Origin of the sequence: Gryllotalpicola protaetiae, from assembly GCF_003627055.1 — a bacterium.
GTDB classification, from domain to species: Bacteria; Actinomycetota; Actinomycetes; order Actinomycetales; family Microbacteriaceae; genus Gryllotalpicola; species Gryllotalpicola protaetiae.
In genome coordinates this window covers 505,954-1,411,071 of sequence record NZ_CP032624.1, presented here as the reverse complement: position 1 = coordinate 1,411,071, position 905,118 = coordinate 505,954, and the positions used below count along the sequence as shown (strand labels likewise).

857 protein-coding genes, 10 tRNA genes, 5 pseudogenes and 3 riboswitches (2 of these 875 cut by a window edge) are annotated in these 905,118 nt (G+C 69.5%); of the genes and pseudogenes, 505 read left to right on the top strand and 367 right to left on the bottom strand.

Features of this window, described 5'->3' with window-relative positions; genetic code table 11:
- The 3 genes from D7I44_RS06900 to D7I44_RS06890 all read right to left on the bottom strand — a co-directional run.
- Positions 1 to 683, bottom strand: the 5' portion of a protein-coding gene (locus tag D7I44_RS06900) for an alpha/beta fold hydrolase (protein ID WP_120788815.1). 148 nt of this gene lie to the left of the window's left edge; 683 of the gene's 831 nt are visible here — the first part of the coding sequence; the start codon lies at positions 681 to 683; its stop codon lies off the left edge, out of view.
- Positions 684 to 786: 103 nt separating this feature from the next.
- Positions 787 to 1,809, bottom strand: a complete 1,023-nt coding sequence (gene cofD / locus D7I44_RS06895) for a 2-phospho-L-lactate transferase (RefSeq protein WP_120788814.1) — start codon at positions 1,807 to 1,809, stop codon at positions 787 to 789.
- Positions 1,810 to 1,942: 133 nt separating this feature from the next.
- Complete coding sequence (locus D7I44_RS06890; protein WP_245980095.1) at positions 1,943 to 3,190, bottom strand: aminotransferase class I/II-fold pyridoxal phosphate-dependent enzyme; 1,248 nt, start codon at positions 3,188 to 3,190, stop codon at positions 1,943 to 1,945.
- Positions 3,191 to 3,361: 171 nt separating this feature from the next.
- Between D7I44_RS06890 and D7I44_RS06885 the strand changes: the two genes are divergently transcribed.
- The 9 genes from D7I44_RS06885 to D7I44_RS06845 all read left to right on the top strand — a co-directional run bounded on the left by D7I44_RS06885 (position 3,362) and on the right by D7I44_RS06845 (position 13,339).
- Positions 3,362 to 4,210, top strand: coding sequence for a nitrilase-related carbon-nitrogen hydrolase (locus D7I44_RS06885; RefSeq protein WP_120788812.1), 849 nt, complete (start codon positions 3,362 to 3,364; stop codon positions 4,208 to 4,210).
- Between the two features lie 8 nt (positions 4,211 to 4,218).
- Positions 4,219 to 5,649, top strand: a complete 1,431-nt coding sequence (gene hydA / locus D7I44_RS06880) for a dihydropyrimidinase (protein ID WP_120788811.1) — start codon at positions 4,219 to 4,221, stop codon at positions 5,647 to 5,649.
- Positions 5,650 to 5,669: 20 nt separating this feature from the next.
- A complete protein-coding gene (locus tag D7I44_RS06875; RefSeq protein ID WP_120788810.1) occupies positions 5,670 to 6,689 on the top strand; it encodes a TIGR03842 family LLM class F420-dependent oxidoreductase in 1,020 nt (339 codons plus the stop codon).
- Positions 6,690 to 6,694: 5 nt separating this feature from the next.
- Positions 6,695 to 7,567, top strand: coding sequence for an ABC transporter permease (locus D7I44_RS06870; RefSeq protein WP_120788809.1), 873 nt, complete (start codon positions 6,695 to 6,697; stop codon positions 7,565 to 7,567).
- Positions 7,564 to 8,367 (top strand): ABC transporter ATP-binding protein, encoded by an 804-nt coding sequence (locus D7I44_RS06865; protein ID WP_120788808.1) that lies wholly within the window; start codon positions 7,564 to 7,566, stop codon positions 8,365 to 8,367. The genes D7I44_RS06870 and D7I44_RS06865 overlap by 4 nt, the downstream gene beginning before the upstream one ends.
- On the top strand, positions 8,364 to 9,137 hold the full coding sequence (locus D7I44_RS06860) for an ABC transporter permease (protein ID WP_120788807.1): 774 nt from the start codon (positions 8,364 to 8,366) through the stop codon (positions 9,135 to 9,137). Before D7I44_RS06865 ends, D7I44_RS06860 begins: the two co-directional genes overlap by 4 nt.
- Before the next feature lie 69 nt (positions 9,138 to 9,206).
- Entirely contained in the window at positions 9,207 to 10,358 is a 1,152-nt protein-coding gene (locus D7I44_RS06855; protein ID WP_120788806.1) for an ABC transporter substrate-binding protein, read from the top strand.
- A gap of 11 nt (positions 10,359 to 10,369) precedes the next feature.
- Positions 10,370 to 11,701, top strand: a complete 1,332-nt coding sequence (locus D7I44_RS06850; protein WP_120788805.1) for an aspartate aminotransferase family protein — start codon at positions 10,370 to 10,372, stop codon at positions 11,699 to 11,701.
- 30 nt (positions 11,702 to 11,731) lie between these two features.
- The gene (locus tag D7I44_RS06845) at positions 11,732 to 13,339 is read left to right on the top strand and encodes an L-lactate permease (protein WP_120790835.1); all 1,608 of its coding nucleotides are present in this window, start codon (positions 11,732 to 11,734) and stop codon (positions 13,337 to 13,339) included.
- Positions 13,340 to 13,455: 116 nt separating this feature from the next.
- On the opposite strand, the gene D7I44_RS06840 is transcribed toward D7I44_RS06845, so the two are convergent.
- Positions 13,456 to 14,046 (bottom strand): NUDIX hydrolase, encoded by a 591-nt coding sequence (locus D7I44_RS06840; RefSeq protein ID WP_120788804.1) that lies wholly within the window; start codon positions 14,044 to 14,046, stop codon positions 13,456 to 13,458.
- Positions 14,047 to 14,160: 114 nt separating this feature from the next.
- On the opposite strand from D7I44_RS06840, the gene D7I44_RS06835 reads away from it, so the two are divergent.
- Positions 14,161 to 15,123, top strand: coding sequence for an IS481 family transposase (locus tag D7I44_RS06835; protein WP_120788803.1), 963 nt, complete (start codon positions 14,161 to 14,163; stop codon positions 15,121 to 15,123).
- Between the two features lie 10 nt (positions 15,124 to 15,133).
- Here the strand turns inward: D7I44_RS06835 and D7I44_RS06830 are convergent, their stop codons facing one another.
- Complete coding sequence (locus D7I44_RS06830; protein ID WP_120788802.1) at positions 15,134 to 15,577, bottom strand: GNAT family N-acetyltransferase; 444 nt, start codon at positions 15,575 to 15,577, stop codon at positions 15,134 to 15,136.
- A gap of 67 nt (positions 15,578 to 15,644) precedes the next feature.
- Between D7I44_RS06830 and pyrE the strand changes: the two genes are divergently transcribed.
- Positions 15,645 to 16,193: an orotate phosphoribosyltransferase gene (pyrE, locus tag D7I44_RS06825; RefSeq protein WP_120788801.1), complete on the top strand. Its 549-nt coding sequence runs from the start codon at positions 15,645 to 15,647 to the stop codon at positions 16,191 to 16,193.
- Positions 16,190 to 18,028 carry a hypothetical protein gene (locus D7I44_RS06820; RefSeq protein ID WP_120788800.1) on the top strand — a complete coding sequence of 613 codons (1,839 nt, stop codon included), beginning with the start codon at positions 16,190 to 16,192 and terminating at the stop codon, positions 18,026 to 18,028. The genes pyrE and D7I44_RS06820 overlap by 4 nt, the downstream gene beginning before the upstream one ends.
- Positions 18,029 to 18,033: 5 nt before the next feature.
- On the opposite strand, the gene D7I44_RS06815 is transcribed toward D7I44_RS06820, so the two are convergent.
- The 6 genes from D7I44_RS06815 to D7I44_RS06790 all read right to left on the bottom strand — a co-directional run bounded on the left by D7I44_RS06815 (position 18,034) and on the right by D7I44_RS06790 (position 24,028).
- On the bottom strand, positions 18,034 to 18,654 hold the full coding sequence (locus tag D7I44_RS06815; RefSeq protein ID WP_120788799.1) for a response regulator: 621 nt from the start codon (positions 18,652 to 18,654) through the stop codon (positions 18,034 to 18,036).
- Positions 18,651 to 19,835: a sensor histidine kinase gene (locus D7I44_RS06810; RefSeq protein WP_120788798.1), complete on the bottom strand. Its 1,185-nt coding sequence runs from the start codon at positions 19,833 to 19,835 to the stop codon at positions 18,651 to 18,653. The genes D7I44_RS06815 and D7I44_RS06810 overlap by 4 nt, the downstream gene beginning before the upstream one ends.
- 45 nt (positions 19,836 to 19,880) lie before the next feature.
- On the bottom strand, positions 19,881 to 20,681 hold the full coding sequence (locus D7I44_RS06805; RefSeq protein WP_120788797.1) for an ABC transporter permease: 801 nt from the start codon (positions 20,679 to 20,681) through the stop codon (positions 19,881 to 19,883).
- The gene (locus tag D7I44_RS06800; RefSeq protein WP_120790834.1) at positions 20,678 to 21,589 is read right to left on the bottom strand and encodes an ABC transporter ATP-binding protein; all 912 of its coding nucleotides are present in this window, start codon (positions 21,587 to 21,589) and stop codon (positions 20,678 to 20,680) included. The genes D7I44_RS06805 and D7I44_RS06800 overlap by 4 nt, the downstream gene beginning before the upstream one ends.
- Positions 21,590 to 21,677: 88 nt before the next feature.
- Positions 21,678 to 22,460 (bottom strand): HAD-IIA family hydrolase, encoded by a 783-nt coding sequence (locus tag D7I44_RS06795; protein ID WP_120788796.1) that lies wholly within the window; start codon positions 22,458 to 22,460, stop codon positions 21,678 to 21,680.
- Between the two features lie 35 nt (positions 22,461 to 22,495).
- A complete protein-coding gene (locus tag D7I44_RS06790; RefSeq protein WP_120788795.1) occupies positions 22,496 to 24,028 on the bottom strand; it encodes an FAD-binding oxidoreductase in 1,533 nt (510 codons plus the stop codon).
- A 5-nt stretch (positions 24,029 to 24,033) separates the two neighbouring features.
- Here D7I44_RS06790 and D7I44_RS06785 point away from each other — a divergent pair, with 5 nt between their 5' ends.
- The 3 genes from D7I44_RS06785 to D7I44_RS06775 are packed head-to-tail and all read left to right on the top strand — an operon-like array spanning position 24,034 to position 26,167.
- Complete coding sequence (locus D7I44_RS06785; RefSeq protein WP_120788794.1) at positions 24,034 to 24,714, top strand: TrmH family RNA methyltransferase; 681 nt, start codon at positions 24,034 to 24,036, stop codon at positions 24,712 to 24,714.
- 10 nt (positions 24,715 to 24,724) lie between these two features.
- Positions 24,725 to 25,552: a metallophosphoesterase gene (locus tag D7I44_RS06780; RefSeq protein ID WP_120788793.1), complete on the top strand. Its 828-nt coding sequence runs from the start codon at positions 24,725 to 24,727 to the stop codon at positions 25,550 to 25,552.
- A 60-nt stretch (positions 25,553 to 25,612) separates the two neighbouring features.
- On the top strand, positions 25,613 to 26,167 hold the full coding sequence (locus tag D7I44_RS06775; RefSeq protein ID WP_162940101.1) for a hypothetical protein: 555 nt from the start codon (positions 25,613 to 25,615) through the stop codon (positions 26,165 to 26,167).
- 105 nt (positions 26,168 to 26,272) lie between these two features.
- On the opposite strand, the gene D7I44_RS06770 is transcribed toward D7I44_RS06775, so the two are convergent.
- Positions 26,273 to 26,944 (bottom strand): TetR/AcrR family transcriptional regulator, encoded by a 672-nt coding sequence (locus D7I44_RS06770; RefSeq protein WP_120788791.1) that lies wholly within the window; start codon positions 26,942 to 26,944, stop codon positions 26,273 to 26,275.
- A 117-nt stretch (positions 26,945 to 27,061) separates the two neighbouring features.
- Between D7I44_RS06770 and D7I44_RS18650 the strand changes: the two genes are divergently transcribed.
- The gene (locus tag D7I44_RS18650) at positions 27,062 to 27,187 is read left to right on the top strand and encodes a hypothetical protein (RefSeq protein ID WP_281271703.1); all 126 of its coding nucleotides are present in this window, start codon (positions 27,062 to 27,064) and stop codon (positions 27,185 to 27,187) included.
- Between the two features lie 14 nt (positions 27,188 to 27,201).
- On the opposite strand, the gene D7I44_RS06765 is transcribed toward D7I44_RS18650, so the two are convergent.
- The 17 genes from D7I44_RS06765 to D7I44_RS06685 form a co-directional block, all read right to left on the bottom strand.
- Complete coding sequence (locus D7I44_RS06765; protein WP_120788790.1) at positions 27,202 to 28,854, bottom strand: amidohydrolase; 1,653 nt, start codon at positions 28,852 to 28,854, stop codon at positions 27,202 to 27,204.
- A 49-nt stretch (positions 28,855 to 28,903) separates the two neighbouring features.
- On the bottom strand, positions 28,904 to 29,233 hold the full coding sequence (locus D7I44_RS06760) for a chorismate mutase (protein WP_120788789.1): 330 nt from the start codon (positions 29,231 to 29,233) through the stop codon (positions 28,904 to 28,906).
- 242 nt (positions 29,234 to 29,475) lie between these two features.
- Positions 29,476 to 30,534: a lactonase family protein gene (locus tag D7I44_RS06755; RefSeq protein ID WP_120788788.1), complete on the bottom strand. Its 1,059-nt coding sequence runs from the start codon at positions 30,532 to 30,534 to the stop codon at positions 29,476 to 29,478.
- Positions 30,534 to 31,823 carry an adenylosuccinate synthase gene (locus D7I44_RS06750; RefSeq protein WP_120788787.1) on the bottom strand — a complete coding sequence of 430 codons (1,290 nt, stop codon included), beginning with the start codon at positions 31,821 to 31,823 and terminating at the stop codon, positions 30,534 to 30,536. The genes D7I44_RS06755 and D7I44_RS06750 overlap by 1 nt, the downstream gene beginning before the upstream one ends.
- Before the next feature lie 97 nt (positions 31,824 to 31,920).
- Positions 31,921 to 32,322: a PIN domain-containing protein gene (locus D7I44_RS06745; protein ID WP_120788786.1), complete on the bottom strand. Its 402-nt coding sequence runs from the start codon at positions 32,320 to 32,322 to the stop codon at positions 31,921 to 31,923.
- Positions 32,319 to 32,612 carry a type II toxin-antitoxin system Phd/YefM family antitoxin gene (locus D7I44_RS06740; protein ID WP_120788785.1) on the bottom strand — a complete coding sequence of 98 codons (294 nt, stop codon included), beginning with the start codon at positions 32,610 to 32,612 and terminating at the stop codon, positions 32,319 to 32,321. Before D7I44_RS06740 ends, D7I44_RS06745 begins: the two co-directional genes overlap by 4 nt.
- Before the next feature lie 43 nt (positions 32,613 to 32,655).
- Positions 32,656 to 34,368 carry an allophanate hydrolase gene (gene atzF / locus D7I44_RS06735; RefSeq protein WP_120788784.1) on the bottom strand — a complete coding sequence of 571 codons (1,713 nt, stop codon included), beginning with the start codon at positions 34,366 to 34,368 and terminating at the stop codon, positions 32,656 to 32,658.
- The gene (locus tag D7I44_RS06730; protein WP_120788783.1) at positions 34,365 to 35,090 is read right to left on the bottom strand and encodes a GntR family transcriptional regulator; all 726 of its coding nucleotides are present in this window, start codon (positions 35,088 to 35,090) and stop codon (positions 34,365 to 34,367) included. Before D7I44_RS06730 ends, atzF begins: the two co-directional genes overlap by 4 nt.
- A gap of 45 nt (positions 35,091 to 35,135) precedes the next feature.
- On the bottom strand, positions 35,136 to 35,780 hold the full coding sequence (locus D7I44_RS06725; protein WP_120788782.1) for an alpha/beta fold hydrolase: 645 nt from the start codon (positions 35,778 to 35,780) through the stop codon (positions 35,136 to 35,138).
- On the bottom strand, positions 35,777 to 36,493 hold the full coding sequence (gene biuH, locus D7I44_RS06720) for a biuret amidohydrolase (RefSeq protein ID WP_220093842.1): 717 nt from the start codon (positions 36,491 to 36,493) through the stop codon (positions 35,777 to 35,779). The genes D7I44_RS06725 and biuH overlap by 4 nt, the downstream gene beginning before the upstream one ends.
- Positions 36,494 to 36,518: 25 nt before the next feature.
- Positions 36,519 to 37,112, bottom strand: a complete 594-nt coding sequence (locus D7I44_RS06715; protein ID WP_120788781.1) for a cysteine hydrolase family protein — start codon at positions 37,110 to 37,112, stop codon at positions 36,519 to 36,521.
- Between the two features lie 28 nt (positions 37,113 to 37,140).
- On the bottom strand, positions 37,141 to 38,280 hold the full coding sequence (locus D7I44_RS06710) for a BMP family ABC transporter substrate-binding protein (protein ID WP_120788780.1): 1,140 nt from the start codon (positions 38,278 to 38,280) through the stop codon (positions 37,141 to 37,143).
- Positions 38,281 to 38,344: 64 nt separating this feature from the next.
- Complete coding sequence (locus D7I44_RS06705; protein WP_120788779.1) at positions 38,345 to 39,256, bottom strand: ABC transporter permease; 912 nt, start codon at positions 39,254 to 39,256, stop codon at positions 38,345 to 38,347.
- Positions 39,253 to 40,335, bottom strand: coding sequence for an ABC transporter permease (locus D7I44_RS06700; RefSeq protein WP_120788778.1), 1,083 nt, complete (start codon positions 40,333 to 40,335; stop codon positions 39,253 to 39,255). Before D7I44_RS06700 ends, D7I44_RS06705 begins: the two co-directional genes overlap by 4 nt.
- Positions 40,332 to 41,855, bottom strand: a complete 1,524-nt coding sequence (locus D7I44_RS06695; RefSeq protein WP_120788777.1) for an ABC transporter ATP-binding protein — start codon at positions 41,853 to 41,855, stop codon at positions 40,332 to 40,334. The genes D7I44_RS06700 and D7I44_RS06695 overlap by 4 nt, the downstream gene beginning before the upstream one ends.
- A 234-nt stretch (positions 41,856 to 42,089) precedes the next feature.
- Positions 42,090 to 44,510 (bottom strand): phosphoribosylformylglycinamidine synthase subunit PurL, encoded by a 2,421-nt coding sequence (purL, locus tag D7I44_RS06690; protein WP_425459323.1) that lies wholly within the window; start codon positions 44,508 to 44,510, stop codon positions 42,090 to 42,092.
- Positions 44,511 to 44,546: 36 nt separating this feature from the next.
- Positions 44,547 to 46,325, bottom strand: a complete 1,779-nt coding sequence (locus D7I44_RS06685) for an ATP-binding protein (RefSeq protein WP_120788776.1) — start codon at positions 46,323 to 46,325, stop codon at positions 44,547 to 44,549.
- 281 nt (positions 46,326 to 46,606) lie between these two features.
- Between D7I44_RS06685 and D7I44_RS06680 the strand changes: the two genes are divergently transcribed.
- Entirely contained in the window at positions 46,607 to 47,485 is an 879-nt protein-coding gene (locus D7I44_RS06680; protein WP_120788775.1) for a hypothetical protein, read from the top strand.
- Between the two features lie 162 nt (positions 47,486 to 47,647).
- On the opposite strand, the gene D7I44_RS06675 is transcribed toward D7I44_RS06680, so the two are convergent.
- Genes D7I44_RS06675 through D7I44_RS06650 form a run of 6 tightly spaced genes read right to left on the bottom strand, consistent with a single transcriptional unit; the run spans position 47,648 to position 51,583 of the window.
- Positions 47,648 to 48,994, bottom strand: a complete 1,347-nt coding sequence (locus tag D7I44_RS06675) for an NtaA/DmoA family FMN-dependent monooxygenase (RefSeq protein ID WP_120788774.1) — start codon at positions 48,992 to 48,994, stop codon at positions 47,648 to 47,650.
- A 17-nt stretch (positions 48,995 to 49,011) separates the two neighbouring features.
- The gene (locus D7I44_RS06670; RefSeq protein ID WP_120788773.1) at positions 49,012 to 49,428 is read right to left on the bottom strand and encodes a type II toxin-antitoxin system VapC family toxin; all 417 of its coding nucleotides are present in this window, start codon (positions 49,426 to 49,428) and stop codon (positions 49,012 to 49,014) included.
- Positions 49,418 to 49,645: an AbrB/MazE/SpoVT family DNA-binding domain-containing protein gene (locus D7I44_RS06665; RefSeq protein WP_120788772.1), complete on the bottom strand. Its 228-nt coding sequence runs from the start codon at positions 49,643 to 49,645 to the stop codon at positions 49,418 to 49,420. The genes D7I44_RS06670 and D7I44_RS06665 overlap by 11 nt, the downstream gene beginning before the upstream one ends.
- Positions 49,646 to 49,702: 57 nt before the next feature.
- Complete coding sequence (locus D7I44_RS06660; protein ID WP_120788771.1) at positions 49,703 to 50,590, bottom strand: dihydrodipicolinate synthase family protein; 888 nt, start codon at positions 50,588 to 50,590, stop codon at positions 49,703 to 49,705.
- A gap of 21 nt (positions 50,591 to 50,611) precedes the next feature.
- Entirely contained in the window at positions 50,612 to 51,310 is a 699-nt protein-coding gene (gene purQ, locus D7I44_RS06655; RefSeq protein ID WP_120788770.1) for a phosphoribosylformylglycinamidine synthase subunit PurQ, read from the bottom strand.
- Between the two features lie 3 nt (positions 51,311 to 51,313).
- Positions 51,314 to 51,583 (bottom strand): phosphoribosylformylglycinamidine synthase subunit PurS, encoded by a 270-nt coding sequence (locus D7I44_RS06650; RefSeq protein WP_120788769.1) that lies wholly within the window; start codon positions 51,581 to 51,583, stop codon positions 51,314 to 51,316.
- Between the two features lie 128 nt (positions 51,584 to 51,711).
- Here D7I44_RS06650 and D7I44_RS06645 point away from each other — a divergent pair, with 128 nt between their 5' ends.
- Positions 51,712 to 52,308: a PadR family transcriptional regulator gene (locus tag D7I44_RS06645; protein ID WP_120788768.1), complete on the top strand. Its 597-nt coding sequence runs from the start codon at positions 51,712 to 51,714 to the stop codon at positions 52,306 to 52,308.
- Positions 52,305 to 53,849: an MFS transporter gene (locus D7I44_RS06640; protein WP_120788767.1), complete on the top strand. Its 1,545-nt coding sequence runs from the start codon at positions 52,305 to 52,307 to the stop codon at positions 53,847 to 53,849. Before D7I44_RS06645 ends, D7I44_RS06640 begins: the two co-directional genes overlap by 4 nt.
- A gap of 111 nt (positions 53,850 to 53,960) precedes the next feature.
- On the opposite strand, the gene D7I44_RS06635 is transcribed toward D7I44_RS06640, so the two are convergent.
- Positions 53,961 to 54,875 carry a phosphoribosylaminoimidazolesuccinocarboxamide synthase gene (locus D7I44_RS06635; RefSeq protein ID WP_120788766.1) on the bottom strand — a complete coding sequence of 305 codons (915 nt, stop codon included), beginning with the start codon at positions 54,873 to 54,875 and terminating at the stop codon, positions 53,961 to 53,963.
- 45 nt (positions 54,876 to 54,920) lie between these two features.
- On the opposite strand from D7I44_RS06635, the gene D7I44_RS06630 reads away from it, so the two are divergent.
- Complete coding sequence (locus D7I44_RS06630) at positions 54,921 to 56,195, top strand: FAD-binding protein (RefSeq protein ID WP_120790831.1); 1,275 nt, start codon at positions 54,921 to 54,923, stop codon at positions 56,193 to 56,195.
- Positions 56,196 to 56,282: 87 nt separating this feature from the next.
- Here D7I44_RS06630 and purD read toward each other — a convergent pair whose 3' ends face one another.
- A complete protein-coding gene (gene purD / locus D7I44_RS06625; protein WP_120788765.1) occupies positions 56,283 to 57,569 on the bottom strand; it encodes a phosphoribosylamine--glycine ligase in 1,287 nt (428 codons plus the stop codon).
- A gap of 39 nt (positions 57,570 to 57,608) precedes the next feature.
- Here purD and D7I44_RS06620 point away from each other — a divergent pair, with 39 nt between their 5' ends.
- Positions 57,609 to 58,013 carry a sterol carrier family protein gene (locus D7I44_RS06620; protein WP_120788764.1) on the top strand — a complete coding sequence of 135 codons (405 nt, stop codon included), beginning with the start codon at positions 57,609 to 57,611 and terminating at the stop codon, positions 58,011 to 58,013.
- Positions 58,014 to 58,017: 4 nt separating this feature from the next.
- A complete protein-coding gene (locus D7I44_RS06615; protein ID WP_120788763.1) occupies positions 58,018 to 58,392 on the top strand; it encodes an MFS transporter in 375 nt (124 codons plus the stop codon).
- Positions 58,393 to 58,565: 173 nt separating this feature from the next.
- On the opposite strand, the gene purF is transcribed toward D7I44_RS06615, so the two are convergent.
- Positions 58,566 to 60,029: an amidophosphoribosyltransferase gene (gene purF / locus D7I44_RS06610; RefSeq protein ID WP_120788762.1), complete on the bottom strand. Its 1,464-nt coding sequence runs from the start codon at positions 60,027 to 60,029 to the stop codon at positions 58,566 to 58,568.
- A 112-nt stretch (positions 60,030 to 60,141) separates the two neighbouring features.
- Between purF and D7I44_RS06605 the strand changes: the two genes are divergently transcribed.
- The 3 genes from D7I44_RS06605 (at position 60,142) to D7I44_RS06595 (ending at position 63,342) form a co-directional block, all read left to right on the top strand.
- Positions 60,142 to 61,344, top strand: a complete 1,203-nt coding sequence (locus D7I44_RS06605; RefSeq protein ID WP_220093841.1) for an MFS transporter — start codon at positions 60,142 to 60,144, stop codon at positions 61,342 to 61,344.
- Positions 61,345 to 61,460: 116 nt separating this feature from the next.
- Positions 61,461 to 62,567: a phosphoribosylformylglycinamidine cyclo-ligase gene (purM, locus tag D7I44_RS06600; RefSeq protein WP_120788760.1), complete on the top strand. Its 1,107-nt coding sequence runs from the start codon at positions 61,461 to 61,463 to the stop codon at positions 62,565 to 62,567.
- Positions 62,560 to 63,342: a methyltransferase domain-containing protein gene (locus D7I44_RS06595; protein WP_181445606.1), complete on the top strand. Its 783-nt coding sequence runs from the start codon at positions 62,560 to 62,562 to the stop codon at positions 63,340 to 63,342. Before purM ends, D7I44_RS06595 begins: the two co-directional genes overlap by 8 nt.
- On the opposite strand, the gene D7I44_RS06590 is transcribed toward D7I44_RS06595, so the two are convergent.
- Complete coding sequence (locus tag D7I44_RS06590) at positions 63,288 to 63,875, bottom strand: dihydrofolate reductase family protein (protein WP_120790830.1); 588 nt, start codon at positions 63,873 to 63,875, stop codon at positions 63,288 to 63,290. The genes D7I44_RS06595 and D7I44_RS06590 overlap by 55 nt on opposite strands.
- Before the next feature lie 93 nt (positions 63,876 to 63,968).
- Between D7I44_RS06590 and D7I44_RS06585 the strand changes: the two genes are divergently transcribed.
- Genes D7I44_RS06585 through D7I44_RS06570 form a run of 4 tightly spaced genes read left to right on the top strand, consistent with a single transcriptional unit; the run spans position 63,969 to position 67,351 of the window.
- A complete protein-coding gene (locus D7I44_RS06585) occupies positions 63,969 to 64,874 on the top strand; it encodes an ABC transporter ATP-binding protein (protein ID WP_220093840.1) in 906 nt (301 codons plus the stop codon).
- Positions 64,871 to 65,611 carry an ABC transporter permease gene (locus tag D7I44_RS06580; protein WP_120788757.1) on the top strand — a complete coding sequence of 247 codons (741 nt, stop codon included), beginning with the start codon at positions 64,871 to 64,873 and terminating at the stop codon, positions 65,609 to 65,611. Before D7I44_RS06585 ends, D7I44_RS06580 begins: the two co-directional genes overlap by 4 nt.
- On the top strand, positions 65,604 to 66,734 hold the full coding sequence (locus D7I44_RS06575; RefSeq protein ID WP_120788756.1) for a sensor histidine kinase: 1,131 nt from the start codon (positions 65,604 to 65,606) through the stop codon (positions 66,732 to 66,734). Before D7I44_RS06580 ends, D7I44_RS06575 begins: the two co-directional genes overlap by 8 nt.
- Positions 66,734 to 67,351 (top strand): response regulator transcription factor, encoded by a 618-nt coding sequence (locus tag D7I44_RS06570; RefSeq protein ID WP_120788755.1) that lies wholly within the window; start codon positions 66,734 to 66,736, stop codon positions 67,349 to 67,351. The genes D7I44_RS06575 and D7I44_RS06570 overlap by 1 nt, the downstream gene beginning before the upstream one ends.
- Before the next feature lie 180 nt (positions 67,352 to 67,531).
- Here D7I44_RS06570 and D7I44_RS06565 read toward each other — a convergent pair whose 3' ends face one another.
- Positions 67,532 to 67,750 (bottom strand): DUF3073 domain-containing protein, encoded by a 219-nt coding sequence (locus tag D7I44_RS06565; protein WP_120788754.1) that lies wholly within the window; start codon positions 67,748 to 67,750, stop codon positions 67,532 to 67,534.
- Positions 67,751 to 67,891: 141 nt separating this feature from the next.
- Between D7I44_RS06565 and D7I44_RS06560 the strand changes: the two genes are divergently transcribed.
- Positions 67,892 to 68,992: an NAD(P)-binding domain-containing protein gene (locus tag D7I44_RS06560; RefSeq protein WP_245980088.1), complete on the top strand. Its 1,101-nt coding sequence runs from the start codon at positions 67,892 to 67,894 to the stop codon at positions 68,990 to 68,992.
- Here the strand turns inward: D7I44_RS06560 and D7I44_RS06555 are convergent.
- Genes D7I44_RS06555 through D7I44_RS06540 form a run of 4 tightly spaced genes read right to left on the bottom strand, consistent with a single transcriptional unit; the run spans position 68,989 to position 74,103 of the window.
- The gene (locus D7I44_RS06555; RefSeq protein ID WP_342768604.1) at positions 68,989 to 70,890 is read right to left on the bottom strand and encodes a glycogen debranching N-terminal domain-containing protein; all 1,902 of its coding nucleotides are present in this window, start codon (positions 70,888 to 70,890) and stop codon (positions 68,989 to 68,991) included. The genes D7I44_RS06560 and D7I44_RS06555 overlap by 4 nt on opposite strands.
- Positions 70,887 to 71,735 carry a carbohydrate ABC transporter permease gene (locus tag D7I44_RS06550; RefSeq protein WP_120788752.1) on the bottom strand — a complete coding sequence of 283 codons (849 nt, stop codon included), beginning with the start codon at positions 71,733 to 71,735 and terminating at the stop codon, positions 70,887 to 70,889. Before D7I44_RS06550 ends, D7I44_RS06555 begins: the two co-directional genes overlap by 4 nt.
- Positions 71,732 to 72,835: a carbohydrate ABC transporter permease gene (locus D7I44_RS06545; RefSeq protein WP_245980085.1), complete on the bottom strand. Its 1,104-nt coding sequence runs from the start codon at positions 72,833 to 72,835 to the stop codon at positions 71,732 to 71,734. The genes D7I44_RS06550 and D7I44_RS06545 overlap by 4 nt, the downstream gene beginning before the upstream one ends.
- Entirely contained in the window at positions 72,832 to 74,103 is a 1,272-nt protein-coding gene (locus D7I44_RS06540; RefSeq protein WP_181445605.1) for an extracellular solute-binding protein, read from the bottom strand. The genes D7I44_RS06545 and D7I44_RS06540 overlap by 4 nt, the downstream gene beginning before the upstream one ends.
- A 221-nt stretch (positions 74,104 to 74,324) precedes the next feature.
- On the opposite strand from D7I44_RS06540, the gene D7I44_RS06535 reads away from it, so the two are divergent.
- The 4 genes from D7I44_RS06535 to D7I44_RS06520 all read left to right on the top strand — a co-directional run bounded on the left by D7I44_RS06535 (position 74,325) and on the right by D7I44_RS06520 (position 76,719).
- On the top strand, positions 74,325 to 75,308 hold the full coding sequence (locus D7I44_RS06535) for a LacI family DNA-binding transcriptional regulator (RefSeq protein ID WP_245980080.1): 984 nt from the start codon (positions 74,325 to 74,327) through the stop codon (positions 75,306 to 75,308).
- A 134-nt stretch (positions 75,309 to 75,442) separates the two neighbouring features.
- A complete protein-coding gene (locus tag D7I44_RS06530; protein WP_245980077.1) occupies positions 75,443 to 75,922 on the top strand; it encodes an SRPBCC domain-containing protein in 480 nt (159 codons plus the stop codon).
- The gene (locus D7I44_RS06525) at positions 75,919 to 76,263 is read left to right on the top strand and encodes an ArsR/SmtB family transcription factor (protein ID WP_120788750.1); all 345 of its coding nucleotides are present in this window, start codon (positions 75,919 to 75,921) and stop codon (positions 76,261 to 76,263) included. The genes D7I44_RS06530 and D7I44_RS06525 overlap by 4 nt, the downstream gene beginning before the upstream one ends.
- Positions 76,264 to 76,275: 12 nt before the next feature.
- Positions 76,276 to 76,719, top strand: coding sequence for an SRPBCC family protein (locus tag D7I44_RS06520; protein ID WP_120788749.1), 444 nt, complete (start codon positions 76,276 to 76,278; stop codon positions 76,717 to 76,719).
- Here the strand turns inward: D7I44_RS06520 and D7I44_RS06515 are convergent.
- From D7I44_RS06515 to D7I44_RS06505, 3 genes are all read right to left on the bottom strand, one after another.
- Complete coding sequence (locus D7I44_RS06515; protein ID WP_245980074.1) at positions 76,716 to 78,929, bottom strand: APC family permease; 2,214 nt, start codon at positions 78,927 to 78,929, stop codon at positions 76,716 to 76,718. The genes D7I44_RS06520 and D7I44_RS06515 overlap by 4 nt on opposite strands.
- A 76-nt stretch (positions 78,930 to 79,005) precedes the next feature.
- Positions 79,006 to 79,635, bottom strand: a complete 630-nt coding sequence (locus tag D7I44_RS06510) for a PadR family transcriptional regulator (protein ID WP_120788748.1) — start codon at positions 79,633 to 79,635, stop codon at positions 79,006 to 79,008.
- Positions 79,632 to 80,477, bottom strand: coding sequence for a DUF4097 family beta strand repeat-containing protein (locus D7I44_RS06505; RefSeq protein WP_120788747.1), 846 nt, complete (start codon positions 80,475 to 80,477; stop codon positions 79,632 to 79,634). Before D7I44_RS06505 ends, D7I44_RS06510 begins: the two co-directional genes overlap by 4 nt.
- 141 nt (positions 80,478 to 80,618) lie before the next feature.
- On the opposite strand from D7I44_RS06505, the gene D7I44_RS06500 reads away from it, so the two are divergent.
- A complete protein-coding gene (locus D7I44_RS06500) occupies positions 80,619 to 83,765 on the top strand; it encodes an efflux RND transporter permease subunit (protein ID WP_120788746.1) in 3,147 nt (1,048 codons plus the stop codon).
- A gap of 81 nt (positions 83,766 to 83,846) precedes the next feature.
- Here the strand turns inward: D7I44_RS06500 and D7I44_RS06495 are convergent, their stop codons facing one another.
- Together D7I44_RS06495 and D7I44_RS06490 are read right to left on the bottom strand one after the other, a co-directional pair.
- A complete protein-coding gene (locus D7I44_RS06495; protein WP_181445604.1) occupies positions 83,847 to 84,947 on the bottom strand; it encodes an endo-1,4-beta-xylanase in 1,101 nt (366 codons plus the stop codon).
- A gap of 43 nt (positions 84,948 to 84,990) precedes the next feature.
- Positions 84,991 to 85,866: an alpha/beta hydrolase gene (locus D7I44_RS06490; RefSeq protein WP_162940100.1), complete on the bottom strand. Its 876-nt coding sequence runs from the start codon at positions 85,864 to 85,866 to the stop codon at positions 84,991 to 84,993.
- A 400-nt stretch (positions 85,867 to 86,266) separates the two neighbouring features.
- On the opposite strand from D7I44_RS06490, the gene D7I44_RS06485 reads away from it, so the two are divergent.
- Positions 86,267 to 88,354, top strand: coding sequence for a DEAD/DEAH box helicase (locus tag D7I44_RS06485; RefSeq protein WP_120788744.1), 2,088 nt, complete (start codon positions 86,267 to 86,269; stop codon positions 88,352 to 88,354).
- An 81-nt stretch (positions 88,355 to 88,435) separates the two neighbouring features.
- On the opposite strand, the gene D7I44_RS06480 is transcribed toward D7I44_RS06485, so the two are convergent.
- Both D7I44_RS06480 and D7I44_RS06475 read right to left on the bottom strand, forming a co-directional pair.
- Complete coding sequence (locus D7I44_RS06480; protein ID WP_220093839.1) at positions 88,436 to 91,141, bottom strand: discoidin domain-containing protein; 2,706 nt, start codon at positions 91,139 to 91,141, stop codon at positions 88,436 to 88,438.
- Positions 91,142 to 91,167: 26 nt separating this feature from the next.
- Positions 91,168 to 91,815 carry a TetR/AcrR family transcriptional regulator gene (locus tag D7I44_RS06475; RefSeq protein WP_120788742.1) on the bottom strand — a complete coding sequence of 216 codons (648 nt, stop codon included), beginning with the start codon at positions 91,813 to 91,815 and terminating at the stop codon, positions 91,168 to 91,170.
- 208 nt (positions 91,816 to 92,023) lie between these two features.
- Between D7I44_RS06475 and D7I44_RS06470 the strand changes: the two genes are divergently transcribed.
- The 6 genes from D7I44_RS06470 (at position 92,024) to D7I44_RS06445 (ending at position 100,603) form a co-directional block, all read left to right on the top strand.
- A complete protein-coding gene (locus D7I44_RS06470) occupies positions 92,024 to 93,682 on the top strand; it encodes an ABC transporter substrate-binding protein (protein WP_181445603.1) in 1,659 nt (552 codons plus the stop codon).
- Between the two features lie 169 nt (positions 93,683 to 93,851).
- Positions 93,852 to 94,874: an ABC transporter ATP-binding protein gene (locus tag D7I44_RS06465; RefSeq protein ID WP_245980068.1), complete on the top strand. Its 1,023-nt coding sequence runs from the start codon at positions 93,852 to 93,854 to the stop codon at positions 94,872 to 94,874.
- The gene (locus D7I44_RS06460) at positions 94,871 to 95,851 is read left to right on the top strand and encodes an ABC transporter permease (protein ID WP_120788739.1); all 981 of its coding nucleotides are present in this window, start codon (positions 94,871 to 94,873) and stop codon (positions 95,849 to 95,851) included. The genes D7I44_RS06465 and D7I44_RS06460 overlap by 4 nt, the downstream gene beginning before the upstream one ends.
- Entirely contained in the window at positions 95,851 to 96,867 is a 1,017-nt protein-coding gene (locus D7I44_RS06455) for an ABC transporter permease (protein WP_120788738.1), read from the top strand. The genes D7I44_RS06460 and D7I44_RS06455 overlap by 1 nt, the downstream gene beginning before the upstream one ends.
- A complete protein-coding gene (locus tag D7I44_RS06450; protein ID WP_120788737.1) occupies positions 96,864 to 97,928 on the top strand; it encodes an ABC transporter ATP-binding protein in 1,065 nt (354 codons plus the stop codon). Before D7I44_RS06455 ends, D7I44_RS06450 begins: the two co-directional genes overlap by 4 nt.
- Positions 97,929 to 98,017: 89 nt before the next feature.
- Positions 98,018 to 100,603, top strand: a complete 2,586-nt coding sequence (locus D7I44_RS06445) for a beta-glucosidase family protein (protein ID WP_120788736.1) — start codon at positions 98,018 to 98,020, stop codon at positions 100,601 to 100,603.
- Positions 100,604 to 100,635: 32 nt separating this feature from the next.
- Here D7I44_RS06445 and D7I44_RS06440 read toward each other — a convergent pair whose 3' ends face one another.
- The 5 genes from D7I44_RS06440 to D7I44_RS06420 form a co-directional block, all read right to left on the bottom strand.
- Entirely contained in the window at positions 100,636 to 101,103 is a 468-nt protein-coding gene (locus tag D7I44_RS06440; RefSeq protein WP_120788735.1) for a MarR family winged helix-turn-helix transcriptional regulator, read from the bottom strand.
- A gap of 14 nt (positions 101,104 to 101,117) precedes the next feature.
- Positions 101,118 to 102,881: an MFS transporter gene (locus D7I44_RS06435; protein ID WP_245980066.1), complete on the bottom strand. Its 1,764-nt coding sequence runs from the start codon at positions 102,879 to 102,881 to the stop codon at positions 101,118 to 101,120.
- 68 nt (positions 102,882 to 102,949) lie between these two features.
- The gene (locus tag D7I44_RS06430) at positions 102,950 to 103,597 is read right to left on the bottom strand and encodes a copper resistance CopC family protein (RefSeq protein WP_120788734.1); all 648 of its coding nucleotides are present in this window, start codon (positions 103,595 to 103,597) and stop codon (positions 102,950 to 102,952) included.
- On the bottom strand, positions 103,594 to 104,310 hold the full coding sequence (locus D7I44_RS06425) for a YcnI family copper-binding membrane protein (RefSeq protein ID WP_120788733.1): 717 nt from the start codon (positions 104,308 to 104,310) through the stop codon (positions 103,594 to 103,596). The genes D7I44_RS06430 and D7I44_RS06425 overlap by 4 nt, the downstream gene beginning before the upstream one ends.
- Before the next feature lie 32 nt (positions 104,311 to 104,342).
- Positions 104,343 to 104,933, bottom strand: coding sequence for a hypothetical protein (locus D7I44_RS06420; RefSeq protein WP_120788732.1), 591 nt, complete (start codon positions 104,931 to 104,933; stop codon positions 104,343 to 104,345).
- 58 nt (positions 104,934 to 104,991) lie between these two features.
- On the opposite strand from D7I44_RS06420, the gene recQ reads away from it, so the two are divergent.
- On the top strand, positions 104,992 to 106,875 hold the full coding sequence (recQ, locus tag D7I44_RS06415) for a DNA helicase RecQ (RefSeq protein WP_120788731.1): 1,884 nt from the start codon (positions 104,992 to 104,994) through the stop codon (positions 106,873 to 106,875).
- On the opposite strand, the gene D7I44_RS06410 is transcribed toward recQ, so the two are convergent.
- Positions 106,872 to 107,777, bottom strand: coding sequence for an SDR family oxidoreductase (locus D7I44_RS06410; RefSeq protein ID WP_120788730.1), 906 nt, complete (start codon positions 107,775 to 107,777; stop codon positions 106,872 to 106,874). The two genes, recQ and D7I44_RS06410, sit on opposite strands and share 4 nt — an antisense overlap.
- A gap of 90 nt (positions 107,778 to 107,867) precedes the next feature.
- Here D7I44_RS06410 and D7I44_RS06405 point away from each other — a divergent pair, with 90 nt between their 5' ends.
- Positions 107,868 to 108,428, top strand: a complete 561-nt coding sequence (locus tag D7I44_RS06405) for a TetR/AcrR family transcriptional regulator (RefSeq protein ID WP_120788729.1) — start codon at positions 107,868 to 107,870, stop codon at positions 108,426 to 108,428.
- A 13-nt stretch (positions 108,429 to 108,441) separates the two neighbouring features.
- On the opposite strand, the gene D7I44_RS06400 is transcribed toward D7I44_RS06405, so the two are convergent.
- Entirely contained in the window at positions 108,442 to 109,017 is a 576-nt protein-coding gene (locus D7I44_RS06400) for a YdcF family protein (RefSeq protein ID WP_120788728.1), read from the bottom strand.
- 215 nt (positions 109,018 to 109,232) lie between these two features.
- Here D7I44_RS06400 and D7I44_RS06395 point away from each other — a divergent pair, with 215 nt between their 5' ends.
- From D7I44_RS06395 to D7I44_RS06335, 13 genes are all read left to right on the top strand, one after another.
- A complete protein-coding gene (locus D7I44_RS06395) occupies positions 109,233 to 111,341 on the top strand; it encodes an acyl-CoA dehydrogenase family protein (protein ID WP_120788727.1) in 2,109 nt (702 codons plus the stop codon).
- 69 nt (positions 111,342 to 111,410) lie between these two features.
- Positions 111,411 to 115,928, top strand: a complete 4,518-nt coding sequence (locus D7I44_RS06390) for a DUF4082 domain-containing protein (RefSeq protein WP_245980064.1) — start codon at positions 111,411 to 111,413, stop codon at positions 115,926 to 115,928.
- A gap of 192 nt (positions 115,929 to 116,120) precedes the next feature.
- Positions 116,121 to 117,179, top strand: coding sequence for a Gfo/Idh/MocA family protein (locus D7I44_RS06385; RefSeq protein WP_120788726.1), 1,059 nt, complete (start codon positions 116,121 to 116,123; stop codon positions 117,177 to 117,179).
- Between the two features lie 37 nt (positions 117,180 to 117,216).
- Complete coding sequence (locus D7I44_RS06380; RefSeq protein WP_120788725.1) at positions 117,217 to 118,230, top strand: NAD-dependent epimerase/dehydratase family protein; 1,014 nt, start codon at positions 117,217 to 117,219, stop codon at positions 118,228 to 118,230.
- The gene (locus D7I44_RS06375; RefSeq protein ID WP_120788724.1) at positions 118,227 to 119,402 is read left to right on the top strand and encodes a DegT/DnrJ/EryC1/StrS family aminotransferase; all 1,176 of its coding nucleotides are present in this window, start codon (positions 118,227 to 118,229) and stop codon (positions 119,400 to 119,402) included. Before D7I44_RS06380 ends, D7I44_RS06375 begins: the two co-directional genes overlap by 4 nt.
- Positions 119,399 to 120,067: an LbetaH domain-containing protein gene (locus D7I44_RS06370; protein WP_120788723.1), complete on the top strand. Its 669-nt coding sequence runs from the start codon at positions 119,399 to 119,401 to the stop codon at positions 120,065 to 120,067. Before D7I44_RS06375 ends, D7I44_RS06370 begins: the two co-directional genes overlap by 4 nt.
- A complete protein-coding gene (locus D7I44_RS06365) occupies positions 120,064 to 121,224 on the top strand; it encodes a DegT/DnrJ/EryC1/StrS family aminotransferase (RefSeq protein ID WP_120788722.1) in 1,161 nt (386 codons plus the stop codon). The genes D7I44_RS06370 and D7I44_RS06365 overlap by 4 nt, the downstream gene beginning before the upstream one ends.
- Positions 121,225 to 121,249: 25 nt before the next feature.
- Positions 121,250 to 122,683 (top strand): lipopolysaccharide biosynthesis protein, encoded by a 1,434-nt coding sequence (locus D7I44_RS06360; protein WP_120788721.1) that lies wholly within the window; start codon positions 121,250 to 121,252, stop codon positions 122,681 to 122,683.
- A gap of 5 nt (positions 122,684 to 122,688) precedes the next feature.
- A complete protein-coding gene (locus tag D7I44_RS06355) occupies positions 122,689 to 123,942 on the top strand; it encodes a glycosyltransferase (protein WP_162940099.1) in 1,254 nt (417 codons plus the stop codon).
- Complete coding sequence (locus tag D7I44_RS06350) at positions 123,939 to 125,081, top strand: glycosyltransferase (protein WP_120788719.1); 1,143 nt, start codon at positions 123,939 to 123,941, stop codon at positions 125,079 to 125,081. The genes D7I44_RS06355 and D7I44_RS06350 overlap by 4 nt, the downstream gene beginning before the upstream one ends.
- A complete protein-coding gene (locus tag D7I44_RS06345) occupies positions 125,078 to 125,779 on the top strand; it encodes a hypothetical protein (RefSeq protein WP_120788718.1) in 702 nt (233 codons plus the stop codon). Before D7I44_RS06350 ends, D7I44_RS06345 begins: the two co-directional genes overlap by 4 nt.
- Before the next feature lie 128 nt (positions 125,780 to 125,907).
- Positions 125,908 to 126,447 (top strand): hypothetical protein, encoded by a 540-nt coding sequence (locus D7I44_RS06340; protein ID WP_162940098.1) that lies wholly within the window; start codon positions 125,908 to 125,910, stop codon positions 126,445 to 126,447.
- Positions 126,444 to 127,829 carry an O-antigen ligase family protein gene (locus D7I44_RS06335; protein ID WP_120788716.1) on the top strand — a complete coding sequence of 462 codons (1,386 nt, stop codon included), beginning with the start codon at positions 126,444 to 126,446 and terminating at the stop codon, positions 127,827 to 127,829. The genes D7I44_RS06340 and D7I44_RS06335 overlap by 4 nt, the downstream gene beginning before the upstream one ends.
- Here the strand turns inward: D7I44_RS06335 and D7I44_RS06330 are convergent.
- From D7I44_RS06330 to D7I44_RS06290, 9 genes are all read right to left on the bottom strand, one after another.
- On the bottom strand, positions 127,821 to 128,735 hold the full coding sequence (locus tag D7I44_RS06330) for a DUF6492 family protein (protein WP_120788715.1): 915 nt from the start codon (positions 128,733 to 128,735) through the stop codon (positions 127,821 to 127,823). The genes D7I44_RS06335 and D7I44_RS06330 overlap by 9 nt on opposite strands.
- A complete protein-coding gene (locus D7I44_RS06325; protein ID WP_162940097.1) occupies positions 128,732 to 129,718 on the bottom strand; it encodes a glycosyltransferase family 2 protein in 987 nt (328 codons plus the stop codon). Before D7I44_RS06325 ends, D7I44_RS06330 begins: the two co-directional genes overlap by 4 nt.
- On the bottom strand, positions 129,715 to 130,524 hold the full coding sequence (locus tag D7I44_RS06320; RefSeq protein WP_162940096.1) for a WecB/TagA/CpsF family glycosyltransferase: 810 nt from the start codon (positions 130,522 to 130,524) through the stop codon (positions 129,715 to 129,717). Before D7I44_RS06320 ends, D7I44_RS06325 begins: the two co-directional genes overlap by 4 nt.
- Complete coding sequence (locus tag D7I44_RS06315; RefSeq protein WP_120788712.1) at positions 130,521 to 131,534, bottom strand: TolB-like translocation protein; 1,014 nt, start codon at positions 131,532 to 131,534, stop codon at positions 130,521 to 130,523. Before D7I44_RS06315 ends, D7I44_RS06320 begins: the two co-directional genes overlap by 4 nt.
- Positions 131,535 to 131,548: 14 nt before the next feature.
- The gene (locus D7I44_RS06310; RefSeq protein ID WP_245980062.1) at positions 131,549 to 132,829 is read right to left on the bottom strand and encodes an MFS transporter; all 1,281 of its coding nucleotides are present in this window, start codon (positions 132,827 to 132,829) and stop codon (positions 131,549 to 131,551) included.
- Between the two features lie 37 nt (positions 132,830 to 132,866).
- Complete coding sequence (locus D7I44_RS06305; RefSeq protein WP_120788711.1) at positions 132,867 to 133,508, bottom strand: hypothetical protein; 642 nt, start codon at positions 133,506 to 133,508, stop codon at positions 132,867 to 132,869.
- Complete coding sequence (locus D7I44_RS06300) at positions 133,505 to 134,137, bottom strand: acyltransferase (protein WP_120788710.1); 633 nt, start codon at positions 134,135 to 134,137, stop codon at positions 133,505 to 133,507. Before D7I44_RS06300 ends, D7I44_RS06305 begins: the two co-directional genes overlap by 4 nt.
- Positions 134,137 to 135,483, bottom strand: coding sequence for a sugar transferase (locus D7I44_RS06295; protein WP_162940095.1), 1,347 nt, complete (start codon positions 135,481 to 135,483; stop codon positions 134,137 to 134,139). Before D7I44_RS06295 ends, D7I44_RS06300 begins: the two co-directional genes overlap by 1 nt.
- Before the next feature lie 411 nt (positions 135,484 to 135,894).
- Positions 135,895 to 136,761, bottom strand: a complete 867-nt coding sequence (locus D7I44_RS06290) for a glycosyltransferase family 2 protein (RefSeq protein WP_120788708.1) — start codon at positions 136,759 to 136,761, stop codon at positions 135,895 to 135,897.
- A 125-nt stretch (positions 136,762 to 136,886) separates the two neighbouring features.
- On the opposite strand from D7I44_RS06290, the gene D7I44_RS06285 reads away from it, so the two are divergent.
- Positions 136,887 to 137,477, top strand: coding sequence for an acyltransferase (locus tag D7I44_RS06285; protein ID WP_120788707.1), 591 nt, complete (start codon positions 136,887 to 136,889; stop codon positions 137,475 to 137,477).
- 117 nt (positions 137,478 to 137,594) lie between these two features.
- Complete coding sequence (locus D7I44_RS06280; RefSeq protein ID WP_245980061.1) at positions 137,595 to 139,196, top strand: GMC family oxidoreductase; 1,602 nt, start codon at positions 137,595 to 137,597, stop codon at positions 139,194 to 139,196.
- 9 nt (positions 139,197 to 139,205) lie between these two features.
- Here the strand turns inward: D7I44_RS06280 and lpdA are convergent, their stop codons facing one another.
- From lpdA to D7I44_RS06265, 3 genes are all read right to left on the bottom strand, one after another.
- Positions 139,206 to 140,609 (bottom strand): dihydrolipoyl dehydrogenase, encoded by a 1,404-nt coding sequence (lpdA, locus tag D7I44_RS06275; RefSeq protein WP_120788705.1) that lies wholly within the window; start codon positions 140,607 to 140,609, stop codon positions 139,206 to 139,208.
- 132 nt (positions 140,610 to 140,741) lie between these two features.
- Positions 140,742 to 141,833 carry an acyltransferase family protein gene (locus D7I44_RS06270; RefSeq protein WP_162940094.1) on the bottom strand — a complete coding sequence of 364 codons (1,092 nt, stop codon included), beginning with the start codon at positions 141,831 to 141,833 and terminating at the stop codon, positions 140,742 to 140,744.
- Positions 141,834 to 142,071: 238 nt separating this feature from the next.
- Entirely contained in the window at positions 142,072 to 143,523 is a 1,452-nt protein-coding gene (locus tag D7I44_RS06265) for an MFS transporter (protein ID WP_120788703.1), read from the bottom strand.
- 100 nt (positions 143,524 to 143,623) lie between these two features.
- Here D7I44_RS06265 and D7I44_RS06260 point away from each other — a divergent pair, with 100 nt between their 5' ends.
- Positions 143,624 to 144,175 carry a TetR/AcrR family transcriptional regulator gene (locus D7I44_RS06260; RefSeq protein ID WP_162940093.1) on the top strand — a complete coding sequence of 184 codons (552 nt, stop codon included), beginning with the start codon at positions 143,624 to 143,626 and terminating at the stop codon, positions 144,173 to 144,175.
- A gap of 39 nt (positions 144,176 to 144,214) precedes the next feature.
- On the opposite strand, the gene D7I44_RS06255 is transcribed toward D7I44_RS06260, so the two are convergent.
- Complete coding sequence (locus D7I44_RS06255) at positions 144,215 to 144,607, bottom strand: hypothetical protein (protein ID WP_162940092.1); 393 nt, start codon at positions 144,605 to 144,607, stop codon at positions 144,215 to 144,217.
- Positions 144,608 to 144,667: 60 nt separating this feature from the next.
- Between D7I44_RS06255 and D7I44_RS06250 the strand changes: the two genes are divergently transcribed.
- The 5 genes from D7I44_RS06250 (at position 144,668) to D7I44_RS06230 (ending at position 147,255) form a co-directional block, all read left to right on the top strand.
- Entirely contained in the window at positions 144,668 to 145,210 is a 543-nt protein-coding gene (locus D7I44_RS06250; RefSeq protein ID WP_120788700.1) for a GNAT family N-acetyltransferase, read from the top strand.
- The gene (locus D7I44_RS06245) at positions 145,207 to 145,779 is read left to right on the top strand and encodes a nitroreductase family protein (protein ID WP_245980059.1); all 573 of its coding nucleotides are present in this window, start codon (positions 145,207 to 145,209) and stop codon (positions 145,777 to 145,779) included. Before D7I44_RS06250 ends, D7I44_RS06245 begins: the two co-directional genes overlap by 4 nt.
- Positions 145,780 to 145,782: 3 nt before the next feature.
- Entirely contained in the window at positions 145,783 to 146,154 is a 372-nt protein-coding gene (trxA, locus tag D7I44_RS06240) for a thioredoxin (protein ID WP_120788699.1), read from the top strand.
- Positions 146,151 to 146,825, top strand: coding sequence for an HAD family hydrolase (locus D7I44_RS06235; protein ID WP_120788698.1), 675 nt, complete (start codon positions 146,151 to 146,153; stop codon positions 146,823 to 146,825). Before trxA ends, D7I44_RS06235 begins: the two co-directional genes overlap by 4 nt.
- 73 nt (positions 146,826 to 146,898) lie before the next feature.
- Positions 146,899 to 147,255, top strand: coding sequence for a nuclear transport factor 2 family protein (locus D7I44_RS06230; protein ID WP_120788697.1), 357 nt, complete (start codon positions 146,899 to 146,901; stop codon positions 147,253 to 147,255).
- Between the two features lie 9 nt (positions 147,256 to 147,264).
- On the opposite strand, the gene D7I44_RS06225 is transcribed toward D7I44_RS06230, so the two are convergent.
- Together D7I44_RS06225 and D7I44_RS06220 are read right to left on the bottom strand one after the other, a co-directional pair.
- On the bottom strand, positions 147,265 to 147,615 hold the full coding sequence (locus D7I44_RS06225; protein WP_162940091.1) for a response regulator transcription factor: 351 nt from the start codon (positions 147,613 to 147,615) through the stop codon (positions 147,265 to 147,267).
- A 130-nt stretch (positions 147,616 to 147,745) separates the two neighbouring features.
- A complete protein-coding gene (locus D7I44_RS06220) occupies positions 147,746 to 148,378 on the bottom strand; it encodes a ScbR family autoregulator-binding transcription factor (RefSeq protein ID WP_162940090.1) in 633 nt (210 codons plus the stop codon).
- Positions 148,379 to 148,443: 65 nt separating this feature from the next.
- On the opposite strand from D7I44_RS06220, the gene D7I44_RS06215 reads away from it, so the two are divergent.
- From D7I44_RS06215 to D7I44_RS06205, 3 genes are all read left to right on the top strand, one after another.
- The gene (locus D7I44_RS06215; protein ID WP_120788694.1) at positions 148,444 to 149,247 is read left to right on the top strand and encodes a response regulator transcription factor; all 804 of its coding nucleotides are present in this window, start codon (positions 148,444 to 148,446) and stop codon (positions 149,245 to 149,247) included.
- A 357-nt stretch (positions 149,248 to 149,604) separates the two neighbouring features.
- The gene (locus tag D7I44_RS06210; RefSeq protein WP_120788693.1) at positions 149,605 to 151,449 is read left to right on the top strand and encodes a sensor histidine kinase; all 1,845 of its coding nucleotides are present in this window, start codon (positions 149,605 to 149,607) and stop codon (positions 151,447 to 151,449) included.
- Between the two features lie 76 nt (positions 151,450 to 151,525).
- The gene (locus D7I44_RS06205; RefSeq protein ID WP_162940089.1) at positions 151,526 to 152,443 is read left to right on the top strand and encodes an AfsA-related hotdog domain-containing protein; all 918 of its coding nucleotides are present in this window, start codon (positions 151,526 to 151,528) and stop codon (positions 152,441 to 152,443) included.
- A gap of 147 nt (positions 152,444 to 152,590) precedes the next feature.
- On the opposite strand, the gene D7I44_RS06200 is transcribed toward D7I44_RS06205, so the two are convergent.
- From D7I44_RS06200 to D7I44_RS06185, 4 genes are all read right to left on the bottom strand, one after another.
- Positions 152,591 to 153,415 (bottom strand): alpha/beta fold hydrolase, encoded by an 825-nt coding sequence (locus tag D7I44_RS06200; protein WP_120788691.1) that lies wholly within the window; start codon positions 153,413 to 153,415, stop codon positions 152,591 to 152,593.
- Between the two features lie 139 nt (positions 153,416 to 153,554).
- Positions 153,555 to 154,673 (bottom strand): tricarballylate utilization 4Fe-4S protein TcuB, encoded by a 1,119-nt coding sequence (gene tcuB, locus D7I44_RS06195; RefSeq protein WP_245980215.1) that lies wholly within the window; start codon positions 154,671 to 154,673, stop codon positions 153,555 to 153,557.
- Positions 154,674 to 154,680: 7 nt separating this feature from the next.
- Positions 154,681 to 156,090, bottom strand: a complete 1,410-nt coding sequence (gene tcuA / locus D7I44_RS06190) for an FAD-dependent tricarballylate dehydrogenase TcuA (RefSeq protein ID WP_181445602.1) — start codon at positions 156,088 to 156,090, stop codon at positions 154,681 to 154,683.
- Positions 156,087 to 157,028: an MBL fold metallo-hydrolase gene (locus D7I44_RS06185; protein ID WP_120788689.1), complete on the bottom strand. Its 942-nt coding sequence runs from the start codon at positions 157,026 to 157,028 to the stop codon at positions 156,087 to 156,089. The genes tcuA and D7I44_RS06185 overlap by 4 nt, the downstream gene beginning before the upstream one ends.
- A 113-nt stretch (positions 157,029 to 157,141) precedes the next feature.
- Here D7I44_RS06185 and D7I44_RS06180 point away from each other — a divergent pair, with 113 nt between their 5' ends.
- The 8 genes from D7I44_RS06180 to D7I44_RS06145 all read left to right on the top strand — a co-directional run bounded on the left by D7I44_RS06180 (position 157,142) and on the right by D7I44_RS06145 (position 165,352).
- On the top strand, positions 157,142 to 158,254 hold the full coding sequence (locus tag D7I44_RS06180; RefSeq protein ID WP_162940088.1) for an ABC transporter substrate-binding protein: 1,113 nt from the start codon (positions 157,142 to 157,144) through the stop codon (positions 158,252 to 158,254).
- Positions 158,255 to 158,299: 45 nt separating this feature from the next.
- Positions 158,300 to 159,196 carry an SDR family oxidoreductase gene (locus tag D7I44_RS06175; protein ID WP_120788687.1) on the top strand — a complete coding sequence of 299 codons (897 nt, stop codon included), beginning with the start codon at positions 158,300 to 158,302 and terminating at the stop codon, positions 159,194 to 159,196.
- Positions 159,193 to 160,065, top strand: a complete 873-nt coding sequence (locus D7I44_RS06170; RefSeq protein ID WP_120788686.1) for a MaoC/PaaZ C-terminal domain-containing protein — start codon at positions 159,193 to 159,195, stop codon at positions 160,063 to 160,065. The genes D7I44_RS06175 and D7I44_RS06170 overlap by 4 nt, the downstream gene beginning before the upstream one ends.
- Complete coding sequence (locus D7I44_RS06165; protein ID WP_162940087.1) at positions 160,062 to 160,523, top strand: SRPBCC domain-containing protein; 462 nt, start codon at positions 160,062 to 160,064, stop codon at positions 160,521 to 160,523. Before D7I44_RS06170 ends, D7I44_RS06165 begins: the two co-directional genes overlap by 4 nt.
- Positions 160,520 to 162,163, top strand: coding sequence for a thiamine pyrophosphate-binding protein (locus D7I44_RS06160; protein ID WP_120788684.1), 1,644 nt, complete (start codon positions 160,520 to 160,522; stop codon positions 162,161 to 162,163). Before D7I44_RS06165 ends, D7I44_RS06160 begins: the two co-directional genes overlap by 4 nt.
- A 22-nt stretch (positions 162,164 to 162,185) precedes the next feature.
- The gene (locus D7I44_RS06155; protein ID WP_120788683.1) at positions 162,186 to 163,871 is read left to right on the top strand and encodes a thiamine pyrophosphate-binding protein; all 1,686 of its coding nucleotides are present in this window, start codon (positions 162,186 to 162,188) and stop codon (positions 163,869 to 163,871) included.
- A gap of 2 nt (positions 163,872 to 163,873) precedes the next feature.
- On the top strand, positions 163,874 to 164,638 hold the full coding sequence (locus tag D7I44_RS06150; RefSeq protein WP_120788682.1) for an enoyl-CoA hydratase/isomerase family protein: 765 nt from the start codon (positions 163,874 to 163,876) through the stop codon (positions 164,636 to 164,638).
- Positions 164,639 to 164,716: 78 nt separating this feature from the next.
- Positions 164,717 to 165,352 (top strand): GntR family transcriptional regulator, encoded by a 636-nt coding sequence (locus D7I44_RS06145; protein ID WP_162940086.1) that lies wholly within the window; start codon positions 164,717 to 164,719, stop codon positions 165,350 to 165,352.
- Between the two features lie 16 nt (positions 165,353 to 165,368).
- Here D7I44_RS06145 and D7I44_RS06140 read toward each other — a convergent pair whose 3' ends face one another.
- The 5 genes from D7I44_RS06140 to D7I44_RS06120 form a co-directional block, all read right to left on the bottom strand.
- Complete coding sequence (locus tag D7I44_RS06140; RefSeq protein WP_162940085.1) at positions 165,369 to 166,841, bottom strand: carboxylesterase/lipase family protein; 1,473 nt, start codon at positions 166,839 to 166,841, stop codon at positions 165,369 to 165,371.
- Positions 166,838 to 167,764: an NAD(P)-dependent oxidoreductase gene (locus D7I44_RS06135; RefSeq protein WP_120788679.1), complete on the bottom strand. Its 927-nt coding sequence runs from the start codon at positions 167,762 to 167,764 to the stop codon at positions 166,838 to 166,840. The genes D7I44_RS06140 and D7I44_RS06135 overlap by 4 nt, the downstream gene beginning before the upstream one ends.
- Positions 167,761 to 169,038, bottom strand: coding sequence for a CaiB/BaiF CoA transferase family protein (locus D7I44_RS06130; protein WP_120788678.1), 1,278 nt, complete (start codon positions 169,036 to 169,038; stop codon positions 167,761 to 167,763). Before D7I44_RS06130 ends, D7I44_RS06135 begins: the two co-directional genes overlap by 4 nt.
- Positions 169,025 to 169,774 carry an enoyl-CoA hydratase/isomerase family protein gene (locus D7I44_RS06125; protein WP_120788677.1) on the bottom strand — a complete coding sequence of 250 codons (750 nt, stop codon included), beginning with the start codon at positions 169,772 to 169,774 and terminating at the stop codon, positions 169,025 to 169,027. The genes D7I44_RS06130 and D7I44_RS06125 overlap by 14 nt, the downstream gene beginning before the upstream one ends.
- A gap of 108 nt (positions 169,775 to 169,882) precedes the next feature.
- A complete protein-coding gene (locus tag D7I44_RS06120) occupies positions 169,883 to 172,048 on the bottom strand; it encodes an acetate--CoA ligase family protein (protein ID WP_120788676.1) in 2,166 nt (721 codons plus the stop codon).
- Between the two features lie 9 nt (positions 172,049 to 172,057).
- On the opposite strand from D7I44_RS06120, the gene D7I44_RS06115 reads away from it, so the two are divergent.
- Both D7I44_RS06115 and D7I44_RS06110 read left to right on the top strand, forming a co-directional pair.
- Positions 172,058 to 173,290 (top strand): thiolase domain-containing protein, encoded by a 1,233-nt coding sequence (locus D7I44_RS06115; RefSeq protein WP_245980057.1) that lies wholly within the window; start codon positions 172,058 to 172,060, stop codon positions 173,288 to 173,290.
- The gene (locus D7I44_RS06110; protein ID WP_120788674.1) at positions 173,287 to 173,694 is read left to right on the top strand and encodes a Zn-ribbon domain-containing OB-fold protein; all 408 of its coding nucleotides are present in this window, start codon (positions 173,287 to 173,289) and stop codon (positions 173,692 to 173,694) included. Before D7I44_RS06115 ends, D7I44_RS06110 begins: the two co-directional genes overlap by 4 nt.
- A 31-nt stretch (positions 173,695 to 173,725) precedes the next feature.
- On the opposite strand, the gene D7I44_RS06105 is transcribed toward D7I44_RS06110, so the two are convergent.
- The 4 genes from D7I44_RS06105 to D7I44_RS18405 all read right to left on the bottom strand — a co-directional run bounded on the left by D7I44_RS06105 (position 173,726) and on the right by D7I44_RS18405 (position 179,540).
- Positions 173,726 to 175,546: an ABC transporter permease gene (locus D7I44_RS06105; RefSeq protein WP_120788673.1), complete on the bottom strand. Its 1,821-nt coding sequence runs from the start codon at positions 175,544 to 175,546 to the stop codon at positions 173,726 to 173,728.
- The gene (locus tag D7I44_RS06100; protein ID WP_120788672.1) at positions 175,546 to 176,733 is read right to left on the bottom strand and encodes an ABC transporter ATP-binding protein; all 1,188 of its coding nucleotides are present in this window, start codon (positions 176,731 to 176,733) and stop codon (positions 175,546 to 175,548) included. The genes D7I44_RS06105 and D7I44_RS06100 overlap by 1 nt, the downstream gene beginning before the upstream one ends.
- A complete protein-coding gene (locus tag D7I44_RS06095; protein WP_162940084.1) occupies positions 176,730 to 177,842 on the bottom strand; it encodes an ABC transporter substrate-binding protein in 1,113 nt (370 codons plus the stop codon). The genes D7I44_RS06100 and D7I44_RS06095 overlap by 4 nt, the downstream gene beginning before the upstream one ends.
- Positions 177,843 to 178,610: 768 nt before the next feature.
- Positions 178,611 to 179,540: a hypothetical protein gene (locus D7I44_RS18405; protein WP_181445601.1), complete on the bottom strand. Its 930-nt coding sequence runs from the start codon at positions 179,538 to 179,540 to the stop codon at positions 178,611 to 178,613.
- A gap of 348 nt (positions 179,541 to 179,888) precedes the next feature.
- On the opposite strand from D7I44_RS18405, the gene D7I44_RS06085 reads away from it, so the two are divergent.
- On the top strand, positions 179,889 to 180,995 hold the full coding sequence (locus D7I44_RS06085) for an ABC transporter ATP-binding protein (RefSeq protein WP_120788670.1): 1,107 nt from the start codon (positions 179,889 to 179,891) through the stop codon (positions 180,993 to 180,995).
- A gap of 118 nt (positions 180,996 to 181,113) precedes the next feature.
- Here D7I44_RS06085 and D7I44_RS06080 read toward each other — a convergent pair whose 3' ends face one another.
- Genes D7I44_RS06080 through D7I44_RS06070 form a run of 3 tightly spaced genes read right to left on the bottom strand, consistent with a single transcriptional unit; the run spans position 181,114 to position 182,668 of the window.
- A complete protein-coding gene (locus D7I44_RS06080; protein WP_120788669.1) occupies positions 181,114 to 181,443 on the bottom strand; it encodes a hypothetical protein in 330 nt (109 codons plus the stop codon).
- Positions 181,440 to 182,075: an Asp23/Gls24 family envelope stress response protein gene (locus D7I44_RS06075; RefSeq protein ID WP_120788668.1), complete on the bottom strand. Its 636-nt coding sequence runs from the start codon at positions 182,073 to 182,075 to the stop codon at positions 181,440 to 181,442. Before D7I44_RS06075 ends, D7I44_RS06080 begins: the two co-directional genes overlap by 4 nt.
- A complete protein-coding gene (locus D7I44_RS06070) occupies positions 182,072 to 182,668 on the bottom strand; it encodes an RNA polymerase sigma factor (RefSeq protein ID WP_245980054.1) in 597 nt (198 codons plus the stop codon). Before D7I44_RS06070 ends, D7I44_RS06075 begins: the two co-directional genes overlap by 4 nt.
- 227 nt (positions 182,669 to 182,895) lie before the next feature.
- Between D7I44_RS06070 and D7I44_RS06065 the strand changes: the two genes are divergently transcribed.
- The 9 genes from D7I44_RS06065 to D7I44_RS06025 all read left to right on the top strand — a co-directional run bounded on the left by D7I44_RS06065 (position 182,896) and on the right by D7I44_RS06025 (position 187,249).
- Positions 182,896 to 183,333 carry an Asp23/Gls24 family envelope stress response protein gene (locus D7I44_RS06065; RefSeq protein ID WP_120788667.1) on the top strand — a complete coding sequence of 146 codons (438 nt, stop codon included), beginning with the start codon at positions 182,896 to 182,898 and terminating at the stop codon, positions 183,331 to 183,333.
- Positions 183,330 to 183,524 (top strand): hypothetical protein, encoded by a 195-nt coding sequence (locus D7I44_RS06060; RefSeq protein ID WP_342768602.1) that lies wholly within the window; start codon positions 183,330 to 183,332, stop codon positions 183,522 to 183,524. Before D7I44_RS06065 ends, D7I44_RS06060 begins: the two co-directional genes overlap by 4 nt.
- On the top strand, positions 183,521 to 183,913 hold the full coding sequence (locus D7I44_RS06055) for a hypothetical protein (RefSeq protein WP_120788666.1): 393 nt from the start codon (positions 183,521 to 183,523) through the stop codon (positions 183,911 to 183,913). Before D7I44_RS06060 ends, D7I44_RS06055 begins: the two co-directional genes overlap by 4 nt.
- The gene (locus tag D7I44_RS06050) at positions 183,910 to 184,494 is read left to right on the top strand and encodes a DUF6286 domain-containing protein (protein ID WP_162940083.1); all 585 of its coding nucleotides are present in this window, start codon (positions 183,910 to 183,912) and stop codon (positions 184,492 to 184,494) included. The genes D7I44_RS06055 and D7I44_RS06050 overlap by 4 nt, the downstream gene beginning before the upstream one ends.
- Positions 184,491 to 185,105: a hypothetical protein gene (locus D7I44_RS06045; protein ID WP_120788664.1), complete on the top strand. Its 615-nt coding sequence runs from the start codon at positions 184,491 to 184,493 to the stop codon at positions 185,103 to 185,105. Before D7I44_RS06050 ends, D7I44_RS06045 begins: the two co-directional genes overlap by 4 nt.
- A 32-nt stretch (positions 185,106 to 185,137) precedes the next feature.
- On the top strand, positions 185,138 to 185,356 hold the full coding sequence (locus D7I44_RS06040; protein ID WP_120788663.1) for a hypothetical protein: 219 nt from the start codon (positions 185,138 to 185,140) through the stop codon (positions 185,354 to 185,356).
- Positions 185,353 to 185,703: a hypothetical protein gene (locus tag D7I44_RS06035; protein WP_120788662.1), complete on the top strand. Its 351-nt coding sequence runs from the start codon at positions 185,353 to 185,355 to the stop codon at positions 185,701 to 185,703. Before D7I44_RS06040 ends, D7I44_RS06035 begins: the two co-directional genes overlap by 4 nt.
- Before the next feature lie 38 nt (positions 185,704 to 185,741).
- On the top strand, positions 185,742 to 185,906 hold the full coding sequence (locus tag D7I44_RS06030; protein ID WP_162940082.1) for a hypothetical protein: 165 nt from the start codon (positions 185,742 to 185,744) through the stop codon (positions 185,904 to 185,906).
- 188 nt (positions 185,907 to 186,094) lie between these two features.
- Complete coding sequence (locus tag D7I44_RS06025; protein WP_120788660.1) at positions 186,095 to 187,249, top strand: fatty acid desaturase family protein; 1,155 nt, start codon at positions 186,095 to 186,097, stop codon at positions 187,247 to 187,249.
- 304 nt (positions 187,250 to 187,553) lie between these two features.
- On the opposite strand, the gene D7I44_RS06020 is transcribed toward D7I44_RS06025, so the two are convergent.
- The 3 genes from D7I44_RS06020 to D7I44_RS06010 form a co-directional block, all read right to left on the bottom strand.
- Positions 187,554 to 187,629, bottom strand: a tRNA-Phe gene (locus D7I44_RS06020).
- 45 nt (positions 187,630 to 187,674) lie between these two features.
- Positions 187,675 to 187,748 (bottom strand) — tRNA-Asp (locus D7I44_RS06015).
- Between the two features lie 27 nt (positions 187,749 to 187,775).
- Positions 187,776 to 187,848: transfer RNA gene (locus D7I44_RS06010), tRNA-Glu, on the bottom strand.
- Between the two features lie 169 nt (positions 187,849 to 188,017).
- Here D7I44_RS06010 and D7I44_RS18645 point away from each other — a divergent pair.
- Together D7I44_RS18645 and D7I44_RS06000 are read left to right on the top strand one after the other, a co-directional pair.
- Positions 188,018 to 189,316: a peptidoglycan DD-metalloendopeptidase family protein gene (locus tag D7I44_RS18645; protein WP_281271700.1), complete on the top strand. Its 1,299-nt coding sequence runs from the start codon at positions 188,018 to 188,020 to the stop codon at positions 189,314 to 189,316.
- Entirely contained in the window at positions 189,313 to 190,629 is a 1,317-nt protein-coding gene (locus D7I44_RS06000) for a C40 family peptidase (protein ID WP_245980051.1), read from the top strand. The genes D7I44_RS18645 and D7I44_RS06000 overlap by 4 nt, the downstream gene beginning before the upstream one ends.
- Positions 190,630 to 190,723: 94 nt before the next feature.
- On the opposite strand, the gene ppa is transcribed toward D7I44_RS06000, so the two are convergent.
- The gene (gene ppa, locus D7I44_RS05995) at positions 190,724 to 191,224 is read right to left on the bottom strand and encodes an inorganic diphosphatase (RefSeq protein WP_120788659.1); all 501 of its coding nucleotides are present in this window, start codon (positions 191,222 to 191,224) and stop codon (positions 190,724 to 190,726) included.
- A gap of 17 nt (positions 191,225 to 191,241) precedes the next feature.
- On the opposite strand from ppa, the gene tilS reads away from it, so the two are divergent.
- The 8 genes from tilS (at position 191,242) to D7I44_RS05955 (ending at position 197,760) form a co-directional block, all read left to right on the top strand.
- Entirely contained in the window at positions 191,242 to 192,246 is a 1,005-nt protein-coding gene (gene tilS / locus D7I44_RS05990; protein WP_120788658.1) for a tRNA lysidine(34) synthetase TilS, read from the top strand.
- 9 nt (positions 192,247 to 192,255) lie between these two features.
- Positions 192,256 to 192,807, top strand: a complete 552-nt coding sequence (hpt, locus tag D7I44_RS05985) for a hypoxanthine phosphoribosyltransferase (RefSeq protein WP_120788657.1) — start codon at positions 192,256 to 192,258, stop codon at positions 192,805 to 192,807.
- A gap of 75 nt (positions 192,808 to 192,882) precedes the next feature.
- Positions 192,883 to 194,883, top strand: coding sequence for an ATP-dependent zinc metalloprotease FtsH (gene ftsH / locus D7I44_RS05980; protein WP_120788656.1), 2,001 nt, complete (start codon positions 192,883 to 192,885; stop codon positions 194,881 to 194,883).
- A gap of 10 nt (positions 194,884 to 194,893) precedes the next feature.
- A complete protein-coding gene (gene folE, locus D7I44_RS05975) occupies positions 194,894 to 195,469 on the top strand; it encodes a GTP cyclohydrolase I FolE (protein WP_120788655.1) in 576 nt (191 codons plus the stop codon).
- Positions 195,466 to 196,266 carry a dihydropteroate synthase gene (gene folP / locus D7I44_RS05970; RefSeq protein ID WP_120788654.1) on the top strand — a complete coding sequence of 267 codons (801 nt, stop codon included), beginning with the start codon at positions 195,466 to 195,468 and terminating at the stop codon, positions 196,264 to 196,266. The genes folE and folP (D7I44_RS05970) overlap by 4 nt, the downstream gene beginning before the upstream one ends.
- Positions 196,263 to 196,721, top strand: coding sequence for a dihydroneopterin aldolase (folB, locus tag D7I44_RS05965; RefSeq protein WP_120788653.1), 459 nt, complete (start codon positions 196,263 to 196,265; stop codon positions 196,719 to 196,721). The genes folP (D7I44_RS05970) and folB overlap by 4 nt, the downstream gene beginning before the upstream one ends.
- Complete coding sequence (gene folK / locus D7I44_RS05960) at positions 196,718 to 197,263, top strand: 2-amino-4-hydroxy-6-hydroxymethyldihydropteridine diphosphokinase (protein WP_120788652.1); 546 nt, start codon at positions 196,718 to 196,720, stop codon at positions 197,261 to 197,263. The genes folB and folK overlap by 4 nt, the downstream gene beginning before the upstream one ends.
- The gene (locus D7I44_RS05955; protein ID WP_120788651.1) at positions 197,260 to 197,760 is read left to right on the top strand and encodes a DUF3180 domain-containing protein; all 501 of its coding nucleotides are present in this window, start codon (positions 197,260 to 197,262) and stop codon (positions 197,758 to 197,760) included. The genes folK and D7I44_RS05955 overlap by 4 nt, the downstream gene beginning before the upstream one ends.
- A 95-nt stretch (positions 197,761 to 197,855) precedes the next feature.
- Here the strand turns inward: D7I44_RS05955 and D7I44_RS05950 are convergent, their stop codons facing one another.
- Positions 197,856 to 198,479 carry a biotin transporter BioY gene (locus D7I44_RS05950; protein WP_120788650.1) on the bottom strand — a complete coding sequence of 208 codons (624 nt, stop codon included), beginning with the start codon at positions 198,477 to 198,479 and terminating at the stop codon, positions 197,856 to 197,858.
- Positions 198,480 to 198,628: 149 nt separating this feature from the next.
- On the opposite strand from D7I44_RS05950, the gene D7I44_RS05945 reads away from it, so the two are divergent.
- From D7I44_RS05945 to lysS, 6 genes are read left to right on the top strand one after another with little or no spacing between them, the layout of a single operon-like run.
- Positions 198,629 to 199,504: a L,D-transpeptidase gene (locus D7I44_RS05945; protein ID WP_162940081.1), complete on the top strand. Its 876-nt coding sequence runs from the start codon at positions 198,629 to 198,631 to the stop codon at positions 199,502 to 199,504.
- A 31-nt stretch (positions 199,505 to 199,535) separates the two neighbouring features.
- Positions 199,536 to 200,021, top strand: coding sequence for a PH domain-containing protein (locus D7I44_RS05940; protein ID WP_120788648.1), 486 nt, complete (start codon positions 199,536 to 199,538; stop codon positions 200,019 to 200,021).
- On the top strand, positions 200,018 to 201,514 hold the full coding sequence (locus D7I44_RS05935) for a PH domain-containing protein (protein ID WP_120788647.1): 1,497 nt from the start codon (positions 200,018 to 200,020) through the stop codon (positions 201,512 to 201,514). Before D7I44_RS05940 ends, D7I44_RS05935 begins: the two co-directional genes overlap by 4 nt.
- A gap of 10 nt (positions 201,515 to 201,524) precedes the next feature.
- Positions 201,525 to 202,286 (top strand): Rossmann-like and DUF2520 domain-containing protein, encoded by a 762-nt coding sequence (locus tag D7I44_RS05930; RefSeq protein ID WP_120788646.1) that lies wholly within the window; start codon positions 201,525 to 201,527, stop codon positions 202,284 to 202,286.
- Complete coding sequence (gene panC, locus D7I44_RS05925; protein ID WP_120788645.1) at positions 202,283 to 203,146, top strand: pantoate--beta-alanine ligase; 864 nt, start codon at positions 202,283 to 202,285, stop codon at positions 203,144 to 203,146. The genes D7I44_RS05930 and panC overlap by 4 nt, the downstream gene beginning before the upstream one ends.
- Positions 203,147 to 203,156: 10 nt before the next feature.
- Positions 203,157 to 204,680 (top strand): lysine--tRNA ligase, encoded by a 1,524-nt coding sequence (gene lysS / locus D7I44_RS05920; protein WP_120788644.1) that lies wholly within the window; start codon positions 203,157 to 203,159, stop codon positions 204,678 to 204,680.
- 4 nt (positions 204,681 to 204,684) lie between these two features.
- Here the strand turns inward: lysS and D7I44_RS05915 are convergent, their stop codons facing one another.
- On the bottom strand, positions 204,685 to 205,620 hold the full coding sequence (locus D7I44_RS05915; RefSeq protein WP_120788643.1) for a cytochrome c oxidase assembly protein: 936 nt from the start codon (positions 205,618 to 205,620) through the stop codon (positions 204,685 to 204,687).
- On the opposite strand from D7I44_RS05915, the gene D7I44_RS05910 reads away from it, so the two are divergent.
- Complete coding sequence (locus D7I44_RS05910; RefSeq protein WP_120788642.1) at positions 205,619 to 206,437, top strand: SDR family oxidoreductase; 819 nt, start codon at positions 205,619 to 205,621, stop codon at positions 206,435 to 206,437. The two genes, D7I44_RS05915 and D7I44_RS05910, sit on opposite strands and share 2 nt — an antisense overlap.
- 2 nt (positions 206,438 to 206,439) lie before the next feature.
- On the opposite strand, the gene D7I44_RS05905 is transcribed toward D7I44_RS05910, so the two are convergent.
- Positions 206,440 to 207,648, bottom strand: coding sequence for an ROK family transcriptional regulator (locus D7I44_RS05905; RefSeq protein WP_120788641.1), 1,209 nt, complete (start codon positions 207,646 to 207,648; stop codon positions 206,440 to 206,442).
- Between the two features lie 179 nt (positions 207,649 to 207,827).
- Between D7I44_RS05905 and D7I44_RS05900 the strand changes: the two genes are divergently transcribed.
- From D7I44_RS05900 to D7I44_RS05865, 8 genes are all read left to right on the top strand, one after another.
- The gene (locus D7I44_RS05900) at positions 207,828 to 209,528 is read left to right on the top strand and encodes an ABC transporter substrate-binding protein (protein WP_120788640.1); all 1,701 of its coding nucleotides are present in this window, start codon (positions 207,828 to 207,830) and stop codon (positions 209,526 to 209,528) included.
- A 100-nt stretch (positions 209,529 to 209,628) separates the two neighbouring features.
- On the top strand, positions 209,629 to 210,624 hold the full coding sequence (locus tag D7I44_RS05895) for an ABC transporter permease (RefSeq protein ID WP_120788639.1): 996 nt from the start codon (positions 209,629 to 209,631) through the stop codon (positions 210,622 to 210,624).
- Positions 210,625 to 210,642: 18 nt separating this feature from the next.
- The gene (locus tag D7I44_RS05890; protein ID WP_120788638.1) at positions 210,643 to 211,620 is read left to right on the top strand and encodes an ABC transporter permease; all 978 of its coding nucleotides are present in this window, start codon (positions 210,643 to 210,645) and stop codon (positions 211,618 to 211,620) included.
- On the top strand, positions 211,617 to 212,495 hold the full coding sequence (locus D7I44_RS05885) for an ABC transporter ATP-binding protein (RefSeq protein ID WP_120788637.1): 879 nt from the start codon (positions 211,617 to 211,619) through the stop codon (positions 212,493 to 212,495). Before D7I44_RS05890 ends, D7I44_RS05885 begins: the two co-directional genes overlap by 4 nt.
- Entirely contained in the window at positions 212,492 to 213,304 is an 813-nt protein-coding gene (locus D7I44_RS05880) for an ABC transporter ATP-binding protein (RefSeq protein WP_120788636.1), read from the top strand. Before D7I44_RS05885 ends, D7I44_RS05880 begins: the two co-directional genes overlap by 4 nt.
- Positions 213,301 to 215,841 (top strand): glycoside hydrolase family 2 protein, encoded by a 2,541-nt coding sequence (locus D7I44_RS05875; protein WP_120788635.1) that lies wholly within the window; start codon positions 213,301 to 213,303, stop codon positions 215,839 to 215,841. Before D7I44_RS05880 ends, D7I44_RS05875 begins: the two co-directional genes overlap by 4 nt.
- 18 nt (positions 215,842 to 215,859) lie before the next feature.
- Entirely contained in the window at positions 215,860 to 216,729 is an 870-nt protein-coding gene (locus D7I44_RS05870) for a LacI family DNA-binding transcriptional regulator (protein WP_120788634.1), read from the top strand.
- Positions 216,730 to 216,762: 33 nt separating this feature from the next.
- Complete coding sequence (locus D7I44_RS05865; protein ID WP_120788633.1) at positions 216,763 to 217,869, top strand: aldo/keto reductase; 1,107 nt, start codon at positions 216,763 to 216,765, stop codon at positions 217,867 to 217,869.
- A 13-nt stretch (positions 217,870 to 217,882) separates the two neighbouring features.
- Here the strand turns inward: D7I44_RS05865 and D7I44_RS05860 are convergent, their stop codons facing one another.
- Complete coding sequence (locus D7I44_RS05860; RefSeq protein ID WP_120788632.1) at positions 217,883 to 218,512, bottom strand: TetR/AcrR family transcriptional regulator; 630 nt, start codon at positions 218,510 to 218,512, stop codon at positions 217,883 to 217,885.
- A gap of 134 nt (positions 218,513 to 218,646) precedes the next feature.
- On the opposite strand from D7I44_RS05860, the gene D7I44_RS05855 reads away from it, so the two are divergent.
- From D7I44_RS05855 to D7I44_RS05845, 3 genes are read left to right on the top strand one after another with little or no spacing between them, the layout of a single operon-like run.
- Positions 218,647 to 219,075, top strand: a complete 429-nt coding sequence (locus D7I44_RS05855) for a hypothetical protein (protein ID WP_120788631.1) — start codon at positions 218,647 to 218,649, stop codon at positions 219,073 to 219,075.
- 11 nt (positions 219,076 to 219,086) lie between these two features.
- A complete protein-coding gene (locus tag D7I44_RS05850) occupies positions 219,087 to 219,530 on the top strand; it encodes a VOC family protein (protein WP_120788630.1) in 444 nt (147 codons plus the stop codon).
- On the top strand, positions 219,527 to 219,799 hold the full coding sequence (locus tag D7I44_RS05845) for a hypothetical protein (protein WP_162940080.1): 273 nt from the start codon (positions 219,527 to 219,529) through the stop codon (positions 219,797 to 219,799). The genes D7I44_RS05850 and D7I44_RS05845 overlap by 4 nt, the downstream gene beginning before the upstream one ends.
- Before the next feature lie 9 nt (positions 219,800 to 219,808).
- Here D7I44_RS05845 and D7I44_RS05840 read toward each other — a convergent pair whose 3' ends face one another.
- From D7I44_RS05840 to D7I44_RS05825, 4 genes are read right to left on the bottom strand one after another with little or no spacing between them, the layout of a single operon-like run.
- Positions 219,809 to 222,532, bottom strand: coding sequence for an AAA family ATPase (locus D7I44_RS05840; RefSeq protein ID WP_120788628.1), 2,724 nt, complete (start codon positions 222,530 to 222,532; stop codon positions 219,809 to 219,811).
- Entirely contained in the window at positions 222,529 to 223,692 is a 1,164-nt protein-coding gene (locus D7I44_RS05835; protein WP_120788627.1) for an exonuclease SbcCD subunit D, read from the bottom strand. Before D7I44_RS05835 ends, D7I44_RS05840 begins: the two co-directional genes overlap by 4 nt.
- A 36-nt stretch (positions 223,693 to 223,728) precedes the next feature.
- Positions 223,729 to 224,853 (bottom strand): HNH endonuclease signature motif containing protein, encoded by a 1,125-nt coding sequence (locus D7I44_RS05830; protein ID WP_120788626.1) that lies wholly within the window; start codon positions 224,851 to 224,853, stop codon positions 223,729 to 223,731.
- Positions 224,854 to 224,874: 21 nt separating this feature from the next.
- A complete protein-coding gene (locus tag D7I44_RS05825) occupies positions 224,875 to 225,279 on the bottom strand; it encodes a hypothetical protein (RefSeq protein ID WP_120788625.1) in 405 nt (134 codons plus the stop codon).
- A 136-nt stretch (positions 225,280 to 225,415) separates the two neighbouring features.
- Between D7I44_RS05825 and D7I44_RS05820 the strand changes: the two genes are divergently transcribed.
- Both D7I44_RS05820 and cls read left to right on the top strand, forming a co-directional pair.
- Positions 225,416 to 225,586: a hypothetical protein gene (locus tag D7I44_RS05820; RefSeq protein ID WP_162940079.1), complete on the top strand. Its 171-nt coding sequence runs from the start codon at positions 225,416 to 225,418 to the stop codon at positions 225,584 to 225,586.
- A gap of 14 nt (positions 225,587 to 225,600) precedes the next feature.
- Positions 225,601 to 227,073 carry a cardiolipin synthase gene (cls, locus tag D7I44_RS05815; protein ID WP_120788623.1) on the top strand — a complete coding sequence of 491 codons (1,473 nt, stop codon included), beginning with the start codon at positions 225,601 to 225,603 and terminating at the stop codon, positions 227,071 to 227,073.
- A gap of 45 nt (positions 227,074 to 227,118) precedes the next feature.
- Here the strand turns inward: cls and D7I44_RS05810 are convergent, their stop codons facing one another.
- The 6 genes from D7I44_RS05810 to D7I44_RS05785 all read right to left on the bottom strand — a co-directional run bounded on the left by D7I44_RS05810 (position 227,119) and on the right by D7I44_RS05785 (position 233,660).
- Entirely contained in the window at positions 227,119 to 227,949 is an 831-nt protein-coding gene (locus tag D7I44_RS05810) for an NYN domain-containing protein (protein WP_120788622.1), read from the bottom strand.
- Positions 227,950 to 227,953: 4 nt separating this feature from the next.
- Positions 227,954 to 228,826 carry a glucose-1-phosphate thymidylyltransferase RfbA gene (gene rfbA, locus D7I44_RS05805; RefSeq protein WP_120788621.1) on the bottom strand — a complete coding sequence of 291 codons (873 nt, stop codon included), beginning with the start codon at positions 228,824 to 228,826 and terminating at the stop codon, positions 227,954 to 227,956.
- Positions 228,827 to 228,845: 19 nt separating this feature from the next.
- The gene (locus D7I44_RS05800) at positions 228,846 to 230,159 is read right to left on the bottom strand and encodes a UDP-glucose dehydrogenase family protein (protein WP_120788620.1); all 1,314 of its coding nucleotides are present in this window, start codon (positions 230,157 to 230,159) and stop codon (positions 228,846 to 228,848) included.
- A 13-nt stretch (positions 230,160 to 230,172) separates the two neighbouring features.
- Entirely contained in the window at positions 230,173 to 231,570 is a 1,398-nt protein-coding gene (locus tag D7I44_RS05795) for a sugar nucleotide-binding protein (RefSeq protein WP_120788619.1), read from the bottom strand.
- Positions 231,571 to 231,582: 12 nt separating this feature from the next.
- Entirely contained in the window at positions 231,583 to 232,581 is a 999-nt protein-coding gene (gene rfbB / locus D7I44_RS05790; RefSeq protein WP_120788618.1) for a dTDP-glucose 4,6-dehydratase, read from the bottom strand.
- Positions 232,582 to 232,646: 65 nt separating this feature from the next.
- Positions 232,647 to 233,660, bottom strand: coding sequence for a pirin family protein (locus tag D7I44_RS05785; protein WP_162940078.1), 1,014 nt, complete (start codon positions 233,658 to 233,660; stop codon positions 232,647 to 232,649).
- A 51-nt stretch (positions 233,661 to 233,711) separates the two neighbouring features.
- Here D7I44_RS05785 and D7I44_RS18400 point away from each other — a divergent pair, with 51 nt between their 5' ends.
- From D7I44_RS18400 to D7I44_RS05765, 4 genes are all read left to right on the top strand, one after another.
- Positions 233,712 to 234,149 carry a hypothetical protein gene (locus D7I44_RS18400; RefSeq protein WP_181445600.1) on the top strand — a complete coding sequence of 146 codons (438 nt, stop codon included), beginning with the start codon at positions 233,712 to 233,714 and terminating at the stop codon, positions 234,147 to 234,149.
- 167 nt (positions 234,150 to 234,316) lie between these two features.
- Positions 234,317 to 236,848: an ATP-dependent Clp protease ATP-binding subunit gene (locus tag D7I44_RS05775; RefSeq protein ID WP_120788616.1), complete on the top strand. Its 2,532-nt coding sequence runs from the start codon at positions 234,317 to 234,319 to the stop codon at positions 236,846 to 236,848.
- A 113-nt stretch (positions 236,849 to 236,961) separates the two neighbouring features.
- A complete protein-coding gene (locus tag D7I44_RS05770) occupies positions 236,962 to 238,419 on the top strand; it encodes an MFS transporter (RefSeq protein ID WP_120788615.1) in 1,458 nt (485 codons plus the stop codon).
- A 22-nt stretch (positions 238,420 to 238,441) separates the two neighbouring features.
- Positions 238,442 to 238,945 (top strand): amino-acid N-acetyltransferase, encoded by a 504-nt coding sequence (locus tag D7I44_RS05765; protein ID WP_120788614.1) that lies wholly within the window; start codon positions 238,442 to 238,444, stop codon positions 238,943 to 238,945.
- Between the two features lie 122 nt (positions 238,946 to 239,067).
- On the opposite strand, the gene D7I44_RS05760 is transcribed toward D7I44_RS05765, so the two are convergent.
- A complete protein-coding gene (locus tag D7I44_RS05760; protein ID WP_120788613.1) occupies positions 239,068 to 240,951 on the bottom strand; it encodes a chorismate-binding protein in 1,884 nt (627 codons plus the stop codon).
- A gap of 178 nt (positions 240,952 to 241,129) precedes the next feature.
- Here D7I44_RS05760 and D7I44_RS05755 point away from each other — a divergent pair, with 178 nt between their 5' ends.
- The 12 genes from D7I44_RS05755 (at position 241,130) to D7I44_RS05700 (ending at position 254,291) form a co-directional block, all read left to right on the top strand.
- Positions 241,130 to 241,810 (top strand): hypothetical protein, encoded by a 681-nt coding sequence (locus D7I44_RS05755; RefSeq protein WP_120788612.1) that lies wholly within the window; start codon positions 241,130 to 241,132, stop codon positions 241,808 to 241,810.
- Positions 241,811 to 241,882: 72 nt separating this feature from the next.
- Positions 241,883 to 242,167: a hypothetical protein gene (locus D7I44_RS05750; protein WP_220093838.1), complete on the top strand. Its 285-nt coding sequence runs from the start codon at positions 241,883 to 241,885 to the stop codon at positions 242,165 to 242,167.
- A gap of 13 nt (positions 242,168 to 242,180) precedes the next feature.
- Positions 242,181 to 243,623: a hypothetical protein gene (locus D7I44_RS05745; protein WP_120788611.1), complete on the top strand. Its 1,443-nt coding sequence runs from the start codon at positions 242,181 to 242,183 to the stop codon at positions 243,621 to 243,623.
- Positions 243,620 to 244,345 (top strand): hypothetical protein, encoded by a 726-nt coding sequence (locus tag D7I44_RS05740; protein WP_120788610.1) that lies wholly within the window; start codon positions 243,620 to 243,622, stop codon positions 244,343 to 244,345. The genes D7I44_RS05745 and D7I44_RS05740 overlap by 4 nt, the downstream gene beginning before the upstream one ends.
- Complete coding sequence (locus D7I44_RS05735) at positions 244,338 to 245,417, top strand: hypothetical protein (protein ID WP_120788609.1); 1,080 nt, start codon at positions 244,338 to 244,340, stop codon at positions 245,415 to 245,417. The genes D7I44_RS05740 and D7I44_RS05735 overlap by 8 nt, the downstream gene beginning before the upstream one ends.
- Before the next feature lies 1 nt (position 245,418).
- Positions 245,419 to 249,939, top strand: a complete 4,521-nt coding sequence (locus tag D7I44_RS05730; RefSeq protein ID WP_120788608.1) for a type VII secretion EssC family protein — start codon at positions 245,419 to 245,421, stop codon at positions 249,937 to 249,939.
- A 104-nt stretch (positions 249,940 to 250,043) separates the two neighbouring features.
- Positions 250,044 to 250,370: a hypothetical protein gene (locus tag D7I44_RS05725; RefSeq protein WP_120788607.1), complete on the top strand. Its 327-nt coding sequence runs from the start codon at positions 250,044 to 250,046 to the stop codon at positions 250,368 to 250,370.
- An 8-nt stretch (positions 250,371 to 250,378) separates the two neighbouring features.
- Positions 250,379 to 251,812 carry a WXG100 family type VII secretion target gene (locus tag D7I44_RS05720; protein WP_120788606.1) on the top strand — a complete coding sequence of 478 codons (1,434 nt, stop codon included), beginning with the start codon at positions 250,379 to 250,381 and terminating at the stop codon, positions 251,810 to 251,812.
- A 13-nt stretch (positions 251,813 to 251,825) separates the two neighbouring features.
- On the top strand, positions 251,826 to 252,437 hold the full coding sequence (locus D7I44_RS05715; RefSeq protein WP_120788605.1) for a hypothetical protein: 612 nt from the start codon (positions 251,826 to 251,828) through the stop codon (positions 252,435 to 252,437).
- Positions 252,434 to 253,066, top strand: coding sequence for a hypothetical protein (locus D7I44_RS05710; RefSeq protein WP_162940077.1), 633 nt, complete (start codon positions 252,434 to 252,436; stop codon positions 253,064 to 253,066). Before D7I44_RS05715 ends, D7I44_RS05710 begins: the two co-directional genes overlap by 4 nt.
- The gene (locus D7I44_RS05705; RefSeq protein ID WP_120788603.1) at positions 253,050 to 253,823 is read left to right on the top strand and encodes a hypothetical protein; all 774 of its coding nucleotides are present in this window, start codon (positions 253,050 to 253,052) and stop codon (positions 253,821 to 253,823) included. The genes D7I44_RS05710 and D7I44_RS05705 overlap by 17 nt, the downstream gene beginning before the upstream one ends.
- Before the next feature lie 171 nt (positions 253,824 to 253,994).
- Positions 253,995 to 254,291, top strand: coding sequence for a WXG100 family type VII secretion target (locus D7I44_RS05700; RefSeq protein ID WP_120788602.1), 297 nt, complete (start codon positions 253,995 to 253,997; stop codon positions 254,289 to 254,291).
- Between the two features lie 59 nt (positions 254,292 to 254,350).
- Here D7I44_RS05700 and D7I44_RS18395 read toward each other — a convergent pair whose 3' ends face one another.
- The 12 genes from D7I44_RS18395 to D7I44_RS18080 all read right to left on the bottom strand — a co-directional run bounded on the left by D7I44_RS18395 (position 254,351) and on the right by D7I44_RS18080 (position 272,078).
- Complete coding sequence (locus tag D7I44_RS18395) at positions 254,351 to 254,992, bottom strand: FHA domain-containing protein (RefSeq protein ID WP_120788601.1); 642 nt, start codon at positions 254,990 to 254,992, stop codon at positions 254,351 to 254,353.
- A 9-nt stretch (positions 254,993 to 255,001) separates the two neighbouring features.
- Positions 255,002 to 257,275 (bottom strand): transglutaminase domain-containing protein, encoded by a 2,274-nt coding sequence (locus D7I44_RS05690; protein WP_120788600.1) that lies wholly within the window; start codon positions 257,273 to 257,275, stop codon positions 255,002 to 255,004.
- Positions 257,272 to 258,543, bottom strand: coding sequence for a DUF58 domain-containing protein (locus D7I44_RS05685; RefSeq protein WP_120788599.1), 1,272 nt, complete (start codon positions 258,541 to 258,543; stop codon positions 257,272 to 257,274). The genes D7I44_RS05690 and D7I44_RS05685 overlap by 4 nt, the downstream gene beginning before the upstream one ends.
- A gap of 3 nt (positions 258,544 to 258,546) precedes the next feature.
- Positions 258,547 to 259,515, bottom strand: coding sequence for an AAA family ATPase (locus D7I44_RS05680; protein ID WP_120788598.1), 969 nt, complete (start codon positions 259,513 to 259,515; stop codon positions 258,547 to 258,549).
- 19 nt (positions 259,516 to 259,534) lie between these two features.
- Positions 259,535 to 264,889, bottom strand: coding sequence for an Ig-like domain-containing protein (locus D7I44_RS05675; protein WP_120788597.1), 5,355 nt, complete (start codon positions 264,887 to 264,889; stop codon positions 259,535 to 259,537).
- Positions 264,882 to 265,595, bottom strand: coding sequence for an FHA domain-containing protein (locus D7I44_RS05670; protein ID WP_162940075.1), 714 nt, complete (start codon positions 265,593 to 265,595; stop codon positions 264,882 to 264,884). The genes D7I44_RS05675 and D7I44_RS05670 overlap by 8 nt, the downstream gene beginning before the upstream one ends.
- Positions 265,583 to 267,229 carry a serine/threonine-protein kinase gene (locus tag D7I44_RS05665; RefSeq protein ID WP_120788596.1) on the bottom strand — a complete coding sequence of 549 codons (1,647 nt, stop codon included), beginning with the start codon at positions 267,227 to 267,229 and terminating at the stop codon, positions 265,583 to 265,585. The genes D7I44_RS05670 and D7I44_RS05665 overlap by 13 nt, the downstream gene beginning before the upstream one ends.
- Positions 267,229 to 268,503 carry an FHA domain-containing protein gene (locus D7I44_RS05660; protein WP_120788595.1) on the bottom strand — a complete coding sequence of 425 codons (1,275 nt, stop codon included), beginning with the start codon at positions 268,501 to 268,503 and terminating at the stop codon, positions 267,229 to 267,231. Before D7I44_RS05660 ends, D7I44_RS05665 begins: the two co-directional genes overlap by 1 nt.
- A gap of 5 nt (positions 268,504 to 268,508) precedes the next feature.
- Complete coding sequence (locus D7I44_RS05655; RefSeq protein WP_120788594.1) at positions 268,509 to 269,330, bottom strand: PP2C family protein-serine/threonine phosphatase; 822 nt, start codon at positions 269,328 to 269,330, stop codon at positions 268,509 to 268,511.
- Positions 269,331 to 269,413: 83 nt separating this feature from the next.
- Positions 269,414 to 270,748 (bottom strand): DNA repair protein RadA, encoded by a 1,335-nt coding sequence (gene radA, locus D7I44_RS05650; protein ID WP_120788593.1) that lies wholly within the window; start codon positions 270,746 to 270,748, stop codon positions 269,414 to 269,416.
- 98 nt (positions 270,749 to 270,846) lie between these two features.
- The gene (locus tag D7I44_RS05645; protein ID WP_120788592.1) at positions 270,847 to 271,944 is read right to left on the bottom strand and encodes a lysylphosphatidylglycerol synthase domain-containing protein; all 1,098 of its coding nucleotides are present in this window, start codon (positions 271,942 to 271,944) and stop codon (positions 270,847 to 270,849) included.
- Entirely contained in the window at positions 271,941 to 272,078 is a 138-nt protein-coding gene (locus D7I44_RS18080) for a hypothetical protein (protein ID WP_162940074.1), read from the bottom strand. Before D7I44_RS18080 ends, D7I44_RS05645 begins: the two co-directional genes overlap by 4 nt.
- A 458-nt stretch (positions 272,079 to 272,536) precedes the next feature.
- Here D7I44_RS18080 and D7I44_RS05640 point away from each other — a divergent pair.
- The 3 genes from D7I44_RS05640 to D7I44_RS05635 all read left to right on the top strand — a co-directional run bounded on the left by D7I44_RS05640 (position 272,537) and on the right by D7I44_RS05635 (position 278,897).
- Positions 272,537 to 272,626, top strand: a tRNA-Ser gene (locus tag D7I44_RS05640).
- A 123-nt stretch (positions 272,627 to 272,749) separates the two neighbouring features.
- Complete coding sequence (locus tag D7I44_RS18075) at positions 272,750 to 273,187, top strand: hypothetical protein (protein WP_162939967.1); 438 nt, start codon at positions 272,750 to 272,752, stop codon at positions 273,185 to 273,187.
- 262 nt (positions 273,188 to 273,449) lie between these two features.
- Positions 273,450 to 278,897: a fibronectin type III domain-containing protein gene (locus tag D7I44_RS05635; protein WP_342768601.1), complete on the top strand. Its 5,448-nt coding sequence runs from the start codon at positions 273,450 to 273,452 to the stop codon at positions 278,895 to 278,897.
- Between the two features lie 229 nt (positions 278,898 to 279,126).
- Here the strand turns inward: D7I44_RS05635 and D7I44_RS05630 are convergent, their stop codons facing one another.
- Positions 279,127 to 279,756, bottom strand: coding sequence for a LysE family translocator (locus tag D7I44_RS05630; protein ID WP_120788590.1), 630 nt, complete (start codon positions 279,754 to 279,756; stop codon positions 279,127 to 279,129).
- Positions 279,757 to 279,838: 82 nt separating this feature from the next.
- On the opposite strand from D7I44_RS05630, the gene D7I44_RS05625 reads away from it, so the two are divergent.
- Positions 279,839 to 280,291 carry an Lrp/AsnC family transcriptional regulator gene (locus tag D7I44_RS05625; protein WP_120788589.1) on the top strand — a complete coding sequence of 151 codons (453 nt, stop codon included), beginning with the start codon at positions 279,839 to 279,841 and terminating at the stop codon, positions 280,289 to 280,291.
- Here D7I44_RS05625 and D7I44_RS05620 read toward each other — a convergent pair.
- The 3 genes from D7I44_RS05620 to D7I44_RS18640 form a co-directional block, all read right to left on the bottom strand.
- Positions 280,251 to 280,793: a hypothetical protein gene (locus D7I44_RS05620; RefSeq protein WP_120788588.1), complete on the bottom strand. Its 543-nt coding sequence runs from the start codon at positions 280,791 to 280,793 to the stop codon at positions 280,251 to 280,253. The genes D7I44_RS05625 and D7I44_RS05620 overlap by 41 nt on opposite strands.
- Positions 280,790 to 281,140: a PadR family transcriptional regulator gene (locus D7I44_RS05615; RefSeq protein WP_120788587.1), complete on the bottom strand. Its 351-nt coding sequence runs from the start codon at positions 281,138 to 281,140 to the stop codon at positions 280,790 to 280,792. The genes D7I44_RS05620 and D7I44_RS05615 overlap by 4 nt, the downstream gene beginning before the upstream one ends.
- A gap of 90 nt (positions 281,141 to 281,230) precedes the next feature.
- A complete protein-coding gene (locus tag D7I44_RS18640; protein ID WP_281271699.1) occupies positions 281,231 to 281,356 on the bottom strand; it encodes a hypothetical protein in 126 nt (41 codons plus the stop codon).
- A gap of 113 nt (positions 281,357 to 281,469) precedes the next feature.
- On the opposite strand from D7I44_RS18640, the gene D7I44_RS05610 reads away from it, so the two are divergent.
- On the top strand, positions 281,470 to 282,828 hold the full coding sequence (locus D7I44_RS05610; RefSeq protein WP_162940072.1) for an HNH endonuclease: 1,359 nt from the start codon (positions 281,470 to 281,472) through the stop codon (positions 282,826 to 282,828).
- A gap of 78 nt (positions 282,829 to 282,906) precedes the next feature.
- Here the strand turns inward: D7I44_RS05610 and D7I44_RS05605 are convergent, their stop codons facing one another.
- Positions 282,907 to 286,224, bottom strand: coding sequence for a S8 family peptidase (locus D7I44_RS05605; RefSeq protein ID WP_162940071.1), 3,318 nt, complete (start codon positions 286,222 to 286,224; stop codon positions 282,907 to 282,909).
- Between the two features lie 186 nt (positions 286,225 to 286,410).
- Positions 286,411 to 286,752: a carboxymuconolactone decarboxylase family protein gene (locus tag D7I44_RS05600; protein ID WP_120788584.1), complete on the bottom strand. Its 342-nt coding sequence runs from the start codon at positions 286,750 to 286,752 to the stop codon at positions 286,411 to 286,413.
- A gap of 103 nt (positions 286,753 to 286,855) precedes the next feature.
- On the opposite strand from D7I44_RS05600, the gene D7I44_RS05595 reads away from it, so the two are divergent.
- Both D7I44_RS05595 and D7I44_RS05590 read left to right on the top strand, forming a co-directional pair.
- Positions 286,856 to 288,352: a CoA-acylating methylmalonate-semialdehyde dehydrogenase gene (locus tag D7I44_RS05595; RefSeq protein WP_120788583.1), complete on the top strand. Its 1,497-nt coding sequence runs from the start codon at positions 286,856 to 286,858 to the stop codon at positions 288,350 to 288,352.
- Positions 288,353 to 288,406: 54 nt separating this feature from the next.
- Positions 288,407 to 289,465: an AI-2E family transporter gene (locus D7I44_RS05590; RefSeq protein WP_120788582.1), complete on the top strand. Its 1,059-nt coding sequence runs from the start codon at positions 288,407 to 288,409 to the stop codon at positions 289,463 to 289,465.
- A gap of 1 nt (position 289,466) precedes the next feature.
- Here D7I44_RS05590 and D7I44_RS05585 read toward each other — a convergent pair whose 3' ends face one another.
- Genes D7I44_RS05585 through D7I44_RS05575 form a run of 3 tightly spaced genes read right to left on the bottom strand, consistent with a single transcriptional unit; the run spans position 289,467 to position 290,886 of the window.
- Positions 289,467 to 289,739 (bottom strand): SHOCT domain-containing protein, encoded by a 273-nt coding sequence (locus D7I44_RS05585; RefSeq protein WP_120788581.1) that lies wholly within the window; start codon positions 289,737 to 289,739, stop codon positions 289,467 to 289,469.
- On the bottom strand, positions 289,739 to 290,200 hold the full coding sequence (locus tag D7I44_RS05580) for a DUF6325 family protein (RefSeq protein WP_120788580.1): 462 nt from the start codon (positions 290,198 to 290,200) through the stop codon (positions 289,739 to 289,741). The genes D7I44_RS05585 and D7I44_RS05580 overlap by 1 nt, the downstream gene beginning before the upstream one ends.
- Positions 290,201 to 290,232: 32 nt before the next feature.
- Entirely contained in the window at positions 290,233 to 290,886 is a 654-nt protein-coding gene (locus D7I44_RS05575; RefSeq protein WP_162940069.1) for a hypothetical protein, read from the bottom strand.
- Between the two features lie 336 nt (positions 290,887 to 291,222).
- Between D7I44_RS05575 and D7I44_RS05570 the strand changes: the two genes are divergently transcribed.
- The 5 genes from D7I44_RS05570 to dhaM are packed head-to-tail and all read left to right on the top strand — an operon-like array spanning position 291,223 to position 298,622.
- Positions 291,223 to 293,001: a glycerol-3-phosphate dehydrogenase/oxidase gene (locus D7I44_RS05570; protein ID WP_120788578.1), complete on the top strand. Its 1,779-nt coding sequence runs from the start codon at positions 291,223 to 291,225 to the stop codon at positions 292,999 to 293,001.
- The gene (gene glpK, locus D7I44_RS05565) at positions 292,998 to 294,497 is read left to right on the top strand and encodes a glycerol kinase GlpK (protein ID WP_120788577.1); all 1,500 of its coding nucleotides are present in this window, start codon (positions 292,998 to 293,000) and stop codon (positions 294,495 to 294,497) included. Before D7I44_RS05570 ends, glpK begins: the two co-directional genes overlap by 4 nt.
- A 19-nt stretch (positions 294,498 to 294,516) precedes the next feature.
- Positions 294,517 to 295,515: a dihydroxyacetone kinase subunit DhaK gene (gene dhaK, locus D7I44_RS05560; RefSeq protein ID WP_120788576.1), complete on the top strand. Its 999-nt coding sequence runs from the start codon at positions 294,517 to 294,519 to the stop codon at positions 295,513 to 295,515.
- Positions 295,515 to 296,165 (top strand): dihydroxyacetone kinase subunit DhaL, encoded by a 651-nt coding sequence (gene dhaL / locus D7I44_RS05555; RefSeq protein ID WP_120788575.1) that lies wholly within the window; start codon positions 295,515 to 295,517, stop codon positions 296,163 to 296,165. The genes dhaK and dhaL overlap by 1 nt, the downstream gene beginning before the upstream one ends.
- Positions 296,166 to 296,171: 6 nt before the next feature.
- Positions 296,172 to 298,622, top strand: a complete 2,451-nt coding sequence (dhaM, locus tag D7I44_RS05550; RefSeq protein ID WP_120788574.1) for a dihydroxyacetone kinase phosphoryl donor subunit DhaM — start codon at positions 296,172 to 296,174, stop codon at positions 298,620 to 298,622.
- On the opposite strand, the gene D7I44_RS05545 is transcribed toward dhaM, so the two are convergent.
- Positions 298,605 to 299,501 carry an aminoglycoside phosphotransferase family protein gene (locus D7I44_RS05545; RefSeq protein ID WP_245980044.1) on the bottom strand — a complete coding sequence of 299 codons (897 nt, stop codon included), beginning with the start codon at positions 299,499 to 299,501 and terminating at the stop codon, positions 298,605 to 298,607. The genes dhaM and D7I44_RS05545 overlap by 18 nt on opposite strands.
- A gap of 69 nt (positions 299,502 to 299,570) precedes the next feature.
- On the opposite strand from D7I44_RS05545, the gene D7I44_RS05540 reads away from it, so the two are divergent.
- Positions 299,571 to 300,944, top strand: a complete 1,374-nt coding sequence (locus D7I44_RS05540) for a S1C family serine protease (RefSeq protein ID WP_120788572.1) — start codon at positions 299,571 to 299,573, stop codon at positions 300,942 to 300,944.
- Between the two features lie 10 nt (positions 300,945 to 300,954).
- On the opposite strand, the gene D7I44_RS05535 is transcribed toward D7I44_RS05540, so the two are convergent.
- Together D7I44_RS05535 and D7I44_RS18725 are read right to left on the bottom strand one after the other, a co-directional pair.
- Positions 300,955 to 301,734 (bottom strand): MerR family transcriptional regulator, encoded by a 780-nt coding sequence (locus D7I44_RS05535; RefSeq protein ID WP_120788571.1) that lies wholly within the window; start codon positions 301,732 to 301,734, stop codon positions 300,955 to 300,957.
- Positions 301,735 to 301,790: 56 nt separating this feature from the next.
- Positions 301,791 to 301,919, bottom strand: coding sequence for a hypothetical protein (locus tag D7I44_RS18725; RefSeq protein ID WP_220093837.1), 129 nt, complete (start codon positions 301,917 to 301,919; stop codon positions 301,791 to 301,793).
- 86 nt (positions 301,920 to 302,005) lie between these two features.
- On the opposite strand from D7I44_RS18725, the gene D7I44_RS05530 reads away from it, so the two are divergent.
- Positions 302,006 to 303,016, top strand: coding sequence for an NAD(P)-dependent alcohol dehydrogenase (locus tag D7I44_RS05530; RefSeq protein WP_245980042.1), 1,011 nt, complete (start codon positions 302,006 to 302,008; stop codon positions 303,014 to 303,016).
- A gap of 26 nt (positions 303,017 to 303,042) precedes the next feature.
- Here the strand turns inward: D7I44_RS05530 and D7I44_RS05525 are convergent, their stop codons facing one another.
- Positions 303,043 to 304,380: an HNH endonuclease signature motif containing protein gene (locus tag D7I44_RS05525; RefSeq protein WP_120788569.1), complete on the bottom strand. Its 1,338-nt coding sequence runs from the start codon at positions 304,378 to 304,380 to the stop codon at positions 303,043 to 303,045.
- A 116-nt stretch (positions 304,381 to 304,496) separates the two neighbouring features.
- A complete protein-coding gene (locus D7I44_RS05520) occupies positions 304,497 to 309,086 on the bottom strand; it encodes an ATP-dependent helicase (protein ID WP_120790812.1) in 4,590 nt (1,529 codons plus the stop codon).
- A gap of 68 nt (positions 309,087 to 309,154) precedes the next feature.
- Between D7I44_RS05520 and D7I44_RS05515 the strand changes: the two genes are divergently transcribed.
- A complete protein-coding gene (locus D7I44_RS05515; protein WP_120788568.1) occupies positions 309,155 to 309,736 on the top strand; it encodes an NUDIX hydrolase family protein in 582 nt (193 codons plus the stop codon).
- 75 nt (positions 309,737 to 309,811) lie between these two features.
- Here D7I44_RS05515 and D7I44_RS05510 read toward each other — a convergent pair whose 3' ends face one another.
- The 4 genes from D7I44_RS05510 to D7I44_RS05495 all read right to left on the bottom strand — a co-directional run bounded on the left by D7I44_RS05510 (position 309,812) and on the right by D7I44_RS05495 (position 313,436).
- Positions 309,812 to 310,315 carry a GNAT family N-acetyltransferase gene (locus D7I44_RS05510; RefSeq protein ID WP_120788567.1) on the bottom strand — a complete coding sequence of 168 codons (504 nt, stop codon included), beginning with the start codon at positions 310,313 to 310,315 and terminating at the stop codon, positions 309,812 to 309,814.
- Between the two features lie 206 nt (positions 310,316 to 310,521).
- Entirely contained in the window at positions 310,522 to 312,195 is a 1,674-nt protein-coding gene (locus D7I44_RS05505; RefSeq protein WP_120790811.1) for a DEAD/DEAH box helicase, read from the bottom strand.
- Between the two features lie 201 nt (positions 312,196 to 312,396).
- Positions 312,397 to 312,813, bottom strand: coding sequence for a DUF3052 family protein (locus D7I44_RS05500; RefSeq protein WP_220093836.1), 417 nt, complete (start codon positions 312,811 to 312,813; stop codon positions 312,397 to 312,399).
- Positions 312,810 to 313,436 carry a DUF1684 domain-containing protein gene (locus tag D7I44_RS05495; RefSeq protein ID WP_120788565.1) on the bottom strand — a complete coding sequence of 209 codons (627 nt, stop codon included), beginning with the start codon at positions 313,434 to 313,436 and terminating at the stop codon, positions 312,810 to 312,812. Before D7I44_RS05495 ends, D7I44_RS05500 begins: the two co-directional genes overlap by 4 nt.
- 41 nt (positions 313,437 to 313,477) lie before the next feature.
- On the opposite strand from D7I44_RS05495, the gene D7I44_RS05490 reads away from it, so the two are divergent.
- Positions 313,478 to 314,047, top strand: coding sequence for a 2-phosphosulfolactate phosphatase (locus D7I44_RS05490; RefSeq protein WP_120788564.1), 570 nt, complete (start codon positions 313,478 to 313,480; stop codon positions 314,045 to 314,047).
- Positions 314,048 to 314,075: 28 nt separating this feature from the next.
- Positions 314,076 to 314,381, top strand: a complete 306-nt coding sequence (locus D7I44_RS05485; protein WP_120788563.1) for a DUF427 domain-containing protein — start codon at positions 314,076 to 314,078, stop codon at positions 314,379 to 314,381.
- 32 nt (positions 314,382 to 314,413) lie between these two features.
- Here the strand turns inward: D7I44_RS05485 and D7I44_RS05480 are convergent, their stop codons facing one another.
- The gene (locus D7I44_RS05480) at positions 314,414 to 315,265 is read right to left on the bottom strand and encodes a LysR family transcriptional regulator (protein ID WP_120788562.1); all 852 of its coding nucleotides are present in this window, start codon (positions 315,263 to 315,265) and stop codon (positions 314,414 to 314,416) included.
- Positions 315,266 to 315,398: 133 nt separating this feature from the next.
- On the opposite strand from D7I44_RS05480, the gene D7I44_RS05475 reads away from it, so the two are divergent.
- Positions 315,399 to 316,385, top strand: coding sequence for a DMT family transporter (locus D7I44_RS05475; RefSeq protein ID WP_120788561.1), 987 nt, complete (start codon positions 315,399 to 315,401; stop codon positions 316,383 to 316,385).
- Here D7I44_RS05475 and D7I44_RS05470 read toward each other — a convergent pair.
- From D7I44_RS05470 to D7I44_RS05450, 5 genes are all read right to left on the bottom strand, one after another.
- Positions 316,324 to 316,812 carry a SprT-like domain-containing protein gene (locus D7I44_RS05470; protein ID WP_120788560.1) on the bottom strand — a complete coding sequence of 163 codons (489 nt, stop codon included), beginning with the start codon at positions 316,810 to 316,812 and terminating at the stop codon, positions 316,324 to 316,326. The two genes, D7I44_RS05475 and D7I44_RS05470, sit on opposite strands and share 62 nt — an antisense overlap.
- A 9-nt stretch (positions 316,813 to 316,821) precedes the next feature.
- The gene (locus D7I44_RS05465) at positions 316,822 to 317,355 is read right to left on the bottom strand and encodes a hypothetical protein (protein WP_120788559.1); all 534 of its coding nucleotides are present in this window, start codon (positions 317,353 to 317,355) and stop codon (positions 316,822 to 316,824) included.
- Between the two features lie 52 nt (positions 317,356 to 317,407).
- Positions 317,408 to 318,595: a PQQ-dependent sugar dehydrogenase gene (locus D7I44_RS05460; RefSeq protein ID WP_245980040.1), complete on the bottom strand. Its 1,188-nt coding sequence runs from the start codon at positions 318,593 to 318,595 to the stop codon at positions 317,408 to 317,410.
- 121 nt (positions 318,596 to 318,716) lie between these two features.
- Positions 318,717 to 319,580 (bottom strand): spermidine synthase, encoded by an 864-nt coding sequence (locus D7I44_RS05455; protein WP_120788558.1) that lies wholly within the window; start codon positions 319,578 to 319,580, stop codon positions 318,717 to 318,719.
- Positions 319,581 to 319,660: 80 nt separating this feature from the next.
- Entirely contained in the window at positions 319,661 to 320,305 is a 645-nt protein-coding gene (locus D7I44_RS05450; protein WP_120788557.1) for a GntR family transcriptional regulator, read from the bottom strand.
- A 131-nt stretch (positions 320,306 to 320,436) separates the two neighbouring features.
- Here D7I44_RS05450 and D7I44_RS05445 point away from each other — a divergent pair, with 131 nt between their 5' ends.
- The 71 genes from D7I44_RS05445 (at position 320,437) to truA (ending at position 390,851) form a co-directional block, all read left to right on the top strand.
- Positions 320,437 to 321,003, top strand: a complete 567-nt coding sequence (locus D7I44_RS05445) for a hypothetical protein (RefSeq protein ID WP_120788556.1) — start codon at positions 320,437 to 320,439, stop codon at positions 321,001 to 321,003.
- Complete coding sequence (locus tag D7I44_RS05440; RefSeq protein ID WP_120788555.1) at positions 321,000 to 322,199, top strand: sensor histidine kinase; 1,200 nt, start codon at positions 321,000 to 321,002, stop codon at positions 322,197 to 322,199. The genes D7I44_RS05445 and D7I44_RS05440 overlap by 4 nt, the downstream gene beginning before the upstream one ends.
- Positions 322,200 to 322,203: 4 nt before the next feature.
- A complete protein-coding gene (locus tag D7I44_RS05435; protein ID WP_120788554.1) occupies positions 322,204 to 322,941 on the top strand; it encodes a response regulator transcription factor in 738 nt (245 codons plus the stop codon).
- A gap of 97 nt (positions 322,942 to 323,038) precedes the next feature.
- The gene (locus D7I44_RS05430) at positions 323,039 to 324,457 is read left to right on the top strand and encodes a serine hydrolase domain-containing protein (RefSeq protein WP_120788553.1); all 1,419 of its coding nucleotides are present in this window, start codon (positions 323,039 to 323,041) and stop codon (positions 324,455 to 324,457) included.
- A 222-nt stretch (positions 324,458 to 324,679) separates the two neighbouring features.
- Positions 324,680 to 328,171 carry a DNA-directed RNA polymerase subunit beta gene (gene rpoB / locus D7I44_RS05425; RefSeq protein WP_120788552.1) on the top strand — a complete coding sequence of 1,164 codons (3,492 nt, stop codon included), beginning with the start codon at positions 324,680 to 324,682 and terminating at the stop codon, positions 328,169 to 328,171.
- A gap of 41 nt (positions 328,172 to 328,212) precedes the next feature.
- Positions 328,213 to 332,094, top strand: a complete 3,882-nt coding sequence (locus D7I44_RS05420; protein ID WP_120788551.1) for a DNA-directed RNA polymerase subunit beta' — start codon at positions 328,213 to 328,215, stop codon at positions 332,092 to 332,094.
- Between the two features lie 103 nt (positions 332,095 to 332,197).
- Positions 332,198 to 333,391 carry a serine hydrolase domain-containing protein gene (locus D7I44_RS05415; RefSeq protein WP_120788550.1) on the top strand — a complete coding sequence of 398 codons (1,194 nt, stop codon included), beginning with the start codon at positions 332,198 to 332,200 and terminating at the stop codon, positions 333,389 to 333,391.
- Between the two features lie 108 nt (positions 333,392 to 333,499).
- The gene (locus D7I44_RS05410) at positions 333,500 to 334,657 is read left to right on the top strand and encodes a serine/threonine-protein kinase (protein ID WP_120788549.1); all 1,158 of its coding nucleotides are present in this window, start codon (positions 333,500 to 333,502) and stop codon (positions 334,655 to 334,657) included.
- Positions 334,658 to 340,750 carry an Ig-like domain-containing protein gene (locus D7I44_RS05405; RefSeq protein WP_162940067.1) on the top strand — a complete coding sequence of 2,031 codons (6,093 nt, stop codon included), beginning with the start codon at positions 334,658 to 334,660 and terminating at the stop codon, positions 340,748 to 340,750. It begins immediately after the preceding gene.
- A 32-nt stretch (positions 340,751 to 340,782) separates the two neighbouring features.
- Positions 340,783 to 341,748, top strand: a complete 966-nt coding sequence (locus D7I44_RS05400) for an AAA family ATPase (protein WP_120788547.1) — start codon at positions 340,783 to 340,785, stop codon at positions 341,746 to 341,748.
- On the top strand, positions 341,745 to 343,097 hold the full coding sequence (locus D7I44_RS05395) for a DUF58 domain-containing protein (protein ID WP_120788546.1): 1,353 nt from the start codon (positions 341,745 to 341,747) through the stop codon (positions 343,095 to 343,097). Before D7I44_RS05400 ends, D7I44_RS05395 begins: the two co-directional genes overlap by 4 nt.
- Positions 343,097 to 345,592 carry a transglutaminase-like domain-containing protein gene (locus D7I44_RS05390; protein ID WP_120788545.1) on the top strand — a complete coding sequence of 832 codons (2,496 nt, stop codon included), beginning with the start codon at positions 343,097 to 343,099 and terminating at the stop codon, positions 345,590 to 345,592. Before D7I44_RS05395 ends, D7I44_RS05390 begins: the two co-directional genes overlap by 1 nt.
- Entirely contained in the window at positions 345,589 to 346,707 is a 1,119-nt protein-coding gene (locus D7I44_RS05385; protein ID WP_120788544.1) for a DUF5684 domain-containing protein, read from the top strand. Before D7I44_RS05390 ends, D7I44_RS05385 begins: the two co-directional genes overlap by 4 nt.
- Entirely contained in the window at positions 346,700 to 347,542 is an 843-nt protein-coding gene (locus tag D7I44_RS05380; RefSeq protein WP_120788543.1) for a PP2C family protein-serine/threonine phosphatase, read from the top strand. The genes D7I44_RS05385 and D7I44_RS05380 overlap by 8 nt, the downstream gene beginning before the upstream one ends.
- Positions 347,535 to 347,969, top strand: coding sequence for a hypothetical protein (locus D7I44_RS05375; protein ID WP_120788542.1), 435 nt, complete (start codon positions 347,535 to 347,537; stop codon positions 347,967 to 347,969). Before D7I44_RS05380 ends, D7I44_RS05375 begins: the two co-directional genes overlap by 8 nt.
- A 519-nt stretch (positions 347,970 to 348,488) precedes the next feature.
- A complete protein-coding gene (locus D7I44_RS18065; RefSeq protein WP_162940066.1) occupies positions 348,489 to 349,091 on the top strand; it encodes an endonuclease domain-containing protein in 603 nt (200 codons plus the stop codon).
- Between the two features lie 243 nt (positions 349,092 to 349,334).
- Positions 349,335 to 351,011, top strand: coding sequence for a GspE/PulE family protein (locus tag D7I44_RS05365; protein ID WP_120788540.1), 1,677 nt, complete (start codon positions 349,335 to 349,337; stop codon positions 351,009 to 351,011).
- An 18-nt stretch (positions 351,012 to 351,029) separates the two neighbouring features.
- Positions 351,030 to 352,697, top strand: coding sequence for a type IV pilus twitching motility protein PilT (locus D7I44_RS05360; RefSeq protein WP_281271698.1), 1,668 nt, complete (start codon positions 351,030 to 351,032; stop codon positions 352,695 to 352,697).
- Positions 352,697 to 353,935, top strand: a complete 1,239-nt coding sequence (locus D7I44_RS05355; protein WP_162940065.1) for a type II secretion system F family protein — start codon at positions 352,697 to 352,699, stop codon at positions 353,933 to 353,935. Before D7I44_RS05360 ends, D7I44_RS05355 begins: the two co-directional genes overlap by 1 nt.
- Before the next feature lie 176 nt (positions 353,936 to 354,111).
- The gene (locus D7I44_RS18635; protein ID WP_281271697.1) at positions 354,112 to 354,618 is read left to right on the top strand and encodes a type II secretion system protein; all 507 of its coding nucleotides are present in this window, start codon (positions 354,112 to 354,114) and stop codon (positions 354,616 to 354,618) included.
- A gap of 83 nt (positions 354,619 to 354,701) precedes the next feature.
- Positions 354,702 to 355,136, top strand: a complete 435-nt coding sequence (locus tag D7I44_RS05345; protein WP_120788539.1) for a type II secretion system protein — start codon at positions 354,702 to 354,704, stop codon at positions 355,134 to 355,136.
- An 18-nt stretch (positions 355,137 to 355,154) separates the two neighbouring features.
- Positions 355,155 to 355,733 (top strand): PulJ/GspJ family protein, encoded by a 579-nt coding sequence (locus D7I44_RS05340; RefSeq protein ID WP_162940064.1) that lies wholly within the window; start codon positions 355,155 to 355,157, stop codon positions 355,731 to 355,733.
- 5 nt (positions 355,734 to 355,738) lie between these two features.
- Positions 355,739 to 357,502 carry a polymer-forming cytoskeletal protein gene (locus tag D7I44_RS05335; protein ID WP_120788537.1) on the top strand — a complete coding sequence of 588 codons (1,764 nt, stop codon included), beginning with the start codon at positions 355,739 to 355,741 and terminating at the stop codon, positions 357,500 to 357,502.
- 5 nt (positions 357,503 to 357,507) lie between these two features.
- A complete protein-coding gene (locus D7I44_RS05330; protein WP_120790807.1) occupies positions 357,508 to 358,329 on the top strand; it encodes a prepilin peptidase in 822 nt (273 codons plus the stop codon).
- A gap of 18 nt (positions 358,330 to 358,347) precedes the next feature.
- Complete coding sequence (gene pilM / locus D7I44_RS05325; protein WP_120788536.1) at positions 358,348 to 359,397, top strand: type IV pilus assembly protein PilM; 1,050 nt, start codon at positions 358,348 to 358,350, stop codon at positions 359,395 to 359,397.
- On the top strand, positions 359,394 to 360,257 hold the full coding sequence (locus D7I44_RS05320; RefSeq protein ID WP_120788535.1) for a PilN domain-containing protein: 864 nt from the start codon (positions 359,394 to 359,396) through the stop codon (positions 360,255 to 360,257). The genes pilM and D7I44_RS05320 overlap by 4 nt, the downstream gene beginning before the upstream one ends.
- Before the next feature lie 8 nt (positions 360,258 to 360,265).
- Positions 360,266 to 361,021: a hypothetical protein gene (locus D7I44_RS05315; protein ID WP_120788534.1), complete on the top strand. Its 756-nt coding sequence runs from the start codon at positions 360,266 to 360,268 to the stop codon at positions 361,019 to 361,021.
- Positions 361,022 to 361,126: 105 nt separating this feature from the next.
- Complete coding sequence (locus D7I44_RS05310; RefSeq protein WP_120788533.1) at positions 361,127 to 361,588, top strand: MaoC/PaaZ C-terminal domain-containing protein; 462 nt, start codon at positions 361,127 to 361,129, stop codon at positions 361,586 to 361,588.
- Positions 361,589 to 361,596: 8 nt separating this feature from the next.
- Entirely contained in the window at positions 361,597 to 362,334 is a 738-nt protein-coding gene (locus D7I44_RS05305; RefSeq protein WP_120788532.1) for a hypothetical protein, read from the top strand.
- A 57-nt stretch (positions 362,335 to 362,391) separates the two neighbouring features.
- Positions 362,392 to 363,039 (top strand): hypothetical protein, encoded by a 648-nt coding sequence (locus D7I44_RS18060; protein WP_162940063.1) that lies wholly within the window; start codon positions 362,392 to 362,394, stop codon positions 363,037 to 363,039.
- 113 nt (positions 363,040 to 363,152) lie between these two features.
- A complete protein-coding gene (locus D7I44_RS05295; protein WP_120788530.1) occupies positions 363,153 to 364,151 on the top strand; it encodes a hypothetical protein in 999 nt (332 codons plus the stop codon).
- A gap of 1 nt (position 364,152) precedes the next feature.
- Positions 364,153 to 364,644, top strand: coding sequence for a DUF6121 family protein (locus D7I44_RS05290; RefSeq protein ID WP_120788529.1), 492 nt, complete (start codon positions 364,153 to 364,155; stop codon positions 364,642 to 364,644).
- Positions 364,645 to 365,682, top strand: a complete 1,038-nt coding sequence (locus tag D7I44_RS05285; RefSeq protein WP_120788528.1) for a hypothetical protein — start codon at positions 364,645 to 364,647, stop codon at positions 365,680 to 365,682.
- Between the two features lie 192 nt (positions 365,683 to 365,874).
- On the top strand, positions 365,875 to 366,249 hold the full coding sequence (rpsL, locus tag D7I44_RS05280; protein ID WP_120788527.1) for a 30S ribosomal protein S12: 375 nt from the start codon (positions 365,875 to 365,877) through the stop codon (positions 366,247 to 366,249).
- Entirely contained in the window at positions 366,249 to 366,719 is a 471-nt protein-coding gene (rpsG, locus tag D7I44_RS05275; RefSeq protein WP_120788526.1) for a 30S ribosomal protein S7, read from the top strand. Before rpsL ends, rpsG begins: the two co-directional genes overlap by 1 nt.
- Before the next feature lie 87 nt (positions 366,720 to 366,806).
- Entirely contained in the window at positions 366,807 to 368,951 is a 2,145-nt protein-coding gene (gene fusA, locus D7I44_RS05270; RefSeq protein ID WP_120788525.1) for an elongation factor G, read from the top strand.
- 163 nt (positions 368,952 to 369,114) lie between these two features.
- Positions 369,115 to 370,308, top strand: coding sequence for an elongation factor Tu (gene tuf, locus D7I44_RS05265; RefSeq protein WP_120788524.1), 1,194 nt, complete (start codon positions 369,115 to 369,117; stop codon positions 370,306 to 370,308).
- Between the two features lie 157 nt (positions 370,309 to 370,465).
- Positions 370,466 to 370,870: a hypothetical protein gene (locus tag D7I44_RS05260; RefSeq protein WP_120788523.1), complete on the top strand. Its 405-nt coding sequence runs from the start codon at positions 370,466 to 370,468 to the stop codon at positions 370,868 to 370,870.
- A 323-nt stretch (positions 370,871 to 371,193) separates the two neighbouring features.
- Positions 371,194 to 372,180, top strand: coding sequence for a hypothetical protein (locus D7I44_RS05255; RefSeq protein WP_162940062.1), 987 nt, complete (start codon positions 371,194 to 371,196; stop codon positions 372,178 to 372,180).
- A 470-nt stretch (positions 372,181 to 372,650) separates the two neighbouring features.
- Positions 372,651 to 372,959: a 30S ribosomal protein S10 gene (rpsJ, locus tag D7I44_RS05250; protein ID WP_027479364.1), complete on the top strand. Its 309-nt coding sequence runs from the start codon at positions 372,651 to 372,653 to the stop codon at positions 372,957 to 372,959.
- Between the two features lie 15 nt (positions 372,960 to 372,974).
- Positions 372,975 to 373,631 carry a 50S ribosomal protein L3 gene (gene rplC / locus D7I44_RS05245; protein WP_120788521.1) on the top strand — a complete coding sequence of 219 codons (657 nt, stop codon included), beginning with the start codon at positions 372,975 to 372,977 and terminating at the stop codon, positions 373,629 to 373,631.
- A 4-nt stretch (positions 373,632 to 373,635) separates the two neighbouring features.
- Positions 373,636 to 374,280, top strand: coding sequence for a 50S ribosomal protein L4 (gene rplD, locus D7I44_RS05240; protein WP_120788520.1), 645 nt, complete (start codon positions 373,636 to 373,638; stop codon positions 374,278 to 374,280).
- Positions 374,280 to 374,576: a 50S ribosomal protein L23 gene (gene rplW, locus D7I44_RS05235; RefSeq protein ID WP_120788519.1), complete on the top strand. Its 297-nt coding sequence runs from the start codon at positions 374,280 to 374,282 to the stop codon at positions 374,574 to 374,576. Before rplD ends, rplW begins: the two co-directional genes overlap by 1 nt.
- Positions 374,577 to 374,592: 16 nt before the next feature.
- A complete protein-coding gene (gene rplB / locus D7I44_RS05230) occupies positions 374,593 to 375,432 on the top strand; it encodes a 50S ribosomal protein L2 (RefSeq protein ID WP_120788518.1) in 840 nt (279 codons plus the stop codon).
- Between the two features lie 12 nt (positions 375,433 to 375,444).
- On the top strand, positions 375,445 to 375,726 hold the full coding sequence (gene rpsS / locus D7I44_RS05225) for a 30S ribosomal protein S19 (RefSeq protein ID WP_120788517.1): 282 nt from the start codon (positions 375,445 to 375,447) through the stop codon (positions 375,724 to 375,726).
- Between the two features lie 25 nt (positions 375,727 to 375,751).
- Complete coding sequence (gene rplV, locus D7I44_RS05220; RefSeq protein WP_120788516.1) at positions 375,752 to 376,117, top strand: 50S ribosomal protein L22; 366 nt, start codon at positions 375,752 to 375,754, stop codon at positions 376,115 to 376,117.
- A complete protein-coding gene (gene rpsC / locus D7I44_RS05215; RefSeq protein WP_120788515.1) occupies positions 376,117 to 376,872 on the top strand; it encodes a 30S ribosomal protein S3 in 756 nt (251 codons plus the stop codon). Before rplV ends, rpsC begins: the two co-directional genes overlap by 1 nt.
- Positions 376,872 to 377,291 carry a 50S ribosomal protein L16 gene (rplP, locus tag D7I44_RS05210; protein WP_120788514.1) on the top strand — a complete coding sequence of 140 codons (420 nt, stop codon included), beginning with the start codon at positions 376,872 to 376,874 and terminating at the stop codon, positions 377,289 to 377,291. The genes rpsC and rplP overlap by 1 nt, the downstream gene beginning before the upstream one ends.
- Positions 377,291 to 377,626, top strand: a complete 336-nt coding sequence (rpmC, locus tag D7I44_RS18630; protein ID WP_120788513.1) for a 50S ribosomal protein L29 — start codon at positions 377,291 to 377,293, stop codon at positions 377,624 to 377,626. Before rplP ends, rpmC begins: the two co-directional genes overlap by 1 nt.
- Before the next feature lie 2 nt (positions 377,627 to 377,628).
- Complete coding sequence (rpsQ, locus tag D7I44_RS05200; protein WP_120788512.1) at positions 377,629 to 377,928, top strand: 30S ribosomal protein S17; 300 nt, start codon at positions 377,629 to 377,631, stop codon at positions 377,926 to 377,928.
- Positions 377,928 to 378,296, top strand: coding sequence for a 50S ribosomal protein L14 (rplN, locus tag D7I44_RS05195; RefSeq protein ID WP_120788511.1), 369 nt, complete (start codon positions 377,928 to 377,930; stop codon positions 378,294 to 378,296). The genes rpsQ and rplN overlap by 1 nt, the downstream gene beginning before the upstream one ends.
- Positions 378,297 to 378,301: 5 nt before the next feature.
- A complete protein-coding gene (rplX, locus tag D7I44_RS05190; protein ID WP_120788510.1) occupies positions 378,302 to 378,661 on the top strand; it encodes a 50S ribosomal protein L24 in 360 nt (119 codons plus the stop codon).
- Positions 378,661 to 379,251 (top strand): 50S ribosomal protein L5, encoded by a 591-nt coding sequence (gene rplE, locus D7I44_RS05185; protein ID WP_120788509.1) that lies wholly within the window; start codon positions 378,661 to 378,663, stop codon positions 379,249 to 379,251. The genes rplX and rplE overlap by 1 nt, the downstream gene beginning before the upstream one ends.
- A 175-nt stretch (positions 379,252 to 379,426) precedes the next feature.
- Positions 379,427 to 379,825, top strand: coding sequence for a 30S ribosomal protein S8 (rpsH, locus tag D7I44_RS05180; RefSeq protein ID WP_120788508.1), 399 nt, complete (start codon positions 379,427 to 379,429; stop codon positions 379,823 to 379,825).
- A 6-nt stretch (positions 379,826 to 379,831) separates the two neighbouring features.
- Positions 379,832 to 380,368 (top strand): 50S ribosomal protein L6, encoded by a 537-nt coding sequence (gene rplF, locus D7I44_RS05175; RefSeq protein WP_120788507.1) that lies wholly within the window; start codon positions 379,832 to 379,834, stop codon positions 380,366 to 380,368.
- A gap of 2 nt (positions 380,369 to 380,370) precedes the next feature.
- Entirely contained in the window at positions 380,371 to 380,730 is a 360-nt protein-coding gene (gene rplR, locus D7I44_RS05170) for a 50S ribosomal protein L18 (protein ID WP_120788506.1), read from the top strand.
- 47 nt (positions 380,731 to 380,777) lie between these two features.
- Positions 380,778 to 381,485: a 30S ribosomal protein S5 gene (rpsE, locus tag D7I44_RS05165; RefSeq protein WP_181445616.1), complete on the top strand. Its 708-nt coding sequence runs from the start codon at positions 380,778 to 380,780 to the stop codon at positions 381,483 to 381,485.
- Positions 381,485 to 381,667, top strand: a complete 183-nt coding sequence (gene rpmD / locus D7I44_RS05160; RefSeq protein ID WP_120788505.1) for a 50S ribosomal protein L30 — start codon at positions 381,485 to 381,487, stop codon at positions 381,665 to 381,667. The genes rpsE and rpmD overlap by 1 nt, the downstream gene beginning before the upstream one ends.
- A complete protein-coding gene (gene rplO / locus D7I44_RS05155) occupies positions 381,667 to 382,227 on the top strand; it encodes a 50S ribosomal protein L15 (protein ID WP_120788504.1) in 561 nt (186 codons plus the stop codon). Before rpmD ends, rplO begins: the two co-directional genes overlap by 1 nt.
- 106 nt (positions 382,228 to 382,333) lie before the next feature.
- The gene (secY, locus tag D7I44_RS05150) at positions 382,334 to 383,656 is read left to right on the top strand and encodes a preprotein translocase subunit SecY (protein WP_120788503.1); all 1,323 of its coding nucleotides are present in this window, start codon (positions 382,334 to 382,336) and stop codon (positions 383,654 to 383,656) included.
- Positions 383,653 to 384,294, top strand: a complete 642-nt coding sequence (locus D7I44_RS05145) for an adenylate kinase (RefSeq protein WP_245980038.1) — start codon at positions 383,653 to 383,655, stop codon at positions 384,292 to 384,294. The genes secY and D7I44_RS05145 overlap by 4 nt, the downstream gene beginning before the upstream one ends.
- An 11-nt stretch (positions 384,295 to 384,305) precedes the next feature.
- Positions 384,306 to 385,142, top strand: coding sequence for a type I methionyl aminopeptidase (gene map / locus D7I44_RS05140; RefSeq protein WP_120788502.1), 837 nt, complete (start codon positions 384,306 to 384,308; stop codon positions 385,140 to 385,142).
- Between the two features lie 99 nt (positions 385,143 to 385,241).
- The gene (locus D7I44_RS05135; protein WP_162940061.1) at positions 385,242 to 386,141 is read left to right on the top strand and encodes an aminodeoxychorismate lyase; all 900 of its coding nucleotides are present in this window, start codon (positions 385,242 to 385,244) and stop codon (positions 386,139 to 386,141) included.
- 174 nt (positions 386,142 to 386,315) lie between these two features.
- Positions 386,316 to 386,537, top strand: coding sequence for a translation initiation factor IF-1 (gene infA / locus D7I44_RS05130; protein WP_021759551.1), 222 nt, complete (start codon positions 386,316 to 386,318; stop codon positions 386,535 to 386,537).
- A gap of 69 nt (positions 386,538 to 386,606) precedes the next feature.
- Positions 386,607 to 386,723, top strand: coding sequence for a 50S ribosomal protein L36 (rpmJ, locus tag D7I44_RS05125; protein ID WP_120788500.1), 117 nt, complete (start codon positions 386,607 to 386,609; stop codon positions 386,721 to 386,723).
- A gap of 146 nt (positions 386,724 to 386,869) precedes the next feature.
- Entirely contained in the window at positions 386,870 to 387,250 is a 381-nt protein-coding gene (rpsM, locus tag D7I44_RS05120; RefSeq protein ID WP_120788499.1) for a 30S ribosomal protein S13, read from the top strand.
- Positions 387,251 to 387,286: 36 nt separating this feature from the next.
- Positions 387,287 to 387,685, top strand: coding sequence for a 30S ribosomal protein S11 (gene rpsK / locus D7I44_RS05115; RefSeq protein ID WP_120788498.1), 399 nt, complete (start codon positions 387,287 to 387,289; stop codon positions 387,683 to 387,685).
- A gap of 126 nt (positions 387,686 to 387,811) precedes the next feature.
- Positions 387,812 to 388,798, top strand: a complete 987-nt coding sequence (locus tag D7I44_RS05110) for a DNA-directed RNA polymerase subunit alpha (RefSeq protein ID WP_120788497.1) — start codon at positions 387,812 to 387,814, stop codon at positions 388,796 to 388,798.
- A gap of 97 nt (positions 388,799 to 388,895) precedes the next feature.
- Entirely contained in the window at positions 388,896 to 389,468 is a 573-nt protein-coding gene (gene rplQ, locus D7I44_RS05105) for a 50S ribosomal protein L17 (protein ID WP_120788496.1), read from the top strand.
- A gap of 85 nt (positions 389,469 to 389,553) precedes the next feature.
- Entirely contained in the window at positions 389,554 to 389,958 is a 405-nt protein-coding gene (locus D7I44_RS05100; RefSeq protein ID WP_162940060.1) for a YchJ family protein, read from the top strand.
- A gap of 17 nt (positions 389,959 to 389,975) precedes the next feature.
- On the top strand, positions 389,976 to 390,851 hold the full coding sequence (gene truA, locus D7I44_RS05095) for a tRNA pseudouridine(38-40) synthase TruA (RefSeq protein WP_120790804.1): 876 nt from the start codon (positions 389,976 to 389,978) through the stop codon (positions 390,849 to 390,851).
- Here the strand turns inward: truA and D7I44_RS05090 are convergent.
- Genes D7I44_RS05090 through D7I44_RS05080 form a run of 3 tightly spaced genes read right to left on the bottom strand, consistent with a single transcriptional unit; the run spans position 390,826 to position 393,754 of the window.
- Positions 390,826 to 392,124 (bottom strand): DUF6716 putative glycosyltransferase, encoded by a 1,299-nt coding sequence (locus D7I44_RS05090; protein ID WP_120788494.1) that lies wholly within the window; start codon positions 392,122 to 392,124, stop codon positions 390,826 to 390,828. The genes truA and D7I44_RS05090 overlap by 26 nt on opposite strands.
- A gap of 5 nt (positions 392,125 to 392,129) precedes the next feature.
- Complete coding sequence (locus D7I44_RS05085; protein ID WP_120788493.1) at positions 392,130 to 393,002, bottom strand: N-acetylneuraminate synthase family protein; 873 nt, start codon at positions 393,000 to 393,002, stop codon at positions 392,130 to 392,132.
- Positions 392,999 to 393,754 (bottom strand): acylneuraminate cytidylyltransferase family protein, encoded by a 756-nt coding sequence (locus D7I44_RS05080; RefSeq protein ID WP_245980036.1) that lies wholly within the window; start codon positions 393,752 to 393,754, stop codon positions 392,999 to 393,001. The genes D7I44_RS05085 and D7I44_RS05080 overlap by 4 nt, the downstream gene beginning before the upstream one ends.
- Positions 393,755 to 394,042: 288 nt before the next feature.
- Here D7I44_RS05080 and rplM point away from each other — a divergent pair, with 288 nt between their 5' ends.
- The 3 genes from rplM to glmM are packed head-to-tail and all read left to right on the top strand — an operon-like array spanning position 394,043 to position 396,402.
- Positions 394,043 to 394,489, top strand: coding sequence for a 50S ribosomal protein L13 (gene rplM / locus D7I44_RS05075; protein WP_120788492.1), 447 nt, complete (start codon positions 394,043 to 394,045; stop codon positions 394,487 to 394,489).
- A gap of 35 nt (positions 394,490 to 394,524) precedes the next feature.
- Positions 394,525 to 395,010, top strand: coding sequence for a 30S ribosomal protein S9 (gene rpsI, locus D7I44_RS05070; protein WP_120788491.1), 486 nt, complete (start codon positions 394,525 to 394,527; stop codon positions 395,008 to 395,010).
- A gap of 27 nt (positions 395,011 to 395,037) precedes the next feature.
- A complete protein-coding gene (glmM, locus tag D7I44_RS05065; protein WP_120788490.1) occupies positions 395,038 to 396,402 on the top strand; it encodes a phosphoglucosamine mutase in 1,365 nt (454 codons plus the stop codon).
- Between the two features lie 125 nt (positions 396,403 to 396,527).
- On the opposite strand, the gene D7I44_RS05060 is transcribed toward glmM, so the two are convergent.
- Entirely contained in the window at positions 396,528 to 397,565 is a 1,038-nt protein-coding gene (locus tag D7I44_RS05060) for a GNAT family N-acetyltransferase (RefSeq protein ID WP_162940059.1), read from the bottom strand.
- Between the two features lie 15 nt (positions 397,566 to 397,580).
- Entirely contained in the window at positions 397,581 to 398,531 is a 951-nt protein-coding gene (gene coaA / locus D7I44_RS05055; protein ID WP_120788488.1) for a type I pantothenate kinase, read from the bottom strand.
- 143 nt (positions 398,532 to 398,674) lie between these two features.
- Here coaA and glmS point away from each other — a divergent pair, with 143 nt between their 5' ends.
- The 5 genes from glmS to D7I44_RS05030 are packed head-to-tail and all read left to right on the top strand — an operon-like array spanning position 398,675 to position 403,577.
- Positions 398,675 to 400,525 (top strand): glutamine--fructose-6-phosphate transaminase (isomerizing), encoded by a 1,851-nt coding sequence (gene glmS, locus D7I44_RS05050; RefSeq protein ID WP_120788487.1) that lies wholly within the window; start codon positions 398,675 to 398,677, stop codon positions 400,523 to 400,525.
- Between the two features lie 13 nt (positions 400,526 to 400,538).
- Positions 400,539 to 400,928: a holo-ACP synthase gene (locus tag D7I44_RS05045; protein ID WP_120788486.1), complete on the top strand. Its 390-nt coding sequence runs from the start codon at positions 400,539 to 400,541 to the stop codon at positions 400,926 to 400,928.
- Entirely contained in the window at positions 400,921 to 402,042 is a 1,122-nt protein-coding gene (gene alr / locus D7I44_RS05040; protein WP_120790802.1) for an alanine racemase, read from the top strand. The genes D7I44_RS05045 and alr overlap by 8 nt, the downstream gene beginning before the upstream one ends.
- On the top strand, positions 402,035 to 402,523 hold the full coding sequence (tsaE, locus tag D7I44_RS05035) for a tRNA (adenosine(37)-N6)-threonylcarbamoyltransferase complex ATPase subunit type 1 TsaE (RefSeq protein ID WP_120788485.1): 489 nt from the start codon (positions 402,035 to 402,037) through the stop codon (positions 402,521 to 402,523). The genes alr and tsaE overlap by 8 nt, the downstream gene beginning before the upstream one ends.
- On the top strand, positions 402,516 to 403,577 hold the full coding sequence (locus D7I44_RS05030) for a DUF2891 family protein (protein WP_162940058.1): 1,062 nt from the start codon (positions 402,516 to 402,518) through the stop codon (positions 403,575 to 403,577). The genes tsaE and D7I44_RS05030 overlap by 8 nt, the downstream gene beginning before the upstream one ends.
- Positions 403,578 to 403,596: 19 nt before the next feature.
- On the opposite strand, the gene D7I44_RS05025 is transcribed toward D7I44_RS05030, so the two are convergent.
- From D7I44_RS05025 to D7I44_RS05010, 4 genes are all read right to left on the bottom strand, one after another.
- Entirely contained in the window at positions 403,597 to 404,604 is a 1,008-nt protein-coding gene (locus D7I44_RS05025; RefSeq protein WP_120788483.1) for an STAS-like domain-containing protein, read from the bottom strand.
- Between the two features lie 142 nt (positions 404,605 to 404,746).
- Complete coding sequence (locus D7I44_RS05020; protein WP_120788482.1) at positions 404,747 to 405,631, bottom strand: 5-oxoprolinase subunit C family protein; 885 nt, start codon at positions 405,629 to 405,631, stop codon at positions 404,747 to 404,749.
- Positions 405,628 to 406,266: a 5-oxoprolinase subunit B family protein gene (locus tag D7I44_RS05015; RefSeq protein WP_120788481.1), complete on the bottom strand. Its 639-nt coding sequence runs from the start codon at positions 406,264 to 406,266 to the stop codon at positions 405,628 to 405,630. Before D7I44_RS05015 ends, D7I44_RS05020 begins: the two co-directional genes overlap by 4 nt.
- Positions 406,263 to 407,021, bottom strand: coding sequence for a LamB/YcsF family protein (locus D7I44_RS05010; protein WP_120788480.1), 759 nt, complete (start codon positions 407,019 to 407,021; stop codon positions 406,263 to 406,265). The genes D7I44_RS05015 and D7I44_RS05010 overlap by 4 nt, the downstream gene beginning before the upstream one ends.
- A 109-nt stretch (positions 407,022 to 407,130) precedes the next feature.
- Here D7I44_RS05010 and tsaB point away from each other — a divergent pair, with 109 nt between their 5' ends.
- From tsaB to D7I44_RS18625, 4 genes are all read left to right on the top strand, one after another.
- Complete coding sequence (tsaB, locus tag D7I44_RS05005; protein WP_120788479.1) at positions 407,131 to 407,751, top strand: tRNA (adenosine(37)-N6)-threonylcarbamoyltransferase complex dimerization subunit type 1 TsaB; 621 nt, start codon at positions 407,131 to 407,133, stop codon at positions 407,749 to 407,751.
- A complete protein-coding gene (gene rimI / locus D7I44_RS05000; protein ID WP_120788478.1) occupies positions 407,748 to 408,212 on the top strand; it encodes a ribosomal protein S18-alanine N-acetyltransferase in 465 nt (154 codons plus the stop codon). Before tsaB ends, rimI begins: the two co-directional genes overlap by 4 nt.
- Positions 408,209 to 409,276 carry a tRNA (adenosine(37)-N6)-threonylcarbamoyltransferase complex transferase subunit TsaD gene (gene tsaD / locus D7I44_RS04995; protein WP_120788477.1) on the top strand — a complete coding sequence of 356 codons (1,068 nt, stop codon included), beginning with the start codon at positions 408,209 to 408,211 and terminating at the stop codon, positions 409,274 to 409,276. Before rimI ends, tsaD begins: the two co-directional genes overlap by 4 nt.
- Before the next feature lie 65 nt (positions 409,277 to 409,341).
- On the top strand, positions 409,342 to 410,322 hold the full coding sequence (locus tag D7I44_RS18625) for a DUF4190 domain-containing protein (protein WP_120788476.1): 981 nt from the start codon (positions 409,342 to 409,344) through the stop codon (positions 410,320 to 410,322).
- Here D7I44_RS18625 and D7I44_RS04985 read toward each other — a convergent pair.
- Positions 410,315 to 411,514: a THUMP-like domain-containing protein gene (locus tag D7I44_RS04985; protein WP_120788475.1), complete on the bottom strand. Its 1,200-nt coding sequence runs from the start codon at positions 411,512 to 411,514 to the stop codon at positions 410,315 to 410,317. The two genes, D7I44_RS18625 and D7I44_RS04985, sit on opposite strands and share 8 nt — an antisense overlap.
- Positions 411,515 to 411,653: 139 nt before the next feature.
- Between D7I44_RS04985 and groES the strand changes: the two genes are divergently transcribed.
- From groES to D7I44_RS04970, 3 genes are all read left to right on the top strand, one after another.
- A complete protein-coding gene (groES, locus tag D7I44_RS04980; protein WP_120788474.1) occupies positions 411,654 to 411,950 on the top strand; it encodes a co-chaperone GroES in 297 nt (98 codons plus the stop codon).
- Between the two features lie 114 nt (positions 411,951 to 412,064).
- The gene (gene rarD, locus D7I44_RS04975; protein ID WP_120788473.1) at positions 412,065 to 413,003 is read left to right on the top strand and encodes an EamA family transporter RarD; all 939 of its coding nucleotides are present in this window, start codon (positions 412,065 to 412,067) and stop codon (positions 413,001 to 413,003) included.
- 103 nt (positions 413,004 to 413,106) lie between these two features.
- On the top strand, positions 413,107 to 414,369 hold the full coding sequence (locus D7I44_RS04970) for an ABC transporter substrate-binding protein (RefSeq protein ID WP_120788472.1): 1,263 nt from the start codon (positions 413,107 to 413,109) through the stop codon (positions 414,367 to 414,369).
- A gap of 96 nt (positions 414,370 to 414,465) precedes the next feature.
- Here the strand turns inward: D7I44_RS04970 and D7I44_RS04965 are convergent, their stop codons facing one another.
- Genes D7I44_RS04965 through D7I44_RS04950 form a run of 4 tightly spaced genes read right to left on the bottom strand, consistent with a single transcriptional unit; the run spans position 414,466 to position 418,561 of the window.
- A complete protein-coding gene (locus tag D7I44_RS04965) occupies positions 414,466 to 415,230 on the bottom strand; it encodes an ABC transporter ATP-binding protein (RefSeq protein WP_120788471.1) in 765 nt (254 codons plus the stop codon).
- A complete protein-coding gene (locus tag D7I44_RS04960) occupies positions 415,227 to 416,192 on the bottom strand; it encodes an ABC transporter ATP-binding protein (protein WP_425459322.1) in 966 nt (321 codons plus the stop codon). The genes D7I44_RS04965 and D7I44_RS04960 overlap by 4 nt, the downstream gene beginning before the upstream one ends.
- Positions 416,185 to 417,159 carry a branched-chain amino acid ABC transporter permease gene (locus D7I44_RS04955; RefSeq protein ID WP_120790801.1) on the bottom strand — a complete coding sequence of 325 codons (975 nt, stop codon included), beginning with the start codon at positions 417,157 to 417,159 and terminating at the stop codon, positions 416,185 to 416,187. The genes D7I44_RS04960 and D7I44_RS04955 overlap by 8 nt, the downstream gene beginning before the upstream one ends.
- Positions 417,160 to 417,172: 13 nt before the next feature.
- Complete coding sequence (locus D7I44_RS04950; protein ID WP_120788470.1) at positions 417,173 to 418,561, bottom strand: branched-chain amino acid ABC transporter permease; 1,389 nt, start codon at positions 418,559 to 418,561, stop codon at positions 417,173 to 417,175.
- A 224-nt stretch (positions 418,562 to 418,785) separates the two neighbouring features.
- On the opposite strand from D7I44_RS04950, the gene guaB reads away from it, so the two are divergent.
- From guaB to D7I44_RS04935, 3 genes are all read left to right on the top strand, one after another.
- Positions 418,786 to 420,288 carry an IMP dehydrogenase gene (guaB, locus tag D7I44_RS04945; protein WP_120788469.1) on the top strand — a complete coding sequence of 501 codons (1,503 nt, stop codon included), beginning with the start codon at positions 418,786 to 418,788 and terminating at the stop codon, positions 420,286 to 420,288.
- Positions 420,289 to 420,367: 79 nt separating this feature from the next.
- Positions 420,368 to 421,360: an LLM class F420-dependent oxidoreductase gene (locus D7I44_RS04940; protein WP_120788468.1), complete on the top strand. Its 993-nt coding sequence runs from the start codon at positions 420,368 to 420,370 to the stop codon at positions 421,358 to 421,360.
- Positions 421,361 to 421,369: 9 nt separating this feature from the next.
- A complete protein-coding gene (locus tag D7I44_RS04935) occupies positions 421,370 to 422,452 on the top strand; it encodes a DUF4232 domain-containing protein (RefSeq protein WP_120788467.1) in 1,083 nt (360 codons plus the stop codon).
- Between the two features lie 103 nt (positions 422,453 to 422,555).
- Here D7I44_RS04935 and D7I44_RS04930 read toward each other — a convergent pair whose 3' ends face one another.
- Positions 422,556 to 423,716 carry a MalY/PatB family protein gene (locus D7I44_RS04930; protein WP_120788466.1) on the bottom strand — a complete coding sequence of 387 codons (1,161 nt, stop codon included), beginning with the start codon at positions 423,714 to 423,716 and terminating at the stop codon, positions 422,556 to 422,558.
- A 127-nt stretch (positions 423,717 to 423,843) separates the two neighbouring features.
- Between D7I44_RS04930 and D7I44_RS04925 the strand changes: the two genes are divergently transcribed.
- From D7I44_RS04925 to guaA, 6 genes are read left to right on the top strand one after another with little or no spacing between them, the layout of a single operon-like run.
- Complete coding sequence (locus D7I44_RS04925) at positions 423,844 to 424,965, top strand: GuaB3 family IMP dehydrogenase-related protein (protein ID WP_120788465.1); 1,122 nt, start codon at positions 423,844 to 423,846, stop codon at positions 424,963 to 424,965.
- 54 nt (positions 424,966 to 425,019) lie between these two features.
- Positions 425,020 to 425,553: a cation:proton antiporter regulatory subunit gene (locus tag D7I44_RS04920; protein WP_120788464.1), complete on the top strand. Its 534-nt coding sequence runs from the start codon at positions 425,020 to 425,022 to the stop codon at positions 425,551 to 425,553.
- Positions 425,554 to 425,555: 2 nt separating this feature from the next.
- Positions 425,556 to 426,902: a cation:proton antiporter gene (locus tag D7I44_RS04915; RefSeq protein WP_245980034.1), complete on the top strand. Its 1,347-nt coding sequence runs from the start codon at positions 425,556 to 425,558 to the stop codon at positions 426,900 to 426,902.
- A 40-nt stretch (positions 426,903 to 426,942) separates the two neighbouring features.
- On the top strand, positions 426,943 to 427,755 hold the full coding sequence (locus tag D7I44_RS04910; protein ID WP_120788463.1) for an SURF1 family cytochrome oxidase biogenesis protein: 813 nt from the start codon (positions 426,943 to 426,945) through the stop codon (positions 427,753 to 427,755).
- A gap of 4 nt (positions 427,756 to 427,759) precedes the next feature.
- Complete coding sequence (locus D7I44_RS04905; RefSeq protein WP_120788462.1) at positions 427,760 to 428,281, top strand: DUF3817 domain-containing protein; 522 nt, start codon at positions 427,760 to 427,762, stop codon at positions 428,279 to 428,281.
- Positions 428,277 to 429,854, top strand: coding sequence for a glutamine-hydrolyzing GMP synthase (guaA, locus tag D7I44_RS04900; RefSeq protein WP_120788461.1), 1,578 nt, complete (start codon positions 428,277 to 428,279; stop codon positions 429,852 to 429,854). The genes D7I44_RS04905 and guaA overlap by 5 nt, the downstream gene beginning before the upstream one ends.
- Positions 429,855 to 430,180: 326 nt before the next feature.
- On the opposite strand, the gene D7I44_RS04895 is transcribed toward guaA, so the two are convergent.
- On the bottom strand, positions 430,181 to 430,897 hold the full coding sequence (locus tag D7I44_RS04895; RefSeq protein ID WP_120788460.1) for an SDR family NAD(P)-dependent oxidoreductase: 717 nt from the start codon (positions 430,895 to 430,897) through the stop codon (positions 430,181 to 430,183).
- A gap of 101 nt (positions 430,898 to 430,998) precedes the next feature.
- Here D7I44_RS04895 and D7I44_RS04890 point away from each other — a divergent pair, with 101 nt between their 5' ends.
- The 5 genes from D7I44_RS04890 (at position 430,999) to D7I44_RS04870 (ending at position 434,633) form a co-directional block, all read left to right on the top strand.
- Positions 430,999 to 431,838 carry a helix-turn-helix transcriptional regulator gene (locus D7I44_RS04890; RefSeq protein ID WP_120788459.1) on the top strand — a complete coding sequence of 280 codons (840 nt, stop codon included), beginning with the start codon at positions 430,999 to 431,001 and terminating at the stop codon, positions 431,836 to 431,838.
- A gap of 164 nt (positions 431,839 to 432,002) precedes the next feature.
- Positions 432,003 to 432,455 (top strand): YciI family protein, encoded by a 453-nt coding sequence (locus D7I44_RS04885; protein WP_120788458.1) that lies wholly within the window; start codon positions 432,003 to 432,005, stop codon positions 432,453 to 432,455.
- Positions 432,456 to 432,457: 2 nt separating this feature from the next.
- Positions 432,458 to 432,892 (top strand): YciI family protein, encoded by a 435-nt coding sequence (locus tag D7I44_RS04880; RefSeq protein ID WP_120788457.1) that lies wholly within the window; start codon positions 432,458 to 432,460, stop codon positions 432,890 to 432,892.
- Entirely contained in the window at positions 432,885 to 434,144 is a 1,260-nt protein-coding gene (locus D7I44_RS04875) for an RNA polymerase sigma factor (protein ID WP_120788456.1), read from the top strand. The genes D7I44_RS04880 and D7I44_RS04875 overlap by 8 nt, the downstream gene beginning before the upstream one ends.
- Positions 434,145 to 434,297: 153 nt before the next feature.
- Positions 434,298 to 434,633, top strand: a complete 336-nt coding sequence (locus tag D7I44_RS04870; RefSeq protein ID WP_120788455.1) for a tetratricopeptide repeat protein — start codon at positions 434,298 to 434,300, stop codon at positions 434,631 to 434,633.
- Positions 434,634 to 434,747: 114 nt separating this feature from the next.
- Here D7I44_RS04870 and D7I44_RS04865 read toward each other — a convergent pair whose 3' ends face one another.
- Positions 434,748 to 435,563 (bottom strand): Bax inhibitor-1/YccA family protein, encoded by an 816-nt coding sequence (locus D7I44_RS04865; protein ID WP_120788454.1) that lies wholly within the window; start codon positions 435,561 to 435,563, stop codon positions 434,748 to 434,750.
- An 83-nt stretch (positions 435,564 to 435,646) separates the two neighbouring features.
- Between D7I44_RS04865 and D7I44_RS04860 the strand changes: the two genes are divergently transcribed.
- The 4 genes from D7I44_RS04860 to D7I44_RS04845 all read left to right on the top strand — a co-directional run bounded on the left by D7I44_RS04860 (position 435,647) and on the right by D7I44_RS04845 (position 440,937).
- Positions 435,647 to 437,080: a glycosyltransferase family 39 protein gene (locus D7I44_RS04860; RefSeq protein ID WP_120788453.1), complete on the top strand. Its 1,434-nt coding sequence runs from the start codon at positions 435,647 to 435,649 to the stop codon at positions 437,078 to 437,080.
- A gap of 52 nt (positions 437,081 to 437,132) precedes the next feature.
- Positions 437,133 to 438,164: a glycerophosphodiester phosphodiesterase family protein gene (locus D7I44_RS04855; protein WP_120790798.1), complete on the top strand. Its 1,032-nt coding sequence runs from the start codon at positions 437,133 to 437,135 to the stop codon at positions 438,162 to 438,164.
- A gap of 75 nt (positions 438,165 to 438,239) precedes the next feature.
- The gene (locus D7I44_RS04850; RefSeq protein ID WP_120788452.1) at positions 438,240 to 438,422 is read left to right on the top strand and encodes an antitoxin; all 183 of its coding nucleotides are present in this window, start codon (positions 438,240 to 438,242) and stop codon (positions 438,420 to 438,422) included.
- Between the two features lie 85 nt (positions 438,423 to 438,507).
- Positions 438,508 to 440,937, top strand: coding sequence for an ATP-dependent helicase (locus D7I44_RS04845; protein WP_120788451.1), 2,430 nt, complete (start codon positions 438,508 to 438,510; stop codon positions 440,935 to 440,937).
- Positions 440,938 to 440,947: 10 nt separating this feature from the next.
- Here the strand turns inward: D7I44_RS04845 and D7I44_RS04840 are convergent, their stop codons facing one another.
- Together D7I44_RS04840 and D7I44_RS04835 are read right to left on the bottom strand one after the other, a co-directional pair.
- Complete coding sequence (locus D7I44_RS04840) at positions 440,948 to 441,268, bottom strand: DUF6176 family protein (RefSeq protein WP_120788450.1); 321 nt, start codon at positions 441,266 to 441,268, stop codon at positions 440,948 to 440,950.
- Between the two features lie 124 nt (positions 441,269 to 441,392).
- Entirely contained in the window at positions 441,393 to 441,878 is a 486-nt protein-coding gene (locus D7I44_RS04835; RefSeq protein WP_120788449.1) for an ATP-dependent zinc protease family protein, read from the bottom strand.
- A gap of 41 nt (positions 441,879 to 441,919) precedes the next feature.
- On the opposite strand from D7I44_RS04835, the gene D7I44_RS04830 reads away from it, so the two are divergent.
- The 10 genes from D7I44_RS04830 to D7I44_RS04785 all read left to right on the top strand — a co-directional run bounded on the left by D7I44_RS04830 (position 441,920) and on the right by D7I44_RS04785 (position 454,942).
- The gene (locus D7I44_RS04830) at positions 441,920 to 443,113 is read left to right on the top strand and encodes a RimK family alpha-L-glutamate ligase (protein WP_120788448.1); all 1,194 of its coding nucleotides are present in this window, start codon (positions 441,920 to 441,922) and stop codon (positions 443,111 to 443,113) included.
- A gap of 94 nt (positions 443,114 to 443,207) precedes the next feature.
- Positions 443,208 to 444,371 (top strand): ADP-forming succinate--CoA ligase subunit beta, encoded by a 1,164-nt coding sequence (gene sucC, locus D7I44_RS04825; protein ID WP_120788447.1) that lies wholly within the window; start codon positions 443,208 to 443,210, stop codon positions 444,369 to 444,371.
- A gap of 43 nt (positions 444,372 to 444,414) precedes the next feature.
- Positions 444,415 to 445,323: a succinate--CoA ligase subunit alpha gene (gene sucD / locus D7I44_RS04820; protein WP_120788446.1), complete on the top strand. Its 909-nt coding sequence runs from the start codon at positions 444,415 to 444,417 to the stop codon at positions 445,321 to 445,323.
- Between the two features lie 145 nt (positions 445,324 to 445,468).
- Entirely contained in the window at positions 445,469 to 445,939 is a 471-nt protein-coding gene (locus D7I44_RS04815; protein ID WP_120788445.1) for a VOC family protein, read from the top strand.
- Between the two features lie 62 nt (positions 445,940 to 446,001).
- On the top strand, positions 446,002 to 447,288 hold the full coding sequence (locus D7I44_RS04810) for a cell division protein PerM (RefSeq protein ID WP_120788444.1): 1,287 nt from the start codon (positions 446,002 to 446,004) through the stop codon (positions 447,286 to 447,288).
- 106 nt (positions 447,289 to 447,394) lie between these two features.
- The gene (gene purN, locus D7I44_RS04805; RefSeq protein ID WP_120788443.1) at positions 447,395 to 447,991 is read left to right on the top strand and encodes a phosphoribosylglycinamide formyltransferase; all 597 of its coding nucleotides are present in this window, start codon (positions 447,395 to 447,397) and stop codon (positions 447,989 to 447,991) included.
- On the top strand, positions 447,988 to 449,646 hold the full coding sequence (gene purH / locus D7I44_RS04800; protein WP_120788442.1) for a bifunctional phosphoribosylaminoimidazolecarboxamide formyltransferase/IMP cyclohydrolase: 1,659 nt from the start codon (positions 447,988 to 447,990) through the stop codon (positions 449,644 to 449,646). The genes purN and purH overlap by 4 nt, the downstream gene beginning before the upstream one ends.
- Before the next feature lie 10 nt (positions 449,647 to 449,656).
- On the top strand, positions 449,657 to 450,841 hold the full coding sequence (locus D7I44_RS04795) for a dimethylarginine dimethylaminohydrolase family protein (protein WP_120788441.1): 1,185 nt from the start codon (positions 449,657 to 449,659) through the stop codon (positions 450,839 to 450,841).
- A gap of 406 nt (positions 450,842 to 451,247) precedes the next feature.
- A complete protein-coding gene (locus D7I44_RS04790; RefSeq protein ID WP_120788440.1) occupies positions 451,248 to 453,131 on the top strand; it encodes an ABC transporter ATP-binding protein in 1,884 nt (627 codons plus the stop codon).
- On the top strand, positions 453,128 to 454,942 hold the full coding sequence (locus tag D7I44_RS04785; RefSeq protein WP_120788439.1) for an ABC transporter ATP-binding protein: 1,815 nt from the start codon (positions 453,128 to 453,130) through the stop codon (positions 454,940 to 454,942). The genes D7I44_RS04790 and D7I44_RS04785 overlap by 4 nt, the downstream gene beginning before the upstream one ends.
- Before the next feature lie 59 nt (positions 454,943 to 455,001).
- On the opposite strand, the gene D7I44_RS04780 is transcribed toward D7I44_RS04785, so the two are convergent.
- Both D7I44_RS04780 and D7I44_RS04775 read right to left on the bottom strand, forming a co-directional pair.
- Positions 455,002 to 455,364 carry an MGMT family protein gene (locus tag D7I44_RS04780; RefSeq protein WP_245980032.1) on the bottom strand — a complete coding sequence of 121 codons (363 nt, stop codon included), beginning with the start codon at positions 455,362 to 455,364 and terminating at the stop codon, positions 455,002 to 455,004.
- On the bottom strand, positions 455,361 to 455,813 hold the full coding sequence (locus D7I44_RS04775; protein ID WP_120788437.1) for a GNAT family N-acetyltransferase: 453 nt from the start codon (positions 455,811 to 455,813) through the stop codon (positions 455,361 to 455,363). The genes D7I44_RS04780 and D7I44_RS04775 overlap by 4 nt, the downstream gene beginning before the upstream one ends.
- A 144-nt stretch (positions 455,814 to 455,957) precedes the next feature.
- On the opposite strand from D7I44_RS04775, the gene D7I44_RS04770 reads away from it, so the two are divergent.
- Entirely contained in the window at positions 455,958 to 458,168 is a 2,211-nt protein-coding gene (locus D7I44_RS04770; RefSeq protein ID WP_120788436.1) for an NADP-dependent isocitrate dehydrogenase, read from the top strand.
- 62 nt (positions 458,169 to 458,230) lie between these two features.
- On the opposite strand, the gene D7I44_RS04765 is transcribed toward D7I44_RS04770, so the two are convergent.
- The 4 genes from D7I44_RS04765 to D7I44_RS04750 form a co-directional block, all read right to left on the bottom strand.
- Complete coding sequence (locus D7I44_RS04765; protein WP_120788435.1) at positions 458,231 to 459,076, bottom strand: carbohydrate ABC transporter permease; 846 nt, start codon at positions 459,074 to 459,076, stop codon at positions 458,231 to 458,233.
- Positions 459,076 to 459,951, bottom strand: coding sequence for a carbohydrate ABC transporter permease (locus tag D7I44_RS04760; RefSeq protein ID WP_220093835.1), 876 nt, complete (start codon positions 459,949 to 459,951; stop codon positions 459,076 to 459,078). Before D7I44_RS04760 ends, D7I44_RS04765 begins: the two co-directional genes overlap by 1 nt.
- A gap of 98 nt (positions 459,952 to 460,049) precedes the next feature.
- On the bottom strand, positions 460,050 to 461,372 hold the full coding sequence (locus D7I44_RS04755; protein WP_120788434.1) for an extracellular solute-binding protein: 1,323 nt from the start codon (positions 461,370 to 461,372) through the stop codon (positions 460,050 to 460,052).
- Positions 461,373 to 461,431: 59 nt separating this feature from the next.
- On the bottom strand, positions 461,432 to 462,589 hold the full coding sequence (locus D7I44_RS04750; protein WP_120788433.1) for an ROK family transcriptional regulator: 1,158 nt from the start codon (positions 462,587 to 462,589) through the stop codon (positions 461,432 to 461,434).
- Positions 462,590 to 462,773: 184 nt separating this feature from the next.
- Here D7I44_RS04750 and D7I44_RS04745 point away from each other — a divergent pair, with 184 nt between their 5' ends.
- Genes D7I44_RS04745 through nagB form a run of 4 tightly spaced genes read left to right on the top strand, consistent with a single transcriptional unit; the run spans position 462,774 to position 467,605 of the window.
- Complete coding sequence (locus tag D7I44_RS04745; protein ID WP_120788432.1) at positions 462,774 to 464,273, top strand: glycoside hydrolase family 3 protein; 1,500 nt, start codon at positions 462,774 to 462,776, stop codon at positions 464,271 to 464,273.
- Positions 464,270 to 465,187 carry an ROK family protein gene (locus D7I44_RS04740; RefSeq protein ID WP_120788431.1) on the top strand — a complete coding sequence of 306 codons (918 nt, stop codon included), beginning with the start codon at positions 464,270 to 464,272 and terminating at the stop codon, positions 465,185 to 465,187. The genes D7I44_RS04745 and D7I44_RS04740 overlap by 4 nt, the downstream gene beginning before the upstream one ends.
- Entirely contained in the window at positions 465,184 to 466,812 is a 1,629-nt protein-coding gene (locus D7I44_RS04735; RefSeq protein ID WP_120788430.1) for a beta-N-acetylhexosaminidase, read from the top strand. The genes D7I44_RS04740 and D7I44_RS04735 overlap by 4 nt, the downstream gene beginning before the upstream one ends.
- A gap of 10 nt (positions 466,813 to 466,822) precedes the next feature.
- On the top strand, positions 466,823 to 467,605 hold the full coding sequence (nagB, locus tag D7I44_RS04730) for a glucosamine-6-phosphate deaminase (RefSeq protein WP_120788429.1): 783 nt from the start codon (positions 466,823 to 466,825) through the stop codon (positions 467,603 to 467,605).
- A 145-nt stretch (positions 467,606 to 467,750) separates the two neighbouring features.
- Here nagB and D7I44_RS04725 read toward each other — a convergent pair whose 3' ends face one another.
- Complete coding sequence (locus D7I44_RS04725; protein ID WP_120788428.1) at positions 467,751 to 468,464, bottom strand: alpha/beta fold hydrolase; 714 nt, start codon at positions 468,462 to 468,464, stop codon at positions 467,751 to 467,753.
- Positions 468,465 to 468,517: 53 nt separating this feature from the next.
- On the opposite strand from D7I44_RS04725, the gene D7I44_RS04720 reads away from it, so the two are divergent.
- Entirely contained in the window at positions 468,518 to 468,934 is a 417-nt protein-coding gene (locus D7I44_RS04720) for a MarR family winged helix-turn-helix transcriptional regulator (protein ID WP_120788427.1), read from the top strand.
- 15 nt (positions 468,935 to 468,949) lie between these two features.
- Here the strand turns inward: D7I44_RS04720 and nagA are convergent, their stop codons facing one another.
- Both nagA and D7I44_RS04710 read right to left on the bottom strand, forming a co-directional pair.
- Positions 468,950 to 470,113: an N-acetylglucosamine-6-phosphate deacetylase gene (nagA, locus tag D7I44_RS04715; RefSeq protein ID WP_120788426.1), complete on the bottom strand. Its 1,164-nt coding sequence runs from the start codon at positions 470,111 to 470,113 to the stop codon at positions 468,950 to 468,952.
- Between the two features lie 18 nt (positions 470,114 to 470,131).
- Complete coding sequence (locus D7I44_RS04710) at positions 470,132 to 470,497, bottom strand: YrdB family protein (protein WP_120788425.1); 366 nt, start codon at positions 470,495 to 470,497, stop codon at positions 470,132 to 470,134.
- Between the two features lie 76 nt (positions 470,498 to 470,573).
- On the opposite strand from D7I44_RS04710, the gene D7I44_RS04705 reads away from it, so the two are divergent.
- Both D7I44_RS04705 and D7I44_RS04700 read left to right on the top strand, forming a co-directional pair.
- A complete protein-coding gene (locus tag D7I44_RS04705; RefSeq protein WP_120788424.1) occupies positions 470,574 to 470,801 on the top strand; it encodes an antitoxin in 228 nt (75 codons plus the stop codon).
- On the top strand, positions 470,798 to 471,190 hold the full coding sequence (locus tag D7I44_RS04700; protein ID WP_120788423.1) for a type II toxin-antitoxin system VapC family toxin: 393 nt from the start codon (positions 470,798 to 470,800) through the stop codon (positions 471,188 to 471,190). Before D7I44_RS04705 ends, D7I44_RS04700 begins: the two co-directional genes overlap by 4 nt.
- Positions 471,191 to 471,223: 33 nt before the next feature.
- Here D7I44_RS04700 and purU read toward each other — a convergent pair whose 3' ends face one another.
- Positions 471,224 to 472,078 (bottom strand): formyltetrahydrofolate deformylase, encoded by an 855-nt coding sequence (gene purU / locus D7I44_RS04695; protein WP_120788422.1) that lies wholly within the window; start codon positions 472,076 to 472,078, stop codon positions 471,224 to 471,226.
- 40 nt (positions 472,079 to 472,118) lie between these two features.
- On the opposite strand from purU, the gene D7I44_RS04690 reads away from it, so the two are divergent.
- The 5 genes from D7I44_RS04690 to D7I44_RS04670 all read left to right on the top strand — a co-directional run bounded on the left by D7I44_RS04690 (position 472,119) and on the right by D7I44_RS04670 (position 476,334).
- Entirely contained in the window at positions 472,119 to 473,093 is a 975-nt protein-coding gene (locus tag D7I44_RS04690; protein ID WP_120788421.1) for an aldo/keto reductase, read from the top strand.
- A 9-nt stretch (positions 473,094 to 473,102) separates the two neighbouring features.
- Positions 473,103 to 473,189, top strand: a riboswitch (ZMP/ZTP riboswitch).
- A 41-nt stretch (positions 473,190 to 473,230) separates the two neighbouring features.
- Positions 473,231 to 474,502 (top strand): serine hydroxymethyltransferase, encoded by a 1,272-nt coding sequence (glyA, locus tag D7I44_RS04685; RefSeq protein ID WP_120788420.1) that lies wholly within the window; start codon positions 473,231 to 473,233, stop codon positions 474,500 to 474,502.
- A 1-nt stretch (position 474,503) separates the two neighbouring features.
- Positions 474,504 to 475,382 carry a bifunctional methylenetetrahydrofolate dehydrogenase/methenyltetrahydrofolate cyclohydrolase gene (locus D7I44_RS04680; RefSeq protein WP_120790796.1) on the top strand — a complete coding sequence of 293 codons (879 nt, stop codon included), beginning with the start codon at positions 474,504 to 474,506 and terminating at the stop codon, positions 475,380 to 475,382.
- Positions 475,379 to 475,858, top strand: a complete 480-nt coding sequence (locus D7I44_RS04675; protein ID WP_120788419.1) for a YbaK/EbsC family protein — start codon at positions 475,379 to 475,381, stop codon at positions 475,856 to 475,858. The genes D7I44_RS04680 and D7I44_RS04675 overlap by 4 nt, the downstream gene beginning before the upstream one ends.
- Before the next feature lie 41 nt (positions 475,859 to 475,899).
- Positions 475,900 to 476,334, top strand: coding sequence for a hypothetical protein (locus tag D7I44_RS04670; RefSeq protein WP_120788418.1), 435 nt, complete (start codon positions 475,900 to 475,902; stop codon positions 476,332 to 476,334).
- 52 nt (positions 476,335 to 476,386) lie between these two features.
- Here the strand turns inward: D7I44_RS04670 and D7I44_RS04665 are convergent, their stop codons facing one another.
- Genes D7I44_RS04665 through D7I44_RS18055 form a run of 3 tightly spaced genes read right to left on the bottom strand, consistent with a single transcriptional unit; the run spans position 476,387 to position 480,025 of the window.
- Positions 476,387 to 476,902: a gamma carbonic anhydrase family protein gene (locus D7I44_RS04665; protein WP_120788417.1), complete on the bottom strand. Its 516-nt coding sequence runs from the start codon at positions 476,900 to 476,902 to the stop codon at positions 476,387 to 476,389.
- 51 nt (positions 476,903 to 476,953) lie between these two features.
- Positions 476,954 to 478,477, bottom strand: a complete 1,524-nt coding sequence (locus D7I44_RS04660; protein ID WP_120788416.1) for a carboxylesterase/lipase family protein — start codon at positions 478,475 to 478,477, stop codon at positions 476,954 to 476,956.
- 60 nt (positions 478,478 to 478,537) lie between these two features.
- Positions 478,538 to 480,025, bottom strand: coding sequence for an aminotransferase-like domain-containing protein (locus tag D7I44_RS18055; RefSeq protein WP_162940057.1), 1,488 nt, complete (start codon positions 480,023 to 480,025; stop codon positions 478,538 to 478,540).
- 150 nt (positions 480,026 to 480,175) lie between these two features.
- Here D7I44_RS18055 and D7I44_RS04645 point away from each other — a divergent pair, with 150 nt between their 5' ends.
- The 10 genes from D7I44_RS04645 (at position 480,176) to D7I44_RS04600 (ending at position 489,731) form a co-directional block, all read left to right on the top strand.
- A complete protein-coding gene (locus tag D7I44_RS04645) occupies positions 480,176 to 481,192 on the top strand; it encodes a Gfo/Idh/MocA family protein (RefSeq protein WP_162940056.1) in 1,017 nt (338 codons plus the stop codon).
- 77 nt (positions 481,193 to 481,269) lie between these two features.
- Positions 481,270 to 482,652, top strand: coding sequence for an ABC transporter substrate-binding protein (locus tag D7I44_RS04640; RefSeq protein ID WP_162940055.1), 1,383 nt, complete (start codon positions 481,270 to 481,272; stop codon positions 482,650 to 482,652).
- A 7-nt stretch (positions 482,653 to 482,659) separates the two neighbouring features.
- Positions 482,660 to 483,577: a carbohydrate ABC transporter permease gene (locus D7I44_RS04635; protein ID WP_245980029.1), complete on the top strand. Its 918-nt coding sequence runs from the start codon at positions 482,660 to 482,662 to the stop codon at positions 483,575 to 483,577.
- Positions 483,574 to 484,464, top strand: coding sequence for a carbohydrate ABC transporter permease (locus D7I44_RS04630; protein ID WP_120788412.1), 891 nt, complete (start codon positions 483,574 to 483,576; stop codon positions 484,462 to 484,464). The genes D7I44_RS04635 and D7I44_RS04630 overlap by 4 nt, the downstream gene beginning before the upstream one ends.
- 77 nt (positions 484,465 to 484,541) lie before the next feature.
- Entirely contained in the window at positions 484,542 to 485,411 is an 870-nt protein-coding gene (locus D7I44_RS04625) for a sugar phosphate isomerase/epimerase family protein (RefSeq protein ID WP_162940054.1), read from the top strand.
- 16 nt (positions 485,412 to 485,427) lie between these two features.
- Entirely contained in the window at positions 485,428 to 485,829 is a 402-nt protein-coding gene (locus D7I44_RS04620) for a cupin domain-containing protein (RefSeq protein WP_220093834.1), read from the top strand.
- Positions 485,830 to 485,878: 49 nt separating this feature from the next.
- Entirely contained in the window at positions 485,879 to 486,883 is a 1,005-nt protein-coding gene (locus D7I44_RS04615) for a Gfo/Idh/MocA family protein (RefSeq protein WP_120788409.1), read from the top strand.
- Between the two features lie 9 nt (positions 486,884 to 486,892).
- Entirely contained in the window at positions 486,893 to 488,128 is a 1,236-nt protein-coding gene (locus tag D7I44_RS04610; RefSeq protein WP_120788408.1) for a Tm-1-like ATP-binding domain-containing protein, read from the top strand.
- The gene (locus D7I44_RS04605; protein ID WP_120788407.1) at positions 488,125 to 488,970 is read left to right on the top strand and encodes a phosphoenolpyruvate hydrolase family protein; all 846 of its coding nucleotides are present in this window, start codon (positions 488,125 to 488,127) and stop codon (positions 488,968 to 488,970) included. Before D7I44_RS04610 ends, D7I44_RS04605 begins: the two co-directional genes overlap by 4 nt.
- A complete protein-coding gene (locus D7I44_RS04600) occupies positions 488,967 to 489,731 on the top strand; it encodes a sugar phosphate isomerase/epimerase family protein (protein ID WP_162940053.1) in 765 nt (254 codons plus the stop codon). The genes D7I44_RS04605 and D7I44_RS04600 overlap by 4 nt, the downstream gene beginning before the upstream one ends.
- 13 nt (positions 489,732 to 489,744) lie before the next feature.
- On the opposite strand, the gene galK is transcribed toward D7I44_RS04600, so the two are convergent.
- The 3 genes and pseudogenes from galK to D7I44_RS04585 all read right to left on the bottom strand — a co-directional run bounded on the left by galK (position 489,745) and on the right by D7I44_RS04585 (position 493,097).
- Positions 489,745 to 490,929 carry a galactokinase gene (gene galK, locus D7I44_RS04595; protein WP_120788405.1) on the bottom strand — a complete coding sequence of 395 codons (1,185 nt, stop codon included), beginning with the start codon at positions 490,927 to 490,929 and terminating at the stop codon, positions 489,745 to 489,747.
- A pseudogene (galT, locus tag D7I44_RS04590) lies at positions 490,926 to 492,076 on the bottom strand (galactose-1-phosphate uridylyltransferase). The gene galK and the pseudogene galT overlap by 4 nt, the downstream one beginning before the upstream one ends.
- Positions 492,069 to 493,097: a LacI family DNA-binding transcriptional regulator gene (locus D7I44_RS04585; protein WP_220093833.1), complete on the bottom strand. Its 1,029-nt coding sequence runs from the start codon at positions 493,095 to 493,097 to the stop codon at positions 492,069 to 492,071. The pseudogene galT and the gene D7I44_RS04585 overlap by 8 nt, the downstream one beginning before the upstream one ends.
- A gap of 133 nt (positions 493,098 to 493,230) precedes the next feature.
- Here D7I44_RS04585 and D7I44_RS04580 point away from each other — a divergent pair, with 133 nt between their 5' ends.
- From D7I44_RS04580 to D7I44_RS04555, 6 genes are all read left to right on the top strand, one after another.
- Positions 493,231 to 495,207, top strand: coding sequence for a beta-galactosidase (locus D7I44_RS04580; RefSeq protein ID WP_245980024.1), 1,977 nt, complete (start codon positions 493,231 to 493,233; stop codon positions 495,205 to 495,207).
- Between the two features lie 3 nt (positions 495,208 to 495,210).
- Positions 495,211 to 497,379 carry an alpha-galactosidase gene (locus tag D7I44_RS04575; RefSeq protein ID WP_120788401.1) on the top strand — a complete coding sequence of 723 codons (2,169 nt, stop codon included), beginning with the start codon at positions 495,211 to 495,213 and terminating at the stop codon, positions 497,377 to 497,379.
- 42 nt (positions 497,380 to 497,421) lie between these two features.
- Positions 497,422 to 498,384 carry a UDP-glucose 4-epimerase GalE gene (gene galE, locus D7I44_RS04570; protein WP_120788400.1) on the top strand — a complete coding sequence of 321 codons (963 nt, stop codon included), beginning with the start codon at positions 497,422 to 497,424 and terminating at the stop codon, positions 498,382 to 498,384.
- Positions 498,385 to 498,474: 90 nt separating this feature from the next.
- Positions 498,475 to 499,440 carry an aldose 1-epimerase family protein gene (locus D7I44_RS04565; protein WP_120788399.1) on the top strand — a complete coding sequence of 322 codons (966 nt, stop codon included), beginning with the start codon at positions 498,475 to 498,477 and terminating at the stop codon, positions 499,438 to 499,440.
- Between the two features lie 56 nt (positions 499,441 to 499,496).
- The gene (locus tag D7I44_RS04560) at positions 499,497 to 499,829 is read left to right on the top strand and encodes an ArsR/SmtB family transcription factor (protein WP_120788398.1); all 333 of its coding nucleotides are present in this window, start codon (positions 499,497 to 499,499) and stop codon (positions 499,827 to 499,829) included.
- Positions 499,830 to 499,831: 2 nt separating this feature from the next.
- Entirely contained in the window at positions 499,832 to 500,296 is a 465-nt protein-coding gene (locus D7I44_RS04555; protein WP_120788397.1) for an SRPBCC domain-containing protein, read from the top strand.
- Here D7I44_RS04555 and D7I44_RS04550 read toward each other — a convergent pair.
- Positions 500,293 to 500,922 carry a DNA-directed RNA polymerase subunit beta gene (locus tag D7I44_RS04550; protein WP_120788396.1) on the bottom strand — a complete coding sequence of 210 codons (630 nt, stop codon included), beginning with the start codon at positions 500,920 to 500,922 and terminating at the stop codon, positions 500,293 to 500,295. The two genes, D7I44_RS04555 and D7I44_RS04550, sit on opposite strands and share 4 nt — an antisense overlap.
- A gap of 64 nt (positions 500,923 to 500,986) precedes the next feature.
- On the opposite strand from D7I44_RS04550, the gene D7I44_RS18050 reads away from it, so the two are divergent.
- A complete protein-coding gene (locus D7I44_RS18050; RefSeq protein WP_162940052.1) occupies positions 500,987 to 501,151 on the top strand; it encodes a hypothetical protein in 165 nt (54 codons plus the stop codon).
- Positions 501,152 to 501,230: 79 nt separating this feature from the next.
- Positions 501,231 to 501,304, top strand: a tRNA-Lys gene (locus tag D7I44_RS04545).
- A gap of 262 nt (positions 501,305 to 501,566) precedes the next feature.
- On the opposite strand, the gene D7I44_RS18045 is transcribed toward D7I44_RS04545, so the two are convergent.
- The 3 genes from D7I44_RS18045 to D7I44_RS04535 all read right to left on the bottom strand — a co-directional run bounded on the left by D7I44_RS18045 (position 501,567) and on the right by D7I44_RS04535 (position 502,556).
- Positions 501,567 to 501,740, bottom strand: a complete 174-nt coding sequence (locus tag D7I44_RS18045) for a hypothetical protein (protein WP_162940051.1) — start codon at positions 501,738 to 501,740, stop codon at positions 501,567 to 501,569.
- Between the two features lie 90 nt (positions 501,741 to 501,830).
- A complete protein-coding gene (locus D7I44_RS04540; protein ID WP_120788395.1) occupies positions 501,831 to 502,181 on the bottom strand; it encodes a DUF2200 domain-containing protein in 351 nt (116 codons plus the stop codon).
- A gap of 12 nt (positions 502,182 to 502,193) precedes the next feature.
- Entirely contained in the window at positions 502,194 to 502,556 is a 363-nt protein-coding gene (locus D7I44_RS04535) for a MerR family transcriptional regulator (RefSeq protein WP_120790794.1), read from the bottom strand.
- A 90-nt stretch (positions 502,557 to 502,646) separates the two neighbouring features.
- Between D7I44_RS04535 and D7I44_RS04530 the strand changes: the two genes are divergently transcribed.
- Positions 502,647 to 503,552, top strand: coding sequence for an NAD-dependent epimerase/dehydratase family protein (locus D7I44_RS04530; RefSeq protein ID WP_162940050.1), 906 nt, complete (start codon positions 502,647 to 502,649; stop codon positions 503,550 to 503,552).
- Between the two features lie 166 nt (positions 503,553 to 503,718).
- Here D7I44_RS04530 and pstB read toward each other — a convergent pair whose 3' ends face one another.
- The 11 genes from pstB to D7I44_RS04475 form a co-directional block, all read right to left on the bottom strand.
- On the bottom strand, positions 503,719 to 504,498 hold the full coding sequence (pstB, locus tag D7I44_RS04525) for a phosphate ABC transporter ATP-binding protein PstB (RefSeq protein ID WP_120788393.1): 780 nt from the start codon (positions 504,496 to 504,498) through the stop codon (positions 503,719 to 503,721).
- Between the two features lie 27 nt (positions 504,499 to 504,525).
- Entirely contained in the window at positions 504,526 to 505,635 is a 1,110-nt protein-coding gene (gene pstA, locus D7I44_RS04520) for a phosphate ABC transporter permease PstA (protein WP_120788392.1), read from the bottom strand.
- Positions 505,632 to 506,750 (bottom strand): phosphate ABC transporter permease subunit PstC, encoded by a 1,119-nt coding sequence (pstC, locus tag D7I44_RS04515; RefSeq protein ID WP_245980020.1) that lies wholly within the window; start codon positions 506,748 to 506,750, stop codon positions 505,632 to 505,634. The genes pstA and pstC overlap by 4 nt, the downstream gene beginning before the upstream one ends.
- 109 nt (positions 506,751 to 506,859) lie before the next feature.
- Positions 506,860 to 507,996 (bottom strand): phosphate ABC transporter substrate-binding protein PstS, encoded by a 1,137-nt coding sequence (locus D7I44_RS04510; RefSeq protein ID WP_120788390.1) that lies wholly within the window; start codon positions 507,994 to 507,996, stop codon positions 506,860 to 506,862.
- A 171-nt stretch (positions 507,997 to 508,167) separates the two neighbouring features.
- The gene (locus D7I44_RS04505) at positions 508,168 to 509,103 is read right to left on the bottom strand and encodes an NUDIX hydrolase (protein WP_120788389.1); all 936 of its coding nucleotides are present in this window, start codon (positions 509,101 to 509,103) and stop codon (positions 508,168 to 508,170) included.
- Positions 509,100 to 511,274 (bottom strand): RNA degradosome polyphosphate kinase, encoded by a 2,175-nt coding sequence (locus tag D7I44_RS04500; protein WP_120788388.1) that lies wholly within the window; start codon positions 511,272 to 511,274, stop codon positions 509,100 to 509,102. Before D7I44_RS04500 ends, D7I44_RS04505 begins: the two co-directional genes overlap by 4 nt.
- A gap of 114 nt (positions 511,275 to 511,388) precedes the next feature.
- Positions 511,389 to 512,123, bottom strand: coding sequence for an amino acid ABC transporter ATP-binding protein (locus tag D7I44_RS04495; protein ID WP_120788387.1), 735 nt, complete (start codon positions 512,121 to 512,123; stop codon positions 511,389 to 511,391).
- Positions 512,120 to 512,962: an amino acid ABC transporter permease gene (locus D7I44_RS04490; protein WP_120788386.1), complete on the bottom strand. Its 843-nt coding sequence runs from the start codon at positions 512,960 to 512,962 to the stop codon at positions 512,120 to 512,122. The genes D7I44_RS04495 and D7I44_RS04490 overlap by 4 nt, the downstream gene beginning before the upstream one ends.
- Positions 512,959 to 513,795, bottom strand: coding sequence for an ABC transporter substrate-binding protein (locus D7I44_RS04485; protein ID WP_120788385.1), 837 nt, complete (start codon positions 513,793 to 513,795; stop codon positions 512,959 to 512,961). The genes D7I44_RS04490 and D7I44_RS04485 overlap by 4 nt, the downstream gene beginning before the upstream one ends.
- 53 nt (positions 513,796 to 513,848) lie before the next feature.
- Entirely contained in the window at positions 513,849 to 514,754 is a 906-nt protein-coding gene (gene mshD / locus D7I44_RS04480) for a mycothiol synthase (protein WP_120788384.1), read from the bottom strand.
- A complete protein-coding gene (locus tag D7I44_RS04475; RefSeq protein WP_120788383.1) occupies positions 514,751 to 515,416 on the bottom strand; it encodes a response regulator transcription factor in 666 nt (221 codons plus the stop codon). Before D7I44_RS04475 ends, mshD begins: the two co-directional genes overlap by 4 nt.
- Positions 515,417 to 515,515: 99 nt before the next feature.
- On the opposite strand from D7I44_RS04475, the gene D7I44_RS04470 reads away from it, so the two are divergent.
- From D7I44_RS04470 to D7I44_RS04455, 4 genes are all read left to right on the top strand, one after another.
- Positions 515,516 to 515,794 carry a hypothetical protein gene (locus D7I44_RS04470; protein ID WP_120788382.1) on the top strand — a complete coding sequence of 93 codons (279 nt, stop codon included), beginning with the start codon at positions 515,516 to 515,518 and terminating at the stop codon, positions 515,792 to 515,794.
- A 138-nt stretch (positions 515,795 to 515,932) separates the two neighbouring features.
- Positions 515,933 to 516,541: a nitrobindin family protein gene (locus D7I44_RS04465; protein ID WP_120788381.1), complete on the top strand. Its 609-nt coding sequence runs from the start codon at positions 515,933 to 515,935 to the stop codon at positions 516,539 to 516,541.
- Positions 516,542 to 516,545: 4 nt separating this feature from the next.
- Positions 516,546 to 517,778 (top strand): CAF17-like 4Fe-4S cluster assembly/insertion protein YgfZ, encoded by a 1,233-nt coding sequence (ygfZ, locus tag D7I44_RS04460; RefSeq protein WP_120788380.1) that lies wholly within the window; start codon positions 516,546 to 516,548, stop codon positions 517,776 to 517,778.
- A 7-nt stretch (positions 517,779 to 517,785) separates the two neighbouring features.
- Positions 517,786 to 518,859, top strand: a complete 1,074-nt coding sequence (locus D7I44_RS04455) for an FUSC family protein (protein ID WP_120788379.1) — start codon at positions 517,786 to 517,788, stop codon at positions 518,857 to 518,859.
- Positions 518,860 to 518,973: 114 nt separating this feature from the next.
- Here the strand turns inward: D7I44_RS04455 and D7I44_RS04450 are convergent, their stop codons facing one another.
- Positions 518,974 to 519,825 carry a class I SAM-dependent methyltransferase gene (locus D7I44_RS04450; protein WP_120788378.1) on the bottom strand — a complete coding sequence of 284 codons (852 nt, stop codon included), beginning with the start codon at positions 519,823 to 519,825 and terminating at the stop codon, positions 518,974 to 518,976.
- 43 nt (positions 519,826 to 519,868) lie between these two features.
- On the opposite strand from D7I44_RS04450, the gene D7I44_RS04445 reads away from it, so the two are divergent.
- Complete coding sequence (locus tag D7I44_RS04445) at positions 519,869 to 520,621, top strand: phosphoglyceromutase (RefSeq protein WP_120788377.1); 753 nt, start codon at positions 519,869 to 519,871, stop codon at positions 520,619 to 520,621.
- Positions 520,622 to 520,675: 54 nt separating this feature from the next.
- Here the strand turns inward: D7I44_RS04445 and phoU are convergent, their stop codons facing one another.
- On the bottom strand, positions 520,676 to 521,329 hold the full coding sequence (gene phoU / locus D7I44_RS04440) for a phosphate signaling complex protein PhoU (protein WP_120788376.1): 654 nt from the start codon (positions 521,327 to 521,329) through the stop codon (positions 520,676 to 520,678).
- A 201-nt stretch (positions 521,330 to 521,530) separates the two neighbouring features.
- On the opposite strand from phoU, the gene D7I44_RS04435 reads away from it, so the two are divergent.
- Both D7I44_RS04435 and D7I44_RS04430 read left to right on the top strand, forming a co-directional pair.
- The gene (locus D7I44_RS04435) at positions 521,531 to 522,721 is read left to right on the top strand and encodes a sensor histidine kinase (RefSeq protein ID WP_120788375.1); all 1,191 of its coding nucleotides are present in this window, start codon (positions 521,531 to 521,533) and stop codon (positions 522,719 to 522,721) included.
- On the top strand, positions 522,718 to 523,401 hold the full coding sequence (locus tag D7I44_RS04430; RefSeq protein WP_120788374.1) for a response regulator transcription factor: 684 nt from the start codon (positions 522,718 to 522,720) through the stop codon (positions 523,399 to 523,401). The genes D7I44_RS04435 and D7I44_RS04430 overlap by 4 nt, the downstream gene beginning before the upstream one ends.
- Positions 523,402 to 523,464: 63 nt before the next feature.
- Here the strand turns inward: D7I44_RS04430 and D7I44_RS04425 are convergent, their stop codons facing one another.
- A complete protein-coding gene (locus D7I44_RS04425; protein ID WP_120788373.1) occupies positions 523,465 to 523,986 on the bottom strand; it encodes a hypothetical protein in 522 nt (173 codons plus the stop codon).
- Positions 523,987 to 524,186: 200 nt separating this feature from the next.
- Here D7I44_RS04425 and D7I44_RS04420 point away from each other — a divergent pair, with 200 nt between their 5' ends.
- From D7I44_RS04420 to rlmB, 4 genes are all read left to right on the top strand, one after another.
- Entirely contained in the window at positions 524,187 to 524,669 is a 483-nt protein-coding gene (locus D7I44_RS04420) for a CarD family transcriptional regulator (RefSeq protein WP_120788372.1), read from the top strand.
- A gap of 62 nt (positions 524,670 to 524,731) precedes the next feature.
- Entirely contained in the window at positions 524,732 to 525,889 is a 1,158-nt protein-coding gene (gene ispD / locus D7I44_RS04415) for a 2-C-methyl-D-erythritol 4-phosphate cytidylyltransferase (RefSeq protein ID WP_120788371.1), read from the top strand.
- A gap of 31 nt (positions 525,890 to 525,920) precedes the next feature.
- Positions 525,921 to 527,339: a cysteine--tRNA ligase gene (cysS, locus tag D7I44_RS04410; RefSeq protein WP_120788370.1), complete on the top strand. Its 1,419-nt coding sequence runs from the start codon at positions 525,921 to 525,923 to the stop codon at positions 527,337 to 527,339.
- Between the two features lie 6 nt (positions 527,340 to 527,345).
- Complete coding sequence (rlmB, locus tag D7I44_RS04405; RefSeq protein WP_120788369.1) at positions 527,346 to 528,344, top strand: 23S rRNA (guanosine(2251)-2'-O)-methyltransferase RlmB; 999 nt, start codon at positions 527,346 to 527,348, stop codon at positions 528,342 to 528,344.
- A gap of 4 nt (positions 528,345 to 528,348) precedes the next feature.
- On the opposite strand, the gene D7I44_RS04400 is transcribed toward rlmB, so the two are convergent.
- Positions 528,349 to 529,620, bottom strand: a complete 1,272-nt coding sequence (locus D7I44_RS04400; RefSeq protein ID WP_120788368.1) for a DUF4032 domain-containing protein — start codon at positions 529,618 to 529,620, stop codon at positions 528,349 to 528,351.
- Positions 529,621 to 529,712: 92 nt separating this feature from the next.
- Positions 529,713 to 530,804: an ABC transporter ATP-binding protein gene (locus tag D7I44_RS04395; RefSeq protein ID WP_120788367.1), complete on the bottom strand. Its 1,092-nt coding sequence runs from the start codon at positions 530,802 to 530,804 to the stop codon at positions 529,713 to 529,715.
- A 181-nt stretch (positions 530,805 to 530,985) separates the two neighbouring features.
- Here D7I44_RS04395 and D7I44_RS04390 point away from each other — a divergent pair, with 181 nt between their 5' ends.
- The 3 genes from D7I44_RS04390 (at position 530,986) to D7I44_RS04380 (ending at position 533,111) form a co-directional block, all read left to right on the top strand.
- The gene (locus D7I44_RS04390) at positions 530,986 to 531,957 is read left to right on the top strand and encodes a DsbA family protein (protein ID WP_120788366.1); all 972 of its coding nucleotides are present in this window, start codon (positions 530,986 to 530,988) and stop codon (positions 531,955 to 531,957) included.
- A gap of 51 nt (positions 531,958 to 532,008) precedes the next feature.
- Positions 532,009 to 533,001, top strand: coding sequence for a beta-ketoacyl-ACP synthase 3 (locus tag D7I44_RS04385; protein WP_245980007.1), 993 nt, complete (start codon positions 532,009 to 532,011; stop codon positions 532,999 to 533,001).
- A 37-nt stretch (positions 533,002 to 533,038) separates the two neighbouring features.
- A tRNA-Thr gene (locus D7I44_RS04380) sits at positions 533,039 to 533,111 on the top strand.
- Between the two features lie 282 nt (positions 533,112 to 533,393).
- On the opposite strand, the gene D7I44_RS04375 is transcribed toward D7I44_RS04380, so the two are convergent.
- The gene (locus tag D7I44_RS04375; RefSeq protein ID WP_162940049.1) at positions 533,394 to 534,020 is read right to left on the bottom strand and encodes a TetR/AcrR family transcriptional regulator; all 627 of its coding nucleotides are present in this window, start codon (positions 534,018 to 534,020) and stop codon (positions 533,394 to 533,396) included.
- A gap of 120 nt (positions 534,021 to 534,140) precedes the next feature.
- On the opposite strand from D7I44_RS04375, the gene D7I44_RS18040 reads away from it, so the two are divergent.
- The 5 genes from D7I44_RS18040 (at position 534,141) to D7I44_RS04355 (ending at position 538,515) form a co-directional block, all read left to right on the top strand.
- Positions 534,141 to 534,359, top strand: a complete 219-nt coding sequence (locus D7I44_RS18040) for a hypothetical protein (RefSeq protein ID WP_162940048.1) — start codon at positions 534,141 to 534,143, stop codon at positions 534,357 to 534,359.
- 177 nt (positions 534,360 to 534,536) lie between these two features.
- Positions 534,537 to 535,757, top strand: coding sequence for an alpha/beta hydrolase (locus D7I44_RS04370; RefSeq protein ID WP_120788363.1), 1,221 nt, complete (start codon positions 534,537 to 534,539; stop codon positions 535,755 to 535,757).
- A gap of 48 nt (positions 535,758 to 535,805) precedes the next feature.
- Positions 535,806 to 536,243: a MarR family winged helix-turn-helix transcriptional regulator gene (locus tag D7I44_RS04365; RefSeq protein WP_120788362.1), complete on the top strand. Its 438-nt coding sequence runs from the start codon at positions 535,806 to 535,808 to the stop codon at positions 536,241 to 536,243.
- Entirely contained in the window at positions 536,240 to 537,958 is a 1,719-nt protein-coding gene (locus D7I44_RS04360) for an MFS transporter (protein WP_245980004.1), read from the top strand. Before D7I44_RS04365 ends, D7I44_RS04360 begins: the two co-directional genes overlap by 4 nt.
- Positions 537,955 to 538,515 carry an isochorismatase family protein gene (locus tag D7I44_RS04355; protein WP_120788361.1) on the top strand — a complete coding sequence of 187 codons (561 nt, stop codon included), beginning with the start codon at positions 537,955 to 537,957 and terminating at the stop codon, positions 538,513 to 538,515. The genes D7I44_RS04360 and D7I44_RS04355 overlap by 4 nt, the downstream gene beginning before the upstream one ends.
- A gap of 91 nt (positions 538,516 to 538,606) precedes the next feature.
- Here the strand turns inward: D7I44_RS04355 and D7I44_RS04350 are convergent, their stop codons facing one another.
- The 6 genes from D7I44_RS04350 to D7I44_RS04325 form a co-directional block, all read right to left on the bottom strand.
- The gene (locus D7I44_RS04350) at positions 538,607 to 538,909 is read right to left on the bottom strand and encodes a hypothetical protein (protein ID WP_120788360.1); all 303 of its coding nucleotides are present in this window, start codon (positions 538,907 to 538,909) and stop codon (positions 538,607 to 538,609) included.
- A 101-nt stretch (positions 538,910 to 539,010) separates the two neighbouring features.
- Positions 539,011 to 540,006, bottom strand: a complete 996-nt coding sequence (locus D7I44_RS04345; protein WP_120788359.1) for a zinc-binding metallopeptidase family protein — start codon at positions 540,004 to 540,006, stop codon at positions 539,011 to 539,013.
- A 9-nt stretch (positions 540,007 to 540,015) separates the two neighbouring features.
- Complete coding sequence (locus D7I44_RS04340) at positions 540,016 to 540,894, bottom strand: transglutaminase family protein (RefSeq protein ID WP_120788358.1); 879 nt, start codon at positions 540,892 to 540,894, stop codon at positions 540,016 to 540,018.
- A gap of 2 nt (positions 540,895 to 540,896) precedes the next feature.
- On the bottom strand, positions 540,897 to 543,413 hold the full coding sequence (locus D7I44_RS04335; protein ID WP_120788357.1) for a circularly permuted type 2 ATP-grasp protein: 2,517 nt from the start codon (positions 543,411 to 543,413) through the stop codon (positions 540,897 to 540,899).
- Complete coding sequence (locus D7I44_RS04330; RefSeq protein ID WP_120788356.1) at positions 543,410 to 546,688, bottom strand: transglutaminase family protein; 3,279 nt, start codon at positions 546,686 to 546,688, stop codon at positions 543,410 to 543,412. The genes D7I44_RS04335 and D7I44_RS04330 overlap by 4 nt, the downstream gene beginning before the upstream one ends.
- A 40-nt stretch (positions 546,689 to 546,728) precedes the next feature.
- Entirely contained in the window at positions 546,729 to 547,331 is a 603-nt protein-coding gene (locus tag D7I44_RS04325) for a helix-turn-helix domain-containing protein (RefSeq protein ID WP_120788355.1), read from the bottom strand.
- A 191-nt stretch (positions 547,332 to 547,522) separates the two neighbouring features.
- Between D7I44_RS04325 and D7I44_RS04320 the strand changes: the two genes are divergently transcribed.
- From D7I44_RS04320 to D7I44_RS04300, 5 genes are all read left to right on the top strand, one after another.
- Positions 547,523 to 549,097: an NCS1 family nucleobase:cation symporter-1 gene (locus tag D7I44_RS04320; protein WP_120788354.1), complete on the top strand. Its 1,575-nt coding sequence runs from the start codon at positions 547,523 to 547,525 to the stop codon at positions 549,095 to 549,097.
- 25 nt (positions 549,098 to 549,122) lie between these two features.
- Positions 549,123 to 549,881: an aspartate/glutamate racemase family protein gene (locus tag D7I44_RS04315; RefSeq protein WP_181445599.1), complete on the top strand. Its 759-nt coding sequence runs from the start codon at positions 549,123 to 549,125 to the stop codon at positions 549,879 to 549,881.
- Between the two features lie 95 nt (positions 549,882 to 549,976).
- The gene (locus tag D7I44_RS04310) at positions 549,977 to 551,179 is read left to right on the top strand and encodes an amidase family protein (RefSeq protein ID WP_120788352.1); all 1,203 of its coding nucleotides are present in this window, start codon (positions 549,977 to 549,979) and stop codon (positions 551,177 to 551,179) included.
- Between the two features lie 74 nt (positions 551,180 to 551,253).
- Positions 551,254 to 552,438 (top strand): pyridoxal-phosphate-dependent aminotransferase family protein, encoded by a 1,185-nt coding sequence (locus tag D7I44_RS04305; protein WP_120788351.1) that lies wholly within the window; start codon positions 551,254 to 551,256, stop codon positions 552,436 to 552,438.
- Entirely contained in the window at positions 552,435 to 553,667 is a 1,233-nt protein-coding gene (locus tag D7I44_RS04300; RefSeq protein ID WP_120788350.1) for an allantoate amidohydrolase, read from the top strand. The genes D7I44_RS04305 and D7I44_RS04300 overlap by 4 nt, the downstream gene beginning before the upstream one ends.
- Before the next feature lie 16 nt (positions 553,668 to 553,683).
- Here the strand turns inward: D7I44_RS04300 and D7I44_RS04295 are convergent, their stop codons facing one another.
- Positions 553,684 to 554,262 (bottom strand): nucleotidyltransferase family protein, encoded by a 579-nt coding sequence (locus D7I44_RS04295; protein WP_120788349.1) that lies wholly within the window; start codon positions 554,260 to 554,262, stop codon positions 553,684 to 553,686.
- 36 nt (positions 554,263 to 554,298) lie between these two features.
- Between D7I44_RS04295 and uraH the strand changes: the two genes are divergently transcribed.
- Positions 554,299 to 555,126, top strand: a complete 828-nt coding sequence (gene uraH / locus D7I44_RS18675; RefSeq protein ID WP_342768598.1) for a hydroxyisourate hydrolase — start codon at positions 554,299 to 554,301, stop codon at positions 555,124 to 555,126.
- Between the two features lie 7 nt (positions 555,127 to 555,133).
- Here uraH and D7I44_RS04280 read toward each other — a convergent pair whose 3' ends face one another.
- The 12 genes from D7I44_RS04280 to msrB all read right to left on the bottom strand — a co-directional run bounded on the left by D7I44_RS04280 (position 555,134) and on the right by msrB (position 566,317).
- On the bottom strand, positions 555,134 to 555,637 hold the full coding sequence (locus D7I44_RS04280; protein WP_120788348.1) for a nucleoside deaminase: 504 nt from the start codon (positions 555,635 to 555,637) through the stop codon (positions 555,134 to 555,136).
- Complete coding sequence (gene pucL / locus D7I44_RS04275; protein ID WP_120788347.1) at positions 555,634 to 556,500, bottom strand: factor-independent urate hydroxylase; 867 nt, start codon at positions 556,498 to 556,500, stop codon at positions 555,634 to 555,636. The genes D7I44_RS04280 and pucL overlap by 4 nt, the downstream gene beginning before the upstream one ends.
- Entirely contained in the window at positions 556,500 to 557,831 is a 1,332-nt protein-coding gene (gene allB / locus D7I44_RS04270; RefSeq protein WP_120788346.1) for an allantoinase AllB, read from the bottom strand. The genes pucL and allB overlap by 1 nt, the downstream gene beginning before the upstream one ends.
- A gap of 74 nt (positions 557,832 to 557,905) precedes the next feature.
- Positions 557,906 to 560,674, bottom strand: coding sequence for a molybdopterin-dependent oxidoreductase (locus D7I44_RS04265; RefSeq protein ID WP_120788345.1), 2,769 nt, complete (start codon positions 560,672 to 560,674; stop codon positions 557,906 to 557,908).
- Positions 560,671 to 561,477 carry an FAD binding domain-containing protein gene (locus D7I44_RS04260; protein WP_120788344.1) on the bottom strand — a complete coding sequence of 269 codons (807 nt, stop codon included), beginning with the start codon at positions 561,475 to 561,477 and terminating at the stop codon, positions 560,671 to 560,673. Before D7I44_RS04260 ends, D7I44_RS04265 begins: the two co-directional genes overlap by 4 nt.
- A gap of 56 nt (positions 561,478 to 561,533) precedes the next feature.
- The gene (locus D7I44_RS04255; RefSeq protein ID WP_120788343.1) at positions 561,534 to 562,031 is read right to left on the bottom strand and encodes a MogA/MoaB family molybdenum cofactor biosynthesis protein; all 498 of its coding nucleotides are present in this window, start codon (positions 562,029 to 562,031) and stop codon (positions 561,534 to 561,536) included.
- Positions 562,001 to 562,498, bottom strand: coding sequence for a cyclic pyranopterin monophosphate synthase MoaC (gene moaC / locus D7I44_RS04250; protein WP_120788342.1), 498 nt, complete (start codon positions 562,496 to 562,498; stop codon positions 562,001 to 562,003). The genes D7I44_RS04255 and moaC overlap by 31 nt, the downstream gene beginning before the upstream one ends.
- On the bottom strand, positions 562,491 to 563,675 hold the full coding sequence (locus tag D7I44_RS04245) for a molybdopterin molybdotransferase MoeA (protein ID WP_120788341.1): 1,185 nt from the start codon (positions 563,673 to 563,675) through the stop codon (positions 562,491 to 562,493). Before D7I44_RS04245 ends, moaC begins: the two co-directional genes overlap by 8 nt.
- Positions 563,672 to 564,538, bottom strand: a complete 867-nt coding sequence (locus D7I44_RS04240) for an ABC transporter permease (RefSeq protein ID WP_120788340.1) — start codon at positions 564,536 to 564,538, stop codon at positions 563,672 to 563,674. The genes D7I44_RS04245 and D7I44_RS04240 overlap by 4 nt, the downstream gene beginning before the upstream one ends.
- Positions 564,539 to 564,548: 10 nt before the next feature.
- Positions 564,549 to 565,355 carry a molybdate ABC transporter substrate-binding protein gene (gene modA / locus D7I44_RS04235; protein ID WP_120788339.1) on the bottom strand — a complete coding sequence of 269 codons (807 nt, stop codon included), beginning with the start codon at positions 565,353 to 565,355 and terminating at the stop codon, positions 564,549 to 564,551.
- On the bottom strand, positions 565,352 to 565,753 hold the full coding sequence (locus D7I44_RS04230; protein WP_120788338.1) for a TOBE domain-containing protein: 402 nt from the start codon (positions 565,751 to 565,753) through the stop codon (positions 565,352 to 565,354). The genes modA and D7I44_RS04230 overlap by 4 nt, the downstream gene beginning before the upstream one ends.
- Before the next feature lie 144 nt (positions 565,754 to 565,897).
- On the bottom strand, positions 565,898 to 566,317 hold the full coding sequence (gene msrB, locus D7I44_RS04225; RefSeq protein ID WP_120788337.1) for a peptide-methionine (R)-S-oxide reductase MsrB: 420 nt from the start codon (positions 566,315 to 566,317) through the stop codon (positions 565,898 to 565,900).
- 60 nt (positions 566,318 to 566,377) lie between these two features.
- On the opposite strand from msrB, the gene D7I44_RS04220 reads away from it, so the two are divergent.
- The 5 genes from D7I44_RS04220 (at position 566,378) to groL (ending at position 569,934) form a co-directional block, all read left to right on the top strand.
- Positions 566,378 to 566,878 carry a GNAT family N-acetyltransferase gene (locus tag D7I44_RS04220; RefSeq protein WP_245980002.1) on the top strand — a complete coding sequence of 167 codons (501 nt, stop codon included), beginning with the start codon at positions 566,378 to 566,380 and terminating at the stop codon, positions 566,876 to 566,878.
- Between the two features lie 4 nt (positions 566,879 to 566,882).
- Entirely contained in the window at positions 566,883 to 567,140 is a 258-nt protein-coding gene (locus tag D7I44_RS04215; protein ID WP_120788335.1) for a DUF3263 domain-containing protein, read from the top strand.
- 64 nt (positions 567,141 to 567,204) lie between these two features.
- A complete protein-coding gene (locus tag D7I44_RS04210) occupies positions 567,205 to 567,753 on the top strand; it encodes a LytR C-terminal domain-containing protein (RefSeq protein ID WP_120788334.1) in 549 nt (182 codons plus the stop codon).
- A gap of 166 nt (positions 567,754 to 567,919) precedes the next feature.
- Positions 567,920 to 568,123, top strand: a complete 204-nt coding sequence (locus tag D7I44_RS04205; protein ID WP_120788333.1) for a cold-shock protein — start codon at positions 567,920 to 567,922, stop codon at positions 568,121 to 568,123.
- A 191-nt stretch (positions 568,124 to 568,314) separates the two neighbouring features.
- The gene (gene groL / locus D7I44_RS04200; RefSeq protein WP_120788332.1) at positions 568,315 to 569,934 is read left to right on the top strand and encodes a chaperonin GroEL; all 1,620 of its coding nucleotides are present in this window, start codon (positions 568,315 to 568,317) and stop codon (positions 569,932 to 569,934) included.
- A 293-nt stretch (positions 569,935 to 570,227) separates the two neighbouring features.
- Here the strand turns inward: groL and D7I44_RS04195 are convergent, their stop codons facing one another.
- The 3 genes from D7I44_RS04195 to D7I44_RS04185 form a co-directional block, all read right to left on the bottom strand.
- The gene (locus D7I44_RS04195; RefSeq protein ID WP_120788331.1) at positions 570,228 to 570,524 is read right to left on the bottom strand and encodes a WXG100 family type VII secretion target; all 297 of its coding nucleotides are present in this window, start codon (positions 570,522 to 570,524) and stop codon (positions 570,228 to 570,230) included.
- Between the two features lie 127 nt (positions 570,525 to 570,651).
- A complete protein-coding gene (locus D7I44_RS04190; protein WP_120788330.1) occupies positions 570,652 to 572,424 on the bottom strand; it encodes a sensor histidine kinase in 1,773 nt (590 codons plus the stop codon).
- 58 nt (positions 572,425 to 572,482) lie between these two features.
- Entirely contained in the window at positions 572,483 to 573,175 is a 693-nt protein-coding gene (locus D7I44_RS04185; protein WP_120788329.1) for a response regulator transcription factor, read from the bottom strand.
- 85 nt (positions 573,176 to 573,260) lie between these two features.
- Between D7I44_RS04185 and D7I44_RS04180 the strand changes: the two genes are divergently transcribed.
- The 5 genes from D7I44_RS04180 (at position 573,261) to D7I44_RS04160 (ending at position 578,513) form a co-directional block, all read left to right on the top strand.
- On the top strand, positions 573,261 to 574,505 hold the full coding sequence (locus D7I44_RS04180) for an NAD(P)/FAD-dependent oxidoreductase (protein ID WP_120788328.1): 1,245 nt from the start codon (positions 573,261 to 573,263) through the stop codon (positions 574,503 to 574,505).
- Positions 574,502 to 575,434: a dihydropteroate synthase gene (gene folP / locus D7I44_RS04175; protein WP_120788327.1), complete on the top strand. Its 933-nt coding sequence runs from the start codon at positions 574,502 to 574,504 to the stop codon at positions 575,432 to 575,434. Before D7I44_RS04180 ends, folP (D7I44_RS04175) begins: the two co-directional genes overlap by 4 nt.
- Complete coding sequence (locus D7I44_RS04170; RefSeq protein ID WP_120788326.1) at positions 575,431 to 576,189, top strand: pyrimidine reductase family protein; 759 nt, start codon at positions 575,431 to 575,433, stop codon at positions 576,187 to 576,189. Before folP (D7I44_RS04175) ends, D7I44_RS04170 begins: the two co-directional genes overlap by 4 nt.
- A gap of 186 nt (positions 576,190 to 576,375) precedes the next feature.
- Positions 576,376 to 577,155, top strand: a complete 780-nt coding sequence (locus tag D7I44_RS04165) for a nucleoside phosphorylase (RefSeq protein ID WP_120788325.1) — start codon at positions 576,376 to 576,378, stop codon at positions 577,153 to 577,155.
- A complete protein-coding gene (locus D7I44_RS04160; protein WP_120788324.1) occupies positions 577,152 to 578,513 on the top strand; it encodes an 8-oxoguanine deaminase in 1,362 nt (453 codons plus the stop codon). Before D7I44_RS04165 ends, D7I44_RS04160 begins: the two co-directional genes overlap by 4 nt.
- Before the next feature lie 5 nt (positions 578,514 to 578,518).
- On the opposite strand, the gene D7I44_RS04155 is transcribed toward D7I44_RS04160, so the two are convergent.
- The 3 genes from D7I44_RS04155 to D7I44_RS04145 are packed head-to-tail and all read right to left on the bottom strand — an operon-like array spanning position 578,519 to position 582,288.
- Positions 578,519 to 580,168, bottom strand: coding sequence for a DNA repair helicase XPB (locus D7I44_RS04155; RefSeq protein ID WP_120788323.1), 1,650 nt, complete (start codon positions 580,166 to 580,168; stop codon positions 578,519 to 578,521).
- Between the two features lie 18 nt (positions 580,169 to 580,186).
- Positions 580,187 to 581,995, bottom strand: a complete 1,809-nt coding sequence (locus D7I44_RS04150; RefSeq protein ID WP_120788322.1) for a helicase-associated domain-containing protein — start codon at positions 581,993 to 581,995, stop codon at positions 580,187 to 580,189.
- A 26-nt stretch (positions 581,996 to 582,021) separates the two neighbouring features.
- Positions 582,022 to 582,288 carry a hypothetical protein gene (locus D7I44_RS04145; RefSeq protein WP_120788321.1) on the bottom strand — a complete coding sequence of 89 codons (267 nt, stop codon included), beginning with the start codon at positions 582,286 to 582,288 and terminating at the stop codon, positions 582,022 to 582,024.
- 75 nt (positions 582,289 to 582,363) lie between these two features.
- Here D7I44_RS04145 and D7I44_RS04140 point away from each other — a divergent pair, with 75 nt between their 5' ends.
- On the top strand, positions 582,364 to 582,744 hold the full coding sequence (locus tag D7I44_RS04140) for a cold-shock protein (RefSeq protein WP_120788320.1): 381 nt from the start codon (positions 582,364 to 582,366) through the stop codon (positions 582,742 to 582,744).
- 2 nt (positions 582,745 to 582,746) lie between these two features.
- Complete coding sequence (locus tag D7I44_RS04135; RefSeq protein WP_245979999.1) at positions 582,747 to 583,388, top strand: DUF3027 domain-containing protein; 642 nt, start codon at positions 582,747 to 582,749, stop codon at positions 583,386 to 583,388.
- Between the two features lie 83 nt (positions 583,389 to 583,471).
- Here D7I44_RS04135 and serC read toward each other — a convergent pair whose 3' ends face one another.
- Positions 583,472 to 584,584 (bottom strand): phosphoserine transaminase, encoded by a 1,113-nt coding sequence (serC, locus tag D7I44_RS04130; RefSeq protein WP_120788319.1) that lies wholly within the window; start codon positions 584,582 to 584,584, stop codon positions 583,472 to 583,474.
- Positions 584,585 to 584,679: 95 nt separating this feature from the next.
- On the opposite strand from serC, the pseudogene D7I44_RS04125 reads away from it, so the two are divergent.
- The 5 genes and pseudogenes from D7I44_RS04125 to D7I44_RS04105 all read left to right on the top strand — a co-directional run bounded on the left by D7I44_RS04125 (position 584,680) and on the right by D7I44_RS04105 (position 588,831).
- A pseudogene (locus D7I44_RS04125) lies at positions 584,680 to 585,368 on the top strand (iron-dependent transcriptional repressor DtxR).
- A 208-nt stretch (positions 585,369 to 585,576) separates the two neighbouring features.
- Complete coding sequence (locus tag D7I44_RS04120; protein ID WP_220093831.1) at positions 585,577 to 586,461, top strand: C40 family peptidase; 885 nt, start codon at positions 585,577 to 585,579, stop codon at positions 586,459 to 586,461.
- Positions 586,462 to 586,849: 388 nt separating this feature from the next.
- Positions 586,850 to 587,350: an HNH endonuclease gene (locus D7I44_RS04115; RefSeq protein ID WP_120788318.1), complete on the top strand. Its 501-nt coding sequence runs from the start codon at positions 586,850 to 586,852 to the stop codon at positions 587,348 to 587,350.
- A gap of 39 nt (positions 587,351 to 587,389) precedes the next feature.
- Positions 587,390 to 588,550, top strand: coding sequence for an inorganic phosphate transporter (locus tag D7I44_RS04110; protein ID WP_120788317.1), 1,161 nt, complete (start codon positions 587,390 to 587,392; stop codon positions 588,548 to 588,550).
- Positions 588,547 to 588,831: a hypothetical protein gene (locus D7I44_RS04105; RefSeq protein ID WP_120788316.1), complete on the top strand. Its 285-nt coding sequence runs from the start codon at positions 588,547 to 588,549 to the stop codon at positions 588,829 to 588,831. The genes D7I44_RS04110 and D7I44_RS04105 overlap by 4 nt, the downstream gene beginning before the upstream one ends.
- A gap of 3 nt (positions 588,832 to 588,834) precedes the next feature.
- On the opposite strand, the gene D7I44_RS04100 is transcribed toward D7I44_RS04105, so the two are convergent.
- The 11 genes from D7I44_RS04100 to D7I44_RS04055 form a co-directional block, all read right to left on the bottom strand.
- Positions 588,835 to 589,245: a VOC family protein gene (locus D7I44_RS04100; protein WP_120788315.1), complete on the bottom strand. Its 411-nt coding sequence runs from the start codon at positions 589,243 to 589,245 to the stop codon at positions 588,835 to 588,837.
- Between the two features lie 31 nt (positions 589,246 to 589,276).
- Positions 589,277 to 589,801 (bottom strand): pyridoxamine 5'-phosphate oxidase family protein, encoded by a 525-nt coding sequence (locus D7I44_RS04095; RefSeq protein ID WP_120788314.1) that lies wholly within the window; start codon positions 589,799 to 589,801, stop codon positions 589,277 to 589,279.
- A gap of 50 nt (positions 589,802 to 589,851) precedes the next feature.
- Complete coding sequence (locus D7I44_RS04090; RefSeq protein ID WP_120788313.1) at positions 589,852 to 591,030, bottom strand: hypothetical protein; 1,179 nt, start codon at positions 591,028 to 591,030, stop codon at positions 589,852 to 589,854.
- The gene (locus D7I44_RS04085) at positions 591,027 to 591,374 is read right to left on the bottom strand and encodes a PadR family transcriptional regulator (RefSeq protein ID WP_120788312.1); all 348 of its coding nucleotides are present in this window, start codon (positions 591,372 to 591,374) and stop codon (positions 591,027 to 591,029) included. Before D7I44_RS04085 ends, D7I44_RS04090 begins: the two co-directional genes overlap by 4 nt.
- Positions 591,375 to 591,567: 193 nt before the next feature.
- Entirely contained in the window at positions 591,568 to 591,924 is a 357-nt protein-coding gene (locus D7I44_RS04080) for a hypothetical protein (RefSeq protein WP_120788311.1), read from the bottom strand.
- A gap of 27 nt (positions 591,925 to 591,951) precedes the next feature.
- Complete coding sequence (locus D7I44_RS18035) at positions 591,952 to 592,122, bottom strand: hypothetical protein (protein WP_162940047.1); 171 nt, start codon at positions 592,120 to 592,122, stop codon at positions 591,952 to 591,954.
- A 2-nt stretch (positions 592,123 to 592,124) separates the two neighbouring features.
- The gene (locus D7I44_RS04075; RefSeq protein ID WP_120788310.1) at positions 592,125 to 592,586 is read right to left on the bottom strand and encodes a hypothetical protein; all 462 of its coding nucleotides are present in this window, start codon (positions 592,584 to 592,586) and stop codon (positions 592,125 to 592,127) included.
- Positions 592,587 to 592,595: 9 nt separating this feature from the next.
- Entirely contained in the window at positions 592,596 to 594,017 is a 1,422-nt protein-coding gene (locus tag D7I44_RS04070) for a hypothetical protein (RefSeq protein WP_120788309.1), read from the bottom strand.
- Positions 594,014 to 594,319, bottom strand: coding sequence for a hypothetical protein (locus tag D7I44_RS04065; protein ID WP_120788308.1), 306 nt, complete (start codon positions 594,317 to 594,319; stop codon positions 594,014 to 594,016). The genes D7I44_RS04070 and D7I44_RS04065 overlap by 4 nt, the downstream gene beginning before the upstream one ends.
- On the bottom strand, positions 594,222 to 594,635 hold the full coding sequence (locus tag D7I44_RS18720; RefSeq protein ID WP_425459330.1) for a hypothetical protein: 414 nt from the start codon (positions 594,633 to 594,635) through the stop codon (positions 594,222 to 594,224). The genes D7I44_RS04065 and D7I44_RS18720 overlap by 98 nt, the downstream gene beginning before the upstream one ends.
- Before the next feature lie 41 nt (positions 594,636 to 594,676).
- Positions 594,677 to 594,970: a hypothetical protein gene (locus D7I44_RS04055; RefSeq protein ID WP_120788306.1), complete on the bottom strand. Its 294-nt coding sequence runs from the start codon at positions 594,968 to 594,970 to the stop codon at positions 594,677 to 594,679.
- A gap of 292 nt (positions 594,971 to 595,262) precedes the next feature.
- On the opposite strand from D7I44_RS04055, the gene D7I44_RS04050 reads away from it, so the two are divergent.
- Positions 595,263 to 595,337: transfer RNA gene (locus D7I44_RS04050), tRNA-Arg, on the top strand.
- Positions 595,338 to 595,546: 209 nt separating this feature from the next.
- Here D7I44_RS04050 and D7I44_RS04045 read toward each other — a convergent pair.
- Entirely contained in the window at positions 595,547 to 595,984 is a 438-nt protein-coding gene (locus tag D7I44_RS04045) for a hypothetical protein (protein ID WP_162940046.1), read from the bottom strand.
- Positions 595,985 to 596,129: 145 nt separating this feature from the next.
- On the opposite strand from D7I44_RS04045, the gene D7I44_RS04040 reads away from it, so the two are divergent.
- From D7I44_RS04040 to D7I44_RS04030, 3 genes are all read left to right on the top strand, one after another.
- Positions 596,130 to 596,489 carry a histone-like nucleoid-structuring protein Lsr2 gene (locus D7I44_RS04040; RefSeq protein WP_120788304.1) on the top strand — a complete coding sequence of 120 codons (360 nt, stop codon included), beginning with the start codon at positions 596,130 to 596,132 and terminating at the stop codon, positions 596,487 to 596,489.
- A gap of 179 nt (positions 596,490 to 596,668) precedes the next feature.
- Positions 596,669 to 598,066: a sensor histidine kinase gene (locus tag D7I44_RS04035; protein ID WP_162940045.1), complete on the top strand. Its 1,398-nt coding sequence runs from the start codon at positions 596,669 to 596,671 to the stop codon at positions 598,064 to 598,066.
- On the top strand, positions 598,059 to 598,736 hold the full coding sequence (locus D7I44_RS04030) for a response regulator (protein WP_245979998.1): 678 nt from the start codon (positions 598,059 to 598,061) through the stop codon (positions 598,734 to 598,736). Before D7I44_RS04035 ends, D7I44_RS04030 begins: the two co-directional genes overlap by 8 nt.
- Positions 598,737 to 598,824: 88 nt before the next feature.
- On the opposite strand, the gene D7I44_RS18460 is transcribed toward D7I44_RS04030, so the two are convergent.
- Positions 598,825 to 599,673 carry a helix-turn-helix transcriptional regulator gene (locus D7I44_RS18460; protein ID WP_220093830.1) on the bottom strand — a complete coding sequence of 283 codons (849 nt, stop codon included), beginning with the start codon at positions 599,671 to 599,673 and terminating at the stop codon, positions 598,825 to 598,827.
- A gap of 182 nt (positions 599,674 to 599,855) precedes the next feature.
- Here D7I44_RS18460 and D7I44_RS04015 point away from each other — a divergent pair, with 182 nt between their 5' ends.
- Both D7I44_RS04015 and D7I44_RS04010 read left to right on the top strand, forming a co-directional pair.
- The gene (locus tag D7I44_RS04015) at positions 599,856 to 601,004 is read left to right on the top strand and encodes an esterase-like activity of phytase family protein (RefSeq protein ID WP_120788300.1); all 1,149 of its coding nucleotides are present in this window, start codon (positions 599,856 to 599,858) and stop codon (positions 601,002 to 601,004) included.
- Between the two features lie 71 nt (positions 601,005 to 601,075).
- Positions 601,076 to 602,668, top strand: coding sequence for a S53 family peptidase (locus D7I44_RS04010; RefSeq protein WP_120788299.1), 1,593 nt, complete (start codon positions 601,076 to 601,078; stop codon positions 602,666 to 602,668).
- A 77-nt stretch (positions 602,669 to 602,745) separates the two neighbouring features.
- On the opposite strand, the gene D7I44_RS04005 is transcribed toward D7I44_RS04010, so the two are convergent.
- Positions 602,746 to 603,477 carry a pyridoxamine 5'-phosphate oxidase family protein gene (locus D7I44_RS04005; protein WP_120788298.1) on the bottom strand — a complete coding sequence of 244 codons (732 nt, stop codon included), beginning with the start codon at positions 603,475 to 603,477 and terminating at the stop codon, positions 602,746 to 602,748.
- A 107-nt stretch (positions 603,478 to 603,584) separates the two neighbouring features.
- Between D7I44_RS04005 and pdxR the strand changes: the two genes are divergently transcribed.
- The 3 genes from pdxR (at position 603,585) to D7I44_RS18030 (ending at position 609,129) form a co-directional block, all read left to right on the top strand.
- Complete coding sequence (gene pdxR / locus D7I44_RS04000; protein WP_162940044.1) at positions 603,585 to 604,940, top strand: MocR-like pyridoxine biosynthesis transcription factor PdxR; 1,356 nt, start codon at positions 603,585 to 603,587, stop codon at positions 604,938 to 604,940.
- Between the two features lie 68 nt (positions 604,941 to 605,008).
- Entirely contained in the window at positions 605,009 to 608,767 is a 3,759-nt protein-coding gene (locus tag D7I44_RS03995) for a DEAD/DEAH box helicase (RefSeq protein ID WP_425459321.1), read from the top strand.
- Positions 608,768 to 608,952: 185 nt separating this feature from the next.
- Positions 608,953 to 609,129: a hypothetical protein gene (locus D7I44_RS18030; RefSeq protein WP_162940043.1), complete on the top strand. Its 177-nt coding sequence runs from the start codon at positions 608,953 to 608,955 to the stop codon at positions 609,127 to 609,129.
- Between the two features lie 25 nt (positions 609,130 to 609,154).
- Here the strand turns inward: D7I44_RS18030 and mscL are convergent, their stop codons facing one another.
- Genes mscL through D7I44_RS03980 form a run of 3 tightly spaced genes read right to left on the bottom strand, consistent with a single transcriptional unit; the run spans position 609,155 to position 610,528 of the window.
- Positions 609,155 to 609,598, bottom strand: coding sequence for a large conductance mechanosensitive channel protein MscL (gene mscL, locus D7I44_RS03990; RefSeq protein WP_120788296.1), 444 nt, complete (start codon positions 609,596 to 609,598; stop codon positions 609,155 to 609,157).
- A gap of 58 nt (positions 609,599 to 609,656) precedes the next feature.
- The gene (locus tag D7I44_RS03985; protein ID WP_120788295.1) at positions 609,657 to 609,875 is read right to left on the bottom strand and encodes an FmdB family zinc ribbon protein; all 219 of its coding nucleotides are present in this window, start codon (positions 609,873 to 609,875) and stop codon (positions 609,657 to 609,659) included.
- 35 nt (positions 609,876 to 609,910) lie between these two features.
- Positions 609,911 to 610,528, bottom strand: coding sequence for a 5-formyltetrahydrofolate cyclo-ligase (locus D7I44_RS03980; protein ID WP_120788294.1), 618 nt, complete (start codon positions 610,526 to 610,528; stop codon positions 609,911 to 609,913).
- Between the two features lie 56 nt (positions 610,529 to 610,584).
- On the opposite strand from D7I44_RS03980, the gene galU reads away from it, so the two are divergent.
- The 3 genes from galU to D7I44_RS03965 all read left to right on the top strand — a co-directional run bounded on the left by galU (position 610,585) and on the right by D7I44_RS03965 (position 613,544).
- Positions 610,585 to 611,550: a UTP--glucose-1-phosphate uridylyltransferase GalU gene (gene galU, locus D7I44_RS03975; protein WP_120788293.1), complete on the top strand. Its 966-nt coding sequence runs from the start codon at positions 610,585 to 610,587 to the stop codon at positions 611,548 to 611,550.
- Between the two features lie 24 nt (positions 611,551 to 611,574).
- Entirely contained in the window at positions 611,575 to 612,231 is a 657-nt protein-coding gene (locus D7I44_RS03970; RefSeq protein WP_120788292.1) for a GNAT family N-acetyltransferase, read from the top strand.
- 152 nt (positions 612,232 to 612,383) lie between these two features.
- Complete coding sequence (locus D7I44_RS03965) at positions 612,384 to 613,544, top strand: hypothetical protein (RefSeq protein ID WP_120788291.1); 1,161 nt, start codon at positions 612,384 to 612,386, stop codon at positions 613,542 to 613,544.
- A gap of 59 nt (positions 613,545 to 613,603) precedes the next feature.
- Here the strand turns inward: D7I44_RS03965 and D7I44_RS03960 are convergent, their stop codons facing one another.
- The gene (locus tag D7I44_RS03960) at positions 613,604 to 614,203 is read right to left on the bottom strand and encodes a DoxX family protein (protein ID WP_120788290.1); all 600 of its coding nucleotides are present in this window, start codon (positions 614,201 to 614,203) and stop codon (positions 613,604 to 613,606) included.
- A 134-nt stretch (positions 614,204 to 614,337) separates the two neighbouring features.
- Here D7I44_RS03960 and D7I44_RS03955 point away from each other — a divergent pair.
- Positions 614,338 to 614,413: transfer RNA gene (locus D7I44_RS03955), tRNA-Ala, on the top strand.
- Positions 614,414 to 614,723: 310 nt separating this feature from the next.
- Here the strand turns inward: D7I44_RS03955 and D7I44_RS18455 are convergent.
- A complete protein-coding gene (locus tag D7I44_RS18455) occupies positions 614,724 to 617,024 on the bottom strand; it encodes an FAD-dependent monooxygenase (protein WP_220093829.1) in 2,301 nt (766 codons plus the stop codon).
- A gap of 74 nt (positions 617,025 to 617,098) precedes the next feature.
- Here D7I44_RS18455 and D7I44_RS03940 point away from each other — a divergent pair, with 74 nt between their 5' ends.
- A complete protein-coding gene (locus D7I44_RS03940; RefSeq protein ID WP_120788289.1) occupies positions 617,099 to 617,779 on the top strand; it encodes a TetR/AcrR family transcriptional regulator in 681 nt (226 codons plus the stop codon).
- 185 nt (positions 617,780 to 617,964) lie between these two features.
- Here D7I44_RS03940 and D7I44_RS03935 read toward each other — a convergent pair whose 3' ends face one another.
- On the bottom strand, positions 617,965 to 618,522 hold the full coding sequence (locus D7I44_RS03935; RefSeq protein WP_120788288.1) for a TetR/AcrR family transcriptional regulator: 558 nt from the start codon (positions 618,520 to 618,522) through the stop codon (positions 617,965 to 617,967).
- A 198-nt stretch (positions 618,523 to 618,720) separates the two neighbouring features.
- Between D7I44_RS03935 and D7I44_RS03930 the strand changes: the two genes are divergently transcribed.
- Complete coding sequence (locus D7I44_RS03930; RefSeq protein WP_245979994.1) at positions 618,721 to 620,067, top strand: DHA2 family efflux MFS transporter permease subunit; 1,347 nt, start codon at positions 618,721 to 618,723, stop codon at positions 620,065 to 620,067.
- Positions 620,068 to 620,195: 128 nt separating this feature from the next.
- Here D7I44_RS03930 and D7I44_RS03925 read toward each other — a convergent pair whose 3' ends face one another.
- Entirely contained in the window at positions 620,196 to 620,786 is a 591-nt protein-coding gene (locus D7I44_RS03925; RefSeq protein WP_120788286.1) for a carboxymuconolactone decarboxylase family protein, read from the bottom strand.
- A 48-nt stretch (positions 620,787 to 620,834) separates the two neighbouring features.
- Between D7I44_RS03925 and D7I44_RS03920 the strand changes: the two genes are divergently transcribed.
- From D7I44_RS03920 to D7I44_RS03910, 3 genes are read left to right on the top strand one after another with little or no spacing between them, the layout of a single operon-like run.
- Positions 620,835 to 622,022: an MFS transporter gene (locus D7I44_RS03920; protein WP_120788285.1), complete on the top strand. Its 1,188-nt coding sequence runs from the start codon at positions 620,835 to 620,837 to the stop codon at positions 622,020 to 622,022.
- A 29-nt stretch (positions 622,023 to 622,051) separates the two neighbouring features.
- Complete coding sequence (locus D7I44_RS03915) at positions 622,052 to 622,243, top strand: hypothetical protein (RefSeq protein ID WP_120788284.1); 192 nt, start codon at positions 622,052 to 622,054, stop codon at positions 622,241 to 622,243.
- A 37-nt stretch (positions 622,244 to 622,280) separates the two neighbouring features.
- Positions 622,281 to 622,694, top strand: coding sequence for a hypothetical protein (locus tag D7I44_RS03910; RefSeq protein WP_120788283.1), 414 nt, complete (start codon positions 622,281 to 622,283; stop codon positions 622,692 to 622,694).
- 25 nt (positions 622,695 to 622,719) lie between these two features.
- Here D7I44_RS03910 and D7I44_RS03905 read toward each other — a convergent pair whose 3' ends face one another.
- The gene (locus D7I44_RS03905; protein ID WP_181445598.1) at positions 622,720 to 623,655 is read right to left on the bottom strand and encodes an LLM class F420-dependent oxidoreductase; all 936 of its coding nucleotides are present in this window, start codon (positions 623,653 to 623,655) and stop codon (positions 622,720 to 622,722) included.
- An 83-nt stretch (positions 623,656 to 623,738) separates the two neighbouring features.
- Here D7I44_RS03905 and D7I44_RS03900 point away from each other — a divergent pair, with 83 nt between their 5' ends.
- The gene (locus D7I44_RS03900; RefSeq protein ID WP_120788281.1) at positions 623,739 to 624,662 is read left to right on the top strand and encodes a cation diffusion facilitator family transporter; all 924 of its coding nucleotides are present in this window, start codon (positions 623,739 to 623,741) and stop codon (positions 624,660 to 624,662) included.
- 33 nt (positions 624,663 to 624,695) lie between these two features.
- Here D7I44_RS03900 and D7I44_RS03895 read toward each other — a convergent pair whose 3' ends face one another.
- From D7I44_RS03895 to D7I44_RS18025, 5 genes are read right to left on the bottom strand one after another with little or no spacing between them, the layout of a single operon-like run.
- The gene (locus D7I44_RS03895; RefSeq protein ID WP_220093828.1) at positions 624,696 to 625,562 is read right to left on the bottom strand and encodes a fructosamine kinase family protein; all 867 of its coding nucleotides are present in this window, start codon (positions 625,560 to 625,562) and stop codon (positions 624,696 to 624,698) included.
- Positions 625,559 to 626,149, bottom strand: a complete 591-nt coding sequence (locus tag D7I44_RS03890; protein ID WP_120788280.1) for a CG0192-related protein — start codon at positions 626,147 to 626,149, stop codon at positions 625,559 to 625,561. The genes D7I44_RS03895 and D7I44_RS03890 overlap by 4 nt, the downstream gene beginning before the upstream one ends.
- A gap of 55 nt (positions 626,150 to 626,204) precedes the next feature.
- Positions 626,205 to 626,846, bottom strand: coding sequence for a response regulator (locus tag D7I44_RS03885; protein ID WP_120788279.1), 642 nt, complete (start codon positions 626,844 to 626,846; stop codon positions 626,205 to 626,207).
- Positions 626,843 to 627,952: a sensor histidine kinase gene (locus tag D7I44_RS03880; protein ID WP_120788278.1), complete on the bottom strand. Its 1,110-nt coding sequence runs from the start codon at positions 627,950 to 627,952 to the stop codon at positions 626,843 to 626,845. The genes D7I44_RS03885 and D7I44_RS03880 overlap by 4 nt, the downstream gene beginning before the upstream one ends.
- Before the next feature lie 9 nt (positions 627,953 to 627,961).
- Positions 627,962 to 628,393 (bottom strand): hypothetical protein, encoded by a 432-nt coding sequence (locus D7I44_RS18025; RefSeq protein WP_162940042.1) that lies wholly within the window; start codon positions 628,391 to 628,393, stop codon positions 627,962 to 627,964.
- A gap of 177 nt (positions 628,394 to 628,570) precedes the next feature.
- Between D7I44_RS18025 and D7I44_RS18020 the strand changes: the two genes are divergently transcribed.
- Both D7I44_RS18020 and D7I44_RS03870 read left to right on the top strand, forming a co-directional pair.
- Positions 628,571 to 629,110, top strand: coding sequence for an RNA polymerase sigma factor (locus tag D7I44_RS18020; protein WP_162940041.1), 540 nt, complete (start codon positions 628,571 to 628,573; stop codon positions 629,108 to 629,110).
- Positions 629,088 to 629,861, top strand: a complete 774-nt coding sequence (locus D7I44_RS03870) for a hypothetical protein (protein WP_120788277.1) — start codon at positions 629,088 to 629,090, stop codon at positions 629,859 to 629,861. The genes D7I44_RS18020 and D7I44_RS03870 overlap by 23 nt, the downstream gene beginning before the upstream one ends.
- Before the next feature lie 325 nt (positions 629,862 to 630,186).
- Here the strand turns inward: D7I44_RS03870 and D7I44_RS03865 are convergent, their stop codons facing one another.
- The 3 genes from D7I44_RS03865 to D7I44_RS03855 all read right to left on the bottom strand — a co-directional run bounded on the left by D7I44_RS03865 (position 630,187) and on the right by D7I44_RS03855 (position 632,523).
- Positions 630,187 to 630,396: a cold-shock protein gene (locus tag D7I44_RS03865; protein WP_120788276.1), complete on the bottom strand. Its 210-nt coding sequence runs from the start codon at positions 630,394 to 630,396 to the stop codon at positions 630,187 to 630,189.
- Between the two features lie 394 nt (positions 630,397 to 630,790).
- Positions 630,791 to 631,909 carry a fatty acid desaturase family protein gene (locus D7I44_RS03860; RefSeq protein WP_120788275.1) on the bottom strand — a complete coding sequence of 373 codons (1,119 nt, stop codon included), beginning with the start codon at positions 631,907 to 631,909 and terminating at the stop codon, positions 630,791 to 630,793.
- A 122-nt stretch (positions 631,910 to 632,031) separates the two neighbouring features.
- A complete protein-coding gene (locus D7I44_RS03855; protein WP_120788274.1) occupies positions 632,032 to 632,523 on the bottom strand; it encodes a universal stress protein in 492 nt (163 codons plus the stop codon).
- A gap of 84 nt (positions 632,524 to 632,607) precedes the next feature.
- Between D7I44_RS03855 and D7I44_RS03850 the strand changes: the two genes are divergently transcribed.
- The 5 genes from D7I44_RS03850 (at position 632,608) to yczR (ending at position 640,328) form a co-directional block, all read left to right on the top strand.
- Positions 632,608 to 635,328: a cation-translocating P-type ATPase gene (locus D7I44_RS03850; protein ID WP_120788273.1), complete on the top strand. Its 2,721-nt coding sequence runs from the start codon at positions 632,608 to 632,610 to the stop codon at positions 635,326 to 635,328.
- An 8-nt stretch (positions 635,329 to 635,336) separates the two neighbouring features.
- Positions 635,337 to 636,509, top strand: coding sequence for a S1C family serine protease (locus tag D7I44_RS03845; RefSeq protein WP_162940040.1), 1,173 nt, complete (start codon positions 635,337 to 635,339; stop codon positions 636,507 to 636,509).
- On the top strand, positions 636,506 to 637,297 hold the full coding sequence (locus D7I44_RS03840) for an MBL fold metallo-hydrolase (protein WP_120788271.1): 792 nt from the start codon (positions 636,506 to 636,508) through the stop codon (positions 637,295 to 637,297). Before D7I44_RS03845 ends, D7I44_RS03840 begins: the two co-directional genes overlap by 4 nt.
- A gap of 40 nt (positions 637,298 to 637,337) precedes the next feature.
- A complete protein-coding gene (locus tag D7I44_RS03835) occupies positions 637,338 to 638,420 on the top strand; it encodes a YihY/virulence factor BrkB family protein (protein ID WP_120788270.1) in 1,083 nt (360 codons plus the stop codon).
- A 468-nt stretch (positions 638,421 to 638,888) separates the two neighbouring features.
- Complete coding sequence (gene yczR, locus D7I44_RS03830; RefSeq protein ID WP_162940039.1) at positions 638,889 to 640,328, top strand: MocR-like transcription factor YczR; 1,440 nt, start codon at positions 638,889 to 638,891, stop codon at positions 640,326 to 640,328.
- Between the two features lie 141 nt (positions 640,329 to 640,469).
- On the opposite strand, the gene D7I44_RS03825 is transcribed toward yczR, so the two are convergent.
- A complete protein-coding gene (locus D7I44_RS03825) occupies positions 640,470 to 642,767 on the bottom strand; it encodes a transglycosylase domain-containing protein (RefSeq protein WP_162940038.1) in 2,298 nt (765 codons plus the stop codon).
- Positions 642,768 to 642,843: 76 nt separating this feature from the next.
- Between D7I44_RS03825 and D7I44_RS03820 the strand changes: the two genes are divergently transcribed.
- The 5 genes from D7I44_RS03820 to D7I44_RS03800 are packed head-to-tail and all read left to right on the top strand — an operon-like array spanning position 642,844 to position 646,770.
- Positions 642,844 to 643,794 carry a quinone oxidoreductase family protein gene (locus D7I44_RS03820; protein ID WP_120788267.1) on the top strand — a complete coding sequence of 317 codons (951 nt, stop codon included), beginning with the start codon at positions 642,844 to 642,846 and terminating at the stop codon, positions 643,792 to 643,794.
- A 2-nt stretch (positions 643,795 to 643,796) separates the two neighbouring features.
- Positions 643,797 to 644,951, top strand: a complete 1,155-nt coding sequence (locus D7I44_RS03815; protein WP_120788266.1) for a type III polyketide synthase — start codon at positions 643,797 to 643,799, stop codon at positions 644,949 to 644,951.
- Positions 644,948 to 645,637, top strand: a complete 690-nt coding sequence (locus D7I44_RS03810) for a methyltransferase domain-containing protein (RefSeq protein WP_245979991.1) — start codon at positions 644,948 to 644,950, stop codon at positions 645,635 to 645,637. Before D7I44_RS03815 ends, D7I44_RS03810 begins: the two co-directional genes overlap by 4 nt.
- The gene (locus D7I44_RS03805) at positions 645,634 to 645,957 is read left to right on the top strand and encodes a hypothetical protein (protein WP_120788265.1); all 324 of its coding nucleotides are present in this window, start codon (positions 645,634 to 645,636) and stop codon (positions 645,955 to 645,957) included. Before D7I44_RS03810 ends, D7I44_RS03805 begins: the two co-directional genes overlap by 4 nt.
- Before the next feature lie 9 nt (positions 645,958 to 645,966).
- Positions 645,967 to 646,770, top strand: a complete 804-nt coding sequence (locus tag D7I44_RS03800; RefSeq protein ID WP_120788264.1) for a nitroreductase family protein — start codon at positions 645,967 to 645,969, stop codon at positions 646,768 to 646,770.
- A 76-nt stretch (positions 646,771 to 646,846) separates the two neighbouring features.
- Here D7I44_RS03800 and D7I44_RS03795 read toward each other — a convergent pair whose 3' ends face one another.
- The 11 genes from D7I44_RS03795 to D7I44_RS03745 form a co-directional block, all read right to left on the bottom strand.
- Positions 646,847 to 648,781, bottom strand: coding sequence for an efflux RND transporter periplasmic adaptor subunit (locus tag D7I44_RS03795; RefSeq protein ID WP_120788263.1), 1,935 nt, complete (start codon positions 648,779 to 648,781; stop codon positions 646,847 to 646,849).
- On the bottom strand, positions 648,774 to 649,715 hold the full coding sequence (locus D7I44_RS03790) for a DUF5666 domain-containing protein (protein ID WP_120788262.1): 942 nt from the start codon (positions 649,713 to 649,715) through the stop codon (positions 648,774 to 648,776). The genes D7I44_RS03795 and D7I44_RS03790 overlap by 8 nt, the downstream gene beginning before the upstream one ends.
- A gap of 27 nt (positions 649,716 to 649,742) precedes the next feature.
- Positions 649,743 to 650,975: an ABC transporter permease gene (locus tag D7I44_RS03785; RefSeq protein WP_120788261.1), complete on the bottom strand. Its 1,233-nt coding sequence runs from the start codon at positions 650,973 to 650,975 to the stop codon at positions 649,743 to 649,745.
- Entirely contained in the window at positions 650,972 to 651,703 is a 732-nt protein-coding gene (locus D7I44_RS03780) for an ABC transporter ATP-binding protein (RefSeq protein ID WP_120788260.1), read from the bottom strand. The genes D7I44_RS03785 and D7I44_RS03780 overlap by 4 nt, the downstream gene beginning before the upstream one ends.
- Positions 651,700 to 653,103, bottom strand: coding sequence for an efflux RND transporter periplasmic adaptor subunit (locus D7I44_RS03775; RefSeq protein WP_162940037.1), 1,404 nt, complete (start codon positions 653,101 to 653,103; stop codon positions 651,700 to 651,702). Before D7I44_RS03775 ends, D7I44_RS03780 begins: the two co-directional genes overlap by 4 nt.
- Before the next feature lie 340 nt (positions 653,104 to 653,443).
- Positions 653,444 to 653,983 (bottom strand): hypothetical protein, encoded by a 540-nt coding sequence (locus D7I44_RS03770; RefSeq protein WP_120788258.1) that lies wholly within the window; start codon positions 653,981 to 653,983, stop codon positions 653,444 to 653,446.
- A 53-nt stretch (positions 653,984 to 654,036) separates the two neighbouring features.
- Positions 654,037 to 655,491: an HNH endonuclease signature motif containing protein gene (locus tag D7I44_RS03765; protein WP_162940036.1), complete on the bottom strand. Its 1,455-nt coding sequence runs from the start codon at positions 655,489 to 655,491 to the stop codon at positions 654,037 to 654,039.
- Between the two features lie 94 nt (positions 655,492 to 655,585).
- Positions 655,586 to 656,515 (bottom strand): RNA polymerase sigma factor SigJ, encoded by a 930-nt coding sequence (gene sigJ / locus D7I44_RS03760; RefSeq protein ID WP_120788256.1) that lies wholly within the window; start codon positions 656,513 to 656,515, stop codon positions 655,586 to 655,588.
- Complete coding sequence (locus D7I44_RS03755) at positions 656,512 to 657,690, bottom strand: NAD(P)/FAD-dependent oxidoreductase (RefSeq protein WP_120788255.1); 1,179 nt, start codon at positions 657,688 to 657,690, stop codon at positions 656,512 to 656,514. Before D7I44_RS03755 ends, sigJ begins: the two co-directional genes overlap by 4 nt.
- A gap of 173 nt (positions 657,691 to 657,863) precedes the next feature.
- Entirely contained in the window at positions 657,864 to 658,214 is a 351-nt protein-coding gene (locus D7I44_RS03750) for a hypothetical protein (RefSeq protein ID WP_162940035.1), read from the bottom strand.
- Positions 658,215 to 658,267: 53 nt separating this feature from the next.
- The gene (locus D7I44_RS03745) at positions 658,268 to 659,239 is read right to left on the bottom strand and encodes a zinc-binding dehydrogenase (protein ID WP_120788253.1); all 972 of its coding nucleotides are present in this window, start codon (positions 659,237 to 659,239) and stop codon (positions 658,268 to 658,270) included.
- 133 nt (positions 659,240 to 659,372) lie between these two features.
- Here D7I44_RS03745 and D7I44_RS03740 point away from each other — a divergent pair, with 133 nt between their 5' ends.
- On the top strand, positions 659,373 to 659,831 hold the full coding sequence (locus D7I44_RS03740; RefSeq protein ID WP_120788252.1) for a VOC family protein: 459 nt from the start codon (positions 659,373 to 659,375) through the stop codon (positions 659,829 to 659,831).
- On the opposite strand, the gene D7I44_RS03735 is transcribed toward D7I44_RS03740, so the two are convergent.
- Both D7I44_RS03735 and D7I44_RS03730 read right to left on the bottom strand, forming a co-directional pair.
- Positions 659,832 to 660,542, bottom strand: coding sequence for a putative protein N(5)-glutamine methyltransferase (locus D7I44_RS03735; RefSeq protein WP_245979989.1), 711 nt, complete (start codon positions 660,540 to 660,542; stop codon positions 659,832 to 659,834). It abuts the gene before it with no gap.
- Positions 660,543 to 660,582: 40 nt separating this feature from the next.
- Positions 660,583 to 660,870, bottom strand: a complete 288-nt coding sequence (locus D7I44_RS03730; protein WP_120788250.1) for a GNAT family N-acetyltransferase — start codon at positions 660,868 to 660,870, stop codon at positions 660,583 to 660,585.
- A gap of 50 nt (positions 660,871 to 660,920) precedes the next feature.
- Here D7I44_RS03730 and D7I44_RS03725 point away from each other — a divergent pair, with 50 nt between their 5' ends.
- A complete protein-coding gene (locus tag D7I44_RS03725; RefSeq protein WP_120788249.1) occupies positions 660,921 to 661,190 on the top strand; it encodes a hypothetical protein in 270 nt (89 codons plus the stop codon).
- Positions 661,191 to 661,266: 76 nt separating this feature from the next.
- On the opposite strand, the gene D7I44_RS03720 is transcribed toward D7I44_RS03725, so the two are convergent.
- Complete coding sequence (locus D7I44_RS03720) at positions 661,267 to 663,921, bottom strand: MGH1-like glycoside hydrolase domain-containing protein (RefSeq protein WP_120788248.1); 2,655 nt, start codon at positions 663,919 to 663,921, stop codon at positions 661,267 to 661,269.
- A 34-nt stretch (positions 663,922 to 663,955) separates the two neighbouring features.
- Here D7I44_RS03720 and D7I44_RS03715 point away from each other — a divergent pair, with 34 nt between their 5' ends.
- A complete protein-coding gene (locus tag D7I44_RS03715; RefSeq protein WP_162940034.1) occupies positions 663,956 to 664,453 on the top strand; it encodes a GyrI-like domain-containing protein in 498 nt (165 codons plus the stop codon).
- A gap of 92 nt (positions 664,454 to 664,545) precedes the next feature.
- On the opposite strand, the gene D7I44_RS03710 is transcribed toward D7I44_RS03715, so the two are convergent.
- Positions 664,546 to 664,986 (bottom strand): MarR family winged helix-turn-helix transcriptional regulator, encoded by a 441-nt coding sequence (locus D7I44_RS03710; protein ID WP_220093827.1) that lies wholly within the window; start codon positions 664,984 to 664,986, stop codon positions 664,546 to 664,548.
- Between the two features lie 89 nt (positions 664,987 to 665,075).
- Between D7I44_RS03710 and D7I44_RS03705 the strand changes: the two genes are divergently transcribed.
- The 3 genes from D7I44_RS03705 to D7I44_RS03695 are packed head-to-tail and all read left to right on the top strand — an operon-like array spanning position 665,076 to position 667,784.
- Positions 665,076 to 666,509 carry an FUSC family protein gene (locus D7I44_RS03705; protein WP_120788246.1) on the top strand — a complete coding sequence of 478 codons (1,434 nt, stop codon included), beginning with the start codon at positions 665,076 to 665,078 and terminating at the stop codon, positions 666,507 to 666,509.
- Positions 666,502 to 667,413 (top strand): ribokinase, encoded by a 912-nt coding sequence (locus D7I44_RS03700; protein WP_120788245.1) that lies wholly within the window; start codon positions 666,502 to 666,504, stop codon positions 667,411 to 667,413. The genes D7I44_RS03705 and D7I44_RS03700 overlap by 8 nt, the downstream gene beginning before the upstream one ends.
- On the top strand, positions 667,413 to 667,784 hold the full coding sequence (locus D7I44_RS03695; RefSeq protein ID WP_120788244.1) for an RNA-binding S4 domain-containing protein: 372 nt from the start codon (positions 667,413 to 667,415) through the stop codon (positions 667,782 to 667,784). The genes D7I44_RS03700 and D7I44_RS03695 overlap by 1 nt, the downstream gene beginning before the upstream one ends.
- 109 nt (positions 667,785 to 667,893) lie before the next feature.
- On the opposite strand, the gene D7I44_RS03690 is transcribed toward D7I44_RS03695, so the two are convergent.
- Positions 667,894 to 669,066, bottom strand: a complete 1,173-nt coding sequence (locus D7I44_RS03690; RefSeq protein WP_120788243.1) for an acyl-CoA dehydrogenase family protein — start codon at positions 669,064 to 669,066, stop codon at positions 667,894 to 667,896.
- Between the two features lie 58 nt (positions 669,067 to 669,124).
- On the opposite strand from D7I44_RS03690, the gene D7I44_RS03685 reads away from it, so the two are divergent.
- Positions 669,125 to 670,141: an aldo/keto reductase gene (locus D7I44_RS03685; protein WP_120790782.1), complete on the top strand. Its 1,017-nt coding sequence runs from the start codon at positions 669,125 to 669,127 to the stop codon at positions 670,139 to 670,141.
- A 51-nt stretch (positions 670,142 to 670,192) separates the two neighbouring features.
- On the opposite strand, the gene D7I44_RS03680 is transcribed toward D7I44_RS03685, so the two are convergent.
- Positions 670,193 to 670,414, bottom strand: coding sequence for a hypothetical protein (locus tag D7I44_RS03680; RefSeq protein WP_120788242.1), 222 nt, complete (start codon positions 670,412 to 670,414; stop codon positions 670,193 to 670,195).
- Positions 670,415 to 670,461: 47 nt separating this feature from the next.
- Here D7I44_RS03680 and D7I44_RS03675 point away from each other — a divergent pair, with 47 nt between their 5' ends.
- Positions 670,462 to 670,935 carry a MarR family winged helix-turn-helix transcriptional regulator gene (locus tag D7I44_RS03675; protein WP_120788241.1) on the top strand — a complete coding sequence of 158 codons (474 nt, stop codon included), beginning with the start codon at positions 670,462 to 670,464 and terminating at the stop codon, positions 670,933 to 670,935.
- Between the two features lie 195 nt (positions 670,936 to 671,130).
- Here D7I44_RS03675 and D7I44_RS03670 read toward each other — a convergent pair whose 3' ends face one another.
- The gene (locus D7I44_RS03670; protein WP_120788240.1) at positions 671,131 to 672,360 is read right to left on the bottom strand and encodes an MFS transporter; all 1,230 of its coding nucleotides are present in this window, start codon (positions 672,358 to 672,360) and stop codon (positions 671,131 to 671,133) included.
- Between the two features lie 230 nt (positions 672,361 to 672,590).
- Here D7I44_RS03670 and D7I44_RS03665 point away from each other — a divergent pair, with 230 nt between their 5' ends.
- From D7I44_RS03665 to D7I44_RS03650, 4 genes are all read left to right on the top strand, one after another.
- Entirely contained in the window at positions 672,591 to 675,074 is a 2,484-nt protein-coding gene (locus tag D7I44_RS03665; protein WP_181445597.1) for a ribonucleoside-diphosphate reductase subunit alpha, read from the top strand.
- Positions 675,075 to 675,079: 5 nt separating this feature from the next.
- On the top strand, positions 675,080 to 676,063 hold the full coding sequence (locus D7I44_RS03660; RefSeq protein ID WP_120788238.1) for a ribonucleotide-diphosphate reductase subunit beta: 984 nt from the start codon (positions 675,080 to 675,082) through the stop codon (positions 676,061 to 676,063).
- 84 nt (positions 676,064 to 676,147) lie between these two features.
- Positions 676,148 to 677,011: a sulfurtransferase gene (locus tag D7I44_RS03655; protein ID WP_120788237.1), complete on the top strand. Its 864-nt coding sequence runs from the start codon at positions 676,148 to 676,150 to the stop codon at positions 677,009 to 677,011.
- A gap of 158 nt (positions 677,012 to 677,169) precedes the next feature.
- On the top strand, positions 677,170 to 677,769 hold the full coding sequence (locus D7I44_RS03650; RefSeq protein WP_120788236.1) for a hypothetical protein: 600 nt from the start codon (positions 677,170 to 677,172) through the stop codon (positions 677,767 to 677,769).
- 21 nt (positions 677,770 to 677,790) lie between these two features.
- On the opposite strand, the gene D7I44_RS03645 is transcribed toward D7I44_RS03650, so the two are convergent.
- Both D7I44_RS03645 and hrpA read right to left on the bottom strand, forming a co-directional pair.
- Positions 677,791 to 680,460 carry a phosphoenolpyruvate carboxylase gene (locus D7I44_RS03645; RefSeq protein WP_120788235.1) on the bottom strand — a complete coding sequence of 890 codons (2,670 nt, stop codon included), beginning with the start codon at positions 680,458 to 680,460 and terminating at the stop codon, positions 677,791 to 677,793.
- Positions 680,461 to 680,543: 83 nt separating this feature from the next.
- Positions 680,544 to 684,398 (bottom strand): ATP-dependent RNA helicase HrpA, encoded by a 3,855-nt coding sequence (gene hrpA, locus D7I44_RS03640; RefSeq protein WP_120788234.1) that lies wholly within the window; start codon positions 684,396 to 684,398, stop codon positions 680,544 to 680,546.
- A gap of 150 nt (positions 684,399 to 684,548) precedes the next feature.
- Here hrpA and D7I44_RS03635 point away from each other — a divergent pair, with 150 nt between their 5' ends.
- The gene (locus D7I44_RS03635; protein WP_120788233.1) at positions 684,549 to 685,496 is read left to right on the top strand and encodes a Ppx/GppA phosphatase family protein; all 948 of its coding nucleotides are present in this window, start codon (positions 684,549 to 684,551) and stop codon (positions 685,494 to 685,496) included.
- On the opposite strand, the gene D7I44_RS03630 is transcribed toward D7I44_RS03635, so the two are convergent.
- Complete coding sequence (locus tag D7I44_RS03630) at positions 685,493 to 686,353, bottom strand: alpha/beta hydrolase family protein (protein ID WP_162940033.1); 861 nt, start codon at positions 686,351 to 686,353, stop codon at positions 685,493 to 685,495. The two genes, D7I44_RS03635 and D7I44_RS03630, sit on opposite strands and share 4 nt — an antisense overlap.
- A 94-nt stretch (positions 686,354 to 686,447) precedes the next feature.
- On the opposite strand from D7I44_RS03630, the gene D7I44_RS03625 reads away from it, so the two are divergent.
- Positions 686,448 to 687,728, top strand: coding sequence for an O-acetylhomoserine aminocarboxypropyltransferase/cysteine synthase family protein (locus tag D7I44_RS03625; protein ID WP_120788232.1), 1,281 nt, complete (start codon positions 686,448 to 686,450; stop codon positions 687,726 to 687,728).
- Between the two features lie 155 nt (positions 687,729 to 687,883).
- On the opposite strand, the gene D7I44_RS03620 is transcribed toward D7I44_RS03625, so the two are convergent.
- The 4 genes from D7I44_RS03620 to D7I44_RS03605 are packed head-to-tail and all read right to left on the bottom strand — an operon-like array spanning position 687,884 to position 691,677.
- Positions 687,884 to 689,068, bottom strand: a complete 1,185-nt coding sequence (locus tag D7I44_RS03620) for a MalY/PatB family protein (protein ID WP_120788231.1) — start codon at positions 689,066 to 689,068, stop codon at positions 687,884 to 687,886.
- Positions 689,069 to 689,118: 50 nt separating this feature from the next.
- Positions 689,119 to 689,967, bottom strand: a complete 849-nt coding sequence (locus D7I44_RS03615) for a PPK2 family polyphosphate kinase (RefSeq protein WP_120788230.1) — start codon at positions 689,965 to 689,967, stop codon at positions 689,119 to 689,121.
- A gap of 39 nt (positions 689,968 to 690,006) precedes the next feature.
- A complete protein-coding gene (locus D7I44_RS03610; RefSeq protein ID WP_120788229.1) occupies positions 690,007 to 690,339 on the bottom strand; it encodes a hypothetical protein in 333 nt (110 codons plus the stop codon).
- 60 nt (positions 690,340 to 690,399) lie between these two features.
- Positions 690,400 to 691,677 (bottom strand): citrate/2-methylcitrate synthase, encoded by a 1,278-nt coding sequence (locus tag D7I44_RS03605; RefSeq protein ID WP_120790780.1) that lies wholly within the window; start codon positions 691,675 to 691,677, stop codon positions 690,400 to 690,402.
- A gap of 58 nt (positions 691,678 to 691,735) precedes the next feature.
- Between D7I44_RS03605 and D7I44_RS03600 the strand changes: the two genes are divergently transcribed.
- The 3 genes from D7I44_RS03600 (at position 691,736) to D7I44_RS03590 (ending at position 694,716) form a co-directional block, all read left to right on the top strand.
- Entirely contained in the window at positions 691,736 to 692,866 is a 1,131-nt protein-coding gene (locus tag D7I44_RS03600; RefSeq protein ID WP_120788228.1) for a citrate/2-methylcitrate synthase, read from the top strand.
- Between the two features lie 102 nt (positions 692,867 to 692,968).
- Entirely contained in the window at positions 692,969 to 693,409 is a 441-nt protein-coding gene (locus D7I44_RS03595; RefSeq protein ID WP_120788227.1) for a hypothetical protein, read from the top strand.
- Entirely contained in the window at positions 693,406 to 694,716 is a 1,311-nt protein-coding gene (locus D7I44_RS03590) for a M18 family aminopeptidase (protein WP_120788226.1), read from the top strand. The genes D7I44_RS03595 and D7I44_RS03590 overlap by 4 nt, the downstream gene beginning before the upstream one ends.
- Positions 694,717 to 694,811: 95 nt before the next feature.
- On the opposite strand, the gene D7I44_RS03585 is transcribed toward D7I44_RS03590, so the two are convergent.
- Positions 694,812 to 695,300, bottom strand: coding sequence for a GNAT family N-acetyltransferase (locus D7I44_RS03585; protein WP_220093826.1), 489 nt, complete (start codon positions 695,298 to 695,300; stop codon positions 694,812 to 694,814).
- Positions 695,301 to 695,311: 11 nt separating this feature from the next.
- The gene (locus D7I44_RS03580) at positions 695,312 to 695,692 is read right to left on the bottom strand and encodes a DUF5997 family protein (RefSeq protein ID WP_120790778.1); all 381 of its coding nucleotides are present in this window, start codon (positions 695,690 to 695,692) and stop codon (positions 695,312 to 695,314) included.
- Between the two features lie 80 nt (positions 695,693 to 695,772).
- Between D7I44_RS03580 and D7I44_RS03575 the strand changes: the two genes are divergently transcribed.
- A complete protein-coding gene (locus D7I44_RS03575; RefSeq protein ID WP_120788225.1) occupies positions 695,773 to 696,492 on the top strand; it encodes a LysR substrate-binding domain-containing protein in 720 nt (239 codons plus the stop codon).
- Here the strand turns inward: D7I44_RS03575 and D7I44_RS03570 are convergent.
- Positions 696,383 to 697,330 carry a sulfurtransferase gene (locus D7I44_RS03570; RefSeq protein WP_162940032.1) on the bottom strand — a complete coding sequence of 316 codons (948 nt, stop codon included), beginning with the start codon at positions 697,328 to 697,330 and terminating at the stop codon, positions 696,383 to 696,385. The two genes, D7I44_RS03575 and D7I44_RS03570, sit on opposite strands and share 110 nt — an antisense overlap.
- A 95-nt stretch (positions 697,331 to 697,425) precedes the next feature.
- On the opposite strand from D7I44_RS03570, the gene D7I44_RS03565 reads away from it, so the two are divergent.
- Genes D7I44_RS03565 through D7I44_RS03550 form a run of 4 tightly spaced genes read left to right on the top strand, consistent with a single transcriptional unit; the run spans position 697,426 to position 700,054 of the window.
- A complete protein-coding gene (locus D7I44_RS03565; RefSeq protein ID WP_120788223.1) occupies positions 697,426 to 697,671 on the top strand; it encodes a helix-turn-helix domain-containing protein in 246 nt (81 codons plus the stop codon).
- Entirely contained in the window at positions 697,655 to 698,176 is a 522-nt protein-coding gene (locus D7I44_RS03560; RefSeq protein WP_120788222.1) for a Clp protease N-terminal domain-containing protein, read from the top strand. The genes D7I44_RS03565 and D7I44_RS03560 overlap by 17 nt, the downstream gene beginning before the upstream one ends.
- A gap of 55 nt (positions 698,177 to 698,231) precedes the next feature.
- Positions 698,232 to 699,233 (top strand): ATP-binding cassette domain-containing protein, encoded by a 1,002-nt coding sequence (locus D7I44_RS03555; protein ID WP_120788221.1) that lies wholly within the window; start codon positions 698,232 to 698,234, stop codon positions 699,231 to 699,233.
- The gene (locus D7I44_RS03550) at positions 699,230 to 700,054 is read left to right on the top strand and encodes an ABC transporter permease (RefSeq protein WP_120788220.1); all 825 of its coding nucleotides are present in this window, start codon (positions 699,230 to 699,232) and stop codon (positions 700,052 to 700,054) included. Before D7I44_RS03555 ends, D7I44_RS03550 begins: the two co-directional genes overlap by 4 nt.
- Positions 700,055 to 700,198: 144 nt before the next feature.
- Here the strand turns inward: D7I44_RS03550 and D7I44_RS03545 are convergent, their stop codons facing one another.
- From D7I44_RS03545 to D7I44_RS03525, 6 genes and pseudogenes are all read right to left on the bottom strand, one after another.
- Positions 700,199 to 703,585: an AfsR/SARP family transcriptional regulator gene (locus D7I44_RS03545; RefSeq protein ID WP_120788219.1), complete on the bottom strand. Its 3,387-nt coding sequence runs from the start codon at positions 703,583 to 703,585 to the stop codon at positions 700,199 to 700,201.
- 42 nt (positions 703,586 to 703,627) lie between these two features.
- Entirely contained in the window at positions 703,628 to 704,563 is a 936-nt protein-coding gene (locus tag D7I44_RS03540) for a nucleoside hydrolase (RefSeq protein WP_120788218.1), read from the bottom strand.
- 68 nt (positions 704,564 to 704,631) lie between these two features.
- A pseudogene (locus D7I44_RS18785) lies at positions 704,632 to 704,808 on the bottom strand (SRPBCC family protein); the annotation flags it as partial.
- 52 nt (positions 704,809 to 704,860) lie between these two features.
- Positions 704,861 to 705,334 carry a MarR family winged helix-turn-helix transcriptional regulator gene (locus D7I44_RS03535; protein WP_120788217.1) on the bottom strand — a complete coding sequence of 158 codons (474 nt, stop codon included), beginning with the start codon at positions 705,332 to 705,334 and terminating at the stop codon, positions 704,861 to 704,863.
- Positions 705,335 to 705,338: 4 nt separating this feature from the next.
- Positions 705,339 to 706,205, bottom strand: a complete 867-nt coding sequence (locus tag D7I44_RS03530) for an N-acyl homoserine lactonase family protein (protein ID WP_120788216.1) — start codon at positions 706,203 to 706,205, stop codon at positions 705,339 to 705,341.
- 61 nt (positions 706,206 to 706,266) lie between these two features.
- Positions 706,267 to 707,880: a dolichyl-phosphate-mannose--protein mannosyltransferase gene (locus D7I44_RS03525; protein ID WP_245979984.1), complete on the bottom strand. Its 1,614-nt coding sequence runs from the start codon at positions 707,878 to 707,880 to the stop codon at positions 706,267 to 706,269.
- Positions 707,881 to 707,939: 59 nt separating this feature from the next.
- Between D7I44_RS03525 and rsmI the strand changes: the two genes are divergently transcribed.
- Complete coding sequence (rsmI, locus tag D7I44_RS03520; protein ID WP_120788214.1) at positions 707,940 to 708,755, top strand: 16S rRNA (cytidine(1402)-2'-O)-methyltransferase; 816 nt, start codon at positions 707,940 to 707,942, stop codon at positions 708,753 to 708,755.
- Positions 708,756 to 708,765: 10 nt separating this feature from the next.
- On the opposite strand, the gene D7I44_RS03515 is transcribed toward rsmI, so the two are convergent.
- Positions 708,766 to 709,188 (bottom strand): DUF4190 domain-containing protein, encoded by a 423-nt coding sequence (locus D7I44_RS03515; RefSeq protein WP_120788213.1) that lies wholly within the window; start codon positions 709,186 to 709,188, stop codon positions 708,766 to 708,768.
- 85 nt (positions 709,189 to 709,273) lie between these two features.
- On the opposite strand from D7I44_RS03515, the gene metG reads away from it, so the two are divergent.
- From metG to D7I44_RS03495, 4 genes are read left to right on the top strand one after another with little or no spacing between them, the layout of a single operon-like run.
- Entirely contained in the window at positions 709,274 to 710,848 is a 1,575-nt protein-coding gene (metG, locus tag D7I44_RS03510; RefSeq protein WP_120788212.1) for a methionine--tRNA ligase, read from the top strand.
- Between the two features lie 3 nt (positions 710,849 to 710,851).
- Entirely contained in the window at positions 710,852 to 711,742 is an 891-nt protein-coding gene (locus tag D7I44_RS03505; protein WP_120788211.1) for a TatD family hydrolase, read from the top strand.
- Entirely contained in the window at positions 711,739 to 712,584 is an 846-nt protein-coding gene (gene rsmA, locus D7I44_RS03500) for a 16S rRNA (adenine(1518)-N(6)/adenine(1519)-N(6))-dimethyltransferase RsmA (protein ID WP_120788210.1), read from the top strand. The genes D7I44_RS03505 and rsmA overlap by 4 nt, the downstream gene beginning before the upstream one ends.
- Entirely contained in the window at positions 712,581 to 713,519 is a 939-nt protein-coding gene (locus D7I44_RS03495) for a 4-(cytidine 5'-diphospho)-2-C-methyl-D-erythritol kinase (RefSeq protein ID WP_120788209.1), read from the top strand. The genes rsmA and D7I44_RS03495 overlap by 4 nt, the downstream gene beginning before the upstream one ends.
- Positions 713,520 to 713,693: 174 nt before the next feature.
- Here the strand turns inward: D7I44_RS03495 and D7I44_RS03490 are convergent, their stop codons facing one another.
- Entirely contained in the window at positions 713,694 to 716,630 is a 2,937-nt protein-coding gene (locus D7I44_RS03490; protein WP_120788208.1) for a helix-turn-helix domain-containing protein, read from the bottom strand.
- Positions 716,631 to 716,779: 149 nt separating this feature from the next.
- Between D7I44_RS03490 and D7I44_RS03485 the strand changes: the two genes are divergently transcribed.
- Complete coding sequence (locus D7I44_RS03485) at positions 716,780 to 718,606, top strand: ABC-F family ATP-binding cassette domain-containing protein (RefSeq protein ID WP_120788207.1); 1,827 nt, start codon at positions 716,780 to 716,782, stop codon at positions 718,604 to 718,606.
- A 72-nt stretch (positions 718,607 to 718,678) separates the two neighbouring features.
- On the opposite strand, the gene D7I44_RS03480 is transcribed toward D7I44_RS03485, so the two are convergent.
- Entirely contained in the window at positions 718,679 to 719,455 is a 777-nt protein-coding gene (locus tag D7I44_RS03480) for a GNAT family N-acetyltransferase (protein ID WP_120788206.1), read from the bottom strand.
- Positions 719,456 to 719,464: 9 nt separating this feature from the next.
- Positions 719,465 to 720,283, bottom strand: coding sequence for a class I SAM-dependent methyltransferase (locus D7I44_RS03475; RefSeq protein WP_162940031.1), 819 nt, complete (start codon positions 720,281 to 720,283; stop codon positions 719,465 to 719,467).
- Between the two features lie 246 nt (positions 720,284 to 720,529).
- Between D7I44_RS03475 and D7I44_RS03470 the strand changes: the two genes are divergently transcribed.
- Positions 720,530 to 721,597, top strand: coding sequence for a 3-deoxy-7-phosphoheptulonate synthase (locus D7I44_RS03470; RefSeq protein ID WP_120788204.1), 1,068 nt, complete (start codon positions 720,530 to 720,532; stop codon positions 721,595 to 721,597).
- Positions 721,598 to 721,603: 6 nt separating this feature from the next.
- Here D7I44_RS03470 and D7I44_RS03465 read toward each other — a convergent pair whose 3' ends face one another.
- Positions 721,604 to 722,110 carry a MarR family winged helix-turn-helix transcriptional regulator gene (locus tag D7I44_RS03465; protein WP_120788203.1) on the bottom strand — a complete coding sequence of 169 codons (507 nt, stop codon included), beginning with the start codon at positions 722,108 to 722,110 and terminating at the stop codon, positions 721,604 to 721,606.
- Between the two features lie 45 nt (positions 722,111 to 722,155).
- On the opposite strand from D7I44_RS03465, the gene D7I44_RS03460 reads away from it, so the two are divergent.
- A tRNA-Gln gene (locus D7I44_RS03460) sits at positions 722,156 to 722,227 on the top strand.
- A 446-nt stretch (positions 722,228 to 722,673) separates the two neighbouring features.
- Here D7I44_RS03460 and D7I44_RS03455 read toward each other — a convergent pair.
- A complete protein-coding gene (locus tag D7I44_RS03455) occupies positions 722,674 to 723,501 on the bottom strand; it encodes an aldo/keto reductase (protein ID WP_120788202.1) in 828 nt (275 codons plus the stop codon).
- A 49-nt stretch (positions 723,502 to 723,550) separates the two neighbouring features.
- Positions 723,551 to 724,726 carry an MFS transporter gene (locus tag D7I44_RS03450; RefSeq protein ID WP_120788201.1) on the bottom strand — a complete coding sequence of 392 codons (1,176 nt, stop codon included), beginning with the start codon at positions 724,724 to 724,726 and terminating at the stop codon, positions 723,551 to 723,553.
- A 148-nt stretch (positions 724,727 to 724,874) separates the two neighbouring features.
- On the opposite strand from D7I44_RS03450, the gene D7I44_RS03445 reads away from it, so the two are divergent.
- From D7I44_RS03445 to D7I44_RS18715, 3 genes are all read left to right on the top strand, one after another.
- The gene (locus tag D7I44_RS03445) at positions 724,875 to 725,318 is read left to right on the top strand and encodes a MarR family winged helix-turn-helix transcriptional regulator (protein WP_120788200.1); all 444 of its coding nucleotides are present in this window, start codon (positions 724,875 to 724,877) and stop codon (positions 725,316 to 725,318) included.
- The gene (locus tag D7I44_RS03440; protein ID WP_120788199.1) at positions 725,302 to 727,245 is read left to right on the top strand and encodes a glycoside hydrolase family 2 protein; all 1,944 of its coding nucleotides are present in this window, start codon (positions 725,302 to 725,304) and stop codon (positions 727,243 to 727,245) included. Before D7I44_RS03445 ends, D7I44_RS03440 begins: the two co-directional genes overlap by 17 nt.
- An 84-nt stretch (positions 727,246 to 727,329) precedes the next feature.
- Entirely contained in the window at positions 727,330 to 727,620 is a 291-nt protein-coding gene (locus D7I44_RS18715; RefSeq protein ID WP_120788198.1) for a helix-turn-helix domain-containing protein, read from the top strand.
- Between the two features lie 104 nt (positions 727,621 to 727,724).
- Here the strand turns inward: D7I44_RS18715 and D7I44_RS03430 are convergent, their stop codons facing one another.
- Genes D7I44_RS03430 through D7I44_RS03420 form a run of 4 tightly spaced genes read right to left on the bottom strand, consistent with a single transcriptional unit; the run spans position 727,725 to position 730,605 of the window.
- Positions 727,725 to 728,450 carry a hemerythrin domain-containing protein gene (locus tag D7I44_RS03430; RefSeq protein ID WP_245979976.1) on the bottom strand — a complete coding sequence of 242 codons (726 nt, stop codon included), beginning with the start codon at positions 728,448 to 728,450 and terminating at the stop codon, positions 727,725 to 727,727.
- 56 nt (positions 728,451 to 728,506) lie between these two features.
- On the bottom strand, positions 728,507 to 728,680 hold the full coding sequence (locus D7I44_RS18015; RefSeq protein ID WP_162940030.1) for a type II toxin-antitoxin system YoeB family toxin: 174 nt from the start codon (positions 728,678 to 728,680) through the stop codon (positions 728,507 to 728,509).
- Positions 728,681 to 728,716: 36 nt separating this feature from the next.
- Positions 728,717 to 729,523: a family 1 encapsulin nanocompartment shell protein gene (locus D7I44_RS03425; RefSeq protein WP_120788197.1), complete on the bottom strand. Its 807-nt coding sequence runs from the start codon at positions 729,521 to 729,523 to the stop codon at positions 728,717 to 728,719.
- Positions 729,520 to 730,605 (bottom strand): Dyp-type peroxidase, encoded by a 1,086-nt coding sequence (locus tag D7I44_RS03420; protein WP_120788196.1) that lies wholly within the window; start codon positions 730,603 to 730,605, stop codon positions 729,520 to 729,522. Before D7I44_RS03420 ends, D7I44_RS03425 begins: the two co-directional genes overlap by 4 nt.
- Positions 730,606 to 730,677: 72 nt before the next feature.
- On the opposite strand from D7I44_RS03420, the gene D7I44_RS03415 reads away from it, so the two are divergent.
- Both D7I44_RS03415 and D7I44_RS03410 read left to right on the top strand, forming a co-directional pair.
- Complete coding sequence (locus D7I44_RS03415; RefSeq protein ID WP_220093825.1) at positions 730,678 to 732,552, top strand: Na+/H+ antiporter NhaA; 1,875 nt, start codon at positions 730,678 to 730,680, stop codon at positions 732,550 to 732,552.
- A gap of 88 nt (positions 732,553 to 732,640) precedes the next feature.
- Complete coding sequence (locus D7I44_RS03410) at positions 732,641 to 734,131, top strand: MFS transporter (protein ID WP_120788195.1); 1,491 nt, start codon at positions 732,641 to 732,643, stop codon at positions 734,129 to 734,131.
- Here the strand turns inward: D7I44_RS03410 and D7I44_RS03405 are convergent.
- Positions 734,112 to 734,531, bottom strand: coding sequence for a nitroreductase/quinone reductase family protein (locus D7I44_RS03405; protein WP_120790775.1), 420 nt, complete (start codon positions 734,529 to 734,531; stop codon positions 734,112 to 734,114). The two genes, D7I44_RS03410 and D7I44_RS03405, sit on opposite strands and share 20 nt — an antisense overlap.
- Positions 734,532 to 734,587: 56 nt before the next feature.
- Positions 734,588 to 735,313: a helix-turn-helix transcriptional regulator gene (locus D7I44_RS03400; RefSeq protein WP_162940029.1), complete on the bottom strand. Its 726-nt coding sequence runs from the start codon at positions 735,311 to 735,313 to the stop codon at positions 734,588 to 734,590.
- 207 nt (positions 735,314 to 735,520) lie between these two features.
- On the opposite strand from D7I44_RS03400, the gene D7I44_RS03395 reads away from it, so the two are divergent.
- From D7I44_RS03395 to D7I44_RS03360, 8 genes are all read left to right on the top strand, one after another.
- Positions 735,521 to 736,300, top strand: a complete 780-nt coding sequence (locus D7I44_RS03395; RefSeq protein ID WP_120788193.1) for an SDR family NAD(P)-dependent oxidoreductase — start codon at positions 735,521 to 735,523, stop codon at positions 736,298 to 736,300.
- Positions 736,301 to 736,341: 41 nt separating this feature from the next.
- Positions 736,342 to 736,812: an S-ribosylhomocysteine lyase gene (locus tag D7I44_RS03390; protein ID WP_120788192.1), complete on the top strand. Its 471-nt coding sequence runs from the start codon at positions 736,342 to 736,344 to the stop codon at positions 736,810 to 736,812.
- On the top strand, positions 736,791 to 737,516 hold the full coding sequence (gene mtnN, locus D7I44_RS03385) for a 5'-methylthioadenosine/S-adenosylhomocysteine nucleosidase (RefSeq protein WP_245979974.1): 726 nt from the start codon (positions 736,791 to 736,793) through the stop codon (positions 737,514 to 737,516). Before D7I44_RS03390 ends, mtnN begins: the two co-directional genes overlap by 22 nt.
- Positions 737,513 to 738,973, top strand: a complete 1,461-nt coding sequence (gene glmU, locus D7I44_RS03380) for a bifunctional UDP-N-acetylglucosamine diphosphorylase/glucosamine-1-phosphate N-acetyltransferase GlmU (protein ID WP_120788190.1) — start codon at positions 737,513 to 737,515, stop codon at positions 738,971 to 738,973. Before mtnN ends, glmU begins: the two co-directional genes overlap by 4 nt.
- On the top strand, positions 738,970 to 739,965 hold the full coding sequence (locus tag D7I44_RS03375; protein WP_245979972.1) for a ribose-phosphate diphosphokinase: 996 nt from the start codon (positions 738,970 to 738,972) through the stop codon (positions 739,963 to 739,965). Before glmU ends, D7I44_RS03375 begins: the two co-directional genes overlap by 4 nt.
- Entirely contained in the window at positions 739,955 to 741,163 is a 1,209-nt protein-coding gene (locus D7I44_RS03370; RefSeq protein WP_425459320.1) for a methyltransferase domain-containing protein, read from the top strand. The genes D7I44_RS03375 and D7I44_RS03370 overlap by 11 nt, the downstream gene beginning before the upstream one ends.
- Positions 741,164 to 741,353: 190 nt before the next feature.
- The gene (locus tag D7I44_RS03365; RefSeq protein WP_120788189.1) at positions 741,354 to 742,151 is read left to right on the top strand and encodes an enoyl-CoA hydratase/isomerase family protein; all 798 of its coding nucleotides are present in this window, start codon (positions 741,354 to 741,356) and stop codon (positions 742,149 to 742,151) included.
- A gap of 38 nt (positions 742,152 to 742,189) precedes the next feature.
- Entirely contained in the window at positions 742,190 to 743,446 is a 1,257-nt protein-coding gene (locus D7I44_RS03360) for a chloride channel protein (protein ID WP_120788188.1), read from the top strand.
- A gap of 91 nt (positions 743,447 to 743,537) precedes the next feature.
- Here the strand turns inward: D7I44_RS03360 and gndA are convergent, their stop codons facing one another.
- On the bottom strand, positions 743,538 to 745,001 hold the full coding sequence (gene gndA / locus D7I44_RS03355; protein WP_120788187.1) for an NADP-dependent phosphogluconate dehydrogenase: 1,464 nt from the start codon (positions 744,999 to 745,001) through the stop codon (positions 743,538 to 743,540).
- Positions 745,002 to 745,027: 26 nt separating this feature from the next.
- Here gndA and D7I44_RS03350 point away from each other — a divergent pair, with 26 nt between their 5' ends.
- The 5 genes from D7I44_RS03350 to D7I44_RS18385 all read left to right on the top strand — a co-directional run bounded on the left by D7I44_RS03350 (position 745,028) and on the right by D7I44_RS18385 (position 749,624).
- Positions 745,028 to 745,585: a gluconokinase gene (locus D7I44_RS03350; RefSeq protein WP_220093824.1), complete on the top strand. Its 558-nt coding sequence runs from the start codon at positions 745,028 to 745,030 to the stop codon at positions 745,583 to 745,585.
- Positions 745,586 to 745,689: 104 nt separating this feature from the next.
- Positions 745,690 to 746,736 carry a helix-turn-helix domain-containing protein gene (locus D7I44_RS03345; RefSeq protein ID WP_120788186.1) on the top strand — a complete coding sequence of 349 codons (1,047 nt, stop codon included), beginning with the start codon at positions 745,690 to 745,692 and terminating at the stop codon, positions 746,734 to 746,736.
- 109 nt (positions 746,737 to 746,845) lie between these two features.
- A complete protein-coding gene (locus tag D7I44_RS03340) occupies positions 746,846 to 747,448 on the top strand; it encodes a TetR/AcrR family transcriptional regulator (RefSeq protein ID WP_120788185.1) in 603 nt (200 codons plus the stop codon).
- 195 nt (positions 747,449 to 747,643) lie between these two features.
- Entirely contained in the window at positions 747,644 to 748,249 is a 606-nt protein-coding gene (locus D7I44_RS03335) for a DUF6230 family protein (RefSeq protein ID WP_120788184.1), read from the top strand.
- A 13-nt stretch (positions 748,250 to 748,262) separates the two neighbouring features.
- Positions 748,263 to 749,624, top strand: a complete 1,362-nt coding sequence (locus tag D7I44_RS18385) for a DUF6114 domain-containing protein (protein WP_181445596.1) — start codon at positions 748,263 to 748,265, stop codon at positions 749,622 to 749,624.
- Position 749,625: 1 nt separating this feature from the next.
- Here the strand turns inward: D7I44_RS18385 and uxaC are convergent, their stop codons facing one another.
- Both uxaC and D7I44_RS03320 read right to left on the bottom strand, forming a co-directional pair.
- Positions 749,626 to 751,032, bottom strand: coding sequence for a glucuronate isomerase (gene uxaC / locus D7I44_RS03325; protein WP_120788183.1), 1,407 nt, complete (start codon positions 751,030 to 751,032; stop codon positions 749,626 to 749,628).
- A 73-nt stretch (positions 751,033 to 751,105) separates the two neighbouring features.
- Positions 751,106 to 752,110, bottom strand: a complete 1,005-nt coding sequence (locus D7I44_RS03320) for a LacI family DNA-binding transcriptional regulator (protein WP_120788182.1) — start codon at positions 752,108 to 752,110, stop codon at positions 751,106 to 751,108.
- A 52-nt stretch (positions 752,111 to 752,162) separates the two neighbouring features.
- On the opposite strand from D7I44_RS03320, the gene D7I44_RS03315 reads away from it, so the two are divergent.
- The 5 genes from D7I44_RS03315 to manD are packed head-to-tail and all read left to right on the top strand — an operon-like array spanning position 752,163 to position 757,566.
- Positions 752,163 to 753,029, top strand: coding sequence for a sugar phosphate isomerase/epimerase family protein (locus D7I44_RS03315; RefSeq protein WP_120790771.1), 867 nt, complete (start codon positions 752,163 to 752,165; stop codon positions 753,027 to 753,029).
- Positions 753,026 to 754,222, top strand: coding sequence for a Gfo/Idh/MocA family protein (locus tag D7I44_RS03310; RefSeq protein ID WP_120788181.1), 1,197 nt, complete (start codon positions 753,026 to 753,028; stop codon positions 754,220 to 754,222). Before D7I44_RS03315 ends, D7I44_RS03310 begins: the two co-directional genes overlap by 4 nt.
- On the top strand, positions 754,219 to 755,235 hold the full coding sequence (locus D7I44_RS03305) for a sugar phosphate isomerase/epimerase family protein (RefSeq protein WP_181445595.1): 1,017 nt from the start codon (positions 754,219 to 754,221) through the stop codon (positions 755,233 to 755,235). The genes D7I44_RS03310 and D7I44_RS03305 overlap by 4 nt, the downstream gene beginning before the upstream one ends.
- A gap of 2 nt (positions 755,236 to 755,237) precedes the next feature.
- A complete protein-coding gene (locus D7I44_RS03300; RefSeq protein WP_120788180.1) occupies positions 755,238 to 756,326 on the top strand; it encodes a mannitol dehydrogenase family protein in 1,089 nt (362 codons plus the stop codon).
- Complete coding sequence (gene manD, locus D7I44_RS03295) at positions 756,316 to 757,566, top strand: D-mannonate dehydratase ManD (RefSeq protein ID WP_120788179.1); 1,251 nt, start codon at positions 756,316 to 756,318, stop codon at positions 757,564 to 757,566. Before D7I44_RS03300 ends, manD begins: the two co-directional genes overlap by 11 nt.
- A 10-nt stretch (positions 757,567 to 757,576) precedes the next feature.
- Here the strand turns inward: manD and D7I44_RS03290 are convergent, their stop codons facing one another.
- The 4 genes from D7I44_RS03290 to D7I44_RS03275 all read right to left on the bottom strand — a co-directional run bounded on the left by D7I44_RS03290 (position 757,577) and on the right by D7I44_RS03275 (position 760,526).
- Complete coding sequence (locus tag D7I44_RS03290) at positions 757,577 to 757,837, bottom strand: SHOCT domain-containing protein (RefSeq protein WP_120788178.1); 261 nt, start codon at positions 757,835 to 757,837, stop codon at positions 757,577 to 757,579.
- Between the two features lie 87 nt (positions 757,838 to 757,924).
- A complete protein-coding gene (locus D7I44_RS03285; protein WP_120788177.1) occupies positions 757,925 to 758,680 on the bottom strand; it encodes a sulfite exporter TauE/SafE family protein in 756 nt (251 codons plus the stop codon).
- A gap of 14 nt (positions 758,681 to 758,694) precedes the next feature.
- Positions 758,695 to 759,342, bottom strand: a complete 648-nt coding sequence (locus D7I44_RS03280; protein WP_120788176.1) for a response regulator — start codon at positions 759,340 to 759,342, stop codon at positions 758,695 to 758,697.
- Entirely contained in the window at positions 759,339 to 760,526 is a 1,188-nt protein-coding gene (locus D7I44_RS03275; RefSeq protein WP_162940028.1) for a sensor histidine kinase, read from the bottom strand. Before D7I44_RS03275 ends, D7I44_RS03280 begins: the two co-directional genes overlap by 4 nt.
- Positions 760,527 to 760,746: 220 nt before the next feature.
- Between D7I44_RS03275 and D7I44_RS03270 the strand changes: the two genes are divergently transcribed.
- Complete coding sequence (locus D7I44_RS03270; protein ID WP_120788174.1) at positions 760,747 to 761,358, top strand: 50S ribosomal protein L25/general stress protein Ctc; 612 nt, start codon at positions 760,747 to 760,749, stop codon at positions 761,356 to 761,358.
- A gap of 112 nt (positions 761,359 to 761,470) precedes the next feature.
- Positions 761,471 to 762,064: an aminoacyl-tRNA hydrolase gene (gene pth / locus D7I44_RS03265; protein WP_120788173.1), complete on the top strand. Its 594-nt coding sequence runs from the start codon at positions 761,471 to 761,473 to the stop codon at positions 762,062 to 762,064.
- A 10-nt stretch (positions 762,065 to 762,074) separates the two neighbouring features.
- Here the strand turns inward: pth and D7I44_RS03260 are convergent, their stop codons facing one another.
- The gene (locus tag D7I44_RS03260) at positions 762,075 to 762,365 is read right to left on the bottom strand and encodes a Dabb family protein (protein ID WP_120788172.1); all 291 of its coding nucleotides are present in this window, start codon (positions 762,363 to 762,365) and stop codon (positions 762,075 to 762,077) included.
- Between the two features lie 34 nt (positions 762,366 to 762,399).
- Between D7I44_RS03260 and D7I44_RS03255 the strand changes: the two genes are divergently transcribed.
- Together D7I44_RS03255 and mfd are read left to right on the top strand one after the other, a co-directional pair.
- Entirely contained in the window at positions 762,400 to 763,113 is a 714-nt protein-coding gene (locus D7I44_RS03255; RefSeq protein WP_120788171.1) for an alpha/beta fold hydrolase, read from the top strand.
- 145 nt (positions 763,114 to 763,258) lie between these two features.
- A complete protein-coding gene (mfd, locus tag D7I44_RS03250; RefSeq protein ID WP_120788170.1) occupies positions 763,259 to 766,825 on the top strand; it encodes a transcription-repair coupling factor in 3,567 nt (1,188 codons plus the stop codon).
- Between the two features lie 8 nt (positions 766,826 to 766,833).
- Here mfd and D7I44_RS03245 read toward each other — a convergent pair whose 3' ends face one another.
- On the bottom strand, positions 766,834 to 767,400 hold the full coding sequence (locus D7I44_RS03245; RefSeq protein WP_120788169.1) for a TetR/AcrR family transcriptional regulator: 567 nt from the start codon (positions 767,398 to 767,400) through the stop codon (positions 766,834 to 766,836).
- Positions 767,401 to 767,462: 62 nt separating this feature from the next.
- Between D7I44_RS03245 and D7I44_RS03240 the strand changes: the two genes are divergently transcribed.
- A complete protein-coding gene (locus D7I44_RS03240; RefSeq protein WP_120788168.1) occupies positions 767,463 to 768,179 on the top strand; it encodes an MBL fold metallo-hydrolase in 717 nt (238 codons plus the stop codon).
- Between the two features lie 92 nt (positions 768,180 to 768,271).
- On the opposite strand, the gene D7I44_RS03235 is transcribed toward D7I44_RS03240, so the two are convergent.
- From D7I44_RS03235 to D7I44_RS03220, 4 genes are all read right to left on the bottom strand, one after another.
- Positions 768,272 to 768,862: a VIT1/CCC1 transporter family protein gene (locus D7I44_RS03235; RefSeq protein ID WP_120788167.1), complete on the bottom strand. Its 591-nt coding sequence runs from the start codon at positions 768,860 to 768,862 to the stop codon at positions 768,272 to 768,274.
- A gap of 93 nt (positions 768,863 to 768,955) precedes the next feature.
- Positions 768,956 to 769,690: an FAD:protein FMN transferase gene (locus D7I44_RS03230; protein ID WP_220093823.1), complete on the bottom strand. Its 735-nt coding sequence runs from the start codon at positions 769,688 to 769,690 to the stop codon at positions 768,956 to 768,958.
- Positions 769,687 to 770,115, bottom strand: coding sequence for an FMN-binding protein (locus D7I44_RS03225; protein ID WP_120788166.1), 429 nt, complete (start codon positions 770,113 to 770,115; stop codon positions 769,687 to 769,689). Before D7I44_RS03225 ends, D7I44_RS03230 begins: the two co-directional genes overlap by 4 nt.
- Positions 770,112 to 771,404, bottom strand: coding sequence for a ferredoxin reductase family protein (locus D7I44_RS03220; RefSeq protein WP_120788165.1), 1,293 nt, complete (start codon positions 771,402 to 771,404; stop codon positions 770,112 to 770,114). Before D7I44_RS03220 ends, D7I44_RS03225 begins: the two co-directional genes overlap by 4 nt.
- Before the next feature lie 99 nt (positions 771,405 to 771,503).
- On the opposite strand from D7I44_RS03220, the gene D7I44_RS03215 reads away from it, so the two are divergent.
- A complete protein-coding gene (locus D7I44_RS03215; RefSeq protein WP_120788164.1) occupies positions 771,504 to 772,133 on the top strand; it encodes a nucleoside triphosphate pyrophosphohydrolase in 630 nt (209 codons plus the stop codon).
- Between the two features lie 121 nt (positions 772,134 to 772,254).
- Here the strand turns inward: D7I44_RS03215 and D7I44_RS03210 are convergent, their stop codons facing one another.
- Positions 772,255 to 773,703 carry an MDR family MFS transporter gene (locus D7I44_RS03210; RefSeq protein ID WP_120788163.1) on the bottom strand — a complete coding sequence of 483 codons (1,449 nt, stop codon included), beginning with the start codon at positions 773,701 to 773,703 and terminating at the stop codon, positions 772,255 to 772,257.
- A 57-nt stretch (positions 773,704 to 773,760) separates the two neighbouring features.
- On the opposite strand from D7I44_RS03210, the gene hisS reads away from it, so the two are divergent.
- The 7 genes from hisS (at position 773,761) to D7I44_RS03175 (ending at position 780,161) form a co-directional block, all read left to right on the top strand.
- Positions 773,761 to 775,038 carry a histidine--tRNA ligase gene (gene hisS, locus D7I44_RS03205; RefSeq protein WP_120788162.1) on the top strand — a complete coding sequence of 426 codons (1,278 nt, stop codon included), beginning with the start codon at positions 773,761 to 773,763 and terminating at the stop codon, positions 775,036 to 775,038.
- A gap of 143 nt (positions 775,039 to 775,181) precedes the next feature.
- The gene (eno, locus tag D7I44_RS03200; protein ID WP_120788161.1) at positions 775,182 to 776,462 is read left to right on the top strand and encodes a phosphopyruvate hydratase; all 1,281 of its coding nucleotides are present in this window, start codon (positions 775,182 to 775,184) and stop codon (positions 776,460 to 776,462) included.
- A 77-nt stretch (positions 776,463 to 776,539) separates the two neighbouring features.
- Complete coding sequence (locus D7I44_RS03195) at positions 776,540 to 776,980, top strand: FtsB family cell division protein (RefSeq protein ID WP_120788160.1); 441 nt, start codon at positions 776,540 to 776,542, stop codon at positions 776,978 to 776,980.
- A gap of 12 nt (positions 776,981 to 776,992) precedes the next feature.
- Complete coding sequence (locus tag D7I44_RS03190) at positions 776,993 to 777,508, top strand: DUF501 domain-containing protein (protein WP_120788159.1); 516 nt, start codon at positions 776,993 to 776,995, stop codon at positions 777,506 to 777,508.
- Positions 777,509 to 777,561: 53 nt separating this feature from the next.
- On the top strand, positions 777,562 to 779,082 hold the full coding sequence (locus D7I44_RS03185; RefSeq protein WP_120788158.1) for an NAD(P)/FAD-dependent oxidoreductase: 1,521 nt from the start codon (positions 777,562 to 777,564) through the stop codon (positions 779,080 to 779,082).
- A 73-nt stretch (positions 779,083 to 779,155) separates the two neighbouring features.
- Positions 779,156 to 779,229, top strand: a tRNA-Leu gene (locus D7I44_RS03180).
- 209 nt (positions 779,230 to 779,438) lie between these two features.
- Entirely contained in the window at positions 779,439 to 780,161 is a 723-nt protein-coding gene (locus D7I44_RS03175; RefSeq protein WP_120788157.1) for an SDR family oxidoreductase, read from the top strand.
- Here D7I44_RS03175 and D7I44_RS18710 read toward each other — a convergent pair.
- Positions 780,110 to 780,268 carry a hypothetical protein gene (locus tag D7I44_RS18710; RefSeq protein WP_162940027.1) on the bottom strand — a complete coding sequence of 53 codons (159 nt, stop codon included), beginning with the start codon at positions 780,266 to 780,268 and terminating at the stop codon, positions 780,110 to 780,112. The genes D7I44_RS03175 and D7I44_RS18710 overlap by 52 nt on opposite strands.
- Positions 780,269 to 780,358: 90 nt before the next feature.
- Between D7I44_RS18710 and D7I44_RS03165 the strand changes: the two genes are divergently transcribed.
- The 10 genes from D7I44_RS03165 (at position 780,359) to D7I44_RS03120 (ending at position 790,398) form a co-directional block, all read left to right on the top strand.
- Positions 780,359 to 781,264, top strand: coding sequence for a LysR family transcriptional regulator (locus D7I44_RS03165; protein WP_162940026.1), 906 nt, complete (start codon positions 780,359 to 780,361; stop codon positions 781,262 to 781,264).
- A 123-nt stretch (positions 781,265 to 781,387) separates the two neighbouring features.
- Positions 781,388 to 782,044, top strand: a complete 657-nt coding sequence (locus D7I44_RS03160; protein ID WP_120788154.1) for an alpha/beta hydrolase — start codon at positions 781,388 to 781,390, stop codon at positions 782,042 to 782,044.
- 102 nt (positions 782,045 to 782,146) lie between these two features.
- Entirely contained in the window at positions 782,147 to 782,764 is a 618-nt protein-coding gene (locus D7I44_RS03155; RefSeq protein WP_162940025.1) for a TetR/AcrR family transcriptional regulator, read from the top strand.
- Positions 782,761 to 784,017, top strand: coding sequence for an MFS transporter (locus D7I44_RS03150; protein ID WP_120788152.1), 1,257 nt, complete (start codon positions 782,761 to 782,763; stop codon positions 784,015 to 784,017). Before D7I44_RS03155 ends, D7I44_RS03150 begins: the two co-directional genes overlap by 4 nt.
- Entirely contained in the window at positions 784,014 to 785,264 is a 1,251-nt protein-coding gene (locus D7I44_RS03145; protein WP_120788151.1) for an amino acid deaminase/aldolase, read from the top strand. Before D7I44_RS03150 ends, D7I44_RS03145 begins: the two co-directional genes overlap by 4 nt.
- Positions 785,265 to 785,275: 11 nt before the next feature.
- A complete protein-coding gene (locus tag D7I44_RS03140; protein ID WP_120788150.1) occupies positions 785,276 to 786,640 on the top strand; it encodes a D-arabinono-1,4-lactone oxidase in 1,365 nt (454 codons plus the stop codon).
- Positions 786,641 to 786,711: 71 nt separating this feature from the next.
- Positions 786,712 to 787,041: a YciI family protein gene (locus D7I44_RS03135; RefSeq protein WP_120788149.1), complete on the top strand. Its 330-nt coding sequence runs from the start codon at positions 786,712 to 786,714 to the stop codon at positions 787,039 to 787,041.
- Between the two features lie 59 nt (positions 787,042 to 787,100).
- Entirely contained in the window at positions 787,101 to 788,354 is a 1,254-nt protein-coding gene (locus D7I44_RS03130) for a GAF domain-containing protein (RefSeq protein ID WP_120788148.1), read from the top strand.
- A gap of 74 nt (positions 788,355 to 788,428) precedes the next feature.
- Complete coding sequence (exaC, locus tag D7I44_RS03125) at positions 788,429 to 790,012, top strand: acetaldehyde dehydrogenase ExaC (protein ID WP_120788147.1); 1,584 nt, start codon at positions 788,429 to 788,431, stop codon at positions 790,010 to 790,012.
- On the top strand, positions 790,012 to 790,398 hold the full coding sequence (locus D7I44_RS03120; RefSeq protein WP_120788146.1) for a DUF779 domain-containing protein: 387 nt from the start codon (positions 790,012 to 790,014) through the stop codon (positions 790,396 to 790,398). Before exaC ends, D7I44_RS03120 begins: the two co-directional genes overlap by 1 nt.
- Before the next feature lie 9 nt (positions 790,399 to 790,407).
- On the opposite strand, the gene D7I44_RS03115 is transcribed toward D7I44_RS03120, so the two are convergent.
- Complete coding sequence (locus D7I44_RS03115) at positions 790,408 to 792,930, bottom strand: DEAD/DEAH box helicase (protein ID WP_120788145.1); 2,523 nt, start codon at positions 792,928 to 792,930, stop codon at positions 790,408 to 790,410.
- A gap of 126 nt (positions 792,931 to 793,056) precedes the next feature.
- Here D7I44_RS03115 and D7I44_RS03110 point away from each other — a divergent pair, with 126 nt between their 5' ends.
- The 3 genes and pseudogenes from D7I44_RS03110 to D7I44_RS03095 all read left to right on the top strand — a co-directional run bounded on the left by D7I44_RS03110 (position 793,057) and on the right by D7I44_RS03095 (position 795,465).
- Positions 793,057 to 793,575: a MarR family winged helix-turn-helix transcriptional regulator gene (locus tag D7I44_RS03110; RefSeq protein ID WP_120788144.1), complete on the top strand. Its 519-nt coding sequence runs from the start codon at positions 793,057 to 793,059 to the stop codon at positions 793,573 to 793,575.
- Between the two features lie 23 nt (positions 793,576 to 793,598).
- Positions 793,599 to 794,504 (top strand): annotated as a pseudogene (locus tag D7I44_RS18535) (serine/threonine-protein kinase).
- A 31-nt stretch (positions 794,505 to 794,535) separates the two neighbouring features.
- Positions 794,536 to 795,465 (top strand): DUF817 domain-containing protein, encoded by a 930-nt coding sequence (locus D7I44_RS03095; protein WP_120788141.1) that lies wholly within the window; start codon positions 794,536 to 794,538, stop codon positions 795,463 to 795,465.
- Here D7I44_RS03095 and D7I44_RS03090 read toward each other — a convergent pair.
- The gene (locus tag D7I44_RS03090) at positions 795,440 to 796,174 is read right to left on the bottom strand and encodes an ABC transporter permease (RefSeq protein ID WP_120788140.1); all 735 of its coding nucleotides are present in this window, start codon (positions 796,172 to 796,174) and stop codon (positions 795,440 to 795,442) included. The two genes, D7I44_RS03095 and D7I44_RS03090, sit on opposite strands and share 26 nt — an antisense overlap.
- Entirely contained in the window at positions 796,171 to 796,911 is a 741-nt protein-coding gene (locus D7I44_RS03085; RefSeq protein ID WP_245979970.1) for an ABC transporter ATP-binding protein, read from the bottom strand. The genes D7I44_RS03090 and D7I44_RS03085 overlap by 4 nt, the downstream gene beginning before the upstream one ends.
- 125 nt (positions 796,912 to 797,036) lie before the next feature.
- Between D7I44_RS03085 and D7I44_RS03080 the strand changes: the two genes are divergently transcribed.
- Together D7I44_RS03080 and D7I44_RS03075 are read left to right on the top strand one after the other, a co-directional pair.
- Positions 797,037 to 797,606 carry a LemA family protein gene (locus tag D7I44_RS03080; RefSeq protein ID WP_120788138.1) on the top strand — a complete coding sequence of 190 codons (570 nt, stop codon included), beginning with the start codon at positions 797,037 to 797,039 and terminating at the stop codon, positions 797,604 to 797,606.
- Positions 797,607 to 797,634: 28 nt separating this feature from the next.
- Positions 797,635 to 798,558 carry a M48 family metalloprotease gene (locus tag D7I44_RS03075; protein ID WP_120788137.1) on the top strand — a complete coding sequence of 308 codons (924 nt, stop codon included), beginning with the start codon at positions 797,635 to 797,637 and terminating at the stop codon, positions 798,556 to 798,558.
- Between the two features lie 12 nt (positions 798,559 to 798,570).
- On the opposite strand, the gene D7I44_RS03070 is transcribed toward D7I44_RS03075, so the two are convergent.
- Together D7I44_RS03070 and D7I44_RS03065 are read right to left on the bottom strand one after the other, a co-directional pair.
- A complete protein-coding gene (locus tag D7I44_RS03070) occupies positions 798,571 to 799,494 on the bottom strand; it encodes an aminoglycoside phosphotransferase family protein (RefSeq protein WP_220093822.1) in 924 nt (307 codons plus the stop codon).
- 20 nt (positions 799,495 to 799,514) lie between these two features.
- Positions 799,515 to 800,762: a winged helix-turn-helix domain-containing protein gene (locus D7I44_RS03065; protein WP_120788136.1), complete on the bottom strand. Its 1,248-nt coding sequence runs from the start codon at positions 800,760 to 800,762 to the stop codon at positions 799,515 to 799,517.
- A gap of 61 nt (positions 800,763 to 800,823) precedes the next feature.
- Between D7I44_RS03065 and D7I44_RS03060 the strand changes: the two genes are divergently transcribed.
- Both D7I44_RS03060 and ilvA read left to right on the top strand, forming a co-directional pair.
- Positions 800,824 to 802,011 carry an AI-2E family transporter gene (locus D7I44_RS03060; RefSeq protein WP_120788135.1) on the top strand — a complete coding sequence of 396 codons (1,188 nt, stop codon included), beginning with the start codon at positions 800,824 to 800,826 and terminating at the stop codon, positions 802,009 to 802,011.
- Positions 802,008 to 803,270, top strand: a complete 1,263-nt coding sequence (gene ilvA / locus D7I44_RS03055) for a threonine ammonia-lyase (protein WP_120788134.1) — start codon at positions 802,008 to 802,010, stop codon at positions 803,268 to 803,270. The genes D7I44_RS03060 and ilvA overlap by 4 nt, the downstream gene beginning before the upstream one ends.
- A gap of 46 nt (positions 803,271 to 803,316) precedes the next feature.
- On the opposite strand, the gene greA is transcribed toward ilvA, so the two are convergent.
- Positions 803,317 to 803,808, bottom strand: a complete 492-nt coding sequence (gene greA / locus D7I44_RS03050) for a transcription elongation factor GreA (RefSeq protein WP_120788133.1) — start codon at positions 803,806 to 803,808, stop codon at positions 803,317 to 803,319.
- A gap of 95 nt (positions 803,809 to 803,903) precedes the next feature.
- Positions 803,904 to 804,311, bottom strand: coding sequence for a DUF4307 domain-containing protein (locus D7I44_RS03045; protein ID WP_120788132.1), 408 nt, complete (start codon positions 804,309 to 804,311; stop codon positions 803,904 to 803,906).
- Between the two features lie 87 nt (positions 804,312 to 804,398).
- Here D7I44_RS03045 and mca point away from each other — a divergent pair, with 87 nt between their 5' ends.
- Together mca and D7I44_RS03035 are read left to right on the top strand one after the other, a co-directional pair.
- On the top strand, positions 804,399 to 805,268 hold the full coding sequence (mca, locus tag D7I44_RS03040; RefSeq protein ID WP_245979967.1) for a mycothiol conjugate amidase Mca: 870 nt from the start codon (positions 804,399 to 804,401) through the stop codon (positions 805,266 to 805,268).
- On the top strand, positions 805,265 to 805,516 hold the full coding sequence (locus tag D7I44_RS03035; RefSeq protein ID WP_120788130.1) for a hypothetical protein: 252 nt from the start codon (positions 805,265 to 805,267) through the stop codon (positions 805,514 to 805,516). Before mca ends, D7I44_RS03035 begins: the two co-directional genes overlap by 4 nt.
- A gap of 132 nt (positions 805,517 to 805,648) precedes the next feature.
- Here D7I44_RS03035 and trhA read toward each other — a convergent pair whose 3' ends face one another.
- A complete protein-coding gene (gene trhA, locus D7I44_RS03030) occupies positions 805,649 to 806,356 on the bottom strand; it encodes a PAQR family membrane homeostasis protein TrhA (protein WP_120788129.1) in 708 nt (235 codons plus the stop codon).
- Between the two features lie 49 nt (positions 806,357 to 806,405).
- Here trhA and D7I44_RS03025 point away from each other — a divergent pair, with 49 nt between their 5' ends.
- On the top strand, positions 806,406 to 807,200 hold the full coding sequence (locus D7I44_RS03025) for an isoprenyl transferase (RefSeq protein WP_120788128.1): 795 nt from the start codon (positions 806,406 to 806,408) through the stop codon (positions 807,198 to 807,200).
- 12 nt (positions 807,201 to 807,212) lie between these two features.
- On the opposite strand, the gene D7I44_RS03020 is transcribed toward D7I44_RS03025, so the two are convergent.
- Positions 807,213 to 807,977, bottom strand: a complete 765-nt coding sequence (locus D7I44_RS03020) for an SDR family NAD(P)-dependent oxidoreductase (RefSeq protein ID WP_120788127.1) — start codon at positions 807,975 to 807,977, stop codon at positions 807,213 to 807,215.
- Positions 807,978 to 808,076: 99 nt separating this feature from the next.
- Here D7I44_RS03020 and D7I44_RS03015 point away from each other — a divergent pair, with 99 nt between their 5' ends.
- Both D7I44_RS03015 and phoH2 read left to right on the top strand, forming a co-directional pair.
- Positions 808,077 to 809,192, top strand: coding sequence for an aminotransferase class V-fold PLP-dependent enzyme (locus D7I44_RS03015; protein ID WP_120788126.1), 1,116 nt, complete (start codon positions 808,077 to 808,079; stop codon positions 809,190 to 809,192).
- Between the two features lie 239 nt (positions 809,193 to 809,431).
- A complete protein-coding gene (phoH2, locus tag D7I44_RS03010) occupies positions 809,432 to 810,742 on the top strand; it encodes an RNA 5'-3' helicase PhoH2 (RefSeq protein WP_120790768.1) in 1,311 nt (436 codons plus the stop codon).
- A gap of 67 nt (positions 810,743 to 810,809) precedes the next feature.
- Here the strand turns inward: phoH2 and D7I44_RS03005 are convergent, their stop codons facing one another.
- The 5 genes and pseudogenes from D7I44_RS03005 to xseA form a co-directional block, all read right to left on the bottom strand.
- A complete protein-coding gene (locus D7I44_RS03005) occupies positions 810,810 to 812,165 on the bottom strand; it encodes a class II fumarate hydratase (protein ID WP_245980193.1) in 1,356 nt (451 codons plus the stop codon).
- Positions 812,166 to 812,256: 91 nt separating this feature from the next.
- Complete coding sequence (locus tag D7I44_RS03000) at positions 812,257 to 812,898, bottom strand: carbonic anhydrase (RefSeq protein WP_120788124.1); 642 nt, start codon at positions 812,896 to 812,898, stop codon at positions 812,257 to 812,259.
- Positions 812,895 to 813,551: a DUF4245 domain-containing protein gene (locus tag D7I44_RS02995; RefSeq protein WP_120788123.1), complete on the bottom strand. Its 657-nt coding sequence runs from the start codon at positions 813,549 to 813,551 to the stop codon at positions 812,895 to 812,897. Before D7I44_RS02995 ends, D7I44_RS03000 begins: the two co-directional genes overlap by 4 nt.
- A complete protein-coding gene (locus D7I44_RS02990; protein WP_425459329.1) occupies positions 813,552 to 813,767 on the bottom strand; it encodes an exodeoxyribonuclease VII small subunit in 216 nt (71 codons plus the stop codon).
- A pseudogene (gene xseA / locus D7I44_RS02985) lies at positions 813,762 to 815,043 on the bottom strand (exodeoxyribonuclease VII large subunit); the annotation flags it as partial. The pseudogene xseA and the gene D7I44_RS02990, both read right to left, overlap by 6 nt.
- A gap of 77 nt (positions 815,044 to 815,120) precedes the next feature.
- Between xseA and D7I44_RS02980 the strand changes: the two are divergent.
- Both D7I44_RS02980 and D7I44_RS02975 read left to right on the top strand, forming a co-directional pair.
- The gene (locus D7I44_RS02980; protein WP_120790767.1) at positions 815,121 to 816,152 is read left to right on the top strand and encodes a 4-hydroxy-3-methylbut-2-enyl diphosphate reductase; all 1,032 of its coding nucleotides are present in this window, start codon (positions 815,121 to 815,123) and stop codon (positions 816,150 to 816,152) included.
- A complete protein-coding gene (locus tag D7I44_RS02975) occupies positions 816,149 to 816,811 on the top strand; it encodes a DUF6264 family protein (protein WP_120788121.1) in 663 nt (220 codons plus the stop codon). Before D7I44_RS02980 ends, D7I44_RS02975 begins: the two co-directional genes overlap by 4 nt.
- Before the next feature lie 179 nt (positions 816,812 to 816,990).
- Here the strand turns inward: D7I44_RS02975 and fbaA are convergent, their stop codons facing one another.
- From fbaA to D7I44_RS02960, 3 genes are read right to left on the bottom strand one after another with little or no spacing between them, the layout of a single operon-like run.
- On the bottom strand, positions 816,991 to 818,019 hold the full coding sequence (fbaA, locus tag D7I44_RS02970) for a class II fructose-bisphosphate aldolase (RefSeq protein ID WP_120788120.1): 1,029 nt from the start codon (positions 818,017 to 818,019) through the stop codon (positions 816,991 to 816,993).
- A 35-nt stretch (positions 818,020 to 818,054) separates the two neighbouring features.
- A complete protein-coding gene (locus tag D7I44_RS02965; RefSeq protein WP_120788119.1) occupies positions 818,055 to 819,263 on the bottom strand; it encodes a DNA recombination protein RmuC in 1,209 nt (402 codons plus the stop codon).
- Positions 819,264 to 819,310: 47 nt separating this feature from the next.
- Entirely contained in the window at positions 819,311 to 819,895 is a 585-nt protein-coding gene (locus D7I44_RS02960) for an exonuclease domain-containing protein (RefSeq protein ID WP_120788118.1), read from the bottom strand.
- A gap of 30 nt (positions 819,896 to 819,925) precedes the next feature.
- Here D7I44_RS02960 and D7I44_RS02955 point away from each other — a divergent pair, with 30 nt between their 5' ends.
- Positions 819,926 to 820,687: a class I SAM-dependent methyltransferase gene (locus tag D7I44_RS02955; protein ID WP_220093821.1), complete on the top strand. Its 762-nt coding sequence runs from the start codon at positions 819,926 to 819,928 to the stop codon at positions 820,685 to 820,687.
- Here D7I44_RS02955 and D7I44_RS02950 read toward each other — a convergent pair.
- Positions 820,583 to 821,653, bottom strand: coding sequence for a DMT family transporter (locus D7I44_RS02950; protein WP_162940022.1), 1,071 nt, complete (start codon positions 821,651 to 821,653; stop codon positions 820,583 to 820,585). The genes D7I44_RS02955 and D7I44_RS02950 overlap by 105 nt on opposite strands.
- A gap of 108 nt (positions 821,654 to 821,761) precedes the next feature.
- Positions 821,762 to 822,595 carry an SDR family oxidoreductase gene (locus D7I44_RS02945; protein ID WP_120790766.1) on the bottom strand — a complete coding sequence of 278 codons (834 nt, stop codon included), beginning with the start codon at positions 822,593 to 822,595 and terminating at the stop codon, positions 821,762 to 821,764.
- An 88-nt stretch (positions 822,596 to 822,683) separates the two neighbouring features.
- Between D7I44_RS02945 and D7I44_RS02940 the strand changes: the two genes are divergently transcribed.
- The 3 genes from D7I44_RS02940 (at position 822,684) to D7I44_RS02930 (ending at position 825,039) form a co-directional block, all read left to right on the top strand.
- On the top strand, positions 822,684 to 823,262 hold the full coding sequence (locus D7I44_RS02940) for a TetR/AcrR family transcriptional regulator (protein ID WP_120788115.1): 579 nt from the start codon (positions 822,684 to 822,686) through the stop codon (positions 823,260 to 823,262).
- 57 nt (positions 823,263 to 823,319) lie between these two features.
- Positions 823,320 to 824,396 (top strand): redox-regulated ATPase YchF, encoded by a 1,077-nt coding sequence (gene ychF / locus D7I44_RS02935; protein ID WP_120788114.1) that lies wholly within the window; start codon positions 823,320 to 823,322, stop codon positions 824,394 to 824,396.
- 70 nt (positions 824,397 to 824,466) lie between these two features.
- Entirely contained in the window at positions 824,467 to 825,039 is a 573-nt protein-coding gene (locus D7I44_RS02930; protein WP_120788113.1) for a YceI family protein, read from the top strand.
- A gap of 69 nt (positions 825,040 to 825,108) precedes the next feature.
- Here D7I44_RS02930 and D7I44_RS02925 read toward each other — a convergent pair whose 3' ends face one another.
- Positions 825,109 to 825,450: a YciI family protein gene (locus tag D7I44_RS02925; protein ID WP_120790765.1), complete on the bottom strand. Its 342-nt coding sequence runs from the start codon at positions 825,448 to 825,450 to the stop codon at positions 825,109 to 825,111.
- Between the two features lie 53 nt (positions 825,451 to 825,503).
- Here D7I44_RS02925 and D7I44_RS02920 point away from each other — a divergent pair, with 53 nt between their 5' ends.
- On the top strand, positions 825,504 to 826,121 hold the full coding sequence (locus D7I44_RS02920) for a DJ-1/PfpI family protein (RefSeq protein WP_120788112.1): 618 nt from the start codon (positions 825,504 to 825,506) through the stop codon (positions 826,119 to 826,121).
- A gap of 80 nt (positions 826,122 to 826,201) precedes the next feature.
- Here D7I44_RS02920 and D7I44_RS02915 read toward each other — a convergent pair whose 3' ends face one another.
- Positions 826,202 to 827,119, bottom strand: a complete 918-nt coding sequence (locus tag D7I44_RS02915) for a cyclase family protein (protein WP_120790764.1) — start codon at positions 827,117 to 827,119, stop codon at positions 826,202 to 826,204.
- 67 nt (positions 827,120 to 827,186) lie between these two features.
- Between D7I44_RS02915 and D7I44_RS02910 the strand changes: the two genes are divergently transcribed.
- From D7I44_RS02910 to D7I44_RS02900, 3 genes are read left to right on the top strand one after another with little or no spacing between them, the layout of a single operon-like run.
- The gene (locus D7I44_RS02910) at positions 827,187 to 827,606 is read left to right on the top strand and encodes a globin domain-containing protein (RefSeq protein WP_120790763.1); all 420 of its coding nucleotides are present in this window, start codon (positions 827,187 to 827,189) and stop codon (positions 827,604 to 827,606) included.
- Between the two features lie 19 nt (positions 827,607 to 827,625).
- Positions 827,626 to 827,913, top strand: coding sequence for a DUF1905 domain-containing protein (locus D7I44_RS02905; protein ID WP_120788111.1), 288 nt, complete (start codon positions 827,626 to 827,628; stop codon positions 827,911 to 827,913).
- Positions 827,914 to 827,961: 48 nt separating this feature from the next.
- Complete coding sequence (locus D7I44_RS02900) at positions 827,962 to 828,627, top strand: CHAD domain-containing protein (RefSeq protein ID WP_120788110.1); 666 nt, start codon at positions 827,962 to 827,964, stop codon at positions 828,625 to 828,627.
- On the opposite strand, the gene D7I44_RS02895 is transcribed toward D7I44_RS02900, so the two are convergent.
- The gene (locus D7I44_RS02895) at positions 828,628 to 829,119 is read right to left on the bottom strand and encodes a flavodoxin domain-containing protein (protein ID WP_162940021.1); all 492 of its coding nucleotides are present in this window, start codon (positions 829,117 to 829,119) and stop codon (positions 828,628 to 828,630) included.
- Positions 829,120 to 829,182: 63 nt separating this feature from the next.
- Between D7I44_RS02895 and D7I44_RS02890 the strand changes: the two genes are divergently transcribed.
- Positions 829,183 to 830,016 carry a DUF929 family protein gene (locus tag D7I44_RS02890; RefSeq protein ID WP_162940020.1) on the top strand — a complete coding sequence of 278 codons (834 nt, stop codon included), beginning with the start codon at positions 829,183 to 829,185 and terminating at the stop codon, positions 830,014 to 830,016.
- Positions 830,017 to 830,056: 40 nt separating this feature from the next.
- The gene (locus tag D7I44_RS02885) at positions 830,057 to 830,800 is read left to right on the top strand and encodes a class I SAM-dependent methyltransferase (protein WP_220093819.1); all 744 of its coding nucleotides are present in this window, start codon (positions 830,057 to 830,059) and stop codon (positions 830,798 to 830,800) included.
- On the opposite strand, the gene D7I44_RS02880 is transcribed toward D7I44_RS02885, so the two are convergent.
- The 6 genes from D7I44_RS02880 to D7I44_RS02855 form a co-directional block, all read right to left on the bottom strand.
- Positions 830,797 to 831,297 (bottom strand): GyrI-like domain-containing protein, encoded by a 501-nt coding sequence (locus D7I44_RS02880; protein WP_120788107.1) that lies wholly within the window; start codon positions 831,295 to 831,297, stop codon positions 830,797 to 830,799. The two genes, D7I44_RS02885 and D7I44_RS02880, sit on opposite strands and share 4 nt — an antisense overlap.
- Before the next feature lie 119 nt (positions 831,298 to 831,416).
- Entirely contained in the window at positions 831,417 to 832,532 is a 1,116-nt protein-coding gene (locus D7I44_RS02875) for a substrate-binding domain-containing protein (protein WP_120788106.1), read from the bottom strand.
- A gap of 67 nt (positions 832,533 to 832,599) precedes the next feature.
- Positions 832,600 to 833,907: a multiple monosaccharide ABC transporter permease gene (gene mmsB, locus D7I44_RS02870; RefSeq protein WP_120788105.1), complete on the bottom strand. Its 1,308-nt coding sequence runs from the start codon at positions 833,905 to 833,907 to the stop codon at positions 832,600 to 832,602.
- Positions 833,908 to 835,425 (bottom strand): multiple monosaccharide ABC transporter ATP-binding protein, encoded by a 1,518-nt coding sequence (mmsA, locus tag D7I44_RS02865; RefSeq protein WP_281271685.1) that lies wholly within the window; start codon positions 835,423 to 835,425, stop codon positions 833,908 to 833,910.
- 127 nt (positions 835,426 to 835,552) lie between these two features.
- Complete coding sequence (locus D7I44_RS02860; RefSeq protein ID WP_120788103.1) at positions 835,553 to 836,566, bottom strand: LacI family DNA-binding transcriptional regulator; 1,014 nt, start codon at positions 836,564 to 836,566, stop codon at positions 835,553 to 835,555.
- A 45-nt stretch (positions 836,567 to 836,611) separates the two neighbouring features.
- On the bottom strand, positions 836,612 to 837,532 hold the full coding sequence (locus D7I44_RS02855) for an SDR family oxidoreductase (protein WP_120788102.1): 921 nt from the start codon (positions 837,530 to 837,532) through the stop codon (positions 836,612 to 836,614).
- Positions 837,533 to 837,616: 84 nt separating this feature from the next.
- On the opposite strand from D7I44_RS02855, the gene D7I44_RS02850 reads away from it, so the two are divergent.
- A complete protein-coding gene (locus D7I44_RS02850; RefSeq protein WP_120788101.1) occupies positions 837,617 to 838,339 on the top strand; it encodes a TetR/AcrR family transcriptional regulator in 723 nt (240 codons plus the stop codon).
- Entirely contained in the window at positions 838,297 to 838,893 is a 597-nt protein-coding gene (locus D7I44_RS02845) for a DinB family protein (protein ID WP_120788100.1), read from the top strand. The genes D7I44_RS02850 and D7I44_RS02845 overlap by 43 nt, the downstream gene beginning before the upstream one ends.
- A gap of 5 nt (positions 838,894 to 838,898) precedes the next feature.
- On the opposite strand, the gene D7I44_RS02840 is transcribed toward D7I44_RS02845, so the two are convergent.
- Positions 838,899 to 840,350 carry a DHA2 family efflux MFS transporter permease subunit gene (locus tag D7I44_RS02840; RefSeq protein ID WP_120788099.1) on the bottom strand — a complete coding sequence of 484 codons (1,452 nt, stop codon included), beginning with the start codon at positions 840,348 to 840,350 and terminating at the stop codon, positions 838,899 to 838,901.
- A 73-nt stretch (positions 840,351 to 840,423) separates the two neighbouring features.
- Positions 840,424 to 840,526, top strand: a riboswitch (glycine riboswitch).
- Position 840,527: 1 nt separating this feature from the next.
- Positions 840,528 to 840,614, top strand: a riboswitch (glycine riboswitch).
- A 25-nt stretch (positions 840,615 to 840,639) separates the two neighbouring features.
- Between D7I44_RS02840 and gcvT the strand changes: the two genes are divergently transcribed.
- Genes gcvT through gcvP form a run of 3 tightly spaced genes read left to right on the top strand, consistent with a single transcriptional unit; the run spans position 840,640 to position 845,077 of the window.
- Positions 840,640 to 841,785, top strand: coding sequence for a glycine cleavage system aminomethyltransferase GcvT (gene gcvT, locus D7I44_RS02835; RefSeq protein ID WP_120788098.1), 1,146 nt, complete (start codon positions 840,640 to 840,642; stop codon positions 841,783 to 841,785).
- A 2-nt stretch (positions 841,786 to 841,787) separates the two neighbouring features.
- Positions 841,788 to 842,159 carry a glycine cleavage system protein GcvH gene (gene gcvH / locus D7I44_RS18450; RefSeq protein ID WP_220093818.1) on the top strand — a complete coding sequence of 124 codons (372 nt, stop codon included), beginning with the start codon at positions 841,788 to 841,790 and terminating at the stop codon, positions 842,157 to 842,159.
- A 56-nt stretch (positions 842,160 to 842,215) separates the two neighbouring features.
- Positions 842,216 to 845,077, top strand: a complete 2,862-nt coding sequence (gcvP, locus tag D7I44_RS02830) for an aminomethyl-transferring glycine dehydrogenase (RefSeq protein WP_245980191.1) — start codon at positions 842,216 to 842,218, stop codon at positions 845,075 to 845,077.
- A gap of 93 nt (positions 845,078 to 845,170) precedes the next feature.
- Here gcvP and D7I44_RS02825 read toward each other — a convergent pair whose 3' ends face one another.
- Positions 845,171 to 845,884: a CPBP family intramembrane glutamic endopeptidase gene (locus D7I44_RS02825; protein ID WP_120790761.1), complete on the bottom strand. Its 714-nt coding sequence runs from the start codon at positions 845,882 to 845,884 to the stop codon at positions 845,171 to 845,173.
- Between the two features lie 207 nt (positions 845,885 to 846,091).
- On the opposite strand from D7I44_RS02825, the gene D7I44_RS02820 reads away from it, so the two are divergent.
- The 3 genes from D7I44_RS02820 to D7I44_RS02810 all read left to right on the top strand — a co-directional run bounded on the left by D7I44_RS02820 (position 846,092) and on the right by D7I44_RS02810 (position 850,729).
- The gene (locus tag D7I44_RS02820) at positions 846,092 to 847,915 is read left to right on the top strand and encodes an ABC transporter family substrate-binding protein (protein ID WP_120788096.1); all 1,824 of its coding nucleotides are present in this window, start codon (positions 846,092 to 846,094) and stop codon (positions 847,913 to 847,915) included.
- A gap of 193 nt (positions 847,916 to 848,108) precedes the next feature.
- Entirely contained in the window at positions 848,109 to 849,656 is a 1,548-nt protein-coding gene (locus D7I44_RS02815; RefSeq protein WP_120788095.1) for an ABC transporter permease, read from the top strand.
- A complete protein-coding gene (locus D7I44_RS02810) occupies positions 849,653 to 850,729 on the top strand; it encodes an ABC transporter permease (RefSeq protein WP_120788094.1) in 1,077 nt (358 codons plus the stop codon). Before D7I44_RS02815 ends, D7I44_RS02810 begins: the two co-directional genes overlap by 4 nt.
- 15 nt (positions 850,730 to 850,744) lie before the next feature.
- Here the strand turns inward: D7I44_RS02810 and D7I44_RS02805 are convergent, their stop codons facing one another.
- Entirely contained in the window at positions 850,745 to 851,368 is a 624-nt protein-coding gene (locus tag D7I44_RS02805) for a PH domain-containing protein (RefSeq protein WP_162940019.1), read from the bottom strand.
- A 58-nt stretch (positions 851,369 to 851,426) separates the two neighbouring features.
- On the opposite strand from D7I44_RS02805, the gene D7I44_RS02800 reads away from it, so the two are divergent.
- The gene (locus tag D7I44_RS02800) at positions 851,427 to 853,100 is read left to right on the top strand and encodes a dipeptide ABC transporter ATP-binding protein (RefSeq protein ID WP_120788092.1); all 1,674 of its coding nucleotides are present in this window, start codon (positions 851,427 to 851,429) and stop codon (positions 853,098 to 853,100) included.
- Positions 853,101 to 853,205: 105 nt separating this feature from the next.
- Positions 853,206 to 855,125 carry a translational GTPase TypA gene (gene typA / locus D7I44_RS02795; RefSeq protein ID WP_120788091.1) on the top strand — a complete coding sequence of 640 codons (1,920 nt, stop codon included), beginning with the start codon at positions 853,206 to 853,208 and terminating at the stop codon, positions 855,123 to 855,125.
- A 49-nt stretch (positions 855,126 to 855,174) separates the two neighbouring features.
- Here the strand turns inward: typA and D7I44_RS02790 are convergent, their stop codons facing one another.
- The 5 genes from D7I44_RS02790 to efeU all read right to left on the bottom strand — a co-directional run bounded on the left by D7I44_RS02790 (position 855,175) and on the right by efeU (position 860,628).
- The gene (locus D7I44_RS02790; protein ID WP_120788090.1) at positions 855,175 to 855,639 is read right to left on the bottom strand and encodes a DUF4190 domain-containing protein; all 465 of its coding nucleotides are present in this window, start codon (positions 855,637 to 855,639) and stop codon (positions 855,175 to 855,177) included.
- A gap of 141 nt (positions 855,640 to 855,780) precedes the next feature.
- The gene (locus D7I44_RS02785; RefSeq protein ID WP_120788089.1) at positions 855,781 to 856,440 is read right to left on the bottom strand and encodes a hypothetical protein; all 660 of its coding nucleotides are present in this window, start codon (positions 856,438 to 856,440) and stop codon (positions 855,781 to 855,783) included.
- Between the two features lie 63 nt (positions 856,441 to 856,503).
- The gene (locus D7I44_RS02780; RefSeq protein WP_120788088.1) at positions 856,504 to 857,790 is read right to left on the bottom strand and encodes a Dyp-type peroxidase; all 1,287 of its coding nucleotides are present in this window, start codon (positions 857,788 to 857,790) and stop codon (positions 856,504 to 856,506) included.
- The gene (gene efeO / locus D7I44_RS02775) at positions 857,787 to 859,037 is read right to left on the bottom strand and encodes an iron uptake system protein EfeO (RefSeq protein WP_120788087.1); all 1,251 of its coding nucleotides are present in this window, start codon (positions 859,035 to 859,037) and stop codon (positions 857,787 to 857,789) included. Before efeO ends, D7I44_RS02780 begins: the two co-directional genes overlap by 4 nt.
- Complete coding sequence (efeU, locus tag D7I44_RS02770; RefSeq protein WP_120788086.1) at positions 859,024 to 860,628, bottom strand: iron uptake transporter permease EfeU; 1,605 nt, start codon at positions 860,626 to 860,628, stop codon at positions 859,024 to 859,026. The genes efeO and efeU overlap by 14 nt, the downstream gene beginning before the upstream one ends.
- Positions 860,629 to 860,742: 114 nt before the next feature.
- On the opposite strand from efeU, the gene D7I44_RS02765 reads away from it, so the two are divergent.
- The 5 genes from D7I44_RS02765 (at position 860,743) to adhP (ending at position 865,085) form a co-directional block, all read left to right on the top strand.
- Positions 860,743 to 861,126 carry a hypothetical protein gene (locus tag D7I44_RS02765; protein ID WP_162940018.1) on the top strand — a complete coding sequence of 128 codons (384 nt, stop codon included), beginning with the start codon at positions 860,743 to 860,745 and terminating at the stop codon, positions 861,124 to 861,126.
- 4 nt (positions 861,127 to 861,130) lie between these two features.
- Positions 861,131 to 861,451, top strand: a complete 321-nt coding sequence (fdxA, locus tag D7I44_RS02760; protein WP_120788084.1) for a ferredoxin — start codon at positions 861,131 to 861,133, stop codon at positions 861,449 to 861,451.
- Between the two features lie 19 nt (positions 861,452 to 861,470).
- Entirely contained in the window at positions 861,471 to 862,601 is a 1,131-nt protein-coding gene (dapC, locus tag D7I44_RS02755) for a succinyldiaminopimelate transaminase (RefSeq protein ID WP_120788083.1), read from the top strand.
- A 47-nt stretch (positions 862,602 to 862,648) separates the two neighbouring features.
- A complete protein-coding gene (locus D7I44_RS02750; RefSeq protein ID WP_120788082.1) occupies positions 862,649 to 863,935 on the top strand; it encodes a citrate synthase in 1,287 nt (428 codons plus the stop codon).
- 82 nt (positions 863,936 to 864,017) lie between these two features.
- Complete coding sequence (adhP, locus tag D7I44_RS02745) at positions 864,018 to 865,085, top strand: alcohol dehydrogenase AdhP (RefSeq protein WP_120788081.1); 1,068 nt, start codon at positions 864,018 to 864,020, stop codon at positions 865,083 to 865,085.
- 82 nt (positions 865,086 to 865,167) lie between these two features.
- On the opposite strand, the gene D7I44_RS02740 is transcribed toward adhP, so the two are convergent.
- Positions 865,168 to 866,022 carry a type IV toxin-antitoxin system AbiEi family antitoxin domain-containing protein gene (locus D7I44_RS02740; RefSeq protein WP_162940017.1) on the bottom strand — a complete coding sequence of 285 codons (855 nt, stop codon included), beginning with the start codon at positions 866,020 to 866,022 and terminating at the stop codon, positions 865,168 to 865,170.
- Between the two features lie 226 nt (positions 866,023 to 866,248).
- On the bottom strand, positions 866,249 to 867,196 hold the full coding sequence (gene dapD / locus D7I44_RS02735) for a 2,3,4,5-tetrahydropyridine-2,6-dicarboxylate N-succinyltransferase (protein WP_120788079.1): 948 nt from the start codon (positions 867,194 to 867,196) through the stop codon (positions 866,249 to 866,251).
- A gap of 18 nt (positions 867,197 to 867,214) precedes the next feature.
- On the opposite strand from dapD, the gene dapE reads away from it, so the two are divergent.
- The 3 genes from dapE to D7I44_RS02720 all read left to right on the top strand — a co-directional run bounded on the left by dapE (position 867,215) and on the right by D7I44_RS02720 (position 869,722).
- Positions 867,215 to 868,285 carry a succinyl-diaminopimelate desuccinylase gene (dapE, locus tag D7I44_RS02730; RefSeq protein WP_120788078.1) on the top strand — a complete coding sequence of 357 codons (1,071 nt, stop codon included), beginning with the start codon at positions 867,215 to 867,217 and terminating at the stop codon, positions 868,283 to 868,285.
- Positions 868,273 to 869,472, top strand: a complete 1,200-nt coding sequence (locus tag D7I44_RS02725) for a glycosyltransferase family 39 protein (protein ID WP_120788077.1) — start codon at positions 868,273 to 868,275, stop codon at positions 869,470 to 869,472. Before dapE ends, D7I44_RS02725 begins: the two co-directional genes overlap by 13 nt.
- Positions 869,473 to 869,548: 76 nt before the next feature.
- Positions 869,549 to 869,722 carry a DUF3117 domain-containing protein gene (locus tag D7I44_RS02720; RefSeq protein ID WP_120788076.1) on the top strand — a complete coding sequence of 58 codons (174 nt, stop codon included), beginning with the start codon at positions 869,549 to 869,551 and terminating at the stop codon, positions 869,720 to 869,722.
- Positions 869,723 to 869,782: 60 nt separating this feature from the next.
- Here D7I44_RS02720 and D7I44_RS02715 read toward each other — a convergent pair whose 3' ends face one another.
- A complete protein-coding gene (locus D7I44_RS02715) occupies positions 869,783 to 870,415 on the bottom strand; it encodes an O-methyltransferase (RefSeq protein WP_120788075.1) in 633 nt (210 codons plus the stop codon).
- Positions 870,416 to 870,501: 86 nt separating this feature from the next.
- On the opposite strand from D7I44_RS02715, the gene D7I44_RS02710 reads away from it, so the two are divergent.
- Entirely contained in the window at positions 870,502 to 870,879 is a 378-nt protein-coding gene (locus D7I44_RS02710; RefSeq protein ID WP_120790760.1) for a twin-arginine translocase TatA/TatE family subunit, read from the top strand.
- Here the strand turns inward: D7I44_RS02710 and D7I44_RS02705 are convergent.
- From D7I44_RS02705 to D7I44_RS02695, 3 genes are read right to left on the bottom strand one after another with little or no spacing between them, the layout of a single operon-like run.
- Entirely contained in the window at positions 870,876 to 871,964 is a 1,089-nt protein-coding gene (locus D7I44_RS02705) for an Mrp/NBP35 family ATP-binding protein (RefSeq protein ID WP_120788074.1), read from the bottom strand. The two genes, D7I44_RS02710 and D7I44_RS02705, sit on opposite strands and share 4 nt — an antisense overlap.
- Positions 871,957 to 872,469, bottom strand: coding sequence for a DUF1003 domain-containing protein (locus D7I44_RS02700; RefSeq protein ID WP_120788073.1), 513 nt, complete (start codon positions 872,467 to 872,469; stop codon positions 871,957 to 871,959). Before D7I44_RS02700 ends, D7I44_RS02705 begins: the two co-directional genes overlap by 8 nt.
- Before the next feature lie 3 nt (positions 872,470 to 872,472).
- Positions 872,473 to 873,777 (bottom strand): magnesium transporter MgtE N-terminal domain-containing protein, encoded by a 1,305-nt coding sequence (locus tag D7I44_RS02695; RefSeq protein ID WP_120788072.1) that lies wholly within the window; start codon positions 873,775 to 873,777, stop codon positions 872,473 to 872,475.
- Positions 873,778 to 873,831: 54 nt separating this feature from the next.
- Between D7I44_RS02695 and D7I44_RS02690 the strand changes: the two genes are divergently transcribed.
- Positions 873,832 to 874,344: a YflT domain-containing protein gene (locus D7I44_RS02690; protein ID WP_120788071.1), complete on the top strand. Its 513-nt coding sequence runs from the start codon at positions 873,832 to 873,834 to the stop codon at positions 874,342 to 874,344.
- Positions 874,345 to 874,379: 35 nt separating this feature from the next.
- Positions 874,380 to 874,697 carry a TIGR02611 family protein gene (locus D7I44_RS02685; RefSeq protein WP_245979963.1) on the top strand — a complete coding sequence of 106 codons (318 nt, stop codon included), beginning with the start codon at positions 874,380 to 874,382 and terminating at the stop codon, positions 874,695 to 874,697.
- On the opposite strand, the gene D7I44_RS02680 is transcribed toward D7I44_RS02685, so the two are convergent.
- Positions 874,694 to 876,181: an aminopeptidase P family protein gene (locus D7I44_RS02680; RefSeq protein ID WP_245979956.1), complete on the bottom strand. Its 1,488-nt coding sequence runs from the start codon at positions 876,179 to 876,181 to the stop codon at positions 874,694 to 874,696. The two genes, D7I44_RS02685 and D7I44_RS02680, sit on opposite strands and share 4 nt — an antisense overlap.
- Before the next feature lie 30 nt (positions 876,182 to 876,211).
- On the opposite strand from D7I44_RS02680, the gene D7I44_RS02675 reads away from it, so the two are divergent.
- The 5 genes from D7I44_RS02675 (at position 876,212) to D7I44_RS02655 (ending at position 885,323) form a co-directional block, all read left to right on the top strand.
- The gene (locus D7I44_RS02675) at positions 876,212 to 877,069 is read left to right on the top strand and encodes a PHP domain-containing protein (protein ID WP_120790758.1); all 858 of its coding nucleotides are present in this window, start codon (positions 876,212 to 876,214) and stop codon (positions 877,067 to 877,069) included.
- Positions 877,070 to 877,211: 142 nt separating this feature from the next.
- Positions 877,212 to 881,621: an endo-1,4-beta-xylanase gene (locus D7I44_RS02670; RefSeq protein WP_120788069.1), complete on the top strand. Its 4,410-nt coding sequence runs from the start codon at positions 877,212 to 877,214 to the stop codon at positions 881,619 to 881,621.
- Between the two features lie 126 nt (positions 881,622 to 881,747).
- Positions 881,748 to 884,006: a formate C-acetyltransferase gene (pflB, locus tag D7I44_RS02665; RefSeq protein ID WP_120788068.1), complete on the top strand. Its 2,259-nt coding sequence runs from the start codon at positions 881,748 to 881,750 to the stop codon at positions 884,004 to 884,006.
- A 14-nt stretch (positions 884,007 to 884,020) separates the two neighbouring features.
- Positions 884,021 to 884,851 carry a pyruvate formate-lyase-activating protein gene (pflA, locus tag D7I44_RS02660; RefSeq protein ID WP_425459319.1) on the top strand — a complete coding sequence of 277 codons (831 nt, stop codon included), beginning with the start codon at positions 884,021 to 884,023 and terminating at the stop codon, positions 884,849 to 884,851.
- Positions 884,852 to 884,924: 73 nt separating this feature from the next.
- Entirely contained in the window at positions 884,925 to 885,323 is a 399-nt protein-coding gene (locus tag D7I44_RS02655; RefSeq protein ID WP_162940016.1) for a hypothetical protein, read from the top strand.
- On the opposite strand, the gene D7I44_RS02650 is transcribed toward D7I44_RS02655, so the two are convergent.
- Positions 885,320 to 886,759: a DEAD/DEAH box helicase gene (locus tag D7I44_RS02650; RefSeq protein WP_120788065.1), complete on the bottom strand. Its 1,440-nt coding sequence runs from the start codon at positions 886,757 to 886,759 to the stop codon at positions 885,320 to 885,322. The genes D7I44_RS02655 and D7I44_RS02650 overlap by 4 nt on opposite strands.
- A gap of 91 nt (positions 886,760 to 886,850) precedes the next feature.
- Between D7I44_RS02650 and D7I44_RS02645 the strand changes: the two genes are divergently transcribed.
- Entirely contained in the window at positions 886,851 to 887,573 is a 723-nt protein-coding gene (locus tag D7I44_RS02645) for a ferritin-like fold-containing protein (protein ID WP_162940015.1), read from the top strand.
- Between the two features lie 2 nt (positions 887,574 to 887,575).
- On the opposite strand, the gene D7I44_RS02640 is transcribed toward D7I44_RS02645, so the two are convergent.
- Positions 887,576 to 887,881, bottom strand: coding sequence for a hypothetical protein (locus D7I44_RS02640; protein WP_120788063.1), 306 nt, complete (start codon positions 887,879 to 887,881; stop codon positions 887,576 to 887,578).
- A gap of 13 nt (positions 887,882 to 887,894) precedes the next feature.
- Complete coding sequence (locus D7I44_RS02635) at positions 887,895 to 888,119, bottom strand: DUF3107 domain-containing protein (protein ID WP_120788062.1); 225 nt, start codon at positions 888,117 to 888,119, stop codon at positions 887,895 to 887,897.
- Positions 888,120 to 888,267: 148 nt separating this feature from the next.
- On the opposite strand from D7I44_RS02635, the gene D7I44_RS02630 reads away from it, so the two are divergent.
- A complete protein-coding gene (locus tag D7I44_RS02630) occupies positions 888,268 to 891,312 on the top strand; it encodes an ATP-dependent helicase (RefSeq protein ID WP_162940014.1) in 3,045 nt (1,014 codons plus the stop codon).
- Positions 891,309 to 894,578 (top strand): ATP-dependent helicase, encoded by a 3,270-nt coding sequence (locus D7I44_RS02625; protein WP_245979949.1) that lies wholly within the window; start codon positions 891,309 to 891,311, stop codon positions 894,576 to 894,578. The genes D7I44_RS02630 and D7I44_RS02625 overlap by 4 nt, the downstream gene beginning before the upstream one ends.
- On the opposite strand, the gene D7I44_RS02620 is transcribed toward D7I44_RS02625, so the two are convergent.
- Entirely contained in the window at positions 894,506 to 895,561 is a 1,056-nt protein-coding gene (locus D7I44_RS02620; RefSeq protein WP_120788060.1) for a phosphotransferase, read from the bottom strand. The genes D7I44_RS02625 and D7I44_RS02620 overlap by 73 nt on opposite strands.
- A 38-nt stretch (positions 895,562 to 895,599) precedes the next feature.
- Between D7I44_RS02620 and nudC the strand changes: the two genes are divergently transcribed.
- Positions 895,600 to 896,547 carry an NAD(+) diphosphatase gene (nudC, locus tag D7I44_RS02615; protein ID WP_120788059.1) on the top strand — a complete coding sequence of 316 codons (948 nt, stop codon included), beginning with the start codon at positions 895,600 to 895,602 and terminating at the stop codon, positions 896,545 to 896,547.
- On the top strand, positions 896,544 to 898,238 hold the full coding sequence (locus D7I44_RS02610; RefSeq protein WP_120788058.1) for an ATP-dependent helicase: 1,695 nt from the start codon (positions 896,544 to 896,546) through the stop codon (positions 898,236 to 898,238). Before nudC ends, D7I44_RS02610 begins: the two co-directional genes overlap by 4 nt.
- 1,013 nt (positions 898,239 to 899,251) lie before the next feature.
- Here the strand turns inward: D7I44_RS02610 and D7I44_RS02605 are convergent.
- A complete protein-coding gene (locus tag D7I44_RS02605) occupies positions 899,252 to 900,598 on the bottom strand; it encodes a zinc-dependent metalloprotease (protein ID WP_120788057.1) in 1,347 nt (448 codons plus the stop codon).
- Between the two features lie 82 nt (positions 900,599 to 900,680).
- On the opposite strand from D7I44_RS02605, the gene D7I44_RS02600 reads away from it, so the two are divergent.
- The 3 genes in view from D7I44_RS02600 to D7I44_RS02590 are tightly spaced (at most 21 nt apart) and all read left to right on the top strand, a layout consistent with a single transcriptional unit that may run on beyond the window.
- Complete coding sequence (locus D7I44_RS02600; protein WP_120788056.1) at positions 900,681 to 901,799, top strand: YlbL family protein; 1,119 nt, start codon at positions 900,681 to 900,683, stop codon at positions 901,797 to 901,799.
- 9 nt (positions 901,800 to 901,808) lie between these two features.
- Positions 901,809 to 904,781 (top strand): UPF0182 family membrane protein, encoded by a 2,973-nt coding sequence (locus D7I44_RS02595; protein ID WP_120788055.1) that lies wholly within the window; start codon positions 901,809 to 901,811, stop codon positions 904,779 to 904,781.
- 21 nt (positions 904,782 to 904,802) lie between these two features.
- Positions 904,803 to 905,118 carry the 5' portion of a Mur ligase family protein gene (locus D7I44_RS02590; protein WP_120788054.1) on the top strand. 1,280 nt of this gene lie beyond the right edge of the window, so the window shows 316 of its 1,596 coding nt (coding positions 1–316); the start codon lies at positions 904,803 to 904,805; its stop codon lies beyond the right edge, outside the window.

The following is a 905,118-nucleotide window of genomic DNA, read 5'->3' as shown; positions in this document are numbered from 1 at the left end:
GAACCGCGCGGGTAGTGATCGAGGCGGCGCCAGGCGTCGGTGTAGCCCACGACGTCGTCTTGCCGGCCGGCGATGAAGAGCGCCGGTTTCGAGAACGGGACGGATGCCTGATCTTCCGGCTCGACCTCGAACGCGTAGTTCTCGGCGATGCGCTCGAGGCCCGCCTGGTCGACCAGCTCGATGCCCGGTTGCACGGTCTCGATGAAGTTCTCGAGCCCCGCCGCAGACTGCCAGACGGCGAAGCCGCGGTAACCGTCGGCGACGGCGCCGGGAACGCCCTCGAAGATGGCGGCGTCTTCGTGAAGGACCGTGCGCGGCGGTGCCGTGCGCTCGCCGTGCTTCGCCACGAACACCCCCGCGAGCGTTGCGAAGCCCATCACTTGCTCACCGAAGTCGTGCGCGAGGCGCCGCGCAAGCATGCCGCCGTACGAGTTTCCGAGCAGCGCGAACGGCTCGTCGCCGATCGCGCCGCGCACCGTGTCAGCGAGTTCGATCACGAGATCTTCCGCGCTCGCGATGTCGCCGATCGGCGACCGCCCCATGCCGGGCAGGTCGACATAGATGCGTCGCCACCCACCCCGCGCCGCGATGGCATCGTCGAGCGGCAGCAGAATCCGATGGTCGACCCCGAATCCGTGGATCAGAACCAGCGGCGCCCCTGAGCCGCGCGTCTCGATATGCACGCGTCGAGGCTACGCACGACCGCCGACATCCGGGGGTGCGGAATGCACGTTCGTTCGCGATCGAACGTGCTTTTCGCACCCGCCGACGGCGGCACGGTGCCGCTCAGGCCAACGAGGCGGCCAGGTCGAGCGCCGCGCCCGCGAGGGCGGCGGAGGTTGCGGCATCCTTCATCCACAGCGGTACGGCATGCGAGCGGATGCCCAGAGCCGACACCGCCTCCACCGAAGACGCGTCCTCTTCGCCGACCAGCCAGCCATCGAGCAGGCCGCCGTCGGCGCGCGCGCCATAGTGGCGTGCGACGGCGAGAGCAGAGGTCTCGACGCCGATGGCGGTCAGGCAGGCATCCGCATAGCCGCGCACCGCCGCGCCGCCGATGATCGGCGAGACGCCCACCACCGGAGCGGATGAGGCGCCGAGCGCCTCGCGGATGCCCGGGATCGCGAGCACGGTCCCGACCGAGACGACCGGGTTCGAGGGTGCGATGAGCACGACGTCGGCAGAGGCTAGAGCGTCGCGTACCGGCCGCGTCGCGGACGCCCCAGTCAGCCCGAGCTGCACGAACCGCCGCGCGGGAACGGCGGCGCGGTGCTTGACCCACCATTCCTCGAAGTGCACGAGCTCGGGCCCCGCGCCGAGGTCGATCTCGACATGCGTTTCGACCGACTCGTCGCTCATCGGCAGCAGCCGCACGGGCAGCCCCGCGCCGTCGTTCCAGCGCGCGGCGAGGCGTGCGACGACCTCGGTCAGGGTCAGCCCCTCGCGCAGCAGCGCGGTGCGGGCGATGTGGGTGCCGAGGTCGAGGTCGCCGAGCGTGAACCACGGCCATCCGACGCCGTAGGCCGACAGCTCGGCCGAGACGCGGTACGACTCGTCGCGCAGGCCCCAGCCGCGCTCGTCGTCGTTGACACCGGCGAGGGTGTACATCATCGAGTCGAGGTCGGGGGTGACGCGCAGGCCCGCGATCCAGGAGTCGTCGCCCGTGTTGACGATCGCGGTGACCGACGGGCGGTTCTGCCCGTCGGTTCCGGCCGGCGACGGGTAGCGCCGCTCGAGTTCCCCGACGAGACCGCGCGTGAACCGCGCGCCCCCGACGCCCCCGACGAAGACGACGATGTTCTGTGGCATCCCTCGAGCCTATGCGCCGCCCGGTCGTCGATAAATCGCTCGCCGCCGCCGCTAAAGCGGACTTATCGACGAGCGAGCGGGCCGGCTCGCGCCGGGTCGTCAGAAAGTCGGCGCGCGACGCCGGAATCGGCGACTAATCGACGACCGGGGCGACGAGCGGCGCGAGCAGCGCGGCGACCGCCGCCGCGCGCTCGACGGGCAGGGCGCCAACGGTGAGGCGGATGCCTGGCCGACCCGGCTCATCGGCCACGAACGGCGCCCCGGCGGCGACGCGCACCCCCGCGGCGCCGAGCACGGCCACGGCCTCGCGCTCGTCGCGCACCGGCAGCCACAGGTTGATCCCGTCACCCGATGGCACCGACACGCCCCGCCGCCCGAGCGCCGCCACCAGCGCGGCCTGCCGCTCGGCGTACACCCCGCCCGCCCGCGCCACCGAGGCCACCGCGAGCGGGTCGCGCAGCAGCTCGAGCAGCACTCGCTGAAGCATCCGCGAGGTCCACCCCGGGCCGAGCAGCCGTCGCGCCACGATGCGGTCGACGAGCGGCCGCGGGCCGCCGAGCGCCGCGATGCGCAGGTCGGGGCCGTGCGACTTCGAGAAGCTGCGCAGGTGCACGACCTGGCCGGGCAGCCAGGTGCCGAGCGAGACATCCGGCGCGCCTGAGATGAGCCCAGAGTGGTCGTCCTCGATCACGACGATCGAAGCCCCGCGCCGCTGCCCCGCGATGATGCGGGCGAGCTCCTCGGCGCGCTGCGACGAGAGTGACGCCCCAGTCGGGTTCTGCGCCCTCGGCTGCAGCACCACCGCCGACACCCCGCGCGCGAGCGCCCGGAACAGCGACCGCGGGGTGACCCCCGAGCCGTCGAGCTCGAGCGGTACCCGCTCGACGCCGTGCGCCTCGAGCATCTCGAACAGCGGCGGGAAGCCGGGCACCTCGACGGCGACGCGGTCGCCGAACCGCACAGTCTGGTCGAGCGTGCGCGAGAGGCCGTCGAGCGCGCCGTCGATCACGGTGAGCGCTTCGACCGGGTACGGCCAGGCGTCGCGCAGCAGCCGGTGCAGCTCGGGGATGACCGGAAGCTCCTGATACGCCCCCGTGCCCGCCTGCCAGATGATGCGGCCGACCACGGGCTGCAGCTCGGGCAGCAGCGCGACATCGGGAGTTCCGCGCGACAGGTCGAGCTCGCCCACGGGCGCGCGACCGGCGAGCTCGGCCATGCTCCGGGGCAGCCATGAGGCATCTGTCGCCCCCGGCTCGCGGACGAAACTGCCGGACCTGCCGCGCGCGACGATCAGGCCCGCGGCGAGCAGTGTCTGCCAGGCGTGCGAAACCGTTGCGGGCGACACGCCGAGGGATGCCGCGAGCTCGCGCACCGTCGGCAAGCGGTCGCCCGGGGCGAGCTCACCAGAGGTGATCTGCCTCGCAATGCTTGCGGCAATGCCCCGAGGGGAGGTGTCATCAGGTCTCGGCAACATTTACCGCCGCGTCACGCGAGGAAATTGTCGGGAAATGTTCACGCCGAACGATAACAGAACGACAGTTGGAGGTTTTCGATGACGGTCATCCGAGCCGCGATCACCCAGACGACCTGGACGGGCGACAAAGAGTCCATGCTCGACAAGCACGAGCAGTTCGCCCGCGACGCCGCGGCGCAGGGCGCTCAGGTGATCTGCTTCCAGGAGCTCTTCTACGGCCCCTATTTCGGCATCACCGAAGACAAGAAGTACTACGACTTCGCCGAGCCGGCCGACGGTCCGATCGTGCAGCGCTTCGCGGCGCTCGCCAAAGAGCTGAGTCTCGTGATGGTGCTGCCGATCTACGAGGCCGAGATGCCGGGGCTGTACTACAACACGGCCGTGGTGGTGGATGCCGACGGCAGCGTTCTCGGCAGCTACCGGAAGCACCACATCCCGAACCTCGACAAGTTCTGGGAGAAGTTCTACTTCCGCCCGGGGAACCTCGGCTACCCGGTGTTCCAGACCGCCGTCGGGCCGATCGGCGTCTACATCTGCTACGACCGGCACTTCCCTGAGGGCTGGCGCGAGCTCGGGCTGAACGGCGCGCAGATCGTCTTCAACCCGAACGCCACGAAGCCGGGCCTCTCCAACCGCCTGTGGGAGATCGAGCAGCCCGCCGCCGCCGCCGCGAACGGCTACTTCGTCGCCGCCCCGAACCGGGTCGGCCGCGAGGACAACGAGTACGGCGACCTCGCCGTCGACTTCTACGGCTCGAGCCAGTTCGTCGACCCGCGCGGCAACATCATCGGCGGCTACGCGTCGGGCACCGACGAGGAGCTCGTCATCCGCGACCTCGACCTCGACCTGATCAGGCAGGTGCGCGACGACTGGCAGTTCTACCGGGACCGCCGGCCCGAGTCCTACACGAGCATCCCGAAGCCGTAGGAGGAGCGATGACCACACTCATCACGAACGGCACCGTCGTCAACGCGACGGGCACCGTGGCCGCCGACGTGCTCATCGACGGCGAGACGATCGCCGCGGTTCTGGCGCCCGGCTCCCAGCTGCTCGGCCCTGACCTCAAAGCATCCGTCGACACCGTCATCGATGCGCAGGGGAAGTATGTGATCCCCGGCGGCGTCGACGCGCACACCCACATGGAGATGCCGTTCGGCGGCACCTTCGCGTCCGACACCTTCGAGACCGGCACGCGCGCAGCCGCGCACGGCGGAACGACCACGATCGTCGACTTCGTCGTGCAGTACGCGGGCGAGAACCCGCTCGACCAGTACGCGCTGTGGCACGAGAAGGCGGCGGGCAACTGCGCGATCGACTACGGATTCCACCAGATCCTCTCGGACGTCCAGGACAGCTCGCTCACCGCGATGGACGAGCTGATCAAGGAGGGCGTGACGAGCTTCAAGCTCTTCATGGCCTACAAGGGCGTGTTCCTGTCGGATGACGGCCAGATCGTCAAGGCCATGCAGAAGGCCGCAGACACCGGCTCGATGATCATGATGCACGCCGAGAACGGCGCCGTCATCGACGTGCTGCAGCAGCAGGCGCTCGCCCGCGGCGAGACCGCGCCGTACTACCACGGCACGACCCGCCCCTGGCAGACCGAGGCCGAGGCGACGCACCGCGCCATCTCCTACGCCGGCATGACCGGCGCGCCGCTCTACGTCGTGCACGTCAGCGCGAAGCAGGCCGTCGAAGAGATCGCGGCGGCCCGCGACCGCGGCCAGAACGTGTTCGCCGAGACCTGCCCGCAGTACCTCTACCTGAGCCTCGAAGAGCAGCTCGGCGCGCAGAGCGACGAGTGGGGCAGCTTCGAGGGCGCCAAGTGGGTGTGCTCGACGCCTCTGCGCAGCCGCGCGGAAGGCCATCAGAACCACATGTGGCAGGGCCTGCGGACGAACGACCTGCAGGTCATCTCGACCGACCACTGTCCGTTCTGCATGAAAGACCAGAAGGAGCTGGGCCTCGGCAACTTCGCCAAGATCCCGAACGGCATCGGCTCGGTCGAGCACCGCCTCGACCTGATCTACCAGGGCGTTGTGCTCGGCGAGATCTCACTGCCCCGCTGGGTCGAGCTGACCTCGACCACCCCGGCCCGCATGTTCGGCTTCTACGGCAAGAAGGGCGTCATCCAGCCCGGGGCGGATGCCGACGTCGTCATCTACGACCCGAACGCCCACACCACGATCAGCGCGAAGACGCACCACATGAACATGGACTACTCCGCGTGGGAGGGCTTCGAGATCGACGGCGGCGTCGACACGGTCCTGTCCCGCGGCAGGGTCATCGTCGACAAGGGGGGCTACCGGGGCGCCAAGGGCGACGGCTCGTTCATCAAGCGCGGCCTGAGCCAGTACCTGGTCTAGCGGGAACGGCAGGCCAGACCATGGACTTCGGCGTCGTCCTCCAGACCGACCCGCCCGCGAGCAGGGTGATCCACCTCGCCGAGCTCGCCGAACAGTACGGCTTCAGCCACGCGTGGACGTTCGACTCCCACCTGCTGTGGGAGGAGCCATACGTCATCCACTCGCAGATCCTCGCCCGCACCCACCGCATCAAAGTGGGCCCGTTCGTCACGAACCCCGCCACGCGGGACTGGACGGTGACGGCTTCCGTCTTCGCCACCCTCAACGAGCTGTACGGCAACCGCACCGTGTGCGGCATCGGCCGCGGCGACTCGGCGGTGCGGGTCACCAACGGCAAGCCGGTGACGATGGCCGAGCTGCGCGAGGCGATCCACGTGATCCGCGAGCTCGGCAACTCGCGCTCGGTCGAGTACAAGGGCTCGACGCTCCGCTTCCCGTGGTCGAAGGGCAGCGAGCTGCCGGTATGGGTCGCGGCGTACGGCCCGCAGGCTCTCAAGCTCACGGGCGAGGTGGGCGACGGCTTCATCCTGCAGCTGGCAGATCTCGACGTGGCCGAGTGGATGATCAAAGCAGTGAAGGATGCCGCACGCAAAGCGGGCCGCGATCCGGAATCCCTCGCCATCTGCGTCTCAGCCCCGATGTACATCGGCGACGAGCTCACCCACCAGCGCGAGCAGACCCGCTGGTTCGGCGGCATGGTCGGCAACCACATCGCCGACATCGTGAAGCGCTACGGCGAGGACGGCGGCGCCGTTCCGCAGGTGCTCGTCGACTACGTGAAGGCGCGGGAGGGCTACGACTACAACCAGCACGGCCGCGCCGGCAACACGCACACGGCGTTCGTGCCCGACGAGATTGTCGACCGGCTGTGTGTGCTCGGTCCGGCATCCGCTCACATCGAGAAGCTCACGGCCCTCAAAGAGCTAGGCGTCACCCAGTTCGCCGGCTACCTGCAGCACGACAACAAGGAGGAGACGCTGCGGGTCTACGGCGAGACGGTGATCCCCGCGGTCTCCGAGCACGTGATCGCGAAGGCGTGACGCCCATGCCCGTCGTCGCCCGCCGCGTCCTGTATGCCTTCGGCGGCATACTTCTGCTCGCCGCCCTGTGGGAGCTCTACAAGGCGGTCGGGCCGGCCGACGGCGTGCACTGGGGGCAGACGGTCGTGCTGCCGCGCACGAGCGATCTCGCGATGCCGCACCTGTGGTCGATGTTCCAGCGCTACGGCCAGCCGGTCGACTCGTCGGCGGGCTCGCCGACCGTCCTCTCCGCGGTGCTGCGCGCGAGCCTCATCAGCCTCGGAATCGCGGCATGCGGCTGGGCGGCCGGCGTGATCCTGGGTGCGCTGCTCGCGCTGCTGATGGTGTCGTGGCGGCTCGCCGAGCGGGCGATCCTCCCGTTCGTCATCCTGAGCCAGACCGTGCCGCTCATCGCGCTCGCGCCGCTCGTGGTCACGTGGGGATCGCAGATCCACGCGGGCGACTTCGTGTGGAAGCAGTGGATGTCGGTGGCCGCGATCGCCGGCTACCTCGCCTTCTTCCCGATCTCGGTGGGGCTCCTGCGCGGGCTGCGCTCGGCGCCCGCGACGCAGCTCGAGTTGTTCCGCAGCTTCGCGGCCGGGTGGTGGCGCACGCTCTGGCATCTGAGGCTGCCCGCCGCCGTCACCTACCTGCTGCCCGCACTGCGCGTCGCGGCGGCGGCGGCCGTCGTCGGCGCGATCGTCGCCGAGGTGTCGACCGGAATGCAGGGTGGCATCGGCCGCACGATCCTCGCCTACGGCATCGCGTCGGGCGGCGACCCGGCCAAGCCGTGGGACGCGATCATCGGCGCGGTCGCCGTCGGGCTCGTCGTCGCCGGCCTGGTGTCGCTCATCGGCCTGGGCCTCGGCAGGTTCCGCAGAACGGAGGAGTCGGCATGACCGCCGTCGTAGAGGTCGAGAACGTCACCCGCGTGTTCGCGGCGGCCCGCAGCTCGGTGACCGCGCTCGACGACGTGAGCCTTTCGGTCGCGCCCGGCGAGTTCGTGTCGCTGATCGGGCCGAGCGGATGCGGCAAGAGCACGCTGCTGCGCCTCATCGCCGACCTCGACGAGCCCACCTCTGGCACGGTCAGCGTGTTCGGCAAGACCGCCAGGCGGGCGCGTCTCGACCAGGACTACGGCATCGCCTTCCAGCAGGCCGGGCTGCTGCCGTGGCGCACGGTCGCCGCGAACATCGGGCTGCCGCTCGAGCTGCACAAGGTGCCGGCATCCGCCCGCAAGTCGCGCGTCGCCGAGCTGCTCGCCCTCGTCGGCCTCGAGGAGTTCGCCGGCCACTACCCCGACCAGCTCTCCGGCGGCATGCAGCAGCGCGTCGCGATCGCGCGCGCCCTCGCCGAGAAGCCGCGGCTGCTGCTGATGGACGAACCGTTCGGCGCCCTCGACGAGATGACCCGCGAGCGCATGCAGACCGAACTCGTGCGGCTCTGCGCCGAGACCGGCGCGGCCGTCGTGTTCGTGACCCACTCGATCCCCGAGGCGGTGTTCCTCTCTGACCGCGTCGTCGTGATGACGCCGCGGCCTGGGCGGGTGACGAGGGTCATCGAGGTGAGGCTGGGTCCGGCATCCGACCGCGGTGAACGACTGCGGGAGAGCGCAGATTTCTACGCCACCGTCACCGCCGTGCGCGAGGCGCTGCATGGCGACGGCGCGAGCCTGCCCGTGGGGGTCGAGACGCGATGAACCGGTCGTGGCTCGGCACCGCGTGGCGCACCGTGCTGCCGCCCGTCGTGTTCGGCGTGCTGCTGATCGCCGCCTGGCAGGCGTTCGTCGTCGGCGCGCAGATCAAGCCGTTCCTGCTGCCGGCGCCGAGCGCGATCTGGCAGATGATCACCCACAACCCGGCGCTCATCTGGCACGCCTCGCTGGTCACCGGCGGCAACGCGCTCGTCGGGCTCGTCGCCGGCACGGTCGTCGCGCTCGTGCTGGCGGCGATCGCCGCGGCCGTGCGCGTCTTCGACCACCTGAGCGCGCCGATCGTCGCCGCCATCGCGGTGCTGCCGATCGTCGCCGTTGCGCCCGTGCTGTACACGATGTTCGGCGCCGGCTCGCAGCTGCCGCGCCAGATCGTGGCGGGCATCGCGGCCTTCGCACCGGTCTTCCTCAACACGCTGCGCGGGCTGCGCCAGGTGAAGCCCGTGCACCGCGAGCTGATGACGGCGTACGCCGCGAGCCCCTGGCAGGCGACCAGAGCGGTCACCCTGCCGGGCGCGCTGCCGTACTTGTTCTCCGGCATCAACGTCGCCGCCTCGCTCGCCGTCATCTCGGCGCTCGTCGCCGAATACTTCGGCGGCCCGCAGACCGGCCTCGGCTCGCTCATCACCTCGGCCGCCGCGAACAGCGGCTACGCCGCCGCGTGGGCGTACGTGTTCGGCGCGATCGTCGTCGGACTCGTCTTCTACCTCGTCACCCTCGGCCTCGAGAAGGCGGTGACGAGAGGGCGCGGCACCTGAGCGCCCGTCACACACCTCACCTCGCACCACCCCCCGCACCACGGAACCGCACCCCGATTGGAGCAACTCATGAAACACAGCACGCGCCGAGCCATCGCGCTCGCCGGCGCCGCCGCGGCGGCCGCCGCCCTTCTCGTCGGCTGCTCGAGCACCCCCGCCTCGACCGGCAAGGCTACGACGAAGGCCGGGCTCACCCCCGTCAAGATCCAGCTGCAGTGGGCCGTGCAGGCCCAGTTCGCCGGCTACGTCGAGGCGGTCAAGCAGGGCTACTACAAGGACGAGGGGCTGGATGTCACGCTCGTCCCGGCCGGCGGCGACATCGTGCCGCAGACCCAGCTCGCCAACGGCGCCGTCGACTACGCGATCGCGTGGGCGCCCAAGGCGCTCGCCTCGCGCGAGCAGGGCGCCGCGATCACCGACGTCGCCCAGATCTTCCAGCGCTCCGGCACCCTGCAGATCTCCTTCAAGTCGAACGACATCACCTCGGTCAAGGACCTGAAGGGCAAGACGGTCGGCAGCTGGGGCGGCGGCAACGAGTTCGAGCCGTACGCCGCCATGACGAAGTCGGGCCTCGACCCCGCGAAGGACGTCACCATCGTGCAGCAGGGCTTCGACATGAACGCCTTCCTCGACGGCGACATCAAGGCCGCCCAGGCGATGACGTACAACGAGCTGGCGCAGGTGCTCGAGTCGACGAACCCGAAGACCGGCAAGCTGTACACGCTCGACGACCTCAACATCCTCGACTGGTCCGACCTCGGCTTCGGCATGTACCAGGACGGCCTGTGGGCCGACAGCAACAAGCTGAAGAACGACAAGGCCTATCAGAAGCAGACCACCAAGGTCATCGAGGCGACGCTCAAGGGCTGGGTCTACGCCCGCGACCACATCGACCAGACCGCGGCCGACGTCGTCGCCGCGGGCAGTCAGCTCGGCCTCAGCCACCAGACCTGGCAGACCAACGAGGTCGACAAGCTGATCTGGCCGTCGCCCGACGGCGTGGGCAAGATCGACACGAAGACCTGGGATCAGACCGTCGACATCGCGCTGCACACCAAGAACGGCAGCGGCGCGACCGTCATCACAGCCAAGCCCGATTCGGATGCCTACACGAACACCTACGTCGACGAAGCGCTCGCCGACCTCAAGAAGCAGGGAGTCGACGTCACGGGCGAGGACTTCAAGCCCGAGACCGTGACGCTCCAGCCCGGCGGGAAGTAGAAGATAGCCCCATGACCGAACTCGACCCAGCCGACCAGCAGCTCGCCCGCGACCTCGATCGCGCGCACGTGTTCCACTCCTGGTCGGCGCAGGGGGCGTTGAATCCGCTCGTCTTCGCGGGCGGTGAGGGCGCCCGGCTCTGGGACTTCGAGGGAACGCAGTACCTCGACATGTCCAGCCAGCTCGTCAACGTCAACATCGGCTACCAGCACCCCAAGGTCGTCGCGGCGATCAAGGCGCAGGCCGACGTGCTGACCACGATCGACCCGAAGCACGCGAACCTCGCCAGGGGCCGTGCAGCGCAGCTGATCGTCGAGAAGGCGAACCTCACGGGCGCCGAGTTCGAGAAGGTCTTCTTCACCAACGGCGGGGCGGACGCGAACGAGAACGCGATCCGCCTCGCCCGGCTCTACACCGGGCGCGACACCGTGCTCTCCACCTACCGCAGCTATCACGGCAACACGGGTGCGGCGATCGTCGCGACCGGCGACTGGCGGCGGATGCCCAACCAGTACGCTCGCGGCCACGTGCACTTCTTCGGCCCGTACCTCTACCGCAGCGAGTTCTGGGCCGAGACCGAGGAGCAGGAATCCGAGCGCGCCCTGCACCACCTCGAGCGCGTCATCCAGGCAGAAGGCCCCGACACGATCGCCGCGCTGCTCATCGAGACGGTGCCGGGCACGGCGGGCATCTTGGTGCCACCGCCCGGCTATCTCGAGGGCGTGCGCGAGCTCGCGACCCGCTACGGCATCGTGCTCATCGCCGACGAGGTGATGGCGGGCTTCGGGCGCACGGGCGAGTGGTTCGCGCACCAGGGCTTCGGTGTCACCCCCGACCTGATCACCTTCGCGAAGGGCGTCAACTCGGGCTATGTGCCGATGGGCGGCGTCATCATCCCGCCGGCGATCGCGCACGCGTTCGACGAGCGGGTCTTCCCCGGCGGGCTCACGTACTCGGGGCATCCGCTCGCCGCCGCGTCCGTCGTGGCCACCATTGAGGCCATGACCGACGAGGGCATCGTCGAGAACGCGAAGCGCATCGGCGACGTCGCGATCGGCCCCGCGCTCGACGCGCTCAAGGCGAAGCACCCCGAGCTGATCGGCGAGGTGCGCGGGCTCGGCTGCTTCTGGGCGATGGAGCTGGTGGCGGATGCCGCGAGCCGCGCTCCCCTGCCGGACGCCGTCATGGCAGGCATCCGCTCGGCCCTCGTCGGCCGCGGTGTGCTGCCGTTCGTGCAGAACAACCGGATTCATGTCGTTCCTCCGCTTGTCGTCACGGAAGGTGAGATTTCGGAGGCATTCGGTCACTACGATGCGGTTCTGAGTGAGATTCGTCTTTCCTAGTTGTCGATGACCGATTCGGGGGTTCCGCCCGTGTTCGTCCAACCACTCGATCCGCTCGGCTCCGGCTGGGCGTCGGCCCTGGTGGCAGCCATCCCGATCCTGATCTTCATGCTGTGCCTCGTGGTGCTGCGCCTCTCGGGCATCATCGCGGCGCTGATCGCGCTCGTCGCCGAGGTCGTGGTGGCGCTCACGGAGTTCGGGATGCCGGCCGGCAGCGTCGCCGGCGCCGGGCTGCTCGGCTTCCTCAACGCGATCTGGCCGATCGCGTACATCATCGTGATGGCCGTGTGGCTGTACCGGCTGTCGGTGGCGAGCGGGCGGTTCGAGGTGATCCGCTCGTCGATCGGCGGGGTGTCGCTCGACCAGCGCATCCAGGTGCTGCTGATCGCGTTCGGCTTCGGCGGATTCCTCGAGGGGGCCGCCGGCTTCGGCGTGCCGATCGCGATCTGCGCGGCGCTGCTCGTGCAGCTCGGCTTCAAGCCGGTCAAGGCGGCCATGCTGTGCCTCGTCGCGAATGTCGGGGCGGGGGCGTACGGCGCTGTCGGGATCCCGGTGATCGTCGGCGCGCAGGTCGGTGGCGTCGACCTGACGACGCTGTCGCACAACCTCGTGATGCTGCTGCAGCCGCTCACCTTCCTGGTGCCGTTCCTGCTCGTCGTCATCGTCGACGGCTGGCGCGGGCTGCGCGAGACGTGGCCGGCCGCGCTCGTCGTGAGCATCGTGTTCAGCGGGCTGCAGGCGGGCGCGCTGTGGTTCCTCGGGCCGGAGCTCGCGGACATCGGCAGCGGCCTCGGCGCGATGATCGCGGTGTTCCTGCTCGGGCGGGTATGGCAGCCGCGGCGCATCTTCCGCGAAGACGGTGGCGTCGCCCCCGTGTCCGCTCGCCACACGCTAGGCCAGATCGCGGTGGCGTGGAGTCCGTTCTACATCCTGACCGGCTTCATCCTGGTGTGGAGCCTGCCCTGGTTCAAGAACCTCTTCGTGCCGGGCGGTGCGTTCGCCGGCGCCGTCGTCAACGTGTCGATCCCGGGGGTCACCAACGACATCACGACGGCCTCTGGGGCGGTGGTCACAGCCCAATGGGCGTTCACGCCCGTGAATGCGACGGGCACGGCGATCCTGCTGGCGGTGATCGTCTCGTTCTTCACGATGCCGAAGCTCGGGGCATCCGTCCTGTTTCGCGAATTCGTCGCGACCGTGCGCTCTCTGTGGGTGGCGCTCGCCCTGATCGCCGCGATTCTCGTGCTCGCGAACATCGCGAACTACTCTGGCGGGTCGGCGACGATCGGGTCTGCGCTCGCCGCGGTGGGCAAGTGGTTCCCGCTGCTCGCGCCCGTGATCGGCTGGTTCGGGGTGTTCATCACCGGCTCGGTCGTGAACAACAACACGCTGTTCGCGCAACTGCAGGTGACGACGGCCAAGAACATCGGGGTCGAGCCCGCGCTGCTGATCGCGGCGAACACCGCGGGCGGCACGGCGGCCAAGGTGGTGTCGCCGCAGTCGATCGCGATCGCGGCGGGCGCGGTGGGTCTGGTCGGTCGCGAGGGCGAGATCCTGCGCGCCTCGATCGGCTACAGCCTCGGGATGCTCGCGGTCATCTGCCTCTGGGGCTTCGCCCTCGCGCAGTGGCTCGCGTGACCGCGCCCGCGCAGCCTGCGCCAGCGTCGCTCAACGAGAGGTGTCAAACGGACGCTCGATCGCCAACGAACGTACGTTGCGCACCTCTCGACGTGACCGCGTCGTGAAGCGAACGGTCACCGCTCGGTCCGCTCGTCCGGGGGCGCATAGACGGCCTCGTCTGATTGCGCGAGGTGTGCGCGGACCACCGCACGAAGCGCGTGCTCGATCCGCTGTGCCAACCCGGCCGCGGCGTCGGCCGGCAGGGCGTCGACGTCGAACCAGCGCACGTCCTCGCTCTCGTCACTGACGATGACGGCGGCGTCGAGGTCCGCGAGCGCGACGAAGCCGACATCCCAGTGGGCTGTGCAGGCGAAACCGCCGCCGAGCTCGTGCCGGTCGAGATCGACGATGGCGTCGCTGACCAGCGCCAGATCGGAGATGCCGGATTCCTCGCGCGCTTCGCGCACCGCCGCGGAGGCGAGGGTGGTGTCATGCGCCTCGAGATGGCCGCCGAACTGCACCCAGAACCGTCCTTTGCCGTGGAAGCACAGCAGGGTGCGGCGCAGGTCGGGGCTGAAGACGAAACACGACGCGGTGATGTGCTCGGGGCCGCCGTCACGCCGAACCGCTCGTTCGCCGGCGGATGAGATGAACTTCAGGTAGGCGTCGCGTATCGATCCCGCTGGCAGGGCGGACACGTGGGCGAGAACGTCGTCGTGAAGCATCCGCGCTAGCTGTACCCGGTCATGACGTTGGTGTCAGTTCGGGACTTGTGATCGAGGAGGACCCCCGGGCTTAGTGGAGGTATCTGACATCTTCACGAGCACCGGAGGTCCTCGATGGCCCACGCTAATGCCCGGCTGACGTTTCATGGCCGGCTTCTGATCGTTGAACGTGCCCGCGCGGGCTGGAAGCAGGCGCATATCGCTTCGGCGATGGGTGTCTCCCGCAAGACCGTGGGTTACTGGATCGCCCGCTTCAACGCCGAGGGCGAAGCCGGGCTGCGCGACCGGTCCTCACGGCCGTACCGCTCGCCGAGGCGAACAAGCGCGGCGGTCGAAGCCGAGCTCGTCCGGCTGCGCGAGGCCGAGCGGCTTGGCCGGGACGAGCTGGCGGCACGAGTGGGTGTCTCACCGCGCACGGCAAGCCGCATCCTGATCCGGCGCCAGATGCCCCGCCTGGCGCTCCTGGATGCGATCACCGGACAGCTGATCCGCTCTTCGAAGCAGACCGCGATCCGCTACCAGCGCGATGAGCCCGGCGAGCTGGTGCACATGGACGTCAAGAAGCTCGGACGTATCCCCGACGGCGGCGGCTGGCGGGCCCACGGGCGCAGCGAGAAGGTGCGGGGCCGCGGTATCGGCTACGACTACGTGCACTCCCTGGTCGATGACCGCACCCGCTTGGCGTACTCCGAGATCCACCCCGACGAGAAAGCTGCGACCGTCGCACAGTTCCTCGAGCGGGCTCTGGACTACCTCGCCGCCTGCGGGATCACGAAGGTGCAGCGGCTGATGACCGACAACGCTCTCGCCTACCGCCGTTCAGCCGCCGTACGCGAGCTATGCGCCCGGCGCGGCATCACGCAGAAGTTCATCAAGCCGCACTGCCCCTGGCAAAACGGCAAAGTCGAACGACTGAACCGCACCCTGCAAACCGAATGGGCCTACCGGCGCCCTTACGACTCCAACGAGGCCCGCGCCGCCGCACTTGCGCCCTGGCTGAAGCACTACAACACTGAACGACGCCACTCAGCCCTCGGGGGCCAACCCCCGATCAGCCTGCTGACACCAACCTGCTGACCGGGTACAGCTAGAGCCCGATCTCGTAGTGGGTGAAGCCCGACTGCGTCGCCACCCGGTCATAGAGGGCGCGGGCGGTCGCGTTCGTCTCCGCAGTCAGCCAGTAGACCTTCGCCGAGCCGTGCTCGGCCGCCCACGCGCGCACGTGCTCGATGAGCGCGGCGCCGGCGCCGCTACGGCGCGCGTCGGGCGAGACGAACAGGTCCTCGAGATAGCAGTAGTCCCCCACGGTCCATGTCGACGGGTGCGTCAGCCAGTGCACCAGACCGATCGCGCGCCCGTCCTCACCACGGGCGAGTGCGCCATGGATGCTCGAGCCGGCCGTGCTCACCCTTGCGAAGGTCGCCAGGGTGGTCGTGTCGTCGAGCTCCTCCTCATAGAACGTGAGGTACCCGTCCCACAGCTCGAGCCACTCGGCGCGGTCTTCGGGGCGGATGGGAGTGATGGCCACCATGCGCCCAGCGTAGGGCCGAGCTACCCGACACCTGTCTTACAGCCACCGCCCCAGTAGACTCGGGCGCGTGACTGACACCCGCCAGCAGCTGATCGACTTCATCAAGGCCGACGCCGTCTTCCACGGGGACTTCACGCTGACCAGCGGCAAGAAGGCCACCTACTACGTCGATCTGCGCAAGGTCAGCCTCGACCACCGCGTCGCCCCGCTGATCGGGCGGGTCATGCTCGACCTCATCAAGGACGTGCCCGACGTCGTCGCCGTCGGCGGCATGACGATGGGCGCCGACCCGATCGCGGCCAGCATCCTGCACCAGGGCGCAGCCGCGGGTTTCGCGTACGACGCGTTCGTCGTCCGCAAGGAGCCCAAGGACCACGGCCGCGGCCGCCAGGTCGAGGGCCCCGACCTCGAGGGCAAGCGCGTCATCGTGCTCGAAGACACCTCGACCACCGGCGGCTCGCCGCTCGCGGCGATCGAGGCGCTCAGGAAGGTCGGCGCCGAGATCGCCGGCGTCGCCGTCGTCGTCGACCGCGCGACCGGCGCGAAAGAGGCCATCGAGGCGGCCGGCTACCCCTACTTCGCCGCGATCGGGCTGGAAGACCTGGGGCTCGCGTGACCGACGAGACGAAGCCGCCGGCCGGCGAGCCGGAGCCCGGCAGCCCCGAATGGCTGCTCGCGCAACTGAGCGGCGGACGCATCGACTCGCGCCGCGAGCGCCGAGAAGCTGAGGCCGCACTCGAGGCCGCAGGCCTGCCGATTCCGGATGCCACGGGCGAAGCCCCCGCCGTTCCGCCGACGCCTGCCCCCGCCGAAGAGCGGCCGCGTGCGCGCTTCTCGTGGGAGACCGGGACTCTCGAGGCGGTCGGCGCAGATCAGGTGACGGATGCCGGGACCGAGCCCGCCCCCGACGCCGAGACACCGCCTGCAGCTGCGCCGGAGCAGCGGGCGCTTGCTGCTGACGCACCGCCCGCCCCGCCGGTCGAACCGGCTGCGCGGCAGCCGGATGGCGACCTGCCGCAGAGCAGCGCACCCGGCGCCGCCATCCCGTTCATGTGGAATCTCACGCCGACGAACGAGCCGGACCCTGCGGTGAACCCGCGGGCCGAGGTCCCAGAGCCAGCGTTCAACGAGCCCGACTTCCCGTTCCCCTCTGCGGCGCCCCTGGTCGTTCCGCGGCCCGCTCGCCCGCTCATCACCGAGACGCCGCTCGCCGAGCCGCAAGCTCCCCTCGTCGCGGCAGAGCCGCAGGCTCCCGCCCTTGTGGAGCCGGCCGCTCCGGCTTTCCCGTTCTCGTTCGGCGACGAGCCGGCGCTGCCGGTTCCGCCGCCCGCGCCCGGCGTTCCTGTCGCAGACGAGCCTGCGCCGGCCGACGACCAGACGGCCCCGGCCCCGCCCGCGGCACTCGGACCCGCACCGTTGCCGCCGGGAACCACCGCCCACGAGTTCGACCCGTTCGCGCAGGACATCTTCGGCTCACGTCCGTCCGCGGCGACCCCGGTGCCGTCCGTCGACGAGTTCACGATTCCCGACGAGGGGTCGCCTGCGCAGGCATCCGCCCCCGCACCCGAAGCGGAAGCCGCCGAGTCGGTGGCACCCGCGGCCGACGGCAAGACCCAGGTCACCTCCGACTGGAGCGACATCGCCGACATGCTCGGCGCCCACCCCGAGACGGTGGATACGGCGATCGTGAGCCCGATGCCGCCCGTGAACGAGATCCTGCCGTCGTTCGACGCGGTGCTGCCGCGCGGTCTCGGGCAGGCGCCCGACCAGGGCAGGGGCGCCGCGACGCCACCGCCGGCGCGCCCCGCGAACGCCCCGATCGAGCACAGTCGCGAGCGCAGCCCGCTGAACCGCTGGCTGCTGATCGCGGCGGCGATCCTGGTCGCGATCCTGATCGGCATCGCACTGTTCACGCTCGGGCGGTCGATCGCGGCGGGCCGTGACCAGGCGCCCGCGGCCGCAACGCACACCTCGACTCCGAGCCCGAAGGCCACCACTCCGACGCCGACGCCCACACCGACGCAGACCGCGGACCAGACGGTCGCCGGCAATGGCCCGCTCGCGCCGGGGCAGAGCTACCAGTGGGATCAGCTGAACGGCGGCGAGTGCATCGACCCGTTCGGCTCGCCATGGGCGCAGACCTTCGCCGTCGTCGACTGCAACGCGCAGCATGCGGCGCAGCTCGTCTACACGGCGCCGTTCGCGAGCGACCCCTCCGCGCCGTTCCCCGGTGAGCAGGCGATCTCGAGCCAGGTCAACCTGCTGTGCAGCAAGCCCGGAGTGATCGACCTGCACGCGGCGGCCGCCTACAACGACGTGCAGGTGGTCGCGGCGTACCCCGTGAACGCCGAGCAGTGGAACTCGGGCCAGCGCAACTACTTCTGCTTCGTCACCCGCTCGTCCGGGCAGCAGTTCTCGAGCTCGATCGCCGGCCCCGGGCCGACGCAGTAGCGGGGCTACAGCAGCCCCAGCTCTTGCGCGCGGGTGACCGCGCGCGTGCGGTCGTCGACGGCGAGCTTCTCGAAGACGTGCACGAGGTGGGTCTTCACGGTCGCCTCGCCGATGAACAGTCGGGCCGCGATCTGCGGGTTGCTGAGGCCGGATGCCACAAGCCGCAGCACCTCCAGCTCGCGCCCCGACAGCCGCGGCACGGCGGCCGTGCTGCGCACCCGGCTCACGAGCGCGGCCGCGATCGACGGCGCGAGCGCCGTCTTCCCGGCGTGCACCGCGCGCACCGCGGCGAGGATCTCCTCCGCGGGCGCGGCCTTGAGCAGGTATCCGCTCGCTCCAGCCTCGATCGCCGCGATGATGTCGTCGTCGGTGTCGTAGGTCGTGAGCACGAGAACGCGCGGCGGGTGCGCGGCGGTCAGCAGCTGTTCGGTGGCTAGGGCGCCGCCCAGCACCGGCATGCGCAGATCCATCAGCACGACATCGGGGGCGGATGCCTCGGCCAGCCGCACCGCCTCTGCGCCGTCGGCCGCCTCGGCCACCACCTCGATGTCTGGCGCTGCCGCGAGCGTCGCGACGACGCCGCTGCGGACGATGGGGTGGTCGTCCGCGACGACGACCCTAATCATGACGCGGCCAGCGGAATGACCACCGCGAGCTCTGCGCCGCCGCCGGGCCGCGTCGCGAGGGTGAGCCGGCCGCCCAGCATCCCGACGCGCTCGCGCATGCCGGCGATGCCGAACCCGCTCTCTTCGGCGACCGCGCCGCGCCCCACCCCGACGCCGTCGTCGCGCACCGTCAGCGCGAGCTCGCCGCCGGATGCGTCGGCGGCCACCTCGATCACGACCCGGCGTGCATTGGCGTGCTTGCGCACGTTGGCGAGCCCCTCCTGCGCGCAGCGCAGCAGCACGACCTCGCGCTCGCGTGCGATCGGCTGCTCGCACACGCGGGTCTCGACGGCGACTCCGGTCTCGCGCTCGAAGCGCTGACCGAGCCGGCGCATCGCCTCGGCGAGCGAGTCGGCCGACACGGGCGTGATGGTCGCCACGAGCGCGCGGGCCTCGCCGAGCGCCTCGCGCGCGGTGGATTCGATGAGGGCGACGGATTCCCGGGCGTCTGCACCATCGCCTGCGCGCAGCTGCGCGCCTGTGCGCTCGGCCAGCATCACGAGCCCCGTGAGGCTCTGGGTGACCGTGTCGTGCAGCTCGCGCGCGAACCGGGCGCGCTCGCTCGTCTCGCCGGCCTGCCGGTGCATGGCGGCGAGCTCGTCCTGCGCGGCGGTGAGCTGGTCGAGCAGCCGCACGCGTTCGTGCGCGTAGTCGAAGACGCGGCTGATCCAGAGCCCGAGCACGAGCGAGAACGCGAGCGACATCGCGGCGATGGCGCCCGAGGTGAGCAGCAGCCCGTCCTGACCCTGCTGCACCGGCGCGAGCATGAAGCCGCCGAAAACGGCGACGGCGATCGCGCAACTCGCGACGATCGACCCGCGGGTCGAGAGGATGCACCAGGCGAGCGGGTACGCGACGCACTGCATCGTCGCGAGGCTCGGCACGAAGACGCACATCGCGCCGACCGTCACCGCGATGAAGGCGGCGTAGCCGAACAGCAGCGGCGCCGGCATCGTGCGGGTGAGCGCCCGCCTGCCGACGGCCGCGTAGCCGACGGCGAAGACGGCGAGCAGCGCCCACGGGGCCCACGCCGGCTGCCCGGTCGCCGCGACGATGCCCGGGTTCGTGAACCAGATCAGGGCGGCGCAGACGAGCAGGCCCGCCGCGATCGCGGCGTCCCACCCCGGCGGCCTCGTCAGCACGAGATCACTCTTCCACTGCGGGCGGGCTGCCGCACCGGCATCCGCTCACGCGTCCTTGCGGATCCACCGGAAGGTGAGCCGCGTGAGAACCAGCCCGACGATCAGCCACCCACCGACGACCAGCGCGACCTGGTCCAGGTTCCAGGCATGCCCGACCTCGAGCGCCTTGAACGAGTCGGGCAGGAACACCGAGCGCATGCCCTGCGCGAGCCACTTGAGCGGGAAGAAGGAGGCGAGCGTCTGCATCCAGCTCGGCAGCTGCGAGAACGGCAGGTAGACGCCCGAGATGAACTGCAGGAACAGCAGCACCGGGATCACGACGGCCGTCGCGCTGCGCCCGCTGCGCGGCACGGCCGACAGGGCGAGGCCGAGCAGGCCGCAGGCGAGGATGCCGAGCACGAAGATCCAGAGCAGGTCGAGGTAGCGCGCCGGGTCGGTCGGCAGCTCGACTCCGAAGGCGAAGTGCGAGACCGCGATCAGCAGCACGAGCTGCACGGCGCCCGTGAGGAGCGACGAGGTGAGCTTCCCCACGAAGTACGACAGCGGCGGCAGCGGCGTGCCGCCGAGGGTCTTGAGCGTGCCGTCGCTCTTCTCCTGCGCGACGGCGATCGCGAGGTTCTGCACGCCGGAGAGCAGCAGGCCCGCCGCAGCCATGGCCGGCAGGTAGTAGGTCGACAGGCTGATCCGGTCGGCGCCCGTTCCGATCGTCTGGCTGCTGAACGCCGCCGAGAAGATGCCGAGCATGATGATCGGGAAGAGGAAGGTGAAGAACAGGGCGTCGAACTCGCGGAAATACGCGATGATCTCGTATTTCGTGCGCACCATTCCGAGGCTGAGCGTGTTCATGCCGCGACTCCTTCGCGCTCGTCGGCCAGTTCGGTCGGGGTCTTCTTGATGAGCTGCAGATAGACGTCTTCGAGGCTGGGACGGATCACCTCGAGCTCGGCGGGCTCTGCGCCCAGGCGGGCGACGAGCTCGGCGACCAGTGCGGCGGGCTGATGCGTTCTCTGTTCGCGGATGCCTGCGCCGGGCTCACGCCAGCGAACGAGTGGCACCCGGGCATCCGGTCCCCCGATCTCGCCGACGCGCCCGAGGTCGACCAGCCTGCCCGCGGCGATGATGCCGACCCGGTTCGCGAGCTGCGCGGCCTCGTCGAGGTAGTGCGTCGTGAGCAGGATCGACGTGCCCTCGGCCTGGAGCCCTCTGATGAGCCCCCAGAACTCGCGCCGCGCCTCGGGATCGAAGCCGGTCGTCGGCTCGTCGAGGAAGAGCAGCTCCGGCCGCCCGATGATGCCGAGCGCGACGTCGACGCGGCGGCGCTGGCCGCCGGAGAGCTTGTTGACGCGCGCATCCGCCTTCTCGCTGAGGCCAACGGCCGCGATCACCTCGTCGACCTCGCGCGGGTTCGGGTAGAAGCTCGCGAACTGGGTCAGCGACTGCCGCACGGTGAGCACGTTGTCATGCGTGTTCGACTGCAGCACGATTCCGATGCGCGCCTTCCAGTCGAGCAGCCCGCGCCCGTGCAGCTTCTGCGGGTCGACACCGAGCACGGTCACGTCGCCGCCGGAGCGGTCGTGGTAGCCCTCGAGGATCTCGACGGTCGACGACTTGCCTGCGCCGTTGGGGCCGAGCAACGCGAAGACCTCGCCGCGCTCGATGGTGAAGTCGATGCCGTCAACGGCTCGCACGGCGCCGGCGCCGAGGCCGTAGCTCTTCTGCAGCCCGCGCACTTCGATGACGTGTTCAGATGACATGCCATCAGAGTGGCGCGCGTCGCGCGGCGCCGGAAGCGACCAGCGGATGGAATCCGCCATCCACCGGTCGATTGACACCTACCGGCGCCTACGAGCCGGAGCGCACCATCTGCGAGACCCCGCTCAGCACCTCGTCGGGGCGGAACGGGTACCGCTTGATCTCGTCGTCGGCGGTGATGCCCGACATGACGAGCACGGTGAACAGGCCAGCCTCGATGCCGGCGACGATGTCGGTGTCCATGCGGTCGCCGATCATGCCCGTCGTCTCCGAATGGGCGCCGATCTTGTTCATCGCCGAGCGGAACATCATGGGGTTCGGCTTGCCGACGATGTACGGCTCGCGCCCGGTCGCCTTGGTGATCAGGGCGGCGATCGCGCCCGTCGCGGGCAGCGGGCCCTCGGCGCTCGGGCCCGTGGCATCCGGGTTCGTCGCGATGAACCGCGCGCCGCTGTCGATCAGCCTGATCGCCTTCGTGATGGCCTCGAAGCTGTAGTTCCGGGTCTCGCCGACGACCACGAAGTCGGGGTCGGTCTCGGTCATGATGAAGCCGACCTCGTGCAGCGCGGTCGTGATGCCGGCCTCGCCGATCACGAAGGCGCTGCCGCCGGGGATCTGGCTGGCGCAGAAGTCGGCTGTGGCGAGCGCCGAGGTCCAGATGCGCTCCTCGGGCACGTCGATGCCCGAGATGCGCAGGCGGGCGGCGAGGTCGCGCGGGGTGAAGATCGAGTTGTTGGTCAGCACCAGGAACTCGGTGCCGTCGTCGTGCCACTGCTTGAGCAGCTCTGAGGCCCCCGGCAGGGCTTTGTTCTCGTGGACGAGCACGCCGTCCATATCGGTGAGCCAGGAGACGACGTCGCCGCGATCGCGCATGAGGAAAGCGTATCGATCGTCGCGCCCTCCGGCCGTCACACCCAGTGGGGCTGGGTGAGCAGACCTGCCGGGTCTGCGCTTCGCGCGATGCGGCGCAACCGCGCGGTGTTGTCGCCGAAGTACGCGGCCGGGTCGGCGATGCCCGCGTCGCAGTAGTTCGCATAGGCCGCGTCACCCCACGCGGGCCGCATCGCCGCGCGGAATCCGCGCACGTACGCGTCGAACGGCGCCGGGTCGGCGCCGTCGGCGAAGGTCGCCGTGTACTGCGCCGTCCAGAGCGCCGACCGCCACGGGAACGCGGTGTCGGCGGCGCCGATGTCGCCGACGGCTCCGCCGAGCGCGTCGAGCGAGACGCCGCCCTCGGTGAGCCCCGCGGTCGTCGACGCGTGCGCGACGTGCGCGAGCAGAGTCTCGATCTCGGCCGCGACCAGCGCTCGTGACCCGATCGACGACGTCGCCGCTTCAGAGACGCGCGCGCCGGTGCCGGCGTTCGCGCGCATGGCGTCGCCGTAGCTGTGCTCGGAGGCGACGTGGGTGAGCGGCGTCGCCCCGGTGGCAGCGATGAAGGCGTCGACGGAGGCGTCCGCTCCGGTCTGCGCGCCCGTCCACGTTCCGACGACGATGACGGCCGGGCCGCCCGCATGCCGCGAACCCGCGAGCAGTTTCAGCGACGACCAGAGCTTCCGGTCGGCCGTCGGAGCCCAGCGCTGCCACGCGGCCACGACCCCGGCTGCCGCTGACCAGGGGAACGTCAGCTCGAACAGCAGCACGGTGGGTGCAGCCTGCGTGCGGAACGTGAGCGCCGTCACGACCCCGGCGGTCCCGCCGCCACCGCCGCGGCACGCCCAGAAGAGATCGGGCTCGGCTTGCGCGGACACCTCGTGGACCGCGCCGTCGGGCGTGACGATCGTCGTTCCGGTCAGCTGGTCGCACGTCAGCCCGAAGGAGCGCACCAGCACCCCGACGCCGCCGCCGAGGGTCAGACCGCCGACGCCGACGGTGGCGCACGAGCCCGCGCCGATCGCACGACCGGCCGCGGCGAGCCGGTTGTAGACATCGAGCAGCTGAGCCCCCGGCCCGATCGTCACTGAGGTGCCGTCCGGCGAGAGCTCGATGCCGTTCAGCCCCGCGGTGCTGATCACCAACGAGCGCGGCACGTCGGTGCCCGGGCATCCGCCTGCCGACCAGCCGGGGTAGGAGTGGCCGCCCGCGCGCAGCGCGACCGGTGTTTTCGTGTTGCGGGCGAATGCGAGGCCGGCGACCACGTCGTCGACGTTCGCCGCGCGCAGGATGCCGAGCGGATCCGCGGCGTCGTAGCGGGGATTGCGCAGCACGCGCGCCGTGTCCCAGTCCGCCGAACCCGCGTGCAGCACGCCGTCGGTCACGGCTGCTGCGAGTTCGGTCCATGAGCTCGGCCCGTGCGGCGTCGGGGGTGCGGATGCCGTGGGCGACCGGGTCGGCGCCGGCGAGCCGCCGCCGGTGCACGCCGTGAGGAGCCCGGCCAGGCAGAGGCCGACGCCGCCCTCGATGAGCGATCGGCGCGTCAGCTCGCGGCGGGTTCGTTCCACGGCTCATGTCTACTCGTGCGGATCGCGCGCGCACCGCCACCTACGCTGAAGTCGTGCCAGAACCCGACGAGACCCCGCACCCCGGCCCCGGCGTCGGGCCCTGGCAGGGCGAGTGGCCGCGCGGCGAGGAATACGACCCCGAGCTGCTCGCGAACGGCGACACCCGCAACGTCGTCGACCGCTTCCGGTACTGGACGATGGAGGCCATCGTCGCTGAGCTCGACCGGCGCCGGCATCCGTTTCATGTCGCCATCGAGAACTGGCAGCACGACCTCAACATCGGGTCGATCGTGCGCACCGCCAACGCGTTCCTCGCCGACACGGTGCACATCGTCGGCCGGCGGCGCTGGAACAAGCGCGGTGCGATGGTCACCGACCGCTACCAGCACGTGCTGCACCACGACACGATCGACGAGCTGGTCGCGTGGGCGCGCGAGCGCGGGCTGCCGATCATCGCGGTCGACAACGTGCCCGGCTCTGTGCTGATCGAGACCTTCGATCTCCCGCGCGCGTGCGTGCTGCTGTTCGGGCAGGAGGGGCCGGGGCTGACGGATGCTGCGATCGAGGCTTCCGACGCCGTGGTCGAGATCGCACAGTTCGGCTCGACGCGCTCGATCAACGCGGGTGCCGCCGCCGCGATCGCGATGCATCGGTGGATCTCGCAGCATGTCGTAGGCCGTCGGTAATCTGCGGAACATGACCCTGCGCATCCTGCATCTCTCCGACACTCACCTGCTCGGCGACCCCGACGCGCGCCACAACGGCGTCGACACCACGCTCGCACTCGACCGCGTGCTCGAGCGGGCCGCGCAGGTCGAGGGCATCGGGCTCGTCGTGGCGAGCGGCGATCTGTCGGAGGACGGCGCGGTCGCGGCCTATGAGAGACTGCGCGGCCGACTCGAGCCCTTCGCCGCGGCGCGCGGCGCGCAGGTGGCCTACGCGATGGGCAACCACGATCTGCGCGCCGGGTTCGAGCAGGTGCTCGGCGAGCGCGACGGGGCGCTGACGGTCGGCGGCTTCCGGGTGCTGCGGCTCGACACCTCGGTGCCCGGCGCGGGTTACGGCAGGCTGTTCCCCGAGCAGCTGGAGTGGCTGCGGACTCAGTTGGCGACGGATGCCGCGCTCGGAACGATCATCGTCATGCACCACGCTCCGGTGCCGGCCTGGAGCGCTCTGCTGCGCGCGCTCGAGCTGCAGGGGGCGTCCGATGTGCTGGCCGTGCTCACCGGCGGCGACGTGCGTCTTGTGCTGAGCGGGCATTATCACCATTCCGTGGCGACCTGGGCGGGCGGAATCCCGGTCATCGTCGCCCCGGGCGTCACCAACACGACCGACGCGCTGGCGCCGGGCGGGCACGAGCGCGCGGCGGCGGGCAGCGGGTTCGCGGTCATCGACCTGCCTGAGCTCGGCGCGCCGGCTACGACCTTCGTCAACGTGCCGGCGACCGGTGACGGCGGCTGGCTCTTCGACCTCGACCCGGCGACGGTCGAGCGCATCGCGACGGAATACGGCCCGCGAAGCTGAGCATCCCCCGTTCGAGGCACTTTTGAGTTTGTTGGTGCTGTTTGCAATACTGAGCCGTTCATGGCCCGACACCGACTCTCCCCCCGTCGCGTGCCCTTCCTGGCACGCGCTCGCCGCCCGGCGCTACTGGGCGGCGTACTCGGCGGCGGCACAGCCCTCGTCATCGGCGTCGTGACGTGCGCGGTGCTCTCGACGACGAGCGTCGGGGTGCACTTCACCTTCGTCGACAGGGCGGAGGCGGCCGTGATCGGCGTGACGCACGACCAGCCGGCCGTGACGCGCGATCTGGCGACCGCCGGTTCGCCGAGGCCCACGCCGACGTCCACACCCACTCCTTCGGCCGCGGCGAAGACCGCCGCGAGGGCGGCATCGTCGGCGTCGGCGGCCGCTCAGGCCGCAGAGCCGGACGCCTCGCCGTCGGCGACGCCCGCTGCTGCCTCGTCTGCCGCGCCGATCGCGCCGGTGCCATCGCCGAGCTCGAGCCCTTCGCCGGCGCCGAGCCCGTCGTCGGCGCCCAGCTCGAGCCCGACGTCGATCCCGAGCCAGCAGCCGACTTCGCAGCCTTCGAACCCGCCGAGTGACGACGGCTGCGTCCTCGTGGTCTTCTGCTTCTAGTGCCGCTGCCCCGAACCACGCCAAACCGCCCCAGCCGAGCCGAGGGGCGGGTTCGGGTCCCCGGCGCGCCGGTCGAGCGGCCCAAACGCACCCCTCGGGGTTGGCTCAGGCGCGCAGCCAGCTCGGCTCGAACGGCGTGCTGCGCAGCTCGGCGCCGTAGGCGAGCACTGGCGTCCGCTCGATGAGCTCGTCGACCTCGCGCCAGCCGAGACCGGCGATGCCGAGCACGCACGAGATCACGAGCACGTGCCCGCGCTTCGGAGTGAGGAAGGTGCGGCCCGCCTCCGAGAGCACGGAGAGGGCGGTCGACTCGATGAGCCGGGCGAGCGACCCGGCCTCGATGTCGTCGCGGACAGCGCCGCTCGCGATGCCGCGCTCGATCGTCGCGCGCAGCCGCAGCCGCACGGGCTCGAGCATGCGCGCCACCTGGTCGCGATGGCGCCCGTGACCCGACAGGCGGGTGAGCAGCCGCACGTCGTCGCTCTCGGCCCACAGGCGTGAGGCGTGCAGGGCCAGCTCGACGCGCGGGTCGGGGTGGGCGATGGGGCCGAGCTCGGCGGTGAGTCGCGCGGCGGCCCGGATCAGCACGGCGTCGATCAGCTCGTCGCGGCCGGCGAAGTGGCCGTACACGGTGCGCCTGGTGAGCCCCGCGTGGTGCGCGATCGGGTCGAGAGGGGTGTTGCGGTCTTGCATGAGGAGCGCAGCCGCCGCGTCGAGGATGGCCTCGCGATTCGCCTCCGCGTCTTTGCGGCGGGCGCGTGCCTTCGGTTGAGCCATGGAGCGACATTAGTTCATTGCTTCACCCTCGTGTGAAGCATCCGAGGCGCGTCAGCGAGTCGTGGGTGGTTCCTGTGTCGCCGCACCGGCGAGGTTGCGCAGGAATACCATTGCGGGATGACGGACGAACCCGAAGAGCGCGAAGACGAAGACACTGAGGACGAGCAACCGGAAGAACCCGTCGCACCCCACACGTCCGCAGCGCCGCCGACCGAGGCGATCATCATCAAGAGCTCCGACTAGCCCGGCAGCCAGCGTCACGCGGCAGCGAACACCTGCCTCCCGCCGATCCAGGTTCCGAGCACTCGCGCAGAATCGATCTCCTCAGGCGGCAGCGCGAAGGGGTCGCGGTCGAGAAGCGCGAGATCCGCGAGGAATCCGCTCTCGATCCGCCCCGTCTCGTGCTCGCGCCGGTTCACCCAGGCCGACCCGGCCGTATACGCAGTCAGAGCCGACGCGAGCGACAGCCGCTGGGCGGCCCCGCCGAGCGGGCCGGCCCCCGCGGGCGCATCATCCGACACCCTCGTCACTGCGACCCGCACCGCCGCCAGCGGATCCGGGCTCGTCACCGGCCAGTCGCTCCCCGCTGCGAACCGCGCGCCCGCCCGTTCGAGGTCGCCGAACGGATAGGTCCGCGCGATCAGCTCCGGCGCGATGAACGGCACGGTGAGCTCGTCGAATTGGGGCTCATGGCTCGCCCACAGCGACTGGATGTTCGCCGCAGCCCCCAGCCGCGCGAATCGCGGCACGTCGTCCGCGCGCACCATCTGCAGATGCGCCAGCTGGTGCCTGGTGTCACGGATGCCGTTGACGGCGCGCGCCGCCTCGATGGCGTCCAGCGCCTCGGTCACCGCACGGTCGCCGAGCGCATGGAAGTGCAGGTCGAAGCCGGCAGCTTCGAGATCGACGGCGAGCGCCTTGAGCACCTCGGGGTCGAAGAAGCCAATGCCGGATTCCCCGGTCGCGTGCCCGTGCCCGTCGAGATACGGCTGGGAGAGCGCGGCGGTACGGTTCTCGGCGACGCCGTCCATCATGATCTTCACCGCGCCGAACGCGAGCTGCGACGGATCGGCCCGGCACTGCTCGCGCACGGCCACCAGCGCGCCGACCGACGAGCGCGTGGCATCGCGTGGAAGCCACAGCGCCCCCGTCACGCGCGCCGTCAGCTCGCCCCGCGCAGCGGCGCGCAGGTACGCCGCGCCGAACCTGGCGCCCGCATCGATGTATCCGCCGATCATCGCGTCCTGCCAGCCGGTGACGCCGAAGGAGTGCATCCGCGCCTGCGCGGCGAGCAGCCCGCGATACGCCAGGTCGGCTGAGACCTCGGGAAGCACGCCGTCGAGCAGCGCGGCGGCGCCCTCGTGCAGCATCCCGCTCGGTGCGCCGTCGGCACGCCGCTCGATGCGCCCATCGGCCGGGTCAGGCGTCGACGCGGTGATCCCCGCCAGGCGCAGCGCCGCCGACGAGACCCACAGGCCGTGATGGTCGCGGTTGCTGAGCGCGACCGGCCGGTCGCCCACGATGGCGTCGAGTGCCGCGGCCGTCGGGTTGCCGCCGGGAAACCACGCCATCGCCCAGCCGCCGCCGAGAATCCACTCCTCGGCGGGGTGCGCACGGGCATACTCGCCGATCAGAGCGAGCGCCTGCGCGGCATCCGTCGCCTCGCCGAGCTCGCACTGAAGCAGCTCGACGCCTGCTTGCACGGGGTGTACGTGCGCGTCGATGAAGCCGGGCATCAGCAGCCGGCCGCGCGCGTCGACCACCTCGGTCGTCGGGCCGCCCAGCGCGGCCGCGGAAGGTCCGACAGCCACGATGCGGCCGTCGCGCACCGCGACATCCGATTCGATCGATCCGGTGAGTCCCGCGGTGAACAGCCGCCCGCCGCGGAAGATCAGGTCTGCATCAGCCATTCCCCGACGGTATCGGGCGCGTATTACGACCGGATTGAGGGAAACGGGATCAGGCCCCGCGCTCCTGCCCCTCGGCGCCCGCCTGGATGTGGTGCCTGATCACCTCGGTCACCACGAAGTTGAACCACTTCTCGGCGAACTCGGGGTCGAGGTTGCTCTCGATCGCGAGCTCGCGCAGCCGGGCGAGCTGCCGGTGCTCGCGCTCAGGGTCGGACGCGGGCAGGCCGAACTCCGCCTTGAGCCCCCCGACCTCCTGAGTGAACTTGAACCGCTCGGCCAGGAGGTGGATCAGGGCCGCGTCGATGTTGTCGATGCTCTGACGGATTCGCAGCAGCTTCTGCCACGCAGCCTCGGCGCTGTCCGGTTCGGTGGGGCACATGCTGAAAACCCTAGAGGAATCCCGGCGAGGACGAGGGCGGTGCCCACGGCTCTCTCGCCTGCCATGGGCACCGCGGCCCGAGACGAAATCAAGAAGCGCAGCACCGTCGCGAGCCAAGAGCGCGCCTCAGCGCGCTGGCCCAGGATACGAGTGCGACATCGCCTGCGACATACGCGATTCGACGTATGAGAGCGGATGCCTGACCGCGCACTCGCCCCGCACGGCAGCCGGCGAGCGGGCTCCTAGACCGGCGCAGTCACCACGGCCGTCGGCGACCCCGCCGGCACGCGTTGCACGATCTCGCCGGGCACCCCGTCGGCGCCGAGGGCGAACACCGTCACCTCGTCGCTGCGCTGGTTCGCGACGTACAGCCGGTCGCCGAGCACGAGGTGGTGGCGCGGCCAGTCGCCGCCCGACGGCACCTCGGCGAGCGGCTGCGGCAGCGCGCCCTGCGCGACCGAGAGCACCGCGACCACGTTCGACAGCCGAACGGTCGCGTACAGCAGCGACTCGTCGGCCGAGAGCGTGAGGTGGGCGGCGTACTCGCCGGGCACGCGCGGTGTCGTGCGCAGCGGCGACGAGCCCGAGATCGCGTAGCGGCCGTCGCCGCCCGGCACGAGCACGAACACCTCGACGGCGTACTCGCAGATGACGTAGAGGCGCCCGTCGGACGCGGCGGCGACGTGCCGAGGCCCGACTCCGTAGGGGAAGACGACCTGGTCGTCGAGCTCGAAGGACGCCGTCGCGGGCGCGTACCGCCAGATGCGCGCGAGGTCGAAGCCGAGGTCGATCGTGAGCGCGCGCCCGTCCGGCAGGAACTCGGTGAAGTGCGCGCGGCTCACGCGCGGCGCGTAGTCGGGGCGCGGCGCCACCATCTCGCTCTCGGGGACGCCGGCGTACGGGTCGAGTGCCGCTGCGGCATCCGTTCGCCCCGTGATCGCGCCGGTCGCGCCGTCGAGCGCGTAGACGAGAACCTGGCCGGAGCCCCAGCAGACCACCGACGCGAAGCGGCCCTCAGGGTCGATCGCGATGTGGCACACCGCGTTGCCGGCCGCCACCGGCTCGCCGAGCGGCTCGAGGGCGCCGCCCGCGCCGATCGAGAACGCGCGGAAGGTCTCGTTCTTCTCGCCGACCGCATAGAGCACGGGCAGTGACGGATGCTGCGCCACGAAGCTCGGGCTCGGGGTCGCCGCCGCGAGGGTGACGCCGGTCAGGCATCCGCCCTCAGTGAGATCGGCGTGCAGGATGCCTTCGCCCGTGCCGTCCATGTCGGGCGTGTAGCCGCCGAGCCAGACGCCCATCACTCGGCGATGAGGTCGTGGCGGACGATGATCGCATCGCGCGCCGGGCCCACGCCGATCGCCGAGATGCGGCAGCCGGAGAGCCGCTCGATGGCGAGCACGTAGTCCTGCGCGTTCTGCGGAAGCTCGTCGAAGCTGCGGGCGGCGGAGATGTCCTCTGCCCAGCCGGGGAACTCCGCGTAGATCGGCTTCGCGTGGTGGAAGTCCGACTGCGAGACGGGCACCTCGTCGACGCGCACGCCGTCGACGTCGTAGGCGACGCAGACCGGGATCGTCTCGAGCCCGGTGAGCACGTCGAGCTTCGTCAGCACGAGGTCGGTGAGGCCGTTGATGCGGCTCGCGTAGCGGGCGATGGGCGCGTCGTACCAGCCGGGCCGGCGGCGGCGACCGGTCGTGGTGCCGAACTCGTGGCCGTGCTCGACGAGGAAGTCGCCCCACTCGTCGAACAGCTCGGTCGGGAACGGGCCGGCGCCGACGCGCGTGATGTACGCCTTCGCGATGCCGATGATGCGGTTCAGCTGTGTCGGGCCGACGCCCGAGCCGGTCGCCGCGCCGCCGGCCGTCGCCGACGAACTCGTGACGAACGGATAGGTGCCGTGATCGACGTCGAGCATCGTCGCCTGACCGCCCTCGAACAGCACGTTCTTCCCAGCCGCGATCGCCTGGTTGAGTTCGAGCTCGGTGTCGGCGACCATAGGCGCGAGGCGTTCGGTGTACGAGAGCAGCTCGTCGACGACCTCGTCGACGCCGATCGCGCGGCGGTTGTAGACCTTCACGAGCAGCTGGTTCTTCTGGAAGAGCGCACCCTCGACCTTCTGCCGAAGGATCGACGCATCGAACAGGTCCTGCACGCGGATTCCGACGCGGTTGATCTTGTCGGCGTAGGCCGGGCCGATGCCGCGGCCGGTCGTGCCGATCTGGCGCTTGCCGAGGAAGCGCTCCGTCACCTTGTCGAGCGTGCGGTGGTACGACGCGATGATGTGGGCGTTCGCCGAGATCTTGAGCTTCGAGGTGTCGAGACCGCGCGCGTTCAGCGCGTCGAGCTCGTCGAACAGCACCTCGAGGTCGACGACGACGCCGTTGCCGATCACGGGCACGACACCCTCGGTGAGGATGCCGGAGGGCAGCAGGTGCAGCGCGTACTTCTCGTTGCCGATCACGACGGTGTGACCGGCGTTGTTGCCGCCGTTGAACTTGACGACGTAGTCGATGCGGCTGCCGAGCAGGTCGGTCGCCTTGCCCTTGCCCTCATCGCCCCACTGGGCGCCGACGATCACGATTCCGGGCACGTGGTCCTCCTCATGCTGGGGTGGACCGCAGCTTGTGGTCCACCCCATCCTATCGAAGCGTCTAGTTCCGCCTGTCAGCGCGGCCGTGGGCGGTTCGTCACTCGGGGGCGACGATCTTCACGAGGTGGGAGACGAGTTCGAAGTCCTTCGGGTTGAGGGTCGCGAGCGAGGCTCCGAGCGCGTACGCCTGCCCCGCGAGCATGATGTCCTTGCTTCGGGCGTGCGCGGGGCGCGTCGGCCGCACAGCCGCGGCGACGGCAGCGTATCCGTCTGCCGCGCGCCGGTCGAAGGACAACCAGTTCGGGGCGAGCGACTCGATCCAGGTGAGGTTCTCCTGCCGGCCGGCGCGTGTATCGCGGTCGGTTGCCGCGGCAATGCCGAAAGCGAGCTCCGCGTAGCTCAGGATGCTGAAGACCGCGGTCTCGTCAGGCGGTGTATCGCCCCAGCGATTGAGGGTCTGCCGTGCAGAGATCAGGATCGACGTGTCGAGCAGGATCATCTGTCAGCCCACGGGTCGAACAAGGGATCGTTGTCGCGGGCGGCATAGATCTCTTCGGCCCAGCCGGTGTTGTCATCGGGTATCTCGGCCAGCTTGGTGAGGAACTCGGCCAGCTTCAGGGGCCGCGCCGGCGTCGGCGTCGGCGGGTAGTTGGGCACGGCACGTAACGCCGGCACAATGCGCGCGGCAAGCCGCCCATTGACGGTGACCTCGATCTCTTCGCCGGCCTCGACACGGCGCAGGACCTCGCTCGCGTTCTGCCGCAGTTCGCGCACTCCCACACTGGCCATGCAGGCAGAGTAGCACTTATGTAGCACATGGTCTACCGTGAGATCACGGCACCAGCTCCCGGCTCGCGGCGAGATAGGCGCGCCAGCCGCCGTGCTCGCTGACGTCGGGTCCCAGAGCCTCGCTCGCGCCGAAGCCGGTCGCGCGTGTGCCATCGGCGAGCTCGACGGGCCCGAGCATCATCGGCCAGGCCAGCGACGCGGTCAGGCGGCCGAGCGCGGCCGGCGACAGCAGCCACTCCTCGCCCGCGAGAGCGACCCCGAGCTCGCTGTCGCCCGCGAGGCGCACCGCGGGCCGTGCGGGGTCGCCGGGCAGCACGTGCATCCGATACCGCGGCGCGGTGCGCACCTCGCGTACGAAACGCGCGCCGAGCGCGGTCAGCTGGCCGTTGAGCGGCAGCCCGCGCAGGTGCGCGCCGAACACGACGAGCGGGATGCCGGCGGGAAGAGCCGGCCCGTCGCCGGCACCAGGCGAGCCCAGGAGGTGGCTGGCGATGTCGACGGCGGGCTGGTCATGGAAGGCGGGAGCGATCACGGTGACCCCGAAGGGGCCGCCGTCCGCCTCGCCCGCGGGAACACTGACGGCGCAGAGGTCGAGCAGGTTCACGAAGTTCGTGTAGGTGCCGAGTCGGCTGTTCACGCCGATCGGGTCTGCGGCGACCTCGGCGAAGTCGGGGTGGTCCGTCGTCGTCGGCACAAGCAGTGCGTCGACGCCGTCGAACAGCCGGGCCGCGACCCGGCGGTAGGCGAGCACACGGTCCTGGTCGCGGATGACGTCGGCGCCGGCGACCTCGCGTGCGCTCCGCACGATCGACAGCACGCTCGGATCGGCGGCCTCAGGGTGCTCCTCGAGGAACGCGCCGAACGCCTCGTAGCGCTCGGCGACGAGCGCGCCCTCGTACAGCAGCCTGGCCGCGTCCAGCAGAGGCGAGATGTCGACGGCGGTGATGGTCGCCCCGGCCTGACCGAGGCGGCGCACCGCCGCGGTGAACGCGGCTCGGGCATCCGCACTCACGGGCGCGAGCCCCGCATCGTCGGGAACGGCGATCACAGGCGCGGCAGGCGCCGCGAGCGGCACGTCGAGGGGCCAGACGCGCCCGCGATGGTCCGCGGAGTCCGGTCCGATGATCGTGCGCAGGGGCAGCTGCGCAGCGGCGAGCGTCGGTGCGAACACCGAGACGCAGTCGTACGAGCGGCAGGCGGCGACGACGCCGAGGGTGGGAATGAGGCCGACCGTGGGCTTCACGCCGACGATGCCGTTGAACATGGCGGGTACGCGGCCAGAGCCCGCCGTGTCCGTGCCGAGCGCGAAATCGGCGATGCCGAGCGCGACGACGACGGCTGAGCCCGACGACGAGCCGCCCGAGATGCGCTCGGGCAGCAGCGCTCCACGTACGGCGCCGAATGGGCTGCGCGTGCCGACGAGGCCCGTGGCGAACTGGTCGAGGTTGGTCTTGCCGAGCACCAGGGCCCCCGCGGCGACGAGCCGCGCGACCGCCGGCGACGATTGCGTCGGGGTGTAGGCGAACGGCGCGCATGCGGCGGTGGTCGGCAGGCCAGCCACGTCGATGTTGTCTTTCACCGCGAACACGGTGCCGGCGAGCGGAAGCCGCTCGCCCGCATCGACGCGCGCGTCGATCGCCGCGGCCTCGCGCTCGACGTCGGCCTTCGGGCGCAGGTGGATCCATGCTTCTGAACGGTCGGTCTCGGCGATGCGGCCGTACGCCCCCACGACGCGCGCGACCGCGGCGCCGCTCACGGCCTGCTCCGGATTCCCGGGCGGCGGGTGAACGGCAGGGCTGCGGCCGCGCGCTCCATGACCACCTGCCGCGACTCCTCGACGTGCTCGCGCAGGGCGGCGAGCGCCGCGCTCAGGTCGTCGTCGCGCACGAATTCGGCGATCGCGATGTGCTCGGCGATCGTCGCGTCGATGCGGTCCTCGGTCAGGTAGTCGTACATGCGGATCGGCCGGATGCGCCGGTTCACGTTGCGCAGCGCGTCGACGAGGGCCTCGTTGCCCGACGACCGCAGCAGGGTCTGGTGGAACGCTTCATCGGTGTTGACGAATCCTGCGTCAGGTGCGGGCAGCGCGGTGCGCAGCCCGTACCACTTGGCCAGTTCCGCATCGAGCACGGTGCGGTCGTGCCGCAGAGTGCGGTCGTCGATCGCCCGCTGGATTCCGCGCAGCTCGAGTGTGATGCGCAGCTCGTAGAGCTCGGCGAGCGTGTCGAAGCTCGGGATGAGCAGGTACAGGCCACCGTCGCGGCGCTCGATCAGTCCGTCGGTCTGCAGCCGCGACAGCGCCTCGCGCACCGGCGTGCGCGAGACCTCGAACCGGTCGGCGAGCGCCTCTTCGGTGAGGCGCTCGGTCGGGGCGACCGAGCCGTCCATGAGCAGCGCGCGCAACTGCTGATAGACGAGTGCGCTCCGCGACGCTGCGGATCGGCGGTCGGTCTCGACGGTGGAGTTGTTGGTCGCCATGGGTGGCGGGCCTTTCTGCTATCGGTCGGTCGGTCTCTGGTGACACTACGAGCGCAGGGCGGGTGTCGGGCTTCTGCTGTGTTCGGAGCGGACGAGGGATGCCAGCGCGGCGCCCGCCTCCAGGTGCACGGCGTGACTCGCGCCGGGCACAAGAGTGGTGCGCGCGCCGGTGAGGCGGCTGAGCGCCTGCACCGACATGTGGCGCGACTCGGGCGAGCGCTCGCCCGAGGTGAGCAGCACGTGCGTCAGAGGGGTGGACGGAGCGTACGGCTCGAAGCGCCGGAACATGGCGAAGTCGCGGGCGACGGCGCTCGCGGACGGCGACAGCTTCCGGCTCCATGCCGGGCCATAGAGCGCCGAGCCGAAGCCGTCGACCCCGTTCTCGCGCCAGGCGGCCGCGACGTGGTCGAGGAGTGCCGGCGCATAGGACCCCGCGGCGGGCTCGTGCAGCACGGCGCCGCGCAAGGGCACCCCGCGCAGAGCCAGCTCGAGCCCGAGCGTCGCCCCGCCGCTCACACCGACGACGAGCGCCCCCGCGCACAGCGGCTCGAGCGCTCCGAGCTCGTGCCCCCAGTCGCCCGAGTAGTCTCGCTGCGGCACGATCACCCGGTCGAGATCGCCGAGTGCGGCGACGAGCGGATTCCACACGTCGGCGCGCGTCGCGGCGCCGTGGATCAGGACGATGGTCATGCGCCGAGCGCCGCCAGTAGTGCTGCGGACGGTGCGATGGCTCCGAAGACGCCGCCCTGCATGGTCACCATCTTGAGCGCGGCCCGGTAGTTGCCGAAATCCGTCGCCCCTGTGCAGTCCGTGAGCAGCAGGCACTCGTAGCCGCGGTCGTTCGCGTCGCGCATCGTCGTGTGCACGCACACGTCGGTCGTGATGCCGGTGAGGATGATGTGCGTGATGCCGTGGTTGCGCAGCAGCAGGTCGAGGTCGGTCGCGTAGAACGCGCCCTTGCCGGGCTTGTCGATCACGTACTCGCCGGCGATGGGCGCCACCTCCGGAACGATCTCCCAGCCGGGCTCGCCGCGCGTCAGAATCCGCCCGCACGGGCCGAGCGATCCGATCTCCGCGCCGATGCGCGCCGAGCGCCATTTCTTGTTCGCCGGCAGGTCGGACAGATCGGGGCGGTGCCCCTCGCGGGTGTGGATCACCATGAGCCCGGCGTCGCGCGCGGCGGCGAGCACGGCCGCGGTCGGCTCGAGCCCGGCACGGGTGAGCGAGAGGTCGTACCCCATCGCGTCGACGTACCCGCCCGGACCGCAGAAGTCGACCTGCCAGTCGATGTTGATGAGGGCGGTGTGCGCGGCGTCGAAGCCGCCGTCGTACGGCCAGGTGTACGGCTGGGCGTCGACCTGGCCGAAGCTCAGGCCGACAGCGGTGGTGTCGAGATCGGTCACGGATTCCTCCCGGTGGTGGGTGCGGTCAGTCGCGCGCCGCGTCGAGCGCGGCCACGACGGCGTCGGTGAGTCCGGTGGCGCCGAAGATGCCGCCGGACATATGGATCGAGGACAGTGAGTTCGCGGTCAGTTCGGGCTCGAGGGCGCTGCACGCGTCCTCGACGAGCAGGCACTCGTAGCCCATGTCGTTCGCCGTGCGCATGGTCGAGTGCACGCCGGTCTCGAGCCAGGCGCCGGCGAGCACGAGGTGGGTCACGCCGCGGCGGCGCAGCACGGCGTCGAGGCCCGAGCCGAAGAATCCGCTCCAGCCTTGCGCGACGATGTCGGCATCCGGTGCGGGCGTCGGGTGGCGCGGCGAGCGCGTCGCGACCGAGTAGCGCACGATGCCGAGGCGGTCGGCGGCGTCCTCGAGACACCCGAGGTGTTCGCGGGCGGCGGCGAGCGCCTCGGGCGCGGGGTCGTCGGGGCGGAGGGGAGCACGCAGCACGAGCAGCGCCAGGGCGTCCAGGTCGACCGCGCCGTCCCACGGCCAGGGATACGGCCGTGTTCCTGCGACGGTACCGGCGTTCCCGACGGTCCCGACGGTCCCGATGCGACCCGCGGCGAGCGGTGCGCTCATCTGCGTGCTCCCTTCCTGCGGGCGGGTGTCAGCTCTTCGGCAGCGTTCCGACGACGCCCTTCACGAGGCAGCTGAAGCTGTTCGTGTCGGCGTACGTCGCGGTCTTGCCGGCGGGGACCAGCACGGTGCCGTCCTGACAGTAGATCGGGCCCTCGAAGATCGAGCTGCCCGGCTTCGACAGGGCGTCCTTCTCGGCGAGGATCTTGGACTGCACGTCGGCGGGCACCGACGAGCCGAACGAGGCGAGCTGCAGAGGGTTGTTGCCGTCGGCGAAGGTGCCGGTCCAGTTCGCGTTGTACTTGCTGCCGGTGAAAGTGCCGCCTTCGACGGACTTGATGATCGCCTCGTAGACCGGCGCCCACTTCCACGCCGAGCCCGTGAGCCAGCCGTCGGGGTCGAGGCTCTTCGCGTCGTAGTGGTAGCCGACGATCTTCTTTCCGGCCGACTTCACGGCCTGGATGACGGTCGACTGGCAGTCCTGGTGCTGGCTGAACACGTCGACGCCCTGGTTCAGCAGGGCGGTGACCGCCTGCTTCTGCTTGAGCGGGTCGCACCAGTTCGAGGTGTTCACGACGTAGGTCTGCGCGTTCGGGTTCACCTTCTGCGCGCCGAGTTCGAAGGCGTCGATGTTCGCGATCGACTGCGCGATCGGGAACGCGTAGATGAAGCCGAGCTTGTCCGACTTCGTCACGGCGCCCGCCGCCATGCCGCCGAGGCCGACCGGGTCGTAGGCCTCGCCCCAGTAGGTTCCGAAGTTCTTCGGGAAGGTTCCGTCGAGGAATCCGCCCTGGTGCAGCACCGTGATGTCGGGGTGCGCCTTGGCGAACTCCAGCGCGTACTTGTAATAGCCGTAGCTGGTCGCGAAGATGATCTTCGCGCCTTGGTTCGCCATCGCCTGCATCGTCTGAGTCACTGAGTCGTTCTCGGGGATGTTGTCTGCGGTGATCACTTTGACGCTGGTGCCAAGGTCCTTTTCAACCGCCTTGGCACCATCTTCGACAGCCTCGTTGTATCCGGCGTCGTCGGTGGATCCGACCATGATGAAGCCGACCGTCGTCGCCTTCTTGCTCGCTCCGGTCGACGCGGCTGAACTGCCGCTGCAGGCCGCGAGCAGGACGACCGCGGCGGCCGCGACGATCGCGGCGGCGGCTCGTGCTGATGTGCGCATAGCTTCTCTTTCTGTGCTGTGGGGTGGTGCAGAACAGGGTGGGGGTTGGGCGCAGGCCCGGCGGTCAGACCGTTTCGCTCAGCGCATCGCGCTGCGATTCCGGCGCATTGCTGCGGCCGAAGCGGCTGACCAGGACGAGGACGATGATGGTGACGGCGTAGGGCAGCGAGTCGAGCAGGTATTGGTTGACCCCGATGCCATTGGCTTGAATGACGGATGCCAGGGCCAGCGCGACTCCGAAGAGATACGACCCCGCCACGACGCCGAGGGGCGTCCACCGTGCGAAGATGACGACCGCGACCGCGACGAAGCCGTAACCGTTGGTCATGCCGTTCGCCCAGTTGCCGACGATGCCGAGGGCGAGCTGGGCGCCGCCGAGCCCCGCGAGCGCGCCGCCGACGGTCGTGGCGGAGAAGCGCAGAGCCGTCGGGTTGTGGCCGCCCGCGAAGACGACGGCCGGCCGCTCGCCCGTGGCGCGCAGCGCGAGCCCCGTACGGGTGTAGGTGAGGAACAGCCATATCGCCGGCGCGAGCAGATAGGCGGCGTAGACGAGGGCGTTCTGATCGAACAGGGCCGGCCCGATGCCGGGGATGGATGCCAGCACCGGAATCCGCAGTGCCGGCAGCGGGTCGACGATCTTCCCGTTGAGCGGCGAGCCGAGCACGGACGTCACCCCGAGCGCGAGGAACCAGATGACGAGGCCGCTCGCGAGCTGGTTGGCGCCGCGCAGCACGACCGCGAGGGCGTGCACCGCGGCGCAGGCCGCGCCGGCGACCGCCGCCGCCAGTACGCCGAGCACGGGGTTGCCGGTCGCGAGGGTGACGGCGATGCCGGCCAGCGCGCCCGAGAGCATCGAGCCCTCTGTACCGAGGTTGGTGACGCCGGTGCGCTCCGAGATGAGCTCGCCGAGGGAGGGATACAGCAGCGCGACGCTGCCGGGGATGGCGGTGGCGAGGGTTTCGCCGACGATGTTCACAGTCGCTCTCCCTGGGTGCGGCCGACGAGCAGCATGGTCAGGACGATGGAGCCGAGCAGGACGTTGACGATGTTGCCGTCCAGTCCGGCGACGAGCTGCAGGCCGTTGCCGCTCAGGGCGATCGCGGCGAACAGCAGGGCGGCGAGCGTCGCGCGGATCGCGTCGTTGCGGCCGAGGAATGCGGCCAGGAATCCCACATACCCGAATGTCGTGGTGATGCCGGGCCGCAGCTGACCCTCGACGCCGATCAGGTTGAGTGCGCCGCCGAGCCCCGCGAGCAGCCCGCCGACGAGCATCGCCGACAGCAGCAGGCTCCAGCTCGGCAGCGCGCTGCGGCGTGCGGCCTCCGGGTTGCCGCCGATGACCCGCAGCGCGAAGCCCCAGCCGGTGCGGCGCAGCAGCAGCCACACGCCGACGGCGGCGAGCGCGAGCACGATGACGCTCGCGTTGAGGCCGGTGGAGGTGAGGTCGCCGAGCCGGACATCGCCGGGAAGCGGGCGGCTCTGCGGCTGGCCGGAGCCCGCCGGGTCCTTCCACGGCTCGTAGATCAGGAACAGCATCACGTCGCTCGCGACGAAGTTGAGCAGCAGGCTCGTGACGGATTCCGCGGCGCGGAACCAGATCCGGAAGACGGCGGAGATGCCGGCCCAGACCGCGCCCGCAACGCCGCCGGCCGCGACGGTCGCGATGAGCGCGAGCGGACCGGGCACGTGGGTGCCGACGGCGAGCCCGACGCCGGTCGCCGCGACGGCGCCCATGATGAGCTGGCCCTCTGCGCCGACGTTGACGAGGCCGGCGCGCGCGGGCACCACGGCCGCGAGGGCGGCGAAGCCGATCGGCACGGCGCGCAGCAGCGTCTGGGTGAGCGCCGTCGGGTTCAGCACGGTCGACTGCAGCATCGCCGGCAGCAGCGTGCCGGGGTCGGCGCCCTGCCAGGCGGCGAAGGCGGCGAACACGACGACGCAGGCGAGGTAGGCGCCGACGACGATCGCGAGTCGACGCCATGAGAGCCAGGCGGGCATGCGCAGTCGCGGCTGGGCGGCGACGGGGGTGACCACCTGGGGAAGCTGCTCGCTCATGCCGCCACCCCGCCCGCCATCAGCTCGCCGAGGCGCTGCCGGTCGGCCGTGGCAGCAGGCACGACGCCGGTGAGCTCGCCGCCCGAGAGCACCGCGATGCGGTCGCTCAGGGTGAGCAGCTCATCGAGATCCTCGGAGACCAGCACGACGGCGACGCCCGCGTCGCACAGCTCCTTGATGAGGGTGCGCGTGCGCTCCGTGGTGAGGATGTCGAGGCCGCGCGTCGGATACGACGCGACGAGCACGCGGCACGTCGAGGTGAGCGCGAGCGTCAGCAGCACGCGCTGGATGTTGCCGCCCGAGAGGCGGTCCATCCGCCGGTTGCCGGCGACCGCGCGCAACTGGGCCGTGCCGTTGCGGGTGCGCAGCTGCGTGTCGGCGCGTCGCGTGTCGAAGCGGAACCGCCCTTCCGCGAACCAGAGCGCGGCGTGCTCAGCCACCGACATCCCCGGGATCACGAAATCCTGCACGGGGTCGGACGCGACCGCCACGATTCCGGCCTGGCGTGCCTGGCGCACGGCGGGCAGCGCGAGCTCTGCGCCGTCGAGCGCCACGGTTCCCGCGACGGGTTGGCGCAGGCCGAGGATCGTCTCGCTCAGTTCGTCCTGCCCGCTGCCGGCGACGCCGGCGACCCCGAGGATCTGGCCGGGGAACACCTCGAGCGAGACCCCGTCGAGGCCGAGCGCGCCGTCGGGGCGGCGGATGCTCACGTTCTCGAGGCGGACGATGGCGGGGTCGGGGGACGCTGCATCCGAAGCATCCGTCGATCGCCGCTCAAGCGCGGCCACCGGCTCGCCGACCATCGCGGTGATGAGCTGTTCGTCGGTGAGCTGCGCGGGCTCCGCGTCGCTGAGCACCGTGCGACCGCCGCGCAGCACGGTGACGCGGTCGGCGATCTGGCGCACCTCGCGCAGCTTGTGCGTGATGATCACGATCGCGGCGCCGTCGGCCCGGAGGCGGTCGACGACCTCGAACAGTCCGCCGACCTCTTGCGGGGTGAGCACGCTGGTCGGCTCGTCGAGGATCAGCAGCCGTAGGCCGCCGAGCAGCACCTTGACGAGCTCGACGCGCTGCCACTCGCCGATGGACAGGTGCTCGACGAGCGCGTCGGGGTGCACGGCCAGGCCGTAGCGCTGCGAGAGCTCGGCGATGCGCGCTTTGAGCGTTTTCGGCCGCATGACCCACGGGGTGTCGGTCAGGTGCAGCGCGATGTTCTGCCAGACGGGCAGAGCGGGGATGAGGCGCATGTCCTGGAAGACCATGCCGATGCCGCGTTGACGGGCGGCCGCCGGCGACGGGAGTTCGACGGCCGCGCCGTCGATGACGATCTCGCCGGAATCGGGCTGGTGCACGCCGTAGAGCGACTTGACGAGCGTGCTCTTGCCCGCGCCGTTCTCGCCGAGCAGGGCGTGGACTTCGCCCGGGCGCACCGAGAACGAGATCCCGTCGTTGGCTCGTACCGGGCCGAAGATCTTGACGAGCTCGCGCACCTCCAGCAGCGGAGGGGAGGGGACGTGCATGGTGTGGCTCCGATCGTGGGGGTCGATCCGAACTCTGCACACAGGTCTGTATACAGTCGTGGATACGGTATGGAGCCCGTGTTTCCGCGGCCCGCGCGGTTCGTTACGGCCGCATTAAGAAACTGACGCCCGCTCGTCTTCTCGAGCGGGCGTCAGGTGCGCGGGTGAAACGTCGCTTCCGCGGGTCATGCTTCACCCGCGGAAGCGCGCTTTCACCCGCGCACGCGAAGCGCGCTACTCCGCCAGGTGGCGCGGGGTGCGGTGGGTGCGCTCCTCAGGGGCGACGTAGTAGGCGCTCGCCGAGCCGGCACCGACGACCGGGCCGAAGTGCTCGGGCAGGGTCGCCCGATGCGCTGAGGCGAGCTCTTCGAGCCCGACCGTGAACAGCCCCTGCACCTCGAGGGCAGGAACCTCGCCGTCGACGGCATCCGTCACGCCGATGCGGGCGACGGGGAATCCGCGGCCCTCGCACAGCCCGCGGAACTGCACGTCGTCCTCGCGGGGCACCGAGACGATCACGCGGGCGGTCGACTCGGAGAACAGCGCGGTGGTGGCATCCACCCCGTCCCGCTCGATGATCTCGTCGAGCACAACGCGAGCACCGATGCCGAAACGCAGCACCGACTCGGCCAGCGCCTGCGCGAGGCCGCCGTCGGCGAGGTCGTGCGCCGAGGTGACGAAGCCCTCGACCGCCGCCGCGTGCAGCAGCTCGGCGAGCTGGCGCTCACGCCCCAGGTCGACGGCCGGCGGGCGGCCGCCGAGGTGGCCGAACACCGTGCCGGCCCAGGCCGAGCCGTCCAGCTCAAGAGACGTCGTGCCGAGCAGGTAGATGTTCTCGCCCGGGTCCTGCCAGCCGGAGGGGATGCGGCGGGCGACGTCGTCGATCACGCCGAGCACGCCGACGACCGGCGTTGGGAAGATCGGGGTCGTTCCGGTCTGGTTGTAGAACGAGACGTTGCCGCCCGTGACGGGGATCTCGAGCTCGAGGCATCCGTCGCTCAAGCCTTCGACGGCCTGCGAGAACTGCCACATGACCTCGGGGTTCTCCGGCGAGCCGAAGTTCAGGCAGTCGGTGACCGCCATCGGCACGGCTCCGGAAACGGCGACGTTGCGGTACGCCTCGGCGAGCGCGAGCTTGGCACCCTGGAACGGGTCGAGCTGGCAGTAGCGGCCGTTCGCGTCGGTCGCGATCGCGAAGCCGAGGCCGGATTCCTCGTCGACGCGGATCATGCCCGCGTCCTCTGGGAAGGCAAGCGCCGTGTTGCCGCCGACGTAGTAGTCGTACTGGTCGGTGACCCAGCTCTTGTCGGCGAGGTTCGGGCTTCCCGCGAGCGCGAGGAACTGCTCGCGCAGCTGGCCCTTGCCCTCGTCGGTCGACGCGTCGGCCCGGGGCAGCAGAGCCGCGGAATCCGCCTGCAGCGCATCGAGCCATTCGGGGCGCGCGACGGGCCGGTCGTAAACCGGGCCGTCGATCGCGACCGTGCGCGGGTCGACGTTCACGATCTCCTCGCCGCGCCACTGGATGACGAGACGACCGGTGTCGGTGACCTCGCCGAGCACCGAGTACTCGACGTCCCACTTCGCGAGCACCGCGTCGAAGGCCTCGAGCTTGTCGGGGTGTACGACGGCCATCATGCGCTCCTGGGACTCGCTCATCAGGATCTCTTCGGCCGTGAGCGTGGGGTCGCGCAGCAGCACGGAGTCGAGCTCGACGAACATGCCGCCGTCGCCGTTGGACGCCAGCTCGGAGGTGGCGCACGAGATGCCGGCGGCGCCGAGGTCCTGGATGCCGTCGACGAGGTCGCCCTTGAACAGCTCGAGGCAGCACTCGATGAGCACCTTCTCGGCGAACGGGTCGCCGACCTGCACGGCGGGGCGCTTGGTCGGGCCGGTGGACGAGAAGGTGTCTGAGGCCAGGATCGAGGCGCCCCCGATGCCGTCGCCGCCCGTGCGCGCGCCGAAGAGGACGACCTTGTTGCCGACGCCCTCGGCGTTGGCGAGGTGCAGGTCCTCGTGGCGCAGCACGCCGACGGCGAGCGCGTTGACGAGCGGGTTGCCCTGGTACACCGGGTCGAAGTAGGTCTCGCCGCCGATGTTCGGCAGGCCGAGGCAGTTGCCGTAGTGCGAGATGCCGGCGACCACGCCGTGCACGACGCGGGTCGTGTCGGGGTCGCCGATCTTGCCGAAGCGCAGCTGGTCCATCACGGCGACGGGCCGCGCGCCCATCGAGATGATGTCGCGCACGATGCCGCCGACGCCGGTCGCGGCACCCTGGAACGGCTCGATGTATGACGGATGATTGTGCGACTCGACCTTGAAGGTGACCGCCCAGCCTTCGCCGATGTCGACGACGCCGGCGTTCTGGCCCATGCCGACCATGAGGTTCTCGCGCATCTTGTCGTTGACCTTCTGACCGAAGATGCGCAGGTACTTCTTGCTCGACTTGTAGGAGCAGTGCTCAGACCACATCACCGAGTACATCGCGAGCTCGGCGCTGGTGGGCCTGCGGCCGAGGATCGCCTTGATCTGCTCGTACTCGTCGAGCTTGAGGCCCAGCACGTCGTACGGCTGCTGCTTCTCGGGGGTGGCGGCTGCGTTGGCGGTCGTGTCGAGACCGGAGGAAGGAACAGAAATGGTCTCGGTGGCGTCAGTCACGTGGCAATTCTACCGGCGAGCGCCGGTGCGCCCGCCCTACCCCAGCCGGTACGTGCGGTTCTTCGACTGGGGTGGTGCGGTGGCGATGACAGCTCTCTGATCGACCAGAACACGCAGCCGCTGCCGCACTCCGTTCACCGTCGATCCGGCGCGGTCGGCGATGTCCTGAACCCCGAGTTCGCCGGCATCCCGGATCGCCGCGATGATGCGCTCGTCGAGTGCACCGCGAGCGGCCGGCTCACGGGGCGGCGAGCTGAACACCCCGGGGGCGACCTCCCGCACCTCCTCGTGCTGCAGCCGCGCGCCGCGCCGGTAAGCCTCGCCAGGCCGCGGCGGGTAGCGCAGCCAGCCCTCCTCAACGAGTGAACGCAGCAGGTCCTGCGCGTCGTGCGAGTCGATGCCCAGCAACGCGCGCAGCAGCTGATCCTCGACGTCGAGCTCGCGATGGACGAGCGCGAGCACGCGCTGCAGGTCGGGCTCGAGTCCGTCGGCGCCCACCTCGGCCAGCCATTGGTCCACGTCGGGCGACAGCAGCCCGTGCCGCTCGAGCACCACCGTCATGCCGGTCAGCGTGGCATCGAATCGCGGTGCGGCCAGACCAGCGCGCCCGAGGGCACCGGTCATGCGAGGGATGCCACTGCCGGCGTTCTCCGAGACGGTGTAATCGGTGCCCGGCAGCGGGATGTCCGTGAGCAGTGTCGCCAGTCGGGCGTTCCGGGACCGCGAGCTGCCGTCGAACAGTTCGGCGACCCGGCGACCACCCCAGATGCCGCCGGGGTTGTGGATCTCGAGCCGGTCCGGATAGAGCTCGAGCCGAACCTGATCGCCGAGCGCCATCGCACTGTAGTCACGGTGAGTGACCGCGTTCACGATGGCTTCACGCAAGGCATCCACCGGAATCTCGGGCTCATCGGCCGCGCCCGCCCCGCCGCCCCGGCTGACCCGCCGATGCTGCAGGTTCGCGAGGACTGCTCGAACGGCGTCGTCGACCATGATCGGGATCGGCCCCTCGAGCACCTTTCGGTCCAGCATGCGCACGTCGCCAACGCTCGAGTCCTTGGTGAGCCCCGCATAGACGTTGAGCGTGATCATCGCCTGGGGGAAGAAGTGCTGCGGGTACGCGCCGAACGCAAGCAGTCCTGCGAGCGTCGGCGTGACGTGGTCCCCCGAGACCACCCGCAGTCGTTCGAGCACATCGAGATCCGTCGTGAGACCGGCGACTGCCCGCGGACGGACGCGCCGCAGTCGCGCGATGAACTGAGCCACAAGCTCGCCGTCCAGATCATCGCTCGTGGCTCCGTCAACGGGATCGACGTCGATGTTGGGCTGCGCAGCATCCGCCCGCAGGAGGAAGACGCCGTACCGCCCCATCACGCGATCGCCGTCTGCCACCCGCTGATAGCTGCCGTTCTCGATGCCCTGGGTCGTGACGTAGCACGGGCGCTGATCGGCGGGCAGTTCCTCGACGTCCACGACGACGACAGGTGCGCCGTCGACATCTGCGATGTCGATGACACCACTCGGGCTCGGCGTCAGTGGCCCCGGGATGTCCCGGGCCGAGCGCGGGCGGAAAGCCTCGGCAACGGCGTCTCGCACCTTGGTCGCATCGAATCCCGCGGCGGGCTCGAAGCCGTTCGTTTCGTCGAGTCCGAGGATCACGAGCCCACCGTCGCGATTACTGAACGAGCTGATGGTCGGCCACAGACTGCGGGGAACGCCGAAGGCGGCTGCCTTGACCTCGACCTGGGTGAGGTCGGTGCCCGCACGGCGCAACCGAGCCACGACCTCATCGAGTGGGCCCTGGCTCGTCTCCATCGGTACTCCCTTGTCGGTCAGTGAAGGCAACTGACGGCGATCAGTGAACCTCAGTGACCACCGTCACTCAACATCACTGATCGGATGACTGCACTTCAGTGACGCGAATCACTGATGATCACTGACGGTCATCACTGACGATGACTGACACGCAGTGCAGTCGCAGTGCAGTCGCACTGCAGTGCTCACTGCAGTGCACTGTAGTGAGCACTGCAGTGACGATGGCGCAGTGACGCTCACCCTGTGGAAAAGCGCCCACCCGCGTCTTGCGAGAATGGACCGTGCCCGATCTCGGACTTCTCCTCGACGTCGACGGACCGATCGCCTCGCCCGTCACCCGATCCATCGCCATCCCCTCCATCGCCGACGACCTCGTGACCCTCGTCGGCGCGGGCGTTCCTGTCGCCTTCATCACGGGCCGCAGCTCCGAGTTCATCGAGCAGCAGGTCGTGCAGAAGCTGCTCGCGCACGGCCTCGCCGACGCACTGCAGCGGCCGGGCGCCCGCATGTTCGGCGTCTTCGAGAAGGGCGGCGCCTGGGCCGCGATCACCCCGGGCGGCATGGCGCCGGTTACGGTCGACGAGTCGGTCGCGCCGTCCGATTCGCTGATCTCTGACATCCGGATGCTGGTGCGCGACCGCTTCGCCGACACCATGTTCTTCGACGAGACCAAGCGGGCGATGATCTCGGTCGAGCAGAACCATGAGGTGGAGGCATCCGTCTATCTCAAGGCGCAGAGCCACTTCGACCGTGCCGCTTTCGATGTGCTCGTCGACCACGGCATCGGCGTCTATCACCGCGAGCGGGTCGCACCTGACGTGAACGGGAGCGTGACCTTCCGGCTCGACTCGACGATCATCTCGACCGACATCGAGTCGGTGCTGCTCGACAAGGACCGTGGCGCGCAGCGCGCCCTCGAGTACTTCGCCGCGGCCGGCGAGCTGCCGCACCGCTGGCGCTCGGTCGGCGACTCGCGCAGCGACTACAAGATGGCCGACTTCCTGCACGGGTCGGGGTACGAGACCGCGCATGTGGATGTGCGGCCGTCGGACGGCGTGCTCGAGAAGCCCTACCCCGTGATCACCGAGGGCGCCGCCGTGCACGACGAGGCCGGCGCGATCTTCCTGCGCTACTGGGTCGAGAAGCTCGGCCTCGCCTGAACGGCCCTCGCGCGCGGCACCCGGTCGTCACCAAGTTCGCCTCTCGCGCAAACTTCGGTGACTTACTGACGACCGGCCGGGTCGGGCGCGCGCGAGTCGTCGAAAAGTCAGTTCGAACAAGTCCTTTCTGTGACAAAGTGACGACCCGCTGCGGCACCAGACTCACTCGGCCCGCGCTCGCCGCGGACCGGCGCCGGTGAGGCGCTCGCGCAGCGTGCCGCCGCGCGAGGATTCCGGTAGCAGCCCGCGCGAGCGCAGACGCGGCATGACCTCTGTCATGAAGTCGCGGTAGCTGGCCAGGCCGCCGAAGCTGTGCTCGATCAGGAATCCGTCGACGTCGGTGATCTCGGCGATCCGCTCGATCTCGGCCGCCGCTTCGTCGAACGAGCCGGTGACCTTCGTACCGCCGATGCCCGCAGCCAGCTCGTCGAGCACCTGTCCCACCGACTTCCCCGCCCCCTGGAAGGAGGCCAGCGTCGTCTGCCCGACCTCGGTCGTGAGCCCGTCGATCGGCGTCTCGGGATCGAGGCCGGTCAGGTCGAGCCCTGACCAGCCGAGGAACAGCGCGGCCACCGCGTCGCGACTCGGCGCCGCGGTGAGCGACGCGCGCAACTCGGCGGCCTCGTCCGATGCCGGAGCCGACACGACCGAGATCGACGACACCACCTTGATGCCGTCGCGCCCGCGGCCGCGCGCCTCGGACCGGTCGCGGATGCCGCGCACGACCGCCGCCGCACGCTCGAGGTCGCGCTCCTGGATGAACACCACCTCGGCCACCCGCGATGCGAAGTCCAGCCCGCGCGGCGAGGTGCCCGCCTGGAAGAGCGTCGGCGTGCGCTGGGGCGACGGCGTCACGGGGAACAGCCCGTCGAGCCGGAAGAACTCGCCGTCGTGCGTGATTCGCCGCACTTTCGCCGGGTCGGTGAAGGTGCGCGACGCCTTGTCGACGACGAGCGCGTCGTCGGCCCAGCCCTCCTCCCACAGTCGCAGGGCGAGGTCGACGAACTCGTCGGCGCGGTCGTACCGCCGGTCGTGCGGGGTCACGTCACCGAGGCCGAGCAGCTTCACGAGCGCCTGCTGGTTGTCGCTCGTGACGATGTTCCAGCCGATGCGCCCCGACGTCAGGTGGTCGAGGGTCGCGAAACGGCGCGCGAGCAGATACGGCTGCTCCGACGTGGTCGAGGCGGTCACGACGAAGCCGAGACGATCGACGGATGCCGCGAGCGCCGGCACCAGCGACAGCGGGTCGTGCACGGGGAACTGCACCGCTTCGCGGACGACGGCATCAGGAATCCGAATCTGTCCGTCGGCACCCGTGGTCATCGGGTAGCCGAGCGCGTCGGCGAAGAACAGGAAGTCGAAGCCGCCCGCCTCGATCTCGCGGGCGAACCGCTGCCACCACTCCAGCGAGGCGAAATCGCCGGGGTCGCTCGCCGGGTGCGGCCAGGCGTTCGAGATGAAGCTGGGCGTGAACTCTTCGAAGGCGCCGAGTACGAGCTTTTTGGTCACGGTGCCATCGTCTCAGTTCAGCGATCAGGGGCGATGATCCTCACCCGTGGGAAATAGGTGCGGTAGCGAGCCGCGTCGCGCGTGAGCAGCGCGTGCCCGTTCACAGCGGCGTGAGCGCCGATGAAAAAGTCCGGTAGCGGTGACGAGCGCGCACCTCCGCCCTCGCGATAGCGAGCGAACGCCTTGCCGGCAAGGAACCCGGCAGAGTACGGCAGGGGTTCGCGAATGAAGATGTCAGACGGCAGCTGGGCCTCGACGCCTTCGATGGAGTCGAAGCGAACGGACACCTCGGCATAGATGATCGGATTGATTACCAGCGGCCCTCGCTCGATCGCCGATTCCAGAGCTCGCCGCGACCAGAATCCCCACTGGGGGTCTGCGCCGAGCACGTCGACCAGGACGTTCGTGTCGACGAGGGTCGACTCACTCGCCACGCAGAAGTTCCATCAGCTCGTCGGTGGTCGGTCCGGGGCCTGCGGCGCCCCACATTCGGGCGATCACTCGCTCGGCCGGGCTGCGGTCGGCGTCGCGATGAACGATTCTGAGCGTCGCGCCGTCCTCGACCACGTCGACTTCATCGCCTTCGCGGAAGCCGTACTTCTGCCGTAGCGCGGCCGGGATCGTCACCTGGCCCTTGCTGTTCAATCGCATGTCGCCTCCTTGTATTACGTATCAAGCGTAATACGTGTCGCAGCGCGTGGCGAGGCCTCAGAGGCTGTGCCGTGCGGACTCGAAAGGGGCGGACGACTCGAGGGCGGCCAGCTGCTCGCGGGTGGGCGGGTTGATCGAGATGCGCGGGATGCCTGCCTCGAGCCCCCGCCGCGTCAGCCCCGCCTTCAGCAGACCAATGTCGGCGGCGCCCGTCGCCGCGACGGCCGCATCGATGCGGGGCTGGAGCTCGGAGTCGTCCTGCCCCGACCTGGCCGCCCTTGCTGCCCGCACGAACAGCTCGGGGAACACGTTCGAGACGCCCGAGACCACCCCCGCATACCCGGCCTCCGCGAGTCGCACGAGGTCGACGTCGTTGCCCGAGTAGAGCTCGAAGCCGTCGGGCACGGCCGCGCGATAGGCCTCATTCTCGGCGAAGCTCAGCCCCGACACCTTCGCGCCGACGAGCCCGGGCACCTCGGCCACGCGGGCCAGTGCCTCGGGCGCGACGGTCGTCACCGCGCGGGAGGGGAAGACATAGAGATAGACGGATGCTCCGGCCGAAACATCCGTCACCCGCTTCACGTACTCGACCAGGGCCTCATCACCTGCCGGGAAGTAGTAGGGCGTGATCGCCGCAAGCCGCGTGGCACCCGCGCGCTGCGCCGCCTGCGCGAGCCGCATCGTCTGTCGAGCAGCCGCGCCGCCGACGTGCGCGATGACGTCGTCGGCGCCGAACTCCTCGAGCGCCGCCTCGATGACCCGCAACCGCTCGTCGTCATCGAGCGCGGTGAACTCGCCCGTCGTGCCGGGGGTGAACAGGCCGTCGACGCCGCATTCATGCAGCCAGCCGAACAGGGTGCGCGTGGCACCGAGGTCGAGTTCGCCGTCATCGCCGAAGACGGTGACGGGCGCTGCGATCAGTTGAAAGCGTGACGGCCCAGTCATGTCGCCAGGCTATGCCCCCTGCTAGACCGCCTGAAGTGCGCGCAGCGCGCTCGTGAAGAACTTGAGTCCGTCGACGCCCGAGCGCATGCGCACGCGCGTGTTCGGGCCGAAGCCCGGCTCGACCGCGTGCTCGGGGTGCGGCATGAGCCCGACCACGTTGCCGCGCTCGTTGGTGATGCCGGCGATGTCGTTCAGCGACCCGTTCGGGTTGACGCCCTGGTAGCGGAACACGACGCGGCCGTCGCCCTCGAGGCGGGCCAGCGTCTCGGCATCCGCGATGTAGCCGCCCTCGCCGTTCTTGAGCGGGATCGTGATCGTCTCGCCCTGTGTGAACTCGCTCGTCCACGCGGTGGTGGTGTTCTCGACCGTAAGCTGCTGGTCGCGGCGGATGAAGTTGCCGTGGTCGTTGCGGATCAGGCCGCCGGGCAGCAGGTGCGCCTCGACGAGCATCTGGAAGCCGTTGCAGATGCCGAGCACCGGGGTGCCGGCGTTCGCGGCGGCGACGACCTCGGCCATCAGGGGCGACTGCGCGGCGATGGCGCCGCAGCGCAGGTAGTCGCCGTACGAGAAGCCGCCGGGCAGCACGATCGCGTCGACGCCCTGCAGGTCGTGGTCGCCGTGCCACAGCGCGACGGGCTCGGCCCCCGCGAGGCGGATCGCGCGCTGCGCGTCGCGCTCGTCGAGCGAGCCGGGGAAGGTGACGACGCCGATCCTGGCCATGGCTCAGACCCCCGCTGGCGTCTCGCGCCCGACCACGTGCACGCCGACGACGTCTTCGATGACGGAGTTGGACAGGATGTCTGCGGCGATCTCACGGACCTGGTCGAGCAGCTCCTGCGTGAGCTCGCGGCCGTCGACGGTCAGCTCGAAGCGCTTGCCCTGACGGACCTGGAACTCGCCGCGGCCGGTACGGGCGAGGGCGCCGGCGATCGCCTTGCCCTGGGGGTCGAGCAGCTCTGCCTTCGGCATGACTTCGACGACGATCGTGGGCACGTGGTTCTCCGTCCGGTGCGCGTGAGCGGTTGCATCCGGATTCTACCGGCCCTCGCTGAGTTCACTCGGCGTTAGTTGACACGAAATATTCCGCGAGGAATAATCGGTGCGTGATAACTCCGTTGGCGATGGCTGCACTGGCCCTGCTCAACGAGCGACCCATGCACCCGTACGAGATGTACCAGACGCTGATCCAGCGCTCTGAGGACCGCATCGTGAAGGTGCGGCCGGGGTCGCTCTATCACACGGTCAACAAGCTCGAAGAGCTCGGGCTGGTGCGCGTTACCGGCACCGACCGCGAGGGCAACCGGCCGGAGCGCACCACCTACGAGATCACCGAGAAAGGCAACCTCGCCCTCGCCGAGCGCATCGCCGCGGTCATCGAGGAGCCCGAGTACGAGTTCCCGATCTTCCCCGTCGCCATCTCGCAGGCGCACAACCTGCCGCGCGAGACGGTGATCAACCTTCTCAAGCGCCGTCTTCAGCAGCTCGGAGCACGGCGCGACTACATCGCCGAGTCGCTGAAGCACCTCGGCCGCATGGAGCTGCCGCGCAAGTACTGGCTCGACGTCGACTACCTGCGCGCGCAGTACGACTCCGAGCGCGCCTGGCTCGAGTCCGTCGTGAACGACATCGAGTCCGGCTCACTGGACTGGGAAGAGGAGAAGCACGCCTCGCGCCCCAGCCCGCACACGACTTCAGAACAGAAAGACGTAAAGCAATGACAACGACTCACCCCGCCAAGGAGATCCGACCGTGGCCGGCCCTCTGGGCCCTGGTCATCGGATTCTTCATGATCCTGATCGACACGACGATCGTGTCGGTCGCGAACCCTTCCATTCAGGAGGGGCTGAACACCACCACCAACAACGTCATCTGGGTCACCAGCGCCTATCTGCTGACGTACGCCGTCCCACTGCTCGTCACCGGCCGCCTCGGTGACCGCTTCGGGCCGAAGAACATCTACCTCATCGGCCTCGTGGTCTTCACGCTCGCGTCGCTGTGGTGCGGCCTCTCCGACCACCTGCCCGGCACCGGCATCACCAACCTGATCATCGCCCGCGCGGTGCAGGGCCTCGGCGCCGGCCTGATGACGCCGCAGACGATGGCCGTCATCACCCGCACTTTCGCGCCCGAGAAGCGCGGCACGGCGATGGCGCTCTGGGGCGCGACCGCCGGCTTCGCGACGCTCGTCGGCCCGATCCTGGGCGGCGTGCTCGTCGACGGCCTCGGCTGGGAGTGGATCTTCTTCGTCAACGTGCCGATCGGCGTCGTCGCCTTCGTGCTCGCCGCGATCCTCGTGCCGAAGCTCGAGACGCACAGCCACACCTTCGACTGGCTCGGCGTGTTCCTCTCGGCCGTCGGCCTCTTCTTCCTGGTGTTCGGCCTGCAGGAATCCAACACCTACAACTGGAACGGCTGGGTTTGGGCGTCCGTCGTCGGCGGCATCGTCTTCATCGCCCTCTTCGTCGTGTGGCAGGCGGTCAACAAGAAGGAGCCGCTGCTGCCGCTCAGCCTCTTCAAGGACCGCAACTTCTCGCTCGCGAACGGCGCCATCTCGGCCGTCGGCTTCTCGATCACCGCGATGTTCATTCCGCTGGTCTACTTCTTCCAGGCCGTGCGGGGATTCACGCCGACCGAGTCGGCGCTCATGACGGTTCCGACGGCGGTCCTCTCGATCGTGCTCGCGCCGATCGCCGGCCGCCTCACCGACCGCGTGCACCCGCGCCTGCTCGTCGTTCCCGGGGTCCTGCTCGTGGCAGCGGCGCTCTGGCTCTACTCGTCGATGATCTCGCCGACGATCGCCTGGCCGCTCCTGCTCATCCCCTCGGCGGTCATGGGTCTCGGCTCGGCGTTCATGTGGGGCCCGATCGCGACGACCGCGAACCGCAACCTGCCGCAGCGCGCGGCGGGCGCCGGTTCCGGCGTGTTCAACACGACCCGCCAGGTCGGCTCGGTGATCGGCTCGTCGGCACTCGCAGCGCTGATGACGAGCCGTATCTCCGCCGAGATCCAGAAGGCGCTGCCCCCGGGCAGCAAGACCACGGGCGGCAGCCTCATCTCGTCGAACTCGACGCAGCTGCCCGAGTTCCTGCGCGACGCGTTCACCAACGCCATGAGCGAGACGCTGATCCTGCCGGCATCCGTGATCATCATCGCCGCGGTATGCGCAGCCTTCTTCGTGAAGCCGACCCACCTGCGCGGCGCCGCCCCGGCCGACGCCCCTGCGGAGGCGCAGCCCGCGCCCCAGGTGGTCGCCGAGTAGCGCTCTTCGTTGGAGATCTTGCGTGCGCGGGTGAAACGACGCTTCCGCGGTCGTCGTTTCACCCGCGGACACGCGCTTTCACCCGCGCATGCGGATGACGCTTGACGCGCGCTAAGCCGCGAGCCGCTCGATGAGCTCGGCATAGCGCGCCGCGGTCTGCGCCACGATCACGGGGGGCAGCTCGGGCGGCGTGCCCTGCCTGTCCCAGTTGGCGGCGAGCCAGTCGCGCACGATCTGCTTGTCGAAGCTCGCCATGCGCTCGTCGGGGGTGGCACCGGCGTTCCAGGTCGCGAGATCCCAGTAGCGGGAGGAATCAGGGGTGAGCACCTCGTCGGCGAGGGTGATGACACCGTCGGTGTCGCTTCCGAACTCGAACTTCGTGTCGGCGACGATGAGGCCCTGCGTCTCGGCCTTCGCCGCGGCGTCCGTGTAGATCTTGAGCGACAGCTCGCGCAGCGCGACCGCCGCGGGCTCGCCCACGAGCTCGACCATGCGGTCGAACGTGATGTTCTCGTCGTGCTCGCCCTGCGGCGCCTTCCATGCGGGCGTGAAGATCGGCGCGGGCAGCCGGTCGCCGTTGCGCAGGCCGGCGGGCAGCGGGATGCCGGTGACCGACTGCGACTCCTGGTACTCGGCCCAGCCGCTGCCGGTGATGAAGCCGCGCACGACGCACTCGATCGGGAACATCTCGAGCGGCTTCACGAGCATCGCGCGCCCGGCGACCTCGCTGGGGATGCGCGCCCCGCCGCCCGGCACGAGGTGGTTCGGCACGTCGGCGAGCTGCGAGAACCACCAGTTCGAGAGCGTGGTGAGCAGCTCGCCCTTGCCCGGAATGCCGGGCGCGAGCACGAAGTCGAACGCGCTCACCCGGTCGCTCGCGACGACGAGCAGCTCTGGCGCGTCGGCGTCGGTTGTGCCCTCAGGGACGTAGAGGTCCCGCACTTTCCCCGAGTACGCGTGGGTCCAGCCGGGCAGCACCTGAGCAGTCACAGACCCAATCTTAACAAGGGGCCTGGTGCCAGGCATCCGTTCGACCGCTAATATGTAGGGAACGGCAACAAAGGAGTGCTCGTGGCACACGACGAAGTCAACTGGTCAGCCAACTACGCGTATCGCGCGCCCAAGATCGCGAGGCCGCGCACGGCCGGTGAGGTGCAAGAGCTGGTCACGGCGGCGACGGATGCTTCGCCCGTTCGCGCCCTCGGCACGCGGCACACCTTCAACGACGTCGCGGACCCGGGCGACAGCGGCACCCTCGTGAACCTCGCCGAACTGCCCGCGAAGATCGAGATCGACGCCGAGCGTCGGGTCGTGACCGTCGCGGGCGGGCTGCGCTACGGCGACCTCGCGCTCGCGCTCGCCGCAGAGGGCTGGGCGCTGCACAACCTCGCGTCGCTGCCGCACATCTCGGTCGCGGGTGCGGTCGCGACCGCGACCCACGGCTCGGGCTCGCGCAACGGCAACCTGTCGAGCGTCGTCGCCGCCCTCACCTTCGTCGACGGCTCGGGGTCGCTGGTCACGCTGCGTCGCGGTGACGCCGACTTCGACGGCGCCGTCGTCGCGTTCGGGTCGCTCGGCATCGTCACCGAGCTCGAGCTCGACATCGTGCCGACGTTCGAGATCGCGCAGACGATCTACCTCGGCGTGCCATACGAGCGCGTCTCCGAAGCGCTCGACCTCGCCTACAGCGTGAGCGTGTTCACCGACTGGTCGCCGTCGTCGATCAACCAGCTCTGGGTGAAGGCCGCCGTCGCCGCGCCCTCGGTCGAGGCATCCGTTCGCGAACTGGGTGCAACGCCCGCCCTGCACAAAGTGCACATGATCGCCGCGGCAGATGCCGCCGCGACCACCGAGCAGTTCGGCGTCGCGGGCTCATGGCACGAGCGGCTCGCGCACTTCAAGCTGGACTTCCAGCCGAGCGCCGGCGAGGAGATCCAGACGGAGTACCTGCTGCCTCGGCGCCACGCGCAGGCCGCGGTCGCCGCCGTGCGGGAGCTCACCGCGAACGTCACCCCGCTGCTGCTGATCAGCGAGCTCCGCGCGATCGCAGCGGACGGCCTGTGGCTGTCGACCGCGTACTCGAGCGGCGACGACGAGTGGGCGGATGGCGCCATCGCCTTCCACTTCACGTGGAAGCGCGAGCAGGCCGCGGTCGAGACGGCGAGCGCCCTGCTCGAGGCGACGCTGGCCCGCTTCGGTGCGCGCCCGCACTGGGGCAAGGTCTACACGGATGCCGCGCGCATCCCGGCCCTGTACCCGCGCTTCGCGGACTTCGCCGCGTTGGTGCAGAAGTACGACCCGCGCGGAGTCTTCCGCAACGCGTACACGCGCCGCCTGGGTCTCTAGCCTTCGCCACTGCGCCGAGGGTGCAGTTCGGGCCGCCTCGATCGACGCCGGGCGACCGCAACTCACCCCTCGAGTGAGTTGCGGCGATCAGCCCGCGACGCGCGCGGCGATGTCGGTGCGGTGCTGCGAGCCCTCCAGGCCGATCTTGCCGACGGCTTCGTAGACGCGCTCGCGCGCCTCGGCGAAGTCGGAGCCGAGCGCGACGACCGACAGCACGCGACCGCCGGTGGCCACGAGGCCGACGGAGGTCCAGGTGCCGGCGTCCACGGCATCCGTCAGCGATGCGATGTCGGTCGCGGCGTGCAGCACCGTGACCTCGGGCACCGCCTCAGCCGCCTCGATGCCGGTGATCTGGCGGCCGGTGAGCGACTTCTCCGGGTAGCCCTCGCTCGCGATCACGACCGTGATCGCGACGTCGAGCGCGAACTCGGGCCGCGGCAGGGCGGCCAGGCCGCCGGTCGCCGAGGCGAACAGCAGCTGCGACAGCGGCGTCACGAGGCGCGCGAGCACGACCTGGGTCTCGGGGTCGCCGAAGCGCGCGTTGAACTCGATGACGCGCACGCCCTTCGAGGTGATGACGAGGCCGCAGTACAGCAGGCCGATGAACGGGGTGCCCTCGGACTCGAGGCGACGCACGGTCGGCAGGGCGACCGTGTCGATGACCTCGTCGACGAAGCCCTCGGCGAGCCACGGCAGCGGCGAGTAGGCGCCCATGCCGCCGGTGTTCGGGCCGCCGTCGCCGTCGAGCAGTCGCTTGAAGTCCTGCGCGGGGGTGAGCGGCAGCACGTCGTGGCCGTCGCTGAAGAGGAAGAGCGAGACCTCGGGCCCGTCGAGGAACTCCTCGATGAGCACCGGCCCGTGCTCGAGCCAGTAGTCGGCATGGTCGACGGCGGCTGCGCGATCGGAGGTGACCAGCACGCCCTTGCCCGCGGCGAGACCGTCGGCCTTGATGACGTAGGGGGCGCCGAATTCGTCGATGGTCTTCTCGACCTCGGCGATGGTGCCGGCCAGCTCGGCGCGGCCGGTCGGGACGCCTGCGGCCTCCATGATGCGCTTGGCGAAGGTCTTCGAGCCCTCGAGCTGCGCCGCGGCCTTCGACGGCCCGAACACGGCGATGCCACGCTCGCGCAGCGGGTCGGCAACGCCGGCGATCAGCGGGGCCTCAGGGCCGATGACGACCAGCTCGACCCGGTTGTCGACGGCGTACTCGGTGACCGCGATCGGGTCACTCGGGTCGAGCTCGACGGTGCGCACCTGGCGCGCGATGCCGGCGTTCCCCGGGGCGGCGACGATGTCGTGCTGCTCGCTCTCCGACAGCAGACTGGTGATGATCGCGTGCTCGCGCGCGCCGGAACCGAGGACGAGAATCTTCACCTGTCAAGCGTACCGACGGCCCGGTGGGAGACTTCTGTCGTGGCGAAGCGGGGAATCGACGATGCGACCGGGCTCGCAGCAGTCAAGGCAGTGCTGAACGAGACGACCGCCCCCGAGGGCGCTGCGCCCGCCGGCGCGCGCGACACCCTGGCGACCGCGGTGCGCTACCTGCTGCAGCTGCTCGAAGAGAAGGCGCCCGGCCACACGGTCGAGGTGCGCGTGCCCCCGTTCGGCGCGGTGCAGGTGGTCGAGGGCCCGCGGCACACGCGCGGCACGCCACCGAATGTGATCGAGACGGATGCCGCGACCTGGGTCGCCCTCGCGGCCGGTCGTCTCAGCTGGGCCGATGCCGTCGACGCCGCGCGCGTGTCGGCGTCGGGCACGCGCGCGACGCTCGACGACCTCGTCCCCGTGCTGCCGCACAGCTTCGACTTGGGAGAATGATCGGGTGACCGACGAGCGCCCCGACACCCCCGAGCCCGAGTTCGAGCCCGAGGCGCAGGTCGAGCCGACCTTCGAGGTCGAAGAGACCGCGGAACCGACGCTCGTCGAGGTGCGCCGCACGCCGAACTACTGGAACTTCATGATCCTGTTCGCGGTGCTCGCCGGCATCGCGATCACGATCATCACCTTCTCGCTCCCCTACGACGCCGAGACCGCGACGTACAGTCGCGGCACCGTCTACGGCTTCGCGCTGCTCATCTCGGTCGCCTTCGGCCTGGCGCTCGGCGCGGTGATCGCGCTCATCGCCGAGCGCGTCTCGCGCCGCAGCATCCGTCTCGTCGAAGCCCAGAAGATCACGGGCAAGCCGAAAGACCGCTAGCCGGACTGCACGTCGCGCGGGCGCGTGCCGTCGCGACTCCATTTCGATGAGCGCACCACTCTTGAGCGCCACGCCACCATTGGTGCCGTCAGGGCACCAATGGTGGCATCGGGGCAAGAAATGGTGCCCTCATCGAAATGCGGCGAAAGGGACGTGCCTCTCGCCGCGTCCGATCAGCTGAGCTGGGTCTTCTCGACCCAGGCGAGGTACTCGTCGGTGACGGTGCCGGTGATGTACTCGCCGGTGAAGCAGCTCATCTCGAGGTCCGAGATCGTGCTCTGTCCCTCGAGAATGGCCGACTTCATGTCGTCGACCGTCTGGTAGATCAGGTTGTCGGCGCCGAGCAGCGTCGCGATCTCGGAGATCGAGCGGCCGGAGGCGACGAGCTCCTTCCGTGACGGCATGTTGATGCCGTACACGTGCGGGTAGCGCACGGGCGGGGCGGCCGAGGCGAACGTCACCTTGTTGGCGCCCGCGTGGCGGGCCATGTCGACGATCTCCTTCGAGGTCGTGCCGCGCACGATCGAGTCGTCGATGATGAGGACGTTCTTGCCGCGGAATTCCGTCGACATCGCGTTCAGTTTCTGCCGCACGGAGCGCTTGCGCTGCGCCTGCCCCGGCATGATGAAGGTGCGGCCGACGTAGCGGTTCTTGTAGAACCCCTCGCGGTACTCGACGCCGAGCTTCTGCGCCACGTTCATGGCGGCGGGCCGCGACGAGTCGGGGATCGGCATGACGACGTCGACGTCGCCGGCGGGCGCGTACCGTGCGACCGTGTCGGCGAGGCGGTCGCCGAGGCGCAGGCGCGCCTCGTACACCGAGATGCCGTTCATGATCGAGTCGGGGCGGGCGAGGTAGACGTACTCGAACGAGCACGGCACGAGCCGCGGCGAGCGCGCGCACTGCTGCGAGTAGAGCTCGCCCTCGAGGGTGATGTAGACGGCCTCACCGGGGGCGACGTCGCGCACGACCTCGTACTCACCGGCTTCGAGCACGAGCGACTCGCTGGCGACGATCCACTCGTCGCGGTCGCCGCCGGCCGCCGTGCGGCGGCCGAGGATCAGCGGGCGGATGCCCCACGGGTCGCGGAACGCCAAGAGCCCGTGCCCCGCGATCATCGCGATGGTCGCATACGAGCCCTCGACGCGCTCGTGCACCTGCGACACCGCGGCGAACACCTGATCCGGCGTCAGCTCGCGGCCCGAGATCTGCCCCTCGAGCTCGGTGGCGAGCACGTTCACGAGCATCTCGGTGTCGCTCGTCGAGTTCATGTGACGGCGGTCGATGCGGAACAGGTCTTCGGTCAGCTCGCGGGTGTTCGTGAGGTTGCCGTTGTGCACGAGGATGATGCCGTAGGGCGCGTTCACGTAGAACGGCTGCGACTCGCGCTCGTTCTCGGCGTCGCCCTTGGTGACGTAGCGCACGTGCCCGACGCCCATGTTCCCGAGCAGCGAGCGCATGTCGCGGGTGCGGAACGCCTCGCGCACTTGGCCGCGGGCCTTGTGCATGTGGAACATGCTGCCGTTCGCGGTGGCGATGCCCGTGGAATCCTGGCCGCGGTGCTGGAGGAGCAGCAGGCTGTCGTAGATCTGCTGGTTGGCCGGTTCAGTTGAGACGATTCCGACGATGCCGCACATGCCTAAGCGGTCTCCATTTGTCGTGGGTGCTGGTCCCGGGATCCGGGCGTGTCCAGTTTCCCACATGGGTGATCACGGATCGCTGAGCGGAGGTCGCCTACCGTTGAAGGCAATGTCCCCGGCATCCGCTCTCACCCGCTCCCTCACGATCGTCATGGCGATCACCTGCGGCCTGCTGGTCGCGAACCTGTACTTCGCGCAGGCGGCGATCGGGCCGATCAGTGCCGAGCTCGGCATCGGGGCGGGCGCCGAGGGGCTCGTGGTCACGCTGATCCAGTTCGGCTACGCGGCCGGGCTGCTGTTCATCGCGACGCTCGGCGACCTCGTCGAGAACCGCCGCGTCGTGCTCGTCACCACGGCGATCGCGGTCGTCGGGCTCGTCGGCGTCGCGCTGGCGCCGAACGTGGCGACGTTCCTCGCGGCATCCTTCGTCGTCGGTGTGGTGTCTGTGGGCGCGCAGGTGGTGCTGCCGCTCGCGACCCATCTCGCCCCCGTCGAGCAGCGCGGGCGGGTCATCGGCGACGTGATGGGCGGACTGCTCGCGGGCATCATGCTGTCGCGGCCGTACGCGAACTTCGTCACCGGGCTGCTCGGCTGGCGGTGGGTGTTCGCGATCGCGGCGGTGCTGATCGCGGCGCTGTGGGTGGTGCTCTGGTTCACGCTGCCGACGCGCAAGCCCGAGTCAGGCATCGGCTATGGCCGGCTGCTGTCTTCGACGTTCGGATTCCTGGGCCGGTCGCGCGTTCTGCAGCGACGCGCCCTCTACCAGGCGCTCGCGTTCGGCGCGTTCAACTTCTTCTGGACGTGCGCGCCGCTCATGCTGCACGGTACCTTCGAGTTCAACCAGTTCCAGATCGCGCTGTTCGCGCTCGCCGGGGCGGGCGGCGCGCTGGCCGCGCCCATCAGCGGGCGGCTCGGCGACCGTGGTCACGCGCGCGCCGTCACCGGGGTGGTGTTCGCACTGATGGCGGCGATGTTCCTCGTCACCGACTGGGCGGTGGCCGTGCAGGCGCTGGTGCCGCTCGTGGGTGCCGCTGTGCTGATCGATGCGGCGACGCAGGCGAACCAGGTCGCCGGGCAGCGGATCATCTTCGGCATCGATCCCGAAGCCCGGGGCCGCATCAACAGCGCCTACATCTTCGTGAACTTCCTCGGCGGGGCGACCGGGTCGCTGCTCGCGCCGTTCGTCTATCACGTGGCCGGGTGGCAGGGCGTGGCGCTCGTCGGCGCGGGGGTCGCATTGTTCGTGCTGCTGGTCTTCGCGACCGAGCGCCTCGACCGGCGGCACCGCGAACAGCTCGCCGCGTCGGCGTGACCGCGGCGCAGCAGGGCGCGATCGAGGTCAGGCATCCGTCACATCAGGTAGTGTCCGGCAGCCTGCCAAGCGTTACGCAGGCCGAATCGCCAGCGGGCGCTCGGTACCCTTGAGTCGTGAGCGATTCGAGCAGCACGTACCGCCAGGCCGGGGTCGACACCGCGGCGGGTGACCTCGCCGTCGAGCTGATGAAGTCCGCCGTCGGCAAGACCCACGGCCCCGAGGTGCTCGGCGGCGTCGGCGGCTTCGCCGGTCTGTTCGACGTGTCGTTCCTCAAGCCGTTCACGCGCCCGCTGCTCGCGACCTCGACCGACGGCGTCGGCACGAAGGTCGCGATCGCGCAGGCGATCGACAAGCACGACACCATCGGGCAGGATCTCGTCGGCATGGTCGTCGACGACATCGTCGTCGTCGGCGCGCGGCCGCTGTTCATGACCGACTACATCGCCTGCGGCAAGGTCGTGCCGACGCGCATCGCCGACATCGTCGCCGGCATCGCCCGCGCCTGCTCCGAGACGCGCACCGCCCTCGTCGGCGGCGAGACGGCCGAGCACCCGGGCCTGCTCGGGCCAGAGGACTACGACGTGGCGGGGGCGGCCGTCGGGGCCGTCGAGGCCGATGCCGTGCTCGGCGGCGATCGGGTGCAGAACGGCGACGTCGTGCTCGCTCTCGGATCGTCGGGGCTGCACTCGAACGGCTACTCGCTGGTGCGGCACATCCTGAGCCAGGCCGGCATCTCCTACACCGACCAGAGCGCCGAGCTCGGCACCACCTGGGGCGAGGCCCTGCTCGAGCCGACCCGCCTGTACACCGCGCCGTTGCTGCGCCTGCTCGCAGACCCGCAGCTCTCGGCATCCGTTCACTCGCTTTCGCACGTGACCGGCGGCGGCATCGCGGCCAACCTCGCGCGCGTGCTGCCGCGCGGCTCGTGGGCCGAGCTCGACCGCGCTTCGTGGTCGCCGTCGCCCGTGTTCCGGGTGCTTTCCGAGATCGCGGGCAACTCGCTCGAGTCGGCAGAGGGCACGTGGAATCTGGGCATCGGATTCTTCGCCGTCGTCGCGCCGAGTGCCGTCGACGCCATCGTGTCGAAGCTCGCGCTCGACGGCATCCCGGCGTGGGTCGCCGGCACGGTGTCGACGCAGGAGCGTGACTTCGCCGGCTTCGAGCAAGGCGCCAAGGGCGTCGACGGCGGCGCGGTGCGCCTCGTCGGCACGTATGCCTGAGTTCGAGGCGCTCGTCGCCGAAGGGGCGGCCGAGCCCACCGAGGGGTGGGACTTCTCGTGGTTCGAGGGGCGGGCGACGGAAGAGCGGCCGCCGTGGGGGTACGCGAGGCTCGCGGCCGACCGGCTCGGCCGCGCGCACGCGAGCCTCGATGTGCAGACCGGCGGGGCCGAGGTCTATGCAGAGGCGCTGGGGAACGCGGCATCCGCACCGCAGACGGTCGCCGCGACCGAGGAGTGGCCGCCCAATCTCGCCATCGCCCGCGCGCGGCTCGCGCCGTTCGGCGGGCAGGTCTCGAACGCGGCGGGCACCGACCCGCTGCCCTTCGGCGACGCGGCGTTCGACCTGGTGCTCGCGCGGCACCCGTACGGTGTGCCGTGGGACGAGATCGCCCGCGTCCTCGAGCCGGGCGGCACCTTTCTGGCCCAGCTGATCGGCTGGGGAACGAACCGGAAGCTGTACGAGTTCTTCCTCGGCCCACAGGACGACGCCCACGAGGACCACGGGCACGAGGCCGTCATCAGGCAGCGCACCGCCGAGGCAGGGCTCGAGATCACCCGGCTCGAAGAGGCGGTCACCAAGGTCGAGTTCTTCGACGTCGGCGCAGTCGTCTACTTCCTGCGCAAGGTGCTGTGGACCGTGCCGGGCTTCACGGTCGAGAAGTACCGCCCCGAACTCGCGCGTATGCACACGCTGATCGAGGCCAACGGCTCGTTCACGAGTTACTCGCGCAGGTTCCTCGTCGAGGCCACCCGCGACACGCTCGCGACGCGGTAGCGCAGGAAGAGCGCGCCGCTGCCGAAGCGATGGTGCTCGAGCAGCTCGAGCTCGAGCCCGACACCCGCGGGCAGCCACGGCTTGCCGCCGCCGACGACCACCGGCTGCGCGTAGAACTGCAGCTCGTCGACGAGGCCGGCGGCGAGCGCGAGGCCGGCGAGCTCGGGGCCGCCGATCGTCACATCCGTCTCCGCCTCATCGATCAGCGCGCGCACGGCGCCTGCGTCGAAGTCGCGCACGATCGAGGTGCGCGGCCCGGCAACCTCGGTGAGCGTGCGCGAGAAGACGATCTTGGCGGCCGCCCGCCACTGCGCCGCCCAGACGTGGTCGAGCGGCTCAGAATCGGCGGGCTCGTCTTCCCAGTACCGCATCACGCCGTACATGCGCCGGCCGTAGAGATAGGTGCCGATCGGCGCGTTCGCCTCGGTGACGTGCGCCATCAGCTCCTCGTCGGGCGCCGCCCACTGGAAGTCGCCCGATGCGTCTTCGATGAACCCGTCGAGCGATCCGATCGCGGAATAGATCAGTGCCATGCGCACATGGTCGCGCGGCACGTGACGGATGTCACGGTGATTTCCTGACGTGAGCGATGGCGACGAATGCCTGCCCCGGGCACTCTGGGAAACGTGAACGAACGCGTCATCGAACTCAGCGGCCTCAGGAAGACCTTCGGCCGCATCACTGCGGTCGACTGCGTCGACCTGACCATCCGCCGCGGCGAGGTCGTCGCGCTGCTCGGCCCGAACGGCGCAGGCAAGTCGACCACCATCGACCTGGCGCTGGGCCTCTCGACCCCGACCGCCGGCACCGCGCAGCTCTTCGGCGGCACCCCGCGCGACGCGATCGTCGCCGGCTGGGTCGGCGCGATGCTGCAGGGCGGCGCCCTCCTGCCGACGGCCACCGTCCGGGAATCCGTCGCCCTGATCGCCGCCGTGCACCGCACGCCGCTGTCCGTCGACGAGGCGCTGCGCCGCGCGCGCTGCACCGAGATCGCCGACCAGAAGGTCGCGAAGCTGTCGGGCGGGCAGACGCAGCGCGCCCGCTTCGCCGTCGCGATCGTCTCGAACCCCGAGCTGCTGCTGCTCGACGAGCCGACCGCCGCGATGGACGTCGAGGCGCGCCGCACCTTCTGGGAGTCGATGCGCGGGCTCACCGACGAGGGCCGCACGGTGGTCTTCGCAACGCACTACCTCGACGAGGCGGACACCTTCGCCGACCGCATCGTCATGCTGCGCGCCGGTCGCGTCGTCGCCGACGGCACGCCCGCGCAGGTGAAGGCGGTCGTCTCCGGCCGCACGATCAGGGCGACGCTGCCGAGCGTGAGCGAGGCGGATGCCGCAAGCATCCGCTCTCTGCCCGGTGTCACGGCACTCGAACTGCGTGGCGATCGCCTCGCACTCGCCGCAGCCGACTCCGACCGCACCCTGCGCGCGCTGCTCGGGCGCTACCCGGAGCTGCGCGACATCGAGGTCGCCGCGCGCAGCATGGACGACGCGTTCCTCGCGCTGACGGAAGCAGAGGCGCTCCGATGAAGACCCGCTACCTCGCCATGGAGAGCTGGCGCCAGCTGAAGAACGTGCGCTCGCTCATCTTCTCGCTCGCGATCCCCGTCGTGATGCTGCTCATCTTCGCCAACGCGTACGGCACGGCGGGCATCGACCCCGTCACGCGCCTGCCGTGGGCGATGGTCACGACGGTGCAGATGGGCGCGTACGGCGGCATGATGGCCGCTCTCGGCCAGGCCTTCGTGATCGTCACGGAGCGCTCGATCGGGTGGAACCGGCAGCTGCGCATCACCCCGCTGTCCGGCACCGGCTACCTCGTCTCGAAGGTCGTCGCCGCGATGGCGGCTGCGCTGCTCAGCATCGTGCTGATCTTCGTGATCTCCGCCGCGACCTTCCACCCCGCGGTGTCTCTAGGCGGGTGGGTCCTGTCGGCGCTGGGGCTGTGGGCGGGCATCCTGCCCTTCACCCTCATCGCGATCATGATCGGCCAGTTCGCGAGGCCGCAGTTCGCGCAGCCGCTGTTCATGGCGGTGTTCTTCGGGCTCGCGATTCTCGGCGGACTGTGGGTGCCGCTGCAGATCATGCCGAGCTGGGTGACGGATGCCGCGAAGGCCGTTCCCTCGTACTGGCTGAACCGCCTCGGCGACATGGGCGCGAGCGCTCAGGGACAGCTGATGCAGCCCGCGATGGTGCTGCTCGCCTGGACCGTTGTGCTGGTCGTCTTCATCTCGTGGAGGTACCGCAGGGACGCCGCGCGTGCGTGAGTCCGCGCGCGTCCGCCTGGGCAGCCGGGGTGCCGTGCGCTGGTACCCCGGCGCCGGCTTCGGCGCGCTCTACGTGATCATCCCGGTGTGGGCGGCGTGGGGCTCGAGCGGTTCGCTCGGGCCGAAGGTCGCGGTGACGGTCATCCTGCTGCTCATCGCCGCCGGGCTGCTGTTCGTGCCGGTGCTGAGCTGGGGGTCACCGCGGAGCGGCAGGCACCTGTGGCTGCTGGGGTACGCGGCGCTGATCTGCACGCTGTTCCCGTTCCTCGGCGTCTACACCGCGTGGATGGGCATCTACGTGAGCTGTGCCGCCGCCGTCGCGTTCGTCAACGGGCTCGACGTCGCGTTCTGGATCTTCGGCATCGCAGCCGCGCAACTCGTCGTGCTCTTCATCGGCGGCGATCTCTCGCAGGACTGGTACGCGATCCTGCTCGGCATCTCGGTCTCGGCGATGCTGCTCGGCATCTCGCAGCTGCGCATGGCGAACGAGCGGCTGCAGGCAGCCCAGGGCGAGATCGCGCGGCTCGCCGTCGCCGAGGAGCGCGCCCGGTTCACCCGTGACCTGCATGATGTGCTGGGTCACACGCTCACGGTGGTGACCGTGAAGTCCGAGCTGGCGGGTCGCCTGGCCGACCGTGACGTCGAGCGCACGAAGGCCGAACTCGCCGACATCGAACGGCTCACCCGCGGAGCGCTCTCCGACCTGCGCGCCTCGATCGCGGGCTACCGCGAGATGGATCTCAACACTGAGCTCGCGGCCGCGCGCGCAGCGCTCGCCGCGGCCGAGGTCGAGGCGGCTGTTCCGGTGTCGGGCGACGTGGCAGCCGCGCCCTTGCGCGAGCTGTTCGCGTGGGCGGTGCGCGAGTCGGTCACCAACGTGGTGCGGCACGCGCATGCCTCGCACTGCACGATCGAGCTGCGCGCCGACGCGGTCATCATCGTCGACGACGGGGTCGGTGGGGGTGCCGGGCCGGCGGGGGTGGGAACGGATGCCTCCAGCGGCATGCATTCGGGCAGCGGCCTCGCCGGGCTCGCCCAGCGGGCGGCCGCGGCCGGCGCCGTGCTCTCCGTGACGGCGGCGGAGCCGCACGGTACCGTCGTGAGCGTGAAGGCGGGGGAGTGATGACCGAGCCGATCCGACTGCTGCTCGCCGACGACCAGGCGCTCGTGCGCGGCGCTCTCGCCGCGCTGCTGGAGCTCGAGCCCGACCTCGACGTCGTGGCGCAACTCGGTCGCGGCGACGAGGTGCTCGCCGCCGCCCGCGCCTCGCAGGCGCAGGTCGCGCTGCTCGACGTCGAGATGCCCGGCCTCGACGGGCTCGCGGTGGCTGCTCAGCTGCGGGCCGAGCTGCCCGGCTGTCGCTCGCTCATCGTCACGACTTTCGGCCGGCCCGGCTACCTGCGGCGCGCGATGGAGGCCGGCGCGTCAGGGTTCGTGGTCAAGGACACGCCTGCCGAGCGGCTGGCCGACGCGGTGCGCCGGGTCGCGCAGGGGCTGCGCGTGGTCGACCCCGCGCTCGCCGCCGAGTCCCTCGCCTCGGGCGCGTCGCCGCTCACTCAGCGTGAGACCGAGGTGCTGCGCGTCGCCGCCCGCGGCGGCTCGGTCGATGAGATCGCCGGCGAGTTGCACCTGTCGCCGGGCACGGTGCGCAACCACCTGTCCGCCGCGATCGGCAAGACGGGCGCGCGGAACAGGGCGGATGCCGCGGCGACCGCCGCTGCGCAGGGCTGGTTGCTGTAACCATCTGTCTGCTCCGCCCGCCCATGTGCGCGGGTGAAATCACTCCTGCGCGGGAGAAACGTCGCTCGCGGACACGGTGTTTCACCCGCGCACACGTCGGCGGCGCGTCGCACCCTGACACGCAAATCGCCCCGCCTCCTTGTGAGAGGCGGGGCGACGCAGGTCTACGCGAGAAGCCGCTCAGGCGCCCTTCGGCTGCCGAGCCTGATACTCGTCTTCTTCTTCTTCTTCGGCCTCAGAGCCTTCGGGCTCGTAGTCGGCCCAGGCCGCGTACTGGTCCTCTTCGGACGTGTGGCTACCAAGCTCGCGCTCCAGTGCGGCGTAGTTCACGTCCGGGCTGTAGGACTTCAGCTCGCGGGCGATCTTGGTGTGCTTTGCCTTCTGACGGCCACGCCCCATGCGAGACCCCCTTACGATGACGGGCCGGGTTGAGGGTGTTGCCACCCGGCGCAAACAGAGATGAAATCTAGCGGGTAGTTTAGCATGAGGCGCCCTGCCCGCCCTTGCCCTGCACGCCCTCTTCATTTTCCTGGATGCCCCGTGCGACACTTGCCGACCCACACGCAGGTGGTTGTCGTCGGGGCCGGTCAGGCGGGTCTCTCGGTGGCCTATTTCCTGAAGCGCTTCCAGCTGGAACCGGGCGTCGACTTCGTCGTCGTCGACCGCGGGCCGACCACGGGCGGCGCCTGGCAGCACCGCTGGGAGGCGCTCACGCTGGGCAGCGCGCACCGCGTCGCCGACCTGCCCGGCATGGACGAACTGGGCGTCTCCTTCGCGACCGCCGACCACCACCGGCCGGCGAAAGACGTCGTCGAGGAGTACTACCGGGCGTATGAGGAGCATTACGGGCTGAACGTGTTCCGGCCCGTCGAGGTGATGAGCGTGTTCAACCGCGGCGCCGATCTCGTCGTCAACGCGCGTGTGCCCGACGAGTTCGACCCCGACTACCGGGAAGAGGTCGTCACCCGGCTCGTCGTGAATGCGAGCGGCACCTGGCGCACGCCGTTCGTGCCGTACGTGCCGGGAATCCGCGACTTCGCCGGCGAGCAGTTCGCGACCAACACCTACACCTCGGCAGAGCACTTCCGCGGCAAGTCCGTCGTCGTCGTCGGCGGCGGCACGAGTGCGATCGGATTCCTGCTCGAGCTGGAGGGCGTCGCAGACCGGCTCGCCTGGGCCACCAGACGGCCGGTCGAGTTCAACGACGACGAGAAGCTCAGCATGGAGGGCGGCGTGCGCGCCGTCGCCGAGCAGGACGCGGCGGCGCGCGCCGGGAAGCCGCTGCCGAGCATCGTGCACGGCACCGGCGTCGCGAAGACGCGTCGCATCGCCGCCGGCATCGAGCGCGGCGTGCTGGTCGCCCGGCCGATGTTCACGCGCGTCGAGCGCGACGGCGTGCGCTGGCCGGACGGCTCGTTCACCCGCGCCGACGCGATCATCTGGGCGACCGGATTCCGGCCGGAGCTGCGCCACCTCGCGCCGCTGCGGCTGCACAACATCGGCGGCGGAGTGACCGTCGCGAACGGCGCGGTGGAGTCAGACCCCCGTATATTCCTCGCCGGCTATGGACCCCAGGCCTCCACGATCGGCGCGAGCCGCGCCGGTCGTGCCGTCGCCCGTCAGGTGATCGCCTCGCTCTAGCGAATCGCGAAGGCGATCGCTATCGCCGCGGCGGCCGACCAGGCCTGAGGGCGGCACGCCGCGGGGTAGGGCACCGGGCTCTCGGTGCCGCGCCTCTCGTCGCCGGAGTGCAGCTCAGGCATCCGGAACCCCAGGCGGATCGCGGCGCTGATCAGCCCGTCGGCGAGCTCGCGCGCCTCGCGCCTGAACCCCTCTCGTGCGAGCCCCAGCACGGCGATCGCCGTGTCGTGCGCCCACACCGAGCCGCCGTGGTAGCTGAGCGGCCAGTAGCCGGCATCCGCCGTCGACATCGTCCGCAGCCCGAAGCCGGAGTGCAGCTCCGGCGACAGCAGCCGCCGCGCGATCAGCGCGGCCTGCTTCGGCGAGACGATGCCCGTACCGAGCAGGTGCCCCATGTTGCTCGCCACCGAGTCGACGCGGTCGCCGTGGGCGTCGAGCGCGATCGCCGGGTAGTCCCCGTCGGGCGACGGCACCCAGAACGCCTCGTTGAAGCGGGTTCGCAACGCCGTCGCCCACGACCGCCACTCCTCGCCCCCCTGCTCGCCGAAGCTCTCGAGCAGCTCGGCGCCGGCGATCGCCGCCGCGTAGGCGTAGCCCTGCACCTCGCACAGCGCGATCGGCCCCTCTGCCAACCGCCCGTCGTGCCACTGGATCGAGTCGTCCGAGTCCTTCCAGCCCTGGTTGGAGAGCCCCCGCCCCGACTCGTCGATGTAGCGCAGGAATCCGTCGTCACCGGTGGCGTAGTCGCGCATCCACTCGAGGGCCGCGCGCAGGTTCGGCAGCAGCGCCGTGATCTCGGCGCCGGAGACGCCCGCCCGCCACGTGTCGCGCAGCAGCACGATCCACAGCGGGGTCGCGTCGATCGTGCCGTAGTACAGCGGCGGCAGCATGATCTTCTGCTGTGGCAGCTCGAGCGCCGTCGGTCGCAGCTCGTGCATGATCTTGCCCGGCTGCTCGGCCGTGTGCGGGTTCACTGCGGTCCCCTGGAGCTGCGCGAGCGAGCGCAGCGTCGAGAGGGCGAGCTGCGGGTCGAGCGGCAGCATGAACTGTGCGGCCCAGAGGGCGTCGCGCCCGAACAGGGTCAGGAACCACGGTGCGCCGGCCGCGAGGAACGGCTCGTCCTGGTCGTGCAGCGTGACCCGCAGCGCGGCGAGGTCGGTGAGTGCGCGGTCGACCCAGCGGCGCACCCGAAGGTCGAACGCCGGCACCGCCTCTGGGTCCCATCCGGGGTCGTCCGGCGCGGCCTGCACGACCGCGCGTTCGTCGTCGAGCTCGGCCGTCCACCCGATCGTGGGCGCGCTCCCCGCGGGCACGTCGAGCTGCCAGCGCAGCTCGAGCCCGGCATCCGTCTCTCTCACGCTCGCGCCGGGTGCGGTGACGCGCAGACTGACGCCATCGTCGCTCCACGTCGCGACCGTGCCGCTCTCGTCGCTCGTCACCGAGTCGGCGACGGCGTCGTCGCGCCTCAGACCGTCCTTCACCAGGTGGATCGGCGTGAAATCCGCGTGCAGCCGCAGGACCGCGGTGAGGCGCTGCGGGGCGGCCAGCCCCGAGGTGAAGGTGATCGACTCGCTCATCAGCCCGCCCTCGACGCTGCGGGCGCGTTCGACGCGGAAGCGCGGATCGGCCCGCTCGCCCGGAAGCCCGCGCAGCAGAAGCGTGAAGGTGGTGTGCCGTGCGTCGTCCTCGAGGACGCGCAGGTTCTCGAGCACGTGGCCCTCGATCTCGAACGAAAGCCGGTCGATGACGCGTGTGTTCGAGTGGTACAGGCCGTGCACCGGCAGCGCCCCCATGTCCCCGAGCGCGTCCGACCACGCCTGGGTGGGCGCGCGCATGACCGAGAACGCGGTATGCAGCAGCGGCTGCGGGCGTTGGGCGGATGCCTGGGGGTCCGTCACTCTTTCACCGCTCCCTCGCTCTGGTTCATGATGCGCTTCTGGAAGATGAAGAACATGACGGCGACCGGGATCGTCATGATCATCGCGGCCGCGAGCTTGAGCGGGTACTGCGTGCCCGAGCCGAGCGAGCCGCTCGCGAGCGTGGCGACGCCCTTCGTGAGCGTGGTCAGCGCGGGATTCTGCGCGGCGACGACGAAGTGCGAGAACTCGTTCCACGACCCCTGGAACGACAGGATGACGATCGTCACGAGCGCCGGCTGCGCCATCGGCAGCACAACCGACCAGAACAGCCGGAAGGTTCCGGCGCCGTCGATGCGGGCCGCCTCTTCCACCGCGACCGGGATCGACTCGAAGAACCCCTTCATGATGAACACGCCCGCCGCGTCGGTCATGAGCGGCACGATCAGGCCCACGTACGAGTCATAGATGCTCAGCTGGTTGAGCACAAGGAACTTCGGGATGAGCAGCACTACGTTGGGCACTGCCATGACCGCGACGAGCCCCGCGAAGATGATGTTGCGCCCGCGGAAGTGCAGCCGCGCGAGCGCGTAGCCCGCGAGCGAGTCGAACAGAACGCGCCCGATCGTGACGAACACCGTGACGATCGCCGAGTTGAGGAACCACAGCGGGAAATCCGAGTTCGTGAACAGCTTGTTGATCGCCGCGAGGCTGAACGGGTTCGGGACCAGCGACAGCGGGTTGGCCGCGGCATCGGGGTCCGTCTTGAACGTCGTCGCGATCTGGATCAGGAACGGGAAGATGTACACCAGGGCGAGCACGACCAGCACCGCGTACAGCGTCGATTGCGCCGCCATGCGGCCGGTCGTCCAGCGGCGCGGCCTCATCGCTCGACCTCTCCGACGGGCAGGCCGGCGACCTTCGCCGGCACGGGGTTGAGCCGTCGGCGCTTCGACACGGCGCGCTCGCGCAGCACCCAGCGCTGGATCAGGGTGAACACGACGATGATCACGAACAGGATGAAGGCGATCGCGGCACCCTGCCCCCAGTCCTGGTTGATGAAGGATGCCTGGTAGGAAAGGAACGCGGGTGTCAGCGTCGTGCCGTCCGGCCCGCCGTCGGTCGCGACATAGACCTGGTCGAACACCTGCCAGCAGCCGATCAGCCCCAGCGTGACCACCGTGAACAGCGTCGGGCGCAGCTGCGGCAGGGTGATGCGCGTGAACCGCTCCCACGCGTTCGCGCCGTCGACCATCGCGGCCTCCTGCAGGTCGCCGGAGAGGTTCTGCAGTGCGGCGAGGAACAGCAGCATGAAGGTGCCGGAGGTCGTGAACACCGCCAGCAGGATCAGCGCGCTCATCGCCCATGACGGGCCGGCCAGCCAGTCCCACCAGCTGACCCCGAGGAATCCGTGGTTCACCAGTGCGCCCGGTCCGTTCGTGGCGCCGAACGCGCCGAGGATTGCGTGCAGCACACCCTGCGGCTCGTTGAACCAGTTGGGGCCGTGGATGCCGACCCATGACAGCACCTTGTTGACGGCGCCGGTCGTGTTGAACAGGAACAGCCACAACACGGTGATGGCGACGGAGCTCGTGACCGAGGGGAAGTAGAACGCGGTGCGGAAGAAGCCCCTGCCCTTGAGCCGCTGACTGTTGACGAGGGATGCCAGCACGAGCGCGATCGTCGTCTGGATCGGCACCACGAGGATCACGTACCAGAGGTTGTTGCGCAGCGACTGCCCGAAGTTCTGCTCGGCGAGGCCGCCGCCGCGCGTGATCGTCTCGTAGTTCTTCAGGCCGACGAAGTGCACGCCGGCGGCGAACGGGCTGCCCCGGCCGCCCCAGTCGGAGAAGCTGACCCAGAGGGCCATCAGGATCGGGATGACGAGGAACAGTGCGAGCAGCGCGAGCACCGGTGCGGTGAACAGCCAGCCGGAGGCGGCCTCGCCCTGGCGGATGGTGCCGCGCCGCCGTGCGACGTCGGTCACTTGAGCAGCGCCTGCAGATTGCTCTGGGCCGAGTCGAGGATCGTCTTCGGATCGGTCGTCTTGAGCTGGGCGATCTTCCCGTCGAGGTCGGTGATCACGTTGGCCACGCCCTTGAGCGTCGGCGTGCCCTGTGCGTAGTCGGACGCGTCGAGGAACGGCGCGTACTGCGGGAACTCCTGCTTCCACTCCGAGGCGGCCGACTGGATCGACGGCATCACGCCGAACGCCTTGGCGAACGCCAGCTGGTCGTCCTTCGAGGTGAGCTTCTCGACGAGCGCGAGGGCCGCCTTCTGGTTCGGGCTGTCGGCCGCGATGCCCCAGCAGTTCGTGAACTGCAGGGTGCCCATGCCCTTCGGGCCGGCGGGCAGCGGCACGACCTTGTAGTGCACGCTCGGGTAGTCGGAGGACATCGCGCCCGAGATCCAGTTCCCCTCGATCGTCATCGCGCCGAGGTTCTTGCCGAACGCCTCGCCGCCCCAGCCCGCCCCGACGTCCGCCGCGAACTTCATCGAGCCGTCCTTGAGCAGACCCTGCGCATAGGTCAGCGCGTCGACGTTCGCCTGGCTGTTCGCCGTCACCTTCGTGCTGTCGGCGTTCGTCAGATTGCCGCCGGCCTCGACCATAAACGCGCCGAGGCGCTCGTACTGGCCAGAGACCACGAGGCCCGTGGTGCTGCCGCTCGTGAGCTTCTTCGCGTCGGCGCTCAGCTGGTCCCAGGTCTTCGGATAGTCGGCATCCGTCAGCCCTGCCGCCTGCCAGTCATCGGTGTTGACGATCAGCTGCAGCGTCGAGAAGTCCTTGGGTGCGCAGTAGAGCTTGCCGTCGTAGGTGAAGTTCTTGACGAGCGACGGGTAGAAGTCGCTCGTGAGCGAACTCGGAAGCTTGCTGCCGTAGGCGAGCAGCGAGCCGTTGGCCGCGTAGCCCGGCAGCGAACCCGTCGAGAGGTAGAACACGTCGGCCGGCTTCTTCGCTGCGAAGCCCTGGGCGAGCTGCTGGTCGAGGTTGCTCGCGGGGATGACGGTCGCCTTGGTGCCCGAGCTCGACGACCAGTCGGCGACGGCCGACGTGACCGCCGCGGTCTCGGCGTCGCCGCTCGAGCCGATGAGCACGGTCAGCGGGTCTTTCGACGAGGTGAGGCCGCCGCTTCCCGACGAGTTGCCGCCGCCGTTGCTGTTGCCGCCGAAACCTGAGCCGCAGCCGGCCAAGGCGAACGCCGCCGCTGCGGCGACCGAGCCCATGAGCACGGTGCGGGTGAGTCTTCTGATCATCGAGCCACTCCCTCTGACATCCCCATCGATGCGCCCTTTGAACGATCTAAACCCGCGTCATTGCACAATTTGATCGATCAAATAAGGTAGGACAACGATTACGCGCACGGATGCCGCTGTCAACCCCTTTCGGGGGACAGTGACCCGCTTGTGATCACGTAAGGGAGGCGCGGATGCCGAGGCGATTGCCGACTGTCAGCGACGTCGCTCACGCGGCCGGCGTGTCCCGCCAGACCGTCTCGAACGTGCTGAACTCGCCGGGGATCGTGCGTGAGGCCACGCGGGCACGGGTCGCCGAGGCGATCGCCGAGCTCGGCTACCGCCCGCATGCGTCGGCGCGCCGGCTGCGCACCCGCCGCGCCTCGACGATCGCCGTGCGCCTCGACCCGTTCGCCGGCGGCATCTCCGGCGCCGTGCTCGACCGCTTCCTGCACGCCCTCACCGAGCGCGCCGAGGCCCGCGGGCTCACCGTGATGCTCTACACGGCGACCGACGCGGACGACGAGATCCGCCAGTTCCAGCGCCTCGTCGACGGCGCCGTCGTCGACGCGTTCGTGCTTGCGTCGACGTACTACGGCGACCCGCGCACCGAATGGCTGATCGAGCGCGGCCAGCCCTTCGTGACCTTTGGCCGGCCATGGGGCATCGCCGACCTCGCCGACCCGCTGCACTTCTGGGTCGACGTCGACGGGCGTGCGGGTGTCGCGGAGGCGGTGCGACGGCTTGAGGCCGACGGATGCCGCAGGGTCGGCTTCCTCGGCTGGCCGGCCGGCTCCGGCTCGGGCGACGAGCGCCGAGCTGGCTGGGCCGAGGCCGTCACCGCGGCGGGTGTCGACGCGGCCTCCCGGGCGGCGCTCACCGTCGAATCCGAGGAATCCGTCGGCGCGGCGCGCGCTGCGACGAGGCGGCTGCTGGAGCAGGCATCCGATCTCGACGCCGTGATCGCGGCCAGCGACACACTTGCGCTCGGCGCGCTCATCGAGACCCGCGGGAGCCTGCGCGTCGTGGGCTTCGACAACACTCCGATCGCCGCGGCGATCGGCTTCTCGAGCATCGACCAGCGCGTCGACGAGGTCGCGTCTGCCGCGCTCGAGCTTCTCGACCTCGTCGGTCGCAGCGAGGCGGACGACCCGCGCAGCCACCGCCTCATCGTTCCCGACGTGATCATGCGCGAGCCGGGCCTCGCGCTCGGCCTCGTCGGGTAGGCCCGCAGCTCGGAACGCCCGCCCTCGACCGGTCTCGATGAATCGGCGCAGGCTGCGATTGGCGCAACAATTGGTTGCGTTAATCGCGAAGGCGGCCTACTCTGACCTGCAACCGATAGTTGCAGGAGGATCATGTGGACATCTTCGACAGCGCCGAACTCGGCGAGATCAGGCGCGAGCTCTACATCGATGCCTCGCCCGAGATCGTGTTCGACGTCATCAGCATGCCGGAGCATGTGGCGCAGTGGTGGCCGGACGAGGCCGACTACGAGCCGCGTCCGGGCAGCACCGGATCGATCACCTTCGGCGACCGCGGCAACGGCGTGAAGGTGCAGGGCTTCACGGTCGTCGACCTCGATCGGCCGCGGAGCTTCTCGTTCCGCTGGACCCAGCCGGTCGGCGCGCAGGGCGCCCCGGGCAACTCGATGCTCGTCACCTTCGAGCTCGTGCCGACGGGCGAGGGCACCACGGTGAAGTTCGTCGAGACCGGCTTCCGTGAGCTCGGCTGGGACGCCGCGGCGACGGAGTCGCTTTTCAAGGACCACGTGTCCGGCTGGAACCTCTTCCTGCCGAAGCTCGCCCCGTACACCGCGTCCTTGCGGAGCGCCTCATGACCACCGCGGCGGCCATCGACGACGAGCTCTGGTCCGCCCTCGGCGACCCGACCCGCCGCCGCATCCTCGACCTGCTCCTCGAGGGCGCCGGCACGTCGACCTCGCTCAGCGAACGCCTGCCCGTCACCAGGCAGGCCGTCGCGAAGCACCTCGGAGTGCTCGACCAGGCCGGGCTCGTGCACGGCACGGTGAGCGGACGCGAGCGGCATTACGAGATCGACGCGGCCCAGTTCGCGCGCGCGGTCGCGCAGCTCGCCGCCGTGGGCGCGGCGTGGGATGCCCGACTTGCCCGCATCAAGCGGATCGCCGAGGCGATCCAGCGTCAGACGAAGAAGAGCTAGGGGAGGGCGGCCATGGTCGACATCCTGCACCGCATCGCGGTCGAGCGGATTGAGCCGGAGTCGGTGTACGACGCGCTCACCACCATCGACGGCCTCGCCGGCTGGTGGACGGAGGACACGACGGGCGACGCCGGTCTCGGCGGCACGATCGTGTTCCGCTTCCCGCCGGGCGGCTTCGACCTGAAGGTCATCGAGGCCGTGCCGAATGAGCGTGTGACATGGCTGGTCACAGGCGGCCCCGCCGAGTGGATCGACACGACCATCGAGTGGCGGCTTCGCGTCGACGGCGACTGGACGGTGTTGCTCTTCGCCCATCGCGGATGGGCCGAGCCCGTCGAGTTCATGCACCACTGCAGCACGAAGTGGGCGAGCTACCTCATGAGTCTCAAGAGGCTCGTTGAGACGGGGAAAGGGACCCCGTCGCCGCACGACGTGCGCGTCGCCGAGTTCGACTAGCGCTTCGGCTGTGCGGTGATGGCAGGCTCTCGCACCTCGCCGTCGCCCGGCTGCGTCGCCACCGGCGCTGTCGCCTCGCTGCCTCGCACCTCGGCGTTCGCCGCGGCGATCGCCTCGGCGGCGGCAGCGGCGCGAGCAGCCGGGGTCGACGCTCCGGGGCTGCGCGCCGGCATGCGGCGCGGCGGCTCGCCGCGGCGGTCCTGGCCGGGCAGCGGGCGCGACCGGCGCCCGTAGATGAGCTCGGAGGAGTCGAGCAGCCACGGCACGAGCGCGATCACGACACCGTGCACGAGCATCAGCTCGCGGCTGATGCGCCGGGCACGGTGGTTGTGCAGGATCTGCTCCCACCAGTGACCCACGATGTACTGCGGCAGGTAGACCGTCACGACCTCAGACCCGCAGAACTCGCGGCGCTTCTTGATGTACTTCGCGAGGGGGGTCGCGTAGTCGCGGTACGGCGAGTCGATCAGCGTCAGCGGGACATGGATGTTCATGTCCTTCCACTGCTGTTTGAGCCGATCGGTCGACTCGGCGTCGACGACGATGTGCACGGCCTCGATCGAGTCGTGCTTCGCCGCGATCGCGTAGTCGAGCGCCTTGAGCGCCGGCTTCTGCATCTTCCCGACGAGCACGATCGCGTGGTCGCCGGTTGAGCCGTAGGTCGTGCCGGCGTCGACCTCGACCTCCTTCTCGACGTCGCGGTAGTAGCGGTTCACGCCGAGCATCAGCAGCCACAGCACCGGCATGATGATGAACACGATCCAGGCGCCGTGCGTGAACTTCGTGATGGTGACGACGATGAGAACGGATGCCGTGAGGATCGCGCCGAACATGTTGATGCTCAGGCTGCGGATGATCGAGCCGCGGTTCATCAGCTCGCCGTCCTGCGTGCGGAATCCGGCCCCCTCCTTGCCGTCTCGAAGCAGTCGCAGCCAGTGCCGCACCATGCCCGACTGACCGAGGGTGAACGAGACGAAGACGCCGATGATGTACAGCTGGATCAGGTTCGACAGGTTCGCCTGGTAGATCACCAGCAGCACGATCGCCGCGAGCGCGAGGCCGACGACGCCGTTCGAGAAGACGAGCCGGTCGCCGCGGGTGCTGAGCGCCTTCGGCGCGTACGAGTCCTTCGCGAGCACGTAGGTCAGCAGCGGGAACCCATTGAACGCGGTGTTCGCCGCCAGCAGCAGGACGATCGCCGTCGCCGCCTGCACCACGAAGAACAGCACGGAGTTGTTGCCGAAGGTCGCCGCCGCGATCTGCGCGATGAGGCTGCGCTGCGGCTCGGTCGTGCAGTGCGCGAAGCCGACGAGGTCGCACGGGTTCTGCGCGTAGTGCACATGCGCGATGAGGCCGGTGATCACGAGGCCGACGAACAGCGTGACGGCGATGCCGCCGAGCATCAGCAGGGTGGTGCGCGCGTTGCGGATCTTCGGCACGCGGAACGCCTGCACGCCGTTCGCGATCGCCTCGACGCCGGTCAGTGCCGAGCAGCCGCTCGCGAACGCGCGCAGCAGCAGCAGGATCAGCCCGGCCTGCGTGAGCTGCTCGACATGGGCGACCGAGTAGCCGGCGGATTCCGCGACCGGGGCGTGCCCCGCGGCGGTGCGGACCAGGGCCGTGATCACCATGACGGCGATGCTGGCGGCGAAGACGTACGTCGGAATCGCGAAGGCCTTGCTCGCCTCGCGCACGCCGCGCAGGTTCGCGACCGCGATGAGGGCGACGAAGACGATGGAGAGCTCGACCCGGAACTCGTGGAGCATCGGCGCGGCGGAGATGATGTTGTCGACGCCGGAGGCGACCGACACGGCGACCGTCAGCACGTAGTCCGTGAGCAGGGCGGCGGCCACGATGAGGCCGGCCTTCTCGCCGAGGTTCTTGTGCGCGACCTCGAAGTCGCCGCCGCCCGACGGGTAGGCCCTGATCAGCTGGCGGTACGAGGCGACGACGGTGACGAGGACGACGACGACCGCGAGGGCGATCCACGGGGAGAACGCCAGGAACGACACCCCGCCCGCGAGCAGGATCAGCATGAGCTCCTGCGGGCCGTACGCCACGGAGGACAGCGCGTCGGAGGCGAAGATGGGTAGCGCAAGACGCTTCGGCAGCAGCTGGCCCTCGAGCTTCTCGCTCGCCAATGGCTCACCGATCAACCAGCGTTTGGCAGAGAAGGCCTCGGTGGTTGAGGTCTTAGCCTCGTTTGTCACGAGCGGCAACTCTAATACCCGCCAAACACCTGTCAAAACCGCGCGCCGCGATCTCGGGACACCTCTAAGCAGGTGTTCAGCGGTGTATCACCTGCAGAACATCCGCCCGCAGGCGCGCGAGCTCGGCGCGCAGGCGGCCGACCGCGGCATCCGTCAGCTCGCCCTTGGCCGCCACCGCCCGCAGCTCGCTGCGCAGCTGCTGGCGGAACTCGTTGAGGGCGAGCTCTGCCTCGCGCAGCGCGAAGCGCGAATGCACCTGTGCGTCGACGTTGAGGTTCTGTGGACCGGCCTGGAAATCGCCTGGCTTCGCGTGCTCCTTCGACTCGCGCGCGGCGCTCGCCAGGTCGGCGCGCAGGGACTTCAGGGCGTCGTTGACGCCCTGGCGCACCTCGTCGGCCAGGCGGCGCACGGAGTCGGTGACCTCGGCTTCGATGTCGCGGAGCTCGGCCTCTCGTGCTGTGAGCTCTTCCCTGCCCGCATCCGTGATCTCATAGACCGTCTTGCGGCCCTGCGTGGTCTTGGTGACCAGGCCCTCTTCTTCCAGCTTCGAGAGCCGCGGATAGATGGTGCCCGCGCTCGGGCTGTAGGTGCCGCCGAAGCGGGCCTCGAGCGCCTGGATGAGCTCGTAGCCGTGCTTCGGCGCCTCTTCGAGCAGGCTGAGCAGGTAGAGGCGGAGGCTGCCGTGGCTGAAGACCGGGGGCGTCATGCGGTGGCCTTGGGCGCGTCGTCCGGTGCGCCGGTGGACGCTGCGCGCCGGACGACGGAGAGGTTGCCGCTCACGGAGTTGGCGTTCACGTCGATCCAGAGCTTGTCGAGCGGGCCGTCCTGGTAGTCGAAGTTGCGGGCGCCCGCGCCGCGGTAGATGGAGTTGTCGACCTGCAGCACGCCGGACACCGTGTTGACGCGGAAGCGGGCAGGCGCGTCGCCGTCGAGGCGCAGCGTGAGGTCGCCGCTCACCGTGTTGTGGCGGATCGTGTCGGGAATCCCGCGCACATCGAGGAAGACGTTGCCGCTCACGCCGTCGACCGTGACCCGGCTGAGCGTGCCGCTCGCGGTGACGTCGCCGCTGACCGTGTTCGCCTTGACGGCGCCGAGGTGGTTCTGAACCGCCAGCTCGCCGGAGACGGCATTGAGCTCGACGTTGCCGACGAGAGTGTCGGCGGTGAGGTCGCCGTTCACCGTGCTGAGGCGGGCGTCGCTGATGAGGCCCGAGACCAGGGCGTGGCCGCTGACCGTGCCGAGCTTGAGGGCGACGTTGCGCGGCACCAGGACGCTCACGTCGGCGCGCGCGCGGCCCTGCCAACTGCGGAAGACGTCGATGAAGTTGTCCCAGCGCAGCTGGGGGTGGTCGATCTCGAGGCGGCCGTTCTCGGTGGTGATCTTGATGTCCTTGCCGGTGACGGCGGAGACCTCGACGCGGGTGGTCGGCTCGTCGTGGCCGATGACGTCGACCTGACCGCCGATCAGGCTGATCTTGACGGACGTGATGCCGTCGATGTCGACGGTCTTCGACTGGCCCGGGTTGACGAGCCACTTCTCTTCGGGCATTTCGCACTCCAAACGCGATATATCTCGAACGCTGCAGGATCAGAATAACACGATATATCGCGTTTGCAATGCCGGTTCCACCCCTGCGAGGCGGTCCCGCGCACCCAGGTGCGCGTTATCTCTCGCTGACAGGATGCACGCATGCATCGTCTCGCCGTCCTGAGCATGAAGAACCGCGCGCTCATCGCCCTCATCACGATCTGCGCCGCGGTCTTCGGAGGCTTTGCGCTGACGAATCTCAAGCAGGAACTGATCCCCTCTGTGCAGTTCCCGCAGCTCGCGATCCTGACGACGTACCCCGGCGCGAGCCCGGCGGTGGTCTCGAACGACGTCAGCACGCCGATCGAGACGGCGATCCAGGGTGTGCCGGGCCTCGATCAGACGTCGGCGGTCAGCTCGACCAACCAGTCGCTGATCACGGCGCAGTTCAATTACGGCACCAACCTCGACACGGCCGAGCAGAAGCTCAACCAGGCGATCAACCAGATCTCGTCGGCGTTGCCCGCCAACGTCACGCCCCAGGTGATCAGCGCGAGCCTCGACGATCTGCCCGTCATCCAGATCGCGGCGACCGGCACGGAAGACACGGCCAAGCTCGGCGACGACATCACGCGCCTCGTGCTGCCCGAGATCAAGAAGGTCGACGGGGTCGACGACGCCCAGCTCATCGGCCTCGCCGGCCAGCGGGTGACGATCACACCTGACAGCGCGAAGCTTGCCGCCGCCGGGCTGAGCACACAGGCGATCACGAGCGCGCTGCAGCAGAACGGCGTGCTCGTCGGCGCCGGCCAGCTCACGCAGGGCGCGCAGACGCTGACCGTGCAGGCCGGCTCGCAGCTCGGGTCGGTCGACGACATCACGGGACTGCCGCTGATTTCAGGGCAGGGGGCGGATGCCTCGGGCCGACCCGGTCTGCCGCTGGCGGCGCCCGCGGCTGTTCAGCCGAAGACCATCGGCGACGTGGCATCCGTCGCCCTTGATACCGACCCGACCACCACGCTCTCGCGCGTGAACGGCGAACCCGCGCTCACGATCGCCGTCACCAAGCTGCCAGCGGCCAACACCGTCGCGGTCTCAGACGGGGTCAAGAAGCTCATTCCCGACCTCAAGGACAAGCTCGGCGGCGACGTCAAGCTCACCACCGTGTTCGATCAGGCGCCGTTCATCACGCAGTCGATCTCGTCGCTGGCAGAAGAGGGCCTGCTCGGCCTCGGATTCGCGGTGATCGTGATCCTGGTCTTCCTGCTCTCGGTGCGGTCGACGATCGTGACCGCGATCTCGATTCCGACGAGCGTGCTCATCACCTTCATCGTGATGTGGGCGAGCGACTACACGCTGAACATCATCACGCTCGGCGGCCTGACGATCGCGATCGGGCGCGTGGTCGACGACTCGATCGTCGTCATCGAGAACATCAAGCGACATCTCGTGCCGGGCGCCGACCGGGCCGCGACTGTGGTGAAGGCCGTGCGCGAGGTGGCCGGCGCGATCACGGCGTCGACCATCACGACCGTCGCGGTGTTCGCTCCGATCGCCTTCGTCGGCGATGTCACGGGTGAGCTGTTCCGTCCGTTCGCGCTGACGGTCACGATCGCGCTGCTCGCGTCGCTGCTGGTCGCGCTCACGATCGTGCCTGTGCTCGCCTACTGGTTCGTGCGGCCCCCCAAGCTCAAGCCCGGAAGTCGCGCCGCGATCGACGAGCAGATCGAGGCGGGAAGAACCGACGAGCTCGAGCACCCGACCCGGCTGCAGCGGGGCTACCTGCCGATCATCCGGTGGACGCTGCGCCACTCCGGCGTCACCGTGCTCATCGCGGTCGGGGTGCTCGTCGGCACCGTCGCGCTCGGCCCGCTGCTCACCACGAACTTCCTCGGCGACAGCGGCCAGAACACGCTCACCGTCAACCAGACCCTGCCGCCCGGCGCGAGCCTCGACGCCAAGAACGACGCATCGAAGCCCGTCGAGAAGCTGCTGCGCGACACGAAGGGAGTCGAGATCGTGCAGACCTCGGTGGGGGGCAGCGGCAGCGCGATCGCCGACGCGTTCGGCGGCGGCGGAAGCGGCACGACCTTCTCGGTCACCACGGACGCGAGCGCAGACCAGGTCGCCCTGCAGAACACGATCAAGGACGAACTGAAGACCCTGCATGACGTCGGCACCGTGCAGCTCGCGTCGAGTCAGGGCCTCGGTGGCTCCAGCGACATCGAGATCGACGTGACGGCGCCGAACGACGAGAGTCTGCAGCAGGCATCCGACGCGCTCGTCAAGAAGCTGGACGGCTATCACTCCCTCACCCAGGTGAGCAGCGGGCTGTCGGCCGACCTGCCGTACATCGCCGTCGACGTCGACCGTGCGAAGGCCGCGCAGGCGGGCCTCACCGAGGTCGCGCTCAGCCAGCTCGTCTCGCAGTCGATGCAGCCGACGCAGATCGGCACGATCGCCATCGACCAGACGACGCTCAAGATCTACCTCGACAACCCCGATGCGCCGACGACGGTCGATCAGCTGAAGGCGCTGCAGGTGCCGACGGCGACGGGCCCCGTGGCGCTCAGCGACCTCGCCGACGTGCATCAGTCGACCGGCCCGACCAAGGTCACGACCGTCAAGGGCCAGCGCAGCGCGACGATCACGGCGACGCCCGCCAGCCAGGACCTCACCCAGGCGAACCGCGACGTCAACACCGCGCTCGCCGCGGTGCACCTGCCGACCGGTGCGACCGCGACCCTCGGCGGTGTGCAGCAGAGCCAGTCGCAGGCGTTCTCGCAGCTGGGGCTCGCGCTGCTCGCGGCGATCCTGATCGTCTACATCGTCATGGTCGCGACGTTCAAGTCGCTGCGGCAGCCGCTGCTGCTGCTCGTCTCTGTGCCGTTCGCCGCGACCGGCGCGATCCTGCTGCAGCTCGTCTCGGGCGTCCCGCTCGGCGTCGCCTCGCTCATCGGCGTGCTGATGCTGATCGGCATCGTGGTGACGAACGCGATCGTGCTCGTCGACCTCGTGAACCAATATCGAGAACGGGGGATGCCTGTGCCGGAGGCCGTCGCGCACGGAGCCTCTCGGCGTCTGCGCCCCATCCTGATGACCGCGCTCGCCACGATCTGCGCGCTCACGCCCATGGCGCTCGGCATCACGGGGCATGGCTCGTTCATCTCGCAGCCGCTCGCGATCGTGGTGATCGGCGGGCTCGTTTCGTCGACGGTGCTGACGCTGGTCGTGCTGCCGACGCTGTACAACCTCGTCGAGGGCGCGCGCGAGCGTCGGCTCGCGCGTCGCGCGGCGGTGACCAACTAGTTCCGTCCGCGCGATACGGTCGCGTCCGCGCGCTGTGTACGTGCGGACCGCGCGGCGTTGGCCGTATCGCGCGGATGGCGCTTACTTGCTGCGCGGGGGCGCGGTCTTGACGCCCTTCGCCAGCGCCTGCTGCAGCGCGACGTACTGCGGCTTCGGCTTCAGCTCATCGTCGTAGAGCGTCGCGCCGCCCTCTCCGGGGAAGTACTGCGGGATCCAGGAATCCTTGTCGTCCAAGTCCCACAGCGTGTAGGAGATGCACTGCTTCACCGCGAGGCACGCGCTCATCGAGTCGGCGAACATCGAGCTCTGAATCGTCTTGTCGATCTTGCTGACGGGGGTGCGCGCCTTCACGTCGGCCTCGGTGATCGCGACGTCGATGCCGAGCTTCGCGTACTGCGTCATGACGGTCTGCAGATCCTGCTCGGGGTCGTCGGCGTCGAGGTGCGTCTCGAAGCCGACGCCGTCGATCGGCACGCCCTGCGCGACGAGCTGCTTCACGAAGTCGTACTCGGCCTGCGACTTGAGCCCGTCGGTCTCGATGCCGTAGTCGTTGAGGAACAGCTTCGCGTCAGGGTCGGCGGCGTGCGCCCAGCGGAACGCGTCGGCGATGTAGTCGGGCCCGAGCTTCTCGATCCAGATGTTGTCGCGCAGGTTCCCGCTGTCGTCGAACGCCTCGTTCACGACATCCCACTGCCAGATCTTGCCGGTGAAGTGCGTGACCTCGTCGGTGATGTGCTTCTGCAGGATCGCGCTCAACTGGTCGGCGGTGAGGCTCGGCGCCTCGTCGGTGAGCCATTGCGGCAGCTGCGAGTACCAGACCAGATTGTGGCCGCGCACGAGCTGTCCGTGCGCCTGCGCGAAGTCGACGAGCTTGTCTGCGGCCGACCAGTCGTACTGGCCCTGCTTCGGCTCGACGACCTCCCATTTCATGGCGTTCTCGGGCGTCACGGTCGAGAACTGCTGGGCAGTGAGCTTCGCGTACGCGCTGTCCGACAGCCTGTCGGTGTCGACGGCGACGCCGACGCGCAGACCAGACTTCTCGGCGATGGTGCGCAGTGGGGCGGCGGATGCCTGCGGCGCCGTCGCCGCGGGCTGCGAAGTGCACCCCGCGAGCCCGGCGAGTGCCGCCACGGCGAGCAGGGCGACGGTGGCGCGGGCGAGGGTCTGGGCGCGGCGGTTCACGGCGGCACTCCTTCGTGCTGTCGGACGGTGGGGTCGGCCTACCCTATTCGCCGAGCTGGCGGTGCAGGAAACCGGCGATGGCCGCCTGCATGCGCGGAGTGAGCACGCCGAAGGAGTGCAGCTTGCCCTGGGTCACCTCGACGGTGACCGGCACGCCCGCTTTCTTCAGCGCGGCAGCGAACGCGTCGCCCTGCTCGCGGGGCACGAAGTCGACGGATGCCTGTCCGATGAACGTCGGCGGGGTGGCCGCGCTCACCGCGAGCAGCGGAGACGCCATCGGCGCCGACGGGCAGCGTGCGAGCGACGGGCAGTTCAGGTATCCGGTCTCATCCGCCGTCAGCCGCGGGTCCTGCCGGGCCGTCAGTTGACCAGCGGTCAGGTCCATGGGGCCCGAGAGGTCGACGAGCGCCTTCAGGCCGCTGTCGTGCGTCGCGAGCGTTGCCGCGAGGTTGCCGCCGGCAGAGCCGCCGAAGACCCCCAGGCGGGTCGGGTCGATCTCGTAGTGGCGCACGGTGGCGGGCGCGCGCAGGAAGCGCAGCGCGGCGAGCGCGTCGTCGGGCTGCGCGGGGTAGCGCGCCGTCGGCCAGAGGCGGTAGTCGATGTTGAAGGTGACGAAGCCGGACTTGGCGAGCCACTCGCACGTGTCCTGCACTGTCGACTTGTCGCCGGAATGCCAGCCGCCGCCGTGAATCAGCAGAACCGCGGGGCGCGGCTTCCCGGTCGCGGTCGGAGCGCAGACATCCAGCTGCTGCGCACGGTCGGCGGTGCCGGCGTAGGGCACGTCGGCTGTGACGACGACCCCGGCCGGCGCGGCGCTGTGCGCCACCGCCGCGGGGGCGGCATGCGCGCCGGCTGCGGTCGGCGCTGCATCCGTCGCAGAGCATGCCGCGAGCGCGGCGGTCAGCGCGAGTGCTGACATGGCGGCGAGGGCGCGCCCCCGATTGCGGAGACGGTGCCACGCCGGTGAGAAGTGCGTGGCCACTGGTGGCGTCTCCCGTTGCTGTGTAACCCGCAGATCATAAGCACGGGTGGGCGGGTAGTTGGGACACCCGTTTGGGGCCTACGGCCGCGTGCGCGGGTGAAACGGCAGTTCCGCGGGCGATCTTCCGCCCGCGGACGCGACGTTTCACCCGCGCACGCCGCGCGGCGGGCTCTCAGGCCGGTGCCGTAGCCTGGTCAGGTCGGCTTTCTGATGTGCCCAGTGTGGGCAACCCAAAGTATGTATGTCAGAGGCGCCGGTAGGAGCGATTCGTGCTCCCGGACCTCGTCGCAGAGCGGGCTCTGACTCATGCACAACTTCAGAAAGCAGTGGCTTCTCCATGCCCAAGAACGAGAAGCGCGGTGGCAGCCGCGCGCCCAAGAACTTCGAGCCGAATTCCTCCTATTCGCGTGCCAAGAAGCCGAAGCCCGGCTCGCGCAGCCCCGGCCACCGCGGGTACAAGCCCGAGTCCGAGTCGGATGCCCCGCAGAAGAAGACCCGCTGGTCGTCCGAGACGCGCGTTGCGCGCGGCCACTCGGCCGACCGTCGCGAGTCCGACCGCCCGCAGCGCTTCGAACGGCTCGATCGTTTCGACCGCGAGCGCGAGCACAATCGGGGTGAGCGCCGCTTCGACCGCGCGAACCCCGAGCGTCGCGACCGCGACGAGCGTGCGCCGCGCAGCTTCGACGACCGCCCCGCGCGTGGCTTCGATCGGGACGACCGCGGCTCGCGTCGTTTCGGCCGCGATGACCGCGCACCGCGCCGTTCTGACGACCGGCCCGCGCGCAGCTTCGATCGGGACGACCGGCCCGCGCGCAGCTTCGATCGGGACGACCGCGCTCCGCGCCGTTTCGATCGGGATGACCGCCCTGCGCGCAGCTTCGACCGCAGCGATCGCCCGGCTCGTGATTTCGATCGCACCGATCGTCCCGCGCGCCGTTTCGACGGCGACCAGCGCCCCGCCCGCCGCTTCGAGAACAACGAGCGCTTCGACCGCGGTGAGCGCCGCTTCGAACGCTCCAACCGCTTCGAGCGCGACCGCACCGACCGCCCGCGTCATTTCGACCGTGACGACCGCAGCCCGCGCCGCTTCGAGCAGAGCGACCGTCCGCGTCGCGACAGCCGCACCTCCGACTTCTATGGCGACGCCCAGAAGAAGGCTTCGTTCACCCCGCAGGACGACGTCGTGCTCGAGCGTCTGACCGCCCAGGCGACCCAGGCCGGCGACGTCGAGGGCACGACCTTCGCAGATCTCGGCCTCGGCCAGGGCATCGTGCGCGCACTGGGCGACATGGGCGCCGAGAGCCCGTTCCCGATCCAGGCGGCGACGATCCCCGACGTGCTCGCCGGCCGCGACGTGCTCGGCCGCGGGCGCACCGGCTCCGGCAAGACCATCGCCTTCGGCGCGCCCGTGGTCGAGGGGCTGCTGCGTTCAGGCTCGGCGGAGATCCAGTCGGGCAAGCGCAGCAAGCGCCAGTTCGGTCGCGCGCCTCGCGCGTTGATCCTCGCGCCGACGCGCGAGCTCGCTCTGCAGATCGACCGCACGGTGCAGCCGATCGCCCGCTCCGTCGGCCTCTTCACGACCCAGATCTACGGCGGCGTTCCGCAGCGCTCGCAGGTCGTCGCGCTCGAGCGCGGCGTCGACATCGTCATCGGCACCCCCGGTCGCATCCTCGATCTTCTCGAGCAGGGCCGCCTCGACCTCTCCGAGGTGCGTGTGACGGTGCTCGACGAGGCGGACCACATGTGCGACCTCGGCTTCCTCGAGCCGGTGCAGACGATCCTGCGCCACACGGCCGACGGCGGCCAGAAGCTGCTCTTCTCTGCGACCCTCGACACCGGTGTGGCGGCGCTCGTCAACGAGTTCCTGATCGACCCGGCCGTTCACGAGGTCGCCGGCGAGGACCAGGCCTCGGGCACCATCGAGCACCGTGTGCTCGTCATCGACCACCGCGAGAAGCTCGAGGTCATCCGCGAGCTCGTCGACCGCGGCGGGAAGACGCTGGTCTTCACGCGCACGCGCAGCTACGCGGAGGACGTCGCGAACGGCCTCGAGGACGAAGGCATCGCGGCCGTCGCTCTGCACGGCGACCTCAACCAGGCCAAGCGCACGCGCAACCTCGAGAAGCTCACGAAGGGCCGTGTGAATGTTCTGGTCGCGACGGACGTCGCCGCCCGCGGCATCCACGTCGATGACATCGATCTCGTGATCCAGGCGGACGCGCCCGACGAGTACAAGACCTACCTGCACCGCTCGGGCCGCACTGGCCGCGCCGGGAAGACGGGCACGGTCGTGATGCTCACGTCGCGCGGCCGCACGCGCCGCATCGAGGGCCTGCTCGAGCGCGCCGAGATCACCGCGGAGTGGTCGGAGGTGCGTCCCGGCGATGTGCTGCTCGCCGACCTCGCGAACGGCACCGCCGAGTAGCAATCGAGGCGAGCGCGGGTGAAACGCCGTGTCCGCGGGAGGAGTTTCTCCCGCGGAACGGTCGTTTCACCCGCGCAGGCGTTACTTCGCCGAGATCGAGCCCGGCGCCGACGCGTTCCCGGCCTGGTCGAGGGCGAGGTAGTCGAGCACGTCGGCACCGCTGATACGGACCGGGTGCGTGTACGGCTGCCAGCCTGACTGCGGGCCGAGCGGCCCGTCGTCGATGCGGTACAGGACCGTCACCGGTGCGGCGAAGTCATCCGTCGCCGTCAGCGTGACGAACCCGTTCCTGGCCAGCGTCGCGGTGACCACTGGCGGCGTCTTGTCCGCCCCGGGGTAGGCCGCGAGGTAGGCGGTCTCGACCGCGTTCGCGTCCTCCCCGGCAGCAGCCAGACGCACCCCGGCGCCGGCGCCGTCGATCACGTGCGTGATCGAGCCGTTGCCGTTGAGGAAGCGCGTCACCATGTCGACGAACTGCACCCCCGACCGCGTCGGCGCCTGGATCGCGGAATCCTCGACGATGTCCAGCCCCTGGTTGAAATAGGAGTAGACGCCGAGGCCGTACGCGGTGTGCGTGCGCACCGAGTCGGCGACCCGGTACGACGCATAGCCGTTGCGGGATGCCCCACCTGAGCGGTCCGTCCAGGCGGCCTGGTTCGGCACGTCGTAGGGCAGCTCGCTCTGATAGAAGACCGTCGTGCCGCCTTCGCCGTTCCACACCACCTGGTTCTTCTGGTAGTGCTCGACGAACAGCCCGAGCGCGGTCACGTCGTCGCCGTTGACCTCGAGGCCGGTGTTCGCGGTGTTCTGCGTCCACCCGACCCCGGCGCCGTGGTCGGCGCGCCACGACCAGATGTCATCGAGGATGACGTGGTCGCTGTTCACGACGATCGCCGTGTCCGTCTTGCCCGGCTCGGCCCCGCCGACGCGCACGAACACGTCGATGAGCGTTGTCGGGTCGCTGGCGGATGCCGGGCTGTGCCCGTTCCCGTGGCTGTCGCCGATCTCGATGAGCGACGGCGAGAGCTTCGCCCCGGCGTCGACGGTGATGCCGGAGATCACGACGCCGTTGACGTCCGAGGTCTGCAGCGCTGCCTTGCCGTTCGTCGGAACGAGGGTCGGCAGGCCGAGGCCGAGCACGACGGTGTCGGGCCGGGTCACCTGGATCGCCTGCGCGTACCGGTACTCGCCCGGTGTGAGCAGCAGGTTCTTGCCGGAGGCCAGCGCCTGGTTGATCTTCTGCACCGAGTCGCTTGGGCGTGCGATGAAGAACGAGCTGATGGGCAGGGAGCGGCCGGCTGAGGCATCCGTCGACCAGTTCACACCGCTCGTGTTCGTACCGGCCTTGGGCACGAACACCTTGTACTGGTTGCCGGTGACATAGAGGAACGGAGCGTCCCGCGTATCGGGCGTCGTCGGCAGCGTCGTGTACGGCGGAGTCGGGAACGACTGGGCCGGGGCGCCCTGCACACCGCTGAAGGTCATGTTCCAGACGCTGCCGTTCCACGAGCCGATCGACGAATCGCGGGTGTACCACTGCTGCTGCGAGCCCGAGATCACCTGGCCGGAAACCTTCGAGTTGGCGAGGTAGCCGCCGCTCGAGTAGCCGCCGTAGGCCGGGAACAGCGAGAGGTTGCCGGCGACGTCGACGCGGCGCAGCGGCGCGGCCTGCGAGACCGCCCAGGTCAGCTGGCCCGCGGGTGCGTTGCCCTCGGGGAAGTTGCCGCCAACGGCGCCGGGGAAGTCGCTCGCGTTGTAGTTCGCGCTCGCGATGTCGGCATCGGTCGCCTTCTGGATCGGGTTGATCTTCACGTTCGACAGCGAACGCCAGAAGTTGGTCAGCGCGCTCTCACCGCCGGCCCACGGCATCGCCTGGTGGCTCGCCTGGCCGTCGGAGTGGATCGCACCGTTCAGCGTGACGTCGTCGGGCGACGCGCCGAGGCCGGCCACCTGCTCGTAGTAGCCAACGGCGCCGTTGACAAGGTCGGCGTACGAGCCGGTGTCACCGTCGATGTACTGCTGGAAGGTGGCGTTCGAGCCGTCGGTTCCGTCGGCGCAGCCGTAGGTGCCCGGCAGGAAGAGCACGGCGTGACGGTTCGTTGAGAACTCGCCCTCGCCACCCGCGGCCGCGAGCGCCTGGTTGATCTTGGAGACCGGCCAGCTCGGGTCGATGATCGTCACGTTCGACCCGAAGCCCGGGTTGGTCGGCACCTTGCCGCCCGTCGTGCCACCCGCGCACGCCTTCGGCTGCAACGCCTGGTCGTTGCCGTCGGGCCCGGTCGTGTACACGTTGAGGTCGAACAGCGAGTATCCGTAGGGCAGCAGCCGCGACGTGCCGGTGACCCGCAGGAATCGGCCGCTCACCGGCTGGTCGAACGTGACGGTGTGCACACCGGCCGTGGCGTTCGTGCCGCTGTAGACCTGGGTGAAGTCCTGGCTGTTTTGCGAGGTCGAGATGGTGAAGTCCTTCGCCCCCGCCGCCTCCCAGTTGAGCGTCACCGAGCAGATGCCCTGGCTCGAGCCGAGGTCCACCTGGATCCATTCAGGGTCGTGCCCCTGCGCGCTCTCCCATCGGGTTCCCGAGTTGCCGTCGACAGCGTTCGCCGCGACGTTGCTGCCGTTCACACTCGATGCGGTGGCGACCTTGCCCGCGGCGACATCGGTCGTGCCGCAGGTGGTCGGGTCTGCTTGTGCGGCGGATGCCGCGAGGCCGACTCCTGACGCAACGAGCAATGCCGCTGCGAGTAGAGCCGTCCCCTTGATGCGCGTGCGAGCGCGAGGTTTCACGCTGTTCTCCTTTGAACTGCGATTGGTCAGAGGGGCTGCGCAGCCCCTCTCAGCCAGGCGATGAGCCCGACGATCGTGGCCTCGACGGCCTCCGGCATGTCGACGGTCTCGTCGTGCAGCCATTGCACCTGGAGCCCGTCCATGACGGCGATGGTGGCGGAGGCGGCGGCGAGCAGCCGCTCCTCCGTGGTGCCTTCTGGCGCGACGGTTGCGTAGGCGTCCGCGATCATTCGGCGCAGGCCGTCGAATCGGCTGCGAAAGAACGCGGCGGCTGGGTGCGAATCGGTGACCGACTCGGCCGAGAGCACCGCGTACGCCTGCACAAGGCCTGCCCGCGTCAGGTTCAGCCGCACCGTTCCGAGCATGTGGCGAAGCAACTCGTCGCCGGTCGGCGCCTGATGGCGCTCCAGGTGGGCGACGTCTTCGTCGTCGCGGTACTCGAGCACGGCGATCAGCAGATTGTCCTTCGACCCGAAATGGTGAAGGACGCCGGCATGGGTCATGCCGGCGAGCTCCGCGATCTCGATCAGCGAGCCCTTGTTGTAGCCCTTGGCACCGAAGACCGTGGTCGCGGCCGAGAGGATACGACGCCGGGTCTCGGCCGTCCTGGCCTGTGGCTTCTGCACCCGATCCGCGGCAGCTGCGACGCGCGGTTCGGGCGAGAAGGAACTCATAGTGGGGATCCTCCCACTTCTGCGGCGCTCGTTACGGAAACGTGATGGAAAAGACTTACTGACACGTTAGTAAGTATCGCTAGAGTCGGAACGCGGGTCAACGCCGATCGCTGCGAAGGTGTCGGACGGCCCGCGGCCCCACCACTGATTCGGGCGCACGCCGCCCACGTTTCCGCTCTGCAAGGAGGCATTGACTGTGAAACGCCCCATGAGGTTGGCCGCACTCGCCCTCGGCGTGATCGCTGCCGCATCACTCGCCCTGACGGGCTGCTCGTCGAGCGGCTCGACCGGCTCAGCGTCTGGCGGAGGCTCGCACGCCCTCACCATCGGCATGCCGAACGGCCCCCAGACCAACAATTCGAATCCGTTCCTGAACACCTCTGCCGCTCGCTCGCTCGGCTACGCCTTCGCGATCTACGAGCCGCTCGCCCAGGTCAACGACACCCGCCCGGCGAACAAGCCGGTGCCGTGGCTCGCCAAGTCCTGGGAGTGGAACACCGACTACACCCAGCTCAAGCTCACGGCTCGCGACGGCGTGAAATGGTCGGATGGCAAGCCGTTCACCGCTGCGGACATCGCCTACTCGCTGCAGTTGCGCAAGGACAACCCGGCGCTCAACTCAGAGGGCCTGCCCTACGGTGACATCACGACCGACGGCGACACGGTCACGGTCAACTTCACCACGGGCCAATTTGTGAACCAGATCAAGGCGCTGCAGCTGTTCATCGTTCCCGAGCACATTTGGAAGAACATCAGCGACCCCACGAAGGACCTCAACCAGAAGCCAGTAGGCACCGGCCCCTACGTGCTCAAGAGCTGGACGAACCAGGCTGTCACCCTGGACGCGAACAAAGACTACTGGGGCGGGAAGCTCGCCGTTCCCGAGCTTCGGTACACCTCGTACTCCGGCAACGACACCTTGACCACGGCGCTGGCGACCGGTGCGGCGCAATGGGGCTGGACCTTCATTGCCGACTACCAGAACGTCTACGAAGCCAAGGACAAGGCGAACAACCACGCGTTCTTCCCTGCCGGCCTCGGCATCGACGCGCTGTATCTCAACACGCAGACGGCACCGTTCAACGACGTGGCGGTGCGCAAGGCCCTGAGCCTGGCCGTCGACCGCGAGAAGGAGAGCAAGGTCGCTGAATCCGGTATCTTCCCGGAGCTGACCAACGTCACCGGCATACCCACGCCGGCAGGGGAGTCGTTCATCGACTCTGAGTACAAGGGTCAGAACTACAAGGTCGACGTGGCCGGCGCCAAGAAGGTGCTGACGGATGCAGGGTACAGCTACGACGGCGACCAGCTGATCGGCAAAGACGGAAAGCCGGTCACGTTCACGCTGCAAGACCCGGCCGGCTGGAACGACTATGACAGCGGGCTTCAGCTGATCGCGGACTCGGCCAAGCAGATCGGCATCACCGCCAAGGTTGAGACACCGACCGCGGACGCATGGACCGCCGCGGTCAACACCGGTGACTTCCAGGCGACCCTGCATTGGACCAACGCCGGAGTCACCCCGTGGGAGATGTACTCGAACATCTTCGACCCCGCGTACTACGTGGCTCCCGGCAAGGACGCGGTGTGGAATTACGGCCGCTACCAGAATCCTGACGCCGCGGCGGCCTTCAAGGAGTACACGGACGCGACGGACGACGCAGGGCGCCAGGCAGCGCTCGCCAAGATCGAGAAGATCTTCGTCGACGACGTGCCCGCGATTGCGATGGATGCGCGCCCTGCAGGCGCCGAATACTCGTCGAAGTACTACACGGGGTGGCCGTCTGACGACAACGCATACGCCAACCCGCAGCCGACGGTGGCCAATGTGGCGTACATCCTGACCAAGCTCAAGCCGGCCAACTGACGCCACGCGTGCGCGGGGTCGGCACTACCGCCCCCGCGCACGCCCTCGACCAGAAAAGAGCGAATCCGTGACGACGACGCACGAGCCGCCCGCCCCCGCGGCGGATAACTCCACGAGAGAAGCCGGAGGGGCCGTACTCGCTGCAGCTGGCCTGACCAAGCATTTCGCCGTGCGCGGGCTGGGTGCCCGCGGCGCGGTCGTGCACGCTGTCGACGACCTGGATCTGGAGTTGCACGCGGGCGAGGTGGTCGCCCTGGTTGGTGAGTCGGGCTCCGGCAAGTCCACGGTGGCACGCCTGCTCGCGCGCCTGTACCCGCAGACCCGCGGGGAGGTGCTGCTTCGCGGCCGGCGGGTCACAGCCCAACGGGGCAGGGCCTTCCGCGGCTACGCCCGCCGGGTGCAGATGATTTTCCAGGACCCGTTCGCATCGCTCAATCCGGTGCACACCGTCCGCTACGTGCTGACCAGGGCTTTGCGAATCCACCGGCACGCTCTGCGCGGAACCGAGCTCGAGCAGGAGCTTGCCGAGCTGCTCGACCAAGTGCAACTGAACCCTGAGCGGTACCTCGACAAGTACCCGCATGAGCTCTCCGGTGGCCAGCGGCAGCGTGTCGTCATCGCGCGGTCTCTCGCCGCAAACCCCGAAGTGCTGCTCGCAGATGAGCCGATCTCCATGCTCGACGTCTCGATCCGCGTCGGCATCCTCAATCTGCTGCGCGACCTGCGCGACCGCTTCGGCATCGCGCTCCTCTACATCACGCATGACATCGCATCCGCGCGCTACTTCGCCGACCGCATCAACGTGATGTACGCCGGTCGCGTCGTCGAGAGCGGCGACAGCGAGTCCGTCACACAGGACCCGGCGCACCCCTACACGCAGTTGCTCATCAACTCTGCCCCTGACCCAGACCGCTTCATCGACCGTGGCCCGACAGGAGCGCATGGTGAGCCGCCCAGCATGGTGCGGCCGCCGGAAGGCTGTCGCTTCCGCCCACGGTGCCCGTTTGCCACGAGCCTGTGTGAGACGCTGCCGCCGCTCGCCCAGGTCGCGCCGGGGCGACGGGTCGCCTGCTGGGGCTACGCAGACGCGTCCGCTGAGACGCGGGCGCTCGTTCCTGCCGGCGCCGAGATTCCGCAGCTCGGCGATGCGCGTGCGATGCTGACCGTCCCGGCCGAGGGGGCGGCCGAATGAAGTTCTTCATCCGTCGACTGGTCTTCTATGTCGTCACCGCGTGGGCCGCGGTGACGATCAACTTCTTCATCCCGCGCATCATCCCGGGAGACCCCGTTCAGTCGCTCATCAACAAATTCCATGGCCAGCTGTCGACGAGCGCGATCCATTCGCTCTATGTGCTGTTCGGCCTCGACAAACACACCAGCCTCTGGCAGCAATACCTGCAGTACTGGGGGCAGCTCTTCCATGGCAACCTCGGACTGTCCTTTGCCTTCTTCCCGACTCCGGTCTCAGAGGTGATCGGTCAGGCGCTGCCGTGGACGATCGGACTGGTCGGCGTCGCCACTTTGATCTCGGTCGTGCTGGGGACCCTCGCCGGCACCTTCATCGGCTGGCGGCGTGGCAGTTGGCTCGACGGGATCCTGCCCGTCACGACCTTCTTCTCATCGGTGCCCTACTTCTGGCTGGGGCTCATCGTGATCGCGATCTTTGCGGTCACCTGGCAGGTCTTCCCCGCCGGCGGCGGGTATGACGGCGGTCTCGTGCCCTCGTTGAGCTTCGAGTTCATCGGCTCGGTGCTGTACCACGCCGTGCTGCCGGGCATCACGGTGGTGCTCTCATCGATCGCCGGGTGGATCCTCGGAATGCGGAACATGATGGTCACGGTCACCAGCGAGGACTATGTGACGGTCGCGCAGGCGAAGGGCCTGCCCGAGCGCGTTGTGATGTTCGGGTACGCGGCGCGGAACGCGATCCTGCCTCAGGTTTCGGGCTTCGCGCTCTCGCTCGGGTTCGTCGTCTCGGGAACGCTCGTGATGGAGCTCGTCTTCTCGTACCCCGGCATCGGCTACTCGCTCTTCCAGGCGATCGGCGCAAAGGACTACCCACTGATGCAGGGCGTCTTCCTGGTCATCACCATCTCGGTGCTGATTGCGAACGTCATCGCCGACGCCGTCTACGTCTTCCTCGACCCGCGTACTCGTCAGGAGGCCTGATGTCAACCGCACCCGCTCTCGTGCCGGAGGCCACGCTGGCCGCGGAGGAGGCAACGCCGCCCGTCCGCCAGGCCGCACGCTTCCCGTCGCTGCGGAACGGCAAAGCCGTCACCGGGCTCATCATCCTCGCTGTGTTCGTGGTGCTCGCCGTGGTCGGCCCGTGGATCGCTCCTCATGATCCGAACAAGATCACCACCGAACTCCTCGCTCACCCGAGCGCAGCGCACCCGCTGGGCACCGACCACCTCGGCCGCGACATCCTGTCGCAGTTGCTCGTGGGCACCCGCGGGGTGATGATCGTCGGCCTGCTCGCAGGAGTGTTGGCAACCGCGCTCGCGGTGCTGGTCGGCGTGAGCGCCGGATTCCTCGGCGGCATCGCCGACGAGATCCTCTCCGCACTCGCCAACATCTTCCTCGTCATCCCGGCTCTGCCGCTGATCATCATCGTGACGGGCCAGGTGCCTGATGCCGGGAACATCCTGATCGCCGTCGTGCTCGCGTTCACCGGCTGGGCGTGGGGCGCACGAGTGCTGCGATCGCAGACGCTGTCTCTGCGTGGCCGCGACTTCATCGAGGCCGCGCGGGCGAATGGTGAGTCCACGTGGCGCATCGTCTGGTTCGAGACTCTGCCGAACCTCACCGCGATCATCGCGTCGAGTTTCATCTCGACGGTGACGTTCGCCGTGCTGACTCAAACCACGCTCGCCTTCATCGGCGTGACGTCGTCGTCCGATTGGAGTTGGGGAACCGTGCTGTACTGGGCGCAATCGAACCAGGCGCTGGCTCGCGGTGCGTGGTGGTGGTTCGTGCCGGCAGGTTTGCTTATCGCATTGCTCGGCATGGCCCTCACGCTCATCAACTTCGGCATCGACGAGTTCGTGAACCCGCGTCTGCGCGCGGCGGGTCTCAGTGCGCGAGCGCTGCGCCGTCGAGGCATCCGCCCCCGCATCGGGTTCACCGCTGTCGACCGGGCCGCCTACGCGGCGCCGACTTCGACCGAGGAGGTCTCCGCATGACCCAATCCAGCACGGCGACCGATGCGCCGGTCCTCGAGATCCGGGGGCTGAAGGCCGACTACGGCTATGGCGAAAACCGGGTGCACGCGCTCCGTGGGGTGGATCTCACCCTGCACGAGGGCGAGGTGCTCGGGCTGGCGGGTGAGTCCGGCTGTGGCAAGTCGACCCTGGTCTACGCAGCCACGCGCTTGCTGCCGCCCCCTGGGCTCATCTCGGGCGGCCGAGTGATGTACCACCCGCGCGACGGCGAGCCCGTCGACCTTCTGCAACTCGGCGACCGAGAGCTGCGTGCCAATCGCTGGGAGGACACGGCGCTCGTATTCCAGGGCGCGATGAACTCCTTGAACCCCGTCTACCGTATCGGCCGCCAGATCACCGACGCCATCAGCGCGCATCGGCCCGACTGGGGACGCGCCCGCCGAGAGGAGCGGGCCCGCGAGCTTATGACCCTTGTGGGCATCGATCCCGCTCGCCTGCGCGACTTCCCGCATCAGCTCTCCGGCGGCATGCGGCAGCGCGTCATGATCGCGATGGCGCTCGCGCTCGAACCGCGTGTTCTCATCATGGACGAGCCCACTACCGCCCTTGACGTTGTGATGCAGCGCCAGATCGTCGAGGAGATCGTCGAGCTGCGCAAGAAACTGGGCTTCGCAGTCGTCTTCATCACGCACGATGTGTCGCTGCTGATCGAGATCGCGGATCGCATCGCGATCATGTACGCCGGTGAGATCGTCGAAGAAGGCACAGCGGAGTCGCTCTACCGCGCCCCGCGGCACCCGTACACGCAGGGACTGCTGCGGTCATTCCCGCCGCTGCACGGTCCGCGACGCGCGATGACCGGGATCGCGGGGTCGCCGCCCGACCTGCAGGCGCTACCGGCCGGCTGTCGCTACGCGCCGCGATGCCCCTTTGTGATGGACCGCTGCCGCACTGATGTCCCGGCGCTCACCCCGACGGACGTGCCGGACGACGGCCCCGAACGCCGCGTGGCGTGCTGGCTGCATTCCGACCCTGACGTGCGCGTTCCGGTCGAACTGGGGATGTCTGCCCTCCGATTCTGATCGCCATCGGGCCGTCCTCTACGAACTCGACCGGTTAATGTGTAACCGGCCCATCGGCGCTCGGCGCCCCTCAACAACTTGGAGTATCCGTGCCGTCGCTCGAAGAGAAGGTCCGCCTGCTGACCGGTGAGACCTCATTCACCACCTATGCGGTCGAAAGCCTCGGCGTCGAGCCGATGGCGCTCAGTGACGGCCCCATCGGCATCCGTGGCGTCGCCGACCCGCCGCCGGTCGCCGCGCAGCTGCCCAACCCGACCGCGGTCGCGGCGACGTGGGATCTCGAGCTCACCGCGCGCCTCGGCACGTTGATCGGGCACGAGGCGAAGCGCCTCGGCATCGACGTGGTGCTCGCGCCGATCGTGAACATCCAGCGGACGCCGGTCGGCGGCCGTCACTTCGAGACCTACAGCGAAGACCCCGCGTTGACCGTCGACACGATGGTCGCGTTCGTGAAGGCAGTGCAGGCCGAGGGCGTCGGCGTGTGCGTCAAGCACTTCGTCGGCAACGAGTCGGAGACCGAGCGCACCGAATACCTGGCGCGGATTCCCGAACAGGCTCTGCGCGAGGTGTACCTCGCCCCGTTTGAGGCCGCGGTCAAAAAGGCGGGCGCGTGGTCGATCATGGCCGCCTACAACCGCGTCGAGGCAGGCGGCGAGATCGCGCAGGCCACCGATCACGGATACCTGATCAACGACGTGCTCAAGGGCGAGTGGGGCTTCGACGGCGTCGTCGTCTCAGACTGGCTCGCGACGAAGACCACGATCGAGTCGGCCCTCGGCGGGCTCGACCTCGTGATGCCTGGCCCCGGCGGCCCGTGGGAGCAGAAGCTGCTCGCCGCCGTCGCTACGGGCGACGTGCCGGAGTCAGTCATCGACGACAAGGTCGTGCGCCTGCTGAGACTGGCGAAGCGCGTCGGCAAGCTCCACGATCCCGCCGCAGAAGAGCCCCGCTCGCTGAAGAGCGCAGAAGGCGCGTCTCGAGCCGAGCCGCGTGAGGGCGATGGTCTCGAGACGTCCCAGGCGTCGAACGCTCGACCAGCGGAGGCGGCGGCGCTGCTGCGGGAAGCCGTCGCGCGAGCATCCGTCGTGCTGCGCAATGAGAGCGAGCTGCTGCCGCTCGACCCGGCAGAGGTCTCGAGAATCGCGCTGATCGGACCGAACGCCGTCGAGCCGTTCGTGCAGGGCGGCGGCAGCGCGTTCGTCAACGCGCCGTACCTCGTCACTCCCGAGGCAGGCCTGCGCGAGGCGTTCCCCGACGCCGAGGTGACGGTCCACCGCGGCGTGGCATCGCGCCGCTTCGCGCACGTGATCGACCCGGAGCTCGTGACGACGGCCGATGGCACGCCGGGCTATACCCTCGAGCTCCTCGACGCCGACGGCGGCGCGGTCGGCGAGCCCCAGGTGATCGCCGCGAGCGAGGGCTGGAACCGCGGCATCGTCGCGGGCGCGCAGGCGGCGCGCGTGACCGCTCGCGTGACGCTCGGCGAGCCGGGTGCGCATCGGGTCGAGGTGGGTCTGGTCGGCATCCACACGGCGTGGTTCGACGGCGAGCTCGTCAGCGAATCCGGCGATTTCGCCGACTCCAACGTGATCCTGAACTCGTCGGCCAACCACCCCGCCGGCCCGAGCGCCGTGTTCGAGGTGGCAGAGGGCGAGACCCGGGTCGTCGAGATCTCGGTCGAATGCCAGGTGGTGGATGCCGGTGCGTACAGCCGCTTCGTGCGGTTCGAACTGCGGCACGACTCCGAGGTGGCGCCAGCGAATTCGGTGGCCACGACGGCGAATTCGCGGGTTCGCCCAGCGGGGACGGGCGAACAGACAAGCACCGACGATGTCGACCTCGAGGCGGCCATCGCCGCGGCATCCGCCGCCGACGTCGCGGTCGTGATCATCGGCACCAATGAAGAGGTCGAGTCAGAGGGCTGGGACCGGCAGAGCCTCGCGCTGCCCGGCCGGCAGGACGAGCTCGTGCGCCGCGTCGCCGCCGCGAACCCCCGCACGGTCGTGGTCGTGAACGCGGGCGCTCCCGTGATCCTGCCGTGGCTCGACGAGGTGCCCGCGACGCTGTGGTGGTGGCTGCCCGGGCAGGAGGCCGGCAACGGCCTCGCCGACGCGCTCACCGGTGCGACCGAGCCGAGCGGGCGCCTGCCCTGGACGCTGCCCGCAGCCGAGGCGGACGTCCCGGTCCCGCACGCTCTGCCGGTCGACGGGGTCGTCGAGTACACAGAGGGCGTGCACGTCGGCTATCGCGGCTGGGAGCGGCTCGGCCGGGTGCCCGCGCGTCCCTTCGGGTTCGGCCTCGGCTATTCGGTGTGGAAGCTCGGCGTTCCGATCGCCGCAGAGGAGTGGGGCGCGGACGACGCCCTGCCCGTCACCGTCGCGCTGACCAACGACGGCGAGCGTGATGCGCGTGGCGTCGTGCAGTTCTATCTGTCGGGTCCGAGGGATGGCGACGGCGATGGCGGCTGGGACCGACCAGCCCGGTGGCTGGTGGGCCACGCCGCGCAGGAGGTGCTCGCGGGCCGGGTCGTGGCCGTCACGCTGCGCATCCCGCGCCGTGCCTTCCAGGTGTGGAGCGTCGCCGCTCAGCAGTGGATCACGCCGTCGGGCGTCTACACGATCCGCGCGGCGTCCGACGCCCGCGACCCGGGCCAGACGGTGACGATCACGCTGTAAGGGCGCGGCAAGCGGCTCCTCACGGGGCCGGGTCAGACCGCGCTCTGCGACACCGTCTCGAGCCCGTCGATCGCCGCCTTGACCGCAGCGAGCTGCTCGGGCGGCAGCCCGTCGAGCAGTGCGGCGACGCGCTCTGCGCGCTCGAAGCGGGCGCGCCGGATCGCGTCGATTCCCGCGTCGGTCGCGACGACGAAGAACGAGCGGCCGTCGGTCGGATCGGGCTTCCGGGTGACCAGCCCGCGCGCCTCGAGGTCGGCGACCAGCCGGGTCATGGTCGGGGCGGCGACCGCCTCGAGGCGGGCGAGATCGCCCGGGCGGATCTCGCCGACCCGCACGACGCTGCCGAGCGCCGACACCAGCCCATGGCTGATGCCGTCGCGCGTGGGCCGAATGCGGCGGTTGATCCGACCGATCGCGACGGCGAGCCGGGTGGCGAAGTCGTTCTCGGTCGGCTCGGGCAACGCGGTGCTCGGGCTTGCGGTCTGATCCGTCCGGGCCATCTCCACGCTTTCGATCAGGAGGCCTTCACGGGTTCGGCCTCGTGCATTTCGATGGATTCTTCCACGACCTGCAGCTCGTGAACGTAATGCTTGCCGCGAATCAGCGATGCGACAGCAGCGATGACAGACATCGCGGCCGCGGCGATGAACACGACGACGAGGCCGTCGTGGAACGCGCCCGAGATGAGGTGCGGGAAGAACTCGTTGCCGATGAGCGTCTTGTGCGCGGCCTCCGGCAGGGTCTTCAGGATGTCGAGCCCGCCCGAGCCCAGCAGGGTGTCCATCGGGTTGTAGCCGAGGAAGGCGGCGAACACGCTCGACACCGGGGGAAGGTGCGAGATGTTCGTCGCGACCTGCGTCGACACGCCCTGGGCGGTGAGGCCCGAGAACAGCGCCTTCGGCAGCGACGAGGACAGGCCGGCGATGAGCAGCGAGAAGAAGATGCCCATCGAGAGGCTCGTGCCCGAGTTCTGCACCGTGCCGGCCATGCCCGATGCCGAGCCGCGCATGTTGGCGGGCACCGAGTTCATGATCGCCGCGCGGTTCGGCGCCGCGAACATGCCGGAGCCGATGCCGTTGAAGAAGGTGATGAGCGCGAACTGCCAGTAGGTGAAGTCGATCGGCAGCACGATCAGCAGCACGAAGGTCGCGGCGACGACCAGCAGGCCGGTGGTCGCGAACAGGCGGGGGCCGACCCGGTCGGAGATCGTGCCGGAGAGGGGGCCCGAGATCAGGAATCCGATCGTGATCGGAAGCATCGCGAACCCGGCCATCAGCGGCGTCTTGTCATAGGCGACGCCGTGCAGCGGCAGCCAGATGCCCTGCAGCCAGATGATCAGCATGAACTGCATGCCGCCGCGGCCGATCGACGAAAGCAGGCCGGCGAGCATCGCCATCGCGAACGAACGGATCCGGAAGAGGCGCATCTCGAACATCGGCGACTTCTGCGCGAGCTCGACGAACACGAAGACCACCAGCACGACCGCGCCGCCGATGAGGCCGGTGAGCACCCAGGGGTTGCCCCAGCCCTCTGTCGAGGTGCCGTAGGGCTGGATGCCGTAGGTGATCGCCGTGAGCAGCGAGGCGAGGCCGATGGCGAACAGGGCGTTGCCCCACCAGTCCATCTTCCCGGCCGACGTCGCGCCGACCTCGTGCAGCGAGACGTACGACCAGATCGTGCCGATGATGCCGACGGGCACCGAGACGAGGAACACCCACTCGACGTCGAGGGTTCCGACGTGCCAGCTCAGGTTCGCGAGCAGACCGCCGATCAGCAGGCCGATGAACGAGCCGGCGATCGCCGCGACCTGGTTGATGCCGAGGGCCATGCCGCGGCGGTTCGCCGGGAAGGCATCCGTGATGATCGCCGTCGAGTTGCTGAACAGCATGGCGCCGCCGATGCCCTGCACGAACCGCCAGATGATCAGCCACATCGCGCCGTGTCCGCCCGCGAGCGGGTTGAACGCCAGCGCGATCGACCCGATCGTGAACACCACGAACCCGAGGTTGTAGATGCGCACGCGCCCGAACATGTCGCCGAGGCGCCCGAAGGTGACCACCAGCACGGCGGTGACGAGCAGGTAGCCCATCAGGATCCACAGCAGATAGCTGACGTTCGCCGGGTCGAGCGGGTTGATGTGGATGCCGGTGAAGATCGCGGGCAGCGAGATGATCACGATCGACGAGTTGATGGTGGCCATCAGGATGCCGAGCGTGGTGTTGCTGAGCGCGACCCACTTGTAGCGCGGGTGGTCCTTGCTGAACAGAGTGTTGGACACGACGGGAGAGCCCCCAGAAGCAGTTAGTTGTAGTGTGCTAACTAACTATAGCTCAGCTGTGCGCGTCTTTATTCCCCCCTCTGCCCGCTCCTCCGCCTGCTCAGCACGATGACGAGCACCACGGCGATGACGGCGAGCACCACGACGCCGCCCGCGACCGAGATGATCAGCACGACCGATTTCGAGACGGATGCCTGCGCGGGGGCATCCGTCGCCTGGGCCGCCGGGGCCGTGACCGTCGCGCCGCACTTCGCGATCGGCCCCTCACGGCCGTCGCCGGCCTTCGGCCCGCTGTACGTGAACTGGATCGAGTCGCTCACCGGGTGCCCGTCGGCCGAGACGATCTGCCAGGTGACGCGGTAGGTGCCGGGGGCGCCGAGTGCCACGGGAACCGTGACGTTGCGGGCCTCGACGCTCGCGCAGTCGGTCTCGAAGTTGCGGCCTGCGGCATCTGTCACCTGCACGAGCGCGCCGTGCCCGCCGTCGTCGAGCACGATGTCGTCGAAGGTGAGCGTGATCTGCGGGGTCGCGGCCGTGACGGTCGAGTTAGCGGCGGGGCTGCTGCTCACGAGGTAGTCGTGCGCGCTGGCCGCGCCCGCGGGCAGCAGCGCGAGCGCCGCCGCCCCGAGCACTGCTGCTGCCGCGCCGAGAAGCGCCGAAACGCGCTTCAGCCGGGGCGATTCCCGCGTTTCGGCACTTCTCGATGCGCGCGTCATGAGGCGCGCTTCCGCGTCAGCGCGACGACCGCCACGATGAGGCCCGCCGCGCCGACCACCAGGCCGGCGAAGCCGACCACGAGGGCGGCTGTGTCGAGACCCTGGTGGTCGGATGCCGCGGCCGAGGCGTCCGGCGCGGAGGTCGTGCTCACGATCGACGAGTCGCCGGCGGGCGGCGCATCGTTGATGTAGAGCGTCGGCGCGGGGTGCTCCGGCTCGTCGCCGCTCGCGGGCGTCGGCTGGTCCCACTTCACGACCGAGCCGTCCGAATACGTCTGCGTCGCGGGCAGCAGCACCTTGCCTGTGTCGGGCACCTTGCCGAGCGACAGCGTGAAGATGCCGAACTGACCGGGTGCGATGCCGCTGCCGGTCGCGGTGAACGTGACCGAGGTGGGCGCGGTCGTGACCGAGGTCCCGCCGATCGTCACGGGCTTAGGAAGCGTGCCGGTGGTGACCTGCGCGGTCCAGCCGGGCACGGCCTGGTAGCTCACCGAGGTGAAGGGGGTGTCGGTCGGCAGGTTGATCGTGAGGCCGACCGTGCTGGCCGTGGCCGACTCGGTCGGCACACGGAAGCTGACGTAGGAGTACCCGCCGGCCGCGGCGGTCGTGGGGTCGATGCGCACGTGGGCGCTGGCCGCAAGGGGTGCGGCGATGGCGAGTGCGGCGCCGGCCACGATGGCCGCGACGGCGCGCAGGGTGAAGCGTCTGTTCATCTGTATGCGTTCTTTCGGTTCGGATTCGCTGGTCAGAGGGCGAATCGAACCGGGGGGCCGCGATGCGACCAGGCGCCTGAGAGGAACTGCGGCGCCAACACAGCGGGAAGCGCGCGGCGCGCGGCGACCAGCCGCCGCGGCGACACGAGCACCGAGCTCAGGCTGATGGCGCGCACGACGAAGCGGACGGCGAGCTCAAGCATCCGCCGCAGCAGGTTCTCGCCATGTCGGATCGCGACGATCGTGACCAGCGCAGCCGCGACGTGCCCCGCCCACATCGACGACGTGGCCGCCGCGCCAGCGCCACCCGCGACGTCGAGGCGCATGCCGGGCATGCCGGCCATCGCCGTGTCGCCGTCGAAGCGCACATCGCTCGGCTGCCCGAGCCCGAACAGGAAGTGGAGGGCGAATTGACTGAGTGCGACCGAGAGCGCGAGGCGCCAGAGCGCCGGGCGGCGGCCGGCGAGCAGAACGCAGGCCGGGGCGGCGAGCACGAAGCTGGCGCCGAGCGCGAGCGGGCTCGGCGCGGCGCCGCCGCCCGCGACGTGGAAGAACGCCGCGACGAAGACCGCGAGCGCGGCAGCGCCTGCGCCACGAAGGGCGCGCTGCTGCCGACGGTCCATATCCACAAGACTAGGGGCGCGCCGCTGAGTGTCGGAGGACTTCATTACTCTGGGGCGCATGCCCCAGACTGATGCGCGAGCGCAGGCCCCTCTCGACGTACTGCACCGCGTGTTCGGCTACGGCGAGTTCCGTGGCGACCAGGCGGCGATCATCGATCAGCTCGTGGCCGGCGGCGACGCGGTCGTGCTGATGCCGACGGGCGGCGGCAAGAGCCTGACGTACCAGATTCCCTCGCTGATCCGGCCCGGCACGGGCGTGGTGATCTCGCCGCTGATCGCGCTCATGCAGGATCAGGTCGATGCTTTGCGTGCCGTCGGCGTGCGCGCGGAGTTCCTGAACTCGACCCAGTCGTTCGACGAGCGGCGGCAGGTCGAGCGCGATTTCCTGGCCGGGGCGCTCGACCTGCTATACGTCGCGCCCGAGGGCCTCACGACCCCCCGCGTGCAGGAGCTCTTGAAGCAGGGCGAGATCGCGCTGTTCGCGATCGACGAGGCCCACTGCGTGAGCCAGTGGGGGCACGACTTCCGGCCCGACTACCTGTGGCTGTCGAACCTCGCCAAGCTGTGGCCCGCCGTGCCGCGCATCGCGCTCACCGCCACCGCGACCGAGGCGACCCATCGCGAGCTCACCGAGCGACTCGGCCTGCAGAACGCGAGGCACTTCGTCGCGAGCTTCGATCGGCCGAACATCCAGTACCGCATCGCCCCGAAAGACGAGGTGCGGCAGCAGTTGGTGGCGTTCATCCGCGAGCAGCAGGCGGCGTCGGTGGATGCCGCGGGCGTCCCCGTGCCCGCGGCCGGCATCGTCTACGCGCTGAGCCGCGCCACCGTCGAGAAGACGGCCGAGTTCCTGCGCTCGAAGGGCATCGACGCCATGCCGTACCACGCGGGCCTCGACGCCTCCGTGCGCGCGCAGACGCAGTCGCGCTTCCTGCGCGAAGACGGGGTGGTGATCGTCGCGACGATCGCCTTCGGCATGGGCATCGACAAGCCCGATGTGCGCTTCGTCGCCCACGTCGATCTGCCGAAGTCCGTCGAGGGGTACTACCAAGAGACGGGGCGTGCGGGGCGCGACGGGCAGGCATCCGTCGCCTGGCTCGCCTATGGCCTCGCCGACGTCGTGCAGCAGCGGCAGCTGATCGACAAGTCGCCCGGCGATCGTGCATTCAAGCAGCGCATGGGCCAGCATCTCGACGCGATGCTCGCACTGTGCGAGACGGTCTCATGCCGCCGGGTGAACCTGCTGTCGTATTTCGGGCAATCCTCGGAACCGTGCGGCAACTGCGACACGTGCCTCGCGCCGCCCGAGACCTTCGACGGCACCGTGCCCGCGCAGAAGCTTCTGTCGACCGTCGTGCGGCTCAAGCGCGAGCGGAACCAGCAGTTCGGCGCGGGGCACCTGATCGACATCCTGATGGGGAAGGTCACGCCACGGGTCGAGCAGAACGGCCACCAGCGGCTCGCGACCTGGGGCATCGGGAACGAGCTCAACCAGGCGCAGTGGCGGGGCGTGGTGCGCCAGCTGCTGGCGACCGGTCTGCTCGCGGTGAGCGACGACGGCTACGGCACTCTGGTGATCACGGATGCCTCGACCGCCGTCCTGCGCGGCGAGCGCGCTGTCGAGCTGCGCCGCGATGTGCACGAGTCGGCCGGCCGCGCCGCGGCGCGCGCACCACGCATGCGGGTCGGCGACGCCGAGCTGCCCGAGGCGGCCCGCCCGCTGTTCGAGGCGCTGCGCGAGTGGCGCGCCGCCACCGCGCGCGAGCAGTCGGTGCCCGCCTACATCGTGTTCGGCGACGCGACGCTGCGCGCGGTGGCGGCCGCCCGTCCCGGCCGACTCGAAGAGCTCGAGGGCATCACAGGCATCGGGGCGAAGAAGCTCGAGCAGTACGGCGATGCGCTGCTCGAGGTGGTGGCCGCCACCGCGCAAGACGCGGCTTAGCGGCTGAAGTAGAACCCTTCGGCGAGGTCCTCGAGCAGGCCGTTCTCGCGGGGAACCCAGCCCGTGACCTCGCGCGTCCACGAGCTCGACGCGGGGTTGTTCACCGCCATGAAGGTTCCGAAGAACCCGAGGGCGGCGGCTTCCTCACGGGTGAGCCGCTTCGTCGGAACGCCGGCACCGCGGCCGATCGCCTCCGCGATGTCACGGTAGGCGATGCCCTCCTCGGCGACGGCGTGCAGCGGGGTCCCGCCCGGGGCCTTCTCGAGGCCGAGCGCGATCAGTCGCGCGGCGTCGACGTTGTGCACGGCCGGCCAGAGGTTCGCGCCGTCGCCGACGTAGCCCGAGAAGCCGACCTCGCGCGCGAGCCCGATCAGCGCCGGGATGAACCCGTGCAGGTCGGTCGGGCCGTGCACGGTGGGCGAGAATCGCACCGGCGTCGCACGGATGCCGCGGGCGGGCAGCTCGAGCAGCCAGTTCTCCATCGGCACGCGCGGGTTGTGCGAGAGCGCGGGGTCGGCGCGTTGCTCCTCCGTGACGGCCGGGCCACCGGGCTCGACGGCGATGAAGGCCGTGCCAGAGGCCGCGAGCAGCGGCTTCCCGCTGCCCTCTAGGGCGTCAGCGATCGCCGCGAGCACCGTGCGCTCGTCGTCGGCGTTCTTGGCGAAGTTCTCGAAGTCGTGGCTGAACGCGAGGTGGACCACCGCGTCGGCGCCGGCCGCCGCCTCAGCCACGCGGGCGGGCTCGGCGAGTGTCGCGCGCAGCGGCGTCGCGCCGAGTGCCGAGACGCGCTCGGCGCCGGCATCCGAGCGCGCCATGCCGACCACGTCGTGGCCTGCCGTGATCAGCTCTGCGGTCGCGAGCTGCCCGATGTGGCCGCTCGCTCCGGTGACGAAAACCTTCATGACTTCCTCCAGATCAGGCTGCGCCGATGTCACAGTCTGACATGACGGTATCACGCCATGTCAGTGGCTGTCATCGCCTAGAATCGAGGCATGGGTCGTTGGGAGCCGGGCGCGCGCCAGCGCCTCGCAGATGCGGCGCTCGGACTGTTCCTCGAGCGCGGCTACGAGGCGACGACGGTGGCTGATATCGCGGCCCGTGCGGGGCTCACCGAGCGCACCTTCTTCCGGCAGTACAGCGACAAGCGCGAGGTGCTGTTCGGCGACCCGATCGAGTACAACGCGGTGTTCACGGATGCCGTGGCCGCCGCCCCCGCCGACGCGAGCCCCCTCGACGCGATCACCGCGGCGCTGCGCGCGGCGGGCAAGTGGTTCGAGGGCAGGCATCCGTACGCCCGCCGCCGCGCGGCGGTCATCGACGCGAACCCGGCTCTGCAGGAGCGCGAGCAGGTGAAGCGCCTGCATCTCACCGAAGCGGTCGCCGCCGCACTGGCTGGTCGCGGCGTCTCGGCCGCGACGGCCGCGCTCGCCGCGGAACTCGCGACGGTGTCGTTCCACCAGGCGTTCGCGCGCTGGGTCGCTCTCGGCGAGGAATCCGACCTCGGCGAACTCGCCGTCGCTGTGCTCGCCGAGTTGCGCGCACTCGCCGCTTGACGCGAAAGAGCCGCTACGGCGTGGGGCCCGCGCAGCCGACGATCACGGCCTTGACGAAGCCGGCCGTCTGATAGGCGTACTGATACACCCAGCCGTACGCGTTGCGCGGCTCGTCGGCGCCGAGCATGATCGGGTCGACGCCGCTGCAGCGGTCGAAGATGAACCGCGCTCGGCTGACGTGGAACCCGCCCGTGATCACGATCACGCGCGACCAGCCGTTCACACGCGCCTCGTCGAGGGTGAAGCGCGCCTCGCCGCGGGTCGTCGTGGGCTCCGGGCTGAAGCAGCTGGTGTCGGCGTTGAAGCAGGGGTCATACATGCGCATGTTCTTCGGCGCTGAGACGTACAGATGCGAGGCGTAGCCCTCGCGCATCAGCCGGGTGCCGAGGGCCATGCGCTGCGTCGTCGCCGGGCCCAGCACGACGATGGCGTCGGCCTTCTCGGGCCTGTCGGTGCGCGGGAAGACGTAGACGGGAAGCCCAGCAAGAGCGACGATCACGATCGCGCTGACCGCGGCGGCGACCCAGCGCATGAGCGCGCGCTGCCGCGGCCGGGTGGCCGGAGCGGGCGTTTCGACTTCTTCCAGCACAAGTCAATGAAACCTCACCTCTGTGAACGCGCGAAGTCGCGCGTGCAATGTGATGGTTTCGACAATCACGCGCGCTGCGCGGGTCGAGGTTGCTTGTAGACCCCGTACGCATTCGATGCGATCTGACCGCGGCCGGACATACGGTTCAAACAAGATCCCCGGTCCAAGCAATGCCGTGCGGCCGGCAGTCGATGATTTCGGAAGCAGGTACGTCAATGGTCGACACAGCCCCCCGAACCAGCGAGCGCACCGCGCCCGCGAGCGCGCCGGCCCCGGCATCCGCCCCCTCGGAAATCGAGGCCAAGCTCGACGTCGCGCTGGTCGAGCGGATGCTGCGTGGCAGCTACCCCGAGGTGCGCCTCGAGGCGCGCGAGGTCGCGAAGGACCCGCAGTTCCACAAGGTCGACGGGCTCAGCCTCGATGAGCAGCGTGAGCGTGCGTTCGCGCAGATGAAGGTGCAGGCCGCGAACGGATTCCAGCTGCGCGCCTTCCCTGAGCGGCTGGGCGGCTTCGAGGATGCCGGCGGCAACCTCGCCGCCTTCGAAGAGCTCGTCACCGCCGACCCGAGCCTGCAGATCAAGGGCGGCGTGCAGTGGGGGCTGTTCGGCGCCGCGATCCTGCACCTCGGCACCGCAGAGCACCACGACCGGCTGCTGCCCGACGCCATCAGTCTCAAGGTGCCCGGGGCGTTCGCGATGACCGAGACGGGGCACGGTTCGGACGTCGCGAGCATCGGCACCACCGCCACCTACGACCCCGCCACCGAGGAGTTCGTGATCAACACGCCCTTCCGTGCGGCGTGGAAGGACTACCTCGGCAATGCGGCCAAGCACGCCACGGCTGCGACCGTGTTCGCGCAGCTGATCACGAACGGTGTGAACCACGGCGTGCACTGCTTCTATGTGCCGATTCGCGATGCGGCGACGGGCGCGTTCCTGCCCGGCGTCGGGGGTGAGGACGACGGCCATAAGGGCGGCCTCAACGGTGTCGACAACGGCCGGCTGCACTTCGACAACGTGCGGATTCCGCGCACCAACCTGCTGAACCGTTATGGCGACGTCGCCGCGGACGGCACCTACTCGAGCTCGATCGACAGCCCCGGCCGCCGCTTCTTCACCATGCTCGGCACGCTGGTGCAGGGCCGCGTGTCGCTCGACGGGTCGACGACGATCGCGAGCGCGCTCGGCCTGTTCATCGCGCTGACCTACGCGAGCCAGCGCCGCCAGTTCGCGAGCGCCGTTCCCGGCCAGGAGCACGTGCTGCTCGACTACCAGCGCCACCAGCGCCGGCTGCTGCCGCGCCTCGCGCAGACCTACGCGCAGTACTTCAGCCACGACGTGCTGCTCACCGCCTTCGATGACGTGTTCTCGGGCCGGGCGGACACCGACGAGAACCGGCAGAACCTCGAGACCCTGGCCGCGGCGCTCAAGCCGCTGTCGACCTGGCATGCGCTCGACACCCTGCAGGAGGCGCGCGAGGCGTGCGGTGGCAGCGGATTCCTCGCGGAGAACCGCCTCGTCGGCCTGCGCGCCGACCTCGACATCTACGTCACCTTCGAGGGCGACAACAACGTTCTGCTGCAGCTCGTCGGCAAGCGCCTGCTGACCGACTACGCCGCGCAGTTCAAGGGCGCAACGGGCGTCGACCTCGCGAAGTTCGCCGCAGGACAGGTCGCCGGGCGGGCGTACAACGAGGGCGGCATCCGCCGTGTCGGTCAGAACCTGCGCGACCTTGCGGGCGTGGGCGCCGGCATCGAGGCGCTGAAGGATCACGACACGCAGCGCGCCCTGCTGCAGGATCGCGTGGACACGATGATCGCCGCGATCGGAGCCGAGCTGAACAAGGTGCGCCGTGCCCCGGCCGCTGAGCAGGCCGCCGCGTTCAACGCGAACCAGGACGACCTGATCGCTGCGGCGCGCGCCTGGGGCGAGTTGCAGCAGTGGCAGGCGTTCACCGATGCGCTCGACGGGGTGACGGATGCCGGCACCCGGACTGTTCTGGGCTGGGTGCACTCGCTCTTCACGTTCTCGCTGTTCGAGAAGCACCTCGCCTGGTATCTGACGCACGGGCGCATCTCGGCGCGTCGCGGTCAGGCGGTGTCCGCGTACATCAACCGGCTGCTCGAGCGGCTGCGGCCGCACACGCTCGACTTGATCGGAGCGTTCGGTTTCGAGCCGGAGCACGTGCGTGCGCCGATTGCGTCGGGGGCCGAGGGAATTCGGCAGGACGAGGCGATGGCGTATGCCGCGAACCTGCGTGCGTCGGGCGAGGCGCCGGTGGACGAGAAGAAGCTGAAGAAGAGCGCGAAGGCGCCTCGTTCATAGCTAATTGAGAGATCCTCACCCCCTAAGTGGGGCGCGAGATCTGCATGAGAAAATGTCAACATTTGTCTCATGCTGCGAGGATCTGTGCTCGGGCGGCGCACCATGCTGGGTGCTCCGCGTTCCCGAATAACGGTTGTTTTCATTGCGATCATCTCGATGCTCGCGGCGTTCCTGGTGCTCGGAGATGCGAAGGCGTCACTGGCCGCGGACCCGTGCGGTACGAACTCGAACCCGATCGTCTGCGAGAACAGCAAGCCCGGGACACCGCGCGACGTCTGGGACATCGGAACGACGGCCGGGGACGACGACATCCAAGGGTTCGCCACGTCGATCAGCGTGCCCGTCGGCGGAACCGTCGGGTTCAAGATCGACGCTCCGGGCGCGCGAAGCTATTCGATCACCATCTACCGCACGGGTTGGTACGGCGGTGATGGCGCGCGTCAGATTGCGACCGTGACCCCATCTGCGACCTTGCCTCAGAGTCAGCCGACATGCATCACGGACTCCGACACCGAAGAGACCGATTGTGGAAATTGGGCCCAATCAGCAAGCTGGACAGTGCCGTCGACCGCGATCTCAGGTGTGTACGTTGCGGACATCGAGCGATCGGACACCTCGGGAGAGAGCCAGATCACTTTCGTCGTGACCAACCCGAGCAGCACCTCGAACATCCTGGTCAAGACGTCCGACGCGACGTGGGAGGCATACAACACATACGGTGGCGCCGACTTCTACCAAGGCAACCAGAACGGCCGCGCCTACGCCGTCAGCTACAACCGGCCGTTCAACACGCGGGGGGACAACGCCGGCCGCGACTTCTACTTCAGCGCCGAGTATCCCCTAGTCGAATTCCTCGAGCAGAACGGCTATGACGTCAGCTACACGACGGACATCGACACGGCGCTGAACGGTGCGGCCGCTATTGAGAAGCACAAAGTGTTCATCTCATCCGGGCACGACGAGTACTGGTTCAACCAGGAACGCGCGAACGTCGAGGCCGCCAGGGACGCCGGCGTCAACATGGAATTCCTGTCTGGCAACGAGGTCTACTGGGACACTCGACCGACGTCGTCGATCGCTGGACCGACTACGCAGAACCGGACGATCACGTCCTATAAGGAAACCTGGTCGAACGCAAAGATCGACCCGAGTTCGCAGTGGACGGGTACGTGGCGTGATCCGCGGTTCGCGTCGGAAGCGAACGGCGGCAGCTATCCGGAAGAGGCCCTCACCGGCACGATGTACATGTCAAACGACACCGATCTGCCAGTCACCGTGACGAACGCGCAGGGCAAATACAAACTCTGGGCGAATAGTGGGCTCTCCTCGATGACAGGCGCGTCGACGGCCCTGGCCCAGCACACCATCGGCTATGAGTCCGATGAGGACGTGGACAACGGCTTCCGCCAGTCCGGTCTCCTCTACCTGTCCACCACGGTGGGCGCAACTGATCAATACCTGCAGGATTACGGCAGCATCGTCCAGCCGGGCACCACGACCCACCACATGACCCTGTACAAGGCGGCCAGCGGCGCGCTGGTCATGAGTGCAGGGAGCATCGGCTGGAACTGGGGGCTCAACGCGGAGCATGACGGCGACAGCGCGCAATCCGCTGCAGACCCGCGGATGCAGCAGTTCGAGGTCAACATGTTGGCCCTCATGGGCGTGCAGCCGCAATCGCTCATGAGTGGACTGTCGACGGGTGCCGGGCCCACTGACACCACTCCGCCCGTGGCGACCGTGACCTCGCCTGCCCCAGGCTCGTCAATCGCGAACGGCAGCTCGGTCACCGTGAGCGGCACGGCCTCAGATGTCGGCGGGACCGTTGCGGCGGTGGAGATCTCCGTCGACGGCGGCGAGACGTGGCATATGGCGACGGGCACCACTGCGTGGAGCTACACCTACGTACAACACGGAATCGGGACCGAGCAGGTTCTCGTTCGCGCCGTCGATGACAGCGCGAACTACGCTCCGACGCCGGTATCGGCGAGCTACAACGTGACCGGGCCGTACACCGCGCTCGGCAATGTGGTGCCCAAGACTGCCGATTCCGGGGACGGCAGCGCCGTCGAACTCGGCCTTGCGTTCACTGCGGCTCAGTCCGGAGTCATTCAAGGTGTCCGTTTCTACAAGAGCGCCGCAAACACAGGCGCGCACGTCGGCCACCTGTGGAACGCCAACGGCGTGCTCCTTGGGTCGGTGGCGTTCAGCGGTGAATCCGGCTCCGGCTGGCAGACCGCCACGTTCGCGACGCCCATCTCGGTGACGGGCGGTCAAAGCTATGTCGTGTCCTATTCGACGACGACGGGGCACTATTCCGCCGACACCACGCAATGGGACTATCGAGGCAATGACGCCGGCCCGCTGACGATCGCCGGCGGATTCGGCGCCCCGGCGGCCGGCGTGTACGGAAACGTGAACGAGTTCCCGTCATCCTCATACCAGGACGCCGACTACTACGTGGACGCGGTATTCAGCCCAGTTGACAGCTCGCCGCTTACCGCATCAAGCCAGTGGCCATTGCCCGCGTCTTCCAGCGTTCCGACGAACAGCGTGATCTCGGCCGTCCTGTCCCGCGCCGCGACGCCGAGTTCCGTCAGCGTGAGCGTGAAGGACCAGAACGGTGTCGCGGTCGCCGGAACAACGAACTACACCGCGGCCACCAACACCGTGAGCTTCACGCCGACCACCGCCCTCAACGGATTCGTCACCTACAGCGTGACGATCACGGCGACGGCGACGACAGGCGCAACGCTCTCGGGAGGCGGAACCTGGACGTTCACAACCGTCAAGCCGGACCCGACGCCAGGCGTGTGCCCGTGCGGCCTCTTCAGCGACGGCACTGTCCCGTCTGAGCTCCAGGACGCCGACAGCAGCGCGGTCACGCTGGGAGTTCGCTTCACTCCGAGTTCGAGCGGCACTGTCACCGGCGTCAGCTTCTACAAGGGCGTCAACAACGTAGGTCCGCACGTGGGCTCGCTGTGGTCGAGCTCAGGCCAGTTGCTCGCCAGTGGAACCTTCAGCAACGAATCGACGAGCGGCTGGCAGACGCTCACCTTCGCGTCGCCGGTCTCCGTGACCTCTGGGGCCACTTATGTCGCGGCCTACCGGACCACGGTCGGGGCGTACTCGGTGACTTCCGCCGCCTTCCCGGTATCTGTCGGTCCCCTGTCTGCTGATTCCGGGATGTACAGCTACGACGACGCGTTCCCCGGAAGCACCTCATCTGCGAGCTATCTGGTCGATGTGGTGTTCCAGACGGCGAGCCCGTCCTTGAGCGTCGTGTCGGAGGCTCCGTCATCCGGTGCCGTGGGCGTGTCTCAGACGTCGACGATTTCGCTCACGGCATCCGCCCCTCTCGCAAGCGGATACGCATTCTCCGTCAAGAACGGCAGCACGACGATTGCAGGCGCGACCGCGAAGTCCGCAGACGGCACCACTGTCACGTTCACGCCAACGGCGTCCCTTCCGGCTGGTGCGACGATCTCAGTAACTGTGAGTGGTCTATCCGGAACCAACGGGGGCTCGCTGCCCAACCAGAGCTGGACTTTCACGACAGCCGGAGGCTCGGCGCCGACCACGTACACACTGTTCGGGAATGCGACGCCGAGCGTCCCTGCGGCGACTGACGACCCCTCGCCTGTTGAGGTCGGCACCGCGTTCACTGCGTCGGTGAGCGGCGCGGCGACCGGGATCCGCTTCTACAAAGGCGCGACCAACACGGGGACGCATGTCGGGCACCTCTGGTCGCCGACCGGCGCGTTGCTCGCGACCGTCACATTCGCGGGCGAGAGCGCGAGCGGCTGGCAGACCGCATCGTTCTCCACGCCTGTTGAACTCACCGTCGGATCGACATATGTGGTGTCGTACCTGGCGCCCAACGGCAACTACGCATATACGACCAGCTACTTCTCCTCGCCCGTCACGAGTGGCCCGCTGAGCGCGCCGGCGTCCGGCAATGGTCTGTACTTGTACACCTCGACCGGCGGTGAGCCGATGTATTCCTGGCAGGGGTCGAACTACTACGTCGACGTCGTCTTCCAACCCGACTCATCGGGCGGAACGAGCAGCCCTACGCCGACCCCGACGCCGACTCCCACCCCGACGCCGACCGCGCCGCCGACTGGCGCCGAGACGATCTTCGCGACCAACGCTGCTCCGGCATCGACCAACTGGACGGACCAAGCGCCGGTTCAGGTCGGGGTACGGGTCACATCCACGGTCGCCGGGCAGATCGCCGGGGTTCGGTACTACCGCGCGACCGGCGACACCGCGGCGGACACGGTCTACCTATGGAGTGCTAGCGGAACGAAGCTCGCCTCAGCGTCGGTGCCGGCATCGGTGGGTTCGGGGTGGCAGTACATCGCCTTCTCGTCACCTGTCTCGATCACGGCGGGAACCGAGTATCGGGCGACGTACTACTCGCCGAGCGAGCATTACGCCGTTGACGTCAATGGATTGAGTTCGAGTGTGACCGGAACTCATCTGACGGCACTCGGAAGTGCATACGTGTATGGCACAACAGCGCCGAGCTCGACCTCTACGCACAACTTCTGGGTCGACGTCGAATTCGTTCCGAGCAGCTAGCAGGCCGCTGATCCGGTCGGGGATCAGCCAGGGGCGCCGGTGCAACGAGTGCGTGCACGGGCGCCCCATTCTCGCTAAAGAAGTGAAAAAAGCTCACCCCCGTTGTGGGACGTGTGGCCTGTGTGAGAAATCGTCACTATTGGCTTGGGCTAAGGGAGAAGGCCCTACCGATCCCAAGGAGAACTCACGCTCATGGCTACACGACTGCGTATTGCCGTCATCGGCGCCGGCTACTGGGGCCCGAACCTGGCCCGCAACTTCCGCTCATCGGCGGATTGGGACCTCGCCGCGATCGTCGACCTCGATCGCGTCCGCGCCCAGAAGGTCGCCGATGCGGTTGGCGGCGTTCCCGTGCTGACCGACGTCGAGGACGCGCTCGCGGACTCCACGATCGACGCCGTCGCCATTGCAACGCCGGCGCGCACCCACCACCCGCTCGCGATGCGGGCGCTCGCAGCTGGCAAGCACGTCGTCGTCGAGAAGCCGATCGCCGACTCCAGCGATAAAGCCCGCGAGATGGTCGACGAGGCGCAGCGCCGCGGACTGGTCCTCATGACCGACCACACCTACTGCTACACGCCGGCAGTGCAGAAGATCCGCGAGCTCGTTTCGGACGGGTCCCTCGGCGACATCCTCTTCATCGACTCCACCCGCATCAACCTCGGCCTCGTGCAGCCCGACGTCGACGTGTTCTGGGACCTCGCACCGCACGATCTGTCGATCATCGACTTCGTGCTGCCAGGCGGCCTCGCGCCGCGGCAGGTGGCTGCGTATGGGGCGGACCCGATCGGCGCTGGCAAGTCGTGCGTCGGGTACCTGATGATGCCCCTGCAGAACGGCGGGATGGCCCACGTCCACGTCAACTGGATGAGCCCCACCAAGATCCGCCAGATGGTGGTCGGCGGCACGCGCCGCACGCTGGTGTGGGACGACCTCAACCCGCAGCAGCGCATCAGCGTGTACGACCGCGGCGTCGACCTGCTGCGGCAGACGGGGTTCGAGACCGATCGCGCGACCGCAACGGTGTCGTACCGACTCGGCGACACCTGGTCGCCCGCGCTGTCCGAGCGCGAGGCGCTCTCGGCGATGACCGAAGAATTCGCCGGGGCGATCCGGGAGGAGCGCTCGGCGCGCACCGACGGCTACTCCGGGTTGCGAGTGCTCGACGTGCTCGAAGCAGCCAGCCGCAGCCTCGCAGCCTCCGAGAGCTTCACCCCGCTGCGCGGCGCGCTCGCGGAAACGGCCGTGTAGCGGCTTCCCGAATCCAACCCCGAACAGGAGAACCCGAATGACCGACCTCATCGGCGCCGACGTCTTGGTCACAGGCGGCGCAGGCACGATCGGCTCGACCATCGTCGACCAGCTTCTCGAGGCAGGCATCGCTCACATCGATGTGCTCGACAACTTCACCCGCGGCCGTCGGGCGAACCTGGCGCCCGCCCTGGCGTCGGGGCGCGTGTCGCTCATCGAGGGCGACATTCGCGACCGCGACCTCGTGCACGAGGTGACGCGCGGGAAGGACCTTGTCTTCCACGAGGCCGCGATCCGCATCACGCAGTGCGCTGAGGACCCGCGGCTCGCGCTCGAGGTGCTCGTCGATGGAACCTTCAATGTCTACGAAGCAGCCGCAGATCACCACGTGGACAAGCTGATCACGGCCTCGAGCGCCTCGGTCTACGGGCTGGCGGAATCATTCCCGACGCCTGAGACGCAGCATCCGTATGACAACGACACGATCTACGGAGCCGCGAAGACCTTCAATGAAGGGTTGCTGAAGTCGTTCCGGGCGATGCGCGGCATCGACTACGTCACGCTGCGCTATTTCAACGTGTACGGCCCGCGCATGGATGTGCACGGCGTCTACACCGAGGTGCTTGTCCGCTGGATGGAGCGCATCGTCGCCGGCAAGCCTCCGCTGATCTTCGGAGACGGGTTGCAGACGATGGATTTCGTCAGCGTCCCCGACATCGCACGCGCGAACATCCTCACGGCGAAAAGCGACATCGTCGAGGGCGTCTACAACATCGCCCGGGGCGAGGAGACGAGCCTGCTCGAGCTGGCGCAGGCGCTGCTGCGGGTCATGGACTCCGACCTTGGCATCGAATTCGGGCCCGCTCGCGCCGTGAACGGCGTCACCCGCCGCCTCGCCGACACCAGCGCCGCGCAGCGCGACCTCGGGTTCACAGCCGAGATCGACCTGGAGCGTGGACTGCGCGAGCTCGTCGATTGGTGGCGGCTTGAGAAGGACAACCTCGAGGTGGACTCGCTCGTCGCCGCGCAATCCGTGGCGGTGACGGCATGAGCGCCGAGCCGCGCATCAACGTCATGAAGCCCTGGCTCGGCCAGGAGGAGATCGACGCGGTCGCGGCCGCGATCTCCTCGGGCTGGGTCGCGCAGGGCCCTCGGGTCGCCGCGTTCGAGGCCGCGTTCGCCGAGGCGATGGAAGCGGAGCACGCGGTCGCGACGTCGAATTGCACGACGGCGCTCCACCTCGCGCTCGTGGTCGCCGGCGTCGGGCCCGGGGCCGACGTCATCGTGCCGTCGTTCTCGTTCATCGCGACCGCGAACGCTCCGACGTATGTCGGCGCGAACCCGGTCTTCGCCGACGTCGATGCGACGACGGGCAACGTCACCGCCGAGACCGTCCGGCTCGCACTCACGCCCAAGACGCGTGCCGTCATCGTCGTCGATCAGGGTGGCATCCCCGTCGACCTCGACCCGATTCGCGGGCTGTGCGACCCGCTTGGCATCGTCGTGATCGAGGATGCCGCGTGCGGGGCCGGCTCGACCTACCGGGGCAGGCCCGTCGGTGCCGGCGCCGACATCGCCGCCTGGTCCTTCCACCCTCGCAAACTGCTCACGACCGGCGAGGGAGGCATGCTCACGACCGCACACGCCGACTGGGCTGAACGGGCCCGGCGTTTGCGCGAGCACGCGATGAGCGTCTCGGCGGCGGACCGCCAGGCGAGCCTGCTCGCACCGGCAGAGGAGTACCTGGAGATCGGATTCAACTTCCGCATGACCGACGTGCAGGCGGCGATCGGGTTGGTGCAGCTCGGCCGTCTGCCGCAGATCGTTGCACGGCGGCGCGAGCTGGTGGCTCGCTATGTCAAGATGCTCGACGGCGTGCCCGGGCTGCGACCCGTGCGCGACCCCGCCTGGGGTACCAGCAACTTCCAGTCGTTCTGGCTGGAGGTGCAAGGCGACTTCCCGCTCGACCGCGACGGTGCCATGCTCGCGCTCGCCGAAGCAGGCATCTCTGCTCGTCGGGGCATCATGGCCGCACACCGGCAGCCGGCGTATACGAACCGGCCCGGTGCGTGGCTCCCGATCACCGAGAGGCTGACGGATGCGACTTTGATCCTGCCCGTCTATCACGAAATGACCGATCGCGAGCAGGACCGCGTCGTCGATGCGCTGCTGCGCGCAGCGGAGACGACAGCGGCGAGGCAGACGGCAGAGGTGATCGCATGAGCTCCCACCTCGCCTTCAACGAGGAGGTGCTGCTGGTCGCGGCCAGCGGCCTCGCCCGCGAGATCATCGCGGCAGCGCCGCGCGGCATCCGCTTCATCGGCGTTCTGGACGATGACGACAGCAAGGTCGGCTCGACCCTCGGCGGTGTACCCGTGCTCGGTGGCCTCGAGAAGATCGACCGCCGAGGCGACGCGAAAGTCGCGGTGTGCGCCGGAAAGGGCGCATCGCGGCGTGGTCTGGTCAACCGGCTCGGCGAATTCGGGCTGACGGATGCCGACTACGCGACACTCATCGCGCCGAGCGTGCGCGTGCCGGCTGACTGCTCGATCGGCATCGGAAGCGTCCTGCTTCCGGGCGTTGTGCTGACGTCCAACGTTTTCGTCGGGCGCCACGTCGTCGCGATGCCGAACGTGACGCTCACGCACGACGATGAGGTCGACGACTTCGCGACGCTGTGTGCGGGCGTCTCGCTCGGCGGCGGCGTCTCGATCGGTGAGGCCGCGTACCTCGGGATGAACTCGAGCGTGCGGGAGAACACGCGCGTCGGCGCCGGCGCGACGCTCGGCATGGGGGCTGCACTGCTTGCCGACCTGCCGGAGCGGGAGACCTGGGTGGGTGTGCCTGCGCGCCCACTCTCCGAACGAATCAAGGAGATCCTCTCATGAGCACCCCCACCGCCGCCGGCGTGCCGTTCCTCGACCTTCGCGCGCAGAGCGCCGAGATCCGCGATGAGGTGCTCGCAGGATGGACGGCGGTTCTCGACTCGGCCGGTTTCATCGGCGGACCTCAGGTCGAGGCATTCGAGCGCGAGTACGCCGAATACATCGGCGTCGAACACTGCATTGGAGTCGGCAACGGCACCGACGCCATCGAGCTTGCACTGAGAGCGCTCGGAGTGGGGTCCGGCGACGAAGTCATCATTCCAGCCAACACCTTCGTGGCGACTGCCGAGGCCGTCTGGCGCACGGGAGCGCGGCCGGTGCTGGTCGACGTCGATGCGGCTCATCTGCTCATCGATCCGGCCAAGGTCGAGGCCGCGATCACGGAGAAGACTGCCGCGATCATCCCGGTGCATCTCTACGGACAGGTCGCACCGGTCGAGGCGATCGAGGTGATTCCGGCCGTCGTGTCGCGAGCGATCCCGATCGTCGAAGACGCCGCGCAGTCTCAGGGCGCGCACTCCCTGCGCGGCCGAGCAGGAGCGATGGGTCGAATCGCGGCGACGAGCTTCTACCCGGGGAAGAACCTGGGCGCTGCCGGCGACGCAGGCGCAGTGCTTACGAATGACAGCGAACTGGCGTCGATCGTTCGTAACCTCGCCGCGCACGGCTCAAGCAAGAAGTATGTGCACGATCGTCCCGGATTCAACTCCCGCCTGGATGCCATGCAGGCGGTCGTCTTGAGGGCGAAGCTCAAGCGGCTCGAAGACTGGAACATCGCCCGTCGGGCGATCGCGGCCAACTATGGCAGGTTGCTCGCGCCGCTGGCGGACTCGCGCGTGCTCACGTTGCCGAGTTCACGCGCGGGCAGCACAGACGTCTGGCATCTCTATGTCGTGCAGGCTGACGATCGCGATCGGGTTCTTGCGGACTTGAACGCAGCGGGCATCGGTGCCGCGATCCACTATCCGACCCCGGTGCACCTCACGGGCGCGTTCGCGCACCTCGGCTACGGCGCCGGGAGTTTTCCCGTCGTGGAAGCTGCAGCTGACAGCATCCTTTCGCTCCCGATGTTCCCGCACCTGTCGGAGGTGTCGCTGGGACGGGTCGTGGACGCGCTTGCGGTCGTGCTCGAGCGCGCGACAGAGGCTGGTGTGGCGTGACGCACTTCACAGACGACGAACTGAGATGAAGACGCACTCGTCCGCCACGGCGCTCGCGTGGAGCTTCGGGAACACGGCCTTCAGCAAGCTGGCCACGCTTGGTATCGGTGTGCTGCTTGCACGCCTGCTCGGCCCGCACTCGTTCGGCACGTTCGCGGTCGCCCTCGTCGCCTTGACGATCGTGCTCAGCTTCAACGAGCTGGGTGTCAGCCTCGCGATCGTGCGCTGGCCGGGGGACCCCGCTCGTATCGCGCCGACCGTGAGCACGATTTCGACAGCGGTCAGTGTGGCCATCTACGTTGCCGGGTATTGCGCAGCGCCGGCGTTCGCGCAGGCGATGGGCGCCCCCGCCGCTGTGTGGCCGCTGCGGGTCCTGCTGTTCTCTGTCGTGATCGATGCCATCACCTCATCACCGGCTGCCTTGCTCGAACGGGGGTTCAGGCAGGACAAGCGCGCGCTCGCCGATCAGCTCAACGTGTGGGTCGGGGCGGGTGTGTCCGTGATTCTCGCGTTCGCGCACTGGGGAGCGATGAGCCTCGCGGTCGGCAGGATCTCCGGCTCTCTGGTTGCGGCAGTTGTCCTCGTCGCGATCTCGCCCGTGCGGCTGCGATTCGGTTTCGACCCGTCGATTGCACGTCAACTGCTGCGATTCGGGCTCCCGCTGGCAGGCGCGAGCATTGTCGTGATCGCAGCGGGCAACGTGGACCAGCTCGTCGTCGGGCGCATGCTGGGTCCTACGTCTCTCGGTTTCTTCGTGCTCGCCTTCAACATCGCGAGTTGGCCGGTGAGCATCTTCTCGCAGCCGATGCGCAGCGTGGCTCCGGCGACGTTCGCGCGATTGCGAGACGACCCGACTCAGCGCCTTGGGGCCTTCCGCTCGATCATCCGTGTGCTCACGGTTGCGGCTCTTCCCGTGTGCGGATTCCTCGCGGGGGCCGCTGATCCGATAGTCCGCTTCGTCTATGGAATCGCGTGGCTACCGGCGGCCGACGTGTTGCGCTTTCTCGCCGGCGCCGCCGCGCTTCGAATCATCTTCGAGCTCGCCTACGACTATCTCGTCGTCCAGGGGCGAACCGGTCGTCTTCTCACTCTGCAGCTTGTGTGGCTGCTCGCGCTTCTACCGGCGCTCATCGTCGGCGCACATTTCTGGGGCCTCGTCGGTGTAGCCGCCGCAGAGGTTGCCGTCGCCCTCATCGTCGTGCTGCCCGCCTACCTTGGTCTGCTGCGAGGCGGCGGAATTCCGGTCCGGACGGTGCTGTCGTCTGTCGTGCTACCGGTCGGTGGCGGCGTAGGCGTGGCTCTTGTCGCCTTGAGCATGTCGTCGCTGCGCCTGCCGCCACTGCTCGCGTGCATTGGCGCTGGTGTGATTGCGCTCGCGGTGGCCGCCGCCCTGGCTTGGCGAGAGCGCTCCAGCGTGCAGACGATTCGATCCGTGAGATCGACGGCGGTAGTGGCATGAGAATCATGGTGTACCCGCACGATCTCGGGATGGGTGGCAGCCAGCTCAACGCCATCGAGCTCGCTGCCCGGCTCCAAACGGATGGGCACGACGTCGTCCTGTTCGGTCACCGTGGACCGCTCGTCGAGTACGCAGAATCGCTTGGTCTCGAGTTCATCTCGTCGCCAAGGCCCCACCGTCGCCCGGATGTTGGCGTCGTGGCGGCATTGCGCCGAGAGATCCGCGCTCGTCGGATCGACGTGATTCACGGCTGGGAGTGGCCACCGATCATCGAAGGCGTGCTGGCTGCGCGCGGTACCCCAGCCGTACCGTTCGGAAGCGTCATGTCGATGGCGGTCGCACCGTTCATCCCAAGAGATCTGCCGCTGACGGTCGGAACTCGACAGATTGAAGCAGCCGAGCGGGAATTCGGGCGATCTAGCGTAAGCGTTCTCGAGCCACCGGTCGACACCGAGGCCAATGCGCCCGGGGTGACCGAGGCTGCCGGATTCCGCACGGGTATCGGGGCGCGCAATGATGAGCTTCTCGTGGTGTCGGTCAGCAGGCTGGCCCGCGCGCTGAAGCTCGAGGGGCTCCTGGCGGCAGTCGAACTGTTCGGCGAGCTCGGAGCGAGTCAGGCTGCACGCCTCGTCATCGTCGGCGATGGCGAGGCTCGCGATCAACTCGAACGGGCGGCAGCTGCGGCGAACTCTCGCAGCGGCCGCGAGGTTGTGACGATGACCGGCGAGATGGCGGACCCGCGCGCCGCGTATTCAGCCGCAGAAGTCGTGCTGGGAATGGGCGGATCTGCATTGCGTGCGGTGGCGTTCGGGAAACCGCTGGTCGTCCAGGGAGAGCACGGCTATTGGCGACGGCTTGACGAGAACTCGATCGAAGACTTCCGCTGGAGCGGTTGGTACGGCATCGGCGAATCCGGCGCATCTGGCCCCGAGGCTCTCAGGGCAGAGCTCCTTCCATTGCTCATCGACGAGCGCGAGCGTGATCGAGCGGCTCGCTTCAGCCTCGCCAATGCCCACGCGTTCTCGCTCGATCGCGCAGCGCAAGAGCTCATCGAGAGATACTCGCTTGCCGCCGGAACGCGGCGACCGCGGAGCTCGCGCCAAGCGGTTGAGGCGATCAGGTGCGCGTCAGTGTTCGCTCGCTATCAGTTCCGCGATGAACTGCGGAAGATCGCCCATCGCCCAGCCGGCGAGGACTTCAATGCGCCAGCAAAGATGCGCGCGATGGCACGACCGGAGTCGGTTGTGAGCGTGTCATGAACTTCGGAACGGATGGCGTCGTCCTGTGGTACGCGGGGGTCGGATGGGATGAGACCGAAGGCACCGATCGTCGAATCGTAACGGCGCTGGCAGAGGAGCGTGACGTGCTCTGGGTCGACCCGCCGAACAAGTCCGGTTGGGGCGCACTACGGAAATCCTGGCGGGGAAGCGTCACGGACAACGAGCCTGTTGCGCGGATCCGAGTGCCGGCTCCGCCTGCGGTGACCAGGCGACCGATGCGGGCCGTGACCAATGCGATGCGTTCTGCGCACGTCGGTCTCGCGGTGCGGCGGACCGTGCAGGCCGTCGTAGTGGCCAACCCGATCACCCCCATGCCGGCGACGAGCCGGATACCTCGGGTGCTCTTCGTGACCGACGATTGGGTCGAAGGCGCCGGACTCATGGGGCTCGATCGAAACTGGGTGCGGCGCACGCTGCGCCGCAACCTCGAGGCCGCCGACGTAGTCCTCGCAGTGACGCCGCGACTGCTGGAGAACGTCCGCCGACTCCTGCCGGCGACCGGGTCCGGCGGCGACAAGCTGTGGGCGGTGGTGCCCAATGGTGTGAAGCCGAATCCCGTGCGTCCCCACAATGACGCCTCCGTAGCCGGATTGGTCGGACAGATCAACGAGCGGCTCGACCTCGCCTATCTGCATGCGGTCGTCGATCGCGGAATCCGGCTCAAGATCATCGGCCCGCGTACGGCCACCGATTCGGCATTCATTGCTGACTTCGAGCGATTGACGGCCCGCGACGGCGTTGAGTGGATCGGCGCCGTGCCAGCCGAAGAAGTGCCACGCCATCTCGCCCAATTGGCGGTGGGCTTGACGCCCTACTCGGCTGACGAGTTCAACCAGTCGAGCTTTCCGCTCAAGACACTCGAGTACCTGGCCGCTGGGATTCCTGCGGTGTCGACCGATCTCGAAGCCTCGCGCTGGCTCGCGTCAGCTCACGTTTCCATTTGTGCGGAGCCCGGACAGTTCGCCACCGCAGTGAATCGGGCGCTGGTCGCCTCATTCGATTCGGGTTTGGTCGGCCAACGAAAGCATGAGGCTGCGTCTCACAGCTGGACCGTTCGGGCGCACGCGGTCATGGCAGCCGTAGCCGATTCAGGAGTGGGCGGGCGGCGGCTCGAATGAGCGCGTACAGCACACTTCGAGTCCTGCTGCGTCGGTGGTACGTCACCGTCTTCATTGCGGTGATAGCGGCCGCCATGTTCGTCTCGGCTGAGCGCATGGGGGGTGTTTACACCACCACGCCTGTCGTCGCGTTCTCAGCCCCTGGTGGAAAGTCCTTTCTTCCGAACAGTGGAATCGACAATGACAACGTCATCGGTTTTGCGCTCACTGTCGCGCAGGAACTCAACCAAGGCAGGCCGGTGGAACGCTACGCCTCCGACGACGCACCGCTTTACGGGGCCGGAGTGCGGCAAGGCGTTCGCATCGGCGTGCCCAGCGTCGGTGGTCAGTGGTCGGCAAGCTATTCGGCAGCCGAGATCACGATTCAGATCGTCGGGCGCGACCGCGGATGGGTAGAGGCGCAGCAGAAGTCGTTGCTTCAGCAGGTCTCGGCCGTCTCCTCACAGGCGCAGGCAGAGACCAGTGCGGCGCCGACCGAACACATCACTTCCCGCGTGGTCCCTTTGTCCACTCAGATCGAATGGATCTCGAGCGGCCATACCGCTACTGCCATGGCTGCGCTCGCGCTAGCGGCAGCCGCTGCCGTCAGCGCGCTCGGGGGCGCAGTGCTGCTGGATCGCGCGCTGCTCGCCCGCAAGAATCGGCGCCGGAACGCCGAATTCCGTCCGGCAAAGAAAAGAAAGGTCGCGACGAAATGAACGTCAGTGACTCGATTCGTATGCTCCTACGGCGTTGGTACATCACGCTACCCGGGCTGATTCTGGCAGGCGCCCTTGCATTTGGCGCGTTCACCAGGACCCCGCCCGCGTACGAACGCTCAGCAAGCGTGCTTCTGCTCCCCGGCGCTTTGAGTCTGCCGGAGGGCGGAAACCCGTATCTCTACATTTCCGGCCTGTCACAGGCCGCCGACGTACTCGTCCGATCCGCGGGGTCGGAAGAGGTGGTTGGGCCGATTCGCGAGAAGCACCCGGACGCGAAAGTGACGATCGCCCGCGACGCGAGTACCGTCACCCCGGTCGTCGTGATCGACGTTGAATCGCCCTCAGACGCCGCGACCGCAACAATTCTGAAGCAACTGGTCACTGACACCGGTAAGTCACTCGCCCAGCTCCAGGAGCGTGAGGGGATCACCGACAAGAATCGCATCACACTCGAACCGCTTACCGTCGATGACAAGAGCACCATCAAGCTCAAGCAGCCGATGTTGTTCGCGGCGGGAGCAGGGGTTGGCGGATTGGTTGTGACGCTCATCGCTGCAGCTGTCGGTGACAGTCTTCTCGCCGCACGAAAGGTCAGAAAGCGGGTTCGCGTCGAGGCTGGCGCGCGCGTAAGTGCAGGGAGCGCCGCGTCGGAAGCGCACGCATGACCGACTCATTCGCCGCGGCGACAGAGCGAAGTGCCAAGGCCTCTCCGTCTACCTCGGCAGTCAGCAAAGGCGAGGGACGCGCCGGGGCCGTCGGGATGCTGACCGTGTATCTCGTGCTCTTGTGCCTGATTCCTTCGAATCTGCGAATCTCTGCGCTGGGCTCACTGGGCAGACCGTCATTCCTATGGGGATTGGTGCTGCTCTTCTGGTGGATTATCTACCAGCTTGAGAGCCACTCGGCGAACGAGCCGCGGACCAGACAGCCGGTCCGGGTTGTATTCGCCCTGTTGATCGTGTCATCGTTGACCAGTTTTGCGCTCGCGATGCTGCGCGGTCAGCCTGCTGACCAGGTCAGCCCTGCCTTCACCGGCACACTCGAAATCGTGTCATGGGGCGGCGTTCTTCTGGTCGCGCTTGACGGCATTCGCGACATGTCCAGCCTCCGGACCTTGGCGCGCCGGCTCGTCGGCTTCGCTATCTTCGAAGCTGCACTAGGAGCGGTTCAGTTTCTCACCAAGCAAGGCTGGGTCGATCGGCTGAGTATTCCAGGAATGGCTTCGAACGGGTCGACTGGAGCTCAGGTCAGGGGCGACCTCTTGCGAGCAGCCGGCACAGCGACGAATCCGCTGGAATATGCGGCCTTGCTATGCATGTGCCTTCCGATTGCCATTGCGCTCGCCGTCGCGCCGGGTACCGGCCGTGAACGGCACGGGACGCTTGCGGTGTTGCTCGCATGGGCACCCGCGGTCTTCCTGACGTTGAGCCTGCTAGTTGCCACGTCTAGGTCGGCACTGCTTGGGATGGCGACGGCTGTGGTGCTGATGCTTCCTGTGTTGTCGGCGCGGCTCCGGATTCTGCTGGCTGGCGCCGTCGTCATTGCGGCCGGGGTCGTGATGGTCGCTGTGCCCAGCATGCTCGCAACGATGCAGGGGCTGTTCACGGGTGTTTCGGACGACCCGAGCGCCCTCTCGCGAACCAACGGGCTGGCGGCCGCGCCCGGTTTCATCGCGGCCTCTCCCGTACTCGGAACGGGCTACGGCACGTTCTCGTCCCGGTACTACATCTTCGATGACGAGTGGTTGCTGCTGACGGTTGAGCTGGGCATCGTCGGAGTCGTCTGCTTCGGGCTTCTTCTCGTGACTGGGATCTGGTCGGCTCAGCGTGCTCGGCAGGTCGGATCGACAGAGGCGCGCGCGTTGGCCCAGGCCTTCACTGCGGCCATTGCGACAGGGGCGGTCACGTTCGCCGGCTTTGACGGTCTGTCATTCCCGATGTCCGGGGCAGTGCTCTTTCTCTTGGTCGGTTTGTGCGGTGCACTGACGACCGCAACACGAATGGCTGCCGCGACGGTGTCCCGGACATTCGTAGAAGCCTCAGGCTAGCGCCAGCGCAGTTCGCACGTATCGAATGACGTCTGCCGACGTATCCGAGTTCGACTGCACGTGAATGGCCACGTCGTCGGGGCGGATCGAATCGACGAATGCGCGCGCCTCGAGTTGCGTCATCGGGCGCGGTTCCCAGTGGCTGTGACAAAGCGGGTCATCGCTGGTGAACGCGGTTTGCGCAGAGGTGCCGAACTCATCGAGGAACTCGCCGTAGAGCTGGTACTCGGAGAAGTCGCGGCGGCCTCCGACGGCCTCTACCCAGCGCCTCCCCGTGACGTTTTCGATTTCAGCCAAGCACGCGCGGACGATCGCAGGGTTCCAGGTGACTAATCCTGCGATGAAGTCAGGGCGCGGGCCCGGCAATGGTTGGGTTCCGATCAGCTCGCGCGCGACGCGATGCCATCCCATATGGCGCGACGTCTCGTCGGTCACGGCGTCTGGCTTCCGGTAGAACCTGACCGTCCCGTCGGTGCGCGAAAAAGTGGACGCGTCGATCGGGCGAATCAGCTCGGCGTCTGAATCGAGGAAGACGATGACGCCGTCTTCGACCGCCGATGCGGCTGCGAGTTTGGCGAGTTGCTGGATGACCCATCCGCGCAGCGGTGGCCAGGGCCGGCGCAGATTGATCGCCGCGATTCGCGCGCCGCGGGGCAGGCGGGGCACTCGCGCGGCGGCGTGTGCGATCCAGCCTGTCTGCACGACCGACCGCGGCAGTAGCTCGCGATAGTCCACGACCTGGAGGCGGGAATCATCGATCGATGCGAACAGATCGCGGTCGGCTGACGGGACGATGGCGATGTGCTGCACATCTGCGTTCGTGAACCGCTGCACCGAGCGATGCAGCCGCACGAAGCTGTCGAAGTCCGGTGCGTAGCTCGGTGTCATCACCGTCAGGCGCGTCATGAGCCGCTGCCCCCCGCCGGCCGCCCTGTGCCGTTTGGAAGCGAACTCCAACTCTGCTCCGACAGGAGAGCGCGCAGGGCACGGGCATTCCATGGCCTCTTGGCGCGCATCAGCTCCCACACGATCGCAGCGCCGCGGAACGTCGCCGCGTACGCCCGGCCGCGATAGCGGCGCACGTAGCGCACACGGTTGACCGCGAGCAGTGCGTACTGGTCGGGCGAGCCGCCCGAGCCGCCCTGGGTGTGTCGGACCACGGCGTTCGGCTCGTACCAGACGGACATTCCGGACTGCCGCAGTCGGCGCTGGAAGTCTGTCTCCTCCGAATACAGGAAGTAGCGTTCGTCCCACTCGCCGACCGCGTCGGATGCCTGCCGAGAGATCAGCATCGCTGCGCCCGCAGCCCAGTCGACCACATGCGCGAACTGATAGTCCTCCGAGTCGTAGACGATTTCGCTCAGCCAACCCGGTCGGTTCGACCAGCGCGAGCCGAAGACGCCGTCGCCGAGCGTTCCAAGTACGGTGGGCTCGCGGAAGAGAGAAACAGCGAGTCGCCCGTCTGCTCCCAGCAGCTTGGGCGCGACGACACCGGCAGCGGTCTCGCGGGCTCGGGCGACGAGTGCACCTATACATCCGGCGTCGATGAGCGCGTCCGGGTTGACCACGAACGTGAATTCGGCGCTCGGCAACGCACGCATGCCGATGTTGATGCCCGCCGCGTATCCCAGGTTCCCGCCCGCGTGCACAACCTTGACGTCGCGGTATGCCTCGCGGACGCGTCCTGCTGTGTCGTCCGCCGAGCTGTTGTCGACGACCACGACGCGCATCGTCAGTGTCCGCGCCTCGTGGCGCAGCGAATCCATGAGCGGCCCGATGCTGTCGCGATTGTTGTAAGTCACGATCACGACGTTCACGAGGGCTTCGGCATCAGCTGAGACGAAGCCGCCCAAGCCTTCGGCGGCCGCTTCATCAGCGACGAGCGTCATGATTCCGCGACCTCGGTCGAGATGACGGCAGGACTCCGCCGCACGGCGCGGTACGCCGACGGCCCCTCGACGATGTAGCGGCGGAACAGCCGCTTCGGTTCCTTCGAGAGCCGCCATGCCCACTCGAACCCGTTGTCCGCCGCCCAGCGCGGCGCGCGATCGACCCGCCCCGCGAGGAAGTCGACGACCGCGCCGAACGCGAGCAGGACGTGCGCGCCGGTGCGGACGCCGTAGTGGTCGATCCAGAGCTCCTGACGCGGCTTGCCGAGGCAGACAACGAGCACATCGACGCCGACGTCTCGGATCTCGCCGGCGAGCTCGCACGAGTAGCCTGCGTCGGCGAGTTCCTCGCGCGACGGCGTCCAGCACCCGGCGAGCTCGAGCGCCGGGTACTCGGTGAGCAGCCGGCGGCTGAGCTCGGTCGCTGTCGAGGGCAGCCCGCCGAGGAATCCGACGCTGCTGCCGTCCCGTTCTGCGCGCGCGAGCAGCGCACCGATGAGGTCGGAGCCCGCGAGCCGCGGCCACTGGTGCGCGGTGAGCCGGCGTGCCTGCTCGACGAGCGGCGCGCCGTCGGCGAGGTTGAGCCACTCGATGTCGCCGACGGGGCCTGAGCGCAGCCCGAAGTCGCCGTAGAGAGACGAGCGCTCGCCGAAGTGGTGGATGTGATCGAGGTTGATCGACACCACCCCGAGCGGCGGCTGGCTGGACGCGAGCGCCCGGCCTGCGATGAGGTCGACCGCTTGGTCGAACTCGAGCAGGTCGACGGGTGCGCCGCCGAGTTTGATGCGTGAGGTATCGAGTGTCATTGCGCGATCACCGCCGGGCTCCATGCGTGGGGAATGAGGAGGGAAGGGGAGCCAGAGCCATCGGCGGCTGTCTCCCATACGTCGTAGTCGCCGGGCGTTCCGGCATGCGGCACCCCGTAGAGCAGCGTCGAGTCGTCGAGCCACTCGACCTGGTCGTCGATGTCGCGCTTGTCGGGCATGAGCGTGACCTTGCCGGTCGCGATGTCCATCACCGCGACGCTCCAGTAGGCCGTGCTCGTCTTCGAGATGTTCACCTTGAACGCGACCCGAGTGCCGTCGGGTGACACCGACGGGCACTCGGCCGTCTCGTGCACCTCGGTGAGCGTGCGCGCAGACAGTGAGCCGCGCACGAGGTAGGTGTGACCGGCGGTCGCCGCCGTCGCATAGAACGCGTTGTCGTCGCCCGGCACGAAGGTGACGCCCCAGATGTTCCGATCGGCCGCGGTGTTCACGGCGCCGTCGATGTAGAGCGTGAACTGCTCGATGTTGCCGTAGTCGTGGCCGTCGGCGATCGAGTAGATATCAGTCGCGGTCGAGAATCCGACCGTCGCGTAGGCGGAGCCCGTCACGAACGAGGTGAAGGCCACGAGCTTGTCGTCGTGGGAGATCCGCGTGCGGCTCGGCAGGCCGGGCAGGCCCCACTTCTTGACGACGCCGCCGGACTTGTCGAACAGCGTGGCGGTGTAGGTGGTCACGACGCCCGCGTCCGTCTGCAGGCAGGACTCGTATTTCTCGGTCTCGTAGACGCGATCGCAGACGAGTGGGGTGACGGTGCGTGTGCCTTTGGGGCTTGCAAGCGGCACGGATGCCACGTGACCGTAGTCCTGGCCAGGGGCCGTGTCGCGGAAGACGATGCGCTCGCCAGCCGCCTCGGCTGACGCATCCGTCGCATGCCTGGCAGCCACGTCGCTCGGCGCGTTCTGCTGCTTCTGATATGCGGCGAACGCGACCATGCCGTACGACACGGCGCCGCCCAGAATCAGGGCGCAGGCGGTGATGACGGCGATCATTCTCTGCCGGGGGCTCACTCGTCGAACTCCGGTGAGAGCTCGACCTCGCGGTGCAGCACACCGAGCATCGGGCGCAGCAGGTAGACCGAGGCGATGACGGCAAGCACCGCGAGACCGGCGACGAGAGCCATCGCATTCTGCCGTCCCATCGCGAACCACAGCACGCCGAAGCCGGTCGAGGCGATCAGGCGCGCAATGGCCGTCACGGTCTGGGTCGCCGCGATGCCGCTCGCTGTGCTCTCAGGCGGCGTGAGCTGCGCGGTCAGCGCCGAGAGGACGCCGTCGGTGGCTGCGTAGAACGCGCCGAGCAGGGCGAGGCAGATGAGGGTGATCGCGATCCCGCCGACGGGAATCGTCGTGATCAGGTATACGGCGAACAACGCGCAGTGGCCGATGATGAACACGCGGCCGCGGCCGATGCGGTCGGCCCAGCGACCGAGCGGAATCGCGAGGGCGAGGAACACGACGTTCGTGCCGACGTAGAGCAGCGGGAACCACTCGGCCGCGAACGACGAGCGTGCTTGCAGCACCAGGTAGATGAATCCGTCGCCGACCGTGATCAGCCCGAGAGCGCCGGTTGCGACGAGCAGCCGGGGCATGCCGGGAAGCTTGAGGTCTTTGGCGCTCCAGAACCGTCGAGCGGGACGGCGGCCGGCCTCGCGCGCGGGGTGGCCGTTGCGCACGATCACCCCGAGGATCAGCACGCCGACGATGGCGAATGCGAGCGACAGCACGAAGATCGCGCGGTACCCGCCGGGCAGCACCCACAGGATCACGAAGGCGAGCAACGGCCCGACGGCCGCGCCGATCGTGTCGAGCATGCGGTGCACGCCGAAGGAGCGGCCGAGATTGTCCGGCTGGCTGGACGCGGTGATCAGCGCGTCACGCGGCGCGGTGCGGATGCCTTTGCCGATGCGATCGATCGCGACGACCGAGGTCACCGCGGCGAAACCGGTTGCGAACAGCAGCCAGATGCGGGCGAGCGCGGAAACACCGTAGCCGAGGAACGCCACCCATTTCGGCTGGTCGCTGCGGTCGGCCGCCCAGCCGCCGCCGATGCGCACCACGGCGCTGACTCCCTGATAGAGGCCGTCGATGAAGCCATAGGCGATCGTCGACATGCCCATCGCCGCGGTGATGTACAGGGGAAGGACAGCAGCCACCGATTCGCTCGAGATGTCGGTGAACATACTGACGACGCCCATCGCAATGACGGTGGACGAGACGCGGGTCGCGACGCGACCCTTCGTCGTCGGGTCGGTCTTGGCCCCTCGGTCGGAAAGGGTGATGTACACGGTGAGCTCCTGGGTCGGGATTCAGGTGGGTGGTTCTCTAGGCGCCCGTGCGAAGTACGCCGTGAATGAGGTAGCTGCTGCCCTTGTCGTGCGGGCTGACAGTCAGGGTGAGGGCGCTCGGGCCCTTGCTGAACGCAATCGCCGTCGCGCCGCCGACGGCTGGAACCGGTTGTCCGGTCATGCCGAGCGAGGTGAACACGCCTTGGTAGAAGGCGACCGTGTCGGCGGGCTTGCTCGTGGTGGTCGCGTCGATGAGCACCTGCGTCGTGCCGTCCGTCGTCTTGACCGACTTGGAGGCGACCTTGGAGTTCGGTGCGATCGTGACATCGTCCGCGGCGATCTTGGTGGGCACCGGGGTCGGGTGCAGCCGATAGGGCGTCGGCGTTGCCGTTGGGATCTGCTCGGAGCCGCCGTGGCCGACGCCCGCGATCAGCGAGTTGTCCTGCTTCTTCGACGACTTCGACTTCGATGGTGCGGAGGGCTGCGGGGATGAGAGGCCGGGCGCGTGCAGACTGCTTCCGCTGCCGGCATCCGTCGTGCGCGGTGTCGGCGCGCCGCCGAGCACGGTCTGCGCGACGCTGTGCCCCGACTTCGTCGGAAGGAACGAGACGACCACGCCGGCGGCGACGATGACGGATGCCGCGGCGATCGCGGCGATCACGATGCGACGTAGCTTCATGACTCCTCCACGCGGCTCAGAGCGCCGTCGGCCTCGCGGTAGATCTCGGCCGTCTCGGGGCAGCGCCAGCTGCCGTCGGGCTGCTGCGCGAGCTTGACACCGGCGCGGCCGACCCAGCCGATCTGTTTGGCAGGCACGCCGGCGACGAGCGCGAAGTCGGGCACGTCGCGGGTCACGACGGAACCAGCGGCGACCATCGCCCAGCGGCCGATGGTGACCGGCGCGACGCAGACGGCGCGAGCACCGACGGCCGCTCCGCGGCGCACGATGACGCCGACCATGTTCCAGTCGTCTTCCGTCTTGAGTCCGCCGTCGACGGTGATCGCGCGCGGGTGCAGATCATTGGTCAGAACAGCCCCTGGGCCGATGAAGACCCCGTCTTCGAGCAGGGCCGGCTCGTATACGAGCGAGTAGTTCTGCAGCTTGCAGTTCTGTCCGACGATGACACTCGGCCCGACATATGCCCCCCGCCCGAGCACGCAATGTGCCCCGACGTGGGCGTGCTCGCGCACCTGCGCGAGGTGCCACACCTGGGTGCCGTCGCCGATCGAGGCCCGTGGGTCGACGTCGGCGGTCGGCTCGATACGCGGTGCCGACGGGTCTGCGGCGGGTTCGGCTGAGATCGACATCAGTAGGCTCCGACCGGGCTGAGCAGCACACGTACGGTGCGCCACAGGATCATCAGGTCGCCGGCGAGTGACCAGTTCTCGACGTAGTAGAGGTCGAGCCGAACGCTCTCGTCCCAGCTGAGGTCGCTGCGTCCGCTGATCTGCCACAGGCCCGTGAGGCCCGGCTTGATGTACAGCCGGCGGTGCACGGGGTTGGCATACTCGGCAACCTCGGCAGGGAGCGGCGGGCGCGGCCCGACCAGGCTCATCTCGCCGATGAGGATGTTCCAGAACTGCGGGAACTCGTCGATCGAGTACTTGCGCAGCAACCGGCCGACTCGCGTCACGCGAGGGTCCACCTTCAGCTTGAACAGCATTCCGTTGCCGTCGTCCGACGCGGTGCGCAGCGATGCGAGTCTGGCCTCGGCATCCGTCACCATCGATCGGAACTTGACCATTCGGAACTGTGTGCCGTCCTTGCCGACGCGCGTCTGCCGGAAGAAGACCGGACCGTGGTCGTCGAGCTGGATCAGGGCGGCGACGACGACGAAGACGGGTGAGAGCATGACCAGTGCGAGGGATGCGCCGATGATGTCCACGAACCGCTTCAACACGTGCTTGCCGCCGTCGAACCGCGGGATCTCGACGTGGATCAGGGGCAGGCCTTGCACCGGAGTGAAGTGCACGCGCGGCCCCGCGACATCCACCAGGCGGGAGGCCAGCACCAAGTCGGCGCCGCATCCTTCCAGGCTCCAGCTCAGGTTGCGTACGAACTCGCCGCCGTCGTGCGGTTGGCTCGCAACGATGACCTCATCGACCTCCGCTGCCGTCGCGGCCTCTGCGACGTTCGCATAGCCGGCGAGCACCGGGATGCGCTGCTCGCCCTCCCGGAGGTAGGGGTCGCCCAACTCTGCGACCGCTGCTCCGATCACGTTGTAGGCCGGGCTTCCGGATGCTTGGATCTGACGCATCACATAGCGCACATCGTCACGTGAGCCGACGACGAGGGCGCGGCGCAGGTAGCGGCGTTCTTTGCCTGTGGCGGCGAGCCAATTGCGCCAGCCCCACCGGGTAAGCGCGAGCCCGATGACACCGATGGGGAAAGCGACTGCGTATTCGCGGCCGAGGTGGGCTCCGATTAGGAGGTCGGCGATGCCGACCGCGCCGAACAGGATCACGCTGCCGGTCAGCAGGTTCTTGTATTCGGTGGCGCCGACGCCGAGCTGCCGGCGGTCACGGCAGCCGATCACGCCCAGCAGCAGATACCAGCACGCGCCGACGGCTAGACAGATCGCGGCCTGCATGATGACCGCACCGCGCCCGTCGGCGCCGTTGCCGGCGAGGCGCAGTACGAAGGTTGTCCCCATCGCGAGGGCGATGACCGCGGCATCGGTGACGCGCAGTCGGGAGAGGTAGCGCCGGGACAGACGCGCCTCGGGGGAGCGTCTGGTCTCAGCGCGGGGGGAGGGGGGGGTTGAGACCGTCCTCGCGACGGGAAGTAGAGGGTGTGCGTCGGTAGTCATCGTCTCGTCTCGGGGGTGAGAATTGCTCGACTACTGAGACGCTAACCTGCACTGAGGGATCCTCACGTCCCCCAATCTGAGGGGTGAGCAATATTCAGTTATGAAAACGCAAGGATCTGAAGGTCATCGCACGCGCACCTCCCCATGGCGACGACGCGGCGCTATCACAAGCGCGCCCCTGACCCCTTCCGGGCCGTTGCGAAGCGGGGTCGCCCGACCGGGCCATAGCCCGCCGATCAGTCGCCCTGATCCGAGTCAGTTCTGGACTGCAGACACCCGTCGGGTCTCATCGCGGTTCCAGCTCTGCGCCGCGCCGCGTGCGCGCACCACGGCGGCGCGGCGGCGCGGCTCGAGGGAGGCATACGTATAGACGAGCGCCGCAGGCCAGAGCCATGGGCGGCGAAGCAGCCGGCCGATCAGTGCCCACACGCCCGGCGCTACCGTCATGCGCTCCAGTTCCGGATAGTGCGCTGCGGCCTCACGGTTTCCGGCGACAATCCGCGTCTGGCGGTGAAGGAAGGTGCGAAGGTCGCGCGGGGCGCGCATCGTGAAGGTGGCCCCATTGAACTCGAGACGCTCGTGCTCCGCGAACTGGCGTTGCGCGAACAGGTCGTCGGCGATGACATCGGGAAAACTGCCCCACCGTGCACGGCCGATGCCTGAGACAATGTAGATGCCGGAACCGACCATGCCGTGCAGGCGGTAGTCCGTGAGTTCCCAAACCCTGTAGTACATCCGCACAGGGGCGCTTGAGCCCGCAGTGTCGACAAGCATGCGCGGTGCTGAGACGAGCATCGGGCCATCGCCCAGTGCATCAGCCGAGGCCAACAGTGCGTCTGCGGTGATGTCGATGTCCGCGTCGAGATAGGCGCGCGTCGACCAGGTCGATGCTTCGTCGCCGGCATTGAGCGCAGCGATCTTGGAAGCGGCATCCACTTCGATCACTCGAACCCGCGGTGACACAGATGCGGCGATCTCGCCGGTGCGGTCGGTGCACCCGTTGGTCGCCACGATCAACTCAAGTCGCCCTTCGATGTCGGTGTCGACAAGTCGGCGAAGGGTGCCGCCGATCACGTGCGCCTCGTTGTGCGCCGGAATGATCACGCTGACGCCGTCAACCATGGTCTGGCCTCTCGGATGGTTTGCAGTCTGCTGGGTCGCCAGCCTAGGGCGCTGGCACGTCGGGCGTGCGCCCCGTTTAGTGGGGGCGGCACCTTCAGCATAGATGAGATATCGTCACGTCCGTGATGACGGCAATTCGATCAGAGGCAGCGGCACAGCCGGCGCGAGTCGGGCATGGCGGCGAGACGACTTTGAGCAAGACCGGCGGTGCAGCGCGTTCGGTGCTCGACATCCGCACCTGGCTGCATGCGCTCCGACTGCTCCACTTCGCGTCGTACTCGCACGTTCGGGAAGTGGGCAAGCTCGACCGGGGTGATGGCGTGCGAATCGCTCCGAACGCCTCGTTCCACAACGGTGAACGGATTCGCCTGGGTGAGGGCACGCGCATCGGGGAATTCGACATCGTGTGGGCCGGGAATTCCACAGGGCGCGTGACGCTCGGCGCATACTGCCTGCTCGCGCCACACGTCACCATCACCGCATCGAACTACGGGACTGTCCAGGGCACTTATCCGATCGACCAACCCAAGATCGAGCGCGACATCGTCATTGGCGATGGAGTCTGGCTGGGCGCAAACGTCGTCGTGCTCGCCGGGGTCACGATCGGCGACGGCGCGGTCGTCGCCGCCGGCGCCGTTGTCACCAAAGACTTGCCGCCTCAGTGCATCGCTGCCGGGGTTCCCGCCCGCGTCATCGGCATGCGGCCGACGCGATGACGCGACCCATTCAACTGAACTGCTGCTCGACCGGGCTGAGGGGACATCATGGCTGTTGTAGCTTCAAGTGAGGCGCTGGCTGCGGAATACGACTGTGTGGTTGTCGGGGCTGGGCCCGTGGGCCTCGCCTTCGCGATGGAGATGGCGCAATTGGATCGCACAGTGCTTCTCGTGGACGCCGGTGACCTCGAGTCCGGGAAGCGCAACGTGGTCGCACCGTCAACCCAGCGGACGGAAATCGTGGATGCGGCGCGCCACGCGCCGCTGGAGTTGACAACCCGTCAAGGCATCGGTGGCACGTCGTGGCTCTGGGGCGGAAGGTGCGTCGCATTCGAGCCGATCGACTTCGAGGTGCGCGATTTCGTCCCAGAAGGAGAGTGGCCTATCACCATCGATGATGTCGCCCCGTGGTACGCGGCGGCCGCGAGCCACCTCGATTGCGGCTCAGCGGTGTTCCGGTCGGACAAGCCCGATTGGGAGGGGCTTAACGACTTCACGATGTCGAACCTCGAGCGCTGGGCTCGCCGACCGAAGTTGGGTCCGCGACTCGGGGCTCGCGTCGTTGCGCACCCTTCGGTGAGCACGCTGATGAGCACCCGGCTCGAGCGGATCGACTTCGCTGCCGATGGCTCGGTTGCGGCGCTCGTCGTCAACCGCGAGGGCGCCCCCGCCCGCCTGAGGGCGAAGTCGTACGTGCTTGCCATGGGCGGGCTCGAAATCGCCCGATTTCTTCTCGGCGTGCAGCACGAGAGGCCCGGATCCTTCGGCGGAGTCGACGGCCCGCTCGGTCGGTACTATATGGGGCACGCGACTGGCAGCATCGCTGAGATCGTGCTTGACGACCCCACTCGGGCGGCCGACCTCGACTTCGTGCGCGACGAGTTCGACACATACATCCGACGACGATTCACTCTGTCCGAAGAGGCGCAGCGGCGTCATCGCGTTCTAAACACGAGCTTTTACCTCGACAACCCTCCGTTCTACGAGTACCAGCATCGGAACGCCACGCTTTCTCTCGTCTTTCTTGGTTTGGTGATTCCGCCGGTGGGTCGAGCGATCCTCGCAGAGGGGATTCGGCTCCGTCACATTGGCCCCCGTCCGTACCGTATCGGTGCGCACATCCGCAACATCCTACGTCGCCCATTGCGTGCCGTGACGGACGTGAGCGACGTCATTCTTCGCCGCTACGTCTCGCCAGTGCGCAAGCCGGGATTCATCCTTCGCAACGACGGGGGACGATACGCCCTGCACTATCACGCGGAGCAGCTGCCCAATGCGGAGAGCAGGCTTCGGCTATCGCAGGCCGACGGCGTTTCGAAGCTCGAGGTGGACTACCGCTACCTCGAAAAGGACATCGACTCTCTGCTGCGTTGTCATGAGTTGTTGGATCAGGAGCTTCGCTCCGCGGGCATCGGCAGGCTCGAATACCTCGCACCCGACGCGGCGAGCGTGCGGGCCATGGCCTGGGAGCAGTCCACTGACGGCTTCCATAGCATCGGTACGACTCGGATGAGCAACAATCCGACCGATGGGGTGGTCGACCGTGATTGCCGCGTTCACGGGACGTCCAATCTCTACCTCGCGACCAGCGGGGTCTTCCCGACCTCGGCAGAGGCGAACCCAACGTTCCTCGCGGCGACACTCGCAGTGAGGCTCGCCCACTTGCTGGCAGCGCAACCTGAACAGATCACGGTCGAAGCTGCCCCTGTCAGGGCCTGAGGTGCGCGCCTAGAAGTTGATCATGTGCCCTGTGAGCCCGTGGAACGCCTCCTGCAGTGCCTCCGACAGCGTCGGGTGCGTGTGCACATTGCGCGCGAGCTCGTAAGCCCCGAGGTCCCACTTCTGCGCGAGCGTCAGCTCGGGCAGAAGCTCGGAGACATCCGGTCCGATCATGTGCGCGCCGAGCAGCTCGAGGTGCTCCTTGTCGGCGATGACCTTGACAAAGCCGGTCGGGTCGGCGAGGCCGTGCGCCTTGCCGTTGGCGGTGAACGGGAACTGGGCGACGACGACGTCGTGGCCCTCGGCGCGCGCCTGCTCTTCGGTGAGGCCGAACGAGGCGACCTGCGGCTGGCAGAAGGTCGCGCGCGGCATCATGCGGTAATCGCCAAGCGTCATGGTCTCGGCACCGCCGATGGTCTCGGCCGCGACGACACCCTGCGCCTCCGCCACGTGGGCGAGCTGGAGCTTGGCGGTGACGTCGCCGATGGCGTAGATGTGCGGCACATTGGTGCGCATGTGGTCGTCGATCGCGATCGCCCCGCGGTCGGTCAGGGCGACGCCGGTCGACTCGAGGCCGTAGCCGGTGACGTTCGGCGCGAAGCCGATCGACATGAGCACCTTGTCTGCGGTGATCGAACCGGCTGCGCCGTCCTTGTTGCCGACGTAGCTGACCGTGACGGCCGAGCCGTTGTCGACGACGGTCTCGACCTTGGTGTCGACCAGGATGTTCACACCGAGCTTCTTGTACTGCTTCTGGATCTCCTTCGAGACATCCGTGTCCTCATTCGGCAGCGCACGCGGCAGGAACTCGATGATCGTGACGTCGACGCCGTAGTTCTTGAGGACATACGCGAACTCCATGCCGATCGCGCCCGCGCCGACGATGACGATCGACTTCGGCAACTCGCGAGTGAGGATCTGTGATTCGAAGGTGACGACGTTGTCCGAAAGCTGCACGCCGGGCAGGAGGCGCACGGTCGAGCCGGTCGAGATGATGGCGTTGTTGAACGAGACGATCTCGGTCGAGCCATCGGCCTTCGCGACCTCGATGGTGTTCGCGTCGAGGAAGTGGCCGCGGCCGTTGAACTCGGTGATGCCGTTCTTCTTCATCAGGAAGTGCACGCCCTTGACGCGCCCATCCGCGACGGAGCGGCTGCGGTCGAACGCGACTCCGTAGTCGAAGCTCACCTCGCCCGAGATGCCGAAGGTCTTCGCGTCGTTGTGGAAGATGTGGGCGAGCTCCGCGTTGCGCAGCAGCGCCTTGGACGGGATGCAGCCCACGTTGAGGCAGATGCCGCCCCAGTACTTCTCTTCGATGATGGCGGTCTTGAGACCGAGCTGAGCGGCGCGGATGGCCGCGACATAGCCGCCAGGCCCTGCACCGAGAACAACGACGTCAAAGTGTGCACTCACAGGCTCAAACCTATTCCTGTGTGGCGGATGCCGCTCAATCCCGCGAACAGTTCGGTGGTAGCGAGCCGGTGGCTTCCATGTCGGAAGCGCCCGAGCGAATCGCAGGGTTACGCGGCGCAGGTGCCCAGAGAGCTACTCCGTCGGAACGTGGCGCAGCCCGGTCCGGCCGAGAACCGCGGCCATGCGTTGCCGCACCGCATTGGGAGTCCCGCTCGATTTGAGCCTGAGGAACGGCTGCTCGATGAATCGGTACGACAGCGGCACGATGGCCGCGACGATCCCCATCGCCAGCAACTTCGCACTCCAATGCTCAAGTCCAATGCTCGCGTCGATGACGAAGAACACAGGGAAGTGCCACAAGTAAAGTCCGTACGACATCTTTCCCACCGTGGTGAGCGGGCCCAGAGAGAGCGCCCGCTGGGTGACCTTGGCATCCCGGTTGAGACACACGAGTATGAGGAGCGCCGTGACGCCCGCCACTAGAGGCCACTCGACGAGCATTTCGAACCATTCGCTGTGCGGCTGCACATTGGCGATCGCAATGAGACCGGCGACGGATGCCAGGCCCAGGATGTCAGGCAGATGCCATGCCGCCCCCGGGAGCCGGACACCCTTGAATTCCGAAACCACCAGCGCAAGGGAACACCCGACGAGCAACTCCATGCCGCGCGCAGGCGTGAAATTCCACGCAAAGGTCGTCGAAGTGCCCCCGAACCAGCACGCAAGAAGCGCGAGGTATGCGAGGACGGTGAGCACGCCGACACCAATCGCGGCCTTGCGGCCATTTCCGCGGGACACCGTGACGATCCCGATCAGCGCAAGGGGCCAAACAAGATAGAACTGCTCCTCGATCGACAGAGACCAGGTGTGGGTCAGCAGTCCGAGCCCTTCCCCGGAACCCGCGGCCCAGTTCGAGACGTAGAGGAAGGAGAACAACGCGCCGCGCAATGTGCTGCCTCCGAGGTGCCAGGCGACGGCGATGGCGACGGCGACGGCCATGACAGCGAAGTACACGGGCAGCAGCCTGAGCGCTCGGCCCCAATAGAACTTGGCAAAGTCGATGCGCCCCTGACGAGCGCCGCGCATGAGGATGCTTGTGATCAGGAAGCCGCTCAAGACGAAGAAGATGTCGACGCCCGAGTCGCCCCGTGAGAAGCCCACGTGAAGATGGAACAGCACCACGAATATTGCGGCAATGGCGCGAATGCCGTCCAGTGCGGGCACGCGAAATGGAGAGCCGGCTACCGTTGTTCCTCCAGGACTTGCGCCTGCTTTGGTCTCCACTCCGTCGCGCTCCGGCAACGCCGCCTCCTCAAGTCTTCGGGCCCGCTCAACCGGTTGTCACCGACGAGTGTCCCTATAATATGAGGAAAGATCAACTCCCTATTACGCGGGACCGGCGGCGCGTCACCGCGGCGAGCCGTCGCAGCCCAACCAGCGAGGTGGTTGGGCTGCGACGGCTCTAGGCACTCACCGCGGCCGCGCGCCCGCGGCCCGACGTGAACAGCGCCAGCACGGATGCGAGCAGTGCCGCGCCGGCGCAGATCGCGAACAGCACCCGGTAGCCGCCCAGCGACGGGAACTCGTAGCTGCCGAGAGTGATGGTGAAGGTCGCGAGGATCGTGCCGCCGATGGCGGTCGCGAGCGACGACCCCAGGGTGCGCACCACGGTGTTGACGGAATTCGCAGAGGCCAGCTCATTGTGCGGCGTGAACGCGCTGATCAGCGCGGGCATCGCGGCGTAGCCGATGCCGGTTCCGATCCCCACCACGGTCGAGCCGAGGACCACGTGCCACAGTTCGGCGTGCACGAAGATGCGCAGCACCCAGCCGATTGCAACGATGAACGCGCCGATCGACAGCGTGCGGCCCGCGCCGATCGAGTTGATCAGACGCGCCGCGATCGGCGCGAAGATCAGCATGCACAGGCCGGAGGGCAGCATCGTGAGGCCCGCGGTGAGCGTCGAGGCGGCGAATCCGTAACCGGTCTCCTTCGGCATCTCGACGTAGGTCGCCGTGCCGATCATCGAGGCGAAGAGCGCGAAGCCGATGAACATCGACGCGATGTTGGTGAGCAGCACGGGCCGTCGAGCCAGTGACGACAGGTCGACCAGCGGCGCCTTGTGCCGCGCCTCCCAGAGGCCGAACGCGGCGAAGAGCACGGCGGCGGCGGCGAAGAGCCAGATCACTCGAGCGGAGCCCCAACCCCAGTCCGAGCCCTCTGACAGCGGCAGCAGCAGGGCGACGAGCGCCCCGGCGAGAAGCAGCGCGCCCGCCACGTCGACACGGCCGCCCTGGCGGTCGTGCGATTCGGGCACCCAGATGAGAATGCCGAGCACAGCGACCGCGGCGCCGACGGCCGTGATCCAGAACAGCATGTGGAAGTCCCAGTGCTGGACGATGAGCCCGGCGAAGGGCAGGCCGAGTGCGCCACCGACGCCGAGCATGGCCGAGATGGTGGCGATGGCGCTCGCACGGCGCCTCTTGGGCAGCAGCGTCGCGAGCAGGCTGATGCCGAGCGGGATCGCCGCCCCGGCCACGCCCTGGATCGCGCGGCCGACGATGAGGATCGTGATGTTGTCGGAGAGAGCGGTGACGAGCGAGCCGACCACCATCGCTCCGAGGGCGACGAGCAGCATGAGGCGCTTTCCCCACATGTCCGCCAAGCGGCCCAGGAAGGGGATGGCGACCGCGCCCGCCAGGAGCGTCGAGGTCAGCAGCCAGTTGACCGTCGCGGTGTCCGAGTGCAGCGTCTCGGGGAGATCTGCGAGCACCGGCACCAGCAGGGTCTGCGCGAGTGACACGACAAGTGCGCCGAGGCCCACGATGATCAGCCAGAGCGTCGCCTTGCCGCCGCTGATGTGCTCGGCCTCCACCTCCAGCTGCTCTTCGGCCTCTGCTTCTGCGACCTGCATCCCCGTCTCCTTCGCTGTGTGTACGTGAATGTCAACACTGTTGACGATTGATCTAGTCAACACCGTTGACGGATGCTTGTCAACAGTGTTGACTGAAGGCATGGCTGCAGCAGCGACGGAGACGCCCACGAAGCAGGCGATCGCGCACGCGGCGCGTGAGCTGTTCGAGGCGAAGGGCTATGCCGCGGTCTCGATTCGCGAGATCGCGGCGGCGGCAGGGGTCGACCCTGCGCTCGTCATCCGGCACTACCACTCGAAGGACGAGCTCTTCGTACGGGTGATCGGCTTCGACGAGCACTTCGCCCCGCACCTCGACGGCCCGCTCGAGACCGTCGGCGAGAGGCTCGCCGCCTATTTGCTGGACCCGGCCCATACTCACCTGCGTCAGACGTTCCGCGCCTTGGTGCGCGCCAGCGACCACGAAATCGTCCGCGTCGAGCTCGACGGTTCGATGAGCCGCCTGCTGGTAAAGAAATTGAGCGAGCGGATGCAGGGCGAAGACGCCCTCGTGCGGGCATGGCTCGTCTCCGCTCAGCTCGTCGGGCTCATCCATTCCTGGGACGCCGTCGGCGGCGACTCGGCGACGCCCGAGAACCGTGCGAGGGTCGCCCGCCTCTACGGCGCCGCCATCCAGCAGCTGATCACGCCGTAGGGCGGCGGCCCTCAGGTGGTGGGCGCACCGCCTCTCAGGTCATGCGGCGGCAGGGCTCGCGGCAGGCATCCGGATGCCGCTCGCGGCCTCCCAAGCGCCGGCGGCCATGTTGTAGTCGACCAGGAACTCGAGCGCGCTGCGCGAGGCGGAGTCGGCGAGCACGAGCAACGCCTGGCGCGTGCGGCCGTCGGCGATGTCCGCGGCGTCCCGTGCATGCCCGGCGATGTCGAAGTCGGGCTCGCGCAGCCGCTCGGGCAGGAACGTGTGGGCGTCGACGGCGCGGCCCAGGCGGGCGAGCGCGTCACGGTCGGTGGAGTCCAGGGCGCGCCGCGCCTGCGCCGCCTCGGCGCTTGCCGGCAGCTCGGCCATGGCGGCGAGAGTCAGTGCGGTGGCCAGGACCCCTGCCAGTACGAAACCTCGCGTGTACAACATGTATTTATGTTATTCGGAACGAGTCGTCGCCGGCTGGGAGTCTGCCCATAGGCTGGATGGGTGCCCGTGCAGATCACCCGAGCAGGCCGTGCCGACGCCGAGCGCGTCGCGCAGCTCGCCGCGCTCACCTTTCCACTGGCGTGCCCGCCTGATTCCCCGGCATCCGATGTCGCCGCCTTCATCGCGGCCAATCTGACGTCCGCCAGATTCACCGAATACATCGCGGATGCCGAGCGCGTGGTGCTTCTCGCCGATGACGGCTCCGGCCTCTCCGGCTACGCGATGCTCGTCTTCGGCGAGCCTTACGACCCGCAGGTGGCGGCCCAGCTCGCACGTCGGCCGACCGCAGAGCTCAGCAAGATCTATGTGGCGCCCGAGCACCACGGCGCGGGCGTCGCCGCGGCGCTGATGGCCGCGGCCGTCGCGCAGGCGGCCGAGCGCGGCGCAGCATCCGTCTGGCTGGGCACCAATCAGGAGAACCTGCGCGCCCAGCGCTTCTACGAGAAGAGCGGCTTCGCGCGCGTCGGGGTGAAGCGCTTCCACCTCGGCGATCGCTGGGAGGATGACTTCGTGTTCGAACGCGCCCTGGGGGCAGAGCAGTGACCGTCTATGACGCGGTGCTCGCGCGCCGCTCGTACTCGAAGGTCACCGCAGAGACCCCGAGCACCGAAGAGATCGAGCGCCTGCTCGAGGCCGCGGCGACCGCCGCCGATCACGCCGGGCTCGCGCCCTGGCGGGTGATCGAGCTGCGCGGTGCGGCGCGCGAACGGCTGGGCGATGCGCTCGCCGCGGCTGCGACGGCGGCAGGGGCGGATGCCGACGCCGCCGCCTCTCAGAGACGCAAGCCCCTGCGCGCCGAGCTGCTGCTGGCCGTCGTCGTGAGCTATCGCGAAAGCCGGAAGGCCGAGCGCTGGGAGCAGGACGCCGCTGCTGCGGGCGTCGCCCACCTGCTCACACTTCTGCTCGACGACGCCGGCTGGGGCGCGATGTGGCGCACCGGGCCGTTCACGCGCACGGCGCCGGTCGCGCAGCTGCACGGCCTCACCGTCGACGAGGCGCTGCTCGGCTGGATCTACGTCGGCGGGCGCCCGGACGGCGCGCGCCGCGAGCGGCACGCGACGGTCGACCTGGCGCAGCGCCACACGCAATTGCGCATCGCGGGGGAGGATTGACCCATGGCCACCGTTGAACTGACCAAGGACACCTTCGAGAACACCGTGCTCGGCGACGGCATCGTGCTGGTCGACGTCTGGGCCGACTGGTGCGGCCCGTGCAAGATGTTCGCGCCGATCTTCGACGCGAGCTCCGAAGAGAACTCAGACATCGTCTTCGGCAAACTCGACAGTGACGCAGAGCCGGAGCTGTCCGGGGCGCTCGGCATCCAGGCGATCCCGACGCTGATGGTCTTCCGCGACGGCATCGGCCTCTTCCAGCAGGCCGGCGCGCTGCCCAAGCCCGCCCTCGACGACCTCATCGCGCAGGCCCGCGCCCTCGACATGGACGAGGTGCGCGCGCAGGTCGCGGCACAGGGCCAGGGCGAGCAGTGAACCCTGCCGGCGTCGCGTTCTTCGACGTCGACGAGACCCTGCTCTCGGTGCGCACGCTTGAGTCGTTCCTGCTCTACTACCTGAAGCGCGTGCCGTCGATGATCTCCCCCGAGCGGCTCCGCGAGCTCGCCGGGCAGGTCGTGACGCTCGACCGCAGCGAGTTCAACCGCCTGTACTACGGAATCTGGGCCGGCCAGCCGGTCGACCAGGTCCACGCGGCCGGGCGCGAGTGGTTCGCCGAGCTCAGCGAGCAGCCCGGCTTCTATCGCTCCAACGTGCTTGAGCTCCTGCGCGGGCATCAGCGAGACGGCACGCACGTCGTGCTGGTCTCCGGCTCTTTCGCGCCGCCGCTGCAGCCGCTCGCCGATGAGCTCGGCGTGGACGGGCTCTACTGCACAGAGCTCGAGGTCGGCGCCGACGGCCGGTACACCGGGGTGATCAGCGCAGCGATGATCGGCGACGACAAGAGCGCGGCCGTCGGCGAGTACCTCGCCGACTTCGCAGAGGCGACCCCGAGCTGGGGCTACGGCGACCACTCGAGCGACCTGCCGCTCCTCGAGCGAGTCGCGGCGCCGGTCGTGGTCGGCTCCGATCCGGTGATGCTCGACCTGGCCGCGCAGCGCGGCTGGCCGGTGCTGCCGATCGACCAGCCGCTCGCACCGCGCGCGTAATCCGGCGCTGATCAGCATCGGCGCACGCTAGCGTGGTGGCATCGCACAATCTCTCTACCCGAAGGAGAGCCCTATGCCATCGATCTCCGCAGCCTTGCGTGACCTGCTCGGCGCAACGGATCTGACGGTCGAAGACGCGCTCACCCGGCACGTCGCCGACGACTACCGCCAATCCACGGACGGAACGTGGATCGACCGCGCCGCGTTCGCCGCTCAGCTCACCCAGCTGCGCGGGTTCGTCGAGCACATCGACATCGAGGTGAAGGGCGAGCTCACGCAGGGCGCGTCCTACGCCGAGCGGCACGTCATCACCGTCACGGGCCGAGATGGCTCCACGGGCAGCCAAGAGGTCTATCTCTTCGGCGAGATCGCGGCAGACGGCCGATTCGCGTGGCTCGAAGAGCTCACGCGAGCACTGCCGACGGCGTAGGCGCCCGCCTCAGGCGCGCTCGCGCAGGCGCTCGTCGATGAGGGCACCGAGCTCGCGCGGCCGGAACGGTTTCTGGACGTACACGTCGGCGCCGGCCCGCAGGCTCTCGACCTCGTCGGCGTCAGCCGCCCGCGCGCTCAGCACGATGACGACCGCATCGCTGATCTCGCGGATGCGGCGTGTGGTCTCGAACCCGTCGATGCCCGGCATCCGAATATCGACCGTGACGATCTCGGGGTCTGAGCCGTGCACCGCCTCGATGCCGTCGTGCCCGTTCGCCGCCTCGATCACGCTCAGACCGGCGCGCTCCAGGACCGCACTGATCAGCGCCCGAATGCCGTCGTCGTCCTCGATGACCACGGCGCTCCGGAGTGCATGCCGTCTCATCGGCCCCTTTCGTCGCCCCCACCCTTGTGCGTCTCACCCTAGACGCGCGTCTGGCGTGATGCAAAAGCGGGGCGCTCCCCCAAACCGTGGGGCCGGGCGGCACTCAGTACTCGGCGGACGCGGCCCCCAGGCGGCTGACGAGCGCCGGGCCGTCAGCGACGCCGATGCCGGGCAGCAGCAGCAGCCAGTAGCGCTCGACGCGCTCGAAGATGTCCTGGGCGTGGCTCATGCTGTGGGCGACGAGCTGCACGCCCGTGAACGCCTCGACCAGCACCTCCGCAGCCGCGTCGAGGTCGACATCGGCGTCGATCTGCCCTGCCTCCTGGCCCTCGGCCAGCAGTGAGCGCGTCATCGCGGTCCACCACACGTACGGCGGCGGCAGCTTGACCTCCCGCAGCCCCGCGTCGTGCTGCAGGCGGATGCTGGCGCGCACCAGCAGATCGTCGCGGTAGCGGATCGCGACCACGAACGAGACGACGATCATCGTCTCGAGGCCGACATAGCCATCGGCGCGGATGCCCGCGAGAACGCCGTCCCACTGCCGGAAGTGGTACTCGGCGACCTCCTGGGCGAGCGACGCCTTCGATGAGAAGTGGTAGCTCATCGCCCCCTTGGTGCGCCCCAGGCGCGCGGCGATGCTGGAGAGCGACGCGGCGGCGTAGCCGACCTCGTCGAATTCCGCCGCGGCGGCTCTGATTATCTCGTCACGTCGTGCAGTGGCGCGCTGCTGAGTCATCGTGACCACAGCCTAGGCGACATGGTGCCCACCGCCCGGTTGCGCCATTGCTACGCTTCGATCTCATGGGAGCGGGCCCGGGGGAATGCGCTGTCGTCATCGAGGACGATGACGGCATCCGTTCGTTGATCGCGACGGTGCTCGAGCAGATCGGGCTCGAGGTCATCTCCGCGGCCAGCGGCGTCGAGGGAGTCGCGCGCGTCGCCGAGAGACGGCCGGTGCTGGTCACGGTCGACGTGAACATGCCGGGCATCGACGGATTCGAGACCGCGAAGCGGATCCGTGCGATCAGCTCGGCCTACATCATCATGCTCACCGCGCGCGATGAGGAGATCGATGCCCTGCAGGGCCTCGGAGCGGGCGCCGACGACTACGTGCTGAAGCCCTTCCGTCCGCGCGAGCTGCGTGCACGCGCCGAGGCGATGCTGCGGCGTCCGCGCGTTCTCGACAGCGCGCAGGCGGGTGAGGCGGATGCCGGAGGCGGTGCCCCTGCGACGGCAAGCGGCGCGCTCGAGCTCGCGCAGCCGGCGCCCGGGCGGCCCTTGCTCGCGCACAACGGCGTCGTCCTGAACCCTGACACGCACATCGTCCGGCGCGACGGCCGCGAGCTCGATCTCACCTTCAGCGAGTTCCAGCTGTTGCAGGCCCTGCTTCAGACGGGCCGCACGGTGCGCAGCAAGGACGATCTCGCGCGGCTGCTTCGCGGTGAGGACTACGTCGCGAATCCCTATGTCGGCGAGGCTGACCGCAGGGGCGTCGAAGTGCACATCGGCAACCTGCGGAAGAAGCTCGCGGACAGCGCTTCGAACCCGAATCTGATCGAGACGGTGCGCGGTGTCGGGTACCGATTGGCGGCGCCGCGCGACTGACGCACCCGGCCCGGAAGGCATCGCACCCCCAGTTTTCGGGGTACCCGCTTCCCAATCTGCCGCTGTCTCAGGTGGAACGGGGCATCTGCGCCCGTTACCCTTGGAGAATCGCACAGCACGGACCTGCGGCTTGGCCCGCGAGGCGTCCTGTGCGCCGAGAGTCCGCATTCGGGTTGAGGGCTGCTCGGAAAAAAAGGGGGAGGGGCGCCTTCAATCGGGTTTGAGGGCGCCCCACAGGGTTGAGGGCGTGGTGTCGCCGCGAGGGCAACTGCGATACAGTCTGCCGTTCAGCCCAGCGGAATCGACGCTAGGAAGCCTCAAGAATTGCTCAGGTCGTCCGAAGGAGGAAGGCGCGGGATGTCGAGGCCATCGTTCCCCCTCGTGATCCTCGCGGCGAACGTCGCGTGCGCGCGGGCCGCCGAGGCGGCGCTCGACGCCACTGCGTTCGACCGCGACGGCGTCGCCGTCGAGATCGGCGGCACGGCGCCCGAGCACGTCGCCGTCATCTTCGTGGCGGAATCCGTCGCCGAGCTGCCCCTGGAAGAACTCGTCGCCTCTGTGGACCGCGACTATGTACTGCGGGCGGATGCCGCGCACGAGCTTCCCCTGCGGGTCGAGCTGCTGCGGCAGCGCAGCGCGCGCAGGCAGGCGAGGCATCACTCGGCGGAGAGGCTGCGCTCGGAGACCATGGCACTGACGTGGCGCGTCCACGGCTCGGACAGCGTCGCCGCGCTCGCCGACACGGTCGTCGCCGGTGTCGGGGAGGTCTTCGGCGCCGCAGGCGTCGCTCTCACGATTCCCGCGTGGCGCGACGGCGACGTCGAGCTGGGGCCCGGCGTTCATGTGAGCACGCGGCATGGTGCGCGGTTCGCCGGCGAGGACGAGACGGTGACCGCCCTGCCCGTCGACTGCGACAACGACATCGCCGGCGAACTGCTCATCGCCGACCCCATCGGGCACGCACGGCGCACGGCGTACGAGCGGGCACTGCTCGGCTATCTGGGCATCCAGATCGGCCGCGCGACGTCGGAGCTCTGGCTGCGCGATCGCGAGCGCGACACACAACGGCGGCTGCACGAGACCTCCGCAGAGCTGCAGAGGCTGCTCGATGAGATGGACGAGCTCGGCGTCGTGATCCGATCGATCGCCGACGCGGTCAACGTCGGCGTGCTCTTCTACGACACCGACAACCGCCCGAAGCTGCACAACCGCAGGGTCGACGATCTTCTCGCGCTCACGGGCTTCGATCCGCAGACGGGCCGCAGCAGGCACGTGTACGCCTCCGACCGGCGCACGCGGGTGAAACAGGACAAGAACATCATCTCCGAGACGCTCGAGGGCGATCAGCGCGGCCTCATCTACTGGATCGGCGACCCCGAGGGCGAGCAGCGCGCGATCGTCACCGAGGCGCACGGCATCACCCGGCCGGGCGGCGAGAGCCTCGGCTCTGCCGTGGTCACCTACGACGTCACCGACCTCGCGAACGCCATCGAGATCCGCGAGGAGTACCTCGCGACCGTCTCGCACGAGCTGCGCACCCCGCTCACCTCGATCGTCGGCTACCTCGACCTCATCGAGGACGGCTACGACGTCGACGCGCTCGGTTTCGGCAAGGAGTTCCGCACGATCCAGCGCAGCGCGGAGCAGATGCTCACGCTGATCCGCGACCTGCTCAGCACGAGCTCGCACGAGCTCGCGCTGCGCATCGAGCCGACGGATGTCTCCGCCCTGCTCACCCAGTCCGTCTCCGCGTTCCGCCCGGTGCTCGTCGAATCGCACCAGCAGCTGCGCCTGGAGGCGCCGGCCGGCGCTGTGCTCGCGCACGTCGACGGCGGCCGGCTCAAGCAAGTCGTCGACAATCTGATCTCGAACGCGGTCAAGTACACCCCTGAGGGCGGCGACATCACCGTGAGGCTCGACCGCGACGCGGCATCCGTCATCATCGCCGTCGCCGACAACGGCCGCGGAGTGAGCAAGACGGACCAGGTGCGCCTCTTCGACCGGTTCTTCCGCACGCGTGAGGCGCGTGAGGCGGCGATCCAAGGCGTCGGCATCGGACTCACGATCGTCAAGGCGATCGTCGACGCGCACGGCGGCACGATCTCGGTGACGAGCGAGCCCGGGCGCGGCTCCACGTTCACGGTTCGGCTGCCACTGCGGCCTGACTCCACGCCGCTTCCGACTTTGCCGATGCAACCCTGATTGGGGTGGACCCCATCGTGAGCTGCAGGGTGACCGGGCGCCGGCCCCTGATTACTGTTTGATAGTGGCGGGTGACGTGGTTCTGATCGATCGCAGCGCCGCGCACCGCTCGACGCGGTCCGAGTCGCTCGTGTGGGCGATCGAGGCGGTCTCCGAGACGAGTTGGCGTGCCGACGTCGAGATCCCGCGCAGCCACTGGCTCTGCCACCCGACACCCGACCGGGTCCCCGTGACCCTGCTCGCCGAGGCGTTCCGCCAGGCGGGCATGGCGATCTGTGTTGCCGGGCTGGGCATGGGGCAGTCCGTGCACTTCGTCGTCTCGAGCATGACGGTGCGCGTTGTGCCCGAGTCGCTGCGCTTCCCCCGGTTCGGCGCCCTCGAGGGGACGCTCGACGTGCGCTTCGCCGGCGTGAAGCACCGCAAGGGCATCCCGCACGTGCTCGAAGTGGAATACGAGCTGCCCGGCATCGCATCGGGCCGGGTGGATGCTCGGGTGCTGGTCGACCGCGACTACCGGGCCATCCGCCGCAACGCCGCGGCCCTCGACGACGAGGTGCGGGCGTTCGGCGGCGAGCTCATCGAGCCGATCGCGCGCGAGGCCGATCATGTGACGGCGCGACTCGGCGTCGATGAATCCGACCCGTTCTTCTTCGATCACCCTGTCGACCACCTGCCGGGCATGCTGCTGCTGCACTCGGCCGCCGTGGTGCACGAGCGCGAGCACGGGGCGCCGCCGCGCTTCCTGACCGTCGCGTTCCCGGCGTTCGGCGAGCTGCGCGCCGAGACGGTCGTGGAGGCCGCGATCAGCACGCACGGCGTCGACACCGAGTTCACCCAGGACGGCCGACTGATCGCCACAGCGACGACGGATGCGAGAACGGGCGCGTGGCCGGAAACCAAAGAACCGGGCCCGACCGCCTCGAAGATCTCGATTGCGGACGGACCCGGTGCCGACCCAGGACGTTCCGACCAACATCCCGTGCCGGGGCCGTGATTCCACTCGGGTTGGACACGCCCCTCTTCAGGGTTGAGGGCTGATCGCGTTGCAGGCGCGACCACTACCCATACTGCCGAGCGTCCAACCGCCGAAAGCGCGGGAAAACCTCAAGATCTCCGCAGTACCGACCCGGCGGGAATCCGCTCAGCTGGTGAAGAACGCGAGCAGGTCGGCATTGATCACGGCGGCCTGCGTCGTGGGCATGCCGTGCGGGAAGCCCTCGTAGGTCTTCAGCGTGCCGTTCTGAAGCAGCTTCGCGGTCAGTGGCGCGGAATCGGCGTACGGGACGATCTGGTCGTCGTCGCCGTGCATGACGAGGACCGGGATGGTGATCTTCGTGAGGTCCTCGGTGAAGTCGGTCTGCGAGAACGCGACGATGCCGTCGTAGTGGGCCTTCGCGCTGCCGGTCATGCCCTGGCGCCACCAGTTGAGGACGACGGGCTCGATCGTCTCGACGCCCTCGCGGTTGAAGCCGTAGAACGGTCCGGCCGCGACCTCGTAGTAGAACGCGGAGCGGCGCTCGGCCGTCTGCTTCTGGAAATCGTCGAAGACCGCCTTGGGCAGGCCGCCGGGGTTCGCGTCGGTCTGGACCATGAGGGGCGGCACGGCGCTGATCAGCACGGCCTTGGCAGCGCGGCTCTCGCCGTGGCGGGCGAGGTAGTGCGCGACTTCGCCGCCGCCGGTGGAGTGGCCGACGTGGATCGCGTCGTGCAGGTCGAGGTGCTCGACGACGGCTGCGAGGTCGTCGGCGTAGTGGTCCATGTCGTGCCCGTCAGGGACCTGCGCCGAGCGGCCGTGCCCGCGGCGGTCGTGGGCGACGACGCGGTAGCCGTGCTCGACGAAGAACATGAGCTGGGCGTCCCAGTCGTCGGCCGACAGGGGCCAGCCATGGCTGAAGACGATGGGCTGACCCGAGCCCCAGTCCTTGTAGAAGATCTCGGTCCCGTCGCCGGTGGTGATCGTGGGCATGCACGTGCTCCTCTCGATCTGCGTGCCGCCTTGTGGCGGACGAGAGCGCATTGATTTCCTCTGTACTCGCTTGCGGGCACTGGCGCCACTGGCAACCGATGACGGTTTGCGGTCGCTCGCGCGCCCGGAAGGGCGCCTGCTACCTCGCGCGCTGGGCGGGTTCCGTCTGCTGCGCCTGACCCTCGAGCACGTTCTTGTAGATCGCGAGCGTTCGGAAGATGAAGTGCACGAACTTCGTGTACGGCGCGACGGAGAAGGCGACGATCACCGCAGCCAGATGGACGACGAGGATCTCACCGAACAGGGGCGTCGTGCGCGTGAACAGCACGAGGAGCCCCGTGCCGTTGAGGACGATCAGCGACCAGAGGAACGAGACGTCCGCCCGCCTCATCACCGACGTCCCCTGATCGGGATCGCTGAGGCGCTTGAGACGCAGCAGCCCGATGCATCCGACGATCTGCGCCACTCCTCCGACAAGACCGCTGATCACCGGGACCGACGCATAGGGATACGGCGGGAGCAGGGCGAGAAAGTACTGTTCGAACGCCGCGGCGGTCGTCGAGAGGAAGGTCAGGAAGAACCCGACCATAACGAACTGGTGGAGCACGCGCCGGCTCATCGTCGGGCGGTCACCCGGATAGGTGCAGCCCTCGTCGGCCCCTGTCTGGTGCCTCAGGGTGAGTGCTTCCCGAAGCGCTCGGATCCAGCTCCGCCCGTGCATCAGCGCGCCGAGCGGTCCGTGTGTGAAGCGCCAGTATCGCGCCGCCGCGACGGCCAGCACGATGAGGGCATAGACGGCCGGTGCTGACACGAGGACGAGAAGCAGGTCGTGACGGATGACGGCGTATGCCGAGCCGTCTGTCGCCTCGAACGCCGTCCCGTTGGTGCTCAGCCAGCTCAAGACGGCGAGAAGCGCGGCCACAACGGCCGTCGCGACGATCGCGACGACCGTGCCGGACGCGTCACGCACGCGCGCGGCCGGCCAGATGAAACGGTGATAGGTGCTGGTGCGCTCTTCGGCGAAGATCTTGGGGGGGTTGACCCCGAACTCGTGCGGCGGCGTGTACATGCATGCGAGGTAGCAGTCACGGCAGTCGTGGCAGAGATTCGCCAGATGTGTGACGTCCGCCGGAGTGAGATCGACGCGGCGCTCGAGTGCCGGCCAGACGGGGCAATAGCCGGCGCAGTATCTGCACGAGTTGCAGATGTTCAACTGCCGCGCCGCCTCGTCGAATGATGATGGCCCGAGCTGTGGCATCCCCAGATTAATCGCGGCCATTTCTCGCCGCCTTCCTGCCGGCGATCCGGCCCCAGACTGTTCCGATGGTCATTCCGAAGCCGGCCATGTAGCCGGTGGACAGGATGTTGCCCGACATGATCTCTCCCGCGGCGAAGACGTTGTCGAACGGGGCGCCGTCAGCTCGCTGGACTCGCGCGCTCGCGTCGACCTTCACGCCGAGATAGGTGAAGGTGATGCCGGGTCGAAGCGGGATCCCGTAGAAGGGCGCGGTGTCGATGGGGAGCGCCCAGTTCGATTTCGGGGGGGTCGCTGCGGCCGAGACGCCGTCGAGTCCGGCCGGGTCGACGCGCTCACGCGCGTCCGGGGACACGCAGCGGTTGAAGGCGGTGATCGTGGCCTCGGCTGCGGTGCCGTCGATGCCGAGCTGGTCGGCGACGCCGGCGATCGTCGGCGCCGAGAACGATCCGTACATCGGCGGCAGGAATCGACCCTGCACCTGCGAGTCCCAGAACGCGTAGGCGATTTGGTCGGGCTGCATCGCGATGTTCCTGCCCCAGATCGCATAGCGCTTCGGCCAGATGTCCTCACCCTCATCGTAGAAGCGCTCGGCGCGATTGTTCAGAACCACGCCGAACGGGATCGAGTCGACTCTGGTGGCGATCCCTCCGTCGAAGCGGGGGCTGCGCGCGTCCACTGCCACCGAGTGGAATCCGCGCTCGTCGCCCGCGGTGGCCGCCCCCGACGCGAGGAGCGCAGCCAGGACCGTGCCGTCGTTCGTACGAGGACCGCGGATCAGGTAGTTGAGTGCGGCATCCCCCCAGTACCGCCGCAGCCAATCGATGTTCGCCTCGAATCCGCCGCTTGCCATCACGAAGCTGCGCGCTTTGATGACCTGCTCACCGTCGGCCCGGTCGACGCGCAGGGCGACGCAGCGCGTTCCCTGGAACTCGAGCTCTGTGACCCTGGCCTCGTAGAGGACGTGAATGCCGCGGGCCTCCGCCGTGCGGTAGTACGAGTTGAGCAGTGCCTTGCCGCCGCCGAGGAAGAACGTATTGGTCCGGCCGAGGTGCAGTGTGCCGGCCAGTGGGCGCTGGAAGCGGGCGCCGTGCGCGACCATCCAGTCGGGGACGCTTCGCGACGCTTCGACCGTGAGCATGGCGAGCTCAGGGTTGCTCGGCCCGGTGCCGACGCTGCAGAGATCCTTCCAGAGCTCCTCCTGGGCGTACGCGCCGGTGTTCCAGTCGGACCCGTCGCCGTGGACGCAACGGATGTTGCGCGTGTGCCGGCTGTTGCCGCCGCGGAAGAGCCGATCCGAGCGCTCGAGGACCAGCACCTGCGCCCCTTCGTCGCGAGCCGACATCGCGCTGACGAGGGCCGCGTTCCCGCCCCCGATGACCACGACGTCCCAGACCCGGTCCTGCATGGAGCCGCTCATCGGGCCTCCGCGTCGACGCAGTCGTTCCGTCGGAGCGACTCGAGATGCATCGCAGTCTGCGCGAGAGCCGACCTGAGATGGAAGCCGTGCAGGTTCTCCCACCCTGCGCTCCACGTCAGCGTCGCGGCGATCGCCCACACCGACTCGAGACCGGCATCCAGGGCAGCCGTGACCTCGCCGCCGCGCTGCAATTGATGTCGCGCGAGATCACCGGCACGAGCCGCGACATTGGGGAACGGCGCTTCGTGGCCGGGCAGGCCACATCGGGCCGGCAGCTGTGCCACGGCGTCGAGTGAGCTCAGATAGTCGCTGACGGCGCCCGGTGAGTACACCCCGCCGAGGCCAAGGCCCGAGTACGTGAAGGGAAGGATGTGGTCGCCTGTGAACACGAGGCGGCTGTCGGGATCCCACATGCACAGATGTCCAGGCGTGTGGCCCGGTGTCGTGATCACACGCAGTCGGCGGCCGGTGAGCGCGATCGTCTCCCCATCGGCGAGCAGCCGGTCGGGTTCCCGTGAGAACGGAACTGCAGGGGCCGGCAGCTCGATGAGCTCTGCGCGAGCGCGAGCGGGGATTCCCCAGTCTTCGTAGCGTCGAAGCCACGTGGTCTCGGCCTCGCCTGACACGAGGGATTGCATGGCGCCCCACTCGACCGCGCCGAACGCGAACTCGCATCCCGCTGCGGCACGGAGGTCGTCGACGAGCGCCACATGGTCACGATGAAGGTGCGTGCCGATGACCAGACGGATGTCCCTCAGGGCGTATCCGAGCCGTTCGCAGGCCTTTTCGAGCCGCGTCAGATTGCCGTCGCTCCGCTCGCCGGGGTCGATGACGGTGATGCCGCCGTCGCGGCCCACGAGCAGGTAGGCGACCGTGAACGGCATCGTCCCTGAGAAGGGCTGCTCAAGACTCCAGACGCCATCGTCGATCTGCTCCACGGGCGCAGACTATCCGAAGATTGACATGTGGTGTGCAGCAGAAGACAATTGAATACAGTTGCATACCATCGCTTGTGAGGTATGCGGACCCGGGTTGCAACAAGGAGGTTGTGATGGGTATGAGTGTGGGGCGCCGGTGGCGGCGCTGGGTGGTCGCGGGGATGCTGCCTGTGGCCGCGGTGGTGTTGGCGGCGTGCTCGCAGGCGGCCTCGACGCCGGCGGCGAGCTCGGCGGCGCCGAGCGTGTCGGCCACGCCGGACTCCGCGGCGGAGCAGGCGCTGATCGCGCAGGCCAAGCAGGGCGGGAAGGTGCAGCTGTACACCTCGGTGGACCCGACGACGGCCGCGACGCTCGCGAACCAGTTCCAGCAGCTCTACGGCATCCCGGTGCAGGTCACCCGCCTGGTCTCCGGCCCGCTGGTGGCCCGCTACACGGCCGAGGCGCAGGCCGGCAAACCGGTCGCGGACGTGGTGATCGCCGCGAACGAGCCGTTCTTCGCCGACGGGCTCAGCAAGGGCTGGCTGCTGCCGATGACGAGCGCGCAGGTGCCGAACATCGCCCAGCTGCCCAAGACGTTCCAGTACGACGGCTCGGTGGGAGTCGGCACCTCCCGGCTCAGCGGCCTGGCGGTGAACACCCAGCTGGTGACCTCCGGCGCCCCGACGACCTGGCAGCAGCTCACCGACGCGAAGTGGAAGGGCAAGATGGTCACCGACGACCCGCGCACCATCCCCGTCGTCCTGGCCCAGTGGCAGGCGCTGGACAAGAAGCTCGGCGACTCCTACCTGCAGAAGATCGCCCAGCAGGACGTGGAATGGGCCCCCTCCCTGGTCACCGGCGTCCAGGAGGTCGCCGCCGGGGAGAAGACCCTCGCGTTCGGCATCAACCAGGGCCACGTCTCGCCCCTGATCAGCACCGCCCCCAACGCGCCGGTCACCCAGCCGATCACCTACCTCAAACCCGTCGACGTCGGCTTCGCGTGGAACGCCGGAGTCTCCGCCCACTCCGGCAACCCCGCCGGCGGACGCCTGTTCATCAACTGGCTCCTGACCGACCAAGGCCAACAACTCTTCAACGGCGCCACCCTCTCCCCCTCCGTCCTACCCGCCGTCACCATCCCCGGCGCACCCCCCATCACCAAAGACTTCGTCGACCTCACCACCAACGAGAACATCCCCACCACCGAAGAAACCCGCATCCTCAACCTCCTCGGACTCAACAAATGATCGGGGCGCTGAACCTCGGCGGTCGACACGACGGCGAGGCGGCCGATGGGCTTGTGTGACGGGCGTGTCGCGGTCGTGACCGGTGCCGGGCGTGGAATCGGGCGGGAGCACGCTCTCGCGCTCGCTCGAGCGGGAGCGCGAGTGGTGGTCAATGACATCGGTGCAGCGGTCGACGGCTCGGGCGGTTCGGGCGGCCCGGCGGCCCAAGTGGTCGCCGAAATCGAGGCCGCGGGCGGTCGAGCTGTCGCCAACACGGACGATATCTCGGACTTCGAGGCGGCCGGCCGGGTCATCCAGAGCGCACTCGATGCTTTCGAGCGCCTCGACGTCGTCGTGAACAACGCCGGGATCCTGCGTGACCGGATGCTGGTCAACATGACCCCGGAGGAGTGGGATGCGGTCATCCGCGTTCACCTTCGCGGCACCTTCGCGATGGCTCAGCAGGCGGCGGCGCACTGGCGAAGCCAGAGCAAGGCCGGCCACGAGGTAGATGCCCGGATCATCAACACGACCTCAAATTCCGGGCTGTTCGGGAATCCGGGCCAGGCGAACTATGGCGCCGCGAAAGCCGGCATCGCGGGCTTCACAGTGATCGCGGCGCTCGAGCTCGAGCGCTATGGGGTCACCGTGAACGCCATTTCGCCCGGGGCCGACACGCGCATGACCGTCGGTGTCCTGCCTGAGGGCGCGCCCGGCGCCGACGGGTTCGATCCGCGTGACCCGGCGAACATCTCCCCGCTCGTCGTCTGGCTGGCGAGCCCCCGCTCACGGGCGGTGACCGGGCAGGTCTTCCTTGTGCGCGGCTCATCGGTCGCGATCGCCGAGCGGTGGCGCAAGGGCGCCGAAGTCGTCACGGACGGCAGGTGGGACCCCGCTGCGCTGGGCGAACTGGTCCCCGATCTGATCGCCTCCACCACATCGGTGACGAGTGCGCTGTCATGAGCTCAGACCTCACGACGCTGGTCGGACGCAGCAGCGAGGAACGCGAGTTCGTATGGGACGACAGGTTGGTGCGCCTCTACTCCCTCGCCGTGGGAGCAGCATCCGACGACCCGACCGGCCCTGAACTCGTCTTCGCGGCTCCTGGCGATGCATCCTCGAACGCGATGCTGCCAAGCTTCGCCGTTCTTCCCGGCGCGGACGCGAGGCGCTCGCTCGACCTTCACGAGCTGGGCGAGAGCACGCCGGTGCATGCCGGGCAGTCGATCCGGATCCTTCAGCCCCTGCGCCGTGAGGGCAGGCTCGTCTCCACGGCGCGCATCTCCGCAGTGTGGGACAAAGGCTCCGGCGCCCTGGTGGAGATCGAGTCCGTCTCGCGGGACGCGGTCACCGACAAAGTCGTCGTCGTCAACAACTCGGCGACTTTTGCTCCCGGTGCTGGCGGTTTCGGAGGCGAACGCGGGCCGAGCGTTCCCGCGGCCCATGTCGAGGTCGATGCCGACGCGGTCGTGTCCCTCGACACCCGGCCCGAGCAAGCGCTCCTCTACGCGCTGCTCGGCGATGAGAATCCGCTGCACTGGAATCCTGAGGTAGCCGCCGCAGCCGGTTTCGAGCGGCCGATTCTCCACGGCCTGTGCACTTTCGCGATCGCCCTTCGTGCAGTCGTCTCCGCGCTCGATATCACTGACCCGTCGTTGCTGCGCGACACCTCAGCGAGGTTCAGCGCACCGGTCATCCCGGGGGAGCGGCTCTCGGTCTCGGTATGGCGAACGCCCTACGGAGCACGTTTCCGTGCGACGAAGGCCGATGGCACTGTCGTGCTCGACCGTGGTGTCGCGTCCCTCGGGACCAGCACGGGAGCGAAGCCGTGATCCGCATCGCCGAGCGCGTCGCGGTCGACGCCTCGGTCGACGAGGTGTGGAAGGTGCTCTCCGATCTGCCGACGGTGGTTTCGTGCATTCCCGGCGCCGAACTGCTGGGTGACGGACCGGACGGGTTCGAGGTCGCGATCACCGTCCGCTTCGGCCCGATGCGGATCGGCTTTTCGGGATCCGGGACCGTGGACTTCGACGAGCGCGAGCGCAGCGGCCGGGTTGAAGGAAAGGGGCGCGATCGCCGCGGAGCCACCAAGACGACGGCGTCGGGCGTCTTCGCCGTCGTCCCAGCGGGCGAAGCGGCATCGGAGATAACGGCCGACGGCGAGGTGCGGCTCTCAGGGCCTCTGGTCGGGGTCGTCGAGCGTGGCGCGCAGTTCGTCGTCGCCGGCATGGCGCGCGACTTCGCCAAGGCTGTCGCCGCCAGGTGCGGTCAGGAGAGGGAAGTGTCGTGAAGGTCTACGAGGCACTGGCCGCTGGATTCGCGCGGGAAGGCGTCGGCGTTGTCTACGGCCTGATGGGCGACGCCAACATGAAGTGGTTGAACGCGATCTCAGCGAGCGGCATTCAGGTGGTGAACGTACGCCACGAAGGCGCGGGTCTCGCCATGGCGGACGGCGAGGCGCGCGCATCCGGCCGGGTCGGCGTGTGCACGACGACGAGCGGACCCGGAACCTCGCAGCTGGCCACGACCATGCTCGTCGCGAGTCGGGCTCGAACCCCGCTCGTCGCCTTCTGCGGCGATGTGGAGCGCGGCGCGACCGACGAGCCTCAGTACCTCGACCAGAAGCGCTTCGCCGAGGCCACGGAAGCCGGGTTCGTCCGCCTCGAGCGCGGCGAGGATGCCTTGCGAGTTGTCTCCGACGCGTTCCTGCTCGCCACGAGCGAGTCCCGCCCCGTCATCCTCTCGGCGCCGTTGGACGTTCAGAACCTGGAGGTCGACCTCGACTCGGACGACTACGTGCCCGCTCGCGAGCGCCGCGATCCGTGGCCGCTCGCCCCACACGCCGCTGCCATCGCCGCCGCTGCGGCGCTGATCGAAGAGTCCGAACGTATCATCATCGTCGCGGGGCGCGGCGCGGCCGACGCCGAGCCGGAGATCGCACGGCTCGCCGACAAGACGGGGGCCCTGCTCGCCACGTCGCTGCTGGCGAAGGGATTCGCAGCGGACGACCCGTTCAACATCGGGATCGTCGGGCTGTACGCGACGCGCACGGCCATCCAGCTCTGCCAGGAGGCCGATCTTGTGATCGGCATCGGCGCGAGTCTCAACACCTATACGACGGAGCAGGGCTACTTGTTTCCGGACGCCGCGTTCATCCTCGCCGACACGAAGAGCGACCCAGTCCTGTGGGACGGCCGTGCTCCTGACGCGGTGCTCCGGGCCGACGCCGCACTTGCCGCCGAAGCGCTGCTGGCCGCCGTTTCCGAGCGCTCGGGCCGGCAAGGATTCCGCACGGACGAGACCAGGGCGCTCATCGCCGACGCCGACGACGACCGCTCGCCCGTCGAGCTCGACGAGGGCACGGTGGATCCGCGTGAGGTGTGCCGGTCCGTTGATCGACTGGTGCCCGGTGACTTCGGCCTCGTCCTCGGCAGCGGGCATCAGACCAGGTTCCCCACGATGATCCTGCGCCGGCCGCGCCCGTTTGTGATCGCCCAGCACCATTTCGGCTGCATCGGCCAGGCGCTCACCACCGGCATCGGCGCAAGCTTCGCTAGGGGCAAGGCGCCGGTGTTCACGCTTGAAGGCGATGCCGGCTTCATGATGCATCTCGCCGAGTTCGACACGGCCGTGCGTTATGGGGTTCCGATCCTCGTGATCGTCATGAACGACGAGGCGATCGGCGCGGAGTACCAGAAGTCGAAGGCAACGGGACTCGATGAGTCGCTCACGCTGATCCCCGCGCCGGATCTGGGGCTCGTCGCTCGTGCGCTCGGCGGCGACGGGAAGCTGGCCCGCTCGATCGCCGAGGTCGAAGCGGGGCTTGCCGACTTCATCTCGGCCCCCCGGCCGTATGTGCTCGACGTGCGCATCTCGCGCACCGTGTTGAGCATCCCGTATCGCCGGCTCTGGAACGGCGAAGACGTGTGAATCAGGAACAAGGAGGCAAGGAATGGCGATAACCGGCGGCGAAGCGGTCGTGCGAGCGCTGAAGGCGCTCGGGGTGACGCAGGTGTTCGGAGTCGTCGGCACGGCGATGCTCGAGGTCTATGACGCGTTGCACGACGAGAGCGGCATCCGCTATGTCGGCGTACGGCACGAGCAGAACGCCGTGCACATGGCCGACGGCTATGCCCGCATCTCCGGGCGGCCCGGTGTCGTCTTCGCGGGGCAGCCGGGTCCGGGCGTGACGAACCTGATCAGCGGGCTCGCCGAGGCGCGGCTCGCGTTCTCACCGGTCGTGGTGATCGCCGGCGACACCTCGACGGCGCAGGTCGATCGCGACACCTTCCAGGAGGTCGACCAGAAGTCGATCCTCGCCCCGGTCACGAAGCGCACGGTGACCGTCACGTCGGCCGCACGCATCGGCGAGTACATCCGAGAGGCATTCCTCGTCGCGACCGCAGGACGCATGGGTCCGGTCGTCGTCAATATCCCGAGTGATCTGCTGTCGGCCTCTGTCGAGTCCGTCGAGTTGCCCGAGCTGCCGGCGCAGGCCGCATCGGCGCCCGACCCTGCTGCGGTCGAGTCGGCCGCGAGACTGCTCTCGGAAGCCCGTCGCCCGTTGATCCTCGCCGGAGCGGGCGTCACGTGGAGCCGAGGGAACGACGCGCTGCGCGCGTTCGCGGAGCGGCTCGGCGCTCCGGTCGCCGCATCGCCGGGCCACGGCGACGCGCTGCCGAACGATTTCCCTCTGTATGTCGGACAGGTGGGCCCGCGGGGCAATCCGGTCGCCACCGAGCTGCTGGAGCAGGCCGACGTGGTTCTCGCGCTGGGCACACGGCTCGCGTACAACACCACGCTCTTCAAGCGCAGCAGCCTGGCGCCGGACGTGCGCATCATCCAGACCGATGTCGAGGCGACGGCGCTCGCCCGCTACTTCCCGACCGCTCTGGCAGTCCCAGCCGACACGCGCGCGTTCCTTGAAGCGCTGTGCTCGGCCGACATCGAGGGTCAGCGCGATGCGCAGTGGATCCAGTCCGCGCGCACGCGCAGGGCTGAGCTGGTGGCGCAGCGCGTGCAATCGGCCGAGGAACACAGCGGCGCGCTCACCCCGGCAGTCGTCTATGCGGCGCTGAACGCGGTGCTCCCACGCGACACCATCGTCACGATCGACACCGGGACCATCTCACTGCACGCGGTTGACGGCATGCAGGTCTACCTGCCGCCGGCGCTGCTCACACCGCTTGACTTCGGAATCGTGGGCTTCTCGTACGCGGCCGGGCTCGGTGCCAAGCTCGCTGCGCCGTCCCGGCCCGTGTTGACCGTCATCGGCGACGGCGGCTTCAGCATGGCGCTCATCGAGCTTGCGACGGCCGCTGACGCCGGCATCCACACCATCACCGTGGTGGTTGACAACGGCAGCTGGGGCGCCGAGAAGGCCTATCAGCGCGACTTCTTCGAGGGACGCTACACGGGCTCGGAACTCGCGAACCCCGACTTCGCCATGATCGCCGCGGCGTACGGCGCACACGGCGTCACGGCGACGACCGTGGCGGAACTGCAGGATGCCGTTCGAGGCGCTCTTGACGCAGCGACCTCGACGGTGATCGCAGTTCCCGTCGACCCCGACAGCATCACGAGCTTCCGCAAGGACTCGTTCCCGCACCGCGTCGCCACTTCGTCGATCGGATCGTGACCATGGAACCAGAAGTGATCGTCTCCGAGACGAATGCCGCCGGCATCCGTCGACTGACGCTGAACCGGCCGGACAAGCGCAACGCGCTGACCCGCGAGATGTTCGACACTCTCATCCACGCCTTCACGAGATCACCCGATCCCGCCGAGCGAGTGACGGTGCTCGACGCCCGAGGCACCGTCTTCTGCGCCGGAGTAGACCTCGGCCAGCGCACCGAGGGAGGCGACCCTGAGGGCGCGAGCCCGCTCGAGCAGCTCTGTGCGGCGATCGCCGCGTACCCGCTGCCGGTTGTCGCGGTGTTGCAGGGTCATGCGATCGGCGGCGGCGGAATGATCGCGCTGCACTGCGATTTCGTGGTCGCGAGCGCCGACGCGCGCATCGGGAACTCAGCGGTTCAGCTGGGGCTCGTTCCGGCGTGGCCCGTGGCGCGTGCGGTGCTGGAGCGCGCGAGGTTCGCGAAGGCCGCGGAGCTGTTGCTGCTTGGAGACCTGATCGATGCGACAACCCTCGCAGCACGGAATCTCATCGCGGCTGCCGTCGATGCGTCGCAGCTGCAGACGACGGCTGACGCGCTGACGGCGCGGCTCGCGGCCAACGCCCCGCTGTCTCTGCGGGCGATCAAGGCGACTTTGAACGCGGACGATCGACTGCACTCGGACCACGCAGAAGTGCTTGCCGCGATCCGCGCGGCCCAGTTGAGCGACGACGCGCGTGAGGGGGTTCTCGCGCGCAAGGAGCGTCGCAGTCCGGTCTACAGAGGTATGTGACCGCGTTCGGTATGCTTCGGTATCCGGCCACATACCTATGGGGGTCCTATGCCGAGCAAGGCACAACCGAGCCAGACCATGACGAGTCCATCCGGGAGCACATACACGCTCATCCGCGACGCGGTTCTTGACGGTACCTACGAGCCGGGAGCGCCCTTGGTCGAGCTTGTTCTCGCCAAGCAATACGGGGTCAGCCGCACGCCTATCCGCGAAGCGCTGACACGCCTCGAGCAGGACGGCCTCGTGGTCAGGGGGGCGCGAGGACTTGTCGTGCGCGAGCGCAGCCCCGAAGAGATCCTGGACATCTATGAGGCTCGGCTCGTCCTCGAGGCGGCCGTGGTCGAGGCTGCGGCCAAGCGCCACACCCAGCTCGATCGCGTGCGCATCGAGAACGCCGTGCGCGGGTGCGAGGCAGCGACCGGCCATCCCGAGAAGATGGTCGCCGCGAACGACGCCTTCCATCGCGCGATCTGGCTCTCGAGCCACAATGAGGCCTTCATCGGACTCCTCGAACAGTTGCGTCTGCACCTCGTCCGCTACCCCGGGACGACGATCTCGTACCCGGGCCGGTGGGAGGAGTCGTTGGAAGAGCACCGCCAGATCACCAAGGCGATCGTCGATCGCGATTCCGACGCGGCCTCGCGGCTCGCCAGAGAGCACTTCGAGCACGCGCGTGACGTTCGCGTCAAGCTGTGGGAGAACGAGCTCAGCTGAGCGAATTCCGGGCGCATCAGGTCAGCAGTTGGATCCGCGGGATCTCGGCGGTCCACTGGTCCCACGGCGGAAGGCCGGCGCCGTTGGGGTCGCCCGTGCGGACGAAGTTCGACCAGTACCCACTCATCACCCGCGACAGCACTTCGCGCGCGGGTCCGGCGCCGACCAGCCACTCGTGGCCGGGCAGGTCGAACATGAACGGCAATTCAGCGCCGTGCGGCGCCATCGGCTCACCGGCGAAGGCGGTCTCTGCGGGCATCACGATGTCGTGCGCGAACTCGTAGTCCCAGATGGCCGCGGGGCTCTGGGCGTCTTTCAGTTCCAGCATCCGCTCTGTGCGCTCGCGCAGGCCGCGCGTGGAGATGTCGACGAGCAGCCGCGCCGAAGTGGCTCCGGGGCGCTGCGCGCGCGCGTGATCGATCAGCGTCCGGGCGTGGACCGCACCGGTGACCCCGGGGAGGCCGAGCACCCTTCGGTGCAGCTCGGCCTCGCCGATCCCGGCGAAGCTCGGGTCCGAATCCCACTTGAAGGTCGCGGCGTCGTCCTTCGCGACTCCGGTGAGCAGCGGGATGCCGGAGGCCGACGGTGCCGCGGCGTCGTCGAACGGGTGCACTGGCATGCCGGGCTCACCAACCGCAGGCCGGAAGCGGAGGCCGCCAGCGACGCGGCACAGTTCCGCGGCAGGCATCCGTCTCAGAGCACCGATGTCGCCTGTGGGGAGACCCGCCTTCCCCCAGAGCGCATCGGCCTGAATCTGCGCCTCTTCCAAAGTCATCGAGCGCAGCGTCACGACGCCGCTCATGATGATCGCTCGCTGGAACAGCCCACGAGCGGCCGGGAGGGCAAGCAGGCAGGCGACCTTGGATGCACCGCCCGAATGGCCGGCGATCGTGACATTGTGCGGGTCGCCGCCGAACGCGGCGATGTTGTCTCTGACCCACTCGAGGGCGAGGCGAAGATCCAGCAGGCCGGCGATCGCGGAGTCGTCCTCGCCGTCGACGTGGAGGTACCCGAGCACGCCCAAGCGATGGTTGACGGTGACGACGACCAGGCCGTGGTCGCGGGCGAGCCGGTCTCCTGTGGTGAGCGGGCTCGACCCGGAGCCCCACGAGAATCCGCCGCCATGCAGCCACACCAGCACCGGGCGGTTCGAGGTCCCGCCTGCCGATGTCCACACGTTGAGTCGCAGGCAGTCCTCGTGGAAAGGTATGGAGGCGTCGTAGCCGGCGTAGACGCTCCACAGCCGCGAGTTCGGGAAGTATTCACGGTCGGCGTCGGTCAGCGTCGGGTAGCTCGAGGGCCCATAGGTCGTGGCCGACCGAATGCCGCCCCACGGGGGAGCAGGCTCGGGCGGGCGGAAGCGCAGCTCGCCGACCGGCGGACTGCCGTAGGGGATGCCGAGGAACTGTGCGACACCGTCACGCACGGTCCCTTCCACGGTCCCAACTGATGTCTGCACGACCGGCGTCGCCTGGACCTCGGCGCTCACGCGGGCTCCCCGGGCTTGGCCGCTCCCGTGCGCAAGGTCGTTCCCGTCCATCCCTCCCATAGTGATGCGATCGCCGCATAGTCGTCACGACCCAGGCCGTGCGAGACGGCGATCTCGTACACGGTGTGGGCTGCCTGGACGCCGAACAGAGGAACGCCGTTCTTCTGGGCGAGCGCAAGCGCCAGGGTCGAATCCTTCCGCGCCGCCTCCATCGGCATCCCGCCTGCATAGTCGCCTGCGGCCACCCGCTCCATCAGCCGATGGGTGAGCGGTCGGAGAAGACCGGCGTCGGGTCGACCGAGCAGGGCACCGAAGGACTCGAGCGGAACCCCTGACGCGGCCAGCATGGTCGCCGACTCCACGAGAACCACCATGACGGCGTGCGACACCGCATTGTTGCCGATCTTCGCCGCCATGCCACCACCTGGGGCTCCGAAGCGAAGCTGATCGGCAGTCAGGGCATCGAGTACCGGTCCGGCTGCTCTCACGTCGTCATCGTCGCCACCGATCAGCAGGGTGGACGCGCCCTGCGCCATCTGCGCGACGCCGGAGAGGATCGCGGCGTCGACGAGCGGGATGCCCCGCGCCGCGCAGCGCGTGTGTGCGGCGACGACGTCTGAGGGCGAGACGGTGCTGGTCTCGATGATCACAGCGCCGGGAGCGAGCTCAGGCAGGAGCTCGTCGATCACCGCGGCGGAAATCGATGGCGATGGCAGCGAGAGGACGAAGAAGTCGGCTGCGGGGACGAGCCCGACCAGGCTCGACACCTCGGCTGCACCGGTCTTCTCAGACACGGTCCCGCGCCGGTCGCGGTCGAGGTCGAACACCGACAGCGAACATTTCGCGGCCAGGGTCTCCGCGATGGCCGCGCCCATGTTCCCGCAGCCGACCAGGCCGACCCGCAGCGCGGCGGCCGCCGTCATACCGTGCTCTCCTGACGGCTGGGCGACCACGACGCGATGACACCGGCCCGCTCGAGCCGGTCGATCTCGGCGTCGTCGAGCCCCGCGATCGACTCGAGGAGCTCCCTGGTGTGCTCGCCCGCCGCTGGTACCCGGCCTGGTGTGGCGAAGCCGCCCGGCTCGATCCTGATCGGGCTGCCGGGCGTCCGCACGACGGCACCCGTGTACGAGGGCACATCCCAGATGAGCTCGCGTGCGACGGCCTGCGGGGAATCGATGATGTCGAACGGGGTGGACACCGGCCCTGCAGGAACTCCGCCGGCGAGCAGCTCGTCGACGGCCTGCTGCCGGGTGCGCGAGCTCAGCCAGTCGGCGAGGGCAGTACCGAGGCGCCCGTCCATCGAGGCCGCGCGCTTGGTTCCGGTGTCGAGGTCGGATGCCTCGGCCAGTTCCGGCCGCCCGATGGCCTCGCAGAACCTGTGCCAGACCTTGTCGCCGAGCACAGCGATGCAGATGTATCCGTCCGCAGCCTCGAAGATGCCGAAGGGCGCCGTATACGTCAGGCGCCCGGCCGGGCGCACCTCGCGGCCAGTCGTCGCGGACATCGTGATCGCGTTCTCGTTGAGCGACACGAGGGCATCGAACATGGCCACGTCGATGTGCGCGCCCTCGCCGGTGCGCTCGCGGCGGAACAGCGCCATGCTGACGCCGGCGACCGCCATTGCCGCAGGGTAGAGGTCGCCGATCGGCGCGGACAGGCGCACCGGCGGCTCATCGAGGCGATTCGTGCGTCCGACCACGCCCGCAGACACCTCGGCGAGAATCGCGAACGCCGGGTCGGAGCGGTGAGGTCCCGCCGTCTGGCCGAAACCGGAGATCGAGCAATAGATGAGCCCCGGCGCGATCTCGCTGACGACGTCGTAGCCGAGGCCGAGCGCGTCGAGCACGCCGGGGCGGAAGTTCTCGACGATGACGTCGAACTGGGGAATCATCCGCAGCAGCAGGTCGCGGCCTTCCGTGGAACGGAAATCGACGCACAGGCTGCGCTTGCTGCGATTGAAGCGGTGGAAGTAGCCGGATGCCTCTCCATCGGGAGTCTCGATCTTGGGGTCGAGGAACCGCGTCGCCTCGCCGCCGATCGGCTCGACCTTCACGACGTCGGCGCCGGCGTCAGCCATGAGCATCGTCGTGTACGGTCCGGAAACGAAGCGCGTGAAATCCAGCACGCGGATCCCGCTGAGGGCGGGCGCCGCGGCGAAGTCGCCGCGGCGCCCGTTCAGGTCATTTGCCGGCATACACGGGCATCCGTCGTTCGAGCCGCGCCTTCACGCCTTCGCGGCCGTCCTCGCTGTCACGCGCCGTGTGAATCAGCTCGACCACGTTGTCGTGGTCGAGCTCTGCATAGTCCTTCGCAGCCAGCGTCGCCTTGATGGCTCGAAGGGAGAGCGGTGCGTTCTGGGCCAGGCGACCGATGATGCGCTCGGCTTCGGCCGAGAGGTCTTCGGCAGGCACCGCAGACGCGATCATGTTGGCGGCGGCCAGCCGCGACGCCTCCACAGGATCGCCCAGCAGCACGAGCTGGCGGGCGAATGCCGGGCCGGCCAGCTCGGCGAGCCGACGCGTCAGCGGCCACGGCGGCGCGAGGCCGATCTGGACGAGCGAGACCCATAGCCGCGCTTTCTCTGCGGCGACCACGAAGTCGCAGGCGAGTGCGAGGAACGCTCCGCCCGCGATCGCGTCGCCCTGCATGATCGCGACCACGGGAAGCGGGTAGGAGGAGATCGCCTCGCACAGGTCGTCGAGCGGCGGGGCGCCTTGGGCGAGCCGTTCGTTCAAGTCGATGCCTGAGCAGAAGACGTGCCCGACGGTCTGGATGACCGTCACACGTTCGCCGGCGGGCGGCGGCTGACGGAACAGCCCCTCAAGCTCCGCGAACATTGCGCGTGAGAGCGCATTGCGCTTGTCGGGGCGGTTGATCGTGATGCGTCGGACGGCCCCGTCCTGCTCGACGTCGACTTTGACTTCGTCCATCCCGGTTCCTCATTCTCCGGTCCTCCGGGGCTCGTCATCGAGTCTCCCGGGGCTGTCTGATCCAGCCTTGAATATGACTGTACACGACTGTATACAAACCGCAAGAGGTCAACCTGTTGCGGCCGGATCGCCGAGCACCACCCAGTCGACTGCGGTCGCGATGAGCCGCCCCGTTCCGTCTGGCGAGACGATCAGCGGATTGAAATCGGCTTCGGCGACGATGTCGCGACAGTCGGCGGCCAGCCGTGAGATCGCGGCGAGCGTCTCGGCTGCAGAGCTTGCGATCGCCGCGGCTGAAGTCGAGCTGTCGAGCGGATGCCTCACGGCGCGCAACTCGGCCGCGACGCGTTCGGCGTGCGAGGGCGACGCGGGCGGCAGGAGAGCCATCCCGTCGTCGATGAGCTCCGTGAGCACGCCGCCGCTCGCGATCAGCATGACGGTGCCGAAGGCAGGGTCCCGTGTGATGCCTGCAAGCAGCTCGCACCCGGCGCCCACCTGCTGCTGGACCACGAGGCCGCCGCGTCCCAGCCGTCCGCTGCTCAGGCCGCGCAGCGCGTCGATCGCGGAGCGCAGTTCGTCGCCATTGCTGATCCCCGTTCGCACCAGCCCGGCAGCGCTGCGATGGAGCAGCTCTGTCGATCGGGCTTTGAGGACGACCGGGTAGCCGAGCAGCTCCGCGGCGCGAAGCGCCTCGGCGGCGTTGTCGACCGTGCGCTCATGAGGAGTGGTGACGCCGTATGCCGCCAGCAGCTCTCGGCTGGCCTCGTCCGTGAGAAGCAGCGACCCATCCGCACGCGGGACCCACCGGGACCTGTCCGCGAGTGCCTGGGCGGCGGCGAGCTCGCGACGACGGTCGATCGCGTGCGAATGCGCCTCGGCGTCATCGCGCTCACCGAGCGCCGCGAGGGCGCCTGCCGTGACCAGGACGGCCGCCGCATCCACCGCTCGGGTCGGGTCGGGGAAGGCGGGCACGTGCGCTGCGGCCAGCTGCGACTCGAGGCCTGCCGACGCGCCTACCCATGACACGACGATCGGTGTGTCGCTCGCAGCCTGTGCTTCCGTGAGGATCTTCACCCGTTCTGCCTCGTCGCGTCGTCGGTTGGCGAGCAGCGCGACGATGACGCCGGTGTCGGGATGACTGGCTGCGGTGCGCACCGCGTGCTCGAACGCCCTGCTGTCCGATGTTGCGGTCACGTCTACCGGGTTGGCCGTCGAGGCGAGTGGGGGCAGGCCCCTGGCGAGCCGTTCGCGCCAGGGCGCGTCCCAACTCGCGAGTGCAAGCCCCGCATCCGCGCTCGCATCAGCGGCGAGCACCCCCGAACCGCCTGAAACCGTGACGATCGTGGCACCCGCGCGGGCGCCATGCGGGTGTGCCGCGAGTGCGCGGCCGGCGTCGAGCAGGCTCTGCAGGCTGCGCACCCTGATCACCCCGAGCTCGTCGGCGATGGACTCGAATACCCGGTGCTGCCCCGCCGCCGTGCCCGTGTGCGAAGCGGCCGCGCGCGCCCCGTGTGTCGACCGGCCCGTGTCGAGCATGACGATCGGTTTGGACAGCTGCTGTGCACGCCGCGCCGCCCTGACGAAGGCGTCGCCCGCAGTGAGCCCCTCGCTGCACACGAGCAGGCGCTCGACATCGTCCTGCTCGACCAGCGACTCGAGCATCTCGGCGAGTGTGACGTCGAACTCGTTCCCGGTGCTGACCCACCACGAGCAGCCGAGCCCGGCGGCATTGGCTGCGCCGAGCACACCGGAGCCGAAGCCGCCGCTGCGGGTGACGAGCGCGGCGTTCCCCGGCGCCGGCTCGAAGTCGTCGAGGACGCTGCCGAAGGTCGCCATGACCCCGGTCTCCGGGTGCACGAAGCCCAGGCAGTTGGGGCCCACGACACGCATTCCGCCCACGCCGATGCCGGGGATGCCGCGCAGCGCCGCCTCGTTGGCCGCACCGCGCTCGCCGAGCTCCCCGAAGCCGCCCGCAAACACGACGGTCGCCGTGACGCCGGCGGTGCGGCACATCTCGAGCTGGTCGGCGACATGATCGGCGGGTACGGCGAGGATGGCGAGTTCCACGCCGTCCGAGGCGGTCAGAGCGGGGACCGTGGGGATGCCGGCAACGACGCCGGCGGACCGCGAGACCGGAATGATGCGGCCGGAGAAGCCGAATCTGCGCAGGTAGGCGACCGTCTTGCCCGAGAGCTTCGTCTCATCCCGCGACGCCCCGACCACGGCTACGGTCCGCGGTGTCGCGAGGGCGCCCATTTCCCCTGTCGACAGCATCCTGCCTCCTTGTCGAACCGATCCAGCTTGACTGTATACTCACGTATACGCATGGATTCCGGAAGGGGACAGATGTCGATCAGGGGCAAAGCGCACATCGTCGGCGCATTCGAGCACCCGCTCCGCGAGATCCCAGGCGCGTCGATCGCACAGATCCATGCCGAGGTCGTCGTGGGTGCGTTGCGCGACGCGGGTCTGGAGTTGGCAGACGTCGACGGATACTTCTGCGCGATGGACGCGCCGGGCTTCGGAGCCGTGACCTTGTGCGAGTACATCGGGCTGCACCCATCGTTCCTCGACACCTCGGAGATGGGCGGCGCGTCCTATGTCTCTCACGTGGGGCACGCCGCCGCAGCGATCGCCGCCGGGAAGTGCTCGGTCGCGGTCATCTCGCTCGCGGGAAAGCCGCGAACGGGCGGTGCCCCTCCGGGAGGAAGCATGCGCGGTCCCGCGGCCCCAGAGGCGCCCTTCGAGCTTCCGTTCGGGCCGACCACGGTGTCGATGTACGCCATGGCGGCGCGGCGCCACATGTACGAGTACGGAACGACGTCGCGGCAGCTGGCCGAGATCAAGGTCGCGGCGGCACACCACGCTCAGTACAACCCGAACGCGTTCCTCCGGAAGCCGGTGACCGTCGACGAGGTGCTCGACTCGCGCATGGTCGCGGACCCGCTGCACTTGCTGGACTGCTGCGTCATCACCGATGGTGGCGGCGCGCTCGTTGTCGTCAGCTCTGAGATCGCGCGGGACCTGCCGCGACGCAGCGTGAAGGTTCTTGGCCACGGGGAAGCCGCGAAGCACACAGACAACGGACGCATCGATCTGAGCTACACGGGTGCACGGTTCTCCGGGCCACGCGCATTCGAGGAAGCGGGGCTCTCGCCTGCTGACATCGATTACGCCTCGATCTACGACTCGTTCACGATCACCGCACTGGAAGCCATCGAGGATCTCGGCTTCTGCGAAAAGGGCGACGGCGGTCGCTTCGTGGAAGACGGTGCGCTGCAGGCGCCATACGGCCGGCTGCCGTTCAACACCGATGGCGGCGGGCTCTGCAACAACCATCCGGCGAATCGCGGCGGGATGACGAAAGTGATCGAAGCGGTGCGCCAACTGCGCGGGGAAGCTGCGCCGGAGGTGCAGGTCCCCGACTGCGAGCTCGCGCTTGCGCATGGCACGGGGGGCTCGATCGGGAGTCGAATGGGCAGCGCGACCGTCATTCTGGGAGGTGAGGACGCATGAGCGGGCAGCTCCCGGCTCCGACGCCCGATATCTCGCCGGAAGCGGCGCCGTTCTGGGAGGGGACGGCTCGCGGCGAACTGCGCCTGCAGCGTTGCGGGCAATGCGGCACGGTCGTGTGGTACCCCCGCGGCCTCTGTCCGAGCTGTTCGAGCAGTGGGCTCGAGTGGTTCACGGCGACGGGGAGTGGGCGGATCTACAGCTTCAGCGTGAACCGTCGAGGCGACGGAGCCTTCCGCGAGGCGTCACCGTTCGTGCTGGCATACGTCGAGCTCGATGAGGGCCCGCGGGTGCTCACCAACATCGTCGGCGTCGACCCCGATGCGGTCGAGATCGACCTCCCCGTCCGGGCGGTCTTCGCCGACACCGGCGCCGGCACCGCGCTGCTGCGGTTCCGGCCGGCCTGAGCCCCCTGGCCCGAGGCCGCGAGCCCCGCCCTCAGCGGGTGACCGTGGCCGCTTCCTGTTTCGGGGCCACGCGCCCCGGCGCTTCGCCCACCCTGTCGCGGCGCCGAAGCAGGCGGATCGGCCAGCGCTGCGCGAAGGGCAGCCGTGAGCCGAAGATCAGCATGAACAGGCTGACGAACACAAGGTTCACCAGTGTGACGACGAGCGCCATGCTCGCCACCTGCGGGAAGGATCCGAAGTTGAACAGGTCGACCATCACATAGCCGACGACCGGCCTCGTGGTGCTCGCGAGGATCAGCGAGATGTTGTTCTCGCCCGCCACCAGCACGAACATCAGCAGGAATCCGGCAACGAGCGCCGGCCGAGTGAGCGGCGTCACGATGCTGCGGAAGGTGCGGGCGTCAGACGACCCGGCCATCGTCGCGGCCTCGATGACGTCGCTCCCGATCTCTTGGTGTGCGCCGGTCGTCAACACGGACGAGAACGGCAGGAACACCAGCAGATAGCCGATCAGGATGATCCAGGTCGTGCCCTCCAGATGGAAGGGGGCGCCGCCGAAGGTCACGAGGATCGCGACCGCGATAAGGATCTGCGCGATGACGACGGGGCTCTTGACCAGTGCGTCAACGACCCGCCCGGCCCGCGGGAACAGCCGTTGGCTGTAGCTGAGCACATGCGCCACCGCGATCATGATCAAGCCACCGCCGACGCCCAGCAGCAGCGACCACAGGATCGCCTGCGACGCCACCGGGTTCGAGAAGACGAGCTTCACGTTCGGGATCGGATTCCACGTCAGGGGCAGCACAAGCGACCAGAAGCTCACGCCCGAGACGTAGAGCAGTCCGAGCAGCGGGAACGCGACGGTGACCGCGACGTAGACGACGAAGATCAGTCGGCCGAGGAACTTGCCGCCGCGCCCGAGAGCAAGGCGCGCTTCGCCCGACGCCTTTCCGCCGATGACCGCAATGCGGCCGTTGGCCGCGCTGTTCCGCTGCAGCAGCCAGAGCCCGATGATCGGGACCAGGAGCAGCAGACCGACCAGGAAAGCGTCGGCGTACGCCGGCGGTGTTGTCGTGGTGACGAGATTCACCAGCGTCACCGACAGGACCGGGATGTTCGCATGGGTGCTGACCGTCACCGGCACGGCGACCATGATGAGTCCGACGATCGCGCAGAGGAAGTAGGCCGTGACCATCGCCGGTCGCAGAGCCGGAAGGGTGATGCGGAAGAGGATCTTCACGGGGCCGGCGCCCGCCATCCGAGCCGCTTCCTCGAGGCCGCGGTCGAGCGTGCGCATCGAGCTCGAGAGCACCAGGTACGCGAAGCCGCTGAGGAACACCGTGTAGAGGAAGATCATCCCGTACCAGGAGTAGATGTTGATCGGGCCTGTGATGAGCTTCACGCCGACACTCCCGAGCAGCTGCCTCAGGAGAACGTTGATGAGGCCGGACGACGGCGCCGTCAGGAAGACCCAGCCGAGCGGGAATGAGATCGCCGGCATAAGGAAAGGCACCAGGGGGAGCACTCGACCGACGATTCCGATCGAGGCGTCCGTGCGCTCGTTGAGCCACGCCAGGATTCCGGCGATCACCGTCGCGAGCGCGCACGAGACGCCGACGATCACGAGGGTGTCGATGATCGTCTTGACCATCACGGGGTTGCCGAACACCTGCGTGGCGTAGAAGTGGCCGATCCCCAGTCCGTACTTCTGCCAGGTCCACACGGCCAGACGCACGATCGTGACTGCCAGAGTGCCGACGACGATGGCCGCGACCACGAGGCTCACCACCTGGAATCCGCTGACCCGTCGAAGGTGGGCGGTGAGCGCGCTCGAACTGCGCGGTGCAGCCATCACGCCTCCCTCATCACGGTCAGGTGTCTGGGATCGATGAACACGGTGACGGGCGCGCCGTCCTCGAGACCGGCGGGCAGGTTCCCATCGCGGTCGGGGTGCACCCAGACCCGCATCCTGATCGCGCCAACCTGGACGACCGCCTCGGTGTGCGAGCCGAGGAACCGGATCGCCTCGAGGGTCCCCGCCCAGGTGTTGAGATCGGATTCCTGTGCCGGCCTTCCCGCGCTGACGGTGAAGTGCTCCGGGCGACCGAAGGCGACGGCTTTCTCGCCATCGCCCAACCCGGTCTCGCGCTGTGTCGTGTGCAGCCGGATACCGCCGAAAGTGCCTGCGCCGGCAATCGTCCCGTCGGGTGTGGCCTCCACCGTGAACGGGAGTTCGTTGCTCTGGCCGAGGAAGCGCGCCACATGGATGTCCGCGGGGCGGTGGTACATCTCGGACGGGCGGCCGAGTTGGGCGATGCGCCCAAGCGACATCACGGCGATCCTGTCGGCGAGCTCCATCGCCTCGCCCTGGTCGTGGGTGACGTAGATGGCTGTGAAGTCCAGCGCACGCTGCATGCGGATCAGCTCCAGTCGCAGTCGCTCGCGAACCTGTGCGTCGACGTTGGAGAGCGGCTCGTCGAACAGCACGATCCGACGCCCCACGACGAGGGCTCGCGCAAGGGCGAGGCGCTGCTGCTGGCCGCCGCTCATCTGGCCCGGGTAGCGGTCGCTGAGGTGACCGATGCCGACTTTCTCGAGGATGTCACGGACGCGAGCCGGGATCTCCGAGCGCTTCACCCCCGCGCATTTCAACGGGAACGCGACGTTCCGCGCGGCCGTCATGTGCGGCCAGAGCGCGTACGACTGGAAGATCATGCTGACCGGCCGGCGTTTCGCATCCGTGCTTAGATGGCGGCTCGCGTCGTAGACGTCCTCGCCCGCGATCTGAATCGAGCCGCTCTCCGGCTCTTCGAGGCCTGCGATCGACCGCAGCAGGGTCGTCTTCCCGCACCCGCTGGGACCGAGCAGGACGAGGAACTCGCCTTGGCGCACATCCAGGTCGATGTCTTTCAGCGCCCAGTCGTCGCCGCTGTGCGGGGTTCGCGCTTTGGTGTAGGACTTCGCGAGCCCTCGGATCCGGATGACGGCGTCGGTCTGGTCGGCGGTCGGGCGATCGAGCAGTGCGGTGGGCGTTGTCATTTGTTGAGTCCGAGGAGGTTGAGGATGCGGGTTTCTTCGGTGGTGGGGATGTTCTCGTTGGTGGTGAGGTCGACGAAGTCTTTGGTGATGGGGGGTGCGCCGGGGATGGTGACGGCGGGTAGGACGGAGGGGGAGAGGGTGGCGCCGTTGAAGAGTTGTTGGCCTTGGTCGGTCAGGAGCCAGTTGATGAACAGGCGTCCGCCGGCGGGGTTGCCGGAGTGGGCGGAGACTCCGGCGTTCCACGCGAAGCCGACGTCGACGGGTTTGAGGTAGGTGATCGGCTGGGTGACCGGCGCGTTGGGGGCGGTGCTGATCAGGGGCGAGACGTGGCCCTGGTTGATGCCGAACGCGAGGGTCTTCTCCCCGGCGGCGACCTCCTGGACGCCGGTGACCAGGGAGGGGGCCCATTCCACGTCCTGCTGGGCGATCTTCTGCAGGTAGGAGTCGCCGAGCTTCTTGTCCAGCGCCTGCCACTGGGCCAGGACGACGGGGATGGTGCGCGGGTCGTCGGTGACCATCTTGCCCTTCCACTTCGCGTCGGTGAGCTGCTGCCAGGTCGTCGGGGCGCCGGAGGTCACCAGCTGGGTGTTCACCGCCAGGCCGCTGAGCCGGGAGGTGCCGACTCCCACCGAGCCGTCGTACTGGAACGTCTTGGGCAGCTGGGCGATGTTCGGCACCTGCGCGCTCGTCATCGGCAGCAGCCAGCCCTTGCTGAGCCCGTCGGCGAAGAACGGCTCGTTCGCGGCGATCACCACGTCCGCGACCGGTTTGCCGGCCTGCGCCTCGGCCGTGTAGCGGGCCACCAGCGGGCCGGAGACCAGGCGGGTGACCTGCACCGGGATGCCGTAGAGCTGCTGGAACTGGTTCGCGAGCGTCGCGGCCGTCGTCGGGTCCACCGAGGTGTACAGCTGCACCTTCCCGCCCTGCTTGGCCTGCGCGATCAGCGCCTGCTCCGCCGCGGAGTCCGGCGTGGCCGACACGCTCGGCGCCGCCGAGCTCGCCGCCGGCGTCGAGGCCGCCTGCGAGCACGCCGCCAACACCGCCGCGGCCACAGGCAGCATCCCCGCGACCACCCAGCGCCGCCACCGGCGCCCCACACTCATACCCATCACAACCTCCTTGTTGCAACCCGGGTCCGCATACGACTGTATACAATGGGCGCGCAGTGTCAAGGAATGGCCGACGTCGGCTCATTTTCGAGGCAGATTGATAGCTGGGGAATCGCAATGTTGCGCGTAGCCGCTTGTTCGGCCGCGGTTCTCGGCGCGACGAGCGGGATTCGAGCCCGTAGCCGCCGGTCTGGCCGCGATTAAGGCTTGGTCGATGAACGCGAGACAGCAACATCGACCGACAGCAACCACCGTGTCGGGCGGGAGGTGGCATAGCAGCGTCATCCCGCCGGGGTGGAGCTCGCCCAGCCAGCGGGCGCGACGCTTCCTGATAATCCGAGCGCAGTAGCGGTGTGCGCCTATCTGATCGCGGCGCTGAGTGAGATCGTCATCCCACTGCCGAGTGCGTTGCTCATCTGCGCATTGTGCGGCAGTCTAGGCACGGGTCGTGCGCTTGTCCCCGCGTCAAGCTGCGTACCGCAGCCGATGTGTTCAGCTATGTCGCATCCTTCGCTGGTGCGGGGCAGGCGACTCCATCTGGACGCCGGCGGCTATGGCTGCCGCGACGCAGTCGGACATTCACAGCGCACGTTCTGTCCGTCGTCGACGCCTTCGACCCGGAGCTCGGCCGCGATGCCGTGTGGCCGAGTACGTCGAGATCGGTAGGCGAGGCTCTTCGACCGGCCGGTGTGGTCGCCCGGCCATCGGCGCGCGCAGCTCTGTGCCGACCGCTCGGCGGTCGCGAGGTGGATCTGTGTCGTCGGTGGCTCAGCCTGACGGCTGAGTGCGGGCCTGGCGGCCGGCAGCGGCGCTACCGCCCTCGTCTTCCCACTCGCCGAGTTCCGACGGCTGCGATGGTGCGTCCTTCTCCTGGTCTCTTGCCGAGGGTGCGGACTCGGCAGGCGCGGAGAAGCTGATCGCTGCGGCCGCGGACTGGACGTATTCCGCGCGTTGCTGCTCCTGCTGGGCGAGTCGCGTCGCTTCCGCTGCCGTTTCGGCGTCATGCGCCGTGGCGGTGTGGGTGATCTCGGCGAGGAGGGCTACCGTGACCGCGGCGAGCCCTTCGGCGAGTTCGGCGAGGTTCGTGTCGTGGATCTCGAGTCTGCGGTCTCGCGTCTTCAGGGTCACGGCCGTGTAGCCTGCTTCGTCGATCCGGGCTCGGGCAGCGGGGCCGTCGATCAGAGCCAGCTCGGTCCGGGTGGGCGGACGGGTGAACTCAGCGGTGACGGTGTAGCGGCGGGAAGCGAACTCCGTGCCGAGCGCGGAAGGCAGGAGTGCCGGGACCAGGCGAGCCAACCCCAGTTCGTCGCTCGGCTGCGCAGTGCCGGTCGGGTTCAGCGAGATGGCATCGACGAGCTCGCGTACCGAGGCCGCGCGTTGTGCGTTGCGCTGGTCCTGGTCAATGACTTCGTCATCGGCCATGTGCGTGCGTGCTTCGTCGTTGGCGCTGATGCGTGCGAGCATCCCGGCTACGACCCTCGCCAAGCCGTTCCCGAGTTCCTCAAGGCTGGTGTTGCCGATCTCGAGCCGTCGGTCGCTGACCTTGAGGGTGACCTGCGGGTAGTGGGCGTTTTCCAGTGCTGCGCGCGTTTCGGGGCCGTTGATCGCGTCGATCTCGCCTGCGGTCGGGCGGCGTGTGAAGACGACGGAGACGGTGTAGTGCTCCGGGCCGCCGGCTGTGTGCACGGTTCCGGGCAAGAGGTCGGTAAGGATGCTGCGCAGCCCTAAGGCTTCAGGGTCGCCTGGCCGGGACGTTGTCACAGGCCGCGTTGTCTGACTCATGACCGGAAGCTACGCGCTCGGGATGTGTGCCCTCACAGCCTGGGCTCGCGACGTTGGTGTGCATACGCCGGGATTCGTTCGCCCGATGACGGATCGGGTTTACTGTGAGCTCAGGCGGTCGGTTCCATGCCGACGTCGGAGGTCCGAACTGCATCAGTTCCCGCCTTTCCCGGAGGAACTGATGAGCGCAGTCGCGACCGTGGTCTCCCACGCGCGGAGGCGTCGTTGCATTCCATCGGGGTTTCATCGAACGAGAGACTTCCCATGGCAACAGTGACCTTTGACGACGCCACCCGCGTCTACCCCGGCTCGACCACGCCAGCGGTCGACTCCCTGAGCATCGACGTCGCCGATGGCGAGTTCCTGGTCCTTGTGGGCCCTTCCGGATGCGGCAAGTCGACGTCGCTCCGCATGTTGGCGGGTCTCGAAGAGGTCAACAGCGGCAACATCTTCATCGGGGAGCGCAACGTCACCGACGTCCCGCCGAAGGACCGTGACATCGCCATGGTGTTCCAGAACTACGCGCTGTACCCGCACATGACCGTCGCGGAGAACATGGGCTTCGCGCTGCGCATCGCCGGCGTCGCGAAGGAGGAGCGCAACCAGCGTGTCCGCGAGGCCGCGAAGATGCTGGACCTCGAGCCCTACCTGGACCGCAAGCCGAAGGCCCTCTCGGGTGGTCAGCGTCAGCGCGTCGCGATGGGCCGCGCCATCGTCCGCAGCCCCCAGGTGTTCCTCATGGACGAGCCGCTGTCGAACCTCGACGCCAAGCTGCGCGTTCAGACCCGCACCCAGATCGCCTCGCTGACCCGCCGTCTCGGCGTGACCACGGTCTACGTCACCCACGACCAGACCGAGGCGCTGACCATGGGCGACCGCATCGCCGTCCTGAAGGACGGCGTGCTGCAGCAGGTCGGCACCCCGCGCGAGCTGTACGCAGACCCGAAGAACGTCTTCGTCGCCGGCTTCATCGGCTCGCCCGCCATGAACCTGTTCGCCGCCGATGTCACCGAGGGCGGCGTCAAATTCGGCACCGCTGTCATCCCTGTGTCACGGCAGGTGCTGGCCGGCGCTGGATCGCGGGTCACGATCGGTGTGCGTCCCGAAAATGTCATCGTTTCGACGACGCAGAGCATCGGCCTGCCGGTCATCGTCGACCTCGTCGAGGAGCTCGGCGCCGACGGCTACCTCTACGGCCACGCCGCAGACGACGTCGCAGAGGTGAACACGCTGACCGACATCGTCGTCCGCGTCGACGGCCGGGTGCACCCCAATGCCGGCGACACGGTCTACTTCATGCCTCAAGCCGCCCACGTGCACGTCTTCGACCCGGAGACCGGCGCGCGACTCAGTGACGCTATCGCCGCCTAGCGCATCAGCCCGAGGCTCAGCGAAGGCGCAGTCGGACGCGGCAGCCGAGCCTCGGCCACACGTTCGGATCTTGGCTGTGGGTGACCCCGGCGTCGTTCCCGGACTTGCGCAACAGCGATCAGGAGATGCTGGCGATCTTGACGGAGATGGTGGCGGGGAGCTTGACGCTTGCGGCCGCTAGTTCGGATGCGATCTGATCGTGAAGATTCCGGCAGACGGCCGTGGCGGGACGCTCTCCGGTGACCCCAACGGAGACGGTGACCGTGGTGCCCACGTTGGTTTCCGTGACGATGACAGTCGGCGGTTGGGTTTCCTGGCCCTTCAGGGTGTCCGCAACGCGGCCGCCGATCTTGCGCAGAGTCGACTGCGTGGGGTAGATGATGTGGACGTCCGGGTCGCCGAGGATCACGGCAGTCAACCGGGCCTGGAGCGTTGTGGTGGCGGTCATGGCTGAGTGTCCCCTGCTGCCTGGTCGGCGCGGGAGAAGCGGACGTCCTGGACGGTGATGTGGATGGCGTCGATGTTCAGTTCGGTGTGCTTGGCCAGCTGGAGGTGGATTGCCTCCCGCGCGCGGTCGGAGGCCTCCGGGATGCTGCGGCCCCACGCGACGCTGATATCGACGGTTATGGTGATGGGAGCCCCGGGGGTGGTGACATCGCCGTCGATTTGGCAGCGTCCCACGATGACTTCCGAAACGCTGTCTCCGGCGGCGCGCACCATTCCACGCACAGCGCCTTCGGTCATCGTGAGATGCGCGGTGGGCGCCGGGTGGGCGATGGGGATGTCGCGTCCGGCTCGAGCCTCCAGTGCGATGCGGTCCATGATGTTGCGCACCCAGCTGTCAGGGGGTGCGGGTTCTGCGGCGGCTTGGACTTCGAGGACGTGCGTTGTCAGCTCGCGCAGCCGTCCGAGCGCGGTCAATGCGATCTGACAGCCGGGCGAGGATTCGATGGAGAAGTTGGTGGGGGTGCGCTCGGCGTCGAGATAGGCGCTGAGCTCCTCGATGGTGTGACCGTCGAGATTCGCCGGATTCAACGCATCGGTGACGCCGGGGTCGTAGGGGGACTGCGGATCTGTCATCGCCAGGCCTGCATTTCTCGTGCCATGTTCACTCGAGCCCGGGAGATCAACCCGCGGACCGTGCTCTCGGGGATCTCCAAGTCGGCAGCGATCTCTCGGTAACTGTACTCGGCCACTTCCTTCAAGAGCCAACAACGTCGCTGCCCGGCGGGCAGGGAGGCGAGGGCCGCTCCCACAGCGTCGGCAAGGGACCGGGCTTGCGCCACCTGAGCTGGCGACGCCGCCGCCTCGGCGGGTGGGTCGTAGTCGATGATGTCCTCGTGCTCGTGGCGGGCGCGAAGCCGGTCGATGCTGCGTCGGCTCACGATTCGCATCAGCCAGCCTTTGACGGCTCCCGGGTCCTCCAGCAATTCCAGCTGCTGCCATGCGGTGACGAACGCTTCCTGCACCACGTCGTCGACTTCATCGTTGGTGCCGAGGATACTTCGGGCGTAGACGCGCATCAGGGTGCTGTACCGGCGCACCAGGACCTCGAACGCGCGTGGGTCGCCGTCGGCGGCACGGCCGGCGACCACACGGTCGTGCGCTTCCGCGAGCGAGTCCTTGGGTCTCAGGCCGTCGAGGTGGGACTGGGCGTGGCTCTCGTCCTTCACCGTTACACCTTCCGCCCGCCAGCATCGACGGAACAAGGATGCCGCCCTGTTCACGCGACGGCATGGGATCTCCAGCGATTACCCAGTTGCTCACAGTGCGGCGCCGCCGAGCCCTCGCCGAAGTTCTTTCAGCCTATTCCGTGACGAATGCACTCCGGGTCACGTCTCACTAGTAGGAGCCTCGATCGGGTCTCCCCAACAACAGCGAAGGAAAGAGAGACCGCCTCATGGCGAATGCAACCGTCACCCCCGTCACCGCTACCATCTCAACGACCGAATCCGGCACGACCGTCATCAACGACGGCGTCATCGCCAAGGTTGCGGGCATCGCCGCCCGCGAAGTTCCCGGCGTGCATGCGCTCGGCGGTGGAGCTGCTCGCGCATTCGGTGCGATCCGCGACGCGATCAATACCACCGATCTCGGACAGGGCATCAGTGTGGAGGTGGGCGAGAAGCAGGTTGCGGTCGACGTGACCTTGGTCGCCGACTATCCCGTGGCCCTCCAGGATGTCGCTGAACGAGTCCGCGCCGCTGTGACGACCGCGATTCAGACCCTGGTGGGGATGGACGTGACCGAGGTGAACATCACCGTCAACGATGTGCACATCCCCTCCGACGACGACACGGCTGACACCGGCAGTGGCATTGGGGCGCGGATCCAGTGATCAGCGCCACCAAGGTCGGGATCTTCGTCGGTGCGATCCTCGCCGTCGTCTGGTTCGCACTCGGGTTCTGGGCGTTCTTCTTCGCGGCCATCGCGATGATCCTGGGCGCGCTCGTCGGCCGGATCATCGACGGGAAGCTCGACATGCGCTCACTCGTTGACACCTTCCGCGGCAAGCGCACCTCATCATGAGCCTCGCTGCCGCCGCACCGGTCGTGGACCCGGGTACGAGCACCGGTCGCGGGCGCACCACGATCGTGCCGCGTGCCTTGGACCGGGTGGTCGCCGCCGTGACCGCAGACACCTTCGGTGTCGCAGCGCGGACGGTGCACGTGGATCTTTCCGACCGCGATGGGCTCCTCGCGATGCGGGTTCGCACACCCATTCGGATCGTGTCCCTCGAACGGGTGAAGCAGGTGTCGGCCGTCGTTGAGACGAGCGGCGGAACCGTGCTCCAGCAGGCAGCCAACGGGCAGAAGACCATCAATGCGCGAGTCACCGCCCTCACCGGCGCTGAGATCGCGCACATCACGGTCGAATTGACCGGCATCGAGGTCCATCGGGAGAAGAGGGTCACATGAGCGCGCCAGCTCCCTACCCGTATCGGCGGATCCTCCGTCGCGAAACGCATTCATCACGCGCGGTCCTGGCCATTGCCGTCGCTATCGGGGTGATCTTGCTGTGCCTGTACGTCGGCACCGAGATCATCCTGATGTTGCTGAATCGTCGAGCGCTCCTGGCGGCACCGCAGGACCAGCTCACTGCGCTCAGCAGGCTGGGGTCGACCCCGATCACGGCTCCGGTCACGATCGGTGTTCTCCTGGCGCTCGTCGGCCTCCTGCTGCTCATCGGCGCACTTACTCAGGGCCGTCGCGCCCGCCATCAGCTACCCTCCGGCCGCGCGGCGGTCCTTGTGGACAACGAGGTCATCGCGTCCGCCCTCGCGCGCCACGCCGCGCACGCGGGGAACGTGCACCCGGACAACACCGTCGTCAGCGTGTCGGCACGCCACGCGATCGTGCGCCTGACCCCCACGAGCGGAACGCCCGTCCAACGCGGCGCCGTCGAACGCGCCGTGCAGGAACAGCTGACCGGACTGGAACTGTACCCGCCGATACGCGCCTCGGTCGTCATCAACGCGAAGGGGAGGGTCGGGAGATGAACAACACCAACCGCGCCCTGAACCGGGCCGTGGTCATCGTGATCGGATTGCTGACGCTCCTGGTCGGTGCTGCGCTCATCGCAATCGCGACTGCCCCAGGGGTCCGCGACGGCTACCGCACCGCTGCGCCGCGGATTCACGGAGGCATCACGGGCTGGTTCAGGACCACCCCGCTGTTCGGAACCGGAACCAGCTGGGGATGGATTCTTGTCGTCGCTGCCCTCGTGCTGATCGTCGTGCTTCTCCTGGCTTTCATCTTTCGCCAAGGCCACGGCCACTACGACGTCCTCCTGCGCGAGGACACCACCTCCAGCGGATCCACCGTCATCGGCGCCGGCGTCGCAGAACAAGCGATCCAGCATGACCTCGACGACCGAGCCGAGATCCTCGCCTCCCACATCTCGACCTACGACGTCCGCGGGACGACCGTGCTCAAGATCTCAGTCACCTGCCGCCGAGGCGAGTCGCCGCGGCAACTCGCCCAGCAGGTCGAGCACACACTGGCTGCGCTGGACACCCTCCTCGGACGGCAGATCCCGGCCCTGATCCAGATCAGCGGCGGCTTTCGCTCCAGCCTTGTCCGCCGAACCCGCGTCTCGCGCACCCGATAACCGTCATCCCACCCACCGAAAGAAGAGACAACATGCACAAGTTCGTCACCTGGCTCGGTCTCGGCGTCCTCGCCCTGGCCGCCTACTCTTACGGCGCGAAAGCCGGCCGGGGCCGCTACCTGGAGATCAAAGCCGCCGTCGACGCGGTCCGGCACGACCCGCAGGTCAGGAAAGCCCGCAACCGCGCCCTCAAACGCGCACACAAGGCCGTCGCATCGGCCACCAAGCATGCCAAGCAGATCGGACGATGACCGCCATGAGCGACAACTACACGCCGCCGAACCCCATCAATAGCGCCGCCGAACATGCGCGCGAGGCGGTGAACACGGTCGGCAGCGCCGCCTCTGATCTCGTCGGCAAAGCATCCGAGGCAGCCTCCGGCGCACTTGACTCCGCACGCGACACAGCCAACAACGCGGTCGACACCGCACAGCAAGGCGTGTCGACAGGCCTGGGCTACGCCGTCAAGACGGTCGCCGAGATCGGCGACAAAGCGGCCCGCAACGTGAAGAGCCACCCAGCCCGGACCGCGCTGATCGCAGCGGGCGTCGTCATCGCAGCGTTCGTTGTCGGCGTGATCACGTCCAGACGCGCCTAACGCCGCACCCGAATCGCCACGTGAAAGGCACGACCCTCATGAACCTCCTTCTCCTCCTCATCGCGATCATCGCGATCGTCCTTCTCATCACCGGCGGCTTCGTCGCGACCATTCACTGGCTGCTCTGGGTCGGAATCGTCCTTCTGGTCATCGCCCTGGTCGTCTGGATCGTCCGCCTCGCCACAGGCCGTCGCAAGGCCTGACCACATCCGCACCGACTCAGAGGCGATGCCCGATCAAGGTTCGCCGATCCGGAGCCGCAGAATACGCGCGGGGCGCGCGACTTCTGCGCAGTTCCCGCCATAGCAATCCCACTTCACACCCGTGCGGTCGAGTCCCATACCGCGCAGGTCTCAGAGAAGTGACCGAACGACGCAGGAGACAGAACAGCATGGCCGACGCTGCCATCACAACTGGCAACAACCAGTCACCGCCGCCGACCCGGCCCGGTCCCATCCGAACCACAGGACGGCCCTCCGACAGGGCCGGCCAACCTCGGCAGAGCACCGATTTCGCCGAGCTATCCGAGAAGATTCGCGCAGCAGGCTTGTTGCGCCGCCGCCGCGGCTATTACTGGACAAAGTTCTGGCTGATCACCGCGGCGCTTGCCGCCCTTGTGATGCTATTCGTCCGGGTCGGCGACAGCTGGTGGCAGATGGTGATCGCTGGCGCCTTCGCATTCGTGTTCACCCAGGCGGCCTTCCTCGGCCATGACGCCGCCCACCGCCAGGTCTTTCAGTCTGGGCATTGGAACAACTGGGCCAGCCTGGTCATCGGCAACCTCTTCGTCGGCATGAGCGTCGGCTGGTGGAACAACAAGCACAATCGTCACCACGCCAACCCGAACCGGGTGGGCTACGACCCCGACATCGACATCCCCGTCGTCCGACCCAACTCGTTCACCCGGCTGCGCGGACGCAGCCGCGCGGTCGCCTGGACGCTCGATCATCAGAGCGTCGGATTCTTCCCATTCCTGTTCTTCCAGGGCATCCTTCTACACATCTGGAGCTTCCAGCGGCTGTGCGCGCGCACGAGCGTTCCGCACCGCAGCATCGAGATCGGCCTCATCCTCATCCGCCTCGGCGGCTTCGCCGGACTGGCCTTTCTCGTGCTCACCCCCGGCCGCGCCGCCGCGTTCCTCGGCATCCAACTCGCCGTCTTCGGCTTCCACCTCGGCGCCGTGTTCGCCATCAACCACATGGGCATGCCGATCGTGCCGAAGGACCTCAAGCTGGACTTCTTCCGCCGACAGGTCGTCACCGGCCGCAACATCCGCGGCGGCCAGTTGACTTCCTTCACCATGGGCGGGCTCAACTACCAGATCGAGCATCACCTCTTTCCCTCCATGGCGCGCCCACAGTTGCGCCATGCCGCGCCCCTCGTCGAGGCGTTCTGCATGCAGCGCGACGTGCCCTACACGCAAACCGGTGTGCGTGCTGCCTTTCGCAGCGTCGCGGAATACATCGACAAGATCGGACTGGGACACCAGGATCCGTTCGAGTGCCCCATGATCGCGCAACGGCAGGTCGGAAGCCCGGTCGTGTGACCCGGCCGTGTCGTTCGCATCTCTCTACGCGCGGCCAACTCCATAAGGCGGCCGACTCCTACGATCTGGTCGCCCCACAGCACGGCGTGGACGGTGGAGCAGATTGTCACCCTGCGCGCACTCGTGCCCGAGAGTGTGCCGGGGTCATGCTGGACCAGGCTCTCGGCTGCGGGGTCGGTAAGGTCTCGGGGCCAAGTGCAAGGACGCGTCCGGCCGCAGAACTGTCCCAAGAATGGCCTGGACCCAACAGGCCTAGCCGAGAAACGAAGCGGTGGATCGGACGAACCTGATCCGTGTCTTTGAGTGGTGGCTCCGACGGGCGTCGATCCCGTGACCTCACGATTTTCAGTCGTGCGCTCTACCAACTGAGCTACAGAGCCATTCGGAAGAAAAGCCCCACCTCTCGATGGGGCCTTTCATCTCCGCGACCCTGACGGGACTTGAACCCGCGACCTCCGCCGTGACAGGGCGGCACGCTAACCAACTGCGCTACAGGGCCATGTGTATTTGTGTTTGGTCGTCATTGTGACCCCAACGGGATTCGAACCCGTGCTACCGCCGTGAAAGGGCGGCGTCCTAGGCCACTAAACGATGGGGCCGTCGCGCGGTTTCCCGCATGACTACCGAGGACCAAGCATACGTGAGCGCGTGCGGCTGGCCAAATCGGCACGGCCGGTTCGCGACACTCGGGCGTGTTACCCGAGACGGATGCCCGCACCGAGGTTACGTTCGAGACGACATGCTCACCCCCGACCACCAAGGAGACGCATGGCGATGCAGCTGACGCCGCCCCGCGGCGCCTCGAGTCTGCGCCTGAATCGGCGCGCACGGGGGCGGGCTGCATGGGCGGCAGGGGTGCTTGCGGCATCCGTCGCCCTGATCGTCAGCGGCGCGATCGCCGCGCCGCCGCCCGCCTGGGCCGACCAGTACCCGACCTGGGCGGATGTGCAGGCGGCGAAGGCCAATCAGGCGTCCGCACAGGCGAAGGTCGACGAGGTCACGGCGCTTCTGAAGACGCTGCAGACGCAGTCGCAGCAGGCTCAGGCCGCGGCCCAGGCCGCCGGGCAGAAGCTCGCCGACGCGCAGGACGCGCTGTTCGCCGCCGACCAGAAGTACCAGGGGCTCAAGAATGAGTCCGACCAGCTGACCACCGAGGCAGACACGGCCAGCACGCGCGCAGGCCGGGTCGCCGCCCAGCTGTACCGCTCGGGCGGCCACAACATGACGGTCTCGCTGCTGTTCTCGAGCACGAAGGGCAGCGGAAGCGACCCGGGCGCCCTGCTCGACGACCTCGGCACCATGACCAAGCTCACCGAGTCCACCTCGAACCTGTGGGCCGAGGCGCAGCAGAAGAAGAACACGGCGAAGGCGGCGTCCGACCAGGCGAAGTCGGCGCTCGACGAGCGCACGCGACTGCAGCAGCAGGCGCAGGCGGCGCTGACGGCCGCGCAGCAGGCATCGGCCGCCGCGCAGCAGGCCGTGGACGCCGAGCAGGCGCACAGCGACGAGCTGAACACGATGCTCGCCGCTCTCAAGGACACGACGACGCAGACCGTCGCCGACTACCAGGCGGGTGTCGAGGCGCGCGCCGCCGCCGCGCGCGCGGCAGCTGCAGCTGCCGCCGCTGCCGCCGCCGCGCAGGCCGGCAAGGTCGGTGCGCAGGGGTGGGCGGTGCCGGTCAAGGGTGCGATCACCTCGCCGTTCGGTGCACGGCCAGCGCCGTGCGCCGGCTGCACGACGTACCACGAGGGCGACGACATCGGCGCCGCGTGCGGCACGCCGATCCACGCGGCGCACGCCGGAACGGTCACGTATGCCGGCTGGAACGGCGGGTACGGCAACTTCATCCTGCTCGACAACGGCGGCGGCATCGGTACGGCATACGGTCACAACATCAACGGGGGCATCGTCGTGTCGGCCGGTCAGCACGTCAGCGCGGGGCAGGTGATCGGGCACGTGGGCTCCACAGGCAACTCGACTGGATGCCACCTGCACTTCGAGGTGCGTCAGAACGGCGTGCAGATCAACCCGGCCCCCTGGATGTCACAGCACGGAGCAGCGATTTGACCGAACACGACGGGGCGAGCTTCCGCCGCCCAGCCATCACCATCAGCGCCGCCGCGATGGGCGTGCTGACGGCCTCGATCGGCATCATCGCCCACCCGGCCCCTGCCAACGCGGTCGACTACCCGACCTGGGGTGACGTGCAGCAGGCGAAGGCGAATGTCCAGACCCAGCAGGCGATGGTCGACAAGATCAACGCGCTGGTCGGGCAGCTGCAGGAGCAGGCGACGGCGGCGGGCATCAAATCCGAACAGGCGGTCGAGGCCTACCACCAGGCGCAGCAGCAGCTCGACGACGCGACGCAGAAGGCCGCAGATCTCAAGACGCAGGCGGATGCCGCGCAGAAGACGGCGGAGACGTCGACCGTGCGCGCCGGGCTGCTCGCCTCGCACCTCATGCGCACCGCCGGCACCGACGGCTCGATCGGACTGCTGCTGCAGGGGGGCGACTCTGGTGCGGCGGACAAGCTGCTGTACCAGCTCGGCACGATGAGCCAGCTCACCGAGCAGTCCAAGCGCGTCTACGACCAGGCGATCGCCGACCGCAATACCGCGCAGTCCCTCTCGGAGCAGGCGAAGGCCGCACAGGACGCCAGGCAGAAGGCGGCGGATGCCGCGCAGCAGGCGCTTCAGGCGGCGAACGACGCCGCGGATGCCGCCCAAGCGGCGGTCGCGACCCAGCAGCAGAAGCAGACCGATCTGACCGCGCAGCTGGCGTCGCTTCAGAACACCTCGACCCAGGTGGCGGCGCAGTACGTCGCGGGTCAGCAGGCGATCGCGGCGGCGAAGGCGGCAGCGGCCGCGCAAGCCGCGGCTGCTGCCGCCGCCGAGAAGCTGCGCGAACAACAACAGCAGCAACAGCAGCAGGGGAAGCCACCGAGTGGCGGCGGTTCGAACGGGGCGCCCCCGCCGGTGACGACGGCGCCGCCCTCAGCATCCGCCGTTCAGACCGCCATCAACTACGCGCGGGCGCAGATCGGCAAGCCGTACATCATCAACGGCTCGGGACCCAACGGGTACGACTGCTCAGGCCTCACCATGCAGGCGTATGCCGCGGCGGGCATCTACATCGGCGGCCACGGCTCGACCTGGCAGTACCAGTACGCTGCCGCGCACGGGCAGCTCGTCGCGCGCAGCAACGCGCAGCCCGGGGACCTGATCTTCTGGGGCACGGCGCCGAACGACGTGTATCACGTGGGCATCTACATCGGCGGCGGTCAGATGATCGCGGCGCCCCAGGTCGGCGAGAACGTCAAGCAGCAGGCCGTGTGGGGCGCACCGCTCGCGGTGGTGGCGCGCCCCTCGATCGGGCACTGACCTGACCGTCGCGTGAGCGGGTGAAAACGCGTGTGCGCGGGAGAAGATTCTCCCGCGCACACGTCGTTTCACCCGCGCACACGCGCGAGAGTGCTTAGTGGCCTTCGCCCTCGGCCTTGAGGCGTTCGACGGCCTCTTCGATGAGGCGCTCGGCGTCGGCGGCTGAGCCCCATTCGTCGACCTTGACCCACTTGCCGGGCTCGAGGTCCTTGTAGTGCTCGAAGAAGTGCTGGATCTCCTTGCGGGTGTACTCGGGGATGTCGTCGACGTCCTGGATCCACGACCACCGCGGGTCCTTGTACTGCACGGCGATGACCTTGTCGTCGCCGCCGGCCTCATCGCTCATGTGCAGCACGCCGACGGGGCGCACCTTCACGCCGACGCCGGGGAACAGCGGGTAGTCGAGCAGCACGAGCACGTCGAGCGGGTCGCCGTCTTCGCCGAGCGTGTTCTCGAAGAAGCCGTAGTCGGTGGGGTAGGTGAAGTTCGTGTAGAGCACGCGGTCGAGGTAGACGCGACCGGTCTCATGGTCGACCTCGTACTTGTTGCGGCTGCCGCGGGGGATCTCGATCACGGCGTCGTAGCTGTTGGTCATGCGGCTAACTTTAGTCAGTGACCTCTGAGCCGGACGAGCGGCGACCCCGGCTCACGCCCGCCATCGCGGACGTGCGGCGGGCGGTGCGTGCGAGCATCGACGGGCTGACGGATGCCTTGGTGCTCGTCGCCGTGAGCGGTGGGGCCGACTCGCTCGCGCTGGCGGCCGCCACGGCGTTCGAAGCGCCACGCGCCGGCTTGCGTGCCGGTGCGGTGGTCGTCGATCACGGCCTGCAGGATGCCTCGGCCGAGGTCGCCGCCCGCGCCGCAGACCAGGCGCGCGAGCTCGGCCTCGATCCGGTGCAGGTCGTGCGCGTGGCTGTCGACGAAGAAAGCGCCGCAGGGCCGGAGGCTGCGGCGCGCACGGCGCGCTATGCGGCGCTGGCGGCAGCGGCATCCGACCTGAGCGCATCGGCCGTGCTGCTCGCGCACACCCTCGACGACCAAGCCGAGACCGTCCTGCTGGGGCTCGCGCGTGGGTCGGGCGCGGCCAGCCTGCAGGGCATGGCTGCCGAGTCGGGCATCTACCGGCGCCCGCTGCTCGGCATCCGCCGGGCGGTCACCCGCGCGTTCTGCGCCGACTCGCGCCTCGAGCCGTGGAACGACCCGCAGAATCTCGACCCCTCTTATGCGCGTGTGCGCGTGCGAGAGCGGGTGCTGCCTGTGCTCGAGCGCGAGCTCGGGCCCGGCGTCTCCGAGGCACTCGCCCGCACCGCCGAGCAGCTGCGCGAAGACAACGACGCCTTCCTGCAGATGATCGACGAGACGATCGAGGACATCGTCGAGCACGTCGAGGCCGGCATCGGCGTCGCGGTGAGCGCGCTCGAGGCGAATCCGGCCGCGCTGCGTGGGCGCATCGTGCGGTTCGTGGCCCAGTCGGAGTTCGGAGTGGCGCTCGAGCGCGTGCACGTCCAGGCGGTGCTGCGGCTGGTGACCGATTGGCACGGGCAGCAGCCGCTCGACCTGCCGGGGTTCTCGGCCGCGCGCGAAGGCGGACTGCTGGTGTTCCGGGCGTCGGAATAGGATTTTCGAATGCTGCCCGAAGACGTTGAGTCCGAGATCGACAAGGTGCTGCTGACCGAAGAGCAGATCACCGCCAAGCTGCGCGAGATCGCCCGGCAGATCGAGGCGGACTACGAGGGCCGGGATCTGCTGCTCGTCGCCGTGCTGAAAGGCGCCGTGATGGTCATGGCCGACCTCGCCCGCGAGTTGCAGCGACATGTCGAGATCGACTTCATGGCCGTGTCGTCGTATGGGAAGAGCACGCACTCGAGCGGGGTCGTGCGCATCGTCAAGGACCTCGACGTCGACCTGTCCGGCCGCAATGTGCTCATCGTCGAGGACATCATCGACTCTGGGCTGACGCTCGACTGGCTGCGGCGGAACCTGCAGTCGCGGAATCCTGCGTCGCTCGAGGTGTGCGCGCTGCTGCGCAAGCCGGATGCCTTGAAGGTCGACATCGATGCGAAGTACGTCGGCTTCGACATCCCCAACGACTTCGTCGTCGGCTACGGCCTCGACTACGCGGAGCGCTACCGGAATGTGCGCGGGGTCGCTGTGCTCGCCCCCCACGTCTACTCGTAAGACTGCGTCTTCATAGAACGCCTTCGGCGAACAGGGAGACATCGCTCAGATCTCAGGGCGTAACCTCTTAGCACCATGAATCTCAAGAAGCTCTTCCGTGGGCCGATTCCGTATATCGTCCTCGCGGGCATCATCGTGTGGATCGGCATGAGTGTCTTCACCATGTCCGGTTTCAAGGAGATCACCACGCAGAAGGGCCTTGAGCTGCTCGCCGACGGCAAGGTCCAGTCGGCGCAGATCATCGACGGCAACCAGCGGGTCGACCTCGTGCTCAACTCGCCCGACGGCGACAACGGCGACCACGTGCAGTTCTATTACGTGAACCAGCGCGGCGCCGACGTCGTGAAGGCGGTCGACAACGCCGACCTGTCGAAGGGCTTCGACGACAAGGTCCCGCAGCCCAGCATCTGGGGCTCGCTGCTCGGCTTCCTGCTTCCGGTGCTCGCCATCGGCGCGCTGTTCTGGTTCATGCTCGCGGGCATGCAGGGCGGTGGCAACAAGGTCATGCAGTTCGGTAAGTCGCGGGCGAAGTTGGTCTCGAAGGAGAGCCCGAAGGTCACCTTCGACGACGTCGCGGGTGCTGACGAGGCGATCGAGGAGCTGCAGGAGATCAAGGACTTCCTGAAGGAGCCGGCCAAGTTCCAGGCGGTCGGCGCTCGGATCCCGAAGGGCGTGCTGCTGTACGGCCCTCCGGGAACCGGCAAGACGTTGCTCGCTCGCGCTGTCGCGGGTGAGGCGGGTGTGCCGTTCTACTCGATCTCGGGCTCGGACTTCGTCGAGATGTTCGTGGGCGTCGGCGCGAGCCGCGTGCGCGACCTGTTCGACCAGGCCAAGCAGAACGCCCCGTCGATCATCTTCGTCGACGAGATCGATGCGGTCGGCCGGCACCGCGGCGCAGGCCTCGGCGGCGGTCACGACGAGCGCGAGCAGACCCTGAACCAGCTGCTGGTGGAGATGGACGGCTTCGACGTCAAGACGAACGTCATCCTGATCGCGGCGACCAACCGCCCCGACATCCTCGACCCCGCCCTGCTGCGCCCGGGCCGCTTCGACCGCCAGATCGGCGTGGACGCGCCCGACCTGCTCGGCCGCAAGCGCATCCTCGAGGTGCACGGGCGCGGCAAGCCGCTTGCGAAGTCCGTCGACCTCGAGGTCGTCGCGCGCAAGACGCCCGGGTTCACCGGTGCCGACCTCGCGAACGTGCTGAACGAGGCCGCGCTGCTGACCGCGCGCTCGAACGCGCAGCTGATCGACAACCGGGCCCTCGACGAGGCCATCGACCGCGTCGTCGCAGGACCCCAGCGCCGCACCCGCGTGATGAAGGACAAGGAGAAGCTCATCACGGCGTACCACGAGGGCGGCCACGCCCTCGCTGCGGCGGCGATGCGGCACACGGACCCGGTGACGAAGATCACGATCCTGCCGCGCGGCCGGGCTCTCGGCTACACGATGGTGCTGCCGCTGGAGGACAAGTACTCGGTCACCCGCGAGGAGCTGCTCGACCAGCTCGCTTATGCGATGGGCGGCCGTGTGGCAGAGGAGATCGTGTTCCACGACCCGACCTCGGGGGCTGCGAACGACATCGAGAAGGCCACCGGCATCGCCCGCCAGATGGTCACCGACTACGGCATGAGCGCGAACATCGGCTCGGTGAAGCTCGGCCAGTCCTCCGGTGAGATGTTCCTCGGGCGTGACATGGGCCATCAGAGGGACTACTCCGAGAACATCGCGCAGACGGTGGACTCCGAGGTGCGCGCGCTGATCGAGAAGGCGCACGACGAGGCCTACCAGGTCATCAACGAGAACCGCGAGATCCTCGACCGTCTGGCCGCCGAGCTGCTCGAGAAGGAGACGCTCGACCACAACCAGATCGCCGAGATCTTCGCCGACGTGCAGAAGCTGCCCGAGCGTCCGCAGTGGGTGTCCAGCCCGAACCGGCCGCTGCCGAACATCCCCCCGATCGAAGTGCCCGCTGCCAAGGCTCCGATCGACCCGGGTGTGACCGACGGCGGAATCGACAGCGGCTCCTCACGGCGCCGCAGCCCCGGGATCAACCCGCGCCCCGCGACCGCCTGAGGCCGCGGGCGTGACCGGCATCGACCGCGCACGCGTCGAGGCGGCCGTCGCAGAGCTGTTGGCTGCGATCGGCGAGGACCCGGCGCGCCCTGGGCTGCGGGAGACGCCGAGCAAGGTGGCGGATGCCTACGCCGAGTTCTTCTCCGGGCTCGGTGAGGACCCGATCGCGCCGTTGCGCGAGACGATCCCGGTCGGCGACGTCGAGCCGGAGCTCGTCATCGTGCGCGACCTCGAGTTCCGCTCGGTGTGCGAACACCACTTGCTGCCGTTCCTCGGGCGGGCGCACCTCGCCTACCTGCCGGCCGAGAAGGTGGTCGGCCTCGGCAGGCTGCCTCAGCTCGTCGACACGCTGGCGGCGCGTCCGCAGCTGCAGGAGCGGCTCACCGAGCAGATCGCCGACGCCCTCGTCCAGGCGCTCGAGCCCCGCGGAGTCGTCGTCGTGCTCGATGCGCAGCACCAGTGCGTCACGACCCGCGGCGCGCGGCAGGTGCACTCGACGACCGTGACCGTCGCCAGCCGCGGCGAGCTCGACGACCCGGTGCGCCGGGCAGAAGTGATCACGCTGATCGGGAGCGCCGCTCAGTGACTCTGATCATGGGCGTGCTCAATGTCACACCCGACTCGTTCAGTGACGGCGGCAGGTGGGCGTCGCTCGACGCCGCCGTCGCGCACGCCGCCGAGCTCGACGCTCAGGGGGCCGACCTCATCGACGTGGGCGGCGAGTCGACCCGGCCCGGGGCGCCGCGGGTGCCTGTCGACGAGGAGCTCGGGCGGGTGCTGCCGGTGATCCGGGAGCTGACCGCGCGAGGCATCCGCACGTCTATCGACACCATGAATGCCGCGACGGCGCGCGCCGTGATCGAGGCGGGCGCGAGCTGGATCAACGACGTGTCGGGCGGCCAGGCCGACCCGGCCATGTTCGACACTGCGGCCGAGCTCGAGTGCGGCTTCATGCTCAGCCACTGGCGCGGGCACAGCGCGAACATGAACGCGTTGGCGGTCTATGCGGATGCCGCGGCGGACGTGCGCGACGAGCTGAAGACCCAGCTCGACCGGGCCCTCGACGCGGGGGTGCACGGCTCGCGGCTCGTCGTCGACCCGGGGCTCGGCTTCGCGAAGAATCACGAGCACAACTGGCGGATTCTCGCCCGCCTCGACGTGCTCGAGGAGCTCGGGTTCCCCGTGCTGATCGGCGCGAGCCGCAAGCGGTTCGTCGGGGCGCTGCTGCCCGACGACGCGCCCATCGAGAACCGTGACCTGCCGACCGCCCTGATCAGCGCTCTCGCCGCTCGCGCGGGGGTCTGGGGTGTGCGGGTCCACGACGTCGCCTCCACGCGCCTCGCGCTCGACGTGGTCGATCAGTGGAAGGCTTTCGAGCGATGACTGATTCGATCACGCTCACCGGGCTCGCCGTGCGCGCGAACCACGGAGTCTTCGACTTCGAACGGGAGAACGGGCAGACCTTCGTCATCGACGTGACGGTGTGGCTCGATCTCGCGCCGGCCGCTGCGGGGGACGCGCTGCTCGCGACGGTGCATTACGGCGAGCTCGCCGAGGCGGTGCATCACGCTGTGGCATCCGACCCCGTCGACCTGATCGAGACCGTGGCCGAGCGGGTCGCGCGCGTCGCGCTCTCGTTCGCCGGCGTCGAGCGGGTGCGGGCCACGGTGCACAAGCCGGATGCGCCGATCGCCGTCCCCTTCGGCGACGTCGCCGTGACGGTCGAGCGCGATCGGGCCTGGGCGGGTCTCGCGGAAAGCGACGGCCCGGTGGGCCGTCGCCGCGAACCCGCCCCGGACGAGCTGCGCTCGACCGGCCGTGAAGGGGCTGCGTCATGATCCGGATTCCTGATCGAGACCGCCTCGACGCACCCAGCCGGTTGCGGCGCGCGGTGCTCGCGCTCGGCAGCAACCTGGGGGATCGCGGCGAGCTGCTGCGCGACGCGGTCGCCGCACTGCGCGCGACCCCGGCGATCGAGGTGCGCGCGGTGTCGCCCGTCGTGGAATCCGTCGCCGTCAAGCCGGGCGGCGCCGACCCGAGCGCTCCGCGCTATCTGAACGCGGTGGTGCTCGTCGACACGCTGCTCGACCCCGAGCAGCTGCTCGCCGAGGCGCACCGCATCGAGGCGGAGCACGGCCGCGTGCGCGCCGAGCGGTGGGGCGACCGCACCCTCGACATCGACATCGTCGACTTCGCCGGGGTGTCATCGAACGACCCGGCGCTCACGCTGCCGCACCCGCGCGCAGCGGAGCGCCCCTTCGTGCTCGCGCCGTGGCTGTTCGTCGACCCCGACGCGGCGCTCCCGGGCGCCGGCCGGGTCGACGCGCTGCTGGCCGCACTCGGCGATGACACGGTGACCGTCGAGGGGGTGGCGCTGTGAAGCGCACGCACCCCACGACGCTCGTCATCGTCGGCCTGATCGGCACGGTGGCGGGATTGCTGACGGATGCGGCACTTGCGGCATCCGGTCGCGCCTTGATCGTCCCACCCGTCACGCTCAGCGTCACCCTCGCGGTGATCGCGATCATCGTCGTCGTGCTCGCCGTGCCGATCCGGCGGGCGATCAGAGGGAAGCAGACCCTGCGCATCGACCCGTTCCGGGCCGCGCGCACCGCGGTGCTCGCGAAGGCCTGCTCGGTGCTGGGGGCGCTGCTGACCGGGCTGCCGCTCGGGCTGCTGCTGTTCATGCTGACGCGGACCGTGCTCGCCGACACCTCGAGCATCGTGCTCACGGTGTCGGCGGTCGTCGGCGGGGCGCTGCTGCTCGTCGGCGGGCTGCTGGCCGAATGGTTCTGCACGCTGCCGCCCGATGACCCTGACGCCGAGCGCGACGCGGAGCGCGGCCCCGAGCCCGGCGCCAGCCGCTCGCACGCCTGAGCCCGAACTCACCCTTCGAGGCGGTTCGGGCGGAAGACGCCACGAGGGGTGCGCCTGAGCGCACCCCTCGGGTGGAGAGCTGTGGAGCCTGGCGGCTAATTGCGGAGCGACGCCAGAGCCTTCCAGGCCAGCGGCAGCGCTGCGGCCGCGATCGCCCACTTCACGATGCCGCCGACGATGAACGGGGTGAAGCCGGCGTCCATGACGGCGCCGAAGTCGTGGGGCAGGCCGAAGTGCGCGAGCGCGGCGGCGAGCCAGGGCAGGCCGAACACGAACGGCACGGCCGAGGCGAGGCCGAAGCCGGCGATCGAGAGCAGCGGGCGGCGGTCCCAGCGGCGCTCCGACAGCCAGCCGACGAGGGCGGCGGCCGGGATGAATCCGATCACGAAGCCGAAGCTCGGCAGCACGCTCGCGTCGAGGCCGTGCGACCAGCCGGTGAAGATCGGGGCGCCCAGCACTCCGGCGACGAGGTAGAGCGCCATCGAGGCGGTGCCGCGCCACGTGCCGAGGGTCGCGCCGACGAGCACGACGGCCAGGGTCTGACCCGTGATGGGCACCGGCCACAGCGGGATCTGCACCTGCGCGAGCAGCGCGGTGAAGGCGGTTCCGGCCAGCACGAGCAGCGTGTTGGTGAGAGCACCGCGACGCACCAGGGCGTCGGCCAGCACGCCTTGACGGGATTGCGCGGGACGGGTGGGCGAAGCGGAAGCGATCGTCATGCGCTCAACCCTAGGACGATGCCGAAGACGGATGCTTGGCGCTGAGCTACATCGATCGGCGCGATCCCTTGGCGCAATGCGATGAAAGCCGGCGTACCGAAGGGCGTTGCGGCTCGGTGGTCGCAGGCAGACCATGGAATGTGATCAGGGTGCGGCAGCGGTTGTTGGCGGCAGGGGCGGTCGCCGCAGCGCTGGGCGTGACGCTCGCCGCCGCCGGGCTGATGACCCGGCACACGCCGGCGCCGCAGGCGACCCATGCGATGACGGCGGAGCCGACGCCGAGCCGGACGCCGGCCACCGCACATAGCGGCCCGCCGGCCAATCCGTCGGCATACGACCTCTCCGGACTTCCCGCGGTCGACGTGTTCTCCGTCAACCCGCTCATCCCCGTCGATCCGGACCCCGACGGGGCCATGACCGACCTCGACGCACGCCCTCTCAGCGCTGCGATCCCGGTGTTCGCCGACCCCGCGGGGGCACCCGTCGCACAGCTCGCCCAGTCGCCGCGCGAAGGGTCGGGACTGGTCCCCGTGATCGCCGCCTACAGCGACTGGGTGAAGGTCCTGCTCTCCGGGCGACAGGGCGTGCCGCCGGACGGGAACTCGCACCAGACCTACGGTTGGCTGCGCCGCGCCGATGTCGGCCTGTCGACCAACGACACGTCTGTCGTCGTGAGCCTGTCGCAGCGCACCATCGACATCGTGAGCCCGACGGGAACCGCGCGGATCGCGACGGACTTCGCCTGGGGCACCGCGGCGACGCCGACGCCGATCGGCCGCACCTTCGTCATGGAGGTCGCGGTCAACCCTGCGCTGAGCTACACCCGCGGGCATCCCATCGTGTATCTGGCGACGCAGTCGCCCACGCTCGAGGGCTTCGACGGCCAGAATGTCGCCGTCACCGCGATGCACTACTACGACGCGCATTCCGGCGCGATCTCCAACGGATGCATCCGCGTCGACGCTCAAGCCATCGAGGCGCTCGACCAGGTGCCGGCGGGCTCGGTCGTCTACGTCCGTGCCTGACGGTGGGGCTCGCGCCGCATACGATGACCTCGTGGCACAGCGGCTCGACATCGACGTGGACTGGCAGCGCGTCTCGCCCAAGTACGTCTGGATCGTGATCGTCGGCTCTCTCGTGGCGGCGTTGGTCTCGGCGGCGATCGTCGCGTTCGTCTGGTACCTCGGCGACTGGGACTGGTGGGGCTGGATCCTCGTCGCGGCGTGGGCGGTCGGTTACGCGCTGCAGCTGTTCTTCGCCCCTCGGCGCGCCCGGGCGATCGGCTACCAGATGCGCGAGGACGATCTGCTGATCCGCCGTGGCATCGCCTGGCTGCGGATCGTCGCGGTGCCGTATGGCCGGATGCAGCTCATCGACGTCACGCGCGGGCCGATCAGCCGCGCGCTCGGCCTCTCCAACCTGCGGTTCGTCACCGCGAGCGCGTCGAGCAACATCGAAGTGCCCGGCCTGCCGGCCGAGGCCGCCGATGAGCTGCGCGACCGGCTGATCGCGCTGGCAGAGACGCGGCGCGCCGGCCTATGAATCCGCTCGCCGACGGCCAGTGGCATCGCATGCACCCGGCCACTCCGTTGCTGCGCGGCGGCGCGGTGCTGGTCGCGATCGCCGCGATCGTGTTCGCGAACCTGCGCGAGCGGCTCGTCGACTGGGTCGCGCGCATTCCCGACCGGAATCGTGAGGGCGACCCCGTCGATGCGATCGTGGAGCACGGCTGGGTGCTGTGGGCGCTGCTCGGCATCCTGCTTCTGATCGTGCTGATCATCGTCTGGTACCGGGTGACCTGGCAGATGACGCAGTTCCGGGTCACGGCGGATGCCGTGGAGCTCAAGTCCGGTGTGCTGAACCGGCAGAACCGGCAGGCGAGGCTCGACCGGATTCAAGGGGTGAACCTGCACCGCACGCTGTTCGCCCGCGTGTTCGGGGCGGCGCGGCTCGAGATCGTGGTCGCCGGGCACGACGCGAATCTGCATCTGCAGTACCTCGGATCGGCTGCAGCGGAGGAGTTGCGGCGCGAGATTCTCGGGCTCGCCGGGAGCAAACGGGCTGCGGAGGCGGCTGGTTTCGAGACAGGCGCTGCGCCTCTTCCTCAACCAGTGGGGGACATTGTCCGCTCGCGCGCCGAAGAGTTCGTTATGCCGGCCGACCTGCACCCCGACTTCGCGCCGGCGTCGATCGTCAAGGTGCACCCGGGACGGCTGATCGGCTCGCTCATCCTGAGCCCGTTCACGATCGTGCTGATCGCGGTCGTCGTGTGGCTCGTCGTCGAGGTGGTGCGCGGGAACTACTTCCTGCTGGTCGCCGTGATCCCGTCGCTGTTCGGCATGTTTACGGGTTACTCGCGCCGCTTCAGCCGGCTCGCCCGCTACACGATCTCGGGCAGCTCCGACGGCGTGCGCGTCGGATACGGGCTGCTGTCCACCAGCAGCGAGACGATCCCGACCGGTCGCATCCACGCGGTCGAGGTGGTGCAGCCGCTGCTCTGGCGGCCGTTCGGCTGGTGGGCGATCCGCATCGCACGCGCCGGGCGCGCGCGGCAGCGCGGTCAGGCCGAGAACGCGTCGACGGTGCTTCCGGTCGGCTCGCTCGACGACGTCGGGCGCGTGCTGCCACTGCTGCTGCCGGCATCCGACCGCACCGCCCTGCTCGCCCTCGTCGACGCGACGGCGAGATACTCGCGCACCGCCCGCGTGTTCTCGCAGCCGCCGCGCCGCGCCGCGTGGCTGCACCCGTTCTCGTGGCGGCGCATCGGCTACGCCTATGTCGGCGACACGCTCGCGCTGCGCGCGGGCATCGTGTACCGCACGCTCGATTTCGTGCCGCTCGCGCGGGTGCAGAGCGTCGGGGTGCACCAGGGGCCGATCAGGCGGATGCTGGGGCTGGTCGGCCTCGCGGTGCACATCGTCGACGTTCGGATCCGCCCGCGCCTCTCGGTGATCGGGACCGTGGCCGGGGTCGAGCTGTACGACCAGCTCGCGCGCAGTGCCGTAATGTTGGCGAGTCGCGACGCGAGGAGTTAGGGGCGAGTCCGTGCAGGCATCCGGCAGCCAGAGCCGCTCAGGCAGACTCGGCGTCGGCATCGTCGGCGCAGGCCGCGTCGGGCCGGTGCTGGGCGCCGCGCTCGCCGGGGCGGGTCACGCGATCGTCGGGCTGAACGCGGTGAGCGCCGCGAGCCGCGAGCGCGCGCAGGACATGCTGCCGGGCGTTCCGCTGCTCGAGACGCCCGAGCTGCTCGAGCGCAGCGAGCTCGTGCTGCTCGCCGTGCCCGACGCGCAGCTGCCGGGGCTCGTCGAGGGCCTTGCCGCCGTGGGCGCGTGGCAGCCGGGGCAGCTCGTCGTGCACACGGCGCCGGGCTTCGGCACCGAGGTGCTGCGGCCGGCGCTCGCGTCAGGGGCGATCCCTCTCGCCATTCATCCGGCGATGGCGTTCACGGGCACTCGGCTCGACCTCGCGCGCATGGTCGAGACGTACTTCGCCGTCACCGCGCCCGCGCCCGTGCAGCCGATCGGCCAGGCGCTCGTCGTCGAGATGGGCGGCGAGCCGGTGCTGGTCGACGAAGCCGACCGCCCGGCCTACGGCGAGGCGATCGCGACGGCCGCCGGTTTCAGCAGGCAGATCGTCGAGCAGGCCACGGGGATGCTGGCCGAGATCGGCTTCGAGCAGCCCGGCTCGTATCTCTCGTCGCTCGTGCGCTCGACCGTCGACGAGGCGCTGCGGAAGGCCGGCATGACGCCGCGGCTCGACCTCTCCGAACTGGCCGCAGACGACCTCGACCTGGGCGGGGGCGCATGAGCGCCGCCCCGACCGTGCTCGAGACGATCGCGGCGACCCGCGACTTCGTGCGCGCGGCGCACGCGGCCGGGCAGCGGGTCGCGCTCGTGCCGACCATGGGCGCGCTGCACGACGGGCACCTGGCGCTCGTCGCCCGCGGTCGCGAGCTCGCCGACGTCGTCATCGTCTCGATCTTCGTGAACCCGCTGCAGTTCGGGCCGAACGAGGACTTCGAGCGCTACCCGCGCACGCTCGGCGCCGACCTCGCGGTGCTCGCCGGCCGCGCCGATGCCGTGTTCGCGCCGGTCGTCGCCGAGATGTACCCCGGCGGTGCTTCTCAGACGACCGTGCACGCGGGCCCGGTCGCCGAGCGCTACGAGGGCGCCTCGCGCCCCGGCCACTTCGACGGCATGCTGACGGTCGTCAGCAAGCTGCTGAACATCGTGCAGCCCGACGTGGCGCTGTTCGGGCAGAAGGACGCCCAGCAGGCGTTCCTCGTCACGCAGCTGGTCGCCGACCTGAACCTGCCCGTCGTGATCGAGGCGGTGCCGACCGTGCGCGAGAGCGACGGGCTCGCGCTGTCGAGCCGCAACCGCTACCTGTCGAGCGACGAGCGGATGCTCGCGCTGACCCTCTCCGCCGCGCTGGAGGCTGCACGGCAGGCATCCGTCATGCCTGCCGACGACCGTGTCGCCGCCGCGCGCTCTGCCGGCCTCGCACGATTCGACCAGCAGCCGGACGTTAGGCTTGATTACCTGGTCATCGTCGATCCGGCGACGTTCTTGCCGCTGGAGGACGACGCGACGGGCGACGCGCTCATTCTGGTCGCCGCTCGCGTGGGCGCGACCCGCCTGATCGACAACGCACCTCTCCACTTCTGACAGGACAGCCATGGCCGACAACGACCAGCCGATCGACGAGACCCCCGAGCCCACCGCCGAGGAGATCAACGAGCAGAAGGCCGTGCGCCTGGCCAAGCGCGAGCGGCTGCAAGCCGAGGCGGCTGGGCTCGGCGGCGGCGCCTACCCGGTGACCCTGCCCGTGACGACGACGATCCCCGAGGTGCGTGCGACGTGGGGCTCGCTCGCAGCCGACGAGACGAGCGGCGAGATCGTCGGCCTCGCCGGCCGCGTCGTCAACCAGCGCAACACCGGCAAGCTGTGCTTCGCCGTGCTGCAGGCGGGCGACGGATCGCGCCTGCAGGCGATGGTGTCGCTCGCGTCCGTCGGGGAAGAGAGCCTGCAGCGCTGGAAGGAGCTCGTCGACCTCGGCGACCACGTGTTCGTGCACGGCGAGGTGATCTCCTCGCGACGCGGCGAGCTGTCGATCATGGTCGACGACTGGCAGGTCGCGGCGAAGGCGATCCTGCCGCTGCCGAACATGTACAAGGAGCTCTCCGAGGAGACGCGGATGCGCTCGCGCTACCTCGACCTCATCCAGCGCGAGCAGGCACGCCGCACGGTCGTGAACCGCGCGAAGGCGACGGCTTCCGTGCGTGCGACGTTCTCGAAGAACGGATTCCTCGAGGTCAGCACCCCGAAGCTGCAGACGATGCACGGCGGAGCGTCCGCCCGGCCCTTCGTCACCCACTCGAACGCGTTCGACACCGACCTCTACCTGTCGATCGCGCCCGAACTGTATCTGAAGCGCGCCGTCGTCGGTGGTATCGACCGCGTCTACGAGATCGCGCGCAACTTCCGCAACGAGGGCGCCGACTCCACCCATTCGCCCGAGTTCGAGATGATCGAGGCCTATCAGGCGTACGGCGACTACAACACGATCGCGGATCTGACGCAGCAGCTGATCCAGGATGCCGCGCTCGCGACGAACGGCTCGCACGTCGTCACCTGGGCCGACGGCACCGAGTTCGACCTCGGCGGGCAGTGGGACCGCATCTCGATGTACGAGTCGCTCAATGAGGCCGCGGGCACGTCGTTCACGCCGTCGACGCCGCTTGAGGAGCTCGCGGCGCTCGCCGCGCGCGAGGGGATCTCGATCACGCATCCGATTCACGGGAAGTACATCGAAGAGCTCTGGGAGCACTTCGTGAAGGGCGGCCTCACGCGCCCGACGTTCGTGAAGGACTTCCCGCTCGACACCTCGCCGCTCACGCGCGAGCACCGCTCGATCCCCGGTGTCGTCGAGAAGTGGGATCTGTATGTGCGCGGCTTCGAGCTCGCCACCGGGTACTCCGAGCTCGTCGACCCCGTGATCCAGCGCGAGCGCTTCGTCGCACAGGCGGCGCTCGCCGCGGCCGGAGACGACGAGGCGATGCGCGTCGATGAGGACTTCCTGCGGGCCTTGGAGTTCGGCATGCCGCCGTCGGGCGGCATGGGCATGGGCGTCGACCGCCTGCTGATGGCGCTGACCGGCCTCGGCATCCGCGAGACGATCCTGTTCCCGCTGGTGAAGTAGTGCGCTACCCGCGCTGGCCCAGGTGCGCGCGCACCGCCGCTTCGTACTCCTCGTCGGAGAGCTCGTCGACCTGCTTCGCGTCGCGCCGGTCGACCCGCGACCAGCGCGTGAACAGCGCGATGATCACGGGCAGGTCGGCGATCTCGGCGAGGAACCAGAGGAAGTCGCCCGAGAGGTGCTGGTCGTGGAGCGGGTTCGGGAACCAGTGCGGCAGCGCGGCGCCCGCCACCGTGTGCGTCGCGGCCGCGACCCCGTCGAGCACAGAGCCGTTGAGGCGCAGCAGGATGCCGGGAATCGAGTCCAGCAGCAGCTCGACGATCGCCAGCAGGAACTCGTAGATGATGAAGGTGCTCGAGCGGTTCTCGGTGTCCTCGGTGATCGGCAGCGTGATCAAGAGCCCGATGAACGGCACGAGCAGGGTGATCGCAGCAGCCCAGCCCGGCTCGAGCCGCAGTGGCGCGGCGAGCGGGGTGAGGAAGAACAGGAAGCCGACGAGCGGCACAAGCGGCGCGAAGATCGCGTTGCCCATGAGCCGGATCGGCCACGAGCGCATCACCGCTTCGAGAACGCCGCGTGCGTGCTCGCCGAAGGTGCGCCGCATCAGCGTGATCGGCGTGCCGAGCGCGACCATCATCGGGGTGAGGAAGATCAGCAGCGCGATGCGCGTGGTGAACGCCCAGCGCAGGTCGTGCGACCAGGTGCCGAGGAATCCGAACTGGATCCACGCGTACGACCCGAGTCCCAGCAGGTAGAAGCACCACGCCCGCCACGCCGGCCAGCGCTCGCCGCGGCGCGCGAGGGCGACGAGACCCCAGGTGTACAGGACCGCCCCGATCGCGATGGCGAGCGCGGCGACGGGGTCGAACGAGAAGGTCGTCAGGAAGACGGGAATCGGTGGCGTGGTGGTGCCCCTTTCGAGCAAGTACCAGCATGGACCCATGAACTATCCCCTTGCTGGGCGCACCGCCCTCGTCACCGGCGTCTCACGCCCCAAGGGCATCGGCTACGCCGTCGCGTCACGGCTCGCCGAGCTCGGCGCGAACGTCGTCGTGCACCACTTCGCCCCGCACGACGCCGAGCAGCCGTGGGGCGGCGCCGATGTCGAGGCGGTGCGGTCAGGCATCCGCTCGGCTCTGACTGGCGGTGCGCAGACGGCTGATTTCCACGCAGATCTGGCGGATGCCGGCGCGGCCGTCACTCTCATCGATGACGCCGCCGCCGTCACCGGGCGACTCGACATCCTCGTGTGCAACCAGGCGCGGTCGGGCGGCGACGGGACGATCCTCGAGGCGACGGACGAGACGCTCGACGCGCACTGGACCGTGAACGCGCGGGCGACGGTGCTCATGACGAAGCGGTTCACCGAGCTGTTCCAGTGGGACCGCACGGAAGAAGGCACCGGCCGCGCGATCTGGCTGACGAGCGGGCAGTTGTTCGGGCCGATGCGCAGCGAGATGTCGTACGCGCTGTCGAAGGCTGCGCTCGCCGGGGCGACGCCGTCGGCGGCCGCCGAACTGCTCGCGCACGGAGTGCTGCTCAACACGGTGAACCCGGGGCCGACGAACACCGGCTACCTCGACCCCGAGACGACGGATCGGCCCGAGATCCTCGACGAGCTGCGGGCGGCGATGCCGCTCGGGCGGTTCGGTGCGCCCGACGACGTGGCGCGGCTGATCGCGTGGCTCGTGGGGTCGGACGGGCGCTGGGTCGTCGGCGAGGTGATCTCGAGCGACGGGGGGTTCCGGCTGGGGCTGTAGCGCTAGTCCGAGGGGCCGGCGAGGCCCATGGTGCGTGGGGCGAGCTCGGACTGGAGCACGAGCGTCGCGGCGCCGACGGCCGCAGCGTCCTGCAGCTGCGGCGACAGCCGCACCCTGATGCCGTGCCGTGAGCGCGCGAAGAAGTCCGCGTTGACCTGGGCGTCGATGACACGCAGGTAGATCGCGCCCGCGATCGCGAAGGCGGGGCCGGCGAGCGTGATCGAGTCGAGGTCGAACAGGTTGGCGAGCGAGGTCACGGCGGTCGCAAGATGGCGGGCGGATGCCTCGAGCAGCCCGGTCGCGAACGCATCGCCGCGCGCCGAGGCCTTCGCGATCGCCGTGAACTGCGTGAAGTCGTCGCCGGTGAGCCCGAGCCGGGTGACCTCGTCGGGGTTTTCGTGCGCGGTGCGCACGACGGCGGTCGGGTCGGCGACGTCCTCGGCGACGAGGGCGCGGCCTGAGGCATCCGTCGCGATGACGATGTGCCCGATCTCCGCCGAGTTCGAGCTGGCGCCGCGGAAGACCGTGCCGTCGATCAGCACGCCGGCGCCGACGCCGAGGCCCATGTACACGGTGGCGTGAGCGCGGGCGCCCTCCGTAGCCCCTCCCCAGAAGTCGCCGAGCGCCGCTGCCGTCGCGTCGTTGTCGAACACGACGGGCAGACCGGTCGCCTCGGCGATCAGGTCGCGCAGCGGAACGTCCTTCCAGGCCTCCATGTGCGCCGGGCCGAACACCATGCCGCGCGCGATGTCGACGGGGCCGGGCGCCACGACGCCGATGCCGACGACGAGCTGCTCGTCGATGCCGAGGCCGAGCAGGATCACACGGATCTGCTCGACCAGGCCCGCGACCATCGCCGTGGGCTCGCTCGCACCGACCCCCGGGGCCCGCAGGCGGCCCACGACCGCGCCGCGCAGGTTCACGACGACATAGGTGATGGATTCCCCGCCCAGCTGCAGCCCGACGGCGTAGCGCGCCGACGTGTCGACCTCGAGCAGCACCACCGGGCGGCCGCCGTTCGGGCGCCCCAAACCGGTCTCGTGAATGAGCCCCTCGTCGAGCAGCTGACGCACGACGTTCGACATGGTGGCGGCCGTCAGGCCTGTCTCGGCGGCGAGGTCGGTGCGGCTGATCGGTCCCAGCGTGCGGATCAGATCGAGGACGAGCCCTTTGCTCGTCCCGGTGGACAGGGAGACGCGGCTGCGGGCCATGCCGCCTCCTCTCGTCCTGTGTGTTACCTCATTGTGACGCGCCCCATGATCCTACTAACTTGACGTGCTTTATAAAGTCATCTAAAAAAGTGGGGAACGCACCGCAGAGTCGAGGTCAGCGCTGACCCGGCGCGAGTGCAGGAAGCACCAACTGCCTCCATTCCACTGAAGGGTCAACGATGACAATCACCAGGAAGCGGCTGCTCATCGGCGCCGCTGCGCTCGCGGCATCCGCCGCTCTCGCGCTCTCGGGCTGCTCCGGCTCGAGCGGCAGCACCAAATCCGCATCCGGCTCGAACAGCACGGTCACGCTGTTCAACGGCTCGGTCGGGAACTTCACCGAGAACTTCAACCCGTGGCTGACCACCGGGGCCGAGCTCCAGCCCACCCAGGGCGTCATCTACGAGACGCTCTTCTACTACAACATGGCCCGCTCGCAGGACCCGGTTCCGCTGCTCGGCACCAAGTACGCCTGGAACAGCGACGGCACGCAGCTCACCATCACGGTGCGCACGGGCGCCAAGTGGAGCGACGGATCCGCACTCACCGCCGGCGACGTCGCATGGACGCTGAACCACTACGAGTCGACGGCCTCGCTCAACACGCTCGGTCAGACGTGGACCACCAAACAGGACGGCGACGACGTCGTGCTGACCTTCCCGAGCACCTCGTTCACGCTCGAGCCGCAGATCCTCGGCAACATCGCGATCGTCCCGGAGAAGATCTGGTCGAAGATCCCCGATGTCCTGAAGACCACCAACACGAAGCCCGTCGGCTCCGGCGCGTACGAGCTCGACACGTTCACCCCGCAGAGCTACACGCTGAAGAAGAACCCGAACTACTGGGGCACCGGCGACGACGCGCCCAAGATCGAGACGGTGCGCTTCATCTCGCTGGCGAATGCGGACGCCGCGACCAGCGCTCTCGAATCCGGCCAGGTCGACTGGATGGGCTCCTACCTGCCCACGCTGAAGGACATCGTCAAGAAGCACCCCAACGTGGCCTACGTGAACACGGCCGACTCGACCACGTCGATCGTGACCTGCTCGAACGCGGACCTCGGCTGCACCGGCCCGCAGACCGACGTCGCAGTGCGCCAGGCGATCTACGACGCGATGGACCGCACCCAGCTGAACGCGCAGGCGCTCAACGGCTTCGGCGAGCCCGGCTCGCCGACGCTGCTCGTGCCCGCGGTCAACAAGAAGTGGGTCGCCGACCAGGCGAACGAGATGCTGCCGGAGGGCGCTGACGCGGCGAAGGCCAAGAGCACGCTCGAGGCGGACGGTTGGACGCTGAACTCGAAGGGCTTCTACGAGAAGGGCGGCACCGAGCTCGACCTGACGATCAACGTCGTCTCGGGCTGGACCGACTACGACACGGTCTGCACGCTGCTCAAGGGCCAGCTGCAGAAGGCCGGCATCAACCTCACCGTCAACCAGGTCGCGCAGAACGCGTGGTCGAACTCGGAGACGACCGGCAAGTTCCAGCTCTCGCTCAACTCGGTGAACCCCGGGGCGTCCGCGTCGCCGTACTACATCTACAACAACTACCTCAACACCGCCGCGACGGCGAAGGTCGGCTCGCCGTCCTCGACGAACACCTCGCGCTTCTCCGACCCGGCGGTCGACGCTGCGCTCAAGACGCTCGCCTCGACCAACCCGAGCGACGACGCGGCGCTGCTGAAGGAGTACGGCACGATCCAGGACACGGTGGTGAAGCAGCTGCCGATCATCCCGATCTACGTCAACCAGGCGCTCACCGAGTTCAACACCTCGCACGCCACCGGCTGGCCGAGCGCGGACAACCTGTACGCGTTCCCCGAGCCGTGGAAGGCATGGGACGCCGGCATCGTCCTGAAGGCGATCCGCCCCGCCAAGTGACGCACCACTCCTGACGAACCGCGGGCCGAGGGGCCTCACGCTCCTCGGCCCCGGCTCGCCGGCATCCGTCACCCCACCACAGCGATCGGAAAGCGCAACGATGCGGTTCTACCTGCAGAAGATCGGGTTCTATGTCGTCGCCCTCTGGGCGGCGCTGACCCTGAACTTCCTCATTCCCCGCCTGATGCCGGGCAACCCCGTCGACATCCTCATCGCGAAGATGGGCGCGGCCGGGCAGCCCGTCACACCCGGCACGCGCAAGGCGCTGTCGATCGCCCTCGGCCAGGGTGGCGGCGGCAACTGGCTGCAGCAGTACGGCGAGTACCTCGTGAACCTCGCCCACGGCAACCTCGGGGTCTCGGTCGTCAACTTCCCCGAGAACGTCACGACGGTGATCGCCCAGGCGCTGCCATGGACCATCGCCCTGATCGGCCTCTCGACGATCATCTCGTTCCTGCTCGGAATCGGGCTCGGCATGTTCGCCGGCTGGCGGCGCGGCTCGTGGCTCGACAACCTCATTCCCGTCACGACGATGTTCCAGGCGGTGCCGTACTTCTGGCTCGCGCTCATCCTCGTGCTGGTGCTCACCCGGGTCTTCCCGATCTTCCCGTACGCGGGCGGCTACAACGTCAACTCGGGCCTCGTGCCCGGCTTCAGCCTCCAGTTCATCGGCAGCGCGATCTACTACGGGTTCCTGCCTGCGCTCACGATCGTGCTGTCGTCGATCGGCGGCTGGATGCTCGGGATGCGCAACATGATGGTCGCCACCCTGTCGGAGGACTACATCGTCACCGCCGAGGCGAAGGGCCTCAAGCCCAGCCGCGTGCGACTCACCTATGCCGCCCGCAACGCCGTGCTGCCCTCGCTATCCGGCTTCGCGATCTCACTCGGCTTCGTCGTCGCCGGCTCGATCGTCACCGAGCAGGTGTTCAGCTACCCCGGCGTCGGCCAGCTGCTCTGGACGGCCGTGTCGAACGACGACTACGCGCTCATGCAGGGCATCTTCCTCGTCATCTCGCTGTCGGTGCTCGCCGCGAACCTCATCGTGGACCTGCTGTACGGCCTCATCGACCCCCGCACCCGGGCGCGGGCCTAGCGGCAAGGAACGGAAACCATGACCTCCACCGTCTCTACGGGCGACGCCGTTCCCGCCGTCGCGCCGACCGCTCAGCGGCGCAGCTTCGCGGCCCTCATGCCGAGCTGGTCGCCCAAGCTCGTCGTCGGGCTGAGCCTCGCCGGCGTCATTGTGCTCTGGGCGATCATCGGCCCGCTGCTCGTGGGCGACCCGAACGCCATCAGCACGCTCGCGTTCGCGCCGCCAGGAACGCACGGACATCTGCTCGGGACCACGCAGACCGGCCAGGACGTCTGGTCGCAGATCGCCTGGGGCACGCGCGGGTCGTTGATCATCGGCTTCTCCGTCGGGGTGCTCGCGACTGTCCTCTCCGGCATCTTCGGCATCGTCGCCGCCTACCTCGGCGGGGCGCTCGACGACTCCGTCGCGCTGTTCACGAACGTCGTCCTCGTCATCCCCGGACTGCCGCTCACGATCGTGATCGGCAACTACGTGCCGCCGGCTCAGCGTGGGATCTTCCTGATCGCCGTCGTGCTCGCGCTGACCAGCTGGGCGGGCTCTGCCCGCGTGCTGCGCGCGGTCACGCTCAGTATCCGCAGTCGCGACTACGTGTCTGCATCACGGGTGTCGGGCGAGAAGGCATGGCGGATTCTCGTGGTCGAGATCCTTCCCAATCTGATCCCCGTCATGGCGAGCCAGTTCGTGTTCGCGATCATCTTCGCGATCCTCGGTGAGGCGGGGCTCTCGTTCCTCGGCCTCGGCGCGAACAACACCTTCACGCTCGGCACGATCCTGTTCCAGGCGTACAACGACCTGGCGCTCACTCAGGGCGCCTGGTGGTGGTTCGTGCCGCCCGGTCTGTTGATCGCACTGTTCGGGTGCGCGCTGTCGCTGATCAACTTCTCGATCGACGAGATCATCAACCCGAAGCTGCGGAACTCCACGCGCGCGCAGCGCAAGAAGTGGGGCCTCACCCCCGCGCAGATCGCGCAGCTGGAAGCGGAGAACCTCAAGTGAACGACCCCGTCATCACGATCCAGGACTTCAGCGTCGACTACCTCGGCGCGGTCACGACCCACGCCGTCAAGAACGTCAGCCTGACGCTCGGCCGCGGCGAGATCCTCGGCCTCGCGGGCGAGTCGGGCTGCGGGAAATCCACCCTCGCCTACGGCATCACGCGCCTGCTCAAGCCGCCCGCACTGATCACGAGCGGAAACGCGACCTTCCACTCGCGCGAGGGCTGGTCTGCCGACCTGTCGACACTGACCGGCGAAGAGCTGCGGCAGTTCCGCTGGGACAAGATCTCGATGGTGTTCCAGGGGGCGATGAACTCGCTCAACCCCGTCATCTCGATCCAGGCGCAGCTCGAGGATGTGTTCACGACCCACCGACCAGAGCTCTCGCGCGCCGAGCGAGTGCAGAAGTGCGGCGACCTCCTCGAGCGCGTCGGCGTCGACCGCTCGCGGCTCAAATCGTTCCCGCACGAGCTCTCCGGCGGCATGCGGCAGCGCGTCATGATCGCCATGGCGATGGCGCTCGACCCGCAGGTGATGATCATGGACGAGCCGACGACCGCACTCGACGTGGTCGTGCAGCGCGAGATCCTCGACGAGATCACCCGGCTGCGCGCCGAGCTCGGCTTCGCGGTCATCTTCATCACGCACGACCTGCCGCTGCTGCTCGAGATCAGCGACCGCATCGCGGTCATGAAGGCGGGCGAGATCGTCGAGCTGAACGACGCGTATGAGCTGTACACCAACCCGCAGAACGACTACACGAAGCGGCTGCTCGCCTCGTTCCCGTCGCTGACGGGGGAGCGCGGCGACTTCATCCGCACCGGGGTCGCCGACGACAGGCTGACCGAGACCGACCAGGAGGTGGTGGCCTCATGAGCACCCTCGAGTTCCGGGGCGTGACCAAGGAGTACCGCGTCCGCGGTGAGCGTGGCCGCTCTGGGAAGCTGCTCGCCGTGAACGACGTGAGCTTCACGATCGAGTCGGGGAAGACCGTCGCGCTCGTGGGCCAGTCCGGCTCAGGCAAGTCGACGATCGCGAAGCTGCTGCTGCAGCTCGAGGCGCCGACCCGCGGCCAGATCCTCTTGGACGGGCATCCGATCAAGAGGCACGGCGCCGGCCTGCGCGCCTACCGCAACCACGTGCAGATGGTCTTCCAGGACCCGTTCGCCTCGCTCAACCCGTACCACTCGGTCGCGCACCACCTCGCGCGGCCGCTGAAGATCCACAAGCGGGCGACGGGCCGCGCCGAGGTCGACGCGGCGGTGCGCCGGCTGCTCGAACGGGTGCGGCTCACCCCGGCTGACGAGGTCGCGGCCAAGCATCCGCACGAATTGTCAGGCGGTCAGCGCCAGCGTGTCGCGATCGCGCGCGCTCTCGCCCCTGAGCCGACCATGCTGATCGCCGACGAGCCCGTGTCGATGCTCGACGTGTCGATCCGGCTCGGCGTGCTGAACCTGTTGGCGCAGCTGCAGCGCGAGGACAATCTCGGGGTGCTCTACATCACGCACGACCTGGCGACGGCCCGGCACTTCAGCGACGAGATCCTGGTGATGTACAAGGGCGAGATCGTCGAGCGGGGACCCGCCGACGAGGTCATCCTGAACCCGCAGCACGAGTACACCAAGAAGCTCGCGGCCGCCGCGCCGAACCCTGAGCTGAGACTGAAGCAGATTGCCGGAGCATGACTTTCACGCCTTTCACCTTCACGCCGATCACGGATGCCTGGACCGTCGAGCCTCTCGGCGGGCCGTTGCCCGCGGGCTTCCCTGCCGGGACCGTGCCCGCGGTCGTGCCCGGCGTGATCCACACCGACCTGCTGCGCGCGGGGCTCATCGCCGACCCGTTCGACGGCGACAACGAGGCCGCGCAGCAGTGGATCGGCGACACGTCATGGCGGTACGCGACGACGTTCTCGTGGCATGACGACGGGTCGACGCGGCACGATCTGGTGGCCTACGGGCTCGACACGGTCGCGCGGGTCGTGCTGAACGGCGAGGTCGTCGCGCACACCGAGAACCAGCACCGCTCGTACCGGTGGCCCGTCGCCGCCCTGCTGCGCGAGGGCGCGAACGAGCTCATCGTCGAGTTCTCGGCTCCGGTGCCCGAGGTCGAGGCGCGGGCCGCGCGCTACGGCGCGCTGCCGCAGGTGAACCACCACGACTTCAACCAGCTGCGCAAGACCGCGTCGCATTTCGGGTGGGACTGGGGCATCGACGTCGCGGGTGTCGGCATCTGGCAGCCGATCGGCATCGACTCGTGGTCTGGGGTGCGCATCGACGCAGTGCGCCCGCTCGTCGCGGTCGAGCCGGACGGCACCGGTGTGCTGACCGCGCACCTCGCGCTGGAGCACGACGGCACCGATGCGGGCGTCGATCTGGCTGCCACCGTGAAGGTCGCGGGGTTCGGCCAGGGCGCGACGGCGGTGTCCGACGCGCCGGCGGATGCCGCATCCGTCGTTGTCACCGCGCGCATCGCCGACGTGCACAGGTGGTGGCCGATCGGCCACGGCGACGCGGCGCTCTACGACGTGACCGTGTCGGTCGGCGAAGCCCAGTGGGTCGGCCGCGTCGGCTTCCGCAACGTGCACGTGAACACCGCGCCTGATGCGGCCGGCCGGCCGTTCGAGCTGTTCGTCAACGACGAGCTCGTGCTCGTGCGCGGCGTGAACTGGATTCCGGACCACGCGTTCCTCACCGAGATCCCGGCTGCGCGCTACCGGCGGCGGCTCGACGACGCGGTGGAGGCGAACGTCAACCTGCTGCGCGTCTGGGGTGGCGGCATCTACGAGTCGGACGCGTTCTACGAGCGCGCCGACGAGCTCGGTCTGCTCGTCTGGCAGGACTTCCTGTTCGCCTGCGCGGCGTACGCAGAGGAAGAGCATCTGTCGGTCGAGGTCGAGGCGGAGGCGCGCGAGCAGATCACCCGCCTGTCCACGCATCCGTCTCTCGTGATCTGGAACGGAAACAACGAGAACATCTGGGGCTACGTCGACTGGGGCTGGCCCGCCCGCCTCGGCGATCGCACCTGGGGCAACGGCTACTACCGCGAGCTGTTCCCGCGGCTCATCGCCGAACTCGACCCGACGCGGTTCTACTCGCCGGCGTCGCCGTTCAGCTTCGGCGAGTACCTGCACCCGAACGACGAGCACAACGGAACCATGCACATCTGGGACGTCTGGAACCGGCGCGACTACGCGGCGTACCGCGACTACACGCCCCGCTTCGTCTCCGAGTTCGGCTTCCAGGGACCGCCGGCCTGGTCGACCCTGACCCGGGTCGTGCACGACGAGCCCCTCGCCCCGTTCGGGGCCGAGATGCTCGTGCACCAGAAGGCGCACCTCGGCAATGAGAAGCTCGAGCGCGGCGCCCAGGGACATATTCCGATTCCGGCATCCATCGACGATTGGCACTGGGCCACCCAGCTGAACCAGGCGCAGGCGATCGCCTTCGGCGTCGCGCACTTCCGCTCGCTCACACCGCACAACACGGGCACCGTGCTGTGGCAGCTGAACGACAACTGGCCGGTCGTGTCGTGGGCGGCCGTCGACTTCGACGAGCACCGCAAGCCGCTCTGGTACGCGCTGCGCGACGTCTACGCTCCGAGGTTCGCGACGATCCAGCCGCGCGCGTCCGAGCGGGCGAGGGCGAATGCCTTCGAAGGCAGCTCGCCCGAGCAGGACGTGCTCGCGCTTGTGCTCGTGAACGACACGGGCTCCGACTGGTCGGGCGAGGTCGCCCTGACTCGGCTGTCGTTCTCCGGCGAGGAGTTTGCGAGCGAGAACGTCCTGGTGACGGTTCGGGCTCGCGGCACGTCGACGATCGAGCTCCCTGCGGAGGTGGCCGCTGCGGGCGACAGCCGGAGGGAGCTCGTCGTCGCGCGTGTTCTGGATCAGGCATCCGGCTTCGCCTCTGCGCTCTGGAACCCTGCCGACGTGATCGATCAGTCGCTCGCACCGCAAGCGGATGCCCTCGATGCGCGCGCCGAGCGCACCGAGGGCGGCTATGCGGTGACGGTCACCGCCCGCTCGTATGTACGCGACGTGTTCCTGCAGGTCGACCGTGTCGACCCGGCCGCCCGCGTCGACCGCGGGCTCGTCACCCTGCTCGCGGGGGAGTCGGCGCGCTTCGAGATTGCATCGTCCGCAGCCGTCGACCCTTCCGCGTTCATCGCGCCGCTGGTCCTGCGCACCGCGAACGGGTTGCTTGCCCCTGCGGCGAACTAGCCGCACGATCGGAGTGTGATGACCAGTTCTGCCGCGAGTGCGGTCGGCATCGTGCTGCGCCGCTCGCCTCGGCAGCTCGCCGCGGAGCCGTTCTACGGCGAGCTGATCGGCGGCCTCGAGGAGGTGCTCGCCCCGCAGGGGCGCCAGGTGCTCATGCAGGTCGTCGACGGCATGCCGCGTGAGCTCGACAGCTACCGGCGCTGGGCCGCGAACGGCGCGGTCGGCGCCGTCGTGCTCGTCGACCTCGTGCCCGCAGACCCGCGGCCCGAGCTGATCGTGTCCCTCGGCCTGCCCGGAATCATCCTCGGCGAGCCCGAGACGGGAACGGGGCTCGCCACCGTGCGCAACAGCGGCTACGAGCCGATGGTCGACGCCGTCAGCCGGCTCGCAGCGCTCGGCCACACCCGCATCGCCCGCGTCACCGGGCCGTCGGCGTTCATGCATACGCAGGAGCGCACGCGCGGCTACCTCGACGCCGCGGCGGGGCTCGGCATCGCGGGGCAGCTCGAGGTAGGCGACTACTCCGGAGAGAGCGGGGCGGATGCCACGCGACACCTGCTCGCCGCACCTGAACCCCCGACCGCGATCATCTACGACAACGATGTGATGGCGATCGCCGGGCTCGAGGCCGCGCACGGGCTGGGCGTGGCTGTGCCCGACGAGCTCTCGATCCTCGCCTGGGACGACTCGCAGTTCTGCCGGCTGACGACGCCGCCCGTGTCGGCGATGAGCCACGACGTGCACACGCGGGGAGCGCTCGCGGCGCGGCTGCTGCTCGACGTGCTGGGCGGCGAGCCGCCGCGCGATGTCGTCGCCGAGGCGCCGGTGTTCGTGGCGCGCGGGTCGACGGGCGCGCCTGCGCGGATTCTGGACTTGCCGGTCCAATAACGCGCGCCTACCGTCGTGCCGGAAAGGGGCACGATGTCACTCGATCACTATTACCTCCTTGGCCGCTCCGGGCTGCGCGTCAGCCGGCTGGCGCTGGGAACCATGAACTTCGGCATGGCCGGCTTCCACGCCGCGTACGGCAAGACTCTCGACGAGGCGCGGCCGATCTTCGACGCGTACGTGTCGGCCGGCGGAAATCTGATCGACACCGCCGACTTCTACACGGCGGGCGAGAGCGAGCGGATCATCGGCCAGCTGGTCGCCGAGTCGCCCGGGCTGCGCGATCGACTTGTGATCACGAGCAAGTTCACCAACTCCGTCGACCCCGGCGACCCGAACGCGGGCGGCAACGGGCGCAAGCACGTGATCCGCGCGGTCGAGGCGTCGCTGAGGCGCCTCGGCACCGACTACCTCGACCTCTACTTGCTGCACACCTGGGACCGCATCACGCCGGTCGACGAGGTGCTGCGCACCTTCGACGATCTCGTGACTGCGGGGAAGATCCGCTACGCGGGGCTGTCGGACGTACCTGCGTGGTATGCGGCGCGGGCGCAGACGCTGGCCGACGCGAACGGATTCTCGCCGCTGGTCTCGCTGCAGCTGCCATACTCGCTCGTCGAGCGCACTGTCGAGGCCGAGCATGTGCCGGTCGGGCTCGAACTGGGGCTCGGCATCACGGCGTGGGGGCCGCTCGGCTCCGGATTCCTGACCGGCAAGTACCGTGCGGGCGCAGACGGCGGCGTCGAAGGGTCTGGCCGGCTGACGGGGTCGGCGGCGGGTGCGGCCGGGCAGGCGCGATCGGCCGCGGACTGGAACACCCTGGCAGCGCTCGAGACGGTCGCGCGCGAGCTTGACGTCAGCATGGCGCAGCTCGCCCTCAACTGGGTCGCGACGCAGCCGGGAGTCGCGGCGGCGATCGTAGGGGCGAGCAGCGCTGCGCAGCTGGCCTCATCGCTCGATGCCCTCTCGTTCTCGATCCCCGCGCAGCTGCGCGCGCGGCTCGATGAGGCGAGCGCGCCGGTGCTCGGGAAGCCGTACGGCATGTTCACTGCCGAGTACCAGGGGCGGCTGGTGAGCGCCGGCGCGAAGGTCGGCGACAAGCCGAGCGGCTACCGCGAGCCCGTGCGCAACTGGGTCTGACGCCGTCGCACGATCAGTTCGAGACGCCGCTGTGCGGCTCCTCAGCGATCGGCGCGGCCGCCGCGGCGCGCAGCTGGTCGAGCGATGCGTCCACTGCGGCCTCGAGATGGTCGGTCAGGCCCGTGGCCTGCAGGATCACGATGCCGCCCTGGAGCGCCGCGAGCATCGCCGACGAGGCCCGCTGCGCGTCGAGCTGCGGTCCGATGAATCCGCTCGCCTGCATCTTCTCAATGCCTGTGCGCAGCCGTTCCTGCCAACTGGCGAGCAGCAGACGCGAGACTTCGGCGGCCCCTGGCGTGATGTTCGTCTGCCTGCTGAGCGAGGTCATCGCGCACCGCGGGCCCTGCTCGCGATAGCGGGCGATCACGGCGTCTCGCCACGCGTTCCACGATTCCCAGCTGTCGAGCTCGTCGAGGTGCGGCTGCTGTTCGCGCAAGATGCGCCCGGCTTCGAAGCGCGCCACCTCGAGGAAGAGCTCGTCCTTCCCGCCGGGGAAGTAGTGGAAGATCTGGCTCTTGCTCGTACGCGTGCTCGCGCGCACCTCGTCGAGCGTGACCTCGAGCCCCGCCTCGCCGCGCAGGTGCGCGGCGGCGCCCTCGATGATGCGCTGGCGGGTCCCACGGCCCTTCGGAGTGAGCGGCATGGCTCAAGCGTAGTTGGACCGGATCATCCAGAAAATACTTGCATAACCCTATTGACGGGTTACGGATTCTTCCGTCAGAGTCATAACCGTTCAAATCGGTTACTGCCGGTCACTGACAGAAAGGAATCCGTCTCATGTCCACCGTCTCGTTCCATTTGGACTCGCGCCTCACGGCACCCGAACTCATGAGGGTGCTCACCGACTTCGGCCCCGCGCGCGCCGACGCCTGGCCGACCATCGACGCCGCGCATTTCCAGGTGCACACACGCGGCGCCGACTGGGCCGAGGTCACCGAGGGCACGGCGAGCGCCTGGGAGCGCTCACGGTACGAGTGGGACGAGGCCGCCGGTCGCGTCGAGATCACCACCCACGAGTCGAAGGTGTTCGGTGTAGGGGGCGGCTGGGTGTTCCAGCTCACTCCGCAGGCCGAGGGCACGCGGGTCGACGTGCGGCTCGACCGGCCAGGCGAGAAGCTCGCCCAGAAGCTCGCGGCGCGGCTGCTGCCGTTCGTGGCTCCGGCCTCGCTCGCCAAGTCGTTCCGTGCACCGCTGCAGGCGAAGTAAGGGGCGCTGTCATGGAACTCAAATTCGAGATCACCGTCATCCCGGTGTCCGATGTCGACCGCTCGAAGGCGTTCTACGCCTCGCTCGGCTTCCGTCTTGACGCAGATTTCACGACGGCTCGCGGCCTTCGGGTCGTGCAGTTCACCCCGCCCGGCTCGGCCGCCTCGGTCACGTTCGGCGAGCACCTCACCGAGCAGGAGCCGGGCAGTGCCCGCGGTCTGCATCTGGTCACGCCGGATCTTGCCACGGCCCGAGCCGAGCTCGTTTCGCGCGGCGTCGACGTGACACCGATCTGGCACGACCGGGACGGCATCTTCCACTGGGCGGGCACCGCGAACCGCGTGGACGGCCCGCACCCGACCGCGACCAGCTATGGCTCATATGTCTCGTTCGACGACCCCGACGGCAACGAGTGGGTCGTCCAGCAGGTCGTCGAGAAGCTTCCGGGGCGGTGAGCGGGATGGCGAAGAAGGATGCCGCGTTCGACGCTCCCCGCACCGAGCGGCTGATCCTCGAGCTGCTGACCGCTGCCGCGGCCGCTCACGGAGTCCACGAGAAGGAAGACCTGGGCGGGGTCTACGACGAGCAGTGGCCGCAGTGGTACGCGGCGCACATCGCCGCCTCCCTGGCTGAGCGAGGCCTCGTCGTCTCGCCGCGGAGGCCGACGATCGCCGAGAGCTTCGACCTGTCGGGCGACGTCGCAGGCTGGGACGACTGGCTCTGACCTCGCGGATCACGATTGCGTGATCACGCTCCACCCGCCGTCGGCCACGTCGACCTGCAGCTTCGCCGGGATCTGCTCCTTCATCGCCTCGACGTGGCTGATCAGGCCGATGGTGCGGCCGCCCGCGCGCAGCGAGTCGAGCGTGCCCATGGCGATCTCGAGCGTCTCGGAATCGAGCGAGCCGAACCCCTCATCAATGAACAGCGTGTCGAGAGTGATGCCGCCCGCGCGTGCGGTGACGGCCTCGGCGAGCCCCAGCGCGAGGGCGAGGCTCGCCAGGAAGGTCTCGCCGCCGGACAGCGACTGCGTCGGCCGGGGCACGCCGGTGTGCTGGTCGAGAATGGCGAGCCCAAGGCCGGATTGCGCGCCACGGGCGGCCCGCTCGTCGGAGTGCTCGAGCAGGTATCGGCCGCCGGACATCTGCGTGAGCCGCGCGTTCGCCGCGAGCACGATCTCTTCGAGTTCGGCCGCGAGCACGAAGCTCTCAAGGCGCATCGCCATCGTGTTCGGCGACTGCCCGTGGACGGTGTTGGCAAGCCGCTGCACGACCTCGAAGCGCGCGGCGAGCTGGGCGGACCTCTCGTACGTCGAGCGGGCGCTGACGAGCAGTGACTCGGCGGTCGTGAGGTGCGCAGCGAGAGTCGAGCGCGCCGAGAGCGCGGCATCACGTGCGCGGGATGCCTGCCCCAACGCCGTCTCCGCCGCTTCGAGTTCGACCGGCTCGGCGGGTGCGCTGCGCACCGCTTCCTCGGCGAGCGTCGCGTCGACGGTTGCGACCTCGGTCGCGTGCCGCTGGCGTTGTTGCGAGACGTCGCGCACCACGCGCGCGCTCGCGGTGACCGAAGCGATGCGGGCCGCGACGGTCGGATGCCCGGCCAATGCGGCCTCGACGGCCTTCTGCGCCTCGGCCCGTTCGGCTTGCGCGGTCGCGCGCTGCGTGTTGGCCGTGTCGCACGCCGCGCGCAGCCTGTCGAGCTCGGCGTCGTGGTTCGCGAGCAGTTTGCTCACGGCGTCACGTCGACTCCGAAGCTCGCTCGCGCGCTGTGATGCCGACTTCGCCGCCTCGAGCCGCACCGTCGCGTCCGACTTCACCGCTTCGGCAGAGGCGACGGAGTGGCCGGCGGCCGCGCCCTGCAGCTCGGCCAGCTTGGCCTTCGCGTCCGTCGCCTCGGCAGAGCGCCGCGCCGCCTCAGTCTCGGCAGTGGCAAGCGCGGACTCGGCGTCGGCGAGATCGCTCTCGGTGACGATCCGGCCGTTCCAGACCGCCTTCGCCGGGTGATGCGTCGAGCCGCAGACCGGACACGGCTCCCCCTCGCTCAGTGCCCGGGCGAGTTCGGCCGCGTGCCCGTCGAGTCGCTGAGCGCGCAGGGCGTCGAGCGCGGCGGACGCCGCGGTGCGCGCCTGCCCGCTTTCGAGCTCTCGCCGCTGGGCGACCTCGAGCGTGCGCTCGGCCTCCTCGGCGGACGCGAGCGACTTCAGCACGGCGGCAATGGAGTCCGCACGTTGCTGGGCGGCTGCCTGGTCGGATGCGGCGGCGGACGCAGCGTCGATCGCGGGGGTGAGCTCGGCGAGCTCCCGCTTCCCGTCGACAGCGCGCTGCTTCGCCGTCTCGAGCGCGGCATCGGCCTCTTCGCACTTCGCATCGGCGGCGGCGATGGCGCGATCCAGCGCAGGCATCCTCTTCTCGGCGTCGGCTGCGGCGGCAAGCGAGCCGCCGAGCTCGGCGAGACCGGCGCCTGCCGCCTCGAGCGACGACTGCTCGCCAAGGTGTGTTCCCGCATCGGCGAGAGCGCGGTCGGCGAGCGCGTCGAGCTCGACGGCGGCTTCCCGCAGCGCGTCGCGCCGTGCTTCCGCTGCCGCGCGCCGCTGCTGAAGCCTGCGCAGCTCGGCGAGACGAGTGTGTTCGGCCTGGGCCGCGCGCCAAGCGGCATCCGCTTGCTCGACGAACGATTCGGCAGTCGTGAGCCGCTCACGTTCGCCATCCCGTCGAACGCCCATCCATTCCACGACCTCACCCGGCTCCGCCGGCACCTCAGCTTCGGGAGTGCCCGGTTCCGCGGGAAACACCCCGGCGAACTGACGGGCTAGCTGAGAGATCTCAGTTCGCGCCCCGGCGACCCCCGACTCGAGCGCCTTGCGGCGCTCCTGCAGCGCCTCGTCGTAGTCGTCGAAGCGGCGTGTTCCGAACAGGGTGCGCAGCAGAGCCTGCCGCTCTTCGCTCTTGGCGAGCAGGAATTCCTGGAACCGGTTCTGCGCGAGCAGGATCACCTGGAGGAACTGCTCCTGCGACAGCTGCACGATCTCGGCGACCTTTGCGCCCACGGTGCGCAGCTGCGCTTCGAGCCCGACCCAGCTGTCGCCCTCGCGAACCATGAGCTCGGCTTCGGCCTTCTGGGTGGTGAATCCATCGCCGCGCGACTTCGGGCGGTCGTACTCGGGTGAACGACGTAGCCGGTAACTGTCGGGCCCGACCGTGAACTCGAGCTCGACGAAGCTCGGGTCTTCGGGCGCGCAGTGGTCGCTGCGCAGCTTGGTCGCGGCCCCGGTCTGGCCTTCGTAGCGTGGGACGCTGCCGTAAAGCGCGAAGCAGATCGCGTCGAGGATGGTCGACTTGCCCGCGCCCGTCTTCCCACCGATCAGGAAGATGCCGTCGTCGGCGAACGCGTCGAAGTCGACGGTCTGCTCGCCCCGATACGGACCGAAGCCGGCCATCGTGACCCGGTTGATCCTCATCGGGCTGCCGCCGCTCGTGTTCGCTCGTCGACCAGCTCGGCGATCAGCGCGGCCTCGTCTTCGCTCGGCCCCTCGCCGTTCCGCACGAAACTCAGGAACGAGCAGATCAGCTCACCATCAGGCACGCCTCGGCCGACCCGTTCGCGATAGCCGGAGGCGCCGTCGTCGGCCACGTCGGCAGGGCGGTGCACCAGGTTGGCGCAGTGCGGGAACCGCCGTTGAAGCTTCCGCATCGCGTCGATAGGCCGGGTCGGATCGGTCAGAACCGCACTGACCCAGTCCTTCTCATGAACCGCAAGCGTGGCGTCCGTCAGCAACTCATCGAGTGTTCCGGTCAGCACCGCGAGCGCGCGCGGCACAGGCAGCGGGACCCAGTCGACAGACGCAGGCTCGGACGCCCCCAGCTCGACCAGCCACGCCCCGCGCGGCTTCCCTGCCTCGCTGAACGAGTAGTGCAGCGGCGCCCCCGAGTACCGCGCGTTGTCCGCCAGCCTCGCCCGCCCATGGATGTGCCCGAGCGCTGCATAGTCGACCCCCTCGAACACGGACAGCGGCACCACGTCGAGCCCACCGGCGCTGAGATCGCGCTCCGCGTCGCTCGCCTGGTCGCCACCGCCGGCAACGAAACAGTGCGCAAGCACGACAGAGCGGTGATCGGATGCCTGGGCCGCCGCCCCGACGTTCCGCATCGCGAACCGCACGGCGTCGGCCTGAGTCCGCAGTGTCTCGTCGGGCCACAGATGCCTGATGAGCGCTGGCTCAAGATACGGGATCCCATAGAAGTCCACCGCAACGCCATCGCGCCCCGTGATCGTGACCGGTGTCGTGTGGTCCTGGGCTCGGGTGACGATGTGCACGCCGCCGAACGCCGCGAACTCGGATTGGAACCCGAGTCGAGCGGGCGAATCATGATTCCCGCTCGTGATGACGAGTTCGGCGCCAGCGGCTCGGATGCCGCGCAACGCTCTTCCGAGAACAGCGAATGCGTCTGCCGAGGGCGTCGCCGAGTCGAACACATCGCCGGCCACAGCGACCACGTCGACCTCGCGTTCGCGCACGATGTCCACCAGGGCGTCGAGCACGGTGCCGAGGGCCTCCAGCGTGGAATGCCCGTGGAAGGTGCGCCCGACGTGCCAGTCGGAGGTATGCAGAATCCGCATGCCACTCACGCTAGCCAGCACGTCCGACAGGAGTGGTCATGCGATCGCTCCGTTGGTGCGTAGTTGTGTGATGAGTCCGTGTGTGGGGATGAGTCGGATGGGTCGTCTGCCGGGCCAGTGGAGCCGGTACTGGTTTCCGCGTCGTTGGATGTGGCCGCCTTGGTTGTGGAGGTTGAGGTGGTGGTATTTGCAGAGCAGGATGCCGTCGCGGGTTTCGGTCTTGTGGTTCGTGGGGTTCTCGGACCAGGGGTTGTTGTGGTGGGCTTCGCAGGCGGCGGGTGGCGTGGTGCAGCCGGGTATGAGGCAGCCGCCGTCGCGGATGGCCATGGCGCGTCTTTGCCTGGGTGAGAAGGTTCTTTCGGCTTTGGTGGCGTCGAGGGCTTGCCCGGTGTCGTCGAGGAGGATGCCGGCGGCTGCTCCGTCGCAGAGTGCGGTGATGAGTTGGGCGCCGGTGATCGGTTCGGGCTTCCCGTCGAGCCAGGCGATGCCGTCGGGCGGGTTGCCGTCCGGTGGGGTGCTGCCGGGTGCCGGCGATCTGGTGCTGTCCCGTCCGGGCGGCCTACCAGGCGGGGCGCCGGGTGGTGGGGTGCCGTTGCGCCGGGCGGCGTCGGCGGTGATCGCCTTCGTGAGCTCTCCGGTGGTGACGGCGATGTTCACGGTGGGGGTGTATTTCCCGAACAGGTTCGAGGTGGTGACCCCGGCCAGCAGGAATCCGGTGAGGGTGTCGCACATCAGCTGCTCGTTGCTGCGGGCGTCCTGCTGAAGCTCTTCGGCTTTGCGTCGTTCGTCGTCGGTCATGAAACGGGGGACGCCGAGCCTCGGAGACAGGTGCCGGAAGATCGGCGTCCAGATCTGCGCATCGGTCAGAGGGTCCACGAGGAGGTCGAACTTGACCATGCCGTCGCCGCGCACGGTGCGTCGCAGATACCGCTGTTCGTAAAGCCGGGCCGCGTTGCGGGCGGCCCAGTCCCGGTCAAGGCTCGCGCGCACCGCCTTGGCGGCCTTCTCGACGGCCTCGGCAGGCAGCTCTCCGTCCCAGCAATCGCCGATCAATCGCAGCACGGCGGCACGGAACGCGGGCGTGGAGGCGACGTCGTGCGGGGCGCCGAGGCCGCGCAGCAGCCGGTCGCCGTGCTCGGCGGCGAGCCAGCCGTTGCGCACCGCGACCGCGACGGGCGCAGACTAGGACCCGCCCAGCGCGGCGAGGGCCTCGATTGAGCGCGGCCCGGGCCCGGCACCCGCCTCAGGCTCCGGCGCGATCTCAGCAGCGGTCTCGAGCATCACGCCCACCCGCACGGCCTTCTTCGCGTCGCCGAGGGAGGACCCGGTGAGCTTCTGCACGAGCTCGGCCCCGGACTTCACCCCGGCCTTCCGCGCCAACGACTCAGACCCCAACTCGCGCCGCGACCGCGTCTCGACCTCCGCCGCGGCGACGGCGGCGCAGCCCTGAAGCGCGGACCCTGCCTGCCCGAGGGCGCGAACGAGTTCGGTCAGCTCCGCGTCGCCGAGCCGGCCGATGTCGGAGGCATGCGGAAGCATTCCGGCCAACAGGCCCGGAAGCTCACATAAGCACTCGTCGATCGACATGCCGCCAAGCTAACACGAGGGAGTTAAAAATAAAAGCATTACATTCAAATCTGTGTACTAATCGGAGTGAAACCCGAACTGTGGAGGAATCCACACAGCCGTCCCACACCAAGCCGTCGATAAAGTGACATCCGACATGAATGCGTGGCAAGGGATCGTCTGGGCGCTGGCCCCCACAGTGCTCGTCGGGCTGATCTTCTGGTGGGTGATGGCGGCGATCGTGCGCGCCGACCGCACCGAGCGCAAGGTGTACGCCAAGATTGAGGCTGAGGAACGCGCCAAGAGGGGTCTGCCCTCGAAGAACTAGCGGTCGGAGGCCTGATGAACGCGGGATTCTGGACCTCTGCGATCATCATCTTCGGGCTGATCGTCGACTTCGTGTTCCGCGTGATCGCGATCATCGTCGTTCCCCGCAACCGCCGCCCCACGAGCGCGACGGCATGGCTGCTGGCGATCAACTTCATCCCGTACATCGGTCTGCTGGTGTTCCTGTTGATCGGCTCGTACAAGCTGCCGAAGAGCCGCCAGGCGAAGCAGGCCCAGATCAACCAGTTCATCCTCGATCAGACCGAGGGCATGGAACGCGTTCGCCGTGACCACCCGTGGCCGAGTTGGCTCGAGCAGGTCGTGCAGCTGAACCGCAGCCTCGGCTCTATGCCGCTCGTCGGCGGCAACTCGGCGATGATCGTCACCGACTATCAGGGCAGCTTCGACGCGATGATCGCCGCGATCGACAAGGCCGAGCGCTACGTGCACGTCGAGTTCTACATCTTCACGCTCGACCCGACGACGGCCCCGTTCTTCGACGCACTCGAACGCGCGAAGAAGCGCGGCGTCACGGTGCGGGTCCTGCTCGACCACATCGCGAGCCTGCGCACCCGCGGCTACCGCGCGACCATCAAGCGCCTGACCGAGATGGGCGCCGAGTGGCAGCTCATGCTGCCGATCCAGATCTTCAAGGGCCGCTACCAGCGACCCGACCTGCGCAACCACCGCAAGCTCGTCGTCGTCGACGGCCAGGTCGGGTTCATGGGTTCGCAGAACGTCATCGACGCGGGCTACGACAAGAAGAGCAACCAGCGCCGCGGCTTGCAGTGGAAAGAGCTCGTCGTGCGCCTCGACGGCCCGATCGTCTCGGGCCTCAACGCGATCTTCATCACCGACTGGTATGTCGAGACAGACCAGCTGCTGGCCCGCGAAGCGCGGCTGGTCGAGCCCACGTTCCTCGCGCCGCCCCGCGAGGAGATCGACTGCCAGCTCGTGCCGAGCGGCCCCGGCTTCCCGGGTGAGAACAATCTGCGGCTCTTCCTCGCGCTTCTCTATTACGCGCAGGAGCGCATCATCATCACGAGCCCCTACTTCGTGCCCGATGAGTCGATGCTCAACGCGATCCTCACGGCGATCGAGCGCGGCGTGCACGTCGAGCTCTTCGTCTCCGAGATCGCAGACCAGTGGCTTGTGGGCCACGCGCAGCGCTCGTACTACGAGCAGCTCCTCGAGGCCGGTGTCGTGATCTGGATGTACAAGGCCCCGACGATCCTGCACGCCAAGCACTTCACGATCGACGACGAGGTCGCAGTGGTCGGCTCGAGCAACATGGACATCCGCTCGTTCCAGCTCAACAGCGAGATCTCGCTCATGGTGCGCGGCCGCCATTTCGTCACCGAGCTGCGCGAGGTCGAGCAGAGCTACCGCGACAACAGTCGCCAGCTCACGCGTGAGGAGTGGGCGAAGCAGCCCATGCGCTCGACGATCGCCGACAATCTCGCGCGGCTCACGAGCGCGCTGCAGTGAGATGTTTCGGGCGACGGATGCCTGCCCCCGGCATCCATCGCACCGTTATGGCCGCTCGTCTTTCACGCGCACGAGCGAGCCGCCGTTCGGCGAATCGACTCGCGTCACGGTGAACAACCCGATCGCGTTGATCAGGCCGACGAGCTTGGCGAAACCCCAGTTGCGCGGGTCGAACTCCGGCGCCTGCTGGCGGATGAGCTGGCCGACGGCCGCGAGGTCGGCCCAGCCGTCGTCATCGGACGCATCACGGATGCCTGCCCGCAGCAGCTGGATGAGCCGGGTGTCGCCCCGCAGCTCGTTCTGAGTCGGCTGCTTCCGCGCGGGCACACTCGCAACGGCCTTCGCCGACTGCTTCGCCTTCGGCTTCGTCGCCCCGGCAATGGCCTCGGCCGCGACCTCGGTGGCCGCGGCGGTGGCCGCCGCTTCCGCCTCATCCACGTCGAGTTCGATCACGTCGAAGTACGTGAATCGATTGCAGGCGTTGACGAACGCCTGGGGCGTCTTGCGCTCCCCGAAGCCGTAGACCGTCGCCCCCGACTCGCGCAGCCGCGAGGCGAGGCCGGTGAAATCGCTGTCGGAGGACACCAGGCAGAACCCGTCGAACCGCCTCGTGTACAGCAGGTCCATCGCGTCGATGATGAGCGCACTGTCTGTGGCGTTCTTGCCCGTCGTGTACGCGAACTGCTGGACCGGCCGGATGGCGTACTCGTTGACCGCGCCTTTCCAGCTCTTCAGCTGGTCGCTGGTCCAGTCCCCGTACATGCGTCTGACCGAGGCGTCCCCGTACTTGCTGACCTCGGCCAGGAGCGCCGCGAGGCGTCGCGGCGCGACGTTGTCTGCGTCGATCAGAACGGCGAGGTGCGGCGTCTCGGGCATCGGGCTACCTGCGATTCGTGTCCACGAGCCGCTGCACGTACTGCCCGTAACCGCTCTTGATCAGCGGCTTCGCGAGCGTCTCGAGCTCGTCGAGGGTGATCCACCCGGCGCGCCAGGCGATCTCCTCGATGCATCCGATCTTGAAACCCTGACGGTCTTCGATGACCTTGACGTACTCGGACGCCTGCATCATCGACTCGAACGTGCCGGTGTCGAGCCAGGCGGTTCCGCGGCGCAGCACCTGCACCTGCAGCCGGCCCGCCTCGAGGTAGCGCTCGTTGATCGTCGAGATCTCGAGCTCGCCGCGGGGGCTCGGCTCGATCGTCTTCGCGATCTCGACGACGGAGTTGTCGTAGAAGTACAGCCCGGGAACGGCGTAGTTCGACTTGGGCTCGGTCGGCTTCTCCTCGATCGACACCGCCTTGAACGACTCGTCGAACTCGACGACGCCGTAGCGCTCGGGGTCGCTCACCTCGTAGGCGAAGATGAGGCCGCCGTCGATCTCGGTGTGGCCGCGCAGCGACGATCCGAGGCCGGCGCCGTGGAAGATATTGTCGCCGAGAACGAGCGCCACTGGCTCGTCCCCGATGAACTCCTCGCCGATGATGAACGCCTGTGCGAGCCCGTCGGGCGACGGCTGCACGGCGTACTCGAGGCGGACGCCGAGCTGGGAGCCGTCACCGAGCAGAGCGCGGAACTGCGCGTTGTACTCCGGCGTCGTGATGATCAGGATCTCGTTGATGCCCGCCATCATGAGGGTCGACAGGGGGTAGTAGATCATCGGCTTGTCGTAGATCGGCATCAGCTGCTTCGAGATGCCCTTGGTGATCGGCCACAGGCGCGAGCCCGAGCCGCCGGCGAGGATGATTCCGCGCATGACGTGTTGCTCCTAGGTGTTACGGGCGGCCGAGCGCGCGGTAGCGCCAGCCGGCGGCGCGCCACTGCTCCGGGTCGAGGCAGTTGCGGCCGTCGAGGATGTTCTTGTTGCCGACGATCGCGCCGAACGCTGCGGGGTCGAGGTTGCGGAACTGCTTCCATTCGGTCAGCAGCACGACCGCGTCGGCGGCGGACGCCGCTTCCTCGGCCGAGTCGGCGAAGTCGAGCTCGGGGTGCAGGCGCTTCGCGTTGGGCACGGCCTGCGGGTCGTAGGCGATCACGCGGGCGCCCTGGGCGCGAAGCTGCGAGGCGACGTCGAGAGAGGGCGAGTCGCGCACATCGTCGGATTCCGGCTTGAACGCGAGGCCGAGCACGGCGACCTTCTTGCCGAGCAGCGACCCGTCGAGCAGCTCGCGGGTGAGGTCGACGGCGCGGGAGCGGCGGCGCATGTTGATCGCGTCGACCTCGCGCAGGAAGGTGAGGGCCTGGTCGGCGCCGAGCTCGCCGGCCCGGGCTTGGAAGGCGCGGATGTCCTTCGGCAGGCATCCGCCGCCGAAGCCGAGGCCCGCGTTCAGGAAGCGGCGGCCGATGCGCGCGTCATAGCCGATCGCGTCGGCGATCGCGGTCACGTCGGCGCCGGTGACGTCGGCGACCTCGGCGATCGCGTTGATGAAGGAGATCTTCGTCGCGAGGAACGCGTTCGCCGAGACCTTGACGAGCTCGGCCGTCTCGTAGCCGGCGACGACCAGAGGCGTCTCGTTGGCGAGCGCGACGGCGTAGATCTCATCGAGCACGGACTTCGCGCGGTCGCCGGCGCCGCCCTCGGGCAGGCCGTAGACGAGCCGGTCGGGGCGCAGGGTGTCCTCCACCGCGAAGCCCTCGCGCAAGAACTCGGGGTTCCACGCGAGCGTCGCGTCGGGTTGCGCGGCTGCGACGATGCCGGCCAGGCGGCGGGCGGTGCCGACGGGCACGGTCGACTTCCCGATCACCACGGCACCGGGCTGCAGGTGCGGGGCCAGCGAGGTGACGGCCGCGTCGACGTAGGTGAGGTCTGCGGCGTTCTCGCCCTTCTTCTGCGGGGTGCCGACCGCGACGAAGTGCGCGTCGTAGCCGGCAGCCTCGGAGATGTCCGTCGTGAACCTCAGCCGCCCCGTCGCACTCGCCGAGGCGAGCAACTCCGGCAGGCCGGGTTCGTAGAACGGCGCGCGCCCCGCAGACAGCGCCTCGATCTTCGCCTGATCGACGTCGATGCCGAGCACCTCATGACCGAGCTCGGCCATGCACGCGGCATGAACCGCGCCGAGATAACCGCAGCCGATGACCGTGATACGCAAAATCGGGGTCTCCTTATTCGTTCGCGAGGTACTCGTCGAGTGCGACCAGATGGTCGCGCGGGCTGAAGCCGGCCGCCTCGATCTTGCCGAGCGGCAGGACGCTGTTGAGCGGGCGCGGCGAGACCTGCTTGCCCGCGAAATACTCAGCCGTGGTGACACCCGTGACGGATGCCGCGTCGTGCCCTGTCGCCGCGAACACACGCCTCGCGATCTCGGCCCAGCTGGCCGGCTCACCTGCGCCCGTCAGGTTGTAGGTGCCGTAAGCGGCTTCCGAATCGATGAGGTGGCGGATGCCTGCCGCGATCTCGCTCGTGAAGCTGAGACGCCCGATCTGGTCGTCGACGACGCTCGGGGCGATGCCGCGCTCGGCGAGGCTCGCCATGGTCCGCACGAAGTTGTTGCCGTCGCCGATCACCCAGCTGGTGCGCACGATGTAGTGCCGCGGCACGGTGGCGACGATCGCGTCGCCCGCCGCCTTCGTCTGGCCGTAGACGCCGAGCGGGCTGAACGCCTCGTCTTCGGGGTGCGAGGCGGCGGTGCCGTCGAAGACGTAGTCGCTCGAGACGTGCACGAGCGTGATGCCGCTCGCTGCGGCGACGCGGGCGATGGCGGCCACCCCTGTGACGTTCGCCGACCAGGCGGCGGCGCGCCCGGCATCCGTCTCAGCCTCGTCGACCTTGGTGTAGGCCGCCGCGTTGATGATCACGCCGTAGTCGCGCCAAGGTCGCGCTGTCTCGAAATCCGAGGCCGTGATGTCGAGCTCGCCGCGGTCGGCGAACTCGGCGTCGGGGTATTGTGCCCGCAAGGCCCGGCCCAGCTGGCCGTTCGCACCGAGGACCAGGGTCTTCCTCGCCGGCATCGGCCGCACTTCGGCGAGGCGAGGGTGCGCGCGGTCCTTGTCGGAGAGCACGGCGTCGTCGAGCGGGATCGGCCAGTCGATCGCGGCGGTCTCGTCGGCGAGGTTGAGGAAGGTGTACTTCGCTCCGGCGTCGGGCGACCAGTGGTCGTTGACGAGGTAGGAGTACACCGTGTTCGGCTCGAGGGTCTGGTACGCGTTGCCGACGCCACGCGGCACGAACACCGCGGTCTCGGGGCCGATCTCGACGGTGAACACTGTGCCGAACGAAGACCCCTCACGCAGGTCGACCCACGCGCCGAACACACGGCCGTGCACGACCGAGACGAACTTGTCCCACGGCTCGGCGTGGATGCCGCGGGTGGTTCCGACCTCGTCGTTGAAGGAGACGTTGTTCTGCACCGGCCCGAAGTCGGGCAGGCCGATGGGCAGCATCTTCTCGCGCTGCCAGTTCTCTTTGAACCAGCCGCGGTTGTCGCCGCGCAGATCGAGGTCGACGACGAAGAGACCGGGGATCGGGCTCTCGTGCAGGGCGGGGCGGGTCGAGTCGCTCATCGGAAAAGGAGCCTACTGGCCCTGGGCGACGTACTTCGCCTCGGTCGCCGCCTTCTGCGGCTGCCACCACGCCTCGTTCGCGCGGTACCAGTCGATCGTGGCGGCAAGGCCGGCCTCGAAGTCCTGATACCGCGGCTGCCAGCCGAGCTCGGTGCGCAGCTTGGTCGAGTCGATGGCGTAACGCAGGTCGTGGCCCGCGCGGTCGACGACGTGGTCGTAGGCATCCGCCGGGTTGCCCGTCAGCGTCAGGATCAGCTCGACGACCGACTTGTTGTCCTTCTCGCCGTCGGCGCCGATGAGATAGGTCTCGCCGATGACGCCCTTCTCGACGATGGTCAGCACGGCGCTCGAGTGGTCGTTCGCGTGGATCCAGTCGCGGACGTTGAGGCCCGCGCCGTACAGCTTGGGGCGCTCGCCGGTGAGCACGTTCGTGATCTGCCGCGGGATGAACTTCTCGACGTGCTGGTACGGCCCGTAGTTGTTGGAGCAGTTCGAGATCGTCGCCCGCACGCCGAAGCTGCGCACCCAGGCGCGCACGAGCAGGTCGCTGCCGGCCTTGGTGCTCGAGTAGGGGCTGCTGGGGTTGTAGGGAGTGTGCTCGGTGAAGCGCTGCGGGTCGTCGAGCTCGAGGTCGCCGTAGACCTCGTCGGTCGAGATGTGGTGGTAGCGCACCCCGTGCTTCCGCACGGCCTCGAGCAGAGTGAAGGTGCCGATGATGTTCGTGTCGAGGAACGGGCGCGGGTCGTGCAGCGAGTTGTCGTTGTGGCTCTCGGCCGCATAGTGCACGACGACGTCGGATGCCGCGACCAGCGGCTCGACGACGGAGGCGTCGGCGATGTCGCCCTTGACGAAGGTGAAGCGGTCCTCGGGCAGGCCCTCGAGGCTCGCGAGGTTGCCCGCGTAGGTCAGCTTGTCCAGAACGGTGACGTGGTCGTCGGTGTTCTCGATCAGGTAGTGGACGAAGTTCGAGCCGATGAAGCCGGCGCCACCGGTGACGAGGACTTTGCGCATGGGGTCCAGGCTACCGGGCGCCCCCTGCGAGTTCTGCGCCCTCGCGAGCACAGCTCGCGCGCCGATCACTGCTCGCGGGGCTTGAGGCGGACCGTGGGGAGGACCGGGGCGGGCAGAGGACCTTCGCCGTGCGATTCAGGGACGAAGCCGAAGCGGCCGGATGCCTCGCGCGACCCCTCGATCGCCTGCGCCTGCCAGTCGGCACGCGCCTGCACGATGTCGTCGTGCGTGCGGCCGACGAAGTTCCACCACATGACGATCGGCTCGTTGAGCGGAGCGCCGCCGAGCAGCAGCACCCGCGACTCCGCCGTCGCATACACGCGCATTCGCTCGCGGCCCGGCTCGAGGTAGCCCAACTGGCGCTCGCTCAGCGCGGCCCCGTCGACCTCGATAGCGCCCTGGTCGACGAGAATGCCGTGCTCGAACGACGCATCGAGCGCCAGGTCGAGCGACGCCCCAGCAGGCAGCTCGAGCTGAGCGCCGAGCAGCGGCGAGTGCACGTCGGTCACGGCGGCATGCTCGGGGAAGTCGACGAGCGAGCCGACGAACACGTGCGCGCGAACGGATTCCCCGGCATCCGTCGCCAATGAGAAGGGAACGGGCTCGGTGTGCTCGAACGACGGCGCGACGTCGCGCGAGGCGTCCGGCAGCATCAGCCACAGCTGCACTCCGTGGAGCACGGTCGTGGTCGGCGTCGAGTACTCGGTGTGCGAGATGCCGTGCCCGGCCGTCATGAGGTTCAGCTCTCCGGGGCGCACCAGCGCGTCGGAGCCCACCGAATCGCGATGCCGCACCTCGCCGCGGAACAGCCACGACACCGTCTGCAGCCCAATATGAGGGTGCGGTGGCACGGTCATGCCGCCGGTCAGTGAGACGTCGTCGGGTCCATAGTGGTCGACGAAGCACCACGCCCCGATCGTCGACCGCGCGCGCTGCGGCAGCGTGCGGTGCACCGTCATCGCGCGCGGCCCGCCGAGAGGTACCTCGCGCGGTTCGAGCACGACCATCGGGGCGGCGGATTCGCCCGCGGCGCGGCACTCGTCGACGGTCTCGCGCGGGTCGAGCTCGAGGTTGCTCACGCGGGCGAGCCTACGGGTTTCGGCCAGCATCTGAATCGTAGGATCGGGGGCATGTCAGCCCGCGCCCGCCGCCGTTTCGCGACCCCGGTCGCGCTCGCCGCGGCCGCGCTGCTCTTGGCGGGGTGCGCCAGCCAGGCATCCGTCTCACCCGATCCGGTCGCGCACTACAAGGGCGAGCCGAAAGGCGTGACCGCGCCCGCGTCGAGCGCGGGCGGCGCGCCGTGGGCCGTGTGGATGAAGAAGGACGGCAGCGAGTTCGCCGTCACGCTGTACGGCTCGAGCGACTGCCCGCCGTACGCCACGGGTTACAAGATCACGGCGCCCGATCAGATCACGATGAAGGTGAAGAAGGCGACGGATGCCTGCCCGGACGGCTACACGCCGTTCACCACCGTGTTCCAGACCCCCTCGGGGCTCGACCGCCAGGTGACCATCCAGTTCACGGCCCAGAGCACGCACTTCTATCTGGCGCCTGCGAAGAAGCGCTGACCGCTCAGCGGCGGCGACCCGGTGGGTCGTCGCGCGGTCAGCGCCGAGCGAGCTGTGCTCGCGAGGACGCAATCACGCCTGGGGCGAACAGGGGCATGCATCCCCTGACCCCCTGGTTACTCTCGATGTAACGCGGCTGCCAGCCCAGTCGTGACGAGAGGTGACTAATGTTCGAGAGGTTCACGGACCGGGCCCGCCGGGTCGTCGTCTTGGCTCAAGAAGAGGCCAAGATGCTCAACCACAACTACATCGGGACCGAGCACATCCTGCTCGGCCTGATCCACGAGGGCGAGGGCGTCGCCGCCAAGGCCCTCGAGTCCCTTGGTATCTCCCTTGACGCGGTGCGCGAGCAGGTGCAGGACATCATCGGCCAGGGTCAGCAGCAGCCGACCGGCCACATCCCCTTCACCCCGCGTGCGAAGAAGGTGCTCGAGCTGTCTCTGCGTGAGGCGCTGCAGCTCGGCCACAACTACATCGGCACCGAGCACATCCTGCTCGGCCTCATCCGCGAGGGCGAGGGCGTCGCAGCCCAGGTGCTCGTGAAGCTGGGGGCCGACCTCAACCGGGTGCGCCAGCAGGTCATCCAGCTGCTCTCCGGCTACCAGGGCAAGGAGCAGGTGCAGGTCGGCGCGAACGAGCAGCAGCAGGCGCAGGCCGGCAGCCAGATCCTCGACCAGTTCGGCCGCAACCTGACGCAGGCCGCCCGCGAGGGCAAGCTCGACCCGGTCATCGGGCGCGAGAAGGAGATCGAGCGCGTGATGCAGATCCTGTCGCGCCGCTCGAAGAACAACCCCGTGCTGATCGGCGAGCCCGGCGTCGGCAAGACCGCCGTCGTCGAGGGCCTCGCCCAGGCGATCGTGCGGGGCGACGTTCCCGAGACGCTGAAGGACAAGCAGCTCTACACGCTCGACCTCGGCTCGCTCATCGCCGGGTCCCGCTACCGCGGCGACTTCGAAGAGCGCTTGAAGAAGGTCACGAAGGAGATCCGCACCCGCGGCGACATCATCACCTTCATCGACGAGATCCACACGCTCGTCGGTGCGGGCGCTGCGGAGGGCGCGATCGATGCGGCAAGCATCCTCAAGCCTCTGCTTGCTCGTGGTGAGCTGCAGACCATCGGCGCGACCACGCTCGACGAGTACCGCAAGCACTTCGAGAAGGATGCGGCGCTCGAGCGCCGCTTCCAGCCGATCCAGGTCGCCGAGCCGTCGCTGCCCCACGCGATCAACATCCTGAAGGGGCTGCGCGACCGTTACGAGGCGCACCACAAGGTGTCCATCACCGACGGCGCCATCGTGGCGGCGGCGAACCTGTCCGACCGCTACATCAGTGACCGCTTCCTGCCGGACAAGGCCATCGACCTGATCGACGAGGCCGGCGCCCGCCTGCGTCTGTCGATCCTGTCGGCGCCGCCGGAGCTGCGCGAGTTCGACGAGAAGATCGCCGGCGTGCGCGAGAAGAAGGAGGCCGCCATCGAGGAGCAGGACTTCGAGAAGGCCGCGGCTCTCCGCGATGAGGAGAAGAACCTGCTCGGCGAGCGGCTGCGCCTTGAGAAGCAGTGGAAGTCGGGCGACGTCAAGACGACCGCCGAGGTCGACGAGGGTCTGATCGCCGAGGTGCTCGCCCAGGCGACGGGCATCCCGGTGTTCAAGCTCACCGAGGAGGAGTCGTCGCGACTCGTCTTCATGGAGAAGGCGCTGCACGAGCGCGTCATCGGCCAGGAGGAGGCCATCTCGGCCCTCGCCAAGACGATCCGCCGCACCCGTGCAGGCCTCAAGGACCCCCACCGCCCCTCGGGCTCGTTCATCTTCGCCGGCCCCACGGGCGTCGGCAAGACCGAGCTCGCCAAGGCGCTCGCCGAGTTCCTGTTCGACGACGAGTCGGCGATGATCTCGCTCGACATGTCGGAGTACGGCGAGAAGCACACCGTCTCGCGGCTGTTCGGCGCCCCTCCCGGGTTCGTCGGCTTCGAAGAGGGCGGCCAGCTCACCGAGAAGGTGCGCCGCAAGCCGTTCTCCGTGGTGCTCTTCGACGAGATCGAGAAGGCCCACCCCGACATCTTCAACTCGCTGCTGCAGATTCTTGAGGAAGGCCGCCTGACCGACGGTCAGGGCCGTGTGGTCGACTTCAAGAACACGGTCATCATCATGACGACCAACCTCGGCACCGCGGCGATCTCTGGGGGCCCGGTCGGCTTCCAGGCAGAAGGTGACGCGGGCACGGCGTCGGGTTACGACCGCATGCGCGGCAAGGTGATGGAGGAGCTGAAGAAGAACTTCAAGCCCGAGTTCCTGAACCGTGTCGACGACATCATCGTGTTCCCGCAGCTCACCAAGCCCGAGCTGCGCCAGATCGTCGACCTGTTCGTGAAGCGCCTCGGCACCCGCATGCTGGACCGCGACCTGACGGTCGAGATCACGGATGCCGCGAAGGACCGCCTCATCGAGATCGGCTTCGACCCGTCGCTCGGCGCCCGGCCGCTGCGCCGCGCCGTGCAGCGCGAGGTCGAGGACCGGCTCTCCGAGAAGATCCTTGCGGGTGAGCTCAACGCGGGCGACCACGTGGTGGTCGACTACGCGAGCGGCGAGTTCGTGTTCGGCATCGCTCCGCGCGGCGGCGAGAAGGTCGGCAGCATCGCCTCCGGCGGCTCGCATGTCGCAGGCGCCGCGACGCCCGACCTCGCCATCACCTCGGACTAGCGACTGACCCACGAAGGGCCCCTTCCGTTCTTGCGGGAGGGGCCCTTCGCCGTGTAAGCGGGCGTGAGCCGGGCGACAGTCGCGTGAAAGTCGGGGCTGGTCCCATTGTTGTCATGACCACTTCGACCATCGCGCCCACCACAGCCCGGACCTACGGCTCGCTGCGCGCCGCCTGGATCCCGCTGGCGGCGCTCTGCCTCGCATTCTTCGTCGAGATGGTCGACAACACGCTGCTGAGCATCGCGCTGCCGACCATCGGGCGGGACCTCGGCGGCTCGACCACCGCCCTGCAGTGGGTGACGGGCGCCTATTCGCTCACCTTCGGCGGCCTGCTGCTGACCGCCGGGTCGATCGCCGACCGCTTCGGCCGCCGGCGGGTGCTGCTCACCGGGCTCGCCGTCTTCGGCCTGATCAGCCTGCTGGTGATCTGGGTGCATTCCTCAGGCGAGCTCATCGCCCTGCGCGCCGCGCTCGGCATCGCCGCGGCGGCGATGGCGCCCATCACCAACTCGCTGGTGTTCCGCCTGTTCGAGGGCGAGGCCGAGCGGATGCGCGCCATGACCGTCATGATCGTGGTGGGAATGGCGGGCTTCGTCCTCGGCCCGCTGCTCGGCGGCACTGCGCTCGCCCACGTCGGCTGGCAGTGGCTGCTCGTGGTGAACGCGCCGATCGCGCTCATCGCCGTGATCGGCGTGCGCATGGGCGTCGCGGCAGACCGCCGAGAGGATCTGACCACCGACAAGCTCGACCTGCCCGGTGCGATCCTCAGCATCGTCACGATCGGACTCGCCTGCTTCATCGGCACCAGCGGGGTGCAGTACGGCTGGCTCTCGGCGGCCACGATCGCTTCGGTCGTCGGCGCTCTCGCAGCGCTCGCCGCGTTCGTCTGGCATGAGCTGCGCACCCCGTCGCCCATGCTCGACCTGAGGCTGTTCCGCAACGGCACGATCCGTGGCGCGTTCATCGCCGAGATCGGCGCGGCGGTCGCGATGGCGGCGGTCATGTTCGCGCTCGTCCTGCACTTCCAGTACGCCTACGGCTGGAGCCCTGTGCGCGCCGGCCTCGCCAACCTGCCGATGATCGCCACGATGATCGCGGCGGCGCCGCTCACCGAGTGGCTCGTCAAGCGGTTCGGGCACCGTGTCACGTGTCTCATCTCCGCGGCACTGCTCGCAGGCTCGCTCGGCGGCCTCGCCTGGGGCGTCTCGCACGGCTACCTGGTCGTCGCGTTCTTCATGGTCACTCTCACGCTCGGCCTGCGCAGCATCATGACCATCTGCGGCGTCGCACTCGTCGCCGCGATGCCCGAGAACCGCACCTCGATCGGCACCGCGCTGAGCGACACCGGTCAGGAGCTCGGCACCAGCGTCGGCACGGCCGTCGTCGGCACGCTGATCGCAGCCCTGGTCGCCAAGGTTCTGCCGGCCGGCATCTGGACCCACTCGCTCGTGGCCTCCTTCTTCCACGGCGAAAGCGTCACCTTCGCCGTGCTCGCCGTGGTCGTCGGCGTGATCACCGGGTGGGGCGCGCTCTACCTGACCGGCTCGCGCGAAACGGAAGAAGCGCACTGACGTGCGCCGCTACGGTTGAGGGGTGACCGGAATCACCGTGCGCCGCGCGCGCACCACCGACGTGCGCGGCATCCGCGACCTGATCGAGCCCCTGGTCGGCGAGCGCATCCTGCTCGGCAAAGAGCTCGTGACCTTGTTCGAGGCCGTACAGGAGTTCCGCGTCGCCGAAGACGACGAGGGCGACCTCGTCGGGGTCGGCGCCCTGCACGTCATGTGGGAGGACCTGGGCGAGGTGCGCACGCTGGCTGCGGCATCCGGCTGGCGCCATCGCGGTGTCGGCCACGCGCTGCTCGAGCGGCTCGAGACGGACGCCCGCGACCTCGGCCTCTCTCGCCTGTTCTGCCTGACCTTCGAGACCGGATTCTTCGGCCGCCACGGCTTCACCGACATGGGGTCGGAGACCATCGACCCGGCCGTCTACGCCGAACTGCTGCGCAGCAACGACGACGGCGTCGCCGAGTTCCTCGACCTCGCCCGGGTGAAGCAGAACACGCTCGGCAACACCCGCATGATCAAGCAGCTATGAACGGGTTGCGGCGCAGTGAACGTGGCGTCGATGCGAGCCGACTCATCCGCGCGTTGCTGACACCGAGGCGCGAAAGAGCTTGCGGCAGCGCGCGGTGGAATGCGTAACGCGCGGATGGCCGATCACACGCGGGCCGGCGCCGGCACCAGCGCATGCTCGACCAGGCGGAGCAGCGTCGCGTAGCCGTCTGAAGACAGCACCGACTCGAGGTGACCCTGGATCGAGGCGACACCAGGGCCGCGCAGAGCCGTCACGACGCCGTCAGGGTCGACGGATGCCTCGAGCTCGACTTCCGGGCGGATCGTTTCGCGACGTTCGCTTCGACTCAACGACCGGGGAGCACGCGCGCCGAAGGTGTTGTAGAAGCCGATCGCCGCAGGCTCGCCGAAGACGTCGACCTCGAGGCGCACGCCCTGGCGCGGCGCCGGCAACGGCGCGAGCTCATAGCCGGCGAGCTCGGCGAGCACCTGGTGGCTCAGGCACACCGCGAGCAGCGGCGCGCCGGCGCGCAGCCGCTCGAGCATCAGGGCGCGCAGCCGGGCGATGCGACGATCGGACAGATCGCGCGGGTCGCCCGGCCCGGGACCGAAGACGACGAGGTCGTGGTCGCCGACCGAGTCGACCTCGGCCCACGGCGCGATCCGTACCTCGAGCCCGAGGTGCCGCAGCTGGTGGGCGAGCATCGTCGTGAACTGATCCTCGTTGTCGACCACGAGGGCGGTTCTGCCGGCAAGGGCCGCGGCTGAGGCATCCGTCGCCTGCGGCCTGACCCAGAACGACGCGAGCCGCTCGTTGCGTGCGGCCAGCGCGTCCGCGACGCCCGGCTGCGCGTTCAGATCGAGAGCGGCGGCGGATGCCTGCCGCGGCAGCAGCCCGAGAGCAGCCAGCACCCCCGAGGCCTTCGCGTGCGTCTCGGCGACCTCGCCCTCCGGCGTCGAGTGCCGCACGAGCGTGGCGCCGGCCGGCACGGTGAGCCGGCCGCCGTCTTCGAGGTACGCGGTGCGGATCAGGATCGGGGCGTCGAGAGAATAGCCGGACGGGCTGGTCTCGAAGAACGCCAGCACCCCCGCGTAGTACCCGCGCGGTTTCGGCTCGTGCCGCGCGATCACGGCGCACGCGTTCTGCATGGGCGAGCCGGTGACGGTGGGCGCGAACATCGTGAGCCGCAGCGCCTCGCGCAGGTCGAGCGAGGTGCGGCCCTCGAGCAGGTACTCGGTGTGGCTGAGGCGCGACATCTGCTTGAGGTAGGGGCCGAGGATGCGACCGCCCTCCGGGCACACCGCGCTCATCATCTTCATCTCCTCGTCGACGACCATGAAGAGCTCCTCGCTCTCCTTCACGTCGGCGAGGAAGCCGAGCGCGCCGGCGTGCGTGGGCCCGTCGGCGGGGTGGCGGTAGGTGCCGCTGATCGGATTCATCATCGCCACGTCGCCCTGCACCGAGAGGTGCCGCTCGGGGGTGGCGCCGACCATCCGAAGGTCATCGAGGCCGACCGCGAAGGTCCAGTAGGCACCGGACTCGTCGGTGAGCAGCGCGCGGAACCAGGACAGCAGGGCGGGCACGGTCGGGGCATCCGTATGCCCGACGAAGCTGCGTTTGATCACGAAGTTCGAGCCCTCGCCGCGCCCGATCTCGTCGGCGATGACCCGGCGCACGATCTCTGCGTACTCCTCATCGGGAACGTCGAAGCCCTGCGCGTCGACGTGCGCCGGGGCATCCGGCAGCAGCTCAAGCACCGCGTCGAGCGGCATTCGCTCGCTCTCGGTCACGACGAGGCAGCGCAGCGGCGCCCCGTCGTCGTGCGCCGCGAAGCCGCGCTCGCGCACCTGGCGGAACGGCACGGCCGACAGCACGGGGCGGCCGTCGAGCGGGATGTCGGCGAGCGCGTCGACGTCGACGACCTCGCCGGTCAGCACCTCGACGTCGGGGCTGCCTTCGCGCCGCAGCAGGGCGAACGGCAGCGCCCCGTCGGAGGCGGCGATGCGGGTGAGAAGCGGGTGGTCCATGGCAGTCCTCGTGGTTCTGCCGCCTGGCGGAGAGACCGCCCGCTTACGCGAAACGACCGCCCCGGGAGGCGGTCGTCGTATGGGTACGCGTCGGCTCGCCTAAGAGGCGGGCCACCAGTTCTGGGTGAGACGCGTGTGCATGCCTGGGACAGTAGCACGGCCGCGATAGCCTGCGCACATGTCGACGCAACACCATCCCGTCGGCCGCAGATCAGCCGCCGTCTACCGGCGGCGTCGCTTCGTGGTGCTGCTCGTTCTGCTCGCGATCGTCGCGGGCGTCCTCTTCCTCGTCTTCCGCCCGGGCTCGGGCGGCGCGGCGACGGCCGGCGGCAGGCCGACCACCCCGGCTGCGGCCTCTCAGACCCCGCAGCCGACAGGCTCGGGCACCTCCCTTCCCGGCCCTTCGTCGAGCGCGAGGCCGGCGGCGACCCCGAAGGCGACGCCGGCGGCGGCCGGCCAGCCGTGTGCGCACGGGAACATCGACGTCGAGGCGATCACGGACGCCTCGAGCTACAAGTCCGGCGCCCAGCCGCTGCTCTCGCTGTCGCTCACCAACACGGGCTCCGTCATGTGCACGATCGACGCCGGCACGGCGACCATGGTCTTCACGGTGACGAGCGGCAAGGAGCCCTACTGGACGTCGACCGACTGCCAGAGCAATCCGGTGCACACCGACATCAAGCTCGAGCCGAAGCAGACGCTGACGTCGACGCCGATCGCGTGGGACCGCACCCGCTCGTCGACGTCGACGTGCGGTGGTCCCCGGCCCGCAGCGCCCGCAGGCGGCGCCTCGTACCACCTGTCGGTGTCGGTCGCCGGCATCGCCTCCGCGACGAGCAAGCAGTTCCTGCTCTATTAGGGGACTCCTCCCCATGGGTGCCGCCGCCCCGCCCCGATATTCTCGGTGCACGGGGAAACATGAGGGGGACGGATGCCTGACCTGCGCGTCGATGTCGCGATGTTCGCTGAGCTGGGGAGCGAGCTCAGCCGCGTCGCGACGGAATTCGCCGATGCGAACACGAACAGCGACACGATCGCCGACGCCGTCGGGCACAGCGGTCTCGCCGACACGGTGCGCGACTTCGCGCACAAGTGGGATGACAAGCGCAAGGCCATGACCGGCGACATCCAGACGTTGGCGAAGTTCGCGACCGAGATCGGCGAGGGCTTCGGCCAGACCGATCACGGGCTCGCCGACGCGGTGAGCGGCCAGTGAGTGCGGTGGCCCGGTGAGGCCCGCGGCCGCGCAGTGGCAGGCTGTCGGCTACGGCTCCGATCCCGTTCCCGGCGACCCCGACGTCGTCGCCCAGGGCGGCAGCGACTATCTCGCGGTCGCCGACGCGATCGTCGGGGCCAAGAGGCGGCTCGAGGCCATCGACCTCGACGGCCAGATCTCGCGGGCGGTCGACGAGCTCCTCGAGAAGACCGGCGACGTCGCGAGCGACATCGGCAAGGCCGAGGCGCGCTACCGCGCGGCGGGCCAGGCGCTCACGGCGTACGCACCCGCGCTGCGCACCGCTCAGGACGACTCGGCGACGGCGCTCTACCGCGCGAGCTCGGCGCTCCAGGCATCCGACTCTGCGAACTCGAACCGGCAGTACTACCTGACTCTCGCGCAGTCCGAGACGGATCCCGCCTCGCAGCTGCAGTACACGAATCTCGCGAAGCAGTCGGGTGACGACGCCGACGACGCGACGGCGAGCGTGGCGGCCTGGCGCTCGCAGATCGACGCGGCCGCGGCCACGCGCGACGCCGCCGCAGAGCGGGCGATCTCGCACATCCAGGAGATCACGAGCCACGACGGGCTCAAGGACTCGTGGTGGGACAACTGGGGCAAAGACCTGCTCGAGAAGATCACCGACATCGCCGGGATCGTCGCGAGCATCGCGGGCGTGCTCGCGCTCTGCGTCGCGTGGATCCCGGTCGTCGGCCAGGTGCTCGCCGCGGCGCTGCTTGTGGTCACCGCGGTCGCCGCGGTCATCAACGCCATCGGCAACACGGTGCTCGCGATCACAGGCGACCGCACCTGGGGGCAGGCGATCGTGAGCATCATCGGCGCGGCGCTGTGCTGCCTCGGCATCGGCGGTGCACTGCGTGTGCTCGCCCAGGCCGGGAAGGAGGGCGTGGTCGTCGCGAACTCCTCGGCGGTGCTGCGGAGCACGAACGTGCTCGAGAAGGTGATGACCCCGTCGCGGGCGGAGAAGATCGCGACGCAGATCAACCGCATCGCGAGCAGGCAGACCCTCGCGGACGGCGAGACGATGGACACCGTGACCGCGCAGCACATCATGGAGCTCGACCCCACGGTGCTCGACGAGTCGATGCGCGCGTGGGCGACCCCGGTCGACGAGCTCGAGAACGGCCAGCTGCTCTCGCGCGTCTACGGCGGCGGCCCGAACGGCTCGACGGAGTTCGGCAAGTCGTATTCTTCGCGGATGCCCGACGAGTACCACGACCCAGCCGAGACGCTGGGCCTGCCCAAGGAGAGCGTCCCCGACACCCTGGTGCGGGTGAGGGTGGTCGACGCCTCCCGTGCCGACATCACCCGGCACGCGCTGCCCTACGAAGGCCGTATCGGCGGCGCGCCCGAGTACAAGTTCCCCGGCGGTGAGATCACTCCAGACGTCAAGGGGCTCGAGAAGCTCGACACAGTGAAGCTGAGTCTGCCGTGAGCGGGCGCGTCGATGAGCTGACGTTCGACTACCCCTTGGTCGTGTGGGCCGTCCTGCCCGGGAATCCGCTGTTCATCGAGCTGGCCGCGCACGATGACGTCGGCGGCCGCATCGGCGGCTTCCGCACCTGGGCGCGGGCAGACGGCCACTACTTCCGCGTCGAGAGCCAGTACAGCAGCGTGATCGACGGGCGTTGGCAGGGCGACGCCTGGCTGTACGAGGTGGAGGGCGGACTGCCGGCAGACACGCGGCCCGATGCCGGTCAGCGGCAGCCGCGAGGCGAGGTCGAGATCTCGGTCGACCGCGACGACGCGCGTGCGCGCTTCACGCACCTCGTCGAATGGGACAGGCAGCAGCGCGAGCACGCTGCAGAGGACGAGCAGACAGCTATCGACAGCGGCCTCTGGGTCCGCGACCCCGGCGGCGAGATCGCGCCCGTCGTGCTGATGGAGGCCTCCGGCTCCGTGGTTCCGAGCCTGTACCCGCGCGCGGAGTGGCCGGCCGGCTGGCCTGTGCGCGGTGCCGTGTTCCTGCGCCCGTTCGACAGGAAGCATCCGCGCCCGAGCACCGACGGCGCCGCGATGCGGCTCGAGCTCTTCGACCGCGGCGACAGCCCGCAGCAGACGGCCGCCTTCGTGCGCAAGGGCAAGCTGCGCCCCTTCGAGACCGTGCTGATCGGCGGCCGGGACGCCGTGCAGAAGGAGAATGTGACGGATGCCTGACGACGAGCCGATCTATGTCGAATCCGCTCCTGACGTCGGCTCGGAACGGCTGACCGCCGCGCTGGCCGCCGTCGACGTGCCGGCCATCGGGCAGGCGCTGCGGCACGACTACGTGATCGTCCCGCTCATCACCACGGCCGACGGCGAGACGCAGAACCGGGTCTACCGCACGAAGGAGCCGGAGGGCGGGAAAGCCTTCGACTTCGGCATCTTCTCCTCCACCGAGGCGCTCTCCGCCTTCCTCGGCCCCGACCAGTCGCGCCTCTTCGAGATCGTGAAGGGCAGCGAGCTGCGCGACTTCTTGCGCACCCAGCAGGGCGCCATCAAGCTCGTCCTCTTCGACCCGGCCGGCCCGCACCCGGTGAGCGCGACCGTCGAGGACGTGATCTGGTCGCTCGAGCCGCGCCTGCTCGACGACGACGTCGCGTGGGCGACCGCCGAGCCCGGAAGCGGCGCGTCCGCTGTGGCAGCGGGAGACCGCGCGATCGCCATCGATACCGCGCTGAGCCGCGACTGGGCGGTCGTCGACGTCACCGACGCCGACACGCGCAGGCAGCAGGTGCGGGAGCTGCTCGACACGCAGCTGGGCGGATTCCTGAACCGGAAGCTCCGCGCCGACTTCGAGGCGTGGTTCGCCCGGGCCTCGGAGCTCGCGCTCGGTGCGGGCGGCCGCTTCCTCGCCTTCCTGATCCGCCGCAGCGACAAGGCGGCGGCCGCGGTGAACCTGGCGCTCTACTGGCACGAGCTCGGCCCGGCGATCGGCGACGCGAGCCACCTCGAGCGGCTGACCGAGCGGCTGCGCGCGGAGCTCGCCGAGGGCGACGAGCTCGTCGGCGCAGAGACGCCGGCCGGACCGTTCGTGAGGAACACGCGCGTGCGCGGCGCGGCGGCTGAGCTCGAAGCATCCGATCGGCCCCTTCTCATCGTGGACTACTGGCTCGGGTTCCCCGACGGTCGCGGCCTCGCGCAGTACAGCTTCTCCAGCCCGCACGTCGATCAGCGCGATGCGCTGCTCGTGCTGTTCGACAACATCGTCGTGCGTTCGCGCTGGGTGATGGATCAAGGGGAATGACGTGCGGCTGAAGCTGACGCTGGCCAGGCAGTCGGGACAGTCCGACGACATCGTCGTGACGACGGATGCCGTGGCGACCGTCGCCGACGTGGCGGCGGCGATCCGCCGATTGGACCCCAAGGGGCAGGAGTGGGCCGTCGGGGGTGAGGGCCGCGTTCTCACGCTCGGTGTCGCCATGCCGGGGCAGCAGCAGCCCGACGTGCTCTCGCCCGACATTCCGATCGGCGAGGCGCAGATCGGCGACGGCGCGACGGTGCTGCTCGCCGATGCGACGAGCTACGGCGCCGCGCGGGCGGCTGCCGCGCAGACCGTCGCTCGGCTGCGCATCCTGACCGGGCCCGCGGTCGGCACCGTCTACCAGATCCCGGCAGGGTCGACGACGATCATCGGCCGCGACGCGAGCTGTGACATTGTGATCGCCGACCCGTTCGTGTCGGGGCGGCACGCGCGCATCCACGCCTCCGGCGGCATCGAGCTGGTCGACTTGGGCTCGGCCAACGGCCTCGTCGTCGACGGCGGCATCGTCGATCGCCTGCCGATCCGGCAGGCGGTGCGGGTGCTGATCGGCGACACCGAGGTCGAGATCGTCCCCGTGGCACAGCAGGAACGGCCTCAGGCATCCCTCATCGGCGCGCCCGGCGCGGCCGGCGCGAAGGCCGGCCCGGTGCTGTTCAACCGCTCGCCGAAGGTCGAGACCCGTTATGTCGGCGCGGAGTTCGAGGTGCCCGAGGTCCCGCAGGAATCCGAGCCCCAGCCGATCCCTTTGATCGCGCTCGCGACGCCGGTTCTGATGGCGGGCGTCATGTACATGATCACGCAGCAGGTCGCCTCCGTGGCGTTCGCGGCGATGTCGCCGCTGATGGTCGTCGGCAACTGGTTCATGGGCAAGCGCCAGCGCACGTCGAAGCTGAAGCGCTCGGTCGAGCGCTTCGACGCGGGGCTCGACGGGCTCACCGCGACGCTCGGCCGCGAACGCGAGAAGGAGGCGGCGCAGCGCGCTCGCGAGACCCCGTCGACCGAAGAGGTCTATGACGCCGCGGTCACACGGAAGCCGCTCCTGTGGACGCGCCGCCCCGAGCACTGGTCGTTCCTCAACGTGCGCCTCGGCGTCGGAGCGGTCACGTCGCGCAACACGATCGACGTGGCATCCCGCCCCAATCTGCTCGTCGAATTCCAGGATCGACTCGACGCGGTCATCGAGACGCACCGCACGCTGCCCGGGGTGCCGATCACCGAGAACCTGTACGACGCAGGTGCGATCGGCATCGCCGGCGACCTCGCGCAGACCGCCGGCGTGCTGAACGCACTGCTCGTGCAGCTCACCGGCCTGCACTCGCCCGCCGAGCTGACCGTGGCGGCCATCGTCAGCTCGCGCTGGTCGCGCGAGGTCGAGTGGCTGAAGTGGATGCCGCACTCATCGAGCGTGCACAGCCCGCTGGAGGTGGGCCAGCTCGCCGACAGCGAGTCGAGCGCGGGTACGCTGCTGTCGAACCTCGAGGGGCTCATCGCGCAGCGACTCGCCGAACGGCGCACGGCAGAGCGCCGCGGCGCGGCGATGCAGAAGCAGGCCGCCAACGAGCGCGGCGCGAACGTGGCAGACGGCGACGCGGCGTCGGGCACGCGGTCGCCGATCCCCGCGGTCGTGGTCGTGGTTTCCGACGACGCGCCCGTCGACCGCGGACGGCTGATCCAGCTCGCCGAGTCCGCGGCCGACGCCGGCGTCTTCCCGATCTGGGTCTCGCCCGACATCGCCTCGTTGCCCGCCGTGTGCCGCAGCTATCTCGCGATCGACAGCGCGGGCACTGCCGAGGTCGGCTTCGTACGCCTCGGCGAGCACATCGCCGACGTCGTCATCGAGCCGGTGGATGGCGCCCGCGCCCAGGCCTATGCCCACCTCATGGCGCCTGTCGTCGACGCGGGCGCGCCCGTCGCCGACGCGAGCGACCTGCCGCGCAGCATCTCGCTCGTCACGCTGCTCGGCCACGATCTCGCCGAATCCGCTGCCGCGGTCGTCGATCGCTGGAAGCAGAACGACTCGATCCACGACCGCTCGGGCGGCGCGCTCACGCCACGTCGCGCGGGGAAGCTGCGTGCGATCGTCGGCTCGGGCGGGCACGACCCGATGCACCTCGACCTGCGCACGCAGGGCCCGCACGCGCTCGTCGGCGGCACGACGGGCGCCGGCAAGTCCGAGTTCCTGCAGGCGTGGGTGCTCGGCATGGCCGCCGAGTACTCGCCCGATCGGGTGACCTTCCTCTTCGTCGACTACAAGGGCGGCTCGGCGTTCGCCGACTGCGTGCAGCTGCCGCACTGCGTCGGCCTCGTCACCGACCTCTCGCCGCACCTCGTGCGCCGCGCGCTGACCTCGCTGCGCGCCGAGCTGCACCACCGCGAGCACCTGTTCAACCGCAAGAAGGCCAAGGACCTGCTTGAGCTCGAGAAACGCGGCGACGCCGACAGCCCGCCCGCGCTCGTGCTCGTCATCGACGAGTTCGCGGCGCTCGCCGGCGAGGTGCCCGAGTTCGTCGACGGCGTCGTCGACATCGCCCAGCGCGGTCGCTCGCTCGGCATCCACCTGATCATGGCCACCCAGCGCCCTGCCGGTGTCATCAAGGACAACCTGCGTGCCAACACGAACCTGCGCGTCGCGCTGCGCATGGCGGACGAGTCCGACTCGCAGGACGTGATCGGGGTCAAGGACTCCGCGCATGTCGATCCCGCGATCCCGGGGCGCGGCTACGCGAAGACCGGGCCGGGGCGCCTCGCCGGGTTCCAGTCGGCGTATGCAGGCGGCTGGACGACGCGGGAGCCCGAGCGCGCAGACATCCAGGTCGCCGAGCTGCGGTTCGGGGGCGAGAACCGGTGGGAGGACTCGTCCGCCCCGGCATCCGTCGTAGATCATCAGCGCGATCTCGGGCCGAACGACCAGCAGCGCCTCGTCCAGACGATGATCGGGGCGCACCGTCTCGCGGCCATTCCCGACCCGCGGCGCCCGTGGCTCGACGAGCTCGCGCCCGTCTACGACCTGTCGAAGCTGCGGCAGCGCACCGACGCGGAGCTGCTGCTCGGCGTCGCCGATGTGCCGGAGCAGCAGGAGCAGACGACGCAGTACTTCCGGCCGGATGCCGACGGGCACCTCGCCGTCTTCGGCACGAGCGGATCGGGGAAGACGACCGTGCTGCGCACGGTCGCGAGCGCGGCGGCGATCACGCCGCGCGGCGGCCCTGTGCACGTGTACGGGCTGGATTACGGCGCAGGATCATTGCGGATCCTCGACCGCCTGCCCCACGTCGGCGCGATCGTCGCCGGCGAGGACACCGAGCGCGTCGTCCGCCTCTTCCGCACCCTGCAGGGCGAGCTCGTGCGGCGCGCCGCGGCCTGGGCCGAGGTGAACGCGTCGAGCATCGCCGAGTACCGGCAGCTCGCGGGGCGGCCGGGGGAGCCGCGCATCCTGTTGCTGATCGACAACTTCACGAACTTCAAGGACGACTTCGAGGTCGCCGCGGGCCGCGCCCAATGGTACGACGTCTTCCGCGACGTGCTCGCGGACGGGCGTCGCCTCGGCATCCACGTGGCGCTCACGGCCGACCGCGCGGGAGCGGTCCCGACGTCGATCGCGGCGTCGATCCAGCGCCGGGTCGTGCTGCGTCTCGCCGACGACGGCTACGGCGCGCTCGGGGTGCCGAGCGACATCCTCGGGCCAGCATCCGTTCCGGGGCGTGCGATCGTCGACGGGCACGAGACCCAGATCGCCATCCTCGGCGGAACCACCTCGGTGTCCGAGCAGGGCGAGGCGCTCGGCCGCCTTGCCGAGGCGATGGGCCGCGCGGGCGTCGCGCCCGCGCCGAAGATCGGGTCGCTGCCGAAGGAGTACACGCAGAGCTCGCTGCCGGCGTCCGTCGGCGGTCAGCCCGTGCTCGGCCTCAGCGACCTCGACCTCGGGCCGTATTCGTTCGAACCGAGCGGCACCGTGCTGCTCGCCGGCCCCCCTGCGAGCGGCCGGACGACCGCGCTGCAGACGATCGCGACCGCTCTGCTGCGCACAGAGCGCGGCGCGCGTGCCTACTACTTCGGCAACGCGCGCTCGGCGCTCGCGCGCCTCGAGCTGTGGGCGGATGCCGGCACGGACCCTGACGCGGTGGCGACGCTGGCGCGCGATCTGCTCGCAGCGGTGACCGACCCTGACACGGAGGGGCGAATCGGCATCTTCGTCGAGACCGTCGGCGACTTCCTGCAGACCCCAGCCGACGGCCCGCTCGTCGAGCTGATCAAGGCGGTGCGGCGCAGCGACCACCTGCTGGTCGCCGAAGGCGAGACGAGCGCGTGGGGCTCGTCGTGGCCGCTGTTCGGCGAGGTCAAGAACGGCCGCCGCGGCATCCTGCTGCAGCCGGAAGCGGTCGAGGGCGACATCCTGCTCAAGACGGCGCTGCCGCGCATGGCGCGCAGCGAATTCCCGCCAGGGCGTGGTGTGTATATCGCGCGCGGCCAGCACGTGCGCGTGCAGCTGCCGCTGCCCGGGTGACCGGGGAGGCACCGATGGGGAGTGCTCCCCGTCGCTGTCGTCCGGTGCGCCCAGTAGGTTGAAGACAGGTCCCGGGGGAGGGGCCGGGTGACATGGGGGACGCAATGGGACACGATCTTCAGCTCGATCTGCAGAGACTCAGAGCGCTCTATGACGAACTGAGCGCGGTGGCCAGAGAGTTCGAGGGCGCCGACAAGCTGAGCGATTCGCTTGCGGATGCGACGGGCCACGACGACCTCGGCGGCAAGGTCCGCGACTTCGCGCACTCGTGGAACGACAAGCGGGAGAAGATGAACGGCAACGTCACGGCGCTTCGCGACCAGGTGAAAGCGATCTCTGACGGTTTCACGCAGGTCGACGCCGGCCTTGCCAGGGCATTGCAGACGAGTGCGGATGCCGGCCCCGCAGCCGCGCCCCGGGTGAAGAGCTAGCCGGCGAGATGGCCGACACAGAGTTCCAGCCGCTGACCGGCGACCCCGGCTATCTCCGGCAGCAGGCAGCCCATTACGAGCAGGTTGCACGAGACATCGCCCAGGCCGTGCAGACCCTGACCGCGATCACGAACGAGCGGATGCGCAGCACGGCCATCGACGCGCTCAAGGACAAGTCGGAGGATGTCGCCGACGACATCTCGAAGGCATACGACCGTTACGACAAGACCGCGCAGGCGCTCTCCGTCTATGCTGGCGCGCTGGATCAGGCGCAGCAGGACGCGAACGCGGCGATCGCCGACATCGCGCAGCAGCAGGGCGACGCGGATCAGGCCGACCGCGCGGCAGCGACGGCGCATCAGGCGGCCGATTCTGCTGCAGACGCAGACAAGGCGGCTGCCGCCACGGCGGCGGACAGGGCAGACGACGCCGCCAGCGCCGCGAGTCACGCCCTCGACGCAGCCAAGGCCAGATGGCATGACGCCGTGGACCGCAAGAATGCGGCAGCGCGCACCGCGGCCGGTGCGATCGACGACGTCGTCAACGGACCGTCGAACCACGGTCTCAAGGACAGCTGGTGGGACAACTGGGGCTCCGATCTGTACACGGCGTTCAAAGCGGTGTGCAAGTGGGCCGGCATCCTGGCCATCTTTCTGGCCTGGGTCCCGTTCCTGGGGCAAGCGCTGCTCGTGCTCGCAGCCATCGGTGCGCTGCTCGATCTGATCGACTCCATCGTCAATGTGATCCAGGGCGACGGCAGCTGGTGGGACGTGCTGCTCGCGGCGGGCGGGGTGGTGCTCAGCTTCGTCGGCGCCGCCGCCTTCGCGCGCATCGCGAAGGGCCTGAAGTCGGTCGCGATCATCAAGAACGTGTCGCGGGTCGGCAAGCTCGAGCGGACCGCCGACAAGGTGTCCGAGATGCGCAGCATGCGCAGCATCCTCAACGTTCGCGAGGGCGAGACGATCGCAGGGAAGCTGCGCCCCTCGTCGACCTCGCGAGTGAAGATGTTCAGCAAGGCATGGACCAGGAGCATGTTCAAGGACTCCCTGGCGAAGTTCCAGCCGAAGCTCTCCATGGCCGACATCGCCAAGCTCAGGCCGACGTCGGTCGGTGACGCAGTGAAGCAGGCGTGGATCAAGGGCGTCATCCCGAACCCGCGAGTGATCGCCGGTCTCAGCGATGACTACGTGCAGATCGCTCGGCTCGTCGCCAAGAATCCTGAGCTGCTGCATTCCCCGCAGTTCGTCAAGCCCGCGCTCGCGCTTTCGCTCTACGAGGGGAACGAGATGTTCGGCGTCGACGCCTTCGGGAAGCCGAACGCGGTGCCTTCGCTGATCAGTGACCCGCTGGGTAAAGTCACAGGCACCACGTTCGGACCGACCCGAGACCTGGTGACGACCGTACCGAAGCTCGTGCACGACGACTGGAAGTGGTCGGGCTGATCGAAGGAGAGACATGGCACTGTTCGGCAAAGCGAGACCGCGGCCGATCGCAGACTTCGACATGGGACTGGACCCGGGCTGGCAGGGTGTCGATGCCGGTTCGCAGGACTGGCCGGCGAGCGTGGCGGGCGCTCTCGGCCTGACCGCCGCACAGCGCGAGCCGCTCGAGTACCAGCTCGGTGTCATCCAGTCGCGCGTCGCCGAACTGGACGAGCTCGGCTCCCAGTCGTTGGTCTGGATCCCCGAGACCGCGCCTGACCACGTCAGGTGCACTCTCACCATGGCCATCCGGCCGCGCCACGACGCGGGCCCGGAGAGCTACGCGGCCGTGCTCGCCGCCGAAGAGGCCGATGGCACCATCGAACAGTCCTATGACGTCGTCCGCAGCTGGACGGCCGAGGTCGACGCGGGTCCGATGGCCTGCGCCTACTACCTCATCACCTACGCGCCGGGGGGCGAGGAAGTGCCGCACAGCGAGGCCCGCGCCGTCTACCGCGTGTTCCCGCCGCAGTCGTCGGAGGACTTCGAGATCGTGTTCTCGACTCAGGACCTGGCGGACTTCGCCGACTTCGTCGAGGTCACCACGAACTACCTGACCACGTTGACCGTCGTCCTGGGCAAGTGACCGGCATGCAGGTGAGGCGGATGCTGTCGGACGACAGAGTCTTCAGCGTCGTCCTCCCTGGCTCATGGAACTGGATCCCGATCGCCGATCGAGAAGACCGTGCGCGGCGGATCCAGGCACTGGTGAGGAAGCAGGTCGGCAGGAACGACCGGCTCGCGAGCCGCCGGCGCCAGCTGCGCGACGAGCTCACGAAGTCCGCGAAGGACGCGGAGGCCGCAGGCGCGATCGCGTTCGCAGTCGCCACGGAACTCCTGCCCGGCATCCCGTTCAGCGGCGCGATGATGTCCCGCCTCGACGTATGGCCGGTCGACTGCGCCGGCATCGACGACCCGGCGCAGCGGCTGGATGCGGCGTTCCACGGAAGCACGCCGATCGAGACTGTTTCGGGGCCGGCTGCCCGCACGGCGGTTCCCGGCGTGCAACGGTACACCGAGCACGAGACGCCATCGCTCGACATCGACTACTGGGCGCCCGCGCCGAGCGGGAACGCCGTGCTCGCCACGCACGTGTCGTTGCCGATGGCGCCGGAGCCAGAGCTGTTCATCGAGCTGTTCGACTCTGTGATGGGCTCCCTGGAGTGGGTGCGGCTCATCGAGACCGAGGCCGAGACCGATGTCGAGCAGCGATAACGTCGCGGCCGGCCGCGACGCCTCGTCGCGACCGCGCGTATCGCCGCTGGCTGTTGCGCTCCGCCCCTTCGGCTACGCGCTGGTCACGGTCGCATGGTTCGTCATCCTGCTGATCGCTGCAGCGCTCGCGCTGTGCTGGTTCGTGGTTCCGGAGGGGCCGCTCAGCGCATGGCCCCGGCTGACGACCGACCTGGCAGGCGACCCGAAGGAGGCCTTCGCGGCGATCGTCGTGTTCGCGCTCGTGCTGCCGCTCACGTGGGGGCTCGCCCTGACCATCGTCGGCATGGCCCTCGGCCCGTTCCTGCTCGCGGCGCTGGCCCTCTCGCGCTCCATGCGGCCGTCGTTCCGCCACGAGAAGCTGACAGGGACCAATCTGCGCTACGACACCGCAGGTGGCCCCGGCGCAGCCGTCACCGGCGTGGCGATTTCGCTGCTGCCGAGACGGCACACCCCATACAGCCTCTGGGCGACGCGGGTGAACGCCCGGGCGTGGATCATCAACTTCCAGAGCTATCTCGGGCTGGTGTGTCTCAGCTACGTCGAATTCCTGCTCGTGTTCCTGTTCCGCTGGCCGCTGCACAACCCCGTCGGAATCGGCGTCGTCGTGATCTTCGCCGCCGCTTTCGGAGTGCTCGCGGTCGGCCGGCTGAGGGCCGGCTGGCGCCGGCTTCAGGTGTTCGGGGAGGACGGCGAGCTGCCCACCTTCGTCAAGCTCGACGCGGCAGGCAGGGTTCAGGCACCCGACAAGGATGATTAGGGCGCCGATCGGCATCCGCCCCGGCCGGCATGGGGAGTGCTCCCCGTTCCCACCTTCTGGTGCGTTGGCTAACTTAGATGTCAACAAGCCGGTCGGCCAGGGGGCCGTCGCTCACGGACAACACCGTTCGGTGGCGCGGGCTTGCCGACAACCAACAGGGGAGTACCACTCATGGCTAACTTGAACGTCACCTACGGCGACATGACCTCGGCCGCCCAGCGTCTCACCGCTGGCAAGGACGACATCACCGCGAAGCTGCACGAGCTCCAGGCCCTCGTCAACAACCTCGTCAGCGGCGGCTTCGTGACCGACACCGCGTCGGGCGCCTTCCACAGCTCGTACGAGCAGTTCACCAAGGGCACCACGCAGGCGGTCAACGGCCTCGACGGTATGTCGCAGTTCCTGACCAAGGCGGCCGACGCACTGCAGAACGTCGACCAGCAGCTCGCCCAGGGCATCGGCGGCTGATCGCAGTCACGAAAGCGGGACCGGTTCATACCGGTCCCGCTTTCGTTTGAGCGGATGCCTCAGCTACGCGTGACCGTCACGGTGAAGGAGCCGAGCTGCAGCTGCGAGCCCGACCCGACCGGCGAGGTGCGCCCTGGCTCGAGCACGGTCACTGCGCCGCCCGGTGCGATCACCGCGAGACCGTTCGTCGAGTGCAGGTCGGTGACCATCAGGTAGTCGAGCTCGGGCACGAGCAGCGCGTGGGTCTTCGACAGCGACTTGGCGGGGTCGGCGAGCGGCAGCAGCGTGGCGCCCGGGGCGGCGGCGGTGACGGTCGGATTCCGGCCCACGAAGGTCGCCCCGGCTAGAGGCAGGGCCGACCCATCGGTGAGCACGAGCGACCAGGTCGGGCCGGGCACCGAGTCGGGGCGCGTCACCTGCGGCGTCTGCTCCGTCACCGCCGCCGGCTCGATCGGAGGCGCCGGCGGCGGCGCGGGCACCCGGGCGGGCGGAGCAGGCGGTGCCGCAGGGGCGGGTATCGGCCCGGACGGCCGGAAGCTCGGGATTGTCGGCCCTGTCGTGTGCCCGGGGCCCGGGCTGGGGGTGAAGAACGGCATGCCGCCAGGCGCGGCCGGCACCTGCTCGCGCTGCGGAGCGCCGTCGGGCTCGCGCGGTGGCGGCAGCAGCCCAGGAGGCGGCGTGATGTATCCGTCGTCAGACATCGCGGCCCCCTAGCTTCGGCTGTAACGGTAGTCGGAGAGCCTGCGGCGCACCCAGCCGAGACCGCCGCGGGCGTGCGTCAGAACGCCGTCGACGTCCTTCCAGAGCGCGTCGGCCGTCTCGTCGGCGAGCTGGCCGGCCGAGAACACGGCATGGTCGACGCGGCGCGCGAGCGGTCCGAGGACGCCGGGCTGGACGGCGACGCCCGATGCGTCGCCCGACGTCTCGTAGTGGCGCACGAGTTGCGTGCGGGTGGCGACGTGGCCGGGGCGGTCGAGGCCCAGCTCGCGGAATCCGCTCGCCAGCTCTGCCCATGCACCGGCCGCTCGCCGGTCGACCGGGCCGCCCGCGCGCTTTCTGCGCCGCCGCTTGCGCAGCAGCCACACGACGAGCAGAGGCAGGAAGACGATCGCGAGCAGCAGGAGCAGGCTGCCGCCCGCCCAATACGCCCACGCGGGGATCTGAAGGCCGTCCTGGGTCTTCTTCTTGTCCTGGTCCTTGGTCTGCACCGGGGTGAGCAGCTGGTCGTCCTTCGGGTGATCGCGCGGAGGCTGGCGCACCTGGGGCTGGGGGATGATCTTCGGCTTGACGGTCTGGTCCTTCGGGGCGTCCGTCTTCGTCGGCGTCGGGAAGAACGGAACCCAGCCGACGCCCTCGAATGCCACTTCGTCCCAGGCGGTGACATCGTTACCCGTGACTGGCACCAGGCCGGCCTTCTTCGGAACCTTGGCGCCGAGCACGACCCGCACGGGATAGCCGAGCGAGTGCGCCATGAGCGCGAACGCGGTGACGTACTGCTCCTGGTCGCCGACCATCGGCGACTGGGTGAGCAGCTGCTCGACGCGGTCGGCGCCCTCACCCGCTCGGGAGGGCACCGGGTCGCTCGCGCGGCCGTGGCTCAGGTAGCCCTGGTTGACGAGGGACTTCTGCAGGTTGTCCAGGGTCTGCAGTGCGGTCGTCGCGCCGCCCGCGTACTGCTTGGCGGTGCTCGCGACGACGTCGGGGACGCTCGCCATGGTCGGCGCGTCGACGCGCGCCGCGGGGATGGCGGCGAGCGCTTTGTCGTTCGGCACCTCGAGCGCTGTGACGTCGAGGTCGTAGCTGAGGCCCGACTTCACCCCTGAGGTCAGCGCGACCGTGCCGGTCTCGGTGTTGACGCGCAGATTCTGCGAGAGCTTGGACGCGTCGGGCCCTTCGAGCGACAGCCCCGTCGGGTAGCTGGCGTCGGGCAGCCAGACGCCGGAATAGCCTTTGATCGTGATGTTCGCCTTCGTGGTCGCGCCCGGGGTGAACAGCTTCGGCTGCGGCAGATCGGTGCCGAGCAGCCGGAAGGCGCCGGAGCCGTCAGCGGTGCCCGCGTCGCGCGACACGTTCCAGACCACGCCGTCCCAGCTGTCCATCGTGGCGATGCGCACGTACGAGCCGGGCGTGAGCCCGTCTTCCGTGAACAGCGTCGTCTTGGTCTGGTCGTTGACATAGTGCCGGAACGCAGCGAGCGGGCTCGGGTAGTCGAGCGGGTCGAACGGCGGCACGATCTCGTCGCGGGCGACCACGCGCTTCGCCGTCGCCGGCTGCACGACCGCGCCGACGAGGCTTCCCGCGATGAGCGCTCCGAGCACGACGGTGCCGACGCCGATGAGCCTGCGGCGCGCGGCGGCGCTGCGTGACGCGACGTTCGCCGCGGCATCCGACCCGGCGCGCGAGCAGACCCAGACCAGTGCGATCGCCGTGAACAGCACGCCCCGCGCGCCCGCGAGGAACGTGAGGTGCGTGCCGAGCACAATGGTGGCGATCAGCAGAGCGAGTGGCACCGCCGTCGCGACGACGCGCCGCAGCGCCGAGCCCGAACCCTGCCGCACCGGCCAGTAGGCGACGATCGCGCCCGTGATCACGGCGCACGCCCAGGTCGCGAAATATGCCAGAACGGGAATGTACGGAGGCGCCTCGAGCGGAACCGTGAGGGTGACGGCGTCGGACCAGCCGAAGACCGCACCGCGTACGAGGCCGTCAAGCGTCTCGAGGTTCGGCAGCACACCGAAGGTTGCGGCCGTCGGCATCGCCAGCGCACTGCCGAAAAGGACGTATGCGGCGATCGCGATCACAACGCCCGTGATCAGCGTCTGATTCAGCCGGCGGGCCAGCACGATCGACCCGAGTCCGACGACGAGGCCGCCGAACACGGGAAGCGCGAACACCGCTCCGCCGTACATCGGCTGGAAGCCGAGGGCGGCGAGCGCGACGAGGGCGGCGACCACGCCGAGCTCGATGAGCAACCGGCGGCTCATTGGCGGGTCCCCAGACGCGACAGCATGAGCGGCAGCTCACGCAGAGCGGCGATCGACGCGACGGTCACGGGGCCGGAGCGGCGCATGACGGCTTCGCCGCCGAGGTCGGCTCGCACCGCAGTGAACACGGTGTCGTGATTGAACAGCGTCGCGACGGCCCGCAACTCGGCAGCGGGCGTCTGCGAGCCGACCACGAGCAGCACGACGCTCGGCTGCGCGCGGCGCGCCGCGAGGGCGCGGACCACCTCGCGCAGCGGCTTCGCGCCGCGCCTGACCGGGTCGACGCGGCACGAGTCGTCGAGCAGCGAGACCGGCGAGCCCGTGTGCAGCACCCCGCCGTCCCACCCTGCGGTGATCTGGCTCTCTTCGCCGATGACATGCAGGCCGACGGATGCCAGTACGGACACCGCCAGCTCGAACTCGTCGCCGCTCGCATAGTGCGCGGCGTCGGCGCCCAGCACGAGCAGCATCTGCGAGCGTCGGGTCTCCTGGTACTGCCGCACCATCAGCTGACCGGTGCGCGCTGAGGTGCGCCAGTGCACATTGCGCATCGAGTCGCCCTGCTCGTACGGCCGCAGCGCGTGGAATGCGAGGTCGCTGTTGGTGATGGTCTTGGTCGGCTGCCCCTCGAGGTCGCGCACGAGGCCCTGAGCGGATGCCTTCAGCCGCGTGGTGACGGGGTGCACGAACAGCTCGATGCGGTCGGTCCAGTTCTGGGTGCGGCGCAGCAGCCCCAGCTGGTCGCCGCGCACCGAGGTGGCCGGCCCGGCAAGGATCAGGGCGCGCCGCTGCGTCGGCACGGCGAACAGGTCCTCGTGCTCCTGCCCGGGGGCGAGCCGCGGCACCTGGAACTCGGCGTTGGCGACGCCGACCGGCAGCTCGATGCGGCTGCCGAACACGGGCCGGGTTCCCGAATTCGTGACACCGATGCGCCCGAGCGCCCGCCCGCCGACGACGACCCGGCGAGGGTTGAGCTCGACGGTCACCGCGTAGGTGGTGCGGCCGATCGCATACACCGAGGCGATCGCCAGGGCGGCGGCCAGCGTCGCGCCGATGAACACGAGCTCGGACCAGTGGAGGAGGAAGCCGGCGATCAGGCATCCGATCGCACCGCCGATCACAATGCGCCCGGGCATCGGCACCGCGCCCGCTGCCGTACGGCTGGCGCGCGCGACCGGCGCCGCCGCGCGCGTGACGGGCTCGATGTAGCGCATCGAGCGCGTCGAGAGCGACGCAAGACGCGAGGTGAAGGTGTCGGCGACGCTCATCGCTCAGGCGACTCGCGTGGTCGGGGGCGCGACGGCCGCGAGCGCCCGCTCGACGACGTTCGCCCCGGTCACACCGGTGAACTCGGCCTCGGGGTCGAGGATGATGCGGTGGGCGAGCACGGGCACCGCGAGCTCCTGGATGTCGTCGGGCGTGACGTAGCTGCGCCGGTCGGTGAGTGCCCAGACCTTCGCGGCGCGGGCGAGCGCGAGGGCGCCGCGGATCGAGACGCCGAGCGACGCATCCGAGTCCTGACGGGTGCGCTCGACGATGTCGCTCAGGTAGGTCATGACCGCGGCGTCCGCGTGCACCTCTGCCGCGAGCTGGGTCATCGAGGCGATGACGGATGCCTGGATGATCGGCTTCACCGCGTCGGAGCGGGTGCGGTTCTGCGAGTCGAGCAGCAGGTTCACCGTGGTCTGCCGGTCGGGGTAGCCGAGGCTCGTCTTGATGAGGAAGCGGTCGAGCTGCGCCTCGGGCAACGAGTAGGTGCCGGCCTGCTCGACGGGATTCTGCGTCGCGATCACCATAAACGGCGTGCCGACGGGGTGCGGGGTGCCGTCGACGGTCACGACGCCCTCCTCCATCACCTCGAGCAGCGCCGACTGCGTCTTCGGGCTCGCGCGGTTGATCTCGTCGGCGAGCACGACCGAGGCGAACACAGGGCCGGGATGGAACTGGAACGACCCGCTCGACTGGTCGTAGATGGTGACGCCCGTCACGTCGGAGGGCAGCAGGTCCGGCGTGAACTGGATGCGCGACTGCGAGCCCTCGATGCTGTTCGCGAGCGACTTGGCGAGCACCGTCTTGCCGGTGCCCGGCACGTCCTCGAGCAGCACGTGGCCACCGGTCAGCATGCTCGTCACGACGAGCTTGATGACCTCGTGCTTGCCGAGGATCGCCTGATCGAGGTTGGCGATCAGCTGCGCGACGGCGTCGGCGAACCAGTCGGCCTGCTCCTGGCTTACGGGCATGGTGAGGTCCTCATTCTGATCAGGGATGGAAGTTGGCGTGGTTGCTCTCAACGCCGCCGACGACGGCCCACGAGTTGTCGAAGCCGCAGCGGCCCTTGTTGGCGCCGTCGTTGCTGTTCAGGGACGCGCTGCCGCTCGCGCCGACGGAGATCGAGTCGGTCCAGACGTCGGGGCCGCTGCCGTCGCAGTAGTACTGCACTGTGTAGGTGCCCGGGTCGAAGTTCGCGACCGCGACGTGGTAGTAATAGCAGCCGCCGATGTTGCAGCCGGAGTCCCAGACCACGCCCGCCGACTTGTTGGGCGACACGGTGACGCTCGGGTCGGGCTTCTTGACGGTGACCGAGTTGGACTGTCTCGCCCCTGACTTCACGCCGCCTTCATTCACCGCGACGACCGTGAACGAGTACGTCCCCACGCCCTTGTTGGCGACGGAGTAGGACGTGGCCTTGACGCCGGTGGCGATCGACTTGCCGTTGAGGGCGAGGTTGTAGGTCACCGACTTGCCGCCGATGCCTGCTCCCGTCACCGCCGCCCACTTCAGTGAGAGCGTCGCCGGCGCGGTACCGCTCGCGGTGATGTTGGCGGAGGAGGGGGCGGAAGGCGTGCCGTAGGGCGTGACCTTCGTGCTCGCGGTCGACGGCGCCGACGGACCGTCTGCGTTGTACGCCTTCACGGTGAAGCTGTACGCGGTGCCGTTGGTCAGGCCCGTGAAGCTGTATGTGCCGGGTGCGGTCTCGGTAAGTGTCCTGGTGGCCGGGCTCGAGACGATCTCGTACTTCGTCACCGCGAAGCCGTTGTTGCTCGCCGGAGCCTTGAAGGTCACCTTCGTTTGGCCGTCTGAGGTTGTGGATGCGCTGACCGACGGCGCCGACGGCGCGTCCGGGACGTCGTGGATCGTCACCTGCAGCTGGCCGATCACCTGCTGGGTGCGAGCAGGGTCCTTCGTGGCGTCGACCACCTCGTAGGTGATGTTGACCTTTCCCGGAGGGGCGGCGCTCGCCGCATTGACGGTGATCGAGTTCGACGTCGAGCTGATCGACACCCCCTTCGGGCCGCTCACCAGCGCAGCCTTCGTGATCGTCAGCGGCGTGTCGGGGAACGGGTTGATCCAGTCTTTGGTGCCGACGATGTCCGAGTAGGTCATGGCCGCCTTGCCGCGCTGCATGCTGAGCGTCTGCGGTGCGTCCTTCTGCTGCGCGAGCGGCCGGGTCGAGCTCGTCACGGTGACGTCGACCTCGCCGGGGATCGAGAAGTTCGCCGACTTTATCGTGAACCGGAAGACAGCGGTCGTCCCCGGCTTCTGCGTCACCGGCGCCTGCACCGACAGCGTCGAGCCGCTGAGCGACGCGGTCACGCCGTTCACGCTGAGCGACTGGAGGTCGGTGTACTGGAGGCTCGCGAGGATCTGCGGGTTGGGGTGATAGCTCGCCGCGCGCAGGTCGACCTTCTTCGCGGCCTCGCCCGGCTCGATCTGTTCCTTCGGCGTGGTGAACGTCGGCGGCACGTCGGACTGGTCCTTCGACCCCACGGTGATGGGCAGCACGAGCGTCGTGATCCGGTCGGTCGTGGCGCCGTCTTCCTTCCCGTCGTCGACATTGAAGGTGACGGATGCCGGGCCGCGATAGTCCTTCGCCGGCTTGAAGGTGAACGACGAGCCGGAGCCCGAGACGCTGCCGTGGTCGCTCGTCGGCGTGCCGGACAGGGTGGCCGGGCGGCCGGACGGCACGTCGAGGATCGCGCCGAACGAGAACGACTTCGACCCGTTCATCTCGACGACCTGCTCGCCGAGCCCCGGCTTGATGCGCGGGGCGTCGGTCACCTTGCGCGACACCGCGTTCTGGTTCTCGTTCGGAGGCGGCGTGGTCTTGATGCCGCGCGGCGGGATCACGATGAACGCCTCACCGGTCAGCTTCGTCGCCGGGTCGGTGACCTGATACGGGATGATCGTGCGCTGTGGCTGCGTCTTCACCGTCACCGCGCCGTCGTCGCCGACGGCGGCGAGCTTCGCGTTCTCGCCGGTGGCCTGCACCGTGAGGTCGGCGACCGCGCCAGACGGGTTCGTGGCGCCGTCGAGCGCGTCGACCGTGACCGAGGCCTTCTGCTGCGCCTGCGCGGCGGGGATGTAGTGGTCGACGGCGGTCGGGTAGCGCGGCTTCGCGGTCTTCGAGACGGTGACCTGCACATAGGCAGCAGCGCGGCCGCCGTGGCCGTTGTTGACGTTGTAGTGCAGCGTGTAGACGCCCTCGTCGTTCGGCGCGGTGAACAGCACGGCCGAGCCGTCGACCTTCACGTCGGTGAGCGCCGGGTCGACCTGATCGAGCTTCTTCTCGAGCGTGAGGGGGTAGCCGTTCGGGTCGCTGTCATTGGCCAGCACCTGCACCGAACCGGTCTTCCCCGGCCGCACCTCGACCTTGTCGTTGACGGCGGTCGGCGGCTGCAGCGTGGTCGGCCGAGGGATCACGGCGATGCGGATCTCACCGGTGGCCGTCTTCCCGTAGGCATCCTCGACCTGGTAGTGGAACTGATCGGTACCGGCGCCCGAGTCCGCTGCGCGGTAGGTGAAGCCGGTCGCGTTCGTGCCGGAGACCGCGCCGAGCCTCGGCTTGTCTGTGATGCCGTCGAAGAACACCGAGTCGCCGTCGGGGTCGGTGCCGGCGAGCGGCACGGTGATCGGCACGGTGCTGCCGGCGAACACCCGGCCGGTCACGGTGAGCGGGTCGGGAGCCTGGTCGGTTCCGGTCGGGATCACGTTGAAGATGACATCGGCGGATGCCGTCTGCTGATGCTCGTCGGAGATCGAGTAGGTGACGCTGTACTGCCCGGGCTTCGTCGGCGCCTGGTAGCGCACGGTCGTGCCGCTCACGAACGCCGTGCCGCCCGCGTTCTCGGTCGACTTCAGCGTCGGGTCGAGGGCGAACGGCTGGTCGTCGGGCGAGTAGTCGTTGTCGAGCACGTCGACCGTGGCGATGTCGCCCGCGCGCACATTGACCGCGTCGGCGACAGCGACCGGCGGCTGGTAGTTGACGAGCGGCGCGACCGGCACCACGGTGATCGTGCCCTTGGCCGACTTCACGCCGTCGCTGACGGTGTACTCGAGCTGCACCTGCTTCTCGAGGACCCCGGGCGAGGTGATCTTGACGAGGGTGTTGTCGAGCAGCTGGATGTTGATCGCCCCGGCATCCGCCCCGCCCGTCACCTGCTGCACCGCGAGCACCCGGCCAGACGGCGAGACGTCGTTGTCGAGCGGCGTGACCGAGGTCGTCTGGCCGGGGTGCACGTAGGCGATGTCGTTGACAGCGAGCGGCACCGCGTCCTTGTCCTGCGGCTGCACGACGTCGACGCGGATCAGCCCGTCGACCGCCTTCCGGTCGCCCGCGCCGAGCTTGTAGGTGAGGTAATAGGTGCCGACCGTGGTGCCCGTGACCGACAGGGTGCCCTGCTCCTGGTTGACGCGCAGCGTGAGCGAGGGGTCGGTCGAGGTCGCGTCGTCGAGCACGAGCTGGTCGCCGGACGGCGAGGTGTCGTTCTTCAGCGGGTCGATCGTGGTGGCCTGGCCGACCGTCGCCTGCGCGAAGTCGGGCACCGCGATCTGCGCGAGCGTGCCCTTCTCCTTCACGTTCACCTCGAGCGTGCCCTGCGCCTTCAGCACCCCGTCGGAGACGGTGAAGTCGACGGTCTTGGTGCCGACCTGGTTCGAGGTGTTCGTGAAGGTGATGTCGCCGTCGGGCGTGAACGACACATCGTCCTGGCTGGTGGGCGCCGCGCTCTGCAGGAAGATCGAGTCGCCGTCGGGGTCGCGCCAGTCCTGCAGCACGTTGTAGCTGATCGACTGCCCGGCCTCGACGTCGATCGAGCTCGAGCGCTGCGCGGCGGGCGCCGCGTTCTCTGCGGGCGGATGCACGCGCACCTGCACGTTCGCGGTGGCGTCGCCGCCGGGGCGGCCGTCGGTGACCGTGTACTTGAACGCCGCGCTCGAGGCGTCGGGCGCCGGGGTGAACTGCAGCGCGCGGCCGCCGTCGATGACGTCGAGCTTGCCCGCCGAGGCGGGCACGGCATCGGTCGACTTCACGGTGAGCACGTCACCGTCGGGGTCCTGGTCGTTGTCGAGCACGGGCAGGATCGTGGTGCGCCCGGGCCGCACGCCGAGGTCGTCGTCCTGCGGTTCTGGCCGGTGGTTCTCGGGCGTGCGGTTCGCGAGCGTCTGCTGGAAGGACTGCACGACCGGCACTTCCTGGCCGGTGTCCGACTGCTTCTTCTGCGTGTTGTTGGGCTCGAGCATCTCCCAGTTGCGCACGAGCTTCATGTTCTCGGACACGATCCACGCGTCGCCGTTCTGCACGTTGTTGAGCGCGATGACGTTCCGGTTCACACGGAAGCGCAGGTCGTCGCCCGAGACGACTTCGCCGATGCTCTGCGCGATCGGCTTCTTGCCCTCGCACGCGTAGAGGTAGCGCCCGCTGGCGGCCCACGCTCCGTAGTCGCAGCCCTTCAGCTGCACCGGCGCTGACACCCCGGCGACCGGCACTGACCCGGTCGCGCTGCCGCCCGCATCGATCGAGGCGGCGTCACCGCCGTCGAGCGGCACGCGATACAGGCGATCGGATGCCGCGACCAGCACATTCGACGACGAGGCGCTCGCCTGTTGCAGCCTGAGGCCTGCGCCCGGCAGCTTCAGCTCCTTGTCGGGGGTGCGCAGCCGTTTGCCTCCGTCGTCGAGGATGACGGGCGTCGTACCGACCGCGGTGATCTGCGGGCTGCCCGCGACCGCGAGCTCGGTCGTCTGGGTCCTCGCGCCGGGGTGCTCGACGGTCACGAGCTTGTCCTGGGCCGATGACGCGGCGAAGGTCTCGCCCTTCGCGTCGACGACGGCGACGGCGCCCTTGCCGAGCTTCGCGGCAGGCTTCGTCTTCGCGGCGCTGAAGGTGAGCTGGTTGCTCGCGTCGATCGACCACAGCCGCCCGTCGGGGGCGAGGATCGCGAGGGTGTTCCCGCCGTAGCCGACCCACGAGTCGTCGGGAATCGTGATCTGGTCGGTGAGGCTCACGTAGGCGGGGTCGATCTTCTGCACGGAGCCCTTCGAGGCATCCGTCAGGAAGTAGGCAGAGCCGTTCTGCAGAACGTCGAGGTCTTCGGAGGAGCCGTTCACCGCGGCATCCAGCTCATCGATCTGGTGGTTGAGCCGGCCGCCGAGCAGCTTGGCGCCGTTCGTCACCCACACGTCGGCCGCGTTCAGGTTCACGTCGCTCACGGGGAAGCCCTTGTGCAGCACGGCGACGGTGGTCGGGACGCCCGCGACCACGGCGACGGCGGCGACGGATGCCAGGGTGCGGTGCCGCTTCAGCCGCGTGAACACGCCGCGCGCTGCGTCAGTCATTGTCGGAATCCTGAGGGGCGTCGAGGCTCGGCAGGTCTTCGGGGCCGACCAGGTGGGTGGCGACCGCGTACTCGACGAGTCGCGCGCGCCGACCCGTCGCGAGCTTCCCCGGCCCGCCGCGCAGCCCGGCCACACCGAGCTTGTCGAGCTTGTCGCAGACGTTGTCGAGCTTGCGGTTGAACTTGGTCAGGTTCCAGCCGAGCCGGGCGGCGGCTTCCGCTGAGCTCGGCACCGAGCCGCGGCCGGCGATGCGTTCGGTCAGCACTCCCTCTGCAAGCGCGACGATCAGCAGCTTCTGACTGCTCGTGAGCGTGACCGGCAGCACGGTCGTCGAGCCGAGCTCGCGGCTCATCACCGACGAGGTCTCGTAGAGGTTGCCGTCGCTGTGAACCATGAGGTCATAGGTCGTGGAGCCCGCGCTGAACATCACATGCAGCTTCTGGAATACGATCGGCAGTCGCGCGCCGGGTGCCAGCCATGCCTGCACGGCACCCGAGGAGTCGGCGACGGTCGCGGTCAGCAGGTTGCCGACGTTGGCGATCCACCACATGCCGTGCTCGGAATACAGGCTCAGGAAGTGGCGGTGCAGGTAGGGGTTCTCGTCGATCGAGAGGTCGGCCTCGCGCCCGATCATGAACGGCGTGCTCTCGTCGACCTCGTACCACTCGCCGATGTACTCGACCCGCAGCCGGTTCACTTCGTGCACTCCGTCAGCGGGTTCGGCGAGGTGCGGCCCGACCGCAGAATGCGCACCTGGATGCACGCCTGCGAGGCGGGGTCAGCACCCGTGACCACCGCCTTCGGCTGATCGACCGTCTCCGACGTGGGGTTCGTCGCCTGCAGCATCCACACGTACTGGTCGCCCTTCGCGGGGTCGGGGTTCGACCAGGTGAAGGTGACCGTGCCTCCGTCGCGCGTGACGTCACCTGCCTTGGGCTCGGGCACGACCTGCACCAGCGGGCCGCCCGAGTCGCTCGTCTGCGTCGCTGTCGAGTGGTGCTTCGGCTTCGGGCTCGCGACCACGCCGATGATCACGGCCGCCGCGATCACCACAGCAGCGGCTGCCGCGATTCCGATGATCAGCCCGCGGCGCCTGGGGTTCGGATGCTGGGCCGCGCCAGCCTCGTCGGCGCCCGACGCCTCCGCGGGTATGCCGGGGGAGCTCTGCGCCCCGACGGTGCGCGGCCGCACGACCGTGTGCGCCTCGGCCGCCGGAGCCGCTGCCTGCGCGGCCGTGGCCGCAGGGGCCGGCGTGACGAGCGGGGTGATCCCGCGCACCCGCGTCGCCTGCTCTTCGACCGTGGTCGCCGCGGGCGGCGGGGCGATCGGCCGCGGCGGCTCCTTCAGGCCGGATTGCGCCTCGACCGTCGCGATCGGTCGGAAGCGCGTCTCATCGCCGCCCTCGCTCTGCGGTCGGGCGAGCGCCTCGGCGCCGAGGCTCGGCAGGTCGATGCCCGTCGGGGAATACCCGAGCTCGAGCTCGATGCGCTGCAGCGCGCGCACGAAGTCGACCGCGGTCGCGTAGCGGTCGGCGCGCCGCGGTGACATCGCAGTGTTGAGCACTGCGACGAGCGAGCGGGGCACGTCGTCACGGCCGATGGGGGTGATCGCGCCGCGCTCGATGCGCCCGATGAGGTCGAGCGTGCCGTTGCTCTTGCCCGGCAGCTCGAAGGGCGTGCGCCCGGCGAGCACGGTGTGGATCGTCGCCGCGAGCGAGAACACATCGCTGCGCACATCGGGATCGGGGTCGTCCTGGAACATCTCCGACGGCGACCACGGCACAGACAGCCCGATCGACGCGGTGCTCTCGCCGCCGCCGCCGAGCGAGGTGGTGTGAGACGGCACGTCGCCCTCGAGGTTCGACGCGATGCCGAAGTCGGTGAGCGCCGGCCAGCCGAAGCCGTTGGTCAGCACATTGGCGGGCTTGATGTCGCGGTGCAGGATGCCCTGCGCATGGGCCGCGGCGACGGCACTCCCGACGCGGATCCCGGTGCGCAGCGCGTCGGCGACATCGAGCGGCCGCGCCTTGTAGCGCTCGGCAAGGCTCGCACCCGGGCAGTACTCCATGACGAAATACGGGCGGGACCCTTCGGCGAGGTCGGCGTGGTAGATCGTGACGATGTACGGGTGCGTCGAGAGCTGCGCCATCACGTTCGCCTCTGCGACGAAGCGCTTGCGCGCCTCGCCGTCGAGCCCGTCGGCGAGCAGCACCTTCACGGCGACGTCGCGCCGGGGCAGCTGCTGCTTGTAGAGGAAGACGTCGGCGAAGCCGCCCGAGCCGAGCAGTCTCTCGTATTCGAACCCCGGCAGCTGCGGCGGGGTGGAGATCGCTCGGCGCATCAGCGATCCGCCGCCCGGCCGGACTCGACGACGGTGATGCGGATGCCGCCGCCGAGGTCGACGATCGTGCCGGCGAGTGCGCTCGTCGGCTCGCCTTCGCGCAGCTTTTGCGGCGGGCGGCCGGGAAGCGACATCAGCGTTCCGTTGCGCGAGTGCAGGTCGGTGATGACGACGGTGCCGCCCTCAACGGTGAACCGCACGTGGTTGCGCGAGATGTCCGCGTCGGCCGCGCCGACCGTGACGAGCCGCGGAATGCCGCTGCCGCTCACCTTGTTCGCGCTCGGGCTGCGGCCCACCACGACCGGCCGGTCGAGCAGTTCGCTGCGCCCGTCGGGAAGCTCGATGCGGAACTGGGGGTCGGCAGAATCTCCGACCCTCGCAGGCATAGCCTGCTCGGCGTCCGCCGCGCGGCGACCCGCTGGATCGTCGCGCCCAGCGGCGGACGCCGACGCCTTCTTCCGGAGTTCGGCGATGTCGCCCGACATCAGGGTGAGGCCGTCGTGGTCGCCCGCGTCCACGACGACCGGTTCCGCTTCTGCTTCGTCGTCGCCGTGCGGTCGCACCGCAGCCGACTCGACGCTCTTCAACTGAGTGATGCCGAACAGGTGGTCGTAGCCGGTCGTCCCCTCGGGGATCGGAGTCGAGTCCTCCGGCGCCTGCGCAGCAGCGACCGCGGGAAGCGGCGTGATGACGGTCTCTTCGTCGATCGAAGCGGGAAGAAGGGTCTCTTCAGCGGCGGCCGGCGCTTGGAGCAACGGCCCAGTGGGCCGTTGCGCGCCGGCCGCCGAGCGAGCTGCGCTCGCGAGGGGCAGCTCGGCCGAAGCAGTCGCCGAGGCATCCGCCGCCTGATACCGAACCCGGTCCCCCCAGATCACGCCGTCCGCGAGCGGAAGCGCCGCGCCGTCACCCGCGTCGGACGCCGACACGGTGAACCCGTCCACCCCGGAGATCAGCTGCTCGGTCCACGTCGTGATTCCTGCGCCCGACGCAGTGCACGGGCCGCTCGGCCCGGTGAACTCGAGCTCGACGGCACCGCGCACGACATAGTGCGCGCTCTGGCCTCGGTACTCGAGCAGAGCGAACGCGGGCATCGAGCTGAACCCGCCTGCGGTGAGCACATCCAGTGCGGCAGGAATCGCGTCGTCGGCGTGCAGAGCAGCGAGCAGCTCGTCGGGGTCGAGAGGGCGCGCGGAGGCAGCCTCGACCAGCAGCAGAGTGCCGGGAATCGCGACTGTGAGCCACCCCCCAGGTGCGGTCGCGTGGACCCTCAACACGCGCTTTACCCCCTTGGCCTGGTCTCTTCGAGCACTCCGAGCCCCCGCTCGTGCGTCTGGTCGGCATCGCCGCCCGCGTCGCTCGCGTGCGATTCAATCACTATCGCAGTGATGTTGTCATATCCACCTGCGAGGTCCGCGGCCTCGACCAGCTGCTGCGCGATGGTGCCCTCGGCCTCAGCGCCGAACACGACGTCGCCGGCCAGAATCCCGCTGATCATCTCCGTCGTGAGCAGCTTCGTGAGGCCGTCGGTGCAGATCAGGAAGGTGCGCACCTGGTCGTACGGCAGCACCCAGACATCGGCTTCGATCTCGTCGTCGGCGCCGAGCGCGCGGGTGATGACGTTGCGCTCGGGGTGCCGGGCGGCCTGCTCTTCCGTGATGACGCCGCGGTCGACGAGCTCCTGAACGGCGGAGTGGTCGACGGTGAGCTGCGTGAGCTCGCGCCCGTCCCAGCTGTAGACGCGTGAGTCGCCGACGTTCACCACCATCCAGTGGGGGCCGGTCTCCGTGAGCACGCGGGCGACGCCCGCGAGGGTCGTGCCCGCGACCGCGAGTCCGATCTCGCCGTGGGTCGAGAGCGCGCGCACCGCCAGATTGGCGTCGACGACAGCCTCAAGCACATCGTCGGGGGAGGGCTCAGATCCGGCCGGAACCCGGTCGGCCAAGGCGGCGACGGCCGCCTGGCTGGCGCGGTCGCCGAACGCGTGGCCACCCATGCCGTCGGCGACGAAGAAGAGCGGATCGCTCGCGAGGAACGAGTCCTCGTTGATCGAGCGCACTCGACCGACCGCGCTGTGCGCGCTGACGTCGATCTCGTGCGGCATCCGTTCCCCCTCCGGCGGTCCTAGGAATCGTAACGTGATCGGGGGGCGCGTCGGCGTGGGGAGCGCTCCCCATGGTCTCCCCGTTACGCCGCCGGCGCCTTCACCCCCTTGGGGATCGCGACGCTCACGTGCAGGGCGTCTGCATCGATGAGGGTCGTGAAGCCGAGCCGCCCGGCCTCGCTGGTGCGCTGCTTGCCGGCGGGGGCGGGGCGGATGTCGCCCGCGAGGCTGATCTCGCCGAACGCCGCCGTCTCGTTCGCGACCGTTCCGCCCGTCGTCGCGCTCGCGATCGCGAGGGCGATGGCGAGGTCGGCCGCGGGCTCGGTGACCCGCACCCCGCCGACCGTCGAGACATAGACGTCGCTTTTGCGCAGCGCCTCGAGGCCGCCGCGGCGGTCGAGCACGGCGATCAGCATCGCGACGCGCGCCGGGTCGACGCCGCTCGTGATGCGCCGCGGGTTCGATGCTTCGGTCGGGACGACGAGTGCCTGCACCTCGACGGGCAGCGGCCGCCTGCCCTCCATCGCGATGGTGACGCACGTGCCCGAGACGGGGATGACGGAGCGCGAGAGGAACAGGCCGCTCGGGTCGGGCACCTCGGCGATGCCGTCTGCGGTCATCTCGAAGCAGCCGACCTCGTCGGTCGGGCCGAACCGGTTCTTGAGCGCGCGCACGAAGCGCAGCGGCGTCTGGCGATCGCCCTCGAACTGGCACACCACGTCGACCAGGTGCTCGAGCAGGCGCGGCCCCGCGACGTTCCCGTCTTTCGTCACGTGCCCGACGAGCAGCACCGGCACGTTCCGCTCTTTCGCGACCCTGATCAGCGTGACCGCGACCTCGCGTACCCGCGCGGGGCCACCGGCGAGCCCGCCGACGTTCTCGCTCGAGACCGTCTGCACCGAGTCGACGATGACGAGCCCCGGCTTCACCGCGTCGATCTGCCCGACGATCGCCCCGAGCTCGGTCTCGGCAGCCAGATAGAGGTTGTCATGCAGCGCACCCGTGCGCTCGGCACGCAGCCGCACCTGGCTCGCGCTCTCTTCCGCGCTGACATAGAGGACCCGGTCGTAGGCCGCCGCCGCCTTCGACGCGACCTCGAGCAGCAGCGTCGACTTGCCGACCCCCGGCTCGCCGGAGAGCAGGATCGCCGCGCCCGGAACGATGCCGCCGCCCAGCACACGATCGAACTCGACGATGCCGCTGGGCCAATGGCTCGCAGCATCCGTCTCGATCTCATTGATCGGCCGCGCGCGCCGGTCGCCGCCGATCGCGACCGGATTCAGGGCGCGCAGGATGCCGGTGGGCGCTGCCGCCTCGATCACGGTGTTCCACTCGCCGCACTCGGCGCAGCGCCCTGCCCACTTCGAGGTGGACCAGCCGCACTCGGTGCAGGCGAAGTTCGTAGCTGTCTTCGGCATGCCCTCACGCTATGCGGGACCGCCGACATCGGCTCGTCGGTCAGCGGGCGTGGCGACCGCCGCCCATCTCCTCGCAGCGACCGACGCCTCGATGCTGCTCAGCTCTGCGGCCGGCCGGATGATGCGGCGGCCTCGGCAGGTGTCTCCTGGCGGCGGCGGCGCACGCCGCCGCGCCAGACCAGCACGGCGATCGCGCCGAGCAGGAACGACCCTGCGATCGTGTATGCCCGCCAGATCAGCAGCCCGGCGGTCGCCGTCTCCACGATGCCATCGCCGCTGGCCGCCGACAGCGCGAGCAAGATCGCGACATCGACGACGCCGGCGCCCTGCACCGGGAAAAGGGTCAACGGGTAGGCGAAGAAGAACGCGGCCGCGATGGTGACCAGGGATGCCTCGGACGGGTCGACGCCGACGAACCGCAGCGCCAGGGTCAGCAGCGTGAGATCCGCGAGGATCATGGCAGCGACGCCGAGCAGGCCGCGCGGCAGCCGGCGGCGCAGATTGCCAGCGATGCCGCGCTGGAAGGCCGCGAAAGCCTCGCCCCAGCTCTCAGGATCGACGCCGCGCCGCACTCGCCGCGCGACCCGCCCGCCCCACCGGCCGATGCGCACGGCCGAGGACTCGGCCCTGGCGACGAGCACCACCATCGTCACCAGGGCGGCCGACACGGCGAGGCTGAGCAGGTCGATCGCCCGGACGCCCAGCTTCTCGCCCACGATCGCGATGAGCGCGAAGCCGCCGAGTGGCGCGGCGAAGCGGACGATGAACAGCGACAGCGCATTCAGCACCGACCCCGCGACCGCGGTCGGCGTCGGGACGCCCCATGAGGTGAAGATCGCAATCCGCAGCGCGATGTCGCTCGGCGCGGGGGCGAAGGCAGCCGCGGTCATCGCGCTGAGGTCGTTCACGGTGGCGCGCCACAGCGAGATATCGGGGATGTACACCCGCAACGGCGTCGCGCTGAGAACCTGGCGGATCAGCAGAACACCCAGCAACCCGAGCAGCTGCCACCAGGTGAGGCGCTCCAGGGCTCCGCCGATCGTCGCGAAGTCGAGATTGCGAACCAGCCGGATCGCGGCGATGACGACGAGGGCGGCGAGCACGAGCAGGGCAAGGCGGATCGCCCAGCGCGTCCCGACGGACCGTGTGGCGGGTTGTCCGGTAGGCGGAGGCGTGCCGGGGCTCGTGTGTGTCATACCTTTGCATCCTGCCGCGGGGTCACCACCTGCGTGATGATCAGCAGGATCGAGGCGGTGACGGGGCTCGTGACGCGCGCGCCGAGCGTCAGCGTGAACCCGAGTGCGAACGGGGCGGTCGAGCGTGGGCGCATCTCGGCTCCTTCGGTCGAGACCTGGTCTGTCAACCCCCACAGCCTGTCTGTGATGGCCGGTGTTGTCGAGCGACTTCACCCGCGGATTCACCCGCGGCTCACCCTGGTACTGAAGATGCGCGTCCGGTCAGGGCGTCGAACATGCGTTACCGCGGGCGCAGCCGCGCCCGGGCGCCGCGATAACGGTGCTCATCGGCGCGGTCGTGCTGTTCGCGTCGGGCGCGCTGCCGTCGCCGATCGTGGCCGCTGTCGCTGCGATGTCACTGTTCTACGGGCGAAGCCACGACTCAGGGTGACGGCGGATGCCGCAGGCGGGGGCGCGTCGGCGGGCGATCCGGCAGCCGCGGTCATGTTGAATGACAGCGCTCTGTGGCATCCGCCTCAATACGCTGTTTCGCTGATTCCGTGCGCTTGATCTCGATTCGCTTCGCGCGCTGGGCTCACGTAAGATCGACCTCGGTACCGTGTCCGAGCGGCCGAAGGAGCATGTCTCGAAAACATGTGACGGTGCAAGCCGTCCGTGGGTTCAAATCCCACCGGTACCGCCATCGTGAAGCCCCCGCGATCCCAGTGTTTTCAAGGGATCCGGGGGTTTCCGCTTTCCTCAGAACCTCTTGCCGGGCGCTCCGCGAGTTCCCGTGCGCTGCGATTCTCATTGCTGTCGACAAGGCATGGGCGACCGCGACAATGGCACCCGCGACGGGAACCTTCGCCGCGGCCTGATCTGCCTCATCGGCTCGGATAATCCGCCACGCCAGGAGCTCGATGAGCGTCTGGCGGCCGCACACGGCCTCAACACGATCAAGACAACGCGTTCGTTCTTCGACCACGTCGAGGTGTGGCCGGATGTACTGCTTCTGGAGTTGCGCATGCGTCGCCATCGAGTACGACACCACCGGTCGCTGCAGCCTCGGACGCGCACCTGCTTTAGCGTGTCGAAGGATTCGCGGACATTGCGCAGTGAGAGTGCCGGCAAACAGGAGCGAGATGTCCTGCGCCGGCACGATGCTCCAGCTCGCGTCTCGACCAATCCACTTTGCGAGGTCCCTGCACCACCCGCAGATGCTCCGCCGTTCTGTTCGCATCGATGCGAGCGTGATCCATCGTGATCGAATCGTTTCGACGCGGGAACAATCGCTAGACGATCTGCTCAGAGATCGATGAGGCCTCGCCCGAAGAGGCGCCACTCCGCGCACTCGTCCCGACAACGACCGTCGGGATTCAGGTGCGGCCGGCGGCCCAAATCAGTCCGCCGACTCGATCGCGGTGAACGGCCCGGCGTTGCCCGGTCGCCGCGAAATCCAGGAACGGAGATTGCTCGTGTCACAGGAGACAGTGCTGCGCTCGAAGGTCGGTCGAAAGGCCCCGAAGATGCGAATCAGAGTGGCGATGCGCGCAAGCGCCGCCGCAGTTGTCGCACTCGTCGGAGTGCCTCTGGCGTCCCGTGCTGATGCGACAGATCCGGTGACCGTGAACGTCAACGGGGCGGATATCGCGTCGGCCGCGAGGAATGTGAATGGGCTCACCTTCAAGGGCTTCGGAATACTGTCCGGAAACTCTACGAGCGCACTGCTCCTTGACTACAAATCCCAGCATCCCGATCAGTACTGGCAACTCATCGAGACCTTGTTCGGCGGGACGCACCCGATCATGAACACCGTCAAGATCGAAATGGGTGACGATCGCAACTCGTCGACAGGACCCGAAGCGTCGACTATGCGCACACGAGACGAATACCCCAACGTGGAGCGTGAACCCGGTTTCCAGCTCGCAGCGGACGCGCAGAAGGTCGCGACCGGCAAGATCCAGATCAGCATTCTCCGCTGGAGCCGGCCGGCCTGGGTGACAGACGATCAGGACCAGTACATCTGGTTCAAGAACACCGTGCTCGCCGCGTACCGCCAGTACGGGATCATGGTCGACTCGATCAACCCGGACACCAACGAGACCGGATCGCCGAACGCGCAGCTCTACAAGGACTTCTCTGGCTGGCTACGCACCGACACCAAGGGGTATGAGGGCGCGACGGCGACCGACCCGAACAATGGATTCGCCTCGGCCGAGGAAGAGCAGCTCTTCCACAGCATCAAGACCATCGCCGCCGACACAGTCGGCACCCCGCCGGTCGCTTTCGACAATCAGCTGACATCGAGCACTGACTCGTCACTACGAGATGCTGTGGATGTCGTCGGATTCCACTACAGCAGCGCCGACGACAGCAACGGCAATCTCAAGAAACTGGCGCAGACCTACGACAAGGAGATCTGGAACTCCGAAGGCCAGTCGACCTTCTCCAGCTCGGCCGACAGGCCCAACAACAACACCAGCGATGAGGAAGGGGGAACCGGAACCCAGTTCGGCGGCGTGAACAGCGCGCTCGAAATGGCCAACTGGATCACGACCGGCTTCGCGGCCTCGAACCGCACCCTCAGCATCTTCCAGCCGGCAATCGGATCCTTCTACGACGGCTTCCAGTACTCGTCGAAGGAACTCGTGAGCGCGCGCGACCCGTGGTCCGGGTGGATTTACTACGACGGCGGCTTGGCGGTCCTGGAGCAGTTCACCCAGTTCGCAACGCTCGGTTGGGAGAACTCCGACAACACCGCTGGGATCTGGCGTGCGATCCCGCAGGCATCAGGCAGCCAGCTGGGCACGGGCAACCCGCCGAGCGGCGCCAGGCAGGGCGGTGCGTCGTATACGACTCTCGCCGCTCCGGACGCATCCGACTTCTCGACCGTGATGGTCAACGACAGCAAGTTCACGAAGACCTACCGCATCACCACCAATGGGCTCAATCTCGGCGATGACAAGACGATGGAGCTCTGGGAAACGCGCGCGGCCGATGACGGCGAGGCGTATGACGCGAACTATGTTCGACCCGTCGACGAGATCTCGCCCGCGGCCGACGGCTCATACACCGTCACAGTGAAGCCCTGGTCGACGCTGACCGCCACCACGCTGGACCACGCGGTCAAGGGGCCTGACGGAGCGCTCACGGCGAGGGCCGGCTATGGCGACACGTTGCCGACCTCGAAGGAATACACCGACGCGGACGGCGCGCGCGATGTGCTCGACACCGATTCGACCGGCAACCGCAACGGCGTGACCGATGACGACTTCCTCTACGCGGACGATTTCGACTACAGCGAGGAAGGTGACGTCAAGACCTACGACCCCGCAACCGGAACCCTCGTGGACAGCGGCGAATCGTTCCTGAACAGCCGCGGCAGCGAGCCGAAACCGGCTGGCACCCCGAGCGTTCAGAACGAGGACAATGGCGCGATCCCCAGATACACGGACGACACGAACGGCGCATTCGAATCCGTTGCGACTTCGGACGCGGCGCACGGTCGCGTGCTCCGCCAACAGGTCGGACCCGGCATGATCGGCGGCGCGTGGAACAGCGGAGACCCCGAGACGACGATCGGCGATTCCCGATGGGCGAACTACACGGTCTCCACTGACGTCCAGTTCGAAGCCACTGGAACGGGCGAGTACGCCACCGTCGGTGCGCGCGAGCAAGGCGGCACAGCCAACGGTGAGAGCGTGTCGGTCGCTGAGCTGAAGGTCGATCCAACGGGCGCCTGGACGTTCCAGCGATACGGCACCCCCATCGCCAGTGGGACCGCCTCAAGCATCCCTGCCACCGCTTTCAAGACGGGAGCAGGGGTCTGGAACAACATCGCGGTGAAGGTGGCTGGGCCCGTCTACGCGGCCTATCTCAATGGAGTTCAGATCGCCGCCTATACGGATGCTTCACCGCAAGCCACCGGCCGAATCCAGCTCGGATCCAGCTTCAACTTCGTCGACTTCGACAACCTCAAGGTGACCACGGTTCCCGGCTACACGCCGTATGAGACGACCCTCATCGATGGCATGCACCAGACGAGTTGGGAGAACAACTCCGTTCCGGTTCTTCAATTCGACAGCGGGTGGAACAACACCAACGGCCAGGGAATGTACGAGTACCAGCGCACTTCGGCCACGAGCACGCGCAAGGGCGCATCGATGACGTACACGTTCACCGGCACCGGGCTCGATATCATCGGCACGAACTCGGGCAAGCCGACGCTCGATGTCTCCGTGGACGGGGCTGACATCGAACGGTCTGCTCCCACCCTCAGCGCCGGAAGCGAGCGCACCGCGTTCACGCTGCGCGGTCTCAAGAACGGCCCCCACACCGTGGTGCTGACAACGGCCACCGCCGATCCGTTCAACGTCGACGCCGTCGGCGTGATCACGGCGAATGCCGACTCGACAAAGGTGGACACGAGCGGCCTCGCGGCAGCCGTCAATCATGCGGATGCGCTCGACCAGACGGATTACAGCACGGACTCCTGGGCTCAGCTCGCACTGGCTCTCACGGATGCTCGTGCTGCTGTGGCTGACCCCTCCGGATTCGGCTTGGATGCGGAAGGGGCGGCTGCGATCGCGACCCGACTCGCTTCCGCGGTCGACGCCCTCGTGCCGAAGGATGTCAGTGCGGATGTGACCGATGTCGGCACTGTGGCGATCACGGCACCCGATCGGAAGCTGCCGACGTCGCTCACGATAGATGGCACAAGCATGGCTGTCACATGGAGTGCGAGCGGGCTCGCGACGGCGAAGACTGCCGCCGAGCTGACCACGTTCGTGGCAACGGGGCAGACATCCGACCGGTTGCCGTCCGGTGTCTATCAACGCTTCACCGCCACTGTTCTCGTTACGCCCGGTGATCTGACCTACTTCATCGACTCGGGATCGTCAGGTGCCACCGCTGGGTCAGAGTATTCGGCAGTTGCGGCCGCCTTCCCCGAGTTGCGCAACGCCACCAGCGACCAGAAGTGGGACGGGAAGACCTCGGGCACGACGTGGGGCTACTCGTCGCCGTCGACGACCATTGCGGCCGGTTCCCCGCAGGACTGGGGTTCGTCCTATCTCGGAGCCGACTACAACAAGCCGATCACTTACCACCTCACTCTGCCCGCCGGCAGCTACAACGTCGTCGGCGTCCAAGCGCCGCGAGCGGGGCTCACCACGAACATCTACTCAAAGGTGACAGTCGGAAACGCATCGACCACGAAGTCCGCGGTGTCGACGGGTTCGGCCACGCCGGTCGCTCAGCAGATCACCCTCGATGCGGCATCCGTCGTGAATCTGGAATTCGGGACGACAGGAACAAGTGGGTACAACGCACGGCTCGCACTGGTCTATGTGCAGGTCGTGCCCCGCAACGTCGGCGTCCAGGGCGCATTGGGCGTCAAGGATGACCTGCCTGACACGGTGAAGGTCAACGGAACCGACGAGCCTGTGATCTGGGACGCGGATTCCGCGGCGCAGGCGCGGACGGAGCTCGCGGAGCTCACTGTGACAGGGCGGCTCAGCGACACCAACGCTCCCGTGGTGGCGAGCTACGAGGTGATTCCGCAGGGACTGGCCTACTTCATCGACTCAGGCACCGGCGGGGTCGACTCGCCAGAGTACGCCGCGGTGAAGGCAGCGGTCCCCACCTTGCGCAACGACAAGGTCGATCAGGCCTCGACTGCCGAAGACCAGTGGGGCTATGTCGCAGACGGGATGGAGACCAAGGCGGGAACGGATATCAACGACAAGTACTCGACCGGCCTCTACCAGGACACCACGAAACTCGAATATCACCTGCCGCTGGATGCCGGCACGTATACGTTGACCGGCGGATTCACCGAGTGGTGGGGGCTGAACCGCACGATGAACCAAACGGTGTCGGTGGGAGGCACGGAACTTGCGAAGGGCAACATCCCGCTGTCCGGTTCGAGCACCCCTCTCACGGCGGGACTCACCTTCACGCTCGCGGCTCCTGCCACGGTTGACTACGTCGTGACCAACGAGGGCGCGGGCAGCCAGCTGCCGGTCATCTCGTGGCTCGCCGTCGCGGATGTGACGCTTCCCGGCGCGCCGGGAAACGTCACGGCCACCGCCACCGGAGACACCTCGATCAAAGTGACGTGGGATGCCCCGAGCCCGACCGGTCTGGGGTTCTCCGGGTACCGCGTCTACGACGGAGACGGGACGACGCCCGTTTGCGAGACGGCGAGCACGCAGTGCTCCATCACGGGATTGAACCTCGGATCGACGCATACCTATCGCGTATCGGGAGTCAACCAGGTCGGCGAAGGAGCGCTCTCCGTAGCAACCGCACCGATCGTGCTACCCGAAGTTCCCTCGAATGACGGTGCTCTCGCCAGTCCCGCCCAGGGCATCCTGTCGTCAAACAACGGCTGGGACACCGGTCTCCAGGACGGCGATTTCCAGATCACCATGAACATGTGGTGGGGGGTGAACGGGTCGCTCTTCAAGCTCTATCAGAACGGAGGCCTGGTGAAGTCGGTGCGCCTGAGCATGGCGACGCCGAGCGCACAGAAGGCCGTCGTCGACATTTCGGGGCTCAAGAACGGCACGTACACCTTCACGGGCGCGCTGGTGAACTCGAAGGGCACGACGGCGACCACGCCGCTCACGGTCACGGTGACGGACGCCAACCCTGGCGTGCCGGTTCTGTCGTCCGACAACTGGGACAACGACGGCACGTACGAGATCAGCGCGAACCTGTGGTGGGGCACGAATGCCACCTCATACACGTTCCTGGAGAACGGCGTCGAGGTCTCGTCAGGGAAGCTCACCGCAGCGACGCCCGGTGCGCAGACGGCCGTTCTGGCGGTGACCAATAAGGCAGTCGGCACGTACATCTACACGGTCGAGTTCACCAATGCGGCCGGCACGACAGTGAGTTCGCCGCTGACCGTGAACGTGCTGACGGGCTCGGGGCCCGCGGCCGTCGGGCACGGACTGAAAATGTCCTAGCGAGGAAAGACGTTCGGCTGACCACAGCCGCCGCGCCAACCAAAATGTTGTATCGAATCTGCCCGCATTTTGCCCAGGACCGAGCGGAATCGAGGATGACCGTAAGTCACCGTTGTCACTGGAAATCAGCGATCTTTCGGTGCGGCTGGCGATGTTCCGGGTATCCAACAGGGTTGAAACGGGATCACATCCCGCCGATACCGCCAAGACCTCCGGCCAGGCTTTCTGGTCACCCGATCTGCACGATCCGCTCCACAGCCATTGCGACCCCGACGACGACCATCGCGACCCCGCTGACGCGCGAGATGATCGTGACGACGACGGGCCTCAACCCCAGCACGGCGTGCGCGAGGGCGCCGAGGCCGCTGTAGAACGCCGCGCAGGTCGCCGCGAAGACGAGGCCGAGCGCCGCGAGTTGCGCCGCGATGGGCCACCCGGCGGCGGTGTCGGTGAACTGCGGCAGAATCGCGACGAACACCAGCAGCCCCTTCGGGTTCAGGCCGCTGACGCCGACGCCGCGCGCCACGCGGGTGAGCGGCGGCGGTGAGACGGATGCCTGCCCCGAAGCCCCGTGCACGCCCGCCGGCCGGCGCAGCACGCTCACGCCGAGATAAACCAGATACGCCGCGCCGGCGATCGTGATCGCCGTCAGCAGGGCGGGCGTGTGAGCGACGAGGGCGCCGACGCCGGCCGCGACGGCAGCCGTGAGCCCGATATAGCCGAGCACGATCCCGGCGACGGCCGGGAACGGGCTGCGATCGCGCAGGCCGGCGGCGAGCACATAGGCCCAGTCCGGGCCCGGCACGGCGATGAGCAGCGCCACCACACCCCAGAACGCGAGCAGCAGCGAGATATTCATGAGAAGAAAGCTACGGATGCCGCGTCAGAAGCCGTTTCCTATTTCTTCCCCGTCAGTGCAGTCCAGTGGAAGAATCAACTCTGTGGACGCGACGGACCGCAAGATTCTTTCCGAGCTTCAGCTCGACGGCCGTCTGAGCCTCACCGAGCTCGCCGACCGCATCAATCTGAGCCTCTCGCCGACGCATCGGCGGCTGCGCGAGTTGGAGTCGTCCGGCGCGATCCGCGGCTACCGCGCTGTGGTCGCCCCGGAGGCGCTCGGCCTGACCTTCGAGACCCTCGTCTTCGTGACGCTCAAGCAGGAGGACAAGCCGACGATCACAGCCTTCGAGAATGCCGTCGCCGAGGTGCCCCACATCCTGCTCGCGCAACGGCTGTTCGGCGACCCGGACTACCTGCTGCGCGTGATGACGCAGAGCCTCGAAGCGTACGCCCAGCTGCAGGACGAGGTCCTGTCGTCCCTTCCCGGCGTCGGGCGGATGAACTCCACGCTGGTCATGAAGTCGATCGTCGACGACCGGCCGCTTCCTGCGTAGTCAGCCCGCCCCGCCGCACCCAACCCCACGCGCAGAACCCCAGCGCGACGACCGAGAAAGCGAGCAGCACCCATTCGATCGGCGCAGCCCCGCTCGCGAGCACGCGGCTCGGCGGCGGCGCGAACGTCCCGCCCGCCGGCGACCCGGCGAGCCGCCCGGTCGTCAGCAGAGCGATCTTCGGCTCGCCCGTCGCGAGCAGCAGCACGGCGCCGACGAACACGATCGCGGCGACCGCCGTGAATGCGACGAGCACTGCGCGTCCGCGGCGGATGCCCGCCGCCGGTAACACGGGCGCGGGCACCACCCCGCGCGACGACGCCCACGACGCGGCGAAGCCGCGCGGGTCGGAGGCGCCGGCCCCCAGGAATCCGCTGATCGACTGGCCGTCTGCCTCTGCTGCCGCCAGATCCGCTGCCAGCTCGTCGGCCATCTCGTCGGCAACCGGCTCCGGAACGCCGAGCCGCTTCCATTCCGCGCGGCACTGCTCGATGAATTCGTTCATGACGCCACCTCGATCCTCACTTCCGAGAGCACGGCGTCGACCTCGTCGCGGGCCGTGCGCCATTCCGAGACTCCGAGCGCGAGGGCGAGCAGCCCCGCTCGGGACGGACGGTAGTACTTCCGTGGCGGCCCGCCGTCGCTCGCCGCGCGGTAGGTCTCGACGAGCCCGTCTCGCTCGAGCCGCCCCAGCAGCGGGTAGATCGAACCTTCGCCTACCGACCCAAGGCCGCGCTCGCGCAGCCGCTTGGTCATCTCGTAGCCGTATGCGGGGCCCTCGTTCAGCACCGCCAGCAGGCACAGGTCGAGCACCCCTCTGAGCAGCTGGCTGCGTCGACTCTCGGTTGCCATGCACCGCAAGATAGCCGCATGACCCTTGCACCGCAAGAGTCACCCGCAAAGGCGGTCGCGTTCTACGCAGAATCGCGTGTTGCTGCGCGCTCAGCAGGACGCCGTCATGGCCGACCTGATCGCAGTCGACCTCGTGATCAATCGCTGACCGGCGGCCTCTCTGGCCTGCTCGTCGAGCGTGCCCAGCGGATGCGGGGCGGCGGTGAGAGCGGGCATCCGCCCGCCTGATCAGGCCCCTGTTCGCAGAGCGCGCGGCTGCGGCGAACGGGTTCTCCACAGGTTCGAATGTTTGATCGTGGATGTCGGTGGCGGTCTGTACCGTTATCTCTGTGAAGTTCGGTGATGTGTTCGATGCAGGGCCGGGGTCCGGCCCGGTGCTTGAGCTGTCCACCGATGAGCTGGCTGGGGTGTCGCGGGGACATGTGCTCGACCGGGTGCGGCGCATCGATGCGGAAGTCGCCGGGTTGCAGGCCGAGCGGGTGCAGTTGCTGGGCCGGTTGGGTGATGAGGCGATGCTGCAGGCGGAGCTCGATGTCGCGGTGGATTCCTCGCGGTCGTTGGATGTGCGGCGGAACATTCAGTGGCGTTCGGCGGCGTTGGAGCTCGCGGCTGCGGCGAAGGTGTCGCCGGATTCTGCGGGCCGGCAGCTGTCGGAGGCGTGGACGTTGACGCAGTCCTGCCAGCCGACCCTCGCCGCGCTGTCTCAGGGGGAGATCGCGCTGGGTCATGCGCGGGTGATCGCCCGCGAGGTGGCGGGACTGGACGGGTTGGCTGCCGGCGCGGCGCAGGATGCGTTGCTGCCGTATGCCAGGCGCTTGTCGGTGGGCCTGTTCGAGAGGAAGGCTCGAGAGGTCGTGGACGTGTCCGACCCGGTGCGGGTGCATGACCGGCATGCGCGCGCGTGGGCGAGCCGGCATGTGAGCGTGGACGGGGCGCGGGACGGCATGGCGACGTTGACGGCGTACGTGGATGCGGGGGATGCGGCGCTGATCGTCACAGGTCTCTCGAACGCGGCCCGCGAGGCGCGGCAGGCGGGGGATTCCCGCACGCGGCGGCAGGTGGAGGCGGACTTCTTGGTCGAGCTCGCTCTTGAGGGCGAGGTCGTCATCCGGGGCGAGGCTGAGAGGCTGGTCGACAAGGCGCCGGTGGTGGTCGAGCTGATGGTCCCGGCCGCGACCGCGGCGGGTGATGATGAGGCGCCGGGGAAGATCCCCGGCATCGGCATGATCGACCCGGTGAAAGCGCGCGAGCTCATCGCGCGGGCGCCGAGCCTGAAGCGGATCCTCACCGACCCGATCACCTCGGCGATCATCGACTTCGACCGGTCGACGTACCGGGTGCCGGCAGAGTTGAAGCGGATCATCCGGCTGAGGGACGAGCACTGCCGGGCGCCGAACTGCCCGAGGCCTCAGGTCGACGTGGATCACACGATCGACTATGCGAAGGGCGGGAAGACCGCGAGAGGCAATCTCGCGGGGCTGTGCGAGAACCACCACTACGTGAAGCACGAGGCCGGATGGGCGCTCGCGCAGTATGTCGAGGGGATCCTCGATTGGGTGAGCCCGTCCGGGCGGCACTACACGACCGTGCCCGACGTGATCATGCCCTGCCCGCCACCGACACCCTGGTGGGACGACGACGGCGACTATGCCGACACCACACCCTTCGACAAAGCCAGGCCTGAGTAGCGGAAGCGGAAACGCGGTGGGTCCCAGGCTCTCGCCCGGGACCCACCGGTCGCTCAGCTCTCAGCTCTCAGCTCTGACTCACCCGCGCGGGTGACCACCGCCGAACCAGGGGTGGCCCCACTTCCACCGGTGCTGCGACAGCGAGCCGTGACCGTGCTTCTTGCCGGGCGGGGTCGGCTTGTGCTTGCCGCTCAGGCTCACGACCTCTGCACGCTGACCCGGCGCCCCCTGCAGGTGCAGCACGAGCGCCTTGGTTGTGGCGGTCGCATCCGATCCGAGCTGGAACGGAACCGTCGTCCCGGCGTTGTCGTAGTACAGCACGGAGCCCACCGCGATCGCCGGGTCGGCCACGTCGTACGTGATCGCGGGCGACGCGTCGACGACGCCCGGCACGTCGTACGCATAGGTCGAGACCTGATACGTGATCGGGAACGACGTCGTGCCCGGCGTCAGCCCGATCGCGGCAGGCACCACCGGCAGCAGCAGCGTGTCCGAATCGAAGGTGTTGGTGTCGACGTCGCCGAACTCCGTGTTGATCGGCTCGATGTCGACCTGAGCACCGGTGTGAAGGTCGATCAGCACGGCGACGGGAACATCGCTCGCCGTCAGGTTCGTGGCGAACACCTCGAAGTCGGGAGTGCCGTCACCGGTGGTGTCGATGTCGACGACCGGCTGAGTGACCTCGCCGATCGTCGAGCCCTGACCCCACGAGCTGACCCCGAAGTACAGCCAGCCGCCCGCCGAGCCCGCGCCGACATAGCGCAGATCGGCCACCGCGTCGGACGGGACGCCGATGCACCCGCTGGTCTGGGTCGCGGCGCACGTCGTCTCCTTCGGGCTGGTGGCGCCGAGGGTGAGAACGGATGCCAGCGAGGCGAACCTGCTCGCCCCGGAGCCCTGGTCGACACCCCTGCCGGCGATGGCGAGCGACGAGCTCGCCGCATCCCCGTGACCGGTCGTCACGACCTTCGTCGCGGTGGCCGACGTCGGCTTCGCCGCGGCGTACACCGGCACGCGCAGCGTGGTCTGACCCGGCTGTGCGATGAGGACCCGCCCTGAGGCATCCGAGATGAACGAGCGCGGCACGCCGACGCCGGACAGCGGATTCTCGGTCGGGTCGATCGTCTTCCGCAACGCGCTCGGCGTGACGGTCACGATGACGGTCGCGGTCGCCGAGCGGCCCGGGCCTACCGTGAGCCGTGAGGGCGAGACCCTGTAGGCGACACCCGGCTCAGCCGTGATCGCCTGGTACGAAAGCGAGACGGTCTTGACCGCCTTGCCCGTGTTCTGCACGACCAGAGTGCGCTTCTGCGTGATCGGGCCGCCGGCGATCGACGCCGTGATGACGCCGAACGAGGCGGATACCGCACCGGGCACGTCCTTGTCGTAGACCAGCAGGTCGTTCGACACCGCGGACTGCGCGTCGACCCGGCCGGCGCCCACCCGGTTCGGTCCGTAGATCGGCCCGGTCTGGCCGTCGCCCGCGTACACGTCGTGACCAGCGGTGTTCATCAGGTCGGCCTTGAGCTGCTCCGTCGTCCACGTCGGGTGGGCGAGCTTGACGAGCGCCGCGATGCCCGCGACGTTCGGTGTAGCCATCGAGGTGCCCGAGTCGACGAGGACGCCGCTTCCCGAGCCCATGCCGGCCGAGGCGATGGTGTCGCCGGGGGCGGCGATGTCGGGCTTCACGACGCCGATCGAGCCGTCGGTTCCGCGGGAGCTGAACGAGCTCAGCGTGTCGGTGATCGCGGGATCGACGGACTTGACGGATGTCTGCAGCGCCGGGTCGAAGGTCACGTTCAGCGTGCCGGCGTCGACGGCCGGCTGCAGCCGGTCCGTCTGCGCCTTCGGCAGCTGGATGATCGGGATCGTCGGGTCGCCGGTGATGCCGGCGGCGAAGACGTCGAGCGACGAGGTGAAGATCGCCCCGACCGCTCCGGCCGCTGCGGCGTTCGCGCCGCGCGCGGCGGACCCGCACGCCCGGGTCGAGTCGTTGTCGTCCCAGTACTGCCACACGATCTTGCCGGCGATGGCCGCGGCATCCGCGGCGCCGTATGCGGCGCAGCCGTCGGCGTCGTCCGCCGGACTCGCGACCACCGGGGCGGTCACCGGCGACGATCCGATCCAGGGGTACGCCCCCGAGAACTGGCCGTCGGCGATGCCCGCGACATCGGCGGGCGCGTTCACCGTGATGCCGTCGCGCAGCTGGTACGCGTCGACCGTCGAGGCGACGGCGACCGACCGCACCGCGTTGCCGGGGGACCCGCCGACATTCGTCAGGTCGCCGGCATTGCCCATGGCGATCACGGGCAGCACGCCGTGCGCCGCGAGCGTGTCGACCACGGTGTCCTCGGGGTCGTCTGTCGGCACGTAGTCCGAGCCGAGCGAGAGGTTCACGATGTCGAGGTGGTCGGAGAAGTCGCCGTCGCCGTTCGGGTCGAGCGCCCAGTCGAGCGCCGGGATGACCACGTTCGTCGACCCCGTGCAGCCGAACACCTTGAGCGAGTAGATCGAGGCGAGCGGTGCCATGCCGGGGCCGACCTTCATCGCATACAGGTCGTCGCTCGTCAGCGCGCCGTAGTCGCCCGTGAACGTCGAGCCGTCGGCGTTCACGCCGTAGCCGCCGATGATGCCCGCCACGTGGGTGCCGTGGCTGTTGCAGTCGAGCGGGTTCGTGTCGGGGTGGGGGACCGGCTGATAGCTCGGGTCCTGAGGGTCGGCGTCGTAGTCGTCGCCCACGAAGTCGTAGCCGCCGACGACCTTGGCGGTCGGGGTCCACGGCCCGGAATCCGCAGCCTTCGCCGCGCCGTAGGCCGCGACCGTGCCCGCGCCGCCGAAGTCGGCGTGCGTGTAGTCGGTGCCCGTGTCGATGATGCCGACCTTGACGCTCTTGCCGAGGTTGCCCGCCTGCCACTCGCCCACGGCCTTCGTCAACTGGGCGGTGCTGGCGTTCTCGAGCGTCTGCGGGGTGAGCGGGGTGATCTTGACGACGTCGCTGCGCGCGGCGACCGCGTCGAGCGCCGCGGCGTCGCCGGTCAGAGCGAAGCCGGGCACCGCGTTGCTCACGGTGTACAGCTGAGTCGCCTTCGCGTCCTTCGCCTTCGCGGCTGCGAAGGCAACGTTCGCCGACTTGCTGACGTCGCTGCGCCGCGTCTTCGCGGCCGATGCGCTGCCGGCGTCGACGGCCCCCGTGCCTGCGAGCTGCACGAACACCGTGCTGGTCGCCGCGGCGGGGGTCTGCTGCAGCTCAGGCGCGAGCTTGAGCTTCGCGGCGGCGCTGCCCGGGTCGATGGAGGGGGCGGCGCCGGTGGCGCCGGTGCTCGTGGGGGCTGCGTCGGTGGCCGCGAGGCCGGGCGCTGACATGCCGAGAGACACGGCGACAGCGGTGGCGGCCACCGCTGTCGTGAGTGTCTTCCATCGGCGTGCGGACCGAGGGTTCATTCACGTCTCCTGTTTCACGAGAGGACTACGCGACACCCTTTGTAGGGGCGCGGCGCAGAGTGATTGAGACGCTAGTGGATTCCCTCGTGCCGGTGTGTAACGACCATGTGTCGGCTGTGCGGGCCGGCACCCGCGCCACCGTCAGTGCTGGTGTGCGCCCTCGGTGAGCTTGAATGCGAGCCGCCCGTGCGCGTACGACGCACCTGCGCGCAGCGCGGCGGCGACCCACGCCGCCTCGGCCAGCTCGGCCTGCGTCGCGCCGGCCTTGACGGCATTGTTCGAGTGTCCGTCGATGCAGTACGTGCACTGCGTCGTGAGGGCGACTCCGAGCGCGATCAGCTCGCGGTACTTCAGCGGGATCTCGCGCCCCTCTGCGGCGAACACCGCATTGTCGAAGTCGGCGAACGCCTTCAGGATGTCGGGGGTCTGCTCTTTGTAGACCTTGGTGTACTTGCGGTCGTCGCTGTCCAGATAGCCGGTCACGTGAGCTCCTCGCCGGTCGGTAGATAAACGGATGCCTTTCGATAGTGACGCACGCAACACGGTTGTCATTCCCCGGTCGTAACCTTGCGTCAGGAGGACGAAGATGACCGAACTGCCCGTCGTGCCCCACTGGATCCAGGGGGCGGAGTACGTGTCGCACAGCGGCCGCACGGCACCTGTGTACGACCCGGCGTTGGGGGTGGAGACGAAGCGGGTGGCGTTGGCCGATCCGGCTGAGGTGGATGCTGCGGTGGCGGCGGCGAGGGCGGCATTCCCGGGGTGGGCGGAGACGTCGTTGGCGCGCCGGCAGGCGGTGGTGTTCAAGTTCCGTGAGCTGCTGGATGCGCGGAAGGGCGAGCTGGCTGCGATCATCACGAGCGAGCACGGCAAGGTGCTCGGTGATGCCTTGGGGGAGATCACGCGCGGGCAGGAGGTGGTGGAGTTCGCCACGGGGCTCGCCCATCACCTCAAGGGCGAGTTCTCGGAAGCAGTTTCCACCGGCATCGACGTGTACTCGATCCGGCAGCCGTTGGGTGTGGTCGGCATCATCTCGCCGTTCAACTTCCCGGCGATGGTGCCGGCGTGGTTCTTCCCGATCGCGATCGCGGCGGGCAACACGGTGGTCTTGAAGCCGTCCGAGAAGGACCCGTCGGCGGGTCTGTGGCTCGCGAAGCTCTGGAAGGAGGCGGGCCTCCCCGACGGGGTGTTCAACGTGCTGAACGGTGACAAGGTCGCGGTCGACGGGCTGCTGGAGCACCCGGATGTGCGGTCGATCTCGTTCGTGGGCTCCACGCCGATCGCCCGGTACGTGTACGAGAACGGCACGAAGGCGGGCAAGCGGGTGCAGGCGCTCGGCGGGGCGAAGAACCACATGCTGGTGCTGCCGGATGCCGATCTGGATCTCACGGCCGACAGCGCCGTCAACGCGGGCTTCGGGTCGGCGGGCGAGCGGTGCATGGCGATCTCGGTCGTCGTCGCGGTCGAGCCGGTGGCCGACGCGCTGGTGGCGAAGATCGCCGAGCGCATCCGGACGCTGAAGGTGGGCGATGGGCGGCGCGGGTGCGACATGGGGCCGTTGGTGACCCGCGAGCACCGCGACAAGGTCGCCTCGTACATCGACGTGGCCGAAGCCGACGGGGCGACGGTCGTCGTCGATGGCCGCGGGGTGAACGTCGATGGCGATGCGAACGGGTTCTGGCTCGGCCCGACCCTGATCGACAACGTGCCGACGACTTCGCGGGTGTACACGGAGGAGATCTTCGGGCCTGTCCTGTCGGTCGTGCGCGTGCCGAGCTACGAGGCGGGCGTCGAGCTGATCAACTCGGGCGCGTTCGGGAACGGTACGGCGATCTTCACGAACGACGGCGGTGCGGCCCGGCGGTTCCAGCGCGAGGTGCAGGTCGGCATGATCGGCATCAATGTGCCGATCCCGGTGCCGGTTGCGACGTTCTCGTTCGGCGGATGGAAGGACTCCCTGTTCGGGGATACGAAGGCCCACGGCGCGGAGGGCGTCAAGTTCTTCACGCAGCTCAAGGCTGTGACCAGCCGCTGGCTCGACCCGAGCCACGGCGGCATCAACCTCGGCTTCCCCCAGAACTAGCAGAGGCGCGAGGGCCTGAGGCTGGTAGACCAGGATCCGACAGAAGGAGCCGCCATGCGACCACGCTCGCTCAATCCCTTCGCGTTCGGGTTCACGCTCACGCTGGGCGGTCTCGCGGCGCTGGTCCTCGGCCTCGCGATCTCCAACCTGTCTGCGGTCCTCGTCTACATCACGATCGCGCTGTTCGCGGCGCTCGGCCTCGACCCCGTCGTCCGCCGGCTCGAGCGCCGGGGCATCGGGCGCGGCTGGGGGATCGTCATCGTCTACGCCGCCTTCGCGGTCATCCTCGTCGGCATGGGGTGGCTGGTCGTGCCGGCGACCATCACCCAGATCACGAACTTCATCAACGGGTTCCCCGCGACGATCAACGAGTTCCGCGACTCGCAGCTCTACGGCTGGCTCAGCGACACCTTCGGCGACGAGGTCAGCGGTGTCGTCGACCAGTTGAGGTCGTTCATCTCGGATCCGGCCCGGCTCGCGGCGATCGGCGGCGGCATCGTCCACATCGGGGTGACGATCGGCACCGGGATCTCGGGTCTCATCATCGTGCTCGTGCTCAGCCTGTACTTCCTCGCGACGCTTCCGACCATGAAGACCACGTTCGTGCGGCTGACGCCGGCATACACCCGCGAGACCGTGACCTCGCTCGTCGAGCAGATCGCCCAGTCGATCGGCAGCTACCTGGGCGGCATGGTCGTGCTGGCCTTCTTCAACTCCGTCGTCGCGTTCCTGCTCTACCTGTTCTTGGGGCTGCCGTTCCCGATCCTCATGGCGGTCATCGCCTTCGGCATCACGCTGATCCCGCTGATCGGCTCTGTGCTGTTCTGGGTTCTCGGCACCGGCATCGCGTTGCTCAACAGCCCGGTCGGGGCCCTCGTGTTCGCGATCGTCTATCTCGTCTACATGCAGGTCGAGGCGTACGTGCTGACGCCGCGCGTCATGAACAGGGCCGTCGAGGTGCCCGGGGCGCTCGTTGTCATCGGCGCGCTGGTCGGGGGCACGCTGCTCGGGCTGCTCGGCGCCCTGGTCGCGATCCCCGTGACGGCGTCGATCCTGCTGATCATCAAGCAGGTGCTCATTCCGCGACAGGACGCCAAGGTCCAGCGCGAGTGAGTCACGCGCCGAGGATGCGCCGCTTCTGTGCTTCGAACTCGGCGTCGGTGAGCACGCCCGCCGCGCGCAGGTTGCCCAGCCGCTCCAGCTGATCGAGCAGGGAGGCGGAGTCGCCGCCGGTCGGCGCAGGCGCCGGTGCCGCAGGGGCCGGCGCGGCCACCGGCTGCGCGGCCGCCGCGTCCTGAGCGGCCCACCGCTGCTGCTGGCGGCGGTGCACGTTTCCGATCACATGAGCGGCGACGCCCGCGCGGGCGGCTGTGCGCAAGAGACCCATCAGTCCTCCTCAGTCGACGTCACGGGGGCGGGCGCGATCGCATCGACCGCGTCGGCGAGTTCAAGCGGATCGATCCCGCCCTCGAGCAGCGGCACACCGCCGACCGTGCCCCAGGCCTGCGCCGTCGCGTCCAGGCTGTGCTCGAGATAGACCAGTGCGAGCGCGAACCCGTCGGGGTCGATGCCGGCTGCGATCGTGGCGAGGTCCTCCTCGTCGAGAATGCCCGACTCGGCGCCGTCGAAGACCGAGAGGTCGATGTCGCCGCCGAGGCCGAGCTCACCGAGGCGCTGCCGGATGCCGGAGCCATCGGGCCCGCGGCGGATGACCTCGAGATCCAGTACCTCGATCTGGCCGCGATCGACGGCTTCGAGCAGCCGCGCGAGTCCGGCGTCCACCGCCGCCCCCGGTGGGAACGCGAAGACCAGGTAGTCGATGGGCCCGCTGAACGACGACTCCGTCATGGCGTTCATCCTAGGCGCGGCTGCGGGCCGCGTCATCCGCTGCTCGCGCACCCGGCGCCGGCCGGCACGACGACCACGTCGACTCTGATCGCGACCGCACCGTCGGCGACAGGCGCGAACTCGAACTGAACCGAGTCGTCGGGCTTCTGCGGCGACCGCTCGCTGATCGATGAGATCGCCCCGGGCCCGTCCATCGTGCCGCCCAGGGCCATGCCGGTGATCGGATGCGCGGTGAGCCACGCCTTCGCCGCGGCGGCGTTCGAGGCATCCGTCGACCACCACTTGGTCGCCCGCGCGAGCCAATCGCACGCGACGATGGTCGCGGGCTGGGTCGGGGCTCCGGCTGGCGCGACGTCGAGCGACTCGACGCCAGGCGGCAGGGTCGCCGCGGTGATCCACTCCTTAGCCTGCTCGAGGGCGGCCGGGTCCGCGGGCGGCGTCGCGCCGGGCGCGGCGAACATGCCGGGCACGATCGCGGGCGCACCGGTCGGGTCCACGTGCACGATCCCCGGCGAGCTGCTCGGCGCGCTGATCTTCGGCTCGGTCGAGACGCTCGGCCGCGGGTTCGGCGACGCGGCTCGATTCGTCGTCCCCGCGTCGGGCGTGGTGCCCGCACATGCGGTGACGGATGCCGCCAGTGCGGCGGCCGCCGCGATCAGCACCACCCCACGTGTTGCCTGCTGCATGTTCCCCTCCGAGGCGATGCTCGCAGAAAGAAGGGCCTGGGGGAAGGTGACCCGAACACCTTCCACCAGGCCCTTGCACGCCTGTATCGGGAAACGCGTCGCCGCTTGCCTCCCCACATGGAGTCGGCGAGCCATCCGACACGGCACCTACAGAGTACGGGACCGACTGCCCCCTGAAAAGGGGGATTGCGACGAATATCGCACAAACATGCATCCGTATCGTTCTGCTCCGTTCCGCGTCGATATGCGAACCGTTCCTGCACAGATGCGCAACAAGCGGGCGGTTCGGCGCCGCGAGCGCCCCGCACGCCGCAAAGTAGTCAGTGAGGAGATCTTGTGAGCGACACCACCCGAATCGACATCGAGTCACTGACCGCCCGCCCGCACGCCCAGGTGCTGATCATCGGTGGCGGCATCAACGGCATCGGCACGTTCCGCGACCTTGCGCTGCAGGGTGTCGACGTGATGCTGATCGAGCGGGACGACTGGGCGAGCGGCGCCTCTGCGGCGAGCTCGCACATGATCCACGGCGGCATCCGCTACCTCGAGAACGGCGAGTTCCGGCTCGTGAAGGAGTCGGTCACCGAGCGCAACGGGCTGCTGCGCATCGCACCGCACTACGTGAAGCCGTTGCCGACGACGATCCCGATCTTCTCGACGTTCTCGGGCATCGCGAGTGCTCCGCTGCGGTTCCTGCGCCACGGCGCCGGAAAGCCGAAGGAGCGCGGGGCGGCGCTGATCAAGATCGGGCTCGCGATCTACGACGCGTTCTCTTCGGGGCGTGACGGGCTGTTCGCGAGCAGGGGCGGCGTCGTACCACCGCACCGCTTCCACGGGCATGTGGAGTCGCTGCGCGAGCTGCCGAAGCTGAACCCGGCGGTGAAGTACACGGCGACGTACTACGACGGGTCGCTCGTGAATCCCGAGCGGCTGGCCCTCGATGTGCTGCTCGACGGCATCGCGGCCGGCGCCGGTGCGACGGCGCCGGCCCTGGGCGGCGGCCGCATCGACACGGCGAGGGCGGCGAACTACCTGGCCGCCGTCGACGCGCACGACGACCGTGTCACAGTGCGCGACCAGCTGACCGGCGAGGAGTTCGAGCTCACCGCCGACGTGGTCGTGAACGCCACGGGTCCTTGGACCGATCTGACCAACGGCCTGCTCGGCACCGAGACGCGGCTCATGGGCGGCACGAAGGGCTCGCACGTCGTCGTCGACAACCCCGAGCTGTACGAGGCGTGTGCCGGCCGTGAGCTGTTCTTCGAGCATCGCGACGGCCGCATCGTGCTGGTCTACCCGCTGCACGGCAAGGTGATCATCGGCACCACCGATCTCGAGCAGGACATGGCACAGCCGATCGAGGTGACGGATGCCGAGATCGACTACTTCTTCGAGCTGGTGCGCGACGTGTTCCCGACGATCCACGTCGGCCGCGAGCAGATCGTGTTCCGGTTCGTGGGGGTGCGCCCGCTGCCGCGCCACGACGACACGCAGCCGGGCTTCGTCTCACGCGACTACCGCATCGTCGAGTCGCCGCTGCCCGGCCTGCCGAAGACGCCGGTCCTGTCGCTGGTGGGCGGGAAGTGGACCACGTTCCGCGCGCTGGGCGAGCACCTCGCGAACGAGGCGCTGGCGAAGCTCGGGCGTGAGCGGCTCGTGAGCACGGCGGGCATGGCGATCGGCGGCGGGCGCGATTTCCCGACGACGGATGCCGGGGCCGAGGTGTGGGCGGCGGCCTACGCCGACACGGTGGGGGTCGAGCGGGCGGCCCGGCTGCTCGACCGCTACGGCACGAAGGCGGCCGAGGTGATCCAGGCTCTCGGCGAGGGCGACCGGCCACTGGCATCCGCACCCGAATACAGCCGCGACGAGATCGCGCACGTCGCGCGCACAGAGCAGGTCGTGCATCTCATCGACGTGCTCACCCGCCGCACCAACATCGCGTTCCGCGGCGCGCTCACCACGCAGTCCGCGCGCGAGCTGGCCGAGGTGGTCGGCGACGCGCTCGGGTGGGACGACGCGCGCCGCGCTTCCGAGCTGGCGGATGCCGCTGACAGACTGGCGGAGAAGCACGGCGTCGTGCTCGAACTCTCTGAAGAGGCCAACCACGCATGAGCTACGTGATCGCGATCGACCAGGGCACCACCAGCACGCGGGCGATCATCTTCGATCACGGCGGCTCGGTCGTCTCGGTGGGCCAGCTCGAGCACCGGCAGATCCTCCCGAAGCCGGGCTGGGTCGAGCACGACCCGCTCGAGATCTGGCGCAACACCCGCGAGGTGATCGGCCAGGCGCTCGCCCGCGCTGACATCACGCGCCACGACATCGTCGCTGTCGGCATCACGAACCAGCGCGAGACGGCCGTGGTGTGGGACAGGAAGACCGGGAAACCGGTCTACAACGCGATCGTCTGGCAGGACACGCGCACCCAGCCGATCGTCGACGAGCTTGCGCGCGACGGCGGCGCACGCCGCTTCACGGATGCGGTCGGGCTGCCGCTCGCCACCTATTTCTCGGGCACGAAGATCCGCTGGATCCTCGACAACGTCGACGGCGCGCGCGAGCGGGCGGATGCCGGCGAGCTGCTGTTCGGCACGACCGACACCTGGCTCCTGTGGAACCTGACCGGCGGCCGGCGCGGCGGCGTGCACGCGACCGACGTCACCAACGCCTCGCGCACCCTGTTCATGGACCTCGAGACGCTCGACTGGCGCGATGACATCCTCGAGGCGTTCGGCGTGCCGCGGTCGATGCTGCCCGAGATCCGCTCGTCCTCAGAGGTGTACGGCACGGTCGAGTCGAACAACCTGCTGCGCGAGGTGCCGGTGGCGGGCATCCTCGGCGACCAGCAGGCGGCGACGTTCGGTCAGGCGGCGTTCGACGACGGCGAGTCGAAGAACACCTACGGCACCGGAAACTTCCTGATCTTCAACACGGGTGAGCGCATCGTGAGAAGCGAGCACGGATTGCTCACCACCGTCGGCTACAAGCTCGGCGACGCGGCGCCGCACTACGCGCTCGAGGGGTCGATCGCCGTCACCGGCTCTCTCGTGCAGTGGCTGCGCGACAACCTCGGCATCATCGGCTCGGCTTCCGAGATCGAATCGCTCGCGGCCTCGGTCGAAGACAACGGCGGCGCGTACTTCGTGCCTGCTTTCTCCGGCTTGTTCGCACCGTATTGGCGATCGGATGCCCGGGGAGCCGTCGTGGGCCTCACGAGGTTCGTCACCAAGGCGCATCTCGCGCGCGCCGCGCTCGAGGCGACCGCGTTCCAGACCCGCGAGGTGCTCGACGCGGTGTGCGCCGACGCGGGGGCGTCGCTCGCCGAGCTCAAGGCCGACGGCGGCATGACGGCGAACGAGCTGCTGATGCAGTTCCAGGCCGACATCCTGGGGGTGCCCGTCGTGCGGCCGGTCGTGGCCGAGACGACGGCGCTCGGTGCGGCCTACGCGGCGGGTCTGGCCGTCGGGTTCTGGTCGGGGCTCGACGAGCTGCGCGCGAACTGGCAAGAGGGCCGCCGCTGGGAACCGCGGCTCGCCGCCGATTCGCGCGAGGCGCTGCTCGCCCGGTGGAAGAAGGCGGTCACCCGCACCTTCGACTGGGTGGACTGACCCGGATAATCTGGCGTTGATGAAGAAGCTCATCAACCGACCCGAATCCGTCCTCGCCGATTCGCTGCGCGGCCTCGCCGCCGCCCACCCCGAGCTGCGCGTCGACCTCGAGCGCCGCGTCGTCTACCGCGCCGAGCCGAAGGCGGCCGGCAAGGTCGGCCTGGTCTCCGGCGGCGGGACGGGTCACGAGCCGCTGCACGGCGGCTATGTCGGGCCGGGGATGCTGGATGCGGCCGTCGCCGGCGAGGTGTTCACGTCGCCCACTCCCGACCAGATCGCTGCCGCCCTCGGCGCCGTCGGCACAGGGGCCGGAGTGCTGCAGATCGTCAAGAACTACACCGGTGACGTCATGAACTTCGAGATGGCGGCCGAGCTCGCCGCCGCCGAGTCGGGAGTCGAGGTCGAGACGGTGATCGTCGCCGACGACGTCGCCGTCGAGGACTCCACCTTCACCGCCGGGCGCCGCGGCGTGGGGACGACCGTGCTGCTCGAGAAGATCGTCGGCGCCGCGGCCGAGGAGGGCCAAGACCTGGCATCCGTCGCCGGGCTCGCCCGCCGCGTCGTGAACAACGGGCGCTCGATGGGCCTCGCCCTGACGAGCTCGACCGTGCCCGCCGCGGGGAAGCCGACCTTCCAGCTGGAGGAGGGCGAGATCGAGGTCGGCATCGGGATCCACGGAGAGCCCGGGCGCGAGAGACGGCCGATCGCGCCGGCATCCGAGCTCGCAAGACTGCTGGTCGACCCGGTGCTCGCAGACCTCGATTTCACCGCCGGGCCTGTGATCGCGCTGCTCAACGGCATGGGTGCGACGCCGCTCATCGAGCTGCACCTCATGTACGGCGAGGTCGCTGCGCTGCTCGATGCCGCCGGGGTGCAGGTCGCCAGGCGCCTCGTCGGGAACTACATCACCTCGCTCGACATGGCCGGGTGCTCGCTTACGCTGCTGCGCGTCGACGACGAGCTGCTGCGCCTGTGGGACGCGCCGGTCGTGACGCCCGGGCTGCGGTGGGGCGCCTGATGGGCGCCGCCACGCTGAACTCGCTCGTCGCCTGGCTGCACGGGTTCGCGGCCCTCGTCGCGGCGAATCGCGACCACCTGACCGAGCTCGACTCGGCGATCGGCGACGCCGACCACGGCTCGAACCTCGACCGCGGCATGACGGCCGTCGTGGCCGCGCTCGACGCCCAGCCGGCCACCGACACCGCCGACCTCTTCAAACGCACGGGCATGGCGCTCATCTCGAACGTCGGCGGCGCGAGCGGGCCGCTGTTCGGAACGTTCTTCCTTCGCCTGGGTGGCGCGCTCGGCGCGTCGTCGTCCGTGTCGAGCCTCGAGCTCGCCTCCGCGCTGCGCGCCGGGGTGAGCGGCGTGACGGTGCGGGGCAAGGCGGAGCTCGGCGACAAGACGATGCTCGACGTGCTCGTGCCCGCGCTGGACGCATGGGACGCGGCACCGGACCCCGGCGACGTCGCCGGGGCGGCGCGAGCCGCCGCTGAGGCTGCTGCTGCGGCCCGCGACGCGACGGCTCCGCTGGTCGCACACAAGGGCCGCGCGAGCTATCTGGGCGAGCGCTCTGCCGGGCACCTCGATCCGGGCGCGGCGTCGACGGCGCTGCTCTTCCGAGCGCTGGCCGAGGCGCTTGAGGCGCCGGGCGCAGCAGAGCAGTAGGCGCCCATGATCGGAATCGTCGTCGTCTCGCACAGCGCGGCGCTCGCCGCGGCGGCGCTCGAGCTCGCGCAGCAGATGGTGCCTCGCGACGACGTTCGCGTCGCCGTCGCCGCCGGCACGCCCGACGGCGGTCTGGGCACGGATGCCGCACGTGTCGCCGCCGCCATCGACGAGGTCGCGTCGCCCGACGGGGTGCTGGTCTTCGTCGACCTCGGCTCGGCCGTGATGAGCGCCGAGCTCGGGCTCGAGCTCCGGGAATCCGTGGCACCGGTGCGCGTCACGAGCGCCCCGCTGGTCGAGGGCCTGGTCGCCGCGCTGGTCACAGCGGCGGCGGGCGCGCCGCTCGAGACGGTCGCGCGCGAGGCGCGCGGGTCCCTCGCCGCGAAAGAGGAGCACCTCGGCGACACGCCGGTGGGTCGTCGTAGGCCAAACGCCGAACAGGCTGTGCCCGCGAGGATCGATGCGCGTCTCGAAACGACCCCGGCGACAGCGCGCACCCTCACGCTCGTCAACCCGGCCGGCCTGCACGCCCGCCCCGCGGCGACCCTGGCGGCCGAGCTGGCGTCGTTCGACGCGACGGTGCGCCTCACGAACCGCCGCACGGGTGCGACCGTCCCCGACGCGTCGAGCATGAGCGCTCTTCTCACGCTCGGCGCGCGCCAGGGCGACGAGCTCGAGGCGAGCGCAGCCGGGGCGGATGCCGCGACCGCCCTCGCCCGCCTCGAGTCCCTCGTCGCCGACGGCTTCGGCGAGGCCCCGATGGTTGAGGAGCGCGGTGGAACCGCGCGTCTCGAAACCGTCCGAAAGGACATCGACTACGGCCTCGCCATCAGCCCGGGTGCCGCGGTGGGCCCGGTCGTCCGCATGCCGGAGCCGATCCTCGAACCTCCGGCGGACGCCACCTTGCCCGAGTCCGAGCGCGCCTCGGCCGCGGCATCCCTCGCCCCGGCCTTCACCGAGGTGCGTGCCGGTCTCACCCGCCGCGCCGAACGCCTCACGGACGAGCGCTTCCGCGACGCGCGCGCGGTGCTCACGGCGACGGCCGCGCTCGCCGACGATCCGGCGCTCGCAACCGAGGCGGCAGAGCTCGTGACCAGGCTCGGCGCACCGCCCGCGCGCGCGGTGTGGCTCGTGCTCGGCGCTCTGGCCGAGCTGCTCGCGACCCAGGGCGGGCCCATGGCGGAGCGTGCCGCCGACGTGCGCGACCTGCGTGCGCGGGTCATCGCGCGCCTGCAGGGCGAGCTGGAGCCCGGGCTGCCTGACCGCACCGAACCGTTCGTGCTCGTCGTCGACGAGCTCGCTCCCGCCGATGCGGCGCTGCTCGGCACGACTCCGTGCGTGGCCCTCGTCACGAGGTCGGGCGCACCGACCTCGCACACGGCGATCCTCGCCCGCTCGATCGGCTTGCCCGCGGTCGTGTGGCCCTCTGCACGTGAGCTGCGCGACGGCGACATCGTGCTCGTCGACGGGGTTCGCGGCGAGGTGGTGGTCGATCCGTCGCAGGAGCGGGTGGCGCAGGCATCCGCTCGGCCTGACCTCGTGCCGTTCGACGGCGTGGGCCGCACAGCCGACGGGCGGCGCGTCGAGCTGCTCGCCAACGTCTCGGGCGGTGACGATGCGGCGGCCGCGTCGCGCGCGGAGGGCGTCGGGCTCTTCCGCACCGAGTTCGCCTTCCTCGACCGCCATGACGCGCCGAGCGCCGCAGACCAGACCGTGGCCTATCGCGAGGTGTTCGCCGCCTTCCGCGGCCGGCGGGTCGTCGTGCGCACGCTCGACGCCGGGTCGGACAAGCCGCTCGCCTTCCTCGCCGGCCCGCGCGAGCAGAACCCCGCGCTCGGCGTGCGCGGCTACCGCACGGCGCATGCGCACCCCGATGTGCTCGACGCGCAGCTGGCGGCGATCGCGGCGGCGGCCCGCGCCGAACGGGCGGATGCCTGGGTGATGGCCCCGATGATCGCGACCGCCGCCGAGGCGCGGCAGTTCGTCGCCCGCTGTCGCCCGCACGGCTTCGCGAGCGTCGGCGTCATGATCGAGACCCCCGCGGCGGCGCTGTGCGCGGCTGAGATCCTCGCCGAGGTCGACTTCGTGAGCCTCGGCACCAACGACCTCGCACAGTACGCGACGGCGGCCGACCGGCAGCTCGCACCCCTCGCGGATCTGACGGATGCCTGGCAGCCCGCCGTCCTGCGGTTGATCCGCCTCGTGGGAGAGGCGGGTGCCGCGGCCGGCAAGCCGGTGTCGCTCTGCGGAGAGGCCGGGGGCGACCCTGCGCTCGCGCCGGTGCTGGTCGGGCTCGGGGTGACGTCGCTCTCGATGGCGCCGCAGGCCCTCGACGAGGTTGCGGCGTCGCTCGGCGCCGTCGCGTTCGAGCAGTGCGTCGCGGCCGCCGCTGCGGCTGCCGCGGCCCCGGGTCCGCGCGAGGCGCGCGCCGCCGCGGCGTCAGTCCTGGCGAAGTAGCTGCTCGATCGCTTCGCGGCCCATCCGTGCCATCGGGCCGGAGCCGTCGGAGGCGGCGAACGCCGACGTGCCGATCGAGACGGCCCAGGCTCGCGCGCGCACCCATAGTGCGGCATCCGTCGCCCGAAGCTCCGAGTAGCGCTCGATGAACGCGGCCCGCCCCGCCGGCGTGAAGTGCAGCCAGGCCGCGGCGAGGTCGGTCGCGGGGTCGCCGGCTGTCACATCGCCGAAGTCGACCACGGTCGCGAGCCGCCCCGACGGCGCGACGACCACGTTGCCGGGGTGCGGGTCGCCGTGCAGCCAGAGCGCGGGGCCCTTGTGCGGCGCGGTGGCGGCCCCGGCATCCCACGCCGCCCGCAGCCCTGCGAGCTCGTCGGCCGCAAGCCGCCCGGCCAGCCCGTCGAGCCGCGCGTGGATCGCCGCGGCGCGCGTGACGAGCGGCACGCCGCGCACGGGGTTGTGCGGGGCATCAGCCGACGCGGGCACATGCAGCGCCGCGAGGAACCCGGCGAGCTGCCGCGCGTACGCGTCCCGGGCGTGGGGGCTGACGTGCGCGCCGCCGATGCCGTCGACCCAGGGGATGACACTCCAGGCGAAGGGGTAGCCGGCCGTCGGCCGCCCCTCGGCGATCGGCACCGGCAGAGGCAGCGCGACCAGCCGCTGCAGCTCGGGCAGCCAGCGCTGCTCGTGCTCGATCAGGTGGGCGGCGACCTCGCGTCGAGGCATCCGTATCGCCAGCTCGTCGCCCAACCGGAAGAGCGCGTTGTCCCAGCCCTGCGCCACCGGTGTGACCGGCCCGGCGAGCGCCGGGAACTGGGCGCGCACGAGCCGAGCGGCGAGGTCCTCGTCGACGGTCAGGTCGGCGTGCGGGATGTCCACGGTTGCTCCATAGGAAACTCTTGTGCCTGCCATGGCCCGGATTCGGGAAGCGGGCTTCTCATTGGTGACATGAGCGAGATCAACGGTAGTGGCGACGCGTCGAACCCGACGCAGGAGCAGGGGATGCCGGCGAGCCAGAGCACCCCGACGGGCGAGCGCGCCCCTCAGCGCGAGTACTTCACGAAGCGGCAGACGCTGCTCGTCGCGGCGAGCACGGTCGTGGCCGCGGCGCTCGGCGTCGGCTGCGTCTTCGGCGTGCAGAGCGCCTTCGGCGCACGCGGCACATCGAGCGCCCAGCAGCAGTACACGGGCCAGCCCGCGGTCGGGCAGCATGGCGGCGGGCTCGGCGGCTACGGAGCAGGGGGCTACGGCTATGGCTCGGGCGGGTACGGCGATGGCGCCGGCGCCGGCCAGCCGGGCAGTGGCTCGGGCGCCGGCTCGACGGGCGGCAATCCGTTCGGCGGCAACGCCTACGGCCAGACCTCGGGTGGCACGACATCGGCGACCGCTGCCGAGTCGAAGGGCATCGTCCTCATCGACACGCAGCTCGGCTATCAGAGCGCAGAGGCGGCAGGCACCGGCCTGGTGCTCACCTCGGGCGGAGAGATCCTGACCAACAACCACGTCATCGAGGGCTCCACGTCGATCAAGGTCCAGGTGGTCGCGACCGGCAAGAGCTACACGGCCACCGTCGTCGGCGACGACCCCACCGACGATGTCGCCGTGCTGCAGCTGCAGGGCGCGAGCGGCCTCGCGACGGCCGTCACCGACGGCTCGCACAAGGTCACCGAGGGCGAGTCCATCACCGGTGTCGGCAACGCCGAGGGCGGCGGCTCGCTCGTCGCGGCGCCCGGCGAGGTGACCGGCCTCGACCAGAGCATCACGACCGAAGCGGAGGACTCCGCGGCATCCGAGAGCCTGCACGGGCTCATCGAGACCAACGCGGCCATCGAGCCGGGCGACTCGGGCGGCCCGCTGTTCGACTCTTCCGACAAGGTGGTCGGCATCGACACCGCCGCGTCGAGCGGCGGCGCGCCTGACGGCTACGCGATCCCGATCGCGACCGCGCTCGACATCGCGAAGGAGATCACGTCGGGGCACGCGGGCGGCAGCATCGAGCTCGGCTACCCGGCATTCCTCGGCATCGAATTGGGCGAGACGGATGCTTCAGGCTTCGGTGGTTTCGCCCAGCAGGGCTCGGGCGCGGCAGCGCAGGGCGCTCAGGTGGCCGGCGTCGTCTCGGGCGGCCCCGCCGAAGAGGCGGGCCTTGCCGAGGGCGACGTGATCACCGCGATCGGCGGCACCTCGGTCGCCTCGGCCGATGACCTGCAGGCGGCGCTGAAGTCGTACGCCCCGGGCGACCACGTGTCGATCTCGTGGATCGACGGCTCCGGCCAGTCCCACACCGCGTCCGTCACCCTCACGCAGGGCCCCGCGGCCTGACGGGGGCCGACTACAGCACAGTCGCGACGTAGTGCTCGAGGGCGGCCTTCACGAAGGCCGCCCCTTCGGCGCCCCCGTAGTTCGCGGCGAAGCGCTCGTCGGCGACGTACAGCTCGGCGAGCCCGAGCACGTAGCCGCGCAGCGCCGTCGGGTCGCCGGAGGCTGCCGGGGTGCCCGGCACGCCGCGCAGCCAGTCGACGTGCTCGGCGGCGAGCCGCTGCGCCGCAGGGGAGTCGGGCGAGGCATCCGTCTCGCTCAGCTCCGTCCAGGCGCGTGACCGGGCCTTCTGCTCGGCCTGCAGCCGTGTCTTCTCGTCGGGGCTCTTCGCCTCCCACCAGCTCGCACCGCTGGCGTACGCGTCCTTCCCCCAGCGCTGCTCGACCTCGTCGCGGTAGCGCGTGTGGTCGAAGCCGTCGAACATCTCGGTCATCTCCAGGTCCTTTCCGTCTTTGATCGCGGCGAGGGTGCGGCGCACCGACGCGAGCCGCCGCCCGAGCTGCTCCTGCTCGGCGAGCAACGCCCGCACATGCCGATCGAGCGCCTCGGCGACGTCGAGCTGCTCGTCGATCACGCGCCCGATTTCGGGCAGCCCGAGCCCCAGCCGGCGCAGCAGCAGGATGCGCTGCAGCCGCACGAGCGCGTGCTGGTCGTAGTAGCGGTAACCGTTCTCACCGACGCGCGACGGCGGAAGCAGGCCGAGGTCGCCGTAGTGGCGCAGCGTCCTGCTCGTTGTCCCGGTCAGCGCGACCACCTCGGTGATCGGCCATTCCCGCGCCCGCTCGTCTCGCATGTCGACGACGCTAGAGGTTGACGTCGCGTCAATGTCAAGCGGGGCGGGTGCTGCGCTCAGGGTGCGAGAAGACGGGTGACGCTCTCGCGAAGCAGCTCGCGACGGCGCTCGTGGTCGGTGGCGGGCTCGTCGGTCGTGGCTGCGTAGATTCCGCTCGCGGGCGACCAGGTCGACGCGAGCGACACGACGAGAGCGAGCAGCTCGAGAGGGTCGCCTGCTCGCAATCACCACCGCCTGGCAGAGCACCGACAACTCGACTGAGCTGAGGCGAGTGACGATCGAGCGCCGCGAGCTGCGCGATGACGACCTCGCCGTGCGGGTCGACTACTGCGGGGTCTGCCACAGCGACCTGCACGCGATCCACGGTCTGGTCGGGAAGGCCACAAAGGGTCTCGTGCCCGGTCACGAGTTCACCGGAACCGTGACTGACATCGGGCCGGCGGTGACCGGCTTCGCGCCGGGCGACCGGGTCGCGGTCGGTACGGTTGTCGACTCGTGCGGCAAGTGCGCCATGTGTCGGGTCGGGCAGGAGAACTACTGCCTCGAGGGCCCTGTCACGACTTACGGCGGCAAAGACCGCGTCGACGGTACGACGACCCAGGGCGGCTACAGCCGCGAGTACATCGTGCGGTCCTCGTTCGCCTACCCCCTGCCGGAGGGCCTCGACCCAGCGGCGGCAGCACCACTGCTCTGCGCCGGCATCACCGTGTGGGAACCGCTGCGCGCCGCGGGCGTCGGCCAGGGCAGCACGGTCGCCGTCGCCGGCCTCGGTGGCGTCGGGCATCTGGGCGTGAAGTTCGCCGTCGCCCTGGGTGCCGAGGTCACGGTGCTGAGCCGCACACCCGACAAGGCTGCAGACGCGCGCGCACTCGGGGCGACGGAGCTCGTCGACACGACCGACGAGGCGCAGCTCGCCGCGGCCGCGGGGCGGTTCGATTTCATCCTCGACACGATCTCGGCCCCGCACGATCTCGCGCCGTTGCTCGACTTGCTCGCCCTCGACGGCACGCTCAGCGTGGTCGGCGCGCCGCTGCCGACGCAGGTGCCGCTGATGCTGCTGACACGCGGCCGACGCAAGCTGACCTCATCGGGCACGGGCGGTCGCCGCGGCACTGCCGAGATGCTCGCCTTCGCGGCCGAGCGCGGCATCGTCGCCGACATCGAACGGGTGCCGTCGACGCAGGTCTCCGAGGCGCTCGACCGCCTCGAACGGAACGAGGTGCGCTACCGCTTCGTGCTCGACCTGGCCGATCTCGAGGAAGCGCCTGGGTCGGCCGACTAGCTAGAGCCCGCGACTCGTCGGGCCCGCTACTGCAGTGGCGGTGGTGCGCCGGGTGGTGCCGTGGTTTGGAGGTGCGCGGCGGTTCCATTGCCCACCGGTTTCCAGTCGATGGTTCTTCCGCCGTAGGCGTATCTGACTTCTGGTGTGCCGTTTGTCATGCGGATCTGCCAGGGGCCGGTGTCGATGTCGTGGTGGTGGAACCAGCACAGGTTGACGCCGTTGCCAATATCGGTGGCACCGCCGTCGCGGTAGCTGATGACGTGGTGGACTTCGCACCACTGGGCGGGCACCGAGCAGTCGGGGATCAAACAGGTGCCGCCGTCTCTGAGGGAGATCGCGCGCCGCTGCCGACGGGTGAACCCGCGCGTACTTCTGCCGAGGTTCAGGACGGCGCCCTGGTCGTCGAAGATCACGGCCTGGGTCCCGCCCGTGCACGCGGCCTGCACGGCCTCGCTCGCGGGGACGGGACCGGGGGTGCCGGCGTAGAACGCGAGCCCGGCACCGGACTCCAGTTCGCTCAGGGTGGTGGAGAGCCACACGGTGGGGTGGTCGCCGGCCATGTCGGGCATGTCGACCGAGCGGGCCGCGAGCGCGAACACGTCGCGGAGGTGGTCGGCGTCGGCCTGCCCGGCCGTGCGCGCATCACCCGGTGCGTCCTCCGCGACGGGCTGGAAGGTGACGGTCTTCTTCCCCTTCGGGTTCCGCAGCCCGTCGAGCACGGACTTGATCACGGAGGCGTGCCCGGTCGGCAGCCGCCCGGACACCCGTGCGGACCCGTCGATGACGGGGCTCATCCAGAAGAACCGCTCGGCCATAGCCTTCTTCGCCTGCTCCTGAACGACCTCGACCGTCAGGCCCGCAGCCGTCTCGGCCGCCTTCGCCCTCACCTCGTCGGCTCCAGTGCTCACCGCGAGCTCCACGAGCTCGGTCTGCGCGGCTTCGAGGTCACCCGCGTCGGCGGTGGATGCGGCTTTCTTCAGCTCCCCGCTGATCGCCGCGGCAGCCTCCCGGCCGATCCGCCCATCCAGCACCGCCGCCTCCACAGCCGGAAGCCCGGCAAGGTCGGCAGCCTCCGTGACGAGTCTCTGCGCCTCCCTCCCGGAGGACCCCGTCAGCCCCGACAAGGCGGCCGCCGCGGTCTTGAACCCCAACCGGCGCGCCAAAGAACCCGGATCATCGGCCGCAGAACGCCGGGCCATCTCAGCCGCCACAGCCAGCTTCACCGCACCGACCTGCCGCTGCGCGGCCTCCGCGTCCTCCACCAGCCGGATCAGCTGCCCGTCCGTCAGCACAGCAGGGTCCACCGGCAGCGCGCGGCCGAGACGCGTGAGCGTCTCACACGCTGCAGCACCGACCTTCGACATGCTCCGAGTCTACCAACCCGTCACCCACATTGGAAGCCAAACAATAGAACAGTTATTCACACCCCGGCGCGACACCACGAGTTTCACACAGCCACCGACACCGCGACCCGGACGAATCAGTACCTGAGCCGCAGCCCCCGCGGCGTCTCGCTGAACCCGGCTGCGGCAAGCGCCTCGCCGAGCGGGGTGCCGAGCACGAACCCGCCGTTGGCCGACTCGATCGCGAGCCGATCGGTGCCCCCGCGGCGCACGAGCTGCGCGACCGACGCAGCGGCCGCGCCGAGCACCGGCGCGTCCGAGCTGAACGCGAGCACCGTCTTCCCGCCCCGCTCGATGTACAGGACCAAGGCCCCATCGACGAGCGCGACGAGCGCGCCGGCCTTCCGCCCCGCACGATGGCCCGAGGAGCCATCGGCGGCCGCCGGCGGATCGGGCCAGGGCAACGCCGCGCCATACGGGTTCGCCGGGTCGGTCGCCGCCAGTGTCACCGCGGAAAGCAACGGATCGGCCGTGGCATCCGCCACGAACCCGCGCAGCCGGTCGACCGTCGGCGAGCTCGCGAACTGCGCTGCGCCGAGCGTCTCGATGAAGTACCCGCGTCGCACCTGACCGGCCTGCTCGAATTCGGCGAGCACGCGATATGCGAGCGCGAAGCCACCGGGCAGCCCCTCGCTCTGGACAGCGCCACGGGTCACCACGCCGTAGCGGTCGAGCAGGTTCTCGGCCGCAGCATGCGCGCGCAGCGTCGGGTCGGCGGTGCCGAGCGGCAACAATGACCAGCGCCCGGCGACGGTCGGCGGCCCCGTGCGGGTCGGCACATTCGGGCGAGCGATCGTCGACGACGCGAGCTGCATGCGCCCGCCCCGGAACATGCGCGTGCGCGGCGCCCGGGCCGGCCGCTTGTGCGCGGCGCGGCTACCGGTGAGCGCCCGCACCGGTGCGAGGGTGTCGTTGGTCACGAGGCCGGCCCACACGAGATCCCACAGGGCGGTCTCGAGCACGGTGTCGTCTTGCGAGCCGACCGCGTCGGACAGCTGCCGGAAGAAGAACCCGCCGCCCGCTCCGAGCGTCGTCAGGATCTCGCGCTGCAACTCGTCCGTCTCGAAATCCATCGGGGCTGCGAGCGTCAGCGGCGCGTTCTCCGCCAGGTGGAAGCTGAGCCACCCGTCGCGCCCCGGAATCGTGCCGGCGCCGGCCCAGATGACCTCGCCGCTCGCTGTCAGCTCGTCGAGCATAACGGGCGCGAAATCGGGCACGCGAGACGGCAGGATCAGCGACTCCCATGCGGATGCCGGCGCGCGCACCCCAGCCAGCTGCTCGATGACGGATGCCACCCCGTCGACGCCCTTCATCGAGAGCGTCCCGACGTGCTGCCACTCGGGAAGGAACCGCGCGTAGGCAGCCGGCTCGACCGGCTCGACCTCGTGCCGCAGCGCCGCGAGCGACAGTCGCCGCAGACGGCGCAGCACGTCGGCGTCGCACCACTCGGTACCGGTCGCGTGCGGCCGGAACTCGCCCTCGACGACGCGGCGCTCGTGCGACAGCCTGCGCAGCGTGTCGGTGACGACCGCGGTTCCGAGGCCGAAGCGCTCGGCCGCCTCGTCGGCGGCGAACGGCCCGTGCGTGCGCGCGTAGCGCCCGACGAGGTCGCCGAGCGGGTCGGCGACCGGCTCGATGAACGCCGTCGGCACCCCGATCGGCAGGGGCACCCCGATCGCGTCGCGCAACCGCGGGGCATCCTCGATGGCGGCTATGCGTTCGACCCCGGCGAGGGATACGCGCAGCGCGCGCTTCGCGACGACGAGATCCTCGATCGCAGTGGTCAGCTCCGCGGCATCCCCGGCGAATCGCTCGCCCAACTCGGGAACCGACAGCGGCCCGAGCACGCGCAGCAGATCGGCGACGCCTTCGAGCCCGCGCGCATGTCGCTCCTCCGGAAGGCGCTGCAGCTCGCCCTCGACGCGCGCGATCACGGTGGGGTCGAGCAGCTCGCGCAGCTCCGAGCGCCCGAGCAGCTGCCCGAGCAGCTCGGTGTCGACCGTCAGTGCGGCGGCCCGGCGCTCGGCGAGCGGCGAGTCGCCCTCGTACATGAACGCCGCGATGTACCCGAACAGCAGGTTCGACGCATACGGTGACGGCTTCTCGCTCATGGTCTCGACGAGCCGGATCTTCCGCTGCTCGATCTTCTTCACGAGCTCGCGCAGCGCGGGCAGGTCGTACACGTCCCGCAGGCACTCGCGCATCGTCTCGAGGATGATCGGGAACTGCGGGTACTTGTGCGCCACCTCGAGCAGCTGCGCAGAGCGCATGCGCTGCTGCCAGAGCGGATTCCTGCGACCGGGGTCGTACCGCGGGAAGAGCAGCGCCCGCTGGGCGGCCTCGCGGAAGCGCGCCGCGAACAGCGCCGACCCGCCGACCTCCTCCGTCACGACGGAATCCAGCTCGTCGGGCGCGAACACGAACAGCTCGGCCCCCGGCGGCTCGGCGTCTGAGTCCGGCAGCCGCACGATGATCCCGTCATCGGCGGCGAGCACCGCGCCCTCGAGCCCGAGGCTCTCGCGCACGCGCCGCCCGACGGCGAGCGCCCACGGCGCGTGCACCATCTGCCCGTAGGGGGAGTGCAGCACGATGCGCCAGTCGCCCAGCTCATCGCGGAACCGTTCGACGACGAGGGTGCGGTCGGTCGGCAGATGCCCGGTCGCGGTCTTCTGGTCGTCGAGGTAGGTCAGGAGGTTCCGGGCGGCGCGCTCGTCGAGCCCGTCGGCGAGCAGCCGCTGCGAGGCATCCGCCGCATCGCTCGAACCCAACTCGCGCACGAAGCCGCCGAGCGCCTCGCCCAGTTCGGCCGGCCGGCCGATGCCGTCGCCGTGCCAGAACGGCACGCGCCCCGGCTCGCCGTAGGCCGGGGTCACCATCACGCGGTCGTGCGTGATCTCCGCGATCTTCCAGCTCGTGGTGCCGAGGGCGAAGACGTCGCCGACGCGCGACTCGTAGACCATCTCTTCGTCGAGCTCGCCGACCCGGCGCGGCGCCTTGTCGTCGGCCCCTGCGACCATAAACACCCCGAACAGCCCGCGGTCGGGGATCGTGCCGCCGCTCGTCACCGCCAGTCGGCTCGCGCCGGGGCGCGAAGACAGCACGCCGCGTTCGCGATCCCACACGAGCCGCGGGCGCAGCTCGCCGAACTCCTCACTGGGATAGCGGCCCGACAGCAGGTCGAGCACGGCCTCGTATGCCCCGCGCGGAAGCGTGGCGAACGGCGCCGACCGCCGCACGGTGTCGAACCACCCGTCGACGTCGACCGGGGCGACCGACACGGCCGCGACCGTCTGCTGCGCGAGGATGTCGAGAGGATTCTGCGGCACGCCGATCTTCTCGATGAGCCCCGCCCGCATGCGCTCGGTCGCGAGCGCCGACTGCACGAGGTCGGCGCGGTGATTGGGGAACAGGATGCCCTTCGACACCTCGCCCACCTGGTGCCCGGCACGGCCGATGCGCTGCAGCCCGCTCGCGATCGACGGCGGCGCGGCCACCTGCACGACGAGGTCGACCTCGCCCATGTCGATGCCGAGCTCGAGCGAGCTCGTCGCGACGACGCAGCGCAGCCTGCCCGTCTTGAGGTCGTCTTCGATGGTGGCCCGCTGCTCCTTCGACACCGAGCCGTGGTGGGCGCGCGCGAGCACCGGCGCGTCGGGCGAGACACCGCCGGTCGTGCCCGATTGCCCGACCAGCTGAGCCGGGAACGAGGTCATGGCCTCGGCTTCGAATCCGAGCCTCTCGGCGTACAGCTCGTTGAGCCGCGCCGTCAGCCGCTCGGTCGTGCGCCGGCCGTTCGCGAACACGATGGTCGAGCGGTGCGCGAGCACCTCATCGAGCACGGCTTCATCGACGTGGGTCCAGATGGTGCCGCCCACCTTGTCCCCGCCCGGAGCATTCTGCAGCTCGCGCATGTCTTCGACCGGCACGATCACCCGCAGATCGAACCGCTTCTGCGACCCCGGCGCCACGATCGTGGTCGGGGCTTGCCCCGACAGGAACCGTGCCACCTCCTCGGGCGGCCGCACCGTCGCCGACAGGCCCACCCTCTGCGCAGGCTTCGCCAGCAGTTCGTCGAGCCGCTCGAGCGACAGCGCGAGATGGGCCCCGCGCTTCGTCGCCGCGACCGCGTGCACCTCGTCGACGATCACCGTCTCGACCTCGCGCAGCGTCTCGCGCGCGCCCGACGTCAGCATGAGATACAGCGATTCGGGTGTTGTGATCAAGATCTCGGGCGGATGCCGCAGCAACCGCTGCCTCTCACTCGACGGTGTGTCGCCCGACCGCACCCCGACGGTCACCTCGGGCGGGTCTTCCCCCAGACGTCTCGAGGTCTGCGCGATGCCGACGAGGGGGCTGCGCAGGTTCCGCTCGACGTCGACGCCGAGCGCCTTCAGGGGCGAGATGTAGAGGACTCGTGTGCCTGACCTCGGGCGTCGAGACGCCGGCTTCGCCGGTATCTCAGCCGCCGGAGGTTCCGTCATCAGCCGGTCGATCGCCCACAAGAAGGCCGCGAGCGTCTTGCCGGACCCGGTCGGCGCGATCACGAGGGTGTTGCGACCCGAGGAGATGGCCTCCCACGCGCCGAGCTGGGCGGCTGTGGGCGCGCTGAAGGCGCCCGCGAACCACTGCCGGGTCGCGGCCGAGAAGCGCTCGAGCGTGTCGGTCATCGTCATTCATTCGACCACGGACGGCCGACATCCGCCCGGGTCGCCGGTGACTCCCTTATTGTTCGGGTATGGCAGTGCGCACCCCGGACCCGTACCCCGACGGCCGCCCTGAAGACGATGAGCCGCCGAGCTACGGCCCGGCGTGGCTCAGCGACATCGAGCTGGAGCAGATCCGGCACCGCATCCCGATCCTCTACGTCGAGGCCGTCCCAGTGCACGTCGACGGCATCGGCCGCGTGATCGACCTGGGTCTGCTGCTGCGCGGTACACCGCTCGGCGAGATCACGCGCACGATCGTGTCGGGCCGCGTGATGTACGGCGAGACGCTGCGCGAGGCGCTGTTCCGCCACCTCGAGAAGGACCTCGGCCCCATGGCGTTCCCGCAGCTGCCCGCCTCGCCCGTGCCGTTCATGGTCGCGGAGTACTTCCCCGCCCCCAGCGAGACGCCGTTCGTCGATGAGCGCCAGCACGCGGTCTCGCTCGCCTATGTCGTGCCGGTCACGGGCACGACGGAACCCCGGCAGGATGCGCTCGAACTCACCTGGCTGACGCCGACTGAGGCGGCGTCAGACGCGGTGTGCTCGGAACTCGAAGGCGGCCGGGGCGCTCTCGTCCGCGCAGCCTTGGCCTCGGTGGGCGCCCTGCCCTAGCGGCTGCCCCTGCGACACCTCGTGGATCTCGTCGGCCACGAGTCGGTTGACGCGAAAGCTAGACCCGAGGATGCCTCACCGCAATGCGCGGCTGCGCGCGGCCCGCACCATCCGGATCTCGCGGGGCGCTTCGCCCTGCGCTGCGCCATCCGCCGCGAATCCGTTGCGCGCGTAGAAGGCCTGCGCGCGGGGGTTCGGGTCGGCGACCCAGAGGACGGATGCGCGCTCAGTGAGCACCTCGTCGAGGAGTTGCTGCCCCGCGCCGCTGCCGTGGTGGGCTGTGAGCAGGTACAGCACGTAGAGCTGCCAGTCGTGCGGCGAGTCGGTGTCTTGGGCGGGCCCGGCGAGCGCGATCCCGACGATCTCGCCATCGATCTCGGCCACGGCCGCGCGGGTGCCGCGATCGGCGTCATCGAGAGTCCGGTTCCACATCCGCTCGCGGCGTTCGACGAAGTCAGAGGCGTCGAGGACCTCGTCGGGAGCTTGCCCTCGGTACGTCTCCTGCCACGCCTGCACGTGCACGCGGGCCATGCCGGCCGCGTCCGCCGGCGTTGCAGGCCGCACCACGATCGCGCTCATGCGCCGACGCTAGCCGAAAAGAAGACCCGGTCGATTCCAGATCGACCAAACCCGGGCGAATTGCCGCGTTTTGTGCAAACCAGGATTTGTGCCGCCCGTCTTCTGCATTTCGCGCGCTGCCCACAACGGCGAGAAGTGCCGCGATGCTGTCTCAGCTGTGGGCTGAGCGCATCACGGCACTTCTCGGTGGCGCATGCCGGCGCGGGTTACGGGCGCGAAGCCCGGCGCGGGGTGCGCGGCGACGCGGACGGCGTCGAGGTCGAGTACGTCGGGCGCGGGGCGCCATCACTGCGGCGGGCGGATGCCTGGCCCGACGCGCCGCGCGACGACGCCTGGCCCCGGCCGGCGCTCGAAGCTTGGCCGCCACGTTGTCCGCGCGACTGACCCGGCGCCCCCTGACCGGCGCCGCGCTGGCCGCGAGGCTGGTCCGACGAACCCTGACCGGCGCCGCCCTGGCCGCGACGACGGCCCTGACCAGCGCCCCGCGGCTGCCCGCCCTGCGACGACGCACCCGGCTGCTGGCCGCCCTGGGCCTGTCCGCCTCGGCGCGATCCGCCCTGGCGCTCGCCCTGCTGGCCGCTGCCGTTCGACGCACCGCCGGCACCGCCGCCGCGACGTGCACGCTTGCGCTGCGCGTTCGCGCCGGTCGAGGTGCCGCCCTGCGAGGCACCGCGCGCGGGCAGCTCGGGCTTCACGTACGGAACCAGGTCGACAGGAGAGCCCACGAGCGAGACGACCTGCGGCGAGGCATCCGTCACCTGCTCGAACTCGACGCGAATGGCGGCCTTGCGCAGCAGATCGCGCAGATCGCGATGCTGCTCGGGCAGGGCGATGGTGACCACGTCACCGGCCGAGCCGGCACGCGCGGTGCGGCCGGAGCGGTGCAGATACGCCTTGTGCTCGACGGGCGGGTCGACGTGCACGACGAGCTCGACGTCGTCGATGTGCACGCCGCGCGCAGCGACGTCGGTGGCGACGAGCACGCGCACTGCGCCCTCGTGGAAGGCCGCGAGGTTCCGGTCGCGCGCGTTCTGCGACAGGTTTCCGTGCAGATCGACGGCAGGAATGCCGCCCTCCGTCAGCCTCTTCGCGAGCTTCTTCGCCTGGTGCTTGGTGCGCATGAAGAGGATGCGGCGTCCCGCGCCGCGGGCGAGCGCGTGCACGAGCGCGTCCTTGCCCGCCCCCGACTCGACCGAGAACACATGGTGGGTCATGGCCGACACATGCGAGGTGGCCTCGTCGACCGAGTGCAGGATCTCGTCGCGCAGGTAGCGCTTCACGAGCCTGTCGACGCCGTTGTCGAGCGTGGCGGAGAACAACATGCGCTGGCCCACCTTGGGCGTCTTGTCGAGGATGCGCGTGACGACCGGAAGGAATCCGAGGTCAGCCATGTGATCGGCCTCGTCGAGCACCGTGATCTGAATGGCGTCGAGCGACAGCACGCCCTGCTTCATCAGGTCGTCGAGGCGGCCGGGCGTGGCGACGATGATGTCGACGCCGGCGCGCAGTGCGTCCTCCTGGCGCTTCTGGCTGACGCCGCCGAAGATCACGGTCGTCGTGAGGCCCATGGCCTGCGCGAGCGGGGCGAGGGTGTTGTCGATCTGGGTGGCGAGCTCTCGGGTCGGCGCGAGCACAAGACCGCGGGCCTTGCGACCGCGGGCAGGACGGGAGGCACCGGATGCCTCGCCGAGCCGTGCCGCGAGCGGCACCGCGAACGCGATGGTCTTCCCGGAGCCGGTCTTGCCGCGGCCGAGCACGTCGCGGCCCTTCAGCGAGTCGGGCAGGGTCGCGACCTGGATGGGGAACGCCTCGGTGCGGTCCATCGCGGCGAGGGCCGCGACGACGGGGGCGGGAACGCCGAGTTCGGCGAAAGAAGTCATGAAGTTGTATGCCTTTCCGGGCATGAAGCCGCGCACGCCTGCATCAGGCAGGCAACGATGCGCGGGATATATCGGTCGCACGCGGGCGGATGCCAGCGCGGTGCGCCGTCTGAGACGAGGGGTCGTATCACGACGCGGGCGCGAGCGCAGGACGGCTCGCGACCTGACCAGTCTACCTGCTGGCCGCTGAGCGCCGTTCCCTCACCGGTTCCGACGCCGCCACACGAGCTTGAGGCTCGACCAGTCGCTGTCGAGAGCGGCGACCTTCACGTCGACGAGACCGACCTCGAGCGCGACCGCGCGCACCGTCTCGTCGGTCACGTCGCTCGCGTGCCCGGCGGCTTTGCGGGGCCAGGCGATCCAGAGCGCGCCCGCGGGCTTGATGCGCTCGCGTTGGGTCTCGATCAGATCGACGACGGATGCCTGCTCACGCGCGAAGGCGACGACCACGTCGGCTCCGCCGTCCGCGACGAGCTCGATCGCGGGGAAGTCGTCGTCGGGCGTGAGCGCCCACCCTCCGGGCGCGCCGACCAGCGCGACCCGCGCAGCGTCCCTCAGCCCGAGCTTCTTCCACTGCGGGCTTCCGGAGTAGCCCGTCGCCGGCGAGGCTCCCCTCACGGCATCCGCTCGCCCACCGGCACCTCGACCGGAAGCGTGTTGCTCGGCAGCGCGAGCGGGCACGCCCATTCGGGGTCGTAGGCGCACGACGGGTTGTACGCGAAGTTGAAGTCGAGGATGACCGTGTCGTCCGCTTCCCCCAGCCATGCCCCCTTGATCGTGTCGATCAGGTACCGCCCGCCGCCGTACGTCCCGCCGGGCTTCCCGGCGAGCGCGTCCTTCACGGGAACGAACAGCCCGCCGCCGTACGACGCGAGCTTCCACATGTCGAGCGACCCGATGCCGGGCAGCTCCGCCTTCCCGAGCAGCCGGAACGGGACGATGCCGTCGGTGCCGGTCTCGACGTTCCACTCGCGGGGCTCGCCGGCCGGCTCGATCGAGACCTCGAACCGCCAGTCGGGGTCGTATGCCGAGACGGGCACGCCCGAGAACGCCGCCCGTTCCTCGGGCAAGATCGCCGACGCCGGGTGCGTCGCGAGCAGCTGGTTCCGCGCGAGGACCCAGTACGCGTGCGCGGCCCCGGGGTCGTCGACCTCGGCGACGGCCCGCACGTTGTCGTACAGCTCGAAGGTCCGCCGGCGCCAGTCGAGCGTGTCGAGGGCCGTGCGCGAGGCATCCGTCATGCTCTCAGTCTGTCCCCGAACGCCGACATAGGGTGGAATCCATGCCTCACCCCCAGCCGTCCGAGCGCACTCAGACGAGCTACGAGGTCAGATTCGACTGGGGAATCGAGGGGTTGCGCAGCACGGCGCCCGGCGCGGGCGTCATCGTGATCGTCGATGTCCTCTCGCCCGACCATGGGCGATGGGTTGCGGACGCCTCGCCCTTCGGCGTCCCCGTCGTCGCCGCCGATCTGCGCAACTACTCCGCGGCGGCACGGTGGGTGCTCGCACACCAGCAGCAGCTCGGCCGGCGCGCGAACGTCGCCGTGATCGCGGCGGGCGAGCGCCGCGGCGACGGCACTCTGCGCCCTGCCGTCGAGGACCAGCTCGCGGCCGGCGCGCTGGTCGGTGCGCTCGCCGGGCTCGGCATCGACGCGTGCTCGCCCGAGGCGGCCGTCGTCGCCGCATCCTTCGACGCCATGCGCCGCGCAGTCGGGCATCTGCTCACGGCATGCGTCAGCGCCCGCGAGCTCGCGGCGGTCGATCGGCTCGACGACGTCGCGATCGCGGCGCAGCTCGACGTGTCCGACGTCGTGCCGGTCATGCGCGACGGCGTCTTCCGCGCGGAATAGCGGGCGCCTCGCGCCGGTTCGCGAAAGCATGAAGGCAGTACTCGGAGAGACCGTGATCGCGCAGGCCCCTGAAGAGGACCTCATCCGCATCGAAGGGAACTGGTACTTCCCGCCGGCATCCGTCGACCAGCAGTATCTCTCGACCAGTCCGACCCCCTACACCTGCCCGTGGAAGGGGGAGTGCCAGTACTTCACCGTCACCGTCGACGGGCAGCAGTACCCCGACCGCGCGTGGAGCTACCCGACCCCCTACCCGACGGCGTTCGACCGGGTGGGCAAGGACTTCTCGAACTACGTCGCGTTCTGGAAGGACGTCAAAGTCACGGAAGAGTGACGCGCCGGGCGGGGACCGGTGCGACGATCGGCTCAGACCGCGTCCACGAGGGCCTGGGCGAGCGGATGCCAGGGCCGAGACGCAGGCCCTGACAGCACGAGCCGCCGCGGGCGCGGCGTGGCGAGCGGCTTCATCACGAGGTCGTCAGGCAGCATGCCACGGCCGAGCGAGGGCACGATCGCGACCCCCATGCCCTGTTCGACCATGCGGAACAGGGTGCTCATCTCGCGCACCCGGTGCGAGAACGCGTAGGGCAGGCCCTCGTCGTCGTGCATCCGTTTGACGTGTCCCTCGCAGCCGCCGGTCGAGACGATCAGGCCGTCCTCCGCGAGCTCGGCGAGCGGGATGCCGTCGAGTCCCGCGAGCGGGTGGTCGCAGCGCACGACGGCCGCGAACTCGTCGGTCGCGACGAGCTTGCTGCCCGACGGCGCAGGCGACGGCTCGACCAGGATGGCGGCCTCGACGACCCCCGCCTCGAGCCATTCGGGCATCTCGTCGTCGTCGCCCTCGTAGATCTGGACGTCGACGTTCGGCAGCTTCGCCGCCCACAGCGGCATGAGCTCCGGCAGCAGCCCTTGGCACACCGTCGCGACGGCGCCGAGGCGCACGGTGCCGGCGATCGTGCCGTCCTGCTTGACCGCGCTCTCAAGGGCCGCGACGGATGCCAGCGCCGCACGCGCGTGCTCGAGCACCCGGTGACCGAGCACCGTCAGCGTCACGCCGCCGTCGCGCTGCAGCACCCGGCCGCCGACCTCCTTCTCGAGGCCGGAGACGGCGTGCGACACGGCCGACTGGCTGATGCCGAGCTGAGCCGCGGCGTCCGTGAACGAAGCGCGGTCGACGACGGTGGCCAGAGCGCGGAGCTGCGGCAGGGTGACGCCCATCTGATCTCCTCATCTGTCAATGAGTCAAATGCATTGGCCTCATGTTGGTGCTCGAGGAAATGATATGGCTCATGACCATCACCAGGTCCGATTCGCGCCAGTCGCACGCCGCCCCCGGCGGAAGGCTGGGGTCATGAACTCGGGAACGTCGCGCGGCACAGCCCGTACCGAAAAGACACTGTGGGCCTTCCTCGCCCTTTCTCTGGTGTGGGGCGCGAGCTTCCTGTTCATGAAAGTCGGGCTCGACGGTCTCGCGCCTGCGCAGATCGTCATGGGCCGCATCTGGTTCGGTGCGCTGACGCTCGCCGCGGTCATGACCGTGACGCGACGCCACTGGCCGCGCGATCCGAAGCTGTGGGGCCACATGGTCGTGGTGGCGATCACCTTCGGCGTCGCGCCGTACTCGCTCTTTGCCTGGGCCGAGCAGTCGGTGCCGAGTGGCCTCGCCAGCATCTACAACGCCACCACGCCGATCATGACGCTGCTGCTCACGCCGCTGGTGCTGCGCTCGGAGCGATTGAGCAGGGCGCAGTCGGGCGGAGTGCTCATCGGAATCGTCGGTGTCGTGGTGCTGAGCGCGCCGTGGCAGCTGATCGGGTCCGCCGATCTCGCCGGCAGCGTTCCCGGGCAGCTCGCCTGCCTGGGCGCGACGTTCTGCTACGGCTTCTCGGGCCTGTACCTGCGCCGCTTCGTGTTCGGCAGGGGAGTCGACTCGCTCACCCTCTCGGCGATGGAGATCTGCCTGGCCGCACCGATCGCGCTGCTGCTGCTGCCCTTCGGCGGTCTGCAGCCTGTGCAGGTCAGTGCTCCGGTCGTCCTGTCCATCGCGGCGCTCGGAGTGCTCGGCACGGGCTTCGCGTACATCTGGTACTACCGCGTGCTCGGCGAATGGGGCGCCGCGCGTGCCTCGACCGTCACGTACCTCGCGCCCGTCGTCGGTGTCGTGCTCGGTGCGGTGCTGCTCGGCGAGACCGTCAGCTGGTACGAGCCGGTCGGCGGCCTGATCGTGATCGCGGGCATCGTGGCCAGCCAGCGCGGCTGGCGGATGCTTCGCCGGGCTACTTCGCCTGCGCAGCCGCTTTCCGCACCGCAGCCGAGATCTCACGCCTCGTCCAGCTGATCAGGAACGCGCGCGAGAACGAACGCGAGCACTTCGCGCAGGACAGCGCGCGCGTCGGTTTGCGGTGCCGGTAGTGCACGTGGCCGTTCGGGCACGTGCCGACCCATGGTGCGAGCTCGGTCGGCGTCGGCCCGTCGTGGGTCCGGCCGCCGACGTAGCCGATCGATGTCGCGGTGCGCCGCCAGACGGGCCCGTGGCCTGCGGCCGGACCCGCCAGCGCATGCGCGACCTCGTGCAGCAGGGTCTGGTGCACGTCGTCGTCTGGCCAACTCGCCGCAAGGTACCTGGACACAGAGATCCGTTTGTGCGTGTAGTCGCACAGCCCCGCCCGCTTCTTCGCGTGATCGAACGCGAAGGTCCACGAGGGGTCGAGATGCAGGGCGATGAGTGCGTTCGCCCAGACGCTCACACGAGCCAGTTCAGCCATGCGGAGAGGCTAGAACAAAGGTACGACATTGGACTCGAGCCTACGCTTCACCGTCTCCAGCGCGAACTCGGCCGACTCGATCTGATCCGCGGGCGCGGCGTTCTCGGTGCGCAGGCGCAGCGCCTCTGAGAAGTCGGCGGCGGCGAGATCGTCGGCGCCCTCGTCGAAGAGCACACGACCACGGTGCTGCAGACCGAACGCCTCCAGCTCGTGCCACTCGTGCGTGCGCGCCTCTTCGATGCAGGCGGACAGCTCGGTGACGGCCTCCTCGAAGCGACCCTGGTACTGCAGGATCTGAGCGCGGATCATGCGCGGCCGCTGCAGCGAGCGCCGATCGCCGGTGAAGCGGGCGAGACGGTACGCCTCGTTCGCGACGTCCATCGCGTCATCGAGCGAGCCGCCGACCTTGAGCAGCCAGGCCCTCTCGCAGAGTGCGTCGCGGCTGCGCAGCTCGCCGAGCTCGGCGAGCCGGCGGCCGACCTCGACCAGGTCCACGCGCTCACGAAGTGTCTCAGGGTCGTAGCCGAGGATGATGCTGCTCACGCGGGCAGGCTAACCATGCGTGTGCCGCGACCGGGTGATGCCACGCCCTCTTTCAGCCGGTCCGCGTGATCGTGAGCTCGAGCAGGCGGTCGTCGCCGGTACGCGGGGTGCCGCGCCCGTCGGTGTTGTTCGTCAGCACCCAGAGCGTGTCCGGCGCGACCTGCACGACCTCGCGCAGTCGCCCGAACCGCCCGGCGAAGAGCGAGTGCGTCGTCACCGCGTGGTCGGCCGAGGCATCCGCCACCCACAGCCGCTGACCGCCGAGACCGGCGACGAACACGGTCGCGCCGACCACGGCGAGGTCGCTGGGGCTCGCCTCGTCGGTCGACCACTGCGCCACCGGGTCGACGAAGCCCTGGCGGTGCCCGATGCCCTCGACGACCGGCCAGCCGTAGTTCGCCCCGGGGGTGATGACGTTCAGCTCGTCCCAGGTGTCCTGCCCGAACTCGGCCGCCCACATGGTGCCGTCGCTCGCCCAGCCGATGCCCTGCGGATTGCGGTGACCGAGGCTCCAGACGGGCGAGCCGGGGAACGGGTTGCCGCCCGGCACGCCGCCGTCGGGCGTGACGCGCAGGATCTTCCCGCCCAGATATCCGAGCTGCTGCGCGCCGTCGCGATCGCCTGCGTCGCCGACCGTGACGTAGAGCATGCCGTCCGGGCCGAACGCGATCCGGCCGCCGTTGTGGAAGGTGCCGTGCGGCAGGCCGTCGAGCACGACCTCTGGTTTGCCGAGCGCGCGGGCTCCGGCGGCGCCGGTGAGAGGGATCCGCACCACCCGGTTGTCGCGCGCGGTCGTGAGGTACGCATAGAGCTGATCAGGATGCCCCGGCCGCACCGCCAGCCCGAGCAGGCCGCCCTCGCCCTGGTGCACGACACCGGGCACTGTGCCGGCCGTGCGCGTCGCGCCGTCGACCGTGCGCTCGAGCACGCGCCCGCTGTCGCGCTCGCTGATCAGCGCGTCGCCGCCGGGAAGCAGCGCGATCGACCACGGCGCCCGCAGGCCGGTCGCGAGGGTGGCCGGGTCGCCGACGACGGTCCAGTGCTGCGTCGGCGCGGGCGCCGATGGGCTGCCGGATGCCTGGGCTGTCGGTGCTAGCGTCGGCGCCGGCAGGGCCGCCGTCGGCTCGGGCCGCGGCTCGCCGGGCTGTGTGCACCCGGCCAGTGCGAGGGCAAGGGCGGCCGCGCCGACCGCCGCCGCGGCCGCGCCGCGACGGGCTCGCGCACGCCAGAGCCCGGCCACAGTGCCCCATCATCGTCGCGCGACGTGCGCGACGAAACCGTTTCTGCGGGAGGGCGCCGATGTTCCTCGCCGCGAAGCACAATGGTCGACCGGCCGCGAAGCGAAGCGAAACGCGTCGCCCTCAGCGCCCCGGCTTCACCTGGAAGATCGAGCGTGCAGGCGGGGGCGATGGTGTGGCCGTGGCGTCCGTCACGATCAGGCCTCCGCGTGCGAACTCCTCGAACTCGCCGTCGAGCACCGCAACGGCCGGGTGCGGGCCGGCCGCCATCAGGCGCGGCAGCCACTGCGACGGCAGCGGCGCGGCCGACCCGACGAGCACGAAGTTCCCGAAGCGCCGCCCCTTCACGACCTGCGCCTCGGCCAGCACCGCCGCGTGCGGCAGCACCTGCGCGAGCGTCGCGGCCTGCGACCGGGCGAAACGCAGCGGCGGCCCGTCGGCGACGTTCACGAGCATGATCCCGCCGGGCGACAGCAGGCGCGCGGCCTCGGTGTAGAACTCCTGGCTCGTCACGTGCGCCGGCGTGCGTGCGCCGCTGAAGACGTCGACCACCACCAGGTCGGCGGTTCCGAGCAACCCGCCAGGCAGCTTCGCGAGCACCTCCCGCGCGTCGCCGTAGCGCACCCGCACGTCGGCCCCGCGCTGCAGCGGCAGCACCGAGCGCACCAGCTCGACGAGGTTCTGCTCGAGTTCGATCACCTGCTGGCGACTGCCCGGCCGCGTCGCCGCGACATAGCGGGGCAACGTCATCGCGCCCGCCCCCAGGTGCACGGCGGTGATCGGGGCGCCTGGCTCACCGATCAGATCGATGATGTTCCCCATGCGCTGGATGTACTCGAAGAACAGATTCGACGGGTCCTCAAGGTTCACGTGCGACTGCGGCGTGCCGTCGACCACGAGCTCGTACGCCCCCGGGATGAAGCGGTCGCGCTCGATCACCGCGCGATACCCGGAGTGCTTCAGGATCACAGACGGGTCGTCGCTCATGCATCCAATCTATTGATATTGATATTGATAGTGATCTTGAGATCGATGCAGAACGGATGCCTGGGCCGAAGCGCCGAGGATCAACGGATCAGCACCTCGTGGATCTTCTGCAGGTGCGTCGCCAGCAGGGCATCGAAGCGGTCGCCGTCGCGCGCCTCGATCGCGTCGACCAGCGCGGCGTGCTCGCCGACGACGTCGCCCGCGATGAGGTCGGTCGGGATCGACGAACGCGCCATGCGCACCTGCCGGTCGTACAGCGTCGAGTAGAACTGCGCGATCAGGGCGTTGTCACCCGCGCGGATGATCGCCGCGTGGAACTCCGCATCGGCCAGCGCGTAGCCTCCGAGGTTGCGGTCGGCGATGCGGTCCTTCTGCAGCTGCAGGTTGTCGCGCAGCTCGGCGACGAGGCGCTCGGTGCGCTCAGCGCTCGTCGTCGCCTGGCGGACGGCATGCGTCTCGAGCACGTTGCGCGCGTCGATGACGTCGCGCGCCTCGCTGCGGGCGATCGGGGTGATCATGGCGCCCCGCTTCGGGTACAGCTTCATGAAGCCCTCGGCCTGCAGGCGCAGGAACGCCTCGCGCACGGGCGTGCGGCTGATGTTCAGCCGGTCGGCGACCTCGCCCTCGCTGATGAGATCGCCCCCGGCGAGCTCGCTGGTCAGGATGCGGGCCTTGACGTCCTCATAGGCGCGGTCACCCGCGGCAACGGTGTTCTTCTCCGGCATACACACAATGATAGATACAACTCCCGTATCCGTGTAGACCCACGCGGCAGGTCGGTACAGCCGCGAACTCCACCCGCCGCTCCACCCAGGGGTGGTGGGCACTGAGCGGCCCGCTCGCGACCATTGTCATCATGACCTTGAACGTGCAATACCTCCTCGACGCGGTGCTCGGCCTCGCCGCCATCGCCTGGATCTGCTACCGCCAGATGACCTGGCGCGTCGTCGACCCCGCCCGCATGTGGCGCGGGCCGCTCATCTTCGCCATCGTCGGCGTCGGCATCATCGTGACCGGCTCGAAGACGATCACCTTCACCACGCTCGACATCGCGCTGCTCGCGGTCGAGCTCGCCATCGCCCTCGGCGCCGGCGCGGCGATGGGCGCCATCGCCCACTTCCGCCTGCTGAGCAGGGAACGCGCGGCGGCGTACGAGGCGAACCGCCGTCCGTCCCGCACCGGCGGCGCCCTCGCCCCTGTCGAGTACGAGAGCCGCACCAGCTGGGTGGGCGTCGCGCTCTGGTTCGTGATGATCGCCGTGCGCGTCGGCCTCGAGTTCTACGGCCAGCACATGGGAGCTGCCGCGGGTGCCTCGACGGGCATCATCCTGCTCGTCCTCGCCGCCAACCGCGTCGCCCGCACGGCCGTGCTCGCGTGGCGTCTCGAGCAACACCGCCAGCAGGTCGCGACCCTGGCACGATGACCCTTATGGACGCATCCGACCGCCGCCTTCTGCCGCTGGTGCTCAACGCCATCGGCATGGCGGTGGTCGTGTATGCGTTCGTCGCGACCGGCGCGACGCGCCATGGCGGCTGGCTCGTGATCGCGACGATCCTGGCGCTGCTCACCTGGGCCGTGGTCGAGCTGCTGCAGTGGCGCTTCGTCGGCACCCTGCGCCGACGCAGCGCGCTGCGCGTCGTGCGCCGCGTCGCGACGGTCCTCGGTGTCGTGGTCGCCTCGTTCGCGCAGGCGCCGAGCGAGGGCCTGCACACGGCGCCGCTCGCGATCCTCGTGATCCTCGCAGTCTCGGACGAGAGCGAGCCGATCTGGTTCGGCGCGAGCGTCTCCGCCCTGTCCTTCATCCTCACTCCGATCGGGGCCGTGCTCGCGCACGCGGGCCCCGGAACACTGCTCGGCTACCTGGCCGGCAACGCGGTCTGGCTGCTGATCGGCGTCTCGCGCCGGCAGGCGCGCACCGCCACGCGGCGCAACCAGGAACTCGCCGAGCAGCAGCGCGAGCTCGCCCAGCAGGAGGCGACCGCGAGCGCCCTCGCCGCCCGGCAGGCGGCGGCCCGCGACATCCACGACGTGCTGGCGCACAGCCTCGGCGGGCTCGTGATCCAGCTCGACGCCGCAGAGGCCCTGCTCGAGTCGGGGCGCACGGAGGCCGCGCACGCGAAGGTCACCCAGGCCAGACGGCTGGCGACCGACGGGCTCACCGAGGCGCGGCGCGCGGTCTCCGCGCTGCGCGCGCCAGGCGATTCGGATGCCGCCGAGCAGACCCCCGCCGATCTGGCCGGCGCCGCGGAGCGGCTGCTGCGCGCGCACCGCGAGCTCGGGGGAGAGGTCGATGCGCACGTCGACCTGGGCGCTGCACCGCCGCTCACGGCATCCGTCGCCACGGCTTTCGAGCGGGCGCTGCAGGAATCCCTGAGCAATGCGCGCCGGCATGCGCCGGGCGAGCCGGTCGCGGTCGAGCTGAGCGCGGCGGGCGGATGCCTGGAGCTCACCGTCTCGAACCCGATGCTCCCCGGCCGAGCCCGCAGCGCGGCCGGCGGCGGCCATGGGCTCACGGGCATGACCGAGCGCTTCGCCGCGCTCGCGGGCGGCCGGGCGACGGCGGCCGAGCGCGACGGGCGATTCGTGGTGTCGGCGTCGGCGTCGGTTGCGCAAGGCTGAGGCCGTGGCATCCCCTCAGATCCGCGTCCTGGTCGCCGACGACCAGGCGATCGTGCGCGACGGTCTCGTGACCGTGCTCGAGCTGCTGCCCGACATCGAGGTGGTCGGCGAGGCCGGGGACGGCGTCGAGGCGGTGCGGCTCGCCGGCGAGCTCGCGCCCGACGTCGTGCTGATGGATTTGAGGATGCCGCAGCTCGACGGCGCCGCGGCCACCGAGCGTGTGCTCGCGCAGGACCCGAAGGTCGCCGTGCTCGTGCTGACCACCTTCGCCGACGACGCCTCGATCGCCTCCGCCCTCAAGGCCGGGGCGCGCGGCTACCTCACGAAGGACGCCGGGCGCGCGGAGCTCGCCGCCGCGGTGCGTGCCGTCGCGAGCGGACAGACGACGCTCGCGCCCGAGGTCGGGGCGAGGCTGATCGGCTCGTTCACCAGTGGCGGGACGCCTCCGGTCCCTGAGCGCTCGGCGCCCGACGGCGACGGCCCGGTGGGCCGTCGCGCGCCGGACGCGGAGCGAGCCGCACTCGCGAGGGCCGAGCACCTGCTCACCCGCTTCCCCGCCCTCACCCCGCGCGAAGCGGAGGTGCTCGCCGAGATCGCCCGTGGCCGCAGCAACCCGGAGATCGCGCAGCAGTTCTTCGTCTCCGTCGCGACGGTGAAGACGCACGTCAACTCGCTGTTCGCGAAGCTCGGCGTGCAGACGCGCGCCCAGGCGATCGCGCTCGCCGTCGGCAGCGCTGACTGACGCCGGGCCGCCACTGGACCGCGGGTGCGAAAAGTACGCCCATGAGCCGGCGAGCGGACATTTCGCACCCCTCGCCGTGCACCAGCATGCTTGAGGCATGAATCTCGACGAGACGCTGCTGAGCGAGACGATCGACGCGCTGTTCGCACCGCGCATCGCGAACGGGGTCACGCCGGGGTCGGTGGTCGCCGTCTTCGACGAGCGCGGCGAGCTCGCGCTCACCCGCGGGTTCGGCCTCGACCGACTCACCGAGGACGGCGCCACGCCCGACGCCGACACGGCGTTCCGCATCGCGAGCTGCACGAAGAGCTTCACGGCGTCGGCCGCCTTGCTGCTGCGCGACCGCGGGGCGCTCGTGCTCGACCAGGCGATCACCGACTTCGTCCCCGAGTTCTGCTGGGCCGACGGCAGCGCCGAGGTGCCGACGCTGCGCCAGCTGCTGTCGATGTCGGGCGGCCTCTCGACCGACGACCCGTGGGCCGACCGGCAAGAGGGACTCAGCGACGAGGAGTTCCACGCTGTGCTCGCCGCCGGCACGCCGCGCGACAGCGTCCCAGGCACGGTCTTCCGCTACTCGAACCTCGGGTACGCGCTGGTCGGGCAGGCGATCGCGCTCGCCGCGGGTGTGCCGTTCATCGACTTCGTCACGGCCGAGCTGCTCGAGCCGCTCGGCTTGACGGCGACCGGATTCCGCGCCGACGGGCGCCCCGGCCGCACCGCGGTCGGCCATCGGCGAGACGTCGCCGGCACCTGGCATCCGCTGCCCTATTCGACCCATGGCGCGTTCTCGCCGATCGGCGGCATCGTGACCACCGCGCGCGATCTCGCCTGCTGGGGCGCGTGGCATGCGAGCGCTCTGACCGACGCGCCGCAGCCCGGCCCGCTCGGCGCGGCGAGCCGCCGGGAGCTGCAGCAGGTGCACCGCACGATCGCGACCACGCGCCCCGGCGTCGAGGAGTTCGGCTACGGCTTCGGTCTTATGGTCGAGAAGGGCGCGAGGCTCGGGCACACGGTGTCGCACTCCGGCGGCTACCCGGGCTTCAGTGCGCACCTGCGCTGGAACGCGCCCGGCCGGTTCGGCGTGGTCGCGTTCGAGAACGGCACCTACGCCGGCGTGAGCGAGCCGACCACGGCGCTCGTCGACGCCCTCATCGAGCACGGGCAGCGGGCGGCGCCACCGACGCCGTGGCCGGAGACGATCGCGCTCGCCCTCGCCGCAGACCGGCTGATCACGGCGTGGGCGACGGATGCTGCGGCCGACGCGCTGGAAGAGGAAGTGCTCTCGCCCAACGTCGTGCAGGACCAGCCGATCGCGGAGCGCCGCGAGGTGGTCGCGGCGCTCGGGGTGACGCCGACGGACGAGGAGCCGGCGCTCGAGGCATCCGCCTCGCCTGCGTCCGTCTCATGGGTGCGCGCGGCCGCGGGCGGGCGGGTGCGCGTGCGCCTCTCGCTCGCCCCTGTCACGCCGGCGCGCATTCAGACCCTGGCGATCAGCCACGAGAAACCGGCGGAATAACGGGAGAAACCTGGGGTTATACCCCTTGTCGCAATCAGAGTCAAGATTTGGGTGGACAGCGCGACGCGCCGCCCCATATACTTGACCTTTGCGCTCCCTCTCACTCTTGCCTTCATATTGCGGTCGGCAGTGCGTGACCACGTCACGTAACACGCGGGAGTCCTCGTCCAGACCGTCAGTAACTGAGGCCCCATTCGCGATGGGCCTTCGGAGGTTATTTCCTTGGCTGCTGCTCGCAACGCATCGACCACCAACCCTAAGAACGGACGAGACCACACTCGTCTTTCGTTCGCAAAGATCACAGACACCCTGACCGTTCCCGACCTGCTCGCCCTCCAGACGGAGAGCTTCGACTGGCTGGTCGGAAACGACGCATGGAAGGCGCGCGTGGCCGAAGGCCTCGCGCAGGGTCGTCAGGATCTGCCCAGTCACACCGGCCTCGAGGAGATCTTCGAAGAGATCTCGCCCATCGAGGACCTCGGCGAGACCATGCAGCTCTCGTTCACGAACCCGTTCCTGGAGGAGCGGAAGTACTCGATCGACGAGTGCAAGGAGAAGGGCAAGACCTACTCCGCGCCTCTGTACGTCGAGGCCGAGTTCATGAACCACCAGACCGGTGAGATCAAGACCCAGACGGTCTTCATGGGCGACTTCCCGCTCATGACCGACAAGGGCACCTTCATCATCAACGGCACCGAGCGCGTCGTCGTCTCGCAGCTGGTCCGCTCGCCCGGTGTGTACTTCGAGCGCACGCCCGAGAAGACGTCCGACAAGGACATCTACAGCGCCCGCGTGATCCCGAGCCGCGGTGCGTGGCTCGAGTTCGAGATCGACAAGCGCGACCAGGTCGGCGTTCGCATCGACCGCAAGCGCAAGCAGTCCGTCACGGTGTTCCTCAAGGCGCTGGGCATGACCAGCGAAGAGATCCTCACCGAGTTCGCCGGCTTCGAGTCGATCGCCGCGACCCTCGAGAAGGACGCCATCCTCACGAAGGAAGAGGCGCTCAAGGACATCTATCGGAAGCTCCGTCCGGGCGAGCAGGTCGCCGCCGAGGCCGCCCGCGCGCTGCTCGACAACTTCTACTTCAACCCCAAGCGCTACGACCTCGCCAAGGTCGGCCGTTACAAGATCAACCGCAAGCTGGGCCTCGACAAGCCGCTCACCGACTCGGTGCTGACCGTCGAAGACGTCGTGCGCACGATCAAGTACCTCGTGTCGCTGCACTCGGGCGAGACCGAACTGGCCGGCGTCCGCGACGGCAAGCCGGTCACCATCCGCCTCGACGTCGACGACATCGACCACTTCGGCAACCGTCGCATCCGCGCCGTCGGCGAGCTGATCCAGAACCAGGTCCGCACGGGTCTCTCCCGCATGGAGCGTGTCGTGCGTGAGCGCATGACCACGCAGGACATCGAGGCGATCACCCCGCAGACCCTGATCAACGTGCGCCCCGTCGTGGCCGCGATCAAGGAGTTCTTCGGCACCTCGCAGCTCTCGCAGTTCATGGACCAGAACAACCCGCTCGCCGGCCTGACGCACAAGCGCCGCCTGTCGGCGCTCGGCCCCGGCGGTCTGTCGCGTGAGCGCGCAGGCGTCGAGGTCCGTGACGTCCACCCGTCGCACTACGGCCGCATGTGCCCGATCGAGACCCCTGAAGGCCCGAACATCGGCCTCATCGGCTCGCTGGCGTCGTTCGCCCGCATCAACTCGTTCGGCTTCATCGAGACGCCGTACCGCAAGGTCGTCGCCGGCAAGGTCACCGACCAGATCGACTACCTGACGGCTGCGGAGGAGGACGAGTTCATCATCGCCCAGGCCAACGCGCCGCTGAAGGCCGACGGTCACTTCTCCGACGAGCGCGTGCTCGCCCGTGAGAAGGGCGGCGAGGTCGACCTCGTCCCGGTCGACCAGGTCGGCTACATGGACGTGTCGCCGCGCCAGATGGTGTCGGTCGCGACCTCGCTCATCCCGTTCCTCGAGCACGACGCCGCGAACCGCGCCCTCATGGGTGCGAACATGCAGCGCCAGGCCGTTCCGCTGCTGCGCTCCGAGAGCCCGGTCGTCGGTACCGGTATGGAGGGCTTCGCCGCGATCGACGCGGGCGACGTCGTCACCGCCGAGAAGGCCGGTGTGGTCCTCGAGGTGTCGGCCGAGGTCGTCACCGTGCAGCTCGACGAGGGCGGCACGCAGGACTACTACCTGCGCAAGTTCGACCGCTCGAACCAGGGCACGAGCTACAACCACCGCGTGATCGTCAACGCCGGCGACCGGGTCGAGGTCGGCGAGGTCATCGCCGACGGCCCCGCCACCGAGAACGGCGAGCTCGCGCTCGGCAAGAACCTGCTCGTCGCGTTCATGCCGTGGGAGGGCTACAACTACGAGGACGCGATCATCCTCAGCCAGAACCTCGTGAAGGACGACACCCTCTCCTCGATCCACATCGAGGAGTACGAGGTGGACGCCCGCGACACGAAGCTCGGCAAAGAGGAGATCACCCGCGACCTGCCGAACGTCAGCCAGGAGCTGCTGGCCGACCTCGACGAGCGCGGCATCATCCGCATCGGTGCAGAGGTCCGCCCCGGCGACATCCTCGTCGGGAAGGTCACGCCCAAGGGCGAGACCGAGCTCTCGGCCGAGGAGCGCCTGCTGCGCGCCATCTTCAACGAGAAGAGCCGCGAGGTGCGCGACACCTCGCTGAAGGTTCCCCACGGTGAAGAGGGCACCATCATCGGCGTCAAGGTGTTCGACTCGCAGGACGGCGACGACGAGCTCGGCTCGGGCGTCAACCAGCGCGTGGTCGTCTACATCGCCCAGAAGCGCAAGATCACCGCGGGCGACAAGCTCGCCGGCCGCCACGGCAACAAGGGCGTCATCTCGACGATCCTGCCGGTGGAAGACATGCCGTTCCTCGCAGACGGCACGCCGGTCGACGTGGTGCTCAACCCGCTCGGCATCCCCGGTCGCATGAACTTCGGCCAGGTGCTCGAAACCCACCTCGGGTGGGTCGCGAAGACCGGCTGGAAGATCGACGGCAACCCCGAGTGGGCGAAGGGCCTTCCCGCCGAGGCGCGTGAGGTCGCTCCGAACACCAAGCTCGCGACGCCCGTCTTCGACGGCGCCTCGGAGGAGGAGATTCAGGGTCTGCTCGACTCGACTCTCGTCACTCGCGACGGCGACCGCCTGATCGGGTCCTCCGGCAAGACGGTCCTGTTCGACGGCCGCTCCGGCGAGCCGTTCCCTGACCCGGTGTCGGTCGGCTACATGTACATCCTGAAGCTGCACCACCTGGTGGACGACAAGATCCACGCCCGCTCGACCGGCCCATACTCGATGATCACGCAGCAGCCGCTGGGTGGTAAGGCGCAGTTCGGCGGTCAGCGCTTCGGCGAGATGGAGGTGTGGGCGCTCGAGGCATACGGTGCGGCATACGCCCTGCAGGAGCTGCTCACGATCAAGTCCGACGACATCCTCGGCCGCGTCAAGGTGTACGAGGCGATCGTCAAGGGCGAGAACATCCAGGAGCCCGGCATCCCCGAGTCCTTCAAGGTCCTCATCAAGGAGATGCAGTCGCTCTGCCTGAACGTCGAGGTGCTCTCGGCCGACGGCACGGCGGTCAGCCTGCGCGACACCGACGACGAGGCCTTCCGTGCAGCGGAAGAGCTCGGCATCAACATCTCCGCCCGCTTCGAGTCCTCTTCGATCGAAGAGATCTGAAGCCAGGCCGATAACAGAGAACTTTTCCAGTAGGAGATAAATTGCTCGACGCAACTACTTTTGACGAGCTTCGCATCGGCCTCGCTACCGCTGACGACATCCGCAAGTGGTCGTACGGTGAGGTCAAGAAGCCCGAGACCATCAACTACCGCACCCTCAAGCCCGAGAAGGACGGTCTGTTCGGTGAGCAGATCTTCGGCCCTTCGCGTGACTGGGAGTGCGCCTGCGGCAAGTACAAGCGCGTCCGCTTCAAGGGCATCGTCTGCGAGCGCTGCGGTGTCGAGGTCACGAAGTCGTCCGTGCGCCGTGAGCGCATGGGCCACATCGAGCTCGCCGCCCCGGTGACGCACATCTGGTACTTCAAGGGCGTGCCAAGCCGCCTCGGCTACCTGCTCGACATGGCGCCGAAGGACCTCGAGAAGGTCATCTACTTCGCGGCATACATGGTCATCTTCGTCGACGAGGACGGTCGTCACTCCGACCTGCCCGGACTCGAGAACGAGCTCCGTCTCGAGCTGAAGACGCTCGGCGACCAGCGCGACGCCGCAGTGGCCGACCGCCTCGGCCGCCTCGAGACCGACCTCGCGGCCCTTGAGGCCGAGGGGGCGAAGGCCGACCAGAAGAAGAAGGTCAAGGACGGCGCCGAGAAGGAGATGGCGCAGCTGCGCAAGTCCTTCGACGACGACATCGCCCGTCTCGAGCGCGTGTGGGAGTCGTTCCGCACGCTGAAGGTCGGCGACCTCAAGCCCGAGGACGCCGACTTCAACGAGCTGACCGACCGCTACGGCCTGTACTTCGAGGCCCACATGGGTGCAGAGGCGATCAAGCGCCGCCTGCAGGACTTCGACCTCGAGGCCGAGGCCGAGACGCTGCGCGAGCAGATCGTCACGGGCAAGGGCCAGAAGAAGATCCGCGCGATCAAGCGCCTGCGCGTCGTCAGCTCCTTCCTCGCCACCGGCAACTCGCCGGCCGCGATGGTGCTCGACGTCGTGCCGGTGATTCCGCCGGAGCTTCGCCCGATGGTCCAGCTCGACGGTGGCCGCTTCGCGACCTCCGACCTCAACGACCTGTACCGCCGTGTGATCAACCGCAACAACCGCCTGCGCCGCCTGCTCGACCTCGGTGCGCCCGAGATCATCGTGAACAACGAGAAGCGGATGCTTCAGGAGGCCGTCGACGCACTGTTCGACAACGGCCGCCGTGGCCGCCCCGTGACGGGCACCGGCAACCGCGCCCTCAAGTCCCTCAGCGACATGCTGAAGGGCAAGCAGGGTCGCTTCCGCCAGAACCTGCTCGGCAAGCGCGTCGACTACTCGGGCCGTTCGGTCATCATCGTCGGCCCGACGCTGAAGCTGCACCAGTGCGGTCTGCCCAAGCAGATGGCGCTCGAGCTGTTCAAGCCGTTCGTGATCAAGCGCCTGATCGACCTGGGCCACGCCCAGAACATCAAGGCGGCCAAGCGCATGGTCGAGCGTTCGCGCCCGCAGGTGTGGGACGTCCTCGAGGAGATCATCCGCGAGCGCCCCGTGCTGCTGAACCGTGCGCCCACCCTGCACCGCCTCGGCATCCAGGCCTTCGAGCCGCTGCTCGTCGAGGGCAAGGCGATCCAGCTGCACCCGCTCGTCTGCGCCGCGTTCAACGCGGACTTCGACGGCGACCAGATGGCCGTCCACCTGCCGCTGTCGGTCGAGGCCCAGGCCGAGGCCCGCATCCTGATGCTCGCCTCGAACAACATCCTCAAGCCGTCCGACGGCCGCCCGGTCACCCTGCCCGCGCAGGACATGATCATCGGTCTGCACCACCTGACCACCGTCAAGGAGGGTGCGCTCGGTGAGGGCCGCGCGTTCTCGTCCGTCGCCGAGGCGATCCTCGCGAAGGACCAGGGCACGCTCGACCTCAACGCCAAGGTGAAGATCCGCCTCGCGGACCTCTACCTCGACGAGGACAGCGCCCCCGAGGGCTTCGTGCAGGGCTCCCGCTCGATCGTCGAGACCACGCTGGGTCGCGCCCTGTTCAACGAGGCGCTTCCCGTGGACTACCCGTTCGTCGAGGCCGTCGCCGACAAGGGCCGTATCTCGCAGCTGGTCAACGACCTCGCGGAGCGGTACCCCAAGGTGGAGGTCGCGGCGACGCTGGACCGCATCAAGGACGCCGGCTTCTACTGGGCGACCCGCTCGGGCGTCACGGTGGCCATGTCCGATGTGACCACTCCTCCCCAGAAGAAGGAGATCATCGCCAAGTACGAGAAGCAGGCGGCGAAGGTCCAGGGCGAGTACGACCGCGGTCTCACGACCGACAACGAGCGCCGTCTCGAGCTCGTCAACATCTGGACCAAGGCGACCGAAGAGGTCGCGGCGGCCATGCGCGACAACTTCGAGAAGGACAACACCATCTACCGCATGGTGTCGTCCGGCGCCCGTGGTAACTGGCTGCAGATCCGTAACATCGCGGGTCTTCTCGGTCTGGTGACGAACCCGAAGGGTGAGACCATCGCGCGTCCGATCCTCTCGAGCTACCGCGAGGGTCTGACCGTTGCCGAGTACTTCATCAACACGCACGGCGCCCGTAAGGGTCTGTCCGACACCGCTCTGCGCACCGCCGACTCGGGTTACCTGACCCGTCGCCTGGTGGACGTCTCGCAGGACGTCATCATCCGCGAGGACGACTGCGGCACGAACAAGGGCCTCGACCTGGCGATCGCCGCCGTGAACGTCGAGGGCGTCCTCGTCCGCGACCCGAACGTCGAGAACTCGGTGTTCGGCCGCACGCTGGCTGTGGACGCGATCGGTGCCGACGGCACCGTCGTCGCCGAGGCGGGCTCCGACGTGGGCGACGTGCTGATCGACAAGCTCGTCGAGGCCGGTGTCGAGCGCATCAAGGTGCGCTCGGTGCTGACCTGTGAGTCGGCGGTCGGCGTCTGCGCGAAGTGCTATGGCCGTTCGCTGGCCACCGGCAAGCTCGTCGACATCGGCGAGGCCGTCGGCATCATCGCGGCGCAGTCCATCGGTGAGCCCGGAACCCAGCTGACGATGCGTACCTTCCACCAGGGCGGTACCACCGGTGCTGACGACATCACCCAGGGTCTGCCGCGTGTCCAGGAGCTCTTCGAGGCGCGCACCCCCAAGGGTTCGTCGCCCATCGCGGAGGCCGCGGGCACGATCAAGATCGAGGAGACGGAGAAGAGCCGTCGCGTGATCCTCACGCCGGACAACGGCGACGAGGAGCACGTCTACCCGGTACTGCGCCGGTCGACCCTCCGCGTCGAGGACGGCCAGCACGTCGAGCTCGGCGAGCAGATCATCGTCGGCGCCACCGACCCGAAGGAGGTGCTGCGTGTCATGGGCGTCCGTGCCGTGCAGGAGCACCTGGTCGGCGGCGTGCAGGGCGTCTACCGCTCGCAGGGTGTGCCGATCCACGACAAGCACATCGAGGTCATCGTGCGCCAGATGCTGCGCAAGGTCACCGTCGTCGAGCACGGCGACACCGACCTGCTGCCCGGTGAGCTCGTCGACCGCTCGCGTTTCGTCGAGGTCAACCGCGCCGCCGTGGCCGAGGGCAAGAAGCCCGCGGCCGCCCGCCAGGAGGTCATGGGTATCACCAAGGCCTCGCTCGCGACCGAGTCGTGGCTGTCGGCCGCCTCCTTCCAGGAGACGACGCGCGTGCTCACGCAGGCCGCCATGGAGGGCAAGAGCGACCCGCTGATCGGTCTCAAGGAGAACGTGATCATCGGAAAGCTGATCCCGGCCGGTACGGGTCTGACCCGCTACCGCAACGTGACGGTCGATGCCACGGAGGAGGCGAAGGCGGAGCGCTACCCGAACCGCATCTTCTCCGACGACTCGGTGTTCGACGAGAACTCGCTGTCCTTCGTGGACTTCGACTCGTTCTCGAGCGACGACTACACCCCGGGCACCTACAACTAGGCACCCGGCACGTAGCACCACGGAAGGCCCCCGCTTCGGCGGGGGCCTTCTCGCATCCCCTCGGCGAGAGTGACAGGTCGGTGCTGACGCTTAGGCTGGCCGCGTGAGCGACATCGAGGCCGGCGTCCGCGCCCTGCTCGACGAGCGGCTCGCCCTCGGCGGCTTCTCCGGCGCAGCGGTCGCAGTCGCCGTCGACGGGCTGACCGTACTCGAGCTCGAGGTCGGCACGAAGGCATCCGTCGACGCAAACGGCGAGCGAATCAGCGCGGATGCCGGCGAACCGGTCACTCGCGACACGAGGTTCGACCTGGCATCCGTCACCAAGCTGGCGAGCGCGCACACCCTCCTGAGCCTCGTGGCCGACGGGGCGCTCGATCTCGACGAGCCAGTCGCCGCGAAGCTTCCCGCCTACGGCACCGGGGCCAAGAAGCAGGTCACCCTGCGCCACCTGCTCACCCACACGAGCGGCCTGCCCGCCAGCTGGCACGGGTGGGAGCAGCCGCTGCTGCAGCATCTCGACGCGAGGCCGGCCGGCGCGCCGCCGCTCGAGCAGACCCCCTTCGCGGATCGCGAAGCGCTTCTCGCCGATCTGCTCGCGACCGAGCCGGTGTCGGCGCCCGGCGAGCATTTCCGCTACTCGGACGCCGGCTACAACACCGCGATGGCCCTGGCTGAGACGGTGACCGGCGAGCCGTGGGAGCGACTCGTGGCCGAGCGCGCCCTGCGGCCTCTCGGGCTGGGCGACGAGATCGCGTTCGGCGCCCCGGCCGCGGCGTCCGTCGCCACCGAGTTCGACACCCGCTTCGGCCGCGGCCTGCTGCGCGGCTCCGTGCACGATGAGACCGCGTGGGTGCTCGGCGGCCGCGGCGCCAGCGCCGGGCTGTTCGGCACGGCTGCCGGGCTGCTCGCGCTCGCGGAGGCGCTGCGTGCAGGCGGCGGCGAGATCCTCAGCGAGTGGATGTGGGACGGTCAGCTCGGCCGCATGCTGGGGGCGGGCCGCGAGCGCGACACCCCGTCCGGCTACGACCACAGTCTCGGCCCGCGCATCGGCCAGCTCAACATGATGGGCCGCAGCGGATGGAATGTGCGCGGGCACACCGGCTTCACCGGCACATCGCTCCAGACCGACCGCGACACGGGCATCAGCATCGCCCTGCTGACGAACCGCGTGCACCCGAGCCGCCACGGCGCCGGCATCTCCGGCCTGCGCGGCATGCTGGCCGACGCCGTCTACGTGGCGGTCGGCCGTGCCGACGCAGAGGCGATGAAGCATCCGCTGCCGCCAGAGCTCTGGTGAGTCCAAGCGCGCGCAGACACCTGTGACCTCTTCGGGGGCGGCCGGAGCATCCCCACATCGCCCCTCGGTTATCGTTGAGGCACGCGTCAGAGAGGAGGGGGATTCCGGATGGCTCATCGGCCGCCGTCGCAGCCCCCTGTGCTCTCGGGTTACGACTACAGGTTCCCGCTCGGCACCGGCGGATTCGCCGACGTGTTCCTCTACGAGCAGGATATGCCGCGGCGCTCGGTCGCGGTGAAGGTGCTGCTTTCGAACCTCGTCGACTCCGACGTGCTGCGCATGTTCAACGCCGAGGCCGACGTGATGGCGAAGCTCAGCCCGCACCCGTCGATCCTCACGGTGCACGCGGCCAGCATCTCGGCAGACGGCCGCCCCTACCTGGTGATGGAGTACTGCCCGTCGCCGCTCATCCGCCGCGATGAGAACGGCATCAGCGAGCGCGTCGCCGTCGACCGCGCGCTGCACGTCGCGATCAAGATGGCGAGCGCGCTCGAGACCGCGCACCGGGCGGGGGTGCTGCACCGCGACATCAAGCCGTCCAACATCCTGCTGACCGCGTTCGGCGCCCCGGTGCTCGGCGACTTCGGCATCGCGACGAGCCTCGCTTCGAGCCACCACGAAGACGTGTTCGCGATGAGCGTCCCCTGGAGCGCCCCCGAGGTTCTGAACGAGACCACGACGGGCACCGTGCAGAGCGAGGTCTGGTCTCTCGCCGCGACGGTATACACGCTGCTCGCGGGTCACGCGCCGTTCGAGAAGCCGGACAGGAGTGAGAACTCGCGGGCGAAGCAGCGCATGCGCATCATTCGCGAGCGCCCGCGCACGCTGCCGGCCGACATCCCCGATCAGGTGCAGCGCATCCTGATGCGGGCGATGTCGAAATCGCCCGAGGCGAGGCAGCAGAGCATGCTCGCCCTCGCCCGCGAACTGCAGCAGGCGCAGACCGACCTCGGGCTGCCGATCACACCGCTCGAGCTCGCCGTCGACGAATGGGCGCCGCAGTCGCGGCCTGAGGACTTCGGCAACACGCGTGTTCGCGGCGCTGTCGTCTCGATCGTCCCGGTCGAGAGCAGCCGCACCCGTGCGAAGCAGGCGCACGTCGGTCGCATCGACACGGGGGGCAACACCATCGTGGCGAGCCGCGGCGAGACGGACTCAGAGCGGTCGCGGCCGAGCCCCGCCACCGTGGCAGGCATCGTGGGCGGCGCGACCGCGGTCGTCATGGCGGCGACCGCGGTGTGGCTGGTGTACGCGGGGGTCTTCTAGATGGCAGCCCCTGGGGGGCGGCGCGCGCGGTGGGGAGTCGTGCTGCGCAGCACGTGGTTCAAGGTCAGCGCGGCGGTGGCGGCGACGGGCGCGCTCGTCGCGGGCGGGTTCGTCGCGAGCGGGTACGACGTCGTGCAGACCAAGGTCGACGACAGTGCGGTGTGGGCGCTGCAGACCGGGCAGGGCGAGCGCTATGCCCGCGTCGACACGGCCCTCGGCCAGCTCGACACCGTGAAGAACGTCACGAGTCCGAGCGACCTGGTGCAGGCGAACGGGCGGGTGCTGCTCTACTCTCAGAACGACACGAAGGTGGCCCAGGTCGACCCGGCACAGCCGGCCACCTACACGGGCGCCTCCGCGGGCTTCGCCGACACACCTCCCGGCACCGTGACCGTCGTCCACACCGGCGGCTACGTCGGCTACCTCACCAACACGGGCGCGGTCTACGGTTCGCGTGTCGAAGACGGCACCAAGAAGTCGCAGCCGATCGCGGCGCCGGGCAGCGACGGCAAGCGCATCTACAGCGCGGACACGCTCGCCATCGGCACCGACGGTGTGCTGTACGCCTACTCGCATACGGCGCACACGGTGCTGCGATACGACATCCAGACAGGCAGAACCCTGGGCGCGGATGCTGTGCCTGGAGGCCCCGACCGCCCGGGCGCCACGCTCACCGCGGTCGGGGGCCGGTGGGTGCTGCTCGGCGCGGGCAGCGGCAGCCTCTGGGTGCGCGGGCGGGCGTCGAAGCTGACGACCGGTCTCGACGGCAAGGCCGTGCTGCAGCAGCCGTCGGTCGCGAAGGGCGTCGTGCTGCTCGCGAGCCAGAGCGGGCTGCTCGCGTTCGACATCAAGGACGGCGGTCTCACGAAGCCCGTCACCGGTCAGGCGGGCACGCCCGCCGCCCCGGTCTGGCAGGGGTCGAAGGTGTACGCCGCATGGGTGCAGCAGGGCAACGGCCCTGGCGTGCTGTGGAGCGGGCGATCCCAGCTGTCGGGCCAGGTGACCGGCCGCGTGACCGATCTCGACTACGGCGCGAGCGGGGGCGAGCCGAACGCCCTGCAGCAGACCGCGACGCCGGTGTTCCGCGGCAGCGGAAGCGCCGAGATCCTGAATGACACGACGAGCGGCTGGGTGTGGTCGGTGCCGTCCGGCAAGATCGTCGAGGGGTCGCAGGACTGGGACCTGAACGAGAACACGCAGACCCAGCCGGCCGACGCGAACAGTCCGTCGAACCGCGAGACGAACCCGCTGCCGCCGACCGCGGTCGACGACGCATTCGGGGTGCGGGCCGGCGCGCTCGTCTCGCTGCCGGTGATGCTGAACGACTACGACGCGAACGGCGACGTGCTGTCGATCGTTCCCGGGTCGCTGACCGGGCTGGATCCTGGGTTCGGCACGGCCGCCATCTCGAGCGATGCGCAGACCGTCACCGTCCAGGTGATTCCGAACGCACACGGCACGGCGACCTTCCAATACACGCTCACCGATGGCACGGCGAGCGGCGGCGGCCTGAAGTCGGCACCCGCGACGGTCACGCTGACGGTCAGCCCGCCGTCGGCGAACTCGCCGCCGCTGTGGTGCAACGGCTACTCGCCGTGCCTCTACCAGTGGCCGGACGGAGTCAGCGTCGCTCCGGGTGGCTCGGTCGAGGTGCCCGTGCTGCGCGGCTGGGTCGACCCCGACGGCGATGCGATGTTCGCCGAGTCCGCGGCCAGCGGTCCCGACTACACCGTCAGCGTCTCCCCAGACGGCACCGTCGTCTTCCAGGCGGGCCAGAGCGAGCAGCCGGGCACGGTGACGGTCCCCGTCACGATCTCCGACATCCATGGGGCCACCGCCGAGAAGGACTTGCGCATCGACGTCACCGCGACGCCGACGCTGCAGGTCGAGAACTTCGGGCTGATGACCGCGAAGGACGTGCCGCTCACGGTCAACCCGGCCTCGCACATCCGCGGCGCGAAGGGCACGCCGACGATCGCCAGCGCCACGCTCGCGACCTCGAATTCGGCGAGTGCGGATTCCGGGGCATCGGTCGCGCCGGCCGACGCCACCGTCTCCGTCGACAGTTCGGGTTCCACCTTCGACTTCCAGGCATCCGACCCCGGCAGCTACCCGGTGACGATGACGATCACCGATTCCGCGACCAAGGCCAGCGTCACAGCGACTGTGCGCATCACCGTGGTCGACGACGATCAGCCGCTGCTGTCGACCACACCGGTGACGGTGTTCGTGAGGCCACAGACCGACACGTCGGTCGACGTGTTCTCCGCCGTGCAGAACCCGACGGGGCACGTGCTGCTGCTCAGCAGCCCGAAGCCCCAGCCGGCGCCGGGCGCCTCACTCGACGTCGACGTCGTCGGGCAGTCGCAGCTGCGCGTGCGCGGCACGACGGGCACCGGAGCGGAGGGGCTGCTCGGCACCGTCGACTACACCGTCGGCGACGGCACGAACGCGCCCGACATGACGATCCAGGGCGTCGCGACGGTCTACCTGCTGCCCGACCAGCCGCCGAGCCGCCCGGTCGCGATCAACGACTCGGTGACCGTGCGGGCGGGAGCGCAGGTCGACATCCCGGTGCTCGCGAACGACGTGGGGTCCAACGGCGACATCGTCGAGCTGGACCCGTCCAGCATCCAGGACCCGTCGCACCAGGGCCTCGCGTTCGCCGCTGGCGGCGTGCTGCGCTATCTCGCGCCCTCGACCTCGCCGGGGAGCGCCCCGATCACCCTGCGCTACTCCGCGTACTCCGCGGGGAACCCGTCCCTCACCTCTCAGGCGACCGTGAGCGTCACCGTGCTGGCCCAGGGCGGCGACCGGCCGCCGCAGCCGCAGACACTGACGGGGCGGGTCGCGGCCGGGGCATCCGTTCGCATCCCGTTCGATCCCTTCGGCGTCGACCCCGACGGCGACATGGTGGCACTCGACCGGATCGTCAGCCAGCCGGCCAGCGGCACGGCGCAGATCTCGGCGGACGGCACGGCGATCGTGTTCACGTCGCTGGCAGACAGCCAGGGCCAGCAGAGCTTCACCTATCGCGTGCGCGACTCCGCGGGAGAGACCGGCCAGGCGACGGTGATGGTCGGCGTGCTGAACGCGCAGACCGACCCGGCGCCGGTGACCTTCAGCGACTACGTGCAGGTGCAGGCGGGCGAGGGCAACCAGGTCATCGTGCAGCCGACGTCCAATGACGTCGACCCGACGGGCGGCGCGCTCACGCTGGTCGACGTGACACCGGACGCCCAGAAGGGCAGCGCGCTCTACGACGTGCTCGCGCAGAACATCAAGTCGCAGGATGCCACGCAGGTCGTCATCACTTCGACAGCGGTGCCGCGCACGCTGACCTACACGTATTCGGTGAAGAACGCGCAGGGCGATGTGAGCGCCGGGCTCATCGTGGTCGACGTGGTGATCGGGCACGTGCCCGACTATCCGATCGCGGTCGACACGGTCGTCGACGCGCAGAACCGCGGCAGGCTCGCGCAGGGCATCGACGTCGTTCACGGCAAGGTCTCGTGGGGCTCCGGCGACATCGGCGGGCTGAAGCTCTCGCTGTACCAGAAGGTCGACGGGGTGTCGGTGTCCGGCGACACGATCAAGGTGTCGCATGTGCCGGCATCCGGCCTGCTCATCCCGTTCGCGCTGACCGGTGCCGATTTCACGGGGCAGGCGGCGACGACATACGGATTCCTGCGGGTGCCGGCGCTTGCCGACGTGATCCTCGCCCTCAAGACGAATGTGAAGCCGCTCAAGGTGGCGGAAGGCGGAACGGCGAGCGTCGACCTCGGCGACATCGTGAGCACGCCGCCGGGCACGGCGCTCACCACGCAGGACGGCGACGTCCAGACGACGAAGGCGCGCAAGGACGCGAGCTGCTCGATCGACAGCAGCAACACGCTGACGTACGACGCGGGCGACGGCGCCCCGTGGACGGATGCGTGCCTCGCACCCGTTCGCCTCATCGGGCAGTCCGAGTACACGATGATCGCGGTGCCGATCCAGGTCATCCCCAAGCAGCCGCTGCCGCAGCTGCGCCCTGCGTCGCTGACGGCGAGCCCTGGCCAGGCGGCGGTCTCCTTCGATCTCACGCAGATGACCACATGGCTCGGCCACAGCGACCTGTCCGGCTTGAGATTCCAGGTCGCCTACCACGGCCAGCTGTTCAGCGTGACGCAGAACGGGCAGTCGATCTCAGTGCACGCGAACGACACGGCGCAGCCCGGCCTCGAGGAAGTCGTCCAAGTGACGATCGCGGGGTACAGCGGCGTCGGCACGACGGCGGACATCACCCTCAAGGTCGGCCCCGCGCCGAACACGCTTCCCGCGGGGGGATCGACCTCGCTGAGCTGCTCGGAGGCGCAGGGCACGAGCTGCTCGGCGAGCGTCGTCGGGCTGTCGGACGAGGTCAACGCCTACTCGTCCACCCCGCTCAAGGTGGTCTCGGTGGCCGGCGCCGTCGACGGCTGCACGGGCGTCACCTTCAGCGTCGCGAGCGACCGCAGCGTCACCGCGCACTGGTCGCCCGATGCGCCGGGCGGCACGTGCACCGTGCCGTTCGTCGTGCAGGACGCGCAGGGCAGGCGGAGCGGCTCTGGGGCAGGGGACGGGAAGCTCTCGTTCGAGCTGAAGGGGTACCCTGCCGCTCCGGCATCCGTCGCCCAGGTCGCCTACGCGGCTGACAGCGTCACCCTCGCCGTCTCGCCGGGGAACGCGTCGAGCTCGTACCCCGCCCTGACGGGCTTCAAGGTCTACGTCGACGGGAGCGCGTCGGTGAGCTGCGACGCGAGCGGCGCCTGCCCGCCGGTCAAGGGTCTCCGCAACGGCGACAAGCACACCTTCCTGGTCAAGGCCGTGAACGCCGTCGGCGAATCGCTGACCGGCGTGCAGACCATCGGCTGGGCGTTCTCGCAGCCGGTCGTGCAGGGCGTGACGGCGACCCCGGTCTACGACTCGAACATCACGAGCCCGACCACGGGCGCGTTCGACGTCACGATCCCGAACAGCGACAGCACCGCCTCGTCGTACAAGGTCGAGTGGTCGGGCAACGCGCAGACCGTCAACGCCGGCAGCGGCGCCAATGTCACGCTGCGCCTGTCGGCTGCGGCCGGCTCACCGACGAACGTCACCGTGACTCCCGTCAGCGAGTTCACCCAGCCGCCGGGGGACAAGGTCGGCGCGGTGCCGGACTCGACCCCCGTGACCCCGGCCGGCTCGCCGCTGCTGAACTCGGTCGGCGGGCTCTCGACGACCGACAGCTCGATCACCGTGTCGCCGGCCGCCTCCGGAAACCCGAACGGCAGCGCCAAGTCCGGCGCCTACCTCTACTTCGCCGTGCAGCCCGGCGGCAACCCGCAGTGCTCGAACGCGGGCGGCAGTGCAAGCATCGACTACTCGCAGCCTGGCAGCGACAGTGACGTCTCGTCGACGCCCACCCTCGACGGGCTGAACCAGTTCGAGCGCTACGAGGTGTTCGTCTGCTACACGAACCAATACGGCGTCATCCAGCAGGATCTCGGCTCGGCGGTCGTGTGGGACCAGTCGCACGCGCCGGTGCCGAGCGGCTGCTCCTACAACATCACGAGCCGGGGCGGCGGCCTGCCCGACTACGAGTTCGCGGGCGACCCGTCATGCACCAGCGGGCAGCGCAGCGGCGGCTACCGGCTCGTCGTCACCGGCGACCAGACGACCTTCGGGTCCGCGCCGGACCTCAGCGCCAAGTACTGCGATGTCACGCACACGTTCTGCGGGGCATCCGTGAGCGTCGCGCGGGCTCCCGGCTCTGCGCCGTTCCAGCTGCAGGTGACGAGCGTGACGGCAAGCTGCACGTCTTCGACGGATGCGCCGGGAACGATCGCCGTGGTTCCCAGCGGCGCAGGGGTGGCGCAGGCCGGCCCGACCGTGACAGTGAGCTCCTACACGGCGACCGCGGCCGATGGCACAACGACCGACGTTTCCGACGGTTCCCCTCCGCCCGCGGGAACGGTGACGATCAGTAACGTGCTCTACACCATCACGTGGGGCGTGAGCGGCTTCGCAAGCTACACGCCCGACAACCCGATCCAGACCTCACCGCTTACCTGCGACACCGCGAACTAGCGACACCGACCACCACGAAGGACTTTCAGCACATGGCGATCAGCTCTGAGCAGGCGACCTGGTTCCAATCCACGTTCCAGGCGCTGGCGGACAACGTCGAGCAGGTGGTGCTCGGGAAGCGCCACGTCGTCGAGCTCGCGTTCGCGGCCATGGTCAGTGAGGGTCATCTGCTGCTCGAGGACCTGCCGGGCACCGGCAAGACCAGCCTCGCGCGTGCGATGTCGCAGACGGTGCACGGCTCGTCGACGCGCATCCAGTTCACTCCGGACCTGCTGCCGGGCGACGTGACGGGCATCACGGTCTACGACCAGAAGAACGGCGAGTTCGAGTTCCACGCCGGTCCGATCTTCGCGAACGTGGTGCTCGCCGACGAGATCAACCGCGCGAGTCCGAAGACCCAGTCGGCGCTGCTCGAGGCGATGGAGGAGGGCAAGGTCACGGTCGACGGCGTCACCCGGTCGACCGGGGCGCCGTTCCTTGTGATCGCGACTCAGAACCCCATCGAGCAGGCCGGCACCTACCCGCTGCCCGAGGCGCAGCTCGACCGCTTCATGATCAAGACGAGCCTCGGCTACCCGGATCTCGCGGCCACGGTGCGCATCCTCGAGGCGACCAGCGAGGCGCCGCACGAGCTCAACCCGGTGATCACCCCGCAGGCGCTCGTCGGCATGTCGACGATCGCGCGCGCGGTGCATGCCGACGCGGTGATCTTCGACTACATCGGCCGCATCGTCGAGGCGACTCGCACGGCGGCGCAGACCCGCGTCGGCGTGAGCGTGCGCGGCGCCCGCGCGCTGACGAAGGCCGCCAAGACCTGGGCGGCGTCGCAGGGCCGCGGCTACGTGAACGTCGACGACGTCAAGTCGCTCGCGGTGCCTGCGCTGTCGCACCGCCTCGTTCTCGATCCGGAGGCGGAGTTCGACGGCGTCACGGCCGAGGCCGTCGTCGGTCAGATCCTGCTCGACGTCGTCCCGCCGGTGAGGAGCACCGTGGCGTGACCTTCGACTCGACGGGCAACAGCGGCGCCACCGGCACCGGCACCGGCACCGGCACCACCACGCACTTCGTCGCAGAGAGCTGGAGCGCGCGGACGCGCTTCGCCGTCTGGGCGGTGCAGTCGGGGCGCGAGATCCAGACCGTCGCGAACACGGTCTGGTCCCACGTCTCAGACACGGTGACGCCCGTCGGCTGGCTCGCGATCACCGGCGCGCTCGTGCTGCTGCCGCTCGGCCTGGCGCTCGGCTGGATGGAGTTCATCGTCGCCGGCCTCATCGCCGTGACGGTGCTCGTCATCGCGATCCCGTTCCTCGCCGGCTCGCTCGCCTACCGGGTCGGCTTCACCCTTCCCGTCGAGCGCGTCGTCGCCGGTTCTGAGGTCGTCGGGACCCTGACGGTCTCCAACACGTCACGGCGCATCGAGCTGCCCAGCCGCATCGACGTGCCGATCGGCAGCGGGCTGACGGATGTCTGGGTGCCGCTGCTCCGCCCAGGGCACACCCACGGCGAGAACCTCATCGTTCCGGCATACCGTCGCGGCATCATCGACATCGGGCCCGTGACCACCGTGCGCACGGACCCCCTCGGCACGCTCAAGCGCGAAGCGGCCTGGGCCGAGGTGCACCGGCTCTTCGTGCACCCGAAGACGGTCGCCGTGCCGTCGACCAGCTCGGGCTTCGTCCGCGACCTCGAGGGCACGCCGAGCCGCGACGTGGTCGCGGAGGACATCTCGTTCCACCAGATCCGCGAGTACCAGCCGGGCGACGGTCGCCGGCACGTGCACTGGAAGTCGACCGCCAAGACGGGCCGGCTGATGGTGCGGCAGTTCGAGGAGACCAGGCGTGCGCGCCTCGCGATCGTACTCGGCATGCGCGACGACGAGTTCGCGACCGATGACGAATACGAGCTCGCGGTGAGCATCGCGGGCTCGCTCGGCATCCGCGCGGTCCGTGACGGCCGCCAGATCGCCGTGGTCGCGAGCGACCAGATCCTCGACGTGGCGAAGCGCTCGGTGCGCGCCATCCGCTCGCTCTCGGTCATGACGCCGACCGCGCTGCTCGACGACCTCTCGACCGTCGAGCGCTCGAGCGCGGCAATGGAGTTCGAGGAGGTCTGCGGGCTCGCGACGCGGGCGATGACCGACCTGTCGATCGTGTTCATCGCTTGCGGCTCGGCGACGAGCCGTGAGCGGCTCGCGCAGCTGCCGCTGCGCTTCGATCCCGGGGTGCAGGTCGTCGCGGTCGTGGCGGATCCCGCGTCGCGCCCGAGCTACCGCAGGCTCGGCGACGTCGGCGTGCTCACGATCCCGGTGCTCGACGACTTCCGTATGCTGCTGCGGAGGGCAGCCTGATGGCCGCGCGCCGCCGCGGCAGGGCGGCCGGCCCCGATGCCGCCATGTTCGTCGACCTGGGGTTCGTGCTCGCGCTCGTCGCGGTGGGCGCGTTCGCCGCGTGGCCGATCTACCAGACCTGGTACCTCGTCGTCACGGTCGCGGGCGCGGTGGCGATCGCGGCGGGCGCGGTGCTCGTCGGGCGCCTGCGCGGCTGGTCGTGGGCACTGGTCTCCGTCTGCGCCGCCGCGGCGTATGTCGCGTTCGGCGTGCCGCTCGCGATCCCGAGCGCGTTCGCGTCGCGCGCCGACTTCGTCGGCGGCTACCGCGACCTCGTCGTCGCGACCGTCGGCGACTGGAAGAAGCTCATCACCGTCGACACTCCCGTCGGCCACTTCCAGACCCTGCTCGTGCCCCTGCTCGTCACGATGCTCGTGTGCACCACTGCGGCGTTCTCGATCGTCTTCAGCCGTTCGCGCAGCTATGGGGCGCTGGTGCCGATCATGCTCGTTCCGACGGCGTTCGCCATCGTGTTCGGCACCACGGGCCCCGGCACGTCGCTCACGATCGGCTCGTTCCGGGTCGCGGCGCTCACTCACACGATCGTCGGCGTGCTGGCGCTCGGCGCCGCGGGCGGCTTCCTCGTCTGGCGCGGGCAGCACGCGCGCACGGTCGCCCTTCGCGAGGCGGCGGCAGCCTCCGGCATCCGTCGCCCCGGTGGCACCGCGGTCGGGTCCGCGCGCCGCATCGCGGGCGCGGTCGCGGTCGCACTCGTCGGCCTCGCCGTCGCCGTGCCGTTGTCGTCCACCGCGCTCGAGCCGAGCCAGCGGCAGGTGCTGCGCAGCGCCGTCGACGCGACCGCGCAGCTCGGCCGGTACACGAGCCCGCTGACGACGTATCGCGCCGCGTTCTCGTCGCAGCCCGACACCTACAACGCGCCGGTGATCCGCTATTCGGGCGACGCGCAGCAGCTCGGCAGGCTGCGGGTGGCGACCATGAGCTTCTACAACGGGCAGCAGTACACCGTGCTGCCGAACGACTCCGATCGCAGCAGCGCGTTCGCTCACAAGCCGCAGCTGACCAGTTCGTCCCGCGCGCAGGGGCTGGCGAGCCTCGACCTCACGATCGGCTCGGGCTTCGACGCGGCGCTGGGCTCCGGCGTGTGGCTGCCGACCGTCGACGGCCTCACGGCGATCAGCTTCGGCGGCAGCGATGTCAACGCGCTCACCGACGGCTTCTACTACAACGACAAGCTGCAGGCGGGGGCAGAGCTGCACAAGCTGCAGGCAGGCGACTCCTACACGCTGCTCGCCAAACCGCAGTCCGCCGCCGGACAGCTCGGCGCGCTCTCACCGCCGCAGGGCGCTGTGCCGGCGACGGCCGACATCCCCGACAGCCTCACGCAGTGGGTGCAGTCGCAGAATCTCGGAACGGGCGGGCAGGCGCTCACCGGGTTGATCCAGCGGCTGCGCGACCGCGGCTATCTGAGCCACTCGCTCGTCAAGCCGACGGGCACCGACACCTGGCTCACGGACGAGGGTGCAGGTGCCGAGTTCCACCAGAGCCTCGCGGGCGAGTCGATGGATCGCATCGGCGCCCTGTTCGACGACCTGCTGCGGCAGCAGCAGGAGGTCGGACTCGATGCCGCGCCGGCCGACCTCGTCGCGGGCGTCGGCGACGACGAGCAGTTCGCCGTGGCATCCGCCCTCATCGCCGAATCCCTCGGCTTCCCCGCGCGCGTCGTGCTCGGCTTCACTCTGCCGGGCGGCGATGCGGATGCTGCGGCGATCCCCGCCTGCTCCGACGGCGTCTGCCGAGGCAAGAACCTGACGGCCTGGGTCGAGGTTCAGGCCGCCGACCTCACGTGGGTGCCGCTGACGACGACGCCCCAGAGCAAGCTGCCGCTGTCTGAGCACCAGATCACGACAAGCGTGCCGAAGCTGCCGACGCAGGTGCAGCAGCACGTCGCCACCGTGCAGCCGCCGCCCGAGGCGAACCCGACGGGCGGCAACCGCCAGAACAACGAGCATGCGCCGCAGGCCGCGGCCGGGCCGGCCGCGTGGCTGCCCGCGCTGCGCATCGGCGGAACGATCGTGCTGATCCTGCTCATCATCGCCGCGCCGCTCGTCTCGCTCGCGATCGTGAAGCTCGCCCGTCGCCGCGTCCGCCGGCAGTCGCCGTCGTCGGCCGGCCGCATCGCCTCCGGGTGGGACGAGCTCGTCGACACCGCCGTCGACCTCGGCCTGCCCGCGCCCGGGGTGCGCTCACGCGTCGAGGCCGCCGCGCTCTACTCGGCCGCGTCCCGCGCGAGCGACTCCACGACCCTGCGTACACTGGCTCACGGCGCCGACGAGGCCGTCTTCGGCGCCTTCGACCCGACGCCCGACGAAGCGGATGAGTTCTGGGCGCAGCTCGACGAGCAGCGCACCAGGCTCGCGGCGGCATTCCCGAGGTGGAAGCGGCTGCTGGCGCTGATCTCGCTGCGGTCGTTCCGTAACCGTGGAGGAGACCGATGAGCCCGACCGACGAGCAGGCTCTGTCGTTCGCGTTGACCGGCGGTGCGACAGCGACGCTGATCGTGCCGCTCGTGATCTCGCTGGCGATCTGGCTCGTCGTGGTGCCGCTCGGCCTGCAGGGCATCTTCGAGGCGCTGGGCGTCGAGCGCTCGCGCGCCTGGATCCCGTTCGTCAACATCGCGACGGCCTACCGGCTCGGAGGCGTGAGCGAGTACTGGCTGATCGCCCTCGTGATCCCGGTCGTCAGCTGGCTCGGCGCGATCATGCTGTTCATCGCGAGCCACCGCATCAACCGGCGGCTCGGCCGCAGCGGCTGGTACACGGTGCTCGCGGTCGTCGCCTGGTGGGTGTGGGCCCTCGCTCTCGGCCTGCAGCGCCGCGTCGACCGCACGGCTGCGGTCGAACCCGTGGTCTGGTCGGCGCAGCGACCGCCGCAGGCGCCCCTCGCGATCCCAGCCGCCGACGACTCGACGCCCCCGATCGACGAGACCCCGGTGAGCGCTGCCGGATTCATCGCGCCCCTGCCCGGCTCGATGAACACGAGTGCGGATTCCGCCCCGGAGCCCTCCCGTGCCCCCCAGCCGATCATCGACGAGCAGGCCGTGGGCCCGCGTCTCGAAACGATCGCAGCACCTGTCGAAGAACCGCCGGCTGAAGCATCCGCCCCGCCTGCCCCTTATGTCATCGACGACGATGCGACGATCATCCGCCCTGTGCAGGCCAATGCGGCGAGCGCCTCAGGCGACCACTCCGACGCGACCGTGATCTCGCCGCGCCGCCGCGCGCGATGGTGGGTGCAGACGTCGATGGGCGCGCGCGTCGAGCTCACGGGGGCATCGGCGATCCTGGGCCGCCGACCGGCCGCGCATCCGCTTTACCCGGGCGCGCAGCTCGTCGCGGTGACCGACGACGCCCTCTCGGTCTCTGCGACTCACGCGGTGCTCGAGTTCGTCGGCGGCGAATGGCAGGTCACCGACCTCGATTCGACCAACGGCGTCTGGCTGATCGACCCGCGCACCAGTGAGGAGACCGAGCTGGGCGCTCGCAACCGTGCTCGTGTGACTCCGCAGTTCATGCTCGGCGAGCTCGGCGTCAAGGTGGTGCAGGGTGGCTGATCACGGTGTCACGGTCGTCGTCGCCGACGCGGAACCGCAGCTGCGCACGGCAGCGAGCACGGATGCCGGCCGCCACCGCCGCGGCAACGAAGACGCGCACCTCGCCGAGTTCCCGGTGTACATCGTCGCCGACGGCATGGGCGGCCACGACGCCGGCGCCGTCGCGAGCGCCGCGGTGGTCCGCGCCTTCACGGGTCTCGTCGGCCGCGACGACGTGCGCCCGGACGAGGTCGCCGACGCGATCCGCCGCGCGCACCAGACGGTCGCGGCGCTCAGCGACCGCACCCGCCGGGGCGCAGGCAGCACGCTCACCGGGGTGGTGCAGGTCAGGCACGACGGCCTGCCGTACTGGCTGGTGCTGAACGTGGGCGACTCACGCGTCTACCGGGTCTCCGGTGCGCGCTTCGAGCGCATGACGATCGACCATTCGTACATGCAGGAGCAGCTCGACGCCGGCAATCTCGCCCAGGAGGACGTCGACACCTTCGAGCACAAGAACGTGATCACCCGTGCGGTGGGCGCGCCCGACAGCCCGGCCGACTACTGGGTGCACCCGGTCGAGGCGGGCGAGCGGATCCTGATCTGCTCGGACGGCCTGCACGGCGAGCTCAGTGAGGCCGAGCTCTACGACGTGCTCGCGCACCACGCCGACCCGGGCGAGGCCGTCGACGCTCTTCTGCGACGTGCGCTCGACCACGGCGGCCACGACAACATCACGGCCGTTCTGGTCGACGTCGCCCCCGACGCGGACCCGCTCGACCCGCTCGTTGAGGAGCAGGCCGAAGGCCCGCGTCTCGAAACGAGCACCACCCCAGACGAGGCAACGGATGCCTGAGCCCGACGACACCGTCCGCACCGAGAGTCACGGCACGATCGAGGACACGGCCCCTGTCGTCGCCCGCCGCGTCGCCCAGACCGAGTCGGTCGATGCGAAGTTCACGGTGGGCCGCGCGCTGCCCCCTCAGGGGCCGCCGGTCACCGACATCAACCTGCTCGAATTCAGGCCGCCCGAGGTGCCGGCGGGGGGTGTGGTGCGCTACAAGGTGCGCGCGAATCTCGTGGTCACGCAGGTGCCCGACTTCGATGCGGAATGGAAGATCCGGCAGCGCACCCCGCGAGCCCTGTCGCCGACCGACATCGTCGCCCACCAGAACGACGATCGCCGCGTGTGGCGCCGCCGCGCGGTGATCATCGTCGGGGCCGTCTCGCTGGTCGTGCTCGCGGCCGGCCTCGCAGGCATCTGGGCATTGCAGCAGTTCTGAATCCCGTGTCGCGCAGCCGCCTGGCCAGCGCATAGTTCCGATCGGGCGCACTTGGGCCGATGCGGCATACGGATGCTTCGCACTGTCGTGCCCGATCGACCCGACTACGCCCGATCGAGCAGCCGCAATCGCGGGGTCGAACCGAGGCTCGGCGTCGTTCTACGGCGATCTCTCCGTCCCCAAGGGCCACGGCTCGCGCGCCCTCCACAATTCGGACCCTTCCCGGTACCTTCAGCCGGTAGGCAGCGCCACCCTGCTCTCATGGATCTTCATCGCGTCCTCGCCCGTAACGACGGCTTCGCGACCCGGTCGACTCTCCGAGCAGCCGGATATTCCCGGCGTGGCATCCAGGAAGAACTCAGCTCGGGTCGCCTCATCGCGCACGGGCGCAACATCGTCTCGAAGCCCGCCGTACCTCCCGCCTTCGCTCGCGCCGTCTCAATGAACTCGCGGGCTGCGTGCGTCACTGCAGCTCGGGCGATGGGTCTATGGACTCTCGAGACGGACACCCTGCATGTCGTGCCACGAGTCAACAACTCGCACGTGCGGCCCGACTCGCTCGAGGTCAAAGTGCACTGGTCGCCGTCTCCCATCGAACCTGACTCGGCGCGGGTCGCCGTGGAATCCGGCCGAAATGCTCTGGCTCACGTCGCGAACTGCCAGCCCCTCGAGATCGCGGTGGCGACCTTCGACTCGGCAGTCCGAAAAGGGTTCGTCACCATTGAAGAACTTCATCGCCTTGCATCAGTGCGACGCGGGCGCTTCGCCGAAGTCGTGGCGCTGGTCAGCGACAAGGCTGACTCCGGGCTCGAGACGATCACCCGGGTCAGGCTCGGGTGGGCGGGCACCACGTGTCGCGAGCAGGTCGTCATCGACGGCCATCGCGTCGACCTGCTCATCGGTGATCGCCTGATCATCCAGCTCGACGGTAAGCAGCATCTGGAGGATCCTGAGCAACTCGAACGTGATCGCAAGCAGGATAGGCGCTTGCGTCTGATGGGGTACACGGTTCTCCGCTTCGGCTACGACGATGTCGTCTTCGCGTGGGCGGCCATGTGGGCGGAGATCGCATCGCATCTGGCCCAGCGCGCGCATCAGGTGCTACCGGTCGGGCGCAGCTGAACGGATCGGGCATACGGATGCTTGAGCCGAGTGCGCCCCATCGACCCAAGCGCGCCCGATCGGGCCAGGCGCGGAAACCGCCCCACATCAGGGCTATACACATGTTCTGCCCCCACCACGGGGATATGGCCGCGTAATTGAGGGTCTGTATAACCTGCACAGGTCCGGGCCGACCCCCGGACACACCGACCGCCCCACCTGGGTACCCGACCCAGGCGTGCATCCCGTGAGGAGGTACGTCCCATGGCGTCCCTCACGGAGATCCTCATCCTCCACGGCGCCCTACCCATTGAGCACCTCGACCTCATCTCGGCGACCCCGGCCGTTGAGGCCGAGGCGATCGGCCATCTGGTTCAAGACGGCGTCCTCTCGGCCGTCCAGGTGGCCAAGGCCAAGGCCGCGCGGGCCGGCGTGCAGTTCGTCGACCTCACCGACTTCCCGGTCGACCGCACCGCCGTCGCGCTGGTAAACCCCGCGATCTTGAGGCGCAGCCGCCTCCTGCCGGTCGCGTTCGCCGATGGCGACCTGGTGGTCGCGACCGACGCTCCCGACAATCTGCCGGCCGTTGACGACGTGCGCACGGCATCCGGTCGCCCGATCTCGTTGGTGGTCGCGGAGTCCGCCGATCTCGACGCCGCATTCAACCGCTATCTGCGCGCTGACGACGAGCTGTCGGACCTGACCGCCACCTTCGAAGAGGAGCAGTCGCGTGAGGAGGCGGCGCTCGCCGCATTCGACACCGACAACGCCGAGGACGACGCACCCATCGTCCGCTTCGTCAACCTGCTCGTGAGCCAGGCGATCCAAGACCGTGCGAGCGACATCCACATCGAGCCGGCGGAGCACGAAGTACGGGTGCGGTACCGCATCGACGGCGTGCTGCACGAGATGCAGAGTGCGCCGAAGGCGATCCAGAACGGCGTGATCAGCCGCCTCAAGATCATGAGCGACATCGACATCGCCGAGCGCCGCAAGCCGCAGGACGGCCGGATGTCGGTGAGCCACGGCGGCCGCAAGATCGACCTGCGCGTGGCGACCCTGCCGACGGTGTGGGGCGAGAAGATCGTCATGCGAATCCTGGACAACACCAGCACGACGATGTCCCTCGAGAGCCTCAACCTGCTGCCGCGGAACTTCGAGGTGTATCGGAACTCGTACACGAAGCCCTACGGCATGATCCTCGTCACAGGCCCGACGGGCTCCGGCAAGTCGACGACGCTGTACACGACGCTGAACACCGTCTCGAAGCCTGAGATCAACGTGATCACGGTCGAGGACCCGGTCGAATATCGGATGCCTGGCATCAACCAGGTGCAGGTGAATCCCAAGGCGGGGCTCACCTTCGCGAGCGCGCTGCGCAGCATCCTGCGCTCTGACCCCGATGTGGTGCTGCTCGGTGAGATCCGCGACCACGAGACCGCGCAGATCGCGATCGAGGCGGCGCTCACCGGCCACTTGGTGCTGAGCACGCTGCACACCAACGACGCGCCCAGCGCGATCACCCGCCTCACCGAGATGGACATCGAGCCGTTCCTCGTGGGCTCTGCCCTCGACTGCGTCGTCGCTCAGCGCCTCGCCCGGCGCCTGTGCGAGCGCTGCAAGGCTGAGATCGAGCCCGATCGCGCTTTTCTCGAGCGGGTCGGCTTCCCGATGAGGGCGCTCGACAACCTCGGCGGGGTGCTGTTCGGCCCGGTCGGCTGCCAGGCCTGTTCCCAAACGGGGTATCGCGGCCGGATGGCGCTGCACGAGATCATGCCGGTGAGCGAGCAGGTCGAGCGCCTCACCGTCGAGCGCCGCTCGAGCGCAGAGATCGGCCGCGTGGCCAGGGAGCAAGGAATGCTCACGCTGCGCGAAGACGGCTGGGCCAAGTGCCTTGAGGGGTGGACCTCTGTCGAAGAGGTTCTTCGCGTCGTGGCCTAGCGGGGAAAAAGGAGCACCATGGACAAGCCCGTTTACGAGATTCCTGACATGTCAGAGGGCGGTGACGTCTTCGGCTGGCGGCCGACGCCTGCGGCGGCTCCAGCGCAGGCGACGGATGCCCCGCCGTCGCGTCGCTCTCTTCGTGAGCGGCACCAGCCGGCGGCGTTCGACCAGGCGCCGATCGCCGAGGAGCAGCATGTAGCGCCGCGTCTCGACGCGATCCCCTCTGCACCGCCGCCGGACAACTACGACGACCAGGCCCTCGCCGACATGCTGGCGACCCTCCGTCAGCGCGAGACGTTCCTCACACCCCCAGCGCCTGTGCCGGCGCCCGCCCCGATCGTTGAACAGGCTCCGATCGTTGAACAGCCTCCGATCGTTGAGCGGCCCCCGATCGTTGAGGAGCGCGAAGCGCGTCTCGAAACGATCGTCCAGTCGACCGTGGCCCCCGCCCCGACCCCCGCACCCGTGGCGCCCAACCCCTCCCCCACGGTCAAGATCCCCGTCACCGACACCTCGAGCCCCCAGCGCGACAACGCAGATCCGCAGCTGATCGCCGCACTGCAGGAAGTGGTCGCGAGCCGGGCGTCCGACCTTCACGTCACGGCCAATGCGACGCCGATGCTGCGCGTCGACGGCGGCCTGCGCTCGGCCCCCGGCACGGTCGTGTGGGATCGCGACCGCGTCAAGCACGCGCTCTACACCCTGCTGACCGATGCCCAGAAGGAGCAGTTCGAGAAAGAGCTCGAACTCGACTTCGCCTACACGGTGAGCGCCAACGCGCGCTTCCGCGTGAACTTCTACCAGCAGCGCGACTCGATCGGCGCGGCGTTCCGTCTCATCCCGACCGAGATCAAGGGCCTCAAGGCGCTCGGCGTTCCCGAGCACATCGGCCGGTTCGCGGGGCTGCCCCGCGGCCTGGTACTGGTCACGGGCCCGACCGGCTCCGGCAAGTCGACGACTCTCGCGGCGCTGATCGACCTGGTGAACGAGACGCGCACCGACCACATCGTCACGGTCGAGGACCCGATCGAGTTCCTGCACAACCACAAGAAGTCGATCATCAACCAGCGCGAGGTCGGTCACGACACCCACAGCTTCGCGAACGCGCTGAAGCACGTGCTGCGTCAGGACCCCGACGTGATTCTGGTCGGCGAGCTCCGCGACCTCGAGACGATCTCGGTCGCGCTCACTGCGGCCGAGACCGGCCACCTCGTCTTCGCGACGCTGCACACGCAGGATGCCGCGCAGACCATCGACCGCGTCATCGACGTCTTCCCGCCGCACCAGCAGGACCAGGTGCGCGTGCAGCTCGCGGCGACCCTGCAGGGCGTGGTCTGTCAGACGCTGATCAAGAAGGCCAGCGGCGAGGGCCGCGTTGTCGCGACCGAGGTGCTCGTGACGACACCGGCTGTCGGCAACCTGATCCGCGAGGGCAAGACCTATCAGATCGCCTCGTCGATGCAGGCCGGGCGCGACCTCGGCATGCACACCATGGATCAGAACCTGGCCGAATTGGTCAATGCAGGCAAGATCACCCGCGAGGCCGCCCTCGAGAAGTCCCATGATCCGGCCGCGTTCGACCGCCTGATCCACCGTGCGGAGACGGCGACGGATGCCACGGGCCGTGCCCTTCAGGCGGCCGGCCCCGACTTCGGCGACAGCTTCAGCCGGTTGGTGCAGTGATGACGACGGTCGCCCCCACGACGTTCTCGTACAAGGGCCGTGGGCCCGACGGCAAGATCACGAAGGGCCGCCTTGAGGCGCCCAACGAGGCGGCGGCAACCTCGCGCCTCGTCGGAATGGGGCTCACGCCCATCTCCGTCGCCGCGGCAGGCACCGGCCTCAATCGCGACATCGAGTTCGGATTCCTCAAGAAGAGCGTCGGTCTCAAGGACCTCGCCGTGATGAGCAGGCAGATGTCGACCATGACCGGAGCCGGCCTGTCGCTGCTGCGCACCCTGGTGATCCTGGCCGACCAGAGCGAGAACGAGAAGTTGAAGGAGACGCTTCACTCGGTCTCGAAAGACGTCGAGACGGGCTCTGCTCTCTCGGAGAGCATGAGCAAGCACGACGACGTCTTCCCGCCCTTGATGATCAACATGATCCGGGCGGGCGAGACCGGCGGATTCCTTGACGGTGCGCTCGACTCGATCGCGACGACCTTCGAAAAAGAGGCGGCGCTGCGCTCGACCATCAAGTCGGCGATGGCCTACCCCATGATGGTTCTTGCGATGTCGCTCGTCGCCGTCGTGGTGATGCTGACTTTTATCGTGCCGATCTTTGCGAAGATGTTCGCGAGTTTGGGCTCGAAACTGCCGCTACCCACGCAGATCCTGGTCGACATCTCCCATCAGATGGTGTGGATCGCTCCGACCCTCGTCGTCCTCGTGATCGCCGGCAGCGTCTGGTGGCGGCGGAACAAGAACGAACCAGCCGTGCGCGCCAAGATCGATCCGGTCAAGCTCAAACTGCCCGTGTTCGGTCTGCTGATGAAGAAGATCGCCATCGCGCGCTTCTCTCGCAACATGGCGAGCATGCTGGCGGCCGGCGTACCGATTCTCAACGCACTGCGCATCGTGGGAGAGACCTCGGGTAACTGGGTCATCGAGACAGCGCTGGAGCGCATCGCGAAGTCGGTGCGGCAGGGTAAGTCGTTCTCCGGGCCGATGGCCGATGAAGAGGTCTTCCCTCCGATGGTCACTCAGATGGTTGCGGTGGGTGAGGACTCCGGCTCGATGGAGGTCATGCTGCGCAAGATCGCCGAGTTCTACGACGCCGAGGTGCAGGCCACCACAGAGGCGCTGACAAGCCTCATCGAGCCGCTCTTGATTGCGTTCCTCGGTGTGGTCGTGGGTGGCATGATCGTGTGCCTTTACCTCCCGATCTTCCAGATCACCTCGGCCGTCCAGAACGCCAGCTGACCCAGCCCCACAGAGGGGTAGAAATCACCCCTGATCGGGGGATTAGGGCGAATCTTTTACCCCCGGAAGCGGGATTACCGGCCCTCGACACGCCGCCTAACCTCAACTTCAGACGGAGCTTGAAAGTCTTGTCCGTCTGCATCCATCCCGACCGACAAACAAAGGAATACCCGACCATGTATTTCCGCCTCATGGGCAAGCTCAATGCCCGCCGCAAGGGCCTCCTGGCCGAGGACGAGAAGGGCTTCACCCTGATCGAGCTCCTCGTCGTCGTGATCATCATCGGCATCCTCGCCGCGATCGCGATCCCCGTGTACCTCAATGTCCAGAACAACGCCAAGGACAGCGCCGTGCAGACTGATGTCACCAATCTTAAGACGGCGGTGGTGAGCTTGGAGACTAGCGGCGGGCAGCTTCCGTCGAGTATGACGGCTTCGACCACGGCCGCTACCGGTCTGCCGACCACGTTTGTGGATGGCACCACCGCGATTTCCACCGCTGACTGGACCGGTGCTGGTGCCACGTTCAGCAAATACACAACGGGCCTTGCTTTCAAAGCGACCGGGTCGACGTTCTGCGTGTCTGGCAAGAGCGCAAACAACAGCTATTGGGCGACCGACACTGACGGCGTGACCAAGGTCGACGCGACGCACTCGCTGCCGACGACCTGCGTGACGCCGTAGGCAGCGTTCGACTAGATCTGTTGCGGGGCAGGGCCCTTGTTAGTGCCCTGCCCCGCATTCGATCTCGGCGCGAAAGGGGGCCCATGAAAAACCCGGCCGAAAACCATGAAACTGGCCTCGGTCTCATCGAGGTCATCGTCGCGATCTTTCTCCTCGCGATCCTGGCCGTGGTGATGCTGCCGGCCGTCATGGGCATGATCAACGTCTCAGCCAAGAACTCGCTGCTCGCGACCGCCAATCAAGGTGTAAACCAGATGCTGGAGCGCGCACGAAACGCAGGCAGTACGTGCGCCGCACTCATACCCCCGGCCCCCCTCCCTCCGTTGCTTCCGCAGTCCGCGGTCATCACCACGGCCGCGGGCGCGAAGATCGAGATTGATACCGCCGTCGTGTGCAACCCGTCCAGCGCGAGCACGACGGCGCCAGGCGTTGCGACGATCTCATCGATCGCCTACCGGCCGACGGACCCGTCCGACGTACTGGCCTCAGGCCAGACGTCCGTTGTGGTGACAGGTTAGGCCATGGGTTCACCTCGGTTGCAGCCGCAGGACGAGCAGGGGTTCACGCTCATCGAACTCATCGTTACGATGGCGGTCGGCGCCCTGGTCCTCAGTCTGGCGGCGTCGTTCATAGTCGCCAGTCTTCGGGCGCAGTCGACCGTCTCGACCCAGACGGACTCGACGACCAGCGCGCAGCTGGCACTCCGGTCGCTGCAGCAAGGGCTTGAAAACGCCCCCGTGTTCACCGTCACCAACGGTTCGCAACCAGGAGACATCATCGTGATCGCCCCATCATTGAGCCCGAGGTCGAGCGCCGCGTGGACATGCCATGCGTGGCGCTACTCGGCCTCCGCCAGCACGATCAGCGTTGCCACCTGGAACGACGGCAACACCTTTGCAGCGGAGACGCTCCATTGGACTTCTCTTGCGACCCGAGTTTCACCCAAGGGCGCGACGCCGGTGTTCCTCGCTGGGCCGCACAATATGACCGACCCGACTCCCAACACCGTCCTCGAGGTCACGTTCGTAGGCACGGGCTACGACGGGCACTCGGTCTCGATCGTGTCGCAGATCGCATCCAGTCCCTCAAGCTCAGGGGCAGGTATCGCGTGTTGAAACTCATGGCTGCCTTGCGGCAGAAGGATCAGAGCGACCGCGGCTACGCGCTCGTCTCCGTCATCGGCGTCATCCTTGTCTGTGGGATTGTGCTCGCCCTGATGGGAACGATGGTGGCATCGGCACTGGGCGCCAGCACGTCGACCCGGGCCGGTGTGCAGTCCCGTGGCGCGGCAGACCAAGGAGTCGCCGTCGTCACGGCCGATATCGACAAAGGGGCCGCCGCGGGCTTTCCTGCGAGTCCGACCTCCGTGTGGCGCTGTCCCGCTCTTGCGGGCAACTACGACAATTCGGTGGCCCCGGTCAGCCCGACGCCGTTGGTGCCCGTGCCCGGGCCGACGCCGAGCACAATGGCGGCGCCGAATTCGGTCTACAAGGTAACGGTGCAGCATGCTGGTTCGGATGGCGTCTGGCATCCGGGCTGCCCGACCGCTCTCGGCCAACAGGTCAAGCTGGAGGCGACGGGCTGGGCTCAGCAGAACGGGATCCAGGGACGCAGCGATCAGGACAGTGCTCACCTGGAAGTGGTGCTGGGTCCATCACACGGTCTTATTGCTGACGGACCCGCGATCTTCGGCTATTCGACCGGAGGACTCGCCGGCGGCGGCTCACTGGTCGAGGTCGGTTCAGCGTCGCCTGATGTCGTTATCCAAACCGGGAACGTCAACTGCTCGGGCGCGTTCTACAGCAATGCCGATCTAGTAGTCGAAGGCGGAGATCTCGCGATCAGCGGGTCCTGCAATGTCACAGGCAATGTCTGGGCAAGCGGTGCGGTGAGCCTGAGCGGTGGGGTGAAGGTGTCTGGCAGTGTCGTCGGCAGCTCGATCACCGTTGACGGCAGCAGTCATATCGACGGCAGTGCTTGGACCCCCGGAGCGGTATCGATTACGGGTGGCGGCTCCTACATCGGCGGAAGCCTGACTGCCGGTTCGCTGACACTCTCTGGCAGCGGCCAGTTGCACGGCGGAGCGTGGATCTTCGGTGCGCTGCAGTGCTCGAACTGGGACTACTGCGTTGGCGGAAACGTCACCGCGAAGACCTACACCGACCCTCGGTACACGGGAACCACCTCGTCGAGCACCCACGGCACCATCACCGTCACAGCCCCAGGTGTGCCGTCCTCTCCGGGCGCGTACGGGTCGGCTCCGAGCGCCCCCGTGGTGCCGACCTGGATCGACTACAGCAGTGACACCTCGGTCTGGTCAGGTTTCGCACAATTGGATGTCAGCGGCGCCGCGTGCACCTCGGCCAGTTCGCTGTCGACCGCGATCGCAAACAAGCTCGCCTCGACCGCCGGGGCGACCGGCGTGGTCGCTGACATGCTGGGTTGCTCCAGTGGCTTGACGATCGGGGGGTCCGATGCGGTCGCTTTGAACACCGATGTCGTCTTCTACGCCCACCAGTACAACCTCGCCGGGTCGGGCAAGTTCACGTCGACACGTGGGTCGCGTGTCTGGCTCATCACGCCTGACGACGTGCCCGACCATCAGCCCACGCCGCCGGCGGGCTGCTCCTTCAACATCGGTGGAGCGTTCACGTTCCAGAGTGGCATCAGCGCCTTCATCTACACGCCGTGCGCCGCTTCGATCGGGTCCGGAATCCATATCTCCGGTCAGGTCTTCTCCGGCAACGTGTCGGTGTCAGGCTCTGCCTCCGTGAGCTACACCGCGATCGGCCTCGCCGGGTACGACCTCACGACCGGCGGGCCGGACACCGCCTCGTACACGGGGCCGCTCGTGACAGTCTCGCGCAGGAACACTGCGGGGTGACCCTCATGCCCGCCATCGCCCTCGGAATCTTCGGCAGCCTGATCGGCTCCTTCCTCAACGTCGTCGTCTACCGCGTGCCGGCCGGCCTCAGCATCGTGAGCCCGCCCAGCGCGTGCCCGCGCTGTGGAGAACCGATCAAGGGGTACGACAACATCCCGCTACTGTCTTGGCTCATGCTGCGCGCCAAGTGCCGCCACTGCGGCGAGTCCATCAGCGCCCGCTACCCGCTGGTCGAGCTCGGCACGGGGCTCGCGTTCGCCGCTGTCGCGGTCTGGTTCGCGCTCACGCAATGGCAGGCGACGGATGCCGCGCACCTGACCGCCTCGATCCTGAGCCTCGTCGCGTTCCTCTACCTCGCGGCCATCTCCATCGCGCTCGCGCTCATCGACCTCGACACCCACAAGCTGCCGAACGCGATCGTGCTGCCGAGCTACCTCGTGGGCGGGGTGCTGCTCGGTGCGGCATCCGTCGTCACCCGTGACTGGGCGCAGCTCGTCACCATGCTCGCGGGTGGCGCGGCGCTGTTCGCGCTGTACTTCGTCATCGCGTTCATCTCCCCGCGCGGCATGGGGTTCGGCGATGTGAAGCTCGCCGGAGTCCTCGGCCTCTTCCTCGGCCATCTCGGCGTCGCGCAGCTCGTCGTCGGAGCCTTCGCCGCCTTCCTGCTCGGCGGCCTCTTCGCGATCGTGCTGCTCGTCGCGCGCCGAGCCGGCCGCAAGTCCGGCATCCCCTTCGGCCCGTGGATGCTCGCGGGTGCCTGGCTCGGCGCCATCGCCGGCGCACCGCTGGCCGGTGCCTATCTGTCCCTTATCGGTCTGACAACCTAGCCCGAACGGAGTCAACTGATGCCCACAACGATCGTCGGAATCGACATCGGCAGCGAGACCATCCGCGCCGTCGAGATCACCGAGCCCGGCAAAGGCCGCGCCGTGCTGCACCGCTTCCATGAGCTCGACCTGCCCGTCGGCGCCGTGGTGCGCGGTGAGGTCGAGCAGCCGCACACCGTCGCCACTGCCCTCAAACAGCTGTGGGCGCGTGGGGGCTTCAAGAGCAAGAAGGTTGTGATCGGGGTCGGGAACCAGCGGGTGCTCGCCCGCGACCTGTCGGTGCCGAAAGCGTCGATCAAGCAGATCCGCGCGACACTGCCCTTCCACGTGCAGGACCTGCTTCCGGTCCCCGTGTCAGACGCGCTCCTGGACTTCTACCCGGTCAGCGAAACAGTGGGCGAGAGCGGTCCGATGGTCACCGGGCTGCTGGTCGCGGCCGTGAAGGAAGCCGTCCTCGGCAATGTCAAGGCGGTGCAGACGGCCGGGCTCGAGCCGCAGAACGTCGATCTCATCCCCTTCGCGCTCGTTCGTTCGCTGATCGACCGAGCAAGCGGCAGCGGCACGGTCGCCGTTGTCGACCTCGGTGCCAGCGCGACCACGGTCGTCGTCGCAGCGCGCGGGGTGCCGCAGTTCATCCGCATCATCCCCTCCGGCAGCGACGACCTCACTCGCGCCCTCGCGCAGCGCCTCGAGGTCGCGGGCGACGAAGCCGAGCGGGTCAAGAAGAGGCTGGGGCTCGCGACATCCGTCGTCGACATGGACGAGCACAAAGCGGTCCAGGTCATCTACGAGGTCACCAATGAGATGCTCGCCAGCCTGCGCAACACGGTGAACTACTTCACCAACGTCCACCCCGAGGCGCCGGTGCAGAGCATCGTCGTGACGGGCGGGGGCGCCGCACTGCCCGGGTTCCTCAATGCGTTGGCGGATGTCACGCGCCTGCCCGTCGCACTGGGTGACCCTCTCGCCAACCTGACCGTCGGCAAGGGGCTCGATCAGGGCCAGCTCGCGGCCGCGCGGTCGAGCATCTCAGTCGCCGTCGGACTCGCACTCGGGAGCGCAGCATGAGCACGTCAGAACTCCCATCGCCGCTCACCGAGCTGCTCACGCCGCTTGTCGAGACCGGCATCGAAGAGCCGGCCAAGCGTGGCGCGCGCAAACGCCGCGCCGCGAGCCAGACGGATGCCGCGGGTGGAAGCGCCACGGCCCCTAAAGGGGCAAAAGCGCCGAAGCAGCCGCGTGCCGACGAGCTCGTCGTCGGCGGTACTCCGGTCGCGCGCCTCCTCCCCCCCGAGGTTCTCGAGAAAGGAAAGGCGCGCACCACTCGCAACCTGATGATGCTCGTGATCTTGGGGGTCCTCGTGATCGCCGGCGTGGCGACGGCGGGGGCTTATTTGCTCGCCCAACGCGGGCAGGCGGATCTCTCCGAGCTCCAGTCGCAGAACGCGTCCGTGCTTGCGCAGGAGTCGAAGTACGCGCCAGTGCGCACGGTGCAGAGTCAGGTGAAACTGGCGCAGGCCGCGCAGCACGTCGGCGCCGCCAGCGAAATCGACTGGAGCGCGTACTTTGCGAAGATCCAGGCGGTGCTGCCGGCGAACGTCTCGATCACCGCGCTCTCCGGCGAGACGGCGAGCCCGACGACCGCCGTCGGCCAAGACAGCGCCCCGCTGTCGCCCAGCCGTTCGGCGACGGTGACGATGACGATCACCGCCCCCGACGAGCTGACCATCGCCGACACCCTCGACGCGCTGCAGCAGCTGCCCGGGTACGCCGCAGCCTTCCCCGGCAGCCTGACCCAGAGCGCCGGCGACTCCGCGTCCACGACTCCCGCCTCGGGAGCCGCCGCACCCGCGGCCTGGACGACCACGATCACCCTCTCGCTGAGCGACGGCGCCTTCGCCGACCGCTTCACCCCGATCGCGCACTAGGAGACGACATGAACGCGAACAGACTCTGGTTGATCGGCGGTGTCGTCGTCGCCGCGCTGGTCGCCGTGCTGGCGTGGGTGGTCGGCATCCACCCACAGCTGCAGCAGGCGAGCGCGGCTGACGAGCAGAAGATCTCGGCGCAGTCGCAGCTGCAGCAGACGGAGCTACAGCTCGGCCAGCTCAAGAAGGACTACGCGTCGATCGATGCGCTCAAGGCCCAGCTCGCGACGCTGCAACAGTCGGTTCCGGGCACCCAGAAGGTGACGGACTTCTTCCGCCAGGTCGCCCAGCAGTCGGGCGCCGCGAACGTGTCGGTCACCTCGATCACCGTCGGTGAGCCGACCGCGTACGCGCCGACCGCCGCCGGCGGCTCCGCCCCCGCATCCACGCCGGCCCCCACCGCCTCGGCTTCGGCCCCCGCATCCGGCGGCACCGCGACCCCGGCGCCGAGCGCGACCCCGACCCCCAACGCGACCTCCGTCGCCGTCGCGCCGCCGGTCAGCACCGACCCGCTGATCAACAATGCGAACTTCGTGATGCTGCCGGTCTCGTTGTCGGCCACCGGCGACACCGCTGCTGTGTCGGCGTTCACGAGCGCCGTGCAGAACCAGGGCCCGCGCCTGTTCCTCGTCAACAAGATCACGCTGGCGCAGAACGCCTCTGCGCCTGACACGGGCACGAAGTCGAGCACGCCCACGGCGGCCTCGCCGGCAGAGACGGCGACCCTTTCCGGCTTCATCTACGTGCTCGTCGGCAACAGCTAAACGCGTGCGCTACCGCTATCCGCTGTGCGCTGCTCGGATCCGGGCAGCGCACAGCGGATGCCAGTGGCGCAAGCATCCGCTCACGTCGATCGGTACCGTAGCTGCATGCCCCTCTACCTCCCCGACTTCCACGCTGGCCAGACCTTCACCACGCCCGGCCACACGGTCACTGAGTCCGAGGTGTACCAGTTCGCCAACCTGACGAACGACAACAACGAGGTGCACACCAACGCGGAGTTCGCCAAGAACACCCGTTACGGCCAGCGCATCGTGCACGGCATGTTCGGCGCGTCGCTCTGCCTCGGCCTGATCGCCCGCACCGGGGTCTTCGAGGGCAGCGCCGTCGCCCTCCTCGGCATCGACCAGTGGAAGTTCACGGCACCGGTCTTCATCGGCGACACCGTGACCTGCACCGTCGAGATCCTGTCGGTGCGCCCGACGAGCTCGGGGGAGTACGGCGTGCTCGAGCGTCAGCTCACGCTGCGCAAGCAGACGGGCGAGGTCGTGCAGCAGGGCCGCATGGACCTCCTGGTGCTCTCCGAACCCCTTGCCGCGTCGACCGAATAGCTCAGTCAGTGATTGAACTCTGGGCGCTTTCCGTCGGCCAAGAGAAGTCATGGAACGGGCTGCTCGATGTATCCGAGAGGCTTCCCGGTGGCTGGACTCTCGTCGGGGGCCAGATGGTGCAGTTGCACTGCTTTGAGCGCGGGCAGTTCCCGTCTCGCCCGACCGACGACGCGGATGCCGTGCTGGATGTCCGGGCCGAGCCGCAGATGCTGTGGAAGTTCACCGCCGCGCTGAGAGACGTCGGGTTCGAGGCGGAGCCCCCGAACGCGAATGGGTATCAGCACCGTTGGGTCCGGGAGGGCGCCGTGGTTGATGTGCTCATCCCGCGACATCTCGGGGAGCGAGCAACTCGCCGTAGAGGTGTGAGCGGCGCCACGACGCTGCCTACTCCAGGGGCTCAGGCCGCCTTGGATCGGTCAAGCCAGGTTGCCGTGTCAGTCAATGGGCGAGTGGGTACGGTGAATCGTCCCGACCTCACCGGCGCTATCGCCGCGAAGTCGGCGGCATGGGGTGTAGTGCTCGATCAGAACCGAGGTCGCCATCTCATCGACGTGCTGACCCTGGCCCTGCTCCTTGACGCTCGTGACAACTCTGCATCGCCGTTATCCAGCCGAGAGCTCCAGCGAGTCGCCGCGGTTGTCGGTGAGCTGTCGGCTGCGGGCAGGGCGGCCGCTCTGTTTGACGAAGGAGAACGCGCTCTTCAGATGCTGGTGGGCTTCGTCAGACGCCAGCGCCGAACGCAGTAGCCGGGAATACCCCGTCAAGTGGTAACACTTCTATGTTGATTAGCGCATAGTAGTGTTATGCAAAGCGTGAATGGGTTCGCCGAAGCGAAGGGCATCAGCCCCTCCCGGGTGCGCGCGTTGATCGATGCTGGCGAGGTAGAGGCCCGCCGCGTCGGGCGGAGTTGGGTAATCGATGATTCGGCGCTTCGATGGGAACCGTCGCGTTCGAGGCCGTTGTCACCATCGAATGCCTGGGTGCTTATTGGCGCGATCGGCGACAAGGGGCAACTGCCGTCGGGTCTGCGCGGTGTAGAACGAGCGCGTCTGCACGAGCGACTTGCCCGCCTTCGATCGTCCGCAGAGCCCGCCGCGCTCTTACGGTCATGGTTGGCCCGCCGCGCCAGAGCGGTCGACTATCAAGCTAGCCCGGCTGCTTTGGAATACCTGCGTGACGACAAGCGCATCGCGCTCTCTGGGATCAGCGCGCCGGAGTCGTTCATGTCGGCTCAGGCAGAACTCGAGGGCTATGTGATGCGAAGCGACATCGAGCCACTCGCCGAAGATCACTATCTCTCCGTGGGATCGCGAAACAATGTCCGCCTACACATCGTCGCCGACCGGCTTCCGGAAATCGGTGTGGGGCTCATCGCCGCAGACCTTGCAGACTGGCGTCGTCCGCGCGAAGACGGTCAGGCGGCGAGGCTTGTACGCCAGGCCATCGGCTGACCAGGGGCCCATGGAATTGCCAGGCCAGACGCGAAGAGGATGCCTGACGCGCTTCTCGCCTGAGTGCCAGTCAATCCCTAGCAGTGCCGGTACGCGTTGCTACTGTGACCCCCATGAGCGACACGACGCCGACGCCGCGTTCCGACGAAGAGCCCACGCCCCTCGCCGATGAGACGGCCCGCGAGCTCGAAACAGGCGAGCAGCCCCTGACCACCAGCTCCGACCCGGCCGACCACACCGACACCGGCGTGGCCCCGACCCTCCCGCCGGACTATCAGCCCGTCGCCGCCTCCGACCACGTCGCCCCAGAGCCCGCGCCGCTGACGGAATCCGAGCCGATCGACGAGCCTGTGCTGGCCGTCGAGCCCGAGGAGGGACCGGAGGGCACCCTCGAACCGAATGAGCCGTCCGAGCCGACCGCCCCGCCCGTCGCCGCCCCCGTCGAGCCGACCGCGCCCGAGACCGCCGCACCGATCGCCACCCCCGTGCCGGTGCCGGCTTATGGGCAAGAGCCTGCGCCGGAGCCGACCCCCACCCCTTACGCCGGCCCCACCTACATCCAGACCCCGACCGAGCCGAAGAAGCGCAGCAACCGCGGCCTCGGCATCCTCATCGCGGTTCTCGCGGCCGTCGTCTTCGGCGCGGCCGACCTGGCGGCCACCTACGGCATCCTGGTCGTCCGCTACGGCGGCGACCGCGCCGCCAACTACCTTGAGAGCTACGCCAAGGGCTGGGATTTCTGGGTGCCCCTCGCCGTCTTCACCGCCGCCTTCATCGCGCTGGTCGCGATCGTCAACCGCGGTCGCTGGTGGGGCTACGTGCTCGGCAGCATCTTCGTCGCGATCCTCGTCTTCGGGGGCTACTACGGCGCGGCCCTGCTCACCAACCGCGCGTGGAACCTCACGCCCGGCGAGTTCCGTGACTTCACGCACGACTACTTCCAGTCGAACATCCCGTATCTCTGGGTCGCCACCGTCGTCAGCGTCATCGCCCTCGAGGCCGTGATCTGGTTCGGCGCGTGGATCGCCTTCCACGGCCAGTCCGCCAAGCGCAAGAACGCCGAGGCGCGCGCCGCCTACGAGGCCGATCTGGAACAGTCATCCACCGTCTGAGTTGCCCGGCTTCCGCAAGTACGCCGCAACCGTCGCGATCTTCGCGACCGGTCTCTACCTCGCCCTGCTGATCGCCGTCTTCGGCGTCATCTCGCTGCTCGCCGATATCGAGGTGATCGCAGACCCGCGCGCAGGCGAGCTGGCAGGGCCGATCGCGACGGCCGCGGCGACGGCGGTGATGATCGGATGCCTGCTGCCGATCGCCCTTCGCATCCCCGAGTCGCGCCAGCGCGTCGCCCCGCTCACCGCCCTCGGCATCGGCGTCGCCGCCTACCTGGCGTGGTCCCTATTCGCGGCGTTCGCCTACCTCTTTGGTCGCGGCGACCCCGTCGGCGCGCTGATCTTCTTCGGCGGCCTCGTCACGGGCCCGTTCGCGATCTCCGCCGGCATCATCGCCTTCGTCATCGCCCTGCTGTTCATGCTGGTCCTCGCCTCCCGCGTCGGAGACCGCGGCCGTCCCCGCTGGCCGTGGGAGAAATGGGACGATGACTAGGTGCCCTCCTCCGCGCCCGTTCTGACCCGGCCTCAGCTGGTCACTGTCATCGTCGCGGTCCTGGCGGTGGCCGCCGCAATCGTCGCCGCCGCGACGATCGTGCCGCCCGCCGTGCGCGCCGCGAACCCCGAGTTGCCCGTGCGCGCCTACCTGCAGGCCGTCGTGAAGGGCGACGTCACCCAGGCCGTGAAGATCGGCCGCATCACGCCAGGCGGTGACGACAAGCTGCTGACGGATGCCGCCTACGACCAGGCATCCGATCGCATCACCTCCTTCACCGTGCTCGCGACGACCGCAACCGGCACGACCGGCACCGTGCGCGCTCGCGTCACGCAGGGCGGCGACAGCTACATCGCCGGCTTCGACATCACCCGCGCGAGCACGAACCCCTTCGCGCCGTGGCGCCTCGCGAAGCAGCAGCTGCCTGAGATCACCGTGAAGCTGCCCGCGCCGACCGGCCTCAAGATCACGGTCGGCGGCGTCGAGTTCCCGGCGTCGAGCACCTCGGTCACGCAGCGCGTGTTCCCCGGTACCTACGAGGCGAGCTCGCATACCGGCAGCGTCATCCTGGCCCGCAGCGCGTCGGCGACCGCCACCTTCGCCGCGGCACACTCGGCCCCGGCCGTGATGTCGCTCGAGCTTGTGCCAGAGGGTCAGGTGCAGGCGGATGCCGAGGTGAACGCCTGGCTCACCGCCTGCCTCGCCTCGACCGACCTCCACCCGGAGGGCTGCCCGTTCCAGGCCGTGCCCGAGGCATCCGTCACCTATTCGAACGGGAACTGGACGATGCAGGCGCAGCCCGTGTTCGACACGGGGGACTGGAGCGACCTGCTCGGCGGCTGGCCCGTCACGACGAGCAGACCGGGCTACGTCACCTTCAGTGCGCGCGCCCGTCAGAACGGCCTGGCAGGCACCGCGACGACCGGCTCGAACCCGTTCAGCGTGGCCGGCACGATCGTGCCGGACGCCAGCGGCGCGCTGCACTTCACGCCTTCAGCGAACTACTCGTCGCCGAGCGCAGCAGGTTCGCTCACCTGATACCATTGATCGGGTGTGCGCTTTGGCGCGCACGCTCGGCGTGTCCGGGCGAAGAGACGGAACTGGTTCACCCAGGGTCTCCCACGGCATACCCATCACGCAATTCCGATTTCGCTCGAAGTCGGCGACGGGTCCCGATGGAAAAACAACCATCAATTCGCTGTCACCGTGCAGCAATAACAAGGAGCATTTGTGCCAACTATTCAGCAGTTGGTCCGCAAGGGTCGCAGCCCCAAGGTCGTCAAGACCAAGGCGCCGGCGCTTAAGGCCAACCCTCAGCAGCGCGGCGTGTGCACGCGTGTGTACACCACCACCCCGAAGAAGCCGAACTCGGCTCTCCGCAAGGTCGCCCGCGTGAAGCTCTCCAACGGCACCGAGGTCACCGCCTACATCCCCGGTGAGGGCCACAACCTGCAGGAGCACTCGATGGTGCTCGTCCGCGGCGGTCGTGTGAAGGACCTTCCGGGTGTCCGCTACAAGATCATCCGCGGCGCCCTGGACACCCAGGCCGTCAAGAACCGCAAGCAGGCTCGCAGCCGCTACGGCGCGAAGATGGAGAAGAAGTAATGCCTCGCAAGGGTCCCGCTCCTAAGCGCCCGGTCGTCGCCGACCCGGTCTACGGTTCGCCCGTCGTCTCGCAGTTGGTCAACAAGATCCTGCTCGACGGCAAGAAGGGCCTCGCCGAGAACATCGTCTACGGTGCTCTCTCCAACGTCGAGGCCAAGACCGGCAACGACCCGGTCGCCACGCTCAAGAAGGCGCTCGACAACGTCCGCCCGACCATCGAGGTCAAGTCCCGCCGCGTCGGCGGCTCGACCTACCAGGTCCCGGTCGAGGTCAAGCCCCATCGCGCGAACACCCTGGCGCTGCGCTGGCTCACCGGCTACGCCAAGGCCCGCCGCGAGAAGACCATGACCGACCGTCTCACCAACGAGATCCTCGACGCTTCGAACGGCCTCGGCGCCGCGGTGAAGCGCCGCGAGGACACGCACAAGATGGCCGAGAGCAACAAGGCCTTCGCGCACTACCGCTGGTAACAGCCCAGGTGGGCGATCGGATGCCACGAGCACCGGTCGCCCGCCTGAACCACAACTTCCCCTTCACCATCCATCCGGAGGAACCCCGTGGCACAAGACGTGCTCGCTGACCTGCACAAGGTCCGCAACATCGGCATCATGGCGCACATCGATGCCGGTAAGACCACCACGACCGAGCGCATCCTGTTCTACACGGGCGTGAACCACAAGATCGGCGAGACCCACGACGGCGCCTCGACGACGGACTGGATGGAGCAGGAGAAGGAGCGCGGCATCACGATCACGTCTGCCGCCGTCACGTGCTTCTGGTCGCCGACGTACGCCGCGAACGCCCCGGCGAACCGCCACCAGATCAACATCATCGACACCCCCGGCCACGTCGACTTCACGGTCGAGGTCGAGCGCTCGCTGCGTGTCCTCGACGGCGCCGTCGCGGTCTTCGACGGCAAGGAGGGCGTGGAGCCCCAGTCCGAGACCGTGTGGCGCCAGGCCGACAAGTACAACGTCCCCCGCATCTGCTTCGTCAACAAGATGGACAAGCTGGGCGCCGACTTCTACTTCACCGTCGACACGATCGTCAGCCGCCTCGGCGCCAAGCCGCTCGTCATCCAGCTGCCCATCGGCGCTGAGAACGACTTCGTGGGCGTCATCGACCTCGTCACCATGAAGGCCCTCGTGTGGCCGGGTGACGCCAAGGGCGACGTGACCATGGGCGCCAAGTACGAGGTGCAGGAGATTCCTGCCGACCTCGCCGACAAGGCAGCCGACTACCGTCAGAAGCTGCTCGAGACCGTCGCCGAGACCGACGACGCGCTGCTCGAGAAGTACTTCGGCGGCGAAGAGCTCACCGAGGCCGAGATCAAGGGCGCGATCCGCAAGCTCACCATCGCCTCCGAGATCTACCCCGTGCTGTGCGGCTCGGCGTTCAAGAACCGCGGTGTGCAGCCGATGCTCGACGCGGTCATCGACTACCTGCCGTCGCCGCTCGACGTGCCGTCGATCGACGGCCACGACGTGCGCGACTTCGACAAGATCATCGCCCGCCACGCCGACGCGGCCGAGCCCTTCGCGGCCCTCGCGTTCAAGGTCGTCGCGCACCCGTTCTTCGGCCGTCTGACCTACATCCGCGCCTACTCGGGCCACCTCGAGTCCGGAGCCCAGGTCATCAACTCGACCAAGGACAAGAAGGAGCGCATCGGGAAGATCTTCCAGATGCACGCCAACAAGGAGAACCCGGTCGACTCGGTCACCGCCGGCAACATCTACGCGGTCATCGGCCTGAAGGACACCACGACCGGTGACACCCTCGCCGACCCGCAGAACCCGGTCGTCCTCGAGTCGATGACGTTCCCCGACCCGGTGATCGAGGTCGCGATCGAGCCGAAGACCAAGGCCGACCAGGAGAAGCTGGGCACCGCGATCCAGAAGCTCGCCGAAGAGGACCCGACGTTCCGCACCGAGCTCAACCCCGAGACCGGCCAGACCGTCATCAAGGGCATGGGCGAGCTGCACCTCGACATCCTCGTGGACCGCATGCGCCGCGAGTTCAAGGTCGAGGCGAACGTCGGCAAGCCGCAGGTCGCGTACCGCGAGACCATCAAGAAGACGGTCGAGCGCCACGACTACACGCACAAGAAGCAGACCGGTGGTTCCGGCCAGTTCGCGAAGATCCAGTTCAAGCTGGAGCCGCTCGAGGTCACCGCTGAGACGACCTATGAGTTCGTGAACGGCGTGACCGGCGGCCGTATCCCGCGCGAGTACATCCCCTCGGTCGACGCCGGCTTCCAGGAGGCCATGCAGGGCGGCATCCTCGCGGGCTTCCCGCTGGTGGGCGTCAAGGCGACCCTCACCGACGGTGGCTACCACGAGGTCGACTCGTCTGAGATGGCGTTCAAGATCGCCGGCTCGATGGGCTTCAAGGAGGCTGCGCGCAAGGCCAACCCGGTCCTGCTCGAGCCGCTGATGGCCGTCGAGGTCCGTACTCCTGAGGAGTACATGGGTGATGTCATCGGCGACCTGAACGCTCGTCGCGGTCAGATCCAGTCGATGGACGACGCCGCCGGCGTCAAGGTCATCCGCGCGATCGTGCCGCTGTCCGAGATGTTCGGCTACATCGGCGACCTGCGGTCGAAGACCGCCGGCCGCGCCGTGTACTCGATGACGTTCGAGACGTACGGCGAGGTTCCTCGGAACGTCTCCGACGAGATCGTCCAGAAGGCCAAGGGCGAGTAAGCCCCCGGCGCGGCATCCGCTCAATTCATCACGAGCGGATGCCGTGAACCGGGCCGCTGTAATGCCCGGTAGTTATCCCGTAACATAGAAAAGATCCCCGTAGAATGTCCGGCCGGCGCACGCCGCCCGCAGCTTCTACACGAGCGTCCTGAGGAGGACCACAGTGGCTAAGGCCAAGTTCGAGCGGACCAAGCCGCACGTCAACATCGGTACGATCGGTCACGTCGACCACGGCAAGACCACTCTGACCGCGGCGATCTCGAAGGTCCTGGCGGAGAAGTATCCGTCGGCCGTCAACGTGAAGCGTGACTTCGCTTCGATCGACTCGGCGCCGGAAGAGCGCCAGCGCGGCATCACGATCAACATCTCGCACGTCGAGTACGAGACCCCGAAGCGTCACTACGCTCACGTCGACGCGCCGGGCCACGCTGACTACATCAAGAACATGATCACCGGTGCTGCCCAGATGGACGGCGCGATCCTGGTCGTGGCCGCCACCGACGGCCCGATGGCTCAGACCCGTGAGCACGTTCTGCTCGCCAAGCAGGTCGGCGTGCCCTACCTGCTCGTCGCGCTGAACAAGGCCGACATGGTCGACGACGAGGAGATCCTGGAGCTCGTCGAGCTCGAGGTTCGCGAGCTGCTGTCCTCGCAGGGCTTCCCGGGCGACGACGCCCCCGTCGTGCGCGTCTCGGGCCTCAAGGCCCTCGAGGGCGACGAGGCGTGGACGCAGTCCATCCTCGACCTCATGGACGCCGTCGACGAGTCCATCCCGGACCCGGTGCGTGACCGTGACAAGCCGTTCCTCATGCCCATCGAGGACGTCTTCACGATCACCGGCCGTGGCACCGTCGTGACGGGCCGCGCCGAGCGTGGCACGCTCGCCCTCAACTCCGAGGTCGAGATCGTCGGCATCCGCCCGACGCAGAAGACCACGGTCACTGGTATCGAGATGTTCCACAAGCAGCTCGACGAGGCCTGGGCCGGCGAGAACTGTGGTCTGCTCCTCCGCGGCACCAAGCGCGAGGACGTCGAGCGCGGTCAGGTCGTCGTGAAGCCGGGTTCGGTCACGCCGCACACCGAGTTCGAGGGCACCGCGTACATCCTGTCCAAGGACGAGGGTGGCCGCCACAACCCGTTCTACGCGAACTACCGTCCGCAGTTCTACTTCCGCACCACCGACGTGACCGGCGTCATCACCCTCCCCGAGGGCACCGAGATGGTCATGCCGGGTGACACCACCGACCTCCACGTTGAGCTGATCCAGCCCATCGCGATGGAGGAGGGCCTCGGCTTCGCCATCCGCGAGGGTGGCCGCACCGTCGGCGCCGGTACCGTCACCAAGATCATCAAGTAACTTCCGGTTACTGCGATCTCCTGAAGAGGGGTCGGGCCTTCGGGCCCGGCCCCTTTCCTTTTGTCAACAGCACGCATGTAACATAGATGCAAGATGTGTTAGCATGGAGACATTACAGGGGCCGGCCCATCTAGAACCGGCCGGGAAAGTGGAGACCATGACCGAGACACAGACCATGACGAGGCGTTCCGGGCGCGGCATCCGTCGCGCGATCGCCGCACTCGCGGCCGTCGGCCTGGCGTTCACCGCGATGATCGCGGCGGCGCCCGCGTTCGCCGCACCCGCCGCAGCCGCGCCGGTGGCGGTCGTCGCCGAGCTGGACGCGGGGTATCAGCAGGCGATGCCGATCGCTGAGGAGATCATGCCGATCAACGAGGAGATCGTTCCGATCTCCGAGGACGTCGCGATCACGCCGATCGCGGAGGTCTACGAGACCCTGACCCGTCCGCTCGGGCTGACCGTCTTCGTGGTCTCCGCGCTGGCCTTGGGCGCGGGCGGCATCGCGATCGCGCGCGTGACGGCGCAGCGCAAGCACGCCGCCCCGGAGCGATCCGAGAGCTAAGCCGCATCAGGACAGGGGCCGAGCCGGTCGGGGCTCGGCCCCTTTCGCGTCCCCGCCCTTGCACCTCGCCTCGCCCAGCCCCGCCGCCCTTCCGCGTGCGCGGGTGTTATGACGCTTCCGCGGGTGCTGGACCTCCCGCGGAAGTGAGGCTTCTCCCGCGCATGCGCGCCGCTGCCGCGGCGCAGCGCAGCGTTTCGGGTGCTGTGCCGGGGGCCGTCTGCTGCGCCAGACTGGGACAGCACAGCGATCGCATCGCGGGGGCCGTCCACATTTCGCGCCCTCGCAGCGGCTGGCGATGGGTGCAGTCGGCCATCGTCGTGCCCATGAACGCAGATCGCCTCCTCATTCCGGCAATCGATCCCGTGCTGACCTCAGAGCTGAATCACGTCATTCCCGGGGCGGGTCGGCTACCCGCTGCGGCGCAGGGCAACGGGCTCATCCGCCTTCGTCGAGGACTTCGATTCCCTGACGGCGAATGGGCTGCGCTGACCCCGACTGAGAGATATCGGGCGTTCGTTGCCGGCGTCACTCAGACCTTCAAAAAACGACCGGTGTTATCCCACTACTCCGCTGCGGCGCTCTGGGGGCTTCCCATCATCGGACCGTGGCCGAGGGAAGTCCACATCCTGGTTCCGCATGCGAGCGGCGGCCGCTCTGACCCCGGCATCCGCCGTCACGCGATCGGCGTGCCCGAGGCTGACGTCGTCGACATCGATGGATTCCTCGTGACGTCGATCGCCCGCACCGTCCTTGACCTCGCGACCACGGCGCCCATGCTGACCGCCATCGCGGCAGCGGATGCGGCCCTCTGGGTCCCTCGAGGTCGCGGCGCGCTTCCGCTCGTCGCGAAGTCCGAGATCTGGCAGTTGTGGTCGACCCGCGAGTTCAGGGGTAAGCGCCGAGCGCAGGAACTCATCCAGTTCGCGGACACCGGCGCGGAGTCGCCGTTGGAGTCGGCGAGCCGCGTGAACATCGCGCTGGCAGGGTTCCCGCAGCCGGTGCTGCAGCACCGTATCGAGGTTGACGGGCGCGAATACTGGGGCGACTTCTACTGGCCGGGGGCGGATGCCTGGGGCGAGGTCGACGGGCTCGTCAAGTACGTCGATCCGAACGACTCGGACGGGGTCGCCGCAGCCGAGGCCGTCTATCGTGAGAAACTCCGCGAAGATGCCGTTCGCCGCCGAGTCACCCGTTTCGCTCGATGGGACCGCGGGATTGCGATGTCGCGCACGCGGCTCCGCCGGCGTCTGATCGAGCTTGGCCTCGAGCCCCGGAACCACGAGCCTCGCCATCTCCGCTGGCCCCTGTGAGGCATCCGCTCAGCCCTGTGGTCGCGGCCACGCACAAAACCTGCGTGTGCGCGGGAGAACCGGAGAGTACGCGGCAGAACTCACTCCCGCGTACACGTTGTTTCACCCGCGCATGCGAAGGGGCCGAAGCGCGACACGCCCGGGTTGCAGCATCCGTCTTCATCTGGCAAACTTGTAGGGTTCAACATTTCGGCAGACGGGCTCAGCTCTCACCGAATCACTGCCAGGCAGTGCATAACCACTGATTCGCTCAGTTCAGGTTAGGCCGCGGGCAGCAGGACACCTCGCCAAAATCCGACAACGGAAACCCCGGACACCTCTGTGCCCGGGCCGCTCCATGTCGGCGCCAAGCGTTGAAAACCGAACAGTGGTGCTACACCACGAGCTTCGAGCGGCAGTCCGCTCGGAGCACGTCGCGTCCAATGCGAGCCGGAAGCTCGTAAGACGCCTTACACGAGAGCGAGTCAGTGATGGCGGGACAGAAGATCCGCATTCGACTGAAGTCGTATGACCACGAGGTCATCGACACCTCGGCACGCAAGATCGTCGACACGGTGACCCGCGCGGGTGCGACCGTCGTCGGCCCGGTGCCGCTTCCGACCGAGAAGAACGTGGTCGTCGTGATCCGTTCGCCCCACAAGTACAAGGACAGCCGCGAGCACTTCGAGAAGCGCACGCACAAGCGGCTGATCGACATCATCGACCCGACGCCGAAGGCCGTCGACTCGCTCATGCGTCTCGACCTGCCCGCCGACGTCAACATCGAGATCAAGCTGTAAGGGGGCCCGGCACACATGTCTGCAAAGACCAAGAACGTCAAGGGCCTGCTGGGCACCAAGCTTGGGATGACCCAGGTGTGGGACGAGAACAACAAGCTCATCCCCGTCACCGTCGTCGAGATCACTCCGAACGTGGTCACCCAGGTCCGTACCCCCGAGGTCGACGGCTATGACGCCGTTCAGATCGCCTACGGCCAGATCGACCCGCGCAAGGTCAACCAGCCGGCCACCGGCCACTTCGAGAAGGCCGGCGTGACCCCGCGCCGCCACCTCACCGAGGTGCGCACCGCTGACGCTTCCGAGTACTCGCTCGGCCAGGAGCTCACCGTCGGTGAGACCTTCGAGGCCGGCCAGCTCGTCGACGTCGTCGGCACCAGCAAGGGCAAGGGCTTCGCCGGCGTCATGAAGCGCCACAACTTCAAGGGCGTCTCCGCCTCGCACGGTTCGCACCGCAACCACCGCAAGCCCGGTTCGATCGGCGCATCGTCGACCCCGAGCCGCGTGTTCAAGGGCATGCGCATGGCCGGCCGCATGGGCGGCGAGCGCGTCACCGTGCTGAACCTGACGGTGCACTCCGTGGATGCCGAGAAGGGCCTGCTGCTCGTCAAGGGCGCCGTCCCCGGTGCTCGCGGTCGCATCGTCTTCGTCCGCAACGCAGTGAAGGGAGCCTAAGACCATGGCTACTCTCGACGTCCTCGACGTGAAGGGTAAGAAGGCCGGCTCTGTCGAGCTGCCTTCCGAGGTCTTCGACGTCCAGACCAACGTTCCGCTGATCCACCAGGTCGTCGTCGCGCAGCTTGCCGCTGCCCGTCAGGGTACGCACAAGACGAAGAACCGCGGCGAGGTCTCCGGTGCCGGTCGCAAGCCGTTCAAGCAGAAGGGCACCGGTCGCAGCCGTCAGGGCTCTGTCCGCGCTCCCGAGCACACCGGCGGTGGCGTCGTGCACGGCCCCGTGCCGCGCAAGTACGACCAGCGCACCCCCAAGAAGATGATCGCAGCCGCTCTGCTCGGCTCCATCTCCGACCGCGCTCGCGCCGGCCGCCTGCACGTCGTCCAGGCCATCGCGGTCGACACCCCGTCGACCAAGACCGCCAAGACGCTGCTCGCCGGCCTCGGCGTCGGCAAGAACGTTCTCGTGGTGCTCGACTCCGCTGACGAGGCCGGCTGGCTCTCCGTCCGCAACCTGCCGAGCGTGCACGTGCTCGCCGCCGACCAGCTGAACGCGTACGACGTGCTTCGCAGCGACGACGTCGTGTTCACGCAGGCCGCGTACGACGCGTTCGTCGCAGCCAAGACCAAGAAGCAGGAGGTGACCAAGTAATGGCCGCCAACAAGGACCCGCGCGACGTCATCATCGCCCCGGTCGTCAGCGAGAAGAGCTACGGGCTGATCGACGAGGGCAAGTACACCTTCGTCGTCGACACCCGCTCGAACAAGGCCGAGATCAAGCTCGCCATCGAGTCGATCTTCAAGGTCGAGGTCGCGTCGGTGAACACCCTGAACCGTCAGGGCAAGACCCGCCGCACCCGCTTCGGCACCGGCAAGCGCAAGGACACCAAGCGCGCCATCGTCACGCTCAAGTCCGGTTCCATCGACATCTTCACGGCTGTCGGCTAGGAGCAGAGGAAGAACTATGGCTATCCGTAATTACAAGCCCACGACCCCCGGCCGTCGCGGTTCGTCCGTTGCCGACTTCGCTGAGATCACCCGGTCGACGCCTGAGAAGTCGCTGCTCCGCCCTCTGGCGAAGACCGGCGGTCGCAACAACCAGGGCCGTATCACCACCCGCCACATCGGCGGTGGCCACAAGCGCCAGTACCGCGTCATCGACTTCCGTCGCAACGACAAGGACGGCGTCAACGCCAAGGTCGCCCACATCGAGTACGACCCCAACCGCACCGCGCGCATCGCGCTGCTGCACTTCGTCGACGGCACCAAGCGCTACATCCTGGCGCCGAACGGCATGAAGCAGGGCGACGTCATCGAGTCAGGCGCCGGCGCCGACATCAAGCCGGGCAACAACCTGCCGCTGCGCAACATCCCGACCGGTACCGTCGTGCACGCGATCGAGCTGAAGCCGGGCGGCGGCGCCAAGCTGGCACGCTCCGCCGGCGCCTCGGTCCGTCTCGTCGCGAAGGACGGCCCGTACGCCCAGCTGCGCCTCCCCTCTGGCGAGGTCCGCAACGTCGACGCGCGCTGCCGCGCCACCATCGGCGAGGTCGGCAACGCCGAGCAGTCGAACATCAACTGGGGCAAGGCCGGCCGTCTGCGCTGGAAGGGCGTCCGCCCGACCGTCCGTGGCGTCGCGATGAACCCGATCGACCACCCGCACGGCGGTGGCGAGGGCAAGACCTCCGGTGGCCGTCACCCGGTCAGCCCGTGGGGTCAGCCCGAGGGCCGCACCCGTCACGCGAACAAGGAAAGCGACGGCCTCATCGTTCGTCGCCGCCCCACCGGCAAGAAGCGGAAGTAGGAGAACTAGAAGATGCCCCGCAGTCTCAAGAAGGGCCCCTTCGTCGACGAGCACCTGCTTCAGAAGGTGGTTCGTCAGAACGAAGCCAGCTCGAAGAACGTGATCAAGACGTGGTCGCGCCGTTCGATGATCGTCCCGGCCATGCTCGGCCACACCATCGCGGTGCACGACGGTCGCAAGCACATCCCGGTGTTCGTCACCGAGACCATGGTCGGTCACAAGCTCGGCGAGTTCGCTCCGACCCGTACCTTCCGTGGACACGAGAAGGACGACAAGAAGGGTCGTCGCCGCTAACCCGGCGACGTTAGGAGGAGAAGAAATGGTGGAGTCGATCGCACGCGTGCGACACATCCGCATCACGCCTCAGAAGGCTCGTCGCGTCGTCAACCTGATCCGCGGCAAGCAGGCGCAGGAGGCCCTGGCCATCCTGAAGTTCGCGCCCCAGAGCGCGAGCGAGCCGATCTACAAGCTGGTCGCGTCGGCCATCGCGAACGCTCGCGTCAAGGCGGATGCCTCGAACCAGTACTTGGACGAGCAGGACCTCTACATCTCGCGCGCATTCGTCGACGAGGGCACCACCCTCAAGCGTTTCCAGCCGCGTGCGCAGGGTCGTGCCTTCCGCATCAACAAGCGCACCAGCCACATCACCGTGGTCCTGGCCACTCCGGACGAAGGGACGAAGTAATGGGTCAGAAAGTCAACCCCTACGGCTTCCGTCTGGGCATCACCACGGACCACGTGTCGCGTTGGTTCTCGGACTCGACGAAGCCCGGTCAGCGTTACGCCGACTACGTCGGCGAGGACATCAAGATCCGCAAGCTGCTGACGACCACCCTCGACCGTGCGGGCGTCGCCCGCATCGAGATCGAGCGCACCCGTGACCGCGTGCGTGTGGACATCCACACCGCTCGCCCGGGTATCGTCATCGGCCGCCGTGGTGCCGAGGCCGAGCGCATCCGCGCCGACCTCGAGAAGCTCACCGGCAAGCAGATCCAGCTGAACATCCTCGAGGTCAAGAACCCCGAGGCCGACGCCCAGCTGGTCGCCCAGGGCATCGCCGAGCAGCTCTCCGCCCGTGTGGCCTTCCGCCGCGCGATGCGCAAGGGCCTGCAGGGCGCGCAGCGCGCCGGCGCCAAGGGCGTCCGCATCCAGGTCTCCGGCCGCCTCGGCGGCGCCGAGATGAGCCGCTCGGAGTTCTACCGCGAGGGCCGCGTGCCGCTGCACACCCTGCGCGCGAACATCGACTACGGCTTCTACGAGGCGAAGACCACCTTCGGCCGCATCGGCGTGAAGGTCTGGATCTACAAGGGCGACATCACCAACAAGGAACTCGCTCGCGAGCAGGCATCCCGCCCCAGCCGCGACCGTAACGACCGCAACGACCGTCCGCGTCGCGCCCCGCGCAACCAGGAGCCGGTCGCGGAAGGAGCCACGGCATAATGCTGATCCCCCGTAAGGTTGCACACCGCAAGCAGCACCACCCCGGCCGTTCCGGCCAGGCGACCGGCGGCACGAAGGTCAGCTTCGGCGAGTTCGGCATCCAGGCCCTGACCCCCGCCTATGTGACCAACCGTCAGATCGAGTCCGCTCGTATCGCCATGACGCGTCACATCAAGCGTGGTGGCAAGGTGTGGATCAACATCTACCCTGACCGTCCGCTGACCAAGAAGCCCGCCGAGACCCGCATGGGTTCCGGCAAGGGCTCGCCCGAGTGGTGGGTCGCGAACGTCAAGCCGGGTCGCGTCCTCTTCGAGGTCGCCGGCGTCAACGAGGAACTTGCTCGTGAGGCCCTGACCCGTGCCATCCACAAGCTGCCCCTCAAGGCACGAATCATCAAGCGCGAGGAGGGCGACGCGTAATGGCGATCGGTTCCAAGGAGCTCGCACCCGCTGAGCTCGACACGTTCGACGAGGCTCGTCTCACCGACGAGCTCAAGAAGGCCAAGGAAGAGCTGTTCAACCTGCGCTTCCAGTCGGCCACCGGCCAGCTCGAGAGCCACGGCCGCCTGCGCGCCGTGAAGCGCGACATCGCTCGCATCTACACGGTCATCCGTGAGCGCGAGCTCGGCATCCGCGCCGTCCCGGCTCCGGTCGAGGCGCCGGCGAAGAAGGCTGCCGCCAAGAAGAGCACCAAGAAGGCTGCTGAGACCGAGGCTGAGGCCGAGGCTCCCGCCGCCGAGACCGAGGAGGCATAAGCATGGCTACCAAGAAGGCTGAGGCCGAGGTCGCCGAGCAGGCCGCCGAGGCGCGCAACTACCGCAAGACCGCTCGCGGCTACGTCGTCAGCGACAAGATGGACAAGACCATCGTCGTCGAGGTCGAGGACCGCAAGAAGCACCCGCTCTACGGCAAGGTCCTGCGCACCACCAAGAAGATCAAGGCGCACGACGAGCAGAACACTGCGGGCATCGGCGACCTCGTCATCATCAACGAGACCCGCCCGCTGAGCGCCTCCAAGCGCTGGCGTCTGGTCGAGATCCTCGAGAAGGCGAAGTAATGATCCAGACCGAATCGCGCCTCAAGGTCGCCGACAACACCGGCGCCAAGGAGCTGCTGACCATCCGCGTGCTCGGCGGCTCCAACCGCCGCTACGCCGGCCTGGGCGACGTCATCGTCGCCACCGTCAAGGACGCCATCCCCGGCGGCAACGTCAAGAAGGGCGACGTCGTCAAGGCGGTCATCGTCCGCACCGTCAAGGAGACCCGTCGTGCAGACGGCTCCTACATCAAGTTCGACGAGAACGCCGCTGTTGTTCTGAACAACAATGGCGAGCCGCGCGGCACCCGTATCTTCGGGCCGGTCGGCCGTGAGCTTCGCGACAAGAAGTTCATGAAGATCGTCTCGCTCGCCCCGGAGGTGATTTAGTCCACATGGCCAAGATCAAGAAGGGCGACCTCGTCCAGGTCATCGCCGGCGCCACCCAGGCGCGCGGCGGCGACCGTGGCAAGCAGGGCAAGGTCCTGCGTGTCATCACGGAGGAGAACCGCGTCGTCGTCGAGGGCATCAACTTCGTCACGAAGCACGTGAAGGTCGGCCAGACCCAGCGCGGCTCCAAGACGGGCGGTCTCGAGACCGTCGAGGCCCCGATCCACATCTCCAATGTCGCGCTCGTCGACCCTGACACCAAGAAGCCGACCCGCGTCGGCCACCGTGTCGAGTCGGTCAGCAAGGACGGCGTCACCAAGAACGTCCGCGTGCGCTACGCCAAGAAGTCAGGTAAGGACCTCTAATGACGGACACCACTGCTGCGGTGGCTGGCAAGATCCAGCCCCGCCTCAAGCAGAAGTACAAGAGCGAGATCGCGCCGGCTCTCAAGGAGCAGTTCGGCTTCACCAACCCGCACCAGATCCCCGGCCTCGTGAAGGTCGTTGTGAACACCGGTGTCGGCGAGGCAGCCCGCGACGGCAAGATCATCGACGGTGCGGTCACCGACCTCACCCTCATCACCGGTCAGAAGCCGCAGGTCACCAAGTCCCGCAAGTCCATCGCGCAGTTCAAGCTGCGCGAGGGCCAGGCCATCGGCGCGCACGTCACCCTCCGCGGCGACCGCGCGTGGGAGTTCCTGGACCGTCTGCTGTCGCTCGCGCTGCCGCGCATCCGCGACTTCCGCGGCCTGTCGGACCGTCAGTTCGACGGCCACGGCAACTACACCTTCGGTGTGCAGGAGCAGTCGATCTTCCACGAGATCAACCAGGACAAGATCGACCGCGTCCGCGGCTTCGACATCACGGTCGTCACCACGGCGAAGACGGACGACGAGGGCCGCGCCCTGCTGCGCGCGCTCGGCTTCCCGTTCAAGTCGGACGACCAGGCTGCGTAAGCCCCTCCTGAGCCTCGCGCTCAGGAACGCCCGCTAAGATGGCGGGGTTTGTGCCCAGCACAGGCCCCGCCATCAGGCGGACACTGTGGGCGAGGCATCCGCCCCGCCCCACCACCACAGGTCGTCGTTCGTGTAACGGCCGGCGAAACCTGGTGAACAAAGGAATCACCTAGTCATGACCATGACTGATCCCGTCGCAGACATGCTCACGCGTCTGCGCAACGCGAACTCTGCGTACCACGACACCGTGACCATGCCCCACTCGAAGCTGAAGGCGCACATCGCCGACATCCTCAAGGCCGAGGGCTACATCTCCGGCTGGTCCGTCGCCGACGCTCGCGTGGGGAAGACCCTCACGCTCGAGCTCAAGTTCGGCCCGAACCGCGAGCGCTCCATCGCCGGCATCAAGCGCGTCTCGAAGCCCGGCCTGCGCGTCTACGCGAAGTCGACCGAGATCCCCACCGTCCTCGGTGGCCTCGGTGTCGCCATCCTGTCCACCTCCTCCGGTCTGCTCACCGACCGTCAGGCTGAGAAGAAGGGCGTCGGCGGGGAAGTCCTCGCCTACGTGTGGTAATCGAAGATGTCGCGTATTGGAAGACTGCCCATCGACATCCCCGCCGGGGTCGATGTGAAGATCGACGGCGCAGCCGTCACCGTCAAGGGCCCCAAGGGTGAGCTGTCGCTCACCGTGGCGAGCCCCATCGAGGTCAAGATCGAGGAGAACCAGGTTCTCGTCACCCGCCCGGACGACGAGCGCAACTCGCGTTCGCTGCACGGCCTGACCCGCACGCTCATCAACAACAACATCGTCGGCGTGACCCAGGGCTACACGAAGCAGCTCGAGATCGTCGGCACCGGCTACCGCGTCGCACAGAAGGGCGCGGCCATCGAGTTCGCGCTCGGCTTCTCGCACCCCGTGACCGTCGAGGCGCCCGCGGGCATCACCTTCGCGGTCGAGGGCAACAACAAGGTGACTGTCACCGGCATCGACAAGCAGCTCGTCGGTGAGACCGCCGCGATCGTCCGCAAGATCAAGAAGCCCGAGCCCTACAAGGGCAAGGGCATCCGCTACGCCGGCGAGATCGTGCGTCGCAAGGCCGGAAAGGCTGGTAAGTAACCATGGCTAACAACAGCAAGTCTGCTGCGCGCGGCCGCCGCCACCTCCGCCTCCGCAAGAAGGTCGTCGGCACGGCACTGCGCCCCCGTCTCGTCGTCACCCGCTCGGCCCGCCACGTCTTCGTGCAGGTCGTGGATGACGCAGTCGGCCACACCCTCGCCTCCGCGTCGACCCTCGAGGCCGACCTGCGCGCGTTCGAGGGCGACAAGACCGCCAAGGCCCGCCGCGTCGGTGAGCTGGTCGCCGAGCGCGCGAAGGCCGCCGGCATCGAGGCCGTCGTCTTCGACCGCGGTGGCAACAAGTACGCGGGCCGCGTCGCGGCTATCGCTGAAGGTGCACGTGAAGGTGGGTTGGACCTGTGAGCGACGAGGCTGCGAACACGAACGACATCAAGAAGGAGCCGCAGGACGTGACCGACACGGCAGCGACTATTGCAGACAAGCCGGTCGAGACTGCCGCGGGCAGCGACACGACCGCCCGTGACACGCGCGACAGCCGTGGCGGTCGTGGCGACCGCGGTGGCCGTGGCGACCGCGGCGGCCGTGGTGGCGACCGCGGATCGCGAGGCGATGACCGCAGCCAGTTCCTGGAGCGCGTTGTGACCATCAACCGCGTCTCCAAGGTTGTGAAGGGTGGCCGTCGCTTCAGCTTCACCGCCCTGGTCGTCGTCGGCGACGGCAACGGCCTGGTCGGCGTCGGCTACGGCAAGGCCCGTGAGGTGCCGCTGGCGATCTCGAAGGGCGTCGAGGAGGCGAAGAAGAACTTCTTCCGCGTCCCGCGCGTCGGCTCGACCGTCCCGCACCCCGTTCAGGGTGAGGCCGCGGCCGGCGTGGTGCTGCTGCGCCCCGCCGCCCCGGGTACCGGTGTCATCGCCGGCGGCCCCGCCCGTGCCGTGCTCGAGTGCGCCGGCATCCACGACGTCCTGAGCAAGTCGCTCGGCTCGTCGAACACCATCAACATCGTGCACGCCACCGTCGCGGCTCTGAAGAGCCTCGAGGAGCCGCGCGCCGTTGCCGCCCGCCGTGGTCTCGACTACGACGAGGTCGCTCCGGCCCGCATCCTGCGTGCCGAGGCCAAGGCGGCCGAGGCTGCCGCTGCAGCGAAGGCAGGTGCCTAATGGCGCGGCTCAAGGTCACCCAGATCAAGGGCAAGGTTAGTGAGAAGCAGAACCAGCGCGACACGCTGCGCAGCCTCGGGCTCAAGCGCATCGGCGACGTCGTCGTCCGTGAGGACAATGCGCAGAACCGCGGTTACGTGCGCACCGTCGCTCACCTGGTGAAGGTTGAGGAGATCGACTAATGGCTGACGAGAAGAAGGCTGAAGAGGCCGTCACGCAGTCCAAGAGCACTGCGAAGCCGGCCGCCAAGAAGGCTCCGGCCACCAAGGCGGCCGCGGCGAAGACCGAGGCTCCTGCAGAGCGCGTGAGCGTTCTCAAGGTGCACCACCTGCGCCCCGCCGCAGGTGCCAAGAAGGACCGCACCCGCGTGGGTCGCGGTGAGGGTTCGAAGGGTAAGACCGCGGGCCGCGGCACCAAGGGCACGAAGGCGCGCTACCAGGTGCGCCCGGGCTTCGAGGGTGGCCAGCTCAACTCGGTCATGCGTGCGCCGAAGCTGCGCGGCTTCAAGAACCCGTTCCGTGTCGAGTACCAGGTCGTGAACCTGGACAAGCTGGCCGAGCTCTACCCGTCGGGTGGCGACGTGACCGTCGCCGACCTGGTGGCCAAGGGCGCCGTTCGCAAGAACGAGAAGGTCAAGGTGCTCGGCACCGGCGACATCGCGGTGAAGCTGAACGTGTCCGTCGACAAGGTCTCCGGCTCGGCCGAGCAGAAGATCGTCGCGGCCGGCGGCTCCATCAAGTAGGCGCCGAGAAGCACCGTCAATAGCGGCATCTGCAACTGACGTAGAGTAGAGGGTCGGTGGTGAAAGCCACCGGCCCTCTCTCATTATCTGAAAGCAGGACGAACCCTTGTTCAGCGCCATCGTGCGGGTGTTCCGCACGCCCGACCTTCGCAAGAAGCTCCTGTTCACTCTTGCGATCATCGCGATCTTCCGCCTCGGGTCGTTCATCCCTTCGCCGTTCGTCGATTTCGCCAATGTCCAGGCCTGTCTGAACGCGAACCAGGGCACCACCGGCCTCTACGAGCTCGTCAACCTGTTCTCGGGCGGCGCGCTGCTGAAGCTCTCGATCTTCGCGCTCGGCATCATGCCGTACATCACGTCGTCGATCATCGTGCAGCTCTTGCGCGTCGTGATCCCGCACTTCGAGACGCTGTACAAAGAGGGCCAGGCCGGTCAGGCCCGGCTGACGCAGTACACGCGCTACCTCACCATCGCGCTGGGTGTGCTGCAGTCGACCACCCTCATCACGGTCGCCCGCAGCGGCGCGCTGTTCGGCACCACGAGCGCCACCGAGTGCTCGAACATCATCACCAACACCAACTGGTACGCGATCCTGCTCATGGTCATCACCATGACCGCGGGCACCGGCCTCATCATGTGGCTCGGCGAGCTCGTCACCGAGCGCGGCATCGGCAACGGCATGTCTCTGCTGATCTTCACCTCGATCGCCGCGCAGTTCCCGACCTCGTTCTGGGCGATCGAGCAGAGCAACGGCATCGGCACGTTCCTGCTGGTCCTGCTGGTGAGCGTCATCGTCGTCGGCGCGGTCGTCTTCGTCGAGCAGTCGCAGCGGCGCATCCCCGTCCAGTACGCGAAACGCATGATCGGCCGCCGCACCTATGGCGGCAACAACACCTACATCCCCATCAAGGTCAACATGGCCGGTGTCGTGCCGGTCATCTTCGCCTCGTCGCTGCTGTACCTGCCGGCGCTCGTCGCCCAGTTCAGCCAGCCGGCCGCTGGCCAGGCGCCCGCCGCCTGGGTCACCTGGGTCACCAACTACCTGACGCGCGGCGACCACCCCCTGTACATGCTGCTGTATGCGCTGCTCATCGTCGGCTTCACCTACTTCTACGTCGCGATCACCTTCAACCCCGAAGAGGTCGCCGACAACATGAAGAAGTACGGGGGCTTCATCCCAGGCATCCGTGCCGGCCGCCCGACGGCCGAGTACCTCGACTACGTGCTGACCCGCATCACCCTGCCCGGTTCCATCTACCTGGCCGTGGTCGCACTCATCCCGCTTGTCGCCTTCGCGCTGCTGGGCGCCAGCAACAACTTCACGTTCGGCGGGACGTCGATCCTCATCATCGTGGGCGTCGGCCTCGAGACGGTGAAGCAGATCGACTCGCAACTGCAGCAGCGTCATTACGAAGGGTTGCTCCGTTGACGGAAGCCATCGCAGAGAACACGCAGGGGGGCGCCCGCCTGCTCATCGTCGGTCCCCCCGGGGCAGGCAAAGGCACACAGGCCGTATTCATCGCCCAGTCCCTCGGCATCCCCGCCGTGTCCACCGGTGACATCTTCCGCGACAACATCAAGAACGAGACGCCCCTCGGCCTGCAGGTCAAGGCGATCACGTCGACGGGCGCATACGTGCCGGACGAGCTGACCAACGAGATCATCGCCGACCGGCTCAGCCAGGCGGATGCCGCGAACGGGTTCCTGCTCGACGGCTACCCCCGCACGACGGGCCAGGTGGCGTTCCTCGACGAGTGGCTCGCCGGTCACGGCGCGCGGATCGACGCGGTCGTGCAGCTCACCGCCGACACCGACCACGTGGTCGAGCGGCTGCTCAAGCGCGCGGCCGAGCAGGGCCGAGCCGACGACACCGAAGACGTCATCCGTCACCGCCTCGACGTCTATGAGGAGCAGACCGCCCCGCTCGTCGACGTCTTCGGCCAGCGCGGGGTGCTGGTCACCGTCGACGGCCTCGGCACGATCGACGAGGTCGCGGAGCGCATCCACGAAGGGCTCGAGGCGCGCGGCATCCGCCGCCCGGGTTCCGACAGCGCCAACGCGGCCTGACCGCGCCAGCAATGCGCTCGCTCCGCAAGTCCATCTACAAGTCGCCCGCGCAGTTGCGGCTCATGATCGAGCCCGGTCTCGCGACGGCGGCCAGCCTCGACGCGGTCGAGGCGATCGTCGCGCCCGGGGTCACGACCATCGAGCTCGACGCGGCCGCCGAGGGGGCCATCGAGGCGCGCGGTCTGAAGGCCAACTTCAAGCTCGAGCACGGTTACTTCCACACGATCTGCGCGTCGGTCAACGACGAGGTCGTGCACGGGGTGCCCGGCCCGCTCACGGTCGCAGCCGGTGACATCGTGTCCATCGACTCCGGTGCGATCTCGCCGCAGGGCTGGAACGGGGACGCTGCCCGCACCTTCGTGGTCGACGACCCGAGCAGCCCCGACAAGGTCGCCGCGCGGCGCGAGCTGAACCGCGTCACCGAGCAGTCGCTGTGGCGCGGCATCGCCCAGCTCTACTCGGCGAAGCACCTCAACGAGGTCGGAGCGGCGATCGAGGAGTACATCGAGTCGCAGGGCGACTACGGCATCCTCACCGACTACATCGGCCACGGTATCGGCCGTTCGATGCACGAGGACCCGCCCGTGTTCAACTACGCCGTGCGCCAGCGCGGGCCCGAGGTGCGCCCCGGCCTCGTCGTCGCGATCGAGCCGATGCTGACGCTCGGCAGCGCCGACACCTACGTGCGCGACGACGGCTGGACTGTCGTCACCGAAGACGGCTCGGCCGCCGCCCACTGGGAGCACAGCGTGGCCGTGCACAAGGACGGCATCTGGGTGCTCACCGCCGCAGACGGCGGCGCGGCAGGGCTCGCACAGTACGGCATCACCCCGACGCCGATCGCGTAGCCCGCGCTCGCCCGAGGGCTTCGCACGATCGGAAGGGACCTCTGGTGCCGAAACCCCTCACGAGCCTGCGAATCCCTCGCGCGCTCTAGGGTGGAGATCGTGCCAGCATCCGACCCCATCGTCTTCCTCGTCGACGTCGCCCCTGCGGGCGCGACGGAGCCGGCCGCCGGGTGGGAGTCCACCGTGCGCCGCGTGCGTGCCGACGAGCCGATCGTGCTCGGCACCGACCTCTCCGCGACGCGCGGCGACGGCGTGTTCGAGACGCTCGGCGTGCTCGAGGGGTGCCCGCAGGCCGTCGACGCGCACTTCTGGCGCCTCGCGAACTCGGCCGAGCTGCTCGAGCTGCCCGCGCCGAACCTGGAGCAGTGGCGGGTCGCGATGAGGGTCGCGGGCGACGCGCTGCCGACGGACAGGCAGGGCGGCATCAAGCTGGTGCTGTCGCGCGGTGTCGAGGGCGCTGGCCGCTCGACGGGCTGGCTGATCGCCACGGTCGCCGACGACGACTTCGCGAACCGCACGGAGGGCTGGAAGGTCGTCACGCTCGACCGCGGCTACCGGCACGACCTCTCGGAGCACGCGCCGTGGCTGCTGCCGGGGGCGAAGACGCTGTCGTACGCCGTGAACATGGCCACGCTGCGCGAGGCCGCACGCCGCGGAGCTGACAACGCGATCTACCTCTCGTCCGACGGCTTCGTGATGGAGGCGCCGCAGTCGAGCGTGCTGCTGCGCCGCGGCGACACCCTCATCACGCCGAAGACCGACATCGGCATCCTGCCGGGGACGACGCAGCTCAGTGTGTTCGCGATCGCCGCGCAGTGGGGGCTCGCGACGGAGGATCGGCTGGTCGAGGCATCCGAACTGCTCGATTCTGACGGTCTCTGGCTGCTATCGAGCGTGAAGCTCGCCACCCCGATCACCCAGGTGGACGGGAAGTCGATCACCGTCGATCGCGAGCTGAGCGACAAGCTCAACGCCGCTCTGCTGGCGCGCCGCGAATAGGCAACACGCCGGAAGGCATGTGAGCTTACGCCCGAACTCGCGTTAAGGGAACACTTCGGGTACGATTGATCTTTGGTGTCTTGCGCCCGTTTCAGGGTGCGCGTCGTGCAACGTACAAGGCATCACATCCCCCGCACGAACAGCGAATTCTTCACTTCTTAGCGACAGTAGGTTATGGCCAAAAAAGACGGCGTCATCGAGATCGAAGGATCTGTGGTCGAGGCTCTTCCCAACGCGATGTTCCGCGTTGAGCTGACGAACGGTCACAAGGTTCTTGCCCACATCAGCGGCAAGATGCGTCAGCACTACATCCGCATCCTCCCTGAGGACCGCGTGATCGTCGAGCTGAGCCCTTACGACCTGACCCGCGGCCGTATCGTCTACCGCTACAAGTAGGAAGTCGCTGCACAAGTAACGGCCCTGCCTTCCAGGCAGGCGCACGATGACAGCGAAGGAAACAACTCAATGAAGGTCAAGCCCTCAGTCAAGCGCATCTGCGAGCACTGCAAGATCATCCGCCGCAACGGTCGGGTCATGGTCATCTGCTCGTCGAACCCGCGCCACAAGCAGCGCCAGGGTTAGTCGCAAGCTTCGGAGCCGTAAGCATCCGTTCATAACTTCACACAGAACAGGCAGCGCCAGAACCGCTTCGGCGGGGACACCTCGGGTTGGAGGCCCGGGCACCGGCGCTGCTCCACACCTCCACTCATCTACAGGAGAAAGCCAACATGGCACGTCTTGCAGGCGTTGACATCCCGCGCGAGAAGCGCGTGGAGATCGCACTGACGTACATCTACGGTGTCGGTCGCACCCGGTCGCTTCAGACCCTCGCCGCCACCGGTATCTCGGGGGACATTCGGGTCAAGGACCTGACCGACGACCAGCTCGTCGCCCTCCGCGACTACATCGAGGGATCCTTCAAGGTCGAGGGTGACCTCCGCCGCGAGGTTCAGGCCGACATCCGTCGCAAGGTCGAGATCGGCTCCTACGAGGGTCTGCGCCACCGCCGTGGCCTCCCGGTGCGCGGGCAGCGCACCAAGACGAACGCTCGCACCCGTAAGGGCCCGAAGCGCACCGTCGCCGGCAAGAAGAAGGCCGGCCGCAAGTAATCGCGGGCCCACGGATTCCAGGAGAGATAGACACAAATGGCTGCACCTAAGACGGCTGCGCGCAAGCCGCGCCGCAAGGAGAAGAAGAACATCGCTGTGGGCCAGGCCCACATCAAGAGCACGTTCAACAACACGATCGTGTCGATCACCGACACGACCGGTGCTGTGATCAGCTGGGCCTCCGCCGGCGGCGTGGGCTTCAAGGGCTCGCGCAAGTCGACCCCGTACGCCGCGCAGACGGCCGCGGAGTCGGCAGCCCGCCAGGCGCAGGAGCACGGCATGAAGAAGGTCGACGTCTTCGTGAAGGGCCCCGGCTCGGGCCGCGAGACCGCGATCCGCTCGCTTCAGGCCGCAGGCCTCGAGGTGGGCAGCATCACCGACGTGACGCCGCAGGCTCACAACGGCGCCCGCCCGCCGAAGCGTCGTCGCGTCTAACCAGGACACTGTCGCGGTGCGGATGCCTCGGCTGAGGCATCCGCACCCCGAACTGCTTTTTCAATAACTCAAAAATCCACTCTCGCAAGGGTCATATAGCGGACCCTTAGCCGAAAGGAATCAACAGTGCTCATTGCACAGCGTCCTACTCTGACCGAAGAGTCGATCTCGGAGTTCCGCTCGCGGTTCGTCATCGAGCCGCTGGAGCCGGGCTTCGGCTACACCCTCGGCAACTCGCTCCGCCGCACGCTGCTCTCGTCCATCCCGGGCGCCGCGGTCACGAGCATCCGCATCGACGGCGTGCTGCACGAGTTCAGCACGGTGCCCGGCGTGAAAGAGGATGTCACCGAGGTCATCCTGAACATCAAGGGCCTGGTCGTCTCGAGCGAGCACGACGAGCCCATCACCGCCTACCTGCGCAAGCAGGGCGCCGGCGAGGTCACGGCCGCTGACATCTCCGCCCCGGCGGGTGTCGAGATCCACAACCCCGAGCTCGTCATCGCGACGCTCAACGACAAGGCCAAGCTCGAGATCGAGCTGACGATCGAGCGCGGCCGCGGCTACGTCTCTGCGCAGCAGAACCGCAGCGAGTTCAGCGAGGCCGGTCAGATCCCGGTCGACTCGATCTACTCGCCGGTGCTCAAGGTCACCTACCGCGTCGAGGCCACCCGTGCCGGCGAGCGCACCGACTTCGACCGCCTCGTCGTCGATGTCGAGACGAAGCCGGCGATCAGCCCCCGCGACGCGATCGCCTCGGCCGGCCGCACCCTGGTCGAGCTGTTCGGCCTCGCCCGCGAGCTGAACAACCAGGCAGAGGGCATCGAGATCGGCCCCGCGCCGGTCGACGCGGTCCTCAGCTCCGAGCTGTCCATGCCGATCGAGGACCTCGACCTGTCGGTCCGCTCGTACAACTGCCTCAAGCGCGAGGGCATCAACACCGTCAGCGAGCTGGTCTCCCTTTCTGAGACGCAGCTCATGAACATCCGCAACTTCGGCCAGAAGTCGGTGGATGAGGTCAAGGAGAAGCTGACGGAGATGGGCCTGTCCCTCAAGGACTCGGTTCCCGGGTTCGACGGGGCCCACTTCTACAGCGGCTTCGAGGACGAGAACTAAGTTCTCGCCCGTCGACCACCAACCTTTCCTGCGGCCTAGCCAAGCTGCGAAGCCCGCGCCGCCGAAGCGGCGGCGCTAAGTAAGACGGAGAACCACAATGCCCAAGCCCACGAAGGGCCCCCGCCTCGGAGGCGGCCCCGCCCACGAGCGCCTGCTCCTCGCGAACCTGGCGGCCAGCCTGTTCACGCACAAGTCGATCCAGACGACCGAGACCAAGGCCAAGCGCCTTCGTCCGGTCGCCGAGCGCCTGATCACCTTCGCGAAGCGCGGCGACCTGCACTCCCGCCGCCGCGTCCTTGCCGTCATCAAGGACAAGTCGGTCGTGCACGAGCTGTTCACGCAGATCGCCCCGCTCGTCGCCGACCGCGAGGGCGGCTACACCCGCATCGTCAAGACCGGCTTCCGTAAGGGTGACAACGCGCCCCTCGCGGTGATCGAGCTCGTACTCGAGCCCGTCACGCCGAAGGCGAAGAAGGCCAAGCCGGCCGCCGCCCCCGTCGTGGAGGAGTCCGTCGAGGAGCCCGCCGCCGAGGAGACCGAGGTCGCCGAGACCGCGGCCGCCGAGGACGCCGAGGTTGCTGAGGCTCCCGTCGAGGAGACCGCTGAGGTCACCGATGAGGCCGAGGCCGTCGCCGAGGAGACTCCGGCAGCCGAGGAGAAGGCCGAGTAGCACCGGCTCCGACGTCACGTCGTTCAGAACGCCCCGCGCTCGCACGAGCCGCGGGGCGTTCTCTATCGCACCGCGACGAAGCAGAATGGGTGATGTGACGGATGCCGGAACCCGCTGTCCGTGCGGAAGCGGGCTGAGCTACGGGGAATGCTGCGGCCCCATCCACGTCGGCGCCCGGCGAGCGGCTACCGCCGAGCAGCTGATGCGCAGCCGCTACTGCGCCTTCGCACTCGGGGACACGGCGTACGTGCTGTCCTCGTGGCATCCGTCGACCAGGCCCACGTCTCTCGACACGGAGCCGGACGTCGTGTGGCGCCGCCTCGACGTGCTGCGGAGCGCGGGCGGCGGCCCGTTCGACACGACGGGCACCGTCGAGTTCCGCGCGAGATGGCGGCAGGGCGACGATCGCGGCGTGCTGCACGAGCGCAGTCGCTTCGAGCGCGCGGCCGGCGCGTGGCTCTATGTCGACGGCGAGCTGCTGCCCGACTGATCGATACCATGGGCGGGATGTCCGAGCCAGCACCCACCACCCGGATCCGGCTCCACGTCGCCTACGACGGCACCGACTTCAGCGGATGGGCGCGGCAGCCGGGGCTGCGCACCGTGCAGGGCGTGCTCGAAGAGGCCCTGGACAAGCTGTTGCGCCGCACCCCTCCGACCCCCGCGCTCGTGGTGGCGGGGCGCACGGATGCCGGCGTGCACGCGGCCGACCAGGTGGTGCACCTCGACCTCGACCACGAGCAGGTGAACGCGTTGCGGCACGTGCGACTTCCGGACGGACACCCGGCGGATGCCGGCGCAGCACTCGCTTACCGCTTGAACGGCATCCTCGGCGCGAGCGCCGACGTCGTGGTCACGCGCGGCGGTATCGCGCCGGAGGGGTTCGACGCCCGTTTCTCTGCGGTGTGGCGACGCTACGAGTACCGCGTGGGCGACCGACCAGAGACCCGTGACCCCGCGCAGCGGCATCGGACCGTGTGGTGGCCGGCCGCCCTCGACGCCGATGCGATGCAGTCGGCCGCGCAGGGCCTCATCGGTCTGCACGACTTCGCCGCGTACTGCAAGCCGCGTGAGGGCGCCACGACGATCCGCACGCTGCAGCGATTCGACTGGCGGCGCGACGGGGCCGGCGTGCTGGTGGCCGCACTGCAGGCCGACGCGTTCTGCCACAGCATGGTCAGGGCGCTCGTGGGCGGCTGCGTCGCTGTGGGGGAGGGGCGGCTCGAAGCATCCGATCTCGCCCTGATCCTCGACGTGGGCGCACGCACCAGCGCCTTCAAGGTGATGCCGGCGAAGGGGCTCACACTCATCGAGGTCGGCTACCCGGCCGACGGAGAGCTCGCGGCTCGCGCCGCGGCTACCCGCGCGCGACGGGAGCTGTGACGTCCTCGTCGTTCTCGGCGCGCGCGTCGATGACCGGCGCCGCGGCCGCCCGGGAGCGCATCGATGCGAGCGCCCGGCGGGCGGACAGCACGGGGTAGCCGACCGTTGCAGCGAGGTAGCCGAGCGGCGTGTGGTCGTAAGACCCGAAGGCGCGCTTGCGGTCCCACGCGCGGCGCAGCGCGCCGCCGCGGCTGCGACGCTTCGCGGGGCGAGCGGGCAGGATGCCTGCGTCGCGCAGCTCGGCAGCCGCCGCGAGCTGCGTCTGCCAGTCGTTGTCCGACGCGGCATGGAAGTAGTTGTCATGCCGCCAGCGCGGGTCGACCTGGCGGAAGCGCGCGGCGACCAGATCGCGCGACGGCCCGAGCAGCCCGCTGCCGACGAACACCTCGTTGATGAGGTCGCCGCTCACGCCGAAGTCGGTGAGCACGAGGCTCGGCACATCGGCGGCGATGGCCTCGATCGCCGCGGTCGAGCTCACCGTGACGAAGCCGACCGCGCGCGCGAGGTGCGCGAGCATCGACCCGCCCTCGACGACGAGGTTGCTCGGCGCGTCCGGCGGCACGAGCTCTGCATACGGGTGCCGCTCCCGGTGCGTCTGGCGCTCGCCGGCCTGGGCGCGCACCTTGATGACGACACGCAGATCCGGGTGGGTGCGCGCCGCCTGAACGAGCCAGCCGACCACCGCGCGCCGTTCGGCGATCGCGTGCGGAACGCCGGGTTGCGCCGCGAACACGATGCTGTCGCGCTCCCCGGTCCACTCCGGCACCGCCTCACGCTGCTCGAGGAACGGCAGCGTCGCGAGCACGAAGTTGTGCGCAATGCCGCGGCGCGTCGAGAGCTCCTGGTATTCGCGGATCTCCCGGTGGCTGTGCAGCACGAACAGGTCGGCCTGCGCCCGCCGGAACAGCCCCTTGTACTTCGCGGGCGTCGAGATGCCCGGAAGTCCCGTCATGATCACCGGGCGCGGCTTCACCCGCTGGGTGATCTCGGTGATGACGGCCTCCGCGACCGCACCGCTCGTCGAGACGAAGACGGCGTCGTGCCCCTCGAGGCTCAGGCGGTCGACGATCTGCTGCAGAGAGGCGCGCGGCGCGGCATCCGGCCGGAACCCGGTGCCGGCGAGCGCGAACGCGAGTTGCGCGTCACTCGCGGCCAGTCTGGAGGCGACCGTCACGAGCTCGACGGCCCACTCCGGACCGAGCTGGGCGAGCAGCGAGGCGCCCCACTTCGCGTACGAGTCGGAGTCGATGACGCCGAGGATGCGGCGGGGCAATGCGGTCAGGCCCCGACGCGGCGCAGCTTGGCCTTGGGGGCCTCTTCACCCGGGAACACGCGCTTCACCCCGTCGCCCATGGCCTGCTCGATGATACGGATGTCGCGCACGAGGTTCTGCAGGCCGTGCGGCTCGAGCGACGCGGCGTGGTCGGAGCCCCACATGGTGCGGTCGAGCGTGATGTGGCGCTCGACGGCGACGGCGCCCAGCGCGACGGCCGCGATCGAGATCTGCAGGCCGGGCTCGTGCCCCGAGTAGCCCACCGGGATGCCCGCGTAGCGCTCGTCGAGCGAGCCGATCATGCGCAGGTTCGCCTCTTCGGCGGGCAGCGGGTAGGTCGAGGTGGCGTGCAGCAGCACGAGCTTGTCGCGGTCGAAGCGCGCGACGGCCGCGTCGATCTCCTCCAGCGTCGACATGCCGGTGGACAGGATGACGGGCTTGCCGGTCGCCGCCATCGCGTCGAGCAGTTCGAGATCGGTGACGGATGCCGACGCGACCTTGTACGCGCAGACGTTCAGGTCCTCGAGGAAATCGACCGACGGCACGTCCCACGGGGACGCGAACCAGTCGAGGCCCCGCAGGGTGGCGTGGTCGCCGATCTCGATGTACTGCTCGCGAGAGAACTCGACCCGGTAGCGGTACTCGAGGTACGTCATGTCGCCCCACGGCGTCGAGCGCGGCGTGTTCTTCATGTGCTCGGGCGTGGAGATCTCGGGCGTGCGCTTCTGGAACTTGACGGCCTGGGCCCCGGCATCCGCCGCCACGTCGATGAGCTGCTTGGCGATCTCGACGTCGCCGTTGTGATTGAGCCCGATCTCTCCGATGACGTAGACGGGCTGATTCTCGCCGATGGCGTGTTCGCCGATGTGAACGGTCATGATTGGCCTTTCGTGGTGACGGCGGCTGCCACGGTCTCGTGGCCGGCCTCCTGATGGGCCAGCGCGTCTGCGAGAGCGAGCTGGTCGGGGGTGTCGATCTCGAGCGAGTGGCGCTCGTCCGTGACGGCGATGCCGATGCGGCCGAAGAACCGGAATCCCGCCTCGCGGAACCCGGCGACACGCATCACGTAGAAGGCGCCGGTCTCGACGTACTGCGGCTCGCGGTCCTGCCGGCGCGGCCGGAAGGACGCGTCATGGTTGATGGCCTGTGCCCCGGCATCCGTCATGCGCCACAGGAAGGCGTGCGACTCGGCTGCCGACAGCACCACGTCGCTCTCGTCGGTGAGGATGCGGGTGATCGCGAAGTCGAGGTCCTCCGGTGCGATGAACGGGCTGGTCGCCTGGATGAACACGAGCACGTCGGCGCGGATGCCGCGCTCGTCGAGCTCGTCGAGCGCGTGCAGCAGCGCAGACTCGCTCGTCGCGGTGTCGCTCGCGAGCCGCGCGGGGCGGTCGATGACCTCGGCGCCCGCGTGGTGGGCGGCCGCAGCGATCGCCTCGCCATCGGTCGAGACGGCGACGACGTCGATCAGCTTCGCCGCGCGGGCGGAGGCGACGGCGCGCGCGATGAGCGGGACGCCGCCCACCGTCTGCACGTTCTTGTCGGGCACCCCGCGAGAGCCCGCGCGCGCGGGAATCACGGCGACCACGGTCTGGCCGGCTCGCTCTGAGGGCTCGCTAGGGCGGTGCATCCCGTCACGGTAGATCGGGGCAACTCGCCCTTGGTGAACGACGGTGGTGCTGCGCAGTAGCCGGAAGGTGAACAATCGGGTGCGCGAATGCTGTGCGGATACCGCGCGCGGGCGCCGCTCGGTTTGCCGGTCAGAGCCCCGTCCGGTAAGCTTTCCCTTTGGTGCCGTGTGCCTGCGCACGCACCCGAAGTTGAGCCCTCCACCTGTGGCGTTCGGTTCCATCGGAACCCAATGCCCGAAGGAGCGGGATTCACGACCATCCAACTCCGACAGAAAGCAGTTACTACTGTGACGCGCACCTACACCCCCAAGGCCGGCGAGATCCAGCGCGACTGGGTCGTCATCGACGCCACCGACGTTGTGCTCGGCCGCCTGGCCAGCCACGCCGCCGCCATCCTCCGCGGCAAGAACAAGCCGACGTTCGCCCCCCACATGGACACGGGCGACTTCGTCATCATCATCAACGCCGACAAGGTCGCTCTGACCGGCCAGAAGGCCCTGCAGAAGAAGGCGTACCGCCACTCCGGCTACCCGGGCGGCCTCAAGGCCGTCGGCTACGCCGAGCTCCTCGAGAAGAACCCCGTGCGCGCCGTCGAGAAGGCGATCCGCGGCATGCTGCCGAAGAACTCCCTCGGCCGCCAGCAGCTGGGCAAGCTCAAGGTCTACACGGGTGACGTCCACCCGCACGCGGCCCAGCAGCCCAAGCCGTACAACTTCACGCAGGTCGCTCAGTAAGCGCCGGATCTCAAAGACTTTAAGGACTGAATCAAGTGGCAAAGATCGCTGACCAGATCGACGAGGCTCCCGAGAGCTTCACGACCGAGACCCCGGCCGCGGAGGCCCCCGTCGCCGCGCGTCCCGTGCTGAACGTTCCGGGTGCCGCGGTGGGCCGCCGCAAGGAGGCCATCGCCCGCGTCCGCCTCATCCCCGGTGCAGGCACCATCACGGTCAACGGCCGTGAGTTCGCGGACTACTTCCCCAACAAGCTGCACCAGCAGCTGATCACCGACCCGTTCAAGGTGCTCGAGCTCGTCGGCTCGTACGACGTCATCGCGCGCATCACCGGCGGCGGCCCCTCGGGCCAGGCGGGCGCCCTGCGCCTCGCCATCGCCCGCGCGCTGAACGAGATCGACCGCGAGAACAACCGCGCCGCCCTGAAGAAGGCCGGCTTCCTCACGCGCGACGCGCGCGTGACCGAGCGCAAGAAGGCCGGTCTCAAGAAGGCCCGCAAGGCCTCGCAGTTCTCGAAGCGCTAAGCGCTCGAGACGCGTAGGCGCCCTGCAATGCCCCGCCTGTTCGGAACGGACGGCGTTCGCGGTCTCGCGAACGGTGACGTGCTCACGGCCGAGTTGGCCCTGAACGTCGCGCAGGCGGCAGCGATCGTGCTGGGCACCGGCCGTGAGGCCGATGCCCGGCGCGCCGCAGGCAAACGCCCCACCGCGGTGGTCGCTCGCGACCCCCGCGTCTCCGGTGAGTTCCTCATCGCGGCCGTCGCGGCCGGGTTGGCCTCATCCGGTGTCGACGTGCTCGACGCCGGCGTGATCCCGACCCCCGCGGCGGCCTTTCTCATCGCCGACATCGGCGCCGACTTCGGTGTGATGATCTCGGCGTCGCACAACCCTGCCCCGGACAACGGCATCAAGATCTTCGCGCGCGGCGGGACCAAACTGCCCGACATCGTCGAGGACCGCATCGAGGCGGCGATCTCGCAGCCCAAGTGGACACCCACCGGTGGCGATGTCGGACGCATCCGTCGTTTCGCCGACGCCGAAGACCGCTATGTCGTGCACCTCATGGAGTCGCTGCCGCACCGCCTCGACGGCATCCACGTCGTCCTCGACGCGGCGAACGGCGCTGCGGCCGGCCCCTCGCCGGAGGCGTTCGCGCTCGCCGGGGCCAAGGTCACCGTGATCGGCGCCGACCCCGACGGGCTCAACATCAACGACGGCGTCGGCTCGACGCACATCGACAACCTCAAGCGCGCCGTGCGCGAGGCGGGCGCCGACGTCGGCATCGCGCACGACGGCGACGCCGACCGCTGCCTCGCCGTCGACGCCGACGGCAACGAGGTCTCCGGCGACCAGATCATGGCGATCCTCGCCCTGTCGCTGAAGGCCCGCGGCAAGCTCGTGAAGGACACGCTCGTCGCGACGGTGATGAGCAACCTCGGGCTGCACCGCTGCATGGCCGCCAACGGCATCGAGGTCGTGACGACGGCGGTGGGTGACCGCTACGTGCTCGAGAAGATCAACGAAGAGGGCTATTCGATCGGCGGCGAGCAGTCCGGTCACGTCATCCTCTCCGAGTTCGCGACCACCGGCGACGGTGCGCTCACGGGTCTCACGCTGGTCGCAGAGATGGCGCGCACCGGCAAGAGCCTCGCCGAGCTGGCGTCCGTCATGACCGTGTTCCCGCAGGAGCTCGTGAACGTGCGCGGTGTCGACCGCGAGGGCCTCGCGGGCAACGCCGTGATCGCGGCCGCTGTTGCCGAGGTCGAAGCAGAGCTCGGCGAGACCGGGCGCGTGGTGCTCCGGCCCAGTGGGACCGAGCCCATGATCCGCGTGATGGTCGAGGCAGCCGACGACGAGGCCGCGCTCGCCTACGCGCACCGGCTCGCCGATGTCGTGAAGGCCGAGCTGGCTCGGTAACCCGACTGGTCAGCGACTGAGGCTGTGCCTGTTGCTGCTCGGTAACTGTGGCTGTGCCTGTTGCTGCTCAGTAACTGAGGCTGTGCCTGTTGCTGCTCAGTAACTGAGGCTGCGTCTATCGCTGCTCAGTAACTGAGCACGAGCGCGACCTGGCGGCCGCCTGTGGCCTGGAAGCCGAGTGACTCGTAGAGCCCGACCGCGCCGGTCGGGTTCTCGACGTCGACGTCGAGGACGACCTTCTCGAGGCCGGCCTGCTGCGACGCCGTGAGCACGTTCGCCAGCAGCGCGGCGGCGACGCCGTGCCCGCGCCACTCGCGCCGCGTGCCGACGAGGTTGACATACGAGCTCGAGTAGCCCTGCCGTTCGAAGTCGTGCGCGAACACGCTCGTCAGGGCGTAGCCGGCCACCGTCGTCGCATCGTCAGCCGGCAGCGCGAGGAAGCTCAGATCGGCGCGGTAGAACTCGTCCGTCACCATCTCGTTCCACATCTCCTCAGATGCGGGCTGCGAGCCCCAGTGGTCGCGGAAGGCGGAGCGATGGGCGTCCAGGGCGGCCAGAGACAGCGCAGAGTCCCACGGGACGAGTCGCACCGCGGCATCAGTCTCGCGCTTCGCAATCGGGGTGGCGAGGTCTCGTGCCAGGGTCGCGGAATAGCGCGCCGGGCGGAAGCCGAGCAGCTCGGCGAGCTTCACGCCCGTGACGTTGTCCGTCGACTGCCAGATCAGGATCCAGCCGGGCAGGCCGAGGTCGGATGCTGCGAGCTGCTGCTGCGCCCGGCCGCGCTGCCACTGCAGCAGCTGGCGGCCGATGCCGCGGCCACGCACGTCGGGGTGGATCGCTCCCTCGAGCACGACGCGCACGAACGTCTCGGGGTTCGGGCCCATGACGTTGAGGCCGTAGGCGACGATCGCGCCGGAATCCGTCACCGCCGCCATCGAATCGCTGGCGAGATCGATGCTCTCGCGCCTGAGCCGGTCGCGCAGCTCGGCCTCCGGCACGGTCCATTCGGGGTGGTCGATGGCGTCGGCGACGCTGTGCAGGCCGGCGAGCGCCGTCGCGTCGTCGGGCACCAGCGGGCGCCAGACGGCGATGTCGGGGTGGATCGGCGCCGCCAGCCGGTGCGGCGCCTCGACGCGCTCGCGTAGGGGACTCAATTCAGTCACGAGTCCAGCTTGGCATCAGAGCTTCCGCAGCAGCACGGATGACACCTTGTGCTCCGCGCTCTTGCGCAGCACCAGCTTCGCCCGGCTGCGCGTCGGCCGCACGTTCTCGATCAGGTTCGGCTCGTTGATCGACTTCCAGATCTCGTGGGCGATCGCGACCGCCTGGTCCTTCGTGAGGCCCGCGTATCTGTGGAAGTATGACTGCGGGTTCGCGAACGCGCCCTCCTGCAGCTTGAGGAATCGTTCGATGTACCAGTTCTCGATCGATCGCGTCGACGCGTCGACGTAGACCGAGAAGTCGAACAGGTCGCTCACGACGATGCCGTTGGAGTCGCCCGCCTGCAGCACGTTGAGGCCCTCGACGATGAGGATGTCGGGCTGGCGCACGATGATCTGGGCATCCGGCACGATGTCATAGCTGAGGTGCGAGTAGAAGGGCGCGCGCACCTCGGGCACGCCGGATTTCACGTCGGTGACGAAGCGCAGCAGGGCCCGGCGGTCGTAGGACTCTGGGAAGCCCTTGCGCCCCATCAGGCCGCGCCGCTCGAGCTCGGCGTTGGGGTACAGGAATCCGTCGGTCGTGATCAGCTCGACCCGCGGCGTGTTCTCCCACCTGCTCAGCAGCTCGCGCAGCAGGCGCGACACCGTCGACTTGCCGACGGCCACCGAGCCGGCGACGCCGATGATGAACGGCGTGCGCGCAGCGCGCTCGCCGAGGAAGTCGCTGGTCGCGCGGTGCAGATGCTGGGTGCCGGCCGCATAGAGGTTGAGCAGGCGCGAGAGCGGCAGGTACACCTCGGCGACCTCCCGCATGTCGAGCACGTCGCCGAGGCCACGCAGCTGCACGATCTCGGTCTCGGAGAGCGGCTGCGGGGTGCTGCGGGCGAGCTCCGACCAATCGGCCCTGTCGAGTTCCACGAACGGCGTCAGCGCACCGGTGGCGGTCGCGGCGCCGCGGTCAGTCATGCGCTCGAGCTTAGGCGGCGGCACGCATGCGCGGGTGAAACGACGCTGGCGCGGGGAAAGCTGCCCCCGCGGACACGTCGTTTCACCCGCGCACGCGGGGGTGCGAGGGAGGCGGCCAGGCACGTCCTCATAGACTGTCCGGCATGTGTGGAATCGTCGGATACGTCGGCACGCGCGACTCGGTCGGCGTTCTTCTCGGCGGCCTCAAGCGGCTCGAGTACCGCGGGTACGATTCCGCGGGCGTCGCCGTGATCGGCGGCGACGGCGAGCTGCGCACCGCCAAGAAGGCCGGCAAGCTCAGCGCTCTGCAGGAGGAGCTGGCGCAGCATCCGCTCGCATCCGGAACCACGGGAATCGGCCACACCCGCTGGGCGACCCATGGCGGCCCGACCGACGAGAACGCGCACCCGCACCTCGGCGACGACGGGAAGCTCGCGCTCATCCACAACGGCATCATCGAGAACTTCGCCGAGCTCAAAGCAGAGCTCCTGGCCCAGGGCGTCGAGTTCGATTCCGAGACCGACACCGAGGTGGTCGCCAAGCTGCTCGGCGTCGAGTACGCGCGCAGCCGCGATCTGCGAGCCTCCTTCCGCGCGGTGCTCGCGCGTCTGCACGGCGCCTTCACGCTGCTCGCCGTGCATGAGGACGAGCCGGGCGTTGTGGTCGCGGCGCGGCGCAACTCCCCGCTCGTGATCGGCCTCGGCGACGGCGAGAACTTCCTCGGCAGCGACGTCGCCGCCTTCATCGAGTACACCCGTCGTGCGGTCGCGATCGGTCAGGACGAGATGGTCGCCATCACGCCCGATTCCGTCGCCGTCACCGATTTCGCGGGCACCCCCGTGCCGTTCGAGCCGTTCGAGGTGCAGTGGGACGCCTCGGCCGCCGAGAAGGGCGGCTGGTCGAGCTTCATGCTGAAGGAGATCACCGAGGAGCCGGAGGCGGTGGCGAACACCCTGCGCGAGCGCATCCACGAGGGCGACGTGTTCGTGCCGGAGCTCGCCGCCCTCGGCGACGAGGTGCTGCGCGACGCCGACCGCATCATCGTGGTGGCCGCGGGCACCGCGTCGTACGCGGGCCTGGTCGGAACCTACGCGATCGAGGCGTGGGCGCGCGTGCCCGTCGATGTGCAGCTGGCGCACGAGTTCCGCTACCGTGACCCGATCGTCGGCCCCAACACGCTCGTCGTCTCGATCAGCCAGTCGGGCGAGACGATGGACACCCTGATGGCGGTCAAGTACGCACGCGAGCTCGGCGCGCGCACGATCTCGATCTGCAACACGCAGGGTGCGACGATTCCGCGCGAGTCGGATGCCGCGCTGTACACCCACGCAGGGCCCGAGGTCGCTGTCGCGTCGACCAAGGCGTTCGTCGCGCAGATCACCGCGCTGTACCTTCTCGGCCTTCACCTCGCGCGCGTCAAGGGCACGCTGAGCGAGGTGGAGCGCCGCGCGATGCTCGACGAGCTCGTGGCCGTGCCCGAGAAGATCCGCTTCGCGATCGGCGAGCACGAGCGCGTCGCCGAGCTCGCCCATTGGATGGGCGGCACGTCGGCCGTGCTGTTCCTCGGACGCCACGTCGGCTACCCGATCGCGCTCGAGGGTGCGCTCAAGCTCAAGGAGCTGGCCTACATCCACGCGGAGGGCTTCGCGGCCGGCGAACTGAAGCACGGCCCGATCGCCCTGATCGAGCCGGGCCTGCCGGTGTTCGTGCTCGTGCCGAGCCCGCGCCACTCGGAAGAGATGCACCGCAAGGTGATCTCGAACATCCAGGAGATCCGGGCGCGCGGCGCGCGGGTCATCGCGATCGCCGAGCAGGCGGATGCCGCGGTGCTGCCGTTCGCCGACGAGGTGATCGCGCTTCCGCTGGCCGGCAAGTTCTTCGAGCCGCTCATCGCGGTCGTGCCGCTGCAGCTGTTCGCCCTGGAGCTCGCGACCGCGAAGGGCCTCGACGTCGACCAGCCGCGCAACCTCGCGAAGTCGGTCACGGTCGAGTAGCAGTGATGCGGCGATGATCACGGGGATCGGGGTGGACGTCGTGGGGCTCGACCGGTTCGCGGCGAAGCTCGAGGCGACTCCGCGGCTGCGCGAGCGTCTGTTCGCCGAGAGCGAACGCGCCTTGCCGGTGCACTCGCTCGCGGCGCGGTTCGCCGCGAAAGAGGCGCTGATCAAGGCTCTCGGCCGCTCAGACGGCATCGTCTGGACCGACATCGAGGTGGTCCCCGACGAGCACGGCGACCCGGGGTTCCGGCTGCACGGCGGCGTCGCCGAGGTGGTCGCCTCGCACGGCGTCAGCCGGCTGCACCTGTCGCTCACTCATGACGGCGGCGTGGCCGCGGCGTTCGTCGTGGCCGAGGGCGACGGCCCGGCCGGTGCCGGGGGAGGGCCTGCGGATGCCTGACGTCGGCGGCTTCCGCGAGGCGGTCGTCGACCTCGCGGCGATCACCACGAACGTGCGTGCGCTGCGCGAGCTGCTCGGCACCGAGCACTTCATCGCCGTCGTGAAAGCGAACGGCTACGGCCACGGCGCGGTCCAGGTCGCGGGCGCCGCGCTCGCGGGCGGTGCCGACTGGCTCGGTGTGGCCACGGTCGACGAGGCGCTCGAGCTGCGCGAGGCCGGCATCGACGCCCCGGTCGTCGCCTGGTTGCACGACCCCGATGAGAGCTTCGACGCGGCCGTCGCGGCCGGGGTGTCGATCGGCGTCTCGACGATCCAGCAGCTGCGAGCGGTCGCCGCGGCCGCCTGGCGGGTGGCACGGCAGGCATCCGTTCAGTTCAAGCTCGACACCGGGCTGTCGCGCAACGGGCTGCCGCGCGCGGACTGGGACGAGGCATTCGCACTCGCAGACGAGCTCGAGCGCGCCGGCGCGCTGCACACCGCGGGCATCTTCACGCACCTGTCGAACGCGACCCTGCAGGACGACGTGGACTGCCTGGACCTGTTCGACGACGGCCTCGCCGGTGCACGCGCGGCGGGGCTCACGCCGGAGCTCGTGCACGCCGCGGCGTCCGCCGCAGCACTTCGTCAGCCGGACGCGCGCTACAACTGCGTGCGCGTCGGGCTCGCGCTCTACGGGCTCGCGCCGTCGCAGCGCGCAGCGGACGCGCGCGCCCTCGGGCTGCGGCCGGCCATGACGGTGCGGGGGCGCGTCGCGCACGTGAAGCGTGTGCCGGTCGGCACCCCAGTGTCGTACGACTACACCTATCGCACCGAGCGCGACACGACGCTCGCGCTCGTTCCGCTCGGCTATGGCGACGGGATTCCGCGCGCGGCCTCGAACCGCGGCACGGTGTGGATCGGCGGTGCGGTGCACCGCATCGCGGGCCGCGTCGCCATGGACCAGTTCGTCGTCGACGTGGGCGACACCGACGTCGCCATCGGCGACCAGGTGGTGCTGTTCGGCGACGGGGCAGAGGGCTACCCGACCGCCGAGGACTGGGCAGAGGCATCCGGCACCATCAACTGGGAGATCGTGACCCGCGTCGCCGGGCGCACGACGCGGCGCTATGTCTAGCCGCGTCGTCGCGGGCACCGACGAGATGGAGGCGCTCGGCCGCGAGCTCGGGGCGCAGCTGCGCGCGGGGGACCTCGTCGTGCTGACCGGCCCGCTCGGGGCGGGCAAGACGACGCTGACACGCGGCATCGGCGAGGCGCTGGGTGTGCGCGGGCCGATCACCTCGCCCACCTTTGTGCTGGCACGCACGCACCCGGCGCTCGGCGGCGGGCCCGACCTGGTGCACGTGGACGCATACCGCTTGGGGAATGCGCTGGAGCTCGACGACCTCGACATCGATTACGACACGTCGGTCGTCGTCGCCGAGTGGGGGCACGGCCTCATCGAGTCGGAGTCGTCATCGGGGTCGTGGCTCGAGGTCGTGATCGCGCGACCGGAGGGGGCGGGCGACGACTTCGACCCGTCGGATGCCCCCGAGGAGCCCCGCACCGTCACGATCACCGGCTTCGGGCCGCGCTGGAAGGACGCTTTCGATGAGTGAAGCCGCGGCGCTGCGCACCGCCTTCGCCGACCGCTTCGCGGCCGTCGCCCTCGACAACTTCGCGCAGGCGTACCCGTACGCGGCGCACCACACCACCGCCGGTCCCGACGATCGGGCGCTGCCCGTCGAGCTGCACCCCGCCTTCGCCTCGTCGTACGACTGGCACTCGAGTGTGCACATGCACTGGCTCGCGACCCGGCTGCTCGAGACCGGGGTGACATTCCCGCTCGCCGACCGGCTCGGGACGGCGCTCGCCGCGAACCTCCGCGCAGAGAACCTGGCCGTCGAGGCCGAGTACCTGCGCCGGCATCCGCTCTATGAACGGCCGTACGGCTGGGGGTGGGCCCTCGCGCTCGCCGCGTCCGTCGCGAACTCGCGCGTGCCGGTGATCGCGACGCTGGCGCCGGGGTTCGAGCCGCTTGCCGCCGTGCTGTTCGACCACATGCTCGCCTGGGTCGCGACGGCGCCGGAGCCCGTGCGGCACGGGGTGCACGGCAATTCGGCGTTCGCCTTGCGGCACGCCCTGCTCGCGGCCCGCGCCCTTGGGCGCGCCGACGTCGAGGATGCGGTGACGGATGCCGCGCAGCGGTGGTTCCTGCGGGACGCCGGTTGGCCGTTCGCGTGGGAGCGCAGCGGGCAGGACTTTCTCTCTCCCGGCTTCGTCGAGGCCGAGCTGATGGCCGCCGTGCTCGGCGCCGACCGGTTCACCGAGTGGGGGACGGCGTTCTTCGCGGAGCTGACGGAGACATCGACAGTGCTCGCGCCCGCGTCGGTGCTCGACGCGCACGACGGGCAGCAGGTGCACCTCTTCGGGCTCGGGCTGTCGACATCGGCGGCGGCGTCGCGGGTGGCGGTCACGTTGCGGTCGAACGGCACCGGCGGTGAGCTCGGGCTCGGCAACAAGGGGCGGGTGGCCCAGCTGATCGAGCTGCTCGAGGATGCTGCGCCTCGACTCCTGCCCGCGGGACTCGAGGCGGCCGTGTCGGATGAGTTCATGTCGTCGCACTGGCTCGCGACCTTCGCCTGGGACGCGCTCGAGGCGCTGCCCGGCTGAGCGGCGGAAGCCCGCCCAGCTACGTGACGGGTGGTCTCGCCACGCGCCGGGCCATGAACTCCACCGCTTCATTCATGTTCATGGGGGTCACCCTGACCTCGGGATGCTGCGACGGCCACACGCGCAGCACTTCATCGATGAAGCCCTGCCCGACGTCCTCGACGCCGGCGAAGTCGAGGTCGATCTCTCTGAAGACATCCATTCCGTCGAGGAGGCGGCGTGCTTCGGAGCGTGAGACGAAACTCACCCCGGCACCGAAGAGCTTGACGGTCGGAGTGCTTCTCGCGAACGCCCCGTCTTCGTCCGTGTACTGGTCGAACACCTGGCGCAGGGTTCGTGTGGGGGTCGCTGAGACGGTGGCGGTGACGGCCGTGCCTACGGCGGTCGAAGTGTCCACGCCGAGTGCGAAGTCGCCTCGTGTGTTGTCGAACGTGAGACGCAGGCCGTTCGCTGCAATGCGGAGTGTGTCCACGGCCTTTGAAGTGAAGAAGATCCCCTCCCCGCTGTGTCGCTCGCTCATGGTGGTCCTCTTGCCCTTGGTGAGCTCGGCGGCCGCGTCGAGTTCCGTGGCCAGGCCGAGGCCGTCGCGCACGTGGGCGAAGATCCCCTCGCCGTCGTCGGCGATGGTGAAATCGATCGCGTCGGAAGAGCGCCATACCTGGATGTCCGCCGACGTTCCGCCGCTGTGATCGATCGCATTGTTCAGCATCTCTGTGAAGGCGTAGGCCGCGATGCGCCCGCCCTCGGTCTTCGGATCGATGCCGAGCTCGGATGCCACGGCCGCCCAGACCACGTCCTCGCGCAGGCCGTCGAGCTTTTCTGCGCGACGCCAGTCGGGGCTCGCTGCGGGTGGGGTCTCTGCCGTGGCTGATCGCCCGAGTGCTGCTCGCACGGCATCCGGATCGAACAGCCGGTGGCCGCCTTCGGTCCGGTGCGACGGAATCGCACCCGCGTCGGCGAGGCGCCGGAGCGTCTTGATCGGAAGGCCCAGCCCGGCACTGAGCTCGCCGATGCGAATCGCGGCCAACCGAATCTCCCTTCGCGGGAAGATTCAGAAGCGTCCCGCGGGGAGATTATTACTCGTGAATCGGCCATAATCTACCCAACTGGGTAGAATTTCGTGGTATTCGGCGGTTGAATCTTCCCGACTCGGGGAGTTTTGCACCGCTTCAGCGCACGCGAAATCGCACCCACTGACCCGGCGTGAGCTGGGCGGCGCGGTCGATCGACGCGGCGGTCAGCACCGCGATCACGGGGTAGCCGCCGGTGATCGGGTGATCGGCCAGGAAGACGATCGGATGCCCGCCCGCGGGCACCTGCAGCGAGCCGAGCGCCAGCGGCTCGCTCGGAAGCTCGTCTGTGATCGCGCGCTCGAGCGGCGCGGCGCCCTCGAGGCGCACGCCGATGCGGTCGGAAACGGGACTCACGCTGAAGGTCGCTGTGCGCAGCGCGCGGACGGCGTCGGGCGTGAACCAGTCGTCGCGCGGGCCGAGGAGCGCATCGAGCACCACGCCGGCCGGCGGCTCGCCGACGCCCCAGGGCGGGGCGACGGCGTCGACGACCGGATCGCCGGCGGTCGCGGCGCCGACCGGGAGCACGTCGCCGACCGCGAGGGGTGCGGGGCCGATCGCCGCGAGGGTGTCGTACGAGCGGCTGCCGAGCACCTGGGGCACGTCGACGCCGCCGCGCGCGGCGACGTAGGTGCGCAGCCCGGCCGTCGGGGCGCCAAGGTGCAGCTCATCGCCGTCGGCGAGCTCGATGAGCTCGTACATGGCGGCGTGGTGCATGCGGCCGGACGCCGTGGTCACCGTGATCGGGCAGTAGGCGCCGGCCGCGGCGACCTCCACGGCTCCTCGCGCACGCACCGCCAGGCCGCCGAAGAGCACCTCGACCAGCGCGGCGTCCGGCGCGTTCGCGACGAGGCGGGTGGCGAGGGCCGCCGACGACCGGTCGGCGAAGCCCGAGGCGCCGACGCCCTGATCGAGGAATCCGAATCGTCCGCGGTCCTGCACCGTTGCGAGCAGGCCCACCGCCGTCACCTCGAGCGCGCTCACCGGCCGACCTCAGCCGCGTTCACCCGCGTGAAGCGCACCGCCGCGCCGACGGGGACGGCAGCGGGCGGGGTGCGCGCGAGGTCCCACATCGGCAGCTCGGTGCGTCCGATCAGCCGCCAGCCGCCGGGCGACTCGCGCGGGTACACGCCGCTGAACTCGCCGGCGAGGCCGACCGCGCCCGCCGGAACGCGCGTTCGCGGCGCCGCGAGTCGGGGCACGTCGAGCGACGCCCCGTCGCTCACGAGGTAGGCGAAGCCCGGTGCGAAGCCGCCGAAGGCGCACACCCAGGTGCGGCCGGTGTGCGCGGCGATCAGCTCATCGGGCGTGATGCCCAGCAGCGCGGCGGTGTCGTCGAGATCCTCGCCGTCGTACACGACCGGGATCTCGATCGGCGGGGCCTCGCGCACGCCGAGCCCCGCGCCGGGTTCGAGCGCCGCGACAGCCGCCTCGACCGCTGCGCGGTTCGTGACCTTCTGATCGAAATGCAGCATCAGGGTGCGCGCTCCGCTCGCGGCATCCGTCACTCCTGGAATCGGCGAGCCCTCAAGGGCCGCACGTGCGGCGACCGCGTCGGCGAGCGTCGGGAACTCGACGAGCACGTCGCGCTCGCCCGCGCGCAGGAAGCGCTGGGTCACACGAAGGCCCGGAGCTCGACGCCCGCTGTCGCGAGCCGGTGTCGCACCCGCGCAGCGATCGAGGCCGCACCCGGGGTGTCACCGTGCACGCACACCGAGCGCGCGTCGATCTCGATGTCGGTGCCGTCGATCGCGGTCACCAGGCCCTCGGTCGCGATGCGCACGACGCGCGCCGCGATCTCGTCGACGTCGTGCAGCACGCTGCCCGGCTGCGAGCGCGGCACCAGCGTGCCGTCTGGCTGGAACGCGCGGTCGGCGTACGTCTCGCTGACGGGCACGAGCCGATGATCGGATGCCGCGCGCAACAGCTGCGAGCCCGGCAGCGCCAGCACGGCGAGCCCCTGGTCGACGGCGGCGACCGCGGCGGCGACCGCGTCGGCCTGGGCGGCGTCGCGCACGGCGACGTTGTAGAGGGCCCCGTGCGGCTTGACGTAGCCGACGCGGGCTCCTGCGGCGTGCGCAGCGGCCTGCAGCGCGCCGAGCTGGTAGACGACATCGGCGAACAGCTCATCGGGCGTCGTCGGCACGGGCCGCCGGCCGAAGCCGCGCAGATCGGGGTAGGCGACGTGCGCACCGATGGCGACCTCGCGCTCGGCGGCGAGGCGGCACGTCGCGAGCATGATCTGCGGGTCGCCGGCGTGGAAGCCGCAGGCGACGTTCGCGCTCGTGACGACATCGAGCAGGGCGACGTCATCGCCCATGACCCACGCGCCGAACCCTTCGCCGAGGTCGCAGTTGAGGTCGATCACCGCCATGGACTCACCGTAGCGAGCCGGGTGGGCGCGCAGGCGGAAACCGGCGACTGCATGTTCACCCGGCGCCGACCGCCGGAGGCGACGGCGCGCGCCCCGATAATCTGGAGGCATGCTTCTCGCGATCGACACCTCGGCCGGAACCTCGGTCGCGGTGGTCGACTACGACAGGGGCGTCCTGGCTGAGGCATCCGACCCGGGCACCCGCGGCCACGCAGAGCGCATCGGCCGCCTGATCGCCGACGCGCTGGCGGAATCGGGCGTCGCGCCCGCCGAACTGAGCGCCGTCGCCGCGGGAATGGGCCCCGGCCCGTTCACGGGCCTGCGCGTCGGCATCGTCGCCGCGCGCGCCTTCGCGCTCGCCGCCGGGAAGCCCGTCGTGAACCTCGTGAGCCACGACGCGATCGCATTCGGCGCCTACCGCGACGGTGAGCGCGGCCCGCTGCTCGTCGTGACCGATGCGCGCCGCCGCGAGGTCTACTGGTCGTACTACGACGGCGCTGACGAGGCCGGGCTGCCGCTGCGCGCCGACGGTCCGGCGCTCGCAGGACTCGACGAGCTGCCGCTCGTGCGTGCGGCGCGGCTCGACGCCGACCATGTGTCGGCGGCGGCGCTCGGCCTGCTCGCCGAGCACACCTGGAAGAACGGGCGCCCGTTCGCGAGCGACCAGGCCCTTTACCTGCGCTCGCCCGACGTGACCCCGTCGGCCGGCCCGAAGCGGGTGACGGGGTGACGGATTCCTTCAGCATCCGCCGCGCCGCCATCGCCGACCTCGACGCGCTCGTCGCGCTCGAGTCCGTGATCTTCGCGAGTGACGCGTGGCCCGAGCAGCTGTGGCGCTCGGAGCTCGAGAGCCCGCACACCTTCTATCTGTTGGCGACACGGCCGGACGCCCCGGCCGAGGTCGTCGGCTACGCGGGCCTGCTCTCGCTGCCCGGCGGCCTCGACGGCGACGTGCAGACGATCGGGCTCGCCGACGAGGCGCGCGGCTACGGGCTCGGCCGTGAGCTGATGCGCCTGCTGCACCTCGAGGCCGAACGGCGCGGAGTGCGCGAGATGTTTCTCGACGTGCGCGTCGACAACCCTGTCGCGCAGTCGCTCTATCGGTCGTTCGGCTATGAGGAGATCGGCATTCGCAAGGGGTACTACCAGCCGGACAACGTGGACGCCCTGGTGATGAGAGCCGCCCTATGAACCGCACAGAGCCCCTCGTGCTCGGCATCGAGACGAGCTGCGACGAGACCGGCATCGGCATCGTGCGCGGCACGCGACTGCTCAGCAACACGATCGCGAGCAGCATGGAGGAGCACGCCCGCTACGGCGGCGTCGTGCCCGAGGTGGCGGCACGCGCGCATCTCGAGGCGATGACGCCCGCGATCGAGGCGGCGTTGGCCGAGGCATCCGTGCGCCCGGACGACCTCGACGCGATCGCCGTGACGAGCGGTCCTGGTCTCGCCGGCGCGCTGATGGTCGGCGTGGGGGCGGCGAAGGCGTTCGCCGTCGCGGCGGGCAAACCGCTCTACGCGGTGAACCATCTCGTCGGCCACGTCGGCGCCGACGTGCTCGACGCGGCGGGAGGCCCCGGCCACCCCGTCGAGGTGCCGACGATCGCGCTGCTCGTGAGCGGCGGCCACACGAGCCTGCTGCACGTGCGCGATCTGGTCAGCGACGTCGAGCTGCTCGGCGAGACCATCGACGACGCGGCGGGCGAGGCGTTCGACAAGGTGGCGCGCATCCTCGGCCTGCCGTACCCCGGCGGCCCGCAGATCGACCGCGCGGCGGCGGGCGGCGACCCGAACGCGATCCGGTTCCCGCGCGGGCTGTCGCTGCCGAAGGACCTCGTGAAGCACCGCTACGACTTCTCCTTCTCCGGACTCAAGACCGCGGTGGCACGGTGGGTGGAGCAGCGAACGGATGCCGGAGAGCCGGTTCCCACGTCCGACGTCGCCGCCGGCTTCCGCGAGGCCGTCGTCGATGTGCTCGTCACGAAGGCGATCGCCGCCTGCCGCGACCGCGACGTTCCCCGCCTGCTGCTCGGCGGCGGCGTGGTGGCGAACGCGCGGCTGCGCGACGTCGCCGCCGAGCGCTGCGCGGCCGCGGGGATCGAGTTGCGCATCCCCGCGCTGTCGCTCTGCACCGACAACGGCGCCATGATCGCGGCGCTCGCGGCGCAGCTGATCATGGCGGGTCACGAGCCGTCGACGCTCGACTTCGGCGCCGACTCGACGCTGCCGGTCACAGACATCCAGGTGCGTTGACAGTGCCTTAAGCCACTGGGACCATGGGCGTACAGCGGGCATTCAGCCTGCGCTGAAGGAGCGTCATGTCCGATCCGCAGTTCCCTCCTCGCGAGCCTGACGAGCCGACGGTTCCGGCTGAACCGGACGAGCCCACGGTCCCGGCCGAGCCGACCGAGCCGACGATCCCGGCGGAGCCCGACGAGCCCACGGTCCCAGCCGAGCCGAGCACGCCGCTCGTGCCGTCGGAGCCGCCGGCCACGCCCGAGGCCCCGGAGCCGTTCACGACGCCCGAGCCGTTCGAGCCGGAGGCGCCTTCGATCGTTCCGCCGGAGCCGCCGGTCGCTCCGGTGGCGCCGCCCGTCCCCGAGCCGCCGGCCACGCCGTCCTTCGAGCCGCCTGCCCCGCCAGCGCCGCCCGCCCCGCCAAGCTACGAGGTGCCTGCTCCGCCCGCGCCCGTCTATGAGCCGCCTGCCCCGATCTTCGAGCAGCCGGCTCCGCCGGCCTCCTACGCGCCGCCGCCACCCCCTGCGCCGCCCGCGCCCGAAACCCCGGCCGGGCCGGTCCCCGGCTCCTACACGCCAGGCGAGCAGGGCTCGGTTCCGCCCGTGGCGCCGCCCGTCCCGGCATCCGATCTCGGCGCGCCGCCCGCACCGCAGTACGCGGCCCCGCAGTACGAATCACCCCAGTACGCGGCCGCGCCGGTGCCCCCGCCGGGTGCCGGGTATGCCCCGCCTGCGCCGCCCTACGGCGCCCCCGGCGCTCCGGGGTACAACCCGTACGCCCCGACTGGGACCGGCCCGCGCTGGAACGTGCTCTCGATCATCGCGATCATCGCCACCGGCGTCGGCGTCATCGGCGTGCTGGCGTTCATCGGCCAGATCGTCGGCATCATCCTCGGGTTCATCGGCCTGAACCAGATCAACCGCACCGGCGAGAGGGGCCGCGGCCTCGCGCTCACCGCGATCTGGGTCGGCATCGGCACGCTGGTGCTGTTCATCATCGGCATCATCATCCTGATCGCCGTCGTCGCAGCCGTCGGCACGAAGCAGGGCAGCTTCAGCTAAGGCGTTCTGCGAGCAGTGCGGTGTGGCGGCCCGCCACCCTGGTCAGGATCAGGGTGGCGGCCGCCTTGCCCTTCAGCGCGAGCCGCGTGCGCAGCTTCGCCGGGTCGACGTCGACCCCGCGCTTCTTGATCTCGAGCGTGCCGATGCCGCGTCTGCGCAGCTCGGCCTTGAGGTCCTTCTCGTGGTACGCCAGCCGCTCGACGATGCGGAAGCCCTGCGCGAACGGGGACCGTCGCGACTCGTCTGCGGTGACGTAGGCGATGCCCTCGCTGAGCATGCGCCCGTCAAGCGAGCGGGCGAGGTCGCCGATCAGGCGGGCGCGGATGACGGCGCCGTCCGGCTCGTAGAGGAACTCGCCGAGCTCGCCGACCGGCTCGTCTGCGCTGTCTTCGGGCGCAGTGAGCTCGTGCGCGCCCGAGGCGTCGAGAACGAGCGCTGCGCGCGTGACGCCGGGGCGGGCGAGCGCCCCGAACCAGAGCACGAGCTCGACGACCTGGCCGCCGTAGGACACCCACTGCGCCTCTGCGGATCCTGGGATCAGGTCGCGGTCGAACCCGGGGCCGAGCTTCACGCCCACCGGCATCCGGCTGGCGGCGTTGAACACCCAGTCGAGCGACGGTGACCAGTCGTCGGAATCCGCGAGGCGGCGCGTGTCGCTGTGGCCCGCGGTGCGGCGCGCCGGGTCGAGCCAGAGCCCGTCGGCGTGCGAGATGTCGAACGATTCCGCGTCGCCCTGCTCGACGGTCGCATCGGGGAACGGGGCAAGGTTGTAGGAGGCGATCGCCGCGGTCACCTCGTCGCGGTCGACCGCGGTGACGGCGAGACCGAGCGCGGCGAGCGCCATGGCATCGCCGCCGATTCCGCAGCCCAGATCGGCGACCAGACGGATGCCTGCATCGCGGTATCTGGCCGCATGCCGTGCGGCCACCGAGAGGCGCGTCGCCTGCTCGAGCCCGGCCTCGGTGAACAGCATGCGGTCGGAGAACTCGCCGAACTTGCCGCCCGCACCGCCGGCCTTCGCGCGCAGCCTCGCCTGCGTCAGCACCGCGGCGACGAGCGCGGGGGAGTGCCCGTCGCCGCGCAGCGATGCGACGAGCTTCACCACGTCGCGCTGCGACTCGTACGGCGGCAGGGAGTCGAGCAGGGTCAGGCCCTGCGGACTCAGCAGTTCGACGAGCTCGTCGCGAAGCATCCGCTCACCTGCAACCTGAATTCACATTTGGCACTCGCCTTGCAGGAGTGCCAGAGGGGGTCCTAGACTCGGCTTAGCACACTCGGTATGAGAGTGCTAACCATGTCTTGAAGTACACCGTACAAGAAAGAGGTCTACCGTGTCGGTCTCCATCAAGCCGCTCGAGGATCGCATCGTGATCAAGCAGGTCGAGGCAGAGACGACCACTGCGTCGGGTCTCGTGATCCCCGACTCCGCGAAGGAGAAGCCGCAGGAGGGCGAGGTTCTCGCCGTCGGCCCCGGTCGCATCGACGACAACGGCAACCGCGTTCCGCTCGACGTCGCGGTCGGCGACCGCGTCATCTACTCGCGCTACGGCGGCACCGAGGTCAAGTACAACAACGAGGAGTACCTCGTGCTGTCGGCCCGCGATGTCCTCGCGGTCGTCGTGCGCTGAGCAACACCCAGCAACACCTGAGGAGCCCGGGCGGAGTCGCCCGGGCTCCACTTTTGTGAAGGCGGCATCCTGCCGGGGGCCTCGCGCATCCCGTCGGCCCCGTAGCGTTGACGAGTGGCCGCCCGAGAACACAACCCCGTGAGAAGCGGTCTGCTGCTCGGTGCAGGCGCCTATCTGATCTGGGGCCTGCTGCCCCTCTACTTCCTGCTGCTCGCCCCCGCCGGCCCGTTCGAGATCGTCGCATGGCGCATCATCTGGTCGCTCGGCTTCTGCGCGATCGCGCTGACGCTCACCAGCGGCTGGCGCCGCCTGGGCGAGCTTGCTCGGCGCCCCCGCATCCTCTTCACCCTCGCCGGCGCGGGCGTGCTGATCTTCATTAACTGGCAGACCTACGTCTACGCGACGACGAGCGGCCAGGTCGTCGAAGCCGCGCTCGGCTACTTCATCAACCCGATCGTGCTGGTGTTCCTCGGCGTGCTCGTGCTGCGCGAGCGGCTGCGACCGCTGCAGTGGGCAGCCGTCGGCGTCAGCATCGTCGCGGTCGTCGTGCTCACCGTCGCCTATGGCGCGTTCCCGTGGATCGCGCTGACGCTCGCGTTCTCGTTCGGTCTGTACGGCTTCGTCAAGAAGCGCGTCGGCGGCGAGGTCGACGCCCTGTCCGGCCTCACCATCGAGTCGGCGTGGCTCGTGCCGGTCGCGGTGGCCGAGCTGGTCTTCGTCGGGTCGACGAGCGGCGTCGTGTTCGGCACCGCCGGCGCGGGCAACACGGTGCTGCTCGTTCTGGCGGGAGTGGTCACCGCCGTGCCGCTGCTTCTGTTCGCGTCATCCGCCCGCCGTCTGCCGCTCGTCTACATCGGCCTGCTGCAGTATCTGACGCCGATCATCCAGTTCGTCATCGGGGTCGCCTTCGAGCACGAGCGGATGGAACCGGCGCGCTGGGTCGGGTTCATCGTGATCTGGGCGGCGCTCGGCCTGCTGACGATCGACCTGCTGCGCGCCTCGCGCACGGCTCGTGCGGCGCGCGCGTCCCAGGGCGTCGTTACACGACCGTAACGCGCTGGAACCACCGTGGCGCGTTTCTGCGCATAGCGTGACGAGGCAATGGGGGCGTCTTTCGCGCCTCTTATGTCACGCACACATTCCCCGAAGGAGCAGCATGCGCAGCTCGCACCCCCGACGTCTTGCCGTCGGAGCCATCGCCACCGCTGGGGCGGTCGCCATCGTCCTCAGCGGTTGCTCTTCCAGCCCCTCGACCTCGTCGTCCGGCTCGAAGGACCTGACGCTGAACATCGGCACGATCCTGCCCCAGACCGGCAGCCTCGCCACCCTGGGCCCGCCCGCGATCGAGGCGACGAACCTCGCCGTCGCCGACATCAACAAGGCCGACAAGGGCATCACGCTCAAGATCACGCAGAAGGACTCCGGCGACACCACGACCAACATCGCGACGCAGTCCGTCACGTCCCTGCTCGCGCAGAACGTCGACGCGATCATCGGCGCCGAGTCGTCGTCGGTCACGCTGACGGTCATCAAGCAGATCTCCGGCGCGAAGGTGCTCGAGTTCTCGCCGGCGAACACGTCGCCCGACCTGTCCGACGACTCGCTGGACAACGGCTACTTCTGGCGCGACGCCCCCTCCGACGTGCTGCAGGGCAAGGTGCTCGGTGAGAAGGTCGCGAAGGACGGTCACACCAACGTCAGCATCCTGTACCAGAACGACTCCTACGGTCAGGGCCTCAACGACAATGTCAAGAAGTCCATCGAGGCTCAGGGCGCCACGGTCGCGACCGACGTCGCCTTCGACCCGGCCGCGACCGACTTCTCGGCGGAGGTCAACAAGGTGCTCGCGCCGAAGCCCGACGCGCTCGTCCTGATCAGCTTCGACCAGATCAAGAAGATCGTGCCGCTGCTGCAGACCGCCGGGTTCGACTTCAAGAACCTGTACGGCACCGACGGCAACTACGGCGTGATCGACCCGACCACGACCGACGTTCCGAGCATCGAGGGCGCGCAGTTCACGAACCCGGGCGTTCAGACGTCTGACGACCTGAAGGCCAAGCTCCAGGCGCAGGCCAAGAAGGACGGCGCCTCGGAGCTCAAGGCCTGGTCCTACGCCCCGGAGTCGTACGACGCGGTCACCGTGCTCGCTCTCGCGGCCCTCAAGGGCGGCGCGACCGACGGCACGACGCTGAAGAACAACCTGAGCGCGGTCACCCACGGGTCGACCGACTGCAAGACCTTCGCGGCGTGCGCCGACGCCCTGAAGGACGGCAAGTCGATCCACTACCAGGGTCTGTCCGGCCCCATCGCGTTCCAGAAGAACGGTGACCCCGGCCAGGCGTACATCTCGATCTACAAGTACAACGCGGACAACTCGAACACCTTCGAGAGCTCGCAGTTCGGCGACCTGACCAAGTAAGGCCGCCATGCAGAAGGGCCCCGGCTTCGGCCGGGGCCCTTCTCAGATGCGAAGAGCGGATGCCTCAGGCATCCGCTCTTCGTCGTGCAATGGCTGCTAGCCGCCCACGACCGGGGTCGAACTCGTCGCGGTGTGGTCGGTCGCGAGGGTGCCGAGGTACAGCTCGATGACCTTCGGGTCGTTCAGCAGCTCGCGGCCGGGGCCCGTGTAGGCGTCCTTGCCCTGGTCGAGCACGTAGCCGCGGTGGCAGATCTGCAGCGCGCGGCGGGCGTTCTGCTCGACGAGCAGCACGGAGACGCCTGCGCGGTTGATCTGGGCGACGTTGATGAACGTCTCGTCCTGGCGCACCGGAGACAGGCCGGCTGAGGGCTCGTCGAGCAGCAGCACCTGCGGGTCCATCATGAGCGCGCGGCTCATGGCGACCATCTGCCGCTCACCGCCGGAGAGCGAGCCCGCGCGCTGGGCGAGCCGCTTGCCGAGCTCGGGGAAGAGCGCGGTGACGAAGCCGAGGCGCTCCTTGAAGGACCTGGGGCGCTGGAAGGCGCCCATCTCGAGGTTCTCCTGAATGGTGAGCGACGGGAACACGTTCGCGTTCTGCGGCACGAAGCCGACCCCGCGCGACACGAGCTTCTCGGCCTTGAGGCCCGTGATGTCCTGGCCGTTCAGCACCACAGAGCCCTCACGGATCGACACCTGGCCGAACACCGCCTTGAGCAGCGTCGACTTGCCGGCGCCGTTCGGGCCGATGATGCCGACCATCTCACCCTTCTTCACCGTCACGGAGCACCCGTTCAGGATGTTGACGCCGGGGATGTACCCGGCGACGAGGTCTGTGGTCTCGAGAGCGATCTCGTCGGTCACTTCCCGGCCTCCTGGTCTTCCTGCTCTTCCAGTTCCTCTTCGATCTGCCCGATCAGCTCGTCGGAGACCCCGACGTCCTCGGCGATCGCGAGCTGGCCGGTCAGGGTGCCGAGGTCGGTGTCGTGGTGCGCGCCCAGATAGGCGTCGATGACGGCCTGGTCGCTCATCACCGCGCGCGGGTAGCCCTCGGCGACGACCTTGCCCTCTGCCATCACGATCACCCAGTCGGCGATCGTCTGCACCATGTGCATGTCGTGCTCGACGAACAGCACGGTCATGCCGCTGTCCTTGAGGCCGAGGATGTGTCCGAGCAGCGACTGCGTGAGCGCCGGGTTGACGCCGGCCATCGGCTCGTCGAGCATCACGAGGGTCGGGTCGCTCATCAGGGCGCGCGCCATCTCGAGGAGCTTGCGCTGACCGCCCGAGAGGGATGCCGCATAGTCGGGCGCCTTCGCGTCGAGCTTGAAGCGGGCGAGCAGCTCCATCGCCTTGCCGGTGATCTCGGCCTCGCGCTTGCTCCACAGGAACGGCATGAGCGAGGGCAGGAAGCGCTCGCCGAGCTGCTTCGTCGCCCCGAGCCGCATGTTCTCGAGCACCGAGAGCAGTCCGAGCGACTTCGTCAGCTGGAAGGTGCGCACCATTCCTCGGCGCGCCACCTTGTAGGACGGCACCCCGGCGAGGTCGGAGCCGTCGAACGTCCACGTGCCTGCGTTGGGGCGATCGAAGCCCGTGAGCAGGTTGAAGAACGTCGTCTTGCCTGCGCCGTTCGGCCCGATGAGGGCCGTGATCTTCCCGCGCGGGATCTCGACGTGCTCGACGTCGACGGCGACGTTGCCGCCGAACTGCCGCATCACGCCGTCGGCGACGAGGATCGGGTCGGCCTTGCGGACGCCCGGCCCGATGGGGGCTGCGGGGTCGGCGACGATGGGTGAGGCATCCGCTGCCGCAATTGGATCAGACACTGAAGTGCGCCTCCTTCTTCTTGCCGAAGATGCCCTGTGGTCTGAAGATCACGAGCAGCATCAGCGCGACGCCGACGACGATGAAGCGCACCGGGCCCTGCTGCACCTGGGAGAGCGGCAGGATGTGGCTGGTCGCGAGGATGCCGATGATCCCGTCGGACAGGTTGAGAACGACCCAGAAGATGATCGAGCCGATGATCGGACCGAGCACGGTCGTCGCGCCGCCGAGCAGCATGATCGTCCAGAGGAAGAACGTCGTCTGGGTCGCGTAGTTGTTCGGCTGCAGCGAGGTCGGGATGATGTTGATGATCGCGCCGAGGGTGCCGAGGATGCCGCCGATGATCAGCGCCTGCAGCTTGAACGAGTACACGTTCTTGCCGAGCGAGCGCACGGCGTCCTCGTCTTCGCGGATGCCCTTGACGATGCGGCCCCACGGGCTGCGCATGAGCTGCCAGACGAACAGCGCCGCCAGTGCGACGAGCACCCAGCCGACGGTCATCACCCAGATGTCGTCCGCCGTGTACGGCACGAGGCCGATGCGGTAGACGCGGTCGGGGAACGGGTTCAGCCGGTTGAACGCGGCCTCTGCGCCGTTGATGCCGTCGGAGCCGCCGGTGAACGCCGTGAAGTTCGGCGTCTGCACGGTGTATCTGATGATCTCGGCCGCGGCGATCGTCACGATCGACAGGTAGTCGGCGCGCAGGCGCAGCGTCGGGATGCCGAGCAGGAACGCGAAGGCCGTCGCGCCGACGAGCGCCGCGAGGACCGACGCCCACAGCGGGAACCCGAAGCGGGTGGCGGTGATCGCGAAGAAGTACGCCCCGACCGACATGAAGCCCGCCTGGCCGAAGTTGAGCAGGCCGGTGAACCCGAAGTGCACCGAGAGGCCGAGCGCCGCGAGCGCGAACGCGATCGTCTGCGGCGAGATGATCTGGTTCAGCGTGAGGGGGAGGAAGGTCCAGTCCAGCATTTCGTCGTCCTTACCCGATCCGGTCCTTCTTGCCGAGGATGCCCTGGGGCCTCACCAGCAGGATGACGATCATGGCGATCAGCGCCGCGACGAACTTGAGGTTCGCCGGCAGCCAGATCGCCGAGACATTGATGAAGAGCCCGATGATGAGCGAGCCGACGAGGGCCCCGTAGGCGGTGCCCAGCCCGCCGAGCGTGACCGCGGCGAAGATCGCGAGCAGGATCTGCGCCCCCGAGTCCCACTGGACCGTCTGGTAGTAGGCGAGCAGGGCGCCGGCGAGGCCGGCGAGCGCGCCGCCGGCCGTCCATACGATGCGGATCACCGACTCGACATCGATGCCCGAAGCCGCGGCGAGAGATCTGTTGTCGGAGACCGCGCGGGTGGCCTTGCCGATGCGCGTGTTGGTCAGCAGCCACGCGACGCCGACGAGGACGACGATGGCGATGACCGCCGCGGCGAGATTCGCGCTCGTCAGGCGCACCGGGCCCAGCGTGAGTGCGGCCGAGCTGTCCTGCGGGAGGAGCAGCGTGCCCGGGCCGAAGATGATCTGGTACAGGTAGCGCACCGCGAGCGACAGGCCGATCGAGACGATCATGAGCGGGATCAGTGCGACGCGCTTGCGTCGCAGCGGTCGCCACAGCCCGAGGTCCTGCGCGAAGCCGAAGGCGCCGCCGAGCACGGTGGCGATGATGATGCCGAGCCACCCCGGCAGGTGTGCGAGGCTCGTGAAGGTGTAGGCCATCAGACCGCCGAACGTCACCAGCTCGCCGTGGGCGAAGTTGTTGAGGCCGGTCGTGCCGTAGATCAGAGAGACGCCGATCGAGGCGAGCGCGAGCAGCAGGCCGAAGATCAGGCCGGTCGCGAGCGCGGGCCAGATGCGGCGGCCGAAATCGACGGATGCCGAACTGCTGCTCGCCTTCGGATGGGTCGCCGTCGCGCCGGGGCTCGGCGATGCCGTCTGCTGCGTCTGCGCGGCCGTCGCCGAGATGAAGATGTAGTTGGCGAGCACCTGCTTGTTGCCGGTGTCGACCTCGACGCTGCGGCTGGGCTTGAGCGCGCTCGGCAGTGCGAGGCCGGCGGGCACCTTGCTGACGTCGAGCGTCACCTCGAAGGTGCCGGGGCCGGGCAGCCCGACCTCGACGCGGCCGTCGTCGCCGGTGGCGAGGGTCACATCGAAGCCGTCGCCGGTGACCTGCACGGGAATGCCGGGCAGCGGCTTCGCGGGCGGCGTGCTGTTGTCGCGCGCGATCACGAGGATCGACTCTTTGGCCGTCGCCGGGTCGATCGGAGTGCTGGCGGCGACCGCGGGGGTTACCGCCAGGCCGACGGAGAGCAGGACTCCGACCGCGGCGGCGATCGTCGTCGCGGCGCGGACGAGGCGCCTTCGGGTCGTGGGCACTCGGCCTCCTGGTGGTGCGATCTCAGGTGCGTAATGAGGAAGCTATGGGTCTGATGTGTCAGCCGTGTTTCCGGCATGTGCCCGGTTTCGGGCATCGTCGCCCAGTGGGACCTCATTGTTCCCGGAATCTTCTCGCAGGGCCATCGGTTACCCTTTAATGAATCCCCGACGGCGTGTTGTGCGCGGGGATTTTTTGCCTCACGCGCGCGAGAAGTAAGGGTGTCATGGACCAGGCAGATCCGTTCGGTTTCGTCGGTTTGACTTACGACGACGTCATGCTCCTGCCGGGGGCGACCGACGTCATCCCGTCCGAGGCGGACACCGCCTCGCGACTCACCAAGAGGATCTCGGTCAACGCGCCGCTGCTGTCGGCCGCGATGGACACCGTCACCGAGGGCCGTATGGCGATCGCCATGGCCCGCGCGGGCGGCATCGGGATCATCCACCGCAACATGTCCATCCAGGACCAGGCCGAGTTCGTCGACAAGGTGAAGCGCTCGGAGTCGGGCATGATCACCAACCCCGTCACGACCACGCCGGACGCCACCGTCGCCGAGGTCGACCGGCTGTGCCGCGACTTCCGCGTCTCCGGGCTTCCCGTCGTCGACGAGGCGGGCACGCTCGTCGGCATCATCACCAACCGCGACATGCGCTTCGTCTCGCCGTTCGAGGCGGAGGCCACGCGTGTCGCCGACGTCATGACGCGGATGCCGCTCGTGACGGCCCCCGTCGGCATCGACCCCGACCACGCGCTCGCGCTGCTCGCCCAGCACAAGATCGAGAAGCTGCCGCTCGTCGACGAGTCCGGCCGCCTCAAGGGCCTCATCACCGTCAAGGACTTCGACAAGTCCGAGAAGTACCCGCTCGCCACGAAGGACGAGGCCGGTCGGCTGCGCGTGGGCGCGGCCATCGGGGTCTTCGGCGACGCGTGGGACCGCGCCGTCGCTCTGATGGAGGCGGGTGTCGACGTCATCGTCACCGACACCGCCAACGGCGAGAGCCGGGTCGAGCTCGACCTCATCGCGCGCATGAAGGCGGACCCCGCGTTCGCGCACGTCGACGTGATCGGCGGCAACGTCGCGACCCGCTCGGGCGCGCAGGCCCTCATCGAGGCCGGGGCCGACGCGGTGAAGGTCGGCGTCGGGCCGGGATCGATCTGCACCACGCGCGTGGTCGCGGGCGTGGGCGTTCCGCAGGTGACCGCCGTCTATGAGGCATCCCTCGCGGCCCGCGCCGCAGGTGTGCCGCTGATCGCCGACGGCGGCCTGCAGTACTCGGGCGACATCGGCAAGGCGCTGGTCGCCGGTGCAGACACCGTGATGATCGGCTCGCTGCTCGCCGGCACCGACGAGTCGCCCGGCGACATGATCTTCGTCAACGGCAAGCAGTTCAAGACATACCGCGGCATGGGCTCGCTCGGCGCGCTGCAGACGCGAGGCAAGAAGACCTCGTACTCGCGCGACCGCTATTTCCAGGCCGACGTGCCGAGTGACGACGAGCTCATCGCCGAGGGCATCGAGGGCAAGGTCGCGTACCGCGGCGCCGTGAACTCGGTCGTGCACCAGCTGCTCGGCGGCCTGCGCCAGACGATGTTCTACGTCGGCGCCCGCACGGTCCCCGAGCTCAAGGCCAAGGGCAAGTTCGTGCGCATCACGGCGGCCGGCCTGAAAGAGAGCCACCCGCACGACATCCAGATGGTCGTCGAGGCGCCGAACTACCGCAAGTAGGCCGTTCGCCCGGGACGGAAACATTTCCGTTCCGGGCGTTCTCGTTCACATGGGCTAATCGAATCGATACGATCGCACCATGCGATTCGGACTCTTCGTTCCCCAAGGCTGGCGTCACGACCTGGTCGGCATCGACCCCGCAGAGCACTGGGCGGTGATGAACGGCCTCGCTCAGCACGCGGACGCGAACGAGCAGTGGGAGTCGATCTGGGTCTACGACCACTTCCACACGGTGCCGATCCCCTCTGACCAGGCGACCCACGAGGCGTGGTCGCTGATCTCGGGCTTCGCCGCTGCGACCAAGCGCGTGCGCCTCGGTCAGATGTGCACCTGCATGAGCTACCGCAACCCCGGCTATCTCGCGAAGGTCGCGACGACGGCCGACATCATCTCGGGCGGGCGCGTCGAGATGGGCATCGGCGGTGGCTGGTACGAGCACGAGTGGCGCGCGTACGGCTACGGCTTCCCGCCCATCGGCGAGCGGCTCGGCCGCCTGCGTGAGGGCGTCGAGATCATGAAGCAGGCCTGGACGACCGGCACGGCGACGCTCGACGGCAAGTACTACCAGGTCGACGGCGCGCTGTTCTACCCGCAGCCGCTGCAGAAGCCGGGCATCCCGTTCTGGATCTCGGGCGGCGGCGAGCAGGTCACGCTGAAGATCGCCGCGCAGTACGCGCAGTACACGAACTTCGCCGGCGACCCAGAGGGCTTCGCCCGGAAGAGCGCGATCCTGAAGGACCACTGCGAGAAGCTCGGCACCGACTTCGACGCCATCGTGCGCTCGGCGAACTACAACGTGATCATCGGCGACTCCCAGGCCGACATCGACGCGCAGCTCGACGCTCTCGACGCGCGCGTGCGCCCGTATCTCGGCGAGAAGACGGATGCCTTCGTCGGCGAGTACCGCAGCGAGAACGCCCTCGCCGTCGGAACGCCCGAGCAGATCGTCGAGAAGCTGCAGAAGCAGGCGGAGGCCGGTCTCGGCTACGCGATCTTCTACTTCCCGAACGCCGCGTACTCGACCGACGCCATCGAGCGCTTCGAGAAGGACGTCCTGCCCCAGCTCAGCTAGCGTCGAAGCATGACGGACACGACTCGCGGCCGCGGTACCGGGCTTTTCGCCGGTGCCGCGGCCGCAGTTCTGTGGTGGGGCGTCAACGCGCTCTCGGTGCACCTGACGTACAACGACACCGTGCCGGCGGCATTCGCGCAGCTCGTGCTGCCCGCGGCGGTTCCGAGCTTCACCTGGGTCACGCCGCAGCCGTGGCCCGTGCTCGCGCCGGCGCTCTCGGCTGTCGCGGTGGGCGCGCTCACCGCGTGGTTCACGCGGCTGGCCGGGCGCGCCGCGACCGCCGGGCGGGGGCTCGTCGTCTTCGCTTCCTGGTTCGGCGTCGTCGCGGCGGCCGTCATCGTCGGCGTCGCGATCGGGCTGGGCGTGACGATCGCAGACTGGCCCCCGGGGCGGCTCTACAACGCTCTTGACGCGTTCCCCGGCCCGGTGCAGCAGGCGGCCGTGTGGGGCGCGGTCTGGGGCTGGATTCCCGCCCTGCTCGCGCGTGTCGGGCGACGCCCCTCGGCACGGCTTCTGCCCGCCGTCGTGCTGGGTGTCATCTTCACCGGTCTCGCCGTGGCCGGTCAGGCGAGCGCGCAGCTGCCGTCGCCGACCGGGCAGGCTTCGCCCGCACCGACGCCGACTGCGCCGGCGACCCCGATTCCCACGGCGGCGCCCGGTGCGCCCGCCGCAGACCCCGACTGGTGCTCGGCGACGCAGGTCGAGCTCAGCCTGAGCCCTGAGGACGGCGCCGCCGGCCACCGGGCCATGACCCTCACCGCGACGAACCGCACCGGCGTCGACTGCATGCTGAACGGCTACCCCGACCTCGCCTTCGGCGACGCGGCCAGTTCGCTGCTCGTCGTACACGCGGTGCGGGGCGGCAGCTTCGCCGCCGACGATCCGGGACCCACTGAGGTGCGCCTCGGTGCGGGGCAGTCGGCGAAGTCGATCCTCGGCTGGGACGCCCAGCCCAGCGACCCGGCGCACCAGGTGCACTGGGTCGCGGCCGCACTCTATCCGGGCGCGACGCGCACCCTGCTGCCCGCCCAGGTCGACCTCATCGCGGGTGCCGACCTCGGCTACACGGCGTGGCAGGCGGCCGCCGGATAGCGCGGGAATCCGCTGCGTGCGCGGGTGAGACGACGGTTCCGCGGGCGGTGTTTCTCCCGCGCACCCGCGTTTTCTCCCGCGCACGCAAAAGGCGAGCGGATGCTTAGGCCGACGCGGCTGCCGACAACCGGTCGACGGCCTCTGCGATGAGCTCGGGGGCGCACGCGATGTTCATGCGAGCGAAGCCCCGGCCCTGGGTTCCGAAGTACGGGCCGTTCGACAGCACGACGCCGGCCTGGCGGCGCAACATGCGCGCGGGGTCCTCGCCCCAGCCGTAGGCGTTCAGGTCGAGCCACGCGAGATAGCTCGCGTGCGGCTCGCGGTAGCCGGCGAGCGGCAGCTGCTCGGCCAGCAGTTCCGTGAGCAGCCGCCGGTTCGCCTCGATCGCCGCGATCGTGCCGTCGAGCCAGTCGCGGCCCTCCGTGAAGCCGACCCGCGTCGCGATGACGCCGAACAGGCCGGTGCGATAGACGACCTCCTCCGGCAGGGAGCGGATCAGCCCGCGCATCCGATCGCCCGCAGCCACGAACAGCCCGCATTTCAGCCCGGCCAGATTGAACGCCTTGCTCGCGGAGTGCGCGGCGATGCCGTGCTCGCGCGCGGCATCCGACACATCCAGATACGGCGTGAACGCGGCATCCGTGTGCACCAGAGGCCCGTGGATCTCGTCGCTCACAACGAACCCGTCGTGCTTCTCGACGATCGCCGAGAGGGCCTCGAGCTGCTCGCGCGAGTGCACGAGGCCCAGCGGGTTGTGCGGGTTGCAGAGCAGGATGCCGCGCGCGCCGGCCGCGAACGCCGCATCGATGCCGGCGAGGTCGAGCGACCACGACTCGCCGTCGTCGACGAGCGGCACCTCGACGACGGTGCCGCCCGCCTCGGGCACGAACTGGAAGAACGGCGGGTACACGGGCGGGGTGATGATGACGCCGTCGCCCGGCCGGATGAGCCGGCGCAGCGACTCGACGACGACGACGCTCACGTCGGTCGTGGTCTGCATCAGCTCGGGCGAGGGATTCCAGTCCCACCGGTCCCTCGCGAAGTCGGCGAGCGCGCGGGCCGCCGCGCGCCCGCCGGAGCGCGGGTCGACGTAGCCGGTGTCGCCGAGGTCGATCGCCTCGTGCAGCGCCGCCTTGATGACGGGTGCGAGCGGGAAGTCCATCTCGGCGACGAACATCGGCAGCTTGTCCTCGCCGAACGCCTGCCACTTCGAGCTGGTGCGCCGCCGCAGCCGGTCGAGGGATTCCGCGCGGATGGGCTCCATGTGGCCAAGCCTACGAGGGCGGTGACACGCTCTGCGAGGGAGCGGCTCGGCCGCCGCCGGGCGTGATGATCGCCGGGGCCGACTGCGGTCGCGCCGGGCGGGGACCGGCGCGCAATAGGCTGTTCGCGTGAGCGAGATCGAGATCGGCGTCAGCAAGCGCGGGCGTCGGGTGTACGCCTTCGACGATGTTGCGGTGGTGCCGAGCCGCCGCACCCGCGACCCCGAGAACGTGAGCGTCTCGTGGCAGATCGACGCGTTCACCTTCGAGACGCCGATCATCGCCGCTCCTATGGACTCCGTCGTCTCGCCCGCGACGGCGATCGAGATCGGCAAGCTCGGCGGCCTCGGCGTGCTCGACCTCGAGGGCCTCTGGACGCGGTACGAGGACCCGGAGCCGCTGCTGGCGGAGATCCGCTCGCTTCCCGTCGAGAGCGCGACGCAGCGCATGCAGCAGATCTATGCGGAGCCCGTGAAGGCCGAGCTGATCCGCGACCGGCTGGCCGAGATCCGCGCGGCGGGTGTCACTGTCGCCGGCGCGCTGAGCCCGCAGCGCACCCAGCAGTTCTACGAGACGGTGCTCGCCGCGGGCGTCGACCTGTTCGTCATCCGCGGCACGACCGTGAGCGCCGAGCACGTCGCCAAGCAGCGCGAACCGCTCAACCTCAAGAAGTTCATCTACGAGCTCGACGTGCCGGTGATCGTCGGCGGCGCCGCGACCTACACGGCGGCGCTGCACCTGATGCGCACCGGTGCGGCCGGCGTGCTCGTCGGCTTCGGTGGGGGAGCGGCCTCGACGACGCGCCTCGTGACCGGCATCCACGCCCCGATGGCGACCGCGGTCGCTGACGTCGCGGGCGCGCGTCGCGACTATCTCGACGAGTCGGGCGGCCGCTATGTGCACGTGATCGCCGACGGCGGTCTCGGCACCTCCGGCGACCTCGTGAAGGCGATCGCCTGCGGGGCGGACGCCGTGATGCTGGGCTCTGCCCTCGCGCGGGCATCCGAGTCGCCCGGCGGTGGCTGGCACTGGGGCGCAGAGTCACACCACCCCGAGCTGCCCCGCGGTCACCGCGTGCAGGTCGGCACGGTCGGCTCGCTGCAGGAGGTGCTGTACGGCCCAGCGAACGTGGCCGACGGCACCGCGAACCTCATCGGCGCGCTGCGCCGCTCGATGGCGACCACCGGGTACTCCGACCTCAAGGAGTTCCAGCGCGTCGAGGTCGTCGTCGCGCCGTACCTCGCGGACTAGGCAGGTACGCCCGCTCCTAGACTGGTTCCGACGGCAAGCTGAGGAGCGCGAGACATGGTCGACGTACGACGGGTGAAGCTGCCCGGGGTGGGCGTGCTGCACAGCTTCGTCGCGGAAGACGGCGGGAAGGTCGGCGTGATCGCGCACCGCAGCGGCGCCAACGACCTCATCACCTTCAGCGACGCCGAGAGTCCCGACGAGGTCACCAAGATCAGCATCCGTCTCAACGAGGACGAGGCGCACACGCTCGCCGAGCTGCTCGGCGGCACGCAGATCACCGAGAGCCTCGCGGCGCTCGACCAGATCCCCGGCCTCTCGATCGACTGGTTCTCGGTCGACTACGACGACCACATCGCGGGCCAGCCGCTCGGCGCGCCGGCCGACCACGGCCTGATCGGACTGACGGTCGTCGCCGTCGTGCGCGGCGAGGCCGCGAACCCCGGCCCCGGCCCCGACTTCAAGGTCTTCCCCGGCGACACGCTCGTCGTCGCCGGCAGCCCTGAGAAGGTCGCGAAGGCCTTCGACTTCTTCCGCACCGGCACCGTGGCCGCCCGCCAGGCGCTCGCCGACGCCCCGCCCGGGACCTGACCGTGCGCGCCGCGGCCCTGCTCGCCGCACAGGCGAGCGATCACGGCGATCTCGCCGAGAATCTCATCGTCCTCGGCATCCTGTTCATCATCGCGTATGTGCTGGGGCGGCTGGCGCGCCGCATCGGGTTGCCCGCGATTCCCGTGTACATGGTCGTCGGCCTGCTCGCGAGCCCGCACACGCAGATCTTCCCGCTCGATTTCGAGGCGGCGAACATCCAGCTGATCGCCGTCTTCGGTCTGCTGCTGCTGTTGTTCAGCCTCGGCGTCGAGTTCGATCAAGAGGACTTCTTCGGCAATTTCCACCGGCTGCTGATCTCGGGCGGCTCGTACGTCGCGATCAACCTCGGCGCGGGCATCGCCTTCGGGTTCTGGGTGGGCTGGGGCACGCGCGAGGCGCTCATCATCGCGGGCATGACGGCGACGTCGTCGAGCGCGATCGTCACCAAGCTGCTCATCGAGCTGCGCCGCCTCACGAACGACGAGACGCCGATGATCCTCGGCGTCACCGTCATCGAGGACATCTTCATCGCGATCTACCTCGCGATCATCTCGGCCGCGCTCAGCCATGCGACCGGATTCTGGCCGATCACGCTCAGGCTCGTCCTGGACTTCGTCTTCATCGTGCTGATGTTCGCGATCGCCCGCTGGGGCGGCCGCTTCGTCTCGCGCCTCTTGCAGACCAAGGACGACGAGCTGTTCACGGTGCTGTTCTTCGGCCTCGCGATCGTCTTCGGCGGCATCGGCGAGTACATCGGGGTGACGGATGCCATCGGAGCCTTCCTCATCGGTGTTGTGCTCGGCGCCACCCGCTACCACGGCCGAATAGAGCGGGTCACGGTGCCGCTGCGCGACATCTTCGCCGCGTTCTTCTTCCTGAACTTCGGGCTCGACCTCGACGTCGCCAAGTTCCCCGAGGTGACCGGCGTGGTGATCGTCGCCGTCGTGATGACCCTGCTGCTCAACTTCGGCGCGAGCCAGCTCATCGCCCGGCTCAACCGTTTCGGCTTCACGGCAGGCGTCAACACCTTCGTGATCCTGCAGAACCGTGGCGAGTTCGTGCTGATTCTCGCGACGCTCGCGGTCGGCGCAGGCCTCGACTCGCGGCTCACGCCGTTCGCCGGCATGTACGTGCTGATCATGGCGGTCATCGGGCCGCTGATGGCGGCGAACTCCGACCGGTTCAACGCGTGGCTGCGTCGCCGGCAGCTGAAGCGCGCCCTGAAGAAGTCGCAACCGGCCAGTTCACAGGTGACGGGTGAAATAACTGAAGTCGGGAAACCGCATCTCGACCCCGCCATCGACGCAGCGATGGATTCCGACCCACGAAAGCAGCCAGAAGATCTCTGATCGAGCCCCCCACCCCGGCGACCTGACGCTGTTCCAGGTCATGCGCCGTCCGCGCTGGATCGGCGTGCTGCTCATCGCCCTCGCCATCGCGGGCGGCTTCGCGTACCTCGGCAAGTGGCAGCTCACGCGCGCCGTCGAGGCGCGGCAGGTCGGGCCGCAGATCACCGAGACGACGCACCCGCTGCACGACGTGCTGACCCCGGGCAAGGCGATCGCGAACGACCGCGTCGGCCAGCTCGTCACAGTCGACGCGACGACGGTGCCCGCCGACTACGTGCTCATCCAGGACCGCGACAACAACAGCGGGCCGCGCGGCTGGTGGGTGGTCGCGCACGCGGCGGTGAGCGATGGGCCGGATGCCGGGGCGCAGCTCGCCGTCGCCCGGGGGTTCACCGCGAGCAGGGCCGTCGCCATCGCGATGCAGCAGCGGCTTGAGGCGTCCGCGCCTGAAGACCTCAGCCTCACCGGGCGCATCCAGCCGACTGACCCGCCGGAGCAGCCAGAGGACAGCCTCGACGGCACCCCGCCGATGATGAGGGATCTGGCTGTCGCGATCCTCATCAACCACTGGACCCAGCTCGGCGACAGCCCCGAGTTCTTCGAGGCGTACCTCGTGGCGACGAACCACGTTCCCGACGGGCTGAAGCCGATCTATGCGCCCGCGCCGATCCAGCAGCGGTCGATCGACTGGCTGAACGCGTTCTACGCCGCGGAGTGGGCGGTCTTCGCCGGCTTCGCCGTCTACCTCTGGTACCGGCTGACGAAGGATGCCTGGGAGCGAGAGGTGGAAGACATGGAAGCCGCTTCTGAGCAGGCATCCGATCACAGCGATGAGACGCAGAAAGTAGACTGATCACATGCCGCAGCCCGTTGCCCCGTCCACCGACGAGGGAACGTATCTGTCCCGTCTGTGGGAGCAGCTGCGCAGCGTCAAGGGTGCCCGCCCGCGCCCGGCAGACCTGCCCAAGGTGCCTGCGGCGCTGAAGCTGTACCAGGTGACCGCGTGGATCACGGGCATCATGCTGCTGCTGCTGTGCGCAGAGATGATCGTGAAGTACGGCTTCGGGCACTGGGTGTACGCCTTCCAGCCGGGCCAGCCGATCATCTCCTTCCCGCTCGTGAACCCGGCGACCGACCCCTACCTCAAGGGCGTCAACATCTCGATCGCGGTGCTGATCGTGCACGGCTGGCTGTACGTGCTGTACCTGTTCGCCGACTTCCGGCTGTGGTCGCTGATGCGCATGCCGTTCACGAAGTTCGTGCAGATCGCGCTCGGCGGGGTCATCCCGTTCATGTCCTTCATCGTCGAGGGCATCATCACCAAGCAGGTCAGGACTTATCTGGCGGAGCACGCACCTACCGCAGGAGGCAACGATTAGCAGCACCCATGAGGACCGGCCGGTTCTGGTCGTCGACTTCGGCGCGCAGTACGCGCAGCTGATCGCGCGGCGCGTGCGCGAGGCATCCGTCTACTCCGAGATCGTGCCGCACACGATCAGCGCGGCAGAGGTGGCGGCGAAGAACCCGGCAGGGATCATCCTGTCGGGCGGCCCGTCGTCGGTCTACGAGGAGGGGGCGCCGTCGTTCGACGCGGGCGTGTTCGACCTCGGCATCCCGACGCTCGGCATCTGCTACGGCTTCCAGGTGATGGCGCAGGCCCTCGGCGGCGAGGTCGCGCAGACCGGCCGCCGCGAGTACGGGGCGACGGATGTCTCGGTCTCCGAATCGGGCACGCTGCTCGACGGCACCCCTGCCGAGCAGATCGCATGGATGAGCCACGGCGACTCGGTCTCGCGTGCGCCGGAGGGCTTCGACGTGCTCGCCTCGACGCTGTCGACGCCGGTCGCCGCGTTCGCGAGCGATGAGAAGAAGTTCTACGGCGTGCAGTGGCACCCCGAGGTGAAGCACTCCCAGTACGGCCAGAGCGTGCTCGAGAACTTCCTGCACCGGGCAGCAGGCATCGCTGCGGACTGGAACAGCGAGAACGTCATCGAGACGCAGGTCGCGCGCATTCGCGAGCAGGTCGGATCGGCTCGCGTGATCTCCGCGCTGTCGGGCGGGGTCGACTCTGCCGTTTCGACTGCCTTGGTGCACCGTGCCGTCGGCGACCAGCTCACCGCCGTGTTCGTCGACCACGGTCTGCTGCGCAAGGGCGAGCGCGAGCAGGTCGAGCGCGACTACGTCGAGTCGACCGGTGTGCGGCTGATCACGGTGGATGCCGCCGGCACTTTCCTGCGCCACCTCGAGGGCGTCACCGACCCCGAGCAGAAGCGCAAGATCATCGGGCGCGAGTTCATCCGCGCGTTCGAGAAGGTGCAGCGCGATCTGGTCGCCGAGGCCGCGGCCTCGGGCGGCGAGCCGGTGAAGTTCCTCGTGCAGGGCACCCTGTACCCCGACGTCGTGGAGTCGGGCGGCGGCACCGGAACCGCGAACATCAAGAGCCACCACAACGTGGGCGGCCTGCCCGAGGATCTCGACTTCGAGCTCGTCGAGCCGCTGCGCACGCTGTTCAAGGACGAGGTGCGCGCGGTCGGCCGCGAGCTCGGGGTGCCCGAGGCGATCGTGTCGCGGCAGCCGTTCCCGGGGCCGGGGCTCGGCATCCGCATCGTCGGCGAGGTGACGCGCGAGCGGCTCGAGATCCTGCGCGAGGCCGACGCCATCGCGCGCGCGGAGCTGACCGCTGCGGGTCTCGACGGCGAGATCTGGCAGTGCCCCGTGGTGCTGCTCGCCGACGTGCGCTCGGTGGGCGTTCAGGGCGATGGTCGTACTTACGGGCATCCGATCGTGCTGCGCCCCGTGTCGTCCGAAGATGCGATGACCGCCGACTGGACCCGTGTGCCCTTCGAGGTGCTCGCCCGCATCTCGAACCGCATCACCAATGAGGTGCGCGAGGTCAACCGCGTGGTGCTCGATGTGACGTCGAAGCCGCCGGGCACGATCGAGTGGGAATGAGCGCGCAAGGGGAGGCCATTTCTGGCCTCCCGCGCTCATTCCCGCGGCCCGTCCCGGGCCGCGGCGCCGGAACCCGGCCATAGGCCGTCGCGCCGGGACCCGGCCATAGGGCCGCCGGAACCCGGCCATTAGCTTCCCGGCATTTCGATGAGGGAACAGATTCGGCCCCGCCGCGTCGCTCGGCTGCGCGAACCAGAACTGTTCCCTCATCGAAATGCGCCGAAGGTGATGCGTCGACCGCGTGCGCGGGGGAAACCGCGTGTCCGCGGGAGAGACGCCACCCGCGGAAGCGACGTTTCACCCGCGCACGTGAATCGGGGCCGGGCTTACCAGCCGAGCTCGCCGTCGTCCTCCTGGAAGGTGCCGGTCGGGCCGTCGGGGCCGATGGTCGCGAGCTTCACGACGATCTTCGCGCTCTCCGACGCAGGACGCCCGGGGTGGTCGCCCGGCTCGCCGCCGCCCAGCTCGGTCGCAGTGATGCCCGGCTCGATCGCGTTGAACTTGACCTCGGGAACAGCCTTCGCATACTGCACGGTGAGCATCGAGACCGCGGCCTTGCTCGGGCCGTAGACCAGCGTGGGGAAGTGCGAGGCCGGTCGCGAGTCCTCGTGCACGGCCCAGAACGAGCCGAGCGCGCTCCCGACGTTCACCACGACCGGGTTCGCCGACTCGCGCAGCAGCGGCAGCGCCGCCTGGGTGACCCGGATGATGCCGACGACGTTGGTGTCGAACACGGCCAGAGCGCTGGGCCCGTCGGTCTTCTCGCCGACGCCGGTCTCGGTGAACTCGTACGAGGCGATGCCGGCGTTGTTGACGAGCACGTCGAGGCCGCCGCCCGCCTCGATCTGCGCGAGCGCCGCGGCGACCGACGCGTCGTCGGTCACGTCGAGCTGCACGAAGCGGGCCCCGAGCTCCTCGGCGGCCGCACGGCCGCGGCCCTCGTCGCGCGAGCCGAGGTAGACGGTGTGCCCGAGCTCCACGAGCCGCCGGGCGGTTTCCTTGCCGAGGCCCTTGTTGGCTCCGGTGATGAGTGTCGTTGTCATGAGACGAGCCTCGGTCAGGCATCCGCAATCAAACAGTCGTCCGCTTTTCGTAGGAATGGCAGGGCCAGGCAAGCGGATGCCTGCGAGCGCACACTTGACGAGTGGAGAGTCGCGAGTTCGGTCAATCCGTGCGGCGGTGGCGCGATCGCGTCGCGCCCGCTGCCGTGGGTCTGCCGCAGGGCGGGCGGCGGCGCGCGGCGGGGCTGCGCCGCGAAGAGCTCGCCGGCCTCGCCGGCATCTCGGTCGACTACCTGACGCGGCTCGAGCAGGGCCGCGCGACCTCGCCGTCCGCACAGGTGCTCGAGGCGCTCGCCCGCGCGCTGCGCCTCTCCGACCCCGAGCGCGAGCTGCTGTTCCGCCTCGGCGGGCAGGCGGCACCGGGGCGCGGGCTCGTCTCATCGCGCGTGCCCCCGAGCGTGCAGCGCCTGCTCGACCGGCTCACCGGCAACCCTGTCGTCGTCTACGACGCGATGTGGAACCTGGTCATCGCGAACGCCGGATACGAGGCATTGACGGGCGCGTCGGCCTGGCAGGGCATCGAGCGCAACGGCGTCTGGCGGAACGTCGTCGGCCCCGGGCCGGCGGCCGTGCACACCCCGGAGCAGCTGGCCGAGCAGCAGGAGGGCATCGTCGCCGACCTGCGGCTGACCGCCGCGAAGTACCCCGAGGACCCGCGCGTGCGCAGGCTCGTCGCCGAGCTGCGCAGGCAGAGCCCGCTGTTCACCCGGCTCTGGGACTCCTCAGAGCTGCGGGCGCACGACGACCGCTCGCGGCATAAGTACTTCGACCACCCCGGCGCCGGGCGCATCGGCCTCGACTGCGACACCCTCGTCGTCGCGGGCGACGACCTGCGCATCATGGTCTACTCGGCCGAGCCGGGAAGCGAGGACGCGGAGCGGCTCGAGCTCGCGATCGTGCTGGGCACGCAGTCGCTCGCCTGACGCGTGCGCGGGTGAAACCGCGTGTTCGCGGGAGAAACTTCGGGCGCGAAAGCGACATTTCACCCGCGCATACGACGCGCGTGTCGATCTCGGCCTTTCCCGTTCGACGCGTCAGTGAGAGGGTCGTGGCAAGAGCGACTCGCACACCAACGAAAGGCTCACTGATGGGCATTTACATGCTGATCATGCGCACCGTCGACGAGGCGGCTGCGCAGCAGGCCATGGCCGATGCAGGCCTGGACTTCGACAAGATGATCGAGACGATGGGCCGCTTCAACGAGGAGCTGTTCGACGCGGGCGTCCTCGTGGCCATGGAAGGCCTCGAAGAGGCGGCGCTCGGCGCGGTCGTCGACTACTCGTCGACGCCGCCTGTCGTCACCGACGGCCCCTACGGCGAGACGAAGGAGCTGTTCAACGGCTACTGGCAGATCGACGTCCCCACCAAGGAGGCGGCGATCGAATGGGCGCTCAAGGTGCCGGCGGGCCCCGGCGTCAAGACCGAGATCCGCCGGGTGCCGACGATCGACGAGTTCCCCAGCGACAACCCCTGGATTCAGCGCGAGATCGAGATGCGCACAGAGATGCTGCGCAGCCAGCTCCAGAAGGCGGAAGGCTAGAGATGTCCAAGTTCATGCTGATCATGCGCGGCACGGATGCCGCGAAGGACGCGTTCGAGCAGACCGACTTCACCGAGGTCATCGCCGCGATGGGCGCCTACAACGAGTCGATGCTCAAGGCCGGCGTGATGGTCGGCGGCGACGGGCTCGCGCTCGAACCGGGTCTCGTCGTCGACTTCGACCAGACCCCGCCGGTCGTCACCGACGGCCCTTACGGCGAGACGAAGGAGCTGTTCAACGGCTTCTGGGTGCTCGAGGTGCCGACGATCGAAGAGGCCGCGGAGTGGGCCAAGCGCGCGCCGCTGCCCCCCGGCAACAAGCTCGAGGTGCGGCGCATCACCGGGCCCGAGGACTTCCCTGCCGACAACGAGTGGATCCAGAAGGAGAAGGAGTGGCAGGAGCACGGCTACTCCGAGTCCTCCGCCACGGATGCCTGATCGACAGGCATCCGCCCGTCGTGCCGTCGAGGCGATCTGGCGGATCGAGTCGGCCCGCATCGTCGCGACGCTCACTCGCTACACGCGGGACTTCGCCCTCGCAGAGGACCTCGCGCAGGAGGCGCTCGCCGAGGCGCTCGAGGGTTGGCCGGCACATGGCGTGCCGGCCAACCCGGGCGCCTGGCTCGTCGCGGTGGGCAAGCGGCGCGCCATCGACGGGTGGCGGCGGGCGACGCTGCAGGACGAGCGGTACGCGCAACTCGCGCGCGAGTTCGATGAGCGGGCGGATGCCTCGGCCGACGCCCCCTGGGACCCCGACCTGATCGACGACGACGTGCTGAGGCTCGTCTTCATCGCCTGCCATCCGGTGCTGTCGCGGGAGGCATCCGTCGCCCTCACCCTGCGCACCGTCGGCGGCCTCTCGACCGAGGAGATCGCACGGGCGTTCCTCGTGCCGGTCGCGACCGTGCAGCAGCGCATCGTGCGGGCGAAGAAGACCCTCGCGGCGGCGGCCGTGCCGTTCGAGGTGCCGCCGCGCGATGAGTACCCTGGCCGGCTGTCCGCCGTGCTGTCGGTGATCTACCTGATCTTCAACGAGGGCTACGCCGCCGCCTCGGGGCTGGAGTGGATGCGCACCGACCTCGCCCGCGAGGCGCTGCGGCTCGCGCGCGTGCTCGCCGAGCTCGTCCCGCGCGAGCCGGAGGCGCACGGCCTCGCGGCGCTGATGGAGTTCCTCGTGGCGCGCTTCCCCGCGAGGGTCGACGCCGGCGGGAATCCGATTCTGCTCGCCGATCAGGACCGCGCCCGCTGGGACCGGGCGCTCATCGCCCGCGGCCGCGCGTCGCTCGCCCGCGCCGACGCGATCGGGCGGGGCCGCGGCGCCTACGGCCTGCAGGCGGCGATCGCCGAGTGCCACGACGTGGCGCCGTCGGTCGACGAGACCGACTGGGGGCGCATCGTGGTGCTCTACGAGGCGCTCGGGCGGCTCGCGCCGTCGCCCGTGGTCGAATTGAACCGGGCCGTCGCGGTGTCGATGGCGGAGGGGCCTGCGACCGCGTTGCGCCTCGTCGACGAGCTGGTCGCGAGCGGGGCGCTGGCGGGGTACGCGCTACTTCCGAGTGTGCGCGGCGAGCTGCTCGCGCGGCTCGGGCGGTCCGGGGAGGCGCGGGCCGAGTTCGCGCGCGCGATCGCGCAGACCGCCAACGAGCGTGAGCGCGCGGTGCTCGAAGGGAAGCTGCGCGCGCTGCCCTGACCGCCAGGTCGTCACAAAGTCGGCTTCGGCGCGGCGTTGGGCTGACTTTTCGACGACTCGAGGGGGAGCGGCTCGCGCGGTCGTCACCAAGTCACGTTTCGGCCCGGGTGAGCATGACTTGGTGACGACCGGGCGGGTTGAGAGGCTGGGCGCATGAGCGAGCACGACGAGTGGCAGGCGAAGATCGACGCGTTCTGGGCAGAGTTCGATGACAGTGATGCCGACGGATGCCTGCGCAGGATGCGCGCTCTTGTCGCCAAGCGGCCAGCTGGCGACCCCGAGGCGCTCGCCGAATGGGGCGGCGTGCACGACTCGCTCGGTCTTGAGGCAGAGGCCGTCGGCCCCTATCGGGCGGCGCTCGCCGCGGGGCTGGCGCCTGAGCGCGCGCATCAGGTGACGATCCAGCTCGCGAGCACCCTGCGGAACCTCGGCCGCACCGACGAGGCGCTCGAACTGCTCGACGCGCTCGACGCCCCTGAGCTCGCCTGAGTCGAATGCGCGCTCCAGCGGGAAACGCGGCAGAGCGCGTGTGGGGCGCACGTTTTTGAGGAAAACGTGCGCCCCACACGGCGTTCACCGCGAGTCTTCCGCGGTGCTCGAAGGCTAGTTGCGCGAGAGGATCGCGAAGAGGCGCAGGAACTCGACGTAGAGCCAGATGAGGGTGACCATCAGACCGAAGGCGCCCTGCCAGCCGTAGACACGCGGCGCGCGGTTCTCTACGCCGTTCTTGATGAACTCGAAGTCGAGCACGAGCGAGTAGGCGCCCATCAGCACGGCGAGGATGCCGACGATCAGCCCCAAGGGGATGCCCATGAAAGTCATGGAGTTGAGCCCGAAGGCCAGGTCGGAGGAGACCCCGCCGAACACCATCAGCCCGACGTTGACCAGGCTGTAGACGAGGTAACCGACCATCGCACCGAGGAACACCTTGGTGAGGCGGTTCGAGGCGCGCACCTTGCCGCTCGCGAACAGCGCCAGCATGACGCCGAAGACGCCGAGCGTCGCGATGACGGCCTGCACGACGACACCGCCGAAGACCGTCTCGAAGATGCGCGAGATGCCGCCGAGGAAGAGGCCCTGCGCGGCGGCGTAGGTGATGATCAGCGCCGGCGACGGCTTCCGCTTGAACGCGTTGACCAGGCCGAGCACGAGCCCGACGATCGCGCCGATGATGGTCAGCTGCGGGACGAACCAGGCGACGACACCCGTCGCGAGCAGCGCGGCGAACAGCACGACGGTCTTGACGACCGTGTCTTCGTAGCTCATGCGGCCGGTCTCGGCTGCGCCGGCGCTGCGCGCCTGGAAGAGGGCTTCGAGGTCGGGGGTCGCGCCGACGGTGTTCGGGTCGACCGGCTGGGGCGCGCCGCCGGCGCGGAAAGCGGGGACTCGGTTCAGGGCCGGATTATTGGACGCTGCCATGGATACGACGTTAGCCGCATGGACCGGCGGCGTGGCTGTAAAGCAACCTTGAGATCGCGCCAGGCGAACGCGATGCTGAAGGCGTGCCTGCCGCCGCCCGCGCATGGATTCTGGGCGCCCTTGCCGCCGTGCTCTCGTTCGCCTTCTCGTGGGTGCCTTCGTACTGGTCGGACGAGGTGGCCTCCGTCCGCGCGTCCCGCCTCGCCCCGGCCGAGCTGCTGCCGTTCACGATGCGCCATGTCGACGCGGGACACACCGTCTACTACGTCGCGCTGCACTACTGGTCAGGCCTCTTCGGCTTCGGCGAGCCGGCGATGCGCGGCTTCTCGGCGATCGGCGTGGGCGTCGCGGTGGCGTTCGCCGCCCTCATCGGACAGCGGCTAGGCAGGCCGAGGCTGGGTCTGTTCGCCGCCGCACTGCTCGCGGTCATGCCGCGCATGACCTGGGCCGGCACTGAGGCGAGATCGTATGCCTGGACGGCTGCGCTCGCCGCCGCGGCGTGGCTGCTGCTGCTCATCGCGCTCGATCGCGGCGGCTGGTGGTGGGTGGCGCTGGGGGCGGTCGCCGCGATCGGGGTCGCCACCTTCCTGCTCGTCTCGACGCTGCTGCTCGCCCAGCTGCTCTACGCGCTCGTGGTGCCAGGCCGACGCCGCGCCTGGCTCCCGCTGCTCGCCGCCTGGCTGGCCGCGCTCGCCGCAGCGGCCCCCGTGCTGTACCTGGGCTGGCGCGAGCGCGCGCAGATCGCGTGGATCGGCCCCAAGAACGCATTCACGCCCTGGACGGTGCTCGCCGAGCCGAGCGGCGAGACGTCGTGGGCGTACAGCTTCGCGGTGTGGGTCCTGCTCGCAGCGGGCGCCTTCCGCTGGCGTCACGCCCTGCGGCGCGTCTGTCCGGAATGGCTGCTGCTGGCCGGCTGCTGGGTCGTCGTGCCCTTCACCCTCACGATCGCGGTCAGTCTGGTCGGCGATCCCGTCTTCACGAGCCGATATCTCACCTTCGCGATGCCGGGACTCGCCATGGCGGTCGCCGCGGCGCTCGCCGCGCTCGGGGCTCGCCGTCTGGTCGCCGGCGCCACGATCACCCTCTTGGCCGTCTCGGTTCCGGCGTACATCGGGCAGCGTCAGCCATTCGCGAAGCCGCGCGAGAGCGATCTGCGCCTTGTGGCCGAGACCGTTCGAGACCACGCGCGCCCGGGTGACGCGATCCTGTTTGCACCGGGCCTCGCTCGCGAATCGCTCTACGCCTACCCGCAGGACTACGACGGCCTCGTCGATGTCGCGCTACAGGCACGCTTCCCCGTCTCCGGCAGATTCCAGGACACGACGGTGCCGCTTTCCGAGCGGAGCCTGCAACTCGCGGGAATCCGCTCGCTCGTGCTGGTGATGCCTGGCCACCGCGGCTGCGAGCGGCAGAAAGACGCTGCCAGCCTGCTCGGGCACGGCTTCGCCGAGTCGGGCCGCTTCCCGACCCATAACGAGACCGTCTGCCGCTTCACGCGCACCGACAACGCGTCATGACCCGCCTGTGAACGTCACACGTCCGGAACACGGCGTGGCTACCATCGTCGGCATGCGCGCCCACGGCTCCCCCCTCGTCATCGGCCATCGGGGCGCGTGCGGCTACCGACCGGAGCACACTAGACAGGCCTACGAGCTCGCGTTCCAGCTCGGCGCCGACTTCGTCGAGCCCGACATCGTGGCGACGAAAGACGGTGTGCTGGTGCTGCGGCATGAGAACGAGATCTCCGGCACGACGGATGTCGCGAGCCGGTCAGAATTCGCGAACAAGCGCACCACGAAAGAGGTGGACGGCGTTCCCGTGACGGGCTGGTTCACCGAGGACTTCACGTGGGCCGAGCTCTCGACCCTGCGTTGCCGCGAACGGCTCGGGGCGTTCAGGCAGGCGAGCGCGAGCTTCGACGGGCAGTACCCGATCATGCGGCTGACGCATCTCTTCGACCTGGTCGACCACCTCGCCGAGACGACCGATCGCGAGCTCGGCGTCGTCGCCGAGATCAAGCACGCGACGTACTTCGAGTCGATCGGGCTGCCGCTCGATGAGCTGTTCGCCGACGAGCTTCAGCAGCTCGGCTGGCAGGACGAGCCGAACCGGCTCGTCATCGAGTCGTTCGAGAAGGGGGTGCTGCGCAAGGTGCGCGAGCGCGGCATCCGCGGCACTCGCATCTATCTGATCGAGCACGAAGGTGCGGCCTTCGACCTGGTCGCTCGCGACGGGGAGGACGCGGTGAGCTACGCCGACGAGATCGGCGAGGTCGGCATGTACGGCCTCGCGACGCGGCAGGGACTCGATGCGATCGACGGCATCAGCGTCGACAAGAGCCTGCTGCTCGACGCCTCGGCCGAGAGCGGCACGACCGATCTCGTCGACCGCGCGCATGCGGTGGGGCTCGCCGTGTTCACCTGGACCCTGCGGCCCGAGAACAAGTTCCTCACCACGCCGTTCCGCACTGAGGGCGAGAAGGGTTCGTTCGGGCACTGGCAGAACGAGTTCCGCACCATCATGTCCTCCGGTGTCGACGGCGTGTTCGCCGACCACCCCGACCTGGCCCTCGTCGTCCGCGACGCCGTCGCCTCGCAGTAGACGGATGGTTCTTCCCGACGCCCCCTGTTGTGAGTAATCTGTGGCGCACCACTTCCAGAGCAGAAAGGGGCGCCAATGGGATTGCTTGATGACGCAGTCGACAAAGCCAAGGGCTTCCTCGGAACCGACCAGGGCGAGCAGGTGAGCGACAACGTCCTCGACGGTGCCGCTGACAAAGCGAGCGACCTCACGGGCGGCAAGTTCGAAGACCAGATCAAGCAGGGTCAGCAGGCAGCTGACAACGCGATCGGCAACTAGCAGTCGACAGAAGTAGGCCGGCGCCCCTTTCCATCGGGAAGGGGCGCCCGTCTGTGTCGGTGCGGCAATTTAGACTTGAGCGGCAATGACAGACGCTGGATTTTCAAGGGGCACTGGCCTGCCCATCGTGGTCGACGGCGATGCAGGCCCCTGCGGGGGCGACGACGAGAGCCTGCTCGCGGGCCTCAACCCGCAGCAGCGCGAGGCGGTCACCTACCGCGGCCCGGCGCTGCTCATCGTCGCGGGCGCGGGGTCTGGCAAGACCCGCGTGCTCACCCACCGCATCGCTGGGCTGATCGGCAGTCGCGAGGCGTGGCCGAGCCAGATCCTCGCGATCACCTTCACGAACAAGGCCGCGAGCGAGATGCGCGAGCGCGTCGAGGGGCTCTTGGGGCAGGCGTCCGAGGGCATGTGGATCTCGACGTTCCACTCGGCCTGCGTGCGCATCCTGCGCCGCGAGGCCAAGCAGTTCGGCTTCACCGAGAACTTCACGATCTACGACTCCGGCGACTCGCGCGCACTGCTCAAGCGCATCATCAAGGAGAGCGAGGCCGACACCTTCGGCTTCACGCCAGCGAGCGCCTCGGCGAAGATCTCGAAGCTCAAGAACGAGCTCGAGGACTACGAGTCCTACGCGCGCAGTGCCAACCGCGACGACCCGGCCGAGCAGGTCTTCCTGCAGATCTTCCGCGAGTACTCGCGGGCGCTGCGGGCCGCGAACGCCTTCGACTTCGACGACCTCATCGCGCAGACGGTGTATCTGTTCCGCGCGTTCCCGCGCGTCGCCGCGAACTACCAGCGCCGCTTCCGGCACATCCTGGTCGACGAGTACCAGGACACGAATCACGCGCAGTACTCACTCATCCGCGAGCTGACGAAGCCGGTTCCGCCGCACCTCGTGGCCGAGCTGAAGATCGACGGGCTGTACGTCGACGGTCTGACGGATGCCGCAGGCGAGATCCCCGGCGCATCGCTCACCGTCGTCGGCGACTCCGACCAGTCGATCTACGCGTTCCGCGGCGCCGACATCCGCAACATCACCGAGTTCGAGAACGACTACCCGGGCGCGCGGGTCGTGCTGCTCGAGCAGAACTACCGCTCGACGCAGAACATCCTGTCTGCGGCCAACTCGGTCATCTCGAACAACTTCGACCGCAAGGCGAAGAACCTGTGGACCGATTCGGGCGACGGCGAGAAGATCGTCGGCTACACCGGCTATTCGGGGCACGACGAGGCGCAGTTCGTCGCCGACGAGATCGACGCGCTGCGTCGCGCCGGTGTGCCCTACAACAGCATGGCGGTCTTCTATCGCACCAACTCGCAGACGCGTGCACTTGAGGAGATCTTCATCCGCTCCGCCGTGCCATATCGCATCATGGGCGGCACGAAGTTCTACGAGCGGGCCGAGATCAAAGACGCCATGGCCTACCTGATCACGGTGGCGAACCCGGCAGACGAGCTCGCGGTGCGCCGCATCCTCAACACGCCGAAGCGCGGCATCGGGCCGGCGACCGAGACGCAGCTGCGGGCGTTCGCCGACGACAACAACATCACGTTCCGAGACGCGCTGCGCTCGGCATCCGATCTCGGCCTCGGTCCCAAGGTGACCGCCGCCATCACGCGGCTGTCCGAGCTGATCGACGAGTCGGCCGCGATGACCGACCCGGAGAACCCTGCCGGCGTGAAGCCGGTCTCCGACATCCTCACGCACCTGCTCGCGGGCTCCGGCCTGCTCGACGCTCTGCGCAACTCACGCGACCCACAGGACGAGGCGCGCGCCGAGAACGTCGAAGAGCTCGTCGCCGTGACGAAGGAGTTCGCGCGGAACAACCCGGGCGGAACGCTCACCGACTTCCTCACCGAGGTGTCGCTGGTCGCGGCCGCCGACGAGCTCGACGACTCGACCGGCACGGTGTCGCTCATGACGCTGCACACGGCGAAGGGCCTCGAGTTCGACGCCGTGTTCCTGACCGGCGTCGAAGAGGACCTGATCCCGCACCGTATGTCGGCGAACGAGCCGGGCGGTCTGGCGGAGGAGCGACGGCTGTTCTACGTCGGCATCACCCGCGCCCGCAAGCGCCTGTACCTGTCGCTCGCGATGACGCGCGCGCAGTTCGGCGACGTGAACGTGGCGATGCCGAGCCGGTATCTGCAGGAGATCCCGGGGGAGCTGATCGACTGGCGGCGCTCGCCGGGGGCCGCGAACGGGCGCGACGGCACCATGTCGCGGGCGCTCAACGCGAAGCGGCCCGGGTTCGGGTCTGACCGGGCCATCGCGACCGCGGCCGGGCTGTCGAAGCCGAAGACCGAGTGGGCCAACAAGGTCACGGCTCAGGTGCGCGACAACAGTGGGCTCGAGCTGCTGCCGGGCGACCGGGTGAAGCACGTCGACTTCGGTGAGGGCCGCGTGCAGGAGGTCACCGGCGAGGGCGCCAAGCGCATCGCGCACGTGCAGTTCGACAGCGCCGGCTTCAAGAAGCTGCTGATCAAGATCGCCCCGATCGAGAAGCTGTAGCACAGTCAAGTCACGGCGCGATGTCGAGCACACGGGTGACGTCGGAGCGCCCGGTGAGTGCGGCGGCCATCACTTCATGGTGCTTCTTGTCGATGTCGGCATCGGATGCTGCGCCCACGGCGCGCACGCGCTCGAAGTCGTCAGCCTCCATCGCATAGATCAGGTAGCTGCCGTCCCCGGTGCGGAGGACCGCCGCGGTCTCATGGCGCACCCCTTCGGCGACGAGCGTCTCGATGGCTTCGTCGCGGCGTGGCCCGTCGACCTCGGCGAGCCAGTCGATCACCGTCTGGACCTGGTCGTCGTGGAGTCGGCGAATGGTGAGGTTGATCACCGGGCCAGGCTAGGGGACGTGGGCCGATCGGGCGCAGATGAGTCGATCGGGCATAGGGATGCTTGAGGCGAGAGTGCCCGAGCGACGCACGTGCGCCCGATCCGCACGCGTAGCGCGCGAGGCGCTATTCCACGACCTGATTGTTCGCTCGGCGGACCCGGTGCGGGGGCTTGCCGCCGAGGTAGGACGCGGCAGGGTCGACGAGGAAGCCGTTCGACAGGGCCTCGCGGCCGACGAGCATGCGGAAGCCCATGGCGTCGCGGCGGGTGAGCGTCACCTCGATGGGGATTGTGCGGTCAAGCATCCGCAATTCGATCAGCACCACCGCGCGGGTCTGGATGTGCCCGGTCGAACTGCGCACGCGCCTGCGGTCGTGCACTGGCAGCTCGACCTTCACGCCGTCGCGTGCGCTGTACTGATAGGGGTGCACCTCGAACCGCACCCAGCGCGCGCCGTCGCGCGTGAACTCGCGCAGGCCGAACGCGTGCAGCGACGACGTCTGCGCGCCGGTGTCGATCTTCGCCTTGATCCACGGGACCTCGAGGCCCGGCAATCCGACCCATTCGCGCCACCCGACCAGGCTGGGTGGTGTTGGATGTCGGGGGGCCATGTCGCCAGTCAAACAGGAACTAGAGCCAAACAGGAACCACAGTGAAGATCGCGATCTTGTCGCGCGCGCCGCGCAGCTACAGCACCCAGCGGCTGAGGGCCGCAGCCGCCGACCGCGGCCACGAGCCGAAGGTGCTGAACACGCTGCGGTTCGCGATCGACCTGTCCGCTGAGCAGCCCGACCTGCTCTACCGGGGCCGCCAGTTGTCGGACTACGACGCCGTGATCCCGCGTATCGGCAACTCGATCACCTACTACGGCACGGCGGTCGTGCGGCAGTTCGAGCAGATGGACGTCTACACGCCGAACACCGCCAACGGCATCAGCAACTCGCGCGACAAGCTGCGCGCGAATCAGATCCTGTCTCGGCATGGCATCGCGATGCCGCCCACCGCGTTCGTGCGGAACCGCGCCGATGTGGTGCCCGCCATCGAGCGGGTCGGCGGGGCGCCGGTCGTGCTCAAGCTGATCGAGGGCACGCAGGGGATCGGCGTGATCCTCGCGCCCGAGCTCAAGGTGGCGGAGGCGATCATCGAGACGCTGCAGTCGGCCAGGCAGAACGTGCTGATCCAGCGGTTCATCCGCGAGTCGCGCGGCCGCGACATCCGCGCCCTCGTCGTCGGCGACCGCGTGGTCGCCGCGATGCGGCGCAGCGCGAGCGGCACAGAGTTCCGGTCGAACGTGCACCGCGGCGGCAGCGTCGAGAAGGTCGAGCTCGACGACGAGTACACCCGCATGGCGGTGCGCGCCGCGCAGATCATGGGGCTGCGGGTCGCCGGCGTCGACATGCTCGAGAGCGACGACGGGCCGCTCGTGATGGAGGTCAACTCGTCGCCCGGCCTCGAGGGCATCGAGACGGCGACCAAGCTCGACGTCGCCGGTGCCATCATCGACTACATCGCGAACCAGGTCGCGTTCCCGCAGATCGACGTGCGCGAGCGGCTGTCTGTCTCGACCGGCTACGGCGTCGCCGAGCTCGTCGTGCACGGCGACGCCGACCTCGTCGGCAAGTCGATCGGCGAGTCGGGCCTGCGTGAACGTGACATCACGGTGCTCACGCTGCACCGCGGCGCCGGGGTCATTCCGAACCCGTCGTTCTCTCAGCGGCTGGAGGCAGAGGACCGGCTCTTGTGCTGGGGACGCGTCGAGGAGATGCGGTCGATGATCCCCGAGCGGCCGAAGCGGCGCCCGCGGGTGAAGAAGCTGCCGAAGAACCCGATTCCGACGGAGGAGTGACCGGGCGCAGGCATCCGCCCCGTCTCAATCAGGCAATCTCACCGCGGTAGAGTGGCCTGCGGAATTGTCTCGATGTCGAGAGAGATGGAACACAGTGGATCTGTACGAGTACCAGGCCCGAGACCTGTTCGAGAAGTACGACGTGCCCGTTCTGAAGGGCATCATCGCCGACACTCCCGACGAGGTGCGCGCCGCGTCGGAGACGCTGGGCGGCGTCACTGTCGTCAAGGCGCAGGTGAAGGTCGGCGGCCGCGGCAAGGCGGGCGGCGTGAAGGTCGCGAAGACCCCCGACGACGCCTTCGCCGCAGCGCAGTCGATCCTCGGCCTCGACATCAAGGGCCACGTCGTGAAGCGCGTCATGGTCGCAGAAGGCGCCGACATCACGCAGGAGTTCTACTTCTCGGTGCTGCTCGACCGGGCGAACCGCTCGTACCTGTCGCTCGCCTCGTACGAGGGCGGCATGGAGATCGAGCAGCTCGCCGAGGAGCGGCCAGAGGCGCTCGCACGCGTCGAGGTCGACCCGGCTGAGGGCCTGCCGCTCGAGAAGGCGCGCGAGATCGCGGTCGCCGCGAAGTTCCCCGCCGAGCTGATCGAGAAGGTCGCCCCGGTCTTCGTCAAGCTCTTCGACGTGTACAAGGGCGAGGACGCCACGCTGGTCGAGGTGAACCCGCTCGTGCTCACCGGTTCGGGCGACATCATCGCGCTCGACGGCAAGGTGTCGCTCGACGACAACGCGGCCTTCCGCCACCCCGATCACGAGGCTCTGGTGGATGCCGCCTCAGAGGACCCGCTCGAGGCGAAGGCCAAGGCCAATGACCTCAACTACGTCAAGCTCGACGGCGAGGTCGGCATCATCGGCAACGGCGCGGGGCTCGTGATGTCGACGCTCGACGTCGTCGCCTACGCCGGCGAGGCGCACGGTGGCGTGAAGCCCGCGAACTTCCTCGACATCGGCGGCGGCGCCTCGGCCGAGGTCATGGCCGCCGGCCTCGACGTGATCCTCGGCGACCCGCAGGTCAAGAGCGTGTTCGTCAACGTCTTCGGCGGCATCACCTCGTGCGTCGCCGTCGCGAACGGCATCGTCGCCGCCCTCGGCATCCTCGGCGACGCGGCGACCAAGCCGCTCGTCGTGCGCCTCGACGGCAACCAGGTGGAAGAGGGCCGCGCGATCCTCACCGCGGCCGCGCACCCGCTTGTGACGCTTGCGACCACGATGGACGACGGCGCCGACAAGGCCGCCGAGCTGGCCGCCGCCTGAACCCCGCCGACCCCGCCTGATCGAAATCAAGGACTGAGTAAACATGTCGATCTTCCTCAACAAGGACTCCAAGGTCATCGTCCAGGGCATCACCGGCGGCGAGGGCACCAAGCACACCGCCCTCATGCTGAAGGCCGGCACCCAGGTCGTCGGCGGCGTGAACGCCCGCAAGGCCGGCACCACGGTGTCGCACACCGCCGCAGACGGCTCGACCGTCGAACTGCCCGTGTTCGCCACGGTCGCCGAGGCCATCGAGAAGACGGGCGCCGACGTGTCGATCGCGTTCGTGCCGCCGGCCTTCGCGAAGGGCGCGATCGTCGAGGCCATCGACGCCGAGATCCCGCTGCTGGTCGTCATCACCGAGGGCATCCCCGTCGGCGACTCGGCCGAGGCGTGGGCGCACGCCAAGGCGAAGGGCGGCAAGACCCGCATCATCGGCCCGAACTGCCCCGGCATCATCACGCCGGGCGAGTCGCTCGTCGGCATCACGCCGGCGAACATCACGGGCAAGGGCCCCATCGGGCTCGTCTCGAAGTCGGGCACCCTGACCTACCAGATGATGTTCGAGCTGCGCGACCTCGGCTTCTCGACCGCCATCGGCATCGGCGGCGACCCCGTCATCGGCACGACGCACATCGACGCTCTCGCCGCGTTCGAGGCGGACCCCGAGACGAAGGCGATCGTAATGATCGGCGAGATCGGCGGCGACGCTGAGGAGCGCGCGGCCGCCTTCATCAAGGAGAACGTGACGAAGCCGGTCGTCGGCTACGTCGCCGGCTTCACCGCGCCGGAGGGCAAGACGATGGGCCACGCGGGCGCCATCGTCTCGGGGTCCGCAGGCACCGCGCAGGCCAAGAAGGAAGCCCTCGAAGCTGCCGGCGTGAAGGTCGGCAAGACCCCGAGCGAGACCGCGCAGCTGCTGCGAGACGTCTACGCCGCGCTGAGCGACTAGGCGCGTCGCGCACAACGCGGCAAAGCTCACGCAGGGCTCACGTTTTTTCGAAGAACGTGAGCCCTACGGCGTTTTGACCGCGACGGCGACCGGATGCCGCGACTGCTTGTTCCGGCATCCGCTCGCCTGGCGTAGCGTGCCGGCCATGGCAAAGGTCACCCCATTCATCTGGTTCCCAGAGGGCGCAAAGGAAGCGGCCGAGTACTACGTCAGCCTGTTCGACGACGGGCGAATCCTCTGGGTGCAGAACTTCCCGACATCGGGCGCGATGGACCCGGTTGTCTACACCCTCGCCTTCGAGCTCGGCGGCACCGAGTACTACGCGATCAACGGCGGCCCTGCGTTCAAGCCGACCATGGCCTATTCGATGTTCATCGAGGTCGACACGCAGGCCGAGATCGACCGGCTGTGGGACGCGCTGCTGAAAGACGGCGGCGAGCCCAGCCAGTGCGGCTGGCTGACCGACCGATGGGGCCTCAGCTGGCAGGTCGTGCCCACGCAGCTCTGGGAGTTCTACGCGAGCGACGACCCCGAGGCCGTCAATCGCACGGTCGCCGCGATGCTCACCATGGGCAAGCTCGACCTTCCCGCACTTCAAGCGGCGTTCGACGGCTGACGGTCTGCGCAGGCCCGGCGAGGCATCCGTGCCCCCGCGGCCCGCGCCGTTACCGTGGCCCCATGACCCGAGCAGTCGTCGCGTTCCTGGCCGCCTTCGAGGCGGTGATCACGGCGGCGATCGGACTCGGGGTCGCGCTCGCACCGCTCACCCTGGTGTGGGCGGTGCAGTACCACATGGCCACGAGCTGGGCGGTTTTCTGGCGCGCTGCGGCGGATGCCTGGCTGCTCGGCCTCGGCGTCGACGCCCACGTCGATCTGGACCGTCTGACGGCGCTCGGCCTCGGCCTGCCAGGCGCGGTGCCGCCGTTCACGGTCACCATCGCGGGCCTCGGCGTCGCACTCTTCACCGTGGTGATGGGCGCCCGCATCGGCCGCCGCGCGGCCGAGACGCCATTCGTGCTGAGCGGCGCGATCTCGGCGATCGCAACCTTTGCGCTTGCGGCGTGGGCGGTCGCGCTCACCGCCCAGGCGGATGTCTTCGGCCCGGTCGTCTCGCAGGCAGCCCCCGTGGCCGGCGCGACCTTCGCCGCCGGGATCGTGCTCGGCGTCGGCATCGACTGGGCCGGCAACCGCGACCATGTTCCGGCGGCCCTCGCCCACGCATTCGGTGCTGAGGTGCGCGCCGTCGTCGGAGCGTCGCTGCGTGCAGCGACCGGGGCGGTGGCGCTGCTGGTCGCGGCATCCGCCCTGTTCGTCGCCCTGCTGCTCTTCGCTCATTTCGGCAGGGCCGTGTCGCTCTATGAGGCGCTCCAGACCGGCTACCTCGGCGGCGCGACGCTCACCATCGCGCAGCTCGCCTTCCTTCCGAACGCCGTGTTCTGGGCGATGTCGTGGCTGATCGGGCCCGGTTTCGCACTCGGCGGTGGGGCGGCGGTCGCCCCCGGCTCCGGCCTCGCGGCACGCCTGCCCGGCGTGCCGCTGCTCGCGATCGTCCCGTCGCACTCGCCGTCCGCGGCGTTCGTCGCCGTCGTGATTCCGGTGCTGTGCGGGGCGGCGAGCGGATTCCTCACCCACCGCCTCCTGAAGCGGTCGACGCCCCCGTTCGACACCCCGCTCGACCTCGTGCTGGTCGCCGTCGGCACCGCGGTGTTCGGGGGAGCGCTGCTCGCGCTGCTCGCGTGGTGGTCGGGCGGGACCCTCGCGCCAGGGGTGCTGGCGCACCTCGGCCCGAGCGCCTGGCAGACCGGGGTGTTCGGCGCCCTCGAACTCGGGGTCGGAATGGCGTTCGGCCTCGCGGCCGGCCACCTGCGCGGCCAGGCGATGGACTGGACCCCGCTGGCTCGCGACCGCTCGGTCGTCGAGAAAAGGCCCACACCAGAGCCGGACTTCGCGGCAACGCGCGACTGACCGCCGCTCGCCCGCAGGCGAAGGTGCCAAACGCACGTTCGTGGGCCGTTGAGCGTGCTTTTCGCACCCGCGGAACCCGCCCACCCCGGCCCGGTAGGCTGAGGGCGTGCTCTCGGTCGTTGTGCTCATCTCCGGGGGCGGGTCCAATCTGCGTGCGCTGCTCGAGGCAGCCGCAGACGCCGAGTACCCGGCCCGCGTCGTCGCTGTCGGAACCGACCGCCCGGAGGCAGAGGGCCTTACCCACGCCGAGGACTTCGGCGTCCCCACCTTCGAGGTCGCGCTGTCGAGCTTCGAGACCCGCGACGCGTGGGGCGACGCCCTGCTCGAGCAGATCCGGCAGTGGAATCCCGACCTCGTCGTGCTCTCCGGTTTCATGCGCCTGCTGCCCGCGCATGTCGTCGATGCGCTCGCGCCGCACCTGATCAACACGCACCCGGCCTACCTGCCCGAGTTCCCGGGGGCGCACGGCGTGCGCGACGCGCTCGCCGCGGGCGCCACGCAGACCGGTGCGAGCCTCATCGTGGTCGACAACGGCGTCGACAGCGGCCCGATCATCGCCCGCGAGCGCATCGCCATCGTGCCGGGCGACACCGAGACCTCGCTGCACGAGCGCATCAAGCCCGTCGAGCGCCGCCTGCTGATCCAGGCGGTCCTCGACATCGCGAACGGAAACCTCGATCTGAAGGAGCTCTCGAAAGCATGAGCGCCCACGCCGCCGACCCCAGCCTGTACCGCGAGCGCGACATCGTCCCCGTGCGCCGCGCCCTGATCTCGCTCTCCGACAAGACCGACCTCGACCTGCTGGCGCGCGCCCTGGCGGACGCGGGGGTCGAGATCGTGTCGACGGGGTCGACGGCGGCAAGCATCCGCTCGCTCGGCATCGAGGTGACCGACGTCGCCGCCATCACGGGCTTCCCCGAGTCCCTCGGCGGGCGCGTCAAGACCCTGCATCCTGCCGTGCACGCCGGCCTGCTCGCCGACCTTCGCCTCGAAGACCACGAGCAGCAGCTCGCCGAGCTCGGCATCACGCCGTTCGAGCTCGTCGTCGTGAACCTGTACCCCTTCAAAGAGACCGTCGCGAGCGGTGCACAGGGCAACGATGTCGTCGAGCAGATCGACATCGGCGGGCCCGCGATGGTGCGCGCGAGCGCCAAGAACTACGCCAACGTCGCGATCGTCGTCTCGCCGGCGTCGTACCCCGAGGTGATCGCGGCGGTGCAGGCAGGCGGAACGAGCCTCGCGCTGCGCGGCGACCTCGCGACCAAGGCGTTCCAGCACACGGCCGACTACGACAGGGCGGTGAGCGCCTGGTTCGCGCAGAACGTCGAGACCGGTGCGCGGGCGGATGCTTCGACGCACGCCTCTGCGTCCGGCACCGACTTCGCGGCATCCGTCACCGTCACCGGTGAGTTGCAGCACACGCTGCGCTACGGCGAGAACGCGCACCAGGCCGCCGCCATCTACACGGATTCCGCGCGCGGCCCGCTGCAGTCGGGCTCGGGTATCGCGCAGGCCGAGCAGCTCGGCGGCAAGGAGATGTCGTACAACAACTACACCGACGCCGACGCCGCCCTGCGCGCCGCCTACGACTTCGACGAGCCGGCTGTCGCGATCATCAAGCACGCGAACCCGTGCGGCATCGCGTCCGACGCCGACATCGCCGAGGCACACCGCAAGGCGCACGCCTGCGACCCGGTGAGCGCCTACGGCGGCGTCATCGCGGCGAACCGCACGGTCACGCTCGCGCTGGCCGAGACGGTGAAGGGCATCTTCACCGAGGTGATCATCGCGCCCGACTACGAGCCGGCAGCGCTCGAGCTGCTGCAGAGCAAGAAGAATCTGCGCATCCTGCGGCTGCCCGCCGACTACCGGCGTGCGGAATACGAGTTCAAGCAGATCTCGGGCGGTGTGCTGGTGCAGCAGGCGGATGCCTTCCCTGCCGGCTCCATCTCGAGCACCTGGCAGCTCGTGGCGGGCGACGCCGCCGACGCCGCGACGCTGGCCGACCTCGAGTTCGCGTGGCGCGCGTGCCGCGCCGTGAAGTCGAACGCGATCCTGCTGGCTTCGGGCGGGGCATCCGTGGGGGTCGGCATGGGCCAGGTGAACCGCGTGGACTCCTGCCACCTCGCCGTCGAGCGAGCCAACTCGCTCGCCGAGGGCGAGGAGCGCGCCCGCGGCTCCGTCGCGGCCTCCGACGCGTTCTTCCCGTTCGCCGACGGCCCCGAGATCCTGATCTCGGCCGGTGTCACCGCGATCGTGCAGCCGGGCGGATCGATCCGCGACGAAGAGGTCATCGCGGTGGCGAAGGCCGCCGGCGTCACGATGTACTTCACCGGCGAGCGCCACTTCTTCCACTGAGAGACAGCACATGATCACCCCCTGGAGCCGCCGGCTCACCGCCTCGTTCTTCGCCGCCCTCGCGACCGCCCTGGTGGCCTACGCGGTGACGGTGCTCGCGTTCTTCCTCGTCGACTCGGCGAGCTCGTTGAGCCTGCAGACCCTGCTGCCGCTGACGGAGAACTTCGCGCTGCCCGCGCTCGTCCTGCTCATCGTCGCCTTCATCGCGGGGCTCATCGACGCGTTCGCGAGCTGGTGGGGTGCGCTGATCACCGGACTCGTGGGCGGCCTGCTCGGCGCGGCGACCGGCGGCCTCTCGGTGGCCCGCGGCGACGTGGTGCAGATCCTCGACCAGGTGGTCGCGTTCTACTTCCTGTTCATCGTCGCCGCGACGGTCACGAGCGCCCTGCTGGGCCGCCGCGTCTGGCGTACCTGGGTCGCGCGGCCCGCGACCCGCGGCCGCGTCGCCTTCGTGCGCATCCCGTCGGCGAAGCTCGCCGAGGGCATTGTGACCAACCAGCCGCGCGTGCTGGTCGACGCAGAGGCGGCCGACAAGCAGTGGGATGACTACGTGTCGGCGCTGACCGGCGCCGGCTGGCAGATCGTCGAGATCGCGGCAGCCGACGACCAGCCCGACGCGGTGTTCGTCGAGGACGCGGCCGTGGTGCTCTCACCGTCGATCGCGGTGCTCACCCGGCCGGGCGCCGAGGGGCGCCGCGTCGAGGTCGCCGCGGTCGGCGACCGCCTGCGTGAGAACGGCTTCACGCTCTACGAGCTCGAGGCGCCGGGCACGCTCGACGGCGGCGACGTGCTCGTGGTGGGAGAGACGGTGTACGTCGGGCGCAGCGGGCGAACGGATGCCGACGGCATCCGCCAGCTGCGCGAGGTCGTCGCCATGGCCGGGCTCGACCTGACCGTCGTCGCCGTGCCGGTGCCGTCGGCTCTGCACCTCAAGACCATCGCCACTGCGCTGCCCGACGGCACCGTGCTCGTGTCGGGCGAGCTCGAGCCCGGGGTGTTCGAGCGCGCGCTGCGTGTCCCGGCGGGCGAGAGCGCCAACGTCGTGCCGCTCGACGAGCGCACCGTGCTCGTGCCCGCTTCCGCCCCCGGAACAGCGGGGCTCGTGGCGGACCTCGGCTACACCGTGGTGAAGATCGACCTCTCGGAATTCGAGAAGCTCGAGGGCTCGGCGACGTGTCTCTCGATCCGCAGCTGACCTCTTTGTCATGAGTTCTGTCGCGTTTGCTCGTGGCTGACTTGTACGCGTTTTCCTGACGGGGTTAGGCTGTGAGTTCGCTTCGCGTGTGCAGATCTGCTCTCGCAGGCATGTTACGGAACTCGCATCGCGCACATCCAGGAGGCCGGAATGTCTAACACCACGCTTGAGACGAAGTTCGTCGTCGCTGGTGTCGCCGGCGCCCTCGGAGTGTACGGCCACCGTGTGGTCGAGGGTCCCGCCGCCGGCATCCGTCGGCCGCACTAGCGAGCCGCGCCGCATTCGACTCGCGGCACCCGTCGCTTCACTGCGCCACGCGCGCGCCTTTCGCCCATCGACCATCGATCTCGGTGTCGGTGGTGTGCGGAATCATCGCTGACAACTCCCACGAAGAATTGCCTGGTTCATGTCTGCCCAAACGTCAGAGACCACTGACCGTCCTCTCGACACCACCCGCGAGAGCGGCGAAGGTCTGACCACCTTCGCCTCGATCTCGCGGCTGTACCCCTATCTGCGCCCAGCGCTGTCGCGCATCCTGCTCGGCATGATCGCGGCGCTGCTGGCCTCCGTCGTCTCGCTGGCGATCCCGCTCGTGCTGCAGCGACTCGTCGACGGCACGCTGCTGCACCCGGGCGGCGACCGCTATGAGGTGGTGGGCGCCGCTGCCGCGATCCTCGGCCTCGGCATCGCAGAGGCGGTGCTGATCTCGCTGCGCCGCTGGTTCGTGCTCACCCCGGGAACCAAGGTCGAGGCGACCCTGCGCAACGGGCTCTACGCCAAGCTGCAGAACCTGCCCGTCGTGTTCCACGACCGCTGGCCGAGCGGCCAGCTGCTGTCGCGTGCCGTCAGCGACCTCAACCTGATCCGTCGCTGGCTGTCGTTCGGGCTCGTGCTGTTCGTCGTCAACATCGTGACGATCGTGGTCGGGTTCGGGGTGCTGTTCTACTACCACTGGCTGCTCGCGCTGGTCATGGTCGTGCTGTCGATCCCGCTGTGGGTCGCCGGCTTCTTCTTCGAACGCAAGTACCACGTCGTGGCGCGCCGCTCGCAGGACCAGCAGGGCGACCTGGCGACCGCCGTCGAGGAGTCGGTGCACGGCATCCGCGTGCTCAAGGCGTTCGGCCGCGGCAGCCACGCGCTCAAGGGCTTCCGTGCGCAGGCCGAAGAGCTGCGCGGCACCGAGCTCGAGAAGGCACGCGCCGTCGCCGGCCTGTGGCTGTGGCTCCTGATGGTGCCCGACGTCGCGTTCGCGGTCTGCCTCGGCCTCGGCGTGTGGCTGGTCTCGCAGGACCAGCTGACCGTCGGCCAGCTGCTCGCCTTCTTCGCGACCGCCACCGTCCTGCGGTTCCCCATCGAATCGATCGGATTCCTGCTGTCGATGACCTTCGACACGCGCACCGCGGTCGACCGGTTCTTCGACGTCATGTCGACGCCGAACGCGATCGACGACCCCGAGACGCCGGTGCACGTCGAGCGCCCGCGTGGCGAGCTCGTGTTCGACGACGTGCACTTCCGCTACGAGGACTCGCCCGAGCGGTTCCCCGACCTGGTCGACGGCATCGACCTGACGCTGCGGCCGGGTGAGACCATGGCGCTCGTGGGCCTCACGGGGTCGGGGAAGTCGACTCTCACCTCGCTCGTGCCCCGGCTGTACGACGTGACCGGCGGCGCGATCCGGCTCGACGGCGTCGACATCCGCGACCTGACGCTCGAAGAGCTGAGAGCACGCGTTGCGATGGCGTTCGAAGACGCGACCCTGTTCTCGGCGTCGGTGCGCGACAACGTGCTGCTCGGGCGCCCGGAGCTGTCCGGCGACGACCCCGCGACGAAGAAGGCGGCAGAGGCGCAGCTCGCCGAGGCGCTCGAGGTGGCGCAGGCGGCGTTCGCGTACGACCTGCCGGAGGGCGTCGACACGAAGGTCGGTGAAGAGGGCCTCTCGCTCTCCGGCGGCCAGCGGCAACGGCTCGCGCTCGCGCGCGCCGTCGCGGCGAAGCCGAGTGTGCTCGTGCTCGACGACCCGCTGTCGGCGCTCGACGTCGACACCGAGGCCCGGGTCACCGAGCGGCTGCACGCCGTGCTCGAGGGGACCACCGCGCTCATCGTGGCGCACCGCCCCTCGACCGTGACACTCGCAGACCGCGTCGCACTTCTGCAGGACGGGCGGGTGGCCGACGTCGGCACCCACAGCGAACTGCTCGCCCGCAACGAGCACTACCGGTTCGTCATCTCCTCCTTGGAAGAGGAATCGGGGAATCGCTCAGGCCTGGAGTCAGAGGAGGTGGACGCGTGAGCGCCACAGCAGTCGTCGGCGTCGCCGGCGAAGACCGCAGCGATCTCTCGAAGGAGGAGTCGCGACGCATCCGGCAGCGCTCGCTGCGCCTGCTCGGCTCGCTGATCACGCCGATGAAGCGGCGGGTCATCGTGACCCTCGTCGTCGTCGTGATCTCGACGATCCTGCAGGTGGCCGGCCCCGCGCTGATCGGCATCGGCGTCGACCAGGGCCTGGCCGCGCTGCGCTCCGGCGAGTGGATGCCGCTCGGCGTCACCGCACTCACCTACCTCGTGACGGGTGTCGGCGGCGCGCTGTCGATCAGCTGGTACACGGTGTCGTCGGCGCAGATCAGCCAGGCGATCCTGATCGAGCTGCGCACGCGCACCTTCCTGCACACGCAGCGGCTGAGTCTCGAGTTCCACGAGTCGTACACGTCCGGCCGCATCATCTCGCGGCAGACGAGCGACCTCGACTCGATCCGGGAGCTGCTCGACTCGGGCATCAACCAGCTGGTGCAAGGCGCGCTGTACTCCGGATTCATCGCGATCGCGATCTTCACGGTCGACTGGGTCTCAGGGGTCGTGCTGCTGTGTTCGCTCGTGCCGCTGTACTTCCTCATCCGGTGGTTCCAGAAGCGCTCGCAGAAGCTGTTCCGGATCCAGCGCGTGGCGTCGGCGAAGCTCATCGTGCACTTCGTCGAGACGATGACGGGCATCCGCGCCGTCAAGGCGTTCCGGAAGGAGAAGCGCAACGAGCGCGAGTTCGGCGGGCTGGTCGAGGACTACCGCAAGGTGAACGCCGACACGATCCAGCTGTTCGGCATCTTCGACCCGGGGCTCGTGATGATCGGCAACATCACGGTCGCGGTCGCGCTGCTGATCGGCGGATTCCGCGTGGCATCCGGCTCGCTCGCGATCGGGTCCCTGCTCGCCGTGCTGTTGTACGCGCGTCGCTTCTTCGACCCGATGGAGGAGATGGCGATGTTCTACAACTCCTACCAGTCGGCGGCGGCGGCGCTCGAGAAGATCTCGGGCGTGCTCGAAGAGCAGCCGAGCGTGCCGGAGCCGACGAGCCCGATCCGCCTCGACGGGGCGCACGGGCACGTGCGCTTCGACGAGGTGTCGTTCCACTACAAGCCCGGCCGAGACATCCTGCCGAAGTTCGACCTCGATATTCCGGCCGGGCAGACGATCGCTCTCGTCGGTTCGACCGGCGCCGGCAAGTCGACGCTCGCGAAGCTCGTGTCGCGCTTCTACGACCCGTCGTTCGGCGAGATCACCCTCGACGGGGTCGACCTGCGCGAGCTGTCGTCTGAAGACCTGCGGCGTGCGATCGTCATGGTCACGCAGGAGGCGTACCTGTTCTCCGGCTCGGTCGCCGACAACATCGCGCTCGGCAAGCCGGACGCGACGATCGGTGAGATCGAGCGTGCGGCGCGGGCCGTCGGCGCGCACGAGTTCATCGCGGCGCTTCCCGACGGCTACGACACCGACGTGAACAAGCGCGGCGGCCGCGTTTCGGCCGGGCAGCGGCAGCTGATCTCGTTCGCGCGGGCGTTCCTCGCGAACCCGGCCGTGCTGATCCTCGATGAGGCGACGTCGTCGCTCGACATCCCGAGCGAGCGGCTCGTACAGGAGGCGCTGCAGACCCTGCTCGCCGACCGCACCGCCGTCATCATCGCGCACCGCCTGTCGACGGTCGCGATCGCCGACCGCGTGCTCGTGATGGAGCACGGCCGCATCGTCGAAGACGGCGCCCCCGCCGAGCTCATCGGCGGAACGGGCCGCTTCGCCCAGTTGCACGCGGCCTGGCGCGACTCGCTGGTGTAGCGGCGCCCCCGGTCACTGAGGAGCGCGGCGAAGCCGTGCGTCTCGAAACGATCGGGACGCTAACGGCGCCAGGTCGCGTCGCGCATCGCGATGCGATAGCCCGAGGGGGAGTGGCGCAGGGGTGTGCCCTCCGCGCGATAGCTCGCGAGTGCCTCGTCCTCATGGCCGTCGGCGGGGCGGCCGTCGGAGTGCACGACCCGCCACCACGGCACCTCAGACCCGTAGTGCGCCATGACCTTCCCGACCTGGCGGGACGCGCGCGAGCCCAGCTCGGCAGCGATGCCGCCGTAGCTCATGACGAGGCCCGGCGGGATCTGCGCCACGATGTCGAGCACGGCTTCGGCGAAGGCATCCGCCTCGAATTGACCCGCGGCCTCGTACTCGCGCAGGCCGCGCCGATCATTGTCGGCGGCCCTGCTCACAGGGCGAGCTTGCCGATGGTGTCGCCGTAGTTGGTCTCGCCGACCGGCTCGAAGCCCGTGCGCAGGAAGAATGCCTCAGGCCCGTCCTCGCCGGGTTCCCAGATGACATAGAGAGCGTCGAGGCCGCGCTTGCGCGCCTCGTCGGCGAGCGCCTCGACGGCGAAGCGGCCGACGCCCTTGCCCTGATCGTCGGCGTCGACGTTGATGCGCCAGAGGATCGAGCGGAACTCCTCGCTCGGAGCCTGCGGGTCGAAGTCGGCCTGGATGAACGCGACCACGTCGTCCCCATCGACGATGACCCGCTGCCACGAGGTGGCCGGGTTGATGATCACGGCCGCGGCAGAGTACGAGACCGGGGTCACGTACTGCTCCTGGCCGGGCTTCAGGGAGAGCGCGTTGGCTGCGGCGATGTTGCTCGCGGACAGATCTTCCAGACGCAGGTCAGCCATGCAACTCACCATAACGGGAGGCATCCCCGGTGGATAGCATGCCTTTCACAGGCATCCGTCAAGTCCCCCATAAATATCTCGACGTCGAGATACCTGTATCGTGTTCTGAAGACCCCGCACGTTCGACCCCCGGGAGCCGCACGCATGTCCAAGATCATTTACACCCGCACTGATGAGGCGCCGCTGCTGGCGACCTACTCGCTGCTGCCGATCATCTCGGCGTACGCCGCGAAGGCGGGTGTGGAGTTCGAGTCGAGCGACATCTCGCTGGCCGGCCGCATCATCGCGCAGTTCCCCGAGCGGCTCACCGCAGAGCAGCGTGTGCCGGATGCGCTGAGCGAGCTCGGCGCGCTGACCAGCGATCCGGGCGCGAACATCATCAAGCTGCCGAACGTGTCGGCGTCGGTGCCGCAGCTGAAGGCGGCGGTCGCCGAGCTGCAGGCGCTGGGCTACGACATCCCCGACTACCCTGAGGCGCCCTCGACCGACGAGGAGCGCGACTTCGCCGCCCGCTTCGACAAGGTCAAGGGCTCGGCCGTGAACCCCGTGCTCCGTCAGGGCAACTCCGACCGCCGCGCGCCGGGAGCGGTGAAGGCGTATGCGAAGGCGCACCCGCACTCGATGGGCGCGTGGAGCGCGGATTCCAAGACCGACGTCGTGACCATGGGTCATGACGACTTCTTCTCGAACGAGAAGTCGGTGACGATCGCGGCTGACGACAGCATCCGCATCGAGCACGTCGCGGCAGACGGCGCCGTGACCGTGCTCAAGGGCGACTTCCCGGTTCTGGCCGGCGAGATCGTCGACGGTACCTTCCTCTCGGTGGCGAAGCTCGAGGCGTTCCTCGCCGACCAGATCGCGGCGGCGCAGGCATCCGGCGTGCTGTTCTCGGTGCACCTCAAGGCGACCATGATGAAGGTCTCCGACCCGATCATCTTCGGCCACGTCGTGAAGACGTTCTTCAAGCCGGTGTTCGAGAAGTACGGCGCCGACCTCGCGGCCGCCGGCCTCTCGGCGAATGACGGCCTCGGCGCTGTGCTCGCGGGGCTCGACAAGTTGCCGAACGGCGCCGAGATCCGCGCAGCGTTCGACGCGGGGCTGGCCGCGGGCCCGAAGCTCGCGATGGTGAACTCGGACAAGGGGATCACCAATCTGCACGTGCCGTCCGACGTCATCGTCGACGCGTCGATGCCCGCGATGATCCGCATCGGCGGCCACATGTGGGGCCCGGACGGCGCCGAGGCGGACACGCTCGCCGTCATCCCCGACTCGTCGTACGCCGGGGTCTACAAGACCGTCGTCGATGACTGCAAGGTGAACGGCAAGCTCGACCCGGCGACCATGGGCACCGTGCCGAACGTGGGCCTCATGGCGCAGGCCGCCGAGGAGTACGGCTCGCACAACAAGACCTTCGAGGTGCCGGCAGACGGCATCGTGCGCGTCGTGAACTCGGCGGGCGAGACGCTCATCGAGCACCAGGTCGAGGCCGGTGACATCTGGCGCGCCTGCCAGACGAAGGACGCCCCGATCACGAACTGGATCGAGCTGGCCGTGCAGCGTGCCCGCCTCTCGAACACCCCGGCGATCTTCTGGCTCGACGAGAGTCGCGCCCACGACGCCGAGCTGATCAAGAAGATCGACGCGTACCTGCCGAGCCTCGACACCGACGGGCTCGACCTCGCTGTTCTGGCCCCTGCCGCTGCGACTCAGAAGTCACTCGACCGCATCCGCAAGGGCGAGGACACCATCTCCGTCACGGGCAACGTGCTGCGCGACTACCTGACCGACCTGTTCCCGATCCTCGAGGTCGGCACCTCCGCGAAGATGCTCTCGATCGTTCCGCTCATGGCTGGCGGCGGCCTCTTCGAGACCGGCGCGGGCGGCTCGGCGCCGAAGCACGTGCAGCAGCTCGTCGAAGAGGACTACCTGCGCTGGGACTCGCTCGGCGAGTTCTTCGCCCTGGCGGCCTCGTTCGAGCACCTCGCGCAGACGACGGGCAACGCCAGGGCCCAGATCCTCGCGGACACGCTCGACCGAGCGACCGGAACATTCCTCAACGAGGACCGCTCGCCCGGCCGCAAGCTCGGCACAATCGACAACCGCGGCTCGCACTTCTACCTCGCCCTGTACTGGGCGCAGGAGCTCGCGCGTCAGTCGGAGGACGCCGACCTTGCCGCCGTCTTCGGGCCGCTCGCCGCGAAGCTGGCGGCCGATGAGCAGGAGATCGTGGCAGAGCTGCTTGCGGTGCAGGGCTCGCACGTCGACCTGGGCGGCTACTACCGCCCGGACGACGCGAAGGCCGAGGCCGTTATGCGCCCGAGCGCGACGCTGAACGCGGCGATCGACGGATTCTAGGCATCACGTGAGAGGGCCCCGAGCGGAAGCATCCGCTCGGGGCCCTCTCGTTGTGGAATCCGTCAGCCCTTGACAGCGCCCGCTGAGATGCCGGACACCAGATTGCGCTGGATGATCAGGAAGAACACCACGACGGGCAGCGAGAAGACGACGGATGCGGCCATCTGAGCCCCGTAGTCGGTGCTGCCGTTCGGGGTCGCGAACGAGGTGAGCCACAGCGGCAGGGTGTACATCGAGGAATCCGACATGAAGACGTACGCCGTCAGATAGTCGTTCCACGCCGAGATGAACGCGAAGATGCTCGACGCGATGATGCCGGGAGTGACGAGCGGGAACAGCACCGAGAACAGGATGCGCCATGAGCCGGCGCCGTCGATCGCCGCGGCCTCTTCGAGCTCGACCGGGATGGCGAGGAAGAACCCGCGCACGACCCAGACCGAGAACGGCAGCACGGATGCGACGTAGGCGAGGATCAGGCCGATATACGTCCCCGTCAGGTTGAGGCGGTTGAACACCAGGAACTGCGGGATGAGTAGGGCGGTCGCCGGCAGCATCTGCACCGCGAGGATCACGACGAGGATCAGCTTGCGGCCGCGGAAGCGGAATCGGGTGAGCGCGGCCGAGGCGAACATGCCGAGCACGATCGCGATGAGCACGGCCCCGAGCACCACGATGAGGCTGTTCTGCAGGTTCCGCAGGAAGGTCGACTGTGCGAGCGCCGCGACGAAGTTCGCTGCGTCGAGGTGGCTCGGCCAGAACTTCGGCGTCTCGCTCATGACCTCGTCGCGGGGCTTGAACGCGGTGTTCAGCATCCAGTAGACGGGGAAGATCCACACGAGCGCGAACACGATCGCGACGATGTTGGAGCCCCAGTTGACGCGACGCCGGCGGCGAACGGTGGTGGCCATCAGAACTCCTCGCCGCTCTTCAGCAGATTGCGGATGTAGATGCTCGTGATGCCGAGCAGCAGGATCGTTGTGATCACCGCGATGGCGGCGCCCGAACCGACGTCGGAGTTCACGAAGGCAGTGAGATACGACCACACCCCGAGCGTCGCGATCGGCTTCAGCACCTGCACGCCGGCCACCAGGATGATCTGGTTGATGACGTTGAAGTCCCAGATGATCGAGAGGATCGTCATCAGGCCGAGCGTCGGCCTGAGGAACGGCAGCGTGATGTTGAAGTAGACGCGCCATTCGCTGGCGCCGTCGATGCGGGCGGCCTCGATCAGCGACTGGTCGATCTGGGTCTGAGCTGCGAAGAGCGTGAGGGCGATGAACGGCACTGCCTGCCAGACGACGAGCAGCCAGATGATGACGAGCGCGCCCCAGAAGCTGTTGGTGAAGTCCTTCTGCGTGACGTTCCCGAAGACGTGGAGCTGAGTGATCAGCCAGGGGATCACGCCGTAGCCGGGCTGGAACAGCCACACCCAGACCTTCGACGTCGCGACGTTGGGCATCGCCCACGCGACGATGAGCACGATGGTGACGAGATAGCGCACGATGACGCCGGTCCGCAGCATCAGCTGCGAGACGCCCATACCGATGACGACGCTGCCCGCGACCATGGCCGCGGTGAACAGCACGGTGCGCACGAGCGCTTCCCAGAACGCTGCAGAGGAGAGGACCGCCGTGTACTGCTGGAACCCGACGAAGTTGTAGACGCCCGTGAACAGCGTGCGCTTGTCGTAGTCGGTGAACGATGTGAAGACCAGGAACCCGATGGGCACCAGGGTGAGCGCCACGATGACGAGACCGGCCGGCGTCAGCAGGATCGCCGGCACGTGCAGGTTCGCCGGAGCCTTTCGCCTCAGACCCGGGGCGGCGGGGCGAAGCCGCCGGGGAGTTGCCTCCCCGGCGGCGTTCACTACGGCGCGATCGCTCACTTGTTGAGGTCGGACTCGATCGAGGCGTCGGCGGCCTTGGCCGCGTCTTCGACGGACTTGGAACCCGAGGCGATGGACGAGAACAGCGTCTCCATCGTCTTGTCGCTCTCCACCGTCGACCAGTTCACGGCCGACGGGGTCGCGGTCGAGTTCTTGGCGGCGGTGAACGAGCCGATCTGCAGCGGCGTCAGGCTGGAGGACGCCGCGTCGACGGCCTCGGTGCTGATCGGGATGATGCCCGCGGCGGCGACCATCTTCTGGATGCTGGGCGATGCGGCGATCTTCGCCCAGGTCAGGGCGAGACCCTGGTTCTTCGACTTCGCGGGGATCGCCCAGTCGGAGCCGCCGAGGTCGACGGGCTGGGTGTCGCCCGACTTGCCCGGGAAGGCGAAGGTGCCGAGGTCGTCGGCGGTCAGCTGCTTGTTGTCGGTCGTGATCGACCCGGTCTCCCAGCCGTTGCCCTCGATCGTCGCGGCGTGGCCGTCGGCGAAGTACTGGTCCTGGTCGGGCTTGTCGGTGTTGAGCGTCTGCGACGCCTGGGTCGAGTAGGTGTTCTGGAACGTCTTGAAGTCGTTCAGACCCTGGATCGCAGCCGAGCTCGACAGCTCGCCCTTCCACGACCCCTCCTTGCCGGAGACGATCTTGCCGCCGGCGTCCCAGACCCACTGCAGGCCGTCGTACCAGTACTGGCCGGGCAGGTAGAAGGCGGCGAAGTTCGGGTCTGAGGCGTGCGCGGCCTTGATCTTGTCGAGGTCGGCGGTGAACTCCGCGTAGGTCTTCGGCTCGGTCGTGATGCCCGCGGCCGCCCACAGCTGCTTGTTGTAGATGACGGTGCGCGCGCCGGCGAGCTCGGGCACGCCGTACAGCTTGCCGTCGACGGTCGCCGGGTCGACGAGGCCGCCGAGCCAGGTCTGGCCCTGCGCGAGCTGGTCCTTGAGGGCGGTGATGTCGAGCAGGCCGCCGGTGGCGGCGTAGCCGGTGATCTGCGTGTTGCCCACATCGATCAGATCGGGCACGTTGTTGCTCGAGAGCGCGGTGGTGACCTTGGTGACGATGCCGTCCCACTGCTGGGTCTGCACCTTGACCTTTGCGCCGGTCTCCTTCGTGAACTCGTCGTTGATCGCCGTCAAGACGTTGGCGGGCAGGTCGCCGTTCATCGACCAGACGGTGAGGGTCTTGCCCTTGCCGTCGGTCGAGAAGGCGGCGCCGGATGACGTGCTCGAGTCCTTCGAACCCGAGCCGCCCGACGAACAGGCGGTCAGGGCGAGGGCGGCGGCGATGCCGACGGCACCGATCACCATGATGCGCGACTTACGCATGTTCTTGCTCCTTGGGGTTGGTGTGATTGCAGGTGTGGTGGTGAAGCCGTGATGAAGCGTCATGAGACGCCGAGCTCTGCCGACAGGACGAGCACGGCGGCGCCCATCAGCACGAGGTCCTCGTCGCCGGAGGCGGTGCGCAGTTCGAGGCCGTTGCTGACCGCCGACATGGTGCGGGCGCGGATCGTCTGCCGCGTGGTGTCGATGAAGGCGCCGCCGATCAGCTCGGCCGGCCCCGACAGGACGACGAGATTGAGATTGAGGATGCTGATGACGGGGCTCAGGGCGAGGCCGAGTGCCCGCCCGGCATCCGTCAGCACCTGCTCGCCCCTGCCATCGCCCGCAGCGGCCATGCGCCGCTTCAGGTGAGGCGTCGCGATGATCACCTCGAGGCAGCCGCGGCGGCCGCACACGCATTCCTCGCCCTCTTCGTCGACGACCACGTGGCCGATCTCGCCGGCGGCGAACTGCTCGCCGGCGACGAGCGTGCCGCCGATCACGAGGCCGGCGCCGACGCCGTGCTCGACGCGCACGACGAGCAGGCTGTCGCCGGCGTTCTCGTCGAAGGTGCGGATGCCGAGGGCGGCCGCATTGGCGTCGTTGCCGACGTGCACGGGGTAGTCGAATGCGCGGCGGATGCGCGCGCCGAGGTCGAGGTCGTACCAGCCGAGGTTCGGCGCCTGCACGACGACGCCGTCGCCGTCGATGATGCCAGGCGTGCCGACGCCGATGCCGAGCAGCCGCGAGGACGCCGCGCCGACGAGGCCCGCGACGAGGATCAGCACCTTCTCGACGGCGGTCTCGCCGGTGGCGCCGGCGAGCGGCTGCTCGAGGCGGTGCAGCACCTCGCCGCGCAGATTCGTGACGACACCGACGAAGCTGTCGTCGGGGGAGAGGTCGATGGCGGCGATGTGGAACGCGTCGGCGTCGATCTCGACGAGAGTGGCCGGCTTGCCAGGGCGGGTGCCCTGTCGCTGTCCCAGCTCGTGCACGATCCCCTCGCCCTGGAGCTCGGCGACGAGGTCGCCGACGGTCACGCGGGTGAGGCCGGATTCCCGGGCGAGATCCGCTCGGCTCAGGGCTCCTCCGTGGAAGAGATGCTGCAGCACAAGCGCGCGGTTGTGGCGCCGGTTGTGCTCCGGCAGCGACTTCTCGGCGAGCTGGCGAGGGCGCAGAGCGGGGCGCGCATCGCGGCGGTGGTCGACCTGCTGCGTCATCCGTTTCTCCTCCCGTCGGCAACGTCGCACTGCGGTTTTGTTAGTACACCTGCCTTACAAACGAAAGTCAAGCGCGTCTTCATCACAACCAAATCTCGCCCATGTTTCAGTCATGTTGCTCTTTCCTGAGGTCGTTTCCGGCTCGTGTTGCGGGTCGGCAGATTCGTAAGCTTTACTAACAAACATGGCCTCGCCCTCCCGTTCAGAGATCCTCGGCACCCTGCTGCCGGGCTTCGTCGGCACCGAGCTGCCCGAGTGGCTCGGCACCCTGCTGCGAGAGGGGCTCGGCGGCGTCTGCCTGTTCGGCGGCAACATCGGAACCGGCGAGCAGACCGCCGCGCTCACCGCGGCGATCCTGGCCGAGAACCCCGACGCGGTCATCGCGATCGACGAGGAGGGCGGCGACGTCACCCGCCTCTACTACGACCGCGGCGCCCCCTATCCGGGCAATGCGCTGCTCGGCCGCATCGGCGACCTCGCGCTCACCGAGCGCACGGCGCGCGCCGTCGGGTGGCAGCTGCGCGAGGTCGGGGTGAACGTCACCTTCGCGCCGGACGCGGACATCAACTCGAACCCCGACAACCCCGTGATCGGCGTGCGCTCGTTCGGCACGGACCCCGACGTCGTCGCCGACCACGCGGCCGCGTGGGTCGGCGCGGTGCAGGCCACGGGAGTCGGGGCGGCGGCGAAGCACTTCCCCGGCCACGGCGACACCGCGCAGGACTCGCACCTCGCCCTGCCGATCGTCGACCGCTCGCTCGAGGAACTGCGCGAGCGTGAGCTCGTGCCGTTCCGTGCGGCGATCGAGGCGGGCACGGAGCTGATCATGACCTCGCACATCCTGCTGCCTCAGCTCGACGCGGTCCCCGCGACCATGAGCGCGCCCGTGCTGCAGGGGCTGCTGCGCGGCGAGCTCGGCTTCACCGGCGTGATCGTCTCGGACGCGCTCGACATGAAGGGCGCCTCGGGTGAGCTCGGCATCCCGGGCGCGGCGGCGCGTGCGCTCGCCGCAGGCGTCGACCTGCTCTGCATCGGCACCGACAACACCGCCGCCCAGCTGGAGGAGATCGCGGCGGCGATCGCAGCTGCGGTCGCGTCGGGTGCGCTCGATGGCGAGCGGGTGGCGGATGCCGCACGCCGCACCCGCCTGCTCGCCGGGCGCCTTCGCGCACGGGCCGCCACGGCGCCCCTGCCCGCGTCCCCGGTGCCCGAGCCGCAGTACGACCTCGATGAGATCACGCGCGGCTTCGACGTGTCGCCGTACGCCCGTGAGTGGATCGCTGCCGCAGACGGGCAGTATGAACTCGTGCGCATCGAGAGCGTGGCGAACATCGCCGTCGGCGAGGCCCCATGGGGGGTGGAATCCGATCTCGTTGTGATGCCTCCGATGGCTGAGGAGCCGCGCAGCGGCGTCTCGAAGCCTCCGGCCGCACGGGATCGTTTCGAGACGCGCGCTGACGCGGGCGCTTCAACGATCGGGCTGGTGATCATCGGCAAAGACCTGCACCGTCGCGCATACGCCCGCGACTACATCGATCGTGCGCGGGCCGAGCGTGGGGCATCCGTTCTCGTCGTGGACATGGGCTGGGCGGGCGATGACCGTGCGTATGCCGACGTCGCCACCTTCGGGGCGTCCCGACTGGCTGGCCAGGCGCTCGTCCATCTGCTCGGGGGAGTCGCATGAGGCTCGGGCTCGACATCGGCGGCACGAAGATCGACGCCGTCGCGCTCGGCGGCGACGACGCCGTGCTCTCGCGGGTGCGCGTCGCGACCGGCTTCGGCTCTGACGCCGTGGTGCGCAACGCACACGAGGCGGCGATTCAGGCGGCCGAGGCAGCGGGCGCGTCGGCTGCGGCACTGACGTCCGTCGGCATCGGCATCCCCGGCGTCGTCGACGCGCGGGCCGGCGTCGTACGGCACGCAGTGAATCTCGGCCTCGAGGAACTCGCTCTCGGCCGCGTCCTTTCCGAGCGCCTCGGTGCGTCCGTGCGCGTCGAGAACGACGTGAACGCGGCGTCACTCGGCGCCTACCACCTGCTCGGTCTCACCGCTTCGATGGCCTATCTCAACCTCGGCACCGGTGTCGCCGCGGGCTTCGTCAGCGACGGCGACGTGTGGCGCGGCGCGCGCGGCACGGCGGGCGAGATCGGGCACATTCCGATCGATCCGCACGGCATCAGATGCGCGTGCGGGCAGATCGGCTGCCTCGAGACGGTCGCGGGCGGCGGCTGGGTGGCGCGCAAGTGGGGCGGGGACGCCGCGTTTCCGGTGCTCGAGGTCTTCGACCGGGCGGATGCCGGCGACGAGCGCGCCCTCGCTCTGCGCTCCGAGCTGATCGGCGGCGCGGCGGCCGGCGTGCGCATCCTCATCCTCACCGCGGACGTCGAGACGGTCGTGATCGGCGGTGGCATCGCGAACCTCGGGGAGCGCCTGCTCGACCGGGTGCGGGCGAACCTCGACGAGCTCGCGCTCGGCTCGCAGTTCCTCAGCTCGCTCGAGCTCTCGTCGCGGGTGCGGCTCGTGCCACCCGGCAGCCCCGTGGCCGCCGTCGGCGCGGCGCTCGCCGGCGACATCGAGAACGCGCCGGTCGACGCATGACGACGGCGCTCCTTCCGCTGCCCGCGCAGGTGCACGAGCTCGTCGAGCCCGGCTTCCGGCTCGACGCGACCACCTCGATCGCGGCGCCCGACGTGCTGCGCGACGAAGCGGACTGGCTGCGCTCGGCGCTGCGCGCGGCGACAGGGCTGCCGTTGCACGAAGCCGGCGACGCGGCCGCGGCCGCCATCGTCTTCGCGCTCGATGAGGGGATCGGGGCCGAGGCCTACCGGCTGACGACGTCGGTTGCGGGCATCCGCATCGTCGCCGGTGATGCAGCCGGCGCCTTCTACGCCGCGCAAGCCGTTCTGCAGCTGCTGCCACCCGCCGTCTACCGGCGCGCCCGTGTGACGGGCGTCGACTGGGTGCTGCCCGCCGTCTCGCTCGCGGACGCCCCGCGGTTCGGCTGGCGCGGCGCGATGCTCGACGTCGCGCGGCACTTCATGCCGAAGCACGACGTGCTGCGCTTCATCGACCTGCTCGCGGCGCACCGGTTGAACGTGCTGCACCTGCACCTCACCGAGGACCAGGGGTGGCGCATCGAGATCCTGCGCTACCCGCGACTGACCGAGGTCGGCGCGTGGCGCGCGCAGTCGCAGGTCGGGGCCGGCCCCGACGCGGTGTTCGACGGTCGGCCGCACGGCGGCTTCTACACGCAGGACGATCTGCGCGAGATCGTCGCCTACGCCGCCTCGCGCCACATCGACGTCGTGCCCGAGATCGACGTGCCCGGCCACTCGCAGGCCGCGATCGCCGCCTACCCGGAGCTCGGCGTCACCGGCGAGCAACTCGAGGTGTACACCCGCTGGGGCATCAATCCGAACGTCCTCAACATGGAGGAGGCGACGGTGCGGTTCTACCAGGGCGTCCTCGACGAGGTCATGGCGATCTTTCCGAGCCGCTTCATCGGCGTCGGCGGCGACGAGTGCCCGAAGGACCTCTGGGAGTCCGATTCGCGCACGCGCGAGCTGATGGCCGAGCGGGGGCTCACGACGGGGGAGGAGCTGCAGACATGGTTCATCCGCCGCCTCGACGAGCACCTGACCGCCAGCGGCCGCAGACTGTTCGGCTGGGACGAGGTGCTCGAGGGCGAACTCGACCAGAGCGCCGTCGTCGCGTCGTGGCGAGGCAGCCGCGGCGCGGTCACCGCGGCGCGCCGCGGCCACGACGTCGTGCTCTGCCCCGATGACAGCGTGTACCTCGACTACCGTCAGTCGGATTCGCCCGACGAGCCGATCCCCGTGTCGATCGTGCTCACCGTCGACGACGTCTACGCATTCGAGCCGGTGCCGGCCGAGCTCACAGCAGAGCAGGCGGCGCACGTGCTCGGCGGCCAGGCGAACATCTGGACCGAGCACATGGATTCCCCGCGCACCGTCGACTTCTTCGCGTTCCCGCGGCTCGCCGCGCTGGCCGAGGTGCTCTGGTCGAGCGCGCCGAAAGACCTCGCCGGGTTCCGCGCGCGGCTCACGCACCACCTGCTGCGCCTCGACGCGCTCGGCGTGGAGTACCGGGCCGACAGCGGGCCCAAGCCATGGCAGCGCCGGCCCGGCATCGCCGGACGGCCCAGCACGCGCGAGCAGCGCGCGCAGTACATGGATTCCGTCACCGCCAACATCGCCGACTGAGGAGGCGCCTGTGGAGATCGTGATTCTGCCGTCTGCGGCCGAGGTGGGCCGGGTGGCGGCATCCGTCGTCGCCGAGGTCGTGGTGCGCAAGCCCGAGGCCGTCCTGGGCTTGGCGACCGGTTCATCGCCGCTCGCGATCTACGAAGAGCTCGCGAGGCGGGCGGATGCCGGCGAGCTCGACTTCTCACGCGTGCGCGGCTTCGCGCTGGACGAGTACGTGGGCCTCGACTACGGGCACCCCGAGAGCTATCACGCGGTCATCGACCGCACGGTGACCCGGCCGCTCGGGCTCGCCCCGGCGCTCGTCGCCGTGCCCGACGGGTTCGCCGCGGACCTCGCGGCGGCGTGCGCCGCGTATGAGGCGGCCATCGACGCGGCGGGAGGCATCGACGTGCAGATCCTCGGCATCGGCGGCAATGGGCACATCGGGTTCAACGAACCGACCTCGTCACTGGCCTCGCGCACCCGCATCAAGACGCTGACGCCGAAGACGCGAGAAGACAACGCGCGCTTCTTCGATTCGCCAGAGGCGGTGCCGACGCACTGCGTCACGCAGGGGCTCGGCACGATCCTGCGCGCCCGCCGCCTCGTGCTCGTCGCGCAGGGCGAGAACAAGGCGGAGGCGATCGCCGCCGCGGTCGAGGGGCCGCTGTCGGCATCCTGCCCCGCCTCGGTGCTGCAGCTGCACGAGCACGCCACCGTGATCATCGATGAGGCCGCCGCGTCGCGACTGCGCAATGCCGACTACTATCGCTACACCTGGGCCAACAAGCCCGCCTGGCAGCGATACTAAACGCGTGCCGGTGCCCGGTCGTCGAAAAGTCATCCTCGGCGCGCGCTTCGGCGGACTTTCTGACGACCGGCTGGGTTCGTCGGACCCCGGTCGTCACCAAGCCATTCGCGGCCGTCCCATTCTGTGACTAATCGACGACTGGTGGTCAGGCGGCGAGGAACGCGTCGATCTCGGCGTAGAGGGCCGCCGGGTTCTCGAGCTGGGGAAGATGGCCCGCCTCGGGGATGAGAGCAAAGCGAGCGCCCGGGATCGCAGCGGCGAAGGCGCGACCGTAGTCGGGCGTGACCACGCCGTCGGATTCGCCCCACGCCACCAGCGCGGGCACGGCGATCGCGCCCAGCCGCTCGTTCAGGGTCGCGTCGCGCAGCTCGCCCGTGACCGCGGCGAGCGCGGCCTGGTTGCCGCGCACGATCGCGAGGGACTCGGGCGTCGGCGGTGGTACGACGAGCTTCGACGGGTCGTGGAAGCTGAACTGCGCGATCTGCTGCGGGGCGAGCCCCGAGATGTCGCGTGCGGGGTGCTCGGGCACCTCGACGCCGACCGCGTCGACCAGCACGATGGCGCGCACGAGCCCTGCGGTGTCGGCGAGTGCCATCTCCGCGGCGATCCAGCCGCCGAGGGAATTGCCGATCACGACGACGCCGGTCTCGCCGGCATCCGCCAGCTCGTCGAGGAAGTGGGCGGCAAGCGCGCGCGGGCTGTCGAGTCGCTCGGGTCGCGGTGTCCCGTTCCAGCCCGGGAGCGTCGGTGCGAGCACACGGCCGAGCCCGGCGAAGCGCGCCGCGATCGGTGCGACAGTGGCGGGGCCGCCGCCGCCGTGGAGAACGAGGAACGTGGTGTCTGCTGGGGTCTCGGTCATGGCTGCGACGCTATATCAACATATTTATATACGCAAGCTGATATCGTACGGTCATGCGAGTCACCCCCCAGACCACCGGCCGCGTGCTGAAGCGCGCGCAGTACCGCAACCACCGCGCGGCCGACCGCGCGCTCGCAGCGATCGGCACCACCCTCGTGCAGTGGGACGCGCTGCGGGCGATCGACGAGGCGCCGTCGTCATCGGCGCATGCGCTCGCGGTGGCGACGTTCCAGAGCGATCAGTCGTTCGGCACGCTGGCCGCGCGCCTGGTCGCGCAGGACCTGATCGAGCGCGCGCCCGGCCGCGGGCGGCGCGTCGAGCACCGGCTGACGGATGCCGGCAAGCGGATGCTCGCTGCGGGTCAGGCCGTCACGGCCGAGGTCACCGCGCGCTCGTTCGCCGAGCTGTCCGCCGCCGAGCTCGGGACGCTGCACGCCCTGCTCGAGCGCGTCGGGGTCCCCGTCGACTGACGCAGCGGCACAGCCTCAGGCGAGTTTCGTGCCGGCGCCCCACACGCCGCACACCGACCACTCATGATCGAGCAGCACGGCGTCGGCGGCGAACCCCGGGGCGAGCAGGCCGAGGCGGTGCTCGAGACCGAGCGCGCGCGCCGGCACCGCGGTGAGCGCGGCGACGGCGTCGACCGGCGACAGCCCGGCGAGCTCGATCGCGTTGCGCAGCGCGACGTCGAGCGTGAGCGTGGACCCCGCGATCGAGCCGAGGGACCCGTCGGATTCCTGCAGCCGAGCCACCCCGCCCACGACGGCCACGTCGAGTGAGCCGATCTTGTAGGCGCCGTCGGGCGAGCCGGTGGCTGCCATCGCATCGGTGATCAGGGCGATGCGCCCGGGCGCCGCGCCGAACGCGAGCTTCGCGACCGGCGGTGCGACGTGCACTCCGTCGAGGATCAGCTCGACGGTCACGCGTGGGTCTTCGAGCGCGGCGACGACGGGCCCCGGCGCGCGGTGCCCGATTCCCGGCATCGCGTTGAAGGCGTGGGTCAACAGGCGGGCGCCGCGGTCGAAAGCGTCCGCCGCCTGCTCGAACGTGGCCTCGGTGTGCCCGACTGCCACCTGCACGCCGGCCTCGACGAACACGTCGATCGCCTCCAGTGCGTTCTCGCGCTCGATCGCGAGCGTGATCTGCCGCAGCGTGCCGCGCGCGGCGGCGATGAGGCGTTCGACCGCGGCCGGTGACGGGTCGATCAGGAACTCGGGGTTGTGTGCGCCCTTCCGCTCGGCCGCGAGGAACGGCCCCTCAAGGTGCGAGCCGAGCACGAGCTCGTCCTCCGCGACGAGGTCGGCGACGGCGGTCAGCGACTCGCTCAGCTCGTCGACGGGGTTCGCGACCAGGCTGATCACCGAGCGCGTCGTGCCGTGCGCGCGGTGCACGGCGAGGGCCTTCGAGATGGCGTACGCCCCGTCGTCGAAGGCGAAGCCGCCGGCGCCGTGCCCGTGCAGGTCGACGAATCCGGGCACCAGGTGCCGGCCGTGGGCGTCGACGACGGACGACGTAGCCGATGCCCGTGTGCGCCAGCCCTCGCCGGACCCGGTCGCGGTGATCGTGCCGGCGTACGCGGCGAACCAGAACCCGTCGATCTCGCCTGCTGCGTCGATCTTGCGGGCGGAGTGGACGACGAGCTCTGTCATGCTCGCCAGGCTAGCGAGTTAGAACTCGCGGCGGTTCACGATCAGCCCTGTGGTGAGGGCGACGAGGGTGAAGACGCCGAAGATGATCCACTGGTGCATGTCGGCCCAGGCATACGCCGCGGTTCCCATCACCAGGATCTCGACGAGAGCCTTGACGAACGGGTCGACCGCGAGCACCGCCTTCGGCGCGCGGAACAGGCCCCACAGCACGATCGCGAGCACCGGCGCCCCGATGCCGACGATGATGTTCAGCCAGAACGGGAACGTCGAGAAGCCCCAGATGCCGAGCGTCACGATCGCGAACACCTCACAGAGGAAGCGGAGGGCGTCGACGACGCCGATCTGAGGCTGCTGCGGCTGTTCGGCGGCGGGGCGTGCGGTCACTGCTCAAGGGTATCGGCGGCCTGGTCACGGAATGGTGAGAGTCACGCGGATGCTTGCAGAGTGCTAGCCTTGGGGGATGGGGACGCTCTATATCCGTGGTGTCGACAGTGCCGCGATCGACGTGCTCAAGGCGCGCGCTGCCGCTGCGGGAATGTCGCTCTCCGCCTATGTCGGCGGCGAGCTCGCCAAACTCGCCGCGCGCCCGACCAATGCTGAGCTCGCCGAGCGGCTGTGGTCGCAGAGTCGCCCCGACGGGCTGACAACCGATGAGATCGTGGAGGCGGTGCGGGCCAGTCGGCGATGATTGTCATCGACGCGTCGGCCGCGATCGAAATGCTGCTGGGGCGAGACCCTGCGGTCGAGCTCCGCGACGCCGTCGCCGGTGAGGTCGCCGCGCCACATCTGCTGGACGTCGAGGTGGCCTCGGTGCTGCGTGGTCTTGACCTCGGCTCGAGATTCCCGACGGGAACCCTGAATGAGGCAAAGCTCAGCTATGGCTCGTTCGTCATCCGGCGCTATGAGTTCGTCCTCCTTGCCGATCGCGTATGGGCGCTCAGGCACAGCTTCACCAGCTACGACGCCTGCTATCTTGCGCTCGCCGAGGCTCTCGACGCAGAGCTGTTCACGTGCGATCGGAAGCTCGCGGCCGGCAACCACGGGGCGCGTGTCCGCGTCCTTCCGCGAACAGCCTGACTCCGGCCGGGGACGCGCGCCTGCAGCATCCGCCTATCGGAAGATGATGGTCCGTGCCCCGTCGAGCAGCACGCGCTGCTCGCTGAACCACTTGACGGCCTGGCGCAGGGTGCGCGACTCCTCGTCCTGCCCGGTCGCCATCAGCTGCGCGGGCGTCGCCGTGTGGTCGACGCGTACGACGTTCTGCTCGATGATCGGGCCCTCATCGAGGTCCGATGTGACGAAGTGCGCGGTCGCGCCGATCAGCTTCACGCCACGCGCGTGCGCCTGCCGATAGGGGTTCGCGCCCTTGAACCCCGGCAGGAACGAGTGGTGGATGTTGATCGCGCGCCCCTCGAGCGCTGCGCACAGCTCGGGCGACAGGATCTGCATGTACCGCGCGAGCACCACCAGCTCGATGCCGTGCTTCTCGACCTCGGCGAGAACGCGCGCCTCGAAAGCGGCCTTCGATGCGGCATCCGTCACCGCCATCGACTCGAACGGCACACCGTGGAACTCGACGAGCTCGCGCAGGTCGGGGTGGTTCGCGAGCACGAGCGGCACGTCGAGCGCGAGATGGCCCGAGCGGGTGCGGTACAGCAGGTCGCCCACCGCATGGCTCGCCGTCGACGCGAGGATCAGCGTCTTCGTCGGTCGGCCCACGACGTCGAGGTGCCAGTCGAGCTCGAAGCGCGCGATGGCGGGCGCGAGCGCGGCTTCGAATTCCGAACGGGCGACGGATGCCTCGACCTGAAGCCGCATGAAGAAGCGCCCGGTGTCGGCCGAGGCGAACTGCTGGCTCTCGGTGATGTTGCCGTGCGCGGCGACGATCGCGCCGCTGACGGCGTGCACGATGCCCGGCCGGTCGACGCAGACGAAGGTGAGCACCCAGTGGGTGGGCGAGGTCATGGCCTCAAGAGTATCGGCGCGCTGTGCCAGGCTGGCTGATATGGACTACGTGAAGCTCGGCAGCACCGGACTGGAAGTCAGCGCGATCACCCTCGGGTGCATGAGCTTCGGGGAGCCCGCGGCGGGCGGCCACCAGTGGGCGATCGGCGAAGAGGCGTCCCGCCCGCTCATCAAGCAGGCGCTCGAGGCCGGCATCACCTTCCTCGACACCGCGAACACCTACTCGGGCGGCACGAGCGAAGAGATCGTCGGCCGCGCGCTCAAGGACTTCGCGAAGCGCGACGAGATCGTGCTGGCGACCAAGGTGTTCATGCGCATGCGCCCGGGCCCCAACGGCGGCGGCCTGTCGCGCGGGGCCATCCTCACCGAGATCGACAACTCCCTGCGCCGCCTCGGCACCGACTATGTCGACCTCTACCAGATCCACCGCTGGGACCCGACGGTGCCGATCGAAGAGACCATGGAGGCCCTGCACGACGTGGTGAAGGCGGGCAAGGCGCGCTACATCGGGGCATCCTCGATGTGGGCGTGGCAGTTCGCGCAGGCGCAGTACACGGCAGAGCTGAACGGGTGGACCCGCTTCGTCTCGATGCAGGACCACTACAACCTGCTCTATCGGGAAGAGGAGCGCGAGATGCTGCCGTTCTGCGCCGACCAGGGCGTCGGCGTCATCCCGTGGTCGCCGCTCGCGCGCGGCAAGCTCACCCGCGACTGGGAAGAGTCAACCAAGCGCAACGAGACCGACCGCCTGCTGAACGAGAACAACGTGTACGTCGACGGCGATCAGCAGATCGTCGAGCGGGTGGCATCCGTCGCCTCTGATCTCGGCGTGCCGCGCGCGCAGGTCGCGCTCGCCTGGCTGCACCACAAGCCCGTCGTCACCGCCCCGATCTTCGGCGCCACGAAGGCGCAGCACATCACCGACGCGGTCGCGTCGCTCGACATCGAGCTGAGCGACGAGCAGATCGGATTCCTGGAGGAGCCGTACCGCCCCCATGCTGTGGCCGGGTTCTGATTGATAGCATTGCCTCGTCGCGACTGGCGTTGAGGTGGGCCACCACCGGGGAGCGACGCTGACCTACGGATTCGGCCGTACGCCTGGGCCGATACGGATCCCCCGTGCGCCCTCCGTTGTGTCAGAAAGGCTTCGCCATGGTCGATAACTTCAATGCGCCTCTCTCCGAGGTCGATCCTGAGATCGCCGAGGTGCTGCGCCTCGAGCTCGGGCGTCAGCGCGACTACCTCGAGATGATCGCCAGCGAGAACTTCGTTCCGCGCGCCGTGCTCGAGTCGGCCGGCTCCGTTCTCACCAACAAGTACGCAGAGGGCTACCCGGGGCGCCGCTACTACGGCGGCTGCGAGTTCGTCGACATCGCCGAACAGCTCGCCATCGCTCGCGCGAAGGAGCTCTTCGGCGCCGAGTACGCCAACGTGCAGCCCCACTCGGGGGCCTCGGCCAACGCCGCGGTGCTCTCGGCGATCGCCACCCCCGGTGACACGATCCTGGGCCTCGAGCTCGCCCACGGCGGCCACCTCACCCACGGCATGAAGCTCAACTTCTCGGGCAAGCTCTACAACGCCGTCAGCTACGGCGTCGACCCCGAGACCTTCCTCGTCGACATGGACGTCGTGCGCGACAAGGCGCGCGAGCACCGCCCCGCCGTCATCATCGCCGGCTGGTCGGCCTACCCGCGTCAGCTCGACTTCGCCGCATTCCGCGAGATCGCCGACGAGGTGGGTGCGAAGCTCTGGGTCGACATGGCGCACTTCGCCGGCCTGGTCGCCGCCGGCCTGCACCCGAGCCCTGTGCCGTACGCCGACGTCGTCTCGTCGACCGTGCACAAGACGATCGGCGGACCCCGCTCGGGCTTCATCCTGAGTCGCGACACCGCCCTCGCGAAGGCGCTCAACTCGAACGTGTTCCCCGGCCAGCAGGGCGGCCCGCTCATGCACGTCATCGCTGCGAAGGCGACGGCGTTCAAGCTCGCCGCGACCGACGAGTTCAGAGAGCGCCAGGTGCGCACCATCTCGGGCGCCAAGCTGCTCGCCGAGGCGCTGACCTCCGAGGAATCCCGCGCCGCTGGCGTCAACGTCCTCACGGGCGGTACCGACGTGCACCTGGTGCTCGCCGATCTGCGCGCGAGCGAGCTCTCCGGTCAGGAGGCCGAGGATCGCCTCCACGAGGTCGGCATCACCGTCAACAAGAACTCGGTGCCGTTCGACCCGCGCCCGCCGATGGTCACCTCCGGCATCCGCATCGGCACGCCTGCGCTCGCGACGCGCGGCTTCGGCGACGCCGAGTTCGCCGAGGTGGCCGACATCATCGCGAAGGCGCTGCGCCCCGATTACGACCCGTTCGCGCTGCGCGCTCGCGTGCAGAAGCTGACGGATGCCTTCCCGCTGTACCCCGGTCTGGAGTACTGAGCTGAGCGCGATTCGTCTTGACGGCGTCGCGACTGCGGCGGCCATCAAAGGCGAATTGGCGTCGCGGGTCGAGGCGCTTCGGGCACGCGGCATCCGCCCGGGTCTTGCCACCCTGCTCGTCGGCGGCGACCCTGCATCGGTGTCGTACGTCACGGGGAAGCACCGGGACTCGGCCGAGATCGGCGTGGAGTCGATCAAGGTCGAGCTGCCTGGGACCGCGTCGATGGCGGATGTCGAACGGGCGATCGCTGAGCTCAACAGCGCCCCCGAGGTCACGGGCTACCTCGTGCAGCTGCCACTGCCGGCGGGCCTCGACGAGCATCGAGTGCTGGAACTGATCGACCCTGCGAAGGACGCCGACGGGCTGCACCCGCGCAATCTCGGTGAACTGGTGCTGGGCGTCGACGGGCCGATCGCGACGCCGCTGCCGTGCACACCGAACGGGGTTCTCGAGCTGCTGCGGCGCTACGAGGTGCCGATCGCGGGCCGGCACGTGGTCGTGATCGGGCGCGGCCTGACCGTCGGGCGTCCGCTCGGGCTGCTGCTCACCAGGAAGGGCGTCGACGCGACCGTGACACTGACCCATTCGCGCACGCCCGATCTCGCGGCCGAGGCACGCCGCGCGGACATCGTCGTGGCGGCCGTCGGCGTGCCGGGGCTCGTGACGGCCGACTGGGTGAAGCCGGGCGCCGCGGTCGTCGATGTCGGCATCTCGCGTGTCGGCGTGACCGAGTCCGGGCGCGCCAGGCTCGCGGGCGACGTCGCGCCCGAGGTGTGGGACGTCGCCGGCTGGGTGTCGCCCGTGCCCGGCGGTGTGGGCCTCATGACGCGCGCGATGCTGCTCGAGAACCTGGTCGCGGCGGCGGAAAGGCAGGCATGAACACCGAGCATCCCGCCGTCGAGAGAGTGCGGGCCGCGCTCGCCGCTCGCGGGCTCACGCCCGAGATCACCTGGTTCGAGGTCGGCACGCCGACCGCGACCGCTGCCGCCGAGGCACTCGGCACGACGGTCGGCGCGATCGCCAACTCGCTGGTGTTCACGCTCGATGGCGAGCCGATCCTCGTCATGACGAGCGGTGCGCATCGCGTCGACACCGCATGGTTGGGCGAGCGGCTCGGCGGCACGATCGAGCGCGCGTCGAAGGACGTGGTGAAGGATGCGACGGGCCAGACCATCGGCGGGGTGGCGCCGGTCGGGCATCCGTCGCCGATTCGCACCTTCGTCGATCGCTCGCTCGCGCAATACGACGTGCTCTGGGCGGCCGCGGGCCACGCGCACACGGTCTTCCCGCTGAGCTACGCCGAGCTGGTCGCCATCACCGGCGGCACCGTCGTCGACGTCACCCCTGGGGTCTGAAGACTCATGCGCTGCGCGCCGCGCGCTTCTAGCATGCGAGCATGAGTGATCTGCGGCTCGAGAACCTCGCCGCCCGGGTGCTGATCGTCGTCGGCGTCTTCAACGCGGCGTCGGCGTTCGGTGGGGGAGCGCCCCTGATCGTCCGATCCGATGGCACCGCGATGGGCATGCCGTTGTCGCTGCTCGACGGCACGCCGTTCTCGTCGTTCCTGTGGCCGGGCATCGTGCTGTTCGTGGTCGTGGGCGGCATGCAGACGCTCGCCGTGATCGCGCAGCTGAGGCGCTCCCGCTGGGCGGCGCCGACGGCCGCGGTCGCCGGGTTCGGGCTCGCGATCTGGATCTTCGTCGAGGTGCTGCTGCTCGGCGGGTTCACGGTGCTGTACGTGCTCTACTTCGGCACCGCGCTGCTGCAGCTGGCCGCGCTGTTCGTCACGCTCGGGCTGCTTTCGCACATCCGCGCACGGCCGCGGGTGTGAAAGGTACGCTCGTCGGTTAACGAGCGTGCGGATCGCACCCGCCGCGGCTCGCCTAGAGGGCGGCGTAGAGCTTCGCGCGCTCGGCGTAGTGCGCGGCATTCAGGCGGATGCCTGACACCTCGGCATCCGTCAGCTCTCGGCGCACCTTCGCGGGCACCCCGGCGACCAGCGACCGGGGCGGCACCACGGCGCCTTCGGTGACCAGCGCGCCGGCCGCGACCAGCGAGCCGGCTCCGATCACCGCGCCGTTCATGATCGTCGCGTGCATGCCGACGAGCACATCGTCTTCGATGGTGCAGCCGTGCAGAACCGCGCTGTGGCCGACCGAGACGCCTGCGCCGATCGTGAGCGGCTTGCCCGCGTCGACGTGGCAGGCGACCAGATCCTGCAGGTTCGAGTCTGCGCCGAGGGTGATCGGCTCGTTGTCGGCGCGCAGCACCGCGTTGAACCACACACTCGAGCCCTCGCCCAGGGTGACGGCGCCGATGAGCGCGACACCGGGGGCGACGTAGGCCGCCGCGCTCTCGTCAGGGGAGCCGATGGGTAGCGTGAGGCGTGTCTCGCTCATGCTTACTTCCTACCAGCCGCATCGGTGCTCGTGCGCAGGTACCGCGGGCGGTCACGCCAGGCGCGGCACGTTCTGAGCACGGAAGAACAGCCGTAGCGCACCGCGCGGGTCGGATTCCAGATGGCTAGGGGCATCGAAGACCATCGTCAGCCTTTGCGGCCAGTACGGGCGCCAGCTCTCGCCTCGCGCGGTCTGTAGTTCCTCCCCGCGAGCGAACGCCGCCCAGAGCGCCGACATCTCGTCGGCGAGGCTCTGAGGCGGCTGGCCGCCCAATGTGCTCTGCAGTCGCGCGTGGTCGAGTTGGTCGAAAACGAAGGGGATTTCCAGTGAATGCGTCGAGCCGGCGCTGCCCCGCCACGTGAACAGATACGAGAACGTCCGGCCGGCGCTGCCGCGACGTGCATCGAGTAGCCGATTGGAGGGCTGGCGCTGATGCCGGTCCGTCAGGTACGCCGACATGGCTTGCGCGCCGGTCGGTAGAATACCGGTCTCGGCTTCCACGGCCTTCACGTAGTCGTCCGGTTGGGCTTCCGAGCCGAGGTCGTCGGCCACAAGCTGCGCGAGCGTCTCAGGAAGCTCCGCGAGGCGCTCTTCGGACCAGTCCAGTGGAACGACCTGCGTCTGCTCGTCGAGATTCGTCCCGACGAGCACATCGGTCGCCGAGTGGGAGCCGCGCTTGACGCATCGGAAGGGCAGATCTTCGAGCCATACGCCGTCGATGGTGGGCTGAATCGTGGCTTGGAATCCGACGCGGCCGAGGTGGCGCTGGGCGACCAGCTCTTGCTGCGCGCGGAGCAGCTCATCCACGGGCATCGAGAGCAGCGCATCGGCGCGTGCGTCGTGAAGACCGAGCAGCGCCAGCAACTCGGCGGTGCGCGCTCGTGCCTCGCTGAGTGGCTGCGCGCGCTCCGCGGTTCCGCTTTGGATGATCGCGCGACGGAAGAGTCCCTCCGTCGAGCGCATCGCGAGAAGGGTCGATACGGCTGCGCCGCCTGCGGACTGCCCGAACACAGTGATGTTGCCCGTGTCGATTCCGAGGGCATCGGCGTGGGTGCGCACCCAGCGGATTCCGGCGATGATGTCGAGCAGCGCGAGGTTTGCCGAATCCTGGAATTCCGGACCGAGAAGGTGATCGAGGGCCAAGAACCCCAAGACGCCGAGCCGGTAGTTCAGGGACACGACAGCGATGCCGTGACGCGCGGCCAGAGTCGCCCCGCTTGTCCCTGGTTGCGCGTTCGAACCGAACTGGAACCCGCCACCATGGATCCAGATCATGGCCGGCATACCCTCTGCTCCCGACGTCGGACGCCAGACGTTGAGGTTCAGGCATTCCGCCTCGTCGGTCCAGGGCGCCTTTCCGGCGAGCGGTGGCTGCGGGCATGCCGGGCCGTAGTTCGACGCCTCGACGACATCGGAGCTACGAGGCGGCTGGCATGGCGGCTTGAAGCGCTCGGCGACGGCATAGCGGACGCCGAGGAATTCATCGACGGCCCCGTACGGCGTGAGCGCGCGGCGCCCTCGGACGGAACCGGGGCGAAGCTCGAGCAGCGGCTCCGGGCCAGGCGGCGTCGTCATCCGGATAGCGTCGCGGCTCCGGCGCCCATCGAGCAAGGGCCAATGTTGTGGAATTGGCCTCTATGTGCGAATTGGCGCGAACGGGATGGGTTCCGGCTGCAGGGTCGAATACGCCTCCCAGGCGCGGGCAAGACGTCCGACACCGGCGTTCATCGTGGCGAAGTCGACACCGTAAGGCAGCCGTGTGCAGTCGCGGCCGCTGCTGGGCGAAAAAACCGATCCGGGCAGGATCGCGACTCCGTAGCGCAGCGCAACTTGCGAGAAATAGGTCGCGTCCGCGGTCGGCAGGGTGACCCAGAGCGAGGCTCCGCCTCGGGGCGGTGTCCACGACCACTGACTGAGATTCTCGCCCAGCAGCGTCGTCAGTTGCTCGAGGCCGCGCAGCAACTGCTTCCTGCGATCGCGGGCGACCTCGTCCCGATGTTCGAGGAGGCGGATGGAGATCTGCTGGCTGATCAGCGAGGTGCCGAGGTCGGTGAGTCCCTTGATCTGCCCGAAGCGGGCGATTGTGCGGCGTGATGCGCGAATCCACCCGATGCGGAGCCCGGCCCAGAACAGCTTGCTCATCGACCCGATCGTGATTACTTCGGCTGATGTGTCGATGGCTGCGAGAGGCGGATGCTCCAGACCGTCAAACTCGGTGCCCGAGAGCGCGGTGTCCTCGACGACGATGGCCCCGTAGCGTTCGGCGATGCGCAGGATCTGTCGCCCGCGCTCGATCGAGGGCGTCGCACCTGTGGGGTTCTGCACGCACGATTGCACGTACACGAGGCGTACGTCCGAGGTCTGCGCAATCCTGGAAAATCCGGCTGGATCAGCACCTCTCTCGTCAGAGGCGACCGCAGTGACGTGGCAGTCCGCGTGCGCGAAGGCTTCGAGGGCACCCCGATAGGTGGGATCCTCGACTACGACGTGATCCTGCGGACGCAGGCAGCCCCTGACTATGAGCTCGAGCGCCTGCTGGGCGCCGCTCGTGATGAGAATCTGGTCGGACTCTGTCGGTGCGCCCGCGGCGGTATAGAGCTCGGCGATGCGTTTGCGAAGCTCTGGAAGGCCGCCGGGGTGGTAGCTCTGGTGCCGTGACGTGAGGGCGCGGTAGTCATCCTCCGTGACGGACGCCGCGACCTCCGCAATGAGCGGCAGCTGGGGAAGCACAGCGGAGACGAAATCGATGGTCGACGCGGACTCGGTCAGGAAGACGTCGGCGGCATGGTCACCGACGAGGTTTCGCGCCGAGACCACTTCCCGGGTCCGCCGGCCGTCGGAGGACAGCACGACTCGCGTGCCGCTTCCCTGCTGGCGTTCGAGCCGGCCGTCCTCGACGAGGGTGCGATACGCGCTGACGACGGTCGTTCTGCTGACGGAGAGCACATCGCTGAGGGCGCGCTCGGGCGGAAGTGTCGCACCTCCGGGTAGTTCGCCCAGATCGATCAGTTTGCGAAGGGCGAGGCTAAGACGCCGATGCAGCGGACCGTCGGCGTCGGTCCATTGAAGCAACATGAGCGCCAATTTCTCTGCCGAGTACTTGTTTGCGATGTCAGAGTCCAATCTGCAGCGAAATGGCTATGGAACCACACGCCAAATCGCTGCCAATGTAGCCATACCCAATTCCGCTACGCAAGGCCACTTATCGCGTTGCGTCCCGTGCACAACGTTGTCCCGGACTGCGGCGCACGGCTAGACCAGGAGGACCCAAAGGTGGATTCGTCCCGCATTCGGCTCGGACTTGTAGGCGCCGGCTCGCACGCTCGTCGCAACATCCTGCCGGCGATCACTTTTCTGCCTGCGCAGATCGTGGCGATCGCCGACACGGACGCGGCCCGAGCTGGCGCGGTCGCGAGCGAGTACGGCGCGAGAGCCTTCTCCGATGCCATGACGATGTACGAATCGGGCGAGATCGACGCGGTGCTCCTGTGCGTGTCGCCCAACGCTCATCCCGACCTCGCGATCCAGGCCTTCGGCGCGGGGCTGGACGTCTGGTCCGAGAAACCGGCGGCCACGGCATCCGCCGACGTCGAGCGGATGATCGCCGCCCGTGGCGACCGCGTCGGCATGGTCGGCTACAAGAAGGCGTTCATGCCGGCGGTGTCGAAGGCGATCGAGTTGCTCGGCCGCGACGACGAGGGCCCGCTGCGGAGCGCGCTCGGCCTCTATCCCGTGCAGTTGCCTTATTTCGCCGAGCCCCCGTTCCCTGTGACCGGGTGGCTGACGAGCGGATGCCACCCGGTGTCGCTCCTGCGAGCCGTTGGCGGCCCCGTCGTCTCAGTGACCTCGCACCGCGATAACGGCGGCGGTGGCGTCTGCATCATGCGCCACGCGAGCGGCGCTCTGACCAACCTGCACCTCTCGCTCGGCGCGCCGAAGTTTCAGCCGTGTGAGCGCTACCTCTTCGTCACCGACCGACACAGCATCGAGATCGACAACGGCCGCAGGCTGACCTTCCAGCGGGGCTTCGACGTCGCCTACGACGAGGACTTCACCTTCGCGCCCCCCGGCCTCGACGGCGGGGCAATCGTCTGGGAGGCGCAGGACACCATGGCGACGATGCAGGGGAAGTCCGAGGTCACGCAGGGCATCTACAACGAACTGCTCGCCTTCTGCACTGCGGTGAGGACGCGCGAGAACCCTGCGGTCGGAAGCCTCGAGTTCGCCCTCGACGTGACCCGTATCTACGAAGCGGCGCTGCTGTCCGACGGCACGCCCATCAGTCTCTGATCCGCGTGGCGGCCGTGACGGCCGCCACGCATTCGCACCCCCAACAACCTGAATGGCACAAGACCAACGGAGGCAAAGTGTCCACATTCACCACCAGCCGCAGAGAGCTGCTCAAGCTCGGCGGCATCGCAGCACTCGGCACCATCACGGCGACCACGCTCGCGGCGTGCGCGTCGGGCAGCACCGCCAGCGCCACGGGCGCGCCTATCCAGTTCTGGCGTGCGTTCGACAACACCACCCAGGGCAATTGGTACACGAAGAACTTCATCGACGTCTACAACAAGAACAACAAGCCGGGCGTCGACCTCATCGTCAAGCAGCAGCCAACGATCGACCAGAATCTGCAGGTCGCTCTGACGGCCGGGCACGCGCCCGACATCGTGCACTCCGGCGGCGCGCCGTACGTCCTCGCCTACTCGAAGTCCGGCTACCTGGCGAATCTCGACGACTACGCCAAGCAGTACAAGTGGGACACGGTCTTCCAGAAATGGGCCATCAACTCGTCGCTCGATTCAAAGGGCCACCTCTACGGCCTTCCGACGGCATACAACTCGGTCGTTATGTTCTACAACCCGGACACCTTCAAGAAGCACGGCTGGAAGTATCCGACGAACAAGGACGAGTTCGAGTCGATCATGAGCGATGCCAAGAGCAAGGGGATGCTTCCGCTTGCAGCAGGCAACGCCGAGAAGCCGGTCGCGACGGGCTGGTACTTCTCCGGGCTGCTGAATGCCATCGTCGGCCCGCAGGCGCTGTACGAGGCACTCACGGGCAAGCGCCAGTGGACCGACCAGGTGTTCGTCGACGCCGTCGCGCAGATCCAGGACTACTCGGACAAGGGGTGGTTCGGCGGCGGCCCGCAGACCTACTCGACCCTGAAGTTCGGCGATATGTACACGAAGCTCGCCAACGGCGAGGCCGCGATGCTCATCATGCTGTCGTGGGCATTCGAGACCCTTCCGCCGTACTTCGGTTCGGCGGCCGGCAACAACGCGACGTATGAGTGGAAGGCGATCCCGCCCCTCGGCCCCGACACCCCCGACGACCTGTACATCCTCGCCATCGGCGAGAGCCTGTCGATCAACAAGAAGTCGGCAGACCCCGACAAGGCAGCCGCCTTCCTCAACTGGAGCATGGACCCGAAGCGCCAGATGGTCGGGCTCGCCAACGTCGACCTGCCCGTCGCACCCGTCGTCGTGAACATCGCCGACGCGCCGAAGAACATCGACAAGCACGTCGCGCAGTTCTACTCGGCGCTCAGCGAGACGAAGACCGTCGGCTACGGCAGCTGGTGCTCGTTCCCGCCGAAGTGCCACGACTACGTGAACACGGAGATGCAGAAGGTGCTCTTCAGCCAGATGACGCCGACGGACTTCTGGTCGGGGTTCCAGACGCTGTTCAAGCTGGAGTTCGCACAGGGCCAGGTTCCGCCCGTCGCCGAGCCGACCGCCGAGCGCTAGGAGACGCATGACGACGAGCAAAGCCGAACTCGTGCGCGCCGCACGCCCGAGCGCCAGGCCGCAGGCCCGAGCGAGCCGCATGGGAAGACGAAGAGCGATCTGGGCCACCGCGTTCATCGTTCCGCTGCTGGTGGTGAACGTCTGCGTGATCGCGGGCCCTGGCCTCATGAGCGTGTACTACTCGATGACCGACTGGCAGGGCTTCGGTCCGGCGAACTTCATCGGCTTCGCCAACTACGTGCGCATGTTCGGCGATGCGGACTTCCTCACGGCGCTCCTGCACAACCTCATCTGGACGGCCATCTTCCTGGTCGTCCCGATGGGGATGGCGCTCCTCGGCGCCTACCTGCTCTCGCGGCTCCGCCGCTTCGCGACGCTGTTCCGGGCGCTTTACTTCATCCCGTACATCGTCGCGAGCGTCGTGAGCTCGACCATCTGGAGCAGCCTGCTCGCGGGAAGCGGCATCGGCTCGGTCATCGGGATCAACTTCCTGGGGAATCCGTCGACCGCCCTGCCTGCCGTCGCCGTCGCGAACGTGTGGACCCGCTGGGGATTCCTCGCGGTGATCTTCTTCGCGGCGATGCAGTCCGTCAACCCGTCGCTCTACGAGGCGTCGAGCCTCGACGGCGCGAGCACGATGCAGCAGTTCTTCCACGTCACGCTGCCGTCGATCAGACCGACGCTGATGTTCATGGGGCTGATGAGCGTGATCTGGTCGTTCCTTGTCTTCGACTGGATCTACATCATGACCCAGGGCGGACCGGCGGGATCGACGGAGGTCTTGAGCACACTGCTCTACCGCGAGGCGTTCACGAGCCAGGAGGCGGGCTACGCATCCGCCATCGGCGTCGTGCTCGCGCTCATCTCGGGCGTGATCGTCGGCGGCTACCAATTCCTGCGAGCGCGAAAGGGCTGGGACATATGAGCGCATTGACGGCGAGCGGCAGGGGCGTCGTGACGACCGACGCCCAGCGCACTCGGAAGCGCAAGGCGCCCGGAGCGATCAATCCGATCTACTACGTGATCCTCATCGCGCTCGTCGCGTTCTCGATGGGGCCGATCGTGCTGTCCCTGTTCGCGGCGCTCAAGACGCAAAGCCAACTGGCGGCCGACCCGCTCGGCCTTCCGACGAGCCCGCAGTGGGGCAACTTCCTCGTCGCGTGGACTCAGGCGAACATGGCTGCCGGATTCCTGAACAGCATCATCATCGTCGGCGGCACCGTCATCGGCGTGAGTGTCATCGCCGGCCTCGCCGCCTACGCGATGGCGCGTCTCGACCTGCCGTTCAGCGGCGGCTTCATGGGCTACCTGCTGGTCAGCAGTGCCCTGCCGATCCAGCTCTTCCTGGTGCCGCTGTTCTTCCTGTGGACGAAGCTCGGGCTCTACGACACGCAGATCGGGCTGATCATCATCTACTGTGCGACGCTGAGCCCGTTCGCCACCCTGCTGCTGCGATCGTTCATGATCTCGATCCCTCGCGACTTCGACGACGCCGCGCGCATCGACGGTGCGGGCGAGCTGCGGGTGCTGTTCCGCATCGTGCTGCCGATCGCGTGGCCGGGATTCCTCACCATCGCGCTCATCACCGCGCTGGACGCCTACAACGAGTTCCTTCTGGCGCAGACCTTCATCCAGTCGCCGGACAAGATGCCGGTGTCGATCGCCCTGTACTCGTTCCGCGAAGGGTTCAGCCAGAACTACGTGCTGATCAGCGCCGCGGGCTGGCTGATGCTGCTGCCGATGTTCGTGCTGTTCCTGATCCTGCAACGACGTTTCGTCGACGGCATCTCCGCGAGCGGGCTGACCGGATGAGCGCAGCCACCGACCATGGCGCCGGCCCAGCAGGCCGTCCGCCCGCCCATTCACTCACAACAATCACGAGGAGCACGATGAGCCGCATCTCCATCACGAATTCGGTATTCGGAAGCGACGCGATCGCGTCTCTCGAACTGCAGCAGGCGGTCGGAGTGACCGATCTCGACCTGAAGGACGGGCTGTTCGGCCGCACCGTGGTCGACCTCGGCCCCGACGAGGCGCGTCGCATCGCAGAGCGGTCGGAGCAGCTGGGGCTCAACCCCTACAGCATGTCGACGACGTTCTTCGACGACGAGATCGCGAAGGGGGAACAGCATTTCCGCGAGCAGTTCCTTGACCGCGTCGGGGCTGCGATCGAGGTCGCCTCAATCGTGAAGCCCGACGTGATCCGCCTGATGGCGGCCCAGGCCGCGGGACGGCAGAGCGGCGCTCCGTTGATCGACTATCTCGACGACGGCTTCGACTGGGTCATCCCCGCGTATCGCGAGGCGATCGGGCGTTTCGGCGACGCCGGCTTCGGCGTCGTCATCGAGAACGAGGTGGGCGCTTCGATCTGCAGCTCGCCCGCCGACGTGCTCGCCCTCTTCGACGCGATCGCCGACGCGGGGCCCGTGTCGTTCACGTGGGACATCCAGAACATGTGGGAGACCGGGCACTTCCCGTCGCTCGAGGTGTTCGAGCAGCTGCGCCCCGTGATCGGCTACGTCCACGTCAAGGGCGGCGCGATGGTCGACGGCGTGCTGCACAAGGCCTCTCTGCGCGATGCCGACTGGCCGGTGCTCGACATCGTCCGGGCGGTTCACGTCAGCGGGGTGAGCCCGGTGATCTGCGTGAATCCGTGCCACGGCCGGACGCCGACCGGATACAACGGCATCGCTGTGGCTCTCGATGACATCAGGTTCGTGGCCGAAGCGACGGAGTCCGCCGTCGCAGTGGCCGCCTAGGCGAAGGAGAAGAAGCGTGACGATTGCGAAGAGCCAAGAGGGAGAGGGCGCCGTGTCCGGCAAGAGTGCGGTGGTGGTCCCGGCAGCCGAAGGCAAAGTCGAGGTCCAGCCGTGGGGAAAGCTCGTGTGGTTCGTCTCCGGCCCGCAGGAGAGCTCGGAGACGATGACCGTCGGGCGGTGCTACATCTCGCCGAACCAGCAGAACGGGCGCCACTACCACCCGAACTGCGACGAGGTGCTGCACGTCCTTCAGGGCGAGATCGAACACAGCGCCGGCGACGAGCGAGTGATCATGCGCGCCGGCGACACGATCAGCATCCCGGCGAAGGTGATCCACAACGCACGCAATCTTGGCGCAGAAGAGGCCGTGATGGTCATCTCCTTCTCGTCGCCGTACCGCGAGGCCATCGGGGAATGACCCGATTCGACCCCACCAACGAACTACAGATGAGGAAACAGCGACAGCCATGAAGATCGGATTCATCGGAGCGGGCAACATCGCACGGGCACACGGCGCCGCGCTCAAGCAGGTGGAGGGTGTGACCCTCGCGGGCACCTTCGACCCGAGCCGGCCGACCCTTGAGAGGTTCGCAGCCGACTTCGAGTGCGCGGCGTTCGAGTCGACGGAGGCGCTGTTCGACGCGGTCGACGCGGTCTACGTCCTGACGCCGCCCAAGGCGCACCACAACCCCGTCATCGACGCCATCGAGCACGGCAAGCCCGTGCTCTGCGAGAAGCCGATCACCACCGATCTCATCGAGGCGCGGAACATGGTCGAGACGGCGGAGAAGGCCGGCGTGCTCTTCGCCATGGGCTTCAACAACCGGGCGCGGCCGCAACTGCGCTGGCTGCGCGACGGTGTGGCAGACGGACGGATCGGCAGTGCGCTGTCGTGCTGGATCCGGCGCCTCGGATACAGCCGGCTCGACCCGGGCAGCAACTGGCGCACCAGCGCAGGCGCGCTCGCCGGCATGACGATTCAGTCCATCTCGCACGACATCGACATGCTGCGGTTCGTGGTCGGCGAGATCACGACGGTGAGCGCGCAGATCGCGTCGTCGATGCCGGAGGTTGAGGGCTACGACGACAACCTGAGCGCGACGGTGGCGTTCGAGTCGGGCGTGGTCGGGAACATTCACGCCAGCTGGTCCTCGCACCTCGGCAGCGGCAGCCGCGGAGTGGTGGGAACCGAGGGCACGATGTCGATCGAAGGCCCCGGGCTCTGGCCGATGACGCGCACCCGATTCGCCCGCCTCGGCGACACGACCGAGCATGTCGAGGAGTACCCGCGTGCGACGGCTGAATACATGGGCTACGTGGGCGTCGGCGAAGCGTTCCTCAAGGCGGTCGTCGACGGCTCCGCACCGCTCTCCACGGGCCGCGACGGGCTGCGCGCCCTCGAGGTGTCGCACGCGCTGCTGCGGTCGGCCGCCACGGGGCAGTTCGTCGACTCGCGCACGATCGAGCCCTGAGGAACGATCATGCCGACGGTGGTGCTGGCCGGGACCCTCGACACGAAGGGCCCCGAGTACGAGTTCGTCCGCACTCGGCTTCGCGAAGCGGGAGTCGACGTGGTGCTGGTCGACACAGGGGTGCTGGGCAGCCCGAGCATCGAGCCTGACATCCCTCGCGACCGCGTCGCGGCGGCAGCGCAGGAAGACCTCGAAGCGCTCACCGAACGGCATGATCGCGGCGCCGCGATCTCGGTGATGAGCCGCGGCCTCACGGCTGTGGTGGCCGGACTGCGCAGGGAGGGGCGCTGCGACGGCGCGCTGGCGCTCGGCGGCACGGGTGGCACCTCGCTGGCATCCGCGGCGTTCCGCCAGCTCCCGCTCGGCGTGCCGAAGATCATCGTGTCGACGGCCGCGTCGGGCAACACCTCCGCCTATGTGGGAGAGACGGATCTGGTGCTGATGCCGAGCGTCGTGGACATCGCCGGGGTGAATCGCATCTCCGCGCCGATCCTCGCGAACGCTGCGGCCGCTCTGACGGGCATGGTGCTGGCCGCACCCCCGCACCTCGAGGACGCCAGGCCGCTGGTCGCCGCGAGCATGTTCGGCGTGACGACGCCGTGCATCACGACGGCCAGGGACGAGCTCGAGCGCCGTGGGTACGAGGTCATCGTGTTCCACATGACGGGGACCGGAGGCCGAGCCCTGGAATCCCTGGTCTCGCATGGCGTCTTCGCCGGGGTGCTCGACGTCACGACGACGGAGCTCGCCGACGAGCTCGTCGGCGGCGTGTTCGACGCGGGGCCGGAACGGGGCACCGCCGCCGGACGGCTCGGCGTGCCGCAGGTTGTCTCGGTCGGGGCGCTCGACATGGTCAACTTCGGACCGAAGGGCACCGTGCCCGAGAAGTTCCGCGAGCGGAACCTGTATGTCCACAACCCGACCACGACGTTGATGCGAACGACACCCGAGGAATGCGCAGAGCTCGGCCGCCGCCTGGCGAGCCGGGTCGCCAGTGCGAAAGGCCCGACCGCGGTCTATCTTCCCCTTCGCGGCGTCTCGGCGATCGACGTCGAGGGCGAGCCCTTCTTCGATGCCGATGCCGATGCGAGGCTGTTCGACGCGGTGCGTGCAGGGTTGCGGGGGAGCGGTGTCGAGCTGGTGGAGCTCGACACCGATGTGAACGATCCAGAATTCGCGCACGCGCTCGTCGAGCGCTTGTGCGACGAGATGGCCGCCGTTGGCGCCGAGGAGTATGCGAAATGACAGAAGTGAACTACGAGCGACGACTCGCGCTCGTCGAGAAGCTGCGCGACAAGATCGGGCGCGGCGAGCCCGTGATCGGCGGGGGTGCCGGGACCGGCCTATCGGCGAAGCTCGAGGAGACCGCAGGGATCGATCTGATCGTGATCTACAATTCGGGGCGCTATCGAATGGCTGGCCGCGGCTCTCTCGCGGGGCTGCTTGCCTATGGCAACGCGAACGAGCTCGTCGTCGACATGGCGCGCGAGGTCCTGCCGGTCGTCAAGCACACCCCCGTGCTCGCGGGGGTGAACGGGACCGACCCGTTCTTCCTGCGGACGAGCTTCCTCAAGAACCTGCTCGAGCTCGGCTTCGCGGGCGTGCAGAACTTCCCGACCGTCGGCCTGATCGACGGGTCGTTCCGCGCCGACCTCGAGGCGACCGGCATGGGCTTCGCCCTCGAGGTCGAGCTCATCCGCGAGGCGCACGAGCTCGGCCTCTTCACGAGCCCCTACGTGTTCTCCGAGCAGGACGCGGTCGACATGGCGAACGCCGGCGCCGACGTGATCGTCTGCCACCTCGGGCTCACGACGGGCGGCAGCATCGGGGCCGAAGGTGGCCGTACGCTCGACGAATCGATCGCGCTGATCGACAGTTGGGCGGCCGCGGCGCGCTCGGTCCGTGAGGACATCATCGTGCTGTGCCATGGTGGGCCCATCGCCGAGCCGGCAGATGTCGAGTACGTCTTCGCCCGCAGCACACAGGCCGACGGGTTCTACGGAGCCTCGTCGATGGAACGCCTGCCCGTCGAACGTGCCATCGTCGGGCAGGTCCAGTCGTTCCTCTCTCTCCGCCTCGGCTCGTGACCCAAAGCGCGCCACCGGTCGTGCAGATCGAGATCTCGCGGCCGACGAACGGCGAGCGGGAGGCGGCGGAGTACTACAGGCTCGCCCGGCAGGTCGGCTACACCGGCCTGCAGCTGAAGAGCATGCAGTACTCCGATTGGGTCGAGGAGCCGGAGCGACTGTGCCGGGCCGTCTCGGACGGCCCGGCGGTCACGGGGGTGGTGCTTCAGTGCGGCCTCGACGATGCTGGGCAGGAGCGCGTGCGGGCGGTGACCCGCTTCTGCAGAGCGGTCGGAGCGCGCCGCATCGTCTTCTGTCACGACTTCCCCCGTGCACAGACCAGCGACGACGACCGCCGCCGCTTCGCCCGCATCCTCTCGCACCTCGGTGAGGAGGCCGCCGAGTTCGGCATCCGTATCTCCCTTCATCACCACGTCGGCCAGCCGGTGATGAGGCGAAGGGATTTCGACGGATTCTTCGAGGCCGTCACGGAAGGATGCGTCGGCTTGACCCTCGACACGGCCCATCTGGCGCTGGCCGGCATCGACGATTTCGGCGAGATCGCCCTGACATTCGCCCAGCTGATTGACAACGTGCATCTCAAAGACGTCGCCGGCGACCGTTTTCGTCTCCTGGGCGAGGGGACGCTCAAGTTCGAACCGCTGGTCGAGGCGCTGCAGGACTGGTCGCCGGTGTGGTGCGTCGACGAAGAGAGCGGCGCGCCTCTGACCTCCGGAGCGACACAGTCGTTCGCGGCGGTCTCGCGCTTGCTGCACCTTTGACGGCGGCGGTCCGCTACCGATCGCGCCGAGCGCCCTGCGACGGCCACACGAGGAACATCTCCGGCCCCGCGTAGCCGTGCTCGGCGAACGCGCCGTCGATGGCGACCTGAACCTGGGTGATGGCGGAGACCGGCGTGAGCGCGATGACCGAGCCGCCGAAGCCGCCCCCGGTCATGCGCGCGCCGATCGCCCCGTAGTTCAGCGAGATCTCGACGGCGAGATCGAGCTCGGGGGTCGAGATCTCGAAGTCGTCGCGCATCGAGCGGTGCGAGGCGAACATGAGGTCGCCGACGGCGTCGTAGTCCTGCGCCCTCAGTGCGGCGACCGTGTCGAGCACCCGCTGATCCTCGGTGACGATGTGGCGGGCGCGACGGTACACGACCCCGTCGAGCGTGTCGCGCGCGGCCAGCAGTTGCGGCCAGGCCACATCGCGCAGGGCGCGCACACCGAGTTCGCGCGCCGCCGTCTCGCACGCCGCGCGTCGCTCGGCGTAGCCGCCGGACACGTGCTCGTGCCTCACCTTCGTGTCGATCACGAGAATGGCGAGATCGGATGCCTGCAGGGCGAGGTCGACCGGCTCCGACGACCCGTCACGGCAGTCGAGGAAGAGGGCAGCGCCCTCCTGTGAGAGGAGCGCCGCCGACTGGTCGAGGATTCCGGTCGGGGCGCCGACGAAGTCGTTCTCGGCCCGGTGGCACACGTCGACGAGCCGCGTGTCGTCGAAGCCGAGCCGCCACACCTCGTTCAGCGCGACCGCGAGGGCGCCCTCGATCGCCGCCGACGACGACAGGCCCGCGCCGATGGGCACATCGGACTCGAAATACACGTCGAAGCCTGGCAGCCCCGCGAGATCCGCTCCGAGCTGTCCCAGCGCCCAGACCACCCCCAGAGGGTAGGCCGCCCAGCGACCGTCCTCGGCGATGCCCTCGAGCGACGCGGGGCCGGCCGCGGCATCCGCCAGTCGCACCTCGACGGCCTGGTCGCCGGAAGCGCTCGAGACCCGCACCACGTCGTCGTCGCGGAGGGCGAGGGCGGCGAAGGTGCGCCGGTCGATCGCGAACGGCAGCACGAAGCCCTCGTTGTAGTCGGTGTGCTCGCCGATCAGGTTGACGCGCCCCGGCGCCGACCATATGCCGGAAGGCGCATATGAGAAGCGCTTCTCGAATCCTGCTGCGGTCTCATCGACGAGCGAGCTCATGCGGGGTTCTCCTCATCTGCCTTCGCGATCGCTGCGCGCAGCCGCTCGGCCTGGGTCTCTGGGGGATGTCGCCGATCCATGCGCCCATGGCGGCTTCACTTCCAGCGAGGAACTTGAGCTTGTCATTCCCGCGCCGGGGCGAGGTCAGCTGCAGATTGAGGCGGATGCTGTCGCGGTGCGTGCCGACCGGCGCCTGGTGCCACGCGGCGATGTACGGGGTCGGGCTGTCGTAGAGCGCGTCGACACCGCGCAGCAGCCGCAGGTACAGCACGGCGAGCTCGTCGCGCTGCTCCGCACTCGTCTCGGCGAAATCGGCGGCGTGCTCGTTCGGCAGCAGGTGCACCTCGATCGGCCAGCGGGCGGCGAACGGCACGAACGCCGTCCAGTGCTCGCCGGCCAGCACGACCCGCGGTCCGGCGAGCTCACTGGCGAGGATGTCCGCGAACAGCGACGGGCCGTACGAGTCGACGGAGGCGATGAGCCGCTGCGTCCGGGGCGTGAGGTACGGGTAGGCGTAGATCTGCCCGTGCGGGTGCTGCAGGGTGACCCCGATCGCGGCCCCGCGGTTCTCGAACGGGAACACCTGTCGCACCCCGGGCAGTGCCGAGAGCGCCGTGGTGCGGTCGGCCCACGCCTCGATCACGGTGCGCGCGCGCGAGCGGTGGATCGACCCGAACGCCCCCTCGTGCTCCGGACTGAAGCAGACGACCTCACAGCGGCCGAACGACACGGCTGAGCGCTCGAGCCCGATGCCGTCGAGGTGCGCGGCGGCGAGTGCGGGGTCGCCGGGCGCGGGCAGTGCCGGCCCGAACGACGGCGACCTGTTCTCGAACACGGCGACGTCGTAGTCGGCAGGGATCTCCGACGGGTTGTCGGCCGTCTGCGGCGCCAGGGGGTCGAGCGCGGCAGGCGGCATGACCACGCGGTTCTGCCGCGCGGCGGCGATGGAGATCCAGTCGCCGGTGAGCGGGTCCTGCCGCATGGACGCGGTGGGCGGCCGGTCGTCGAGCACGCGCAGGTCAGGTGCCCGGTCGGGCGGCAGCGTCGTGTCGGCGTCGTCGAAGTAGATCAGCTCGCGGCCGTCGGCGAGCCGGTGTGCGCGCTTCGCGATTCCGCTGCTGAGAGCGAGAGGGGCAGGGTCAGCCATTCCAGGCATCCGTCGACTTTCTGACGATGAGTTGGTTCTGCGTGAGCCGCACGCCCGGTGCGACCGGCCCATCCTCGATCTGCGCGAGCAGCAGGGTGACGGCGCTCGCGCCGACCCCTTCGAGATCCTGGTGCACCGTCGTCAGCGGCGGCCAGAAGTATGCGGATTCCTGCGTGTCGTCGAAGCCGACGACGCTCGCTTCGGCCGGCACGGCGCGGCCGGCCTCATGGAAGGCGCGCAGCACGCCGAGCGCCATCTGGTCGTTGGCGCAGAACACGGCGGTGACGTCGGGTTCCTGCAGGAGACGTTTCCCGGCCGCGTAGCCGGACTCGGGGCTCCAGTCGCCGCGCACCAGGGCGGGTGCGGTACGGCCGGCGGCGGCGAGAGTGTCCCGCCAGGCGCGTTCGCGCTCGGCTGCGCTCGCGTAGCCTTCCGCTCCGGCGACGTGCCAGACGGTCGGGTGGCCGAGATCGAGCAGGTGCTGCACGGCGAGCTGTGCGCCCTGGCGCTGGTCGGCGTCGACGGCGACCCGGTCGTCGAACGAGTCACCCTCGACGATCACGGTGGGGATCCCGCTCGGGAAGCCGATGTCCTGCTCGGGGGAACGGTGCGTGTCGAGGCGCAGCACGATGCCGTCGACGGCCTCGTGGTCGAGGCGGCTGAGCGCCCTGGTGACCTCGCCGGTCGACGGGTCGCTCACCGCGATCAGCTCGATCGAGTAGCCCCGGCGGGCGGCCTCGAAGTTGATCGCCTCGAGCATGCGGCTCGCCCCGAACGAGTTCAGGTTGTGCATCAGCACGCCGATGCGCATGAACCGGCCGCTCTTGAGCGCGCGGGCGGCGCTGTTGGGGCGATACCCGAGCTCGGCCATCGCGGCGAGCACGCGTTCGCGCGTCTCGGGCTTCACGGCCTCAGACCCGTTGGAGACCCGGCTCACGGTCTGCTGCGAGACGCCGGCCCTGCGCGCGACGTCGAGCATGGAGGCCGGGCGTGCCGGGCGTCCCCCCAGGGTGTTCGTCACTGCGCTCCTCGCCGTTCGCCGCTCGGCCCGCCGTATGTTCTTGAAGCAGCCGCCGCGTCGATGCTAGCCTGCCTGAACCGGGATGTTTACGCAAACAGTTTGCGCAAACATTCCCCTGCGAAGGAGCAGCGCGGTGTCCTCGATCTTCCCGTCCATCCGCTTCGGCGGCGACTACAACCCCGATCAGTGGGACCCCTCCGTGTGGGACGACGACGTGCGCCTCATGCGCGGCGCATCCGTCACGACGGCGACGGTGGGGGTGTTCTCGTGGGCGCGGCTCGAGCCGCGACCCGGCGAGTTCGACTTCGGCTGGCTCGACACCGTGCTCGAGAAGCTCGACGCGGGCGGCATCCGCGTCATTCTCGCCACCGCGACCGCTTCACCACCTGCCTGGCTCGCCACGCTGCACCCCGAGAGCCTGCCCGTCGACGAGCGCGGCAGCCGGTTCGGCTTCGGCTCGCGGCAGCAGTACAGCCCGAGCTCCGCGGTCTACCGCGAGCACGCGCTTCGCCTGGTTCGCGAGCTGGCGGCGCGCTACGGCGCACACCCGGCGCTCGAGGCGTGGCACACCAACAATGAGTACGGATGCCACGTCGCGGCCTCCTACGACGACGAGTCCGTCGCCGCGTTCCGCGCCTGGCTCGCGCGCCGCTACGGCACGGTCGACGAGCTCAATCGGGCATGGGGAACGGGGTTCTGGTCGCAGCGCTACGGCTCGTTCGACGAGGTCGACGCGCCGCGGCACGCCCCGACCTTCCGCAACCCGACGCAGCTGCTCGACTGGAAACGGTTCTCGTCGTGGGCGCTGCTCGAACTGCACCGCGCCGAGCGCTCGGTTCTCGCCGAGCTCAGCCCCGGCGTGCCCGTCACGACGAACTTCATGGGCTTCTTCGCGGACCTCGACTACTGGGACTGGTCCGCTGAGATGGACTTCATCAGCGACGACGAGTACCCGGACCCCAGCGATCCGCTGTCGCACGTGCTGTCGGCGGCGACCCGCGACCTGATGCGCTCGCTCGGCGGCGGCAGGCCGTGGCTGCTCATGGAGCAGTCGCCGAGCGCGGTCAACTGGCGCGACCGCAACGCGCCCAAGGCACCCGGGCAGCACCGCGCGACGAGCTTCCAGTCGGTCGCGCGCGGCGCCGACGGCATCCTGCACTTCCAGTGGCGGCAGTCCGCCTCTGGCGCCGAGAAGTTCCACGCCGCGATGGTGCCGCACGGCGGCGAGAACACGCGGGTGCACCGCGAGGTGCAGGCGCTCGGTCGCGAGCTCGCCGAGCTCAGCGCGGGCGACGCTGGGGTGCTGGGCGCGCCGGTGCCCGCATCCGTCGCCATCGTCTGGGATTGGGAGTCGTGGTGGGCCCTCGGACAGGAGGCGACGCCGACCCGCATCGACTACCTCGCGAGCGTTCTCGAGTGGTACGGCGCCCTGCTGCGCCGCGGTGTGACGATCAACTTCGTGCGGCCGGGCGCCGACACCGCTGCCTATCGCCTGGTCGTCGCGCCGTTGCAGCAGGTGGGATCCGGCGACGAGCTCGCTGCGCTCGCCGCGGTCGTCGAGCGGGGCGACACGCTCGTCGTGGGGTTCCAGACCGGCATCCTCGACCGCGATCTGCACGTGCATCTCGGCGGCTATCTCGGCGGGGCGGGCAGCGCGCTGCAGCGCGCACTCGGCGTCTCGGTCGAGGAGTTCGCGCCCCTGCAGCTCGGCGTGCCCACGGTCGTGGCCGGCGAGCTGGAGGGCACGGCCGGTGTGTGGCAAGAGCATGTACGGGTGACGGATGCCGCGGTGCTGGCGTCGTTCGCCGACGGCCACGCCTCGGGCGGCGCCGCCATCACCCGCCGCGCGACCGAGGCGGCCGGCGCGGCCTGGTACGTCGCGACCCAGCCGTCTGCCGCGCTCTTCGACGCGCTGTTCGACCGCGTGCTGGCGGATGCCGGCGTCGAGCCTGCCTTCGCCGGCCCGGAGTACGGCGTCGAGACGGCGGCGCGCGGCGGCGCCCGCTTCGTCATCAACCACACGGGCGAGCCGCGCGAGGTGGTCGTCGCGGGCACCGGCGTCTCGCTCGAGCCCTTCGGGGTGGCGGTGCTGACCGGCTCGGAGGGCTGAGCTGTGGTCCGCTACGAGCCCCTTGCGCACCTGCCACGCGGCGGCACCTCGCTCGTGATCGCCGGCGACACCGATCGCGGAGTGCCGATCGTCGCCTATTGGGGCGAGGACCTCGGCTCGCCGTCGGAGTTGCGCGACGAGGTCGGCTCGCTGGTGCACGCCCTCGTGCCGCAGCCGGTGTCGGGCGGTCTCGACGTGCCGGTGCTGCTCTCGGCTCTGCCGCTCGAGTCGCAGGGCTGGCTCGGCACGCCGGGGCTCGTCGGCTCACGTGGCGGCCGGGACTTCTCCCCGCGTTTCCGCGTGACCGATCGCCGCACCGAGATCGACGACGAGCGCGGCGCGACCGAGGTCTTCGAACTCGCCGACGACGAGGCCATGCTCGACCTCGAGCTGCGCCTCGTCGTCGACGTGGCAGGCCTCTTCCGCCAGTCGGCGCGGCTCACGAACCGCGGGAGCGCCCCATACGAACTGCAGTCGCTCGCGCTCACCTTCCCCGTTCCGGCGACGGCCACCGAGGTGCTCGACACGACCGGCCGCCACCTGCGCGAACGCTTCCCGCAGAGGCACACGCTCACCACGGGCCGCTACCTGCGCGAGAGTCGCCGCGGCCGCCCCGGCGCCGATGCGACGCTGCTGCTCGCGGTCGGCGAGGCGGGGTTCGGCTTCGAGCGCGGCCTCGTGCACGCGGTCCACCTCGCCTGGAGCGGCGATCACCGCCTCTCCGTCGAGCGCACGCCGACCGGCGAGACGTTCCTGCAGGCCGAGGAGCTGCTGCGGCCGGGAGAGGTCGTGCTCGTGCCGGGGGAGAGCTACGAGACGCCGGTCGCGATCGGAGCGTGGGGCGACGGACTGAACGCCCTGTCGGCGCGCTTCCACGAGTCGGTGCGCGCCCGGCCGCTGCATCCGTCTCGCCCGCGCCCCGTCACGCTCAACACCTGGGAGGCCGTCTACTTCGACCTCGGCCACGCGCGCCTCCTCGAGCTCGCGCGTGCCGGCGCGCGGCTCGGCATCGAGCGCTTCGTCCTCGACGACGGCTGGTTCCGCGGCCGACGTGACGACCACGCCGGCCTCGGCGACTGGTTCGTCGACGAGGGCGTGTTCCCCGACGGGCTCGGCCCGCTGATCGACGAGGTCACCGCGCTGGGCCTCGAATTCGGCCTCTGGGTCGAGCCCGAGATGGTGAACCCGGATTCCGAGCTGGCGCGGGCGCACCCCGAGTGGATCCTGCAGCCCGGCCACGGCCGCCTCCCGCTTCCCGGCCGTCGCCAGCAGGTGCTCGACCTCACCCAGCCGGGCGCGTTCGACCACCTGCTCGAGCGCCTCGACGCCGTGCTCACCGAGAACCCGAAGATCGCCTACCTCAAGTGGGACCACAACCGCGACCTGCTCGAGGCGGGCAGCACGGCGACCGGCCGCCCCGTCGCGCACGCGCAGACCCTCGCGGTGTACCGCCTGATGGACGAGCTGCGCGCGCGGCATCCCGCACTCGAGATCGAGAGCTGCGCGTCCGGGGGCGCGCGCGTCGATCTCGGCATCCTCGCGCGCACCGACCGCGTGTGGACAAGCGACTGCATCGACCCGATCGAGCGTCTCACGATACAGAAGTACACGGGCCTCCTGCTGCCGCCCGAGCTGATGGGCATGCACATCTCGGGCCCGCGTTCGCACTCGACGGGCCGCACCGCGAGCCTCGCGCTGCGCGCAGGCGTCGCGCTCTTCGGCCACCTCGGCGTCGAGTGGGACGTGACGGGGCTGACCGAGGCCGAAGAGCGCGAGCTCGCCGGCTGGATCGCCCTGCACAAAGAACGTCGTGACTGGCTGCACACCGGTCGCGTCGTGCACGCCGAGCTCGCCGACCCCGGCGCCGACCTGCGCGGCGTCGTCGCGGCCGACGGCTCGCGTGCGCTCTTCGCGCTCACGCAGGTCACGTCGGCGAGCGCCTACCCTTCCGCGCCGATCACGTTCCCGGGCCTCGACGACGATCGCGTCTACGCGGTCGAGCTGCTGCCGCTGCCCGGCGCATCCGGCGGCCCGCGCGTGGGTGCGCGCGGTGAGCTCGCGTGGGTGCGCCGCGGCGCCGCGATGAGCGGGCGGATGCTTCGCGCGAGCGGCCTGCGCCCGCCCGTCCTGCACCCCGAGGAGCTCGTGCTGTTCGAGCTGACCGCCCGCTAGCCTGAACTCGACCGTCGACCCCCGACCCCACCCGGAGGAACTATGTCCTGGCTCGTCACCGGCGGCGCCGGCTACATCGGCTCGCACGTCGTCCGCGCGCTGCTCTCTGCCGACCTCGACGTCGTCGTCATCGACGACCTGTCGAGCGGGCACCGCGAGTTCGTCCCTGCCGACGTGCCGTTCGTCGACGCGTCGATCCTCGACGCGAAGGCGCTCGACGCGCTCTTCGACCGGCACGAGATCGACGGGGTCGTGCACCTCGCGGGCTACAAGTACGCGGGCGAGTCCGTGAAGCGCCCGCTTCACACCTACGACCAGAACGTCACCGGCACGGTCGCGCTGCTGGCCGCGATGGAGCGCGCCGGCGTCACCCGCATCGTCTTCTCGTCGTCCGCCGGCGTCTACGGCACGCCGACCGTCGAGCTCGTCACCGAGGCGACGGCGACCACACCGGAGTCGCCGTATGGCGAGACGAAGCTCATCGGCGAGTGGCTGCTCGCCGACCAGGGCCGCGCGACGGGGCTCGTGCACACCTCGCTGCGCTACTTCAACGTCGTCGGCTCCGGCAGCGTCGAACTGCGCGACACGAGCCCGCACAACCTGTTCCCGCTCGTCTTCCGGGCGCTCGAGGCCGGGCGTGTTCCGAAGATCTTCGGCGACGACTACCCCACGCCCGACGGCACTTGCGTGCGCGACTACGTGCACGTCGCCGACGTCGCGGCGGCGCATGTGGCTGCGGCCCGGCGGATGCTCGCGGGCGAAGCCGTCGAGCCGGTCTACAACCTCGGCAGCGGCGAGGGGTCGTCGGTGAAGGAGATCATGGATGCGATGGTGCGCGGCACCGGCATCCGCTTCGACCCTGAGATCGCGCCGCGCCGCCCGGGGGACCCGGCGCGCACCGTCGCAGACGGCGCTCTGGCCGCCCGCGACCTCGGCTGGGCGATGACGCACACCCTCGACGAGATGGTGTCATCTGCGTGGGAGGCGGTCCGCTGGGCGCGATGACCCGGTGGGTCAGCGCGGCACCGCCTCCCCGATCGGGCTGTGCCCGACCGGCTTGCCAAGACCCCGCCTCTCGGTCATAGGCTGACGATCGTGCGCGCACCCACCGGGGAACAGTACGAGATCATTCGGACAACGCCTGACGGCACGGTTCGGGCGGTGATCACCGAGCTCGCGGCAGGCATCCGCGAGCTCCAGATCGACGGCGTCGACCTCGTCGAGCCGTTCCCGGTGACGTCGTCGCCGCAGTCGGCGTCCGGCATCGTGCTCGCACCGTGGCCGAATCGCATCCGCGACGGCAAGTGGACCTGGCGCGCCGTGGACGGCGCGGAGCAGACGCTGCAGCTCGCGCTCACCGAGCCCGCGCTCGGCAACGCGAGTCACGGCCTGCTGCGCTTCACCGCCTACGAGCTGGCCGACAAGAGCTCGGACTTCGTCGAGCTGGCGGCCACCATCTACCCGCAGAACGGCTACCCGTTCCTCGTCGACACGCGCGTGCGCTACGAGCTGTCCGACGATGGCCTGACCGTGACGCACACCTTCGCGAACGGCGGCGAGACCGAGGCGCCGGTCGCGGTCGGCGCTCACCCGTACTTCCGCATCGGCGAGCTCGAGACGGCCGACCTTCAGCTCACGGTCAACGCGACCGCCAGGTTTGAGGTCGACGACAAGCTCATCCCGGTCGGGCAGCAGCCGGTCGACGGCACGGAGTTCGACCTGCGCACTCCGCGGCGCGTGGGCGACCTCGACCTCAACGACGGCTACGCTGACGCGGGCCCCGGCGACCTCGCCACCCTCGCGGCGGCCGACGGCTCGACGGTCACTCTGTGGGGCGACGACGCGTTCACCTTCGTGCAGGTCTACACGCATCGCTCGTTCGCGACGCTGCCCACGGGATCGGTCGCCCTCGCGCTCGAGCCGATGACAGCGCCGACGGATGCTTTCAACTCCGGTCTCGGCATCAAGCGCCTCGCGCCGCACGAGACCTGGAGCGTCACCTGGGGCATCCGCTACACCGCCCCCACCGCCTCCACTCTGCCGGCCGCGCCCGCTCCGTAGCTCGCGTCTCGAAACGGTCTCTTGACTTCTTCGCGCGCGCGCCGATACTTAAGCATATGCTTAACCATTCGGATACGCTCGACCGGGCCTTCCAGGCCCTTGCCGACCCCAGCCGGCGCGCGATGGTCGAGCGGCTGGCACGTGGTCCGGCATCCGTCAGCGAACTCGCGGCGCCACTCGCGATGACCATGGCGGCCGTCCTGCAGCATCTGCGGGTGCTCGAGGCGAGCGGCCTCGTGACCACCGCGAAAGCCGGTCGCGTGCGCACCTGCGCCGTCGACCCCGAGGCGTTCGGTGCCGTGCAGTCGTGGATCGACGCTCGCCGCCGCGAATGGGAGCGCCGCCTCGACCGCCTCACCCGGCACCTCATCGACACTGAAACGGAGTAACCATGCCCACCACCTTCGGCTCGTTCGCCATCGAGCGCACCGTCCCAGCCTCGCCGGCGCGCGTTTTCGCCTGCTTCGCCGACGACACTGAGAAACGCGCATGGTTCACCGGCCCCGACGGCTTCGTCGAGAAGGCGCCGCGCACCTTCGACTTCCGTGTCGGCGGCGACGAGTTCAACTCGGTCGGCACGCCCGACGGCCCCGCGCACGTCTTCCGAGCGCACTACTACGACATCGTCGAGAACGAGCGCATCGTCTACGCCTATGAGATGTACGACGGCGAGACGCGCTCGTCGGTCTCGGTCGCCACCATCGAGATCGCGCCGGTCGGTGACGAGACGAAGCTGACGATCACCGAGTCCGGCGTCTTCTTCGGCGACCCTGCGGAGGCCGACGGACGCAGGCACGGCACGATCCTGCTCGTGAACGTCATCGTCGCGTATCTCGCGGGGGAACTGGTCCGCTAGTCGAGCGACTCTGCCCGCCACAGCCGTGCGCACGCGCCGAGCTCGTCGCCCGTCTGCACGAAGCGCGAGGCGCGCGTGGTGAGCTCGGTGGCCCGCTCAGGGTCGACGGCGTCCACGGAATCCGCGAGCGCGGCGGCTCCCGCAGCCTCGACACGGCAGAACGCGGCCGCGCGGTCGAGCGCGTCCGCGAAGTCGCCCTGGAACGCCCCGCGCAGGATCTGGTCTGCGAGCTCGACGATCTCGACCGGCCCTGTCGGCTCCTGGGCCCCGGCGACGATCGGGTCGATCGTCGGGGTCACGTCGGCGCCGCGCTGGTACAGATAGCTCGTCTCTTCGGGGCTCTGCCTGATCAGCACCCGCACGAGGTAAATGCGCCACAGCGCGCCGGGCAGCGAGCGGGCGGATGCCTGCGACCACAGCTCGGCGATGGCGTCGATGCCGTGCTGATCGGTGTAGCCGACCAGCCGGTCGACCACGTCCGGGTCCGGGTCGGCGTGCACGCGCGAGATCAGGGCGTGCGCGGTCTCGTGCGCGACGCGCAGAGCCACGGCCGGGTCCTGCCCGCCGTGGAAGGCCTCGAACACGCGGCCGGGGAGCTTAACGGGCTTATGGAAGTCGTCTGCCAACAGGATTCCTCAGGTCTCTGTCAAGGGGGTTTTGTCGCAATGCCCGTCCGGGCACCGTCAAAGCATGAACATTCTGCTGATCATCGTCGCTGTGATTGCGGTCATTCTGCTGCTCACGGGCGGATTCGTGCAGGCTGCGAGCTGGCTGCTCTGGGTCGGGATCGTGCTTGCGCTGTTCGCCATCATCGTCTGGATCGTGCGCGCCATCAGTGGCCGCAACCGAGTCTGACACGCCCTGATTCCCGCCCGGCGCCCTCTCCGGCGCCGGGCGGTTCTCTGTGTGCTCGGCACGTTACGCTGGTTGTAGCGCCCCTGTAGCTCAGTTGGCAGAGCATCTGACTTTTAATCAGTAAGGTCGTCGGTTCGAGCCCGACCGGGGGCACTCTCTGATCGGTCCCAGTGTCAGTGGTCCCGTCAAGGATCGCCGTATGAAGCATTGCGGGGGATGCGGTCGTGATTTGCCGCTGAGCGAGTACAACAAATCGAAGGGCTGCAAGGACGGCCTGCAGCGGATCTGCCGAAACTGCAACAAGCAGCAAGCGCGTGAGTACTACGCGAAAAATCGGGAGCATCACGTTCGCGTCATCGTCGCAAGGCGTCGGCTGATCCGAAAAGCCGCGCAGGAGTATCTCGCGCAGTACCTGCTAGCCCATCCGTGCGTGGATTGCGGCGAACGCGATGTCCGGGTGCTCGATTTCGATCATCGCGAGGGGAGCGGAAAGACCGCGATGGTCACGCGATTGGCTGCAAACGGGTTCGGCCAAGCCCGGATCGATGCCGAGATCGCGAAGTGCGATATTCGGTGTCGGAATTGCCACGCTCGAATCACCTATGAGCGAGCGGGTAATAGTTGGCGTCAGCGAGTGTTCGAAAACGGTCGAAGTACATCCCTCTCCAATCCGCGCTGCTCAAGCTCGCAGAATCGACGCCATCTTCTTCCCACGAGCCACCTCGTCGACGAGCTTGTCGAGGTAGCGGATCTTCTGCATGAGCGGGTCCTCGATGTCTTCGACCCTGACGCCGCAGATGACCCCGGTGATGAGCGAGGCGTTCGGGTTGAAGTCGGGCGCGCCTGCGAAGAACGTCTGCAGGTCGGCGCCGTCTGAGATGACCTGCTGCACACCGTCCGCGTCGTATCCGGTGAGCCACTCGATGACCCGGTCGAGTTCCTCACGCGTGTGCCCTTTCCGCTCCACCTTGGTCACGTAGAGAGGGTAGAGAGTCGCGAAGCTCAACGAGAAGATGCGTTGCCCGGCCATGGTGTCCTCCGTCTATGCGGCGCGTTCAGCCTCAGCCTGCGCGAGGAACCGGCTCAACGCGTCCCGAGTCTCGGTAAGACGCCGGGCCTTGGCATCCATCTCGTCCCTGATCTCGGTGACCCGCTGCATCAGCACGCCGCAGTCCTGCTCGACGGGCCCCGCGTCACCGGTGCACGGCAGCACGCGCTCGATCAGCTCGGTCGGGAAGCCCAGGTCGAGCAGCGTCTTGATCGTCTCGACGGTGCGCAGCGCGTCATCGTCGAACTCGCGGTAGCCGTTGCTCAGCCGCTGCGACCGCAGCAGCCCGACCTGCTCGTAGTACCTGATCGAACGCGCGCTCGCCCCCGACCTCTCGCTCAGCTCACCGATCTTCACGGGCATCCGCCTTCGCGCTTGACCTTGACATTGATGTCAGAGTTTACCGTCGTTCCGACGCCGCGCGGCGGCGCGAGGAAAGGGACGGAAATGAAGGTCTTCATCACCGGCGGCACCGGCTACGTCGGCTCTGTGCTCGTCGAGCACCTGGTCACGGCGGGGCACGAGGTCAGCGCGCTCGCCCGGTCAGAGGCGAGCGGTGCGCGGCTTGCGGCGGCGGGCGCGGCGGCGGTCCGAGGCGAACTGGCGGATGCCGCGCTGCTCCGCGCCGCAGCAGAAACCGCAGACGCGGTGATCCACGCGGCGGTCGACTACACGATGAGCGACACGGCGAACGCCGCGGAACTTGCGGCCGTCACAGCGCTCACCGAAGGCGCAGGGGCGGCGGATGCCGGCAAGCCCGTCGTCTACACGAGCACCGGCCTCGTGTACGGCTTCGCGCCGGAGCGCGATACGACAGAGGACGCCAAGCTGCCCGAGGCGAGCGCGCAGCCGGTCAAGGCGCAGGCCGAGCGCATCGTGCTGGGGTCAGCCGGCACCACGCCGATCGTCGTGCGCGCGGGCCTCGTCTACGGCAGGGGCGGCTCCGGTCTCCTCACGGGGCTCATCGGCAGTGCCGCGCAGACGGGCGCCGCCACGTACATCGAAGACGGCGAGAACACCTGGAGCCCGATTCACGTCGACGACCTCGCTGCGCTCTACCTGGCTGCGCTCGCGAATCCTGTCTCCGGTGTCTACAACGCGGTGGGGGAGCATCCGTTCAGCTTCCGAGAGCTCGCCGAGGCGATCGCGGAGCTGACCGGTGCGAAGCCGCTGTCGATCCCGTTCGAGACCGCGGAGCAGCAGCTCGGTGCGTTCGCGCACGTGCTGCGGAGCACGAGCACGCTTCGCGCCGACAAGGCACGAGCCGCCTTCGGCTGGGCCCCCTCCGGTGCCCCGCTGATCGACGAGGTGCGAGCGGGCGGCTACCGCGTGCCGGCATCCGTCGCCTCATAAGCAGGGCAAAAGAATAACCGGGCCGCAGAACGCCTCTCGGCGGAAGGCCGCTCGAAGCGGCGAAAAATGGAGCCCGGGGTTACTGCGGCCCGGCACATCGAGTGTAACGGAGAACGCCCCAGGGATCTTCCCCGGGGCGTTCGCGGTACGCGTAGCGGTCGGATGCCTACCCGAAGCGACCTGAGACGTAGTCCTCCGTCGCCTTCACCTTGGGCGTCGAGAAGATCGTCTGGGTGTCGTCGTACTCGATGAGGTGGCCCGGCTTGCCGGTGCCCGCGATGTTGAAGAACGCCGTCTTGTCGCTCACGCGGGTCGCCTGCTGCATGTTGTGGGTCACGATGACGATCGTGTACTCCTTCTTCAGCTCCTCGATGAGGTCCTCGATGGCGAGCGTCGAGATCGGGTCGAGGGCCGAGCACGGCTCGTCCATCAGCAGCACGTCGGGCTTCACCGCGATCGCGCGCGCGATGCACAGACGCTGCTGCTGGCCGCCGGAGAGGCCGGAGCCGGGCAGGTTCAGGCGGTCCTTGACCTCTTCCCAGAGGTTCGCACCGCGCAACGACGACTCGACGAGGTCGTCGGCGTCGTTCCTCGAGATGCGGGTGTTGTTGAGGCGCACGCCGGCGAGCACGTTCTCGCGGATCGACATGGTCGGGAACGGGTTCGGTCGCTGGAACACCATGCCGACCTGGCGGCGCACCAGCACCGGGTCGACGCCGGGGCCGTAGAGGTCGTTGCCGTCGATCAGCACCTCGCCCTTGACGTGCGCGCCCGGAATGACCTCGTGCATGCGGTTGAGCGTGCGCAGGAACGTCGACTTGCCACAGCCGGAGGGGCCGATGAAGGCGGTGACGGAACGCGGCTCGATGTTGATCGACACGCCCTCGACCGCCAGGAACTTGTCGTAGTAGACGTTGAGGTCGTTGACCTCGATGCTCTTGGACACAGGAATCCGTTTCGTTTCTTTCGGTGGCTAACGCAGGCCCTTGGGGGCGAAGATGCGGGCGACGATGCGGGCGATGAGATTGAGGATGACGACGAGGATGACGAGCAGCAGCGCCGCGCCCCATGCGGAGTCGTATGAGGCCGGGATGTCGGTGCTCGGGAACTTGTAGCCGGTGTACGCCATGACCGGCAGAGTCGACATCGCGTCGCGGAACGGGTTCGCATTGAAATTGCTCGTGAACGATGCCGCGATGAAGATCGGCGCGGTCTCGCCGATGACGCGGGCGATGGCGAGCATAACGCCGGTGATGAGGCCGGAGATCGCGGTCGGCAGCACGATGCGCGTGATCGTCACGAACTTCGTGGTGCCGAGCGCGTAGGACGCCTCGCGCAGCTCGATCGAGACGAGCTTCAGCATCTCCTCGCTCGAGCGCACGACGATCGGGATCATCAGCACGCACAGTGCGATCGCGGCGGAGAAGCCGCTGAACGCCTTGGGGCCGACGATGAGCGTGAACAGCGAGAACGCGAACAGGCCGGCGACGATCGAGGGGATGCCAGTCATCACGTCGACCAGGAAGGTGACCGCGCGGTTCATCCATGCGGTGGGGCGCCCGTACTCGACCAGATAGATGGCGGTGAGCAGGCCGATCGGCACGCTGATCACGGTCGCGATGCCGGTGATGATGAGCGTTCCGACGACCGACTGCCATGCCCCGATCGTGGTCGTGACCTTGAGGGAGACCGGGTCGAAGTGAGTGCCGCCGGTCTGGAAGACGAAGCTCGGGTCGAACGCGTCCTTCGCGCCGCGGGCGATCACGTCGATGAGCGTCGACACCAGAGGCGCGAGCGCCAGCAGGAACATGATCACGACGACGCCGCGCACGATGCGGTCGACCGCCTTGCGGCGGCTCTCGGTGAACGATGAGATGACGCCGACGGCCAGCAGGTAGATGATCGCGGCGACGACCACCCAGCCGACGACGTTGAAGCCGACGAGCGCGAACAGGACGGCGCTGACGACGAGCGCGCCGAGCAGGGACCAGAGCTCGAAGTAGCGCGGCAGCTGGCCACTCGTCAGCGCGTTGTCGACCTGGCGCTTCGGAGCCGGTGCGTTGGGAATGGCGGTGGCGCTCATGAACGCGGTCCTTCGGGTTGGCTCGGCTTCAGGCCTTCAGGGTGAGCAGACGACGCGTGGGGGTGAAGGGCCGCCAGCGGGCTCTCGGCGTCATCGAGGGCGAGCATGGTCGACGGATTCGTCGGGGGCAGCCGCTTGACCTTCTTGCCGCCACCCGACTTGCCGGTGCGGCCGATGATGAAGCGCGCAGCGAAGTTCACGACCAGGGAGATCACGAACAGCGCAAGACCCGTACCGATCAGCGCCTCGCGCTGAAGCTGGTTCGACTCGGGGAAGTTCAGGGCGATGTTCGCCGCGATGGTCTGCGAGTTCCGGTTGTCGGTGAACCAGTTGAGGAAGAAGCCGATCGTCGGAGACATGATGAGCGCGATGGCCATCGTCTCGCCGAGGGCGCGGCCGAGTCCGAGCAGGATCGCGCTGAGCATGCCGCTGCGCGCATACGGGAAGACGGCGAGCCGCACGGTCTCCCACTTCGTCGCGCCGAGGGCGAGTGCGGCCTCTTCGTGGAGGCGCGGGGTCTGCAGGAAGATCTCGCGGGTGATTGAGGTGATGATCGGAAGGATCATGACCGCGAGCACCACGCCGCCGGCGAATGCCGTCGAGCCCGTCGTGCTGAGGTCGCCGCCGAACAGAGGGAACCAGCCGACGTGGTGGTTCAGCCATGCCTGGAACGGCAGCAGGAACTTGCGGATCGTGAAGATGCCCCAGAGGCCGAAGATGATCGACGGCACGGCGGCGAGCAGGTCGACCAGGTAGGCGAGCACGCCGGCGACGCTGCGCGGCGCGTAGTGCGAGATGAAGAGGGCGATGCCGATCGCGACCGGGGCGCCCATGAGCAGGCCGAGCAGCGAGACCCAGAGCGTGCCCCAGATCAGCGGAGCCGTGTAGCTCCAGAAGCTCGAGTGATGTGCTGTCGTGCCCTCGGCGAGGTCGCCCGTCGTCCAGCTGGCGGTGATCGCCGGCGCGGACTTGATGATGAGGAACAGCGCGACGCCGGCCAGGATCACGATGATCAGGGTGGCCGAGCCGGTGCTCAGGAACTTGAAGATGCGGTCGCTGGGCCTGGCCTTGGCGACGATCCGACGCGAGGGAGCTGCGGCGGTTGACTCAGTCACGGGATGCGTCTCGTTCCTCGTCGATGTGGGGGATCGTGGGTGTCGCTTCATTGTGCGACGGCCGGGCTACCAGTTGATAGCCCGACCGTCGCATGTGGGTGGTGCTGTCTTACTTGACCAGTGCGATCGTCTTGGCGATCTCGGTCTGGATGCTCTCAGGCAGAGCCGCGGCGCCCGCGTTCTTCTCGCCGACCTCCTGGCCGACCTTGCTGCCGATGAAGCCGATGTAGGCCGCGGTCAGCTTGCCCTGCGTCGAGTCCTTGAAGCTCTTGCAGAGGACATCGTAGGAGAGCAGCGGGATCGGGTACTCGTCGGCACCCGTGATCGCGGTGTAGTCGAGCTTCTTCGTCAGGTCGCCGGTGCCCTGTGCGGCATCCTTGGCGGCGGAGTCGAAGGCCTTGGTCGCTGCGGCGGCCGAGTAGGCGACGAAGGTGCTGCCCGAGGTGCCGGCCTGGATGCTCGCCTTGGTCGCGGAGCCGATCGAGCTCTGGTCCGCGTAGCCGATCGTGCCGCTACCGGCCTCGACCGTGTTCACGACACCCGAGCCGCCCTGCTGCCCGGAGCCGACGCTGTTCGGCCATGCGTTGTTGGCCGGCGTCGTCCAGTCGCTGGGGGCGATCTGGTTCAGGTAGTTGGTGAAGTTGTTCGTGGTGCCCGAGCCGTCGGAGCGGTGCACGACCGAGATCGGCAGGTTCGGCAGCGTGGTGCCCGAGTTGAGCGCCGCGATGGCCTGGTCGTTCCAGTTGGTGATCTTGCCGTTGAAGATCTGGGCGATGACCGATCCGCTCAGGTTGACCTTCGGGTCGTTCGGAAGCTTGTAGATGACCGCGACGCCGGAGAGGTACACGGGGATGTTCAGACCGCCGTCGGCGCCGCAGGTGGTCTGCGCCTGGGTGAACTGGTCGGAGCTCAGCGCCGAGTCGGTGCCCGCGAAGTCGTACGAGCCGCCGAGCCAGTTGGTGACGCCGCCGCCGGAGCCCTGCGAGCCGTCGTAGTTGATCTTGACGCCGGCCGCCTGAGCGGTGAACGCGGCCGTCCATGCCTTCTGCGCGTTGGCCTGAGCCGACGAGCCACCAGCGGTGATGGTGCCCGAGAGCGACGGGTCGATGGTCGGGCCGGCCGCGGCCGGGGACTTCGTCGAGGTGTCGCTGGGGCTGCTGCCGTTGTCGTTGCTGCCGCAGGCTGAGAGCGCGAGAGCGGTAGCAAGGGCGAGAGCGCCCGCAGCCGCCACGTTCTTGAGCTTCACTGTGTTCCCTTCGGAATGGATTTCAGCCGCCGCGCGCGAGAAACGAGAAGTTCGGGTACGCGCGGGGCATGGGTCGGTGCTGACCCGCAGGCGACGCTAAGGGCGGCGTTTGACCAACCTCTTCCGCGAGGGTGAACGGGGGGTGAACGAGCGTGAAACGCCGCCCGCGCGCTACAGCGGGCTGTGGGTCTCCACCGCGAGGATTCCGGCCGTCGGGTGCAGCACGGAGAGATGCACGATCGTGAACGCGGCGGGCTCGAGCACCGCGGCCTCGCGCAGCTGCCAGGTCATGGGCGTTCCCGTGGCGAGGGCGAACTCCCGCAGGATGTCGGGCAGAACGGGTCTGTGGCTGCACAGCACGGCCGTCCGCCCCGACACGATGCGCTTCGCCACGACCTCGGGCACGGTCGACAGGCCGTCGTCCCAGGCGTCCTGGCTCACTCCCGGCTCGTAGCGCGGTTTGCGGTCGAGTGCTCGCGCGAGCGGCGCGACGGTCGAGGCGCAGCGCACGGCCGGAGAGGTGAGGATGCGGCGCGGGCTCCAGGCGCGAACGGTCGGCACGATGCGCTGCGCCTGCAGCACCCCGCGCGCCGCAAGCGGCCGCTTCTCGTCGACGCCGCCCCATTCACTGCGCCCCAGCGCCTTCGCGTGCCGCAGCACGATGACCCCGAAGCTCGAGCCGCCCGCGCGCTCGTGCAGTGTCGCGAACTCCTCGAGCAGGCGGATGTCGTGCTCGTAGCTGAGCGCGACCTTGGCTTTCGAGAGGGGCATCCAGTGCGCGGCATCCACCTCGGAATTCGGGCGGAACCGAGATGCCCTCACCGCGGCATCCGTCACCTCAGCCGTCCAGTAGTGCACGACCTTCTCGCGGCCGCTCGCGATCGTGTAGCGCGTCTGCGACAGCGGAACCCCGAGCGTGACCGTCAGCCCGGTCTCCTCGCGCACCTCGCGTACGGCGGTCTGCGGCAACGTCTCGCCCGGGTCGACCTTGCCCTTGGGCAGAGTCAGGTCGTCGTAGCGGGGACGGTGGATGACGAGCACACGGACGTCGCCGTCCACGATCCGCCAGCACACCGCTCCGGCGGCAAGTACGACTCCGTCCGTCACAGGCGCACTGCCGCACGCGGACGGTGCGAGATCTGGTACATGAGGCGGTTCTGCAGGTCGACGAGCGGCGCACCGGACTCGTCGACCGCGTGCCTCGCCCACGACCCGTCGGACTCGAGCTCCCATGACGACGTCTCGTTGCTCATCGCCAGATCGAAGTTGTCAGAGAGCTCCTGGATGTGCTCGGGCTTCGTCAGCCGCACCAGCGCCTCGATGCGGCGGTCGAGGTTGCGGTGCATCATGTCGGCGCTGCCGATGTAGACGAGCGGGTCGCCGTTGTTCACGAAGCTGAAGATGCGCGAGTGCTCGAGGTAGCGGCCGAGGATCGAGCGCACGCGGATGTTCTCGCTGTACCCCTCCTGCCCGGCCTTGAGGCCGCAGATGCCGCGCACCCAGATGTCGACGGGCACGCCCGCCCTGCTGGCCTGATACAGGGCGTCGATGATGGCCTCGTCGACCATCGAGTTGACCTTGATGCGGATGCCTGCCGGCTTCCCCGCCTGCGCGTTCTTGGTCTCCTGCGCGATCGCCTTGAGCAGCCCCTTGCGCAGATGCAGCGGCGCGACGAGCAGCCGCTTGAACTTCTTCTCGATGGCGTAGCCCGACAGCTCGTTGAAGAGCCTGGTGAGGTCCTTGCCGACCTGGTCGTCGGAGGTGAACAGGCCGAGGTCCTCGTAGATGCGGCTCGTCTTCGGGTTGTAGTTGCCCGTGCCGACATGGCTGTAGTGCTTGAGCCGGCCGCCCTCCTGGCGGATGACGAGCGCGAGCTTGCAGTGCGTCTTGAGGCCGACCAGGCCGTAGACGACGTGCACGCCGGACTTCTCGAGCTTGCGCGCCCACTCGATGTTGTTCTGCTCGTCGAAGCGCGCCTTGATCTCGACGAGGGCCAGCACCTGCTTGCCGGCCTCGGCCGCGTCGATGAGGGCCTCGACGATCGGGCTGTCGCCGCTCGTGCGGTACAGGGTCTGCTTGATGGCGAGCACGTTGGGGTCGCGCGCCGCCTGCTCGAGGAATGCCTGCACGCTGGTCGCGAACGACTCGTACGGGTGGTGCACCATCACGTCCTGACGGCGCAGGGCGGCGAAGATGTCGGGCTTGGCGTTCGGCTCGCTCGGCTGCAGCTGCGCGGCCGTCACGGGAACGTGCGGCGGGTACTTGAGCTCGGGCCGGTCGATGCGCCCGAGGTCGAAGAGCGCGCGCAGATCGAGCGGCCCGGGCAGCCGGTAGATCTCCTGATCGGTGACGTCGAGCTCGCGCACCAGCAGGTCGAGCGTCACGGGGTCCATGTCCTCCGTGACCTCGAGGCGGATGGGCGGCCCGAAGCGGCGACGAAGCAGCTCCTTCTCAAGAGCCTGGATCAGGTTCTCGGTCTCGTCTTCGTCGATCTCGACGTCTTCATTGCGCGTGACACGGAAGACGTGGTGTTCGACGACCTCCATCCCGGCGAACAGCTCGTCGAGCTGGTTCGCGATGAGATCCTCGAGCAGGATGTAGCGGATCTTGTCCGAGCCGCCGCCGTCGATGCGCACGAAGCGCGGGAGCACTGTCGGCACCTTGAGACGTGCGAACTGCTCCTTCTTCGTCTTCGCGTTCCGCACGCGAACGGCGAGGTTCAGCGACAGGCCCGAGATGTACGGGAACGGGTGCGCCGGGTCGACGGCGAGCGGCATCAGCACCGGGAAGATCTGGTTCGCGTAGAGCTCGCGCAGTGGTGCGCGCTCTTCCTCGGAGAGCTCGTCCCACGAGGCGAGCGTGATGCCCTTGGCGCGCAGCGCGGCACCGATCTCCTGGAAGGCCTTCGCATGCCGCAGCTGCAGCTCATGCGCCTTCGCCGAGACGTCCGCGAGCACGTCGACCGGGGCCTTCCCCGTGTTGGTCGGCACCGCGAGGCCGGTCATGATGCGGCGCTTGAGGCCGGCGACGCGCACCATGAAGAACTCATCGAGGTTGCTCGCGAAGATCGCGAGGAAGTTGGTGCGTTCGAGCAACGGCAGCTTCGGGTCCTCGGCGAGCTCGAGCACGCGCTGGTTGAACGCCAACCAGCTCAACTCGCGGTCGATGTAGCGGTCGCGCGGAAGCGAGGGGTCGGAGTCCGGGTTCCACGGCTCGAAGTCGTCATCGAGGTTGTCCGTCCCGAGCGTGTCGTCGACCAGGGTGTTCTCGCCATCCATGCGCCCTATCTTTACACCAGCGGATAACGCCAGGTGAACGGATGCCTCGCCCTCCCGCGTGCGCGGGAGAAAGCGCGCTTCCGCGGGCGGAACTTCACCCGCGGAAGCGATGCTTCACCCGCGCACGCGGGAGAGGAACGCGCGTGTGCGCTCCTGCTCCGGATGGTCGAAGAACGCCTCGGGGGCGGCCTGCTCGACGATCGCGCCCGCGTCGAGGAACACCACCCGATCGGCGACGTCGCGGGCGAACGCCATCTCATGCGTCGCCATCAGAATCGTGGCGCCCTGCTCCTTGAGGGAGCGCACGAGGTCGAGCACCTCGCCGACGAGCTCAGGGTCGAGCGCGCTCGTGATCTCGTCGAGCAGCAGCAGCGCCGGGTCGGTCACGAGCGCGCGCACGATGGCGACGCGCTGCTGCTGGCCACCGGAGAGCCGGTCGGGGTATTCGCCGGCTTTGGCGCCCAGCCCGATGCGGTCGAGCAACGCGAGGCCCTTCGCCACGGCATCCGCCTTCGACATGCCGTGCACGTGCCGCGCCGCCAGCGTGACGTTGTCGATGACGCGCAGGTGAGGGAACAGGTTGTAGTGCTGGAACACGACGCCGATGCGGGCGCGCACGCGGTCGGCGACGACCCGCGGATCGCTGATGTCCTCGCCGGCGAGAACGATGCGGCCGTCGTCGATGCGCTCGAGCAGGTTGACGCAGCGCAGCAGGGTCGACTTCCCCGAGCCGCTGGCGCCGACGAGGGCGACGACCTCGTGCGCGGCGAGCTCGAGGTCGATGCCGGCGAGCACCTCGTGGTCGCCGAAGGACTTGCGGATGCCGGTGAGCCCGAGCAGCGCGCTCATACGACGCTGCCCATCTGTTCACGGCGTGCGATGCGTGCCGAGTACCAGTCGGTGAGCCGGATCATCGGCACCGCAAGCACCACGAAGCACAGCCCCGCGACGAGGTATGGCGTGAAGTTGTACGACAGCGCCACCTGGATCTGGGCCGCGCGCACCGCGTCGACTGCGCCGAGCACCGAGATCAGCCCGACGTCCTTCTGCAGCGACACGAAGTCGTTCATCAGCGCGGGCGTCACCTTCCGCAGCGCCTGAGGCAGCACCACGAGGCGCAGGGTCTGCCAGTAGCCGAGGCCGAGCGAGCGGGCGGCGAGCCGCTGCGACGGGTGCACCGCGTCGATGCCGGCGCGGAACACCTCGCTGACATACGCGGTGTAGGTGATCACGAGCGCGACCGTGCCCCAGAACCCGGCGGGCATGCGCGGGAAGAAGCCCAGCGCGGGGATGCCGAAGCCGACGAGGTAGAGCACGATCAGCAGCGGCAGCCCGCGGAACAGGTCGGTGTAGATCGCGACCGCGGCACGGATCGGGAAGAACACGGCGCCGCGCAGCGAGCGCAGCGCAGCGAGCAGGATGCTGAGCACGAGCACGCACACCGCGCTCGCGAACAGGACCCTGAGGTTCAGCCAGAGTCCCTCGACGATCGTCGGAAGGGACTTCCACGCCTGCGCAGGGTCGAAGAACGACTGCTGCACCGCATGCCAGCCCGGCGTCGAGACGATGCCGACCCACACGAGAGCCGCGAACACCAGCGTCGAGCCGACACTGATCCAGATCGAGCGGCGCGACTGCCTGGCTCGGAACGCGCGGCGCTCGAGCTCCAGTGCAGACGGTGCGCTCACGTGAGCAGCGGGGCGTTGCCCTGGCTGTTCAGCCACTTCTGCTCGAGCTGGGCGAGGGTGCCGTCCTTCTGAAGGGCGTCGACCGCGTCGCTCACCTTCGTGGTCAGCTTGCTGCCCTTCGGCAGCACGATGCCGAACTGGTCGCCCGTGTCGCCCTTCACGGCGGGCAGCTGGCCGACGATCTTGCCGTTGTCGAGCTCGGCGCCCGTGATGTAGAAGCCGGTGGGCAGGTCGACCACGATGGCGTCGACCTGGCCGGCCTTGAGCGCGGCGACGGCGTCGTCATTGCTGTTGAACACCTGCACCTGCTGGCTCGGGGCGATGTCGGCGACCGCGTCGGTGTAGCTCGTCGTTCCGGTCATGGCGCCGATCAGGTCGCCTTTGAGGTCGGCGAGACTCGTCGCGCCGGCCGCCTTGCTCTTGGCCGTCGTGATGACGACCTGGCTGGTGGTGTAATACGGCGTCGAGAAGTCGACGGCCTTCTTGCGCTCGGCGGTGATCGAGAACTGCTGCAGGTTGAGGTCGAAGTCCTTCGGGCCGGGCGCGATCGACTTGTCGAAGTCGTCGCGCACCCAGGTCACGTCGGACTTCGAGAAGCCCAGCTTGTCGGCGACCGCGTAGGCGACTGCGGCCTCGAAGCCCTTGCCGGACGCCGGCTTGTTGTCGTCGACCCACGGCGCATACGCCGGCTGCGAGGTCGCGATGGTCAGCTTGCCCTTCGTGACGTAGCCGTCGGCGCCGCTCGACGAGTTCGAGCCGGCCGAGCAGGCGGTGAGGGCGAGCGCCGCGGCGGCGGTGAGGGCGAGTGCGGCGATTCGGGTACGTGCGGGCATGTGATCAAGGATGCCGCGAGGTGCCCGGCACCCACGAATCCGAGGTCATCTCATTACGCGCGCGCGTACTGCACGTGCACGCGATGGTCGCGGAAGCCGAGCGAGCGGTAGAGGTGCACGGCGTTGTGGTTGTCCGCCTCGACATACAGCTCGGCCTCGGCGCAGCCGCGCTCGCGCAGGCGGGTGAGCCCGGCGGTCATGAGCGTCCGGCCGAGACCTCGGCCAGACGCTTCGGGCGCGACGCCGATCACGTAGATCTCGCCGGTGGCCATTGTTCGCGCGTCCTCGCCGCGCGAGCCCGCTGTAGGCGCCGTACCCGCCGCCGCGCTCCGCCGGCTCGGCTCATCGGGCTCGATCTTCAGCCAGCAGTAGCCGATCATCGTGCCGTCGTCGTCGCGGGCGAGCAGGAAGTCGTCGGCGCGGAACCAGGGCTCGGCCTCACGTTGCTTGAGGTCGGCCTGCGTGAGGCCACCCTGCTCGGCATGCCACGCGAAGACCCGGGCGTTGAGGGCGACCCATGCAGCGTCGTCGTCGCCGGGGCGGAAAGTGGTGATGTTCGTCCTCGCGGGCGTCGCCCGATCGAAGCCATCGACCGGCGACCGAAGCTGCAGCAGAGTCCGCGCCCGCGCGAACCCGAGCCGCACAGCCAGCGCCCGCGCTGCGGGGTGATCCCCGTGCGACCACGCCGTCAGCGGCCCGTCGCCGGCGCGCTTCAGCAGTTCCGCGGCCGCCGCGCCGCCGAGCCCCCGTGCGCGCAACTCCTGATGGACGAAGAGGTCGAGCGACCCTCCGCCCAGAACCGCGCTACCTGCGGCCACCTCGTCAGGAGTTGTGCGCAGTGCGAAGAGCCGCCGCCGCCCCGCCGCGACGTCGAACGACGTCTGCTCGTCGAACGGCTCGAGAAGTGCGGCGCCGGCCGAGGCATCCGTCTCGACCAGTTCGATCGCCGCTCGGGTCACTGCCCGTCTTCGAAGACGTTGAAGCGGTAGCCGACGTTGCGGACGGTGCCGATGAGCGACTCGCTCTCACCGAGCTTCGCCCGCAGGCGCCGCACATGCACGTCGACCGTGCGGGTGCCGCCGAAGTAGTCGTAGCCCCACACCTCTGACAGCAACTGCTCGCGCGTGAACACGCGGCTCGGGTGGGTGGCGAGGAAGCGCAGCAGCTCGAACTCCTTGAAGGTCAGGTCGAGCGGGCGGCCGTGCACCTTGGCCGAGTATGAGGCCTCGTCGATCGTGACGCCGGAGGTCTGGATCTTGCTCGAGGCGGAGTCGACCGAGTGCCGGTCCAGAGCGAGCCGGATGCGGGCGTCGACCTCCGCAGGGCCCGCATCGGCGAGGACGACGTCGGCGACGCCCCAGTCGGCGTTCACCGCCGGCAGGCCGCCCTCGGTGACGATGAGCAGGACGGGCGACGGTGAACCGGTCGTCGAGAGGATCTTGCAGAGAGCCTTCGCGCCGACCAGGTCGCGCCGGGCGTCGATGAAGATGAGGTCGCAGCTCGGCGCGTTCACGAGAGACGCCGCCTCGGCGGGAAGCACACGAGCGCGGTGATTCAGCAGGCCCAGGGCCGGCAGCACATCCTGATCCTGGGCGGATGTCAGGATCAGCAGCTGCGCCATACGACCTCCATGACCTTTCCGTTGATTCCGCATCCTATCCGAAGCCGGAGGTGCGAAAATCGCGCTCGATCGCGGGGCTGCGGCGGCAGAATGGGTTGCATGACGACCGATCCGCTTCCCAGGGGGGCAGCCAAGGGCACGGTTTCCGCAGTCTGGGCGTTCGCGCTGGTGGCCGCGGTGCTGATCGGCGTCTTCTCGCACGCCGACTATGACGGGGCCTGGCTGAGCCTCTCGCTCGCAGCATCCGTCGTCATCGCCCTGTGCATTCAGCTCGCCACGCAAGAGAAGCGCGGCTTCGTCGGCCGACTCGCGTCATCGGTCGCCGGCGCGCTCGTGATCCTGGCTGTCGCAACCGGCGTGATCTACCTCATCCATTAGGCTCGGAGACATGCTTGTCACGCTGGAACTCGTGTTCATCGCACTGCTGGGCTTGGCCGGGCTGGCGATCGCGGGCACCGCGGTGCTCGTGGTCTACAACCTCTTCCGCGGCCAGCACTAGCGCTTCGGTCGCCGTCTATGATCGAGCTTCCCGTCGGCCTGCCGGCCGAGCTCGTCCCGCTCTCCTGGCTCATCGGCGTGTGGGAGGGCACAGGAGTGCTCGACTACAAGATCGGCGAGGACGCCGACGCCGAGCACGTGCAGCGCGAGTTCGGCCAGCGCATCAGCTTCAGCCACGATGGCCTGCCGTACCTCAACTACAGCTCCTACACGTGGGTGCTCGATGACGAGCACACGCCGCTGGTAGCCGAATCCGGCTACTGGCGCCTCTCCCGCCCGCTCACCGAGGGTGACCCCGGCCCCGGCATGCTGCCCGGCATCGGCGGTCGGCCGTTCACCGACGCCGAGTCGGTCGAGACCCTGCGCAACGCGGACGGCGGCTTCGACATCGAGGTGGCGCTGGTGCACCCGGGCGGCGTCTCCGAGGTCTACCTCGGCCAGGTGAAGGGCCCGCGCATCGACCTCGCGACCGATGCCGTGATGCGCACGGCCGGCGCGAAGGAGTACGCGGCGGCCACCCGCCTCTACGGGCTCGTCGAGGCGCACCTGCTCTGGGCATGGGACATCGCGGCGCTCGGCCAGCAGCTGCGCACGCACGCGTCGGCACGACTCGCGAAGGTGGACTGAACGGATGCCTGAGCTCGCACCCTCCGTGTTCGCCACGCTTCCCGGGGCGATCGTCGTTCCCGATGGCCCCGACGCGGGCGCCGTGTGGCACTTCGGCAATCCGATCGGCGAGCAGCGCGCCCTCGAAGACGGCCGGGCGCTCGTGGAGCTGGCGCGCGGCGTCATCACCGTCGCCGGCCCCGACCGCCTCAGCTGGCTGAACTCGATCACCAGCCAGAACCTGCTCGGCCTGCGCGAGGGCGACTCGAGCGAGACGCTCGTGCTCGATCCGTCCGGCCGGATCGAGCACGCCGTGCGCGTCGTCGAGGACGGCGCGCGGCTCTGGCTCATCGTCGACCGTGCGGAGGCGACCGGGCTGCTGGATTTCCTGCAGAAGATGCGGTTCATGCTGCGGGTCGAGATCGCAGACGTGACGGATGCCTATGCCGTCGTCGGCTCGACGGCACCGCTCTTCGCGCTCCAGGCGCTGCGCACTGCACCGGTGGTTGAGGAGGCCGCGTCAGCGGCCGTCTCGAAACCATCGTCTGCGGGCTTCGAGACGCCTGTGCCCGGCTCCTCAGCCGGCGGCGGTTTCCGCACTGTCGTCTGGCACGACCCCTGGTCCCATGTTGCGCTCGGCGGCCATCAGTACGCGGGCGACGACCACGACTACTCCGCCTGGAGCTGGTTCGAGACGATCGTGACGCGCGAGTTCGCCGCGGGGCTCGCCCAGCGTGCGGCATCCGAGCTGGTCGCCGTCGCCGGTGCGGCCGCGGCCGAGGCGCTGCGCATCGCCGCCCGCCGGCCGCGGTTCGCGACCGAGGTCGATGAGCGGTCGATCCCGCACGAGCTCGACTGGCTGCGCTCCGCGGTGCACCTGAACAAGGGCTGCTACCGCGGGCAGGAGACGATCGCAAAGGTGCACAACCTCGGTCACCCCCCGAGGCGCCTCGTGCTGCTGCACCTCGACGGCTCCGACGCCGTGCTGCCCGGCAGCGGCGCAGAGGTGATGCAGGGTGACGCGGTCGTCGGGCAGGTCACCTCGAGCGCGCTGCATCACGAGCTGGGGCCGATCGCGCTCGCCGTGGTGAAACGCAGCGTCGACCCGGCCGCCGCGCTGGTCGTGCGCGCCGACGGCGGCGACATCGCCGCCGCGCAGGAGGTCATCGTGCCGCCGTCCGCGGGGGCGGAAGCCGACGTGCCCCGCTTGCCGCGGCTCGGGGCGGTCACCCGCCGCCCGCGCGACGCCGCGGAGTGACCCGCGCGTGAGATCGGGAGCCGCGACCTGGGCGTCGGACGGGTGGCGCCGGCTCGTCGAGTCGATCCCCGCGATCATTCAGATCGTCGTCGCGGCTATGGCGGCGTACGCGTTCGCCGATTTCGTGCTCGGGCACCGTACCCCGCTGCTGACCATCACGGTCGCCGCTGCTTCCCTCGGCTTCAAGCGGGACGCCCGACCGCTGCGGGTGGTGCGCACCGCGATCGGCATGACGATCGGCATCGTGCTCTCCGAGATCGCGGTGAACCTGCTCGGTGTGGGGTTCTGGCAGGTCGCGGTGATCACGCTGGTCTCGCTCGCGGTCGCCCGCTTCTTCTCGGCCGAGCCCGGGTTCGCGGCGACCGTGCTCGTGCAGGCGGCGATCGTCGTGCTCCTGCCATCGCCGGCAGGCGGTCCGTTCGTGCGCACCCTGGACGGCGTGATCGGCGGTGTGGCCGCGCTGCTCGCGACGGTCTTGGTGCCGCGCGACCCGCGGCGCGAGGCCGCCCGCGCCGCGACGACCTCGATCGAGTCGTTCGAAGAGGTGCTCGGCATGCTCGTCGTCGCGCTGCGTGGAGGCGACATCGCGAGTTCGGCGCAGGCGCTCGACCTGGCGCGCACCTCGCAGGCGCCGACGGACGCATGGGCGGACAGCCTCGGCTCGGCACTCTCAGTCGCGCGCATCTCACCGTTCCTCAGGCGCTATCTGCCCGAGCTGCAGGCGCAGCAGGCGCTGCAGCGCTCGATGGATCTCGCCTGGCGCAACCTGCGCGTTGTGGCCCGCCGCGCGGACTACCTGCTGCGCGACGGGCGCTCGCGCCCCGCGATCGCCGACGCCGCCGCTCAGCTGCAGACCGGGACGGCGCTGCTGCGTGAGAGCTTCGTCGACATCTCGACCCTGCCTGCCGCCCGCGCGGCGTTCGTCGCGATCGTGCGCAGACTCGACCCCGACGAGGTGATGCCGCACGGCACCGCCCGCGACCAGGGCCTCGTGCTCGCCCTGCATCCGCTGCTCGTCGACCTGCTCTGCGCGACCGGCATGCCCCTCGACGAAGCACAAGCGCTCCTGCCTGCGCTCTAGCCGGTCGTCACAAAGTCGCTCGATGGCCGCGCTGTGCAGGATTTGGTGACGACCCGGCTCTCGTGACCGCTGCCGGTCGTCACAAAGTCCTCGATCGGCCGCCGTGAGGGGGACTTATCGACGACCCGGGGCGGGGAGCGGCGCAACGACTCCCCACGGCACGGTGACCTCCCCGAGGCGCCAGCGGGTGCGACCGCCGAGAACCGGCCAGCCCGCGTCGCGCAGCGCGGCGATCGCGCCGATCCAGCGCTGACGCTCGCCATAGGGGGCGAGAACGGATGCCGTGCGCCAGGCCGCGTCGAGAGCAGACAGCCACTCGTGCACACGTTCGCCAGGGACATTGCGGTGGATCAGCGCCTTCGGCAGCCGTTCTGCGACGATCGACGGCAGGTCGAGACCCGCAAGGCGCAGCGAGATCGTGAACCGCTCCGGGCCGGCCGGCGACAGGTCGACCCATGAGCACACCCGCCCGAGCTCGTCGCAGGTGCCCTCGACGAGAAGGCCACCCGGCGCGAGCCGGCTGCGCATGCGCGCCCAGGCGTCCGCCACCTCTGCCTCGTCGTACTGCCGCAGCACATTGAAGGCGCGGATGACGGTCGCGGTCTCGCCACCGGGCAGCGGCACCTCGAAGCCGCCGCGCGCGAACGACACGTTCGTCGCAGGGTCGAAGCCGGTGCGGCCTGCGCGCACCTCGGCGAGCTGGCCTGTGGCGAACGCGACGCGGCCCTGCTCGATCTCGAGACCGACGAGGCGGGCATCCCGCCGCACCCTCGCGAGCCTCGCCCAGAGCTCGAAGCTGGTGACGCCGCTCGCCCCGAAGCCGAGGTCCACGACGAGAGGCGACGCCGCCTTCGCGAACTCGGGCCTGTGCGCGATCCAGCGGTCGACACGGCGCAGCCGATTCGTGTTCGTGGTGCCCCGAGTGACCGACCCTACGGGCTTTGCGGCGGTCGTGTTACGAGGCACGAGACAAGTATCTCGGGGCAGGCCGCGCGGATAGGCTGGGAGCATGAGCGACGCCCCGTACACCCTGATCCTCCTGCGCCACGGCCAGAGCGAATGGAACGCCACCAACCAGTTCACCGGCTGGGTCGACGTGCATCTGACCGAGCAGGGAACGGCAGAGGCGACGCACGCCGGCGAACTGCTCAAGCAGGCAGGGCTCGCCCCCGACATCCTCTATACCTCGCTGCTGACGCGCGCAATCCAGACCGCGAACCTCGCGCTCGACGCGGCCGACCTGCTGTGGATTCCCGTGAAGCGCAGCTGGCGGCTCAACGAGCGCCACTACGGGGCGCTGCAGGGCAAGGACAAGGCGCAGACGCTCGAGGCCTTCGGCGAAGAGCAGTTCATGATCTGGCGCCGCAGCTTCGATGTGCCGCCGCCGCCGCTCGCCGACGACGACCAGTACTCGCAGGTCGGCGACCGGCGCTACGTCGGCATCGACGGCGAGATCCCGCGCACCGAGGCGCTCTCGAACGTCATCGACCGCTTCCTGCCGTACTGGTTCAGCGACATCACCGTCTCGCTCGCCGAGGGGAAGACCGTGCTCGTCACCGCGCACGGCAACTCGCTGCGCGCGCTCGTGAAGCACTTGGATGGCATCAGCGACGACGACATCGCCGCGCTCAACATCCCCACCGGCATCCCGCTGGTCTACAAGCTCGGCGCTGATTTCATGCCGCTCGGCCCGGGCGAGTACCTCGACCCGGAGGCCGCAGCAGCCGGTGCGGCCGCGGTCGCCGCACAGGGCAAGAAGTAGCAGATCCCATGAAGAAGGGCCCCCTCCCGAGGGGGGCCCTTCTTCATGGGATCCCTAGGCCTCTTCCGGCACCCACTCGCCAGTGGCGAGGTACTGCACCTTCTTGGCGATCGAGGCGGCGTGGTCGCCGAAGCGCTCGAGGAAGCGGGACGCGAGCGTGACGTCGACGGTCTGCTCGGCCTCGCCCTGCCACTCGGCGCCGAGCACGGTGGCGAACACGCTCGCGTGGAGTGTGTCGACCGCGTCGTCGCCGTTGATCAGCTGGTCGGCGAGCTCGACGTCCTGGGTGCGCAGCAGCTGCGCGAGCAGCTCGGCGATACGGATGTCGTGTGCCGTCATCTGCGTGAACGTGTCGCGCAGCGCCTCGGGGGCGACGTGGTCGGGGTAGCGGCGGCGCGCGAGTTGCGCGATGTGGCGGGCCAGGTCGCCCATGCGCTCGAGCGAGGCGCTCATGCGCAGCGCGCTGACCACGATGCGCAGGTCCCGAGCGACGGGGTTCTGACGGTAGAGGATCTCGATCGCGAGCTCGTCGAGCTCGACGGCCAGCTCGTCGATGTTGGGGTCGGCGGCGATCACCTTGTCGGCGAGAGCCACGTCGGCCGCGTTGAACGCGGTCGTCGCGTCGCGGATCGAGTCGAGAACGAGTTCGGCGATCTCGACGAGGCGGTCCTGCACCTCGGCGAGTTCTTGCTGAAAGACTGCGCGCATCGGGGTCCGTGCTTCCTGGTGATGTCTGTGAGCACACAACGGTGGCCGCCGCCTGGGCGGCCGCAACGTGGCCATCCTCACGTGGACTGGTGAACGAGCGGTTCCTGAATCCTGAACAGTTTCTAAAGTACCGGCCGCCCAGCCGGGCTGCGAGCGGTCAGGCGCGATTCCGTCTGACGTGGCCTATATACGCTTAGCACCATGCACTACTCCCACTGGTTGGTGCTGGTGGCGCTGCTTGCGGGAATCGTCATCGGCGGCGGGTTCGTCGTCATCCTTTTCCTCTCCATCAATCGCAGCCGACAGGCCGTCCAAGTGAGCAGTAACACCGTCCCAGACGGCGTCGACCAGATCCTCGATGCGATGGATTCCGCCGGCATCGTCACGGATTCCTCGTTGAACGTCGTCAAGGCGACCGCGAAGGCGTTCGCGCTCGCCCTCGTGTCGAACGCCCGGCTCACCAACCCCGAGCTGATCGACATCGCGCAGCGCGTGCGCCGCACGGGGGCGATGGTCGACGAGGAGTTCGACCTGCAGCGCGGTCGCTTCAAGGACGCGAGCCTGCGAGTGCATGTGCGGGCGTCGCTGCTCGGCAGCCGCTTCGTGCTGCTGCTCGTCGAGGACCGCACGGAGGGCTACCGGCTTGACGCGGTGCGGCGCGACTTCGTCGCGAACATCAGCCACGAGCTGAAGACGCCGATCGGTGCGATCGGCCTGCTCTCTGAGGCGCTGCACACCGCGGCCGACGACCCGGAGCAGGTGCGCATGTTCGCCGACCGGCTCAACGCGGAGTCGTTGCGCATCGCGCGCCTCACTCAGGACATCATCGAGCTCTCGCGCCTGCAGGCCGTCGACGCCGTCGCGAACGCCGAGCGCGTCGAGATAGACCACGTCGTCGCGGCCGCCGTCGACCAGAACCGCGTCGGTGCCGACGCCCACGCGATCGAGCTCGTGCTCGGCTCGCCGACGGGCGCGAGCGTCTACGGCGACGAGAAGCTGCTCGTCACCGCCGTCGACAACCTGATCTCGAACGCCATCCGCTACTCGCCGGACGGCTCGCGCGTCGGCATCGGCTCTCGAGCCGCCGACGGGGTCGTCGAGATCGCGGTGACAGACCAGGGCGAGGGGATTCCCGAGGCCGACCAGGCCCGCATCTTCGAGCGCTTCTTCCGGGTCGACCAGGCCCGCAGCCGTGCGACCGGCGGCACCGGCCTCGGCCTTTCCATCGTCAAGCATGCTGTGCAGAATCACGGGGGAGACGTGCGTGTGTGGTCGCAGCCCGGAATGGGCTCGACCTTCACGATCCGCCTTCCCGAGGCCGACCGGCCGGCGGCTGCCTTGCGGACTGCCGGCCAGGCAGCCGTCTCACCTCAAGGAGAACAGAACCAGTGACCCGCTTGCTGCTCGTCGAGGACGAGCCGTCGCTCTCGGCCCCGCTCGCCTTCCTCCTGCGCCGCGAGGGCTATGAGGTCGACATCGCCGAGACCGGCCCCGATGCGCTGAGCGCGTTCGACCGCGACGGCGCCGACCTCATCCTGCTCGACCTGATGCTCCCCGGCATGCCGGGCACCGAGGTGTGCCGCGAGATCCGCACGCGCTCGGGCGTACCGATCATCATGCTCACCGCCAAGGACTCCGAGGTCGACATCGTCGTGGGTCTCGAGCTCGGCGCGGACGACTACGTCACCAAGCCGTACTCCAGCCGTGAGCTGCTCGCGCGCATCCGGGCCGTGCTGCGCCGTCGCGTGGAGCCGGAGCTCGTCGACGACGGCGTGCTCGAGGTCGGCGACGTGCGCATGGACGTCGACCGCCACACGGTCGCGGTCAAGGGCCTCGATACCCCGATGCCGCTGAAGGAGTTCGAGCTGCTCGAGCTGCTGCTGCGCAACGCCGGCCGCGTGCTCACCCGGGGACAGCTCATCGACCGGGTGTGGGGCAGCGACTACTTCGGCGACACGAAGACGCTCGATGTGCACATCAAGCGCATCCGCAGCCGCATCGAGCCCAATCCGTCTGAGCCGCACATGCTGGTCACCGTGCGCGGCCTCGGCTATCGCTTCGAGAGCGAATAACAGGCCAGGAACAGGCGAAGGGCGGATGCCGAAGCATCCGCCCTTCGCCGTAAGTCTGTGCGCTCAGCCGGCCGTCGCGGTGGGCGTCGGAGTCGAAGTCGGCGTCTGGGTCGCGGTAGGGATCGGGGTCGGCGTGAGCGTCGAGTTGATCTTGAAGTCGCCCGTCAGCACCGGCAGGTTCATGGTCACGCCGGTCTTGTCGCCGTAGGTGAAGAACACGGGGAACAGCGACCCCGGCGGGACCTTGAAGTCGTTCCACTGCAGCGTCTGCTCGGGGCCGATGATCGTCGGGTCGCCCTCTGCGACCCGCAGGCTCTTCGTGTCGCTCGGCGAGGCGTTGGGCTGGATCGTCATCGTCTCCCCCGATTCGCCCTTGTTGACGAAGGTGGCGATCAGGGTCATCTGCTCGCCCTGGGCGACGAGGTACGCGTTGCGGATGTGCACGTCGCCGACGGTCGCCTCGACGCCGAACGAGGTGCTCTGCGTGATGCGCTGGGTTCCCTGCGGTGTGATGAAGCCGCAGCCGGCGGTGGCGACGGCGATGCCGACGGCTAGGACGACGGATGCTGCGACACGCACCTTCACCAAGAACCTCCGTGTGTGGAACGCATCGGGCGGGCCGATCTCCGGCCTGGTGCGCCCTCGGATGCTGTTCGAGTTTAGCGTAGCCCGAAGGCGGAGTCGGGCCGAAAAGCCAGCCGTCGAGCGGGCTCGGGGGGTGCCCCCGTCCAGCTTCGGCGTGTCGCGCTGTGATAATCTGGAAGGCGCTGAAGGGACTACTATCTATGCTTTTCGAGGTTGGCGAGACCGTCGTTTACCCCCATCACGGTGCAGCAACTATCACTGAGGTCAAGAAACGGATCATCAAGGGCGAAGAGAAGATCTACCTCAAGCTGAATGTCACCCAGGGCGATCTCACCATCGAGGTTCCCGCTGAGAACGTCGACCTGGTCGGCGTTCGCGACGTGATCGGCAAGGAAGGCCTCGACAAGGTGTTCGAGGTGCTGCGTGCCCCCTTCACCGAAGAGCCCACCAACTGGAGCCGCCGCTACAAGGCGAACCTCGAGAAGCTCGCCTCCGGCGATGTCATCAAGGTCTCCGAGGTCGTTCGCGATCTGTGGCGCCGTGACCAGGACCGCGGCCTGTCCGCCGGTGAGAAGCGCATGCTCGCGAAGGCGCGCCAGATCCTGATCTCCGAGCTCGCGCTCGCTGAGAAGACCGACGAAGAGCAGGCGTCGAGCGTGCTCGACGAGGTCCTGGCCTCGTAACAGCCCGCACTTTGCGAAGCGCCCCGCGTCCGCCGGACCGGGGCGCTTCGCTTTGTGCCGACGTGAGCGGGCAGACTTGGCGTGTGAAGGTCGCCGTCATCGTCGTCGCCGCCGGCAGCGGAACCCGCCTCGGCGCGGGCGTGCCGAAGGCGTTCGTGCAGCTTGCCGGGCGCAGCATCCTCGAGCACTCGCTGCATTCCGTCGCCGGCATGTCCTCGCAGCCGCACGTCGTCGTGGTCGCTCCCGAGGAGCTGCTCGACGACGCACGCGCCGTGCTCGAGCGTGTGATCGGCGCGGGCGACGCGGTCGCGGGGGGAGTGACGCGGCAGGCATCCGTCGCCGCCGGTCTCGCTCTCGTCGGCGACGCCGACATCGTCCTCGTGCACGACGCCGCCCGGGCGCTCACGCCGGCCGCGCTGTTCGATCGTGTGGTCGATACGGTCGCGGCGACCGGCAGCGGGGCGATCCCTGGGCTGCCCGTGAGCGACACCATCAAGCGCACCGCCGAGGGCGGGGCGATCATCGCGACCGTCGACCGCGCGGAGCTGTCAGCCGTGCAGACGCCGCAGGGTTTCCCCGCCGCGCCGCTGCGCGCGGCGTACGAGGCGGCGGCCCGCGACGTGACCGACGACGCGCAACTGATGGCGGATGCCGGGCACCCGGTCGCCGTCGTCGAGGGCGACCCGCTCGCGTTCAAGATCACGACCGCGTGGGACCTGCGCCGGGCGGAGGAGCTGCTGCGGCCGGCATCCGTCACCCGCATCGGAGTCGGCACGGACACGCATGCCTTCGCAGACACGGATGCCCCGCTGTGGGTCGCGTGCCTGGAATGGCCGGGTGAGCGCGGTCTCGCCGGCCACAGCGACGGCGACCCGGTCGCGCACGCGATCGTCGACGCCCTGCTCTCAGCGGCCGGCATCGGCGACATCGGCACGGTGTTCGGCACGAGCGATCCGCGCTTCGCCGGCGCGCACGGCGAGGTGTTCCTCACCGAGGCTCGACGCCTCATCGAGCACGCCGGCTGGCGCATCGAGAACGTGTCGGTGCAGCTGATCGGCAACCGGCCGCGGTTCGCGCCGCGGAAGGCCGAGGCCGAAGCGGCGGTGTCGAGCCTGCTCGGCGCACCCGTGTCGATCACGGCCACGACGACGGACGGTCTCGGCTTCACGGGCCGCGGCGAGGGTGTCGCCGCGATCGCGACGGGGCTGCTTGCTCGGTAATGCCAAGCCGGGCATCCGTAAACTCATTGCTGTGACCATTCGCCTCTACGACACGCGCGCTCAGGCGCTGCGCGATTTCGTGCCCCTCGCCGAGGGAAAGGCCGGTCTCTACGTCTGCGGGCCGACGGTGCAGTCGTCGCCGCACATCGGGCACATGCGCAGCGCGCTCGTCTACGACATCCTGCGCCGGTGGCTCAGCTACCGCGGCTTCGCGGTGACGCTCGTGCGCAACGTCACCGACATCGACGACAAGGTGCTCGCCAACGCGTCGGAGCACGAGGAGTGGTGGGCGCTCGCCTACCGGGTCGAGTTGGAGTTCACGGCGGCATACCGCGCGATCGGCATCCTGCCGCCGACGTACGAGCCGCGTGCGACGGCGAACGTGCCGCAGATGCACGCGCTCATCCAGCGGCTGATCGACTCGGGCCACGCGTACGCCGCGGCCGACGGCTCGGGCGATGTGTACTTCGACGTGCGCAGCTGGGGCGAGTACGGGGCGCTCAGCCACCAGTCGGTCGACGACATGCAGGACGCGGCCGACGCCGACCCGCGCGGCAAGCGCGACCCCCGCGACTTCGCGCTCTGGAAGGGGCGCAAGGACGGGGAGCCGGATTCTGCCGCGTGGGAGAGCCCGTGGGGCCCCGGCCGCCCGGGGTGGCACATCGAGTGCTCGGCGATGTCGTCGCGCTACCTCGGGCCGGCCTTCGACATCCACGGCGGCGGGCTCGACCTGCGCTTCCCGCACCATGAGAACGAATTGGCGCAGTCGACTGCCGCGGGCGACGCCTTCGCGGGCTACTGGGTGCACAACGGGCTCGTGCACATCAACGGGCAGAAGATGTCGAAGTCGCTCGGCAACTCGCTGTACGCGGCAGAGCTGCTGGCGTCCGCCCACCCTCTCGTCGTCCGCTATGCGCTGGGACAGGCGCACTACCGCTCGACCATCGACTACACAGACCGCTCGCTGGCCGAGGCGGCAGCGGCCGTGGAACGGATCGAGGGATTCCTCGCCCGCAGCGCCCGGCGACTGGAGGGCACCCGGTTCGTCTCTGCAGAGGTGCCGGTGATCCCCGACGATTTCGCCGAGGCGATGGACGACGACCTGTCGGTTCCCCAGGCGCTCGCCGTGCTGCACGACACGGTGCGCGAGGGGAACACGGCGCTCGATTCGGAAGACCTGCAGACGGCGGCATCCGCCCGCGGCAAGGTCGTCGCGATGACGCGGGTGCTCGGCATCGACCCGCTCGCGCCCGAGTGGAGCGCGAGTCGGGACCCGGCGGCGCGCGCGGCGCTCGATGCGCTCGTGACGCGCCTGCTCGACGATCGGCAGGCGGCGCGGGCCGCAAAGGATTTCGCGGTCGCCGACCGCGTTCGTGACGAGCTCGCGGCCGCGGGCATCACGATCGAAGACACGCAGACCGGTGCGCACTGGTCGATCGATGGGGAGTAATTAGTCATGGCTAGAGCACCGCGCGCGGGATCCGTCCGCAAGGTGAAGAAGGGGTCGACGGGCAAAGGCTCGGGCGGCCAGGGGCGCCAGGCGCTCGAAGGCAAGGGCCCGACGCCGAAGGCCGAAGACCGCGAGTACCATCCCGCGTACCGCAAGAAGGTGCTCGCCGAGCGTGCCGCGCAGAAGCGGCAGGGCGGGTCAGGCGCGCGCTCGAACACGGGCGGCGGTGCGTCGCAGCGCCGGGCGAAGAGCGACGACACCGAGCTCGTCACGGGGCGCAACTCGGTGGTCGAAGCGCTGCGCGCAGGCATCCCGGCCACCACGCTCTATATCGCGGCCCGCGCCGAGATGGACGACCGCGTGAAGGAGTCGCTGTCGACCGCGACCCACCGCGGCATCCCGGTGCTCGAGGTGATGCGCCCCGAGCTCGACCGCATGGCCGGTCGTGACGTCGTGCACCAGGGCCTCGCGCTCAAGGTTCCGCCGTATGAGTACGCGCACCCGGCCGAGCTGCTCGACCTCACGATCCGCAAAGGGCTGACGCCGCTGTTCGTCGCGCTCGACGGCGTCACCGACCCGCGCAACCTCGGCGCCGTCATCCGCTCGACCGCTGCGTTCGGCGGCCACGGCGTGATCGTGCCGCAGCGCCGTTCGGCCGGTGTCAACTCGGCTGCGTGGAAGACCTCGGCCGGCGCGCTCGCGCGCACGCCCGTCGCAATGGCGCCGAACCTGACGAGCACGCTCAAGGAGTTCAAGAAGGCCGGCGTCTTCGTCATCGGCCTCGCGGCCGGCGGTGACACCGAGCTCTACGACCTCGACCTGGCCGACCAGCCCGTTGTGGTCGTCGCCGGCTCTGAAGGCAAGGGGCTCTCGCGCATCGTGACCGAGACGTGCGACGCGATCGTGTCGATTCCGATCAGCGGCATCGAGTCGCTGAACGCCTCGGTCGCGGCATCCGTCGCCCTCTACGAGATCTCGAAGGTGCGCGCGCAGAAGAAGGCGTGACCGCTTACTGATCGAAGGAGATGATCCCGGTCGGCAGGCCGAGGGTCAGGCCCTCGGTCGTCGGGGCGATGACCGTCGCCTCGTCGCGGCGGTGCCTCAGGACGTTGTCGAGGTAGCTCGAGAGCGCCTCGGCGAGCGGCACGTCGCGCTGCTGCTCCTGTGAGATGTACCAGCGGTGGTCGAGCAGCTGGTGGAACACCTCCGCCGGCTCGAGCTTGCCGCGCAGCTCGGCGGGGATCGCCGCGACGACGGGCTCGAACACGCGGATGAGCCATTCGTGCGCGATCGCCTCCTCGTCGGCGCCGGGCCTGCCCATGCTCGCCGCGTAGGCATCGAGGTCGTTCAGCAGTCGACGGGCCTGGTTCTCGCCTGCGTCGAGGCCGGTGAGCCGCAGCAGGCGGCGCTGGTGGTGCCCCGCATCGACGACCTTCGGCTGGATGAGCACTTTCGTGCCGCCCTCGTCGGTCTTGATCGTGAGCTCGCCGATGTCGAAGCCGAGGTCGTTGAGGCGCTCGACCCGCTGGTTGATGCGCCACCGCTCCGAGACATCGAAGGTCTCAGCCCCCGTGAGCTGGTTCCAGAGCTCGCGATACGTCGAGATGATGCCGTTCGCGATGTCGACCGGGTCCAGCTCGGGGGCGGCGCGACCGCCGGCCTCGATGTCCATCAGCTCACCCGCGATGTTGACCCGGGCGATCTCGAGGTCGTTCTCACGCTGCCCGTTGGAGAGGCCCTGTTCGTGCAGCTGGCCCGTCTCGGCATCCACCAGATAGGCGGCGAAGGCGCCCGCGTCACGCCGGAACAGCGTGTTCGAGAGCGACACGTCGCCCCAATAGAAGCCCGTGATGTGCAGGCGCACGAGAAGCACGGCGAGTGCGTCGACGAGGCGCTTCGCGGTGTCGGGGCGCAGCGTCTGCGAGAACAGCGCGCGGTAGGGCAGCGAGAACTTGAGATGCCTCGTGACGAGCACTGGCGGCAACTCGTGCCCGTGCTCGTCGAGCCGACCCGTGATGGTCGCCACGGGTTCGACCGACGGGATGTCGAGTCGCTGCAGCGTGCGCAGCAGCTCGTACTCGCGACGGGCCATCTCGCCCGTCGTCTCCTTCACGGCGACGACGCTGCCCCCGAGGTTCGCGAAGCGCACGAGGTGGCGGCTGATGCCCTTCGGCAGCTGCGCGATGTACTCGGACGGCCACTCGTCGAGCCGCGTGTTCCACGGCAGATCGAGCAGTGCCGGCTCGGCCGTCGCGGCCGTGATGTCGATGGAGGAGACCACGAGATTCCCTGAGTCGGACTGAATGGGGCGGGGGATGCCGAAGGCCGCGGCCCCTTGTCGGGAACCGCGGCCTCACAGGAATCCGTATCGAACTAGTCGACGACGGCGCCGCCGAGGCGCTCGCCCGACTCGACGTCGAAGATGTGGACGTGGCCGACGTGCGGCGTGATGAACACGACGTCGCCGGAGTTCGGGTGCTGGCGACCGTCGACGCGGGCGACGATGTCGACGCGCTTGCCGTCGACCTCGGTGTGGCCGTACAGGTAGCCGTCGGCGCCGAGCTCCTCGACGATGTCGACCTCGACCCGCAGGCCGGTGGACTCGCTGCGGTTCACCACGACGTCTTCGGGGCGGACGCCGATGGTGACCTTCGTCGCCGAGGCGAGCGTGGCGCGGTCGACCGGCACGACGGCCGTGCCGAACTTGACGCCGCCCTCGGTGACGTCGGTCGTGAACAGGTTCATGGCGGGCGAGCCGATGAAGCCGGCGACGAAGACGTTCTTCGGGTCTGCGTACAGCTCGCGCGGGGTGCCGACCTGCTGCAGCACGCCGTCCTTCAGGACGGCGATGCGGTCGCCCATGGTCAGCGCCTCGGTCTGGTCGTGGGTGACGTAGACCGTGGTCACGCCGAGACGGCGGGTCAGCGAGGCGATCTGGGTGCGGGTCTGAACGCGCAGCTTGGCGTCGAGGTTCGACAGCGGCTCGTCCATGAGGAACACCTGGGGGCTGCGGACGATGGCGCGGCCCATCGCGACGCGCTGACGCTGACCACCCGAGAGGGCCTTCGGCTTGCGGTCCAGGTAGGGCTCGAGGTCCAGCATCTTCGCGGCCTCGCGGACACGCTGGTTGCGCTCCTCCTTCGCGACGCCGGCGATGCGCAGCGCGAAGCCCATGTTCTCCGCGACGGTCATGTGCGGGTACAGCGCGTAGTTCTGGAACACCATGGCGATGTCACGGTCCTTCGGCGGGACGTCGGTGACGTTGCGCTCCCCGATGAAGATGTTGCCGCTGTTGACCTCTTCGAGACCGGCCAGCATGCGGAGTGCGGTGGACTTGCCCGAACCGGACGGGCCGACGAGGACGAGGAACTCGCCATCGGCGACGTCGATGCTCAGGGAGTCGACAGCCGCGATGTTGGAACCCGGGTAGATCCGGGAGGCGTTGTCGAACGTGACAGTTGACATGACGTTATGTCTCCTTCACCGGCAGGTACGTGCCGGACGATCCGTAGTGAATGGATGTTATGTGTGCCGACAGCGCCTGACGACGCTGACAGCGCTCTCATGCTACGCCATGCATGGCTCGGCTAGCATCGACCAGGCATCCGATGCGGGCAACCCGGCTCGCGTCCGTTGAAAGAGGCTTATGACAGACGGCTCGTCAGGCGCACGCCGCCCCACAGACGCGCGCGGCGTCGCACGCCAGAAGGCACGCGAGCTACGCGCGACGCAGCGAAAGAAGGACCGCCGAAACCGGGCCCTGCTGCGCACGGGAATCGTCGTCGCGGTCGTCGCCATCGTCGCCATCGTCACCGTCGTGCTGGTCACCTCGAACCGGCCGTCCCACAAGGGTCCGGCCAACATGGCGAGCGACGGCGTCTTCATCGGCGCGGGGCTCAAGGCAGAGCGATCGCCTGCGCGCGACGTCGACGCGAAGCCGACGCCGCACCCGCTCGACACGACGGGGCAGGTGGTCAACATCGTCGCGTACGTCGACTATCTGAGCGACTACTCCGGCCAGTTCGACCGCACCAACAGCACGCAGATCGAGAAGCTGGTCAAGTCCGGGGCCGCGACCCTCGAGATCCACCCGCTCCCCTTCCTGTCGAACCGCTCCGCGCAGGGCACGCAGTACTCGCTGCGCGCGTCGAACGCGGCGGCGTGCGTCGCGAACCGCTCGCCCGACCAGTTCTTCGAGTTCAACCGTCAGCTCTTCGCGCACGAGCCCGCGCAGACGACGGCAGGGCTGACGGATGCCCGGCTGGTCGTGCTCGCGCGCGACTCCGGCGTGCACAGCCTCTCCGCCATCAAGCGGTGCATCAACCAGCGCACCTTCGAGGACTGGACGCAGGCGGCGCTCAGCCGCGCGTCCACCGGACCACTGCCGAACTCCGAGGTGAAGAAGGTCACCGCCGACGACCTGCCGCTCGTGCTGGTCGACGGTCAGCGCTATAGCGGCTCGGTGACCGAGGCGTCCGACTTCCGGGCCTTCATCCAGCAGGCGCAGGGCGAGCGCTTCTCGACGCCGCAGCCGACCTCGACGCCGGGCGCGACGGACACGCCGTCGCCGTCGCCATCTGCGATCATCGTCACCGCACCGCCCACCTCGGCCGGCTGAGTCCGGCGACGTGCGGGAACATTCCCGCCGTGGCATCCGTCACCTAAGAAAATGGCATACATGCTGAAGGCTCAACGCGCCGTTGCAGGCTCGCGCATCATCGGACTCGGTCACTACCAGCCGGAACGGGTGCTGACCAATGCCGAACTGGCCACCATGGTCGATACGAGCGACGAGTGGATCCGCACCCGCACCGGCATCGTCGAGCGGCACATCGCGCGTGACGACGAGACGGTCGCCGACATGGCGACGGCCGCCGCACGTGCCGCGATCGCCGACGCAGGGCTCGAGCCGGACGGCGTGCAGCTGATCGTCGTCGCGTCGACGTCGGTGATGGACCATAGCCCGAACGTCGCGGGCCGCGTGGCCGCGGCGCTCGAGATGACATCGCCGATCATCATCGACATCAACACGGCCTGCTCAGGCTTCGAGCACGGCATCGCTGTGGCGGATGCGGCGATCCGGGCGGGCCAGGTGGAGCGCGCCGTCGTCATCGGCTCGGAGAAGCTCTCGGCGATCACCGACTGGACCGACCGCACCACCTGCGTGCTCACCGCGGACGGCGCAGGAGCGTTCGTGCTCGAGGCGGCAGCGACGGAGGGCGAGATCGGCGTCGGCCCGACCGTCTGGGGCTCGGAGCCGACCATGTCGCGCGCGGTCATCGTCGAGGACGAGACCGGCAACAAGTTCACGCAGGACGGGCGCATGATCCTGCGCTGGGCGATGTCGAAGGCCTCGGGCATCACCCGCGATGCGGTCGAGGCGGCCGGGCTCGCGATGGACGACATCCAGGTGTTCGTGCCTCACCAGGCCAACCTGCGCATCATCGAGCCGCTCGCGGAGCAGCTCGGCCTCACCGACCGCATCGTCGTCACCGACGTTCAGGTCTCTGGGAACACCTCGGCTGCCTCGATTCCGCTCGGGCTGTCGAAGTGGTGGCACGAAGGCCGCATTCCGTCGAACGCGCCGACGCTGCTGTTCGGCTTCGGCGGCGGCTTCGCCTATGCGAGCCAGGTCGTGCTCACCCCGAACCGGGAGCCGTGAGGGTTCCCGTAAACTGAACTGCGGCCCTTGGGCCGATGCCGACTTAGCTCATCGGGTAGAGCGCCGAACTTGTAATTCGGAGGCGGCGGGATCGTGGCCCGCAGTCGGCTCCGGATGTCCGGTACGCGAATGGGCAGTCGTTCTAGCTTCGCTGAGCAGCGCCTACTCGTCGACGTGCGACGTTGTCAACGGGATGGCGCGAAGGACTCCTGGGCCATAGCTTTGTGTTCGTTGAGGCGGCCCAAGGGGACCGGTAGACGTCGAAGTGCGCCAGGGGTTGGCGCCGCAGCGAAGCTGCTCGCAGGGCGCTCCGGGTTGGGGGCACCGCCTCGAGCGTCCCGCACCTTCGGGCCCTCGGAAAGCCGGGATGGGTGCGGGGCGCTCCACGCACTCTACGAGTGCGCCTCGCGGGGGTGCGGCACGGCGACCGGTTCGGGCAGGCCCAGCCACCATTCCGGGCCGGAGAGCAGCACGACCTGCGCGTAATGGCGCACGTCGGTCAGGTCGTCGCCGTTGATCCAGGAGAAGAACGCCGCCGTCGCGCCCGATGACGCATAGGCGAGCGACATCTGCCTGACGACGTCGGTCATCGGCTGCAAGGCGTCCGGAACGATCTCAGGGTGGTTGTCGAGGTGGGTCTCGATGACCTGGCGTGCGGCCGCCTCGATGATGGCGGTGAGACGGGCGCCGCTCTTGCTGCCTGGGGCCTGGCGATAGATCGCGGTGTGGTTGCGCATGTGGTCCATCACGGCGGCGGCCGGTGCGAGGAAGACGCTGTCCTCGTCATCGCCGATCACGGGCATCGCGAGGTACGCGGAGACCGAGTCGGTCAGCTCCTCCTGCAGGGCGGCGCAGAGCAGCTCCACGGGGTCCGCCGAGTGCCGGTAGAAGGTGTCTCGGCTCACGCCGGCCTCGGCCGCCACGTCGGTGACGGTCAGATGGTCGATGCCCTTCTCGACGCACAGCCGATAGACCGCGTCGATCAAGGCGCTCCGGGAGCGGCGAGAGCGAGCGTCCATGATGCGCCACCCTACTCCCAGAAAATCTGAATTTCGCGACACTTGTCCTATAGACAACGCGACAAGTGTCCGATAAAGTTCCTGACAGTTGTCGTGTATCGATGCGAAGGGTGGAAGGTCATGGCCGGTACGATCATCGTTCCGAGCCCCACTGCGTGGGACCAGCTTCTTCAGCGCCTCGGGCTTGCTCATGGCCCGCGGCGACGTTCTCCGCTTGCGCTGCAGCCGTACGTGAGCACGGCGCACGCCGAGATCTTCATGAGCGAGCGCACCGGCGATTGGATCCGCGTCGGCTGCGACTGCCAGTTGAGTTACGACCACTGGCACACGAACCACTGAGGAACGTGACAAGGGGTTGGGCGCCCTCAGTGCAGACCCGCCCCGCTCCGCCGGCGATTCGGGAACGCCGGCGTTGAGCGGGGCGGGTCGATCTCTTTATGCGCCGGGAAGCGCATCGCGACTCGCTACGCCGAACCGCGTATTTGCCCGCCGGGCGGCGGCTCCTACCGTCGCGGCATGGCACCCATCGACATCCCCATGCCCGCCGGCGACGAGTTGCCCAAGCCTGAGGTCTACCTGCTCACCTTCGGGCCGAAAGGCCATGCGGTCCAGCGCCACAGCATCAGGTCGGAGCGCATGGTGGACGGCGAGGGGGAGCGGACGGCGAGCTCCGATGCGCCGCAGGCGATCCTGCAGCGGCTGGCGGAGGGGCGTGCTGCCGGGCATCCGTACACCGATGTGTTCGTCATCAGCCACGGGTGGCTGACCTCGACCGACAATGCGATCGCCGACTATGCGCGCTGGGTCGAGCTCGCCATCGGGCAGCGGCCGCTGCACCGGCTGGCTCCGGACTACCACGGCATGGTGATCTGCGTGCACTGGCCGAGCGACCCGCGCGACACGGGCTACCGAGTGACGCGGGCCGTGCACTACGCCGGGTGGTGGCTCGAGAAGAAGCTGCCGTTCCTGTCGTTCTATCGGATGAAGGACAGGGCGTTCCGCATCGGCAAGAACGGGCTCGCGCCGATCCTGAAGGAGATGACCGCGAACTACCCCGAGGCGCGGATCCACGTGATGGGGCACAGCTTCGGGGCGATCGTCACCTCGAATGCCATCGCGCAAGAGGGAGTCATGGCCGACTCGCTGTTCCTGATCGAGGGGGCGATGTCGACGTGGTCCTTCGCCGACCCGATCGAGTCGGGGCGGGCGAAGTCGAAGGCGACGGAGGCGGTCGAGAACGCGATCGACCACGTCACGGGCGTCGTCGTGGGCTCGAGTTCGGCGCACGACCGCGCGCTGTCGGTCTGGTACCCGTTCGCCGAGTCGACACGGTCGCTGTTCTGGTGGTCGCCGAACCGCGAGCCGCTGTGGGGCGGCTACGGGCGGCACCGCTTCGGCGCGCTCGGCTTCCGCGGCGTGAGCGGCAAGCTCAACGGCTTCGACGCGCAACGGCGCGAGGTGCCGCACGGCACGCTGGAGATCGACTACGCCCTCGAGCGCGGCGCGGTCTACAGCATCGACGGCAGCGCCGTCGTCGTGCCGCCGAGTGGAAAGGGCACGTGGTGGACCGCGAAGCTCATGGGCGCGCACAGCCAGATACTCACTCCGGAGATCTCGAACCTGTACTGGCAGTCCGCCGGGTTCCCGCTAGCGCTCGCCGCTGAGGGCGTTCGCCCGGTGGGCGATCGTGCGGCGGGAGCCGAGCGGGCTGTGCTCGCGAGGGTCGAGCCTCTCTGAGCCGTCGTCAATTTGTAAGCCTGGATTTATAAACCTAGGCTTATGAATATGAGTGAGGCGGATCGCACCGAGGAGCTCGCGGTCGAGCTGATGGCGAGCATCACCGTCTTCGTCGCCGCCGCTCGCAAGGCGAATCCCGCAGGCGGGTTGAGCGCTGCGGAGATCAGCGCGCTGCTGCGCATCAAGCGCGCGGGCGAGACCACCTCGGCAGCCGTCGCCCGGCTCGAGGGCATCTCGCCCCAGGCGATGGGCGCGACGATCGCCGCGCTCGAGGCGCGCAGCCTGGTCGAGCGCGAGAAGGACGCCGACGATGGCCGGCGCATTCTGCTGCGCGCGACGGATGCCGGCCGCGAGCTGCTCGACGCGCGACGGGACTCGCGCACGCACGCCCTCGCGCACGTGCTCGCCGAGCGCTTCGACGACGACGAGCTCGCGACCCTCGGGGCGGCCGCGCCGCTGCTCGAACGGCTGGCGGAAGGGCTGTGAGCGCCAGCTCTGACCGGTACCGCTGGGTCGCCCTCACCAACACCACCATGGCGGTGTTCATGTCGAGCCTCGACGGCTCGATCGTGCTCATCTCGCTGCCCGCGATCTTCCGAGGCATTCACCTCGACCCGCTCGCGCCGTCGAACATCGCGTTCCTGCTCTGGATGATCATGGGCTACCGCCTCGTGCAGTCGGTGCTCGTCGTCGCGGTCGGCAAGTTCGGCGACATGTACGGGCGTGTGCGTATCTACAACGCCGGGTTCCTCGTGTTCACGATCGCGAGCGTGCTGCTGTCGTTCGACCCGTTCCGCGGCGGGACGGCCGCATTGTGGCTGATCGGGTGGCGACTGCTGCAGGCGTTCGGCGGCTCGATGCTGACCGCGAATTCGCAGGCGATCCTGACGGATGCCTTCCCGAAAGAGCGCAGGGGCTTCGCCCTCGGAATCAACCAGGTGGCCGGGCTCGCGGGCATGTTCATCGGCCTGACGGCGGGCGGCCTGCTCGCCGCGTGGGACTGGCGCAGCGTCTTCTGGGTCAACGTGCCCGTCGGCATCGTCGGCACCCTGTGGGCGTACTTCATGCTGCGCGACAACGGCGAGAGGCATCCGTCTCGCATGGACTGGTGGGGCAACGGGACCTTCGCCGTCGGCCTGTCGGCCGTGCTCGTCGCGATCACTTTCGGGCTGCAGCCGTACGGCGGCCACGCCATGGGCTGGACCAACCCGTGGGTGCTCGCCGGCCTCATCGGCGGGGTGCTGCTGCTCGCGGCGTTCGTGGGGATCGAGCTGCGCGTCACCGACCCGATGTTCGAGCTGCGGCTGTTCAAGATCCGCGCGTTCGCGTTCGGGAACATCACCCGCTTCGGCGGGTCGCTCGCGCAGGGCGGCCTGCAGTTCATGCTCGTCATCTGGCTGCAGGGCATCTGGCTGCCGCTGCACGGGTACTCGTATGCGTCGACGCCGCTGTGGGCGGGCATCCTGATGCTGCCGTTGACCTGCGGATTCCTGGTCTCCGGGCCGCTCTCGGGCGCGCTTTCGGACCGCTTCGGCGCCCGCCTGTTCGCGACGGGCGGGATGGTGCTGTTCGGACTGTCGTTCGTCGGGCTGATCTTCCTGCCTGTCGACTTCCCGTACTGGCTGTTCGCCGCCCTGCTCGCGCTCAACGGCATCGGCATGGGCATGTACTCGGCGCCGAACTCGGCGGCGATCATGAGCGCGGTACCGGCGCGGTACCGCGGCGTGGCGAGCGGCATGCGCGCGACCTTCCAGAACTCCGGCACCTCGCTGTCGATCGGCGTGTTCTTCTCGCTGATGATCTCGGGGCTCGCCGCGACCCTGCCGCACACGATGACCGCCGGACTCGCCGCCCACGGCGTGCCGCAGGCGATCGCGGAGAAGATCGGCGGCTTGCCGCCCGTGTCGTCGCTGTTCGCGGCGATGCTCGGCACGAACCCTGTGCAGTACCTGCTCGAGAGCTACCACGTGCTCGCCGGGCTGCCCGCGCACGCGCAGGCCGTGCTCACCGGGCACACCTTCTTCCCGAACCTCATCTCCGGGCCGTTCCACGACGGGCTCGTCGTCGTGTTCGCGGTCTCGGCCGGCATCTCGCTCGTGTCGGCCGCCGCCTCCGCGTTCCGCGGCACGGGCGTCGCGGTCGACAGCGAGAAGACGGTTCTTCCCGCAGCATCCACCACCCCTGAAAAGGAGAACGCATGACCATCGAACTCGAACAGACCCCGGCGCTCGTCGTGATCGATCTGCAGACCGGCGTCGTGGGCCTGCAGGGCGCACACCCCATGGAGGACGTCGTTGCGAACTCGGCGAGACTCGCCGAGGCGTTCCGCGCCAAGGGGCTGCCCGTCGCGCTGGTGAACGTCGATGGCACCGCTCCCGGCCGCACGGAGCGCAACAAGGCGGGTGGGTCGCGCACACTGCCGGCCGAGGCGACCGCGCTCGTGCCCGAGCTGAACCAGCAGCCGGGCGACATCACGGTCACGAAGAAGACCCTCGGCGCGTTCCTTTCGACAGACCTCGACGCGAAGCTCAAGGCGGTCGGGGCGACCCAGATCGTGCTGACCGGCGTCTCGACCACCTCCGGGGTCGAGTCGACGGCGCGCTCGGCGTACGAGCTCGGTTACCACGTGGCGTTCGTCACAGATGCGATGACCGACACCTCGGCCGAGGCGCACAAGGCGTCGATCGAGCACCAGTTCCCGAAGCTCGGCGAGCTCGCCACCACCGACGAGGTGCTCGCGCTGCTCGCCGCGCGCTGAGCCTCGCCGACTGCGCCCGAGGGGTGCGAAAAGTACGCCCGGACCGGGGTCGGGCGTGCGTTTCGCACCCCTCGACGCGATCGCGGCGTGACTAGGACGGGTTCGGGTCGAGGACGCGCAGGCGGTACTCGGGGAACGTCGCCTGCTCGAACGGGCCGCGCCCGTCGCCCGTGTAGCTGGGGTGCTCGAAGGCAACCGTCCAGTAGCGGGGCAGCTGCAGGCCGGGGTAGGGCGCGATCTCCTTGTTGCCGGGGGCGATGACCACCCCGACGGGGTCGTCGTCCCAGGCATCCGCCTGGTTCGCGTCGCTCACGACCGCGACGAGCATGCCGATGCCGACCGCAGGGCCGGTCGACGCCGGCGTCCTCGGGAAGAAGCGGTCGATCCAGTTCACCGTCTCAGGCTACGACGGGCAGGCATCCGGCACGCCCGAAACGCGGGCTTCTCACGGCCGGCGATCCCAAGGTCCGCACCCGGCGACGAGGCGGATGCCTGTCACGGCGCGCTCCTCGGCGGCCGCAGCGACGCCACGAACTCGAGCTTGTCGAGCACGGGGGCGGCGATGACGAACGGGTACAGGTCGTCCTTGCCCATCGAGCGGTTGATCATGTTGAGTGCGGTCGACAGCGGCACCCAGACATCCGTCACGAGCTGCCGGAACGGCATCTGCCAGTCGATCGGGTCCACGGAGATCAGGCCGTAGGCCGCGGCGGTCTCGACGGTGTCGCAGATGTGCAGGTAGTGCGCCCAGGTCTCGGCGAAATCCTCGAACGGGTGCATCGTGGCGTAGGCCGAGATGAACGAGTCGCCCCAGCCCTCCGGCGCCCCCGACGCGTAGTGCCGGTCGATCGACGCCTGGTAGTCGGCGGTCTCGTCGCCGAACAGGCGGCGGTACTCGCCGCGGCGGGCATCGTCGACGAGCAGCCAGTCGAAGTAGTGGCCGACCTCGTGCCGGAAATGGCCGAGCATCGTGCGATAGGCCTCGTCGAGCGAGTCGCGCACGTGCTCGCGGTGCGCGGCGTCGCCCTCGGCGAGGTCGATCGTGACGACTCCCGAGTCGTGGCCCGTCACGACCGCCGTGTCGCTGCTCGACAGCAGATCGAACGACAGCCCACGCGCGGGGTCCTCATCGCGGCTGATCAGCGGGAAGCCGAGCCGGTCGAGCTCGACGATGAGCTGGCGCTTGGCGCGCTCGGCGATCGGGAGCTCGGCGACCCCCTCGACGTCGGCGTCGTTGGGGCGCGTGCGGGTGAGCCCGCAGCTGAAGCACAGCCCGCCCGGCGTCGCAGTCAGCCACGTGCAGCCCGAGAGGTTGAGGTTGGCGCACACGTGCCACAGGAATCCGGCCGCATCCGCATACGTGCCGGTCTCGTCGAGCGGCACGATGTCGTGCTCGGCGCGCGAGTAGGCGAGCGCGGTGCCGCACGAGACGCACACCGAGTTCTCGAAGTACAGGGGGCTGCCGCACACCCGGCAGGAGAAGGACCTCATGCCTGCCCGTTACCCGCGCGGCGCCACATCGACCGCGACACGCAGGGTCGACTTCGTGGCCTCGGTGAAGATGACGCCCTTGAGCGGTGCGACGTCGCCGTAGTCGCGGCCCCACGCGACCGTGACGTAGCGCTCGCCGGCGCGCTGGTCGTTCGTCGGGTCGACGGCGAGCCAATCGCCGGAGCCGGGGACCCAGACGGCGAGCCAGGCGTGCGAGGCATCCGCCCCGACCACGCGCGGCTTGCCGGGCGGCGGGTCCGTCGCGAGATAGCCGCTCACGTAGCGGGCTGCGAGCCCATGGCTGCGCAGGCAGGCGAGGGCGAGGTGCGCGAAGTCCTGGCAGACGCCCGCCCGCTTCTTCAGCGTGTCCGCGACGGTGCTCGTCACGGTCGTCGCGGTCGGGTCGTAGTCGAAGTCGGCATGGATGCGCGACATGAGCTCCGCCACCGCATCGCCGAGCGGGCGGCCACGGGCGAGCGAGCGCGCCGCGTAGTCGCGCGCGGCGCCGACGTGCTTCGCCCCCGGCGACTCGAGGGCGAACTCGGTCGCGGCCCACGCGCCCGGAGCGCCGGGCTCGGCGAGCGGCCGCGCGAGCTCCCACGGCTCCTCGAGCGCCGCCTGGTCGTACCACGGGGTCATCGTCGTGATGTCGCTGACCGCCTCGACGATGAGCTTCTCGTGCCCGTCGGTGACGTGGAAATAGCTGAGCGTGTTGCCGAAGTAGTCGAGCTGCACGCTGACATCGTCGGGCAGCGGGTCGACCATCACCGTCGCGGAGTGCACCTCCTGCCAGGGCAGCTGCCGGGGCACGAGATGCGCGATGCCGAGGCTGTCGCTGACCTCGTCGTCGTAGGAGTACTCGGTGCGGTGCGAGACGCGGTATCTCATGCTCACCCCATCACCTCGACGAAGGTGCGCGCGGCGAGCGGCAGGCGCGGCGGGCCGCCCGTCAGGTGGAGTGCGGTGATCGCGTCGGAGATCTGCGTGAGCTGAACGGATGCCTCTGCCAGGAATCCGTCGAGCGCATGCCTGCCGTCGCCCTGCGCCGCGACGAGCTCACCGACGCTCTGGGCCTCGACCGCAGCGCGCAGCTCGTCGACGAGCCGCTCGGGCCGGGTCGAGCCCGTCGACAGCGGCAGACCCTGGAGGTGGAAGCGGAGCCTCGCGAGCGCGAACAGCAGAGAACGCGGGTTGTCGGGCTCGGCGAGCAGCAGCTCGAGCACGCCCTGCGTGCGGGCGCGACCGCGATACCGGCGGCGGTAGGTGACCGAGCTCTCGGCCGCCGTGAGCACCGCCTCGAGCACGGACCGGTCGAGCTCATGGGCCGTCGCGGGCGCGAGAGCGGAGCCGAGCAGCGAGCACAGCTGCAGTGCGCGCTCGAGATAGCGGCCGGCCTCGATCGCGTGCCAGGCGCTGTCGCGCATCATGCTCGCGGTGACGCCCTGGAACGCGAGGATGCCGGTGAGCAGTTGCTCGGCGGTCTCGGCGATCTGGCGACTGCGGCGGCCGCCGCGCAAGGCGCGCAGCGCGCGCTCCGACGAGCCGAACAGGCGCCACGTGTCGCCGGAGAGCTGGTCGCGCACACCCTCGAGCGCGCCGCGCATGCGGCCGAGCGAATGCGTCGCGCTTCCCGGTCGCTCGGCGTCGAGCAGGACAGACCGCAGCTCGTCCTCCGGTCCGTCCCACCAGTGGCCGGTGAGGCGCTGCAGCGCGCTCATCAGCTCGGCCGCGCCGACGCCCGCGACGGCGGGCTCGAGCGGGCTCGGCGGGGTGAGGCGCACGTGCGCCTCGAGCACGATGCGCAGCAGGTCCTCGGTGCGCTCGGCGTAGCGACCGGCCCAGAACATGTCATCGAGTGCGCGCGGCGCTGGTACGGGCACGGATGCCACGACCGGAAGCGGCGCGACGGCGGCGAGCCCCTGGTCGGAGTCCTCCGCGTCGGCCTTGAGCACCCACACGTCTTTGCTGATCAGGTTCGCAGCCGCCCGGCCAGAGACGGTCGCGATACCGCCGAACAGAGGCCGGTACGCCGAGTGGTAGTCGACGGTGAAGGTGCGCAGCACGAGCGGCTGCGGGGTGGCCTCGTCGCCGGCGGCGCCAGACCAGACCGGGCCCTGCGACAGCGGCAGCCGCTCGATCACGACGTGCCCGCACGGGTCGGCGCGCAGCAGGGCGGCCCTGCGACCCGGGGTGCGGGCGGTCGTGCGCGAGCCGTCGAGCCGGCGCAGGCCGAGGGTCTCGTCGCCGTCGTCGAGGCGCGTGAGCACGCTCTCGAGCGCGTCGGGGTCACCGCCCCACCACGCCGATGCCGACGGCAGCCGCAGCTGCTCGCCGAGCAGCGCCTCGCACACGGCCGGCATAAACGCGTGCAGGGCCGGGTTCTCGAGGACCCCGGCGCCGAGCCCGTTGATGAGCCGCACGCTTCCGCGCCGCACCGCCTCGACGAGCCCGGCGACGCCGAGTTGCGAGTCGCCGCGCAGCTCGAGCGGGTCGCACCAGTCGGGGTCCACGCGCCGCAGGATCACGTCGACGCGCTCGCTCGGCGACGCACGCGGCCAACCGGCCGGCTTGACCCACACCGCGCCGTCGCGCACGACGAGGTCGTCGCCCTGCACGAGCGGGAACCCGAGGAGATTGGCGAGGGATGCCTGGTCGTACGCCGTCTCCGAGTGGGTGCCAGGCGACAGCACGACGACGAGCGGCTCGTCGGAGCCCGACGGCGCGGCGTTGAGCAACGTTTCGCGCAGCGCCGTGTAGTACGGCTCGAGCCGGTGCAGCTCGGCCTCGCGGTACAGCTCGGGCAGCACCCGCGAGATGACGCGGCGGTTCTCGACCGCGTAGCCGAGGCCGGACGGGGCCTGCACGCGGTCGCCGATGACCCGCCACTCGCCCTTCGCGTCGCGGCCGAGGTCCGTTCCGGCGATGAGCAGTGGCCGCTTGTCGGCGGCCTCCGGCCGGCCCGAGGCCGCGGCACGCGTGTAGCCGCCGTGGCCGAACACGGCCGCGGCGGGGACGAGGCCCTCTGCCAGCATCCGCCGCTCGCCGTAGAGATCGACCAGCAGGGCGTTCAGCAGCTCCGCGCGCTGCGCGAGACCCACCTCGAGCCTCGCCCAGGCAGGCGCGTCGATGACGAGCGGCACCGGGTCGAGCTGCCATGCCCGCGGGCTCTCGCCCGCGCCGGCGTACTGCACGCCGTCATCGGCGATGAAGCGCGCGATCTCGTCCTCGACGCGGCCGAGCGCCTCCGGCGTCAGCTCGACAGCGGCATCGGCGAGGCGCTTCCAGGGTGCCCGCAGCGATCCGTCGGGGTCGATGACCTCGTCGAAGCGCGCCACAGACTGCCCGCCAGGTGCGAAGGGCAGGGTCGGCTGCGTGAGCGCCGCGGCGTAGTCGCGCAGGACGCTCACTCGGCGACGGCCCGCCGCAGGTCGAGGGTGTGCGGGTAGTCCGCGGTCGCGGCGCGCAGACCGGCCTCGCGCAGCTGCGCGACGTCGATGCGGCCGGCCGTGTGGCCGCGCGGCTCGAAGCGGCTCGCGCGGCGCGCCTCTGCCTCGTTCGCGTTGATCGGCGGGCGCTCGTAGTTGCGGCCGCCGGGGTGGACCACGTGGTACGTCGCGCCGCCGAGGGCGGCCGAGGCGTCCGCATCGATCACATCGAAGGTGAGCGGCGCGTGCACCGCGATCGACGGATGCAGCGCGGACCACGGCTGCCACGCACGGTAACGCACCCCCGCATAGTACTCACCGGGTCGCCCCGAGGCCGTGAGCGGCAGGGCCGCGCCGCCGACCGCGACGAGGTGGCGCGCGGGGTCGAGGCCGCGCACCCGCACCTGCATGCGCTCGATCGACGAGTCGACGTAGCGTGCGGTGCCGCCGCTCGTCGCCTCTTCGCCCAGCACGTTCCACGGCTCGATGGCCTGGCGCAGCTCGAGCTCGATGTCCTCCCCGGCGCCGCTGATGCGCGTCACCCCGACGCGCGGGAAGCGGAACTCGACGAACGGGTCGAGCCAGCCGGTGTCGAACGGGATGCCGGCCGCGCGCAGATCGGCGACCACCTCGGCGATGTCGTTCGCGGCGCCCTGCGGCAGCAGGAAGTCTTCGTGCAGCCGCGTGCCCCAGCGCACGAGCGGCTCTTCGTACGGCTTCTCCCAGAACATCGCGACCAGGCTGCGCACGAGCAGCGCCTGCACGAGCGCGAGCTCGGGGTGCGGCGGCATCTCGAAGCCGCGCAGCTCGAGCAGGCCGAGCCGACCGCGGCTCGAATCGGGGCTGTACAGCTTGTCGATGCAGAACTCGGCGCGGTGCGTGTTGCCGGTGAGGTCCGTGAGCAGGTGGCGCAGCGCGCGGTCGACGAGCCACGGCCGGGTCTCATCCCCGAGCCGCTCGGCGTGCGCCTGCATCCTGCGCACCTCGGCGATCGCGATCTCCATCTCGTAGACCGCCTCGGGCCGCCCCTCGTCGAAGCGCGGCGCCTGGCTGGTCGGGCCGATGAAGCGGCCGGAGAAGAGATAGGACAGCGACGGATGCCGCTGCCAGTAGCTCACGAGGCTGACCAGCAGGTCGGGCCGGCGCAGCAGCGGCGAGTCGATCGGCTGGGGTCCGCCGATGGTGATGTGGTTGCCGCCGCCGGTGCCCGTGTGCAGCCCGTCGAGGTCGAACTTCTCGGTCGACAGGCGCGCCTGGCGCGCCTGCTCGTACAGCTCGAAGGTGAGTGCGCGCTGTTCGGCCCAGCTCGAGGTCGGTTGCACGTTCACCTCGATGACGCCCGGGTCCGGGGTCACGACGAGCTGGGTGAGCCGCGCGTCCGGCGGCGGGCCGTAGCCTTCGAGCACGACCGGGACTCTCAGCTCGGATGCCGCGAGCTCGACGACCTTCAGCAGCGAGGCGTACGCCTCGAGCGTCGTCGTGGGCGGCAGGAAGACGTGGACGTGCCCGTCGCGCGCCTCGAAGGAGACGGCGGTGGTGGCTGCGCCCGCCGGGTCAGCGAGGCGCACGCGGGGGATGCTCGCCTCGAGCGGCTCGCCCGCCTCGAGGTATGACGGCTCGCCGGGGTAGTCGGGGTCCTGCCAGGCGATCGCGTCGAGCGGCAGGCGCAGGCCCGCAGGGCTCGTGCCGGGGGAGAGCACAAGGCGGCCGCGGCGGAAGCGCCAGCGCGGACTCGTCCACTCGTCGTTGTCGGTGGTCAGCGGCAGCACCCACGCCGTGGGTGTGTCGGTGAGCAGGTCGAGCGCGGCGATCTCGGCAGGCGTCCGCGGGTCGTCGGACTTGGGCTTCGGGCCGGACGGCAGGCGGCGCTCGGCGGCGAGCACCGCGAGCGGGTCCTCGAAGGCGCCGAGCAGCTGGGTCGTCGGCAGGCCGAGGAGCTCGGTGACGCGGGTGCCGAGGGCGGCGGCTTCGGCCGAAGCATCCGCATCGATCGACTCACCCCACGGGTCGGCAAGCAGCGCCGGGTCGCCCCACAGCGGCTCGCCGTCGGTGCGCCACTGCAGCGCGATGTTCCAGCGCGGCAGCGGCTCGCCCGGGTACCACTTGCCCTGGCCGCGGTGCACGACGCCGCCCTGGGCGTAGACGCCGCGCAGCCGCTCGGCGAGGTCGTTCGCGAGTGCGCGCTTGTGCGGGCCGTCTGCGTCGGTGTTCCACTCGGCGCTGGTCGCGTCGTCGAGCGCGACGAAGGTCGGCTCGCCGCCCATGGTGAGGCGCACGTCGCCGCGGGCGAGGCGCTCGTCGACGGCTTCGCCGAGCGCGTCGATGCGCTGCCACTGCTCGGCGGAGTAGGGCTTGGTGGTGCGCGGGTCCTCATGGATGCGCCGCACCTCGTTGTGGAACGAGAACGTCACCTCGACCGGGTCGGTCGCGCCCTCGATCGGTGCCGCGCTCGACGGATGCGGGGTGGCGCTGAGCGGGATGTGCCCCTCGCCCGCGAACAGCGCGCTGGTCGGGTCGAGGCCGACCCAGCCCGCACCGGGGATGAACACCTCGGCCCAGGCGTGCAGGTCGGTGAAGTCTTTCGCCGGGCCGCTCGGGCCGTCGAGGGACTCCTGGTCGGCAGCGAGCTGCACGAGGTAGCCCGAGACGAATCGGGCGGCGAGGCCGTACTTGCGCAGCAGGGACACCAGCAGCCACGCGCTGTCGCGGCACGAGCCGATGCCGCGCGCGAGCGTCTCGTCGGGCGTCTGCACGCCCGGCTCCATACGGATGTCGTAGGCCACGTCGTTGTACACCGCGGTGTTGAGCGCGGCGAGGAACTGCACGGTCGGCACGCCGCCCTCGGTGAGCGGGGGGAGCGCGGCCTTCCAGGCATCCGTCGCCTCGCTCTGCTCGACCGGCCGCAGGTAGGGCGCGAGATCCGCGCGCAACGCGGGCGCGTACTCGAAGGGGAATCGCTCGGCGTACTCCTCGATGAAGAAGTCGAGCGGGTTGATGACCATCAGGTCGGCGACGATGCCGACGGTGATCTCGAGGTGGCTGACCTTCTCGGGGAAGACGAGACGCGCGAGCCAGTTGCCGAACGGGTCCTGCTGCCAGTTGATGAAGTGGTTCGCGGGGCTCACATCGAGCGAGTACGCCTCGATCGGTGTGCGGCTGTGCGGCGCGGGCCGCAGGCGCACCACATGAGGGGCCACGTTCACGGGCTTCGCGAACTCGTAACTCGTGTAGTGCTCGAGCGCGACCTTGATCGACATGTGCACAGTCTTGTCGCCGTGTGTTGCGGGGCGATTACGGCTAGCGCGCCTCGGGGTGCACGATCAGCCAGACCGCGACCGCGGTCTCGTCATGAGGGTTGGCGATCAGGTGCGGGGTGCGGCTCGGGTAGGTGATCGAGTCGCCCGGCTCCAGCTCGACGGATTCGTCTTCGAAGCGGATCGTCAGCGTGCCCTGCGTCACGTTCCCGACCTCGTAGCCCTCGTGCGTGTGCAGCACCGCCTTCTCATCGCCGGAACTTCCCGGCGGGTAGGTCGACTCGAAGAAGTCGACGCCCTGCATGTGCGAGGGGGAGAGGCGGCGGTAGACGACCCCCGTGCCGAGCTCGAGCGGATCGGGCCGAGCGGTCGACCGGGTCACGACGACCCGGTCGTGGGGAGCATGGGCGACGGATGCCACTGGCCGGTCCTCGAACGCTTCCGAGAGCGGCACGTCGAGCGCTGTGATGATCGCGAGCAACCGGTTCACGGAGGGCTGCAACGCGCCGCGCTCGATCTGGGACAGTGCGCTCGCGGAGATCTCGAGCTCGGCGGCGAGCGATCTGAGCGAACGCCCCGACTGCTCGCGCAACTCGCGCAGGCGCGCCCCAAGGCGCTCAGGGCTGGCGAGATCGGGGGTGTCCACGCGCTCACCATATCCGCGCTCGTCCCGCGAAATCCGCAGGAAAAGTGTGAAGCCATCGCTTTACACACCTTTTACACGAGCGAAACGGGCCGTCGGCGATGCGGCCGTAGCTTTCTGGCATCCGCTCATGTGAAGTCATCGCTTCACATTCGCTCCCCGCCCCGCTCCACTCTTTCCGGAAGGCTCACGCCATGTCAGAGTCAGTAGCTTCACCGCCCACCAAGCCGCACGACCTGCTCGAAGCGGCCGGCCTCCCAGAGGGCGCCGGCATCGTCGCAGCCGAGTACGACCCACGGCTCGCCAACGAAGACCTCGCACCGCTGAAGAAGCAGAACTGGTCCTGGTACAACATCTTCGCGTTCTGGATGTCGGACGTGCACTCGGTCGGCGGCTACGTGACCGCCGGCAGCTTCTTCGCACTCGGCCTCGCCGCGTGGCAGGTGCTGCTCGCCCTCGTCGTCGGCATCGTCATCGTGTTCTTCCTCGCGAACCTCATCGCCAAGCCGAGCCAGAAGGCGGGCGTGCCCTACCCGGTCATCAGCCGCTCGGTGTTCGGCGTGCTGGGCGCGAACGTGCCGGCGATCATCCGCGGGCTGATCGCGGTGGCCTGGTACGGCATCCAGACCTACCTCGCCTCTGCCGCTCTCATCATCGTCGCGCTCAAGCTATGGCCGAGCCTCGCTCCGCTCGCGGACGTGCACCAGCACGGCTTCGCCGGCCTCTCGACCCTCGGCTGGATCACCTACGGCATCCTCTGGGTCGCCCAGGCCGCCGTGTTCTGGACCGGAATGAACACGATCCGCCGCTTCATCGACTTCGCCGGCCCGGCCGTCTACGTCGTGATGCTCGCCCTCGCGATCTACCTGCTGTCGCGCGCCGGCGGTTTCGGCCACATCAATTGGAACCTGAACCCGTCGCTGCACCTGTCGGCCGGTAAGCAATGGGCGGTGTTCATCAGCGCCATCGCGCTCACCGTGTCGTATTTCTCGGGGCCGCTGCTCAACTTCGGCGACTTCTCGCGGTACGGCAAGACGTTCACGTCAGTGCGCTGGGGCAATTTCTGGGGCCTGCCGGTGAACTTCCTGTTCTTCTCGATCCTCACGGTCATCACCACCGCGGCCACCGTGCCGGTGTTCGGGAAGATGATCACCGACCCGGTCGAGACCGTCGGCAGCATCGACTCGACGTTTGCGATCATCCTCGCGGCGCTCACCTTCACGGTCGCCACGATCGGTATCAACATCGTCGCGAACTTCGTCTCGCCCGCGTTCGACTTCTCGAATGTCTCGCCGAAGCGCATCAGCTGGCGCATGGGCGGCATGATCGCCGCAGTCGGCTCGGTGCTCATCACGCCGTGGAACCTGTACAACAGCCCGTCGACGATCAACTACACGCTGAACACCCTGGGCGCGGTCATCGGCCCCCTGTTCGGCGTGCTGCTCGCCGACTTCTACCTGGTGCACAAGCAGAAGGTGTTCACGGACGACCTGTTCACGCTGAACCCCTGGGGCAAGTACTTCTACAAGAAGGGCTTCAACCCGAACGCCATCATCGCGACGGCGATCGGTGCCGCGATCGGGCTGCCGATCGTGCTCGTGCCCGCCCTCGGCTCGGCGGTCGGCGACTACTCGTGGTTCATCGGCTGCGCCGTCGGCCTCGTCGCCTACTGGGTGGCCGAGAAGCTCAACCCGATCGTCGCGCCGACGCTCGCCGAGGCTCCGCAGTCGGCTGAGATCCCGGTCGTCGCCGGGCTGGTGGCCGAGTAGTCCCCCTTTTCCCTACGCAGATCGGATGCCTGCCGCCGTGCACCTGCGCGCGATCAACCCCAACACCACCTCGTCGATGACCGCCGCCATCGGGCGGGCCGCGCTCGCCGCGGCCTCCGCTGGGACGACGGTGACCGCGGTCAATCCCGAGATGGGCCCCGCCTCGATCGAGAGCCACTACGACGAGGCGCTCGCCGTGCCCGGTCTTCTCGCGGAGATCGCGCGTGGCGAGGCCGACGCCGTCGACGCCTACGTGCTGGCATGCTTCGGCGACCCTGGCCTCGACGCCGCCCGCGAGGTGGCGTCGGGGCCGGTGGTCGGCATCGCCGAGGCGGCGATGCACCTCGCCACCCTGCTCGGGCGGCACTTCAGCATCGTCACGACTCTTCCGCGCACGATCGGTCGCGCGGAGGAGCTGGCGGAGCGCTACGGATTCTGGGGCGCATGCTCCGGCATCCACGCGGTCGACATCCCGGTGCTCGATCTCGAGCTGCCCGGCTCGGACGCGCGCCGCCAGACGGCGGACGAATGCCGGCGAGCTCTGCGCACGGACGGCAGCGACGTGATCGTGCTCGGCTGCGCCGGCATGGCGGATTTCTGCGCGGAGGTGTCTGCAGAGCTTGGTGTCCCGGTGATCGACGGGGTGGCAGCCGCGACACGCCTCGCCGAGTCGCTTGTCGCGCTCGGGCTCTCGACGAGCCGCCGCGGCGAGTACGCCCGACCGCCGCTCAAGGAGTATCGCGGCGCGCTGGCCGAGTTCTCGCTGTCGCCTGCGGCGTGGTGAGTCGCCGCGCGCCGACTACGGAGTCGACGTCGTCACGGGGGCGACTTGCGTGCGATGACTCCGTACTCGACGGCGGTTCGCGAGATGATCAGAGCGTGGACACCCCCCGCACGCCCATCGACACCACCGTCTGGCGCCTCACCGGAGCGCCGCTGCTCGCGGGCACGGGCGTCGGCCCGCTCGCCGGCATGACCGTCGCGGTCAAGGACCTCTTCGAGCTGCAGGGCGCCGCGGTCGGCGCGGGTGTGCCCGACTACCTGGCGGGCCAGAGCCCGGCCGCCGTCACCGCCCCCGCCGTCACCGCCCTGCTCGACGCGGGCGCCGATGTCGTCGGCATCGCCCAGACCGACCAGTTCGCGTACTCGATCGCGGGCCGCAATGCGGCGTACGGCACCCCGCCCAACGCCGCCGTCCCCGGCGCGCTGCCCGGCGGCTCGTCGAGCGGTCCGGCCGCCGCCGTCGCGCTCGGCGAGGCGACCGTCGGGCTCGGCACCGACACCGGCGGCTCGATCCGCGTGCCGGCCTCGTACCAGGGGCTGTGGGGCCTGCGCACGACGCACGGCGCAGTGCCGGTCGACGGCGTGCTGCCGCTCGCCCCCTCCTACGACACGGTCGGCTGGCTCACCCGCGACGCCGACACGCTCGCGACCGTCGCACGAGTGGGGCTCGCGAACGCTCCGCAGCACGCCGGGGACATCCGCTTCGCTCTTGTCGACACGCAGTCGGCCGGGCTGCCTCACGAGCTCGACAAGCAGTTCCGGCACACGGTCGATGCGATGATCGCGGCCGGCTTCGACGTCGACGAGGCGGTCGACCCCGGCGACCTCGCCGACCTCTCCGAGCTCTACCGGGTGACCCAGGCGCACGAAGCGTGGCGCAGCCACGGCGAGTGGGTCAGCGCTCACCCGGGCGCGCTCGGCGCCGACATCCAGGCGCGCTTCGACGCGGCCGCGCTGATCACGGCCGCCGAGGCGGCCACAGCCCGCGAGGCGATCGCCGCCTTCCGCATCAGCTTCGACGAGCAGGCAGAGGGCCGCGTGCTGCTGCTGCCGGCCGCAGCGTCGGCCGCGCCGCCCGCCGACGCGCCGCCCGCCGACCTCGAAGCGGTGCGCGCCGCGACCATGCGCCTCACCTGCATCGGGGGGCTCACCGGCCGCCCCGCGCTCTCAGCCCCGCTCATGCAGCTCGCCGGCGGCCCGGTCGGGCTGTCGCTGATCGGGGCGAGGAACACCGATGTCGCGCTCGTCGAGCTTGCGGCATCCGTCGCCGACTCACTCAACGGAAAGGCAGCCGCGTGACCGCGCAGACCCCCCAAGCGCAAAGTGCGCGCCTGCGTTCCACGCAGGCTGTCCACCCGCCCCACCGCCTCCTGATGGGCCCGGGACCGATCACCGCCGACCCACGGGTGCTGCGCGCGATGTCAGCCGCGCTCGTAGGTCAGTACGACCCGGCGATGACGGCCTACATGGCCGAGACGCAGGAGCTCTACCGGGGCGTCTTCCGCACGGCGAACGCCGCGACGCTGCTCGTCGACGGCACCTCGCGCGCCGGCATCGAGGCCGCTCTCGTCTCGCTCATCGAGCCGGGCGACCGGGTGCTCGTGCCGATCTTCGGCCGCTTCGGCTTCCTGCTGCAGGAGATCGCGGCGCGCTGCGGCGCCGACGTGCACACGATCGAGCGCGAGTGGGGCACGGTCTTCCCGCCTGAGGAGGTCATCGCCGCCCTCGACGCCGTGCAGCCCAAGCTGCTCGCGCTCGTGCACGGCGACACGTCGACGACGGTCGCGCAGCCGCTCGCCGAGATCGGCGCGGCCTGCCAAGAGCGTGGCGTGCTGTTCTACACGGACGTCACGGCATCGCTCGGCGGCAACGAGTTCGAGACGGATGCCTGGGGCGTCGACGCCGCGACGGCCGGCCTGCAGAAGTGCCTCGCCGGCCCGTCCGGCTCCTCGCCGATCACGCTCAGCGACCGCGCCGTCGCGGTGATCGCCGCGCGCAAGAGCATCGAGGCCGGCATCCGCGATGCGGACTCGCAGGTGGTCGCGCACCCCATCCGCTCGAACTACTTCGATCTCGGCCAGATCCTCGACTACTGGGGCGAGAAGCGCCTCAACCACCACACCGAGGCGACCTCGATGCTGTACGCCGCCCGCGAGTGCGCCCGCCTGCTCGTCGAGGAGACCATGAGCGTCGCCGTCGAGCGGCACGCGCTGCACGGCGGGGCGATGGCAGCGGGGCTGGCGGGGCTCGGCCTCGAGCTGTTCGGCGATCAGGACCACCGCATGAACAACGTGATCGGCGTGTTCATTCCGGCTGGGGTCGAGGGCGAGGCGGTGCGCGGCGCGCTGCTCGCCGACTACGCGATCGAGATCGGCACCTCGTTCGGCCCCCTGCACGGGCGCATCTGGCGCATCGGCGTGATGGGCTACAACGCCCGCCGTGACACGGTGCTCACCACCCTCGCCGCGCTCGAGCAGGTGCTGCGGCGCGCGGGCGCCGCGGTGCCCGCGGGCGGCGGGGTCGACGGCGCGCTCGCGTATTACGGGAGCGCCGAATGAGCGCGGCCGAGCGCATTATGGCGCGGGCCGACGAGCTCGGGGCCATCAGCGAGACCGACGGATTCCTCACCAGAACGCACCTGAGCGACGCCCACCGCACCGCGGCGAAGCTCGTCGCCGGCTGGATGCGCGAGGCCGGTCTCGCGGTGTCGACGGATGCCGCCGGCAACGTCTGCGGGCGCATCGAGGGCGCCGCACCCGATCTGCCGGCCGTCGTGCTCGGCTCGCACATCGACACCGTGCCCGACGCGGGGAAGTACGACGGGCCGCTGGGCGTGCTGCTCGCGATCGAGGCGGTCGCCCGGCTCCGCGCGGAAGCGGGCGCCCTGCCCTTCGCGCTCGAGGTGGTCGCGTTCAGCGACGAGGAGGGCACCCGCTTCGGCAGCGCCCTCTCGGGCTCGCGCGCGTTCGCCGGCGCGTGGGACGACGCGTGGTGGGACTACGCCGACGCTGACGGGAAGACGCTGCGCCAGGCATCCCTCGACTACGGCCTCGACCCTGCGCGCATCGGCGACGCGGCGCGCATGCCGCGCGAGATCGTCGCCTACCTCGAGGCGCACATCGAGCAGGGGCCGTACCTCGAGCAGGCCGGCCTGCCGCTCGCGATCGTCTCGTCGATCGCCGCGGCGCGCCGCTTCACGATCGAGATCACGGGGCACGCGGGTCACGCGGGGGGCACGCCCTACGAGCTGCGTCGCGACGCGCTCGTCGGCGCCTCTGAGCTCGTCGTCGAGATCGAGCGGATCGGCCAGGACCTCGAGGTGATCGCGACGGTCGGCAGGCTGCAGGCCTATCCGGGCGGCGTCAACGTGATCCCGGGCCGCGTCGAGCTGAGTCTCGATCTGCGGGCCGAGTTCGACATCGACCGCGATGACGCGTGGGCGCGCATCCAGGAGACGGCCGACGAGATCGCCGCGCTGCGCGACCTCGAGTGGTCGGCGACCGAGATCTACCGCGCCGACGCGGTCGCGTGCGACGACGAGCTGATGGCCGCCGTCGAGGCGAGCATCGCGGCCGCCGGGGTCGACGACCCGCTCACCCTGTGGTCGCGGGCGGGCCACGACGCGATGGCGGTCGCCGACGTCGCGGACATCGGCATGCTCTTCGTGCGGAACGGGAACCAGGGCGTGAGCCACAGCCCCGACGAGATCGTCACGGTCGACGATGTGGCGGTCGCGCTCGACGCCTTCGAGGCGACGGTGCGCGAGCTGGCGAAGCGGCGCGGCTGAGCAGGCATCCGCCCCGTCAGCGCACGTCGATGTCGCGGCCCGACCACAGGTCGCCCGCCTCGATCTCGCGCACGCCGTGCTCGCGCAGGTACTCGCGGCCGCCCGTGTCGCCGTGGAGCGTGCCGCTGAAGTCGGCCCAGTGCTGGCGCCCGACGATGACGGGGTGACCGGGGCGCCCCGCGAACACGGCCTGCCTGAGACTCGTGATCTTCACCCCGCTGAGCAGGCGCTTCACGACAGCGACGGGCAGGTCGGGCAGGTCGACGAGCGTGATCGCCGCCGATGACACAGAAGGCGGGGCGGATGCTTCGAGGTGCCGCATGGCTGCGCGCAGAGACGTGCCCATGCCGTCGGTCCAATGCGACTCGACGACGGTGTGCACACGCGGGTCGCGCGGCACCAGCTCGCGCGCCTCGGCGGCGGAGGCGCCCAGCACGACGGTCACCTGCGAGCAGCCGCCGTCGAGCAGCTTCTCTGTTGCAAGCTGCACCCATGGGGTACCGTCTGCGGCGCGCGCCAGCGCCTTCGGAACGCCGTAGCGCGTGCCCGCGCCTGCGGCGAGCACGACTCCGGCGGAGGGGAAGGTGATGGCCATAGATAAGGTTATAGCGGCATCCAGAGGAGGTCGCTCATGGCCGGAAACCCGATCACCGCCGACGAGCTGCGGCCCGTGCTTCCCGACGCGCTCGGCGTCGCGCGCTGGGTCGACGAGATGGTCGCGGGCGCGCCATACGGCGACGTCGACCTGCTCGTCGAGCACGCGCGCGCGGTCGCGACGCCGCTCAGCGCGGCAGAGCTCGATGAGGCGCTCGCCGGCCACCCGCGCATCGGCGAGCAGGGCGATCGGATGTCTCAGGCCGAGCAGGCCGCTCCCGACGCCGACGACGCGGAGCTCGCGGTGCGCATCGCCGAGGGCAACTGGGAGTACGAGCAGAAGTTCGGTCGCGTGTTCCTGATCAGGGCCGCAGGGCGCACGCGCGCCGAGATCCTGATCGAGCTGCGCCGCCGGCTCGCGCTCGATGCCGAGACCGAGCTCGCGACGGCCGTCGAGCAGCTGCGCCAGATCATGGAACTGCGGCTGCGCACCTTCTTCAGCGCGGTGGCGCTGCCGACGGCATCCGACCGCTCGCACATCACCACGCACGTGCTCGACACAGCCCGCGGCCGCCCGGCGCCGCGGGTGCCGGTGCGGCTCGACGCGTTCTCGGAAGGGCAGTGGCACGAGCTCGGCCGCGGCATCACCGACGAGGACGGGCGCATCGCCCAGCTCGGGCCCGCTCAGGTGCCGGCCGGACGCTACCGCGTCGTGTTCGACACGGCGGCGTACTTCGCCACGCAGGACCTGATCTCGTTCTTCCCCGAGGTCGCGGTCGACTTCGAGGTGTGGTCGGTCGAGGAGCACTTCCACATCCCGCTGCTGCTGAGCCCGTTCGGCTACTCGACCTATCGCGGCAGCTAGGCGTCCGCTAGTACGCGACCTTCCCGTCGTTGCGGTTCCACAGCTCGAACGGCTCGGCGGCGTCTGCGGTGCGCAGCTCCTGCACCACGGGCAGCGTCCAGCCGTCGCGCGGCTGCGCGAGCAGCTCGTAGAACTCGTGGTCGTCGAAGCCGGCGGCCGCGGCATCCATCTTGTTGGCGGCGAACACGATGCGGTCGACGCGACCCCACAGTGCGGCCGAGATGCACAGCGGGCACGGCTCGCACGAGGTGTACAGCGTCGTGCCCGCGAGCAGGAAGGTGCCGAGCGCGCGGCCCGCCGCGCGGATGGCCTCGACCTCGGCATGCGCGGTCGGGTCGTTGTCGCGCGTGACCCGGTTCTGACCGGTCGAGAGCTGCTGGCCGTCCTTCACGATGATCGCGCCGAACGGGCCGCCGCCGTCACGCACGTTCTGCTCGGCCAGACGCACGGCGGCGCTCAGCCAGCGCAGGTCGTCTGCGTGGTGCAGCGCGGCTGCGGAATCCGTGCTCATGCCCGGCTCACCGTCGCCTCGATCAATCCGTACGGCCGGTCGTCGGCGTGGAACACCTCGTTGTCGTTCGGAATCGGCTGCGCGACCGTGAAGCGGGTGAAGTCATAGAGGAAGTGGTGCTTGTTGGGCGCCGTGAGCTTCACCTCGGCGATCTCGGGCACCGCGTCGAGTGCCGCCTGCCCCATCTGCCACAGCGTCTGCTGCAGGGCGAGCGAGTGCCAGGTGGCGAAGGTCGAGACGAGCGCGGTGCGGATCGTGACGAACGCCGCATCCCAGTCGGCCGGAACGGCGCTGAAGCGCCAGGTCACGTCGAGGGACGTCGCCAGAATGCGGTCGTCGGTCTCGCCGAGCGTCGTGTACTCGTCCTTGTGGAAGCCGTGGAACTCGCTGCCGGTGGACTTGAGGATCACCAGGTCGACGACCCCGCCGGTCACCTCGACGGTCTGCTCGGCGCCCGTGCCGGTTGCGACGACGCGCACCGTGCGCCGCTCGGGCCCGCGCTTGACCCACGTGTGGTCGTGCTCCGCGCCGTCGATCACCACCCGGTCCCACGCGTCGACGAGCACGTCGATGTCGGCAGCGGTCGCGTACGGGTCGGAGTCGACGAAGTGTCGGCCGAGCGCGATCGCGTAGTCCTCGACCGCGCCCTCGCCGTGCGTCTTCGCGAAGGCGAATGCCGTGTTCTTCTGCGTGTCGGTGGGCAGCACCTTCGACTGGTCGCCGCTCAGATAGGCATCCGCGAAGTCGCCGCGCAGCGCCGTCGTGACCGTGAGGTCCCTGATCTCGTGCCGCGGGGTGTCGCGGTAGATGCGCACGAGGTGGATCTCGCCCTTGCCGTACTGGTTCGCGCTGAGGGTGTACATCAGTCGTCCTTCCTGGCGATCAGTTCGCCCGCGGGGTGGTCGTCGCCGATCGGTTCGCCGCGCAGCCAGGTGGTGCGCACCTCGCCGCGCAGGGCGCGGCCCTGGTAGGCGGTGATCGGATTCTTGTGCTTGAGCGCCGCCGCGTCGACGGTGAACTCCGCCTCGGGCGCGAACACGACGAGATCGGCGCGGATGCCCGGCGCGATGCCGCCCCGGTCGGCGAGGCCGGCGAACGCGGCCGTGTTGGCCGACATCCAGCGCACGACGTCGGCGAGGGGAACGCCGCGGTCGCGCGCGGCGGTCCACACGGCGGGCAGCCCGAGTTGCAGCCCTGCGATGCCTCCCCAGGCCTGACCGAAGTCATGGCCGCGGGTCTTGAGCTCGATCGTCGAGGGCGAATGGTCGCTCACGACGAGATCCAGCGTCCCATCGGCCAATGCCGCCCACAGTGCGTCCTGGTTGGCGCGCTCGCGGATGGGCGGCGCGCACTTGAAGCTCGTGTCGCCGTCGTCGATCTCGTCGGCGGCCAGCGTCAGGTAGTGCGGGCAGGTCTCTGCGGTGATGCGCACGCCGTCGGACTTCGCCGCGCGCAGCAGCGGCAGCACCTCGGCGCTCGAGACATGCACGATGTGGGCGCGCAGCCCGGTGCGCCGGGCGACGTCGATGACCCGGGCGACGGCTGCGGTCTCTGCCACGTCGGGGCGTGACGAGAGGTAGTCGGCGTAGTCCCCGCCGCCGGCGTGGTCGTGCAGGTGGCCGGCGTCTTCGGCGTGCACGAGCAGCAGGCCGTCGAACGCGGCGAGCTCGCGGGCTGCCTGCTCGAGCTGCTCCTGATCGAGGTGCCGGAACTCGTCGACGCCGGTCTCAGCGAGGAAGCACTTGAAGCCGAATGCGCCCGCGTCGTGCAGGGCCCGGAGCTCGCCCGTGCCGAGATTGTCGGGTACCGCACCGCCCCAGAAGCCGACGTCGACGCGCACCTGATCGCGCGCGGCAGCCTGCTTGGCGCGCAGCGCGGCGACGGTCGTCGTCGGCGGGATCGAGTTCAGCGGCATGTCGATGACCGTGGTCACGCCGCCTGCGGCCGCGGCGGCCGTGGCGCTCGCGAAGCCCTCCCACTCGGTGCGACCGGGCTCGTCCGCGTGCACGTGTGTGTCGACGAGGCCGGGCAGCAGCACCTCGTCGTCAGCAAGGACCAGGTCGGCGCGGGCGTCGAGTGCGGCATCCGCCTCGAAAATGCCCGCGATCAGCCCATTCGAGATCGCGACGGATGCTTCGCGCTCCCCATCGGGCGTCACGATGCGGCCCCTGATCACGGTGTCGAACTCGGCCATACGGCTCATCTAATCGCGTGCGCGTTGCGGGCCGGTTACGACGGGGTTCCGGCGCAGGGTGTTAGGGGCGGCCCCTACGAATCCTCGCCGCGCGCGAGCGCCCACACAGCATCCCGAGTCAGCTGCGTCGAGTGCGGCCGTACCCCGAGCGCATCCCGTATGGCATTCGCGAGCGCGGGGGCGACCGGGTTGTATGGGGCCTCGCTCATCGACTTCGCCCCGCGCGGCCCGAGCAGGTCGTAGGTGTCGGCGAAGAACACCTCGGTCAGCGGAAGGTCCGCGTACTGCGGAATGTGGTACTGCCGCAGCACCGGCGTCTCGACGACGCCGCCCCGCACGATCAGGTGCTCGTACAGCGTCGAGCCGATCGCCTGCGCGACCCCGCCCTCGAGCTGCCCGCGCAGCTGCTCGGGGTTGATCACGGTGCCGGCGTCTGCGGCGTGGACGGATTGCAGGATCCGCACCTCGCCGGTCGCCCGCGACACAGCCACGCGGAAGCCCTGCACATTGAACGCGACCGAGCGCGGGGTGCCATCGTTGCTCGCCTTCTGGGTGACCTGCCCGGTGCGCGGCGCGAGTGCGGCGACGAGCGCGTCGAACCCGATCCGCCCGCCGCCTGGCCCGATGACCCCGTCGCGATCGAGTGAGCATGATGCGGCGGGCACTCCGAGCAGCTCGGCCCCGGCCGTGACGAGCCGCTCGCGCAGACCGAGCGCCGCCGAGTGCACGGCCCGACCGGCCACCACCGTTCCCGCCGACCCGAAGGCGCCGGTGTCGTAGCCGGTCACGTCGGTGTCCGACTGCCGAATGGCGACCCGTGCGGCATCCGTGTTCAACGCCGTTGCGGCGAACTGCACGTGCGCAGTCGTCGTGCCGTTGCCGAACTCGCTCGTGCCGACGGACACGAGATAGCGGCCAGAGGCCTCAACAGAGACGGCTGCCTCGGCGAAGTGCCCCCGCGGCGGCAGCGTCGCGATCATCGCGAGAGCGAGCCCCGTGCCCTCCGCCCACTCGGGCCCGGCCGGCCGCGACACGGGCGCGAGCGGCAGCCCGCGCGGCTCCCACGACGCCGCAGCGCTCAGCTCCAGCTGCTCCTCGACCCAGTCGAGGCACTGGTCGAGGCCGTAGCTGCCGATCTCGAGATCGCCCTGCACCCCGCCGCCGAACCCGTCGTCGGCGGTGATCATGTTGCGTCGCCGCAGCTCGGCTGGCGCCACGCCGAGCCGCAGCGCGAGCTCGTCGATCGCCGACTCGATCGCGAACATCACTTGCCCGAGCCCATAGCCGCGGAACGCCCCTGACGGCACGTTGTTGGTGTAGACGCCCTCGACGTGCACGCGTTTCGCGCCCCAGCGGTACAGCTCGGTCGACTCGGTGACGGCGTGATGCAGCACCCCGCGGGTGTGGTTGCCGTATGCGCCGGCGTCCGCGAGCACATCGAGATCGAGGGCGGTGAAGCGCCCGTCGGCGTCGGCGGCGATCGAGACGGTGAGCCGCATCGGGTGCCGGGTCGGGGTGACCGTGAGCGTGTCGGCGCGCGTCAGCTCGTACTCGACGGGCGCGCCCGTCTTCAGCATCGCGAGCAGCACGAGGTCTTCGACGAGGAGCTCCTGCTTGCCGCCGAAGCCGCCGCCGACCCGGCCGGTGAGCACGCGCAGCTGCTCGGTCTCGAGCCCGAAGATGTGCGCGAGCTCCGCGCGCACGAGGAATGGCACCTGCGTGCTGGTGCGGATCACATATCGCCCGTCGGCGTCGACCCAGCCGCGCGCGCCCGGCGTCTCGAGCGCGATGTGGGTGACGCGGTGCGTCTCGAAGGTGCCGGTGTACCGCTGCGCGGCGGATGCCAGCGCCGCATCCACCTCGTCGGCGCGCTCACCGTCGTCGAAGCTGATCACGAGGTTCCGCGAGGCGTCGTCGACGCGATCGCCGGCCGTGCGCCCCGGGTGCAGCGCGGGCGCGCCTGGCCGCCGCGCTTCGTCGGGGTCGTACACCGCGGGGATCAGCTCGTACCCGACCTCGATCAGCGTGCACGCCTGCTCGGCGATGCGCCGCGACTCAGCCACGACCGCGGCGACGCGCTGCCCGCGGAAGCGCATGACGGTGTCGATGACGACCGTGTCGTCCGGATCGTCCCCGCGGTGCTCGTGCCGCGCCGTCGAGAACCGCACGGTCGGCGAGTCTGCGGCCGTCAGCACGGCGCGCACACCGGGAAGTGCGAGCGCGCGCGACGCATCGAGGTGCACGACCCGTGCGTGCGCGTGCGGGCTGCCGAGCACGGCGACATGCAGCAGGCCTGCGGGCGGCTCGACATCGAGCGTGTAGGCCTCCTCCCCAGCGACCACGCGCCGCGCAGCGGGCGGCGCGATCGGCTGGCCATAGGCCGCGTCGCCGTTGCTGATGCCCGCGGGGGCGGTGTTCCGCGCGCCGACGACCGCGTCGCCGATCGCACGGTACCCCGTGCACCGGCAGAGGTTGCCCTTGAGGGCCTGGGGCAGATCGGCGAGCTCGTCGTCGCCGAGGGTCGACGCGGCGACCACGAACCCGGCCGTGCAGTACCCGCACTGGAAGCCCCCCGCTGCGACGAACCGCTCCTGCACCGGGGCGAGCTCCTCGGAAGTCCCGAGACCGTGCGCCGTCGTCACCTCGTGCCCGTCTGCGCGATGCGCCGGGATGATGCACGAGTTCACCGCCTGCCCGTCGAGCAGCACGGTGCACGCCCCGCAGTCGCCCGCGTCGCAGCCGCGCTTGACGTCGTAGTGCCCGAGCCCGCGCAGCACCGTGCGCAGCACCTGGCCGGGCTGCGGCTCGTATTCCTCAGGCGACCCGTTGACGGTGAATCTCACGCGGCCCCCTCCAGCTCGTCGCGCACCTCGCCCGCGAGCCGCACCGCCATCGCCCGGCGCCATGCCGCCGAGCCGTGCGGGTCGGCGTACCAGTCGCCGAGGGCGTCGACGGCACCCGCCAGCTCGCCCGGCTCAGGCATCCGCTCGAATCTCAGCACACCGGGTCGCGCGCGTGCGCCTGCCACGACGACGGCGAGGTCGGATGCCTCTCGCCGGCCGGCCACGAACACGCCCGCGCGCCCCAGGGGAGCCAGCGCGATCCTGCGCCACGCCACGCGAGCCTCGAGGGCGGCGGCGGGAATGTCGACGGCGCGCACGAGCTCGCCCGGCTCGAGCGCGTTGAGCCCGGCCCCTGTCACGAAGTCCGCCGCGGCGATGCGGCGCTTCCCGCCCGGCCCCCACACCTTGATCGAGGCGTCGAGCACCGCGGCGAGGGCGGGGATCGGGCTCGCGGGCGCGGAGAAGCACAGGTTGCCGCCGACGGTCGCCGTGCGCCACACCTTGGCGCCCGCGAGCAGCGAGCGCACCGCCTGCGCGAAGACCGGGCTGGCGGTGCCGCCTAGCTCGGGCCTGATCGCGTTCAGCTGTTCGAGTGTGCAGGTCGCGGCGACGCGCAGACCGCCGTCGCGCCGGCGCTCGAGCGGCACCCAGCCCATCGTCATGAGGTCCACGACGCCGGTGACGCCGGGCTGCGGCTCGCTGTACAGCCAGGTGCCGCCGCCGAGGAACACCTCGCCGGGGGCGAGCGCCAGCTCGTCGCGGCTGCGCGGCGTGCGCACCGAGGCGAGTTGGGTCAGGTCCATTGGAGTACTCAATCACGGCGCCGTTTCCGGGGCGTGACGGCGGGCGCGAGCGCGCCTCAGCGCTGGTGGTCGCCGCCCGCGATCTGGTCGAGTGCGTGCAGGTAGAGCCCGTCGAGCACCTCGAGCCCGTCGCGTACTCCGCCGGCCGAGCCCGGCAGGTTCACGATCAGCGTCCGCCCTGCCACGCCGACGACCCCGCGGCTGAGCAGCGCGTGCGGGGTGCGCGTGGCGCCGACGCGACGGATCTCCTCCGCGAAGCCGGGCAGCTCGAGGTCGAGCACGGCGCGGGTGTGCTCGGGGGTGCGATCGGTCGGGCTGACGCCGGTGCCGCCCGAGGTGACGACGATGAGCAGCCGCGCCGAGACGGCGCCGCGCAGCGCGGCCTCGACCCCTGGCCCGTCGGGCACGACGCGCCGCGACGTGTCGAAGCCGCGCTCGGTGAGCCACGCATAGATCATCGGGCCGGTGGTGTCGTCGTAGACACCCGCCGCGGCCCTGGTCGAGACGGTGAGCGCGAGCGCGGTCATACGGTTCGAGCCTGTGCTGATCGCCATGGGCCCGACTTGCCCCCGTCCTTCTCGAGCACGCGCACATCGGTGATGACGGCGGCCTTGTCGACCGCCTTGATCATGTCGTACACGGTGAGCGCCGCGACCGACACCGCGGTCAGCGCCTCCATCTCGACGCCGGTGACCCCGACCGTCTTGACCGTCGCGCGGATCTCGACGCGGTCGCCTGCTGCGACCAGTTCGACATCGGCGCCCGTCAGCGGCAGGGGGTGGCAGAGCGGCACCAGCTCGGGTGTCCTCTTGGCCGCCATGATCCCGGCGATGCGGGCGACGGCGAGCGCCTCGCCCTTCGGCAGCTTCCCCTGTGCGATGAGCTCGACCACGTCAGGGCGGGTGAGAACGGATGCCGCGGCCACGGCCCTGCGCGCGGTGACCTGCTTGGCGCTCACGTCGACCATGTGCACGGCGCCGTCTGCGCGGACATGCGACAGCGCGTCCGGTGCGTCACTCATCGATCCTCCAGACCTCGACCACCTCGCCGGCCTCTGCTCGGGTGAGACCGACCGGTAGGTGTACCAGTGCGTCGGAACGAGCGTACGCCGCAAGCAGGTGCGAGCTCACGCCCCCGACGAGTTCGACGGTTCCCGCGTCCGTCAGGCGTCCGCGGCGCACCTGGTGCTTGGCCGCAGGCGAGTCGACGGATGCGGAGAGCGGAAGCCGCAGGACCGGCCGGTCGCCGCGCAGCAGGGGCCGCAGGAACAGCTCGAACGACACGAGCGAGCTCACGGGATTCCCCGGGAAGCACAGCACGGGGGTCGGGGCGCCCGCGACCGTGATGGCGCCGAGGCCCTGGGGACCGCCGGGCTGCAAGGCGACGGAGCCGAAGCGCACGCCGAGCGGCTCGAGCGCGTCGCGCACCACCTCGTGCGCGCCGGCGCTGACGCCGCCGCTCGTGACGACGAGGTCGACCGGGCCGGCCGCCTCGAGCGCGAGCCGCAGGTGGCCCGGCTCGTCGCTGTACACGCCCGTCGCGAGTGCGATTCCACCGGCGAGCGTGATCGCAGCCGACAGCGACACCGCGTTCGCGTCGTAGATCGCTCCTGGGGCGAGCGGCTCGCCGGGCTCCGCGAGCTCCGCGCCGGTCGAGACGATCAGCACCCGCGGCCGTGCCCGCACGGGCACCGTGGTGAGTCCGGAGGCGGCGAGGGCGCCGAGCTGCGCGGGCCCGAGCACTGTTCCCGCCTCGAGCAGCACGGCTCCGGCGGCCAGGTCGCTGCCGCGGGCGCGCACGAAGCTGCCGGGCTCGACCGGAGCGGGCAGCTCGACGGTGTCGTCGACGGCGGCGAACTCGCCGGGGGCTCCGACGGCCTCGACGGGCACGATCGCGTCAGCGCCGAGGGGCACGGGGGCACCCGTCATGATCGCGACCGCGCCGCCCGGGAACGCCGTGATCGGGTCGCCCGCGGCGACGTGGCCGCTGACGCGAAGCGGGCCGGCCGCGGCATCCGCTCGCACGGCGTAGCCGTCCATCTGCGAGTTGTCGAACGGCGGAAGGTCGATCGGCGTGCGCACGTCGTCCGCGAGCACGCGGCCGAGCGCGGCGCCGAGCGGCGGATATTCGGTGGCAGGACGCCAGTGCGAGCTCACCAGTGCGCGAACGGCGGCCTGGTGCTCGGCGACAGTGCTCATGGGACCACGGTATTGCGCTCTCTGCTCCGTTCGCCGCGAGGGTCGTCATTGAACACGTCGAGGAGCTCGGCGAGCGCGGCGTGGCGCCACGGCTGACCGGCCACGAGGACGACGACGAGCGCGATCACGACGAGCAGCAGCGACAGCGCGACGGCCGCGTCGGGGTTGAGGTTGTTCTGCAGGTAGATCTCGAGCGGCAGCGTGCGCGTGACGCCCTGCAGCGATCCGGCGACGGTGATCGTCGCGCCGAACTCGCCGAGCGACCGCGCGAACGACAGCACCGCGCCCGACACGAACGCGGGCCCGAGGCTCGGCAGGGTGATCTTGAAGAGCACCTGCGTGCGGCTCGCGCCGTACGCGAAGGCGATCTCGTCGTGCGTCTCGGTGACGGTGCGCAGTGCGCCCTCGAGGCTGATCACGATGAACGGCAGCGAGACGAACGCCTGGGCGAGCACCACCGCCGCGGTCGAGAACGGCACCTGCAGGCCGAGCCGCAACAGCGTCGGCCCGAGCAGTCCGCGGCTTCCGACCGTGTAGAGCAGGGCGAGGCCGCTCACGACCGGTGGCATCACGAGCGGTACGAGCACGAGGGCGCGGGCGATCGACTGGCCGGGGAACCGCCCGCGTGCGAGCACGACGGCCATCGGTACGCCCAGCACGACGCACACCACGGTGGACGACAGTGCGGTGAGGATGCTGAGCCGCAGCGCCGCCAGCGACGACGTCGAGGTGATCAACTGCCCGAAATCGGGCCAGTCGACATGCGTGACGATGGCGATGAGCGGCAGCAGCACGAACACCGCGCCGAGCCCCGCCGGCACCCAGAGCCAGGCGGGGTAGCCGCGTCGGCCACGCCCGTTCACAACTGCGAACCTACTTGGGCGGCGCCCCGAAGCCGGCGTCCTTCAGCAGCTTCTGGCCGGCCGAGCCGGTGACGTAGGCGATGAACTTCTTCGCGAGCGCGGCGTTCTTCGATGACGCGGTCGCCGCGATCGGGTACGTGTTGATCGCCTGCTGCGCCTCGGGGAAGTCCACCCCGGTCACCTTCGAGCCCGCGCCCTTGACGTCGGTGACGTAGACGACGCCCGCATCGGCATCCCCGCTCTCGACCTTCGCGAGCACGTCGCCGACGTTCTGCTCCTGGCTGATCGGCTTGAGCGTCGTGCCCGTCGCCTTCTCCACCGCCTCTGTGGCGTTGCCGCACGGGACGCCGTCGGCGCACACGTCGACCTTGAGGCCCGGTTTCGCGAGGTCGGCCCAGCCCGTGATGTTCTTCGGGTTCCCCGGTGCGACCGCGATCTCGAGCACGTTGGTCGCGAAGTCGACGGGGGTGCCGGAGATGAGGTTCTGGCTGACCGCGTTCTGCATGTTCTTCTCGTCGGCCGAGGCGAGGATGTCGGCGGGCGCCCCTTGGGAAAGCTGGGTCACGAGGGTCGAGGTGCCGTTGTAGCTGTATTGCACCGTGACGCCTGGGTTCGCGTCTTCGAACGCCTTTCCCAGCGTGTTGAACGTCGCGGTCAGGCTGGTCGCCGCGAACACGGTCAGCGTCTGAGGCGTCGGGGGAGCCGACGTCTTGGCCGGTGCGCTCGACGGGCTCGCGCCGGAACCTGACCCTGCACACCCGGCCAACAGCAGTGCCGCCCCGATCGCAGCCGCCGCGAGCGCGACTCTTCCCTTCATCGTTCCTCCATGGTCTCGACGCTGACATTGGTCGCTTTGACGACGGCGGTCGCGAGCTTGCCGACCTCGAGCCCGAGCTCGCGGGCCCCCTCGGCGCTGATCAGCGACACGATGCGGTGCGGACCGGCCTGGATGTCGATCTGCGCCATGACACCGTCGAGCTGCACGCGGGTGACGATTCCCACGAAGTGGTTGCGTGCCGAGCTGAGCACCGGTGACGGGTCTGGTGCCGCCTTCGCGCGCTCGACGGCGAACGTCGCGAGGCTGACGCCGTCGACCGTCTGCGGCCCGTCGCCGTCGGTGCTCGCGGTGAGTTCGCCGCGCTCGATGAGCCGGCGCACCGTGTCGTCGCTGACACCGAGAAGCGCGGCCGCCTCAGAAATCCGCAGTTGCGTCATAAATGACGACCATAGTGCCGCAGGTGCGGAAAAGGGATCCCTCGATAAGCGATCCCTTATCGCTGTGTGCGCGGGTGAAAACGCGCGTGCGCGGGAGAAACCGGACCCGCGAACGCGTCGTTTCTCCCGCGCACGCGGTGAGTGTCAGCCCTCGGGCGTGAACGCCAGCGAGATCGAGTTCATGCAGTAGCGGTCGCCCGTCGGGGTGCCGAAGCCGTCGGGGAAGACGTGCCCGAGGTGCGAGCCGCAGTTCGCGCAGCGCACCTCGGTGCGCAGCATGCCGAGCGAGCGGTCCTCGATGAGTTCGACGGCCTCGGGGCGCACGCTCTCGTAGAACGACGGCCAGCCGCAGCCCGAGTCGAACTTCGTGCCGCTCTTGAACAGCTCGGAGCCACAGGCCGCACAGGTGTAGATGCCTGCGCGGTCCTCGTCGAGCAGCTCGCCGGTCCACGGGCGCTCGGTCGCGGCCTGGCGCAGCACGGCGTACTGGTCGCGGCTCAGCTCCTCACGCCACTCGGAGTCGCTCTTCGTGACCTTGTAGTTGGTGGACGAGACCTCTCCCATGCCCATTCCTCTCTGCTCTCGCGGCTCTTGTGGAGCCTTCACCTAAGTAAACTCGCCCGGGTGTCCGAAAGTTCCGTGATCTGCAAAGCATTCGACGAGCTCACGACCCGGGAGCTCTACGAGATCGCGAAGCTGCGCACCGACGTCTTCTTCGTCGAGCAGAGGGTCGATGAGACCGAGCTGGACTACCGCGACCTCGAGCCGCTGACCCGGCACTACTGGATCGCGGACGACGATGGCTCGGTCCATGCCTACCTGCGCACACTGTGGGACGAGGATCCCCAGCACCGCGTGGCTCACGTGGTCATCGGGCGTGTGGTGACCAGGGCGGATGCCAGGGGCAGGGGTCTCGCCAGCAGGCTGCTCACCGCAGCGATCGCCGACAACCCGGGCCATGATCTTCTGCTGCACGCGCAGGAATACGCGCAGTCTCTCTACGCCAAGGCCGGCTTCGAGCCGTACGGCGAGGTGTACCTCGAGGCGGGCATCCGCCATATCGGCATGTATCGCGTCGCGACCGGCGTTGCCGCAGAGCCCGTAGCCCTCTCATCGTTAGCCTGAGCCCATGCCTCCCGCCCCGCTCAACGACCTCGAGGTCGCCGTGCTGGACTTCGAGCGGGAGTGGTTGCAGGGGCCGGCGGCGAAGGAGCAGGCGATCCGCTCCCAGTTCGGCCTTTCGGGCGCCCGCTACTATCAGATCCTCGGTCGGCTGATCGAGACCCCTGCAGCGCTCGCCTACGACCCCCTTCTTGTGAGGCGGCTGCTGCGACAGCGAGACGAGCGGCGCGAGCTGCGCGCCACTCGCACCCGGCCGATCGACTGACCCCGACCGAGGAAGGACCTCCCCCGAGCGCATGGCCCAGAATTTCCCGAAGGATCGCTTTGATGTGGTCCCGGCCGATCTCGAGCGCGTCGGCGCTCACCGGGCGCCCCAGCATCGCGGGCGCGGGCTGCTCTGGCTCGTGTGGTGTCTCGTCGCGATCCTCGTGATCGTCGGCGCAGGGTGGATCTATCTGCGCGTGCTCGACAACAACCTGTTCGGCGAGCACCCGACTCCGCAGGCGACCGTGACCGAGACGGCCGGTCCGACGGGCACGCCCAGCCCGACGGCGACTCCGACGCCGACGGCGACCCCGACCCCCACTGCGACGATCGTGCCGACCGCCCAGCTGAGCGTGCTCAACGGCACCGGCCGGGCCGGGCTGGCGGCCAAGGCCGCGACGAAGCTGAAGAGCGCCGGCTGGAGCGCGGTGACGACCGGCAACGCGCCGCAGACCGCGCCGACGACGACCGTGTACTACTCGGACCCGGCGCAGCGCGGTGTGGCGCTCGGCGTCGCGCAGTCGCTCGGGGTGACGACGGTCACGCAGTCGGCGCAGTTCGCGAACGACGGCGCCGTGGTGACCGCGGTGCTCGGAGCCGATTACGCGGGCTGATCCTGCGCGAGTGTTACGCCGATATGACGATGTCCGATCGGCGCCGTAACCATTTGACCGATTCGGCCCCAGCCGCGGATTCCGGCGTTTCCGTCTCGCTACGATCGGGCGCACAGTGACGCGACGTATCGGTGTGCGCGTTACGGGAACAAGCAATGGAGAAACGATGGCGAACGGAACCGTGAAGTGGTTCAACGCTGAAAAGGGCTACGGCTTCATCACGGTCGACGGCGGAGGCCAGGACGTGTTCGTCCACTACTCCGCCATCGACATGAGCGGGTACAAGAGCCTCGAAGAGGGCCAGCAGGTCGTGTTCGAGGTCGGTAGCGGCTCCAAGGGCCCGCAGGCGGAGTCGGTGCGGCTGGCCTAGGCGCACACCAACTCGCAGTTCGAAAGCCGCCCGGCAGCTCGCCGGGCGGCTTTCGCCATTTCAGATATGACGGATGCCTGCCCGGTTTCTTGCACTCGCGTAGGGAGAGTGCCAGAATCAATTTGGCACTCGTGCGTTTTGAGTGCTAACGACATCTTTCGCTGCTACGTCCGGGAGGGACGAGAAACAACATGGCAAAGATCATTGCTTTCGACGAGGAGGCGCGTCGCGGCCTCGAGCGCGGTCTCAACCAGCTCGCCGACGCCGTCAAGGTGACCCTCGGCCCGCGCGGCCGCAACGTCGTCCTCGAGAAGAAGTGGGGCGCCCCCACGATCACGAACGACGGTGTCTCCATCGCCAAGGAGATCGAGCTTGACGACCCCTACGAGAAGATCGGCGCCGAGCTCGTCAAGGAGGTCGCCAAGAAGACCGACGACGTCGCCGGTGACGGCACGACCACCGCGACCGTTCTCGCCCAGGCGCTCGTCCGCGAGGGCCTGCGCAACGTGGCGGCCGGCGCCGACCCGATCAGCCTGAAGAAGGGCATCGAGAAGGCCGTCGAGGCGGTCACCGCCGAGCTCATCGCCGGCGCGAAGGAGGTCGAGACGAAGGAGCAGATCGCTGCGACCGCCTCCATCTCCGCCGCAGACCCCGAGATCGGCGAGCTCATCGCCGAGGCGATCGACAAGGTCGGCAAGGAAGGCGTCGTCACCGTCGAGGAGTCGAACACCTTCGGAACCGAGCTCGAGCTGACCGAGGGCATGCGCTTCGACAAGGGCTTCCTGTCGCAGTACTTCGTCACCGACCCCGACCGCCAGGAGGCGGTGTTCGAGGAGCCCTATATCCTCATCGCCAACCAGAAGATCTCCAACATCAAGGACCTTCTGCCCATCGTCGACAAGGTGATCCAGTCCGGCAAGCAACTGCTGATCATCGCAGAAGACGTCGACGGCGAGGCTCTGGCGACGCTGATCGTCAACAAGATCCGCGGCATCTTCAAGTCGGTCGCCGTCAAGGCCCCCGGCTTCGGCGACCGCCGCAAGGCTCAGCTGCAAGACATCGCGATCCTGACCGGCGGCCAGGTCATCTCCGAGGAGATCGGCCTCAAGCTCGAGAACGTCACGCTCGACCTGCTCGGCCAGGCACGCAAGGTCGTCATCACCAAGGACGAGACCACCATCGTCGAGGGTGCCGGCGACGCCGACCAGATCGCCGGCCGCGTGCAGCAGATCCGCAACGAGATCGAGAGCACCGACAGCGACTACGACCGCGAGAAGCTGCAGGAGCGCCTCGCCAAGCTCGCCGGCGGCGTGGCCGTCATCAAGGCGGGCGCGGCCACCGAGGTCGAGCTCAAGGAGCGCAAGCACCGCATCGAGGACGCAGTCCGCAACGCCAAGGCCGCTGTGGAAGAGGGTGTCGTCGCCGGCGGTGGCGTCGCCCTGATCCAGGCCGGCAAGATCGCGTTCGAGAAGCTGCAGCTCACGGGTGACGAGGCCACCGGCGCGAACATCGTCAAGGTCGCCATCCAGGCGCCGCTCAAGCAGATCGCCACCAACGCGGGCCTCGAGCCGGGCGTCGTCGCGGCCAAGGTCGCCGAGCTGCCAGTCGGCCACGGCCTCAACGCCGCCACCGGCGAGTACGGCGACCTGCTCGCGCAGGGCATCATCGACCCGGCGAAGGTCACCCGCTCGGCGCTGCAGAACGCCGCGTCGATCGCCGGCCTGTTCCTCACCACCGAGGCCGTCGTCGCCGACAAGCCCGAGAAGGTCGCGGCTCCGGCCGGCGACCCGACCGGCGGCATGGACTTCTAAGTCCAGGCTTCCGTCTCACGTAGACAGCGAAGAGGGGCGCTCCCGTAGGGGGCGCCCCTTTCGTGTGTCCGCCGCGCCCAGCGGAAGGGGTTCGGCCGACTTGGCGGCGAGTTGCCGCCTGTGTGTGGCGTGTTGCACGGAATCTCTTCCCTTGGACAGCTGATTTTCCGGCCCTCACGCGTTACAGCGCTGATGGCGAACGCCCGACGGCAAGACGCACGATTCGTCACACCGAACCGACCTTCGAGTGTGACGAATCGTGCGTCTTGTGACGAATCGTGCGCCCGCCCGCCCTACAGCCCGGCTGCGAACATCTGGTAGTTGCGCAGCTCGCTCTCCTGATACTGCTGGGCGGCCGATGTCAGCACCTGCTGCAGCTGACCCATCTGGGTCTCGATGGTGCGCTGAGTTGCGGTCCAGCCCGCGAGCACCTGCTGGAACGCGCTGGCGGCCTGGCCGGACCACGACCCCTGCAGCGCGGTGAGTGTCGCGGTCAGGTGGGCGGCATCGCCGCGCAGCTGCTCGAGCGTGGCCTGCGCCGAGCGGGTGGCGTCGAGAACCGCGGTGCTGTCGACTTGGAACGTGGTCATGGCTTCCTCCGATGGGATCGATGAAACGGATGCCTGGACGCTAGCCCGGCGGAGGAATCCGTCATCGCCGGAAAGCCGCGGAATCTGGACAGCTGCGCCATTCCGCCGCCTGTGAGCGGGAGGACGTCTACAACGCGGCGTCGGAGAGGGGAAGCAGCACGCGGAAGGTGGCGCCGCCACCGGGCGTCTCGACGACGGCGACCGAGCCCTTGTGCGCGTGGATGATCGAGGTCACGATCGCGAGCCCGAGGCCGCTGCCGCCGGTCTCGCGCGTACGCGAGGTGTCGGCGCGCCAGAACCGCTCGAAGATCTTCTCGCGGATTTGCGGCGGGATGCCCTCGCCGTGGTCGACCACCTCGACGCACGCGCGTCGCGTGGCAAGGTCGGCTGTCACCCGCACCTCGATCGGCGAGCCGTCGGGTGTGTAGCGCACCGCGTTGCCGATGAGGTTGCCGAGCACCTGTCGCAGCTTGTTCTCTTCGCCGAGCACGAGCGCGGGAACGGTGTGGGGCTCGGGGATGTCCTCGAGCTCGAGCGGCATCGTCTCGGCCATCGAGATGTCGTCGGTGCGTCGAACCGGCCCGCGCCTGCGCAGCCGGGCGAGCGCGCTGGCCGTGAACCCGATCGGCCCGGTGGGCGAGTCCGCACCGGCGCGCTGTGCGGGCGAGGTGCGGCGGATGCCGCCGCGCTGCGCGACCCGCGTGAGCCCGGTCGCGGCCGGCGGCACGCGCGCGCCGACCACCGGGATCACCTGCGTGGGTGTCGGGTCGTCGCTCGCGGACGGCCCGGGCGCGGGGGGAGCGGCGGGCGGCAGATCGACCACGACGCCGAAGTGCCGGGTCGGGTGGGCCGCCCTGGCATCCATTGCCGCGTCATAGGCCAAAGGCAGCAGGTCGACCTGCGCGAGCTGCAACGGGCGCGTCTCATCGAGGCGGGCGAGCTCGAGCAGGTCCTCGACGAGGCCGCCCATGCGCAGCGCCTCTTTCTCGATGCGGCCCATCGCACCCGCGACGGCCGCCTCGTCCTGCAGGGCGCCCATGCGGTACAGCTCGGCGTAGCCGCGCACCGACACGAGCGGCGTGCGCAGCTCGTGGCTCGCGTCGCCGACGAAGCGTCGCATCTGCTCGATCGTGCGAGCGCGGTCTTTGAAGGCGCGATCGATGCGCGAGAGCATCGTGTTGAGCGAGCGGTTGAGGCGCCCGACCTCGGTATTGGGCTCGGCGCCGCCGAGGCGCTGGCTGAAATCGCCGTCGGCGATCGCGGCCGCGGTGCGCTCGACCTGGCGCAGCGGCGCGAACGTCGTGGTGACCAGCATGCGCGTCAGGACGGCCCCGACGACGACCACGATGACGCCGAAGCCCAGGAAGATCGTCAGATACGCGGCCATCAGCACGTCGATCGAGTTCGTCGAGGTGGCGACGATCGCCGAGCCGGCCTGGTTGTCCGACGCGTAGCTGATCGACACGCACCGAGCGCGGTACTGCACGGTGCCGTCGTTGCTCGCCAGATAGAAGTTGTCGCCTGCTCGGCAGGCCGCCTTGAGATCGGCGGGCAGCGTCGTGCCGACCGACGGGCGCAGGTCGCTCGACTTGGTGCGCCAGTTGTAGCCGAGCAGCTTCCCGCTCGAGTCGTAGATCGCGAGAAAATAGGCGCTCGACTCGCCGTCGGGGCTGACCTGGTCGTTGCCGGTCGACTCGCTGTCGAGCATCGCGTTGATGCTCGACGACGTCGATGAGGCCTCGAGCTGCTGGTCGAGCTGCGAGATCAGCACCGGCTTGAAGAGCAGGGTGGTGCCGATTCCGGTCAGCAGCAGGCCGAAGGTGAGCACCAGCACGGTCACGCCGGTGATCTTCGTGCGCAGCGAGATGGAGTTCCACGCTGCGAGCAGTGACCGGTGCATAGGTCTCGAAAGCTACTCCGGGTTGCTGAGCGGATGCCTCAGGCATCCGCCCGCGGCTCTAGGCCTTGCCTGCCTTCAGCATGTAGCCGAAGCCGCGCTTGGTCTGGATGAGCGGCTCGCTCGAGTGCGCGTCGACCTTGCGGCGCAGGTACGAGATGTAGCTCTCGACGATGCCCGCGTCGCCGTTGAAGTCGTACTCCCACACGTGGTCGAGGATCTGCGCCTTCGACAGCACGCGGTTCGGGTTCAGCATCAGGTAGCGCAGCAGCTTGAACTCGGTGGGGGAGAGCTCGATGGGGGCGTCGCCGACGAAGACCTCGTGCGTGTCCTGGTCCATCGTGAGCTCGCCGGCACGGATGATCGCATCGTCGTCCGCCTGCATGGTGCGGCGCAGGATCGCCTTGATGCGCGCGACGATCTCGTCGAGGCTGAACGGCTTGGTGACGTAGTCGTCGCCGCCGACGGTGAGGCCCGTGATCTTGTCCTCCGTATCGTCCTTCGCGGTGAGGAACAGGATCGGTGCGGTGTAACCGGCGCCCCGCAGGCGCTTGGTGACGCCGAAGCCGTTCATGTCGGGCAGCATCACGTCGAGGATGATGAGGTCTGGCTCTTCCTCGAGCACGGCCGAGATGGCCTGGGCGCCGTTTGCCACGGCACGGACGGCGAAACCCGCGAAGCGAAGGCTGGTGGTCAGAAGATCGCGGATGTTCGGCTCGTCGTCGACGATCAGAATTCGAGGACCTGCGTTCATACCTACCATTCTCTGATGGTTTCCTGAATTCCGCCAGGGAGGATTTTGAACGCGAAGTATGTCCGCCGCGGAATAGGCTCGGGGCATGACGACACGGCGCTTCGTGATCATCGGCGGCGGCCTGGCAGCGGCGACGGCGGCCGAGACGCTGCGCGACGAAGGCTTCGACGGCGACATCATGGTGATCGGGGCCGAGCGCCACGTGCCGTACCTTCGGCCGCCGCTCTCGAAGGAGTACCTGAACAACCCGGCGAAGGAGCCGGCCGAGACCTACGTGCACCCGTGGGACTGGTACCACGAGCACGATGTGCACGTGCTCACGGGTACCCTCGCGGTCGAGCTCGACCTGGTCGACAACCGCGTGATCCTCGATGAGACGTCGTCGGTCGGCTTCGAGAAGGCGCTCATCGCGACCGGCGCGAAGCCGCGAACGCTGCAGCTCCCGGGCGCAGACGCGGCCGGTGTCTACTACCTGCGCACCCTCGACGACAGCGAGGAACTGCGTGAGGCCTTGCGCCAAGGCGGCCGCAAGGTCGTCGTGCTCGGCACGGGCTGGGTCGGCATGGAGACGGCGGCTGCCGCCCGGAACTACGGCAACGACGTGACGGTGATCGGGCGGGGCGCCGTGCCCCTCTCGGGCGGCGTCGGCCCGGAGCTCGGCGCGATCTACGGGCAGCTGCATCGCGATCACGGCGTCCAGTTCAAGCTGCAGCGCGGAGTGCGCGCGCTCGTCGTCGCCGAGACCGGCGGTGGCCCCGCCGTCACGGGCGTCGCGACCGACAACGACGGCGAGGTGATCCCGGCAGACATCGTCATCGTCGGGTACGGCGCGGCGCCGAACACCGAGATCGCCGAGGACGCCGGTCTCGACGTGAAGGACGGCGTGCTGGCATCCGCCGCCCTCGTCACGTCGAATCCGCTGGTCTACGCAGCCGGGGATGTCGCGAACGCCGTCCACCCGGTCCTAGGCCGGCGCCTGCGCAGCGAGCACTGGGCGAACGCGATCGGCGGCGGCCGCACGGCTGCGAAGTCGATGCTCGGGCAGGACGTCGTCTACGACGATGTGCCCTACTTCTACAGCGACCAGTACGACGTCGGCATGGAGTACGCCGGCTACGTTCCGCTCGCGGCGGACACGCAGCCCGTGTTCCGCGGCGACGTCGCGGCGCGTGAGTTCATCGCCTTCTGGGTCTCGGGCGGGCGGCTCGTCGCGGGGATGAACGTGAACGTGTGGGACGTCTCCGACGACATCCAGGAGCTCATCCGCAGCGGCCGCGCGGTCGATCTGGCGAAGCTGACAGACCCGAACGTTCCCATCCTCGAGGCATGACGGCAGCGTCCTCGCTCTACGCGCCGCCGCTCATCGATCCGGTGCGCCGCATCGGCGCGCGCACCTTCGACTTCTCCCGCGAGGTCGCCGTCATGGCGGTCGTGAACCGTACGCCCGACTCGTTCTACGACAAGGGCCGCACCTTCGGCCTCGACGCCGCGGTCGCCGCCTGCGTGCAGGCGGCGCAGGCAGGCGCCGACTGGGTCGACATCGGCGGCGTGCCGTTCGCGCCCGGCCCGGCGCTCTCCACCGAGGACGAGGCCGCCAGGGTCGTCCCCGTCATCGAGGCGGTGCGGGCCGTGAGCGACGTCGTGATCTCGGTCGACACCTTCGACGCGCGGGTCGCGCGGGCGGCACTCGCGGCCGGCGCCGACGTGATCAACGACACCACCGGACTGCACGACCCCGAGCTGGTGCGGGTGATGGCGGATACGGATGCCGCACTCGTCGTCACCCACTCGCTGGCGGCGCCCCGTGGCGCCGGCCCGAGAACGCAGTTCGCGAAGCCGGTCTACGGCGACGTGGTGGCCGAGGTGCGGGACTTCCTCGCCGAACGGGTCGCCTACGCGGTGGCTTCGGGCGTGGCGTCCGACCGCCTCATCATCGACCCGGGGCACGATCTGAACAAGAACACGCTCCATTCGCTGGAGCTCACCAGGCGCCTCGCCGAGATCGCCGAGCTCGGCCACCCGGTGCTCGCGGCGGTGTCGAACAAGGACTTCGTCGGCGAGACGCTCGACGCGCCGCGCGGCGAGCGTGTCAGCGGGTCGCTCGCGGCGGCGGTGGTCGCGATCATGCGGGGTGCGCGCATCGTGCGCATGCACAACGTCCGCGAGTCGGTCGCCGCGGTGCGCATGACCGAGGCCATTCTGGGGTGGCGTGCGCCGACAGGCGCGCTGGTGCACAACATGGGTGAGGAGAACGCGTGAGCTCTGTGCGCATCGACCGGGTGGTGCCGACCTCCGTCCTCGACGCCGACGATCAGCAGCTGCTGGACTGGTACGACGCGGGCGCCGTGCACGCCGACGGCCGTCCGTGGGTGCGGGTCAACTTCGTCGCGTCGATCGACGGCGCCGTGACGCGCGACGGCACGAGCGGCCCGCTCGGCGACGCGGCCGACCACCGCGTGTTCGATCTGCTGCGGCGTCTGGCCGACGTCGTGCTCGTCGGCGCGGGCACGGTGCGCAAGGAGGGCTACGGCGCGCTGCGCCTGAGCGATGCGGATGCCGCATGGCGCGTGTCGCACGGGCGGGCCGCCCAACCGGTGTTCGCGATCGTGTCGGCCGAGCTCAGCCTCGGGCCTGCGGCGTCGATCTTCGCCGAGGCGCCGGTGCGGCCGATCGTGCTGACGACCGCCGACGCGCCGGACGACCGGTTCCAGGCGCTCAGCGAGGTCGCGGACGTCGTGGTCGCCGGGGTCGACCTGGTCGAACCGTCCTTCCTGCTCGAGGAGTTCCAACGTCGTGGTCTGCTGCGGGTGCACTGCGAGGGCGGCCCGACGCTCACGGGGCTGATGCTCGCCGACGGCGCGATCGACGAGATCTGCCTGACGGTGACCCCGACCCTCGAGGGCGGCGACGCGGGCCGGGTCACCGGTGCGGTGCCGTCGGACCCGCAGGGCATGCGCCTCGCGCAGGCCCTGAACTCGGGCTCGACCCTCCTCCTCCGCTACGTCCGCGACTGACCGGCCGCCTCACCGCCTCCGTGCGCGGGTGAAACGCCGCTTCCGCGGTCGCAGTCTCTCCCGCGCACGGGCGGTAACACCCGCGTAACCGCACGCGCCTAGGCTCGCCCACAGCGTGTCCTATCACCATGGCCGGCGCCGGCCGGCTCCAGGGCGGGGACCAGAGCCTCGAACAAGGAGCACGTGATGGCTGAACCTACCCTCGACGTCGTCGACAAGTCCGCGGTGGGCGCCGATGCCCGCCAATTCCACATCGGTGTCGCCCCCGGCGAAGTGTCCACCGTCGCGTTGCTTCCCGGCGACCCGTTCCGCATCCCGCTGATCGCCTCGTTCCTCGACGACGTGGTCGAGGTCGCGCACAACCGCGAGCACCGCACGATCGTCGGCACGTACAAAGGTCGCCGCATCACGGCGACGTCGACCGGCATGGGGTGCCCGTCGACGGCGATCGCGGTCGAGGAGCTCGCCAGGGTGGGCGTCACCTCGTTCATCCGCGTCGGCAGCTCTGCGGCGCTGCAGCCGGGCATCGCGCCGGGCGAACTGCTCGTGAGCGAGGGCACCCTGCGCAACGACGGCACCACGGCGGCCTACGCCCACCCCGGCTACCCTGCCGTGCCGGACACCGAGCTGACCGTCGCGCTCAGTCGGCACAGCGAGCGGATCGCCGCAGCCGCGGGCTCGTCATCGCACCGGGGCATCAATGCGAGCGACGACGCGTTCTACGCCGAGACCCCGGAGTGGATCGCCCAGCTCAACCGGCTCGGCGTGCTCAACGTCGAGATGGAGAGCTCGGCGCTGTTCGTCGTCGCGCGCCTGCGCGGCCTGCGTGCCGGCATGGTGTGCTCGTGCTCGAGCAACCTCGTCTCGGGCATGAGCCTGTACGGCGACACCCACGGGCTGCTGCACGCCGGCTGGCTGCGCAGCATCGAAGCCGCGCTCGAGACCGCGGTGGAGCTCGAGCTGTGACAACGCGCACCCTGATCGAAGGCGGCCACATCGCGACCGTCGATACGAACGGCGGCGAATACGCCAGCGGCCACCTCGTGATCGACGACGGCCGGATCACAGCGGTCGGCCCCGGGCCGGCGCCGCATGAGCTCGCCGAAGGTGCCGAGCGCATCGACGCGCGCGGATGCCTCGTCACCCCAGGCCTCGTCAACACGCACCACCATCTGTACCAGTGGCTCACCCGCGGTCTCGCGCAGGACGCGATCCTGTTCGACTGGCTGGTGGCGCTCTATCCCCTGTGGTCGTGCATCAACGCCGACGTGGTGGGGCGCGGCGCTGCGGCCGGAATCGCCACGCTCGCAGTGTCGGGGTGCACCACGGTCGCCGACCACCACTACGTGTTCCCGGCGGGCAGCGGCGATCACGTGGGCGCCCTCGCTCAGGCATCCGCTCGCATCGGCGTGCGCCTGCACGCCACGCGCGGCTCGATGGACCTCGGCGCGAGCGACGGCGGTCTGCCGCCGGATTTCGCGGTCGAGAAGACGGATGCCGCGCTCGCGGCCTCTGCGGAGGCGGTGGCCCGCTACCACGATCCCTCGCCCGCCGCGATGGTGCGGGTCGCCATCGCGCCGTGCTCGCCGTTCAGCGTGACCACCGAGCTGCTGCGCGAGAGCGCCGTGCTGGCGCGCTCATTGGGCGTGCGGCTGCACACCCACGGCTCGGAGACAGTGGAAGAGGCGGCGTTCTGCGCGGAGCGCTTCGGCATGGGTCCGACCGACTACTTGGAATCCGTCGGCTGGTTGGGCGACGACGTCTGGACGGCGCATGGCGTGCACCTCGACGCACACGACATCGCGCGCTATGCGGCTTCCGGCACAGGAGTCGCGCACTGCCCCTCGTCGAACGCGCGGCTCGCCGCCGGCATCGCGCCGGTGCGGGAGCTGCTGCGCGCCGGGGTGCCCGTTGGGCTCGGCGTCGACGGCGCCGCGTCGAACGAGTCCGGCCGGCTCGCACCCGAGATCCGGCAGGCGGTGCTCATGGCCCGGCTGCGCGACGGCGCGGATGCCCTCGGGTCACGCGCGGCCCTGCGCGTCGCGACGATAGGCGGAGCTGCCCTGCTCGGCCGTTCGGCCGAGCTCGGCTCGCTCGAGAGGGGGAAGCTCGCCGACGTGGCGGTCTGGCGCATCGACGGCGTCGCCCACGCGGGCCTGTACGATCCCGTCGCGGCGCTCGGCCTCGCCGACACTCCACCGCTCGAGCGTCTGCTTGTGGGTGGCCGCACCATTGTCGCGGGCGGCGAGCTGGTGACGGCGGATGCCGCAGCCCTCGCACGTGACGCCGCCGCGGCCACCCGCGAGCTCGCGACGCGCGCCTGACATCGCTACGCGGCGATCGCGTCGAGGGAGTGCGAATCGAGGATCGTGTAGGAGTAGCCCTGCTCGGCGAGGAACCGCTGCCGGTTCTGCGCGAAATCCTGGTCGACGGTGTCGCGCGCGACGAGCGTGTAGAAGTTCGCCGACAGGCCGGACTCCTTCGGCCGCAGCAGGCGGCCGAGGCGCTGCGCCTCCTCCTGCCGCGACCCGAACGAGCCGGACACCTGAATGGCGACGGTCGCCTCCGGCAGGTCGACCGAGAAGTTCGCGACCTTGGAGACGACGAGCACCTTGAGCTCGCCGGTGCGGAACGCCTGGAACAGCCGCTCGCGCTCGTCGACCGGGGTCGCCCCCGTCAGCTGCGGGGCTCCCAAGGCATCCGACAGGGTCTCGATCTGGTCCAGGTACTGGCCGATGACCAGAATCCGCTCGCCCTCGTGCCGCTTGACCAGCGAGCGCACCACGTCGAGCTTCGCCGGCGCTGTTGCAGCGAGGCGATACCGCTCGTCGTCGGCCGAGGCGGCGTACTCGAGCCGGTCGGAGGGCGGCAGGTCGACCCGCACCTCGTAGCACGCGGCGGGAGAGATGAAGCCCTGGGCCTCGATCTCCTTCCAGGGGGCGTCGAAGCGCTTCGGGCCGATCAGCGAGAACACGTCGCCCTCGCGGCCGTCCTCCCGCACGAGCGTCGCCGTCAGGCCGAGGCGCCGGCGGGCCTGCAGCTCGGCGGTCAGCTTGAACACCGGCGCGGGCAGCAGGTGCACCTCGTCGTAGACCACAAGACCCCAGTCGAGCGCGTCGAGCAGCGCGAGGTGCGCGTACTGGCCCTTCCGCTTCGCCGTGAGGATCTGATAGGTCGCGATCGTGACGGGCTTCACCTCTTTGGTCTGACCCGAGTATTCGCCGATCTCCTCTTCCGTGAGCGAGGTGCGGCGCAGCAGCTCGTCCCGCCACTGGCGGGCTGAGACCGTGTTCGTGACGAGAATCAGCGTGGTGGTCTTGGCTGTCGCCATGGCGCCTGCGCCGACCAGCGTCTTGCCTGCGCCACAGGGCAGCACGACGACGCCCGAGCCGCCTTCGAAGAAGTTCTCGACGGCCTTGTTCTGATAGTCGCGCAGATGCCAGCCGTTTTCCGCGAGGTCGATCGGGTGCGGCGTTCCCGGCGTGTAGCCGGCGAGGTCTTCGGCCGGCCAGCCGAGCTTCACGAGTTCTTGCTTGAGGGCGCCGCGCGCCCACGCCTCGACGGAATAGGTCTCGTCGTCGACGCGCCGCGGCAGCAGCGGCGCGATGCGCTTGGCAGAGGCGACCTCGGTGAGCACCGCGCGGTCGTTGCTCTTCAGCACGAGCGCACCGTCGGCGTCGCGCTCGATCACGAGCTTGCCGTAGCGCTCGACGGTCTCGCGCATGTCGACCGCCACCGACTGTGGCACCGGGAACTTCGAATAGCGGTCGAGCGTCGCGAGCATGTCCTCGGCGCGATGGCCGGCTGCGCGCGCGTTCCACAGGCCGAGCCGGGTGATGCGGTAGGTGTGCACGTGCTCCGGCGCCCGCTCGAGCTCGGCGAAGACGGCCAGGTCGTGGCGCGCGTCTTCGGCCAGTGGGTGCGCCACTTCGAGCAGCACGGTGCGGTCGCTCTGGACGATGAGGGGTCCGTCAGCCATAGGGAACGAGCCTACCGCCTACGGTGCACGAACTCCCTTGATGCTCTTGAGCGGCAGGGTGCGCTCGATGTCGGCCTTGCGGTCGCGCCCGCGCAGCCGCCCGCCGCCGACACCCGTCGGTTCGAGCATGAAGTCGAGCTCGGAGCCGTCGGGCATGCCGACGGTCACGATCAGCGGCACCCGCGCTTTGACAGCGGTCTCGAGTTGGCGGGACAGCCACGCCTCCGGCGACTGGGCGGCCTCGGTCGCGGCCGCCTCGCGCAGGTGGGCGACAAGTGTGGCCGCCCTGTCGACGACCGGAATCGCGTCGGTCGCCGGTGCGTGTCGCTTCTTGACGCCGACGATGCGCCCATTGCCGTCTTCAGCGGCGACCGGGTAGCGCGCGTCGGCGAGCGCCCAGTACACGACGTCGCGCGGGAAGCGCGTGACCAGCTCTGTTTCGGCGATGCGGGCGAAGCCGAGCGACGCGAACGCCTGGTCGACTGCGATCGCCCCGATGAGATCGGCGTCGACCGAGCGCACCGACGCGCGCATGCGCGCGTCTGACGCGTTCTCGCGCACGCGGATCAGCCCGTAGCGCTTCACGGCTTCATCGATCAGGTAATCGAGGGGCTGGGGGATGCCGGTGAGCGACACGCTCGTCAGGAAGGAGCGGATCGACTCGGCCGTCTCGCCCGCGCCGATGGCCCGCTCGAGGCTCGCGGCGGTGACGCGATAGCTCGACGCCAGCGCGCGGCTCTCGACGTCGGCCACGCGGCGCAGGTGCGCGTCGAGGCTCGGCACCAGAGGGCCCGGGCTCACGATCGTCAGATCGTGCTGCAGGTAGACCTTGTCGACCTCGGCCGGCAGCAGCCGCGACATCGCGGTCGCGGCGGCCGCGGGTCCGGCGTCCAGCAGGGCGGCGCCCGCAGCGCTCGGCAGCTCGCCCGCGGTGATGCCGAGCAGCTCCGCGGATGCCTCGAAGCGCTCCACCGCGCGTAGCAGCGGCTCGCCGGAGGCTGGGTAGAACCACGCCAAGGTCTCGTGCAGGGCGCGACCCCACGGCTGGTGGGTGCGGCCGCCGAGCAGGTGCCTGATCGAGGGCGGCACGGCCTCGAGCCAGGTCGCCGCAAGAGCTTGCCAGCGTTCGGCCGTCGTGCCGGTGAGCCACTCCTCGGCGGCATCCGTCGTCAGCCAGAGCGAGCCGTCACGCGCCACCAGGCCAGCGAGCTCTGAGAGCCACACCGCGACGGGCACGGCATCGGCGTCGACCGCCATCGCGGCGGCGAGGCGACGCCCATCGGGCAGGCTCAGACCGCCCTTCTGCAGCTCACGGGCCGGCTCGCGCTCGAGCTCGCCGAACATCTCCGCGAACGCGGTGACCGACTGGAACGCGCGTTCGGAGGCGAGCTGGTCTGTGGTCGGCCGGGCGTCGGTGTCCACCGCGGCGAGCGCGGTGGGCGGTGTCTCGGTCAGCAGCTGCTGCGCGCTCGGCAGCCCCTCGTGCGGCCACGCAGCGAGGCGCTCGCGCACGGCCTCGTACGGCACCCAGCCGCTCTCGGTCTCTTCGATGAGCGCCCGGCCGGCCAGCGTCGCGAGGTGGGCTGCGGTCGAAGCATCCGCCTCATCGACCCGCTGCCCGTTCGTGAGAGACGCCAAGGTCGCCAGCGTGGGCCGGTCGAGACCCGTGAGCGCGTGCTGCACGGCCGGGTGCTCGAGCAGCGCCTCTGCGAGGTCGAAGAAGTCGTCGATCTTCGGCCGCAGCGGCAGCCGCTGGGCGATGATGCGCCGCAGCGCCTCGTCGTCGAGGGCCGCCAGACGGGAGGCGAGTGTGAGAGTGCTCGTCATCGTTCTCCCCGCCCCGTCGCCGCGGCCTACTTGGACTGCCGCGGATTGTGGCGCCGGTGCTCGATCGCACCGACGACGAACAAGGCAATTATGCCGAGCGCTCCCAACGGAAGCGCGACCAGCGGGAAGAACTGGACGAAATACTGCAGCTGCGTGGTGGGTATCTTCATGCCTGCACCACCGACGATCAGCAGGATCACGATCGCGATCACCGAGAGTCCGATCAGGATCAGGCTGAAGAACGCGAGAGAGCGCTGCAGTCGACTGGCAGGGGGACGGGACTCGTCGGGCACGAAATCAAGGATAATTGAATCCGGCCTCGGGGCGGCCAATCCCGACCGAGGCTGGAACAGACGAAAGAGGTATCGATGCCCACCGGACGGGTCAAGTTCTACGACGAGGAGAAGGGCTTCGGCTTCATCGCAGGCGATGACGGCCAAGAAGTCTTCCTGCACGCCACGGCACTGCCCGCTGGCACGCAGGTCAAGGCGGGCGCCCGCCTCGAATACGGCATCGCCGACGGCAAGCGCGGTGCGCAGGCCCTGTCGGTGCGGGTCATCGAGGCCCCGGTCAGCCTGACGCGCACGCGTCGGCCCAAGGCCGACGACATGGCGGCAGTGGTCGAGAGCCTGATCCAGGTGCTCGACGGCATCGGCAACGACCTGCGTCACGGCCGCTACCCGTCGAAGGCGCACGGCACCAAGGTTGCGCAGGCGCTGCGCAAGGTCGCCGACGACCTCGAGGCGTGAGCGTGAGCGACGAGCTGAACACCGGGATCGATGCGGATGCCTCGGCTGAAGCATCCCTCGCCCCCGAGCCCATCGCCGACGAGGTTCTGCTCGGTGCCGTCGATGCGGCTCGTGCGGCGCTGATCGAGATCACGCCGGCGGCCACTGTGGGCGCGCCCGTCGGACACCTGGTCGAAGGCGAGCGGGTGCTGTCGCTGCTGTTCGAGAACACGATGACCGGCTACCCGGGCTGGTTCTGGACCGTGTCGCTGTCGCGCGAGCCGGACTCGAGCGAGGTGAACGTGCTCGAGGCCGAGCTGATGCCCGGTGACGACGCCTTGCTCGCGCCCGACTGGGTGCCGTGGGCCGACCGCCTCGCCGAGTACCAGGCGCAGAAGAAGGCGGAGCGCGAGGCCGCGGCTGTCGCGGGCGAGCCGGAGCCCGACGACGACTTCCTCAGCGACTCCGATTCCGACGATGAGTCGGACGAGGAGCTCGATGACGACGAGTCGGATGAGCTCGGCGATGACGACGACGATGTGGACGTCGATGACCTCGACGTCTCAGACCTCAACGATTTCGACGACGAGGTCGACGACTTCGATGAGTCATCCGACCTCCAGGGTGCGGAAGAGGCCGCTCTCGCCTCCGACGAGGAGGAGTGACCGAGCGCCAGCGGCGCACTTTACGCGGAGGGGCACACCGGATTCGGAATCCGATGTGCCCCTCCGCGTTTTGTGTGCCCGTTCTAGCCGAGGTGCTCGACCACGTACTCGATCGAGCGGATGAGCTGAGCGACGTCGGCCGGGTCGATCGACGTGAACGTCGCGACGCGCAACTGGTTGCGGCCGAGCTTGCGGTACGGCTCGGTGTCGACGATGCCGTTCTCGCGCAACGCCTTCGCGACGGCCGCCGCGTCCAGCCCATCGAAGTCGATCGTCGCGACGACCTGCGAGCGGTCGGCCGGGTCGGCGACGAACGGCGTCGTGTACGACGTGGCCTCCGCCCAGCTGTAGAGCTGGTCGCTCGACTGCTTGGTGCGGGCGGACGCCCAGGCGAGTCCGCCGTTGTCGTTGATCCAGTTGAGCTGCTCGTCGAGCAGGATGAGCGTCGCCACCGCGGGCGTGTTCAGCGTCTGGTTGAGGCGCGAGTTGTCGACGGCCTGCTTGAGGCTCAGGAACTCGGGGATGTAGCGGTCGGATGCCGCGATGCGCTCGATCCGCTCGATGGCTGCCGGCGACATGGCCGCGAGCCAGAGGCCGCCGTCGGAGGCGAGGTTCTTCTGCGGCGCGAAGTAGTAGACATCCGTCTGCGCCACATCGAAGTCGATGCCCGCCGCGGCGCTCGTCGCGTCGATGACCGTCAGCGCGCCGTCGTCGCCGACGACCCGTTCGATCTTCGTCGCGACGCCGGTCGAGGTCTCGTTGTGCGGCCAGGCGTAGACGTCGACGCCGTCGGTCACGACTGCCTTCGCGCTCTGCCCGGCCGGCGCGTCGATGACGCTCGGCTTCTCGAGCCAGGGGGCCCCGGCGGCCTTCGCGAACTTCGAGCCGAACTCGCCGAAAGTGAGGTTCTGGGCGCGCTTCTCGATCAGACCGAACGCGGCGGCGTCCCAGAAGGCGGTCGAGCCGCCGTTGCCGAGGATGATCTCGTAGCCATCCGGGAGGCGGAAGAGCTCGCCGAGCCCGTCGCGCACGCGGCCGACCAGCGACTTCACCGGGGCTTGGCGGTGGGAGGTTCCGAGCAGCTCGGCGCCGCGCGTCACGAGCGCGTTCACCGCCTCCTGCCGGATCTTCGAGGGGCCGCAGCCGAAACGGCCATCAGCGGGGAGCAGTTCGTCAGGCAGGGTGATGCTCGGCATGCGACCAGCTTATTGGCCGGGGCTGTGCGCACCTTCCAACTAGGCTGTAATGGCGGATTGTCAAGAGCAATCCGACCGTGAAATGAGGAGCGGGGATGACTGATCTCGTCGACACGACGGAGATGTACCTGCGCACGATCTTGGACCTCGAGGAAGAGGCGATCGTGCCGCTGCGGGCGCGCATCTCGGAGCGGCTCGGGCATTCCGGCCCGACGGTCTCGCAGACCGTGGCGCGCATGGAGCGCGACGGGCTCGTCATCGTGTCAGGCGACCGGCACCTCGAGCTGACCGACAAGGGCCGTCGTCGTGCGGTCGACGTGATGCGCAAGCACCGTCTCGCCGAGCGACTGCTCTCCGACGTGATCGGCCTGGACTGGGAGTTCATCCACGAAGAGGCGTGCCGCTGGGAGCACGTGATGAGCGAGCAGGTCGAGGAGAAGATCCGCCGCATGCTGGGCGACCCGACCGAGTCGCCGTACGGCACCCCGATCCCCCGATGGACGACGAGGGGCGCACGCTCTCGACGGTGTTCCTCAAGAACGTCGTCAGCACCGTCGAGGCCATCGCCTCGGGCGAGCCCGTGACGGCCACGATCCGCCGCCTGGGCGAGCCGGTTCAGTTCGACCCCGAGCTGCTCGCGCAGCTGCGGCAGGCCGGCGTGGTGCCTGGGAACACGGTGACGGTGTCGCCGGCCGGCGCATATGTTCTCGCCGAGGTCGATGGCTACGTCGACGGGCTCGAACTGCCGCATGAGGTCGCGAGCCACATCTTTATCGCCGCCTGACGTTCCACCGATTTGTTTTTCGGTGTGACATTTCCGTTACCTTCCCCTATTCTCGATCGAGTCGAAAGGCTGAGACTCAGCCGCTAGACCCGAGGCGAGACGCTCTTGATTCCGTCGCTCGCCTCGTGAAGCCGAAGCCCACCCCACAGGGCCCAAGACCAACAGGACGGACGCGCGCGTGCGCGTGTGAGCGCCGGAGGTGCACACCTTGGCAGAACTCAACGGGAAGACGAATGGCGCGCTGACGCGCCGCGAGGCACGAGAGGCCTTCGAGGCACGTTCGAGCGCCGGCGCAGCGAAGCGCCGTCTCCCGGTCACGGAGCATGCGGTGCAGGCATCCGCCACCCCTCCTGCCAAGCGGAAGTCGCCGCTCAAGCGCTTCGCCAACGTCTTCGTCCTCGTGGCAGCCGTCGGCATCGTCGGCACCATCGCCATCCCGGCCTATGCGTTCAACCCGAGCACGCAGGCGCACACGGTCAGCAGCTCAGCCGTCATCGACACGATGAAGAAGGCGAACGCGCAGTCGGCGGATGTCGCGACGGATGCTGCGGCGCCGGCCGCCGCGCACGAGGACTTCCAGGCCACCAGCGTCGACGACATCGCCAACGCCAAGCAGGCCCAGGCTCGCGCCGCGGCCGCCAAGGCGGCCGTCGCGAAGGCCGCGAGCTACAGCGCGGCGTACACCGGCCCGACCGCAGCCGACTATCTCGCGACCGTTCCCGCGGGCACCAGCTACAGCCTCGCGGCGGTGCTCGCCAAGGCCGAGACCTATGCGGGCTCGCCGTACCAGTACGGCGGCGCGACACCCGCCGGTTTCGACTGCTCGGGCTTCGTCATGTTCGTCTACGCCCAGTTCGGCGTCTCGCTGCCGCACTCGTCGAGCCAGCAGGGGCACATCGGCCAGACCATCTCGCTCGCGAACGCGCAGCCGGGCGACGTCATCGCCTTGAACGACGGCTCGCACGTCGGCTTCTACGCCGGCACCGACGCGAGCGGCAGCGTGATGATCTACGACGCGCCGAAGCCCGGCGGCGTCGTGGGGCTGCGCCCGATCTGGACGTCTGCGTACCACATCCAGCACTTCGGCGGCTAGGCGGGCGGATGCCTCGCTGAGGTGTCCGAAGCTTAAATCTGTGTTACGACACGGCGTGCGAATGCCCTGCTCACGTGCGTGATCTGCGCGTTCCGGGTTAGTCTGACCGCGTCGGTGCGCCGCATCCGGCGGCGCTCCACCGGTAGGAGACGTCCGTGAACTCGACTGCATTTGTGAACGCGCGAGCCTCGCGCGTGCGCTGCAGCGCGGTCATGCGGCGGTCGCACCACCGGCACCATCTGCACCACGTGCACCACTTCTGCCCTGAGGCAGGAATGTTCGGCGTCGCCCATCGGGCGGCGCCTTCTTTGTTTGTGCGGGGCCGCCTCGCGCACGCAGAGTCCGTCGTCGTGACCAGCCAGGTCGCGCCAACGCGCCGAGGAGTCCCATGCGCACTCTCGTCCTGAATGCCGGCTACGAGCCGCTCGCCGTCGTCTCGTTCAAGCGCGCCCTCGCCCTCGTGATGAATCACAAGGCGACGATCGTGCAGATCGACACGGGCCACCCCGTTTTCGGCATCACGGCGGAATGGGACCGCCCGAGCGTCATCCTGCTGACGCGCTACGTGCGCCTGCCGCACGGCCGCCAGGTGCCGGTGTCGCGACGCGGGGTGCTGCGACGCGACGCGCACCGCTGCGCATACTGCGCCAAGGCTGCGGCGACGATCGATCACGTGGTGCCGAGGTCGAAGGGCGGGCAGGATTCCTGGGAGAACCTCGTCGCCTGCTGCCTGCGGTGCAACAACGTGAAGGGCGACCACTCGCTCGCGGACATGGGCTGGGAGCTGCGTTTCACGCCGCGGATGCCGCATGAGCCCGCCTGGATGGTGCGTGGCTCCGAGCACCTGCTGCCCGAGTGGGAGGACTACCTGCAGCCGCAGGCCGCATAGTTCACCCCGAGTTCATTGCGGGTGCTTAGCTTGCCCCGCATGGACGCCCTCGCGATCGTCATCCTCGTCGTGGTCCTGGGTCTCGTGTTCGACTTCACGAACGGGTTCCACGACACGGCCAACGCCATGGCCACTTCTGTCGCGACGGGGGCTCTCAAGCCCCGTGTCGCCGTGCTCATCTCCGCCGTGCTGAACCTCATCGGCGCCTTTCTGTCTACCGAGGTCGCCGCGACGGTGTCCGGTGGGATCGTCAAGGAGGGCCAAGGCGGGATCGAGATCACGCCCGTGATGATCTTCGCCGGCCTGGTGGGAGCGATCATGTGGAATCTCGCCACCTGGTACGTCGGCCTGCCGTCGAGCTCGACTCACGCGCTGTTCGGGGGCCTGATCGGCGCCGCCATCGTCGGCAGCGGGTTCAACGCGGTCGACTGGGCCAACGTGATCTCGAAGATCGCGCTGCCCGCCCTGTTCGCGCCTATCGTCGCCGGCCTCGTGGCCATGGTCGCGACGTACTCGGCCTACATGATCACGAGACGGGCGACGACCCGCGGGTCCGATCGAGGATTCCGTTACGGGCAGACGGTGTCGGCCTCCCTCGTGTCGCTTGCCCACGGAACCAATGACGCGCAGAAGACGATGGGCGTCATCACCCTCACGTTCGTCGCCGCCGGCTACCAGCACAGCGGCACCTCGCCGCAGTTCTGGGTCATCCTGGCATGTGCTCTCGCCATCGCCGCGGGAACGTATTCGGGCGGCTGGCGCATCATGCGCACGGTTGGGAAGCGGATCACCGAGGTGACGCCGCCTCAGGGCTTCGCGGCCGAGGCGAGCTCGGCCGCGACCATCCTCGTGTCGAGCCACCTCGGCTTTCCGCTTTCGACGACCCAGGTGACCACGGGTTCGATCGTCGGGTCGGGCCTCGGCAAGCGACTCGCCTCGGTGCGCTGGGGCACCTTCGGGCGAATGGTCGCGGCCTGGCTGATCACGGTCCCGGCGGCGGCGCTCGTCGCCGCGCTCGCGAGCTTCATCGTCGGCACCGGTGCCATCGGCACCGTGGTCGTGGTGGTCGCGGCCGTTGCCGGCATGGCGGCGTTCTGGTTCCTGTCTCGCCGCCATCCGGTCACGAAGGAAACCGTCAACGACGACGAGGACGTCCTGGCGCGCAAGCCGGCGACGGTCTCGGTGGGAGGTGCGAAGTGATCGCCTGGGGTTCGCTCGGGATCGAGTTCGTCGTCAGCCTGGTGTTCGCGGCAGGCCTCGTGAGCATCTTCGCCCTCGGATTGCGGCTGCTCGCGGTCGGCGCCCCCGACGAGGCGCGCCTTGGGCCGGATGGCTCCGTCGAACGTGTCGCAGACGGTGAGGTCGCGATCTCGCATCAGCGGCCGACGTGGGCATCCTTCGGCGCCTATCTCTGCTTCGCGATCGCCGTCGCCGTCGTGCTCTACGGGATTTACCTGATCATTCCGCAGTTCCACCAGTGACGCTCAGGCGTGGCCTGACCATTCCGATGCGTCGGCACCCGATGCATTGATGGCGGATGCCTGCAGCACGATGCCGTTGCCATCGGGGTCTGCCAGCGTGGCGAACCGTCCCCACGGGGCGTCCTGGAGCTCGCTCACCGCGATGCCTTTGCCGATCAGCGCCGCGCGGTCGCCCTCGAGGTCGTCCGTCTCGAGAACGGTGCCTTGCAGCGAGCCGGGCGGCATCGACGGGAACCAGGTGACGAGGGTCAGCGCTGTCTGGGCGGCGGGCGGGGCCACCATCACCCAGCGCATCTCGGGGGTGAACTGCCGGTCGGCGAGCAGCGTGAAGCCGAGGACGTTGGTGTAGAAATCCTTCGCCTCGTCCTGGTCGGAGACCGGAATCGAGACGACCTGAACCTGACGGATAGCCATGGCCTCATCTAGGCAAACCGTGGCCGATGCGTCAAGGGCGGCGGGGTGCCCGGTAGTAGGCGAAAGCCTTGTCGGCGATGATTCTGAAGGCGGGCGAGTCGTCGTCGACGAGGTCATCGAGGAAGCGCGCCCACTCCGGGCCCTCGATCGGAACGTAGTGATCGAGCATGGCCTGCCGCAGGGGCGCCGCGCGCTCGCCGGCGAACGGCACGATCTCGACCTCGCCGTGCACTGTGAGCTGGGTCTGCGCATCGGGCAGCCAGGTGGCGCTCACGGCCGGATTGCGGCGCAGGTGACGCGTGCGCAGCGCTTGTGTGCCGGAGCCGAACCAGAGCTCGCCGTGCAGCAGATAGCCGTCGACCGCGCCGGCGTAGGGCCGGCCGTCGCGCGAGACGGTGGCGACCGTGAGCAGCTGCATGCCCGGCATCCGCTCGACCAAGTCGTGCGCGCTCAGGCGCGCGCCGTCGAAGATCTCGCGAAGGTGCGGGCCGGCGCCCGCCATGCTGCGGTCGAGCAACGCCTGCAGCGCGGCCACTTCGTCGTCCGTCTCGAACATGGCGACAGCCAACCACGAGCTGCCGACATCGGCTCAGATCGAGCTGCGGTTCACCGGCCGATCGGAGTGGGGTCGATGTCGACGGATGCCGTGGAACGACTCCGTCGCCGATAGTGGGCGGCCACTGCGACCGCGGCGGCGTAGACGATCGCCAGCACGAGCGCATCGATGCTCAGGATGAGGTAGTCCAGACGCCGTTCCCCGGCGTAGGGCACCGCGTGCTGGGTGGTCAGTTCGGTCACGAAGAGCCACGCGAGGAAGACACCCCACGGGATCGTCGAGAGGGCAATCGTCGCCGACATGGCGAGCCGGGCCGCGAGTGCGAGCGCCTGCGCGCCGACCAACGCGATCGCGATGGCTGCGAGTGCCGCGGGCACGACGCCGAATTCCTCAAAGGCGCCGCTTGCCCCGGTGCCGGACACCTTGACCGTGGGCCCGATGATCACCGGCCGCGTCCAGAAGGTCAGCTCGAAGAGGCGAAATGCCGACGTCGGCGCGCCGTTGCGGTAGTTGTCCACGAAGCTGCCGACGGCCGGGAAGGTGAGGAACCCGACGGCGAAGACGCACGCCCAGAGCAGGGTGCCGACGGCCACTCGCCACGGCGAGCGTGGCCGCCCACCCGCGAGCGCCATCAGGGCGACGACCGCGACGAACAGGCCCGGTAGCCCGAAATCCCATGGCCAGCCGTAGAAGTGGAAGTACGGCTCCGCAATGACCGCGGCCGCGAGCCCAGTGACGGCGGTCGTAGCGAGAAGCCAGCGATACGCGCGCTCCGCCCCGATCATGCTGAGCAGCCACGCGGCGACGGCCAGCGCGCAGACAATGATGAACGGGCTCTCGAACGGACCGAAGGCGCGCTGCGTGGCGGGCCCCGGCGCGAACGTGAGCTCGAGGCTCGCGCCCCCGATGAAGCGCCCCGACAGGTGCGGCCCCGGGTTGCCCGGCGCCCATTCCATGACGATGCCCGCCATCAGCCCGAACGCACCGAGCAGCGTCGCCATGACGGTGGCGGTCTGATCGCGCACCCGACCCGGAGCGACGGTGTCGAGCCGTGCGCCGATGCCGCCGACGACAAGCCCCATCTTCTCGGAGCGGGTCAGGCGGTCGCGGCCCTCGCCCTCTGCCTGGTCGAGGTAGGCGCTGAGCATCGCGGCACTCTTGTCGACGCGCCACTGCGCCGGGTACCACCGCGACCAGCGGCCGAACTCGGTGCGCAGCTGAACCGTCATGCCGCACCCCCGGCGACGGCGGCGCCACGCGCCGCGAGGCGATCACGGGCAGCGCTGACCTGGGCCTCGAGTCGGTCGGCCTCCACGCGGAGGGCTTCGGCTCCGGCATCCGTCAAAGCGAAATAGCGGCGCAGCCGCCCCTCGACCGTCTCGTCACCCGCGCGCTCGGCCAGGCCCTCTGCCTCGAGCCGGTCGAGCGCGGAGTAAAGCGAGCTGACCTTCAGCGTGACGCGGCCGCCGGTCAACTCCTCGGCCTCCTTGATGATCGCGTAGCCGTGTCGCCTGCCGCCCGCGAGCACGGTCAGGATCGAGAGCGCAGGATCGCGCAGTTCAGAGGTCGCCATGCGCTGAACATATTCCGCTCTGCGTAGTATGGCAAGAGGCGAGCCGATGCCGGTCAGTTGATGGAGGCGAGCGCTGTCCAGAGGAAGAACCGTGAGACCGTGCGCGTGACGTCGGTCGTCGCGGCACAGTCCGCTGCCCGGTCGCCCGCGAAGAGCGTCATGGGGCCAGCGTATGGCGGCGTGAAGACTCGGTCTATGACGTTCTCGACCGCAACGTCTCTGACGCCGGCCACGGCATCTCGCGCACGACGACGGGCGCGCTCATATCGCCATAGTCCTCAGTCTTGAACCTGATTTGCTCCGGCGTCACCTCGACCAGCCTCACCGGCTCGACGCTCCCGTCGTCGCGCACGAGTTCCCACTTGCCGGCCAGATACCCGAGTCCCAGCTCGTCCAGCGTGGTCTCTGCCCGATCGAGGCTCACGACGGCCGTCACATCCCGCCCGAGCAGATCGACGGCCACCCAGCCGCCGCCCTCCTCGCGCAGCCAGCCGACTCGCTCGCGATCCGAAGCGCGGCGGTGTTCGAGCCAGGTGGCGGGAGCGGTCATGCCGAGAGCGTACCGGCCGAGTTCAGCTCAGCTGGCGACGCGCTGGCGCACCGCAGTCGTCTGCTCGGGCGTGAGGAACCAGCGAGCGTAGCGCTCGTGATCGGGGTACTGGTCGCGAAGGAAGCTGCGAACCGCTCGGCCGGTGACGCCGAGTTCGCGGGCGAGATCCTCCGGGGTCAGTTCGTCGAGCTCGGACATGATCAGGTGAGGTCGAGCTCGCGGAGTACGACGCCATCTGGAACGGCGTGGGACTGGAAGTACTTGTAGTAGATCGGGGCGGCCTGGTCAGCGGTGAAGACTTCTGATCGCGGAACGCTCAGGGTGTTCTCGGCGTAGTGAATCTCGACCGTCCCCGCGTCAGCTGCGCCTCCAGGGCGGCCGATCGCGTACTGGTGAAACTCACCGTCGTCCTCGAGGCGGCGCACCTCGATCGTCATCGCTTCAGCGTTGCCCGCGCTCTGCATGTACTCCTGGTCGTACTTGGAGAGCTTGAAACCGGGTGCGTCGGGCCACCCGGCGTCGTCGGGGACGAAGTACAGGAGGTAGGCGAAGCGCTTCTCGCCGTCGAGGAGCCCGAGCTCGCGGCGAAGCTGCTCGTCGTAGGGACGGAAACTGTTGGACAGCTTGCTGCTGGACCGGCCAGCGAACTCGGCGACGTACAACGCTTCCTCCTACTTGACGTACTCGACGTGGACAGACGTGATCTTGATGGTTTCGCCTTTGAGCCTCGCGGTGGCGGGGCTCTCGTAGCTCACCTTTGAGTCGAAGTCCCGCTGCTGTCCGTTGTAGGGGGACTTGCCGCTCTTGACCTCGATTCCTTCCCACGTGCCATCCGGCTTCTTGACGAGCCCATCGTATTTGCGACCTACGTCACCGCCGGCCTGCTTTGCGACGACTTGCGTATTGATGGGTTTCTCACCGTACTTGTCCTCGTACTGGTCCAGGCCGTCCTGCTCCTTCTGAGCAGCGTCGTCGCGGGCCGCGTCGTTGTCCTTGCTGGTGTATCTGCCGCCCTTGTCGCGGCCCGGGTGGTTCGGATTCGGTTGCCGGCTTTCTTCGACCTGATCCGTCGGCAGCGGCTCCTCGGCATCATCCGTCCCGGCGTGCCCCGCGAGGTCGCTCGCGCCGCCGCCGACCAGCGCGGCGCCTGCCCCCATCGTGGCGATGCCCGCAGCGTTCAGCTCACCGCCGCCGGCGACCGCTCCGATCCCGGTGGCGTCCAGCGGCAGACCAGCCGCTCCGACGACCGCACCGCCAGCAGTCAAGAGGGCGCCGCCGATCAGCGCTGCGTCATCGTCGCCGTGGTGCAGCATCGCGTTGCCGAACGACAGGGTCGCGTTCGCCGCGGCCGAAAGCCCGTCCTCGACGTAGGGCAGCGCATCCTTGGTCGCCTCCACGGTCACGCCGACTGTCGAGGCGTAGATGAGCCCGCCGAAGAGTCCGGCGTCTTCCTTCGCCTTGTCCCACCACGAACCGCCCGTGAACTTCGAGATCTCGGCTGCGGTACCAACCTCGCCGAGCCCGGCGGTGCGTGGCGCGCCGATCCCGTTGATCTGCGCGGCGAACGAATCGAGCGTGCTTTCCCGGTCGGCTTCGTACCGGTTCTCCCGCACGCGAAGCTCCGCTTCGTCGGCTACAAGCGCCGGGACGTTCTGCCACGACTGCAAGGCGGTGCCGACGGCTCCGAGGATGTTGCCGGACGCGAGCTGCTGCGCGAAGTGGGTCTCGGCTTTGCCGGGCGCGGATCGGTGGAACGATTCGATGTCGGCGACGAGCTGGTCATGTCGGCGCTTCAAGTCTGAGATCTCGTCGGCTGCGGCGCTCGCGATTCGATAGAACGACTCCGCCGCGTCGCGGAGCTGCGCCGCGTGGGTCACGGCTGGAGTCATCAGCGGCTCGAGGACCGGGGTGAGATGGTCGGCAGCCAGGTGCTGGGGGAGTGAGGACCAGGTTGAGGCGGCGCGGCTCGCGTCGTCACTGAGCAGGGAGTAGTGCTGGTATAGCTGGCGAGCGGCGTCGCGCAGTCCCTCCCCATCGTCGAGGATCGGGGTGACCGAGTCGGCGGTCAGTGCGCCGAAGAGGCTGACGCTCATCGCTGGGTGAGGCTACGGGCGGAGTCGCCGATCTGCGAATCGGTCTCGGAGATCGCCGCGGCTGCCGAGTTCAGCCCCCCGCCGAGCGCGTCAATGTGCTCGCTGACCTTCGTAGCCTGGGCTGTGAACCGTGACACGAAGTTTCCGAGCGCGGATGCCAGTTGAGGACTACGAGCGGCGACCTCTACGTCGGTAAGCGCGGATTCAGCGGCTCGGGCGTTGTCGGAGGCGGAGGACGCATGGGAAGTCAACGCCGCAACCGTCGCCGCGACGCCGTCGCCATTCATGCGAATGCCGGCCATACGCCCCTCCCGATGACCCGGTGTAAACCCCCGCGTGAAGCCTATGCGGGGGTCTGGGTTTGACGCCAGCGCGTGTGTCACGGACTTTGCTGTCACGCGGATAGGGGCTGGGATGAGCTGGGGGACCACTGCCGTCCTCGAGCTCGAATGTGATCGTCACCAGGCCACCTGGGTCGAGCGCTGCGCCGGGCGGGGGTTCTTGAGATCGGATGAAGTAGATGTCGGGCCATGTCTGTGCACCGAGGCCGGGCCCGTCGAGCGTCTCCGAGACCAGCACGATGCGCAGCTTCGCTGTGACCTCGCGCGCAGTGCGCACGTCGAGGCCGACCAGGTTGGGAACGGTGTGCGGTGCTGTCACTAGACCTCCCGATGAGGTTCAAGTCGGACGGTGATCCGGCCGCTATCGAGATCGGGCTTGTCACCAGGCGCCGGTGCCGGCGCTGGTAGCTCGGTCTGCGCCTCCCAGACGAGTCGTGCCTGGTGGCTCTCCGGATGGAAAACCTCGTCGAAGACCCCGATCGTCCCGCTCTGGGCGTTCTTCCGCTGGCGCCGCTTCTCGGCGTGCACGAGGTAGGGCATCGCGAGGAACCAGATGACGAAGAGCGCGCAGAAGGCCGCAACGGCGATCGTCCTGATCTCGTTCGCGTTCATGCGGACAGGCTAAGACGCAGAGCAGACCGTAGCGATGCTTCACGCCGGAGACCACCGTCCGTCCCATCGCTCGGCGTTGACGCCGGCATCAACTACTTCGCCGAGCTTCGATGAGGGGCAGTGGGAGACCATCAGCTCGCGCGTCGAGTGAGGCGGCTGCCGGGGGTCTGCTGGATCAGTGGGGGAACAATGGCGCTGTCGGGTGGGTGCGGTGCGCGCGACCATTTGGTGCTGCGGCTACCCTTGTGGTGGGTCGGTTATCGGCCTCCGCGGCTTCCTCGATGACGCCGTTGCCTCCGTAGCTCAATGGAAGAGCGTGCGCGTCCTAAGCGTTAGGTTGCAGGTTCGAGTCCTGTCGGGGGCACCATCACCTCAGGTGGACGCGACTTCGGTTCCTCTGTCGGCTCGCATCCGTGGTCGTCGTCTGAGGCGCTCGACAGCTTCGCCTCCACACGGAAACCCCGGGACGGGCCGGTCAAGGTGGGGCGGAGGCGCGGCATTCAGGCGAGCAGATATTGGGCGCCCGCCAGCCGCACAGAAAGGGTTGGGGGCAAGTCCCTCCAGGGGCACTCTGTGTCACGGCATCCAGAGCGTGACCTCGGCGCGCTCCGGCCCGCCGCATTCCGCAGTGCCGCCGACGCGCTTCCATGCGAGCATCACGCGCTGGTCGATGAGCGGCGCACCCGACGCGTCGAAGGCGCCGAGATGGCCGGTTCGCGGCGTCGTCATGTCGATCGAGATGGTCCAGACATCGCCGTCGTGGCTCGTCAGACTCCGGGCTCCCGGCGCAGGCGCAAGCGTCGGCGGCGGCGCAGGCACCGGGCACGTGGCACCTGCGCAGAACGTCACGGCGTCGACCCCGGCGGTGTCGCCCGTGACGTGCACGCGCACCTGGTTCGTCCAGCCGATCGCGGAGCACGCCTGCGGAGGCCCGCCGCTGCAGGCGGTGAGCGCGGCAGCAAGCACCGTAACGCCGGTGAGGGCGGCGAGCCGCGGCATCCGCATGTCATTCATAGTGTCGCGATAGAACACCCGCGCAGATACCGATTCGATTGCGTTATCGGCGCGTGATTACCCGTTGCGCACGTAATCAGCGACTAACCTGATATCCGACCGGTATCGCAGATACCGGGTTACACGACTAATTGAGGATGCCGCAATGAAGAAGGTCATCGAACAGCTCGTCGACGATATCTCGGGCGACGTGATCGCCGACGGCGCGGGCGAGACCGTCTCGTTCGCCATCGACGGCAAGTCGTACGAGATCGACCTGAGCGAAAAGAACGCGGCGAAGCTGCGCGAGGCGCTGCAGCCGTACATCGCGGTCGGCCGACGCTCGTCCGCGCTCAGCGCGCCGGCACGCCAGGCGGCGGCACGCGTCACCAAGTCGGCCGCCTCGCACTGGAGCGCCGGCTACGCCGCCGTGCGCGAATGGGCGCAGGCCAACGGCGTCGACGTCTCGCCGCGCGGCCGCGTCGCGGACTCGGTCATGAAGGCCTACGAGGACGCGCACAAGTAGGCGGTGCCCGCACAGAAGCGGAGATTTTCGGCGACACGCCATCGGGGCCGTGATGAGCAGCTCGAATCGCCGAGTTTTTCCGCTTCTGTGCAGGCGGCGCGCCCGCGCCGTCATCCTTCCGGATGAACTTCACCCCGCGCGCATGACCCGGGCGGATGCCGCGGCCTAGCGTTGCCGGCATGAACGAGTTCCTCGCGCGGACGACCTTCCTACCGCGACCGAAGACCATCGCGTGGCTGCGCGCCTACGTCCCGGTGGCGGGGGCGATCCTGTTCTTCGTCCTGTGGACGGTGGCTGAGGCAGGCCGCAGTCCGCACCTGTTCAAAGAGGGCATGTTCCTGCTCTGGGCCGTGGCGCTCGGGCTCGCGGGAATCCGGCCACGGCTCGCGCTCGCCGGAACGATCGCCATCCCTGTGCTGATCGTCGCGGCGGGCTTGATCGACACGCCGTTCTACGACCTGCCTGGCGTGTACACGCTCTATGTCCTCCCATCGATCGATTACCTGTTCAGCCTGTCGACGAGTTGGCCGGCATGGTTCGCGGCGCCGATCATCGTCGGGTACGTCGCCTCGATGAGCCCGTCGTGGCGCCGACGTATCAACGCGCTGGTGGTGGGACTCATCAGCGCCATCGTCTACGGCATCGTGCTCGGCGTCGCCGGCTGGCTGTCGTGGGTCGGCGACCATCACGGGTACAGCGCCCTCGTCAACGAGGCTTCCGGCCTGGCGTTCTCACTGCTGGCCGCCGTTCTCTTCGCGTGGGTGATCGGCATCGGTCTCTCTGCGCTGTGGCGCGTCGAGATCGTCAGCGAGCGGCTGGAGACGACCACGGCCCAGCTCGGCGAAGCCGACCTCGAGCTGCGACTCGCGCACGACCGCGGGCGCATCTCGCGGGACATCCACGACTCCCTCGCCCACTCGCTCGCGATCATCGTCGCGCAGGCGGAGGGCGCGGCGGCGATCCACGAGCTGAAGCCCGCGGCGGCGCCCGAGAGCCTTGGCAACATCGCGACCGTGGCGCGGCATGCGCTCACCGAGGTGCGGCTTCTGGTCGAGCGCATCAACGACGACGAGGACGTGAGCGAGCATACGAGCCGCATCGAGCACATCCCGGCATTGATCGCCGAGCTGCGCCAGGCCGGCGTAGACGCCACGCTGCGCACGCTCGGCACGATCGACCGCCTCGCGCTGTCGAAGCAGGTCGCCGTGTTCCGCATCGCCCAGGAGAGCCTGACGAACGCTCTCAAGCACGGCGGGCGGGGCAGCTCGGCGACCGTCACCCTCGACGCACAGGGTGCAGGCCTCGCCGTGCTGATCGTCTCGAAATCGGGTGGCGGCACGCCGCTCGTGAACGGCGGTGGCCGCGGCATCGGCATCGCAGGCATGAAGGAGCGGGCCCGGCTCGTGGGCGGCTGGCTGACCGCCGTTCCGAGCGACGACGAGACGTTCGTCGTCACCGCGTTCATCCCCCCGGACGCGACGGCCGCGGGCGAAGAGCCGGCAGTTGAGGCATCCGATGACGTCATTGACGCCGATTCGGAGACCGCGGCGCTCGCGATCGAGGGCGCACGTGACTGACCAGCCGACCCGCGTCGTGATCGTCGACGACCAGCCGCTGTTCGCAGCGGGCCTCGCGATGCTCATCGACGCCCAGCCCGACATGCGATGCGTCGGCACCGCGCACGACGGCAATGCGGCGGTCACGCTGACGAGGCAGGTGCGACCCGAGATCGTGCTGATGGACCTGAGGATGCCCGGCCTCAACGGCCTCGAGGCGACCCAGCTCATCGTGGCGGAGCCTGGGCCCGAGGTCGGGCCGCCGAAGGTCGTCGTGCTGACCACCATCAAGCGCGACGAGGCCGTGTACCTCGCGCTGCGCGCGGGCGCCACCGCGCTGCTCACGAAGGACGCGCTGCCGGCCGAGGTGCTCGGCACGATCCGCGACGCCGTGGCGGGGGAGCGGCTGGCCGGGGCATCCGACACCGTCGACGTCGTGCGCGAGTTCGCGGGCCGCGCGCAGACCCGCACGCCCGACGACACGCTCGCGGCTCTGAGCGCTCGCGAGCGCGAGGTGTTCCTGCTCGTCGCGCGCGGCCTCAGCAACGTCGAGATCGCCGAGGCGACCGTGCTGTCCGAGGCGACCGTGAAGAGCCACGTGCGCCAGGTGCTCGGCAAGCTCGGCCTGAAGAGCCGGGTGCAGGTGGTCGCGTTCGCCTACGAGAACGAGCTCATGGGGATGGTGAGATGACCGAGATGCCGGATGCCTGGGGCACAGGCCCTGCGTCCATCGCGCTGCCGCCGACGGTGTCGGTCGATCTGACGCTGCTCGTCGAGGCTCAGCTCTCGCGCGCCTCCGCCGACGGGGGCACGATCGGCAGCTTGGGCAGCAGCCCGGCTGCGCGCGCCCTGTCGACGGCGACCAGCCGGTCGCTGCAGTGGAGCTTGCGGTAGCTGTTCTCGAGGTGCTTGCGCACCGTGCGGTCGCTGATGCGCAGATAGCGGCCGATCGCGGCGGCGGTGAGGCCGTGGGCGAGCAGGCCGAGGATCTGCAGCTCGCGGCCGGTCAGGTCGTAGTCGTCGTGCGGCTCGGGCATCGCGGTGACGGAGGCCAGGATGCCGGCATCCCTCGACGCCTCGTCGTCGCCGCCCAGCACGCCTGAACTGCTGATCAGCACGAGCAGCGGCTGGAGGCGGGCGGCGAGAGCGACGTCGTCGTCGCTGAAGTCGTCGGCCTCCGGGCGCGAGAAGATCCAGGTGCCGCCGGAGAGCAGGCCGGTCTGGTGCGCGAGGATCGTGAGCTCGCTCTCGGCGCCGAGCGGGTGCAGCACGGTCTTGTAGGTGACCGTCTCGTGATACTCGCGCGGGGTCGTCACGTCGCTCATGCGGCGAGGAGGCCGGTCCTGCCTGCGGGTCATCACGTCGGCCCAATAGCTGCGCATCATGGGGTTGTCGCCGATCAGATCGACCATGCCGGGGGCGACCAGTGCGGGCAGCGAGCCGAACGGCTCGCCGTAAGCGGTCGCGGTGCGATTGGCGAAGTCGACCCGGCTCCAGGCGACGCCGTCGCTGGGGATCAGCCGGCCGAGGACCTCGATCAGCACGTCGAGGTAGTCCTCGCGCGTGGTCGAACCCGCCCCCGCCCAGGTGATCGCGGCGAGCAGCTCTGCGCTGTCGGTTGCGGTCAACTCGTGCCCTTTCGGCCGGCCGGCATTCCGTAGCAAGTGATGTTTCCTCAGCGTCTCATTCGGCGCGCATGCGGCGCAACGGGGCGAAATACCGTTACGGGCTACCGAAGGTTCATGTCGTGTGACCAAAGTGGGGGACACGCACGGCTTACCCCCGAAGCCGCCCGACCGAAAGAAGGATCATGCGAAAGAACCTCGTGGTCGCGGGCGCCGCACTTGCGGCATCCGTCGCCCTGCTCGTCGCACAGCCTGCGATCGCCTCCCCAGCGCACGGCGGCCCCCACCCGCACCCCGGCCCGACCAGCGACCCCAACGCATGCTCGGCGAGCGTCGACGCACTCAGCTTCAGCGATGCGCTCGACAAGCTGCAGGACTACGGCGCCACCGTCGGCGGCCTGTCCTCGATCGCGTGGGACCAGCGCCAGCAGGCGTGGGTCTCGGCCGTCGACAACAACGGCGCGGGCGTGCCCGAGTACATCTGGTCGTACCGCAACCTGAACGACCCCAAGGTGACCCACGCGCCGCTCGTGCTGAAGAAGCCGGACGGCACGCCGTACGACGGCGGCCCCGCGGCCACCGACCCGAACGCGGCCGACAACGAGGGCCTCGCCGTGCTGAACAACGGCTCGTACCTCGTGAGCTCGGAGACCGAGCCGTCGATCCGCATCTACGGCCGTGACGGCGTGCAGCGCGCATCGCTGCCGGTGCCCGCGCGCTTCGCGGTGATCGGCACGACGGCCGCCGGCGAGGCGACGTCGAATGCGACGCTCGAGGGACTCACGATCACGCCGGACGGGAACACGATCATCGCCGCGATGGAGGGCGCGCTCTCGGGCGACGTCTCCGCGGCCGGCGACGCGACCTCGCACCGGCTGCTCGTCTACACGCAGGTCCGCGGGTCGTGGCGGCTGTCGAAGCAGATCGAGTACAAGACGGATGCCGGCATGAGGATTCCCGAGGTGGCCGCCTATTCGAACGATGCGGTCATCGTCGAGGAGGCGTCGTTCTCGACCACGGCCGGGAACGCCGTCAACCTGTTCGCGGTCACAGGCCTGTCGCGTGCGGCCGATGTGTCGCACGTCGCGAACCTGGGCAACGCCTCGCCGCGGCTGGCGGTGCAGAAGACGCGGCTCGCCGACCTGGTGAACTGCCCGACGCTCGGTGCACCCGCGCTCGAGACGCAGGCGAACCCTCTGCTCGACAACTTCGAGGGCATGGCCGTCACCGGGCGCCTTCCGGGCGGGAAGTACGGCGTCACCCTGATCAGCGACGACAACAACAGCGCGCAGCAGCACACGCGGCTGCTCAACCTCGCCGTGAAGCTGCCGTAGTTCCTCCCGTTTTCCACAGTGTGCCCCGCTAGGGGGTGTGCGTGTCGGCGGTCGCTGATAGGCAGGGTCCCATGACGAACTCTTCCGACCAGAGCCCGAACGCAGCCCCCGCGGGGCACACGCCTGTTCCCGGCAGCGACCGCGCGCCGGCCGCGCAGGTGAATGCGGTCAACCCGCCGGCCGGCGCGGGCCGGCACATCGAGGTGACCCTCGTGCTGCGACGCCGCAACGAGCTGCCGGAGTCGGTGCTGCGCGGCGAGCCGCTGTCGCCCGAGGAGTTCACCGAGAAGTACGGCGCGGACCCGGCCGATGTGGCGAAGGTCGAGCAGGCGCTCACCGCCCACGGGGTCGAGGTGCTGTCGGCCGACCTCGGCAGTCGCCGAGTGCGCGCCGCGGGAACGGTCGAGCAGCTGCAGAGCGCCTTCGACACGACGCTGCAGTGGGCCGAGAGCCAGGCGCCAGACGGCGGCACGGTCGCCCACTGGCACCGCACGGGCTCGCTGTCGGTCCCCGGTGACCTCGACGGCGTCGTGAACGCCGTGCTCGGCCTCGACACCCGGCCGCAGGCGCGCGCCAACTTCCGCGCCGTGCTGCCGAACGCGGTGTCGTCGAGCTACACGCCGGTGCAACTCGGCGCCGCGTACGGATTCCCGGAGGGAACAGACGGCACGGGGTGCACGGTGGCGATCATCGAACTCGGGGGCGGGTTCGAGGCATCCGACCTCGACACCTATTTCGCGGGGCTCGGCGTCGCATCGCCGGCGGTGACGGCGGTGAGCGTCGACGGCGCGCAGAACGAGCCGGGCGGCGACCCGAACGGCGCCGACGGCGAGGTCGCGCTCGACATCGAGGTGATCGGCGGGCTCGCGCCTGCGGCCGACATCCTGGTCTACTTCGCGCCCAATACGGACGCCGGCTTCGTCGACGCCGTCGCCCAGGCCGCGCACGCGACGCCCACCCCCGACGCGATCAGCATCAGCTGGGGTCAGAGCGAAGACCAGTGGACCGCGCAGGCGCGCCAGTCGATGGACGACGCGTTCTCCGACGCCGTCGCCCTCGGCATCACCGTCACCGTCGCCGCGGGCGACGACGGGTCGACCGATCGGCAGAGCGATGGGAAGCCGCACGTCGACTTCCCCGCATCGAGCCCCCACGCCCTCGCGTGTGGCGGCACCCGGCTCGAGCTGGATTCCTCGGGCAAGGTCACGTCCGAGACGGTCTGGAACGACGGCGGCGGGTCCGGCGCGACGGGCGGCGGCGTCAGCACCGCCTTTCCGCTGCCCGACTGGCAGCAGCCGGTCGACGTGCCCGGCGCCTCCGGCGGGAAGTCGGGCCGAGGTGTGCCCGATGTGGCGGCCGTCGCCGACCCCGAGACCGGCTACAGGGTGCGCGTCGACGGGAAAGACGCGGTGATCGGCGGCACCAGTGCGGTCGCGCCGCTGTGGGCTGCGCTCGTGGCGCGGCTCGTGCAGGCCTCGGGGCAGCCGATGGGGCTCGCGCAGAAGCTGCTCTACGCAGACGCGTCGGCAGGGAAGTCGCCGGCCGGCTTCCGCGACGTCACCTCGGGCTCGAACGGGTCGTACTCGGCCTCGGCCGGCTGGGACCCGTGCACCGGCCTCGGTGTGCCCGACGGCGAGGCGCTGCTGAAGCTGGTGAAGGGGTAGCCCGGGCGCGCCCGCTCGTGCGAGTGCGCCCGGTACTCCAGGCACACTCGCGACGAGTGGGCGCGGCTGTCGCGCCGCTATGCCGACGCGGGTGCGAGCTTCGCGATGAGAGCAGCGTCGCGGCCGGCGGCGCGCGCCTCGAGGGCCGCAGCAAGGGCGGTCACGTCGGCGGGCACGGGCACGCCGGCATCCGTCACCGCGCTTGTGATCGGGCTGCCTGCGCGCACCGCCAGCGGCAGGATGCCGGCCCAGACGCCGTGGTCCTCGCCGTCGTCGGTCGCCTCGCCGACGCCCTGGTGGCGCACCTTGACGCTGACCCGGTCGAGCGGCACCCGCAGCACCTGGGTCGCGGCGAGTTCTTTCGGCGTGATCTCGCGCACCCCGGCGCGGCGGCCCGGCATGAGATGGTCGCCGACGAGCCAGAGCGCCTCGAGACGCCGTTCGATCGGCACGACGCTCGCCCGGCCGTAGATCATCGCACTGCGGTAGTTCGCCGAGCTGTCGTTGAGCGAGCGGGCGTACACGAGACCGTCGAGGTGGGTGATCGTGGCGGAGACGGGCACGCCCGCCTCACCCGCGTCGAGGAAGAGGCCGCCGCCGGTCGAGCCGTGCAGCAGCAGCTGGCGACCGCGGCCGTCGCCGAGGTCGCCGACGCCGTAGAGGAAGGGCAGCACGATCGGCACCCCGTCACGCACCACGCCGACGTGGGCGATCTGCCCCTCCGCGAGGATCTCGTCGAGCACAGCGGGATCGTCGGTCTGGCGTTCGCGCTTGCGGTGGATGGTCAGGTTGGGGGAGGCGTCGTTCATGAGGTCACGGTAGGAGTCGGTGTGGTCTAGTGTTGAGTCCAATTCTGAACCTGACGAACGGACCAGTTTTGGAAGCAGGCTCAGCCGTCCGCACGAAGAGCGCTGGCGTGGCGGATTCTGTCCGCGCGATGATCCATGACGGGCGGCTGCGTGCCGGCGACGCCCTGCCCTCCACCCGCGCGCTCGCCGCGGAGCTCGGCATCGCACGTGGCACGGTCGTCGCCGCGTTCGAGCAGCTCGACGGCGAGGGCTACATCCACACCCGGCACGGTGCGGCCGCTCGGGTCGCGGCGACCCTCGCGGGGGTTCCTGCCCCGCATCCGGCCGCCGAGCTGCCTGCGCACCACCGCGCGGAAGCGAAGGCCGAGGGGCTCATCGATCTGCTGCCCGGGGTTCCCGCGTCCAACGCGATCGCCCGCCGCGACTGGCGGGCGGCCTGGCGGCACGCAGCCGCGGCGCCGATCGACGACGCGTACCCCGACCCGCTCGGCCTGGCCGCGCTGCGTGCCGAGGTGGCCAAGCAGTTGGGGTTCAGCCGCGGATTCGCGCCGGAGCTCGAGCGCGTCATCGTCACCGCCGGCACGCGCGAGGCGCTCTCCCTTGTCGTCGACGCACTCCCACCCGGCGCCCGTGTGGCCGTCGAGAACCCGGGCCACCGCGGCAGCCGGCAGCTGCTGTCCAATGCCGGGGCGCACGCCGTCCCCATCGGTCTCGACGAGCACGGACTTGTCCTCGACGAGCTGCGCGCCGCCCACGCGCGCGACGCGCTCGCCGCGGTGCTCGTGACCCCGAGCCACCAGTACCCCATGGGTACGGTGATGCCGATCGCTCGCCGTCACGAGCTGCTCGAATGGGCCTCGGGCGCCGGGGTGCTCGTGATCGAGGACGACTATGACAGCGAGTTCCGGCACCACGGCGCCCCGCTTCCGGCGCTGGCGGCCATCGATCCGTCCGGCGCGGTCGTGCTCCTGGGGACGTTCTCGAAGACGCTGAGCCCGGCGCTGCGCTGCGGCTACCTCGTGGTGCCCGAGCGCGCGCCGATCGCAGACGCGCTCCGCCAGGTGCGGACCGCGCACAGCAGCAGCGTCGCGACCCCCGTGCAGCACGCCGTCGCGTGGCTGATGTCGAGCGGCGCGCTGCGCAGGCACCTTGCCCGTCTGCGCCGCGACTACACGCACAAGAGGGCGATGGTGGCGGACGCCCTGGTCGGCCTCCCCGGCGTCACGATCGGCGGGCTCGCCGGCGGGCTCCACGCGCTCGTGCAGTGGGAAGGGGAGCGCGACGAGGCGTCGGTCGTGGCAGGCATCCGTCGTCGCGGTGTTGCGGTCGCTCCGCTCGCGCGGTACGTCGCTGACGGCAGCGGCCTGGAGACGCGCGGGCTCGTGCTCGGCTACGGGCCGGTCTCGGCGACGTCGCTTGGTCAGGCTCTGCCGATGATCGCTGCAGAATTGCGCCGCTCGTAGCGAAGAATGGCGCGAAACTCGGCCCCAGTTCCGCGGAAACGTGGGCCGCGCACCCTAGGGTGGGCCGCGTGTGGGGCATCGAGAGGAAGAGCGCGCCGGGTGGCGCGATGACCGATCCGGGGCCCGACCACGCCATGAACCCGCCCTCGCAGCAGGGTGCGACGCCGCACCAGCTCACGACGGGCGACCCCAACGTGCAGGTCGGCAACGTCGCAGAGCACGCGTGGACCAAATGGCGAGAAGAGCTCTCCGCGATCGGCGGCCCCTCGCCGCTGCTGCACTTCCCTGACGAACCGCGCACCCGCATCGACCTGGGCTCGGCTCACCCGGGCGGCATGCCGACCTTCATCACGGGCGAGCGCACCCTGCTGTCGAGCCTGATCCGCGACGACATCGCGCTGCGCAACGCCAGGCTCGCAGCCGGCGCGATCACCGAGAAGGGCATCGAGCTGCGCAGCGTGCGCGGCATCGAGGGCGTTCACCTCGCGATCGGCCTCGCCACCTGGCGCAACGGCCTCGACGAGTACCTCGCGCCGGTGCTGCTGCGGCCGCTCGCGATCCGCCGCTATGGCCGCGATTTCGAGCTGAAGCTGCGCGGCAAGCCGTTCCTCAACCCCGAGCTGGCACGTGCGCTGGGCGAGCAGTTCGGCATCCGCCTGAATTCTGATGAGCTCGTCGGCCTCGCGGCCTCGAACGGCGCGTTCAAACCGCAGCCGGTCATCGACAGGCTGCGGGCGCTCACCGCACAGCTCGCCTGGTTCCAGGTGCAGCCGCGCCTCGTCGTCTCGAGCTTCGCCGACGTCGCGGGCGCGATGACGGCCGATGCCGCCAGGCTCGGCCACCCTGTGCTCGACGCGCTCGCGGGCAACCAGGCCGCGCACCACCAGGTCGAAGGCGCCTATAGCCCCGCGCAAGTCGTCAGCCAGGACGCCCGGCCGCCGGCCGTCGACGCGCTGCTGCTCGACGCCGACGAGGAGCAGGACGCGGTCGTCGCCCAGATCGCTGCGGGCAACTCGCTGATCGTGAAGACGCTGCCCGGCACCGGCGGCACGCAGACCATCGTCAACGCGCTCGGCGCGCTGATCGCGCAGAACAAGCGCGTGCTCGTCGCGAGCCCGCGCCGCTCGAGCTTCGACGGCATCGCCGCGCGCCTCGCGAACGTCGGGCTCGGCGGCGTCGCCGTGCGGCCCGAGACGCTGCGCCGCGATCTGATCGCCTCGATCGGCCGCAACGAGAAGGCCGAGCAGCCGAAGGTCGCCGACGTCGACGACGCGCTCGTCCGGCTGCGCAAGGTGCTGCTCGACTACCGCGGCGGTCTCACGAGCAAGCATCCCGCGCTCGGCGTCAGCGTGCTCGATGCGCTCGAAGAGGTCGCGAACCTCGCACTGCTGCCCACACCGCCCTCGACCACCGCACGCCTCGACTACGACTCGCTGGTCGCGACCGCAGGCAGCCGCAAGGAGGCTGCGCAGACGCTGATCAAGGCGGCGCGGCTGGGCGAGTTCAAGTACGGGCCGGGGGATTCCCCGTGGTACGGCGCCCAGTTCCACACGCCCGCCGACGGCGAGGCCGCCCACGAACTCGCCAAGAAGCTGAACTCGATCGAGTTGCCGCGCCTCATCGACCGCGCCAAGAAGCTCGTCGCGACGACCAAGCTGCGCCCGTTCGAGAACATCGCAGAGCTCGGCGTCTACCTGCGCCTGCTCGCCGACCTGCGCGAGACCCTCGACCGCTTCCTGCCCGCCGTGTTCGACCGGCCGCTGACCGAGCTCATCACGGCGGTCTCCGGCCGCCGCGACTCCGGCATGAGCAACGGCGACCGTCGCCGGCTGCGCAAGCTCGCGCTCGAGTACGTGCGCCCGGGCGTGCACGTCGGCGACCTGCACGAGAGCCTGCTCAAGATCCAGCAGCAGCGCACGCTCTGGAACCGCTTCGCCGAGGCGGGCGCGCCGCCCGCTGTTCCCGTCGGCATCGCCGACGTGCAGGTGGCGTATCAGCGCGTGGCATCCGACCTGGCCAGCCTCGACGGGCCGCTCGCCCGTGCCGGCACGCCGGCATCGCTGACCGCGCTTCCGCTCGCCCAGCTGAGCTATCAGGTCGCCGGGCTCGCCGCAGAGAGCGAGGTGCTCGCGAACCTGCAGGAGCGCACCCAGCTCGTCGCCCAGCTGCGCGAGGTGAACCTCGACCCGCTGCTCGCCGACCTCTCAAGCCGCCACGTCGACGAGGCGCAGATCGCCGCAGAGCTCGAGCTCGCCTGGTGGCAGTCAGTGCTCGAGCACCTGCTCGGCAACGACAAGTCGTTGCTGGGCGGCAACACGAGCGTGCTCGACCGCCTCGAGGCGGACTTCCGTCTCGTCGATGAGGCGCATGCAGGGGCGCAGGGCCCGGCTCTCGCGTGGCAGCTCGCCGAGGCCTGGCGCATCGGCGTCGTGGACAACCCCGACGAGGCGAGCGCGCTCAAGCAGCTGCTGCGCACCGACAGGGCGACGCCGGCCGGGCTCATCGCGAACGCCCCGCGGCTCGCGCGCTCGCTCGCGCCCGTGTGGCTGGTCTCGCCGTACGAGGTCGGCAAGCTTCCCGATTCCCTCGAGTTCGACGCGGTCTTCCTGGTGGATGCCGGGGCGTGCACGCTGCCCGAGAACATCGGAGCCATTCGTCGCGCCCGTCAGCTGGTCGCGTTCGGCGACCCGGTGACACAGACGCCCGCGCCGTTCGAGACGGCTGTGCGGGCGGACGCCGCGGCCAGCCCCGTCGTCGCGCACGATGTCGACGCGCTCCACGCGAGCTCGACGCTCGCTCAGCTGTCCGAGCTGCTGCCGGTGTTCACGCTGACCCGCTCCTACCGCGCCGGCGGCGACGACCTCGCCGAGCTCGTGAACCGCCGCTTCTACGGCGGCAAGATCGAGGCGCTGCCGTGGGCTGGCACGTACCTCGGCCACGGCTCGCTCAACCTGCACGTCGTGAAGGAGGGCTTCGGCCTTCCCGACCCCGAGACCGGCGCCGTCGAGTCCGTCGATGCCGAGGTCGCGAAGGTCGTCGAGCTCGTCCTCGATCACGCGGTGAACCGGCCGCGCGAGTCGCTCATGGTGATCACGGCGTCCAGTCGGCACGCGGTGCGGGTGCATCAGGCGGTCATCCGCGCGTCGCAGAGCCGTCAGGAGCTCGCCGATTTCGTGCTCGCCGACCGCGCGGAGCCGTTCACGGTCGTCACCCTCGAGCAGGCGACGGCCCAGAGCCGCGACCGGGTGATCTTCTCGGTCGGCTACGGGCGCACCCCGCACGGCCGTCTGCTGTCGAACTTCGGGCCGCTCGCGGCACCCGGCGGCGAGCGGCTGCTCGCGGTGGGGCTCACGCGCGCCCGCCGTTCGATGGACATCGTCTCCTGCTTCCGCCCCGACGACGTCGACGACACCCGCCTGCCACACGGTGTGGTCGCGCTGTCGCATGTGCTCGGCGAGGCCGCCGACATGGATGCCTCACTGCCCGACGCCCCCGAGACCACAGAGCCGCTGCTCGTCGACCTGCGAACACGCCTCGAGCGCCGCGGGCTGTCGGTGCGCCTCGGCTACCGCGGTGCACTGCCGCTCGTCGCGTCGTATGCGGGGAAGGCCGTCGTCGTCGAGACCGACCAGATCGTCGGGCACGGGTCGCTGCGCGAGTCGCTGCGCCTGCGCCCCGAGCTGCTGCGCCGCCTCGGCTGGCACTACCTGCGCGTGCACAGCTTCGAGCTGTTCGCCGACCCCGAGGCGATCGCGGCGCGCGTCGCGCGCCTCATCGGTGCCGCACCCCCGCAGGACGCCGAGACCGCGCCCCTCGATCTGCCCTAGCGGTCGGCGGGTTAGACCCGCTGGGCTGTCCGATCGATCGTTGGGCGGTTCGCCGCAAGCGACCTCGAAGGTCCTTCGCGCGCACTTCGATGAGGACACCGTTTTTCGCGCCGATGCCACCATTGGTGCCCGGCCGCCACCATTGGTGTCCTCATCGAAATGGATCGGAAGGGACAATTGGAGGGATGAGCGAAGACGACGAGCGGAAGACTCGGCGGCACCGCCGCGTGACGACTCAGCCCGCCCCGGGTTCCGACCCTGCGCCGGCGCTTCCGCCACGCGCCGAGCACCCCGAAGAGAGCTCAGAGCGCAGCGACTCGAACGACGAGCGCCTCAAACGCGACGTGCCCCCGCACTGGTAGCGCAGGGGCACGGCGAAGGAAACCGCTAGAGCTGCGGCGGCTGGTTCTGCGCGCCGGTGGGAGCCTGCGCCTTGAGCAGGTCGCGGATCTCGGCGAGCAGCTCGATGTCGGTCGGTGCGGGCGGCTCGTCGGGGGCGCCGGCCTGCTTGCGGGCATCCAACCGCGCCTTGACATGGTTCATCGGCATGACCATGACGAAGTACACGACGGCGGCGACAGCGAGGAAGCTGATGATCGCGCCGATGACGGTGCCGAACATCAGGTTCGACGTGCCGCCTGACACCGTGGGAATCCCGACGACGAGCGCGTGATCGAGGCTCTTCGCGTTGAAGATCGCGCTGATGAGCGGGTTGATGATGCCGGTGACGATGGCGGTCACGACAGCCGTGAACGCGGCGCCGATCACAACGGCGACGGCAAGGTCGATGACATTGCCGCGCATGATGAAGTCTCTGAAGCCCTTGAGCACTATGCCCCCTTCGCGAACAGCCTGCGCCCGACGACCTTCTTGGTCGTTCACCTGCATATTAGGACTCGCTCGAGCTCGAGCCACTCGATGACGCGCTGCCGCTGCGCGAGTCGGTGCGGTAGAAGCCCGTGCCGTTGAAGGTCACGCCGGTGAGCCCGAACACCTTCCGCAGGGCGCCGCCGCAGCTGGGGCACGCGGTGAGCGTGCTGTCGCTGATCGACTGCACGATGTCGAAGGCGTGGCCGCATTCGGTGCACTTGTAGGAGTAAGTGGGCATGGTTCCTCGCGTTCTCGCATGCCGCGCTGCTTCCACTAGGCCTCGGGCAGACCCCAGGCCTTCGACCGCTTCGACAGCGGCACGATACGGCTCGGGGTCACGACCCCGTCCACTGGCTCGTCGTGCCGTTCGCGGGGTACCTCGTCAACCAGTTCGTCGTCGAACAGCACAGCAAATACCGGGGGCCATTTTCCCATGCTCCCGAGCATCTTGTCGAAATAGCCCTTGCCCCAGCCGAGGCGCATGCCAGAGCGGTCGACGGATGACGCCGGCACGAGGATCAGATCGACCTCGTCGATCGCCATCGGCCCGAGCAGCTCGCCTGCAGCCTCCGGCCAGCCGAGGTGGCTCACGATCTCGGTCTCGCCGTCGCCCGTCGTCCAGTCGAGCAGGCCGTCGATGCGGGAGATGGGGAGCAGGGTGCGGATGCCGGCCTCGCGCGCCCAGTTCAGAAAGGGTCGCGTGTTCGGCTCGGTCGGGGCGGAGAGGTAGGCCGACAGAGAGGTCGCCCTGAGGTCGCCGACGAGGGCCTTCAGCTGAGCGGTGAGCTGCTCCGTCTCGCGCTCCATCGTGACGAACGGCTTGTTGCGCCGTCTCTCCCGCAGCTCGGCACGCAGAGCGCGCTTGTGATTCGCGATCTCGTCTGCGGGCATGCCGACATCATAAGGACTGCTCTGTTACGGCCATTCGTCATCTGTAGTCTGACTTCATGGCGAAGTCCTCCATCACGAAAGCCGTAATCCCCGCTGCCGGTCTGGGAACGCGATTCCTGCCCGCGACCAAGGCGATGCCGAAGGAGATGCTTCCGGTGGTGGACACCCCGGCGATCCAGTACGTGGTGCAGGAGGCGGTGGATGCCGGGCTGCACGACGTGCTCCTCGTGACCGGCCGCAACAAGAACGCCCTCGAGAACCACTTCGACCGTGCCGCAGAGCTCGAGGCGTCCCTCGAGAAGAAGGGCGACGTCGACAAGCTGCGCAAGGTGAACTTCTCGACCGAGCTCGCGGACATCCACTACGTGCGCCAGGGTGACCCCAAGGGTCTCGGTCACGCGGTGCTGCGCGCCCGCCCCCACGTCGGCAACGAGTCGTTCGCAGTGCTCCTCGGCGACGACATCATCGACCAGCGCGACCCGCTGCTCGCGAAGATGCTCACCGTTGCGGAGAAGCAGCACACCAGCGTCGTGGCGCTTCTCGAGGTGGACCCGAGCCAGATCCACCTCTATGGTGCCGCGGCCGTCGAGACGACCGACGACCCGCAGGTCGTCAAGATCACCGGAATGGTCGAGAAGCCCAAGGCAGAGGACGCTCCGAGCAACTACGCCATCATCGGCCGGTACGTGCTGCGCCCGGAGATCTTCAACATCCTCGAGCACACGGCCCCCGGCAAGGGCGGCGAGATCCAGCTCACCGACGCGCTGCAGACCATGGCCGAGGGCCCCGACTGGATGGGCGGCGTGTACGGCGTGGTATTCCGCGGCCGTCGTTACGACACCGGCGACCGGCTCGACTACCTCAAGTCGATCGTGCGCATCGCCGCAGACCGCGAGGACCTCGGCCCCGACTTCCGCCACTGGCTGATCGAGTACGCGTCGGCGCTGCCCGAGCAGATCCCCGCGAACGAGGTCTTGCCCGACCCGAGCACGGGCACGATTCCTGTGATCCACAACGCCTGACCTCGCACCTATAACCTGATCGGCATGGCTCTGTTTCTGCCGACGCTGACGGACGGCCCGATCACGGTCCGGCCCGTCCGCGTCAGGGACGCGCGGTCGCTCGAGCGCGAGCTGCTCGACAACCGCGGGTGGCTGCGGCAGTGGGAGGCCACGAACCCGCACGGCCCCGGGGGGTTCGACACGCGCGCAAGCATCCGCGCCCTGCTGTCGAACGCGCGCGCAGGTCATGGCCTGCCGTTCCTCATGGACTACGAGGGGCAGCTTGCCGGGCAGCTGAACGTCTCGTCGATCACGTACGGCTCGCTGTCGAGCGCGACGATCGGCTACTGGGTGTCCGAGCGCTTCGCCGGCAAGAACATCACGCCGATCTCGGTCGCGCTCGTGACCGACTACTGCTTCTTCCAGCTCGGGCTGCACCGCATCGAGATCTGCATCAGGCCCGAGAACCGCCCGTCGCTGCGCGTGGTCGAGAAGCTCGGATTCCGGTACGAGGGGCTTCGGCGCCGGTACATCCACATCAACGGCGACTGGCGCGACCACTTCTGCTTCGCACTCGTCGTCGAAGAGGTCCGGCAGGGCGTGCTGCGGCGCTGGAAGGACGGCAGCGTGCCGGCGCTCGCGGCGGTGCGTCCGGAGGCCGATGTCCGCGCTGCGGCCCAGCAGCTGCCGGTGATCAAGTAGTGATCCTGCCTTCACAGCCGGTTGCCGACGATTCGGCGGCATGACGGCGAATCGGCGGTCGACTCGCGCCGGGCGAGGACCGGCGCGACAATAAGTAATGACACGCTTGTAATTAGCCAGGTGGGGCGGGGGATTCCTCATACCATCGGCCCATGGCGGACGGGAACCTGCTCGGGGGTGGCGTCGTCGTGGCGCTCGCTGCGGCGCTCTGGCTCGCCTACCTGATCCCGACGTGGCTGCGACGCCGCGAATACATGGCGACCGAGCGCAATGCCGTGCGGTTGCAACAGACGCTGCGCATTCTTGCCGAGGCAGCCGAGGTCCCTGAGGAGATTCACGTGGAGGCCAACGCCCGCGACATCGCGGAAACCCAGAAGGCCCTCCGCAAGGTGCAGCAGCGCGCTGTCATCGAGGCGAAGGAGCGCGCGGCCATCGCGGCGCGCGCCGAGGCGCAGCTGCTGGCGGAGAAGCAGGCGGCGGCCGACGCGGAAGCGCGTGCGGAGGCGCAGGCCTCCGCCCAGGCGCGCGCGTGGGCGGCCGCGGAGGCGCGCGCCCGCGTCGCCGCGACGCGCGAGCGCACCGAGGCGGCGGAGCGGAAGGCTCGGGCGGCCGGGGCTGTGCTGCCGGCGAACGTGGCGCGCGGCATCCGCCGCGGCCGTATCCTCTCGACCTGCGTGCTGGTGCTCGGAATCGTCGGCCTCGTCACAGGTGCGCTGACAGGCTGGGCGATCGCACCGCTCGCGATCGGCGCGGCATTGCTCGTGGGCGCGCTCGCCGCGTTGGGCAGGCTTGCGAAGCGGGTGGCGGATGCCCGCCGTGCGACGCGTTCCGTCGCGCGCGGGGGCGTCGCGGGTGCCGCACTGTACGACCACGCCGACTACGAGGTCGCGGAGGCTGAGTACGAGGAGATCGAGGTGGCGGCCGCCGTGCCGTGGACCCCGCAGCCGCTGCCGCGCCCGCTGCACCTCTCGCGCGGCACCGTGGCCGCGGCCACGATGGCGTCGATCTCTGCGGCGGCCGAGCTGCGCCGCGCGGCCGGGAAGGCAGAGCTCGAGGAGCGCGCAGCGGCACTCGCCGCGCAGCGCGGTCCGCAGATCGCGACTCTTGTTTCACAGCCGGCTGCCTCTGCGGAGGACGGCCGTGCCGGCGTGCTCGGCGGCCACCTCGGCACGGATGCCGCGCCTGTTCCGGTGGCTCAGCCTGCGGCATCCGCCGCGCCCGACCCCCGCTATGCACGCATGGGAATCGTCGGCGACTCCGACTCGCCGTCGCTGAACCTCGACGAAGCGCTGCGCCGCCGCCGCGCCGTCTGACACACAACAGCGCTGAGGCCCGGACCCTTACGGGTTCCGGGCCTCAGCGCTGTTGAGGTTCAGGCGAGCCAGCGCTGCGCGCGCACCACGGGCAGCCGCTTCCACTGACGGCCGAGCCCCCAGGTGTCACCGGCCGAGACGGCTGCGACGACGATCAGGGCCAGCGCGTAGATGATGTGGTAGTCGACGAGCGGGTTGGTCGAGGCGGCGTTCGCCCCGAACGGCCACTCCGCGAGGTACATCAGCAGCATGACGACGCTGCCGGCCACGGCGCTCACGCGCAGCCCGATGCCCGCCATCACCGCGATGCCGATGCCGAGCATCGCCGCCATGAACAGCCAGTCGGTCGCGGGGCTCGCGATCGCGGCGAAGGTGCCCTTGAGCGGGCCGACGACCGCGTCGCTGTTGAGGAAGCCCTGGCTGGGCGCTCCGCCGTTGATCCAGGCGCGGGCGGCCGGCGTCGAGAATCCGAGGCCGAAGGTCTTGTCGAGGAAGGCCCACAGGAAGATGAAGCCGGTTGCAAGGCGCAGCACCGCGAGGGCGCGGCGTCCGGCCGCGCTGGTGACGATCTGTGCCTCGTCGCGCACGGCGGCGCGAGTGCGGGCAGGGGTGGCTGTGGCGGGGGCGTGCAGCGTGTGCGCGGCGGTTGCGGTGGTCATCAGGGTCGCCTTTCCATCGGCGGAACTAGTATCTATATCGCACTGAACGCTACTCTCGCGGCGGTTCCGCAACAGGGCCGTAAGTCCCGCGGTCAAGTCGGCCGTTTTCGCCGTGATATCGTTGACGAGCACTTGGGCCCTTGGCGCAGTTGGTAGCGCGTCTCGTTCGCAATGAGAAGGTCAGGGGTTCGAATCCCCTAGGGTCCACCAAAAATGTCCCGATCAGAAGTTATTTCTGGTCGGGGCTTCTGCTTTCCGCGGGCTTTCGTCGCCCCTGAACCGCCCTGTCGCCCATTCCCAGCTGCATGCGAGGCTGACAGCGCCCTCGCCGGGAGCGCTCGTTGGTTCTTGATCGTGTAGTGCGCAGCAGGCGCGCGCCCAGGAGCGATCCGCCGATGCCACCGGCGGCGATCAGCATGCCGCCGACACCGAAAAGGCCGGACAGGGCACCGCCGAGCACCCCTACGAGCAGGAGGGCGAGAGCGCGAGAAGCAGTCATGCGCAGACCTGCGCCGGCCGCTCAGACGTGCAGCCGGTCAAGGGCCTCGATCATCGTCTGGGCCAGGCGCTTGGACCCGTTGATGTTCGGATGCGTGTCATCGGGTGCCGCATACTCGGGCTGTAGGCGGATCGGATCACTGGCGGAACGGATTGCGGCGTCGAAGTCAGCGCACTCGTGACCGGAGGTGCGGATCCACTCGTTCAGTCCCTGGCGGAGAGCCTCGCGGTTCGCGTCGACGCGCAGCTCCGGGGCGAGTGGCGTGATGGTCGCGAGGATCACCGTCATCCCTGCCTCCTCGGCGCGGTCGATGAGCTCCTGGTAGCCGGCGATCAGCTGCTCGAGCGTCGGCATCTCGTCGATGGAGGTCACACGCCCGGGCAGACCCCAGTCGTTGCTGTTGTAGGCGATGACGAGGTGCGTGGCCCCGTAAGTGCCGAGCACGTCGTCGTCGAACCGAGTGAGGCCGGCCAAGCCCCAGGAGGGGGTCTGCGGCGGAGCGTCGAGGCGGACGCGGTTTCCGGAGATGCCGCGGTTGACGATGGCGATGCGGGCGTCGGCTGGGAGGAGGTCTGCGGCATACTGCGGCCAGCCCATCGCGGTGCTGGAGCCGCCGAAGGCGACGAGAACGGCGCGCGGCTCGGCACCGGCGACCTCGATGGTGCGCAGAAACGGGCCGCCGGCCGGCAGAGACCAGCCGGTGCCGTCGAGCTCCACCTCCGGCTCATCCGTCGTGTTGGGGGCCGGGAACTCGCGGGAGTCGTCGATCGCCTCCGGTGCTGACCCCTCCAGCGGGAACGGGACGGCTCCCGTGTGCTCTCCGGGAAGGGAGCGGTCGTAGCGGAACCCGGCTGCGGTCGCATAGGGGGTGGGCTCGGGAAGGTACACGTCGACGATCACGTCGTCGCCGTGCCGCACGGGCAGCTCCACCGGATCGGTCCACATCGCCATACCGGCCGGGATCTCCACTGACGACCGGCCGCTGAAGGTGGCCGGGACGATGCGATCGCCGACGCCGATCGCCGCACGGCCGATGCGCACGGGGCCGTCAGCGAATCGGTTGCTGAGCTGCGCCCGCGCGTGGCTGCCGCCGAAGCTGGCCGGGAGCGTCATGCGCACGGTGACGTCGTCGAAGTCGGGCTCGTCGCCCTCGCCGCGGTAATCGGAGACGGCCTGGCCCCAGGTCGGCACCCAGTCCATGCCATGGCCGCCGAGGAACTCGATGAACTGATACGGCGCACGAGCTCCCAGGCACAGGTCCTGGATCATGCGCGCGCCGACGGCCTCGGCCTGGCTGCGGGCGAACATCGCCTTCTCGAAGCCTTCCAGCGCCGTCTCGATGTTCTCCGGGTTCGCCGCCAGCGCGAGCGCGAGCTCGGCACCGTCGAGCATGGCGAGGTTCGCTCCTTCACCCGACGGGGGCATCAGATGCGCGGCGTCCCCGATGAGCGTCACGCCCGGCACGCGCTCCCAGCTGTGGTCGTGTGGCAGGGCGTGGATCAGGCGCGCAACCGGCGGCGTCTGACCGTCGGTGATGAGCGCGCGCAGCTCAGGCGCCCACCCCTCGAACTCGGCCGCAATCCGGGCCGAGGACGTGGTGGCGTCGGAGAAGTCGATCTGCGCAAACCACTCCTCGGGCCGGGCGAGCTCGACGTAGGTGTGGATCACGCCTCCGGCCTCGCGGTGCGCGGTGATCCCCTTTCCGGGCACAAGCGAGTACATGACGCCGGCCCCGACAGCGGCCGCCGTCGCCGCGTGACGCTCCTCGACGTCGTAGAGATACGTCTCGACGAAGGCCATCCCGGCGTACGCCGGCGATGCGGCGGACAGCAGCGGCCGCACCTTCGACCAGGCGCCATCCGCGCCCACGAGAAGTTCGGCGGTCACCGTCGAGCCGTCGCTGAAGCGCAGCTCGTGGCGTCCACCGGCCAGGCTGGTCACCGTGGTGAGTTTGTGCCCCCACCGCACCGTCCCATCCGGCAGGGAGTCCAGGAGCAGACGTCGCAGATCCCCGCGCAGCGCCTCCGGGCGTCCGCCCGTGCCCTCGTCGATCTCCTCGAACAGGAGCGTGCCATCCCCGTCCAGGATCCGGGTCGCCTCGGCGCCCTCGTGGATGATCGCTCGGAACTCCTCGGTGAGACCCGCGGCCGCCAGAGCTGCCTGCCCGGTGCTCTCGTGGATGTCGAGCTGGCCGCCTTGCGTGCGAGCCTCCTCAGAAGCATCCCCCTCATAGACCGTCGCCGGAATCCCATGCAGATGCAGGACCCGCGCGAGGGTCAGACCCCCCAGGCCCGCCCCGATGATCGTCACTGGTGTCGTCACGTCACTCCCTTCCGATTGGTACGGTGTGCCAGAACATTGTGGTACGACGTACCAGAATGTGTCAAGATGGAGGCATGACCGCCACAGCCCGTCCCGCTGGGGCTCGAGCAGCCGGGCTCACCCGCGACCAGATCATCGATGCTGCGATCGAGCTGCTCGACGACTCCGGCGACGCCGGCCTCACCTTCCGCGCTCTCGCGCTCAAGCTGCACACCGGCCATGGGGCGATCCAGTGGCACGTCACGAACAAGTCCGAGCTCCTCGTGGCCGCCACCGTCGCTACTCTCACCCGCGCTCTGACCGAGCCGGTGCCGGACGCGTCACCTCGCGAGATCATCCGTGCCATCGGCCTTGGCGTCTTCACCGCGATCGAGGCTCATCCCTGGCTCGGCAGCCAGCTGTTCGCGACCCCGTGGCAGTCGGCCATGGTCCAGCTGTGGGAGCAGATCGGACGTCCGGTCGAGGCGCTCGGCGTCCCCTCCGACGCGCTCTTCACCGCCGTCTCGACGCTCGTGAACTACATCGTCGGCGTCGGAAGTCAGAACGCAGTGAACACGCATATCCTCGCCGCTGGCGCCGACCGAGAGACGTTTCTCAACACCGTCGCGGACCGCTGGGAGAGCTTCGATCTTCGCGAAGGCTCACTCATCAGCCGGCTGGCCGCCCAGCTGCGCGTCCACGGCGACCGTGAGGAATTCCTCGCCGGGATCGACATCATCCTCGCGGGACTCGAAGCGACCTACCGACCAGCGTGAACTGTCGACCTCGGCGACGCGTGACTGCGCCGCGTCTTCCCGACGGCGTGCGCCCTATCGACAATCATTCACGGCACCGACTTGCCGGGAAACGCGACAACCGCAGCTCCGGACTTGCGTAGTCAGGCTCGACGGGCGACGGTGTCGTCCTCGGAGAGGCTCGATTCTGGATGCTCAGCACTCCGTCACGTACCGCGCTGCCGCAGCCCGGCGAGTGCCGCGTCGAGGAGCGGCTGTCGGTATTCGGCCGTGCCGGGGATCTTCGCGATGGCGACGACGAGATCGAGGATCTGGTCGAGACCGACGTTCTCGGCGATCCGGTGCGCCTCCTGGGCAGCGGAGAGCAGCGGCTGTCCGGCGGCGAGCATTCGGCTGCGAGTGTCGAAAACGGGGTTGGTTCTGTCCGTGTGCTCCACCAAGGCGATGACGACCGGTCGTTTCGTGGAGACGTACTGGAAGAACCGGCGCAGCCAGGCCGTGAGTCGCTCCTCCGGGCTGTCGCCCTCGACCGCGGCGGCGGCGGCGCAGACCTCGTCGACCTCGTCGACCAAAAGCGCTTCCAGGAGTTCGCGGCGGCTCGCGAAATTGCGGTAGAGCGTCGCCATGCCGACCTCTGATCTCCGGGCCACTTCCGCCATCGAGGTCTCCGTCCCGGTCTCGGCGAACGCGGCGCGCGCCGCATCGAGGATCCGCTGGCGGTTGCGGGCGGCGTCGGCCCGTTTGGAGGTCGGGCGGTCGGTCATTCGGGCATCCTTGCTTAAGTGGATAGGGTATCCGTATAGTGATGTGAACACCCTATCCGTTTCTATCGGAGACTCTACCGAACCTGCTAGAGGAACGCCATGAGCACATCACGCATCCCGGCGCCGGCCACAACTTCCGGCGAGTCACGTCCTGTTCGCCGTTGGCTGGTGCTGGCGATCTGCTGTCTCAGCGTGGGCGTGACCGGTATCAATCTCACGATCGTCAATGTCGCACTGCCGTCGATCGGCCGGGACCTGCATGCCTCGGTCAGCAGCCTGCAGTGGGTGGTCTCCACCTACTCCCTGGTCATGGCCTGCCTGCTCCTGTTGTCCGGGTCGATGGCAGACCGCTTCGGCCGCAGGAGGATGTTCCAACTCGGCCTGGTGCTGTTCGCCCTCGGTTCCGCGTTGTGCGGGCTCGCGCCCAACGTCGGATGGCTGATCTTCTTCGTCGGAGTGCAAGCGGTGGGCGGATCGATGCTCAACCCGGTCGCGATGTCGATCATCGTGAGCGTCTTCACCGACCGCGCCGAACGGGCGCGAGCGATCGGAGTATGGGGGTCGGTGATCGGGATCACCATCGCGGTCGGTCCCGTGCTGGGCGGCGTGCTGGTCAGCGGCCTCGGCTGGCGGTCGGTGTTCTGGATCAGCGTCGTGATCGGAATCGTCGCCGTCATCCTCTCCCTGCGGTTCGTCCCGGAGTCCAGGGCCGCCCGAGCCCGCGCCTTCGACCCGTTCGGCCAGACGCTGATCATCGTCCTGTTCGCGTCGATCATCGCTGCGACGATCGAGGGCCCGCGCCGCGGCTGGGCTGACCCCTGGATCATCGGGCTGTTCGTGCTCGCCGCCCTGGCCTTCGTCGGGATGCTTCTCATCGAGCCCCGTCGATCAGAGCCGCTGATCGACCTGCGGTTCTTCCGCAGCCTTCCGTTCTCTGGCGCGAACGTGATCTCCATGGTGATGACCGCCGGTCTCGGCGGATTCCTGTTCCTCACCACCCTCTACCTGCAGGACGTCCGCCATGTGACCCCCCTGCGAGCTGGGCTGATGATCATCCCGATGGCCGTGGGCCAGGCCGTTGCCGCCAATCTCTCCGGCCGGCTCGTCGCCTCGCGCGGCGACCGCCTTCCGCTGACCTTGGGCGGCGCTCTCCTCGCTATCGGCGCTTTCCTGCTCGTCCCCCTGACTGCGCACACCGAGATCGCCTACCTGCTGGCGGCCTACGCCGTCTTCGGCCTCGGCGTCGGCATGATCAGCCCGCCGGTCAGCCACACCGCCGTCTCGGGGATGCCCCTCGACCAGGTCGGCGTCGCCGGGGCTCTCGCGGCCAGCGCCCGTCAGTTCGGCAGCGCCATCGGCGTCGCCGTCACCGGATCGCTTGTGGCCGGCACCGGGACCGGCTTCATCGACTCGAGTCACACCGCATGGATCGTTCTCGGAAGCTGCGGACTCCTCGTGCTGGTGTTGGCTCTCGCCTCCACTAGCGGCCGGGCCAAAGCCGCCGCAGCCCGCAACGGCGAACGCCTCGCCATGCGGCTCGGTTGAGCGGCGCCGTCCCCATGGCTTCGCTCGGCTCTGCCGACGGGTCCTGGCCTCAGGCACCCCTCTGACATCCCTGACCGCGAAACCACGAGAGCAGCGGGCCCCGTGCGCACTGACGCCGTCAGTCACCGTCAGTCGTCGGCAGGCGCGCGACCGACGACCATCGCCGTGCGTACCTCGGGGGCGAAGGTCGCGGCGGTCTGTGCGTCGAGTCGCGCGCCGAGCGCGTCGAGGACCCGGGCGAAGAATGAGCGAGCGGCGGCGGCGAAGACGATGTCCGCGATGTCGGCATCGCTCAGGCCGACGGCGCGCACGGCATCCACATCTGCTTGCTCGACGGATGCCGCGTCGCGCGCGACCTTCGCAGAGAACGTGTAGACCGCCTGATCGACGGCGTCGAGCCCGGCGCCACTGGGGTCGCCGGCGATCGCGAGCATCGCCTGCTCGTCGCCGCAGACGTCGCGCAGGAAGCCCGAATGGGCCGCGGTGCAGTAGGTGGACCGCAACTCCCGAGCGGCCGCGATGGTCGCGATCTCGAAGCGGCGCCGGTCCATGCCGTCGCGGACGGCGTGGTTCATGGCGTTCCAGGCCGCGGCGACGTCGGGCCGCGTCGAGAACGCCGGCGCGTAGTTCGGCAGGAAGCCCCACGCGGCGCGCTGCTTGGTGTAGTACTCGGCGAGATCGCCGGTGGCGCTGTCTTCGGGAACGGTCGCGATGAACACGAGCGCATCGTACGGCCGTGCGGATGCCGTCGAATAGGGTCGAATCAGATGAGTTCTGCACAGCGCGCCGCCTGGCTGCGCCCCGCCGTCGCGATTTTCATCGTCGGCTGGGGCGCCAACATGTTCGTGCCGATGCTCGACGTCTATCGGGGTGCGCTCAGCGATGTCCAGGTCGACGGGCTGTTCGGCGCCTACGCACTCGGGCTGATTCCGGCGCTGCTCGTCGTCGCCCCGATCTCCGACCGGTGGGGGCGGCGGGCGGTGCTGCGCCCCGTTGTGCTGCTCTCGGCGGTCGGGTCGCTGCTGCTCATGCTCGCCGGCGACTCGTTCACGGGGCTGCTCATCGGGCGCATCGTCGTCGGCGTCGCGGCCGGCGCCGCCTTCGGGCCGGGCACGGCGTGGGTCAAAGAGCTCTCAGAGCGTGACGGCCGAGGCGCAGCAGGTGCTCGCCGTGCCGCGATCGCGCTCACGGCGGGATTCGCGGTCGGGCCGCTGATCTCCGGCATCCTCGCGCAGTGGCTGCCGTTGCCGGAGCGCACACCGTATGCCGTACAGATCGTGCTCGCGCTCGTGGTCGCCGCGTACGTGTGGATCACGCCCGAGACCGTGGACTCGGCCAGGCGACCGAGCGGGCCGGGCGGTGAACGCGGCCGGCTCGGCGCCGCCCTCTCGGGCCGCGTCTTCCTCGCCGCGATCCTGCCGACGGCGCCCTGGGTGTTCGGCGCCGCCTCGGCGTCGCTCGCCGCGCTGCCCGCCCAGGTCAAGCTCGACGGCTTCGACGAAGTCGCGAGCGGAGTCGTCGCGATCGTGACGCTCGGCACCGGCATCCTGATCCAGCCGTGGGCGCGCAGCCTCGCACAGCGTTCGCGACCCGCACCGTTCCGTGTCGGAATGGGCGCGGCCGTGCTCGGCCTGCTGCTCGGCGCGGCCACCGCGGCCACTCACTCGGCCCTTCTGCTGGCGCCGACGGCGGTCGCGCTCGGCGCGGCCTACGGCCTGCTGCTCGTGAGCGGCCTCGGGGTCGTCGAAGAGCTTGCACCGCCTGGCGCGCTGGCGGCGCTGACCGGCATCTTCTACAGCGTCACCTACGTCGGCTTCGCGTTCCCGCTGCTCGACAGCCTGTTCGCGCCCGTCGTCACCGGGCCCGGCGCGTTCCTCATCGCCGCCGCGATCGCTGGGGCTGCGTTCTTCGGGCTCGCGGTCGCGTGGAAGCCGCGGAGAGCGGCGCGCGAATAGGAAAGCAGGTTTGGGGAACCGGAGCAGACATGCGAAAGTTCTTCACCCTGCTGATACTCGGCGTCATCGCCTTCATCGCGTACACCTACGGCGCAAAGGCTGGGCGCGGCCGCTACCGCGAGATCCAGGCCGGCCTGGACGCGCTCTGGAACGATCCGCGCGTGAAGAAGGCGCGCAAGCAGGCGGTCAAGCGCGCCGAGAAAGCCGCAAGGTCGCTGTAACCAGGCGCACCCGATCTCGAGACGAGGAGTGATCGATATGGCTGAACTGAACGACGACGCCGCGCAGAACCGGCTGAACTCCGCCGGCGACGGCACCCACGCAGCGGTCGACAAGGCTGCCGATGCCGCGACGGACAAGATCGACGCGGCGTCGAGTGCGGCCTCGGATGCGGTCGAGACCGCGGCTGGCGCCGTGCACGACACCGTCGAAGATGTGCGCCGCAACGCGTCTCACGCGGCGAGCACCGCGACCCGCACGGTCAACGGCGCCGTCGACGAGGCGCGTCGCAACGCCGCGCAGGGGGCGAACCAGATCGCGGGATCGGCGGCCGGTGCGCGCGACACCGCCATCGGCACCGTGCAGGACCGGCCGGTGGAATCCGTCGCGCTGGTCGCGGCCGTGGCTGCGGCGATCGGATTCCTGATCGGAGTGGTCGTCGGCCGACGTTGACGCCGCCGGCCGACGACCGCCGGCGTCAGCGCACGAGCGGCGCGAGGGCCTCGCCGAGAGCCGAGACCACACCCGGCACGTGCCCGTTCGTGGGCGCGTTCACGATGATGCCGTCGACGCCCGCGCCGATGATGTCGTTCCCGATGCGCTCGGCGAGCACCTCGGCGGTGCCGACGAAGGCGCGGCTGCGCCGGTCCTCCGGAATGCGGGCCAGCACGGCATCCGCCTCTGCCTGGCTCTCGACGAGCGCCACGCTCGCGAGGTAGCTGGTCGGCAGCGTGGCGGGGTCGCGGTCGATCTCCTCCGCACGCTGCTTCAGCACCTGCAGTTTGCGGGGCAGATCGTCGATCGGCGCGATGATGTTCATGTGGTCGGCGAAGCGGGCCGCGAGGCGGAAGGTCTTCCGCTCGCCCTGGCCGCCCAGCATGATCGGGATGCTGTCGCGGAAGCGCGGCACGTTCATCGCCCCATGCACGCGGTACCACTTGCCGGTGAACTCGGGCCGCTCGTCGCGCAGCATCGGGTGGATGATCTGCAGCGCCTCGTCGAGCTTCTCGAACCGCTCGGTGAAGGTGTCGAAGTCGAAGCCGAGCTGCTCGTGCTCGAGCTCGAACCAGCCGGCCCCGATGCCGAGGATGGCGCGGCCGTGGCTGATCACGTCGAGGGTGCTCACCGTCTTGGCGAGCGCCGCGGGGTTGCGGTAGGTGTTGCCCGTCACGAGCGCGGACAATTGGATGGTGCTGGTGGACGCCGCGAGCGCCGCCAGCGTCGAGTAGGCCTCCATCATCGGCTGGTCGGGAGTGCCGATGCCGGGAAGCTGGTAGAAGTGGTCCATCACGAGGACCGTGTCGAAGCCGCTGGCCTCTGCCTCGAGCGCCTGGGCCTTGACGGTGTCGAAGAGCGTCTCGACGCCGCCGGGGTAGGTGAAGTTGGGAATCTGGTAACCGAGTGAGATCGTCACGACCTCGACGCTACGCCTCTCCGGCAGAAGCGGATAGTTCTCCGCTCCCATCGCCCGCTGCGCCGACCCGCGATGATAGTCGTGTGAGCCACGACCACGATCACGCAGGCCAGGGCGGCGGTGCCAGCCGCCGCCGGCTGGCGATCGCGTTCGCGATCACCTGCGTCATCCTGATCGCGCAGATCGTGGGCGCGGCGATCACCGGATCGCTCGCGTTGATCGTCGACGCCGGGCATGTGCTGACGGATGCCGGGGGATTGGCCATGGCTCTGCTCGCCGCCTCGCTCGCGACGAGGCCCGCGACGAGTCGCCGCACCTGGGGCTACGCGCGCGCCGAGGTGCTCGCCGCGACGGCGCAGGCCGCCGTGCTGCTCGGGGTCGGGCTGTTCGTGCTCGTCGAGGGCGTGCACCGACTGATCGACCCGCCGCCGATCGCAGCGGGCGGCCTGCTGATCTTCGGCGTCATCGGACTCGCCGGCAATGCGATCGCGATCGCGGTGCTGCTGGGTGCCCGACGGGCGAACTTCAACCTGCGCGCCGCGTTCCTCGAGGTGGTGAACGACGCGCTCGGCTCGCTCGGGGTGATCGTGGCGGCCATTGTCATTGCGACGACCGGGTGGCTGCGCGCCGACGCGGCGGCGGCGATCCTGATCGGCATCCTGATCCTGCCGCGCGCCTTCCGGCTGCTGCGGCAGACGGTCGACGTGCTGCTCGAGTCGGCGCCGGCCGGGCTCGACCTCGACGAGGTGCGCGCGCACCTGCTCGGCGTCGAGCACGTGCGGCAGGTGCACGACCTGCACGCGAGCCAGATCGCCACCGGGCTGCCGGTGCTGAGCGCGCACGTCACGGTCGACGCGCAGTGCTTCCGCGACGGGCACACGCCGCAGATCCTCGACCAGCTGCAGGAGTGCGTCGCCCAGCACTTCCCGGTGAGCGTCGAGCACTCGACGTTCCAGCTCGAGCCGGCCGCCCACCAGCGGCATGAGCACACGCCGCACGGCGGCTGAGGCGGCGGGGCCGCCAGGGTGCCGGGCGCCCGGCTACGCGTAGTCGCGGATGACGGCTCTGATCTTCGGCACGCGCTCGGGGTCCGGCCCGAACGTCGCGACCATCGATAGCCACTCGCGCAGATGCAGGATGCGCGCGTGCTCGCGCCAGTCGGGGTGGAGAGGGCGCAACTCCTGATAGGCGGCGAAGAAGCTGTCGGGAACGTCGCCCTCGAAGAGCATCATCGCGACATCGACCTCCGGCCACACGTAGCTCACGGCAGGATCAATGAACACCGGCTCCCCGGCGTTTCCCGCGATCAGGTTGTTGCGCCACAGATCGCCGTGGGTGAGCGACGCACCGGTGTCGGGCACGAGCTCCCGCAGCTTCGCGCAGACGCGCTCGAGGCCCGCCCGGTCGTCCGCATCGAGGGCGGCCTCGGCCCCCGGCTTGTCGAGGAAGCTCAGAATGCGGTTCTCGGCGAAGAAGCGGTGGCCGTCGGCATCCCACGTGTTGCGCTGCCGGAATCGCCCGAGCCAGCCGTCCCGCTGCCACCCGAAGCGCTCGCTGCGCACGGCGTGCAGGCGGGCGACGGCACGCCCGGCATCCGCCCAGAACCGGGCGTCGCCGGGCGGCAGCTCGCCGGTGCCGACCGCTTCGAGCACCAGTGCGCGCGGCGAGAAGGTGACCACCCGCGGGGTCGCGAGGCCGCCCTGCGCGCTCAGCGCCGCGAGGCCCTCCGCCTCGATCTCGCTGAGATCGGGTTGCGTCTCGCGTGCGACCTTGACCACGACCTCGCGGCCATCGTCGAGCTCGCACCACCACACCGGGTTGGCCGAGCCGCCGGCCACAGGGCGGGCGCTGCGCACGACCAGACCGTCGGGCAGCAGCGCCGGGTCGAACGCCTCGACCTCGGTCACGCGGCGCGCACGACCGCGAGCAGGACCGGCTCGCTCTGGCCGGGCCAGGTTCCGGTCAGATGCGGGGCGGATGCCGCATCCGCGCCGCCGTCGAGCACGCGCACCACCTCGATCGCGAGGTCCGCGAGCTCGCGCACCGGCGCGCCCGCCTCGCCGCTGCCGTGCACGTGCGCCGTCGACGGGATCGGAACGGGGCCGTCGGGGCCGTCGCGGTGCTGCTCGACCTCGGCGCCGCCCTGCAGCGCCGCGCGCGCGAGCTCACTCAGATAGACGGGGTCGCCGAGTCCGTCGTAGACCCATCGCGTGCCGAGCACCGAGTGCTCGAGGGTTCCGATCAGCCACTCGTCGGCGCCCGCGAGCGGCGCGCCGCGGTAGGTCAGCGGCACCTGCAGCGGCGCCGCGCCGGGAACACGCACGATCAGCGTCTCGACACCGACCTCGCCCTCGGGGTCGTCGAAGCGGAACGCGCCGATGCGTCGGGGCTCGACAGCCTCGGCACCGGCGGGGAACCACGGCTGCCGTGGCAGCCACCCCGTCAGCAGCTCGGTCTTCGTCGGCGTGAGCGTCGCGTCGTGGATGATCGCCATGCCTCGACGCTAGTGCGTCGGGCCCGAGCCCACCGTGCGGGCTCGGGGCACGCCGTCAGTCGTCGAGGAGGCCGCGGCGGAAGCCCTCGGCAACGGCCGCGGCGCGGTCGCCGACGCCCAGCTTCGTGTAGACGCTCAGCAGGTGCGTCTTCACCGTCGCCTCGCTCACGTGCAGCCGCTCGCCGGCCGCGCGGTTCGTCGCGCCGCCGGCCACGAGGGCGAGCACCTCGAGCTCGCGTGGGGTGAGGGCGGATGCCTCAGGCGTTCGCACCCGGTTCACGAGCCGCGACGCGACGGACGGCGCGAGCACCGCCTCGCCCGCGGCCGCCGCGCGGATCGCACGCAGCAGCTCGTCGCGCGGCGCATCCTTCAGCAGATAGCCCGTCGCGCCCGCCTCGATGGCGGGCAGCACGTCGGCGTCGGCGTCGTAGGTCGTCAGCACGACGAGGCGCGCGCGCAGGCCGAGCCGATCGAACTCGCGGATGGCGGTCACGCCGTCCATGCCGGGCATGCGCAGGTCCATGAGAACGACATCGGGGTCGAGCACGCGGGCGAGCCGTAGGGATTCCGCACCGTCCGACGCCTCGCCGACGACCTCGACCCCCGGATCGCTCGCGACCATGCCGACGATGCCGTCGCGCACGACGGGGTGGTCGTCGACGACGAGCAGGCGCAGGGGCGCGGCAGCGTCGGTCACGCGGGCACCTCGGCACGCACCGCCGTGCCGCGGCCCGGGTGCGACTCGACCGCGAGCGTCCCCGCCACCGACTCGATGCGCTCGCGCATGGCGACGAGGCCGTAGCCGCCCACTGTCGGCCCCCGTGCGGCCGACTGGTCGAAGCCGCAGCCGTCGTCACGCACCTCGAGCCGTGCCCGCGTGCCCGTCGTGCGCAGCTCGAGGACGACCCGGTGCGCGGCGGCGTGCTGCTCGACGTTCGCGAGCGCCTCCTGCGCGGTGCGCAGCAAGGCGACTTCGGTCTCGGTGCGCAGCTCGCGGCCGCCGCCGGGCGCGACGACGTCGACGGGAATGCCGGTGCGCGCCGACCAGCCGCGGGCGACGTTCCCGAGGGCCTCGGGCAACCTCACGGCGTCGAGTGCGGCGGGCCGGAGCGCCTGCACCGAGCGGCGCGCCTCGGCGAGGCCGTCGCGCGCCAGCGCGAGCGCGGCATCCGCATGCCTCGCCCGTGCCGCGCCGTCGGCTGCCTGCTCCGCCGCCTGCAGCTGCGTCACGATGCCCGCGAAGCTCTGGGCGAGCGTGTCGTGGATCTCGCGCGCGAGCCGCGAGCGCTCCGCCTCGGTCGCCGCGCGCTGCGCCTGCTGCTGCGCGAGACTGAGCCCCCACGACAGCCCGCACATGACGGCGATGTTGAGCGCGATCACCGTCGCGGTGGCGAAGACACCGACCGGGTCGTGGCCGAAATCCGAGCTCTGAGCCCAGCCCGCGACGACCGCCGTCGCGGCGACGGGCAGCAACTCCCAGGGCCAGGCGATCATCGAGTACGCGAACGAGAAGGTCGCGACGGTGAGGAAGCCGAACCAGCCGTCGCGCAGCACGAGCAGCAGGTTGAGCACGATCATTCCGCCGACGAGCACCGCGACTGTCACACGGTTGCCGCGCCACGGCAGCGGCAGGTCGCGCAGGGCGAGCACCCAGAGCGCCGCCGCGCCGCACAGCACGAGAGACGGGCCGAGGTGCGCCCACTGCCCCCACTGCACCGCCAGCGAGAAGATCACCAGCACGCCGAGCACGACGTACGGCGTCGCCGTGAGGACGACACGCCAGCGCGGGTGCGGGACGGGCACGGCTCGACCCTACGCTCCGCGCGGGAAGAGCGCGCGGGTGCGCGGCAGCAGTGCGATGACCGCCGCGGGCAGCACGAGGGCGCCGCAGACGGCCTGCTCGATGCGCACCCACCCGGGAAGGAAGCCGGGGATCGAGACGATCACGACGACGGCGACCACGATGACCGGCGCGATGATCGCGAGCCGCAGCCAGGCGGAGCGCGAGCCGCGTGCGGCGCCGCGTGCGCACACGAGCAGCACGATCGCGCTGGCGAGCACGAACGAGCAGCGGATCCACACGGCGATGTCGATCGGCGCGATGAACACCGTCACGACGACGAGGAACGCCATCATCGCCACGCTCACGGCGAGGAACGCGGTGAGCAGGATCAGCACGGGGTGCAGGGCCGAGCGGCGGGCGGCCGCGAGCGCGCCGCCCGCAGTGACGGAGGTCTGGGTCATGCTCTCAGCCTGAGTCCGCGCACCCGGGCCGGGCATCGACCGATCGGCTCGAGAGACCCACCGATCGGTGGAGCGGCGGGAGTTGCGGCATCCGCATGTCACATTGATTCTTGGCGTGATGCAACGGATGCCTGCCGCCGTCCGTTCTTGTTTGCAGACGTAGGGGAAAGGGGACGTGTGGGCGCCGGCTTCGAGTGGCCTGACGAGGAGTACACCTCGTTGCTCGCCGAGCACGGCGAGCGGCTCACGCGGCTCGCCTATCTGCTGACCGGCAACCGCGCCGACGCCGAGGACGCCGTGCAGGACGCCGTGATCTCGGTCGCCAGGAACTGGCGCGCGATGTCGAAGCAGTCGCCGGTCGGCTATCTGCGCACCGCGGTCACGCGGCGCGCGATCGACATCGTACGGAAGCGCAGGCACCTGCCGCTCGACGAGCTGCTCGATCTCGGGCGACCGGACGCAGGCTTCCTGCGACTCGAGGACGATCTCGAGTTCACCCGGCTGCTGCAGGAGCTGCCCGAGAAGCAGCGGGCCGTGCTCGTGCTGCGCTACCACCAGCAGCTCGACGACCGCGAGATCGCGCACGTGCTCGGGTGCACGCAGGCGACGGTGCGCTCGCAGGCGTCGCGCGGCCTCGCGAAGCTGCGGGAACGCACAGACCCCGACGTGCGTCCGATTCGAGGAGGTGAGCTGAATGGGTCCGGAAGAACGGCTTGAGGCGCTGAGAGACGACGCGCGGTGGCGCCCGATCGCGCTGTACCCGGAGCACGGGCGGATGCCTGCGCCGGTGCGCGCCCAGCCGTGGCGCGTGGTCGTCGGAACCGCGATCGTGCTCGCCGTCGTGGCGGCCGTGTTCGGCGGGGTGTCGGTGTTCCGCAGCCTCGGCAATCAGACCGTGCCGATGCCGATCGCGGGTGCGCCCACGGTGACGCGCTCGCCGGTTCGGCTTCCCGTGGCCCAGCTGCTCGGCGAGGCGAAGCTGCCGCCCGGGGCGAGCCCGGGGGCGAACTCCGGGGCGAACAATGCCTTGCCGCTGCCGTTCGCGAACGACGGCAGCGTGTGCGGCGCCGTCTCGGAAGACGCGTCCTTTTGGACGGTGGCAGGCCTCAGCGCGGCCAGCGCGATGTCATGGCTCGGGCAGCATCCGCAGAGCGCGCTCGGCTCGAACGCGATCATCACGCAGATGAACGCCGACGACGTCGTCGAACGCGGCTATCAGCTCGGGGCGACCGACCCGCCGACCGGTCAGGGGCTGCTCGTCAGCGTGGTGAGCATTCCGGACTTCGGTGTGGCGATCCGCGTGGACGCGCTCGATCTGCCGCAGGGCTCTGAGTGCGTGTCAGACCGCCTGAGCGGCCTCGCAGCGGAGTCGAGCCCGGCCGCGACGGACGCCGCGAGCGAGGCAGAGCAGGCCGCGCTGCAGGCTGCACGAGAGGCCGCCGAACATGCGTACAACGCCGGGCACTGAGGCTCTGACTCAGCGGCCTTCACCGCTGTCCTCGCTGTGCTCGTCCTCTTCGTAGAAGAGATCGCAGCTCGGGCAGTACAGCGCGTGATCCCGCTCGATGAGGGTGCTTCCGCAGATAGGACAGACGTCTGGGGTACGGGCGTCCGGTCGAGTCATGGCGGCGACCCCCTGTTCTCTTGTCCGGTATCGCCAATCGAAGTCGACCGTACGCGGCGGGAAAGGGCCAAAAACATCCCTTGACCTGCACGCGGGGAAGTCCTATGGGGTCGCGCATACGAGTGATCGGCGGGGGGATTCCCCGCCGATCACTCGCCCTGCTGCGTGCTCAGCCCTGGACGGGGCGGATGTTCGCAGCCTGCGGGCCCTTCTGGCCGCGCTCGGTGTCGAATTCGACCTTCTGCCCCTCTTCGAGGTTGCGGAAGCCGCCGCCTGAGATGGCGGAGAAGTGGGCGAAGACGTCGGCCGAGCCGTCGTCGGGGGAGATGAAGCCGTAGCCCTTCTCCGAGTTGAACCATTTGACGGTGCCGGTGGCCATATCGTCGACTTTCTTTCGTGTTCCCGGACGGCTGTTGCGGTCCGGCGTTCCGCGGCGGCGGCGCCGTCGCGGACGTAGTGGGACGTGCTGTGCGGTGCTGATGCGAGCGCCGACGGCATCGTTGTTCAGAGCCTCGCATGCGAGATCGAGGCTGGGGAAGACCCCGCGCGGAGTTGAATGCGCATCGTGCAGCAGAAATCCGCTCGCGGACCGCGCGACGAAGCCCGCGAATTCGCCCAGGACGGTGGCGACGTGAACGTCGTGGGCGGCCTGGCGCCAGAGTGGTCGAACCGCGTCGGGGGTGTTCGGTGAAGCAAAGAGGTAAATCAGAAATCGTTTCGTGAGCCGCGAGCCGACCGACGATGGTCTGGTTCCGCGGGAAGTTCTGGGGGCGCTATGCGCCTCGGTACTGTGCGATGACGGGGCAGGCGAACGGATCCCGTGCCTGCAGCCCGACCCTGTTGAGATAGGCGATGACGATGGCGTAAGACTGCACCAGCGTCGTCTCAGTGTACGGGACTCCGGTGGCTGCGCAGTGCTCGCGCACGATGAGCCTCGCTCGGGCGAGTCGCGGACGGGCCATGCTCGGGAACAGATGGTGCTCGACCTGGTAGTTGAGGCCGCCGAACAGGGCGGTCGCCCACCACCCGCCGGAGACGTTGCGCGAGGTGAGCACCTGCTTCGAGAAGAAGTCGAGTTTGACGGATGCCGGGATGAGCGGCATTCCCTTGTGGTTCGGCGCGAACGAGGCGCCCATGTAGATGCCGAAGACGGCGAGCTGCACGCCGATGAACGCGCCGGCGATGCCGGGGGGCAGGAACCAGAACAGGAGGCCGAGGTACACCCCGAAACGCACGGCGATCAGAGCGATCTCCGTAGCGCGGTGCTTGACGGGCTCCGGGTTGCCGAGCAGCTTGAACGACGTCCAGTGCAGATTGAGGCCCTCGAGGGTGAGCAGCGGGAAGAACAGGTAGCCCTGACGCCGCGTGATCCACGCGAGCAGGCCCCTTTGACGCGCAGCGTCCTCCTCGGTGAACGAGATCGTGTCGAACGCGATGTCGGGGTCCTTGCCGAGCTGGTTCGGGTTGGCGTGGTGCCGGTTGTGCTTGTTCAGCCACCACGCGTAGCTCATGCCGATGACGAAGGTGCCGAGGAACCGGCCGAGCCGGTCGTTGGCAGGCCCCGAGGTGAGGATCTGCTTGTGGGCGGCCTCGTGCGCGAGGAACGCGAACTGCGTGAGGATCAGCCCGAGCACGCCGGCGAGGATGAGCTGGAACCAGCTTCGGCCCATGAGGACCATGCCGGTGACGTCGGCCGCGGTCGCCGCGACCAGCCCGAGCGCGAGCAGCAGGTAGAACAGGCGGGCGCGCCGCAGCAGCCCCTCAGCCTTCACCGCGCGAGAGACGGCCGTGTACGAGGCGGCCGGGTCGGACTTCTCGCCTCTGGGCGATGTGGTGCGGATCGCACCCATGCGCCCTTCGAGGAGCGAGGCGGCGGTGATTGGTGCGGCCATTCGGCCCCCGTCTGATCGGCGGCCGGCTGGCCGTGTACACAAAAGGCAAACCGCCGATCGCTGCGCCCAACACTACTTGGGGGACTGCCGGCTGAAACCGGCAGTCCCCTGGCAATTCGCGATCAGAGGTTCAGCGCGAGCTCTTCACGCAACGCGGAGTCGGCCGCGAGGCCGACCGCCGACGGCCGCCACACGAGCACGGGGCAGGCTGCGCGCTGCGCGACGCGCGTGCTCACCGACCCGAGGAACAGCGCGCGCGCCATTCCGGCGCCTGTGCTGCCGGTCAGCACCATGTACGCCCGCTGGCTGGCCTCGATCAGGATCTCGGCCGCGTCGCCGTAGACCGCCTCGGTGGTGACCTCGACGCCCGCGGGCACCTCGACCTTGCGCAGCGAGGTGGCGAGGATCTCGAGCGCGTCGGACTCGGGGTTCCAGTTGATCGGCGGCCCCGCCACGAAGCCCTGCCCGACCGGCCAGGCCCATGCGCAGATGACGCGCACCTTGCCGTCGAGAGCGTCCGCGAGTCGGAGTGCCTCGCGCAACGCGCCGAGGGCCTCTGGGGAGCCGTCGATCCCGACGACGATCTCGGGGTTCACGGCGGAGTACTCGTTCATCTCATCCTCACTGTCAACGTGCCACGCGTCTTGTATCTAAGACGAGTCTAGCGCATGGCGACCGTGCGAACCATACTGATTTCCATGGACCTCGATCGAACGATCCAGACCCGCGAACCGTGGGCGACCACGTCCGACGCAGTGCTCGCCGAATTGGGGGGTTCAGAGGCGGGGCTGACTGCGGCTGAGGCATCCGGTCGCCTCGCCCTGCACGGTCGCAATGTGCTCACCCCGCCGAAGCCCGCGCCGTGGTGGAAGCGCGTTCTGCTGCAGTTCAAAGACGTGCTGATCTACGTGCTTCTCGCCTCGGCGCTGCTGAAGGCGATCATCGGCGACTGGGTCGACTTCGCCGTGATCCTCGCCGTCGCGATCATCAACGCGGTCATCGGGCTCGTGCAGGAAGGGCGGGCGGAGCAGGCGCTCAACGCGATCCGCGGCATGCTGTCGACGCAGGCGCATGTGATGCGCGCCGGCGTCTGGATCGAGGCGGATGCCGCGGAGCTCGTGCCCGGCGACGTGGTGCGCGTGCGCGCCGGCGACCGGGTGCCGGCCGACCTCAGGCTGCTCGACGCAGCGAATCTGCAGGTCGACGAGTCGGCGCTCACGGGCGAGGCGGAGCCGGCGACCAAGTTCGTCGAGGCCGTCGCACCCGGCGCTGAGCTCGGCGACCGCACCTCGATGATGTTCTCCGGCACGCTGGTCGCTGCCGGCACCGGCCGCGGGGTCGTCGTGGCGACGGGCGAGAACACCGAGATCGGTCACATCCAGACCCTCGTCAGCGAGGTCGAGACGGTCGAGACGCCGCTCGCGATCGCGCTCGCGCGCTTCGGCCGGCTGATCGCGTGGACCATCGTCGCGATGACCGTCGTGATGACGGCGATCGGATTCTTCTGGCACGGCTTCGGCCTGCAGGAGGTCGTGTCTGCGGCCATCGGCTTCGCGGTCGCCGCGATTCCGGAGGGGCTGCCCGCGCTGGTCACCATCACGCTCGCACTCGGCGTGCAGCAGATGGCCCGCCGCAACGCCATCACCCGGCGCCTGCCCGCCGTCGAGGCGCTCGGCTCGGTGACCGTGATCTGCTCGGACAAGACCGGCACGCTCACCAAGAACGAGATGACCGCGCGCTCGGTGCGCACCGCGGCGCGCGAATACGACGTCGTGGGCACGGGCTACGAGCCGGTCGGGGCGATCATGCGCGCGGGGGCGCCGGCCGCGGCATCCGCCAACCCCGACCTGCTCGCGCTCGCCGAGGCGGTCGCGGTGTGCAATGACGCACGGGTCGTCGGCGCAGAGGGCGACTGGCGCATCATCGGAGCGCCCACGGAGGGGGCGCTCGCGGTGCTCGGGCTCAAGGCAGAGGTCGACGCGGGGGCATGGCGGCGCGAGGCCGAGGTGCCGTTCGACTCGGAGACCAAGTACATGGCGGTGCTGGCGCGCGGCGGCGCAGGGGAGGCATACGTCTTCCTCAAGGGTGCGCCAGACCGCGTGCTGCCGCGTGCGAGCACGCAGACGCAGCCCGACGGCTCGTCCGCGCCGATCGACCTCGAGCACTGGCAGCGGCAGATCAGCGAGCTCGGGCAGCGCGGCCTGCGCGTGCTCGCGGCTGCGCGGCGGCGGGCGGCGCCTGCGCAGAGCGCGCTCTCGCACGACGATCTCACGGGCGGCTTCGAGTTCATCGGCGTGGTCGGCATCGTCGACCCGCCGCGCCCCGAGGCGATCAACGCGATCGCGACCAGCCACCGGGCGGGCGTCGCCGTGAAGATGATCACGGGCGACCACCCCGACACGGCGCTGTCGATCGCGCGCGAGATGGGCATCACGTCTGGCGCGGACGCAGGACAGCGCGTCCTCACCGGCGCCGAGCTCGAGGCGATGAGCGACGACGAGCTGCGGGCCATGGCCGCCGACGTCGACGTGTACGCGCGCACGAGCCCAGAGCACAAGATCCGCATCGTGTCGGCGCTGCAGCACGAGGGCGAGGTCGTTGCGATGACCGGCGACGGCGTCAACGACGCGCCGGCGCTGACGCAGGCCGACGTCGGCGTCGCGATGGGCCTCAAGGGCACCGAGGCGACCAAGGAGGCCGCCGACCTCGTGCTCACCGACGACAACTTCGCGACCATCGAGCGGGCCGTCGAGGAGGGGCGGCGGATCTACTCGAACATCCGCAAGTCGATCCTGTTCCTGCTGCCGACGAACGGCGCGCAGGCCCTCGTGATCCTGATCGCGGTGCTCGTCGGGGCGACGCAGCTGCCGCTCGAGCCGGTGCAGGTGCTCTGGATCAACATGGCGACCTCGGTGACCCTGTCGCTCTCGCTCGCCGGGGCGGGCGCCGAGCCCGGGCTCATGGACCAGCCGCCGCGCGGCAAGAACGCGCCGCTGCTCGACGCCCGCATGGGCGTGCGCATCGGCGTCGTGTCGCTGCTCATCGGCGCCGCGACGCTGTTCACGTTCTATTTCGAGATCGGCTATGGCGAGACGCTCGCCCAGTCGCAGACGACCGCGGTCACGACGCTCGCGCTGTGCCAGCTCGCGTATCTGTTCAGCTGCCGCTTCCTCGACCAGTCGAGCCTCACGCTGGCGGTGTTCCGCGGCAACAGGGTCATCTACATCTCGGCCGGCGCGCTCATCGTGCTGCAGCTCGCGTTCGTATATCTGCCGTTCATGCACGACTGGTTCGGCTCGGGCCCCATCGACTGGCATCAGTGGGGGCTGTCGGCGCTGCTCGCGATCGTCATCTTCCTGCTCGCCGAGGTGAACAAGCGGCTGACGCGCAGCATCGGCGACCAGGGGGTGCAGCGATGAGCGAGCGGATGCCTGGGGCAGACCGGCCCGAGCCGCAGCCGGCGGGTTCGCCGCAGCCGTCGGCGCCGACGCCGGCCGAGCCGGAGGGCGGCGCGCCGCAGCCGCCGGCGAAGCATCCGCTCGGTCGCCGCCTGCGCTGGACACTGATCGGAACCGTCGTCGCCGCGCTGGTGCTCGGCGCGGCGGGCGGCGCGGGCACCGCGCTCGCCCTGCACGGCACGGGCGCGGTGAGCGCGAACGCGTCGACGGCGTCGGGGTGCGACACGGTGCATATCGCCCGTACCGTCCTGCCCACCGTGGTGACGGTGTCGACCGTCAGCGCGAGCGGAGCGAGCGGCGTCGGCAGCGGCGAGGTGATCAGGGCGAACGGCTACATCGTCACGAACAACCACGTCATCTCGTCCGCAGCCGACGGGGGCGAGATCTCCGTGACGTTCTCGAACGGAGCCACGCTGCCGGCCGAGCTCACGGGTCGCGACCCCCGCACCGACCTTGCGGTGCTCAAGGTCGACGCGAACCGCAGCCTGCCGGTGCTCACGTTCGCGAACTCCGATCGCGTCGTCGTCGGGCAGCCGGTGGTCGCCCTCGGCGCTCCTCTCGGACTGTCCAGCACGGTGACGTCGGGCATCGTCAGCGCCCTCGACCGCAACGTGCCCGTTCCGAGCGACGGTGGCACGACGACGGTCCTGCAGGGCGCGCTGCAGACCGACGCCTCGATCAACCCCGGCAACTCGGGCGGTGCGCTCGTCGACTGCCGCGGTCGGCTCATCGGCGTCAACACGGCGATCGCAACCGTGCCGAACGAGGCGGGCCAGGGCGGTGGCGGCAGCGTCGGCATCGGCTTCGCGGTGCCTGCGAACCTGACCGCGCTCATCGCGACGCGGATCATCAGGGGCGAGCCGCTCGGCCACGCCTACGTGGGCATGCAGGTGGCCCCGGTCACGACGCAGAGCGGTCAGCCCGTCGGCCTGTTCGTGCAGGCGGTCTCCTCGGACGGCCCCGCCGAGGCGGCCGGGCTGCAGGTCGGCGACATCATCACGCACGTGCAGGGCCACCGTGCCACGGACCTTTCGTCGATCTCGGCGCTCGTGTCGACGGCGCAACCAGGTGACCGGGTCTCGGTCACGTATGTGCGCGACGGTTCGTCGCACGACACGACGATCACGTTGGGGACGCAATGACCGGTGACCTCGAGCCCGTGCGCATCACGCTGGTCGGCGGGCCGACCGTGCTCATCGAGTACGGCGGCCTGCGGCTGCTGACCGACCCGACCTTCGACCCGCCGGGTGAGCACCCGATCGGGCCCGGCCGGTCGCTGACCAAGCTGACGGGGCCGGCGGTCGCGGCATCCGCCCTGGGGGTCATCGATGCCGTCCTGCTCTCGCACGATCAGCATCCCGACAATCTCGACGATGCGGGCCGCGCGCTGCTCGCGCGGGTGCCGCAGGTGATCACGACGGATGCCGCGGCCGGTCGCCTCGACGTCGCGGACACGGTCGTGCTCGACCCGTGGCACCACGTCGAGCTCGCCCGGCCGGGTGGCGGGGTCGTCACGGTGCATGGCACGCCTGCGGTGCACGGGCCGACGGGGTTCGACGCGTCGTCGGGGCCGGTGATCGGCTTCGTGCTGGCGGCCGAGGGGCTGCCGACGATCTACGTCAGCGGCGACAACGCGTCGCTGCGGGTCGTCGACGAGGTGGCCGACAACCTGGGGCCGATCGACGGCGCCGTGCTGTTCTGCGGGCGCGCCCGCACCGCACGCCTCGACGCGTACCTGACGCTCGGCGGGCGGAAGGCGGCGCGGGCGGCCGCGCTGCTCGACCCGGTCTGGGTCGTGCCCGTGCACGCGGAGGGCTGGGCGCACTTCACGGAGGGCGTCGCCGAGGTGGTCGAGGCGTTCGACGACGCGGACCTCGGCCACCTGCTGCGCGTGCTCGACCCGGGTGAGACGGTCGAGCTCGAGGCGTAGACCGCGCATCCGCCCCGCCGAACCCGGGTACCTGCCGGGCATGGCCGCCCGACCGTCCGCGTGGCGCTACGCGCTGCGCCGCACCATCCATGTGCTGCTCGTCGAGCGCGTCGTCGACATCGCCGGCACGCTCGCGTTCTTCAGCGTGCTGTCGATCTTCCCGGCGCTGCTCGCCGTGTTCGGCATCTTCGGGCTCGCGGGCGAGGGCCGGCGCACCGCCGACGCCGTGGTGGCGTTCGCCGATGGGATCGCGCCGAACGATCTGGTCGCGCCCTTCCGCCAGGCCATCGAGCACCTCGCGGGGCTCGGCGGCGCCGGTGCCGGCCTCGGCACCGCGGTGGGTGTGCTCGTCGCCCTCTGGACGGCCTCGCGCTATGTCGCTGCGTTCGGTGGCGCGCTGAACCGCGTCTACGGGGTGCAGGAAGGACGCAGCTATCCGAAGTACCGGCTCTCGCAGCTGGCCATCACGATCGCGATCGTGTGCCTCGCCGCCCTCGTGCTGTTCGTGCTGCTCTTCTCCGGGCCGGTGTTCGGCCCGCGTGGCATCGCGAACATCGGCGATCTCGCGTTCGCGGTGTGGTCCGTCGCGCGCTGGGCGATCGCGGCAGCGGCGATGCTCGTGATCGTGGTGCTGCTCTACTGGGGCACGCCGAACATCCGCCAGCCTCGGCTGCGCTGGCTGACCGCAGGCGGCAGCACGGCGCTCGTGCTGATGGCCGCGGCATCCGCCGTTCTCGTGTTCTACGTGTCGCACTTCCCGACGTTCCATCGCGAATACGGAGCGCTCGCCGGGCTGGCCGTCTTCCTCGTGTGGCTGTGGCTGATGAATCTGATGCTGATCTTCGGCGCCGGGCTCGACGTCGAGCTCGAGCGCGTGCGGGAGCTGCGTCTAGGCGAGGACGCCATGCGGCAGATCCGCCTGCCCCTGCGCGACGACCGCCGGATCGCGCGCCTGCGCCGCCGGGACAATGCCCTGGCGGCGCAGGCGGTGCGGTTCCTACCGACGAGGTACGACGCTGCGGACGCCGGGCAGCACCCCGTCGAGAGCGCGCGCGACGTGCACGTTGGTCGTCACGACACGAGTGCGGCCGCCGACCTGGTCGACGATCGCCGTCACCCGTAGCGCGCGCACGTCCCCCGTCGGCGCAGCGAGCAGGAAGCGCTTCACGCCGCGCCCCTCGACCGCACCGAGCAGCTCGAGGCCCTCGATCCGGTCGCGGTGCGCGAGTGCGGTGCGGCGGGTCACGGAGTCGAGGAAGAAGAGCGATGCGAGGGATGCCGGCCGCACCCGTGCCGTCACCATGACCGGGCTGTCGTTCTGGTTGTCGATCTCGACCTCGGCGTAGAGGGTGCTGCCGCCCTCGGCGGCCAGGCGCATGGGGCGGACGCGGACGAGGGCATCGCCGAAGACGTCGCCATCGCGCATGCCGATGCGGAACAGGGCGGCGATGGTGCCGAGGGAGAGGGCGGTACAGACAAGAAAGCCAATAATGGTGCTCATGGGATGCCTTGCGATAAGTGGACTGAGTTAGTCGATCCAATATCGAGATTGACTGGCAATCAAGCATCCAATTGCGATAAATTGGCACACATGACACGAGGTCGCATCGGAGCACGGGCACTGCGGGATCTGCTGGGGGACTGGCGTAGCGACGCGCCCGCATACGAGTCGCTGTCGGACCGGGTTCGGCTGCTGCTGCTCGACGGGCGCATCTCGACGGGGATCCGCCTGCCAGCGGAGCGCGAGCTCGCCGAGTCGCTCGAGCTGAGCCGCACGACCGTCGCCGCCGCCTATCGTCGGCTGCGCGAGGCCGGGTTCGCCGCGAGCGTGCAGGGGTCGGGCACGACGACGCAGCTGCCGCACGGCCGCCCCGGCCTGCCGGCGGTGACCGGCACTCTGATCGGATTCACGCACGCGTCGCTGCCCGCGACGAAGCTGCTGTCGACCGTGCTCGACGACGAGCTGCTCGACGACTACCGCGGTCACTTCGGAACGCTCGGCTACGACGGCATCGGCCAGCCCGAGCTGCGGGCGGCCATCGCCGACTGGTACGGGCGGCGCGGCCTGCCGACCGACCCCGACCAGATCGTCGTGACGACCGGCTCGCAGAGCGCGATCTTCCTCGCCGCGAAGGCGCTCGTGAACCGCGGCGACCGGGTATGGGCCGAGAGCCCGTCGTACCCGAACGCGTACGACGCGCTGCGCGACGCGGGCGCGCGGCTCATCACGACACCGGTGACCGTCGAGGACGGGTGGGATCTGACCTCGCTCGAGGCCGTCTTCCAGCGGTCTGCGCCGACCGTCGCCTACACGATGCCCGACTTCCAGAACCCGACCGGGCGCTCGATGTCGGTGCACGACCGCGAGCGCTTCCTCGAGGCGGCCGCCGCAGCCGGCACGATCGTGATCGCCGACGAGGCGACGAGCGAGATGGACATCGACCGGCGCGCCGTGCTGCCGCCGATCGGCACGCTGGCCGACGCGCACGGTGCCGAGGTGGTGCTCATCGGCTCGGCGAGCAAGCAGATCTGGGGCGGCCTGCGCATCGGGTGGCTGCGGGCGACGCCTCAGCTCGCGCGGCGCATCGCGACCCACCGCGGTTCGAGCGACCTCGCTGTTCCCGTCTTCGAGCAGCTCGTGGTGTCGCGCCTGCTGCCGCGCTCGGCCGAGATCGCCGAGGAGCGCCGTGAGCAGTTGCGCGCAGGGCGCGAGACGGCGCGCACGGCAATCGCCGAGCTGCTGCCGGACTGGACCTTCCCGCCCCGCCTGGAAGGCGGACTCGCCGCCTGGGTGAACCTCGGCGCGCCGGTCAGCTCGCAGCTCGCGCTCGCCGCGCACGCACGCGGGCTGCTCGTGGCGGCGGGCCCGCGCTTCGGAATGGACGGCGCGTTCGAGCGCAATCTGCGGATTCCGATCGCGGCAGACCCCGAGAACCTGCAGCGCGGCCTCGAGGTGATCGCCGAGCTCTGGCCTTCTGTGAACCGGCTGGCCCGCCCCGAGTTCGAGAGCTACGCGGGCACGGTCGCCTGACCTCGGTCGTCACAAAGTCGCGCATTCATGTGGCATCGGCCGACTTCGTGGCGACCCGACGCGGTGCGCGACGACAGGTCGTCGGAAAGTCGCGCTGCGAGGGCGATTTCGGCGAATAAGTGACGACCGGGCCGTGGCGGGTCAGTGACCGTCGCCATGGCCGCCGCCCGGGCCGCCGGGGCCGGGGGCCGGGCCGGGATCAGAACCGGGACCCGGCTGGGCGGGTGCGGGTGCTGGTTCGGGTGCGGCAGGCGGTGCGCCGGGCGGCGAGGCGGACGGGCTGGGCTTCGGCTTGGGCTTGGGTGCGCCGACGAGCGCAGGGTCGGGGGCGGGCAGCGGGTTCCCGCCGAATGCCGCGTCGAGCACGGGCAGCAGTTCGTGGCCGATCGAGAACTTCACCGTGTAGCCGGTCGTGCCTTTGAGCAGGCCGTAGTGCTCCAACCCGACGTGGCCGCTCGCATTGCCTACCCAGATCGCCGTCGTGTAGTTCGTCGACGAGGTGACCAGCCAGTTCTGCTCGTCGCCGTCGGTGGTCCCGGTCTTGGCGAACAGGGGCACACCGTCGTTCGGGGCCGCGCTCGCCGCGGTCCCGCCCGGCTTGAGCACCGACTGCAGCGCGTACTCGACGGTGTTGGCGACGTTCGAGGGGATGCTCGTGCTCGGCGTGCACTGCGAGCCGGTGAACGGCACGTTCTTGCCGGTGTCGTCCACGATCTTCGTCACGGCGACGGGGGTGCAGACGGTGCCGCCGTTCGAGAAGCCGGCGTATGCCTCGGCCATGTCCAGAGGGGAGAGCTCGTTGGTGCCGAGGATCTCCGACGGGCCCTCTTTGAACTCCCAGTCGGGATCGGCCATGTGGATGCCCATCGAGAACGCGTCGTTCGCGATCGCGCACAGGTCGAGCTGCATGCCCATGTGGGCGAAGGCGGTGTTGATGGACTCGGCCGTCGCCTGCTGCACGGTCATCGCGGCGGGCACCTGCTCGTTGTCGTTGTTCTGCACCGACCAGACCTGCCGGCCGCTGCCGATGTTCCAGCAGCTGTTGTGGAAGGCCGAGAAGGAGAAGCTTCGCCCCGTGGTCGAGACCGACTGGCTGAGCGTGTGTCCGGACTTGAGCCATTCGGCGAGGGTGAACGCCTTGAAGGTCGAACCGGTCTGGAATCCGGTCGATCCGCCATAGCCTTCGTCTGCGTTGTAGTTCACGCTCGTCGCTCCGGGCTGGGCGCTGTTGCTGAAGTCGGTGTTCTGCACCATCGTGATGATCTGTCCCGTGCCGGGCTGGATCGTCACGTCAGCCCCTCCGAGATCCACCCCCGGGGAAGACTTCGGGACGTAGTCGCTCAGCGCCTTCTGCGCGGAGGTCTGCAGGTCGAGCCGCAGGGGGGTGTGGATCTGCAGCCCGGCCGTGTTGAGCAGCGCCGCGCGATCGGCCTGGGTCTTGCCGAGCGCCGGGTCGGCGAGCAGCTCGTCGCGCACGTACGAGCAGTAGTAGGCGGCGTCGAACTGCGTCGCGGCCGCGCAGCCGGATGCCTGCGGGGTGATCGCCGGCGTGATCGGCGTCTTCAGCGCGTCGTCGTACTGCGCCTGTGAGATCGAGTCATGCGTTCGCATCTTGCCGAGCACGTAGTTGCGCCGCTCGAGTGTCAGCGCATAGCCGTTCTTCGCCCCGTTGGCCGCGTTGCCCGGCTGGTCGATGCGCAGGTTCGACGGGTTGTTGAGGATCGCGACGAGGGTGGCCGCCTGCGCGACGGACAGGTGCGCGGCATCCGTGTTGAAGTAGTACTTGGCTCCGGCCTGCACGCCGTACACCGTGCCGCCCAGCCCGACGATGTTGAGGTAGCCCGTGAGCACCTGCGCCTTCGAGTACTGCCGGTCGACGGCCGACGCATATCGCATCTCCTGCAGCTTGCGCTCCGGCGTGATCTCGATCGCCTTGTGGTAGCAGCTGTCGATCGCCTTCTTCGTCGCGAGCTGCTCGCACTCCTGCACGAGCACGTTCTTCACGTACTGCTGCGTGATCGTCGACCCGCCCTGGATGTTGGCGCCGTGCCCGAACGTCGTCGCGAGCGTCGCGCGGATCGTGCCGATGATGTCGACGCCGCCCTCGTCGTAGAAGCGCGGGTCCTCGGTGTCGATCGCCGCGTCCTTGATGGTCTGCGAGATCTGATCGGGGTCGACGTCTACGCGGTCCTGCGAGTAGAAGGTCGCGATGGGCTGCTCGTGGCCCTGCCCGTCGGTCTGCGCGTACAGCGTGCTGATCTGCTGCGGGGTGTCGATCTTGAGGTAGTCCGGCATCGCGAAATAGGTGCCGAGCGTGCCTTGCACGCCGTCCGAGCCGATCACCGCGAACGGCGCGAGCGTGGCCGCAGCAAGCACCCCCGCCACCGCTGCAGCGATGACGAAGCCGATCAGCGCACCGAATCGACCGAGTATCCCCATTGCTTCGACCCTATGCATGTCCCGCGTGCGAGAGGTACCCCTTTCAGCGCCTTCATCACCGCGACAGGATGAAGACATGTCGTTCCCCGCTCTCGCCGAAGCCGTTCTGATCACCCGCGCCGGCGGGCCCGAGGTCCTCGAGGTGCGCGAGGTGCCGGTCGTGGCGCCGGGGCCGGGCGAGGTGCTCGTGCGCGTGCGCGCGGCCGGGGTGAACCCGGTCGACACGAAGATCCGCAAAGGCACGCGTGGCGAGATCACCGAGCCGAAGAGATTGGGGTCGGATGCCGCGGGCGAGGTCGTCGCGGTCGGCGACGGTGCGTCGTTCGAGGTCGGCGACGAGGTCATCGGCTGGGGCCAGCCCGGCACCTACGCCGAGTACGTCACCGGTCCCGCCGCGAAGTGGACGCCGAAGCCGCCCGCAGTGAGCTTCGCCCAGGGGGCGGCGCTCGGCGTGCCGGCATCCACCGCCTATCAATGCCTGAAATCGGCGGGCCTCGCACCTGGCGAGACGCTGCTCGTGCACGCGGGCGCGGGCGCGGTCGGGCAGGCGGCGATCCAGTACGCGAGGCTCTGGGGTGCGAACGTCGTCGCGACCGCGAGCGAGACGAACCACGACAGGCTGCGTGCGCTCGGCGCGGTGCCCGTGACGTACGGCGACGGGCTGCTCGATCGGGTGCGTGCGGTCGCGCCGCAGGGCATCGACCAGGTGCTCGAGGCCGCCGGGACGCTCGACGCGATCGGCGCGTCGCTCGCCCTCGTCGCCGACCGCGCCCGCATCGTCGAGATCGTCGTGCCGGGCTGGGCCGCAGAATACGGCGTCACCGTGTTCAGCGGCGGGCTGCCCGGGTCGATGACGCCGGAGGCCAACGCGCTGCGCGACGAGGCGATCCCGTACACGGCCGGGCTCTTCGCCGACGGCCGCTTCGCAGTCGAGCTCGCCGAGAGCTTCGCGCTCGCCGATGCGCCCCGCGCCCACGAGCTGATCGAGACCGGCCACCCCGGCGGCAAGATCGTGCTGATCCCCTGACCATGGCAGATGCCCGCATCGTCGCGATCGGCACCGCTGTGCCGCCGTATGTGGTGCCGCAGCGCGCCGCCCGCGAGATCCTGCTCGCGCAGCCCGGGATCGGCAGGGTCGCGCAGCGGCTGATCAGCGCCGCGGTCGACGGGTCGGCGATCGACGAGCGGCACACGGTGATCGCGGAGTTCGCGGGACTCATGGGCGGCGCGGCCGGCATGAGCGGCACGGGGGACGCGAGCCGTGCGGATGCCGCGGCCGGCGCGCCTCCCGTCTTCTTCGACGCCGCGACGTCGCGCCTGCTGCGGCCGACGACGGGTCAGCGCAACGACGAGTACGTGCGCCAGAGCACGCCGCTCGCGCTCGCCGCGGCGCGTTCCGCACTGGCATCCGCCCCCGTCACGGCCGCCGAGGTGACGCATGTGATCACCGTGTCGTGCACCGGATTCTTCGCGCCGGGGCCCGACGTGGCGCTGGTGCGCGGGCTGGGGCTCAGGTCGGATGCGCGCCGCCTGAACATCGGGTTCATGGGCTGCCACGGCGCGTTCCCCGCACTGCGTGCCGCCGTCGACGCCTGCCGCGCCGACCCGGCGGCCGTCGTGCTCGTCGTCTGCGTCGAGCTGTGCACCCTGCACCTGCGCTCATCGGAGGACCCGGACCAGATCATCTCCGGCTCGGTGTTCGCCGACGGGGCGGCAGCGGCCATCGTGGCCTCGCACCCGCGCGCCGGGCTCCGCATCGACGCGCTGCACTCTGCGCTGGCCGGGCCCGCGAGCGAGGCGGAGCTCACCTGGACGGTCGGCGACCAGGGCTTCGACCTCGCCCTCAGCACCTACATGCCGAAGCTGCTCGAGCACGAGATCGGGGCTGCGCTCGCGCCGCTCGACCCGGGCGAGAGCTGGTCGCTGATCGAGCACTGGGCGATCCACCCCGGCGGCCGCGCGATCCTCGACCGCTCGCAGCAGGCGCTCGGGCTGTCCGACGAGCAGCTCGCACCGTCCCGCGCCGTGCTGCGCGAGTTCGGGAACATGTCGTCGCCGACGGTGCTGTTCATCCTCGAGCGGGTGCTGCGTACGGCGCGCGCCGGCGAGCGCGTTGTGGCGACCGCGTTCGGGCCCGGCGTCACGGTCGAGTCGGGGCTGTTCACCGTCGAGGGCGGCTCGTGACCTTCGGTGTCCGGGCGCCCGAGCTCGCCGAGATCATGGACGGCCCGTGCGACGAGGCCCGACTGTTCGCGACCTATCGCCACTTCGCGCTCGCCAACCGGGTCGTCAGCGGTTGGCGGCGACTCTATGTGCGGCGGGTGCGGCCTCTGCTGGCGGATGCCTCAGGCGGCACGCGCCTGCTCGATGTCGGGTTCGGCGGCGGCGACATCCCACGCGCCCTGGCGGCGTGGGCGGATGCCGACGGGCTGCGCCTCGACGTCACCGCGATCGACCCCGACGAGCGTGCGCTTCGCTTCGCGCGCGGCGTCGACCGCGGTGGCCGGGTGCGGTACCTCGCCGCGACCTCGCACGAGCTGCTGGGTGCGGGCGAGCGCTTCGACATGGTGGTCTCGAACCACGTGCTGCACCACCTCGCCGACGCGGAACGCGACGCGCTTCTCGCGGACAGCTCGGGCTTCGGGGCGCGGCTTGTGATCCACGACGACATCGAGCGCAGCCGGCTCGCCTACGCGGCCTGGGCCGTCGGGGCGCTGCCGTTCGCGCTCGACTCGTTCGCGCTCGTCGACGGGCTGCGGTCGATCCGGCGCAGCTACACGGAACGCGAGCTCGCGGCGCTGGCGCCCGGCTGGCGGGTGGAGCGGCTGTTCCCGTGGCGGCTCTTGCTGGTGCACGAGGATTGGCGGTGATCGTCGGGGCGGCGCTGGCCGTGGCATCCGTCAGCTATGCCTCGAGCATCACGCTCGGCCTGCTGGTCGCACGCCGCCGGGTGGACTCGAGCGCGTTCCACTGGCTGCATCATGTGCTCTACATCGCGACCTTCGTGCTCGCCGCTGCCGCGATCGCCGCCGGGCTCTGGCGCGTGCCGCCCGTGGGGTGGATCCTGCTTCCTGTGGTCGTCCCGTTCGCGCTGATCCCGTTCGTCGGGACGCGCGGGCCGCAGCATCCGATCACCGGTCTCGTGCCCGCACCGTTCTACATCGCCGCGGCCGTCGCGCTGCTCGCTTAGGAGGAAGACGTGGAGTTCCTTGACGTGGTGCGGCGCCGCAAGACGACGAACGGGCCGTTCCTGCCGGACCCGGTGTCGGAGGAGCATCAGCGGCTCTTGATCGAGGCGGCCGGCCGCGCGCCGAGCCAGCTGAACAGCCAGCCGTGGCGCTTCGTGCTCGTCGAGGACCGTGCGACGATCGAGCAGATCGCCGAGATCAGCGGCACGAGCATGACGACGGCGATGTCGAACGGCACCTTCTTCGAGCGGTACAAGCCGTATTTCCGGTTCTCGCAGGCGGAGATGAATGAGAAGCGCAGCGGGATGCTGTTCGACAAGCTGCCCGCGCCGCTGCGCCCGTTCACCTCGCAGGCGTTCACGCCGCGCGGCCAGAAGCTGATGAACCTGCTGCGTGTGCCGCAGACGCTGGGGGACGAGAACCGGAAGCTCGTCGCCGGCTCGCCGCTGCTCATCGGCGTGATGCTCGACCGCAGCGAGAACCGGCCGGGCGAGCTGTCGTCGTTCTACTCCGTGTTCAGCATGGGCGCCGCGATGGAGAACATCTGGCTGACGACGGTCGAGCTCGGCATGGGCATCCAGTTCATCTCCTTCCCGATGGAGGCGCCGGGGCAGTGGGAGCGCATCGTGTCGCTGTTGCACGTGCCGGATTCGTTGGAGCTCATGGCCGTGTACCGGCTCGGCTACGTGCCGGAGCACGCCCGGCGCCCGGCCATCGACTGGACGTCGCACGAGCGCAAGCTGCCGTCGCAGTTCGTGTTCCGCGAGACGTGCGAGACGCCGCAGCAGGGGTGGGACGCGCCGGCTGGTCCCTGAACGCCGTGCGCGGGTGAAACGCCGCGTGCGCGGGTGAAACGCCGCCCGCGGAAGCGACGTTTCACCCGCGCACGCGTCACCCGCCGATCTTCGGCTCGACGCGCTGGCCGCCGCCGAAGCCGCCGCCCCCGAGGCCGCCGGTGCCTCCACCGAAGGTGCGTGCGCCGCCGAGCCCGCCGGTCGCCCCACCGCCGAAACGCCCCGTGCCCGTCTGCGTGCTGTCGCTCGAGACCGTCGACGACAGATCGGCGAGGATCACCTGGTCGCCGGCGGACAGCCCGCTCGTGATCTGGGTGCGGTCCGAGCCGATCGCGCCGACCTTCACCTGGCGCGCGACCGCCTTGCCGCCCGCGAGCACATCGACCGAGTACGTGTTGCCCGCGCCGAGATGCACGGCAGAGCTCGGCACGGTGAGCACAGCGCTCGCCTTGGCGACGTCGACGGTGAGGCGGGCGGATGCCCCGTTCAGCAGCCCGCTGCCCGAGCCCGCGAGCGCAAGCGTCACGTCGTAGGACGGCGTCGACGAATCCGTCGCCGTGTTCAGGAACCCGATCGCCGTGACCTTTCCGGTCAGCGCACCCGAGACGCCCGACACGTTGACGGTCGCGCTCTGGCCGACCTTGAGCGGGCCGAGCGCGGTGGCGGTGACGGCGGTGTCGACGATCCAGCCGCTGTCGCCGATGACGCTGATGACCTGGCTGGTCGACTTCGCGGTGACGGATGACCCGGCCGACACCCCCACGGCCGCGACCGTTCCTGCGATCGGGCTGGTCAGTGTGGCGAGGCTCACGTTCTGCTGCGCGACCGCGAGATTGGCCTGAGCAGAGGCGAGGGATGCCTGGTCCGCGACGATCTGCTCGGCGGATGCCGGTGTCGTGGTCTTCCCCGAGGTGCCGGTCGCGCCGCTCGACCCGGAGCCGCTGCGGCTCGCGCCGTTGCTCTTCGAGTCGGAGGAGCCCGACATGCCGCTCGTGCCTTCGCCACTTCCGCTGGGCGCCTTGCCCGAACCCGAACTTGGACCGTTACCCGAACCCGAACCCGAACCCGAGCCGGAGCTCGGCTGCGAACCCTGCGCGGGCTGCGTCGGCGTCGACGTCGCGACCGCGTTCGCGTCGTTCTGCAGTTTGGTCACGGCATCGTCGAGCGTCGTCTTGGCGTCGTCGATCTTCGTGCTGAGGTCGGAGAGCGCCGTGAGGTCGGTCGTCAGCTGCGTGAGCGCCGAGGAAGTCGACGGGCTCGCGCCGCCCGTCGCAGCTGCCGCGAGCGCTGCCGCGACCTGGCTCTTGCAGGTGGTGAGGTCAGTGCTCGCCTGAGAGACGTCCTGATCGTTGGCGAACGCCGCGCACTCGGTTGAGGCGCCGAGCCCGGTCAACGCCGTCTGCAGCGCGGTCAGCTGCCCCTGCGCGTCCGCGGTCAGCGCCTCGACTCCGCTGCTGCCGGTGAACAGGTCGATCAGGGCGCTCTGAGCGCTCTGGACGGCCGCGATGTCGGCGCTGAGGTCGGTCGAGCCGCTCGGCGCCGCCGCCGCGACGAAGGTCCCGAGTGCGAGGCCGTCGCTGTCGGCATCCGTCGTACTGGCCGCGCTCGCCGTCGTCGAGCTCGACGTCGTGCTGCCCGTCTGCGAGGCGAGGTCGTCGTTGAGCTTCTGCTGCGCCGTCGTGACCGACTGCTGCGACTGGGTCACCGTGTCGTTGAGCATCGAGGTGTCGAGCGTTGCGAGCGTCTGCCCGGCGGTGACCTTGTCGCCGACCTTCACGTCGACGGCCGACACCGTGCCGGAGACCTGGAAGGCGCGGTCGGCCCGCGTGGCCGAAGCGACGGTGCCGGCGAGGGATGCGGTCTGCGTCACATCCCCCTTCTCGGCAGACGCGACGCGGAAGCTCGGGCCATGCGGGCGCAGGGCGGCCCATGCGCCGCCGCCGCCGGCGAGGCAGAGGGCCACGCCGATCGCGACGCTCGCCGTGATCACGCGCCGCCGGCGCGTGCTGCGCATGCGCCGGGCGTCAGCCATTGGTGGTGCCGCTCTGCGAACCGGTGCCGCTGGTGCCGCCGTTGCCGCCGCGCTGGCCGCCGCCGAAGCCGCCGCGCCCGCCGAAGCCGCCGAACCCGGTGGTGCAGCTGCCGTTCACCGGCGCCGAGACGGTCAGCGCCGTCGCGGCCACGGTGCCAGAGTCGTCCGCCTTGCCGCGAGCCACCACGCACTGGCCGACGACGAGATCGGATGCCGCACCCGACTGCGTCTCGCTGTACTTCGTCGACGAGTCCACCGTCACGGACTTCGAGGCGGTCTTCTGCGTCTGGAAGTCGAGCGCGTTCACGGTGATCGTCGAACCGCTCACCGCGGTCACCTGGCCGGTCGTCGGCGCGACGAAGTCACCGCCGCGGAAGCCACCCGACGGGGCGCCCGAGGGACGGCCGCTCGGCCTGTTGCTCGGCCTGTTGCTCGGGCGGTCGGTGGGGCGCGCACCGCCCTGCCCGCCAGAGAACCCGGTGGTGCAGCTGCCGTTGGTCGGCTGCGAGATCGAGACACTGGTCACCGCGGCATCCGCCGAGCTCGAGCCTGAACTCGAACCAGAGGACCCGGACCCGCTCGTGCCGCCTGCCGGCATCGTGGTCGCAGTGACGCAGGACCCGACCGTCACGGCCGAGAGGTCGACGCTCACGGTCTTCGTGATCGCCGTCGACGACGAGTACGACACCGCGGTCTGCGACGACGAGTCCTGCACCTGCAGCGTCGTGCCGTCGATCGCAGCGATCTGGCCGACGGTCCCGCCGCCCGCGCCGCCGAATCCGCCGCGCTGGCCGCCGCCCTGCGCCTGCGACTGGCCGCTGCTCGGCGACTTCGCCGATGCGCCCGTCGAGGCGTGCGAGCCGCACCCGGTCAGCACGAGCGCCGCGCCGATCGCGAGCGCTGCGGTGGAGGTGATGATGGAGAGCTTCTTCATGTTCCGATTCCTCAAGATTCCTGAGCGCTACTCGGTGCGCAGTGCGTCGATGGGGGCGAGCCGCGCCGCCCGGGTGGCGGGGTACACGCCGAAGACGAGCCCGATGCCGATGGCGACGACGAGCGAGACGCCGATGGCCACGCCCGAGACCTCGACGGACGAGCCGATCAGTCCCGGCAGCACAAGCGCCGCCACGATGCCGAGGGCGGCGCCCACGATCCCGCCGGTGAGCCCGAGCGTGCCCGCCTCGACCAGGAACTGGTTCCTGATCGCCCCGGGCGGGGCGCCGAGCGCCTTGCGCAGGCCGATCTCGCGGGTCCGCTCGGTGACCGACACCAGCATGATGTTCATCACGCCGATGCCGCCGACGAGCAGCGACAGCGCGGCGATGCCCGTGAGCAGGATCGTCAGCGTGCGCGCCACCGAGGTGGCGGTCGACACGAGCGAGTCCTGGCTCGAGATCGTGAAGTCGGCGTCGCTCGACGCGCTGATGCCGTGCCGGTTCAGCAGCACCGACTTCGCCTCTTGATAGGCGGCGGGCAGCGCATCCGCCGATCTCGCCTGCAGGTAGACCGTCGAGACCGAATTCGCCTGCGATCCGCCCACGAGGTTCGCCGCCATCGTCGACAGCGGCACGATCGCCGTGTCGTCGAGGTTGCTGGTCGAGTTCGAGCCGGAAGAGGCGAGCACGCCGACCACCTGGAAGCTCTGCGAGTCGATCGTCACGGTCTGGCCGACCACCTCGGTGAAGCCGAACAGCTCCTGTGCGGTCTCAGAGCCGAGCACGACGACGGATGCCTGATCCGACTCGTCCTTCGCGGTGATGAACGACCCCGTCTGAACCGTGCGCGCGCGCACGCCGAGGTAGGCGGGCGTCGCGCCGACGACGGTCGTCGTCCAGTTCGTCGACCCGGCGGTGAGCTCCTGTGACGACGACTTCTCGGCGTCGACGCCCTTGATGTCCGGTGCGTTCACCTTCGAGGCCAGCGCGTCCGCGTCGGCTTCCGTCAGCGTCGAGCCGGTGCCGAAGCCACCGCGCACCCCCGTCGACGAGGTCGATGAGCCGGGCGAGACGATCAGCAGGTTCGAGCCGAGCGACGAGATCTGGCTCGACACGTCCTTCTGGGTACCGAGGCCGAGACCGACGGTCAGAATCACCGCGGCGATGCCGATGAGGATGCCGAGCACCGTGAGCGCCGACCGCATCTTGTGACTGGCGATCGCGAACCAGGAGGTCCGCATCGTCTCGACCCAGTTCATGCGCTCGCCTCTTCGGCGGTGATCAGCCCGTCGCGCACGTGCACCGTGCGTCGAGCACGCGCGGCGACGTCGTGCTCATGGGTGATCAGCACGATCGTGCGCCCGCTCGCGTGCAGCTCGTCGAACAGCCCGAGCACCTCCTCCGTCGAATGCGAGTCGAGGTTTCCCGTCGGCTCGTCGGCGAGGATCATCGTCGGCTCGGTCACGAGCGCGCGCGCCACCGCGACGCGCTGCTGCTGGCCGCCCGAGAGCTGGCCCGGCTTGTTGTCGATGCGGTCGCCGAGGCCCACACGCTCGAGCGCGGCGACGGCGCGCGCCCGCCGCTCGTCGCGGTGCACGCCGGCGTACATCATCGGCAGTTCGACGTTCCGCCACGCCGAAAGGCTCGCGAGCAGGTGGAACTGCTGGAACACGAAGCCGATGCGCCGATTGCGCACGGAGGCGAGCTCGGCCTCATCGAGGTCCTCGACGTTCTCGCCGGCCAGCAGGTACGAGCCGCTCGTCAGCGTGTCGAGGCAGCCGAGGATGTTCATGATCGTCGACTTGCCGCTGCCCGACGGGCCGACGACCGCGACGTACTCGCCCTCGGCGATCGACAGGTCGATGCCACGCAGCGCCTCGAACTCGATCGAGCCGGTCTTGTAGGTCTTCCGCGCCTCCGCCAGCTTGATGACGGGCTCACTGCTTCCCGGCGCGCGGAATGAGGGCAGGACGGATGCCTGGCTCATCGGTTCCCCGCCCCGGTGTCGCTGCCGCTGCCACCGCCGCGCTGGAAGCTGCCGGTCGTTCCGGTGCCCGTGCCGCCGCCGGTGCCGCCGAAGCCACGGCCGCCGAAGCCCGTGCCGCCGGTGCCCCCGAACCCGGAACCGCCGGTACCGCCGAAGCCGCCGGGGAACCCGGTGCCGCCGCCGAAGCCGGTGCCGCCCGTGCCGCCGCGCGTGCCGCCGGTTCCCGTGGTGCCGGTGCCGCCGGTCGTGCGGCGCGCAATCTTCAGCACGATCTTGTCGCCGGCCTTGAGCCCGTCCGTGATCTGCACGTACTGGCCCTGCTGGATGCCGGTCGTGACCGTCTGCTGCACGTTCTTGCCGTCCACGACCTTCGTCACGGTCGATTTCCCGTTCGACTGCGTCACGGCGAGGGACGGCACGGCTATGGCATCCGTCACCTTCTTGTAGATCACGTTCGCCGTGACGGAGACGCCGTCATAGAGGCTCTGCGGCGTTCCGGTCACCTGCACGTCGACGGGGTAGGTCGCAGCACCCGAGCTGGTCGAGGGCAGCAGCCCGATCGAGCTGACCGTGCCGAAGAACGACGGGTTCTCCGTGGTCGAGAGCGTGACCTGGTCGCCGGTCTTGAGGTTCTTCACCTGGGCTGCGGCGACGCTGATCTCGGTCGTCCACGAGTCGGTTCCGGTGATCTCGAACGCACCGCTCGAGCTCGATGAGCTGCTGCTCGAGCCGCTCGTGCTCCCGGTGCCGGTGCTCGATGACCCGCTGCGGGACGAGCCGGAGCCTGAGCTCCCCGAGCCCGACGCGCTGCTTCCGGAGCCGGAGCTCGACGCGGATGACCCGGTCACCGAGTCGCCGACGGCGACGTTCACGGCGGTGACGAGCCCGGCGACGGGCGCGGTGAGGGTGGTGCCGTTCACTTCGTTCTGTGCTGAGGTGACGGATGCCTGCGCGACGCTCACCGCCGCCTGGTCTGCGCTGATCTGGGCGGTGTCCGCGGCCGAGCCGGTGCTCGAGGCCTGGTCGGAGGCGAGTTTCGCCTGGTCGCTCGCGAGCGTCGCCTGCGCCGAGGCGAGGTCGGCGTCGGCTTGCGTCGTCGTGACGGTGCCGAGAGTGTCGCCCGCCTTCACGGTCTGGCCCGCCTGCACGCTGACGGCCGTCACCGTGCCGGAGGCGGCGAAGCTCACCTGCTGGTCGACCGTGGGCGAGAGCGTGCCGGTTCCGGACACCGACTGCTGCAGCGTCTGCGTCGAGACGGTGAGGGTCGTCGAGGTGGCGGGCGCCGCGTCGGCGTCGGTCTTGTGTGCGAATCCGAACCACCAGACGGCGGCGCCCGCGACGACGACAACGACGACGGCCGTAATGATCCACGTTCGTGGACGTGTGAGGAGGGCCATCATGTCGCTCACTGTGCTGGGTCGATCTGAGATGGGGAGATCGCCCACCTATGGGCCGGATAAGAACCGGATGCATGCCCGTCAGCACGTAGGCTTCAGCCATGCTCATCGTCCGCGTCGCCGAGATGATCGCCATCTCTGCGCTGGTCGCCGCCGCGTGGGCGGTCATCCGCGCCGCGCGCGAGTCGTTGCGGAATCGCCGCGCGGATCGCCGCCGCTGACCCCTGACGCGCCGCGAGGCTTGCGCCCTCCGCTGGCTGCGCCGCCGGCTCGGCTGCCCGGTCCGCTGGGTTGTGCCGCCGACTCGGGCGACCCGATCCGCTGGGTTGTGCCGCTGACTCGGCTACGCAGCCCGCTCCGGCTGCGCCGCCACGATCTCGTTCAGCGCTGCGATGAACTGCTCGCGGTAGCGCCCGCGCGGGAACGGCACCGGCTTGTCGTGCAGCACTCGCAGCCCGGCTTTCTGCAGGCCGGGCCCGAGCGCGGCGAGGCCCGAGTTGAACGCGATCACGACCCCCTCCGGCTGCAGAGCCGTCGCCCGCTCGATCGCCGACCTCGCGAACCGCGCGGTCAGATGCGGCCGTTCCCCCCGGCTGTACGCACCGACCGGGAACGGGATCGTCTCGATCACGTAGACGCCCTCGTCGCGCAGCCGTGCGAGGTACGGCGTCTTGTCGGCGCCCGCGGGCGGGAACTCGCCGTCGAAGTACACGTCGACGACGGCGCGGAACAGCGGGTCCCAGCTGACGACGTTCGACGAGTAGAAGAACTCGTGCTTCGAACCTGCCGCGAGCTCGGGCGCGGCCTCGTCGATGATCAGCAGCCGAACCTGCTCGGGCCGCCACTGCTCGCGCAACCGCTCGTACCAGGGTGCGTCAGCCATGCGCCTTCACCTCACATCGAACGACAGCCATCTGCTCTCACCACGCCCTTCACTCATGCGCCCTGTCGGGTCGCAACGTCTAGCTGAGCCATCACGCCGGACTTCGAACTCAACGGCACCGGCGGCCGCCCCGGCCAGTGCAGGAAGTAGACAGACCCCTGCCGCGAAATCCGCGCACCGTGATTGTGGACGGTCAGATGATGGAATTTGCAGAGCAGGATTCCGTCTTTCGTCTCCGTCTTCCGGTTCAGCGGGCTCTCGCCCCACGGATTGTCATGGTGCGCCTCGCACTCGCCCGGCGGCCTGGTGCAGCCCGGCCAGCGGCACCCGCCGTCGCGTACCGCCATCGCCCGGCGCTGCTTCGCGGTGAACAGCCGCTGGTCCCTTCCGACGTCTATCGCCGCACCGCTCTCGTCGAACAGCGCCGGTGTGAAGGTTCCGGTGCAGATCGACCGCAGCGCGGCCCTCGCCGACACCGGCTGACCGCCGCCGACCCAGGCTACGCCGGCCGCGTCGCCGGGTGTCGCGTCCTTCGCCTTCCGCAGCTCATCGGTCGTGACGACGATCGAGACGTGCGGCTCGGCCTTCCCGAATGCGCCCGCCGCCGCCTCTGCAGCGACCCCTGCGGCGAAGATGCCGGTGAACTCGTCGACGAGCAGCTGCTCGTTGGTGCGCGGGTCCTGATCGAGTTCCGCCGCTCGCGCGATCTCTTCCTCGGTGCGGAACCTGGGGCCGCCGAGCCGCGGCGAGAGCCGCCTGCTCAGCGGACCCCACAGCGCCGCATCGGTCTCGGGGTCGAGCTCGAGGTCCCACTTCCAGTTCCCGCTGCGCAGCTGCCGCCGCTTGAGCGATCGCGCCTCGAATCGGGCGCTCGCATCGGCGTCGGCGGCCTTCGCGTCGAGGCTCGCACGCACGCGCCCGGCGGCGCGCCCCAGATCTTCCGCGGTCCATTCGGACGCCCATGCCGCGTCGATGAGAGCGAGCGCGGCGTGCCGCCAGTCGTCGGCGAGCCCCGCCGATCGTGGCGAGCCCAGCCCCGAGCGCAGCGCCTCGCTCTGGTCGACCGACAGCCACTCGTTGCGCACGGCGACGGCGATCGGCGCCTCCCACCCGCCGGGGAGCGCCTCGAGCGCGGCGAGATCGCGCGGCCCCGGCTCGGAGCCGGTGACGGGAACCACCGACTCGGCCGTCTCAAGCAACCCGCCGGTGTGCACCAGTTTCCTCGCCTCGGCGATCGACGACCCCGTCAGCTTCTGCACGAACTCCGGCCCGTTCCGCAGGCCGTTCGACTGGGCGAGCCCGGCCGCGCCCAGTTCGCGCGCCGAGCGCCGGTCGATGTCGGTGGCTGCGAGTGAACTGGTCGCAGCCACTTTCCGTGCGAGCGCGCCGAGCTCGGCCATCAACGCAATCACGTCGGGGTCGCGCAGCTGTGCGATCTGCTCGGCGCAGGGCAGCGCGGAGGCGACCACCCTGGTCGCCCCTCGCACCGCCTCAAGCACCGAACTCATGCAAGCAAGATTACCGACCGCCACTGACATTGAGAAGCGAAACATCGAAGGTGTGTACAACTCACAAGGGATCGGCCCTGTGAGCGGGAAGACCTCACAGACGCGACACCACTGAGTAGTCCGCCAACCCGCCGTACACCCCGGCGAGGTGCCCCAGCTTCTCCGGGTTCACCACCCCGTCGATCTCGGCGATCCGCCCCGCGCGCATCGCGAACCCCAGCACGCCCATGAGCCCGCCGCCGCGCGGCAGGTCCGCGATCACCACGACGCCGGGTGCCCCGCCGATCGACGCCGCCTCAAGATGCGCCGGGAAAACCGCCCGCCGCGAGAACGACGCGAACACCTTCGCAACCGCCTGCAGCCCCCGCACCGGCCGTGAGATCGCGAACCCGGGCGGCACCTTCCCGCCACCGTCGCCCGTGAACACCACGTCCGCAGCCAGCAGCTCGACGAACGGCGCGACCTCGCCCTGCTCGCACGCTGCGATGAACCGGTCGACGAGCCTGCTCTGTTCATCGCTGGAGACCTCGTAGCGCGGCATCCGCTCAGATATTCGCGCGCGTGCACGCGACACGAGCTGACGAACGGATGCCTCGCTCGGCCGCTCCAGCGCCCGCGCCGTCTCCCCGTAGGAGAAGTCGAACACGTCGTGCAGCAGGAACGCCGCCCGCTCGGTCGGCGACAGCGTCTCGAGCAGCACGAGGAACGCAAGAGAGAGGTCGTCGGCGAGCTCCGCATGGCCCGAGGCATCCGTCGCCCGTTCAGCCCCGCCATCCACGAGCGGCTCCGGCAGCCATTCCCCGAAATACTGCTCGCGCTGCCGCCGCGCCGAGCGCAGCTGGTCGATCGACAGCCGCGTCGCGACGGTCGTCACCCACGCCTCGGCGTTTGCGGGCGCATCACCCGAGGCGAGCAGGCGTGCAAGCGACTCCTGCGCGATGTCCTCCGCATCGGCGACGGAGCCGAGCATGCGATACCCGACGCCGAACGCGACCCGGCGCAGCTGCTCGGAAGCATCCATCATGCAGCGATCATCTCGCCATGCGCCGCATCGTGCGCGGCCGGCCCGCTGCCCGGAACCGTGAAGCCGGGGTGCCGCAGCAGCCAGCGGCCGAGCCCCAGAATCAGCTCTTTCGAGCGGGCCGCCGCGCGCCCGGTCAGCGCGAGCGACCGCGGCGACTGGTCGCCGTGGAACAGCTGCAGAATGCCGTCCCGCCGCCCGAGGCTGATGCACTCCGCCTGGTAGGAGAACCGCAGAGGCGTGGGCTCGCGCCCGGCGAGCGCGGCCTCGACCGATGCGGCGAGCGGCCCGGTGAGATACGGCGCGATACGCGCGCCCATCGCGAGCGACGGACCCCACGGCCCGGCGATCGCGCCCGCATCGCCCGCGACCCACACCTCCGGGTGCGACACGGAGCGGAACGCCGCATCGGTCAGCGCGCGCCCGCGTGCGTCGACAGCGAGGCCGGATGCTTCCAGCAGGGGGTTCGCGCGGAATCCGCCCGCCCACACCGTGAGCGCAGACGGAACGGACGCGCCCGTCGCCAAAGTGACCGCATCTGCACCCACCCGCGCGACCCGCCCGCGCAGCTGCCGAACCCCGAGCCGGACGAAGGCGCGCGCGAGATGCCGCCGCGCCCGGCTGCTGAGCCACGTCCCGGGCTCGGCGGGGCTCGCGATCGTGACCGCGAGGCGCGGGTGCGTCTCGGCGATCTCGGTCGAGAGCTCGATGCCCGTGAGCCCGCCGCCGACGACGACAACGGCTGAGGCGTCCGGCAGCGCACTCAACTCGCGCGCCAGCCGGCTCACGGCGGCAGGGTCGGTGACGCCGTGCGCGAGCTCGGCGACACCCGGCACGCGTGAACCCGTCAGGTCGACGGAGCTGCCGAGCGTGAGAACGAGCGAGTCGTACGCCACCGACTCGCCGCCTGCGAGCAGCACCGCGCGCCGCAAAAGATCGAGGCCGGTGGCGAACGCGATCCGCAGCTCGACCCCGTCGCCGACGAGCGAGCCCATCGGCAATGCGTCGACGGCCTGGCCGGTCGCCAGCTGATGCCAGCGCGGCCGCTCGTCGAAGGTCTCGTGCGCGGTGATGAGGGTGACGGATGCCTGCCCCGGCCCCACCCGCCGTGCGATCTTCCTGGCGGCCGCGACCCCCACGTACCCGCCGCCGACGACAACGATGCGATATGTGTTCATGCCAGTCCGACGGGCGAGACGGTCGCCGTGTGACAGACCCCGGGCATCAAAGAACCCCGCCGGTCCGACCACCGGCGGGGTGCTCGCTATAGCGTCCCACTTCGGGGGCCGTGCGAACGTCAGGCGACCGCGTTCTTAGCGAACTGTAAGGGAACCCGAGGGAAGCGAGCGGGTCAGACGATGGTCCACTCGGAATCGCCCCCGTCGGCGAGCGCCGCCGACGGCGCGGAGTGCGCGAGCCGCACCGCGATCAACTCTTCGTCGAGCGCGAACCGGCGCGCCCGCTCGTCGGCGCGGGCGGCCTCGCCTGCGCAGCGCTCGGCTTCGGCGTCGAGCCGCCGGGCATCCGTCTCGCGCATTTTCGCGATCTGAGCAGAGCGGGCGGATGCCGCGGCCGCACGCATCCGCCCCGCTTCGTCTCGCTTCTCCTGCTCGATCGCGCGGAAGTCCACCGCCTTGCGCTCTTCCGCGAGACGGTTCTTCCGCTTCAGCATGAGTTCGACTTCGGTGACGGGGGCAGGCATCACCGCGACGGTACCCACGCGTGCGGGGCGTGGCCCGCAATCAGCCCGGCCAGTTACGAAACCCGCACCACGAGCTTCCCGCGCACGTCCCCGTCGATGAGGCGCTGGAATCCGCTCGCGATGTCGTCGAGCGGCACGACCGAGTCGACGTGCGGTCGCACGCCGCTCGCCTCGAGCAGCCGCAGCAGTGCCTCGAACTCGGCGCGTGTGGACCCGGTCGACCCGATCACCGACAGCTGCTGGTAGAAGATGCGGTTCAGCTCGGCCGGCGGCATGTTGCCGGTCGTCGCGCCGCAGGTGACGATCACGCCGCCGGGCTGCAAGGAGCGCAGCGAGTGCGCCCAGGTCGCCTCGCCGACCGTGTCGACGACGATGTCGACCCGCTCGGGCAGGCGCACGCCGTTCTCGAACGTCTCGTGTGCGCCGGCCTCAAGGGCGAAGGCGCGCTTCGCCTCGGTGCGCGCGGTCGCGAACACCCGCGCCCCCGCCGCCCGCGCGAGCGAGATCGCCGCGCTGCCGACCCCGCCCGATGCGCCCTGCACCAGCACCCGGTCGCCCGCCTTCAGTCGCGCTCGCGTGAACAGCATGCGGTAGGCGGTGCCCCAGACGATGCCGAGCGTCGCCGCATCGTCGAAGCTCAGCCAGGTGGGCTTCGGCACGACGCAGGCGTCGGGTACGAGCACGAAGTCGGCGAGCGACCCGTTCACGGTTTCAGACAGCAGCGCGCGACCAGGATCGAGCGTGACGTCGCCGCCGCCCCGGTTCGGGTCGCCGAGCACGGGGTGGATCACGACTTCGTCGCCGGCATCCGTCACCCCGGCTCCATCGCACCCCAGGACCATCGGGATGCGCTCGGCCGGGTGCCCGACGCCGCGCAGGGTCCAGACGTCGTGCGGGTTGAGCGACGCGCTGCGCACACGCAGGCGCGTCCACCCCGGTTTCTCTTCAGGATCAGGGATTTCTCGCAGTGACAGCCCCGACAGCGGGTCTTCCATGCTCTGAGCGACGGCGACAGCAGCGCGCACGGTGTACCTCCCGTTCCGCGTGCCACGATACCGACCGCGAACTGCCTCTTGCCGCCGCACGCTCCCGGCGGGATGATGCCCGCGACAGCAGGTCATTCGGCCGCAGGTTCGCTCATTTCAGGAGGCCTTCACGATGTCCGTCAGCTTCACTCCCTATCTCTCGTTCCGCGGCCAGGCCCGCGAGGCGATGAACTTCTACCAGTCGGTCTTCGGCGGCGAGCTCACCGTCACCACCTTCGCCGACGGCGGCATGACCGACGGTGTCGACCCCAACCAGATCATGCACTCGCAGCTCGACGGCGCCGTCTCGCTCATGGGCTCCGACACCCCCGACTCGATGCCCTACACCGACGGCAGCCGCATCACTCTCGCGTTCTCGGGCGACTCGGCCGGCCTCGACTCCTGCCGCGATTACTACGCGAAGCTCGGCGACGGCGGCTCCAACGTGCTGCCGCTCGACCTCGCGCCGTGGGGCGACTACTACGGCCAGCTCACCGACAAGTACGGCATCACCTGGATGTTCGATTTCAGCGCTCCCGAGGTTCCAGACGACGCCAGCTCGCTGCGCGCCCACAGCCAGGACTCGCTCTAGCTAGTCGCGCGCCGCACGCACGGCCGTCGCGTCGAGCTCGTCGTCGGTGACGACCTCGACGCGCCACCCCTGAGTCTCGAAGATCTTGAGGTCGACGGATGCCTGGCGTCGACTCGTCTCGACGAGCACCACGCCGCCGCCGGCGAGCCATGCACCGGCCTCGGCCGCGATGCGCCGATGCAGCGCGAGCCCGTCATCTCCACCGTCGAGGGCGAGCGGATGCTCGAACTCGCGCGCCTCGCGCGGCATGTTCACCAGCTCGGCGGTCGGAACATAAGGCGCGTTCGCGGCGATCACGTCGAACCGCGCGCCGGGCGGCAGCCCGCCGAACAGGTCGCCCGCGACCACCGTGCCGCCCCGCGGCTCGAGATTGCGACGAGCGACCGCGACGGCGGCCGGGTCGAGATCAGAGGCGATGACGGAGCCTTCCGGCATCCGCATCTTCACCGCGGTCGCGACGGGCGCGACCCCGCAGCACACCTCGAGCAGAGCGGTCGGCGTGGCGGCCGTCGCGAGCTCGAGCAGCAGCTCGGTGCGACGCCGCGGCACGAAGACCCCAGGTGCGACCGCGAGCCGCAAGCCCGCGAACTCGGCCCAGCCGAGCACGTACTCGAGCGGCTCGCCCGAGACGCGGCGGGCGACGAGGGACTCGAGCTCGCCGGCATCCGTCGTCGCTGAAATCAGCAGTGCTGCCTCGTCCTCCGCGAACACGCAGCCGGCTGCGCGCAGGCGCGCGACCAGCGCGTCGGGCTCAGTCAGCGAGCAGCCCCGCCCGCTCGGGGTGCTCGTCGAACCACTTGGCGACGTACCAGCACATCGGCACGACCTTGGCCCCCGGCGAGTTCTGCTCGACGTCGTCGATCGCGAACTCGACGACCTGCCCCGCGTAGCCGTGGCCGCGCTGCATGGGGTCGGTGAAGGTGTGGGTGAACGAGACGCGGTCGCCGTTCACGGTGTAGTCGGCCGCGCTCACGAGCTTGCCGTCGACCTCGAGGCGGTAGCGGTGCGCGTCGGTGTCGTGGATCAGCTCGCTGCTCATGGCTCGAGCCTAAGCCTGGGTGTCGCCGGTCGCGCCGGTAGCCTGGGCGCGTGCACAGTCCTGTCCGTCGCCGCGTCGTCTTCGTGGTGATCGCCGTCGCCGTGGTGTTCCTCGGTATCGAGGCGATCGAGGCCGTCGTCGCGAATCAGACCCTGCCGTCGGCTGTGCGGTTCGCGGCGCTGCATTCGATCGGCGCCATCGTCTTCGGCGCGCTCTCGATCGCGGCGGTGATCGCCGCGGTCGTGCTCGAGCCGCGCTGGCTCGTGATCCTGATCGGCGCGTGCATCGCCGCCGCGGCCGTCGCCCTGTGGTTCGTGTGACGTGACTGCGCCGAGGGTGTGGTTCAGGTCGTCGGGGCCGCGAAAGCAGCGCCCGAACTCACCCCTGGGGTGAGGGTCAGCGGGACTCCTTCAAGATCAGTCGCGCGACCAGGGCCGTCCAGCCCGTCTGGTGCGAGGCACCCAGCCCCTGGCCCGTGTCGCCGTGGAAGTACTCGTAGAAGAACAGCTGGTCGCGCCACCTCGGGTCCTGCGAGAGCAGGGGGTAGCGGGCATCCGATGCCCTCGGGCCGCCGCCCGCGCCGGGCGTGAACAGCGAGATGAGCCGGTCGGCGAGGTCGTCGGCGATCTCGCCCAGGCCGCGCTGGACCCCGGACCCCGCCGGATACTCGACCGTGTGCGCCTCGCCGAGGTTGCCTTCGTAGTCGCGCAGCGACCCGATGATCAGCGCGTTCAGCGGGAACCAGACCGGCCCGCGCCAGTTCGAGTTGCCGCCGAACAGGTGGCTCGTCGACTCGCCCGGCTCGTAGTCGACCTGCTGCTCGGTGCCGCCGACCGAGATGTGGAACGGGTGCTCGCGATGCCAGGCGGAGATCGAGCGGATGCCGTGCGGCGACAGCATCCCCTGCTCGTCGAACACCTTCGCCAAGACCCGCGTGAGCCGCTCGGGGCTCACCAGCGCGAGCAGCGTGGTGCCGCCGCCGCGCGGGTGCAGGTGCAGATTGTCCGCCGCTTCCGGCTGACGCCGGATGAAGGCGCGAACGGATGCCTGGAACTCGGGCAGCCCGTCGGCGAGCCCGTCGAGCGTGAGCGACGCGGTCACCGGCACCAGCCCGACCAGCGAGCGCACCCTGAGCGACTGCTTCGTGCCGTCGGGCAGGGTGAGCACGTCGTAGTAGAAGGCGTCGTCGTCGCTCCACAGCCCCTCGTCGTTCGCCGCGTCCGCGATGCGCGTGAAGTGCTCGAAGAACTTCACGGCCACGTCCTCGTAGGCGGGGTCGTGGTGGGCGAGCGTGAGCGCCATCTCGAGCAGGTCAAGGGCGTACACCGCCATCCAGGCGGTCGAGTCGGCCTGCTCGATGCGGCCGGCGTCGGGCGGCAGCGTCGAGCGGTTCACGGGCGCGATGTTGTCGAGCCCCATGAAGCCGCCCTCGAAGAGGTCGTTCTGGCCGGCATCCTTCGTGTTCGTCCACCACGTGAAGTTGATGAGCAGCTTGTGGAAGACGCGCGCGAGGAAGGTGTAGTCGGTGCCGCCGTCGAGCCGGAACACGACGAGCGCGGCGTGCGCCTGCGTTGGCGGGTTCACGTCGCCGAAATCCCACTCGTAGGCGGGCAGCTGGCCGCTCGCATGCGTGTACCACTCGCGCAGCAGCAGGACCAGCTGACTCTTCGCGAAGCCGGGGTCGATGTGCGCGTACGTCATGCAGTGGAACGCGAGGTCCCAGGCGGCGAACCACGGGTACTCCCACGCGTCCGGCATCAGGATCACGTCTTTCGCGGCGAGGTGCTGCCAGCCGCCGTTGCGGATGTTCCCGCGGCCGGGCGGGGGAGCAGCGTAGGCCGGGTCGCCCGCGAGCCAGCGGCGCACGTCGTAGTGGAAGAACTGCTTCGACCAGGTCAGCCCCGCGAGCGACTGCCGCAGCACGCGCTTCCGGTCGGCGTCGAGATCCGTCGGCGCCACGGCGTCGTGGAACGCGTCGGCTTCGGCTTCGCGCGCGGCCATGACCTCATCGAAGTCGGCGAAGGGGTGCCTTTCCCGATCGAGCACAGCTCGATCGGCGTCCGGCGCGCGACGACCCACTGGGTCGTCGCCGCTGTGCGCCAGACGCAGCCTGAGCACGCGGCTTTCCCCAGGTGCGACCGTGAGCGTGTAGCGAACGGATGCCTTGGTGCCCGTCTTCTGCGGGTTGACGCTCCACGCGCCGTTCACGACGAAGTCGTTGATGGCGTCCTTCGGGTACGCGGAGCGGTTCGTCGCGCCTTCCCCGAAGAGCTTCACCGCGTTGGTCTCGTTGTCGCAGAACAGCGCGGCTGAAGCATCCGCCGTCTCGTATGCGAGCGTGAGCGGGCCGGCGATCAGCGCACCGTCGCCCTGCGTGATGGCGGGCTTCTCGCCCTCCGGCACATCCCAGCTCCAGGTGTTGCGGAACCAGAGCGTGGGAAGCACGTCGATCTTCGCCGTTTCCGGGCCGGCGTTCTCGACGGTCAGGCGCAGCAGCAGGTCGTGCGGGCCGGCCTTCGCGTAGTCGGCCGTGACGACCCAGTAGCGACCGTCGTCGAAGACGCCGGTGTCGGCGAGCTCGTACTCGGGGTCGAGCACGCCGCGGCGGGCGTTCTCGGCGCGCAGCTCGTCGTAGGGAAAACGCGCCTGCGGGTAGTGGTAGCGCCAGCGCTGCCACGAGTGCGTCGGGGTGCCGTCGAGGTACCACCAGTAGTCCTTGGCGTCCTCGCCGTGGTTGCCCTCCGGCCCGGCGAGCCCGAACATGCGCTCTTTGAGGTGGTCGTCCTGCCCGTTCCACAGCGCGAGGGCCAGCACCCAGGTCTGGTCGAGGTCGCAGAAGCCGGCCATGCCGTCCTCGTTCCAGCGGTAGGTGCGGCTGCGCGCGTGGTCGTAGGGGAAGAACCGCCACGCGTCGCCGTCGGCGCTGTAGTCCTCGCGCACCGTGCCCCAGGCGCGCTCGGCGACATACGGGCCCCAATCGCGCCAACCCGCTTGCCGCGCGTCCGCCGCTTCGACACGCTGGTGTTCTGTTGAGCGTTCGTCACCCGGCATACGTCGGATGATAGGCGCAGGAGAGGGGCGGCAGATGGACATCGAAGAGGGGCGCCTCGGGCCGCTGCATCTGTACGCGATCTCCTCGGGGCCTGCGCCGATCCCACGCGACGAGGTGCCGCCCGTCGTCTACCGGCTGTTCGAGCAGCTGCGCGAACGGCTCGCCGACATCGACATCGAGATCTCCGGCCGGGCGATCGCCTGGTACGAGCGGGTCATCGGCGAGTTCGGGGAGCATAGCCAGCGGGTGTGGGTCGGCTACGTCGCCGACGACGACGAGGTCGGCGGCGAGATGTCGCCCATCGTGCTCGACGGGGCGGAGCACGTCGCGATCGGGATGCACCACGGGCCGATGGCGACGATCCGCCAGTCGTGGAACGAGCTGTTCGACTGGGTGCACGAGCACGGCGGCCACTCGGCCGGCTACATGCGCGAGGTGCACCTCAAGGCGTGGCCGTACCCAGAGGACGAGTGGGTAACGAAGCTCGAGCTGCCCTTCGACGAAGACGACGACGACCCGATCGGCGAGTAGAGCCCGCACAAAAGCGGAAAAGGCCCTCCCGATGATCGCCAAGAGCCACGCCGGGACTCCATCGGCGCCCGGATTTCCGCTTTTGTGCGGCGCTACTCGTCGGCGAGTCGCGCCATGAGCTCCGCGGCGAGCGCGAGCAGGCCGATCTCGGCGTCCGTGAGGCCACCCAGGGCACCCGCCAGCCAGGCGTCGCGCTGAGCGACGTCGGCCGTTACCGTGCGAACCCCGAGCTGCGTGATCTCGAGGAGGGACTGGCGCGCGTCGCCCGGGTCGGGGCGCCGGATGAGATGGCCGGACGCCTCGAGCTCGCCGAACACCCGCGTGAGCCCCTGCGGGCTGACCCGCTCGGCGGCCGCGATGCGGCCGGGAGTGCTCGGCCCCTCGCGCAGAAGGCGCCCGAGCACCAGCAGCTTGTTGCCGGAGAGCGCCGCCTCGTCGCCGCGCTCGGTGCGCAGCCGGTGGCCGAGGTGCACGGCGCCGTAACGCACTCGGCCGGCGATCTCTCGCAGCGCGGAAGGGGAGTACCCGGTCACGGTTCGTACGCTAGCACGTCATTAATGAGGGGTTGAGCGCCGCACTCGCGGGAGGCGATACTAAGCAGGTGCTTAATAGTCTGTGGCGGATGTCACTCGCGCGGCTGCGCGCCGGGGCCGGGTTCGCCGTGGCATCCGTCATCGCCGCCCTGCTGTCGTTCTGGACGATCGCGTACTTCGCGAGGAATCAGACGCTCGTCATTCAGCTGTGCATCTCGGGCGTGATCATCGCGCTGTCGATAGTCCGGTCGGACGAGCGGTCGGCCGGCCCGGGCGGCGGTGGGCGGATGCCGCAGTGGGTGACCTGGGTCGCGCGCTTCGCGCTCATCCCGCTCGTCGCGCTGCTCGGCTCGGCGCTCGGGCACGTGGTGCGTTCGGATGCCGCGCTGGGCTTCGCTCTCATCGGGGTGCCTCTGGTCGCCGCGATCTGGGTGCGCCGCTTCGGGCCGGTGTGGACGCGGCTTGGCTCGCTGTGGTCGTTCCCCTTCATCGCTTCGCTCGTCACGCCGGCCGCTGCGCTCGCCGCGGGCGCAGGGGTCTGGTGGGGTGCGCTGGCTGCGCTGATCGCGGTCGGGTGGGGTTCCATCTTGGGATGGTTGGTCACGTCCGCCGGTCGACTCAGCCGCGACGCGGCTGAATGGAGACCGGATGCCCCCGCCCCCGCGAACGGCCTCCATTCGCCTGCTGCGCAGGCGAGTCGACCGGCGGAGAACGGGACGCGGAAGCTCGCAGCATCCGACCGCATGGCCCTCCACCTCGCCATCTCGCTCGCCGCGGCGATCCTGCTCGGCTGGTGGCTGCTGCCTGACCATCTGGGCTGGTTCGTGCTCACCGCGTACATCGTGAACAGCGGCAACCGCGGCCGAGGCGACGTGGTCTACAAGGGCGTTCAGCGTCTCATCGGCGCGGGCGTCGGCACGGTCGCCGCGACGCTGCTCGGCACGCTCTACGCCCCTGGGGATTCGACCGCGATCGTCGCCCTGTTCGTCATCCTCGGCGTCGGCGCCGTGCTGCGCACCGTGAGCTACGCGTGGTGGGCCGCCTCGATGACCGGCGGCCTGTCGCTGCTCTACGACTTCCTCGGCCAGGGCGGCACCGATGTGCTCGGGCAGCGGCTGCTCGCGATCCTGCTCGGCGGTCTGATCGCGATCGCCGCGAGTTCGTTCATCGCCCCCGTGCGGTCGATCGACGTCGCGCGGCGCCGCACCGCCGATCTGCTCGGGCTCGGCCGCGAGGTTCTGACCGGCGAACGCTCGGCGCCCAGTTACCCGGCACTCGCGCCCGAGGTGCGCGAGGCATCCGCCCGCATCGCCCAGCTCGCGCCCCCGTTCCACGCGCTGCGCATCGTCACGTTCGGTCGCATCGCGCGGGCACGCCGCACGGCCGATCTCATCGACCGGGCGGCAGCCCTCGGCGCGGGTCTCGAGCGGTTCATCGCGGCCCCGTCGCGCGAGCTCGGCGCCGACCTCGGCGGCGAACTGCGCGGCCTGCGCGAGGTTTTGGTTTCATTGAGGCGTGACTGAGCACATCGTCGTGGTCGGCGCCCTGAACGCCGACCTGGCCATCCGCGTCGACCGTCTGCCCGCGCCCGGCGAGACCGTCTCGGGCCGAGATGTCGAGGTGCTGCCCGGCGGAAAGGCCGCGAATCAAGCGGTCGCGGCGGCCCGATTGGGCGGCCGGGTCCGGCTCGTCGGCGCGGTAGGCGATGACGACAGCGGGCGGATGCTGCGCGAGCACGCCGCAGCAGCAGGCGTCGACACCTCCTTCGTCGCGATGCTGCCCGAGGTGCCGACCGGCCAGGCGATCATCCCCGTCGACGACGCAGGCGAGAACTCGATCATCCTCGTGCCGGGGGCGAACGGGGCGATCGGGCCCGAGAATATTCCGGTCGAGGCATATGCGGATGCCGCGATCGTCTGTCTCTCGCTCGAGGTGCCGCTTCCCGTGGTGCTCCGTGCGGCAGCGCGGGCGGTGGCCGCCGGCGCCGCCGTGGTGCTCAACCCGTCGCCGTTCCGGCCGCTGCCGGGCGAGCTGCTTGACGCGGTCTCCGTGCTCATCGTCAATGAGCTCGAGGCCGAGCAGCTGCTCGGGCCCACGGTTGCGCCGGCCTGGCCTGGGGCTGCGAAGGCGCTTCGCGCCGCCCTGCAGCCGCACGGCATCGACCGCATCGTCGTCACGCGCGGTGCCGCTGGAGCAGTCGTCGTCGATGGCAAGGCCGTCACCGAGGTGCACGCGACCTCGGTCGACGCCGTAGACACGACCGGCGCGGGGGATGCCTTCACCGGCGCCCTCGCCGTGCGGCTCGCCGAGGGCGATCCGCTCGCGGCCGCTGCTGCCGAGGCATCCGTCGTCGCCGCCTTCAGCACCACGCGCCGCGGCGCGCAGCCGTCGTATCCGACCGCATCCGAGCTCGCGGAGTGGCGCTGATGGTCGCCGAGCTCAGCAGCGTGCGCGTCGACGTGTGGGCGTGGTCGGTGCGGTTGTACAAGACACGGTCGGCGGCGACCGAGGCGGCGAAGGCCGGGCACATCCGCGTGAACGGCGACCGTGCGAAACCCGCGCAGCCCGTGAAGATCGGCGACGAGGTGCGCGCCGTCACCGACCGCGAGCACATCGTGTTCGTCAAGCAGCTGCTGACCAAGCGGGTCGGTGCGGCGGTCGCGGCCCTGGCCGTCGACGACCGCACCCCGGCGCTGCCGCCAAAGGAGGAGCGCGCAGCTCCCGTCGTGCGCGAGCGCGGTGCCGGGCGCCCGACGAAGCGGGAGCGCCGCGCGCTGGAGCGGCTGCGCGGGCACTGATCGCTTCGAGGCGCCCGGCTGCGCCCTCGCGAGCACAGCTCGCTCGGCGTCCGCCGCGCGATCGCCCACAGGGCGATCGCGGTCCAACGGCGAACGCTCAGCGACCGGGCTACTGGATCGGCCCCAGCAGCGCGTTCGCGACCGTGGTGTGCGCCGATTCGTCGTCGGAGGGGTGGAAGATGCCCGCGAGCACGTCGCGATAGAGCCGCCCCAGTTCTGACGAGTTGAAGTACGAGGAGCCGCCAGAGACGCGGATCGCCTTGTCGACGACCTCGCGTGCGGTCTCCGTCGCCCGGACCTTCACGCCGACGAGCTTCGGGAACCACTGGCCGCCGTGGTTGACGAGGTTGTCGACGTCGCTCGCGACGGCCTGGATCTGCGGTGCCAGCGCATCTTGCTGGATCGCCGCCGAGGCGATTCTGAAGCGGATGTCGGGGTCTTGCGCGTACGGCTGACCGGTCTTGAGGGAGCTGCGCGTTTTCACCGTCAGGGTCGCGAGCTCGAGCGCGCGCGCCCCGATGCCGGTGTAGACCGAGGCGAGCAGCAGCTCGAAGTTCGCGAAGATGCCGAACACCAGCGGGTCCGGGTTCGGGCCGGGCGCGAGGCGGCGCACGACGCGGTCGGCCGGCGCGAGCGCGCCCTTCAGCACAGTGGAGCGCGACTGGGATGCCCGCATTCCCACGGTGTCCCAGTCGTCTTTGATCTCGACCGTGCCATCGGAGACCGCGTCGCGCGGGATGAAGCCGTAGACGACCCGCGGTGCGTCTTCGCCGGTGGTGTCCAGTCCCGTCACGCCGAGCCGGGTCCACGCGGGCGAGAGGGACGTGAAGATCTTCGTTCCGGTGAAGCGGTAGCCGCCGCCGGGTTCGGGCGCGGCATCCGTCGTCGAACCGAACAGCACCAGGTCGTTGCCCGCCTCACTGATGCCGAAGCCAAAGATCTCGCCGGCGCCCGCCTCGCGCAGCACGAAGTCGAGCGAGTCGTCGCCGCGGTCGCGCAGCACCTTGGCGACGCCGGTCCAGACGAGGTGCATGTTCACCGCGAGCGCCGTCGCCGGTGCGGCGCCCGCCAGCCGCTGCTGCTCGCGCGCCACCTCGGCGAGCGTCATTCCGAGGCCGCCGTAGCCGGCCGGGACGAACGCCTTCAGATAGCCGGCCGCGACGAGCTCGTCGAGGTCCTCGTCGAAGAATCCGTTCTCACGGTCGTAGCGTGCCGCCCGCGAGCGGATGCGCTCGAGCAGCTCGTCGGAAAGCACGGACACCCCAGGGATCGATTCGGCCATGGGCGCGAGCCTATTCCCGGCATCCGACATCGGACATGGCCCACTTAGAGTGGAGGTCATGCAGCAACGGACGCTCGGAAGGACGGGGCGCAGTGTCTCCGTCATCGGTCTCGGCACCTGGCAGCTGGGGGCCGACTGGGGCGCGGTGAGCGAGGCCGATGCGCTGGCCGTGCTCGAGGCGTCGGCCGAGGCGGGCGTCACCTTCTTCGACACCGCCGACGTGTACGGCGACGGCCGCAGCGAGTCGATCGTCGGCCGGTTCAAGGCGGCGCATCCGGATGCCGGCATCACCGTCGCCACCAAGATGGGGCGCCGTCTCGACCAGGTGCCCGAGAACTACACCCTCGCGAACTTCCGGCAATGGCTCGACCGCTCGCGCGCGAATCTGCGCGCCGACACCATCGACCTCGTGCAGCTGCACTGCCCGCCGACCCCCGTGTACTCGAACGACGAGGTGTTCGACGCCCTCGACCAGCTGGTCTCCGAGGGAGTCATCGCGAACTACGGCGTCAGCGTCGAGACGTCGGCCGAGGCGCTGACCGCGATCGCGCGGCCGAACGTCGCGACGGTGCAGATCATCCTGAACGCGTTCCGGCTCAAGCCGCTCGACGAGGTGCTGCCGGCCGCGAAGGCCGCCGGTGTCGGCATCATCGCGCGCGTGCCACTCGCGTCGGGCCTGCTCACGGGGCGATACACGAAGGACACGACCTTCCCCGAGAACGACCATCGCACCTACAACCGGCAGGGGGCCGCTTTCGACGTCGGCGAGACGTTCTCGGGCGTGGACTTCGAGTCGGGCGTCGCCGCGGCGCAGGAGTTCTCCGACGCGGTCGCCCAGCTGCGCGAGGAGTGGAAGATCGAGAACCATGCCCTGCTCACGCCGGCCAAGGCGGCGCTCGCCTGGGTGACTCAGCAGGCGGGGGTGTCGACCGTGATCCCCGGTGCGAGGAACGCCGACCAGGCGCTGGGCAACGCGGCAGCGGCATCCGTGCCGGAACTGGGTCCTGAGTTCAACGCGCGTGTGCGCGACATCTACGACCGCCGCTTCCGCGCTGTGCTCCACGATCGCTGGTGACCGCGTTCCCGATCATTGAGGAGCACGGCGCAGCCGGGCGTCTCGAAATGATCAGACGGTGGGGCACACGAGCCGAGTGGGCTCGCGTTGGTCGTCGTGGCGCAGCACGGTGTGCTCGTTCATCGGCCGGCCGCAGATCGGGCATGCGGCATCCGCTCGCCTGATCTCGGGCGCCTCCGGGTGCCCCGCGCCGATCTGCGCAGGCCCCGTGAAGGTGCGCACCACGCGATTCGCCTTCTGATAGAAGCCCCAGAACCCCTTGCGGTCAGCCACGGTGTGCCTGCTTTCATTAGTGCACTAACTGTTTGTACACTGATCATATGACGGATGCCGCAGTTCGCGCCACCTCTTCCGAAGACCTCCTCGCGCTCGAGAACCAGGTGTGCTTCGCGCTGGCGGTCGCCTCGCGCAGCGTGATCGGGATGTACCGCCCGCTGCTCGAACCGCTCGGCGTCACTCACCCGCAGTACCTCGTGATGCTCGCCCTGTGGGAGCGCGGTCCGCACTCGGTGCGGGCCCTCGGCGAGGCGCTGCGGCTGGAGCCCGCCACGCTCTCGCCCCTGCTCAAGCGGCTCGAGGCCCTGGGTTACGTGCGCCGCGATCGCGACCCGGGCGACGAGCGTGCGCTGCGCGTCGAGCTCACGGCCTCGGGGCTCGCGCTGCGCGAGAAGGCCCTCGAGGTGCCCCCGGCCGTGATGCGCCTGCTCGACATGGACGTCGACCAGCTCGCCGCGCTGCGCGACGCCCTGCACGAGGTCATCGCCGCGGTCGAGGCCGCGCCCGCCCGGGCCTGACGCGCGCGTGCGCCCGAGCAGGCCGGACGTTGCCCCGCCCGCCCCGTCCCGGCGTAGGAGCCGTGCGCAAAGCGCACGTTTGGTCCTACGAAATCGCTCTGAGCGCAGGAACAATCGTGCGTCTTGCGCACGGTTCCTACTGCCGCGGGGACGGACGGCAGCAAAACAACGCGGGGCCCGGGCGGATGCCGCGACTCAGCTCGGCTGCAGGGGGATCGGCTCGGTGTCGGGGATGGGGGAGGAGTCCCGGCCGCGCAGGTCGGGCAGGCTGCGCGCAGCCGCCGCCGCGACGATGACGCCCACGAGCGCGAACAGGCCGGACACGAAGAACGCCCCCTGAGCGCCGTGCTGATCGATGACGGCGCCCGCGATGGCCGAGCCGATGCCGGCGCCGATGAGCTGGCCCGTGCTGATCCAGCCGAAGGCCTCAGCCGTGTCGCTGAACTTCACCGACGACGACGTCATCGCGAACATCGCGGCCAGCGCGGGGGCGATGCCCGCGCCGGAGACGAGGAGCGCGGGGATCATCCACCAGATGTTCAGCCAGATGCTCGCGAGCGCGACGCCCGCGAACATCAGGAGCATGCGCCGCGCGAGCGACCACGGCGACAGCGGCAGATGGCCGAACGAGAACCCGCCGACGAGCGACCCGAGCGACCAGATCGCGAGCACGATGCCCGACTCGAAGCCGTGCGCGGAAGGCGCCGCACCGGTGCCCTGGAAAGCCGCCACGACGCCCGCCTCGACCGCCGAGCACGAGCCGATCAGCAGCAGTCCGACGATGGTCGAGATCAGCACGGTGGGCCGAGTGAGCACCACGCCGAAACGGCGCTTGGAGCGCGGAATCCGCACGCGCCCCAGCTCTGGGGAGGCGATGAACCACGCGCCGCCCGCCACGATCACTCCGGCGCACAGCACGAGGCCGAGCACGGTCGAGACCTGCGTGGCGATGAAGGTGATGACGACAGGACCGGCGATCCAGATGATCTCCTGCGCGGACGCGTCGAGCGAGAACAGCGGCGTGAGCAGATTGCTCGTGACGAGCTTGGGGTAGATGGTGCGCACGGCCGGCTGGATCGGCGGCGTCGCGAGGCTGCCGACGAACGCGACGAGGACCGTGAGCGGCACCGGCATGGTGACGAGCGCGATGATCAGGATTCCTGCGGCATACACCGCCGTCGTGACCGCCAGCACCGGGCGCATGCCGAGCACGCCCATGAGGCGGCTCGTGAGCGGCCCCGCGACCGCCTGCCCTGCGGCGCTTCCGGCCAGCACCAGGCCCGCCGCGCCGTAGGTGTGGTGCACCTGCTCGATGTGCAGCAGCACGCCGAGAGAGAGCATTCCGGAGGGGAAGCGGGCGGTGAGCTGCGCGGCGATGATCCGGGCGACACCCGGCGTCTTCAGGACACTCGAATACGCGCTCACGATCTCGTCAGTCTAGCTATGGGAGGGTCTGCGGAAAGAGTCGCTGCGTCAGTGTCAGTGGTCGCCTTTAGCCTGTTCTGACCTGTGGAGAACGCGGCGAAGTTATGCACAGTTGTGGACGACACGCCCACTACATGTGGGGGCCTTGGTCTTCGAACGGCCCGCTATATAGTGATCAAGCTGTTGCGGGGAAGTGCAGCGAATCGACCGGGGAACGAAGGAGAAAAGCCGTGGCAATCACCGTTGTCAAGCGTGATGGAACGCGCGAGCCGTACGACGCGAACAAGATCAACCTCGCCATCGAGAAGGCGGCAGAGGGGCTCGACGAGAACATCACCTGGGTGACGCAGATCGCGAGCGAGCTCGAGCTCACGCTGTTCGACGGCATCACGACGCAGCAGCTTGACGAGGCCGTCATCCAGGTCGCTCTGCAGAACGTGAAGGACGACCCGGCGTTCGACACGGTCGCGGCCCGCCTGCTGCTCAAGACCATCTACAAGCGCGTGCTCGGTGACTACGCGACGGATGCAGAGCTGAAGCAGAAGCACATCGACGGATTCCGCGGCTATGTCGAGCGCGGGGTGGAGGAGCAGCTGCTCGACCCCCGGTTCCCCCAGCTCTTCGACCTGGACCGCCTCGCCGCGGCGCTCGAGCCGAGCAACGACCAGCTGCTGCGCTACATCGGCCTGGTCACGCTGAACAACCGCTACGGCATCAAGGCGCGCAACGGCGAGCCACTCGAGGTCCCCCAGTACTTCTGGATGCGCATCGCGATGGGCCTCTCGCTCAACGAGACCGACCCGACCGGCATCGCGCTCGAGTTCTACGAGACGATGTCGCGCCTCGACTACCTGGCAGCGGGCTCGACGCTCGTGAACGCCGGCACCAAGTTCCCGCAGCTCTCCAACTGCTTCGTGATGGAGATGCACGACGACATCGAGCACATCGCGAAGTCCGTGCGCGACGTCATGTGGATCACGAAGGGCACCGGCGGCATCGGCCTCTCGGTCACCAAGCTGCGCTCGCAGGGCTCGCCGATCCGGTCGAACAACACCGTCTCGACCGGCCCGATCCCGTTCATGCACACGATCGACTCGGTGCTGCGCGCGGTCAGCCGCGGCGGCAAGAAGTTCGGGGCGTTGGCCTTCTACATGGAGAACTGGCACCTCGACTTCCCCGACTTCCTCGACCTGCGCCAGAACTCCGGCGACCCGTACCGCCGCACCCGCACCGCGAACACCGCCGTGTGGATCTCCGACGAGTTCATGAAGCGCGTGCAGAACGACGAGCCGTGGTACCTGTTCGACCCGCTCGAGGTCGGCGACCTCAACGAGCTGTACGGCAAGGCGTTCTCCGAGCGCTACGCGTTCTACGCCGCTGAGGCAGAGGCCGGCCGTCTGCGCATGTTCAAGAAGCTGCCTGCACGTCAGCAGTTCAAGGACATCCTCATGAGCCTGCAGACCACGGCGCACCCGTGGCTGACCTGGAAGGACACGATCAACAACCGTGCCCTCAACAACAACACGGGCACGATCCACCTCTCCAACCTCTGCACCGAGATCTGCCTTCCGCAGGACATCGACAACATCGCGGTCTGCAACCTCGCCTCGATCAACCTGCCGCGGCACCTGCAGGCCGACGGCACCTTCGACTGGGCGTCCATCGAGCGCTCCGTGCGTCTCGCCGTGCGCCAGCTCGACAACCTGATCGACATCACCATGTCGTCCGTGCCCGAGGCGGACAACGCGAACCTCAACAACCGCGCCATCGGCCTCGGCATGATGGGCTACACGGACGTCGTCGAGAAGCTCGGCCTGGCGTACGACTCGGAGCAGGCATACGACCTGATCGACGAGGTCGCCGAGCGCATCTCGTACTACGCCATCGAGGAGTCGGTCGACCTCGCCGCCGAGCGCGGGGCGTACCCGAACTTCGCGGGCTCGCGGTGGAGCCAGGGCCTTGTGCCCTTCGACACGCTCGAGCTGACGGAGAAGGATCGTGGTGTGCCGATCGAAGTCAGCCGCCGCACCACCCTCGACTGGGACTCGCTGCGCCAGCGCGTCAAGGGCGGCGTGCGCAACGCGACCCTGATGGCCGTCGCGCCGACCGCGTCGATCGGCCTGGTTGCCGGCACCACGCCCGGCTTCGACCCGCAGTTCTCGCAGATCTTCAGCCGCGCCACCTCGAACGGCAAGTTCCTCGAGGTCAACCGCAACCTCGTCGCCGCCCTGCAGGAGCGCGGCCTGTGGGAGCAGGTGCGCGAGCAGGTGCTGCGCAGCCAGGGCGACATCCAGGGCATCGCCGCGATCCCCGACGAGATCAAGCGCGTCTACAAGACGAGCTTCCAGCTCGAACCGGTCGCGTTCCTCGAGGTCGCGGCCCGCGCCCAGAAGTGGATCGACCAGGCGATCAGCCGCAACATGTACCTTGAGACCCGCGACCTGACCGACATGGTCGACATCTACTCGGAGGCGTGGAAGCGCGGCGTGAAGACGACGTACTACCTGCACATGAAGCCGCGCCACCAGGCGGAGCAGTCGACCGTGCGCGTCAACAAGAGCGAGGAGATCGGTGGGGCGCGCAAGGGCTTCGGGGCGTCGTCAGCTCCGGCATCCGCATCCGCTCCTGCTGCGGAGCCCGCGACCGCCGGCGCGCCCGCGCGCCGAGGCTTCGGCTTCGGCGGTCTCACCTCAAACGATTCGGAAGGCAAGTAAACCCGATGGGAATCCTCGGCACGGGCGTCAAGGACGGCCTGCTCCTCAAGCCGATCACCTACAAGTGGGCGATGGACCTCTACGACCAGGCGGTGGCCAACACCTGGTTCCCCAATGAGATCCAGCTCGGCGAAGACCTCGCGGACTTCAAGAAGATGACCGACGAGGAGCGCCACGCGGTCACCTTCCTGATCTCGTACTTCAACCCGAACGAGCTGCTCGTCAACAAGGCGCTGGCCTTCGGCGTGTACCCGTACGTGAACGCGCCTGAGGCGCACCTCTATCTCGCGAAGCAGATGTGGGAAGAGGCCAACCACTGCATGTCCTTCGAGTACGTCCTCGAGACGTTCCCGATCGACCGCGACGAGGCGTACAACGCGCACGTCGACATCCCGTCGATGGCGCGCAAGGAGGAGTTCGAGGTCAACTTCATCCGCCGCATGACGGAGGAGACGCTCGACATCACGACGACCGAGGGCAAGCAGGACTTCATCCGCAACCTCGTCGCCTACAACATCATCCTCGAGGGCATCTGGTTCTACTCGGGCTTCATGGTGGCGCTCTCGTTCCGCCAGCGGAACCTGCTGCGCAACTTCGGCTCGCTCGTCGACTGGATCGTGCGCGACGAGTCGCTGCACCTCAAGTTCGGCATGAACCTGATCCTCACGGTGCTCGACGAGAACCCCGATCTGCAGACGCCCGAGTTCGCGAACGAGATCAAGCAGATGATCCTCGACGCGGTCGAGATGGAAGAGCAGTACAACCGCGACCTGCTTCCCGGCGGCATCCTCGGCCTGAACGCGAACTACATCAACCAGTACGTGCGCTACCTCGCCGACCGTCGACTCGAAGAGCTCGGCTTCGAGCCCGAGTACAAGGTGTCGAACCCCGCCAAGTGGATGGCGACGGCGAATGACACGCTCGAGCTGGTCAACTTCTTCGAGTCGACCAACACCTCGTACGAGTCGAACGCGAAGGCGTCGAGCTAGCCGCCGCGGCGAATCGCGCGTCGGGCGCACGTTTTCTTGCGAAACGTGCGCCCGACGCCGTTTCCGCCGCGTTAGCGTCGATGGGTGACTGAGCAGATCCTCACCAGCCCCGACGAGCTCGAAGCAGCGCTGCGCGACAGGCGCTACCCGGACGGCGGCCCGGTGCGGGCGCTCGACGTGCGCTGGCGCCTCGATCGCAGCGACGGTCGCGAGCAGTTCGAGGCCGGGCACATTCCGGGCGCGGTGTTCGTCGACCTCGATCGTGAGCTGGCTCTGCCGCCCGGGCAGCGCCGCCCGGAAGACGGTCGCCACCCGCTGCCGACCGTCGACGAACTGCAGCAGTCGGCACGCGCCTGGGGCATCGACGCGGGGGACACCGTCGTGGTCTACGACGACGTGAAGAACCTGTCGAGCGCGCGGGCGTGGTGGCTGCTGCGCTATGCGGGCGTCGCCGACGTCCGCCTGCTCGACGGCAGCCTGCGGGCATGGAAGGACGCCGGCAACCCGCTCGAGAGCGGGCAGGGCGACGCGCCGATCCCCGGCACCGTCACGCTCGAGTACGGCGCCCTGCCGGTGCTGGCGCTCGACGAGGTGGGCGGGTTCGCGGCATCCGGCGTGCTGCTCGACGCCCGTGCCGCCGAGCGGTTCACCGGCGAGGTCGAGCCCGTCGACCCGCGCGCCGGCCATATCCCCGGGGCGGTGAGCGCCCCGACGACGGCGAACGTCGACGCGAACGGCCGGTTCCTCACGCCAGGCGAGCTGCGCGCCCGGTTCGAACAGCTGGGGGTGACGGATGCTTCAGCCGTCGGCGCCTATTGCGGCAGCGGCGTCACGGCCGCACACGAGGCCGTGGCTCTCACACTGGCCGGCTTCGAACCCGTGGTCTACCCCGGCTCGTTCAGCCAGTGGGCGAACCACCCTGAGCTTCCGGTGCGAACCGGGGCCTGAACACGCCGGACCCCCTTGCCGTCAGCGGATCGCGGCGCGATGATCTAGGGACCATCGACACGAGCGAGGTCGCAATGAGTTCACGCATTTCGACACCGGATTACCTTCCGCGGCTGGGAGCGGGGCGGCACCGCACGCCGCGGCGCGGGGCCTGTTTCATGGAGTTCGCCTCCTATCTCGCAGGCGAGCGCTGGAGCGACCACCCCGCCTGCACCGACCCGGTACTCGCGGCGCTCGCACGCGCCGTCAACGACCTGGTCAGCGACACCCGCCGACAGGAGCTGCTCACCGACGTGCCGCGCGTCATCGGCCTCACGCCCGATGCGGCGGGAACCCTGAGGGTCGCGGCGAGCGCCGCCGCGTCGGCGCTGCCCGTCTCGAGCATGCACCGGCAGCACGCACTGGCGGTCGGCCTGCGCGCCGCCCTCGGCGCGCTCGACGAGTGGGGCGAAGACGCCGCAGGGCTGCGAGCGCGTGCCGACGCCGCTTTCGCGGCCGCCCCGGGCGCCGTCGAATGGCTGGCGCGGCATTCGGAGTTCAACACGAGCATCCCCGCCGGGCGGCAGGAACGCGCGGGTCTCGAGATCGTGCGCGTCGCCGCGTGCGGCATCGCAGAGGCGTGCGTGTGGGACGCCGACGACCGCCTGATCGCCATGCTGCGCACCGCGATCGACGAGATCGAGTACGCGCGCCCGGTTCAGGTGCAAGGGCGGATTCCGGTTCAGGAAGCCTCTCGCGAGGCATCCGTCACCGCATAGAGCGCGGGAGGGCGCGGCGGGTCAGCCGGTGTTCTGCAGGCCTGCAGCCACTCCGTTGACCGCGAGCAGCATGAGGCGGTGCGGCCGGTCCTCGGCGTCGGCCGAGCCGGTCGCGCGGATCTCCCGCAGGGCCCGCAGCTGCAGCAGCGACAGTGCGTCGACGTAGGGCGAGCGCAGCTGAACGGCCCGCTGCAGCACGGCGCGGCCTTCGAGCAGCTCGGAGTGCTGCGAGGTCAGCAGCACCTGCTCGCGCGTGAGCGCCATCTCGTCGAGCACCAGTTGGGCGAGGTCGGGGCGGCCGTCGAGCGCGAGGTACCGCCGGGCGAGGCGCTCGTCGGTCTTCGCGAGCGACATCTCGACGTTGTCGATCATGGTGCCGAACAGCGGCCACTCGGTGTACGCGCGGTGCAGCAGCTCAGGGTCGCCGATCGACGCGAGCGCCGTGCCGAGGCCGAACCAACCCGTCAGGTTGACGCGCGCCTGCGACCAGGCGAACACCCACGGGATCGCGCGCAGGTCTTCGAGGGACTCGAGCGACAGGCCGCGGCGGGCGGGGCGCGAGCCGAGGGCGAGCAGGCCGACCTCTTCCTGAGGGGTGACGCGGCCGAACCACTGCGCGAAGCCGTCGGCCTTCACGAGCTCGAAGAAGCGCGCGCGGCTCGTCTCGTCGAGGCGGTCGGCGAGCGGGGCGAAGGCGACGGATGCTTGCTCGTTGCGCTCCTGGTTCGAGGGCGCCTCGGCGAGCAGTGTCGCCGACGCCATCTGCTCGAGGTGGCGGGCGGCGATCGTCTGGTCGCCGTACTGCGCGAAGATGACCTCCCCCTGCTCGGTGAGCTTGAAGCGGCCCTCGACCGAGTGCGGCGGCTGTGCGAGCACGGCCTCGTTCGCGGGGCCGCCGCCGCGGCCGAGCGCGCCGCCACGGCCATGGAACAGAGTGAGCTCGATGTCGTTGGATCGGGCCCACTGGGCGATGCGGCTCTGCGCGCTGTACAGCGCGAGGGTGGCAGACACCGGGCCGACGTCCTTCGAGGAGTCCGAGTAGCCGAGCATGACCTCGAGGCGACGGCCGGTCGCGGCGAGACGCGCCTTCACCGGCTCGAGCTCGATGAGCCCCGAGAGGATGTCGACCGAGTTGTTCAGGTCGGCGAAGGTCTCGAACAGCGGGATGACATCGAGCACGGGCGCAGCCTCGGCCGAGCCGAGGGCGCGCTTCGCGAGCTCGTACACGTTCGCCAGGTCTTCAGAGGACTGCGTGAACGACACGATGTAGCGCCGGGCGGCGTCGAGGCCGAAGCGCTTCTGCAGGGCGGAGATCGTGTGGAAGACCTCGAGCACCTCGTCGGCGAGCTCGGAGCGGGCAGCGCCCGAGCGCAGCTCTTCGAGCACCTGACGATGCACCTTCGAGTGCTGGCGCACCTCGAGGTCGGCGAGGTGGAAGCCGAAGGTCTCGACCTGCCAGATGAGGTGCTGCAGCTCGCCGGAGGCAGCACGCTCCGCACCGCCCTCGCGCAGCGACGATTGGATCAGGCGAAGCTCGGCGAGCAGCTCCTCGGGGCCGTCGTAGGCGAGGTCGGCGTCGCGGCTGCGCGTCGCGATGATGCGGCGCGTCACGAACAGCAGCGCCCGACGGTGGGGTTCGGTGTGCGAGCGCTGCTCGAGCTCGTCGGCGGCGAAGCCGGCGAGGGCGCGCTGGCGCGTCCACAGGTCGAGCAGGGCGGCCGACGGGGGCGCGTCCTCGGCGGAGATGGTCAGCGTGCGGCCGATGCGCGTCGCGGCGTGCTCATAGCCGAGCAGCACGTGCTCGCTCGCGATCGCAGCGGCCTGGCGCGTGACCTTGGCCGTCACAAAGGGGTTGCCGTCGCGGTCGGCGCCGATCCAGGAGCCGTAGCGCACGAAGGCAGGCGCCTGAGCCGGGGCGCGCCCGGCGTCCGCCCCGAGCAGCCAGTCGTCGAGCGCGCGGTAGACGCGCGGCACGACCTGGAACAGCGAGGTGTCGAACACGTTCATCGCAGTGCGCACCTCGTCGACAGGCGTCGGCTTCTGCGCGCGCAGCGGGCTCGTGCGCCACAGCGTGTCGATCTCCTCGAGCAGGCGGCGTTCGTTCTCGAGGCCGGCGGCATAGCCGAGGCGCGGGTCGTCGCGCTCGGTGAGCAGTTCGGCGATGCGGCGGATCGCGCCGGAGATCGCGGGGCGACGGGCCTCGGTCGGGTGCGCGGTGAGCACGGGGTGGAAGCGCAGGGCGGCGATGCGCCGCGCGGTCTCCTCCGCACCGACCTCGTTCTCGAGCTGCGTGATCGCGCCCGCGAAGGTGTCTGAGCGTGTCTCGGCGCGGCCGGGCAGGTCGCGGTCGCGCAGGCGGCGGATGCGGTGCTGCTCCTCGGCGAGGTTCACGAGGTGAAAATACGCGGTGAACGCGCGAGCCACCTGCTCCGCGCGCTCGGGCGTGAAGCCCTCGACAACCGCTTCGGCCTCTTCGAACGGCTGCTGGTCGTCGTTCTCGTACGCGCTGATCGTCAGCGCGCGCAGGCGCTCGACGTCGTCGAGCAGCCCCGGCTCGCTCGCGTTCAACACCCGGCCGAGCAGGCCGCCCAGAGTGCGGACGTCGGCGCGCAGCGACTCGTCGACCTCGGCGCGAACCGAGTCGCGACGGCGAGGGGGCGACGATGCGGTGGTTTGCTGGAGGTCGCTCACGCAAGCCAGGTTAGGTGACGCGTATTAGGGTGCGCCAATTCGCACGTTTCGTGCACGTTACGGTATGCAATGCGCGCCCGGAGTCACTCGGCCAGGATCTTCGCGATCCGTTGCACCGACACGCTCTCGGCGGTGCCGAGCGGCTGCGCGAACAGGCTGATGCGCAACTCCTCGAGCATCCAGCGGGCATGGCGGATGCCGGGGCGAGCACCCGCGGCGAGGGGCAGTGCGCCCCCGGCATCCGTATAGAGCGCAGTCGCCTTCTGCACCTCGGTGAGCCACACACGGTCGCGGCCGGGGTTGTCCGGCAGCTTCTCGACCCGCCACACGATGCCGTTGAGGTACCGAGGCAGGTGGCGCAGCTGGGTGCGGCCGGTCGCCGAGATGAAGCCGGGGTAGACGAGGTTCGCGAGCTGCTGCTTGGCGTCGGCGAGGGGCGCGAGCAGCGTCATGCTGCTCGACGACGACAGCGCCTTCTCGGCTGTGCGCGCTGCGGCCAGCGTGGCGGCGACCTGCTTGACCGTGTCGAACATCGCGTCGACGACGATCGCGGAGACGCGGTCGCGCACCCGCTCGTAGTCGGTGCGGGTGAAGACCAGGCCGCCGGACGCCTCGGCCTCGAGCACCTCGTCGACGACCGCTGCGAGGCAGTCCGCGAACAGTGCGGGGGTCGACGCGTAGGGGGCGGTCGCGAGCGCGAGCTTCTCGGCGGCGGTCAGGTGCTCCTGCACATACGACGCGGGCGACGCGATCTCTTTGAGCAGCAGCCTGCGGACGCCGCGCGGGTGCAGGCGCGCCTGCTCGGCCGGAGTCGCGAGGATGCGCAGTGCGACCGTGCCGCGCTCATCGACCAGCGCCGGGTAGCCGCGCACCGTGTTCTGCAGCCCGCCGACGGTCGTGTCCACCTGGCGGGGCAGCTCACGCATGTCCCACTCGGGCACGTCAGCGCGCTCGAGCGCATCGGGGATGCGCGCCGCGGCGACCGCTGCGACCGAGTCGCGCGCCTTGCTCGCGAAGCGCTGCTGCAGCTCGGCGAGGTCCTTCGAGCGGCCGAGCCGCTTGCCGCGCTGGTCGATCACCGCGAAGGTCGGGCGCAGATGTGGCGGGATGCGCTCGAGCTCGAAGTCGCCCGCGTCGACCGGGGCGTAGGTGAGCTTCTTGATGGCGGATGCCACAACGGTCGCGAACGCGCGGCCATCGAATTCGTCAGGCAGCTCGGCGACGATCTTCGTGGCCCAGTCGGCGGCCGGCACGACCGAGCGGCGCAGCGCCTTCGGCAGCGAGCGGATCATCGCCGTCACGAGCTCCGTCCGCAGGCCGGGCACCTGCCAGTCGAAGCCCGCAGGCTTCAGCCGCGCGAGCAGGGGAAGAGGAACCGTCACGGTGACGCCGTCATCCTCCGCGCCCGGCTCGAAGCGGTAGCTCAAGGCGAAGCGCTGGTCCTCCTGCCGCCAGATGCTCGGGAACGCCGTCTGGTCGACGAGCTCCTCGGGGGAGTCGTCGCCGAGAAGCATCCGCTCGGTCATCGTCAGGAAATCGGCGTCGGTCGCGCGCCGCTCCCGCCACCACGCCTCGAAGCTGCGCGTGTCGACGACGTCGCGGGGCACGCGCTCGTCGTAGAACGCGAAGACCGCCTCGTCACCGCCCGTGATGTCGCGCCGCCGCGTCTTCTCCTCGAGCTGTGCGATGCGCCTCACGAGAGCGCGGTTGCGGCGGTCGAACTCGAAGAGGGGGCCCTTGCGCTCGCCGGGCCACTCGCCGTCGACGAGCCCATGGCGCAGGAAGAGAGTGCGGGCGTACGCCTGGTCGATCCGGGCGAACTGCACGCGGCGGCGCTCGACGATCGGAACGCCATAGAGCGTGACGCGCTCATACGCGACGGCTGCGCCCTGGTTCTTCTCCCAATGGGGCTCGGAAAAGGTGCGCTTGAGCAGCGCGTCGCCTGCGATCGGTTCTGCCCACGCAGGGTCGATCGCGGCGTTGACGCGCGCGAACAGGCGGCTCGTCTCGACGAGCTCGGCGCTCATCAGGGCGGCCGGCTGCTTCTTCGCGAGCGCGGAGCCGGGGAACACGACGAAGCGGGTGCCGCGTGCGCCCGCATAGTCCTTCTTCTGCAGGTCGCGCAGACCCAGGTGCGAGAGCAGGCCGGCCAGAAGGGACTTGTGGATGCCGTCGGGGTTGACGGCCGGGTCGCCGACTGTGAGGCGCAATTCTTTCGACATGCGCCTGAGCTGGCGGTAGACGTCCTGCCACTCGCGCACGCGCAGGTAGTTGAGGAACTCGGCCTTGCAGAGTCGGCGGAACGCGCTCGACGAGAGCTCGCGCTGCTTCTCTTCGAGGTGGTTCCAGAGGTTCAGCAGGGTGAGGAAGTCGCTCGTCGGGTCGACGAACCGGGCGTGCAGCTGGTCGGCGGCGCCGCGGCGCTCGACGGGCCGCTCGCGCGGGTCCTGGATGGTGAGGCCGGCGACGACCGCCATCACCTCGCGGGTCGTGCCGTGCCGGCGGCTCTCGAGCACCATGCGCGCGAAGCGCGGGTCGATCGGCAGACGTGCGAGCTCGCGGCCGATGCGGGTGAGCGACGGGCCCGATGGCTGAGGAGCGGCGGAGCCACGTCTCGAAGCCTCGCGCTTCGTCGAAATCGCGCCCAGCTCGCTCAGCAGCTCGAGGCCGTCCTTCACCCCGCGCGCGTCGGGCGGGGTGAGGAACGGGAAGTCCTCGATGGCGCCGAGCCCCAGCGAGATCATCTGCAGGATGACCGCCGCGAGGTTCGTGCGCAGGATCTCCGGCTCGGTGAACGCCGCCCGCTTCGCGAAGTCGTCCTCCGAGTACAGGCGGATCGCGATGCCGTCGCTCGTGCGCCCCGCACGGCCGGAGCGCTGCGTCGCCGACGCCTGGCTGATCGCCTCGATCGGAAGCCGCTGCACCTTCGCGCGCGTCGAGTAGCGCGAGATGCGCGCGGTGCCGGTGTCGATCACGTACTTGATTCCCGGCACGGTCAGGCTGGTCTCGGCCACGTTGGTGGCGAGCACGATGCGACGGCGGATGCCTGCACGCGAGCTCGGCTCGAAGACGCGGTGCTGCTCGGCCGCGCTCAGGCGGCCGTAGAGGGGCAGGACCTCTGTGGCATCCGCCCTGCCCTGCCTCGTCAGGTGACCGCGGATGGCATCGGCCGCGTCCTTGATCTCGTTCTCGCCCGAGAAGAAGACGAGGACATCGCCTGAGCTCTCGCGGCCGAGCTCGTCGAGCGCGTCGATGATGCCCTGGTTCAGGTCCCGGTCGACCGCCGGCGAGGAATCCACATCATCGTCCTCGACGTCGTCCGCGACGAGCGGCCGGTACCGCACCTCGACCGGGTAGGTGCGCCCCGACACCTCGATGATCGGGGCAGGATTGCCCGCGGCGTCTGCGAAGTGCTTCGCGAACGACTCGGGGTCGATCGTCGCCGAGGTGATGATGACCTTGAGATCGGGGCGGCGGGGCAAGAGGCGCGCGAGGTAGCCGATCAGGAAGTCGATGTTGAGGCTGCGCTCGTGGGCCTCGTCGATGATGATCGTGTCGTAGGCCGTGAGGTCGCGGTCGCGGTGCATCTCGTTGAGCAGGATGCCGTCGGTCATCAGCTTGATGCGCGTGCCCGCATTCACCTGGTCGGTGAAGCGCACCTTGTAGCCGACCGTCTGGCCGACGGTCTCGCCGAGCTCGTCGGCGATGCGCTCGGCGATCGTGCGGGCGGCGAGGCGCCGCGGCTGGGTGTGGCCGATGCGCTCGCGGCCGATGCTGAGCGCGATCTTCGGCAGCTGCGTCGTCTTCCCGGAGCCGGTCTCACCGGCGACGATGACGACCTGATGGTCGCGAATGGCCGCCGCGATCTCGTCGCGCTTCGCGCTGACCGGAAGCTCGGCGGGGAAGCGGATCTCGAGTGCGGGAGCGGAGTCGGACATGCCTTGTCGATTCTCCCATGGGCCCTGCGCGTCGGTGGCGCGCATTCGGGTCGATCGGGCGCAGCATTCGTCGAACGCACTGCGCCCGATCGGCCCACTTGCGCCCGATCGGTGCATGGCCCGCCTCGCGGCCACCCGTAAACTCGTCGCGTGCGCCTCGGAGTTCTCGACATCGGCTCGAACACGGTGCACCTCGTGGTCGTCGACGCCCATCGCGGTGCCCGCCCGACGCCGTTCGTCGATCACAAGTCCGTGCTGCGGCTCATGCGGTACCTCGACGAGGACGGCGCGATCAACAGCGCCGGGAGGCGCGCGCTCGTCGGGGCGATCGACAAGGCCGTGCGCATCTCCCGCGAGGAGGGTGCAGAGCAGCTGATCGCGATGGCGACCTCCGCGATCCGCGAGGCGCCGAACGGGGAAGCGGTCCTCCGCGCGATCGAGAAGCAGACCGGCATCCGCCTGCAGATCCTCGACGGTCCTGAGGAAGCGCGCCTCACCTTCCTCGCCAGCCGCCGCTGGTTCGGCTGGTCGGCGGGAACGCTGCTGATGCTCGACATCGGTGGCGGATCGCTCGAGATCGCCGCGGGTGCCGACGAGATCCCCGACCTTGCGGTCTCACTGCCCCTCGGCGCCGGCCGCACCACCATCGGCTACTTCCACGAGGACCCGCCCCGAGCCGTCGACGTCGCGGCGCTGCGCAAGCACGCCGACGCCGTGATCGCGAAGAAGGCGTCGCGGTTCGCCGCGATCGCACCCGACCATGTGGTCGGCTCGTCGAAGACGATCCGCTCGCTGGCGCGGCTCGCGGGAAACGTCATCGGCGGCCCCGGCGAGCACTTCATGCTTCGGCGCGCGGGCCTCGACGACTGGATCCCGCGGATCGCCCGCATGCCGGCCGCCGCCCGCCAGGAGCTGCCCGGCATCACCGCAGACCGCTCGTTCCAGATCGTCGCGGGCGCCGTCGTGCTGTCCTCGGCGATGCACGTTCTCGGCGTCGACGAGCTCGAGGTCTCGCCGTGGGCGCTGCGCGAGGGGATCCTGCTGCAGTACCTCGATGAGAAGTACCCCGGTCACGAGGTCTCGGTGCTCGTCTCCTAGCCCACTCGGCGCTCGCGCGCCCAGGACTGCATCGCGTCGAGCACCGCATCCGCGTTCTGGCGCGGCCAGCGCACGTGGTCCCAGGCGCGGCCGGCGTTGGCCTCCGTGCCCAGATGCAGCCGCTCGGGCCGCACCGGGCCGACGCGGTCGGCCAGCATGTCCACCGCCCGCGGCGAGACGAGGGCGTCCCCGGCGAACGAGAGCTGCAGCACGGGGACCTCGACGTGGTGCAGTGCCTCTTCATAGTCGACGGAGGTGTTCGCGAACACGAAGCGGTTGAAGCGCGCCTCGCGGTGCCAGTCGCCGATCATCGTCTTCGGCTGCCGGTCGCCGAAGCCGAGCTTGTCGCCGGGGAAGTAGCCCCAGAACTGCGTGACGGTCTTCGCCCAGGGGGTGACGAAGCGGCGCTGCTGGCGGGCGACGAAGCCGTCGCGGGAGGTGTAGTGCGCGGCGCCGCTCGCCGCGGTCATGATGCGGTCGGGGCGCAGGATGCCTGCGCCCGTCGCCGTCAGCGCCAGCAGGCCGCCGAGGCTGTGACCCACGACGGTGAGGTGCTCGACCTCGCCGAGCGGGGACTGCGCGAAGGCCGCCGGGATGTCCTGCTCGATGATCGTCGCGTAGCCCCAGTCATGCTTGCGCATGTCGGTGGTCGAGGTGCGCGGGCGGCCGCGCATCTCGAGGCCGAAGATGCGGATGCCGCGCGCGGCCGCCTTCTCGAACAGAGGCCTGTAGTAGCCGATCGGCACGCCCAGGGCCGGCAGGAAGAGCACGGCGGCCCCGGCATCCGCATTCGCCTCGTACTCGTCGACCACCGTTCTGGTGCCGTCGGGGGCGGTGATCGGATGCTCCGTTGCCATGCCCGCCACGCTATCGACCTGTGCGCTCGCTCTCGTTTCGCCTTGTGAAGTGACCACAACAAGCGGGCGGAAGCCAGCCAATACAGTTGTCCGCATGCCCCTCGACTTCGAAACGCGCCAGATCCACGCGGGTGCGGTCATCGACGCCCACGCGCAGGCACGGGTCACCCCGATCTACCAGACCGCCGGCTACGTCTTCGACGACTTCGACGACGGCGAGGCCCGCTTCGCCGGCCGAGGCGGCCGCGCGTACTCACGCAACGAGAACCCCACGAACTACATCGCTGGGCAGCGCATCGCCGACCTCGAGGGCGGCGTCGACGGAATCGTCGTCGCGAGCGGCCAGGCCGCGATCCTCGTCGCCGTGTCTGCGCTCGCGGGCACGGGCGACCACCTGCTGATCACGAAGTCGCTCTACGAAGGCACCAACGAGATGTTCCGCGGCGTGCTGAAGCGCCAGGGCATCGAGGCCGAGTACGTGCCCGACGAGGCGAGCGACGAGGAGTGGGCCGCCCGCTTCCGCCCGAACACCAAGGCGCTCTACACCGAGAGCCTCACGAACCCGCTCGGTCAGGTCACCGACCTCGCGCGGCTCGCGCGCATCGCGCACGCCCACGGCGTGCCGCTCGTCGTCGACAACACCGTGCCGACGCCCTACCTCGAACGGCCGATCGAGTTCGGCGCCGACGTGGTCATCCACTCGACGTCGAAGTGGCTCTCGGGCCATGGCTCGGTCATCGGCGGCGCCGTGATCGACGGCGGTCGCTTCGACTGGGTCGCCTCTGGGCGGTTCCCGCAGCTCACCGAGGCGCCGCGGCCCGGCGTCGGGTCGTTCGTCGAGCGCTTCGGCACCGGAGCGCTGGGCGCCTACCTGCGCACGGTCGTCGTTCTCGAGTACGGTCCGACCGTGCCGCCGACGAGCACCTTCCTGCTGCTGCACGGCATCGAGACGCTCTCGTTGCGCATGGACCGGCACGTCGCCAATGCCCAGGCAGTCGCGGAGTTCCTCGAAGGGCGGCCGGAACTGGCATCCGTTCTCTACCCCGGTCTCGCCTCGAGCCCGTACAAGTCGCTCGCCGACACGTATCTGCCGCGCGGCGCCGGGTCGGTCGTGTCGGTCGACCTCGGCTCGCGCGAGGCCGCGCGGCGCTTCATCGACGCGCTCGAGCTGATCACCCCGATGACGCACATCGGCGACGTTCGCACGCTCGCGATCCACCTGGGCACGACGATTCACCTGAAGCTCGACGAGCAGCAGCAGGCGGATGCCGGGATCACCCCCGGCCTCGTCCGGCTGTCGATCGGCATCGAGAGCGCCCGCGACATCATCGCCGATCTCGAGCGCGGGCTGGCCGCGGCCGGCCCTCTCGACTGACACGCAACGCCCGACGTCCGGTCGTCAAAAAGTCGTCTTTCGAGCGACGAGCGGCTGACTTTTCGACGACCGGTCGACGAGTCAGGTGGCTGGTCGTCGATAAGTCACGCGTCACATCGCGTTTCGACGACTTTGTGACGACCGGGGTGCGGCGCTCAGCGCGTCGGAACCGCAGCTGACGTGTCGGCGACGAGTGCGAGCGTGCGGGCGATGCGCGAGACCGCCTCGACGACGGTCGACGGGTCGCAGGCGAGGTTCGCGCGCACGAAGCCGCGGCCGATCGCCCCGAACGACGGTCCGGAGTTGAAGGCGACCCGGCCCACCTCGCGGAGCACCGCAGCGGGGTCGTCGCCGAGCCCGGTCTCGCGGAAGTCCAGCCAGACGAGGTAGCCGGCGTCGGGCGCCACGAGCCTCACCGACGGCGCGCGGGCGGCGAGCTCGGCCTCGAGCAGCCCCACGTTCGCGACGATCTGGCTCACAGCGGCGTCCCGCCAGTACGGGTTCGCGAACGCCGCGATGTTGGCGTGCAGGCCGAGGATGCTGGTGCGGGCCGCGAGCTCCTCCGGCAGGCCCTGCAGCTGCGCCGCCGTGCGCTCGTCGCCGGCGACGACGACCGCGCACTTCACTCCGGCGAGGTTCCACCCCTTGCTCGCGCTCGTCACGGTGACGCTGCGGGCACCGACCTCTGCGGCGACCACGGCGAACGGCACGAACTCGGTGCCGGGGTGCGCGAGCGGTGCGTGCACCTCATCGCTCACGATGAGCACGTCGTGAGCGGCGGCCAGGCGGGCGAGCGCGGCAAGCGCGTCGCGCGAGTGCACGCGACCGGTCGGGTTGTGCGGGTGGCACAGGATCATCGCGTCGACGCCGGCGCGGAATGCGGCCTCGAGCCCGGCGAGATCGAGCGACCAGTCGGATGCCTCGACGAGCGGCACCTCGATGACCTCCGAGTTCGTCTCGCCCACCATCTCGAAGAACGGGTTGTAGACGGGCGGCGTGATGACGACGCGACCGCCGACCGCGGGCGCCTCGAGGCGCAGCGCCTCGACGATCCCGACGGTGACGTCGGTGGCGAGATGCACCCATTCCGGCCGCACGCGCCAGCCCCACGAGGCAAGCGCGAAGTCGGCGAAGGCGGGGGCGAGCGGGCCGGGGTTGTCGAGGTAGCCGGTGTCGCCCTTCGCCAAAGCATCCGCCAGCACCGCCGCGATCTCGGGCGCGATGCCCCAGTCCATCTCGGCGACGAAGAGCGGCAGCACGTCCTCGGGGAACCGGCGCCATTTGATGCTCGACCGTGTACGGCGCAGTTCAGGCAGCGGCAGTGCGGGCTCGAACGTCATGGATTCAGGATGCCGCGCGGCCGGTCCCGTGGCGAAATCCCGATGAAGCCCTATGACTTCTTGAGTCGCTTCCTCTCGGTGGCGAGGTCGAAGCTCGGCAGCGGCCACTTCAGGTCGAAGCCCTCGAGCACGCCGTCGAGCAGGCGCTGCACCGCGATGCGCGCGAACCACTTCCTGTCGGCCGGAACGACGTACCAGGGGGCCGCCTCGGTCGAGGTGCGCGTGATCGCGATCTGGTACGACTCCTGGTACTCGTTCCAGAAGCCGCGCTCGGTGACGTCGCTGGGGTTGTACTTCCAGAACTTGTCGGGCCGGTCGAGGCGCTCCTGCAGGCGCAGCTTCTGCTCCTCCGGCGAGATGTGCAGCATCACCTTGAGCACGGTGATGCCGCGATCGACGAGGCCCGCCTCGAACTCGTTGATCGCTCCATAGCGGCGCTCGATCTCCGCGGCGGGCGCCATCTGGTGCACGCGCTGGATCAGCACGTCCTCGTAGTGCGAGCGGTTGAACACGCCGATCATGCCGGGCGCCGGCACCTGGCGCGCGACGCGCCAGAGGAAGTCGTGGCGGCGCTCCCACGGGGTGGGCGCCTTGAAGGACTTGAGCGCGATGCCCTCCGGGTGGGTCGTGCCGACGACGTGCCGCACGGTCCCGTCCTTCCCCGAGGTGTCCATGCCCTGCAGGATCAGCAGGACGCGCCGCTCGTCGCCTTCGACCCCGCGCGCGTAAAGCCGCTGCTGCAACGCGGTGAGCTGGGCGGCGCCCGCCGCGAGCACGTCTGCGCCGGTCTGCTTGTCGCCCTTGAAGCCGGGCGTCGACGACGGGTCGACGTCGGCGAGCTTGAAGCCCGAGCCTGCCTTGAGCGAGACCGACGGGTCCACCTTCCATGCCTTGTGCATGGGGCGACTCTATTGCGGCGATGGGGCGTGTGTCGCGCGCTACGCCGCGTCGTGCAGTCGGCCGAGCAATCCCCACACCGCGCGGGTCAGCCCGGGGTGGTCGAGTGCGATGCCGCGCAGCACTCCGTATTCGAAGCGCTCAGCCGCCTCGTGAGGCGCAGTCGGGTGATAGGCACGGGCCCGCTCGGCTTCGAGGCCGGCGTCTTCGATGCGCTCGAGGCGCAGCGTCAGCACGACCTGCTCGTCGACGCTCGGCAGGTCGGGCAGGAACTCCCACGGGTCGTCGCCCAGGCGGCACTTGAGCTCGATGATGGCCGAGAGCTCGTCGCGCGCCTCACGGCGCCGCATCTCGAGATCTTCGCTGCCGGTCATGCGCGCCACCCTACGCCAGCGCGGTGACGACTCGGTTGCGCACCGATGGAGCGTCGGGTGCTATGGCCGGATGCCGCGGTCCAGACCCCGAGGCCGAGGCCCGATGTAGTGGCCGCGCGGTCGCAGACGCATCGGCCGTTGCTCGTACTCGTCGAGGGCGTGCGCGACCCAGCCGACCAGGCGGCCCACGGCGAAGATCGCGGCGCCCGCGTCGGGGCGCATCCCGGTTGCGAGTGCGAGCGCGGCGAGCGCGAGGTCGATGTTGGGGAACAGGCGGCCGGCGCGGCGCTCGACCTCGGCGGCGACGGCGTCGAGCGCCGCGAGGGTCGGCGCACTGCCGTCGATCGCGGCGATCAGGGGCAGAAGCGTGAGCGCCCTGGCATCCGCACCGTCGTACATGCCCTGCCCGAAACCCGGCACGCCGCCGCTGTCGCGGATCGCCGCACCGAGCGCGCTCCCCGGCGTTGCGCCTGCGACGACGGCGGCGAGCATCGCGGCGGCGGCGCGGCTCGCGTTGCCGTGCAGCGGCGAGTCGAACGCGCCGAGCGCCGCCGTCACGACCGCGTAGCCCGACGCGCGCGCCGAGGCCGCGACCCGTGCGGCGAGGGTCGAGACGGCGAGGTCATGGTCGATCAGCAGCATCAGGGCGGCACCGAGTGCGCGGATGCCTGCCGCCGTCGGCGCCCGCTCGGTGAGCGCCGGCCACAGCAGCTCGGCCGTCGAGGCGGGGTGCGGTGCGGCGACGGGCGAGAGGGCGCGGGGGATGCCCGCGAGCAGCAGCGCCCCCGTGCGTCGCAGTCCGTCCGCGCTCGCGTTATAGCGCAGCGGGTCGACGGCGGCGAGGCCCGTCACCGTCGTCTGGATGCGATCGAGCAGCGACGAGTCACGGGGCAGCGCCGCGACGAGGGAGCGTGCCGTGGCGACCGCGGCGGAGTCGAGCAGTGCGGCGCCCGACTCTGCGGCGTCGCCCGGCGCGTGCCACAGCCACGCGGCCACTTCGCCGAGTGGGCGGTCGATGAGCTCCGCGACGGGCCGCCCGCGGTAGAAGAGCTCGTCGTCGGCGATCTGGGCGATGTCGGTGTCGAGGACCATAAGCGGCGAGCCGGCCGCGCCGCCGGTCGTCGGTGTGCGCGTCTCGGTCGGGCCGGCCGCGGAGTCGCGGCGGCGCGCCCGGGCGAATCCTTCGACCTCGAGCGGATCGAAGGTCGAGCCGGCCACCGTGCGCTCGCGGCCGAGCAGACCGCGCGACACATAGGCGTAGAGCGTCGCCTGCTTGATCCCGAGCCGGGCCGCCGCCTGCGCGGCGGTGAGGCGGGGGAGCTCGGGGGTCGTTGGCATCGACATGTTGATCCGATCAAGATTGACTGACTGGTGATCACGTTCGCACACTGATCGCATGGACGACAAGCTCATCGAGGTTCCCCGCGGTCTCGCCGGCGTGGCCGTCGCCGAGACCGCGATCAGCGACGTGCACGGGGCGGAGGGCTACTACCAGTACGGCCCGTTCTCCGCGGTCGAGCTCGCCCGCACGGCGAGCTTCGAAGAGGCCTGGCACCTGCTCGCGACCGGGCGCCTGCCGTCAGCCGACGAGCTCGCGGCGTTCGGTGCGCGGGTGCGCGAGGCGCAGCGGTCGCCGGAGCTCTGGCGGGTGATCGGCTCCCTCGTGCACGGCGCTGGGGAGGCATCCGTCGGCCCTCTCGCCGGCCTCAAAGCGGCATGGCCGCTGCTTTCGGCCGCGCGCGGGCTGCGACCGGTCTACGACCTCGACGAGGCTGGGCGGTTGGCCGACGCGGTGCTGCTCGCGGCATCCGCCCCCATCGTGCTCGCCGCGCTGCATCGCGGCGCCGCCGAGCCGCTGCCCGTGCTCGACGATCGCGGGCTGGTCGCGAACTACCTGTTCCAGGCCACAGGCGAGGTGCCGGATGCCGCTCGCGAGCGCGCCCTGAGCGCCTATCTGATCGCGGCGATGGATCACGGCTTCAACGCATCGACCTTCACCGCGCGCGTGATCGCGTCGACCGGCGCCGACGTCGCGTCATGCCTTGCGGGCGCGCTCGGCGCGCTGTCGGGGCCGCTGCACGGCGGCGCGCCCGCGCGGGCGCTCGACAGCCTCGACGAGGTCGGCGCGGCCGAGCGCATCGAGCCCTGGGTGCGCGAGCGGCTCGCCGGCGGGCATCGGATCATGGGCTTCGGGCACGCGGTGTACCGCACGGTCGACCCGCGCTCGGTGCTGCTGAAAGAGGTGGCGCTCGGCTTCGGGGGAGCGCGCGTCGAGTTCGCGGTGCTCTTCGAGGAGACCGTCGAGCGGCTGCTCGCCGAGCTCAAGCCGGGCCGTGAGCTGCACGCGAACGTCGAGTTCTACGCCGCCGTCGTCATGGAGCTGTGCGGGCTGCCGCGCGACATGCTCACCCCGACCTTCGCGGTCGCGCGCACCGTCGGGTGGACGGCGCATGTGATCGAGCAGGCGCGCGACTCGAAGATCATCCGGCCGTCTGCGCGCTATGTGGGGCCGGAGCTGGTCGCCTGAGCGGTGTGTCTTCTTCAGCACAGGCGCGGGTTGCGTGCGCCTGTCCACATTTCGAGCGGTTGAGCGGATGCCGGGCCGGCGGTCGCCTGCACGATGGGGCGCATGGATGAGATCGACCGCTACTCCCCGCTCCTCACCGACCTCGAGCTGACCGACCGCGTCGCGATGCTGATCGGCCGGGCCTGCCGCAGGCAGCTCTGGCTGATGTTCCTCGACGAGCGCTCCGTCATGCTTCCGACGCTGATGCCGAACGACGAGGTGCCGAACCCGCTCGACGACGACGGTGCACGGCTCATCGCCGCGATGCTGCGGCAGGCCGTCGCGGGCACCCCGATCGAGTCGGTGATCTTCGTGTGGGAGCGGTTCGGCGGCCCGATCGCCAGCGAGGCCGACAAGCAGTCGGCGGCGCGGCTCGCGTGGGCGTGCGCCGACGAGGGTGTGCCCGTTCGGGCGCAGCTGATCAGCCACGACTTCGGGACGCGGTGGTTCGGTGCCGAGGAGTACACGGCGCTGCTCGACGCCGCCGGTAGCGTGGAGGGGTGACGGATGCCGCCGGGACCACAGTTGTCGACTCGTTCATCGCCGACCTCGCCGCCTTCATCGAGGCCGCGCCGAGCTCGTACCACGCAGCGGCAGAGGTCGCCCGCCGGGTCGAGAACGCGGGCTTCGCCCGGCTGGCCGAGACGGAGGAGTGGCCGGCCGCCCCCGGGCGGTACGTCGTCGTGCGCGACGGCGCCGTCATCGCCTGGCTCGTGCCCGAGGGGGCAGGGGCGACGACGCCGTTCCACATCCTCGGCGCGCACACCGACTCGCCCGCGTTCAAGCTGAAGCCGAAGCCGACCGTCGAATCATCGGGCTGGCTGCAGGCCGGCGTCGAGGTCTACGGCGGGCCCCTGCTGAACTCGTGGCTCGACCGCGAGCTCGAGCTCGCGGGACGCATCGTGACGCGCGACGGGCGGGAGCATCTGGTGCGCACAGGTCCCCTGCTGCGCATCCCCCAGCTGGCGATCCACCTCGACCGTGGTGTGAACGCCGACGGGCTGACGCTCGACAAGCAGCGGCACACACAACCTGTGTTCGGGCTCGCCTCCGACGCGCCGCTCGGCGGTGCCGACGTGGTCGGGCTGCTCGCCGAGGCGGCGGGGGTGCGGGCGGCGGATGTGCTCGGCTACGACATCCTCACCGCCGACACGCAGGCGCCGGCGCGGTTCGGGCTGGGCCGGTCGCTGTTCGCGAGCAGGCGCCTCGACAACCTCAGCTCGGTGCACGCCGGCGTGACGGCGCTGATCGCGGCGGCCGACGGGGCGGCGGCGGGCGCTCAGATCCCGCTGCTCGCGGCGTTCGATCACGAGGAGCTCGGCTCCGAATCGCGGTCGGGGGCCTCCGGGCCGTTCCTGTCGGACATCCTCACGCGTATCTCCGAGGGGCTGGGCGCGACCGTGAGCGAGCGGCTGCGAGCGTATGCCGCGAGCTGGGTCGTCTCGGCCGACGCGGGCCATTCGGTGCACCCGAACTATGCCGACCGCCACGACCCGGTGAACCGGCCGCTCTCAGGCGGCGGGCCGCTGCTCAAGATCAACGCGAACCAGCGCTACGCGACAGATGCTGCGGGCGCAGCGCTCTGGGCGCAGCTCTGCGACACCGCGGGAGTCGAGTATCAGGAGTTCGTGTCGAACAACGGGGTGCCGTGCGGTTCGACCATCGGGCCGCTGACCGCGACCAGGCTCGGAATCGCGACACTCGACGTCGGCATCCCGCTGCTGTCGATGCACTCGGCGCGTGAGCTGTGCCACGTGAACGATCCCGTCGCGCTCGCGGGTGCAGCAGCGGCCTTCTTCGCGCTGGGCTGAGGCTTCGCGCTGGGCTGAGGCTCCGCGCGAACCGTCGCAGGTCGGCGCGGCATCCGCGCCGGGGAGGCAGCGGAAAGTGGCGACGACGTCGAGGTTCAGCGCTCGGTGACGGCGACATCGGCCCACAGCAGGCGACCGCTGCTGCGGAATCCGTGTCGCACATACAGCTCGACCGACCTCGGAGACGCGTGCACCGTCACGTGCTCGGCGCCCCGCTCGCGCGCGGTGGCCAGCACCGCCTGCACCAGCGCGCCGCCGACGCCGTTCCCGCGGTGCTCCGGCAGGACATAGCAGGATTGCAGGTCGCCTGACCACCGGTCGAGGCTGTTCGTCGTCGCGACGCGGGGGGTCAGCGCGAGCCACGCCATGCCGACGATCTCGGCGCCACCGGTGTCATCGGCGACAGCGACGTGCGGCAGGTGCGTCTCACTGTGCGCCCGCGCCCAGGCAGCCGCATCGGCGCTGAACTCGGCCTCGGACATCGCCGGGGTGTTGCCGACCTCCACGGCCCACAGCCAGCGGAGGCGTACCGTGCGCTCGATCTCGTCGTCGCGAGCGCGTCGGATGACGACGTCGGCGGCCACGGGGCTGTGCGTCAGTCGGCGTCGCGCTCGGCGGCGCGGGCGGCCTTCACCGCGTTCGCCTCGTTGACTCGGGAGTTCTCGGCGCGCACCGTGGCCTGCGTCGCACGCTCGCGCACGAGCCACTCGGGCGGGCTCTGCAGCAGGGCGGTGATCTCGGCGGTGGTGAGCGCGTCGGTCACGCCGGCGCGGGCGAGGCCCGACGCCGAGACGCCGAGCTTGCGCGCGACCACATCGCGTGGGTGCGGGCCGTTGAGGCGCAGCTGGACCAGCCACTCGGGCGGGGTCGACTGCAGCTCCTGGAACTCGGAGCGGGTGAGCGCGCCCTGCTGGAACGACTCGGGCGCAGCGGGCAGGTAGATGCCGAGCTTCTTCGCGGCGGTGGCCGGCTTCATCGCATCGGGGCCGGCGGGACGTGGCGCGTTGTCGCTCATGCATTCAGGCTACCGGCCAGGGTCTCGCATAGCCTGGGGCTGTGCCCCACAGCCTGCGCATCGCCTACGCCCGCGGCGTCACGCCCGGCAAGTGGGCGCGCATCTGGGGCGAGCGATTCCGCAGGCATCCGCTCGAACTGATTCAGATCGAAGCCGTGACGGATGCCGACGCCGAGCTGCAGGCCGTGCGCAACGGCGCCGCCGACCTGGCGTTCGTGCGCCTCGCCGAGGGCGAGACGCAGCCAGGGGACGTGCATCTGATCGCACTCTACGAGGAGCGGCCGTTCGTGGTCGCCCCCAAGGGCCACGTCATCGAGGCCGCCGACGAGGTGGCTCTTGCCGCCCTCGAGGGCGAGGTCAGGCATCCGTTCGACGATGACATCGAACAGCACGTTGAGGTCGTCGCCGCCAACGTCGGTGTCGTGGTCGTGCCGCAGTCGATCGCGCGGCTCTACGCCCGGAAGGACGTGGTGTCGCGACCCGTGACCGACGGACCCGGCTGGCGCGTCGGCCTCGCATGGCTGAAGGACGCGCCCGCCGAAGCGCAGCCGCACATCGACGAATTCATCGGGGTCGTGCGCGGGCGCACCGCGAACTCGTCGCGCGGCGCGGACGCCGGTGCGAAGTCCGCCGAACAGGGAAAGCCGCCCGCTAAGGGCGCGGCCGCTCCGGCCGCGTCAGGTGCCGACCGCCGCCGGAAGCCGCGAGCACAGGGGCGCCCGTCTCGAGCGGGGCGCTCGCGTCGGCGGCCCACTCGTTGAGCGACCCGTCGTAGACCTTCACGTCAGTGCGGCCGATCAGCTCGAGGGCGAGCGCGCCGCTCGTCGAGGCGATGCCGCTGCGGCAGTACGCGATGATCGGAGCGTCGGCCGCGGCCACGTCGCCGAGCACTTCGCGCAGGCGCTCAGCGGGCAGATAGGTGTTGGTGTCGCGGTCGACGAGGTGGGCGGCCGGTGAGCTGATCGAGCCCGGAATATGGCCGGGCCGCGTCTTGCCGCCTGACTCGCCCGTGAACTCGCGAGCGGGCAGAGCGCACAGCAGCACCGCGTCCTCGCTGCCGGCGACCACGGCCTCGACCTCGCGCTTGTCGGCCCAGGCCTCGTCGTCGGCGTGCGCAGAGAACTCGCCGGCGCGGCGGGGTCGCACGTCACCCGTGGCGATCGGCCGGCCCTCGGCGCGCCACTTGACGAACCCGCCGTCGAGCACGCGCACCTCGAACCCGAAGGAATGGAACAGCCACCACAGCCGCGCGGCCCAGATGCCGTCAGCCGTGTCGTAGACGACGACAGCGGTGTCGTTGTCGACGCCGTGCGCTTGGGCGGCGCGCTCGAAGTGCGGGGCGCTCGGCCGGCTGAAGGCGTATTCGCCCTCCGGGTCGCTGAAGTCGTCGAACAGGTCGGCGAAGACGGCCCCGGGCAGGTGGCCGGACACGAGGTACTGCTCTTCCCCGCTCACGTAGGCATCGGCTCCGTTGAAACCCGTGACCGGCAGGACGGTGGCGTCGAGCACCACGAGCCCCTCGGCGCCGAGGTGATCGGAGAGCCACTGGGTCGAGACGAGGGCCGGGTCGGCGAGTCCGTCGAAGAGGGGGTGCTGCACAAGCGCAATGCTAGGCGGATGTTCAGCGCCTGTTAAGGGCACCGAAAAGCAACTTGAGTTGACAACTCGTCCTTAAGCAACTTACATTGCTCATTATGAACCCGCTCACTCCCGATACGCTCGGGGGCCCGGCAGACGAGCTGGCCGCAGTCGTCGCATTGCGCGAACTGGCCGACCGCCTCGAAGACGCGGCCGTCGAACGCGCTCTGCGTGCCGGCTGGTCGTGGTCCCAGGTGGCCGAGGCCCTCGGCGTGACGCGCCAGGCCGTCCACAAGAAGCACCTGCGCCGCCTCGCCGGCGCCGACATCGAACTGAGGAGGCGCAGTGCCCGCACCGATTAGCGCACACCAGGGCGGCTCGCTGCCCGAGCAGCGCATGCGCGCCGACGTGCGCGGCCTCGTGCAGCTCGCCGTCATCGAGGCCAGCAACCGCGGCGCGAACGCCGTCCAGGCCGAGCACCTGCTGCTGGCGCTGCTGTTCGACCGTCGCAACCGGGCGGCGGCCGCGCTCGCCGAGGCCGGTCTCGACTACGACGCGTTCACCGCGGCGCTCGCCGCCGAGCGCGAGCAGAGCCTGCGCGCCGCCGGCGTCGCGCCGATCCCGGCCGAGCGGCTCGTCGCCACCGGCCGCCGTGAGCGGCCCCGCTGGGGCACGAGCGCCAAGCAGGCGCTCGCCGCGGGCCACCGCATGTCGAGCACTCAGCGCGGCCACTCGATGCGGCACGCCGACGTCGCGGCAGGCATCCTCGCGTCTGCCCTCGGCACCGTGCCGCGGGCGCTCGCCTATGCCGGCTTCGACCGTTCGCAGCTGCTGCAAGCGGTTGTAAGCGTCGCGCAAGAGGCGTGAAAGCGCAGCACCCGATCATCGAAACATCCACTCATCCACGATTGAGGACACAGACATGACTTCCACCGAACTCGCCGTCGAGGCCGAGGGCCTCGTCAAGGTGTTCGGGTCGAACCGGGCGGTCGACGGCGTCGACCTGCAGGTGAAGGCGGGCACCGTCTACGGTGTGCTCGGCCCGAACGGCGCCGGCAAGACCACGACCATCTCCATGCTGGCCACCCTGCTCAAGCCGGACGGCGGCACCGGCCGCGTGTTCGGCCACGATGTGGTGAAAGAGGCGAACATCGTCCGCCAGCTCATCGGCGTGACCGGCCAGTACGCGTCCGTCGACGAGAAGCTCTCGGCCAACGAGAACCTCTACATCTTCGGCCGCCTGCTCGGCCTCTCCGGCAAGGCGGCGCGCGAGAAGGCCGAAGAGCTGCTCGCGGCGTTCGGCCTCACCGAGGCCGCGAAGCGCCCGCTCGCCAAGTTCTCCGGCGGCATGCGCCGCCGCCTCGACCTGGCTGCGAGCCTCATCGCCCAGCCGCCGCTCATCTTCCTCGACGAGCCGACGACGGGCCTCGACCCGCGCACCCGCGGGCAGATGTGGGACACGATCCGCAGCCTGGTCGCCACCGGCTCGACCGTGCTGCTCACCACGCAGTACCTCGACGAGGCCGACCAGCTCGCCGACCGCATCGCGGTCATCGACACCGGCAAGGTCGTCGCCGAGGGCACGGCCGACGAGCTGAAGGCGTCGGTCGGCACGAGCTCGCTGATCCTGCGCATCGCCGACCGCAACGACACCGGCGAGGCGCTGCGCCTCATCTCCGAGGTGTTCGGCGTGCAGGGCACCCCGTCGCCGGAGGCCGGCCGCATCACGGCGCCGATGTCGAACCCCGACACCGTCACCGACCTGCTGATCCGCTTCCGCCAGGCCGGCATCCGCCTCGACGAGTTCTCGGTGCAGAAACCGACGCTCGACGAGGTCTTCCTCACCATCACCGGACACGGCGTGACCGCCGAGGCCGACGACAACTCGGATTTTGAAGACGACACCGTGGAGGTGCGCGCATGACCACCATCTCGACGACTCAGATCGTCCCGGCATCCGAGCGCAAGCTCAAGAACCACACGAGCATCGCGCAGACGGTCTCGAACTCGCTCGTCATGGCCTACCGCGGACTCGTCAAGTTCCGCCGCACGCCTGAGCAGTTCTTCGACGTGACGCTGCAGCCCATCCTGTTCACCGTCATGTTCACGTTCCTGTTCGGTGGCGCGCTCGCCGGCGACATCAAGGGCTACCTGCCGACGATCATCCCCGGCGTGCTCGCCCAGACCGTCATCACGGCGTCCGTCGTCACCGGAGTGCAGTTGCGCGAGGACATGGACAAGGGCGTGTTCGACCGCTTCCGCTCGCTGCCGATCGCCCGCATCGCGCCGCTCGCGGGCGCGCTGACGGCCGACACGCTGCGCTACGCGATCGCCACGACGATCACCTTCCTCACCGGTTTCGCGATCGGCTGGCGGCCGGAGGGCGGATTCCTGGGCCTGGTGCTCGCGGGTCTGCTGATCGTCGCCGTCGCGTGGGCGATCAGCTGGATATTCGCCTTCTTCGGCGTGATCGCGCGCACAGCGTCGTCGGTGCAGGGCATCTCGTTCATGGTGCTCTTCCCGTTGACGTTCCTCTCGAACGCCTACGTCGACACCTCGACAATGCCGAACTGGCTGCGCTGGTTCGCCGACGTGAACCCCGTCTCGCACGTCATCACCGCGATGCGCGCCCTCGTCGCCTCGCAGCCCGTCGGGGCCGACGTGTGGTGGACCCTGCTCGGGGCCGCGGTCGTCGTGCTGGTGTTCGCTCCGCTCACGGTGCGCGCGTACATGCGCAAGGCGTAGCAGCCCCGCGCCGGTCGTCAAATAGTCGCCTTCTCCTCTCGGGGGAGGCGGCTATTTGACGACCGGGCGCCTGGTCGAGCGGCGGGTCGTCAGAAAGTCGGGTTTCGCGCGGGTATTCGCCCACTTCTTGACGACCGGGCGCGGTCAGATGCGAGTCAGGCGCAGCAGCTCGTCGAGCGCGCTGGTCGCGGTCGGCAGATCAGGGAACGAAGCCACGCGCTCGCGCGCGGCCGAGATGGCGGACGCCCCGACCACCCGCTCCGCGAGAGCGAACGCCCGCGCCCGCACCAGCGCAGGCTGATCCTGCCGGGAGTGCAGCCGCTCGGCGAACGCCAGCATCCCGGCGCCGGCCTCGCGTGCGGCATCCGTCATACCCTGCGCACCCAGCAGCCAGATCGCGAGACCCATCGCCGCCGTCGCGAGCACAGGCCGGTCGACCATCGCGGGCCCACCGCGTCCGCGGCCGCGCGCCGCGACGCGGGTCGCACGGCGCAGGGTGCGCCAGATCGTGAGCGCGTCGTCGTCCATGCGGTCGTAGTAGACGGATGCCGCGAGCGCGCCGGCCGCGCTGATCAGGTACCACGCGCCCATCACGTAATGACCCGGCTTCGAGCCGTAGAGCGCCAGCGCGGCGCGGTAGTTCTCGACGGCCTGGTCCGTATCGCCGTCGGCGGAGGCGAGCTCGGCCAGGCCCGCCCAGCCGATGGCGCGAGCGTCCAGGCCGTCGAAGCCCTCCTGCGGGCCTTCGTCAGAGTTCGCGAAGCGCTCGAACGCCTCGAGGACGCCGTCACGACGGCCGAGCTTGAGCTTGTTGATGGCGACGATCCAGTCGTTCTGGCCGATCTCCTCGACGGCGCCGATCTGGGCGAGGCGCTGCTGCGACCGGGCGGCCCATTCGAGTGTGTCGGCCGGCCGGTCGTCCTGGCTGGACAGGTTCGCGAGCCCCTGGGCCGCCTGGCCGGCCATCCAGTCGAGGCCGAGGCGCGTCGCGCCGTCCCACGCAATGCGCACGAAGTCGATGGCGCGCTCGATCTCGCCCGTGTTCTCGGTGAGCAGCCCGCTGAACAGATGGCCGAGGATGCGGATGACCTCGTCGTCCGACTCGCGCAGTCCCTTGAGCTGCTCGATGCCCCACTCGGCCTGGAATCTGACCGCAGTGACGAGCACCTCGGCGATCGCGGCGAGCCAGGGCGACACGGCGCCCGAGCGCACGAGGCGGCGCATCTTGACGCCCGCGCGCAGGCCCGCGCGCAAGAGTTCGGTCGAGGGAATCGCCGCGAACTCCTCGAGCTCGGGCGGCAGCTCGGGCTGCCGGTCGTACCCGGGCTGCCCGGGCCGCGGCGACTGCGAGCCGGCGATGCCCATCACGGCCGCGAACATCAGGGCGATGGCCGAGGTGTCCGCGCCGGCGGGGGGAAGCTCGCGGCCCGAGACGGCCGCGGCGACGATCGGGGCGAACGACAGCGCCTCGCGGAACTGGTTCCGCACGAGCCAGTGGAACAGCAGCGCGGCGAAGACCGGAATGACGGTCGCCGGGTCGTCGTCGTGCGCGCGCAGCACCGAGACGAGGTTGTCGTGCTCGAGGTCGAGCGCCCGCACGACCTCGCTCTGCCGTGCGGTCGGCAGATCGCGGACCATCTCGCTCGCGAAGCGCTGTGCCCAGCGCGACTGCGCGGTGGCGACCAACTCGTCCTCGCCGGCATCCACCAGGGCCATGTCGCCGAACTCGCGCACGGTCTCGAGCATGCGGTAGCGCAACCCGACCGGGCTCTCGGCGACCGAGACGAGCGACTGCAGCACGAGGGCGTCCAAGTCATCGGATGCCTGCAGCCGCGCCTCCTCTTCTTCAACGCTCGCGTCGATCAGCACCACCGCGGCCGCGGCGACCGCGCTGAACCCGTCGGGGAAGCGCGAGAGGCGGCGCAGCATGCGCCGCTCGGAATCGCTGAGCAGGTTCCAGCTCCAGTCGATGACGGCGATCAGGGTGCGGTGCCGCTCGGGCGCGCTGCGGTCGCCGCCGCGCAGCAGCGCGAAGCGGTTGGAGAGGCGGCGCTCGATCTCATCGACGGACATCGAGCGGATGCGTGCGGCCGCCAGCTCGATCGCGAGCGGCAGCCCGTCGAGGTGCTCGCACAGGCGGGCGACGGCCTCGATGGGCAGTGCGGCGCCGGGGCGAGCGGCGCGGGCGCGCTCCAGGAAGAGGGCGACGGCGGGGCCGTGTTCGTCCGCAGGCAGCGGACCCAGCGGGTACACGCTCTCGGCACCGAGCTGCAGCGGGGCGCGGCTCGTCGCGAGCACCCGCACGGCCGGGATCTCGGACAGCACCTGGTCGACCAGGTAGGCGGCACCCTCGATCACGTGCTCGCAGTTGTCGAGGACCAAGAGGGTCTCGCGCTCAGACAGCGCCGCCCGGATGCGCGTGCGCACCTCGAGCAGCACGATCGGGTCGCGTAGGCTGAGGCGGCCGGCGCCGACCTCGCCGATGCCGAGCGTGGCGGCCACCGCGAGCGGCACGTCGTCGGACTCGCGGATGCCGGCGAGCTCGACGACCACGACGCCGGGGGTGCGTTCGGCGGCGCGGTGCGCGAGCTCCTGCGCGAGGCGCGTCTTGCCGAGGCCGCCCGGGCCGAGGATCGTCGTGAGCCGCGCTGTCGCCATCAGCTTCTCGAGCGCCTCGATGTCGGCGTCGCGGCCGATGAGGTGGTTCGGCGCGGCGCGCAGGCCGATGGCGACGTGCTTCGGGGCTCCGCCGCCCTTCCCCGCCGTCGGTTGCGCTGCTCGGATCCGCTCAGCGCTGTCTGGATCCGAGCCGCGCGCGGCGGATCCGAGCAGCGCACGTGATGCCGTGGCGGCGGCGGGGTCATCTTTGAGCAGTTCCGCATTGCAGGCCACCAGCTCGGCGCTCGGCCGTGCGCCGAGCTCGTCGTCGAGCCGCTGCTTGAACTCCGCGAACGCGCGCAGTGCCTCGCCGCGGCGGCCGTCGGCCGCGAGCGACTTCATCAGCATGAGCTGGGCCCGCTCGTCGTACGGGGTGGCATCGGCAAGCGCGCGAGCGGCGTCGACGGCGTCGGCGGGAGAGCCGGCGCGCAAAGCATCCGCCACCCGCGCTTCGAGCGCGCGCACCCGCACACCGTCGGCCGTCTCGCGCAGGCGGGTCGCGAGCTCGGTGTCGCCGAGATCGGCGCCCGGCTCGCCGCGCCTGGGCGACTCGGCCGACCACAGGTCGACCTCGGCCGCCGAGGCGCCGAGGCGGTAGCCGCCCGCGAACGACTCGATCAGCTCGTCGCCGGCGATGTCGCGCACACGTGAGACGAGGGTCTGCAGCGCCGCGCGGGCGTTGCGGGGCGGGTCGTCCTGCCAGATGTCGTCGACGAGCGACGACACGGAGACGACGGCACCCTTGGCGAGCACGAGCGAGACGATGAGCGCCTTGCCGTTGACGCCGGGCACGTCGACCCACCCGCCGGGCCCCGCGACACGCACGGGCCCGAGCACCTGGACGCGTGCCGCGTCCACGCCCGTCTCCGCCACCTGCTCATCTTAACGGCGCACCTGTGGCGGAGACGGCGCGGCTCAGCGCAGCGCAGCCACCACCAGATCCCAGAACCAGTCGGCGTCGAGGCCGAGTGCGACCGAGGTGCGGCCCTCGCCGACGACCCACGGCCGGAGGTCGACGACCGTCATTCCGGTCGTGTGCTTTCCTGCGGTCTCGATCGCGATCGGGGCCCGCACCACGTCGACGTGGCCGCCGCCCTGCTCTTCGTCGATGACGATCGCGACCGCCACCGGGTCGTGCACCGGCGGCGCGTCGAAGCCCTGCACGTCGGCGTAGCGGCGGCCGTACTCCGCGATCAGATCGAGCATGAACTCGGCCTTCGCGCCGCCGACGGCGGCGACGCGCTCGGTGACAGCGGGTGTCGCGAGCGCCTGGTGCGTCACGTCGAGCCCGGCCGTAACGACCCGCCAGCCCGCCGAGAAGACGACGTCGGCCGCCTCTGGGTCGAAGGCGATGTTGAATTCCGCGACAGGTGTCAGATTACCGCTTCGGGCGGAGCCGCCCATCAGCACCACCTCGCGCACGCGCTCGATGATGCGCGGCTCGCGCTTCACCGCGAGCGCGACGTTGGTGAGCGGCCCGGTGGGCACGAGGGTGATGTCGCCCTGCTCATGGGACATGACCAGCTCGATGATGAGGTCGACCGCGTTCCGTGGGTCGAGCGCGACGGATGCCTCAGGCAGCACGACCCCGTCGAGCCCGCTGTCCCCGTGGATGTCGGGCGCGTACTCCGCCGAGCGCTCGAGCGGCCCCTCGGCCCCTGCGGCGATCGGCGCGGTGATGCCGACGAGCGTCGCCACCCCGAGCGCATTGCGCGTGACCTTCGGCAGGCTCTGGTTGCCGGCGACCGTGGTGACGGCCAGCAGGTCGATGGCCGGGTGCGCCTGGGCGAGCAGCATCGCCACGGCGTCGTCGTGGCCGGGGTCGCAGTCGAGGATGATCTTGCGCGGCATCCGTCAACTCTGCCGCACCTGCCGCCGACACGCAGGTTCTCGGTGCGCGGCGTGTGCGACGGCGAGCGCTAGCGCTTCTCGAGCAGCTGCTTCAGGATGCGCAGGTTGTCCTGCATGCCGCGGCGGAAGATCGGCTCGGCGAGCGGCCCGAGCAGTCGCGCCGGCCTGGGCAGTCCCGCGGCGCTGATCGCGCCCTCGAGCTCGAGCCGGGCGCCGTTCGGCGCGGGGGCGACCAGGTACCGGTAGCTGAACGGCGTCGGTCCGTCGACGGACTCGAAAGTGACCTCACGGCCGCCATCAGCGCGCTCCCTCGGACTCGGCGGCGAGCCGCTTGTCGAGCGCCGCGCCTGCGGGGGACCCGTGCGTCAGTGCGCGCAGCACGCGCACCATGACCTCGGCGTCGGCCGCGCTCACCGCGCCGTCGATCGCGTCGTACAGCTTGTCTTCGATGCCCTGCACCTGCGTGGCGCGTTCGCGCCCCTCGGCGGTTGCGGTCAACCGCACCTGCCGCCGGTCGTGCTCGCCGACCTCGCGCTGCACGAGGCCGGCCGCGACAAGGCGGTCGACGATGCGGCTCGGGCTCGTGCCGGTGTCGCACACGAGCATGTCGCCGAGCTCTTTGAGGGCGAGCGGGCCGTGGTCGGCCACGATCCGCAGCGCCTCGGACTGTGCGGGGGTGAGGCCGATGTGTGACAGAAACACCGTGAGCTGCCGGTTGCCTTCGCGCTGCGCGGCGAGGATCAGATAGCGGAGGCGCTCTGCGGTTCTCACCCGATCACTCTGCCTGTCGCGCGAGGGCCGCCTCAAGTCGGGCGGCGGCCGAGGGGTCGTGCGCGGCGAGCACGGGCATGCCCGGATGCTTCGCGGCCAGCTCATTCACCAGACGCGTCGTCGCGTGCAGGCCTGCCCGGTGCCCGACGCCGGGCACGCGGTCGGCGGCGAGCAGCTCGACGTCGTACGTGAGGTCGCCGACGAAGAGCATGGTCGGCAGCCCCGCGCTGCGCAGCAGCAGCGACTGCGACCCCGGCGTGTGGCCAGGTGTCGGAAGGAGCATCAGCGAGCCGTCGCCCATCACGTCGTGCGCCTCGGTGAACGGAGCGATCGAGCCGTCGTCGACCGGCTGGGGTGTGACCGGCGCCCACTGGATGCCGGGAAGCAAGATGTGGTCGCGCATGAGCCCGCCGATCAGTGCGAACCGCTTGTCGACCTCGGCGAGCTCTGTGGCGCTCGCGAGCACCTGCGCGGTCGGCGGCAGCTCGCGCAGGCCGCCGATGTGGTCCTGGTGCAGGTGCGACAGGATCGCGACGCGCACGTCGGCGATGTCGTAGCCGAGGCCGGCGAGCTGTGTGGTGAGCGTCGCGGATTCGGGCACGTCGAACTTCGCCAGGCGTCGGTAGTTGTGGCCGATGAATCCGCCCGGGAAGTAATCGGCATCGGTCACCGAGCGCCGGTCCTGCCCTGTGTCGAACAGCACGAGGCCGTCCTTGTGCTCGATGACGTAGACGTTGATCGGGCGCGGCGCCGTCCAGCGGCGCGAGGTGTTGAGCCACCACAAGAGCGGCGTGCCGTTGCTCTCGACGTGCTCGGGGCGGATCTGGACAGTTCCGGTGCTGACGACCGAGACGCGTGAAATGGATGTCATGACATAGATGTTACGACATGTAATTAATGAAACGCAAGCGGCGGATGCCTCAGCAGGCGCCCTAGATCCAGCTGCGCAGCCACATGTGGGCGCGCCAGAACTCGTACGAGGTCTGCACCCCCGACCAGATAGGCCAGAAGAACGCGGTCGCGCCGAGCACGATCGCGAGGTATGCGGCGACGCCCGCGATGCCGCGGGTGCGGCGGTAGGTCGAATCCGCGGGGCTGCCGAGCGCCTTCGCGATGAAGTACACGATGCCGAGGATCAGGTACGGCTCGAACGCGATCGCATAGAAGGTGAAGATCGTGCGCCCGTGGTACAGGATCACCCACGGCAGCCACCCCGCGCCGACGGCCGTGAGCAGCAGCCCGGCGCGCCAGTCGCGATGGCGGATGAGGACGTAGACCAGACCGAGCAGGGCGAGGGTTCCCGCCCACCAGATGAACGGATTCCCGAGGTCGGTGATGGCCTGCGAGCAGCCGAACTGCGCAGCGGTGCACCCGTTCTGCCCCGCGGGGACCGGGTTGTAGTACATGCTCGTCGGCCGCAGCATGAGGGTCCACCACAGCGGGTTGGACTGATACGGGTGCGTGGCGTGCAGGTTGATCGAATAGCCGTAGAGCTCGGTGTTGTAGTGCCACAGATTCTGGGCCCAGTACGGCACCCATGACAGGAGGCCGTGCCAGGCGTGCTGCGCGGGATTCTGCTCGACCCAGTGCCGGTCCCACCCGCCGCCCGTGAACAGCCAGCCCGACCACGCCGCGACGTACGTCGCGATCGCGATCGGCACGATCGTGACGAAGCTCACGATCGCCTGCGCCAGGCCCGTGGTCGAGGCGAGGAAGCCGGCCTTGCGATAGGCGACGAAGTCGGCGAGCACGACGTACACGCCGAACACCGCGAGGAAGTAGAAACCCGACCACTTGACGCCCGCGCACAGGCCGAAGGCGACGCCGGCGGCGAGCAGCCAGGGGCGCCACAGGACGGGCGCGTTCAGCCGAGGAATCCGCGTGTCCCTGTAGCCGCGGTCGAGCAGTACGGCGCCCACGCCGAGCAGGGCGAAGAACATCACGAAGTTGTCGAGCAGCGCGACCCGGCTCATCACGATCGCGCTGCCGTCGACCGCCATCAGAAGACCTGCGATGCAGCCGAGCAGCGTCGAGCCGCCGAACAGCTTCTTCGCGATCAGGATGATGAGCACGACGGCGAGGATGCCGACGACAGCCGTCGACAGCCGCCAGCCCACCGAGCTCTGGATGCCGGTGAGGTGCTCGCCGAGCGCGATGATCCACTTGCCGAGCGGCGGGTGCGCGACGAACTCCGCCTTGGCCGACCAGCCGCTCGCGTCGCCGGCGTTGAAGGCCTTGTCGGCGTTGGCCACCCAGGCGCCCTCGTAGCCGAGGTGCGAGAGTGTCCACGCGTCCTTCACGTAATACGTCTCGTCGAACACCAGCGAGCGCGGCAGGCCGAGGTGCCACAGGCGCAGCGCGGCGGCGAGCAGGGTGACGGCGATCGGGCCGCCCCAGTCCCACAGCCGCTTGTTCAGCGGGTTCGCGAGGCGCGCCGCCCACCAGCGGTCGAGGCGGGTGCCGGTGGGCTCGGGCTCCTCGACACCGTGCGACTCGTGGGGCCCCTCGACGAGCTCGTCGAAGTCGGCGTCGGAGGGCTGAGTCACGCGCGTCATCGTACCGGGGCTACTGAGGCCGAAATCGAGTGCCGCATAGGATTCCGCTCATGCTCATCCTCGCCGCGACGCCCATCGGAAACCTCGGCGACGCGACCAGGCGCCTGGTCGACACGCTGGCTGCGGTCGAGCTGGTGGCCGCAGAGGACACGCGGGTCGCGCAGCGCCTGCTGCAGGGGTTGCGCATCGAGAACCGGCCGCGGCTCATCGCGCTGCACGACCACAACGAGCGGGAGCGCGCGGGCGAGCTCGCCGAGCTCGCGGCATCCGCCGATCTGCTCGTGCTGTCGGACGCCGGCATGCCCACCGTCAGCGACCCGGGCTACCACCTGGTGCAGGCCGCGATCGCCGCGGGCGTGACCGTGACGGCGCTGCCCGGCCCGTCGGCGGTGCTCACCGCGCTCGCCGTCTCGGGGCTGCCGACCGACCGCTTCGCCTTCGAGGGCTTCCTGCCGCGCAAGGAGGGCGAGCGGCGGAAGCTGCTCGCGGGCCTCGCCGACGAGCGTCGCACCCTCGTCTTCTTCGAGAGCCCGAACCGGCTCGCGGCATCCCTCGCGGATATCGCCACGCACTTCGGCGAGGCGCGCCGCGTGGTCGTCGCGCGCGAACTGACCAAGCTGCACGAAGAGGTGAAGCGCGGCACGGCCGCCGAGCTCGCGGCATGGGCCGAGGGCGGCGTGCGCGGCGAGATCGTCGTCGTCGCCGAGGGCGCGGCCGAGAGGGTCGTCTCGCTCGATTCCGGGGTCGCTGCTGTGCTCGACCTGGTCGCGAGCGGCACGAGACTGAAGGATGCCGCGACCGAGGTCGCCGGCACCACCGGGCTGTCGCGGCGCGAGCTCTATGAGGCGGCCCTGCGCGCCCGTTGAGCCCAGAACCCTAGTTCCCGTACGGCGTCGCCCCTGGAGTCGGGATGCGGAAGCGGTTGCCGCCGTCACCGCCGCCGAAGCCGGGGAATTGGCCGGTGCCGCCGCCCGGCCTGATGACCGAGCTGTGGCCGAAGTGCGTGAATGCGAAGACGATCCACACGACGGCGAGCACGAGCCACGCCGCCGTGAAGATGTAGCCGAGGATGGTGCCGGCGAGCGCGTATTCGCGCCCGCGCTCCGGCAGCCCCTTGCGGTACTCGGCGAGCGTGATGTGCCCGCAGACGATGCCGACCACGGGGATGATGAACGCGCCGATGAACGCGATCAGCGCCATGATGTTGAACGGGGGCAGCTGGGTGCGGTCGACCGGTGCCGCGGACTGAGGTTGCGGCTGGGGCTGCGGCTGGGTCTCGGGCTCGATGGGCGTGGTCATATGCAGACCATAGGCGCCAGCGGCTTCTCGTGAGACGCGTGCGCGCGGTGAATCCGATAAGGATCGGCCCCGTAGGATTTAAGGCATGCCAGAAGGCCGCCAGTTCTACCTGACCACGCCCATCTTCTATGTCAACGACGTGCCCCACATCGGCCACGCGTACACCGAGGTGGCTGCGGACGTCATGGCGCGCTGGCACCGTCAGGCGGGCGACGACACCTGGCTGCTGACGGGCACCGACGAGCACGGCCAGAAGATCCTGCGCACCGCGACCGCCAACGGCGCGACGCCCAAGGAATGGACCGACCGCCTGGTCGAGACCGCCTGGAAGCCGCTGCTCGAGACGATCGACATCGCCAACGACGACTTCATCCGCACCACAGACGAGCGCCACGAGCGCCGGGTGAAGCTGTTCATCGAGAAGCTGCACGAGGCCGGCCACATCTACGAGGCCGAGTTCGAGGGCCTGTACTGCGTCGGCTGCGAGGAGTTCAAGCCGCAGTCCGAGATCGTCGACGGTACCGGGCAGTACGAAGGGCAGAAGGTCTGCGCCATCCACGGCCGGCCGCTCGAGCTCATGCAGGAGAAGAACTACTTCTTCCGCATGAGCGCGTTCCAGCAGCAGCTGCTCGACCTGTACAAGGAACGGCCCGACTTCGTGCAGCCGGAGAGCGCGCGCAACGAGGTCGTCGCGTTCGTGTCGCAGGGGCTCAACGACCTGTCGATCTCGCGGTCGAGCTTCGACTGGGGCATCCCGATCCCCTGGGATTCCTCGCACGTGCTCTACGTCTGGGTCGACGCGCTGCTCAACTACGCGACCGCGATCGGCTACGGCGAGGACGACGCCGAGTTCGCGCGCCGCTGGCCGGCGCGGCACATCGTCGGCAAGGACATCCTGCGCTTCCACGCCGTCATCTGGCCCGCCATGCTGCTCGCCGCCGGGCTTCCCGTTCCGGCCGGTGTGTTCGGTCACGGCTGGCTGCTCGTCGGCGGCGAGAAGATGTCGAAGTCGAAGCTGACGGGCATCGCGCCGAACGAGATCACCGACACGTTCGGGTCCGACGCCTTCCGCTACTACTTCATGCGCGCGATCTCGTTCGGGCAGGACGGCTCGTTCTCGTGGGAGGACCTCGCTGCCCGCTACCAGGCGGAGCTCGCCAACGGCTTCGGCAACCTGGCCTCGCGCGTGATCGCGATGGTGCACCGTTACTTCGACGGCGTCGTGCCGCAGCCGGTCGCGGACGAGGCGGCTGAGCTCGCGATCCAGACCACGGTGGCGGCCTCGGCGCTCGAGGCGGACGCCGCGATCGAGCGCTTCGCGATCCACGACGCGCTCGCCGCGGTATGGAAGATCGTCGACGCCCTGAACGGCTACATCACGGAGCAGGAGCCGTGGTCGCTCGCGAAGGACGCGGCGCAGCGCGACCGCCTGTCGACCGTGCTGTACACGGCGGCCGAGGGTCTGCGCGCCCTCGCGGTGCTGCTCTCGCCGGTGCTCACGAAGGCGACCCCGAAGCTCTGGGCGGCCCTCGGCGCCACGGAGTCGCTCGGCGAGCTGTCGGCTCAGCCGCTGCGCGTCGCCGGCGCATGGGGCCAGCTGAAGCCGGGCACGGTCGTCGGTGAGCTCGAGCCGCTGTTCCCGCGCATCGAAGCAGTCTGACGCGTGGCATCCGACCGCTCCTACCCGCCGCTGCCGGACGCGCTCGCCGTACCGGTGTACGACGACCACACCCACCTCGACCCGGCGATCCACCGCGACGAGCCGGGGCTCGAGCAGCTCGGCTGGCGCGAACAGCTCGACCGGGCGGCCGCGGTCGGCGTGCGCGGTGTGGTGCAGGTCGGGGTCGACGTCGAGACGTCGATCTGGAGCGCAGAGCACGCGGTGAAGGACAGGCGGATGCTTGCCGCGGTCGCTCTTCACCCCAACGAGGCGCCTGAGCTCGAGGCATCCGGCGCCCTCGACGGCGCGCTCGAGACGATCGCGTCCCTCGCCGCCCGGCCGCGCGTGCGCGCCGTCGGCGAGACCGGGCTCGACTTCTACCGCACCGACGAGAGCGGTCGTGCGGCGCAGTTCCGCAGCTTCGAGGCGCACATCGACATCGCGAAGGCGAACGGCCTCGCGCTGCAGATCCACGACCGCGACGCGCACCGCGAGGTCGTCGAGACGCTACTGCGGGTCGGCGCGCCCGAGCGCACGGTGTTCCACTGCTTCTCGGGCGACGCGGCGCTGGCCCGGCTCGCGGCCGAGCACGGCTGGTACCTGTCCTTCGCGGGCACGGTCACGTTCAAGAACGCGCCGGCGCTGCGCGAGGCGCTGACCGTCGTGCCGCGCACGCTCGTCACCGTCGAGACGGATGCGCCGTACCTGACTCCCATGCCCTATCGAGGCCGCCCCAACGCGCCGTACCTCGTGCCGCACACGGTGCGGTTCATGGCAGAGACTCTGGGCATGCCCATCGACGAGCTGGCCGCGCAGATCGCCGCGAACACCGTCGACGTGTACGGCTCGTGGGACGACGAGCTCGAAGCCGTCGTGGCCGAGGCAGCGCCGTGACGCCCGGTCTGCTCGGCCCGGCCGAGGTGCGCGACCTCGCCGAACTGCTCGACGTGACGCCGACGAAGAAGCTCGGCCAGAACTTCGTGCACGACGCGAACACGGTGCGGCGCATCGTGCGGGTCGGCGCGGTGCAGGCGGGCGACACGGTCGTCGAGGTCGGCCCGGGGCTCGGCTCGCTGACGCTCGGCCTGCTCGAGGCGGGCGCGCACGTCGTCGCCGTCGAGATCGACGGGCGGCTCGCAGCGCAGCTGCCGGCGACCGTCGCGGCGCAACTCGGCGCGGAGGCGGCCGCTCGGCTCACCGTCGTCCACCAGGATGCGCTCACCGTCGAGTCGCTGCCGGGCGAGCCCACGCGGCTCGTCGCGAATCTGCCGTACAACGTCTCGGTTCCTGTGCTGCTGCATCTGCTCGAGAAGGTGCCGTCGCTGCGCTCCGGCGTCGTTATGGTGCAGGCCGAGGTCGGCGAGCGGCTCGCCGCAGGGCCGGGCTCGAAGGTCTACGGCTCGCCGAGCGTGAAGGCGGCCTGGTATGGCTCCTGGCGCACCGCGGGGAACGTCAGCAGGCAGGTGTTCTGGCCCGTGCCGAACGTCGACTCGATCCTCGTGGCGTTCGAGAAGGGCGAGGCGCCGGGCGATGAGGCGCTGCGGCGGCGCGTGTTCGCCGTCGTCGACGCCGCGTTCCAGCAGCGTCGGAAGATGCTGCGGCAGTCGCTCTCCGGTGTGTTCGGGGGGTCGGCCGAAGCATCCGCCGCTCTCGAATCGGTCGGCGCCGCACCGACTGCGCGCGGCGAAGAGCTCGACGTGGAGGCGTTCGTGCGCGTCGCGGGGCGGCTGTCATGACCGAGGCGGTCGAGTCGGGGCGAGACACACGTGTTCACGTGCGCGCGCCGGGGAAGATCAACGTCTACCTCGGCGTCGGCGAGGTGATGGCCGACGGCTACCACGAGGTCGCGACCGCCTATCAGGCGGTCAGCCTCTACGAAGAGGTGTACGCGAGCGAGTCGTCGGACTTCACCGTCTCCTTCCGCGGTCCCGTCGACTGCTCGGGCCTGCCCACCGACGAGACGAACCTCGCGCTGCGCGCGGCGCGCCTGCTCGCGACGCACACCGCGTACGCGGGGGGCGTGCGGCTCGAGATCGAGAAGCACGTCCCGATCGCGGGCGGCATGGGTGGCGGGTCGGCGGATGCCGCAGCCGCACTCGTCGCCTGCGACGCGCTGTGGGGGACATCTGTTCCGCGTGAGGAATTGCACGAGCTGGCCGCCCTGCTCGGCGCCGATGTGCCGTTTGCGCTCGCGGGCGGCACCGCGATCGGAACGGGCCGCGGCGAAGAGCTGTCGCCGGCGCTCGCGCGGGGCACCTTCCACTGGGTGCTCGCGCTGCCTGACGCGCAGCTGTCGACGCCGGCCGTCTACGGCGAGCTCGACCGGCACCGCGAGCGGCACCGGGCCGAGCTGGCGCCGAAGCTCGCGCCGTCTGTCGACCCTGCGGTGCTGCAGGCGCTGCGCGCCGGCGATCCGCGACAGCTCGCCGAGGTGCTGGCGAACGACCTGCAGGCCGCAGCGATCCATCTCGCGCCTGAGCTCGCGCCGGTGCTCGAGACGGGGGAGCGCGCAGGGGCTCTCGCAGGGCTCGTGTCAGGCTCAGGGCCGACGGTGGCGTTCCTCGCCGAGGACGGCGACGGGGCGCTCGAACTGCAGATCGCGCTGTCGGCGTCCGGGCTGCGCGCCCTGCGGGTGACGGGGCCGGTGCACGGCGCTCGCGTCGTCGGCTGACGGGTGCGGCCTGGAGTCGAAGGTGCGCCGGCGGGGGACCGTTCGGGTCGTCGGGTCGTACCACGGGGGTTGGGAGAGTTGGGGGTGTGGGGCTCACCTTGAGCCTGATCCCCCGCTCGGCTTCACCAGGCTAACCGGGCTGCGCGCCCCCGCCAGTGGCGTCGGCGCAAACCGTCAAGACCTGACAGGGCCGTCCTCGTCGCGCGCCTTCCGATGTCCTTTCGACCGCCGCGCGGCCGGCCCCTGCACGACCGCGCGCAGCTCGCGGCGCGAGCTCAGCGACAGCTTCGCGAGGATGTTGCGGACGTGGAAGTTCACCGTCGTCACCGACACGTACAGCTGCTCGGCGACCTCGCGGTTGGTGAGCCCGCTCGCGACCGCGATCGCGACCTCGCGCTCGCGCGTGGTGAGTGCGGCGAGCGCGCCGCCCGTCGAATCGGCGGCGTGGCCGCGGCCGGCGGATGCCCGCGGCTCTGCGTGGTCCGCGAGCTCTTCGATGCGCTCCAGGGTGCGCATCAGATAGGTGCCGGCCTTCAGGTCGCGGAATGCCGCGGCGGCGAGCTCGAGCTGCTCCAGCGCGCGCTTCGGATTGTCCGCAGCCGTGAGCGCGGCGGCGAAGTCGACCCGGTCGCGCGCGAGTTGGAACGGCTGGCCGGCGGCGGTCTGGCTCGTGACGATGCCGCTGTACAGCGTGCCGGCCCGCGCGGGGTCGCCCGTTGCCAGGGCGATGCGCGCGTGCAGCCGGCTGACCGCATGCGGGGAGCGATTCCACGGCGTCTGGCCCGCGAGCGCCTCGCCCGCGATCCCGAGCGCGTCTGCCGTGCGTCCGAGGGCGAGCAGGGCGTCGATGTGCAGCGGCAGCCAGGTCCATGCGCTGCCCCGGCGGGTCGCGGTGCGCGCGGTCTCGGTCGCCTGCAGCTGAGCGAGCGGGTCGCCGACGGCCGCGGCGAGCTCGGCCAGCATCAGGTCGGGCAGGTCGGGGTCGTACGGCACCGCTCCGCCGCCAGGCGGCGGCAGCAGGCCGATGAGGCGCTCGACCCTGTGCACCTCGTCGGCTCCGCCGCGTGCGGCGGCCACCATCCCTGACACCGCGTACGCGGTGGGCAGCGCCGCGCGATACGGGTCGTCGAAGGCGCTCTCGAGCGCCCTGCGGCCGGTGACGACGGCGTTGTCCCAGTCGCCGGTGAGGAACAGGACGTGGGCGTGCATCGTGAGTGCGGTGTGCTTGAGCCACGAGTCGGGGAACCCGGGGGCGACCCGGATCGCGCGATGCAGGCGGTTCGCGGCATCCGTCACCCGCCCCGCATAGAGCAGGGTGCGCGCCTGGTACACGATCGCGTCGACCGCCGCCGGCGAGTCGGGCGTGACCCGCAGCAGCAGGTCGAGGCGCGCCATGCGGTCGGCCAGCCGCTCGGAGTCGCGCAGGCGTGCCGCAGCCGCGAGCTCCCAGGCGGTGAGCCACAGCTCGTTCTCACGAGGGCGCACGAGCCAGCGCAGCTCTGCGTCGACCTCGCCCGCCTGCGTCGGCGCGTCTGCCAGGACGCGGCGCGCGAGCGCGACATGCCCTGCCACGAGCTCGTGGTGCTCGTTGATGGCGTCGTACAGGGGAAGCATCGACGCGGCGTGCGCCCGCAGCGCTCGGGTGGTGGCAGAGCCGCCCGGCGCGTCGATCACGGCCCTCGCGCGCTCGATGCCCGCTTCGCGGTTGCCTGCGAGAACCTCGAGATCCGCGAGGATCGCGTCGCGCAACTGCGACTCGGGCAGCGCGGCGAGCTCGCCCTTCAGCTGCGCGACGCGCTGGTGCTCGTGCAGACGCAGCGCGAGGGTTCCGGCGGTGAGCACCGCCTTCTCGTATTCGGCGCCGGGCGAGGCCAGCTGAACGGCGGAGAGCGCGAGCGAGACGGCGCGCTCGCTGTCCCCGACGGCCGCGCGCGTGAGCGAGCCGTCGATCAGGTCCGCGACGAGCGTGGTGTCCTCCGCGACCATCGCGCCGATCCGGTGGCGCAGCACCGGCAGCCCCGTCAGCACGTCGGCCGCGGCCGAATGGATCTCGCGGCGGCGCTCGATCGCGATGCCCGCGGCGATGCGGTCGCCGGTCACCCGCGTCGGGGGAGCGACGGTCGGAACCGCTGCGTCCTCGACGAAGCGCACGAGCCCCGCGCGCTCGGCCGCGTCGAGATCGAAGGCGCCGAACGTCTCCGTGATCCCGAGCCACGCGGCCACTCGGTTGACGGCCGCGATCGCCGTCGGCTCGCGCAGGACCGCGACGATCTCGGCCGCGGTGCGCGCTCCGAGCGACGCCGCGTCGAGCGCGGCCTGCTGCCGAGGCAGGAGGGGCACGATCCGCGGCCGGTCGAGATCGATCGCCGCGGGGTGCGGCGACTGGAGGAGATCGCTCTGGAACGCGTCGAAGAGCCCTGTCACGAGCGTCGGGTTGCCGTCGGTGTCCGCGACGAACTGGCGGGCGACCCGGCCGGCGAGCGGCCGTCCAGCGCGCTCGACGGCGAGTTCCTGCACGTCGGAGGGCGACAGCGCCGGCAGGCGGACGATGACGTTGTGCTCGGGGCGGGACTGCGCGAGACCCTGCAGCTGCTGCTCGCTCTGGTTCACGAGCGACTCTGTCGACATCAGCATCATCTGCGGCTGCTTGCCGTGCCTGCGCAGTCCGATGCGGATCGCCTCAGCCGATCGCTCGTCGGCGAGGTGGACGTTCTCGACGACGACGCAGACCGGCGCCTCGATGGTGGCGAGCGCCTTGGCGAGATTGCGGCCGACCGCCACGGCGTCGTCGGGGCTGCCAGGGAACGAAAGCGGGGTGACGACCTGAACGCCGAAGCGCGCGAGCGACAGGTTGAGCGTCTCGACGAACGACCAGTCCGTCATCCGCTCGCGCTCGACCGCGACGCCCACGACGAGCGTCCAGTCCTCGAGGAACCGGATGGATTCCCGCAGCACCCCAGCCGACTGATAGCCCTCTGGACCGTAGATCAGCACGGACCCCACGCGGGAGTGCGGCTCGAGCGTCAGCTCCGAGACGCGCCCGATGGCGGCACGCACCTGGTCGCGCGTCGCGGCAGATGCCGCTGCGAGCGACGTCGGGTATGCGCTCATGCCGTCCCCCAGGCTGATTACTCGAACAGGTCCGCGGCTCGGGTGGCGGAACATGTTCGAAACACAGGTTGCCACAATCTAGACGCGTGGGCACCCGGCGAGGCGCCCCCCAATTCAGAGGTGTATCGCACTCGCCTATCCTTGACGGAATGGCTCATCTCCTCGGCGCGGAGTCGCTGCACGTCGAATTCCCCACCCGCGTCGTCTTCGATTCAGTGACTCTCGGCCTGCAGGACGGCGACCGCGTCGGCATCGTCGGCCGCAACGGCGACGGCAAGTCGACCCTGCTGCGGCTGCTCGCAGGGCGGATGGAGCCGGACGGAGGCCGCGTCACACGGCGCCGCGACCTGCGGCTCGGCGTGCTCGATCAGGCGGACACGCTCGACCCCGAATCGACGGTGGCCAAGGCGATCGTCGGCGACGCAGCCCATCACGAATGGGCGGGGGATGCCCGTACCCGGGACGTTCTCTCGGGCCTGGTGGCCGACATCGGGTGGGACGCGCGCATCGAGACCCTCTCTGGCGGCCAGCGCCGTCGCGTCGCGCTCGCCGCGCTGCTCGTCGGCGAATGGGATGTCCTCTTCCTCGACGAGCCGACCAACCACCTCGACGTCGAGGGCATCGCCTGGCTCGCGGGTCATCTCAAGGCGCGCTGGGCTGCGGCATCCGGCGCGCTCGTCGTCGTCACCCACGACCGGTGGTTCCTCGACGAGGTCTGCAACGCCACGTGGGAGGTGCACGACCGCATCGTCGAGCCCTTCGAGGGCGGCTATGCGGCGTACATCCTGCAGAGGGTCGAGCGCGACCGCATGGCCGCAGCGACGGAGTCTCGGCGGCGCAACCTCGCCCGTAAGGAGCTCGCCTGGCTTCGCCGCGGGGCGCCCGCCCGCACCTCGAAGCCGAAGTTCCGCATCGACGCGGCGAACCAGCTGATCGAAGACGTTCCCGAGATCCGCGACGCGGTCTCGCTGCAGCGCCTCGCGGTCTCGCGCCTCGGCAAGGACGTCGTCGACCTGATCGACGTCTCCGTGTCGTTCGATCGTCCGATCCTGCGCGACCTCACGTGGCGCATCGCGCCCGGCGAGCGCACCGGTGTCCTCGGCGTCAACGGCGCGGGCAAGTCGACGCTGCTCGGTCTGATCGCGGGCACCGTCGCCCCGACCGCCGGTCGTGTGAAGCGCGGCACGACCGTGAAGGTGGCGACGCTGACGCAGCGGCTCGACGAGCTCGACGAGGTACTCGACCAGCCGGTGCGCACGGTGATCGCCGGCCTGCGCTCGAGCTACACGATCGGCTCGGGCTCGAAGGCGCAGGAGCTCACGCCCGGCCAGCTGCTCGAGCGGCTCGGGTTCTCGAGCGCGCAGCTCTCGACCCCCGTGAAGGATCTCTCCGGCGGTCAGAAGCGCCGCCTGCAGCTGCTGCTCATCCTGCTCGATGAGCCGAACGTGCTGATCCTCGACGAGCCGACCAACGACCTCGACACCGACATGCTCGCGGCCATCGAGGACCTACTGGACTCGTGGCCGGGCACCCTGATCGTGGTCTCGCACGACCGGTACCTGCTCGAGCGGGTCACGGACCAGCAGTTCGCGATCCTCGACGCGCACCTGCGCCATCTGCCGGGCGGGGTCGACGAGTACCTGCGCCTGAGGCGTGCGCAGCAGACGGCGGATGCTTCGGGCACCGCCGCGCCGGCCTCCGTTGGTCGGCTCGCGCAGGGCGCGAATGGAGACCACGGGAGTTCAGGGCTCTCGGGCGCCGACCGGCGAAATGCTGAGAAGGAAGTGGCGTCGATCGATCGGCGCATCGCGCGACTTCAGGCCGACATCGCGACGGCCCACGACAAGCTGGCCGCGCACGATCAGTCGGACTACGTGGGCCTCGGCGCGCTCACCGACGGGCTGCGCACGCTCGAATCCGAGCTCGCCGACCTCGAGACCCGCTGGCTCGAGCTCTCGGAGCAGCTCGAGGCCTGACGCCGCGCTGAGACGCGCTGAAAGGGCGCTATCGCGCCGGTTCCTCCCATCTCGGCGCGTCTCGGCGGGCGACTACGCCCGGCACGCTGCGGCCGGCGGCAGCCTGAGCGCGCCGACCAGGTACTCGTATCGGTCGACCTCCGCGAAGCCGAACCGCGCGTAGAGGGCGGCGGCGGCCTGGTTGCGGGCGAGCACCTGCAGCCAGGCATCCGTCACCCCGTGTTCGGCGCCCGCCGCGAGTGCTGCAGCGACCACCCGCTCGCTATACCCGCGCCTGCGGTGCTCGGGCAGCGTGGCGACGCAGTACAGACCACCCCACTCGCCAACCGGTGCGAGCCGCGCGACCGCCACCAGCGCACCGTCTATGCGCAGAGCGGCATACACGGCGGGAACGCCCGTGAGGATGCGGCGTGCGGTCTCGAGCTCGGCCTCGCCGCCGCGCCCGTCGACCGACCACCACACGGCGAGCCACTCGTCGCCGGGCTCGTCGGCGAGCTCGACCCCGTCATCCGGCACGGTCTCGCGTGCGGCGAGGGATGCCGCGAGCACCAGCGTCTCGTCCAGGGCTCGGTAGCCGCGCCCGATCAGCCGGGCGCGCGCGCCGCCCTGCGCGGCGGAGAGCTGGAACAGCGGCGGGAGGCCGCGCTCGCGGTAGGCGATCTCGACGGCGGCCAGCGCGTCTGGCGACGTGTCGGCTTCGTTCCCGACCCACCACGCCGAGTTCGCGCGCTTTGTGACGCCGGCGGCGAAGCGCATCTGCCAGCCGCCGGCCTCCGCCCGCTCGAGGGCGGGCCACGCCGCATCGGCGAGCGCCGCAAAGTCGGTCGTGCCGGCAGAGGCCTCGGTCATCACTCGAGGTTAGGCGCTGCGGCGCACGGGCCCGGGCTCGATCGTCGGCACTTCGCGCGTCTGGTCGAACAGGTGCGACAGCTCGTCGACGTCGTCGCGGGCGAGCACGTGCGCGTCCTGCTCATCGAGGGATTCGCCGTCCGGTCTGTCCTGGATCGCCGCGGCCGCCATCGCCCCGAGCTCGGCCTCCGGGGCGGCCACCGTCACCGGCTTCGCCCACCGCAGGCGATACCGGCCGAGCAGCCCGCGGTGCAGCTCCGCCCCCGGCAGCAGTTCGGCCGCGGCGTCCGCCACATCTGCGAAGGAATAGGCGGGCTTCGCCGGTTGCGCCGACGCGAACTCTGGCCGATACATGCCGCGCCAGGTATAGAAGAGCTCGAGGGCACGCGAGTAGGGAACCGACGCCCATTCCACCGCCCGGTCGACGACCGTCGCCGGCGCGGTCACTCCGACGACCACGAGCGTGCCGCCCGGCTTCAGCAGGTCGACGACGCGCTCGAGTGTCGGGACGAGCGGTAGCTCGTGCAATGCAGACACCATCGTGACGACGTCGTAGCTGCCGGGGACGAGGCCCCATTCCGTGCCGAACTCCGACACGGCGGCGTCCGTGTTCGGCACCATGCAGAGCCGCTTGTGCGCCTGCGCGATCGCGACGGGGTCCTTGTCGATGCCGATGACGGAACGCGAGACCTCCGCCAGCCGCTGTGCGAGCAGCCCGTCGCCGCAGCCCACGTCGAGCACGTCGCCGGCGTGCTCCGCCGCGATGCGCTGGATCCAGGGGTGGTAGGCGGCGTCGCGGTTCCACTCGCCGCCGACATCAGTGGACATGGCCCCCATAGTGGTCACGGTGTGCTCGTGCCGCCAGGGGACACGCCGCGAAGCCGTACCGTGCGCACCGTGATAACCTCAGCGGCATGAACCGCTTCTGGTATGTCTATGAGTCCCCGGCTGAGGTGCCGGCTCTCTGAGACAACCAGAACCCCACCTTCAGCCCGGCAGAGACTTCGATCTCTGCCATTCGTCTTTCTAGGCGGGGCTGCGGGCCTTCCGCCGGGAAGGGAGAAGAGGAACCAGATGTCCAACGACCTCGGCGCGGCGACCTTCGAGCCGCTGCCCACCCCGAACCAGCTCAAGGCCGAGCTGCCGATCAGCCCTGAGGCATCCGCTCGCATCGCCCGGCACCGTGCCGAGATCGACGCGATCATGCAGGAGCAGGACGACCGCCTGCTCGTCGTCGTCGGCCCGTGCAGTGTGCACGACCCCGCGGCGGCCCTCGACTACGCGCGGCGCCTCGCGCCGATCGCCGAGAAGCTCAAGGACGACGTGCTGATCGTGATGCGCGTGTACTTCGAGAAGCCGCGTTCGACCGGCGGGTGGAAGGGCCTCATCAACGACCCGCAGCTGAACGGCACGCACGACATCGCGACCGGCCTGCGCGTCGCCCGCAAGCTGCTGCTCGACATCGTCGAGCTCGGCCTGCCGACCGGCACCGAGTTCCTCGAGCCGGTCAGCCCCTCCTACATCTCCGACCTGGTCGCGTGGGGTGCCATCGGGGCGCGCACGACCGAGAGCCAGATCCACCGCCAGATGGCCTCGGGCCTCGGCATGCCGATCGGCTTCAAGAACGCCACAGACGGCGACGTTCAGGTCGCGATCGACGGCGTCACGGTGGCGGCCCAACAGCACACCACCTTCGGCATCGACGACGACGGCCGCGCCTCGGTCGTCACGACGCGCGGCAACAACGCGGGCCACATCATCCTGCGTGGCGGCCGCTTCGGGCCGAACTACGGCACCCACAATGTGATCCACTCGGCGCGGCTGCTCGCGCGCGCCGGCCTCTCGCCGCGCATCATCGTCGACGCGAGCCACGCGAACAGCGGCAAGAGCCACATCCGCCAGCTCGAGGTCGCGCACGAGCTCGCCGCGCAGATCGCCGACGGCGAGCCGATCGCGGGCGTCATGGTCGAGAGCTTCATCGAGCCCGGCGCGCAGAAGCTGACGGATGCCGGGCTCGCCGGCCTCGTCTACGGCAAGTCGATCACCGACGCCTGCATCGGGTGGGACGACACCGCCGCACTGCTCGAGGACCTCGCCGCTGCCGCGCGCCGCGCCGCGCGCCTCGAGCCGGTTGACGTGTAGGGCCGGCTACTTCGCCGACTCGTCGAAATCGACGGTGAGCTTGCGCAGCAGCGTCGAGAGACGGCTGCGGTCGGCTGCGCCGAGATTGTTCAGGATGCCTGCCTCGGCGTCGACCAGGCGCGTGATGGCCGCATCGACGTGCGTGAGCCCCGAGCGCGTCATCCGCACCAGTACCCCGCGACCGTCGGCCGGGTCGCTCGATCGCTGAACGAAGCCACGCTCGACGAGCCGGTCGATGCGGTTCGTCATCGTGCCTGAGGAAACCAGTGTCTGCTGCAGCAGTGCCTTCGGCGAGAGCTGATAGGGCGCGCCGGCGCGGCGCAGGGCGGCGAGCACGTCGAACTCCCACGACTGCAGGCTCGAGCGGGTGAACGCCTGCTTGCGTGCCGCCTCGAGGTGGCGAGAGAGCCGGTCGACTCGCGAGAGCACCTGCAGCGGCGTGAAATCGAGGTCGGGGCGTTCGCGCAGCCAGGCGTCGACGATGCGGTCGACTTCGTCCTGCGGGGCGGGCATGCGGTCAGCTTATCGGCGCCCGAGATGGCAGACTTAGACCGCCATTCCGCGATGGTGTAACGGCAGCACGACGGCCTTTGGAGCCGTTAAGTTCAGGTTCGAATCCTGATCGCGGAGCACTGGGCTGTCCTGAAGACTCGGAGACGAAGGAAGCCCCTGGGTGGTCACCCAGGAGCTTCCTTCGTGCTGGCTATTCGAGCGATGCTGGCATGTCCCCGACGCGTTGTTCGAGGAGTCTTCGATCAAGCGGTGTCGCGGCGGTGTTCCGGCTTGTCGCTCGGGCGCTTGAGGCCGGCGAGGACGCGACCGGTGCAGGGATCCCTGCTTCAGGACGATTCCTTTACCAAAGACGATGTCAGGAACCTCGCCTTTGGCTGCGTCGGGTCTGATGTCGAGGTTGGCGGCGTACATCCCGGTAAATGGGTCGACGAGGCGGAAGCTCTGCGCCTCTCCGAGCCGCTATCGGCTGAACTTCCTGCGGTCGGGCGACGGGATGTAGGTGTCTGGTCGATCGACAGGCCGGTTTGAGTGACCTGGTCGTGCCATTGCTGTGCTCGCTCCGGTCAGCCGTTGAACGCGGCCGGGTGCGGACCGGTGCGGCCGTCGCGCTCGAGCGCGTCGATCCCTGCGATCTCCTCGCCCGTGAGATCGAAGCTGAACACGTCGAGGTTCGCTGCGATCCGGGCAGGCGTCACGGACTTCGGGATCACGATGTTGCCGTGCTGCAAGTGCCAGCGCAGCACCACCTGGGCCGGCGTGACCCGGTGCGCGGCTGCCGCCTGGGTGACGGCCTGCTCATCGAGCACCGCCCCCTGGGCCAGCGGGCTCCAGGCCTCGGTCGCGATCCCGTGGTGGGCGTTCGCGGCGACGGTCTCGCGGTTCTGCAGGGCAGGATGCAACTCGATCTGGTTGACGGCAGGGATCACGCCCCCGAGCCCGGCCACGCGCTCCAGATGCTCTGGAAGGAAGTTGGAGACCCCGATCACACGAGTCAGGCCCGTCTCGACGAGACCGGCGAACTCCTGCCAGGTCTCGAGGTAGGCATCGGTGGCCGGTGCCGGCCAGTGGATCAGGTACAGGTCGACGCGCTCGAGGCCGAGGCGGTCGAGGCTCGCTTCGAGCGCGGTGCGGGCGCGGCCGGCGCCGAGGTCGTCGGTCCACAGCTTGGTGGTGACGAAGACCTCGTTGCGAGGCAGGCCCGCTGCGGCGAGCGCCCGGCCGACGCCGCGCTCGTTGCCGTAGATGGCGGCGGTGTCGATACTGCGGTAGCCGGCCTCAAGGGCGGTCTCGACGGCCTGCTGGGCCTGGTCGTCGGGCACCTGGAAGACGCCGAAGCCGAGCTGCGGCATGCTCACGCCGTTGTTCAGGGTGATCGTGGGGATCGTGGACATGGGATTCCTCTCGATTGTGACGGGGTGGGAGTGAGTGGCGGTGGCTGGTCTAGCGGGCGAGCGCCGGGGATTTCGCGAGCTCGCCGCCGCGTACTCGGGCTGCGATGAGGTAGGCGACGAGCCCGGCGAGGGTGACGGCGGCGCCGGCCCACAACGGCGAGGTGTAGCCGAGGCCCGCGGCCAGCGTCAGACCGCCGACCCATGCGCCGAAGGCGTTGCCGATGTTGAACGCGGCGATGTTCGCGCCCGACGCCAGCGTGGGGGCGTCGGCGGCGTGGTTCATGATCCGCATCTGCAGTCCGGGCACCGTGGCGAAGCCGAAGCCGCCCATGAGCACGAGCGCGGCCAGCGTCGCCGGCTTGGAACCGGCGGTGAGGGCGAAGCCGGCGAGGATGACCGTCAGGGCGGCCATGAGCACGATGAGCGTGGTCACGAGGTTGCGGTCGGCGAAGCGGCCGCCGAGCAGGTTGCCGGCGAACAGTCCGACGCCGAAGAGGACGAGCAGCCACGGCACCGTGGATGAGGCGAATCCCCCGACCTCGGTGAGCGTGAACGCGATGTAGCTGAACGCGCCGAACATGCCGCCGTAGCCGAGCACCGTGACGAGCATGGAGAGCCACACCTGCACGCTCCGGAAGATACGGAACTCCTCGAGCACACTGCGTCCGCCGTGGTCCGCAGGGGTTGCCGGGACGAGCACGAGGATGCCGAAGAACGCGATCACGCCGATCGCGGTGATGGCCCAGAAAGTCGAGCGCCAGCCCGCCGCCTGGCCGAGGAAGGTGCCGAGCGGCACTCCGGCGACGTTCGCGACCGTGAGGCCGGTGAACATCACGGCGATGGCGGCCGCGCGCTTGTTCTCCGGCACCAGATCCGCGGCGACGACCGCGCCGATGCCGAAGAATGCGCCGTGGCACAGCGCGGCGATGATCCGGCCGATGAGCATGAGGTCATAGCTGGGCGCGACCGCGGAGAGCAGGTTTCCGGCGATGAAGAGGATGAGCAGCCCGAGCAGCGCCTTCTTCCGGTCGACACGCCGCAGGAGTGCGGTGAGCACGACGCCGCCGACCGCGACTGAGAGGGCGTAGCCGGAGATGAGGTAGCCGGCGACGGTCTCGGTCACGCCGAAGTCGGTGGCCACCTCGGGCAGCAGGCCCATGATGACGAACTCCGTCAGGCCGATGCCGAAGCCGCCGAGTGCGAGGGCGTAGAGGGCAGCGGGCATGGAGGGGTCCTTCCTGGAAGATGGTGGATTATGCTGTGCGTGCGCAAGAAAGCGCGTGTGCATTAATTGCAAGCGCAACGAATATGTTTGCACACGCCTGTTATCTGCGCAAGCTGATAGACTAAGGCTCGCCCGGGAGGAGGCGCACATGGGTATTGCCGACGACGCGGTGGAGGTCCGTTCGCGCGGGTGGCGCACGCTCGCCGCCCTCCACGGGCTCATCGAGGCCAGGCTCGAGCGCGAGCTGCAGGCCAGGCACCAGCTTTCCGTTGTCGAGTTCACCGTGCTCGACGCACTCAGCCGTCAGGACGGCTGGCACATGCGCATGCAGCAGCTCGCCCGCGCCGCCGCACTCTCGAGCAGTGCCACGACCCGCCTGGTGACCCGCCTCGAGGACCGCGGCCTGCTCACCCGGATCCTCTGCGTCGACGACCGTCGCGGCATCTACACCGAACTGACCGCCGTAGGCCTGGCGCTCCTTGAAGACGCACGTCCCACCCACGACCGAGCCCTCGAAGAAGCACTATCTGAGGCATCCAAACTTCCTGAGCTTGCCGGGCTCGTCGACGCAGTGCATGCCCCGGCTCTGTGAGAGGGTCTGTCGTTCTTCTGTAACCGTCATCACCGGCCACCACATCGCGCTCACCTCGCTCGCGGCCGACCACGCCTCGGGGACGGTCCGGGTCCGGGTCGAGACGGATGCCGTGACCGCGGCCACCCGCAGCGCGCACGTCCGCCTCACCGCGCCGAGCGGCCGCACCTTCGAGACCGAGCTGCGGCTCGGCGCGGACGGTGCAGGCACGACCGAGTTCGAGCTCATCGACCCCGAGCTGTGGTGGACGCACGACCTCGGCGAACCGGTGCTGCACGAGGCGTCCGTCGAATTGCGCGAGGGTGACGCGGTCGTCGACACAGTGACGGACCGCATCGGCCTGCGCACGATCGAACTGGACCGTGGCACGACGGACTCCCGTCGCTTCCAGTTCGTGCTCAACGGGGTGCCGGTCTTCGCCCGCGGGGCGGCCTGGCTGCCCGCGAGCACCCTCGTCGGCTCGGTGAGCGCGCAGACCCAGCGCGATCGCGTGCTGCGTGCCCGCGAGGGCAACCTCAACATGCTGCGCGTCTGGGGCGGCGGCATCTACGAGCACGACGCGTTCTATGCCGCCTGCGACGAGCTGGGTGTTCTCGTGTGGCAGGACTTCATGTTCGCCTGCGTCGACTACCCCGACGCCGACGCGATGCTGCGGCGCGAGGTCGAGCTCGAGGCCGCCTATCAGGTGCGCCGCCTGCGCAACCGGGCGAGCCTCGCCCTGTGGGCCGGCAACAACGAGGTGCAGGTGCTGCACCTCGCCGCCTACCAGAGCGTCGACGAGGGCGACTGGGGCTGGCACTTCTTCATGGAGACGCTGCCTGCTGCGGTCGCCGCTCACGATGGACTCACCCCCTACTGGCCGGGCAGTCCGTACGGCGAAGGCCAGGGCATCCTTTCGATCAACGGCACGGACGACGGCGACCGCCACACCTGGGAGGTCTGGCACGGCATGGTCATCCCCGGCATGACCATCGGCCCCGACGAGTACCCGACGATCGGTGATGCCCGGCACTGGCGGCGCTACGCCTACGACACCGCGCGCTTCGTCTCGGAGTTCGGCATCCACGCAGCCCCCGAGCGGGCGACGCTGCAACGCTGGCTCGGCGACGAGCTGGAGGTGCACTCACCCGTCTTCGACCTGCACAACAAGGACACCCCGAAGGACAAGGGCGACGAGCTGCTCGCCGTGACCACCGGGCTGCCGCAGGGCATCGACGAGTACATCGCCTTCACACAGGCGGCGCAGGCCGAGGGCATGCTGTTCGGAATCGAGCACTACCGCCGCCGCCAGCCGGAGACGGCGGGTGCGCTGATGTGGCAGTTCAACGACGTCTGGCCGGGTTTCAGCTGGTCGATCATCGACTTCGACGGCGTGCCCAAGGCCGCCTACTATGCGGCCAGGCGCGCGAGCGCACCGGTCGCGGTGAGCTTCACGGATACGGCTGACGGCGGCCTCGAGCTGTGGCTCGTGAACAACGCGCGCGAAGCCGTCGACGTCGACATCGACGTGGAGATCGGCGCCTTCGACGGGAGCGACCGCGCCACCCGGCGGGTGATCGGGCGTGCCGAGACGGGGCAGTCCGTTCGCGTGCTCGAGATCCCGACGATCGAGGTGCCGCGCGACGCGCGGCACTACGCCTGGGCGTCGAGCCCCTCCGGTGTCTTCCCGGCCGCGCGGAAGCACTTCGCCGAGGTCGGCGCCCTGGAGCTGCCGACGCCTGAGCTCTCCGTCGTCGGGACGAGGGGCGGTCTGCAGATCGCGAGCCGCGGCTACGCCTATCAGGTCCGCATCGAGCACACGACTCCGGGAATGCGGCTATCGGACAACTGCTTCGATCTGCGCGACGGCGACCAGGTCGACGTGACCGTGGCCGGCGTGGACCCTGCATCGCTCACGGTGACGAGCTATCGGGTCGCTCGGCGATGAACGAGAGAATCCCGCTCGAGCTTCCTCGGAACGTCACTGGAGATGCCAAGCGGTGGAGATCGGCCGTGACGACTTAGTGACCACGTGGAGCTTCGAGCGCTTGAGTACTTCGTCGCCGTGGCTGAGGAGAAGTCCTTCACCCGTGCGGCGTTTCGCGCGCATGTATCGCAGCCGTCGATCAGTCAGCAGGTACGAGCCTTGGAGCGTGAGCTCGAGGAAACTGTTGTCCCTGATCTGCTCTCACTATTCCACGAGCGTTTCCCACGGGCGGAGGTGGAGCTGAGCGGTGGCACGTCTTTACCCCTCCTAGACATGGTTGAGCAGGGCGAGCTGGACGCGGCGACGTCGCGAAGCGGCACGCGCTGCGCCAGATGACGACACGGATCCACTACCCGGGCGAGCATGGCATCGAGCTGCAGATCAACGGGACGCAGCACGGCATCGTCCCGTTCGAGTTGCGCGAATAGCCGGGCTCCCTCTCAGCTGCTGCGGCCCTCCAGAGCGGCGCGGTACTTGGCATAGCGCGGAGCGCCGACCAGTCGCCAGGCGAGGCGGCCAGGAGCGGGCAGGTTCTGCTTCACCCAGTCCCGGCCACCGCCCGGCTGGGCGGAGATGATCGCGCCGAGCATGTACCAGCCCTGCCCCTTGGGGGTCGAATTCCGGCCGTGCTCGGCGAACCAGTCGATCTCCTTCTTGGTGACGACCTGCTCGATAACCGGGACGATGTTGGCTTCCTCATCAGGCAGGTGCGTGGCAAGGGATTCCGACACCCCTTGGAGCGCGGCGCGCAGCGGTGCCGCGTCGGTCGCCGATGCGCTTGCTCGCCAAGCCGGCAGCGCACGGTTGAGGGCTTCCAGGTGCACGACCATCTGCGCGTGCTGCGCCTTCATCCGACCGACGTGAGCGGCGCAGGATGGTGCGCGCTGGTCGAGCATGTCCCACAGGTGCTCATCCTCGCTTTCGTGATGGGCGTGCAGGGTGGTGGACATCAACATGAGCTGCTGGGCGACGACGTCGGCGTGAGCGGTGTCGCCCGATGAGACCCCGTCGATGAGGCCGATGGCCTCGTCGAAGCCCTTCCGGAAGGCGCGATGGACCTCAAGCATCCCGCGCGCATCGCAGGTCTTGAGGTCGGTCAGCGGCGATTCGCCGCTCGGCGGAAGCGCGGTAGCTGGCATGTTCTGAGTCTTGCCCGCGGCACCCATCGCGATAAATACGCAGAATCACGCATTTGTCCGAGGCCCCTAGTGCCCTGGGCTCGTCAGTAGTGGTCGCGCGCCTGCAGGACGATCACCTGGTCGGCGGTGACGTCGTAGATCAGGCGGTTCGTTCGTCGATGCGGCGCGACCATGCGCACTGCGTTGCCGTGCCGCGAGACGAGCTCGACGGCGGCGTGATCCTCGGTGACCTGCTGGATGGTCCCGAACCAGGTCACCGGCCGACTCGTCGCCCGGTTCTGAGAGCCGCCACGCTAGGTCCTGGTGCGGATCGCGACCGCGGCCTCCGGCGTGGCGACGCGGAAGCTCAGGCTCTCCTCCAGGTACAGGCTGACCGACTCGGCGGTGTGGCTCGCGTAGCCGAGCGACAGGTCCTCGCCGAGCTCGAGCAGCCAGTCGCCGCCGCGGGTCGACAGCACAACACTCTCGTGGATGCCGGGGATCCACTCGATCGGCCCCTCGAGCACGTCGCCGAGGTGCCGAAGCAGCGGGTAGCCGCGGTCGGTCGCCTCGATGACCGCGGTCCAGTCGTCGGGGCAGAGCGCGAGGCCGTACGGGCCGTCGATGCCGGCACTCTTGAGTGTCGCGACGGCCGTCGCGGCGACCGTCTCGAAGCCGATCGCGCCGGGATCATGCACCAGCGGCTCGTGCGGCGACGACGGGATGATGCCGACGATGCCCGCCGCTTCCCAGCCGTGGAACACCGCCTCGTTCTCGGCGCTCGCGATGCGGTGGGCGGCCAGATCGAGGCTGCCCAGGTCGACATCGGCTGCGCCACGGGTGGCGTCGAGCAACTCGTTCTGCGGCAGCTGGAAGTCTGCGCGCAGCTCGGTGAGCGGCAGCACGCGCCGGCTGCGCCCGATGACGCCCTCGCCGAGCGGCGCGGCCGGCCCGACCCGGCCGAGATTCGTGGCCGAGTGCTGCCAGCCGAGCGGCCCTGCGACGTCGACGAAGTGCCGTGCGCCGAGGGCGACGGTGAGCCGCTCCTTCGCCTCGTCGTCGAGGAGCTTCCACACCTCGTCGGTGATCGGAGCGTGCCTGCGCAGCAGATGACCGGTCATGATGTCGTCCTTTCCGAAGCAGAGCGGCGAAGCGAACCGATGCCGAGCGACTCATCGGCGGCATCGAGAGCGGCGGATGCCGGGGGAGCGGCCGGCTCACCGGCATCCGCCTCGTCATCGCCGCCATCGTCCCCATCTGCCAGCCCGACGAGCACCGGCCGCGACGGCACGAAGAAAGTGGTGCCGGTGAGCGCGGTCGACACGTCGAGGATGCGGTCGTGGAAGCCGGCCGGTTCGCCGATGAACATGCGCTCCAGCATCCGCTCGATCACCCAGAGCGCGCGCGAATAGCCGATGAAATACGTGCCGAACTCGCCGTGGCCTGGTCGGCCGAAGGGCATGTTGTCGCGCAGGATGTCGAGCTCGCCGCCGTGCCCGTCGTCGATCGTCGACAGCGTCTTGTGCGCGAACTGCGGGCCGGGGGCGTCGTCGAGCTCGACGTTGTCGAGCTTGGTGCGGCCGATGACCGCCTCTTGCTCTTCGGTCGACAGCTTCGCCCAGGTGTCGAGGTCGTGCAGGTACTTCTGCACGACGACGTAGCTGCCGCCCGCGAAGTCGGGGTCCTCGTCGCCGATGAGCACGGCCCCGGCGAGCTCGGCGCCGACGGGGTTCGCCGTGCCGTCGACGAAGCCGAGCACGTCGCGCGCGTCGAAGTAGCGGAACCCCTGCGTTTCGCTGGCCACCGTCACGGCCCCGCGCAGGGAGTCGAGCAGCAGTCGTTCGAACTCGAAGACCAGGTCGGCGCGGTCTGCGCGGATGTGGAAGAGCAGGTCGCCGGGCGTCGAGGGCGCCGTGTGCCGCGCGCCGGCGATCACCGGGAACGGATGCAGCTCTGAGGGCCGCGCCCGCGGGCTGAGTCGGTCCCAGAGGGTGGAGCCGATGCCGACGACGCATGACAGGTGTGCTGCGAGGTCGCGGAAGCCGACCGTCTTGATCAGGTCGTCGATCTCGGTCACGACGTCGCGCACCTGCTCGAGCGCGCTGTCCGAGGCGTCGACGGTCACCACCAGGAACACCGCGAACCGCGACAGCGGCGCGTCGACGCTCTGCGCGTCCAGCGGGATGCGATCGCCCTCTGCCATGGTTCCGAGGCTAGCGGGGCGCGGGCCGCCCGCGAAGAGCCACGTGGCGCGCTGTTCTGCGACGATGAGAACGTGACGTCTACCGATCGCACCGTGTGGTCGCGCAGTCTCGCGATGCAGCTCAGCCGGTTCGCCGAGACCGAGGCCGCGAGCTCGATCGTGCTCGTCGGCGCGATCGTCGCGGCGCTCGTCTGGATCAACGTCGCACCGGGCAGCTACACGGCCGCGTGGGGCGCCGAGTTCGGCATCCATCTCGGCCCTGCGAGCTTCGAACTCAGCTTGCGCGAGTGGGTGACGCAGGGTCTCATGACGCTGTTCTTCCTCGTCGTCGGGCTCGAGGCGCGGCGCGAGTTCGACCTGGGGGCGCTGCGCGAGCGGCGGCAGCTGATCGTGCCGTTCACGGCGGGCGTCGCCGGCATGGCGCTGCCGATCGCGATCTTCCTGCTGTTCAACTTGCACTCGGGCGGCGCGCGCGGCTGGGGCGCCGCGATGTCGACCGACACCGCTCTCGCGCTCGGCCTGCTCGCCGCCGTCTCCCGCCGGCTGCCCGAGCAGGTGCGCACCTTCCTCGTCACCGTGTTCATCGTCGACGACCTGCTCGCCCTCGTGATCATCGCGGTCGTCTACAGCGGAGCCGTTCAGGTGATTCCGCTCGTGGTCGGCATCGCCTGCTTCGCGCTCTTCGCAGGGCTGATGCGATGGGCGCGGATGCCGGGGCCGGCGCTCCTCCTGCTCGGGGTCGCGACGTGGGCGTTCGTCGAGGCGTCCGGCATCGACCCGATCGTCGTCGGCCTCGCGATCGGGCTCGTCGCGCCCGCCTACACGCCCGACCGTGAGCGCCTCGAGCATGCGAGCGGCATCTTCCGCAGCTTCCGCGAGCAGCCGACCTCGCGGCTCGCGCAGGTTGCCGCGGCGACGCTCGTCGGCACCACTTCGCCGAACGAGCGGCTGCAGACGCGGCTGCACCCGTGGGCGGGGTTCGTGATCGTCCCGCTGTTCGCGCTGGCCAACGCGGGGGTGCGCATCGACGCCGAGTTCGCCCGCGCGGCGATCGCCTCGCCGATCGTGATCGGCATCGTCGTCGCCTACGTCGTGGGCAAGCCGGTCGCGGTGATCGGGTCGACCGCCCTGCTCGCGCGTCTGTCGGGCGGCCGCCTGCGTCCGCCGGTCGGCTGGAGCGCCGTCGCCGGCAGCGGGACGATCGCCGGCGTCGGGTTCACGGTCGCCGTCCTCGTCGCGACGCTCGCCTTCACCGGGCCGGTGCTCGGCGAGGCGAAGATCGCCCTGCTCGCGGGCTCGGCGATCTCGACGGGCCTCACCTGGGTCATCGTCCGCGCGACCTCGCGGCTGCCGGAGCAGCGCCGGGTGCGCGCGCTGCTCGGCGACGCGCAGGACGGCGTCGACCTGATGCCGGCGGTCGACGAGCGGCGCGACCACATCAGGGGCTCGCAGAACGCCGTCGTCACAGTGGTCGAGTACGGCGACTTCGAGTGCCCGCACTGCGGCCGCGCCGAGCATTCGGTGCGCGAGCTCATCGCCGCAGAGGACGTGCGCTTCGTGTGGCGGCACCTGCCGCTCACCGAAGTGCATCCGCACGCCGCGCTCGCCGCGGAGGCGTCGGAGATCGCCGCCCACGCCGACCGGTTCTGGGAACTGCACGACCTGCTGCTCGCCCACCAGGACAGACTCGCGGCGCCCCAGCTGGTCGGCTTCCTCGAGCAGCTCGGCATCGACGGCGAAGGCGCGGCCGACGAGCTGCGCGCCCGCACGCACCGCGGACGCGTCAACGACGACGTCGCGAGCGCAGACCTGAGCGGGGCATCCGGCACCCCGACGTTCTTCATCAACGGCCAGCGGCACTACGGGGCATATGACGCCGCCAGCCTGAAGGAAGCCGTGCAGCTCGCGCGCGACCAGGTGCGCGCGACGGCGCGGCGGCGCCGCTGACATGACACGGCCGCCGGGTCGGGTGTCGCCGGCGGCGGCATCCGTCAACCCGGTTCTGATCGTGCGGCCGCCGATCTAGCCTCACCGCGTGGCTTTCACCGACAAGAAGACCAACTCTGCTCGCGACGCCGGCCCGGGCGACCTCTCGCAGACCGCGCGGTGGCGCGCCTTCTGGGTGTGCATCGCGGCCGGTGCGCTGACGATCCTCGATCTGTCGGGCGTGAATGTAGCGCTGCCGTCGATTCAGAAGGGGCTGAACGCGTCGTCGGCGCAGTTGCAGCTCGTCGTCGCTGGCTACGCGCTCGCATTCGGGCTGTCGCTCGTGCCGTCAGGGCGCCTCGGCGACATGCGGTCGCGGCGCAAGATGTTCCTCATCGGGTTGGCGGCGTTCGCGCTCGCGAGTGCCGCGTGCGCGCTGGCGCAGAGCGACGTGTGGCTGACCGCGACCCGGCTGGTTCAGGGCGCGGCGGCCGGCATGCTGATGCCGCAGGTGCTGGGGCTGATCCAGCAGCTGTTCGGGCCTGAGGACAGGCCGACCGCCTTCGGGTTGTTCGGCGCGATGGTCGGAGTCGGCACTGCGCTCGGCCCGACGCTGTGCGGGCTGCTCATCGCGCTGGGCGGCGAGACCGACGGGTGGCGGCTGCTGTTCTGGCTGAACGTGCCGTGCGGCGCGGCCGCGCTGCTGTTCGCGCTGCGCCTCTTGCCCAAGAAGCAGGACGCGTCGCCCGACACGGAGCTCGATTTCCCCGGCCTCGCCCTGCTCGGCGCGGCCGTCTTCTGCCTGATGCTGCCGTTCCTGCTCACCTCGGGGGGCCAGGGTGACGACCCGACACGGTGGCTCTGGCTGATCGGCGGCGTGGCGTTCGGCACCGCCTTCCTGTTCTGGGAGCGCGCGTATGCCGCGCGCGGCAAGTCGCCCGTCGTGCACCTCGACCTCTTTCGGCTCACTTCGTATCGCAACGGCACGGCGATCGCCGCGCTGTACTTCGCGGGGATGCCGGCGACCTTCCTCGTCACGACGCTCTATCTGCAGGAGGGACTCGGCGCGACCCCACTGCTCGCCGCCCTCGCGACGGTGCCGTTCGCGCTCAGTTCCGCCGCCGCTGCCTGGTACGGCGGGAAGCTCGTGCGGCGCTTCGGGCGGTCGCTCGTCATCGTGGGAACCGCGATCGTGGCGCTCGCCGTCGCCGGCCTCGCGGCCGCCGCCACCCTGACGCCCCCGCACCTCAGCGAGTGGCCGATGGCCGGCGCGATGCTCGTCGGCGGCATCGGGGGAGGGCTCGTGATCTCGCCCAACCAGACGCTCACGCTCGCCGACGTGCCACGTGAGGAGGGCTCCGTGGCCGGGTCGATCCAGCAGCTGGGGCAGCGCCTGGGCACAGCCGTCGGCCTGGCGGCGATCAGCGCGGTGTTCTTCCGCGACGTGCGCTCAGGCCAGCACGCGCCGATCTCGCAGTACCACGCGGGCGTGCTCTCAGGCTTCGCGATCTCGTTCGGGCTCGTCGTGCTCACGCTCGTGATGGGGCTGATCGACCACCGCCAGCGGGTCACGTCGTCGCTCAGCGGCGCGAGAGCCTGAGCAGCGGGATGAGACGAGTCGTGCGCGCCTGATACTGCGCGAACAGGGGCGACAGTGCGGTGAATCGGGCCCAGGCGGCATCCCGCTCGACGCCGGTCAGCTGTGTGGCGCGCACCGCTACGGTGCCGTCGTCGGGCGTCTCTAGCTCCACGTCCGGGTGCGCCAGCACATTGCGGAACCAGGCGGGGCTGACGGCAGCGCCGCGCCACGAGGCGGCGGCGAGCCAGCCGTCGCCGTCAGGGATGCCGACGATCGGCGTGATCCGTTCGGCTCTCGTCCGCGCGCCGCGGTGGTGCAGCAGCACGAGGGCGCGGCCGTAGTGCTCGGTGGTCCCGCCGGTTCGCCGGAACTGCTCGATCACGTGCGCGTGCCACTCGGGGGTGTCCTGGGGTTCTGCCATGCCGCGATCGTCGCCGAGACGCTTTTCGACCGGCATCCGGAGAACTGCGTACCTGATCAGGGCGCGAGCAGCCCCAGCCGCGCGGCGGCGCGGGTCGCGCTCGCCCGGTCGTGCACGTCGAGCTTCGCGTAGATGTGCTCGATGTGCTTGGCCGCGGTGCGTGCGCTGATGCGCTCGACGTAGCCGATCTGAGCCGTCGTCAGGCCGTCGGCGAGCAGGCGCAGGATGCCGCACTCACGTGCGGTGAGCACGTCGCTCGCCGCACTGGAGGTCGAGCGCCACGCGCCTCGCTCGACGAGCGACAGCAGTGGGGCGACGTGGGCGGCGAGCGCGAGTTCGTCATCGTCGAAGTCGACGGATGCCCGATGCAGCGCCCAGGTCGAGAACGACCCGTCCGGCGCGCGCAGCGCCGGGAAGGTCAGCTGGTGCCGAGCTCCCATCACCCGATAGAGGTCGTCGAGCACGGCACTGCGCCGGCTGCCCGTGGTGTCGGTCAGGTCGGAGAGCCGCATCGGCTCCAGGCCGCGGCCTGCGCGGATGGCGCGCAGCACCGGGTGAGCGAGGCTCGCGATGTGGCCGCCGAGGGTGCGCTGCGCCGCCGCGTTCTCGGGCCAGCGCGCGATGATCGCCGGAGCCTCGGCCGACCAGGCGACCCACCCCGTGCTGTCGCTCGGAATGAGTTGCCCGAGGGCCTCGGCGATCGCGGCGCGGCGCTCTCCGCGATCACGGATGCCGGACATCTCGAAGCTCGCGCCGTACAGCGCCGAGCGAAGCTCGGTCATGCGCACCCCTGCCGTCGGACCCGCGGACACGGTGATCATGCCTCGATGACCCGTCGACCGCCACCCCCTGCGTGCACACCTCGGGATGCGCCGGCGTGTCGCGCGGCCCACGCGGCGTGTCGTCGAAGATTGCCGCCCGTACGCGAGCGCACCCCGCGAGTCGACCGACTGATGACACGGGTGCCGTCGTACCAATACGTTGTGCCCATGGAACTCGGGCTTGAGGGTCGCACGGTCGTCGTCACGGGAGCGAGTAAGGGCATCGGCCTCGCGATCGCCGAGGCGTTCGTCGGCGAGGGCGCGACGGTGGTCGCGGGCGCGCGGCACTCCTCAGACGAGCTCGAGAAGCTCGTCGCGACCGGGCGGGCGAAGGTGGTCGAGGTCGACCTCGGCACCGCCGACGGGCCGGCGCAGCTCGTTGCCGCGGCCGACGCCCCCGTTGACATCCTCGTCAACAACGTCGGCTTCGCGAAGACCCGCCTCGGCGGTTTCCTCGACGTCACCGAGGAGGAGTGGCAGCAGTCGGTGAACCTGAACCTGTTCGCCGCGATCCGGGCCGCGCGAGCGGTGCTGCCCGGCATGATCGAGCGCGGCCAGGGCGTGATCGTCAACGTGTCCAGCGTCAACGCGAAGCTCGCGGACCCGCTCGTGATCGACTACTCGGCGAGCAAGGCGGCGCTGTCGAACTTCGCGAAATCGCTCTCGAAAGAGGTCGGAGGGCACGGCATCCGCATCAACGACGTCTGCCCGGGTCCCGTGCGCACCGATCTCTGGCTGGGCGCAGGGGGTGTGGCGCAGTCGGTCGGCGCGAAGGCCGGCCTGACGCCCGACGAGGTCGCGGCGGGCGCGGCCGCCGACGCGGCGACGGGCAGGTTCACCCTGCCGAGCGAGGTCGCCGATCTGGTGCTGTTCCTCGCGAGCGACCGCGCGGCCAACATCACGGGCGCGGAGTTCACGATCGACGGCGGCCTCATCCAGACGGTGTAGCGGGTGGCCCGCTCGGTGCGCATGCCTGGAAGAATCGACGCATGACCGATCAGCACCGCATGAACGTCGAGTCGTTCAACCTCGACCACCGCACCGTCTCGGCGCCCTACGTCCGCCTCGCAGACCGCAAGGTGCTGCCCCATGGCGACGTCATCGTCAAGTACGACGTCCGCTTCGCGCAGCCGAACGTCGGCCACCTCGAGATGAAGACGGTGCACTCGGTCGAGCACCTGTTCGCGGAGAAGAGCCGCAACCACAGCACGGACGTGATCGACTTCTCGCCGATGGGCTGCCAGACCGGCTTCTACCTGATCCTGCAGGGCGAACCGGCCTACGACGACGTGCTCGCGCTCATCGAGCAGACCCTCACCGACATCACCACCGCGACCGAGGTGCCCGCCGCCAACGAGGTGCAGTGCGGCTGGGGCGCGAACCACTCGCTCGAGGGCGCGCAGGATGCGGCGCGCGAGTTCCTGGCGAAGCGCGACGAGTGGAGCCAGGTCAGCGCATGACGGATGCCTCAGCCGCGGCAGCCGTCGTCGTCATCGTCGCCATGGAGGAGGAAGCCGCCCCCTTCCTCGAGCGCGCCGAGAGCGTCACCGAGGTCGCGACGGGTGCGCACGCGGTGCGCCGTGACCTCGGCTTCGGCGGCGACGACGTCGTGCTGCTGCGCAGCGGCATCGGCTTCGCCAACGCCGTCGCCGCCGCCGCGTACGCGCGGTACACGCTGGGCTCGGGCATCCGGGTCATCAGCGCCGGCACGGCAGGCGGACTTGCCGCGGGCGTGCAAGTCGGCGAGGTGGTGGTCGGGTCGCGTTACCTGAACCTGAACGCGGATGCCACGGCGTTCGGCTACGCGCTCGGCCAGGTCCCCGGCATGCCGGCCGCCTACGCGCCCGATGCCGGGCTGGCCGCCGCCGCGCTCGCCGCGGACTCGCGCGAGCAGGCCGTGCGGCCCGGCACCATCGGCTCGAGCGAGGCCTTCGTCGTCAGCGACCGCGCGCTGCGGTTCCGCGCAGACTTCCCCGACGTGCTCGCCGTCGACATGGAGACCGCGGCGCTCGCCCAGTTCGCGCACACCCATGGGCTGCCGTTCGTGTCGATCCGCGCGATCAGCGACCTGTGCGCGCCCGACGGCACGGAGTTCCTCACCCACGTCGACGACGCGGCCGCCCGTTCGGCCGATGTGGTCGCGGCGACGATAATGGCCTTGTGACCGACAGCCGCCTCGCCATCGTCGTCCTGGCAGCCGGGCAGGGAACGCGGATGAAGTCCGCGACCCCGAAGGTGCTTCATGAGCTCGCCGGCATCCCCTTGATCGGGCACGTGCTGAGCACCGCCCAGGCGCTCGCCGCAGCCCACCTGCTCGTCGTCGTGCGGCATGAGCGCGATCGGGTCGCGGCGACCGCGAAGGCGCTCGCGCCCGAGGCGCGCATCGTCGACCAGGACGAGATGCCCGGCACGGGCCGCGCGGTCGAGCAGGCGGTCGACGCGCTGCCCGCCGACTTCGACGGCGACGTGCTCGTGCTGTCGGCCGACGTCCCCCTGATGGACGCCGACACCCTGGCATCCGTTCTCGCCGGCCACCGCGCGGCCAACGTGCCGGTCACTCTGTTCTCGACCGTCGTCGCCGACCCGACCGGCTACGGCCGCGTCGTGCGCGAGGCCGACGGCTCGGTGTCGCGCATCGTCGAGCAGAAGGACGCGAGCGAGGCGGAGCGCGCGATCGCCGAGGTGAACGCCGGCATGTACGTCTTCGCCGCCGCCGCGCTGCGTGACAAGCTGGCCGGCCTCACGACCGGGAACGCGCAGGGCGAGAAGTACCTCACCGATGTCGTCGGTGCGCTGCACGGCGACGGCCACACGATCGGCGGCGTCGTCGTCGCGGAGGAGTGGAAGGTCTGGGGCGTCAACGACCGCGCCCAGCTCGCTCAGGTCGGGGCGCAGCTGAACGCCCTCACCGTGCGGGGCTGGCAGCTGGCCGGCGTCACCATCCAGGACCCGGCGACGACCTGGATCGACCGTGCGGTCACCATCGAGCCCGACGTCACGATCCTGCCGGGCACCCAGCTGAAGGGCGCGACGGCGATCGCGGCCGGCGCGGTGATCGGCCCCGACACGACGCTCGTCGACACCGAGGTCGGCGCAGGCGCGACGGTGAAGCGAACGGATGCCACGCTGGCCGTCATCGCGGCCGGGGCCACGGTCGGGCCGTTCTCGTACCTGCGCCCCGGCACCGAGCTCGGCGCAGACGGCAAGATCGGAGCGTTCGTCGAGACGAAGAACGCGCACATCGGCGAGGGCGCCAAGGTGCCGCATCTCAGCTACATCGGCGACGCCTCGGTGGGCGACGGCGCGAACATCGGCGCTGGCGGCATCACGGCGAATTACGACGGCGTGAACAAGCACCGCACCGAGATCGGCGCACATGTCAAGACAGGGGCCCACACCGTCATGGTGGCTCCCGTTACAATCGGCGCAGGTGCCTACACGGGCGCAGGCACGACGATCCGCAACGACGTTCCGGCCGGCGCGCTCGCGCTGGGCATCGCACCACAGCGCAACCGGGAAGGCTGGGTCCACACCCACCGGCCGGGAAGCGCGGCCGACCAGGCCGCGCTCGACGCGCGGAGCTCTGCCGATGCGCAGGACGAGGAAAGGCAGGCCCGGTGACGGAATCCGTGACCCAGTGGGGGATCAAGTCCGATGCGCGCCGCCGGCTCGTGCTGGTTTCCGGTCGCGCCCACCCGGAGCTCGCTCAGGACGTGGCCGACGAGCTTGGCATCGAGCTGCTGCCCACCGACATCCGCACCTTCGCGGGCAGCGAGATCTACACCCGCTTCGAAGAGAGCGTGCGCGGCGCCGACATCTTCGTGATGCAGTCGCACACCCGGCCGATCAACGAGTGGCTCATGGAGCAGCTCATCATGGTCGACGCAGCGAAGCGCGCGTCGGCGAAGCGCATCACCGTCGTCGCGCCGTACTACCCCTACGCCCGGCAAGACAAGAAGGGGCGCGGCCGCGAGCCGATCTCGGCCCGCCTCGTCGCCGACATGTTCAAGGTCGCCGGCGCAGACCGCATCATGTCGGTCGATCTGCATGCGGCGCAGATCCAGGGCTTCTTCGACGGCCCCGTCGACCACCTGTTCGCGATGCCGGTGCTGCTCACGCACTTCAAGAAGTCCCTGGACCCCGCGACCCTCACGGTCGTCTCGCCCGACATGGGGCGAGTGAAGGTGGCGGATGCCTGGAGCGACAAGCTCGGCGTGCCGCTGGCGATCATCCACAAGCGCCGCGACCCGAAGGTGCACAACGATGTCACCGTTCACGAGATCGTCGGCGATGTCGCCGGCCGCGTCTGCCTGCTGGTCGACGACCTCATCGACACGGGCCGCACGATCGTCAAGGCGGCCGAAGCACTGAAGGAGAACGGCGCGACCGGCGTCGTCGTCGCGTCGACCCACGCCGTGTTCTCCGACCCGGCGATCGAGATCCTGCAGAGCGAGTTCATCGATCAGGTGGTCGTCACCGACACGCTGCCGGTACCGGCCGACAAGCGCTGGGAGCGCCTCACCGTGCTGTCGATCGCGCCGCTGCTCGCCCGCGCGATCCATGAAGTCTTCGACGACGGCTCCGTGACCTCGATGTTCGACGGTGCCGCGTAACTTCACGGCATCCGTCGCCATACCCTGCGCCTACTTCGACGCGGGAACCTGCCGCTCCTGCTCGCTGCTCGACGTCGCGTACGGCGACCAGCTGGCGGGCAAACAGGCACGTGCGCGTGAGCTGATCGATGCGTTCGCCGGGCCCGACAGGCGCAGCATTGACTGGCTCGCACCCGTCGCGAGCGAGACGGCCGGCTTCCGCACGAAGGCGAAGCTGGTGATCGGCGGCACGGCGGATGCCCCGACCCTCGGCATCCTCGACGGCGAGCAGCACGGCGTCGACCTCGAGGGCTGCCCGATCGTGGCGGAGCCGATCCGGTCGGTGCTGCCTACGCTCGCCGCCTTCATCACCATGGCCCGGCTCGTTCCGTACGACATCCCCGCGCGCCGCGGTGAGCTGAAGTACCTGATCGTCACCACAAACGCTCGGGGCGAGCTGATGCTGCGCTTCGTGCTGCGTTCGACGGAATCCATCGGCCGCATCCGCAAGCACCTGCCCGCGCTGCGCGCCCGGCTGACGCAGCTGCGAGTCGTCACCGTGAACCTGCTGCCCGAGCACAAGGCCGTGCTCGAGGGCGAAGATGAGCTCTGGCTGACCGACGAGCGCGCGCTCGAGCTGCCGTTCGACGACCTCACCCTGAGCCTGCTTCCGCGCAGTTTCGTGCAGACGAACGAGTCGATTGCGGCGCGGCTTTACGCAACGGGTGCGGCCTGGGCGGCGGAGCTCGCGCCGGCTTCCGCGTGGGACCTCTACTGCGGCGTCGGCGGCTTCGCCCTGCACCTCGCTGCCGCGCGCCGATCGTTGAGGAGCAGCGAAGCCGCGTCTCGAAACGGTCCTTTCCGCGTCACCGGCGTCGAGCTCAGCGAAGACGCCGTCGCGTCCGCGACCATGGCTGCGGCATCCGCCAACCTCGACGCGGCTTTCATCGCAGCGGATGCCACGCAGTGGGCGCTCGCCCAGGCATCCGCCCCCGATCTCGTCGTCGTGAACCCCCCGCGCCGCGGTCTCGGCCCCGAACTCGCGGGCTGGCTCGAGGCGAGCGGTGTGCGGCACGTGCTCTACTCGAGCTGCAACGCGGAATCGCTGGCCCGTGACCTCGCCGCGATGCCCTCGCTGCGCCCGACGCGCGCCCAGGTCTTCGACATGTTCCCCCACACTGCGCACTTCGAGACCTTGGTGCTCCTCGAGCGCGCATAGACCGTCGGCTTCAGGCGCTGGCGGTGACGGCGCCGGGCGCCGCCGGGCACGAGACGCACGATTCGTCACTCTGCCGACGCGTTTCGGGGTGACGGATCGTGCGGATTGTGACGAATCGTGCGAGGCCTAAGCATGGCCCAGACGGCACTCCCTGCGCCCGACCGCCCAGCCGAGCGAGCAGGATGGGATCATGGCTGAGACCGACACCGTCGTCGTGACGACCCCGAGCGAGGGCGTCGCCCTCGTGACCCTGAACAATCCGGAGCGGATGAACTCGCTCACCCTCGAGACGCTCGACCGGCTCGAGGCCGTCGCGCGCGAGCTCGACGCCGATGCCTCGCTGCGCGCCGTCGTCGTGACGGGCAGCGGCCGCGCGTTCTGCTCCGGCCTCGACCTCTCGGTGCTCGGCACCCTGAGCGGGAATCCGACGCCGCTGCAGCTCCGGCTGCAAGAGCGCGCGGTGCGGCCGTTCGTCGCCGTGCGCGACGTGCACGTTCCGGTCATCGCTGCGGTCAACGGGCCGGCGGTGGGCGCGGGAATCTCGCTCGCCCTCGCCGCGGACATCCGCCTCGCGGGGTCCGCGGCCGCCTTCGTCGCGGGCTTCACCCGCATCGGCCTCTCGGCCGGCGACCTCGGTGTCTCGTGGCTGCTGCCGCGCGCGATCGGCTACGGCGCGGCCGCCGAGCTCGTGTTCACGGGCGGCCAGCTGGACGCGACCGAATCCGCGCGGCTGGGCCTCGTGAACCGGGTCGTCGACGGTGACGTCGTGGCCGCCGCGGTCGAGCTCGCCGCGCGCATCGCCGCCAACTCGCCGTCGGCGGTGCGGCTCTCCAAGTCGGCGCTGAAGGCGAACCTCGAGATCCCGTCATACGCGGCCGCGATCGAGCTCGAGAACCGCGGGCAGGTGCTCGCCACCCGCACCGAGGACATGGCAGAGGCGATCGCCGCGTTCCGCGAGAAGCGCGACGCCGTGTTCACCGACCGCTGACGCGCCCCCAGCACCTAAGCATCCACTAGCGTCGAGGCATGCCTGCCCCCGCCCGACGCATCCTGCGCCTCGCGCTCGTCATTCTGATCGTCGGGGTGCTGGTCGGGGCCATGGCCGGGCTCGTCACCCTGTTCTTCCGTGGCGTCGAGAGCGTCGCGTTCGGCTATTTCGAGAACCCCGCGCGCCCCGGCGCGGTGGATGCCCCGGTCTGGCGCCGCTTCGCCGCGGTGATCGTGGCGTGCACGATCGCGGCGGTCGTGTGGTGGCTGATCCGCACGCGCGCACGCGCGGTGCCCAGCGTGCAGAAGGCCGTCACCGGCACGCCGATGCCCTGGTGGGAGACCATCGTGCACGCGGGCCTGCAGATCTTCATCGTCGGCGCGGGCGCGCCGGTCGGTCGCGAGGTCGCGCCGCGCGAGCTCGGCGCGCTGATCGGCGGCGGGTTCGCGCGGGTGTTCGGCCTCGACGCGCGCGAGCGCACCCTCGTCGTCGCTGCGGCGGCGGGCGCGGGCCTCGCGGGCGTCTACAACGTGCCGCTCGCAGGGGCGCTGTTCACCGTCGAGATCCTGCTGGCCGAGCTGTCGCTCGAGGCGATCGGCGTCGCGCTCGGCGCCTCGGCGCTCGCGGCGCTCGTCGCGAGCATCGTCGAGGGCGGCCATGCGTTCTATGCACTGCCTGCGGTGCACGCGTCCTGGTCGCTCGCGGTCTTCGCGCTGATCTTCGGGCCGGCTTTCGGATTCCTCGGCTACTGGTTCTCGCACTGGACGGCCTGGGCCGAGCGGAAGAAGCCGAGCGGCGCCGCCATCCTGTGGCTGCTGCCCGCGGCATCCGTCATCGTCGCCGTCGTCGGCATCTGGCTGCCGCAGGTGATGGGCAACGGGCGCGCGCTCGGGCAGTACGCGTTCGGCTCGACGTCGTGGGCGGCGCTCGGTGTGCTCGTGTTCGGGTTCGCCGCGAAATCGGTGCTGACGCTGCTGACGATCCGCAGCGGCGCGGCCGGCGGCGTGCTGCAGCCGGCGATCGCGGTCGGTGCGGCCGCCGGGGCCGCGCTGGGCATCGGCTGGGCGCTGCTCTGGCCCGGCTCGCCGGTCGCCGCGTTCGCGATCCTCGGGGGAGCGGCTCTGCTCGCCGCCAGCCAGAAGGCGCCGCTCATGGCCCTCGCGATCGTGTTCGAGCTGACGCACGCGCCGTTCGAGCTCCTCGCCCCGCTCGGCATCGCGGTCGCCGGCTCAGTCCTCACGCGCCGGCTCCTCGAGCACGCGGAAGACCGGGCCCCGAGGAAGCTCGACATCTAACGCGTGCGCGGGTGAAAACGCCTGTGCGCGGGAGAAGTTTCTCCCGCGCACACGTCGTTTCACCCGCGCACGGGGCGAACGGCCGAGTTGGCTAGTGCCAGGAAGGCTCGGTCTCGATCTCCGAGCGATCACCCGACCACAGGGTGTGGAAGATGCCGTCCTTGTCGATGCGCTTGTAGGTGTGCGCGCCGAAGAAGTCGCGCTGCCCCTGCACGAGCGCGGCGGGCAGGCGCTCGGCGCGCAGGCCGTCGTAGTACGCGAGCGACGACGAGAACGCGGGCGAGGGGATGCCTGCCTCTGCGGCCGACACGACGACGCGGCGCCATGCCCCCTGAGCCTCGGTGACGGCGTCGCGGAAGTACGGCGCCAGCACGAGGGCGACCAGCGACGGATCGGAGGCGTACGCCTCGGTGATGCGGCCGAGGAAGCGCGCCCGGATGATGCAGCCCGCGCGCCAGATCTTCGCGATCTCGCCCTTCTTGATGTCCCAGCCGAACTGCTCGGCTCCGGCGATGATCTCGTCGAAGCCCTGCGAGTACGCGATGATCTTCGACGCGTACAGCGCCTGGCGCACGTCCTCGATGAACGCGTCGGGGTCGGAGGGCTTCCAGTCCTCGCTCGACGGCCCGGGCAGCACACCGGCCGCAGCCGCGCGCTGCGCCGCCTTCGATGAGAGCGAGCGGGCGAACACGGCCTCAGCGATGCCCGACACCGGAACACCGAGGTCGAGCGCGTTCTGCACTGTCCACGCGCCGGTGCCCTTGGCGCCGGCTGCGTCGAGGATCACGTCGACGAGCGGCTTGCCCGTCTCGGCATCCGTCTGGCGCAGCACCTGCGCCGTGATCTCGATGAGGTACGACTCGAGCTCGGTGGTGTTCCACTCGTCGAACACATCGGCGATCTCGGCGGGGGTCTTGCCCGTGCCGCGGCGGATCAGGTCGTACGCCTCGGCGATGAGCTGCATGTCGGCGTACTCGATGCCGTTATGCACCATCTTCACGAAGTGGCCGGCGCCGTCGGTGCCGACGTGGGTGACGCAGGGCTCGCCGTCGTCGGCGCGGGCCGCGATCGACGCGAGGATCGGCCCGAGGGTCTCGTACGACTCGACCGAGCCGCCCGGCATGATCGAGGGCCCGTGCAGCGCCCCCTCCTCGCCGCCGGAGATGCCGGTGCCGACGAAATGGATGCCGGTCTCACGCACGGCCTGCTCGCGGGCGATCGTGTCGTGGAAGTTCGCGTTGCCGCCGTCGACGATGATGTCGCCCGGCTCGAACACCTTGGTCAGCTCGTCGATGACGGCGTCCGTGCCGCGGCCCGCCTGCACCATGATGATCGCCGTGCGCGGCTTCGAGAGCGACGCCGCGAACTCCTCATAGCTGTGCGCCGGGACGAAGCCGGCCTCCGGGTGCTCGGTGATGAGCGTCTCGGTGCGCTCCCATGAACGGTTGAAGATCGCGACGGTGTTCCCTTCGCGCGAGGCGAGGTTGCGGGCGAGGTTCGACCCCATCACCGCAAGACCGACGACACCGATGTTTGCCACGGACTGCTCTGTCATGGGTCAACAGTAGTCAAGATAGAGAGATGGATTCCGCGCCTGTCGTCACACTTCAGCCCATTGTTCTCATGGGCGTCAGCGGTTCGGGGAAGTCGACCGTCGGCGAAGCGCTGGCCGCGGCATCCGGCCGCGTCTTCATCGACGGCGATGACCTGCATCCCGCCGCGAATAAGGAGAAGCAGGCCGCCGGCATCGCCCTCACCGACGACGACCGCTGGCCGTGGCTGCGGCGCATCGGCGAGCGGCTCGCGGTCGGCGACGGCGTGATCGTCGCGTGCTCGTCGCTCAAGCGCGCCTACCGCGATCTGCTGCGCGAGTATGCGCCGGAGACCTACTTCGCGCTGCTGAGCGGCTCGCGCGAGCTGCTCGAGGCCCGGCTCGCGGGCCGCCATCACGAGTTCATGCCCGCCACGCTGCTCGGCTCGCAGCTCGCGACGCTCGAGCCGCTCGGCGCAGACGAGCGCGGCGGCGTCTTCGACATCGCCCGTCCGGCCGACGAGCTCGTCGAGGGGATCCGCGCCGCGCTCGCGACAGGCCAGCCCATCGACATCGGCGCGCCGGCGGCAGGCGACATCATCTGCTGACGGGATGCCGAAGATCCGCGTGATTCCACCACTGGCTTGACGGTCGGGTCGCGAATCCGGCCCAGAAGGCGGCCTCCGGCCGCGCGTCGTGCTTTGGTCTGACTATGACCCCGTCCAAGAAGGCCTTCGGCCAGTTCGTCATCGCGAAGCGGCAGGCAGCCGGCCTCACTCAGCGCGAGCTCGCCGACCGTGTGTTCATCACAGAGTCGGCCGTCTCGAAGTGGGAGCGGGGGCTCTCATACCCGGACATCACCCTCGTCGGCCCACTCGCCGAGGCGCTGCGCGTCAGCGAGGGCGAGCTCATCAACGCGAGCGACGACCATGCGTCGCAGCAGGTCGAGCGCGAGGCGCGCGTCTATCGCCGTTGGCGGGCATCGCTGCTCTGGAGCACGTCGATCGCCTACGCGACGACGCTCGTCACCTGCTTCATCGTGAACCTGTCGGTCGAGCACACGCTCAGCTGGTACTGGGTCGTCGTCGCCGCGGTCGCCCTCGCCTTCAGCCTCACGACGCTGCCGCTGCTCGCGCTCCCCGTGCTGCATCGGGGCTGGCTCGTGCTGGGCGCCGGCCTGTTCAGCCTGTTCGCGCTGCTCGCGATCGTGCGGCTGCTGTACAGCGATGACGGCGGATGGCTGCTGATCGCGATCTGCGCGGTGATGTTCGCCGCCGTGCTGGTGTTCGGGCCCATCTGGTTTGCGACGCGCCCGTTGCCGACCCCGGTGTCGCACCACCGCACCGTGCTGGCGCTCGGCGCGGACACGGTCGCCCTGGTGCTGCTGCTGCTCGTCATCGCGCTGGTGAACGGCGACCTCGCGTCGTTCGTCACGCAGTCGCTGCCGATCACCGCGGTGTGCCTCGTGATGCCGTGGGTGATCGCGCTCGTCATCCGCTACCTGCCCATCGCCGGGCTGTACCGGGCGGGCATCGCCGTCGCGTTCGCCGGGGTCTACCTCTTCGCGGTGCTGCAGCCGGCGCTCGACCGGCTGACGGGCGATCATCAGGAGCGCCCCGTCGACCTCGGCCGCTGGCAGGCCGAGTACATCAACGGCAACGTGAACGTGCTCACCCTGATCGGCACGGTGCTGATCGGCGCGGTGCTCGCGCTCGCCGCGGCGCTGCGCGGCGGTCAGCGCACTCGCGAGCTCCGCTGACGCGCCGCCCGTAGGACACCGATTCCGCGTGGGGGCGGCGGTTCCGGGCGGCCAGACCACCCGATCGACCGAATCGGTGTCGGAATGGCGGCGCCGATAGGCTCGGGGAATGGCAGGGGCGGAACGCCGTACGCGGATGACTCCTGAGGAGCGGCGCAAGCAGCTGATCGCCCTCGGGGTGAACGCGCTCGCCGACCGGCCTCTCGAAGAGATCACGATCGAGTTCCTCGCAAGCGAGGCCGGCGTCTCCCGGGGCCTCGTGTTCTACTACTTCAACTCGAAGACCGGCCTGCACCACGAGCTCATCCAGACCGCCCGCGACAGCCTCATGCGGGCGACCGAGCCCAAGCCCGAGCTGCCCGCGTCGCAGCGCCTGCACGACACGCTCGAGCGCTTCGTCGGCTTCGCCCGCGACCACCGCCAGACGTTCTACTCGCTGGTGCGGGGCACTGCATCGGGCGATGAGGACGTGCGCACGATCGTCGAGGAGGTGCGCTCCGCCCAGGCTGAGCGCCTGTCGATCATGTTCCACGAGCTCGGCGCCGAGCAGACGCCTCGGCTGCAGGTCGCTCTGCGTGCCTGGGTCGCGCTCGCCGAGCAAGCGCTCGTCGACGGGGCTGTGAACCACGAGCTCACTCACGACGAGCTCGTCGCGTTCCTCGAGCGCAGCTGCCTCGCCGTCGTCGAACTGGCTGCTCACGCGCGAGGCTAAGGCGCGCCGCGCCGCTCGGGCGCAGTTGAGTCGATCGGGCGCATCCCACTGCGGGCATCCGTATGCCCCATCGACCCATTTGCGCCCGATCGACCCGCGCGCCGCGCCGCCCCCTTATTTGACCGTTTGTCAATAGCCTTGTAACCTCAACGGGGCACGACAGAGTTGTCTTGTCACCAGTCTCAAGGGGGAGCAATGAACTTCAAGAGCATCGTGAACTCGCGCGGGGGGCGCATCGCGATGGTCGCCGTTCCGGTCGGAATCGCGGCGGCGGTCGTCATGGGCGGTGTCGCTCAGGGCGCCGTTCCCGTCTCGTTCTCCATCTCGGGTCAGTCCTTCACCATGGGCGGCACCGAGCTCGACGGCACCTCGTTCTCGCAGTACGGCGGCGTCGCCAAGCTGCAGGACGGCAAGCAGGTGCCCGTCGCGATCGCGAACATCGGCACCGCGACGATCGCCAACCTGTGCCAGTCGGTCGTGACCGACACGCCGCTCGGCAAGGTGGGCCTGGTCATCACCGCGGGCGACCAGGCCGGCAACCCGGTCAAGGCGCAGAACCTGCAGATCGGCATGACCGACCTCAAGGGCGACGCGGTCTTCAACAACATCCGCATCGGCGCGGATGCCGCGTCGGTGATCACCGACGCCAAGGGCTCAGCGGGCGACTTCGCCCAGGACTCCCAGGGCATCACGCTGAAGAACTTCTCGCAGGTCGCGTACAGCACGACCGCGGGCACGCTGGCGCTGTCCGACATGCACCTCAAGGTCGTCACAGACGGCAGCGGCTGCCCCGGCAAGTAAGCGGCGGTCACTCGTGACGACGCGACGCGCCGCCTTCACGCGATGGCGCACCGAGCGACCCTTCTGGGGCGCGGTGCTCATCGCGCTCGGCGGCATCGAAGAGTTCTTCTCCGGCCAGCTCGACATCGGAAAGATCCACGTGCAGCTGGGGCTCGAGGGGCTGCAGGCGGCGGTGATCCCGGCCGTGCTGGTGCTGCTCGCAGTGCTGATCCTGCTCATGCCGGTGCATCGCATCTTCTACGGCATCATCGCCCTGCTGCTCTCGCTGTACTCGCTGATCGGCGTGAACCTGGGCGGCTTCATCATCGGCATGCTGCTGTCCTCAGTGGGCGGCGTGCTCGCGGTGGCGTGGATGCCCAGGAAGCAGGCGGTGGAGGCTGACCCAGGGGCGGATGCCGCGGCCGAACAGCCTCGCGAGGCATCCGTTCACTCGCGGGTGCTGCACGGAGACGGGCACGCAGAGCCCGTCATCCCGCCTTCGCTCGGCAAGCCCGGTGAAACGGGCAGGCGGGCGTCCGCGACCGAGGCTGCACCGCGCGGCCGTCGCGTGCTGCGCGGCGGAGCGGCCGCTGCCGTCGCGGCGCTCGCCCTCGCCGCGGCTGCCGTCGCGCCGCAGTCGGCGCAGGCCGCCGACGCGTCGGCCGTGCAGGCGGGCTGCGTGCTGCTCATCATCTGCTCACCGTCGTCGAGCCCGTCGCCGACGCCGTCGACGTCTGCTCCGAGCGCGCCCCCGTCAACCGGTGATGGCTCGTCCTCGGGCTCGGGTGGATCCCCCGTGCAGACCGGCCCGGGCGGCACCATCATCCAGGTGCCCGGGCAGAGCGGCGGCTCCGTGCCCGCCCCCGGCCAGCAGCCTGTCACGCAGCCGCCGGCCGCCAGCGACCCGACCACGCAGACACCGCTCGTGGCCCTCGGCGCCGACAACGACCACGGCATCTTCACGACGCCGTCGGCCAACACCTGGGGTGACTCCATCCAGATCTCCGGGCCGAGCCAGGCGGGCGTCGTGACCGTGCCGCTCGCGAACGGCAGCCGCGCGACAGCGATCCGCATCGAGTGCGACCAGCTCACCATCGGCAACTTCCACCTCGACTCGAGCAACCGCCAAGAGCTGGTGAACCTCGACACCAGCGGCATGACCCTCAAGGGGCACGCGGTGATCTGGGTCGACCGCATCGGCACGCAGTACGGCGACGGAGTGGGGCTCGAGCAGAGCCTCGCGGCCAATCCGCTGACGCTCGAGGCGCTCATGACGCTGCTCGGCCAGGGGCACACGGTGCTCGGCCTCGTGGGGGCGCAGGCCGACAGCCTCAGCTACGACGACTTCCACGAGACGGCCGCGTTGCAGAGCTCGGGCGTGCCGAGCGGCAACTAGCTCACAGTTTGAACACGCCCCGGGGCTGCCCGTCGACCAGTCGGCGGGCGACCGCGAGCGCGTCGTCTTCGCTCAGCTGGTGGGTCGTGACGAGCGACGCCAGGAACGCGGCATCCGCCCGCCTCGACATGTCGTGCCTGGCCGGGATCGAGCAGAACGCCCGCGTGTCGTCGATGAACCCGCTCGTCTTGCCGAAGCCGGCCGCGTCGGTGATCGAGCCGCGATATCGGGCGATCGCCGCGGGGGAGTCGAGGAACCACCACGGCGCCCCCGCGTACACGCTCGGGTAGAACCCGGCAAGCGGGGCGATCTCGCGGCTGAAGAGGCTCTCGTCGACGGTGAACAGCACGAGGTGGAAGCCGGGGGCCGTTCCGAAGTCGCGCAGCAACGGCGCGAGCGGCAGCGTGTACCCGCCGACCGCTGGAAGGTCGTGCCCCGTGTCGGGCCCGAACCGGTCGAAGGTCGGCCGGTGCGTATTGCGGTGCACGCCCGCATGCAGCTGCATCACGAGCCCGTCGTCGACGCTCAGCTCGGCGAAGCGGTACAGCAGGTTCGAGCGATAGGCGGATGCCTCGGCCGGCGTCACCTCGCCGCTGAGCGCACCCAGGTGAATGCGCTCGGCCTCCGTGTCCGACAGCGGCGTCGTCTCTGCGCTGAGCACCCCGGTGTCGGTCGCGGTGCCGCCCGCGGCCGTGAAAAAGGCGCGGCGGCTGCGCAGGGCGTCGAGCAGCCCGGCATACGTGCCCGTGTCGATGCCGGATGCCTCGGCCAGCGCTGCGAGCGCCGGAGCCCACCCCGGCGCGTCGGGGCTCATGTAGCGGTCTGCGCGGAAGGTGGGAAGCACCCGGCCGCTGAAGCCGGGGTCCTCGCGCAGGGCGAGGTGCGCGGCGAGGTCGTCAGCCGGGTCGTCGGTCGTCGCGAGCACCTCGATGTTGAAGCGCTCGAAGAGCGCGCGCGGGCGGAATGCCGGCTCGGCGAGGCGCGCCTGCAGTTCGTCGTAGACGCGGTCGGCCGACTCGGCGGACGGCTGCTCGCCGATGCCGAACACTTCTGCCAGCTCGCTCTCGAGCCAGAACCGCACGGGGGTGCCGAGGAACGCGTCCCAGTGCTCGCACAGCAGGCGCCAGATCGCGCGCCCGTCGCGCTCCTCGGGCGGCACCCCGACACCCAGCCGGTCGAGCGGCACCCCGTGCGCGTGCAGCAGCCGGGTCACGTAGTGGTCGGGCGTGATGAACAGCGCGGCCGGGTCGGGGAACGGCTCGTCGTCGAGCAGGACGCGCGCGTCGACGTGCCCGTGCGGCGACAGGATCGGGGCGGCTCTGACGTCGTCGTACAGACGTCGGGCGACCTCGCGAGCGGCGGAGTCCGAGGGAAGCAGGCGGTCGGGGTGCGGCGACAGCGCGGTCATGCGGGGCAGTCAAGCAGGAGGCATCCACCATGACAAACGTTTGCCACGCGTTGCCGGTCGGGTGTTCGCCTCGTCATCCACCCGGCGCCGGGCCGGACGAGGCGCGGATCGTCAGGTGGGTCGGCAGACGCACACCGCGCCTCGACGCGCCCCCGGCGAGCTGCGCGAGCAGCATCGAGACGGCGACGCGCCCGGCCTGCGCGATCGGCGCTGTGATGGTCGTGAGCGGAGGGTGGCAGAAATCGGCGCCGAAGATGTCGTCGCACCCGACCACGCTCAGATCGTCAGGCACGCGCACCCCGCGCTCGGCGAACCGCCGCAGCATGCCGATCGCGAGCAGGTCGTTGAAGGCGAGGCAGGCGGTGGCGCCCGTGTTGATCACGGCGTCGGCTGCCGCAGCGCCCTGGCTCTGCCGCGGCTCGAACGGCCCGACCCGCGACACCGCGACGCCGAGCCGCTCGGATGCCGCGACGAAGGTGCGCCAGCGCCGCTCGTTCGGCCATGAGGTGGGCGGCCCCGCTGCATAGGCGACGCGCCGATGCCCGTGCGAGACGAGGTGCTCGAGCACCTGCTCGACGCCGGCCGGGGTGTCGATGAAGACGCTCGGCACCCCGCGGGTCTGCCGGTTGATCGCGACGAGCGGCACGGTCCGGGCGAGTTCGGCCAGACGGCGGTCGGTGAGGCGCGAGGCGGCGATGATCGCCCCGTCGTAGGAGGCGCGCAGTCGCCGCAGCATCGCCTCCTCCAGCTCCTCCGACTCCTCGGTGTCGAGCAGCAGGGGTGTGTAGCCCGCGGGTCCGAGCTCCTGCTGCGCGCCCCGGATGATGTCGAAGTAGAACGGGTTCGTCACGTCGGACACGAGCAGGGCGATGCTGCGCGTGCGTCCGGAGCCCAGCGCGCGGGCCGCCGCGTTCGGGGTGTAGCCGAGCTCGGCCGCCGCGGCCGCGATGCGCTCGCGCGTCGCGGCGTTCACGCGCTCGGGCCGCGTCAGCGCACGCGACACGGTCGAGATGGCGACACCGGTGCGCGCGGCGACATCCGCGAGAGTGGCGCGCGAGGCGGGCTCGGGTGTCGGCATGCCTTGATGCGAGCATCCTTGGCAATAATCGGCAAACGTTTGCTGCATGCGGATGCCGGTGCCTAGCGTGATCCCCGTGAGCGACACCGCTGTCTGGACCCTTTCCGGCTTCGGCGACGAGATCTCCCCGGACCCTGCGATCCAGCTCGCGGTGCTCGAGGCGCTCGGCGCCCGGCACATCGAGGTGCGCAGCGCGTGGGGCGTGAACGTCGCCGACTTCGACGACGAGCGGGCGGATGCCCTGGCCGGCCTCATCTCGCACGCGGGCTTCGGCGTCTCAGCCATCGCGTCGCCGATCGGCAAGGTCGGCGTGTCGCTGCCCGTCGAGCATGAGGTCGAGCGGCTGCGCGCGGTGATCCGCGTGGCGCACCGGCTCGAGTCGCGCTACGTGCGGATCTTCTCGTTCTACCGGGGCGACGGCGTCCCGGTCGAGGCCACGCGCGACGACGTGCTGAGCCGGCTGCGCGCTCTCGCCGATATTGCCGAAGCCGAAGACGTGGTGCTGCTGCACGAGAACGAGAAGGAGATCTACGGCGACGTGCCCTCTCGCGTGCTCGATCTCGTCGAGTCCGTCGGCAGCGACCACCTCCGGCTCGCCTGGGACAACGCGAACTTCGTGCAGTGCGGCGTGAAGCCGTTCACCGAGGGCTGGGCGACGCTCGCGCCCTATGTCGACTACCTGCAGGTGAAGGACGCGGTGGCCGCGACCGGCGAGGTCGTGCCGGCGGGGGAGGGCGACGGCGAGCTGCTCGAGACCGCGACCGCGCTGCGCGATGCCGGCTATCGGGGCTTCGCGAGCCTCGAGCCGCACCTGGCCGCAGGCTTCGCGCTCGGCGGCTTCAGCGGCCCGGCCGCGTTCGGGCGCGCGGCGCGCGCCTTCGACAAGCTGCTCGCGCAGATCGGCGTGACGACCGCATGAGCACGGCGGATGCCTCACTGACCGCCGCCCTCGTGGGCAACGGCATCATCGCGACGAACCACGTGCGCGCCCTCGCGCGGCAAGGCGGCGTGCGCGTCGCGGTGCTCGTCGACCCCGACTCGGAGGCACGCGCCAAGATCGCCTCGCTGATCGTGGCGGAGACCGGCTGGCCGGCCCCCGCGCAGTTCGACTCGCTCACCGCGGCGCTCGCCGCGGGCGCGCCGGACCTCGTCATCGTCGCGACGCCCAGTGGCACCCACGTCGAGCTCGCGCTCGAGGCGCTCGCCGCCGGCGCCCACGTCGTCATCGAGAAGCCCCTCGACACGACGGTCGGGAAGGCGCTGCCGCTCGCCCGGGCGGCGCGCGAAGCATCCGCCCGCGGTCAGATCGTCAGCGTCATCAGCCAGCATCGCTTCGACCCTGCCTCCGTCGTCGTCGCCGACGCCGCGCACGGCGGCGCGCTCGGCCGCGTCACCAGCGCGGTCGCCTCGGTGGCGTGGTGGCGCAGCCAGGACTACTACGACTCCGGCGCCTGGCGCGGCACCTGGGCGCTCGACGGCGGCGGCTCGACCATGAATCAGGGCGTGCACACCGTCGACCTGCTGGTGTGGTTCCTTGGCCGACCGGTCGCCGTGTTCGCATATGCCGCCGCGCTCGCGCACGAGCGGATCGAGGTCGAGGACACGCTCGCCGCGACGGTGCGCTTCGCGAACGGCGCGATCGCGGTGCTGCACACCACGACGGCCGCGTTCCCGGGGCTCAGCGTGCGGGTCAACGTGCACGGCTCGAAGGGCTCGGCGCAGCTCGACCGCGACCAGCTCGAGTACTTCTACGCCGAGCCCGCAGAGGGAACCGACCCGGCGGTCCTCGGCGACACCCACGTCGATCCCACCCGCGTCGGCCCCCGCAATCTCGCGTCCGGGCTGGTCCCGGCCGAGCATCTCGCGGGCGGCCCCGTGCCGGACGATGCGTTCGTGCAGGGGCACAGCAGGCAGTACGACGACATCGTCGGCGCGATCCGCGAGGGCCGCGCACCCAAGGTTGGCGTCGACGACGCGCTGAGGTCGCTCGCGGTGGTTCGCGCACTCTACGTCTCCGCGTCCCTCGGTAGGGAGGTACTGGTCAGCGAGGTGCTGGCTGGCCAATACGATGACCTGGTACCAGACCCCGCAGCGACGCAGGAGCCGCTATGAAATTCTCTGTCTTCACCGTCTCGACGCCCGAGTGGACGCCCGAAGAGACCGCCCAGATCATCGCCCGCCTCGGGTGGGACGGCATCGAGTGGCGCGTCACCGATCAGGAAGAGGCGGAGAAGCCGGGCCACTGGGCCGGCAACCGCGCGACCTGGCCGCTCACCGGGCTCGAGGGCTCGATTCCCGAGATCGCGCGCATCACCGCCGAGGCGGGGCTCGAGATCTCGGCGATCGGCGGCTACGCGCCGGCATCCGACCATGAGAACGTCGAGCGCCTGCTCGCAGCGACCGCCGCGCTCGGGGCAGGCCGCGTGCGCGTGACGCTGCCCAAGCTTCCCGTCGGCGACTACCGCGCCGTGTTCGCCGAGACCCGCGAACACCTCGAGTGGGCCGCCGAGCGTGCGGCCGAGCACGGGGTCAAGGTGCTCATCGAACTGCACCACGGCACGATCGTCTCGAGCGCGTCGGCCGCCTACCGGCTCGTCGAGGGCCTCGACGCAGACCACATCGGCGTCATCCACGACATCGGCAACCTCGTCAACGAGGGCTTTGAAGACCTGGGCGCCGCGTTCCAGATCCTCGGCGAGTACCTCGCGCATGTGCATGTCAAGAACGGCAACTGGTGGCCGAACGCGCAGTTCGGCCCCGACGGCCAGGTGATCTGGGGCTTCAACTGGGCCCAGCTGCGCGACGGCCAGGCCGACATCGAGTGGCTGTTCCGCGCGCTCGTCGCGGCCGGCTACGACGGCTGGGTGACGCTGGAGGACTTCGTCGACCACAACCGCGCGCGCGACGAGCGCCTGGAGGACAGCCTCGCCTACCTGAACGGCGCCTATGAGCGCGCGACCATGTGGGCGCGCTGGGTCGCGGCCGGCTCGCCGGACGGCGACGACTACGACGCCTTCGTCGACCGCATGGTCGCCGAGGACGAGGCCGCCGCCCGCGCGGCCGGCGAGCCCGTCGAGATCGAGCTGCCCGACGAGGCGGACGAGGCCGACGAGGCCGACGAGTAGGGATGCCACGACTCGCGCACCTCGGACTCGGGCACTTCTTCCGCGCCCACCAGGCGTGGTACACCGAGCGTGCGAACGGGTTGAACCCTGACGAGACGTGGGCGTACACCGCGTTCACGGGCCGCTCGCCCGTCCTCGCCGAGGCGATGACCGCGGGCGGCGACCGCTACACACTGATCGAGCGCGGCGCCGACGGCGACACCGCGTCGACGATCACGTCAGTCACGCGCTCGATTCCGGGTGACGATGCGGACGGCTGGGTCGCCGCCTTCTCGGACCCGGAGCTCGCCGTCGTGACCGTCACGGTCACCGAGTCCGGCTACGGCGACGCGCCGACCGCGGCGCCGACGCGGCTGCTCACCGGCATCGCCGCCAGGCGGGCTGTGGGCGCCGGTCCGCTCGCCGTCGTCAGCTGCGACAACCTCGCGGGCAACGGCGAGGTGCTGCACGGCGCGGTGGCGCGGCTGGCCGAGGCATCCGATCTCGCACTTGCGCGCTGGGTCGAGCGCAATGTGACGTTCCCCTCGACCATGGTCGACCGCATCACACCGCACACCGACGACCCGCTGGTCGTCGTCACGGAGCCGTTCTCGGAGTGGGTGATCGCTGGCGACTTCCCCGCGGGGCGCCCCGCGTGGCACGAGGTCGGCGTGCGCTTCGTCGACGACGTCGCGCCCTACGAACGGCGCAAGCTCTGGCTGCTGAACGCGGCGCACACGACCATGACCTACCTCGGCCTGCTGCGCGGGCTCGAGACGATCGACCAGGCATGGGGCGACGCCGAGATCCGCGCGACGGTCGAGCAGCTGTGGACAGAGGTGCGGCCTGTGCTCGGCCAGGGGCTCTCGATGACACTGCCGGACGACGAGATGGATGCCGCCCTCGCCGCCCTCCGTCCGCGATTCGCCAACCCGCGCATCGCCCACCGCCTCGAGCAGATCGCTCGGCAGGGCCGCGAGAAGCTTGCCCAGCGGCAGCAGGCGATCATGGCGGCGCGCATCGAGGCTGGGCTTCCCGCGGGTGAAGCCTGCGAGGCGACCATCGCCGCCTTCGACGAGATCGTGAGAAAGGGAGAGTTCCGTGTCGATTGAGAAGGCCGAAGTCCTGGTGTCGAGCCCCGGGCGCAACTTCGTGACGCTGCGCATCACGACGAGCGACGGGGTGACGGGCCTCGGCGACGCGACCCTGAACGGGCGCGAGCTGGCCGTCGCCGCGTACCTCGGCGAGCACCTCGTGCCGCTGCTGCTCGGCCGCGACGAGCACCGCATCGAGGACACCTGGCAGTATCTGTACCGCGGCGCCTACTGGCGCCGGGGCCCCGTGACGATGGCCGCCATCGCCGCCGTCGACACCGCCCTCTGGGACATCAAGGCGAAGATCGCCGGGCTGCCGCTCTACCAGCTGCTCGGCGGGCGGTCGCGCGAGGGCCTGCTGGTCTACGGTCACGCCTCGGGCGCCGAGCTGCCCGAGCTGTTCGACAGCATTCACGAGCATCTGGAGGAGGGGTACCGGGCGATCCGCATCCAGACCGGCATCCCCGGTCTGCCGTCCGTCTACGGCGTCGCCTCGTCGGCTAATGCGGCCACCGGAACCTCTAGCGGCACCGACGCCCGCTACGACTACGAGCCTGCCCGCCGCAACGACGTGCCCGTCGAGGAGACCTGGGACACGCGCGCGTACCTGCGGCACATCCCCGGGGTGTTCGAGGCGGTGCGGAACGAGTTCGGGCCCGAGCTGCCCCTGCTGCACGACGCCCATCACCGGCTCACCCCGATCCAGGCGGCGAAGCTCGGGAAGTCCCTCGAGCCCTACGACCTGTTCTGGCTGGAGGACGTGACGCCCGCCGAGAACCAGGACGCGCTGCGCCTCGTGCGGCAGCACACCACGACACCGCTCGCGATCGGCGAGGTGTTCAACACCATCTGGGACTACAAGACGCTCATCGAAGAGCAGCTGATCGACTACGTGCGCAGCCCCATCACGCACGCGGGGGGTGTGACGGGGCTGCGGCGCATCCTCGACTACGCGAGCGTCTACCAGGTCAAGTCGGGCATGCACGGCCCGACGGATGTCTCGCCGGTCGGCCTCGCCGCCGCGATCCACCTCGGGCTCGCCATTCCGAACTTCGGCATCCAGGAGTACATGCAGCACGCCCCCGTGACGCACGACGTGTTCCACACGACGTTCACGTTCGATGGCGGGCTGCTGAACGCCTCTGACGAGCCGGGCCTCGGCATCTCGTACGACGACGAGGCCGCCGCCGCGTACCCCTACGAGCGCGCCTACCTGCCGGTCAACCGTCTCCTCGACGGCTCGATGCACGACTGGTGAGTCGGCCGGCCTAACGCGGCCCGGGGCCGAACTCCGGGCGGTTCGCGCGCAGCACCTCGAGGCGCGCGCGGTACTCCTTCTCGTCGATGTCGCCGTTCGCGTAGCGCTGTGCGAGCGTCTGCTCGGCCGAGCTCGCGCCCTGGTTGTGCCAGTAGCCCCACATGGCGCGGCGCCGCCTGCCGAAGACGACCGCGAGCACGACGATGACCGCGATCCAGAAGAGCGGGATGAAGATGAAGAACGGGAAGAACCCGAATCCGTTGTGCCACATGGCGGTTTCCTTTCAAGCGGTTTCGCTGACTCATCCAGCGTCCCGAAACCGCCGACCGCGCGAATCCGCCCGGCGGAGTGACCTCACCTACTCCTGACGGAGCAGCAGCCACGCGGCGAGCACGAACCCGCAGCAGGCGATCAGCCACCGCATCACGTCATGCTGCACCCGCCGCGCGACCGACGGCCCGATGAGCCCGCCGATGACGGCGCCGATGCCGAGTGAGATCGCGGCGGGCCACACGACGCTGCCGACGACGGCGAACAGCACCGCGGGCAGCAGGTCGGCGGCGACCAGGATCACGTTCTTCATCGCGTTGGCCCGGTGCAGCACGGGTTCGCGCGTGAACAGCAGAAGCGCGATCAGCAGGATGCCGGAGCCGGCGCCGAAGTAGCCGTTGTAGAGCGTGACCGCCCCGAGCGACCCGATCACCGCCGGCCGCCTCCACTCGTGCCCGCGCGCCTCCTGCCACCGCGTGATCGAGGGCTGCAGCAGCAGGATCAGCGACCCCGCGAGCACGAGGAACGGCACGATCCGGTCGAACACCTGGCCTGGAGTGACCACGAGCAGCACCGCTCCCGCGAGCGAGAACAGCACACTCAGGGGCACCCAGCGTCGGATCGTCTCCCCATGCCCGACGAGCTCGGGCGCCGCCCGGCTCGCGGAGCTCAGCCCGCTGCCGAGCAGCGCGACCGAGTTCGTCACGTTCGCGGTGAGCGGCGGGATGCCGGCGGCGAGCAGTGCCGGGTACGCGACGAGGCTGGTGATGCCGCCGGCCGTGCCGATGATGCCCGCGACGACGCCCGCGGGCAGCAGGAGCAGCACGGCGACGGTGTGGGGCACCGTTCGATGATGCCTTACGGCACGAGCCCCGTTTCGTAGGCGATCACCACGAGCTGCACGCGGTCGCGGGCCGCGAGCTTCGTCATGATGCGCGACACGTGCGTCTTGGCGGTCAGCGGGCTGAGGAAGAGCTCCACGCCGATCTCCTGATTGGTGAGGCCGCGCCCCACGAGCCGCAGCACCTCGCGCTCGCGCTCGGTCAGCACCGCGAGGCGCGACGCGTCGACGGGCGCATGCCCTGCCGCGAATTGCGCCAGCAGCCGCTTCGTCACGCCGGGCGAGAGCAGCGCCTCGCCGGCGACGGCGACGCGCACCGCGCGTAGCAGATCGACGGGCTCGGTGTCTTTGACCAGGAATCCGCTCGCCCCTGCTTTCAAGGCGCGTGCGACGTACTCGTCCAGTTCGAAGGTGGTGACGATGACGACGTGAACGGATGCCAGCCCGGGGTCGCCCGCGATCTGCTCCGTCGCCCACAGGCCGTCGCCGTCCGGCATCCGGATGTCCATCAGCACCACGTCGGGCCTGGCGTCGCGCACCACCTCGAGCACGCGCCGCCCGGTGCCGGCCTCTCCGACCACCTCGAGGTCGGGTTCGGAGTCGATGAGGCTGCGGAATCCGCCCCTGATCAGCGCCTGATCGTCGGCGACCACGACCCGGATCACGAGGGGCTCCGCAACGGCAGCTCGGCGCGGACTTCGAACCCGCGGTCGGGCCGGGGCCCCGCCGAGAAGACGCCGCCGAGCAGTTCGGTCCGCTCGCGCATCCCCAGCAGCCCGCGTCCGTCGGGCGAGGGGGTCGCTGCGGCGCCCTGGCCATCGTCGGAGACCGCGACCAGCAGCCAGCCGCCCTCGCCCGACGCCTCAACGACCTCGACGCGGATCCGCCCTGCGCGGGCGTGTTTCGTCACGTTCGTGAGCGCTTCCTGCACGATCCGGTAGGCGGCCTGCTGCACGGCGGCGGGCACGGCCGCGGCATCCGGCACCCCGAAATCAAGCACGGCCTCGGCACCGCGCACGTCCTCGACCAGCTGGCGGATGCCCGCCAGATCGTGCTCGGGCGTGAGCGGCGCCTCGTCGCCGCGCAGCATGCCGAGCACCTGTCGCACCTCGCCGAGCGCCTGTTTGCTCGTGTCCTTCACGTTCGCGAGCGCCTCTGCCGCCTTCTCGGGCTGCGTGTCGAACAGGTGCAGGCCGACGGACGCCTGCACATTGATCTGGCTCAGCGAGTGCGCCAGCACGTCGTGCAGCTCGCGCGCGATGCGGACCCGCTCGGCCTGCGCCTCCTCCGCCTGTCGCGCCTCCGCGTCGCGCAGCAGCTGTGCGCGCCAGGCGCGCCGGTTGCGCGCCCCCTCTGGCACCACGAGCACCAGGATCGACACGATCGTCCACGGCACGAGCAGCACGAGCGCGCCGACCTGACGGGTCGCCAGGTAGAGCGCGATCGGCGTCAGCCACAACACGCCCGTCACGACCCAGGCCCACAGGCGCGCGCCCTGAAGCACCGCGATGACCACGCCGAAGACGACAGAGATGTAGAACGCCACCGCGCCGACCACGGTGATCAGCAGCGTCTCGCCGAGAACGGCGCATGCGGCGATGGCCACCAGCAGCGGCCCGGGCCAGCGCCTGATCCAGACGAGCAGCACCGGGCCCGCGAGTGCGAGCACGACCGCGGCGATCACCACCAGCGCGGGCTGATCGATGCGCGGGGCCGCATGATGCAGCCACGGCGGCATCGTGCGGACGCTCCGCGTCGCGAGAACCCCGAACGTCGTGCCGAGCTGCACCAGCGCCGACAGAACGACCGGCACCCACACACGCAGTGCAGAGCGTCGAGAGGCGGGCATGTGGTCAGCGTAGGGGCCGCTGTCGACGCCGGGCATCCTCCCGAGGGAGTAGTCCTCTCGGCCTGATAAACTGGACAGAACTTCGGCGAGGGACGCCTCATCTGGCATCCGTTATCGACGCGGTGGAACCGGCTTCACGTCATTCCTCACGCGCATACGCGTTCGAGTTGAAATCACACACCAGACGTGGGCAGGCAGCCCACCGACAGAAAGCACTCACATGGCTGACGACAACAAGCTCGTCGCGGAAGTCCGCGACTCCTTCGGCAAGGGCGCCGCGCGCAAGATCCGCGCCCTGAACAAGATCCCCGCCGTGATCTACGGCCACGGCACCGAGCCGCGCCACGTCACCCTCCCGGGCCACGAGACGATGCTCCTCATCCGCAAGGCGAACGCGATCCTCGAGCTCGACATCGCCGGCACCTCCGAGCTGACGCTCGTGAAGGACGTGCAGCGCGACCCGGTGCGCCAGATCATCGAGCACATCGACCTGATCCTCGTGCGCCGCGGCGAGAAGGTCACCGTCGACGTTCCGGTGCACGTCGAGGGCGAGCCCTTCGGCTCGGCCATCGCCGAGCAGGACGCGAACACGATCTCCGTCGAGGTCGAGGCGACCAACATCCCCGAGCGCATCGTCGTCGACGTCGAGGGCAAGGAGGCGGGCACGCACATCACCGCAGGCGACCTCGAGCTGCCGGCCGGTGCGAGCCTCGTGACCGATCCCGAGACGCTGGTCGTCGGCATCGTCCTGCCGGCCGCCCCCGTCGAGGAGGGCGCTGAGGAGGCGGCAGCCGCCGAGACCGCGGCCCCCTCGGCCGAGTCCGCCGAGTAACCACCCCTCGCGGGCATGGCCCGCTCGGCGTCCGCCGCACGACGACCCTCACCGGATCGTCGTGCGGCGGACGCCCATCTGGGCGCTCGCCTTTCGCGTACCGTAGGGCCTTATGTCTTCCCCCGCTGACACCTGGCTCGTCGTCGGCCTCGGCAATCCCGGTTCGGCCTACGCGAACACCCGCCACAACATCGGGCAGATGGTGGTCGACGAGCTCGCCTCGCGGGCATCCGCCGCCTTCAGATCGCACAAGACGAACTCGCACGTGGCCGAGGGGCGCATTCACGTTGGCGGCCCGAAGCTGATCCTCGCGAAGTCGAACGGCTACATGAACACCTCCGGCGGGCCGGTGTCGCAGCTGCTCAACTTCTATTCGCTGACCGCCGCTCAGCTGATCGTCGTGCAGGACGAGCTCGACATCCCCTTCGACACCCTGAAGCTCAAGTTCGGCGGCGGCCACGGCGGCCACAACGGCGTGCGCGACATCATCAAGGCGACGGGCACCGGCGACTTCACGCGGGTGCGGGTGGGTGTCGGGCGGCCGCCCGGGTCATCGGATGCCGCGGATCACGTGCTCAAGGCCTTCAGCTCCACCGAGCGGAAGAACCTGCCGATCCTCATCGGCGATGCGGCCGACGCGGTCGAGCTGATCACGACCCAGGGGCTGACCGCTGCGCAGCTCCGCTTCCACACGAAGACCGCGTAGCTCCGCCGAATCAGAGCGCGGTGTAGTCGACCTCTTGGAAGTCGGCGACCTCGGTCTCCCAGCGCTCCGCCACGAACGCGGCGTGCAGCGGGTGGTTCGTGTAGCCGTCGTACGCGGCCTGGTCGTCGAACTCCATCGAGAGCCCGAACGCGAAGTCGTTCTTCGGGCTCACCTCGCGCAGCGCCTCGAAGCTCTGCACCCCGGGGACGCTTGCGAGCTCAGCCGCTGCGGAAAGGAACGCGGCTTCCTCAGGCGAGCCTGCGGGGTGGACGAGACGGAAAGCGACGGTGTGCCGGATCATGTCCTCACCCTATGGCGACGGCTACTGTCCGAACATGCGACTGTTCACGCGCGAATGGGGGAGCGGCGACCGGGTCGCGGTGCTCGTGCACGGCGTGATGAGCAGCTCGCGCAACTGGCGGATGCTGGGCCCCGAGCTGGCCTCGCGCGGATACCGGGTCGTGGCCGCCGACCTGCCGGGCCACGGGCAGAGCCCGCGAGCCGAGCACTACGACGCCGAGCTGCTCATCGAGAGCCTGCTCGAGAGCGTGCCGCCCGGCCCCGAGCTCGCCATCGGCCACTCGCTCGGCGGGTTTACCCTGAGCCGTGCCGTCGAGAGGCTGCAGCCCGCCCGTGCGGTCTACGTCGACCCGGCGTTCTCGGCGCCGCGGCTGTCGCTCGTGGTGCGGGCGCTGGCGTGGCCGGCATCCGCTCGCCTGCTGCGGTCGACGCCCGAGAAGATCGCCAAGACGAACCCGCGGTGGGCCGTCGAGGACACCGTGATCGAGTCCGAGGACTTCCACGCGTTCGACCCGCGTTTCCGCGCGTTCCTGCTGAGGCGCGACATCGCCGACGTGCTGGTCGGCCCCGAGCATCCGGTCGTGCCCTCGCTGCTCGTGCTCGCCGACGCGTCGAAGCTCGTCGACGAGGCGCTCGCGGCGCGCCTCACCGGAGCGGGATTCGTCGTCCGCGTTGTACCCGGCGCGACGCATACGGTCAACCGTGACGATCCGAGCGCCTTCGTCGACGCCCTCGACGGCTGGATCTGAGCTCGCGGCTGGTGGACGAGGCCCTCATCCGCGCGAAACGATCAACGCCGCGCGCTGTGGCACGCGGAATCACGCGGCGATGACCGTACCGCGCGGACGGCCGGCGCCTCGTTCCGGTGTCGGCGCGCTTCCGTAGACTTGACGCGTGGTACTCGAGGGATTGATCGAGGCGCTTTCGCGCGCCCAGAAGTTCGACGACGCCCTTGCGTACGCGTCTCGTGAGGCCGATTTCCAGGCCACCGACGGGCTCCGGGTGCCGCTGCTCGCGGGGCTGCTCGCCAAGCGGCCAGCAGACCGGCAGGCGCTGCTCGTGGTCACCGCGACCGGGCGCGACTCCGAGGCGCTGCGGCAGGCGCTGCCGAGCTTCGCCCCTGAGGCCGAGATCGTCGAGTTCCCCGCGTGGGAGACGCTGCCCCACGAGCGGCTCAGCCCCTCCGCCGAGATCGTCGGGAAGCGACTCATGGCGCTGCGGCGGCTGAAGGAGTGGCAGGCGCAGAAGCCTGAGGGCAGGCATCCGCTCGTCGTCGTCGCCAGCGTGCGCGCCGCACTGCAGCCGATCGCCGATAACCTGACCGAGATCGATCCCATCGAGCTCGAGGTCGGTCACCGCGGCTACGACCTCGACCGCATCGCGCAGACGCTCGTCGACCTCGCCTACGCCCGCGTCGACATGGTGACGCGGCGCGGCGAGTTCGCGGTGCGCGGCGGAATCCTCGACGTGTTCTCAGCCGTAGCCGAGCACCCGTACCGCATCGACTTCTTCGGTGACGAGGTCGACCAGATCCGGTGGTTCTCCGTGGCCGACCAGCGCTCGATCCCCGAGCCGGTTCACACCGCGAGCCTGCCGCCGAGCCGCGAGCTGCTGCTCTCCGAGTCCGTGCGCCAGCGCGCCCGCGAGATGCAGCACGAGTTCCCGAGCCTGTCGGGGCTGCTCGAGCGGGTCGGCCAGGGCATCCCGGTCGAAGGCATGGAGTCGCTCGCGCCGGCGCTCGTCGACCGGCTCGTCCCCCTCACCTCGTATCTGCCCGATGGGGCCGCGGTGGCGATCATCGCCCCTGAGCGCGTCGCGAGCCGGGCTGTCAGCCTCGCCGAGACGAACCGCGAGTTCCTTGCCGCCGCCTGGAGCGCGGCGACCGTCGGCGCCGCAGCGCCGATCGACCTCGACGCGGGCGACTTCCTCACCCTCGAGGCGCTCAGGGCGAGCGTGCCCGGCGACCCGTGGTGGACCATCTCGACCTTCGACGCGGGCGACGCCGGCGGTGCGGTGCGGGTGGCAGGCAATGCGGTGCCCAGCTTCCAGGGCAACGTCATGGGCGCGCTCGAGCACGTCGGCGAGCTGCTGGAGCGCGGCTGGCGGGTCGTCATCGCGGCGGCCGGGCAGGGCCTGGTCGGCCGTGCGGCCGACGTGCTCGGTGAGGCGGGCCTGGCCGCGCGCGTCGTCGACGATTACCCGGCGGATGCCGAGGCCGGCGTCGCCTATCTGGTGAAGGCCGCCGTCGAGAACGGCTTTGAACTGCCGGACGACAAGCTCGCGCTCATCGGCGAGACCGAGTTCTACGGTCGCACGATCGGCTATGACTCCCGCCAGGTGAAGAAGCTCGGCAGCCGCCGCAAGAACGTCGTCGACCCGCTGCAGCTCAAGGCCGGCGACATCGTCGTGCATCAGACCCACGGCATCGGCAAGTTCGTCGAGCTCGTGCAGCGCGAGGTGTCGTCTGGCGGTCGCAACGCGGTGAAGACGAAGCGCGAATACCTCGTGCTCGAATACGCGCCCTCGAAGCGCGGCGGCCCGCGCGACAAGCTCTACGTGCCCACCGACCAGCTCGACCTGCTCACCCGCTACGTCGGCGGTGAGGAGCCGGCGCTGTCGAAGATGGGCGGCAGCGACTGGGCGGCGGCCAAGTCGAAGGCTCGCCGGGCGGTGCGCGACATCGCCGTCGAGCTCGTCAAGCTGTACTCGGCTCGCATGGCGGCCAAGGGCTTCGCCTTCCCACCGGACACGCCCTGGCAGCAGGAGCTGGAGGACGCGTTCCCGTTCGCTGAGACCCCCGACCAGCTGCAGACCATCGACGAGGTCAAGGCCGACATGGAGCGGCCGATCCCGATGGACCGCCTGATCTCGGGCGACGTCGGCTTCGGCAAGACCGAGATCGCGGTGCGCGCCGCGTTCAAGGCGGTCCAGGGCGGCAAGCAGGTCGTCGTGCTCGTGCCGACGACGCTGCTCGTGAAGCAGCACTTCGAGACGTTCAGCGAGCGCTTCGCAGGCTTCCCGATCCACCTGCGCCAGCTCAGCCGGTTCCAGACAGACAAAGAGGCGAAGGAGGTGCTCGACGGCCTCGCCGACGGCACCGTCGACGTCGTCATCGGCACGCACCGCCTGCTCGCGCAGGGCGTGACCTACAAGGATGTCGGGCTGGTCGTCGTCGACGAAGAGCAGCGCTTCGGCGTCGAGCACAAGGACGCGCTGAAGAAGATCAAGACCAACGTCGACGTGCTCGCGATGAGCGCGACGCCGATTCCACGCACGCTCGAGATGGCCGTCACGGGCATCCGCGAGATGTCGACCCTCGCGACCGCGCCTGAGGACAGGCATCCGATTCTCACCTTCGTCGGCCCCTACAGCGACAAGCAGGTGTCGGCGGCGATCCGCCGAGAGATCCTGCGCGAGGGCCAGGTGTTCTTCGTGCACAACCGTGTCTCGTCGATCAACCGGGTCGCCTCACAGATCGCCGAGCTGGTGCCCGAGGCGCGCGTCGCGGTCGCACACGGCCAGCTTCCGGAGCACGTGCTCGAGCAGATCGTCGTCGACTTCTGGGAGCGGAAGTTCGACGTGCTCGTCTCGACCACGATCATCGAGACCGGTCTCGACATCGCGAACGCGAACACGATCATCATCGACCGCGCCGACAAGTACGGGCTCAGCCAGCTGCATCAGTTGCGCGGGCGCGTGGGCCGCGGTCGCGAGCGCGCCTACGCCTACTTCCTGTGGGACGAGAACAAGCCGCTCTCCGAGACCGCGCACGACCGGCTGTCGACGCTCGCCGCCAACAACGAGCTCGGCTCGGGCATGCAGATCGCGCTGAAAGACCTCGAGATCCGGGGGGCGGGCAACCTGCTCGGGGGCGAGCAGTCGGGGCACATCGCGGGCGTCGGATTCGACCTCTACCTGCGCATGATCGGGGAGGCCGTCGGGCAGTTCCGCGGCGACGTCGCCGAGGGGCAGACCGAGCTGCGGCTCGAACTGCCCGTCGACGCGCATATCCCCGAGGACTACGTCGACTCTGAGCGCCTGCGCCTCGAGGCCTACCAGAAGCTCTCGTCCGCGTCAGGCCCGAACGCCCGCGAGAACGCGATCGAGCTCGTCGTCGAGGAGCTCACCGACCGCTACGGCGAGCTGCCGGAGCCCGTCGAGAACCTCATCTCGGTGGCGCGCCTGCGCCGGCATGCTCAGCTGGCCGGGCTGTCGGAGGTCGTGACCATGGGCTCGAACCTGCGCATCGCGCCTGCCGACCTCGCCGACTCGATCCAGGTGAGGCTGCAGCGCCTGTACCCGGGCGCGAAGCACTTCCAGCAGCAGCGCGCGATCTCGGTGCCGATCAAGGTCGTCGACGGGCATCCGCTGCCCGACACCGAGCTGATCGCCTGGGTCGGCGACTTGCTGAAGGCGATCTTCCCGCTGCCCGAGAAGGCGCAGGAAGCGGCGACGGCGTAGCGTCCCCGCTACTCCGCCGCGACCGCGGCGATGACGCGGGTGAGGCCCCACTCGAACGCACGGTCGACGTCGCCGCCCAGCTGGAATTCGCCGGCGAGCTCCATGGTCAGGAATCCGTTCGCCCACGCCGTGACCGTGCGCGCGGCGTCGAGCGCGTGCTCGGCCCCGACCAGGCGCGTGGTCGCCTCGATGAGTGGAGCTGCCGAGCGGGCGTAAACGACCACGTCGGGTCGGGACTCGAGCGGCACGCCGCCGAAGATCAGTCGGAAGCCGGACGGGTTCTCGTGTGCGAAGCCGCGCAGCTCGCGTGCGAGATCGGCAAGCGCGGCCGCCGGGTCGGAGTCGACCAGGTTCCCAACCGACGCGAGGCGCTCTTCCAGCTCGTCGATCGTCGCCTCGACGACCAGCCGGATCAGCTCGTCGCGCCCCTTAACCCGCTTGTACAGGGATGGCGCACGCACCCCGACCTGTGTAGCCACCGCCTGCATGGTGAGCGATTCGAGACCCGTGGCGGCCACGATGCGGCGGCCGGCGGCGACGATCTCGGCTGAGCTGGTGCGTCCGGGCGCGGGCATTCTGGACTCCTTTTCACAAAGGCTATTGCCATTAGCCATGATGGCTATGTACCGTAGCCTTCATGGAGATCGTACCTGGCATCCACCGCATCGGAAACGATCTGATCGCGGTTCACTTCATCGTCACCGATGCGGGCGTGACCGTCGTCGACACCGGCCTCTCCGGGCACTATCGCGGGCTGAAGCGCGAGCTCACCGCGGCCGGGCTCTCGCTCGCCGACGTGCGCGGGGTCGTCCTCACCCACGGCGACGGCGACCACACGGGGTTCGCCGAGCGGATCCGCACTGAGGCGAACGCGCCCGTCTATGTGCACGAGGGCGACGTCGCGCGCGCGGCGGGGCTCGAGAAGACCTCGCCCGGCTGGGGCCACTGGCGCCTCGGCCCGATGGTGCAGTTCCTCGGCTATTCGATGGCGATGGGCGGATTCCGCACGCAGCCGCTCCGCGACGCCGTCGCGGTGCGCGACGGCGATCGCCCGTCGCTTCCCGGCGACCCGCAGATCGTCGCGCTTCCCGGGCACTCGCCGGGAAGCGTCGCCGTTTACTTCCCGGCGTTCCGCGCGGTGTTCGTCGGCGATGCGCTGACGACGCGCGACGTGCTGACGGCGGCCTCCGGCCCGCGCCCGTCGCCGTTCACCGACGAGCCGGCGGAGGCCGCGGCATCCCTCGAGCGCCTGCTCGATCTCGACATCGAGTTGGTCGTGCCTGGCCATGGCGCCCCGTGGCACGGCAGCGCCGCCGAGCTCGTGCGCAGATACCGCGCGTCCGCCGCCGCGTGACCCGCCCCGCTTTCGTGCGGCGACATTCGATGCCCGAATGGCGGGCGGATTCCCGCATCCTTTGTCGCCGGACGAGATGACGCGCGACGGCGCTAGCCGCTGATACTGGTGCCGAGCAGCGCGCCGATACCGAAGGTGATGCCGAGGGCGATCGCACCGCCGATCACGACCCGCACGGTCGCGCGGAACGGGGGAGCGTCACCGAATCGCGCCCCCAGCCAGCCGGTGAGGGCGAGCGCGAGAAGGACCGCGCCGAAGGTCACGGGCACGCGCGGCGGCACAGGGACGAGCACGGCGCACAGGAACGGCAGCAGTCCGCCGACGAGGAACGCAATGAGCGAGGCGAGGGCGGCGTGCACGGGGCTGACGTCGTCGTCGTCCGCGGCCTCGCCGCGGGCGATGCGCGCGCGCAGTGCGTCGCGCTGGGAACTCACAGAGACGTACTCGCCGAGCGCCATCGAGAGCGCACCGCCGATGAGGGCGGCGGTTCCGGCGAGGAGGATCGGGTGCACCGCGGAAGTGGCGCCCGCCACGCCGATGACGACCGCGGCGACGGAGACGATGCCGTCGTTCGCGCCGAGCACCCCGGCGCGCAGCCAGTTGAGCCGGGAGGCGAGACTCTCGGGCGCCGCCTGCTCTGGGGCGCCGAGCAGAGCGCGCAGGGGTGAGAGCACGTTCGTCATGGTTTCAATGGAACCACCGCATCGCGAGCTTCGCTAGCAAGGTGAGGCGAGCCTAAATCCCTGATCAGAGCGCGAGATTGAGCTAAGGCAAGCCTATCCTCGGGCCCACTTGACAGGGCCGCTCACCACCATCCGACCGGTGTCGTCGACGGCGATCACCGAGCTGCCGAACTCCTCGTGCGCCCACGCCGGCCCGTCGGCGCCCATCGCGAACGCAGCGGTTGCGAGCACATCCGCGACCGTCAGATCGGGGTCGAGGACAGTGATCGACGACCAGTGATGGGATGCCTCGCCCGTGCGCGCATCGACGATGTGGGCGCCCCGCTCATAGGTGCCGGACGTCGCCAGCGCGCCTTCGCCGAGCACGACGGTCCCGAGCAGTCGATCGGCGCGCCGCGGGTCACGGATCCCCACCTGCCACTGCTGCCCGTCGGCCGGCACGCCATGGGCGATCATGTCGCCTCCGGCGTTCAGACAGAAATCTGCCGCCCCGCCCGCGTCGAGAACGGCGGCGGCGCGCTGCGCCGCCCACCCCTTCACCACCCCGTTTGCGTCGAGCACGTTGCTGCGCCAGACCGAGAAGGCCCCTCCGCTCGCCCGTTCGAAGGCGCTGGCGAGCGCCAGAACTTCGTCCATGTCGGCGCTCGCCCCCTGGAGCGGCAGCTCGCCGCGGCCGATGCGCGAGAGCTCGCTGTCATCGCGGAAGGGGCTGAACCGCGCATCCGCCTCATCGAAGATCGCGAACGCACGCGTCACGATCTCATCGGGCGCCGCGGTGCGCAGGTCGAGCGACACGACGGTGCCCATGGTGCGGTGCGTGAGGTTCACGAGTGCGCGTCGATCGCGGACTGGACGCTCGCGAGGTAGCCCTCCGACGTGTAGGTCGCGCCGGAGATCGCATCGACGCGGGCGGATTGCGACGCGATCACCTCCTTCTCGAGCAACGGGGTGGAGTACTGCGTCAGCATCTCGTCGCGCCCACTGCCACTCGGTGCCTGCAGCACCTTCACTCCCGTGATCGTGGAGCCGTCGAAGCTCAGCGAGACCTGCACCGGACCGAAGCGCGTCTGCTCGGTCTTGCCGGTGACGACCGTGCCGCTCGTACTGCTGCTCGCGCTTCCGCCCGTCGGCGCAGACGTCGACGTGTTCGTGCTCGCCGCGCCGCCGCCCGTCAGCATCCGCCCTGCGACCGTCGCCGACAGCACGGCCATGATCATCGCGAACAGCGCAGTGCCCTGCCATCTCCGCGTCATGCGAAGCTCAACTCCTCGAACTGCACGCGACGCACTCTGAGGGCGCGCAGGCTGTCGGCGGTCTTGTCGATCATCGCGGGAGGCCCGCAGACGAACGCCTCCCGCTGCGCGGCATCCGGCACGTAATAGCCGAGCGACTCCGCGTCGAGCGGGTCGAAGCCGAGTTCGTCGCGCCGGCCGATCAGGGGGATCACACGGATGCTCGGAAGGCCCGCGAACTCGGCGTGGAACGCGAGCTCATCCGCCCGGCTCGCACGGTAGATCACGACGACAGAACGGCCCATGCGGGCGAACTGCTCGGCGAGCCCGCGGATCGGCCCGATCCCCGCGCCGCCGGCCACGAGCAGCACGGACCCCGTGCGCCGTCGGCCCACGAAGCCGCCGAACGGCCCCTCGAGCAGCACCTTCGTGCCGGGCCGCAAATCGCGCAGCCGGCCCGAGTGGTCGCCGAGATCGGCGACCGTGATGCGCACGAGACCATCGGCCGGCACGTTCGAGATCGAGTACGGATGCGCCGACAGCAGGTGCCCGCGCTCGAGGAACCGGAACAGCATGAACTGACCGGGCCGCACCGCGAGCAGCTCGGGCCGGCGCGATCTGATCCAGACGCTGGTCAGCCGCGCCGACTCGGGAACCACCGAGACGACCTCGAAGCGGTGCTCGGCGAAGCGCATCAGCGGGGTCGCGACGCGCCAGTAGAAGATGCAGGCAGCCGTCGTGATGTACATCGCGATCCAGATGCCGCGTGCGAACGGATGCCCCACGAACACCGGACCCGCGCTGATCTGGTGCAGGAAGGTGAGGAAGATCGCGACGTACGTGGTCACGTGCGTCCAGTACCAGACCTCGTACGGCAGCAGCCTTCGCAGCGCCTGCGCACTGAGCAGGCCCGCGAGCAGGACGACCGCCGTGCCGATCGTCGCCGTGAGCATGTCGGGGTACAGACTGAACAGCCCGAGATAAGCGCCGATGGGGCCGTGCCCGCTTGCGATCCACTGGCTCAGCGTCATGAAGCCGACGTGTGCGAGCACGAGGAACAGCGTCGCCGTGCCGACCACCTTGTGCCACCCGATGAGACGGTCGAGGCCGATCAGACGCTCGAGCCAGGGGACCCGGGCGATCAGCAGCAGCTGGATGCAGACGAGGTACGAGCCGATCATGCCGGCGAGCTCGGCAACGGCGGTCGTGAGAGCAGAGCCGGACCCGGTCACTACCGCCGTCGGCCACCACAGCCCGACGACGGCCGCGCCCCCGGCGACCGCCAGAAGAGCCACCACACCTCGTCTCATGAAGAGAAGTTACGGGCGACGCGTCAAAGATTCTTATGAGAAGCGGCGGTGGCCGATAACCGTCGCGTCGATGCGCGGCCTCCGGGCAATACTGACAGCATGACCGCAAGCGAGCTCGACGCCTTCGCCGCCGCCATGTCCGAGGTGCTCGACACGTGTGTCTGGAGCCAGCGCGAGACCCATGCGAGCCTCGTGCCGTACCTCATCGAGGAGAGCTACGAGCTGGTCGAGGCGATCGAGGCCGGCACGCGCGACGATCTGCTCGAAGAGCTAGGCGACGTGCTGTGGCAGATCGTCTTCCACGCCGAGATCGCGCGCCGCACGCCCTCTGAGGGCTTCGACGTGCAGGAGGTCGCGGCGAACGTGCGGGCGAAGATGATCCGCCGGCATCCGCACGTCTTCGCAGGTGAAGTGGCCGAGACGCCCGAAGACGTGGTGCGTCTCTGGACGGCCGCCAAGAAGGCGGAGAAACACGAGCGGAAGAGTGTGCTCGACGGCATCCCCCGCTCGCTGCCTGCGCTCGCGCTGGCCGACAAGACAATCGGCCGCGCGGCATCGGTCGGGGTGGCGACGGATGCCGCACCGGCCTCCTTCACGAGCGAAGACGAGCTGGGCGAGCAGCTCCTCGCCATCGTCGCCGCGGCGCGCGCCCAGGGCCTCGACGCCGAGCGCGCGCTGCGCGCCCGGGTGCGTGCGCTCTCGGACGCGGTGCGCGCCGCCGAGTTCTGACCCGGGCCGACCACCCCGCGTCGTTCCGTTCCGTTCCACCGCAGCGTGGTCGCAAATGGCCCGCCTTTCGCTGAAAAGCGAGCCATTTGCGACCACTGAATGGACCGAACGCGACCAAGCGCTAGGCGGTGACCGCGGCCCCTGTGTCGGTCTGCTCGATCTCGCGGCGCCGGTGACCCGGCAGGAACAGCACCGACACGAGCAGTACGAGCGCGACCACGAAGATCGCCGTGTACACGAGGTGCATGGCGTTCGCGAGCCCCGGACCCTCGGGCACGCCGGCGGCCGTCAGCGTTACCCGCGAATTCACGACCGCGCCGAAGATGGCGACGCCGATCGCCGAGCCCATCGAGCGCGCGAACATGTTCGTCCCGGTGACGGCTCCGCGCTCGTGGTACTCCGCAGAGGACTGCGCCGCGATCAGCGAAGGCACGGCGGTGAATCCCATGCCGCAGCCGATGATGAAGCAGAACAGCGCCACCAGCCAGATCGACGAGTGCTCGCGCAGCATCAGCGTCAGCCCGGCACCGAGGACGACGAGCAGCGACCCGATCACCGAGGTCACGCGGAATCCCCAGCGCAGATACAGCCGCCCCGCCTGCGAGGCGGCGGCCGGCCAGCCGATCGTCAGCGCCGCGAGCGCGAGACCCGCGATCAGCGCGCCGAAGCCGAGCACGTTCTGCGCGTAGATCGGGACGTACGTCGACAGCCCCAGCACGACCACGCCGATCATCAGCGAAGCGACGGTCGAGGCGGCGACGACCCGGCGCTTGAGGAGAGCGAGCGAGAAGATCGGATGCTTCACCCGCAGCTCGACGTACACGAAGGCCGCGATCAGCGCGGCCGCCAGCACGAAGATTCCGACGCCGAGCGCCGAGCCCCATGCCCATGCCTGGCCGCCCTCGAGCAGTCCGAGCAGCAGCAGGGTGGTGCCGCCGGCGAGCAGCACCGCGCCCAAGTAGTCGATCGGCTCGCGCTCTGCCGAGGCGCGCTTCTCGTGGTACGAACGCCACAGCATGAACACCGCGACGGCGCCGAGGGGGATGTTGATCCAGAAGATCCAGCGCCAGATGCCGAGCTGCGCGAACACGCCGCCGAGCGTCGGCCCGACGACCGAGGCGATCGCCCACACCGACGCGAGGTAGCCCTGCACCTTCGCGCGCTCTTCGAGCGTGTACAGATCAGCCGTGATCGTCATCGACACGGGCAGCACGGCCCCGGCTCCGAGGCCCTGGATCACGCGGGCGCCGATCAACACCGGCATCGACCAGGCAGCGCCACAGAGGATCGAGCCGAGCAGGAAGAGCGCGATGCCGAACAGCAGGGTGTTCTTGCGGCCGACGACATCGGCGAGCCGGCCGTAGATCGGGACGACGACGGCCTGCGCGAGCAGGTAGACCGAGAACAGCCAGGGCAGCTGCTGGAAGTGCCCGAGATCCTTCGCGATCGACGTCGACGCGGTGGCGATGATCGTGGAGTCGAGGGCGACGAGACCCGTGGCGAGCATTTGGGAGAGAAGCACAGGCCCGCGCTCAGAGCGCAGCCCGACCCCGGACGATCGTTCAGGCATGTGAACTACAAGTCATCGGCGCTCCTGGCGTATTCCCAGCAATGAGAGGATTGCCTCATGGCCCAAGACGTGAATCCGCCTCGTGGCATGCGCGACTTCCTCCCGTACGAGAAGGCGAAGCGCGAACGGCTCCTCTCCATCATCCGTGCGCAGTACGCGGCGCGCGGCTTCGAGGAGATCGAGACGCCGGTCGTCGAGGACTCGACCCGCCTGCACTCGGGCCTCGGCGGCGACAACGAGAAGCTCGCCTTCGGGATCCTCAAACGCGGCCTCGACTCCGACGACGTGACGCGGGCTGCGGCATCCGGCGATCTCACCGCCCTCACAGACCTCGGGCTGCGCTTCGACCTGACCGTGCCGCTCGCCCGCTTCTACGCGACCAATCGGGCCAAACTGCCCGGCGTCTTCAAGTCGATCCAGATCGCACCGGTCTGGCGGGCGGAGCGCCCGCAGAAGGGCCGCTATCGCCAGTTCGTGCAGTGCGACATCGACATCATCGGAGAGGCCGGGATCCTCGCGGAGGTCGAGCTGATCACCGCGACCGCAGCGACGCTCACCGCGCTGGGACTGGCCGGCTGCCGCATCCGCATCAATCACCGCGCGATCTTGAAGCACCTGATCGCGTCATGGAAGATCGCGTCGAAGCAGAGCGACCGCGCGCTCATCACGATCGACAAAGAGGACAAGATCGGCGTCGACGGGGTGGTCGCCGAGCTCCTGGCGCTCGAGCTCCTGGAGCCGGAGCTCGCCGACCAGGCGCGTGCTGACCTCGCGGAGCTGGACGACGACGGCTGGAACCTCACGGGCGAGAACGCGCCGGCGTGGCTCGACCCCGACGCGTATGCGCAGCTGCTCGAGATCCGCGACGCGGTGAAGGCGGCGGCGCCCGATGTGCCGCTGATCTTCTCGCACAACCTGGTGCGCGGCATGGGCTACTACACGGGTGCGATCTTCGAGATCCAGCACCCCGAGTTCAGCTCGTCGCTCGGTGGCGGCGGGCGCTACGACGGCATGATCGGGCGATTCGCGGGCACGGATGCCCCGGCCGCCGGTTTCTCGATCGGATTCGAGCGCATCGTCGACCTCCTTCCCGACGACGAGACCTCCGCCCTCGACGCCGTCGTGCTGCTGCACGACAGAGATGTGCCGCCTGCCACGCTGATCGCGCTGCAGACGGCGCTCGTCGGCGAGGGCAAGCGGGTGCGGCTCGAGAAGCGCACGAAGAATGTGAAGGCCCTGCTCGCGCGCGCCGCCGAGTCGGGCTACGGCTCGGTCGCGAACGTGAGCGCGCAGACCTCATCGGTCGGCGACCTCGAATTCCGGCCGTTGGCGTGACCGGATGCGCACACGAGCGGCAATCGTCGATGACCGCCAGGGGAATTGGCGCGAAACAAGCGATTTCCGGCCAGATTTCCGCTTTTCTGCGGCGCACTGCTCGTCAGTAGAGTGAGACCGACCACCAGCAGAAGGAGAACACTGTGGCTGCTATCGAGGCCGTTGGCGCTCGCGAGATCCTGGATTCCCGCGGCAACCCGACCGTCGAGGTCGAGGTGCTGCTCGACGACGGGACCGTGTCCCGCGCCGCTGTTCCGTCCGGTGCCTCCACCGGCGCGTTCGAGGCGTACGAGCTGCGCGACGGCGACAAGAGCCGCTACCTCGGCAAGGGCGTGACCAAGGCCGTCGACGCCGTGCTCGACGTGCTCGGCCCGGCCATCGAGGGCATCGAGGCCACCGAGCAGCGCGCCATCGACGCGACCCTGATCGAGGCCGACGGCAGCGACAACAAGGCGAACCTCGGCGCGAACGCGATCCTCGGCGTCTCGCTCGCCGTCGCGCGCGCTGCGGCCGACTCGGTCGACCTGCCGCTGTACCAGTACGTCGGCGGCCCGAACGCGCACGTCCTTCCCGTGCCGCTGTTCAACGTCATCAACGGCGGCGAGCACGCCGACAACGGCATCGACTTCCAGGAGTACTTCCTCGCGCCGATCGGCGCCGAGACCTTCGCAGAGGCGCTGCGCTGGGGAGCTGAGACCTATCACGTCCTCAAGGGCGAGCTGAAGGCGGCCGGCTTCGCGACCGGTCTCGGCGACGAGGGCGGCTTCGCCCCTGACCTGCCCAGCAATCGCGAGGGCCTCGACTTCCTCATCAAGGCGATCGAGAAGGCCGGCTTCACGCCGGGCTTCGACATCGCGGTCGGCCTCGACGTCGCCGCGACCGAGTTCTTCACTGACGGCGTCTACCGCGTCGAGGGCAAGGACTGGTCGGCCGAGCAGCTCATCGGCTACTTCGAGGGACTTGTGAACGACTTCCCGATCGTCACCATCGAGGACGCGCTCGCCGAGGACGACTGGGACAACTGGAAGGCCTTCACCGACGCGCTCGGCAGCAAGGTCCAACTCGTCGGCGACGACCTGTTCGTCACCAACCCCACCCGCCTCGCCAAGGGCATCGACCTGGGCGTCGCGAACTCGCTGCTCGTCAAGGTGAACCAGATCGGCACGCTGACCGAGACGCTCGACGCCGTCGAGCTCGCGCACCGCGCCGGCTACACGACGATGTTCTCGCACCGCTCTGGCGAGACCGAGGACACCACGATCGCCGATCTCGTCGTCGCCGTGAACTCCGGGCAGATCAAGAGCGGCGCCCCGGCCCGCAGCGAGCGTGTGGCCAAGTACAACCAGCTGCTGCGCATCGAGGAGGAGCTCGGCGACGCCGCGACCTTCGCCGGCAAGCGCGCCTTCCCCCGTTTCGGGAAGTAGAGAACACAGCGAACAAACAGAAGGCGCGCCGTCCCACTGGGGCGGCGCGCTTCTGGGTCTCGCCTACGCTCGGCATCATGTCGACCCCCCGTCCCGCCGCCGTGAACACGCGGGGCTGGTTGCGTGGCATCCGATTCTCCTGGTTCACGGTCGTCATGTTCGGCGTGATCGTGCTCGCGGTGCTGGTGCTCGCGCCGACGATCCGCATGTACACGCAGCAGCAGCAGCAGATCTCGAAGCTGCAGGCGTCGAACGATGAGCAGAAGGCCCGCATCGGCAAGCTCGACACCCAGATCAAGGACTGGGACGACCCCGACTACATCAAGGCGCAGGCACGCGACCGCCTGCTCTATGTGATGCCGGGGGAGACCAGCTACCTGATCATCGACGATCTGCCGCCTGCGCCCGCCTCCGCGCCGAAGAAGGTCAGCACCAAGGTGCAGCAGCAGGGCGGCGACTGGTCGTCGACCCTACTGCGCTCGATGCTCGAGCAGCCGGACAAGTCCGCCGATCACTGAGAGAATGGTCGGGTGACCACCCCTCCGTTCGAGCCGGCCGGCGACCGCGACATCGCCGTCGTCTCCGCACAGCTCGGGCGGCCGGCCCGCGGCGTGCTCGGCATCGCCGCGCGCTGCGTCTGCGGCAACCCGACGGTCGTCGCGACCGCGCCGCGGCTGCCCGGAGTGGGCTCGCCGTTCCCCACGCTGTACTACCTGAGCCATCCCGCGGCAACCGCCGCCATGTCGCGGCTGGAGGCCGACCATGTGATGGTCGAACTGCAGGATCTGCTGGCGACGGATGCCGGAGTGCAGGCCGCCTATCAGAGCGCTCATGAGGCATACCTCGCAGACCGCGAGTCGATCGAGGTCGTCGAGGAGATCCGCGGCTTCTCCGCCGGGGGGATGCCGGCCCGCGTGAAGTGCCTGCATGCTCTCTCAGCGCATGCTCTCGCGGCCGGTCCCGGGGTCAATCCGATCGGCGATCTCGCCCTGGAACGTGGGAGTTGGTCGCCTGATGTCTGCGAATGCGCCGATTACGGCCTCTGATTTCGCGCCTGTAGGCTAGAGACACACTTTTTCCTCCGAGGAGTCGCTGAACTGTGCCCAAGATCTTGATTGTCGGCGGTGGCTACGCCGGTTTCTATACCGCGTGGAAGCTCGAGAAGTCGCTTCGCAAGGGTGAGGCAGAGGTCACTCTGATCGACCCGCTGCCCTACATGACCTACCAGCCGTTCCTCCCCGAGGTCGCAGCGGGCGCCATCGACCCGCGCTACGCGACGGTGGTCCACCGCCGCCACCTCAAGACCACCAAGCTCATCTCCGGCCGCGCGACCTTCATCAACAACGCCGAGAAGAAGGTCACCGTCACCCCGCTCGTGGGCGAGCCCTTCGACGTCGAATACGACCAGGTGGTCGTGACCGCCGGTGCCGTCAGCCGCACCTTCCCGATCCCCGGCGTCGCCGATCTCGCCTATGGCATGAAGAACATCGAAGAGGCCGTCGCCGTGCGCGACCGCCTCATCACGAACTTCGACAAGGCGGCCGGCCTGCCCAAGGGCGACCCGCTGCGTGAGCGTCTGCTGACCGTCACGGTCGTCGGCGGCGGCTTCGCCGGCATCGAGGCGTACGGCGAGCTGCGCTCGGCCGCATCCGCTCTGCTGCAGACCTACCCCGAGATCGACTTCGACGAGACCAAGTTCCACCTCGTCGAGGCCATGGGACGCATCATGCCCGAGGTGTCGCTCGAGACGAGCCACTGGGTCGTCAACCGCCTCGCCGAGCGCGGCGCGCCGATCCACCTCGACACGCAGCTGAAGAGCGCGGAGGGCGGCAAGATCGAGCTGTCGAACGGCGACACCTACGAGAGCGATCTCATCGTCTGGACCGCCGGTGTCATGGCGACCCCGACGGTCACCCGCAACACCGACCTGCCGATCGAGGCTCGCGGTCGCGTCACGACCAACGCGTCGCTGCGCGTCATCGACGCCGACGGCGAGGTCATCGAAGGCGCGTGGTCCGCCGGTGACGTCGCGGCCGTCCCCGACCTGACCGGCAAGGGCGTCGGCGGCTTCTGTGTGCCGAACGCGCAGCACGCTGTGCGCCAGGCGAAGCGCCTTGCCAAGAACCTCATCGCGGTGCTGCGCGGCGAGGACCCGGTCGACTACATCCACAAGAGCCTGGGCGCCGTGGCCAGCATCGGCCTCTACGACGGCGTGTTCCAGTCGGGCAACCTGGCGTTCAAGGGCTTCATCGCCTGGCTGATGCACCGTGGTTACCACGGCCTCGCGATGCCCTCGTGGGAGCGCAAGTGGCGCGTCATCTTCGGTTGGCTCGGCAATTTCTTCCTGGGCCGCGACTTCGCCACCATCTCGGCCGTGCAGACGCCGCGCGCGAACTTCGAGGAGTTCGCGTCGCGCCCCCGGCCCGCCGCGCCCGAGGTTGCCGCCGCTCCGGCGGTCGCCCCTGCGCCGGCCGTTCCTGCGGCTGCCGCTGCGGCTCCGACGCCCGAGGTCGTCGAGGCCGCGCCGGCGCCGAAGCGCGCCCCGCGCAAGACCGCGGCGCAGCGCGCGGCAGAGGCCGATGCCAAGGCGCCCGAGGGTGCCGAGACGCCTGCAGAGTAGGCATCCGCCCAGCCGTTGAAATCGGGTCTGTCCTCAGTGGGCAGGCCCGATTTCACATCTACGCTGAGCACGCGCCCCCGTAGCCCAATTGGCAGAGGCAGGGAACTTAAAATTCTCACAGTGCCGGTTCGAACCCGGCCGGGGGCACGACGTAGCGGGCGATCCATTGATGATCGGATCAATGACGGAGCTTCCAGCGCCTAGGTGTGATGTCCGGGGAGGTTCGGCCCGCAGAAGCCCCGGCGATGCCTCGCGGGTATCACCCGGACGTCGAAGGTAGTAGTCACGCGGAGCACCGAGCCGGACTCTGGTCTTAGCGGTCCACGAATGACCGCACCGGAATCCAGGAGGATCAGATGTCACTAGGCACCGCCCACAAGGTCGTCGTGATCGGCGGCACGAGCGGTCTTGGGCTTGCGACCGCGCAGGCCATCGCTGAGAAGGGGGCGACGGTCGTTGTCGCGTCCCGCAACCCCATCACCGTCGAGTCTGCGCTGCGCGCGCTGCCGCCGACGGCCATCGGGCGGACTGTGGACGCGTCGGACACGGCCGCCGTGGGCGCATTTCTCGACGAGGTTGGGCCGTTCGACCACCTCGTCTACACCGCGGGGGAGAACTTCGCTGCCACCACCCTCGACGACTACACGGCCGAGGGTGGGACCCGCTTCCTCGGCCTGCGGCTGGTGCACATGCTCGACGTCGTACGCCAGGCCGTGCCGCACCTGCGTGAGGACGGCTCGGTCACCCTCACCGCAGGCACCGCAGCGTTCAAGGGCGGTTCCGGCTGGTTCCTCGGCGCCGCCGTGTCGGGGGCCGTGATCTCGGCGGCCAAGTCTCTCGCCGTGGAGCTGGCTCCGCTGCGCGTGAACGTCGTGGCCCCCGGGGTGGTGCGCAGCCCGCTGTGGGCCGGGATGCCCGACAGCGACCGCGAGCTCATGTACGAGACGAGCGGCAGGGCGCTGCCGCTCGGTCGTGTGGGCGAACCGGAGGACATCGCGCGCGAGTACGTCCACCTCATCGAGCAGGACTACGCCACCGGCGTGGTCAGCGTCGTCGACGGCGGCACCGTCCTCGTCTGAGCCGATATCGACCGCCGCGAGGCGTCCCGACCGTCACGGCTCGGGACGCCTCGCGGTCGTGCAGGACGCCCCTCAAGGATCATGATGGTCATCACGACGGCGAACACGCCGTCCGTGAAGAAATCGAGACGGCAGGGGTGACTACGCCCGGCCGCGGTGACATGTCCACAAATGACCTAGTCGCGCGAGGGAGCAGTATGGACGTCGACCTGCGCAAATTGCGCTATTTCGTCGCCGTGGCACAGGCCTCCTCCATGCGCGCCGCCGCCGAACAGCTCTTCATCGCCCAGCCGGTGCTCACGCGTCAACTGCGGGCGCTGGAGCAAGAACTTGGCGTGCGGCTGCTCGACCGGTCCCACCTGGGCACGACGCTCACGCCCGCGGGCGAGCAGGTGTTCGAGGACGCGCTGCCGCTGCTGCGCGCGGCTGACGCCCTGGCGCGTCGTGCCGCACGAACGGACACCGACCGGCGGCTGTTCACCATCGCTTTCATGCCCGGTCTTGTGGTCACAGCGATGGCCGTCCGCTTCTCCGACGTCCATCCAGCATGGGACACCGACGTCGTGCGTACATCGTTCACCGATCAGGTCACGGTGCTGCACGACGGCACAGCCGACGTCGGATTCGTGCGTTACCCCTTCGACGAGACCGGTCTCGCTGTGACCCCGCTGGCCGAGGAACCGCGGATGGTCGCGCTACGGCGCGACCATCCGCTCGCGAGCCTCGACCGGATCGACGTGCGCGACCTGGAGGACGAGCCGCTGCTTGACTCGCCTGATCTCGTGCCCGACTGGGCCGGCGACTTCCTGCCCACCGGGCGCCCAGGGGTGACGACGCGGTCCATGGAGGAGAAACTTGAGCACGTCGTCGCCCGGCGTGGCATCGCGATCGTGGGCACCTCCATCGCGGGCCTCTACCCCCGGCCCGAGGTCGTGTACCGCAACCTCGATGGCGTGCTCGCCGCGCGAGTGGGCCTGGCCTCGGCGATACACCGAACAGCGCCCGAGATCGCGGACTTCCGCCGGATCGCGCTCGACCTCGCGGTCCCGACGCTCGGCGAGAGCTTCCGAGCCTGGCGTGGGGGCGCACCAGGGGTCCGATGACCTGGCCGGCGTTCCCCGATACCTGAGGGGTATCGGGACGCACGTGAAGGTAGTGGCGCGTGGGTGGGGCTCAATCCGACGATTGAGACGCCCCACCCACCGAACGTCCTACGGAGGATCACCATGCCCGCTATCGATCCCCAGCACGTCCTCTGGTCGCATCCCGCAGACGAGCGCGCGGGCCGGCCGCTCCTGGTGCTCATGCACGGCTGGAGCTACGACGAGCATCACCTGTTCGCGCTCCGGACCCGGCTCCCTGATGACCTCGTGGTCGCGTCGGTCCGCTCCAACCTGCCCGAGGCCGGCGGTTTCGCCTGGTTCCCCAGCCGAGGCAACCCCATCGGCGACCCGCAGCCAGCCATTGCCAACCATGCAGCGGCCTCCGTTGTGGACTGGCTGACCTCGCTCCCCAGGGCGGCCACGGTCGGAGTAGGCGGCTTCTCCCAGGGCGGCGCCATGGCACTGCAGGTCATGCGGCTCGCTCCTGACATCGTCGACTACGCCGTGAATCTGGCCGGCTTCGTCGTCGACGACGTCCAGCCGGGCGACGCTGTCCTGGCATCCCGTCCGCGCCCGGTCTTCTGGGGACATGGGGCGCACGACGGGGTCATTCCGCCGTCCGCGGTCGCTCGCACCGAACGCTGGACCTCCACGCACGCGGACGCTCAGGTGCGTGTCTACGCAGGCCTCGGCCACGATGTCGCCGGACGCGAGGTTGACGACCTCGCGGTCTTCGTCGAGGCGCACTATCGCCCGGCCCCCGAGTCCGTACGACGCTGAACCGCACCGACCGATACAGCGCGGTGCAGCATCCGCGTTGCAACCGCGCTAGGGTTCCTCCAACTGGGACAATCGTCCCAGTTGCATGCGAGGGGGCACCCTGTGGCTCACATCCCGGCCAATGAACGTCGCGAGGCGCTCATCGAGGCTGCACTGCGCGTCGTGGCGCGCGACGGAATCGCGGGCGCCACCACGCGCGCGATCGTCGCGGAGGCCGACATGCCCCTCGCGAGCTTCCACTACGTCTTCGACTCGCACGACGAGCTCATGGCCGAGCTCGTGCAGCGGGCGGTGAATGAGGAATACCGCGCGATCGCGCCGCTGCTCGGTTCAGATATCACGGATGCCTCACTGGGCGACCTCGTCGAAGCAGGCCTCACCCGCTACCTCGACTCGGTGAAGGCTGAGCCCGAGCGCGAACGCGCCATGCTCGAGCTCACGCAGTACGCGCTGCGTGACGAGCGCACGGCGCACCTCGCCCGGCTGCAGTACGAGCGCTACACCGAGCTCGTGCAGATGGCGCTCGAGGCGGCGGCCGGCCGCACCGGGTGGCGCTGGAACGTTCCCGTTGTCGAGGTGGCCCGCATGGTGGTCGCGCTGGCCGACGGCATCACGATCTCGTGGCTCGTGCGGCATGACGACGGCGAGGCGCTCGCGCTCGCGCGCTCCGGCGCGCGGGCCGTCGAGGCGCACGCGAGTGCACCGGAGCGCAGCGCATGAGCGCCACCGCCACGACCGCTCGCACCGAGCCGCTGACTCCGGTCACCGGCCGCTGGATCGCACTGTTCGCCGCGGCCTGGCTCGGGGTCTGGATGGCGCAGCTCACCCCGATCCAGCTGCTGCTTCCCGCGCAGATCCAGACCGAGCTGCGCACCGCGTACTGGGTCGACAACGTGCTCTGGTTCGGCGTCGTCTCCGGCATCGCCGGCCTGTGCGCGATCGTCGCCTACCCGCTCACCGGCGCGCTGAGCGACCGTACAGCGAGCCGCTTCGGCCGCCGCAGGCCCTGGGTCGCGGGCGGCGCGCTGCTGTTCGCGGCCGCGCTGTTCGCGCTCGGCCTGCAGACCACCATGACGGGCATCGCCGTCTTCTGGGCGCTCAGCCTCACGGGCTTCTGCGTGCTCACCGCCGCGCTCACCGCGATGATCTCCGACCAGGTGCCCGTCGGCCAGCGCGGCTACGTCTCCGGCTGGATGAGCGCGCCGCAGGCCATCGGCATCATCCTCGGCCTCGCGCTCGTCACGATCCTGGGCCTCGGCACGCTCGGCGGCTACGGGCTCGCAGCCGCAGCCCTCATCGTCCTCGTCGCGCCCTTCCTGCTCGTCGTGCCGGACCCGCGACACCGCGCCCGCGGCCTGCCACCGCTCACGCCGAGGCGCATCGTCGCCGAGCTCTGGATCTCGCCGAAGGCCCACCCCGATTTCGGCTGGACCCTGCTGTCGCGCGTGCTCGTGAACCTCGGCAACGCCCTCGGCACGGGCCTCCTGCTCTACTTCCTCGAATTCGGCCTGCACGACCGGAACGCCGAGAACGACCTGATCCCGCTGGTGTTCGTCTACATGGTATTCGTGATCGCGGCATCCCTCGCCCTCGGCCGCGTCAGCGACCGCCTCGAACGCCGCAAGCTGTTCGTGTTCGTCGCGAGCGTCGTGCAGGCGGTCGCAGCGCTGCTGCTCGCCGCCTTCCCGTCGATGCCGACGGCGTACGTCGGCGGCGCGCTGCTCGGCATCGGCTACGGCTGCTTCCTCGCCGTCGACCAGGCGCTCGCCACGCAGGTGCTGCCCGACCCCGAGACCCGCGGCAAGGACCTCGGCATCATGAACATCGCCTGGGCCATCCCGCAGGCGTTCGGCCCCCTGCTCGGCGGCATCGTCGTGTTCTGGCTGGGCGGGTTCACCGGATTGTTCGTCCTCGCGGGCCTCGCGGCCCTCGGCGGGGCGTTCGCCGTCGCACGCGTGAGGAGCGTCGCATGATCGATCTTTCGCTTCCGCCCGTCGCGCAGCCCTGGGTTTCGGCCGCGGGCTACTGGCAGAGCATGACGGATGCCACGCGCGAGCTCGACCCGCCCTACGGCGTCATCCACCTCGGCGCCCTCGCCCACAACGCGCACGACATGCTGCGGCGCGCGGGTGGGAAGCCCATCCGGCTCGCGTCGAAGTCGGTGCGAGTGCGTGAGGTGCTCGACGCGGTGCTCGCGCTGCCCGGCTATGCGGGTGTGCTCGCGTACACCTTGAGCGAGGCGCTGTGGCTCGCGGCGGATGCCTCACCCGATCGCCCCGGCATCGCGGACGTCGTCGTCGGCTACCCCACGGCGGAACGCGCCGCGATCAGGCGGCTGGCCGCCTCGCCCGAGCTTGCCGCGCGGGTGACGCTGATGGTCGACTCGGTCGCGCAGCTCGACCTCGTCGACGCGGTCGTTCCGCCTGGCGCCCGGGAGACCGTCCGCGTCGCGATCGAGCTCGACGCGTCGTGGAACGGGCCAGCCGGGCACATCGGCGTATGGCGCTCGCCTGTGCACACGGCCGCGGCTGCGCGGTCGCTCGCCGAGCACATCGCGCGGCGGCCGGGCTTCGCTCTCGTCGGCATGATGTCGTACGAGGCGCAGATCGCCGGCCAGGGCGACGACCCGGCCGGGCGCGCGGCGTTCGCGCAGACCGTGCGCTGGATGCAGCGCCGCTCGAAGGCCGAGCTGCTCGAGAGGCGAGCCGCAGCGGTGGCATCCGTTCGCGAGGTCGCGCAGCTCGAATTCGTCAACGGCGGCGGCACGGGCTCGCTCGAATTCACCTCGGCGGACCCGTCGTGCACCGACATCGCCGCGGGTAGCGGGCTGTTCGGCGGCCACCTGTTCGACAACTATCGTGGCTTCACTCCGGCCCCCGCGACGGCGTTCGCGCTCTCGGTCGTGCGCCGCCCCAAGCGCGACACGGCGACAGTGCTCGGCGGGGGCTGGATCGCCTCCGGCCCACCGGGGAACGACCGGATGCCGCGGCCCGTGTGGCCAGAGCACCTCGAGTTCGCCGCGCGCGAGATGGCGGGCGAGGTGCAGACGCCGCTGTCGGGGGCTGCCGCCGAGGCGCTGCGACCGGGTGACCGCGTCTGGTTCCGCCACACCAAGTCGGGCGAGCTGTCGGAGCACGTCAACGAGTTCGCGCTCGTGGGGGAGCACGGCGTCGTCGGAACCACGCCGACGTACCGTGGTGAGGGAAAGGCCTTCCTGTGACGGGGAGTCCGATGGTTGAGGAGCCGCGCAGCGGAGTCCGGAAACCATCGAGGCCGAACTCGCTGCGCGCGGTGGAATGGCGCAACTGGTCGCGCACCGAATCGGTCCACCCGATCCGGGTCGAGACGCCCGATTCCCCCGAAGCCGTCCAGCGCGCCGTGCAGGCCGCCGCGCACCAGGGCCTCACGATCAAGGCGATCGGCGCCGGCCACTCGTTCACCGGCATCGCCGTCGCGGAAGGCGTGCAGCTGCTGCCCGACCGGCTCCAGGGGGTGGTGGCCGTCGACGAGGCGTCCGCTCGCGTCACCCTCGCCGCGGGCACCCGGCTGTGGCAGCTGCCCAGGCTCCTCACGCCGTACGGGCTCGCCCTGCAGAACATGGGCGACATCGACCGCCAGTCGATCGCCGGCGCGACGAGCACGGGAACGCACGGCACCGGCGGCTCGTTCGGCGGCCTCGCCACCCAGATCACGGCCGTCACGCTCGTCACCGGAACCGGCGAGCTGCTGCGCGTCTCGGAGACCGAGAACGCCGAGCTGCTGCCCGCGGCGCGCCTCGGGCTCGGAGCGCTCGGCATCGTCGTCGACGTCACGATCCAGTGCGTGCCGGCGTTCGCATTGCACGCGGTCGAGCGGCCAGAGCCGCTGCCTGAGGTGCTCGACGACTACCTCGAGCGCTCGGCGCGCGAGGACCACTTCGAGTTCTACTGGTTCCCGCACACGCAGGTGGCGCTCACGAAGACGAACACGCGGCTGCCGGGGGACGCGCCCAGGCATCCGCTCGGCCTGCTCGACCGTGTCGTCGGCGACGAGCTGCTCTCGAACGACCTGTACCGCGGGCTGTGCGCGCTCGCCACGATCACGCCCGCGATGATCCCGGGCGTCAACCGGCTCGCGACGCGGCTCACGGGCGACCGCGAGTTCACGGATGCCTCGCCGAAGGTGTTCGTCACGAACCGGTCCGTGCGGTTCCGCGAAACCGAGTACGCCCTGCCGCGGGCGGCCGTGCCCGAGGCGCTGCGCGAACTCGACCGGCTCATCGAGCGGCGCGGCTGGCGCATCTCCTTCCCCGTCGAGGTGCGCTCGGCTGCGGCCGACGACAACTGGCTGTCGACCGCCTACGGGCGCGAGACGGGCTACATCGCCGTGCACCGCTATTACCGCGAGACCCGCCCTGATCAGCTCGAATACTTCGCCGCGGCCGAGAAGATCATGGTCGAGGCCGGCGGACGCCCGCACTGGGGCAAGCTGCACACGCGCGATGCCGGTTTCTTCGCGCAGGCGTACCCGCGCTTCGACGACTTCCTCGCGGCACGCGATCGCCTCGACCCCGGTCGGGTGTTCCGCAATCCGTATCTCGATCGCGTTCTTGGATAGGCAGAGCGGGCTGAAGTGTCGAGAACGGATGCCGCGGCTCCGACCACCTCTCGAGCGAAAGGACCGCGACCATGGCTGAATTCCTGATCCTGATCTACGGCGACGACGAGAAATGGGGGCAGCGCACCGAGGAGGAGCGCGGGCGGGTGGATGCGGCACACCGTGCGTTCCACGCGGGCGGCTCCATCGCCTCGGGTGAGCTCGACGCACCGGCGAAGACGAAGACGATCCGCGGCACCCACGTCACCGACGGCCCGTTCGCCGAGTTCAAAGAGGTGCTCGGCGGCTTCTACGTGATCGAGGCGGTCGACCTCGACGAGGCGGTCGCGCGGGCGTCCGCCCTCTACGAGACCAACGAGCCGCACGCCTATCTCGAGGTTCGTCCGCTCGTCCAGCACTAGACCGGCGGGCGCATCCGCGGCGTAGCATGGCGCGCACAACGGGCGATCAATGAAGATCGGTGGACCAGGTGCGCGATGACGGTGACGCGGGGGAGTGGCTCGCCCTGCCGGGGCGCAGCCGTCCGCGCGGCGTCGTGCTCGATTCGTGGCGGCGGGCGCGCGAGCGCCGGCTCGACCCCGAGCGGGTGCTGCCGGCGCTCGAACTCGACGCGGAGCTCGACGACTACCGCAACGGGCACCGCCTGGCGTCGGTGATGCCGCTGATCCGGCGGCTGCTGGTGCGCGATGTCGACGGCGAGGGCCTGCTCGTGGCCGTCGGCGACGAGCTCGGGCGCCTGCTCTGGGTCGAGGGCGACCAGGCGGCGCGCCAGCGGGCGGAGCGGATGCTTTTCGTGGCAGGCGCCAACTGGGCGGAGGACAGGGTCGGCACCTCGGCCCCCGGCACCGCGTTGGCGCTCGACCACGGAATCCAGATCCACGACACCGACCACTTCGACACCGTCGTGCACGGCTGGAGCTGCACGGCGGTGCCGATCCACGACCCCGAGACGCGCCGCATTCTCGGCGTCATCGACATCACGGGCGACGCGCGCGCGATCGCGCCATTCACCCTCCCGCTGCTCGAGGCGACGGCCGCCGCGGCCGAGTCCCAGCTGCTCGCTGAGAGGCTCGCCGAGCGGATGCGGCCCCGGCCGGCTCCGAGGCGCCCCGCGCCCGCCGCAGCATCCGCTGTGCCCGTTCTCCACCTGCTCGGCCGCGACACCGGCGAACTGGACGCCGGCGGCCGCATCACATCCCTTAGTGCCCGTCACGCGACGATCCTCGCCCTGCTGAGCTGGCACAGGCAGGGGCTGTCGTCCGAGGCGCTGCGCGAGCTCGCCTACCCGCAGGAGGCGGCCGAGGTCACCCTGCGCGCCGAACTCGTCCGGTTGCGCCGCGTGCTGGCATCCGCCCTGCCCGGCGTCACGATCGACACGCACCCCTACCGCCTGTCCCGCGCGCTCGAGCTCGACGCGCACCAGGTGCTGACCCTGCTCGAGCGCGGGGCCCACCGGGTCGCGCTCGCCGCCTATGCGGGCCCGCTGCTGCCCGGCAGCACGGCACCCGGCATCGCAGAGATCCGAGAGACACTGCGTCAGCGACTGCGGGACGCGCTGCTGACGGATGCCTCGGCCGACGTGCTCGTGCAGTACGCGGCGACGCCCGACGGCTCGGTCGACGCCGCCGTGCTGCGCGAGGCCCTTCGACAGCTGCCGCCGCACTCGCCGAAGCGGGCCGCGATCGTCGAGCGGCTCGAGGCGCTGGAGCGCTGACCGGCGCAACGCGTTGCAACCCCCGGATTCCTAGGCTGGCCGCGTCAGACAGAGCCGTCAGACAAGGAGAAGAGATGACCATCCTCGACAAGCCGGTGCAGGCCGAGACGTCCGAAGCGACTTCCGCGCCGACATCTGCCGTCTATGCCGCGCCGGGCACCGCCGGGGCGCGCGTGAACTTCCAGCCCCGCTACGACAACTTCATCGGCGGGAAGTACGTGCCGCCGGCCTCAGGCGAGTACTTCGACAACCCGAGCCCGGTCACAGGCAAACCGTTCACCGAGGTCGCCCGGGGCACGGCCCCCGATGTGGACGCCGCGGTGGACGCCGCGTGGAAGGCCTTCGCCACCTGGAAGAACACCAGCGTCACCGAGCGCGCGGTGCTGCTCAACCGCATCGCCGACCGCATGGAGGAGAACCTCGAATTGCTCGCCGTCGCCGAGACGTGGGACAACGGCAAGCCGATCCGCGAGTCGCTCGCCGCCGACCTGCCGCTCGCGATCGACCACTTCCGCTACTTCGCCGGCGCGATCCGCGCGCAGGAGGGCGGCATCTCCGAGCTCGACCACGACACGGTCGCCTATCACTTCCACGAGCCGCTCGGCGTGGTCGGCCAGATCATCCCGTGGAACTTCCCGCTGCTGATGGCGACGTGGAAGCTCGCGCCGGCGCTCGCCGCAGGCAACTGCGTGGTGCTGAAGCCTGCGGAGCAGACCCCGGCGTCGATCCACGTGTGGCTCGACCTCGTGAAGGACCTCATCCCCGACGGCGTGCTCAACATCGTCAACGGCTTCGGCTTCGAGGCGGGGGCGCCGCTCGCGCAGCACCCGCGCATCCGCAAGATCGCCTTCACGGGCGAGACCACGACGGGCCGGCTCATCATGCAGTACGCGAGCCAGAACCTGATCCCGGTCACGCTCGAGCTCGGCGGCAAGAGCCCGAACCTGTTCTTCGAGGACGTGGCGGCCGCGAAGGACTCGTTCTACGACAAGGCGCTCGAGGGCTTCACCATGTTCGCGCTCAACCAGGGCGAGGTGTGCACCTGCCCGTCGCGGGCGCTCGTGCAGGCATCCGTCTACGACGCCTTCGTCGGTGACGGGCTCGACCGGGTGCGCAAGATCAAGCAGGGCAACCCGCTCGACCCGGCGACGATGATCGGCGCGCAGGCGTCGAACGACCAGCTTGAGAAGATCCTGAGCTACATGGACATCGGCAGACAGGAGGGCGCGAAGGTGCTGCTCGGCGGCGAGCGCGCCGAGCTCGGCGGCGACCTCGCCGAGGGCTACTACGTGCAGCCCACGGTCTTCGAGGGCCGCAACTCGATGCGCATCTTCCAGGAGGAGATCTTCGGACCGGTGCTGGCGCTCACCTCGTTCAGTGACTTCGACGACGCCATCTCGATCGCGAACGACACGCTCTACGGCCTCGGCGCCGGCGTGTGGGCGCGCGACGGGGCGCTGCAGTACCGCGCGGGCCGCGCCATCGAGGCGGGCCGCGTGTGGACGAACACCTACCACCAGTACCCCGCGCATGCCGCGTTCGGCGGCTACAAGCAGTCCGGCGTCGGGCGCGAGAACCACAAGATGATGCTCGACCACTACCAGCAGACCAAGAACCTGCTGGTGTCTTACGCCGAAGGGCCGATGGGTTTCTTCTAGTGGATGCCGCCACGCTGTCGCGTGTGGACGTGACGGATGCCGCAGCTGAGCTGCTGCGGCATCTCGCCGCGTCTCATGGGCCGCTCATGTTCCACCAGTCGGGCGGATGCTGCGACGGGTCGTCGCCGATGTGCTTCCCGGTCGGCATGTTTATCACGGGGCCGTCAGACGAGTTCCTCGGCACGTTGAACGTCGCGGGCATCGAACCGGTTCCGGTGTACATGTCGAAGTCTCAGTTCGAGTACTGGAAGTACACCCACCTGACCATCGACGTCGTCGACGGGCGCGGCAGCGGCTTCTCGGTCGAGGCGCCGGAGGGCAAGCGGTTCCTGATCCGCTCGCGGATGCTCACCGACCAGGAACTGGAGGCTTTCGGCCTGAGCTGACCGCGAGCGCTACAGCCGCCCGATCCAGTCGACGTGCAGCACGGCCTCGCCGGCCTCATCGGAGGCGGCGAGGTCGACCGTCGCGCGGATGCGCCAGTCGTGGTCGCCAGCGGGGTCGTCGATGGTCTGCTCGACCTTCCACTCGGCGCCGGACTCCGAGACCGAGAACAGGGACGCGGACCTCGAAGCGGGCCCCGTGAGCACCTCGTCGTGTTCGCCGAAGTACCCGTCGAGGAACGCGCCCCAGTCGACGTCGGGATCGAGGTCGGCGAGCTCTTCTTCCCGCTCGAGCGCGGCGAGCTGCACGCGCCGGAACAGCTCGTTGCGCACGAGGATCGTGAACGCCCGCTTGTTGGTGAGGATGCTGGGCGGGGCGGGCGGCACGACGGGGGTGTCGTCGGTGACGGTCGGGTTGACGAGCTCGCTCCACTCGTCGACCAGCGAGGAGTCCACCTGCCGCACGAGCTCGCCGAGCCATTCGATGATGTCGCGCAGCTCGTCGGTCTTGGCCTCGTCGGGGACGGTCTGCCGGATCGCACGGTACGCGTCCGAGAGGTAGCGCAGCACCAGACCTTCTGAGCGCGCGAGCTGATAGTGCTGGACGTACTCCGCGAACGACATGGCGCGCTCGAACATGTCGCGGACGACGGATTTCGGCGACAGGGCGAAGTCCCGCACCCAGGGCTGGCTCGCGGCGAAGGTCTCATAGGCCTGCGCGAGCAGCTCCTCCAGCGGCTTCGGCCAGGTCACGTCCTCGAGCAGCTCCATGCGTTCCTCGTACTCGATGCCCTCGCGCTTCATCGCCGCGACGGCCTCGCCGCGCGCCGCGAACTGCTGCTGCGACAGGATCACGCGGGGGTCGTCGAGCGTCGCCTCGATGACGCTGACCACATCGAGCGCATAGTGCCCCGATCCGACTCCCGCACCCGGGCCGCTTTCGACCGCGACCGACCGGCTCTCCGTCGGGTCCAGCAGCTCGATCGCCGCCAGCGCGAACGGCGACAGTGGCTGGTTGAGCGCGAAGTTCGGCTGCAGCTCCACGGTCAACGACACGTTGCCTGCGGCATCCGTCTGCACGATGCCGGAGGTGACCAGCGTGCGGTAGATGCCGAGCGCGCGCCGCGCCAGCTCGTACTGCCGAGCACGCGGTTGGTGGTTCTCGAAGATCAGCCGCCGCATGTCGGCGAGCGCGTGACCGCGTGCGATGACGTTGATGAGCATCGCGGCGGTGACCTCGAAGTGCGGGGTGAGCGGCTCGGGCTCGGCGGCGATGAGCCGGTCGAACGAGCCCCGGCCCCAGGTCACGAACCCCGCGGCCGGCTTCTTCCGCACGACCTTCTTCAGCTTCTTCGGGTCGTCGCCGGCCTTCCGCAGCGCCTGCGAGTTCTCGATCTCGTGCTCCGGCGCCTCCACGATGACGGTGCCGGCCGTGTCGTACCCGGCCCGTCCGGCGCGCCCCGCGATCTGGTGGAACTCCCGCGCGGTCAGCTGTCGCATCTTCGTCCCGTCAAACTTCGACAGGCCGGTCAGCAGCACTGAGCGGATCGGGACGTTGATGCCGACGCCGAGCGTGTCCGTGCCGCAGATCACGGGAAGCAGCCCGCGCTGCGCGAGCGTCTCGACGAGACGGCGATAGCGCGGCAGCATGCCCGCGTGGTGCACTCCGATTCCGGCGCGCACGAGCCGCGACAGCGTCTTGCCGAACGCGGTCGTGAACCGGAATCCGCCGATCGCCTCTGCGATCTCATCGCGCCGCTCGCGTGAGGCGATGCGCATGCTCGACAGCGCCTGCGCGAGCTCGAGGGCGGCGGCCTGCGAGAAGTGCACGATGTAGATCGGCGCCTCGCGCCCTGCGAGCAGGGTCTCGACGGTCTCGTGCACGGGTGTGTCGACGTATGAGTACGACAGCGGCACGGGCCGCGCGACGCCCGTGACCTCGGCGACCTCGCGCCCTGTGCGCTCGCGCAGGTCGGTCACGATCGGCGTGACGTCGCCGAGGGTCGCCGACATCAGCACGAACTGCGCCCGCGTCAGCTCGAGCAGCGGAACCTGCCACGCCCAGCCGCGGTCGGGGTCGGCGTAGTAGTGGAACTCGTCCATGACGACCTGGTCGACGTCGGCGTCGGCGCCCTGGCGCAGCGCGAGGTTCGCGAGGATCTCGGCCGTGCAGCACACGATCGGCGCATCCGGATTCACCGAGCTGTCGCCCGTCACCATGCCGACGTTCTCGGCGCCGAAGATCTCGACGAGCGCGAAGAACTTCTCGCTGACCAGCGCTTTGATGGGTGCGGTGTAGTAGCTCCGCTTGCCCTCGGCGAGAGATGCCGCATGCGCGGCCACCGCGACGAGGGACTTCCCCGTTCCCGTCGGGGTCGAGAGCACGAGGTGCGAGCCGAGGAACAGCTCGAGTGCAGACTCCTCCTGCGCGGGGTAGAGGGTGAGCCCGCGATCCTCGGCCCACCCGGCGAACGCCTCGAACATCGCGTCGGCGTCGTAGGGCTTCGGAAGGCGCTCGAGCAGGCTGGCAGGCATCCGGTCAATTCAATCGCACAGCCGCACGCGCGCCTAACACATGTGACGCGCCGGTGTATAGCCCACCGGGTAAAAGTTGTTTGTATATATTTCACCAAGTAGCGTCATCTCCCGGAAAGGAACGCTGTGCCCCTGACTGTCGTGCGTCGCGAGAGCGAGCATCTCTACGGCCGCTCGCCGAAGACCGAAGCAGGCCTTCGCGCTGTCGAGGCGCTGCTCGCGCTGCAGCGGGCGGAGGCGATCGAGCTCGAGGCGGCGCGACGCAAGGCGCACCTGACCCGCAGCGAATTCCAGGCGCTGCGCTACCTGCTGCAGGCGCAGCGCGACCAGCGGCCGATGGGCCCGAAGGACCTCGTGATCATGCTCGACCTGTCGCCCGCGGCCGTGACCAAGGTGGTCGACCGGCTCGTCGAGCTCGGCGACCTGACGCGCACCGCCCACCCTCGCGACCGGCGTGCGATCTATCTGACGCCGACCGAGGCGGGTGAGGCGAAGATCAGCGCGGCGTACGCGCATTTCCACGAGACCCTCGTCAACGTGGTCGATGCGCTCGACGAGCACACGAACAACGCACTGCACGACGGCCTTCTGGCTGTCGTCACCGAGCTCGACCAGACGCATCCTGTCGAGTTGGTGACCGGGTAACGCCGACCAAGGGTGAGAGGACCATGACGATTCTGAACAGCCCAGCAGCCGACCAGGCGCTTCTCGGCGGTCGCTACGCGGTGCGCGAGGCGCTCGGTCGCGGGGGTGCGGCGACCGTCTACCGCGGCGTCGACCTCAAGCTCGACCGCGAGGTCGCTCTCAAGGTGTTCGCCGCCGACGACATCGCGGGCAGCGACGCCGAGCGACGTGAGCGGCGCACCCGCGAGATCTGCCTGCTCGCGCGGGCGAACCATCCCAACCTCGTCACGCTGTTCGACGCCGACTGGGAGGACGAGCCCGTCGACACAGGGTGAGCGGACGCGCACCCCGGCGGCGGCTATATCGTGATGGAGCTCGTGCGCGGCGGCACGTTGAGAAGGCGCCTCGACGCGAACGGCGCGACTCCGGGTCTCACCGCGCAGCTGGCGGTCGAGCTCGGCGCCGCTCTCGCCTACCTGCATGCGGATGGAATCATCCACCGTGACCTGAAACCCGAGAACATCCTGCTCGCCACGGCACCCGGCGGCAGGGTGACCACCAAGCTCGTCGACTTCGGCATCGCGCAGCTGCTCGGCGACGACCGTCTGACCTCCGAGCAGAACATCCTCGGCACGGCGGCCTACCTCGCGCCCGAACAGGTCATGGGCGACGGCGCCGGCCCGGCCAGCGACATCTATGCGCTCGGCCTCGTTCTGCTCGAGTGCCTGACCGGTGAGCGCCCTTTCCGCGGGACCACGGTCGAGGCCGCGATCGCCCGGCTCTCTCAGGACCCGCCGCTGCCCGACACGCTCGACCTGCAGTGGCGCACGATGCTCACCGCGATGACGGCCCGCGAGCCGGGAGAGCGCCCGACCGCCGCGCAGGTCGCGGCGATCGCGCCGCGGCTGCCACGCGAGCCGATCGGGTCGGGCGAGCGGCAGGCGGCGTAGAACACCCAGATTTGCCGGGCAGGATGCCTGCATGAAGTCCGGCGCCCCCGAAACGCGGCTTGAAGCGCGCATCGACGCGGCCGCCAACCGGCTGCTCGGAGACGCACCGCAGACCGGCTGGCGTTCGGGGCTCGTCGAGTTCCTCGTGTTCGGCGCGAAGCAGGCGTGGGCCTGCGTCTTCGGCTTCCTGATGCTCGCGCTGATCCTCACCCTGAAGGTCGCGGCGCCCGCAGGCATCGGTCCGGTCGCCCACAACGACCTCGTGACGATCGGGGCGGTGCTGATCCAACTCGGCATGGTGCTGTTCGGTCTCGAGACGCTGCGCGAGCTGCGCGTCATCGTCCTGTTCCACGTCGTCGGAACCGTGATGGAGCTGTTCAAGACGGGCATCGGCGCATGGCTGTACCCCGGTCCCGGCATCCTGCACATCGGCGCCGTGCCGCTGTACAGCGGCTTCATGTACGCCGCCGTGGGCTCGTATCTCGTGCGCGTCTACCGTCTCTTCGACCTGCGCTTCGTGCGCTACCCATGGCGCTGGCTCACGGCGGCGATCGCCGGCGCGATCTACCTCAACTTCTTCACCCACCACTGGATCGTCGATCTGCGCTGGGTGCTGCTCGCCGCCGTGCTCGCGGCTTTCGGCCCCTGCGTCATGCACTTCCGCGTCTTCCGGCGCGGGGTCAGGATGCCGCTGGTGCTGGCATTCGGCCTGGTGGCCGTCTTCATCTGGATCGGGGAGAACCTCGCCACCTTCGGCGGCGCGTGGGCCTACCCCGACCAGCTCGCGGGCTGGCACCCCGTGACTCCCGCCAAGATCGTGAGCTGGTTCCTGCTGATGATCATCTCGGTCGTGCTGGTCGCGTGGGTCTACCCGCCGAGGCGACCCGAGCCCGCCCCTGCCCCGGCGGCAGAGCCCGTCGGCCCGGTCACCGGCCCTACGCCGTCCGTCGGCGCAGCGTGAGGGCTCCGACGATCACGGCTCCGACGATCCAGGCGCCGAGGAATCCGATGCGGGTCCACACCCAGCCGTCGTCGTGCGTGCCGTTCGCGACCGCGTTCAGCGCATCGATGGCGTGCGACAGCGGCAGCCAGTCGCCGATCACCCGCAGCACGTCGGGCATCGAGTCGCGCGACACGAAGATGCCGCCGAGCAGGATCTGCGGGAACACGAGCGCCGGCATGAATTGCACCGCTTGGAACTCGGTGCGCGCGAACGCGCTCGCGAGCAGCCCGAGTGCCGTGCCGAGCAGCGCGTCGGCGACCGAGACCGCGAACAGCAGCCACACCGAGCCCTCGATGTCGAGGCCGCACACCCACACCGCGAACGACACGGCGATCGCCGACTGGATCAGCCCGAGCAGCCCGAACGCCAGCGCATAGCCGACGATGAAGTCGCCCTTGCCGAGCGGCATCGCGAGCAGTCGCTCGAGGGTGCCCGTGCGCCGTTCGCGCAGCGTCGTGATGCTCGTGACGAGGAACATCACGATGAACGGGAACAGCGCGATCATCGCGGGGCCGATGGTCTGGAACACGTGGGTGTCCTCGAAGATCCAGGCGACCAGGCCGATCAGCAGGCTCGGGACGACGACCAGCAGGCCGATCGTGCGGGGGTCGTGCCTGATCTGCAGCAGCACGCGACCGGCGGTCGCGATGGTGCGCCCGGGGCTCACCGCTTCGCCTCGCGCTGACGGATGACGCTGAGGAACGCCGCCTCTGCATCCGGCGCGCCGGTGGACTGCAGCAGTCCCTCTGGGGTGTCGTCGGCGATCACCTCGCCGTCGCGCAGCAGCATCAGGCGGTCGCACCTGGCGGCCTCGTCCATGACGTGGCTCGAGACGAACAGGCTCGTGCCGGCGTGCGCCAGCCGATGGAACAGGCCCCACAGCTCGCTGCGCAGCACGGGGTCGAGCCCGACGGTCGGCTCGTCGAGCACGAGCAGCTCGGGGGCGCCGAGCAGTGCGGCGGCGAGCGAGACCCGGTTGCGCTGGCCGCCCGAGAGGCTGCCGGTGAGTTGCGCGGCCTGGTCGCCGAGACCGGTCTCGTCGATGACGCGGTCGACATCGGATGCCGGGGCGCCCAGCACCCGCGCGAAGTAGCGCAGGTTCTCGCGAACGGTCAGGTCGTCGTACACGCTGGATGCCTGCGTCACATAGCCGACCCGCCGGCGCAGTGGTGCGCTTCCGGCGGGCTGCCCGAGCACGGTGACGCTGCCCGCCGCGACCTTCTGCACCCCGACGACGCAGCGCAGCAGCGTGGTCTTGCCGCTGCCGCTCGGCCCGAGCAGGCCGACGACCTGGCCGCGCGGCACGCTGACCGTGAGGCCGCGCAGCACGTCCGCCTTCCCTCGGCGCACGCGCAGTCCTTCGACGACGATCGCACTCGCGCTGTTTCGATCGCTCCGGGCCACGCTTGAATTATCGCGCTTGCTTTGAGTGAGCCGACAAGCCCCCGAAAGCCGCATCGACGTCGATAGGATGTGCGCGACACCGGGTGAAAGCCGCCCGGCCCCCACCCTCTCGAGGAGTTGCCGCCATGCTTGCCTGGCTCATCCCGTTGATCATCGTCGTCGTGATCCTGGTGATCATCGGCATCTGGTACTGGGCGACGTACAACTCGCTGATCCAGCTGAACGTCCGAGTCGATGAGGCGTGGAGCGACATCACGGTCCAGCTCAAGCGCCGTGCCGACCTGATCCCCAACCTGGTCAGCACCGTTCAGGGCTATGCCACGCACGAGAAGACCGTCTTCGAAGACGTGACGAAGGCCCGCTCAGAGACGATCTCGGCGCAGACTCCCGGCGAGGCATCCGTCGCGGAAGGTCATTTCCAGGCCGCGCTGAAGAGCATCTTCGCCGTCGCCGAGGCGTACCCGCAGCTGCAGGCGAGCCAGAACTTCCTGCGCCTGCAGGCCGACCTCGTCGACACCGAGGACAAGATCCAGGCGGCCCGCCGGTTCTACAACGGCGGCGTGCGCGAGTACAACACGAAGATCAAGCAGTTCCCGTCGAACATCGTCGCGAAGAACCTGCACTACGCCGACCGCGAGTTCTTCGAGGTGCCTGACGCCGCGGCGATCTCCGAGCCGCCGCGCGTGCAGTTCTAGCGCTCAGCGCGATACCGTCAGCTAGAACATGTACCGAGCGATAGCCCGGAACAAGAGGAACACGGTCTTCTTCATCCTGTTCTTCCTGGTCCTCGTCGGAGTGATCTCCTACGTCATCAGCTACTTCATGGGCGGCGGCTGGTCGGTCACGATCATCGCGCTCGTGATCGCGATCGCGTACGCCGTGCTGCAGTACTTCACCGCGAGCTCGCAGGCCGTGGCCATGTCGGGCGCAGTGCAGCTGCAGCAGAAATCCGATCACCCCGTGCTGTGGCAGACCGTCGAGAACATCTCGATCTCGACCGGCATGCCGATGCCGAAGATCTACATCGTCAACGACCCTGCGCCGAACGCGTTCGCAACCGGTCGCGACCCCGACCATGCGGTCGTCGCCGCGACCACCGGCCTGCTCGAGCTCATGGACCCGACCGAGCTCATGGGCGTCATGGCTCACGAGATGGGGCACGTGCGCAACTACGACATCCGCGTCTCGACGATCGTGTTCGGGCTGGTCGTCGCGATCGGGTTCATCGCCGACATCTTCATCCGTATGACGTTCTTCGGCGCGGTCTTCGGGGGTGGCAACAACCGCGGCCGCGGCAACAACAACGGCGGCGGGGGCGGCGGCAACCCGATCCTCCTGATCCTCGGGCTGGTCGCGATCGTCCTGGCGCCGATCCTCGCGGCGCTGGTGCAGGCGGCGATCTCGCGGCAGCGCGAATACCTTGCCGACGCCACGAGCGCAGAGATCACGCGCTTCCCCGAGGGGCTCGAATCGGCGCTGCAGAAGCTCGGCGACTACAGCCGGCCGATGAAGCGCCAGAACACCTCGATGGCCCATCTCTGGATCTCGGACCCGCTGCAGCCGTCGCTCACCTCGCGCCTGTTCTCGACGCACCCCCCGATCCCTGACCGCATCGAGCGCCTCAAGAAGATCGGCGGCGGCTTTTAGGCATCGACCCCGCTACCGGTGGTCGGCAGGCACCTGCTCGAGCGCCCGGAGCGCGCGCGTCGCCATCTCGACCATGCCCGCGTTCGTGCCTCGGTAGTAGGGGAGCGCCAGCACCGCCTGCGCGATCGCCCAGCCCCGGCCGCGACGCCAGGTGGCGTCGTCGAGGTCGAGCCGTTCGGCGAGGCGCGCGCGGAATACCTCCCGCGCGCCGGACGGGAACACATTCCAGGCTGCGAGCAGCTCGCACGACGGGTCGCCGATGCCCGCCGCCGCCCAGTCGAGCACACCGGCGAGGCGGCCGTGCTCGTCGACGAGCAGGTTGCTCGGCAGCAGGTCGGCGTGCAGCCAGACGGGTTCGGCGGCCCATTCCGGAGCGGCGAGCGCATCGTCCCAGAGCCTCCGCAACGCATCCGTGTCGAACTCGCCGTCGAGTTCGCGCATGGCCTCACGCACCGGCTCTGCGAGGGGCGCGAGCGGCCCGCTGCGCTGCGCGAGCCGCACACCCTCCGTCGGAAGTTCGCGCAGCCTCGCGAGCACCGCGACCAGATCATCGACCAGCCCCGTGGCGTCGACCAGCGCCTCGGGCACCGGCATCTCACCCTCGACCCAGCCCAGCACCGACCAGGTGTACGGGTAGCACTCGTCGGCTCGGCCGTTCGCGAGCACCGCGGGGATCGCGACCGGCAGCTGCCCGCTCACCCGTTCGAGGATCGCCGTCTCGACCGGCACGCCGACCCCGTCGCCCGGAATGAACGGCAGCCGCACCACCTTGTCGGCCCCGAGCCGGAACATCGCGTTCGTCGTGCCGTACGACGGCACCCGCCGCACGCGCTCATGCGCCCACTGCGGGAACTGCGTACCGATCAGGCGCCGCACGTCGTCGTCTGAGACGTCGATCTGGTGCGCGTGCATCTTCGGAGCGGGTTCGGAAGCCATCCCTCCCAGTCTGCCCGCGTTCACACCGCGGTCTGCGCAGCACCTTCCACTTCCGCATCGAGCGCGGCCGCCAGGTTCCCGCGGCCCGCCACGATCACCTCGCCGAGGCCCTGCCACTCGGCGACCCTGCCGAGCAGCGGTGCGCGCCGCTCGGCGACCGCGCCTTCCGCCCGGCCCTCTTCGACCCAGGCCGATTGCACCCGCAGCACGCCGGCCTGCCGGTCGCTCTTGAGGTCTACGCGCCCCACGATCTCGTCGTCGACGAGCACGGGCATGACGTAATAGCCGAACACTCGCTTCGGCGCCGGGGTGTAGATCTCGATGCGGTAGTGCATGCCGAACATGCGCAGCAGCCGCTCGCGCTCCCACACGACGGGGTCGAACGGCGACAGCACCGCGGTTGCGGAGATCGCGCGCGGCACCCGCACCCCGGCGGGTGCGTAGGCGGCCAGCGGCCGGCCGGCGCGCTGCCACCCGTGCACGTGCACCCTCTCGACCTCGCCCGCGTGCACCAGGTCGTCGAGCGCCGCCTTCGTCTCGGCGGTGTACAGCCGGTAGTAGTCGGCGATGTCGGCCAGCGTGCCGACACCGAGGGCCGTCACCGAGTGGCGCACGAGCTCGCGAACAGCCTCGTCTTCCGGCACGTGACGATCGAGAACGGATGCCGGCAGTGCCTGTTCCACGAGCGCATAGCGCCGCTCGAAGCGCGTGCGCCCGGCGGTCGCGAGCTCACCCGCGCGGAACATCACCTCGAGACCCTGCTTCACCTCGGACCAGCCCCACCACGGCCCCCGCCTCACGTTGGCGTCGTGCTCGATCTCGCTCGCGGCGAGCGGACCCCGCGCGGCCAGCTCTGCGCGCAGCCACTCGATCGTCTCGCGCCCGGCGGTGAGCCCCCAGCTGTCCTTCCCGGCGAGGTACTTCTCGCGGAAGCGCCGGTGCCGGAAGCGGAACAACGGCCAGTCGCGCACCGGGACGAATGCCGCCTCGTGCGCCCACACCTCGGTATACCCCGACTCCGACGACCGCGACGTGGGCCGGAACGTCAGGCGGTCGAGCAGCGTCTTGTCGTACCCGCCCAGTCGTGCGAACGCCGGCAGGTAATGGGAGCGCTCGAAGACGTTCACCGAGTCGATCTGCAGCAGCCCGAGCCGGTCGAACAGCCCGTTGAGCTGCCGCGTGCCGACCGTGGCCGAGGGCACGCGCCCGAACCCCTGCGCGGCGAGCGCGACGCGCCGGGCGGCGGCCGCGCTGAGTGTCTGAACCATCGGTGAAACGGTATCGCGAGCCACCGACACGGGCCCCGACGAGGGCCATAGACTCAGCCGCATGCCCGCCCCTCGGCCGCACACCCATCGCAGCGAGTCGCAGAAGGTCGACGACTCCCTGCCTCGCGGCGTGCTGCTGGCATCCGCCTGGTCATGGCGCCTGCTGCTGATCGGCGCGGCCATCGCGGTGCTGCTGTTCGTGATCGTGCAGCTGCGGCTCATCGTCGTGCCCGTGCTGATCGCGATCCTGCTCTCGGCGCTGCTGGTCCCGCTGCGCGACCTGCTGGTCCGCGCGCACCTGCCGAAGTGGATCGCGATCGTGCTCTGCATGGTGATCACGATCGCGGTGATCGGCGGCCTGGTGTTCCTGGTCGGCCAGCAGCTGCGTGCGGAGGCCGGCTCCCTGCGGCACCAGACGATGGCCTCCGTCGAGGCGCTGCGTCTCTGGCTCACGGGGCCGCCATTCAACCTCACCGATCGGCAGCTCGACGACGGCATCCGCCAGCTCACCGATGCGATCCAGGCCGACACCCAGGTGCTGATCAACGGCGCGCTGTCGGTCGGCTCGACCGTCGGCCATGTCGTCACGGGGCTCCTGCTGACCTTGTTCAGCACCCTGTTCATCCTGATCGACGGCGCAGGCATCTGGAGCTGGGTGGTCAGCGTCTTCCCGAAGCGCGCTCGGCCCGCCGCCGACGGGGCAGGGCGGTCCGGCTGGGTGACGCTGCGGACGTTCGTGCGGGTGCAGATCCTCGTGGCATCCATCGACGCCCTCGGCATCGGCCTCGGAGCCTTCTTCCTCGGCCTGCCGCTCGCGATCCCCGTGGCGGTGCTGGTGTTCCTCGGCTCGTTCATCCCCATCGTCGGGGCCGTTGTGACCGGAACGCTCGCCGTGTTCATCGCCCTCGTCTACAAGGGGTTCTGGTTCGCGCTGGTCATGCTCGCGATCGTGCTGTTCGTGCAGCAGGTCGAGGGGCACGTGCTGCAACCGCTCATCATGGGCACGGCGGTCAAGGTCCACCCTCTTGCGGTGGTGCTCGTCGTGACCGCCGGCTCGCTGCTTGCGGGCATCACAGGCGCGCTCTTCGCGGTGCCGTTCGCCGCGGTGCTGAATGCGATGATCGGATTCCTGTCGATCCGCGCAGACACGAGAGGCTCGCCGGCGTACGCGCAGCGGGGCACCGCGCTCTGGCAGGTCGTGCCCGCCGAGCGGGTGCGTGCCAGCGCGAAACGTAAACTGACGGAATGACCTCCGCGCCCGAATCGCCCGCTGCCGTCTACCTCGGCCCGAGTCTCGACGAGATCGAGCAGGCCCGCGAGGTCGTCGCGCAGGTGATTCAGCCGACGCCGATGGATCGCAGCCGCTACCTCGAGCAGCTGCTCGGTGTCCCCGTGTGGCTCAAGGCGGAGAACCTGCAGCGCACGGGCTCGTACAAGATCCGCGGCGCCTACAACCGGCTCAGCCGCCTCACCGACGACGAGAAGGCGCGCGGGGTGGTGGCGGCGTCGGCCGGCAATCACGCGCAGGGCGTCGCGCTGGCCGCGCAGCGGCTCGGCATCGCAGCCACGATCTTCATGCCGGCCGGCGTCGCCCTGCCCAAGCTGCAGGCGACGCGTGCATACGGCGCAGAGGCCGTGCTCGAGGGCACCACGTTCACCGAGACCCTCGCCGCCGCGCAGGAGTTCACGGCGCGCACCGGCGCGGTCTTCATCCCGCCGTACGACCACGAGGACGTCATCACCGGACAGGCCACGCTCGGTCTCGAGATCATCGAGCAGGTGCCGGACGTCGAGACGATCCTGGTGCCGATCGGGGGCGGCGGCCTCATCTCTGGCGTCGCCCGCGCGGCGAAGCTCAGCGCGGAGACGGCAGGGCGAAGCATCCGCATCATCGGCATCCAGGCAGAGAACGCCGCAGCCTACCCGCCGTCGCTCGCCGCGGGCGAGAAGGTGTCGGTGCCGGTCGATCCCACGATCGCCGACGGCATCGCCGTCGGGCGCCCCGGCGACCTCAACTTCCCGATCGTGCAGGAGTACGTCGACGAGGTCGTCACCGTCAGCGAGGACGATCTCGCTCGCGCGATCCTCGTGCTGCTCGAGCGCGCGAAGCTCGTGGTCGAGCCGGCCGGAGCGGCCGGTGTCGCCGCCATCCTCGCAGGGAAGGTGCGCGCGAGCGGCCCGACCGTCGCGATCGTCTCAGGCGGCAACATCGACCCCCTGCTCATGCAGCGGGTGATCGCGCACGGCCTCGAGGCATCCGCCCGCTACCTGACCGTGCGCATCATGCTGCCCGACCGCCCAGGCCAGCTCGCGACCATCTCGCAGATCCTGGCGGAGGTGAGCGCGAACGTCATCGAGGTGCTGCACACGCGGCACCACAACGGGCTGCAGATCAGCCAGGTCGCGCTCGAGATCTCGGTCGAGACGCGCGGGCCCGAGCACCGCGCGCAGGTGCTGCAGCACCTGCGCGACGCGGGTTACGAACCGCTCGTGGAGCAGACCGAGTAGCGCTTCGAGACGGATGCCTGCGGCATCCTCCTCAGCGATCGGCGGGCTACTGACCCGTCCAGGTCTGCACGTCGGTGATCTCGACGGCGATATCGCGGCCGTTCGGCGCCGTGTAGCTGGTCTTGTCGCCGATCTTGAGGCCGAGGATGGCGGCGCCGATGGGGCTCTGCTCGCTGTAGACCGAGTACTCGCTGTCTTTCGCGATCTCGCGGTTGCCGACGACGAAGGTGTCCTCGGCGCCTGCGATGACCGCGGTCACGAGGGTGCCCGGCTCGACGATGCCGTTGCTCTCAGGCGCGACGCCGACCTTCGAGTGCGCGAGCAGACTCTTGATGGTCACGATGCGCGCTTCCTGAACACCCTGCTGGTCTTTGGCGGCGTGATAGCCGCCGTTCTCCTTCAGGTCGCCCTCTTCGCGCGCGACCTCGATGCGCTTGGCGATCTCGATGCGGCCGGTCGTCTCCAGGTAGGTGAGCTCGTCATTCAGCCGGTCATACGCTTCCTGGGTGAGGAAGGTGACTGTCGTCTCCTGGGACATGATTGCTCCTTGCTTCGACGGCAGCCTGCACCTGTCGTCTCGTTCGGGATAAGGTCACGCCCCGACGGCGTGCGTCGAGGCGTTGAAGAGCAAGCTTACGTCAACCAGCACTTGTCTAGCGAGCCTGAGACCGCTGGTTCGTACGTGATCAGGGATTTTGTCACGACCTGGTGCGTCTTCGGCGTCGGCTTCAGATGGACGACGTCGTAGCCCACGACGGTGAATCCGATGTTCTGCGCCTCGACCGCGCACGAGATCGCCGTGTGCGCCGGCGCGTCGACCGTGAAGCTCACCGTGATGTGCTGCGCGTCGATCGTGTTGCTCGCGGTGGCGGTGAACTGCAGGTTCGAGGCCTTCGAGCCGAGCCCCGAGCCCCACACGGCCCACGCGATCATCACGATCGCGATGAAGCCGCCGAGCCCGACGAGCAGCCAGCGCGTGGTGAGGCGCCGCCGTGCGGTGTCGCCGTAGCGCCCCGCGAGGGCCTCGCTGCCAGCTGGCATGTCACTCCTAACAACTAGTCTTGACAAGGTTACGGCTCGCTTCTGAGCCGAAAGCTGAGACCCGGTCCCCGACGTGAGAGGTGGCGCGTGCCCAAGCGCTTGATGGCGGTCCACGCCCACCCCGACGACGAGTCGAGCAAGGGTGCGGCGACCTACGCGCGCTACCTCGCCGAAGGGGCCGAGGTGATGGTCGTCACCTGCACGGGTGGGCAGCGGGGAAGCATCCTCAATCCCGCTCTGGAGAGCGTGCCGATGGCGCACCGTGACCTCGCCGGCCTTCGCCGGGTCGAGATGGCCGCCGCGCAGCGCGTGATCGGGTTCGAGCACCGCTGGCTCGGCTTCTTCGACTCGGGGATGCCTGAGGAGGGCGAGCCCCTGCCCGCGAACTCGTTCGCCGCGATTCCGCTCGAGATCTCGGCCGAGCCGCTCGTGAAGCTCATCCGCGAGTTCCGGCCGCACGTCCTCGTCAGCTACGACGAGAACGGCGGCTACCCGCACCCCGACCACATCCGCAGCTACGAGATCGCGAACTATGCGCGAGAGGCTGCGGCGGACGCCGGGCGGTACCCGGCGGCGGGCGAGGCATGGCAGATTCCGAAGTACTACTTCGACCGGCTGTTCAGCTCGCAGAAGACGCGGGCGGTCTACGACGAGCTCGTCGCCCGCTACCCCGACTCGCCGCTCATCGCCGAGTTCGAGGACATGAAGCGGTGGCTCACCGAGTCGCCGTACCTCGCGACGACGCGTATTGACGTCGGCGACCAGCTCGACGCAAAGGATGCTGCGCTACGGTCGCACGCGAGCCAGGTCGCCCCTGACAGCCCGTTCTTCTTCTGGCCGAACGACGTCGTGCGCGCCGCCTGGCCGACCGACGACTACCAGCTCATCGATTCGAAAGTTCCTGCAGTGACCCCTGAGACCGATCTGTTCGCCGGCATCGCGGAGGAGGCACTGTGAGCCTCGCGTCTGCTCTGTTCGAGCTTGCGGCCGCCACCCCGACCCCATCGCCGACGCCGAGCATTCCGGCGGCTGACATCACGACTCCGGGGCCGTGGGGCTTCATCGCGTTCTTCGGCGTCGCGGTCGTGGTGCTGCTGCTCATCATCGACATGACGCGCCGCATCCGCCGCGTGCGCTACCGCGCGGAGGTGGCTGAGAAGCTCGACGCCGAGCAGGCTCAGCGCGACGATGACGGGCGAGCCTGACCGCACGCCACAGCGTTCTGGCTGGATCCGCCGGTTCGATAACGCGCAAATGAACAGATCGGGCATAGCCGATGTCGAGGGCAATGCGCCCAATCGACTCATTTGCGCCCGATCTGAGCGGTCGCGTCGACCTTAGGCGTTAAAGGGCGGGTGCAGGGCGAGCACCAGCATCGCGGCCCAGTGGCAGGCGAACGAGGCGGCCGTGAAGGCGTGGAAGATCTCGTGGAAGCCGAAGTGCTTCGCCGCACGCCCCGGCCATTTGGTGCCGTAGACGACGGCGCCGAGGGTGTAGAACAGGCCGCCGACGGCGATCAGGATGCCGGCGGCGATCGCGCCGGTCGAGATGAAGGGATTGAAGCCGGAGAACGCGCAGACAGCGACGCCGGCCCAGCCGAGCACGAGGTAGAGGGGCACGTAGAGCCAGCGGGGCGCGTTGATCCAGAAGACGCGGAAGAAGACGCCGGCGATCGCGCCCGCCCACACGACGGAGAGCACGAGGATGCCCTCCCACACGAGCGGCAGCATGGTGAGCGCGACGGGCGTGTAGGTGCCGGCGATCAGCAGGAAGATGTTGGCGTGGTCGACGCGCTTGAGCGCGAGCTTCGTGCGCGGGGCCCAGTTGAACCGGTGGTAGAGCGCCGAGTTGCCGAAGAGCAGGATCGATGTGCCCATGAAGATCGCGGCGCCCGTCTTCGCCGCGGCATGGTGGGCGAGGCAGATGAGCACGATGCCCGCGGCGATCGTGATCGGCGTCGTCGCGGCGTGGATCCACCCGCGCCAGCTCGGCTTGACCTCGAGCGGGGCGGCCGAGGTGCGGGGCGCAGGCGCTGCGATCGTCATGGCCTGAGGCTAGCCGCACCGGCTGGAGGAACTTCGGTAAGTTGTGCCTGTGAGCGAACGACGGCAGTCCCCGGGCAGAGGGGTGCTGTACGGGCTCTACCAAAAGCGCCTGCGCCGCGATCTCAGCGCGGCCGGTGCGGAGGCGCTGCCGCATCACGTCGCGATGATCATCGACGGCAACCGGCGGTGGGCGCGCCAGGTCGGGTTCACGACCGTCGAGCATGGGCACCGCGCGGGCGCGGCCAAGATGATCGAGTTCCTCGAGTGGTGCGATGAGCTCGGCATCCGCGTCGTCACGCTCTATCTGCTGTCAGCCGACAACCTGGCCAACCGCGGCTCGGACGAGCTCGACGCGCTCATGAAGATCATCGCCGAGCTCGCCCTCGACCTCTCCCGCCAGCGCGACTGGCGGGTGCAGCACGTGGGCACCACGACAGGGCTGCCAGGACCGCTCGCCGAGGCGCTGCGCACCGCTGAGCAGGCGAGTCGCGAGAACGCCGGCCTGCACGTGAACCTGGCGGTCGGCTACGGCGGCCGCACCGAGATCACCGATGCGATGCGCTCGATCGTCGCAGAGCACCACGCCGCCGGCCGCTCGCTCGAGGACCTCGCTGAGACGCTCACACCCGAGCTGATCGGCGAGCACCTCTACACAGGCGGGCAGCCCGACCCCGACCTCGTGATCCGCACCTCGGGCGAGCAGCGGCTCTCAGACTTCATGCTCTGGCAGAGCGCGCACAGCGAGTTCTACTTCGTCGAGGCGCTCGGGCCCGACCTGCGCGAGGTCGACTTCCTGCGCGCGCTGCGCGACTTCACGCGCCGCAACCGCCGCTACGGCGGCTGACCGGGGCGATGATCAGACGGTCGTGTACCCGCCGTCGACCACGTGCTGCGTGCCGTTGATGAAGGCAGCCTTGTCGGAGAGCAGGAACAGCACGAGGTTCGCGACCTCGTCGGCCGTGCCGAGCCGGCCGGCCGGGTGCTTCGAGATCAGCACCTGCTTGTACTCGGCAGGCATGGCGGCAAGCAGCGGGGTGTCGATGTAACCGGGGTGGACCGAGTTGATACGGATGCCCTGTGAGGCGTAGGTCGCCCCCGCGGCCTTCGTCATGCCCGATACGCCATGCTTCGCCGTCGTGTACGGCGTCGCGCTCGGCTCGGCGACGAGCCCCAGGATCGACGACATGTTGACGATCGCACCCCCGCCCGCCGCGAGCAGCGCCGGGATCTCGTAGCGCATGCCGTAGTAGACCGAGTGCAGATTCACGCCCATGAGCTGGTGGTAGGCCGCGAAGCCGTCCGAGTCGTCATAGTCGGCGAGCGGCCCCTGCGGGCCGCCGATGCCGGCGTTGTTCACCGCGAGGTGCAGCGCTCCGAACTCCTCGACGGCGAAGTCGACCGCCGCCTTGACCACGGCGGGGTCGGAGACGTCGCCGGCGAACGGCGCCGCCGAACCGCCCGCGGCGACCAGCTCGTCGACGACGGTTTGTGCGGCATCGAGCTTGAGGTCGGCGACCACCACGTTCGCACCTTCTGCGGCGAGCTGCTCGGCCACCGCTTTGCCGATGCCGGAGGCGGCCCCCGTCACGAGTGCGGTCCTGCCGGCGAAGTAGTCGTACATGGATGATCCTTCCGGGTTAGATACAAGAAAGACTCTAGTCGATTCCGGGCGGTTAGGCCAGGGGCCTTATGGTCCGTCAGAATTGACCAGGAGGTTCATGTGACGACGTTGGACGAGTACCGGGCCGGGTTCCTGGAAGAGCCGGGCTACCTGGACTACGGGAGCGTCGGCCCGATCTCCAAGACCGTGCAGGAAGAGCTGTACGCGCACGCCGATCTCTTCGCTCGCGCCCGGTTCGGGTCGCTCGCGCAGCTCGGCCATTCCGACGAGCGGGTGCGGGTCGCGGCATCCGACCTGACCGGCTTTCCCGCCGATCAGATCGTGTTCCAGCCCTCGACCACGCAGGGGCTGATGCAGGCGATCTTCGGCATCACGGGCGACGTGCTGGTCTCGCCGGCCGAGTTCCCGAGTCTGCCGGTCGCGGTGCAGCGCGCGGCCGAGGCGTTGCACGTCGTGAACCCCGTCTGGCTCGAGACCGACCACGGCAAGGTCACGCCCTCAGAGATCCGCGAGCAGCTGACGGATGCCGTGACCGCCGTCGCCGTGTCTCTGGTCGACGCCCGCACGGGCTATGTCGCCGACCTCGATGGAATCCGCCAGGTCATCGGCGACCGGCTGCTGATCGTCGACGCGATCCAGGGCTTCGGCGTCGTCGACGCGCCATTCGAGGTCGCCGACGTCGTCGCGACCGGTGGCCAGAAGTGGGTGCGCGCGGGCTGGGGCACCGGCTTCCTCGCGCTCTCCGAGCGCGCGCTCGGACACATCACGCCCGTGTTCAGCGGGTGGACGGGCACCGACCTGTTCGAGCCGTGGGATGCCGTGCCGCCCTACGCCCGCACCGCGAAGGCGTTCACCGTGAGCAATCCCGACCGGGTTGCCCAGGCATGCTTGGCGTCGGCGCTCGAAGAGGTCGCCGCGGTCGGCGTCGCCGAGATCTCCGCCGCGGTGGCTGACGCGGCCGCGCGGGTCATCGACCTTGCCGACGAGTACGGCATCGCGGTGGCCTCGCCGCGTGCCGAGAACGAGCGCGCTGGCATCGTCGTGCTCGAGCCGGAGCCTGAGTCGCTCACGAAGCTCACCGCAAGCCTGCACAACCACGGCGTGACCGCGCGCACGCGGGGCGGCGGGGTGCGGCTGTCAGCCCACGCCGGCACCACGGAGGAGACGCTGGGGATGCTGCGCGGGGCGCTCACCTCGTACGCCAGCGCCTACTGAGGCATCCGCCGCCCCGTTAACGAGCTTGTTACCGCTGTGACGCGTGTCGGGGGTAGCGGATCGAATTACAGGGACGTAACTTGTGAGCCATCGGGCATGGCGCCCGGTCGAAGTGGCCACATAAGTTCACTTCGTGACCAAGCGGCCACTTCGCTTTTGAAAAGTGAACCGCGCGCGGGCACGCCCCGCGCCGGACGGGAGTGGTTGTGGCTTCAGTTTCGACCAATCAGCCGAGCACGATCGCGAAGGGGGATTCGCCGAGCCAGACGCGTCAGACCGAGAGGACCTTCGTCCTCGACACCTCGGTTCTGCTGTCCGATCCGCGAGCGATCTTCCGCTTCGCCGAGCACTCGGTGGTCATCCCTGTGGTGGTCATCAGCGAGCTCGAGGGCAAGCGGAACGACCCCGAGATCGGCTACTTCGCGCGGCAGGCGCTGCGGCACCTCGATGACCTGCGCGTCGAGAACGGGCGGCTGGACTTCCCGGTCCTCGTCGGCGACGGGGGCAGCCTGCGCGTCGAGCTCAACCACTCGAACATGGCGGTGCTGCCGTCTGGCATGCAGCTCGGCGACAACGACGCGCGGATCCTCGCCGTCGCGATGAACCTGTCGAACGACGGGCTCGACGTGACGGTGGTCTCGAAAGACCTGCCGATGCGCGTCAAGGCGTCGTCGATCGGGCTCTCCGCAGAGGAGTACCGCGCAGAGCTCGCGATCGACTCCGGCTACACGGGTCTCATCGACATCGATCTGACGTCGAACGAGATGGCAGACCTGTACGACCACGAATCGCTTGAGACGGATGCCGTGGCCGGCCTCCCCGTCAACACGAGCCTCATCGTCCACTCCGACCGCGGGTCAGCGCTGGGGCGGGTATCCGGGGAAGGTGCCATCCGCCTCGTGCGCGGCGACCGCGACGTCTTCGGCCTGCACGGCCGATCGGCCGAGCAGCGGCTCGCGATCGACATGCTGCTCGACCCCGCGATCGGCATCGTGTCGCTCGGCGGCCGTGCCGGCACCGGCAAGTCGGCACTCGCGCTGTGCGCAGGCCTCGAGGCCGTGCTCGAGCGGCAGCAGCACAAGAAGATCATGGTGTTCCGGCCGCTGTTCGCCGTCGGTGGGCAGGAGCTCGGCTACCTGCCCGGTGACCAGCAGGAGAAGATGAATCCGTGGGGCCAGGCGGTCTTCGACACCCTCGGCGCGCTCGTCTCCGACAACGTGCTGGAGGAGGTCGTCGAGCGCGGCATCCTCGAGGTGCTCCCGCTCACGCACATCCGCGGCCGCTCGCTGCACGACGCCTTCGTGATCGTCGACGAGGCGCAGTCGCTGGAGCGCAACGTGCTGCTCACGGTGCTCTCGCGTGTCGGCCAGAACTCGCGCGTGGTGCTCACGCACGACGTGGCCCAGCGCGACAACCTGCGCGTCGGGCGGCACGACGGCGTGGCATCCGTCATCGAGACCCTGAAGGGCCACGAGCTGTTCGGCCACATCACACTCACGCGCTCGGAGCGATCGGCCATCGCGGCACTGGTCACCGAGATGCTTGAATAGGAGCCGCCCGTCCTAGACGCCGAGGGCCCCGGAGACTACTCCGGGGCCCTCGTGCTGTCGGGGATGCCTACGGGTGCGTCATGCTCAGCACATCGAGCTTCTCGTCGAGCTGCGCCTCGGTGATCTCGCCGCGCTCGACGTAGCCGAGCTTGATGACGGCCTCGCGGATCGTGAGGCCCTCGGCGACCGAGTACTTGGCGATCTTCGCTGCGGCCTCGTAGCCGATGAGCTTGTTGAGCGGGGTGACGATCGACGGCGATGCCTCGGCGAGGAAGCGGGCGTGATCGACATCGGCCTCGAGGCCGCGCACCGTCTTGTCGGCGAGCACCCGCGTCGCGTTCGAGAGCAGGCGGATCGACTCGAGCAGCGCCGAGCCCATCACCGGGATCGCGACGTTGAGCTCGAACGCGCCCGATGCGCCGCTCCAGGCGATGGTGGCGTCGTTGCCGATCACGCGTGCGGCGACCATGAGGGTCGCCTCGGGGATGACCGGGTTCACCTTGCCGGGCATGATCGACGAGCCGGGCTGCAGGTCGGGGATCTTCAGCTCGCCGAGGCCGGTGTTCGGGCCAGAGCCCATCCAGCGCAGGTCGTTCGAGATCTTGGTGAGCGACACGGCGACGGTGCGCAGCGCGCCCGACGCCTCGACGAGCGCATCACGGTTCGCCTGGGCCTCGAAGTGGTTGCGCGCCTCGGTGATCGGCAGCTCGGTCTCGTCGACGATGAGCTCGATCACCTTCTGCGGGAAGCCGAGCGGCGTATTGATGCCCGTGCCGACGGCCGTGCCGCCGAGCGGCACCTCTGCCACGCGGGGGAGTGCGGAGTTCACGCGCTCGATGCCGTAGCGCAGCTGAGCGGCGTAACCGCCGAACTCCTGCCCGAGGGTCACCGGCGTCGCGTCCATCAGGTGCGTGCGGCCCGACTTGACGGTGTCCTTCCACAGCTCGGCCTTCTCCTCGAGGGCGACCGCGAGGTGGTCGAGCGCCGGGATGAGCTGGTCGATGAGCGCGCTCGTGACGGCGATGTGCACCGAGGTCGGGAACACGTCATTCGACGACTGCGAGGCGTTCACATGGTCGTTGGGGTGCACGGGGCTGCCGAGGCGCCGAGAAGCGAGCGTCGCCAGCACCTCGTTCATGTTCATGTTCGACGACGTGCCGGAGCCGGTCTGGTACACGTCGATGGGGAATTCGCCGTCGTACTTCCCGGCGATCACCTCGTCGGCCGCCCACGCGATGGCGTCGGCGATCTGGCCGTCGAGGGTGCTGAGCTCCTTGTTGGCGAGTGCCGCCGCCTTCTTGATGCGGGCGAGCGCGGCGATCTGCGCCGGCTCGAGCGTCGACCCGCTGATGGGGAAGTTCTCGACGGCGCGCTGCGTCTGCGCGGCGTACAGCGCGTCGCGGGGCACCCTCACCTCGCCCATGGTGTCGTGCTCGATGCGGTACTCGGCGTCGGTTTCGGTCGTCACTTCGGTGTGCACTTCCTCGTGTCGCGGATGTGGTGGGTGCTGCCGCTTATGACGGCAGGCCGATGAGCACGTCGGGCACCGCGGTGCCCTCGTGCAAGCGGTAGTTCGCGCCGACGATTCCGACCGAGCCGTCGACGACCTTGCGGCTGATCAGCTCGCTTCCGGTCAACAGGTCGGTGATCGTGTCGCGCAGGTGCTCGCGGCCGACCTCTGAGGCGTCGATCGCAGTGGTGTCGAGCGGTTCGCTGCCGCGGGCGCGCGCCACGCGGCGCACGGCGGGAACGATCGGGCCGATGAGCTTCTCGATCTTGGGCGTCAGCCCAGGGGCATCCGTCGCCTGCGAATCGATGGCGGCGCGCACGGCACCGCACTCGTCATGGCCGAGCACGAGAATGAGCGGAACGCCCAGCACGCCGACCGCGTACTCGAGTGAGCCGATGGCCGAGTCGGATGCCACCTGGCCGGCGTTGCGGATGACGAAGGCGTCGCCGAGGCCGAGGTCGAAGATGATCTCGGCGGCGAGGCGCGAGTCGCTGCACCCGAAGATCGCGACCGTGGGATGCTGGCCGTCGGCCAGGTCCTCGCGGCGCTCGACGTTCTGGTTCGGGTGGCTCGGTGCGCCCGACACGAAGCGGCGGTTGCCGTCGAGCAGGCTCTGCCAGGCTTCGGCGGGGGTGGGCGAGGTCATCGGTCGGCGCTCCCGTCGAGTTGCGGCGCAAGCGCCTGTGCCACCGTCGCGAATTCCTTGGGGCTCGCGGTGCCGGCGAGCACGACCGTGCTCGCCGCATGAGTCGCGACCAGCGCGTAGGTGGTGTTGTCGCTGTCCGACTGGCCGGCGCGGTTGTCGTAGACGACCCACTTCACCCCGCCGATCGTCGTCGATCCCGTGGCCCGGATGCTGTCGACCTCATCGACGATCCAGGTGTCGTCTGCCTTGAAGCCCTGGTCGAGGCCGATGTACTGCTTGTCGGGCGAGATGAAGCCGATGTGCCAGTCATCGATGCCGGAGGACGAGCCCGTGCGCAGCTCGGCCGCGTTCGCCGTCCATCCCTTCGGCAGGTCGGGGGACAGCAGCGGGTCGGGCTCGGTGCCCGTGCCCTGTGACGCGACCGACTTCCAGTCGACGGGCTTCCCGACCGTTCCCGGGCTGTTCCGCGGCACGAGCAGCACGATCACCAGCACGATGCCGAGGGTCGCGATCAGGGAGTAGACGAGATTGTTGACTGTCTGCCGCTGGCGATGCAGCCGGCTCGATTCGGCCTTGCGCGCGACCGTCTCGGCCGCGGTCTCGGGGCGCCCGAGCTCGGCGACGACGCGGCCGGCCGGTCTGTTGTCACTCATCTAGAACTCGTCGCCACCCGTCTTTTGGCCGCCCCCCTGCGCGCCGAGGCGAGCGGCGTCGAGCCGTGCCTTCGCGCCGATGAGCCATTCCTCGCAGCGGCGGGCGAGCGCTTCGCCGCGCTCCCACAGCTGCAGAGACTGCTCGAGGCTGGCATTTCCCTGTTCGAGCTCGCTGACGACCTTCACCAGCTCGTCGCGCGCCTGCTCATAGCTCAGCGCTGCGACGTCGACGGTCGTGTCGGGAGTTGGCACGGCGTTCATTCTAAGTGGCTCCTCACTGACGATGTTGGGTGCCGCCCGAGACGGCATCGATGGCGCCGTCGGCGAGCGTGATCACGAGAGCCGTGCCCTCTGGCGCGGCATCCGCGCTCTTCAGCACATGCCCGCCCGCCTGCACGATCGCGTAGCCGCGGTCGAGCGTCGACTGCGGCGACAGGGTGCGCAGGCGCGCACCGAGTTCGCGAACGGATGTCTCAGCCCGCTCCACTGTGCGTGCGGCGAGCTCGGCCCCCCGAGCGACATAGCGCGTGATCTCCTCGGCGCGGGTGTCGACGATCCAGCTGGTGGTCGCGAGCGCCGGCCGGCTGCGCAGCTGCGCGACGCGGTCGATCTCATGGCCGACGAGCGAGGTGACTCGCGTCTGCATGCGGGTGCGTGCCTGCTGCACGCGCACGAGCTCTTCGGCGACGTCGGGGACGACACGCTTCGCGGCATCCGTCGGCGTCGAGGCGCGCAGGTCCGCGACCTCGTCGAGCAGCGGGCGGTCGTTCTCGTGGCCGATCGCGGAGACGAGCGGCGTGCGGGTCGCGGCCGCGGTGCGCACGAGGGTCTCGTCGCTGAACGGCAGCAGATTCTGGAAGTCGCCGCCGCCGCGGGCGACGATGATGACGTCGACCTCGGGGTCGTCGTCGAGCTGTCTGATCGCCGCGGTCACCTCGGTCGCCGAGCGGTCGCCCTGCACCGCCGCGTAGACGGTCCGGAACTGCACGGCCGGCCAGCGCAGCAGCGCGTTCTTCTTGACGTCCTTCTCGGCGTCGGAGTCCTTGCCCGTGACGAGCCCGATCAGATGCGGCAGGAACGGCAGCGGCTTCTTGCGGGCGACGTCGAACAGGCCCTCGGAGGCGAGCTGGCGCTTCAGGCGCTCGAGACGCTCGAGCAGGTCGCCGAGGCCGACGTGCCGCAGGTCATACACCTGCATCGACAGGGTGCCGCCCTTGACCCAGTAGTCGGGCTTCACGGCGGCGATGACCCGGTCGCCTTGCGCGAAGTCCTTGTCGAGGCGCGAGGCGACCGACGACCAGACGTTGATGCTCACCGTGACGTCGAGCTCGAGGTCCTTGAGCTTGCCGTAGACGTTGCCGCCCCGCACGTTCCATTGGGTGAGCTCGCCCTCGACCCAGGCGGTGCCGAGGCGGTCGACGTACTCCTTGATCTTGGCCCCGAGCACGGCGACCGGCCACGGCGACTCGAGCGTGGGTGCACCCTCTGCCATGAACGACCTCTTCCCAGGTAGTGCGCGCTGGCCGACCTAAACTGAACGGCGTGAGCGACTCTTCGATCAGCCTCGGCATGCCCCGCATCGCGGGTGCCGGCGGGCGGCTCAAGGATATCCCGGTGGTCGGACACAAGCGGGTCCTGCTGGCCTCCCCGCGGGGCTACTGTGCAGGAGTCGACCGGGCAGTCGTCGCTGTGGAGAAAGCTCTCGAGCGCTATGGCGCCCCCGTCTACGTGCGCAAGCAGATCGTTCACAACAAGCATGTGGTCGCCACCCTCGAGCAGCAGGGCGCGATCTTCGTCGACGAGGTCGACCAGGTGCCGCAGGGCGCCCATGTCGTGTTCAGCGCCCACGGCGTCGCGCCGTCGGTCGTTCAAGCGGCGTCGGACCGGGGCCTGCGTGCCATCGACGCGACCTGCCCGCTCGTCACCAAGGTGCACCGCGAGGCGGTGCGGTTCGCGCGCGACGACTTCGAGATCCTGCTCATCGGCCACACGGGCCACGAAGAGGTCGAGGGCACGGCGGGCGAGGCGCCCGACAACGTCACGATCGTGAACAGCCCGGAGGAGGCCGACAGCGTGGTCGTCCGCGACCCGGAGAAGGTCGTCTGGCTGTCGCAGACCACGCTCTCGGTCGACGAGACGATGGAGACGGTGCGCCGTCTGCGCGCACGCTTCCCCGCCCTGCAGGACCCGCCGAGCGATGACATCTGCTACGCCACGCAGAACCGCCAGGTCGCGATCAAGAAGGTCGCGCAGGAGGCAGACGTCGTGATCGTCGTCGGCTCGGCCAACTCGTCGAACTCGGTGCGGCTCGTCGAGGTCGCGCTCGAGCACGGGGCGAAGGCCGCCTACCGCGTTGATTACGCGAGCGAAGTGCAGCAGGACTGGCTGGCGGATGCCGAGACCGTCGGCGTCACGAGCGGGGCCTCCGTTCCGGAGGTGCTCGTCCAGGAGCTCCTCGACGACCTCGCCCAGGCCGGCTACGGCGACGTGCACACGGTGCAGACCGCTGAGGAGGACCTGATGTTCTCGTTGCCGCGCGAACTGCGCACCGACACGTCCGGCAACCGCGACGCCCGCGCACTGGGTGGTCGCAGCCGATGAGCGATTCCGGTTCCGATTCCGAGCGCCACCGTCGCCCGGAGTACGGCGAGTACGCGACTCCCGAGGAGCAGCGTGCCGCGATCAAGCAGCCCGCGGAGTGGCAGCTCGAGGGGCCAGAACCGCACCTCGACGCGACCCGGCTCGCGCCTCAGCCGCCCGCGCCTGGGACTTATGGCCCGGGTGGCCCGCAGCACGGCGGCCAGCAGCAGGGCCCGATGCACTGGCCTCAGGAGGAGTCGCGTCCGCCCCAGCAGCCCATGGCGCGCGCCGGCTTCGGCGACCGCCTGGTCACGTTCGTGCTGCTCGGTTTCGGTCTCTCCAACGTGTTCGGCGTGGTCTCGGACGCATTCAACGGCGGCCAGGTCATGCGCGAGTCGATGGCCGTCATGGGTTCGAGCTACGAGCAGCTCGCCAATGCGCTTCCCGGCTGGCTGTGGCAGGGGCAGGCGATCATCTACGGCGTCGTATGGCTCGTGACGCTCTTCGTGTCGCTGACCGCGATGCGTGCAGGGCGCCGGTCGTGGTGGATCCCGCTGCTGGGGGCCGTCGTCGCCGGCATCCTCTTCTTCGCGATCTTCGTCATCGCGTTGGGGGAGAACCCCGAGCTGCTGAACATCTTGCCGTCGCCATCGCCGGCTGACACCGGCTCGTCGACGTAGGCCGGTAGGACACCACGGCTTGGGTGGCCGGGTCGGGCCCTTACCTTCGGACCACTTCGATGAGGGAACAGTTCCTGAGTGAAACCGAATCTGTTCCCTCATCGAAGCGCGCATGAGCTATCGCGCGAACCCACGGCAGACGTTGCGGATCCGGCGCTCGCACTACGGCCAGGGCTGGGCTACTTGCCGGACTTGCCGGCCGAGCCGAGCTGCTGGGTCGCCTCGATGACGCGCTTCGCCATGTCGGTCTCGGCGATCTTGCCCCAGGCGCGCGGGTCATACTTCTTCTTGTCGCCGACCTCGCCGTCGACCTTCAGCACGCCGTCGTAGTTCGACAGCATGTAGCCCGCGATCGAGCGGGTGAACGCGTACTGCGTGTCCGTGTCGATGTTCATCTTGATGACGCCGTTGCTGACCGCCTCGGCGATCTCTTCAGGCGATGAGCCCGAGCCGCCGTGGAAGACGAGGTCGAGCGGCTTCGGGCCGTGGCCGAACTTCGCTGCGATGCCGGCTTGGATCTCGCCCAGCAGCTCGGGCCGCAGCTTGACGCCGCCCGGCTTGTAGACGCCGTGCACGTTGCCGAAGGTGAGGGCTGCGATGTAGCGGCCCTTCTCGCCGAGGCCGAGCGCCTCGACGGCCTTCGTCACGTCGCCGACGGTGGTGTACAGCGCGTCGTTGGTGCCCTCGTGCTTGACGCCGTCTTCCTCGCCCCCCACGACGCCGACCTCGATCTCGAGGATCGCGTTGATCGCGCTCGTGCGCTTCAGGATGCCCTCGGCGATCTCGATGTTCTCGTCGAGCGGCACCGCAGAGCCGTCCCACATGTGCGACTGGAAGATCGGCTCGCCGCCGGCCTTCACCTGCTCCTCGCTCGCAGCGAGCAGCGGCAGCAGGAAGCTCTCGAGCGCGGGCTGCGGGCAGTGGTCGGTGTGCAGCGCGACCGTGATGCCGTAGTTCTTGGCGACCTCGGTCGCGAAGCGCGCCATGGCGAGCGCGCCGGTCGCGCGCGCTTTCACGGACTGGCCGGCGAAGTAGTCTGCGCCGCCGGTCGTGACCTGCAGGATGCCGTCGGACTCCGCCTCGGCGAGGCCCTGCAGCACGGCATTGATCGTCTGCGAAGACGACACGTTGAAGGCGGGGTAGGCGAAGCCGCCTGCCTTTGCCCTGTCAAGCATCTCGGCGTACTGGTCAGGCGTTGCGACAGGCATGGGGTCTCCTTCGAGGTGGCGGGCCGGTTCCTACATTAGGGGGATTCCGTCAGCTCCAGAGCGGTCAGAGGCCGGGGAACTTTCTCGATGGTTTCCGGTTCGTCGACTTGTGACAGCCGCGAGGGGTCGATGCCGGGGAACTGCCGCGCCGTGACGAGCACGCGGGTCTCGAGCGTGCCCGCGAACGCGTTGTACGACTCGACCGTGCGCTCGATCGCCTTGCGCAGCGCGTCGGCATGGCCCGACAGTGTCCCGATGCGCGAGTACAGCAGATTGCCGAGGTCGAACAGCTTGCGCGCCTCGTCGGTCACCGCCTGCTGCTGCCAGGTGATCGCGACGGTCTTGAGCACGGCCCAGAGATTGACGGGGGATGCCAGCGCCACCCGCTTCCCGAAGGCGTAGTCGAGCAGCGCCGGATCGGCATCGAGGGCCGATGCCAGCAGCGACTCGCTCGGCACGAAGGCGATCACGAACTCGGGGCTCACCTCGAGCCCCTCCCAATAGGCCTTCTTCGCGAGGGCGTCGATGTGCCCGCGCATGGCCCTGACGTGTGCGGCGAGCAGCGCCGCCCGGCGCGCGCCTTCCTCGCCTGCGGCGGTGTCGGGAATCGCCGAGGCCTCGAGGTAGCTCTCGAGCGGCACCTTCGAATCGACGGCCAGCTGCTTCCCGCCCGGCAGGCGGATCACCATGTCGGGGCGCAGCGTTCCGGCATCCGTCGAGATCGTCGTCTGCACGGTGAAATCGACGTGCTCGGTCAACCCGGCCGCCTCGACGACGCGGCGCAGCTGCGTCTCGCCCCAGACGCCGCGCGTCGAGTTGGAGCGCAGGGCGCCCGCGAGCGACTCGGTCGTGGTGCGCAGCCGCTCGTCGCTGACCCGCGCGAGCCGCAGCTGCTCGGCGAGCGAGCCGTATTGCTCAGAGCGCTCGCGTTCGAGCTCTGCCACCTTCTGCTGCATCGCGCCGAGGGTCTCGCGCACCGGCGCGAGTGCCTGCAGCACCTGGTTCTGCTGCCGCTCTCGGGCCTCGCGCGCAGCCTGGTCGGCGCGCAGCTGCTCGGCGGTCTCGCGCTGGGCGGCGAGCTGCTCGCGCAACGCGGTCACGGTGGCCTCGGCTGCGGCCAGGTCGGCGCGCAGGTCGCCTGCCCTGGAATCCGCCGCATCGCGCCGCCGCAGTACGAGCACGGCGAGCGCGCCGATCGGCGCGCCGGCGAAAAGGCCGATGACAAGTGCGAGGAAAGCGGGCATGCGGTCAGTCTTCAACCAGCCACCGACATCGGCGGCGAGGCGCCCCGCTACGCGGCGACGCGGGCCGCGCCGAGCCGGCCGACCTTGATCGCACAGGCGCGCGCGAGCGCGATGACGTCGTCGACGTCGTGGCGGCGCGCGGCGTGCACCATGATCGCGGCGCAGGCCTCGGCGTCGGCGGCGGCGTTGTGGTGTTCGAAGCCCTCGAATCCGGCCGCCATGGCCGCCGACGGCAGGCGGTACGAGTCGAGGTGGTACGTCTTGCGGGCGACCTGCAGGCTGCAGACATACGTCGCGACCGGCACCTCGAGCCCCGTGACCTGGCACGCCGTGCGGATCACGCCCATGTCGAAGCCGGCGTTGTGCGCCACGAACGCGTCGCCGTCGGCGAAGGCGAGCAGATCGGGCAGCTGCTGCTGCCAGGTGAGCGCGTCGAGCACGTCGGCGGCGCGAATGCCGTGGATGCGGATGTTCCAGTCGAGGAACTCGTCGTGGCCGGCCGGCGGCTGGATCAGCCAGTACGCCCGGTCCACCACGTGGCCGCCGCGCACCTTCACGAGCCCGACGCTGCAGGCGGACGCACCTGAGGAGTTCGCCGTCTCGAAGTCGATCGCGGTGAAATCCAGTGCCACGCGCCCATGCTCGCACGGCAGGATGTGACCGTGGTCAATGACACCCCGAACAGCCAGCCCAGCAAGAACGACCACGCGCGCAGCTTCGACGCGGCCGCGCACGTCTATGAGGAGTCCCGCCCCGGCTACCCGGCTGACGCGGTCGACTGGCTCGTCCCGGCCGACGCGCGCCGCGTTCTCGACGTCGGCGCGGGCACCGGCAAGTTCACGCGGATGCTTCAGGGCGAGGACCGCGAGGTGATCGCCGTCGACCCGAGCCCGCAGATGCTCGAGGTGCTGCGCGACAAGGTGCAGGGTGTCGAAACGCTGCTCGGCACCGCCGAGCGGCTGCCGCTGCCCGACGAGAGCGTCGACGCCGTCACCTTCGCGCAGGCCTGGCACTGGGTCGAGCCGGGCCGCGGCGAGCGCGAGGTCGCCCGCGTCCTCAAACCGGGCGGCACCCTCGGCCTCATCTGGAACAGCCGCGACGACCGCGTCGACTGGGTGCGCGAGCTCGGCGAGGCGATGGGGTCGAACGACGGCTACAGTCCGTCGGCGCTCGCCGAGCACCCGGTGGGCGCGCCGTTCGAGGGCGGCGAATCCGCGGAGTTCGGCTGGGTGCAGCGGCTGAGCCGCCCCGGCATCCTCACCTTGGTGCGCTCGCGCAGCTACTTCCTCGTCAAGAATGCAGACGGGCAGGCCGAGACGCTACGCCGGGTCGAGGCCGTGCTCGACCGGCATCCCGAGATCGCTGCCGCCGGTGTGATCGAGCTGCCCTACGTCACTCAGGCGTACCGCTTCCGGCGCGGCTGACGGCGAGATCGGCGTGACGGATGCCTGCGGGCCGCGCTTCGGCAGCGTGACGCGCACCGCGAGCAGCACCCCGGCGGTCGACACCGCGAGGCCCGAGACCTCCCACCGGTTCGGCCACGTCATCGTGACCAGGTGCACCATGACGACGCCCGCGAGCGTGCCGACGACGATCAGCTGAGCGGCGAGCGACACGGGCAGGGCGAGCGAGGCGATGTTCCACAGTACGGTCGCGACCCACGACAGCAGGATGCCGATCACGATGCTGACGGCGATGAGCCAGAGCCAGTCGGCGGCGCCGAGGGCGGGCTGGGCGCGGTGCTGCGCGGCGGCGGCCGGGATGAGCAGGAGGGCCAGCGGCAGGCATCCGATGCCCACGGCACCCGCCCAGTCGCGAGATGAGATGAGCGGATGCCGCTCGAGGAAGGTCGCGTTCGCCTCCGAATACCAGGCCCACCCGAGCATGCCGACGAGCGCCAGGGCGACACCGAACGCATAGCGCCCAGGGCTCGCGATGTGGTGGCCGACGAACGACTCGCCCGACAGCAGCGCGAGCCCTGCGACGGTCAGCACGACGGGCCAGACGAGCCGTCGCATCGGCACCTCGCGGCGCTTGAGATTGCCCCAGATCGCGAGCGCGACGGGCAGCACACCGTACACGATCGTCGAGGTCGCGCCGTCGGCGAAGCGCACCGAGAGCAGCACGAGCACGAACTGGCCGACGTTGCCGATCGCCGCGAAGATCAGCGCCGTCGCCCACTCGCGCGGGCCGAGCGTGCGCAGCGCGCGCCACGCGCGGGGCAGCAGCGCGAGCGCGATCAGCCCGAACACCGTGTAGCGGCCGACCGCGAGCGCGATCGGCGGCACGGCGGACGGCGTGACCAGCCCGACGATGAACGCGGTGGCCCAGATCACGTTCGCCCCGATGCCGGCGAGCACGCCGGAGCCGAGAGAACGTGAGGGGTGCACGAACTCAGCGTATGGGGCATGACCGACGCTCGGGCATCCGTACCGTGGGTCGGAGTACCCGCTCAGGCGGCTGCGACCGGGCATCGAACGCGGAGGGCGCCCCGTACTCTATGCGGGGAAGTCCGCTGACGCCGCCTGCGCCTCCTGCGGTTCGACGTCCGCGAGCCGGTCGGTGAGGGCGGCGCGAATCGCAAGGTAGGCGGAGTGACCGAGGACGAGACGCCGCGGGGCCGGCTCCTGGTTGACGCTGGCGATCATGAGGGCGGCCATCCGCTCCGGGTCGCCGGGCTCCTGGTAGGCGGGGTTCTGGAGGCCGCGGACGCCCGCTGCAGGGGTGCCGTCGTAGGCGGCGAGGGGTGTGCCGAGTTGGAGGCCCCTGAGGCGAAACCCGGTTCGCGCACCACCCGGCTCGACGATCGTGACGCCGATGTTGAACGGAGCGACCTCGTCGGCCAGCGACTCGGCAAAGCCCTCGACGCCCCACTTGCTCGCAATATAGAGGGAAGCGCCTGCGCCCGCGGTCTGCCCGCCGACCGTCGAGAGCTGGACGATACGACCTCCCCCTTGAGCGCGCAGGTGTGGGAGTGCTGCACGAACGACCTGGATCGAGCCCGTGAGGTTGGTGGCGATGATCTGCTCGATCTGCTCGTCGCTGACTTCCTCGGCGGCTCCGAAGAGGCCGAATCCCGCATTGTTCATCACAACGTCGATGCGGCCGAGCGCCGTGAAGGCGGCATCGACTACCGAGCGGACCGCGGCCGTGTCGGTCACGTCCAGGCTGGCGACCCAGATCTGGTCGCCGTAGCTCGCGACGAGGTCGGCCACGGACCCCTGCTTGCGGACGGTGCCCGCGACGCGATCGCCCGCCTTCAGGAGCTGCTCGGCCATCGTGCGACCGAAACCGCTGCTGATGCCCGTAATGAACCAGGTGCGCTGAGGCATGTCTTCCTCCATCTTCCGGGGGTCGATGCGACCCACCAACTTTTCAGTTGGTCAAGCATACCAACTTTCTGGTTGGTAGTCTGGGGACATGGAGCAGCCGCTTTCCACTCGCGATCGAATCCTGGCGGCCGCCATCGCGGAGTTCGCTGATCGCGGATTCGCCGGCGCCCGCATCGATCGGATCGCGGCGGCGGCCAAGGCGAACAAGGAACGCATTTACGCCTACTTCGGCGATAAGGAAAGCCTGTTCCGTGCGGCCATGTCGTCGGCGGTGACCGACGCGTCCGTCTGGTTGCCCGACAGCGGCGATGAACTCGTCCGCGCGACCGGCGATCTGTTCGACACGGCTTTCGACAATCCCGAGCTCGGCCGCCTCTTGACCTGGCGCAGGCTGGAGAACACCGCCAGGGGCGACGAAGACGAGCAGTCGCAGGTCCAGCAGAAGGTCGCGGACATACGCGACGCTCAGGCGAAAGGGATCATCGACTCGTCGTGGAACGCTTCGGATCTGTTGGCCATCGTCGCGGCGCTGTCTGGCGCGTGGGCCAGCGCTCCGGCCGCCCTGAAGCGGCTCGCAGAAGCTGAGGGACAGCCCGTCAGCGCGCGGCGAGCCATAGTCGAGGAGGCGATGCGACGCATCCTCAGGCCGCAACCACAGCGCGAATAGTCGCGGTCGTCTCGGCGCTCGGGACGGGCGTTGGGGCTGCTCCCGTAGGCTGTCGGGGTGGCTTTGACAATCGGAATCGTCGGTCTTCCCAACGTCGGCAAATCGACTCTCTTCAACGCGCTGACCAAGAACGACGTGCTCGCGGCGAACTACCCGTTCGCGACGATCGAGCCGAACGTGGGGGTCGTGAACCTGCCCGACGAGCGGCTCGGCCGACTCGCCGAAGTGTTCCACTCCGAGCGCCTCGTGCCGGCCACGGTCTCGTTCGTCGACATCGCCGGCATCGTGAAGGGCGCGTCGGAGGGCGAGGGGCTCGGCAACCAGTTCCTCGCGAACATCCGTGAGGCCGACGCCATCGCGCAGGTCGTGCGCGGCTTCACCGACGACGACGTCGTGCACGTGGCCGGCGCCGTCGACCCGCGCGGCGACCTCGACACCATCAACACCGAGCTGATCCTCGCCGACCTGCAGACCCTCGAGAAGGCGCAGCCGCGCATCGAGAAGGAGGTGCGCGGAAAGAAGACCGACCCCGCCGTGCTCGCCGCGGTGAACGAGGCGATCGAGCTGCTCTCGGCCGGCACCGTGCTGTCGGCGGCGAAGGGTCTCGACCTTCCTGCTTTGCGCGAGTTCGGGCTGCTGACGGCGAAGCCCGTCATTTACGTCTTCAATGTCGACGAGTCCGTATTGACGGATGCTTCGCGCAAGGCCGCCTTGGCCGAGTTGGTGGCCCCGGCGAAGGCCGTGTTCCTCGACGCGAAGATCGAATCGGAGCTCATCGACCTGCCTGAGGATGAGGCGCTGGAGCTGCTGCAGTCGACCGGCCAGGACGAGTCCGGCCTCGACCAGCTCGCCCGCGTCGGCTTCGACACCCTCGGACTCCAGACCTACCTGACGGCAGGGCCGAAGGAGGCGCGTGCGTGGACCATCCACAAGGGGTGGAAGGCGCCGCAGGCGGCCGGAGTGATCCACACCGACTTCGAGAAGGGCTTCATCAAGGCCGAGGTCATCTCGTTCGAGGACCTTGTCTCGCTGGGGTCAGTGGCGGAGGCGCGCGCGCACGGCAAGGCCCGCCTCGAGGGCAAGGACTACGTCATGCAGGACGGCGACGTGGTGGAGTTCCGCTTCAACGTGTGAGCCTGCCGTGTCGCTGCCCCTACGGGTGACAGGATTGGGGAGGTTGGGGCATCCATGGGAGAGGGAGAGCATGACCGACAACGGACTCGACTTGAGTGGCGACTGGGATCTGGACCCGGCGCACACTCGCATCGGCTTCTCGGCCAAGCACGCCATGGTGACGACCGTTCGCGGTGCGTTCAACGACATCACCGGCAGCCTGCACGTCGACCTCGACGAGCCGAGCGCGTCGACGGCCGAGGTCGTGATCAAGGCCGCGAGCGTCGATACGCGCAACTCGCAGCGCGATGACCACCTGCGCAGCGGTGACTTCTTCAACGCCGAGCAGTGGCCGGACATCGTGTTCCGCAGCACCCGCATCGAAGAGGTCGGCGAGAACGCGATCGTGGTCTCCGGCGACCTGACGATCCGCGATGTCACGAAGCCGATCAGCATCCCGATCGAGTACACGGGTGCGCGGGCCGACCCGTTCGGCGCACTGCGCGCCGGCTTCGAGGGCACCCGCCGCATCGACCGGCGCGAGTTCGGTCTCGAGTGGAACACCCCGCTCGACTCGGGCGGCGTCCTCGTCTCCGAGAAGATCACGCTCGAGTTCGAGATCTCGGCGATCAAGCGCGAAGGCGACGCCGAGCAGGCCGCTTAACGCAGCAAACACCGCGTAGGGCGCACGTTTCCGCTGAAAACGTGCGCCCTACGGCGTTTTGTGTGCCGCTCAGGCGAGCGGGTCGTACTGGAACGCCCGCAGTTCTTGCGTGCATCTGCATGCGACGGCGATCTTCGCCGCCCATTTCACCGCGTCGGCCCGCGTCTCGACCTCGATGACGGTCATGCCGCCGTCGAGCTGCGCGGTCTGCGGGTACGTGCCCTCGGCCGCCTCGCCGTCGCCGGTCACCAGCACCGGGGCGACGCTCTCGTCGATGCCGCCCCCGAACACGTAGACCCCGGCGGCTCGCATCTCGTCGAGCACGGCGTGCGCGGCATCCCCAGCCGCCTGCCACTCGTCAAGCGCGAGGTCCATCGCGCTGCTCGGGAACGAAATCAGGTACTTCGTCATGGTCGCGAGCACAGCACGCGCCATGGGCCGCGTCAACCGGCCAGACTGAGCGCATGACAGCTGCGCGTTCGATCACCATCGTCCTGTTCGACGGCTTCGAGCTGCTCGACGTGTTCGGCCCGGCCGAGCTGTTCAGCCAGGTCGACGGCCTCACGACGAGCTATGTCGGGCCGACCCGCGCGCCGGTCGCGAGCGCGCAGGGTGTCGCCGTCGTGCCCGACTTCGCCTACGCAGACGCCCCCGCCCCCGACATCGTGCTCGTGCCCGGCGGCAGGGGCACGCGCACGCTGGTCAACGATCCCGACACGCTCGCCTGGCTGCGCGCGTGGGCGGGCGGCGCGCAACTCATCACCTCGGTCTGCACGGGCTCCGGACTGCTCGCGGCAGCCGGCCTGCTCGACGGCTACCGGGCGACCTCGAACAAGCGATCCTTCGCCTGGGCGTCGAGCCAGGGCGCCGACGTCGAGTGGGTGCCTGAGGCGCGTTGGGTCGAGGACCGCGACCGGTGGACCTCGTCGGGCGTCGCTGCCGGCATGGACATGGCGGCCGCGCTCATCGCCTCGATTTTCGGTGCGGATGCCGGGCAGCGCGCCGCCGACCTCGTCGAGCTCGAGCTGCACACCGACCCTCACTGGGACCCGTTCGCGAAGCTCAACGGCCTCGTCGACTGACGCTGAGCGGCGAAACGCACGATTCGTCACCTTCGCGGCCGGCTCGCACGTGACGAATCGTGCGTCTTGTGACGAATCGTCTAGGCGGGCACCTTCGCAAAGGCTCGTACAGGAAAGGTTCCGAAGCCCTCGACCCGAGGCGGCACCGCCGTGAACAGCGCGCCGCTCGGCGGCAGCTCGCCGAGGCCCGTCAGGTGCTCGACCACGTGGATCCCCGCGGCGAGGAACACCGAGTGCTCGGGGCGCTCACCGCCGGCATCCGCCTCGGTGTCGTCGATGTTCTGCGAATCGATGCCGACCAGCGTGACGCCATGCTCGGCCAGATACGCGACCCCGCCGGGCGCGAGGAACGGCGCGTCGGTCGCATACTCGGGCGAGCCGAAGTGACGGTCCCAGCCCGTGTGCAGCAGCACGGCCTTGCCCCGTACCTCGCGGTCGAAGAAGACGGAGGCCGGGATGCCGCGCGCGTCGGCATCCGTCAGGTGGAACACCTCGGCCGGCAGGTCGACGAGCGTCTCGAGCGTCGTCGCGGCGAGGTCGGAGCCGCCTTCGTAGCGGTGGAACGGCGTGTCGAGATAGGTGCCCGTGTTGCCGGCGAGATCGATCACGTCCATAACGAATGTCGTGCCCGGCGCGTACCGCTCGACCGCCTGCTCGCGCGTCAGATGCGGGCGGATGCCGGGGGAGGGGATGCCAGGAAGCGTCACCATCCCCTCGCGAATGGTGTGGCTGAGCTCGACGAGGCGGAAGTCGGCCGTCGCGACGGCGGCGAGCGGCTCGACGCCGCGACTGCCGCGATGCTGCTCTTCGATCACCTGCAGGTTCTCGAGCCGCACGTCAGCTACCAGCGCAAGACCGAGGTGCTGCACGAGCAGCCTTCCGATCTCAGCTTCCGAGATCGCATCTGAGGGCAGGTCCAACCGGAATCCGTCTGCGCTCAGCGAGCCGCCGTTGACGAAGGAAATGTGCGCGTCGAAGACGGCGCGGTAGTCGGTCATCATCTGATGATGGCAGTGGTCCCAGAAACGCCTGGCGTCGCCGCCCTGGCAGTGCGACCCTGTGCGCATGACGCTCTACGACGAGCTGGGCGGATTCGACGCGATCCTCGGGGTGTGCCGCCGCTGGAACGAGCTGTGCCTCGCCGACCCCGTCGCGGAGCATCCGTTCTCACATGCCTATGTTCACCCGCAGCACGACGAGCGCCTCGCCGCGTACCTCAGCGAGGCGACGGGCGGGCCCAAGCTCTACACCGCCGGCTACGGCACCGAGACCAGGGTGCAGCGCATGCACGCCGGCAACGGCCCGCATGAAGAGCTCGACGGGATCTGCCTGAGGCTCTTCGACCAGGCGCTCGCAGAATCACCGATCGACGCCGACACGGCCGGCCGCCTCGGCGCCTACTTCCGCGCGGCCACTCAGAACATGACCCGCTACGACGCCTCGGCCGAGTCCGTCCCCGACGGGCTCCCGCTGCGCATGGCCTGAGCGCGACTACGGTTGCCGCATGGAGCTCAGCTTCCGCGGCGAGATCATCTACTGGCGCGGGCCCGCGCCGTTCACCTTTGTGCGCATTCCGGAGGCCGAGAGTGACGACATCGCCGAGATCGCGTCGATGGTCACCTACGGCTGGGGCGCGATCCCCGTCAACGCGCGCATCGGTCAGACGGAGTTCTACACCGCCCTCTTCCCGAAGGACGGCGTCTACCTGCTTCCGGTGCGCGTCGCGATCCGCCGGGCGGAGCGCATCGACGTCGGCGATGAGGTCGACGTCGAGCTCTCTGTCGGCGGCTGACGACCAGCGGTCCTATCGCCTATCGGGGCACGGGACAAGACTCGAGGCATGAGCAGCGATCCCTCGGCCGCGACGTGGCTGCGCGACGTCATCGATTCACTCATCGGCCTCGGCAGCGCGGTGCGCCGAGACGAGCCCGATTCCGTGCACCAGGCGCGCACGATGACGCGCCGGCTGCGCGTGGTGATCGGCCTCGTGCCCGGCGACGCGGCACGGCCCGCGCGCAAGGAGCTGAAGAACTACGGCCGGGCGCTCGGAGCGGCGCGCGATCTCGAGGTGCGGGCCGAGCTGGCGGCACGCCTGCTCGACGAGCTCGGCGACGACGACGACACGGATGCCGCGCATCAGCGTCTCGTCACCGGAGTCCTGGCCGAGTACCGGGTGGCGCACGCGCGGCTCGTCGAGTATCTCGACGGCCGCGCCTATCGTCGCCTGCTCACGCTGCTCGAAGACGTCGCGGACGACGCGGAGGATCTCGATGAGCTCGCCGTGCAGCACGAGGCGCGCAAGCATGCCCGCGCCCTGCGGTACCTGGCGGAGGCTCTCGCCGACGACGGCACGGCGAAGCTCGGAGCCCGGTTGCAGGATGCCTTCGGCGAACACCGCGACTACACGCTGCTCGCCCGCTCGCTCGAGGGCGAGACCGACCGGTCGATCGCCGAGGTGCGCCAGGCAGCGCAGAAGCGCGGTCAGGCATCCCTCGGCAGGAAATAGCTACCCGCGCAACTCGTGCGCGAGCTGCGCGGCCCACAGCTCGACCGCGGCGCGGTCGCGGAAGTCACCGGAGTGCTTCTTGGCGACCGAGTTCGCGAGCCAGCCTGACGGGTGCTCGTCGAGGCGTCCGCCGAAGGTGGCGGTGCCTCGGGCGTGCACCTCGGTCGCGGCCCGCTGCAGCTGCGGCGCGACCGCCGCGGGGTGCTCGGCCGTGAGCGTCGTGAGCGGGCCGGATGCCACGAGCCAGACGGGCGTGCCCTTCCACTCCTTCGCCACACGGTGAACGAGCCGCCGCGCGTCGGGATGCCACCGCTGCTCGTAGACGGCCCCGGCGATGAACGCCGCGTCGAAGTGCTCGAGCTCGGTGTCGACCAGGCTCGCCGGCTCGAGCTCGACCTCAAGGCCGTTCTCGAGCAGTTCCCGCGCGATCCACTCGGCGATGCCGACCGTGCCGCCGCGCCGCGACGCGTATGCAACCAGAACGCTAGTCATGGGCTGAGTCAACCTCGCGACATCTGGCGCCGCATGGGCCGATCGTCCCGACATACTGTTCGGGTGGCCCGACCCCTCCGCTCTCGCGTGTCCCTCCAGATCATCGTCGGAGTCGTGATCCTCGCCGTCGCAGGCGCCGTGGTGTTCGCGGTGGCCCAGGGCACCCGCCGCACGAGCGCCCCGACGGCCGGCGCCACGCACACGGCGGCCCCGGCCGGCATCGCGACCGCCGTGGGCTCGGTGCCCGCTTCCGTCTTCGACACCGTCGGGATCGGGACGGCCAAAGTCGCCCCCGCCAAGATCGATGCGCCCGGGCTGACCGACGGCGGCAAGCCGCAGGTGGTCTACGTCGGCGGCGAGTTCTGCCCGTTCTGCGCCGCAGAGCGCTGGCCGCTCGCGGTCGCGCTCGCGCGCTTCGGCACCTTCGACGCGCTCGGCGAGACGAGCTCGGCACCGGCTCCCGAGGTGTATCCGGGCACGGCGACGCTCAGCTTCCACGGCGCGACGTTCACGAGCGACTACCTGTCGCTCGCCGCGCGGGAGATCTACGACCGCGACCACAAGCCGCTCGACAAGCTGACGGATGCCGAGCAGCAGGTGCTCTCGACGTACGACGCGCCGCCGTACACGCAGACGTCCGGGTCGATTCCGTTCATCGACTTCGGCGGCGGCAGGGTCATCGCAGGCGCCCAGTACACGCCCGACGTTCTGGCGGGCAAGACGCAGGCGCAGATCGCCGCCGCGCTCAGCCAGCCGGGCTCGCCCATCGCGCAGGCGGTGATCGGCGCGGCGAACGTGCTCACGGTGGGGCTCTGCGAGCAGACCGCTGGGCAGCCGGCATCCGTCTGCCGGTCGAAGGGTGTGCAGACCGCCGCGGCCGCCATGGGGGCCGGCTGACCCGTGGCCGTAGCGCGCGGATTTCGGTAACGTCGAAGGCGTGCCAGACGACATAGACGGCTATGACAGAGCCCGCCTTGCCGCACTTTATGACCCGCTCGACCCCGATCGCTCCGACCTCGACGTGTACGTCGAGCTGGTGGCCGAACTGGGGGCCCGCCGTCTGATCGACCTGGGCTGCGGCACGGGTGCCTTCGCCCTGATGCTCGCCGGCCGCGGAATCCGCGTCACCGCAGTCGACCCCGACGAGGACGCGGTCGGCATCGCCCGGCACAAAGAGGGGGCCGATGCCGTCGAGTGGGTCGTCGGCGACGCCTCTGACCTGCCGCCGATGTCCGCCAACCTCGTGACCATGACGGCGAACGTCGCCCAGCATTTCCTGACGGATGCCGAGTGGGATGCCGCGCTCGCGTCGATCCGCGACGCGCTGCTGCCCGGGGGCTATCTGGTGTTCGAATCGCGGCGCCCCGAGGCCCGCGCCTGGGACGGCTGGACGCCCGAGCGCACCCGCGTCGAGGCCGACGTCGAGGACTACGGCCGCGTGCACGCCTGGCAGGAGGTGCTCGACGTCACCGACCACCTCGTGACCTTCCGCAGCTCGAACGCCTTCGAGGACGGCACCGTCATCGAGGTCGACACGACCCTGCGGTTCCGCACGGAGCAGGAGCTGCGGGTCTCGCTCGCCGCGGCCGGCTTCGAGACGGTCGAGGTGCGCGAGGCGCCCGACCGGCCCGGGCGGGAGTTCGTGTTCATCGCCCGGGTGGCGGACGAGGCCGACTACTAGGCGGATGCCACGGGCCGCACCGGCTGCACCAGGTCGGTGACCCACTCGCTCTGCGGGCGGAAGCCGGGAGTCCAGTAGACCTCGCGGCACACGCCGGCCAGTTCGTAGCCGTTCGCCTGGATCCACTGCACGAGGGCGTCCCACGACTCGCCGATCGTCGCCATCTCGCCGCGGTGCACTGTGACGGCGGCCTGCTCGAGCACCGGCAGGGTCGAGACCTCGACGCCGGGGACCTCGCTCACGGCATCCGGAATCACGAATCCCGCCGTGACGAGCGCGCCGGTGCCGTCGCCTGATTCGTCGGGTGCGTAGAGCGCGACCGCCGGTCCGTAGTCGGTGGGCGAGAGGCCTGCCTGCTCGACGGCCGCGCCGACGGCGGGGAAGATCGGCCCGATCACGGGCCCGATGTTCTCCGGCCCGAACCCAGACGCCTTCCTTGTGACGGTCGCGACGTGCTGCGGTTCAACGGCACGCACCTCGACACTGATCTCAGCCATCCGGCCCTCCTTCGACGTCGGCAATCATCCCGCGGCGAAGGGCGCGCCGGAAGAGTCGGCCGACGCGCGAAACGGCCCCGGAGCAGGGTGCGCTCCGGGGCCGCTCTCACCGCTGCGACCTACTGGTTGGCGGTCGCCAGCTTCTCGAGGTCTGCGTTGTTCTTGTACGCTTCGACCGCGTTGTCCTTGGTCACGAGCACGGGGGAGAGCTCGATCGACGGGACGATGATCGCGCCGTTGTCGTTGTTCTTGTCGTTGTCGACGGTCTTCGGCTTGTTGCCCTTGGCGAGCGTGCTCACGACGTCGACGGCGGCCTGGGCCTCAAGGTTGGTGTCCTTGTAGATCGTCGAGTACTGCGTGCCGTTCATGATCAGCGGGATCGAGTCGGTCTCCGAGTCCTGCCCGGTCACGACCGGGTTGGGGAGGCCGGCCGACTTCGTGGCCTGCAGGATGGCGCGGGCCAGGGTGTCGTTGGGGGAGAGCACGCCGTCGAGCTTGGCGCCGCCCGCGTAGTTGCCGGTGATCAGGTCGGTCATGCGCTTCTGCGCGTTCTGCGCGAGCCAGCCCTGGGTGGAGACCTGCTTGAAGTCGGTCTGGCCGGAGACGACCTTGATGGTGCCGTCGGCGATCTTCGGCTTGAGGACGCTCATCGCGCCGTCGAAGAACAGCGGGGCGTTGGCGTCGTCGGGCGAGCCGGCGAACAGCTCGACGTTGTAGGGGCCGTCGCCCTTCTCCTTCTTCAGGCCGTCGAGCAGGGCCTGGCCCTGCAGCTCGCCGACGTGGAAGTTGTTGAACGCGACGTAGTAGTCGACGTTCTTGGTGTTCAGGATGTTGCGGTCCCAGGCGATGACGATGGCACCGTCCTTCTTGGCGGTCGCGACCTGCGTGGTCAGCTGCGAGCCGTCCGCTGCGCCGATGATGATGACCTTGGCGCCCTTGGTCAGCATCGAGTTGATCTCGGCCTGCTGGCTCGGCACGGGGCTCGAGTTGTCCGCGTACTGGATGTCGGCCTTGAAGCCGGCCTTCTCGATCGAGTTCTTGAAGTCCTGGCCGGCGAGCACCCAGTTCTGGGACGTCTTCGCCGGCAGGGCGACGCCGATGAGGTCGCCCTTCTTGACCGAGGTGGAGCCGCTGTCGCCGGAGGCGCTGGCGGAGCGGCCGGTCGAGCAGCCGCTCAGCGTCAGCGCGGCGGCAGCCGCGACGGCGGCGATGCCGACGATGTACTTCTTGCGCATGTGATTGCCTTTTCTCTTCTTCGAGCGTGAGCGGCGTTGTGGGCCGCCCGGTGGTTCTCCTGCGGGATTAGGGCAGGGAGACGGTGGACTGGTCGTCGATCGACTTGGGCTGCTCGGCGGCGGTCGGCTCGCCGGCATCCGTCTTCGTCTTGTCGCGGCCGATGCCGAGACCGCGCATGATGCCGCCGATGAGCGACGGGCGGCCCTGCGTCTTGGAGTAGACGTCGAAGGCGACGGCGGCGAGCAGCACGAGGCCGCGGATGATCTGCTGCAGGTTCGACTCGGCGCCGATCAGCTGCAGGCCGTTCTGGAGCAGCGCCATGACGAGCGCGCCGACGATCGAGCCGGCGACGGTTCCGATGCCGCCCGAGACCGCCGCGCCGCCGACGAACACCGCGGCGATGGCGTCGAGCTCCCAGCCCGTGCCGTCCGCCGGGCCTGAGGCGCCCGCGTAGCCGACGTAGACCATGCCCGCGATCGCGGCGAGCACCGACATGTTCGCCATGACGAAGAAATTGACGCGGCGGATGCTGACGCCCGACAGTGCCGCGGCGTTGGCGTTGCCGCCGACTGCGTAGACCTGGCGGCCGAAGATCGTGTTCCGCGTGATGAAGCCGTACAGGATCGTGAGGACGCCCGCGATGATCGCGACGACGGGGAAGCTCGTGCCGGCCGAGCCCGCGGCGAAGAGGTACGTCGCGAACAGGGTGACGGCGACGAGGATGCCGGTGCGCACGACGCTCACCCACATCGGGACCAGCTCTGCGCCCATCTTGCGGCGCTTGGCGCGGCCGCGGGCCTCGATCCAGATGAGGGCGGCGACGGTGATCAGGCCGAGCAGCAGCGTGCCGTTGCTGAAGCCCGTGTTCGGCCCGAAGTCGGGGATGAAGCCGTTGCCGATGGTCTGGTACGACTCGGGGACGCTCACCGAGGTCGAGTTGCCGATCCACTGGTTCGCGCCGCGGAAGATCAGCTGGCCGGCCAGGGTCACGATGAACGCGGGGACGCGGACGAAGGCCACCCAGAAGCCCTGCCAGGCACCGACGAGCGCGCCGATGACCAGGCCGAGGATGATCGCGGCCCACCACGACCAGTGCCACTGGCTCATCGCCTGGGCGACGATGATGCCGACGAAGGCGGCGATCGAGCCGACCGACAGGTCGATGTGGCCGGCGATGATCACCATGACCATGCCGAGCGCCAGGATCAGGATGTACGAGTACTGCTGGAAGACGTTGATGACGTTCGTCGGGTTCAGGGTGAGCCCGTGGGTCGCCCATTCGAAGATCGCGATGATCAGGATCAGGGCGACGATCATCCCGTACTGGCCGGCACTCGTGCCTCGGCCGCCGAAGAGTTGACGGAGCTGGTTCATCTAGATCAGTGCGTCCTTCTTGCTGCTGGTCATGCTGCGCATGAGGTTTTCGGGATTCGCCTCGGCGGCGACGAATTCATCGGTGATCGAGCCCTCGAAGATCGTGTAGATGCGATCCGAGAGGCCGAGGAGCTCCGGCAGCTCCGAGGAGATGAGGATCACGCCCTTGCCCTGCTCGGCGAGCTGCTGGATGATCCGGTAGATCTCGAACTTGGCGCCGACGTCGATGCCGCGGGTGGGCTCGTCGAGGATCAGCAGGTCGGGGTCGGTGAACATCCACTTGGACAGCACGACCTTCTGCTGGTTGCCGCCGGAGAGCTTCGAGACGCCCTCTTCGACGGTCGGCACCTTGGTGCGCAGCAGCTTGCGGTACTGCTCGGCGACGTCGTACTCCTTGAGCGAGTCGACGACCCCGCCGCGCGAGATCTTGCGCAGGTCGGCCGACACCGTCGAGCGCTTCACCGAGTCGAGCAGGTTGAGGCCGAGCGCCTTGCGATCCTCGCTCACGTAGCCGATGCCTGCGTCGATCGCCTGTCGAACGCTGCCGAGCCTGAGCTCGCGGCCGTCCTTGAGCACCTGGCCGCCGAGCCACGTGCCGTAGCTCTTGCCGAACAGGCTCATCGCGAGCTCGGTGCGACCGGCGCCCATCAGTCCGGCGAATCCGACGATCTCGCCACGGCGCACGGTGAAGCTCTCGTCCTTGCACACGAGACGGGACGAATCGAGCGGATGCTGGACGTACCAGTTCTTCACCTCGAAGAACACCTCGCCGATGTGCGGCGTGCGGTCGGGGAAGCGGCTCTCGAGGGAACGGCCGACCATGCCGCGGATGATGCGGTCCTCGTCGACCCCCGTGTGCACGTCGAGGGTCTCGATGGTGCGCCCGTCGCGGATGATCGTGATGTCGTCGGCGACCTGCTCGATCTCGTTGAGCTTGTGGCTGATCATGATCGAGGTCACGCCGCGCTCCTTGAGCCCGACGATGAGGCTCAGCAGGTGCTGCGAGTCGGTCTCGTTGAGAGCGGCGGTCGGCTCGTCGAGGATGAGCAGCTTGACGTTCTTGTGCAGCGCCTTCGCGATCTCGACGAGCTGCTGCTTGCCGACGCCGATGTTCTTGATCTGGGTGTCGGGGTCCTCGTCGAGGCCGACGCGCTCGAGCAGCTCGCGCGCCCGGATCTGCGCCTGCGTCCAGTCGATGACGCCGCGCTTGCCGATCTCGCTGCCGAGGAACAGGTTCTCGGTGATCGAGAGCTCGGGGATGAGCGCCAGCTCCTGGTGGATGATGACGATCCCGGCTTCCTCGGACTGCTTGATGTTCGAGAACTGCACGACCTCGCCCTGGTAGACGATGTCGCCGGTGTAGGTGCCGAACGGGTAGACGCCGGAGAGCACCTTCATGAGCGTCGATTTGCCGGCGCCGTTCTCGCCGCAGATCGCGTGGATCTCACCCGCTGCGACGGTGATGCTGACGTCGGACAGTGCCCTGACGCCGGGGAATTCCTTGGTGATGGAGCGCATCTCCAAGATGGTGGTCGGGTTGCTCACCTGTTTTTCACTCCTCATTGAGCTCCATGTGAACGATCACATTCGGGCCGGAGCAGATCATAAGCCGAACTGTCTGTGCGTTGTCAAACCGAGGCGCGTCCTAGGCGCGTCGCGCCGGTCCGCTGGAGCGCCGCACCACGAGATGCGGCTGCACGTCGACGGTGTCGTCGTCGCGCCCCTTCACCAGCATCTGCACGCATCGCCTGCCGAGCTCCGCGAAGTCCTGATGCACGGTCGTGAGCGGGGGCCAGAAGTGCTCTGCTGCCGGGATGTCGTCGAAGCCGATCACGCTGATGTCCTCCGGCACCCGCACCGACAGCGCGTGCGCGGCGTGCAGCACGCCGAGGGCCATCTCGTCGTTCGAGCAGAAGAACGCCGTCGCGTCGTTCGCCGCGATCAACTGGCGGCCGGCGAAATAGCCGAACTCGGCGGTCCAGTCGCCGCGGATCGGCGGCAGCGTCGGCAGCTCGCGGTCGGAGAGCTCGAGCAGGTAGCCCTGCATACGGGCATCCGCCTCGATCCAGTCCTGGGGGCCTGCGAGGTGGCGGATGTACTGATGGCCGAGATCGGCGAGGTGCGCGGTGGCCGCGCGGGCACCGGCGGCCTGATCGACCCAGAGCGCCTGCGGGTCGCCGTCGAGCCCCGAGCGCAGCGTCACCATGGGCGGCAGGTCGGCGAGGGTCGCGAGCGTCTCGAAGACGCGCTGCTGCGGGGCGATGACGACGAGCCCCTCGACGTCCTGGTCGATGAGGCGGTCGACGGCTGTCGTCACGGATTCCTCGTCGATCTCGCTGAGGTGCGCGGTGTTGACGTAGAACCCTTCGACGGCTGCCGCCGCTTCGATCGCCTGGATGGTGAGCGCCGGCCCGTAGTTCGTGCGGACCGAGGCGAGCACCCCGATCGTGCGCGAGCGACTGGTCTTGAGCGCCCTGGCCGCTCGGTTGGGGCGGTAGTGCAGCTGCTCCATCGCCGCGAGCACCCGATCGCGCGTCTCGGGCCGTAAGGCCTCGGAATTGTTGAGCACCCGCGACACTGTCTGATACGAGACCCCGGCCAGACGTGCGACGTCCCGCATGTTCGGGGCGCGCGTGCGCGCGGACTCTGGGGAGCTCATCGGGGTGCCTCACTGGGCATGTGGTCGTTCACATGCCCGCAGACATTATGCAGGCAGCGATGTGGCGGTCAGCTCCTCGGCGACCTCCCAGAGGCGTGCGGCGGCCGCCAGGGAGCGCGCCGAGCGCGGAATCCTCGCCTGCTTCGTCGGACCCACGAGACCGAGTCGGCCGCCCGGCCCGTAGTAGGCGCCCTGCTCGGCCGCGGGCGAGGTCGCCGCGAACAGCAGCGGCTCCGCACCGGTTTCGACGCCCTGCGACGGCAGCAGGGTGCGGCGGATCGGCGGTAGCTGGCTGTCCGTGCCGCGGCCGAGGTTCCGGCCTGCGGTCTGCAGGTTCGTGCGGGTGTAGCCGGGGTGCGCGCTCGTGCTCAGCAGATCCCAGCCGCGGTCGGCGGCGACGGCGCCCAGCTGCCGCGCGAGCAGCAGGTCGGCGAGCTTCGACTGGGCGTAAGAGAATTGCGGCGAGAAGCGGCGACGGGTCCAGTTCAGGTCATCGAAGCGGATGCGGCCGAAGTTGGCCGTTCCGCTCGACATCGTCGCGACGCGGGCGCCCGGGGTCGCGAGCAGGCTCGGAAGCAGCAGGTTGGTGAGCGCGAACGGGCCGAGGAAGTTGGTGCCGAACTGCAGCTCGAAGCCGTCGGCCGTCTCGATGCGTTGCGGCGGCACCATAACGCCCGCGTTGTTGACGAGCACGTGCAGGGGCTTGCCGTCTGCGACGACGGATGCCGCGAATTCGCGCACCGACGCGAGGGAGGCGAGATCGAGCCGGCGCACCTCGAGCAGCGCGCCCGGCGCCTCCGCCCTGATCGCCGCCGCGGCCTCTTCGCCCTTCGCCGGCGTGCGCACGGCGATGATCACCTCGGCGCCCGCGCGCGCAAGCCGTCGGGCGACCTCGCGCCCGGTGCCGCTGTTGGACCCGGTCACGACGAATCGTCGCCCGTTCTGCGCAGGCACGTCGTAGTACATGAGGGAGCTCCTGTCTGGGATAATAGAACCACTGGTCTGTTGTGGCCACAATAACAGACCGACGGTCTTTTGTCTGGAGGGTTCATGACTGCCGAGTTCGCACGGGCGCGCAGCGACGAGCAGCGGGCGATGCGTCGAAGGGCGATTCTCGCCACCGCCGCCGAGGTGCTCGGCGACGGCACCCGCGTCGCCGACCTCAGCCTCAACGCGCTCGCCCGCCGCGTCGGCCTCGCCAAGTCGAACGTGCTGCGGTACTTCGAGACGCGCGAAGCCGTGCTGCTCGCCCTGCTCGACGCCGAGTACGGCAGCTGGCTCGACGAGGTCGAGGGCGAGCTGGTGCAGTCGGATGCTCCGGCCGACACCGCGTCTCAGCTCGAGCGCATCGCCGACGTGATCTCGCGCACGATCGCCGCCCGCCCCATGCTCGCCGAGTTGGTCGCCACCTCGGCCGTGGTCCTCGAGCACAACGTGTCGGCCGAGATCGCCGCGGACTACAAGCGCCGGGCTTACGCACAGGCGATGCGTCTGGTCGGGCTCGTCGAAGCACGGCTGGGGGAGCTTCCCGATGCGAGCCGCATCGCGCTCGCCGCATCCGTCAATCTCGCGATCGGCGGCGCCTGGGGCATGTGCCGGCCATCGCCCGGCATGGCCGAGGCGTACGCGCGCGACCCCGAGCTCGCCGCCATGCAGCTCGACTACCGTGTCGCAGTGCGCGAGCTCGTGGCGACCGCGCTCACCGGCCTGCTCGCGCGTAGCGTTGCGCCATGGCAGCAGAACGGGACGTCGACGACGAGAAGCAGACCCTGAAGTCCTACCTGCAGCGCCAGCGCGAGGCGCTGGTCTGGAAGGTCGAGGGCCTGAGCGAGCGGCAGGCGCGCTGGCCCATGACACCGACCGGCACGAACCTGCTCGGCCTTGTGAAGCACGTCGCCGGGGTGGAGTACGGGTATTTCGGCGAGGTGTTCGGCCGCCCCGCGACAGACCCGCTGCTCTCCGATTTCGACGCCGCGGAAGACAACGACGACTTCTGGGCGACGCCCGACGAGTCGATCGCCGACGTCATCGCGTTCTACCAGCGGGCATGGGTGCATGCGGATGCCACGATCGACGCCCTCTCGCTCGGCGATGTCGGCTTCGTGTCGTGGTGGCCGGCCGACAAGCAGCGGCCGACGCTCCACAGGGTGCTCGTGCATCACCTGCAGGAGCTCGCGCGGCACGCAGGCCACGCCGACATCCTGCGTGAGCTCGTCGACAGCCGGGTCGGGATCAATCCGAGGCTCTCGAACCTGCCGGATCACGACGACGCGTGGTGGGCCGCCTACACCGAGAAGCTGCGCGGCATCGCCGAATCATTCCCCTGAGCAGCTCAGCTCACCTCTTCCGCCGGCCGCCGCACGAAGAACGCCCCGGCGACAGCGCCGAGCGACACGATCGCGCCGATCAGGAACGCGGCGCGCACCCCGGCGGCCTGCGCGGGCTGCGCCGCCGCGCCGCCGTTCGCGGCGGACAGGGTCACCGCCGCGAGAACTGCGACGAACACCGCCGTGCCGATCGCGCCCGCCACCTGCTGCACGGTGCCGACAATGGCGCTCGCGTGCGAGTAGAAGTGCTTCGTCACCGAGCCGAGCGCTGCCGTGAACAGCGGAGTGAACATCAGCGAGAGCCCGAAGCTCAGCACGATGTGCGCGGCCAGCACGACCCACACCGAGGTGTGCTCGGTGGCGAACAGCGCGAGGAACCAGAGGTCGAGCGAGACGATCACGGCACCCGGCACCAGCAGCACCGCTGGTCCTCGCCGGTCGTAGATGCGACCGACCAGCGGCGCGAACAGGCCCATCACGAGGCCGCCCGGCAACAGCAGCAGCCCGGACAGCAGCGAGTCGAAGCCCAGCACCGTCTGCATGTAGATCGGCAGCACGATGATCGTGCCGAAGAACGCGACCATCATGACCACCATCAGCGCGACCGAGACGGTGAAGTTCCGCACCGCGAACGGCCGCAAGTCGAGCAGGGCGCGCTCGTGCCTTCCGAGGCGTCGCTGCCGCAGCACGAACAGCACGAGTGAAACGGCGCCGACCGCGAGCGCCACCGCCATGACCCACACGTCGGCGCTGCTTCCGCCCGAGGCATCCGTCGCACCGCCGATCTGCGCGAGCCCGAAGACCAACCCGCCGAAGCCGAGCGCCGCGAGCGGGATGGACAGCGCGTCGAGCGGCGCGGGCTCGGGCGGGCTCACGTTCTCGACGCTGAGGATGCCGATCACGAGCATCGCGACCGCGATGGGCAGCACGATCAGGAACATCCATCGCCAGGACAGGTAGTTGAGCACCAAGCCCGAGATCGTCGGGCCGATCGCCGGCGCGACCGAGATCACCGTCGAGACGCGGCCCATCAGGCGACCGCGCTCGTGCGGCGGCACGAGCTCCATGATGGTGGTCATGAGCAGCGGCATCATGATCGCGGTGCCGCACGCCTGCGTGACGCGCGCGATCAGCAGCACCGTGAAGCCCGGCGCGACGGCGGCGAGCAGCGTTCCGGCAGAGAAGAAGCTCATGGCGAGGATGAAGGCCGGCCGCGTCTCGAGCCGCTGCAGCAGCCACCCCGTCACGGGGATCACGACCGCCATGGTCAGCATGAACACCGTCGTCAACCATTGCGCGAGCTCGACGGAGACGTGCAGGTCGACCACGAGGTGGGGGATCGCGACGCCCATGATCGTCTCGTTGAGAATCACGACGAAGGTCGCGCCGAGCAGCAGCCAGATGACGCGGCTCGAGCGCGCGTCGATGCCGGCGGGTGCCTGCGCGGTGAGGGTCATTTCCAAAGGCTAAGGGCGACCGGTGACATCCGGTACGCTGGCCGCAGCACCACTCAACCGAATATCGGGCCTTCAGGCCGCCGCGGGAGAGCTGCGCAGTTCCGATTCACGACGCGCAGCACCGAAGGAGCAATCCTCCCCGACAATCTCTCAGGTACATGTACCGCGGCAGGCTGGCCACTCTGAAGAGCGAGTCTCGAACTCCGCCGACGGTGAAAGCACTGAGTGCGGTGCGAATCTCTCAGGCACAGATACAGAGGGGGAGTTCCTTCCTTCACTAGGAGAACTCTTGTCTGATCGTGTCTCACCGCTCGCCGAGGTGCACAACGCGGCCGGTGCCCAGTTCACCGATTTCGCCGGCTGGCAGATGCCCGTGCGCTATTCGAGCGACCTCGCGGAGCATCGCGCCGTGCGCGAAGCGGCCGGCCTCTTCGACCTCTCCCACATGGGGGAGATCGTGCTCGTGGGCGACGAGGCTGCGGCGGCTCTCGACTACGCGGTGAGCGGGCGGATGTCTGCGCTGAAGCCGGGTCAGGCGAAGTACACGCTGCTGCTGAACGCGGAGGGTGGGGTCATCGACGACCTGATCGTCTACCGCACCGGCGAGGACCGCTATCTCGTCGTCGCGAACGCATCGAACGCCGAGGCGGTCGCCGAGGCGCTGCACGAGCGCGCAGAGGGCTTCGCCACGCAGGTGTTCGACGAGAGCGACGACGTCGCGCTGATCGCGGTGCAGGGACCCAACGCCCTCGAGATCCTGTTCGCCGTCGAGGGGTTCGCGATCGAGGGCGGCCACCCCGACGGGGAAGACGTGCCGGAGACGCTGCGCGAGCTGCGCTACTACCGTGCCGTCGCCGGGCTGTTCCGCGAGCACCCCGTGCTGTTCGCCCGCACGGGCTACACCGGCGAAGACGGCTTCGAGCTGTTCTGCGCCCCTGACTTCGCGAAGGAGCTGTGGGAGACGATCGCCGAGGTCGGTGCGCCGTTCGGCCTGCTGCCGGCCGGCCTCGCCGCACGCGACACGCTGCGGCTCGAGGCAGGCATGCCGCTCTACGGCCACGAGCTCGATGCGACCACCTTTCCCGTGCAGGCCGGCCTCGGCCGCGTCGTCGACCTCGGCAAGCCGGGCGACTTCGTCGGGCGCGCGGCGAGCGAGCAGGGGCCGGGGGCGGATGCCAGGGTGCTGGTCGGCCTCACCGGCGACGGGCGCCGTGCGGCCCGCGCCGACTACGCCGTCTTCACCGAGGACGGCACGAGCGAGATCGGCGTCGTGACCTCAGGCGCGCTCTCGCCCACGCTCGGCGTTCCGGTGGCGATGGCCTACGTCGACCCTGCCTACCGTGAACCGGGAACCGCCGTCACCGTCGAGGTGCGCGGAACCAAGCATCCGTACACCGTCACCGTCCTGCCCTTCTACAAGCGAAAGAGCAACTAGCCATGGCCGCACCGCAGAACCTCAAGTACACGGAAGAGCACGAATGGGTGCTCGTCGACGGCGATGTCGCGACCGTCGGCATCACCGACTACGCCCAGGCGGCGCTGGGCGACGTGGTCTTCGTCGACCTTCCCGCGGAGGGCACGGCGGTCGCCGCAGCGGCGGTCGTCGGCGAGATCGAGTCGACGAAGTCGGTCGGGGAGCTGTTCGCCCCGATCGACGGCGAGGTCGTCGAGGCGAACCAGGCTGTCGTCGACAGCCCCGATCTCGTGAACTCCGACCCGTATGGCGCCGGCTGGCTGATCAAGGTGCGCTTCACGCAGCTGCCGGAACTGCTCGACGCCGCCGCCTACGACGAGCTGACCAGCAAGTGAGCAGGGGCCTGTTCGCAGATCGTCACATCGGGGCCGATGCCGAGCAGACCGCGGCGATGCTCGCCGCCGTCGGCTACGAGAGCCTCGACGCGCTCGTGCGGGCCGCGGTGCCCGCCTCGATCCAGTTGCCCGCGCAGACCGGCTCATCGAGTATTCCCCAAGCGGCATCCGAGCGCGCCGCGCTCGCCGAACTGCGCACGCTGGCCGGGCGGAACACCGTGAACCGATCGCTCATCGGGCAGGGCTACTACGGCACGCTGACCCCGGCGGTCATCCAGCGGAATGTGCTCGAGAACCCCAGCTGGTACACGGCATACACGCCGTATCAGCCCGAGATCTCGCAGGGCCGGCTCGAAGCGCTGCTCAACTTCCAGCAGGCCGTGTGCGACCTGACGGGCCTTGATATCGCGAACGCGTCGATGCTCGACGAATCGACCGCCGTCGTCGAGGCGATGCTGCTCGCGCGCCGCGCCTCGAAGTCGAAGTCGAGCCGCTTCCTCGTCGACGCCGATGCATTCCCGCAGACGTATGCGTTGCTCGCGGGCCGTGCGGCGGCCGTCGGCATCGAGCTCGAGACCGTGCGCCTCGCCGACGCGGACCCGGCCGGGCTCGGCGAGTTCTTCGGCGTCTTCGTGCAGTACCCGGGTGCTTCCGGGCTCGTCTGGAACCCGGCATCCGTCTTCACCGCCGCGCACGATCGGGGCGCGCTCGCCATCGCCGCTGCGGACCTGCTCGCCGTCGCGATCATCACCCCACCGGGTGAGCTCGGGGCGGACATCGCCGTCGGCTCCTCGCAGCGCTTCGGTGTGCCGATGGGCTTCGGCGGCCCGCACGCCGGCTACATGGCGGTGCGCACGGGGCTCGAGCGGCAGCTGCCCGGTCGTCTCGTCGGCGTCAGCCAGGACTCGGCGGGCAAGCCCGCGTACCGGCTCACGCTGCAGACGCGCGAACAGCACATCCGCCGCGAGAAGGCCACGTCGAACATCTGCACCGCGCAGGTGCTGCTCGCCGTGATGGCGTCGATGTACGCGGTCTACCACGGTCCGCGCGGCATCCGCGCGATCGCGACGCGGGTGCACGCGACGGCTGCGGCGATCGCGCGCGACCTCGAGGCCCGCGGCGCGCAGATCGTCACGCCCGCCTACTTCGACACCTTCCGGGTGCGGGTGGCGGATGCCGACGCCACGGTCGCCGCGGCGCACGAGCGCGGCGTGCTGGTCTGGAAGGTCGACGCGACGACCGTGTCGGTCAGCATCGACGAGGCCGTGGCGGAAGACCCCGGCGCCGTCTGGGAGCTGCTGCTCGACGTGCTCGCACCGGGTGCCGAGCCCGGGGACGTGATCGAGAGGCGCGGCTTCTACGGCACCGACGGCGGCGTCACCGTGTTCGCACCGAACTCGGTGCGCGAGTTCCCCGAGGCGCTTGAGCGCACCTCGGGCTACCTCACGCACCCGGTGTTCAACTCGTACCACTCCGAGACCGCCATGATGAGGTACCTCAAGCAGCTCGCCGACCGCGACTACGCGCTCGACCGCGGCATGATCCCGCTCGGCTCGTGCACGATGAAGCTGAACGCCGCGACCGAGATGGCCGCGGTCACGTGGCCGGAATTCGCGCAGCTGCACCCCTTCGCCCCGGCATCCGACGTCGCCGGCTACCTCGAGCTGATCGGCGACCTCGAGACGTGGCTCGCCGAGCTGACCGGCTACGACACGGTGTCTCTGCAGCCGAACGCGGGCAGCCAGGGCGAGCTCGCTGGGCTGCTCGCGATCCGCGGCTACCACGACTCGCGCGGCGACACGCAGCGCACCGTCTGCCTGATCCCGCAGTCGGCGCACGGCACCAATGCGGCGTCCGCCGTCCTCGCGGGTCTGCGGGTGGTCGTCGTCGCGACCGATGAGCACGGCAACGTCGACCTCGGCGATCTGCGCGCCAAGATCGCGGCGAACCGCGACGACCTCGCCGCGCTCATGATCACCTACCCGTCGACGCACGGCGTCTATGAGCACGACGTGGTGGAGATCACGGATGCCGTGCACGAGGCCGGCGGCCAGGTGTACGTCGACGGAGCGAACCTCAACGCGCTGCTCGGCTATGCGGCGTTCGGCGGCTTCGGCGGCGACGTCTCGCACCTCAACCTGCACAAGACGTTCTGCATCCCGCACGGCGGCGGCGGGCCCGGCGTCGGCCCTGTGGCGGCGAAGGCCCATCTGGCGCCGTTCCTGCCTGGGCATCCGCTCGCCCAGTCGAACTCGCACGTCGGGCTGCCGCATGGCGGCGCGCCGGTCTCGGCTGCGCCGTTCGGCTCGCCCAGCATCCTGCCGATCTCGTGGGCCTATATGCGCATGATGGGGCTCGAGGGCCTCACCCGAGCGACGGGGTCCGCGGTGCTCGCCGCCAACTATGTCGCAGTGCGCCTGCGCGAGCACTACTCGGTGCTCTACGCGGGCGAGGGCGGCCTCGTCGCGCACGAGTGCATCCTCGACGTGCGCACGCTCTCCGCCGAGACCGGCGTGAGCGTCGACGACGTGGCCAAGCGGCTGGTGGACTACGGATTCCACGCGCCGACCATGTCGTTCCCCGTGGCGGGCACGCTGATGGTCGAGCCGACGGAGTCGGAGGACCAGGGCGAGCTCGACCGCTTCATCGACGCGATGATCGCGATCGAGCGCGAGGCGCGGCTCGTCGGCGACGGCGAGTGGCCGGCCGATGACAACCCGTTGCACGGCGCACCGCACACGGCCGAGTCGGCGATCGTGGGGGAGTGGGCGCACGCCTACTCGCGCGAGCTCGCGGTCTACCCGGCCGGCCCGGCGCAGGCACGTACGAAGTACTGGCCGCCGGTGGGCCGCATCGACCAGGCGTGGGGCGACCGCAACCTCTTCTGCGCGTGCCCGCCCGTGGAGGCGTTCGCGTAAGCGGACGCCTCCACGGCGCGAGGGCCCAGTGGGCCCTCGCGAGGCCGCGCGCCGCCGAAGGCGGGAGCTCCGCCGCGGGCATCCGTGCGGGACTCAGCGGAACACTCCCGGCCAGAGCGCGACGGCGAGCGGGTAGCCCACGAACGACACGATGTCGAGAAGCGCGTGGGCCACCACCAGCGGCGCCGTGCGCCCCCAGCGCGAGTACACCCACCCGAAGACCACGCCCATCGCGGCGTTGCCGAAGAACGGGCCGACGCCCTGGTAGAGGTGGTACGAGCCCCGCAGCACCGCCGAGGCGAAGATGATCGGCCACTTCCCCCAGTCGAGCTGCCGCAGGCGTGTGAAGAGGTAGCCGACCACGATGACCTCTTCCTGCAGAGCTGCGCGCAGGGCGGAGAGCACGAGGACCGGCACTGTCCACCAGTGCGCGCCGAGCGGCGATGCCTGCACCTCTACGGTGATCCCGGCGAGGCGTCCGATGGCGTAGAAGGCGATTCCCGGCACGCCGATGCAGGCCGCGAGCAGCACGCCGGCGCCGAGATCGCGCCCAGGTCGGCGCCAGGTCAGGCCGATGCGCTGGAAGGCGTTCAGCCCGGGTTCCCACAGCAGATAGATGGCCAGTGCAACGGGGAAGAGGTCGAAGAACACGCCGAGCACCTGATAGGTGAAGTCCAGCCACTGCACGGGCGACTGCGAGGTGTTGAGGGCCGTCGACTGCTCGGAAAGCGACTTTCCCGACGAAAGATCAGCTATGAGAGCGACGATGGCGTAGATAGCGGATGCACCGAGCGAAAGCCCGAGCACGATAGCCACTTCCCACCACAGCCGCCGTTTCAATTGAGAAAACCTCGATTAGCGACGGAATCCGTAGTGATCGTTACGCGCGTGTAACGGTTTGGTCGCCGGTTTGGCCACGCGAGCACTCGGTGCATATCTTGCTTTCTATCAAGAGCGCTGTGGGGTGCCCAACAGGCGTGCCTACGGCTCTGCACCATTCCTACAGGAGGAACATTGAAGATCAAGCGGATCGGGGTGGCACTGGCTGCGGTTGCAGCCGCCTCCGCCCTGGCGCTGACGGGGTGCTCCGGCACCTCGAACAACTCGAGCGGCGATGAGATCAAGCAGAACCAGTCTCTGACCATCGCGCAGAACGGGCCGTTCAACGCCTACAACTCGAACGTCGGCCAGGACTACACCACCTACAACACCAACGTCACGTATATGACGTGGGCGTCGTTCAACTACTACGACAACACGCCCAAGCTCGTGAAGAACACGAAGTTCGGCTCGTACAAGGTGGTCTCGCAGAACCCGTTGACCATCAAATACACGGTCAACAAGGGCGTCAAGTGGAGCGACGGCACGCCCGTCACCGCTGCCGACCTCCTGCTGCAGTGGGCGAGCAACACCGTGAAGTACAACTCGTCCGACGCGGGTGGCGTGAACTTCGGCGGCATCGCCGCCGGCTCGTACCCCTATGACGAGACGAAGGCTCCGACCGTCGGCGACGACGACCGCTCGATCACGTTCTCCTACTCCGACCCGTTCGTCGACTGGGAGCAGCTGGCGTTCAACCCCGGCATCGCGGCCCACGCGGTCTACGACGTCGCGTTCCCCGACCAGAAGCTGAGCGGCGCTGACGCCGCCAAGAAGGTCGAAGACGCCATCGAGAGCGACGACACCGCCACGCTGACGAAGATCGCGAACGCCTGGCAGACCGGCTTCGAGTTCTCGGGCGACCTCCCCGCGAACAAGGAGCTCTACCTCTCCGACGGCCCGTACGTGATCACCGGCCTCAAGAAGGACCAGTACGTCACGCTCGAGCGCAACAAGAACTACACCTGGGGCCCGATCCCCAAGGTGGACAAGCTGACGATCCGCTTCATCCAGGACCCGACCGCCCAGGTCCAGGCCCTGCAGAACGGTGAGGTCTCGATCATCTACGGTCAGGCCGACGCCGACACCGTTGCTTCGCTCAAGGGACTCAAGGGAGTCACCACGGGCACCGAGGCCGGGTACACCTACGAGCACGTCGACCTGACGTTCTCCAACGAGACCGCGCCCGGCGGCCAGACGAACGCCAACGTGACCCCTGGTCCGTTCGACCCGGCGCACTGGGGCGGCGACGCCAACAAGGCGAAGCTCGTCCGTGAGGCGTTCCTCGCAGCCCTGCCCCGCCAGGACATCGTCGACAAGCTGATCAAGCCGATCAACCCCGACGCGAAGGTCATGAACTCGCAGACGATCCTGCCCGGCACCCCGGCGTACGACACGACCGTGGCCAGCAACGGCTCCGCCGCCTACGACAAGGTAGACATCGCCAAGGCGAAGTCGCTGCTGCAGCAGGCCGGTGTCACCAGCCCGCTCGATGTGCGTTTCCTGTACGGCAAGAGCAACACCCGCCGCGCGCAGGAGTTCGCGCTCATCAAGGACTCCGAGGCCCAGGCCGGCTTCAACGTCATCGACGATGGCGACGACAAGTGGTCCTCGATCCTCGGCAACGGCTCGTACGACGCCTCGCTCTTCGCGTGGCAGTACACCTCGCTCGCGGTGACCGGCAACCAGGCGGCCCTCCAGGGCGGCGGCGGCAACAACTTCAACGGTTACGCCAACACCACCGCTGACGCGGACTGGACCACCCTCGCGAAGACGTTCGACAAGTCCAAGCAGAACCAGCTCCTCGCGGACATCGACAAGCAGATGTGGGGCGACGCCTACGGCGCCACCATCTTCCAGTTCCCGGACGTGTACGCCGCTTCCAACAACGTGAAGAACGTCTCGTACTCGCCCATCGCTCCCAACCAGTTCTGGAACTTCTGGGAGTGGACCAAGTAACCCTGACGTACCCTGATCGGTAACGCCAGGTTCACCTAGAACCGAACACCGGTGTGCCGGGGCGAGAAGATCGCCCCGGCACACCCACGTCAGGCCCCGAATCCGACGCGATCCGTCGAGACGTGGGCCACGTCCGAGGAAAATCTATGAAGACCACTTCCACGCGGGGGCGGCAGAGCGCGAGGATTCCGCTGTGCTGACCTTCTTGTCGAGGCGCTTGCTGGCATCGATCATCGTGCTGCTGCTCGCGTCGTACCTCGTCTACATCCTGTCCGCGAACGCGGGCGACCCGCTCGAGGCGCTGCGAACCAGCACTGCGCGGAACAAGGAAGCGCTGATCGAGCAGCGCATCCAGCAGCTCGGGCTGAACGTGCCCGCGCCGCTGCGGTACTTCCTCTGGCTCGGCGGCATCCTCAAGGTCTTCATCGGCAGGTTCACCCTCGGTGACAACATCAGCGGCACCCCGGTGACCGCGGATGTCTCCGCCGCCGTCCTCGTCACGATCGAGCTGATCATCGCGAGCGTTGTGCTCGCCATCGTCTTCGGCATCCTGATCGGCATCACGACGGCGCTTCGCCAGTACAGCGGCTACGACTACACGGTCACCTTCCTGGCGTTCCTGTTCTTCTCGCTGCCCTCGTTCTTCCTCGCGGTCGTCCTCAAGGCATACGTCGGAATCACGTTCAACAACTACCTGACCGATCCGCATGTGGCGTGGTGGGCGTACGTGTTCATCCCGCTGATCATCGGTGCGGCCGCGGCGGGCGTCGCAGGCGGCACTGCACGCTTCCGCTGGCTCACCTTCGCGATCGCAACCGCGGCGACGCTCGCGGTCGTCGCGTTCGTGGCAGCGACCGACTGGCTCGTGACCCCGACCCTCGGCGCGGCGGACATCGTGCTCGTCGCGATCATCGCGACGGCGATCGCGCTGCTCGTCACCATGCTGAACACCGGGCTGCAGAACCGGAAGGCGCTGTACTCGGCGCTCACGGCCGTCGCGGTCGGCCTCGTGCTGTACTTCCCGTTCATGGCGATCTCGGGCAGCCTCAACCTCTGGACGCTGCTGCTGCTCGGCCTCGTGACCATCGCCGTCGGTCTCGTCATCGGCTACCTGTACGGCGGATTCGACCGCAGGCAGTCGATGCGCAACGCGGCGATCGTCGCCTTCACCACCGGCCTCGTGATCGTCGTCAGCCGCTTCCTGCGGTCATGGCACGACTATTCCCAGTACGTCGCCAACGGGCGCCCGATCGCCACGGTCGGCTCGGCGACTCCGAACCTCAACGACATCTCGACGAGCTTCTGGATCCACGGCCTCGACTCGTTCACGCACCTGCTGCTGCCGACGATCTCACTGTGCCTCATCTCGATCGCGGGCTACAGCCGCTACATGCGCGCCAACCTGCTCGACGTGATGAACTCCGACTACATCCGCACGGCGCGGGCCAAGGGCCTCAACCAGCGCACGGTGGTCATGCGGCACGCGTTCCGCAACTCGCTCATCCCGCTGACCACGATCGTCGCGTTCGACCTCGGCGCGCTCCTCGGCGGCGCCGTCGTCACCGAGAACGTGTTCGCGTGGTCCGGCATGGGCAAGCTGTTCACGGACGCGCTGCACGCCGTCGACGTGAACTCGCTGATGGGCTACTTCGTCGTCGCGGGCGTTGCCGTGGTCGTCTTCAATCTCCTGGCGGACGCCGCATACTCCGCCCTCGACCCGAGGATCAGGATCGCAGCATGAGCCAGCTTCCTCCCATCGAACCCGACCTCAACGAGGCGGCGGCGGGCGCGGCTGCGCCCTCCACCCTCGCCGCGACCGACCAGCAGAGCAACCTCGAGCTCAAGGAGGTCGAGGGCCTCAGCCAGGGCCGCATCGTCTGGCGGCGCTTCCTGCGCCACCGCGGCGCCATGATCTCGGCCGCGATCCTGCTGATCGTCGTGCTCGGCGCCTTCACCTCTGAGGGCATCGACGCGCTCGGCATCAAGATCCCCGGCTGGTGGCACTACAGCTACACCCAGCTGACGAGCATCCACGACGGGGGCGTGCCCTCGTGGCAGCATCCGTTCGGCCAGGACTCCCTCGGCCGTGACATGTTCGCGGTCGTCATGCGCGGCGCGCAGCAGTCGCTCATGATCGTGTTCATCGTCGGCATCATCTCGCTCGTCGTCGGCGTGATCATCGGCGCGGCCTCCGGCTTCTTCCGCGGCTGGATCGACACGATCCTGATGCGCTTCACCGACATCGTGCTCGTGATCCCGCTGATCGTGCTCACCGCGACCCTGGGCCGCAACTTCGGTGCCCGCGGCTCGCTGGTCCTCGCGATCGTGCTGGGCCTCGCGTCATGGACGGCGCTCGCCCGCCTCGTGCGCGGCGACTTCCTCAGCCTGCGCGAGCGGGAGTTCGTGGATGCCGCGCGGGTCGCCGGCGCGGGGCCGTGGCGCATCATGATGGTGCACATCCTGCCGAACGCGATCGGCGTCATCATCGTCAACACCACGCTGCTGATGTCGGCGACGATCCTCACCGAGTCGGCCGTGTCGTTCCTGAACTTCGGCGTCCAGTTCCCCGACGTGTCGCTCGGCTCGGTCATCGGCCAGTACCAGGCCGCCTTCGCGACCAGGCCGTGGCTGTTCTTCTGGCCCGCCGCGTTCATCGTGATCATCTCGCTGACGATCAACTTCATCGGCGACGGCCTGCGCGACGCGTTCGACCCGCGGCAGAAGCGGGCACTGAACAAGGCCGCACGCCAGTCGGCTGCTGCCGCCCGCGAGAAGGCCCGCGCCGCGGCATCCGCCGTCGACCAGCCCGCCTAGGCGGACCGCACGATGTCAGCGCACGAACGCCACGCAGACCGCCGCGATGATCGCCAGCGCGATCAGAGCGGCGGCCTCACGGCCGAGCCAGCGCGTCACGACGCCGGTGCCCTCGACGATTCCGCTGTCGAGGTGGCCGGCGCCCTGAAGCTCCTCCCAGTAGCGGCGCACATAGAGCGCCGCGAGGCCGGAATCGCTCGACGGGATGTCGCTCGGGCGGATGCTGCCCAGCATGAACGTCGACTCGGGCAGACCGGACGCGTCGGAGCGCGTGGCGCGCATGGTCGCGTAGCGGCTCGGCGCGGGGGCCGCCCAGGCGACGACCTTGCGCTTCGGCGTGATGAGCGTCAGCGCGTACTTCGTGTCGACGTTCTGAATGGCGGGCCACGAGACGGCGTGCACGCGCAGCAGGTTGCGCACCTCGACGCCGGCGAGCGAGATCGTGACGCTCGGCGACCAGAACAGCAGCCACATCACGTATGCGACGAGCAGGGCGAGCGCGCCGTAGCGGCCGAGGTCGGCCCAGCGGCCGGTCACCACGATCGTCACGAGCGCGGCGGCGCAGACACACCACACCAGCACGGTCAGCACCTGGCCGAATCGGGGCCTCAGCGTCTTGGATTCCTCGGTCACGCGCATCGCACCATCGTCCCAGACTTCAATTGACCAACCCTCCACGAGAGGAACACCTTCACCCATGGCACAGCACAACGAAGCCCCCATCCTCGAGGTCAACGACCTCGGCGTCGACTTCTGGGTCGACGGCACCTGGTACCCCGCGGCGGCGCACATGAACTACACCGTCGCGCCGGGGGAGGTGCTGGCGATCGTCGGCGAATCCGGCTCCGGCAAGAGCTCGAGCTCGATGGCGCTGCTCGGGCTGCTCCCGCCGAACTCGCGCGTCTCGGGCTCGATCAAGCTGAACGGCCGCGAGCTCGCGGGCCTCACCGAGGGCCAGCTGCGGCAGATCCGCGGCAAGGACGTCGCCGTCATCTTCCAGGAGCCGATGACCGCGCTGAACCCCGTCTACACGGTCGGGTTCCAGATCGTCGAGTCGCTGCGCCTGCACCTGCACCTCAACCCCACCGAGGCGAAGGCGCGGGCCATCGAGCTGCTCGAGATGGTCGAGATCCCGAACCCGGAAGGCTCGTTCGACAAGTATCCGCACCAGTTCTCGGGCGGCCAGCGCCAGCGCGTCATGATCGCCATCGCGATCAGCTGCGACCCCGTGCTGCTCATCGCCGACGAGCCGACCACGGCGCTGGACGTCACGGTGCAGGCCGAGATCCTGGACCTGCTGCGCAATCTGCGTCACCGTCTCAACAGTGCCATCGTGCTCATCACGCACGACATGGGCGTCGTCGCCGACCTGGCCGACAAGATCATCGTCATGAAGGACGGTGAGATCGTCGAGGCCGCGCCCATCCGCGAGATCTTCAACGCGCCCAAGCATCCGTACACCCAGCAGCTGCTCGGCGCCGTGCCGCGCCTGCAGGTCTCCGACCGCACCGACGGGCTCGACCCGTTCGCTCGCGCGGAGACCGTGCTGAAGCTCGAGAACGTCGCCATCGAGTACCCGAAGCACGGGCGCATCCCCGCGTTCCGTGCGGCTGACGACATCAACCTCGAGATCCGCAAGGGCGAGGTGCTCGGCCTCGTCGGCGAGTCGGGCTCCGGCAAGACCACGATCGGCCGCGCCGTCGTCGGTCTGCTGCCCGTCGTCGAGGGAAGCCTCACGATCAATGGCCGCGACCTCGCCGCGGCGGACGCGAAGGGACTGCGTGAGATCCGCCGCCACATCGGCATCGTCTTCCAGGACCCGGGCTCGTCGCTCAACCCGCGCTTCCCGATCGGCCAGTGCATCGGCGAGCCGCTGCTGCTGACGAAGCAGTTCGACAGGAAGGCGATCGACCGCCGCGTCGAGGAGCTGCTCGACCAGGTCGAGCTGCCCCGTTCGTTCCGCAACCGCTACCCGCACGAGCTCTCGGGCGGCCAGCGCCAGCGTGTCGGCATCGCTCGAGCGCTCGCGCTCGAGCCGTCGCTGCTCGTCGCGGACGAGCCCACCTCGGCACTCGACGTGTCGGTGCAGGCGCGCTTCCTCGACCTGCTGCAGGAGATTCAGCAGGAACAGCAGTTCGCCTGCCTGTTCGTCAGCCACGACCTCGCCGTCGTCGACCTGCTCGCCGACCGCATCGCGGTGATGCACCGCGGCAGGCTCGTCGAGCAGGGCTCGGCCGACCAGATCCTGCGCAACCCGCAGGACCCGTACACGCAGCGCCTCATCGCCGCCGTGCCCGTGCCCGACCCCGACGAGCAGCAGGAGCGCCGCGAAGCACGCGCTGCGCTTTTGGCTGAGTCCGGGATCAGCTAGCGAAGCCAGTCACAAGTAGACTGAGAGGGCGGCCTGCGTGCCGCCCTCTTCTGCGCGCACGGATGCCGCACAAATCCACACCTTCTCAAAGGACCTCGTACACCCATGGCCACTGCCCTCCGCACCGACCTGCGCAACGTCGCCATCGTGGCTCACGTCGACCACGGCAAGACCACCCTCGTCGACGCGATGCTGAAGCAGACCAACTCCTTCGGCGAGCACGCGCACGTCGAAGAGCGCGCGATGGACTCGAACGAGCTCGAGCGTGAGAAGGGCATCACGATCCTCGCCAAGAACACGGCGATCTCGTACAACGGCGAGCACGCGGCCGCGCACAACCCCGGCGGCCCCATCACGATCAACGTCATCGACACCCCCGGGCACGCCGACTTCGGCGGCGAGGTCGAGCGCGGACTGTCGATGGTCGACGGTGTGGTGCTGCTGGTGGACGCGTCTGAGGGCCCGCTGCCGCAGACCCGCTTCGTGCTGCGCAAGGCGCTCGAGGCGAAGCTTCCCGTCATCCTCGCGGTGAACAAGACCGACCGCCCCGATGCCCGCATCGACGAGGTCGTCGCCGAGGCGCAGGATCTGCTGCTCGGCCTCGCATCCGACCTGTCCGACGACGTGCCCGACCTCGATGTCGACGCGCTGCTCGACGTGCCCGTCGTGTACGCGAGCGGCAAGGCCGGCCGCGCGTCGCGCAACCAGCCCGCCGATGGCTCGCTGCCCGACAGCGAGAACCTCGAACCGCTGTTCGAGGCGATCCTCGCTCACATCCCCGCGCCGACCTATGACGATGACGCGCCCCTGCAGGCGTGGGTGACGAACCTCGACGCGTCGCCGTTCCTCGGCCGCCTCGCGCTGCTGCGCATCTTCTCCGGCACGATCAAGAAGGGCCAGACGGTCACGCGCGTGCACCACGACGGCACGACGTCGAACGCCCGCATCACCGAACTGCTCATCACGAAGGCCCTCGACCGCTTCCCTGCTGAGTCCGGTTCGGCCGGCGACATCGTCGCCGTCGCCGGCATCGAGGACATCATGATCGGCGAGACCCTCGCCGACCCGGACGATGTGCGCCCGCTGCCCGCGATCCACGTCGACGAGCCCGCGATCTCGATGACGGTCGGCATCAACACCTCGCCGCTGATGGGCAAGGTGAAGGGTCACAAGCTCACCGCGCGCATGGTGAAGGACCGCCTCGACCGCGAGCTGGTCGGCAACGTCTCGATCCGTGTGCTCGACATCGGCAAGCCGGACGCCTGGGAGGTGCAGGGTCGCGGCGAGCTCGCGCTCGCGATCCTCGTCGAGCAGATGCGCCGTGAGGGCTTCGAGCTCACCGTCGGCAAGCCGCAGGTCGTCACCCGCAAGGTCGACGGCAAGGTGCACGAGCCGTACGAGCACGTCACGATCGACATCCCCGAGGAGTACCTCGGGGCGATCACCCAGCTGCTCGCCGCCCGCAAGGGCCGCATGGAGGGCATGTCGAACCACGGCACCGGCTGGGTGCGCATGGAGTTCATCGTGCCGTCGCGCGGCTTGATCGGCTTCCGCACCGAGTTCCTCACCACCACCCGCGGTACCGGCATCTCCAACGCGATCTCCCACGGCTACGACGAGTGGGCCGGGTCGATCGTGACCCGCAACAACGGCTCGATCGTCGCCGACCGTCAGGGTGTCGTGACCGCATACGCGATCATCGGTCTGCAGGAGCGCATGAGCTTCTTCGTGAACCCGACCGAAGAGGTCTACGAGGGCATGGTCGTCGGCGAGAACTCGCGCGCCGACGACATGGATGTGAACATCACGCGTGAGAAGAAGCTCACCAACATGCGCACGTCGACCGCCGACAACTTCGAGGCCATGACGCCGTCGCGCCAGCTCACGCTGGAGGAGTGCCTCGAGTTCGCCCGCGAGGACGAGTGCGTCGAGGTCACCCCCGAGAAGGTGCGCATTCGCAAGGTCGAGCTCGACGCGACCGCCCGCGGCCGCGCGGCAGCCCGGCTGAAGAAGCAGGACGCCTAGTTCCGATCGTTTCGAGACGCCGCTCTGCGGCTCCTCAACGATCGGACGGTTACGGCAGCAGCTGGTTCACGAGGCTGCCCAGCTCGAACAGCTGGGTGAAGCCGAAGACCAGATTGGCGGCGGATGCCAGGCCGATGACGAGCCCGACGATGGCGACGCCGCGGCCGTTCGCACCGCGACGTCGCAGGCGGTTCGCACGGCTCGCGCCGACGGCGCCGAGCGCGAGGCTCACGAGCACGGTGAGGCAGACGAGCGGCCAGACGAAGCTCGCGGCACCCGTGAGGATGGCGAGCACGCCGTAGATCCAGTTCAGACCGCCCGCAGGGGTCTGGGGTGCGGGGTGCCGGGACACGGCCGGTCGCTGCCAGCCGAGCTCGGCGAGCGTACTCGACGGGTCGAAGACGGTCTCCTCAGCGTGCGCGCGCTTCGCCTCGAACACCGGCGCAGCTGCGTCTCCGAACGACGGAGGAACGAGCAATCCGTTCTTGTCGAGAGCGAACTGCGTGTCGGTCATGGTTGCACGCTACGCGCGCCGTTCAGCCCCCGGTAACCGCCCAAAACGGGCCACGCGCCGCGGACCGAGGCGATTCCTCCGCAGCATTTCGATGTGGGAACAGATTCGGTGCGAGCGATCGCAGCAACCAGATCTGTTCCCTCATCGAAATGATTCGAGAGCATCGACAACGTCCGCTGCGAGACCGGCGTGCCGGAGGCCTGCGCGCACCCGTCGCGGACTCGACGCCACGATGCAGGCAAGCTCGTCCGTGCCGAGCGCGCCGATGGCCAGCAACTCGGCGATGACGACGACCGCGTCATCGGGGCTCAGGCAGCTGCGCAGCGCCTGCCGCAGGGCCTCAGGGACAGGCAGGGAGACCCGCGAGATCGGGGCCCCGCCTGAGGTGATCGCGGCGTGAGTCGCGGCGATGTCCGGTGGGGAGTTGCGCGGCACGCTCCAGTGGGCGACGACGGGTCTCGGCTCGGCAAGGCGCCGCGCAGATGCGCGGCCGTCGTTCGGGGCGAGGCGCACGTGGACCGCTCCGGAACCCGCCAGCGCACGCGTCGCGCTGTCGCTCCCGGCCGCGCTCAGCACGCTCACGCAGTCGAGGTGCGCGCCGACGCGAGCCGCGAGCAGCTCGTCGTCGCCCAAGTGCGCGCAGGCGTACGCGTTGGGTCGCAACCACAGAACGGCGCGGCGGCCGTAGAGGCGACGGAACGGCACGACGGTACTTTCCGCGCCCCAGAGTTCGTGCAGCTCTTGATACGTGGCGACGTGTCCGAATGCGCACAGGGGCGACACGACGAGGGGCGAATGCATGCGGCCACTCTGGCCGCGATGCGTGACGGGTGACGCTGGTTCTCCACAGCACCGCGACGCGGCTCAGGCGAAGAGGCCCTCGGCCAGGTAGTGGCCTTGCTTCACGGCGGGCGGCACGAAGAAGATGCCTGAGCCGATGTGCGAGATGTACTCGTTCAGCAGGTCTGACGCGCCGAGCTTCGCCTGCAGCGTCTCGAAATGCGCCGGGTCGTTCTGGTACGAGATGAACAGCAGTCCGGCATCCAGCAGACCGTACTGGTTCAGCCCGTCGGTGTAGTTGTAGCTGCGCCGCAGGATCTTGAGGCCGCCGTTGTTCTCGTGCGCGGCCAGCGCGATGTGCGCGGTCGGCGAGATCTTCGTCGCGCCGTCCGCGCCTTTCGCGTGGAAGTCGGGCGTGGTGAACTCGGTGCCGCCCGACAGAGGAGCGCCCGCCCGCTTGTCGCGGCCGATGACGGTGTTCTGGTCGCTCGTGCGGTCGGCGTCCCAGTTCTCGATGTGCATCTGGATCTTCCGCACCACCTGGTATGAGCCGCCCTGCGTCCACGCGGGGCCCGAGTCCTTCACGAAGACGAACTTCTCGAGGTCGTCGTCCTCTTTGATGTTCCGGGTGCCGTCCTTGTAGCCGAGCAGGTTGCGCGGCGTCGACTGGCCCTTGCCCGCCGAAGCGCGGCCGAAGCCCATCACGGTCCAGTTCGTGGCGGCGGTGCCCTTCGCCATGCGGGCGAGGTCGCGGATCGCGTGGTACGCCACCTGCGGGTCGTCGGCGCACGCCTGCAGCGACAGGTCGCCGCCGGTGAGGCCCTCCTGGAAGGCATCCGACGGCAGGTCCTTCAGCTCGCGCATGAGAGCGGGCTTCTTGCCGGCGAGCCCGTACGCGTCGGTGAACAGGCCGGGGCCGAGCCCGACCGTCACGGTCAGGCCGGCTGGGGCCAGGTCGAGCGCCTCGCCCGTGTCGACGCCGATGCCGTCGACACGGTTCGGCTCGACCTGACCGATCGTCTTGCCCTTCATGAGCTGCGCGATCGCGCCCGACCAGCGCGCGAGCAGAACCTGCAGGTCGCGCGCGGTCGGCGACGACATGTCGAAGGTCATGTAGACGCAGTAGCGCTGAGGCGGTGTGCGGATGCCGGACTGCTCTGCCTCGCCGTAGAAGGCGTGCTGCAGCGACAGGTCGAGCACGTCGCCGTCGGCGGCAGGCGTGCCCGCCGCCCCGTGCAGCCCGGCGGCGTAGGCTCCGCCCACGCCGCCGGCCGCGCCGACGACGAGGCCGCCCGCGGCCGCGGCGCTGCCGAACAGCAGGCCGCGGCGCGAGACGCCGCTCGTGTCGGCGTTCTGGTCAGGCTCGCTCAACCGGCGGTCGCCACCTTCTCGGCGATCTTCGACAGCGGCTCCTGCAGCGCCTGCACGGTGAGGCTGAGCTTGGAGGCATCCGTCTGCTTCAGCTGGGCGGTGTAGTCGACGTAGCCACCGGGCACGCTCGGGTCGCGATAGGTGTCGAGCTGGGTCGTGACCTTGTCGAACTGGGTCTGCACCGTCGAAGTGAGGTCGGGGTCGATCTTCTTGAGGCCGGGTTCCAGGTAGGCGAACGCCTGCTCCGCGCCCTCGACGTTGGCGGCGAAGTCGACGAGGTCGATGTGGCTGTACGACTCCTCCTCACCCGAGATCTTGTTCGTCTGCACCTCTTCGAGCAGCCCTGCCGCGCCGTTGGCGAGGTCCTCGGGCTTGTAGGTGAGGCCCTTGGCGAGGTCGGCGAGCTTGCCGACGTTCGTGTTCAGCTCACTCGCGTACTGCTTGGTCTGGTCGGTGATGGCGCCGTTCTGCCACAGGTCGCGCTCGACCGCGTGGAAGCCGTGCCAGCCGACCGCCGGGTCGAGGTTGCTCTCGCGCATGTCGATCAGGTAGTCGAGGTTGCCGGCGTTGTCGGTGGCGTCGAAGCCGGGCAGCACGAAGCCGTCGACGTCGGACTCGACCTTCTCGTAGAACGGGCGGGCGAGCGCGTAGTCCTTCTTCGCCTCGTCGAGGTTGCCGGCCTGCACGGCGGTGTTCAGGTTGCCGACGGCCGTGACCATGTCGGCGAGCACGCCGGCGACGTAGGTGCCGTAGCCCTTGGTGCCCTCGGCGAGCACTGTCTGCACACTGCCGGTCGGCTGCGCGGCGGCCTTGCCGGTGACCGTGAACTTCTGCTCCTCGGTGTCAGCACCGGGGCAGTAGACCGTGTAGCTTCCGCCGCCGAGCGTGAGCGTGAGCTTCACCGGCGCGAGGCCGGGGGCGAGGTTCTCCTTCTCGCCGACGATGCGCTGGCCCTGCAGCAGCTCGACCTCCGTGATCGCGGTCGACGAGGTGTTGTCGATCGTGAAGGTGATGGGGCCGGCCTTCGCGCTGCTGTGGTCGAGGGTGCACCTGTCGCCGGAATCACCGGTCAGGTTCACCTTGATCTGGCTGGCGCCGTTGCTGACCGGGGCGACGGATGCCGCGGGCGACGCGTCGTCACCGGACGCGGTCTTGCCGCCCGGGGCGCAGGCCGTCAGGGCGATCGCGACGACGGCGGCGAGGCCGGCTGCCGTCGCGAGGCGACGGGCGGGGTTACTGAGCTGCATAGCTTTTGCTCCTCTGAGGCGTCGCCGGGATCGCAGGCGACGCGGTGGGGCCGACGGGGGTCTTCTGGTCTGTGAGGGCGCGGCGGCGCGAGCGCAGCCCGAAGGCGGCGGTGATCAGCGCGGCAAGGCCCAAGGCGATGGGTAGCTGGACGGCCCAGAACGCGCGCTCGGTCTGCGACGCGAGGGCGTCGTTCACGGCGGCTTGCGCCTTCGTCGAGGATGCCGACGTGACCGCCCAGCTCGGCGCGGCGTAGCGCGAGTCGTCGACACTGATGGTGCGCGGGGTGCTGAGCCCGCCGCCCGAGATCGTGACGACAGTGCGGGCCGTCTGCGTCGCGTCGAGCAGCGCGCCCTCCGCTGAGAACACCTCGAGGGTGCCGCCCGTGGACCAGCCTGCGTCGAACGGGCCGGGATCCGTCTGCGCGTTCACGCCGACGGGAAGGCGCCCGCCGTTCAGCTCGATGAGCTGCGCGAGGGTGACAGACGAGGGCGCCGTCGTCTGAGTCGGTGCGACGGGCAGCTTCCAGTGGCGCGCGACGATGCCGTTCACTTCGGCGGTTGCGGACTTCGCGGGGTCGAGATGCACGCGGGTGCTGTTCCCGTCGAGCGTGAAGTAGAAGGAGTCGCCGGCGAGCTGGGCGGTTCCCCCCGAGGCGCCCACCGCACCGGAAATCGCGGCGGCAGGAAGCTGCGGCGCCCCGACCCGCGGGAAGAACGCGACCAGACCGAGCGCGACGATCGCGATCGCGCCTGCGACGCCGAACTGCAGGCGCGCGATCTGCATTCCGTGCGCGCGGCGGGCGCGCGGCCAGTAGACGAACAGCACGACGGGGATGAGGTATGCGAACCAGCCGATGACCTCGATCAGGCGGGGGTCCGCAGGGATGCCGAGCACGCCGGTGAGCAGAGCCGACTGCACGGTGCCGGGCCGCACGACGGCGCTGAGGTCGAGGACCGTCTGCTGGCCGGCGTTCAGCCAGCCCGCCTCATGGGCGGTGCGCAGGGCGGTGAGCACGAGGCCGGCGGCGACCAGGATCAGGAATCCGCCCGTCCACCGGAAGAAGGTCGAGAGGTTGAGCTTGACGCTGCCCGCGTAGATGCCGGTGCCGATGAGGATCGCGGCGGCGACGCCGATGACGGCGCCCGTCGCGGCGAGCGCCATACTGCTGGAGGCGGTGAACGTGGCGAGCAGGAACACGCTCGTCTCGAAGCCCTCCTTGAGGACCGCGAGGAAGGCCATGCCCGCCAGCGCGTAGGCGTGACCGTCGTTGATGGCCTCGTTCGCCTCGGCCTCGAGCTCGTGCTTCAACCCGCGCGAGTGGGTGTTCATCCACACGATCATCCCGGTGACGAACACGACGGCGACCGCGCCGATGATCGACTCCATGCCCTCCTGCGCGGCCTGCGGCAGCGCCTGCTCGATCGCACGCAGAACGACGCCGACGGCGATGCTGAGCGCGACCGCGATGCCGACCCCGATCCACATCGGCGTGAGGCTCTTGCCGTTCTTGCGCAGGAAGGCGGCGATGATCCCGACGATCAGAGCGGCTTCGAGGCCTTCGCGCAGGCCGATGACGAGGGTGGGGAGCACGTGGTGCTTTCGCTGGAAGAGGGAGGGAGTCGTTGGTAAGGCTTACCTTACGTAGGTCAGCCTAAGGTCTGCCTGGAGGCGCCCGCAAATCACCGCGGCCCTACGATGGCCCTCATGCAGAATCGCCTCGGCGCGTCGCTTCTCGCCTTCGCCGTCGGCCTCGTGCTCGGGGTCGTCGGCACGTTCAACCACCGCGGCGTGATCGGCGTCGGTGCCACCGACGTTCCTTGGGGGATCGTCGTCTCGCTGCTCGGCGTCGCCTGCTTCCTCGTGGGGGCGCGGCTCTACTCGGGCAGCCGCCTGGTGACGCTGGCCGGCGCGATCGGCCTGCTCGTTCCGATTCTGGTGTTCTCCTTCGAAGGCCCGGGCGGCTCGGTCGTGATCGTGCAGGACACCCCTGGCAGGGTGTGGGACTTCGTGCCGTTCCTCATCGCGGTGGCTGTGCTCGCGTGGCCGCGGGTGCCCGCGCGAAGCGCTCGCGCAGAATCCCTAAACTGAGTACATGACCTACGTGATCGCCCTTCCGTGCGTCGACGTCAAGGACCGAGCCTGCGTCGACGAGTGCCCGGTCGACTGCATCTACGAGGGCGAGCGCTCGCTGTACATCCACCCCGATGAGTGTGTGGACTGCGGCGCCTGCGAGCCGGTGTGCCCCGTCGAGGCGATCTACTACGAAGACGACCTGCCCGGCGAGTGGGCCGACTACTACAAGGCGAACGTCGAGTTCTTCGACGAGATCGGGTCACCGGGCGGCGCTGCCAAGGTCGGCGTGATCGCGAAGGACCACCCGATCATCGCCGCCCTGCCGCCGCAGAACCGCTGAGCGCGGGCAGGCGGCTCCGATGCCCATCACCGATCTTCCGGACTACCCGTGGGACCGCATGGCCCCCTACGCGGAGCGCGCTCGCAGGCATCCGCGCGGCATCGTCGATCTGTCGATCGGCTCACCCGTCGATGCGACGCCCGAGCTGATCCGCACCGCGCTCGCCGAGGCGACCGACGCACACGCCTACCCGACGACCGCGGGGACGCCGGCGCTGCGCGAGGCGATCGTCGCCTGGTACGCGCGCCGCCGCGGCGTGCAGGGGCTCGCCGTCGACAACGTGCTGCCCACGATCGGCTCGAAGGAGCTCGTGGCGCTGCTGCCTCTGCTCGCCGGCATCCGCGCGGGCGATGTCGTCGTGCACCCGCGCGCCGCCTACCCGACGTACGCGGTCGGCGCCGCGATCGCCGACGCGGCGTCTTTCGCCTCAGACGACCCGGCCGAGTGGCCCGAGGAGACCCGGCTCATCTGGCTCAACTCGCCGGGCAACCCCGACGGGCGCGTGCTCGACGTCGACTTCCTGCGCGCGGCGGTCGCCCGCGGCCGCGAGCTGGGAGCGCTCGTCGTGAACGACGAATGCTACGCAGAGCTCGGGTGGGAGGGGCGCTGGTCGAGTGAGGCCGTGCCCAGCATCCTCGACCCCAGGGTCGTCGGTGACGACCTGACGGGCGTGCTGTCGGTCTACTCGCTCTCGAAGCAGTCGAACCTCGCCGGCTATCGCGCCGCCTTCCTCGCCGGCGACGCGCGCCTCGTGGACGAGGTGCTCACCCGCCGCAAGCACGCGGGCCTCATGCTGCCCGCGCCGCTGCAGGCCGCGATGGTCGCCGCCCTCGGCGACGACGCGCACGTCGCGGAGCAGAAGGAGCGCTACCGCGCGCGCCGCGCGATGCTCAAGCCCGCGCTCGAGGCCGCGGGCTTCGCGATCGACCACAGCGAGGCGGGCCTGTACCTGTGGGCGAGCGAAGGGGCGGATGCCTGGGCGAGCATCGACCGCCTCGCAGGCCTCGGGATCCTGGCCGGCCCCGGCGAGTTCTACGGCGATTTCTACCCTGGTCACGTGCGGTTCTCGATCACCGCGACCGACGAGCGCATCCGGGAAGCGGCGGAAAGACTGGCTGCCGTAACTTCTGCGATACGGACGCCCGTATAGGGTGAACAGGCGGGTCTTGGCCCGCGCAGCAGACGAAGGAGTTCTAGGTGCCCGACGAATCCGAAGACCAGTTCGCGACGCTGTCCTACCCCGGCGGGCAGGCGCAGTTCCCCATCCGCGCGGCGGTCGACGGGCACTCCAGCATCGACATCTCCTCGCTGACGAGGCAGACGGGTCTCACGACGCTCGACTACGGCTTCGTGAACACCGCCTCCACGGCATCCGCCATCACCTACATCGACGGCGACGAGGGGATTCTGCGCTACCGCGGCTACCCGATCGAGCAGCTCGCCGCGGGCTCGAGCTTCCTCGAGGTCGCGTGGCTGCTGGTCTACGGCGAGCTGCCGACCGTCGACGAGCTGGCCGACTTCACCGAGCGGATCCGGCGGCACACCCTCGTGCACGAGGACCTCAAGCAGCTGTTCGGGGCGCTGCCGTACCACGCGCACCCGATGTCGATGCTGTCGAGCGCGGTCGGCGCGCTCGGAACCTACTACGAGGCCGACGTCGACGACCCTGAGGCCGTCGATCTCGCGACGATCCGGCTGTTGGCGAAGATGCCGACGATCGCGTCGTACGCCCACAAGAAGAGCCTCGGGCAGGCGTTCCTGTACCCCGACAACTCGCTGTCGTATGTGGAGAACTTCCTGCGTCTCAACTTCGGCACGATGGCCGAGCCCTATGAGGTCAACCCGGTGGTCGCCCGTGCGCTCGACCGTCTGCTGATCCTGCACGCCGACCATGAGCAGAACGCGTCGACGTCGACCGTTCGCCTCGTCGGCTCGACCAAGGCGAACATCTTCTCGTCGATCTCTGCCGGCATCTCGGCGCTCTATGGCCCCCTGCACGGCGGCGCCAACGAGGCGGTGCTCGAGATGCTCGCCGGCATCCAGGAATCCGGCGAAGGCGTCAAGAAGTTCGTCGAGCGCGTCAAGAACAAGGAAGACGGCGTCAAGCTCATGGGCTTCGGCCACCGCGTCTACAAGAACTACGACCCGCGCGCGAAGCTCGTGAAGGAGAGCGCAGACGCGGTGCTCACCGAACTCGGCGTGCACGACCCCCTGCTCGACATCGCGAAGGAGCTTGAGCAGACCGCCCTCGAAGACGACTACTTCGTCTCGCGGAAGCTCTACCCGAACGTCGACTTCTACACGGGCGTCATCTACAAGGCGATGGGATTCCCGCCGCGCATGTTCACCGTGCTGTTCGCGATCGGCCGCCTGCCCGGCTGGATCGCGCAGTGGCGCGAGGTGAACACCGACCCGGCGAGCAAGATCGGCCGCCCGCAGCAGCTCTACGTGGGCGCGGCGAAGCGCGACCTGCCCGCGCGCTAGGTCGAGCGTCGGGCGGTCGGGACCTTCCGCCCTAACGGCAGCGGCCGTCACGCGCCACGCTGGCGCCATGTCTCAAGATTGCATGCGCGCCGCGGTGGCGCGCGAGTTCGGAAAGCCGCTCGAATTCGACGACCGGGTCGTGCCGCTGCCGCACGGCTTCGAGGCCCTGGTGAGGGTCGAGTACACCGGCGTATGCCACACCGATCTGCACGCGGTCGGCGGCGACTGGCCCGTCAAGCCCGCGCTGCCCTTTGTGCCAGGGCATGAGGGAGTGGGGCGCGTCGTCGCAGTCGGTCACGAGGTCACCTCGCTCAAAGTCGGCGACCGCGTCGGCAACGCGTGGCTGTGGTCCGCGTGCGGCGAGTGCGAGTACTGCACGAGCGGCCGCGAGACGCTCTGCCCCGTGCAGAGGAACTCCGGCTACACGGTCGACGGCAGCTTCCAGGACTACATGCTCGTCGACTCCCGCTACGCCGCCCGGATTCCGGAATCCCTCGACCCCGCGCGCGTCGCGCCGATCCTGTGCGCGGGAGTCACCGTGTACAAGGGCCTCAAGACGACGGGAGCCCGGCCGGGCCAGTGGGTCGTCGTCTCCGGCATCGGCGGACTCGGCCACCTCGCGGTCGAGTACGCGGTCGCCATGGGCCTGGACGTGGTCGCGGTCGACGTGGCCGACTCGAAGCTCGTGCTGGCGCGCGAGCTGGGTGCGACGTTCACGGTGAATGCGGCGAAGACGGATGCCGCAGCCGAGATCCAGCGCGAGATCGGCGGCGCCCATGGGGTGCTCGTGACGGCGCCGAGCGAAGCGGCCGTCGCGCAAGCCGTCCGCATGGCGCGCCGCGGCGGCACGATCTCGCTCGTGGGGCTGCCCTCCGGCACGTTCCCGGTGAGCGTCTTCGACACCGTGCTGAACGGCCTCACGATCAAGGGCTCCATCGTCGGAACACGCGGCGACCTCGCCGAGGCCCTCGACCTCGCCGCTCGCGGAAAGGTGCATGCGACGGTCACCAAGCACCCGTTCGCCGACGTGAACCGGGTGCTCGACGACATGCGCGACGGGCGCATCCTCGGTCGCGTGGTGCTCGAGCTCGCGGGAGACCTCGCGCGCGAGGAGGCGGGCTACCCCACCCGCCAGTTCGCGAACGCGTGAGCCAACACCCGCGTAGGAACGGGCCGCATGACGCACGGTCGGCCCTACGAATGCAGGCCGTTCGTAGGGCCGACTGTGTGTTCTAGGCCCGGTTCCTATCCGCCCCGCCGGCGAGCAATGCCTCGATCTGGGCCAGAACCGCATCCCACCCGAACACGACCTCGGCATAGCCGAAGCGCAGCACGGTGTAGCCCATCTGCTGCAGGCGGCGGTCCTGCACTCGGTCGCGGGCGAGCTGAACCGGATCCTCGAGGTGCTGCTTCCCGTCGAGCTGGATGACGAGCCGTTCGCCGATCAGCAGATCGACCGGATGCCCGTCGATCACCACCTGCTCGCGGCACGGGATGCCAGCCCACCCGAGACGGACCCGGGTGAGGCTCTCGAGTCCGGAGTCCGCCAATCCAGTGGTGAGCGCGACGGCTTCAGCGAATCGACCACGATGACGGGATGCCAGGCGCTGCGCTTCTTCGAGGCTGAGCAGACCCAACCGCACGGCTGAGTCGAAGCTCGCCACGGCAGCGTCGAGCGGCTGGCATCGCGCGATGTGCGCGAGGGAGTTCCGTATCGACTCGACCGCGAGAAGCTGGCGGTCGGGCTCGACCGGCTCCGGCGTCCAGTGCCGGGTGGCGACAGGAAAGCGGCCATCGAGGCGGAACTTTCCACCAGGCGAGCGGGTGACGACGTGAAATCCGCTGTCTTCGAGAACCCAGACACCGTAGGCGTGTGCGGCTGTGACGCACGCGGCGCGACTGTTCATCTGAACGGCGCGACCAAAAGCGGGATTCGCGTTCGGCCGCCCGAGCACGTCGCGCGTGAACGCCACTAGCCTGCCGCTCTCGAGGAGTTTCCGGATGGCATGCTGGCTCAAGCCTGCGCGGCGGAGGTCCTCGCGCGTGGTGAAGCCGTGATTGCGGTCGAGTATGTCGAAGAGTCGCATGCGGCGAGCATGGCCCGACCCGATCGGCCACATACGCTCGCGAAGGCGGTTCTGGGTACTGCGCGGCGAAGTCGCCCCTGTGGAGGGCAGGATCTGTCCCTAGGACGAATGAAGGTTCCTACGTTCCGCGCGAAAACGTAGGGCCGATCAAGCGTCTTGCGCCCGGTTCCTACGGGCCCATGAGTAAAGGCGAGCCCGGGCGCGAGGTGAACCTGCAGGGGCAGCCCTACGCGTGCAGCGCCGAGTTCAGCACGATGCCCGTGCCCTGGCGCTGCACGGCCTCGACCGCGCCCGTCACCGAGTTGCGGCGGAACAGCAGGCTCGGCACGCCGGACAGCTCAAGGGCCTTCACCGTCACCGGCTGGCCGTTCTCGTCGCGTTCGCCGATCAGGGTCACCTTGGTGCCTGCGGTCACGTACAAGCCTGCTTCCACAACGGAGTCGTCGCCGAGCGAGATGCCGACGCCGGCGTTCGCCCCCAAAAGGGCCCGCGCCCCGATGACGACCCTTTGCGTGCCGCCTCCTGACAGGGTTCCCATGATGGAGGCCCCGCCGCCGATGTCCGCCCCGTCGCCCACGACGACGCCCTGCGAGATGCGGCCCTCCACCATGGAGGTCCCGAGCGTTCCCGCGTTGAAGTTCACGAAACCCTCGTGCATGACGACCGTTCCAGGAGCGAGGTGGGCGCCGAGGCGCACGCGTGAGGCATCCGCGATGCGCACCCGGTCAGGCACCACGTAGTCGAGCAGGCGCGGGAACTTGTCCACGGCGTACGCCTGGATGCCCGCGCGTTTGAGGGTGGGCAGCAGGCGCGGGTAGTCGGATGCCGCGACCGGCCCCGCCGACGTGAACACCACGTTCGGCAGATACGTGAAGATCCCGTCCAGGTTGAGCGAGTTCGGCGCGGTGAGCAGGTGCGAGAGCAGATGCAGGCGCAGGTACGCGTCGGAGGTGCTCGCCACCGCGGCATCCAGCTCAATCGAAACGGTGACCGCCTCGATGCGCACGTTGCGGCGCTCGTCGGGCCCGGCGAGCCCGGCGAGCTCTGCTGGCACCTCGGCGTCCTCGGGCAGCGCGCCCAGACGCGGCTCCGGGTACCAGGTGTCGAGCACGGTGTCGTCAGCGGCGATCGTCGCCAGGCCGAAGCCCCAGGCGAGGCGGGAGGTCTCAGTCACCCCTCTAATCTAGAGAGCATGCCGCTTGATCTCACGACGACCTCGATCGAGCTCACCCGCCAGATCTGCGACATCGAGTCCGTGAGCGGCAACGAGACGGCATTGGCAGACGAGATCGAGCAGGCGCTCGAGCGGATGCCTCACCTCGACGTCCTGCGCGACGGCGACCTCGTCGTCGCCCGCACGCACCTCGGCCGCGCTCGCCGCGTGGTGATCGCTGGCCACATCGACACTGTTCCCGTGAATCGCAACCTGCCGACCCGCTTCGAGACGGAGGACGGCGTCGACTACCTCTGGGGCCGCGGCACCGTCGACATGAAGCCGGGCGTCGCGGTCGCGCTGAAGCTCGCCGCGGAGCTCGCCGAGCCGAGCGTCGACCTCACCTGGCTGTTCTACGACCACGAAGAGGTCACGAGCGATCTCAACGGTCTCGCGCGGCTCGCGCGCACCCGCCCCGAGCTGCTCGCGGGCGATTTCGCCATCCTGGGCGAACCGAGCAACGGCGCCGTCGAGGGCGGGTGCAACGGCACGATGCGCTTCGATGTCGTGACCCGCGGCAAGCGCGCGCACAGCGCCCGCGGCTGGATGGGGGAGAACGCCATCCACAAGGCCGCCCCGATCCTCGACCTGCTCGCCGCGTTCGAGCCCGAGACGATCGAGGTCGACGGCCTCGCCTACCGCGAGCAGCTCAACGCGGTGCTGGCGAGCGGGGGAGTGGCGGGCAACGTCATCCCCGACGAGTTCCGCGTCCACGTCAACTACCGCTTCGCGCCCTCGCGCTCCGCCGACCAGGCCGAAGCCACGATGCGCGGCCTGTTCGAACCGCTCGGCGAGTTCGAGCTGAAGGACCTCTCGCCGGGCGCCCGCCCCGGCCTCGACGACCCGCTCGCTCAGGAGTTCCTCGCCGCCGTCGGCCTCGAGGCGAAGCCCAAGTATGGCTGGACCGACGTCGCCCGGTTCAGCGCCCTCGGCATTCCCGCGGTGAACTTCGGCCCGGGCGACCCGAGCCTCGCGCACGCCGACGACGAGAGAGTGCCGCTCGCCCAGATCACCGCGTGCGAAGACGCCCTGCGAGCGTGGCTGCGCTGAGCTGGCGGGCCCTGCCGTGGTGGGCCCGCGTGACGGTCGTGTTCATCCTCGGCCGGGCACTCGACACGATCCTGCTGCTCTGGCAGGCGGCGATCGAGGGCCCGAACGCCTGGACAGGCGCCCACCCGCGCTACCTCGACTTCGCCAACATCTGGGATGGCCGGTGGTACCAGATCATCGCCGCCGTCGGCTACCCGCGCACGCTGCAGTTCGATGCGACGGGCCACCTCACGCAGAACCAGTGGGCGTTCCTGCCCGTCTACCCCTATGTCGTCAAGGGCGTCATGGCGCTCGGACTCTCGTGGGAGGCCGCGGCGGTGCTCGTCACCGTGCTGTGCGCCTGGGGTGCGACGCTCGTGTTCTACAAGCTCATGCGCACCCGGCTGCGCCCCTCCACCGCGATGTACGCGACCGTGCTGTTCTCCGTCGCGCCCGTCGCCGCGCTGTTCCAGGTCGCCTACGCCGAGGCGATGTTCACGCTGCTGCTCGCGGCGATCCTGTACCTCTGGGTCAAGCGACGGTTCTGGTGGATGCTGCCGCTCATCGTCCTCGCCGCCTTCACCCGCCCCGGCGAGGTCGCGCTCGCCCTCGCGCTGGGGCTCTGGGTGGCGTGGCGGCTCTGGCGGGCATGGCGGGGGACTGAGCCGATACGGATGCCCGAGCTCGTGGCATCCGTCATCGCGACCCTCGTCGCGCTGATCTCGGGACTGGCCTGGCCCGTCATCGCCGACCGTGCGACGGGCTACCCGGGCACCTACACGCAGACCGAGCTGTCGTGGCGGGTGTCGTACACCGGGTGGGATCCGCTCGTGCCGTTCACGCCGTGGATTCAGGGTGCGAAGTGGTGGTTCACGCTGTGGCTGCACACCCCGGCGTGGGTCGGCTACCTCGCTCTCGCGGCGATCGTCGGGCTCGGGGTCGTCTTCCTGCTGGTGCCGCCGGCGCGCCGCCTCGGGGTCGAGCTGCGCCTGTGGCTGCTGTCCTACGGGCTCTATGTGCTGGCCGTGTTCTTCCCCCAGTCGAGCACCTTCCGCATCCTCCTGCCGCTGTTCCCGGCGCTCGGCGTCGTGGCCGCGCCGCGGGCGAAGTGGTACCGCGTCGGCATGGTCGTCGTGTTCGTCGCCGCACAGGTGGGGTGGCTGCTGCTCGCCTGGACGATCGGCGACTACGACTGGTCGCCGCCGTAGGCAGCCCCAAGCCGGGTGGTGCCGGCCCTCGCGTGCGGTGCGGGATAATGGAGTCAAACCACGAAAGGGGAGCTACATGGCGGCCATGAAGCCGAGAACCGGAGACGGACCCATGGAGGCTGTGAAGGAGGGGCGACTCATCATCGTGCGCGTTCCTCTGGAGGGCGGCGGCCGGCTGGTCGTTTCCGTCAACGACGACGAGGCCAAAGAGCTTCACGACGCGCTGGCAGCTGCCATCGGAGCCAACTAGCTCGCGTCGCAAGAGGTGCCGCCCTTCGGGGCGGCACTTTTGCGTTAAGGGGTCGTGCCGCTACGCGGCGAGCTTCGTGATCTGCAGCAGCCCGTCGCCGACGATCGACAATGCGCTCACCACGGCGCGCGATCCCGAGATCTCGCCGATGAGGGTGCGGAACGCGGTGGCGACGTCGTCGCGGTTCGCTGGGTTGCCGACCTTGCCCTGCCAGAGGGCGTGCGGCACGAGCACCGTTCCCCCCGGGCGAGCGAGGCGCAGCCCGTGCTCGACGTACTCGATGACGTTGCCTGCGTCGGCGTCGACCAGCACGACATCGTAGGCGTTCTCGTTCATGCGGGGCAGCACGTCGAGTGCCCGGCCGGCGATCAGGCGCAGCTTCGCCGGTGCGAAGCCGGCTTCGAGGAAGAACTGGCGGGCCTGCTGCTGGTGGTCGACCTCGCTGTCGATGCTCGTCAGCTCGGCCTCGGCCGCGCCGCGCAGCAGCCAGAGACCCGACACCCCGATGCCCGTGCCGATCTCGATGATCTTGGCGGCGCCGGTGGCGGCCACGATGACGGATGCCTGCGCGCCGAGAGCCGGTGCGATCGGCGTCACCCCGAGCTCGAGCGAATGCTGCCTGGCGCGGGCGATCACCTCGCTCTCGACGACCACGTCGTTCGCGAACTTCCAGTTGATGTCGTTGTCCGACATGGGCCTCCGTACCTCGAAGCTCAGGATATCCGCACCACTTCGAGACTCCGGTCAGACGCACGGCTACGAGCGATTACGATGTGGGGGTGCTGGGTATCTCGTTCGACAAGCTGCTGGTCATGGCCGGCATCGCTGTCATCCTGATCGGCCCCACGCGCCTGCCCGGCTACGCAGAGAAGCTCGGCCAGTTCGTCCGCAACCTGCGCCGCTACGCCGATGACGCCCGCGACAAGGTGCGCGAAGAGGTCGGCTCAGACGTCTTCGACGACATCGACTGGAAGAAGCTCGACCCCCGCCAGTACGACCCGCGCCGCATCATCGCCGATGCGCTGCTGTCGGACAACGACGACGACACGCCTGCCGAACCCGAGACGGTCATCGGCATCGCATCGGTCGCGACGAAGGCGGCGCCTGCGGCGCTCACGGTGGGCGCGCTGCCCCCCTTCGACGCCGAGGCGACCTAAGCCGGGCGCAGGCCGAGGCTGCGTCCCGCCAGGTTCCTGGGGCGGGACGCCATCGCTGCCGCGATGCCCGCGATGACCTCGGCGGCGGGGTCTTCCGGGCGGGACAGCACGATGGGGGAGCCCTCGTCGCCTCCGACCCGCAGCGGCACCGACAGCGGGATCGCGCCGAGCAGCGGCGCATCGAGCGCGGTCGCGACCTGAGCACCGCCCCCCGTGCCGAACAGCTCGCCCGACATGTTCTCGATCACGCCGTAGATCTTCTGACCGGTCTGCGCGGCGAGCGCGCCCGAGCGCACCGCGACCTCGGCGGCCGCGGCCTGCGGCGTCGTCACGACGAGCACCTCGGCGTTCGGCAGCAGCTGCCCGACCGAGATCGCGACATCGCCGGTGCCGGGGGGCAGATCGAGCAGCAGCACGTCGAGGTCGCCGAAGTACACGTCGGTCAGGAACTGCTGGATGGTGCGGTGCAGCATCGGCCCGCGCCACGCGACCGCGGAGGACGGCCCCTGCCCGCGCTCGGGGTCGAGGAACATGCCGATCGAGACGACCTTCACCCCGAACGCCACCGGGGGCAGGATCATCTCGCCGACCCGGGTCGGCCGCGCGCCCGTGATGCCGAGGATGCCTGGGATGGAGAATCCGTGCACGTCCGCATCCACGAGCCCCACGCGCAGTCCCTGGGCTGCGAGCGCGACGGCGAGGTTCGCGGTCATGGTCGACTTGCCGACGCCGCCCTTCCCGGAGGTGACGGCGTAGACGCGCGTCAGCGACTCGGGGCCGAACGGCATCGTGCGCGTGCCGCGCAGCCGCTCGGTGAGCGCCTTCCGCTCCTGCGGGCTCATCACGCCGACCGCGAGCTCGACTCCGGTCACGCCCGGCACGGCCGTGACGGCCGCGCGCACGTCCGCCTCGATGCGGTCGGCGGCCGGACACCCGACGATGGTCAATCTGATGGCGACGGATGCCTGACCCGAAGCATCCACCGCCACGGACTCGACCATGTCGAGCTCCGTGATCGGCCGCCTGATCTCCGGGTCCTGCACGCCCGCGAGGGCGCGCGCGACCCGCTCGGTGAGGTCACTCAACGCCGTCAGCCACTGCCTCTTCCGCGGGGCCGAGCTCGTCGAGCAGCGCGCGCAGCTCCTGCCGGATGAAGTCCTTCGTCGGCACGTCGCGCAGGGCGAGGCGCAGCGCCACGACCTCGCGGGCGAGGTACTCGGTGTCGGCGAGGTTGCGGGTCGCCTGCTGGCGGTCCTGCTCGATCTGCACGCGGTCGCGGTCGTCCTGTCGGTTCTGGGCGAGCAGGATCAAGGGTGCGGCGTAGGAGGCCTGCAACGACAGCACGAGCGTGAGCACCGTGAAGCCGTAGGTCTGCGAATCGAACCGCCACGCGAGCGGAGCGAGCGAGTTCCAGGCGATCCAGACCACGCAGAAGACGCTGAGGGCGAGCAGGAACATCGGGGTGCCCATCGCGCGGGCGATCCACTCGGTGAAGCGGCCGAAGCGATCGGTGTCGCGGCGGGCGCGTCCCCGGCCGGAGAGACCCTTGGGGGCGTCCAGCCCGATGGCCTTGTTGTCGACCCGAGCCATGGGTCACCTCCTTCCGGTGATGTTGATGCTTCCTGTTCGTGCGGCCGCGATGCGTTTGAGCGCACTGTCTTCGCCGTCGCGGCGTCGCCAGTCGTCCGGCAGCAGATGATCGAGGATGTCGTCGATCGTGACGACGCCGACGAGCCTGCCGGCCTCGTCGACGACCGGGACCGAGACGAGGTTGTAGCTCGCCAGGGTGCGGGACACCTCGGCGATCGTCGCGTCGACCATGACGGGCTCCAGCCCTTGGTCGACGAGGCCGCCGAGGCGCTCGTGCGGCGGGTGCCGCAGCATGCGCTGATAGTGCACCGTGCCGAGGAAGCGGCCGGTCGGCGGCTCGTACGGCGGCAGGGTGAGGAACACGGCGGCGCCGAGCGCCGGTGCGAGCTCTTCGCGGCGGATGAGCGCGAGTGCCTCGGCGACCGTGGCGTCGGCCGACATGATGACGGGCTCGGTCGTCATGAGGCCGCCGGCCGAGTTCGGCGCGTAGTTCAGCAGCCGCCGCACGTCTTCGGCCTCTTCCGGCTCCATCAGCTCGAGCAGGTGCTCGCGCTCGGCGGAGGGCAGCTGCGCGAACAGGTCGGCCGCGTCGTCCGGCTGCATCTGGTCGAGGACGTCGGCGACGCGCTCGTCGTCGAGAGAGCGCAGCAGCTCGACCTGGTCCTGCTCGCGCATCTCCTCGAGGGCGTCGGCGAGGCGCTCGTCGGGGAGCTCGGCCGCGACCTCGACCCGGCGCTCCTTCGGCAGCTCGAGCAGGCTGGTCGCGAGGTCGGCCGGCTTCAGGTCCGTGTAGGTCGCGATGAGCCGCTCCGCCGACTGAGGTGCGCCGGCCGAGGCATCCGTCTCTGCCATGTCCGCCCATGCGACGAACTGCGTCGCCCCCTTCGCGAAGGGTGAAGAGGAGGTCTTGGGGCGGCGGACGAACAGCTGTGTCACATCCCACAGGCCGCTCGGCGCCTGCGTGATCGCCACGTCTTCGATGGTGGCGGTGCCGCTGCCGTCGCGGAACGCGAGCTGACGGCCGAGCAGCTCGGCGATGACGCGCACCTCGCCGCCGCGCGGCTCGAAGCGGCGCACGTTGATGAGCCCTGTGGTGATGACCTGGCCCGCGCCGATCGAGGTGACGCGCGTGATCGAGACGAAGACGCGGCGCTTCCCGGGGATCTCGACGACGAGGCCGACGACCCGCGGCGCACCGTCTGAGCGGTAGACGACCACGACGTCGCGCACCTTGCCGACCCGGTCGCCGACGGGGTCGAAGACAAGGCAACCGGCGAGGCGCGCCACGAAAACCCGCTGTCCGCTCACGAGAAAACCTTAGCCCGGGGCACCATGCGGCGAGGCGCGTGCCACTATGGGCCTATGACGAACGCAAGCCCGCTCGGTGGGCGTCGTGGCATCGGGGTCCCCACTGTTCCGAAGGGCGAGGTGATCGCCTCGTACGAGAGCTACCTCGAGGCGCAGCAGACCGTCGACGTGCTCGCCCGTGCCGACTTCCCCGTGAGCGGTGTCTCGATCGTCGGCAACGACCTGAAATCGGTCGAGCACATCACGGGGCGGCTCAGCTGGGGTCGCGTCGCGCTCTCCGGTGCGGCGAGCGGCGCGTGGTTCGGTATCTTCCTCGCCATCGTGCTGGCGATCTTCAACCCCGGCCGTGCCGACCTGAGCCTCGAGTTCGCCGCCGTGCTGCTGGGTGCGGGCTTCGGCATGCTGTTCAGCCTGGTGTCCTACGCGCTGACCCGCAGGCGTCGCGACTACACCTCGCAGACCGCGGTGCTCGCCACCTCGTACGCCGTGGTGGTCGATCTCGAGAACGCGAATCGCGCGCGCAACGTGCTGACCAACGCGGGCCGAGGCACCGGAACCGTTCTCTGACGCGTTTCCGAGCGTCGGCGTGGCATGCTCACGTCGTGACATCATCGCCGAGCGCACACCCCCGAAGGGCGCGCGTCATCGCGCGCTTCCGGGTGTGGCTGCGTCGGCGCCCGGCGCTGCACCTCAGCTATCGCATCCTGATCGCGGTCATCGGTGGCGCGATCGTCGTCGGCGGCCTCATCCTGGTGCCGTTGCCAGGGCCCGGGTGGCTGATCGTGTTCATCGGCGTCGCGGTGCTCGGCACCGAGTTCCGCTGGGCGCGCCGGCTCGGGCGCTGGGCCCGTGCGCAGCTCGCGCGGTTCTGGGCGTGGTGGAAAGCGCGCCGGGCGGCGTCAGCCGACGCGCGCCGCTAGGACCGCAGCTCCGCGATCCAGGCCTCGACCTCGTCGGCGGTGCGGGGGATGCCTGCTGAGAGGCTCTCGACCCCCGACTCCGTGACGACCACGTCGTCCTCGATGCGCACGCCGATGCCGCGCAGGTGATCTGGCACGGTGAGGTCGTCGGGCTGGAAGTAGAGCCCGGGCTCGATGGTGAAGACCATGCCCGGCTCGAGGATGCCGTCCTGATAGAGCTCGCGTCGCGCCGCCGCGCAGTCGTGCACGTCGATGCCGAGGTGGTGGCTCGTGCCGTGCACCATGTAGCGGCGGTGCTGCTGGCCGTCGGCCTCCAGCGCCTCCTCCGCGGTGACGGGCAAGAGGCCCCACTCGGCGGTGCGCCGCGCGATCACGGCCATCGCCGCCGCGTGCACGTCACGGAAGCGGACGCCGGGGCGGGCGACGGCGAATGCGGCATCCGCCGCCTCGCGCACCGTCTCGTAGACGAGCCGCTGCGGCTCGCTGAAGGTGCCGCTGACGGGAAGCGTGCGGGTGATGTCGGCCGTGTACAGGCTCTCTGCCTCGACGCCCGCGTCGATGAGGATCAGGTCGCCCGGCACGACGGGCCCGTCGTTGCGGGTCCAGTGCAGGACACACGCGTGCGGGCCCGATGCCGCGATGGTGTCGTAGCCCACCGCGTTGCCCTCGCCGCGGGCGCGCGCGTAGAAGACGCCCTCGACGATCCGCTCGCCGCGCTCGTGAGCGGTGATCTGCGGAAGCGCTCGGATCACGTCCTCGAAGCCGCGCTTCGTCGACGCGACCGCTGCGCGCATCTCGGCGACCTCGTACGCGTCCTTCACGAGGCGCAGCTCGGAGAGGTCGCGTGCGAGCTGCGCATCAAGATCGATGTCAGCGGCGTCACCGCGCGCCGCATCGACGGCTGCCGTGAGCTCGGCGTCCGCCTCGCGCAGCACGAGGGTGTTCTCATCTGCTGAGGCGACGACCGCCCCGGCATCCGCGATGCCCGCCGTGGCGATCGCCAGATCGCCCGCGACCTGCGCGAGCGACGGGCGCGCGCCGATCCAGAACTCGCCGATCTGCGGGTTCGAGTAGAACTCGTCGGAGTCGCGCCCGGCGCGCTCGCGGAAGTACAGGGTGGCACTGAGCTCGTCGCTGTCATCGGCGCTCTCGATGACGAGCACCGAATCGGGCTCGGCGTCCGCGGCCCAGCCGGTCAGCCACGAGAACGCCGAGTGGGCGCGGAAGGGGTAGTCGGTGTCGTTGCTGCGCACCTTGGCGCCGCCGGCTGGGACGATGAGCCGCTTGCCCGGGTAGAGCGCCGCGAGCTTCACGCGGCGCGCAGCCGCGAAGGCGGCCTGCTCGCGGGCGGGCGGCACGACGTCGGCGCGCTCGGCCCACTGCGAGCCGATGTACTCCTTGAAGCTCGCGGCGGGCGGCAGCGTCGAGCGGTTCGAGGTGGCTCGGGGTGCCTTGGTCGTGGTCAGCGCGTCGCTCGTGTCCATACCTCGATTGTCTAACATCGGTACGTGCCCCTGCCCCAGAAAAGCTGGCGTGCTCCGATCGACCTGCACACGCACTCGAGCGTGTCCGACGGCACGCAGACGCCCGCCGAGCTCGTGCGGGCGGCGGCCGAGGCAGGGCTCGGAACGGTCGCGCTGACCGACCACGATTCGACGGCCGGGTGGGCGGATGCCTCGGCCGAGGCATCCGCACTCGATCTCGGCTTCGTGCCCGGCATGGAGCTGTCAACCCGGTTCGGGTGGAAGAGCGTGCACATGCTCGCGTACTTCTTCGACCCCGAGAACGCGGCGCTCGTCGCCGAGACCGAGCGCATCCGCGACGCGCGGCGCACCCGGGCTGAGGCGATGGTCGCGCGCATCGCTGCGGACTACGACCTCACGTGGGAGGACGTGCTCGCGCACACGACCCCCGGGGCATCCGTTGGCCGCCCCCACATCGCCGACGCGCTCGTGACGCGCGGGCTCGTGACCGACCGCAGCGCGGCGTTCGAGACGCTGCTGCACCCGCGCGGCGGGTACTTCGAGCCGCTGTACGCGCCGACGCCGCTCGAGGGCGTCGAGTTGATCCGCGGCGCAGGGGGAGCGCCTGTGCTCGCGCATCCCGCGACCCGTGGGCGCGACACCGTGCTGGACGCCCGGTACCTCGCCTCGCTCGTCGAGGCCGGGCTCGCCGGAGTCGAGGTGCGCCACCGCGAGAACACGGAGGACGGCAAGGCGTACCTGCTCGAGTTCGCGCGCGTCCACGACCTCGTCGTCACCGGATCGAGCGACTACCACGGCGCTGGGAAACCCAATCTGCTCGGCGAGAACACGACCTCGCCGGAGGCGCTCGAGCGGCTGTTCCGCGCGGCGTCCGGTGCCTCTTCGTAGACGTTCGAAATCGTTATCGCAACGACGCCCCCCGAACTGGTACCGTTGCTCAGCCAATAGCGCGCTGGGCCCAACAAATTCTGAAGGGCACCGCGGTATCGGCACCGCACTCTCGTACCACCTGTGACGCAAAGGAGCGTTCATGAAGTCAGCCCTGCGACGGCACACGCCGCTCGCGAAGTTGAGCTGGGGGGTGGTCGTCGCCGCGGTGATCGCGGCGCCGCTCGCCGCAGCCCAGACAGCCGCCGCGGACACCGGCGGCACGACGGTGCTCTCGAGCACCTTCGACGACGGCACCACGGCGCCGTGGACCACCAACGGGGACGCCAAGATCACTGCGGTCGCGGATCCGGGTGGCACGGGCAAGTCGCTCGAGGTGTCGAACATCGACGCGGACTACGCGGGCGCAGCCGTCGATCTGACGAAGCTGCTGACCCCGGGCGTCGCCTACCAGGTCTCGTTCGACGCGCGGCTGGAAGACGCCACGTTCAACGGGCAGACCGAGCACTTCACGGTCGATGACGGCAACTACAGCTGGATCGGGAGCCCGACGGCGATCACGGCGGATGCCTGGACGCCGATCTCCGGCTCGTACACGCTGGCCGCGACCGCGACCAAGGCGAACGCCTACCTGAACTCGGGGCTCGCCACCGGCCAGACCGCCTTCGGCAACGTGCTGATCGACAACGTGACGATCACCGGCCCTGCCGGCAGTGGTGGCACGGGCGGCGGCACGGGCACGTGCACCCCGGTCGCAGCGCAGGACCTGGTGTCGGCGAACTTCGACGACCAGACCATCGGCGCGCTGCAGAAGGACGGCAACCCGACGCTCGGTTTCGAGAACGTCGCGGGCGACGCCGCAGGCGACTACTCGGTGCGTGTCACCGGCCGTGCGAATGATTACGACGGTGTGCAGACCGCGCCCGGCGCGCTCACCGCGCTCATGGCGGGCGACACCGTGAACGTGTCGGCCAAGGTGCGCCTCGCGACGCAGACGTCGGCGACGACCTCTGCGCGACTCGTCGCTGTGCCCGGCTACTCGTGGATCGGCAACCAGTCCGGCGTCTCCGACTCCGGCTGGACCACGATCTCGGGCAGCTACACCGTGCCCGACGGCACCGACACCTCCACGCTGAAGTTCTACGTCGGCACCGACGCGCTGTCCGATGGCACCGCGAGCTACGCCTACGACCTCAACGACTTCGCGGTCAGCACCCCCGGCACCGACTGCGGCGGGACCGGCGGCACGGGAGGCTCGGGATCGACCTGCACCTACCCGACGAGTGACACCATCATCAGTTCCGACTTCGAGTCGGGCGACACGGATGGCTGGGCGGCTCGCTCCGACGCCAACGGTGCGGCCACCGTCGCGATCACAGACGCGGACGGCCACAACAGCGCGCACTCGCTCGAGGCATCCGGTCGCACCGACCAGGGCCAGGGCATCGGCCACGACGTGACCTGCCTGCTGCAGCCCGGCCAGACCTACGAGGTCAGCGGCTGGGTGCGCTTCGCGGCGGGCCAGCCGACTGACAACGTGTGGCTGAGCCTCGCCAACACGGCGAGCGGCTCGACCACGTACACCACCCTCGGGCAGTTCTCGACGGTGACCAACACCGGCTGGACGCAGGTCGACCAGAAGTTCACCATGCCGGCGTCGAGCGACTCGGCACTGCTGTACTTCGAGACCGACTACCAGGGCGGCACGACCGGAAACACGTCCGACCTGTACTTCGACGATCTCACCGTCACGAAGCCCGCGCCGGCGGTCATCCAGGACATCACGCCGATCAAGGACACCCTGCCGTTCCCGGTGGGCGCCGCGGTCTCCGACCCTGAGATCACCGGTGCCCCGGGCCAGCTGCTGTCGAAGCACTTCGACCAGGTCACGCCCGAGAACTCGATGAAGCCGGAATCCTGGTACGACGCGAACGGGAACTTCGTCACGACGAACGCCGACGCCGACGCGCTGATGACCTACGCCCAGCAGAACAACATGCGGGTCTACGGCCACAACCTCGTCTGGTACCAGCAGACGCCGGACTGGTTCTTCAACGTCTCGCCGACCGACAGCACGCCGCTCACGAACAGCGCGGCCGACCAGGCGATCCTGCGTGACCGGCTCGACACCCACATCAAGGATGTCGCGCAGTACCTGTCGAGCAAGTTCGGCGCCTTCGGGTCGTCGACGAACCCGCTGGTCTCGTTCGACGTCGTCAACGAGGCGGTCTCCGACAACGTCGGCGACCCGAACGACCTGCGGCAGAGCCGGTGGTACCAGGTGCTCGGCCCGGAGTACATCACGGACGCGTTCGACGACGCCAACAAGTACTTCGACGAGACCGCGGCGAACGGCGGCTTCGCGGCCGACGGCACGAACCGCCCGATCGCGCTGTTCTACAACGACTACAACACCGAGCAGGCCGGCAAGCGCGCTCGCGTGCAGGAGCTCGTGAACAACCTGATCTCGGCCGGCGTTCCGGTCGACGGCATCGGCCACCAGTTCCACGTCACGATGTCGACGCCGCTGTCGTCCCTCAAGGACGCCATCGACGGCTTCAACGGCATCACGACCGCGACCGGGCACCCGCTCTACCAGGCGATCACCGAGCTCGACGTGCCGACCGGGACCCCGGTGACGACCGCCAACCAGATCGACCAGGGCTACTACTACAAGGGCATCTTCGACATGCTCCGCAGCGAGGCCGCTTCTGGTGCGTCGATCTTCTCGGCGACGGTCTGGGGCCTCACCGACAGCCAGAGCTGGCGTGCCAGCTCCGGTGCACCGCTGCTGTTCGACGACAACCTGCAGGCGAAGCCCGCGTACTACGGCGTCACCGATCAGGACCTGCCGGCGAAGCAGCTCAGTGCGATCGTGTTCCAGCAGTCTGCGACGGATGCCTGGGATCAGCTTCCCCTGCACCCGATCGCGCAGGACGGCAGCTCGGGTTTCCAGCTGCGCTGGGCCGCCGACCACCTGACCGCCTATGTCTCGGCGACGGACGCGACGGCGGATGCCACCGACCAGGCGACCTTCGCCTGGGGCGATGGCACCCAGACCGCGACCGTAAAGCGCGACGGCACCGTCACCGGTGACGGCGTGACCGCCCAGGTCACGTCGACCGCCAGCGGCTGGTCGGCCGTCGTCACCCTGCCCGACACGGGTCTGACCAGCACGAGCACGCCGAAGTTCGACGTCACCGTCACCGACGGCACCACCACCTCGGACTGGAACACCCCGGGCTCGCTCGGCACGCTCCAGCTCGTCGAGCCCCTGTCGTTCACGACGGTTCCGGAAGCTTCCGTCGCCCCCGCGATCGATGGCACCAAGGACGACGTGTGGAGCCAGGCCAGTTCGGTCACAACGAGCAAGCTGATCTCCGGTTCGGCCGACGGCGCGAAGGCGCGTGTGTACCAGCTCTGGAAGGACGACTACCTCTACGTGCTGGCCGACGTCACGGACCCGACGATCGACACGTCGTCGCCGAACGCCTACGAGCAGGACTCCGTCGAGATCTTCACCGACCTCGGCAACGCGAAGAACGGCTCGTACCGCGCGGACGACGCGCAGATGCGCATCAGCGCGGACAACGCCGTGTCGTTCGGCGCGGGTGACAGTGAGGATGCCCAGCAGGCTCGCCTGACGAGCGCCACCTCGCGCACCGCGACGGGGTACATCGTCGAGGCGCGGATCGACCTCAAGGACACCACCGGTGTCGGGAAGTTCGAGGGAGTCGACTACGAGGTGAACGACGGCACCGCCGGCGCCCGCACGGCCAACTTCGGCTGGGCGGAACAGACGGGCACGGCCTACCAGACGACGTCCCGCTGGGGCGTGGCCGAGCTCGAGGGCCCGGCCCTCGCGGCTCCCGCCGTGACGACGCAGCCCGCGTCGGCCTCGGGCGCGCTGGGCAGTGCGGTGAGCTTCACCGCCGCAGCCTCCGGCGCCCCGGCGCCGACCGTGCAGTGGCAGCGCAAGCTGCCTGGGTCGAAGAGGTGGACGGCCGTCAAGGGCGCCACCGACGCGAGCCTCACGGTCACCGCCTCCGCCACGGTCGACGGCGCGCAGTACCGCGCGGTGTTCACCAACTCGCAGGGCACGGCGACGACGGATGCCGCGAAGCTGACGGTGACCCACGCGGAGCCGACGGTGACGACGCAGCCGAAGGCGGCGAGCGGCCACGCGGGCGACACCGTGCGCTTCGTGGCGAAGGCGAGCGGCTACCCGCAGCCGAGCGTCTCGTGGCAGCGGCTGCTGACGGGCAAGAAGGCGACCTGGACCACGATCGCGGGCGCGCGCTCGACGACCCTGTCGGTCAAGGTCGATGGCTCGCTCGACGGCGCGCAGTACCGCGCGGTGTTCCGTAACGACGCCGGCAGCACGACCTCGAACGCGGCGGCGCTGACCGTCGAGAAGAAGCCGTCGAAGCCGACGCCGCCGTCGCACCCCGGCCACCCGTCGCACCCCACGCACCCGTCGAAGCCCCAGCACCATGACGTGTTCGGCTTCCTCGGGCGCCTGATCGGCCTGTTCTTCGGAGCTCGCCGCTAACGCCGGGAAAGTCCCCACAGCACCCGCCCGGGCCCTTCTCACGTGAGGGATCCGGGCGGGCTGCGTTCGGGCGGTAGGGACTGAAGACCCACGATAGATACAAGTTGCGGCTGTAAAGCTGGCGACATGACGATCATCAATGTCGACGTGCCCGCAGCTTCCGCCTGGCGAGGCTTCGAACCGGGCAACTGGCAGGACGCGATCGATGTGCGCGACTTCATCCAGCGCAACTACACGCCCTACGAGGGCGACGCGCGCTTCCTCACCGGCGCCACCGACCGCACGATGCGGGTCTGGGGGCGCATCGCCGAACTGATGCCGGTCGAGCGCGAGCGCGGCATCTACGACGTCGACCCGCACACCCCGGCGGGCATCACCGCATTCGGGCCCGGCTACATCGACAGGGACGACGAGCTCATCGTCGGGTTGCAGACGGACGCTCCGCTGAAGCGCGCCATCATGCCGCTCGGTGGCTGGCGCATGGTCGAGAGCGCCCTCAAGGTGTACGGCTACGAGGTCGACGAGGACCTCAGAACGGCCTTCACCGACTACCGCAAGACGCACAACGCCGGCGTCTTCGACGCCTACCCGCCTGCCGTGCGCGCAGCCCGCAGCTCGCACGTGCTCACCGGCCTGCCCGACGCGTACGGCCGTGGGCGCATCATCGGCGACTACCGCCGGGTCGCGCTCTACGGCGTCGACGCGCTGATCGCCGCGAAGAAGCTCGACAAGCTCGACTGGGACACCCGGCCGTTCAGCGAGTCCGTCGTGCGCGAGCGCGAGGAGCACGCGGAGCAACTGCGGGCACTCGCCGAGCTCAAGGCGATGGCGGCGGGCTACGGCTACGACATCTCGGGGCCGGCGCGTACCGCGCGCGAGGCGATCCAGTGGCTGTACTTCGGCTACCTCGGCGCCGTGAAGGAGCAGAACGGCGCGGCGATGTCGCTCGGGCGCACCTCGACCTTCCTCGACGTCTACCTTGAGCGGGATCTCGCGAGCGGCGTGCTCGACGAGGCCTCCGCTCAGGAACTGATCGACGATTTCGTGATCAAGCTCAGAATCGTGAGATTCCTGCGCACGCCGGAGTACGACGCGCTGTTCTCGGGTGACCCGACCTGGGTGACCGAGACGATCGGCGGCATGGGGGAGGACGGGCGCACCCTCGTCACGAAGAGCTCCTTCCGGTTCCTGCAGACGCTCTACAACCTGGGGCCGGCGCCCGAGCCGAACCTCACGGTGCTGTGGTCGACGCGGCTGCCGCGCGGCTTCAAGGAATTCTGCGCACAGGTCTCGATCGACACCTCGGCAGTGCAATACGAATCCGACCGGTACATCAGGGATGCCTGGGGCGACGACGCCGCGATCGCCTGCTGCGTCTCGCCGATGGCAGTCGGCAAGCAGATGCAGTTCTTCGGCGCCCGCGCGAACCTCGCGAAGACGCTGCTCTACGCCATCAACGGCGGCCGCGACGAGATCACCGGCAAGCAGGTCTCGCCTGAGCGGCCCGCGGTTCCCGCCGGCACGCCGCTCGACTACGCCGACGTGCGCGCGCGGCTCGACGCGACCATGGAATGGCTCGCGCAGACCTACGTCGAGGCGCTGAACGTCATCCACTACATGCACGACAAGTACGACTACGAGCGGCTCGAGATGGCGCTGCACGACAAGGACGTGCTGCGCACCATGGCGTGCGGCATCGCCGGCCTCTCGGTCGCGGCCGACTCGCTGTCGGCGATCAAGTACGCGACGGTCACGCCCGTGTTCGACGAGCGCGGCATCGTCGTCGACTTCCAGACCGTCGGCGACTTCCCGACGTACGGCAACGACGACGAGCGCGCCGACGCCATCGCCGTCGAGCTGGCCCGGTCGTTCATGCAGAAGCTGCGCCACTACGAGTGCTACCGGGGCGCCGTGCCCACCCAGTCGGTGCTCACGATCACCTCGAATGTGGTCTACGGCAAGAACACCGGCAACACGCCTGACGGCCGCCGCGCCGGCCAGCCCTTCGCGCCGGGCGCCAACCCGATGAACGGGCGCGACACCCACGGCATGCTCGCGAGCGCGATCTCGGTGGCGAAGATCCCGTACGCCGACGCGCAGGATGGCATCTCGCTCACCAACACCGTGCTGCCGAGCGGCCTCGGGCGCACCCGCGAGGAGCGCGTCGCCAACCTCGCCGGCCTGCTCGACGCCTCCGTCGGCACCGACGGCTATCACATGAACGTCAACGTGCTGAACCGCGAGACGCTTGTCGACGCGATGGCGCATCCCGAGAACTACCCGCAGCTGACGGTGCGTGTCTCGGGCTACGCCGTGAACTTCGTGCGGCTGACGCGCGAGCAGCAGCTCGACATCCTGTCGCGCACCTTCCACGAGAGCATGTGAGCTTCGTGGGATCCGTGGCGATCACGAACGGCGCGCTCGGCGACGTCGTGACGGCGCCCGCGGCCGACCACCACGAGCACGTCACCCGTCTGCGCACGGGAGAGGTCGGCAGCATCAACTCGTGGGAGCTCGTGACCGCGGTCGACGGTCCCGGCACGCGGCTCACGGTGTTCATGAACGGATGCCCGCTGCGGTGCCTGTACTGCCAGAACCCCGAGACGTGGTTCCTGAAGGACGGGGTCGAGGTCGAGGCATCCGAGATCATCTCGCGCATCGGGCGGTACGCGCCCCTGCTGCGGGCGACGGGCGGCGGGCTCACGCTGTCGGGCGGCGAGATCCTGATGCAGCCCGCGTTCGCCGCCCGCGTGCTGCGCGGCGCGCGCGAACTCGGGGTGCACACGGCCCTCGACACGAGCGGATTCCTCGGCCGGGCGCTCACCGACCAGGCGCTCGCCGACACCGACCTCGTGCTGCTCGACGTGAAGTCGGGCGACCCCGAGACCTATCGGCGGGCGACCGGGGAGGCGCTCGAGCCGACGCTGGAGTTCGGGCGGCGACTCGCGCGCGAGGGCCGCGTCGAGGTGTGGGTGCGCTTCGTTCTCGTGCCGGGGCTCACCGACGAGTGGGAGAACGTCGAGAAGGTCGCTGCATACGTGGCGTCGCTGAACGAGCTGCGGCCGGGTACCGTCACGCGCGCTGAGGTGCTGCCGTTCCACCAGCTCGGCCGCGAGAAGTGGCACGCGCTCGGCCGCCCGTACACGCTCGAGGACACGCAGCCGCCGGCGACGGAGCTCATCGAGCGTGTGCGCGGGCAGTTTCGCGCGCGGGGGCTGACGACGTACTGACAGCCCGCAGAAGGCGTCGGTTCTCCACAATCCAGGGATCGGCGTCCGCGTGTGTCGGCGACCGGCTCTACAGTTGCTCGCATCCGCGCTCAGCGCGGCGCACACTGGAGGGGTGATCGCCTTGTCGCTGGACGCCTGGGTCGGAATCGGTGCTCTGCTAACCGTGCTGCTCGCGCTGTCCGCTCAACTCCGATCCGTGCGGACCGAGTTGAAGTCCGACGTTCAGCGTGTCGACGATCGGGTGACCGCGCTGGGTGCCGAGTTGAAGTCCGACGTTCAGCGTGTCGACGATCGGGTGACCGCGCTGGGTGCCGAGTTGAAGTCCGACGTTCAGCGTGTCGACGATCGGGTAACCGCGCTGGGTGCCGAGTTGAAGTCCGGCATTCAACGTGTCGACGACCGTGTGTACGCGCTCGCGGCGGGGCTCAAGCCCGACATCGAGCGCGCGGGGGAGCAACGCCGCGGCGCCTAGGACGCGGGGGTCGTGCCCGCGGGGCGCGAGCCGCCGCGGCGACGACGGCGCCGGCGCGGGGCCGCGTTGCCGTCGTGGTGCTCGGTGCCCTGGCCGTCGTGGGTGCCCGCGGCGACGGGCTTCTCTTCTGCGGACTGGCCGGCTGAAGCATCCCTCGTCCCTGCTGCGCGCGTACGCGTGCGGCTGCGGCTCGACCGCGGCCCGCCTTCTGCGCCCTGCTTCGCGACGTCGGACTCGACCTTCGGCTTCGGGGTCGTCTTGAGGCGCCCCTTGGTGCCCTCGGGGATGTCGAGATCGCTGTACAGGTGCGGCGACGACGAGTAGGTCTCGGTGGGCTCGGGCTGGCCGAACTCGAGGGCGCGGTTGATGAGGGCCCACTTGTGCAGGTCCTCCCAGTCGACGAAGGTCACCGCGATGCCCGTCTTGCCCGCGCGGCCGGTGCGGCCCGCGCGGTGCAGATAGGTCTTCTCGTCGTCGGGGATCGTGTGGTTGATCACGTGGGTGACGTCGTCGACGTCGATGCCGCGGGCTGCGACATCCGTCGCGATCAGGATCTCCTTCTTGCCGGCCTTGAAGGCGGCCATGTTGCGCTCGCGCTGCTCCTGATTGAGGTCGCCGTGCACGCTGACGGCGGGGAAGCCGCGATCGGCGAGCTCGTCCTGCAGCTTGGCGGCGGCGCGCTTGGTGCGCGTGAAGATGACGGTCTTGCCGCGGCCCTCGGCCTGCAGGATGCGGGCGATGACCTCGTCCTTGTCGAGCGAGTGCGCGCGGTAGATGACGTGCTTGATGTTCGCCTGCGTGAGGCCCTCGTCCGGGTCGTTCGCGCGGATGTGGATCGGCTTGCTCATGAAGCGCCGCGCCAGCGCGACGATCGGGCCGGGCATCGTGGCGGAGAACAGCATGGTGTGCCGCACGGCGGGCAGCTGCTGGAAGATCTTCTCGATGTCGGGCAGGAAGCCGAGGTCGAGCATCTTGTCGGCCTCGTCGAGCACGACCTCGGTGACCTGCGAGAGGTCGAGGAGGCGCTGCCCCGCGAGGTCGAGCAGGCGGCCGGGAGTGCCGACGGCGATCTGCGCGCCGTCCTTGATGGCGGCGACCTGGCCTTCGTACGCCTTGCCGCCGTAGATCGCGACGACCTTCGTCGGGCGGTTCGAGGCGCCGAGCTCCATGTCCTCCGACACCTGCACTGCGAGCTCGCGCGTCGGCGCGACGATGAGCGCCTTGACGCCGGGGGCCGGCTCGGCGCCGAGCCGCTGGATCACGGGCAGGCCGAAGCCGAACGTCTTGCCCGTTCCGGTCTTGGCCTGGCCGATGATGTCCTGACCGGCGAGGGCGAGGGGGATCGTCTGCGTCTGGATCGGGAAGGGCTCGGTGATGCCCTTTGCCGCAAGCGCCTCGACGATGTCGGTGTCGATGTTGAGATCTGCGAAAGTCACGAAGTGGATACCTGTTCGGTGTCGGTTCGGCGAGGGAGAATCCTCAAGCCTGTTGCCAGTGTACCGGGGGCTAGCTCCTAGACTTCTGGCCGTGCCCTTTCCGTGGTTCCGCCGCCCGCGACTGACCTTCGATCCGCCCCGGCTGCGCCCGCGTCGCGAGAAGAAGTTCGACATTCCGGCCGACCTCGCCGAGATCGCGCCAGAGCTGCGCCAGTTCCTCGGGCAGGCCGCCTGCGTGCAGCTCAGCTCGTTCGAGCGGCTGTCGGCGCTGGTGGCGCTGGTGCCGGGTGTCACCGCGAAAGAGGCGGTCGGGCACGCAGCGGCGCGTGCCTTCGCGCGGCACCAGAACCTTGTCGGCGAGCTCGCGCGCCTCGGCGCCGAACCCGAGCGCGAGATGGCGCCCTACGTGGAGCGGCTGGAGCGCTTCGCAGAAGTGACAGCGGGTCACGAGTGGCCAGAGCGGGTGCTGGGCGCGCACATCTGCGGCGGACTGCTCGACGACTTCTTCGTCGCGCTCTCGCGCGGGGTGAAGGCTGAAGGCGTCAAAGACCTGCCCGCCCTGTTCGCCGTCGATCCGGCCGACGGCCGTGCGCTCGACGACCTGCTGCGCGCGCCGCTCGCCGGCAACGCCCAGCTCGCCGCCCAGCTCGCGATGTGGGGGCGCAGGCTGGTCGGCGACACCCTGTTGATCGCGCGCTCGGCGCTCAGACTGACGGGGGATGCCGAAGCCGACGACCCCCACACCGAGCCGCTCTTCGCGGGGGTGATCGCCGCGCACACGCGACGGATGGACGCCCTCGGTCTGACGGCGTAGCCCTAGGCCGCCGCGGCGCCGTTCTTGGTGACGTGGGCGAGCAGCACGGCATCCGCCCGATTGCGTGCGCGACCGACGAGCAGGTCGACGGCCGTGACGATCGCACCCGTGCCGAACAGCGCGATCCACCAGATCACGCCGGCGTCCCACTTGAGGCCGGCCCAGGTGAGCGCCACCCAGAGCGCCATCGCGGCGATGCCGCCCACGACGGGCATCAGCACCACGCCGTGCGTGTGCCGCCACGGCAGCACGTAGCGGCCGACGGCGCCGATGATGACGCCCGCGAGGGCGATGAACAGCAGCTCCACGGCTGGTCCGGCCCTAGGCGACGAAGCCGACGCGCCGGGTCTCTTCCGCGCCGATCTGCACATAGGCGATGCCGGCGACGGGGACCAGGTACTGCGCGCCCTTGTTGTCGGTCAGCGCGAGCGCGGCGCCCGTGCCAGAGAGGGCCTCGCTGACCTTGCCCTCGACATCGGAAACCGACTCGTCGGTCTCGAAGCTGAGTTCGCGGGGGGCGTTCAGGATGCCGATGCGGATCTCCACCGTGGTGCCTTTCGTCGTTGACTGCGTCGAGCCTATCGAGTGCGTGCGCACCCCAGTCCGCGTGTTCGCCAGAGGCGATGCCGCGCCATGCCGAACGATGTCGGGCCAGGTCCGCACGATGTCGGTGGAGCCCTATAGCTTTGCCAGCGTGCAACTCGACGCGTCTCAGCAAGCCGTTCTCGACCTCCCCCTCGGGCAGTCGGCGGTCGTGCTCGGCGCGCCCGGCACCGGGAAGACGTCGACCGTGGTCGAGCTGATCGCGGCGCGTGTCGCCTCAGGCGCGATCGGGCCCGACGAGGTGCTCGCGCTGTGCTCGAGCCGCACGGCGGCGACGGCGCTGCGCGACCGGCTGTCGCTGCGTCTCGGCGTCGCGACGCAAGGGCCGCGGGCGCGCACGGCGAACTCGCTCGCGTTCAGCGTGGTCGGCGAGCACGCCGCGGGTGTCGGTGCGCCGGAGCCGCGGCTGCTGACCGGCGCCGAGCAGGATCAGCTGCTGGCCGAGCAGCTCGCGGGCGACGTCGACGACGAGACCATCGCCTGGCCGGAGCACCTCTCGGCCGACGTGCGCCGCCTCGCGGGCTTCCGCGCCGAGCTGCGCGAACTGATGGAGCGCATGGTCGAGAACCGCATCTCGGCGGCCCGCCTCGTCGAGCTCGGCTGTGAGCGCGGTCTCGCGGAGTGGGTCGCGGCCGGCGAGTTCATCGCGCGCTACCAGGACACGCTCGACACGCTGCGCCCCGGCTTCGTGACGGCCGCAGAGCTCCTGGCGGACGCCGCGCGGCTGGTCGCCTCCGGCGAGGTCTCGCCCGGGGTGCGCCTGCTCGTCGTCGACGATCTGCAGGAGTTCACGCGCGCGGGCCTCGACTTCCTCGCCGCCCTGGCGAGGCGAGGCGTGCCCGTCGTCGCGTTCGGCGACCCCGACGTCGCGACGACGACGTTCCGCGGCGCGGACCCGGCGGCTGTCGCAGGGTTCGGGGCGCGCGTCGGCGGCGGCGCGCCGACGCTGACGCTGTCGACAGCCCACCGTCAGCCGGCTGCGCTGCGCGAGGTGACGAAGCGGGTGACCGAACGCGTCGGCACCGCATTGGCGGGGGCGCAGCGGCGCGCGGCATCCGTCACCGATCGTGTCGGGCTCGTGCAGAGCATCGTCGCCCCCAGCGATGCAGAGCAGTACGCGACGCTGGCACGGCGGCTGCGCGAGCTGCACCTGCTCGACCCGCGCACACCCTGGAGTCGGATGGCGGTGATCGTGCGCTCGGGCAGGCAGGTGCCAGAGCTCGCCCGCGCACTCGCCGTTGCCGAGGTCCCGACGCGCACGACCGCAGCGGCGGGGGCGCTGCGTGACGACTATGCGGCGAAGCAGCTGCTCACTGCGGTCGCCGTGGTGCTCGGCATCACGGCGCTCGACGGCGCCGTGGCGACCGAGCTGCTGCTCGGGCCGCTCGGCGGCCTCGACGTCGTGCAGCTGCGCAAGCTGCGCCTCGCCCTTCGCCATGAGGAGCTCGCGGGCGATGGCAGCCGGCCGGGCGATGCGCTGCTCGCCGAGGCACTGGCCGACCCGGGCGCGCTCGTGACCATCGAAGACATGGCGCCGGGGCGCGCGGCCCGGAAGCTCGCGCAGACCCTGCAGACGGCGCGCGGCCAGGCCCGCAGGGGCGCCACCATCGAAGAGCTGCTGTGGACCCTGTGGGACCGCAGCGGGCTCGCGGCGACCTGGTCGAAGCAGGCCGCCCGCGGCGGTGTCGTCGGGGGCGAGGCGAACCGGGACCTCGACGGCGTCGTCGCCCTGTTCGCGGCGGCGAAGCGCTTCGTCGAGCGCTCTCCCGGGCGGCCGCCCGGCGATTTCGTCACCGAGCTGCTCGAGGCCGCGGTCCCCGAGGACACCCTCGCGCCGCGCTCGCTCGCCGACGCGGTGCTCGTCTGCACACCGCCGGCAGCGGTCGGCCTCGAGTTCGAAGTCGTCGCGATCGCCGCGGTGCAAGAGGGAACCTGGCCGAACGTGCGTCTGCGCGGGTCCTTGCTGCATCCCCAGGCGCTCGGCGGCGCCGCCGATTCCGACGTTCTCGATGAGCGCACCGCGGTGCTGCACGACGAGCTGCGCATGTTCGCGCTCGCGGTGTCCCGGGCGAGCAGCCTGGTCATCGTCACGGCGAGCGAGGGCGACGACCAGCAGGCCTCCCCGTTCCTGCGCCTCGCCGAAGGCGAGCAGGTGCCGATCGCGGGGCATCCGTTCACCCTGCGCGGTCTGGTCGGCCAGCTGCGCAGGCGGCTGGCGAGCGTGCCGGCGGATGCTGCGGCCGCCGCGTCTCTCGCGACGCTCGCCGAGGCGGGCGTCGCGGGCGCCGACCCGGCGGAGTGGTACGGCGTGCTCGACCCCTCGGTCGACGGCCCGCTCGTCGACCTCGACGCCGATCTCGAAGCGACCGTGGCGGTCTCGCCGTCGCGTATGGCCTCATTCGAGCAGTCGCCCCTCAAATGGTTCGTCGACGTGATGTCCGGCTCGTCGGGCGGCCTCGCCACCGGAGTCGGCACGATCATGCACGCCATCATGGAGGTCGTGGCGGCCGAACCGGAAGGCGACATCAGCGTCGACCGCATCTGGGGCGACGTCGAGCGGCGCTGGGGCGAGCTGAACCTCGAGCCCGGCTGGGTCGAGCGGCGCGAGAAGCGCCGCGTGCAGAAGATGGCGCAGGGCCTGCACGACTACCTCGACGAGTTCGAGCATTCCGGGGCGACCCTGCTCGAGGCTGAGGGCACGTTCTCGCTGCGGCTTGGGCAGACGGTCATCAACGGAGCCATCGACCGGGTCGAGCGGCGCCCAGACGGCACCGTCGTGATCGTGGATCTCAAGACGGGGCGGCAGTACCCGAGCGGCCCCGAGGTGCCTGCGCATCCGCAGCTCGGCGCCTACCAGCTGGCGTACCACGATGGTGCGCTGCGCGACGAGGGTCCCCTCGGCGGCGCGAAGCTGGTGTTCATCGCGCCAGAGACGACCACGACCAAGAAGACCTTCCGCGAGATCCCGCAGCGGGCGAAGACCGAGGCGGAGTTCGACGAGTTCCGGGTGCGCGTGCACGAAGCCGGGCGCGGAATGGCGGGCGCCGAGTTCATCGGCGTGCGCTCCGACAACGGCCGAGACGGCTACGACTATCGCATCCACCTCGTGCCAGAGGTATCGGAGGCGGACGAATGACGAGCGGTCTCAGCCCGGCTTTCGATGTGAGCACGGCCACGCGCAGCGCCGACGACGTCGCGCGGCTGCTCGGGCAGGTGTACTCGCCGACGCCGCAGCAGCGCGCCGTGATCGAGGCGGGCGCCGAGCCCGCCCTCGTCGTGGCGGGCGCGGGCAGCGGCAAGACGGAGACGATGGCGGCGCGTGTGGTGTGGCTGATCGCGAACGGCCTCGTCGCCCCGGGTGAGGTGCTCGGCCTCACCTTCACCCGCAAGGCGGCCGGCGAGCTCGCCGCACGCATCCGCGGACACATCGACCGGCTACGGGCGGCCGGGGCGATCCCGGGCGGTCACGACCCGCTCGACGCGCCCACCGTCTCGACCTACAACTCGTTCGCCAACGCGCTCTTCCGCGAGAACGCCCTCGCGATCGGCCGCGAGGCCGACGGCGTGCTGCTCGGCGAGGCGGCCGCATGGCGCCTCGCCCGCATGGTCGTCGGCCGCAGTGAGGACCCGCGGCTGCTCGAGACGGAGCACTCCCTCGACAAGCTCACGACCGCCGTGCTCGACCTCGCGCACGCGCTGAGCGACAACGACGTCGCCGACCCGGGGGCGGTGCTGCGGCTCGCAGGCGAGTTCCAGGATCTGCTCGAGCTGCCGTCCGGCAGCACCAGAAGCCCGTCCATGGCGAAGGCGGTCGAGGCGGTCGTGCTCATGCGCGACCTGCCGCTGCTCGTCGACCTCGCCGTCGAATACGCGGCCGAGAAGCGCCGCCGCGGGCTCATCGAGTACAGCGACCAGGTGGCGTTCGCGCTGCAGGCCGTGAAGCGCCGCGGCGCCGGGATCTCCGAGGAGTACCGGTCGCGGTTCAAGGTCGTGCTGCTCGACGAATACCAGGACACCTCGTTCATCCAGACCGATCTGCTCGCCGGGCTCTTCGCCAGGCACCCGGTGATGGCGGTCGGCGACCCGAACCAGTCGATCTACGGCTGGCGAGGGGCGAGCGCCGACAATCTCGACGACTTCTCGCGGGCCTTCGCGGGCAGCCCCGGCATCGCGCCGACGTACCCGCTGACGATCAGCTGGCGGAATCCGACCACGGTGCTCGACGCGGCCAACCTGATCGCCGCGCCGCTCAACGCCAAGGCGCGGGTCGACGTCGAGCGGCTCGACGCCCGAGCCGACGCGCCGGTCGGCGGCGTCGAGGTGCGCTTCGAGCAGACCGTGCTCGATGAGGCGGCCGCCGTCGCCGCATGGTTCCGTGCGCGGTTCGCGGCCACGGCCGACGAGCCCCAGACGGCCGCGCTGCTGATGCGCTCCTGGAGCAGGACCGATGTGTTCACGAGGGCGCTGCGCGATGCCGGCATCCGCTATCACGTGCTGGGGCTGGGCGGCCTGCTCGAGCAGCCGGCCGTCGTCGACCTCGTGTGCGCGCTCAAGGTGCTCGTCGACCCCGACGCGGGCAGCGAGCTGCTGCGCCTGCTCGCGGGCGCGCGCTGGCGCATCGGGGTGCGCGACCTCCAAGCGCTGCGCGGCCTCGCCGGCTGGCTCGAGAGGCGCGACTTCCGGCAGCAGCTGCTCGACGGCGAGGTGCGGCAGCAGCTGCGCGGTTCTGTCGCCGAAGACGAGGGTGCGTCGATCGTCGAGGCGCTCGACTTCATCGGCACGGCCCGCGCCGAGCACGGCGCTCTCGCCGACTTCTCGGCAGCCGGCCTCGAGCGGCTGCGCTCCGCGGCGAAGCAGTTCGACGAGCTGCGCGGGCGCCTCGGCCTCGACCTGCTCGATCTCGTCACCCTCGTCATCCAGGAGCTGAATCTCGACATCGAGGTGCGCGCGAACGAGTCGGCGACCGGCGGCCAAGCCGGCCTCGACGCGTTCCTCGGGCTCGCGCGCGGCTTCAGCGCGAGCGATGACACCGGCGCGGGCGTGCGCGCCTTCCTCGACTGGCTCTACGAGGCGGAGGGGCGCGAGCGGTTCAGCCCCCGCACCGAGGCGCCGGAGCCCGGCTCGGTCCAGGTGCTCACGATCCACGGCTCGAAGGGGCTCGAGTGGGACCTCGTCGCCGTTCCGCGCCTCGTCGACGACGAGCTGCCGAACTCGTACCGCGACGGCGCCGGCTGGGTGCGCTTCGGGAAGCTGCCGTTTGACTTCCGCGGCGACCGCGGCGCACTGCCGGTGCTCGCATGGCGCTCGGCGCTGACGCAGAAGGAGTTCCTCGCGAATCTCGAGGAATTCAAGGGAGCACTGCGCGAGCGCCACCTCGACGAGGAGCGGCGTCTCGCCTACGTCGCCGTCACCCGCGCGCGCGACCGGCTGCTGCTCTCCGGCTCGTACTGGGGCGGTCAGACCAAGCCGCGGCTCCCCAGCACGTACGTCACCGAGCTGCGCGAGGGCGGTCTGATCGCGGCGGATGCCGTGCCCGACCTCGACTCCGACGAGAATCCCCTCGACGCCGAGCTCGCCGACCCTGTGCTGTGGCCGAAGAACCCACTGCGCGGCCGCGAGGCGGCCGTGCGCGCCGCCGCAGACGCGGTGCGCGCGCGCCTCGAGCTCGGGCCGGGTGACCCCGCTCGGGACTCCGGGCCGTGGCGCGACGAGCTCGAGCTGCTGCTGCGCGAACTGCGCACCAGAGGCGGGGCCGAGCCTGCGCCGCCGCCCGTGCGCATCCCCGCCTCCCGTTACAAGGACTTCGTCAGCGACCCCGTCGGAACGCTGCAGAGCCTCAGCCGCCCGATGCCCGAGCGACCGTACAAGGCGACGCGCATCGGCACGCTCTTCCACGCCTGGGTCGAGCAGCGCGCGGGGGTGTTCGGCCAGACCGAGGTCATCGACGCAGCCGAGTTCGAGCGCGACGATCTGACGCCCGAGAACGAGGCAGACGCCGACCGCCTCGCCGAGCTGAAGGCGACCTTCGAGCGCAGCGAGTGGGCGAGCCTCAAACCGGTCGAGGTCGAGCTCGAGATCCACGCGCCGCTCGCCGGGCACGTCTTCGTCTGCAAGCTCGACGCGGTCTACCGGCTTCCTGGCGGCCGCACGCAGATCGTCGACTGGAAGACCGGCAAGGCGCCGGCCGACGATGACGATCTCGAGCGGAAGCAGTTCCAGCTCGCGCTCTACCGGCACGCGTACGCCACGTGGACCGGCGCAGACCCCGAGTCGATCGACGCGGTGTTCTACTTCGTGGCAGACGACGCGGTCATCCGCCCCGAACGCATCTACTCGTCGTCGGAGCTCGAAGAGCGCTGGCTGTCGACGTTCTCGTCGATCGGCGCCAGCCCGTCGGAGTGAACCGGCCGCTCCGAGAGCAGCTCCTCGACCTGCGCCGCGTCGAGCACGGGCACGGTCGCCTGCTCGAGAGGGTCGACGCCGTTCTGGTGGACGCGCTCGACGAGCGTGTCGAGCATCGCCTCGGCATCCGCGATGATCGCCTGATCGTGAAGTTCGTGGCCGTGCAGCAGCCAGCGGGCGAGGTCGAGCTCGGCGTGCAGCAGGGCCCGGTGCTGCAGGCGAGGGTCGGTGGACGCCTGACGACCCATCTCGTACCACGAGAACACCGCCTCGGCGGCTTCGGGCTGGGCGCCCATCACCCAGGCGAGGTCGCGCGCCGGGTCGCCGATCGACAGTGCCGACCAGCCGATCACGGCGCGCACTGCGGCCTCGTCGACGAGCAGGGAGTCGGCCGACAACGCCCCGTTGATGACCGTTGGCACGAACTGCCAGAGCGACTCGTCTGCGGCCGCCTGGTTCCAGCGGGCGCGCAGCGCTGCGGGAAGCGAGCCGGTCGCCTGTGCGCGGTCGATGACAGACAGCACGGCGCGCTGCGCGTCGTCGGCGCTCTGCTGGGGCAGGCCGGCGTCGAGCACGAAGCCGGTCGGCAGCGAATGGATCGCCGCGACCGCCTGCCCGGCGGAGACCGCGATCTCGCCGTGCACCCGGTCGAGCTCGAGCGGGCGCCCCGGCAGGAAGTCGTAGACGACGGCGCGCGAGCCGTCGAAGGGCGCCTGCCCGAGCGCGGTCGGCAGCTCGAACGGCAGGCGCGAGCGGATTCCGCCTGTCATCGCCCCCAGCGCGATGAGGTCCGCGGCCTGCTCGGTCTCCGCCGCCTGCGTGCGCGGGACGCGGATGATGAGCTCGCGCCCGTCGGCCACCTGCATGATCGCGGCGTCGTAGTCACCGTGTTCCCCCGTCGTGTGCTCGCGGGTCGCGACCACCTCCAGGCCGGGAACCGCCGCCGTGGAGAGCGCGGCTAGAGTGAATGGGGTTCTGGCCATGCCCCTCAGGGTAGGCCCGCGCCCTCGAAGGGACACGGATGACACGTCGCACGGCGCTCGAGCCGCTCACCGGTCTCGTCGTCGATCGCGACGCTGAGCGGCGCGCCCGCCCCGAGCTGTTCGACGAGCTGCTGGCCGACCCGGCGACCCGGCTGCTTCCCCTGTGGCGCGGCAAGGCGCTGACGACGACTGCGGAGGGAGAACGGGCCCTCGACCTGATCACTCCCGACCGCCAGACCGCAGCGCTCCTGCGCGTCTATCTGGGCCGCACGGTGGCGAGCGGCATCCCGGTCATCGCGGTTACCCTGACGGATGCCGCGGCCGTCGAGCTCGAGCCCGACCAGTCCCGCTGGGTGGGCCTGCGCGAAGCGGGAGCCGACCTCGGCGAGGTCGACTACGCCCTGTTCGTCGAGGCGGTCGCTATCGCGAACTGGCACGAGTCGCACACGCACTGCCCGCGTTGCGGCACCCCGACCGTGGTCGAGCAGGGCGGCTGGGTGCGCCGCTGCTTCGTCGACGGCAAAGAGGTCTTCCCGCGCACCGACCCGGCGATCATCGTGCGGGTGCTCGACGACGCCGACCGCATCCTGCTCGGCAGCAACGCCATGTGGGAGAACAACCGCTGGTCGATCCTCGCGGGCTTCGTCGAGCCCGGGGAGCCGTTCGAGGCGGCCGTCATCCGCGAGGTGCATGAAGAGGCCGGCGTCGTGTGCACCCGCCCGAGGTACCTCGGTTCGCAGCCGTGGCCCTTCCCGGCATCCGTCATGATCGGCTTCGAGGCCCGCGCCGTCGCGCAGGGCGAGGTGCCGACCCGCCCCGACGGGCAGGAGATCCTGGCGGTGCGCTGGTTCACCCGCGACGAGCTGTGGGCCGAGCGCGACGACCTGAAGCTGCCGATGTCGGCGTCGATCGCGCACGCCATCATCGCGGAGTGGTACGGCGGCCCGCTGAGCGAGGCGCCGCGGCAGGGGCGAATCGCCCCGTGACCCCCGACGACCTTCTCGCCGGCCTCGACGCCGAGCAGCGGGTCGCGGCCGAGGCGCTGCTCGGGCCCGTCTGCATCCTGGCGGGAGCCGGCACGGGCAAGACCCGCGCGATCACGCACCGCATCGCCTACGGGGTCGCCACCGGGGCCTACGCGCCGAACCGGGTCATGGCGCTCACGTTCACGAACCGGGCGGCGGCCGAGCTGCGCGGCAGGCTGCGCCAGCTCGGCGCAGGCGGGGTGCAGGCGCGCACCTTCCACGCGGCGGCCCTCGCCCAGCTGAACCACTTCTGGCCGGTCGTCGCCGGCGGTCGTGCGCCCGAGCTGCTGCCGGGGAAAGCGCGGCTGCTCGGGCAGGCCGCGCAGCTGCTGAAGCTGAAGCTCGACACCGCGACGCTGCGCGATGCCGCAGCCGAGATCGAGTATCGCAAGGTGAGCGGCCTCGGCATCGAGGCGTACGCGAAGGCCGGCAGGCCGGCGCCAGGAAACCTGAAGCCCGAGCAGCTCGCCGACCTCATGGCCGGCTACGAGACCCTCAAGGACGAGCGCAAGCAGATCGACTTCGAGGACGTGCTGCTCGCGACGGCCGGCATGATCGAGTCCGAGCCGACGGTCGCGATGCAGGTGCGCGAGCAGTACCGCTTCTTCGTCGTCGACGAGTACCAGGACGTCTCGCCGCTGCAGCAGCAGCTGCTCGAGCTGTGGCTCGGCGACCGCCGCGACCTGTGCGTCGTCGGCGATGCCAGCCAGACGATCTACACCTTCGCCGGGGCATCGAGCGGATTCCTGCTCGGTTTCGAGCGCCGGTGGGAGGACGCCACCGTGGTGCGCCTCGAGCAGAACTACCGCTCGACGGCGCCGGTCGTCGCGGCGGCCAACGAGCTGATGCGCGGCCGCCAGGGGTCCCTCGTGCTGCATGCCGCCCAGCCGGAGCCGGCTCCCACACCCGCCGTGGCCGGCCATCCGACCGACGCGTCCGAGGCGGCTGCCGTCGCGGCATCCATCACCGCCTCGATCGCCGCGGGCACCGCGCCCGAGTCGATCGCCGTGCTCTACCGCTTCAACGTGCAGTCGCAGGCGCTCGAGGCGGCGCTCACGCAGGCGGGCGTGCCGTACCGCGTCCACGGTGCTCAGCGGTTCTTCGATCTGCCAGAGGTGAAGCAGGCGGTGCTGTCGCTGCGCGCCGCCTCTGTGACGGTCAGCGGCGAGCCGCTGTTCAAGTCGGTCTCCGACGTGCTGCGGTCGCTCGGCTGGAGTCAGAGCCCTCCCGAGGGCGCGGGCGCCGTGCGCGACCGGTGGGAGAGCCTGAACGCGCTCATGACGCTCGCCGACCAGGCGGCCCCCGGCACGAGCTTCCGCCGCTTCACCGACGAGCTTCTCGAGCGCCAGGCGAGCCAGCACGAGCCGACCGTGCGCGCCGTCACGCTCGCGACGCTGCACAGCGCGAAGGGCCTCGAGTGGGACGAGGTGCACATCATCGGGCTCGCCGAAGGCCTCGTGCCGATCTCCTACGCGACGACCTTCGAGCAGGTCGATGAAGAGCGCCGTCTGCTCTACGTCGGCATCACGCGAGCGAGACGGCGGCTGCGGCTGAGCTGGGCCGAGACCGGAACGGGGCGAGCTGCCGCACGTCAGCCGTCTCGCTTCCTGGCAGAGCTCGGCAGCCGCATCGAGCGTGCGGCGCGTGCCTGACGAGCGTCTCGCCGCCGTCTGGGCGCAGTTCGAGGGTCGCGCCCACCAGCTCGCGTGAGCCGCCCTGCAGGTGCGCGAGCAGTTCGCCCACCGCGCGCAGGACGACGGATGCCGCGAACCGCCCGCCCTCGACAGGCGATCTCTTCGCCGTGAGCTGCGCCGCGATCACCGGCCATGCCGGATCCTGGTCGGCCCGCTCAAGGTCGAGGCAGGCGAGGCACGGGCCGAGCCCCGGCTCGACGAACGGGCCGATGCGAGCCCCGCGCTCGCCGAAGACCACGCCGAGGTGCGGCACGTCGCGGCGCAGCCAGGCGCTGTGCCTGCCGGTCGCGATCGCGTAGGAGCCGAGCAGCACCGCGGCATCCGTCTCGTCGCCGAGTGCGGGCAGCGCGTCGACGAGCCGCACGCCGAGCCCCGAGAGCACCTCGGCGAGCTGCCCTGCGGCCGGGCCGCCGCCGTCGACCGCGACGCGCAGCGTGGCCGGGCCGGGCGCCTGGGCGGGGCGCGCCGCGGCCGCGTCGAGCAGCGCGGGCCGTACTGCCTCGAGCAGCGCCTCGCTGTACTCGGCCCCGACCCCTGCGGCCTCGGCGACGACCTCGAGCCCTTCCCCGGGCACGCCGACCGCGAGGGCCGCGAGCAGCCGCTCGGTCGCATAGCTCACCCCGTCGAACACGCACACGACGGGGTCGACCCCAAGCTGCACCGCGGTGGGCGAGCGCCACACCACGGGCACGGCAGGGTCGAGGCGAAGGATCACGCAGCAAGCATCCGCCAGTCTGCGCGCCCGGCGCTCCGACTGTCCACAGGCCCGCGATCCGCGACATCATGCCAACGGCACGCGCGGCATGGGCCTTGCCATCACGGGCATCGTGCTCGCCAGCATCGGCGGCGCGATCTATGCCGTGTTCCTGAACCTCCGATAGGAACCGGGCCTAGTTCGCACGCAGGGCCCTGTCGTATCGTCCGATCCGTAGGAACAATCGTCCGGATTGCGCACGGTTCCTACGCTGCCGCTACCCCTCAGCGGGCCGGTCGCCCGAGTCGTCGTTCAGGAGGTCCTCGAGAGCCCGGTCGAGCGCGTCCATCTCGGGGTCGACGGGCGCGTTGCCCGTGAGCTTCGCGATCAGTCGCTGCGGGTCGTCGATGTCGGCGGCTTCCGGCTGCAGGTCGGGGTGCGACCACAGCTCGTCGCGCTTGACGGCCCCCACGGCATCCGTCACCTGACGCCACATGGCGGCCGCCTCGCGCAGCCGGCGCGGTCGCAGCTCGAGCCCGACCAGGGTCGCGAACGCCGACTCGGCCGGGCCGCCCGCCGCGCGGCGGCGGCGCACGGTCTCGGCCACGGCGTCTGCGCGCGGCAGCCTGGTCGTCGCCTCGTTCGTGACCACGTCGACCCAGCCCTCGATGAGCGCGAGCTGAGTCTCGAGGCGCGCCAGGGCCGCTTCCTGCGCCTCGGTCTTCGGCGGGATCAGCGCACCGGAGGCCAGCACCTCGCGCAGCTCTTCAGGGTTCGCCGGGTCGAACGACGACGCGACGTCTTCGAGCCGCTCGGTGTCGATCGAGATGCCGCGGGCGAACTCGGTGATCGCGGTGATCACCTGAAGCCGCAGCCACTTCGCGTGCCGGAACAGCCGTGCGTGCGCGAGCTCTCGAACGGCCAGATACAGAGCCACTTGATCGTCTGCGATGTCGAGGCCCTCGCCGAAGTCGCGCACGTTCTGCGGCAGCAGCGCCGCCTGCCCGTCCTCGAGCAGGGGAATGCCGATGTCGCCGCCGGAGACAACTTCGGTGGACAGCTGCCCGACCACCTGGCCGAGCTGCATCGCGAACAGGGTGCCGCCGACGGCGCGCACCATCTGGCCGGCGTTCGCGAGCATGCCCTGAAGCTCCTCGGGGGCCTGCTCGCTCATCACCTTGGTCAGCGAGTCGGCGATCGAGTTCGCGACCGGTTCGGCGAGCTGGGTCCACAACGGCATCGTGCGCTTCACCCACTCGCTCCGAGACAGCAGCGCGGGGGTGGCGACGAGCGCGCCCACCGACGTCGCCTCGTCGAGCCACAGTGCGGCGACATGGAACGCCTGCTCGAGCGCCGACGTCTGCCCCGGGGGCGTCGCGACCGACCCCGACTGCGCGAGCTGCCGCCCCTGCTGCAGCGCGAGGTCCCAGTTGATCGACCCGTCGGGGTTGCCGCGCAGCGCGCCCTGCAGCTGCGTGATCAGCTGCTGGATGCTGGCCGGGTCGCTCGGCAGGCCCGCCGCTCCCGCCAGCTTCTGCGGGTCGAGCTCGGCGTTGCCGGCGAGCATGTCGCGCAGCATGTCGCGCAGGGCGTCCTCGGGAGACTTGTCGTCTTCGTCCGACATCGCGTGCAACCCTCTCGTCAATGGCATAACGCGCCCGGATACTATTCAGGCGCCCGTCCACGCTAACCCGGAAAGAATCGCGATGACCTTGTACTCGGAGGAGCCTGAGAACGCTGTGCGCGAACGGATGCCGCGCGCGAAGCGCATCGGGTACGTGCTGCTCGCAGCATCCGTCGCCGCCATCCTGATTCTGGGCTTCGCCCCGAGCCCGTACGTCATCGAGCAGCCGGGACCCGTGTTCAACACCCTGGGCGTTGACACCGCCGTCGGGCAGAAGGCGACGTCCAACGCGAAGCCCGTGCTGGCGGTGCGCGACCGGCAGACCTACCCGACGAGCGGCTCGCTCGACCTGCTCACCGTCAACGTGGTCGGCAACCCGCAGCAGCTGCCGAACTGGTTCCAGGTCATGACCGCCTGGTTCCAGCGCTCGAAGTCCGTCGTTCCTGTCGAAGCCGAGTTCCCGCGCGGCCAGACCGCCGACCAGGCGAACCAGCAGAACGCGCAGCTGATGTCGACCTCTCAGCAGGACGCGACCGCCGCCGCGCTCGTGGCCCTCGGCTACGACATCGAGCAGCACGTCGTCGTCGCCTCGGTCGAGAAGGGCTCCCCGGCTGACGGCCACCTCAAGCCCAACGACCGCATCGACTCGGTCGACGGCTCAGCCGTCGAGTCCGTTCAGGATCTGCGCGACGCGGTGCAGGCGCAGCACGGCGGCCCCGTGACGCTCACGATCGAGCGCGGCGGCGAGAAGCAGGACGTCTCGCTCAAGCCGGAGAAGTCGGGCGACTCCTTCATCCTCGGCGTGGCAGCCGGCCAGCAGTACGGCACGCTGCCCGTCACCGTCGACTTCCAGCTCGCGAACATCGGCGGCCCGAGCGCGGGCATGATGTTCGCGCTCGGCATCTACGACAAGCTGACTCCCGGCTATCTGAACGGCGGCAAGCGCGTCGCCGGCACTGGCACGATCGACGCGCAGGGCAACGTCGGCGCGATCGGCGGCATCAGGCAGAAGATGTTCGGCGCACGCGCTGCCGGTGCCACCGTGTTCCTCGCCCCGAAGTCCAACTGCGACGAGGTCGTGGGCCGCGTGCCCTCCGGCCTGAGCGTCTACGCTGTGAACACGCTGACCGACTCCTTGAACGTGCTGAAAACCGTCTCCGAGCACGGCGACACCAGCAAGCTCGCAACATGCCACAGCTAGGCTGAAAACGTGAGTTCCGCCGCTGCCTCCGGTCCTGCCTCTGGCCCTGCTCGGCCGCCCGTCGACCGCCGCAGGCGCGCAGCCGTGTGGATCACGGTCGGCGCCGTCGTGGTGCTCATCATCGCGTTCTTCATCTTCGCGAGCGTGTTCACCGATGTGCTCTGGTTCCAGCAGCTCGGCTACCTCGGCGTGCTCACCACCCAGTGGTGGTGGGGGCTCAGCATGTTCGCGATCGGATTCCTGGGGATGGGCTTCCCCCTCTGGCTGACGATCCAGCTCGCCTACCGTCTGCGGCCCGTCTACGCGAAGCTCAACACCCAGCTCGACCGCTACCAGCAGGTCGTCGAGCCACTGCGGCGCCTCGCGATGTGGGGCGTGCCGATCGTGTTCGGCCTGTTCGCCGGCATCGCGAGCTCGAGCCGCTGGCAGCTCGCCGCCGAATGGATGCACTCGACGCCGTTCGGCACGAGTGACCCGCAGTTCCACATCGACGACGCGTTCTACATCTTCCAGCTGCCCTTCTACCACTCGGTCGTGAGCTTCGCGCTGGCGGTGCTGATCATCGCGTTCCTCGCGACGATCGCGACGGCCTACCTCTACGGCTCGATCCGGGTGAGCGGCCGCGAGGTGCGCATCTCGCGCTCCGCGCGGGTGCAGATCGCCATCATCGGCGCCGTCTACATGGTCGTGCAGGCGCTCAGCATCTGGCTCGACCGCTTCGACACCCTGACCGATTCGAACGTCAAGGACTCCATAACCGGGGCGGCATATACGGACGTGCACGCGACGATCCCGGCGCGGACGATCCTCGCCGGCATCGCCGTGATCGTCGGGCTGGTCTTCGTGCTGACCGCCGTCACCGGCCGCTGGCGCTACCCGCTCGTCGGCCTCGCGCTGCTGATCGTGAGTGCGATCGTGATCGGCACGCTCTACCCGTGGGGTGTGCAGAAGTTCACCGTCGACCCGAGCGAGAAGCCGCGGGAGACGGCATATGTCGAAAAAGCCATACATGCCACGAGGGATGCCTACGGGGTGTCGGACATCGACGTGCAGCCCTACAACGCGACCTCCGACACGCCGGCAGGAGCACTGCGCGAGGACGCGGACACGACGGCGAGCATCCGCATCCTCGACCCCACCCTCGTCAGCCCGGCGTTCAGCCAGCTGCAGCAGTTCCGCCAGTACTACTCGTTCCAGCAGAACCTCGACGTCGACCGCTACACGATCGACGGGCAGACGCAGGACACGGTGGTGTCGGTGCGCGAGCTCAACCAGGAGGGCCTCGGCTCGTCGACGCAGAACTGGTTCAACGACACCTTCGTGTACACGCACGGCTACGGTCTCGTGGCGGCAGCCGGCAACACGCGCGCGAGCGACGGTGCGCCGGACTTCCTCGAGTCCGGCATCCCCACCTCCGACACGCTCGGGAAGTACGAGCCGCGCGTGTACTTCGGCGAGGAGTCGCCGCCGTATTCGATCGTGGGCGCGCCCAAGGGCGGCAAGCCGGTCGAGCTCGACTACCCGGCCGGGAAGGACGGGAAGCAGGCGACCTACAACACCTACGACGGCAACGGCGGCCCGAAGCTGTCCAACATCTTCGTCCGGCTGCTGTACGCCCTGAAGTTCCAGGACGAGCAGATCGTGCTCAGCGACCAGGTGAACCCCGACTCGCAGATCCTGTACAACCGCGACCCGGTCGACCGCGTCAAGCAGGTCGCACCGTTCCTGACCCTTGACTCGAACCCGTACCCGTCGGTCGTCGACGGCCACATCGACTGGATCATCGACGGCTTCACGACGAGCGATCAGTACCCGTACTCGATGAGGCAGTCCATGTCGGGCGCGATCGCCGACTCGCAGAACGACCGCCAGCCGTTCCCGATGGACAACGTCAACTACATCCGCAACTCGGTGAAGGCGACCGTCGACGCGTACACCGGCAAGGTCACGCTCTACGCGTGGGACCCGAGCGACCCGGTGCTCAAGACCTGGGAGAAGATCCTGCCGCTCAACATCAAGCCGGTCTCCGACATGAGCGCGCAGCTGATGAGCCACGTGCGCTACCCCGAGGACCTGTTCAAGATGCAGCGGCAGATCCTCGCGTCGTACCACGTGACCGACGCCGGCGCCTTCTTCTCGAACGAGGACGTGTGGAAGTCGCCGCCGGACCCGTCGAAGGACGGCACGACGGTGCAGCCGCCGTATTACCTGACGATGAAGCTGCCGAAGCAGTCGAAGCCCAGCTACACGCTGTATTCGACGTACATACCGGCATCCAACTCGAGCGCCAGCAGAAGCATCCTCAAGGGGTATCTCGCCGTCGACTCCGACGCGGGCGATACGCACGGGAAGGTGTCGAAGGACTACGGGAAGCTGACGCTGCTCACGATCCCGTCCGACGACAACGTGTGGGGGCCCGGCCAGGTGCAGGCGACCGCCGAGTCCGACCCGGGCGTCTCGCAGCAGCTGAACCAGCTGCGCATCGTCGGCGGCTCGACCCAGGTGCAGTACGGCAACCTGCTGACGATTCCGGTCGGCGGCGGCATGCTCTACGTCGAGCCGGTGTACGTCAAGTCGACCGGCTCGACGAGCTACCCCCTGCTGCAGGAGGTGATCGTGTCGTTCGGCACGAAGATCTACATGCAGCCGACGCTCGACGCGGCGCTCGACCAGCTGTTCGGCGGCAACTCGGGCGCGAATGCGGGCGACCAGGGCACAGAGACGACCCCGCCGCCGACAGCGGGCGGCGACGGCAGCGGCTCAGGGTCGGGCGGCAGCGGCACGTCCACGCCGACGCCCACCGCGACGCCGACCGCTCAGCCCGGCAAGAACGCGGCGCTGCAGCAGGCGATCACGGACGCTCAGAACGCGTACAGCGACGCGCAGGATGCCCTGAAGAACGGCGACTGGACGGCATACGGCGACGCGCAGCAGCGCCTGCAGGAGGCCCTGCAGCGCGCGGCTCAGGCCGAGGGCCAGTGACCCGCTCGATAGACTTCCCGAATGCAGAGCGTTCCCCCCGTCCTCCGTCCTGAGCACCCGACGCCCCGGCCGCTGGCGGAGTTCGCGGAGCACTTCGGCCTCGAGGCCGACGGGTCGCTCGAGGGTCTGACCGCCACGGGAATCACGCTCGCGACGGCCGATCTGCGCAGCGGCGAGATCTTCGTCGGCATCCACGGCGTGCGCGCGCACGGTGCGTCTTTCGCGCCCCAGGCGGTCGACAAGGGCGCGGTCGCGATCGTGACGGATGCCGACGGCCTGGCGCTCGTGCGCGAGGCGGGCCTCTCCGTTCCGGTGCTGGTGACAGACGACCCGCGCG

What these genes read in the sequence shown, in the direction of transcription:
- guaB (WP_120788469.1), top strand. Translation starts at nt 418,786, where the DNA reads ATGGACCAGGCAGATCCGTTCGGTTTCGTCGGTTTGACTTACGACGAC.
- D7I44_RS04665 (WP_120788417.1), bottom strand. Translation starts at nt 476,902, where the DNA reads ATGAGCGAGACACGCCTCACGCTACCCATCGGCTCCCCTGACGAGAGC.
- D7I44_RS03350 (WP_220093824.1), top strand. Translation starts at nt 745,028, where the DNA reads ATGGATTCCGCGCCTGTCGTCACACTTCAGCCCATTGTTCTCATGGGC.
- D7I44_RS04725 (WP_120788428.1), bottom strand. Translation starts at nt 468,464, where the DNA reads ATGACCGAGACCCCAGCAGACACCACGTTCCTCGTTCTCCACGGCGGC.
- D7I44_RS18400 (WP_181445600.1), top strand. Translation starts at nt 233,712, where the DNA reads ATGTCAGCCCGCGCCCGCCGCCGTTTCGCGACCCCGGTCGCGCTCGCC.
- tsaE (WP_120788485.1), top strand. Translation starts at nt 402,035, where the DNA reads ATGTCTAGCCGCGTCGTCGCGGGCACCGACGAGATGGAGGCGCTCGGC.
- D7I44_RS04700 (WP_120788423.1), top strand. Translation starts at nt 470,798, where the DNA reads ATGATTGTCATCGACGCGTCGGCCGCGATCGAAATGCTGCTGGGGCGA.
- D7I44_RS02930 (WP_120788113.1), top strand. Translation starts at nt 824,467, where the DNA reads ATGACCGACAACGGACTCGACTTGAGTGGCGACTGGGATCTGGACCCG.
- D7I44_RS03620 (WP_120788231.1), bottom strand. Translation starts at nt 689,068, where the DNA reads ATGACGTTCGAGCCCGCACTGCCGCTGCCTGAACTGCGCCGTACACGG.
- cls (WP_120788623.1), top strand. Translation starts at nt 225,601, where the DNA reads ATGAACGCGGGATTCTGGACCTCTGCGATCATCATCTTCGGGCTGATC.
- D7I44_RS06035 (WP_120788662.1), top strand. Translation starts at nt 185,353, where the DNA reads ATGACCGCCATGAGCGACAACTACACGCCGCCGAACCCCATCAATAGC.
- D7I44_RS04905 (WP_120788462.1), top strand. Translation starts at nt 427,760, where the DNA reads ATGCCGCAGCCCGTTGCCCCGTCCACCGACGAGGGAACGTATCTGTCC.
- D7I44_RS03395 (WP_120788193.1), top strand. Translation starts at nt 735,521, where the DNA reads ATGGAACTCGGGCTTGAGGGTCGCACGGTCGTCGTCACGGGAGCGAGT.
- mmsB (WP_120788105.1), bottom strand. Translation starts at nt 833,907, where the DNA reads ATGAACCAGCTCCGTCAACTCTTCGGCGGCCGAGGCACGAGTGCCGGC.
- D7I44_RS06135 (WP_120788679.1), bottom strand. Translation starts at nt 167,764, where the DNA reads ATGACGGCGGCCGCCGCGCTGCGGGTCGGCCTGGTCGGCTGCGGGAAC.
- D7I44_RS06260 (WP_162940093.1), top strand. Translation starts at nt 143,624, where the DNA reads ATGGCTGCAGCAGCGACGGAGACGCCCACGAAGCAGGCGATCGCGCAC.
- D7I44_RS06170 (WP_120788686.1), top strand. Translation starts at nt 159,193, where the DNA reads ATGAGCTCAGACCTCACGACGCTGGTCGGACGCAGCAGCGAGGAACGC.
- D7I44_RS06320 (WP_162940096.1), bottom strand. Translation starts at nt 130,524, where the DNA reads ATGACACTCGATACCTCACGCATCAAACTCGGCGGCGCACCCGTCGAC.
- D7I44_RS05330 (WP_120790807.1), top strand. Translation starts at nt 357,508, where the DNA reads ATGCCCGCCATCGCCCTCGGAATCTTCGGCAGCCTGATCGGCTCCTTC.
- D7I44_RS06540 (WP_181445605.1), bottom strand. Translation starts at nt 74,103, where the DNA reads ATGATCAGAAGACTCACCCGCACCGTGCTCATGGGCTCGGTCGCCGCA.
- D7I44_RS03240 (WP_120788168.1), top strand. Translation starts at nt 767,463, where the DNA reads ATGGAGATCGTACCTGGCATCCACCGCATCGGAAACGATCTGATCGCG.
- D7I44_RS03855 (WP_120788274.1), bottom strand. Translation starts at nt 632,523, where the DNA reads ATGAACGAGTACTCCGCCGTGAACCCCGAGATCGTCGTCGGGATCGAC.
- dhaK (WP_120788576.1), top strand. Translation starts at nt 294,517, where the DNA reads ATGAAGAAGCTCATCAACCGACCCGAATCCGTCCTCGCCGATTCGCTG.
- D7I44_RS06410 (WP_120788730.1), bottom strand. Translation starts at nt 107,777, where the DNA reads ATGAAGGTTTTCGTCACCGGAGCGAGCGGCCACATCGGGCAGCTCGCG.
- D7I44_RS06505 (WP_120788747.1), bottom strand. Translation starts at nt 80,477, where the DNA reads ATGCCCGAAGAGAAGTGGCTCGTCAACCCGGGCCAGTCGAAGACCGTC.
- D7I44_RS04970 (WP_120788472.1), top strand. Translation starts at nt 413,107, where the DNA reads ATGCGCAGCTCGCACCCCCGACGTCTTGCCGTCGGAGCCATCGCCACC.
- D7I44_RS04110 (WP_120788317.1), top strand. Translation starts at nt 587,390, where the DNA reads ATGGACGCCCTCGCGATCGTCATCCTCGTCGTGGTCCTGGGTCTCGTG.
- D7I44_RS06425 (WP_120788733.1), bottom strand. Translation starts at nt 104,310, where the DNA reads ATGAACAGACGCTTCACCCTGCGCGCCGTCGCGGCCATCGTGGCCGGC.
- D7I44_RS03770 (WP_120788258.1), bottom strand. Translation starts at nt 653,983, where the DNA reads ATGGCTGACGCACCCTGGTACGAGCGGTTGCGCGAGCAGTGGCGGCCC.
- gcvP (WP_245980191.1), top strand. Translation starts at nt 842,216, where the DNA reads ATGCTCGCCGCCGTCGGCTACGAGAGCCTCGACGCGCTCGTGCGGGCC.
- D7I44_RS05690 (WP_120788600.1), bottom strand. Translation starts at nt 257,275, where the DNA reads ATGAGCCGCCGGTTGCTCATCGAGCTCGGCGTGGTCGCCGCCCTCGTC.
- D7I44_RS04930 (WP_120788466.1), bottom strand. Translation starts at nt 423,716, where the DNA reads ATGGAGCCCATCCGCGCGGAATCCCTCGACCGGCTGCGGCGGCGCACC.
- D7I44_RS03580 (WP_120790778.1), bottom strand. Translation starts at nt 695,692, where the DNA reads ATGAAGCCGGCCACCGCCGCGAAGAAGCTCGGCATCTACCTGCCCGCT.
- D7I44_RS06285 (WP_120788707.1), top strand. Translation starts at nt 136,887, where the DNA reads ATGACGGCAATTCGATCAGAGGCAGCGGCACAGCCGGCGCGAGTCGGG.
- D7I44_RS03315 (WP_120790771.1), top strand. Translation starts at nt 752,163, where the DNA reads ATGCCGGTGCCTAGCGTGATCCCCGTGAGCGACACCGCTGTCTGGACC.
- D7I44_RS04080 (WP_120788311.1), bottom strand. Translation starts at nt 591,924, where the DNA reads ATGACCGCTCCCGCCACCTGGCTCGAACACCGCCGCGCTTCGGATCGC.
- D7I44_RS06375 (WP_120788724.1), top strand. Translation starts at nt 118,227, where the DNA reads ATGAGCGCCGAGCCGCGCATCAACGTCATGAAGCCCTGGCTCGGCCAG.
- radA (WP_120788593.1), bottom strand. Translation starts at nt 270,748, where the DNA reads ATGCCGAAGACAGCTACGAACTTCGCCTGCACCGAGTGCGGCTGGTCC.
- rplW (WP_120788519.1), top strand. Translation starts at nt 374,280, where the DNA reads ATGGCCGCCAACAAGGACCCGCGCGACGTCATCATCGCCCCGGTCGTC.
- D7I44_RS04750 (WP_120788433.1), bottom strand. Translation starts at nt 462,589, where the DNA reads ATGACGCAGCAGGTCGACCACCGCCGCGATGCGCGCCCCGCTCTGCGC.
- D7I44_RS03690 (WP_120788243.1), bottom strand. Translation starts at nt 669,066, where the DNA reads ATGGCCGAATCGATCCCTGGGGTGTCCGTGCTTTCCGACGAGCTGCTC.
- rpsH (WP_120788508.1), top strand. Translation starts at nt 379,427, where the DNA reads ATGACCATGACTGATCCCGTCGCAGACATGCTCACGCGTCTGCGCAAC.
- D7I44_RS06360 (WP_120788721.1), top strand. Translation starts at nt 121,250, where the DNA reads ATGAAGACGCACTCGTCCGCCACGGCGCTCGCGTGGAGCTTCGGGAAC.
- D7I44_RS02800 (WP_120788092.1), top strand. Translation starts at nt 851,427, where the DNA reads ATGGCACAGCACAACGAAGCCCCCATCCTCGAGGTCAACGACCTCGGC.
- D7I44_RS06765 (WP_120788790.1), bottom strand. Translation starts at nt 28,854, where the DNA reads ATGGCTGATGCAGACCTGATCTTCCGCGGCGGGCGGCTGTTCACCGCG.
- D7I44_RS04190 (WP_120788330.1), bottom strand. Translation starts at nt 572,424, where the DNA reads ATGCACCGGTCACTGCTCGCAGCGTGGAACTCCATCTCGCTGCGCACG.
- D7I44_RS04555 (WP_120788397.1), top strand. Translation starts at nt 499,832, where the DNA reads ATGCCCACCACCTTCGGCTCGTTCGCCATCGAGCGCACCGTCCCAGCC.
- D7I44_RS02700 (WP_120788073.1), bottom strand. Translation starts at nt 872,469, where the DNA reads ATGGCTCGGGTCGACAACAAGGCCATCGGGCTGGACGCCCCCAAGGGT.
- D7I44_RS06855 (WP_120788806.1), top strand. Translation starts at nt 9,207, where the DNA reads ATGAAACACAGCACGCGCCGAGCCATCGCGCTCGCCGGCGCCGCCGCG.
- D7I44_RS05875 (WP_120788635.1), top strand. Translation starts at nt 213,301, where the DNA reads ATGACTTTCACGCCTTTCACCTTCACGCCGATCACGGATGCCTGGACC.
- D7I44_RS05850 (WP_120788630.1), top strand. Translation starts at nt 219,087, where the DNA reads ATGGAACTCAAATTCGAGATCACCGTCATCCCGGTGTCCGATGTCGAC.
- D7I44_RS18640 (WP_281271699.1), bottom strand. Translation starts at nt 281,356, where the DNA reads ATGCCCGCTCTCACCGCCGCCCCGCATCCGCTGGGCACGCTCGACGAG.
- D7I44_RS03890 (WP_120788280.1), bottom strand. Translation starts at nt 626,149, where the DNA reads ATGGCGATCATCCACGACGCGACGCTCACGCCGACGAAGACCGAGCTG.
- D7I44_RS06405 (WP_120788729.1), top strand. Translation starts at nt 107,868, where the DNA reads ATGGGTCGTTGGGAGCCGGGCGCGCGCCAGCGCCTCGCAGATGCGGCG.
- D7I44_RS05045 (WP_120788486.1), top strand. Translation starts at nt 400,539, where the DNA reads ATGATCACGGGGATCGGGGTGGACGTCGTGGGGCTCGACCGGTTCGCG.
- D7I44_RS05260 (WP_120788523.1), top strand. Translation starts at nt 370,466, where the DNA reads ATGACCGAGACACAGACCATGACGAGGCGTTCCGGGCGCGGCATCCGT.
- rpsG (WP_120788526.1), top strand. Translation starts at nt 366,249, where the DNA reads ATGCCTCGCAAGGGTCCCGCTCCTAAGCGCCCGGTCGTCGCCGACCCG.
- D7I44_RS18650 (WP_281271703.1), top strand. Translation starts at nt 27,062, where the DNA reads ATGACGGACGAACCCGAAGAGCGCGAAGACGAAGACACTGAGGACGAG.
- D7I44_RS06800 (WP_120790834.1), bottom strand. Translation starts at nt 21,589, where the DNA reads ATGTCATCTGAACACGTCATCGAAGTGCGCGGGCTGCAGAAGAGCTAC.
- D7I44_RS04880 (WP_120788457.1), top strand. Translation starts at nt 432,458, where the DNA reads ATGTCCAAGTTCATGCTGATCATGCGCGGCACGGATGCCGCGAAGGAC.
- D7I44_RS03815 (WP_120788266.1), top strand. Translation starts at nt 643,797, where the DNA reads ATGGCAGATGCCCGCATCGTCGCGATCGGCACCGCTGTGCCGCCGTAT.
- D7I44_RS04070 (WP_120788309.1), bottom strand. Translation starts at nt 594,017, where the DNA reads ATGAGCGTCAGCCTCTTCGGCGCACTGACCGCCGACTCGGTCACCCCG.
- rpmC (WP_120788513.1), top strand. Translation starts at nt 377,291, where the DNA reads ATGGCGATCGGTTCCAAGGAGCTCGCACCCGCTGAGCTCGACACGTTC.
- D7I44_RS06230 (WP_120788697.1), top strand. Translation starts at nt 146,899, where the DNA reads ATGCCATCGATCTCCGCAGCCTTGCGTGACCTGCTCGGCGCAACGGAT.
- D7I44_RS03445 (WP_120788200.1), top strand. Translation starts at nt 724,875, where the DNA reads ATGGGTATTGCCGACGACGCGGTGGAGGTCCGTTCGCGCGGGTGGCGC.
- D7I44_RS04765 (WP_120788435.1), bottom strand. Translation starts at nt 459,076, where the DNA reads ATGGCCACCACCGTTCGCCGCCGGCGTCGCGTCAACTGGGGCTCCAAC.
- D7I44_RS03555 (WP_120788221.1), top strand. Translation starts at nt 698,232, where the DNA reads ATGACTTCCACCGAACTCGCCGTCGAGGCCGAGGGCCTCGTCAAGGTG.
- D7I44_RS03610 (WP_120788229.1), bottom strand. Translation starts at nt 690,339, where the DNA reads ATGACCGGCAGCGAAGATCTCGAGATGCGGCGCCGTGAGGCGCGCGAC.
- D7I44_RS05645 (WP_120788592.1), bottom strand. Translation starts at nt 271,944, where the DNA reads ATGACACACACGAGCCCCGGCACGCCTCCGCCTACCGGACAACCCGCC.
- D7I44_RS04045 (WP_162940046.1), bottom strand. Translation starts at nt 595,984, where the DNA reads ATGAATGACATGCGGATGCCGCGGCTCGCCGCCCTCACCGGCGTTACG.
- D7I44_RS06370 (WP_120788723.1), top strand. Translation starts at nt 119,399, where the DNA reads ATGAGCTCCCACCTCGCCTTCAACGAGGAGGTGCTGCTGGTCGCGGCC.
- D7I44_RS06290 (WP_120788708.1), bottom strand. Translation starts at nt 136,761, where the DNA reads ATGGTTGACGGCGTCAGCGTGATCATTCCGGCGCACAACGAGGCGCAC.
- D7I44_RS03320 (WP_120788182.1), bottom strand. Translation starts at nt 752,110, where the DNA reads ATGCCGACACCCGAGCCCGCCTCGCGCGCCACTCTCGCGGATGTCGCC.
- D7I44_RS18060 (WP_162940063.1), top strand. Translation starts at nt 362,392, where the DNA reads ATGCAAAGCGTGAATGGGTTCGCCGAAGCGAAGGGCATCAGCCCCTCC.
- D7I44_RS18625 (WP_120788476.1), top strand. Translation starts at nt 409,342, where the DNA reads ATGTCCGATCCGCAGTTCCCTCCTCGCGAGCCTGACGAGCCGACGGTT.
- D7I44_RS04365 (WP_120788362.1), top strand. Translation starts at nt 535,806, where the DNA reads ATGAGTGAGGCGGATCGCACCGAGGAGCTCGCGGTCGAGCTGATGGCG.
- D7I44_RS03910 (WP_120788283.1), top strand. Translation starts at nt 622,281, where the DNA reads ATGGCTGAACTGAACGACGACGCCGCGCAGAACCGGCTGAACTCCGCC.
- D7I44_RS05770 (WP_120788615.1), top strand. Translation starts at nt 236,962, where the DNA reads ATGACCACTTCGACCATCGCGCCCACCACAGCCCGGACCTACGGCTCG.
- D7I44_RS03705 (WP_120788246.1), top strand. Translation starts at nt 665,076, where the DNA reads ATGTCACTCGCGCGGCTGCGCGCCGGGGCCGGGTTCGCCGTGGCATCC.
- D7I44_RS06635 (WP_120788766.1), bottom strand. Translation starts at nt 54,875, where the DNA reads ATGCCTGGCACCAGGCCCCTTGTTAAGATTGGGTCTGTGACTGCTCAG.
- D7I44_RS04230 (WP_120788338.1), bottom strand. Translation starts at nt 565,753, where the DNA reads ATGACGCAACTGCGGATTTCTGAGGCGGCCGCGCTTCTCGGTGTCAGC.
- hydA (WP_120788811.1), top strand. Translation starts at nt 4,219, where the DNA reads ATGACCACACTCATCACGAACGGCACCGTCGTCAACGCGACGGGCACC.
- D7I44_RS04305 (WP_120788351.1), top strand. Translation starts at nt 551,254, where the DNA reads ATGGGCCCGGGACCGATCACCGCCGACCCACGGGTGCTGCGCGCGATG.
- D7I44_RS02920 (WP_120788112.1), top strand. Translation starts at nt 825,504, where the DNA reads ATGACAGCTGCGCGTTCGATCACCATCGTCCTGTTCGACGGCTTCGAG.
- D7I44_RS03425 (WP_120788197.1), bottom strand. Translation starts at nt 729,523, where the DNA reads ATGACCGGTCATCTGCTGCGCAGGCACGCTCCGATCACCGACGAGGTG.
- D7I44_RS06710 (WP_120788780.1), bottom strand. Translation starts at nt 38,280, where the DNA reads ATGCGCACATCAGCACGAGCCGCCGCCGCGATCGTCGCGGCCGCCGCG.
- D7I44_RS05315 (WP_120788534.1), top strand. Translation starts at nt 360,266, where the DNA reads ATGAACGCGAACAGACTCTGGTTGATCGGCGGTGTCGTCGTCGCCGCG.
- panC (WP_120788645.1), top strand. Translation starts at nt 202,283, where the DNA reads ATGAGCGCCGCCCCGACCGTGCTCGAGACGATCGCGGCGACCCGCGAC.
- D7I44_RS05475 (WP_120788561.1), top strand. Translation starts at nt 315,399, where the DNA reads ATGAACTCGGGAACGTCGCGCGGCACAGCCCGTACCGAAAAGACACTG.
- D7I44_RS05480 (WP_120788562.1), bottom strand. Translation starts at nt 315,265, where the DNA reads ATGGGCGTCACCCTGCCGCAGCTCCGCGCTCTGGCCACCGTCGTCGAC.
- D7I44_RS06460 (WP_120788739.1), top strand. Translation starts at nt 94,871, where the DNA reads ATGAAGTTCTTCATCCGTCGACTGGTCTTCTATGTCGTCACCGCGTGG.
- D7I44_RS03290 (WP_120788178.1), bottom strand. Translation starts at nt 757,837, where the DNA reads ATGTGGCACAACGGATTCGGGTTCTTCCCGTTCTTCATCTTCATCCCG.
- D7I44_RS18645 (WP_281271700.1), top strand. Translation starts at nt 188,018, where the DNA reads ATGGCGATGCAGCTGACGCCGCCCCGCGGCGCCTCGAGTCTGCGCCTG.
- trhA (WP_120788129.1), bottom strand. Translation starts at nt 806,356, where the DNA reads ATGACGATCGCAGCGCCTGCGCCCCGCACCTCGGCCGCCCCGCTCGAG.
- D7I44_RS05630 (WP_120788590.1), bottom strand. Translation starts at nt 279,756, where the DNA reads ATGAATATCTCGCTGCTGCTCGCGTTCTGGGGTGTGGTGGCGCTGCTC.
- D7I44_RS03540 (WP_120788218.1), bottom strand. Translation starts at nt 704,563, where the DNA reads ATGCCGCGCAAGATCATCCTCGACTGCGACCCCGGCCACGACGACGCC.
- D7I44_RS05255 (WP_162940062.1), top strand. Translation starts at nt 371,194, where the DNA reads ATGAACGCAGATCGCCTCCTCATTCCGGCAATCGATCCCGTGCTGACC.
- D7I44_RS03450 (WP_120788201.1), bottom strand. Translation starts at nt 724,726, where the DNA reads ATGCCCGCTGCCCTCTACGCCCTCGCACTCGGCGGCTTCGGCATCGGC.
- D7I44_RS06605 (WP_220093841.1), top strand. Translation starts at nt 60,142, where the DNA reads ATGTCCCCGGCATCCGCTCTCACCCGCTCCCTCACGATCGTCATGGCG.
- D7I44_RS03630 (WP_162940033.1), bottom strand. Translation starts at nt 686,353, where the DNA reads ATGGCAACGGAGCATCCGATCACCGCCCCCGACGGCACCAGAACGGTG.
- serC (WP_120788319.1), bottom strand. Translation starts at nt 584,584, where the DNA reads ATGCCGAGCATCACCCTGCCTGACGAACTGCTCCCCGCTGATGGCCGT.
- D7I44_RS03850 (WP_120788273.1), top strand. Translation starts at nt 632,608, where the DNA reads ATGGACCTCGATCGAACGATCCAGACCCGCGAACCGTGGGCGACCACG.
- D7I44_RS03310 (WP_120788181.1), top strand. Translation starts at nt 753,026, where the DNA reads ATGAGCACGGCGGATGCCTCACTGACCGCCGCCCTCGTGGGCAACGGC.
- D7I44_RS03220 (WP_120788165.1), bottom strand. Translation starts at nt 771,404, where the DNA reads ATGAGACGAGGTGTGGTGGCTCTTCTGGCGGTCGCCGGGGGCGCGGCC.
- D7I44_RS05680 (WP_120788598.1), bottom strand. Translation starts at nt 259,515, where the DNA reads ATGCCCGTAAGCCAGGAGCAGGCCGACTGGTTCGCCGACGCCGTCGCG.
- D7I44_RS06590 (WP_120790830.1), bottom strand. Translation starts at nt 63,875, where the DNA reads ATGGCACTGATCTATTCCGCGATCGGATCGCTCGACGGGTTCATCGAA.
- D7I44_RS05810 (WP_120788622.1), bottom strand. Translation starts at nt 227,949, where the DNA reads ATGCCCGAGACGCCGCACCTCGCCGTTCTGATCGACGCAGACAACGTC.
- D7I44_RS03420 (WP_120788196.1), bottom strand. Translation starts at nt 730,605, where the DNA reads ATGGCAGAGGGCGATCGCATCCCGCTGGACGCGCAGAGCGTCGACGCG.
- D7I44_RS02915 (WP_120790764.1), bottom strand. Translation starts at nt 827,119, where the DNA reads ATGACCGACTACCGCGCCGTCTTCGACGCGCACATTTCCTTCGTCAAC.
- D7I44_RS03340 (WP_120788185.1), top strand. Translation starts at nt 746,846, where the DNA reads ATGGCAGGGGCGGAACGCCGTACGCGGATGACTCCTGAGGAGCGGCGC.
- D7I44_RS03720 (WP_120788248.1), bottom strand. Translation starts at nt 663,921, where the DNA reads ATGCCGGGTGACGAACGCTCAACAGAACACCAGCGTGTCGAAGCGGCG.
- D7I44_RS06660 (WP_120788771.1), bottom strand. Translation starts at nt 50,590, where the DNA reads ATGACTGGGCCGTCACGCTTTCAACTGATCGCAGCGCCCGTCACCGTC.
- D7I44_RS03605 (WP_120790780.1), bottom strand. Translation starts at nt 691,677, where the DNA reads ATGCCAACGACCCCCGAGCTCCCCCGCCTCACCGCCGCGCAGGCGGCG.
- ilvA (WP_120788134.1), top strand. Translation starts at nt 802,008, where the DNA reads ATGACCTCCGCGCCCGAATCGCCCGCTGCCGTCTACCTCGGCCCGAGT.
- D7I44_RS06665 (WP_120788772.1), bottom strand. Translation starts at nt 49,645, where the DNA reads ATGCGATTGAACAGCAAGGGCCAGGTGACGATCCCGGCCGCGCTACGG.
- D7I44_RS03920 (WP_120788285.1), top strand. Translation starts at nt 620,835, where the DNA reads ATGAGTTCTGCACAGCGCGCCGCCTGGCTGCGCCCCGCCGTCGCGATT.
- rplE (WP_120788509.1), top strand. Translation starts at nt 378,661, where the DNA reads ATGACGGACACCACTGCTGCGGTGGCTGGCAAGATCCAGCCCCGCCTC.
- D7I44_RS03235 (WP_120788167.1), bottom strand. Translation starts at nt 768,862, where the DNA reads ATGACGAACGTGCTCTCACCCCTGCGCGCTCTGCTCGGCGCCCCAGAG.
- D7I44_RS03790 (WP_120788262.1), bottom strand. Translation starts at nt 649,715, where the DNA reads ATGAAGAAGCTCTCCATCATCACCTCCACCGCAGCGCTCGCGATCGGC.
- D7I44_RS04735 (WP_120788430.1), top strand. Translation starts at nt 465,184, where the DNA reads ATGACGACGGCGCTCCTTCCGCTGCCCGCGCAGGTGCACGAGCTCGTC.
- D7I44_RS18050 (WP_162940052.1), top strand. Translation starts at nt 500,987, where the DNA reads ATGAACATTCTGCTGATCATCGTCGCTGTGATTGCGGTCATTCTGCTG.
- D7I44_RS06045 (WP_120788664.1), top strand. Translation starts at nt 184,491, where the DNA reads ATGAACAACACCAACCGCGCCCTGAACCGGGCCGTGGTCATCGTGATC.
- D7I44_RS02720 (WP_120788076.1), top strand. Translation starts at nt 869,549, where the DNA reads ATGGCGGCCATGAAGCCGAGAACCGGAGACGGACCCATGGAGGCTGTG.
- D7I44_RS04635 (WP_245980029.1), top strand. Translation starts at nt 482,660, where the DNA reads ATGACGACGAGCAAAGCCGAACTCGTGCGCGCCGCACGCCCGAGCGCC.
- D7I44_RS06380 (WP_120788725.1), top strand. Translation starts at nt 117,217, where the DNA reads ATGACCGACCTCATCGGCGCCGACGTCTTGGTCACAGGCGGCGCAGGC.
- D7I44_RS03750 (WP_162940035.1), bottom strand. Translation starts at nt 658,214, where the DNA reads ATGCCTGCCCCCGTCACCGAAGTCGAACTCATGCTGAAGCGGAAGAAC.
- folK (WP_120788652.1), top strand. Translation starts at nt 196,718, where the DNA reads ATGATCCGGATTCCTGATCGAGACCGCCTCGACGCACCCAGCCGGTTG.
- D7I44_RS06550 (WP_120788752.1), bottom strand. Translation starts at nt 71,735, where the DNA reads ATGAGGCCGCGCCGCTGGACGACCGGCCGCATGGCGGCGCAATCGACG.
- D7I44_RS18040 (WP_162940048.1), top strand. Translation starts at nt 534,141, where the DNA reads ATGGCCGGTACGATCATCGTTCCGAGCCCCACTGCGTGGGACCAGCTT.
- dhaM (WP_120788574.1), top strand. Translation starts at nt 296,172, where the DNA reads ATGATCGGAATCGTCGTCGTCTCGCACAGCGCGGCGCTCGCCGCGGCG.
- D7I44_RS02925 (WP_120790765.1), bottom strand. Translation starts at nt 825,450, where the DNA reads ATGACGAAGTACCTGATTTCGTTCCCGAGCAGCGCGATGGACCTCGCG.
- nudC (WP_120788059.1), top strand. Translation starts at nt 895,600, where the DNA reads ATGACACGTCGCACGGCGCTCGAGCCGCTCACCGGTCTCGTCGTCGAT.
- D7I44_RS03000 (WP_120788124.1), bottom strand. Translation starts at nt 812,898, where the DNA reads ATGACCTCGCCCACCCCCGCCGAAGCCTGGCAGAGCCTGCTCGACGGC.
- nagA (WP_120788426.1), bottom strand. Translation starts at nt 470,113, where the DNA reads ATGACAGAGCTCGTCGTCCACTCCGCCCGCAAGATCGACGCAGCAGGC.
- D7I44_RS06265 (WP_120788703.1), bottom strand. Translation starts at nt 143,523, where the DNA reads ATGCAGGTCGCAGAAGCAGAGGCCGAAGAGCAGCTGGAGGTGGAGGCC.
- D7I44_RS05525 (WP_120788569.1), bottom strand. Translation starts at nt 304,380, where the DNA reads ATGTCGAAGGTCGGTGCTGCAGCGTGTGAGACGCTCACGCGTCTCGGC.
- D7I44_RS06640 (WP_120788767.1), top strand. Translation starts at nt 52,305, where the DNA reads ATGACAACGACTCACCCCGCCAAGGAGATCCGACCGTGGCCGGCCCTC.
- D7I44_RS05890 (WP_120788638.1), top strand. Translation starts at nt 210,643, where the DNA reads ATGACCTCCACCGTCTCTACGGGCGACGCCGTTCCCGCCGTCGCGCCG.
- D7I44_RS06875 (WP_120788810.1), top strand. Translation starts at nt 5,670, where the DNA reads ATGGACTTCGGCGTCGTCCTCCAGACCGACCCGCCCGCGAGCAGGGTG.
- sigJ (WP_120788256.1), bottom strand. Translation starts at nt 656,515, where the DNA reads ATGATGGATGCTTCCGAGCAGCTGCGCCGGGTCGCGTTCGGCGTCGGG.
- D7I44_RS04205 (WP_120788333.1), top strand. Translation starts at nt 567,920, where the DNA reads ATGGCGAACGGAACCGTGAAGTGGTTCAACGCTGAAAAGGGCTACGGC.
- D7I44_RS06390 (WP_245980064.1), top strand. Translation starts at nt 111,411, where the DNA reads ATGCTGCGAGGATCTGTGCTCGGGCGGCGCACCATGCTGGGTGCTCCG.
- efeO (WP_120788087.1), bottom strand. Translation starts at nt 859,037, where the DNA reads ATGCAGCTCAGTAACCCCGCCCGTCGCCTCGCGACGGCAGCCGGCCTC.
- D7I44_RS02690 (WP_120788071.1), top strand. Translation starts at nt 873,832, where the DNA reads ATGACGAACGCAAGCCCGCTCGGTGGGCGTCGTGGCATCGGGGTCCCC.
- D7I44_RS04630 (WP_120788412.1), top strand. Translation starts at nt 483,574, where the DNA reads ATGAGCGCATTGACGGCGAGCGGCAGGGGCGTCGTGACGACCGACGCC.
- D7I44_RS05390 (WP_120788545.1), top strand. Translation starts at nt 343,097, where the DNA reads ATGGCCGCGCGCCGCCGCGGCAGGGCGGCCGGCCCCGATGCCGCCATG.
- D7I44_RS05840 (WP_120788628.1), bottom strand. Translation starts at nt 222,532, where the DNA reads ATGAGGATCAACCGGGTCACGATGGCCGGCTTCGGTCCGTATCGGGGC.
- rplC (WP_120788521.1), top strand. Translation starts at nt 372,975, where the DNA reads ATGTCTGCAAAGACCAAGAACGTCAAGGGCCTGCTGGGCACCAAGCTT.
- D7I44_RS02895 (WP_162940021.1), bottom strand. Translation starts at nt 829,119, where the DNA reads ATGACTAGCGTTCTGGTTGCATACGCGTCGCGGCGCGGCGGCACGGTC.
- D7I44_RS04355 (WP_120788361.1), top strand. Translation starts at nt 537,955, where the DNA reads ATGACCATCGAACTCGAACAGACCCCGGCGCTCGTCGTGATCGATCTG.
- D7I44_RS05335 (WP_120788537.1), top strand. Translation starts at nt 355,739, where the DNA reads ATGGCTGCCTTGCGGCAGAAGGATCAGAGCGACCGCGGCTACGCGCTC.
- pucL (WP_120788347.1), bottom strand. Translation starts at nt 556,500, where the DNA reads ATGTACACCCTCAGCGCGAACCAGTACGGCAAGGGCGAGATCCACCTC.
- D7I44_RS03685 (WP_120790782.1), top strand. Translation starts at nt 669,125, where the DNA reads ATGCAGCAACGGACGCTCGGAAGGACGGGGCGCAGTGTCTCCGTCATC.
- D7I44_RS06815 (WP_120788799.1), bottom strand. Translation starts at nt 18,654, where the DNA reads ATGATTAGGGTCGTCGTCGCGGACGACCACCCCATCGTCCGCAGCGGC.
- D7I44_RS03405 (WP_120790775.1), bottom strand. Translation starts at nt 734,531, where the DNA reads ATGGCAGAACCCCAGGACACCCCCGAGTGGCACGCGCACGTGATCGAG.
- uraH (WP_342768598.1), top strand. Translation starts at nt 554,299, where the DNA reads ATGGCCGGAAACCCGATCACCGCCGACGAGCTGCGGCCCGTGCTTCCC.
- D7I44_RS05825 (WP_120788625.1), bottom strand. Translation starts at nt 225,279, where the DNA reads ATGTCGATCGACGAGTGCTTATGTGAGCTTCCGGGCCTGTTGGCCGGA.
- infA (WP_021759551.1), top strand. Translation starts at nt 386,316, where the DNA reads ATGGCCAAAAAAGACGGCGTCATCGAGATCGAAGGATCTGTGGTCGAG.
- D7I44_RS05515 (WP_120788568.1), top strand. Translation starts at nt 309,155, where the DNA reads ATGGCAGTGCGCACCCCGGACCCGTACCCCGACGGCCGCCCTGAAGAC.
- phoU (WP_120788376.1), bottom strand. Translation starts at nt 521,329, where the DNA reads ATGCGCGCAGTCTTTCAGCAAGAACTCGCCGAGGTGCAGGACCGCCTC.
- D7I44_RS02860 (WP_120788103.1), bottom strand. Translation starts at nt 836,566, where the DNA reads ATGAGCTCCCCAGAGTCCGCGCGCACGCGCGCCCCGAACATGCGGGAC.
- D7I44_RS18025 (WP_162940042.1), bottom strand. Translation starts at nt 628,393, where the DNA reads ATGACCCAGACCTCCGTCACTGCGGGCGGCGCGCTCGCGGCCGCCCGC.
- trxA (WP_120788699.1), top strand. Translation starts at nt 145,783, where the DNA reads ATGGCCACCGTTGAACTGACCAAGGACACCTTCGAGAACACCGTGCTC.
- D7I44_RS05820 (WP_162940079.1), top strand. Translation starts at nt 225,416, where the DNA reads ATGAATGCGTGGCAAGGGATCGTCTGGGCGCTGGCCCCCACAGTGCTC.
- D7I44_RS05715 (WP_120788605.1), top strand. Translation starts at nt 251,826, where the DNA reads ATGGCACTGTTCGGCAAAGCGAGACCGCGGCCGATCGCAGACTTCGAC.
- D7I44_RS06645 (WP_120788768.1), top strand. Translation starts at nt 51,712, where the DNA reads ATGGCTGCACTGGCCCTGCTCAACGAGCGACCCATGCACCCGTACGAG.
- D7I44_RS03860 (WP_120788275.1), bottom strand. Translation starts at nt 631,909, where the DNA reads ATGGCCGCACCAATCACCGCCGCCTCGCTCCTCGAAGGGCGCATGGGT.
- D7I44_RS05440 (WP_120788555.1), top strand. Translation starts at nt 321,000, where the DNA reads ATGACCCTTATGGACGCATCCGACCGCCGCCTTCTGCCGCTGGTGCTC.
- D7I44_RS06430 (WP_120788734.1), bottom strand. Translation starts at nt 103,597, where the DNA reads ATGACGCGCGCATCGAGAAGTGCCGAAACGCGGGAATCGCCCCGGCTG.
- D7I44_RS05585 (WP_120788581.1), bottom strand. Translation starts at nt 289,739, where the DNA reads ATGGGTCTCTTGCGCACAGCCGCCCGCGCGGGCGTCGCCGCTCATGTG.
- D7I44_RS02620 (WP_120788060.1), bottom strand. Translation starts at nt 895,561, where the DNA reads ATGGCCAGAACCCCATTCACTCTAGCCGCGCTCTCCACGGCGGCGGTT.
- purH (WP_120788442.1), top strand. Translation starts at nt 447,988, where the DNA reads ATGAGCGCCCACGCCGCCGACCCCAGCCTGTACCGCGAGCGCGACATC.
- D7I44_RS05760 (WP_120788613.1), bottom strand. Translation starts at nt 240,951, where the DNA reads ATGGACCACCCGCTTCTCACCCGCATCGCCGCCTCCGACGGGGCGCTG.
- D7I44_RS04755 (WP_120788434.1), bottom strand. Translation starts at nt 461,372, where the DNA reads ATGCGTAAGTCGCGCATCATGGTGATCGGTGCCGTCGGCATCGCCGCC.
- mmsA (WP_281271685.1), bottom strand. Translation starts at nt 835,425, where the DNA reads ATGCGCTCCATCACCAAGGAATTCCCCGGCGTCAGGGCACTGTCCGAC.
- D7I44_RS03825 (WP_162940038.1), bottom strand. Translation starts at nt 642,767, where the DNA reads ATGGGGATACTCGGTCGATTCGGTGCGCTGATCGGCTTCGTCATCGCT.
- D7I44_RS04560 (WP_120788398.1), top strand. Translation starts at nt 499,497, where the DNA reads ATGCTTAACCATTCGGATACGCTCGACCGGGCCTTCCAGGCCCTTGCC.
- D7I44_RS05775 (WP_120788616.1), top strand. Translation starts at nt 234,317, where the DNA reads ATGTTCGAGAGGTTCACGGACCGGGCCCGCCGGGTCGTCGTCTTGGCT.
- pilM (WP_120788536.1), top strand. Translation starts at nt 358,348, where the DNA reads ATGCCCACAACGATCGTCGGAATCGACATCGGCAGCGAGACCATCCGC.
- D7I44_RS04100 (WP_120788315.1), bottom strand. Translation starts at nt 589,245, where the DNA reads ATGGCTATCCGTCAGGTTCAGGTCGTCTCGATTCCGGTCTCCGACCAG.
- D7I44_RS06520 (WP_120788749.1), top strand. Translation starts at nt 76,276, where the DNA reads ATGGTCGACATCCTGCACCGCATCGCGGTCGAGCGGATTGAGCCGGAG.
- D7I44_RS05685 (WP_120788599.1), bottom strand. Translation starts at nt 258,543, where the DNA reads ATGAGCGTCGCCGACACCTTCACCTCGCGTCTTGCGTCGCTCTCGACG.
- D7I44_RS06580 (WP_120788757.1), top strand. Translation starts at nt 64,871, where the DNA reads ATGAAGACCCGCTACCTCGCCATGGAGAGCTGGCGCCAGCTGAAGAAC.
- D7I44_RS02605 (WP_120788057.1), bottom strand. Translation starts at nt 900,598, where the DNA reads ATGTCGGACGAAGACGACAAGTCTCCCGAGGACGCCCTGCGCGACATG.
- D7I44_RS06125 (WP_120788677.1), bottom strand. Translation starts at nt 169,774, where the DNA reads ATGGACGAAGTCAAAGTCGACGTCGAGCAGGACGGGGCCGTCCGACGC.
- D7I44_RS04090 (WP_120788313.1), bottom strand. Translation starts at nt 591,030, where the DNA reads ATGACGGTTCAGCTGCGCACCGAGTTCGGCCGCTGGTCGCGGTGGTAC.
- D7I44_RS06725 (WP_120788782.1), bottom strand. Translation starts at nt 35,780, where the DNA reads ATGACCATCGTCCTGATCCACGGCGCCGCGACGCGCGCCGACGTGTGG.
- D7I44_RS03915 (WP_120788284.1), top strand. Translation starts at nt 622,052, where the DNA reads ATGCGAAAGTTCTTCACCCTGCTGATACTCGGCGTCATCGCCTTCATC.
- D7I44_RS06100 (WP_120788672.1), bottom strand. Translation starts at nt 176,733, where the DNA reads ATGACAACGCCCACCGCACTGCTCGATCGCCCGACCGCCGACCAGACC.
- rpsS (WP_120788517.1), top strand. Translation starts at nt 375,445, where the DNA reads ATGCCCCGCAGTCTCAAGAAGGGCCCCTTCGTCGACGAGCACCTGCTT.
- D7I44_RS05700 (WP_120788602.1), top strand. Translation starts at nt 253,995, where the DNA reads ATGGCTAACTTGAACGTCACCTACGGCGACATGACCTCGGCCGCCCAG.
- purF (WP_120788762.1), bottom strand. Translation starts at nt 60,029, where the DNA reads ATGTGCGGCATCGTCGGAATCGTCTCAACTGAACCGGCCAACCAGCAG.
- D7I44_RS05385 (WP_120788544.1), top strand. Translation starts at nt 345,589, where the DNA reads ATGAGCCCGACCGACGAGCAGGCTCTGTCGTTCGCGTTGACCGGCGGT.
- D7I44_RS06180 (WP_162940088.1), top strand. Translation starts at nt 157,142, where the DNA reads ATGGGTATGAGTGTGGGGCGCCGGTGGCGGCGCTGGGTGGTCGCGGGG.
- D7I44_RS03695 (WP_120788244.1), top strand. Translation starts at nt 667,413, where the DNA reads ATGGTCGCCGAGCTCAGCAGCGTGCGCGTCGACGTGTGGGCGTGGTCG.
- D7I44_RS05455 (WP_120788558.1), bottom strand. Translation starts at nt 319,580, where the DNA reads ATGAGCGACGACCCGTCTGTGATCCTGAAGCACTCCGGGTATCGCGCG.
- D7I44_RS03305 (WP_181445595.1), top strand. Translation starts at nt 754,219, where the DNA reads ATGAAATTCTCTGTCTTCACCGTCTCGACGCCCGAGTGGACGCCCGAA.
- D7I44_RS03430 (WP_245979976.1), bottom strand. Translation starts at nt 728,450, where the DNA reads ATGGGTGCCGCGGGCAAGACTCAGAACATGCCAGCTACCGCGCTTCCG.
- D7I44_RS06305 (WP_120788711.1), bottom strand. Translation starts at nt 133,508, where the DNA reads ATGAAGCTACGTCGCATCGTGATCGCCGCGATCGCCGCGGCATCCGTC.
- D7I44_RS05535 (WP_120788571.1), bottom strand. Translation starts at nt 301,734, where the DNA reads ATGCGAGACGAGCGGGCGCGGGAATGGCCGATCACCGAGGTGGTCGCG.
- D7I44_RS06120 (WP_120788676.1), bottom strand. Translation starts at nt 172,048, where the DNA reads ATGCTGTCGACAGGGGAAATGGGCGCCCTCGCGACACCGCGGACCGTA.
- D7I44_RS03970 (WP_120788292.1), top strand. Translation starts at nt 611,575, where the DNA reads ATGGCTCTGTTTCTGCCGACGCTGACGGACGGCCCGATCACGGTCCGG.
- D7I44_RS04875 (WP_120788456.1), top strand. Translation starts at nt 432,885, where the DNA reads ATGCCTGATCGACAGGCATCCGCCCGTCGTGCCGTCGAGGCGATCTGG.
- D7I44_RS06395 (WP_120788727.1), top strand. Translation starts at nt 109,233, where the DNA reads ATGGTCGACACAGCCCCCCGAACCAGCGAGCGCACCGCGCCCGCGAGC.
- D7I44_RS06510 (WP_120788748.1), bottom strand. Translation starts at nt 79,635, where the DNA reads ATGACGCCCCCGGTCTTCAGCCACGGCAGCCTCCGCCTCTACCTGCTC.
- D7I44_RS04445 (WP_120788377.1), top strand. Translation starts at nt 519,869, where the DNA reads ATGAGCGACGCCCCGTACACCCTGATCCTCCTGCGCCACGGCCAGAGC.
- D7I44_RS03485 (WP_120788207.1), top strand. Translation starts at nt 716,780, where the DNA reads ATGGCTCATCTCCTCGGCGCGGAGTCGCTGCACGTCGAATTCCCCACC.
- D7I44_RS02785 (WP_120788089.1), bottom strand. Translation starts at nt 856,440, where the DNA reads ATGCATTCGCCCCTCGTCGTGTCGCCCCTGTGCGCATTCGGACACGTC.
- D7I44_RS02910 (WP_120790763.1), top strand. Translation starts at nt 827,187, where the DNA reads ATGACGCTCTACGACGAGCTGGGCGGATTCGACGCGATCCTCGGGGTG.
- D7I44_RS06850 (WP_120788805.1), top strand. Translation starts at nt 10,370, where the DNA reads ATGACCGAACTCGACCCAGCCGACCAGCAGCTCGCCCGCGACCTCGAT.
- D7I44_RS03255 (WP_120788171.1), top strand. Translation starts at nt 762,400, where the DNA reads ATGCGACTGTTCACGCGCGAATGGGGGAGCGGCGACCGGGTCGCGGTG.
- D7I44_RS03530 (WP_120788216.1), bottom strand. Translation starts at nt 706,205, where the DNA reads ATGACATCCATTTCACGCGTCTCGGTCGTCAGCACCGGAACTGTCCAG.
- D7I44_RS05320 (WP_120788535.1), top strand. Translation starts at nt 359,394, where the DNA reads ATGAGCACGTCAGAACTCCCATCGCCGCTCACCGAGCTGCTCACGCCG.
- D7I44_RS06330 (WP_120788715.1), bottom strand. Translation starts at nt 128,735, where the DNA reads ATGACGCGCCTGACGGTGATGACACCGAGCTACGCACCGGACTTCGAC.
- D7I44_RS04670 (WP_120788418.1), top strand. Translation starts at nt 475,900, where the DNA reads ATGAGTGATCTGCGGCTCGAGAACCTCGCCGCCCGGGTGCTGATCGTC.
- truA (WP_120790804.1), top strand. Translation starts at nt 389,976, where the DNA reads ATGTCCGAGCCAGCACCCACCACCCGGATCCGGCTCCACGTCGCCTAC.
- galU (WP_120788293.1), top strand. Translation starts at nt 610,585, where the DNA reads ATGGCGAAGTCCTCCATCACGAAAGCCGTAATCCCCGCTGCCGGTCTG.
- D7I44_RS04865 (WP_120788454.1), bottom strand. Translation starts at nt 435,563, where the DNA reads ATGGCAGCGTCCAATAATCCGGCCCTGAACCGAGTCCCCGCTTTCCGC.
- D7I44_RS05635 (WP_342768601.1), top strand. Translation starts at nt 273,450, where the DNA reads ATGCGAATCAGAGTGGCGATGCGCGCAAGCGCCGCCGCAGTTGTCGCA.
- D7I44_RS04495 (WP_120788387.1), bottom strand. Translation starts at nt 512,123, where the DNA reads ATGAGCGCGCTGCTCGGGCTCACCGGCATCCGCAAGTCCTTCGGCGAC.
- D7I44_RS04055 (WP_120788306.1), bottom strand. Translation starts at nt 594,970, where the DNA reads ATGAACGCGAACGAGATCAGGACGATCGCCGTTGCGGCCTTCTGCGCG.
- D7I44_RS02740 (WP_162940017.1), bottom strand. Translation starts at nt 866,022, where the DNA reads ATGCGACTCTTCGACATACTCGACCGCAATCACGGCTTCACCACGCGC.
- D7I44_RS05520 (WP_120790812.1), bottom strand. Translation starts at nt 309,086, where the DNA reads ATGACCGACACGCTCGAGCGCTTCTCGGCCGCGACCCGGCAGTGGTTC.
- gndA (WP_120788187.1), bottom strand. Translation starts at nt 745,001, where the DNA reads ATGACAGAGCAGTCCGTGGCAAACATCGGTGTCGTCGGTCTTGCGGTG.
- D7I44_RS03175 (WP_120788157.1), top strand. Translation starts at nt 779,439, where the DNA reads ATGTCACTAGGCACCGCCCACAAGGTCGTCGTGATCGGCGGCACGAGC.
- D7I44_RS02855 (WP_120788102.1), bottom strand. Translation starts at nt 837,532, where the DNA reads ATGTACTACGACGTGCCTGCGCAGAACGGGCGACGATTCGTCGTGACC.
- D7I44_RS03495 (WP_120788209.1), top strand. Translation starts at nt 712,581, where the DNA reads ATGACCGAGGCGGTCGAGTCGGGGCGAGACACACGTGTTCACGTGCGC.
- D7I44_RS04065 (WP_120788308.1), bottom strand. Translation starts at nt 594,319, where the DNA reads ATGGCCGGCATTCGCATGAATGGCGACGGCGTCGCGGCGACGGTTGCG.
- D7I44_RS04215 (WP_120788335.1), top strand. Translation starts at nt 566,883, where the DNA reads ATGCCTCCCGCCCCGCTCAACGACCTCGAGGTCGCCGTGCTGGACTTC.
- glpK (WP_120788577.1), top strand. Translation starts at nt 292,998, where the DNA reads ATGAGCTACGTGATCGCGATCGACCAGGGCACCACCAGCACGCGGGCG.
- D7I44_RS06110 (WP_120788674.1), top strand. Translation starts at nt 173,287, where the DNA reads ATGAGCGGGCAGCTCCCGGCTCCGACGCCCGATATCTCGCCGGAAGCG.
- D7I44_RS04320 (WP_120788354.1), top strand. Translation starts at nt 547,523, where the DNA reads ATGTCAGAGTCAGTAGCTTCACCGCCCACCAAGCCGCACGACCTGCTC.
- D7I44_RS05470 (WP_120788560.1), bottom strand. Translation starts at nt 316,812, where the DNA reads ATGGCTGAACTGGCTCGTGTGAGCGTCTGGGCGAACGCACTCATCGCC.
- D7I44_RS06860 (WP_120788807.1), top strand. Translation starts at nt 8,364, where the DNA reads ATGAACCGGTCGTGGCTCGGCACCGCGTGGCGCACCGTGCTGCCGCCC.
- D7I44_RS03275 (WP_162940028.1), bottom strand. Translation starts at nt 760,526, where the DNA reads ATGCCCGCCTCTCGACGCTCTGCACTGCGTGTGTGGGTGCCGGTCGTT.
- D7I44_RS04790 (WP_120788440.1), top strand. Translation starts at nt 451,248, where the DNA reads ATGTCTGCCCAAACGTCAGAGACCACTGACCGTCCTCTCGACACCACC.
- D7I44_RS06755 (WP_120788788.1), bottom strand. Translation starts at nt 30,534, where the DNA reads ATGGGCGTCTGGCTCGGCGGCTACACGCCCGACATGGACGGCACGGGC.
- D7I44_RS05495 (WP_120788565.1), bottom strand. Translation starts at nt 313,436, where the DNA reads ATGACGGATGCCTCGCGCACGGCCCTCGACACGCTCGACTGGCGCCGG.
- exaC (WP_120788147.1), top strand. Translation starts at nt 788,429, where the DNA reads ATGACCATCCTCGACAAGCCGGTGCAGGCCGAGACGTCCGAAGCGACT.
- D7I44_RS02810 (WP_120788094.1), top strand. Translation starts at nt 849,653, where the DNA reads ATGAGCCAGCTTCCTCCCATCGAACCCGACCTCAACGAGGCGGCGGCG.
- D7I44_RS06865 (WP_120788808.1), top strand. Translation starts at nt 7,564, where the DNA reads ATGACCGCCGTCGTAGAGGTCGAGAACGTCACCCGCGTGTTCGCGGCG.
- D7I44_RS04910 (WP_120788463.1), top strand. Translation starts at nt 426,943, where the DNA reads ATGCGCCGTCCGCGCTGGATCGGCGTGCTGCTCATCGCCCTCGCCATC.
- D7I44_RS05795 (WP_120788619.1), bottom strand. Translation starts at nt 231,570, where the DNA reads ATGAGCGACTCGACCCGCCCCGCCCTGCACGAGAGCCCGATCCCCGGT.
- D7I44_RS04895 (WP_120788460.1), bottom strand. Translation starts at nt 430,897, where the DNA reads ATGACAACGACACTCATCACCGGAGCCAACAAGGGCCTCGGCAAGGAA.
- coaA (WP_120788488.1), bottom strand. Translation starts at nt 398,531, where the DNA reads ATGACTGACCGCGGCGCCGCGACCGCCACCGGTGCGCTGACGCCGTTC.
- D7I44_RS06885 (WP_120788812.1), top strand. Translation starts at nt 3,362, where the DNA reads ATGACGGTCATCCGAGCCGCGATCACCCAGACGACCTGGACGGGCGAC.
- D7I44_RS04195 (WP_120788331.1), bottom strand. Translation starts at nt 570,524, where the DNA reads ATGACCACGTTCCAAGTCGACAGCACCGCGGTTCTCGACGCCACCCGC.
- D7I44_RS03095 (WP_120788141.1), top strand. Translation starts at nt 794,536, where the DNA reads ATGAAGTCCGGCGCCCCCGAAACGCGGCTTGAAGCGCGCATCGACGCG.
- D7I44_RS05615 (WP_120788587.1), bottom strand. Translation starts at nt 281,140, where the DNA reads ATGGCAACCGAGAGTCGACGCAGCCAGCTGCTCAGAGGGGTGCTCGAC.
- D7I44_RS04435 (WP_120788375.1), top strand. Translation starts at nt 521,531, where the DNA reads ATGCACTACTCCCACTGGTTGGTGCTGGTGGCGCTGCTTGCGGGAATC.
- galK (WP_120788405.1), bottom strand. Translation starts at nt 490,929, where the DNA reads ATGAGCTCGCTCGTCGATGAGACCGCAGCAGGATTCGAGAAGCGCTTC.
- pflB (WP_120788068.1), top strand. Translation starts at nt 881,748, where the DNA reads ATGACGATCATCAATGTCGACGTGCCCGCAGCTTCCGCCTGGCGAGGC.
- D7I44_RS06085 (WP_120788670.1), top strand. Translation starts at nt 179,889, where the DNA reads ATGGCAACAGTGACCTTTGACGACGCCACCCGCGTCTACCCCGGCTCG.
- D7I44_RS04165 (WP_120788325.1), top strand. Translation starts at nt 576,376, where the DNA reads ATGGCTGAACCTACCCTCGACGTCGTCGACAAGTCCGCGGTGGGCGCC.
- D7I44_RS06295 (WP_162940095.1), bottom strand. Translation starts at nt 135,483, where the DNA reads ATGGGGACAACCTTCGTACTGCGCCTCGCCGGCAACGGCGCCGACGGG.
- D7I44_RS05430 (WP_120788553.1), top strand. Translation starts at nt 323,039, where the DNA reads ATGAATCTCGACGAGACGCTGCTGAGCGAGACGATCGACGCGCTGTTC.
- D7I44_RS03865 (WP_120788276.1), bottom strand. Translation starts at nt 630,396, where the DNA reads ATGGCCACCGGCACCGTCAAATGGTTCAACTCGGAGAAGGGCTACGGC.
- gcvH (WP_220093818.1), top strand. Translation starts at nt 841,788, where the DNA reads ATGGCCGCACCGCAGAACCTCAAGTACACGGAAGAGCACGAATGGGTG.
- D7I44_RS06055 (WP_120788666.1), top strand. Translation starts at nt 183,521, where the DNA reads ATGAGCCTCGCTGCCGCCGCACCGGTCGTGGACCCGGGTACGAGCACC.
- D7I44_RS02995 (WP_120788123.1), bottom strand. Translation starts at nt 813,551, where the DNA reads ATGAGTGACAACAGACCGGCCGGCCGCGTCGTCGCCGAGCTCGGGCGC.
- D7I44_RS05365 (WP_120788540.1), top strand. Translation starts at nt 349,335, where the DNA reads ATGGCGTCCCTCACGGAGATCCTCATCCTCCACGGCGCCCTACCCATT.
- D7I44_RS05085 (WP_120788493.1), bottom strand. Translation starts at nt 393,002, where the DNA reads ATGACCGTTCACATCGGCGAACACGCCATCGGCGAGAATCAGCCCGTC.
- D7I44_RS03115 (WP_120788145.1), bottom strand. Translation starts at nt 792,930, where the DNA reads ATGCCTGCCAGCCTGCTCGAGCGCCTTCCGAAGCCCTACGACGCCGAC.
- fdxA (WP_120788084.1), top strand. Translation starts at nt 861,131, where the DNA reads ATGACCTACGTGATCGCCCTTCCGTGCGTCGACGTCAAGGACCGAGCC.
- D7I44_RS18030 (WP_162940043.1), top strand. Translation starts at nt 608,953, where the DNA reads ATGAGCGAAGACGACGAGCGGAAGACTCGGCGGCACCGCCGCGTGACG.
- recQ (WP_120788731.1), top strand. Translation starts at nt 104,992, where the DNA reads ATGCCCCAGACTGATGCGCGAGCGCAGGCCCCTCTCGACGTACTGCAC.
- D7I44_RS06030 (WP_162940082.1), top strand. Translation starts at nt 185,742, where the DNA reads ATGAACCTCCTTCTCCTCCTCATCGCGATCATCGCGATCGTCCTTCTC.
- D7I44_RS06760 (WP_120788789.1), bottom strand. Translation starts at nt 29,233, where the DNA reads ATGTGCCCCACCGAACCGGACAGCGCCGAGGCTGCGTGGCAGAAGCTG.
- D7I44_RS06210 (WP_120788693.1), top strand. Translation starts at nt 149,605, where the DNA reads ATGTCGAGGCCATCGTTCCCCCTCGTGATCCTCGCGGCGAACGTCGCG.
- D7I44_RS06155 (WP_120788683.1), top strand. Translation starts at nt 162,186, where the DNA reads ATGGCGATAACCGGCGGCGAAGCGGTCGTGCGAGCGCTGAAGGCGCTC.
- D7I44_RS05400 (WP_120788547.1), top strand. Translation starts at nt 340,783, where the DNA reads ATGGCGATCAGCTCTGAGCAGGCGACCTGGTTCCAATCCACGTTCCAG.
- D7I44_RS03550 (WP_120788220.1), top strand. Translation starts at nt 699,230, where the DNA reads ATGACCACCATCTCGACGACTCAGATCGTCCCGGCATCCGAGCGCAAG.
- rplP (WP_120788514.1), top strand. Translation starts at nt 376,872, where the DNA reads ATGCTGATCCCCCGTAAGGTTGCACACCGCAAGCAGCACCACCCCGGC.
- D7I44_RS04835 (WP_120788449.1), bottom strand. Translation starts at nt 441,878, where the DNA reads ATGGCCCCCCGACATCCAACACCACCCAGCCTGGTCGGGTGGCGCGAA.
- D7I44_RS03820 (WP_120788267.1), top strand. Translation starts at nt 642,844, where the DNA reads ATGTCGTTCCCCGCTCTCGCCGAAGCCGTTCTGATCACCCGCGCCGGC.
- D7I44_RS05755 (WP_120788612.1), top strand. Translation starts at nt 241,130, where the DNA reads ATGTCGACGCAACACCATCCCGTCGGCCGCAGATCAGCCGCCGTCTAC.
- D7I44_RS04610 (WP_120788408.1), top strand. Translation starts at nt 486,893, where the DNA reads ATGCCGACGGTGGTGCTGGCCGGGACCCTCGACACGAAGGGCCCCGAG.
- D7I44_RS04295 (WP_120788349.1), bottom strand. Translation starts at nt 554,262, where the DNA reads ATGGCCATCACCTTCCCCTCCGCCGGAGTCGTGCTCGCCGCAGGCGCG.
- D7I44_RS03650 (WP_120788236.1), top strand. Translation starts at nt 677,170, where the DNA reads ATGGAGTTCGCCTCCTATCTCGCAGGCGAGCGCTGGAGCGACCACCCC.
- D7I44_RS06770 (WP_120788791.1), bottom strand. Translation starts at nt 26,944, where the DNA reads ATGGCTCAACCGAAGGCACGCGCCCGCCGCAAAGACGCGGAGGCGAAT.
- rplN (WP_120788511.1), top strand. Translation starts at nt 377,928, where the DNA reads ATGATCCAGACCGAATCGCGCCTCAAGGTCGCCGACAACACCGGCGCC.
- D7I44_RS03765 (WP_162940036.1), bottom strand. Translation starts at nt 655,491, where the DNA reads ATGAGTTCGGTGCTTGAGGCGGTGCGAGGGGCGACCAGGGTGGTCGCC.
- dapC (WP_120788083.1), top strand. Translation starts at nt 861,471, where the DNA reads ATGCCCATCACCGATCTTCCGGACTACCCGTGGGACCGCATGGCCCCC.
- rpsC (WP_120788515.1), top strand. Translation starts at nt 376,117, where the DNA reads ATGGGTCAGAAAGTCAACCCCTACGGCTTCCGTCTGGGCATCACCACG.
- D7I44_RS05345 (WP_120788539.1), top strand. Translation starts at nt 354,702, where the DNA reads ATGAAAAACCCGGCCGAAAACCATGAAACTGGCCTCGGTCTCATCGAG.
- modA (WP_120788339.1), bottom strand. Translation starts at nt 565,355, where the DNA reads ATGAAGGGAAGAGTCGCGCTCGCGGCGGCTGCGATCGGGGCGGCACTG.
- D7I44_RS06470 (WP_181445603.1), top strand. Translation starts at nt 92,024, where the DNA reads ATGAGGTTGGCCGCACTCGCCCTCGGCGTGATCGCTGCCGCATCACTC.
- D7I44_RS04475 (WP_120788383.1), bottom strand. Translation starts at nt 515,416, where the DNA reads ATGGCGCAGCTGCTGATCCTGACATCCGCCCAGGATCAGGATGTGCTG.
- D7I44_RS05620 (WP_120788588.1), bottom strand. Translation starts at nt 280,793, where the DNA reads ATGAACGAATTCATCGAGCAGTGCCGCGCGGAATGGAAGCGGCTCGGC.
- D7I44_RS02905 (WP_120788111.1), top strand. Translation starts at nt 827,626, where the DNA reads ATGGAGCTCAGCTTCCGCGGCGAGATCATCTACTGGCGCGGGCCCGCG.
- D7I44_RS04015 (WP_120788300.1), top strand. Translation starts at nt 599,856, where the DNA reads ATGCGAAAGAACCTCGTGGTCGCGGGCGCCGCACTTGCGGCATCCGTC.
- D7I44_RS03045 (WP_120788132.1), bottom strand. Translation starts at nt 804,311, where the DNA reads ATGCCAGCTGGCAGCGAGGCCCTCGCGGGGCGCTACGGCGACACCGCA.
- D7I44_RS02880 (WP_120788107.1), bottom strand. Translation starts at nt 831,297, where the DNA reads ATGGCTGAGATCAGTGTCGAGGTGCGTGCCGTTGAACCGCAGCACGTC.
- D7I44_RS06450 (WP_120788737.1), top strand. Translation starts at nt 96,864, where the DNA reads ATGACCCAATCCAGCACGGCGACCGATGCGCCGGTCCTCGAGATCCGG.
- D7I44_RS03400 (WP_162940029.1), bottom strand. Translation starts at nt 735,313, where the DNA reads ATGACCGAGCTTCGCTCGGCGCTGTACGGCGCGAGCTTCGAGATGTCC.
- tsaD (WP_120788477.1), top strand. Translation starts at nt 408,209, where the DNA reads ATGAACCGCACAGAGCCCCTCGTGCTCGGCATCGAGACGAGCTGCGAC.
- D7I44_RS04500 (WP_120788388.1), bottom strand. Translation starts at nt 511,274, where the DNA reads ATGGATGGCGAGAACACCCTGGTCGACGACACGCTCGGGACGGACAAC.
- D7I44_RS06685 (WP_120788776.1), bottom strand. Translation starts at nt 46,325, where the DNA reads ATGGAGACGAGCCAGGGCCCACTCGATGAGGTCGTGGCTCGGTTGCGC.
- D7I44_RS06795 (WP_120788796.1), bottom strand. Translation starts at nt 22,460, where the DNA reads ATGCGCGATCGCGGCGACGTCGTCTCCTGGCTCACCGATATGGACGGC.
- tcuB (WP_245980215.1), bottom strand. Translation starts at nt 154,673, where the DNA reads ATGCCACAGCTCGGGCCATCATCATTCGACGAGGCGGCGCGGCAGTTG.
- D7I44_RS03020 (WP_120788127.1), bottom strand. Translation starts at nt 807,977, where the DNA reads ATGTACGACTACTTCGCCGGCAGGACCGCACTCGTGACGGGGGCCGCC.
- lysS (WP_120788644.1), top strand. Translation starts at nt 203,157, where the DNA reads ATGGCCGACAACGACCAGCCGATCGACGAGACCCCCGAGCCCACCGCC.
- adhP (WP_120788081.1), top strand. Translation starts at nt 864,018, where the DNA reads ATGCGCGCCGCGGTGGCGCGCGAGTTCGGAAAGCCGCTCGAATTCGAC.
- D7I44_RS04370 (WP_120788363.1), top strand. Translation starts at nt 534,537, where the DNA reads ATGGCACCCATCGACATCCCCATGCCCGCCGGCGACGAGTTGCCCAAG.
- D7I44_RS06065 (WP_120788667.1), top strand. Translation starts at nt 182,896, where the DNA reads ATGGCGAATGCAACCGTCACCCCCGTCACCGCTACCATCTCAACGACC.
- D7I44_RS06490 (WP_162940100.1), bottom strand. Translation starts at nt 85,866, where the DNA reads ATGTCAGCACTCGCGCTGACCGCCGCGCTCGCGGCATGCTCTGCGACG.
- D7I44_RS04085 (WP_120788312.1), bottom strand. Translation starts at nt 591,374, where the DNA reads ATGGCGACCTCTGAACTGCGCGATCCTGCGCTCTCGATCCTGACCGTG.
- D7I44_RS03960 (WP_120788290.1), bottom strand. Translation starts at nt 614,203, where the DNA reads ATGACCACCGCAACCGCCGCGCACACGCTGCACGCCCCCGCCACAGCC.
- D7I44_RS03225 (WP_120788166.1), bottom strand. Translation starts at nt 770,115, where the DNA reads ATGACGCGGAGATGGCAGGGCACTGCGCTGTTCGCGATGATCATGGCC.
- dhaL (WP_120788575.1), top strand. Translation starts at nt 295,515, where the DNA reads ATGGGCGCCGCCACGCTGAACTCGCTCGTCGCCTGGCTGCACGGGTTC.
- rplB (WP_120788518.1), top strand. Translation starts at nt 374,593, where the DNA reads ATGGCTATCCGTAATTACAAGCCCACGACCCCCGGCCGTCGCGGTTCG.
- D7I44_RS06745 (WP_120788786.1), bottom strand. Translation starts at nt 32,322, where the DNA reads ATGATCCTGCTCGACACGTCGATCCTGATCTCTGCACGGCAGACCCTC.
- D7I44_RS03625 (WP_120788232.1), top strand. Translation starts at nt 686,448, where the DNA reads ATGCCCCTCGACTTCGAAACGCGCCAGATCCACGCGGGTGCGGTCATC.
- D7I44_RS02765 (WP_162940018.1), top strand. Translation starts at nt 860,743, where the DNA reads ATGCAGAATCGCCTCGGCGCGTCGCTTCTCGCCTTCGCCGTCGGCCTC.
- D7I44_RS03335 (WP_120788184.1), top strand. Translation starts at nt 747,644, where the DNA reads ATGAACTTCAAGAGCATCGTGAACTCGCGCGGGGGGCGCATCGCGATG.
- D7I44_RS04330 (WP_120788356.1), bottom strand. Translation starts at nt 546,688, where the DNA reads ATGTCGATCAAGGTCGCGCTCGAGCACTACACGAGTTACGAGTTCGCG.
- D7I44_RS06695 (WP_120788777.1), bottom strand. Translation starts at nt 41,855, where the DNA reads ATGCACGTCCCCTCCCCTCCGCTGCTGGAGGTGCGCGAGCTCGTCAAG.
- D7I44_RS05510 (WP_120788567.1), bottom strand. Translation starts at nt 310,315, where the DNA reads ATGAGCGCGATCGTGGTGCGGCCTGCAACGCCGGCGGACGCGGCCGGC.
- D7I44_RS05295 (WP_120788530.1), top strand. Translation starts at nt 363,153, where the DNA reads ATGAGCGACACGACGCCGACGCCGCGTTCCGACGAAGAGCCCACGCCC.
- D7I44_RS03845 (WP_162940040.1), top strand. Translation starts at nt 635,337, where the DNA reads ATGCCTGGGGCAGACCGGCCCGAGCCGCAGCCGGCGGGTTCGCCGCAG.
- D7I44_RS02875 (WP_120788106.1), bottom strand. Translation starts at nt 832,532, where the DNA reads ATGCGCAAGAAGTACATCGTCGGCATCGCCGCCGTCGCGGCTGCCGCC.
- D7I44_RS06485 (WP_120788744.1), top strand. Translation starts at nt 86,267, where the DNA reads ATGCCCAAGAACGAGAAGCGCGGTGGCAGCCGCGCGCCCAAGAACTTC.
- D7I44_RS03980 (WP_120788294.1), bottom strand. Translation starts at nt 610,528, where the DNA reads ATGCCCGCAGACGAGATCGCGAATCACAAGCGCGCTCTGCGTGCCGAG.
- ftsH (WP_120788656.1), top strand. Translation starts at nt 192,883, where the DNA reads ATGAATCTCAAGAAGCTCTTCCGTGGGCCGATTCCGTATATCGTCCTC.
- D7I44_RS04935 (WP_120788467.1), top strand. Translation starts at nt 421,370, where the DNA reads ATGACGGACACGACTCGCGGCCGCGGTACCGGGCTTTTCGCCGGTGCC.
- D7I44_RS04280 (WP_120788348.1), bottom strand. Translation starts at nt 555,637, where the DNA reads ATGAGCACGGATTCCGCAGCCGCGCTGCACCACGCAGACGACCTGCGC.
- D7I44_RS03940 (WP_120788289.1), top strand. Translation starts at nt 617,099, where the DNA reads ATGACCGCCACAGCCCGTCCCGCTGGGGCTCGAGCAGCCGGGCTCACC.
- D7I44_RS05835 (WP_120788627.1), bottom strand. Translation starts at nt 223,692, where the DNA reads ATGCGGATTCTGCATACCTCCGACTGGCACGTCGGGCGCACCTTCCAC.
- D7I44_RS02840 (WP_120788099.1), bottom strand. Translation starts at nt 840,350, where the DNA reads ATGACCCTCACCGCGCAGGCACCCGCCGGCATCGACGCGCGCTCGAGC.
- moaC (WP_120788342.1), bottom strand. Translation starts at nt 562,498, where the DNA reads ATGAGTGACGCACCGGACGCGCTGTCGCATGTCCGCGCAGACGGCGCC.
- galE (WP_120788400.1), top strand. Translation starts at nt 497,422, where the DNA reads ATGTCCTGGCTCGTCACCGGCGGCGCCGGCTACATCGGCTCGCACGTC.
- D7I44_RS06130 (WP_120788678.1), bottom strand. Translation starts at nt 169,038, where the DNA reads ATGCCGGCAAATGACCTGAACGGGCGCCGCGGCGACTTCGCCGCGGCG.
- D7I44_RS05505 (WP_120790811.1), bottom strand. Translation starts at nt 312,195, where the DNA reads ATGACTTCTTTCGCCGAACTCGGCGTTCCCGCCCCCGTCGTCGCGGCC.
- D7I44_RS04035 (WP_162940045.1), top strand. Translation starts at nt 596,669, where the DNA reads ATGAACGAGTTCCTCGCGCGGACGACCTTCCTACCGCGACCGAAGACC.
- D7I44_RS05895 (WP_120788639.1), top strand. Translation starts at nt 209,629, where the DNA reads ATGCGGTTCTACCTGCAGAAGATCGGGTTCTATGTCGTCGCCCTCTGG.
- D7I44_RS04770 (WP_120788436.1), top strand. Translation starts at nt 455,958, where the DNA reads ATGTCCAAGATCATTTACACCCGCACTGATGAGGCGCCGCTGCTGGCG.
- D7I44_RS06775 (WP_162940101.1), top strand. Translation starts at nt 25,613, where the DNA reads ATGGCCCGACACCGACTCTCCCCCCGTCGCGTGCCCTTCCTGGCACGC.
- D7I44_RS04150 (WP_120788322.1), bottom strand. Translation starts at nt 581,995, where the DNA reads ATGACGAGCACTCTCACACTCGCCTCCCGTCTGGCGGCCCTCGACGAC.
- D7I44_RS05445 (WP_120788556.1), top strand. Translation starts at nt 320,437, where the DNA reads ATGACCTTGAACGTGCAATACCTCCTCGACGCGGTGCTCGGCCTCGCC.
- D7I44_RS02670 (WP_120788069.1), top strand. Translation starts at nt 877,212, where the DNA reads ATGAAGTCAGCCCTGCGACGGCACACGCCGCTCGCGAAGTTGAGCTGG.
- rfbA (WP_120788621.1), bottom strand. Translation starts at nt 228,826, where the DNA reads ATGCGCGGAATCATCCTCGCCGGCGGCTCGGGCTCGCGCCTGTGGCCG.
- D7I44_RS05655 (WP_120788594.1), bottom strand. Translation starts at nt 269,330, where the DNA reads ATGCCGCACGAGATCGACGTCAGCGCGCACAGCGCGGTCGGTCGAGTG.
- ppa (WP_120788659.1), bottom strand. Translation starts at nt 191,224, where the DNA reads ATGACCAACAGCTACGACGCCGTGATCGAGATCCCCCGCGGCAGCCGC.
- D7I44_RS05405 (WP_162940067.1), top strand. Translation starts at nt 334,658, where the DNA reads ATGGCAGCCCCTGGGGGGCGGCGCGCGCGGTGGGGAGTCGTGCTGCGC.
- D7I44_RS03785 (WP_120788261.1), bottom strand. Translation starts at nt 650,975, where the DNA reads ATGAACTGGGTCGAGACGATGCGGACCTCCTGGTTCGCGATCGCCAGT.
- D7I44_RS03075 (WP_120788137.1), top strand. Translation starts at nt 797,635, where the DNA reads ATGTACCGAGCGATAGCCCGGAACAAGAGGAACACGGTCTTCTTCATC.
- D7I44_RS02845 (WP_120788100.1), top strand. Translation starts at nt 838,297, where the DNA reads ATGGCAGCAGAACGGGACGTCGACGACGAGAAGCAGACCCTGAAGTCC.
- fbaA (WP_120788120.1), bottom strand. Translation starts at nt 818,019, where the DNA reads ATGCCTGTCGCAACGCCTGACCAGTACGCCGAGATGCTTGACAGGGCA.
- D7I44_RS04395 (WP_120788367.1), bottom strand. Translation starts at nt 530,804, where the DNA reads ATGTCAACTGTCACGTTCGACAACGCCTCCCGGATCTACCCGGGTTCC.
- greA (WP_120788133.1), bottom strand. Translation starts at nt 803,808, where the DNA reads ATGTCCCAGGAGACGACAGTCACCTTCCTCACCCAGGAAGCGTATGAC.
- D7I44_RS03730 (WP_120788250.1), bottom strand. Translation starts at nt 660,870, where the DNA reads ATGAGCAGCGAGCTGATCCACGACACCGACGCGCACCGCTACCGCCTC.
- D7I44_RS05860 (WP_120788632.1), bottom strand. Translation starts at nt 218,512, where the DNA reads ATGCCGCTCACTCCGAAGGGCCGTGGGACCCGCCAGCGCATCATCGAG.
- D7I44_RS04115 (WP_120788318.1), top strand. Translation starts at nt 586,850, where the DNA reads ATGCGCACTCTCGTCCTGAATGCCGGCTACGAGCCGCTCGCCGTCGTC.
- D7I44_RS05030 (WP_162940058.1), top strand. Translation starts at nt 402,516, where the DNA reads ATGAGTGAAGCCGCGGCGCTGCGCACCGCCTTCGCCGACCGCTTCGCG.
- D7I44_RS04775 (WP_120788437.1), bottom strand. Translation starts at nt 455,813, where the DNA reads ATGGCTGACCTGCGTCTGGAAGATCTGTCCGCGAGCAACATCGCCGCA.
- D7I44_RS06835 (WP_120788803.1), top strand. Translation starts at nt 14,161, where the DNA reads ATGGCCCACGCTAATGCCCGGCTGACGTTTCATGGCCGGCTTCTGATC.
- D7I44_RS05915 (WP_120788643.1), bottom strand. Translation starts at nt 205,620, where the DNA reads ATGGGTCCATGCTGGTACTTGCTCGAAAGGGGCACCACCACGCCACCG.
- D7I44_RS02850 (WP_120788101.1), top strand. Translation starts at nt 837,617, where the DNA reads ATGACTGCCGAGTTCGCACGGGCGCGCAGCGACGAGCAGCGGGCGATG.
- D7I44_RS04885 (WP_120788458.1), top strand. Translation starts at nt 432,003, where the DNA reads ATGGGCATTTACATGCTGATCATGCGCACCGTCGACGAGGCGGCTGCG.
- D7I44_RS04850 (WP_120788452.1), top strand. Translation starts at nt 438,240, where the DNA reads ATGGGATTGCTTGATGACGCAGTCGACAAAGCCAAGGGCTTCCTCGGA.
- pstA (WP_120788392.1), bottom strand. Translation starts at nt 505,635, where the DNA reads ATGAGCGCCACCGCCATTCCCAACGCACCGGCTCCGAAGCGCCAGGTC.
- D7I44_RS05080 (WP_245980036.1), bottom strand. Translation starts at nt 393,754, where the DNA reads ATGCACCGCCCTAGCGAGCCCTCAGAGCGAGCCGGCCAGACCGTGGTC.
- msrB (WP_120788337.1), bottom strand. Translation starts at nt 566,317, where the DNA reads ATGGGAGAGGTCTCGTCCACCAACTACAAGGTCACGAAGAGCGACTCC.
- D7I44_RS18075 (WP_162939967.1), top strand. Translation starts at nt 272,750, where the DNA reads ATGGGCGACCGCGACAATGGCACCCGCGACGGGAACCTTCGCCGCGGC.
- D7I44_RS02715 (WP_120788075.1), bottom strand. Translation starts at nt 870,415, where the DNA reads ATGTCGGACAACGACATCAACTGGAAGTTCGCGAACGACGTGGTCGTC.
- metG (WP_120788212.1), top strand. Translation starts at nt 709,274, where the DNA reads ATGCCAGAAGGCCGCCAGTTCTACCTGACCACGCCCATCTTCTATGTC.
- D7I44_RS05580 (WP_120788580.1), bottom strand. Translation starts at nt 290,200, where the DNA reads ATGACGGAGTCGTCGTTCAGCGGGCCCATCGACTACCTGGTCTTCGCG.
- D7I44_RS03150 (WP_120788152.1), top strand. Translation starts at nt 782,761, where the DNA reads ATGAGCGCCACCGCCACGACCGCTCGCACCGAGCCGCTGACTCCGGTC.
- D7I44_RS04845 (WP_120788451.1), top strand. Translation starts at nt 438,508, where the DNA reads ATGACAGACGCTGGATTTTCAAGGGGCACTGGCCTGCCCATCGTGGTC.
- D7I44_RS03935 (WP_120788288.1), bottom strand. Translation starts at nt 618,522, where the DNA reads ATGACCGACCGCCCGACCTCCAAACGGGCCGACGCCGCCCGCAACCGC.
- D7I44_RS03565 (WP_120788223.1), top strand. Translation starts at nt 697,426, where the DNA reads ATGAACCCGCTCACTCCCGATACGCTCGGGGGCCCGGCAGACGAGCTG.
- D7I44_RS06740 (WP_120788785.1), bottom strand. Translation starts at nt 32,612, where the DNA reads ATGGCCAGTGTGGGAGTGCGCGAACTGCGGCAGAACGCGAGCGAGGTC.
- D7I44_RS03480 (WP_120788206.1), bottom strand. Translation starts at nt 719,455, where the DNA reads ATGACCGAGGCCTCTGCCGGCACGACCGACTTTGCGGCGCTCGCCGAT.
- D7I44_RS04095 (WP_120788314.1), bottom strand. Translation starts at nt 589,801, where the DNA reads ATGTTCGAGACGGACGACGAAGTGGCCGCGCTGCAGGCGTTGCTCGAC.
- D7I44_RS06805 (WP_120788797.1), bottom strand. Translation starts at nt 20,681, where the DNA reads ATGAACACGCTCAGCCTCGGAATGGTGCGCACGAAATACGAGATCATC.
- D7I44_RS02625 (WP_245979949.1), top strand. Translation starts at nt 891,309, where the DNA reads ATGACGAGCGGTCTCAGCCCGGCTTTCGATGTGAGCACGGCCACGCGC.
- D7I44_RS06365 (WP_120788722.1), top strand. Translation starts at nt 120,064, where the DNA reads ATGAGCACCCCCACCGCCGCCGGCGTGCCGTTCCTCGACCTTCGCGCG.
- D7I44_RS06040 (WP_120788663.1), top strand. Translation starts at nt 185,138, where the DNA reads ATGCACAAGTTCGTCACCTGGCTCGGTCTCGGCGTCCTCGCCCTGGCC.
- D7I44_RS04005 (WP_120788298.1), bottom strand. Translation starts at nt 603,477, where the DNA reads ATGAACGACGCCTCCCCCAACCTGACCATCCACCGCAAGCGCGAACGC.
- D7I44_RS03360 (WP_120788188.1), top strand. Translation starts at nt 742,190, where the DNA reads ATGCCTGCCCCCGCCCGACGCATCCTGCGCCTCGCGCTCGTCATTCTG.
- uxaC (WP_120788183.1), bottom strand. Translation starts at nt 751,032, where the DNA reads ATGACCGCGCTGTCGCCGCACCCCGACCGCCTGCTTCCCTCGGACTCC.
- rpmD (WP_120788505.1), top strand. Translation starts at nt 381,485, where the DNA reads ATGGCGCGGCTCAAGGTCACCCAGATCAAGGGCAAGGTTAGTGAGAAG.
- D7I44_RS02900 (WP_120788110.1), top strand. Translation starts at nt 827,962, where the DNA reads ATGAGCAGCGATCCCTCGGCCGCGACGTGGCTGCGCGACGTCATCGAT.
- D7I44_RS06095 (WP_162940084.1), bottom strand. Translation starts at nt 177,842, where the DNA reads ATGGGTATGAGTGTGGGGCGCCGGTGGCGGCGCTGGGTGGTCGCGGGG.
- D7I44_RS03135 (WP_120788149.1), top strand. Translation starts at nt 786,712, where the DNA reads ATGGCTGAATTCCTGATCCTGATCTACGGCGACGACGAGAAATGGGGG.
- D7I44_RS04155 (WP_120788323.1), bottom strand. Translation starts at nt 580,168, where the DNA reads ATGGCTGACGGACCCCTCATCGTCCAGAGCGACCGCACCGTGCTGCTC.
- D7I44_RS04420 (WP_120788372.1), top strand. Translation starts at nt 524,187, where the DNA reads ATGCTTTTCGAGGTTGGCGAGACCGTCGTTTACCCCCATCACGGTGCA.
- rpsQ (WP_120788512.1), top strand. Translation starts at nt 377,629, where the DNA reads ATGGCTACCAAGAAGGCTGAGGCCGAGGTCGCCGAGCAGGCCGCCGAG.
- D7I44_RS03775 (WP_162940037.1), bottom strand. Translation starts at nt 653,103, where the DNA reads ATGATGGCCCTCCTCACACGTCCACGAACGTGGATCATTACGGCCGTC.
- D7I44_RS04675 (WP_120788419.1), top strand. Translation starts at nt 475,379, where the DNA reads ATGAACACCGAGCATCCCGCCGTCGAGAGAGTGCGGGCCGCGCTCGCC.
- D7I44_RS06475 (WP_120788742.1), bottom strand. Translation starts at nt 91,815, where the DNA reads ATGAGTTCCTTCTCGCCCGAACCGCGCGTCGCAGCTGCCGCGGATCGG.
- D7I44_RS06145 (WP_162940086.1), top strand. Translation starts at nt 164,717, where the DNA reads ATGACGAGTCCATCCGGGAGCACATACACGCTCATCCGCGACGCGGTT.
- glmM (WP_120788490.1), top strand. Translation starts at nt 395,038, where the DNA reads ATGCCCCGCCTGTTCGGAACGGACGGCGTTCGCGGTCTCGCGAACGGT.
- rpsJ (WP_027479364.1), top strand. Translation starts at nt 372,651, where the DNA reads ATGGCGGGACAGAAGATCCGCATTCGACTGAAGTCGTATGACCACGAG.
- rplR (WP_120788506.1), top strand. Translation starts at nt 380,371, where the DNA reads ATGGCTAACAACAGCAAGTCTGCTGCGCGCGGCCGCCGCCACCTCCGC.
- D7I44_RS04625 (WP_162940054.1), top strand. Translation starts at nt 484,542, where the DNA reads ATGAGCCGCATCTCCATCACGAATTCGGTATTCGGAAGCGACGCGATC.
- rpsK (WP_120788498.1), top strand. Translation starts at nt 387,287, where the DNA reads ATGGCTGCACCTAAGACGGCTGCGCGCAAGCCGCGCCGCAAGGAGAAG.
- D7I44_RS04300 (WP_120788350.1), top strand. Translation starts at nt 552,435, where the DNA reads ATGAGCGCGGCCGAGCGCATTATGGCGCGGGCCGACGAGCTCGGGGCC.
- D7I44_RS02965 (WP_120788119.1), bottom strand. Translation starts at nt 819,263, where the DNA reads ATGCCCGCTTTCCTCGCACTTGTCATCGGCCTTTTCGCCGGCGCGCCG.
- D7I44_RS04920 (WP_120788464.1), top strand. Translation starts at nt 425,020, where the DNA reads ATGGTCGACGTACGACGGGTGAAGCTGCCCGGGGTGGGCGTGCTGCAC.
- D7I44_RS04315 (WP_181445599.1), top strand. Translation starts at nt 549,123, where the DNA reads ATGCCTGCCGCCGTGCACCTGCGCGCGATCAACCCCAACACCACCTCG.
- D7I44_RS03795 (WP_120788263.1), bottom strand. Translation starts at nt 648,781, where the DNA reads ATGGCTGACGCCCGGCGCATGCGCAGCACGCGCCGGCGGCGCGTGATC.
- D7I44_RS04615 (WP_120788409.1), top strand. Translation starts at nt 485,879, where the DNA reads ATGAAGATCGGATTCATCGGAGCGGGCAACATCGCACGGGCACACGGC.
- D7I44_RS03470 (WP_120788204.1), top strand. Translation starts at nt 720,530, where the DNA reads ATGTCCAACGACCTCGGCGCGGCGACCTTCGAGCCGCTGCCCACCCCG.
- D7I44_RS06565 (WP_120788754.1), bottom strand. Translation starts at nt 67,750, where the DNA reads ATGGGGCGTGGCCGTCAGAAGGCAAAGCACACCAAGATCGCCCGCGAG.
- D7I44_RS05880 (WP_120788636.1), top strand. Translation starts at nt 212,492, where the DNA reads ATGAGCACCCTCGAGTTCCGGGGCGTGACCAAGGAGTACCGCGTCCGC.
- rplX (WP_120788510.1), top strand. Translation starts at nt 378,302, where the DNA reads ATGGCCAAGATCAAGAAGGGCGACCTCGTCCAGGTCATCGCCGGCGCC.
- D7I44_RS06075 (WP_120788668.1), bottom strand. Translation starts at nt 182,075, where the DNA reads ATGACAGATCCGCAGTCCCCCTACGACCCCGGCGTCACCGATGCGTTG.
- D7I44_RS06570 (WP_120788755.1), top strand. Translation starts at nt 66,734, where the DNA reads ATGACCGAGCCGATCCGACTGCTGCTCGCCGACGACCAGGCGCTCGTG.
- D7I44_RS03660 (WP_120788238.1), top strand. Translation starts at nt 675,080, where the DNA reads ATGGGAATCCTCGGCACGGGCGTCAAGGACGGCCTGCTCCTCAAGCCG.
- D7I44_RS04540 (WP_120788395.1), bottom strand. Translation starts at nt 502,181, where the DNA reads ATGGCCGGGCAACGCATCTTCTCGTTGAGCTTCGCGACTCTCTACCCT.
- D7I44_RS03870 (WP_120788277.1), top strand. Translation starts at nt 629,088, where the DNA reads ATGGGTCCGGAAGAACGGCTTGAGGCGCTGAGAGACGACGCGCGGTGG.
- D7I44_RS03390 (WP_120788192.1), top strand. Translation starts at nt 736,342, where the DNA reads ATGACCGATCAGCACCGCATGAACGTCGAGTCGTTCAACCTCGACCAC.
- D7I44_RS06355 (WP_162940099.1), top strand. Translation starts at nt 122,689, where the DNA reads ATGGTGTACCCGCACGATCTCGGGATGGGTGGCAGCCAGCTCAACGCC.
- D7I44_RS03165 (WP_162940026.1), top strand. Translation starts at nt 780,359, where the DNA reads ATGGACGTCGACCTGCGCAAATTGCGCTATTTCGTCGCCGTGGCACAG.
- D7I44_RS04660 (WP_120788416.1), bottom strand. Translation starts at nt 478,477, where the DNA reads ATGACGACGCCGCCTGGCCCGGAGCCGCTGCTCGAGCTTCGCCCCGGT.
- D7I44_RS04720 (WP_120788427.1), top strand. Translation starts at nt 468,518, where the DNA reads ATGCGAGTCACCCCCCAGACCACCGGCCGCGTGCTGAAGCGCGCGCAG.
- D7I44_RS04605 (WP_120788407.1), top strand. Translation starts at nt 488,125, where the DNA reads ATGACAGAAGTGAACTACGAGCGACGACTCGCGCTCGTCGAGAAGCTG.
- D7I44_RS03595 (WP_120788227.1), top strand. Translation starts at nt 692,969, where the DNA reads ATGGATGAGATCGACCGCTACTCCCCGCTCCTCACCGACCTCGAGCTG.
- yczR (WP_162940039.1), top strand. Translation starts at nt 638,889, where the DNA reads ATGACACGAGGTCGCATCGGAGCACGGGCACTGCGGGATCTGCTGGGG.
- D7I44_RS05855 (WP_120788631.1), top strand. Translation starts at nt 218,647, where the DNA reads ATGTCCACCGTCTCGTTCCATTTGGACTCGCGCCTCACGGCACCCGAA.
- purU (WP_120788422.1), bottom strand. Translation starts at nt 472,078, where the DNA reads ATGACCTCGCCCACCCACTGGGTGCTCACCTTCGTCTGCGTCGACCGG.
- D7I44_RS04470 (WP_120788382.1), top strand. Translation starts at nt 515,516, where the DNA reads ATGACGACCGATCCGCTTCCCAGGGGGGCAGCCAAGGGCACGGTTTCC.
- D7I44_RS05540 (WP_120788572.1), top strand. Translation starts at nt 299,571, where the DNA reads ATGAGCGAGATCAACGGTAGTGGCGACGCGTCGAACCCGACGCAGGAG.
- D7I44_RS03840 (WP_120788271.1), top strand. Translation starts at nt 636,506, where the DNA reads ATGACCGGTGACCTCGAGCCCGTGCGCATCACGCTGGTCGGCGGGCCG.
- D7I44_RS18080 (WP_162940074.1), bottom strand. Translation starts at nt 272,078, where the DNA reads ATGCGCCCACGCTCGACCGCCCCGTTCGCACTCGGGTTCACGCTGACG.
- allB (WP_120788346.1), bottom strand. Translation starts at nt 557,831, where the DNA reads ATGGCCGAGTTCGACACCGTGATCAGGGGCCGCATCGTGACGCCCGAT.
- tcuA (WP_181445602.1), bottom strand. Translation starts at nt 156,090, where the DNA reads ATGAGCGGCTCCATGCAGGACCGGGTCTGGGACGTCGTGGTCATCGGG.
- D7I44_RS03490 (WP_120788208.1), bottom strand. Translation starts at nt 716,630, where the DNA reads ATGAGCGCATACCCGACGTCGCTCGCAGCGGCATCTGCCGCGACGCGC.
- D7I44_RS04815 (WP_120788445.1), top strand. Translation starts at nt 445,469, where the DNA reads ATGGCAAAGGTCACCCCATTCATCTGGTTCCCAGAGGGCGCAAAGGAA.
- D7I44_RS03455 (WP_120788202.1), bottom strand. Translation starts at nt 723,501, where the DNA reads ATGTCCACGATCCCCACGATCACCCTGAACAACGGCGTGAGCATGCCG.
- D7I44_RS03715 (WP_162940034.1), top strand. Translation starts at nt 663,956, where the DNA reads ATGGACATCGAAGAGGGGCGCCTCGGGCCGCTGCATCTGTACGCGATC.
- D7I44_RS05900 (WP_120788640.1), top strand. Translation starts at nt 207,828, where the DNA reads ATGACAATCACCAGGAAGCGGCTGCTCATCGGCGCCGCTGCGCTCGCG.
- D7I44_RS03245 (WP_120788169.1), bottom strand. Translation starts at nt 767,400, where the DNA reads ATGCCCGCGCCCGGACGCACCAGCTCAGCCGAGATCGTCGCCGCCGGC.
- hpt (WP_120788657.1), top strand. Translation starts at nt 192,256, where the DNA reads ATGCTGCCCGAAGACGTTGAGTCCGAGATCGACAAGGTGCTGCTGACC.
- D7I44_RS04870 (WP_120788455.1), top strand. Translation starts at nt 434,298, where the DNA reads ATGAGCGAGCACGACGAGTGGCAGGCGAAGATCGACGCGTTCTGGGCA.
- D7I44_RS05590 (WP_120788582.1), top strand. Translation starts at nt 288,407, where the DNA reads ATGCGACCACGCTCGCTCAATCCCTTCGCGTTCGGGTTCACGCTCACG.
- D7I44_RS06715 (WP_120788781.1), bottom strand. Translation starts at nt 37,112, where the DNA reads ATGAGCGCACCGCTCGCCGCGGGTCGCATCGGGACCGTCGGGACCGTC.
- D7I44_RS05905 (WP_120788641.1), bottom strand. Translation starts at nt 207,648, where the DNA reads ATGGCCCGCAGCCGCGTCTCCCTGTCCACCGGGACGAGCAAAGGGCTC.
- sucD (WP_120788446.1), top strand. Translation starts at nt 444,415, where the DNA reads ATGTCGATCTTCCTCAACAAGGACTCCAAGGTCATCGTCCAGGGCATC.
- D7I44_RS06025 (WP_120788660.1), top strand. Translation starts at nt 186,095, where the DNA reads ATGGCCGACGCTGCCATCACAACTGGCAACAACCAGTCACCGCCGCCG.
- D7I44_RS02600 (WP_120788056.1), top strand. Translation starts at nt 900,681, where the DNA reads ATGACCTTGTACTCGGAGGAGCCTGAGAACGCTGTGCGCGAACGGATG.
- D7I44_RS04705 (WP_120788424.1), top strand. Translation starts at nt 470,574, where the DNA reads ATGGGGACGCTCTATATCCGTGGTGTCGACAGTGCCGCGATCGACGTG.
- D7I44_RS04390 (WP_120788366.1), top strand. Translation starts at nt 530,986, where the DNA reads ATGACAGACGGCTCGTCAGGCGCACGCCGCCCCACAGACGCGCGCGGC.
- D7I44_RS06870 (WP_120788809.1), top strand. Translation starts at nt 6,695, where the DNA reads ATGCCCGTCGTCGCCCGCCGCGTCCTGTATGCCTTCGGCGGCATACTT.
- D7I44_RS06525 (WP_120788750.1), top strand. Translation starts at nt 75,919, where the DNA reads ATGACCACCGCGGCGGCCATCGACGACGAGCTCTGGTCCGCCCTCGGC.
- rplQ (WP_120788496.1), top strand. Translation starts at nt 388,896, where the DNA reads ATGCCCAAGCCCACGAAGGGCCCCCGCCTCGGAGGCGGCCCCGCCCAC.
- D7I44_RS05865 (WP_120788633.1), top strand. Translation starts at nt 216,763, where the DNA reads ATGTCACTCGATCACTATTACCTCCTTGGCCGCTCCGGGCTGCGCGTC.
- D7I44_RS04375 (WP_162940049.1), bottom strand. Translation starts at nt 534,020, where the DNA reads ATGGACGCTCGCTCTCGCCGCTCCCGGAGCGCCTTGATCGACGCGGTC.
- D7I44_RS04260 (WP_120788344.1), bottom strand. Translation starts at nt 561,477, where the DNA reads ATGGACCTGACCCAACTCGCCTCGGTGCGCACGCCGCGCAGCCGCGAC.
- D7I44_RS05725 (WP_120788607.1), top strand. Translation starts at nt 250,044, where the DNA reads ATGGGACACGATCTTCAGCTCGATCTGCAGAGACTCAGAGCGCTCTAT.
- D7I44_RS18035 (WP_162940047.1), bottom strand. Translation starts at nt 592,122, where the DNA reads ATGTCCGAGCTCGACGAACTGACCCCGGAGGATCTCGCCCGCGAACTC.
- D7I44_RS03065 (WP_120788136.1), bottom strand. Translation starts at nt 800,762, where the DNA reads ATGGTTCAGACACTCAGCGCGGCCGCCGCCCGGCGCGTCGCGCTCGCC.
- D7I44_RS06700 (WP_120788778.1), bottom strand. Translation starts at nt 40,335, where the DNA reads ATGAGCGAGCAGCTTCCCCAGGTGGTCACCCCCGTCGCCGCCCAGCCG.
- D7I44_RS06220 (WP_162940090.1), bottom strand. Translation starts at nt 148,378, where the DNA reads ATGACTCAGCAGCGCGCCACTGCACGACGTGACGAGATAATCAGAGCC.
- D7I44_RS04810 (WP_120788444.1), top strand. Translation starts at nt 446,002, where the DNA reads ATGACCCGAGCAGTCGTCGCGTTCCTGGCCGCCTTCGAGGCGGTGATC.
- D7I44_RS02975 (WP_120788121.1), top strand. Translation starts at nt 816,149, where the DNA reads ATGAGCGATTCCGGTTCCGATTCCGAGCGCCACCGTCGCCCGGAGTAC.
- purQ (WP_120788770.1), bottom strand. Translation starts at nt 51,310, where the DNA reads ATGGCCAGGATCGGCGTCGTCACCTTCCCCGGCTCGCTCGACGAGCGC.
- D7I44_RS04465 (WP_120788381.1), top strand. Translation starts at nt 515,933, where the DNA reads ATGATCGAGCTTCCCGTCGGCCTGCCGGCCGAGCTCGTCCCGCTCTCC.
- D7I44_RS06455 (WP_120788738.1), top strand. Translation starts at nt 95,851, where the DNA reads ATGTCAACCGCACCCGCTCTCGTGCCGGAGGCCACGCTGGCCGCGGAG.
- D7I44_RS03365 (WP_120788189.1), top strand. Translation starts at nt 741,354, where the DNA reads ATGGCTGAGACCGACACCGTCGTCGTGACGACCCCGAGCGAGGGCGTC.
- D7I44_RS06050 (WP_162940083.1), top strand. Translation starts at nt 183,910, where the DNA reads ATGAGCGCGCCAGCTCCCTACCCGTATCGGCGGATCCTCCGTCGCGAA.
- D7I44_RS03965 (WP_120788291.1), top strand. Translation starts at nt 612,384, where the DNA reads ATGGCGGACGGGAACCTGCTCGGGGGTGGCGTCGTCGTGGCGCTCGCT.
- D7I44_RS06200 (WP_120788691.1), bottom strand. Translation starts at nt 153,415, where the DNA reads ATGCCCACGATCACCACCGGCGACGGGACCGAGATCTTCTACAAGGAC.
- D7I44_RS06335 (WP_120788716.1), top strand. Translation starts at nt 126,444, where the DNA reads ATGACCGACTCATTCGCCGCGGCGACAGAGCGAAGTGCCAAGGCCTCT.
- D7I44_RS06830 (WP_120788802.1), bottom strand. Translation starts at nt 15,577, where the DNA reads ATGGTGGCCATCACTCCCATCCGCCCCGAAGACCGCGCCGAGTGGCTC.
- D7I44_RS06315 (WP_120788712.1), bottom strand. Translation starts at nt 131,534, where the DNA reads ATGATCGCCGTCATCACCGCCTGCGCCCTGATTCTGGGCGGCGCCGTG.
- D7I44_RS04385 (WP_245980007.1), top strand. Translation starts at nt 532,009, where the DNA reads ATGGCATACATGCTGAAGGCTCAACGCGCCGTTGCAGGCTCGCGCATC.
- D7I44_RS03300 (WP_120788180.1), top strand. Translation starts at nt 755,238, where the DNA reads ATGCCACGACTCGCGCACCTCGGACTCGGGCACTTCTTCCGCGCCCAC.
- D7I44_RS03070 (WP_220093822.1), bottom strand. Translation starts at nt 799,494, where the DNA reads ATGGCTTCCGAACCCGCTCCGAAGATGCACGCGCACCAGATCGACGTC.
- D7I44_RS03195 (WP_120788160.1), top strand. Translation starts at nt 776,540, where the DNA reads ATGTCGACCCCCCGTCCCGCCGCCGTGAACACGCGGGGCTGGTTGCGT.
- D7I44_RS04690 (WP_120788421.1), top strand. Translation starts at nt 472,119, where the DNA reads ATGGACTACGTGAAGCTCGGCAGCACCGGACTGGAAGTCAGCGCGATC.
- D7I44_RS03215 (WP_120788164.1), top strand. Translation starts at nt 771,504, where the DNA reads ATGACCGCAAGCGAGCTCGACGCCTTCGCCGCCGCCATGTCCGAGGTG.
- pth (WP_120788173.1), top strand. Translation starts at nt 761,471, where the DNA reads ATGTCTTCCCCCGCTGACACCTGGCTCGTCGTCGGCCTCGGCAATCCC.
- dapE (WP_120788078.1), top strand. Translation starts at nt 867,215, where the DNA reads ATGCCGCTTGATCTCACGACGACCTCGATCGAGCTCACCCGCCAGATC.
- rsmI (WP_120788214.1), top strand. Translation starts at nt 707,940, where the DNA reads ATGCTCATCCTCGCCGCGACGCCCATCGGAAACCTCGGCGACGCGACC.
- D7I44_RS03465 (WP_120788203.1), bottom strand. Translation starts at nt 722,110, where the DNA reads ATGCCCGCCCCGCAGGACGAAGTCGACCGCATCGTCGACGCCTGGCTG.
- D7I44_RS05750 (WP_220093838.1), top strand. Translation starts at nt 241,883, where the DNA reads ATGCCTGACCTGCGCGTCGATGTCGCGATGTTCGCTGAGCTGGGGAGC.
- D7I44_RS04255 (WP_120788343.1), bottom strand. Translation starts at nt 562,031, where the DNA reads ATGGCGATCAGCACAGGCTCGAACCGTATGACCGCGCTCGCGCTCACC.
- D7I44_RS05575 (WP_162940069.1), bottom strand. Translation starts at nt 290,886, where the DNA reads ATGCAGCAGGCAACACGTGGGGTGGTGCTGATCGCGGCGGCCGCCGCA.
- folB (WP_120788653.1), top strand. Translation starts at nt 196,263, where the DNA reads ATGACTGATTCGATCACGCTCACCGGGCTCGCCGTGCGCGCGAACCAC.
- D7I44_RS06345 (WP_120788718.1), top strand. Translation starts at nt 125,078, where the DNA reads ATGAGCGCGTACAGCACACTTCGAGTCCTGCTGCGTCGGTGGTACGTC.
- D7I44_RS03755 (WP_120788255.1), bottom strand. Translation starts at nt 657,690, where the DNA reads ATGAACACATATCGCATCGTTGTCGTCGGCGGCGGGTACGTGGGGGTC.
- D7I44_RS05375 (WP_120788542.1), top strand. Translation starts at nt 347,535, where the DNA reads ATGCCTGAGCCCGACGACACCGTCCGCACCGAGAGTCACGGCACGATC.
- D7I44_RS06105 (WP_120788673.1), bottom strand. Translation starts at nt 175,546, where the DNA reads ATGGCTGCACCGCGCAGTTCGAGCGCGCTCACCGCCCACCTTCGACGG.
- D7I44_RS06150 (WP_120788682.1), top strand. Translation starts at nt 163,874, where the DNA reads ATGGAACCAGAAGTGATCGTCTCCGAGACGAATGCCGCCGGCATCCGT.
- D7I44_RS05010 (WP_120788480.1), bottom strand. Translation starts at nt 407,021, where the DNA reads ATGGCGGTGATCGACCTCAACTGCGACCTCGGCGAAGGGTTCGGCGCG.
- D7I44_RS18635 (WP_281271697.1), top strand. Translation starts at nt 354,112, where the DNA reads ATGTATTTCCGCCTCATGGGCAAGCTCAATGCCCGCCGCAAGGGCCTC.
- D7I44_RS06785 (WP_120788794.1), top strand. Translation starts at nt 24,034, where the DNA reads ATGTCTACTCGTGCGGATCGCGCGCGCACCGCCACCTACGCTGAAGTC.
- D7I44_RS04485 (WP_120788385.1), bottom strand. Translation starts at nt 513,795, where the DNA reads ATGCCCGCACGTACCCGAATCGCCGCACTCGCCCTCACCGCCGCCGCG.
- D7I44_RS04855 (WP_120790798.1), top strand. Translation starts at nt 437,133, where the DNA reads ATGCGCGCCCACGGCTCCCCCCTCGTCATCGGCCATCGGGGCGCGTGC.
- D7I44_RS05100 (WP_162940060.1), top strand. Translation starts at nt 389,554, where the DNA reads ATGGGTGATGTGACGGATGCCGGAACCCGCTGTCCGTGCGGAAGCGGG.
- rpmJ (WP_120788500.1), top strand. Translation starts at nt 386,607, where the DNA reads ATGAAGGTCAAGCCCTCAGTCAAGCGCATCTGCGAGCACTGCAAGATC.
- D7I44_RS04345 (WP_120788359.1), bottom strand. Translation starts at nt 540,006, where the DNA reads ATGAGGTCCTTCTCCTGCCGGGTGTGCGGCAGCCCCCTGTACTTCGAG.
- D7I44_RS02680 (WP_245979956.1), bottom strand. Translation starts at nt 876,181, where the DNA reads ATGGACACGAGCGACGCGCTGACCACGACCAAGGCACCCCGAGCCACC.
- D7I44_RS05410 (WP_120788549.1), top strand. Translation starts at nt 333,500, where the DNA reads ATGGCTCATCGGCCGCCGTCGCAGCCCCCTGTGCTCTCGGGTTACGAC.
- D7I44_RS03145 (WP_120788151.1), top strand. Translation starts at nt 784,014, where the DNA reads ATGATCGATCTTTCGCTTCCGCCCGTCGCGCAGCCCTGGGTTTCGGCC.
- D7I44_RS04010 (WP_120788299.1), top strand. Translation starts at nt 601,076, where the DNA reads ATGACGAACTCTTCCGACCAGAGCCCGAACGCAGCCCCCGCGGGGCAC.
- ygfZ (WP_120788380.1), top strand. Translation starts at nt 516,546, where the DNA reads ATGCCTGAGCTCGCACCCTCCGTGTTCGCCACGCTTCCCGGGGCGATC.
- D7I44_RS03260 (WP_120788172.1), bottom strand. Translation starts at nt 762,365, where the DNA reads ATGATCCGGCACACCGTCGCTTTCCGTCTCGTCCACCCCGCAGGCTCG.
- D7I44_RS05705 (WP_120788603.1), top strand. Translation starts at nt 253,050, where the DNA reads ATGTCGAGCAGCGATAACGTCGCGGCCGGCCGCGACGCCTCGTCGCGA.
- cofD (WP_120788814.1), bottom strand. Translation starts at nt 1,809, where the DNA reads ATGCCACAGAACATCGTCGTCTTCGTCGGGGGCGTCGGGGGCGCGCGG.
- rplF (WP_120788507.1), top strand. Translation starts at nt 379,832, where the DNA reads ATGTCGCGTATTGGAAGACTGCCCATCGACATCCCCGCCGGGGTCGAT.
- rplV (WP_120788516.1), top strand. Translation starts at nt 375,752, where the DNA reads ATGGTGGAGTCGATCGCACGCGTGCGACACATCCGCATCACGCCTCAG.
- groL (WP_120788332.1), top strand. Translation starts at nt 568,315, where the DNA reads ATGGCAAAGATCATTGCTTTCGACGAGGAGGCGCGTCGCGGCCTCGAG.
- D7I44_RS03140 (WP_120788150.1), top strand. Translation starts at nt 785,276, where the DNA reads ATGGTTGAGGAGCCGCGCAGCGGAGTCCGGAAACCATCGAGGCCGAAC.
- D7I44_RS04140 (WP_120788320.1), top strand. Translation starts at nt 582,364, where the DNA reads ATGCCCACCGGACGGGTCAAGTTCTACGACGAGGAGAAGGGCTTCGGC.
- D7I44_RS05735 (WP_120788609.1), top strand. Translation starts at nt 244,338, where the DNA reads ATGCCTGACGACGAGCCGATCTATGTCGAATCCGCTCCTGACGTCGGC.
- D7I44_RS03515 (WP_120788213.1), bottom strand. Translation starts at nt 709,188, where the DNA reads ATGACCACGCCCATCGAGCCCGAGACCCAGCCGCAGCCCCAGCCGCAA.
- D7I44_RS03600 (WP_120788228.1), top strand. Translation starts at nt 691,736, where the DNA reads ATGGACGACAAGCTCATCGAGGTTCCCCGCGGTCTCGCCGGCGTGGCC.
- D7I44_RS03615 (WP_120788230.1), bottom strand. Translation starts at nt 689,967, where the DNA reads ATGCACAAGGCATGGAAGGTGGACCCGTCGGTCTCGCTCAAGGCAGGC.
- D7I44_RS06255 (WP_162940092.1), bottom strand. Translation starts at nt 144,607, where the DNA reads ATGTTGTACACGCGAGGTTTCGTACTGGCAGGGGTCCTGGCCACCGCA.
- hrpA (WP_120788234.1), bottom strand. Translation starts at nt 684,398, where the DNA reads ATGTCCGACTCCGCTCCCGCACTCGAGATCCGCTTCCCCGCCGAGCTT.
- D7I44_RS05595 (WP_120788583.1), top strand. Translation starts at nt 286,856, where the DNA reads ATGACCGAACTGCCCGTCGTGCCCCACTGGATCCAGGGGGCGGAGTAC.
- D7I44_RS03475 (WP_162940031.1), bottom strand. Translation starts at nt 720,283, where the DNA reads ATGTCCACTGATGTCGGCGGCGAGTGGAACCGCGACGCCGCCTACCAC.
- D7I44_RS06350 (WP_120788719.1), top strand. Translation starts at nt 123,939, where the DNA reads ATGAACTTCGGAACGGATGGCGTCGTCCTGTGGTACGCGGGGGTCGGA.
- D7I44_RS06840 (WP_120788804.1), bottom strand. Translation starts at nt 14,046, where the DNA reads ATGCTTCACGACGACGTTCTCGCCCACGTGTCCGCCCTGCCAGCGGGA.
- D7I44_RS05355 (WP_162940065.1), top strand. Translation starts at nt 352,697, where the DNA reads ATGACGACGGTCGCCCCCACGACGTTCTCGTACAAGGGCCGTGGGCCC.
- D7I44_RS02790 (WP_120788090.1), bottom strand. Translation starts at nt 855,639, where the DNA reads ATGACCGACACGCAGTTCGCTCTCGACAAGAACGGATTGCTCGTTCCT.
- D7I44_RS04340 (WP_120788358.1), bottom strand. Translation starts at nt 540,894, where the DNA reads ATGAGATACCGCGTCTCGCACCGCACCGAGTACTCCTACGACGACGAG.
- D7I44_RS03740 (WP_120788252.1), top strand. Translation starts at nt 659,373, where the DNA reads ATGTCCGTCAGCTTCACTCCCTATCTCTCGTTCCGCGGCCAGGCCCGC.
- D7I44_RS06440 (WP_120788735.1), bottom strand. Translation starts at nt 101,103, where the DNA reads ATGGCCCGGACGGATCAGACCGCAAGCCCGAGCACCGCGTTGCCCGAG.
- D7I44_RS03345 (WP_120788186.1), top strand. Translation starts at nt 745,690, where the DNA reads ATGACCCCGTCCAAGAAGGCCTTCGGCCAGTTCGTCATCGCGAAGCGG.
- D7I44_RS04040 (WP_120788304.1), top strand. Translation starts at nt 596,130, where the DNA reads ATGAAGAAGGTCATCGAACAGCTCGTCGACGATATCTCGGGCGACGTG.
- D7I44_RS02980 (WP_120790767.1), top strand. Translation starts at nt 815,121, where the DNA reads ATGCCCCGCATCGCGGGTGCCGGCGGGCGGCTCAAGGATATCCCGGTG.
- D7I44_RS06325 (WP_162940097.1), bottom strand. Translation starts at nt 129,718, where the DNA reads ATGACGCTCGTCGCTGATGAAGCGGCCGCCGAAGGCTTGGGCGGCTTC.
- map (WP_120788502.1), top strand. Translation starts at nt 384,306, where the DNA reads ATGCGCTCGCTCCGCAAGTCCATCTACAAGTCGCCCGCGCAGTTGCGG.
- D7I44_RS03005 (WP_245980193.1), bottom strand. Translation starts at nt 812,165, where the DNA reads ATGGGCGAGGTGAGGGTGCCCCGCGACGCGCTGTACGCCGCGCAGACG.
- D7I44_RS04985 (WP_120788475.1), bottom strand. Translation starts at nt 411,514, where the DNA reads ATGCTTCGCGACGAGCTCGTCGAACTGCTGAGTCCGCAGGGCCTGACC.
- D7I44_RS05935 (WP_120788647.1), top strand. Translation starts at nt 200,018, where the DNA reads ATGAATCCGCTCGCCGACGGCCAGTGGCATCGCATGCACCCGGCCACT.
- D7I44_RS03160 (WP_120788154.1), top strand. Translation starts at nt 781,388, where the DNA reads ATGCCCGCTATCGATCCCCAGCACGTCCTCTGGTCGCATCCCGCAGAC.
- tsaB (WP_120788479.1), top strand. Translation starts at nt 407,131, where the DNA reads ATGCTTCTCGCGATCGACACCTCGGCCGGAACCTCGGTCGCGGTGGTC.
- glyA (WP_120788420.1), top strand. Translation starts at nt 473,231, where the DNA reads ATGGTCGATAACTTCAATGCGCCTCTCTCCGAGGTCGATCCTGAGATC.
- D7I44_RS05950 (WP_120788650.1), bottom strand. Translation starts at nt 198,479, where the DNA reads ATGACGATCGCTTCCGCTTCGCCCACCCGTCCCGCGCAATCCCGTCAA.
- D7I44_RS04185 (WP_120788329.1), bottom strand. Translation starts at nt 573,175, where the DNA reads ATGAACGCAGGTCCTCGAATTCTGATCGTCGACGACGAGCCGAACATC.
- typA (WP_120788091.1), top strand. Translation starts at nt 853,206, where the DNA reads ATGGCCACTGCCCTCCGCACCGACCTGCGCAACGTCGCCATCGTGGCT.
- D7I44_RS06080 (WP_120788669.1), bottom strand. Translation starts at nt 181,443, where the DNA reads ATGACCGCCACCACAACGCTCCAGGCCCGGTTGACTGCCGTGATCCTC.
- D7I44_RS02805 (WP_162940019.1), bottom strand. Translation starts at nt 851,368, where the DNA reads ATGCGCGTGACCGAGGAATCCAAGACGCTGAGGCCCCGATTCGGCCAG.
- D7I44_RS02945 (WP_120790766.1), bottom strand. Translation starts at nt 822,595, where the DNA reads ATGCCTCAGCGCACCTGGTTCATTACGGGCATCAGCAGCGGTTTCGGT.
- D7I44_RS06215 (WP_120788694.1), top strand. Translation starts at nt 148,444, where the DNA reads ATGGGAGCGGGCCCGGGGGAATGCGCTGTCGTCATCGAGGACGATGAC.
- D7I44_RS06595 (WP_181445606.1), top strand. Translation starts at nt 62,560, where the DNA reads ATGCCTGAGTTCGAGGCGCTCGTCGCCGAAGGGGCGGCCGAGCCCACC.
- D7I44_RS05675 (WP_120788597.1), bottom strand. Translation starts at nt 264,889, where the DNA reads ATGACTGACGCAGCGCGCGGCGTGTTCACGCGGCTGAAGCGGCACCGC.
- D7I44_RS03060 (WP_120788135.1), top strand. Translation starts at nt 800,824, where the DNA reads ATGCCCGCCCCTCGGCCGCACACCCATCGCAGCGAGTCGCAGAAGGTC.
- D7I44_RS06385 (WP_120788726.1), top strand. Translation starts at nt 116,121, where the DNA reads ATGGCTACACGACTGCGTATTGCCGTCATCGGCGCCGGCTACTGGGGC.
- rplD (WP_120788520.1), top strand. Translation starts at nt 373,636, where the DNA reads ATGGCTACTCTCGACGTCCTCGACGTGAAGGGTAAGAAGGCCGGCTCT.
- D7I44_RS05450 (WP_120788557.1), bottom strand. Translation starts at nt 320,305, where the DNA reads ATGCCGGAGAAGAACACCGTTGCCGCGGGTGACCGCGCCTATGAGGAC.
- D7I44_RS03780 (WP_120788260.1), bottom strand. Translation starts at nt 651,703, where the DNA reads ATGAGCCAGGCATCCGTCCTGCCCTCATTCCGCGCGCCGGGAAGCAGT.
- D7I44_RS18395 (WP_120788601.1), bottom strand. Translation starts at nt 254,992, where the DNA reads ATGTCTGACGACGGATACATCACGCCGCCTCCTGGGCTGCTGCCGCCA.
- D7I44_RS04795 (WP_120788441.1), top strand. Translation starts at nt 449,657, where the DNA reads ATGATCACCCCCTGGAGCCGCCGGCTCACCGCCTCGTTCTTCGCCGCC.
- D7I44_RS06420 (WP_120788732.1), bottom strand. Translation starts at nt 104,933, where the DNA reads ATGGACCGTCGGCAGCAGCGCGCCCTTCGTGGCGCAGGCGCTGCCGCG.
- folP (WP_120788327.1), top strand. Translation starts at nt 574,502, where the DNA reads ATGACGGCAGCGTCCTCGCTCTACGCGCCGCCGCTCATCGATCCGGTG.
- hisS (WP_120788162.1), top strand. Translation starts at nt 773,761, where the DNA reads ATGGCCCAAGACGTGAATCCGCCTCGTGGCATGCGCGACTTCCTCCCG.
- D7I44_RS06780 (WP_120788793.1), top strand. Translation starts at nt 24,725, where the DNA reads ATGACCCTGCGCATCCTGCATCTCTCCGACACTCACCTGCTCGGCGAC.
- rfbB (WP_120788618.1), bottom strand. Translation starts at nt 232,581, where the DNA reads ATGCGCAAAGTCCTCGTCACCGGTGGCGCCGGCTTCATCGGCTCGAAC.
- alr (WP_120790802.1), top strand. Translation starts at nt 400,921, where the DNA reads ATGCCTGACGTCGGCGGCTTCCGCGAGGCGGTCGTCGACCTCGCGGCG.
- D7I44_RS02940 (WP_120788115.1), top strand. Translation starts at nt 822,684, where the DNA reads ATGGAGCAGCCGCTTTCCACTCGCGATCGAATCCTGGCGGCCGCCATC.
- D7I44_RS06175 (WP_120788687.1), top strand. Translation starts at nt 158,300, where the DNA reads ATGGGCTTGTGTGACGGGCGTGTCGCGGTCGTGACCGGTGCCGGGCGT.
- D7I44_RS05870 (WP_120788634.1), top strand. Translation starts at nt 215,860, where the DNA reads ATGACCAGTTCTGCCGCGAGTGCGGTCGGCATCGTGCTGCGCCGCTCG.
- D7I44_RS05485 (WP_120788563.1), top strand. Translation starts at nt 314,076, where the DNA reads ATGAAGGCAGTACTCGGAGAGACCGTGATCGCGCAGGCCCCTGAAGAG.
- D7I44_RS05310 (WP_120788533.1), top strand. Translation starts at nt 361,127, where the DNA reads ATGCCCCTCTACCTCCCCGACTTCCACGCTGGCCAGACCTTCACCACG.
- D7I44_RS03440 (WP_120788199.1), top strand. Translation starts at nt 725,302, where the DNA reads ATGCCCCGGCTCTGTGAGAGGGTCTGTCGTTCTTCTGTAACCGTCATC.
- D7I44_RS04530 (WP_162940050.1), top strand. Translation starts at nt 502,647, where the DNA reads ATGAAGGTCTTCATCACCGGCGGCACCGGCTACGTCGGCTCTGTGCTC.
- D7I44_RS05490 (WP_120788564.1), top strand. Translation starts at nt 313,478, where the DNA reads ATGCCTCACCCCCAGCCGTCCGAGCGCACTCAGACGAGCTACGAGGTC.
- D7I44_RS05910 (WP_120788642.1), top strand. Translation starts at nt 205,619, where the DNA reads ATGAACTATCCCCTTGCTGGGCGCACCGCCCTCGTCACCGGCGTCTCA.
- glmS (WP_120788487.1), top strand. Translation starts at nt 398,675, where the DNA reads ATGTGTGGAATCGTCGGATACGTCGGCACGCGCGACTCGGTCGGCGTT.
- D7I44_RS03985 (WP_120788295.1), bottom strand. Translation starts at nt 609,875, where the DNA reads ATGCCCACTTACTCCTACAAGTGCACCGAATGCGGCCACGCCTTCGAC.
- D7I44_RS03210 (WP_120788163.1), bottom strand. Translation starts at nt 773,703, where the DNA reads ATGCCTGAACGATCGTCCGGGGTCGGGCTGCGCTCTGAGCGCGGGCCT.
- D7I44_RS06500 (WP_120788746.1), top strand. Translation starts at nt 80,619, where the DNA reads ATGCATCGTCTCGCCGTCCTGAGCATGAAGAACCGCGCGCTCATCGCC.
- D7I44_RS03675 (WP_120788241.1), top strand. Translation starts at nt 670,462, where the DNA reads ATGACGGATGCCGCAGTTCGCGCCACCTCTTCCGAAGACCTCCTCGCG.
- rlmB (WP_120788369.1), top strand. Translation starts at nt 527,346, where the DNA reads ATGGCTAGAGCACCGCGCGCGGGATCCGTCCGCAAGGTGAAGAAGGGG.
- D7I44_RS05360 (WP_281271698.1), top strand. Translation starts at nt 351,030, where the DNA reads ATGGACAAGCCCGTTTACGAGATTCCTGACATGTCAGAGGGCGGTGAC.
- D7I44_RS04740 (WP_120788431.1), top strand. Translation starts at nt 464,270, where the DNA reads ATGAGGCTCGGGCTCGACATCGGCGGCACGAAGATCGACGCCGTCGCG.
- rpsM (WP_120788499.1), top strand. Translation starts at nt 386,870, where the DNA reads ATGGCACGTCTTGCAGGCGTTGACATCCCGCGCGAGAAGCGCGTGGAG.
- D7I44_RS03270 (WP_120788174.1), top strand. Translation starts at nt 760,747, where the DNA reads ATGGCTGACGACAACAAGCTCGTCGCGGAAGTCCGCGACTCCTTCGGC.
- D7I44_RS05720 (WP_120788606.1), top strand. Translation starts at nt 250,379, where the DNA reads ATGGCCGACACAGAGTTCCAGCCGCTGACCGGCGACCCCGGCTATCTC.
- D7I44_RS05665 (WP_120788596.1), bottom strand. Translation starts at nt 267,229, where the DNA reads ATGCGCCGAGCGATCTCCACCCCGCCGCAGCTGCCGGGGTTCGAATAC.
- D7I44_RS06730 (WP_120788783.1), bottom strand. Translation starts at nt 35,090, where the DNA reads ATGGCGACCAACAACTCCACCGTCGAGACCGACCGCCGATCCGCAGCG.
- D7I44_RS03080 (WP_120788138.1), top strand. Translation starts at nt 797,037, where the DNA reads ATGCTTGCCTGGCTCATCCCGTTGATCATCGTCGTCGTGATCCTGGTG.
- D7I44_RS03835 (WP_120788270.1), top strand. Translation starts at nt 637,338, where the DNA reads ATGGCCGCCCGACCGTCCGCGTGGCGCTACGCGCTGCGCCGCACCATC.
- D7I44_RS04745 (WP_120788432.1), top strand. Translation starts at nt 462,774, where the DNA reads ATGGCCTCGCCCTCCCGTTCAGAGATCCTCGGCACCCTGCTGCCGGGC.
- rplO (WP_120788504.1), top strand. Translation starts at nt 381,667, where the DNA reads ATGGCTGACGAGAAGAAGGCTGAAGAGGCCGTCACGCAGTCCAAGAGC.
- D7I44_RS04245 (WP_120788341.1), bottom strand. Translation starts at nt 563,675, where the DNA reads ATGAGCACTGTCGCCGAGCACCAGGCCGCCGTTCGCGCACTGGTGAGC.
- D7I44_RS06300 (WP_120788710.1), bottom strand. Translation starts at nt 134,137, where the DNA reads ATGTCGATCTCAGCCGAACCCGCCGCAGACCCGTCGGCACCGCGTATC.
- D7I44_RS04180 (WP_120788328.1), top strand. Translation starts at nt 573,261, where the DNA reads ATGACGACACGGCGCTTCGTGATCATCGGCGGCGGCCTGGCAGCGGCG.
- D7I44_RS04940 (WP_120788468.1), top strand. Translation starts at nt 420,368, where the DNA reads ATGCGATTCGGACTCTTCGTTCCCCAAGGCTGGCGTCACGACCTGGTC.